This is a genomic window from Azospira sp. MPR-LB4 (genome assembly GCF_058809525.1).
This window is the reverse complement of record NZ_CM179521.1, coordinates 1,459,269-2,339,955: the sequence shown is the minus strand read 5'-3', so window position 1 is coordinate 2,339,955 and position 880,687 is coordinate 1,459,269. Positions and strand designations below refer to the sequence as shown.

At 65.7% G+C, this 880,687-nt stretch carries 866 protein-coding genes, 10 tRNA genes, 3 other RNA genes, 5 pseudogenes and 6 riboswitches (2 of these 890 only partly in view); of the genes and pseudogenes, 545 read left to right on the top strand and 339 right to left on the bottom strand.

Going from position 1 to position 880,687, the window contains the following annotated elements; genetic code table 11:
- The 4 genes from AC3QLZ_RS11050 to AC3QLZ_RS11035 all read right to left on the bottom strand — a co-directional run.
- Nucleotides 1–1,012, bottom strand: the 5' end (the start) of a protein-coding gene (locus AC3QLZ_RS11050) for a DNA topoisomerase III (RefSeq protein WP_014235929.1). 1,574 nt of this gene lie to the left of the window's left edge; 1,012 of the gene's 2,586 nt are visible here — the first part of the coding sequence; it begins with the start codon at nt 1,010–1,012; its stop codon lies off the left edge, out of view.
- Between the two features lie 189 nt (nt 1,013–1,201).
- Nucleotides 1,202–1,690 (bottom strand): Smg family protein, encoded by a 489-nt coding sequence (locus AC3QLZ_RS11045; RefSeq protein ID WP_014235928.1) that lies wholly within the window; start codon nt 1,688–1,690, stop codon nt 1,202–1,204.
- A 10-nt stretch (nt 1,691–1,700) separates the two neighbouring features.
- Nucleotides 1,701–2,819 (bottom strand): DNA-processing protein DprA, encoded by a 1,119-nt coding sequence (gene dprA, locus AC3QLZ_RS11040; protein ID WP_014235927.1) that lies wholly within the window; start codon nt 2,817–2,819, stop codon nt 1,701–1,703.
- 9 nt (nt 2,820–2,828) lie between these two features.
- Nucleotides 2,829–3,821, bottom strand: coding sequence for a LysM peptidoglycan-binding domain-containing protein (locus AC3QLZ_RS11035; RefSeq protein WP_232058792.1), 993 nt, complete (start codon nt 3,819–3,821; stop codon nt 2,829–2,831).
- Between the two features lie 180 nt (nt 3,822–4,001).
- On the opposite strand from AC3QLZ_RS11035, the gene def reads away from it, so the two are divergent.
- Genes def through htpX form a run of 3 tightly spaced genes read left to right on the top strand, consistent with a single transcriptional unit; the run spans nt 4,002 to nt 6,390 of the window.
- Nucleotides 4,002–4,505: a peptide deformylase gene (gene def, locus AC3QLZ_RS11030; RefSeq protein WP_014235925.1), complete on the top strand. Its 504-nt coding sequence runs from the start codon at nt 4,002–4,004 to the stop codon at nt 4,503–4,505.
- Nucleotides 4,506–4,560: 55 nt separating this feature from the next.
- Nucleotides 4,561–5,487 carry a methionyl-tRNA formyltransferase gene (fmt, locus tag AC3QLZ_RS11025; RefSeq protein ID WP_014235924.1) on the top strand — a complete coding sequence of 309 codons (927 nt, stop codon included), beginning with the start codon at nt 4,561–4,563 and terminating at the stop codon, nt 5,485–5,487.
- A gap of 57 nt (nt 5,488–5,544) precedes the next feature.
- Nucleotides 5,545–6,390, top strand: a complete 846-nt coding sequence (htpX, locus tag AC3QLZ_RS11020; RefSeq protein ID WP_014235923.1) for a zinc metalloprotease HtpX — start codon at nt 5,545–5,547, stop codon at nt 6,388–6,390.
- Between the two features lie 90 nt (nt 6,391–6,480).
- Here htpX and AC3QLZ_RS11015 read toward each other — a convergent pair whose 3' ends face one another.
- Nucleotides 6,481–7,404, bottom strand: a complete 924-nt coding sequence (locus AC3QLZ_RS11015; RefSeq protein ID WP_014235922.1) for a S1/P1 nuclease — start codon at nt 7,402–7,404, stop codon at nt 6,481–6,483.
- Nucleotides 7,404–8,306, bottom strand: a complete 903-nt coding sequence (locus AC3QLZ_RS11010) for a cation diffusion facilitator family transporter (protein WP_014235921.1) — start codon at nt 8,304–8,306, stop codon at nt 7,404–7,406. The genes AC3QLZ_RS11015 and AC3QLZ_RS11010 overlap by 1 nt, the downstream gene beginning before the upstream one ends.
- 173 nt (nt 8,307–8,479) lie before the next feature.
- Between AC3QLZ_RS11010 and rsmB the strand changes: the two genes are divergently transcribed.
- The 9 genes from rsmB (at nt 8,480) to AC3QLZ_RS10965 (ending at nt 21,989) form a co-directional block, all read left to right on the top strand.
- Entirely contained in the window at nt 8,480–9,817 is a 1,338-nt protein-coding gene (gene rsmB, locus AC3QLZ_RS11005; RefSeq protein WP_014235920.1) for a 16S rRNA (cytosine(967)-C(5))-methyltransferase RsmB, read from the top strand.
- A complete protein-coding gene (locus tag AC3QLZ_RS11000; RefSeq protein WP_014235919.1) occupies nt 9,777–10,385 on the top strand; it encodes a DUF4390 domain-containing protein in 609 nt (202 codons plus the stop codon). The genes rsmB and AC3QLZ_RS11000 overlap by 41 nt, the downstream gene beginning before the upstream one ends.
- The gene (locus tag AC3QLZ_RS10995) at nt 10,382–12,502 is read left to right on the top strand and encodes a sensor histidine kinase (RefSeq protein WP_014235918.1); all 2,121 of its coding nucleotides are present in this window, start codon (nt 10,382–10,384) and stop codon (nt 12,500–12,502) included. The genes AC3QLZ_RS11000 and AC3QLZ_RS10995 overlap by 4 nt, the downstream gene beginning before the upstream one ends.
- Before the next feature lie 23 nt (nt 12,503–12,525).
- Nucleotides 12,526–13,782, top strand: coding sequence for a sigma-54-dependent transcriptional regulator (locus AC3QLZ_RS10990; RefSeq protein ID WP_014235917.1), 1,257 nt, complete (start codon nt 12,526–12,528; stop codon nt 13,780–13,782).
- Nucleotides 13,783–13,898: 116 nt separating this feature from the next.
- Nucleotides 13,899–15,329, top strand: coding sequence for a Trk system potassium transporter TrkA (gene trkA, locus AC3QLZ_RS10985; protein WP_014235916.1), 1,431 nt, complete (start codon nt 13,899–13,901; stop codon nt 15,327–15,329).
- A 10-nt stretch (nt 15,330–15,339) separates the two neighbouring features.
- Nucleotides 15,340–16,797 carry a TrkH family potassium uptake protein gene (locus tag AC3QLZ_RS10980; RefSeq protein WP_014235915.1) on the top strand — a complete coding sequence of 486 codons (1,458 nt, stop codon included), beginning with the start codon at nt 15,340–15,342 and terminating at the stop codon, nt 16,795–16,797.
- Between the two features lie 99 nt (nt 16,798–16,896).
- The gene (hemE, locus tag AC3QLZ_RS10975) at nt 16,897–17,979 is read left to right on the top strand and encodes a uroporphyrinogen decarboxylase (RefSeq protein ID WP_014235914.1); all 1,083 of its coding nucleotides are present in this window, start codon (nt 16,897–16,899) and stop codon (nt 17,977–17,979) included.
- A 651-nt stretch (nt 17,980–18,630) separates the two neighbouring features.
- Nucleotides 18,631–20,655, top strand: a complete 2,025-nt coding sequence (locus AC3QLZ_RS10970) for a primosomal protein N' (RefSeq protein WP_014235913.1) — start codon at nt 18,631–18,633, stop codon at nt 20,653–20,655.
- Nucleotides 20,656–20,876: 221 nt separating this feature from the next.
- Complete coding sequence (locus AC3QLZ_RS10965) at nt 20,877–21,989, top strand: SPM autocatalytic domain-containing protein (protein ID WP_050804254.1); 1,113 nt, start codon at nt 20,877–20,879, stop codon at nt 21,987–21,989.
- Nucleotides 21,990–21,999: 10 nt separating this feature from the next.
- Here the strand turns inward: AC3QLZ_RS10965 and AC3QLZ_RS10960 are convergent, their stop codons facing one another.
- From AC3QLZ_RS10960 to AC3QLZ_RS10950, 3 genes are all read right to left on the bottom strand, one after another.
- Entirely contained in the window at nt 22,000–24,252 is a 2,253-nt protein-coding gene (locus AC3QLZ_RS10960; RefSeq protein WP_014235911.1) for a bifunctional diguanylate cyclase/phosphodiesterase, read from the bottom strand.
- Nucleotides 24,253–24,369: 117 nt separating this feature from the next.
- The gene (locus tag AC3QLZ_RS10955; RefSeq protein ID WP_014235910.1) at nt 24,370–25,071 is read right to left on the bottom strand and encodes an MOSC domain-containing protein; all 702 of its coding nucleotides are present in this window, start codon (nt 25,069–25,071) and stop codon (nt 24,370–24,372) included.
- An 18-nt stretch (nt 25,072–25,089) separates the two neighbouring features.
- A complete protein-coding gene (locus tag AC3QLZ_RS10950) occupies nt 25,090–25,980 on the bottom strand; it encodes an ROK family protein (RefSeq protein ID WP_014235909.1) in 891 nt (296 codons plus the stop codon).
- Nucleotides 25,981–26,211: 231 nt separating this feature from the next.
- Between AC3QLZ_RS10950 and AC3QLZ_RS10945 the strand changes: the two genes are divergently transcribed.
- On the top strand, nt 26,212–26,727 hold the full coding sequence (locus tag AC3QLZ_RS10945; RefSeq protein ID WP_014235908.1) for a DUF2059 domain-containing protein: 516 nt from the start codon (nt 26,212–26,214) through the stop codon (nt 26,725–26,727).
- Between the two features lie 70 nt (nt 26,728–26,797).
- Here the strand turns inward: AC3QLZ_RS10945 and scpC are convergent, their stop codons facing one another.
- The gene (scpC, locus tag AC3QLZ_RS10940) at nt 26,798–28,357 is read right to left on the bottom strand and encodes a succinyl-CoA:acetate CoA-transferase ScpC (protein ID WP_014235907.1); all 1,560 of its coding nucleotides are present in this window, start codon (nt 28,355–28,357) and stop codon (nt 26,798–26,800) included.
- Between the two features lie 174 nt (nt 28,358–28,531).
- Nucleotides 28,532–29,188 carry a carbonate dehydratase gene (gene can, locus AC3QLZ_RS10935; protein WP_014235906.1) on the bottom strand — a complete coding sequence of 219 codons (657 nt, stop codon included), beginning with the start codon at nt 29,186–29,188 and terminating at the stop codon, nt 28,532–28,534.
- Nucleotides 29,189–29,351: 163 nt separating this feature from the next.
- Between can and AC3QLZ_RS10930 the strand changes: the two genes are divergently transcribed.
- Nucleotides 29,352–29,684, top strand: a complete 333-nt coding sequence (locus tag AC3QLZ_RS10930; RefSeq protein WP_014235905.1) for a DUF1840 domain-containing protein — start codon at nt 29,352–29,354, stop codon at nt 29,682–29,684.
- Between the two features lie 9 nt (nt 29,685–29,693).
- On the opposite strand, the gene AC3QLZ_RS10925 is transcribed toward AC3QLZ_RS10930, so the two are convergent.
- The 3 genes from AC3QLZ_RS10925 to AC3QLZ_RS10915 all read right to left on the bottom strand — a co-directional run bounded on the left by AC3QLZ_RS10925 (nt 29,694) and on the right by AC3QLZ_RS10915 (nt 32,372).
- Entirely contained in the window at nt 29,694–30,071 is a 378-nt protein-coding gene (locus AC3QLZ_RS10925) for a hypothetical protein (RefSeq protein ID WP_014235904.1), read from the bottom strand.
- A gap of 76 nt (nt 30,072–30,147) precedes the next feature.
- Complete coding sequence (locus tag AC3QLZ_RS10920) at nt 30,148–30,513, bottom strand: cupin domain-containing protein (protein ID WP_014235903.1); 366 nt, start codon at nt 30,511–30,513, stop codon at nt 30,148–30,150.
- Nucleotides 30,514–30,533: 20 nt separating this feature from the next.
- Nucleotides 30,534–32,372, bottom strand: a complete 1,839-nt coding sequence (locus AC3QLZ_RS10915) for a M61 family metallopeptidase (protein ID WP_014235902.1) — start codon at nt 32,370–32,372, stop codon at nt 30,534–30,536.
- Here AC3QLZ_RS10915 and AC3QLZ_RS10910 point away from each other — a divergent pair.
- Nucleotides 32,371–33,165, top strand: coding sequence for an N-acetylmuramoyl-L-alanine amidase family protein (locus AC3QLZ_RS10910; protein ID WP_238526327.1), 795 nt, complete (start codon nt 32,371–32,373; stop codon nt 33,163–33,165). The two genes, AC3QLZ_RS10915 and AC3QLZ_RS10910, sit on opposite strands and share 2 nt — an antisense overlap.
- Nucleotides 33,166–33,187: 22 nt before the next feature.
- Here the strand turns inward: AC3QLZ_RS10910 and AC3QLZ_RS10905 are convergent, their stop codons facing one another.
- Nucleotides 33,188–33,676 (bottom strand): hypothetical protein, encoded by a 489-nt coding sequence (locus AC3QLZ_RS10905; RefSeq protein ID WP_014235900.1) that lies wholly within the window; start codon nt 33,674–33,676, stop codon nt 33,188–33,190.
- Nucleotides 33,677–34,173: 497 nt separating this feature from the next.
- On the opposite strand from AC3QLZ_RS10905, the gene AC3QLZ_RS10900 reads away from it, so the two are divergent.
- Both AC3QLZ_RS10900 and AC3QLZ_RS10895 read left to right on the top strand, forming a co-directional pair.
- Nucleotides 34,174–34,237, top strand: an RNA gene (locus AC3QLZ_RS10900) — hammerhead ribozyme type II.
- A 316-nt stretch (nt 34,238–34,553) separates the two neighbouring features.
- Complete coding sequence (locus tag AC3QLZ_RS10895) at nt 34,554–35,063, top strand: hypothetical protein (RefSeq protein ID WP_157870575.1); 510 nt, start codon at nt 34,554–34,556, stop codon at nt 35,061–35,063.
- Between the two features lie 399 nt (nt 35,064–35,462).
- Here AC3QLZ_RS10895 and murB read toward each other — a convergent pair whose 3' ends face one another.
- Nucleotides 35,463–36,497 carry a UDP-N-acetylmuramate dehydrogenase gene (gene murB, locus AC3QLZ_RS10890; protein ID WP_014235898.1) on the bottom strand — a complete coding sequence of 345 codons (1,035 nt, stop codon included), beginning with the start codon at nt 36,495–36,497 and terminating at the stop codon, nt 35,463–35,465.
- Between the two features lie 116 nt (nt 36,498–36,613).
- Here murB and AC3QLZ_RS10885 point away from each other — a divergent pair, with 116 nt between their 5' ends.
- Both AC3QLZ_RS10885 and AC3QLZ_RS10880 read left to right on the top strand, forming a co-directional pair.
- On the top strand, nt 36,614–37,633 hold the full coding sequence (locus AC3QLZ_RS10885) for a diguanylate cyclase domain-containing protein (protein ID WP_043797701.1): 1,020 nt from the start codon (nt 36,614–36,616) through the stop codon (nt 37,631–37,633).
- Nucleotides 37,634–37,889: 256 nt separating this feature from the next.
- On the top strand, nt 37,890–38,627 hold the full coding sequence (locus AC3QLZ_RS10880) for a 2-phosphosulfolactate phosphatase (protein ID WP_014235896.1): 738 nt from the start codon (nt 37,890–37,892) through the stop codon (nt 38,625–38,627).
- On the opposite strand, the gene AC3QLZ_RS10875 is transcribed toward AC3QLZ_RS10880, so the two are convergent.
- Nucleotides 38,588–39,034 carry a PACE efflux transporter gene (locus AC3QLZ_RS10875; protein WP_014235895.1) on the bottom strand — a complete coding sequence of 149 codons (447 nt, stop codon included), beginning with the start codon at nt 39,032–39,034 and terminating at the stop codon, nt 38,588–38,590. The genes AC3QLZ_RS10880 and AC3QLZ_RS10875 overlap by 40 nt on opposite strands.
- Before the next feature lie 10 nt (nt 39,035–39,044).
- On the bottom strand, nt 39,045–39,935 hold the full coding sequence (locus tag AC3QLZ_RS10870; protein WP_014235894.1) for a radical SAM protein: 891 nt from the start codon (nt 39,933–39,935) through the stop codon (nt 39,045–39,047).
- A gap of 117 nt (nt 39,936–40,052) precedes the next feature.
- Here AC3QLZ_RS10870 and AC3QLZ_RS10865 point away from each other — a divergent pair, with 117 nt between their 5' ends.
- From AC3QLZ_RS10865 to AC3QLZ_RS10855, 3 genes are read left to right on the top strand one after another with little or no spacing between them, the layout of a single operon-like run.
- The gene (locus tag AC3QLZ_RS10865) at nt 40,053–40,613 is read left to right on the top strand and encodes a DOMON-like domain-containing protein (RefSeq protein ID WP_014235893.1); all 561 of its coding nucleotides are present in this window, start codon (nt 40,053–40,055) and stop codon (nt 40,611–40,613) included.
- Nucleotides 40,614–40,621: 8 nt separating this feature from the next.
- Nucleotides 40,622–41,830 carry an exo-beta-N-acetylmuramidase NamZ family protein gene (locus tag AC3QLZ_RS10860; RefSeq protein ID WP_014235892.1) on the top strand — a complete coding sequence of 403 codons (1,209 nt, stop codon included), beginning with the start codon at nt 40,622–40,624 and terminating at the stop codon, nt 41,828–41,830.
- A gap of 37 nt (nt 41,831–41,867) precedes the next feature.
- Nucleotides 41,868–42,308 (top strand): GNAT family N-acetyltransferase, encoded by a 441-nt coding sequence (locus tag AC3QLZ_RS10855; protein ID WP_197739013.1) that lies wholly within the window; start codon nt 41,868–41,870, stop codon nt 42,306–42,308.
- Between the two features lie 91 nt (nt 42,309–42,399).
- Here the strand turns inward: AC3QLZ_RS10855 and argC are convergent, their stop codons facing one another.
- The 9 genes from argC to AC3QLZ_RS10810 all read right to left on the bottom strand — a co-directional run bounded on the left by argC (nt 42,400) and on the right by AC3QLZ_RS10810 (nt 57,351).
- Nucleotides 42,400–43,359, bottom strand: coding sequence for an N-acetyl-gamma-glutamyl-phosphate reductase (gene argC, locus AC3QLZ_RS10850; RefSeq protein WP_014235890.1), 960 nt, complete (start codon nt 43,357–43,359; stop codon nt 42,400–42,402).
- Nucleotides 43,360–43,465: 106 nt separating this feature from the next.
- Nucleotides 43,466–44,830 (bottom strand): ferredoxin reductase family protein, encoded by a 1,365-nt coding sequence (locus AC3QLZ_RS10845; RefSeq protein ID WP_014235889.1) that lies wholly within the window; start codon nt 44,828–44,830, stop codon nt 43,466–43,468.
- Nucleotides 44,831–44,991: 161 nt separating this feature from the next.
- Complete coding sequence (gene phbB, locus AC3QLZ_RS10840) at nt 44,992–45,729, bottom strand: acetoacetyl-CoA reductase (RefSeq protein ID WP_014235888.1); 738 nt, start codon at nt 45,727–45,729, stop codon at nt 44,992–44,994.
- 286 nt (nt 45,730–46,015) lie between these two features.
- A complete protein-coding gene (metH, locus tag AC3QLZ_RS10835; RefSeq protein WP_014235887.1) occupies nt 46,016–49,696 on the bottom strand; it encodes a methionine synthase in 3,681 nt (1,226 codons plus the stop codon).
- 87 nt (nt 49,697–49,783) lie between these two features.
- Nucleotides 49,784–49,865: riboswitch (S-adenosyl-L-homocysteine riboswitch) on the bottom strand.
- Between the two features lie 80 nt (nt 49,866–49,945).
- Nucleotides 49,946–50,431, bottom strand: coding sequence for an outer membrane protein assembly factor BamE domain-containing protein (gene bamE, locus AC3QLZ_RS10830; protein WP_014235886.1), 486 nt, complete (start codon nt 50,429–50,431; stop codon nt 49,946–49,948).
- Nucleotides 50,428–51,591, bottom strand: coding sequence for a response regulator (locus tag AC3QLZ_RS10825; RefSeq protein ID WP_014235885.1), 1,164 nt, complete (start codon nt 51,589–51,591; stop codon nt 50,428–50,430). The genes bamE and AC3QLZ_RS10825 overlap by 4 nt, the downstream gene beginning before the upstream one ends.
- An 11-nt stretch (nt 51,592–51,602) precedes the next feature.
- On the bottom strand, nt 51,603–55,523 hold the full coding sequence (locus tag AC3QLZ_RS10820; protein WP_014235884.1) for a response regulator: 3,921 nt from the start codon (nt 55,521–55,523) through the stop codon (nt 51,603–51,605).
- Between the two features lie 54 nt (nt 55,524–55,577).
- A complete protein-coding gene (locus tag AC3QLZ_RS10815) occupies nt 55,578–56,771 on the bottom strand; it encodes a multidrug effflux MFS transporter (RefSeq protein WP_014235883.1) in 1,194 nt (397 codons plus the stop codon).
- Nucleotides 56,772–56,838: 67 nt separating this feature from the next.
- Nucleotides 56,839–57,351 carry a magnesium chelatase subunit ChlI family protein gene (locus AC3QLZ_RS10810; protein WP_492783253.1) on the bottom strand — a complete coding sequence of 171 codons (513 nt, stop codon included), beginning with the start codon at nt 57,349–57,351 and terminating at the stop codon, nt 56,839–56,841.
- A 23-nt stretch (nt 57,352–57,374) separates the two neighbouring features.
- Between AC3QLZ_RS10810 and AC3QLZ_RS10805 the strand changes: the two genes are divergently transcribed.
- The gene (locus AC3QLZ_RS10805; RefSeq protein WP_492783252.1) at nt 57,375–59,102 is read left to right on the top strand and encodes a recombinase family protein; all 1,728 of its coding nucleotides are present in this window, start codon (nt 57,375–57,377) and stop codon (nt 59,100–59,102) included.
- A gap of 15 nt (nt 59,103–59,117) precedes the next feature.
- Here AC3QLZ_RS10805 and AC3QLZ_RS10800 read toward each other — a convergent pair whose 3' ends face one another.
- Complete coding sequence (locus tag AC3QLZ_RS10800; protein ID WP_492783251.1) at nt 59,118–59,849, bottom strand: SHOCT domain-containing protein; 732 nt, start codon at nt 59,847–59,849, stop codon at nt 59,118–59,120.
- Between the two features lie 53 nt (nt 59,850–59,902).
- Complete coding sequence (locus tag AC3QLZ_RS10795) at nt 59,903–61,321, bottom strand: AAA family ATPase (RefSeq protein WP_492783250.1); 1,419 nt, start codon at nt 61,319–61,321, stop codon at nt 59,903–59,905.
- 286 nt (nt 61,322–61,607) lie between these two features.
- On the opposite strand from AC3QLZ_RS10795, the gene AC3QLZ_RS10790 reads away from it, so the two are divergent.
- From AC3QLZ_RS10790 to AC3QLZ_RS10775, 4 genes are read left to right on the top strand one after another with little or no spacing between them, the layout of a single operon-like run.
- Nucleotides 61,608–63,290, top strand: a complete 1,683-nt coding sequence (locus tag AC3QLZ_RS10790) for a TnsB C-terminal domain-containing protein (RefSeq protein WP_011494284.1) — start codon at nt 61,608–61,610, stop codon at nt 63,288–63,290.
- Nucleotides 63,291–63,292: 2 nt separating this feature from the next.
- Nucleotides 63,293–64,201: a TniB family NTP-binding protein gene (locus AC3QLZ_RS10785; RefSeq protein ID WP_013741668.1), complete on the top strand. Its 909-nt coding sequence runs from the start codon at nt 63,293–63,295 to the stop codon at nt 64,199–64,201.
- Nucleotides 64,198–65,415 (top strand): TniQ family protein, encoded by a 1,218-nt coding sequence (locus AC3QLZ_RS10780; RefSeq protein WP_009288528.1) that lies wholly within the window; start codon nt 64,198–64,200, stop codon nt 65,413–65,415. Before AC3QLZ_RS10785 ends, AC3QLZ_RS10780 begins: the two co-directional genes overlap by 4 nt.
- 60 nt (nt 65,416–65,475) lie before the next feature.
- Nucleotides 65,476–66,090 (top strand): recombinase family protein, encoded by a 615-nt coding sequence (locus AC3QLZ_RS10775; RefSeq protein ID WP_010981357.1) that lies wholly within the window; start codon nt 65,476–65,478, stop codon nt 66,088–66,090.
- A gap of 38 nt (nt 66,091–66,128) precedes the next feature.
- On the opposite strand, the gene AC3QLZ_RS10770 is transcribed toward AC3QLZ_RS10775, so the two are convergent.
- The 7 genes from AC3QLZ_RS10770 to merT all read right to left on the bottom strand — a co-directional run bounded on the left by AC3QLZ_RS10770 (nt 66,129) and on the right by merT (nt 69,897).
- Nucleotides 66,129–66,332: a DUF3330 domain-containing protein gene (locus tag AC3QLZ_RS10770; protein WP_005413391.1), complete on the bottom strand. Its 204-nt coding sequence runs from the start codon at nt 66,330–66,332 to the stop codon at nt 66,129–66,131.
- A gap of 132 nt (nt 66,333–66,464) precedes the next feature.
- The gene (merE, locus tag AC3QLZ_RS10765) at nt 66,465–66,701 is read right to left on the bottom strand and encodes a broad-spectrum mercury transporter MerE (protein WP_005413392.1); all 237 of its coding nucleotides are present in this window, start codon (nt 66,699–66,701) and stop codon (nt 66,465–66,467) included.
- The gene (gene merD / locus AC3QLZ_RS10760; RefSeq protein WP_005798827.1) at nt 66,698–67,063 is read right to left on the bottom strand and encodes a mercury resistance co-regulator MerD; all 366 of its coding nucleotides are present in this window, start codon (nt 67,061–67,063) and stop codon (nt 66,698–66,700) included. The genes merE and merD overlap by 4 nt, the downstream gene beginning before the upstream one ends.
- A gap of 17 nt (nt 67,064–67,080) precedes the next feature.
- A complete protein-coding gene (gene merA, locus AC3QLZ_RS10755) occupies nt 67,081–68,766 on the bottom strand; it encodes a mercury(II) reductase (protein WP_005798829.1) in 1,686 nt (561 codons plus the stop codon).
- Between the two features lie 38 nt (nt 68,767–68,804).
- Entirely contained in the window at nt 68,805–69,230 is a 426-nt protein-coding gene (merC, locus tag AC3QLZ_RS10750) for an organomercurial transporter MerC (RefSeq protein WP_000522996.1), read from the bottom strand.
- Between the two features lie 27 nt (nt 69,231–69,257).
- Complete coding sequence (merP, locus tag AC3QLZ_RS10745; RefSeq protein ID WP_004178136.1) at nt 69,258–69,533, bottom strand: mercury resistance system periplasmic binding protein MerP; 276 nt, start codon at nt 69,531–69,533, stop codon at nt 69,258–69,260.
- Nucleotides 69,534–69,546: 13 nt separating this feature from the next.
- Nucleotides 69,547–69,897: a mercuric ion transporter MerT gene (merT, locus tag AC3QLZ_RS10740; RefSeq protein WP_005798838.1), complete on the bottom strand. Its 351-nt coding sequence runs from the start codon at nt 69,895–69,897 to the stop codon at nt 69,547–69,549.
- Nucleotides 69,898–69,968: 71 nt separating this feature from the next.
- On the opposite strand from merT, the gene merR reads away from it, so the two are divergent.
- The 4 genes from merR (at nt 69,969) to AC3QLZ_RS10720 (ending at nt 73,751) form a co-directional block, all read left to right on the top strand.
- Entirely contained in the window at nt 69,969–70,403 is a 435-nt protein-coding gene (merR, locus tag AC3QLZ_RS10735; protein WP_005798840.1) for a mercury resistance transcriptional regulator MerR, read from the top strand.
- A gap of 213 nt (nt 70,404–70,616) precedes the next feature.
- A complete protein-coding gene (locus AC3QLZ_RS10730) occupies nt 70,617–71,177 on the top strand; it encodes a recombinase family protein (protein WP_492783249.1) in 561 nt (186 codons plus the stop codon).
- Between the two features lie 355 nt (nt 71,178–71,532).
- Nucleotides 71,533–72,372 (top strand): hypothetical protein, encoded by an 840-nt coding sequence (locus tag AC3QLZ_RS10725; RefSeq protein WP_492783248.1) that lies wholly within the window; start codon nt 71,533–71,535, stop codon nt 72,370–72,372.
- 281 nt (nt 72,373–72,653) lie between these two features.
- Nucleotides 72,654–73,751, top strand: coding sequence for a hypothetical protein (locus AC3QLZ_RS10720; protein WP_492783247.1), 1,098 nt, complete (start codon nt 72,654–72,656; stop codon nt 73,749–73,751).
- Nucleotides 73,752–74,404: 653 nt separating this feature from the next.
- Here the strand turns inward: AC3QLZ_RS10720 and AC3QLZ_RS10715 are convergent.
- From AC3QLZ_RS10715 to AC3QLZ_RS10705, 3 genes and pseudogenes are all read right to left on the bottom strand, one after another.
- Nucleotides 74,405–74,932, bottom strand: a complete 528-nt coding sequence (locus AC3QLZ_RS10715) for a thermonuclease family protein (protein ID WP_492783246.1) — start codon at nt 74,930–74,932, stop codon at nt 74,405–74,407.
- A 26-nt stretch (nt 74,933–74,958) separates the two neighbouring features.
- Nucleotides 74,959–75,984 (bottom strand): annotated as a pseudogene (locus AC3QLZ_RS10710) (YifB family Mg chelatase-like AAA ATPase); the annotation flags it as partial.
- 84 nt (nt 75,985–76,068) lie between these two features.
- Nucleotides 76,069–76,305 carry an accessory factor UbiK family protein gene (locus tag AC3QLZ_RS10705; RefSeq protein WP_014235876.1) on the bottom strand — a complete coding sequence of 79 codons (237 nt, stop codon included), beginning with the start codon at nt 76,303–76,305 and terminating at the stop codon, nt 76,069–76,071.
- A gap of 317 nt (nt 76,306–76,622) precedes the next feature.
- Between AC3QLZ_RS10705 and AC3QLZ_RS10700 the strand changes: the two genes are divergently transcribed.
- From AC3QLZ_RS10700 to amt, 3 genes are read left to right on the top strand one after another with little or no spacing between them, the layout of a single operon-like run.
- A complete protein-coding gene (locus AC3QLZ_RS10700; RefSeq protein WP_014235875.1) occupies nt 76,623–77,408 on the top strand; it encodes a TorF family putative porin in 786 nt (261 codons plus the stop codon).
- 60 nt (nt 77,409–77,468) lie between these two features.
- Nucleotides 77,469–77,807 (top strand): P-II family nitrogen regulator, encoded by a 339-nt coding sequence (gene glnK, locus AC3QLZ_RS10695; RefSeq protein ID WP_014235874.1) that lies wholly within the window; start codon nt 77,469–77,471, stop codon nt 77,805–77,807.
- Nucleotides 77,808–77,820: 13 nt separating this feature from the next.
- Entirely contained in the window at nt 77,821–79,221 is a 1,401-nt protein-coding gene (amt, locus tag AC3QLZ_RS10690) for an ammonium transporter (protein ID WP_014235873.1), read from the top strand.
- A 231-nt stretch (nt 79,222–79,452) separates the two neighbouring features.
- On the opposite strand, the gene purU is transcribed toward amt, so the two are convergent.
- The 5 genes from purU to AC3QLZ_RS10665 form a co-directional block, all read right to left on the bottom strand.
- Nucleotides 79,453–80,313, bottom strand: a complete 861-nt coding sequence (purU, locus tag AC3QLZ_RS10685) for a formyltetrahydrofolate deformylase (protein ID WP_014235872.1) — start codon at nt 80,311–80,313, stop codon at nt 79,453–79,455.
- A gap of 7 nt (nt 80,314–80,320) precedes the next feature.
- Complete coding sequence (thrH, locus tag AC3QLZ_RS10680) at nt 80,321–80,929, bottom strand: bifunctional phosphoserine phosphatase/homoserine phosphotransferase ThrH (protein WP_014235871.1); 609 nt, start codon at nt 80,927–80,929, stop codon at nt 80,321–80,323.
- Nucleotides 80,930–81,028: 99 nt separating this feature from the next.
- Nucleotides 81,029–83,455 carry an EAL domain-containing protein gene (locus AC3QLZ_RS10675; RefSeq protein WP_014235870.1) on the bottom strand — a complete coding sequence of 809 codons (2,427 nt, stop codon included), beginning with the start codon at nt 83,453–83,455 and terminating at the stop codon, nt 81,029–81,031.
- 7 nt (nt 83,456–83,462) lie between these two features.
- Nucleotides 83,463–84,299, bottom strand: coding sequence for a phosphate/phosphite/phosphonate ABC transporter substrate-binding protein (locus AC3QLZ_RS10670; protein ID WP_014235869.1), 837 nt, complete (start codon nt 84,297–84,299; stop codon nt 83,463–83,465).
- Between the two features lie 63 nt (nt 84,300–84,362).
- Complete coding sequence (locus AC3QLZ_RS10665; protein ID WP_014235868.1) at nt 84,363–86,267, bottom strand: ATP-binding cassette domain-containing protein; 1,905 nt, start codon at nt 86,265–86,267, stop codon at nt 84,363–84,365.
- A 142-nt stretch (nt 86,268–86,409) separates the two neighbouring features.
- Between AC3QLZ_RS10665 and AC3QLZ_RS10660 the strand changes: the two genes are divergently transcribed.
- The gene (locus tag AC3QLZ_RS10660; protein ID WP_014235867.1) at nt 86,410–87,615 is read left to right on the top strand and encodes an HD-GYP domain-containing protein; all 1,206 of its coding nucleotides are present in this window, start codon (nt 86,410–86,412) and stop codon (nt 87,613–87,615) included.
- 43 nt (nt 87,616–87,658) lie between these two features.
- Complete coding sequence (locus AC3QLZ_RS10655; protein ID WP_014235866.1) at nt 87,659–88,354, top strand: hypothetical protein; 696 nt, start codon at nt 87,659–87,661, stop codon at nt 88,352–88,354.
- Between the two features lie 429 nt (nt 88,355–88,783).
- Here AC3QLZ_RS10655 and AC3QLZ_RS10650 read toward each other — a convergent pair whose 3' ends face one another.
- From AC3QLZ_RS10650 to AC3QLZ_RS10635, 4 genes are all read right to left on the bottom strand, one after another.
- Complete coding sequence (locus AC3QLZ_RS10650; RefSeq protein WP_157870573.1) at nt 88,784–89,149, bottom strand: TFIIB-type zinc ribbon-containing protein; 366 nt, start codon at nt 89,147–89,149, stop codon at nt 88,784–88,786.
- 95 nt (nt 89,150–89,244) lie between these two features.
- A complete protein-coding gene (locus AC3QLZ_RS10645; RefSeq protein WP_043798718.1) occupies nt 89,245–89,580 on the bottom strand; it encodes a hypothetical protein in 336 nt (111 codons plus the stop codon).
- Between the two features lie 169 nt (nt 89,581–89,749).
- Complete coding sequence (locus AC3QLZ_RS10640) at nt 89,750–91,366, bottom strand: ABC-F family ATPase (RefSeq protein ID WP_014235863.1); 1,617 nt, start codon at nt 91,364–91,366, stop codon at nt 89,750–89,752.
- Between the two features lie 130 nt (nt 91,367–91,496).
- The gene (locus AC3QLZ_RS10635) at nt 91,497–91,658 is read right to left on the bottom strand and encodes a hypothetical protein (RefSeq protein ID WP_014235862.1); all 162 of its coding nucleotides are present in this window, start codon (nt 91,656–91,658) and stop codon (nt 91,497–91,499) included.
- A 212-nt stretch (nt 91,659–91,870) separates the two neighbouring features.
- On the opposite strand from AC3QLZ_RS10635, the gene AC3QLZ_RS10630 reads away from it, so the two are divergent.
- Together AC3QLZ_RS10630 and AC3QLZ_RS10625 are read left to right on the top strand one after the other, a co-directional pair.
- Complete coding sequence (locus AC3QLZ_RS10630) at nt 91,871–93,082, top strand: Eco57I restriction-modification methylase domain-containing protein (RefSeq protein WP_014235861.1); 1,212 nt, start codon at nt 91,871–91,873, stop codon at nt 93,080–93,082.
- A gap of 1 nt (nt 93,083) precedes the next feature.
- Nucleotides 93,084–93,416: a hypothetical protein gene (locus AC3QLZ_RS10625; protein ID WP_014235860.1), complete on the top strand. Its 333-nt coding sequence runs from the start codon at nt 93,084–93,086 to the stop codon at nt 93,414–93,416.
- A 23-nt stretch (nt 93,417–93,439) separates the two neighbouring features.
- Here the strand turns inward: AC3QLZ_RS10625 and AC3QLZ_RS10620 are convergent, their stop codons facing one another.
- Together AC3QLZ_RS10620 and AC3QLZ_RS10615 are read right to left on the bottom strand one after the other, a co-directional pair.
- Nucleotides 93,440–96,301, bottom strand: a complete 2,862-nt coding sequence (locus AC3QLZ_RS10620) for an EAL domain-containing protein (protein WP_014235859.1) — start codon at nt 96,299–96,301, stop codon at nt 93,440–93,442.
- Entirely contained in the window at nt 96,298–97,296 is a 999-nt protein-coding gene (locus AC3QLZ_RS10615; protein WP_014235858.1) for an ABC transporter substrate-binding protein, read from the bottom strand. Before AC3QLZ_RS10615 ends, AC3QLZ_RS10620 begins: the two co-directional genes overlap by 4 nt.
- Nucleotides 97,297–97,469: 173 nt before the next feature.
- On the opposite strand from AC3QLZ_RS10615, the gene gshA reads away from it, so the two are divergent.
- The 9 genes from gshA (at nt 97,470) to AC3QLZ_RS10570 (ending at nt 107,016) form a co-directional block, all read left to right on the top strand.
- Nucleotides 97,470–98,750 carry a glutamate--cysteine ligase gene (gene gshA, locus AC3QLZ_RS10610; protein ID WP_014235857.1) on the top strand — a complete coding sequence of 427 codons (1,281 nt, stop codon included), beginning with the start codon at nt 97,470–97,472 and terminating at the stop codon, nt 98,748–98,750.
- A gap of 94 nt (nt 98,751–98,844) precedes the next feature.
- Nucleotides 98,845–99,792, top strand: coding sequence for a glutathione synthase (gene gshB / locus AC3QLZ_RS10605; protein WP_014235856.1), 948 nt, complete (start codon nt 98,845–98,847; stop codon nt 99,790–99,792).
- Nucleotides 99,780–100,820 (top strand): FAD:protein FMN transferase, encoded by a 1,041-nt coding sequence (locus AC3QLZ_RS10600; protein WP_014235855.1) that lies wholly within the window; start codon nt 99,780–99,782, stop codon nt 100,818–100,820. The genes gshB and AC3QLZ_RS10600 overlap by 13 nt, the downstream gene beginning before the upstream one ends.
- Nucleotides 100,821–101,019: 199 nt before the next feature.
- On the top strand, nt 101,020–101,412 hold the full coding sequence (locus tag AC3QLZ_RS10595) for a PTS sugar transporter subunit IIA (protein WP_014235854.1): 393 nt from the start codon (nt 101,020–101,022) through the stop codon (nt 101,410–101,412).
- Between the two features lie 29 nt (nt 101,413–101,441).
- Nucleotides 101,442–101,720: an HPr family phosphocarrier protein gene (locus AC3QLZ_RS10590; protein ID WP_014235853.1), complete on the top strand. Its 279-nt coding sequence runs from the start codon at nt 101,442–101,444 to the stop codon at nt 101,718–101,720.
- 88 nt (nt 101,721–101,808) lie between these two features.
- Nucleotides 101,809–103,548, top strand: a complete 1,740-nt coding sequence (gene ptsP / locus AC3QLZ_RS10585) for a phosphoenolpyruvate--protein phosphotransferase (RefSeq protein WP_014235852.1) — start codon at nt 101,809–101,811, stop codon at nt 103,546–103,548.
- 189 nt (nt 103,549–103,737) lie between these two features.
- Complete coding sequence (gene metX / locus AC3QLZ_RS10580; RefSeq protein ID WP_014235851.1) at nt 103,738–104,865, top strand: homoserine O-succinyltransferase MetX; 1,128 nt, start codon at nt 103,738–103,740, stop codon at nt 104,863–104,865.
- Between the two features lie 10 nt (nt 104,866–104,875).
- Nucleotides 104,876–105,472 carry a methionine biosynthesis protein MetW gene (metW, locus tag AC3QLZ_RS10575; RefSeq protein WP_014235850.1) on the top strand — a complete coding sequence of 199 codons (597 nt, stop codon included), beginning with the start codon at nt 104,876–104,878 and terminating at the stop codon, nt 105,470–105,472.
- 2 nt (nt 105,473–105,474) lie between these two features.
- Nucleotides 105,475–107,016, top strand: coding sequence for an AmpG family muropeptide MFS transporter (locus AC3QLZ_RS10570; protein ID WP_014235849.1), 1,542 nt, complete (start codon nt 105,475–105,477; stop codon nt 107,014–107,016).
- A gap of 15 nt (nt 107,017–107,031) precedes the next feature.
- Here AC3QLZ_RS10570 and AC3QLZ_RS10565 read toward each other — a convergent pair whose 3' ends face one another.
- From AC3QLZ_RS10565 to AC3QLZ_RS10555, 3 genes are all read right to left on the bottom strand, one after another.
- Nucleotides 107,032–107,451 carry a secondary thiamine-phosphate synthase enzyme YjbQ gene (locus AC3QLZ_RS10565; RefSeq protein ID WP_014235848.1) on the bottom strand — a complete coding sequence of 140 codons (420 nt, stop codon included), beginning with the start codon at nt 107,449–107,451 and terminating at the stop codon, nt 107,032–107,034.
- Nucleotides 107,452–107,643: 192 nt separating this feature from the next.
- A complete protein-coding gene (locus AC3QLZ_RS10560; protein ID WP_014235846.1) occupies nt 107,644–111,522 on the bottom strand; it encodes a DUF3683 domain-containing protein in 3,879 nt (1,292 codons plus the stop codon).
- A 93-nt stretch (nt 111,523–111,615) separates the two neighbouring features.
- Nucleotides 111,616–112,044 (bottom strand): YqaA family protein, encoded by a 429-nt coding sequence (locus tag AC3QLZ_RS10555; protein ID WP_043798709.1) that lies wholly within the window; start codon nt 112,042–112,044, stop codon nt 111,616–111,618.
- A gap of 316 nt (nt 112,045–112,360) precedes the next feature.
- On the opposite strand from AC3QLZ_RS10555, the gene AC3QLZ_RS10550 reads away from it, so the two are divergent.
- The 26 genes from AC3QLZ_RS10550 (at nt 112,361) to bfr (ending at nt 138,718) form a co-directional block, all read left to right on the top strand.
- The gene (locus AC3QLZ_RS10550) at nt 112,361–112,900 is read left to right on the top strand and encodes a GNAT family N-acetyltransferase (RefSeq protein WP_014235844.1); all 540 of its coding nucleotides are present in this window, start codon (nt 112,361–112,363) and stop codon (nt 112,898–112,900) included.
- Complete coding sequence (locus AC3QLZ_RS10545) at nt 112,897–113,208, top strand: DUF6916 family protein (RefSeq protein WP_014235843.1); 312 nt, start codon at nt 112,897–112,899, stop codon at nt 113,206–113,208. Before AC3QLZ_RS10550 ends, AC3QLZ_RS10545 begins: the two co-directional genes overlap by 4 nt.
- 39 nt (nt 113,209–113,247) lie before the next feature.
- Nucleotides 113,248–113,754 carry a phage tail protein gene (locus AC3QLZ_RS10540; protein WP_202945985.1) on the top strand — a complete coding sequence of 169 codons (507 nt, stop codon included), beginning with the start codon at nt 113,248–113,250 and terminating at the stop codon, nt 113,752–113,754.
- A gap of 12 nt (nt 113,755–113,766) precedes the next feature.
- Nucleotides 113,767–114,288: a phage tail protein gene (locus AC3QLZ_RS10535; RefSeq protein ID WP_014235841.1), complete on the top strand. Its 522-nt coding sequence runs from the start codon at nt 113,767–113,769 to the stop codon at nt 114,286–114,288.
- Nucleotides 114,289–114,306: 18 nt separating this feature from the next.
- Nucleotides 114,307–114,846 carry a phage tail protein gene (locus AC3QLZ_RS10530; RefSeq protein WP_014235840.1) on the top strand — a complete coding sequence of 180 codons (540 nt, stop codon included), beginning with the start codon at nt 114,307–114,309 and terminating at the stop codon, nt 114,844–114,846.
- Nucleotides 114,847–114,999: 153 nt separating this feature from the next.
- Nucleotides 115,000–119,703, top strand: coding sequence for an Ig-like domain-containing protein (locus AC3QLZ_RS10525; RefSeq protein WP_162097129.1), 4,704 nt, complete (start codon nt 115,000–115,002; stop codon nt 119,701–119,703).
- Between the two features lie 142 nt (nt 119,704–119,845).
- Complete coding sequence (gene ilvA / locus AC3QLZ_RS10520; protein ID WP_014235838.1) at nt 119,846–121,357, top strand: threonine ammonia-lyase, biosynthetic; 1,512 nt, start codon at nt 119,846–119,848, stop codon at nt 121,355–121,357.
- Nucleotides 121,358–121,458: 101 nt separating this feature from the next.
- Complete coding sequence (locus AC3QLZ_RS10515; RefSeq protein ID WP_014235837.1) at nt 121,459–122,514, top strand: VanZ family protein; 1,056 nt, start codon at nt 121,459–121,461, stop codon at nt 122,512–122,514.
- A 35-nt stretch (nt 122,515–122,549) separates the two neighbouring features.
- The gene (locus AC3QLZ_RS10510; protein WP_014235836.1) at nt 122,550–122,858 is read left to right on the top strand and encodes a (2Fe-2S) ferredoxin domain-containing protein; all 309 of its coding nucleotides are present in this window, start codon (nt 122,550–122,552) and stop codon (nt 122,856–122,858) included.
- A 2-nt stretch (nt 122,859–122,860) separates the two neighbouring features.
- Nucleotides 122,861–123,499 carry an alpha/beta hydrolase gene (locus tag AC3QLZ_RS10505; protein WP_014235835.1) on the top strand — a complete coding sequence of 213 codons (639 nt, stop codon included), beginning with the start codon at nt 122,861–122,863 and terminating at the stop codon, nt 123,497–123,499.
- Between the two features lie 114 nt (nt 123,500–123,613).
- Nucleotides 123,614–124,522: an ATP-binding cassette domain-containing protein gene (locus tag AC3QLZ_RS10500; RefSeq protein WP_232058791.1), complete on the top strand. Its 909-nt coding sequence runs from the start codon at nt 123,614–123,616 to the stop codon at nt 124,520–124,522.
- 226 nt (nt 124,523–124,748) lie between these two features.
- On the top strand, nt 124,749–127,406 hold the full coding sequence (locus AC3QLZ_RS10495; protein ID WP_014235833.1) for a chemotaxis protein CheW: 2,658 nt from the start codon (nt 124,749–124,751) through the stop codon (nt 127,404–127,406).
- 139 nt (nt 127,407–127,545) lie between these two features.
- A riboswitch (cobalamin riboswitch) is annotated at nt 127,546–127,746 on the top strand.
- Between the two features lie 87 nt (nt 127,747–127,833).
- The gene (gene cbpA / locus AC3QLZ_RS10490) at nt 127,834–128,004 is read left to right on the top strand and encodes a modified peptide precursor CbpA (protein ID WP_014235832.1); all 171 of its coding nucleotides are present in this window, start codon (nt 127,834–127,836) and stop codon (nt 128,002–128,004) included.
- Nucleotides 128,001–129,371 (top strand): peptide-modifying radical SAM enzyme CbpB, encoded by a 1,371-nt coding sequence (gene cbpB, locus AC3QLZ_RS10485; protein ID WP_014235831.1) that lies wholly within the window; start codon nt 128,001–128,003, stop codon nt 129,369–129,371. Before cbpA ends, cbpB begins: the two co-directional genes overlap by 4 nt.
- A 90-nt stretch (nt 129,372–129,461) precedes the next feature.
- Nucleotides 129,462–130,262, top strand: coding sequence for an ABC transporter permease (locus AC3QLZ_RS10480; protein WP_014235830.1), 801 nt, complete (start codon nt 129,462–129,464; stop codon nt 130,260–130,262).
- 60 nt (nt 130,263–130,322) lie between these two features.
- The gene (gene cutA, locus AC3QLZ_RS10475; RefSeq protein WP_014235829.1) at nt 130,323–130,664 is read left to right on the top strand and encodes a divalent-cation tolerance protein CutA; all 342 of its coding nucleotides are present in this window, start codon (nt 130,323–130,325) and stop codon (nt 130,662–130,664) included.
- Between the two features lie 4 nt (nt 130,665–130,668).
- Nucleotides 130,669–132,453 carry a protein-disulfide reductase DsbD gene (locus tag AC3QLZ_RS10470; RefSeq protein WP_014235828.1) on the top strand — a complete coding sequence of 595 codons (1,785 nt, stop codon included), beginning with the start codon at nt 130,669–130,671 and terminating at the stop codon, nt 132,451–132,453.
- Between the two features lie 150 nt (nt 132,454–132,603).
- A complete protein-coding gene (gene ribA / locus AC3QLZ_RS10465) occupies nt 132,604–133,227 on the top strand; it encodes a GTP cyclohydrolase II (RefSeq protein WP_014235827.1) in 624 nt (207 codons plus the stop codon).
- 117 nt (nt 133,228–133,344) lie between these two features.
- Nucleotides 133,345–133,947 carry a riboflavin synthase gene (locus AC3QLZ_RS10460; protein WP_014235826.1) on the top strand — a complete coding sequence of 201 codons (603 nt, stop codon included), beginning with the start codon at nt 133,345–133,347 and terminating at the stop codon, nt 133,945–133,947.
- A gap of 5 nt (nt 133,948–133,952) precedes the next feature.
- Nucleotides 133,953–135,074: a bifunctional 3,4-dihydroxy-2-butanone-4-phosphate synthase/GTP cyclohydrolase II gene (gene ribBA, locus AC3QLZ_RS10455; RefSeq protein ID WP_014235825.1), complete on the top strand. Its 1,122-nt coding sequence runs from the start codon at nt 133,953–133,955 to the stop codon at nt 135,072–135,074.
- Nucleotides 135,075–135,078: 4 nt separating this feature from the next.
- Nucleotides 135,079–135,552 carry a 6,7-dimethyl-8-ribityllumazine synthase gene (gene ribH / locus AC3QLZ_RS10450; RefSeq protein ID WP_014235824.1) on the top strand — a complete coding sequence of 158 codons (474 nt, stop codon included), beginning with the start codon at nt 135,079–135,081 and terminating at the stop codon, nt 135,550–135,552.
- A gap of 60 nt (nt 135,553–135,612) precedes the next feature.
- Nucleotides 135,613–136,095, top strand: a complete 483-nt coding sequence (gene nusB, locus AC3QLZ_RS10445) for a transcription antitermination factor NusB (protein ID WP_014235823.1) — start codon at nt 135,613–135,615, stop codon at nt 136,093–136,095.
- 109 nt (nt 136,096–136,204) lie between these two features.
- Nucleotides 136,205–137,176 carry a thiamine-phosphate kinase gene (gene thiL, locus AC3QLZ_RS10440; protein ID WP_014235822.1) on the top strand — a complete coding sequence of 324 codons (972 nt, stop codon included), beginning with the start codon at nt 136,205–136,207 and terminating at the stop codon, nt 137,174–137,176.
- Nucleotides 137,166–137,672 carry a phosphatidylglycerophosphatase A family protein gene (locus AC3QLZ_RS10435; protein ID WP_043798702.1) on the top strand — a complete coding sequence of 169 codons (507 nt, stop codon included), beginning with the start codon at nt 137,166–137,168 and terminating at the stop codon, nt 137,670–137,672. Before thiL ends, AC3QLZ_RS10435 begins: the two co-directional genes overlap by 11 nt.
- Nucleotides 137,669–138,184 (top strand): CinA family protein, encoded by a 516-nt coding sequence (locus tag AC3QLZ_RS10430; RefSeq protein WP_014235820.1) that lies wholly within the window; start codon nt 137,669–137,671, stop codon nt 138,182–138,184. The genes AC3QLZ_RS10435 and AC3QLZ_RS10430 overlap by 4 nt, the downstream gene beginning before the upstream one ends.
- A gap of 54 nt (nt 138,185–138,238) precedes the next feature.
- Nucleotides 138,239–138,718, top strand: a complete 480-nt coding sequence (gene bfr / locus AC3QLZ_RS10425) for a bacterioferritin (RefSeq protein WP_014235819.1) — start codon at nt 138,239–138,241, stop codon at nt 138,716–138,718.
- A 64-nt stretch (nt 138,719–138,782) separates the two neighbouring features.
- Here bfr and AC3QLZ_RS10420 read toward each other — a convergent pair whose 3' ends face one another.
- Nucleotides 138,783–140,864, bottom strand: coding sequence for a PAS domain S-box protein (locus AC3QLZ_RS10420; protein ID WP_492783245.1), 2,082 nt, complete (start codon nt 140,862–140,864; stop codon nt 138,783–138,785).
- Nucleotides 140,865–141,000: 136 nt separating this feature from the next.
- On the opposite strand from AC3QLZ_RS10420, the gene recA reads away from it, so the two are divergent.
- The 11 genes from recA (at nt 141,001) to AC3QLZ_RS10365 (ending at nt 151,055) form a co-directional block, all read left to right on the top strand.
- Nucleotides 141,001–142,023: a recombinase RecA gene (recA, locus tag AC3QLZ_RS10415; protein WP_014235817.1), complete on the top strand. Its 1,023-nt coding sequence runs from the start codon at nt 141,001–141,003 to the stop codon at nt 142,021–142,023.
- On the top strand, nt 142,020–142,475 hold the full coding sequence (recX, locus tag AC3QLZ_RS10410; RefSeq protein WP_014235816.1) for a recombination regulator RecX: 456 nt from the start codon (nt 142,020–142,022) through the stop codon (nt 142,473–142,475). Before recA ends, recX begins: the two co-directional genes overlap by 4 nt.
- 65 nt (nt 142,476–142,540) lie before the next feature.
- The gene (lptB, locus tag AC3QLZ_RS10405; RefSeq protein WP_014235815.1) at nt 142,541–143,287 is read left to right on the top strand and encodes an LPS export ABC transporter ATP-binding protein; all 747 of its coding nucleotides are present in this window, start codon (nt 142,541–142,543) and stop codon (nt 143,285–143,287) included.
- Between the two features lie 66 nt (nt 143,288–143,353).
- Nucleotides 143,354–144,832: an RNA polymerase factor sigma-54 gene (locus AC3QLZ_RS10400; RefSeq protein ID WP_014235814.1), complete on the top strand. Its 1,479-nt coding sequence runs from the start codon at nt 143,354–143,356 to the stop codon at nt 144,830–144,832.
- A 14-nt stretch (nt 144,833–144,846) separates the two neighbouring features.
- Nucleotides 144,847–145,167 (top strand): ribosome hibernation-promoting factor, HPF/YfiA family, encoded by a 321-nt coding sequence (hpf, locus tag AC3QLZ_RS10395; protein WP_014235813.1) that lies wholly within the window; start codon nt 144,847–144,849, stop codon nt 145,165–145,167.
- Nucleotides 145,168–145,322: 155 nt separating this feature from the next.
- The gene (gene ptsN / locus AC3QLZ_RS10390) at nt 145,323–145,808 is read left to right on the top strand and encodes a PTS IIA-like nitrogen regulatory protein PtsN (RefSeq protein WP_014235812.1); all 486 of its coding nucleotides are present in this window, start codon (nt 145,323–145,325) and stop codon (nt 145,806–145,808) included.
- Complete coding sequence (gene hprK / locus AC3QLZ_RS10385) at nt 145,777–146,712, top strand: HPr(Ser) kinase/phosphatase (protein ID WP_014235811.1); 936 nt, start codon at nt 145,777–145,779, stop codon at nt 146,710–146,712. Before ptsN ends, hprK begins: the two co-directional genes overlap by 32 nt.
- A 45-nt stretch (nt 146,713–146,757) precedes the next feature.
- On the top strand, nt 146,758–147,072 hold the full coding sequence (locus tag AC3QLZ_RS10380) for a PsiF family protein (RefSeq protein ID WP_014235810.1): 315 nt from the start codon (nt 146,758–146,760) through the stop codon (nt 147,070–147,072).
- A gap of 121 nt (nt 147,073–147,193) precedes the next feature.
- Nucleotides 147,194–147,865 (top strand): hypothetical protein, encoded by a 672-nt coding sequence (locus AC3QLZ_RS10375; RefSeq protein WP_014235809.1) that lies wholly within the window; start codon nt 147,194–147,196, stop codon nt 147,863–147,865.
- A 16-nt stretch (nt 147,866–147,881) separates the two neighbouring features.
- Nucleotides 147,882–148,697 carry a hypothetical protein gene (locus AC3QLZ_RS10370; protein ID WP_014235808.1) on the top strand — a complete coding sequence of 272 codons (816 nt, stop codon included), beginning with the start codon at nt 147,882–147,884 and terminating at the stop codon, nt 148,695–148,697.
- Between the two features lie 21 nt (nt 148,698–148,718).
- A complete protein-coding gene (locus tag AC3QLZ_RS10365; RefSeq protein ID WP_014235807.1) occupies nt 148,719–151,055 on the top strand; it encodes a serine/threonine-protein kinase in 2,337 nt (778 codons plus the stop codon).
- A gap of 80 nt (nt 151,056–151,135) precedes the next feature.
- Here the strand turns inward: AC3QLZ_RS10365 and AC3QLZ_RS10360 are convergent, their stop codons facing one another.
- The 3 genes from AC3QLZ_RS10360 to AC3QLZ_RS10350 all read right to left on the bottom strand — a co-directional run bounded on the left by AC3QLZ_RS10360 (nt 151,136) and on the right by AC3QLZ_RS10350 (nt 153,835).
- Entirely contained in the window at nt 151,136–152,038 is a 903-nt protein-coding gene (locus AC3QLZ_RS10360) for an adenylate/guanylate cyclase domain-containing protein (RefSeq protein WP_014235806.1), read from the bottom strand.
- 120 nt (nt 152,039–152,158) lie between these two features.
- Nucleotides 152,159–153,058, bottom strand: coding sequence for a tRNA 2-thiocytidine(32) synthetase TtcA (gene ttcA / locus AC3QLZ_RS10355; RefSeq protein WP_014235805.1), 900 nt, complete (start codon nt 153,056–153,058; stop codon nt 152,159–152,161).
- Between the two features lie 21 nt (nt 153,059–153,079).
- A complete protein-coding gene (locus AC3QLZ_RS10350; protein ID WP_014235804.1) occupies nt 153,080–153,835 on the bottom strand; it encodes a pteridine reductase in 756 nt (251 codons plus the stop codon).
- 90 nt (nt 153,836–153,925) lie between these two features.
- Between AC3QLZ_RS10350 and AC3QLZ_RS10345 the strand changes: the two genes are divergently transcribed.
- Both AC3QLZ_RS10345 and AC3QLZ_RS10340 read left to right on the top strand, forming a co-directional pair.
- Nucleotides 153,926–155,083, top strand: a complete 1,158-nt coding sequence (locus AC3QLZ_RS10345; protein ID WP_014235803.1) for a class I SAM-dependent methyltransferase — start codon at nt 153,926–153,928, stop codon at nt 155,081–155,083.
- A gap of 82 nt (nt 155,084–155,165) precedes the next feature.
- Entirely contained in the window at nt 155,166–156,020 is an 855-nt protein-coding gene (locus AC3QLZ_RS10340; protein WP_014235802.1) for a type IV pili methyl-accepting chemotaxis transducer N-terminal domain-containing protein, read from the top strand.
- Between the two features lie 17 nt (nt 156,021–156,037).
- Here AC3QLZ_RS10340 and AC3QLZ_RS10335 read toward each other — a convergent pair whose 3' ends face one another.
- The gene (locus AC3QLZ_RS10335) at nt 156,038–156,235 is read right to left on the bottom strand and encodes a hypothetical protein (protein ID WP_014235801.1); all 198 of its coding nucleotides are present in this window, start codon (nt 156,233–156,235) and stop codon (nt 156,038–156,040) included.
- Between the two features lie 160 nt (nt 156,236–156,395).
- On the opposite strand from AC3QLZ_RS10335, the gene AC3QLZ_RS10330 reads away from it, so the two are divergent.
- Nucleotides 156,396–156,590 (top strand): YjfB family protein, encoded by a 195-nt coding sequence (locus tag AC3QLZ_RS10330; protein ID WP_014235800.1) that lies wholly within the window; start codon nt 156,396–156,398, stop codon nt 156,588–156,590.
- Nucleotides 156,591–156,662: 72 nt separating this feature from the next.
- Here the strand turns inward: AC3QLZ_RS10330 and AC3QLZ_RS10325 are convergent, their stop codons facing one another.
- Both AC3QLZ_RS10325 and AC3QLZ_RS10320 read right to left on the bottom strand, forming a co-directional pair.
- The gene (locus tag AC3QLZ_RS10325) at nt 156,663–157,475 is read right to left on the bottom strand and encodes an alpha/beta hydrolase (RefSeq protein ID WP_014235799.1); all 813 of its coding nucleotides are present in this window, start codon (nt 157,473–157,475) and stop codon (nt 156,663–156,665) included.
- Complete coding sequence (locus AC3QLZ_RS10320; RefSeq protein ID WP_014235798.1) at nt 157,475–158,092, bottom strand: glutathione S-transferase family protein; 618 nt, start codon at nt 158,090–158,092, stop codon at nt 157,475–157,477. The genes AC3QLZ_RS10325 and AC3QLZ_RS10320 overlap by 1 nt, the downstream gene beginning before the upstream one ends.
- Before the next feature lie 95 nt (nt 158,093–158,187).
- Here AC3QLZ_RS10320 and AC3QLZ_RS10315 point away from each other — a divergent pair, with 95 nt between their 5' ends.
- The gene (locus AC3QLZ_RS10315) at nt 158,188–158,379 is read left to right on the top strand and encodes a DUF2905 domain-containing protein (protein WP_014235797.1); all 192 of its coding nucleotides are present in this window, start codon (nt 158,188–158,190) and stop codon (nt 158,377–158,379) included.
- On the opposite strand, the gene AC3QLZ_RS10310 is transcribed toward AC3QLZ_RS10315, so the two are convergent.
- From AC3QLZ_RS10310 to AC3QLZ_RS10295, 4 genes are all read right to left on the bottom strand, one after another.
- Nucleotides 158,363–159,583 (bottom strand): multifunctional CCA addition/repair protein, encoded by a 1,221-nt coding sequence (locus AC3QLZ_RS10310; protein ID WP_014235796.1) that lies wholly within the window; start codon nt 159,581–159,583, stop codon nt 158,363–158,365. The two genes, AC3QLZ_RS10315 and AC3QLZ_RS10310, sit on opposite strands and share 17 nt — an antisense overlap.
- An 8-nt stretch (nt 159,584–159,591) precedes the next feature.
- Nucleotides 159,592–160,224: a glutathione S-transferase family protein gene (locus tag AC3QLZ_RS10305; protein ID WP_083834008.1), complete on the bottom strand. Its 633-nt coding sequence runs from the start codon at nt 160,222–160,224 to the stop codon at nt 159,592–159,594.
- Nucleotides 160,225–160,257: 33 nt separating this feature from the next.
- Nucleotides 160,258–161,217, bottom strand: a complete 960-nt coding sequence (locus tag AC3QLZ_RS10300; protein ID WP_014235794.1) for a complex I NDUFA9 subunit family protein — start codon at nt 161,215–161,217, stop codon at nt 160,258–160,260.
- A 105-nt stretch (nt 161,218–161,322) separates the two neighbouring features.
- A complete protein-coding gene (locus AC3QLZ_RS10295; RefSeq protein WP_014235793.1) occupies nt 161,323–163,311 on the bottom strand; it encodes a lytic transglycosylase domain-containing protein in 1,989 nt (662 codons plus the stop codon).
- A 161-nt stretch (nt 163,312–163,472) separates the two neighbouring features.
- Here AC3QLZ_RS10295 and AC3QLZ_RS10290 point away from each other — a divergent pair, with 161 nt between their 5' ends.
- A complete protein-coding gene (locus tag AC3QLZ_RS10290) occupies nt 163,473–164,066 on the top strand; it encodes a 5-formyltetrahydrofolate cyclo-ligase (RefSeq protein WP_014235792.1) in 594 nt (197 codons plus the stop codon).
- Between the two features lie 161 nt (nt 164,067–164,227).
- On the opposite strand, the gene AC3QLZ_RS10285 is transcribed toward AC3QLZ_RS10290, so the two are convergent.
- Nucleotides 164,228–165,037, bottom strand: a complete 810-nt coding sequence (locus tag AC3QLZ_RS10285) for a helical backbone metal receptor (protein ID WP_014235791.1) — start codon at nt 165,035–165,037, stop codon at nt 164,228–164,230.
- Nucleotides 165,038–165,066: 29 nt separating this feature from the next.
- Between AC3QLZ_RS10285 and AC3QLZ_RS10280 the strand changes: the two genes are divergently transcribed.
- Nucleotides 165,067–165,798 (top strand): SDR family NAD(P)-dependent oxidoreductase, encoded by a 732-nt coding sequence (locus AC3QLZ_RS10280; protein ID WP_014235790.1) that lies wholly within the window; start codon nt 165,067–165,069, stop codon nt 165,796–165,798.
- Between the two features lie 3 nt (nt 165,799–165,801).
- Here the strand turns inward: AC3QLZ_RS10280 and AC3QLZ_RS10275 are convergent, their stop codons facing one another.
- Nucleotides 165,802–166,476, bottom strand: coding sequence for an SCO family protein (locus AC3QLZ_RS10275; RefSeq protein WP_014235789.1), 675 nt, complete (start codon nt 166,474–166,476; stop codon nt 165,802–165,804).
- A 2-nt stretch (nt 166,477–166,478) separates the two neighbouring features.
- Nucleotides 166,479–166,835 carry a hypothetical protein gene (locus AC3QLZ_RS10270; protein WP_014235788.1) on the bottom strand — a complete coding sequence of 119 codons (357 nt, stop codon included), beginning with the start codon at nt 166,833–166,835 and terminating at the stop codon, nt 166,479–166,481.
- A gap of 129 nt (nt 166,836–166,964) precedes the next feature.
- On the opposite strand from AC3QLZ_RS10270, the gene AC3QLZ_RS10265 reads away from it, so the two are divergent.
- Nucleotides 166,965–167,786 carry a BUD32 family EKC/KEOPS complex subunit gene (locus AC3QLZ_RS10265; protein WP_014235787.1) on the top strand — a complete coding sequence of 274 codons (822 nt, stop codon included), beginning with the start codon at nt 166,965–166,967 and terminating at the stop codon, nt 167,784–167,786.
- Here AC3QLZ_RS10265 and AC3QLZ_RS10260 read toward each other — a convergent pair.
- From AC3QLZ_RS10260 to argS, 4 genes are all read right to left on the bottom strand, one after another.
- On the bottom strand, nt 167,783–168,556 hold the full coding sequence (locus AC3QLZ_RS10260; protein ID WP_014235786.1) for an SDR family oxidoreductase: 774 nt from the start codon (nt 168,554–168,556) through the stop codon (nt 167,783–167,785). The two genes, AC3QLZ_RS10265 and AC3QLZ_RS10260, sit on opposite strands and share 4 nt — an antisense overlap.
- Nucleotides 168,557–168,633: 77 nt before the next feature.
- Complete coding sequence (locus AC3QLZ_RS10255; RefSeq protein ID WP_014235785.1) at nt 168,634–169,293, bottom strand: thiol:disulfide interchange protein DsbA/DsbL; 660 nt, start codon at nt 169,291–169,293, stop codon at nt 168,634–168,636.
- Between the two features lie 11 nt (nt 169,294–169,304).
- Nucleotides 169,305–169,949 (bottom strand): SPOR domain-containing protein, encoded by a 645-nt coding sequence (locus AC3QLZ_RS10250; protein ID WP_238526326.1) that lies wholly within the window; start codon nt 169,947–169,949, stop codon nt 169,305–169,307.
- 46 nt (nt 169,950–169,995) lie between these two features.
- A complete protein-coding gene (gene argS, locus AC3QLZ_RS10245; RefSeq protein ID WP_014235783.1) occupies nt 169,996–171,738 on the bottom strand; it encodes an arginine--tRNA ligase in 1,743 nt (580 codons plus the stop codon).
- 118 nt (nt 171,739–171,856) lie between these two features.
- Between argS and ubiB the strand changes: the two genes are divergently transcribed.
- From ubiB to AC3QLZ_RS10220, 5 genes and pseudogenes are all read left to right on the top strand, one after another.
- A complete protein-coding gene (ubiB, locus tag AC3QLZ_RS10240; RefSeq protein ID WP_014235782.1) occupies nt 171,857–173,407 on the top strand; it encodes a ubiquinone biosynthesis regulatory protein kinase UbiB in 1,551 nt (516 codons plus the stop codon).
- 25 nt (nt 173,408–173,432) lie between these two features.
- On the top strand, nt 173,433–174,311 hold the full coding sequence (locus AC3QLZ_RS10235; protein WP_014235781.1) for an arginase: 879 nt from the start codon (nt 173,433–173,435) through the stop codon (nt 174,309–174,311).
- 235 nt (nt 174,312–174,546) lie between these two features.
- The gene (locus AC3QLZ_RS10230) at nt 174,547–174,879 is read left to right on the top strand and encodes an aldehyde dehydrogenase family protein (RefSeq protein WP_337998947.1); all 333 of its coding nucleotides are present in this window, start codon (nt 174,547–174,549) and stop codon (nt 174,877–174,879) included.
- Nucleotides 174,880–174,953: 74 nt separating this feature from the next.
- Nucleotides 174,954–175,034, top strand: a pseudogene (locus AC3QLZ_RS10225) (hypothetical protein); the annotation flags it as partial.
- A 2-nt stretch (nt 175,035–175,036) separates the two neighbouring features.
- Nucleotides 175,037–175,252, top strand: coding sequence for a hypothetical protein (locus AC3QLZ_RS10220; protein WP_235832476.1), 216 nt, complete (start codon nt 175,037–175,039; stop codon nt 175,250–175,252).
- On the opposite strand, the gene AC3QLZ_RS10215 is transcribed toward AC3QLZ_RS10220, so the two are convergent.
- Nucleotides 175,245–177,965 (bottom strand): DUF2339 domain-containing protein, encoded by a 2,721-nt coding sequence (locus tag AC3QLZ_RS10215; protein WP_014235779.1) that lies wholly within the window; start codon nt 177,963–177,965, stop codon nt 175,245–175,247. The genes AC3QLZ_RS10220 and AC3QLZ_RS10215 overlap by 8 nt on opposite strands.
- 186 nt (nt 177,966–178,151) lie before the next feature.
- On the opposite strand from AC3QLZ_RS10215, the gene AC3QLZ_RS10210 reads away from it, so the two are divergent.
- The 3 genes from AC3QLZ_RS10210 (at nt 178,152) to ppk2 (ending at nt 181,511) form a co-directional block, all read left to right on the top strand.
- Nucleotides 178,152–178,358 (top strand): hypothetical protein, encoded by a 207-nt coding sequence (locus tag AC3QLZ_RS10210; protein WP_014235778.1) that lies wholly within the window; start codon nt 178,152–178,154, stop codon nt 178,356–178,358.
- Between the two features lie 305 nt (nt 178,359–178,663).
- Entirely contained in the window at nt 178,664–180,166 is a 1,503-nt protein-coding gene (locus AC3QLZ_RS10205) for a high affinity choline transporter 1 (RefSeq protein WP_014235777.1), read from the top strand.
- A gap of 145 nt (nt 180,167–180,311) precedes the next feature.
- Nucleotides 180,312–181,511: a polyphosphate kinase 2 gene (gene ppk2 / locus AC3QLZ_RS10200; RefSeq protein WP_014235776.1), complete on the top strand. Its 1,200-nt coding sequence runs from the start codon at nt 180,312–180,314 to the stop codon at nt 181,509–181,511.
- Nucleotides 181,512–181,589: 78 nt separating this feature from the next.
- Here ppk2 and hemL read toward each other — a convergent pair whose 3' ends face one another.
- From hemL to thiD, 3 genes are read right to left on the bottom strand one after another with little or no spacing between them, the layout of a single operon-like run.
- Nucleotides 181,590–182,873: a glutamate-1-semialdehyde 2,1-aminomutase gene (hemL, locus tag AC3QLZ_RS10195; RefSeq protein WP_014235775.1), complete on the bottom strand. Its 1,284-nt coding sequence runs from the start codon at nt 182,871–182,873 to the stop codon at nt 181,590–181,592.
- Nucleotides 182,860–183,507 carry a thiamine phosphate synthase gene (gene thiE, locus AC3QLZ_RS10190; RefSeq protein ID WP_014235774.1) on the bottom strand — a complete coding sequence of 216 codons (648 nt, stop codon included), beginning with the start codon at nt 183,505–183,507 and terminating at the stop codon, nt 182,860–182,862. The genes hemL and thiE overlap by 14 nt, the downstream gene beginning before the upstream one ends.
- Nucleotides 183,500–184,342: a bifunctional hydroxymethylpyrimidine kinase/phosphomethylpyrimidine kinase gene (thiD, locus tag AC3QLZ_RS10185; RefSeq protein ID WP_014235773.1), complete on the bottom strand. Its 843-nt coding sequence runs from the start codon at nt 184,340–184,342 to the stop codon at nt 183,500–183,502. Before thiD ends, thiE begins: the two co-directional genes overlap by 8 nt.
- 139 nt (nt 184,343–184,481) lie before the next feature.
- On the opposite strand from thiD, the gene AC3QLZ_RS10180 reads away from it, so the two are divergent.
- The 6 genes from AC3QLZ_RS10180 to AC3QLZ_RS10155 all read left to right on the top strand — a co-directional run bounded on the left by AC3QLZ_RS10180 (nt 184,482) and on the right by AC3QLZ_RS10155 (nt 194,465).
- On the top strand, nt 184,482–184,634 hold the full coding sequence (locus AC3QLZ_RS10180) for a rubredoxin (protein ID WP_043797679.1): 153 nt from the start codon (nt 184,482–184,484) through the stop codon (nt 184,632–184,634).
- 126 nt (nt 184,635–184,760) lie between these two features.
- Nucleotides 184,761–185,123: a response regulator gene (locus AC3QLZ_RS10175; protein WP_172974747.1), complete on the top strand. Its 363-nt coding sequence runs from the start codon at nt 184,761–184,763 to the stop codon at nt 185,121–185,123.
- 21 nt (nt 185,124–185,144) lie between these two features.
- The gene (locus AC3QLZ_RS10170) at nt 185,145–185,507 is read left to right on the top strand and encodes a response regulator transcription factor (RefSeq protein WP_014235770.1); all 363 of its coding nucleotides are present in this window, start codon (nt 185,145–185,147) and stop codon (nt 185,505–185,507) included.
- A 14-nt stretch (nt 185,508–185,521) separates the two neighbouring features.
- Nucleotides 185,522–186,034 (top strand): chemotaxis protein CheW, encoded by a 513-nt coding sequence (locus AC3QLZ_RS10165; RefSeq protein WP_014235769.1) that lies wholly within the window; start codon nt 185,522–185,524, stop codon nt 186,032–186,034.
- 79 nt (nt 186,035–186,113) lie between these two features.
- On the top strand, nt 186,114–188,312 hold the full coding sequence (locus AC3QLZ_RS10160) for a methyl-accepting chemotaxis protein (RefSeq protein ID WP_014235768.1): 2,199 nt from the start codon (nt 186,114–186,116) through the stop codon (nt 188,310–188,312).
- A gap of 33 nt (nt 188,313–188,345) precedes the next feature.
- Nucleotides 188,346–194,465 carry an Hpt domain-containing protein gene (locus AC3QLZ_RS10155; RefSeq protein ID WP_014235767.1) on the top strand — a complete coding sequence of 2,040 codons (6,120 nt, stop codon included), beginning with the start codon at nt 188,346–188,348 and terminating at the stop codon, nt 194,463–194,465.
- A gap of 57 nt (nt 194,466–194,522) precedes the next feature.
- Here the strand turns inward: AC3QLZ_RS10155 and AC3QLZ_RS10150 are convergent, their stop codons facing one another.
- The 10 genes from AC3QLZ_RS10150 to AC3QLZ_RS10105 form a co-directional block, all read right to left on the bottom strand.
- A complete protein-coding gene (locus tag AC3QLZ_RS10150; protein WP_014235766.1) occupies nt 194,523–195,149 on the bottom strand; it encodes a DUF2238 domain-containing protein in 627 nt (208 codons plus the stop codon).
- A 125-nt stretch (nt 195,150–195,274) separates the two neighbouring features.
- Nucleotides 195,275–195,730 carry a hypothetical protein gene (locus tag AC3QLZ_RS10145; RefSeq protein WP_014235765.1) on the bottom strand — a complete coding sequence of 152 codons (456 nt, stop codon included), beginning with the start codon at nt 195,728–195,730 and terminating at the stop codon, nt 195,275–195,277.
- 238 nt (nt 195,731–195,968) lie between these two features.
- Nucleotides 195,969–197,156, bottom strand: coding sequence for a class I SAM-dependent rRNA methyltransferase (locus AC3QLZ_RS10140; RefSeq protein ID WP_014235764.1), 1,188 nt, complete (start codon nt 197,154–197,156; stop codon nt 195,969–195,971).
- A 108-nt stretch (nt 197,157–197,264) separates the two neighbouring features.
- On the bottom strand, nt 197,265–198,395 hold the full coding sequence (locus tag AC3QLZ_RS10135) for a VIT1/CCC1 transporter family protein (RefSeq protein ID WP_492783244.1): 1,131 nt from the start codon (nt 198,393–198,395) through the stop codon (nt 197,265–197,267).
- Between the two features lie 4 nt (nt 198,396–198,399).
- Nucleotides 198,400–199,305, bottom strand: a complete 906-nt coding sequence (xerC, locus tag AC3QLZ_RS10130) for a tyrosine recombinase XerC (protein WP_014235762.1) — start codon at nt 199,303–199,305, stop codon at nt 198,400–198,402.
- Between the two features lie 14 nt (nt 199,306–199,319).
- Complete coding sequence (locus AC3QLZ_RS10125) at nt 199,320–200,000, bottom strand: DUF484 family protein (RefSeq protein WP_014235761.1); 681 nt, start codon at nt 199,998–200,000, stop codon at nt 199,320–199,322.
- The gene (dapF, locus tag AC3QLZ_RS10120; RefSeq protein WP_014235760.1) at nt 199,997–200,827 is read right to left on the bottom strand and encodes a diaminopimelate epimerase; all 831 of its coding nucleotides are present in this window, start codon (nt 200,825–200,827) and stop codon (nt 199,997–199,999) included. Before dapF ends, AC3QLZ_RS10125 begins: the two co-directional genes overlap by 4 nt.
- 19 nt (nt 200,828–200,846) lie before the next feature.
- Nucleotides 200,847–201,368 carry a GNAT family N-acetyltransferase gene (locus AC3QLZ_RS10115; RefSeq protein ID WP_014235759.1) on the bottom strand — a complete coding sequence of 174 codons (522 nt, stop codon included), beginning with the start codon at nt 201,366–201,368 and terminating at the stop codon, nt 200,847–200,849.
- A gap of 22 nt (nt 201,369–201,390) precedes the next feature.
- The gene (locus tag AC3QLZ_RS10110; RefSeq protein ID WP_014235758.1) at nt 201,391–202,248 is read right to left on the bottom strand and encodes an LpxL/LpxP family acyltransferase; all 858 of its coding nucleotides are present in this window, start codon (nt 202,246–202,248) and stop codon (nt 201,391–201,393) included.
- A complete protein-coding gene (locus tag AC3QLZ_RS10105; RefSeq protein WP_014235757.1) occupies nt 202,245–203,135 on the bottom strand; it encodes a lysophospholipid acyltransferase family protein in 891 nt (296 codons plus the stop codon). The genes AC3QLZ_RS10110 and AC3QLZ_RS10105 overlap by 4 nt, the downstream gene beginning before the upstream one ends.
- A 215-nt stretch (nt 203,136–203,350) precedes the next feature.
- Between AC3QLZ_RS10105 and metK the strand changes: the two genes are divergently transcribed.
- The 7 genes from metK to AC3QLZ_RS10070 all read left to right on the top strand — a co-directional run bounded on the left by metK (nt 203,351) and on the right by AC3QLZ_RS10070 (nt 210,892).
- The gene (gene metK / locus AC3QLZ_RS10100; RefSeq protein WP_014235756.1) at nt 203,351–204,514 is read left to right on the top strand and encodes a methionine adenosyltransferase; all 1,164 of its coding nucleotides are present in this window, start codon (nt 203,351–203,353) and stop codon (nt 204,512–204,514) included.
- 168 nt (nt 204,515–204,682) lie between these two features.
- Nucleotides 204,683–206,359, top strand: a complete 1,677-nt coding sequence (locus AC3QLZ_RS10095) for a fatty acid--CoA ligase (RefSeq protein ID WP_014235755.1) — start codon at nt 204,683–204,685, stop codon at nt 206,357–206,359.
- A gap of 107 nt (nt 206,360–206,466) precedes the next feature.
- On the top strand, nt 206,467–207,696 hold the full coding sequence (locus tag AC3QLZ_RS10090; RefSeq protein ID WP_014235754.1) for a cyclic di-GMP phosphodiesterase: 1,230 nt from the start codon (nt 206,467–206,469) through the stop codon (nt 207,694–207,696).
- Nucleotides 207,697–207,757: 61 nt separating this feature from the next.
- Nucleotides 207,758–207,847: riboswitch (S-adenosyl-L-homocysteine riboswitch) on the top strand.
- Nucleotides 207,848–207,932: 85 nt separating this feature from the next.
- Nucleotides 207,933–209,333, top strand: a complete 1,401-nt coding sequence (ahcY, locus tag AC3QLZ_RS10085; protein ID WP_014235753.1) for an adenosylhomocysteinase — start codon at nt 207,933–207,935, stop codon at nt 209,331–209,333.
- 61 nt (nt 209,334–209,394) lie between these two features.
- A complete protein-coding gene (locus tag AC3QLZ_RS10080; protein ID WP_014235752.1) occupies nt 209,395–209,652 on the top strand; it encodes a S4 domain-containing protein in 258 nt (85 codons plus the stop codon).
- On the top strand, nt 209,649–210,488 hold the full coding sequence (gene metF, locus AC3QLZ_RS10075; RefSeq protein ID WP_014235751.1) for a methylenetetrahydrofolate reductase [NAD(P)H]: 840 nt from the start codon (nt 209,649–209,651) through the stop codon (nt 210,486–210,488). The genes AC3QLZ_RS10080 and metF overlap by 4 nt, the downstream gene beginning before the upstream one ends.
- A 182-nt stretch (nt 210,489–210,670) precedes the next feature.
- The gene (locus AC3QLZ_RS10070) at nt 210,671–210,892 is read left to right on the top strand and encodes an HP1242/YdcH family protein (RefSeq protein WP_014235750.1); all 222 of its coding nucleotides are present in this window, start codon (nt 210,671–210,673) and stop codon (nt 210,890–210,892) included.
- Between the two features lie 107 nt (nt 210,893–210,999).
- Here the strand turns inward: AC3QLZ_RS10070 and AC3QLZ_RS10065 are convergent, their stop codons facing one another.
- From AC3QLZ_RS10065 to AC3QLZ_RS10045, 5 genes are all read right to left on the bottom strand, one after another.
- Nucleotides 211,000–211,728 carry an amino acid ABC transporter ATP-binding protein gene (locus AC3QLZ_RS10065; RefSeq protein ID WP_014235749.1) on the bottom strand — a complete coding sequence of 243 codons (729 nt, stop codon included), beginning with the start codon at nt 211,726–211,728 and terminating at the stop codon, nt 211,000–211,002.
- Complete coding sequence (gene gltK, locus AC3QLZ_RS10060) at nt 211,725–212,399, bottom strand: glutamate/aspartate ABC transporter permease GltK (protein ID WP_014235748.1); 675 nt, start codon at nt 212,397–212,399, stop codon at nt 211,725–211,727. Before gltK ends, AC3QLZ_RS10065 begins: the two co-directional genes overlap by 4 nt.
- A gap of 3 nt (nt 212,400–212,402) precedes the next feature.
- A complete protein-coding gene (locus tag AC3QLZ_RS10055; RefSeq protein ID WP_014235747.1) occupies nt 212,403–213,140 on the bottom strand; it encodes an amino acid ABC transporter permease in 738 nt (245 codons plus the stop codon).
- Between the two features lie 74 nt (nt 213,141–213,214).
- Nucleotides 213,215–214,114, bottom strand: a complete 900-nt coding sequence (locus tag AC3QLZ_RS10050; protein ID WP_014235746.1) for a glutamate/aspartate ABC transporter substrate-binding protein — start codon at nt 214,112–214,114, stop codon at nt 213,215–213,217.
- Nucleotides 214,115–214,213: 99 nt separating this feature from the next.
- The gene (locus AC3QLZ_RS10045) at nt 214,214–215,125 is read right to left on the bottom strand and encodes a DMT family transporter (RefSeq protein WP_014235745.1); all 912 of its coding nucleotides are present in this window, start codon (nt 215,123–215,125) and stop codon (nt 214,214–214,216) included.
- Between the two features lie 105 nt (nt 215,126–215,230).
- Between AC3QLZ_RS10045 and AC3QLZ_RS10040 the strand changes: the two genes are divergently transcribed.
- The 10 genes from AC3QLZ_RS10040 to AC3QLZ_RS09995 all read left to right on the top strand — a co-directional run bounded on the left by AC3QLZ_RS10040 (nt 215,231) and on the right by AC3QLZ_RS09995 (nt 225,099).
- On the top strand, nt 215,231–216,136 hold the full coding sequence (locus AC3QLZ_RS10040; protein ID WP_014235744.1) for a LysR family transcriptional regulator: 906 nt from the start codon (nt 215,231–215,233) through the stop codon (nt 216,134–216,136).
- 54 nt (nt 216,137–216,190) lie between these two features.
- Nucleotides 216,191–218,239, top strand: a complete 2,049-nt coding sequence (locus AC3QLZ_RS10035; RefSeq protein WP_014235743.1) for a thioredoxin domain-containing protein — start codon at nt 216,191–216,193, stop codon at nt 218,237–218,239.
- Between the two features lie 50 nt (nt 218,240–218,289).
- A complete protein-coding gene (locus AC3QLZ_RS10030; protein WP_014235742.1) occupies nt 218,290–218,598 on the top strand; it encodes a c-type cytochrome in 309 nt (102 codons plus the stop codon).
- Nucleotides 218,599–218,787: 189 nt separating this feature from the next.
- The gene (locus AC3QLZ_RS10025; RefSeq protein ID WP_014235741.1) at nt 218,788–220,092 is read left to right on the top strand and encodes a branched-chain amino acid ABC transporter substrate-binding protein; all 1,305 of its coding nucleotides are present in this window, start codon (nt 218,788–218,790) and stop codon (nt 220,090–220,092) included.
- A gap of 72 nt (nt 220,093–220,164) precedes the next feature.
- Nucleotides 220,165–221,088: a branched-chain amino acid ABC transporter permease gene (locus tag AC3QLZ_RS10020; protein WP_014235740.1), complete on the top strand. Its 924-nt coding sequence runs from the start codon at nt 220,165–220,167 to the stop codon at nt 221,086–221,088.
- Nucleotides 221,085–222,161, top strand: coding sequence for an ABC transporter permease subunit (locus AC3QLZ_RS10015; protein WP_014235739.1), 1,077 nt, complete (start codon nt 221,085–221,087; stop codon nt 222,159–222,161). Before AC3QLZ_RS10020 ends, AC3QLZ_RS10015 begins: the two co-directional genes overlap by 4 nt.
- Complete coding sequence (locus tag AC3QLZ_RS10010) at nt 222,161–222,964, top strand: ABC transporter ATP-binding protein (RefSeq protein WP_014235738.1); 804 nt, start codon at nt 222,161–222,163, stop codon at nt 222,962–222,964. The genes AC3QLZ_RS10015 and AC3QLZ_RS10010 overlap by 1 nt, the downstream gene beginning before the upstream one ends.
- Nucleotides 222,957–223,673, top strand: a complete 717-nt coding sequence (locus AC3QLZ_RS10005; protein WP_014235737.1) for an ABC transporter ATP-binding protein — start codon at nt 222,957–222,959, stop codon at nt 223,671–223,673. The genes AC3QLZ_RS10010 and AC3QLZ_RS10005 overlap by 8 nt, the downstream gene beginning before the upstream one ends.
- A gap of 2 nt (nt 223,674–223,675) precedes the next feature.
- Nucleotides 223,676–223,987, top strand: a complete 312-nt coding sequence (locus AC3QLZ_RS10000; protein WP_014235736.1) for a metal-sulfur cluster assembly factor — start codon at nt 223,676–223,678, stop codon at nt 223,985–223,987.
- Between the two features lie 2 nt (nt 223,988–223,989).
- Nucleotides 223,990–225,099, top strand: coding sequence for a DUF8744 domain-containing protein (locus tag AC3QLZ_RS09995; protein ID WP_014235735.1), 1,110 nt, complete (start codon nt 223,990–223,992; stop codon nt 225,097–225,099).
- Nucleotides 225,100–225,111: 12 nt separating this feature from the next.
- Here the strand turns inward: AC3QLZ_RS09995 and AC3QLZ_RS09990 are convergent, their stop codons facing one another.
- Together AC3QLZ_RS09990 and AC3QLZ_RS09985 are read right to left on the bottom strand one after the other, a co-directional pair.
- Complete coding sequence (locus AC3QLZ_RS09990) at nt 225,112–225,597, bottom strand: nitrous oxide reductase accessory protein NosL (RefSeq protein ID WP_014235734.1); 486 nt, start codon at nt 225,595–225,597, stop codon at nt 225,112–225,114.
- A 1-nt stretch (nt 225,598) separates the two neighbouring features.
- The gene (locus AC3QLZ_RS09985; protein WP_014235733.1) at nt 225,599–226,204 is read right to left on the bottom strand and encodes a nitrous oxide reductase accessory protein NosL; all 606 of its coding nucleotides are present in this window, start codon (nt 226,202–226,204) and stop codon (nt 225,599–225,601) included.
- Between the two features lie 185 nt (nt 226,205–226,389).
- Between AC3QLZ_RS09985 and AC3QLZ_RS09980 the strand changes: the two genes are divergently transcribed.
- From AC3QLZ_RS09980 to AC3QLZ_RS09965, 4 genes are all read left to right on the top strand, one after another.
- A complete protein-coding gene (locus AC3QLZ_RS09980) occupies nt 226,390–226,887 on the top strand; it encodes an RNA polymerase sigma factor (RefSeq protein ID WP_014235732.1) in 498 nt (165 codons plus the stop codon).
- On the top strand, nt 226,875–227,813 hold the full coding sequence (locus AC3QLZ_RS09975) for a FecR family protein (RefSeq protein WP_157870569.1): 939 nt from the start codon (nt 226,875–226,877) through the stop codon (nt 227,811–227,813). Before AC3QLZ_RS09980 ends, AC3QLZ_RS09975 begins: the two co-directional genes overlap by 13 nt.
- Before the next feature lie 96 nt (nt 227,814–227,909).
- Nucleotides 227,910–230,273, top strand: a complete 2,364-nt coding sequence (locus AC3QLZ_RS09970; protein ID WP_014235730.1) for a TonB-dependent siderophore receptor — start codon at nt 227,910–227,912, stop codon at nt 230,271–230,273.
- A 52-nt stretch (nt 230,274–230,325) separates the two neighbouring features.
- Entirely contained in the window at nt 230,326–230,892 is a 567-nt protein-coding gene (locus AC3QLZ_RS09965; RefSeq protein WP_014235729.1) for a nitrous oxide reductase accessory protein NosL, read from the top strand.
- Between the two features lie 10 nt (nt 230,893–230,902).
- Here AC3QLZ_RS09965 and AC3QLZ_RS09960 read toward each other — a convergent pair whose 3' ends face one another.
- Genes AC3QLZ_RS09960 through AC3QLZ_RS09940 form a run of 5 tightly spaced genes read right to left on the bottom strand, consistent with a single transcriptional unit; the run spans nt 230,903 to nt 234,582 of the window.
- Nucleotides 230,903–231,907, bottom strand: coding sequence for a hypothetical protein (locus AC3QLZ_RS09960; protein ID WP_014235728.1), 1,005 nt, complete (start codon nt 231,905–231,907; stop codon nt 230,903–230,905).
- 3 nt (nt 231,908–231,910) lie between these two features.
- Nucleotides 231,911–232,585 (bottom strand): ABC transporter ATP-binding protein, encoded by a 675-nt coding sequence (locus AC3QLZ_RS09955; protein WP_014235727.1) that lies wholly within the window; start codon nt 232,583–232,585, stop codon nt 231,911–231,913.
- Nucleotides 232,586–232,599: 14 nt separating this feature from the next.
- Nucleotides 232,600–233,736 (bottom strand): ABC transporter permease, encoded by a 1,137-nt coding sequence (locus AC3QLZ_RS09950; RefSeq protein ID WP_014235726.1) that lies wholly within the window; start codon nt 233,734–233,736, stop codon nt 232,600–232,602.
- Entirely contained in the window at nt 233,699–234,034 is a 336-nt protein-coding gene (locus AC3QLZ_RS09945) for a hypothetical protein (RefSeq protein WP_014235725.1), read from the bottom strand. The genes AC3QLZ_RS09950 and AC3QLZ_RS09945 overlap by 38 nt, the downstream gene beginning before the upstream one ends.
- Nucleotides 234,031–234,582, bottom strand: coding sequence for an SCO family protein (locus tag AC3QLZ_RS09940; protein WP_014235724.1), 552 nt, complete (start codon nt 234,580–234,582; stop codon nt 234,031–234,033). The genes AC3QLZ_RS09945 and AC3QLZ_RS09940 overlap by 4 nt, the downstream gene beginning before the upstream one ends.
- Nucleotides 234,583–234,824: 242 nt before the next feature.
- Between AC3QLZ_RS09940 and AC3QLZ_RS09935 the strand changes: the two genes are divergently transcribed.
- Both AC3QLZ_RS09935 and AC3QLZ_RS09930 read left to right on the top strand, forming a co-directional pair.
- Nucleotides 234,825–235,121 (top strand): hypothetical protein, encoded by a 297-nt coding sequence (locus tag AC3QLZ_RS09935; RefSeq protein ID WP_014235723.1) that lies wholly within the window; start codon nt 234,825–234,827, stop codon nt 235,119–235,121.
- Between the two features lie 315 nt (nt 235,122–235,436).
- The gene (locus tag AC3QLZ_RS09930; protein ID WP_014235722.1) at nt 235,437–237,524 is read left to right on the top strand and encodes an EAL domain-containing protein; all 2,088 of its coding nucleotides are present in this window, start codon (nt 235,437–235,439) and stop codon (nt 237,522–237,524) included.
- Between the two features lie 59 nt (nt 237,525–237,583).
- Here the strand turns inward: AC3QLZ_RS09930 and AC3QLZ_RS09925 are convergent, their stop codons facing one another.
- Nucleotides 237,584–238,756: an EAL and HDOD domain-containing protein gene (locus AC3QLZ_RS09925; RefSeq protein ID WP_014235721.1), complete on the bottom strand. Its 1,173-nt coding sequence runs from the start codon at nt 238,754–238,756 to the stop codon at nt 237,584–237,586.
- Between the two features lie 21 nt (nt 238,757–238,777).
- Nucleotides 238,778–239,791: a CDP-6-deoxy-delta-3,4-glucoseen reductase gene (locus tag AC3QLZ_RS09920; RefSeq protein ID WP_014235720.1), complete on the bottom strand. Its 1,014-nt coding sequence runs from the start codon at nt 239,789–239,791 to the stop codon at nt 238,778–238,780.
- Nucleotides 239,792–239,841: 50 nt separating this feature from the next.
- Here AC3QLZ_RS09920 and AC3QLZ_RS09915 point away from each other — a divergent pair, with 50 nt between their 5' ends.
- The 3 genes from AC3QLZ_RS09915 to AC3QLZ_RS09905 are packed head-to-tail and all read left to right on the top strand — an operon-like array spanning nt 239,842 to nt 242,341.
- Nucleotides 239,842–240,747 (top strand): NAD-dependent epimerase/dehydratase family protein, encoded by a 906-nt coding sequence (locus tag AC3QLZ_RS09915; protein ID WP_014235719.1) that lies wholly within the window; start codon nt 239,842–239,844, stop codon nt 240,745–240,747.
- Entirely contained in the window at nt 240,741–241,157 is a 417-nt protein-coding gene (locus AC3QLZ_RS09910) for a CopD family protein (RefSeq protein WP_014235718.1), read from the top strand. The genes AC3QLZ_RS09915 and AC3QLZ_RS09910 overlap by 7 nt, the downstream gene beginning before the upstream one ends.
- A gap of 11 nt (nt 241,158–241,168) precedes the next feature.
- A complete protein-coding gene (locus tag AC3QLZ_RS09905) occupies nt 241,169–242,341 on the top strand; it encodes a THUMP domain-containing class I SAM-dependent RNA methyltransferase (protein ID WP_014235717.1) in 1,173 nt (390 codons plus the stop codon).
- 84 nt (nt 242,342–242,425) lie between these two features.
- Here the strand turns inward: AC3QLZ_RS09905 and AC3QLZ_RS09900 are convergent, their stop codons facing one another.
- Nucleotides 242,426–243,562, bottom strand: a complete 1,137-nt coding sequence (locus AC3QLZ_RS09900; protein WP_014235716.1) for a PilT/PilU family type 4a pilus ATPase — start codon at nt 243,560–243,562, stop codon at nt 242,426–242,428.
- A 16-nt stretch (nt 243,563–243,578) separates the two neighbouring features.
- Nucleotides 243,579–244,622, bottom strand: coding sequence for a type IV pilus twitching motility protein PilT (locus AC3QLZ_RS09895; RefSeq protein WP_014235715.1), 1,044 nt, complete (start codon nt 244,620–244,622; stop codon nt 243,579–243,581).
- Between the two features lie 158 nt (nt 244,623–244,780).
- On the opposite strand from AC3QLZ_RS09895, the gene AC3QLZ_RS09890 reads away from it, so the two are divergent.
- The 4 genes from AC3QLZ_RS09890 to AC3QLZ_RS09875 are packed head-to-tail and all read left to right on the top strand — an operon-like array spanning nt 244,781 to nt 247,213.
- The gene (locus AC3QLZ_RS09890; RefSeq protein ID WP_014235714.1) at nt 244,781–245,485 is read left to right on the top strand and encodes a YggS family pyridoxal phosphate-dependent enzyme; all 705 of its coding nucleotides are present in this window, start codon (nt 244,781–244,783) and stop codon (nt 245,483–245,485) included.
- A 13-nt stretch (nt 245,486–245,498) separates the two neighbouring features.
- Nucleotides 245,499–246,311: a pyrroline-5-carboxylate reductase gene (gene proC / locus AC3QLZ_RS09885; protein WP_014235713.1), complete on the top strand. Its 813-nt coding sequence runs from the start codon at nt 245,499–245,501 to the stop codon at nt 246,309–246,311.
- A 39-nt stretch (nt 246,312–246,350) separates the two neighbouring features.
- Nucleotides 246,351–246,923 (top strand): YggT family protein, encoded by a 573-nt coding sequence (locus tag AC3QLZ_RS09880; protein WP_014235712.1) that lies wholly within the window; start codon nt 246,351–246,353, stop codon nt 246,921–246,923.
- Nucleotides 246,923–247,213, top strand: coding sequence for a DUF167 domain-containing protein (locus AC3QLZ_RS09875; RefSeq protein WP_014235711.1), 291 nt, complete (start codon nt 246,923–246,925; stop codon nt 247,211–247,213). Before AC3QLZ_RS09880 ends, AC3QLZ_RS09875 begins: the two co-directional genes overlap by 1 nt.
- 42 nt (nt 247,214–247,255) lie before the next feature.
- Here AC3QLZ_RS09875 and AC3QLZ_RS09870 read toward each other — a convergent pair whose 3' ends face one another.
- The gene (locus AC3QLZ_RS09870; protein ID WP_014235710.1) at nt 247,256–247,969 is read right to left on the bottom strand and encodes a LytTR family transcriptional regulator DNA-binding domain-containing protein; all 714 of its coding nucleotides are present in this window, start codon (nt 247,967–247,969) and stop codon (nt 247,256–247,258) included.
- Between the two features lie 136 nt (nt 247,970–248,105).
- On the opposite strand from AC3QLZ_RS09870, the gene cowN reads away from it, so the two are divergent.
- Nucleotides 248,106–248,408 carry a N(2)-fixation sustaining protein CowN gene (gene cowN / locus AC3QLZ_RS09865; RefSeq protein ID WP_014235709.1) on the top strand — a complete coding sequence of 101 codons (303 nt, stop codon included), beginning with the start codon at nt 248,106–248,108 and terminating at the stop codon, nt 248,406–248,408.
- 81 nt (nt 248,409–248,489) lie between these two features.
- On the opposite strand, the gene AC3QLZ_RS09860 is transcribed toward cowN, so the two are convergent.
- From AC3QLZ_RS09860 to AC3QLZ_RS09835, 6 genes are read right to left on the bottom strand one after another with little or no spacing between them, the layout of a single operon-like run.
- On the bottom strand, nt 248,490–249,734 hold the full coding sequence (locus tag AC3QLZ_RS09860; RefSeq protein WP_014235708.1) for a dihydroorotase: 1,245 nt from the start codon (nt 249,732–249,734) through the stop codon (nt 248,490–248,492).
- 5 nt (nt 249,735–249,739) lie between these two features.
- Nucleotides 249,740–250,714 carry an aspartate carbamoyltransferase catalytic subunit gene (locus AC3QLZ_RS09855; protein ID WP_043797669.1) on the bottom strand — a complete coding sequence of 325 codons (975 nt, stop codon included), beginning with the start codon at nt 250,712–250,714 and terminating at the stop codon, nt 249,740–249,742.
- A 1-nt stretch (nt 250,715) separates the two neighbouring features.
- Nucleotides 250,716–251,237 carry a bifunctional pyr operon transcriptional regulator/uracil phosphoribosyltransferase PyrR gene (gene pyrR, locus AC3QLZ_RS09850; protein WP_014235706.1) on the bottom strand — a complete coding sequence of 174 codons (522 nt, stop codon included), beginning with the start codon at nt 251,235–251,237 and terminating at the stop codon, nt 250,716–250,718.
- Nucleotides 251,230–251,706, bottom strand: a complete 477-nt coding sequence (gene ruvX / locus AC3QLZ_RS09845) for a Holliday junction resolvase RuvX (RefSeq protein WP_014235705.1) — start codon at nt 251,704–251,706, stop codon at nt 251,230–251,232. The genes pyrR and ruvX overlap by 8 nt, the downstream gene beginning before the upstream one ends.
- Nucleotides 251,699–252,259 carry a YqgE/AlgH family protein gene (locus tag AC3QLZ_RS09840; RefSeq protein ID WP_014235704.1) on the bottom strand — a complete coding sequence of 187 codons (561 nt, stop codon included), beginning with the start codon at nt 252,257–252,259 and terminating at the stop codon, nt 251,699–251,701. Before AC3QLZ_RS09840 ends, ruvX begins: the two co-directional genes overlap by 8 nt.
- 48 nt (nt 252,260–252,307) lie before the next feature.
- The gene (locus AC3QLZ_RS09835) at nt 252,308–253,948 is read right to left on the bottom strand and encodes a flagellar assembly protein A (RefSeq protein ID WP_014235703.1); all 1,641 of its coding nucleotides are present in this window, start codon (nt 253,946–253,948) and stop codon (nt 252,308–252,310) included.
- A 155-nt stretch (nt 253,949–254,103) separates the two neighbouring features.
- Here AC3QLZ_RS09835 and AC3QLZ_RS09830 point away from each other — a divergent pair, with 155 nt between their 5' ends.
- From AC3QLZ_RS09830 to AC3QLZ_RS09710, 25 genes are all read left to right on the top strand, one after another.
- On the top strand, nt 254,104–255,552 hold the full coding sequence (locus AC3QLZ_RS09830; RefSeq protein ID WP_014235702.1) for a cryptochrome/photolyase family protein: 1,449 nt from the start codon (nt 254,104–254,106) through the stop codon (nt 255,550–255,552).
- Between the two features lie 91 nt (nt 255,553–255,643).
- Complete coding sequence (locus AC3QLZ_RS09825) at nt 255,644–256,084, top strand: Fur family transcriptional regulator (RefSeq protein ID WP_014235701.1); 441 nt, start codon at nt 255,644–255,646, stop codon at nt 256,082–256,084.
- 8 nt (nt 256,085–256,092) lie between these two features.
- Nucleotides 256,093–257,088 carry a CobW family GTP-binding protein gene (locus AC3QLZ_RS09820; protein ID WP_014235700.1) on the top strand — a complete coding sequence of 332 codons (996 nt, stop codon included), beginning with the start codon at nt 256,093–256,095 and terminating at the stop codon, nt 257,086–257,088.
- A gap of 11 nt (nt 257,089–257,099) precedes the next feature.
- Nucleotides 257,100–258,164: a CobW family GTP-binding protein gene (locus AC3QLZ_RS09815; protein WP_014235699.1), complete on the top strand. Its 1,065-nt coding sequence runs from the start codon at nt 257,100–257,102 to the stop codon at nt 258,162–258,164.
- A gap of 6 nt (nt 258,165–258,170) precedes the next feature.
- On the top strand, nt 258,171–258,479 hold the full coding sequence (locus AC3QLZ_RS09810; protein ID WP_014235698.1) for a hypothetical protein: 309 nt from the start codon (nt 258,171–258,173) through the stop codon (nt 258,477–258,479).
- A 98-nt stretch (nt 258,480–258,577) separates the two neighbouring features.
- A complete protein-coding gene (locus tag AC3QLZ_RS09805; RefSeq protein ID WP_014235697.1) occupies nt 258,578–260,032 on the top strand; it encodes a hypothetical protein in 1,455 nt (484 codons plus the stop codon).
- A 164-nt stretch (nt 260,033–260,196) separates the two neighbouring features.
- Complete coding sequence (locus AC3QLZ_RS09800; protein WP_014235696.1) at nt 260,197–261,090, top strand: metal ABC transporter substrate-binding protein; 894 nt, start codon at nt 260,197–260,199, stop codon at nt 261,088–261,090.
- A 7-nt stretch (nt 261,091–261,097) separates the two neighbouring features.
- Nucleotides 261,098–261,691: an ATP-binding cassette domain-containing protein gene (locus tag AC3QLZ_RS09795; RefSeq protein ID WP_014235695.1), complete on the top strand. Its 594-nt coding sequence runs from the start codon at nt 261,098–261,100 to the stop codon at nt 261,689–261,691.
- Nucleotides 261,688–262,506: a metal ABC transporter permease gene (locus tag AC3QLZ_RS09790; RefSeq protein ID WP_014235694.1), complete on the top strand. Its 819-nt coding sequence runs from the start codon at nt 261,688–261,690 to the stop codon at nt 262,504–262,506. Before AC3QLZ_RS09795 ends, AC3QLZ_RS09790 begins: the two co-directional genes overlap by 4 nt.
- A gap of 76 nt (nt 262,507–262,582) precedes the next feature.
- The gene (locus tag AC3QLZ_RS09785) at nt 262,583–263,812 is read left to right on the top strand and encodes an STAS domain-containing protein (protein WP_014235693.1); all 1,230 of its coding nucleotides are present in this window, start codon (nt 262,583–262,585) and stop codon (nt 263,810–263,812) included.
- Between the two features lie 74 nt (nt 263,813–263,886).
- Complete coding sequence (gene hslV, locus AC3QLZ_RS09780; protein WP_014235692.1) at nt 263,887–264,423, top strand: ATP-dependent protease subunit HslV; 537 nt, start codon at nt 263,887–263,889, stop codon at nt 264,421–264,423.
- 7 nt (nt 264,424–264,430) lie between these two features.
- Entirely contained in the window at nt 264,431–265,768 is a 1,338-nt protein-coding gene (hslU, locus tag AC3QLZ_RS09775; RefSeq protein ID WP_014235691.1) for an ATP-dependent protease ATPase subunit HslU, read from the top strand.
- Nucleotides 265,769–265,878: 110 nt separating this feature from the next.
- Nucleotides 265,879–266,754: an AEC family transporter gene (locus AC3QLZ_RS09770; protein WP_014235690.1), complete on the top strand. Its 876-nt coding sequence runs from the start codon at nt 265,879–265,881 to the stop codon at nt 266,752–266,754.
- Nucleotides 266,755–266,965: 211 nt separating this feature from the next.
- Nucleotides 266,966–268,120, top strand: a complete 1,155-nt coding sequence (nifV, locus tag AC3QLZ_RS09765; protein WP_014235689.1) for a homocitrate synthase — start codon at nt 266,966–266,968, stop codon at nt 268,118–268,120.
- Nucleotides 268,121–268,134: 14 nt separating this feature from the next.
- A complete protein-coding gene (gene nifW / locus AC3QLZ_RS09760; protein ID WP_014235688.1) occupies nt 268,135–268,467 on the top strand; it encodes a nitrogenase stabilizing/protective protein NifW in 333 nt (110 codons plus the stop codon).
- Complete coding sequence (locus AC3QLZ_RS09755; RefSeq protein ID WP_014235687.1) at nt 268,460–269,305, top strand: electron transfer flavoprotein subunit beta/FixA family protein; 846 nt, start codon at nt 268,460–268,462, stop codon at nt 269,303–269,305. The genes nifW and AC3QLZ_RS09755 overlap by 8 nt, the downstream gene beginning before the upstream one ends.
- A 21-nt stretch (nt 269,306–269,326) precedes the next feature.
- Nucleotides 269,327–270,409, top strand: coding sequence for an electron transfer flavoprotein subunit alpha/FixB family protein (locus AC3QLZ_RS09750; protein WP_014235686.1), 1,083 nt, complete (start codon nt 269,327–269,329; stop codon nt 270,407–270,409).
- Nucleotides 270,410–270,421: 12 nt separating this feature from the next.
- Nucleotides 270,422–271,720: an FAD-dependent oxidoreductase gene (locus tag AC3QLZ_RS09745; protein WP_014235685.1), complete on the top strand. Its 1,299-nt coding sequence runs from the start codon at nt 270,422–270,424 to the stop codon at nt 271,718–271,720.
- 16 nt (nt 271,721–271,736) lie between these two features.
- Nucleotides 271,737–272,024, top strand: coding sequence for a ferredoxin family protein (locus tag AC3QLZ_RS09740; protein ID WP_014235684.1), 288 nt, complete (start codon nt 271,737–271,739; stop codon nt 272,022–272,024).
- A 241-nt stretch (nt 272,025–272,265) separates the two neighbouring features.
- The gene (locus AC3QLZ_RS09735; RefSeq protein WP_492783243.1) at nt 272,266–272,721 is read left to right on the top strand and encodes a ferritin-like domain-containing protein; all 456 of its coding nucleotides are present in this window, start codon (nt 272,266–272,268) and stop codon (nt 272,719–272,721) included.
- 9 nt (nt 272,722–272,730) lie between these two features.
- Nucleotides 272,731–273,054, top strand: coding sequence for a (2Fe-2S) ferredoxin domain-containing protein (locus AC3QLZ_RS09730; RefSeq protein ID WP_014235682.1), 324 nt, complete (start codon nt 272,731–272,733; stop codon nt 273,052–273,054).
- Nucleotides 273,045–273,539 carry a hypothetical protein gene (locus tag AC3QLZ_RS09725; protein ID WP_014235681.1) on the top strand — a complete coding sequence of 165 codons (495 nt, stop codon included), beginning with the start codon at nt 273,045–273,047 and terminating at the stop codon, nt 273,537–273,539. The genes AC3QLZ_RS09730 and AC3QLZ_RS09725 overlap by 10 nt, the downstream gene beginning before the upstream one ends.
- Nucleotides 273,540–273,558: 19 nt before the next feature.
- Nucleotides 273,559–274,038, top strand: coding sequence for a hypothetical protein (locus AC3QLZ_RS09720; RefSeq protein ID WP_014235680.1), 480 nt, complete (start codon nt 273,559–273,561; stop codon nt 274,036–274,038).
- 81 nt (nt 274,039–274,119) lie between these two features.
- Nucleotides 274,120–276,036: a sensor domain-containing diguanylate cyclase gene (locus AC3QLZ_RS09715; protein WP_014235679.1), complete on the top strand. Its 1,917-nt coding sequence runs from the start codon at nt 274,120–274,122 to the stop codon at nt 276,034–276,036.
- 168 nt (nt 276,037–276,204) lie between these two features.
- Nucleotides 276,205–277,035 carry a TOBE domain-containing protein gene (locus AC3QLZ_RS09710; RefSeq protein WP_014235678.1) on the top strand — a complete coding sequence of 277 codons (831 nt, stop codon included), beginning with the start codon at nt 276,205–276,207 and terminating at the stop codon, nt 277,033–277,035.
- On the opposite strand, the gene modD is transcribed toward AC3QLZ_RS09710, so the two are convergent.
- The 6 genes from modD to AC3QLZ_RS09680 form a co-directional block, all read right to left on the bottom strand.
- On the bottom strand, nt 277,032–277,922 hold the full coding sequence (gene modD / locus AC3QLZ_RS09705; RefSeq protein WP_014235677.1) for a ModD protein: 891 nt from the start codon (nt 277,920–277,922) through the stop codon (nt 277,032–277,034). The two genes, AC3QLZ_RS09710 and modD, sit on opposite strands and share 4 nt — an antisense overlap.
- A gap of 38 nt (nt 277,923–277,960) precedes the next feature.
- Nucleotides 277,961–278,347: a NifB/NifX family molybdenum-iron cluster-binding protein gene (locus AC3QLZ_RS09700; protein WP_014235676.1), complete on the bottom strand. Its 387-nt coding sequence runs from the start codon at nt 278,345–278,347 to the stop codon at nt 277,961–277,963.
- A 213-nt stretch (nt 278,348–278,560) separates the two neighbouring features.
- Nucleotides 278,561–279,658 (bottom strand): molybdenum ABC transporter ATP-binding protein, encoded by a 1,098-nt coding sequence (gene modC / locus AC3QLZ_RS09695; RefSeq protein ID WP_014235675.1) that lies wholly within the window; start codon nt 279,656–279,658, stop codon nt 278,561–278,563.
- Nucleotides 279,648–280,328, bottom strand: a complete 681-nt coding sequence (modB, locus tag AC3QLZ_RS09690; RefSeq protein WP_014235674.1) for a molybdate ABC transporter permease subunit — start codon at nt 280,326–280,328, stop codon at nt 279,648–279,650. Before modB ends, modC begins: the two co-directional genes overlap by 11 nt.
- Nucleotides 280,329–280,453: 125 nt before the next feature.
- Nucleotides 280,454–281,233: a molybdate ABC transporter substrate-binding protein gene (gene modA, locus AC3QLZ_RS09685; RefSeq protein WP_014235673.1), complete on the bottom strand. Its 780-nt coding sequence runs from the start codon at nt 281,231–281,233 to the stop codon at nt 280,454–280,456.
- Between the two features lie 45 nt (nt 281,234–281,278).
- Nucleotides 281,279–282,097, bottom strand: coding sequence for a TOBE domain-containing protein (locus AC3QLZ_RS09680; protein ID WP_014235672.1), 819 nt, complete (start codon nt 282,095–282,097; stop codon nt 281,279–281,281).
- A gap of 213 nt (nt 282,098–282,310) precedes the next feature.
- Here AC3QLZ_RS09680 and AC3QLZ_RS09675 point away from each other — a divergent pair, with 213 nt between their 5' ends.
- The 3 genes from AC3QLZ_RS09675 (at nt 282,311) to AC3QLZ_RS09665 (ending at nt 285,075) form a co-directional block, all read left to right on the top strand.
- Nucleotides 282,311–282,739, top strand: coding sequence for a TOBE domain-containing protein (locus AC3QLZ_RS09675; RefSeq protein WP_014235671.1), 429 nt, complete (start codon nt 282,311–282,313; stop codon nt 282,737–282,739).
- A 365-nt stretch (nt 282,740–283,104) separates the two neighbouring features.
- Nucleotides 283,105–283,446: a zinc ribbon domain-containing protein YjdM gene (locus tag AC3QLZ_RS09670; protein ID WP_014235670.1), complete on the top strand. Its 342-nt coding sequence runs from the start codon at nt 283,105–283,107 to the stop codon at nt 283,444–283,446.
- Between the two features lie 180 nt (nt 283,447–283,626).
- Entirely contained in the window at nt 283,627–285,075 is a 1,449-nt protein-coding gene (locus AC3QLZ_RS09665) for a tetratricopeptide repeat protein (RefSeq protein WP_014235669.1), read from the top strand.
- Here the strand turns inward: AC3QLZ_RS09665 and AC3QLZ_RS09660 are convergent.
- The 8 genes from AC3QLZ_RS09660 to nifE form a co-directional block, all read right to left on the bottom strand.
- A complete protein-coding gene (locus AC3QLZ_RS09660) occupies nt 285,043–285,468 on the bottom strand; it encodes a nitrogen fixation protein NifQ (RefSeq protein WP_014235668.1) in 426 nt (141 codons plus the stop codon). The two genes, AC3QLZ_RS09665 and AC3QLZ_RS09660, sit on opposite strands and share 33 nt — an antisense overlap.
- Nucleotides 285,469–285,494: 26 nt before the next feature.
- A complete protein-coding gene (fdxB, locus tag AC3QLZ_RS09655) occupies nt 285,495–285,794 on the bottom strand; it encodes a ferredoxin III, nif-specific (RefSeq protein ID WP_014235667.1) in 300 nt (99 codons plus the stop codon).
- 21 nt (nt 285,795–285,815) lie between these two features.
- Nucleotides 285,816–286,196, bottom strand: a complete 381-nt coding sequence (locus AC3QLZ_RS09650; RefSeq protein ID WP_014235666.1) for a hypothetical protein — start codon at nt 286,194–286,196, stop codon at nt 285,816–285,818.
- 8 nt (nt 286,197–286,204) lie between these two features.
- Nucleotides 286,205–286,402 (bottom strand): CCE_0567 family metalloprotein, encoded by a 198-nt coding sequence (locus AC3QLZ_RS09645; RefSeq protein ID WP_014235665.1) that lies wholly within the window; start codon nt 286,400–286,402, stop codon nt 286,205–286,207.
- Between the two features lie 153 nt (nt 286,403–286,555).
- Nucleotides 286,556–287,026: a NifX-associated nitrogen fixation protein gene (locus AC3QLZ_RS09640; protein WP_014235664.1), complete on the bottom strand. Its 471-nt coding sequence runs from the start codon at nt 287,024–287,026 to the stop codon at nt 286,556–286,558.
- Complete coding sequence (nifX, locus tag AC3QLZ_RS09635; RefSeq protein ID WP_014235663.1) at nt 287,019–287,447, bottom strand: nitrogen fixation protein NifX; 429 nt, start codon at nt 287,445–287,447, stop codon at nt 287,019–287,021. The genes AC3QLZ_RS09640 and nifX overlap by 8 nt, the downstream gene beginning before the upstream one ends.
- A 22-nt stretch (nt 287,448–287,469) precedes the next feature.
- On the bottom strand, nt 287,470–288,855 hold the full coding sequence (gene nifN, locus AC3QLZ_RS09630; protein WP_014235662.1) for a nitrogenase iron-molybdenum cofactor biosynthesis protein NifN: 1,386 nt from the start codon (nt 288,853–288,855) through the stop codon (nt 287,470–287,472).
- Complete coding sequence (gene nifE, locus AC3QLZ_RS09625) at nt 288,848–290,305, bottom strand: nitrogenase iron-molybdenum cofactor biosynthesis protein NifE (RefSeq protein ID WP_014235661.1); 1,458 nt, start codon at nt 290,303–290,305, stop codon at nt 288,848–288,850. The genes nifN and nifE overlap by 8 nt, the downstream gene beginning before the upstream one ends.
- A 240-nt stretch (nt 290,306–290,545) precedes the next feature.
- Here nifE and queC point away from each other — a divergent pair, with 240 nt between their 5' ends.
- From queC to AC3QLZ_RS09595, 6 genes are all read left to right on the top strand, one after another.
- Complete coding sequence (gene queC, locus AC3QLZ_RS09620) at nt 290,546–291,235, top strand: 7-cyano-7-deazaguanine synthase QueC (RefSeq protein WP_014235660.1); 690 nt, start codon at nt 290,546–290,548, stop codon at nt 291,233–291,235.
- The gene (locus AC3QLZ_RS09615; RefSeq protein WP_014235659.1) at nt 291,235–292,341 is read left to right on the top strand and encodes a YeeE/YedE family protein; all 1,107 of its coding nucleotides are present in this window, start codon (nt 291,235–291,237) and stop codon (nt 292,339–292,341) included. Before queC ends, AC3QLZ_RS09615 begins: the two co-directional genes overlap by 1 nt.
- A 72-nt stretch (nt 292,342–292,413) precedes the next feature.
- Nucleotides 292,414–292,489: transfer RNA gene (locus tag AC3QLZ_RS09610), tRNA-Lys, on the top strand.
- Between the two features lie 60 nt (nt 292,490–292,549).
- Nucleotides 292,550–292,625 (top strand) — tRNA-Lys (locus AC3QLZ_RS09605).
- 81 nt (nt 292,626–292,706) lie between these two features.
- Nucleotides 292,707–292,781: transfer RNA gene (locus AC3QLZ_RS09600), tRNA-Thr, on the top strand.
- Between the two features lie 94 nt (nt 292,782–292,875).
- Nucleotides 292,876–293,265, top strand: a complete 390-nt coding sequence (locus tag AC3QLZ_RS09595; protein ID WP_014235658.1) for a flagellar basal body-associated FliL family protein — start codon at nt 292,876–292,878, stop codon at nt 293,263–293,265.
- 124 nt (nt 293,266–293,389) lie between these two features.
- On the opposite strand, the gene AC3QLZ_RS09590 is transcribed toward AC3QLZ_RS09595, so the two are convergent.
- Together AC3QLZ_RS09590 and AC3QLZ_RS09585 are read right to left on the bottom strand one after the other, a co-directional pair.
- Entirely contained in the window at nt 293,390–295,666 is a 2,277-nt protein-coding gene (locus AC3QLZ_RS09590) for an NADP-dependent malic enzyme (RefSeq protein ID WP_014235657.1), read from the bottom strand.
- 228 nt (nt 295,667–295,894) lie between these two features.
- Nucleotides 295,895–297,388 (bottom strand): cobyric acid synthase, encoded by a 1,494-nt coding sequence (locus AC3QLZ_RS09585; RefSeq protein WP_014235656.1) that lies wholly within the window; start codon nt 297,386–297,388, stop codon nt 295,895–295,897.
- Between the two features lie 117 nt (nt 297,389–297,505).
- On the opposite strand from AC3QLZ_RS09585, the gene cbiB reads away from it, so the two are divergent.
- The 6 genes from cbiB (at nt 297,506) to AC3QLZ_RS09555 (ending at nt 303,285) form a co-directional block, all read left to right on the top strand.
- Complete coding sequence (gene cbiB, locus AC3QLZ_RS09580; RefSeq protein ID WP_014235655.1) at nt 297,506–298,477, top strand: adenosylcobinamide-phosphate synthase CbiB; 972 nt, start codon at nt 297,506–297,508, stop codon at nt 298,475–298,477.
- Complete coding sequence (gene cobD, locus AC3QLZ_RS09575; RefSeq protein ID WP_014235654.1) at nt 298,470–299,474, top strand: threonine-phosphate decarboxylase CobD; 1,005 nt, start codon at nt 298,470–298,472, stop codon at nt 299,472–299,474. Before cbiB ends, cobD begins: the two co-directional genes overlap by 8 nt.
- Nucleotides 299,471–300,355: a cobalamin-binding protein gene (locus tag AC3QLZ_RS09570; RefSeq protein ID WP_014235653.1), complete on the top strand. Its 885-nt coding sequence runs from the start codon at nt 299,471–299,473 to the stop codon at nt 300,353–300,355. The genes cobD and AC3QLZ_RS09570 overlap by 4 nt, the downstream gene beginning before the upstream one ends.
- 9 nt (nt 300,356–300,364) lie before the next feature.
- Nucleotides 300,365–301,108 carry a hypothetical protein gene (locus AC3QLZ_RS09565; RefSeq protein WP_014235652.1) on the top strand — a complete coding sequence of 248 codons (744 nt, stop codon included), beginning with the start codon at nt 300,365–300,367 and terminating at the stop codon, nt 301,106–301,108.
- A 55-nt stretch (nt 301,109–301,163) separates the two neighbouring features.
- A complete protein-coding gene (locus tag AC3QLZ_RS09560) occupies nt 301,164–301,703 on the top strand; it encodes a flavin reductase family protein (protein WP_014235651.1) in 540 nt (179 codons plus the stop codon).
- 121 nt (nt 301,704–301,824) lie between these two features.
- Nucleotides 301,825–303,285, top strand: coding sequence for an ATP-binding protein (locus AC3QLZ_RS09555; RefSeq protein WP_014235650.1), 1,461 nt, complete (start codon nt 301,825–301,827; stop codon nt 303,283–303,285).
- A 10-nt stretch (nt 303,286–303,295) separates the two neighbouring features.
- Here the strand turns inward: AC3QLZ_RS09555 and AC3QLZ_RS09550 are convergent, their stop codons facing one another.
- The 7 genes from AC3QLZ_RS09550 to AC3QLZ_RS09520 form a co-directional block, all read right to left on the bottom strand.
- On the bottom strand, nt 303,296–303,541 hold the full coding sequence (locus AC3QLZ_RS09550) for a hypothetical protein (protein ID WP_014235649.1): 246 nt from the start codon (nt 303,539–303,541) through the stop codon (nt 303,296–303,298).
- A 31-nt stretch (nt 303,542–303,572) separates the two neighbouring features.
- Nucleotides 303,573–303,800, bottom strand: a complete 228-nt coding sequence (locus AC3QLZ_RS09545; protein WP_014235648.1) for a hypothetical protein — start codon at nt 303,798–303,800, stop codon at nt 303,573–303,575.
- Nucleotides 303,801–303,807: 7 nt separating this feature from the next.
- Nucleotides 303,808–305,115 carry a cobyrinic acid a,c-diamide synthase CobB gene (locus AC3QLZ_RS09540; RefSeq protein WP_014235647.1) on the bottom strand — a complete coding sequence of 436 codons (1,308 nt, stop codon included), beginning with the start codon at nt 305,113–305,115 and terminating at the stop codon, nt 303,808–303,810.
- A gap of 116 nt (nt 305,116–305,231) precedes the next feature.
- Complete coding sequence (gene cobO, locus AC3QLZ_RS09535; protein WP_014235646.1) at nt 305,232–305,834, bottom strand: cob(I)yrinic acid a,c-diamide adenosyltransferase; 603 nt, start codon at nt 305,832–305,834, stop codon at nt 305,232–305,234.
- Nucleotides 305,835–305,892: 58 nt separating this feature from the next.
- The gene (locus tag AC3QLZ_RS09530; protein ID WP_014235645.1) at nt 305,893–306,663 is read right to left on the bottom strand and encodes an ABC transporter ATP-binding protein; all 771 of its coding nucleotides are present in this window, start codon (nt 306,661–306,663) and stop codon (nt 305,893–305,895) included.
- Nucleotides 306,660–307,640, bottom strand: a complete 981-nt coding sequence (locus AC3QLZ_RS09525) for a FecCD family ABC transporter permease (RefSeq protein WP_014235644.1) — start codon at nt 307,638–307,640, stop codon at nt 306,660–306,662. The genes AC3QLZ_RS09530 and AC3QLZ_RS09525 overlap by 4 nt, the downstream gene beginning before the upstream one ends.
- 23 nt (nt 307,641–307,663) lie before the next feature.
- On the bottom strand, nt 307,664–309,628 hold the full coding sequence (locus tag AC3QLZ_RS09520; RefSeq protein WP_014235643.1) for a TonB-dependent receptor family protein: 1,965 nt from the start codon (nt 309,626–309,628) through the stop codon (nt 307,664–307,666).
- Nucleotides 309,629–309,760: 132 nt separating this feature from the next.
- A riboswitch (cobalamin riboswitch) is annotated at nt 309,761–309,971 on the bottom strand.
- Nucleotides 309,972–310,113: 142 nt separating this feature from the next.
- On the opposite strand from AC3QLZ_RS09520, the gene AC3QLZ_RS09515 reads away from it, so the two are divergent.
- The 7 genes from AC3QLZ_RS09515 to AC3QLZ_RS09485 all read left to right on the top strand — a co-directional run bounded on the left by AC3QLZ_RS09515 (nt 310,114) and on the right by AC3QLZ_RS09485 (nt 314,433).
- Nucleotides 310,114–310,317, top strand: coding sequence for a coiled-coil domain-containing protein (locus tag AC3QLZ_RS09515; RefSeq protein ID WP_014235642.1), 204 nt, complete (start codon nt 310,114–310,116; stop codon nt 310,315–310,317).
- Complete coding sequence (locus tag AC3QLZ_RS09510; RefSeq protein WP_014235641.1) at nt 310,314–310,643, top strand: cell division protein ZapA; 330 nt, start codon at nt 310,314–310,316, stop codon at nt 310,641–310,643. Before AC3QLZ_RS09515 ends, AC3QLZ_RS09510 begins: the two co-directional genes overlap by 4 nt.
- Before the next feature lie 37 nt (nt 310,644–310,680).
- Nucleotides 310,681–310,860: non-coding RNA, 6S RNA (gene ssrS, locus AC3QLZ_RS09505), on the top strand.
- Between the two features lie 86 nt (nt 310,861–310,946).
- Nucleotides 310,947–311,402: an EVE domain-containing protein gene (locus AC3QLZ_RS09500; protein WP_232058798.1), complete on the top strand. Its 456-nt coding sequence runs from the start codon at nt 310,947–310,949 to the stop codon at nt 311,400–311,402.
- A complete protein-coding gene (locus AC3QLZ_RS09495; protein ID WP_014235639.1) occupies nt 311,392–312,195 on the top strand; it encodes a sulfite exporter TauE/SafE family protein in 804 nt (267 codons plus the stop codon). Before AC3QLZ_RS09500 ends, AC3QLZ_RS09495 begins: the two co-directional genes overlap by 11 nt.
- A gap of 244 nt (nt 312,196–312,439) precedes the next feature.
- The gene (locus tag AC3QLZ_RS09490) at nt 312,440–312,760 is read left to right on the top strand and encodes a DUF485 domain-containing protein (RefSeq protein WP_014235638.1); all 321 of its coding nucleotides are present in this window, start codon (nt 312,440–312,442) and stop codon (nt 312,758–312,760) included.
- On the top strand, nt 312,760–314,433 hold the full coding sequence (locus AC3QLZ_RS09485; RefSeq protein WP_014235637.1) for a cation acetate symporter: 1,674 nt from the start codon (nt 312,760–312,762) through the stop codon (nt 314,431–314,433). The genes AC3QLZ_RS09490 and AC3QLZ_RS09485 overlap by 1 nt, the downstream gene beginning before the upstream one ends.
- Before the next feature lie 94 nt (nt 314,434–314,527).
- On the opposite strand, the gene AC3QLZ_RS09480 is transcribed toward AC3QLZ_RS09485, so the two are convergent.
- On the bottom strand, nt 314,528–315,304 hold the full coding sequence (locus AC3QLZ_RS09480) for an enoyl-CoA hydratase/isomerase family protein (protein ID WP_014235636.1): 777 nt from the start codon (nt 315,302–315,304) through the stop codon (nt 314,528–314,530).
- A 75-nt stretch (nt 315,305–315,379) separates the two neighbouring features.
- Nucleotides 315,380–316,036, bottom strand: coding sequence for a GntR family transcriptional regulator (locus tag AC3QLZ_RS09475; protein ID WP_014235635.1), 657 nt, complete (start codon nt 316,034–316,036; stop codon nt 315,380–315,382).
- A gap of 330 nt (nt 316,037–316,366) precedes the next feature.
- On the opposite strand from AC3QLZ_RS09475, the gene scpA reads away from it, so the two are divergent.
- Genes scpA through accC (AC3QLZ_RS09455) form a run of 4 tightly spaced genes read left to right on the top strand, consistent with a single transcriptional unit; the run spans nt 316,367 to nt 323,162 of the window.
- Complete coding sequence (scpA, locus tag AC3QLZ_RS09470) at nt 316,367–318,532, top strand: methylmalonyl-CoA mutase (RefSeq protein WP_014235634.1); 2,166 nt, start codon at nt 316,367–316,369, stop codon at nt 318,530–318,532.
- 9 nt (nt 318,533–318,541) lie between these two features.
- Nucleotides 318,542–319,570, top strand: coding sequence for a methylmalonyl Co-A mutase-associated GTPase MeaB (gene meaB / locus AC3QLZ_RS09465; protein WP_014235633.1), 1,029 nt, complete (start codon nt 318,542–318,544; stop codon nt 319,568–319,570).
- Between the two features lie 47 nt (nt 319,571–319,617).
- A complete protein-coding gene (locus tag AC3QLZ_RS09460; RefSeq protein ID WP_014235632.1) occupies nt 319,618–321,150 on the top strand; it encodes an acyl-CoA carboxylase subunit beta in 1,533 nt (510 codons plus the stop codon).
- Nucleotides 321,151–321,170: 20 nt separating this feature from the next.
- The gene (accC, locus tag AC3QLZ_RS09455) at nt 321,171–323,162 is read left to right on the top strand and encodes an acetyl-CoA carboxylase biotin carboxylase subunit (protein WP_014235631.1); all 1,992 of its coding nucleotides are present in this window, start codon (nt 321,171–321,173) and stop codon (nt 323,160–323,162) included.
- An 87-nt stretch (nt 323,163–323,249) separates the two neighbouring features.
- On the opposite strand, the gene AC3QLZ_RS09450 is transcribed toward accC (AC3QLZ_RS09455), so the two are convergent.
- Nucleotides 323,250–323,450 carry a hypothetical protein gene (locus AC3QLZ_RS09450; protein WP_014235630.1) on the bottom strand — a complete coding sequence of 67 codons (201 nt, stop codon included), beginning with the start codon at nt 323,448–323,450 and terminating at the stop codon, nt 323,250–323,252.
- A gap of 131 nt (nt 323,451–323,581) precedes the next feature.
- A complete protein-coding gene (locus AC3QLZ_RS09445) occupies nt 323,582–324,685 on the bottom strand; it encodes a FimL-related protein (protein WP_014235629.1) in 1,104 nt (367 codons plus the stop codon).
- A 96-nt stretch (nt 324,686–324,781) separates the two neighbouring features.
- Here AC3QLZ_RS09445 and AC3QLZ_RS09440 point away from each other — a divergent pair, with 96 nt between their 5' ends.
- Nucleotides 324,782–326,656 carry a diguanylate cyclase gene (locus AC3QLZ_RS09440; RefSeq protein WP_014235628.1) on the top strand — a complete coding sequence of 625 codons (1,875 nt, stop codon included), beginning with the start codon at nt 324,782–324,784 and terminating at the stop codon, nt 326,654–326,656.
- A gap of 80 nt (nt 326,657–326,736) precedes the next feature.
- On the opposite strand, the gene AC3QLZ_RS09435 is transcribed toward AC3QLZ_RS09440, so the two are convergent.
- From AC3QLZ_RS09435 to AC3QLZ_RS09410, 6 genes are all read right to left on the bottom strand, one after another.
- The gene (locus AC3QLZ_RS09435; RefSeq protein WP_014235627.1) at nt 326,737–327,213 is read right to left on the bottom strand and encodes a VOC family protein; all 477 of its coding nucleotides are present in this window, start codon (nt 327,211–327,213) and stop codon (nt 326,737–326,739) included.
- 318 nt (nt 327,214–327,531) lie between these two features.
- Entirely contained in the window at nt 327,532–328,008 is a 477-nt protein-coding gene (locus tag AC3QLZ_RS09430) for a nitrate reductase cytochrome c-type subunit (RefSeq protein WP_014235626.1), read from the bottom strand.
- Between the two features lie 10 nt (nt 328,009–328,018).
- Nucleotides 328,019–328,939, bottom strand: coding sequence for a quinol dehydrogenase ferredoxin subunit NapH (gene napH / locus AC3QLZ_RS09425; protein ID WP_014235625.1), 921 nt, complete (start codon nt 328,937–328,939; stop codon nt 328,019–328,021).
- A complete protein-coding gene (gene napG, locus AC3QLZ_RS09420) occupies nt 328,936–329,916 on the bottom strand; it encodes a ferredoxin-type protein NapG (protein WP_014235624.1) in 981 nt (326 codons plus the stop codon). Before napG ends, napH begins: the two co-directional genes overlap by 4 nt.
- Nucleotides 329,917–330,005: 89 nt before the next feature.
- Nucleotides 330,006–332,531 (bottom strand): nitrate reductase catalytic subunit NapA, encoded by a 2,526-nt coding sequence (gene napA, locus AC3QLZ_RS09415; RefSeq protein WP_152090380.1) that lies wholly within the window; start codon nt 332,529–332,531, stop codon nt 330,006–330,008.
- Nucleotide 332,532: 1 nt separating this feature from the next.
- On the bottom strand, nt 332,533–332,781 hold the full coding sequence (locus tag AC3QLZ_RS09410; RefSeq protein WP_014235622.1) for a chaperone NapD: 249 nt from the start codon (nt 332,779–332,781) through the stop codon (nt 332,533–332,535).
- A gap of 301 nt (nt 332,782–333,082) precedes the next feature.
- Between AC3QLZ_RS09410 and AC3QLZ_RS09405 the strand changes: the two genes are divergently transcribed.
- Complete coding sequence (locus AC3QLZ_RS09405) at nt 333,083–335,284, top strand: putative bifunctional diguanylate cyclase/phosphodiesterase (protein ID WP_014235621.1); 2,202 nt, start codon at nt 333,083–333,085, stop codon at nt 335,282–335,284.
- Nucleotides 335,285–335,335: 51 nt separating this feature from the next.
- On the opposite strand, the gene queF is transcribed toward AC3QLZ_RS09405, so the two are convergent.
- Genes queF through AC3QLZ_RS09360 form a run of 9 tightly spaced genes read right to left on the bottom strand, consistent with a single transcriptional unit; the run spans nt 335,336 to nt 344,104 of the window.
- A complete protein-coding gene (queF, locus tag AC3QLZ_RS09400; RefSeq protein WP_014235620.1) occupies nt 335,336–336,169 on the bottom strand; it encodes an NADPH-dependent 7-cyano-7-deazaguanine reductase QueF in 834 nt (277 codons plus the stop codon).
- A 55-nt stretch (nt 336,170–336,224) separates the two neighbouring features.
- Entirely contained in the window at nt 336,225–337,130 is a 906-nt protein-coding gene (locus AC3QLZ_RS09395; RefSeq protein ID WP_014235619.1) for a bestrophin family protein, read from the bottom strand.
- On the bottom strand, nt 337,127–337,987 hold the full coding sequence (locus tag AC3QLZ_RS09390) for a TatD family hydrolase (protein WP_014235618.1): 861 nt from the start codon (nt 337,985–337,987) through the stop codon (nt 337,127–337,129). The genes AC3QLZ_RS09395 and AC3QLZ_RS09390 overlap by 4 nt, the downstream gene beginning before the upstream one ends.
- 46 nt (nt 337,988–338,033) lie before the next feature.
- Nucleotides 338,034–338,825, bottom strand: a complete 792-nt coding sequence (locus tag AC3QLZ_RS09385) for an enoyl-CoA hydratase (protein ID WP_014235617.1) — start codon at nt 338,823–338,825, stop codon at nt 338,034–338,036.
- 34 nt (nt 338,826–338,859) lie between these two features.
- Entirely contained in the window at nt 338,860–340,110 is a 1,251-nt protein-coding gene (locus AC3QLZ_RS09380) for a D-amino acid dehydrogenase (RefSeq protein ID WP_014235616.1), read from the bottom strand.
- A 5-nt stretch (nt 340,111–340,115) separates the two neighbouring features.
- Nucleotides 340,116–342,347: a RelA/SpoT family protein gene (locus AC3QLZ_RS09375; RefSeq protein WP_014235615.1), complete on the bottom strand. Its 2,232-nt coding sequence runs from the start codon at nt 342,345–342,347 to the stop codon at nt 340,116–340,118.
- A 31-nt stretch (nt 342,348–342,378) separates the two neighbouring features.
- Nucleotides 342,379–342,585 carry a DNA-directed RNA polymerase subunit omega gene (rpoZ, locus tag AC3QLZ_RS09370; RefSeq protein WP_014235614.1) on the bottom strand — a complete coding sequence of 69 codons (207 nt, stop codon included), beginning with the start codon at nt 342,583–342,585 and terminating at the stop codon, nt 342,379–342,381.
- Nucleotides 342,586–342,612: 27 nt separating this feature from the next.
- Nucleotides 342,613–343,221 carry a guanylate kinase gene (gmk, locus tag AC3QLZ_RS09365; RefSeq protein WP_014235613.1) on the bottom strand — a complete coding sequence of 203 codons (609 nt, stop codon included), beginning with the start codon at nt 343,219–343,221 and terminating at the stop codon, nt 342,613–342,615.
- A 16-nt stretch (nt 343,222–343,237) separates the two neighbouring features.
- On the bottom strand, nt 343,238–344,104 hold the full coding sequence (locus AC3QLZ_RS09360; RefSeq protein ID WP_014235612.1) for a YicC/YloC family endoribonuclease: 867 nt from the start codon (nt 344,102–344,104) through the stop codon (nt 343,238–343,240).
- Nucleotides 344,105–344,241: 137 nt separating this feature from the next.
- Between AC3QLZ_RS09360 and AC3QLZ_RS09355 the strand changes: the two genes are divergently transcribed.
- The 6 genes from AC3QLZ_RS09355 to hemW all read left to right on the top strand — a co-directional run bounded on the left by AC3QLZ_RS09355 (nt 344,242) and on the right by hemW (nt 349,742).
- On the top strand, nt 344,242–345,207 hold the full coding sequence (locus AC3QLZ_RS09355) for a serine/threonine protein kinase (RefSeq protein ID WP_014235611.1): 966 nt from the start codon (nt 344,242–344,244) through the stop codon (nt 345,205–345,207).
- Nucleotides 345,204–346,115 (top strand): PP2C family protein-serine/threonine phosphatase, encoded by a 912-nt coding sequence (locus AC3QLZ_RS09350; RefSeq protein WP_014235610.1) that lies wholly within the window; start codon nt 345,204–345,206, stop codon nt 346,113–346,115. Before AC3QLZ_RS09355 ends, AC3QLZ_RS09350 begins: the two co-directional genes overlap by 4 nt.
- Before the next feature lie 9 nt (nt 346,116–346,124).
- Entirely contained in the window at nt 346,125–346,841 is a 717-nt protein-coding gene (gene rph / locus AC3QLZ_RS09345) for a ribonuclease PH (RefSeq protein WP_014235609.1), read from the top strand.
- A gap of 13 nt (nt 346,842–346,854) precedes the next feature.
- Nucleotides 346,855–347,763 (top strand): hypothetical protein, encoded by a 909-nt coding sequence (locus AC3QLZ_RS09340; RefSeq protein WP_014235608.1) that lies wholly within the window; start codon nt 346,855–346,857, stop codon nt 347,761–347,763.
- A 5-nt stretch (nt 347,764–347,768) separates the two neighbouring features.
- Complete coding sequence (gene rdgB, locus AC3QLZ_RS09335; RefSeq protein ID WP_014235607.1) at nt 347,769–348,359, top strand: RdgB/HAM1 family non-canonical purine NTP pyrophosphatase; 591 nt, start codon at nt 347,769–347,771, stop codon at nt 348,357–348,359.
- 144 nt (nt 348,360–348,503) lie between these two features.
- Nucleotides 348,504–349,742 (top strand): radical SAM family heme chaperone HemW, encoded by a 1,239-nt coding sequence (hemW, locus tag AC3QLZ_RS09330; protein ID WP_014235606.1) that lies wholly within the window; start codon nt 348,504–348,506, stop codon nt 349,740–349,742.
- Here the strand turns inward: hemW and AC3QLZ_RS09325 are convergent.
- Nucleotides 349,739–351,259: a helicase HerA-like domain-containing protein gene (locus AC3QLZ_RS09325; protein ID WP_014235605.1), complete on the bottom strand. Its 1,521-nt coding sequence runs from the start codon at nt 351,257–351,259 to the stop codon at nt 349,739–349,741. The genes hemW and AC3QLZ_RS09325 overlap by 4 nt on opposite strands.
- Nucleotides 351,260–351,327: 68 nt before the next feature.
- Between AC3QLZ_RS09325 and AC3QLZ_RS09320 the strand changes: the two genes are divergently transcribed.
- Together AC3QLZ_RS09320 and AC3QLZ_RS09315 are read left to right on the top strand one after the other, a co-directional pair.
- Entirely contained in the window at nt 351,328–352,053 is a 726-nt protein-coding gene (locus tag AC3QLZ_RS09320; RefSeq protein WP_014235604.1) for a YebC/PmpR family DNA-binding transcriptional regulator, read from the top strand.
- Between the two features lie 72 nt (nt 352,054–352,125).
- The gene (locus AC3QLZ_RS09315; protein WP_014235603.1) at nt 352,126–352,983 is read left to right on the top strand and encodes a DMT family transporter; all 858 of its coding nucleotides are present in this window, start codon (nt 352,126–352,128) and stop codon (nt 352,981–352,983) included.
- Here the strand turns inward: AC3QLZ_RS09315 and AC3QLZ_RS09310 are convergent.
- On the bottom strand, nt 352,980–353,513 hold the full coding sequence (locus AC3QLZ_RS09310) for a hemerythrin domain-containing protein (protein WP_014235602.1): 534 nt from the start codon (nt 353,511–353,513) through the stop codon (nt 352,980–352,982). The genes AC3QLZ_RS09315 and AC3QLZ_RS09310 overlap by 4 nt on opposite strands.
- A 156-nt stretch (nt 353,514–353,669) precedes the next feature.
- Here AC3QLZ_RS09310 and ruvC point away from each other — a divergent pair, with 156 nt between their 5' ends.
- From ruvC to AC3QLZ_RS09250, 12 genes are all read left to right on the top strand, one after another.
- Nucleotides 353,670–354,275 carry a crossover junction endodeoxyribonuclease RuvC gene (gene ruvC / locus AC3QLZ_RS09305; protein WP_014235601.1) on the top strand — a complete coding sequence of 202 codons (606 nt, stop codon included), beginning with the start codon at nt 353,670–353,672 and terminating at the stop codon, nt 354,273–354,275.
- A complete protein-coding gene (ruvA, locus tag AC3QLZ_RS09300) occupies nt 354,272–354,856 on the top strand; it encodes a Holliday junction branch migration protein RuvA (RefSeq protein WP_014235600.1) in 585 nt (194 codons plus the stop codon). Before ruvC ends, ruvA begins: the two co-directional genes overlap by 4 nt.
- A gap of 74 nt (nt 354,857–354,930) precedes the next feature.
- On the top strand, nt 354,931–356,013 hold the full coding sequence (gene ruvB, locus AC3QLZ_RS09295; RefSeq protein ID WP_014235599.1) for a Holliday junction branch migration DNA helicase RuvB: 1,083 nt from the start codon (nt 354,931–354,933) through the stop codon (nt 356,011–356,013).
- A 58-nt stretch (nt 356,014–356,071) separates the two neighbouring features.
- Nucleotides 356,072–356,497: a tol-pal system-associated acyl-CoA thioesterase gene (gene ybgC, locus AC3QLZ_RS09290; protein WP_014235598.1), complete on the top strand. Its 426-nt coding sequence runs from the start codon at nt 356,072–356,074 to the stop codon at nt 356,495–356,497.
- Nucleotides 356,494–357,171: a protein TolQ gene (gene tolQ / locus AC3QLZ_RS09285; protein ID WP_014235597.1), complete on the top strand. Its 678-nt coding sequence runs from the start codon at nt 356,494–356,496 to the stop codon at nt 357,169–357,171. The genes ybgC and tolQ overlap by 4 nt, the downstream gene beginning before the upstream one ends.
- A 12-nt stretch (nt 357,172–357,183) precedes the next feature.
- Complete coding sequence (locus tag AC3QLZ_RS09280) at nt 357,184–357,582, top strand: ExbD/TolR family protein (RefSeq protein ID WP_014235596.1); 399 nt, start codon at nt 357,184–357,186, stop codon at nt 357,580–357,582.
- A 26-nt stretch (nt 357,583–357,608) separates the two neighbouring features.
- Nucleotides 357,609–358,409, top strand: coding sequence for an energy transducer TonB (locus AC3QLZ_RS09275; protein WP_014235595.1), 801 nt, complete (start codon nt 357,609–357,611; stop codon nt 358,407–358,409).
- Between the two features lie 94 nt (nt 358,410–358,503).
- The gene (gene tolB, locus AC3QLZ_RS09270; protein WP_014235594.1) at nt 358,504–359,787 is read left to right on the top strand and encodes a Tol-Pal system beta propeller repeat protein TolB; all 1,284 of its coding nucleotides are present in this window, start codon (nt 358,504–358,506) and stop codon (nt 359,785–359,787) included.
- A 39-nt stretch (nt 359,788–359,826) separates the two neighbouring features.
- Nucleotides 359,827–360,342, top strand: coding sequence for a peptidoglycan-associated lipoprotein Pal (pal, locus tag AC3QLZ_RS09265; protein WP_014235593.1), 516 nt, complete (start codon nt 359,827–359,829; stop codon nt 360,340–360,342).
- Nucleotides 360,343–360,344: 2 nt separating this feature from the next.
- On the top strand, nt 360,345–361,121 hold the full coding sequence (gene ybgF / locus AC3QLZ_RS09260) for a tol-pal system protein YbgF (RefSeq protein ID WP_014235592.1): 777 nt from the start codon (nt 360,345–360,347) through the stop codon (nt 361,119–361,121).
- Between the two features lie 115 nt (nt 361,122–361,236).
- Entirely contained in the window at nt 361,237–361,884 is a 648-nt protein-coding gene (gene queE / locus AC3QLZ_RS09255; protein WP_014235591.1) for a 7-carboxy-7-deazaguanine synthase QueE, read from the top strand.
- A 45-nt stretch (nt 361,885–361,929) separates the two neighbouring features.
- On the top strand, nt 361,930–362,301 hold the full coding sequence (locus tag AC3QLZ_RS09250; RefSeq protein ID WP_014235590.1) for a PilZ domain-containing protein: 372 nt from the start codon (nt 361,930–361,932) through the stop codon (nt 362,299–362,301).
- Between the two features lie 107 nt (nt 362,302–362,408).
- Here the strand turns inward: AC3QLZ_RS09250 and AC3QLZ_RS09245 are convergent, their stop codons facing one another.
- Together AC3QLZ_RS09245 and cobU are read right to left on the bottom strand one after the other, a co-directional pair.
- Nucleotides 362,409–362,861 carry a universal stress protein gene (locus AC3QLZ_RS09245; RefSeq protein WP_014235589.1) on the bottom strand — a complete coding sequence of 151 codons (453 nt, stop codon included), beginning with the start codon at nt 362,859–362,861 and terminating at the stop codon, nt 362,409–362,411.
- 83 nt (nt 362,862–362,944) lie between these two features.
- Nucleotides 362,945–363,523, bottom strand: coding sequence for a bifunctional adenosylcobinamide kinase/adenosylcobinamide-phosphate guanylyltransferase (cobU, locus tag AC3QLZ_RS09240; protein WP_014235588.1), 579 nt, complete (start codon nt 363,521–363,523; stop codon nt 362,945–362,947).
- Between the two features lie 83 nt (nt 363,524–363,606).
- Here cobU and cobT point away from each other — a divergent pair, with 83 nt between their 5' ends.
- Genes cobT through AC3QLZ_RS09195 form a run of 9 tightly spaced genes read left to right on the top strand, consistent with a single transcriptional unit; the run spans nt 363,607 to nt 373,270 of the window.
- Complete coding sequence (gene cobT / locus AC3QLZ_RS09235) at nt 363,607–364,662, top strand: nicotinate-nucleotide--dimethylbenzimidazole phosphoribosyltransferase (RefSeq protein WP_014235587.1); 1,056 nt, start codon at nt 363,607–363,609, stop codon at nt 364,660–364,662.
- Between the two features lie 10 nt (nt 364,663–364,672).
- The gene (locus tag AC3QLZ_RS09230) at nt 364,673–365,449 is read left to right on the top strand and encodes an adenosylcobinamide-GDP ribazoletransferase (protein WP_014235586.1); all 777 of its coding nucleotides are present in this window, start codon (nt 364,673–364,675) and stop codon (nt 365,447–365,449) included.
- Nucleotides 365,434–366,003: a histidine phosphatase family protein gene (locus AC3QLZ_RS09225; protein WP_014235585.1), complete on the top strand. Its 570-nt coding sequence runs from the start codon at nt 365,434–365,436 to the stop codon at nt 366,001–366,003. The genes AC3QLZ_RS09230 and AC3QLZ_RS09225 overlap by 16 nt, the downstream gene beginning before the upstream one ends.
- 31 nt (nt 366,004–366,034) lie before the next feature.
- Nucleotides 366,035–367,138 (top strand): putative lipopolysaccharide heptosyltransferase III, encoded by a 1,104-nt coding sequence (rfaQ, locus tag AC3QLZ_RS09220; protein ID WP_014235584.1) that lies wholly within the window; start codon nt 366,035–366,037, stop codon nt 367,136–367,138.
- Nucleotides 367,135–368,274 (top strand): glycosyltransferase family 4 protein, encoded by a 1,140-nt coding sequence (locus AC3QLZ_RS09215; protein WP_014235583.1) that lies wholly within the window; start codon nt 367,135–367,137, stop codon nt 368,272–368,274. Before rfaQ ends, AC3QLZ_RS09215 begins: the two co-directional genes overlap by 4 nt.
- Nucleotides 368,275–368,313: 39 nt before the next feature.
- Nucleotides 368,314–370,068: a lipid A export permease/ATP-binding protein MsbA gene (gene msbA / locus AC3QLZ_RS09210; protein WP_014235582.1), complete on the top strand. Its 1,755-nt coding sequence runs from the start codon at nt 368,314–368,316 to the stop codon at nt 370,066–370,068.
- Nucleotides 370,068–371,174, top strand: coding sequence for a glycosyltransferase family 4 protein (locus AC3QLZ_RS09205; protein WP_014235581.1), 1,107 nt, complete (start codon nt 370,068–370,070; stop codon nt 371,172–371,174). The genes msbA and AC3QLZ_RS09205 overlap by 1 nt, the downstream gene beginning before the upstream one ends.
- Nucleotides 371,149–372,327: a glycosyltransferase family 9 protein gene (locus tag AC3QLZ_RS09200; protein ID WP_014235580.1), complete on the top strand. Its 1,179-nt coding sequence runs from the start codon at nt 371,149–371,151 to the stop codon at nt 372,325–372,327. The genes AC3QLZ_RS09205 and AC3QLZ_RS09200 overlap by 26 nt, the downstream gene beginning before the upstream one ends.
- A complete protein-coding gene (locus AC3QLZ_RS09195; protein WP_014235579.1) occupies nt 372,314–373,270 on the top strand; it encodes a glycosyltransferase family protein in 957 nt (318 codons plus the stop codon). Before AC3QLZ_RS09200 ends, AC3QLZ_RS09195 begins: the two co-directional genes overlap by 14 nt.
- 6 nt (nt 373,271–373,276) lie before the next feature.
- On the opposite strand, the gene AC3QLZ_RS09190 is transcribed toward AC3QLZ_RS09195, so the two are convergent.
- A complete protein-coding gene (locus AC3QLZ_RS09190; RefSeq protein ID WP_083833906.1) occupies nt 373,277–374,623 on the bottom strand; it encodes an O-antigen ligase family protein in 1,347 nt (448 codons plus the stop codon).
- Nucleotides 374,624–374,661: 38 nt separating this feature from the next.
- Nucleotides 374,662–375,645, bottom strand: coding sequence for a glycosyltransferase family 9 protein (locus tag AC3QLZ_RS09185; RefSeq protein WP_157870567.1), 984 nt, complete (start codon nt 375,643–375,645; stop codon nt 374,662–374,664).
- Nucleotides 375,646–375,767: 122 nt separating this feature from the next.
- On the opposite strand from AC3QLZ_RS09185, the gene AC3QLZ_RS09180 reads away from it, so the two are divergent.
- Together AC3QLZ_RS09180 and AC3QLZ_RS09175 are read left to right on the top strand one after the other, a co-directional pair.
- Nucleotides 375,768–376,904 (top strand): glycosyltransferase, encoded by a 1,137-nt coding sequence (locus AC3QLZ_RS09180; protein ID WP_014235576.1) that lies wholly within the window; start codon nt 375,768–375,770, stop codon nt 376,902–376,904.
- Nucleotides 376,901–377,866 carry a glycosyltransferase family 9 protein gene (locus AC3QLZ_RS09175; RefSeq protein ID WP_014235575.1) on the top strand — a complete coding sequence of 322 codons (966 nt, stop codon included), beginning with the start codon at nt 376,901–376,903 and terminating at the stop codon, nt 377,864–377,866. The genes AC3QLZ_RS09180 and AC3QLZ_RS09175 overlap by 4 nt, the downstream gene beginning before the upstream one ends.
- Nucleotides 377,867–377,891: 25 nt before the next feature.
- On the opposite strand, the gene polA is transcribed toward AC3QLZ_RS09175, so the two are convergent.
- Nucleotides 377,892–380,624: a DNA polymerase I gene (polA, locus tag AC3QLZ_RS09170; RefSeq protein ID WP_014235574.1), complete on the bottom strand. Its 2,733-nt coding sequence runs from the start codon at nt 380,622–380,624 to the stop codon at nt 377,892–377,894.
- A gap of 26 nt (nt 380,625–380,650) precedes the next feature.
- Between polA and AC3QLZ_RS09165 the strand changes: the two genes are divergently transcribed.
- The 14 genes from AC3QLZ_RS09165 (at nt 380,651) to AC3QLZ_RS09100 (ending at nt 391,814) form a co-directional block, all read left to right on the top strand.
- Nucleotides 380,651–381,379, top strand: coding sequence for an LOG family protein (locus AC3QLZ_RS09165; RefSeq protein ID WP_014235573.1), 729 nt, complete (start codon nt 380,651–380,653; stop codon nt 381,377–381,379).
- A 44-nt stretch (nt 381,380–381,423) separates the two neighbouring features.
- Nucleotides 381,424–381,774 (top strand): DUF2782 domain-containing protein, encoded by a 351-nt coding sequence (locus AC3QLZ_RS09160; protein ID WP_014235572.1) that lies wholly within the window; start codon nt 381,424–381,426, stop codon nt 381,772–381,774.
- Nucleotides 381,775–381,781: 7 nt separating this feature from the next.
- The gene (locus tag AC3QLZ_RS09155) at nt 381,782–382,723 is read left to right on the top strand and encodes a homoserine kinase (protein WP_014235571.1); all 942 of its coding nucleotides are present in this window, start codon (nt 381,782–381,784) and stop codon (nt 382,721–382,723) included.
- Between the two features lie 90 nt (nt 382,724–382,813).
- The gene (locus AC3QLZ_RS09150) at nt 382,814–383,572 is read left to right on the top strand and encodes a BPSS1780 family membrane protein (RefSeq protein WP_014235570.1); all 759 of its coding nucleotides are present in this window, start codon (nt 382,814–382,816) and stop codon (nt 383,570–383,572) included.
- Nucleotides 383,573–383,575: 3 nt separating this feature from the next.
- The gene (locus tag AC3QLZ_RS09145; protein ID WP_014235569.1) at nt 383,576–384,406 is read left to right on the top strand and encodes a BPSS1780 family membrane protein; all 831 of its coding nucleotides are present in this window, start codon (nt 383,576–383,578) and stop codon (nt 384,404–384,406) included.
- Nucleotides 384,390–385,064 carry a nicotinate-nucleotide adenylyltransferase gene (nadD, locus tag AC3QLZ_RS09140; protein ID WP_014235568.1) on the top strand — a complete coding sequence of 225 codons (675 nt, stop codon included), beginning with the start codon at nt 384,390–384,392 and terminating at the stop codon, nt 385,062–385,064. Before AC3QLZ_RS09145 ends, nadD begins: the two co-directional genes overlap by 17 nt.
- A gap of 7 nt (nt 385,065–385,071) precedes the next feature.
- Entirely contained in the window at nt 385,072–385,443 is a 372-nt protein-coding gene (gene rsfS, locus AC3QLZ_RS09135; RefSeq protein ID WP_014235567.1) for a ribosome silencing factor, read from the top strand.
- A gap of 8 nt (nt 385,444–385,451) precedes the next feature.
- Nucleotides 385,452–385,934 (top strand): 23S rRNA (pseudouridine(1915)-N(3))-methyltransferase RlmH, encoded by a 483-nt coding sequence (rlmH, locus tag AC3QLZ_RS09130; RefSeq protein WP_014235566.1) that lies wholly within the window; start codon nt 385,452–385,454, stop codon nt 385,932–385,934.
- Nucleotides 385,935–385,949: 15 nt separating this feature from the next.
- A complete protein-coding gene (locus AC3QLZ_RS09125) occupies nt 385,950–386,570 on the top strand; it encodes a Maf family protein (RefSeq protein WP_014235565.1) in 621 nt (206 codons plus the stop codon).
- A gap of 72 nt (nt 386,571–386,642) precedes the next feature.
- Nucleotides 386,643–387,467 carry an undecaprenyl-diphosphate phosphatase gene (locus AC3QLZ_RS09120; protein WP_014235564.1) on the top strand — a complete coding sequence of 275 codons (825 nt, stop codon included), beginning with the start codon at nt 386,643–386,645 and terminating at the stop codon, nt 387,465–387,467.
- 49 nt (nt 387,468–387,516) lie between these two features.
- The gene (locus AC3QLZ_RS09115) at nt 387,517–388,422 is read left to right on the top strand and encodes an alpha/beta hydrolase family protein (RefSeq protein ID WP_014235563.1); all 906 of its coding nucleotides are present in this window, start codon (nt 387,517–387,519) and stop codon (nt 388,420–388,422) included.
- Between the two features lie 18 nt (nt 388,423–388,440).
- Nucleotides 388,441–389,004, top strand: coding sequence for a YqiA/YcfP family alpha/beta fold hydrolase (locus AC3QLZ_RS09110; protein ID WP_014235562.1), 564 nt, complete (start codon nt 388,441–388,443; stop codon nt 389,002–389,004).
- 7 nt (nt 389,005–389,011) lie between these two features.
- Complete coding sequence (locus tag AC3QLZ_RS09105; protein ID WP_014235561.1) at nt 389,012–390,925, top strand: ribonuclease catalytic domain-containing protein; 1,914 nt, start codon at nt 389,012–389,014, stop codon at nt 390,923–390,925.
- 40 nt (nt 390,926–390,965) lie between these two features.
- Nucleotides 390,966–391,814 (top strand): energy transducer TonB, encoded by an 849-nt coding sequence (locus AC3QLZ_RS09100; protein WP_287875255.1) that lies wholly within the window; start codon nt 390,966–390,968, stop codon nt 391,812–391,814.
- Nucleotides 391,815–391,838: 24 nt separating this feature from the next.
- On the opposite strand, the gene AC3QLZ_RS09095 is transcribed toward AC3QLZ_RS09100, so the two are convergent.
- Nucleotides 391,839–392,297: a bacteriohemerythrin gene (locus AC3QLZ_RS09095; protein ID WP_014235559.1), complete on the bottom strand. Its 459-nt coding sequence runs from the start codon at nt 392,295–392,297 to the stop codon at nt 391,839–391,841.
- A 176-nt stretch (nt 392,298–392,473) separates the two neighbouring features.
- Here AC3QLZ_RS09095 and aroE point away from each other — a divergent pair, with 176 nt between their 5' ends.
- The 3 genes from aroE to mgtE all read left to right on the top strand — a co-directional run bounded on the left by aroE (nt 392,474) and on the right by mgtE (nt 395,590).
- Nucleotides 392,474–393,289 carry a shikimate dehydrogenase gene (gene aroE / locus AC3QLZ_RS09090; protein ID WP_014235558.1) on the top strand — a complete coding sequence of 272 codons (816 nt, stop codon included), beginning with the start codon at nt 392,474–392,476 and terminating at the stop codon, nt 393,287–393,289.
- Nucleotides 393,290–393,295: 6 nt separating this feature from the next.
- Nucleotides 393,296–393,988 (top strand): monofunctional biosynthetic peptidoglycan transglycosylase, encoded by a 693-nt coding sequence (gene mtgA, locus AC3QLZ_RS09085; RefSeq protein WP_014235557.1) that lies wholly within the window; start codon nt 393,296–393,298, stop codon nt 393,986–393,988.
- 159 nt (nt 393,989–394,147) lie between these two features.
- A complete protein-coding gene (mgtE, locus tag AC3QLZ_RS09080) occupies nt 394,148–395,590 on the top strand; it encodes a magnesium transporter (protein ID WP_014235556.1) in 1,443 nt (480 codons plus the stop codon).
- Nucleotides 395,591–395,669: 79 nt separating this feature from the next.
- Here the strand turns inward: mgtE and AC3QLZ_RS09075 are convergent, their stop codons facing one another.
- The 3 genes from AC3QLZ_RS09075 to AC3QLZ_RS09065 form a co-directional block, all read right to left on the bottom strand.
- Nucleotides 395,670–396,527, bottom strand: coding sequence for an HDOD domain-containing protein (locus tag AC3QLZ_RS09075; RefSeq protein WP_014235555.1), 858 nt, complete (start codon nt 396,525–396,527; stop codon nt 395,670–395,672).
- Between the two features lie 76 nt (nt 396,528–396,603).
- Nucleotides 396,604–397,551 (bottom strand): NAD(P)H-dependent flavin oxidoreductase, encoded by a 948-nt coding sequence (locus tag AC3QLZ_RS09070; RefSeq protein ID WP_014235554.1) that lies wholly within the window; start codon nt 397,549–397,551, stop codon nt 396,604–396,606.
- 45 nt (nt 397,552–397,596) lie between these two features.
- Complete coding sequence (locus AC3QLZ_RS09065; protein WP_014235553.1) at nt 397,597–398,088, bottom strand: C40 family peptidase; 492 nt, start codon at nt 398,086–398,088, stop codon at nt 397,597–397,599.
- A gap of 51 nt (nt 398,089–398,139) precedes the next feature.
- Here AC3QLZ_RS09065 and gabD point away from each other — a divergent pair, with 51 nt between their 5' ends.
- A complete protein-coding gene (gabD, locus tag AC3QLZ_RS09060; protein ID WP_014235552.1) occupies nt 398,140–399,591 on the top strand; it encodes an NADP-dependent succinate-semialdehyde dehydrogenase in 1,452 nt (483 codons plus the stop codon).
- Between the two features lie 105 nt (nt 399,592–399,696).
- Here gabD and AC3QLZ_RS09055 read toward each other — a convergent pair whose 3' ends face one another.
- Nucleotides 399,697–400,581 (bottom strand): dienelactone hydrolase family protein, encoded by an 885-nt coding sequence (locus tag AC3QLZ_RS09055; protein ID WP_014235551.1) that lies wholly within the window; start codon nt 400,579–400,581, stop codon nt 399,697–399,699.
- Between the two features lie 227 nt (nt 400,582–400,808).
- Between AC3QLZ_RS09055 and AC3QLZ_RS09050 the strand changes: the two genes are divergently transcribed.
- On the top strand, nt 400,809–401,396 hold the full coding sequence (locus tag AC3QLZ_RS09050) for a tetratricopeptide repeat protein (RefSeq protein WP_014235550.1): 588 nt from the start codon (nt 400,809–400,811) through the stop codon (nt 401,394–401,396).
- Between the two features lie 64 nt (nt 401,397–401,460).
- Here AC3QLZ_RS09050 and rng read toward each other — a convergent pair whose 3' ends face one another.
- Nucleotides 401,461–402,942, bottom strand: a complete 1,482-nt coding sequence (rng, locus tag AC3QLZ_RS09045) for a ribonuclease G (protein WP_014235549.1) — start codon at nt 402,940–402,942, stop codon at nt 401,461–401,463.
- Between the two features lie 51 nt (nt 402,943–402,993).
- Between rng and trhP the strand changes: the two genes are divergently transcribed.
- From trhP to AC3QLZ_RS09030, 3 genes are all read left to right on the top strand, one after another.
- Entirely contained in the window at nt 402,994–404,307 is a 1,314-nt protein-coding gene (gene trhP / locus AC3QLZ_RS09040) for a prephenate-dependent tRNA uridine(34) hydroxylase TrhP (RefSeq protein ID WP_014235548.1), read from the top strand.
- 93 nt (nt 404,308–404,400) lie between these two features.
- Nucleotides 404,401–405,477, top strand: a complete 1,077-nt coding sequence (locus AC3QLZ_RS09035; RefSeq protein ID WP_014235547.1) for a glycosyltransferase family protein — start codon at nt 404,401–404,403, stop codon at nt 405,475–405,477.
- A 57-nt stretch (nt 405,478–405,534) separates the two neighbouring features.
- On the top strand, nt 405,535–406,371 hold the full coding sequence (locus AC3QLZ_RS09030; protein ID WP_014235546.1) for a DMT family transporter: 837 nt from the start codon (nt 405,535–405,537) through the stop codon (nt 406,369–406,371).
- Nucleotides 406,372–406,383: 12 nt separating this feature from the next.
- Here AC3QLZ_RS09030 and AC3QLZ_RS09025 read toward each other — a convergent pair whose 3' ends face one another.
- Nucleotides 406,384–407,496, bottom strand: coding sequence for an ABC transporter substrate-binding protein (locus AC3QLZ_RS09025; protein ID WP_014235545.1), 1,113 nt, complete (start codon nt 407,494–407,496; stop codon nt 406,384–406,386).
- Nucleotides 407,497–407,638: 142 nt separating this feature from the next.
- Between AC3QLZ_RS09025 and AC3QLZ_RS09020 the strand changes: the two genes are divergently transcribed.
- The gene (locus tag AC3QLZ_RS09020) at nt 407,639–408,787 is read left to right on the top strand and encodes a trans-sulfuration enzyme family protein (RefSeq protein ID WP_014235544.1); all 1,149 of its coding nucleotides are present in this window, start codon (nt 407,639–407,641) and stop codon (nt 408,785–408,787) included.
- A gap of 286 nt (nt 408,788–409,073) precedes the next feature.
- Entirely contained in the window at nt 409,074–410,927 is a 1,854-nt protein-coding gene (locus AC3QLZ_RS09015; RefSeq protein ID WP_014235543.1) for a methyl-accepting chemotaxis protein, read from the top strand.
- Between the two features lie 145 nt (nt 410,928–411,072).
- On the opposite strand, the gene AC3QLZ_RS09010 is transcribed toward AC3QLZ_RS09015, so the two are convergent.
- Complete coding sequence (locus tag AC3QLZ_RS09010) at nt 411,073–412,176, bottom strand: NADH:flavin oxidoreductase/NADH oxidase (protein WP_014235542.1); 1,104 nt, start codon at nt 412,174–412,176, stop codon at nt 411,073–411,075.
- A gap of 121 nt (nt 412,177–412,297) precedes the next feature.
- Here AC3QLZ_RS09010 and AC3QLZ_RS09005 point away from each other — a divergent pair, with 121 nt between their 5' ends.
- Entirely contained in the window at nt 412,298–413,212 is a 915-nt protein-coding gene (locus tag AC3QLZ_RS09005; RefSeq protein ID WP_014235541.1) for a LysR family transcriptional regulator, read from the top strand.
- Between the two features lie 6 nt (nt 413,213–413,218).
- Here AC3QLZ_RS09005 and AC3QLZ_RS09000 read toward each other — a convergent pair whose 3' ends face one another.
- Nucleotides 413,219–413,479, bottom strand: a complete 261-nt coding sequence (locus AC3QLZ_RS09000) for a YkgJ family cysteine cluster protein (protein ID WP_197739092.1) — start codon at nt 413,477–413,479, stop codon at nt 413,219–413,221.
- 11 nt (nt 413,480–413,490) lie between these two features.
- The gene (locus AC3QLZ_RS08995; protein ID WP_014235539.1) at nt 413,491–415,911 is read right to left on the bottom strand and encodes a phosphoketolase family protein; all 2,421 of its coding nucleotides are present in this window, start codon (nt 415,909–415,911) and stop codon (nt 413,491–413,493) included.
- Between the two features lie 213 nt (nt 415,912–416,124).
- Between AC3QLZ_RS08995 and AC3QLZ_RS08990 the strand changes: the two genes are divergently transcribed.
- Nucleotides 416,125–417,183, top strand: coding sequence for an AI-2E family transporter (locus AC3QLZ_RS08990; protein ID WP_014235538.1), 1,059 nt, complete (start codon nt 416,125–416,127; stop codon nt 417,181–417,183).
- Nucleotides 417,184–417,233: 50 nt separating this feature from the next.
- On the opposite strand, the gene thiC is transcribed toward AC3QLZ_RS08990, so the two are convergent.
- Entirely contained in the window at nt 417,234–419,150 is a 1,917-nt protein-coding gene (thiC, locus tag AC3QLZ_RS08985; protein ID WP_014235537.1) for a phosphomethylpyrimidine synthase ThiC, read from the bottom strand.
- A gap of 330 nt (nt 419,151–419,480) precedes the next feature.
- Between thiC and AC3QLZ_RS08980 the strand changes: the two genes are divergently transcribed.
- Nucleotides 419,481–420,917, top strand: a complete 1,437-nt coding sequence (locus AC3QLZ_RS08980) for a carbonic anhydrase (protein WP_014235536.1) — start codon at nt 419,481–419,483, stop codon at nt 420,915–420,917.
- Between the two features lie 58 nt (nt 420,918–420,975).
- Here AC3QLZ_RS08980 and AC3QLZ_RS08975 read toward each other — a convergent pair whose 3' ends face one another.
- Nucleotides 420,976–422,385 (bottom strand): aminotransferase-like domain-containing protein, encoded by a 1,410-nt coding sequence (locus AC3QLZ_RS08975; protein ID WP_014235535.1) that lies wholly within the window; start codon nt 422,383–422,385, stop codon nt 420,976–420,978.
- A 141-nt stretch (nt 422,386–422,526) separates the two neighbouring features.
- Here AC3QLZ_RS08975 and AC3QLZ_RS08970 point away from each other — a divergent pair, with 141 nt between their 5' ends.
- Nucleotides 422,527–423,069, top strand: coding sequence for a hypothetical protein (locus AC3QLZ_RS08970; RefSeq protein ID WP_014235534.1), 543 nt, complete (start codon nt 422,527–422,529; stop codon nt 423,067–423,069).
- Here AC3QLZ_RS08970 and AC3QLZ_RS08965 read toward each other — a convergent pair.
- Genes AC3QLZ_RS08965 through AC3QLZ_RS08930 form a run of 8 tightly spaced genes read right to left on the bottom strand, consistent with a single transcriptional unit; the run spans nt 423,062 to nt 431,965 of the window.
- The gene (locus AC3QLZ_RS08965; protein ID WP_014235533.1) at nt 423,062–424,036 is read right to left on the bottom strand and encodes a bile acid:sodium symporter family protein; all 975 of its coding nucleotides are present in this window, start codon (nt 424,034–424,036) and stop codon (nt 423,062–423,064) included. The genes AC3QLZ_RS08970 and AC3QLZ_RS08965 overlap by 8 nt on opposite strands.
- Before the next feature lie 34 nt (nt 424,037–424,070).
- Entirely contained in the window at nt 424,071–425,660 is a 1,590-nt protein-coding gene (locus AC3QLZ_RS08960) for a gamma-glutamyltransferase family protein (protein WP_014235532.1), read from the bottom strand.
- A 17-nt stretch (nt 425,661–425,677) separates the two neighbouring features.
- The gene (locus tag AC3QLZ_RS08955) at nt 425,678–426,415 is read right to left on the bottom strand and encodes a GntR family transcriptional regulator (protein ID WP_014235531.1); all 738 of its coding nucleotides are present in this window, start codon (nt 426,413–426,415) and stop codon (nt 425,678–425,680) included.
- Entirely contained in the window at nt 426,415–427,395 is a 981-nt protein-coding gene (locus tag AC3QLZ_RS08950) for an ABC transporter ATP-binding protein (RefSeq protein ID WP_014235530.1), read from the bottom strand. Before AC3QLZ_RS08950 ends, AC3QLZ_RS08955 begins: the two co-directional genes overlap by 1 nt.
- A complete protein-coding gene (locus AC3QLZ_RS08945) occupies nt 427,392–428,450 on the bottom strand; it encodes an ABC transporter ATP-binding protein (RefSeq protein ID WP_014235529.1) in 1,059 nt (352 codons plus the stop codon). The genes AC3QLZ_RS08950 and AC3QLZ_RS08945 overlap by 4 nt, the downstream gene beginning before the upstream one ends.
- Nucleotides 428,447–429,340 (bottom strand): ABC transporter permease, encoded by an 894-nt coding sequence (locus AC3QLZ_RS08940; RefSeq protein ID WP_014235528.1) that lies wholly within the window; start codon nt 429,338–429,340, stop codon nt 428,447–428,449. Before AC3QLZ_RS08940 ends, AC3QLZ_RS08945 begins: the two co-directional genes overlap by 4 nt.
- A 13-nt stretch (nt 429,341–429,353) precedes the next feature.
- Complete coding sequence (locus AC3QLZ_RS08935) at nt 429,354–430,307, bottom strand: ABC transporter permease (protein ID WP_014235527.1); 954 nt, start codon at nt 430,305–430,307, stop codon at nt 429,354–429,356.
- 47 nt (nt 430,308–430,354) lie between these two features.
- Nucleotides 430,355–431,965, bottom strand: a complete 1,611-nt coding sequence (locus tag AC3QLZ_RS08930; protein ID WP_014235526.1) for an ABC transporter substrate-binding protein — start codon at nt 431,963–431,965, stop codon at nt 430,355–430,357.
- Between the two features lie 369 nt (nt 431,966–432,334).
- On the opposite strand from AC3QLZ_RS08930, the gene AC3QLZ_RS08925 reads away from it, so the two are divergent.
- From AC3QLZ_RS08925 to AC3QLZ_RS08900, 6 genes are all read left to right on the top strand, one after another.
- Nucleotides 432,335–432,970 (top strand): TetR/AcrR family transcriptional regulator, encoded by a 636-nt coding sequence (locus tag AC3QLZ_RS08925; protein WP_014235525.1) that lies wholly within the window; start codon nt 432,335–432,337, stop codon nt 432,968–432,970.
- Between the two features lie 26 nt (nt 432,971–432,996).
- Nucleotides 432,997–434,151 carry an efflux RND transporter periplasmic adaptor subunit gene (locus tag AC3QLZ_RS08920; protein ID WP_014235524.1) on the top strand — a complete coding sequence of 385 codons (1,155 nt, stop codon included), beginning with the start codon at nt 432,997–432,999 and terminating at the stop codon, nt 434,149–434,151.
- A gap of 56 nt (nt 434,152–434,207) precedes the next feature.
- On the top strand, nt 434,208–437,351 hold the full coding sequence (locus AC3QLZ_RS08915) for an efflux RND transporter permease subunit (protein WP_238526355.1): 3,144 nt from the start codon (nt 434,208–434,210) through the stop codon (nt 437,349–437,351).
- Between the two features lie 65 nt (nt 437,352–437,416).
- Nucleotides 437,417–438,082 (top strand): protein-L-isoaspartate O-methyltransferase family protein, encoded by a 666-nt coding sequence (locus tag AC3QLZ_RS08910; protein ID WP_014235522.1) that lies wholly within the window; start codon nt 437,417–437,419, stop codon nt 438,080–438,082.
- Nucleotides 438,083–438,091: 9 nt separating this feature from the next.
- Nucleotides 438,092–438,415, top strand: a complete 324-nt coding sequence (locus AC3QLZ_RS08905; protein WP_014235521.1) for a rhodanese-like domain-containing protein — start codon at nt 438,092–438,094, stop codon at nt 438,413–438,415.
- Between the two features lie 9 nt (nt 438,416–438,424).
- Nucleotides 438,425–439,768, top strand: coding sequence for a TolC family outer membrane protein (locus tag AC3QLZ_RS08900; RefSeq protein ID WP_014235520.1), 1,344 nt, complete (start codon nt 438,425–438,427; stop codon nt 439,766–439,768).
- On the opposite strand, the gene waaA is transcribed toward AC3QLZ_RS08900, so the two are convergent.
- Nucleotides 439,746–441,029: a lipid IV(A) 3-deoxy-D-manno-octulosonic acid transferase gene (gene waaA / locus AC3QLZ_RS08895; protein ID WP_014235519.1), complete on the bottom strand. Its 1,284-nt coding sequence runs from the start codon at nt 441,027–441,029 to the stop codon at nt 439,746–439,748. The two genes, AC3QLZ_RS08900 and waaA, sit on opposite strands and share 23 nt — an antisense overlap.
- A 6-nt stretch (nt 441,030–441,035) precedes the next feature.
- The gene (waaC, locus tag AC3QLZ_RS08890) at nt 441,036–441,974 is read right to left on the bottom strand and encodes a lipopolysaccharide heptosyltransferase I (RefSeq protein ID WP_157870565.1); all 939 of its coding nucleotides are present in this window, start codon (nt 441,972–441,974) and stop codon (nt 441,036–441,038) included.
- A 115-nt stretch (nt 441,975–442,089) separates the two neighbouring features.
- Here waaC and AC3QLZ_RS08885 point away from each other — a divergent pair, with 115 nt between their 5' ends.
- The 5 genes from AC3QLZ_RS08885 to galE all read left to right on the top strand — a co-directional run bounded on the left by AC3QLZ_RS08885 (nt 442,090) and on the right by galE (nt 447,725).
- Entirely contained in the window at nt 442,090–442,869 is a 780-nt protein-coding gene (locus AC3QLZ_RS08885) for a glycosyltransferase family 2 protein (protein ID WP_014235517.1), read from the top strand.
- A 19-nt stretch (nt 442,870–442,888) separates the two neighbouring features.
- On the top strand, nt 442,889–443,893 hold the full coding sequence (locus AC3QLZ_RS08880; RefSeq protein WP_014235516.1) for an NAD-dependent epimerase: 1,005 nt from the start codon (nt 442,889–442,891) through the stop codon (nt 443,891–443,893).
- A gap of 121 nt (nt 443,894–444,014) precedes the next feature.
- Nucleotides 444,015–445,877 carry a polysaccharide biosynthesis protein gene (locus AC3QLZ_RS08875; protein ID WP_014235515.1) on the top strand — a complete coding sequence of 621 codons (1,863 nt, stop codon included), beginning with the start codon at nt 444,015–444,017 and terminating at the stop codon, nt 445,875–445,877.
- 1 nt (nt 445,878) lies between these two features.
- Nucleotides 445,879–446,709 carry a symmetrical bis(5'-nucleosyl)-tetraphosphatase gene (locus AC3QLZ_RS08870; protein ID WP_014235514.1) on the top strand — a complete coding sequence of 277 codons (831 nt, stop codon included), beginning with the start codon at nt 445,879–445,881 and terminating at the stop codon, nt 446,707–446,709.
- A 2-nt stretch (nt 446,710–446,711) separates the two neighbouring features.
- A complete protein-coding gene (gene galE, locus AC3QLZ_RS08865) occupies nt 446,712–447,725 on the top strand; it encodes a UDP-glucose 4-epimerase GalE (RefSeq protein ID WP_014235513.1) in 1,014 nt (337 codons plus the stop codon).
- On the opposite strand, the gene AC3QLZ_RS08860 is transcribed toward galE, so the two are convergent.
- The 13 genes from AC3QLZ_RS08860 to AC3QLZ_RS08800 all read right to left on the bottom strand — a co-directional run bounded on the left by AC3QLZ_RS08860 (nt 447,722) and on the right by AC3QLZ_RS08800 (nt 458,234).
- Entirely contained in the window at nt 447,722–448,549 is an 828-nt protein-coding gene (locus AC3QLZ_RS08860) for a lysophospholipid acyltransferase family protein (RefSeq protein WP_014235512.1), read from the bottom strand. The genes galE and AC3QLZ_RS08860 overlap by 4 nt on opposite strands.
- On the bottom strand, nt 448,546–449,304 hold the full coding sequence (locus AC3QLZ_RS08855) for a GNAT family N-acetyltransferase (protein ID WP_014235511.1): 759 nt from the start codon (nt 449,302–449,304) through the stop codon (nt 448,546–448,548). Before AC3QLZ_RS08855 ends, AC3QLZ_RS08860 begins: the two co-directional genes overlap by 4 nt.
- Nucleotides 449,305–449,428: 124 nt before the next feature.
- Nucleotides 449,429–449,896, bottom strand: a complete 468-nt coding sequence (locus AC3QLZ_RS08850) for an outer membrane lipoprotein (protein WP_014235510.1) — start codon at nt 449,894–449,896, stop codon at nt 449,429–449,431.
- 22 nt (nt 449,897–449,918) lie between these two features.
- A complete protein-coding gene (locus tag AC3QLZ_RS08845; protein WP_014235509.1) occupies nt 449,919–450,854 on the bottom strand; it encodes a carbohydrate kinase family protein in 936 nt (311 codons plus the stop codon).
- Between the two features lie 65 nt (nt 450,855–450,919).
- The gene (locus AC3QLZ_RS08840; RefSeq protein ID WP_130459903.1) at nt 450,920–452,155 is read right to left on the bottom strand and encodes a glycosyltransferase family 4 protein; all 1,236 of its coding nucleotides are present in this window, start codon (nt 452,153–452,155) and stop codon (nt 450,920–450,922) included.
- 82 nt (nt 452,156–452,237) lie between these two features.
- On the bottom strand, nt 452,238–452,624 hold the full coding sequence (locus AC3QLZ_RS08835) for a diacylglycerol kinase (RefSeq protein ID WP_014235507.1): 387 nt from the start codon (nt 452,622–452,624) through the stop codon (nt 452,238–452,240).
- Nucleotides 452,625–452,720: 96 nt separating this feature from the next.
- A complete protein-coding gene (locus AC3QLZ_RS08830; RefSeq protein ID WP_014235506.1) occupies nt 452,721–453,713 on the bottom strand; it encodes a DUF3426 domain-containing protein in 993 nt (330 codons plus the stop codon).
- On the bottom strand, nt 453,710–454,597 hold the full coding sequence (gene prmA, locus AC3QLZ_RS08825; RefSeq protein WP_014235505.1) for a 50S ribosomal protein L11 methyltransferase: 888 nt from the start codon (nt 454,595–454,597) through the stop codon (nt 453,710–453,712). Before prmA ends, AC3QLZ_RS08830 begins: the two co-directional genes overlap by 4 nt.
- Before the next feature lie 6 nt (nt 454,598–454,603).
- Nucleotides 454,604–455,971 (bottom strand): acetyl-CoA carboxylase biotin carboxylase subunit, encoded by a 1,368-nt coding sequence (accC, locus tag AC3QLZ_RS08820; protein ID WP_014235504.1) that lies wholly within the window; start codon nt 455,969–455,971, stop codon nt 454,604–454,606.
- Nucleotides 455,972–455,983: 12 nt separating this feature from the next.
- Complete coding sequence (gene accB / locus AC3QLZ_RS08815; protein ID WP_014235503.1) at nt 455,984–456,433, bottom strand: acetyl-CoA carboxylase biotin carboxyl carrier protein; 450 nt, start codon at nt 456,431–456,433, stop codon at nt 455,984–455,986.
- 88 nt (nt 456,434–456,521) lie between these two features.
- On the bottom strand, nt 456,522–457,022 hold the full coding sequence (aroQ, locus tag AC3QLZ_RS08810; protein ID WP_014235502.1) for a type II 3-dehydroquinate dehydratase: 501 nt from the start codon (nt 457,020–457,022) through the stop codon (nt 456,522–456,524).
- Nucleotides 457,023–457,077: 55 nt separating this feature from the next.
- The gene (locus AC3QLZ_RS08805; RefSeq protein WP_014235501.1) at nt 457,078–457,626 is read right to left on the bottom strand and encodes a TlpA family protein disulfide reductase; all 549 of its coding nucleotides are present in this window, start codon (nt 457,624–457,626) and stop codon (nt 457,078–457,080) included.
- Nucleotides 457,623–458,234, bottom strand: coding sequence for a hypothetical protein (locus AC3QLZ_RS08800; protein WP_014235500.1), 612 nt, complete (start codon nt 458,232–458,234; stop codon nt 457,623–457,625). The genes AC3QLZ_RS08805 and AC3QLZ_RS08800 overlap by 4 nt, the downstream gene beginning before the upstream one ends.
- Before the next feature lie 52 nt (nt 458,235–458,286).
- Between AC3QLZ_RS08800 and mpl the strand changes: the two genes are divergently transcribed.
- Nucleotides 458,287–459,636, top strand: coding sequence for a UDP-N-acetylmuramate:L-alanyl-gamma-D-glutamyl-meso-diaminopimelate ligase (gene mpl / locus AC3QLZ_RS08795; protein WP_014235499.1), 1,350 nt, complete (start codon nt 458,287–458,289; stop codon nt 459,634–459,636).
- A 99-nt stretch (nt 459,637–459,735) separates the two neighbouring features.
- On the opposite strand, the gene AC3QLZ_RS08790 is transcribed toward mpl, so the two are convergent.
- Nucleotides 459,736–460,248, bottom strand: a complete 513-nt coding sequence (locus AC3QLZ_RS08790) for a PhaM family polyhydroxyalkanoate granule multifunctional regulatory protein (protein ID WP_014235498.1) — start codon at nt 460,246–460,248, stop codon at nt 459,736–459,738.
- 123 nt (nt 460,249–460,371) lie between these two features.
- On the opposite strand from AC3QLZ_RS08790, the gene AC3QLZ_RS08785 reads away from it, so the two are divergent.
- Entirely contained in the window at nt 460,372–461,022 is a 651-nt protein-coding gene (locus AC3QLZ_RS08785; RefSeq protein ID WP_014235497.1) for a response regulator, read from the top strand.
- A gap of 1 nt (nt 461,023) precedes the next feature.
- On the opposite strand, the gene AC3QLZ_RS08780 is transcribed toward AC3QLZ_RS08785, so the two are convergent.
- The 4 genes from AC3QLZ_RS08780 to AC3QLZ_RS08765 all read right to left on the bottom strand — a co-directional run bounded on the left by AC3QLZ_RS08780 (nt 461,024) and on the right by AC3QLZ_RS08765 (nt 469,356).
- Nucleotides 461,024–462,928 (bottom strand): ATP-binding protein, encoded by a 1,905-nt coding sequence (locus tag AC3QLZ_RS08780; protein ID WP_492783242.1) that lies wholly within the window; start codon nt 462,926–462,928, stop codon nt 461,024–461,026.
- 40 nt (nt 462,929–462,968) lie between these two features.
- Nucleotides 462,969–463,781 (bottom strand): class I SAM-dependent methyltransferase, encoded by an 813-nt coding sequence (locus tag AC3QLZ_RS08775; protein WP_014235495.1) that lies wholly within the window; start codon nt 463,779–463,781, stop codon nt 462,969–462,971.
- 368 nt (nt 463,782–464,149) lie between these two features.
- Complete coding sequence (locus AC3QLZ_RS08770; protein WP_014235494.1) at nt 464,150–467,701, bottom strand: indolepyruvate ferredoxin oxidoreductase family protein; 3,552 nt, start codon at nt 467,699–467,701, stop codon at nt 464,150–464,152.
- Nucleotides 467,702–467,958: 257 nt separating this feature from the next.
- A complete protein-coding gene (locus AC3QLZ_RS08765; RefSeq protein ID WP_014235493.1) occupies nt 467,959–469,356 on the bottom strand; it encodes an FAD-binding oxidoreductase in 1,398 nt (465 codons plus the stop codon).
- A 172-nt stretch (nt 469,357–469,528) separates the two neighbouring features.
- Here AC3QLZ_RS08765 and AC3QLZ_RS08760 point away from each other — a divergent pair.
- The 46 genes from AC3QLZ_RS08760 to rplQ all read left to right on the top strand — a co-directional run bounded on the left by AC3QLZ_RS08760 (nt 469,529) and on the right by rplQ (nt 502,016).
- Nucleotides 469,529–469,613, top strand: a tRNA-Tyr gene (locus AC3QLZ_RS08760).
- 64 nt (nt 469,614–469,677) lie between these two features.
- Nucleotides 469,678–469,751, top strand: a tRNA-Gly gene (locus tag AC3QLZ_RS08755).
- Nucleotides 469,752–469,777: 26 nt separating this feature from the next.
- Nucleotides 469,778–469,852: transfer RNA gene (locus tag AC3QLZ_RS08750), tRNA-Thr, on the top strand.
- 49 nt (nt 469,853–469,901) lie between these two features.
- Nucleotides 469,902–471,092, top strand: a complete 1,191-nt coding sequence (tuf, locus tag AC3QLZ_RS08745; protein WP_014235481.1) for an elongation factor Tu — start codon at nt 469,902–469,904, stop codon at nt 471,090–471,092.
- Between the two features lie 61 nt (nt 471,093–471,153).
- Nucleotides 471,154–471,229: transfer RNA gene (locus AC3QLZ_RS08740), tRNA-Trp, on the top strand.
- A 20-nt stretch (nt 471,230–471,249) separates the two neighbouring features.
- A complete protein-coding gene (gene secE, locus AC3QLZ_RS08735; protein ID WP_014235492.1) occupies nt 471,250–471,603 on the top strand; it encodes a preprotein translocase subunit SecE in 354 nt (117 codons plus the stop codon).
- Nucleotides 471,600–472,133, top strand: coding sequence for a transcription termination/antitermination protein NusG (gene nusG, locus AC3QLZ_RS08730; protein WP_014235491.1), 534 nt, complete (start codon nt 471,600–471,602; stop codon nt 472,131–472,133). Before secE ends, nusG begins: the two co-directional genes overlap by 4 nt.
- Nucleotides 472,134–472,260: 127 nt before the next feature.
- A complete protein-coding gene (gene rplK / locus AC3QLZ_RS08725) occupies nt 472,261–472,692 on the top strand; it encodes a 50S ribosomal protein L11 (RefSeq protein WP_014235490.1) in 432 nt (143 codons plus the stop codon).
- Nucleotide 472,693: 1 nt separating this feature from the next.
- The gene (gene rplA / locus AC3QLZ_RS08720) at nt 472,694–473,389 is read left to right on the top strand and encodes a 50S ribosomal protein L1 (protein ID WP_014235489.1); all 696 of its coding nucleotides are present in this window, start codon (nt 472,694–472,696) and stop codon (nt 473,387–473,389) included.
- A gap of 255 nt (nt 473,390–473,644) precedes the next feature.
- Nucleotides 473,645–474,148 carry a 50S ribosomal protein L10 gene (gene rplJ / locus AC3QLZ_RS08715; RefSeq protein WP_014235488.1) on the top strand — a complete coding sequence of 168 codons (504 nt, stop codon included), beginning with the start codon at nt 473,645–473,647 and terminating at the stop codon, nt 474,146–474,148.
- A 49-nt stretch (nt 474,149–474,197) separates the two neighbouring features.
- The gene (gene rplL, locus AC3QLZ_RS08710; RefSeq protein ID WP_014235487.1) at nt 474,198–474,572 is read left to right on the top strand and encodes a 50S ribosomal protein L7/L12; all 375 of its coding nucleotides are present in this window, start codon (nt 474,198–474,200) and stop codon (nt 474,570–474,572) included.
- 255 nt (nt 474,573–474,827) lie between these two features.
- Nucleotides 474,828–479,111, top strand: coding sequence for a DNA-directed RNA polymerase subunit beta (rpoB, locus tag AC3QLZ_RS08705; RefSeq protein WP_014235486.1), 4,284 nt, complete (start codon nt 474,828–474,830; stop codon nt 479,109–479,111).
- Between the two features lie 68 nt (nt 479,112–479,179).
- Nucleotides 479,180–483,388, top strand: a complete 4,209-nt coding sequence (gene rpoC, locus AC3QLZ_RS08700; protein WP_014235485.1) for a DNA-directed RNA polymerase subunit beta' — start codon at nt 479,180–479,182, stop codon at nt 483,386–483,388.
- 174 nt (nt 483,389–483,562) lie between these two features.
- Nucleotides 483,563–483,940: a 30S ribosomal protein S12 gene (gene rpsL, locus AC3QLZ_RS08695; RefSeq protein ID WP_014235484.1), complete on the top strand. Its 378-nt coding sequence runs from the start codon at nt 483,563–483,565 to the stop codon at nt 483,938–483,940.
- Nucleotides 483,941–484,038: 98 nt separating this feature from the next.
- Nucleotides 484,039–484,509, top strand: a complete 471-nt coding sequence (gene rpsG / locus AC3QLZ_RS08690; protein ID WP_014235483.1) for a 30S ribosomal protein S7 — start codon at nt 484,039–484,041, stop codon at nt 484,507–484,509.
- Nucleotides 484,510–484,547: 38 nt separating this feature from the next.
- A complete protein-coding gene (gene fusA, locus AC3QLZ_RS08685) occupies nt 484,548–486,641 on the top strand; it encodes an elongation factor G (RefSeq protein WP_014235482.1) in 2,094 nt (697 codons plus the stop codon).
- Between the two features lie 30 nt (nt 486,642–486,671).
- Entirely contained in the window at nt 486,672–487,862 is a 1,191-nt protein-coding gene (tuf, locus tag AC3QLZ_RS08680; protein WP_014235481.1) for an elongation factor Tu, read from the top strand.
- Between the two features lie 53 nt (nt 487,863–487,915).
- A complete protein-coding gene (gene rpsJ, locus AC3QLZ_RS08675) occupies nt 487,916–488,227 on the top strand; it encodes a 30S ribosomal protein S10 (RefSeq protein ID WP_014235480.1) in 312 nt (103 codons plus the stop codon).
- A 109-nt stretch (nt 488,228–488,336) separates the two neighbouring features.
- Nucleotides 488,337–488,975 (top strand): 50S ribosomal protein L3, encoded by a 639-nt coding sequence (gene rplC / locus AC3QLZ_RS08670; protein ID WP_014235479.1) that lies wholly within the window; start codon nt 488,337–488,339, stop codon nt 488,973–488,975.
- A gap of 9 nt (nt 488,976–488,984) precedes the next feature.
- Nucleotides 488,985–489,605 carry a 50S ribosomal protein L4 gene (gene rplD, locus AC3QLZ_RS08665; RefSeq protein ID WP_014235478.1) on the top strand — a complete coding sequence of 207 codons (621 nt, stop codon included), beginning with the start codon at nt 488,985–488,987 and terminating at the stop codon, nt 489,603–489,605.
- Nucleotides 489,602–489,898 (top strand): 50S ribosomal protein L23, encoded by a 297-nt coding sequence (rplW, locus tag AC3QLZ_RS08660; protein WP_014235477.1) that lies wholly within the window; start codon nt 489,602–489,604, stop codon nt 489,896–489,898. Before rplD ends, rplW begins: the two co-directional genes overlap by 4 nt.
- Nucleotides 489,899–489,902: 4 nt before the next feature.
- Nucleotides 489,903–490,730, top strand: a complete 828-nt coding sequence (gene rplB / locus AC3QLZ_RS08655; protein ID WP_014235476.1) for a 50S ribosomal protein L2 — start codon at nt 489,903–489,905, stop codon at nt 490,728–490,730.
- 13 nt (nt 490,731–490,743) lie between these two features.
- Nucleotides 490,744–491,019 (top strand): 30S ribosomal protein S19, encoded by a 276-nt coding sequence (gene rpsS, locus AC3QLZ_RS08650; RefSeq protein WP_014235475.1) that lies wholly within the window; start codon nt 490,744–490,746, stop codon nt 491,017–491,019.
- 10 nt (nt 491,020–491,029) lie between these two features.
- Entirely contained in the window at nt 491,030–491,359 is a 330-nt protein-coding gene (gene rplV / locus AC3QLZ_RS08645; protein ID WP_014235474.1) for a 50S ribosomal protein L22, read from the top strand.
- A gap of 9 nt (nt 491,360–491,368) precedes the next feature.
- Nucleotides 491,369–492,205 (top strand): 30S ribosomal protein S3, encoded by an 837-nt coding sequence (gene rpsC / locus AC3QLZ_RS08640; protein WP_014235473.1) that lies wholly within the window; start codon nt 491,369–491,371, stop codon nt 492,203–492,205.
- Complete coding sequence (gene rplP / locus AC3QLZ_RS08635) at nt 492,192–492,605, top strand: 50S ribosomal protein L16 (RefSeq protein ID WP_014235472.1); 414 nt, start codon at nt 492,192–492,194, stop codon at nt 492,603–492,605. The genes rpsC and rplP overlap by 14 nt, the downstream gene beginning before the upstream one ends.
- 3 nt (nt 492,606–492,608) lie before the next feature.
- Nucleotides 492,609–492,803, top strand: coding sequence for a 50S ribosomal protein L29 (gene rpmC / locus AC3QLZ_RS08630; protein ID WP_014235471.1), 195 nt, complete (start codon nt 492,609–492,611; stop codon nt 492,801–492,803).
- On the top strand, nt 492,800–493,066 hold the full coding sequence (gene rpsQ / locus AC3QLZ_RS08625; protein ID WP_014235470.1) for a 30S ribosomal protein S17: 267 nt from the start codon (nt 492,800–492,802) through the stop codon (nt 493,064–493,066). The genes rpmC and rpsQ overlap by 4 nt, the downstream gene beginning before the upstream one ends.
- A 161-nt stretch (nt 493,067–493,227) precedes the next feature.
- Complete coding sequence (gene rplN / locus AC3QLZ_RS08620) at nt 493,228–493,596, top strand: 50S ribosomal protein L14 (RefSeq protein WP_014235469.1); 369 nt, start codon at nt 493,228–493,230, stop codon at nt 493,594–493,596.
- A 9-nt stretch (nt 493,597–493,605) separates the two neighbouring features.
- Nucleotides 493,606–493,923, top strand: coding sequence for a 50S ribosomal protein L24 (rplX, locus tag AC3QLZ_RS08615; protein WP_014235468.1), 318 nt, complete (start codon nt 493,606–493,608; stop codon nt 493,921–493,923).
- A 9-nt stretch (nt 493,924–493,932) separates the two neighbouring features.
- Entirely contained in the window at nt 493,933–494,472 is a 540-nt protein-coding gene (gene rplE / locus AC3QLZ_RS08610; protein WP_014235467.1) for a 50S ribosomal protein L5, read from the top strand.
- Nucleotides 494,473–494,479: 7 nt separating this feature from the next.
- A complete protein-coding gene (rpsN, locus tag AC3QLZ_RS08605; protein ID WP_014235466.1) occupies nt 494,480–494,785 on the top strand; it encodes a 30S ribosomal protein S14 in 306 nt (101 codons plus the stop codon).
- A 15-nt stretch (nt 494,786–494,800) separates the two neighbouring features.
- Complete coding sequence (gene rpsH, locus AC3QLZ_RS08600; RefSeq protein ID WP_014235465.1) at nt 494,801–495,196, top strand: 30S ribosomal protein S8; 396 nt, start codon at nt 494,801–494,803, stop codon at nt 495,194–495,196.
- A 9-nt stretch (nt 495,197–495,205) separates the two neighbouring features.
- Nucleotides 495,206–495,736 carry a 50S ribosomal protein L6 gene (gene rplF / locus AC3QLZ_RS08595; RefSeq protein WP_014235464.1) on the top strand — a complete coding sequence of 177 codons (531 nt, stop codon included), beginning with the start codon at nt 495,206–495,208 and terminating at the stop codon, nt 495,734–495,736.
- Nucleotides 495,737–495,748: 12 nt separating this feature from the next.
- On the top strand, nt 495,749–496,102 hold the full coding sequence (gene rplR / locus AC3QLZ_RS08590) for a 50S ribosomal protein L18 (RefSeq protein ID WP_043798613.1): 354 nt from the start codon (nt 495,749–495,751) through the stop codon (nt 496,100–496,102).
- Nucleotides 496,103–496,131: 29 nt separating this feature from the next.
- The gene (rpsE, locus tag AC3QLZ_RS08585; protein WP_014235462.1) at nt 496,132–496,656 is read left to right on the top strand and encodes a 30S ribosomal protein S5; all 525 of its coding nucleotides are present in this window, start codon (nt 496,132–496,134) and stop codon (nt 496,654–496,656) included.
- 3 nt (nt 496,657–496,659) lie between these two features.
- Complete coding sequence (gene rpmD, locus AC3QLZ_RS08580; RefSeq protein ID WP_014235461.1) at nt 496,660–496,842, top strand: 50S ribosomal protein L30; 183 nt, start codon at nt 496,660–496,662, stop codon at nt 496,840–496,842.
- 1 nt (nt 496,843) lies between these two features.
- Nucleotides 496,844–497,278, top strand: a complete 435-nt coding sequence (rplO, locus tag AC3QLZ_RS08575; RefSeq protein ID WP_014235460.1) for a 50S ribosomal protein L15 — start codon at nt 496,844–496,846, stop codon at nt 497,276–497,278.
- A gap of 32 nt (nt 497,279–497,310) precedes the next feature.
- The gene (secY, locus tag AC3QLZ_RS08570) at nt 497,311–498,636 is read left to right on the top strand and encodes a preprotein translocase subunit SecY (protein WP_014235459.1); all 1,326 of its coding nucleotides are present in this window, start codon (nt 497,311–497,313) and stop codon (nt 498,634–498,636) included.
- Nucleotides 498,637–498,663: 27 nt separating this feature from the next.
- Nucleotides 498,664–498,882, top strand: coding sequence for a translation initiation factor IF-1 (gene infA / locus AC3QLZ_RS08565; RefSeq protein WP_014235458.1), 219 nt, complete (start codon nt 498,664–498,666; stop codon nt 498,880–498,882).
- A gap of 79 nt (nt 498,883–498,961) precedes the next feature.
- Nucleotides 498,962–499,075, top strand: a complete 114-nt coding sequence (gene rpmJ / locus AC3QLZ_RS08560; protein ID WP_014235457.1) for a 50S ribosomal protein L36 — start codon at nt 498,962–498,964, stop codon at nt 499,073–499,075.
- A 98-nt stretch (nt 499,076–499,173) separates the two neighbouring features.
- Nucleotides 499,174–499,536: a 30S ribosomal protein S13 gene (gene rpsM, locus AC3QLZ_RS08555; protein WP_014235456.1), complete on the top strand. Its 363-nt coding sequence runs from the start codon at nt 499,174–499,176 to the stop codon at nt 499,534–499,536.
- Nucleotides 499,537–499,547: 11 nt separating this feature from the next.
- Nucleotides 499,548–499,937: a 30S ribosomal protein S11 gene (gene rpsK, locus AC3QLZ_RS08550; RefSeq protein ID WP_014235455.1), complete on the top strand. Its 390-nt coding sequence runs from the start codon at nt 499,548–499,550 to the stop codon at nt 499,935–499,937.
- Nucleotides 499,938–499,947: 10 nt separating this feature from the next.
- On the top strand, nt 499,948–500,577 hold the full coding sequence (gene rpsD, locus AC3QLZ_RS08545) for a 30S ribosomal protein S4 (RefSeq protein ID WP_014235454.1): 630 nt from the start codon (nt 499,948–499,950) through the stop codon (nt 500,575–500,577).
- A 37-nt stretch (nt 500,578–500,614) separates the two neighbouring features.
- Nucleotides 500,615–501,589, top strand: a complete 975-nt coding sequence (locus tag AC3QLZ_RS08540; RefSeq protein ID WP_014235453.1) for a DNA-directed RNA polymerase subunit alpha — start codon at nt 500,615–500,617, stop codon at nt 501,587–501,589.
- 28 nt (nt 501,590–501,617) lie between these two features.
- A complete protein-coding gene (gene rplQ / locus AC3QLZ_RS08535) occupies nt 501,618–502,016 on the top strand; it encodes a 50S ribosomal protein L17 (RefSeq protein WP_014235452.1) in 399 nt (132 codons plus the stop codon).
- Nucleotides 502,017–502,110: 94 nt separating this feature from the next.
- Here the strand turns inward: rplQ and AC3QLZ_RS08530 are convergent, their stop codons facing one another.
- The 4 genes from AC3QLZ_RS08530 to AC3QLZ_RS08515 are packed head-to-tail and all read right to left on the bottom strand — an operon-like array spanning nt 502,111 to nt 509,123.
- Nucleotides 502,111–503,649 carry a SpoIIE family protein phosphatase gene (locus AC3QLZ_RS08530; RefSeq protein ID WP_014235451.1) on the bottom strand — a complete coding sequence of 513 codons (1,539 nt, stop codon included), beginning with the start codon at nt 503,647–503,649 and terminating at the stop codon, nt 502,111–502,113.
- On the bottom strand, nt 503,646–504,539 hold the full coding sequence (locus AC3QLZ_RS08525) for an ATP-binding response regulator (protein WP_014235450.1): 894 nt from the start codon (nt 504,537–504,539) through the stop codon (nt 503,646–503,648). The genes AC3QLZ_RS08530 and AC3QLZ_RS08525 overlap by 4 nt, the downstream gene beginning before the upstream one ends.
- Nucleotides 504,536–507,244, bottom strand: coding sequence for a CHASE domain-containing sensor histidine kinase (locus tag AC3QLZ_RS08520; RefSeq protein WP_014235449.1), 2,709 nt, complete (start codon nt 507,242–507,244; stop codon nt 504,536–504,538). The genes AC3QLZ_RS08525 and AC3QLZ_RS08520 overlap by 4 nt, the downstream gene beginning before the upstream one ends.
- 49 nt (nt 507,245–507,293) lie before the next feature.
- On the bottom strand, nt 507,294–509,123 hold the full coding sequence (locus AC3QLZ_RS08515; RefSeq protein WP_014235448.1) for an ABCB family ABC transporter ATP-binding protein/permease: 1,830 nt from the start codon (nt 509,121–509,123) through the stop codon (nt 507,294–507,296).
- 282 nt (nt 509,124–509,405) lie between these two features.
- Between AC3QLZ_RS08515 and AC3QLZ_RS08510 the strand changes: the two genes are divergently transcribed.
- From AC3QLZ_RS08510 to AC3QLZ_RS08480, 7 genes are all read left to right on the top strand, one after another.
- Complete coding sequence (locus tag AC3QLZ_RS08510) at nt 509,406–510,104, top strand: TetR/AcrR family transcriptional regulator (RefSeq protein ID WP_130459229.1); 699 nt, start codon at nt 509,406–509,408, stop codon at nt 510,102–510,104.
- Nucleotides 510,105–510,190: 86 nt separating this feature from the next.
- Nucleotides 510,191–512,527 (top strand): acyl-CoA dehydrogenase, encoded by a 2,337-nt coding sequence (locus tag AC3QLZ_RS08505; protein WP_014235446.1) that lies wholly within the window; start codon nt 510,191–510,193, stop codon nt 512,525–512,527.
- Between the two features lie 102 nt (nt 512,528–512,629).
- Nucleotides 512,630–513,928 (top strand): acetyl-CoA C-acetyltransferase, encoded by a 1,299-nt coding sequence (locus AC3QLZ_RS08500; RefSeq protein WP_014235445.1) that lies wholly within the window; start codon nt 512,630–512,632, stop codon nt 513,926–513,928.
- A gap of 7 nt (nt 513,929–513,935) precedes the next feature.
- Nucleotides 513,936–514,880 (top strand): DegV family protein, encoded by a 945-nt coding sequence (locus tag AC3QLZ_RS08495; RefSeq protein WP_014235444.1) that lies wholly within the window; start codon nt 513,936–513,938, stop codon nt 514,878–514,880.
- Nucleotides 514,881–514,895: 15 nt separating this feature from the next.
- Nucleotides 514,896–516,827: a 3-hydroxyacyl-CoA dehydrogenase NAD-binding domain-containing protein gene (locus AC3QLZ_RS08490; protein WP_043798610.1), complete on the top strand. Its 1,932-nt coding sequence runs from the start codon at nt 514,896–514,898 to the stop codon at nt 516,825–516,827.
- Nucleotides 516,820–517,218, top strand: coding sequence for an acyl-CoA thioesterase (locus AC3QLZ_RS08485; RefSeq protein WP_014235442.1), 399 nt, complete (start codon nt 516,820–516,822; stop codon nt 517,216–517,218). Before AC3QLZ_RS08490 ends, AC3QLZ_RS08485 begins: the two co-directional genes overlap by 8 nt.
- Nucleotides 517,219–517,281: 63 nt before the next feature.
- Complete coding sequence (locus AC3QLZ_RS08480; protein WP_014235441.1) at nt 517,282–518,580, top strand: OmpP1/FadL family transporter; 1,299 nt, start codon at nt 517,282–517,284, stop codon at nt 518,578–518,580.
- A 161-nt stretch (nt 518,581–518,741) separates the two neighbouring features.
- On the opposite strand, the gene AC3QLZ_RS08475 is transcribed toward AC3QLZ_RS08480, so the two are convergent.
- Nucleotides 518,742–519,749 carry an AraC family transcriptional regulator gene (locus AC3QLZ_RS08475; protein WP_014235440.1) on the bottom strand — a complete coding sequence of 336 codons (1,008 nt, stop codon included), beginning with the start codon at nt 519,747–519,749 and terminating at the stop codon, nt 518,742–518,744.
- A 261-nt stretch (nt 519,750–520,010) separates the two neighbouring features.
- On the opposite strand from AC3QLZ_RS08475, the gene AC3QLZ_RS08470 reads away from it, so the two are divergent.
- From AC3QLZ_RS08470 to AC3QLZ_RS08445, 6 genes are all read left to right on the top strand, one after another.
- Nucleotides 520,011–521,654, top strand: coding sequence for a fatty acid--CoA ligase (locus AC3QLZ_RS08470; protein WP_014235439.1), 1,644 nt, complete (start codon nt 520,011–520,013; stop codon nt 521,652–521,654).
- Nucleotides 521,655–521,670: 16 nt separating this feature from the next.
- Entirely contained in the window at nt 521,671–524,058 is a 2,388-nt protein-coding gene (locus AC3QLZ_RS08465; protein ID WP_014235438.1) for a 3-hydroxyacyl-CoA dehydrogenase/enoyl-CoA hydratase family protein, read from the top strand.
- A 17-nt stretch (nt 524,059–524,075) separates the two neighbouring features.
- On the top strand, nt 524,076–525,275 hold the full coding sequence (locus AC3QLZ_RS08460; protein WP_014235437.1) for an acetyl-CoA C-acyltransferase: 1,200 nt from the start codon (nt 524,076–524,078) through the stop codon (nt 525,273–525,275).
- Nucleotides 525,276–525,445: 170 nt separating this feature from the next.
- Nucleotides 525,446–525,949 (top strand): DUF4442 domain-containing protein, encoded by a 504-nt coding sequence (locus AC3QLZ_RS08455; RefSeq protein ID WP_014235436.1) that lies wholly within the window; start codon nt 525,446–525,448, stop codon nt 525,947–525,949.
- A gap of 92 nt (nt 525,950–526,041) precedes the next feature.
- Nucleotides 526,042–526,596 carry a DUF2802 domain-containing protein gene (locus AC3QLZ_RS08450; protein WP_014235435.1) on the top strand — a complete coding sequence of 185 codons (555 nt, stop codon included), beginning with the start codon at nt 526,042–526,044 and terminating at the stop codon, nt 526,594–526,596.
- A 41-nt stretch (nt 526,597–526,637) separates the two neighbouring features.
- On the top strand, nt 526,638–527,483 hold the full coding sequence (locus AC3QLZ_RS08445; RefSeq protein ID WP_014235434.1) for an SPOR domain-containing protein: 846 nt from the start codon (nt 526,638–526,640) through the stop codon (nt 527,481–527,483).
- A gap of 210 nt (nt 527,484–527,693) precedes the next feature.
- Here the strand turns inward: AC3QLZ_RS08445 and AC3QLZ_RS08440 are convergent, their stop codons facing one another.
- Nucleotides 527,694–528,047 (bottom strand): tetratricopeptide repeat protein, encoded by a 354-nt coding sequence (locus tag AC3QLZ_RS08440; protein ID WP_014235433.1) that lies wholly within the window; start codon nt 528,045–528,047, stop codon nt 527,694–527,696.
- 45 nt (nt 528,048–528,092) lie between these two features.
- On the opposite strand from AC3QLZ_RS08440, the gene AC3QLZ_RS08435 reads away from it, so the two are divergent.
- The 6 genes from AC3QLZ_RS08435 (at nt 528,093) to AC3QLZ_RS08410 (ending at nt 535,601) form a co-directional block, all read left to right on the top strand.
- Nucleotides 528,093–528,473 carry a RidA family protein gene (locus AC3QLZ_RS08435; protein WP_014235432.1) on the top strand — a complete coding sequence of 127 codons (381 nt, stop codon included), beginning with the start codon at nt 528,093–528,095 and terminating at the stop codon, nt 528,471–528,473.
- Between the two features lie 14 nt (nt 528,474–528,487).
- Nucleotides 528,488–530,563 carry an ATP-dependent DNA helicase RecG gene (gene recG / locus AC3QLZ_RS08430; RefSeq protein ID WP_014235431.1) on the top strand — a complete coding sequence of 692 codons (2,076 nt, stop codon included), beginning with the start codon at nt 528,488–528,490 and terminating at the stop codon, nt 530,561–530,563.
- 99 nt (nt 530,564–530,662) lie between these two features.
- Nucleotides 530,663–531,163, top strand: coding sequence for an acyl-CoA thioesterase (locus AC3QLZ_RS08425; RefSeq protein WP_014235430.1), 501 nt, complete (start codon nt 530,663–530,665; stop codon nt 531,161–531,163).
- A gap of 29 nt (nt 531,164–531,192) precedes the next feature.
- Nucleotides 531,193–532,545, top strand: coding sequence for a DEAD/DEAH box helicase (locus AC3QLZ_RS08420; protein ID WP_238526321.1), 1,353 nt, complete (start codon nt 531,193–531,195; stop codon nt 532,543–532,545).
- 2 nt (nt 532,546–532,547) lie between these two features.
- A complete protein-coding gene (locus AC3QLZ_RS08415; protein ID WP_014235428.1) occupies nt 532,548–533,873 on the top strand; it encodes an MFS transporter in 1,326 nt (441 codons plus the stop codon).
- A 132-nt stretch (nt 533,874–534,005) separates the two neighbouring features.
- Nucleotides 534,006–535,601 (top strand): methyl-accepting chemotaxis protein, encoded by a 1,596-nt coding sequence (locus AC3QLZ_RS08410; RefSeq protein ID WP_492783630.1) that lies wholly within the window; start codon nt 534,006–534,008, stop codon nt 535,599–535,601.
- A gap of 31 nt (nt 535,602–535,632) precedes the next feature.
- On the opposite strand, the gene AC3QLZ_RS08405 is transcribed toward AC3QLZ_RS08410, so the two are convergent.
- Nucleotides 535,633–536,421: a sulfite exporter TauE/SafE family protein gene (locus AC3QLZ_RS08405; RefSeq protein ID WP_014235426.1), complete on the bottom strand. Its 789-nt coding sequence runs from the start codon at nt 536,419–536,421 to the stop codon at nt 535,633–535,635.
- Nucleotides 536,422–536,557: 136 nt separating this feature from the next.
- On the opposite strand from AC3QLZ_RS08405, the gene AC3QLZ_RS08400 reads away from it, so the two are divergent.
- From AC3QLZ_RS08400 to AC3QLZ_RS08350, 11 genes are all read left to right on the top strand, one after another.
- Entirely contained in the window at nt 536,558–537,451 is an 894-nt protein-coding gene (locus AC3QLZ_RS08400) for a LysR family transcriptional regulator (RefSeq protein ID WP_014235425.1), read from the top strand.
- A 53-nt stretch (nt 537,452–537,504) separates the two neighbouring features.
- Nucleotides 537,505–537,753 (top strand): hypothetical protein, encoded by a 249-nt coding sequence (locus AC3QLZ_RS08395; protein WP_014235424.1) that lies wholly within the window; start codon nt 537,505–537,507, stop codon nt 537,751–537,753.
- Nucleotides 537,754–537,789: 36 nt separating this feature from the next.
- Nucleotides 537,790–538,701: a 4-hydroxybenzoate octaprenyltransferase gene (gene ubiA / locus AC3QLZ_RS08390; protein ID WP_014235423.1), complete on the top strand. Its 912-nt coding sequence runs from the start codon at nt 537,790–537,792 to the stop codon at nt 538,699–538,701.
- Between the two features lie 7 nt (nt 538,702–538,708).
- Entirely contained in the window at nt 538,709–540,184 is a 1,476-nt protein-coding gene (gene ubiD / locus AC3QLZ_RS08385; RefSeq protein ID WP_014235422.1) for a 4-hydroxy-3-polyprenylbenzoate decarboxylase, read from the top strand.
- Between the two features lie 160 nt (nt 540,185–540,344).
- Nucleotides 540,345–541,034, top strand: coding sequence for a sensor histidine kinase (locus AC3QLZ_RS08380; protein WP_014235421.1), 690 nt, complete (start codon nt 540,345–540,347; stop codon nt 541,032–541,034).
- Between the two features lie 31 nt (nt 541,035–541,065).
- Entirely contained in the window at nt 541,066–542,691 is a 1,626-nt protein-coding gene (locus tag AC3QLZ_RS08375; RefSeq protein ID WP_014235420.1) for a tetratricopeptide repeat-containing response regulator, read from the top strand.
- A gap of 4 nt (nt 542,692–542,695) precedes the next feature.
- Entirely contained in the window at nt 542,696–543,181 is a 486-nt protein-coding gene (locus AC3QLZ_RS08370) for a GNAT family N-acetyltransferase (RefSeq protein WP_014235419.1), read from the top strand.
- A gap of 84 nt (nt 543,182–543,265) precedes the next feature.
- Entirely contained in the window at nt 543,266–544,144 is an 879-nt protein-coding gene (locus tag AC3QLZ_RS08365; RefSeq protein WP_014235418.1) for an ion transporter, read from the top strand.
- Nucleotides 544,145–544,208: 64 nt separating this feature from the next.
- On the top strand, nt 544,209–544,928 hold the full coding sequence (gene sfsA / locus AC3QLZ_RS08360; protein WP_492783629.1) for a DNA/RNA nuclease SfsA: 720 nt from the start codon (nt 544,209–544,211) through the stop codon (nt 544,926–544,928).
- Nucleotides 544,929–545,178: 250 nt separating this feature from the next.
- Nucleotides 545,179–545,961, top strand: a complete 783-nt coding sequence (locus AC3QLZ_RS08355) for a hypothetical protein (RefSeq protein ID WP_492783628.1) — start codon at nt 545,179–545,181, stop codon at nt 545,959–545,961.
- Nucleotides 545,958–548,747 (top strand): patatin-like phospholipase family protein, encoded by a 2,790-nt coding sequence (locus tag AC3QLZ_RS08350; RefSeq protein WP_492783627.1) that lies wholly within the window; start codon nt 545,958–545,960, stop codon nt 548,745–548,747. The genes AC3QLZ_RS08355 and AC3QLZ_RS08350 overlap by 4 nt, the downstream gene beginning before the upstream one ends.
- 19 nt (nt 548,748–548,766) lie before the next feature.
- On the opposite strand, the gene dacB is transcribed toward AC3QLZ_RS08350, so the two are convergent.
- The gene (gene dacB, locus AC3QLZ_RS08345; RefSeq protein ID WP_014235414.1) at nt 548,767–550,278 is read right to left on the bottom strand and encodes a D-alanyl-D-alanine carboxypeptidase/D-alanyl-D-alanine endopeptidase; all 1,512 of its coding nucleotides are present in this window, start codon (nt 550,276–550,278) and stop codon (nt 548,767–548,769) included.
- 70 nt (nt 550,279–550,348) lie between these two features.
- Between dacB and AC3QLZ_RS08340 the strand changes: the two genes are divergently transcribed.
- Together AC3QLZ_RS08340 and AC3QLZ_RS08335 are read left to right on the top strand one after the other, a co-directional pair.
- A complete protein-coding gene (locus tag AC3QLZ_RS08340; protein ID WP_014235413.1) occupies nt 550,349–550,927 on the top strand; it encodes a PilZ domain-containing protein in 579 nt (192 codons plus the stop codon).
- A gap of 61 nt (nt 550,928–550,988) precedes the next feature.
- Entirely contained in the window at nt 550,989–552,380 is a 1,392-nt protein-coding gene (locus AC3QLZ_RS08335) for an EAL and HDOD domain-containing protein (protein ID WP_014235412.1), read from the top strand.
- A 33-nt stretch (nt 552,381–552,413) separates the two neighbouring features.
- Here AC3QLZ_RS08335 and AC3QLZ_RS08330 read toward each other — a convergent pair whose 3' ends face one another.
- The 5 genes from AC3QLZ_RS08330 to AC3QLZ_RS08310 form a co-directional block, all read right to left on the bottom strand.
- Entirely contained in the window at nt 552,414–553,481 is a 1,068-nt protein-coding gene (locus AC3QLZ_RS08330) for an SLAC1 anion channel family protein (RefSeq protein ID WP_492783626.1), read from the bottom strand.
- 104 nt (nt 553,482–553,585) lie between these two features.
- Nucleotides 553,586–555,334, bottom strand: coding sequence for a cation acetate symporter (locus AC3QLZ_RS08325; RefSeq protein ID WP_014235410.1), 1,749 nt, complete (start codon nt 555,332–555,334; stop codon nt 553,586–553,588).
- Nucleotides 555,331–555,648, bottom strand: coding sequence for a DUF485 domain-containing protein (locus tag AC3QLZ_RS08320; protein WP_014235409.1), 318 nt, complete (start codon nt 555,646–555,648; stop codon nt 555,331–555,333). The genes AC3QLZ_RS08325 and AC3QLZ_RS08320 overlap by 4 nt, the downstream gene beginning before the upstream one ends.
- 443 nt (nt 555,649–556,091) lie before the next feature.
- Nucleotides 556,092–556,307: a hypothetical protein gene (locus tag AC3QLZ_RS08315; protein ID WP_014235408.1), complete on the bottom strand. Its 216-nt coding sequence runs from the start codon at nt 556,305–556,307 to the stop codon at nt 556,092–556,094.
- A 52-nt stretch (nt 556,308–556,359) separates the two neighbouring features.
- Nucleotides 556,360–556,836 carry an OmpA family protein gene (locus AC3QLZ_RS08310; RefSeq protein ID WP_014235407.1) on the bottom strand — a complete coding sequence of 159 codons (477 nt, stop codon included), beginning with the start codon at nt 556,834–556,836 and terminating at the stop codon, nt 556,360–556,362.
- A gap of 237 nt (nt 556,837–557,073) precedes the next feature.
- On the opposite strand from AC3QLZ_RS08310, the gene AC3QLZ_RS08305 reads away from it, so the two are divergent.
- The 4 genes and pseudogenes from AC3QLZ_RS08305 to AC3QLZ_RS08290 form a co-directional block, all read left to right on the top strand.
- On the top strand, nt 557,074–557,304 hold the full coding sequence (locus AC3QLZ_RS08305; protein ID WP_014235406.1) for a ParD-like family protein: 231 nt from the start codon (nt 557,074–557,076) through the stop codon (nt 557,302–557,304).
- The gene (gene map, locus AC3QLZ_RS08300; RefSeq protein ID WP_014235405.1) at nt 557,301–558,125 is read left to right on the top strand and encodes a type I methionyl aminopeptidase; all 825 of its coding nucleotides are present in this window, start codon (nt 557,301–557,303) and stop codon (nt 558,123–558,125) included. Before AC3QLZ_RS08305 ends, map begins: the two co-directional genes overlap by 4 nt.
- 602 nt (nt 558,126–558,727) lie before the next feature.
- The gene (gene tnpB, locus AC3QLZ_RS08295) at nt 558,728–559,000 is read left to right on the top strand and encodes an IS66 family insertion sequence element accessory protein TnpB (protein WP_492783625.1); all 273 of its coding nucleotides are present in this window, start codon (nt 558,728–558,730) and stop codon (nt 558,998–559,000) included.
- 204 nt (nt 559,001–559,204) lie between these two features.
- A pseudogene (locus AC3QLZ_RS08290) lies at nt 559,205–559,595 on the top strand (transposase); the annotation flags it as partial.
- A 55-nt stretch (nt 559,596–559,650) separates the two neighbouring features.
- Here the strand turns inward: AC3QLZ_RS08290 and AC3QLZ_RS08285 are convergent.
- From AC3QLZ_RS08285 to AC3QLZ_RS08255, 7 genes and pseudogenes are all read right to left on the bottom strand, one after another.
- Nucleotides 559,651–560,148: a hypothetical protein gene (locus AC3QLZ_RS08285; RefSeq protein ID WP_492783641.1), complete on the bottom strand. Its 498-nt coding sequence runs from the start codon at nt 560,146–560,148 to the stop codon at nt 559,651–559,653.
- Between the two features lie 210 nt (nt 560,149–560,358).
- Nucleotides 560,359–560,796, bottom strand: a pseudogene (locus tag AC3QLZ_RS08280) (TniQ family protein); the annotation flags it as partial.
- Complete coding sequence (locus AC3QLZ_RS08275; RefSeq protein WP_492783624.1) at nt 560,793–561,812, bottom strand: TniQ family protein; 1,020 nt, start codon at nt 561,810–561,812, stop codon at nt 560,793–560,795. The gene AC3QLZ_RS08275 and the pseudogene AC3QLZ_RS08280, both read right to left, overlap by 4 nt.
- A complete protein-coding gene (locus AC3QLZ_RS08270; protein WP_492783623.1) occupies nt 561,809–562,789 on the bottom strand; it encodes a TniB family NTP-binding protein in 981 nt (326 codons plus the stop codon). Before AC3QLZ_RS08270 ends, AC3QLZ_RS08275 begins: the two co-directional genes overlap by 4 nt.
- A gap of 1 nt (nt 562,790) precedes the next feature.
- Nucleotides 562,791–564,773, bottom strand: coding sequence for a TnsB C-terminal domain-containing protein (locus AC3QLZ_RS08265; protein ID WP_492783622.1), 1,983 nt, complete (start codon nt 564,771–564,773; stop codon nt 562,791–562,793).
- A 12-nt stretch (nt 564,774–564,785) separates the two neighbouring features.
- Nucleotides 564,786–565,724 (bottom strand): Tn7 transposase TnsA N-terminal domain-containing protein, encoded by a 939-nt coding sequence (locus tag AC3QLZ_RS08260; RefSeq protein WP_492783621.1) that lies wholly within the window; start codon nt 565,722–565,724, stop codon nt 564,786–564,788.
- Nucleotides 565,725–565,964: 240 nt separating this feature from the next.
- Entirely contained in the window at nt 565,965–566,219 is a 255-nt protein-coding gene (locus tag AC3QLZ_RS08255) for a DNA-binding protein (protein ID WP_492783620.1), read from the bottom strand.
- A gap of 59 nt (nt 566,220–566,278) precedes the next feature.
- Between AC3QLZ_RS08255 and AC3QLZ_RS08250 the strand changes: the two genes are divergently transcribed.
- The gene (locus AC3QLZ_RS08250; protein ID WP_492783619.1) at nt 566,279–566,752 is read left to right on the top strand and encodes a helix-turn-helix domain-containing protein; all 474 of its coding nucleotides are present in this window, start codon (nt 566,279–566,281) and stop codon (nt 566,750–566,752) included.
- 652 nt (nt 566,753–567,404) lie between these two features.
- Here the strand turns inward: AC3QLZ_RS08250 and AC3QLZ_RS08245 are convergent.
- Together AC3QLZ_RS08245 and AC3QLZ_RS08240 are read right to left on the bottom strand one after the other, a co-directional pair.
- A complete protein-coding gene (locus tag AC3QLZ_RS08245; RefSeq protein WP_492783618.1) occupies nt 567,405–567,908 on the bottom strand; it encodes a hypothetical protein in 504 nt (167 codons plus the stop codon).
- A 314-nt stretch (nt 567,909–568,222) separates the two neighbouring features.
- Nucleotides 568,223–568,855 carry a PEP-CTERM sorting domain-containing protein gene (locus tag AC3QLZ_RS08240; protein WP_492783617.1) on the bottom strand — a complete coding sequence of 211 codons (633 nt, stop codon included), beginning with the start codon at nt 568,853–568,855 and terminating at the stop codon, nt 568,223–568,225.
- 326 nt (nt 568,856–569,181) lie between these two features.
- On the opposite strand from AC3QLZ_RS08240, the gene AC3QLZ_RS08235 reads away from it, so the two are divergent.
- On the top strand, nt 569,182–569,445 hold the full coding sequence (locus tag AC3QLZ_RS08235; protein WP_492783616.1) for a hypothetical protein: 264 nt from the start codon (nt 569,182–569,184) through the stop codon (nt 569,443–569,445).
- Here AC3QLZ_RS08235 and AC3QLZ_RS08230 read toward each other — a convergent pair.
- Nucleotides 569,391–571,091, bottom strand: a complete 1,701-nt coding sequence (locus AC3QLZ_RS08230; protein WP_492783615.1) for an IS1634 family transposase — start codon at nt 571,089–571,091, stop codon at nt 569,391–569,393. The two genes, AC3QLZ_RS08235 and AC3QLZ_RS08230, sit on opposite strands and share 55 nt — an antisense overlap.
- Here AC3QLZ_RS08230 and AC3QLZ_RS08225 point away from each other — a divergent pair.
- The 4 genes from AC3QLZ_RS08225 to AC3QLZ_RS08210 all read left to right on the top strand — a co-directional run bounded on the left by AC3QLZ_RS08225 (nt 571,086) and on the right by AC3QLZ_RS08210 (nt 574,966).
- Nucleotides 571,086–571,709, top strand: coding sequence for a tyrosine-type recombinase/integrase (locus tag AC3QLZ_RS08225; protein ID WP_492783614.1), 624 nt, complete (start codon nt 571,086–571,088; stop codon nt 571,707–571,709). The genes AC3QLZ_RS08230 and AC3QLZ_RS08225 overlap by 6 nt on opposite strands.
- A gap of 79 nt (nt 571,710–571,788) precedes the next feature.
- Nucleotides 571,789–573,036 (top strand): site-specific integrase, encoded by a 1,248-nt coding sequence (locus AC3QLZ_RS08220; RefSeq protein WP_492783613.1) that lies wholly within the window; start codon nt 571,789–571,791, stop codon nt 573,034–573,036.
- Entirely contained in the window at nt 573,033–573,971 is a 939-nt protein-coding gene (locus tag AC3QLZ_RS08215; RefSeq protein ID WP_492783612.1) for a tyrosine-type recombinase/integrase, read from the top strand. Before AC3QLZ_RS08220 ends, AC3QLZ_RS08215 begins: the two co-directional genes overlap by 4 nt.
- Nucleotides 573,968–574,966, top strand: coding sequence for a site-specific integrase (locus AC3QLZ_RS08210; protein WP_492783611.1), 999 nt, complete (start codon nt 573,968–573,970; stop codon nt 574,964–574,966). The genes AC3QLZ_RS08215 and AC3QLZ_RS08210 overlap by 4 nt, the downstream gene beginning before the upstream one ends.
- 293 nt (nt 574,967–575,259) lie before the next feature.
- Here the strand turns inward: AC3QLZ_RS08210 and AC3QLZ_RS08205 are convergent, their stop codons facing one another.
- From AC3QLZ_RS08205 to AC3QLZ_RS08180, 6 genes are all read right to left on the bottom strand, one after another.
- The gene (locus tag AC3QLZ_RS08205) at nt 575,260–576,144 is read right to left on the bottom strand and encodes a LysR family transcriptional regulator (RefSeq protein WP_004629222.1); all 885 of its coding nucleotides are present in this window, start codon (nt 576,142–576,144) and stop codon (nt 575,260–575,262) included.
- Entirely contained in the window at nt 576,141–577,151 is a 1,011-nt protein-coding gene (locus AC3QLZ_RS08200; RefSeq protein ID WP_024569576.1) for a phosphonate dehydrogenase, read from the bottom strand. Before AC3QLZ_RS08200 ends, AC3QLZ_RS08205 begins: the two co-directional genes overlap by 4 nt.
- Nucleotides 577,152–577,175: 24 nt before the next feature.
- Nucleotides 577,176–577,985: a phosphonate ABC transporter, permease protein PhnE gene (phnE, locus tag AC3QLZ_RS08195; protein ID WP_442919923.1), complete on the bottom strand. Its 810-nt coding sequence runs from the start codon at nt 577,983–577,985 to the stop codon at nt 577,176–577,178.
- Nucleotides 577,986–578,846 (bottom strand): phosphate/phosphite/phosphonate ABC transporter substrate-binding protein, encoded by an 861-nt coding sequence (gene phnD, locus AC3QLZ_RS08190; protein WP_004629229.1) that lies wholly within the window; start codon nt 578,844–578,846, stop codon nt 577,986–577,988.
- Between the two features lie 2 nt (nt 578,847–578,848).
- The gene (gene phnC / locus AC3QLZ_RS08185; protein ID WP_370452114.1) at nt 578,849–579,757 is read right to left on the bottom strand and encodes a phosphonate ABC transporter ATP-binding protein; all 909 of its coding nucleotides are present in this window, start codon (nt 579,755–579,757) and stop codon (nt 578,849–578,851) included.
- 410 nt (nt 579,758–580,167) lie between these two features.
- Complete coding sequence (locus AC3QLZ_RS08180) at nt 580,168–584,541, bottom strand: NACHT domain-containing protein (RefSeq protein ID WP_492783610.1); 4,374 nt, start codon at nt 584,539–584,541, stop codon at nt 580,168–580,170.
- An 822-nt stretch (nt 584,542–585,363) separates the two neighbouring features.
- Here AC3QLZ_RS08180 and AC3QLZ_RS08175 point away from each other — a divergent pair.
- The 13 genes from AC3QLZ_RS08175 to kdpE all read left to right on the top strand — a co-directional run bounded on the left by AC3QLZ_RS08175 (nt 585,364) and on the right by kdpE (nt 598,216).
- Nucleotides 585,364–585,654: a co-chaperone GroES gene (locus tag AC3QLZ_RS08175; protein ID WP_014235404.1), complete on the top strand. Its 291-nt coding sequence runs from the start codon at nt 585,364–585,366 to the stop codon at nt 585,652–585,654.
- Nucleotides 585,655–585,696: 42 nt separating this feature from the next.
- A complete protein-coding gene (gene groL / locus AC3QLZ_RS08170; protein WP_014235403.1) occupies nt 585,697–587,346 on the top strand; it encodes a chaperonin GroEL in 1,650 nt (549 codons plus the stop codon).
- Between the two features lie 249 nt (nt 587,347–587,595).
- The gene (locus AC3QLZ_RS08165) at nt 587,596–588,039 is read left to right on the top strand and encodes a YaiI/YqxD family protein (RefSeq protein WP_014235402.1); all 444 of its coding nucleotides are present in this window, start codon (nt 587,596–587,598) and stop codon (nt 588,037–588,039) included.
- A 505-nt stretch (nt 588,040–588,544) separates the two neighbouring features.
- Nucleotides 588,545–588,637 carry a potassium-transporting ATPase subunit F gene (locus AC3QLZ_RS08160; RefSeq protein WP_014235400.1) on the top strand — a complete coding sequence of 31 codons (93 nt, stop codon included), beginning with the start codon at nt 588,545–588,547 and terminating at the stop codon, nt 588,635–588,637.
- A complete protein-coding gene (gene kdpA / locus AC3QLZ_RS08155) occupies nt 588,634–590,442 on the top strand; it encodes a potassium-transporting ATPase subunit KdpA (RefSeq protein WP_014235399.1) in 1,809 nt (602 codons plus the stop codon). The genes AC3QLZ_RS08160 and kdpA overlap by 4 nt, the downstream gene beginning before the upstream one ends.
- A 10-nt stretch (nt 590,443–590,452) precedes the next feature.
- Entirely contained in the window at nt 590,453–592,531 is a 2,079-nt protein-coding gene (kdpB, locus tag AC3QLZ_RS08150; protein ID WP_014235398.1) for a potassium-transporting ATPase subunit KdpB, read from the top strand.
- A gap of 10 nt (nt 592,532–592,541) precedes the next feature.
- Nucleotides 592,542–593,117 carry a potassium-transporting ATPase subunit KdpC gene (kdpC, locus tag AC3QLZ_RS08145; protein WP_014235397.1) on the top strand — a complete coding sequence of 192 codons (576 nt, stop codon included), beginning with the start codon at nt 592,542–592,544 and terminating at the stop codon, nt 593,115–593,117.
- A gap of 9 nt (nt 593,118–593,126) precedes the next feature.
- A complete protein-coding gene (locus AC3QLZ_RS08140) occupies nt 593,127–593,267 on the top strand; it encodes a hypothetical protein (RefSeq protein WP_014235396.1) in 141 nt (46 codons plus the stop codon).
- Nucleotides 593,264–594,100 (top strand): TorF family putative porin, encoded by an 837-nt coding sequence (locus AC3QLZ_RS08135; RefSeq protein ID WP_014235395.1) that lies wholly within the window; start codon nt 593,264–593,266, stop codon nt 594,098–594,100. Before AC3QLZ_RS08140 ends, AC3QLZ_RS08135 begins: the two co-directional genes overlap by 4 nt.
- A 216-nt stretch (nt 594,101–594,316) precedes the next feature.
- Entirely contained in the window at nt 594,317–594,619 is a 303-nt protein-coding gene (locus tag AC3QLZ_RS08130; protein ID WP_014235394.1) for a hypothetical protein, read from the top strand.
- Between the two features lie 10 nt (nt 594,620–594,629).
- Nucleotides 594,630–594,806: a hypothetical protein gene (locus AC3QLZ_RS08125; RefSeq protein WP_014235393.1), complete on the top strand. Its 177-nt coding sequence runs from the start codon at nt 594,630–594,632 to the stop codon at nt 594,804–594,806.
- A 9-nt stretch (nt 594,807–594,815) separates the two neighbouring features.
- Nucleotides 594,816–597,512 (top strand): two-component system sensor histidine kinase KdpD, encoded by a 2,697-nt coding sequence (gene kdpD, locus AC3QLZ_RS08120; protein ID WP_014235392.1) that lies wholly within the window; start codon nt 594,816–594,818, stop codon nt 597,510–597,512.
- Complete coding sequence (gene kdpE / locus AC3QLZ_RS08115; protein ID WP_014235391.1) at nt 597,509–598,216, top strand: two-component system response regulator KdpE; 708 nt, start codon at nt 597,509–597,511, stop codon at nt 598,214–598,216. Before kdpD ends, kdpE begins: the two co-directional genes overlap by 4 nt.
- A gap of 77 nt (nt 598,217–598,293) precedes the next feature.
- Here kdpE and AC3QLZ_RS08110 read toward each other — a convergent pair whose 3' ends face one another.
- From AC3QLZ_RS08110 to AC3QLZ_RS08095, 4 genes are read right to left on the bottom strand one after another with little or no spacing between them, the layout of a single operon-like run.
- Nucleotides 598,294–598,962, bottom strand: coding sequence for a CerR family C-terminal domain-containing protein (locus tag AC3QLZ_RS08110; protein ID WP_014235390.1), 669 nt, complete (start codon nt 598,960–598,962; stop codon nt 598,294–598,296).
- An 8-nt stretch (nt 598,963–598,970) separates the two neighbouring features.
- The gene (locus tag AC3QLZ_RS08105) at nt 598,971–600,107 is read right to left on the bottom strand and encodes an ABC transporter permease (RefSeq protein ID WP_014235389.1); all 1,137 of its coding nucleotides are present in this window, start codon (nt 600,105–600,107) and stop codon (nt 598,971–598,973) included.
- A 9-nt stretch (nt 600,108–600,116) separates the two neighbouring features.
- Entirely contained in the window at nt 600,117–602,873 is a 2,757-nt protein-coding gene (gene rbbA, locus AC3QLZ_RS08100; RefSeq protein ID WP_014235388.1) for a ribosome-associated ATPase/putative transporter RbbA, read from the bottom strand.
- Nucleotides 602,874–602,921: 48 nt separating this feature from the next.
- Nucleotides 602,922–603,908: an HlyD family secretion protein gene (locus AC3QLZ_RS08095; protein ID WP_014235387.1), complete on the bottom strand. Its 987-nt coding sequence runs from the start codon at nt 603,906–603,908 to the stop codon at nt 602,922–602,924.
- A gap of 438 nt (nt 603,909–604,346) precedes the next feature.
- On the opposite strand from AC3QLZ_RS08095, the gene AC3QLZ_RS08090 reads away from it, so the two are divergent.
- The 9 genes from AC3QLZ_RS08090 to AC3QLZ_RS08050 all read left to right on the top strand — a co-directional run bounded on the left by AC3QLZ_RS08090 (nt 604,347) and on the right by AC3QLZ_RS08050 (nt 614,775).
- The gene (locus AC3QLZ_RS08090; protein ID WP_014235386.1) at nt 604,347–605,030 is read left to right on the top strand and encodes a response regulator transcription factor; all 684 of its coding nucleotides are present in this window, start codon (nt 604,347–604,349) and stop codon (nt 605,028–605,030) included.
- Complete coding sequence (locus tag AC3QLZ_RS08085; protein ID WP_014235385.1) at nt 604,996–606,531, top strand: sensor histidine kinase; 1,536 nt, start codon at nt 604,996–604,998, stop codon at nt 606,529–606,531. Before AC3QLZ_RS08090 ends, AC3QLZ_RS08085 begins: the two co-directional genes overlap by 35 nt.
- Nucleotides 606,532–606,605: 74 nt before the next feature.
- A tRNA-Phe gene (locus tag AC3QLZ_RS08080) sits at nt 606,606–606,681 on the top strand.
- Between the two features lie 118 nt (nt 606,682–606,799).
- The gene (locus AC3QLZ_RS08075) at nt 606,800–607,834 is read left to right on the top strand and encodes a cytochrome-c peroxidase (protein ID WP_014235384.1); all 1,035 of its coding nucleotides are present in this window, start codon (nt 606,800–606,802) and stop codon (nt 607,832–607,834) included.
- Entirely contained in the window at nt 607,831–610,749 is a 2,919-nt protein-coding gene (locus AC3QLZ_RS08070; RefSeq protein ID WP_014235383.1) for an EAL domain-containing protein, read from the top strand. Before AC3QLZ_RS08075 ends, AC3QLZ_RS08070 begins: the two co-directional genes overlap by 4 nt.
- Nucleotides 610,750–610,882: 133 nt before the next feature.
- Nucleotides 610,883–611,896: a sulfate ABC transporter substrate-binding protein gene (locus AC3QLZ_RS08065; protein ID WP_014235382.1), complete on the top strand. Its 1,014-nt coding sequence runs from the start codon at nt 610,883–610,885 to the stop codon at nt 611,894–611,896.
- Nucleotides 611,897–611,970: 74 nt separating this feature from the next.
- Nucleotides 611,971–612,819 (top strand): sulfate ABC transporter permease subunit CysT, encoded by an 849-nt coding sequence (cysT, locus tag AC3QLZ_RS08060; protein ID WP_014235381.1) that lies wholly within the window; start codon nt 611,971–611,973, stop codon nt 612,817–612,819.
- Nucleotides 612,816–613,682 (top strand): sulfate ABC transporter permease subunit CysW, encoded by an 867-nt coding sequence (gene cysW, locus AC3QLZ_RS08055; protein WP_014235380.1) that lies wholly within the window; start codon nt 612,816–612,818, stop codon nt 613,680–613,682. Before cysT ends, cysW begins: the two co-directional genes overlap by 4 nt.
- Nucleotides 613,683–613,692: 10 nt before the next feature.
- Nucleotides 613,693–614,775, top strand: a complete 1,083-nt coding sequence (locus AC3QLZ_RS08050; protein ID WP_014235379.1) for a sulfate/molybdate ABC transporter ATP-binding protein — start codon at nt 613,693–613,695, stop codon at nt 614,773–614,775.
- 194 nt (nt 614,776–614,969) lie between these two features.
- Here the strand turns inward: AC3QLZ_RS08050 and folE2 are convergent, their stop codons facing one another.
- Together folE2 and AC3QLZ_RS08040 are read right to left on the bottom strand one after the other, a co-directional pair.
- Nucleotides 614,970–615,773 (bottom strand): GTP cyclohydrolase FolE2, encoded by an 804-nt coding sequence (gene folE2, locus AC3QLZ_RS08045; protein WP_014235378.1) that lies wholly within the window; start codon nt 615,771–615,773, stop codon nt 614,970–614,972.
- 46 nt (nt 615,774–615,819) lie between these two features.
- Nucleotides 615,820–616,389, bottom strand: a complete 570-nt coding sequence (locus AC3QLZ_RS08040) for a glutathione peroxidase (RefSeq protein ID WP_014235377.1) — start codon at nt 616,387–616,389, stop codon at nt 615,820–615,822.
- A 192-nt stretch (nt 616,390–616,581) separates the two neighbouring features.
- Between AC3QLZ_RS08040 and AC3QLZ_RS08035 the strand changes: the two genes are divergently transcribed.
- Complete coding sequence (locus AC3QLZ_RS08035) at nt 616,582–617,409, top strand: ferritin family protein (RefSeq protein ID WP_014235376.1); 828 nt, start codon at nt 616,582–616,584, stop codon at nt 617,407–617,409.
- Nucleotides 617,410–617,542: 133 nt separating this feature from the next.
- Nucleotides 617,543–618,817, top strand: coding sequence for a tyrosine--tRNA ligase (gene tyrS, locus AC3QLZ_RS08030; protein ID WP_014235375.1), 1,275 nt, complete (start codon nt 617,543–617,545; stop codon nt 618,815–618,817).
- A 181-nt stretch (nt 618,818–618,998) separates the two neighbouring features.
- On the opposite strand, the gene AC3QLZ_RS08025 is transcribed toward tyrS, so the two are convergent.
- Together AC3QLZ_RS08025 and AC3QLZ_RS08020 are read right to left on the bottom strand one after the other, a co-directional pair.
- On the bottom strand, nt 618,999–619,376 hold the full coding sequence (locus tag AC3QLZ_RS08025; protein WP_014235374.1) for an HIRAN domain-containing protein: 378 nt from the start codon (nt 619,374–619,376) through the stop codon (nt 618,999–619,001).
- Entirely contained in the window at nt 619,357–619,761 is a 405-nt protein-coding gene (locus AC3QLZ_RS08020) for a YraN family protein (protein WP_014235373.1), read from the bottom strand. The genes AC3QLZ_RS08025 and AC3QLZ_RS08020 overlap by 20 nt, the downstream gene beginning before the upstream one ends.
- A 20-nt stretch (nt 619,762–619,781) precedes the next feature.
- On the opposite strand from AC3QLZ_RS08020, the gene rsmI reads away from it, so the two are divergent.
- The 22 genes from rsmI (at nt 619,782) to AC3QLZ_RS07910 (ending at nt 641,932) form a co-directional block, all read left to right on the top strand.
- The gene (rsmI, locus tag AC3QLZ_RS08015) at nt 619,782–620,624 is read left to right on the top strand and encodes a 16S rRNA (cytidine(1402)-2'-O)-methyltransferase (protein WP_014235372.1); all 843 of its coding nucleotides are present in this window, start codon (nt 619,782–619,784) and stop codon (nt 620,622–620,624) included.
- Nucleotides 620,625–620,723: 99 nt separating this feature from the next.
- Entirely contained in the window at nt 620,724–621,758 is a 1,035-nt protein-coding gene (pyrC, locus tag AC3QLZ_RS08010) for a dihydroorotase (RefSeq protein WP_014235371.1), read from the top strand.
- A gap of 39 nt (nt 621,759–621,797) precedes the next feature.
- Nucleotides 621,798–622,307, top strand: coding sequence for a hypothetical protein (locus tag AC3QLZ_RS08005; protein WP_014235370.1), 510 nt, complete (start codon nt 621,798–621,800; stop codon nt 622,305–622,307).
- A complete protein-coding gene (locus tag AC3QLZ_RS08000) occupies nt 622,304–623,119 on the top strand; it encodes a DUF3025 domain-containing protein (RefSeq protein ID WP_014235369.1) in 816 nt (271 codons plus the stop codon). The genes AC3QLZ_RS08005 and AC3QLZ_RS08000 overlap by 4 nt, the downstream gene beginning before the upstream one ends.
- A gap of 9 nt (nt 623,120–623,128) precedes the next feature.
- Nucleotides 623,129–623,565: RNase P RNA component class A (rnpB, locus tag AC3QLZ_RS07995), an RNA gene on the top strand.
- Between the two features lie 398 nt (nt 623,566–623,963).
- Nucleotides 623,964–624,413: a division/cell wall cluster transcriptional repressor MraZ gene (gene mraZ / locus AC3QLZ_RS07990; RefSeq protein WP_014235368.1), complete on the top strand. Its 450-nt coding sequence runs from the start codon at nt 623,964–623,966 to the stop codon at nt 624,411–624,413.
- Complete coding sequence (rsmH, locus tag AC3QLZ_RS07985) at nt 624,410–625,369, top strand: 16S rRNA (cytosine(1402)-N(4))-methyltransferase RsmH (protein WP_492783609.1); 960 nt, start codon at nt 624,410–624,412, stop codon at nt 625,367–625,369. Before mraZ ends, rsmH begins: the two co-directional genes overlap by 4 nt.
- Nucleotide 625,370: 1 nt before the next feature.
- A complete protein-coding gene (gene ftsL / locus AC3QLZ_RS07980; protein WP_014235366.1) occupies nt 625,371–625,640 on the top strand; it encodes a cell division protein FtsL in 270 nt (89 codons plus the stop codon).
- A gap of 1 nt (nt 625,641) precedes the next feature.
- Entirely contained in the window at nt 625,642–627,375 is a 1,734-nt protein-coding gene (locus tag AC3QLZ_RS07975) for a peptidoglycan D,D-transpeptidase FtsI family protein (RefSeq protein WP_014235365.1), read from the top strand.
- Nucleotides 627,372–628,877 carry a UDP-N-acetylmuramoyl-L-alanyl-D-glutamate--2,6-diaminopimelate ligase gene (locus tag AC3QLZ_RS07970; RefSeq protein ID WP_014235364.1) on the top strand — a complete coding sequence of 502 codons (1,506 nt, stop codon included), beginning with the start codon at nt 627,372–627,374 and terminating at the stop codon, nt 628,875–628,877. The genes AC3QLZ_RS07975 and AC3QLZ_RS07970 overlap by 4 nt, the downstream gene beginning before the upstream one ends.
- The gene (locus AC3QLZ_RS07965) at nt 628,874–630,283 is read left to right on the top strand and encodes a UDP-N-acetylmuramoyl-tripeptide--D-alanyl-D-alanine ligase (RefSeq protein ID WP_014235363.1); all 1,410 of its coding nucleotides are present in this window, start codon (nt 628,874–628,876) and stop codon (nt 630,281–630,283) included. Before AC3QLZ_RS07970 ends, AC3QLZ_RS07965 begins: the two co-directional genes overlap by 4 nt.
- A complete protein-coding gene (gene mraY, locus AC3QLZ_RS07960) occupies nt 630,283–631,386 on the top strand; it encodes a phospho-N-acetylmuramoyl-pentapeptide-transferase (protein ID WP_014235362.1) in 1,104 nt (367 codons plus the stop codon). The genes AC3QLZ_RS07965 and mraY overlap by 1 nt, the downstream gene beginning before the upstream one ends.
- A 30-nt stretch (nt 631,387–631,416) precedes the next feature.
- Entirely contained in the window at nt 631,417–632,775 is a 1,359-nt protein-coding gene (gene murD, locus AC3QLZ_RS07955) for a UDP-N-acetylmuramoyl-L-alanine--D-glutamate ligase (protein ID WP_014235361.1), read from the top strand.
- Complete coding sequence (gene ftsW / locus AC3QLZ_RS07950) at nt 632,772–633,938, top strand: putative lipid II flippase FtsW (RefSeq protein ID WP_014235360.1); 1,167 nt, start codon at nt 632,772–632,774, stop codon at nt 633,936–633,938. Before murD ends, ftsW begins: the two co-directional genes overlap by 4 nt.
- Nucleotides 633,935–635,002 (top strand): undecaprenyldiphospho-muramoylpentapeptide beta-N-acetylglucosaminyltransferase, encoded by a 1,068-nt coding sequence (gene murG / locus AC3QLZ_RS07945; protein WP_014235359.1) that lies wholly within the window; start codon nt 633,935–633,937, stop codon nt 635,000–635,002. Before ftsW ends, murG begins: the two co-directional genes overlap by 4 nt.
- A complete protein-coding gene (murC, locus tag AC3QLZ_RS07940; protein WP_014235358.1) occupies nt 634,999–636,402 on the top strand; it encodes a UDP-N-acetylmuramate--L-alanine ligase in 1,404 nt (467 codons plus the stop codon). Before murG ends, murC begins: the two co-directional genes overlap by 4 nt.
- Nucleotides 636,403–636,421: 19 nt before the next feature.
- On the top strand, nt 636,422–637,342 hold the full coding sequence (locus AC3QLZ_RS07935; RefSeq protein WP_014235357.1) for a D-alanine--D-alanine ligase: 921 nt from the start codon (nt 636,422–636,424) through the stop codon (nt 637,340–637,342).
- A 15-nt stretch (nt 637,343–637,357) separates the two neighbouring features.
- A complete protein-coding gene (locus tag AC3QLZ_RS07930) occupies nt 637,358–638,092 on the top strand; it encodes a cell division protein FtsQ/DivIB (RefSeq protein ID WP_014235356.1) in 735 nt (244 codons plus the stop codon).
- Between the two features lie 36 nt (nt 638,093–638,128).
- On the top strand, nt 638,129–639,358 hold the full coding sequence (gene ftsA, locus AC3QLZ_RS07925) for a cell division protein FtsA (protein WP_014235355.1): 1,230 nt from the start codon (nt 638,129–638,131) through the stop codon (nt 639,356–639,358).
- Between the two features lie 66 nt (nt 639,359–639,424).
- Nucleotides 639,425–640,576 (top strand): cell division protein FtsZ, encoded by a 1,152-nt coding sequence (gene ftsZ / locus AC3QLZ_RS07920; RefSeq protein WP_014235354.1) that lies wholly within the window; start codon nt 639,425–639,427, stop codon nt 640,574–640,576.
- Between the two features lie 224 nt (nt 640,577–640,800).
- Entirely contained in the window at nt 640,801–641,724 is a 924-nt protein-coding gene (gene lpxC / locus AC3QLZ_RS07915) for a UDP-3-O-acyl-N-acetylglucosamine deacetylase (RefSeq protein ID WP_014235353.1), read from the top strand.
- 19 nt (nt 641,725–641,743) lie between these two features.
- A complete protein-coding gene (locus AC3QLZ_RS07910; RefSeq protein WP_014235352.1) occupies nt 641,744–641,932 on the top strand; it encodes a hypothetical protein in 189 nt (62 codons plus the stop codon).
- On the opposite strand, the gene AC3QLZ_RS07905 is transcribed toward AC3QLZ_RS07910, so the two are convergent.
- A complete protein-coding gene (locus AC3QLZ_RS07905) occupies nt 641,919–642,359 on the bottom strand; it encodes a DciA family protein (RefSeq protein ID WP_014235351.1) in 441 nt (146 codons plus the stop codon). The genes AC3QLZ_RS07910 and AC3QLZ_RS07905 overlap by 14 nt on opposite strands.
- Before the next feature lie 23 nt (nt 642,360–642,382).
- Between AC3QLZ_RS07905 and AC3QLZ_RS07900 the strand changes: the two genes are divergently transcribed.
- From AC3QLZ_RS07900 to argJ, 3 genes are all read left to right on the top strand, one after another.
- Entirely contained in the window at nt 642,383–643,327 is a 945-nt protein-coding gene (locus tag AC3QLZ_RS07900) for a M23 family metallopeptidase (protein WP_014235350.1), read from the top strand.
- A gap of 122 nt (nt 643,328–643,449) precedes the next feature.
- Nucleotides 643,450–646,167, top strand: a complete 2,718-nt coding sequence (secA, locus tag AC3QLZ_RS07895) for a preprotein translocase subunit SecA (protein WP_014235349.1) — start codon at nt 643,450–643,452, stop codon at nt 646,165–646,167.
- A gap of 77 nt (nt 646,168–646,244) precedes the next feature.
- On the top strand, nt 646,245–647,486 hold the full coding sequence (argJ, locus tag AC3QLZ_RS07890; RefSeq protein ID WP_014235348.1) for a bifunctional glutamate N-acetyltransferase/amino-acid acetyltransferase ArgJ: 1,242 nt from the start codon (nt 646,245–646,247) through the stop codon (nt 647,484–647,486).
- 144 nt (nt 647,487–647,630) lie between these two features.
- On the opposite strand, the gene AC3QLZ_RS07885 is transcribed toward argJ, so the two are convergent.
- Nucleotides 647,631–647,774, bottom strand: a complete 144-nt coding sequence (locus tag AC3QLZ_RS07885; protein WP_014235347.1) for a hypothetical protein — start codon at nt 647,772–647,774, stop codon at nt 647,631–647,633.
- Between the two features lie 280 nt (nt 647,775–648,054).
- Here AC3QLZ_RS07885 and AC3QLZ_RS07880 point away from each other — a divergent pair, with 280 nt between their 5' ends.
- Nucleotides 648,055–648,960 carry a LysR substrate-binding domain-containing protein gene (locus AC3QLZ_RS07880; protein WP_014235346.1) on the top strand — a complete coding sequence of 302 codons (906 nt, stop codon included), beginning with the start codon at nt 648,055–648,057 and terminating at the stop codon, nt 648,958–648,960.
- Nucleotides 648,961–648,969: 9 nt separating this feature from the next.
- On the opposite strand, the gene AC3QLZ_RS07875 is transcribed toward AC3QLZ_RS07880, so the two are convergent.
- Both AC3QLZ_RS07875 and apaG read right to left on the bottom strand, forming a co-directional pair.
- On the bottom strand, nt 648,970–649,563 hold the full coding sequence (locus AC3QLZ_RS07875; protein ID WP_014235345.1) for a class I SAM-dependent methyltransferase: 594 nt from the start codon (nt 649,561–649,563) through the stop codon (nt 648,970–648,972).
- A 7-nt stretch (nt 649,564–649,570) separates the two neighbouring features.
- Entirely contained in the window at nt 649,571–649,954 is a 384-nt protein-coding gene (gene apaG, locus AC3QLZ_RS07870) for a Co2+/Mg2+ efflux protein ApaG (RefSeq protein ID WP_014235344.1), read from the bottom strand.
- Between the two features lie 126 nt (nt 649,955–650,080).
- On the opposite strand from apaG, the gene rpe reads away from it, so the two are divergent.
- The 4 genes from rpe (at nt 650,081) to AC3QLZ_RS07850 (ending at nt 654,749) form a co-directional block, all read left to right on the top strand.
- A complete protein-coding gene (gene rpe / locus AC3QLZ_RS07865) occupies nt 650,081–650,770 on the top strand; it encodes a ribulose-phosphate 3-epimerase (protein ID WP_014235343.1) in 690 nt (229 codons plus the stop codon).
- Nucleotides 650,771–650,912: 142 nt separating this feature from the next.
- A complete protein-coding gene (locus AC3QLZ_RS07860; protein WP_014235342.1) occupies nt 650,913–651,575 on the top strand; it encodes a phosphoglycolate phosphatase in 663 nt (220 codons plus the stop codon).
- A 205-nt stretch (nt 651,576–651,780) separates the two neighbouring features.
- Complete coding sequence (gene trpE / locus AC3QLZ_RS07855; RefSeq protein ID WP_014235341.1) at nt 651,781–653,256, top strand: anthranilate synthase component I; 1,476 nt, start codon at nt 651,781–651,783, stop codon at nt 653,254–653,256.
- A gap of 197 nt (nt 653,257–653,453) precedes the next feature.
- The gene (locus AC3QLZ_RS07850) at nt 653,454–654,749 is read left to right on the top strand and encodes a tyrosine-type recombinase/integrase (RefSeq protein ID WP_492783608.1); all 1,296 of its coding nucleotides are present in this window, start codon (nt 653,454–653,456) and stop codon (nt 654,747–654,749) included.
- On the opposite strand, the gene AC3QLZ_RS07845 is transcribed toward AC3QLZ_RS07850, so the two are convergent.
- The 33 genes from AC3QLZ_RS07845 to AC3QLZ_RS07685 form a co-directional block, all read right to left on the bottom strand.
- On the bottom strand, nt 654,688–654,861 hold the full coding sequence (locus AC3QLZ_RS07845; RefSeq protein ID WP_492783607.1) for a hypothetical protein: 174 nt from the start codon (nt 654,859–654,861) through the stop codon (nt 654,688–654,690). The two genes, AC3QLZ_RS07850 and AC3QLZ_RS07845, sit on opposite strands and share 62 nt — an antisense overlap.
- Nucleotides 654,858–655,127 carry a hypothetical protein gene (locus AC3QLZ_RS07840; RefSeq protein ID WP_492783606.1) on the bottom strand — a complete coding sequence of 90 codons (270 nt, stop codon included), beginning with the start codon at nt 655,125–655,127 and terminating at the stop codon, nt 654,858–654,860. Before AC3QLZ_RS07840 ends, AC3QLZ_RS07845 begins: the two co-directional genes overlap by 4 nt.
- Complete coding sequence (locus AC3QLZ_RS07835) at nt 655,124–655,531, bottom strand: hypothetical protein (RefSeq protein WP_492783605.1); 408 nt, start codon at nt 655,529–655,531, stop codon at nt 655,124–655,126. Before AC3QLZ_RS07835 ends, AC3QLZ_RS07840 begins: the two co-directional genes overlap by 4 nt.
- Nucleotides 655,532–655,533: 2 nt before the next feature.
- A complete protein-coding gene (locus tag AC3QLZ_RS07830) occupies nt 655,534–656,034 on the bottom strand; it encodes a TIGR02594 family protein (RefSeq protein WP_492783604.1) in 501 nt (166 codons plus the stop codon).
- On the bottom strand, nt 656,031–656,312 hold the full coding sequence (locus tag AC3QLZ_RS07825; protein WP_492783603.1) for a hypothetical protein: 282 nt from the start codon (nt 656,310–656,312) through the stop codon (nt 656,031–656,033). Before AC3QLZ_RS07825 ends, AC3QLZ_RS07830 begins: the two co-directional genes overlap by 4 nt.
- A complete protein-coding gene (locus AC3QLZ_RS07820; RefSeq protein WP_492783602.1) occupies nt 656,309–656,686 on the bottom strand; it encodes a hypothetical protein in 378 nt (125 codons plus the stop codon). Before AC3QLZ_RS07820 ends, AC3QLZ_RS07825 begins: the two co-directional genes overlap by 4 nt.
- Before the next feature lie 26 nt (nt 656,687–656,712).
- Nucleotides 656,713–657,213 carry a YiiX/YebB-like N1pC/P60 family cysteine hydrolase gene (locus tag AC3QLZ_RS07815; RefSeq protein WP_492783601.1) on the bottom strand — a complete coding sequence of 167 codons (501 nt, stop codon included), beginning with the start codon at nt 657,211–657,213 and terminating at the stop codon, nt 656,713–656,715.
- A 4-nt stretch (nt 657,214–657,217) separates the two neighbouring features.
- Complete coding sequence (locus tag AC3QLZ_RS07810) at nt 657,218–657,721, bottom strand: DUF4376 domain-containing protein (protein ID WP_492783600.1); 504 nt, start codon at nt 657,719–657,721, stop codon at nt 657,218–657,220.
- Nucleotides 657,718–659,253: a hypothetical protein gene (locus AC3QLZ_RS07805; protein ID WP_492783599.1), complete on the bottom strand. Its 1,536-nt coding sequence runs from the start codon at nt 659,251–659,253 to the stop codon at nt 657,718–657,720. Before AC3QLZ_RS07805 ends, AC3QLZ_RS07810 begins: the two co-directional genes overlap by 4 nt.
- Nucleotides 659,254–659,256: 3 nt before the next feature.
- A complete protein-coding gene (locus tag AC3QLZ_RS07800) occupies nt 659,257–659,967 on the bottom strand; it encodes a baseplate wedge 1 family protein (RefSeq protein ID WP_492783598.1) in 711 nt (236 codons plus the stop codon).
- Entirely contained in the window at nt 659,964–661,118 is a 1,155-nt protein-coding gene (locus tag AC3QLZ_RS07795) for a baseplate J/gp47 family protein (protein WP_492783597.1), read from the bottom strand. The genes AC3QLZ_RS07800 and AC3QLZ_RS07795 overlap by 4 nt, the downstream gene beginning before the upstream one ends.
- Nucleotides 661,115–661,471, bottom strand: a complete 357-nt coding sequence (locus tag AC3QLZ_RS07790; protein WP_492783596.1) for a contractile injection system sheath initiator — start codon at nt 661,469–661,471, stop codon at nt 661,115–661,117. Before AC3QLZ_RS07790 ends, AC3QLZ_RS07795 begins: the two co-directional genes overlap by 4 nt.
- Nucleotides 661,472–661,480: 9 nt before the next feature.
- Complete coding sequence (locus tag AC3QLZ_RS07785) at nt 661,481–662,278, bottom strand: Gp138 family membrane-puncturing spike protein (RefSeq protein ID WP_492783595.1); 798 nt, start codon at nt 662,276–662,278, stop codon at nt 661,481–661,483.
- Nucleotides 662,279–662,282: 4 nt separating this feature from the next.
- On the bottom strand, nt 662,283–663,227 hold the full coding sequence (locus tag AC3QLZ_RS07780) for a phage protein (protein WP_492783594.1): 945 nt from the start codon (nt 663,225–663,227) through the stop codon (nt 662,283–662,285).
- Complete coding sequence (locus tag AC3QLZ_RS07775) at nt 663,224–663,544, bottom strand: phage baseplate plug family protein (protein WP_492783593.1); 321 nt, start codon at nt 663,542–663,544, stop codon at nt 663,224–663,226. Before AC3QLZ_RS07775 ends, AC3QLZ_RS07780 begins: the two co-directional genes overlap by 4 nt.
- Nucleotides 663,541–664,128, bottom strand: a complete 588-nt coding sequence (locus tag AC3QLZ_RS07770; protein WP_492783592.1) for a phage baseplate protein — start codon at nt 664,126–664,128, stop codon at nt 663,541–663,543. Before AC3QLZ_RS07770 ends, AC3QLZ_RS07775 begins: the two co-directional genes overlap by 4 nt.
- Complete coding sequence (locus tag AC3QLZ_RS07765; RefSeq protein ID WP_492783591.1) at nt 664,125–665,951, bottom strand: phage tail family protein; 1,827 nt, start codon at nt 665,949–665,951, stop codon at nt 664,125–664,127. The genes AC3QLZ_RS07770 and AC3QLZ_RS07765 overlap by 4 nt, the downstream gene beginning before the upstream one ends.
- A 2-nt stretch (nt 665,952–665,953) precedes the next feature.
- Nucleotides 665,954–666,106 (bottom strand): DUF6889 family protein, encoded by a 153-nt coding sequence (locus tag AC3QLZ_RS07760; protein ID WP_492783637.1) that lies wholly within the window; start codon nt 666,104–666,106, stop codon nt 665,954–665,956.
- 35 nt (nt 666,107–666,141) lie between these two features.
- The gene (locus AC3QLZ_RS07755; RefSeq protein ID WP_492783590.1) at nt 666,142–666,549 is read right to left on the bottom strand and encodes a phage tail assembly chaperone; all 408 of its coding nucleotides are present in this window, start codon (nt 666,547–666,549) and stop codon (nt 666,142–666,144) included.
- A 12-nt stretch (nt 666,550–666,561) separates the two neighbouring features.
- Entirely contained in the window at nt 666,562–667,029 is a 468-nt protein-coding gene (locus AC3QLZ_RS07750) for a phage structural protein (protein ID WP_492783589.1), read from the bottom strand.
- A gap of 29 nt (nt 667,030–667,058) precedes the next feature.
- Nucleotides 667,059–668,525, bottom strand: coding sequence for a DUF3383 domain-containing protein (locus AC3QLZ_RS07745; RefSeq protein ID WP_492783588.1), 1,467 nt, complete (start codon nt 668,523–668,525; stop codon nt 667,059–667,061).
- A complete protein-coding gene (locus AC3QLZ_RS07740) occupies nt 668,522–669,058 on the bottom strand; it encodes a phage neck terminator protein (RefSeq protein ID WP_492783587.1) in 537 nt (178 codons plus the stop codon). Before AC3QLZ_RS07740 ends, AC3QLZ_RS07745 begins: the two co-directional genes overlap by 4 nt.
- Nucleotides 669,055–669,411, bottom strand: coding sequence for a hypothetical protein (locus AC3QLZ_RS07735; protein WP_492783586.1), 357 nt, complete (start codon nt 669,409–669,411; stop codon nt 669,055–669,057). The genes AC3QLZ_RS07740 and AC3QLZ_RS07735 overlap by 4 nt, the downstream gene beginning before the upstream one ends.
- A complete protein-coding gene (locus AC3QLZ_RS07730) occupies nt 669,404–669,892 on the bottom strand; it encodes a hypothetical protein (protein WP_492783585.1) in 489 nt (162 codons plus the stop codon). Before AC3QLZ_RS07730 ends, AC3QLZ_RS07735 begins: the two co-directional genes overlap by 8 nt.
- Nucleotides 669,889–670,254 (bottom strand): DUF4054 domain-containing protein, encoded by a 366-nt coding sequence (locus AC3QLZ_RS07725; RefSeq protein ID WP_492783584.1) that lies wholly within the window; start codon nt 670,252–670,254, stop codon nt 669,889–669,891. Before AC3QLZ_RS07725 ends, AC3QLZ_RS07730 begins: the two co-directional genes overlap by 4 nt.
- 6 nt (nt 670,255–670,260) lie before the next feature.
- Nucleotides 670,261–670,542, bottom strand: a complete 282-nt coding sequence (locus tag AC3QLZ_RS07720) for a hypothetical protein (RefSeq protein WP_492783583.1) — start codon at nt 670,540–670,542, stop codon at nt 670,261–670,263.
- A 69-nt stretch (nt 670,543–670,611) separates the two neighbouring features.
- A complete protein-coding gene (locus AC3QLZ_RS07715; RefSeq protein ID WP_492783582.1) occupies nt 670,612–671,658 on the bottom strand; it encodes a DUF2184 domain-containing protein in 1,047 nt (348 codons plus the stop codon).
- Nucleotides 671,659–671,723: 65 nt separating this feature from the next.
- Entirely contained in the window at nt 671,724–672,224 is a 501-nt protein-coding gene (locus tag AC3QLZ_RS07710) for a structural cement protein Gp24 (RefSeq protein WP_492783581.1), read from the bottom strand.
- Between the two features lie 34 nt (nt 672,225–672,258).
- Nucleotides 672,259–673,446 carry a DUF2213 domain-containing protein gene (locus tag AC3QLZ_RS07705; protein ID WP_492783580.1) on the bottom strand — a complete coding sequence of 396 codons (1,188 nt, stop codon included), beginning with the start codon at nt 673,444–673,446 and terminating at the stop codon, nt 672,259–672,261.
- A complete protein-coding gene (locus tag AC3QLZ_RS07700) occupies nt 673,443–674,318 on the bottom strand; it encodes a phage head morphogenesis protein (RefSeq protein WP_492783579.1) in 876 nt (291 codons plus the stop codon). The genes AC3QLZ_RS07705 and AC3QLZ_RS07700 overlap by 4 nt, the downstream gene beginning before the upstream one ends.
- Nucleotides 674,318–675,775 carry a DUF1073 domain-containing protein gene (locus AC3QLZ_RS07695; protein WP_492783578.1) on the bottom strand — a complete coding sequence of 486 codons (1,458 nt, stop codon included), beginning with the start codon at nt 675,773–675,775 and terminating at the stop codon, nt 674,318–674,320. Before AC3QLZ_RS07695 ends, AC3QLZ_RS07700 begins: the two co-directional genes overlap by 1 nt.
- Before the next feature lie 8 nt (nt 675,776–675,783).
- Nucleotides 675,784–677,283 carry a phage terminase large subunit gene (terL, locus tag AC3QLZ_RS07690; RefSeq protein WP_492783577.1) on the bottom strand — a complete coding sequence of 500 codons (1,500 nt, stop codon included), beginning with the start codon at nt 677,281–677,283 and terminating at the stop codon, nt 675,784–675,786.
- Nucleotides 677,267–677,662, bottom strand: coding sequence for a hypothetical protein (locus tag AC3QLZ_RS07685; protein WP_492783576.1), 396 nt, complete (start codon nt 677,660–677,662; stop codon nt 677,267–677,269). Before AC3QLZ_RS07685 ends, terL begins: the two co-directional genes overlap by 17 nt.
- 47 nt (nt 677,663–677,709) lie before the next feature.
- On the opposite strand from AC3QLZ_RS07685, the gene AC3QLZ_RS07680 reads away from it, so the two are divergent.
- Nucleotides 677,710–677,937: a hypothetical protein gene (locus tag AC3QLZ_RS07680; protein ID WP_492783575.1), complete on the top strand. Its 228-nt coding sequence runs from the start codon at nt 677,710–677,712 to the stop codon at nt 677,935–677,937.
- Here the strand turns inward: AC3QLZ_RS07680 and AC3QLZ_RS07675 are convergent.
- The 10 genes from AC3QLZ_RS07675 to AC3QLZ_RS07630 form a co-directional block, all read right to left on the bottom strand.
- Nucleotides 677,911–679,407 carry a DNA methyltransferase gene (locus tag AC3QLZ_RS07675; protein WP_492783574.1) on the bottom strand — a complete coding sequence of 499 codons (1,497 nt, stop codon included), beginning with the start codon at nt 679,405–679,407 and terminating at the stop codon, nt 677,911–677,913. The genes AC3QLZ_RS07680 and AC3QLZ_RS07675 overlap by 27 nt on opposite strands.
- A gap of 227 nt (nt 679,408–679,634) precedes the next feature.
- Nucleotides 679,635–680,258 carry a hypothetical protein gene (locus AC3QLZ_RS07670; RefSeq protein ID WP_492783573.1) on the bottom strand — a complete coding sequence of 208 codons (624 nt, stop codon included), beginning with the start codon at nt 680,256–680,258 and terminating at the stop codon, nt 679,635–679,637.
- Nucleotides 680,236–680,436, bottom strand: coding sequence for a hypothetical protein (locus AC3QLZ_RS07665; RefSeq protein ID WP_492783572.1), 201 nt, complete (start codon nt 680,434–680,436; stop codon nt 680,236–680,238). The genes AC3QLZ_RS07670 and AC3QLZ_RS07665 overlap by 23 nt, the downstream gene beginning before the upstream one ends.
- On the bottom strand, nt 680,433–680,876 hold the full coding sequence (locus AC3QLZ_RS07660) for a RusA family crossover junction endodeoxyribonuclease (RefSeq protein ID WP_492783571.1): 444 nt from the start codon (nt 680,874–680,876) through the stop codon (nt 680,433–680,435). The genes AC3QLZ_RS07665 and AC3QLZ_RS07660 overlap by 4 nt, the downstream gene beginning before the upstream one ends.
- Nucleotides 680,840–680,977, bottom strand: coding sequence for a DUF7696 family protein (locus AC3QLZ_RS07655; RefSeq protein WP_492783636.1), 138 nt, complete (start codon nt 680,975–680,977; stop codon nt 680,840–680,842). The genes AC3QLZ_RS07660 and AC3QLZ_RS07655 overlap by 37 nt, the downstream gene beginning before the upstream one ends.
- A gap of 80 nt (nt 680,978–681,057) precedes the next feature.
- A complete protein-coding gene (locus AC3QLZ_RS07650) occupies nt 681,058–681,840 on the bottom strand; it encodes an ATP-binding protein (protein WP_492783570.1) in 783 nt (260 codons plus the stop codon).
- Nucleotides 681,837–682,610, bottom strand: a complete 774-nt coding sequence (locus AC3QLZ_RS07645; protein ID WP_492783569.1) for a YdaU family protein — start codon at nt 682,608–682,610, stop codon at nt 681,837–681,839. Before AC3QLZ_RS07645 ends, AC3QLZ_RS07650 begins: the two co-directional genes overlap by 4 nt.
- The gene (locus tag AC3QLZ_RS07640; protein WP_492783568.1) at nt 682,607–682,813 is read right to left on the bottom strand and encodes a hypothetical protein; all 207 of its coding nucleotides are present in this window, start codon (nt 682,811–682,813) and stop codon (nt 682,607–682,609) included. The genes AC3QLZ_RS07645 and AC3QLZ_RS07640 overlap by 4 nt, the downstream gene beginning before the upstream one ends.
- Nucleotides 682,814–682,823: 10 nt before the next feature.
- Entirely contained in the window at nt 682,824–683,279 is a 456-nt protein-coding gene (locus tag AC3QLZ_RS07635) for a YmfL family putative regulatory protein (RefSeq protein WP_492783567.1), read from the bottom strand.
- Nucleotides 683,280–683,309: 30 nt separating this feature from the next.
- Nucleotides 683,310–683,543: a helix-turn-helix transcriptional regulator gene (locus AC3QLZ_RS07630; protein WP_492783566.1), complete on the bottom strand. Its 234-nt coding sequence runs from the start codon at nt 683,541–683,543 to the stop codon at nt 683,310–683,312.
- Between AC3QLZ_RS07630 and AC3QLZ_RS07625 the strand changes: the two genes are divergently transcribed.
- The 21 genes from AC3QLZ_RS07625 to AC3QLZ_RS07525 all read left to right on the top strand — a co-directional run bounded on the left by AC3QLZ_RS07625 (nt 683,542) and on the right by AC3QLZ_RS07525 (nt 700,006).
- Nucleotides 683,542–684,306 (top strand): LexA family protein, encoded by a 765-nt coding sequence (locus tag AC3QLZ_RS07625; protein ID WP_492783565.1) that lies wholly within the window; start codon nt 683,542–683,544, stop codon nt 684,304–684,306. The two genes, AC3QLZ_RS07630 and AC3QLZ_RS07625, sit on opposite strands and share 2 nt — an antisense overlap.
- A complete protein-coding gene (locus AC3QLZ_RS07620) occupies nt 684,303–684,914 on the top strand; it encodes a hypothetical protein (protein ID WP_492783564.1) in 612 nt (203 codons plus the stop codon). The genes AC3QLZ_RS07625 and AC3QLZ_RS07620 overlap by 4 nt, the downstream gene beginning before the upstream one ends.
- A 47-nt stretch (nt 684,915–684,961) precedes the next feature.
- Complete coding sequence (locus tag AC3QLZ_RS07615) at nt 684,962–685,423, top strand: OB-fold protein (RefSeq protein WP_492783563.1); 462 nt, start codon at nt 684,962–684,964, stop codon at nt 685,421–685,423.
- The gene (locus tag AC3QLZ_RS07610; RefSeq protein ID WP_492783562.1) at nt 685,405–685,872 is read left to right on the top strand and encodes a thermonuclease family protein; all 468 of its coding nucleotides are present in this window, start codon (nt 685,405–685,407) and stop codon (nt 685,870–685,872) included. Before AC3QLZ_RS07615 ends, AC3QLZ_RS07610 begins: the two co-directional genes overlap by 19 nt.
- 147 nt (nt 685,873–686,019) lie before the next feature.
- Entirely contained in the window at nt 686,020–686,268 is a 249-nt protein-coding gene (locus AC3QLZ_RS07605) for a hypothetical protein (RefSeq protein ID WP_492783561.1), read from the top strand.
- 103 nt (nt 686,269–686,371) lie between these two features.
- A complete protein-coding gene (locus AC3QLZ_RS07600; RefSeq protein WP_492783560.1) occupies nt 686,372–687,211 on the top strand; it encodes a RecB family exonuclease in 840 nt (279 codons plus the stop codon).
- A 30-nt stretch (nt 687,212–687,241) separates the two neighbouring features.
- Complete coding sequence (locus AC3QLZ_RS07595) at nt 687,242–688,339, top strand: recombinase family protein (protein ID WP_492783559.1); 1,098 nt, start codon at nt 687,242–687,244, stop codon at nt 688,337–688,339.
- A gap of 3 nt (nt 688,340–688,342) precedes the next feature.
- Complete coding sequence (locus tag AC3QLZ_RS07590; protein ID WP_492783558.1) at nt 688,343–688,540, top strand: hypothetical protein; 198 nt, start codon at nt 688,343–688,345, stop codon at nt 688,538–688,540.
- Nucleotides 688,541–688,558: 18 nt separating this feature from the next.
- Nucleotides 688,559–689,260 carry a ribosome modulation factor gene (locus AC3QLZ_RS07585; RefSeq protein WP_492783557.1) on the top strand — a complete coding sequence of 234 codons (702 nt, stop codon included), beginning with the start codon at nt 688,559–688,561 and terminating at the stop codon, nt 689,258–689,260.
- Between the two features lie 2 nt (nt 689,261–689,262).
- Nucleotides 689,263–689,634: a hypothetical protein gene (locus tag AC3QLZ_RS07580; protein ID WP_492783556.1), complete on the top strand. Its 372-nt coding sequence runs from the start codon at nt 689,263–689,265 to the stop codon at nt 689,632–689,634.
- A complete protein-coding gene (locus tag AC3QLZ_RS07575; protein ID WP_492783555.1) occupies nt 689,631–691,448 on the top strand; it encodes an AAA family ATPase in 1,818 nt (605 codons plus the stop codon). The genes AC3QLZ_RS07580 and AC3QLZ_RS07575 overlap by 4 nt, the downstream gene beginning before the upstream one ends.
- The gene (locus AC3QLZ_RS07570) at nt 691,445–692,242 is read left to right on the top strand and encodes a hypothetical protein (RefSeq protein ID WP_492783554.1); all 798 of its coding nucleotides are present in this window, start codon (nt 691,445–691,447) and stop codon (nt 692,240–692,242) included. The genes AC3QLZ_RS07575 and AC3QLZ_RS07570 overlap by 4 nt, the downstream gene beginning before the upstream one ends.
- A 1-nt stretch (nt 692,243) precedes the next feature.
- Nucleotides 692,244–694,055, top strand: coding sequence for a DNA cytosine methyltransferase (locus AC3QLZ_RS07565; RefSeq protein ID WP_492783553.1), 1,812 nt, complete (start codon nt 692,244–692,246; stop codon nt 694,053–694,055).
- Nucleotides 694,048–694,974 carry a phage Gp37/Gp68 family protein gene (locus AC3QLZ_RS07560; protein ID WP_492783552.1) on the top strand — a complete coding sequence of 309 codons (927 nt, stop codon included), beginning with the start codon at nt 694,048–694,050 and terminating at the stop codon, nt 694,972–694,974. Before AC3QLZ_RS07565 ends, AC3QLZ_RS07560 begins: the two co-directional genes overlap by 8 nt.
- Nucleotides 694,971–695,156: a hypothetical protein gene (locus AC3QLZ_RS07555; protein ID WP_492783551.1), complete on the top strand. Its 186-nt coding sequence runs from the start codon at nt 694,971–694,973 to the stop codon at nt 695,154–695,156. The genes AC3QLZ_RS07560 and AC3QLZ_RS07555 overlap by 4 nt, the downstream gene beginning before the upstream one ends.
- A complete protein-coding gene (ssb, locus tag AC3QLZ_RS07550; protein ID WP_492783550.1) occupies nt 695,156–695,581 on the top strand; it encodes a single-stranded DNA-binding protein in 426 nt (141 codons plus the stop codon). The genes AC3QLZ_RS07555 and ssb overlap by 1 nt, the downstream gene beginning before the upstream one ends.
- Before the next feature lie 16 nt (nt 695,582–695,597).
- A complete protein-coding gene (locus AC3QLZ_RS07545) occupies nt 695,598–695,816 on the top strand; it encodes a helix-turn-helix transcriptional regulator (RefSeq protein ID WP_492783549.1) in 219 nt (72 codons plus the stop codon).
- A 490-nt stretch (nt 695,817–696,306) separates the two neighbouring features.
- Nucleotides 696,307–696,879 (top strand): aminodeoxychorismate/anthranilate synthase component II, encoded by a 573-nt coding sequence (locus AC3QLZ_RS07540; protein WP_014235292.1) that lies wholly within the window; start codon nt 696,307–696,309, stop codon nt 696,877–696,879.
- Entirely contained in the window at nt 696,876–697,898 is a 1,023-nt protein-coding gene (gene trpD / locus AC3QLZ_RS07535) for an anthranilate phosphoribosyltransferase (RefSeq protein WP_014235291.1), read from the top strand. The genes AC3QLZ_RS07540 and trpD overlap by 4 nt, the downstream gene beginning before the upstream one ends.
- Nucleotides 697,895–698,698: an indole-3-glycerol phosphate synthase TrpC gene (trpC, locus tag AC3QLZ_RS07530; RefSeq protein WP_014235290.1), complete on the top strand. Its 804-nt coding sequence runs from the start codon at nt 697,895–697,897 to the stop codon at nt 698,696–698,698. The genes trpD and trpC overlap by 4 nt, the downstream gene beginning before the upstream one ends.
- Nucleotides 698,699–698,920: 222 nt before the next feature.
- Nucleotides 698,921–700,006 (top strand): porin, encoded by a 1,086-nt coding sequence (locus tag AC3QLZ_RS07525; RefSeq protein ID WP_014235289.1) that lies wholly within the window; start codon nt 698,921–698,923, stop codon nt 700,004–700,006.
- A gap of 147 nt (nt 700,007–700,153) precedes the next feature.
- Here the strand turns inward: AC3QLZ_RS07525 and proB are convergent, their stop codons facing one another.
- From proB to rplU, 4 genes are all read right to left on the bottom strand, one after another.
- Nucleotides 700,154–701,287, bottom strand: a complete 1,134-nt coding sequence (proB, locus tag AC3QLZ_RS07520) for a glutamate 5-kinase (protein ID WP_014235288.1) — start codon at nt 701,285–701,287, stop codon at nt 700,154–700,156.
- On the bottom strand, nt 701,284–702,375 hold the full coding sequence (gene cgtA / locus AC3QLZ_RS07515) for an Obg family GTPase CgtA (RefSeq protein ID WP_014235287.1): 1,092 nt from the start codon (nt 702,373–702,375) through the stop codon (nt 701,284–701,286). Before cgtA ends, proB begins: the two co-directional genes overlap by 4 nt.
- A 63-nt stretch (nt 702,376–702,438) precedes the next feature.
- On the bottom strand, nt 702,439–702,699 hold the full coding sequence (rpmA, locus tag AC3QLZ_RS07510) for a 50S ribosomal protein L27 (protein WP_014235286.1): 261 nt from the start codon (nt 702,697–702,699) through the stop codon (nt 702,439–702,441).
- Nucleotides 702,700–702,717: 18 nt separating this feature from the next.
- Nucleotides 702,718–703,029 (bottom strand): 50S ribosomal protein L21, encoded by a 312-nt coding sequence (gene rplU / locus AC3QLZ_RS07505; protein WP_014235285.1) that lies wholly within the window; start codon nt 703,027–703,029, stop codon nt 702,718–702,720.
- A 233-nt stretch (nt 703,030–703,262) separates the two neighbouring features.
- Between rplU and ispB the strand changes: the two genes are divergently transcribed.
- The 4 genes from ispB (at nt 703,263) to AC3QLZ_RS07485 (ending at nt 706,084) form a co-directional block, all read left to right on the top strand.
- Nucleotides 703,263–704,231 (top strand): octaprenyl diphosphate synthase, encoded by a 969-nt coding sequence (gene ispB, locus AC3QLZ_RS07500; RefSeq protein ID WP_014235284.1) that lies wholly within the window; start codon nt 703,263–703,265, stop codon nt 704,229–704,231.
- A gap of 28 nt (nt 704,232–704,259) precedes the next feature.
- A tRNA-Pro gene (locus AC3QLZ_RS07495) sits at nt 704,260–704,336 on the top strand.
- Between the two features lie 579 nt (nt 704,337–704,915).
- The gene (locus AC3QLZ_RS07490; protein ID WP_157870562.1) at nt 704,916–705,314 is read left to right on the top strand and encodes a hypothetical protein; all 399 of its coding nucleotides are present in this window, start codon (nt 704,916–704,918) and stop codon (nt 705,312–705,314) included.
- Nucleotides 705,311–706,084, top strand: coding sequence for a hypothetical protein (locus AC3QLZ_RS07485; RefSeq protein WP_014235283.1), 774 nt, complete (start codon nt 705,311–705,313; stop codon nt 706,082–706,084). Before AC3QLZ_RS07490 ends, AC3QLZ_RS07485 begins: the two co-directional genes overlap by 4 nt.
- A gap of 402 nt (nt 706,085–706,486) precedes the next feature.
- Here AC3QLZ_RS07485 and AC3QLZ_RS07480 read toward each other — a convergent pair whose 3' ends face one another.
- The 4 genes from AC3QLZ_RS07480 to AC3QLZ_RS07465 form a co-directional block, all read right to left on the bottom strand.
- Nucleotides 706,487–706,678 carry a DUF1223 domain-containing protein gene (locus AC3QLZ_RS07480; protein ID WP_083833894.1) on the bottom strand — a complete coding sequence of 64 codons (192 nt, stop codon included), beginning with the start codon at nt 706,676–706,678 and terminating at the stop codon, nt 706,487–706,489.
- A gap of 247 nt (nt 706,679–706,925) precedes the next feature.
- Nucleotides 706,926–707,165: a pentapeptide MXKDX repeat protein gene (locus AC3QLZ_RS07475; protein WP_014235282.1), complete on the bottom strand. Its 240-nt coding sequence runs from the start codon at nt 707,163–707,165 to the stop codon at nt 706,926–706,928.
- Nucleotides 707,166–707,229: 64 nt separating this feature from the next.
- Entirely contained in the window at nt 707,230–708,018 is a 789-nt protein-coding gene (locus AC3QLZ_RS07470; RefSeq protein ID WP_014235281.1) for a molybdopterin-dependent oxidoreductase, read from the bottom strand.
- Between the two features lie 10 nt (nt 708,019–708,028).
- Nucleotides 708,029–708,625, bottom strand: a complete 597-nt coding sequence (locus tag AC3QLZ_RS07465; protein ID WP_014235280.1) for a cytochrome b/b6 domain-containing protein — start codon at nt 708,623–708,625, stop codon at nt 708,029–708,031.
- Nucleotides 708,626–708,796: 171 nt separating this feature from the next.
- On the opposite strand from AC3QLZ_RS07465, the gene AC3QLZ_RS07460 reads away from it, so the two are divergent.
- The 4 genes from AC3QLZ_RS07460 (at nt 708,797) to AC3QLZ_RS07445 (ending at nt 712,570) form a co-directional block, all read left to right on the top strand.
- Nucleotides 708,797–709,369, top strand: coding sequence for a sigma-70 family RNA polymerase sigma factor (locus AC3QLZ_RS07460; RefSeq protein WP_014235279.1), 573 nt, complete (start codon nt 708,797–708,799; stop codon nt 709,367–709,369).
- Nucleotides 709,366–710,007 (top strand): DUF1109 domain-containing protein, encoded by a 642-nt coding sequence (locus AC3QLZ_RS07455; protein WP_014235278.1) that lies wholly within the window; start codon nt 709,366–709,368, stop codon nt 710,005–710,007. The genes AC3QLZ_RS07460 and AC3QLZ_RS07455 overlap by 4 nt, the downstream gene beginning before the upstream one ends.
- A 140-nt stretch (nt 710,008–710,147) precedes the next feature.
- Entirely contained in the window at nt 710,148–710,453 is a 306-nt protein-coding gene (locus AC3QLZ_RS07450) for a cupin domain-containing protein (protein WP_083833893.1), read from the top strand.
- 80 nt (nt 710,454–710,533) lie between these two features.
- Nucleotides 710,534–712,570: a PAS domain-containing protein gene (locus tag AC3QLZ_RS07445; RefSeq protein ID WP_014235276.1), complete on the top strand. Its 2,037-nt coding sequence runs from the start codon at nt 710,534–710,536 to the stop codon at nt 712,568–712,570.
- Between the two features lie 109 nt (nt 712,571–712,679).
- Here AC3QLZ_RS07445 and AC3QLZ_RS07440 read toward each other — a convergent pair whose 3' ends face one another.
- Nucleotides 712,680–714,551 carry a sensor histidine kinase gene (locus AC3QLZ_RS07440; RefSeq protein WP_043797587.1) on the bottom strand — a complete coding sequence of 624 codons (1,872 nt, stop codon included), beginning with the start codon at nt 714,549–714,551 and terminating at the stop codon, nt 712,680–712,682.
- A gap of 140 nt (nt 714,552–714,691) precedes the next feature.
- Between AC3QLZ_RS07440 and AC3QLZ_RS07435 the strand changes: the two genes are divergently transcribed.
- The 10 genes and pseudogenes from AC3QLZ_RS07435 to moaA all read left to right on the top strand — a co-directional run bounded on the left by AC3QLZ_RS07435 (nt 714,692) and on the right by moaA (nt 726,446).
- Nucleotides 714,692–716,098 (top strand): sigma-54-dependent transcriptional regulator, encoded by a 1,407-nt coding sequence (locus AC3QLZ_RS07435; protein ID WP_014235274.1) that lies wholly within the window; start codon nt 714,692–714,694, stop codon nt 716,096–716,098.
- Between the two features lie 1,022 nt (nt 716,099–717,120).
- Nucleotides 717,121–719,904 carry a molybdopterin-dependent oxidoreductase gene (locus AC3QLZ_RS07430; RefSeq protein WP_014235273.1) on the top strand — a complete coding sequence of 928 codons (2,784 nt, stop codon included), beginning with the start codon at nt 717,121–717,123 and terminating at the stop codon, nt 719,902–719,904.
- Nucleotides 719,905–719,939: 35 nt separating this feature from the next.
- Nucleotides 719,940–720,941: a 4Fe-4S dicluster domain-containing protein gene (locus AC3QLZ_RS07425; protein ID WP_014235272.1), complete on the top strand. Its 1,002-nt coding sequence runs from the start codon at nt 719,940–719,942 to the stop codon at nt 720,939–720,941.
- Nucleotides 720,942–721,007: 66 nt separating this feature from the next.
- Complete coding sequence (locus AC3QLZ_RS07420) at nt 721,008–721,718, top strand: cytochrome c family protein (protein ID WP_014235271.1); 711 nt, start codon at nt 721,008–721,010, stop codon at nt 721,716–721,718.
- Nucleotides 721,719–721,780: 62 nt separating this feature from the next.
- Complete coding sequence (locus AC3QLZ_RS07415) at nt 721,781–722,455, top strand: molecular chaperone TorD family protein (protein ID WP_014235270.1); 675 nt, start codon at nt 721,781–721,783, stop codon at nt 722,453–722,455.
- 83 nt (nt 722,456–722,538) lie between these two features.
- A complete protein-coding gene (locus tag AC3QLZ_RS07410; RefSeq protein ID WP_014235269.1) occupies nt 722,539–723,387 on the top strand; it encodes a chlorite dismutase family protein in 849 nt (282 codons plus the stop codon).
- 179 nt (nt 723,388–723,566) lie between these two features.
- Complete coding sequence (locus tag AC3QLZ_RS07405; RefSeq protein WP_014235268.1) at nt 723,567–724,142, top strand: NapC/NirT family cytochrome c; 576 nt, start codon at nt 723,567–723,569, stop codon at nt 724,140–724,142.
- Nucleotides 724,143–724,196: 54 nt separating this feature from the next.
- Nucleotides 724,197–725,057 (top strand): ethylbenzene dehydrogenase-related protein, encoded by an 861-nt coding sequence (locus AC3QLZ_RS07400; RefSeq protein ID WP_014235267.1) that lies wholly within the window; start codon nt 724,197–724,199, stop codon nt 725,055–725,057.
- 60 nt (nt 725,058–725,117) lie between these two features.
- A pseudogene (gene tatA / locus AC3QLZ_RS07395) lies at nt 725,118–725,261 on the top strand (twin-arginine translocase TatA/TatE family subunit); the annotation flags it as partial.
- A 213-nt stretch (nt 725,262–725,474) separates the two neighbouring features.
- Nucleotides 725,475–726,446 carry a GTP 3',8-cyclase MoaA gene (moaA, locus tag AC3QLZ_RS07390; RefSeq protein ID WP_014235266.1) on the top strand — a complete coding sequence of 324 codons (972 nt, stop codon included), beginning with the start codon at nt 725,475–725,477 and terminating at the stop codon, nt 726,444–726,446.
- A gap of 564 nt (nt 726,447–727,010) precedes the next feature.
- On the opposite strand, the gene AC3QLZ_RS07385 is transcribed toward moaA, so the two are convergent.
- Nucleotides 727,011–727,865 (bottom strand): hypothetical protein, encoded by an 855-nt coding sequence (locus AC3QLZ_RS07385; protein ID WP_014235265.1) that lies wholly within the window; start codon nt 727,863–727,865, stop codon nt 727,011–727,013.
- Between the two features lie 802 nt (nt 727,866–728,667).
- On the opposite strand from AC3QLZ_RS07385, the gene AC3QLZ_RS07380 reads away from it, so the two are divergent.
- On the top strand, nt 728,668–729,000 hold the full coding sequence (locus AC3QLZ_RS07380; RefSeq protein ID WP_014235264.1) for a hypothetical protein: 333 nt from the start codon (nt 728,668–728,670) through the stop codon (nt 728,998–729,000).
- Nucleotides 729,001–729,471: 471 nt separating this feature from the next.
- On the opposite strand, the gene AC3QLZ_RS07375 is transcribed toward AC3QLZ_RS07380, so the two are convergent.
- On the bottom strand, nt 729,472–730,548 hold the full coding sequence (locus AC3QLZ_RS07375) for an integrase (RefSeq protein ID WP_014235263.1): 1,077 nt from the start codon (nt 730,546–730,548) through the stop codon (nt 729,472–729,474).
- A gap of 290 nt (nt 730,549–730,838) precedes the next feature.
- Here AC3QLZ_RS07375 and AC3QLZ_RS07370 point away from each other — a divergent pair, with 290 nt between their 5' ends.
- From AC3QLZ_RS07370 to AC3QLZ_RS07350, 5 genes are all read left to right on the top strand, one after another.
- Nucleotides 730,839–731,063 (top strand): PP0621 family protein, encoded by a 225-nt coding sequence (locus AC3QLZ_RS07370; RefSeq protein WP_014235262.1) that lies wholly within the window; start codon nt 730,839–730,841, stop codon nt 731,061–731,063.
- 9 nt (nt 731,064–731,072) lie between these two features.
- Entirely contained in the window at nt 731,073–732,686 is a 1,614-nt protein-coding gene (locus tag AC3QLZ_RS07365) for a two-component system sensor histidine kinase NtrB (RefSeq protein WP_014235261.1), read from the top strand.
- Nucleotides 732,667–734,040 carry a sigma-54-dependent transcriptional regulator gene (locus AC3QLZ_RS07360; protein ID WP_014235260.1) on the top strand — a complete coding sequence of 458 codons (1,374 nt, stop codon included), beginning with the start codon at nt 732,667–732,669 and terminating at the stop codon, nt 734,038–734,040. The genes AC3QLZ_RS07365 and AC3QLZ_RS07360 overlap by 20 nt, the downstream gene beginning before the upstream one ends.
- Nucleotides 734,040–734,612, top strand: a complete 573-nt coding sequence (ampD, locus tag AC3QLZ_RS07355) for a 1,6-anhydro-N-acetylmuramyl-L-alanine amidase AmpD (protein ID WP_014235259.1) — start codon at nt 734,040–734,042, stop codon at nt 734,610–734,612. The genes AC3QLZ_RS07360 and ampD overlap by 1 nt, the downstream gene beginning before the upstream one ends.
- Nucleotides 734,613–735,083: 471 nt before the next feature.
- Complete coding sequence (locus AC3QLZ_RS07350) at nt 735,084–735,902, top strand: hypothetical protein (protein WP_492783548.1); 819 nt, start codon at nt 735,084–735,086, stop codon at nt 735,900–735,902.
- A gap of 145 nt (nt 735,903–736,047) precedes the next feature.
- Here the strand turns inward: AC3QLZ_RS07350 and AC3QLZ_RS07345 are convergent, their stop codons facing one another.
- Together AC3QLZ_RS07345 and AC3QLZ_RS07340 are read right to left on the bottom strand one after the other, a co-directional pair.
- Nucleotides 736,048–737,205, bottom strand: coding sequence for a pyridoxal phosphate-dependent aminotransferase (locus tag AC3QLZ_RS07345; RefSeq protein WP_014235257.1), 1,158 nt, complete (start codon nt 737,203–737,205; stop codon nt 736,048–736,050).
- A 101-nt stretch (nt 737,206–737,306) separates the two neighbouring features.
- The gene (locus tag AC3QLZ_RS07340) at nt 737,307–739,166 is read right to left on the bottom strand and encodes a phosphoenolpyruvate carboxykinase (GTP) (protein WP_014235256.1); all 1,860 of its coding nucleotides are present in this window, start codon (nt 739,164–739,166) and stop codon (nt 737,307–737,309) included.
- Nucleotides 739,167–739,611: 445 nt separating this feature from the next.
- Here AC3QLZ_RS07340 and AC3QLZ_RS07335 point away from each other — a divergent pair, with 445 nt between their 5' ends.
- From AC3QLZ_RS07335 to pbpG, 3 genes are all read left to right on the top strand, one after another.
- Nucleotides 739,612–741,888 (top strand): NADP-dependent malic enzyme, encoded by a 2,277-nt coding sequence (locus tag AC3QLZ_RS07335; RefSeq protein ID WP_014235255.1) that lies wholly within the window; start codon nt 739,612–739,614, stop codon nt 741,886–741,888.
- A gap of 177 nt (nt 741,889–742,065) precedes the next feature.
- Nucleotides 742,066–743,247, top strand: coding sequence for a patatin-like phospholipase family protein (locus tag AC3QLZ_RS07330; RefSeq protein WP_014235254.1), 1,182 nt, complete (start codon nt 742,066–742,068; stop codon nt 743,245–743,247).
- A 116-nt stretch (nt 743,248–743,363) separates the two neighbouring features.
- Nucleotides 743,364–744,383: a D-alanyl-D-alanine endopeptidase gene (gene pbpG / locus AC3QLZ_RS07325; protein ID WP_014235253.1), complete on the top strand. Its 1,020-nt coding sequence runs from the start codon at nt 743,364–743,366 to the stop codon at nt 744,381–744,383.
- Between the two features lie 81 nt (nt 744,384–744,464).
- On the opposite strand, the gene AC3QLZ_RS07320 is transcribed toward pbpG, so the two are convergent.
- Nucleotides 744,465–745,298, bottom strand: coding sequence for an IclR family transcriptional regulator (locus AC3QLZ_RS07320; protein ID WP_014235252.1), 834 nt, complete (start codon nt 745,296–745,298; stop codon nt 744,465–744,467).
- 160 nt (nt 745,299–745,458) lie between these two features.
- Here AC3QLZ_RS07320 and AC3QLZ_RS07315 point away from each other — a divergent pair, with 160 nt between their 5' ends.
- From AC3QLZ_RS07315 to AC3QLZ_RS07270, 10 genes are all read left to right on the top strand, one after another.
- Nucleotides 745,459–746,898, top strand: a complete 1,440-nt coding sequence (locus AC3QLZ_RS07315; protein ID WP_014235251.1) for a LutB/LldF family L-lactate oxidation iron-sulfur protein — start codon at nt 745,459–745,461, stop codon at nt 746,896–746,898.
- Between the two features lie 108 nt (nt 746,899–747,006).
- Entirely contained in the window at nt 747,007–747,744 is a 738-nt protein-coding gene (locus tag AC3QLZ_RS07310) for an aldehyde dehydrogenase family protein (protein WP_014235250.1), read from the top strand.
- 4 nt (nt 747,745–747,748) lie between these two features.
- Nucleotides 747,749–748,717, top strand: a complete 969-nt coding sequence (locus AC3QLZ_RS07305; protein ID WP_014235249.1) for a D-2-hydroxyacid dehydrogenase — start codon at nt 747,749–747,751, stop codon at nt 748,715–748,717.
- Nucleotides 748,718–748,726: 9 nt separating this feature from the next.
- A complete protein-coding gene (locus AC3QLZ_RS07300; RefSeq protein WP_014235248.1) occupies nt 748,727–749,383 on the top strand; it encodes a LutC/YkgG family protein in 657 nt (218 codons plus the stop codon).
- Between the two features lie 3 nt (nt 749,384–749,386).
- On the top strand, nt 749,387–749,857 hold the full coding sequence (gene dtd, locus AC3QLZ_RS07295) for a D-aminoacyl-tRNA deacylase (RefSeq protein ID WP_014235247.1): 471 nt from the start codon (nt 749,387–749,389) through the stop codon (nt 749,855–749,857).
- Nucleotides 749,858–749,963: 106 nt separating this feature from the next.
- The gene (gene hemA, locus AC3QLZ_RS07290) at nt 749,964–751,229 is read left to right on the top strand and encodes a glutamyl-tRNA reductase (RefSeq protein ID WP_043798505.1); all 1,266 of its coding nucleotides are present in this window, start codon (nt 749,964–749,966) and stop codon (nt 751,227–751,229) included.
- A gap of 61 nt (nt 751,230–751,290) precedes the next feature.
- Complete coding sequence (prfA, locus tag AC3QLZ_RS07285) at nt 751,291–752,388, top strand: peptide chain release factor 1 (RefSeq protein ID WP_014235245.1); 1,098 nt, start codon at nt 751,291–751,293, stop codon at nt 752,386–752,388.
- Between the two features lies 1 nt (nt 752,389).
- Complete coding sequence (gene prmC, locus AC3QLZ_RS07280; RefSeq protein ID WP_014235244.1) at nt 752,390–753,235, top strand: peptide chain release factor N(5)-glutamine methyltransferase; 846 nt, start codon at nt 752,390–752,392, stop codon at nt 753,233–753,235.
- Between the two features lie 31 nt (nt 753,236–753,266).
- A complete protein-coding gene (grxD, locus tag AC3QLZ_RS07275; protein ID WP_014235243.1) occupies nt 753,267–753,587 on the top strand; it encodes a Grx4 family monothiol glutaredoxin in 321 nt (106 codons plus the stop codon).
- A 153-nt stretch (nt 753,588–753,740) separates the two neighbouring features.
- A complete protein-coding gene (locus tag AC3QLZ_RS07270; RefSeq protein ID WP_014235242.1) occupies nt 753,741–755,384 on the top strand; it encodes a methyl-accepting chemotaxis protein in 1,644 nt (547 codons plus the stop codon).
- 42 nt (nt 755,385–755,426) lie between these two features.
- On the opposite strand, the gene AC3QLZ_RS07265 is transcribed toward AC3QLZ_RS07270, so the two are convergent.
- The gene (locus AC3QLZ_RS07265; protein ID WP_014235241.1) at nt 755,427–755,786 is read right to left on the bottom strand and encodes a carboxymuconolactone decarboxylase family protein; all 360 of its coding nucleotides are present in this window, start codon (nt 755,784–755,786) and stop codon (nt 755,427–755,429) included.
- Between the two features lie 116 nt (nt 755,787–755,902).
- Between AC3QLZ_RS07265 and AC3QLZ_RS07260 the strand changes: the two genes are divergently transcribed.
- The 3 genes from AC3QLZ_RS07260 to AC3QLZ_RS07250 all read left to right on the top strand — a co-directional run bounded on the left by AC3QLZ_RS07260 (nt 755,903) and on the right by AC3QLZ_RS07250 (nt 758,317).
- Nucleotides 755,903–756,397, top strand: coding sequence for a hypothetical protein (locus AC3QLZ_RS07260; protein ID WP_014235240.1), 495 nt, complete (start codon nt 755,903–755,905; stop codon nt 756,395–756,397).
- 203 nt (nt 756,398–756,600) lie between these two features.
- A complete protein-coding gene (locus AC3QLZ_RS07255) occupies nt 756,601–758,040 on the top strand; it encodes an ammonium transporter (protein WP_014235239.1) in 1,440 nt (479 codons plus the stop codon).
- A 13-nt stretch (nt 758,041–758,053) separates the two neighbouring features.
- The gene (locus AC3QLZ_RS07250) at nt 758,054–758,317 is read left to right on the top strand and encodes a hypothetical protein (protein WP_014235238.1); all 264 of its coding nucleotides are present in this window, start codon (nt 758,054–758,056) and stop codon (nt 758,315–758,317) included.
- 21 nt (nt 758,318–758,338) lie between these two features.
- Here AC3QLZ_RS07250 and AC3QLZ_RS07245 read toward each other — a convergent pair whose 3' ends face one another.
- A complete protein-coding gene (locus AC3QLZ_RS07245) occupies nt 758,339–759,649 on the bottom strand; it encodes a protein kinase domain-containing protein (protein WP_202945983.1) in 1,311 nt (436 codons plus the stop codon).
- Between the two features lie 127 nt (nt 759,650–759,776).
- Complete coding sequence (argH, locus tag AC3QLZ_RS07240) at nt 759,777–761,162, bottom strand: argininosuccinate lyase (protein ID WP_014235236.1); 1,386 nt, start codon at nt 761,160–761,162, stop codon at nt 759,777–759,779.
- A 119-nt stretch (nt 761,163–761,281) separates the two neighbouring features.
- On the opposite strand from argH, the gene AC3QLZ_RS07235 reads away from it, so the two are divergent.
- Both AC3QLZ_RS07235 and AC3QLZ_RS07230 read left to right on the top strand, forming a co-directional pair.
- The gene (locus AC3QLZ_RS07235; RefSeq protein ID WP_235832420.1) at nt 761,282–762,301 is read left to right on the top strand and encodes a sensor histidine kinase; all 1,020 of its coding nucleotides are present in this window, start codon (nt 761,282–761,284) and stop codon (nt 762,299–762,301) included.
- A complete protein-coding gene (locus tag AC3QLZ_RS07230) occupies nt 762,298–763,083 on the top strand; it encodes a LytR/AlgR family response regulator transcription factor (RefSeq protein WP_014235234.1) in 786 nt (261 codons plus the stop codon). Before AC3QLZ_RS07235 ends, AC3QLZ_RS07230 begins: the two co-directional genes overlap by 4 nt.
- A 551-nt stretch (nt 763,084–763,634) precedes the next feature.
- Here the strand turns inward: AC3QLZ_RS07230 and AC3QLZ_RS07225 are convergent.
- Nucleotides 763,635–764,711, bottom strand: coding sequence for a M48 family metallopeptidase (locus tag AC3QLZ_RS07225; RefSeq protein WP_014235232.1), 1,077 nt, complete (start codon nt 764,709–764,711; stop codon nt 763,635–763,637).
- 149 nt (nt 764,712–764,860) lie between these two features.
- Between AC3QLZ_RS07225 and AC3QLZ_RS07220 the strand changes: the two genes are divergently transcribed.
- Together AC3QLZ_RS07220 and AC3QLZ_RS07215 are read left to right on the top strand one after the other, a co-directional pair.
- The gene (locus tag AC3QLZ_RS07220) at nt 764,861–765,637 is read left to right on the top strand and encodes a ferritin-like domain-containing protein (protein ID WP_014235231.1); all 777 of its coding nucleotides are present in this window, start codon (nt 764,861–764,863) and stop codon (nt 765,635–765,637) included.
- Between the two features lie 252 nt (nt 765,638–765,889).
- Nucleotides 765,890–767,320, top strand: a complete 1,431-nt coding sequence (locus AC3QLZ_RS07215) for an aldehyde dehydrogenase family protein (protein WP_014235230.1) — start codon at nt 765,890–765,892, stop codon at nt 767,318–767,320.
- A gap of 64 nt (nt 767,321–767,384) precedes the next feature.
- Here the strand turns inward: AC3QLZ_RS07215 and AC3QLZ_RS07210 are convergent, their stop codons facing one another.
- Nucleotides 767,385–767,879: an HPP family protein gene (locus tag AC3QLZ_RS07210; RefSeq protein ID WP_014235229.1), complete on the bottom strand. Its 495-nt coding sequence runs from the start codon at nt 767,877–767,879 to the stop codon at nt 767,385–767,387.
- Nucleotides 767,880–767,986: 107 nt separating this feature from the next.
- Between AC3QLZ_RS07210 and AC3QLZ_RS07205 the strand changes: the two genes are divergently transcribed.
- Nucleotides 767,987–768,577, top strand: coding sequence for a TetR/AcrR family transcriptional regulator (locus AC3QLZ_RS07205; protein WP_014235228.1), 591 nt, complete (start codon nt 767,987–767,989; stop codon nt 768,575–768,577).
- A gap of 359 nt (nt 768,578–768,936) precedes the next feature.
- Nucleotides 768,937–769,386 carry a GreA/GreB family elongation factor gene (locus AC3QLZ_RS07200; protein WP_014235227.1) on the top strand — a complete coding sequence of 150 codons (450 nt, stop codon included), beginning with the start codon at nt 768,937–768,939 and terminating at the stop codon, nt 769,384–769,386.
- 45 nt (nt 769,387–769,431) lie between these two features.
- Here AC3QLZ_RS07200 and AC3QLZ_RS07195 read toward each other — a convergent pair whose 3' ends face one another.
- Nucleotides 769,432–770,898 carry a 3'-5' exonuclease family protein gene (locus AC3QLZ_RS07195; protein WP_014235226.1) on the bottom strand — a complete coding sequence of 489 codons (1,467 nt, stop codon included), beginning with the start codon at nt 770,896–770,898 and terminating at the stop codon, nt 769,432–769,434.
- Between the two features lie 166 nt (nt 770,899–771,064).
- Here AC3QLZ_RS07195 and AC3QLZ_RS07190 point away from each other — a divergent pair, with 166 nt between their 5' ends.
- The 3 genes from AC3QLZ_RS07190 to AC3QLZ_RS07180 are packed head-to-tail and all read left to right on the top strand — an operon-like array spanning nt 771,065 to nt 772,512.
- Nucleotides 771,065–771,658: a phosphoheptose isomerase gene (locus tag AC3QLZ_RS07190; protein WP_014235225.1), complete on the top strand. Its 594-nt coding sequence runs from the start codon at nt 771,065–771,067 to the stop codon at nt 771,656–771,658.
- On the top strand, nt 771,655–772,314 hold the full coding sequence (locus AC3QLZ_RS07185; RefSeq protein WP_014235224.1) for a BON domain-containing protein: 660 nt from the start codon (nt 771,655–771,657) through the stop codon (nt 772,312–772,314). Before AC3QLZ_RS07190 ends, AC3QLZ_RS07185 begins: the two co-directional genes overlap by 4 nt.
- Before the next feature lie 3 nt (nt 772,315–772,317).
- The gene (locus AC3QLZ_RS07180; RefSeq protein ID WP_014235223.1) at nt 772,318–772,512 is read left to right on the top strand and encodes a YqaE/Pmp3 family membrane protein; all 195 of its coding nucleotides are present in this window, start codon (nt 772,318–772,320) and stop codon (nt 772,510–772,512) included.
- A gap of 88 nt (nt 772,513–772,600) precedes the next feature.
- Here the strand turns inward: AC3QLZ_RS07180 and AC3QLZ_RS07175 are convergent, their stop codons facing one another.
- Entirely contained in the window at nt 772,601–773,041 is a 441-nt protein-coding gene (locus AC3QLZ_RS07175) for a DUF411 domain-containing protein (RefSeq protein WP_014235222.1), read from the bottom strand.
- Nucleotides 773,042–773,160: 119 nt separating this feature from the next.
- On the bottom strand, nt 773,161–774,978 hold the full coding sequence (locus AC3QLZ_RS07170) for a methyl-accepting chemotaxis protein (RefSeq protein WP_014235221.1): 1,818 nt from the start codon (nt 774,976–774,978) through the stop codon (nt 773,161–773,163).
- Between the two features lie 267 nt (nt 774,979–775,245).
- Here AC3QLZ_RS07170 and AC3QLZ_RS07165 point away from each other — a divergent pair, with 267 nt between their 5' ends.
- From AC3QLZ_RS07165 to AC3QLZ_RS06895, 55 genes are all read left to right on the top strand, one after another.
- The gene (locus AC3QLZ_RS07165) at nt 775,246–777,111 is read left to right on the top strand and encodes a thiamine pyrophosphate-dependent enzyme (protein WP_014235220.1); all 1,866 of its coding nucleotides are present in this window, start codon (nt 775,246–775,248) and stop codon (nt 777,109–777,111) included.
- 9 nt (nt 777,112–777,120) lie between these two features.
- Nucleotides 777,121–777,738, top strand: coding sequence for an indolepyruvate oxidoreductase subunit beta (locus AC3QLZ_RS07160; protein WP_014235219.1), 618 nt, complete (start codon nt 777,121–777,123; stop codon nt 777,736–777,738).
- 122 nt (nt 777,739–777,860) lie between these two features.
- Nucleotides 777,861–778,715, top strand: a complete 855-nt coding sequence (gene folD / locus AC3QLZ_RS07155; RefSeq protein ID WP_014235218.1) for a bifunctional methylenetetrahydrofolate dehydrogenase/methenyltetrahydrofolate cyclohydrolase FolD — start codon at nt 777,861–777,863, stop codon at nt 778,713–778,715.
- Entirely contained in the window at nt 778,712–779,212 is a 501-nt protein-coding gene (gene purE / locus AC3QLZ_RS07150; RefSeq protein WP_014235217.1) for a 5-(carboxyamino)imidazole ribonucleotide mutase, read from the top strand. Before folD ends, purE begins: the two co-directional genes overlap by 4 nt.
- A 23-nt stretch (nt 779,213–779,235) precedes the next feature.
- Nucleotides 779,236–780,390 carry a 5-(carboxyamino)imidazole ribonucleotide synthase gene (locus AC3QLZ_RS07145; protein WP_014235216.1) on the top strand — a complete coding sequence of 385 codons (1,155 nt, stop codon included), beginning with the start codon at nt 779,236–779,238 and terminating at the stop codon, nt 780,388–780,390.
- Nucleotides 780,391–780,409: 19 nt separating this feature from the next.
- On the top strand, nt 780,410–781,420 hold the full coding sequence (locus AC3QLZ_RS07140; RefSeq protein WP_014235215.1) for an L-threonylcarbamoyladenylate synthase: 1,011 nt from the start codon (nt 780,410–780,412) through the stop codon (nt 781,418–781,420).
- 132 nt (nt 781,421–781,552) lie between these two features.
- Complete coding sequence (locus tag AC3QLZ_RS07135) at nt 781,553–783,187, top strand: methyl-accepting chemotaxis protein (protein ID WP_014235214.1); 1,635 nt, start codon at nt 781,553–781,555, stop codon at nt 783,185–783,187.
- A 55-nt stretch (nt 783,188–783,242) separates the two neighbouring features.
- A tRNA-Ala gene (locus tag AC3QLZ_RS07130) sits at nt 783,243–783,318 on the top strand.
- Between the two features lie 178 nt (nt 783,319–783,496).
- On the top strand, nt 783,497–784,933 hold the full coding sequence (locus AC3QLZ_RS07125; RefSeq protein WP_014235213.1) for a mannose-1-phosphate guanylyltransferase/mannose-6-phosphate isomerase: 1,437 nt from the start codon (nt 783,497–783,499) through the stop codon (nt 784,931–784,933).
- Nucleotides 784,930–785,901, top strand: a complete 972-nt coding sequence (gene fcl, locus AC3QLZ_RS07120; protein WP_014235212.1) for a GDP-L-fucose synthase — start codon at nt 784,930–784,932, stop codon at nt 785,899–785,901. The genes AC3QLZ_RS07125 and fcl overlap by 4 nt, the downstream gene beginning before the upstream one ends.
- A gap of 14 nt (nt 785,902–785,915) precedes the next feature.
- Complete coding sequence (gene gmd / locus AC3QLZ_RS07115; RefSeq protein ID WP_014235211.1) at nt 785,916–787,007, top strand: GDP-mannose 4,6-dehydratase; 1,092 nt, start codon at nt 785,916–785,918, stop codon at nt 787,005–787,007.
- A gap of 303 nt (nt 787,008–787,310) precedes the next feature.
- The gene (locus tag AC3QLZ_RS07110; protein WP_014235210.1) at nt 787,311–789,086 is read left to right on the top strand and encodes an ABC transporter ATP-binding protein; all 1,776 of its coding nucleotides are present in this window, start codon (nt 787,311–787,313) and stop codon (nt 789,084–789,086) included.
- A 10-nt stretch (nt 789,087–789,096) separates the two neighbouring features.
- Complete coding sequence (gene pseB, locus AC3QLZ_RS07105) at nt 789,097–790,095, top strand: UDP-N-acetylglucosamine 4,6-dehydratase (inverting) (RefSeq protein WP_014235209.1); 999 nt, start codon at nt 789,097–789,099, stop codon at nt 790,093–790,095.
- 2 nt (nt 790,096–790,097) lie between these two features.
- Nucleotides 790,098–791,258 carry a UDP-4-amino-4,6-dideoxy-N-acetyl-beta-L-altrosamine transaminase gene (gene pseC, locus AC3QLZ_RS07100; RefSeq protein WP_014235208.1) on the top strand — a complete coding sequence of 387 codons (1,161 nt, stop codon included), beginning with the start codon at nt 790,098–790,100 and terminating at the stop codon, nt 791,256–791,258.
- Nucleotides 791,259–791,310: 52 nt separating this feature from the next.
- Nucleotides 791,311–792,009, top strand: coding sequence for a pseudaminic acid cytidylyltransferase (gene pseF / locus AC3QLZ_RS07095; protein ID WP_014235207.1), 699 nt, complete (start codon nt 791,311–791,313; stop codon nt 792,007–792,009).
- Complete coding sequence (pseG, locus tag AC3QLZ_RS07090) at nt 791,970–793,109, top strand: UDP-2,4-diacetamido-2,4,6-trideoxy-beta-L-altropyranose hydrolase (protein WP_014235206.1); 1,140 nt, start codon at nt 791,970–791,972, stop codon at nt 793,107–793,109. The genes pseF and pseG overlap by 40 nt, the downstream gene beginning before the upstream one ends.
- On the top strand, nt 793,102–793,632 hold the full coding sequence (pseH, locus tag AC3QLZ_RS07085) for a UDP-4-amino-4,6-dideoxy-N-acetyl-beta-L-altrosamine N-acetyltransferase (RefSeq protein ID WP_308806122.1): 531 nt from the start codon (nt 793,102–793,104) through the stop codon (nt 793,630–793,632). Before pseG ends, pseH begins: the two co-directional genes overlap by 8 nt.
- Nucleotides 793,625–794,680, top strand: coding sequence for a pseudaminic acid synthase (gene pseI, locus AC3QLZ_RS07080; protein ID WP_014235205.1), 1,056 nt, complete (start codon nt 793,625–793,627; stop codon nt 794,678–794,680). Before pseH ends, pseI begins: the two co-directional genes overlap by 8 nt.
- Nucleotides 794,681–794,748: 68 nt before the next feature.
- Nucleotides 794,749–795,711: a Gfo/Idh/MocA family protein gene (locus AC3QLZ_RS07075; protein WP_043797570.1), complete on the top strand. Its 963-nt coding sequence runs from the start codon at nt 794,749–794,751 to the stop codon at nt 795,709–795,711.
- Nucleotides 795,708–797,000 carry a DegT/DnrJ/EryC1/StrS family aminotransferase gene (locus tag AC3QLZ_RS07070; RefSeq protein WP_014235203.1) on the top strand — a complete coding sequence of 431 codons (1,293 nt, stop codon included), beginning with the start codon at nt 795,708–795,710 and terminating at the stop codon, nt 796,998–797,000. The genes AC3QLZ_RS07075 and AC3QLZ_RS07070 overlap by 4 nt, the downstream gene beginning before the upstream one ends.
- Nucleotides 796,997–797,539: a GNAT family N-acetyltransferase gene (locus AC3QLZ_RS07065; protein ID WP_014235202.1), complete on the top strand. Its 543-nt coding sequence runs from the start codon at nt 796,997–796,999 to the stop codon at nt 797,537–797,539. Before AC3QLZ_RS07070 ends, AC3QLZ_RS07065 begins: the two co-directional genes overlap by 4 nt.
- A 38-nt stretch (nt 797,540–797,577) precedes the next feature.
- The gene (locus tag AC3QLZ_RS07060; protein ID WP_492783547.1) at nt 797,578–798,441 is read left to right on the top strand and encodes a hypothetical protein; all 864 of its coding nucleotides are present in this window, start codon (nt 797,578–797,580) and stop codon (nt 798,439–798,441) included.
- On the top strand, nt 798,441–800,075 hold the full coding sequence (locus tag AC3QLZ_RS07055) for a hypothetical protein (RefSeq protein WP_157870560.1): 1,635 nt from the start codon (nt 798,441–798,443) through the stop codon (nt 800,073–800,075). Before AC3QLZ_RS07060 ends, AC3QLZ_RS07055 begins: the two co-directional genes overlap by 1 nt.
- Nucleotides 800,072–800,845 (top strand): glucose-1-phosphate cytidylyltransferase, encoded by a 774-nt coding sequence (gene rfbF / locus AC3QLZ_RS07050; protein WP_014235199.1) that lies wholly within the window; start codon nt 800,072–800,074, stop codon nt 800,843–800,845. The genes AC3QLZ_RS07055 and rfbF overlap by 4 nt, the downstream gene beginning before the upstream one ends.
- Nucleotides 800,842–801,906 (top strand): CDP-glucose 4,6-dehydratase, encoded by a 1,065-nt coding sequence (gene rfbG, locus AC3QLZ_RS07045; RefSeq protein WP_014235198.1) that lies wholly within the window; start codon nt 800,842–800,844, stop codon nt 801,904–801,906. Before rfbF ends, rfbG begins: the two co-directional genes overlap by 4 nt.
- On the top strand, nt 801,903–802,466 hold the full coding sequence (locus AC3QLZ_RS07040; RefSeq protein ID WP_014235197.1) for a dTDP-4-dehydrorhamnose 3,5-epimerase family protein: 564 nt from the start codon (nt 801,903–801,905) through the stop codon (nt 802,464–802,466). The genes rfbG and AC3QLZ_RS07040 overlap by 4 nt, the downstream gene beginning before the upstream one ends.
- Nucleotides 802,467–802,501: 35 nt before the next feature.
- A complete protein-coding gene (locus AC3QLZ_RS07035) occupies nt 802,502–803,689 on the top strand; it encodes a class I SAM-dependent methyltransferase (protein ID WP_202945982.1) in 1,188 nt (395 codons plus the stop codon).
- Nucleotides 803,689–804,522, top strand: coding sequence for an NAD-dependent epimerase/dehydratase family protein (locus AC3QLZ_RS07030; RefSeq protein ID WP_014235195.1), 834 nt, complete (start codon nt 803,689–803,691; stop codon nt 804,520–804,522). Before AC3QLZ_RS07035 ends, AC3QLZ_RS07030 begins: the two co-directional genes overlap by 1 nt.
- Nucleotides 804,523–804,643: 121 nt before the next feature.
- Nucleotides 804,644–805,603 (top strand): class I SAM-dependent methyltransferase, encoded by a 960-nt coding sequence (locus AC3QLZ_RS07025; RefSeq protein WP_238526353.1) that lies wholly within the window; start codon nt 804,644–804,646, stop codon nt 805,601–805,603.
- Nucleotides 805,596–806,366 (top strand): cephalosporin hydroxylase family protein, encoded by a 771-nt coding sequence (locus AC3QLZ_RS07020; protein WP_014235193.1) that lies wholly within the window; start codon nt 805,596–805,598, stop codon nt 806,364–806,366. Before AC3QLZ_RS07025 ends, AC3QLZ_RS07020 begins: the two co-directional genes overlap by 8 nt.
- A gap of 1 nt (nt 806,367) precedes the next feature.
- Nucleotides 806,368–807,261: a glycosyltransferase family 2 protein gene (locus tag AC3QLZ_RS07015; protein ID WP_014235192.1), complete on the top strand. Its 894-nt coding sequence runs from the start codon at nt 806,368–806,370 to the stop codon at nt 807,259–807,261.
- 37 nt (nt 807,262–807,298) lie between these two features.
- Nucleotides 807,299–808,264 (top strand): glycosyltransferase family 2 protein, encoded by a 966-nt coding sequence (locus AC3QLZ_RS07010; RefSeq protein ID WP_492783546.1) that lies wholly within the window; start codon nt 807,299–807,301, stop codon nt 808,262–808,264.
- Nucleotides 808,261–810,003 carry a DUF6311 domain-containing protein gene (locus tag AC3QLZ_RS07005; RefSeq protein WP_050804237.1) on the top strand — a complete coding sequence of 581 codons (1,743 nt, stop codon included), beginning with the start codon at nt 808,261–808,263 and terminating at the stop codon, nt 810,001–810,003. Before AC3QLZ_RS07010 ends, AC3QLZ_RS07005 begins: the two co-directional genes overlap by 4 nt.
- A complete protein-coding gene (locus AC3QLZ_RS07000) occupies nt 809,990–810,754 on the top strand; it encodes a class I SAM-dependent methyltransferase (protein WP_193763539.1) in 765 nt (254 codons plus the stop codon). The genes AC3QLZ_RS07005 and AC3QLZ_RS07000 overlap by 14 nt, the downstream gene beginning before the upstream one ends.
- The gene (locus AC3QLZ_RS06995) at nt 810,747–811,103 is read left to right on the top strand and encodes a DMT family transporter (RefSeq protein WP_014235189.1); all 357 of its coding nucleotides are present in this window, start codon (nt 810,747–810,749) and stop codon (nt 811,101–811,103) included. The genes AC3QLZ_RS07000 and AC3QLZ_RS06995 overlap by 8 nt, the downstream gene beginning before the upstream one ends.
- A 3-nt stretch (nt 811,104–811,106) precedes the next feature.
- Nucleotides 811,107–812,249 carry a glycosyltransferase family 4 protein gene (locus AC3QLZ_RS06990; protein ID WP_202945979.1) on the top strand — a complete coding sequence of 381 codons (1,143 nt, stop codon included), beginning with the start codon at nt 811,107–811,109 and terminating at the stop codon, nt 812,247–812,249.
- Nucleotides 812,246–813,220, top strand: a complete 975-nt coding sequence (locus AC3QLZ_RS06985; RefSeq protein ID WP_014235187.1) for a GDP-mannose 4,6-dehydratase — start codon at nt 812,246–812,248, stop codon at nt 813,218–813,220. The genes AC3QLZ_RS06990 and AC3QLZ_RS06985 overlap by 4 nt, the downstream gene beginning before the upstream one ends.
- Before the next feature lie 3 nt (nt 813,221–813,223).
- The gene (locus tag AC3QLZ_RS06980) at nt 813,224–813,958 is read left to right on the top strand and encodes a glycosyltransferase family 2 protein (RefSeq protein ID WP_014235186.1); all 735 of its coding nucleotides are present in this window, start codon (nt 813,224–813,226) and stop codon (nt 813,956–813,958) included.
- The gene (locus tag AC3QLZ_RS06975; RefSeq protein ID WP_130459106.1) at nt 813,951–814,832 is read left to right on the top strand and encodes an alpha-1,2-fucosyltransferase; all 882 of its coding nucleotides are present in this window, start codon (nt 813,951–813,953) and stop codon (nt 814,830–814,832) included. Before AC3QLZ_RS06980 ends, AC3QLZ_RS06975 begins: the two co-directional genes overlap by 8 nt.
- Before the next feature lie 7 nt (nt 814,833–814,839).
- On the top strand, nt 814,840–816,030 hold the full coding sequence (locus tag AC3QLZ_RS06970) for a glycosyltransferase family 4 protein (RefSeq protein ID WP_014235184.1): 1,191 nt from the start codon (nt 814,840–814,842) through the stop codon (nt 816,028–816,030).
- Nucleotides 816,027–816,956 carry a glycosyltransferase family 2 protein gene (locus AC3QLZ_RS06965; protein WP_014235183.1) on the top strand — a complete coding sequence of 310 codons (930 nt, stop codon included), beginning with the start codon at nt 816,027–816,029 and terminating at the stop codon, nt 816,954–816,956. Before AC3QLZ_RS06970 ends, AC3QLZ_RS06965 begins: the two co-directional genes overlap by 4 nt.
- Nucleotides 816,943–818,130, top strand: coding sequence for a glycosyltransferase family 4 protein (locus tag AC3QLZ_RS06960; RefSeq protein WP_014235182.1), 1,188 nt, complete (start codon nt 816,943–816,945; stop codon nt 818,128–818,130). The genes AC3QLZ_RS06965 and AC3QLZ_RS06960 overlap by 14 nt, the downstream gene beginning before the upstream one ends.
- Nucleotides 818,127–818,687 (top strand): sugar transferase, encoded by a 561-nt coding sequence (locus AC3QLZ_RS06955; RefSeq protein ID WP_014235181.1) that lies wholly within the window; start codon nt 818,127–818,129, stop codon nt 818,685–818,687. Before AC3QLZ_RS06960 ends, AC3QLZ_RS06955 begins: the two co-directional genes overlap by 4 nt.
- An 11-nt stretch (nt 818,688–818,698) precedes the next feature.
- On the top strand, nt 818,699–819,403 hold the full coding sequence (locus AC3QLZ_RS06950; protein WP_014235180.1) for a hypothetical protein: 705 nt from the start codon (nt 818,699–818,701) through the stop codon (nt 819,401–819,403).
- A gap of 91 nt (nt 819,404–819,494) precedes the next feature.
- Nucleotides 819,495–820,940: a pyruvate kinase gene (gene pyk, locus AC3QLZ_RS06945; RefSeq protein ID WP_014235179.1), complete on the top strand. Its 1,446-nt coding sequence runs from the start codon at nt 819,495–819,497 to the stop codon at nt 820,938–820,940.
- 67 nt (nt 820,941–821,007) lie between these two features.
- A riboswitch (cobalamin riboswitch) is annotated at nt 821,008–821,203 on the top strand.
- Between the two features lie 45 nt (nt 821,204–821,248).
- The gene (bluB, locus tag AC3QLZ_RS06940) at nt 821,249–822,019 is read left to right on the top strand and encodes a 5,6-dimethylbenzimidazole synthase (protein WP_014235178.1); all 771 of its coding nucleotides are present in this window, start codon (nt 821,249–821,251) and stop codon (nt 822,017–822,019) included.
- Nucleotides 822,020–822,217: 198 nt separating this feature from the next.
- A complete protein-coding gene (fba, locus tag AC3QLZ_RS06935) occupies nt 822,218–823,282 on the top strand; it encodes a class II fructose-bisphosphate aldolase (protein WP_014235177.1) in 1,065 nt (354 codons plus the stop codon).
- 69 nt (nt 823,283–823,351) lie between these two features.
- A complete protein-coding gene (locus AC3QLZ_RS06930) occupies nt 823,352–824,662 on the top strand; it encodes a DUF3422 family protein (protein ID WP_014235176.1) in 1,311 nt (436 codons plus the stop codon).
- Between the two features lie 43 nt (nt 824,663–824,705).
- Entirely contained in the window at nt 824,706–825,644 is a 939-nt protein-coding gene (locus AC3QLZ_RS06925) for a phosphoribosylaminoimidazolesuccinocarboxamide synthase (RefSeq protein WP_014235175.1), read from the top strand.
- Between the two features lie 165 nt (nt 825,645–825,809).
- Nucleotides 825,810–826,580: a DUF2189 domain-containing protein gene (locus tag AC3QLZ_RS06920; protein ID WP_014235174.1), complete on the top strand. Its 771-nt coding sequence runs from the start codon at nt 825,810–825,812 to the stop codon at nt 826,578–826,580.
- A gap of 111 nt (nt 826,581–826,691) precedes the next feature.
- On the top strand, nt 826,692–828,773 hold the full coding sequence (locus AC3QLZ_RS06915) for a M3 family metallopeptidase (protein ID WP_014235173.1): 2,082 nt from the start codon (nt 826,692–826,694) through the stop codon (nt 828,771–828,773).
- Nucleotides 828,774–828,807: 34 nt separating this feature from the next.
- Complete coding sequence (locus AC3QLZ_RS06910; protein ID WP_014235172.1) at nt 828,808–829,317, top strand: glutaredoxin family protein; 510 nt, start codon at nt 828,808–828,810, stop codon at nt 829,315–829,317.
- Nucleotides 829,318–829,323: 6 nt separating this feature from the next.
- Nucleotides 829,324–830,097 (top strand): exodeoxyribonuclease III, encoded by a 774-nt coding sequence (gene xth, locus AC3QLZ_RS06905; RefSeq protein ID WP_014235171.1) that lies wholly within the window; start codon nt 829,324–829,326, stop codon nt 830,095–830,097.
- A gap of 25 nt (nt 830,098–830,122) precedes the next feature.
- The gene (locus AC3QLZ_RS06900; protein ID WP_014235170.1) at nt 830,123–830,791 is read left to right on the top strand and encodes a Crp/Fnr family transcriptional regulator; all 669 of its coding nucleotides are present in this window, start codon (nt 830,123–830,125) and stop codon (nt 830,789–830,791) included.
- Nucleotides 830,792–830,926: 135 nt separating this feature from the next.
- Entirely contained in the window at nt 830,927–831,118 is a 192-nt protein-coding gene (locus AC3QLZ_RS06895; protein WP_014235169.1) for a YgaP family membrane protein, read from the top strand.
- A 134-nt stretch (nt 831,119–831,252) separates the two neighbouring features.
- On the opposite strand, the gene AC3QLZ_RS06890 is transcribed toward AC3QLZ_RS06895, so the two are convergent.
- From AC3QLZ_RS06890 to AC3QLZ_RS06875, 4 genes are all read right to left on the bottom strand, one after another.
- Complete coding sequence (locus tag AC3QLZ_RS06890) at nt 831,253–832,260, bottom strand: hypothetical protein (protein WP_014235168.1); 1,008 nt, start codon at nt 832,258–832,260, stop codon at nt 831,253–831,255.
- Nucleotides 832,261–832,298: 38 nt separating this feature from the next.
- Nucleotides 832,299–833,927, bottom strand: coding sequence for an NAD(P)/FAD-dependent oxidoreductase (locus tag AC3QLZ_RS06885; protein WP_014235167.1), 1,629 nt, complete (start codon nt 833,925–833,927; stop codon nt 832,299–832,301).
- Nucleotides 833,928–834,112: 185 nt separating this feature from the next.
- Nucleotides 834,113–834,889 carry a 16S rRNA (adenine(1518)-N(6)/adenine(1519)-N(6))-dimethyltransferase RsmA gene (rsmA, locus tag AC3QLZ_RS06880; protein ID WP_014235166.1) on the bottom strand — a complete coding sequence of 259 codons (777 nt, stop codon included), beginning with the start codon at nt 834,887–834,889 and terminating at the stop codon, nt 834,113–834,115.
- 102 nt (nt 834,890–834,991) lie between these two features.
- Nucleotides 834,992–835,402 carry an HIT family protein gene (locus AC3QLZ_RS06875; RefSeq protein ID WP_014235165.1) on the bottom strand — a complete coding sequence of 137 codons (411 nt, stop codon included), beginning with the start codon at nt 835,400–835,402 and terminating at the stop codon, nt 834,992–834,994.
- Nucleotides 835,403–835,487: 85 nt separating this feature from the next.
- Here AC3QLZ_RS06875 and AC3QLZ_RS06870 point away from each other — a divergent pair, with 85 nt between their 5' ends.
- A complete protein-coding gene (locus AC3QLZ_RS06870; protein ID WP_014235164.1) occupies nt 835,488–836,699 on the top strand; it encodes a CaiB/BaiF CoA transferase family protein in 1,212 nt (403 codons plus the stop codon).
- 86 nt (nt 836,700–836,785) lie between these two features.
- On the opposite strand, the gene AC3QLZ_RS06865 is transcribed toward AC3QLZ_RS06870, so the two are convergent.
- A complete protein-coding gene (locus AC3QLZ_RS06865; protein WP_014235163.1) occupies nt 836,786–837,358 on the bottom strand; it encodes an energy transducer TonB in 573 nt (190 codons plus the stop codon).
- A 115-nt stretch (nt 837,359–837,473) separates the two neighbouring features.
- On the opposite strand from AC3QLZ_RS06865, the gene AC3QLZ_RS06860 reads away from it, so the two are divergent.
- The gene (locus AC3QLZ_RS06860) at nt 837,474–838,523 is read left to right on the top strand and encodes an ankyrin repeat domain-containing protein (RefSeq protein ID WP_014235162.1); all 1,050 of its coding nucleotides are present in this window, start codon (nt 837,474–837,476) and stop codon (nt 838,521–838,523) included.
- Nucleotides 838,524–838,790: 267 nt separating this feature from the next.
- Here the strand turns inward: AC3QLZ_RS06860 and fliD are convergent, their stop codons facing one another.
- The 5 genes from fliD to AC3QLZ_RS06835 form a co-directional block, all read right to left on the bottom strand.
- On the bottom strand, nt 838,791–840,227 hold the full coding sequence (gene fliD / locus AC3QLZ_RS06855) for a flagellar filament capping protein FliD (protein ID WP_014235161.1): 1,437 nt from the start codon (nt 840,225–840,227) through the stop codon (nt 838,791–838,793).
- A gap of 93 nt (nt 840,228–840,320) precedes the next feature.
- Nucleotides 840,321–841,223 (bottom strand): M48 family metallopeptidase, encoded by a 903-nt coding sequence (locus tag AC3QLZ_RS06850; protein WP_202945978.1) that lies wholly within the window; start codon nt 841,221–841,223, stop codon nt 840,321–840,323.
- Between the two features lie 9 nt (nt 841,224–841,232).
- Entirely contained in the window at nt 841,233–842,063 is an 831-nt protein-coding gene (locus AC3QLZ_RS06845) for an SIR2 family NAD-dependent protein deacylase (RefSeq protein WP_014235159.1), read from the bottom strand.
- Between the two features lie 91 nt (nt 842,064–842,154).
- On the bottom strand, nt 842,155–842,478 hold the full coding sequence (locus AC3QLZ_RS06840; protein WP_014235158.1) for a DMT family transporter: 324 nt from the start codon (nt 842,476–842,478) through the stop codon (nt 842,155–842,157).
- Nucleotides 842,479–842,607: 129 nt separating this feature from the next.
- Nucleotides 842,608–843,300 (bottom strand): Bax inhibitor-1 family protein, encoded by a 693-nt coding sequence (locus AC3QLZ_RS06835; RefSeq protein ID WP_014235157.1) that lies wholly within the window; start codon nt 843,298–843,300, stop codon nt 842,608–842,610.
- Between the two features lie 141 nt (nt 843,301–843,441).
- Between AC3QLZ_RS06835 and AC3QLZ_RS06830 the strand changes: the two genes are divergently transcribed.
- The gene (locus AC3QLZ_RS06830) at nt 843,442–843,789 is read left to right on the top strand and encodes a nucleotide pyrophosphohydrolase (protein WP_014235156.1); all 348 of its coding nucleotides are present in this window, start codon (nt 843,442–843,444) and stop codon (nt 843,787–843,789) included.
- An 83-nt stretch (nt 843,790–843,872) separates the two neighbouring features.
- Here the strand turns inward: AC3QLZ_RS06830 and AC3QLZ_RS06825 are convergent, their stop codons facing one another.
- Nucleotides 843,873–844,628 (bottom strand): LrgB family protein, encoded by a 756-nt coding sequence (locus tag AC3QLZ_RS06825; protein ID WP_014235155.1) that lies wholly within the window; start codon nt 844,626–844,628, stop codon nt 843,873–843,875.
- Nucleotides 844,625–844,987, bottom strand: a complete 363-nt coding sequence (locus AC3QLZ_RS06820) for a CidA/LrgA family protein (protein WP_014235154.1) — start codon at nt 844,985–844,987, stop codon at nt 844,625–844,627. The genes AC3QLZ_RS06825 and AC3QLZ_RS06820 overlap by 4 nt, the downstream gene beginning before the upstream one ends.
- A 214-nt stretch (nt 844,988–845,201) precedes the next feature.
- Here AC3QLZ_RS06820 and AC3QLZ_RS06815 point away from each other — a divergent pair, with 214 nt between their 5' ends.
- Together AC3QLZ_RS06815 and AC3QLZ_RS06810 are read left to right on the top strand one after the other, a co-directional pair.
- Nucleotides 845,202–846,488: a hemolysin family protein gene (locus tag AC3QLZ_RS06815; RefSeq protein ID WP_014235153.1), complete on the top strand. Its 1,287-nt coding sequence runs from the start codon at nt 845,202–845,204 to the stop codon at nt 846,486–846,488.
- Nucleotides 846,489–846,617: 129 nt separating this feature from the next.
- Nucleotides 846,618–847,700 (top strand): hypothetical protein, encoded by a 1,083-nt coding sequence (locus AC3QLZ_RS06810; RefSeq protein WP_014235152.1) that lies wholly within the window; start codon nt 846,618–846,620, stop codon nt 847,698–847,700.
- 250 nt (nt 847,701–847,950) lie between these two features.
- On the opposite strand, the gene AC3QLZ_RS06805 is transcribed toward AC3QLZ_RS06810, so the two are convergent.
- From AC3QLZ_RS06805 to AC3QLZ_RS06795, 3 genes are all read right to left on the bottom strand, one after another.
- Nucleotides 847,951–848,397, bottom strand: a complete 447-nt coding sequence (locus AC3QLZ_RS06805) for a c-type cytochrome (protein WP_014235151.1) — start codon at nt 848,395–848,397, stop codon at nt 847,951–847,953.
- Between the two features lie 153 nt (nt 848,398–848,550).
- Nucleotides 848,551–849,741 carry an acetylornithine transaminase gene (locus AC3QLZ_RS06800; protein ID WP_014235150.1) on the bottom strand — a complete coding sequence of 397 codons (1,191 nt, stop codon included), beginning with the start codon at nt 849,739–849,741 and terminating at the stop codon, nt 848,551–848,553.
- A 245-nt stretch (nt 849,742–849,986) separates the two neighbouring features.
- On the bottom strand, nt 849,987–850,925 hold the full coding sequence (locus AC3QLZ_RS06795) for a hypothetical protein (protein WP_014235149.1): 939 nt from the start codon (nt 850,923–850,925) through the stop codon (nt 849,987–849,989).
- 109 nt (nt 850,926–851,034) lie between these two features.
- On the opposite strand from AC3QLZ_RS06795, the gene AC3QLZ_RS06790 reads away from it, so the two are divergent.
- Together AC3QLZ_RS06790 and AC3QLZ_RS06785 are read left to right on the top strand one after the other, a co-directional pair.
- Nucleotides 851,035–851,268 (top strand): DUF2789 domain-containing protein, encoded by a 234-nt coding sequence (locus tag AC3QLZ_RS06790; protein ID WP_014235148.1) that lies wholly within the window; start codon nt 851,035–851,037, stop codon nt 851,266–851,268.
- Complete coding sequence (locus AC3QLZ_RS06785; RefSeq protein ID WP_014235147.1) at nt 851,261–852,061, top strand: TIGR01458 family HAD-type hydrolase; 801 nt, start codon at nt 851,261–851,263, stop codon at nt 852,059–852,061. The genes AC3QLZ_RS06790 and AC3QLZ_RS06785 overlap by 8 nt, the downstream gene beginning before the upstream one ends.
- 110 nt (nt 852,062–852,171) lie before the next feature.
- On the opposite strand, the gene aceB is transcribed toward AC3QLZ_RS06785, so the two are convergent.
- Genes aceB through AC3QLZ_RS06770 form a run of 3 tightly spaced genes read right to left on the bottom strand, consistent with a single transcriptional unit; the run spans nt 852,172 to nt 855,297 of the window.
- Nucleotides 852,172–853,770 carry a malate synthase A gene (gene aceB / locus AC3QLZ_RS06780; protein WP_014235146.1) on the bottom strand — a complete coding sequence of 533 codons (1,599 nt, stop codon included), beginning with the start codon at nt 853,768–853,770 and terminating at the stop codon, nt 852,172–852,174.
- A 52-nt stretch (nt 853,771–853,822) separates the two neighbouring features.
- Nucleotides 853,823–854,608, bottom strand: coding sequence for a sulfite exporter TauE/SafE family protein (locus tag AC3QLZ_RS06775; RefSeq protein WP_014235145.1), 786 nt, complete (start codon nt 854,606–854,608; stop codon nt 853,823–853,825).
- Nucleotides 854,608–855,297: a haloacid dehalogenase type II gene (locus tag AC3QLZ_RS06770; RefSeq protein ID WP_014235144.1), complete on the bottom strand. Its 690-nt coding sequence runs from the start codon at nt 855,295–855,297 to the stop codon at nt 854,608–854,610. The genes AC3QLZ_RS06775 and AC3QLZ_RS06770 overlap by 1 nt, the downstream gene beginning before the upstream one ends.
- A 139-nt stretch (nt 855,298–855,436) precedes the next feature.
- Between AC3QLZ_RS06770 and AC3QLZ_RS06765 the strand changes: the two genes are divergently transcribed.
- A complete protein-coding gene (locus AC3QLZ_RS06765) occupies nt 855,437–856,345 on the top strand; it encodes a LysR family transcriptional regulator (RefSeq protein ID WP_014235143.1) in 909 nt (302 codons plus the stop codon).
- A 39-nt stretch (nt 856,346–856,384) separates the two neighbouring features.
- On the opposite strand, the gene AC3QLZ_RS06760 is transcribed toward AC3QLZ_RS06765, so the two are convergent.
- Complete coding sequence (locus AC3QLZ_RS06760; protein ID WP_014235142.1) at nt 856,385–856,816, bottom strand: CBS domain-containing protein; 432 nt, start codon at nt 856,814–856,816, stop codon at nt 856,385–856,387.
- 134 nt (nt 856,817–856,950) lie between these two features.
- Nucleotides 856,951–857,565: a trimeric intracellular cation channel family protein gene (locus AC3QLZ_RS06755; RefSeq protein ID WP_014235141.1), complete on the bottom strand. Its 615-nt coding sequence runs from the start codon at nt 857,563–857,565 to the stop codon at nt 856,951–856,953.
- 265 nt (nt 857,566–857,830) lie between these two features.
- A riboswitch (glycine riboswitch) is annotated at nt 857,831–857,935 on the bottom strand.
- Nucleotides 857,936–858,061: 126 nt separating this feature from the next.
- On the opposite strand from AC3QLZ_RS06755, the gene AC3QLZ_RS06750 reads away from it, so the two are divergent.
- Nucleotides 858,062–858,562 carry a thioredoxin domain-containing protein gene (locus tag AC3QLZ_RS06750; RefSeq protein WP_014235140.1) on the top strand — a complete coding sequence of 167 codons (501 nt, stop codon included), beginning with the start codon at nt 858,062–858,064 and terminating at the stop codon, nt 858,560–858,562.
- Nucleotide 858,563: 1 nt separating this feature from the next.
- Here AC3QLZ_RS06750 and AC3QLZ_RS06745 read toward each other — a convergent pair whose 3' ends face one another.
- From AC3QLZ_RS06745 to clpS, 5 genes are all read right to left on the bottom strand, one after another.
- A complete protein-coding gene (locus AC3QLZ_RS06745) occupies nt 858,564–859,451 on the bottom strand; it encodes a DMT family transporter (RefSeq protein WP_014235139.1) in 888 nt (295 codons plus the stop codon).
- A gap of 221 nt (nt 859,452–859,672) precedes the next feature.
- Nucleotides 859,673–860,983 (bottom strand): isocitrate lyase, encoded by a 1,311-nt coding sequence (gene aceA, locus AC3QLZ_RS06740; RefSeq protein ID WP_014235138.1) that lies wholly within the window; start codon nt 860,981–860,983, stop codon nt 859,673–859,675.
- A 417-nt stretch (nt 860,984–861,400) separates the two neighbouring features.
- Nucleotides 861,401–861,892, bottom strand: coding sequence for a ribonuclease E activity regulator RraA (gene rraA / locus AC3QLZ_RS06735; protein ID WP_014235137.1), 492 nt, complete (start codon nt 861,890–861,892; stop codon nt 861,401–861,403).
- A 107-nt stretch (nt 861,893–861,999) separates the two neighbouring features.
- Complete coding sequence (clpA, locus tag AC3QLZ_RS06730; protein ID WP_014235136.1) at nt 862,000–864,255, bottom strand: ATP-dependent Clp protease ATP-binding subunit ClpA; 2,256 nt, start codon at nt 864,253–864,255, stop codon at nt 862,000–862,002.
- Complete coding sequence (gene clpS / locus AC3QLZ_RS06725; protein ID WP_014235135.1) at nt 864,256–864,573, bottom strand: ATP-dependent Clp protease adapter ClpS; 318 nt, start codon at nt 864,571–864,573, stop codon at nt 864,256–864,258.
- 312 nt (nt 864,574–864,885) lie between these two features.
- Here clpS and AC3QLZ_RS06720 point away from each other — a divergent pair, with 312 nt between their 5' ends.
- Entirely contained in the window at nt 864,886–865,089 is a 204-nt protein-coding gene (locus AC3QLZ_RS06720) for a cold-shock protein (protein ID WP_014235134.1), read from the top strand.
- 85 nt (nt 865,090–865,174) lie between these two features.
- On the opposite strand, the gene soxZ is transcribed toward AC3QLZ_RS06720, so the two are convergent.
- The 3 genes from soxZ to moaC are packed head-to-tail and all read right to left on the bottom strand — an operon-like array spanning nt 865,175 to nt 866,499.
- A complete protein-coding gene (gene soxZ / locus AC3QLZ_RS06715) occupies nt 865,175–865,492 on the bottom strand; it encodes a thiosulfate oxidation carrier complex protein SoxZ (protein WP_014235133.1) in 318 nt (105 codons plus the stop codon).
- A gap of 9 nt (nt 865,493–865,501) precedes the next feature.
- On the bottom strand, nt 865,502–865,972 hold the full coding sequence (gene soxY, locus AC3QLZ_RS06710) for a thiosulfate oxidation carrier protein SoxY (protein WP_014235132.1): 471 nt from the start codon (nt 865,970–865,972) through the stop codon (nt 865,502–865,504).
- A 32-nt stretch (nt 865,973–866,004) separates the two neighbouring features.
- Nucleotides 866,005–866,499, bottom strand: coding sequence for a cyclic pyranopterin monophosphate synthase MoaC (gene moaC / locus AC3QLZ_RS06705; RefSeq protein ID WP_014235131.1), 495 nt, complete (start codon nt 866,497–866,499; stop codon nt 866,005–866,007).
- 42 nt (nt 866,500–866,541) lie between these two features.
- On the opposite strand from moaC, the gene AC3QLZ_RS06700 reads away from it, so the two are divergent.
- The 3 genes from AC3QLZ_RS06700 to pabB all read left to right on the top strand — a co-directional run bounded on the left by AC3QLZ_RS06700 (nt 866,542) and on the right by pabB (nt 870,225).
- Nucleotides 866,542–868,029 (top strand): M48 family metalloprotease, encoded by a 1,488-nt coding sequence (locus tag AC3QLZ_RS06700; RefSeq protein ID WP_014235130.1) that lies wholly within the window; start codon nt 866,542–866,544, stop codon nt 868,027–868,029.
- A gap of 80 nt (nt 868,030–868,109) precedes the next feature.
- Nucleotides 868,110–868,337, top strand: a complete 228-nt coding sequence (locus AC3QLZ_RS06695) for a sulfurtransferase TusA family protein (protein ID WP_014235129.1) — start codon at nt 868,110–868,112, stop codon at nt 868,335–868,337.
- 67 nt (nt 868,338–868,404) lie between these two features.
- The gene (pabB, locus tag AC3QLZ_RS06690; RefSeq protein ID WP_014235128.1) at nt 868,405–870,225 is read left to right on the top strand and encodes an aminodeoxychorismate synthase component I; all 1,821 of its coding nucleotides are present in this window, start codon (nt 868,405–868,407) and stop codon (nt 870,223–870,225) included.
- 183 nt (nt 870,226–870,408) lie between these two features.
- Here pabB and AC3QLZ_RS06685 read toward each other — a convergent pair whose 3' ends face one another.
- The 4 genes from AC3QLZ_RS06685 to AC3QLZ_RS06670 all read right to left on the bottom strand — a co-directional run bounded on the left by AC3QLZ_RS06685 (nt 870,409) and on the right by AC3QLZ_RS06670 (nt 875,778).
- Nucleotides 870,409–873,246, bottom strand: a complete 2,838-nt coding sequence (locus AC3QLZ_RS06685; protein WP_014238547.1) for a valine--tRNA ligase — start codon at nt 873,244–873,246, stop codon at nt 870,409–870,411.
- 100 nt (nt 873,247–873,346) lie between these two features.
- Complete coding sequence (locus tag AC3QLZ_RS06680) at nt 873,347–873,838, bottom strand: hypothetical protein (protein WP_043798442.1); 492 nt, start codon at nt 873,836–873,838, stop codon at nt 873,347–873,349.
- Complete coding sequence (locus AC3QLZ_RS06675) at nt 873,835–874,266, bottom strand: DNA polymerase III subunit chi (protein WP_014238545.1); 432 nt, start codon at nt 874,264–874,266, stop codon at nt 873,835–873,837. Before AC3QLZ_RS06675 ends, AC3QLZ_RS06680 begins: the two co-directional genes overlap by 4 nt.
- A gap of 15 nt (nt 874,267–874,281) precedes the next feature.
- Nucleotides 874,282–875,778, bottom strand: a complete 1,497-nt coding sequence (locus AC3QLZ_RS06670) for a leucyl aminopeptidase (RefSeq protein WP_014238544.1) — start codon at nt 875,776–875,778, stop codon at nt 874,282–874,284.
- A 101-nt stretch (nt 875,779–875,879) separates the two neighbouring features.
- Here AC3QLZ_RS06670 and lptF point away from each other — a divergent pair, with 101 nt between their 5' ends.
- Complete coding sequence (lptF, locus tag AC3QLZ_RS06665) at nt 875,880–876,965, top strand: LPS export ABC transporter permease LptF (protein WP_014238543.1); 1,086 nt, start codon at nt 875,880–875,882, stop codon at nt 876,963–876,965.
- Nucleotides 876,962–878,068, top strand: a complete 1,107-nt coding sequence (gene lptG / locus AC3QLZ_RS06660; protein WP_014238542.1) for an LPS export ABC transporter permease LptG — start codon at nt 876,962–876,964, stop codon at nt 878,066–878,068. Before lptF ends, lptG begins: the two co-directional genes overlap by 4 nt.
- 97 nt (nt 878,069–878,165) lie before the next feature.
- Here the strand turns inward: lptG and AC3QLZ_RS06655 are convergent, their stop codons facing one another.
- From AC3QLZ_RS06655 to AC3QLZ_RS06640, 4 genes are read right to left on the bottom strand one after another with little or no spacing between them, the layout of a single operon-like run.
- Nucleotides 878,166–878,645 (bottom strand): RDD family protein, encoded by a 480-nt coding sequence (locus AC3QLZ_RS06655; protein ID WP_014238541.1) that lies wholly within the window; start codon nt 878,643–878,645, stop codon nt 878,166–878,168.
- Entirely contained in the window at nt 878,645–879,370 is a 726-nt protein-coding gene (locus tag AC3QLZ_RS06650; protein ID WP_014238540.1) for a DUF3106 domain-containing protein, read from the bottom strand. Before AC3QLZ_RS06650 ends, AC3QLZ_RS06655 begins: the two co-directional genes overlap by 1 nt.
- Complete coding sequence (locus tag AC3QLZ_RS06645; RefSeq protein WP_014238539.1) at nt 879,367–879,738, bottom strand: DUF3619 family protein; 372 nt, start codon at nt 879,736–879,738, stop codon at nt 879,367–879,369. Before AC3QLZ_RS06645 ends, AC3QLZ_RS06650 begins: the two co-directional genes overlap by 4 nt.
- On the bottom strand, nt 879,735–880,274 hold the full coding sequence (locus tag AC3QLZ_RS06640) for an RNA polymerase sigma factor (RefSeq protein WP_235832439.1): 540 nt from the start codon (nt 880,272–880,274) through the stop codon (nt 879,735–879,737). Before AC3QLZ_RS06640 ends, AC3QLZ_RS06645 begins: the two co-directional genes overlap by 4 nt.
- A 216-nt stretch (nt 880,275–880,490) precedes the next feature.
- On the opposite strand from AC3QLZ_RS06640, the gene ilvB reads away from it, so the two are divergent.
- A protein-coding gene (ilvB, locus tag AC3QLZ_RS06635) for a biosynthetic-type acetolactate synthase large subunit (RefSeq protein WP_014238537.1) crosses the window boundary here: on the top strand, nt 880,491–880,687 show its beginning. 1,504 nt of this gene lie beyond the right edge of the window; only the first 197 of its 1,701 coding nucleotides appear in the window; its start codon is at nt 880,491–880,493; the stop codon falls past the right edge of the window.

Genomic DNA, 880,687 nt, shown 5'->3' with positions numbered 1-880,687 from the left:
CCTCAGGCAGGGCCCGGGAGTCGGTCCGGGGATAGGTCAGGACCTTATGCTTTTCGTACAGGGCCTGGGCCAGGCCCAGGGTGTTCTTGGCGGAGAAGCCGAAGCGGCTGTTGGCTTCCCGCTGCAGGCTGGTGAGGTCGAAGAGCAGGGGCGAGAGCTGGGTGGAGGGCTTGGCCTCCTCGCTTACTTCGCCGGGCTGGCCTTCGCACTTGGCCTGCAGGGCCTTGGCCCGGGCTTCGTCCCACAGGCGGTCGGCCCGGGCGTGTTCGTCCTCGTCCTTGCCCTTGAAGGCTTCGTCGAACCACTTGCCCTTGTATTCGCCGGCAGCGGCGGCGAAGGTGGCCTCCACTTCCCAGTAGGGACGGGCCTTGAATTCGCGGATCTTGCGTTCCCGCTCCACCACCAGGGAGAGGGTCGGGGTCTGCACCCGGCCCACGGTGGTGAGGTGGAAGCCGCCGGTCTTGGAGTTGAAGGCGGTCATGGCCCGGGTGCCGTTGATGCCGACCAGCCAGTCGGATTCGGAACGGCACACGGCGGCATCGCCCAGCCCCTGCATTTCCTCGCCGCGGCGCAGACGGGCGAAGCCGTCGCGGATGGCCTGGGGCGTCATGGACTGCAGCCACAGCCGCTGCACGGCCTTGCCGGACTTGGCATGGCGGGCGATGTAATTGAAGATCAGCTCGCCCTCGCGGCCCGCGTCACAGGCGTTCACCAGGCCGTCCACATCCTTGCGCTTGATCAGCTTGGTCAGCAGCTTCAGGCGGGACTCGGTTTTCTCCACCGGCTTCAGTTCGAAGTGGGGCGGGATCACGGGCAGGTGGGCAAAGGACCACTTGCCGCGCTTGACCTCGTATTCCTCGGGGATCACCAGTTCCAGCAGATGGCCGATAGCAGAGGAGAGAACGAAGTTGTCGCTCTCGAAATAGTCGTCATGCTTGGTGAAACCGCCAAGGGCTTTGGCGATGTCGGCAGCGACGGAAGGTTTTTCGGCAATGATGAGCTGTTTGCCCATGGCAGGGGCCTCTGGCAGTCCCGGTCGGGAGGTGCGGGGGATGATAAGAGGGACTTACGGGCCTTGGCAAGCAAGCAGCCACTAATTTGACGCGCGAAGCCTGCATATTGCGTGCTTCGCCCATCATGCTGCCTGCGCCATCTGGTGCGACCCCTCAGTCGCCCCGGCTGGCAGGCCCGACGGATGGACTTAATGCAGGTGTTCGGGTTCCGCGTCGGAGAGTAGTTCTTCGACGATGAGGGTATCCAGGTTCTGCTCCTGGCTCCACAGGACCATCAACACGATGACCTTGAAGCGGCCCAGGGACAACCGGTCGTCCGGCAGGGCCATGGCCCGCTCGATGACCAGTTCCCGCAGGTCGGCGGAAAGGACCTTGGCCTGTTCCAGGAAATGCAGGAAGCCCAGGGCGTCGGCACCCAGGTGGGCGCTTTCGTTCGGCGTGTAGGCCCGCAGGGAACGGGAATCGGCCTGCAGCTGGCGGGTCGGCAGGGTGGCCTTGAGGCCCTGGAGCCATTCCAGGGCTTCGCTGATTTCTTCTTCGGAGAAGCCGGCCGCGGTGAGTTTGCGGCTGAGGGCCGTGTCGGCCTGGGAATCGGGTGAATCGGGTTGATTGCCGGACTTGCTGAAGTCGGCGAAATCGACGTAGTTTTCGAAGAGATAGACGAGGATGTCGAACATTGGCAACGTATCAGGTGGGGGAAAGCCGCTGGTAGCGGCCTCCAGGAAGACTGGCAACGCGGTCCGCCAGTTCCAGCGTCACGAGGATGGCGCATAGGGCTTCCGTCGTCAAGCCTGTGCGCTGCAGCAATTGGTCCAGATTGGCCGGGTCGTGGCCGAGGGCATCGAGTACGGCAGCCTGGCCAGGATCAAGGATTGGCGCGGTTGTTGGCGTATTGCCGGTGGAAAGTGGCGTCCTTGCTGGCTTGCAGCCCGGGGGGTCGAAGGGACCGATTTCTTCCACGATGTCCCGGGCTTCCTGCACCAGCTTGGCCCCCTGCTGGATCAGCCGGTGGCAGCCCTTGGCCACCGGCGAATGGATGGAGCCGGGAATGGCAAACACTTCCCGGCCCAGTTCGGCCGCCAGGCGGGCGGTGATGAGGGAGCCGCTTTCCAGGGCGGCTTCCACCACCAGGCAGCCCTTGGCCATGCCGGCGATGATGCGGTTGCGGCGGGGAAAATTGTGGGCCACCGCCGGCGTACCCAGGGGGAATTCGGAAACGATGGCGCCTTCGGTCGCCAGTTGCAGCGCCAGTTCCTTGTGCCGCGAGGGATAGATGCGATCGGCCCCGGTGCCGATGATGGCGACGCTGCCGCCCTCCCCTTTCAGCCCGCCCCGATGGGCGGCGCCGTCGATGCCCAGGGCCAGGCCGCTGACGATGGTCAGCCCCTGGGCCGCTAGATCGGCAGCGAGGGCCTCGGCATCCTTGAGGCCCTGGGGCGTGGCATTACGACTGCCGACAATGGCCAGGGCAGGCCGGTTGAGCAGTTCCACCCGGCCCTTCACATAGAGCAGGCTGGGCGGATCGGCGGATTCGAGCAGCAGCTGGGGATAGTCCGGATCGGCCAGGGTCAGGATGCGGTTGCCCGGCTTGCCGGCCCAGTCCAGGGCCCGGTCCACCGCTTCCTGATTGTCCGTGTCGAGCAGCAGATCGGCCTTCTTGCCGACGACCTGCTTGAGGGCACTGCGGGGGGCGGAGAAAACCTGTTCCGGCAGGCCGAAGGCGGCCAGCAGATGGCGCTGGGTCTCCGGCCCGACGCCCGGAACCAGCGTCAGCCGGAGCCAGGCGGTGAGGGCCGGATCAGCCACGGCGGGGGCTCAGGGATTGCGTACCAGATCGGCCAGAGACAGGGGCAAGGCAGCATCCATGACCAGGGCGTAGGAAACCCGCTCGAACGTCCGGAAGACAAAGACCAGGCCATAGCGCTGGGGCGGCACCTTGACCAGTTCCCGCTCGCCCTGTTCGTTGCGCTGTTCATAGACCTTTTCACTGCGCAGCAAGGCCAGGACGTGGCCGACCTCGAGTCCGTCGCGGCTGCCCCTGGACAGGGATACCACCGAGTAGCGCCCACCGGTGCCGACACCGCCGTACACCGCGATGATGCGGGCCTCAACCTTGGCTTCCGGACGACGGGGCGCATAGGTGATCAGTTCGGGGCGGGATGCGGGCATCAGCCGGTCAAACTTGCCGACCTCCTGCTTCACCTCCACCATTTCCATGACGGAGGGCTCTCCCGGTTGGATCAGCCTGGCCGTGCCCAGGTAGAACGCCTCATGGCCCAGCACTTCCTTGGTGTCGGGATCGAGCATGGCCTTGCCGGGACGATAGACCTGCCACAATTCGGAAGGCTCCCGTACCCCGACCACGTAGGCCTGGTCGCCGCCGCCAAGATAGACCCGTCCTTCCTGGGTGGCGATGATGCGGGCTTCCTTGTCCATGGCGCTGGGGTCCACCACCAGGGGCTGGGACAGGAAGGGCTCGATGATGCTTTGCGGAATGGTGGGAATTTCGTTCTTGACCGCTTCGCTGTACTCGCGCGGCTGCAGCTTGAGCGACTTGGCCAGTTTGAGCTGTGGCTTGCCGTCCTCGCCGGTGACCATGACGATGACGTCGCCCGGGTAGATGCGGTGGGGATTCTTGATCTGGTCCTTGTTCAGGCGCCAGATTTCGGGCCAGCGCCAGGGTTCCTGGATGAACTTGCCGGCGATGCCCCACAGGGTGTCGCCCGGCACCACGATATGGCGGTCCGGCGCGTTGTCGGCGAGGCGGGGAGATTCCTGGGCACTGGCGCTGGAGGCGGCGACAGCCAACAGAAGGGTGGCTATAATGCGGGCGGGGTTCAGGCCAGGGCGGCCGAACAGGTGTCGAATCATCGTGGCGTCCTCGCGCTGCCGGAACAAGGGCGGCCCTTTTGTTGTCCACACCCATGTCCCGAATCTAGGGATTTGGTTTAAATTCTGCATGTAATAGATTATTCGGGCAAGCTTTTTATGGCTTTACTCCCTATTTTGCGCTTCCCGGATCCCCGCTTGAAAAAAGTGGCGGTTCCGGTCGAAAAAATTGACGACGGCATTCGTGCCCTGGCCCGGGACATGGCGGAAACCATGTACGAGGCGCCGGGTATCGGTCTGGCTGCCACCCAGGTCGATGTACACAAGCAGGTGATTGTCATCGACGTGTCGGAAACCAAGGACGAACTCCTGGTGCTGATCAATCCGGAAATCACCCACCGCGACGGGCTGCAGGTGGGCGAAGAAGGCTGTCTCTCGGTGCCGGGCATTTACGACAAGGTCGAGCGGGCCGAGCATATCGCCGTGCGTTACCTGGACCTGGACGGCAAGGCCTGTTCCCTGGAAACGGACGGCCTGCTGGCCGTCTGCATCCAGCATGAGATGGACCACCTGCAGGGCAAGGTTTTCGTCGATCACCTGTCCCAGCTCAAACAGGGCCGCATCAAGGCCAAGCTGGCCAAGCAGGCCCGCATCACCGCCTGATTTTCCGGGGGAGCAGCTCTGCTCCCCTGCCCTCCTTCCTTCCGGTTCTCCCCCCATGAAAATCGTCTTTGCCGGCACTCCCGAATTTGCCGCCCGGGCCCTGGCCGCCCTTTACGAGGCAGGCCACGACATTCCCCTGGTCCTGACCCAGCCCGACCGGCCGGCGGGCCGGGGCATGACCCTGCAGGCCTCCCCGGTGAAGCAACTGGCTCTGTCCCGGGGCAGCGAAGTATTCCAGCCCCTGACCCTGAAGGATGAGGCGGCCCAGGAGAAGCTGCGCCTGCTGGCACCGGACGTGATGGTGGTGGCCGCCTATGGCCTGATCCTGCCCCAGGCCGTGCTGGACATTCCGCGCCATGGCTGCCTCAACATCCATGCCTCCCTCCTGCCCCGCTGGCGCGGCGCGGCTCCCATCCACCGGGCCATCCTGGCCGGCGATGCAGAAAGCGGCGTCTGCATCATGCAGATGGAAGCGGGCCTGGATACCGGCCCCGTGCTCCTATCCGCCAGTACGGCCATCACGGCCCAGGATACGTCCCAGACCCTGCACGACAAGCTGGCGGTGCAGGGTGCCCAGCTCATTGTCAGTGCCTTGCAGCGCCTGCCGCTGCCGGCGGTCGCCCAGCCCGAAGCCGGTGTCACCTACGCCGCCAAGCTGGACAAGTCCGAGGCGCCCCTGGACTGGCGCCGTCCGGCAGCCGAGCTGGATCGGCAGATCCGGGCCTTCACTCCATTCCCCGGAACCACCGCGGTGCTGGACGGTGCGCCCCTGAAAGTCTGGGCCGCCCTGCCCCGCAGCGAAAGCGGTGTCCCCGGTACCGTGCTGGCGGCGGACAAGCACGGCATCCTGGTGGCTTGCGGTAGTGGCTCCCTGCTGCTGACCGAATTGCAGAAAGCCGGCGGCAAACGCCTGCCCGTAGCCCAGTTCCTCGCCGGCCACGGCGTGTCCGCAGGGGCGCGGTTCGAACTGCCGGCGGCTTGAATTTGGCGACAGGCGCCCCGAGTTAACCACCCATACAAGATTGTCCGGAGGTTTGAGATGAGTGCGAACTGGTTCAAGACCACCCTGCTGATGGCGGCCATCGTCGCCCTTTTCGGTGTCATCGGCGGCGCCGTGGGCGGTGCCCAGGGCATGGTGATCGCCCTGCTTCTGGGCGGCGCCATGAATGTGTTCGCCTACTGGAATTCGGACAAGATGGTGCTGCGCATGTACAACGCGCAGCAGGTGGACGAGGCTTCCTCCCCCTATCTCTACAATATGGTGAAGGAGCTGGCCGGCCGTGCCGGGTTGCCCATGCCCCGGGTGTACATCATCGACGAGGCTCAGCCCAACGCCTTCGCTACCGGCCGCAATCCCGAGAACGCCGCGGTGGCGGCGACCACCGGCATTCTGCAGATGCTCTCCCAGCGGGAGTTGCGGGGCGTCATGGCCCACGAACTGGCCCACGTGCAGCATCGGGACATCCTCATTTCCACCATTTCCGCCACCATGGCCGGCGCCATTTCGGCCCTTGCCAATATCACCATGTTCTTCGGTGGCCGGGACGAAGAAGGTCGACCGGCAAATCCCCTGGCCAGCATCCTGGTGGCCCTGTTGGCGCCCCTGGCGGCCAGCCTGATCCAGATGGCCATTTCCCGGGCCCGGGAATTCGAGGCCGACCGGGGCGGCGCCCAGATCAGCGGCGACCCCCTGGCCCTGGCCGATGCCCTGGCCAAGATCGATGCCTACGCCCGGGGCATTCCCATGCCGGCGGCGGAGGCCCATCCGGAAACGGCCCAGATGATGATCATGAATCCCCTGTCGGGGGGTGGTCTGGCCGGACTGTTTTCCACCCATCCGGCGACCGAAGAACGCATTGCGCGGCTGCGTCAGCTGGCCCGCTGACAATTTCCCAAAAGAAACAGGGCGGTCCTCACCGCCCTGTTTCACGTGAAACACCCGGCGGCGTTCGCCGGCTTTGTTCCACGTGAAACGTCACTTACCCCATATCCTGTTGAGCAGTCCGGCCAGCCGGCGCCCTGCTTCAACCAGCCGTCTATCTGCGACTGCCTTGGCTTGCCTGCTGTAACGTTCATCCAGTACCGGCACCAGATTGCTGTCGATGCCGGGATAAACCCGGGTGCGTGCCAGTTGCAATGACTCCTGCCGCCAGGCGGCAACCGTTTTCTGTGGTGTGTGCTGAATGTCGGAGTCCATTAACTGGGCGGCATCCAGCAGTTGGTTTCCCCGCAGCCGGGAGGGTCCCGGCAGATCATCCCAATAGGTGTGCAGGCTGGTTTCGGGTCTGCGGTTGTTGGCCGGGTCGATCACCGACTGGTCGTTGCCCCCGGCATCCGGATTGCCTTCCTCGTCGTAGCGGCTGACCACGTGCAGGGGCTGGTGGATGTCGCCCACCAGATGAATCAGCCAGACCAGGGCGTAGGCCCGCTCCGGGTCGCCCAGGCGCCGGTCGGCCAGTTGGGTCGACAACTGCTTGATGCGGGTAGTCAGCTGTCCCCGCTGCGGTGCCCGCTCCTCCGGCCCGCCCCGCCCAGGCGTCAGGGGCAGGTTCTCGTAGTGCCAGTCCCGATGCCGGGCCATCATGTCCGGCGTGTCGGAAAGCGTCTCTGCGTCGTTGTCGTGGTAGCGGCTGTCGTGACGGATGTCGTCGGCCCAGGTGGAGGCTTCGATGAACAGCACCCGGCTTTGCTCCAGGCTGCCGTAGTGCTTCTGTTGCCGTTGCCAGCGGGCGAGGTCCGGGTGTGCCTGCAGCAGGCGGCTCACCTGCTGGCGTGCCGGGACGGACAGCCTGTTCCAGGCAATGCTGGCGCTGATGCGGTGCCCCGCTACGTTCCAGGCCAGGGCAGGAGGCGCGCCGAGGCCGATGCCCAGGATCAGGAGCAGCGCCTTGGCTCGCATCAGCGGTCCAGGTCGATGTCCTGGTGGGACAGGGGGTCTTCCAGAGGCTCCAGATGAGTGGTGACGTGGGCGCCGGGAATGGCCCGGCGGATGTCCTCCTCCACCTGCTCGGCCAGTTCGTGGGCCCGTTGCACCGTCCATTCCCCCGGCACCAGCACGTGCAGGGAAATGAAGGCCCGGGTGCCGGCCTGGCGGGTGCGGATGGCGTGGAAGCCGATGCCCTGCTGCCGGTGGGGCAACAAGGTGCTTTCCAGGCTGCCGAGGAATTCTTCCGGCAAGGCAGCGTCCATGAGGCCGGCGGCCGCATCCCGGATCAGGTGCCAGGCAGTGTAGAGAATGTGGGTGGCAACGATCAGGGCCAGGATCGGGTCCAGCCACAGCCAGCCGGTCAGGGCCACGGCGGCCACGCCGGCAATGACGCCGACGGAGGTCCACACGTCGGTCATGAGGTGGGCGCTGTCCGCCTTGAGGGCGACCGAGCCGTACTGCTTGCCGGCGGCCAGGAGAACCCGGGCCACGCCCAGATTGACCAGGGAAGCCACTACCGAAATGGCCAGGCCCACGCCTACCTGCTCCAGCGCCTGGGGGTTCAGCAGGCGGTTGATGGCGGTGTGGGCGATGGCCAGGGCCGCCACCAGGATGAGCAGGCCCTCGAAGCCGCTGGCGAAATACTCGGCCTTGCTGTGGCCGTAGGCGTGCTTTTCGTCGGGCGGCTGGGCCGCCAGGGTCAGCATCCACAGGGCCATGAGGGCGCCGGCCAGATTGACGAAGGATTCCAGCGCATCGGAAAGCAGGCCGACGGAGCCGGTCCACCACCAGGCCGCCCCCTTGAGCAAGATGGTGGCGATGGCGGCGGCAATGGACAGCCAGGCGTAGCGGGTCAGGGAGGTGTTGGTGTGCATGGCCGGATTATCGCCCAAAAGTGCCCCGGGCCCGAGGGACCCGCGACGGCGGGAAAAGTGGCGAAAACCGCTCCGGTGCTGCCGGAGCGACAGAAAGGCCATGCTAAACTGCTTCGACTACGCCGATGTACTTCCGGCAGCCTTTTTTACCGATTTTTTTGAGCCCGCAATCCTTGTCTTCCCGCAACTCCCCGCCCGCCGCCCGCCGCCCTTCTCCTGTCCGCTCCGCTCCGGAGCCGGCACCCGATTCCCTGGCCCGCGCCCTGCTGCTGGCCAGTGCAGCCGTTGCTGCCGTCCAGGCTGGACGCAGCCTGACCGAAGTGCTGGCGCAGCAGGCCAAGGGCGAACTGGGGCCGACCCGGGCCCAGGCCCAGGATCTGGCCTACGGCGCCCTGCGCCGTTATGGCTGGGGCGAGGCGGTGCTGGCGGCCCTGCTGCAGAAGCCCCTGCCCGAACCCCAGCTGCAGAGCCTGCTGCTGTGCGCTCTGTACCGCCTGGAGAGCCGGCCGGAGCAGAGCCACACGGTGGTGGACCAGGCCGTGGCCGCTGCCGCCACCCTGGCCAAGGGCAATTTCCGGGGGGTGATCAACGGCGTGCTGCGCAGTTATCTGCGGCAGCGGCCCGAGCTGCTGGCCCGGGCCGCCGGCAAGCCGTCGGGGGCCTGGTGGCATCCCGACTGGTGGCTGTCCCGCCTGCGCCGGGCCTATCCCCGGGATTGGGAAGCCATTGCCACGGCCGGCAACGGCCAGCCGCCCATGACCCTGCGGGTCAATCTGGCCCGGGGCTCCCGGGAGGAATACCAGGCTCGCCTGGACGCCGCCGGGATTGCCGCTGTACCCCTGGGCAGCGCCGCCCTGCTGCTGCAGAAGCCGGTGCCGGTGGATGCCCTGCCCGGCTTTTTCGATGGCTTTGTCTCGGTTCAGGACTGGGGCGCCCAGCGCGCCGCCGAGTTGCTGGACGCCCGGGCCGGCCAGCGGGTGCTGGATGCCTGCGCCGCCCCCGGCGGCAAGACGGCCCATATTCTTGAACAGGCCGGGGTGGACCTGCTGGCCCTGGACATGGACGGGCTGCGCTGCCGCCGGGTGGAGGAAAACCTGAGCCGCCTGGGCCTTCGGGCCGTCGTGCGTGCTGCCGATGCCCGCTGCCCCGACGACTGGTGGGACGGCCGCCCCTTCGACCGCATCCTGGCCGATGTGCCCTGTTCCGCCAGCGGCGTGGTGCGCCGCCATCCGGACAGCAAATGGCTGCGGCGGGAGACCGACATCGCCCAGTTCGCCCGGGTGCAGCGGCAGATCCTGGAGGTGCTGTGGCCGACCCTGGCGGTGGGCGGGCGCCTGCTCTATGCCACCTGCTCCGTTTTCCCCGAGGAGAACAGCCAGCAGGTGAGCGCCTTCCTGGCGCGCCACGGGGATGCCCGCCGCATCGGCATCGACGGTGCCGACGAGTTGCAGTTGTTGCCAGGAAGTGAACATGACGGCTTCTATTATGCGCTGCTGGAAAAGACCGCTTAAGCTCCTCGCCATCTGCTGGCTCTGTCTCTGGGCTGCCCTGGGGGCGGCGAGCGAGGTGGAGGTACGCAATCCCCAGCTCACCCCGGGGGACGACGGCTACACCCTTTCCGCCGACTTCGCCTTCGAATTCAATTCCCGCCTGGAAGAGGCGGTGACCCGGGGGGTGGTGCTCAACTTCCTGGTGGAATTCGAGCTGACCCGCGTCCGCTGGTACTGGCTGGACGACAAGGTGGCCAGCCGCAGCCAGACCCTGCGTCTCTCCTACAACGCCCTCACCCGCCAGTACCGCCTTTCCTCCGGTGCCCTGCACCAGAACTTCTCCTCCCTGGAGGAGGCCCTGCGCATCCTCTCCCGCCTGCGCCACTGGACGGTGCTGGACAAGTCCGTGGCCCTCCGGCCCGGGGAAACCTACCAGGCTTCCCTGCGCCTGCGCCTCGATCCCTCCCAGCTGCCCAAGCCCTTCCAGCTGACCGCCCTGGCCAACCGGGAATGGAACCTGGCTTCCGACTGGCTCAACTGGCCCTTCTCCGTGCCCCGGGAAGAGCCGCCGCGGGAGGGCGCCAAGTGAGAGTCCTCCTGGTCATCGTCGCCGCCCTGGGCGGCATCCTGCTCTTCCTGCTGGCCTCGGCCTCGGCCAATACGGCCCTCTTCGCCCGCAACTATCCCTGGCTGCTGGCCCTCAACGGTCTGGTGGCCCTGGCCCTGGCCGGCCTGGTGGCCTGGCAGCTGCGGGCCCTGTGGAAGGAGCACCGGGCCAAGGTCTTCGGCTCCCGCCTGAAGCTACGCCTGCTGGTCTTCTTTGCCCTCATGGGGGTGGTGCCCGGTGTCACCATCTATGCCGTGTCGGTGCAGTTCGTCACCAAGAGCATCGAGAGCTGGTTCGACGTGCGGGTGGAAACCGCCCTGGAGTCGGGCCTCAACCTGGGCCGCAGCGCCCTCGACGCCATGCTTTCCGACCTCACCGAAAAGGGCCGGCAGATGGCCCAGGAGCTGGCCGACCGCCCCGACGGCACCCGCCGCCTGCTGCTCAACCGCCTGCGCGACCAGGCCGGGGTGGAAAGCGCGGCCCTCTTCGCCGCCAACGGCCAGGTCATCGCCAGCGCCAATGGCGACTATTCTTCCCTGCTGCCCTCCCTGCCCTCTTCCGCCCAGCTGAAGCAGGCCCGTCTTTCCCGGGGTATCGGTTCCATCGAGGGTGAAGGCAAGGACATGACCCTCAGGGTGCTGGTGGGCATTCCCGGCTACGGCCTGACCGAGGAGCCGCGCATCCTGCAGCTGACCCAGGGGGTGCCGCCGGCCATCGCCGAGAATGCCGATGCGGTGCAGGACGTCTACCGGGACTATCAGGAGCTGTCCCTGGCCCGCAGCGGCCTCACCCACATCTACGCCCTGACCCTGACCCTGGCCCTGTTGCTGTCCCTGTTTACCGCCATTGCCGTGGCCTATGTGCTGGCCCGGCGCCTTTCGGCGCCCCTTTCGATCCTGGCCGAGGGCACCCAGGCCGTGGCCGCCGGCGACTTCACGCCGCGCCAGGCCATCTACAGCCGGGACGAGCTGGGGGTGCTGACCCAGTCCTTCAACCAGATGACCCGCCAGCTGGACGATGCCCGCAAGGAGACGGAGCGGCACCGCAGCGAACTGGAATCGGCCCGGGCCTATCTGGAGGAAATCCTGGCCAACCTCTCCGCCGGCGTTCTCGCCTTCGATGCCCGCTTCGTCCTGCGGGCCATCAATGCGGGGGCCAGCACCATCCTTGGTGACGACTTCGTCGGCCTTTCCGGCGAGCCGGTGGAAGCCTGGCCCCGGCAGAACCTGCTGGGCCGGGCCATCCGCGACGGCTTTGCCGCCCATCCAGAGGAGGACTGGCAGACCCAGGTCGAGCTGGACCGCCCCGGCCTGGCGCCCCAGGTCCTGCTGCTGCGGGGCTCCAAGCTGCCGGCCGGCAGCGGCGGCGGCTACGTGGTGGTGTTCGACGAGGTGACCCAGCTCATCGCCGCCCAGCGCAGCGCTGCCTGGGGCGAAGTGGCCCGGCGTCTGGCCCACGAGATCAAGAATCCCCTCACTCCCATCCAGCTTTCCGCCGAGCGCCTGCAGATGAAGCTGGAGGACAAGCTGGATGCGGCCGCGGCCGAGACCCTGAACAAGGGCACCCAGACCATCATCAACCAGGTCCAGGCCATGAAGCGCATGGTGGACGACTTCCGCGACTACGCCCGCATGCCCTCGCCGGTGTTGGCGGTGCTCGACCTCAACGCCCTGGTGGGCGAGGTGCTGGGGCTCTACGAGACCTCCCACGCCAGCATCGACGTGCATCTGGCCGGCGACCTGCCGCCGGTGCTGGGGGACGCCACCCAGCTGCGGCAGATCATCCACAACCTGCTGCGCAACGCCGAGGACGCCCTGGCGGAGCAGCCGGCGCCGGCCATCCGCCTCGCCACCGAGCCGGCCGGGCGCTTTGCCCGCCTGGTAGTGGAGGACAACGGCCCCGGTTTCCCGGCAGAAATCCTGGCCCGGGCCTTCGAACCCTACGTCACCACCAAGCCCAAGGGCACCGGCCTGGGCCTGGCCATCGTGCGCAAGATCGTGGACGAGCACGGAGGCCGCATCGACATCACCAACAAGCATGAAAACGGCACCGGAGGCGGCGCCCAGATCAGCATCCGCCTGCCCCTGGCCAACCCATAAGAAAACCGAGGATCTCAAGCAACATGGCTCAAATACTGGTTGTGGACGACGAAATCGGCATCCGGGAACTGCTGTCGGAAATCCTGGAGGACGAGGGACATCACATCTGGCTGGCGGAAAACGCCACGGCCGCCCGCCGCCTGCGGGCCGAGAAGCGCCCGGACCTGGTGCTGCTGGATATCTGGATGCCCGACACCGACGGTATTTCCCTGCTCAAGGAATGGGGCGCCTCGGGCCTGCTGACCATGCCGGTGGTGATGATGTCCGGCCACGGCACCATCGACACCGCGGTGGAGGCCACCCGCCACGGCGCCGTGGAATTCCTGGAAAAGCCCATTGCCCTGCAGAAGCTCCTGGCCACGGTGAAGAAGGCCTTGAAGCACGACGCCCAGACCGTCAAGCCGCCCCTGACCCTGGATGCCCTGGCCAAGCTGCCCCTGCTCAAGGACCTGAAGAAGCGCCTGGAGCAGGCGGCCAAGAGCGCCCCGGTGCTGCTGCTCAAGGGCGGCGCCGGCGCCATCGCCGACATCTGCGCCCGCACCCTGCAGGCGCCCCACGCGCCCTGGCTCGACCTGGCCGCCGAATCCGGGCCCCTGACCCAGGAACGTCTGCAACAGGCCTCCGGCGGCATCCTCTTCGTGCCGGACCTGGCGGTCCTGGGCAAGCTGCAGCAGATGAACCTGGCCTTCGCCCTGGAGCGCCTGGAGAAGTACAAGCTGCAACTGGTGGTAGCCTGCCACAAGCCGCTCCAGTCCTTGCTCGAAACCGGCTGGGATGCGGCTCTGGTAGCCCGTCTCGGCGAGGTCTGGGTGGCCCTGCCCCAGCTTTCCGCCCATGCCGACGAGGTGCCGGAAATCGCCGGCCTGCTGCTTTCCCACCTGATGGAGCGGGGCGAAGCGCCGGCCCGCCATTTCTCCAGCGCCGCCCTCAACGCCTTGCGCATGCACCGTTGGAGCGCCGATGGCTGGGGCGAACTGCAGGGCGCGGTGAAAAACCTGGCCCTCACCGCCCTGGAGGAGGAAATCAGCGCCGAGGACGTGGCCGGCCTGCTCCACACCACCGACGGCGAGGCCGCCAGCACGCCCCTGGAGCCCCTTTTCTCCCAGCCCCTGCGGGAAGCCCGGGACGCCTTCGAGAAACTCTATTTCGAACACGTCCTGCGCCAGGAAGGGGGCAACATGACCCGGGTTTCGGAACGCTCCGGGGTGGAGCGCACCCACCTCTACCGCAAGCTCAAGCAACTGGGCGTCAGCACCGGCAAGCGCGGCGGCGAGGGCTGATCCGCCTGGGCGTGATGCAGTCCACGCCCCGCCCTTCCCCGCCGGCGCTACACTCGACGCAATAGAACAGGTTCCCGCCGGCCGCCCCATGGCCGGCCCAGGACATTGGGGGAAGCATGAAGATCGTCATTCTCGGTGCCGGCCAGGTCGGCGCCAGCGTGGCCGAGGCCCTGGTGCACGAGGCCAACGACATCACCATCGTGGACAACGACCGGGAGCGCCTGGCCGCCCTGCAGGACCGGCTCGACCTGCGCACCGTGTGCGGCAATGCGGCCCTGCCGTCCATCCTCGGCGACGCCGGCCTGGACGATGCGGACCTGCTCATCGCCGTGACCCAGAGCGACCAGACCAACCTGGTGGCCTGCAAGATCGCCAAGAGCCGCTTCAACGTGCCGACCCGCATTGCCCGCCTGCGGGCCGCCGATTTCCTCGAGGACGAGCAGCTTCTCTCCGACGAGAACTTCGCCGTGGATTTCGCCATCTGCCCCGAGGAGAACATCACCGACTACATCGTGCGCCTGGTGGATTTCCCCGAGGCCCTGCAGGTGCTGGAGTTCGCCGAGGGCCGCCTGGTCATGGTGGCGGTGCGGGCCTACGAGGGCGGCGCCCTGGTGGGCAAGCCGGTGCGCAAGCTGCGGGAGCACCTGCCGTCCCAGGTGGATGCCCGCATCGCCGCCCTCTTCCGCCAGGACCAGCCCATCATCCCCGAGGGCGAGACGGTGATCCATGCCGGCGACGAAGTCTTCATCATCGCCGCCAGCGAGCACATCCGCCCGGTGCTGCGGGAGCTGCGGCGCATGATGCGGCCGGTGAAGCGGGTGATGATCGCCGGCGGCGGCAACATCGGCTACCGGGTGGCCACCGCCCTGCAGCAGCGCCTGGAGGTGAAGCTGGTGGAGCACAACCGCAGCCGGGCCGAATGGATCGCGCCACGCCTGGGCGACACCCTGGTGCTGTGCGGCGACGCCACGGACGAGGACCTGCTGGAGCAGGAGAACATCGCCGAGATGGACCTCTTCCTCGCCCTCACCAACGACGACGAAGACAACATCATGGCCGCCTCCCTGGCCAAGCGCCTGGGTTGCCAGCGGGTGCTGGCCCTGATCAACCGGCGCGCCTACGCCGACATGGTGCAGGGCGGCCCCATCGACATCGGCATTTCCCCGGCCCAGGTCTCCATCGGCACCCTGCTGGCCCACGTGCGCCGGGCCGACGTCTCCCAGGTCCATTCCCTGCGCCGGGGCGCCGCCGAGGCCCTGGAACTGGTGGCCCACGGCGACCGCAATTCCTCCCGGGTGGTGGGTCGCAGCCTGGGCGAGATTCCCCTGCCCAAGGGCGTCACCATCGCCGCCATCGTGCGCGACCTGGAGACGCCGGAAATCATCGGCTACCAGGGCCCGGTGGGCATCCAGGCCTACGGCCACGTGGTCATCGCCCACCGCGACACGGTGATCCAGTCCGGCGACCACGTCATCGTCTTCTGCGTGAACAAGAAGCTGGTGCACAAGGTGGAAAAACTGTTCCAGGTCGGCTTCGGCTTTCTCTGACGGGGGCACCATGCGCCGCTTCTATCCCGTCTTCCATATCCTGGGCCTGATCGTCCTCATTTTCGGCCTGACCATGCTGGCGCCCCTGGCGGTATCCGCCTACGCCCAGGATGGCGCCACGGCGGCCTACGACGAGGCCATCGTGGTGACCATGGGCGTGGGCCTGCTGCTGTGGGTTTGTACCCGCCGTTACCGCCAGGACCTGCGGGTGCGGGACGGCTTTCTCCTGGTGGCTCTGACCTGGACCATCCTGCCCCTCTTCGCCAGCCTGCCCCTGCTGCTTTTCCTGCCCGACATCTCATTTACCGACGCCTATTTCGAGGCCGCCTCCGGCCTTTCGGCCACCGGGGCGACGGTGATGTCGGGGCTGGACTCCCTGCCCCTTTCCATCAACTTCTGGCGCACCTTCCTGCACTGGCTGGGGGGCATGGGGGTGATCGTGCTGGCGGTGGCCATTTTGCCCCTGCTGGGCATCGGCGGCCGGGCCCTGTTCAAGGCCGAACTGCCGGGGCCGATGAAGGATTCCAGCCTGACGCCGCGCATTGCCGAAACCGCCAAGGGGCTGTGGGGCGTCTATCTGCTGTTCACCGTGCTCTGCGCCCTGGCCCTGTGGTGGGCCGGCATGGAAGGGTGGGATGCCCTCATGCACGCTTTCAGCATCCTTGGCCTGGGCGGCTTTTCCACCCGGGACGCCAGCCTGGGTTACTACAACAGTCTGACCATCGAACTGGTGGCCATGGGCTTTGCCCTGCTCTCCGGTATCAACTACGCTACCCATTTCCTCGCCCTGCGGGGTTGGAGCCTGAAGCCCTACCAGCGGGATTTCGAACTGCCCTTCTATCTCGGCGTACTGGCCGTCAGCGCCGTCGGTCTGGCCCTCTACCTGATGCCCTACGGTCTCTACGACAGCTTCGGTACGGCCCTGCGCTACACCGCCTTCCACGTCATTTCCCTGGCCACCTCCCTGGGTTTTGCCACCACGGACTACACCATGTGGCCCATGTTCGCCCAGTTGTGGGTGCTGTTCCTTTGCAGCTTCGTCGCCTGCGGCGGCTCCACCGGCGGCGGCATCAAGATGATGCGGGCCGTCATCCTTTACAAGCAGGTGTTCCGGGAACTGGTGCGGGCCATGCATCCGACGGCGGTGCATCCGGTGCGTATCCAGGGCGTCATCGTGCCCGATCCGGTGTTGCACGCGGTGCTGGCCTTCAGCTTCATCTACATGGTGACCATCGTCAGCCTGACCCTGCTGCTCTCGGCCAGCGACCTGCCCATCGTCACCGCTTTCTCCGCTGTGGTGGCCTGTCTCAACAATGCGGGCCCGGGATTGGATGCGGTGGGCCCGGCGGCCAATTACTCGGTGCTGAGCGACTTCCAGACCTGGGTCTGCTCCTTCGCCATGCTCCTCGGCCGCCTGGAAATCTTCACCCTGCTGGTGGTGCTGACACCGGCCTTCTGGCGCAAGTGAGGTCGGCCGATCTGGGGGCGGCTTGATCTATCCCAATGACAGGGGTGGGGGTTCCGAAGGATAATCCGGGTCTTTCTAGCTAACCCGGCGGAGCCCCCTGTGACCCGACCCCGCAACGACACCTTCCTGCGCGCCCTGCTGCAGGAACCCACCGATTACACCCCCCTGTGGCTGATGCGCCAGGCCGGCCGCTATTTGCCCGAATACCGGGAGACCCGGGCCCGCGCCGGTAGCTTCCTCGACCTGTGCAAGAACCCGGCCCTGGCCTGCGAAGTGACCCTGCAGCCCCTGGCCCGCTACGACCTGGATGCGGCCATCCTCTTCTCCGACATCCTCACCGTGCCCGACGCCATGGGCCTGGGCCTCTATTTCGCCGAAGGCGAAGGCCCCAAGTTCGAGCGGCCCCTGCGCGAAGAATGGGCCATCCGCGACCTGCAGGCCCCGGACCCCTACGAGCACCTGCGCTACGTCACCGACGCGGTGAGCGAGATCCGCCGCGCCCTGGACAACTCCGTGCCCCTCATCGGCTTCTCCGGCAGCCCCTACACCCTCTCCTGCTACATGGTGGAAGGCGGCTCCAGCGACGATTACCGGCATGTGAAGACCATGCTCTACAACCGTCCCGACCTGATGCACCGCATCCTCTCGGTGACCGCCGATGCCGTGACCTCCTACCTCAACGCCCAGATCGAAGCCGGCGCCCAGGCCGTGATGATTTTCGACTCCTGGGGCGGCGGCCTTTCCGCTGCGGCCTACGAGGAATTCTCCCTGCAGTACATGCGCCGCATCGTTGCCGGCCTGACCAAGGAGAAGGACGGGGAAAAGATTCCCTGCATCGTCTTCACCAAGGGCGGCGGCCTGTGGATCGAGAAGATCGCTGCCATCGGCTGCGACGCCGTGGGCCTGGACTGGACCATTGACATCGGCGAAGCCCGCCGCCGCACCAACGGCAAGGTGGCGCTGCAGGGCAACCTGGACCCCAATGTGCTGTTCGCCTCCCCCGAAGTGGTGCAGGCCGAAGCCAAGAAGGTGCTGGATTCCTACCACGCCGCCGGCGGCAGCAAGACCGGCCACGTCTTCAACCTGGGCCACGGCATTTCCCAGTTCACCCCGCCGGACCACGTCACGGCGCTGGTGGAAGCGGTGCACGGCCACAGCCGCAAGCTGCGGCAGCAGGGCTGATCCAGCCCTGCCCGGCGCTCCGCCCGGGGCGCCGGTCTGCAATCCCCCTCCCCGCCGCATGGCGGGGGTCGGCCTTCCCCACGAGGCCCCTGCCGTCAGCGGCTCCCCGCCTGCTTTTCCTCCTAGCCCTCGCCATCCTCCAGTTCCCCTGCCCCATTCCGGGGATAACTCGGGGACGGGACCGTTCCCCAAAGTTTTTTCGCTCCTTCCCCTTGACTTATGCACAGAAAGAGGGCGCGGTGACGATTTGTTACAAAAGGCCGGCTATTACTTTGGGCATATTTGTAAGTTGTTGATTTATAAGGGCGATAGGAGTGCCTTATTTTGCAGCAAAGTGACAAAAACCCTTGCGGGGGGCCTGCTTAGCAAAATTATTCCGGCACAATCCACAAAGTTATCCACAGGAATTGTGAGTAAGTGAAAAAGTCCTTTCGGGCAAAGGGCTTGGCTCCTATTCAGGAGAAAGACGGCGAACTTGTGCCCCTAACTTGGGCTGAGAGTTGGGCTGTGCATTGGGCCGAGATCCCGCCCGTGGAAGCGGGGCCCGGCCCGGAAGATCCCCACCGGTCCGCCGGCCTTTCCCAAAGGCCCCCGATCCCTTAAGCTTCCGGCCTTGCCGGTGATGTGTCGCCGGCCCCTTTGCCCATCCCCATGCCTGTCATCCGCGTCGCCCTCGACGTTCCCCTGCACCGCCAGTTCGACTACCTGGCCCCCGACGCCCAGCCCGACGACGTGGGCCGGCGGGTGCGGGCGCCCTTCGGCCGGGGCACGCGCATCGGCGTCATCACCGCCGTGCTCGGCGCCGACGAGGAAGGGGACCTGCCCCTGGACAAGCTGAAGGCGGCGGAAATCCTGCGGGATGACGTGCCGCCCCTGCCGCCGGACTGGTTCCGCCTCACCGAATTCTGCAGCAGCTATTACCAGGCCCCCATCGGCGAGGTGATGCTGGCGGCTTTGCCGGTGGGCCTGCGCCGTACCGATCCGCCCAAGGCCCGGGCGGTGAAGGCCAAGGTCAAGGTGGAGGCGCCCCAGGTGGCGCCCGAGCTGACCCCGGGCCAGGCCGAGGCCGTCGCCGCCGTACTGGCGGCGGGGGTGGGCACGGCGCCCCGTTTCGCCCCCTTCCTGCTCTACGGTATCACCGGCTCGGGCAAGACCGAGGTGTACCTGCGCCTGGTGGAGGCGGCCCTGGCCGGCGGCCATCAGGCCCTGCTGCTGGTGCCGGAAATCAACCTGACGCCCCAGCTGGAGGAGCGGGTGCGGCGCCGCTTCCCCGGCGTCGGCCTGGTCAGCCTGCACAGCGAACTCACCGAGGCCGCCCGCACCCGGCACTGGAAGGCGGCCTTCAAAGGCGAGGCCCGCATCGTCCTCGGCACCCGCCTTTCCATTTTCACGCCCCTGCCCGACCTGGGCCTGATCGTGGTGGACGAGGAGCATGATCCCTCCTTCAAGCAGCAGGACGGTATGCGCTACTCGGCCCGGGACGTGGCCGTGTTCCGCGCCTGGCAGCGGGGCGTGCCCATCGTCCTGGGCTCGGCGACGCCGTCCCTGGAAACCTGGGCCAATGCCACCGGCGAGGGTTTGCCGCGGCGCTACACCCTGCTGACCCTGGCGGACCGGGCCAACGCCGCCGCCTCCCTGCCGCCGGTGCGGCTGCTGGACACCCGCCGGGAGAAGCTCCAGGACGGCCTTTCCGCGGCCCTCCTGGCGGCCCTGCAGGTGCGCCTGGAACGGGGCGAGCAGAGCCTGGTGTTCCTCAACCGGCGCGGTTACGCCCCGGTGCTGGCCTGCCCTTCCTGCGGCTGGATTTCCCGCTGCCGCCGCTGCGCCGCCAACCTGGTGTTGCACCTGGCCGACCGGCGCCTGCGCTGCCACCACTGCGGCTTCGAGAACGGCATTCCCCGGGCCTGCCCCAGCTGCGGCAACCAGGACATCCATCCCTTCGGCCGCGGCACCCAGCGCCTGGAGACGACCCTGCAGGAACGCTTTCCCGAGGCCCGCATCCTGCGGGTGGACCGGGATTCGGCGAAGAGCCGCAAGCAGTGGGAAGCCCTGGCGGAAAAGATCCACGCCGGCGAGGCCGACATCCTGGTGGGTACCCAGATGCTGGCCAAGGGCCACGACTTTCCCCGCCTCACCCTGGTGGGCGTCACCGGCGCCGATGCGGCCCTCTTCGCCGCCGACTGGCGCGCCCCGGAGCGCCTCTTCGCCCAGCTGATGCAGGTGGGCGGTCGCGCCGGCCGCGCCGAACTGCCCGGCGAGGTGCTGATCCAGACCGAACACCCGGAACATCCCCTCTACGGCGCCCTGCAGCAGCACGACTTCGCCGCCTTTGCCGCCAGCCAGCTGGAAGAGCGGCGCAGTGCCGGCTTTCCGCCCTACTCCTACCAGGTCATGCTGCGGGCCGAGGCGCCGGAGATGGGGCCGGCCCTGGAGTACCTGGCCCAGGCCCGGGCCCTGGGGGCCGACCTCAACGGCAACGGCCCGGTGCTGCTGTACGACCCGGTGCCCATGCGCATGGCCCGCCGGGCCAACCTGGAGCGGGCCCAACTGCTCGCCGAATCCACCTCCCGCCCCGCCCTGCAGGCCTTCCTGGCCGAATGGCGGCCCCTGCTCGAAGGCATCAAGGCGCCCTCCCGCCTGCGCTGGCATCTGGAAGTGGACCCCCTGGAATTCTGAAGCCGGGGCGGCGGCCATTGCCGGCCACCCCCAGCCACATCCTGCCGCAAAGACCGTCCATCATTGCCGCCGGCAAGCCCGATGGAATACCTCAATTTCGCGTCAATCCGCTGAAACACAAGGTTTTTTACATTTGGCAAGACTCTTGCAGAGGCTCTGGCCCGAGCCCATTCCGGGCCGGGCTTTTGTGGAGAGAAATCATGAGAATCCAGGATTGCCAGATGGATATCAGCTGTCAGCGCACGGCCAGCGAAACCCGGGAGAGCAGCTATGTCTTTCGGTTCGGGCGTGACGAGGAGTTCAAGAACATGCTGGAAAGCTATACCAAGGACGGCAAGATCGTCGCTCAGGAGGTAGAGCCGAGAGATTCGGCCATCGCCCTGGTGCTGGAAAGCTGGAGCAGCGGCGCCATCGCCAGTGGCGACGAAAGCCGTCGGCGCAGGGTGGACCAGCTGCTGCAGGAGATGATCACCCGGCTGTTTGCCATGCTCACCGCCGGAGGCAAGGACTGCTGCTGCCATAAGGACGAGGACAGCACCGGCCTGCCCGACCTGGGCCAGGGCAAAGGGACGTCAGCCGGTGCACCGGCGGCGGGGGGCGCTCCAACTCAGCCGCAGACACCCCGGGTGTGGGTGATGACCTGGGAGTCGGAGACCAACCTCAAGGTGCGGGAAAGCGAATCCACCACGGTCTGCGCCAGCGGCAGCGTGCGCACCGCCGACGGCCGCTGCATCGACTTCGACCTGGAGGTGGCCATGCAACGCCAGTACGAGGCCGACTACCAACGGAAGGAAAGCGGTACCTGGGAACTGAAAGATCCCCTGGTGCTCAACTTCCCCGGCAAGGCGGCCGAGCTGGCCGACACCCGCTTCGAATTCGACCTGGATGCGGACGGCGACGAGGAGTCGGTGGCCGGCCTCGGCCGGGGCTCCGCCTTCCTGGCCCTGGACCGCAACGGCGACGGCGCCATCAACGACGGCCGGGAGCTGTTCGGCGCCCTTTCCGGCAACGGCTTCGCCGATCTCAAGGCCTACGACACGGACGGCAATAACTGGATCGACGAAGCCGACGCCATCTATTCCCAACTGCGGCTGTGGCAGCCCGGTGCCGACACGGCGGCAGCCGGAAAGGCGGGTCAGGAGGGCCAGAGCACCGGCCTGCAGACCTTGCAGGAAGCGGGGGTGGGCGCCCTCTGGCTGGGCTCGGTGCAGAGCGAATTCAGCCTCAAGGACGGGGACAACCAGCAGCAGGGCCAGGTGCGCCAGACCGGCGTCTGGCTGGCCGAGAACGGCGAGGCCGGTTCCCTGCAGCAGGTGGATCTGGCCACTACCTGAAGGGCTGGCCTCAGGCCTCTCCCGGGGCCAGTTCCGGCGTCCAGCACAGATGCCGGTTCTTGCCCCGGGCCTTGGCCTGGTACATGGCCGCATCGGCCCGGGCCATGAGCAGTTCCACGTTGTCTCCGTCCGCCGGGTAGAAGGCGATGCCGATGCTGGCGCCGACGCGGAAGCTGCGGCCGTCCAGCAGCACCGGCTCGTTGATGGCGGCGATGATGCGTCGCGCCGCCTCTTCCGTTTCTGCAATGCCCTGGCCGTTGTTGAGACTCTCCAGGAGCACGGTGAATTCGTCGCCGCCCTGGCGGGAGACGCTGTCCACCTTGCGCAGCACGCTGGTGATGCGCCGCGCCACCTCCACCAGCAGGCGGTCGCCGGTATTGTGGCCGGCGCTGTCGTTCACCGCCTTGAAACCGTCCAGGTCCATGAACATCAGGGCCAGGCCGGTGCCGTTGCGTTCGGCCCGGGCCAGGGCCTGGCAGAGCCGGTCCTGGAACAGGTTGCGGTTGGGCAGCTGGGTTAGGCCGTCGAAATGGGCCAGGTGCTCCATCTGCTCGGCCAGATGCTTCTGTTCGGTGATGTCGGAAAAGACGTGCACGTAGTGGGTGAGGCGGCCTTCGCCGTCGCGCAGGGTCGAGATATCCAGCAGGCAGGCGAAGAGATGGCCGTCCTTGTGCCGCTGCCACACCTCCCCCTGCCAGAAACCACGACTCTGCAGGGCCTGGTGCATGTGGTGGTAGAACTCGGCGTCGTGCACGCCGGAGGCCAGCAGGCCGGGGGAATGGTCTTCCACCTCCTCCGGCGCGTAGCCGGTCATCAGGCAGAAGGCCGGATTGACGCGGAAGATGCGCTCGCTGGCATCGGTGACCATGACCGCCTCGTGGGTCTGGGCCACGATGGCGTCGGAGAGCCACAGCTGGCGCTGCTCTTCCCGCAGCTGGGTGAGGTCGTGGCCGATCAGGGCGACGTGGCTGATGTGGTCGCTGCCATCGTGTACCGGCACCGCGGTCCAGCGCACGGTGCGCTCGCCGCTGGGGTAGGTGGTGGTCTGTTCGGCCTCCTGCACCTGGCCGCTGCGCACCGTCTGCTCCAGCATCAGCTGGCGGCGCAGGGCATCTTCCGGCGTCAGCACCTGGTCCAGGGGATGGTGCTGCATTTCCTCGGCGCGGCGGCCGGCCAGGGTCAGGGCGGCGGGATTGAAATAGCGATAGTGGAAGTGGCCGCCGGGGTCCCGCTGCAGCATCACCATGGGATCGGGGGAGGCGGAGAAGACCGCGTGGGCCGCCTCCACTTCCTGCCGCGCCTGGCGCAGGCGGGCCAGCAGCCACCACAGGAGCAGCCCGGTGAGCAGCAGCGCGGCGGTGCTGGCGGCGGTGATGCGACGATAACTGCGGGCCCGCTCCTGGTAGGGCGCCAGGACCTGGGCCTCGTCGAAACCCGCCACCACGGATAGGGCCAGGCCCGGCATCTGGCCGTAGCTGTAGAGGCGCATGGTGCCGTCGAAGGAACTGGGGGCGCGGAAGCGCCCGTCGCTGCCCTGGTGCAGGGCCCGCAGCAGGGGGGCGCCGTCGCTCAGGGTCTGGCCGATGGCGGTTTCCTTGTCGGTGACGCGCACCCGCAGCACCCGGTCGTAGCCAATGAGGCCCAGCACGGTGCCGGCCTGCAGCCCCACTTCCTGATAGAAGCGGGCCAGGTACTGGGGGTCCACCGAGGCCACGGCGACGCCGGCGAAGCTGCCGTCCTGGTGGTTGAGGCGGCGCGAGAGCTGGATCGACCACTTGCCCGAGGCCCGGCCCAGCACCGGCTTGCTGATGAAGACCTGGCCGCTGTCCCGGTCCACATGGACCTGGAAGTGCTCCCGGTCCTTCAGGTTGACCTGCTTGAAGGGGACGTTGCTCCACTGCAGTTCGCCGTCGGCCCCGATCACCCCCAGCTGGACGAAGATGGAACTGTGCTCCAGGGCCCGGCGGAATTCGCTGAACTCCCGGGTGCCCGGCCGCTCCTCGAACTCGGCCTTGAGCAGGCGGAGAATCTGGTCCGCCGTGGTCAGGGTGTTGTGGCTGTGTTCCTGGAAGGTGCGGCGCAGATAGTCCAGCTGGCGGTAGCCGTGTTCCAGCTCCCGTTCCTTCTCGTGGGCGAGGATGATATCCACCGCCGCCCACAGCAGGGCGCTGAGGAGCAGGGCCAGCAACAGGGGCAAGGCCTCGACACCACGCCGGATGGGGCGCAGGGAGACCTGGGGTCTGATGGGCGCGTCAGTCTTCATCGGCACGTCCTGTGGCCATGGGAGCCGCTCCTGGCGGTGCATTCCGCCTATATGACTTTAATCCCATCCTAGTATGCCGATGCCGGCGAGGTTTAACGTACGTCAAACAATGGGCATTCAGTCGCGGCGCGGATGCCAGGTGGTGGCGGCCGCGGCAGCCGCCTGGGGATTGGCCCGCAGCCAGTCGGCCCGCTGCCGCAGGCGCCGGCTCCAGTCCGGGGTCAGGCCCGGGGTGGCGGCCAGGCGCTCCAGCAGTTCCAGGGGCGGCCGGTGGATCTGCCAGCCCTGCCACAGTTCGGCCAGGGACACCGGGTCCGGGTTGCGCGCTTCCAGTTGCAGGGCATCGCCCACCCGGGCCGAGCCCGGGGTGAGGACGCGGAAATACCAGCCGGTGAGGCCGTGCTCGGCGATGTGGGCGGCGATGCCGTCGGCGCCGTGGCGGGAGTCGATTTTCCAGCAGGGGGAGCGGGGCTGGGAAACCTGCAGGCGGGCGCTGCCGAAGACGTAGATGTCGCCGACGCAGACCTGGGCCTCGTCGGTGCCGGCCACCGCCAGGTTTTCCCCCAGGCTGCCGGGCACCAGGGTGCTTGCCGCCTCGGGAAAGGCCGCCGCCAGCTTGCCGTAGTGGTCGCTGGGGTAAAGATGGACGGCCTTCTCCGGCCCGCCATGGACGCGCCGGTCGGCCTGGGCGTCGCCTTCCAGGCCAAGGGGGCCGATGGCCAGCGGGCCGTCCACGGCATTCTTGTAGATGGCCGTGGGGCGGCCTTCCGGCAGGGCGGAAACGGGACCGACGGCGAGGCGGGAGACGATCAGGGCCATGCTTTCACTTTCAGGCAATCACCACAGCCAGGCCGCGCCCCGCACTCCGGAGGAGTCGCCGTGCACGGGCGGCAGCAGGCGGGTGGCGATGTGGTCGGAAAAGACGTGGGGTGCCCACAGGCGGGGCACGTTGGCATAGAGCCGTTGCAGGTTGGACAGACCGCCGCCGAGGACGATCACGTCCGGGTCCACGATATTCATCACCGTGGCCAGGGCCCGCGCCAGACGGGCTTCGTAGCGCTGCAGGGCGGCCTCGCAGCGGGCGTCGCCGGTGGCCGCGGCGGTGGCGATGGCGGCCGCCTCCATGGCTTCGCCGCCGTGGCGTTGATGGTCGGCCGCCAGGGCCGGGCCCGAGAGATAGGTTTCGACGCAGCCGTGGCGGCCGCAGTAGCAGGGCGGCAGGGGCAGGTCGTCGGCTCCGGCGCCGGGCAGGGGGATGTGGCCCCACTCGCCGGCGATGCCGTTGGCACCCCGCAGCACCTGGCCGTCGATGACCAGGCCGCCGCCGACCCCGGTGCCGAGGATGACGCCGAAGACGCAGCGGGCACCCCGCCCTGCCCCGTCCATGGCTTCGGACAGGGCGAAGCAGTTGGCGTCGTTGGCCAGGCGCACCGGCCGTTGCAGCAGGGCCTCCAGGTCCCGGCCCAGGGGCTGGCCGATGAGGCAGGTGGAATTGGCGTTGCGGATGTGGCCGGAGAGGATCGATTCGCTGCCGGGCATGCCGACGCCGACGCTGCCCGTCATCTGCAGCGCCGCTTCAGCCTCCCGCACCAGGCCTGCCACCGCCTGCAGGGTGGCGCCGTAGTCGCCCCGGGGCGTCGGTACCCGGCGGCGCAGCAGTTCCCGGCCGTCGTCGCCCAGGGCGATGATCTCGATCTTGCTGCCGCCCAGGTCGATGCCGAGACGCACGGTCACGCCCTCGGCAGCCGCAGAGGCGGGGTGGTTGCTATGGTGCGGATGGTGGCGGGGATGGGCATTGCAGCGTCGGCAAATGGCAGGCGGGCCATTCTGGCACAGGGGCGGGAGCGGGAAAAGTCGGCCGGGACGCGGGGCAGCCCGCATTGGCGTTTGCCAAGTCGGACGGCATAATCCCCGGGCTCGTAGCCTTGTCTTTTACCCCATCCCTTTTTTGGAATCCCCATGCGCTCATCAATCCGCAACCTGCTGCTCCTTGTCCTTCTGCTCGGGGGTTCTGCAGCCCTGGCCGAGCCGGCCAGCGAAGCCTCGGTCCGGCGCCTGCTGGAGGTGACCCAGGCCCGCGCCCTGTTGCAGCAAGTGCAGCAGCAGGCCCAGGGCATGATGCAGGGCCTGGCGCAGCAGAGCCTGCGGGGCAAGTCGCCGACCCCGGCCCAGGAGGCGGCCATCACCCGGATGACGGCGCGCATGGTGGCCCTGATCCAGGAGCAGTTGTCCTGGGAGCGCCAGGAGCCGATGTACATGCGCCTTTATACCCAGACCTTCTCCGAGGACGAAGTGGCCGGCATGCTCGCCTTCTATGAAACGCCGGCGGGCCGCGCCACCATCGAGAAGATGCCCCTGGTGCTGCGTCAGATCTCCCAGGAGTCCCAGCGCTCCATGGCGGAAATGGGCGCCCAGCTGAAGGCAATCCAGAGGGATTTCGTGACCGAGATGCAGGCCGCCAGCAGCAAGCCCTGACGGGCCCCACCCCGAAAAAAAACCGGCCCCGAGGGGCCGGTTTTCGTTTGGGCGGAAAGAACCGCCCGGCTTACTTCTTCCAGGCGTCGGCCTGCACCAGGGAGTCGTCGCGCCAGGCTTCCCGGGCGGCCTTGTTGGCCATCCAGTTGGGCATGAAGGTGAAGGCTTCGTCCAGCAGGTGCGGGGTGTGGCGGCCGGGGGAGTAGCGCAGGGAGCGCTCGTAGTACTCCTGCAGGGCCGGCTTGAAGTTGGGGTGGGCACACTTCTCGATGACCACCTTGGCCCGGGCCTTGGGGGAAAGGCCGCGCAGATCGGCCAGGCCCTGTTCGGTGACGATCACCTGCACGTCGTGCTCGGTGTGGTCCACGTGGGAGACCATGGGCACGATGCAGGAGATGGTGCCGCCTTTGGCGCTGGAGGGGGTCATGAACATGGAGATGAAGGCGTTGCGGGCGAAGTCGCCGGAGCCGCCGATGCCGTTCATGATGGAAGTGCCCATGATGTGGGTGGAGTTCACGTTGCCGTAGATGTCGGCTTCGATCAGCCCGTTCATGGCGATGACGCCGAGGCGGCGGATCACTTCCGGATGGTTGGAGATCTCCTGGGGCCGCAGGATGATCTTGTTCTTGAAGTCCTTTAGGTTGGCGGTGAGATCGGCCAGGGCCTCGGGGGAGAGGGAGAAGGAGGTGGCGGAAGCACAGGTCATCTTGCCGCACTTCAGCAGTTCCAGCATACCGTCCTGCAGCACTTCGGTGTAGGCGGTGAGGTTCTCGAAGGGACCGTCCTTGAGGCCGGCCATCACGGCGTTGGCCACGTTGCCGACGCCGGACTGCAGGGGCAGCAGATTGGTCGGCAGGCGGCCCATCTTCACCTCATGCTGGAGGAAGTCCAGGATGTGGCCGGCGATCAGCTTGGAGTTGGCGTCCGGCGGGGTGAAGGCGGAGTTGCGGTCCGGCTTGTTGGTTTCAACGATGGCGATGATCTTGCTGGGATCGACGTTGAAGTAAGGCTGGCCGATGCGGTCTTCGGTGCGGATGATGGGGATGGGCTTGCGGTGGGGCGGCAGGGCGGTGCCGTAATAGATGTCGTGCATCCCTTCCAGGTCCAGGCTCTGCCAGGAGTTCACTTCCAGGATGATCTTGTCGGCCTGGTCCAGCCAGGTCTTGTTGTTGCCGACGGAGGAGGACGGAATCAGCTTGCCGTCCTCGGTGATGCCGGCCACTTCCACCACGGCCACATCCAGCTTGCCGAGGAAGCCGCCCCAGACGAACTGGGAAACGTGGGACAGGTGGATGTCGATGTATTCCATTTCGCCGGCGTTGATGCGCTTGCGGCAGGTGGGGTCGGACTGGTAGGGCAGACGCATTTCCACGCCGTCCACCATGGCCAGGGCGCCGTCCAGTTCGGGGGCGGTGGAAGCGCCGGTCCAGACGCCGATCTTGAACTTCTTGCCGTTCAGATTGGAGTCCATGATGTGCTTGGCGAGGGCGGCGGGCACGACCTTGGGGTAGCCTGCGCCGGTGAAGCCGCTCATGCCGACGTTCATGCCGGACTGAATGAGGGCGGCGGCCTGTTCGGCCGACATGATCTTGCTGCGCATGGCAGCGTTGAGAATCCGGGTTCCGGACATGGGTGAAACTCCTGCTGTTGATTGTGGGGGTCAGCAACGGCCCGGACTTTCTTGGGTGGCCCGGGTCCAGCGGCTGGCTGGTCTCAAAGGTGATGCACGCCGGCGGGACGCGGATGGGCGTCCGTTAACGTGAAAAAACCGCCCGTGTTGCGGGCGGCCTCTCCGCAAGTCAGATCAGGCCGGCGAGCCGATCTGGGCGATCGCAGCCTCGTAGGCCGCGTGGGTGTCCTGGTGTGAATTCACCGAAATGTTCATGTCGTTGGCCAGGCCGTCGGCCAGGCCGTAGACCCAGCCGTGCACCGTCAGGTCCTGGCCCCGGTCCCAGGCATCGCGGACCACGGTGGCATGGCAGACGTTGAGCACCTGTTCGATGACGTTGAGCTCGCACAGGCGGTCCAGGCGGACAGCCGGGTCGGCGATGGCATTGAGCATGGCCAGATGCTTCTGGCGCACGTCCTGGATGTGGCGCAGCCAGTTGTCCACCAGGCCGACGCGCAGGTTGTCCAGCACCGCCTTGACGCCGCCGCAGCCGTAGTGGCCCACCACCAGGATGTGCTTCACGTGCAGCACATCGACGGCGTACTGCAGCACCGAGAGGCAGTTCAGGTCGCTATGCACCACCACGTTGCCGATGTTGCGATGGACGAACACTTCCCCCGGTTGCAGGCCGGTGATCTGGTTGGCCGGGACCCGGGAATCGGAACAGCCGATCCACAGGTATTCGGGATTCTGTAATGTGGCGAGGCGGTCGAAGAATTCCGGATCTTCGGAACGAATGCGTTCCGACCATATCCGGTTCTGTTCGAAAAGGTGGTCAAGACTGGATGCCATGCATGGCCTTCCATTACATAATTATGAATAACGGCATTTTACCCCATGGCGCCGGGTAGGTCGAAGGTCGGGGGCGAAGGGCCGGGAGAGGGGTAGAATCGAGGCCTGCACCAGGGCGCCAAGCCCAGGCCCGGCGGGCCCTGCCGCCACAGGAGAGCACACCATGATCGTCAAGTTCCAGTCCGTCGCCACTGCCGACATCATCACTTTCGCCGACGTGGCCCGGGTCCTGCTGAAAATCCTCGGCAAGGAGCCCACCGCCCGGGGCGTCATCGTGCCCGAAGACATGACCGAGGCCCTGGCCCGCCTGGCGGCCCTCTGTCACAAGGAAGGGGAAAGCGCCGAGGCGGCGCCGGACAGCGGCGTCGGCGTCGAGGCCCACGAACTGGTGGCCCTCTCCCAGCGGGTGCAGCCCTTCATCCGCATGTTCGACCGGGCCCATCTGGCGGGCAAGCCGGTGACCTGGACGGCGGCCAAGGATTTCTACGAAGACTGAAGGCAGCCTTCAGCAGCTGCGCATGACGAAGACGATGGCCGCGGCGAAGGCCAGGGCCAGGATGCCGGCCACGGCGATGCGCCGCTGATTGTCCGGGGAGCGCTGCTGGCGTTGTGCTTCCACCAGGTTCACCACCTCGCCGATGAGCACCATGCCGCTCAGGGCCAGGCCGGCGGAGAGGTAGAAAAGGGTGACGATGGCGCCGTTTTCCGAGAGACGGCACAGGTAGCTGGGGTAGAACTGGGGCTTGGCCAGGGACAGGTAGCCGATGAACATGACCAGGCCGGCCGGCACCAGCACGGCCAGCAGCAATTTCCAGGCGTGCTTGCTGAAGAGCCAGCGCACGCCCAGGATCAGGTCGCCCCACAGTGCCTTGAGTACGGACAAATTCCGCCCTCCCCGTTTGCCATTGGCTCCATCATAAGAGGGGACGGCCTCAGCCGCCATGGGTATTTACCCCGCCTCAGCCGGCGGGCTGGTCCACCATCACGTAGCGCTTTTTCACCGCCTCGATCACCTTGAACACGCCGCTGAAGCCGGCGGGAATGATGGCCGCATCGCCGGGCCCGTATTCCCGTACCTCGCCGCTGTCGGCAATGAGCTGCAGCCGCCCTTCCAGCACCTGGAAGAACTCGTGGCGATGGGCGTGGAAGGCGATCTTCCAGGCCCCTGGCTCGCAGGCCCACACACCCATAGAAATGCCCTGCTGCTCATACAGCTCCCAGGTGGTGCGCCGGGGCGGCGTGCCGATACAGCGCTCCGGGGCGGGCTGGTCCAGGGTGGGCGCCGGCAGCGGGTCGGCGAAGTGGATGGCGCGGGGGGCAGTCATGGCGGGCTTCTCCATGGGGATCAGGCGCCGATCCAGCCCTGGCGCAGGGCCTGGGCGGCCCGGTCGGCCTTGGCCGTGAGGCTGAGCTTGGCCGTATCGGCGGCCGGGGCGGCCAGGGTCAGGCTGGCCTCGATCAGTTCGTCGCGGCGGAAGGCGTGCAGCTTCACCTGATCCCCCGCCCGGTGGCGCTTGAGGCGCTTCTCCAGGGCGGCGGGGGTGAGCTTGAGGCCGTCCCAGGCGATCAGCACATCGCCGGCCGAGAGGCCCGCCGCTTCCGCCGGACCGCCGTTGTACACGCTGGTCAGCTTCACTTCGCTACCCTCGCCGCCGGTCTTGGCACCGAGGACAGGCAGGCTGGAAGCCGCTTCCCAGGCCAGGGTGACGCCGAAGGGCTTCAGCAGCCGCTCCAGGGGCAGGTCGCCGGTGCCCGTCACCGCCTGCTTCAGCCAGCGGGCGGTGGCTGCACCGCCCACCTCGACCACGGCGGCGAAGACGCTGTTAGGCCCCTCCTCCGCCACGCCGACGCCAGTGCGGCCGTGGCGCTGCCACAGCAGCTGCATCACCTGGTCCAGGTTCGCCTTGCCGCCGCTCTCGGCCCGCAGCTTCAAATCCAGGGCCAGGGCGATGAGGGCGCCCTTGGCGTAATAGCTGACCACGGCGTTGGGGGCGTTTTCGTCCTGCCGGTAATACTTGGTCCAGGCGGTGAAGGAGGATTCGGCCACGCTCTGCAGGTGGCGCCCCGGGCCCTTCTTCACGGCGCTGGCGGTCTTGGCCAGCAGGTTGAGATAGGTGGCGCTGTCGATAGCGCCGCTGCGCACCAGGCAAAGATCGTCGTAATAGGAAGTGAAACCCTCGAAGGCCCACAGCAGGCGGGTGTAGGCCTCCTGGGTGAGGTCGTAGGGGACGAAGGCGGCGGGCTTGATGCGCTTCACGTTCCAGGTGTGGAAATACTCGTGGCTGCACAGGCCGAGGAAGGTGACGTAGGCCTCGGGCAGGGGGCCGCTGGCGGGTGTATTGCTGTTGGGCAGGTCGTCCCGGGAACAGAGCAGGGCCGTGGAGGCGCGATGCTCCAGGCCGCCGTAGCCGTCGCCCACCGCCATCACCAGGAAGACGTAGCGGTCCATGGGGGCCTTGCCGCCAAAGAGATCGATCTGCCATTCGCAGATGGGCTTGAGGTCGGCGGCCAGACGCTTCAGGTCCACGTCCGTGCGGCCGGTGACGGCGATGGCATGGGGCACGCCCCGGGCCTTGAATTCGATGAGGGCGAAAGTGCCCATTTCCACCGGATGGTCGATCAGTTCGTCGTAGTCGGCGGCCCGGTAGCGGCCGAAGCCGTAGAGGGCGGCGGCGCCCCGCATTTCTCCCTTTTCCCCTTTGGCCACGGGTAGGCTGGTGGCCACCCGCCAGGCGGCGTAGGCCTTGCCCTGGGGCTTCACCAGTTCCACCCGGCAGGGCCGGTCTTCCTGGCCCAGGGCGCAGAGAAAGACGCTGGTGCCGTTGAAAAAGCCGTGGCTGGCATCCAGATGGGCGCCCCGCACCGAAAGGTCCCAGGCGTAGACCTCCATGGTCACGCTCAAGGCGGTGCCGGCGGGCACCTTCTCCGCCTGCCAGGTGGCCTTGTCGATCTGGGTCAGGCCCACCGCCTTGCCGCCGGCACTGGCCTCGATGCGCACGATATTCTTGGCGAATTCCCGGATCATGTAGCTGCCGGGAATCCAGGTGGGCAGGGCAAAGCGTTGCCCCGCCGGGTCCGGGTCGGTTACGGTGCACGTCACCTGGAAGAGATGGGCCTCGGGCCGGAGCGGCACCAGGCGGTAATCGACGGACGGCAGTGTGACGGAAGGAGTTTTCTTGGCCATGGCAATCACGCAGAGTCAGAGTGAAGGGCGGCAGCGCCGGCCCTGGAGCATGGCCGCCATTCTAGCCTGCCTGCTGCTGACCGCCCTCGCCCCCCTCCCGGCCCGGGCCGCCGGCACCGTGGCGGTGGACGTGGGCCACGGCCTGTGGGACTCCGGCGCCATCAGCGCCCGGGGCGCCACCGAATTCGACTTCAACCTCAACCTGGCCCGGGTGCTGCGGCCGGTGCTGGAAGCCCGGGGTCTCACGGTGCAGCCGGTGAACTTCGACGGCGAAATCGAAAGCCTGCAGGCCCGGGTGGATGCCGCCGCCGGCAGCGACTTCCTGCTCTCCATCCATCACGACTCGGTCTCGTCCTTCAAGCTCACCGCCTGGAACTGGATGGGCGAAGACCTGGACTTCGCCGACGAGGACCGGGGTTTCGCCCTCTTCATCTCCCACCGCAATCCCCGGCTGGAAGAAAGCCTGGCCTGCGCCTCCGCCATGGGGCGGGCGCTGCGGGCCCGGGGCTTCATCCCCGCCACCCACCACGGCACCACCGCCGCCGGCACGCCCCGGCCCTGGGCGGACGAGGAGAACGGGGTTCGCTTCTATGACACGCTGTTCGTCATCTCCCACGGAGCGATGCCGTCGGTGCTGTTTGAGGCGGGGGTGTTGAAGCATCGGGATGAGGAACTGGCCCTGCGGGACCGGAGCCGCCAGCAGGCCATGGCGCAAGGCCTGGCGGAGGGGCTGGCGGTGTGCCTGGGGGAACCCCTGAAAGCAGAGGGCCAGTTGCCTGGCCCCCGGAACTAAGCGGCGGGAAGGCCCGCCCGCTTTAGCAGGTGCTGCCGTTGTTGCGGCAGTCGGCGGCAGCCTGCTGCTGCAACTGCTGTTGCTGCTTTTCTTGGGCCCGGTCCACGGAGACGGACTTGCCCATTTCCACCGGCAGGGTGGTGGGATAGTCGTAGCCGGTGCCCTTGTTGTGGTCGATGATGGCGCCGATGCCGCCGCCGAAGACGATGTTGCCCCACATGGAGCCGGCGGCGCGGGAAACGGCGGTAAGCAGGCCGTCCACCAGGCCTTCCTTCTTGCACACCACGTTCAGGTTTTCGCCGCTCTTGCGCACGTCCACCTGGCCCGGGGCCTTGGCGGTCCAGGTGCCCTTGTCGTTGCTGAGGGAGCAGTCCGCGTCGGGGACCGGCTTGCCTTCGTAGGAAGCGGTCACGGAAACGCGCTGGTTTTCGGATTGGGTAATGGTGGAACAGCCGGTGGTCAGGCTGACTGCAGCGACAGCGACCAGCAATGCAACTTGCTTGTTTTTCATTTTCTCGCCCTGTGATGATGTGATGACGCGCCGGGATGGCGCATCAAGGCCGGTTGAGCCGGGCGGGATAGTAGGGATTGTTGGATGTCATGTACATATGACGAAGGTGATGTTTGGCGGTGGTAGAGGGGGCGGGCTCTCTGGTGATTCGGGCGTGGAATGAGGTTTGACCGCTGGGTTCCGCGCCGCCGCGCGTGTTCCTTTTCTTGCTTCCCCAAGAAAAGGAACCAAAAGAAGGGGAACCCTCACCCCCGGCCCTGCGGGCTCCCCTGCGCTGCTCAGTCGAGCGGGGCGGCTGCGGAACTCGCCCCCTGCGGGGGCTCAAACAGTCCTCGCCGACGTCCCCCCGCCCGCCTTGCGCTGCTCGGCGGGGGTGGAAGGGGAAGAGGGCAATGCCTTCCACGTAGCTTATGTATTGGAGCGTTCCTCCTAGGGTGAATTAGTGCTGTGAATGACCTGCGTATAATTCAGCCCAGTTGAATAATTGTTCGATTAACAGCCGAAACGTACTCGGTACGTCTCTCAGGGGTGGCCTCTTGAGACTGATGATGGCAGGCCTGGTTTATGTTGTTATTGGCCCGACCAGTTTTGGGTTGGGGTTTGTAATTTCGGAAATCATTGCTTTGTTGTCTGCAGTCAGAAAGGAGGGTTTGCTTATGCTCAAGAAGGTTGTAAGTGAGGTTATGGCATATGCGAAATGCGTCAAAGGTCGTGTTGTCACGTCTTGGGAGGCCCACCTCCCTTCCAGGCATAGCCTGCTGATGAGCTTGTGCAATCCAAGCGAAAAGGAAACCTGAGAAATAGCTAATTGTTCGGTCAAGTATTTACTCCGCTTGCAAGCAGGCTATGTACCTTTCCCTTTTTGAACGCACATAAGATGAGCGAAGAACATTTCGATGTGATCTCTGGAATGTTTGCTGAGAGGGTTAGCAACCCTTTGGCTTGGTTTAAGCATTCGAGGTCATTGCTGGCCGCAGCAAGGTCTACGCGAGAACGTGCCTCAGTATTGATTGATCCTTGGGAAAAAATCGACCTTGAGCACGTTGCCACAATGCTTTACGGGTTTTGTATAGAAAATCTCTTCAAGGCTATATGGACTCTTAGAAAATTCGGCCCCCCGTATCGAGACGAGTGGAGTCCTGTTGCTGCATTCCCTGTAGAGCTAAAGACACATGATCTTGTCAGACTGGCAAAGCTAATTGATGAAGATCTTTTTGAAAAATACGAATTGTCTCTATCGCTACTTTCAGAGGCGGCCACATGGAGTGGAAGATATCCGTGCTCATTGAAAGGCGATGAGGGTTCCATTTTCCGTATGCCGCAAGTCAGTGATGATGCGGAAGCTATCTTTAAGCAGTACAGCAGACCGTTTACTACCATAAGCTGAAGGTACGAAATGGTTGTGCGCTTCCGATATATGGTTACTACGCGGTGTCCTAGGGTGTCATATCAAATGACTTGGTCGGAGAGTTTGTAGGCCAGTGACTTTAAGCGTTGGGGGCATCACCCCGTCCGCCCTGTGCGGCGCCGAGCAACGGAGCTTCTGGCGGGAAAAGGGCGAGCACTGTTTGAGGGCCTTTAGGCCCGAGTTGCGCAGCCCCCGCCGGAAGCGAGTAGCGCAGGGAACCCCGAAGGGGCGCCAAACCGGGCGCGCCTTCTTTTGGTTACATTTTCTTGGCAAGACAAGAAAAGTAACCCGCGCGTCAGGCGCGGAACCCAGCCGTAAAACACCCCATCACGCTTGAAGCGAAGCCCTACCTTCCGAAGCGAAGGCCCCAAACCAACCTCAGAGAAAAATCGGCTCCGGCGTCAGCCCGACGCCAAACTTCTCCCGCACACTGGCCTGCACGGCCCCCATTACCGCCCCCACATCCGCCCCCGTGGCGCCGCCACGATTCACCAGCACCAGCGCCTGCTTCTCATACATCCCCGCCGGCCCCAGATTCCTCCCCTTCCACCCCGCCTGCTCGATCAGCCAGCCGGCGGCCAGCTTCACCCGGCCGTCGTGCTGGGGGTACTGGGGCAGGGTCGGGTACTCGGCCGCCAGCCGGGCGGCGATGGCGGCGTCCACCACCGGGTTGTGGAAGAAGCTGCCGGCGTTGGGCATCTGGGCCGGGTCCGGCAGCTTGCGCTGGCGGATGGCGATGATGGCGTCCGACACCTGCAGCGCCGTGGGGGCGGCGATGCCGGCTGCGGCCAGTTCCTTGGCCACGTCCGCATAGCGGGTCACCGCCTGCCAGCGCTTCTCCAGGCGGAAGGTGACGTGGGTGATGGCGTAGCGGCCGTCTAGGTGCCAGCCCTCCTGCTTGAAGAGGCTGTCCCGGTAGCCGAAGCGCAGCTGGTGGCGGTCGAAGCGCACCGCTGCGCCGGTGGTCAGGTCCACCGCTTCCAGGTGGTGGAAGCGTTCACCCACTTCCAGGCCGTAGGCGCCGATGTTCTGGATCGGCGCGGCGCCGACGGTGCCGGGGATGAGGGAGAGATTCTCCAGGCCTGGGTAGCCGGCTGTCAGGGTCCAGCGCACGAAGTCGTGCCAGTTTTCGCCGGCACCGGCGCGGATGTACCAGGCTTCGTCGTCTTCCGCCGCCAGCTCCCGGCCGGGGATGGCCAGGCGCAGCACCAGGCCGGGGAAGTCGCCGTTGAGCACCAGATTGCTGCCACCGCCAAGAATAAAGCGGGGCTTGCCTTGCAGGGCAGGCACGGCGGAGAGGGCCGCCAGTTGTGCCGTTGCGGTGATGGTGCCGAGGAAGGCGGCGCGTCCCGGCAGGGCCAGGGTGTTGAGGGCTTGCAGGTCGGCGTCGGCTTGCAGGAAGGTGGGCAGCATGGCGTGGCGTCAGGTCGGGCGGAGGGTTGGGTGCCGGGAGAAGGGCGCAAGGCGCCATTCTACGCCTTCGTTTTCAGGCATCATTGGCTCTGACGATCTCCTCAATGACACTGCCCATGGACCCAGAACGACAGCGCCTGATTCGCTCCCTGTTTGATGAATACATCGAGATGTACGCCACCCGGGATGACCGGCTGACCTCCCGCTTCAGCGAAAACTTCAGCGGCTATACCGGTGGCGGTGATTTCCTGGTGAAGGACAAGGCCGAATGGGTTCGGATCACCCGCCAGGACTTTGCCCAGGTTGCCGAACCCCTGCGCATCGAAATGCTGGATCTGTCGCTGCAGGACATCAGTGCCGACGTGGTCCTGGTCACGGCCTTCTTCCATATCCACCTGCCGCTGCCCGACCATATCCTGTCCCGGGAGACGGCCCGGCTGGTGCTGCTGTTCAAGCAGGAAAACGGCGCCTGGATGATCGCCCACAGCGGCATTTCCATTCCCTATCACCTGGTCCGGGACGGGGAGGTGTATCCCCTCCAGGGCCTGCACGAGCGCAACCGGGAGCTCGAAGCCCTGGTGGAGGAGCGCACCCGGGCCCTGGAAGAGGCCAATTCCAAGCTGGAGGCCTTGAGCTATACGGACGGGCTGACGGGCATCGCCAACCGCCGGGCTTTCGACCGGACCCTGGTGCAGGAGTGGAGCCGGGCCCAGCGCAGCGCCGCTCCCCTGGCGCTGATCATGCTCGATGTGGACCTCTTCAAGCATTTCAACGACCACTACGGTCACCTGGAGGGGGACGCCTGCCTGCAGGCCCTGGCCGGGGTGCTCACCCGGGCGGGGCGGCGGGCCAGCGATCTGGTGGCGCGTTATGGCGGGGAGGAGTTTGTCGTGCTGCTGCCGAATACCTCCGCCCCCGAGGCCCAGGAGATCGCCCGCAACATCCAGCAGGCGATCTGGGCCCTGGCCCTGCCCCATGAGGCAACCGCTCCCCGCATCGTCACCGTCAGCCTTGGCATTGCCAGCGTGGTGCCGAGCCGGGAGGCGCATGCCGAAACCCTGGTGCACCAGGCCGACGAGGCCCTCTACGGGGCAAAAAGAGCCGGGCGCAACCGCCTGCAACTGGCGGCCGTCTGAGTGGGGCGCTAGCCGGTGTTCCCCGGTAGAGCAACGGCAGGGGCGGCATCGGCTGACTTCCCTCGCCGCAGCGCTGCTGCCGGCCCAGGCCACTCCGCTCCGCTGGTCGGCTACCGGCGGGCCAGCGGATAGACCTCTTCCGTGTCGTGGCCGCCGTTCCCCGGGGCAGCGATGGGGCGCCGCATCTGAAGCCCGGCGACGTCCGGAAAGGCCCCGGATTCCGCGCCCTGCCCGGCTTTGCTAGCATGGGGGCACCATGCCCCCGCCCCTTGTCGAACGCCGCTACCTGAACCGACTCAGTGCCGCCCCCGAACCCACCGGGGCGGTGGTGGTGATCGACGTGCTGCGCTCCTTTTCCACCGCCGCCTGGGCCATCCATCGGGGCGCCCGGGAGCTGTACCCGGTGGCCGCCCCCGGCGACGGCCTGCTGCTGTTGCAGCATCTGCCCCAGGCCCTGCTGGTGGGGGCGGTGGGCGGCGGCGCTCCCATTCCCGGCTACCACTACGGCAATTCCCCCAGCGCGGTGCAGGGGGCGGAGCTGCAGGGGCGCACCCTGATCCACTGCACGGCCGCCGGGGTGCGGGGCCTCAGCCGCTACCGGACGGCACCCCTGCTCTTCGGCGCGGCCCTGCTCAATGCCCGGGCCACGGCGGCGGTGATCCTGGCCGCGGGCGTGCCCCGGGTGACCCTGGTCATCACCGGCGAATGGACGGACCGGGACGGCGACGAGGACGTGGCCTGCGCCGATTACCTGGAAGCCCTGCTGCAGGGCGGCGATCCTTCCCCGGAGCCCTTCTCCGAGCGGGTGCGGCAGTCGGACTTCGGCCGCCGCTTCGCCGCCGGCGACCAGCCCCACCTGCCCCCCGCCGACCTGGACCTGTGCGCCGAGGCCAACCGCTTCGACTTCGCCCTGCAGGCCCTGCCCTCGCCCCTGGGGCTGCGGCTGGTGGCGGTCTACGCTGGCGGCGGGACGATGGGAAAGAGCCGGTCATAGGCCAGGTTGAAGACGAAGGCGTAGGCGGTATACACCAGGGCCAGGCCCAGGTCCGCCACCAGGGCGGCCCACCAGGAAAGGCCGGTCCACAGCACGATCACCGGCAGGGTGAGCAGCAGCAGGCCGCCCTCGAAGCACAGGGCGTGCAGGATGCGGCCGCGCCAGCCGCGCTGGTCGGCCCGGGTGCCGAAGTGGTGGGCCTGCAGCCAGTCCACCGCGGTGTTGTAGCCGCCGTTCCACAGGGCAGCCATGAGGGACAGCACGGCCAGCAGGCCCAGGGCGCTTTCCATGGACTGGCCCGAGACCCAGGCAAAGCCCGGGGTGATGAGCAGCAGGCCGAGCAGTTCGAAGAGGGCCACCTGGCGGAGCCGGTCCTTGAAGCTGCGCAGGGGCACGCCATGGCTCATGGCGTCTGCCTCACAGGCCCCGGGCCCAGGCGGGCCGCAGGGGGGCGTGGGCCGGGTCGGCCAAGGCGGCGCGCACCTGGGCCAGCAGCTTGTCCTGGTCCGTGGGCAGGTTGCCCTTCAGCACCAGCCAGTTGGAGGCGTGGTCGCTGCGGAAGACGGTGCGCTTCAGTTGCAGCAGGGAGAGGAAGCGCTCCATCTCGCGAAACAGGCCCAACTGGTCGAGAGGTTCCCACTCCGGGTAGTCGGCGCGGAAGCGCTCTTCCCCCATGGGAAAGCTGACCACCAGGGTGGAAAGGAATTCGGGCTCGGTGGCGTTGGCCAGGCGGGCGGAGTTTTCCGCGTGCTGCTGCCAGTGGGCGTGGCCCCCCAGGCCGTTGAGGATCATCACCGAGCGGCTGATGCCGGCCTCCCCCAGTTTCTCCAGGGCCTCCCGGGTGCTGTCGAAGGTCTCGCCTTTTTTCACCTTCTCCAGCACCAGGTCGTCACCGGATTCGGCGCCGACATAGGCCATGGAGAGGCCGGCCTCCTTGAGGGCTTTGATCTCGTCCACGGATTTCTTGCGCAGGTTGCGCGGCAGGCAGTAGCTGGACACCCGCCGCACCGCCGGCAGGTGGCTGCGGATGGCTTCCAGGTAGGCCAGGAGGCGCCGGGTGGGCAGCACTAGGGCGTCGCCGTCGGCCAGGAAGACCCGCCGCACCTGGCTGCCGTACTGGGCGCCGACGCGGCGGATGCTTTCCAGCACCTCGTCCTCCTCCCGGGCGCGGAAGCGCTTCTGGGGGGCGGTGTACATCTCGCAGAAGGTGCACTGGTTCCAGGAGCAGCCGTCGGTGATGGGCAGGATCAGGGATTCGGCCTCGCTGGGCGGGCGGAACACGGGTTCGACGTAGCGGATCGGGAGCATGGGCCAAATTGTAAGGCCCTTCGCCGGCCTCGCGGCATCCGGGGCGGCCCGGGCTGGGCTAAACTTCGCCCCTGCTTGCCCATTTTCCCCATGCCCGGCGCCTTCCCTCTTTTGCCCATGACCTCCTTGCCCGCCAACCGCGCCCTGACGCCCCATCCCGAGCATCCGGCTCCTGCCGTGGCCGGTATTGCGGTGGCCGTGGCCGCCCATGGCAGCGGCGGCCTGCAACTGGACTACCACCTGAGCGGCGATCTGGCCGCCCTGCGCCTGCCCTCCCCCGCCGCACCGGTGGCGCCCGACCGGCTGTGGGCCCACACCTGTTTCGAGGTCTTCCTCCGCCGGGGCGGCGAGGCGTATCGGGAGTACAACTTCTCCCCCTCCGGCCAGTGGGCCGGTTACGCCTTCGCTGCCTACCGCCAGCGCCTGGAAAATGTCACCCTGCCGGCCCCCCATCTGGAGTGGCAGGTGGCTGAGGGCAGCCTGAGCCTCCGCGTTGCCTTGCCCGCCGAAGCCCTGCCTGCCGGCGACGGCGAGCTGCATCTGGCCCTGACCACCGTGGTGGAGCAGGCCGACGGCGCCCTCTCCTATTGGGCCCTGGCCCACCCCGCCGGCAAAGCCGACTTTCACCACCGGGACGGATTCGCGCTTGCCGTTCCCCTCGCCCTGCCCGACCTGTAGGACATCCCATGATCCAGTTTGGCCTCGACCGCCTGCTCGCCGACCCCGCCCTGCGCCGCCCCCTGGCGGGCAGGCGGGTCGCCCTCCTCGCCCATCCGGCTTCCGTCACCCGGGACCTGACCCATTCCCTGGATGCCCTGGCCGCCCTGCCCGACCTCGAGCTTTCCGCCGCCTTCGGCCCCCAGCACGGCCTGCGCGGCGACAAGCAGGACAACATGGTGGAATCCCCGGACTACGTGGACCCCCTGCACGGCATTCCCGTCTTCAGCCTCTACGGCGAAGTGCGCCGGCCCACGGACGGCATGATGGACAGCTTCGACGTGCTGCTGGTGGACCTGCAGGACCTGGGCTGTCGCATCTACACCTTCATCACCACCCTGCGCTACGTGCTGGAAGCGGCGGCCAAGCACGGCAAGAGCGTCTGGGTGCTGGACCGTCCCAACCCCGCCGGCCGCCCGGTGGAAGGCTTCTTGCTGCGCCAGGGCTGGGAGAGCTTCGTCGGCGCCGGCCCCCTGCCCATGCGCCACGGCCTGACCATGGGTGAGCTGGCCCGCTGGTTCGTCGCCAGCCTCAAGCTGGACGTGGATTGCCAGGTCATCACCATGGCCGGCTGGCAGCCCGAAACCGGCCCCGGCTACGGCTGGGCCCTGGGCGAGCGCAGCTGGGTTAACCCCAGCCCCAACGCCCCCAATCTCTCCATGGCCCGGGCCTACGCCGGCACGGTGATGCTGGAAGGCACGACGCTGTCCGAAGGCCGGGGCACTACCCGCCCCCTGGAACTCTTCGGCGCCCCGGACATCGACGCCCGGGCGATCATCGCCGAGATGCGCGCCCTGGCCCCTCAGTGGCTCAAGGGCTGCGTGCTGCGGGAATGCTGGTTCGAGCCCACCTTCCACAAGCACGCCGGCAAGCTGTGCCACGGCGTGCAGATCCACGTGGAAGACCCGGCCCACTACGACCACGCCGCCTTCCAGCCCTGGCGCCTGCAGACCCTGGCCTTCAAGGCCCTGCGCCGCCTGCAGCCCGACTACCCGATCTGGCGCGACTTCCCCTACGAATACGAACGGGACCGCCTGGCCATCGACCTCATCAACGGCAGCCCCCTGCTGCGGGAATGGGTGGACGACCCCGCCGCCACCCCGGCCGATTTCGACGCCCTGGTGCGGCCGGACGAGGTGGCGTGGGCGGCGGAACGGGCCCCCTTCCTGCTCTACTGACATGGTACATATTCGCTCCGTGATTCCCGGAGAAGAATTGGAATTACTTGCTGTCTTTCGTAGGTCAGTACATGACCTGGCGGCCCGGGATTACACGGCGGTCCAGCTTGACGCATGGGCGCCGCTTACGACCGATGCTGACTACGACGCTCAGTGGATAGCACGCATCCAGGCTAATCGGCCTTACGTTGCTGAGATTGAGGGGGCGCCGGTGGGCTTTGCCGACCTGCAGCCCTCGGGATACATAGACCAGTTTTTTGTCGACGGGGACTGTGCCGGCCAAGGGGTTGGTGGGCGGTTGATGCGCCACCTGCTCAATACAGCCCGGACTCAGGGGTTACGGCATCTCCATTCCCACGTCAGCCTGACGGCCCAGCCGTTCTTTCGCCATTTTGGTTTCGTGGTGGAGCAAGTCCAGTACCCGGTGGTTCGGGGTGTGGCCCTGGAGAATGCGGTGATGTCCCGACTAGTAGGGTGACGGAAATTTAGCCCAAGGGCTGGGCAGCATGAAAACAAAAGGCCGAAGTGGTAATTCCGCTTCGGCCTTTTGTGCAATTGGATTGGCGACGTTATACGGCCAGTCCCGTCGCCTCATCCACCCCCAGCATCAGGTTCATGCACTGGATGGCGGCGCCGGAGGCGCCCTTACCCAGGTTGTCGAAGCGGGAGGCCACCAGGATCTGCTCGCCGTGGCCGAAGACGAAAATCTCGGCCCGGTTGGTGTCGTTGCAGGCGGTGGCGGGCAGGAAGCCGTTGTCCAGCACCGGGGCGGCATCCAGGGGCATCACCTTCACGAACACTTCGCCGGCGTAGTACTCGCTGTAGAAGGCCTGCAGGTCGGCCGGGGTGACCTTCTTGCCGAGCATCCGGGGCAGCAGGGGCACCGCCACCACCATGCCCTGGGCGAAGTTGCCGACGATGGGGGTGAACAGGGGCTGATGCGCCAGGCCGGTCTGCATCTGCATTTCCGGCAGGTGCTTGTGGGTGAGGCCGAGGGCGTAGAAGCGCGGGCTCTTCATGGCGTCCGGCAGGCTGGCGGGCTCTTCGTAGCTGGCGATCATTTCCTTGCCGCCGCCGCTGTAGCCGGTGATGGAGTAGGTGCTGACCGGGTAGTCCTTGGGCACGATGCCGCCGGCCACCAGGGGGGCCATGAGCATGATGAAGCCGCTGGCGTGGCAGCCGGGCACGGCCACCTTCTGGGCCTTGGCGACGCGCTCGCGCTGGCCGCCGTTGAGTTCGGGCAGGCCGTACACCCAGTCCGGGTTGGTGCGGTGGGCGGTGGAGGCGTCGAGGAAGCGAGTCCTGGTGTTGCCCGGGGCCAGCAGGGCCACGGATTCCCGGGAGGCGGCATCGGGCAGGCAGAGGAAGACCACGTCGGCGCTGTTGATGTACTCGGCCTTGACCGCCGGGTCCTTGCGCTTGTCCTCGGGGATGGTGAGGATTTCGATTTCCGGGCGGATGGAGAGCCGCTCGTCGATCTTGAGACCGGTGGTGCCGTGGCGGCCGTCGATGAATACCTTGAAAGTCATGGCGAATTCCGTGTGCGTGCGCAGTGTGCTGAGGATCAAACCGCTATTGTAGGCGGGCTGGAAGGCTTTTTGATGACCAATTCCCTTCCGCCCGCCCTTCGGGGCCTCAGCGCATTTGGAACAGTTCCTGGTGGAAGCGTTCCGTCGCCATGCCCTGGGCCTGGAAATCCTGCCGCAGGGCCTGGCCGAAGGCGGGCGGGCCGCAGAACCACAGGCTGGCCTGGCGCCAGTCGGGCACGGCCTGGCGGATGCGTTCCCCATCCAGCAGGCCGTCCCGGGGGCTCACCAGCAGGTGCAGATGCACCCCCGCGGCGGCGGCATCGGCCCGCAGCTTGGCGATGGCAGCCTCCGAGTATTCCGCCGTGGGGTGGAACAGGTGGATGCTCTGCTGCCCGGGCCGGGCGGCCAGCTGCTTCATGCGGGCGATGAAGGGAGTGATGCCGATGCCGGCGCCGATCCAGATCTGCAGGGGCTGCCGGTCGTTGAAGTCGAAGCAGCCGTAGGGACCTTCGACGACCACGCCGGCGCCCACCTTGAGCTTTTCCCGGAGGCGGCTGGTGTGGTCGCCCAGGGCCTTGGTGATGAAGACGATGCGCCGGTTTTCCGGCTCCCAGGCCGAGGCGATGGTGTAGGGATGGGCGCCCTCCCCCTGGTCCGAGGTGGCGAAGGCGAACTGGCCGGCGGTGTGGCCGGCCCAGCCGGGCTCCAGTTGGATCGCCGTTTCCAGCACCTGCAGTTCCGGGTAGTAGGTGAGGCTTTCGATGCGTCCCGCAACCTTGCGCCCGGCGCCGACCCGGCGGGACAGCACCAGCCAGGCCGCCACCGTGCCGCCGAGCAGCAGCAGGGCCAGGGCCCAGCCCACCGGCTGGCTCCAGTATTCGGCCTTGAACAGGATCAGGGCGTGGTACACCAGCAGCAGGTAGAGGGCTGCCAGCCATTTGTGGGTCTGCACGAAGCGGTGGTAGGGGAAGCGCTTGACCAGGGCCAGCACCAGCAGCACCACGGCGGCGTAGAAGGCCCATTCGCCGATGTTCTCCGCCAGGCCCCGCTGGCTGCGCAGCCATTCGGCCAGGGTGTCCGCGCCCATGCCGGGGCCGCCAGGGCCGCCGGGACCACCCGGGCCGGCGCCCTTGCGCGCCGGCTTGACCAGCCAGCCCCAGCCCACCATCCACTTGGTGCCCTGGGCCCACCACCAGTGGATGAGGCCCAGCACCAGGGTGCTGATGCCCAGCCATTTGTGCAGGCGGTACATCTTGTCCAGGCCGTTGAGGCGGGGCTCCAGCCATTTGGGCCGGGCCGCCAGGATCATGGCCAGGCTCATGGCGCCCATGAGCAGGAGGCCGGTGTACTGGACGAAGACGCCGCGAAAGGAAAAGTAGGTGAAGGGGGAAGGCAGCAGGCTGTCGGCCAGCAGCCAGAGGGCGGACAGGCCCAGGAACAGGCCCCACAGGGTGAGCTTGATGTTTTTCATGACGATCTCGAGCGGCTTTGTTTCTTGATATGAAACCACCATGAGCCGGGGGCGTCCATGCCGTATCCGGTAAATTCAGGTAACAACTTATTGCCGGGCGAAAAAAAAACCGGCCTGCCCCCGGAGGGACGGACCGGCCTTGGGCCGCAACGATGCCGGCCTTAGCCCATGTGCAGGCCGCCGTTCACCGAGAAGTCGGCGCCGGTGGCGTAGCCGCCCTCGTCGGAAGCCAGCCAGGCCACCATGGAGGCGATCTCGGACGGTTCGCCCAGGCGCTTCACCGGCACCGTGGCGACGATCTTCTCCAGCACCTCGGGGCGGATGGCGCGGACCATGTCGGTGCCGATGTAGCCGGGGCTGACGGTGTTAACCGTGACGCCCTTGCCCGCCACCTCCTGGGCCAGGGCCATGGTGAAACCGTGGATGCCGGCCTTGGCGGTGGAGTAGTTAACCTGGCCGAACTGGCCCTTCTGGCCGTTCACCGAGGAGATGTTGATGATGCGGCCGAAATTGGCCTCGATCATGTCCTCGATGACCTGCTTGGTGACGTTGAACAGGCTGTCCAGGTTGGTGGACAGCACCGCATCCCAGTCGGCCTTGCTCATCTTGCGGAACTGGCCGTCCTTGGTGATGCCGGCGTTGTTCACCAGCACCGCCACCGGGCCGTGTTCGGCCTTGACCTTGGCGAAGGCCTCCACCGTGGAATCCCAGTCGCCCACATTGCCGGCGCTGGCGTAGAAGGTGTAGCCCAGGGCTTTCTGTTCCTCCAGCCACTGCTTGTAGTCCCGGGTGGGGCCGCAGCCGGCGACGACCTTGAAACCGTCCTTGTGCAGGCGCTGGCAGATGGCGGTGCCGATGCCGCCCATTCCCCCCGTGACGTATGCCAGTTTTTGATTCATTGGAACCTCCTCGTTATTTTTGGTTGGAGTCCGGGAGGCTTGTTAAAGGAATGTGCGCTGCCCCCGGCAATCTGGCCCGGCGGCACCCCATGGGGAGACGCCATGGCGATTTCATTATGGCACCAAGAAAATGCCCGTGGTCTGGCGGTGCAGCAAAAGCAGAACGGCCCGCCGGGAAGGGCGGGCCGCGCTGGGAAGGGGGTGGTCCGGGAGGCAGAAAAGACGGGCTTCCCGGCCATGCCATGCCGGAGAGTGGCGTCCCTCCTGCCCCTGGGGGCAGGTGCCGTTACAGGTTGGGCGCCAGCCAGCGCTTGGCCTGCTCCAGGGTGAAGCCGGCCCGGCTGGCCCAGTCTTCCAGCTGGTCCTGGCCGATCTTCTGGATGGCGAAGTACTGGGCCTGGGGGTGGGCCAGGAAGAAGCCGGAAACGGCGGCAGCCGGCGTCATGGCGTAGCTCTCGGTGAGGCCCATGCCGATGTTGGCTTCCGGCTGCAGCAGCTGGAACAGGCCGCCTTTGGCGGTGTGGTCGGGACAGGCCGGGTAGCCGGGGGCCGGGCGGATACCGCGGTACTCTTCCTTGATCAGCTGCTCGTTGGAGAGCTGCTCGTCGGCGGCATAACCCCAGTCCTCCTTGCGCACCTTCTGGTGCAGCCACTCGGCGCAGGCTTCGGCCAGGCGGTCGGCCAGGGACTTGAGCATGATGGATTTGTAGTCGTCGTGGGCCGCCTCGAATTCCGCCAGCTTCTGCTCGATGCCCAGGCCGGCGGTGACGGCGAAGGCGCCGGCATAGTCGGCGATGCCGCTTTCCTTGGGCGCCACGTAGTCGGAGAGGCACAGGTTGGCCTTGTCCTCGGGCCGCTTGTGCTGCTGGCGGATGCCGTGCCAGGTCAGCACCGGCGCGCTGCGCTGCTCGTCGGCGTAGAAGACGATGTCGTCGCCGACGGCATTGGCCGGCCACAGGCCGAAGACGGCACCGGCCCGGAGCCACTTCTCCTCGATGATCTGCTTGAGCATGGCCTGGGCGTCGGCATAGACGCCCCGGGCGGTCTCGCCCACCACCGCATCGTCGAGGATGGCGGGGAAGCGGCCGGCCAGGTCCCAGGTCTGGAAGAAGGGGCCCCAGTCGATGTACTTGGCCAGGGTGGCCAGGTCGATGTCCTGCAGCACCTGCAGGCCCAGCTTCTGCGGCACCGTCGGCACCAGGGTGGCATCCCAGGGCAGGCGGTTGGCCCGGGCTTCGGCCAGGGTCACCATGGCGCTGCCCTTCTTGCCGGCGTGCTGCTGGCGGATGTTGGCGTAGTCGGCGGCCACCTCGGCGGCGTAGCTCTCCCGCTGGCCTTCCGAGAGCAGGCTGGTGACCACGCCCACGGCCCGGGAGGCATCCGGCACATAGACCACCGGTGCCTGGTAGTTGGGGGCGATCTTGATGGCGGTGTGGGCCCGGCTGGTGGTGGCGCCGCCGATGAGCAGGGGCACGTTGAAGCCCTGGCGCTGCATTTCGGAAGCGACGTGGCTCATTTCCTCCAGGGAAGGCGTGATCAGGCCGGAGAGGCCAATGGCCTGGGCGCCGTGTTCCTTGGCGGCGTGCAGGATTTTCTCGGTGGGCACCATCACCCCCAGGTCCACCACGTCGTAGCCGTTGCAGCCCAGCACCACGCCGACGATGTTCTTGCCGATGTCGTGCACGTCGCCCTTGACCGTGGCGATGACGATCTTGCCCTTGGAGGAGGCGCCGGTGCGGGCCTTCTCTTCCTCGATGTAGGGAATGAGGTGGGCCACGGCCTGCTTCATCACCCGGGCGGACTTCACCACCTGGGGCAGGAACATCTTGCCGGCGCCGAAGAGGTCGCCCACGGTGTTCATGCCGTTCATCAGGGGGCCTTCGATGACGGCCAGGGGCGGCTTGCCGGCGGCAGCCAGGGCGGCCCGCACTTCCTCGGTGTCGGCCACCACGAATTCGGTGATGCCCTTGACCAGGGCGTGTTCCAGGCGCTTTTCCACCGGCAGGGTGCGCCAGGTGAGGTCCGGCCCCGTGTCCTTGGCCTTGCCTTCCTTCACCGTCTGGGCGAACTCCACCAATGCTTCGCCGGCGCCGGGGTGGCGGTTCAGCACCACGTCTTCCACCTTCTGCCGCAGTTCCGGTTCCAGGTCGTCGTACACGCCGAGCATGCCGGCGTTGACGATGCCCATGGTCATGCCGGCCTGGATGGCGTGGTAGAGGAAGACGGTGTGGATGGCTTCCCGCACCGGGTCGTTGCCGCGGAAGGAGAAGGAGACGTTGGAGACGCCGCCGGAAATCTGGGCGTGGGGCAGGTTTTCACGAATCCAGCGGGTGGCGTTGATGAAGTCCACCGCGTAGTTGTCGTGCTCCTCGATACCCGTGGCGATGGCGAAGATGTTGGGGTCGAAGATGATGTCCTGGGCCGGGAAACCGATACCGACCAGCAGGTCGTAGGCCCGCTTGCAGATCTCGGTCTTGCGCGCGTAGGTGTCGGCCTGGCCCTTCTCGTCGAAGGCCATGACGATGACGGCGGCACCGTAGCGGCGGGCCAGCTTGGCCTGCTCCAGGAACTTGGCCTCCCCTTCCTTCATGGAAATGGAGTTCACGATGCCCTTGCCCTGGATGCATTTGAGGCCGGTCTCGATCACCTCCCACTTGGAGGAGTCGAGCATGATGGGCACCCGGGAAATATCCGGCTCCGAGGCGATCAGCTTGAGGAACTTCTCCATGGCGGCCACGGAATCCAGCATGGCCTCGTCCATGTTGATGTCGATGACCTGGGCACCGTTTTCCACCTGCTGTCGGGCCACGGCCAGGGCGTCGTCGTAGCGCCCTTCCAGGATCATGCGGGCGAAGGCCTTGGAGCCGGTGACGTTGGTGCGCTCGCCCACGTTCACATAGAGGCTGTCGGGGCCGACGTTGAAGGGTTCCAGGCCGGAGAGGCGCAGCTGGGGCTCGATCGCCGGAATGGCCCGGGGGGCGATGCCGGCCACCATCTTGGCGATGGCGGCGATGTGGTCCGGCGAGGTGCCGCAGCAGCCGCCGACGATGTTCACGAAGCCGTGCCTGGCCCAGTCGGCGATTTCCTCGGCCAGCTGCTCCGGGGTCTCGTCGTAGCCGCCGAAGGCGTTGGGCAGGCCGGCGTTGGGGTGGGCGGAGACGAAGCAGTCGCACACCCGGGACAGCTCCTCCACGTACTGGCGCAGTTCCTTGGCGCCGAGGGCACAGTTGAGGCCGAAGGAGAGGGGCCTGATGTGGTTCAGCGAGTTCCAGAAGGCCTCGGCGGTCTGGCCCGAGAGGGTGCGGCCGGAGGCGTCGGTGATGGTGCCGGAGATCATCACCGGCCAGCGGCGGCCCACCTTGTCGAAGAAGGTCTCGATGGCGAACAGGGCGGCCTTGGCATTCAGCGTGTCGAACACCGTCTCCACCAGCAGGATGTCGGCGCCGCCGTCGGTGAGGCCGCGGATGGCTTCCAGGTAGTTTTCCACCAGCTCGTCGAAGGTGACGTTGCGGTAGCCGGGATCGTTCACGTCCGGAGAGATGGAGGCGGTGCGGCTGGTGGGGCCGAGCACCCCGGCGACGAAGCGGGGCTTGGCCGGGTTCTTTGCCGTGAATTCGTCGCACACTTCCCGGGCCAGCCTGGCGCCGGCCACGTTCAGTTCGTAGACGATGGCTTCCAGCTTGTAGTCAGCCTGGGACACCTTGGTGGCGTTGAAGGTGTTGGTTTCCAGGATATCGGCGCCGGCCGCCAGGTATTCGGCGTGGATGCCGCGGATGACCTCGGGGCGGGTCAGCAGCAGCAGGTCGTTGTTGCCCTTCAGGTCGTGGGCGTGGTCGGCGAAGCGGGTCCCGCGGTAGTCCTTCTCGGTCAGCCCGTGGCGCTGGATCATGGTGCCCATGGCGCCGTCCAGGATCAGGAGGCGCTGCTGGAGAAGGGCGGAGAGTTCGGAGCTGCGGTCGGGCTGCATGGATTACCTCGGCGTTTCAGTATTCACCGGCCGGGCGCCGCCACTTTGCATGCTGGAAAAGCAAACGGCGCCACAAACCATTTCGGGGGTTTGCGAGCGCCGTTGATCGTTGCCGAGCCTGGCCCGGAGTCCGGAAAAAACCGGTCGGGTCGCAGCGCTCCTCGGCAGGGTCGCAAGTTTACTTTTTGCGGCCCCCGCTGCCAAGCAAAACTTGATAAAAAACAGGGGGCTCCGTGCCGATCGGCGACTTCAGGCCTTCGCTTCCACCCGCCGGGAGGTGCCGCTGACCCGGCCGTCTGCACCGAAGTGCACGTGGAAGTGGGTTTCGTCGCTGGCGGGGATGCCGGCGATGCGCCAGTCCCACACGGTTTCCGGCTTCAGGGGAAAGTGGTTGATGCTGCCCGGCCGGCCCAGGATGCGCCGCACCTGCTCCTGGCTCATGCCCTTTTCGATGCGGGCGAAGTTGGCCTCGGTCAGCACCTGTTCCACCGAGCGCAGGATGCGGTCGGGGCCCAGGGTGATCATGTAGGTGTCCACCCCGGCCGGGCCCCGGGGATATTCCCAGGTCAGGCTGCCGTCCGCGTTGTGCCATTCCATGGCGGGGGTGCCGAAGCGGTCCCGCACTTCCAGGTCGGTGGAGGTGCCGGGCTTCAGGTCCTGCAGGGCCAGGTAGTCGCAGCCCGCCAGGGAGAGGCCCAAAAGCAGGGCCAGGACGGCCAGGGGACGGCCCTTCACGGGGCGGCCTCGGTGAATTGCAGGCGCACCCGCTCCGCCTCCAGCTGGGCGTCGCCTTCGGTGTCGGCGAAGGTGGCGGCGATGCTGCGGAAATCCTCGGCCACCTGGAGGAAGGCGTCCACCATGTCCGGATCGAAGTGCTTGCCGCGCCCTTCGCTGATGATCTGCACCGCCTGCTCATGGGGGAAGGGGGGCTTGTACACCCGGCGGCTGATGAGGGCGTCGTAGACGTCGGCCACCGCCATGAGCCTGGCCGCCACCGGAATCTCGTCGCCCCGCAGGCCCAGGGGGTAGCCGCTGCCGTCCCATTTCTCCTGGTGCGCATAGGCGATGTCCCGGGCGAAGCGGAGGAAGGTGTTGGGCGAGTTGAGCCGCACTTCGGCGTGGAGGATGGCGTCCCGGCCCAGGGTGGTGTGGGTCTTCATGATCTCGAACTCTTCCGGGGTCAGCTTGCCCGGCTTGAGCAGGATGCGGTCGGGAATGCCCACCTTGCCGATGTCGTGCAGGGGTGCGGACTTGTACAGCAGCTCGATGTTGGCGTCGCTGAGGAAGGCGGCGAAGCGGGGATGGCCCTGCAGCTGCCGGGCCAGGATACGCACGTAGTTCTGGGTGCGACGGATGTGGTTGCCGGTTTCGTTGTCCCGGGTTTCCGCCAGGGAGGCCATGGCCATGATGGTCACGTCCTGGATCATGGAGACCTCCTGGGTGCGGCGCTGCACCTCGCTCTCCAGGTAGGCGTTCTGGTCCTTGAGGAAATCCTTGGCGGCTTTCAGAGTGAGGTGGGTGTGCACCCGGGCGAGGAGGATGGGCGGGCTTACCGGCTTGGTGATGTAGTCCACCGCGCCCAGCTCGAAGCCCTGGCGCTCGTCCTCGATCTGGCTGCGGGCGGTGAGGAAGATGAAAGGAATGTCCCGGGTGGCCGGGTCCGCCCGCAGGCGCCGGGCCACTTCCAGGCCATCCATGTCCGGCATCATGATGTCGAGCAGGATCAGGTCCGGCGGCGGCGTGCCGGCGGCCACCCGCAGGGCCCGCTCGCCGTTGTTGGCCACCTTGATGGCGTAGCGGTCCTGCAGCAGCTCGGCCATCAGGGTCAGGTTGTCCGGGGTATCGTCCACCACCAGGATCACGGGCCGGGTCGTGAAGTCCAGATTGAGGCTCATGGCATCTCTCCCTAGAGATGGGCCCGGGCGATGTTGAGGGCCCGGTCGTAATCATAATCGGCAATGGCCTTTTCCAGACCCGTCAGGTCCGCCGGCGGCAGCAGCCCGGCCAGGAGGGCGCGGCTTTCCCGGAACAGCTGGCCGGCGTGGATTTCGCTGGCTTCCAGCTGTTCCGCCAGTTCGGCCAGCAGCTGGCGGGCCCGGTGGCGCTGATCTGCATCCAGGGGGGCAGCCTGGGTCGGCGCCGGGCCGCCCTCTTCCGCCAGGGCGGCGGCGATGGCCCCGGTGACGGCCGCCAGCTCTTCCGCCAGGCGTTGCCGCAGGGACTCCAGTTTCTGCCCCTGGCCGTCGTTGCGGCGCAGGGCCTGGTCCAGGGCCGTGGCCTTCTGCTGCAGCACTTCGGCGCCGATGTTGCCGGCGACGCCCTTGAGGGTGTGGGCCAGGTGTTCGGCCGCCGTGATGTCGCCGTCGGCCAGGGCCTGGCGGATGTGCTCCCCCGTGCCGGTCTGGGTGTCCACGAAGCGCAGCAGCAGACGCCGGTAGAGGGCCTGGTTGCCGGCCATGCGGGCCAGGCCCTGGGTCGTGTTCACGCCGGGGATGGGGGGCAGCGCATCCGTCCCATCCTTGGCGGGGGTTGGCGCCGGCGCCGAGGCGCCCGGCCGTTCCTCGTACCAGCGGGCCAGGGTGGCGGCCAGGGCGGTGGGGTCGATGGGTTTGGCCAGATGGTCGTTCATGCCGATGGCCAGGCAGCGCTCCCGCTCCTCCGGCATGGCGTGGGCGGTCATGGCCAGGATTGGCAGGTGGGCGAAGCGCTGCTGGCAGCGCAGCCGCTCGGTGGCGTCGTAGCCGTCCAGGTGGGGCATCTGCAGGTCCATCAGGACCAGGTCGAAGCTGTCGTCCGGGGAGCGTTCCAGCAGTTCCACCGCCTGCAGGCCGTCGCCGGCCACCGTCACCTGGGCGCCCATGGATTGCAGCAGTTCCACGGCGATCTGCTGGTTGATCTCGTTGTCTTCGGCCAGCAGGATGCGCATGCCGTCGATGCGGGTCTGGGGGGCGGCGATGTGCAGGGGCGTGGCCGGGGCGTTGTCCGCGTCCACCAGGCTGACCAGGACGTCGAACAGGGTGGAGGCGCTCACCGGCTTCACCAGGATGCCGCAGATGCCCAGGTTTTCCGTCTGGCGCCGCAGTTCCTCCTGGTCGTAGGCCGTCACCATCACCACCCGGGGCCATTGGGCCTGGGGCAGGGCCTGCTGCAGCTTGTGCAGGGTGCTGACACCGTCCAGGTCGGGCATCTGCCAGTCGAGGAACAGCACCCGGTAGGGGTCGGCGCCGCCCTGCATCTCGGTCAGCTGAGCCAGGGCCTCGGCGCCGGAGGCCACCAGGTCGGGGCGCAGGTCCAGGTGGCGCAGGGCTTCGCCGAGGATTTCCCGGGCGGCGCCGTTGTCGTCCGCCACCAGCACCCGCAGGCCGGCCAGGGAGGCGGGCAGGGTGCGGGGCCGGGCCAGTTCCTCGGCGCGGCCGAACCAGGCGGTGAAGCAGAAGGTGCTGCCCTCCCCCAGGGTCGAGTCGGCCCAGATGGTGCCGCCCATCATTTCCACCAGGCGGCGGGAGATGGAAAGGCCGAGGCCGGTGCCGCCGTACTTGCGGGTGGTGGAGCCGTCGGCCTGGGTGAAGGCCTGGAACAGGTGCAGCAGCTGCTCCCGGCTCATGCCGATGCCCATGTCCTCGATCCAGAACTGCAGTTTGACCCGGTCGCCGGCCTGGTCCACCGGGCGGGTGGTGAGGGTGATCTGGCCCCGCTCGGTGAATTTGATGGCGTTGGAGACCAGGTTGGTGAGGATCTGGTTCAGGCGCAGGGGGTCCCCCACCAGGCCGGCCGGGGTGCCCGCATTGACGTTGAAAAGCAGCTCCAGGCCCTTTTCGTTGGCCTTCAGCCCGAGCAGGCCGGAGACGTTGTCGAGCACGTCCTCCAGGCTGAAGGGCACGTATTCCAGGGACAGCTTGCCGGCCTCGATCTTGGAGAAGTCCAGGATGTCGTTGATGATGCCCAGCAGGGAGATGGCGGCGTTGTGGATCTTGCCCACGTAGTCCCGCTGTTTCGGCGTCAGCTCGGTCTTCATGGCCAGGTGGGCCATGCCGATGATGGCGTTCATGGGGGTGCGGATTTCGTGGCTCATGTTGGCCAGGAACAGGGACTTGGCCTCCGTCGCCTCCTCGGCCGTGGCCCGGGCCCGGCGCAGCTCCTCCTCCATCAGCTTGCGCTCGGAGATGTCCACCACCACGCCCACCATGCCCCCGGGCGTGCCGTCTTCCCGGCTGAAGCCGTTGGCCCAGTAGAGGGTGTCGTGGCGCAGGCCGTCGGCGAAGGGCAGCTGCAGTTCCCGGTGCATCATGATGCCGTCCCGGATGATGGCCTCGGAGACGGCCTGCAGCTCCTGCTTTTCCTCCTCGGAAAGGAAGGGCAGTTCCCGCACCGTCTTGCCGACGATCTGGCCGCGGCCGACGCCGAAGGTGTCCTCGTAGGCCCGGTTGCAGCCGAGGAAGCGGCCTTCCGCATCCTTGAAGAAGACCGGGTTGGGCATGCTGTCCATGATGGCCTGCAGCAGCACCAGCTGCCGCGACGATTCCTCCCGGGCGTCGGCCAGTTCCCGGGTGCGCTGCTCGACCCGTTCCTCCAGGCGCAGGGTGGCGTCCTGCAGGGTTTCCCGCATGTGCTCCTGGGCCGCGGCGAGACGGTCGATCTCGCGCCAGCCGGTGCGCCGGTACTGGCGCGGCGAGAAATCCAGGGCGCCGATGCGTTCGCTGTCCCCGGCCAGGATGTCCAGGGGCACGGCGACGCGGCGCGCCAGGCGGGCCGCCATCACCACCCCCAGGCCCAGGCCCAGGGCCAGCACTGCCAGCACCGCCAGCAGCAGCACGTCCCGCAGGGCGCCGGGAATGAAATCCCACAGGGGCGCCTGGGCCACCAGCCAGAGTTGCTGGTCCTGCAGCCGGTGGGGCTGGACGCTGGTGATCCATTGTTCCCTGCCCAGGGTGGCGAAGAAGGCGCCGCGGCCGTTCTGCTCCCAGTGCTCCACCGCCAGGCGCAGGGATTCCACCGGGGACTTGGCCGCCGGCTGCAGCAGGGCCTGGCGCACCTGGTCGTCGCTGCTGTAGCCGGGATGGCGTGGCAGCGCCAGCAGCAGGCCGTCGTTGGTGAGGACGGCGGCGTGGCCGTGGTCGCCGACGCTGAGGCTGCCGGTGAAGCGGGAAAGGTCGGCCAGCAGCACGTCGAAGGCGATCACATAGGTCTCGCCGCCGCGGCGCCAGCGGGTGGACAGGGTGATGCCGGGCTGCTGGGCGGTGAAGAAGGTGTAGGGCTGGGTCCAGTGCAGGTCATCGTCCCGCTCCAGGGCCAGGGCGCCGCGATGCCAGGGGCGCTGGCGCGGATCGTAGTCCTTGACGACCCGCTCGTCGGAAAGCAGGGTGCGTTCGTCCTGCCACGCCATCCAGCGCACTTCCTTGCCGTGCCGCTGCACGTCGGTGATGCGGTTGTTCCAGGCGCCGTCGGGGCGTTGCAGCAGGAGGATTTCCCGGCCCTGGTTGTCGGCGAAGATGACCGAGGAAATGACCGGGGAATTGCGCAGCATGGGCATGAAGCGCTGGTTGAAGGCGCGCACGTCGTCCAGGTCCAGCTCGCCGTTTTCGCCCCAGGTACGGGCGATGCGGGCCACGTACTCGACCTGCCCCACCTTCTGGGAGATGCGGCTCTGCATGGCTTCGACGGCACCCCGCATCTCCCGGGCGGCCAGGTCGTGCACCGTGGGCCGGATGATGAGGCCGTAGAGGCCGAAGGAAAAAAGGGCGATGGAAACGAAGACCAGGGCCGCCACCCGGATCAGCAGGCTGCGGCGGATGGTGGATTCGTTCTGTCTGGACGGGGCTGCACCCATGATTGGAACCGACCGTGAAGGAGTTCCAGTATAGCGGCGGCCCCCGGGAAAATGTCAGGTGGCTGGCGTCCGGCGGGGCAGGCCCAGGTGCAGCAGGGTACAGGCCAGGCCCAGGGCCAGCAGCAGGGTCGAGCCCAGGGCCAGGTGGCGGGTGGTGTCCCACAGCAGGGGCGCCAGCAGGGCCGCCGCCACGGTGTTCATGCCGGCCTGCAGGAAGGTCTGGCAGGAGGCGGCCAGGCCCCGTTGCCGGGGGAACAGGTCCAGGGCCATCAGGGTCAGGCAGGGCATGGCCATGGCCATGCCGACGTTGTACACCAGCAGATGGACCACGCTCCAGGGAATGCCCGGCGGCAGGCCGAAGCTGACCGCCAGGTTGATGGCGGCGCCCAGGCCCATCAGGGCGTAGCCGGCCAGGGCCGTGACCCGGGGCGTGATGCGGCCGGCCAGGTGGCCGGAGATCCAGGAACCACCCATGAGGCCGGCCATGGCCGGGCCGAAGAGCCAGTAGAACTCTGTTTCCGAACGGCCCAGATGCTGCATGAGGAACACCGGGGCCGACATGACGTAGATGAAGAAGCCGAGGAAGTTGAAGGAGATGGCCAGGGAGGCGCTGAGGAAGCCCGGGGAGGTGAGCACGGCCCGGTAGGCGCCCATCAGGTAGCCCGGATGCAGGGGCTGGCGGCTCTCCGGGGCCAGGGTCTCGGGCAGCCAGCGCCAGCAGGCGGCCAGCAGCAGGGCCGTGGCCAGGACCAGGAACAGGAAGATGGAGCGCCAGCCGAAGGCCACGTGCAGCCAGCCGCCGATGATGGGGGCGATGGCCGGCGCCAGGGCGAACATGATGGCCACGTGGGCCATCAGGCGCTGGGCCTCGGCCCCCTGGAAGACGTCCCGCACCACGGCGCGGCCCACCACGATGCCGGCGCCGGCGGTCATGCCCTGCAGGGCACGGAAGAGCCACAGCTGCTCGATGCTGGTGGCCAGGGTGCAGCCGACGGAGGCCAGGCCGAACAGCACCAGGGCCCACAGGATCACCCGGCGGCGCCCGAGGGCGTCGGAGAGGGCGCCGTGCCACAGGGTCATGATGGCGAAGGGCAGCAGGTAGGCGGTGAGGGTCTGCTGCACCTGCAGCGGGGTGGCCCCCAGGCTCTGGCCCATTTCCGGGAAGGCCGGCAGGTAGGTGTCGATGGAAAAGGGGCCGAGGGCCGACAGGGTGGCCAGGAGGACGGCGAGGAGGCGGTAGGAAATCAAGGGCGGCTCAATGGAATCAAGGGGGCGGGTCCGGCCGGCGCCGGGGCATGCCCTTCAGGCAAGGCAATCAGCCGGGAGTTTCGTTGCGGCGGTAATGCAGGGCTTCGGCCACCTGGGCGGCGCCGATCTGCGGCGCTGCGGCCAGGTCGGCGATGCTGCGGGCCACCCGCAGGACCCGGTGGTAGGCCCGGGGCGACAGGTCGAGGCGGCGCACCGCCTGTTGCAGCAGGGCGGCCCCGTCGGCGTCCGGCCGGCAATGGTACTCCAGTTCGCTGCCCTCGAGCCGGGCGTTGCAGACGCCCTGGCGCTGCAACTGCCGCTCCCGGGCCAGGACCACCCGCTGCCGCACCTGGGCCGAACTTTCCCCGTCCGGGGCGGCCTGCAGTTCCTCGGCGCCCAGGTCGGGCACTTCCAGCAGCAGGTCGATGCGGTCCAGCAGGGGGCCGGAGAGGCGTCCCCGGTAGCGGGCCACCTGGTCCGGGGTGCAGCGGCAGAGCCGCCGGGGATGGCCCCGATAGCCGCAGGGACAGGGATTCATGGCCGCCACCAGCTGGAAGGTATGGCAGAATGTACTAATCATACGATTTGCATGTTGGTGTTGCCATGTCTTTAGAAAATCCTACAAAAATCAAGCATCAAGCAATTAGCTACACTCGCTTCTCAAGCCTAAAGCAAGGCAAGGGATCATCTATAGAGCGGCAACGTGAGATGTTCAGCGAATGGCTAGCAAAGAATCAAGATAGCTATTATGAAAGCAATCTAAGCGAAAAAGATGAAGGGTTGTCAGCCTACAAGGGGAAGAACAAAGACGGCGGGCTAGGTGCCATCCTAGAGGCAATTCAAAGAGGCTCGGTCAGTAGTGGCGATGCTCTCGTTGTGGAAGCCATAGACAGGCTCTCCAGAGCGCAGGCAATGGACGCCCTGAGGCTTCTAGGGGATATTGTCAATGCGGGTGTTTCAATCGTTACGCTTGAAGATGGTCAGATATACACGAAGGAATCCCTAAGCGGCCATCAACTATTCTTGCTTGCAGCTAAGGTGCAGGGAGCGCATGAATACAGTAAACGTCTAGGTTCCCGTGTCAAAGCGGCGTGGAAAGTGAAGGAGGAACACGCCAGAGCGGGGCAGCAGGTAACGAAACTGCATAACATCCCTGCTTGGGTTGATCGTCAGACTTTAAAGCTGAACGATCTAGCGCCAACTATCAAACAACTGATTGATTTATATCTTCAGGGTGAAGGAGTGCGTGAAGTCTGCTTCTTTTCCAGAGAAAGTTTAGGCTTTGAAGTAGCAGCCAGAACTCTTACGCGGTGGCTGGACAGTGAGGTACTACTAGGACATTGGCGAGGGGTCAAATGCTTTGATGCCTTGTTGTCAGAGAAAGAATTCTTTGAGCTACAGAGGCAGCGCAAGGCTAGAACCAGAACTCCAAAACAGCCGAACTTTCGTCCCCTGTCTGGGCTTGTTGTGTGCGGCAAATGCGGTGGTTCGTTCAATTTTAGAATACAGAAACCAGCAGCAACGATAGCCGCCCCTAAAGGCTCTGAAGCCTACGCAGCCAAGCCAATGATTGTGTATGGTAACTGTCGCAACTATCTACATGAGAAGTCTTGCAGCAACGGCGCAACTGTGCCGGAAGAGGTTGCAATGCTTGTCTATAACGCGACTGTAGATAGATTGTTGTTCGACTTGGCCTATGTGGCAGCAATGGACGTAAAGACCCGAGAGAATTTGTCAGGTCTGGTTGAAAAAAGGACAAGGTTAGAGACTGAATACAAGAATCGTCATAGGCTGTTCGTCGGGGGTGTGAATGATTCTGAAGAAGATTTGGGGAGGCTCCAATTATTGAAAGATCAACTTGACGAGTGCGACAAGGAGATTACTTCAAGCCTAGATAAGCAACAGCAGTTTGAAAGCTACAAGGAACATATACAGGAAATGCGAAAGCAGTTAGGCAAAGGAAAGCGCTTAAACATGGTTGATGCTGTGTTTGGTTGGGGTTTTCCTGAAGCTCAGAACGAGGGCTTGAAGACAGCAGTAGAGGAACAAATAGCTAGAATTGAATCAAGCCCTTTTCTAATGAGGCTAGCCCTTAAAAATGCAGGCTATAGAATCGTTGTTGATCGAACCAAAGACGGGCGCGTTCGGCTAACCTGCAAAGATTCCGATGATCCTAGCGATGAATGGATAATCCTAAAACGCTCCCAGAAACTAGGCTGCTACCTTGTGGAGCATCACACATGGGGGCCAATGGACGTAGAGCAATATCCAGACGGGGAATATGATTTTATTGAGGGTGAGCAGTCAGAAATAGTTGAAGTTAGACGTTAGGAGATACGGAAATATTTATGCGAGCAACTTTTGTTTCGCAGTACCGAATTCTTCTTCGCTAAGAACACCTGCATCTTTCAGTGACTGCAACTTAGCAAGCTCGTCAGATATGCTATTTGTTGCAACTGCTTTAGGGGCTTTGTTTGCATCAGCAGCCACAAACAGGCGGGAGAGAGTGAGGCGTAACGCGGAAGGCTCTTGATCGTTGAAATGAAAAAGAGCTTCTGAATTACTCGTTGCCACTCGGAGAAATGTATTAGTAGTTGTTTTGGTTGTGGCTGCATTAACTAGAGCCGCAGCTAGCATTCCCTTTACTGCGCCTTCAAGCCCAAAGCCCCCGCCAATTAAGCCTGCGTTTGTTGTTTGGGTTCCGGGGCCAGAAATTTCAACTGTAGTAATGTCTTTTAATAAAATATCCGGGCCTTCGTTAGCAATTGCATGTCTTATAACAAAAGCATCATCAATTGTGCATAGATAAACTGTTGTTCCTTCCACTACGCGAATATTGGTTCCACCTACATAGACCGCAAGCAAAGCTTTATGTGAAGACAGTTTATTGAGAGATTCTCTATTTTCTAGGGCTTTTCTTTTCATCCGCTGCTCATATGTTTCATTATTAGTTGCTTGAGGTTCTGGGCGGTCACTTTTAAGCCACAGCGCTAGCTTGGCAAACAAAATTACTAAAAGGGCTAAAGCCCATGCGGAAACGAAAAGCCAGAAAATTACTAGCAGAATATCTTTTAACATCTAAAATCCTTCAGGTTGAGGTATGGCGCTTAGCCTCGTTGTGGTTTCTTAAGTTAAAACGTAGCTATCACGTCGGGAATGTCATCTGCCGTCAGAGTTTGTAGTATTTCTTCGGTCAAATTCGGCACAGATACAATTCGATCTGCTTGATTCGAAATTGCATCATTTATCAAGTTACGAACTAACCTAGCATTCCCAAATGCTTCATTACGATGCCTATAGCTTGCGTTGAAAAGCTCTGAAGCCTTGACTTTTGCGTCTGGAGTAATTTTCATGGCGGCATCAGATGCCATTTTCTCGAAGATTTCAACAAGCTCAGCAGGGGTGTAGTCAGGGAAATTCATAAACCGCGTAAAACGTGACTTTAAGCCAGGATTTGACGCTAAGAAATTGCCCATCTTTTCAGTGTAACCAGCCACAATAACAATAAGGTCTTCTCTGTGGTCTTCCATGATCTTTAGAAGAGTGTCTATCGCTTCTGCTCCGAAGTCATTCCCATCTTTCACCAAAGAATAGGCTTCATCAATAAACAATACGCCCCCGAAAGCTGATTCTGCTAACTCACGTGTTTTGATTGACGTCTGGCCAACATAGCCAGCGACCAATGCACTGCGGTCAACCTCGACAAGATGCCCTTTTTCGAGAACGCCCAAACCTTTGAATATACTTGATAGTAATCGTGCGACGGTGGTTTTGCCCGTGCCCGGGTTTCCGTAAAATACAAGGTGGTTATTGGTGTTGGCAGTTGGCAACCCTTTTTCCTGCCGCACTTTGTTAATCTTAATTGAATTAACAAGCCGCTGGACTTCTTCTTTAACGCTAGATATACCAGTTAATGAGTTCAGTTTGTTGATTAGCGCATCGCAATCAATTGGGCTTACATCTTCTGATAGATGGGTTGGGCATTTGTTGCTTATGTTTAATTCGTATAAGCTATCTTCGTAAGTGTCGTCAAAGTCATCCCATAGTGCTTTCTTATATTTATGAAGAAACTGAGTTTCCTCTTGATTGACGATGCCGTCAGCTTTTACACAAATTAGAGCTAGGCTGAAAAAAATGTGCCGTGCTCGGCTCATAAAATTTGTGTCTTCGTGATCGTCGGAGACTTTTATAAGTCGTAAAGACATTGGTGCAGTACAAATGCTGAGACTGTTGTCACTGGTCCAAGTATCAAGCATTCTATGAAGTAGTAATTTGTAGCCATCTCGACTAAGAATATTTCGCTCACCAGCTATATTTATAATTTTTACGACCTCGACAAATCTATCAATCTCACTTTCTGATATTGACTTGTCTTGAGCAATACATTTGGCAGCAAGCATTTCTAGTTCTAAGGAAAACTGATCTAGCAGATTAACCTCTTCATCCTCAATAATTCCATTGCTTGTGAGAATGTAATGGCCCAAGTGAATCGGGTGCAAAAGCTCTTTAATTTCGGTTATAAATAAGTCTTTGAATTCGCTAACTTGCATTTTGTTTCCTTTGTGACCTCAGATTCTGGTTGCCAATCATTGGCGGACATAAAGCTAACAAGCATAAGCATACGTCAATGTAATGAGTGTCGGTGTATATATATAGCCTGTACCCATGCTAGACAGCGCCGCCCCCTGTCGTTTGTGTCATTTTCAGAAGACGACTGCACCAATCAACGAGACATGAAGCCTGCTGTGCATACGGCTCCTGACAGCCCGATATCAGGACTCCTCTGCACGAAACTCGTCTATGCTCAATACTCGTGTGCACCAAAGCGAGGCGAGCATGGCGACCGATACCGTACCGATTGCCGAGCGCGGCGTAGCCACCCTGTCAGAACAGGCATGGGAGCGTGCTCGCTGCCGCGCGGAGATCATTGGGCCGTTGGCGCAGTCGGAGACGGTCGGGCATGAAGCGGCCGACGCAGCAGCCCAGGCGCTGGGTCTGTCCCGGCGGCAGGTCTACGTCCTGATCCGCCGTGCCCGGCAAGGTTCGGGGCTGGTCACTGATTTGGCTCTTGGACAGTCGAGCGGTGGCAAAGGTAAAGGCCGCTTGCCGGAGTCGGTCGAACGAATCATCCGCGAGCTACTGCAAAAGCGCTTCCTGACCAAGCAGAAGCGCAGCTTGGCGGCGTTCCACCGTGAAGTTGCGCGGGTGTGCAAGCTGCAAAAGCTGCGGATGCCGGCGCGCAACACGGTCGCGTTGCGGATCGCCAGCCTTGATCCACTCAAGACCACTCGACTTCGGGAAGGCCAGGATGCGTCCCGCATCCTGCAAGGTGTTGGCGGTGTTCCTCCGCCAGTCTCCGCACCGCTGGAGCAGGTACAGATCGACCACACAGTCATCGACCTGATCGTGGTGGACGAGCGCGACCGGCAACCGATTGGCCGTCCGTACCTGACCCTCGCCATCGACGTGTTCACCCGCTGCGTGGTTGGCATGGTGGTCACGTTAGAAGCGCCATCTGCCGTCTCGGTCGGCCTGTGCCTCGCACACGCCGGTTGCGACAAGCGCCCTTGGTTGGAAAGGTTGGACGTGGAAATGGACTGGCCGATGAGCGGCAAGCCCGCGCTGCTCTACCTGGACAACGCGGCCGAATTCAAGAGCGAGGCGCTACGCCGTGGCTGCGAGCAGCATGGCATCCGGTTGGACTATCGGCCTCTCGGGCAGCCGCACTATGGCGGCATCGTGGAACGGATCATCGGCACGGCGATGCAAATGATCCACGACGAATTGCCGGGGACGACCTTCTCCAACCCTGACCAGCGCGGGGAATACGCCTCCGAGAAGATGGCCGCCCTGACACTGCGCGAGCTGGAACGCTGGCTCGCATTGGCGGTTGGCACCTATCACGGCTCCGTGCACAACGGCCTGCTCCAACCGCCGGCCGCACGCTGGGCCGAAGCTGTCGCGCGTACCGGCGTTCCAACCGTCATCACTCGCACCACGGCTTTTCTGGTCGATTTCCTGCCCGTCCTCCGCCGCACCCTGACCCGCACTGGCTTCGTCATCGACCACATCCACTACTACGCCGATGCGCTCAAGCCGTGGATAGCTCGGCGCGACCGCCTGCCTGCGTTCCTGATCCGGCGCGACCCACGCGACATCAGCCGCATTTGGGTGCTGGAGCCGGAGGGGCAGCACTATCTGGAAATTCCATACCGTACCTTGTCGCACCCGGCTGTCACCCTCTGGGAACAACGGCAGGCGCTGGCGAAATTGCGGCAGCAAGGGCGCGAACAGGTGGATGAGTCGGCGCTGTTCCGCATGATCGGGCAGATGCGCGAAATCGTGACCACTGCGCAGAAAGCCACGCGCAAGGCGCGGCGCGACGCGGATCGACGCCAGCATCTCAAGTCAACGGAACAACCTGTCAAAACCACGCCACCAGCGGACACGGACATGGCAGACCCGCAGGCGGACAACCAGCCACCTGCCAAACCGTTCGACCAGATTGAGGAGTGGTAGCCGTGGACGAATATCCCATCATCGACCTGTCCCACCTGCTGCCGGCGGCCCAGGGCTTGGCCCGTCTCCCGGCGGACGAGCGCATCCATCGCCTTCGCGCCGACCGCTGGATCGGCTATCCGCGAGCAGTCGAGGCGTTGAACCGGCTGGAAGCCCTGTATACGTGGCCAAACAAACAACGCATGCCCAACCTGCTGTTGGTCGGTCCAACCAACAACGGCAAGTCGATGATCGTCGAGAAGTTCCGCCGCGCCCACCCGGCCAGCTCCGACGCCGACCAGGAGCACATCCCGGTATTGGTCGTGCAGATGCCGTCCGAGCCATCGGTGATCCGCTTCTACGTCGCGCTGCTCGCGGCGATGGGAGCACCATTGCGACCGCGCCCACGGCTGCCGGAAATAGAGCAACTGGCGCTGACACTGCTGCGCAAGCTCGGTGTGCGTTTGCTGGTGATCGACGAGCTGCACAACGTCCTGGCCGGCAACAGCGTCAACCGCCGGGAATTCCTCAACCTGCTGCGCTTCCTCGGCAACGAATTGCGCATCCCGCTGGTCGGTGTGGGCACACGCGACGCCTACCTGGCCATCCGCTCGGATGACCAGTTGGAAAATCGCTTCGAGCCGATGATGCTGCCGGTGTGGGAGGCCAACGACGATTGCTGTTCACTGCTGGCCAGCTTCGCGGCTTCGCTCCCGCTGCGGCGACCTTCGTCGATTGCCACGCTGGACATGGCTCGCTACCTGCTCACGCGCAGCGAGGGCACTATTGGCGAGCTGGCGCACCTATTGATGGCGGCGGCCGTGGCCGCCGTGGAGAGTGGTGAGGAAGCGATCAACCACCGCACGCTCAGCATGGCCGATTACACCGGTCCCAGCGAGCGGCGGCGGCAATTCGAGCGGGAACTGATGTGAAGCCAGCGCCACGCTGGCCACTGCATCCGGCACCCAGGGAAGCCGAAGCCCTGTCTTCGTGGCTCAACCGCGTGGCCCTTTGCTATCACATGGAAGTGTCCGAGCTGCTGGAGCACGATCTTGGTCACGGCCAGGTTGATGACCTGGACACCGCGCCACCACTGGCGCTGCTGGCGATGCTCTCCCAGCGGAGCGGTATCGAGCTGGATCGGCTGCGCTGCATGAGTTTCGCCGGCTGGGTGCCTTGGCTACTGGACAGCCTTGATGATCAGATTCCAGCCGCATTGGAAACCTATGCGTTCCAGCTCTCGGTACTGCTGCCGAGACTCCGCCGTAAGACGCGATCCATCACGAGCTGGCGTGCCTGGCTGCCCACCCAACCGATACACCGCGCCTGTCCGCTCTGCCTGAACGATCCGGAGAACCAAGCCGTACTGCTCGCGTGGAAGCTGCCCCTGATGCTGAGCTGCCCACTGCATGGCTGCTGGCTGGAATCCTATTGGGGCGTGCCAGGGCGGTTTCTCGGCTGGGAGAACGCCGACGCCGAACCGCGCACTGCCAGCGACGCGATTGCGGCGATGGACCAGCGTACCTGGCAGGCACTGACGACCGGCCACGTGGAGTTGCCGCGCCGACGCATCCACGCCGGATTGTGGTTTAGGCTGCTACGCACGCTGCTCGATGAGCTGAACACCCCGCTTTCGACGTGCGGCACCTACGCGGGGTATCTCCGCCAAATCTGGGAATGCTGCGGGCATCCGCTGCGTGCTGGGCAAAGTCTGTGGCGACCGTATGAAACCCTGAACCCGGCAGTACGGTTGCAGATGCTGGAGGCGGCGGCAACGGCAATCAGCTTGATTGAGGTGAGGGATATAAGCCCGCCAGGCGAGCACGCAAAGCTATTCTGGTCCGAGCCCCAAACCGGGTTCACCAGTGGCCTGCCGGCGAAAGCGCCGAAGCCCGAACCCGTCGATCACTGGCAGCGTGCAATCCAGGCCATTGATGAGGCCATCATTGAAGCACGACACAACCCCGAGACGGCACGCTCGCTGTTCGCGTTGGCTTCCTATGGTCGGCGCGACCCCGCTTCCTTGGAACAGTTGCGCGCCACCTTCGCGAAGGAAGGCATCCCCCCGGAATTTCTGTCACATTATGAGCCTAGCCTACCCTTTGCATGCCTTAGACAGAATGACGGGTTAAGTGACAAATTTTGACGTGCAGAGCTTCCCGATGCAAACTGTCACATAATCGAACGTATATGTGACAGGTACAAGATGCTGATTGGCTACATGCGAGTATCGAAGGCGGATGGCTCCCAGGCGACGGACTTGCAGCGCGATGCGCTGGTCGCGGCCGGTGTTGATCCGGCGCATCTCTATGAAGACCAAGCGTCCGGAAAACGCGAGGATCGTCCCGGTCTGGCGAGCTGTCTGAAGGCACTACGGCCAGGCGACACGTTGGTCGTTTGGAAACTGGATCGGCTCGGGCGCGACCTGCGCCATCTGATCAATACCGTCCATGACCTGACCGGACGCGGCATCGGCCTCAAGGTGCTGACCGGGCACGGCGCGGCCATTGACACCACGACCGCCGCCGGCAAGCTGGTCTTCGGTATCTTCGCCGCGCTGGCCGAGTTCGAGCGCGAGTTGATCGCCGAGCGCACCGTGGCGGGCCTGGCCTCAGCACGGGCACGCGGCCGGAAAGGCGGCCGGCCGTTCAAGATGACCGCCGCCAAGCTGCGGCTGGCGATGGCGGCAATGGGGCAGTCAGAGACCAAGGTCGGCGACCTGTGCCAGGAACTTGGCATCACGCGGCAGACCCTGTATCGGCATATTTCACCCAAGGGCGAGCTACGTCCAGATGGCGAGAAGCTACTCAGCCGAATTTGATGCCGACATGAGGCGACGTAGCGAAAGCGTGGTTTGTCTCAATTTGACGGTGGCGAACCGCAAGCGTTCGGTTCGCCGCTCGTTTCGGTCGCAGTGCTGGCCCGCGCCTGGAAACGTTGATAACACTCCAGCCCGCAGAAGTGCTCGACGTACTCCGCGCCTTCCGGTGTGAAGGCGGCATCGAGCGGAATTTCCTTGCAGCACACGCAGCAACTGGTGGCGGTCGGATCATTTGCATTCATGGTGGCACCCCTCCATTGACTGACGAAGACGGCGAATGCCGCCGCCGGCATCGGCTTTGCGAACAGAAAGCCTTGCCCGCGCTCGAACGCTTGGGCCCTCCGCCGTAGTCCATCCATCCGGCCGGGAAGCGCTCATGATCTTTCCCTGAATGCCCGCAACGCCCGCGCCAGTGACAGAAGAAACAGGCCGGTCAAACCGAGCGCCGTGATGACCCAATACTCGACAAGGAATGCACCGGCGGTTGTGCCGGCCAGCACGGCAGCGAGGATGGACAGGTGGCAGGGGCAAGTCAGCACGGCCAGCGTGCCCCACAGGTAGCCGGTGAACGGTTTGTGCGTCTCGGCCGGCATGCGCTCGGGGCTGTTCATGGCAAACTCTCCGCATGCTGTGCCGGCGCGGTCGGCATGGCGGCCAACTGCACTTCCAGATTGGCCAACGCTTCGCGCCGGCGTTCGACGAACTGACGCAGCACAGCAAGCTGCGCGGCAGTTTCATCGCAGTTCGCCGCATCCAGCGCCCGGCACAGCCGCGCCAATGCGCCGAGGCCGATGCCCGCCTCGAAGGCGGCCCGCACGAAGCACAGTCGCTGCAAGGCGGCGTCATCGAACAGGCCGTAGCCACCCGTGGTGCAGGCGACTGGCCGCAGCAATCCACGCAGCAGGTAATCGCGCACGATATGCACACTCACCCCGGCATCAAAGGCCAACCGGGACACCGTGTAGGCGTTCATCGAACACCTCCTTTTCCTCATCCGGCACAACACGAAAGCTGCTTCACGTCCTTGCTGAAGGTCTGCGCCGCGAGCTTCAACCCCTCGACCATCGTCAGGTAGGGGAACAACTGGTCGGCCAGTTCCTGCACCGTCATGCGGTTGCGAATGGCGAGAACAGCCGTCTGGATCAATTCGCCGGCTTCCGGGGCGACGACCTGCACGCCGATGAGCCGTCCGCTACCTTCCTCGATGACCAGCTTGATAAAGCCGCGTGTGTCGAAGTTGGCAAGCGCACGCGGCACGTTGTCGAGCGTGAGCGTGCGACTGTCGGTTTCGATCCCGTCATGATGCGCTTCCGCTTCGCTGTAGCCCACGGTTGCTACTTGCGGATCGGTGAACACCACGGCCGGCATCGCGGTTAGATTGATGGCAGCATCCCCTCCGGTCATGTTGATCGCGGCACGGGTGCCGGCCGCTGCCGCCACATAGACGAATTGTGGCTGGTCCGTGCAGTCGCCGGCCGCGTAAATGTGTGGCGTGCTGGTGCGCATGCCCTTGTCGATGACGATGGCACCCTGCGCATTGACGGTGACTCCCGCCGCGTCGAGTGCCAGGCTGCGCGTGTTCGGTGTCCGTCCGGTAGCGACCAGCAGCTTGTCGGCACGTACTTCACCGTGTCCCGTGGTCAGCACGAATTCGCCGTTCACATGCGCGACCTGGCTGGCTTGCGTGTGTTCCAGTACCTTGATCCCTTCGGCACGGAAGGCCGCTGTGACGGCCTCGCCGATGGACGGGTCGTCGCGGAAGAACAGCGTGTTGCGAGCTAGGATCGTGACCTGGCTGCCCAGCCGGGCGAAGGCTTGCGCCAGTTCCAGCGCGACCACCGACGAGCCGATCACGGCTAGGCGTTCGGGAAGGGTGTCGCTGACCAGGGCCTCGGTCGAAGTCCAGTAGGGTGACTCTTTCAGGCCCGGAATCGGCGGCACGGCCGGGCTGGCACCCGTGGCGACTAAGCAGCGGTCGAAAGCTACCACGCGCTCGCCACCATCGTTTAAACGGACGACCAGGCTCTGCTCATCCTTGAAACGCGCCTCACCATGTACAACGGTGATGGCCGGGTTGCCGTCCAGAATGCCTTCGTACTTGGCATGGCGCAGTTCTTCGACGCGCGCCTGCTGCTGGGCCAGTAGTTTGCTGCGGTCAATCGCAGGCACAGTCGCCGCGATACCGCCGTCGAACGGACTTTCCCGACGTAAATGGGCGATGTGGGCGGCGCGAATCATGATCTTGGACGGCACGCAGCCGACGTTGACGCAGGTGCCGCCGATGGTGCCGCGCTCGATCAGCGAGACGTGCGCGCCTTGCTCGACGGCCTTCAGTGCTGCCGCCATTGCCGCGCCACCGCTACCAATGACGACGACCTGCAACGGGCGTTCGTTGCCACTGGGCTTATCAGCGGCCCCTATCCAGCCGCGCATCTTGTCGAGCAGGCCGGCGCGGTTGTCCGTCGGTGGCGCATCGGCAAGCGTTGCCTCGTAGCCCAGTCCGGCCACGGCGGTAGTCAGCGCATCCGATGACGTGCCCGCCTCAATGGCGAGTTGCGCTGTGCCCTTCGGATAGGACACCAGCGCCGATTGCACGCCGGGCACTTTCTCCAAGGCTTCCTTGACGTGAGCCGCGCACGAGTCGCAGGTCATCCCGGTGATTTTCAGGGTGGTCATGTATTTTCCCTTTTCTGTGGTGGCTACGGCTGTTGCCGTCAGCCACGTTGTTCTGGCAATTCACAGCTGTCCGGCCCGCAGCGGCGATGTGCTGGCGAGATGAAATCCCAGACCGACACCCCAACCATCAAGGCCAGGCCGACATAGAGCAGTCCACCGCTCTGCCAGCCGTAAGCCCGCATTAAAAACACCGCTGCCAGCACCAAGATCGGGCCTATCGTGCCGAGCGCCGTGCGTCGCCACTGTCGATGATTGAGCCAAGCGATAGCATTGGCGAGTAACGCGATGCCGGCGAACATCGGCAGCAGGATGCCAATGAATAGCCCCTCGTACTGGCTCAAGAAGCCCAGTCCGATGGCCGCGCCAAAGCTGGCGATGGCAGGAAAACAGGCGGCGCAGCCCATCGCGGAAACGACGCTGCCGAGCGCGCCGGTTTTGCCAGCGATGCGCGTGATGAGTCCCATGTGTCGCTCCCGAGTTCGGTTAACGGATCAGCGTTTGAGGCTGGACGGATAGCCCGCGTCCTCGGTCGCCTTGGTCAACTTCTGGACGTTGGTCTTGGCATCGTCGAAGGTGACGACGGCCTGGCGCTTGTCGAAACTTACGTCGGTCTTGCTCACGCCCTCAACCTTGGAAAGCGCGTGCTTGACAGTGATCGGGCAAGAGGCGCAGGTCATGCCAGGCACGGACAGCGTGACGGTCTGAGTGGCGGCGAACACGGGGGCAACGAAAGCGGCGAGAGCGAGGGAGGCAAACAGCTTTTTCATGATGAACTCCTGATTAGTAGAAAAATGGCATGACGTAGGGAAAACCAAGCGCGACCAAGACCAACACGGCGACGAACCAGAAAATGAGCTTGTAGGTGGTGCGCACTTGCGGAATCGCGCACACCTCGCCCGGCTTGCAGGCTGCGGTCGGTCGGACGATGCGCCGCCAGGCAAAGAACAGTGCAACCAGCGCCGCGCCGATGAAGATCGGCCGATACGGCTCCAATACCGTCAGGTTGCCGATCCAAGCGCCGCTGAACCCCAAGGTGACCAGAACCAGCGGCCCCAGGCAGCAGGCCGAGGCGAGGATGGCAGCCAGCCCGCCGGCGAAGAGCGCCCCGCGCCCGTTTTGTGGTTCAGACATGCGCGTGTCCTTTCGAATTTAAATTGGATAGCGTAACCTTACTTCCGTAGTCATGTACGGAGTCAAGCAATATGGAAAACAATTTGGAAAATCTGACCATCGGCGTTTTCGCCAAGGCGGCCGGGGTCAACGTAGAGACCATCCGGTTCTATCAGCGCAAGGGCTTGTTGCCGGAGCCGGACAAGCCTTACGGCAGCATCCGCCGCTATGGCGAGGCGGATGTAACGCGGGTGCGGTTCGTGAAATCAGCCCAGCGGCTGGGCTTCAGTCTGGATGAAATAGCCGAACTGCTGCGGCTGGAGGATGGCACCCATTGCGAGGAAGCCAGTAGTCTGGCCGAGCACAAGCTCAAGGACGTGCGCGAAAAAATGACTGACTTGGCGCGTATGGAGTCGGTGCTTTCCGAACTTGTGTGTGCCTGCCACCTGCGGCAGGGGAATGTTTCTTGCCCGCTGATTGCTTCACTGCAAGGGAAGAAAGAACCGCGCAGTACCGACGCGGTGTAGCCAAGGGAACTACGCCTAAGCGTGCTTTATTTTCCGTTTTCTGAGGTGACGTCAACCGTCAGAAAAAACCGTGCGGCCGACTTTTGATAATTCGTGCTATCGCCTTCTGAAAATGACAGTTTGTGTCCATCTAGAGTCTGTTTCTTATTTGTTTGACACAATCCAGTTTGCCTCTTAGAATTCAGTTATACACTTTCTTTGAGGGCGGTCGCCATGAAGCAAAACGGGCAAGCAGTCGGATACATCAGAGTCTCAACCGAAGACCAAAACACGGCACGCCAGCTAGAAGGAGTTGAGCTAACCAAAACTTTCACTGATAAGTTGAGCGGAAAGGACACTAACCGCCCTGCACTGAGAGAGTGCCTAGCTTATCTGCGGGAAGGCGACACCCTCCACATTCACAGTCTTGATCGGCTGGCGCGCAACCTAGATGATTTGCGAGGCATCATCAAAGGTCTAACAGGTCGTGGGGTTGCCGTGAGATCACATAAGGAAGGGCTGCTATTTACTGGCGATGATTCGCCAATGGCTAATTTGCTTCTCTCTATGCTCGGTGCCGTTTGTGAATTTGAGAGGTCACTTATCAGAGAGCGTCAGCGTGAAGGCATCGCCATCGCCAAGCAAAAAGGCGTCTATAAGGGCCGTAAAGCGTCTTTGAACGAAGAACAGGTAGCAGAACTCAAGACGCTAGTTACATCAGGCGAGAAGAAGGCAGCGCTAGCTAAACGCTTCAATATCAGTAGAGCGTCTATCTATAACTACTTGGCAGCATAGACGATAGAGGGGGAGATAGCCCCTCTTTGATATTTTAAAATCATGCTGTTAAGTGGCTTTGGCATGTTATACGCTGTCAAATGGCTTTGCCATAATTCAAACCAATTTTTCAAATAATTGTTAGTGTAAATTCAAATCTAGAAATCAAATAAATATGATGTTTGGCTTGACAAACTGTGATTGTCGTGATATAATATTTATGTAAGCTTGTGTTTTACTTCGATGAATTCCAGCTTATTCCAATGAGAGCCGCCTTGATGTCTGAGGTGGCTTTTTTTCGTTCAAAATCAGAGGGTTGCAAACTTATGTATATAAATCAACGCATAAACTCTAAAAACAATAATAAGGAAACACCATGCAAGAAAATAATCAAGGGGGTAACTTCCTAGACCTTTGGCAACAAGCTGTAAGTGAAGTAGAAGCTGAGACACCGAAGCCGAACCGTAAGAAGAAGCACAAGCGCTTCCAGGTTGGGGATGTTTTAGAAACAAGCAACGGCTATGTCGAAGTGCTTGAGTATATAAACTCAAATAACGTAAAGATTCGCTTCATAGCCACTCAATACGAGACTCTAGCTACAGCCCAAAATATCAGGGATGGTAAGGTAAAAGACAGGTTTCTAGAACAATCTAGTGGCGGCTTTATTGGGAATTCTAGTGTCTATGCAAACGGAAAATACAAGCCTTATTACTCAAACTGGAAATCAATGTTTGCAAGAGTCCGGGAGCGAGAGAATTATAAAGACGTTCCTATTAGCGATGATTTTCAGTGCTTTGAGGTCTTTGAGAGATGGTATTTGGAGAGGAAAACTAAATACCCTGAAACCGCGACTCTTTCTCTCGATAGCGACATTGTCCCGTTCCTGACTGATGCGTCCAAGTCCTATAGTGCTGAGACTTGTTTGCTGCTGCCTCATAGTGTTAATACAAGTTTTACCAAGACAAAAGAATCATTGGATTCATTCAGAACTGAGAAACCTAAAGGAATAATTCGGGTTGGTGAGCAATGGATAGTTTTGACGTTACAGGATAGAAGCCAATTTGAATATCGAGAAGAGGCGATTGCTTATGCCACTGACTTGCTAATCAGTGGTTTTATGTCAAGATTTAACGATGAAGTGCAGCCCTATCTAAACACTATTGACTTGGTGAAAGTTAAAAATTTAGAGCAAAATTTGCGGTTAAAGTACCGTTGAAATGGCTTTAAAAACCGCATGAAATAACGAAACCACTATCTCTAGGTATAACACGGTAAGTCTGTAATTCTAGGTATGTAATACTAGATATTGCACTAGAGATAGTAACTGAATTTATTGTGTATTGAATTAGACAATCAGTAAGGGTAATGCAATGAAAGTAAGTTTGAATAAATATCAACGGTCAGTATTGTTTAACTGTATTGATAGAAATATGTCAGTTGCAGAGGTGTTAAATACAGCCTTTAAGCTATTAGAACAACAACTCCAGAAGGAGAAATATGAACAACAAGGAAAGGAAGTGCCTGCATTGCAAGGCTGAACTAATCAATAAGCGCCAGAGTGCTAAGTTCTGTTCAGATGATTGCAGAACGAAATACAACAATGCCATCAAGAAGAAGAGCAGAGAGGCTACAGCAGCTAAGCGCCAATCTGCTAGATCAAACAAGTTCGATCAATCCACTTTTGCTAACTACCTAATCCAAGAATGCAAACGAGCTGGAACGGTACAGGTTCTAGAAGGAATTGATCTTGATGGATTAAAGCAATTAAGGGATTTGGCTGCTAAGCGAACTCTCTATAACGGTGGTGATTCCAAAGAGTACGCAATATCTCACATATATCCCGTGGGAAATTCACGCTCAGGGAATATTGGCCTGCTCCACCCTGATAACTTAGTTATTGCTCCCGCTGATTTTAATCGCAGAAGGCAGAATAAGTTACCCAGAGAGGGGGCGGGTAAATACATTTCTATCAAGTCATTAAAGCGTAAGTTTAATGTTGATAGGAACTCCCCTAAAGAACAAGTGCTAGCCAAGATCAAGACTGTAATCGGTGCGACTGTTTATAACGCATTCCTCAAAGAATACGCCTCGAAACTTGGTTTGACTTCTCGAAATAAGATCAAAGCAAAGCTTGCAAAGCACAATATTACTTACTCTGAAGCAGCTACCCTAGAAGAGCTACAAGAGGCTCATAGGCAATCGTTTGGTGAGTGCTTAAAGCTAGGTTATTCCAGAGAGTCTACCCCTCTCCAATATGTTGTAATGGAAGAGACAATCAGGCTTGCACCTTGGTCGCCATTTAAGCTGTTCCTTGACTTTTATTCCTCTGATGCCTATTGGTTCCAGCACCACCAATTGATTGTGAAGGAAAACGGTAACGCCGTTCAGTCGTATATTTTTGAGCAAGCCTTAAAACACTTACATGGTGATGAATATAGTTTTGAGTTTGAAGGCAGAGCTTTAATTAGCTACTTCAAACTCAAATGCTCAATCAATCTTCTAGACAAGCATTCACCATTTGTTCTCTGGTTGCATCATGAAGGCTTATACCTGCCAGAAGAAGAGCAGAGGTTCGCGGATATTCAGCCATTCTGAGATTAGTTTGTATCATTAGAAAGTCAATATTTGCGAAACTCATAGCCCTCACTGTGTTTGTTGCTTAATTATCTACGCTTCGTATTTCTGAGTTTGGAATTGACTCACTAGCACCGCACTGAGGGCAAGTCACAATCGTTTTGAATAGCACTGGCTCTAGAGAAGAGCCTTTACATACTCGGTCGGTCCAAAGGTTCTGGCATTGCATGCAATAAACCGATGCCCTGAAAAGCGATTCTGGGGGAGCGCTCCGTTGTTGTAAGCTGTTCTCTTGAGAACGTTCGCGCTTCCATTCGGTGTCTGTAAAAACAAACTTCTTCTGAGAGTCTATTTGCATATAAATATGACCAATGGAAATTGGTTATCGTAGTGTATCCCCTAAGTTTGTCAAGAGAATGGCATGGGTTGCATGGGAAAATCTCGGTAGGTGCTGGTTTGTTAGGTAAACTACAATAAATCAATGTGTTACAAACAATTTTAAAACAAATCCCGAATAAATCCATATCAATTTAGTCGGGAATTGTTATTGTCTGAAATGTTTGCATCCGTAAGATGTGCCGTAGTTGGTATTTGTTATTTACGCGCTAAGCCTCTTTTTGGGCGTTCTAAGACATCTTCAGCTTTTAGTGCATCCTTTCCTTGACTTGCTCAAGTTATCGCACTGAAGGCGCTAGAAATGCGTTTCTGGCCCTTTTGGCTTTCCTGAAGTCCCAAGGGGCTACGGGTTCAGGATCAGACCAAAGACCCCGCTTGTATGTACGGGCTTCCTCTTCAGCGTTGGCATAGGTTTCACGATCTATGGGCGATTGCTCCCTTTGGTAGTCCTTGTAATGCCAAGCCATGCCCCTTTTTACCTGTTCTAGATTTACGTCTGGCATGTTGGGAGTAGCAATCTTGGCTATCAGCCTGCCGTAACGATCCTTCTTGTAGAACTCGACAACAACCTGTTTTCCGAAAACTAGGGAACTCAGGGATTGCTTAGAGCGAGTGCCAAACGGTTGGGACTTTTCAGGTGCATCTATACCCATGAGGCGGATTTTATGAGTAGTCCTAGCCCCATCAAGAAGCGTAACTGTATCGCCGTCACTGACCCTGACGATTCGACCTGGAAGGCTCTCGGCAGCTACTGGTGCCACTATGGCAAACCAAAGGAGCAAAGCTGTAGCGGCTTTGTGCAGCAAGGGATTCATTCTAACTAGACAAGCTTCTGGAAGCGGGCAGGGAAATCGGCCCGGGAGGCGGCCCGGGAAACATGGATGTGGCCGCTTTCCAGGGGTTCGCGCAGGGCCTCCAGGACCCGGCGGTCGAATTCGGGCAGTTCGTCGAGGAACAGCACGCCGTGGTGGGCCAGGGAAATCTCCCCGGGCCGGGGCTGGGCCCCGCCGCCGACCAGGGCGATGGCCGAGGAGGTGTGGTGGGGGCTGCGCATGACGCGGCGGGAGAAGGCCTCGGGGCGGAATTGGCGCCCCAGGGAGAGGATGGCGGCCGATTCCAGGGCTTCCGCCTCGCTCATGGGCGGCAGCAGGCCGGGCAGGCGCGCCGCCAGCATGGACTTGCCGGTGCCGGGCGGGCCGCTGAAAAGGAGCGAATGGCCGCCGGCGGCGGCGATCTCCAGGGCCCGCTTGGCCTGGGCCTGGCCCTTGACGTCGCGCAGGTCCGGGTAGGTGTCCGGCGCCGGGGGCGGCGGTTCCGGCTGTTCCGCCAGCAGCTCCTGGCCGTGCAGGTGGGCGCACACCGCCAGCAGGCTGGCAGCGGGGAGGATGGAGGTGTCTGGATGGGCGCGGCGGACCCAGGCAGCCTCGGCGCCATCGGCCAGGGGCAGGACGAAGGCCCGTGCCGCCCGGGCGGCGGCCAGGGCCATGGGCAGGACGCCGCGCACGGGGCGCAGTTCGCCGGAGAGGGACAGTTCGCCGACGAATTCATACTGGTCCAGCCGGGCGGCGGGAATCTGGCCGGAGGCGGCGAGCAGGCCGAGGGCGATGGCCAGGTCGTAGCGGCCCGATTCCTTGGGCAGATCGGCCGGGGCCAGGTTGACCGTGACCCGTTTCGCCGGGAACTCGAAGCCGCTGGTGATGAGGGCGGCCCGCACCCGGTCCCGGGCCTCCTTCACCTCCGCTTCCGGCAGGCCCACCAGGGTGAAGCCCGGCAGGCCGTTGGCCAGGTGCACCTCCACGGCCACCGGCGGCGCTTCCATGCCTGCCAGGGCGCGGCTATGGACGAGGGCGAGGGGCATGGTGGGGGCCGGAGTCAGGAGCGGGGTGGGTGGTGTCCGGGCAGTGTAGGTGGGATGATGACGTTTGACTAGAGGCGGCGGCGCTCAGCGGCCCTGTTGTTCCAGGGCGGCGATGCGGGCTTCCAGGTCCTTCAGCTTGTCCCGGGTGCGGGCCAGTACCTGGGCCTGGACGTCGAACTCTTCCCGGGTCACCAGGTCCAGTTTGCTGAAGAAGGCGCCGAGCATGGCCTTCACGTTCTTTTCGATGTCGGCGGCCGGGGAGGCGGCCAGGAGGCCGGCCAGGCGGCCGGAAAATTCTTCAAACACTTTGGGGTCGAGCATGGCGAGCACTCCGCAACAGGTTCAGTCGGGCCGGCACGGCGGCGGCAAAGGGGGCGCGGATGTTCCGATCCGCTTGCGGGGGCGAGTTTAGCATGGGCCGATAGCGACATTTGATGGCGTGCGGCGGCTTTCCCATGGGGTGGCACTGCTTTGGTGCAACTCCCCGTCATGGTGCGCCAGCCCGGTGCGCCTCCTGCGGAAGAGGGCTAGGGGTGCTGCCTATTTTGTTGATTTATCTTAAAAATAAAGTTGGCACGGCATGTGCTAACGGTCTGTGCAAGCTTTTATTTTCATCGAACGAAACAGGAGTCCAAATTATGCGCAAGACGCTCATCGCCACCGCCGTTCTGGCTGCCCTGGCCGCCTCTTCCACCGTCATGGCCGAAGAAGCCGCTCCCGCCGAACACACCTTCACCGCCAACGTGACCCTGGCTTCCGAGTACATCTACCGCGGTATCGGCCAGACCAACCGCAAGCCCGCCCTGCAAGGCGGCTTTGACTACTCCCACGCCAGCGGCCTGTATGCCGGCGTCTGGGGTTCCAACGTGTCCTGGCTGAGCGACGGCCGCAGCGATGTCAGCTCCTCCCTGGAGATCGACCTCTACGGCGGCTACAAGAACACCTTCGCCGGCGGCGACTGGAACTACGACGTGGGCGTGCTGCGCTACAACTACCCCGGCACCTACCCGGACGGCTACACCAAGGCCGACACCACCGAACTGTACGGCGCCATCGGCTGGAAGTGGCTGACCCTGAAGTACTCCCACGTGGTCTCCAGCCACATCTTCGGCTTCACCAGCTCCAACGGCGCCGACAACACCCGCGGTTCCGGCTACCTGGAACTGAACGCTGCCTACGACCTGGGCGACGGCTGGGGCGTGCTGGGCCACGTCGGTCACCAGAAGATCAAGAACAACGACGACGCCTCCTACACCGACTACAAGGTCGGCGTGACCAAGGATGTGGGCTTCGGCACCGTCGGCCTGTCCTACTGGACCACCAACGCCAAGGCCTGCGGCGACAGCACCCCGGTGTACTGCAACGCCTTCAACAAGGATCTGGGCGAAGGCCGTGCCCTGCTGTCCTTCACCAAGACTTTCTAACTTCCATCTTCCCTAGGCATCCCGGGGACCCGATCCCCGGGGCCATTTCAGGAGAAAGCTATGAAACTGGTAACCGCCATCATCAAGCCGTTCAAGCTTGACGAAGTGCGTGAAGCCCTTTCCGCCATCGGCGTACAGGGCATCACCGTCACCGAGGTCAAGGGGTTCGGTCGGCAAAAGGGGCACACCGAGCTGTATCGCGGTGCCGAGTACGTTGTGGATTTCCTGCCCAAGGTGAAGATCGAGGCTGCCGTGAAGAACGAGCTGCTCGATCAGGTCATCGAAGCCATCGAGAAGTCTGCCAGCACCGGCAAGATCGGTGACGGCAAGATCTTCGTCTTCGACGTCGAACAAGTCATCCGCATCCGCACCGGTGAGACCGGTGAAGATGCTCTGTAAGAGGGAGAACACAATGAAACGCTTTCTTGCTGTTCTGGCCCTGTTCGGCGTCGTCGGCCTGTCTGCCGCGCCGGCCTTTGCCGATGACAAGCCCGAGGCTCCGGTAGCTGCCGCCACCGAGGCCGCTCCCGCCGCCGCCCCTGCCGCTCCCGCGGCGGAAGCCCCGGCTGCCCCCGCCGCCGAGCCCAAGCTGGATACCGGCGACACCGCCTGGATGCTCACCTCCACCATGCTCGTCATCCTTATGACGATCCCCGGCCTGGCTCTGTTCTACGGCGGCCTGGCCCGCTCCAAGAACATGCTCTCGGTGCTGATGCAGATTTTCGTCATCTTCTCCCTGATCACCGTGCTGTGGTGCATCTACGGCTACAGCCTGGCGTTCTCCGGTGAAGGCAAGTTCTTCGGCGATCTGAGCAAGGCCTTCCTCAAGGGTATCGCTCCCGACACCCTGTCCGGCGTCCTGCCCACCATCCCGGAATACGTCTTCCTAATTTTCCAATCCACCTTCGCCGCCATCACCACGGCCCTGATCGTCGGCTCCTACGCCGAGCGCATCAAGTTCTCCGCTGTGGTGCTGTTCTCCGTGCTGTGGTTCACCTTTAGCTACGTGCCCATGGCCCACATCGTCTGGGGCGGCGGCCTGCTGGGCGCCGACGGCGCCCTGGACTTTGCCGGCGGTACCGTGGTGCACATCAACGCCGGTGTGGCCGGTCTGGTAGGCGCATACGTGCTGGGTAAGCGCATCGGCTTCGGCAAGGAATCCCTGGCGCCCCATTCCCTGACCCTGACCATGGTCGGCGCTTCCCTGCTGTGGGTGGGCTGGTTCGGCTTTAATGCCGGCTCCGCCGGCGCCGCCAACGGCATCGCCGGCCTGGCCTTCGTCAATACCGTAGTCGCCACGGGTGCCGCCACCCTCTCCTGGATCCTCGGCGAGGCGCTGTTCAAGGGCAAGCCCTCCATGCTGGGTGCCGTTTCCGGTGCCGTCGCCGGCCTGGTGGCAGTGACCCCGGCAGCCGGCTTCGTCGGTCCCATGGGCTCCATCATCCTCGGCCTCATCGCCGGCCTGGTCTGCCTGTGGGGCGTCAGCGGCCTGAAGCGCCTGCTGGGTGCGGACGACGCCTTCGACGTGTTCGGTGTCCATGGCGTGGGCGGCATCATCGGTGCCATCCTCACCGGTGTCTTCGCCGACCAGAGCCTGGGCGGCACCGGCGGCCTGACCCCGGACACCTTCAGTATGGGCGCCCAGGTGGTCATCCAGATCAAGAGCGTGCTTTTCACCGTGGTGTGGTCCGGCGTGGTCTCGCTGGTGGCCTACAAGTTGGTGGACATGTTCGTCGGCCTGCGGGTCTCCGAAGAGGAAGAACGGGAAGGCCTGGACGTGGCCTCCCACGGCGAAAGCGCCTACCACCTGTAAGACGCGGAATCTTCCGCCTCCATGCAACGGGCACCTGCGGGTGCCCGTTGTTTTTTTGGTGCCGGGATGTTTTCAAGCATGCCTGGAAAAGCGCATGGATGCAGTGTTTGCGTCATGCCACGGCTCTCGTCCAAGAAGCATGCGCCTTTCCGGCCATCTGCCTGCAGCGGCCCCGGCGGCAAAGAAAAAGGGCGCCGCGGCGCCCTTTTCATGTCCGGGAAGTGCCCCGGTTCAGCGGAACACCACCGTCTTGTTGCCGTGCACCAGCACCCGGTCTTCCAGGTGGTAGCGCAGGCCCCGGGCCAGCACGGTTTTTTCGATGTCCTTGCCGTAGCGCACCATGTCCTCCACCGAGTCGGAGTGATCGATGCGGATCACGTCCTGGTCGATGATGGGGCCCTGGTCCAGGTCGGCGGTGACGTAGTGGCAGGTGGCGCCGATCAGCTTGACGCCCCGTTCATAGGCCTGGTGGTAGGGCTTGGCGCCGACGAAGCTGGGCAGGAAGCTGTGGTGGATGTTGAGGATCTGCCCCGGATAGGCGGCGCACAGCTCGGGCGAGAGAATCTGCATGTAGCGGGCCAGCACCATGGTGTCGCCCTTCACTTCCTCGTACAGGCGCTGGATTTCGGCGTAGGCGGCGGCCTTGTTGTCCGCCGTCACCGGGATGTGGTGGAAGGGGATGCCGTGCCACTCGACGAAACCGCGGAAGGTGTCGTGGTTGGAGATGATGCAGGGAATCTCGATGTCCAGTTCCTTGGACTGCCAGCGGGAGAGCAGGTCGTAGAGGCAGTGCTCCTGCTTGGAAACCAGCACCACCACGCGCTTCTTCACGGCGCTGTCGCTGATCTTCCACTCCATGCCCAGTTCCTCGGCGACGGGGCGGAAGCGCTCCCGCAGCTCGGCCAGGTGGAAGGGCAGGGAGTCGGCCCGCACCTCGATGCGCATGAAGTAGCGGCCCGCCGTGTCGTCGGCGTGGAGGGCGGTTTCGAGAATCCAGCCCTGGTGGGCGGCGAAGAAACCGGAAACCTTGGCGACGATGCCCACCCGGTCGGGGCAGGAGGCGGTCAGGGTGTAGTAGCGCTGGCGATGCATGATGGCCTTAGATGCGTTCGCTGGCCTTGAGGATCTCGCCCTTGAGGGCTTCGTAATCCTTCACCACCGGGAACTGGGGGAACTCGCGGATGACGTTTTCCGGCGGGCAGAAGAGGATGCCGGCATGGGCTTCGCCGAGCATGGTGGTGTCGTTGTAGGAGTCGCCGGAGGCGATCACCTTGAAGTTCAGTTCCTTGAAGCGCTTCACCGCTTCCTGCTTCTGGTTGGGCATGCGCAGGTGGTAGTTCACCAGGAAGCCCTGGGCGTCCGCTTCCAGCTTGTGGCAGAACAGGGTGGGGAAGCCCAGCTGCTGCATCAGGGGCATGGCGAATTCGTAGAAGGTGTCGGAGAGGATCACCACCTGGAAGCGGGGGCGCAGCCACTCGACGAATTCCTTGGCGCCGGGCAGGGGGCCCATTTCGGCGATGACCTTCTGGATGTCCGGCAGGCCCAGGCCGTGCTGCTTGAGGATGCCCAGGCGGTACTGCATCAGCACGTCGTAGTTCGGCTCTTCCCGGGTGGTGCGGCGCAGCTCGGGGATACCCGTGCGTTCGGCGAATTCGATCCAGATTTCGGGAACGAGCACACCTTCGAGGTCAAGACAAACGATCTGCACGGAAAACTCCTTGGCTGAGGACGCAAAAGCCAGGATTTTAGCAGAAGGGGCACCGTTCCGACGCCCCGCCGACCGGCCGTGGATGACGGGCCGGAGCGCTCAGGCAGCGGCCGGCGGGGCCGCCGGGTCCGGCAGTTCGGGGCGGGGCCGGGAGAGGTGGTAGCCCTGGGCCAGGTCCACCCCCAGTTCGCCCAGCAGCAGGTAGGTGGCCCGGTCCTCGACGAACTCGGCCACCGTCTTCTTGCCCAGGCCCCGGGCCACTTCGATGATGGCCCGCACGAATACCTGGTCCTCACGGCTTTGCACCAGGTTGCGGATGAACATGCCGTCGATCTTGATGACGTCGGCGTCCAGGTGCTTGAGGTAGGCGAAGGAGGAAAAGCCGACGCCGAAGTCATCCAGGCAGACCGAGCCGCCCATGCTGCGGATGTGGCTGATGAAGCGCTGGGTGTCGGCCATGTTGGAGAGGGCGGCGGTTTCCGTCAGCTCCACCAGCAGGCGCTGGGGCGCCACCCGGTGGGTTTCCAGCAGGCCGGTGATGTAGTCGGGCAGACCCGGGTCGTCGAAGGAGCGGCCCGAGATGTTGATGGCCAGGCCCGGCAGGTCGGTGCGCCGGGCCAGGGTGCGGATGCCGGCGGCCAGCACCCAGCGGTCGATGTCCAGGATGCGGCCGTTGCGTTCCGCCGCCGGGATGAATTCGCCCGGCATCAGGTACTGGCCCGGGTGTTCCGGGTCCTTCATGCGCAGCAGCACTTCCAGGTGGGAGAGCACCGGGGTGCCGGTGGTGTAGATGCCCTGGAAGTGCAGCTCGAACAGGTCCTGCTCCAGGGCCGCCTGGATGCGCTCGGCCCAGGACAGCTGGGCCAGCATGTAGGCGGACTGCCCCAGTTCCTCGCGGAAGACGCGCCAGCCGTTCTTGCCGGCGTGCTTGGCGGCGTACATGGCGATGTCGGCCCGGGCCACCCACTCCTCGGGCCGCCGGGCGTGCTCCGGCAGCAGGGCGATGCCCAGGCTGGAGGTGAGGCGCACCTTGGTGCCCTCGAACTCGAAGCCCAGGGCGGCGACGGCGCTGATGATGCGCTGGGCCAGGGTCTGGGCCGCCGCCAGGTCGGCGCCCGGGGCCACCACGGCGAATTCGTCCCCGCCGAGGCGGGCGAACATCTCGTTGCCCCGCAGCAGCTGCCCCACCTCGCCGGCGATGCGCAGCAGCACCGCGTCCCCGGCCCGGTGGCCGAAGCTGTCGTTCACCGTCTTGAATTCGTCCAGGTCGAAATACAGCAGGGCCGCCCGCACCGAGGTATCCCGCTCGAGCTGCACCGCCAGCCGCTGCAGCTCGCCCTCGAAGCGGCTGCGGTTGTAGAGGCCGGTGAGGGGGTCCCGCTCGGCCATGAACAGCAGCCGGTCGGCGGTCTGCCGCTCATGGGTGATGTCCTCGAAAATCCACAGCCGGCTCTCCCCTTCCTCGGTCTGTCCGGAGGCGGCCGGCACCGCCACGCTGGTCTGGGTCAGCAGGCGTTCGTCGGACTGGCGCAGCTCCCATTGCAGGCCGTCGTCGAGGAACAGGTGTTCCCGCTGGTAGGGGTCCGGCAGGCGCTGGGGGTCGCTGGCGATGCGCTGCACCAGGTCGCCCAGGGTCATGCCCGCCGGGGTGTCGTCCTCCTCCAGGCGCCACAGCTGGCGGAAGGCCGGGTTGGCATAGACCACCCGCCCCTCGGGGGAGACGAACAGCAGGCCCAGGCGCATGGAGGACAGCAGGGCGTGCAGGCGGGCCTGTTCGGCGGAAAGGGTGGCGGCCAGCTGGCGCTGTTCCCGTTCCGAGGCCAGCAGCTCCCCCACCCGGGCGGCCAGGGCGCCGCCCATCTGGTTGAAGGCCCGGGTCAGGGCGCCGACGTCGTCGTCGGCGCTGTCGGGCAGGGTCTGGAAGGTGGCGCCCCGGGCCAGGCGGCGGCTGGCCTGGGTCAGGCGGTTCAGGTGGCGGGTCAGCCAGAGGCCGATGGAGGCCAGCACCAGGGCCGAGAGCAGGAGCCCGCTGATGGCGATGAGTATGGTCTGGCGCTGCAGTTCGTCCCGGGCCTGGCGCAGGAAGCCGAGGTCGAGGCCGTATTGCAGCTCGCCGAACTGGCGGCCGCCGATGCTCATGGGAATGCGCAGGTCGAAATTCTGCAGCCCGTTCCCGTCCAGCAGGCGGGCCGGATTGTCGGTGGCCGGCAGGGGCCGGCGGCGGTCCCAGTTGGCGGTGGCGATGATCTGGCCGTCGTTGTCGAACATGACCAGGTAGTCGATGCTGTTGATGGCCTGGGTCGCCTGCAGGATGTCGCTGACGGCGGCGTAGTCCCGCTGGGCCATGGCCGGTGCCAGGGCGGCGTCGAGCAGCAGGGTGGTTTCCTTGCGCCGCAGGTCGAACTGCTCCAGCAGGTGGGCCTCGGTCAGGCGCAGGCCGTTCCACAGCACGGCGCCGATGATGACCGCCTCCACCAGGATGGTGGACACGATCAGCTTGCCCCGCAGCGTATGCAGCCAGCCCATGCCCATCCTATTTCTTCAGCAGCCGGCGAGTTTCCGGCAGCACCTTGTCCATCAGCCGGGCATCGGCCGGGGTCGGCTCCCGGTAGCCGCCGTGGGTGCTGATGTCGAAAAAGACCTTGCCCTCCGGCGTCTGCTCGAAGGCGTTGAGGACTTCCTTGATGCGCTGGCGCTCGGCCGGCGGCAGCCGGTTGTGGGCCATCAGGGCCAGGCCCGGGGCGGACGGGCATTCGCCGGCGATGCGGGTGGCTTCCCGCAGGTCGGCCGGGGCCTGGGCCACGGTGGAGTGGGAGACGATGGCGGCCCGGGCCTTGCCGCTGACCACGCTTTGCAGGGCGCTGCTCTGGGTGACGTTTTCCACCACGCGGAAATCCCGTTCCGCCACCAGGCCCTTTTCCGCCAGCCAGTTGAGGCCGAGCATGGGCACCATGGCGCTGCGCTCGTGGATGGCCACGGTCTGGCCCCGCAGCTGCTCCAGGGAGGCCAGGGGCTGCTCCCGGGGCACCATCAGGTAGCAGCGGATGTCGTTGCGGTGGCGCAGCAGGGGGATGTAGCCGTAATCCACTTCCGCCAGCCGGGCGTAGTGGGGGGCGATCAGCAGCAGGTCGTACTCGCCGGCGAAGGCGCGGCTGGTGAAGGTGTCGAAATCGGGGGCGGTCTGCAGGCTCACCGGCCGCCCCAGGCGTTGCTCCAGGTAGGCGGCGAGGGGCGAATAGGTGGTGATGAGGATGCGGGTGCTGAGATAGGGCAGGACCCCGAACAGCAGGGGGCGGGCTTCCTGGGCCTGCAGCAGGGTGGCGGGCAGGAGCAGCAGGAGTAGCGACCAGCGTCGCAGCAGATGTCCCATGCCCCTCCTTCCCCTTGATCGGTTGTTTTGTCCCGGGCGGCGCCCACGGCCGATGTTAGGGCATCACTCGGGAACGGGCAATTGTTCCAGTTCGTCCTGGGCTTCCAGCCAGCGCTCCTCGGCGGCGCCGATGTCCCTGGTCAGCTCGGCCTGGCGCTTGACCAGGGGTTCCAGCAGGGCCGGGTCCGGGTTGGCGTAGAGGCTGGGGTCGGAGAGGCGCTGCTCCAGCAGCTTCAGTTCGCCCTGCCAGGCGGCCAGGCGTTTCTCCAGGGTGTCGATTTCCTTGACCAGAGGCCGGCGCCTGGCCAGCAGGGCCTGGCGGGCGGCCTTGTCGTCCTCCCGCTGCTGGCGCCGTTCCTCCTTGCTGGCCTCCTTGACCGTGTCCGCCTTTTCTTCCTTCTGCTGCTGGGCCAGCCAGGCGGCGTATTCGTCCAGGTCGCCGTCGAAGGGGGCGGCCTTGCCGTCGGCCACCAGCCACAGGCTGTCGGCGGTGGTGCGCAGCAGGTGGCGGTCGTGGGAGACCAGCACCACCCCGCCCTCGTATTCCTGCAGGGCCAGGGTGAGGGCCTCGCGCATCTCCAGGTCCAGGTGGTTGGTGGGCTCGTCCAGCAGCAGCAGGTTGGGCCGGTGCCAGATCAGCAGGGCCAGGGCCAGGCGGGATTTCTCGCCGCCGGAGAAGGGGCCGCAGGGCCGGGTGGCCATGTCGCCGCGGAAGTCGAAGCCGCCCAGGTAGTCGCGCAGCTCCTGCTCCCGGGTGGTGGGGGCCAGGCGCACCATGTGCTGCAGGGGGGATTCCTCGGGGCGCAGTTCGTCCACCTGGTGCTGGGCGAAGTAGCCGATGGCCAGGCCCTTGCCTTCCTTGTACTCGCCGGCCAGGGGTGCCAGGCGGCCGGCCAGGAGCTTGACCAGGGTGGACTTGCCGGCGCCGTTGCGGCCCAGCAGGGCGATGCGCTCGCCGGGGCGCAGAGTCAGTTCCACCTGGTCGAGGATGACCTTGTCGCCATAGCCGGCCCGGGCGTGGGTCAGGGTCAGCAGGGGATCGGGGCTGGCCACGGGGTCGCGGAAGCGGAAGGTGAAGGGCGTATCGACGTGGGCCGCCGCCACCTCCTCCATGCGGGCCAGGGCCTTGACCCGGCTCTGGGCCTGTTTGGCCTTGGTGGCCTTGGCCTTGAAGCGCTCGATGAAGCGCTGCAGGTGGGCCCGCTCCCGTTGCTGCTTCTCGAACATGCCCTGCTGCAGGGCCAGCTGCTCGGCCCGCTGGCGCTCGAAGGCGGAGTAGTGGCCGCTGTAGAGCTTCATCCTGCCCTGCTCGATGTGCAGGATGTGGCTGACCACGGCGTCGAGGAAGTCCCGGTCGTGGGAAATCATCAGCAGGGTGCCCCGGTAGCTCTTCAGCCAGCCTTCCAGCCACAGCACCGCATCCAGGTCCAGGTGGTTGGTGGGTTCGTCCAGCAGCAGCAGGTCGGAGCGGCACATCAGGGCGCGGGCCAGGTTGAGGCGCACGCGCCAGCCGCCGGAAAACTCCTTCACCGGCCGGGTGAAGTCGGCATCGGTGAAACCCAGGCCGTGCAGCAGTTCGGCGGCCCGGGCCTTGGCGCCGTAGCCGCCGATCTCGCCGTAGCGGGCGTGCAGGGCGGCGATGCGCTCGCCGTCGTGGGCCGCTTCGGCCACCTTGAGGTCGGCTTCCACCTGACGCAGCTCCCGGTCCCCGTCCAGGGTGAATTCCAGGGCCGGGTCCGGCAGGGAAGGCGTCTCCTGGGCCACGTGGGCGATGACCCAGCTGGCCGGCAGGTCCAGGTCGCCGCTTTCGGCGTGCAGGGCGCCGCTGAAAAGGGCGAAGAAGGAGGACTTGCCGCAGCCGTTGCCGCCGGTGAGGCCCACCTTGTATCCGGGATGGAGCTGCAGGCTGGCGTCGCTGACCAGGGGCTGGCCGGCGCGGGCGAAGGTGAGGTTGCGGAGACTGATCATGGGGCAAACTGGCGTGAAAGCGGCCTGGCAGCAGGGATTGCCCCAGGACGGAGGAAAGGCCGCATTGTACGCTGCCCGCCGTTGCCGCTTGAAGGCATAATTGGCCTGTGGTGTCCGATCAATCCCTGCCCGACCTGCCTCGATGATCAAGAAAATCGCCATCGCCGAACTGAAGCCAGGCATGTTCATCCACGACCTCAACATGGGCTGGCTGGACCACAACTTCCTGCGCAACAGTTTTGCCGTGCACGACGAGGCCGACCTGCGCAAGGTGCGGGAGACCGGGGTGCACGAGGTCTATATCGACACCGCCAAGGGCCTGGACGTGGCCCATGCCCCCACCAGCGAGGAAACCACCCGGGAACTGCACCAGCGCCTGGAGGCCATCGCCGAGGAGGAGCCGGCGCCGCTGCGCAGCGTGGCCCTGGCCGAGGAGATGCACCGGGCCCGCAAGCTGCACAACGAGGCCCACCGCATCGTCCGCGACATGATGGGCGACATCCGCCTGGGCAAGCAGATCGAGATGGAAAAGGTGGAGCCCATGGTGGAGAACATGGTGGATTCCATCTTCCGCCACCAGGACGCCCTGATTCCCCTTTCCCGCCTGAAGACCCACGACGACTACACCTTCCTCCATTCGGTGTCGGTATGCGCCCTGCTGGTGGCCTTCGCCCGCACCCTCAATCTGCCCAGGGACACCATCAAGGAAATCGCCATCGGCGGTCTGCTGCACGACGTGGGCAAGGCCCAGGTGCCCGAGTCCATCCTCAACAAGCCGGCCAAGCTGACCGACGCCGAGTTCGACAAGATGAAGAACCACGTGGTGCAGAGCAAGATCATCCTGCTGCACACCCCGGGCATCAGCCAGATCGCCCTGGACGTGGCCGCCGAACACCACGAGCGCTTCGACGGCACCGGCTACCCGAACAAGTACAAGGGCGACCAGATCAGCCTCTACGGCCAGATGGGGGCGGTGGTGGACGTGTACGACGCCATCACCTCCAACCGGGTGTACCACAAGGGCATGCCCGCCACCGAGGCCCTGCGCCGCCTGCTGGAATGGAGCCAGTTCCACTTCAACCCGGAGCTGGTGCAGGCCTTCATCCGCAGCATCGGCATCTACCCCACCGGTTCCCTGGTGCGCCTGGAGAGCGGCCGCCTGGGGGTGGTGCTGGAGCAGAACGCGGAAAAGCTGCTGCTGCCCCGGGTCAAGGTTTTCTACCATGCCGAGAAGCGCTACTACCTGCCGCCCGAGGAGGTGGACCTGAGCCTCAGCCAGGACCGCATCCTCGGCCACGAAAACCCGGAGCAGTGGGGCATCGACATGCGTGCCTGGATGCCGGCCTGAAGCCGGTTATACTGCCCTCCCCCGCGTTTCCCCAGCCTTTGCCATGCGCCGTTCCGCCTTTTTCCTCCTCGCCGCCGCCGTTGCCGCCCCCCTCTGGGCCCAGACCCTGGCGCCCATCGACGATGCCGAAAAGACCCGCCTGGAAGCCCAGGTCAAGGCCATGAAGGCCGAGGCCGAGGACATTCGGGCCGGGGCCGAGCAGCAGTTCATCGCCGACGAAAAGGTGTGCTGGCAGAAGGTACTGGTCACCGCCTGCATCGACGAGGCCAAGGCCCGCCGGCTGGTTCCGATCCGGAAGGCCCGCGCCATAGACGTCCAGGCCAACACCCTGCAGCGCGAGGTGAACAACCGGGTGCTGGCCACCCGGGAAGCCCGTCGTGCCGCCGAAGCCCCGACCCGGGCGGCGGAGCAGCAGGCCGAGGCCGAGCGCTACCGGGCCGAGCAGGCCAAGGCCGCCGCCGACCGGCAGAAGCGGCAGCAGGCCAAGGTCCAGGAAGAAGCCGCCGGCCGCGCCCAGAGTGCCGCCGAAGCCAAGGCCCGGGCCGAGCGCCTCAACGCCAAGCAACAGGACCGTCCCCCCCGCAGCACGGCGACCCCGGAAGAGGAAGTGGCCCAGCGCGTCGCCGAGCGGGACAAGCGGGTGGCGGAGAAGAAGGCGGAGCGGGAAGCCAAGGAAAAGCAGCGGGCCGCCGAGCGCGCCGCCTGGGAGGCCCGGCAGAAGCAGTTGCAGGGCAAGTAACTCCGTGGCGGACAGTGGTTGAATTGCCGACCACCTTAGCGGGGTGCGTGGTCAGTACGCTTCAGGGCGAGCAGTTCGCCGCAACCGCCAGAGAGGGCGGCCAGAACGATGGATATGAAATACTGGGACCAGCTGTCCACGCCTAGGCTGCCACACAGGATGACAGCAGCGATGGCCGCAGCCAGCGCCCCGGTAGCGATGCCATTGGCTCGTGCCAGATAGCCGGCGTGAGGGAAAGGGCCAGAAGTCCTAACTCGGTGAGGAGCGCAGGAGGGCCGTCCTGCGGAAGGCCCTCATACAGGCTCAGGTGCAGTGAGCCGATGGCCAGCGTCAGGATAATGAAGGTGATGGTGGCAAAGGCAGCAGCTTTGGCAAAGGGGGCTGTGGCGCGTGTAAATCGCCCCAGGCTTGTAGCTCCCCATGGTTCTCTCATTGGGATAGAAACGCTGCTGCAATGGTTACCAGAGTGAGCGCTGCTTCGACGCTGCGGTCTTCGCCAGCCGGTCGGGACGGCAAGAGAGTCTGCAAGGCGCCCTTGGGTAGATAGATGCCGTGGCAGGTCGGGCAACTGTGGGCCAATGTGCCCTGTGCCGCTACCTGAGCAAATGCGGCGGGGCCGCAACTGGGGCAAGCCAGCCGGACCGTTTTTCCCGTCTGCTGAGGTGTCCATGTGATTGGTGTCGACACCCCCTTGGCTTGAGATATCAGGGCTGCCACCTCGGGGCCGGGAATCCAGTTTCCCTCGCAGTAAAGGCATGACCAGAATCCCGGCGTCTCAAGTTCCACCGAAGACATGGGTTCAATGCAGCTTGGACAATGGGGGACTGGCATGGTGGCCTTAACCGAATCAGAGGTGAAAAAAGGAAAGTGCCGTGGGGAAGACCGGCGCTTCAGCGGATGATAGCCAGCACCAGGGAGAGTCCGAAGAATCCCCAGCCAAGCATGCGGAAAGTGTCGGCGAACCTCTTGTAGTTCGTTTCGTTGTTGCGTTTGTCGTAGTGATCCACCACTACCGAGAGCATGACGAGACAGGAACAAACGATAGCGCCATACATGACCCAGGCGGGGGTGTCGTGAAGGTGGATGCCCTTGCTGCGTTTTCCCGGAACATAAAGGTCGTTGACCCAGACGCCGTAGCTTCCATAGGCCAACAGCGCCAGGGAGAACAGGGTGTTGCTGATCCGTTCTTTTGCCGGGATGTGGTTAGGGGTATAGGAGGTGTTCATGGCGTGCGCGTTCAGGATATATATCCGGGGCAAAATCATACGTCATAACATGTGGTGAGACTACCGGAAGCCGAAATGGCAGAAGGGACGGGCATCCCCGGCATGGTGTGCCGGAGATGCCCGTCCCTTCTTGGGTTTGGGGCGGCCCTTGTGGGCGGCGGTGGTGCCTTTACTCGATGCCCTGGCTGGAGAGGTATTCCTCGTAGGTGCCCTTGTAGTCCACGATGCCGTCTGCCTTGATTTCGATGATGCGGGTGGCCAGGGAGGAGACGAATTCCCGGTCGTGGGAGACGAACACCAGGGTGCCCTTGAAGAGGTCCAGGGCGGTGTTGAGGGATTCGATGGATTCCATGTCCAGGTGGTTGGTGGGCTCGTCCAGCAGCAGCACGTTGGAGTGTAGCAGCATCAGCTTGCCGAACAGCATGCGGCCCTGTTCGCCGCCGGAAATCACCTTCACCGACTTCTTAACCTCGTCGCCGGAGAACAGCAGCCGGCCCAGGGTGCCGCGGATCAGGGTCTCCACGTCGCCGCCCTCGTAGCCGCCCTGGCGCACGAATTCGGTGATCCAGTCGGTCAGGCTCTTGTCCTCGGCGAAGTCGCTGGCGTGGTCCTGGGCGTAGTAGCCGGGCTTGGCCTTCTCGGCCCACTTGATGGTGCCGTAGGAGGGCTGCAGCTGGCCCATCAGCAGCTTGAGGAAGGTGGTCTTACCGACGCCGTTTTCACCGATGACGGCGATCTTGTCGCCGGCTTCGATGTTGCAGGTGAAGTTCTTGAACAGGGGCTTGGCCGGGTCGTAGCCGAAGTTGAGGTTCTCGATCTCCACCGCCAGACGGTGCAGCTTGTCCTTCTCGTCGAAGTCGAAGCGGATCCACGGGTACTGGCGGGAAGAGGGCTTCACGTCTTCCGGCTTGATCTTGTCGATCAGCTTCAGGCGGGAGGTGGCCTGCTTGGCCTTGGACTTGTTGGCGGAGAAGCGGCGCACGAATTCCTGCAGCTCGGCGACCCGTTCCTTGGCCTTGGCATTGGCGTTCTGCTGGCGCTCGCGGGCCTGGCTGGAGGCCTCCATGAAGTCGTCGTAGTTGCCCGGGTAGATGGTGATCTTGCCGTAGTCCAGATCCGCCATGTGGGTGCACACCTGGTTCAGGAAGTGGCGGTCGTGGGAGATGATCACCATGGTGGAGTTGCGCTCGTTGAGCACGTCTTCCAGCCAGCGGATGGTGTTGATGTCCAGGTTGTTGGTGGGCTCGTCCAGCAGCAGGATGTCCGGGTTGGCGAACAGGGCCTGGGCCAGCAGTACCCGCAGCTTCCAGCCCGGGGCGACTTCGCGCATGGGGCCGTTGTGCTTGTCCACCGGGATGCCGACGCCCAGCAGCAGTTCGCCGGCCCGGGATTCGGCGGTGTAGCCGTCGTACTCGGCGAACTTGCCTTCCAGCTCGGCCGCCTTCATGTAGTCCTCTTCCGTCGCTTCCGGATTGGCGTAGATGGCGTCCTTCTCGCTCATGCAGGCCCACATTTCCTCGTGGCCCATCAGCACCACGTCCAGCACCCGCATGTCCTCATAGGCGAACTGGTCCTGCTTCAGGTAGGCCATGCGCTCATGCTTGTCCTTGGAGACATTGCCGCCGGAAGCTTCCAGGGCGCCGCAGAGGATCTTCATGAAGGTGGACTTGCCCGCCCCGTTGGCGCCGATGAGGCCGTAGCGGAAGCCTTCGCCGAACTTGACGTTGACGTTCTCGAACAGGGGTTTGGCCCCGAACTGCATGGTGATATTGGCGGCGACGAGCATGGACGATCCTGGAAAAACGAACTGCGACGAAAAGCGGGAACGGCGATAGCGGCGTAAAGCGCGACGAAAGCGGACGACGGAAAGACAGAGGGCGGCTTGTCGCCGCCCTCGTCAGGTAAGTCGCGGGGACTTACTTGGCGCCGAGGATCGGCTTGTTACGGGCGTGGCCTTCAGCGGCGTAGACGGCCTTGCGCACAGCCTTGGGGCTGTTGCGGAACAGGCGCTTGGCGGCCTTGGACAGGCAGCGGCGTTCCAGGGTGGAACGGCGGGTACGGTTGGCGGTAGCGGCCATGGTTTTCTCCGGTCAAGCAGGCTTGACTCAAATGGTTGGAAAAACAAGGTTAAACCGGCTCAGGCCAGCCTCGAAAAAACGGGTCTGAAATCCAGTCCGACCTAATGATCAAGATCAGGGGCGTGAATTTTAAAGGTTTTTTCCCGTTTTGGGCAGCTTTTACCCGGCGAAGGCAGCGAATGGGGCCCCTGCCATAGGGTAAACTGGCGCCCATGGCCGAATGCGCAGAACCCGTTGCCCCTCCCGTCGCCCTTGCCCACGACATCATCCGTCTGGGCCAGGTCTTCACCCCGCCCGACATCGTCACCCGCATGCTGGCCTTGCGCCGCAATGCGGGACGGGTGCTGGAGCCGGCCTGCGGCGACGGCGCCTTCCTGGCCCGCCTGCCGGGGGCCGTCGGCATCGAGGTGGATGGGCGCCATGCGCCGGCCGGGGCCACGGTCATGGATTTCTTCGCCTACCCGGTGAGCGAGCAGTTCCACACCATCATCGGCAATCCGCCCTACGTCCGCTTCCAGGACATTCCGGCCCCGACCCGGGCCCGCCTCAGCCTGGATCATTTCGACGGCCGCTCCAACCTCTACCTGTTTTTCATCGAAAAGTGCCTGCGCCACCTGGCGCCCGGCGGTGAACTGATCTTCATCACGCCCCGGGATTTCCTCAAGGCCACCTCCGCCGTCGGCATGAACCGGCTGCTCCACGCCGCCGGCAGCATCACCGACTTCATCGACCTGGGCGATGCCCGGGTCTTCCCCGGGGCCACGCCCAACTGCGTCATCTGGCGCTTCGAGAAAGGCGACTTTTCCCGCCGCACCCGCTACGAGGCGGGGGGGCAGGTGGAGGAGCGCCATTTCCAGTGCAGCGGCGGCCACCTGGCCTTCACCCGGGAGCCTTGCCCGGTGCGCCTGCGGGACGTGTTCTACGTCAAGGTGGGCGCCGTTTCCGGGGCCGACGACCTGTACGCCTCGGCCGAGCACGGCAACCAGGATTTCGTCTGCGCCCGCACCGCCCGCACCGGCCAGACCCGCCGCATGATCTACGACGTGCGCCATCCCCTGCTCGAACCCCACCGGGAACGCCTGATCCAGCGCCGCATCCGCCGCTTCGACGAGAGCAACTGGTGGAAATGGGGGCGCAGCTGCCACCTCAGCGACGGCCCGCGCATCTATGTGAACGGCAAGACCCGGGTGGACCGGCCCTTCTTCCTCCACCCCTGCCGCTATTACGACGGCGCCGTGCTGGCCCTCTTCCCCCACGACCCGACGGTGGATGTGCAGGTGTTGTGCGACATGCTCAACGCCGTGGACTGGGAAGCCCAGGGTTTCGTCTGCGACGGCCGCTTCCTCTTCGCCCAGCGGGCCCTGGAGCAGGCCCTGCTGCCCCAGGCCTTCGCCCCCTTCGCGCGGCGGCCCGGGGCCGCCTGAGATGGCATCGCCGGGGCGGGCCCTGGCGCCCTACGTGCGGGTCATGCTGGGCCAGGCCGGGGAGCCGGCGGGCCAGTGCAACGTCGAACGCACGCAATGGCTGGACCAGGGCGTCGAGGTGCGCCGGGAGGTGGCGACCTGGCAGTTCGCCGACGGCACCGTGATCCGCCGCACGGTGGAGGAAGACGATTTCCCCGCCGCCCTGGCCTGCGCCGAATGCTGGATTACCTACGAAGTGCTGGCCAGCACCCCTGAAACCCCCATCCATCCCGCCCGCCAGGTCTTCGAGAACGCCTGCCGGGAATCCTTCTGGCTGGCCTACCACTCCGCCTGAGCCGTTAGGCCGCGGCCAGGGTGTCAGGCCTTGCCGCGCAGGTAGGCCTCGCATTCCGCCGCCGGCATGGGGCGGGCATAGAGGTAGCCCTGGACTTCGTCGCAGCCGGTGGCGCGCAGGGCGGCGGCCTGGGATTCGGTTTCGACCCCTTCGGCGATGGTCTTCAGCTTCAGGCTGGAGGCCATCTGCACCACGGCGCGGACGATGGCGGCGCTGTCGCCGTCGCTGGTGATGTCGCGCACGAAGCTCTGGTCGATCTTCAGCTTGTCCACCGTGAAGCGCTTCAGGTAGGCCAGGCTGGAATAGCCGGTGCCGAAATCGTCGATGGAAAGCAGCACGCCCATGGCGTTCATGGCCTTGAGGGTGGCCAGGGTGGCTTCCGCATCCTGGATCAGGATGGATTCGGTCAGTTCCAGCTCCAGGCTGGCGGCGGGCAGGCTGGCGGCGCTGAGGGCGTCGCCGACGGTGATCAGCAGGTTGTCCCGGTGGAACTGCAGGGCCGACAGGTTCACCGCCATGGTCATGGGCGGCAGACCGGCATCGAGCCAGGTCCGGGCCTGGCGACAGGCTTCCTGGATCACCCAGGCGCCCATGGGCACGATCAGGCCCGTCTCTTCCGCCAGGGGGATGAACTTGCCCGGGGGCACCAGACCTTCCGGCGTGCGCCAGCGCAGCAGGGCCTCCACCCCCACCACCCGGCCGCTGGCCAGGTCCAGCTGGGGCTGGTAGTAGAGCACCAGCTCCTGCCGCTCCAGGGCCTGGTGCAGGCGTTGTTGCAGGGTCAGTCGTTCCAGGGTGCTGACGTTCATGGCCTCGGTGAAGAAGCGGTAGGCGTTGCGGCCGCTCTGCTTGGCATGCACCAGGGCCGTGTCGGCCTTCTTCAGCAGGGTGTCGAAATCGCTGCCGTCGTCCGGGGCCAGGCTGATGCCGATGCTGCCGGTGATGCTCAGGGGGTGGCCGTCCACCTCGAAGGGGGTGGCCAGGGCGGCCAGCACCGTCTCGGCGGCCCGGGAGACCCGGGCCAGGTCCTGGGCCTGGGGCAGAACGATGAGGAACTCGTCACCGCCCTGGCGGCACAGGGTGCTGCTTTCCCGCAGGATGTTCTTCAGGCGCTTGACCACGGTGCGCAGCAGCTGGTCGCCGGCGTGGTGGCCGAGGGAGTCGTTGATGGTCTTGAAGTGGTCCAGGTCCAGCAGCAGCAAGGCCACCGGGTTGATGCCGCCGGCGCCCCGCTCCATGGCCGATTCCACCGCCTGTTCCAGGCGCAGGCGCAGCAGGTTGCGGTTGGGCAGGCCGGTCAGGTGGTCGTGCTGGGCGAGGAACTGCAGGCGCTCCTCCAGGGCCTTGCGGTCCGAGATGTCGGAGAAGACGGCGACGTGGTTCACCACCCGGCCCTGGTCGTCTTTGACCACGTTGATGCGGGTCCACTTCGGGTAGATCTCGCCGCTCTTGCGCCGGTCGTAGATTTCGCCCTGCCAGTAGCCCTGGCTGTTGAGGGCCTCCCACATCTGGCGGTAGAAGGTCTTGTCGTGGTGGCCCGAGGAGAGCAGGCGGGGATTGCGCCCCAGCACCTCTTCGGCGCTGTAGCCGGTGGTTTCGCAGAAGGCCCGGTTCACCGAGCGGATGTTGTTGTCGGCGTCGGTGACGAGGAAGGCTTCGTTGGAGGTGTCGAACACCTTGGCCGCCAGGCGCAGCTCCTCTTCCTGGCGCTTGCGCTCGGTGATGTCCACCATCACCCCCACCAGGCCGGCAACCCGCCCTTCGGCGTCCATGAAGGTGGCCTTGTTGTAGATCACGTCGTGCTTGCTGCCGTCGGCGTAGCAGGCCTGGCTTTCGTAGACCTGCTTGCCCGGGTTGTCGAACAGCTGGCGGTCGGCGGCGGCGTAGATGTCGGCCAGCTCCTTCGGCGCCAGGTCGTAGACGCTCTTGCCCAGCAGCTCGTGGCGTTCCTTGCCGAGGTAGGTGAGGAAGGCTTCGTTGCAACCCACGTAGCGGCCCTGGGCATCCTTGTAGAAAAGGGGGCTGGGAATGGCCTCGATCAGGGTGTGCATGAACTGCACGTGTTCCTGCAGCTGGGCGTCGGCCTGTTGCAGGGCGTCCTGCTTGCGCGCCAGGCTGGCGGCGGTTTCGTCGAACTGGCGCGCCAGGGTGGCGATTTCGTCGTCACCGGCCATGCCGATGCGTTCATTCAGATGGCCCTCGCCCAGGCGCCGGGCGGCGGCGGAGATGCGCTGCAGGCGGCGGGTCACCCACAGGTCCAGCAGCAGGGACAGCAGCAGGGCGCCGAGCACGGCCAGGGCGCCGGTCTTCAGGGATTCCTCCACCGCTTCGCTGCGGGCGGCGGCCAGGGGCGCCGTCATGTCGAATTCGACGTACAGGGTGCCGCGCTTGAGGCCGCGCAGGGAGCCGTGGGTGAGGTCGAGCACCAGGGGGAAGTAGCCGCTGAGCACGGTCCCCGCCTCGTTCAGCTCGATGCGGTGCTGGTCCCGGCCCATGGCCTCGTCCGCCTCCCGGGGCCGGTAGCCGCTGACCCGGGCCGCGTCCTGGCCCTGCCACAGGTAGCGGTTGGCGAAGATGACCTGGTGCTGTTCGTCGGCCAGGATCAGGGTGTTGATGCGGGGGTGCAGGGCGGTGGCCGAGAGGCGGGCCTTGGCCTGGGACAGGTTGTCCAGCACCAGGCGCTCGGAGAGGATGTCCTGCAGCTGGCGCATGAGGACGCCCACGGTTTCCCGGCTTTCCTGCTCGATGCGCTGGCTGGCGTGCTGGTACCAGTGCTGGGCGACGTAGAGGGAGGCCAGGATGGCGGACAACAGCAGCACCACCGGCAGCAGCCGCTTCAGGCGGAAAGGGGCCGGCAGCTGGTGGATGGGGGGTACGGACTTCATGGCGCCAGCACCTCCGCCAGATCCGCCGGCAGCAGGCGCAGGGGGGCGACCCCGTGGCTGAGCAGCTGGCGTTCCTGCATCAGGGTGGCCAGCCGTTGCAGGGGGGCGGCGATGGCCGGGGTGGCGCCGGTGAGCAGGTTGAGGTTTTCCTGGCGGTCGGGCAGGACCAGGCCGTCCAGGGCCTTGAGCAGTTCGGGGCCGCTGCTCTGGGTGCGGCGCCCCAGGGCGGCGGCGACCTCGGCCGGCGCCGCCTTGAACTCGTCGAGGACGCGGAACCAGGCCTGGCTGAGGGTCTTCAGGGTCGCCCGGTGCTGCCGGTAGGCCTCTTCCCGCACCACCAGCAGGTCGAAGATCTCGCCCGGGGTCTGACGGCTGGAGAAGAGCTGGTGCGCGCCCATGGCCTGCAGGCGGGAGAGCACCGGTTCGAAGGTCACCACCGCATCCACGGCGCCGGCGATGTAGGCATTGATGTGGGTGTCCACCGTCAGGGGCACCACCGAGACGTCGGCCGGGGCCAGGCCGCCCTGGGCCAGGGCCCGGGTCAGCATGTAGGCGCCCAGGGCCTGGTTTTCCACGCCGATGCGACGTCCCTTGAGGTCCGCCAGGCGGCGGATGTCGGGGCGGGCCACCAGGGCGTCGCCGCCGTGGGAGATGTCCAGCACCAGGGCGACGCGCACCTCCACCTTGTCCGCCAGCAGGCTGAGGGCCTCGTCGCCGGTGAGGGCGGCGCCGTCCAGGGCACCGTTGCGCAGGGCCCGCAGGACTTCGGAGGAGGAGGTCAGCTCGTACAGGCGGAGCGGTGCATCGCCCCAGTAGCCCCGTTCCCGGGCCAGGTGCAGGGGCTCGTAGCCGGGCCATTCGTTGCTGCCCAGGCGCAGGGGCGCCAGCTGTTGCCGGCGTCCGCAACCGGCGAGCAGCGCCGCACCGGCGGCCAGCAACAGGCGGCGGCGGGTGAGGTGGGGCAAGAGGCTGGCATGGGCGCTGGCGGAGGACATGGGTGGGGCCGGAAAATTACCATTTCATTATCTCATGAAATACCAGGCGTTCCCGGGACGGTGAGGCGGCCGGGGGACTAAGGGAAAGCCGTCGGGGCGGCGGGACGCCCCGTTTTGGTAACATAGGCCGTCTCAACCACAACGGCGTTCCGCCGACCCGGAGACAGCTCCCCATGGTTCCCCATCTCACCACCGCCCTCACCGGCCCCCTGCTGGACCTGGAAAAACGCTTCCTCGACGACAGTACCCGCATCGAACAATGGCTGCGCAGCCAGTGGCAGGAGCACACCCCGCCCTTCTACGGCTCGGTGGACCTGCGCAACAACGGCTTCAAGCTGGCCCCGGTGGATACCAATCTCTTCCCCGGCGGCTTCAACAACCTGAATCCGGCCTTCCTGCCCCTGTGCGTGCATGCCACCATGTCGGCCATCGAGAAAATCTGTCCCGATGCCCGCAACCTGCTGCTCATCCCCGAGAACCACACGCGCAACCAGTTCTACCTGATGAACGTGGCCCAGCTGGCCACCATCCTGCGCCAGACCGGCCTCAACGTGCGCATCGGCACCCTGCTGCCGGAGATCACCGAGCCCACCACCCTGGAACTGCCCAACGGCCACAGCCTGGTGCTGGAGCCCCTGGTGCGGACCCAGTACCGGCTCGGCCTGAAGGACTTCGATCCCTGCGCCATCCTGCTCAACAACGACCTTTCCGCCGGCGCCCCTGCCATCCTGCAGAACCTCAACGAGCAGTTCCTGCTGCCGCCCCTGCACGCCGGCTGGGCGGTGCGCCGCAAGTCCCACCACTTCGCCGCCTACGACCAGGTGGCCACCGACTTCGCCGCCCATTTGGGGCTGGACCCCTGGCGCATCAATCCCTATTTCGCCGTGTGCAACCAGATCAACTTCCATGAGCGCCAGGGCGAGGACTGTCTGGCCGCCCAGGTGGACATGCTGCTGGCCCGCATCCGCGAGAAGTACAAGGAATACGGCGTCACCGAGACGCCCTACGTGGTGGTCAAGGCCGATGCCGGCACCTACGGCATGGGCGTCATGACGGTGAAGGACGCCTCCGAGGTCACCGGCCTCAACCGCAAGCAGCGCAACAAGATGAGCGTGGTCAAGGAAGGCCTGGAAGTGTCCGAGGTGATCATCCAGGAAGGGGTGCATACCTTCGAGAGCATCAACGACGGCGTCGCCGAGCCGGTGGTGTACATGATCGACCGCTATGTGGTCGGCGGCTTCTACCGGGTGCACAGCGGTCGCGCCAAGGACGAAAACCTCAACGCCCCGGGCATGCACTTCGAGCCCCTGGCCTTTGAGACCTGCTGCAACCAGCCCGAGCACGCCCTGGCCCCGGATGCCCCGCCCAACCGCTTCTACGCCTACGGAGTGGTGGCCCGCCTGGCCCTGCTGGCAGCGTCCGTGGAACTGGAAAACACCGCGCCGGCGGCCTGATGTCCTTGTCCGGGGCGACGGCCGGGAACCATCCCGGCGTTTTCGCCTCTGTGACAGGGCTCGCTCCTGCCGCCCACCTCTTTCAGGACTTTCCATGCGCATTGCCTTCATCGTCGATCCCCTGGACCAGCTCAAGGCCTACAAGGACTCATCCGTGGCCATGATGCGGGCCGCAGAGCGCCACGGCCACGAGGCCTGGGCCCTGCAGGTGGACAGCTTGGCCTGGAGCCAGGAGGGCGGCGTGCGGGGCCAGGCCCTGCGCGTGCATACCCGGCCCGACGACCACGACTGGTACCGGGAGACGGGTCGGGAGAGTCTGGCCCTGAAGGATTTCGATGCGGTGGTGATGCGCAAGGACCCGCCCTTCGATGTCGAATACGTTACCGCCACCTGGCTGTTGGAGCGGGCCGAGGCGGAAGGGGCGCGCATTTTCAACAAGCCCCGGGCCCTGCGGGACCATTCGGAGAAATTCGCCACCGCCGAATTCCCCCAGTTCACCGTGCCGGCCCTGGTGACCCGGGACAGCCATGCCCTGCAGGCCTTCATCGACACCCAGCGGGACGTGGTGATGAAGCCCCTGGACGGCATGGGCGGCAGCTCCATCTTCCGCGTCCATCGCAACGAGCCCAACCGCAACGTCATCATCGAGGTGCTGACCCAGCTGGGTCAGCGCACGGTCATGGCCCAGCGCTTCATTCCCGAGATCAGCCATGGCGACAAGCGCATCCTGCTGATCAACGGCAAGCCCGTGCCCTACGCCCTGGCCCGCATTCCCAAGGCCGGCGAGACCCGCGGCAACCTGGCCGTGGGCGGCACCGGCGTGGCCCAGGAGCTGTCGCCCCGGGACCGGCAGATCGCCGAGAGCCTGGGCCCCGTCCTGGCGGCCCGGGGCCTGTTCCTGGTGGGCCTGGACGTGATCGGCGACTGGCTCACGGAAATCAACGTCACCAGCCCCACCTGCATGGTGGAGATCCAACAGCAGACCGGCTTCGATGTGGCCGGCGCCTTCATCACCGCCCTGGAGCACGCATGCGGTTCGTAGCACCCCTGTTCGTCGCCGTCCTGCTTTCCCTTCTTTCCGCCTGCAGCAAGGCCCCCCTGACCCAGCAGGAATCCTACGTCTTCGGCACCCGGGTCGAGGTGCTGGTGGCCGGCACCCCGGAGCCCCAGGCGCGGACGGCGGTGGGTGAAGTGCTGCAGGAATTCGACCGCCTGCACCGGGCCTACCACGCCTGGCAGCCGTCCGAGCTGACCGCCCTCAACGATGCCATCGCCGCCGGCAAGAGCCTCAAGGTCTCGGCCGAACTGCGCCAGCTGCTGCAGGATTCCCAGGCCATCGCCGCCCGGGGCCAGTGGCTGTTCGACCCGGCCATCGGCCGCCTGGTGGAGCTGTGGGGTTTCCACGCCGACGAGTTCAAGCCGGCCCTGCCCGATCCCAACCGGGCCTCCTTCCTCGCCGCCGCCCGCCCTTCCCTGCGGGACCTGAGCTTCAAGGGCGAGCGGGTGGCCTGCAGCAATCCCTCGGTGGCCATCGACCTGGGCGGCTATCTCAAGGGCGTGGCCCTGGACCGGGCCGCCGCCATCCTCAAGGCCCGGGGCATCCACAATGCCCTCATCAACATCGGCGGCAACGTGCTGGCCCTGGGCGAGAAGAACGGCGATCCCTGGCGGGTGGGCATCCAGCATCCGCGCCAGCCGGGCCCCATGGCCAGCCTGGAGCTGAAGGACGGCGAGGCGGTCGGTACCTCCGGCGACTACCAGCGCTATTTCGAGGTGGGCGGCCAGCGCTACAGCCACCTCATCGATCCGCGCCGGGGCTGGCCGGCCCAGGGCACCCAGACGGTGACCGTGCTCATCCCTCCCGGGCCCCAGGCCGGCACCCTTTCCGACGCCCTGTCCAAGCCCCTCTTCATCGCCGGCGCCGCCGACTGGCAGCGCCTGGCCCAGGCCACCGGCGTCAGCCAGGCCCTGCGGGTGGACGGCAGCGGCGCCATCCAGGTGACCAAAGGTCTGGCCGAGCGGCTGAAATGGGCAGACGGAGTGAAGCCGGCAACGGTAATATCTCCCTAGTTTTGCAGGGGAGAGGCCGCTCCGGCCCTGGCGGTCGCCGGGTGGGAAGCTGACCGCCGGCGGTTGCCGGCCGCCGGACCGCACCGGATAATCGTTCCAGCCGGGCATGCCGCCATTGCCGCGCCAGCTCTTCCTCTCCTTGTTGGCCTGCCCGTCTTCGGCGCCAGGCTTTGATTTCCAGGCAGGACCTTAAGCTAGAATGACAGTTGGCATCTTGATCATCGCCCACGGCGACATCGGCCCCGCCCTCATCGGCGCCGCTTCCCACGTCCTCGGCCGCAATCTGGCGGAGGAAAGGGTGGCCAGCCTGCGCGCCGGCCATGACGAGGCGCGGGAGGATTTCCTGGCCCAGGCCAAGGCCCGGGTGGCCGATCTCGACAGCGGCGACGGGGTACTGCTGCTGACCGACCTGTTCGGCGCCACTCCGGCCAACCTGTCCCGGGAGCTGCTGCAGCCGGGCCGGGTCGCCGGCGCCGCCGGGGTCAGCCTGCCCATGCTGCTGCGGGCCGTCAATTACCGTCAGCTGCCCCTGGAGGCACTGAGGGACAAGGCCCTCACCGCCGCCACCGAATGTTCCGCTCCCCTGCCCTGAGCCCGGGTGAGCCCTGAAAGGAGTAATGCATGAGCCAGACCTGCCGTGCCGATGCGGAAATCACCAACAAGCTGGGCCTGCACGCCCGGGCCTCGGCCAAGCTGACCCAGCTCGCCGGCCGCTTCAAGAGCGAGGTGTGGATGGAGCGCAACGGCCGCCGCATCAACGCCAAGAGCATCATGGGGGTGATGATGCTGGCCGCCGGCAAGGGTTCCACGGTCAGCGTCGAGACCAGCGGTCCGGATGCGGAGCAGGCCCTGCAGGAACTCCTGGCCCTGATTGCCGACAAATTCGGCGAAGGGGAGTGATTTCCGCCATGACGCCGGCACGGCGTCGCGGCCCCAAGCCAGTCCGCCCGCGGGCGGCATAAACAGAACAACACCTCGGGAGACCGACATGAGCTTCACCATCCACGGCCTTGGCGTTTCCGGCGGCATTGCCATCGGGGTGGCCCAGCTCATGTCCCACGCCACCCTGGAGGTGGCCCACCTGACCATCGGCCCGCGCATGGCCGACAAGGAAGTGCTGCGCTTCGAGGCCGCCATCCTGGCGGTGCAAGCCGAACTGGAACAGCTCAAGCTGGAAGCCAGCAAGGGCAACGCCCCGGCCGAGCTGCGGGCTTTCGTGGACCTGCACGGCATGATCCTGGCCGACCCGGAACTGTCGGAAGTGCCCAAGCAGATCATCCGGGAACGCCGCTGCAACGCCGAGTGGGCCGTGGTGCAGCAGATGGAGCGCCTGGTGGCCCAGTTCGACGCCATCGACGACGCCTACCTGCGAGAACGCAAGGCCGACGTGGTGCAGGTGGTGGAGCGGGTGGTCAAGGTGCTGATGGGCCATCCCGGCCGCTCCGCCCTGCGGGCGCGCAAGGGCGGCAAGGAGACGACGGACCAGATCATCGTCGCCCACGACCTTTCCCCCGCCGACACCATCGGCTTCAAGGAGCAGCGTTTCGCCTCCTTCATCACCGACGTGGGCGGCGCCACCTCCCACACCGCCATCCTGGCCCGCTCCATGGCTATCCCCTCCATCGTCGGCCTGCACCGGGCCCGGGACCTGATCCGGGACGGGGAACTGCTGATCATCGATGGCACTCGGGGCGTGGTCATCGTCAATCCGGACGAGCGGGTGCTGGAAGAGTACCGGCTGCGCAAGAGCGAACTGGAGCTGGAACGCTCCAAGTTGAAGCGCCTCAAGACCATGAAGGCCACCACCCTGGACGGGGTGGATGTGCTGATGTACGCCAACATCGAACTGCCGGAGGACGTGGAGGCGGCCCGCACCGCCGGTGCCGACGGCATCGGCCTGTTCCGCACCGAATTCCTTTTCCTCAACCGGGGCGATATGCCCACCGAGGACGAGCAGTTCGAGGCCTACCGCAAGGTGGTCAAGGGCATGGAAGGCAAGCCCGTGACCATCCGCACCTTCGACCTGGGGGCCGACAAGGCCCTGGACGCCATGGACCGGGTCAAGACCAACCCGGCCCTGGGCCTGCGCGCCATCCGCCTGCAGCTGGCCGAGCCGAAGATGTTCCGCACCCAGCTGCGGGCCATCCTGCGGGCCTCCAAGTACGGCAAGGTGAAAATCCTCATCCCCATGCTGGCCCACGCCCACGAGATCGACGCCACCCTGGCGGCGGTGCAGGCGGCCAAGCAGAGCCTGCGGGAGCAGAAGATCGGCTTCGACGAGGGCATCGAGGTGGGCGGCATGATCGAGATTCCCGCCGCCGCCCTGGCCATCGGCATGTTCCTGCGGCGCCTGGATTTCCTCTCCATCGGCACCAACGACCTGATCCAGTACGCCCTGGCCATCGACCGTTCCGACGAGACCGTCTCCCAGCTCTACGATCCCCTGCATCCGGCGGTGCTGATGCTGGTGGCCCACACCATCTACAGCGGCGAGAAGGCCGGCCTGCCGGTGTCCGTCTGCGGCGAGCTGGCCGGCGATCCGGCCATGACCCGGCTGTTGCTGGGCATGGGCCTGCGCGTCTTCTCCATGCATCCCTCCCAGATCCTGGAAGTGAAGCAGCATGTGCTGAAGAGCGAAGTGGCCGAGATCGCGCCCCAGGTGCGCAAGATCCTGCGCTACAGCGAGCCGGAGAAAATCCGCGAGCAGATCGACAAGCTCAATGCCTGAGCCCGGGGCGGACCGCGTTTGCGCTCCTCCGCCCCCTTGGTTATCATGTTCCACAGCGCCGATTTGAAATCCGTCAGCTTGCGGGCGCTTAATAAATACGGCTAAAGCGAGGACCGATGCCCAGTCCGAGCCGAGCCAATCTCGATTCTCCGACTGGGCGTCTTGTTTTTTGGTGATTGAAATCCTGCGATGTCAGACAAGCATTCCGTCGGTGTGGTGAGTCCCCAGCGGGCCCATTTCGCCGAACCCATCCAGCTGGCCAGCGGCGCCACCCTGGCCGCCTACGACCTGGTCTATGAGACCTACGGCCGCCTCAACGCCGACCGTTCCAATGCCGTGCTGGTGTGCCATGCCCTCTCCGGCAGCCATCACGTGGCCGGCCACTACGCCGACAACCCGAAGAACGTGGGCTGGTGGGACAACCTGGTGGGTCCGGGCAAGCCCCTGGATACCGACAAGTTCTTCGTCGTCGGGGTGAACAACCTGGGCGGCTGTTACGGTTCCACCGGCCCCGGCTCCATCAACCCGGCCACGGGCAAGCCCTATGGCGCCGACTTCCCGGTGGTGACGGTGGAGGACTGGGTCGAGTCCCAGGCCCGCCTTGCCGACCGCCTCGGCATCAACCAGTGGGCCGCCATCATCGGCGGCAGCCTGGGCGGCATGCAGGCTCTGCAGTGGAGCCTGGAATACCCGGAGCGGGTGCGCCACGCCCTGGTCATCGCCTCCGCCCCCAAGCTCACCGCCCAGAACATCGCCTTCAACGAGGTGGCCCGCCAGGCAATCCTCACCGACCCGGACTTCCACGGCGGCAACTACTACGAGCACGGCGTGGTGCCGGCCCGGGGCCTGCGCCTGGCGCGCATGGTGGGTCATATCACCTATCTTTCCGACGACCAGATGGGGGAGAAATTCGGCCGCCAGCTGCGGGAAGGGGTGCTCAAGTACAACTACGACGTGGATTTCGAGATCGAGTCCTACCTGCGCTACCAGGGCGACAAGTTCGCCGGCTTCTTCGACGCCAACACCTATCTCATCACCACCAAGGCCCTGGACTACTTCGATCCGGCCCGGGATTTCGGCGGCGACCTGAAGGCGGCCCTGGCCCGGGCCTCGGCCAAGTTCCTGCTGGTCTCCTTCACCACCGACTGGCGTTTCGCGCCGGAGCGCAGCCGGGAGATGGTGTATGCCCTGCTGCACAACAACCGGGAAGTCTCCTACGCCGAGATCGACTGCAACGCCGGCCACGACTCCTTCCTCCTGGACGACGCCCAGTACCACGCGGTGATGGGCGCCTACCTGCACAACATCGCCGTCTGAGAGAGCCGCCATGACCAACAATTCTCTCGACCGTTTCGACTTCGACGTCATCGCCAAGTGGATCGCCCCCGGCGAACGGGTGCTGGACCTGGGCTGCGGCGACGGCAGCCTGCTCAAGTTCCTGGCCCAGGCCCGCAACACCCACGGCTACGGGGTGGATATCGATCCGGCCAACGTCCTGGCCTGCGTGCGCAACGGCGTCAATGTGATCCAGAGCAACCTGGAGCAGGGCCTGGCCGGCTTCGAGGACGGTTTCTTCGACCACGCCATCATGTCCCTCTCCCTGCAGACCGTGCACCGCACCGTGCCCCTGCTGGAAGAACTGCTGCGGGTGGGCCGGGAGGCGGTGGTCTCCTTCCCCAACTTTGGCTACTGGCTGCACCGCCAGGCCATCCTCAACGGCCGCATGCCGGTCTCCAAGGACCTGCCCTACCAGTGGTACGACTCCCCCAACGTGCGCTTCTTCACCATCGCCGACTTCCAGGCCCTGTGTGAGGAAAAGGGCATCGCCATGCGGGAGCTGAAGGCTTTCGACGAAGGCAAGGAAGTGACGGAAGACCCCAACTTCCTCGCCAGCCTGGCCATCTGCCGCCTGGGCCGGGACTGAGCGTGGCCGAGGCCGCGGTCCTTTCCGCCGGCGCCCGTCTGGGCCGGGCCTGGCGCCTGGCCGCCATCCTGGTGCTGGGCTTCGCCTCCGGCCTGCCCCTGGCCCTCACCGGGCAGGCCATGCAGGCCTGGCTGACGGTGGACGGCATCGACCTGGCCACCATCGGCTTCTTCGGCCTGGTGGGCATTCCCTACACCTTCAAGTTCCTCTGGGCGCCCCTCATGGACCGCTTCGAGCCGCCCTTCCTGGGCCGGCGCCGGGGCTGGCTGGTGCTCACCCAACTGGCCCTGGGCGGGCTGCTGTGGCTGATGTCCGGCCTGTCGCCGGCGACGGCGCCCCAACTGTTCGCCCTGGCGGCCCTGGCGGTGGCGTTCCTGGCCGCTTCCCAGGACGTGGTGGTGGACGCCTACCGTACCGACCTGCTGCCCGAGGCCGAGCGGGGTCTCGGCGCCTCGGTGCATGTCTTCGCCTACCGCCTGGCCATGATCCTTTCCGGCGGCATCAGCCTCATCTGGGCCGGCCAGTGGCAGTCCTGGCCCCGGGTGTACGCGGTGATGGCGGCCATCATGGTGGGTTGCGCCGCCTTCTCCCTGCTGGCCGTGCCCCGGGTCAGCAGCGCCAACAAGCCCCTGGCCTCGGACCCGAAAAAGGAACTGCTGGGCTTTGCCGCCATGCTGGCCGGCGTCGTCGCCGGCTATGTCGTGGCTCGCCAGGCCCTGGTGGTGCTGGGCCTCAATCCGGACGATGCCAACAAGTGGGTGCAGCTGTTGTTCGTCCTGGCCGAGATTGCCGCCGCCCTGCCCCTGGCCTGGTGGTGTTCCCGCAAGGCCGGCTTCGAGACCCTCAACCAGTCCCTCGCCAGCTACTTCGCCCAGAGCGGTGCCGGAGCCTTCCTCCTGCTGATTGTGCTGTACAAGCTGGGGGACGCCTTCGCCGGCAGCCTGACCACGCCCTTCCTGATCAAGGGCATGGGCTTCCTGCAGGAGGAGGTGGGCATCGCCAACAAGGTCATCGGCATCTGGCTGACCATCCTGGGGGCCTTCATCGGCGGCCTCATCATGACCCGCCTGGCCCTCTACCGCTCCCTGCTGTTTTTCGGCGTGCTGCAGCTGGTTTCCAACTTCGGCTTCTACCTGCTGGCCCTGCTCGGCAAGGGGGCCTGGGGCGCGGTGATGGTGCCGGCCTTCGACTGGGGCATCGTTTCCCTGCACACCCCGGCCAGCCTGGACTGGCTGCTGCTGACGGTGATCGCCGGGGAGAACATCAGCGGCGGCATGGGCACGGTGGCCTTCGTCGCCCTGCTCATGGGCCTCTGCAACCACCGTTTCTCCGCCACCCACTATGCCCTGCTTTCGGCCTTCGCGGCGGTGGGGCGCATCTACGTCAGTCCCCTCTCCGGGGTGCTTTCCGAATCCATCGGCTGGCCCGCCTTCTTCCTCTTCTCGATCCTGGTGGCCGTACCCGGCGTCTTCATGGTGTGGTGGATGCGGCGGCCCCTGCAGGCCCTGGGAGCCCCGGCCAGCGCCGGCGCCGCCGACGACTGAGGGTCGCCGCCGGATTCAGTCGCCGAGCAGATGCAGCACCACCTCCCGGGAATGGCCCCGGTGGCGGTGTTCGTAGAGATAGAGCCCCTGCCAGGTACCCAGCAGCAGGCGGCCGTCGCTGACGGGGATGCCGAGGGAGGTCTGGGTCAGGGCGGCGCGGATGTGGGCCGGCATGTCGTCCGGCCCTTTCAGGTCATGCTCGAAGGCCGGGTCCCCATCTTGTACCAGCTTGGCGAAGAAGCGCTCCAGATCCCGCTGTACGGAGGGATCGGCGTTTTCCTGGATGAGCAGGGAAGCGGAGGTGTGGCGGCAGAAAACGGTGAGCAGGCCCTGGTGGAGGCCGCTGGCGGCGACGAAGTCGCGGGCTTGTCGGGTGAATTCGTGAAGCCCCCGGCCCCGGGTTGCGATGTGGATGCTTGCCAGGGCTTGGGGCACGGCGCGGGCCTGTCTCAGAGACAGAGATAGACGGCGAAAGCCAGTCCCATCAGGGTCAGAGGCAGGGCCGGCGCCAGGACGAGAGCGGTGTTGATTTCCTTGGCGCTCATGATGATGAAACCTCCTGTATGCAACGACTCCATGCTAGCAGGGGGCTTCATCAACATCAGTGAGCGTTTGTGACAGTGGGGCTTACAGCAGCACCCGCTCGATGCCGCCGCTGTTGGCCTTCTGCACGTACTGGGCCATCCAGTTCTCGCCCAGCAGGGTCTTGGCCATTTCCACCACGATGTAGTCGGCCTGGATGTCGGCATCCGGCTCGTAGCGGGACAGGCCCTGGAGGCAGGAAGGGCAGGAGGTGAGGATCTTCACCTGGTCCTGGACGCCAAAGTCCTGGCGCAGCTTGGTGGCGCCCTTCTCGATCTCCTCCTGCTTGCGGAAGCGCACCTGGGTGGAGATGTCGGGACGGGACAGGGCGAAGGAGCCGGACTCGCCGCAGCAGCGGTCGTTGAGGTCCACGCGCTGGCCCATCAGGTCGTTCACCACCTTGATGCCGGAGTAGGTCTTCATCGGCGTATGGCAGGGCTCGTGGTACATGTACTGGGTGCCCTTCACTCCTTCCAGTTTGACGCCCTTTTCCAGCAGGTACTCGTGGATGTCCAGCAGGCGGCAGCCGGGGAAGATTTTCTCGAATTCGTACTTCTGCAGCTGGTCCATGCAGGTGCCGCAGGAGACGATCACCGTCTTGATGTCCAGGTAGTTGAGGGTGGTGGCCACCCGGTGGAACAGCACCCGGTTGTCGGTGATGATCTTCTGGCCCTTGTCCTCCTCGCCGGCGGCATTCTGCGGGTAGCCGCAGCACAGGTAACCCGGGGGCAGCACGGTGACGGCGCCGGTCTCGTAGAGCATGGCCTGGGTGGCCAGGCCCACCTGGGAGAAGAGGCGCTCGGAGCCGCAGCCGGGGAAGTAGAAGACCGCGTCTGAATCCTCGGTGGCCTTCTGCGGGTCCCGGATCACCGGCACCACGTGGTCGTCCTCGATGTCCAGCAGGGCCCGGGAAGTGCGCTTGGGCAGGTTGCCCGGCATGGGCTTGTTGATGAAATGGATCACCTGGGCTTTCACCGAGGGCCGGCCCAGGGTGGCGGGCGGGTGCTGCACGATGCCCTGGGTCAGGCCGAAGGTCTTGGCCAGCTTGACGCCCAGGCGCTGCAGCTTGTAGCCCCAGCCGATCATCATGGTGCGGGCCAGCTTGATGGTGGCCGGGTCCTTCATGGTGAGGAACCACATGGTGGCGGCCTTGCCCGGGTCCAGCTTCTTCTTGCCCTGCTTGCGCAGGAAGTTGCGCATGGCCACCGAGACGTCGCCGAAGTCGATATCCACCGGGCAGGGCTTGACGCAGCGGTGGCAGACCGTGCAGTGGTCGGCCACGTCGTTGAATTCGTCGAAGTGCTGCAGGGAGATGCCGCGGCGGGTCTGCTCCTCGTAGAGAAAGGCCTCGATCAGCAGGGAGGTGCCGAGAATCTTGTTGCGCGGGGAATAGAGCAGGTTGGCCCGGGGCACGTGGGTGGAGCACACCGGCTTGCACTTGCCGCAGCGCAGGCAGTCCTTGATGGAGTCGGCGATCTTGCCGATCTCGGACTGCTCCATGATCAGGGACTCGGCCCCAAGCAGGGAGAAGGAGGGCGTGTAGGCGTTGTGCAGGTCGCCGCCGGGCATCAGCTTGCCCTTGTTGAAGCGGCCTTCCGGGTCCACCTTCTCCTTGTAGGCGCGGAAGGGGCCGATTTCCTCGTCCGTCAGGAATTCCAGCTTGGTGATGCCGATGCCGTGCTCGCCGGAGATGACGCCGTCCAGGGAGCGGGCCAGGTGCATGATGCGTTCCACCGCCCTGTTGGCGGTCTGCAGCATCTCGTAGTGGTCCGAATTCACCGGGATGTTGGTGTGCACGTTGCCGTCGCCGGCATGCATGTGCAGGGCCACGAAGACGCGGCCGCGCAGCACTTCCTTCTGCACGGCGGCCATCTTCTCGGAGAGGGGCCGGTAGGTGGCGCCGTTGAAGATGTTGTCCAGGGGCTCCTTCAGCTCCTTCTTCCAGGAGGCGCGCACGGAGTAGTCCTGCAGGCGGTGGAAGAGGGTCGGGTTGGCCGCCCGGTTGGTCAGCTCGCCGGCCACCACGCCGAATTCGGCGAAGCGCTGCTCGGCCTCGGCCAGGGGCAGGTCCAGGTTGTCCAGCAGCCACTGCCAGCGGGCGCGCACGTCGCTGATGTGCTCCAGGGCTCGCTCGCGGCGGTCCTCGATGAGCACGTCCTTGTCCAGCTTGGTGTCGGCGCTGTTGACCGGCAGATCGCCCTTGAAGAATTCGGTCAGGGCATCGCACAGGTCCAGCTTGTTCTGCAGGGACAGTTCGATATTGATGCGCTCGATGCCGTCGCAGTAGTCGCCCATGCGCGGCAGGGGGATCACCACGTCCTCGTTCACCTTGAAGGCGTTGGTGTGCTTGGAGATGGCGGCGGTGCGGGAGCGGTCCAGCCAGAATTTCTTGCGGGTTTCCGGGGTGATGGCGATGAAGCCTTCGGCCCCGCGCACATTGGTCATCTTGACCACGTCGGAGGCGGCCTGCATCACCGCATTTTCGTCGTGGCCGACGATGTCGCCGATCAGCACCATCTTCGGCCGGCCGTGGCGCTTGGCCTTGGTGGCGTAGCCGACGGCCTTCACATAGCGTTCGTCCAGATGCTCCAGGCCGGCCAGCTGCACGCCGGCCTTGTGGCCTTCGCCACCCGGCTTGAAGTAGTCGGTGATCTCGACAATGGAGGGCACGGCCTCCCGCACCTGGCCGAAGAATTCCAGGCAGACGGTGCGGGTGACCGGGGGCATCTTATGCAGCACCCAGCGGGCGGCGACGATGATGCCGTCGGTGCCTTCCTTCTGTACTCCGGGCACGCCGCCGAGGAACTTGTCGGTGACGTCCTTGCCCAGGCCGGTCTTGCGGCAGGCTGCGCCGGGCAGGGTCAGCACTTCTTCGGAGAGCAGCTTGTAGCTCCTGGCGTCGAAGCGCTTGAGGCGGAATTCCACCTTCTCCTGCTCGTGGATCTTGCCGAAGTTGTGGTTGAGGCGCTCCACCTCCAACCAGTTGCCGTCCGGCGTCACCATCTTCCACCAGGCCAGGTTGTCCAGGGCGGTGCCCCACAGCACGGCCTTCTTGCCGCCGGCGTTCATGGCGATGTTGCCGCCGATGCAGGAGGCGCTGGCAGAGGTGGGGTCCACGGCGAAGACGCGGCCGGCGGCCGAGGCGGCTTCGGAGACCCGGTCGGTAACCACGCCGACGCTGGTGCGGATGGTGGCGTAGGGCTTGTCGTGGCCGGGCAGGATGATCTCTTCCACCGGGCCGATGTCGATCAGCTTCTCGGTGTTGATGACCACGGACAGGGGCGACAGGGGCACGGCGCCGCCGGTGTAGCCGGTGCCGCCCCCCCGGGGAATGATGGTCAGGCCCAGCTCGATGCAGCCGCGCACCAGGGGACCGATTTCCTCTTCCGTATCCGGGTAGAGGACCACGAAGGGGTATTCAACACGCCAGTCGGTGGCGTCCGTCACATGGGAGACCCGGGCCAGGCCGTCGAAGGCCACGTTGTCCTTGCGGGTGTGGCGGGTCAGGGTCTTCAGCACCTTCCGGCGCAGCATGAGGGTGTCGATGAAGCGCTGTTCGAAGCGGTCCACCGCCTTGTGGGCGGCTTCCACCAGCTGGGCCACCTTGCGGCTGCGTTCCGGGTCCTCGCCGGCGGATTCGCTGCGGCGCTTTTCCACTTCCGCCAGGCGGTGGCGCAGGGCCTGCACCAGGGCCTCGCGGCGGCTGGGGGTGGCCAGCAGGTCGTCTTCCAGGTAGGGGTTGCGCTGCACCACCCAGATGTCGCCCAGCACCTCGTACAGCATGCGGGCGGAGCGGCCGGTAACGCGCTCGGCGCGGAGTTCGTCCAGCACCCGCCACATGTCCTCGCCCAGCAGGCGGATGACGATCTCCCGGTCGGAGAAGGAGGTGTAGTTGTAGGGGATTTCGCGCAGACGTGCAGTCATCGGACGGGGGCGGCCAGGGCCGTGTCTTTCAAAAGGTGAATTTTAACGTATTGCGGTGCATCAGGCAGAACCGTGTCCTGCCCGGACCGCCCTTCATGACGCCAGCAGTGCAAGTCCCTGGGCCACGACCCAGTAGCGGGCCAGCTTGCCGGCGGCTATGAACAGGGTGCAGGGCAGCCAGGGTAGCCGCAGCCAGCCGGCCGCCACACAGAGGGCGTCACCGACAAGGGGAGCCCAGGCCAGCAACAGGCTGGGGCTGCCAAAGCGGCGCACCTGGGCCAGGTGCGGCAAGCGGTGCAGGCTTTGCTCCGGCAGCAGGCGTCCGGCTCCATAAGACGTCAATCCGCCCAAAGTGTTCCCCAGGGTGGCCCAGAAAAGTGCGGCGGGCACTTCTGCCGGGTGGGCCAGGAGAAAGGCGGCAAGGGCGGCCTCCGAGCCGCCGGGCAGCAGGGTGGCGGCAAGAAAGCTGGCGATGAAAAGGCCGCCCAGGCCGGCGGCAGGATCGGCAAACCAGTCAGGCATCAGAAGGGGGGGGAAGAATGACCGCGCACCGATGTGGTGCTCAGCGCCCATTATCCCCCAGGGTGGATGGATTCCCGTCGTCCTGAGCGGGATTTATGTCTGCGAAGCGGGGTGGGCTATCACCATATTCCATTTATTTAACGCCCCATAGACAAAAAAAATACCCCCGGTATGCCGCATGGATAAACGGTCTTTACGTTTAATAAGACTTTGGTGATATGCAAAATGCATTGCTATCGTCATTCAGTGTTTGTATAACGCCATTGACGTGAACGTTAACCCGTTGTGTTCCTTACGTGAGTGAACCGGCTTGCCCATGTCCCTTTCCTGTACCGATTCCTCCTGCGGCAGTTCCTGTGAGGAGCGCCCTCTCCGGCTGGCGTTGCGTCCCATCGAGGCGGGGGACCGGGAGTTGCTGTTCCGCATCTATGCCTCCACCCGGGAAGCGGAGCGGCAGCTGCTCGACTGGGCCCCGGTCCAGTGGGAGGCATTCCTGCGGCAGCAGTTCGGTTTTCAGCACGACCAGTACATGGTGGCCTACCAGAACCCCTCCTTTGATCTGGTGCTGCTGGAGGACGAGCCGGTCGGACGCCTGTATGTGGATCGCCGCGACGACGAGATCCGTGTCATCGATATCGCCCTACTGGAGGAATTCCGATGTCGGGGCATCGGTGGCCGGCTGCTGCGGACCCTGATAGCAGAGGCGGAGACAGGTGGCCGCTTCCTCGGGCTGCATGTGGAAAAAAACAATCCCGTCCTGGACTTCTACCGCCGTCTCGGCTTCCAGGAGGTGGTGGACCGGGGGGTCTATCTCTACATGACCAGGCTGCCTCAGCACCAGGGGGGGGCATCGTGAGTACCCCCCTGCTCGGCTTGGCCGACTACCAGGCGCTCCAGGGAGCGACGCTGGCCTTTTCCCCGGCGGATGGCGGCGAGCCCCTGTGGCTGCAGCTGGTGTCCGTGGCAGCGCTCCGCTCGCCGACGATTGAAGGCTTTGTCCTGATGTTCTCGGGAGCGCCGGACCGGGTCCTGCCCCAGGGTACCCATCTGCTGGCCCATCCGTCCCAGGGCAACGTCCCCATTTTTCTCGGTCCCGTGATGGGCGGCGGGGCCGGGGAGGTTCGCTATCAGGCGGTCTTTTCCCGCCTGAGAACATCCGCCTGAGGAGAAACGATCGTGGAAGGCTATCTAGGAGAAATTCGCATGTTTGCCGGGGACTATGCCCCGCAAGGATGGGCCCTATGCAATGGGGCCACACTTCCGATATCCGGGAATGAAGCGTTGTTCTCCCTGTTGGGGACGACCTACGGCGGTAACGGCAGCAACAACTTTGCCTTGCCCGACCTGCGCGGCCGGGCACCCATGAGCACGGGTACCGGCGTGATTGCCGGCACGGGGCAGAGCCTGACGCCCAGAGCCCTGGGCAACTCGGTAGGGAGTGAGATGGTGGCCCTGAACCAGAACAACCTGCCGGCCCATACCCATCCCATGCCCGCCGGCGGCCCCGGGACCACCAACGCCCCGGCCGGCAAGCTGCCGGGAACCGCTGCCAGCAACCTCTACAGCCAGACGACGACTGCCGCCGCCAACATGAACCCGGCGATGGTCAGTCCCGCCGGCGGCGGCGGTCTGCCCCACAACAACATGATGCCCACCACCTGCATCAATTTCATCATCGCCCTCAGCGGCATCTACCCGACTGCGGGATAAGGAGACAACACCATGGATCCATTTCTCGGAGAAATCCGCCCCTTCGCCTTCGGCGTCATACCCCAGGGCTGGCATCTGTGCGACGGCACGGTCATGCAGATTCGGCAGAACAACGCCCTGTTTGCCCTGATCGGTGTTGCCTACGGCGGGGATGGCGTCAATACCTTCAATTTGCCGGACCTGCGTGGTCGCGTGCCCCTTTGCCAGGGCGTTGTGCCCAACGTGGGCACGTTTGTGGCTGGCAATGCGGGTGGCCTGGAAGCTGTAGCGCTGACCACCGCCCAGGTGCCGCCCCATAGCCACAGCGTCAGCTGCAGCACGGCGACTGCCACCACCAACAATCCGGCAGGAGCCCTCCCCGCCCTGGCGGCAGAGAACACCAATATCTATGCAGATGCCCCTGTTCCGGCTGCCTATATGGCTGCCGGCGTCATTGCAACGGCGGGCCAGAGCCTGGCGCACAACAACATGCAGCCGACCCTGGCTGTCAATTTCTGCATTGCCACCCAGGGCCTTTGGCCCACCAGAAGTTGAACATCCAAGGAGAACACCATGGCTGATCCGTACTACGGCGAAATCCGCGCCTTCGCCTTCAACTATCCTCCAGTGGACTGGGCCTTCTGCGATGGAACAGGCGTCAATGCCGTGCAGGCCCAGGTCCTTTTCTCCGTCATCGGCAACCTCTACGGCGGCAACACCACGGTATTCAACCTGCCGAAGCTGCAGGGGCGGACCGTGATGGGCAGCGGTGCGGGACCGGGCCTGACGCCCCGCAGCGTACCCCAGGCCGTCGGCACCTACAGCGAGACACTCACCGTCGCTCAGGTGCCGGACCACACGCACTCGGTCGTGGCGGAGGGCGCCAATGCCAGCGCCCTTGCTCCCGCCGGCGCCTATCTGGCCAAGGGGGTCAAGGGTACGCCACCCCGGGTGACTGCCGTGAATACCTATGCCGGTTCTGCGCCCAATGCGGTGATGGTTTCCGCCCTGGCGCCGGTCGGTAGCAGCGGTCCCCACAGCAACCTGCAACCCTATTTGACGCTGAACTTCTGCATTTGCGTCAACGGTGCCGACTACCCCCTCCGTCCCTGATGTCATCAACTGGCAGAGCCATCCATGTATGGCTCTGCCCTTTCTGTACCCCGTTGCGATTACTGAAGCACTCTGGATATGCGTATGAAACCGAATTGCCTGAATCCCCTGTTTTCTTCCCTTGTTGCGGGACTCAGACTTTTCCGTGGGCTGTTGCTCCTGTTGCTGGCCCTGGCACTGCCTGCCTACGGCACGATCAATGGCGGTACCATCGATTTCGGGGCGGCAAACACCCACTCGACCTACTCCGATGTGAGTTCCGATTACAACGGCCTAAGGTTTACCGGTCAATGGCTGTATTACATCTACGATGACTTGAACACGGTGGCGACCAACCGCAGTGGGGATGCCATCACTTCGACCTCCACCGGCGGCGATGCCATCATCAAGTCGGCCAATGGTACCGATCGCTTCAACATTACCTCCGTCAAGATATTGGCCTATGGCGTGGGAATGACCAGTTTCACCTTTACCGGTTATCGCAACAGTGTCGCTGGGCCGACGGAAACGGTGAATGTCACTCCGGGCAACACCTTCGTGCTCCATAACCTGAGCAACATGACCAATGTGGACGAGGTGAGGGTCACCAACAACTCGGCTACCGAACCGTTCAATTTCGCCTTCGACGACCTGACGGTTGCTGCCTATTCGGCTCCCCTGAGCCTGTCGCCCGCTTCCCTGACCAATCCCACGGTCGGCAGCACCTACAGCCAGACCATCAGCGCCAGCGGCGGCAACGGTACGTACAGTTACGCGGTCACTACCGGCAGTCTGCCGGCCGGCCTCAGCCTTAACGCCAGCACCGGGGCACTCACCGGTACGCCGACGGCGGGCGGTGCATTCAACTTCACCATCACGGCCACCGACACGGCCAGCGCTACCGGCAGCAAGGCCTATTCGGTGACGGTGGCAGCACCCACCATCAGCTTCTCTCCCACCACCCTGACGGCCGGTACCGTCGGCAGCGCCTACAGCCAGAGCATCAGCGGCAGCGGCGGCACGGCCCCTTACGGCAGCTACATCGTCAAGACCGGAGCCCTGCCTGCCGGGCTGTCCCTGAGTTCCGGCGGGGTCGTCTCGGGCACGCCGACGGCGGGCGGCACCTTTACCTTCACTGTGCAGGGGACGGACAGCAGTACCGGCAGCGGTCCCTACTCCGCCACCAGCAGCACCATTTCCCTGACCATCGGCGCTCCCACCCTCTCGTTTACGCCGACCTCCCTGACCGGCGGCACCGTGGGGGTGGCCTACAGCCAGTCGCTCAGCGGCAGCGGCGGTACTGCGCCCTATGGCAGCTTCACCCTGGCCAGCGGCAGCCTGCCGCCCGGCCTGAGCCTGGGCTCGGGCGGCACCGTCAGCGGCACGCCGACGGCAGCCGGCACCTACACCTTCACGGTCAGCGCCCAGGACTCCAGTACCGGCAGCGGGCCCTACAGCGGCACCAGCAGTACCATTTCCCTGACCATCGGTGCGCCTACCCTGTCCCTGTCGCCCGCGGCCGGGGCCCTGACGGCTGCCTCCCGGGGCAGTGCCTACAGCCAGACCTTCAGCACCAGCGGCGGCACCTCGCCCTACACCTACAGCATCACTGCCGGCAGCCTGCCCGCGGGCCTGACCCTGAGCAGCGGGGGCGTGCTCTCGGGCACCCCGACGGTGGAGGGCAACTTTTCCTTCACCGTCACCGCCACGGACAGCAGCGGCGGCACCCAGTACTCCACCAGCCAGGCCTATACCCTGACGGTCAATCCGCCCCTGCCGGTGGCCAATGCGGTGAGCGCCACGGTGGCCTACAACAGCAGCAACAACGCCATCACCCTCAACATCACCGGCGGCGCCGCCACCAGCGTGACGGTGGCCAGTGCCGCCAGCCACGGCACGGCCACGGCCAGCGGCACCAGCATCACCTATACCCCCACCGCCGGCTATTCGGGCAGCGACAGCTTCACCTATACGGCCACCAACGCCAGCGGCACCTCGGCACCGGCGACGGTGAGCATCACCGTCAACCCCCAGGCGCCGGTGGCCAATGCGGTGAGCGCCACGGTGGCCTACAACAGCAGCAACAACGCCATCACCCTCAACATCACCGGCGGCGCCGCCACCAGCGTGGCGGTGGCCAGTGCCGCCAGCCACGGCACGGCCACGGCCAGCGGTACCAGCATCACCTACACCCCCACCCCTGGCTATGTGGGTTCGGACAGCTTCACCTATACGGCCACCAATGCGACCGGCACCTCGGCCGCGGCAACGGTGACCATTACCGTCAATCCCCTGGCGCCGGTGGCCAATGCGGTGAGCGCCACGGTGGCCTACAACAGCAGCAACAACGCCATCACCCTCAACATCACCGGCGGTGTCGCCACCAGCGTGGCGGTGGCCAGCGGGGCCAGCCACGGCACGGCCACGGCCAGCGGCACCAGCATCACCTACTCCCCCACCGCCGGCTATTCGGGCAGCGACAGCTTCACCTATACGGCCACCAATGCGACCGGCACTTCGGCAGCGGCGACGGTGAGCATCACCGTCAATCCCCAGGCGCCGGTGGCCAATGCGGTATCCCTTACCGTTTCCTACAACAGCGCGGCCAATCCGGTGACCCTCAACATCACCGGCGGTGCGGCGACCAGTGTGGCCGTGGCCGGTGCCGCCAGTCACGGCGTAGCCACGGCCAGCGGCACCAGCATCACCTATACGCCGACCAGCGGCTATTCGGGCAGCGACAGCTTCACCTATACGGCCACCAACGCCGGCGGCACCTCGGCGGCGGCGACGGTGAGCATCACCGTCAATCCCCAGGCACCGGTGGCCAATGCGGTATCGGTGACGGTGGCCTTCAACAGCAGCAACAACGCCATTCCCCTCAGCATCAGCGGCGGCGCCGCCACCAGCGTGGCGGTGGCCAGCGGGGCCAGCCATGGCACGGCCACGGCCAGCGGCACCAGCATCACCTATACGCCGACGGTGGGCTATACCGGCAGCGACAGCTTCACTTACACCGCCACCAACGCCACCGGTACTTCGGCGGCTGCCACCGTTACCATCACCGTTTCTGCCGCGGCACCGGTAGCCAATGCGGTGAGCGCCACGGTGGCCTTCAACAGCGGCGCCAATCCCATCGCCCTCAACATTACCGGCGGCGTCGCCACCAGCGTTTCCGTGGCAACGGCGGCAGCCCACGGCACGGCCACGGCCAGCGGCACCAGCATTACCTACACGCCCCATACCGGTTATTCGGGCAGCGACAGCTTCACCTACCGGGCCACCAATGCCACCGGCACTTCGGCACCGGCGACGGTGACCATCACCGTCAATCCTGCCGCTCCCGTGGCCGGGGCGGTGACGGTGACGGTGCCCATCAACAGCAGCAACAATCCCATTCCCCTCAATGTTTCGGGCGGCGCGGCCACCACGGTGACGGTGGTGACGGCCCCCGGCCACGGCACGGCCACGGCCAGCGGCGCCAGCATCACCTATACGCCGACGGCAGGCTATTCGGGCAGCGACAGCTTCACCTATACCGCCACCAACGCCACCGGCACTTCGGCTCCGGCGACGGTGACCATCAGCGTCATGACCCGGCCCGATCCGAGCAAGGACGCCAATGTGGTCGGCATCATCGGGGCCCAGGCGGAAGTGGCCAAGCGCTTCTCCCTGACCCAGATCAGCAATTTCCAGTCCCGCCTGGAAAACCTCCATGTGCGCCTGCGTCCGGAGCGTCCCCGGGGCTTCGACAGTCCCAATGCCCGGCGTCCGTCGGTGATGCCCGCCCTGGCTGTCGTGGGCAATAACAGCGGGTCGTCTGCAGGAAATATCGATCAGAACGGCGGTTTCGGCCTCGCAACAGGAACGGCGGTCACCAACCTCGGTAGTCGTGATGCGGCTACCGGCACCGGTGGTGTTGTGACGGCAGGTCCGGCTCCCGGCCAGGAGAGCGGCTTCAATCCCTTCGCCGCCTTGAGCACCCTGGGCCAGATGGCCAACAGCCACGGCCTGCCGACCCTGAACATTTCCAGCAAGGCCAGCAACTTCCAGGACACCGGCTTCGATGTGTGGAGTGCGGGCAATGTCTCCTTCGGCCGCCTGGACGATGCGGATGCCAAGTTCACCACTTCCGGCATTTCCTTCGGCACCGACAGCCGCTTCGGCGACAACCTGATCCTGGGCCTGGGCGTCGGCTTCGGCCATGAGCGGCAGAAGATCGGCAACGACGGCACCCGCAACGTGGGCGACGATTACTCGGTGATCGTCTATGGCAGCTACCAGCCCGTGCCCGGCACCTTCATCGACGGCCTCATCGGCATGGGACGGCTGGACCTGGAGTCGCGCCGCTACTCCGCTGCCGCCGGCGCCTTCGCCACCAGCCAGCGCACCGGCAAGCAGTGGTTCGCCTCCCTCAGCGCCGCCTACGAGTTCCAGCAGGATGCCCACATCCTGTCGCCCTACGGCCGCATCGACATCGCCTCCACCCGGCTCGATGCCGCGGTGGAAAGCGGCGCCGGCATCTACAACCTGGCCTACTTCTCCCAGAAGGCTCCGGTGACCAAGCTGTCCTTCGGCCTGCGGGGCGAGACCAGCGTCGAGCTGGAGACCACCCTGGCCCGGCCCTATTTCCGGGTCGAGTACCAGCACGACTTCGAGAATCCGGAAGGGGCGCGCATGGCCTATGCGGACGACCTGTCCGGCCCCTCCTACCAGATCGCGGCGACCACCCTGAAGCGGGACACCATGGTTTTCGGCCTGGGCAGCGACTTCGTCTTCAAGAGCGCCTGGACCCTGGGACTGCGCTACCAGTACAGCAACAATTCCGGGGCCATGACCATGCATACCCTGGGGCTGCAGATACACAAATCCTTCTGACCCTGCGGGGCCGGGTGCAGCCTGCCCGGCCCCTGCCTGCCGGCCCCCGTCCCGGCGGGGGCTTTCGCCTTCCCTTCATGGACTTGCCCCCACCCGGGGGGTACACTGCCGTGCTTTACGCCCTCGGCATCCGACCTTCCCCATGCAGCACGACTATCTGACCAAAATCCTCAACGCCCGGGTCTATGAGGCCGCCGTTGAGACTCCCCTGGAACTGGCGCCCAATCTCTCCCACCGGCTCGGCAACCGCTTCTATTTCAAGCGCGAGGACATGCAGCCGGTGTTCTCCTTCAAGCTGCGCGGCGCCTACAACAAGATTGCCCACCTCACCCCGGCCCAGCTGCAGCGCGGCGTCATCTGCGCCTCCGCCGGCAACCACGCCCAGGGCGTGGCCCTTTCCGCCGCCAAGATCGGCTGCCGGGCGGTCATCGTCATGCCCACCACCACGCCCCAGATCAAGGTCCAGGCCGTGGCTTCCCGGGGCGGCGAGGTGGTGCTGGCCGGCGAGTCCTACGACGAGGCCTATGCCCATGCGGTGGAGCTGGAGAAGGCCGAGAAGCTGACTTTCGTGCACCCCTTCGACGACCCCTATGTCATCGCCGGCCAGGGCACCATCGGCATGGAAATCCTGCGCCAGCACGGCAAGCCGATCCACGCCGTGTTCGTGGCCATCGGCGGCGGCGGCCTGGCGGCCGGCGTGGCCGCCTACATCAAGGCGGTGCGGCCGGAGATCAAGGTCATCGGCGTGGAAACCTTCGACGCCGACGCCATGAAGCAGTCCATCGCCGCCGGCAAGCGGGTGCGCCTGGACAACGTGGGCCTCTTCGCCGACGGCACGGCGGTGAAGTTCGTCGGCGAGGAAACCTTCCGGGTCTGCCGCGAATACCTGGACGACATCATTCTGGTGGATACGGACGCCATCTGCGCCGCCATCAAGGACGTCTTCGAGGACACCCGCTCCATCCTGGAGCCTTCCGGGGCCCTGGCCATCGCCGGCGCCAAGGAATACGCCAAGCAGCACAAGCTGAAGGACAAGTCCCTGGTGGCCGTGGCCTCCGGCGCCAATACCAATTTCGACCGCCTGCGCTTCGTCGCCGAGCGGGCCGAGGTGGGCGAGCAGCGGGAAGCGGTGCTGGCCGTGACCCTGCCGGAGAAGCCCGGTGCCTACAAGCGCTTCGTCTCCCTCATCGGCAGCCGCAACATCACCGAATTCAACTACCGCTTCCACGAGGCGCGGGAAGCCCACGTCTTCGTCGGCGTGCAGGTGGCCAACCGGGCCGAATCCACCAAGCTGGTGGAGAGCCTGAAAAAGCACGGCTACGCCACCCTGGACCTGACCGACGACGAAATGGGCAAGCTGCACGTGCGCCACATGGTCGGCGGCCATGCGCCCCAGGTGGAGAACGAGCTGCTGTACCGCTTCGAGTTCCCGGAACGGCCCGGCGCCCTGATGAACTTCCTCAACCGCATGAGTTCCGGCTGGAACATCAGCCTCTTCCACTACCGCAACCACGGCGCCGACTACGGCCGGGTGCTGGTGGGCATGCAGGTGCCGCCGGCGGAGATGGGCGAGTTCCAGACCTTCCTCCAGGAGCTGGGCTACCACCACTGGGACGAGACTGCCAACCCGGCCTACAAGCTCTTCCTCGGCTGAGGTCGCCGGGGCGGCGGCGCCGGAGGGGCGCCCCGTCCCCGCCTGTGCCATACTGAAAACCCGTCGACGCCCTCCGGATTTCCCTCCGCCCGTCCCCCGCCATGTTCTCCCGCCCCGGTACCGTCCTCGCCCGCTACCTGGCCCTGGCCTACGTCCTGCTGGTGATCTACGCCAGCCTGCACCCCTTCGCCGGCTGGCGCGACCTGGGCCTGTCCCCCTTCGCCTTCCTCGAGGCCGGCTGGCCCCGCTACTGGACAGCCTTCGACCTGGTGGTGAACGTGGGGGTGTACCTGCCCCTCGGCTTCCTCCTCGCCCTGGCCCTGCCCATGCCGGTCCTGCCGCGCCTGCTGCCCAGCCTGCTGGCGGTGCTGCTAGGCAGCGGCCTTTCCTTTGGCCTGGAGTCGGTGCAGACCTGGTTGCCCAGCCGGGTCCCCTCCAACCTGGACCTGGCCTGCAATGCCCTGGGGGCCCTGCTCGGCGCCCTGGCCGCCTTCTTTCACGGCGAGCGCCTGTTCCTGCGCCTGACCCACTGGCACGGCCGCCTGGTGGCGGACCTGCCCCATGCCGAACTGGGGGCGGTGCTGCTGGGCCTGTGGCTGGTGACCCAGCTGTCGCCGGAAACCCTGCTCTTCGGCAGCGGCGACCTGCGCAGCCTGCTGGGCCTGCCCCTGGCCGTGCCTTTCGATCCGCCCGTGTTCCAGCTGGTGGAGGCCCTCATCGTCGGCGCCTCGGTGGTGGCCCTGGGCCTCTTCGCCCGCACCCTGCTGGCGCCCCGCTGGCCGGCCTGGGTCGGCCCGCCCCTGCTGATCCTGGCGGCCCTGGGGGTGAAGTCCCTGGCCCTGGCGGTGCTGGTCAGTCCCGGCGACGCCTTCATCTGGTGGAGCGAGGGGGCGCGCCTGGGCCTGTTGTGGGGCGGTATCGTGCTGGCGGTGCTGGCCTGGCTGCCGCCCAACTGGCGCATCGTCCTCGCCGGCCTGGCCCTGATGGCGGCCACGGTGCTGGTGAACCTGGCGCCGGAGAATCCCTATTCCGCCGCCGCCCTGGCCGCCTGGCGCCAGGGGCACTTTTTCAATTTCAACGGTCTTACCCGTCTGACGGCCGCCCTGTGGCCCTTTGTCGCCCTGCCCTACCTGATGCTGCTGGGGCGGCGGCTATAATCCGATCCCGACGTTTTTCCCTACCGGACTGCCCCATGAGCTACTACCAACACCACGCCTTCATCTGCTGCAACCAGCGCCCCGACGGCGAAACCTGCTGCAACGCCCTGGGGGCCAGCGAGCTGATGGCCTACGCCAAGGACAAGGTGGCCGCCGCCAAGCGCAACGGCCCCGGCCAGGTGCGCATCAACAAGGCCGGCTGCCTGGGCCGCTGCGACAACGGCCCGGTGATGGTGATCTACCCGGAAGAGACCTGGTACACCTTCCTCGACAGGTCCGACATCGACGAGATCGTGGAGGAACACCTGCTCCACGGCCGCATCGTCGAGCGCCTGAAGATCTGACCATGCGCGTCGAACCCGAACTGCTGCTGCTCGACGGTCCTGCCGGCAAGATCGAGGTGATCCTGGAGAACCCGGGGGCGCCCAAGGGCATCGCCCTCATCGGCCATCCCCATCCCCTCTTCGGCGGCGCCAACACCAACAAGGTGGCCCAGACCCTGGCCCGCACCCTGGTGCAGCTGGGCTATGCCGCCCTGCGCCCCAACTTCCGCGGTGTCGGCCAGAGCGAAGGCAGCCATGACGAGGGCCAGGGCGAGAGCGATGACATGCTGGCGGTGCTGGACTATGCGAAGGAGCGCTTCGGCCACCTGCCCGTGGTGCTGGCCGGCTTCTCCTTCGGTGCCTACGTCCAGGCCAAGGTGGCCGCCCGCCTGGCCGAAGCCGGCCACCCGGCCCAGCGCCTGGTGCTGGTGGGCACCGCCTCCGGCCACGTCGAAGGCGCGCGCCAGTACAACACCAGCGCCGTGGCACCGGACACCATCGTCATCCACGGCTCCAAGGACGAAACGGTGCCTTTGGAAAACGTGCTGGCCTGGGCCGAGCCCATGGACCTGCCGGTGGTGGTGGTGGCGGGGGCGGACCATTTCTTCCACCGCCGCCTGCACGTCTTGAAAGACATCATCACCCGCGCCTGGAAACACTGACCAACCGATGCCGTGGCAGCCAGCAAGGACGGGCATCTCCGCCTTGCCTGGCCGGAGAACGGCATCCCTCCTGCCTTCCCGGGCAGGGCTCAAACAGAAATGGATAGGGCTCCTGTGCAACCTCTGATCGTCGAATCCCTGGTCAAGCGCTACGGCGATTTCACCGCCGTGGACGGCGTCTCCTTTGCCGTCGAGCCGGGCACCTGCTTCGGCCTGCTCGGGCCCAACGGCGCCGGCAAGACCACCACCCTGCGCTGCTGTCTCGGCCTCACGGCCCCGGAGTCCGGCGCGGTGCGGCTGAACGGCCTGCCCGTGCCGCAGGCGGCCAGGGAAGCCCGTCTGCGGACCGGTGTGGTGCCCCAGTTCGACAACCTGGACCCGGATTTCACGGTGGCCGAGAACCTGCTGGTGTACGGCCGCTACTTCGGCCTCAGCGACGCCACGGTGCTGGCCCGTATTCCCGAGCTGCTGGAATTCGCCGGCCTCGGCGGCAAGGAAAAGTCGCCCCTGAAGAGCCTCTCCGGCGGCATGAAGCGGCGCCTGACCCTGGCCCGGGCGTTGGTCAACGACCCGGACATCGTCTTCCTCGACGAGCCCACCACCGGCCTCGATCCCCAGGCCCGGCACCTCATCTGGGAGCGCCTCAAGGCCCTCACCGCCCGGGGCAAGACCCTTATCCTCACCACCCACTTCATGGACGAGGCGGAGCGCCTCTGCCACCAGCTGGCGGTGCTCGACCACGGCCGCCTGATTACCCAGGGCAGCCCCCGGGAGCTGATCGCCAGCCACATCGAGCCCCAGGTGGTGGAGGTTTACGGCGAAAACGCCCCGGCCTGGGCCGAAGGCCACGGCCATCTGGCGGACCGCTGCGAAATCTCCGGCGAGACGGCCTTCTTCTACTGCCGCGAGCCGGCATCCCTGCTGGAGGCCCTGACCGCCGCCCCGGGCCTGCACTACGTGCACCGGGCGGCCAATCTGGAAGACGTCTTCATCAAGCTCACCGGCCGCGAACTGCGGGACTGAGGGCCGCCTCCGGCCCCGGGAATTCCCGGGGGCTATGCAAAGCCGGGCTTCACGCTACAATCTCCCCACCCATGACCCGGGCATCGACCCGGGCGCCGGCAGCGGCCCAGGGCCAGCCCGCTGCCTGTCGTTCCCCATAAGGCCCGACCACCACCGCACGACCTCCCATATTCCGACTGGCAGGGGCCCTCACGCCCACCGCCGGCGCCATCCTAGGAGGAGTGCCATGCACGACGACAACCAGGGCCTGGTGGAGGCCTTCATCCCCTTCATGCGCAGCGTCGCCCAGTGCGAAAAGCAGCTGGAGAACCTCAATTTCACCTGGGGCATGATCGAGGCCACGGCCAAGATGAACTGCCCGGCCGAGGCCAAGACCATCCTGCCGACCATGGGCGCCACCCGGGAAGGATTCGGCCGCCTGGAGCGGCAGCTGATCGAGAACCTGGTGCAGGAGAACATCCGCAAGGTGGTGCTGGAGATCGGCTCCAAGGCCCAGGTGGCGGTGGACATCCTGATCCGCAACCTCTACGAGCGCACTGCCGACGTGGGTTTCCTGGCCACGGACGAGGACATCCGCGACTTCATCCGCCAGCGCAAGGAGGCGCCGGACCAGGAGACCCTGGAAGGGGAGAAGGCCCGCATCCTGCGCCGCCTGCAGGAGTACCGGGACAAATACACGGTGTACGACGAAATCCTGGTGCTGGACCTCAATGGCCGGGTCATCGCCCACCTGGACGGCGCCAGCCCCGTGCTCTTCTCCCAGGACCCCCTGCTGCAGCAGACCCTGCACACCGACGGCTATGTGGAGACCTTCCGCGCCAGCGACCTGCGCCCCGGTCTGGAGCGGGCCCTCATCTACTCCCAGCGCATCGACGACGGCGACAGCGGCGAGCCCCTGGGGGTGCTGTGCCTGTGCTTCCGCTTTGCCGACGAGACGGAGAGCATCTTCCGCAACCTGCGTCGCCGGGAGGACCGTTCGGTGATGCTGCTGCTGGACGCCCAGGGCACGGTGATCGCCTCCAGCGATGCCGACCACGTGCCCCTGGGCCGCCGCCTGGAGCAGGTGCGGGATGCGGATTACCGCATCGTAGATTGGGGCGGCCGCGAATACCTGGCCAGGACCTGCCCCACCCGGGGCTACCAGGGCTACGTCGGGCCCGGCTGGGTGGGCCATGTCATGGTGCCGGTCAGCTCCGCCTTCCGAGCCGGCCTGGGCCAGGCCGCCGAGAGCCTGCCGGCGGAGGTGCTGGAGGGCGTGCTGGCCCACGCCGACACCTTCTGCCCGGCCCTGGCCGACATCGCCCGGGGAGCCGAGGGCATCAACCTCTCCCTGCGCCGGGTGGTGTGGAACGGCCAGATCATGGCCGCCGACAAGCGGGGCGACCTGCTCAAGCTCAAATCCGTGCTGCAGCAGATTTCCGAGACCGGCGACCGCACCAGCGACCTCTTCGCCCGCTCCATCGCCGACCTCTACCAGACCGCCATCTCCTCCAGCCTGCAGGACGTGCAGTTCATCTCCCGCCTGATGATCGACATCATGGACCGCAACCTCTACGAGCGGGCCAACGACTGCCGCTGGTGGGCCCTCACCTCGGCCCTGCGCCGCAGCATGGCCGCCGGCCGTCCCGGCGAGGCGGAGGCCCAGGCCATGGCCGGCATCCTGGAATACATCAACAGCCTGTACACCGTCTATTCCCGGCTCTTCGTGTACGACCTTTCCGGCACCATCGTCGCCGCTTCCAACCTGCACGGCGACAGCCTCAACCTGGTGGGCAAGAAGGTGGATGCGGGCTGGGTCCAGTCCGTCTTCTACCTGCCCAGCACCCAGCATTACTGCGTCTCCCCCTTCGAGAAGAGCTGGCTCTACGGCGGCCGCCCCACCTACGTCTACAACGCCGCCATCCGCCATCCCGACGATCCGGCCAAGGTGGTGGGGGGCATCGGCATCGTCTTCGACGCAGCGCCCCAGTTCGCCGCCATGCTGGCCGATTCCCTGCCGCCCCAGGCCGGGGCCTTCGCCGTCTTCGCCGAGCGCAGCGGCCGCATCATCGCCTCCTCCGACGAACGCTTTCCGGCGGAAAGCCTGCTGGAGGTAGACAAGAGCCTCTTCGCCGCCGCCAACGGCGAGGGCCGCTCCCGGGTGGTGCAGCTGGCCGGGCGCACCTGGATCGTCGGCAGCACCGCCTCCTTCGGCTACCGGGAATTCAAGAACAGCGGCGATTACAGCAACGACGTGGTGGCCCTGGTGTTCGTCCCCGTGGGCGATGGCAGTGCCGCCGCAGCCCCCCGGGAGCGGCGCCCAGCGGTGCTGGAAGGCAGCTACGGCGACCTGCACGCCCGGGGCGGGCAGAGCGTGGAGCTGGCCACCTTCGTCGTCGGCGACAAGGTGTATGGCCTGCCGGCGGCCGAAGTGCTGGAGGCGGTGGACCCGGCCCGGCTTTCCCCCATGAGCGGCTCCCGCCGCTATCTTTGCGGCGTCATCAGCTTCCAGAGCGGTGGCGGCGACAGCGGCACCCTGGTGCCGGTGGTGGATATGCGCTTCCTCCTCAACTACCCGGCCAAGGAGGTGGACAACCACAGCCAGATCGTCGTGGTGCGGGTGCGGGACGGCCTCATGGGGCTGCTGGTGGACGATCTCTATGCCGTGCCCGAATTCGACGCCGAGCGCCTGGAGCCGATCCCGGAGATGATCCGCCAGGACGCCGGCTACGTGCAGGCCATCATCAAGCCGCGCCAGCCGGACAGGGAAAAAATCCTCCAGGTGCTGGACCCGGAGCGCATCTGCGGCGCTGCCCAGAGAAAGCCGGAGTCCGCCGCGGGCGGCGAGGTCCCGCGCCCGGCGGCGCCCCTGCGGGCCATCGGCGGGCCCGGAGGCGGACGCTGAAGGGGAAGGGCAAGGGGGCAGGGAAAGGAGGCAAGCGCAGGGCTGCCGGGCAAAAATCCGACCTCGGACAGAGGCGCTTTACCTGGATCAAATCCGGCTGCCGTCGGCCTTGACCCTCCCCGGGCCGGCGGCCAGAATCCGCCCCCATTCGGCTTCCGCTTTCGGAACACGGTGCAACTCCGTGGCGGGCCCGCCGCTGTAATCGGGGACGGTCGTTCCACGGCGTGGTGCAGTTTTTCCACGCCACCCACTGCCGCAGCAAATGCGGCGGGAAGGGGGAGCCCAGTAGCAGGACCGGTCGATCCGTAAGCCAGAAGACGGGCGGAAGTCGTGGAGTTCCAGGCAAAGGGCTCCGGCGGCATGTTTCTTTCGAGACAGGCCGCCGGAGCCCTTTTGCTTTTTTTTCATACCTTCGCGGGAGGACCCCATGAAAACCACCACTCAAGTTACCAGCCAAGCCACCACTGCCCAGCAGGCTGCCACCCAGCCCACCCAGGCCGCCGCTCCGGCCCCGGTCATCGCCAGCCGCAAGTCCTGCAACCCGGACGGCATCGGCCTCTCCCACTACGTCCTGATGGACCGGAAGGCGGCCAAGTGAACGGTCCGGCTCCCCACCTGCGCCGGCTGCAGCCCTACGACATCGGCCATGAGCGCTACGTGGCCCTGCTGCACCCGGAAACCGCCTTCTGGTCCCTGGTGGACAAGGACCGGGTGGAGACGGAATTGTGCGGCAGCGAGCTGGCCGAGCGCTTCCAGGCCCAGGCGGCGAAGTTCGCCCAGGAAATCCACGCCCTCCGCTTCGAGCTGAAGCCCTCCGGCGTCTATGTGAACCCGACGGAACGCTGCAACCTGGACTGCACCTACTGCTACATCCCCGACACCCTGCGCCGCCACGGCAGCGATATGCCGGCGGAACGGCTGCTGGGGGCCCTGCAGCGGCTGAAGGAATACTTCGCCACGGTGATGGACGGCGGCGAGGGGGCGCGCAAGCCCCGCCTCATCTTCCACGGCGCCGAACCCCTGATGAACCGGGAGGCCCTGTTCGCCGCCATCGACCTGTTCCAGGACGACTTCGCCTTCGGCGTGCAGACCAACGGCACCCTGCTCACCGATGCCGCCGCCGACTTCCTCATGCAGCGCAACGTCAGCATCGGCCTTTCCCTGGACGGTCCCACCGCCCCCATCACCAACGCCACCCGCCACACCTGGGCCGGCCAGGGGGTGCACCAGCACGTGCTGCGGGCCATGGAGCGGCTCCAGGGCTACGGCTCCTGGAGCGTCATCACCACCTGCACCACGGAAAACCTGGCCCACCTGACGGACATGGTGGAGCTGTTCCACCGCCACCAGGTGCCCACCTGCATGTTGAATGCGGTGCGCTGCACCCTTTCCGGCGCCCGGGGGGTCAAGCCGGCGGACGGGGATTTCGCCCGGGCCTTCATCGCCGCCCTGGAGCGGACCCACGAGCTTTACCGGGAGACCGGGCGCAAGCTGGTGGTGGCCAACTTCGCCAACATCCTGCTGGCCATCCTGGCTCCCACGGCGCGGCGCCTGATGTGCGACATCTCTCCCTGCGGCGGCGGCCGGGCCTTCTTCGCCCTGGCGGCGGACGGCGGCCTCTTTCCCTGCAGCGAGTTCATCGGCCTGCCGGCCTTCGAGGGCGGCAACCTGTTCACCGACGGCGTGGCGGCCGCCCTGGAGTCGCCGGCCTTCAAAGAAGTCACCGGGCGGGACGTGGACAAGTTCGAGCCCTGCGCTTCCTGCCCCATCCGCCACTTCTGCGGCAGTCCCTGCCCGGCGGAGGCCAACGAGATGAACGGCGGCATGGAGAAGACCGGCGCCTTCTGCCAGTTCTACGAGGAGCAGGTGCGCTACGCCCTGCGCCTGATCGCCGACGGCAAGTCCGACGACTTCCTCTGGGACGGCTGGGACCAAGGCACGGAGACGGTTTTCAGCGCCTGCTGAGGCCCGTTCGAGGCCCGTTTGCCCCCGGTCGGCGGCCCCGCCCCGACCGGGGTACTTACCTTCCGGGCGCCAAGGTCGGATAATGGCGCCATGAATGCCGCCACTTCCTCCCCTTCCCTCTACGCGCCGCCCCGCCTTTCCGCCCGCTGGTTTCCCGTGTGGCAACGCAATTTCCTGGTCTGGCGCAAGCTGGCCCTGCCTTCCATCCTGGGCAACCTGGCCGACCCCCTGATCTACATGCTGGGCCTGGGCTACGGCCTGGGCAGCATGCTGCCGGAGGTGGCCGGCACCTCCTACGTGGCCTTCCTGGCCGCCGGCACGGTGTGCGCCAGCACCATGAACGCAGCCACCTTCGAAGCCCTCTATTCGGCCTTCTCCCGCATGCACGTGCAGAAGACCTGGGAGGCCATGCTCAACGCCCCCCTGGAACTGGAGGACGTGATGCTGGGCGAGCTGATCTGGGCCGCCACCAAGAGCCTCCTTTCCGGCTGCGCCATCCTCACGGTGATCTTCGTCCTCGGCCTCTCCCATTCGCCCCTGGCCCTGGGAGTGCTGCCGGTGATCCTGCTCACCGGCCTGGCCTTCGCCGCCCTGGGCCTGATCGTCAATGCCCTGGCACCCTCCTACGATTTCTTCATGTACTACTTCACCCTCTTCATCACCCCCACCATGCTGCTTTCCGGCGTCTTCTTCCCCCGGGAACAGCTGCCGGTCCTGGTCCAGGGGCTGACCGAGGCGCTGCCCCTGACCCACGCCGTGCAACTGGTGCGGCCCCTGCTGCAGGGCCAGGTGCCGGCCAATGCCCTGCTGCACGTGGCGGTGCTGCTGGCCATCACTGCCGTCGCCTTCCTCGTCGCCCTGGTGCTGACCCGGCGCCGCCTGCTGCGCTGAGATGGCGACAGGCGCAGGCAGATCAAAACGCGAAACGCCGCTCTCGGCTAAGATGGCCCCATGACCACCTCCAAAAAAGCCAACCCGGTACTGCTGGTGCAGACCAATTGCCCGGACGGCGAAACCGCCGCCCGCCTCGCCGCCGCCCTGGTGGATGCCCGTCTGGCGGCCTGCGCCAACGTGCTGGCGCCCTGCGCCTCCATCTACCGCTGGCAGGGAAAGGTGGAGATGGCCACCGAGACGCCCCTGCAGCTGAAGACCGCCGCCGATCGCTTCCCCGAACTGCGGGCCCGCCTGCTGGAACTGCATCCCTACGACGTGCCGGAGATCGTTGCCTGGCCCGTGGCCGAAGGGCTGCCCGATTACCTCAACTGGGTCGTGACCGAGACCCGCCCCGAGTGACGCCGTGATTGCTTCCCTGATTTTCCCGTTGTGGCGCTGGCTGCTGCCGTGCCTGATCCTGCTGGGCCTGGCCCTGCCCGTGGCCGCCCAGGAATTCCTCGATCCCCTGGTGGCCTTCAAGCCCGAAGCCCGGGCCCTGGACGACAAGACCGTGGAGGTGCGCTACAGCATCGCCAAGGGCTATTACCTGTACCGGGACAAGTTCAGGTTCGCCGCCGAGGGCGCCACCCTGGGCACCCCCGTGTTCCCCGCCGGCAAGCAGAAGCATGATGACAACTTCGGCGACGTGGAGGTCTATTACAAGAGCGTGGCCATCCGCCTGCCGCTGAGCGCCAACCAGTCCGGCCCCATCACCCTCAAGGTGACGGCTCAGGGCTGCGCCGATGCCGGGGTCTGCTACCCGCCCCAGGAACAAAAGCTCAGCGTCACCCTGCCGGCCCCGGGCAGCGCCCCGGCCGCGGTGCCCGACGCCGCCGGCGACGAGAGCGGCCATATCGCCGGCCTGCTGCAGAACGCCGGCTTCTGGCTGGCCGTCTCCACCTTCTTCGGCTTCGGCCTGCTGCTGGCCCTGACCCCCTGCGTTTTCCCCATGATCCCCATCCTCTCCGGCATCATCGTCGGCCAGGGGCACCACGTTTCCCGCAGCAAGAGCTTCCTCCTCTCCCTGGCCTACGTGCTGGGCATGGCGGTGACCTACGCCGCCCTGGGGGTGGTCGCCGGCCTCACCGGCACCCTGCTCTCCGCCGCCCTGCAGAATCCCTGGGTGCTGGGCGCCTTCGCCGCCGTCTTCGTGGTGCTGTCCTTCTCCATGTTCGGCTTCTACGAGCTGCAGTTGCCCAGCTTCCTGCAGAGCAAGCTGTCGGAAGAGGCCAGCCACCTGCACGGCGGCCACCTGGCGGCGGTGTTCGCCATGGGGGCCCTGTCGGCGGTGATCGTCGGCCCCTGCGTCGCCGCCCCCCTGGCCGGGGCCCTGCTCTACATCGGCCAGAGCGGCGATGCGGTGCTGGGCGGCGCCGCCCTTTTCGCCATGGCCCTGGGCATGGGCGTGCCCCTGCTGCTGGTGGGCCTCTCCGCCACCACCCTGCTGCCCCGGTCCGGACCCTGGATGGAAGCGGTGAAGAAGGCCTTCGGCGTCATCCTCCTCGGCACCGCCCTGTGGCTGGTGTCGCCGGTGCTGCCGGCGGCCCTGGTGATGGCCGGCTGGGCCCTGCTGCTGATCGTGCCGGCCGTCTTCATGCACGCCCTGGACCCCCTGCCGGCCACGGCCAAGGGCTGGCAGCGCTTCTGGAAGGGCATCGGCATCGTCATGCTGCTGGCCGGCGCCGCCCTGGTGGTGGGCCTGGCGGCCGGCTCCCGGGACCCCCTGCAGCCCCTCAAGGGCGTGGTGGCGGCCAATGCGGCGGCGGGCGGCGGGGCCGAGGCTCCCGCCCTGCCCTTCGTCCGGGTAAAATCCGTGGCCGACCTGGAAGCCCGGGTCAAGGCGGCGGGCAAGCCGGTGATGCTGGATTTCTATGCGGACTGGTGCGTCTCCTGCAAGGAAATGGAGCGCTTCACCTTCGCCGACCCCAAGGTCCGGGCCAAGCTGGCCGGCTTCACCCTGCTGCAGGCCGACGTCACCGCCAACAGCGAGGACGACAAGGCCCTGCTGCAGCGCTTCAAGCTGTTCGGTCCGCCCGGCATCATCTTCTTCGATGCCGCCGGCCAGGAAATCGCCGGCCTGCGGGTGGTGGGTTTCCAGGAGGCCACCCCGTTCCTCCAGGTCCTGCAGCGGGTGGCCCCGGGCGCCTGATTGGTGAACCGGGTTGATCTTTTCGCCCGATATTTTTCGCTTTTGGCCCGGCCCCGTCTGGCCTAATATGGCATGACCCCATGGGGAGTTGCCTACCGCCGCGGTGGGCCTGCCCAGAGAACAGCTCAATAAAATTCAACTTATAACAACATGACTTCCACCCCTTCCCTGCCGGCCGTGGCCCTGGTGGCCAGCTGCGAACTGCCCACGCCCTGGGCCGTCTTCCGCCTGCACGGCTTCCAGGAAACCGCTTCCGGCAAGGAGCATCTGGCCCTGACCCTGGGCCAGGTGGGCGACGGCGTGCCGGCCCTGACCCGCCTCCATTCCGAATGCCTCACCGGCGACGGCCTCTTTTCCCTGCGTTGCGACTGCGGTCCCCAACTGGAGGCGGCCCTGGCGGCCATCGCCAAGGAGGGCCGGGGCGTGCTGCTGTACCTGCGCCAGGAAGGCCGGGGCATCGGCCTGCTGGACAAGCTGCGGGCCTACGCCCTGCAGGACCAGGGCCTGGACACGGTGGACGCCAACCGGGCCCTGGGCCTGCCCGACGACGCCCGGGACTACGGCGTCGCCGCCGCCATGCTCAACACCCTGGGGGTGCCGGCGGTGCGCCTGATGACCAACAATCCGGCCAAGGTGTCGGCCCTCACCGCCCGGGGTGTCAATGTGACCGAGCGGGTGCCCCATGTGGCCGGCCGCGGCCCGCGCAACCAGGACTATCTGGAAACCAAGGCGGCCCGCATGGGCCACCTGCTGCCCTGGCTGGAACAGGACTAGGTTCCACTTGCCGGCGGCCGTGGCCGCCGTCCCGCCCCGGGGCGGTCCCCATCCGGAGCCCCCCGGTGCGGCGTGATAAAATCCCCTTCCCCAACCCCAAAATTCCGAGATAAATCCATGTTTTCCGGTATCGTCGCGGCCGTCGGTCGCATCACCCATCTGACCGCCCGTGAGGCCGGCTTCCGGCTGACCGTGGAGCCCGGCGGCCTGGACATGACGGACGTGGCCCTGGGCGATTCCATCGCCCACAACGGCGTCTGCCTCACCGTGGTGGAAAAGACCCCCAGCCACTACTGCGTGGACGTCTCCCCCGAGACCCTCTCCTGTACCGTGGGCCTGGCCGAGCCCGGCCCGGTGAACCTGGAGAAGGCCCTCTGCCTGGCGGACCGCCTCGGCGGCCACCTGGTCTCCGGCCATGTGGACGGGGTCGGCACCGTGACCCGCTTCGACCTCATCGGCGAAGGCAAGGAAGCCAACCGCCTGCTGCAGATCGAAGCGCCGGCCGAGCTGGCCAAGTACATCGCGCGCAAGGGCTCCATGACCGTGGACGGCGTCAGCCTCACCACCAACACGGTCAGCGGCAGCACCTTCAGCATCAACCTCATCGCCCACACCCTGGAAGTCACCACCCTGAACCGCCTGCACGTGGGCGCCAAGGTGAACCTGGAAGTGGACCTCATCGCCCGCTACGTCGAGCGCATGCTCAATCCGGAAGCCTGAACGCCATGAATGCCGCTACTGCCAGTGCCATCTCCCCGATCCAGGACATCATCGCCGACATCCGCGCCGGCAAGATGGTCATCCTGGTGGACGAGGAGGACCGGGAAAACGAAGGCGACGTCATCATCGCCTCCGACTTCATTACCCCCGAAGCCATCAACTTCATGGTCACCCACTGCCGTGGCCTGGTCTGCCTCACCATCACCGAGGAACGCTCCCGCCAGCTGGGCCTGACCCAGATGGCCCGGGACAACAAGACCCCCTACGGCACCGCCTTCACCGTCTCCATCGAGGCCGCCGAGGGCGTCACCACCGGCATTTCGGCCCACGACCGGGCCCGCACCGTGCAGGCCGCCGTGGCCAAGAACGCCGGTCCCGACGACATCGTCCAGCCCGGCCACATCTTCCCCATCACCGCCAAGCCCGGCGGCGTGCTGGTGCGCGCCGGCCACACCGAGGCCGGCTGCGACCTGGGCGCCCTGGCCGGCCTGGAGCCGTCCTCCGTCATCTGCGAGATCCTCAAGGAAGACGGCACCATGGCCCGCCTGCCGGACCTGATCGAATTCGCCAAACTGCACGGCCTCAAGATCGGCACCATCGCCGACCTGATCCACTACCGCAGCGAACACGAAACCCTGGTGGAGCCCCTGCGCGTCAAGACCGTGCAGACCCCCCACGGCGAGTTCCAGCTGCACGCCTTCCACGACCGGGTGGCCGACGAGGTGCACCTGGCCCTGGTCAAGGGCGAGATCAAGGCCGATCAGGAAACCCTGGTGCGGGTCCATGAGCCCGTCTCCGTGCTCGACTTCCTCGACCCTGCCGGCGGCGTGCATACCGTCTCCATCGACCAGGCCCAGCAGGCCCTGGCCAAGCACGGCAGCGGCGTCATCGTGCTGCTGCACCGGCCCCAGAGCGGTAGCGACCTGCGCGCCGCCCTGTGCCCCGAAAAGGCCGCCGCCCCGGCGCCGAAGAAGTGGGACCCGCGCATCTACGGCATCGGCGCCCAGATCCTGCGCCAGCTGGGCGTGCGCAAGATGAAGCTGCTCTCCAGCCCGCGCCGCATGCCTTCCATGACCGGCTTCGGCCTCGAAGTCACCGGTTTCGTCACCGACATTGAAAAGCCCTGAGACCATGGCCCGCTACGACAACATCCCCGAACACGACATCAACCTCAACGGCGCCGGCCTCAAGGTCGGCATCGTCATGGCCCGCTTCACCCTGGACGTCTGCGAAGGCCTGCTCTCCGCCTGCACCGCCGAGCTGCAGCGCCTGGGCGTGGCCGCCGGCGACATCACCATCGCCACCGTGCCCGGCGCCCTGGAGATTCCCCTGGTGCTGCAGACCATGGCCCAGACCGGCAAGTACGACGCCCTGGTGGCCCTGGGGGCGGTGATCCGCGGCGAGACCTACCACTTCGAGGTGGTCTCCAACGATTCCTGCCGCGGCGTCCTGGAAGTGCAGCTGAAGACCGGGGTGCCCATCGCCAACGGCATCCTCACCACCGAAAACGACGACCAGGCCCTGGTCCGCATGCAGGTCAAGGGTGCCGACTGCGCCCAGGCCGCCGTGGAAATGGCCAATCTGCTCAAAGCCGTCGGCAAGTAATTTATCCGCCGGGAGCGCCCCACCGGGGCCGCCCGGCCAACCTGAAGTGAAGGCAACACCATGACCGAAGCCAAGAAACCCGCCGGCAAGCCCGCCGCCGCCAAATCCCCCCGCCGCCGTTCCCGGGAATTCGCCCTGCAGGGCCTGTACCAGTGGCGCATCGGCGGTCAGGACGAGGCCGCGATCGAGGCCCATATGGCCGACGTCTCCGGCTTCGACAAGGCCGACCGGGAATTCTTCGTCGGCCTGGTGCGCGGCGCCCTGGCCCAGCGGGAAGCCCTGGTGGCCGAACTGACGCCCTTCCTCGACCGGGGCTTCGACGAGATGTCCCCCATCGAGGCCTGCATCCTGCTGCTGGGCGCCCTGGAGCTGACCCATCATCCGGAAACGCCCTACAAGGTCATCATCAACGAGTGCATCGAGCTGGCCAAGGGTTACGGCGGCACCGACGGCCACAAGTACGTGAACGGCGTCCTCGACAAGCTGGCCGGCAAGCTGCGGGCGGCCGAGGTCGAAGCCAAGCGCAGGCAGCAGCGCGGCTGATCCGGCATTCCCGGCGGGGCACAGCGGCCACGGAGACTTCTCTGTGATCCCTGTGCCCTTTCTCTTGCCTCCGTTTTCCCCGACTGTCCGCCCCCGAGCAAAACCGCCCATGCCTTCCGAGTTTGAACTGATCGCCCGCCACTTCGCCGGCCCGACACCGGGGGCCGTGCTCGGTCCCGGCGACGACTGCGCTCTGCTGCAGCCCTCCCCCGGCATGGAGCTGGCGGTGACCACCGACATGCTGGTGGCCGGCGTGCACTTCCTGCCCGACACCGATCCCGAAGGCCTGGGCTGGAAGACCCTGGCCGTCAATCTTTCCGACCTCGCCGCCATGGGTGCCAAGCCCCGCTGGGTGCTGCTGGCCGGCAGCCTGCCCGAAGCCGACGAGGCCTGGCTGGCCGCCTTCGCCAAGGGCTTCTTCACCCTGGCCAGGGCCAGCCAGGTGGACGTGGTGGGCGGCGATACCACCCGGGGCCCGCTCAACCTGTGCGTCACCGCCCTCGGCGAAGTGGCACCGGGCCAGGCCCTGCGCCGGGACGGCGCCAAGGCCGGCGACGACCTGTGGGTTTCCGGCCAGCCCGGCCTGGCGGCCCTGGGCCTGGCCCAGCTGCAGGGCAAGATTGAACTGCCCGAGGCCCTGGTGCAGCGCTGCCTCACCGCCCTGCAGCGGCCCCGGCCGCGCATTGCCCTGGGCCTGGCCCTGGTGCAGCGGCAGCTGGCCACGGCGGCCATCGACATTTCCGACGGTCTGCTGGCTGACGTGGGTCATATCGCCGAGCGCTCCGGGGTGGAGCTGCGCCTCAACGTGGGCCAGCTGCCCCTGCTGCCCAGGGGCGTGGACCCGCTGCTGGCCCAGCGCTGCCAGCTGGCCGGCGGCGACGACTACGAACTGGCCTTCACCGCACCGGCGGAAAAACGCATGGCCCTGGCGGCCCTGGCCGCCGACCTGGAGCTGACCCTGTGGCGTATCGGCTACGCGGCCGAAGGTGCCGGGGTGAGCCTGTATGATGGCGACGGGGCGCCATTGCCTCCCGAATTCATGGATCAATTCAAGGGATATGACCACTTCCGTGCGACCTGACCTGCGCTTCCTCTTCTCCCATCCGGCCCACTTCGTCGCCTGCGGCCTGGGCAGCGGCCTCTCCCGCTTCGCCCCGGGCACGGCCGGCACCCTTTTCTCCTGGGCCGTCTATTCCCTGATCCGGCCCAATTTCGACGAAATCGGCTTCCTCGTCTTCCTCCTGGTGTGCTTCGTCGGCGGCGTGCTGGCCTGCCACCGCACCGGCCGGGACCTGGGGGTGGTGGACCACGGTTCCATCGTCTGGGACGAGATCGTGCCCTTCTGGCTGGTGCTGTTCTTCTGCCCGGTGGGCCAGTTCTGGTGGCAGACGGCCCTGTGGCAGACCACGGCCTTCCTGCTGTTCCGCATCTACGACATCTTCAAGCCCTATCCGGCCAACTATTTCGACGAGCAGGTGAAGAACGGCTTCGGCGTCATGATGGACGACGTCTTTGCCGGCCTCTACACCATCCTCTCCCTGGCCGTGCTGCACTTCGTCCTGGGGCGCCTGCTGTGAGCGGTGGACCCGCCCAGGCCGAGCTGGAGGCCCTGGCCGCCGCCGTCGGCGAAGCCCTGCTGCAGCGGGGCGAGCGCCTTGCCACCGCCGAGTCGTGCACCGGCGGCTGGATCGGCCAGTGCTGCACCGCCATCGCCGGCAGCTCCAACTGGTTCGACCGGGGCTTCATCACCTACAGCAACGAGGCCAAGCAGGACATGCTCGGCGTGCCGCGCCAGACCTTGCGTAGCGAAGGGGCTGTGTCGGAAGCCACGGCAGGCGCCATGGTCCAGGGTGCCATTGCCAGAAGCCGCGCCCAGTGGGCGCTGGCGGTCAGCGGTATCGCCGGTCCCACCGGCGGCACCCCGGCCAAGCCGGTGGGCACGGTGTGCTTCGCCTGGGCCGGCCCCGAGGACTGGGTGGCGCTGGAAACCCGCCATTTCGCCGGCGACCGGGAGGCGGTGCGGGCCCAGACCGTGGCCCATGCCCTGGACGTGCTGCGGCAGCGGCTGCAGGCGCCGGTGCTGGCCTAAGCCCCGGGCCTGGATTACCATCGGCCCATTCCCCCTTTTTCCGCGGAGCGCGCCATGAAAGGCAACACTGAAGTCATCAAGCTGTTGAACGAACTCCTGGCCGGCGAACTGATGGCCCGGGACCAGTACTTCATCCACGCCCGCATGTACGAGAACTGGGGCCTGAAGAAGCTCAACGAGCGCATCTGGCACGAGATGCAGGACGAAACCGAGCATGCCGACTGGCTCATCAAGCGCATCCTGTTCCTGGAAGGCACTCCGGGCATGACCCCGGCCAAGTCCATGAAGATCGGCAAGACCGTGCCGGAGATGCTGAAGAGCGACCTGGCCGTAGAAATCTCCGTGGTCAAGGAACTGCGTGCCGCCATGGCCCGCTGCGAGGCCCACAAGGACTACGTGACCCGGGACATGCTGCTGAAGATGCTGGACGACACGGAAGAGGACCACACCCACTGGCTGGAACAGCAGCTGAAGCTGATCGAACTGGTGGGCCTGGAAAACTACCTGCAGTCCCAGATGGGCGACGCCGCCTGAGCCGCTGCCGCCCCGCCAGTCAAAAGGCCGCCCGCGGGCGGCCTTTTGCGTTGACCGGCGCCCTTCAGCTGCGCCGCCGGGGCGGCCACAGGTCCGGCGATTCCTGCAGTTCGGAGAGGTCCTGGCTGATGCTGACGAAGTGGGTGATGCGCCCGTTGGCGTCGCGGATGGGGGCGATGGCCTGCAGGCAGACGTAGATGCTGCCGTCCCGCCGCCTGTTGAGCAGGCGTCCGCGCCAGGTCTTGCCGGCGTTGATGGTGCGCCACAGGTCGGCATAGGTGCCGACCTCGTTGAGCCCGGACTTGAGTAGCCGCGGCGTCTGTTCCAGGATGTCCTCCAGGCCGTAGCCGGTGACTTCCGAGAAGGCCTGGTTGCAGTATTCGAAGCGGCCCTGGGCGTCGGTGATGAAGACCACCGAGGGATTCTGTTCCACCGCCATGGAGAGCTTCTCCAGTTCCGCCTCCACCTGCTTGCGCTCGTGGATGTCGCGGAAGGTGCCGGCCAGGTGCCGGGCCTGGCCGTCGGCGCTGCCCACCACCTGGCCTTCGCCGCGGAACCAGCGCCAGTGGCCGTGCCGGGTGTGGGTGCGGTATTCGCAGCGGAAGCGGAGACTGCGCCCGTCGCGGCAATCCAGCAGGGCCTGCATGGCCCGGGCCCGGTCCTCCGGGTGCAGGCTGGCCTCCCATTCGGCTAGGCCGACGCTGCGCTCGGCCAGACGGTAGCCGTTGCCGTCGGCCACGGCCAGGACGAACTGCAGATTGCCTGTCTCCACCGCCCAGTCCCACACCCCCACCTCTGAGGCGCCCAGGGCCCGGCGCAGGCGCTCCTCGCTGGCGGCGAGGCGGTCCATGGCCCGGTGCAGGGAGGTGACGTCCTGGGTGATGCCGTGGATGCGCACCACCCGCTCCGCCACCACCACCGGATGGCTGCGGACCCGCAGCCAGCGTACCTCGCCGTCGCGGATGATGCGGAATTCCTGGTCGGCGGCTTCCCCCGCGAACTGCCGTTCGAAAGCGGCCAGGGTGGTTTCCCGGTCCGCCGGATGCAGATCGTCGGCCCAGCGCATGGCGTTCGCATACAGCTCGGCGGCGGAATGACCGCTGAGGCGCTGGGTGGCGCCGCTGACGAAGGAGAAACGCCGTTCCTCCGCCTCCAGGGTCCAGATGACGTCGTCGAGGGAGTCCAGCACCTGTTCCAGGCGCTCCTCCGCCCGGTTGCGGTCCTCCTCGGCGCTGCGGCGCTGCCGGTTGGCGGCGGCCAGGGCCAGGGTCACGGCGGTGAGGGAGGCGATCAGCACCTGCAGCTTCACCTGCACCAGCTGGGGCTCGATATTGGCGAAGGGGCCGGTGCCCAGGGCAGCGAAGACGGCGGCCGTCAGGGCCGTGGTGGCCAGGGCCAGGGTCACCAGGCGCAATTCGCAGCTGAAGGCGATCCAGATCAGGGTCAGCAGGAGCAGCAGGCCGGCGTAGGCGAAGGATTCGGGGGCCCGTTCGGAGAAGAACCACAGGCTGCTGAGGGCGGCGGCGACCACCGCCGCCACCGCCAGATGGCGCCAGCGGCCCTGGTCCAGGCCTTCCCGGGGCTGCAGCCAGGCCAGCAGCAGGGGGGCCAGCAGCTGGGTGCCGGCCAGGTCGCCCACCCACCAGCCGCGCCAGGCGGGCAGCAGCTGGGCCGGCTCCAGGCTGCCGCCCAGGCTCAGGGCACCGACGCCCAGGCTGGCGCTGATGGCGCCGCCCAGCACGGGGGCGCTGAAACACAGGTGCAGCACGTCCTGGGGGCGGCCCAGGCGCGGATCGAACTGCAGGGGACCCCGCAGCAGACGGTAGCCGGCCCAGGCGCCGAGGGCGTTGCCGGCGCCCATGAGCAGGCCGGTGAGGGGAGCAAAGCCGCTGATGAGGGCGCTGCCCAGGGTGGCCAGCAGCACTGCCGGCCACAGCCGTCCGCCGCCCAGGACGAGGGCGGCCAGGGCAATGCCGGCGGGGGGCCAGAAGGGCACGAAGAGGCCGTGGCCGGCAGTGCCGATGGCCATGGTCAGCTGGGCCACCGCCAGATAGGCGGCAAACACCAGCAGCAGCCCCGGGAGCAGGGGCAGGCGGGCAGCGGGGAGGGGAGCGGCGGCCGGGGGCGCCAATAATCGCTTTAGCATAATTTGCGCCATTTTCCCTGCTTTGCCGCGGTGTTCCAAGGCCTTTGATGCTGGGGATAACACGTAGTCCGGGTAACTTGGCGTAGGCCGGAGGGTTTGTGCCATAATCAGCCGCTTGATTTTGGGGAATTCAGTCATGGACGACAACAAGGCCAAAGCACTAACCGCCGCACTGGCGCAGATTGAAAAGCAGTTCGGCAAGGGCGCCATCATGAAGATGGGCGAGACCGAAGTGGACAAGGGCGTGGACGTGGTGTCCACCGGCTCCCTGGGCCTGGACGTGGCCCTCGGCGTGGGCGGCCTGCCCCGGGGCCGGGTGGTGGAAATCTACGGTCCGGAATCCTCCGGCAAGACCACCCTGACCCTGCAGGTCGTCGCCGAGATGCAGAAGCTGGGCGGCACCGCCGCCTTCATCGACGCGGAACACGCCCTCGATCCCCAGTACGCCCAGAAGCTGGGCGTGAACATCGGCGAGCTGCTCATCTCCCAGCCGGACAACGGCGAACAGGCCCTGGAAATCGCCGACATGCTGGTGCGTTCCGGCGGTGTGGACGTGATCGTGGTGGACTCCGTGGCCGCCCTCACCCCCAAGGCCGAAATCGAAGGCGAGATGGGCGATTCCATGATGGGCCTGCACGCCCGCCTGATGAGCCAGGCCCTGCGCAAGCTCACCGCCAACATCAAGAAGACCAATACCCTGGTCATCTTCATCAACCAGATCCGCATGAAGATCGGGGTGATGTTCGGTTCCCCGGAAACCACCACCGGCGGCAACGCGCTCAAGTTCTACGCCTCCGTGCGCCTGGATATCCGCCGTATCGGCGGCATCAAGAAGGGTGACGAGGTGATCGGCAACGAAACCCGCGTCAAGGTGGTGAAGAACAAGGTCTCCCCGCCCTTCCGCGAAGCCCTGTTCGACATCCTCTACGGCGAAGGCATCTCCCGCGAGGGCGAGATCATCGAACTGGGGGTGGCCAACAAGCTGATCGAGAAGTCCGGCGCCTGGTATTCCTACAAGGGCGAGAAAATCGGCCAGGGCAAGGACAACTCCCGGGAATTCCTCAAGGCCAACCCGGCCATTGCCCAGGAAATCGAAGGCAAGATCCGGGAAGCCCTGGGCGTGGCCAACCCCGCCCCGGCGGCCGCTGCCGGGGAATGACCCCGAGCCTGCGCCAGCGGGCCCTGGGGCTGCTGGCGCGGCGGGAGTACAGCCGGGCCGAACTGGCCCGCAAGCTGGCGCCCCACGCAGAATCCGAGGCTGAGCTGGAGGCCCTGCTGGACGACCTGGCGGCCCGCCGCCAGCTTTCCGATGCCCGCTATGCCAGTGAAAGGGTCGCCATCCGCGCCCGCCGCTACGGCGATGCCCGGCTGGCCCAGGAACTGCGGCAGAAGGGCGTGGCCGAGGAAACCGTCGCCGCGGCCCTGGCCCAGGGCGGCAGCGAGCTGGAACGGGCGCGCCAGGTGTGGCAGAAGAAATTCGCCGCCCTGCCCGCCGATCTGGCCGAGCGGGCCAAACAGACCCGCTTCCTCCTCAGCCGCGGCTTTGCCGCCGCCACCGTCCGCCAGGTGCTGCAGGGCGGCTGGGACGACGAGTCCGGCAGCGACTGGTAGAACCCCCGGGCGACACCTCTGGCACAATGCCTTTACGCCCCCGCATTCATAGAATCCGATAGCCCATGTCCGAGCAGAACCCCGACCTCATCGCCAAGCTTTCCGCCAACAACCTGAAAAAGCGCTACAAGTCCCGCACCGTGGTGCATGACGTGTCCTTCGAGGTGGGCAGCGGTGAGGTGGTGGGCCTGCTGGGCCCCAACGGTGCCGGCAAGACCACCTGTTTCTACATGATCGTCGGCCTGGTGCCCTCCGACGGCGGCTCCATCCAGCTGCAGAATCAGGAAGTGACCCACTTCCCCATCCACAAGCGGGCCCATCTGGGCATTTCCTACCTGCCCCAGGAGGCTTCCGTCTTCCGCAAGCTCAACGTGGAGGAGAACATCCGCGCCGTGCTGGAACTGCAGAAGCTGCCCAAGCACGAGATCGACCTGCGCCTGGAGGAACTGCTGGAAGAGCTGCACATCGGCCACATCCGCGCTTCCAATGCCGCCGCCCTGTCCGGTGGCGAGCGCCGCCGGGTGGAAATCGCCCGGGCCCTGGCCACCTCTCCCCGTTTCATCCTGCTGGATGAGCCCTTCGCCGGCGTGGACCCCATCGCCGTGCTGGAAATCCAGAAGATCATCCGTTTCCTCAAGGACCGCAGCATCGGCGTGCTCATCACCGACCACAACGTGCGTGAGACCCTGGGCATCTGCGACCGGGCCTACATCATCAATGAGGGCCGGGTGCTGGCGTCTGGCCGCCCGGATGAGATCGTTTATAATGAAGACGTCCGAAAAGTATATCTGGGCGAGAGCTTCCGTCTCTGACGAGCCCAGTCTCCGAGTCTTTCCCTCAACCCGCTCATTGCCGCCGGCCCCTTCGGCCCCGGGTCCATGAAACCAACCCTCCAACTCAAACTCTCGCAGCACCTGGCCCTGACGCCACAGCTGCAGCAGTCCATCCGGCTGCTGCAACTGTCGACGCTCGAGCTGGAGCAAGAGTTGGAGAAGTATCTGCTGGAAAACCCCCTGCTGGAGCGGGAGGACGAGAACTACGAGCCCTCCTACAGCGGGAGCGAAGGCGAATACGCCGGCAGTACGGCCGAGGCCGCTGCCGAAGGCCCGCGGGAAGGCGATAGCGGCGAATCCGGTGAAGGCGCCGACAGTCATGGCCCCGAAGAAGTCCGGGACGACAGCCGGGACAGCCTGGGCGAAGGCGAGGACTGGTTTGCCGAAGGCAGCTACCCTTCCGCCTCCCGCGACGAAGACGAGGATTCCGACTTCCAGGAAGTGCAGGCCGCCAACACCTCCCTGCGCGACCACCTCAACTGGCAGCTGGGCCTGATGCAGCTCTCCGAGCGGGACCGGCAGCTGGTCAGCTTCCTCATCGAGGCGCTGGACGAGGACGGCTACCTGACCCAGCCCCTGGAGGAGCTGCAGGAAGCCCTGCCGGAAGAGCTGGAAATCGACCTGGACGACCTGCAGATCGCCCTGCGCCACCTGCAGCACCTGGACCCGACCGGTGTCGGCGCCCGTACTCCGGGCGAATGCCTGGCCCTGCAGCTGGAAGCCCTGCCGGCCGACGAGGTGCGGGACCAGGCCTTGAAGCTGGTGCGCCATCATCTGGAACTGCTGGCCGGCCGGGACTTCACCAAGCTGAAGAAGCTGCTGGGCTGCGACGACGAGCGCCTGCGCGCCGTCACCAACCTGGTGAAGAGCCTCAACCCCCGGCCCGGCGCCCAGTACGCGCCCCTGGATGCCCGCTACATCACCCCGGACGTGGTGGTGAAGAAGGTGCGCAACCAGTGGACCGCCAGCATCAATCCGGACGCCTACCCGCGCCTACGCATCAACCGGCTCTACGCCGAGATCCTCTCCAAGCAGCGCGGCTCCAGCCTCTCCGGCCAGCTGCAGGAGGCCCGCTGGCTGATCAAGAACGTGCAGCAGCGTTTCGACACCATCCTGCGCGTGTCCCAGGCCATCCTGGACCGCCAGCGCCAGTTCTTCGAACACGGCGAGGTGGCCATGCGTCCCCTGGTGCTGCGGGAAATCGCCGAAACCCTGGGCCTGCACGAATCCACCGTCTCCCGGGTGACCACCCAGAAGTACATGGCCACCCCCCGGGGCATTTTCGAACTCAAGTATTTCTTCGGCAGCCATGTGGCCACGGATACGGGGGGCGCCTGTTCGGCCACCGCCATCCGGGCCCTGATCAAGCAGCTGGTGGCGGCCGAAGACCCCAGAAAACCCCTTTCGGACAGTCAAATATCCGAAATTCTTGGCCAACAAGGCATTGTTGTGGCGCGTCGAACCATTGCAAAATACAGAGAAGCGCTCAACATTTCGCCGGCCAACCTACGCAAGTCCATCTAAAAAAGGAGCGAGCCATGAACCTGCACATCACCGGACATCACCTGGAAGTCACCCCGGCGATCCGCGACTACGTCACTGCCAAGCTGGAGCGGGTTACGCGTCACTTCGACAGCGTCATCGACGTCAACGTCATCCTCACCGTGGAAAAGCTGAAGCAGAAGGCTGAAGTCACCGTGCGCGTGCCCGGCAAGGACATCCACGTGGATGCCGAGGATGCCGACCTGTATGCCGCCGTGGACACCCTGATCGACAAGCTGGACCGCCAGGTGCAGAAGTACAAGCAGAAGGCCCAGGATCACCACCGCGACACCATCAAGAATCACATCGAAGAGTGATCTGATTCCCTCTCCGGGACTGGGACGAAAGGCATAGGCGGCGGGGTCGTTTTCCGTTATGATCCCGCCACTTTTCGCCAGGTATCCTGCCTGAATCCCAGTCTCCAACCGGCCCTGCCGCCGCCATCCCGCTGTTCGGGGAAGGTTCCCGCCCCATGGATCTGATCGCCAAACTCCTCCCTCCCGCCCACATCCTGCTGGACCTCGAAGCCAGCAGCAAGAAGCGGGCATTCGAGCAGGCCGGACTGCTGTTCGAGAACAACCTGGGCATCGCCCGGGCCACGGTTTTCGACAGCCTCTTCGCCCGGGAAAAACTCGGTTCCACCGGCCTGGGCCAGGGGGTTGCCATTCCCCACGGCCGCATCAAGGGGCTCAAGGAAGCCGCCGGCGCCTTCATGCGCCTGTCCGCCCCGGTGCCTTTCGATTCCCCCGACGGCAAGCCCGTCGGCCTGATGTTCGTGCTGCTGGTGCCGGAACAGGCCACCGAGCAGCATCTGCAGATTCTTTCCGAGCTGGCCCAGCGTTTCTCCGACCGGGCCTTCCGCGAGGCCCTGGGCGCCTGCGACAACACCGACGACGCCCACCGCCTGTTCACCGACTGGGGGAACCATGCGGCAAATCTCCATCAGCCAGCTGTTTGAGGACCACCAGGACAAGCTGTCCCTGACCTGGGTCGCGGCCCAGGGTGCCGAACGCTCCATCGAGATCCGGGAGCGGGGCAACTACGGCGCCGACGTGGTCGGCCACCTCAACCTGATCCACCCGGAACGCCTGCAGGTCATCGGCGCCGCCGAGTACCAGTGGCTGAGCCGGGTCAATCCTGAGCGCCTCAAGGCGCAGATGAACGAAATCTTCGCCGCCCAGCCTCCTGCCGTCATCGTCGCCGAGGGCCTGGAAGTGCTGCCGGCCGTGCTGGAGGGCTGCGAGAGCACCGGCACTCCCCTGTTCACCACCGCCAAACCCTGCTCGGCCGTGATCGACCTGCTGCGCATCTACCTCTCCCGCCGCCTGGCGGACACGGTGTCGGTGCATGGCGTCTTCATGGACGTGCTGGGCATGGGCGTCCTCATCACCGGCGATTCCGGCGTCGGCAAGTCTGAACTGGCCCTGGAACTGATTTCCCGGGGCCACGGCCTGGTCGCCGACGACGTGGTGGAACTGGCTCGCATCGCCCCCGCCACCATCGAGGGCCGTTGCCCGGGCATGCTGCGGGACTTCCTCGAAGTGCGGGGCCTGGGCCTGCTAAACATCCGCACCATCTTCGGCGAGACCGCCTCCCGGCGGAAAATGAAGCTCAAGCTGATCGTGCACCTGCAGAAGCCGGTGGCCGGGGTGGATGCGCCGCGCCTGCCCCTGGATGCCCAGACCCAGGAGATCCTCGGCGTGGCCGTGCGCAAGGTGGTCATTCCGGTGGCCGCCGGGCGCAACCTGGCGGTGCTGCTGGAGGCGGCGGTGCGCAACAGCATCCTGCAGCTGCGCGGCATCGACAACATGCAGGAATTCATCACCCGGCAGCAGAAGCTGCTGCTTGACGACGATATTTGACGAACGCATAGTGGTGATCCCTGCCTGACCACTGACGGAGACACCATGAAAAAGATGCTGCTTGCCCTGTGTTCCCTGGCCTGTATCGGCCTGGCTCCCATTGCCGGCGCCGCTGACGCGGCCAAAGCGCCGACGCCCCAGCAGGAGCGCATGAAGAACTGCAACAAGGAGGCCGGCGAGAAAGGCCTCAAGGGCGACGAGCGCAAGGGCTTCATGAAGACCTGCCTCTCCGGCAAGACCGCCGACGCTCCCGCCGCCAATGCGGAGTGCCAGTCCAAGGCCGCGGAGAAGAAACTGGCCGGTGCTGCCAAGGCCTCCTTCATCAAGAAGTGCGAAGCCGACAGCCAGGCTGCCAAGTAAGCCCGGGGCGGACTTCCCGCAAAAATGCCAGCCGATTGAAGGCTGGCATTTTTTTTGACAGAATGGCCTGCCCCATTCCCCCAATACCGCCCCGACGCCGGGCATTTCCCTGGAGCCCGAGATGCAGCCAGCCCTTCTGCGTGCCGCTTCCCGCCTGCTCTGCTGCGGCCTGCTGCTGGCGGCGACCGGCGGTGCCCGGGCCTTCAGTTTTTCCGAGGAGGAGAAGCAGGACGCTGCCGAGGACGAGGGGCGCCGCGGTCGCATCGCCCAGAATCTGGCCGCTCCCTGCAAGGCGGCGTTGCGCAACCAGGGCATCCTGGTGGCCCTGGCCGACCAGACGGCCGATGGCTATCAGTTGCAGGGCAGCAAATACGGCCGCCACGCCGCCGTAATCAACCAGAAGCTGAAGGCTCTTGGCCTGAAGACCTACACCGCCGAGGAGCAGCGGGCCCGCATTGCCCAGGCCGAAATGGAGGCCTACTTCCGCAACGACCCGGACGCGGCATTGGCCGCCTCCAGCAAGCTGGGTGCTGCCTTCGTGCTCAAGGGCGGGGTTTCCACCCGCACCGCCTACAACCCGGTGGTGCGTCTGCCCGAGGTCTATGTCACCATGCATTTCACCCTGGCGGCGGCGGACGGCCGCACCATCTCCACCGCCACGGCCAAGGCCGAATCCTATTCCGGCAGCGACACCGCCGGCATGGTCCTGGAGCTGGTCAATGAGCAGGCCGAAGAGGTGGTGGCCAAGCTCTACAACGATTACTGCCGGGCTGCCGGCAAACCAAAAAAATAAACCTACGGAGTCTTCCATGCGTCAGCAAATCGCCCCCATTGCCCTGGCCCTGGCTTTTGCCGGTTCGGCCTTCGCCCAGCCGGTTTTCGAGAGCCCGTCGCCTACCGCCGGCAGCGACACCTCCAAGCAGGCCAACGAAATGGCCGACAAGGCCATGTACAAGCCGGTGGAGTACGCCAATGCGGCGAAGAAGGGCCCGGCCCTGGTGGTCATCCCGGGGGAGGTGAAGTCCAACAACGCCTCCTTCACCCAGAAGTACGGCCCCAACAACATCGCCGACTACGCCGAACTGGAACTGGGCAAGGCCAACTTCAAGATCCTCGAACGCTCCGACATGGGGCCCCTGCTCAACGAGTTCACCCTGGCCTACACCATGGGCGACCCCAGCGCCGCCCGCAAGCTGCTGCAGAAGGGCAAGTTCAAGACCACCAAGTACGTGGTCAAGTTCGACATCCTCAAGGCCGAGCAGGTGGCCCAGGCCCAGCAGGGCTTCGACGGCCGTGCCGTGGGCAAGCTGCTGGGCGTCTTCGGCGCCTTCTCCGGCTCCATGGGCGGGGCCCAGGCCGGTGCCGTCGGCGAGACGGTGGTCGGTTCGGTGCAGACCCAGGAAAACACCGGGGTGTGGATCATCGGCATGCGCTACAAGATCATCGACGCCAACACCACCGAACAGGTGGCCACCGGCTATACCGAAGAGAAGATGGAGCTGGGAGCCAAGGGCTCGTCGGTGATGGGCGTTTCCTCCGGCGCCTCCGGCGGCCTCACCCTGGACAGCATGGTGCAGCGCCTGGTGCAGAAGAACGTCTGGGAAATCGACAGCAAGTACAAATAACCTGCCGCCGGGAGAGCCGCTATGGCCGAGGCTATGCCGCCCAGACTGGGCAAGTACGAGGTCCGCCGAGAGTTGGGGCGGGGGGCCATGGGGGTGGTCTATGAGGGCTTCGACCCGGGCATTGCCCGGCGGGTGGCCCTCAAGACCGTGCGCCGGGACCAGCTGGAGAAGGACGAGGCCCAGGAGCTGCTGAGCCGTTTCCAGCGCGAGGCCCAGGCCGCCGGGCGGCTCAACCATCCCAACATCGTCGCCATCTACGAGTATGGCGAGGACGGGGGCACCGCCTTCATCGCCATGGAGTATGTGGAAGGGCGGGAGCTGAAGGACTATTTCGACAAGTCCGAACGCTTTTCCCTCAGCGAGATCGCCCGCCTCATGGGCGAGCTGCTCTCCGCCCTGGACCACGCCCACGGCAACGGCATCGTGCACCGGGACATCAAGCCGGCCAACATTTTCATCCTGCACAACGGCCAGGCCAAGGTGGGGGATTTCGGCATCGCCCGCATCGAATCCTCCAACCTGACCCAGGCCGGCTCCGTCCTCGGCACTCCGGCCTACATGTCGCCGGAGCAGTTCATGGGGCAGACGGTGGACGGCCGTTCCGACCTGTTCTCCGCCGGTGTATTGCTCTACCAGTTTCTCACCGGGGAAAAGCCCTTCACCGGCCAGCTCACCACCATCATGCACAAGGTGTTGAAGGAGGACCCCATCGCCCCTTCCGAGCTCAACGTGCAGGTGCCGCGGCGTTTCGATGCGGTGGTGCGCAAGGCCCTGGCGAAGCGGCCGGAGCAGCGTTTCCAGAGCGCCCGGGAATTTGCCGCCGCCCTGCAGCAGGCCATGGCCGGCGGCCCCGAGGAGGAGGCGACCCTGGTGGCCGATGAGGTCACCCTGCTCTCTGCCGAGGCGGAGCGGACCCTGGTCTCCGGGGCGGCAGGGCCCGCCGCAGCCGGCGAAGCCACCCGGGTGGTGCCATCGCCAGCGGCCAGCAAGGACGCGCCTTCCAGCCATGGCATGGCCGGGACGTCCGTCCCGCCTGCCTCCCAGGCCGTTGCCAAATCCCGTCTGCCCTATGCCTTGGCGGCGGGGGCGGCGATCCTGGTGGCGGCCGGTGCCGGCTACCTGTACCTGGGCCGCGGCGGCGACGGATCGGGTTCCCCGGCAGCGTTGCCGACGGCTTCGGTAGCGGCGGCCGACAACGGCACCATCGTCATTTCCGCCGTGGGCGTGGCCGATCCCAGCGATTCCCGCCTGGCCGGCGATCCGGCCCTGCTGCAGGCCGCCCTGCGGGAGGATGCCCGTCGCCAGCTGGTGGAAAAGGCGGTGGCCCTCAACGTGCAGCCGGCCTCCCTCTCCCGCTACTACGATCTGCTGTCTGCCCGCCTGCTTTCCCGCAGCGGCGACTTCATCGAATCGGTGCTGCAGGAAGAGGCGCCACAGCAGGAGGCCGGCGGTCTGGCCACCCTGGGCACCCGGGCCGTGGTGCGGGTGCGGGAAGTGCAGAAATCCCTCAACCAGATGTCTGCCGAGGAGCGGGTGGATTTCATCCGCAACAACGGCGACCCGAAAATCTCCGTCACCATCAACACCCGGGGCGAAGCCGGCGACGCCGTGCGTTCCCCCATCGCCGAGAACATCCTCAAGGAGCGGGTCCAGTCCTTCGGCTTTCGCACCTGGGGCGATGCCGCCAAGGGCCAGCCGGGGGCCGATTTCGCCATCGTCGGCGAGGCCCGCTTCAAGAAGCTTTCCGCCACCCTGCAGGCTTCCGGCCTGACCATCGAGAAGTACGTCATCACCTCGTGGACGGTGAAGTGCATCGACCAGGCCAGCGGCGAGGAAATTTACTTCAACACCACCCTGCCCCAGAACGGCAGCTGGGCCACGGAAGAGGCGGCCCTGAAGGATGTGGGCCGGCTGGTGGGCGAGGAGTTCTCCAAGAGCTTCTTCCTGCAGCACTTCCGTTTCGCCGGCCAGAAGGTCCGCTTCCGCTTCGGCGCCCTGCCCGACAAGGCCCTGCTGCCCAGGTTGCAGCAGGAAATGAACGGCCTGCGGGCAGTGCTGGGCACCCGTCTCGACGGCGAGGTGGTGGAGGCGGAGCTGTCCGGCAGCCTGCCGGCCACGGCGGAGCTGGCCCAGGCCGCCGTCCTTGCGCCCCTCAACCGCAAGCTGGGCCAGCCCTGCTTCAGCGTGGTATCCACCGCCGGCAGCGAGGTGACGGTGGGCCTGGACAGCCGTTGCAGCAGCGCTGCCGGCCTGGCTCGCCTCAACGAGGCGCCGCCGGCCGCCCTCTACGAAGCCACGCCCGGGCGCCGGGCCGAAGTGGTGAAAAACCCGGCCCTGCTGAAGAAGCTGGAAATCTGAAGACGCTCCTGGGGACAGGCCCAAAAAAAAACGGCCGGCAGGCATGACGCCTCCGGCCGTTGGCTTTGGTTGGGGCCCGCTTACAGGTATTCGAACTGGGCCACTTCCATTTCGGTGCTGCCGCTGGCGGCGGTGTGGCCGAAGGCCACCAGGCCCTTGTTGCGCAGGACGATCTCCTCGCGCCGCAGGAACACTTCGGCCTCGCCTTCGAAGGCGACGAAGGTGCCGTTGGTGCTCTGGTCGATCAGCACGTACTTGTCGCGACGGCGTTCGATCTTGGCGTGGCTGCGGGAGGCCTTGCGGTCCTCGATGACCACGTCGTTCTCGCCGCCGCGGCCGAAGGTCAGGGTGGAGGTCTTGTCATCCAGCAGATAGGCCTTGCCGTGGTGCCGCACGCAGAGGCGGGTCACGGTGCGCAGGGGCTGGGTGGGGTCGATGCTGGGAGCCTTCATGGTCAGCTCCTCGGTCTCCTGCCACAGCACCTCGACGATCTGCATTTCCTCGGCCTTGCCCTTCACCGGCAGCCGGTCCACATCCCGGGTCGAGGCCCGCAGCAGCGGCGAGACGGTAGCCAGGCTCTGGGCGTTGGTGATGATCTGGCCGGCCTTGGCCAGACCGGCCATGCGGGCGGCGGTGTTCACCGTGTCGCCGAAGAGGTCGTTGTTCTCCTCGATGGTGGGGCCGAAATGGAAACCCACCCGGATGTTGAGCTTGACCCCGGAAACCGGCGGCAGGTCCAGGACCCGCTGCTGCATGTCCATGGCCGCCTGGAAGGCGGCGTCGGCGGTGGGGAAGGCCACCATCAGTTCGTCGCCGATGGTCTTGATGATGCGCCCCTGGTAACCCTCGACGGCCCGCTCCATGCGCTTGATGCAGCGATCGACGGCGTGCAGGGCTTCCGTGTCCCCCAGCTTCTCGTAGAGCCGGGTGCTGCCGGAAATGTCGGCAAACAGTACCGCCAGTTCTGATTCGGTACTACTCATGCCATTACCCCCCTGAATGACTGCGACAGCATGACTCCAACTACCTGAACTGCACGTATTATCTTCGTCATATTATTGATTTATGTTGATTTTCCCTGAACCGGCATCATAGCAAAGGGCTCAGGCCCCAGCCACTACGGGCAGCGGAAAATCGTCCCCGTCCAGGGGACCCCGGGGCGCCAGCATGGGGGGCAGCTCCGGCGGATCGAACAGGGTGTCGCCCTCGGCCGCCGGGGTCAGGCCGGCCTTGAGACCCTTGAAGTCGAACAGCTTGGTGTCCGCCAGGTGGGAGGGCACCACGTTCTGCAGGGCGCTGAAGACGGCCTCGGTGCGGCCGGGGAATTTCTGGTCCCACTCCTGCATCATCTCCCGGATTTTCTGCCGCTGCAGGTTGTCCTGGGAGCCGCAAAGGTTGCAGGGGATGATGGGGAATTCCATGCCCCGGGAGTAGCGGGCGATGTCGCTCTCGGCGCAGTAGGCCAGCGGACGGATGACCACGTGGGCGCCGTCGTCCGTGACCAGCTTGGGCGGCATGGCCTTCAGCTTGCCGCCGAAAATCAGGTTGAGGAACAGGGTATGCACCATGTCGTCCCGGTGGTGGCCGAGGGCGATCTTGTTGGCGCCCAGTTCCTTGGCGGTGCGGTAGATGATGCCGCGGCGCAGGCGGGAACAGAGGGAGCAGGTGGTCTTGCCCTCGGGAATCTTCTCCTTCACCACCGAGTAGGTGTCGGCCTCGATGATGCGGAAATCGACGCCGGTCTTCTCGAAGTAGGCCGGCAGCACCTCGGCCGGGAAGCCGGGCTGCTTCTGGTCCAGGTTCATGGCGATGAGGCGGAAGTTGATCGGCGCCTTGGCCTGGAGGATGCGCAGCAGGTGCAGCAGGGTATGGGAATCCTTGCCGCCGGAAACGCAGACCAGCACCGTGTCGCCTTCCTCAATCATGTTGTAGTCGGCGATGGCCTTGCCGGTTTCGCGCAGGAGCCATTTTTCAATGCGTTGCAGGGTGTTGGAGCGTTCCACGGGAGATTCCTGGTTACTTGATTACAGATGGGCCGTGCGGCCCCCGTCTACGTTGATCACCTGGCCGGTGATGTAAGGGCTGTCCACCAGCAGGAAGTGCACGGCCCGGGCGATGTCGGCCGGGCTGCCTTCCCGGCCCAGCAGGGTGTCGGCGACGATGGCCTGGCGGGCGGCGCTGTCGAAGTCGCTGCCCTCCGGCCACAGGATGGGGCCAGGCGCCACCGCATTGACCCGCACCACCGGTGCCAGCTCCGCCGCCAGGGCCCGGGTCAGGGTGAGCAGGGCGCCCTTGGCGGCGCAATACAGGGGATAGCCCACCAGGGGGCGCTCGGCATGGACGTCGGTGATGTTCACCACGGCGCCGCCGCTGGCCCGGAGATGGGGCGCCGCCGCCTGGGTGAGGAACAGGGGGGCCTTGAAGTTGCTGCCCACCAGGTCGTCCCAGGCCGCCTCGTCGATGCTGCCCAGGGGCGTGCGGAAAAAGCTGGAAGCGTTATTGACCAGACCGTCCAGGCGGCCGAATGCCGTCACCGACTGCTCCACCAGCCCGGGCAGGGCCGAGGTCTGCAGCAGGTCGGCCTGGATGCAGACGGCGGAACCGTCCCGCTGGGCGTTCAGCTCGGCCGCCAGGCTGCGGGCCTCGGCCGCCGCCGAGCGGTAATGCAGCACCAGACTGGCGCCGGCGGCATGCAGGCGCCGGGCGATGGCCGCACCGACCCGCTTGGCGCCGCCGGTCACCAGAATCGCCTTGCCCTGCAAGTTGCCGTTGCTGTCCATGGACTGCCCTGAACGGATTTGGAAGTTTGCGAATTTTAGCGGATTGGCCCATCATCCCGCCCTCTTTTCGCCCCTTTTTCTTCTTCTTTCATGGCCTTGCCCCTGCCCGACGCCGATGCCCTGGCTCACAGCCAGCGACTGACCGATGCCCTCGCCGCCGAAATCGCCGGCCGGGGCGGCTGGATCGACTTCGCCCGGTTCATGGAACTGGCGCTCTACGCGCCGGGGCTGGGCTATTACACGGCCGGGGCGCGCAAGTTCGGCGCCGACGGGGACTTCGTCACCGCCCCCGAACTGTCGCCCCTCTTCGCCCGCAGCCTGGCACCCCAGGCGGCCCAGATCATGGCGGCCAGCGGCCCCCGCATCATCGAGGCCGGGGCCGGTACCGGCCGCCTGGCGGCCGACCTGCTGCTGGCCCTGGAGGCCCTGGGCAGCCTGCCGGAAAGCTATGCCATCCTGGACCTGTCGCCTGACCTGCGCCAGCGCCAGGCGGCGACCCTGGAGCAGCGGGCGCCCCATCTGCTGGACCGGGTGCAATGGCTGGATCGCCTGCCGCAGCGCTTCTCCGGCCTGGTGCTGGGCAACGAGGTGCTCGACGCCATGCCCGTACATGCGGTGGCCTGGCGCGAGAGCGGCATTTTCGAGCGGGGCGTCGGCATCGGCCCCGCAGGCTTTGCCTGGGTCGAACGCCCCGCCACCGGCGAACTGCTGGCCAGGGCCCAGGCCCTGGCGGCCGAATGCACCATTCCGCCGGCCGGCTACATGAGCGAGATCGGCCTCGCGGCACCGGCCTGGGTGGCCTCCTGGGGGCCGATCCTGGAGCAAGGAGCCCTGCTGCTGCTGGACTACGGCTTTCCCCGGCAGGAGTTCTACCATCCCCAGCGGGGCGGCGGCACCCTGATGTGCCACTACCGCCACCATGCCCACCCGGACCCCTTCCATCTGCCGGGCCTGACCGACATCACCGCTCACGTGGATTTCACGGCAGCGGCCGAAGCCGGCTTCGTCGCAGGCCTGGAAGTGCTGGGCTATACCGCCCAGGGCCAGTTCCTCATGAATGCGGGCCTGCTGGACTGCCTGGCCAGTCTGGCCCCCGGCAGCAGCGAGTACTTCAAGGCCGCGGCCATGGTGCAGAAACTGGTGCAGCCCCATGAAATGGGCGAGCTGTTCAAGGTCATCGCCCTGGGCAAGGGCCTGGCCGAGCCCCTGCTCGGCTTCCAGCGCGGCGACCGCAGCCACACCCTGTAAGCGGCAGCGTTCCGACCCTTCATATTCCTGCAACGCGGAGGGTGTTTACTGACGGCCCCTAGATGTTTTCGGGAATGCCGTCATGCCCCTTGCCTTGCTCCCCGTCGCTGCCAGTCGCGCCCTCTTCCTGGGACTACTGTTTCTCTTTGCCCTGCTGCTTTCCGGTGCCGTCCAGGCTGCCGGGGCCAGCGACCTGGTGGCCGTGGGCCAGCTGCGGCTGCAGTCCCAGCGTGTGGCCAAGCTCTATCTGCAGGCCGGCCTGCAGATCCAGGCGGACAGCGCCCGCAATCAGTTGCAGAAAGCCACCCAGCAACTGGAGACGGCTCTTGCCGAACTGGCCCCCTACAGCCGCCAGAGCCGCATGGCGCCAACCCTGCAGCGCACCCAGGCCCTCTGGGTGGAGCTGCGGCAGGCCCTGAAGTCCCCCTACACCACGCCGGCCCTGCAGCGGGTGCTGGCGGTCAGCGACGACCTGATGCTGGCCAGCGGCAAGCTGAGCCTGCTGATCGAGGAGCAGAGCGAAGGCAATATGGGGCGCCTGCTGGATCTATCCCAGCGGCAGAACATGCTGGCCCAGCGGCTGGCACGACTGTATCTGATGGGCTACGCCGGTGACCGCAGCCAGGGGCGCCAGGTGGACGCGGAACAGGCCCGCCGTGAATTCAATACCGCCCTGGGCGAGCTGGCCGGGGCCCGGGAAAACACCGCCGCCGTGCGCAATGCCCTGGAACTGGCCCGTACCCAATGGCTATTCTTCGACCAGGCCCTGGTCGGCGGCGGCAGCGGTGCCGGTACGGACAGGCAGAGCCAGGCCCGCAACGTGGCTACCACCAGCGAGCGCATCGCCGAAGTGCTGGAGGAGGTCAGCCGTCAGTACGCCCAGGCCTACAACAGCACCCAGGTGGCGGTGGCGCCGGGGGGCGCCCGTCGCAACTGAGTTTGGCCGGGCAGCGCCTATTCCTGGGCGGCGTAGAAGGCGTTGAGATAGAGGGCGGGGTCGATACCCGGTTGCCGCGTCGGCACCGCCACCAGTTGCAGCTGGGGCTCCAGCCGGGGCGGCTCGGTCCAGTTGGCGTTCAGCACGTCTTCGTCGTAATGGGCGGTGAGGTCGTCGCTGCAGCGGCCCGTGCTCATGTCCATGATGGTCAGCATGTTGCTCTCCTTCACCGTGAGGGGGCGCCCGTCGCCCTGTAAGAGGTGTAACGGAGCGCGGTGGGAAAAGGTTGAGCCGTTCCGGGATTTTTTTGCTCCGGTATCAAGAAAGACGGATTTTGGTCGTAAAATGAAACAGTAATTCCACGAGGAGAACGCCATGGACGTCAATGGCATCGCCAGTCTGGCCACCAGTTTTTCGGAAACCCAGACCAGCAACCAGATTCAAACCGCAGTCCTGAAGAAGGCCCTGGATGCCCAGGCTTCCAGTGCGGCCCAGTTGATCCAGGCCCTGCCCCAGTCCACCGTCAATCTGCCCGACCATTTGGGCAAGAACGTGAACACCACGGCCTGAGCTGCCCGGCCCTGCCGTCGCAGATACCGAAACGCCCCGGCTTGCCGGGGCGTTTGTTTTTGGTGCCGCGGTTCAGAAACCCTGGCCTTGGAGCCAGGCCAGGAGCGACCTGGCCACCTTTTCCCAATCCTGTTCCAGCATCAGCCCGTGGCCCATGCCGGGGAAGATTTCCGGGGTGATGCCGTAGGTGTCCCCGGTCATCTTCACCTGGGCCGCCGGCACCAGGGCATCCAGTTCGGCGCCGATGATCTGCAGGGGCGGCAGCCGCATGCGCAGCAGCTGGGGCAGGTTGAACAGGGACATGTCCCAGATGGCCCGCTGGGACTCCTTCTGCATGTGGCCGTAGTAGCGCAGCAGCCGTTCCGGCTCCACGTCCTGGGCGAACAGGGCCTGCTCCAGCACATGGCTGGCCACCTGGCCGCCCCCCAGCAGGTGGTTGAGGTCCCCCAGCAGGTCCGGGCGGGAGAAGACCATCTGCAGGGAAGCCCCCACCAGGCCCTGGGGCGGCACCGAGCACATCAGCACGGCGCCCGGCACCTGGGCCTGCTCCAGGTACTTCTGCACCACGAAGCCGCCCATGGAGTGGCCGATCAGCACCGGCGCCTGTTCCAGTTCCGCCACCGCCCGGCGCACGTCCTCGACGTAATCCTGGATGCTCCACCAGTCGATGCTGTTGTGACCCCAGCTGCCGCCGTGGCCGCGCAGGGAAACGGCATGGGCGTCGTAGCCGGCGGCGGAGAAGAAGGGCAGGAAGTGCTCGTCCCAGCACCAGGCGCCGGCGAAGGCGCCATGGACGAAGAGCAGGGGCGTGGGCCGGGCCTTGGCCTTGCCTTGGGCCGGGCGGGAAATGACTTCGAGGACCTGGTCCTGGGCGCGGGTGTCCATCAGGCGGGCACCTCCATGCCGCGCCGCACGGCGGGCCGCTCACCCACCAGGGCCGCCCAGCGGGCCACCTGGGGATAGTCTGCCAGGTCGATGCCCTGCCATTCGTGGCGGCTGACCCAGGGGTAGATGGCCATGTCGGCGATGGAATAATCGCCGGCGACGTAGGTCTGGCGTTGCAGCTGACCCTCGAGAACGCCGTAGAGGCGGGCCGTTTCCGTGCGGAAGCGCTCGATGGCGTAGGGCACCGGAGCCGGGGCGAAGCGCAGGAAGTGGTGGGTCTGGCCGAAGATGGGGCCGATGCCGCCCATCTGGAACATCAGCCATTGCAGCACGGCATAGCGCTCCGGCCCGGCAGCGGGCAGGAAGCGGCCGCACTTTTCCGCCAGGTAGATGAGGATGGCGCCGGATTCGAACAGGCTCAGGGGCTGGCCGCCGGGGCTGTCCGGGTCCACGATGGCGGGGATCTTGTTGTTGGGGTTGATGGCCAGGAAGTCCGGGGCAAACTGCTGCTCCCGGGTGATGTCCACCGGCTGCACGGCGTAGGGCAGGCCGCACTCTTCGAGCATGATGGAGACCTTGCGGCCGTTGGGGGTGCCCCAGGTGTAGAGGGTGATCATGGCTTTCCTTGGTTCTGTGTCGCGGGGCCGGCTTCCCGTGGTTAAATCGGGGCCGCCGGATGTGGGCGCCAACCTTTCCTGTCTAGGTCTGCACAATGTTGAAATGGCTTCTGACCCTGAGCCTGGGGGTGATACTCCTGGGCCTGTTCCTGCCCCGCCAGCCGGGGTGGCGGCGGGGCCTGCCCGGGGATGTCAATCTGCGCCTGCGCGGCCGGGACTATTTCTTTCCCTTCGGCTCCACCCTGGTCTTTTCCGCCCTGCTGGCCCTGCTCAGCCGTTTTCTCTGAGGGCTGCCGCGACGGCGCCGGCCCGGGCCTGGTGGATGGCGTCGGGGATGCGGGAACGGTCGCCGGCGGCCTTGGCCACGGCCCCCGCATCGACGCTGCGGGCCGCCGCCAGGGCGGTGCGCAGGCGCGCCGGGCTGGCGTAGGGGCGCTCCTCCCAGTCCTTGCGGCCGTTGTAGTCGCAGGCGCAGGCGGCGAGCAGTTGCTCGAAACGCTCGGGGCGGCGGAAGGCGTCGGTCTTTTCCAATAGGGTGACCAGGGTCGCCGGCCGCATTTCCAGGCATTTGTGGATGTCGCCGTGGTAGCGGGCGGTGAGCAGGGCCAGGTCCCGGCATTCCACCGGCACCTTGAGGCGGGCGCACAGCGCCGCGCCCAGCTCCACGCTGCGGTGCTCGTGGCCGATGTGCCGGGGCAGGATGTCGGCCGGCGTGGTGCCCTTGCCCAGGTCGTGCAGCAGGGCGGCGAAGCGCACCGGCAGCGGCTCGCCGCGGCTGGCGGCGACGTCGATGACGCGCATGACGTGGTCGAAGGTGTCGATTTCCGGATGGTAGTCGGCCCGCTGGGGCACCCCGTCGAGCTTCTCCAGTTCGGGCAGGAGGCGGGCCAGGGCGCCGCAGTCCTTGAGCACGGCGAACATGCGCGAGGGCCGGGCCTCCATCAGGCCCTTGGACAGTTCCTGCCACACCCGTTCCGGCACCAGGGCGTCCACCTCACCGTTGGCCACCATTTCCCGCATCAGGGCCAGGGTTTCCGGGGCCACGGAAAAATCGGTGAAGCGGGCGGAGAAGCGGGCCAGGCGCAGGATGCGCACCGGGTCTTCGACAAAGGCCGGGCCCACATGGCGCAGCACCCGGGCGGCAATGTCCCGGACCCCGCCGTAGGGGTCGGTGAGGCTGCCGTCCTCACCTTCGGCGATGGCATTGATGGTCAGGTCCCGCCGCGCCAGGTCCTGTTCCAGGGTCACGTCCGGCGCCGCGTGGAAGGCGAAGCCGGCGTAGCCCCGGCCGGTCTTCCTTTCGGTGCGGGCCAGGGCGTATTCCTCATGGGTCTGGGGATGCAGGAAGACGGGAAAATCCTTGCCCACGGGCTTGAAGCCCTGGGCCAGCATGGTCTGGGGATCGGCGCCCACCACCACGTAGTCCCGGTCCTGCACCGGCAGGCCGAGCAGGCGGTCGCGCACGGCGCCGCCGACGACGTAGATCTGCATGGGCGGGGTCAGGCGCCCACCTCGGCCCGGGCGCCGGCAGCCCATTCCTGCATGGCCGGCAGGGCCAGCAGGGTGTCCCGGTAGGCGGCAGCCAGGGGCGGCAGTTCGACGCCGTAGGTGTGGAAGCGGAAGGCCACCGGAGCGTACATGGCATCGGCCACGGAAAAGTCGCCGAAGAGGAAGGGGCCGGCCGCGGCGAAGCGCTCCCGGCAGGAAGTCCAGAGGGCGGCGATGCGGGCGATGTCGGCCAGGACCTCCGGCGTCTGGCCTTCACCGGGGCGGCTGGCAGCCACCTCCATGCTCATCTGTTGGCGCAGGGCGGCAAAGCCGGAGTGCATCTCGGCGCTGACGCTGCGCGCCTCGGCCCGGGCCTTGGGGTCGGCGGGCCACAGGTCCACATGGTTCAGGGAGGCTTTTTCGGCCAGGTATTCGCAGATGGCGAGGGAATCCCACACCGTCAGGTCGCCGTCGATCAATGCCGGCACCTTGCCGGAGGGCGAGTGGGCCAGGATCTGGGCCTTGGTGTCCGCCTGGCGCAGGCGCACGGGGATTTCCCGGAAGGGCAGCCCGGCCTGCTTCAGCAGCAGCCAGGGCCGCAGGGACCAGGAGGAGAAGTTCTTGTTGCCGATGACCAGTTGCAGCATGGATTCTCCTCCCGGGCGGGGGGCAGGCGTTCAGCGGCCGGCCTGGCCCCGGAACGTGTTGAACTTGGCGTTGGGATCGGCGGCCAGGTAGGTGGGGGCCACGGATTCCAGGGAGGCGGGGCACCAGCGGGCCGGGGTCTTGGCGCCGGGGGTGGCCACATTGTCCACCTGCATGGAACGCAGGTTGTCCGGGGACATCAGGGGCTTGGGCGCCAGCCACAGCAGGCCGGCCTGCAGGTAGGCCCAGCCTTCGGAGAGCTTGAACAGGGGCCGCTCCTTGCCGATCACCTTGCCGGTGTACTGGATCAGTTCGCGCAGGCTGTACACGCCGGGGCCGCACAGTTCATAGGTCTGGCCGAAGGTGTCGCTGTCTTCCAGGCTGTCCACGAAGGCCTGGCCCACGTCGTCGATGCACACCGGCTGGAAGCGGGCGTCGGGGAAGCCGATGGGGAACACCGGGGCCAGCTTGAGCAGCTTGGCGAAGGTGTTGAGGAAGGAATCGCCGGCGCCGAAGATGACGGAGGGACGGAACACGGTCACGTCCAGCGGGCCCTGGGCGGCCAGCACGATGGCTTCGCCGTCGCCCTTGGAGCGCAGGTATTCGGAGGGGCCCTTGGTGTCGGCCTTGAGGGCGCTCATGTGCACCAGGCGCTTGACGCCGGCCTGCTGCATGGCGGCGACGACTTTCCGCGGCAGTTCCACATGGGCCTGGGCGAACTTGCGGCCATAGGGCATTTCGCTGTCGCCGTGGAGGATGCCCACCAGATTGATCACCGCGTCCTGGCCGCGCATCAGGGCGAGCAGGTCTTCTTCCTTGTTGATGTTGGCTTCCACCACATCGACCCCGGGCAGGGGCAGCAGGTGCTTGGCCCGTTCCCGACGGCGGGAGGGCACGGTGATGCGGATGCCTTCGCGGGCAGACAGCAGGTTGGCAATGTGGCTGCCGACAAAGCCGCTACCGCCCAGCAACAGAATGTTTTTGATCGCCATGATTATCTCTGGAGTGTCGCTTTATAGTCTTTGCGCCGCGCCGTTGCCGACGCGATGCTCCCCTCACCTCCCGGCAACGCTGGCGCCGCCGGGAAACCCCGGATTTTACGGCAAATCTTCCGGTTTTGGCTGGTTCTCGCCACCGCTGCCCTTGGGCAGCACCACCCCCAGCCGGCTTTTCAGGGACTGGGGCCGGCCGTTGTTGAAGAGGGATGCGTAGTAGACCGAGTTGCTCATCACCTTTTTCACGTAATCCCGGGTCTCGCTGAAGGGGATGGTCTCGGCGTAGATGGCCCCCTCGATGGGCTTGGCGTCCCGCCACTTCTGGGCCCGGCCGGGGCCCGCGTTGTAGGCGGCGGAGGCCAGCACCGGGTGGTTGTCCAGGCTTTCCATGACCATGCGCATGTAGGAGGTGCCGAGCAGCACGTTGGTGTCCGTATTGGTCACCTGGCCGTGGTCGTAGTCCTTGAGGCCGATCTTCTTCGCCACCCAGCGGGCCGTGGCCGGCATCAGCTGCATCAGGCCGGAGGCGCCGACGGAGGAGCGGGCGTTGGTGACGAAGCGGCTTTCCTGACGCATCAGGCCGTATACCCAGGCATCGTCCAGCTGCTGCTGGCGCGCCACGGGGCGCACCTGCTCGTCGAAGGGGGAGAGATAGCGCAGGCTGTAGTCGTGTTCGTTCTTGGTGCGGTCGGCGGCGGCGATGGCCCGGTCGTAGATGTTGTTGCGGCGGGCGATTTCGGCGGCGGCCAGCAGCTCCCGGTCGTCCATGCCGCGCAGGGCCCAGCTCCATTCCTTGGTGCCTTCGAAGCGCAGGTTGGCGCGGAACAGGGCCAGGGCCCGGCGCAGGGCCAGGTTGTCGCCGACCCGGGCCAGTTCCTCCCGGCTCAGGGGGCGGGCCTGGGGCGGCAGCTTGATGGGGCGGCCCAGCTCGTCGTCCGCCAGGTTGCCGTAGAAATTGGGCTGGCCGGCGATACGCTCGAACAGGGGCTGGGCCAGGTCGTTGCGGCCGGCGGCCTTGTAGGCCCGGCCCAGCCAGTAGGTCCAGCTGGGGTCGGCGGCCTGGGTCGGGCTCATGCCTTCGATGGCGTGGCGCACCAGGTGCCAGTCCTGGGCGCGCAGGGCGGCGCGCACCTTCCAGGCCTGGGCTTCGTCGGAGAGGGGCGTCAGGTCGCTGCCGCGGCGGTACCAGTCCAGGGCTTCCGGATAGTGGCGCTGGGCGCCCTGCCAGCCGATCTGGCCCCAGGCCCAGGCCCGGTCGGCGGGCGGCAGCTGGCTTTCCAGGGCATCCAGGCGCTGGGCGGCCATGGCCGGGTCGTTGCGGGCCACCCGCTGCAGCGCCAGCAGGGCCAGTTCCCGCTGCAGGCGCTGGCTAGTGCCGGAGAGCTTGACCAGGAAGGGCAGGGGCTTGTCCGTCACCTGGTCCCACAGCTTGCGCTCCGGGGTCTGGGCCACGGGCAGGTACTGGGCCGTGTTCCAGGCGGCGCCGAGCTTGTTGATTTCGAACTGGCGGCGGATGCGGGCCCAGACGTCGTCGGAATTGACCTTCTGGGCCGCCACCACGGCGTCCAGCACCGGGTTGCAGGGCTCGGGCACTTCCAGCAGGGTGCGGAACAGGGGCAGGGCGTCGTCCAGGGCCTTCGGGTCCTTGCGTGCCAGGCGGCTCTGCAGGCTGAGGCAGGCCAGGTCCTGGTCGGCCTGGGAAATCTTCGGGTACTCGGCCTCGAACTCGCTCCAGCGCTGCTGCTTGCCGAGCAGGCGCAGCCAGTCGCCGCGCAGCTTCTCGGCGATGTAGGTCTTGTCCTGGCGGGCGAGGAAATCGTTGAGGGCGGCGACGGTGTTGGCGTCGGCCTTCTCCAGCTGGGCGCGGATCTGGAAATACTCCACGTAGGGCGCCAGTTCGTGGTCCCGCAGCTCGGCGGCGAGGCGGTCGAGACGGTTCAGGTCGCCGGCGCGGAAGGCGTCCCGGGCGGCGACGAACTGTTCGTCGCTACCGGCGCGGGCCGGGGCGTTGAGGCCGAGACAGAGGCCGAGCAGGGCGGAGCACAGGGTGAGGCGAAGGGCGAAGCGGGGGCGGGCTGGGGAAGGCGACATCGTGGTGTGATAATCTGGTTCGGCGTCTGCAGGGCAGGCGCTTGAGGCAAGGGGCTGGCGGGAAAAAATGCCGTCACGGCAGAGCCACTGGCAGCCCTTTGAGCATAGCACAGGCCGGGGCCCTGCCCGGCCTCCGCAGCGAGCCAATTTCATCTTTCCCCATGACCGCCATTCCCTTCACCCCGCCGCCCGCCCCCGAGAACCGCAACGTCCTGCGCCAGCGCCTCATTGCCGCCCGCCGCGGCCTTTCTGCCGAGGCCGTGGCCCTGCTTTCCGAGGCCATCTGCGGCCACCTCATGGCCGGTTTCCCCGAACTGGAGGGCAAGGTGGTGGGTTTCTGCTGGCCGGTGCAGAACGAGCCGGACCTGCGTCCCCTGCTGCTGGAGTGGCAGTCCCGGGGCGGCCGCTCGGCCCTGCCGGTGGTGACGGTACCCAATGCGCCCCTGGCCTTCCGCGAGTGGCGGGAGGCGACGCCCCTGGCGCCGGACCGCTACGGCATCCCGACGCCCACCGAGGGTCCCTGGCTGGTGCCCCAGGTGCTGCTGCTGCCGGTGAACGGGGTGGACCGGCTGGGCTACCGCCTGGGCTACGGCGGTGGCTTTTTCGACCGCACCCTGGCCAGCCTGGACCCCCGGCCCCTGGCCATCGGCGTCGGCTACGAACTGGCCAGGGTGGCCGACATCGGCCCGGAACCCCACGACGAGCCCCTGGACGCCCTGGTGACGGAAGCCGGCATCACCCGCTTCCGGCCCTGAGTCGTCGGCGTCGGCCACTGCCGGGAGAGGCAGGCGGGATGGGCGTCTTGAGATGGTGTGCCCAGTGAGCGGCTTGCAATCGGCCTCTCCCGGCAGGGGGGCGGAAGAATGCCGTCTTTCCTGCCTTCCCGGGTAGGCGCAAAGGAGCGCTGCCTGCCGCCCTAGGCCAGGCTTTGGCGCAGAGCCGCCAGGTAGCGCAGGCCGGCGATGGCCCGGCTGCCGTACCAGGAGATCATTTCCCCATCCACCGTCAGCACCGGGGTGCCGCTTGCGGCCGGGTCGGCGGCCAGTTCAAGGGCGTCCTTGTCGCGGAAAGGATAGGGCTCGCTCGGCAGCAGGATGCGCCCGGCCTGGCGGGCCAGGGCCAGGTCCACTTCCGGATAACGTTCGGCGGCGTCGGCGGGCAGGCTGTCCCAGCCGGCGGCGGCCAGCATGCGGGAGATGTAGGTGTCCCGGCTGACACTCATCCAGGGCTTTTTCCAGATCAGGTAGAGCACCGTCTCCCGGGGCAGGCCGGCTACGGCGTCCGCCAGTTCGGCCCGGGCCGCGGCGTAGTCGGCGCAGAGCCGCTCCGCCTCCGCTTCCTTGCCGAAGAGATGGCCCAGCAGGCGGTACAGGGCCGGATTGTCGTCCGGGCCCAGGGGATGGGTGACGACGATGTGGGGCACGAAAGCCTCCAGGGCCGCCACTTCCTCGCGCCGGTTTTCATCCACATTGACGATGACGTGGGTGGGGGCCAGGGCGCGGATTTTCTCCACGGAGAAACCCTTGGTGCCGCCCACCTTGGGCACGGCCTGCAGGGCCTGCCGCGGATGCACGCAGAAGCCGGTGCGCCCCACCAGCTGCGGGCCCAGGCCCAGGTCCCACAGCAGTTCGGTGATGGAGGGCACCAGGGACACCAGGCGCAGTTCGCCCTGATCGGCGGACCAGGCGGGGTGCGGCTTGCCGAGGGCGTCGGGCCATTGCATCATCGGGCATCCATGAACGTGAAGGAGCAGCGATGCTAGCGCAAAAAATTGCCGTGGTGACGGGTGCCGCCCGGGGCCTGGGCCTGGCCGTGGCCGGCCTGCTGGCCGAGCAGGGTTGCCGGGTGGTGCTGGTGGGGCGGCGGGAGGGTCCGCTGCAGGCGGCCTGTGCCGAACTGGCGGGACGCGGCCTGGCGGTGGCAGCCCTGGTGGCCGACGTCACCCGGGGCGAGGACGTGGCCCGGCTGGCCGCCTTCCTGGAGCGGGAATACGGCGGCGTGGACATCCTGGTGAATAACGCCGGGGTCTTTCTCGAACCCCACGATTTTGCCGACCCGGCCAGCGGCAGCCTGCTGCGGGTCGATCCGGCGCTGGTGGCGGCGACCCTGGAGGCCAACACCCTGGCGCCCCTGCGCCTGATGCAGGCCCTGGTGCCCCTGATGCGGCGGCGGGGCTGGGGGCGCATCGTCAATGTCTCCTCCGGCATGGGCCAGCTGTCCACCATGGGCGGCGCCTGGCCCGGCTACCGGGCCTCGAAGACGGCCCTCAACGCCCTCACCCGCATCCTGGCGGCGGAACTGGCCGCGGAAGGGGCGGCGATCAAGGTCAATGCGGTGTGTCCCGGCTGGTGCCGCACCGAGATGGGCGGCAGCGACGCCCAGCGCAGCGCCGAGGAGGGCGCCCGCAGCATCCTGTGGGCCGCTACCCTGCCCGACGACGGGCCCAGCGGCGGCTTCTTCCGGGACGGCCAGCCCCTGGACTGGTAAGGCTCAGCGCCGGGGCGGGGCGCCCGCCGGGGCTTGCTGCTCCCGGGGCGTCGGCTCCGGCGTGGCGTCCAGCTGGGCCTTGATGCGCGCCGTGATCTCGGCGGCGGGCATGGCGTAGGGGAACTTGGCGACAAAGCCACTATCCGGCCCCAGCAGGTACATGCCGGCGGAGTGGTCCATCCAGTACTGGTCCGAGCCCGGCTCCTGGACCTTCTCGTAGCGCGCCTTGAAGTTGTCGGCGACGCCCCGCACCAGGGCCGGCGAACCGGTAAGACCGAGGATGCGCGGGTTGAAGAAGGCGACGTAGTTGCCCAGGACCTTGGGCGTGTCCCGCTGCGGGTCCACGCTGATGAAAATGGGCTGCACCCGCTTGCCCGCCTCTCCCAGCTGTTCCAGGATGGCCGCCATTTCGGCCAGGGTGGTGGGGCAGACGTCGGGGCAGGAGGTGTAGCCGAAGGTGATCAGCTGGAACTGGCCGCCGAAGTCCTGGTTGGTGACCACGTTGCCGTACTGGGTCTGCAGCAGGTAGCGGGGCTGCACGCCGACGGCGATGTCGTCGCCGCTGGCGGCCAGATGGCGGGCCGGGTTGAGGGGCTTGGCCGGGGCCTGGGCGGCGGCCGGCAGGGCAAGTGCGGCGCCCAGGGCCAGCAGGGCGAGCTTGAGACGGGCGTACTTCATGGTCAGCGGGCCACGGCGTCGGCAGAGGCCGGCGGCAATTGCTCAGCCAGGGCTTCGGCCTTGCGGGCCAGTTCCGGGGCGGCGGGGCAGGTGCCCCCCTGGCGCGAGCGCTCCAGGAAAGCATTCTGGGTGGCCCCTTCGAAAGCCTCGCCGTACTGGCGGGTCTTGGGGGCGCGCTGGATCACCAGCCCCTTGATCCGTGCCACCACCTCCTTCTGGCCGCAGGCCAGGGCGGTGCCGTTGAGGCGGCCCAGCTCGGTGAGGGCCTGCAGTACCGATTCGGGCGACAAATCCGCCGCCCGGGCGGGTTGGGCGGCCAACAGCGAGAGGGGCAGCAGGAGCAGGGCAAGACGGCGCATAGGGTCCTCGGAAGCAGGGAGAATGGGCGGATGATAGCCCGGCCCGGGGCCGCCTGATTTGATATAGGCCGGATTTGTTACCGCCCCGGACCCCGCGGCGGCGGCGGGGCCTGTGGGATAATCCGCCCCATGTCTGCTCCCAACCTGCCTGCCGGCGCCCCCGAACTGGTCGCCGCCATCGAGGCGGCCCTGGCCGCCCGTCCCGAGGAACGCATCCTGCGCCTCAGCCACGAGGGCCAGTCCCTGGTGGTGAAGCGCGCCTCCGACCAGACCCGGGCCCCCTGGGTCACCTGGATCGCCGCCCGCATCGCCGGCAGCCTTTCGCCCCAGCCCCTGCCGCGGCAGTCCCTGGCCCTGTCGGACCAGGGCGGCCTGATCCGCATCGAAGCCCGCCGCCTGCGCAGCCTCCACGCCGCCGGGGTGAAAGTGCCCCGGGTGCTGGCGGAAGGGGCCGGCTGGCTGGCCCTGGAGGCGGTGGGCGACACCCTGGAACACGCCCGCACGGACCGTCCGCGGCAAGAATGGGATGACCTGCTGCTGCGGGCCATGGACGACCTGGCGGCCTTCCACCGGGCCGGCCACTGGCACGGCGGCAGCCAGGTGAAGAACCTGATGCTGTGGCAGGGCGAGATTTACCGCATCGATTTCGAGGAAGACATCGGCGAGCACCTGCCCCTGGCCGTGGCCCAGACCCTGGACCTGGTGCTGCTGGTCAATTCCTGCCTGCTCCTCGACGACCGGGGCGAGGCCGCCTGGCAGGCCATGGGCGAGGCCCTGTTGGAGCGCTACTTCGCCGCCCACCCGGCGGCCGACATCCGCCGCTGCCTGCGGCGGGCCATGCTGTGGCTGCGCGCCATCACCTTCCTGGCCCGGCCCTGGCGCCACAAACGGGGCCGCAGCCTGCGCCGGGTATTCCTGCTGCGCCGTTGCCTGGAGCGGGTGCTGACCTAGTCCAGCAGGCCCCGGGGCTTGCGCGGGGCCTGGGTGAACAGGCGGTCGTAGAGCCAGTTGGGCAGGAGCCGCAGGACCTTCGCCACCACCCCCATCTGCCAGGGAATGACCGTGTAGCTGGTGCCCTTCGCCACCGCCCGGGCGAAGCGCCGCGCCGCTTCCGCTGCCGGCAGCAGGAAGGGCATGGGATAGGGGTTGATGGCGGTCATGGGGGTTTCGATATAGCCCGGGGCGATGGTCACCACCTTGATGCCCTTGGGCGCCATTTCCAGGCGCAGGGATTCCAGATAGGCGATGGCGGCGGCCTTGGAGGCCGAATAGGCTTCGGCCCCCGGCAGGCCCCGGATGCCGGCGACGGAGGCGATGCCCACCAGGCGCCTGTCGCCGCCGGCGGCGGCCATGGGGCCGATGAAGGGGACGAAGGTGGCGGCCATGCCGTAGACGTTGGTGTCCATCACCTTGCGGAAGGCCGCCAGGTCTTCCGGGCATTCGCTGAGGGTGCCGACGGAGACGCCGGCGTTGGCGATGACGATGTCCGGGGCGCCGTGGCGGGCCGTGAAGTCGGCCGCGGCGGCGGCCAGGGCAGGGGCGTCGCTCACATCCAGGGCATAGGCGGCGTGGTGACCGGGCAGGTCGGCCAGGAGGTCCGTCAGTGCTTGTTGCCGGCGGGCTGCCAGGCCAAGGGTGGCGCCCTGTTCGGCGTAGTGGCGGGCCAGGGCGGCGCCGATGCCGCTGGAGGCGCCGGTGATGAAGACCTTGAGGGATGCCATGAATGTTCCGCAGGTGGATGTGAAATCGCCCGGAGGGCGGGGCCGTCCGGGCGATGGCGTGGGTCTGCCGGCGGGGCTTACTTCTTCTTGCCGGCCCGCTCGGCGCGGATTTTCTCGATCAGCAGGTCGGCGTTGCGCAGCACGTCCTTGAAGGCTTCGCCCTTGACCACGTAGCGGCCGTCCACCACCACCATGGGCACGCCGTCCACCTTGTAGGCCCGGGCGATCTGCTCGGCCCGGCTCATCTTGCTGTTCACGCCGAAGGAGGCAAAGGCCTCGGCGAACTTCTTGCCGTCGGCGCCCTGCTTGCCCACCCATTCCTCGGCGGTGCGGGGGTCGAACAGATTGACGCGCTGTTCGTGGATGGCCTTGAACACGGCTTCGTCCAGCTTGGCCAGGTCGCCGGTGGTTTCCAGGGCGTAGTACAGCTTGGCCACGTTGGTCCAGGCGGGGCGGCCGAAGGTGATGGGCACCTTCTTGAAGGCCACGTCCGGGCCCAGGCGGGAGGCCCAGGCGTGGATCAGGGGGTTGAAGTCGGCGCAGTGGGGGCAGCCGTAGGAGAAGAACTCGATCACTTCGATCTTGCTGCCGCTGTCGGTGGCGATGGGCGGGTTGATCGCCTGGAACTGGGGCTGCTGCTGGGCAACGGCCGGCTGCAGGGCGGCGGCGGCCAGCAGGGCCAGGGGCGCCAGCCAGCGGCGCAGGCGGGAATACAGGGAAGCGGAGGTCTGGGTCATGGGGGTTTCCTTCAGTCCTTGTTCTTGACGATATTGGCTTCGACGCCGGCCTTGGCCAGCTCGGCGCGCACCTTGTTCACTTCATCGATCTTGGTGTACGGCCCCAGGCGCACCCGGTACCACACCTTGTCGCCCACCATCACTTGCTGCACGGTGGCTTCCACCCCCAACATGGCCAGACTGGCCTTCTGATTGTCCGCGTCGCCCGGCTTCTGGAAGGAGCCGGCCTGGAGGAACACGGGTTCCTTGGCGGCGGCGCCGTCCTTGGCCTCCTTCCCGTCCTTGCCATCCTTGGCCGTCTTGGCGTCGGGCTTGGCTTCCGGGGCGGGAACGGCGTCGGCGTTGCCGGGCAGAATCTTGTAGAAGTCGAAACGGGGCTTTTCCGGCACCGGGTCGCCGGGCTTGCCGGGCAGGGCCGCCGGGGCGGGGGGCTGGGCCGGGGCGGCCTTGTCTGCCGCCTTCTCGCCCGGCTTGGGCAGGGCCTCCGGCGGCATGGGGGCGCCGTTCTGGGTCTTGTTCACAAAGGGCATCGGCGCCTTGTTGATGTACCAGGCGACGCCCAGGGCCGCCACCACCCCCAGGATGAGGCCGATAAAGATGCCGATCAGGGTGCCGCCGCCGGATTTCTTCTTGGCGGGGGCCTTGCGGGGTTTCATGTCACGACTCATGGTTCTCTGCTCAACGTATGGGGGCGGGGTTGGCTTACATGGAGGCCGGGCAGGAAACACCCAGCAGGGCCATGCCGTTACGGATCACCTGGCGCACGGCGGCGGCCAGGGCGACGCGGGAACGGGCCAGGGCGGCGTCGTCCACCAGCATGCGTTCGGCATTGTAATAACTGTGGAAGTCGGCGGCCAGGTCCTTCAGGTAGAAGGCCACCTGGTGCGGCGCCAGGTCTTCGGCGGCATTGGCGACGATTTCGGGGAAGGCGGCCAGACGGGCGGCCACGGCCAGTTCCCGCGGGTGGGTCAGCAGGCCCAGGTCGGCACCGGCCAGTTCGGCCTCGTTGCCGCCGGCATCGCCCCACTGCTTGACTACGGAACAGACCCGGGCGTGGGCGTACTGGATGTAATAGACCGGGTTTTCGTTGGTCTGGCTCTTGGCCAGGTCCAGGTCGAAGTCCAGGTGCTGGTCGGACTTGCGCAGCACGTAGAAGAAGCGGCAGGCGTCGTTGCCCACTTCGCCGCGCAGCTGGCGCAGGGTGACGAACTCGCCGGAGCGGGTGGACATGGCGGCCTTCTCGCCGTTGCGGTAGAGCACGGCGAACTGCACCAGGGCCACGTGCAGCTTGGCTTCGTCCTGATCCAGAGCCTTGAGGGCACCCTTCACCCGGGGGATGTAGCCGTGGTGGTCGGCGCCCCAGATGTTGATGACCTTGTCGAAGCCCCGGTCGAACTTGTTGAGGTGGTAGGCGATGTCGGAGGCGAAGTAGGTGAACAGGCCGTTCTCCCGCTGCACCACCCGGTCCTTCTCGTCGCCGAAGGCGGTGGAACGGAACCACTTGGCGCCGTTCTGCACGTATAGGTGGCCGGCGGCTTCCAGCTTCTCCACGCACCTGGCCACCAGGCCGGTATCGAAGAGGGACTTCTCGGAGAACCAGACGTCGAAGTGCACGCCGAACTCTTCCAGGTCGTCCTTGCCGTCCGCCAGCTGCTCGGACAGGGCGTGCTGGTGGATGTAGCTCCAGTCCGGGCCGAGCAGGTTCTTGGCGTTGGCGATGAGGGCGTCCAGGTGGCCCTCCTTGTCCGCTTCCACGTCGGGAGCGCCGGCCAGGATGTCCGCCGCCGGGCGCAGGTACTTGTTGCCGTGGGCGTCCTTGATCTGGCGGGCCATGTCGCGCACGTAGTCGCCCTGGTAGCCGTTGGGCGGGAAGGGGACGTTGATGTCGTAGAGACCGAGGTAGCGCAGCCAGGTGGAGAGGCCGAGGATGTCCATCTGCCGGCCGGCGTCATTGACGTAGTACTCCCGGGTCACATCCCAGCCGACGAAGGCCAGCAGGCTGGAGAGGGAGGCGCCATAGGCGGCGCCGCGGCCATGGCCGACGTGGAGGGGGCCGGTGGGGTTGGCGGAGACGAATTCCACCTGCACCTTCTGCTTGCCGCCGGCATTGCTGCGGCCGTATTCCCCGGCCTTGGCCAGCACGGCCTGGACCACGGCGGTCTTGGCGGCGGCCTTGAGGGTGAAGTTGATGAAGCCGGCGCCGGCGATGTCCACCTTTTCCACCCAGGCGGAGGGCGGCAGCTCATTGACCAGCTGCTGGGCGATTTCCCGCGGGTTCTTTTTCAGTTCCCGGGCCAGCTGCATCGCCACGTTGGCGGCGAAGTCGCCGTGGGACTCCTGTTTCGGGCGTTCCAGGGCGATGGGCGTGGCGGCGTGATCGGGGGCCACGCTCTTCAGGGCGGTCTGCAGCAGGTCGGCCAGGTGGGCCTTGATATCTTGACTCATAGGGAAATCGGGCGGTGCCAAAAGCTTGAAAGGGCCGATTATACCTGCCCGGCGCCGCGGGCCGGTCTGGATTCTGGTATTCTCGGCGGCTCCCTCCCCCGCCTCTTCCCGACTGACCATGCGCCTGCTGCGCCTCGCCAAGATCGCCACCGTCGCCATCCGTTACGGCCTCGACCAGATGGTGCTGGAACACGAGCCCACCGGCCGTGCCCGGGGCCTCTCCCGGCTTTCCCGCGCCCTCTTCTTCTGGCGCGACCTGGACCGCCGCTCCGAGGCCGAGCGCCTGCGCCTGGCCCTGGAAGCCCTGGGCCCCATCTTCGTCAAGTTCGGCCAGGTGCTGTCCACCCGCCGCGACCTGCTGCCGCCGGACCTGGCGGAGGAACTGGCCAAGCTCCAGGACCAGGTGCCGCCCTTCCCCTCGGAGCAGGCCATTGCCCAGGTGGAAGCGGCCTACGGCAAGCCCCTGGCGGAAATCTTCGCCGAGTTCGACCCGACCCCGGTGGCCTCCGCCTCCGTCGCCCAGGTCCATTTCGCCCGCCTGCACGATGGCCGCGAAGTGGCGGTGAAGGTGCTGCGCCCCGGCATGAAGCCGGTTATCGGCCACGACCTGGCCCTCATGGACACCCTGGCCGGCCTTACCGAAAAGCTGTGGGCCGACGGCAAGCGCCTGAAGCCCCGGGAGGTGGTGGCCGAGTTCGCCAAGCACCTCTACGACGAGCTGGACCTGATGCGGGAAGCGGCCAACTGCTCCCAGCTGCGCCGCAATTTCGAGAATTCCCCCCTGCTGCTGGTACCCGAGGTGCATTGGGACTACTGCACCCCCTCGGTGATGGTCATGGAGCGCATGCACGGCATCCCCATCAGCCAGACCCAGCGCCTGCAGGCCCAGGGCACCGACTTGAAGGCCCTGTCCCGGGCCGGGGTGGAGATCTTCTTCACCCAGGTCTTCCGCGACGGCTTCTTCCACGCCGACATGCACCCGGGCAACATCTTCGTCCATGCCGACGGCCGCTACATCGCCCTGGATTTCGGCATCGTCGCCACGCTGAACGACAACGACAAAAACTACCTGGCCCAGAACTTCCTGGCCTTCTTCCGCCGCGACTACAAGCGGGTGGCCGAGGCCCACATCGAATCCGGCTGGGCCCCCGCCGACACCCGGGTGGACGAGCTGGAAGCGGCCATCCGCGCCGTCTGCGAGCCCATCTTCGACCGCCCCCTGAAGGACATCTCCTTCGGCAAGCTGCTCTTGCGCCTGTTCCAGACCAGCCGCCGCTTCAATGTGGAAATCCAGCCCCAGCTGGTGATGCTGCAGAAGACCCTGCTCAACATCGAGGGCCTGGGACGCCAGCTGGACCCGGACCTGGACCTGTGGAAGACCGCCAAGCCCTTCCTCGAGAAGTGGATGGAAAGCCAGATGGGCTGGCGCGGTTTCGTGCGCAACCTGAAGAACGAGGCGCCCTACTGGGCCCGCAGCCTGCCCCAGATTCCCCGCCTGGCCCAGCAGGCCCTGGCCGCCCAGGCCCGGGCGCCGGAAGCCGGCGTCGCCACCCAGGCGGCCCTGGCCGCCATCCAGGCCACCCAGGCCCGCCACGAGCGCTGGCTGCGCCTGGCCCTGCTGCTGGCCGCCGGCATCTTCGCCCTGGAAATCTTCCGCAGCCTGGGCTGAGTCCGGGCCCGCCGCCTGCGCCGCCATGCACCGCACTCTCCGCCTCATTGGTGCCGCCAGCGGCGTCGGCGCCCAGGACCCGGGCTGCCACGCCGGCCCCACCGCCCTGCACCGGGCCCACGCTTTCGACGACCTGCAGCGCCGCCCCGATCTCAGCTGGGGCGAAACCCTCTTTCCGCGCCAGGCCCTGGGCGGCCGCGTGGCCGAGGTGGCCGACCTCTGCCAGCGCCTGGCCGAGGCAGTGCGCCAGGCCCGGGAGCGGGGCGAGACCCCGGTGGTGCTGGGCGGCGACCATTCCTGCGCCATCGGCACCTGGAGCGGCGTCCGCGCCGCCAGCCCGGCGCCCGTCGGCCTGCTCTGGCTCGACGCCCATCTGGACAGCCATACCCCCGAAAGCACCCATTCCGGCGCCCTCCACGGCATGCCCCTGGCCTGCCTGCTGGGCCAGGGCGACCGGCGTCTGGTGACCGTGGGCGGCCCCGGGCCCAAGCTGCTGCCCGGGCATGTGGCCCTCATCGGGGTGCGCAGCTACGAGCCGGAGGAGCGGGAATTCCTCGACCGCCTCGGGGTGCGCGTGTTCACCATTGACGAGGTGCGGCAGCGGGGCCTGCCGGCGGTCTTCGGCGAAGCCCTGGCCCGGGTGCGACAGGCGCCCGGCGGCTACGGCGTCAGCCTGGACCTGGACGTCTTCGATCCCCGGGAAGCGCCGGGGGTGGGCAGCCCGGAACCGGCGGGCCTGTCCCAGACCGAACTGATGCCGGCCTTGGCCGGCCTGGCCGGGGACCCGGCCCTGCTGGCCCTGGAGGTGATGGAGTTCAACCCGGACCGGGATGCGGGCGGGCGTACGGCAGCCCTGCTGGCCCGGCTCATCGGTGCCGTCTTCCCCCGCCGGCATGGGGCCTGAGAGGCCCGCCGGACGGGCTTCCCGGCCCGGCTGCGGGGCACTGGGGGCGGCCTTTCCCGGCTCTTGATCGGCGGCGATCCAAAATGGTGCGCCAAGGCACTGATTTGCTTGCCCTAAATCCTGCCGGCGCGGGGCGGAAATGCGGCTATACTTGCGCGTTTTTCAATTTTTCCGCCTCGTCATCGTCCCGGGATTTCCGCCACCATGACCACGCTCCTGGCCTTCGTCATCCTCTATCTCCTGGTCTCCATCGGCATCGGCCTGTTCGCTGCCACCCGGGTCCATAGCGCCAAGGATTTCGCCGTCGCCGGCCGCAGCCTGCCCCTGCCGGTGGCCACCGCCTTGGCCTCAGCGAACTCAACCCGGTCGACGCTTCCTGCACTGGCGCCAAGTGCCGGCGTCCCGTCGGGGCTTGGTGATCCGGGACCTGGCCACCGCCCTGCGGGAAAGGAAGGCTGACCTGGCCACCCTGCTGGCCATCGAGGTGGGCAAAATCTGCAGTGAGGCGGAAGTGGAAATCCGGGAAATGATCGACATCGCCGACTACGTCGTCGGTCTCTTCCGTTAGTTCCACGGCCTCAGCCTGCCCTTGGAGCGGCCCCGCCATCACCTGTTGGAGCGCTGGCAACCTCGGGCCCGATAGTGGTGATCACTGCCTTCAACTTTCCCGCTCCGGTGTGGGCCTGGAATGCCTTCATCACTGCCGTCTGCGGCGATACGGTGGTGTGGAAGCCGTCGCCCAAGGCGCCCCTCACCGCCATCGTCATCCAGAAGGTGTGGTGGATGAGGTGTGCCGCAACCACGGCGCCCAGGGCGTATTCACCCTGCTGCTGCCGGACGAAGCGGAAATGAGCCAGGCCCTGGCCATCAACTACGGTAACCAGCTGTCCCCGGCTCAGGGCATCCGCTTCGAACTGCCGGGCAGATGGCCGGCTAGGTAATTCCAGGCAGGGTGTCCGACTCCAGAGGGCCGTCTGCCGCTGCCTTCGGCGGCAGGGGCGCGAAGTAGCCGGCAGCCAGTACCAGCAGGGCGACGCCGATGAGGGTGGCAGTCCAGGTAAGGGTGCCCCTGCCCATGGTGTCGAACAGCAGCAGCTTGGCTCCCACCAGGCCCAGCAGGAGCATGCCGCCGAACCAGCGGTGGCGCAGTTCCCGGCGGGAAGCGTGGATCATAGTGGCAATGGCGGTGGTGCTCCAGAACAGGGTGAGCAGGGCCTGGAAGAGGGTGGCATGCATCAGCGTCGGGAAATTGAAAGGAATCCCGCCCCAGTGATGGGCAATACGTGCAGCCAGGGCCGAGAGCCAGAGAAAGGCCAGCAGGGCCGTGAGAACCCGCAGCAGGGGGGCGACGGCGGCAGCGAGCTGGCGGCCTAGAAGCACGAGGGCGCCCAGGGCGGCGAGTTGCCCCGCGTCGAAAATATTGAGCAGGGGCAGGTAGGGCCAGCCGAGGCCATCAAGGCCACTCAGGCGCAGATTGCCCCAGGGCAGCAGCAGGAGCAGGCCGAACAGGGGCGGCAGCACGCCGTAGGGGATGTAGCCGGCCCCTGCCGCCGTGAATGGCCAGCGCTGTCGCTGCTGTCCCAGGACCGGCAGGGCCAGCCCGGCGGCGAGTACCAAGACCACGGCGACAAAGGACCACAGGGTCGGTGCCGGCATCAGGTGCCGGGCCTGCCAGGCCAATTCCCAGGCCAGGGCGAAGAGCAGCAGCCACCAGGCGCCCAGATGGCGGATGGCGGCCAGGCCTGTCTCGCCCTGGCGCTCGTGGCGGGCCAGGAGTACGTAATGGACAGCCAGGGCCAGGGGCAGCACCAAAGCCATGAAGCCGGCCAGGGGATGGCCGTGGCGGCCGATGCCTGCCAGCGTCGCCACCACCAACCCAACCAGTAGCAGCACGGCGGCGGGCCGCAGTTGGGGCCAGCGCCAGAGGCTGATCAGGCCTTCCTGGAGGAGCACCGTGGCGGTAATGAAGAGTAGGGCGTAGGGAGCATGCAGGCTGTCAGGGGCAAAACGGTAGATTTCGTCCAGGCCTGGGCCCAGCCACCACAGCATGGCCCAGGCCCAGGGCAAGAAAGGCAGTAGCGCCGCCGAGGAGGCCCGGGAGCGCAGCTGGCGGGCGGAAAAGAGGCCGGCCAGGACCAGGATGAAGGCACCGAGCATCGCGTCGTTCGCCACCGGCAGGCGGTGGCCGAGCGCTGCCCAGCCCAGCAGCAGGGACAGGCCGGCCGCCAGTTGCATGAGGAAGCCGCTGACCTGGGCCAACTTGCGTTCCTGCCGCACCCCGAACCACAGCACCGCCGCCCCTTCCGCCGCCCAGAAGGCGGAGGTCACCTGGGCGTCGAAGGCCAGGGGGATGGCGATGGTGAGGAAGACCACGGCGATGCCCAGATGACTGCGCTCCACCAGCAGGTTGGCCGGTTCCCGACGTCGGAAAAGCAGGGCCCACAGGCCAAAATACCAAAGAGCGGCGATGAGGGTGCTCCAGGCCAGGCCGTAGCGCTCGCCCTCCATCAGCCGGGCCTGCAGGAAAGTGCCGGCCAAGGGGGTGCCGAAAAGCAGGATGCCATCGCGCCAGGCAGCCAGGCCGGGCGCCCGCAGCAGGGCAGTGGCCACCGGCATGGCCGAATAGACGGAGAGGAAGAGGACGAGGAAAGCCTGGGTTAGCAGGTAGTGCCGGGGCTGGTAGCCGCCCATGGCCCAGGCCATGCCCACCGCCAGGGTGAAGAAGAAGCCGGCGATATTGAGCACCCGCCAGGCCCGGAACCAGTCCACTGCCAGGATGAAGACATTGAGCAGGGTGAAATAGGCGAACAGGGGCAGGGGGCTGTCGGCCTGACCGCCGGCCAGTATCGGGGCCAGGAAGGCGCCGGAAAGGCCAAGTACGGCCAGGACTGGGGCATCCTGGCGCGCCGCCAGGAAGACGCAGGCGATGCCCAGCAGGGCGAAGAGCGCGAAGGCCGGTCCTTGGCCGATCATGGTGTAGCGCTGCAGCATGAAATAGGCGACCAGATAGAGCAGGGCGAAGCCGCCACCCTGGAGGGCCTGGCCGAAGGTGCGATGTTTTTCCTCCCCGGCTCGGTTCCAGCCGAAGGCGATCATGGCGATGCCGCTGGCGGCTGCGATAAGGAGACGCAGGGGCACTGGCAACAGGCCGTAATCCACTGCCAGGCGCAGGCCCGAGGCGATGCCGAAGAAGAGCAGGACGATGCCGATCTTGGCCAGGGGATTGATGGCCCACAGCCGCCGGGCCCAGTCCGGTGGCTCCAGGGTAAAGGGCTGGCCCGTTACGGGGCGGGCTGCTGGAGGCGGGCTGTCGGCGAGGGGGGCTGGTTGGGGCGGCATTGCCACGGGCGGAGCTTGCACCGCTTGGGGGACGGGGGAGGTCGGGGCAGGTGTTTCCCAACTGCTCTCAGCTACGGCGGTAGAGGCGGTCGCGGTGCCCTTGAGCACCTCCACCTCCCGGCGCAAGGCTTGGACCTGGTTTTCCAGCAGCTGCAGGCGCTGCCGGAAGTCCGGGCCGACTGCCGGCTCCCGCTTGTTTCCCTGGCGTCCCAGCCAGTGGCCGATGAGGCCGCCCGCGAGGGCGCCGGCCAGGCTGCCGAAGCTGCCCAGGGGGCTGCCGATGATCAGGCCGATGACTACTCCCAGTAACCACATGATGCGTCCTTTCCTCGTTCCGGCCGCCGTTTGGAGGCCGCCAAGCTGTCCCGCGAGTATAGGGATATTCCGATGGTATTGTCTCGCTGCCGCTACAGGTGCCTGCCTGCTGGAGCGGATGGATCGGCCGGTCCATGGGGGCGACCTACAATGAAAGGACTTCCTGCAATCCGGGAGGCGGTACGAATGAGCCGAAAATCGTTGTGGAGCCTGGTCGCCACGATCCTTGTGGTGACGGCCTGCGGCGTAATTCCCCTGGCGCTCCCGCCAGCAGCTACCCAGCTAGAATTTTCCCTGGCCAGCGGTACGTACCGGTGTGAACTGGGGGTGTCGCTGCAGTTGGGGCGGCAAGTTCGCGAAGGAGTGAACTACCGCATCCTGCTCGCCGGCTAAACCAGTTTGTCCCTGGTCAGCGAGTGCCAGCCGGGATGAGGCTGGTGGCCTTGTCCCGTGGCTGTGCCTGATCCGCTCCGCTAGCGGCGTCAGCGCCAAGGTAGCGGGTGACCAAGAAGTCCTGGGTTATGGTTCGGCCCAGAGCAGGGCTATGGCTGTTCCCCCGTTCCGATACAGTTATCGCCGGAATGGTGCCAATCGCTTGATTTGGCTGCTTTTCGTCAGTCTTTTAAAGGGGAATCCGGCTATACTCTTGCCCGTTTTTTCCAATCCCCTTTTTCTGACTTCCTGCCCGGGTTTCTGACATGACCACGCTCCTGGCCTTCGTCATCCTCTATCTCCTGGTCTCCATCGGCATCGGCCTGTTCGCTGCCACCCGGGTCCATAGCGCCAAGGATTTCGCCGTCGCCGGCCGCAGCCTGCCCCTGCCGGTGGTCACCGCCACGGTCTTCGCCACCTGGTTCGGTGCCGAGGCCGTGCTCGGGGTCTCCGCCACCTTCGTCAAGGAAGGCCTGGGCGGCGTCGTCGCCGACCCCTTCGGCGCCTCCCTCTGCCTCATCCTGGCCGGCCTCTTCTTCGCCAGCAAGCTGTACCGGATGAACCTGCTGACCATCGGCGACTACTACCGGCTGCGCTACAACCGCACCGTCGAGGTGCTCACCACTCTTTGCGTCGTGGTCTCCTACCTGGGTTGGGTCTCGGCCCAGATCAAGGCCCTGGGTCTGGTCTTCTTCGTCGTCACCGGCGGCGCCGTGTCCCAGGAGGCGGGCATGATCCTGGGTGCCCTCATCGTGCTGACCTACACCACCTTCGGCGGCATGTTCTCCGTGGCCATCCTGGACTTCGTGCAGATCACCGTGATCATGGGCGGCATGCTCTACATCGGCTACGTCATCTCCGGCCTCACCGGCGGCGTCGGCGCCGTGGTCGGCCACGCGGCGGCGGCGGGCAAGCTGGACTTTTTCCCCAAGGGTGGGCTCGAGGTGTGGGTGCCCTTCATCGGCGCCTGGATGACCATGATGCTGGGCTCCATTCCGCAGCAGGACGTGTTCCAGCGCATCACCTCGGCCAGGAACGAGAAGACCGCCATCCGCGGCTCGGTGCTGGGCGGCAGCCTCTACTTCGCCTTCGCCTTCGTGCCCATGTTCCTGGCCTACGCCGCCACCCTGATCGACCCGGCCATGTTCGGCGACCTGCTGGAACAGGATTCCCAGCTGGTGCTGCCCACCCTGATCCTGCAGCACACGCCGGTGTTCGCCCAGGTGGTGTTCTTCGGCGCCCTGCTCTCGGCCATCATGAGCTGCTCCTCGGCGACCCTGCTGGCGCCCTCCGTGGCCTTCTCCGAGAACATCCTGCGCGGCGGCTTCCCGCGCATGCCGGACCGCACCTTCCTCCTGGCCATGCGCACGGTGATCGTCTGCTTCGCCGGCACTGTGCTGCTGTTCGCCCTCAATTCCAACGAGAGCATCTTCCACATGGTGGAGAACGCCTACAAGATCACCCTGGTCACCGCCTTCATTCCCCTTTTCGCCGGCCTCTACTGGAAGAGGGCCAACACCCAGGGCGCCCTGTTCGCCATCTTCTCCGGCTTCTTCACCTGGATCCTCATGGAAGTGCTGGGGTCGGAAGACGCCACCTGGCCGCCCCAGGTGCTGGGCTTCCTTGTCGCCGGCGTGGCCATGGTGGCCGGTTCCCTGCTGCCCCGCGTGGTGGGCCAGCCGACTCCGGTGCCCTTCGGCCACGAGCATCATGCTGCCGGCCTGACCCATCACCTGGGCGACCACCCCCACCATCACGACGGCCGCTGACGGCCGACTGCGGCATGGCACGGTTGCCATGCCTAATGGGTCACACCGGCCGGGCTGAAATAGGCGCACAATGTTCCTTCGCCCGCCGGGCCAAGGAGGTTGGCCCGGCGCCCCGATTCCAGCCCATGACCCGGAGAATAAATACATGGTGACAAAGGTCAGCAAGCCCGCAACCCGCAAGTCCGCCGCCCTCGGCAACACCGCCCCCAAGGCCGCCACCAAGGTGGTGGCCAAGCCCCGCCCCAGCCGCGCCCGCCCGGTGAAGAGCGGCGACGTGGCCCCGGCCCACAGCCCTGCCGGCGTAGAGAGTTTCGAAGTCGGCCAGGCCGTGGCCGCCGCCCAGAATTCCAAGGTCGTCGCCATGCGCGACATCCTCAGTCGTACCCAGGGCACCGACCTCAAGTCCGTGGCCAAGACCCTGGAAGCCATTGTCGCCGGCGCTTCCCCCGACGACGTGAAGATGCTGCGGGACACCCTGTTCAAGGATGAGGTGCCGGCGGACAAGCTGCCGGTGAGCCCGGACGACCAGCTCTCCGACGAGTGGCGCACCGGCGGCTATCCCTACAAGAATCTGATGACCCGCAAGAACTACGAGAAGCAGAAGTACCGCCTGCAGGTGGAACTGCTGAAGCTCCAGGCCTGGGTCAAGGAAACCGGGCAGCGGGTGGTGATCCTCTTCGAAGGCCGGGATGCGGCCGGCAAGGGGGGCGCCATCAAGCGTTTCACCGAGCACCTGAATCCCCGGGGCGCCCGGGTGGTAGCCCTGGAAAAGCCCTCGGAAGTGGAACGGGGCCAGTGGTATTTCCAGCGCTACATCCAGCACCTGCCCACCGCCGGCGAGATCGTCATGTTCGACCGCTCCTGGTACAACCGGGCCGGGGTGGAACGGGTCATGGGCTTCTGCGACCAGGACGAGTACGCCGAGTTCATGCGCCAGTGTCCCGAGTTCGAGCGCAACCTGGCCCGCAGCGGCATCCACCTGATCAAGTTCTGGTTCTCCGTCAGCCGGGCCGAACAGCGCCGCCGTTTCAAGGAGCGGGAAACCCATCCCCTGAAGCAGTGGAAGCTCTCCCCCATCGACCTGGCCTCCCTGGACAAATGGGAGGACTACACCAAGGCCAAGGAGGCCATGTTCTTCTACACCGACACGGCCGATTCCCCGTGGACCGTGGTCAAGTCCGACTGCAAGAAGCGGGCGCGGCTCAACGCCATGCGCTACATCCTGCACAAGCTGCCCTACAAGAATAAGGACGTGGAGCGCATCGGCCCCCTGGACCCCCTGCTGGTGGGCCGGGCCAACGTGGTGTACGAACGGGGCGAACACGAAGGCACGGCGATTCTGTAAGCGCCGGCATCCGCCAAAGAAAAAGCCCGCTCGTTTGAGCGGGCTTTTTTACGTCCGGCAGTCGCTCCGGCGAGAGGCTCAGACGCCCTTGGCGAAAATGGCCTCGGCTGCGGCGATGGTGGCGGCGATGTCGGCTTCCGTGTGGGCGGCGGAGACGAAGCCGGCTTCAAAGGCGGAAGGCGCCAGGTAGTGGCCGGCCTCCAGCATGGCGTGGAAGAAGCGGTTGAAGGCCTCCTTGTCGCATTGCATCACCTCGGCGAAGGAGGTGGGCGGGGTGGCGCTGAAGTACAGGCCGAACATGCCGCCCACGCTCTGGGCGCAGAAGGTGACGCCGTGCTTCTTGGCGGCGGCGGTGAGACCGTCGGTGAGCTGCTTGGTACGGGCGGCCAGGCTATCGTAGAAGCCGGGGGCACGGGTGGCCTTGAGGGTCACCAGGCCGGCGGCCACGGCCACCGGGTTGCCGGAGAGGGTGCCGGCCTGATACACCGGGCCCAGGGGGGCGATCTTTTCCATGATCTCCCGCTTGCCGCCGAAGGCCGCCACCGGCATGCCGCCGCCGATGACCTTGCCCAGGGTGGTGAGGTCCGGGGTGATGCCGAAGAGGCCCTGGGCGCACTGGGGGCCGACGCGGAAGCCGGTCATGACCTCGTCGAAGATGAGCACGGCGCCGTGCTTGCTGCACAGCTCGCGCATGGCCTGCATGAACTCGGGCTTGGGCGCGATCAGGTTCATGTTGCCGGCCACCGGCTCGACGATGACGGCGGCGATTTCGCTGCCCTGCTTGGCAAAGGCTTCGGCCAGTTGTTCGGCATTGTTGTATTCGAGCACCAGGGTGTGCTTGGCCACGTCGGCGGGGACGCCGCCGGAGGAGGGATTGCCGAAGGTCAGCAGGCCGGAACCGGCCTTCACCAGCAGGCTGTCGGAATGGCCGTGGTAGCAGCCCTCGAACTTCACCAGCAGGTCCCGGCCGGTATGGCCCCGGGCCAGGCGGATGGCGCTCATGGTGGCTTCGGTGCCGGAGGAGACCAGGCGCACCATGTCCAGGGAGGGCAGGATGTCGCAGAGCAGGTCGGCGATCTCGATCTCGGCCTCGGTGGGGGCGCCGAAGGACAGGCCCAGGGCGGCGGCCTCCTGCACGGCCTTGACCGTGGGGGCGTGGGCGTGGCCCAGGATCAGGGGGCCCCAGGAACCGACGTAATCCAGGTAGCTCTTGCCTTCCGCATCCCACACCCGGGGGCCTTCGCCGCGGGTGAAGAAGCGGGGGGCGCCGCCGACGGAGCGGAAGGCCCGCACGGGGGAATTCACGCCGCCGGGAATGTGGCGTTGGGCGGCATCGAAGAGTTGCTGGTTACGAGAGCTCATGGGCAGCACTTTCTGCAAAAAGACGTTGATAGGCGGCGGCCCGGGCGGTCACGTCCGGGGCCTCGAACAAATCGGTGATGACGGCGACGAACTGGGCGCCGGCGGCGATGACCGGGGCGGCGTTGTCCAGGGTGATGCCGCCGATGGCGGCGACCTGTACGCCAGGCAGCTCCTGGCGGGCCCGGGTGACCAGGTTGAAAGGCGCCCGGGGTGCCTGGGGCTTGGTCGGGGAAGCGTACATGGCGCCGAAGGCGACGTAATTGGCACCGGCCGCGGCGGCCTGGGCCCGGGCGAAATCGGCGTAGCAGGAGGCGCCGATGAGCTTGTCGGGGCCCAACAGGGCGCGGGCGGCGGCCAGGTCCCCGTCCTCGCCGCCGAGATGGACGCCGTCGGCATCCACTTCCCGGGCCAGGGCTGCATCGTCGTTGATGATGAGGCGTGTGCCGTGGCGGCGGCACAGGGCCAGCAGGGCGGTGGCCTGTTCCCGGCGGCGGGCGTCGTCGCCGCTCTTGTCCCGGTACTGCAGCAGGGGAATGCCGGCAGCCAGGGCTGCCTCGGCCAGCATCAGCAGACGCGGCGTCTCCAGGCCGTCGGGGGTGACGGCGTAAAGGCCGGGGCGGGGGCGCTTAAGCATCGCCCTCTCTGCCCTCTTCCGGCGCCCGGGCCCAGAAGAAGCGGTCCGGGATGTACTGGCCCATGCCGGGGCGGAAGCCGGCGGCCAGGGCCTGCCAGGTGTACTCCTGGGCGTCCCGCACCGCGTCGCCCAGTTCCAGGCCGTTGGCCAGGTTGGCGGCGATGGCGGAGGCCAGGGTGCAGCCGGAGCCGTGGTAGCTGCCGGGCAGCCGCTCCCAGCGGTCGGCCCGCACCATGCCGTGCTCGTTGTAGAGGGTGTTGATGACCTGGCCGGTGTTTTCGTGGGTGCCCGTGAGCAGCACGTATTCACAGCCGTAGCTGACCAGGCGGCGGGCGCACTCCTCCAGTTCCGGCTCCTCCTCGTCCTCCTCGGCCAGGCGGCGGGCCTCCAGGCTGTTGGGGGTGAGGATGGTGGTCTGGGGCAGCAGCAGTTCCTTCATGGCGGCGATGAGGTCCTCCGTCGCCAGCTCGTCGCCCCGGCCGGAGGCCAGCACCGGGTCCAGGATCAGGGGAATGTGGGGATAGTCGGAGACGATCTCGGCGATGGCCGCCACGTTCTCCACGCTGCCGATGAGACCGATCTTGAAGGCGGCCACCGGCATGTCCTCCAGCAGGGAGCGGGCCTGGTCCTCGACCCAGTCCGGCTCCATGGGCAGGACCGCATCCACCCCGGCGGTGTCCTGGACGGTGATGGCGGTGATCACCGAGAGGGGGTGGCAGCCCATGCTGGCCAGGGTCAGGATGTCCGCCTGGACGCCGGCGCCGCCGGTGGGGTCGGAGGCGGCAAAGGTGAGGACAATGGGGGGCGACAGCTGGGGGGAGGGGTTTTGTGGCATTGCAGCACGCTTTCTGCCTTTCGGCGGCGCAGCGCTTTGGGTAAGATCAAGGGCCCCGATTCTAGCCTAAAACCCCCTTCCGAGCTTTGATATGACCCAGCCTGAATCCACCCCACCAGGAGGTCCTTACCGGACCTGGATGTGCCAGATTTGCGGTTTCATCTACGACGAGGCCGCCGGACTGCCGGAAGAGGGCATCGCCCCCGGTACCCGTTGGCAGGATATTCCCATGAACTGGGTCTGTCCCGAGTGCGATGCGCGCAAGGAAGACTTCGAAATGGTGGAAATCTAGGAAAATCCCGGGCGAAGGTTTAGTATTGCTGCATAAAATCCAGAAGCCCCGGCTGGTTCCGGGGTAATCGAGAGATCTTGGGAGGTTGATTTGCCGGATGCCACTGCCCAGCGCGGCGTGAAAGTGATGGTGATTGACGATAGCAATACCATCCGTCGCAGCGCTGAAATCTTCCTGGTGCAGGCAGGATGCCAGGTGGTGCTGGCCGAGGACGGGTTCGATGCCCTGGCCAAGATCGCCGACCACCAACCAGACATAGTCTTCTGCGACATCATGATGCCCCGTCTGGACGGTTACCAGACCTGCGCCCTGATCAAGAAAAACGCCCGTTTCCGCAACACCCCGGTGATCATGCTGTCCTCCAAGGACGGCCTTTTCGACCGGGCCCGGGGGCGTATGGTCGGTTCCGACCAGTACCTCACCAAGCCCTTTACCAAAGACAGTTTGCTGCAGGCTGTGGCCACCTACGGGCCCCAGCAGGTTCAATAAGCGTTAGCCGAGAGAGTCCCTATGCCCGTCAAGAAAATCCTCGTGGTGGACGATTCCCCCACCGAACGTCACTTCATGGTCGAAATCCTCACCAAGAACGGTTACCAGGTGGTTACCGCCGAAAACGGTGAGGACGGCATCGCCAAGGCCAAGGCCGAAAAGCCCGACCTGGTGCTGATGGATGTGGTGATGCCCGGCCTCAACGGCTACCAGGCCACCCGTACCCTGACCCGGGACGACGACACCAAGGACATTCCGGTCATCGTCTGCACCTCCAAGGGCCAGGAAACGGACAAGATCTGGGGGCTGCGCCAGGGTGCCCAGGACTACCTGGTGAAACCGGTCAACGCCGAAGAGCTGCTCGCCAAGATCGCCGCACTCTAGGAGGCTGGGGCGGCATGGCCAGAAAAATCAGCCTGCGGCAGTTCCAGGAACACCTGGCGGCACGCCTGTCCAGCGCCGCCCGCGGGCAGGCCGCGGCCGGCCTGCTCGGGGTCCAGGCGGGGAGCCGCCTGTGGCTGCTCAACCTGTCCGATTCGGGGGAAATCATTCCCTCCCCCCATCTGGCTCCCGTGCCCCTGACCAAGCCCTGGTTCGCCGGTATCGCCAACATCCGCGGCAGCCTCTATTCGGTGGCCGACCTTTCCGCCTTCCTCGGCGGCGATCCCACCCCCTACAACGCCAACGTCCGCCTGCTGCTGGTGGGCACCCGCTACGGCTCCAACGCCGCCCTGCTGGTGAATCGTTCCCTGGGGCTGAAGAACCTGGAAACCCTGACGCCTGCCGAGCCGGATGCTTCCCTCCCTGTCTGGGGCCGCGAGTGCTACACGGATGGCGACGGACGGACCTGGCACAAGCTGAACCTGAAGGAACTCCTGGCCGACCCCGATTTCATGCAGATCGGCGCCTGATCACGGATTTTCCCAACCAACAATAAACGAACCGCTCCGCAACACTAGGTTGCAAAAGCACTGAGAACTGGAGAACACCATGGCGTTCAAACTTAAGCTACCCGCCTTTTCTTTCGGCAAGGGTCAGAAAAAGTCCGCCGCACCTGTGGGCGAGGAAACCCTCGCCGCCCCCACCCGGGTAATGGAAGTTCCGGTGGCCAAACCGGCCAAGGAAAAGAAGCCGAAGGAGCCGGCTGCGGCCCTGACCGACTTCCTCGGCCAGTATCCGGTCGTCAAGCAGTTGCAGATTCTCGGTTCGGTGCTGCTGGTGGTGATGCTGTTCATCGCCGGCCTGGTTTATCACGACAACCGGGAATCCACCTACGGCACCGTCTATGTGGCGGCGGCCGGTGAAATGCGCATGCTCTCCCAGCGCCTGGCCAAGGATGCGGCCCAGGCCCTGCAAGGTACGCCGGTGGCCTTCGAACACCTGAAGACCTCCCGCGAATCCTTTGCCCGCCTGCTGGAACGCCTCTCCCAGGGCGGCGAAATCACCGAAGTGGCGGTACCCCCCTCCCCCGATGGCGTGCAGCCCCAGTTGCAGGCCCTGATGAGCGAGTGGGAAAAGACCGACAAGAACGCCACCCGCCTGCTGGAAATGGAAAAGAACCTGGTGAACCTGGGTAAGGACGTGGCCATCATCGCCAGCAAGAATCCCCAGCTGCTGGAACTGTCCGAACAGGTCGCCGCCCTCAAGCTGCAATCCGGCGGCGGTGCCCGGGAAATCGCCGCGGCCAACCAGATGGTGATGCTGACCCAGCGTATCGCCAAGAACGCCTCCGCCCTGCTGGTGGGCGACGCCATCGACCCGGAAGTGGCCTTCCTCCTGGGCAAGGACACCAACTCCTTCCGCGACCTGCTGAACGGCCTGATCAAGGGTAACGAAACCCTCAAGGCCGCCTCCGACGGCGACACCCGCACCAAGCTGGGCGAGCTGGAAGGCGCCTTCAAGGAATACCAGGACGCCGTGTCCGGCATTCTCGGCAACATGCAGCGCCTGGTGCTGGCCAAGCAGTCCGGTTCCGCCATCTTCAAGGATTCGGACGAACTGCTGGCAGCCACCGACAAGCTGGCCGACGCCTACCAGGCCGAACTGGCCGAGCGGGCCCTGTACATCGTCATCCTGGTGGTGATGGTGCTGGTGGCCCTGGGCGCCCTGGTGCTGATGGCCAAGATCTACCTGGAAGACTCCCGCCGCCGTGCCGAGGAGGCCGAGCGCCTGCGCCTGGAATCCGAGCAACTGAACCGCCAGAACCAGGACGCCATCCTGCGCCTGATGAACGAACTGGGCGACCTGGCCGACGGCGACCTGACCGTCACCGCCACCGTGTCCGAGGACATCACCGGCGCCATCGCCGACTCCATCAACTACACCATTGAAGAACTGCGGGTGCTGGTGGGCCGCATCAACGACGCCGCCAACCGGGTGACCCTGGCCACCGAAATGGCCCGCAAGACCTCCGAGGAACTGTTGGCCGCTGCCGAGCGCCAGTCCAAGGAAATTGAGGAAGCCGGCCGCTCCGTCCTGACCATGGCCAGTTCCATGAACCAGGTGTCCTCCGAGGCCACCCAGTCGGCCCAGGTGGCACGCCAGTCCCTGTCCGCCGCCGAGAAGGGCGCCCAGGCCGTGCAGGATTCCATCAAGGGCATGAACGAAATTCGCGAGCAGATCCAGGAAACGGCAAAGCGGATCAAGCGCCTGGGCGAAAGCTCCCAGGAGATCGGCGAAATCGTGGAACTGATTTCCGACATTACCGAACAGACCAACGTGCTGGCCCTGAACGCCGCCATTCAGGCCGCCTCCGCCGGCGAGGCCGGCCGCGGCTTCACGGTGGTGGCAGAAGAAGTGCAGCGTCTGGCCGAACGTTCCGCCGAAGCCACGAAGCAGATTGCGGCCATTGTGAAGACCATTCAGACCGATACCCAGGATGCGGTTTCCGCCATGGAAGAATCGACCCAGGGCGTGGTGGAAGGGGCCAAGCTGTCCGACGCCGCCGGTCAGGCCCTGGCCGAGATCGGTTCCGTGTCCCAGAACCTGGCCAGCCTGATCGAGAACATCTCCAGCGCCACCCAGCAGCAGGCCCAGTCCGCCGCCGGCGTGGCCGAGACCATGAAGGACATCCTCAACGTGACCGAACAGACCACCGCCGGTACCAAGCAGACGGCCGAGGCCGTGGGCGAACTGGCCGGTCTGGCAACCGAACTGAAGGGATCGGTGGCCGGCTTCAAGGTCGCGTAAGCGTTGTTCCGCTAATCAGAAAACAAGGTCCCCATGAGCGCAGTCACCGAATTCGACGTCGGGCCCCTCACCTGGGTGAAGGGCGAGATCGACGCCGCCCTGGAGCGGGCCGACCAGTCCCTGCAGCAGTACCTGGGCGGGGACCGGAGCGACCTGTCCCAGATCAAGTTCGGCCGCACCCACCTGCACCAGGTCCATGGTGCCCTGGCCATTGTCGGCCTGGACGGGGTGACCCAGTTCACCGAAGCCCTGGAAGCCTTCCTGGCCGACCTGGAGTCGGGCAAGCGCCCGGCCGACGATGCCGCCGTCGATCTGGTGCGGCGTTCCCTGCAGGCCATCCGCCACTACCTGGACGACCTGCTCAACGGTGAGCCCAACCAGCCCCTGCGCCTGTGGGACCTGTACCAGTCCGTGCAGCAGGCCCGGGGTCTGGAGCGGGTCAATCCCACCGACCTCTTCTTCCCCGACCTGGCGGTGCGTCCGCCCCGGCGCCAGGCTGCCGCCCTGCCGCCGGCCGAGCTGAACAAGCGCCTGCGGGCCGAGCGCAGCCGCTTCCAGCGGGGCCTGCTGGCCTGGCTGCGCGGTGACCGCGCCGGCCTGGCCCTGATGCGCGATGCCATCACCGCCATCGAGGCCACCCAAGATCTGCCCGCCGCCCGCTCCTTCTGGTGGGTGGCCCAGGGCTTCATCACCGCCCTGGCCGAAGGCGCCGTCACCGGCGAGAACGACATCAAGCAGCTGTGCGCCCGCATCGACCTGCAGATCCGCCGGCTCATCGAAGGCTCCCGCAATTTCGCCGAGCGCCTGATGCGCGACGCCCTCTATCACGTCGCCGTGGCCGACAGTCAGGATGGCGTGGTGAGCGGCCTCAAGCAGTCCTTCGCCCTGGGCGACCTGCTGCCCGCCGTGGACGGCGACGGGGTGATCCACGCCACGCCGGCCCAGGAACTGGTGCTGCGCCGCCTGCGCGAGCACATCGCCGCCGCCGAGGAGGCCTGGGGCAAGTTCTGCGCCGGCACCGGCTCCGCCCTGCCGACCTTCCGCGAACAGGTGGGCCATCTGGCCCAAGGCGCGGAGCAGCTGGGCCAGCACGACTTCCACCGCCTCTGCAAAGCCCTGCTGGGCACCGCCAACTGGCTGGTGGAAAAGCCCGCCCGCCATAGCGAGGTGATGGGCATGGAACTGGCCACCGGCATTCTGCTGGCGGCCAATGCCCAGGAAAATTTCGAGCACCTGGGCCAGGATTTCGCCCACCAGGTGGACGTCATGGTGGCCCGCCTGCACGCCTGTGTCAGCGGCCAGCCGGCTGAGACCGGGGCCGAGGTGCCGGGGCTGGACGAAATGTCCCGCCGGGCCCAGGAGCGCCTGCTCAACAGCCAGGTGGCCAAGGAAATCCAGACCAACCTGGTGCAGATCGAACAGGTGCTGGACGCCTTCTTCCGCGACGTTTCCCGCCGCGGCGACCTGGCCGGCCTGGACATGCCCCTGAAGCAGGTCACCGGCGCCCTCACCATCCTCGGCCAGGACGCGGCCGTGGCCACCCTGGCCGATTGCAGCGCCCGCATCGCCCGCTTCTCCGCCCCCGACTACGAGCCGGTGGAGGCCGATTTCGAGGCCGTCGCCAGCCAGCTTTCCGCCCTCGGCTTCTTCGTCGAAGCCCTGCCCCGGGAACTGGCCAAGGGCAGCGCCGACTTCTCCGCCTTCTCCCGCGGCCTGGGACCCCAGGGCAACCGGGAGGAGGAAGAGGTCGAAGAGGTGGTGGAAGCCGCCGCCCCGTCGGTGGAACAGGAACTGGAAAAGCAGAAGAAGGAAACCCAGGCCCTGATGGAGGCGCTGAAGGAACAGCCCGCCGACGCCAACCTGCGCCAGGAACTGAAGCAGAACCTGGAGTCCCTGCAGAAGGATGCAGACCTGGTGGCCGACAAGGCCCTGGGACAGCAGGCCAAGGCGGCCCTGTCGGCCCTGGAGGCCGCGCCCCACCTGGATGCCGCCGCTCCTGCCCTGGATGCGGCCCTGGCCGAGATCAAGCCCCAGGTGGCTGCCGCCCCGGCGCCGTCCGCCGAAACCATCAAGCTGACCCAGGCCTCGGAAGAGGAGCTGGACGCGGAGCTGCTCTCCATTTTCCTGGAAGAGGCCCAGGAAGTGCTCGGCACCATCGGCAGCCACATCGGCCTGCTGCGGGAGCAGCCCCACAACGTCGATTTCCTCACCACCATCCGCCGCAGTTTCCACACCCTCAAGGGCAGCGGCCGCATGGTCGGACTCAAGGACCTGGGCGAAACCGCCTGGGCCATCGAGCAGGTGCTCAACCTGTGGCTGCGCCAGGAATACGACGTCAGCCCGGAACTGTTCGCCCTCATCGAAGAGGCCCATGTCCTCTTCTCCGCCTGGGTCCGCTACCTGGAAACCCGGGAAGGCGGCGCCCCCGATCCCGCGGCCCTGGTGACCAAGGCCGACACCATGCGCGGGGCCGAAACCCCGCCGGCACCGGTGGCCGAGGCGGCGCCAGCCTCTGCCCTGCCCGAACTGTCCCTGGAAGAGAGCACCCCCTTCGCCGACCTGGGCCTGGAGGTGGACCTGGATGGGGCCTCGGTGGACCTGACCCCCCCGGCCATGGAAGTGATGCCGGTGATCGCCAGCGACATGCGCGACTTCATGGCGGAGGCCGAGGTGCCTGCCGTGCAGGAAACCGACGCGGCGACAGCGCTCGAGGCGGTGCCGGAGATCGAGGAACTGACCCTGCCGGAACTGGAGGAAGCTCCCGTCGCCGCGACGGCCGACGTGGATCTGGCCCTGGAAGAATTGCCGGCCCTGGAGGAAGTGACGCCCGCCGCCCTGGATTTTGATTTCGACCTGGGGGATGCGGCCCCCGCGCCGGCCGCCCCGGAGGCGGCGTCAGCCATGGCAGAAGCTCGGCCGGAAGCCGGGCTGGAAGCCGCTGCGCCGTCGCTGGACGAAGAACACGAGCTCTCCGGCGATCTGGAAACCCTGGAACTGCCGCCCCTGGACGACCTGGGTGAGCTGGAGATGCCTGCCGCGGTGGAGCCGCTGCCGGAAGTCGCCGCCGCCGACGAACCCATCGCCCTGACGGAACTGCCGGCCGAGCCCGCTGTCGCAGCAGCCCCCGAGTCATCGCCGCTGTCGCTCGAGAGCGAGCCTGCCCTCGACATCGCCTTCGACGGCGAAGTCGAGGCTCCGTCCGAGACTGTGCCGGATATGGCCCAGGAGATCGAGCTGACGCCCCCGGCGCCCGCCGCCCAGGACATCCTGCCCGAGCTGGAGGCCGAAGAAGCGCCACCGCCGCCGCGGCCGACCCTGAAGGTCTCCTCCACCCTCTACCAGATTTTCATGGAAGAGGCCCAGGGCCACCTGGAAGCCCTGCAGCGCCAGTTCGGCCTGCTCGAGACCGACCCGGAAATGCCCACGGCCGAGCCCTTCACCCGGGCCGCCCACACCCTGGGCAGCATCGCTGGCACCATCGGCCTGGACGCCATCAACCGCCTTGGCCGGGCCCTGGAACACGCCCTGCTGCGGCGCGACCAGTCGGCCCATCCGGCCAGCCTGGAAGCCCTGGAAATCATCCGCCTGGCCATCTCCTCCCTGGAGGAAATGGTGGCCAGCGTTGCCGCCCAGCAGCCGCCGGAGCCCGCCTCCCACCTGGCGGATGCCCTGGACACCCTGTTCCCCGCGGCCCTCAACGACAACGGCGACGGCAACGAAGTGCCGGCCGTGGTCAGCGCCGGCGCTCCGGCTGCAGCCCCCGCCGCCCCGCCGGCGCCGGTGCAGCTCAAGGATGACCTGGACGAGCAGCTGCTGCCCATCTTCCTCGAAGAAGCCCAGGAGCTGACCCAGAGCATCACCGAGCAGCTGCGCCTGTGGCACGACGACCCCCACGATGCCGACGTGGCCCGGGCCCTGGCCCGGCTGCTGCACACCCTCAAGGGTTCGGCCCGCATGGCCGGCGCCATGAACCTGGGGGAACTGACCCACACCCTGGAAACCCGGGTCGAGCAGGCCCACAAGGCCGGGGCGGCGGAAGCGGCCCTGATCGAGGAAATCCAGATCGCCTTCGACGCCATCGCCCAGATCGTTGAGCGCCTGGCTTCCGGTGACACCCTGGATACACCCCTGCCGGTGGAACTGCTGGCCCTGCCGGAGACGGCGGAAGCCGATCTCGCACCGGCCATGCCGGAAACCCAGGCAGCGCCTGCTTCCGCCGAGATGCCTGCCGCGGTGGCCCAGCCGGAGCGGCCCGCAGCCGAGGCCCCGGCCACAGTACAGGTTGCAGCGGCCGAGCCGGAAGTCGATGCGGCCGCCGCCTCCCGCGCCACCCTGCGGGTGCGCTCCGACCTGATGGACCGGCTGGTGAACGAGGCCGGCGAGCTGTCCATCGCCCGGGCCCGCATCGAAGGGGAAATGCGCAGCCTCAAGGATTCCCTGCTCGACCTGACGGAAAACGTGATCCGCCTGCGGCGCCAGCTGCGGGAGGTGGAAATCCAGGCCGAGACCCAGATCCAGGCCCGTACCGCCGAGGCCGAAGTGGCCCATGCCGGCTTCGACCCCCTGGAGTTCGACCGCTTCACCCGCTTCCAGGAACTGACCCGGATGATGGCCGAATCGGTGAACGACGTGGCCACGGTGCAGCAGAACCTGCTGAAGAACCTGGACGAAGCCAACGCCGCCATCATCGCCCAGGCCCGCCTCAACCGGGAGCTGCAGCAGTCCCTGATGAGCGTGCGCATGGTGCCCTTCAGCAGCCAGACCGAGCGTCTGCACCGCATCGTGCGGCAGACGGCGAAGGAAGTGGGCAAGCGGGCCAACCTGGAAATCGTCGGCGGCCAGGTGGAACTGGACCGGGGCGTGCTGGACAAGATGGTCGCCCCCCTGGAGCACATGCTGCGCAACTCCGTCGCCCATGGCCTGGAAAGCCGGGAAGGCCGCCTCGCCGCCGGCAAGGAAGAGATCGGCGAGATCGAACTGAAGGTGGCCCAGGAAGGCAACGAAATCATCATCACCATGGCCGACGACGGCGCCGGCCTGGACCTGCAGCGCATCCGCGCCAAGGCCGAGAGCCAGGGGCTGCTGGCTGCCGGCGAGGAGGCGGACGACGCCCGCCTGGCCGACCTGATTTTCGCCCCCGGCTTTTCCACCGCCGGCGAGGTTTCCCAGATCGCCGGCCGCGGCGTCGGCATGGACGTGGTGCGCACCGAAGTGACCAACCTGGGCGGCCGCCTGGAAATGCAGTCGGTGGCCGGCAAGGGCCTCACTTTCCGTATCTACCTGCCCCTGACCCTGGCTGTCACCCAGGCCCTCATCGTGCGCGTCGGCAATCGCCGCTACGCCATTCCCTCGGCCATGATCGCCCAGGTCCAGGAAGTGAAGGAACAGGTCCTGGCCGGCATCCGCGAGACCGGTCAGGTGGAATGGCTGGGCAACCGCTATCCCTACCACTTCCTGCCCCACCTGCTGGGCGAACCCCAGGCCCTGCCCGAAGCCCGGCGCCTGTCCTGGGTGCTGCTGCTGCGCTCCGGCACCCAGCGGGCGGCGATCCAGGTGGACGAGCTGTTCGGCAACCAGGAAATCGTGGTCAAGAACGTCGGCCCCCAGCTGGCCCGGGTGATCGGCATTGCCGGCGCCACCGTGCTCGGCGACGGCCAGGTGCTGCTGATCCTCAACCCGGTGGCCCTGGCGGCCCGCAGCGAAGCCAGCGTGGCGGTGCATACTCCGGCGGCGCCCCTGGAGTCGGTGCCGGTGGAAGAGACGCCGGCCCAGACCCTGCCGACGGTGATGGTGGTGGACGACTCCCTCACCGTGCGCAAGATCACCAGCCGCCTGCTGTCCCGCGAGGGTTACCACGTGCTGACGGCCAAGGACGGCGTGGATGGTCTGGAGCAGCTGATCGACACCATGCCCGACGTGCTGCTGGTGGACATCGAGATGCCGCGCATGGACGGCTTCGACTTCACCCGCAACGTGCGGGCGGACGAGCGCCTGAAGCACCTGCCCATCATCATGATCACCTCCCGCACGGCGGACAAGCACCGCAACTACGCCTTCGAGATCGGGGTGAACCACTACCTGGGCAAGCCCTACCAGGAAGACGAGCTGCTGGCCCTGGTGCAGGAGTACACCAAGCGCAAGCGGGTGCACTGAGGCGGCTCGGTCCCCAAATGAAAAAGCGCGGAGCGATCCGCGCTTTTTTTTCGCCCCTCAGGCTTTCGGACGGGGCAGGGCGGCGATCTGCCGATCCTGCCAGCGGGCCAGTCCCAGCTGGGCCAGGAGAGCCCCGAGCAGGGCGCAGAACATGTCCGACTGGGTGTCCCAGGGATCGCCCTGGGTGCCGAGGAAGTCGTCCGCCCCCTGGCCGAAGGCCAGGGCGGTCCACCATTCCAGCAGTTCATAGGTGGCGCTGATGGCCAGAACGACGCAGGTGACGAGGAAGAACAGCATTTTGCGTCCCCGCACGTAGGCGCCCCGCAGCAGTATTTCCCGGGCGATCAGGGCCGGGGCGAAGCCCTGGAAGAGGTGGCCCAGCTTGTCGTAGGGATTGCGCTGCAGGTGCAGCCATTCGGCCACCTGGAAGCCCACGGGCACCCGGGCATAGGTGTACATGCCACCCACCATGAGGATCACCCCGTGGATGAAGATGCAGACATACAGCAGGGTGGTCAGGGGATAGCGGCGCCAGGTCAGGGCCAGCAGGGGCAGGGCGATCAGCACCGGCAGCACCTCCAGCAGCCAGGTGGCCCGGTCATAGGGGCGGTAGCCGGTGAGACCGAGCAGGGCCAGGGTGGCGGCGGCCAGGAGCAGCAACAGGGCGGTGCGGGATGAGGTCATGGCGGTCAAGATAAGCGCGGGTCCGGGCACTGTAGTGCCTTTCGCCACTCCCTGACTAGCCTGTTCCGGATGGAAAAGGCCGGCCCTCCTGCGGGAGGCGCCGGCCCTGGAACGCCGCCGGAGGATCAGCGGCCCTGGTGCACCTGGCCGGTGACCACGTCCACGAAGACGTAGGGCTGGCTCGGGTTGCCACCGAAAATGAAGTAGGGATTGCCCAGCTTGGGGCCCAGGGGATTGCGCAGGGTCACGGCGCCGTAGGCCTGGGTGAAGCCGGCCTGCTCCTTCAGCTTGTTGGCTTCGGGCAGGTCCATGGGCACCGGCCACTGGATCACCACGTCCTCCAGCCAGGGTTCGGGAATGAGCACGGGGGCGCCGAATTCGCCGTAGCCGGTGGACTTGATGATGACCGTGGTGTTGTTGGAATTCTGGAACACCACCCGCAGCTGGTCGATCTGGGCCGGGTCTGTGGTGGGGCCCTTGGAGGCGATGCCGTCGGCTTCGTACAGCTTGGCGGCGGGGTACTGTTCGGTGACGATGCGGACCGCGATATTGACCCGGCCGTTGAAACTCAGAATAGCCATGATGCACTCCTTCAGTGGCGGCAGAGGATGGATATCGGTCGCGGCAGCCGCCATGCCGCCCGATGCCGTGCGTTGCAGGCGGCGGGCGGTCTTGTTGGAAAGTGCTTTATTACCAATGTATTACGACATCGATGGGCGGCCGCGCCGACTGCCCATGCAGCATAGGCCGGGAATGAAAATATGTCGACGGAATATTGCCGGTGCTATTGCAGCGGCAGCCGTGGCGAGGCGCCGCGGGTCACACCTGGCAGAGCAGGCCCTTGAGGTATTCGCCTTCCGGCACCGCCAGGGCGATGGGATGGTCCGGACCGGCCGCCAGGTGGCGCAGGATGCGGGCATCCACGCCGGCGTCGAGGGCGGCGCCGGCGATGATCTTCTGGAACAGCTCGTTGCCGATGCCGCCGGAGCAGGAGTAGGTGAACAGCAGGCCGCCCGGATTGAGCAGGCGAAAGCCCAGCAGGTTGATGTCCTTGTAGGCCCGGGCTGCCCGGTCGGCGTGGGCGGCGGAAGGGGCGAACTTGGGCGGGTCGAGCACGATCAGGTCGAACTTGCGCTCGGCCTTGCGCAGCTCGCGCAGGGCGGTGAATACGTCGGCTTCCCACCATTCGGCCCGGGCGGCATCCAGCTGGGGATTGAGGGTCACGTTGCGTTTGGCCGTCTCCAGGGCCGGGCCGGAGGAGTCGATGGAGAGCACGGAGGCGGCCCCGCCGGCCAGGGCCTGGAGGGAAAAGCCGCCGGTGTAGCAGAAGCAGTTGAGCACGCTCTTGCCCGCCGCCAGGGCGCCGGTGAGCAGGCGGTTTTCCCGCTGGTCCAGGTAGAAGCCGGTCTTGTGGCCGCCCACCACATCCACCAGCAGGCGCACGCCGTTCTCCATGATGGAGAGATCGCCGGCCGGGGCCTCGCCGTGGAGCCAGCCGGTGACCGGCTCCAGGCCTTCGAGGCGGCGTACGTCCGAATCGGAGCGCTCGTAGATGCGGGCGCAGCCGGTGGCCTGGACCAGGGCATTGACGATGGCCTTGCGCCACTTCTCGCCGCCGGCCGAGGTCAGCTGCAGGGAGAGGGTGTCGCCGTACTGGTCGCAGACGACCCCGGGCAGGCCGTCGGATTCGCCGTGCAGCAGGCGCACGCCTTCCTCGTTCTTCAACTCCGGCAGGTTGCGGCGCCGGGCCACGGCCTCGGCGATGCGGCGCTTGAAGAAGACGTCGTCGATGGTCTCGTTTTCATTGAAGGTCCACACCCGGGCCCGGATCTGGGAATCGGGGCTGTAGGCGGCCCGGGCCAGGAACTTGCCGTCGTCGGCCAGCACCTCCACCGTGTCGCCGGGCCGGGCCTTGCCCTTGAGCCGGCCGACGGAGCCGGCAAAGATCCAGGGATGGCGGCGCAGCAGGGAGCGTTCCTTGCCGGGGAAGAGGATGAGCTGGGACATGGGCAGACCTTGCAAAGCGGCGCCGCGGCGGCGGCAAAGGTGCGCAGTGTACCGGGCGATGCCGTACGGCGCCACGGCCCGCGCCGATAGGGGCGGTCAGGCGGCCAGTCAGGCCTCGACGGCGGAGCCGGCGCCGTAGGTGACGGCCGCGGCGGCCATGCCGATGAGCAGCTGGCGCATGCCGGCCCGGCCCGGATGGCGGCCGGTGAAAATGGAAATGGCGGCGCCGATGAGGAACAGCCCGAGGGCGCTGGCCACGGCGCTGCCCATGACGGCGGCCCTGCCCTGGAGGAACAGCAGGGGCAGGATGGGAATGAGGGCGCCCACCAGGAACACGGCGAAGGAAGCCAGGGCGGCAGTGCCGGCCGAGCCCCCCAGGTCGTCCGGGTTGATGCCCAGTTCTTCCCGGGTCAGGGTGTCGAGGGCCGTCTCCTGGTTCTGGATGACCCGGGCGGCAATGGCGGCGGCCTCCTCGGCGGTGAAGCCCTTGGCCTGGTAGATGAGGGCCAGCTCGGCCTGCTCCTCCGCCGGCACTTCGGCCAGCTCCTCCGCTTCGGCGGCGATCTGGTGGGCGTACATTTCCCGGCTGCTCTGCACCGAGATCCATTCGCCCATGGCCATGGAGCAGGCGCCGGCCAGCATGCCGGCCAGGCCGGTGGCGAGCATGGCCGTATTGGAGAACTGGGCGCCGGCCACCCCCATGACCAGGCTGAGGGTGGAGACGAGGCCGTCGTTGGCACCAAGCACGGCGGCCCGCAGGGCATTGCCGCCGCCGGCGCCGTGGCGCCCTTCCAGGCGGGCATAGGCGCCGCCGTCCCAGCGGCCGCCGTTGCCCATGGAGGTGAGGCGGAAGAGCAGGCGGGCGTGGGCCCGCTCCTGGGCCGGCAGGTCGGTGTGGCGGGATTCCCGCTGGTCGTCGTAGCTGGTCTGGTCCAGGCTTTCCCGGGCCGCCACGGTGGGCAGGACGCTGGCGGCTCCCAGGTGCCGGGCCAGCCAGATGAGGATGCGGGCGCGCCAGGTGGGACCCAGGTTCGGGGCCGGCTGCCCGGCCCGCTCCTGGCGGCGTTGCCAGAACTGGGCATGGGCCGCCTCGGCGGCGGCCAGGCGGCGGTAGATGGCGGCCAGTTCCGGCTTGGTTTCCGCCTCGGCCATGGCCTGGTAGAGGGCGGCGCTGTCCACCTCGCCCTGCTGGTTGCGCCGGTAGCGGCTCAGGTCCTGGCGTGGATCGGGCTTGGCCATGGCCTTACTTGCGCTTGGCCCGGGGATGGGCGGTGTCGTATACCTGGGCCAGGTGCTGGAAATCCAGGTGGGTATAGACCTGGGTCGAGGCGATGCTGGCATGGCCGAGCATCTCCTGCACCGCCCGCAGGTCGCCGGAGGACTGCAGCACGTGGCTGGCAAAGGAGTGGCGCAGCATGTGGGGATGCACGTGGCTGGGCAGGCCGGCCAGCAGGGCCCGGCGGGAGAGGCGCTGCTGGATGATGCCGTGGGCGATGCGCCGGCCCCGGGCGCCGACGAAGAGGGCCTTCTCCTCCGGCCGGGCCAGCTCGGGCCGCCGTGCCATCCAGGCGGCCAGGGCCTGCCGCGCCTTGCTGCCGACGGGCACTACCCGCTCCTTGTCCCGCTTGCCGTGGACCCGGACTTCGCCGCCGCCGATGTCGGTCAGGGCATCCACATCCAGCTCGGCCAGTTCCGCCAGGCGCAGGCCGGAGGAATAGAACAGCTCGAACATGGCCTGGTCCCGTAGCTCCTGGGGATCGTCCGGATCGATGGAGGTTTCCAGCAGGCGGGCCGTCTCGTCCGGCGACAGGGTGCGGGGCAGGGCCTTGGGGCTCTTGGGCGGCCGCACCCCTTCGCAGGGATTGTGGCCGGCGTGGCCGTGGCGGCCGAGCCAGCGGTAGAAGACACGCCAGGCCGACAGGCTGCGGGCCAGGGATCGGCCCGCCAGGCCGCGGCCGTGGAGCAGGCCGACGAAGCGGCGGATGTGGTGGGACTGCAGTTCGCCCAGGCCCGGGCTGCCCGGCAGTTCGGCGGCCAGGGCCAGGAGCTTGCCCAGGTCCCGGCGGTAGTTGCTGACGGTGTGGGGCGACTGGCGACGCTGGGTCGCCAGTTCGTCGAGGAAGGCTCCGGCGAGGCTGTGGCCGTCCATGGAGCCCGCCTTGCCTAGTGGCGCAGGGCCCGGCCGATGGCGGCGGAGACGATCTCGCCCAGCCGTTCCAGGTAGAGGGTGCCCATGTCGGCGTAGAAGCGGTCCATGCTCTCGCTGCCCATGGCGATCATGCCGAAGGTGCCGCCGCCGTTGCGCAGGGCCACCAGGGCCTGGGAACGGATGTGGGCGGAGGTGTCGCCGAACCAGGTGGAAGTCTCGAAGCCGGAGGTGGAGCCGCAGTAGGGCCGGCCTAGGGTTTCGGCGAAGACCTGCAGTTCCTCGGAGACGGCGGCGAACTCGGGCAGCTCGCCCACGCCTTCCGGCTGGTCCCACAGGCGCAGGGCCACGTGGGGGATGGCGAAGTCTTCCTTGAGGTGGAAATCCAGGATGTGGATCACCGCCTGGAAGGTGGTGGCGGCCACCAGGGCCACCGCCAGCCGGTGCATCTTTTCACTGATGGCATCGTTGGCTTCGCCGAAGCCGAGCAGTTCGGCCATCTTGCCTTCCAGGGCCTTGTTCTTGTCGCGCAGGGTGAGCATCTGCCGCTCGGTGATGGAGATGGCCCGGCCCCCGTGGGGGTGGGGAATCACCAGCCGGGAAATGAGGTCGGCGTGCTCTTCGAAGAACTGGGGGTTGTGTTCCAGGTATTCGGCCACGTCGGCGCCGGAGAGGCGCGGGGTTTGGATGTCGCTCACAGTTCGATTTCTCCGCTAAAGACGGTGACGGCCGGGCCGGTCATGTGCACCGGGGTGCCGGGGCCGTTCCAGGCAATGCTCAGTTCGCCGCCCCGGGTGCTGACGCGCACCGGGGAATCCAGCAGGTCGCGGCTGATGCCGGCCACCACGGCGGCGCAGGCGCCGGTGCCGCAGGCCAGGGTCTCGCCGGCGCCCCGCTCGTAGACCCGCAGGCGCACGCTGTGCCGGTCTACCACCTGCAGGAAGCCGGCATTGACCCGCTGGGGAAAGCGCGGGTGGGATTCGATCATGGGGCCCTGGATGGCCACCGGCGCCGTATCCACGTCTTCCACCACCTGCACGGCGTGGGGATTGCCCATGGAGACGGCGGTGATGGCCACCTCCTGGTCGCCCACCTGCAGGGGCTGGATCACCGCGTCGGTGGGGGAAACGAAGGGGATGCGGTCCGGTGCGAAGACGGGCTTGCCCATGTCCACGGTAACGTTGCCGTCGGCCTCCAGGCGGGGGCTGATGATGCCCGACTTGGTTTCCACCTTGATTTCCCGCTTGTCGGTGAGGCCCTGTTCGTGCACGAAGCGGACGAAACAGCGGGCGCCGTTGCCGCACTGCTCCACTTCGCTGCCGTCGGCATTGAAGATGCGGTAACGGAAATCGACGCCGGCCTGGCCGGGCTTTTCCACCAGCAGGATCTGGTCGCAGCCGACGCCGAAGTTGCGGTCGGCGAGGAAGCGCAGCTGGGCCGGGGTGAGGGTGATGTTCTGGCGCACGCCGTCGAGCACGACGAAGTCGTTGCCCAGTCCGTGCATCTTGGTGAATTCGAGTTTCATGGCGTTGGCCTGCGTGCTTTCAAGCGAGGGACCGGGCCATTATAAAGTCATCCATGACAAAGCCGTTGCCGATCTCGACGCAGACCGACTCCCGTACTTCGAAGCCGTTCTTGCGGTAGGCGGCGATGGCCTGGGCGTTGTTCTTGTTCACCGCCAGGATCAGGTGCTTGCCGCCCCGGGACCGGCAGCGTTGGGCCACGTGCTGCAACAGGGCGCTGCCGACGCCCTGGCGCTGGGCCTCGGGATGGACGTAGAGCTTGTCCAGCTTGAATTCGGCCGGGGTGGCGGTGGCCTGGGTGGCGGCGAAGCCGAGGCGGCGGGCGCCGACGAAGGCCTGGTCCCACCAGATGTCGGGGCGGGCCAGCTCTTCCAGCAGGCGGGGTGCGCCGTAGCGCTGGCCCAGCATGTAGTCGATCTGGGCCTGGCTGATGATGTCCCGGTAGGCAAGCTGCCAGACCGTGCGGGCCAGTTGGGCGATGGCGCCCACCTCTTCCCGGGCGACGGGGCGGATCAGGGGGATGGACGGTGCGGAGGAGGGCATGGCGGGTCTTTCGCGGTGCTGCTCAGTAGAAACGGGCTTCGCCTGGGGGCCGGGTCTTGAAGCGCTTGTGTACCCAGTAGTACTGCTCCGGGATGCGCCGTACCTCCGACTCGATGAAGGCATTGACGCGGCGGGTATCGGCTGTGACGTCGCCGCTGGGGTAATGTTCCCAGGCCGGCAGCAGGCGCACCCGGTAGCCGCGGGGTGTCATCTCGGCGATGCAGGGCACCACCCGGGCCTTGCCCAGGGCGGCGAGGCGGGCGACGCCGGTGATGGTGGCGGCGGGGATGCCGAAGAAGGGCACGAAGATGGCGTCCCGGGGGCCGAAGTCCATGTCCGGCAGGTAGTAGAAGGGCCGCCCTTCGGCCAGGGCCTTCACCACTTTGCGCATGCCGTCCTGGCGGGAGAGCAGGTTGGGCGTGTTGAAACGCATGCGGCCGGCGTAGAGGGCGGCGTTGAAGTGGGGGTTCTTCTGCTGGGAATAGACCGAAAGCATGGGACGGTCCCGGGTCAGGGCGCTCCAGCCCGCATCCAGGCCGAGGAAATGGGGCGTCAGGACCAGGGTGGGGGCGCCGTCCCGGGGCAGGTTGTCCCAGCCTTCAACCTGGATCAGGTGTTGCAGCCGGGCCGGGGAGGCGTGCCAGAGCAGGGCCCGGTCCAGGAAGGACTGGCCGAAGGCGACAAAATGGCGCCGGGCCAGCCGCCGGCGATCCCCTTCGCCAAGTTCGGGAAAGCACAGGGCCAGGTTGGTGTGGGTGACCCGCCGCCGTTCGGCGCCGAGCAGGTACAGCAGGTAGCCGAAGGCGGCGCCCAGGGCCCGCAGCAGGGGCAGGGGCAGGAAGTGGCAGAGCCAGAGCAGGGCCAGGGCGAGGCGGGTCACCGGCAGTCCTCCGCTGCTGTCGGCGCCGGTTCGGCGCCCCGGGGGCGCTTGTAGCGGTTGTAGCCCCACAGGTACTGGCTCGGGCACTGGCGGATCAGGGTTTCCAGCTCCCGGTTGATCTGGGCCGCCCGGGCCACCGTGTCGCCCGTCAGGGGCTGGGTCGGCGCCTGCAGGTGCAGGTGGTAGCCGCGGCCGTGGGGCAGGCGCTCGCCGTAGGCGAAGATCACCCGGCCGCCGGCTTCCGAAAGGCGGGCCGCCAGGGTCATGGTGTAGGCGGGGCGGCCGAAGAAGGGCAGCCATTTGCCTTCGCCGGCACTGGGGGCCTGGTCCGGCAACAGGCCCACCGCCTCCTTGCGCTTCAGGGCCCGGATCAGGGCCCGTACGCCGGAAAGGTCGGCCGGGGCCAGCTTCAGGTGCTCGCCCCGGGCCCGGCCGGCGGCGATGATGCGGCCCAGCCACTCCAGCTTGGGCGGGCGGAAGAGCACGGTGATGGGGGCTGCTGGCCGGGCCCGGACCGCCTGGCGGGCATAGTACTGGGCGGTGATCTCGAAGCAGCCCAGATGGGGAGTGAGGAAGATGATGCCTTCGTCCTCCGCCCAGGCCGCCTCCACCAGCTCCCAGCCGCTCACCTGCACCACCCTGGCCGCCACTTCCTCCAGGGGGCGCAGCCAGACCTTGGGCAGTTCCAGGACGCCCTTGCCCGCCTCCCGGGCAATGGCCGGGATCAGGTCCGTGGCGGCGTCGGCCGGGTAGGCCAGGGCCAGATTTTGCTGCAGGTGGGAGCGGTAGGTGGCGGACAGGCGGTACACCAGGCGCCCGAGCAGGGCGCCCAGGGCGTGGAGCCAGGCCAGAGGGAGGCAGGCGAGGAGGCGGAAGAGAAGGCTCAAGGGGTGGGCTCGCGGAACGTATTTTTGATGGCGCTCAAATTGCCGGGAGCGACGGGTTTGACCCGGGGCCGGCGAAAAAATAGAATTATCGGCCGCCGAGTTAATCAGGACAACTTGCAGGGCGGTTCACAAATACTGCTAAAGCGTCGCCTGCTCTCCCCCGGAGCCGGTCGCGCCGGTCAAGTAATACGGGGAATTCTTTAGGAGCAGTACATATGGCTGAATACTTCTTTACCTCGGAATCCGTTTCCGAAGGCCATCCCGACAAGGTCGCCGACCAGATCTCCGATGCCATCCTGGACGCCATCCTGGCCCAGGACAAGCATTCCCGCGTCGCCGCCGAGACCCTTTGCAACACCGGTCTGGTGGTTCTGGCGGGCGAGATTACCACCAATGCCAACGTGGATTACATCCAGGTGGCCCGGGACACCATCAAGCGCATCGGCTACGACAACACCGAATACGGCATCGACTACAAAGGCTGCGCCGTGCTGGTGGCCTACGACAAGCAGAGCCCGGACATTGCCCAGGGTGTGAACAAGGCCTACGACGACAACCTGGGCCAGGGCGCCGGCGACCAGGGCCTGATGTTCGGCTACGCCTGTGACGAAACCCCGTCCCTGATGCCCCTGCCGATTTTCCTCTCCCACCGTCTGGTGGAGCGCCAGGCCCTGCTGCGCAAGGACGGCCGCCTGCCCTGGCTGCGTCCCGATGCCAAGTCCCAGGTCACCATCCGCTACGTGGACGGCAAGCCCGACTCCATCGACACTGTGGTGCTGTCCACCCAGCACGCCCCGGACATGAGCCTGGAAGCCATCCGGGAAGCCACCATCGAGGAAATCATCAAGCCGGTGCTGCCCAAGGAACTGATCAAGGGCGACATCAAGTACCTGGTGAACCCCACCGGCCGCTTCGTCGTCGGCGGTCCCCAGGGCGACTGCGGCCTCACCGGCCGCAAGATCATCGTGGACACCTACGGCGGTGCCGCGCCCCACGGCGGCGGCGCCTTCTCCGGCAAGGATCCCTCCAAGGTGGACCGTTCCGCCGCCTACGCCGGCCGCTACGTGGCCAAGAACATCGTCGCCGCCGGCCTGGCCAGCAAGTGCCTGGTGCAGGTCTCCTACGCCATCGGCGTGGCCGAGCCCACCTCCATCATGGTGGAGACCTTCGGCACCGGCAAGGTGAGCAACGAGACCCTGACCGCCCTGGTGCGCAAGCACTTCGACCTGCGTCCCAAGGGCATCGTGAACATGCTCGACCTGCTGCGTCCCATCTACGAGAAGACCGCCGCCTACGGCCACTTCGGCCGCGACGAGCCGGAATTCACCTGGGAAGCCACCGACCGCGCCGCCCTGTTGAAGAGCGACGCCGGCCTCTAAGCCCGGCCGCAGTCGTCACAGGCCCGTCCCCTGCCGGGGGCGGGCTTTTTTATTGCCCGCAGATCGGGGGGCGGCGCGGGCCGCGCCTTACGGTGCCTGTCACCCTCCTGTAACATCCCCCTTGAGAACACAGCCGTACCGACATAAATAAAAACGAGGGAGAACGCCATGCCGGTCCAACTCATCGAGACCACTCCGTCCGCCTATTCCTACCCGCTGCTGATCAAGCATCTGCTGCACACCCCCCTGGCCCATGCGCCGGACCAGGAAATCGTCTACCGGGACAGCGTCCGCTACACCTACCGCACCCTGCAGCAGCGCATCGGCCGCCTGGCCAACGCCCTGGCGGCCCTGGGGGTGGAGCCCGGCCATACGGTGGCCATGATGGACTGGGACAGCCACCGCTATCTGGAATGCTTCTTCGCCGTGCCCATGATGGGCGCCGTGCTGCAGACGGTGAATGTGCGCCTGACGGCGGAGCAGATGCTGTACACCCTGAACCATGCCCGGGCCGACGTGGTGCTGGTGAACAGCGAGTTCTTTCCTTTGCTGCAGGCCATGGCGGAGCGCCTGGAGAGCGTCAAGACCTTCGTCCTGATCCACGGCGACCATGAGAATCCGGAGAAGATGCAGGCCCCCGTCTCCTTCGCCGGGGAGTACGAAGAGCTGCTGGCCGCTGCCGCCACCGATTACGACTTCCCCGACTTCGACGAGAACGCCAAGGCCACCACCTTCTACACCACCGGCACCACGGGCCTGCCCAAGGGTGTCTATTTCAGCCACCGGCAACTGGTGATGCACACCATGGGCGCGGCCACCGGCCTCGGCACCGCGCCGGTACAGGGCCGCCTGCACCGGGACGATGTGTACATGCCCATCACCCCCATGTTCCACGTGCATGCCTGGGGCCTGCCCTACGTGGCCACCATGCTGGGCCTGAAGCAGGTCTACCCGGGACGTTACCAGCCCGAGGTGCTGTTGCGATTGAAGGCCCGGGAGCGGGTCACCTTCTCCCACTGCGTGCCCACCATCCTGCACATGCTGCTCAACCACGCCCTGGCCAGGGAGACGGACCTGTCCGGCTGGAAGGTCATGATCGGGGGCTCCGCCCTGCCCCAGGCCATGGCGGTGGCGGCCCTGGAAAAGGGGATCGACGTCTTCACCGGCTACGGCATGTCGGAGACCTGTCCCATCCTGTCCGTGGCCCACTTGCCCACGGCCAAGCTGCAGGCCCCCCTGGCCGAGCAGGCCGCCCTGCGCGCCCGTACCGGCCTGCCCCTGCCCCTGGTGGACCTGCGCATCGTCGATCCGGAAATGCGGCCCCAGCCCCACGACGGTCAGGCCGTCGGCGAACTGGTGGTGCGCTCCCCCTGGCTGACCCAGGGCTACCTGAAGGATCCGGCGGCGGCCGAAGAGCTGTGGGGTGGGGGCTACCTGCACACCGCCGACATCGGCAACATCGACGCCAACGGCTCCATCCAGATCACCGACCGCATCAAGGACGTGATCAAGACCGGTGGCGAGTGGACCTCTTCCCTGCAGCTGGAGGACATCATCGGCCAGCATCCGGCGGTGCACGAGGTGGCGGTGATCGGGGTCAAGGACGAGAAGTGGGGCGAGAGGCCTCTGGCCCTGGTGGTACTGAAGCCGGAAATGGAAGGCCAGGTCACCGAGCACGCCATCCGCAACCATGCCGCCCACTTGGCGGAAACCCTGGGAGTCTCCCGCTACGGGGTGCTGATGCAGGTTTCCTTCGTCAAGACCTTGGCCCGTACCAGCATCGGCAAAATCAACAAGCGTTTCATGCGGGAAAACCTGGAGGCCGCCAAGGCTGCCCAGCCCTAGTTCCTCCGTCCCCGGCCCTGGGGTGATTCCCAGGGGCGGGGGGAATTTCCGCAATTCGCCTTCCCCTGGGCATAAAATGGAGGTTTGCCGCCTCCTGCCTGTCCCCCATGCTCAAGAAAATCCATGTCGAACAACTGCGTGTCGGCATGTATCTCAAATCCTTCTGTGGCGCCTGGATCGATCATCCGTTCTGGCGCAACTCCTTCGTCCTGAAGGACCCGGAGGACATCCGCGCCATTCGCGCCAGCTGTATCACCGAAGTCTGGATCGATGCCGGCAAGGGGCTGGACGTGGAAGCCGGCGAGGTGGCCATCAGCGAGACCGAGTCCGAGGCCCTGGTGGCCGAGGAACAGGTGCGGGAGGCCCAGGCCACCCGTTCCCTGGAGCGCACCAGCACCGCGGTGGAGATGCAGCGGGCGGCGAAAATCTGCAACAGCGCCAAGAAGGCCGTGGTGTCCATGTTCCAGGAGGCCCGCATGGGCAAGGCCGTGGATGCGGAGCAGGCCCAGGTGTTGGTGGAGGAGATCGCCGATTCCGTGGCCCGTAATCCCGGCGCCCTGATCAGCCTGGCCCGCCTGAAGACGGCCGACGATTACACCTACATGCACTCGGTCGCCGTCTGCGCCCTGATGGTGGCCCTGGCACGCCAGCTCGGCCTGGACGAGCAGCAGACCCGTCTGGCGGGCCTGTCCGGCCTGCTGCACGACATGGGCAAGGCCTTCATCCCGGCCGAAATCCTCAACAAGCCGGGCAAGCTGACCGACGAAGAATTTGCGGTCATCAAGACCCACCCCGCCGAAGGGCACAAGGTCTTGCTGGAAGGCAAGGGGGTGCCGCCGGAGGCGCTGGACGTCTGCCTGCACCACCACGAAAAGATGAACGGCGGCGGCTACCCCAAGGGCCTCAAGGGTGACGAGATCAGCCTGCTGGCCAAGATGGGGGCGGTCTGCGACGTCTATGACGCCATTACCTCCAACCGCCCCTACAAGGCCGGCTGGGACCCGGCCGAATCGATCAAGAAGATGGCCGAGTGGGCCGACGGGCATTTCGATCCCCGGGTCTTCCAGGCCTTCGTCAAGAGCCTGGGCATCTACCCCATCGGCTCCTTCGTCCGCCTCGAATCGGGGCGGCTGGGGGTGGTGGTGGAGCAGAGCGAGAAGTCCCTGCTGGCGCCCCGGGTCAAGGTCTTCTTTTCCACCAAGTCCAATGCCCATATTGCGCCGGAGTTGCTGGACCTGTCCCGTCCCGGCGTGCACGACAAGATCGCCGGCCGGGAGGACCCGGCCAAGTGGGGCATCCGCAACGTGGACGAAATCTGGAGCACGGCGGCGGCCTGAGCCCGGTGCGGGGGGGCGGCCGGGGAATTTCCCCGACCGGTATTTCCGTCTATAATCCGCCACTTCCGAGGAGCGCTGCGAGGCCGGCAAGGTCCCAGGCTCGGATGTCTGCCCCGCCAGGGGAGACCAGTTTCAACGGCGCTCACCTTTACAACCCTGCCGGGCGCAGGGGGCCAGGTGAGCCCTGCTATCGCACTCCCTCCCCTCCCCGGCCACAGTTCTTAAGGAGCACTGCTGTGGCTGAATTCAAAGATTACGTGATCGCCGACCTGGGCCTGTCCGCCTGGGGCCGCAAGGAAATCAAGATTGCCGAGACCGAAATGCCCGGTCTCATGGCCATCCGCGAGGAGTACGCCAAGAGCCAGCCCCTGAAGGGCGCTCGCATCACCGGCTCCCTGCACATGACCATCCAGACCGCGGTGCTGATCGAGACCCTGGTGGCCCTCGGTGCCGAAGTGCGCTGGGCTTCCTGCAACATCTTCTCCACCCAGGATCACGCCGCTGCCGCCATCGCCGCTGCCGGCATCCCCGTCTTCGCCGTCAAGGGCGAGACCCTGACCGAGTACTGGGACTACACCCACCGCATCTTCGAATGGGCCGACGGTGGCTATTCCAACATGATCCTGGACGACGGCGGCGATGCCACCCTGCTGCTGCACCTGGGCGCCAAGGCCGAGAAGGACATTTCCGTCCTGGCCAAGCCCGGTTCCGAAGAAGAGACCATCCTCTTCGCCGCCATCAAGGCCAAGCTGGCCCAGGACCCCACCTGGTACTCCGTGCGTCTGGAAAAGATCAAGGGCGTTACCGAAGAGACCACCACCGGCGTGCACCGCCTGTACCAGATGCATGCCCGCGGCGACCTCAAGTTCCCCGCCATCAACGTGAACGATTCCGTCACCAAGTCCAAGTTCGACAACCTCTACGGTTGCCGCGAATCCCTGGTGGACGGCATCAAGCGCGCCACCGACGTCATGGTGGCCGGCAAGATCGCCGTGGTCTGCGGCTACGGCGACGTGGGCAAGGGTTCCGCCCAGGCCCTGCGCGCCCTCTCCGCCCAGGTCTGGGTCACCGAGATCGACCCGATCTGCGCCCTGCAGGCCGCCATGGAAGGCTACCGCGTCGTCACCATGGAATACGCTGCCGACAAGGCCGACATCTTCGTCACCACCACCGGCAACTTCCACGTCATCACCCATGACCACATGGTGAAGATGAAGAACAACGCCATCGTCTGCAACATCGGCCACTTCGACAACGAAATCGACGTCGCTTCCCTGGAACAGTACCAGTGGGAAGAGATCAAGCCCCAGGTCGATCACGTCATCTTCCCCGACGGCAAGCGCATCATCCTGCTGGCCAAGGGCCGCCTGGTGAACCTGGGCTGCGCCACCGGCCACCCCAGCTACGTGATGAGCTCCTCCTTCGCCAACCAGACCATCGCCCAGATCGAGCTGTTCACCAAGACTGCCGATTACCCGGTGGGTGTCTACACCCTGCCCAAGCACCTGGACGAGAAGGTGGCCCGCCTGCAGCTGAAGACCCTCAACGTGCAGCTGACCACCCTCACCCAGCAGCAGGCCGACTACATCGGCGTGCCCGTGCAAGGCCCCTACAAGGCCGACCACTACCGCTACTAAGCCGTAGCCGGGCCGTCTCCCTTGCCGGAGGCGGCCTGCAGACGATGGGTCGGGACCCGCCATGTCCATGAACTCGTTCCACAGCCGCAGTTCCCGTCCGCCACCCAAGGTGCGCCAGGAGGCGGTGCCCCACGTCCGCAAGGGCGTGCGCGCCGATGTGCTGCTGGTGGAACAGGGCCTGGCCGCCTCCCGCGCCCTGGCCCGGGACCTGATCAGTCAGGGCTGGGTCCGGGGACCCGTCGGCCTCATCACCAAAGCTTCCCAGGAATTGCCGCCCGGTACCCGGCTGCAGTTGCTGGAGGAAAGGCAGACGCCATGAACGACAAGACGTTCAGTATCGAATTCTTTCCGCCCCAGACGGCGGAAGGCGTGGAGAAGCTGCGCCTGGTGCGGGACAAGCTGGCGGCCCTGAAGCCGGCCTTCTTCTCCGTCACCTACGGCGCGGGCGGTTCCACCCGGGAGCGTACCTTCTCCACCGTGCGCGAAATCGTCGCCGCCGGCCTGGATGCGGCGCCCCACCTGTCCTGCATCGGCTCCTCCCGGGAGTCCATCCGCGGCATCCTGGCCGAGTTCCAGGGCGAGGGCATCCGTCGCGTGGTGGCCCTGCGCGGCGACCTGCCCTCCGGCATGGCCGACCCGGGCGAATTCCGCTACGCCAACGAGCTGGTGGAGTTCATCCGGGCCGAGACCGGCGATCACTTCCATATCGAAGTGGCTGCCTATCCGGAATGGCATCCCCAGGCCCGTAGCGCCGACGACGACCTGCAGGCTTTCGTGCGCAAGGTCAATGCGGGAGCCAATTCCGCCATCACCCAGTACTTCTACAACGCCGACGCCTACTTCCATTTCGTGGATGCGGTGCGGGCCGCCGGGGTGACCATCCCCATCGTCCCGGGGATCATGCCCATTGCCAGCTTTGCCAAGCTGGCCCGCTTCTCCGATGCCTGCGGCGCCGAAATCCCCCGCTGGATGCGCAAGAAGTTCGAAGGCTTCGGCGACGATGCCGATTCCATCAAGGCCTTCGGCCTGGATGTGGTCACCGAGCTGTGCCAGAAGCTGCTGGCCGGCGGCGCCCCGGGGCTGCATTTCTATTCCATGAACCAGTCCGGCCTGACCAGTGAGATCTGGCAGCGTCTGGGGCTCGGCAACCGCTGAGCCGGCCGCTGGCGGCGTACCCCCCGGGGGCGCTGTGCAAAGGTCAGGGGCAACCCCCGCGCCGTGGCGGCCGGGGGTTTTTCTTTGCCGGCGCGGAGACGGCCATGGAGGTTTTGTTCTGGCGGCGAGGCTCGTACAATGGAACTGTCGATTTACATAACAACCCAGTGTGGAGCGTCATCATGTTTCCTGAATACCGCGACCTGATTTCCCAACTCAAGACCAGCGACCGCCACTTCCAGAATCTCTTCCAGAAGCACAACGAGATCGACCAGAAGGTCAAGAACATGGAGTCCCGCATCGAATCCGGCTCCCCGGAGCAAATCGAAGCCCTGAAGAAGGAAAAGCTGGCGCTGAAGGACGAGATTTACGCCGTGCTGAAGAAGGCCAGCGCCACGGTCTGAGCTTCTCTCCGGCCCCGCCGGGGCCATCCGGCAATGAAAACGCCCGCTGCTGCAGCGGGCGTTTTTGTTTGGTGCGGGCGGGCGCGCGGCCTGGCCGTCGCGACAGCCTAGTGCTGCAGGATCTTGGCCAGGAACTGCTGGGCCCGCTCCGAGTGGGGCTTGCCGAAAAAGTCGTCCTTGGCCGCATCCTCGACGATGCGGCCCTGGTCCATGAAGATCACCCGGTGGGCCACCTTGCGGGCAAAACCCATTTCGTGGGTGACGCACATCATGGTCATGCCTTCCTGGGCCAGTTCCACCATCACATCCAGCACCTCGTTGATCATTTCCGGGTCCAGGGCCGAGGTGGGTTCGTCGAAGAGCATGCAGATGGGGTCCATGGCCAGGGCCCGGGCGATGGCCACCCGCTGCTGCTGGCCGCCGGAAAGCTGGCCCGGATGCTTGTGCGCATGGGCCTTGAGGCCCACCCGGTCGAGCAGCTTGAGGCCCTTGTCCGTGGCCTCCTCCCTGCTGCGGCCCAGCACCTTGACCTGGGCGATGGTCAGGTTGTCGGTGATGGTCATGTGGGGAAACAGCTCGAAGTGCTGGAACACCATGCCGACGTGGGAACGCAGCTTGGAGAGGTTGGTCCTGGGATCGCCGACGGAAGTGCCATTCACCACAATGTCGCCCTGCTGGAAGGGTTCCAGTCCATTGACGCACTTGATCAGGGTGGACTTGCCCGAACCCGAGGGGCCGCAGACCACCACCACCTCGCCCTTCTTCACCTCGGTGGTGCAATCGGTCAGCACCTGGAACTGGCCGTACCACTTGGAAACGTTCTTGATCTCGATCATTTGATGAACCTCGCTTGCAGGTGCTTCACCAGGCGGGAGACGGTGAAGCAGATGACAAAGTAGGCGGCGCCGGCGAAGAGCAGCAGTTCCACCAGTCTGCCGTCTCGGTCGCCGACCTTGTAGGCGGTGCCGAAGAAGTCCGAGAGGCCGATCACGTAAACCAGGGAGGTGTCCTGGAAGAGGATGATGGCCTGGGTCAGGAGCAACGGAATCATGTTGCGGAAGGCCTGGGGCAGCACCACCAGGCGCATGGTCTGGCCCGGCGTCAGGCCCAGGGCCAGACCGGCGGCGACCTGCCCCTTGGGCACGCTCTGGATGCCGGCCCGGATGATTTCCGAATAGTAGGCGGCCTCGAACAGGGCGAAGGCCACCAGGGCGGAGACCAGGCGGATATCGCCGATATCCTGGCCGAAGAGGCCCTTCAGGGCCTGGGGCACGATCAGGTAGAACCACAGGATGACCATCACCAGGGGTACTGAGCGGAACAGGTTCACGTAGCCGGCGGCAAGGAAGGACAGCAGTCTGTTGCTGGACAGCCGGGCCACCGCGAGCAGGGTGCCCCAGCCGATGCCGACGACGATGGCGGTGAGGGTCACTTCCAGGGTCACCAGCAGGCCCTTGCCGAGCAGGGGCAGGGCGCCGGGAATGGAGCTCCAGTCAAATTCGTACATGGCTCACTTGCCTCCGATAAAGCCTGGGACCCGGACTTTTTCTTCCAGGCGGCGCATGAGGAACATCACGGTGACGTTGATGCAGACGTAGAGCAGGGTTACGGCGATGAAGGCTTCGTAGGGCTGGGCCGTGTAGTCCACCAGTTGCTGGGCCTGGCGCGACAGTTCGATGAGGCCGATGGTGGTGGCCACGGCCGAGTTCTTGAAGATGTTGAGGAATTCGGAGGTCAGGGGCGGCACGATGATGCGGAAGGCCATGGGCAGCAGCACGTGGCGATACACCTGGGCCAGGGTGAAGCCCATGGCCAGGCCGGCGTTCCTCTGGCCCCGGGGCAGGGATTCGATGCCGGCACGCACCTGCTCGGCGACGCGGGCGGCAGTGAACAGGCCCAGGCAGAGCATGGCGGCGAGAAACTGCTGCAGCAGCGGGTCGGATTGCTTGTAGGCGTTGCCCAGGGCCGGGGGCAGCAGTTCGGGCAGGACGAAATACCAGGAGAACAGCTGCACCAGGAGAGGCACGTTGCGGAAACACTCGACGTACACCGCGGCGAAGCCGGACAGCCAGCGGTTGGGCACGGTGCGCAGGACGCCGACGATGGAGCCCACCACCAGGGCGATGACCCAGGCGGAAAGGGACAGGGCGACGGTCCATTGCAGGCCGGTGAACAGCCAGCCCAGGTAGGTCGTTTCCCCCGAGGGGACAGGGGTGAGGAAGACCGACCAGTTCCAGTTGTAGTTCATGATGGAACCCCGACGGGAAGAGGGAGAAGGAGGCGGAGGGGCATCGCCCTTCCGCCTTGCCGATCAGACCCGGCTTACTCGTAGGCCTTGTCGTTGGGAGCCTTGTAGAGGGCCTTCATGTCGTCGGAAAGCGGCATGTTGAGGTTGAGCCCCTTGGGCGGAATGGGGTTCATGAACCACTTGTTGTAGATCTTCTCCGCCTCGCCGGAGGTCATGGCCTTGGTCAGGGCCGCATCCACCACCTTTTTGAAGCCGGCATCGTCCTTGCGCAGCATGCAGCCGTAGGCTTCCTTGGACTGGGCGGTGCCGACCACGACCCAGTCGCCCGGACGCTTGGCCTTGGCCATTTCGCCGTAGAGCAGGGCGTCGTCCATCATGAAGGCGACGGCGCGGCCGCTTTCCAGGGTGAGGAAGGATTCGCCGTGGTCCTTGGCCGAGATGATGTTCATCTTCATCTGCTTTTCCTCGTTCATCTTGCGGATGAGGCGTTCGGAAGTGGTGCCGGCGGTGGTTACCACGTTCTTGCCGGCGAGGTCGGGGAAGTCCTTCACGCCGGCGTCCTTCTTGGCCATGAGGCGGGTGCCGATGACGAAGATGCTGGTGGAGAAACCGACCTGCTTCTGCCGTTCCAGGTTGTTGGTGGTGGAGCCGCACTCCATGTCCACCGTGCCGTTCTGCAACAGGGTGATGCGGTTGGCCGAGGTGACCGGCATCAGCTTGACGTCCAGCTTGGCCAGCTTCAGTTCGGCCTTGATGGCGTCCACCGCCTTCAACATCATTTCGTGGGAATAGCCGATGACCTGCTGCTTGTCGTCATAGTAGGAAAAGGGGATGGAGGATTCCCGATGGCCCAGGGTGATGGAGCCGGTGTCCTTGATCTTCTTCAGGGTGGGGGATTCCTGGGCCAGCACCGGGGCGGCACAGAGGGCGGAACCAATGACGGCAGCGGCTGCCAGGGTCAGGGTCTTGCGCATGGGCATCTCCTTGCAGGGGTGGGTTGGACCGCAGGGGCACAGCGCCGATTGCAGCACAAGGCGGCCCGTCTGACCAGAGGAGTTTCCCCTAGGCCAGGCCTAGGCGGGCTTGCGCTTGCTGCGGCTGACCAGCAGGACGCCGGCCAGGACCAGGCCGGCGCCGGCCAGCTGGGCGGCGGAGACGGGCTCCTGCAGCAGCCACCAGCTGAAGAAGATGGTGAGGACGGGCCCCAGAGTGCCGATCAGCACCGACCGGGCGGCACCGATGCGGCGGATGGCGGCGGATTGCCAGAGGATGGGCAGCACCGTGGAGAAAAGGGCCATGGCGGCGCCGTAGAGATAGATGGGCAGGGGTTGCACCAGGGCGGAGAGGGGCTGGGTGGCGAAGAAGTGCAGCTGGGTGGCGGTGGTGGATACCAGCATGGCCAGGGCGGCGAAGCGGGCCGAGCCGAGGCGGCGGATGGCCGGTTCGGCCCCGGCGCTGTAGATGGCGTAGGTGAGGGCCGAGCCGAAGACGAAGGCGGCACCGGTGAGCAGGGTGGCGACGTCGCCGCCCAGTTGCAGGTCGTGGGCGAAGGCCAGGCCGATGCCGGCGTAGGACAGCAGCAGGGCGCCCACCTGGCGCTTCTCCAGGGACTGGCCCATGAACAGCACGCCGATGAGCACGGTCAGGGTCGGATAGGTGAACAGGATCAGCCGTTCCAGGCCGGCCGAGATGTACTGCAGGCCGAGGAAGTCGAGCATGCTGGAGGCGTAGTAGCCGAGGACGCCGAGCACCACCAGGGTGCCCCAGTCGCGCCGCGTCAGGGGGATGGCATTGCCGGCGGTGAAGCCGATCCAGAGGAAGGCGGGCAGGGAAAAGACCATGCGCAGGGAGAGCAGGGTGACGGCATCCACCGGGGCGGCAGCATAGGCCAGCTTGACGAAGATGGCCTTGAAGGAGAAGCCGAACGCCGCCAGGACGGCCAGGGCGACGCCGATGCGGTCGGAGTTCCAGTGTTTCCAGGGCATGGATTTCGATTCGGGCAAGACGAAGTGTTTGGATTTTCAGCCCCCGCCAAAGCTGGAACAATTGGTAAACTCCCAAGCAAGCCTTCGTCAAAGCCGAAACCTTCCATGCGCTACGATCTCGTCGACCTGAAACTGTTCCTGGCCGTGGCGGAGGAGCGCAACCTCACCCGGGGCGCCGAGAAGGCCCATCTGGCGCCCTCCTCCGCCAGCCACCGCATCCGTCAGCTGGAGGACGCCCTGGGCACGCCCCTGCTCACCCGCCAGGCCCGGGGCGTGGCCCTGACCCGGGCCGGCGAATCCCTGCTGCGCCACGCCCGGGAAGTGTTTGCCCAGCTGGAGCAGATGCATGCCGACCTGGCGCCCTACGCCCAGGGCATCCGCGGCCACGTCAGCCTGTGGGCCAATACCCACGCCACCCACACCTTCCTGCCCATGGACCTGGCCGGTTTCCTGCGGGACCATCCCCAGGTCAGCGTCACCCTGGAGGAGCACACCAGCCCCCATATCGCCCTGGCCGTGGCCGGCGGCGAAGTGGAAGTGGGGGTGGTGGCGGGCCATGTGGAAAGCTCCGGGGTGGAACTGCTGCCCTACCGCCAGGACCGCCTGGTGCTGGTAGTGCCCGCCGGTCATCCCCTGGAAGCCCGTCGCGACGAGCCTGCCGGGCTGGGTTTCGGTGCCGTGCTGGACTACCCTTTCGTCATGCTCCACGCCGGCAGCGCCATCCACACCTTCACCATGAATGCGGCGGCGGCCCAGGGACGCCACCTCAACGTGCGCATCCAGGTGCGCAGTTTCGGCGCCGTGCTGCGCATGGTGGGAGCCGGCGTCGGCATCGGCCTGGTGCCCCGGTCGGCCCTGGTCTTCGCCGACCGGGAACGGCCGCCCACGGTACTGGAACTGTCCGAGCCCTGGGCCCGGCGCGACCTGCAGATCTGCGTCCGCAACCGGGCGAGCTTGTCCGGCTTCGCCGTCGCCCTGGTGGATGCCCTGGCGAAAAGCGCCGAGGCCTGAACCCCCCGCCCCGGATGCTGTCCCAGACACAACCTCTCTAGCCGACTGCCCGTCATGCCCAACCGCCTCGCCGCAGAAACCTCCCCCTACCTGCTGCAGCACGCCGACAACCCGGTGGACTGGTATCCCTGGGGCGAAGAGGCGCTGGCCCGGGCCCGGGCGGAGAACCGGCCGATCCTGCTCTCCATCGGCTACTCGGCCTGCCACTGGTGCCATGTCATGGCCCATGAGTGCTTCGCCGATGCAACCGTGGCGGCGGAGATGAACCGCCTCTTCATCAACATCAAGGTGGACCGGGAGGAGCGCCCCGACCTGGACCAGGTCTACCAGACCGCCCACCAGATGCTGGTCGGCCGCCCCGGCGGCTGGCCCCTGACCATGTTCCTGACGCCGGACGCCATGCCCTTCTTCGGCGGCACCTATTTCCCGCGGGAACCCCGTCACGGCCTGCCGGCCTTTGTCGAAGTGCTGCACAGCGTGGCCCGGGCCTTTACCGAGAAGCAGTCGGAGATTGCCGAGCAGGGCCGAACCATGCGCGAGGCCTTCGGCAGCACCCTGCCCCGGGCGGTGCGGGGCGAGCCCCTGTTCAATGCGGACCCCCTGGCCCAGGCCGTGGCGGAGCTGGACACCAACTACGACCGGCGCCGTGGCGGCTTTGGCGGCGCCCCCAAATTTCCCCGGCCTGCCGCCCTGGACTTCCTCCTGCGCCGCCATGCCGCCACCGGCGATCCCCACGCCCGGGGCATGGCCCTGACGACCCTGGAACGGATGGCCGAGGGCGGCATCCACGACCACCTGGGCGGCGGCTTCTATCGTTACAGCGTCGATGCCCAGTGGAGCATTCCCCACTTCGAGAAGATGCTCTACGACAACGCCCAGCTGCTTCACCTCTACGCCGAAGCCTGGGCCCTGAGCCGCAAACAGGTGTTCCGCCAGGCAGCCGAGGGCATCGTCGCCTGGCTGCAGCACGAAATGGCGCTGCCCGGCGGGGCCTTCGCCGCCGCCCTGGATGCGGACAGCGAGGGCGAGGAAGGCCGCTTCTACCTATGGACCGCCCGGGAGGTCCATGCCCTGCTGCCGCCCCAGCAATGGGATGTGGCTTCCATCCACTGGGGCCTGGATGGTCCGCCCAATTTCGAGGATGCCGAATGGCACCTGCGCCAGGTGCAGCCCCTGGAGCAGGTGGCCGAACGCCTGCGCCTGACGCCCGGCGAGGCGCGCCAGCAGCTGGAAGGGGCCCGGCACACTCTGCTGGCGGCCCGCAACGAGCGCATCCGCCCAGGGCGGGACGACAAGGTGTTGACCGGCTGCAACGCCCTGGCCATCAAGGGTCTGGCCCGGGCCGCCCGGGCCTTCGGCCGGCCCGAATGGCTGGGCCTGGCCTGCGGGGCGGCCGATTTCCTGCAGCGTGAGCTCTGGCGGGACGGGCGGCTGCTGGCCGCCTGGAAGGATGGCCGGGCCCGGCTGCCGGCCTATCTGGACGACCATGCCTTCCTCCTGGAGGCCATGCTGGAGTTGCTCCAGGCCGGCTGGCGCGATGCCGACTACCGCTGTGCCGTGGCCCTGGCCGACGCCCTGCTGCAGCACTTCGAGGATCGGGAGGAAGGCGGCTTCTTCTTCACCGCCCACGACCATGAGACCCTGATTTACCGCACCAAGCCGGTGGAGGACCATGCGACGCCGTCGGGCAACGGCGTTGCCGCCTTTGCCCTGGGGCGCCTGGCCCTGCTTAGCGGCGAGCCCCGCTATGCCGCCGCCGCCCGCCGCGCCCTGGCCCTGTTCCTGCCCGACCTGCGCCAGCATCCCGGCGCCCACCCGGGCCTGCTCAATGTCCTCGGCGACGAGCTGAGCCCCCCGGCCCTGGCCGTGCTGCAGGGACCGGCCGCGGAGCTGGCCCGCTGGCAGGACGAAATCGGCCGCCTGCCGGCGCCCTGGCTGCTCGCCGTGGCCCCTACGGGCGGGGACGAACGGCCGCCCCCCTTGCGCAAACCGGAGACGGAACGTGTCAACGCCTGGGTCTGTGCCGGCGTTACTTGCTTGCCACCCATCGACGGCCTGGAAGCCCTGCTTGGCATGTTGGCCAAACCGTTGAAAGTGCATTAACATCCCCGCGCTACACAGCATATTCACCATTCTCACTACGGAGCGAGAGCATGAAAGCGATTTACGTGTCCCTGCTGGCCGCCGCTGGCCTCCTGATCAACGGCGCTGCCCAGGCTGACGAAGCCCTGGCCAAGGCCAAGAACTGCATGACCTGTCACCAGATCGCCACCAAGGTGGTGGGCCCCGCCTACAAGGACGTGGCCAAGAAGTACGCCGGCGACAAGGCTGCCGAAGGCAAGCTGGCCGAGAAGATCCAGAAGGGCGGCAGCGGCGCCTGGGGCACCGTGCCCATGCCCCCCAACAACGTGACCCCGGACGAAGCCAAGAAGCTGGCTCACTGGGTCCTGAGCCTGAAGTGAGCCGTTAAGGTCTCGCTGACGAAAAGCCAACCTCCGGGTTGGCTTTTTTATTGTCTGCAATCCGTCCGGAGGCCCGCGCCGACCTTGTATCCTGCATATTGACAAGGGCGGGGGGCGCCCTGAGAATCATTCGCTGTATCTTGTTCCCCAACACCGTCATCCGTTATAAGCCCGAGAGGAGTTTCCGTTATGCGCATGAACAGCATTCCCGGCACCATCCTGGCCCTGGCCGCCGCCATTTCCCTGATCGGTTGCGGCAACAAGGAAGAACCCGCACCCCAGGCCGCCCCGGCTGCAGCTCCTGCCGCCAAGCCCGAGATCACCGTCAAGATCGGCCATGCCTCTCCCCTCACCGGCCCCCAGGCCCACATCGGCAAGGACAACGAATACGGCGCCACCCTGGCCATCGAGGAACTGAACGCCAAGGGCCTGGAGATCGGCGGTGCCAAGGTCAAGTTCGAACTCATTTCCGACGACGACCAGGCCGACCCCAAGCAGGGCACCACCGTGGCCCAGAAGTTCGTCGACGCCAAGGTTAACGGCGTCATCGGCCACCTCAACTCCGGTACCACCATCCCGGCCTCCAAGATTTATTTCGATGCCGGCATTCCCCAGATTTCCGGCTCCGCCACCAACCCCACCTACACCAAGCAGGGCTTTGCCACCGCCTTCCGCGTCATGGCCAACGACGAGCAGCAGGGCAAGGCCCTGGCCCAGTTCGCCGCCAAGACCCTGGCGGCCAAGAGCGTTGCCATCATCGACGACCGTACTGCTTACGGCCAGGGCCTGGCCGACGAGTTCAAGAAGGCCGCCGAAGCTGCCGGCCTCAAGGTGGTGGCCAGCGAGTACACCAATGACAAGGCCACCGACTTCAAGGCCATCCTGACCAAGATCAAGTCGAAGAAGCCGGACCTGATCTTCTACGGCGGCATGGATCCCCAGGGCGGCCCCATGGCCAAGCAGATGAAGGAGCTGGGGCTGAAGGCCAAGTTCCTCACCGGCGACGGCGGCTGCACGCCCAACTTCATCACCCTGGCCGGCGCCGCCGCCGAAGGCCAGTACTGCTCCCTGCCCGGCGTGCCCCTGGACAAGATGCCCGGCGGCACCGTCTTCAAGGACAAGTTCGTCGGCAAGTTCAAGACCGAAATCCAGCTCTACGCGCCCTATGTCTACGACGCCACCATGGTCCTGGTGGATGCCATGAAGCGGGCCAATTCCGTGGAGCCGGCCAAGTACCTGCCGGAGATCGGCAAGACCAGCTTCCAGGGCGTCACCGCCAAGATCGGCTTCGACGAGTTCGGCGACCTGAAGGACGGCGCCATTTCCTTCTACGAGTACAAGGGCGGCAAGATCGAGTACGTGGAAACCCTGGGCGGCACTCCCGAGGCGGCGCCGGCAGCGGCTCCTGCCGAAGCGCCGGCAGCGGCTGCACCGGCCGCCGCGGCTCCCGCTTCCGCTTCCGCTCCTGCCGCTGCGGCTGGCGAGAAGAAGTAAGCCGCTCCTAGCCAACCTCCCCATTGCAAACGGCGCCCTATGGCGCCGTTTGCATGTCCGCACAGGAATTCCATGGACATTTTTCTGCAACAAATCATCAACGGCCTGGTGCTCGGCAGCATCTATGCCCTGGTGGCCCTCGGCTACACCATGGTGTACGGCATCCTGGGCCTCATCAACTTCGCCCATGGCGAAGTGGTTATGATCGGTGCCCTCACTGCCCTTACCGTGGTCAAGCTGCTGGCCGGCTCCGGCCTGCCGGGCCCGGTCATCGCCCTGATCGGCCTCATGGCCGCCGCCCCGGTGTGCATGGCCATCGGCTACGGCATCGAGAAGATCGCCTACCGGCCCCTGCGCAAGGCGCCCCGGCTGGCCCCCCTGATCACCGCCATCGGCGTCTCCATCGTGCTGCAGAACCTGGCCATGATGGTCTGGGGCCGCAGCTACCATTCCTTCCCCGCCGTGCTGCCGGCCGAGGCCCACGAAGTGCTGGGCGCCACCTTCACCGACCTGCAGGTGATCATCGTCCTGGTGGCCGCCGGCATGATGGCCGGCCTGCTGCTGCTCATCAACCGCACCCGCCTGGGCCGCGCCATGCGCGCCACCGCCGAGAATCCGGCCATCGCCCAGCTGATGGGGGTGAATGTGAACCACATCATCTCCCTCACCTTCGTCATCGGCTCGGCCCTGGCCGCCGTGGCCGGGCTCATGGTCAGTGCCAACTACTCCATCGCCCACTACTACATGGGCTTCATTCTCGGCCTCAAAGCCTTCACCGCCGCGGTGCTGGGCGGCATCGGCAACCTGGCAGGGGCCATGATCGGCGGCATCCTCCTGGGTCTCATCGAATCCCTGGGGGCCGGCTACATCGGCGACATCACCGGGGGCTTCCTCGGTTCCCATTACCAGGACGTGTTCGCCTTCTTCGTCCTGATCCTGGTGCTGGTCTTCCGTCCCTCCGGCCTGGTGGGCGAGAAAGTGGCGGAACGGGCATGAGCTGGAACGACCTCAAGCACGACCGCCGCGTCCTCTGGGCCGGCTACGCCGCCATCGGCATCGTCCTGGCGGTGCTGCCCTTCCTCGTCGGTGCTGGCCTGGGCAATGCCTGGCTGCGTATCCTCAACTTCGCCATGCTCTACATCATGCTGGCCCTGGGGTTGAACATCGTGGTGGGCTTCGCCGGCCTCCTGGACCTGGGTTACATCGCCTTCTATGCGGTGGGGGCCTATCTCTACGCCCTCCTGGCCAGCCCCCATTTCGGCCTGCACTGGCCGGTGTGGGCCATCCTGCCCCTGGGGGCCGTGGTGGCGGGCGGTGCCGGGGCTCTGCTGGGGGCGCCGACCCTGCGCCTGCGGGGTGACTACCTGGCCATCGTCACCCTGGGCTTCGGCGAGATCATCCGCATTTTCATGAACAACCTGAATGCGCCGGTGAACATCACCAACGGGCCCCAGGGCATTTCCAGCATCGATCCCTTCCACGTCGGCGGCGTCACCCTGGCCAAGCCCCTCTCGGTGCTGGGTGTCACGGTGCCTTCCCTGCACGCCTACTACTACCTGTTCCTGCTGCTGGCCCTGGTCATCATCTTCGTCACCATCCGCCTGGAGGATTCCCGCATCGGCCGCGCCTGGGTCGCCATCCGGGAAGACGAGATCGCCGCCAAGGCCTGCGGCATCAACGTGCGCAACATCAAGCTGCTGGCCTTCTCCATGGGCGCCACCTTCGGCGGCGTCGCCGGCGGCCTCTTCGCCAGCTTCCAGGGCTTCGTCAGCCCCGAGTCCTTCGGCCTCATGGAATCCATCATGGTGCTGTGCATGGTGGTGCTGGGGGGCATGGGCCACATTCCCGGCGTCATCCTCGGCGGCATCCTCCTGACCATCCTGCCCGAAGCCTTCCGCCATGCCGCCGTGCCCCTGCAGAAGTACGCCTTCGGCAAGGTGGTGGTGGACCCGGAAAGCCTGCGCATGCTGCTCTTCGGCCTGGCCCTGATCGCCGTCATGCTCTACCGCCCCGCCGGCCTGTGGCCCTCGGCCACGCGCAAGCGGGAACTGCAGGGAGGGAGCAAGTGATGAGCGAGCGTCCCATCCTCCTCGAGGCCAGCGACGTGGCCAAGCACTTCGGCGGGGTCAAGGCCCTGCGCGGCGTCTCCCTGACCATCCGGGAAGGGGAAATCTACGGCCTGATCGGCCCCAACGGCGCCGGCAAGACCACCTTCTTCAACTGCCTCACCGGCCTCTATGTGCCCAACGGCGGGCGCATCGTCTTCGCCGGGGCGGAGCTGGACACCTCGGCTCCTCACAAGGTGGCGGCCCGGGGCATCGCCCGCACCTTCCAGAACATCCGGCTCTTCGCCCACATGACGGCCCTGGAGAATGTCATGGTGGGCCGCCACCAGCGCACCCGGGCCGGCGTCTTCGGCGCCATCTTCCGCACCCCGGGCACCCGGGCGGAGGAGGCGGCCATCCAGCGCCGGGCCGAGGAGCTGCTGCACTACGTGGGCATCGCCGACCGGGCCCACGACCTGGCCAAGCATCTCTCCTACGGCGACCAGCGCCGCCTGGAAATCGCCCGGGCCCTGGCCACCGAGCCCAAGCTGCTGGCCCTGGACGAACCCGCTGCCGGCATGAACGCCTCGGAAACCGGCGAACTGCGCACCCTCATCGAAGGCATCCGCAAGGACGGCATCACCGTGCTGCTGATCGAGCACGACGTGAAGCTGGTGATGGGCCTGTGCGACCGGGTGGCCGTGCTCGATTACGGCGAAAAGATTTGTGAGGACGTGCCCGCCGTGGTGCAGAAGGATCCCCGCGTGATTACCGCTTATCTGGGCGCCGAAGCCCAACCCGCCGGCAGCGAGGTGGCCCATGGCTGAACCCCTGCTCATCGTTGAAGGTCTGCGCATCGCCTACGGTGGCATCCAGGCCGTCAAGGGCATCACCTTCCATGTGGACCCGGGCGAAACCGTGGCCCTCATCGGCGCCAACGGCGCCGGCAAGACCTCCACCCTGAAAGCCCTGGCCCGGCAGCTCGATGCCGCCGGCGGCAGCGTGCGTTACCAGGGGCGCGAAATCTCGGCCCTGGCGCCCCATGAGCTGGTGGGCCAGGGCATCGCCCTGGTGCCCGAAGGCCGGGGCGTATTCGCCCGCCTGACGGTGACCGAGAACCTGGAAATGGGCGCCTACTGCCGCCACGACAAGGCCGAGATCGCCGACGACCTGGAACGCATCTTCGCCCTCCTGCCCCGCCTCAAGGAACGCCACGGCCAGCTGGCCGGCACCCTCTCCGGCGGCGAGCAGCAGATGCTGGCCATGGGCCGGGCCCTGATGAGCCGGCCCAGGCTGCTGTTGCTGGACGAACCTTCCATGGGTTTAGCACCGATCATGGTGCAGAAGGTTTTCGAGGTGGTACAAGAGGTGGCCAGCCAGGGCATGACCATCCTGCTGGTGGAGCAGAACGCCCGCCTGGCCCTGCAGGTGAGCCGCCGCGGCTACGTCATGGAGTCCGGCGACATCACCCTCACCGATGCGGCCGGCACCCTGCTCGACAACCCCCGCGTCAAAGCCGCCTACCTAGGAGAATGACCATGTCCCTGCCGACTGAAGAAGCCCTGCGCACCGTCCTGCGCCAGGTGGTGGATCCGGAGGTCGGGGTGAATATCGTGGACCTGGGCCTGGTCTACGGCATCGACATCGGCGACAACGGCGTCGTGGTGCGCCTGACCATGACCAGCCCGGCCTGCCCCATGGGCGACCTGGTCATGGACGAGGCCCGGGCGGCCCTGGAGCCCCTGGTGCCGGAACCCTACGACCTGGACCTGCAACTGGTGTGGGAGCCGCCCTGGTCGCCGGCCCTGATGAGCCCCAAGGCCAAGGACACCCTGGGCTGGGGCGAGTAGCCATGAACGCCCCCCACCGGGGCGGCCTGCGTCCCCTGCAACGCCTGCCCCTGCTGCTGCTGGCCATGGCCGCCCTTCTGGTCGGCGTCGGCGGCGGCCTGTGGCGCCTGGGCTGGGCCTTTCCCCTGCCCGCCTCCCTGGCGGCCCAGGGCGCCGCCTTCCACGGCCCCCTCATGGTCAGCGCCTTCTTCGGCACCGTCATCGCCCTGGAACGGGCGGTGGCCCTGGCCACCGGCTGGGCCTACCTGGGGCCGGCCCTGGCCGGTGCCGCCGGCCTGGCCCTGCTGCTCGGCGCACCGCCGGCGGTGGCCGGCGGCCTGGCCTGCGGCGCGGCCGCCATCCTGCTGCTGGCCTCCCTGCGGGTGTGGCGGCAGCAGCCCGCCCTGCACAACCTGACCCTGGCCCTGGGCGCCGCTTCCTGGCTGCTGGGCAACGGCCTGTGGCTGGCCGGCTTCCCGGTGCCCCGGGTGGTGATCGCCTGGGTTGCCTTCCTGGCCCTGACCATCGCCGGCGAGCGCCTGGAGCTTTCCCGCTTCCTGCCGCCATCGCCCCTGGCGCAGCGCTTCTTCGCCCTGTTCATGGCCCTGGTGCTGCTGGGGGCGCTGCTGACGCCCCTGCTGCCGGACGCAGGCACGGCACTGGCCGGGCTCGGCCTGCTGGCCCTGGCCCTGTGGCTGTTGAAACAGGACATTGCCCGGCGCACGGTGAAGCAGCAGGGTCTGACCCGCTTCATCGCGGTGTGTCTGTTGTCGGGATATTTCTGGCTGGCCCTGGGTGGCGGCCTGCTGCTCAGCGGCGGCGCCCTCAGCGGCAGCGGGCCCCACTACGACGCAGCCCTGCATGCCCTGCTGGTGGGCTTTGTCTTTTCCATGGTGTTCGGCCACGCGCCGATCATCTTCCCCGCCGTGGCCCGGGTGCAGATTCCCTACCACCCGGTGTTCTACGGGCCCCTGCTGGTGCTGCACGGCAGCTTGGCCCTGCGCCTGCTGGGCGACCTGCTGCCCGAATCGGGGCTGCGGCCCTGGGGCGGCGCCGGCAACGGCCTGGCCCTGCTGCTGTTCGTGCTGACCATGGTGGGCAGCGTGATCAGGGGACGGCGCGCCGCCCCCTGAGTCCGGCCGCTTTCAGTCGGCGTCCAGCTGGCGGATCAGGGCCGGGGTCACCTGGCCGAAGTCCACGATGCGCTTGCCCTTGTGGTCCTTGAGGAATTCTTCCGCATCCAGCCGGTCGGCCTGGGGCACCAGTTCGTGGCCCATGGGACCGAGCACGTCGGAGCCGAGGACGAATAGGGCCTTGCGTGCATCAACGCGGCGCAGGTTGTAGAAGTCGGTCACCAGGATGGCCTCGATGTCGCCGGGGCGGTGGCCCGGGGCGTATTTGGGCAGGTCCTGGAGGAACTTGAACATGTCCTTGGCGCCGTCGAAGAAATGCACATGGCCGTCCTTCCACTGCACCACGGCGACCCAGTTGGGATACTTGGAAACCAGCATGCCGCAGACCGGGCAGGTGTCCCGGGGACCGGGCTTGGCGGGCGGCGCGGCGGCTGCCGCTGCGGCCTGGATACCCATCCAGGCGCAGAGCAGCCAGGCCGCCAGGAGGCGGCGTCCCATCTCAGCCCTTGGCCTGGGCGGCCTTGCGCCGGCGCTCTTCCCGGTTCTTGCGGATCATGGTCACGTCGCTGGCCATGTCCAGATAGGCTTCGCGCAGGGCATCGTTGAAGTTGCCCAGGCTGCCGCCGTACTTGGCCTGGAATTCCTTGGCCACGCTGGGGCTGGCGAAGGAATGCTTGCTGCGCTTGGTCATGGCGTGCTTGAGGTCGGCACCGATGAGATAGACCAGATTGTCCACCGGCACCAGGGGCCGGGGTTCGGCGGTGGAGCCGTAGTCGGGGCCCCAGATCTGCTTCGGTTCCCGGTCGATGTTGAGGCCCAGGCTGAGGCTCAGACAGTGGATGGAGCAGACGCCGTCGGCCAGGTCGTCGCTGTACTGCACCAGCATGCGGGCCTTGTGGTGTTCCTTGCGGTCCATGCCGCAGTAGGGACACTTGGGATACTTCTCGAATTCCTTGTCCAGCGGATTGGCATCGGCCCCCGTCTTGGGAATGAACTGCTGGGGCGTGCGGTCCGTGTCGCAGGCGGCAGCCTGGGTGGTGCCGGTGGTGGCGGCGAGCCCGGCGCCGGCGGCCAGGGACAGCTTCAATAGTTGGCGACGATCCATTTCTTATCTCCCTTGCTGAAAAACAGACCCCGAATATAAGCGTTGGCGAAAGTGCCGGAGTGCGGCAAATTGCCGCGCCCTGCCTGGCTCTGCGGGCGGCAGTGCGACCCTATGTCGCATTTGTGCGGGGCGGGGCGTGCTCTAGCATGGCGAGCTTCTCCGTATGCCCTAATGGATAGCCACCCATGCTCGGTGGTGAAGCGCTCGCCCATCTCTACCTGCAGCACGTTGCCGAACTGCGCCATTACCTGGCCCAGCGGGTGGCCTGCCGGGAAGTCGCCCGGGAACTGGCCCAGGAAACCTTCCTGCGCATGATGCTGAGCGACGGCAAGGACGCCATCCGCAATCCCCGGGCCTTCCTTTACCGCATCGCCGCCAACCTGGCGGTGGACCACTACCGGGCCGAGGCCGGTCGCCCCCGGGAAATCCTGCCCCTGGAAGACTGCGCCGAACAGGCCTGCCCCCGCCCCGGTCCGGAGCAGGTGGCCAGCGCCCGGCAGACCCTGGCCCGCCTGGCGGCGGCGGTGGAACAGCTGCCGCCCCGCTGCCGCGAGGTGTTCCTGCGCCACAAGTTCGACGGCTGCCGCCAGGCCGACCTGGCCCGGGAATACGGCATCAGCGTCAATGCCATCGAAAAACACCTGATCCGGGCCCTGGTGCAGCTGCGCCTGTGCCTGCACTGACCATGTCCGCCTGCGGCACGCCCCCTGAAGACCAGCCCCTGCCGGCGGTGCTGGAGCAGGCGGCGGGCTGGCTGCTGCGCCTGCAGCGGCCGGAATGTTCCGCTGCCGAGCAGCGCCGCTTCGAGGCCTGGCTGGCCGCCGACCCCCGCCATTCCCGGGAGTACGCCCGCTTCCAGGAACTGTGGCGCCAGCTCGACGGCCTCAAGCCCCGCAGCCGGCGCCAGTCCCTGGCCGCCGGGCTGGCCGGCCTCGCCTGTTGCGGCGCCCTGCTCGGCCTGCCGGCCATGGACCGCCAGGAGTGCCTGCAGACCGCGGTGGGCGAAATGCGCAGCGAACTGCTGGCGGACGGCAGCCGGCTCGACCTCAACGCCGACACCGTCCTGCGCATCCAGTATTCGCAGCACCAGCGTCGCCTCTTCCTGGAGCGGGGCGAGGCCCGCTTCGTCGTCGCCGCCGATGCCCGGCCCTTCTCGGTCCAGGCCGGCGCCGCCACCCTGCGGGACATCGGCACCACCTTCGCCGTCAGCCGGGAGCGCCAGTCCCTCGCGGTACGGGTGCTGGAAGGCCGGGTGGAAGCCCATCTTGGCGCCGCCCCCGTGGCCATCGGGGGCGGCCAGCAATGGCAGCACGGGCCCCAGGGCAGCAGCGAAGTACAGCCGGTGGCGCCGGGGCAGGTGGCGCCCTGGCTCGACGGCCGCTGGGTTTTCCAGGCCACGCCCCTGGCCCAGGCCCTGGCGCAGGTCAATCGCCAGCACGAGCGTCCGGTGCTGCTGCAGGACCCCTCCCTGGCGGAACTGCGCATCAGCGGCAGCTTCCGCATGGCGGACCGGGAAGGCCTGCTCGACGCCCTGTTGCTGCTCTATCCCCTGGCCCGGGAAGAAGGCCAGGACCGCACCTACCTGCTACGCCGCGGCGGTGCCGAATAAAAAAATTTGCCCACCCGTGTCAGGGTTTTCATTGCGCCAACGTCTCACTCCCCATGCCGGCAAAAAGCCGGAGTCTCAGTGAGTGAAAGGCGAGCAATGAAAAAAATGATGGGGATGGTGGCGCTGGTGACGGCAGCCGTGGCGGGGAACTCATGGGCCCAGGGGGCGCGCACGCTGGACCTGGCGCCCCAGCCCCTGGCCGAGGCCCTGCAGGGCCTGGCCGGGCAGACGGGCATCCAGATCCTGTTCGATGCGGCGGAACTGCAGAGCGCCCGCAGCCGGGGCCTGCAGGGCAGCCTGACGCCGGAAGCGGCGCTGCAGAAGCTGCTGCAGGACACGGACTTCGTCTTCCACAGCACCGCCCCGGGGAGCTACGTGATCCAGCGGCGCAGCCGCTCGGGCAATGTGCTGCCGGAGGTGCTGGTGCACGGCCAGCGCCTGCGGGCCGAAACCGAAGGCAGCGGCACCTATGCGGCCGCCGCCGCCACCGTGGCCGGCAAGGTGGCCCTGACGCCGCGGGAGATTCCCCAGTCGGTGTCCGTCCTCACCCGGCAGCAGATGGACGACCAGGGCATGGTCACCATGGTGGATGCCCTGCAGCAGGTGACCGGGGTCAATGTCATCGCCAATGACACCACCCAGTCCCAGTACCTGTCCCGGGGCTTCAGCCTGGGCGTGATGCAGGATGGGGTGTCTTCCCACTCGGGCCTGACGGCGGTGCACCAGTTCGACCTGGCCCTGTACGACCGGGTCGAGGTGCTGCGCGGTCCGGCCGGCATCCTGCAGGGAACCAGCGAACCCGGCGGGGTGGTGAATCTGGTGAAGAAGCGCCCCCGGGATACCTTCGCCGCCGCCGTCACGGCCTCCACCGGCTCCTGGAACAACAACCGGGTCGAGGGCGACATCACGGCGCCCCTCAACGCGGAGCGCAGCCTGCGGGGCCGGCTGGTGGTCAGCGACGAGGATCGCCAGTACTACTACGACCGGGCCCGCACCAACAAGTGGCTGGCCTTCGGCGCCCTGGAATACGATCTCTCCCCCGCCACCACCCTGTCCCTCTCCTTTGCCGCCCAGGACAGCCGCAGCAAGGCGCCTTCCTCCGGCCTGCCCAAATACAAGGACGGCAATTTCCTCAAGGTGGACCGTTCCACCAACGTGGTGCCGGATTGGGTGGTCTACAGCTACTACACCGAGGAAACCTCGGCCAGCGTCGAGCATCGCTTCGCCAACAAATGGGTGGCCAAGGCGTCCTACAGCCACCGCACCCAGAATTCCTTCTCCAAGGATGCCTGGCCCAGTTCCGGGGTGAACCGGGCCACCGGCACCGTGGATGCCTACAACCGCAGCCAATACACCAGCGACGACCGGCGGGATGGCCTGGATGCCTTCATCAATGGTCCCTTCGACCTCTTCGGCCGGACCCACAACCTGCTGCTGGGGGTCAATGCGGAGGTCTACAACAGCCGCAGCAAGAGCGGCAGTGCGTCCACCGTGGCCAACGTTTCCCTGGCCGATGCCGCGTCGTTGCCGGAGCCTTCCTTTACCTACACCTCCGGCAGCGAAAGCGAGCGGGCCCAGTCCGGCGTCTATTCCCAGCTGCGCCTCAGCCTGGCGGACCCGGTGACCCTGGTGCTGGGCGGCCGGGCCACCAACTTCAAGGCCAAGAGCCGTAACGTTTCCCCGTCCACCCAATCCGCCTGGCGTGACGGTGCCCAGGCCAATAACCAGTTCACGCCCTACGGCGGCCTGATCGTGGATGTGACCCGGCAGATTTCCCTCTACGGCAGCTACGCGGACATCTTCGTGCCCCAGACGCAGCTGAAAGCCGACGGCAACGCCCTGGATCCCCGGGTCGGCAAGCAGTATGAGGTCGGCAGCAAGGGTGAGTTCTTTGACGGCCGCCTCAATGCTTCCCTGGCCTTCTTCAACATCCGGGACAAGAACCGGGCTTACCGGGACCCGGCCTACCCTGCCGCCTCGACGCCCTATTACCTGAACGCCGGGGAAATCGAGAGCAAGGGCTGGGAAGCCGAAGTCAGCGGCAGCCCCATGGCCGGCCTGGAGCTGATGGCGGGCTATACCCGCCTGGAAACCCGCTACCTGTCGGACCGGACCCTGCAAGGCAAGGAGTACTCCATCCAGTCGCCGCGGGACAGCCTCAAGCTGTGGGCCAACTACCGCTTCAACCAGGACAGCCTGCGGGGTCTCAACCTGGGGCTGGGCACCATCGTCAGCAGCGGCGCCGGCAGTTCCCGCGGCAACCGCAATGTGGAGACCCAGGGCGGCTACGCCGTGGTCAATGCCCTGGTGGGCTACCAGATCGACAAGAACTACACGGTCAGCCTGGCCGCCAACAATCTCTTTGACCGGAACTACTACGCCACGGTGGGCACCTTCACCGCCTACAACTTCTACGGCGAGCCGCGCAACCTGATGCTGACCTTCCGCGCCCGCTACTGAGCAACCCCGGGATCGGGCAGCCGTCCCGGTCCTTCTGCCTGGAGGAATGCATATGGATCGCCGTACCCTTTTCAAAGGACTTCTGGCGCTGACGGTGGTGGGGCAGGCCGAGGCGGCCGAGCCCGCTGCCGAGCCCGGCGCCGACCCGGCGCCCCTGGACCACGAGCTGGAAAAGTATCCCCGCTGCGTCGTCTGCAACATGGACCGGCGTCGCTTCCATTACGCCCGTCACCTGACCCATTACGCCGACGATCACGTGGACGGCACCTGCTCCCTGGAATGCACGGCCGAGATGATGCTGCGGGAGCGGCGGCGGGGCTTCAAGGCCATCTACGGGCCCGATTACGGCGCCGACGGCGAGCCCAAGCCCCTGGTGGATGTCGCCGCCGCCACCTATCTGCTGGGCAGTCGCCTGCCGGGCACCATGACCCGGCGCAGCAAGTACGTCTTTGCCGATCCGGTGGCGGCCCAGCGTGTGCGCCAGGAGCAGGGCGGCGAGCTGGCCACCTTCGACGAGGCCCTGGCTGCATCCATGGCGGAGAAAGCGGAGCAGCTGGGCCGCCGCTACCGCAACGACCAGGAGCGGCTGCGTCGCAAGAAGGACGGCGCCGCCGGCTGAGGCGCGCCGTTCAGGGTTCCAGCAGTACCAGCCGGGAGCCGGCCATCATGCCGGCGGCCAGGCACAGCAGCAGGCCGAAGCCCCAGGCCGCCACCGTCGCCAGGCGGCGCGAGGCGGCCGGGGCGATCTGCTCCAGGCCCCGCACCCGGCACACCAGTTGCAGCACGCCGCTGCCCATGCCGGCTGCCGTGGCGGCGAACAGGGGCAGGTAGAGGGCGTAGCCCTGGTAGTCGTACTCGGGCTTGAGGATGCAGAAGGGGCAGTGGTGGTGAGGGTGCTCGTAGAGGTAGAGCGAGAGGAAGGAAACGATGCCGCTGATGCCGCCGACGAAGGCGGCGCCGCTGCTGAGCCCGGCCAGGAGGCCGAGGCGGCCGCTCCAGGCGTGCCAGGCGGTGAGCAGGGCGGCCAGGCCGAGGCTGCCGTAGAACCACAGCATGGCCGGCAGGGGCGCCAGTCCCGCCATTTCCCCGGCGACGCCATGGTTGCTGTCGCCGGAGAAGAGGCTGCCGCAGCAGGAGGTGATGATGTCCGCCTTGAGACCGCGGAAATAGGACCATTGCAGCCAGGCCGAGAGGGCCAGCAGGGGCGTCAGGCCCAGCAGCAGGGCGTACTTGAGGCGCACCAGGGGGTAGTTGCGGGCCCGGGTGTCCACGTGGTTCAGCACCAGCCACAGGGCGGCGAGGAAGAACAGGACCACCTGCAGCAGCAGGGCGGGAAAGCCCCGAGCATCCGCATTGAGGGCGCCGACGGCGCACATGGCACCGACGAACATGGCGGAGAGCCGGTCGGCGGTGAATACGAAGAGCAGCAGGGCCAGCAGCTGGCTGGCGCAGACGAAGGCGGCCAGGGTGGAAAAGAGGTAGGTGCGCCGCTCCAGTTGCAGCTGCAGTTCGCTGCCGCTGCCCAGGTCCCAGCAGCGCAGGATCTGCCAGGCGAAGGGGGCGGCCGCCGCCACCATCACCAGGGACAGGGTGGCCGCCAGGAGCAGGGCGATGACCGAGGGCTGGAAGAGCATGGCTCAATCCCCGCAGAGGCGGCCGTCGCGCAGGCCCACCACCCGGTGTACCGCGCTGGACTTGATCACCAGGGGATCATGGCTGGTCAGCAGCACCGTGCGGCCCTCGCCGCTGAGCTCCTCGAGGATGGCGAGAAACTGCTTGGACAGGGTGGTGTCCAGATTGGCCGTGGGCTCGTCGGCGATGATGACTTCGGGGTCGTTGATCAGGGCCCGGGCGATGGCCACCCGCTGCTGCTCGCCGCCGGACAGCCACTCCACCCGGGCATGGCGGCGGTGGCCCAGCTGCAGGCGCGCCAACAGGGTCTCGGCCCGCTGCAGCAGTTCTGCGTGGGGCTTGCCCTCCGGGTAGGCCGGCAGCATCACGTTGTCCAGGGCCGAGAGGCCACGGATCAGGTTGAACTGCTGAAAGACGAAGCCGAAGGTGCGGCGGCGGATTTCCGTGAGGAAGCGCTCCGGCAGGCCGGAAATGTCTTCCCCGTGCAGGCGCACCCGGCCCCGGGTGGGGCGGGCCAGGCAGCCGACGATGGTCAGCAGGCTGGTCTTGCCCGAGCCGCTGGGGCCCTGGAAAGCGGTGACGCGCCGGGCCTCCAGTTCCAGGTCGATGCCGGAGAGGGCCCAGTATTCGTTGTGCTGGCCCTGGTTGAAGGCCTTGTGGATGTCGGTGAGCTGGATCATGGCAGGTCCCCCGGTCAGCCGCGCATGGCCGCGTCGGGATCGATGATGGCGGCGCGCCAGATGGGCACCAGCACGGCGGCGGTGTAGGGCACCACGGTGAAGAAGAAGAGGGTGAACAGCTGCAGGCCGTCCAGCTGGGGTACCAGGGTGAAGCGGGGATAAAGCACCGCCCAGCCCTTCAGCACCGGCTCGAAGAGGCGGGCGCCGAAGTGGAAGACATGGACATAGGCCCCCACCAGGCCGAGGAGGAAGGCGCTGAAGGAAATCAGCAGGCCTTCCCACAGCTTCATGCGCAGCACGTCCCCGGTCTCCCAGCCGATGGCCTTGAGGATGCCGATCTCCCGCCGCTCGTCGGCGGAAAGGCCGGACGCCTTCTCCCAGGCCAGGATGGCAAAGGCCAGCAGGGCCGCCGCCAGCAGGGCCAGGGCGATGCCCTCGCGCCAGTCCAGCAGGCTGGCGTAGGTGCGGCGCATCTCCTCGCGCAGGATGGGGCGGGCGTCGGGCAGGGCGGCGCTGAGCTTGGCCGCCACGTTGCGCACCTCCTTGGGATTGGCCACCGACAGGGCGATGTCCGTGTAGTGGCCGGCCGGGTAGTCGAAGAAGGCGCGGAAATCGGCCTCGCCGAGCAGCACCAGGTCGGCGCTGATGAGTTCGCTGCTGGCCGGCAGCACCTCGTCCACGGTGAAGGTGAACAGCTTGCCGCCGTAGGAGCGCAGGGACAGGGGCTGGCCCGCCTGCAGGCCCCGCTCCCGGGCCAGGGTGGCGCCCAGGCGCAGATGGCCCGGCGCCGGCGCATCTGCGGCCGGCACCAGCAGGGTGTAGTTGGCCTTGCTCACCGGATCGTAGTAGTAGCCCCACAGGCGCCCCTGCTGGTGCTGCACGCCGCGGATGCGGCCGATCTTCTCCAGGTAGCCCGGCGGGATCAGGTCGTGGCGCCCCGCCACCAGGCGCTGCAGGATCACCTCCGGCGAGTCGGCCAGCACCGCCGCCGCTTCCTGGCGCAGGGCCTGGCCGAAGAGGGAGACCGAGGCCAGCATGAACACCAGCAGGGCATAGACCGCCAGCAGGCCCAGGTTGCGGGCCTTGCGCCGGGCCAGGGCGGCCAGGGTGTAGTCAATCAGGTAGCGTTGTTTCTCGATCCAGGGGCGCATAGTGGGGCAGACGGGCGGGGGGCGGCGGCACGACGGAGCCGGAGGGGAAGTGGTCCAGGGCCAGGGGATGGTCCTGGAACGGCGAATGGAGATCGGCCAGGGACAGGTGCCGGGTGTAGCGGGCCTCGGTGAACAGGGCCAGGTCGCTCAGGCCCAGCTGCTGCACCAGGGCGGCCCGTGCGGCCTGCTCCTGCTGCCGCGGCGGCGCCAGGCGGCGGGCGTCGGCCAGCATGGCCAGGAACAGCAACAGCAGCACGGCCAGGAAGGCGCCGAAGCGGGCCGAGGGGCGCCGCGTCACAACAGGCTCCGGATGGCGGCCACCATCTCCTGGGGCGAGGCGCCGGCGGGCAGGGTGGCGGCCAGGCGGCCGCTGCCGTCGAGCAGGTAGCTGCTGCCGCTGTGGTCCACGAAGTAGCTGCCGTCGGGGCGTGGCGCCTGCTTTTCGAAGCCGGTGCCGAGCGCCTTGGCCAGGGCGATGGTCTGCTCCGGCGTGGCGCTGGCCCCCACCAGCAGGGGGTGGAAGAAGGCCGTATAGCCTTGCAGGGCGGCGGGCGTGTCCCGCTCCGGGTCCACCGTCACCAGGACCAGGCGCACCCGCTCCCGTTCCGCCGGGGTCAGGCCGTTGAGGGCCTGGGCGCCGGTGGCCAGGGCCGTGGGCGAAAGATCGGGACAGTTGGTGTAGCCGAAGAAAAGCAGGCGCACCTGGGCGTCGGCGGCGGGGCCGTCGAGGGGGCCGGCGGCAGTCTGCAGATGAAATTCGACGGGCGCGCCCGTACCCCGGGGTTCGGCGGCGGGCTGGCAGGCGCCCAGCAGGAACAGCAGGGCGAGAAACGGAAGGATGCGCACGGGCTGGGACGAATGGGCGACCGGCGGTCACCGAGCTTGGTCAAGGCGCCATGGTAATGAAGGCGCTCCTGGCGGTGCTGCGACAAATTGACGCAGTACCCGGCGCCGGGCCGCGTTACACGGCGTTACGGGGAGTTACCGTTCACCTGCAAACCGGAAGTTGGTGGTTGGCGTTATTGCCCTCAAGGGAGCGAAATGGTTTCGCGACCGGAAGGACAAGCCAAATTTCAGGAGATAGAGAAATGACCAAGAACCTCATCGCTGTTGCCCTCTTCGCTGCTTTCGGTACCGCTTTCGCCCAGGCTCCCGCCACGCCGGCCACCCCCGCCACTCCTGCGGCGCCTGCTGCCGCACCGGCCAAGGCCGCGGTGGAAGCACCGAAGGCCGAAGTGAAGGCGGAAGCGAAGGCCGAGGCCAAGCCGGCCGTGAAGCACGGCCACAAGAAGGTGGAGAAGAAGGCCGAGCAGGCCGGCGAGAAGGCTGAAAAGGCCGAGGCCGCCAAGCCCGAAGCGAAGCCTGCCGAACCCGCCAAGAAGTAAGCGCTGCGCTGCCCCGGGGCAGCCACGAATGACCCGTTGCACGAGGGCGCCCGATCCTGCGATCCGGCGCCCTTTTCTTTTGTCCGCCCGCCATCGCGATGACGACATCAATGTACAAAGGGTACGACTTTGTAATAATGACGCCTGCGCTTGACCGGGCCACGGCAACCATGGGCCCCGTCTGTCGCCGGCCGCGGCCCCATTCCAACACAACCAGCAGGGGCTGGCGGCATCGCCTGTATGTAGCCTCCCGCACTGCCCGAGGCCGACTACACAAGAACCGAGCAGTACCAATAACGGGCACCCGGGGGCCGAATGACATCGCAGCTGTCGCGCCGCGCGAGAATCTGGATCTATTCGATCAGGGACGCCTTCGTCTCCCTGATTCCCCTGACCCTGTTCGGGGTGCTGGCGGTGCTGGCGCGCAACTTTCCCCTGCCCGCCTTCCAGCAATTCCTGCTGGGCGGCAGCGGCCAGGCCTTCTCCGGCATCCTCGACCTCATCATCGGCGGCACCCACGGCGTCTTCGGCCTCTCCCTGGCGGTCGTGGTGGCCATCCACCTGCGCCAGCGTCTGCCTGTCGGCCAGCCGTTGGACGACGGGCCGTCGATCATGGCGGTGGGCCTGTCGAGCCTGATCAATTTCATGCTCGCCACCCTGGCCATTTTCCAGCACCACGGCGGCCTCGGCTACGACCTGATGCTGGTGGGCATCGGCGTCGGCCTCTTCTCCGCCGAGTTCATGCGCTGGGCCGCCCGCCGCTCCTGGCTGACCCTCATCAGCGCCACCCGGGATGCGGACCTGGCGGTGCACAATGCCCTGCGCCTGAGCGTGCCGACCGCCGTGTCCGGCCTGATCGTGCTGGCCGTGGCCAGCTTCCTGGCCGCCCTGCCGACGCCCCAGGCCCTCTTCGACGGCGTCGCCGCAGGCGCCCGGGAGAGCGCCCACGGCCACTATCTGGCCATCACCTTCGTCACCCTGGTGAACCAGCTGTTCTGGTTCGTCGGCATCCACGGCGGCCACATCCTGGACACCTTCGGCCTCGATCTCTTCGTCGCCGTGCCGAACCTGCCCGGCGGCTACCTGGTGAATCGCTCCCTCTTCGACGCCTTTGTCCTGATGGGCGGGTCGGGCGCCACCCTGGGCCTGCTGGTGGCCATCTACCTGCAGTCGCGCAGCGGCTCCCTGCTCAAGGTGGCCCGGGTGGCGACCCTGCCGGCCATGTTCAACATCAATGAAATGGTGCTGTTCGGCCTGCCCGTGGTGCTGTCGCCCCTCTACCTGCTGCCCTTCGTCCTGACGCCGGTGCTGCTGGCCCTGCTGGCCGTGGCCGCCGTCAGCTCCGGCTGGCTGCAGCTGCTGCCGGTCAGCATTCCGTGGACCACTCCGCCCTTCCTCTCCGGCTGGCTGCTGACCGGTTCCATCAAGGGCGTATTGCTGCAGGCGCTGGGGCTGCTGCTCAGCATCGGCATTTACTGGCCCTTCGTGCGGCGGGCGGAGGCCCGGCGCCTGGCACGGGAAGACCGGCTCTTCCGGCGGGCGGCGGAAGTGGTGCTGGGCAACCGGCCGAGCAAGACATCCACCATCCGGCGCCTGGACGAAGTGGGCAGCATCAGCCGGCGGGTGCTGGGTCTGCTGCGGGAGGATGTGCGCCATGACCGGCTGTTGCTGCACTACCAGCCCAAGCACGACTGCCGTGACCGCCTGCTCGGCTTCGAGGCCCTGGTACGCTGGCCCCAGGCGCCCCACCCCTCCGTCTCCCCGGCCATGGCGGTGATCCTGGCGGAGGAGGGGCGGCTGATCAACGAACTGGGCCTGTGGGTCTTCCGCCATGCCCTGGCCTTCAAGGCGCGCCTCAACCAGAGCGGCTTTGCCGGCTTGAGCCTGGCCATCAACGTGTCGCCCCTGCAGTTGGCCCACGGCGATTTCGCCGAGCGCATCGCCCGCCTCATGGCCGAGACGCCGGTGCAGCCGGCGGAGATTGAAATCGAAATCACCGAATCCCAGGTCATGCCCGACGATCCGGTGATCGACAGCAACATCCAGGCCCTGGGGCGCATGGGCTTCAAGCTGGCCATGGACGACTTCGGTATGGGCCACACTTCCCTGCTGCACCTGCGGCGCTTCGCCATCGACGTCATCAAGATCGACGGTTCCCTGACCCGGGATGTGCTGCACAGCGCCACCAATGGCGACATCATCCGGGCCATCGCGGCCCTGGGCCAGGCGCGGGACATCGCCATCATCGCCGAATTTGTCGAAACGGCGGCGCAGAAGCAGGCCCTGGCCAATCTGGGCTGCCATGTCTTCCAGGGCTATTACTACAGCCCGCCCCTGGCGGAGGCGGATTGCCTGGCCTATTGCCGGCGGCAGCCGGACGAGGCGGAGGTCGGCGCCGCCTGAGTCGGGGAGGGAAATGGGGACGGATGACGCAGGGCTTGCCGGCCTAGGCCGGCAAGCCCTTATTCCATCTTGTCGGCGAAGCTCAGGGCTTCCAGCTGGGCCTTGTTGATCTGGGCGGCGGAGAGGCCCAGCAGGCCGGCCTGCTGGATCAGGCGGGTGCCGTCGCCGTCCTCGCAGGCCAGGGCGATGTCGAGGAAGGGGCCGTAGAGGCCGCCGCGGCCGAGCAGGGCCTCGCTGATGGGTTCGGGCAGGTGCATGGCTTCCAGCACCTGTTCCATGGGCACGCCCAGCATGTGGTCGAGCAGGGAGAAGGCGCCGGTGATGAACAGGTTGTCGTACTCGGACTTGTCCACCACGCCGTGGCCCAGGGCCTCCATGAGGCGGGCCCGGGTCAGGGCGGTGTGCATCAGGGCCGGGGCCATGGGGTCCTTGGAGGCGGTCACCAGCAGCAGGGAGAGCCACTTGTTGAGCTTCTCGTAGCCGAGGATGGTGACGGCGTGCTTGAAGGACTGGATTTCGCAGGAGAGGCCGAAGCCCACCGAGTTGATGTAGCGCAGCAGCTTGTAGGAGAGGGCCACGTCCTGCTTCAGGGCCGCTTCGATCTTGCCCGTGTCCTCGTTGTTGCGCACCAGGTTGAGCACCCGCACGATGTGGGCATGGCTGGGGTTGAGGGTCTTGCCGGCCGGCGCCGTCAGGTTCTTGAAGAACCAGCCGGCGGCGGCGGAGACGCCCGCATCCATGCAGGCCTGGAATTCCTGGGGCGTGTCGGCGTTGAAGGCGACGGGAATGCCCACCTGCTGGGTCTTGGCCACCAGGGCAGCCATCTGGGCCGGGGTATAGGCATCCACGTCAAAACCGATGAAGCGGAAGTGCAGGCCGCTGGCCAGGGCTTCCCCGGCATCCTCGCCGAAATCCAGACAGAGGGAAGGATTGCGGTTCTTCAACTCGCCCAGGAGGGTGCCGTCGCCGGTGGTGAGGGCGAAGGGATGGACCTCCAAAGTGGCGTTGGCGGGGATTTCCCAGTTCAGCAGTTCCGGCGAGAGGGGCGCGCCGCTGCTGACGAAGACCGACTTCTCCCCCTGGGGCCAGACGTCGGCCAGGGCGCCCAGTCCTTCGGCGGCAGCCGGCATGGGATCCACCCCGGCCGGGAAGGAAAGACGCAGCCGGGTGGCGATGATCTTGCTCTGGCGGTTGACCAGGGGCTGGCGGGTGATGAAGACCTCGGCGGGCATGACGCCTCCTGGGGCTGGAAATCAGGATGAGAAAGTGAAGGAATCGGCGAAGAACTCGGCCTCGGGCAGGCCGCAGCGGCCGGTAAAGTCCCGCTTGGCTGCCTCCACCATGACCGGGGCGCCGCAGACGTACACCTGGTGGCCGGAAAGGTCCGGGAAGTCCTGCATCACGGCCTCGTGCACCAGGCCGGTACGGCCGTTCCAGCCGTCCGTGGCGGCCGGCTCGGAAAGCACCGGCACATAGGTGATGTGGCTGTGTTCGGCGGCCCAGCGGGCGGGCAGCTCGTCCATGTAGAGGCCGGCCTTGTTGCGGTTGCCCCAGTAGATGACCATGGGCCGCTTGCTCTGGGTGTACAGGGCGTGCTCGACGATGGCCTTGATGGGGGCGAAGCCGGTGCCGCCGGCCAGCAGGATCATGGGCTTGTCCGAATCCTCGCGCAGGAAGAAGCTGCCGTGGGGACCGTTGAGGCGCAGGATGTCCCGCTCCTTCATGCCGTTGAAGACGTGTTCGGTGAACAGGCCGCCGGGCACCAGGCGGATGTGCAGCTGCAGGAAGGCATCGTCGTGGGGCGCATTGGCCAGGGAGAAGCTGCGCCGCTTGCCGTCCTTGAGCAGGATGTCCACGTACTGGCCGGTGAGGAACTGGAAGCGCTCGGTGGCGGGCAGGCGCAGGTGCAGCACCATGACGTCGGCGGCCACCTTCTCCATCTTTTCGATGCGGGAAGGCAGAGTCTTCACCGGGATGTCGCTGGCGGAACGCACTTCCCGGCATTCCAGGGTCAGGTCGGTCTTGGCCTTGGCGCAGCAGAAGAGGGTCAGGCCGGCGGCCTTGTCGGCCTCGCTGAGGGCGTGGGGCTGGGACTTGCCGTGGTCCACCTCGCCGCACAGCACCTTGCCCTTGCAGGCGCCGCAGGCGCCGTCGCGGCAGCCGTAGGGCATGGTCAGGCCCTGGCGCAGGGCGGCTTCCAGAATAGTCTCGTCGGATTCGGCCGCGAAATGGTGCTGGCCGGGTTCGATGGTGACGGAAAAGCTCATGGTTCCCCTTTTTCGACTTCCAAAGGCACCGAACCGGCTAAAATGCCGCGGTGCAAAGATTATTGATTGTCGGTTGCGGCGATGTGGCCTGGCGCGCCCTGCCCCAACTCCTCCGGCGCTATCGCGTTTTCGCCCTGTTGCGGGACCCGGCCCAGCACCAGCGCTGGCGGCAGGCCGGCGCCGTGCCGCTGGCTGGCGACCTGGACCGGCCGTCCACCCTGGGGCGCCTGGCCGGCGTGTTCGATCAGGTCCTGCACCTGGCTCCTCCGCCCGACCGGGGCCTGCGGGATACCCGCACGCGGCACTTGCTGGCCGCTCTGGGCAAGGCGGCAGGCGGAAATAAGTCACGGAAAAGTCTACCACAGGCCCTCACCTATATCAGTACGACAGGGGTATATGGGGACCGGGCCGGGGCCGCGACCGACGAAACTGCCCCGCCGCGCCCCCGCAGCCCCCGGGGCCAGCGGCGCCTGGACGCCGAACAGGCCCTGCGTCGCTGGGGCCGCGACAACGGGGTGCGGGTCAGCATCCTGCGCGCCCCCGGCATCTACGCCGCCGACCGCCTGCCCCTGGCGCGGCTGCAGGCGGGCACCCCGGCCCTGGTGGAGGCCGACGACGTGTTCACCAACCATATCCACGCCGCCGACCTGGCCGGTCTGGCGGCGGCGGCCCTGGTGCGGGGCCGGGCCAACCGTTGCTACAACGCCAGCGACGATTCCTGCCTGAAGATGGGCGAGTATTTCGACCGGGTGGCGGATGCCTTCGGCCTGCCCCGCCCGCCGCGCCTGAGCCGGGCCGAGGCGGCTGTCGTGCTGTCGCCCCTGCAGCTGTCCTTCATGAGCGAGTCCCGGCGCCTGGCCAACCGGCGCCTGAAGGAAGAACTGCGCTACCACCTGCTTTACCCCCACGTGGATGACGGCATTGCCGCCGCCTTCTCGGAGAAAACCCCATGCTGATCCTCAAGGCCCTGCACATCATTCTCGTCGCCAGCTGGTTCGCCGGCCTCTTCTATCTGCCGCGCATCTTCGTCAATCTGGCCATGGTGCCGGCGGACAGCACGGCGGAGCGGGAGCGCCTGCTGCTCATGGCGCGTAAGCTGTTCCGCTTCATGACCCCCCTGGGCGTGCTGGCCCTGGTCTTCGGCACCTGGCTGTGGCTCGGCTACGGTTTTGCCGGCGGCTGGCTCCACGCCAAGCTGACCCTGGTGCTGGTGCTGATCGGCTACCACGCCTATTGCGGCACCCTGCTCAAGCAGTTCGCCGCCGGTACCAACCGGCGCAGCCACGTCTGGTTCCGCTGGTTCAACGAGCTGCCGGTGCTGATTCTCTTCGTCGTGGTCTTCCTGGTCGTCCTCAAACCCTTCTGAAAGCTGCTTCCATGTTCAAACTTTTCGCAACCTGTCCCCGGGGTCTGGAAGCCCTGCTGGCGGAAGACCTCACCGCCGCCGGCGCCAGCGACATCCGCATCGTCGCCAGCGGCGTCGCCTGCCGCGGCACCTGGGAGACGGTGTACCGCACCAACCTCAACTCCCGCATCGCCACCCGGCTCATGCTGCAGCTCTCCTTCGGCAAGTACCTGAAGGAGGAGGACATCTACAAGCAGGCGAGCAAGATCGACTGGCCCCGCCATTTCGACGTCAGCCGCACCATCCGGGTGTACGTCACCGCCATCAAGTCGCCCCTGAAGAGCCTGGAGTTCATCACCCTGCGCATCAAGGACGCGGTCTGCGACGTCTTCCGCGACCAGTGCGGCGAGCGCCCCAGCGTGGATACCCGGGAGCCGGAAGTGCGCATCCACGCCTTCCTCACCGCCGAGGACTGCACCCTGTACCTGGACACCACCGGCGCCCCCCTCTACCAGCGGGGCTACCGGCAGAAGACGGTGGAGGCGCCGCTGAAGGAGAACCTGGCCGCCGGCATCCTGCGTCTGGCCGGCTGGCAGCCGGGCACCGTGCTGCTGGACCCCATGTGCGGCAGCGGCACCTTCCTCCTGGAGGCGGCCCAGCAGGTCTGCAACATCGCTCCCGGCGCCCGCCGCAGCTTCGCCTTCGAGAACCTCAAGGGCTTCGACGCCCAGCTGTGGCAGCGTCTCAAGAACGCCGCCGTGCAGGGCGAGCGCAAGCCCGCCGGCAAGCCGACCCTGTTCGGCCGCGACGTGTCCCCCAGCGCCTACCGCTCGGCCCTGGCCAACCTGGACCGGGCCGGCCTGCTGCCGGCCGTCGATCTGGCCGTGGGCGACATCCTGGAGACGGCGCCGCCGCCCGAAGCCGGCCTCATGGTCTGCAACCCGCCCTACGGCGAGCGGCTGGAGGAGCTGGACAACCTGCTGGCCTTCTATCCCCAGCTGGGCACCGCCCTCAAGCAGAAGTACGCCGGCTGGACCTGCTACTTCCTCACCGCCGACCCGGCCCTGCCCAAGGGCGTCGGCCTCAAGCCGGGCAAGAAGACGCCCCTCTACAACGGGGCCCTGGAATGCCGCCTGTACCAGTTCAAGATGGTGGCCGGCTTCAACCGGCGCAAGAAGCCGGGCGAGGAAGAGTCCGGGGAGTAAGCATTGCGCTGCGCCGCCACGGTGGGCGCAGGCAATAAAAAACGGCGGAAATTTCCGCCGTTTTTCTTTGGGGCTGCGCCCGTATCAGACGATATCCAGGTGGCCGATGCCGGCCGCCAGGTCCCGGTCCTTCGATTCCTTGCCGTGCAGCTTGATCTGCAGGCGCAGGTCGTTCACCGAGTCGGCGTTGCGCAGGGCGTCCTCGTAGCTGATGCGGCCGGCCTCGTAGAGGTCGAAGAGGGACTGGTCGAAGGTCTGCATGCCCAGCTCCCGGGACTTCTTCATGATCTCCTTGATCTCGGTGACCTCGCCCTTGAAGATCAGGTCGGAGATCAGGGGCGAGTTGAGCATGACCTCGATGGCCGCCGCCCGGCCCTTGCCGTCCTTGAGGGGGATGAGGCGCTGGGAGACGATGCCGCGCAGGTTGAGGGAGAGGTCCATCAGCAGCTGCTGGCGCCGCTCTTCCGGGAAGAAGTTGATGATCCGGTCGAGGGCCTGGTTGGTGGAGTTGGCGTGCAGGGTGCCCATGGCCAGGTGGCCGGTCTCGGCGAAGGCCACGGCATGCTCCATGGTCTCCCGGTCGCGGATTTCGCCGATCAGGATCACGTCCGGCGCCTGGCGCAGGGTGTTCTTCAGGGCCATTTCCCAGGAGTCCGTATCGACGCCCACCTCGCGCTGGGTGACGATGCAGTTCTTGTGCTCGTGCACGTACTCCACCGGGTCCTCGATGGTGATGATGTGGCCGTAGGAGTTTTCGTTGCGGTAGCCGATCATGGCCGCCAGGGAGGTGGACTTGCCGGAGCCGGTGCCGCCGACGAACAGCACCAGGCCCCGTTTGGTCATGGCCACGTCCTTCAGCACCGGCGGCAGGCCCAGGTCCTCGAAACGGGGAATGGTGGTGTTGATGGTACGGCAGATGACGCCGATGCGGCCCTGCTGGACGAAGGCATTGACCCGGAAGCGGCCGATGCCGGCGGGGGAGATGGCGAAGTTGCACTCCTTGGTGGATTCGAATTCCGCCGCCTGCCGGTCGTTCATGATGGAGCGGGCCAGTTCCGCCGTGTGCTGGGGCGTCAGGGCCTGGTTGGAGACCGGGGTCATCTTGCCGTCCACCTTGATGGCGGGGGGGAAGCCGGCGGTGATGAAGAGGTCCGAGCCCTTCTTCTGCACCATGAGGCGCAGCAGGTCCTGGATGAATTTGAGTGCCTGATCTCTTTCCATAATTCTTCCCCGGCGCCTAGCCGCCGAACATGTCCTTGTTGACCGCCTTGGTGCGGGCTTCCGCCGGCGAAATGACGTTGCGCCGCACCAGGTCGGTGAGGTTCTGGTCCAGGGTCTGCATGCCGAACTGCTGGCCGGTCTGGATGGCCGAATACATCTGGGCGATCTTGGCTTCCCGGATCAGGTTGCGAATGGCCGGGGTGCCGATCATGATCTCGTGGGCCGCCACCCGGCCGTTGCCGTCCTTGGTCTTCAGCAGGGTCTGGGAAATGACGGCGCGCAGGGATTCGGAGAGCATGGCCCGGATCATTTCCTTCTCCGCCGCGGGGAAGACGTCGATGATCCGGTCCACCGTCTTGGCGGCGGAAGAAGTGTGCAGGGTGCCAAACACCAGGTGGCCCGTTTCCGCCGCCGTCATGGCCAGGCGGATGGTTTCCAGGTCGCGCATTTCGCCCACCAGGATCACGTCCGGGTCTTCCCGCAGGGCCGAGCGCAGGGCGTTGTTGAAGGACAGGGTGTGGGGACCCACTTCCCGCTGGTTGATGAGGCACTTCTTGGCTTCGTGCACGAATTCGATGGGGTCTTCCACGGTCAGGATGTGGCCGTAATCGTTTTCGTTGATGTGGTTCACCATGGCCGCCAGGGTGGTGGACTTACCGGAGCCGGTAGGGCCGGTGACCAGCACGATGCCCCGGGGGAATTCGGAAATCTCCTTGAAGATCTTCGGCGCGTTGAGGTCCTCCAGGCTCAGCACCTTGGAGGGAATGGTACGGAAGACGGCGCCGGCGCCCCGATGCTGGACGAAGGCATTGACCCGGAAACGGGCCAGGTTGGGCACTTCGAAGGAGAAGTCGCACTCCAGGTTCTCTTCGTAGGTCTTGCGCTGGCCGTCGTTCATGATGTCGTACACCATGGCGTGCACGTCCTTGTGCTCCATGGCCGGCAGGTTGATGCGGCGCACGTCGCCGTGGACCCGGATCATGGGCGGCAGGCCGGCGGAGAGGTGCAGGTCGGAGGCCTTGTTCTTGACGCCGAAGGCGAGCAGTTCGGTGATGTCCATCAACGGTCCTTGGAGGCGGAAAACGGGAGTGAATGGGAGCTAAACGGGGCGCCCGGCGCGCACTGGAGCAGGGCGGCGGCGCCGGCCCGGTGCCGGGCGCTCCGGCCCGGCGGTGCTATACTTTCGCGCCACGATTGCCCATGTTTTAGCGCCCGATTATGACGCCTATTTTCGCCAACCTGCAAGCTGTCAAAGCCCGCATCGACGCCGCTGCCCGCGCCTGCGGCCGGGATCCGTCCGCGGTCTCGCTGCTGGCCGTGGCCAAGACCTGGCCGGCGGAGTGCGTGGTCGAGGCGGCCGCTGCCGGCCAGCGGGCCTTCGGCGAGAACTACGTGCAGGAAGGCTGCGACAAGATCGACCAGCTGCGGGCCGCAGGGCACGGCGACCTGGAATGGCATTTCATCGGCCCCCTGCAGAGCAACAAGACCCGGCCCGTGGCCGAGCGCTTCGATTGGGTGCACAGCATCGACCGGCTGAAGATCGCCCAGCGCCTCTCCGAGCAGCGGCCGGCAGAACTGCCGCCGCTGCAGGTGTGCGTCCAGGTGAATATCTCCGGCGAAGCCAGCAAGAGCGGCTGCGACCTGGACCAGGCGGCCGAGCTGTGCCGGGCCGTGGCGGCACTGCCCAACCTGACCCTGCGCGGCCTGATGGCCATCCCGGCGCCGGCAGAAGACGAAGCGGCCCAGCGCGAGCCCTGCCGCCGCCTGCGCCAGTTCTATGAACAGCTGCGGGCCGAGGGCCTGGCCCTGGATACCCTGTCCATGGGCATGTCCCACGACCTGGAGGCCGCCGTGGCCGAAGGCGCCACCATTGTCCGCGTCGGCACCGCCATTTTCGGTGCCCGCGATTACTCCAAGACCTAAAAGGACTTTCCCCATGAAGATCACTTTCCTCGGCGGCGGCAACATGGCCAATGCCCTCATCGGCGGCCTGGTGAACAAGGGCTTCGCCGCCGGCGACATCGCCGTGGTGGAGCTCAACGCCGACAACCGCAGCAAGCTGGAAGCGGCCTACGGCGTGCGCACCTTTGCCGGCGCCGAGGCGGCGGCCTGGGACTGCGACGTCATCGTCCTGGCAGTGAAGCCCCAGAGCATGAAGGAGGCCATCGCCCCCATCGGCCCCCATCTCAAGGACCAGCTGGTGGTGAGCATCGCCGCCGGCCTCAACCTGGCCTCCCTCTCCCGCTGGCTGGGCGGCCACCGCCGCCTGGTGCGCACCATGCCCAACACCCCGGCCCTGATCGGCGCCGGCGTCACCGGCCTCTACGCCCTGCCGGAAGTGGACGCCGCCGGCCGCGCCGCCGCCCAGCGCGTGCTGGAGGCCGTCGGCAGCGCCGTGTGGTTCGCCGACGAGTCCCAGATGGATGCGGTCACCGCCGTTTCCGGCAGCGGTCCGGCCTACGTCTTCCTCTTCATCGAGGCCCTGCAGCAGGCCGGCAAGGACCTGGGCTTCGACGACGAGCAGGCCCGTCGCCTGGCCATCGAAACCGTGCTCGGCGCCGCCCAGCTGGCGGCCCAGTCGCCGGACCCGGCCAGCGTGCTGCGGGAGCGGGTCACCTCCAAGGGCGGCACCACCGCCGCCGCCCTGGCGGTGATGGAAACGGCCGGGGTCAAGGCCGGCATCATCGCCGGCGTCAAGGCGGCCGAAGCCCGGGGCGTGGAACTGGGCCAGCAGCTCGGCGCCGACTGAGCCCCGCTCCCATAGCCCCTAACCGAACGGATACCCACCATGCTGCTCGACATCCTCAATTTCCTGCTCGACGTGGTCGCCAGTTTCTTCGGCTATCTGCTGCTGCTGCGCTTCGTCATGCAGTGGCGCCGGGTTTCCTTCAAGAACCCCCTGGGCCACTTCGTGCTGCAGACCACCAACTGGGTGGTGCTGCCCCTGCGCCGGGCGATTCCCGGCCTCTTCGGCCTGGACTTCGCCAGCCTGGTGCCGGCCTGGCTGCTTCAGGCCGCGGTCAAGGCGGCCATGCTGGCGGTCAAGGGCGGCGCCGCCCTCGGCGCCGGCGCCCTGGTCACGGCGGCCCTGGCCATGGGCTTCTTCGAACTGCTGCACATGGCGGTGATGGCGGCCATCGTCCTCATGCTGGTGCAGGCGGTGATTTCCTGGGTCAATCCCCATACGCCCCTGGCCGGCCCCATCCACGCCCTCACCGACCCGCTGCTCAAGCCCCTGCGCCGCATCGTGCCGCCCATCGCCAACGTGGACCTGTCGCCCCTGGTGGCCATCGTCCTGGCCCAGGTGCTGCTGATGCTGCTGGCCTACGTCAAGGCCGCCCTCATGCCCCTGCTCTTCTGATGTTCCACCAGCGCGGCGGCGACGGCCGCCTGCTCCTCACCCTGCACATCCAGCCCGGGGCGAAGAAGACGGAGGTCTGCGGCCTCCACGGCGACGCCCTGAAAATCCGCCTGGCGGCGCCGCCGGTGGACGGCAAGGCCAACGCGGCCCTGCTGGCCTTCGTCGCCGACCGCCTCGGCCTGCCCAAGAGCGCCGTCAGCCTGAAGAGCGGCCAGACCTCCCGGCGCAAGGTGGTGGAAGTGGCCGAGCCGCCGGCCGACGCGGTGCAGCGCCTGCTGCCCGACGCCTAACCTTTTCCTTTTCTGATCTGATTCCCTGTTTTTCGCCGGCGGCTACCAGCCGAGGCGGGCCGCTACGGCCGCGGCCCGGCTGCGGCCGATGGGCAGGCGGCTGGCGGGAAAGGTGGCCATCACCACCGAGGGCCGTCCCTCCTGGCGCTCCAGGCGGGCGGCGTGGGCCACGGCGATGAGGTGGCGGCGGTGGATGCGCAGGAACTGTTCCGGGTCCAGGCGCCGCTCCAGCTGGGCCAGGCTCAGGTGGCAGAGGAAGGATTCCCGGGCGGTGTACAGCCGGGCGTAATGGCCTTCGGCCTGCAGGTGCACCACCTCTGCCGGGTCCACCAGGGCGGTGCCGCCCTGCAGCAGCACCGGCAGCTTGGCCAGGCGCCCTTCTTCCGCCGCGGCCTGGGGCAGGGCGGTGAGACCCCGGTAGTCGTAGAGAAGCAGGCAGAAGCCGGCGGCGGCTTCGCCAGCGCCGTCGCTGCTTTCCAGGCGGCTGATGCTGAGCAGCAGGGGCCGGTCGGGGGTGTTGATGGTCATGGTCACCGGCACCGGGGTATCGCCCGCGGCGGCCTCCTGCAGCAGCCAGGCGATCTTGCGCCGGCTCGGCTCCGGGTGCAGGTCCACCACGGCGCGGCCCTCCAGGGCCGGATGGTAGCGTTGCAGCAACTGGCGGGCGGCGGGGTTGAGCTGGCGGATGCGCCCCTCCCGGTCCAGCATGACCACGCCGGGGTCCATCTTCTGCAGCAGGTATTCCAGGCTTTCCATGTCGGCTTTCCGTCGTTCGTGCAGGAATGATGTCGTTCATGCAAGAAGCCTGCCGTTGGTGCAGGGGCCCTTGTCCGCCCCGCGCCGGGCTCCCCAGAATGGGCCGTCAATCATTGCAATCAGGGGAGGATGGGCCATGTCAGAACAAGCAGCCGCCGCGGCGGACCGTTACGTTTCCTTCGAGGGCATCGACTGCTGGCACAACGCCTGTGCGGTGGTGGCCCGGGTGCTGCACCACTACGAGGGGCCGGAGCGCACCAACAAGTACTGGGAATACTTCGTCGCCAAGATTCCGCCGGGCTACTACAGCGGCGAGCCGACGGAGGACCTGCTCTATCTGGTCTGTTCCAATACCTACTACATCGAGGAACTGTTCGAGAAATTCGACGATGCGGAAGGGCTGCAATTGCTGCAGCGGGCCGAACTGGAGTGCTGCTAGAGCGGGAATGGGAGCCGGGCAGAGACCTGCCCGGAGAGGCAGGCGGGACGGCCGTTGTGGCGCCCGCCTGCCGCAGAGTGGCTAGAGCAGCCGGCCGCCGGCCACCACGGCCTGGATGCGGCCGCTCATGGTGCGTCCCGCCAGGGGGCTGTTGCGGCCCACGCTGGTAAAGGCGTCCGGAGTGATGGTCCATTCCGTCTCGGCGTCGAAGACGCAGACGTCGGCCACGGCACCCACGGCCAGGTGGCCCAGGTCGCTGCGGCCGATGACGGCGGCGGCGTCGCTGGTGACCCGGGCCAGGGCCGTGCCCAGGGACAGTCCGTCTTCCCGGGCCCAGGCCAGCACCAGGGGCAGCAGCAGTTCCAGGCCCCGGGCCCCCACTTCCGCCTCGCCGAAGGGCACCTGCTTGCCGTCTGCTTCCATCGGTGTGTGGTCGGAACAGACTGCCTGGATCACGCCTTCGGCCAGGCCGAAGCGCAGGGCGGCCCGGTCCGCCTGGGAACGCAGGGGCGGGTCGAAGCGGGCCTGGGCATTGAAGTAGCCGATGTCCTCTTCTGCCAGGTGCAGGTGGTGGGCGGCCACGTCGCAGCTGACGGCGACGCCCCGGGCCTTGGCCTCGCGCACCATGGCGACGCCGGCGGCGGAGGACAGCCGCATCAGGTGCAGGCGCACGCCGGTGCTCTTGGCCAGTTCGATCAGGGTGGCGATGGCCACCGTCTCGGCGGCCACGGGGATGCCGGCCAGGCCCAGGCGGGCGGCCATTTCGCCGTCGTGGGCGACGCCGTCCTTGGCCAGCTGGTAATCCTGGGGCCGCAGCCAGACGGCGAAGTCGTAGGTGGCGGCGTACTGCATGGCCCGGTACAGGGACTGCAGGTCGGTGACGGGCTGGCTGGCCTGGGTGAAGGCGACGCAGCCGGCGCTGGCGAGGCCGGCCATGCTGGCCAGGGTCTGGCCCTGCAGGCCCTTGGTGAGGGCGCCTAGAGGCAGCACCCGGGCCAGGCCCAGGGCTTCGGCGCGCTGGATCAGGCGTTCCACCAGGCTCGGTTCGTCCAGCACCGGCCGGGTGTCCGGCGGGCAGACCACGGTGGTGATGCCGTTGGCGGCGGCGCAGGCCAGCTCCGCCTCCAGGCTCGGCAGGCGGGCGGAAAGGTCGATCAGGCCGGGGCAGACCACGTAGCCGGCGGCGTCGATTTCCCGCTCCGGGACGAAGCCGGCGGGGGGCTGGCCAACGGCGGCGATGCGGCCGTCGGCGATGAAGAGATTCTGCCGGGCATCGATGCCGTTCTTGGGGTCAATGAGGCGGCCGTTCTTGATGCTGATGTTCATGGTGTTCAGTTCCCCGCGAGGATGCCCATCACCGCCATGCGCACGGCGATGCCGAAAGTGACCTGGTTGAGGATCACCGCCTGGGGCCCGTCGGCCACGGACGAGTCGATTTCCACGCCCCGGTTCATGGGGCCCGGGTGCATGACGATGGCGTCGGGCTTGGCCAGGGCCAGCTTTTCCGGCGTCAGGCCGTAGCGCTTGAAATACTCGCCGGCGGAGGGCAGCAGGGCCCCGTTCATGCGTTCATTCTGCAGGCGCAGCATGATCACCACGTCGCAGTCCTTGAGGCCTTCGTTCATGTCGTGGAAGACCTTCACCCCCAGCTGTTCCAGATAGCCGGGCAGCAGGGTCTTCGGCGCGATGGCGCGGATTTCGCCGCAGCCCAGGGTGCGCAGGGCATGCAGGTCGGAGCGGGCGACCCGGGAATGGAGGATGTCGCCGACGATGGCCACCGTCAGGTTGGAGAAATCCTTCTTGTAGTGGCGGATGGTGTACATGTCCAGCAGCCCCTGGGTGGGGTGGGCATGGCGGCCGTCACCGGCGTTCACCACGTGGATGTCGTCCCGGCCGATGCGCTTCAAGTGCTCGGCGATGAGGAAGGGGGCGCCGGAGGTGGCGTGGCGCACCACGAACATGTCGGCGTGCATGGAGCAGAGGTTGTCGATGGTGTCGAGCAGGGTCTCGCCCTTGGCCGTGGAGGAGCGGGATACATCCAGGTTGATGACGTCCGCCGAGAGGCGCTTGGCGGCGATCTCGAAGGTGGTGCGGGTACGGGTGGAGTTCTCGAAGAAGAGGTTGAAGACGCTCTTGCCGCGCAGCAGGGGCACCTTCTTCACGTCCCGGTCCGAGACCTCGAGGAAGCTCTCGGCGGTGTCCAGGATCTGGGTGATCACCGGCAGGGGCAGGCCCTCGGTGGACAGCAGGTGCTGCAGCTTGCCCTCGGCGTCGAGCTGCGGATTCAGACGGCTCTGGGTGAGCATCTCAGCCACGGTCGTTCCTCCCCATTTTCCAGAACAGGCGGCCGGATTCCTCCCGGCCCAGGATCAATTCTTCACCTTCTTCCAGGTCCACTTCCCAGACGCAGTAGCCGGGCTCGATGGGCAGCTCCCGCTCGCCCCGGTCGGCCAGCACCGCCAGTTCGACCCGGGCCGGGCGGCCGTAGTCGAACAGCTCGTTGATGGCGGCCCGGGTGGTGCGGCCGGTGTACAGCACGTCGTCCACCAGGATCAGGGGCCGGCCTTCCACCTCGAAGGGGATGTGGCTGGGGCGCACCTGGGGATGCAGGCCCTTCTCGGCGAAGTCGTCGCGGTAGAAGGAGACGTCGATCTGGCCCACTTCCTCGCGAATGTCGAGCAGCTGCTTGAGGCGCTCGGCGACCCAGGCGCCGCCGGAGTAGATGCCCACCAGGGCGGTGTCGGGGGTGAGGTGGGGGCGCAGTTGCTCGGCCAGGCTGGCGAGCTGCAGTTCTGCGTCGGGGAGCTGGGTGGGAATGGCTTCAGGCATGGGCGGCAGGTTCGGAGAAAGGGTCGGAAGTGTCGAAATAGGCTTGCAGAATGAGTTGGGCCGCCACCGCGTCCAGGTGCTGCTTGGCGGATTTGGCGTTGTGGCCGGTTTCCCGCAGGCGCTCGTTGGCGTCGAGGGAGGTCAGGCGTTCGTCGGCGAAGGCCACCGGCAGGGCGAAGCGGCCCTTCAGCTGGTTGGCGAAGCGGGTGCAGCGGGCCGTCATGCCGTGGGGATTGCCGTCCAGACTGACCGGCAGGCCGACCACCAGCAAGGCGGGGCGCCATTCTGCGATGAGGGCGGCGATGGCGGCGAAACGCTCCTGGTTGGACTGGGCGTGGATCACCGTCAGGGGATGGGCGTGCTTGACCTGGGGCTCGCCGACGGCGACGCCGATGCGCTTCTCACCGAAGTCGAAGGCCAGGACCGTGCCGGTCGGAGCGGAAGGGGAGCCGACGGCAGCCTCAGGCATGCCCGGCGTCCTCGGCCAGATGGGCGAAGTCGATGCCCAGGGCGAGCATGGCGGCGGCCAGGCGCTCTTCCGGCGGCAGGGAAAAGACGATGGAGGGATCGGCGCGCACGGTGAGCCAGCCGTTCTGGGCCAGTTCGCTTTCCAGCTGGCCGGCGCCCCAGCCGGCGTAGCCCAGGGTCACCAGCACTTCGCTGGGCTGGCCCTGCCGGCCCATGGCCACCAGGATGTCGCGGGAGCTGGTGAGGCCCACCTCGTCGTTGACCGCCAGGGTGGATTGCCACTGGCCCACCGGCCGGTGCAGGACGAAGCCTCGGTCCGTCTGCACCGGGCCGCCGAAATACACCGGCAGGTTGTTCAGGCCGGCGGCGTCGAGGGGAATGTCCACCTTCTCGAAGAGGTCCTGCAGGGGCATGTCCAGGGGCTTGTTGACGACGATGCCGAGGGCCCCCTGGTCGTTGTGCTCGCAGACGTAGACGAGGGCGCGGGAAAAATAGGGATCGTCCATCGCCGGCATGGCGATGAGGAAGTGGTCGGTGAGATTGACGCTGTCCATGGCAGGGCGGATTTTACCCCGGAACGGGTCCCGGCATGGGCGTCCCGCTCAGCTCTTGCCCCGGGCCAGTTGGTCGGCCTCCAGGGCCCCTTCCGCCACCCGCACCTGCAGCCCGTGGGCCTTGTCTCCCACCAGGGTGTAGTGCAGCAGGCCGCAATGGACCTCCATGCCCTCGTACACCGCCTGCTCGGCGATGACCTTGGCGTTCTGGGCCAGGCGTAGCTGTTCCTGCAGCAGGGTTTCCTCCTCCCCCAGGCGGGTCAGGGTGCGCAGCAGGGATTCCCGGGTGATGCGGGCCCGCTTCAGGGTCTCCGGCGGCACCCGTTCCGGCAGCTTGGCCGCCAGCTCCAGCAGCTTGACCACCTGGGCCAGCTGCTCCTCCACCTGCTGCCGGTGCAGCACCAGGCGCTGCTGCTGGGCCCGCAGCTTGGGGTCCAGGCCGATGTCGATGCGCGTGCCGATGTGGGCGCCGGAGCCGATCACCTTGGCCTTCACCAGCAGGGTGGCCTGGGCCCGGCCGCCGATGATGTGGCCCCGCTGCTTGTGGCCGACGACGATCTGGTTGATGGCGATGAGATTGCTCTGCATGGCCACGTCGTCGATGAAGATGCTGTCGCCTGCCTCCACCTTGGCCTGCTGCACGTAGGTGGCGGTGAAGCTGCCGCCGCACTGGATGTAGGAGGGGATTTCGTTGCCCTGGGCGTCCTTGCGGCCGCCGGCGCCGATGGCGCCGCCCTTGATGACGATGTCGCCGCCGGCGACGATGACCGCCGCCTCCACCGTGCCGCCGATCTCGATGTCGCCGCTGGCGCGGATGGTCATGCCGGCCTGGACGTCGCCCTTGACCGTGACGGCGCCGTCGAAGTCGATGTTGCCCGAATTGATGGTGACTTCATTCACCGTGTAGGTGGGCTCGACGATCACCCCTTCCCGGGTGCGCACCGGCTGGCCGGTGATGGCGGCGGCCAGCTTGTTGGGGTCCGCCGGGTCCGGGGCGACGCCGGAGAGGTTGGGGGAGAACATGGTCTCCTTGCCCGCCAGGGCCGGGATCACGGCGCCGGAAACGGTTTCCCCCGGGGTGCCGGGGGTGGCGGGAATGCGCTGCATGACGGCCTGGCCGGCGTGTACCGTGAGGATTTCCCCCAGGTTGCGGTAGTCCATGAGGCCCTTTTCGTTGACCTGGGGCACCCGGCTGCGGCTTTCCGGCACCAGCACCTCGATGCGCCCGTCCTCGCCGTGGACCGGGGCCCGGCCCTCGGCGATGAGCAGGTTGTCGGCCTGGCCCAGGGCCAGGGCCTGGGCGATGGCGGACTCCCGGATGCCGGTGGTGACGCCCTGCTGGGCCAGGGCCCGGCGGATGGCGGCGTCGTCGATGGGGGCGCCGCCCTGGGGCGGGGTGATGCTGAGGAAGGCGGCCATCTTGTCGCCGGCGACGCTGACCTCGGCCTTGGCGTCCACCGCCTCGGCCACCGCCAGGGCCGCCACCGGGCGGGCGCCCTTGATGCTGTCGGCGAGCACGCCGAGGGCGGCCGCATTGCGCCGCAGGGCGCCGTGGCCGAGCTCGGCGATGCGTTCTTCCAGCCAGGGGACGTCTATCGTGGGGGGCGCCACTCCCGCTTCCGGTGTGAAGCTGGCGACCAGGCTACGACTTTCGGGGTCGTAGGTGAAATCGAGTCCTTGCGCTTCCATTGATCCCTTCCTGAGATCAGGCGTGTCTGTCGCACGCCTCTTCGCCGACTGGAGTATTTAGAGCTAACATCTGGCGCACCTTCCGGCCGTCGAACCCGGAAGCCCCTTCCCTGTGGGGGCGGCACTGCCCCGCCGCGCCTGAATCGATTGCCATTATGCTTGAATCCGCCCTTGTCTGGTTCCGCCGTGATCTACGCGATTACGACCACGCCGCCCTCTACCACGCCCTGAAGTCGGCGCGCCGGGTGTGGTGCGCCTTCGTCTTCGACAGCGACATCCTGGAGGCCCTGCCCGGGCGCAGCGACCGGCGGGTCGAGTTCATCCGGGAATCCCTGGCGGAACTCCATGTGGCCCTCCAGGCCAAGGGCGGCGGCCTCATGGTGCGCCACGGCCCGGCGGCCGCGGAAATTGCCGCCCTGGCGCGCCAGCTGGGCGTGGTGGCGGTGTTCGCCAATCGGGACTACGAGCCCCGGGCCAAGGCCCGGGACGCGGCGGTGGCCGCCGACCTGGAGCGGGACGGCATCGCCCTGCACCTGTTCAAGGACCAGGCCGTCTTCGACGGCGACGAGGTCCTGACCAAGGGCGGCACGCCCTACACCGTGTTCACGCCCTACAAGAACTGCTGGCTGGGGAAACTGGAGGATTTTCATGTCCGTCCCTATCCGGTGGATCGCTACAGCGGGCACCTGGCCCCGCCCCCGGACGGCGGCGGGGTGCCTTCACTGGCAGATATCGGCTTTTTGCCGACGGACCTTGAGCGCATCGGCGTCGTTCCCGGCATGAGTGGCGGCGCCGCCCGCTGGCAGGACTTCCGCCAGCGCCTGGAGCGCTACGCCGAGCAGCGGGATTTTCCGGCGGTGAAGGGCGTCTCCTACCTCTCCGTCTATCTGCGCTTCGGCTGCCTCTCCATTCGCCAGCTGGCGGGCGAGGCCTGGCGCAGCGGCGGCCCTGGCGCCGCCACCTGGCTCTCGGAGCTGATCTGGCGCGACTTCTATTTCATGGTGCTGGACCGTTTCCCCCAACTGCCGGACGGCTGCTTCAAGCCCGAGTTCGACCGGGTGCTGTGGGACGAGGCCCCCGCCCTGCTGGCGGCCTGGCGGGAGGGCCGTACCGGCTATCCCCTGGTGGATGCGGCCATGCGCCAGCTGGCCCAGACCGGCTGGATGCACAACCGGCTGCGCATGGTGGTGGCCTCCTTCCTGACCAAGGACCTGGGCCTGGACTGGCGCCTGGGGGAAGGGCATTTTGCCGACCTGCTGCTGGATTTCGACCTCTCCGCCAACAACGGCGGCTGGCAATGGGCCGCCTCCACCGGCTGCGACGCCCAGCCCTGGTTCCGCATCTTCAACCCCGTCACCCAGTCGGAAAAATTCGATCCCCAGGGCCGCTTCATCCGCCGCTACGTGCCGGAGCTGGCCGGGGTGCCGGACAAGCACATCCACGCCCCCTGGCGCATGGCCCCCCTGGAGCAGCAGGCTGCTGGCGTAATCATCGGCCGCGACTACCCGGCGCCGGTGGTGGACCACAATCTGGCCCGCCAACGCACCCTGGCCCGTTTCGAGGCGGTGAAGGGCAAGGCCGGCAAGGAGGCGGCGGCGGAGTAAGTGCAACACAATTGCAGTTGCAATAGTGTTGTGCTCTAATGGCCCTCCCGCCAATTCCCGCCGCGCCCGTGCACCTCGGGCGCCTGACGCCATGACCGATTCCGCCGCCGCTCCCGCCCTCCAGGCGGCCGCCGCCATCCGCGCCGCCGGCGCCCGGGTGACGCCGGCCCGGGTCCAGGTGCTGGCCCTGCTGCGGGGCGCCGCCGGGCCCCTGACCCACCTGGAGGTGGAAAAGGCCCTGGGCCCCCTGGCCGGCGACCGGGTCACCCTCTACCGGGCCCTGGACTGGCTGGTCTCCGCCGGCCTGGCGGCCAAGGCCACCGATGCCTCCCGGGTCTTCCGCTACTCCGCCACCGGCCCCGCCGCCGAACACATCGCCCACGCCCATTTCCGCTGCGAAGCCTGCGGCCGCATCTTCTGCCTGGATGCGCCGCCCCCCGCCGCCCCCGAACTCCCCGCCGGCTTCCGCCTGGCCCGCATGGAAGTGGATCTCCACGGCCAGTGCCCCGCCTGCGCCGCCGCCCAGCCCTGAAAGCCGCCATGCTCACCACCGATCCCCGTATTCCCGTCACCCTGCTCACCGGCTTTCTCGGCAGCGGCAAGACCACCCTGCTCAACCGCATCCTCAAGGAAGCCCACGGCCAGCGCATCGCCGTCATCGAAAACGAATTCGGCGAAGTGGGGGTGGACAACGACCTGCTGCTGGAAAGCGAAGAGCAGATCGTGGAGATGAACAACGGCTGCATCTGCTGCACCGTGCGCGGCGACCTCACCCGCATCCTGGGCGAGCTGGTGGCAAAGCGCGCCAACGGCACCCTGCATTTCGACCGGGTGCTGATCGAGACCACCGGCCTGGCCGACCCGGGCCCGGTGGCCCAGACCTTCCTGGTGGAGCCGGAGGTGGCCCAGGCCTACCGCCTGGACGCCATCCTCACCCTGGTGGATGCCAAGCACGCCATGGCGCAGCTGGACCAGCACGAGATCGCCCAGGAGCAGGTGGGTTTCGCCGACCGCCTGCTGCTGACCAAGACCGACCTGGTGAGCGAGGCCGAGAAGGCCGCCCTGATCGCCCGCCTGGTGGACATCAACGGCCGCGCCGCCATCTACGAGACGCTCCAGGGCCAGGGCGTGGACCTGGCGGCCCTGCTGGACGTGAACAGCTTCTCCCTGGAGTCGGTGCTGGAGCGGGAGCCGGATTTCCTCGCCAGCGGCCACCACCATCACCACAACAACGCCATCAGCAGCTTCGCCTTCACCACCCACGGCGAGTTCGACCCGGCCCGCCTGGACGAATTCTTCGGCGCCCTGGTGCAGGTTTACGGCGAGGACATGCTGCGCTACAAGGGCCTCCTGGCCGTGACCGGCCAGGCCCACCAGATCATCCTGCAGGGGGTGCACATGCTGGTGGCCACCAACGTGGGCCGGCCCTGGGCCGAGAACGAGGCGCGGGAGTCGCGCATCGTCTTCATCGGCCGCAACCTGCCCCGGGACATTTTCGAGAAGGGCCTGCGCCAGTGCATCGGCAAGCCCTGGTGAGCGCTTAAACAATGGACCGCCGCGTTCCCGTCAGCGTCCTCACCGGCTTCCTCGGCGCCGGCAAGACCACCCTGCTCAACCACCTCCTGCGCCAGCCGGAGATGGCCGATACCGCCGTGCTCATCAACGAGTTCGGCGAGACGGGCCTGGACCACCATCTGGTGGAAAAGGTGGACGAGAACCTGGTGCTGCTCGACTCCGGCTGCCTCTGCTGTTCCGTCCGCGGCGACCTGGTGCGGGCCCTGAAGGACCTGGCCATGCGCGCCCAGCGGCGCGAGATCAAGGCCCTCAAGCGGGTACTGATCGAGACCACCGGCCTGGCCGATCCGGCGCCGGTGATGCACACCCTGATGGAAGACTTCTTCATCGCCGAGCGCTACCGTACCGATGGCGTCATCACGGCGGTGGATGCCACCCATGCCGAGGGCCAGCTGTCGCGCCACTTCGAGGCGGTGAAGCAGGTCACCATGGCCGACCGCCTGCTGCTGACCAAGACCGACCTGCTCGCCGATCCCGAGGCCCTGCCGCGCCTGGAGCGCCGCCTGCAGCGCCTCAACCCCGGCGCGCCGCGCCATGTGGTGGTGCAGGGCCGGGCCGACGCCGCCTGGTTCCTCGACAGCGGCACCTTCAACGCCGCCGCCAAGGCGCCGGAAGTAGCCCGCTGGCTGGCGGAGGAAGCGGTCAAGGCGACCCGGGCCAGCCACAGCGGCCACGACCACGATCCCAACCGCCACGACGCCCTGGTGCACGCCTTCACCCTGCGCTTTGCCGAGCCCCTGCACTGGGGCGATTTCCTCGAAGCCCTGGACGTGCTGCTGGCCACCTGCGGCGACCGCATCCTGCGGGTCAAGGGCCTGGTGCACGTGGCCGGGGAGGCGCAGCCCCGGGTGGTGCATTGCGTGCAGCACACCCGCTACCCGACCCTGGTGCTGGATGCCTGGCCGGAAGCCGAACCCTTCAACGACCGCAGCACCCGGCTGGTGTTCATCGTGCGCAACTTCGCCAAGGACAACGTGGAGAAGGCTTTCACCATGTTCTGCGGCGGCGTTCGCGATGCCGACGGGCAGGCCGTCTAAACCGCCATGATGCCGGCGCCGCGCTGCCGCCCCCCCGCCCGCCTCGCCCGCTGGCTGGCCCTGCTGCCCCTGTTGCTGGCGGCGGTGTGGCTGCTGCACCTGGCCAGCCATCTGCAGGGCGAGGAGGGGGCCGGCCCGGCGGCCGAGTCCTGTCTCGTCTGTCTGCACCTGGGCGGCCACGCGACGCCCCTGGCGGCGACAGCTGCTCCCCTGCCCTTGTCCCTGGCCGCTTTCGAGCCGGCCATCGCCAGCGCGTCCCGCTGGCGCCATCTGCCGACCCCCCTGCCCCGCCAGGGCGCCCCGCCTCGATCCTGAGCAACGAGCCATGAAGAGCCGCATCCCCCTTGCCTCTCCGGCCGGGGGCTGGCGGCCGTCGCTGTCCCGTCGTTGTCAGATTTGAATTGAGGTAGACCATGTTCACTCCCCGTTACACCCCCCTGGCCCTGGCCGTTTCGTTTGCCCTGGCCGCCGGCGCCGCCCAGGCCGCTCCCGATGCCGACGTGGCCCGGGAAATGAAGCAGATGCGCGAGCAGCTGCAGCAGATGCAGCGCGCCTACGAGCAGCGCATCGCCGCCCTGGAAGGGCGCCTGGCCCAGGCTGAAACCAAGGCCGTCAAGGCCGAGAAGACGGCGGTGGATGCCAGCGCCACCGCCGGCGAGGCCAAGGCCAGCGCCGAGAGCGCCCAGGCCTCCCGCAGCCGGGAACCGGTGCGGGCCAATGCCTTCAACCCGGAAATCTCCCTCATCCTCACCGGCACCTACAACAACCTGAAGAAGGACCCCAACAGCTACCAGATCACCGGCTTCACCCCGACCCTGGGCGAAGTGGGCCCCGGCAGCCGCAGCTTCAGCCTGGGCGAGACCGAGCTGGTGCTGAGCGCCAACGTGGACCCCAACTGGCGCGGCGTCGCCATCGCCGCCCTGAAGCCCGAAGGCGGCGTGGATATGGAAAACGCCTACATCGAGAGCCTGGGCCTGGGCCGCGGCTTCAACTTCAAGGCCGGCCGCTTCTTCTCCAGCCTCGGCTATCTCAACGAGCAGCACGCCCACGCCTGGGACTTCGTCGATGCGCCCCTGGCCTACAAGGCCTTCCTCGGCAACCAGTTCGGCCAGGACGGGGTGCAGCTGCGCTGGCTGGCACCCACCGAGACCTTCCTCGAGATCGGCGCCGAAGCCGGCCGCGGCCAGTCCTTCCCCAGCACCGACCGCAACAAGAACGGCACCACCACCGGCGTCCTCTTCGCCCACCTGGGCGGCGACGTGGGCCCCAGCAACGCCTGGCGCGCCGGCCTCTCCTACCTGGGCACCTCGCCCAAGGACCGTACCTACCAGGACACGGACAGCCTGGGGGCGGCGGTGGACGACACCTTCAGCGGCAAGAGCCGCCTGTGGATTCTGGACGGGGTGTGGAAGTGGGCGCCCAACGGCAACCCCAGCGTCACCAACTTCACCCTCCAGGGCGAGTACTTCCGCCGCACCGAAAGCGGCACCCTGGCCAGCAACTCGGCCGCCGGCGCCTGCGGCGGCGATTGCAGCGGCAGCTACGAGAGCAAGCAGTCCGGCTGGTACCTGCAAGGGGTGTACCAGTTCATGCCGCGCTGGCGCGCCGGCCTGCGCCACGACCGCCTCGATTACGGCACGGTGGACATCGGCCTGGCGAAGAACGGCATCCTCAGCGGTTCCGACTTCCCGGTCATGGCCAGCCACAACCCGACCCGCAACAGCGTCATGTTCGACTACAGCCCCAGCGAGTTCTCCCGCTTCCGCGTGCAGCTGGCGCGGGACCAGTCCGGGCTGGGGGAAACGGACAACCAGGTGTTCCTGCAATACATCCAGAGTCTGGGCACCCACGGCGCCCACAAATTCTAAAAACCACGCTGGCACCGGCGATGCGTCGTTGCTTGGGGCCTTGTGTGCAAGAGCACACGGCGGCTCCTCGCGCCTAGCCTCGCCGGCACCAGCGTGGTTTTCAAGGTGATCTGAATTTTTTGGCGGAGTGGGTTTTGCCCCTTCGCCGGCTGAAAGGAATTTCCATGCAACGACTGATTGTTTTACTGCTCCTGGCTTTCACCCTGCCGGCCCAGGCGGCGCTCAATGTGCTGGCCACGGTGCCCGAATGGGCGGCCCTGGTGAAGGAGATCGGCGGCGACAAGGTCAATGTGGTGGCCGCCACCAACGGCCTGCAGGACCCCCACCGCATCGAGGCCAAGCCCTCCCTCATCGCCCGGGGCCGCAATGCCCAGCTGCTGGTGGCCACCGGCGCCGAGCTGGAGGTGGGCTGGCTGCCCCTGGTGCAGCGGGAGTCGGGCAATCCGGCGATCCAGAGCGGCCAGCCCGGCTATTTCGAGGCGGCCCGCTACGTCACCCTGCGCGAAGTGCCGGCGGTGCTGGACCGCTCCCACGGTGACGTCCATGCCGGCGGCAATCCCCACATCCAGACCGATCCGCGCCTCTACCTGAAAATCGGCGAGGCCCTGGCCGAGCGCCTGGCCCTGCTGGACCCGGCCCAGGCCCAGGCCTACCAGGCCGGCTACCGCAGCTTCGCCGAACGCTGGAAGGCCGCCATCGCCCGCTGGGAAGCCAAGGCCGCCCCGCTCAAGGGCGTGCCGGTACTGGTGCAGCACGACGCCTTCCCCTACCTCAATGCCTGGCTCGGCCTGAAGCAGGTCGGCGTGCTGGAGCAGAAGCCGGGCATGGAACCGTCTTCCGGCTACCTGGCGGAAGTGCTGGCGCGGCAGCAGCACAACCCGGGGCGCATGGTCCTGCGGCCCGCTTACCAGTATGATGCCCCCTCCCGCTGGATCGCCGACAAGGCCGGCATCCCCTCCGTGATCCTGCCCTTCACCGTGGGCGGCACGGCCGAGGCCAAGGACCTGTTCTCCCTTTTCGACGACACGGTGAACCGCCTCCTGGCCGCCCTGCGCTGAACCCTCCATGCCCACTGCCTCCGCCCATCCCCTGCTCAGCGTTGCCGCCCTCGTCGCCGGCTACGGCCGGCCCGTGGTGGGGCCGGTGGATTTCACCCTGGCCCGGGGCGAGGTGCTGGGGCTGGCGGGGCCCAACGGTTCGGGCAAGAGCACCCTGCTCTCGGTCCTGGCCGGCGCCGGCCGGCGTTTTGCCGGCAGCGTCGAGCTGGCGCCGGGGGTGGAAATCTCCTGGCAGACCCAGCGCCAGCCGGCAGTGGCCGGCATCCCCCTCAACGGCCGGGAGCTGCTGGCCCTTACCGGCGCCAGCGCTGCCGGCCTGCCGCCCTGGCTGGCGGCCCGCCTGGAGGAGCGCCTGGACCGGCTTTCCGGCGGCCAGCTGCAGTTCCTGCACCTGTGGGCCTGCCTGCAGGCGCCGGCGGACGTGATCCTGCTCGACGAACCCACCAACAACCTGGACCCCCAGGGCGTGGCCGCCCTGGGAGCCGCCATCGCCGCCCGGGCGGCGGCCGGCGCCGGCATCGTCCTGGTCAGCCACGACGACGATTTCGTCGCCGCCGCCTGCCAGCGGGTGGTGCGCCTGCCGGGAGGGCCCCGGCCATGAACCTGGATCTGCTGTCCGACCCCCTCTTTCTCTGGCCCTGCCTCACCGGCCTGGTCTTCGCCCTGCTGCTGCCCCTCTGCGGCGCCTACCTGCGCCTGCGCGGCGAGTGGCTGGCGGCCCTCTCCTACGCCCAGATGGCGGCTGCCGGCAGCCTTTCGGCGGCAGCCCTGGCCCTGCCCCTGGTCCTGGGCGGGCCGGCTGCGGCCTTCCTGGCGGCGGCGGTGAAAAACGCCTTCGAGGAGGCGGCCGAAGCCACCCGGGGCGCCGCCTACGCCATGCTGCTGCTGGCCGGCTGGGGCACGGCGGTGCTGCTGGCGGCCAACCTGCCCCTGGCCGAGCGCCTGGGCCATGCCCTCTTCGACGGCCAGCTCTATTTCACCGACCGCAGCCATTTCCTCGCCGCCCTGGGCGCCTTCGCCGTGGCCGTGCCCCTGCTGCGCTGGCTCTCCCGGCCCCTGCTGCTGTCCCATTTCTACCCGGATTTCTACCGGGCCCGGGGCCGCTCCAGCCGCCGCCTGCACCTGGCCTTCGACCTGGTGGTGGCCGGCGTCCTGGCCCTGGCCACCACCAGCGTCGGCGTCATGGCCGCCTTCGCCCTGGTCTTCATCCCGCCCCTGGCCGCCGCCCCCTGGGCCCGCAGCTGGCGTGCCGCCCTGTGGCTGGGCGCCCTCCTGGGCGGCCTGGCTCACCTGCTGGCCTTCGCCCTGGCCCTGGTCCTGGATCAGCCCTTCGGCCCGGTACTGGCCCTGCTGCTGGTTCTCCTGGGGGCCGCCAGCGCCCTGCTGGCGCGCGGCTTTCCCCGGATTGCGGCATGACGGCGTAGTGTGATAAAAGTCATAAGCTAGTCGTTATATACTGCTGCGGCGTTTTGCTGCCCACTGAAAGCAGGCCATGATTTTCTCGCTGTTCAAGAAGAGTCGCGAAGACAACAAGGTTCCCGAAGCCCGCATGGTCAAGGTACCGGCGCCGACCCCGGCCGCCGCGCCCCAGCCCGCCGGGGCTCCTGCCGCGCCCGCCGCCGCGCCCCTCGAAACTCCCTCCAAGGCCGCCCCGGCCGTGGATTCCATGTCCCTGGACTTCACCGGCTTCTCCCTCGGCGACCTGGAGTCCGGCGGCATCGAGCTGGATAACGAAAGCGATCCCCTGGAAGCCGTGGTGGAACAGGCCGCCGTGCTCTACGCCAACGGCCAGGAAGGTGTCGCCAAGGCCACCCTGGAAGACGCGGTGGGCCGCTACCGTTCCGGCCCCACGGCCATCCGCCTGTGGATGATGCTGTTCGATTTCTACCAGCTGCACGGCGACAAGGCCGCCTTCGAAAACCTGGAACTGGACTTCGCCCGCATTTTCGAGCGATCCCCGCCGGCCTGGTGCGATACCAAGAAGGCCGAGGCGGTGGTGGCTGGCGGCACGCCCACCACCCTCTTCAAGGGCGCCATGGAAGGCAGCAATCATGCCGCTTTCGGCATCCTGGCCGATGCCCTGGAGAAGAACCAGAAGCAGCGCCTGGACCTGTCCAAGGTGCAGCAGCTGGACGATGCCGGGGCCGAGCGTTTCCTCAAACTGTTGCAGCAGTCGGCCAAGCGCAAGCAGGTGCTGGAACTGGCCGGCATCGAGGCCCTGGAAGGCCTGCTGGCCGCTGCCGCAGTCACCGGCAAGGCCGAGAATCCCCAGTGCTGGCTGCTGCAGCTGGAACTGCTGCAACGGGCCGGCCGCCAGGAACAGTTCGAGGAGCGGGCGGTGGATTACGCCGTCACCTTCGAAGTGTCGCCCCCCTCCTGGGACCCGGCCCGGGTCCAGGCCACCCCGGTGGCCGCCGCCCAGTGTCCGGACTGTACGGACGGCAGCGAGGGCGACGAGGCCTACCGTCTCAGCGGCGAACTGAAAAACGCCCGCTTCAACGACCTCAAGGATTTCGCCGAAAGCCGGGACCCGGTGGTCCTGGATTTCACCGCCGTGGTGCGCATCGACTTCGTCAGCGCCGGCGCCCTGGTGAATATGCTGACCCCCTGCAAATCCGCCGGCAAGGCGGTCATCATCCGCAACACCAACCGCCTGGTGTTCGAGCTGCTGGCGGTGGTGGGGGTCAATGCGGTGGCCCGCATCGAGCCGGCCCGCAAGTGAATTGGCAGCCTGCCGCCCCGCCGTGGCGCGGGCGGCAGCGCATTTCCCCTTCTTTCCCGAACTGAAGAAACCGCATGGAACAGTATCACGGCACCACCATCCTCTCGGTGCGCCGCGGCGCCTCCGTCGCCATGGGCGGCGACGGCCAGGTGACCCTGGGCAACATCGTCGTCAAGGCCACGGCGCGTAAGGTACGCCGCCTCTACAACGACCGCATCCTGGCCGGCTTTGCCGGCGGCACTGCCGACGCCTTCACCCTCTTCGAGCGCTTCGAGGCCAAGCTGGAAAAGCACCAGGGCAACCTGGTCCGCTCCGCCGTGGAGCTGGCCAAGGACTGGCGCAGCGACCGGGCCCTGCGCCGGCTGGAGGCCATGCTCTCCGTCGCCGACCGGGAGTCCTCCCTCATCATCACCGGCAACGGCGACGTGCTGGAACCGGAGTACGGCATCGTCGCCATCGGTTCCGGCGGCGCCTACGCCCAGTCCGCCGCCCGGGCCCTGATCGAGAACACCGAGCTGGCCCCCGGCGAGGTGGTGCGCAAGTCCCTGGAGATTGCCGGCGACCTGTGCATCTACACCAACCGCAATTTCACCATCGAGACCCTGGAGTAAGGACGCCATGACTCAGATGACTCCCCAGGAAATCGTGCACGAGCTGGACAAGCACATCGTCGGTCAGGCCCAGGCCAAGAAGGCCGTGGCCATCGCTCTGCGCAACCGCTGGCGCCGCTCCCAGGTGGAAGAGGGCCTGCGCCACGAGATCACGCCGAAGAACATCCTCATGATCGGCCCCACCGGCGTCGGCAAGACCGAGATCGCCCGCCGCCTGGCGCGCCTGGCCAATGCCCCCTTCATCAAGATCGAGGCCACCAAGTTCACCGAGGTGGGCTATGTGGGCCGGGACGTGGACACCATCATCCGCGACCTCATGGAGACCGCCATCAAGGGCCAGCGCGAGCAGGCCATGAAGCGGGTGCGGGCCCGGGCCGAAGACGCGGCCGAGGACCGGGTCCTCGACGCCCTGCTGCCTCCCGCCCGGGGTGCCGGCTTCTTCAACGAGAACCAGGGCAGCAGCGAGGATTCCACCACTCGCCAGAAATTCCGCAAGAAGCTGCGGGAGGGCGAACTGGACGACAAGGAAATCGACATCGAGGTGGCGGCCCCCGGCATGCAGGCGGAGATTTTTGCGCCGCCGGGCATGGAGGAGCTGACCAGCCAGATCCAGGGCATGTTCCAGAGCATGGGCACGGCCCGCAAGAAGTCGCGCAAGCTGAAAATTCCCGAAGCCATGAAACTGCTGGTGGAGGAAGAGGCGGCCAAGCTGGTCAATGACGAGGAAGTGAAGCTGGAAGCCCTGAAGAACGTGGAGCAGAACGGCATCGTCTTCCTCGACGAGATCGACAAGATCGCCTCCCGCTCCGATGCCCATGGCGCCGACGTCTCCCGCCAGGGCGTGCAGCGGGACCTCTTGCCCCTGGTGGAAGGCACCACCGTGTCCACCAAGTACGGCATGGTCAAGACGGACCACATCCTCTTCATCGCCAGCGGCGCCTTCCACCTGGCCAAGCCGTCGGACCTGATCCCCGAGCTGCAGGGCCGCCTGCCCATCCGGGTGGAACTGGATTCCCTCTCCGTCTCCGATTTCGAGCAGATCCTGACCCAGACCGACGCCTGCCTGACGCGCCAGTACCAGGCCCTGCTCGGCACCGAGGGCCTGAAGCTGGAATTCACCGCCGACGGCATCAAGCGCTTGGCGGAGATCGCCTACTCGGTCAATGAAAAGACCGAGAACATCGGCGCTCGCCGCCTGTACACGGTCATGGAAAAGCTGCTGGAGGAAGTCTCCTTCACCGCCGGCAAGTCCGGCGCCGAGACCCTCACCGTGGACGGCGCCTACGTGGATGCCCGCCTGGGCGAACTGTCCCGGGACGAGGACCTCTCCCGCTACGTGCTGTAAGAAGCGGGGCGGCGGCAGGCCGCCCCGACGTCCCCAACTAGGGGCAACCCTGATGGCCGCCCCGCCCGGGCCGCCGTTACACTCTCCCGGAACCCCGCCCTGGAGCCGGCATGCTGCTGCGCATCGTCGCCATCGTCTTTCCCCTCTTCGCCATCGTCTTCTTCGGCTGGCTCTACGGCCGCAAGAAGCAGCCGGACATGGCCTTCGCCAACCAGCTCAACATGGAAGTGTTCGTGCCGGCCCTGGTCTTCGCCGCCATGGCCGACAAATCCTTCGACCTGGCCGCCAACTGGGGGCTGGCCGTAGGCGCCGTGGTGGGCGTGGTCGGCTCCGGCCTCGCCGGCTGGGGCCTGGCCCGTCTGCTGGGCAGCGCCCCCAAGACCTTCGTGCCGCCCATGATGTTCAACAACTGCGGCAACCTGGGTTTGCCCCTGGCGGTGCTGGCCTTCGGCGACGGAGCCCTGGCTCCCATGGTGGTGCTGTTCATGGTCTCCAACCTGCTGCACTTCTCCTTCGGCGCCTGGCTGCTCGACCACCACACCCGCCTGGCCAATCTGTGGCGCATTCCCGTGGTGCTGGCCAGTCTGGCCGGCCTGGCGGTGAGCCTGCTGCACATTCCCATCTGGCCGCCCCTGAAGCTGGCCATCAAGATGCTGGGCGACGTCTCCATTCCCCTGCTGCTCTTTTCCCTCGGCGTGCGCCTGGCCGGCTCCAGCCTGTCGGCGGTGCGGGTCGGCCTGTGGGGCGCCCTGGCCCGGCCCCTGGTGGGCCTGCTGCTGGCCTACGCCACCGCCCTGGCCTTGGGCCTGGAAGGGCAGCAGAAAGCCCTGCTGGTGATCTTCGGCGCCCTGCCGCCGGCCGTGCTCAACTACGTCTTCGCCGAACGCTATCGCCAGGAGCCGGACCAGGTGGCCTCCATCGTCCTGCTCGGCAACCTGGCCGCCCTCCTGTTCCTGCCCCTGGCCCTGGCCCTGGTGTTGCCCTAGTCCGTCGAGTCCGGGAGCGGCCTACCGGGCCGGCAGGTTTTCGGGCCAGGGCAGGGGCCTCTTCCCCTGTCCGAAAACCTACAAATGTCGCATTCCTCTCCCCCCGCTGCGGGCCCTGTCTGAAATCAGCAACCGCATGATTTAAATAGCTTGTTTTAAAAAATCCGGCCCTGGCACCCTTATTGCTGATACCCCGGCAAGAGGCCATGCCATGACAACCATCACCATCAACGACACCACCCTGCGCGACGGCGAACAGACCGCCGGGGTGGCGTTCACCGCCGCGGAGAAACTGGCCATTGCCCAGGCCCTGGCGGCGGCCGGGGTGCCGGAGATGGAGGTGGGCATTCCCGCCATGGGCGAGCAGGAGCAGGAAGTGATCCGGGCCATCGCCGGCCTTGGGCTGTCCAGCCGGCTCATGGTGTGGGGCCGCATGTGCGCCGCCGACCTGGAGGTGACGCGGCGCTGCAATGCCCACATCGTCAATCTCTCCATTCCCGTTTCCGACCAGCAGATCCGCCACAAGCTGAACAAGGACCACCGCTGGGTGCTCGATTCCATCCGCCGCTTCGTGCCCGAGGCCCGGGCGGCGGGGCTGGAGGTGTGCGTCGGCGGCGAGGATTCCTCCCGGGCCGACCTGGACTTCCTGCACCGGGTCATGGAGGCGGCCCAGGCCGCCGGCGCCCGCCGTTTCCGCTTTGCCGATACCCTGGGGGTGCTGGACCCCTTCATCACCCACCAGCGCATCGCCGCCCTGCGGGCCCGCAGCGACCTGGAAATCGAAATCCACGCCCATGACGACCTGGGCCTGGCCACCGCCAACACCCTGGCTGCGGTGACCGCCGGCGCCACCCACATCAACACCACGGTGAACGGTCTTGGCGAGCGGGCCGGCAATGCGCCCCTGGAAGAGTCGGTGATCGCCCTCCGGCATCTCTACGACATCGACAGTGGCGTCGATCCCCTGCAGCTGCCGGCCATCTCCGATCTGGTGGCCAAGGCTTCCGGCCGGCCGGTGGCGGTGAACAAGAGCATCGTCGGCGCCAACGTGTTCACCCACGAGGCCGGCATCCACGTGGATGGCCTGGCCAAGAACCCGGCCAACTACCAGGCCTTCGATCCGGCGGAAGTGGGCAAGGGCCACCGCATCGTGCTGGGCAAGCATTCCGGCTCCACCGCCGTGATCCACGCCTACAAGGACTTAGGGATAGACATCGACGAGGGCATGGCCCGCCGCATCCTCTCCCGGGTGCGCAGCTACGCCATGGCCTTCAAGCGCCCGCCGGGCTTTCGCGAACTGATGAGTTACTACCTGGAAGGGATGCAGGGGAGCGGCCGTCCGGCCCCCCGGCTGCATGTCGTCTGAACAAGGAGAAGCCTATGGAAACCCTGATGGACGAACTGCAGCAGCTCTCCACCGCCGAGGAATTCCTCGACTACTTCGGCCTGGAATACGACCCGGCCGTGGTCAGCGTTTCGCGCCTGCACATCCTCAAGCGCTTCAACCAGTACCTGGCCCGGGAAGGCGGACTGGCGGGCCTCAACGAGGGCCTGAGCCGCATCAAGTGCCGGGAGCTGCTGGCCCGGGCCTACACCGATTTCGTTCATTCCTCCGGGATCGAGCAGAAGGTTTTCAAAGTGTTTCAACAGGGCGTGCAGCGGGTATCCGTGGATAGCCTGCGCCGCTCCCTAGGAGAGGCAAGCCATGCATAGTGTCGTCTGTATCAAGCAGGTGCCGGACTCGGCCCAGATCCGGGTGCATCCGGTGACCAACACCATCATGCGCCAGGGGGTGCCGGCCATCATCAACCCCTACGACCTGTTCGCCCTGGAAGAGGCCCTGCGCCTCAAGGACAGGTTCCGCGGCACCGTCACCGTGGTCACCATGGGCCCGCCCATGGCCGAGGCGGCCCTGCGCAAGTGCCTTTCCTACGGCGCCGACGACGCCATCCTGGTGTCCGACCGGGCCTTTGCCGGTTCCGACACCCTGGCCACCTCCTACGCCCTGGCCACGACCATCAAGAAGATCATGGGCAACATGCCGGTGGACCTGATCTTCACCGGCAAGCAGACCATCGACGGCGACACCGCCCAGGTGGGCCCCGGCATCGCCAAGCGCCTCGACTACCAGCTCCTCACCTACGTCTCCAAGATCGTGGACCTGGACCTGGAGAAGAAGGAAATCACCGTGGAGCGCCGGGCCGAGGGCGGCGTGCAGCTCCTGAAGACCGCTACCCCCTGCCTCATCACCATGCTTGAAGGCACCAACGAGATGCGCTTCGGCGACCTGGACGACCTGTTCCGCGCCGCCCGCTATGACCTCAAGGTGTGGAACCGGGAAGCCGCCGGTATCGACGATGCCGAGATGATCGGTCTCAAGGGCAGCCCCACCGTGGTGAGCAAGGTCTTCGCCCCCCGTCCCCGCAGCCAGCGGGCCGAGATGGTGGAGACGGTGGACAACGATCCGAAGAACCTGGCCGTGACCCTCCTGGCCAAGGTGTTCACCCAGCACCCCAAGCTGGAAAAGGAAATCGCCAAGCGGGCGGGTTAACCAGGGAAGAGGACAACAGCCATGAGCGAACAACCGAAAAAGCCGGCGAAGAAAAAGGTCGAACTGGACCCCCGCTTCGTCAATTACAAGCACGTCTGGGTGGTCGTCGAGAGCGAGCGCGGCGAAGTGCATCCGGTCTCCTGGGAACTGCTGGGTGAGGGCCGCAAGCTGGCCGACGCCCTCGGCGTGCAGCTGTGCGGCGTGGTCATGTGCGGCCCCGGCGAACGCGGTGCCGGCATCTGCGGCGAGGCCTTCACCTACGGCGCCGACAAGTGCTACCTGATGCAGGACGAGGTGCTGAAGGACTACCGCAACGAGCCCTACACCAAGGCCCTCACCGATCTGGTGAACACCTACCAGCCGGAAATCCTCATGCTCGGCGCCTCCACCCTGGGCCGGGACCTGGCCGGCTCGGTGGCCACCACCCTGGGCACCGGCCTGGTGGCCGACTGTACCGAACTGGTGATCGAGACCGAGACCCGCAACCTGGCCTCCACCCGTCCCACCTTCGGCGGCTCCCTGCTCTGCACCATCATGACCCAGCGCCACCGGCCCCAGATGGCCACCGTGCGCCCCCGGGTGATGGCCATGCCGGAAGCCGACGGCAGCCGTAGCGGCGAGATCGTCACGGTGCCCTTCTCCATGGTCGAGACCTCCATCGTCACCAAGGTGCTGGAGTTCATCGCCGACGACACCCGGGACAAGCCCAACCTGCCCTTCGCCGACATCATCGTCTCCGGCGGCCGGGGCCTGAAGAAGCCGGAGAACTTCCAGCTGGTGTGGGACCTGGCCAAGGTCCTGGGGGCCGAGGTGGGCGCCTCCCGTCCGGTGGTGCAGGCCGGCTGGGCCGAGCTGGACCGCCAGGTGGGCCAGTCCGGCAAGACGGTGCGACCCAAGCTGTACATCGCCGCCGGCATCTCCGGCGCCATCCAGCACCGGGTGGGCATGGACGGAGCCGACGTCATCATCGCCATCAACACCGATGCCAACGCCCCCATTTTCGACTTCGCCCACTACGGCATCGTCGGCAACGCCATGACCATCCTTCCGGCGCTGACCGAAGCCTTCAAGGCCCACCTGGCGCAAGCCAAAAAAGCCGGCTAACAGGAGAACACCATGGCTGAAAAATTTGACGTGATCGTGGTCGGCGCCGGCATGGCCGGCAACGCCGCCGCCTACACCCTGGCCAAGGGCGGCCTCAAGGTGCTGCAGATCGAGCGGGGCGAAACCCCGGGCTCGAAGAACGTGCAGGGCGCCATCCTCTACTCGGACGCCATCGAGAAGATCATTCCCGACTTCCGCGACGACGCCCCCCTGGAGCGCCACCTCATCGAGCAGCGGGTGTGGATCCTGGACGACAATTCCTATGTCGGCACCAACTACCGCTCCGAGGATTTCAACAAGCCGCCCTACAACCGCTACACCATCATCCGCGCCCACTTCGACCAGTGGTTCAGCAAGAAGGCGCGGGAGGTCGGTGCCCTCACCATCTGCGAGACCACCGTCACCGAGCTGCTGCTGGACGGCAAGAAGGTGGTGGGGGTGATGACCGACCGCAAGGGCGGCGAAATCTACGCCGACGCGGTGATCCTGGCCGACGGGGTGAATTCCCGCCTGGCCACCAAGGCCGGCTTCCATCCCGAGATCAAGCCCAAGGATGTGGCCCTGGCGGTGAAGGAAATCCACTTCCTGCCCCAGGAGACCATCGAGGCCCGCTTCAACATCGGCGAGGAAGAGGGCGTGGTCATCGAAATGGCCGGCACCATCTCCGAAGGCATGATGGGCACCGCCTTCCTCTACACCAACAAGGAATCCATCACCCTCGGCATCGGCTGCATGCTGTCGGACTTCAAGAAGCAGAAGACCACGCCCTACGAGCTGCTGGACAAGATGAAGAAGCATCCTTCCATCGCCCCCCTGATCGAAGGCGGCGAGATGAAGGAATACGCCGCCCACCTGATCCCCGAAGGCGGCTACAACGCCGTGCCCCAGGTCTATGGCGACGGCTGGCTGATCGCCGGGGATGCCGGCATGTTCGTGAACGGCATCCACCGCGAAGGCTCCAACCTGGCCATGACTACCGGCATGCTGGCGGCCCAGACCCTGGTGGAGCTGAAGCAGGCGGGCAAGGCCTTCACCGCCCCCAACCTTTCCAAGTACAAGGCCAAGCTGGACGACAGCTTCGTCATGAAGGACCTGAAGAAGTACCGCCGCATGCCGGACATCTTCCACAAGAACAACCAGTTCTTCACCACCTACCCGACCCTGCTGTCGAAGGCGGCCCAGACCATCATCCGGGTGGACGGGGTGGACAAGAAGACCAAGGAAAAGGAGATCAAGAAGAGCTTCATCGCCTCCCGCTCCGTCTTTGGCCTGATCGGCGACGCCTTCAAGTTCTGGCGCGCCATGGAATAACCCGGAGGACATGACCATGTTGAAAGTCGAAGAGAAACTGTTCCAGGACCGCTACCGGGTCGATTCGGGCCGTCCCCACATCCAGATCAAGAACCCGGAGCTGTGCACCCACAAGTGCGCCGAGCAGCAATGCACGGTGTGCTGTCCCGCCGGCTGCTACACCCAGGAGGGCAACGGCAAGGTGGTGCTGATCTCCGACGGTTGTCTGGAGTGCGGCACCTGCCGCATCATCTGCGACGAACACCGCAACCTGGAATGGGAATGGCCCCGGGGCGGTTTCGGCATCCTCTTCAAGTTTGGTTGAGGGCTGTTAGAACCTTTGCCACAGAGGGCACACCCCCAAGGGGGTAAAGAGAACACAGAGTTTCCTGCGGATTTTTATCCAGGTTTGGATTGAAATGAGCCATGCCGTAGGACCCAGGAGGGGCGGTCGTTGCAGCCGTTCGGTGCCGGAGAATGGCGTCCTTATTGGTCCGCGCGGCAGCCGGTTTTGACTTTACTCTGTGATCTCTGTGCCCTCTGTGGCTAAAAAAGAAAGCGCAAAAATGGAAGACATTCATCTGTTCCTCGCCCACGCCATCACCCTGGAGCGGGATTCCGCCCGGCGCTACGAGGAGCTGGCCGAAGGCATGAAAACCCTGGGCGATCCGGAAGTGGCCGCCTTCTTCGAGCAGATGGCCCACTACTCCCGCCTGCATCTGGCCGAGGCCACGGAGCGGGGCGGCTTCCGCCATCCGCCCAAGCTGGAGGCCCACGAGTACCAGTGGCCCGACGGCACCAGCCCGGAGACTGCCGCCTGGGCCGGGGTGGATGCCTTCATGGACGTGCCCTCCGCCCTGGCCCTGGCCCTTGACGGGGAGCAGCGCAGCTACGCCTTCTACGCCGGCATTGCCGCCACCACCCGTAATCCCCGGGTCAAGCTGATGGCCGAGGAATTCGCCGCCGAAGAAGGCGAGCACGTGGCCGAGCTGGAAAAACGCATCGCCAAATTTCCCGCCTGAGGAGGCGCCATGAAACCCAAGAAGCACGTTTTCGTCTGTACCCAGGGCCGGCCCCCCGGCCATCCCCGGGGCAGCTGCATGCAGAGCGGCGGCCAGGCGGTGATGCAGGCCTTCCTCAACGAGCTGGGCGGCCGCAACGCCTTCGACCGCTTTGCCGTCACCGCCTGCGGCTGTCTCGGCCCCTGCGACGGCGGCCCCCACGTCCTGGTCTACCCGGATGGGGTGCTGTACCAGCACGTGCAGCCCGGCGACGCCGGGGAAATCTTCGACCAGCATCTGGAATTCGACGAGCCCCTGGAACGGCTGCGGGCTCCCGCCGGAGTATGGGACTAGATCTGGAAGACGGCGACCCGGCCGGCGGCGAAAGCATCCCCGGCTACTGCGGCGACCTCCCCGCTGCCACCGCGGCCCTGCTGCACGAAGCCGCCGCCTGCGACGACGAACGGCGGGCCGAGTTCCTCATCCTCCGGGCCCATCACCAGTCTCCCTTCCACTTCGCCGTGTACCTGGCCCTGTACAAGTTCCACTTCTACCGCCAGCACTTCGAGGCGGCGGAACAGTGGATGCGGGCCGGCCTGGCGGCCAGCGCCCAGGCCGCCGGCTTTCCCCTGGATGCGCCGGCCCCGGCCCGCTTCGCCGAGCCCCTGGCGGCGGCGCCCCGCTTCTATCTTTTCTCCCTCAAGGCCCTGGCCTTCACCCTGCTGCGCCAGCAGCGCCCGGAGGAAGCCCGGGCCTACCTGGACCAGCTGCAGCGCCTGGACCCGGAGGATCGCATCGGCGCCGGCCCGGTCCGGGCGGTGGCCGCGGCGACGGCTTAAAGGGCGGCCCGGCGCGTCCATGGTTCCTGCTCCGGCCAGCCAGGCGCCGCCCCGGGCGGCCTGCCCCGAACTGCACCTGCCGCCGCCCCTGCCCGGCATCGTCGCCGCCGTCGGCGAGGATGAGCTGCGCTGGCTTTGCCTGCGCCTGGCGGAAGCCCTCCAGGCCGGGCCCCTGGCGGCGGTATGGCAGCTGGAGGTGGATGAGTTCTCCGATCTCGCCGGCGAACTGGCCGAGCTGGTGGTGCACGGCCTGGCCGGCCGCCAGCGGCAACGGGCGGTGATCGCCTGGGTCCGCCTGTGGGGCCGCCATGGCCCCCTGGCGCTGGACGAAGGGCTGCGCCAGTCCTGGCTGGGGCTGTGGTCCGGGCAGTTGCAGCGGGTGCCCCTGCCGGCCTACCTGGCCCGTCCCCTGGTGCGCTGGATGGAGGCCCTGACGGCCCAGTGGGTGCAGCCCGGTGCCGCCACGGTGCTGGCTTTTCCCCGGGCATCCCCCGGGTAGCGCCCGTGGTTTTCCCCGGGCTGTAATTTGCCCCCGTTTCCCCTAGACTGGCCTCAAAAACCACTCCCGGGAAGACGTCTTATGGCCATCAAGGAAAGCTGGCGCTGGATCGCCCTGGTGCTGCTGCTGGTATGCGGCATCGACCTGCGCCTGTACTTCCTGGCCCAGGACGAACGGCAGGCAACCCTGGCCCGGGCCCACGCCACCCTGCACACCAGCGCCAAGGTGCTGCTGGGCCGCATGGACCAGTTGCTCGATACCTACGACCGCACCCTGTCCGGCATCGGCGAGGCCATTGGTGCCCACGGCGGCCTCTCCCGCCGGCCCGATCTCTACCTGCACCGTCTGCTGCTGCGCCGCCACGCCATCACCCCGGGCCTCAACTGGCTGATGCTGGCCGGGACCGATGGCCGCATCGCCGAACTGTCGGACCGCTTCCCCGCCAGCGACGTGGACGACGTCTCCCAATGGCCGTTCTACCAGCTCCCCCTGCGTCATTGGGAGATGGGCCTGTACATCGGCCCGGCCCAGCGCTCGCCCCACTCCAACGAGCCCTTCGTCCCCGTCAGCCGCCGCGTCGAGAACGACGGCGAACGCCTCCTCGGCGTGGTGGCAGGCGGCATCAACCCGGAGCAGCTGCGCCGCCTGCTGGAAGACGAGGACCTGCCCCCCGGCTTCGCCCTGCACCTGCTGCTGGAAGACGGCCGGGCCCTGGCCTGCCTGCCCCTGGGTCCCGACTGCCTGGAACGCAACTGGCTGGCCGACCCGGGGCTGGCCCGCGCCATCCTGGCGGCACCCCACGGCCCCTTCGACAACGGCCGGGTCATCGGCGACGTGGTGGGGCCCGGCGCCTTTGCCCGCTCCGAGCGCTACCCGGTGCTGGTGGTGGCCACCGCTGACGAGGCCCGGGTGCTGGCGCCGTGGCGGGACAGCCTGCCCAGCTACTGGGTCATCGCCCTGGGCAGCAACATTGGCCTGGCGGCCCTGGCCTATTTTGCCTACCACCAACTGCTGCGCCGCCGCCGCGCCCTGGAGGCCCTGCGGGAAGCCAACCAGGGCCTGGAGGCCCGGGTGGCCCAGCGCACCGCGGAACTGCGCCAGCGCGAGGCCCAGGCCCGCACCTTCATGGACACCGCCATGGACGCGGTGGTCGTCCTCGACCAGGAACGCCGGGTGCTGGAATTCAACCGGGCGGCGGAGCGGCTCTTCGGTTTCCGCGCCGAGGAACTGCTGGGCCGCAGCGTGGAGGAGTTCATGCCGGAGCAGACGGTGCCGATCCACCGCGCCCTGCTGGCGGAAGCGGCCGCCGGCCATGCCGCCGATGGGGCCGGCCACGGCCGCGAGATGCTGGCCCGCGCCGCCGACGGCCGCGAATTCCCGGTGGAAGTGAGCATCGGCAGCACGGAACTGGCGGGGGGGCGGGTTTTCGTCGGCATCCTGCGCGACATCAGCGAACGCAAGGCGGTGGAAGAGGAGCTGCAGCGCCTGGCCACCACCGACGGCCTCACCGGCATTCTCAACCGCCGCGCCTTCACCGCCGAGGCCGAGCGCCTGGTGGCCCTGGCCCGGCGCCACGATCACCCCCTGGCCCTGTTCATCCTCGATGCGGACAAGTTCAAGAACATCAACGACAGCCACGGCCACCCGGTGGGCGACCAGGTGCTCCAGGCCCTGGTCCGTGCCATCGGCGGCGGCCTGCGCCAGAGCGACGTCTTCGGCCGCCTGGGAGGCGAGGAATTCGGCCTGCTGCTGCCGCAGACGCCGCCGGCCGGGGCCCACCAGCTGGGCCAGCGCCTGTTGCAGGCGGTGCGCCAGGTGCGGCTGCCCCTGGCCCAGGGCGAACTGTCCTTCAGCGTCAGCATCGGAGCCTCCCTCCTGGCCGGTCCGGGGGACGACCTGGAGGCCATGATGCACCGGGCCGATGCCGCCCTCTATGCCGCCAAGGCCGGCGGCCGGGACCGGCTGGCCTGGGAAGGCTGGCAGCCCCCCGCTGCCTGAGCGCACTGGCCTGGGGCGCGGGGTCCTCCGGGCGACCCAAGGCGGGGCCCGGCACCCGGCCCCGGGGCGCCCCCATTCCCGCCATTGCCGGGAAATTCCCCTAAGTCCTTGTCCGGCATGGGCTTTGCTAATCGTTATATATTCGAAAAATAACGAAGGAAAGCCGCCATGAACGACCAGCCCGTTAGCGACATTGCCGATCAACTCAGCCCCGACCGGGTCGCGCCCCTGCGCCTGTACCCGGTGGCGGGTATTCCCGGTCCCTTTGCCGTGGCCGCCGGCCACGACCGTCTGGCCTGGCTGGAGCGGGCCGCCGTGGCCGACGCCCTGGCGGTGGGCGCGGAGGCCGCCGGGGAGGCCCGCCGCGCCGCCGAGGAACTGAACAATCTGGCCGGCGAACGCCTGGCCGAATGGGAGGCAGAGGATGGTGGGGAAGGCAGTGGCCGCCTGCGCCTGACGCCCCGGGGCCGGCGCCTGGCCATGGTGCTGGTGGCACTGGCGGAGGAACGGCAACTGCTGCGCCAGCGCTGCGGCGGCCATTTCGATGCGGATCTGCAACTGCTGGAACGGGTGGCGGTGCGCACCAGCGCCCGCAACCAGTTCTGCGGCCGGGTGCAGGCGGTGGAGCAGGGGCCCCTGCTCGACCAGGTGCTGCTGGCCCTGCCCGGTGGTCGCCTGCTGCGGGCCAGCGTCACCCCGGAGAGTACCCGCTGCCTGGGCCTGGCTCCGGGCCAGGAACTGGTGGCCCTGGTCAAGGCCTCGGCCACCCTGGTGCTGGGCAGCGGCGAAGGCAGTGACTACGCCGACTACAACCGCCTCGGCGGCATCGTCCAGCGCATCCAGGAAAGCGGCGAACGGCGGGAGATCGTGGTGGACCTGGGCCACGGCCTCACCGGCGTCGCCAACGCCGGCGCCGACCTGGCCGAACCCTTCGCCCCGGGCCAGCCGGCCTGGATCGCCTTCCGTCCCTCGGCCGTGCTGCTGGGTCTCGTCGGCTAGACCAGCACCAGGCTCACCGCCACGTCCCGGGGCGGGGCGCTGTAGGGCCAGGAGGAGACCAGCAGGCGGGCGCCGCTGGCGGCGTAGGCCGCCGCGTTGCCGGGGTGGATGCCGCCGGCGGCGGCGAGGATGGGGCGGAGCTCGTGGCTGGCCAGCAGGTCGCGGCAGGCGGTGACGGCGGCGGGGCTGAATTTCTCCAGTTGCAGGATTTCGGCGCCGGCCCGGGCCCAGACCAGGGCCTCTTCGGCGCTATGCACCTCCACCGCCAGCTTGTGCTCCGGCAGGGCGCCATGGAGCCGGGCCGCGGTGGCGGCGGGGGGCTCGGCGAGAAAGCGGCGGTGCTCGGCGAAGAGCAGGAGGGACTCGGAGAGGCCCAGGCGGTGCATGACGGCACCGCCACAGCGCATCGCTTTCACCGCCAGGGCTTTGTTGCCCGGCGGCGTCTTGCGCGTGCAGGCCACCGGCAGGGGCGCCGCCGCGGCCACCAGTTCGGTAGCGGCGCTGGCCAGGCCGCTGCTCCATTCCAGCAGCACCTGGGCGCTTTTCCAGGCCCGGTGCAGGGCGGCGGCACTGCCCTGGGCTTCCAGGATGGGGGCGTCGGCGGCCAGGGCCTCGCCGCTGGCCACCAGGGGGCGTGCCGCGCAGCCGGCCAGGGTCAGCAGGCGGACCGCCTCCTCGACGCCGCACAGGGTCATGGGCTGGCGGGCCCGGCAGTCGAGGCGGCCGGCCTGGGGGCCGATGCCCAGGGCGGCGGTGGTGAGGTCGCCGTGGGGTACGTCGTCGGCCAGCAGCCGGGTCAGGTCGGCGTCGCCGAGGACACAGTCGGTGTCGACCGCAGGCGTGGCGGAGGGGGAATGAGGATGGGAAAGAGGAGCGGCGGCAACCATGGCGGGCTTTCGTCGTTGGCGCCGCGCCGGGGGCGCGGCTAGTGGCGGGAGGTGAGCAGGTCCTTCAGCTTGCACAGGATCAGGGTCGGGTCGAAACGTGTGTCGGGCAGCACCTCGCCGGCCAGCACCCGGGCCAGGGCCGCCGCCGGGTCGGTCTCGCCGGTGAGCAGCACCTGGGCGCCGTGCTTGGCCATGTGGCGGATGAAGCCGTCGCCGGCGCTGGCGGCGATGACCACTTCCACCCCGTCCAGGGGATGGGGGCCGTTGTCGTCGAAGTGGTGGATGACCTGTTCCTTGGCCAGCTCGATGCGTTCCCCGGCGGGCAGGGGCGCACCCGGCCGGCAGTCGTAGAGCAGCCACTGGCGGGCCTGGCCGGCATGGCTGGAGACGGTGGCGAAATCCTTGGCGGCGATGGCGATTTTCATGGTGTCGGAAATCCTACAAAGGGAGGCGGATGGCTCTTCAGAGCGAATTCCGTACCGCTTCGCCTTCCTTGCAAGGGCCGGTCTGGGAGGCAGAAGGGACGGCCTTCTCGACGATGCCATGCTGAATAGTGGCGTCCCGCTTGCCGTTGCGGGCAGCGCCTGCAGAAAACCCGAGTCGCGGCCTGGCGGTCGCCTTCGCCAGCCGTGCAGCCCTCAGGCCAGCAGGGCCACGGCCTTGATCTGGGCCCACACGTTTTTCCCCGGCTGCAGTTGCAGCTGGTCCCGGGAGCGGCGGGTGATGCGGGCCAGCAGGGGCGTGCCGCCGGCTTCCAGACGTACCAGGACGTGGGCCGGGGTGTCGGCGTCGGCGATGGCGGCCACCGTGGCCGGCACCCGGTTGAGGATGGAGCTGTCGTCCCGTTCCGAGAGGGAGAGGCTGACGTCCCGGGCCCGCACCTGGAAGCGCAGGCGCTTGCCCGGGTTTTCCGGGCCGTGGGCCACCTGCACCCGGCCGCCGGGGAAATCCAGGGCCAGCAGGTGGTAGGCGGCATCGTGGCCGGCCACGAGGCCTTCCACCACCACGCCGGCGTCGTCGCTCACCGCCGTGGGCAGGTCGAGACGGGCCAGGGTTTCCGCCAGGGGGCCGCTGGCCGCCACCTGGCCGTTGTCCAGCAGCACCAGGTGGTCCGCCAGGCGCGCCACTTCATCGGGGGAATGGGTGACGTAGAGCACCGGGATGTCCAGCTCCTCCCGCAGGCGGGTGAGATAGGGCAGGATCTCGGCCTTGCGCTTGCCGTCCAGGGCGGCCAGGGGCTCGTCCATGAGCAGCAGCCGGGGCGAGGCCAGCAGGGCCCGGGCGATGGCCACCCGCTGCCGCTCGCCGCCGGAGAGCTTGTCCGGGCGGCGGGCCAGGAGGTGGCCGATGCCCAGCAGTTCCACCGCCTGGGCCAGGTCCACCCGCCGTTCGGCGGCGGCCAGGCGCTTGCGGCCGAAGTCCAGGTTGGCCTCGACGCTGAGGTGGGGAAAGAGGCTGGCCTCCTGGAAGACATAGCCCAGGGGGCGACGATGGGTGGGTAGGAAGTGGTCGCCGTCCTGCCACACCTCGCCGTTCACCTCCAGGTAGGCGCCGGGGTGGCGCTCCAGGCCGGCGATGGCTCGCAGCAGGGTGGTCTTGCCCGAGCCGGAGTGGCCGAACAGGGCGGTGACGCCCCGGCCCGGCAGGGTCAGGTCTGCCGCCAGGGAAAATTCCCCGTAGGCGATGTGAAAGCGGGCGCGAATGGCCTGATCGTCGTTGGGCATTTCAGTAGCCATGGCGGCTCCTTGCCTTGCTGCCGTAGAGGGCCAGCAGCACCAGGAAGCTGAAGACCAGCATGCCGCCGGCCAGCCAGTGGGCCTGGGTGTATTCCAGAGCCTCCACGTGGTCGTAGATCTGCACCGAGACCACCCGGGTCTTTTCCGGGATATTGCCGCCGATCATCAGCACCACGCCGAACTCGCCCACGGTGTGGGCGAAGCCCAGGATGGTGGCGGTGACGAAGCCGGGCCGGGCCAGGGGCAGCACTACCGAGAAGAAGGTGTCCCAGGGCGAGGCCCGCAGGGTGGCGGCCGCCTCCAGGGGCCGTTCCCCCAGGGACTCGAAGGCCTGCTGCAGGGGCTGCACCACGAAGGGCATGGAGTAGAGCACGGAGGCCAGCACCAGGCCGGGAAAGGTGAAGGGCAGCAGGCCCAGGCCGAGGGACTGGGTCAGCTGGCCGATGGGGCCGTTGGGGCCCAGGGTCACCAGCAGGTAGAAACCGAGCACCGTCGGCGGCAGCACCAGGGGCAGGGCCACGGCGGCCCCCACCGGGCCCTTTAGCCAGGAGCGGGTGCGGGCCAGCCACCAGGCGATGGGCGTGCCGAAGAGCAGCAGGAGGAGGGTGGTGGTACCGGCCAGCTTGAGGGTCAGCAGGACGGCGTTCCAATCATCGGGACCGAAGGGCATGGGCGGCGTGGGGCAGTCGGGTCAGGTAAGTATGGCCGAAGGGCGGTGCAGGTGGTGATTGTGGCAGCCGGCGCAAAAGGGGGCCGGGGCGGCGCCTGGCGCCCCGCCCGGCCCAAGGGGGTGACTCAGAGGTCGTAGCCGTAGGTCTTGATCACAGCCCTGGCCTTGTCGCCCTTCAGATACTTGACCAGGGCCTCGGCGGCGGGCTTGGCCTTGCCGTTGACGGTGCCCTTTTCCAGGATGGCGGCGTCCTGGCGGATGGGGCTGTACAGCTTGCCCGGCACCAGCCAGACGGAGCCGCCCTTGAGCTGGCCGTGCTCGTCCAGCACCTGGGCATAGGCGACGAAGCCGAGCAGGGCGTTGCCGGTGGCGACGAAGTTGTAGGCCTGGGCGATGTTCTCGGCCTGCACGAACTTGGGCGCCAGGGTGTCGTAGGCGCCCAGGGCCTTCATGGTCTCCACGGCGGCGGCGCCGTAGGGGGCCAGCTTGGGATTGGCCAGGGAGAGATGATCGAAGCCGCCCTTCTTCAGCACTTCGCCCTGGTTGTCCACGATGGCCGGCTTGGCGCTCCACAGCACCAGCTTGCCGATGGCGTAGGTGAAGCGGCTGCCGGGCAGGATGCCGTTTTCCTTTTCCAGTCGGGCCGGGGTCTCGTCGTCGGCGGCGAGGAAGACCTCGAAGGGGGCGCCGTTCCTGATCTGGGAATAGAACTTGCCGGTGGCGCCGAAGGACAGCACCGCCTTGTGGCCCGTGTCCTTCTCGAACTGGGCGGCAATCTTCTGCATGGGGGCGGTGAAGTTGGCGGCCACGGCCACCTGCACCTCGTCCGCCTGGGCGGCGGTGGCGGCGAAGGCGCCCAGGAGGGCGGTGGCGAGGATGGCGGCGGAACGGCGGGGCAGGGTCATGGCGGTTCTCCGAAGGTCGTGAAAGGGGATTGGGAAAAGCGGGAATCAGGCGGTGGCGGCGAGGATCACGCTGGAGGCCTTGAAGAAGGCGCAGGCCTTCTTGCCCGGCACCAGTTCCAGGGACTCGATGCTGCCGTGGGTGACCACGGCGGTGAGGGTCTTGCCGCCGGGCAGGGTCAGGGTGACCTCGGCATTCACCGGGCCGTCGTGGATGTGGCTGATCTCGCCCCACAGCTGGTTGCGGGCGGTGATGCGGCCGGCGCCCTCGGTCAGCAGCATCAGGGAGGAGGCCTTGACCAGGGCGCAGATCTCCTTGCCCAGGGCCAGTTCCAGGTTCTCCGAGGATTCCCTGGTGATGATGGCCACCAGCTCGGTGGATTCATCCAGGGCGATGCGCACCTCGAAATCCACGCCGCCGTCGCGCAGGCCGACGATCTTGCCGACGAACTGGTTGCGGGCACTGGTGCGCACCGAGAGGCGGCGCAGCAGGGACTGGAACTGGCGCACGTCGCCCTCGCTGATTTCTGCCATATGGCCGGCGAGGCGGTCCAGGGCGCCCTGGTATTCCTGCTCCACGGCCCGGTAGAGGGCGATGATCTTGCGTCCGTAGTCTGTCAGCAGGGTGCCGCCGCCGTGGCGGCCGCCGGTGCTGCGCACCACCAGGGCCTCGTCGGCCAGGTTGTTCATGGCATCCACCGCATCCCAGGCCGCCTTGTAGGAGAGGGGCACGGCCTTGGCCGCCTGGGAAATGGAGCCGTGGGTGTCGATGGCCTCCAGCAGGCGGATGCGGGTGTCGCCGAGAAAGGGGCCGAACTCGGTTTCCAGGGCCAGCTTGCCCACCAGCTTCTGTTGATTTTGGGACATCACAGCCTCTTCCTTGTCACGAAATATACAAAACTACATAGCCATTCTGGTGCGCGGGCGATCATTGATGCACCACCGCGGGGATTTGCAGCGCTATGGTTGAATTTATGCAACGGAACGACCTAGACTGCGCTTCATCACGCAAGAACCATGCGCGATATTATGTAGTAAATAGCGCAATTGAAAATAACCCGGATCAAAAAGGAGTTCAGCATGAAGACCAGCGCCCGTAACGTCTTTTCCGGCAAGGTGAGCGCCCTCACGGCCGGCGCCATCAATACCGAGGTCGAAATCACCACCGACGGCGGTGACCGGCTGGTCGCCATCGTCACCCAGGCCAGCGTCAGGGAACTGGGCCTGGCCCTGGGCAAGGAAGCCTTCGCCCTGGTCAAGGCGCCCTGGGTCATCCTCATGGCCGACGACGGCGAGGTGAGGTTCTCCGCCCGCAACCAGCTCAAGGGCACGGTGCAGAAAATTTCCCGGGGCGCCATCAACACCGATGTGGTGCTGGCCCTGGCCGGCGGCACCCAGGTGCACGCCGTGGTCACCAACGAGGCGGTGACCGAACTGGGCCTCAGGGAAGGCAGCCCGGCCACCGCCCTGATCAAGGCCAGTCACGTGGTGCTGGGCGTGCCGGCCTGAGTTTTTCGGCCAGCAGAAAAGGAAAAAGCCGCCCGTGGGCGGCTTTTCTATTTTGCGGCATCGACTCCTGCGGCGAGGAGTGCTGGCCGCTTCCCCTTTGGGGGAAATTTGCTCCGGGTGCGCCGGATCAGGCGCGGCAGGTTGCCGGTTTGGGTTGGGGCTTCTTGCCCTTGGATTCCTTCTTCTTGTCCTTGCTGCCCATATGTTTGCTCCTTGAATGAGGGTGCCGGCGCGATGCCGGCACTGTCTGGATCATAGTACGGATGGCGGATGCCGGGAGGCCGGAATTCCTTCTGCATGCCGGTGATTGGGCGGGGGAGGGCGGCGATCGGTTAAAATCCCGTCCCTGTTAACTGGAGAACCCCATGTCCAACCTGCCCGCCTGCCCCCAATGCACCCTGGAAAACACCTACCCGGACGGCGACAACTACGTCTGCGCCGATTGCGGTTTTGAATGGCCCCAGGCCGGTGCGGCGGCGGAAGAGGAAGCCGACGCCGTGATCAAGGACGCCAACGGCACCGTGCTCAACGACGGCGACGCCGTGGTGCTGATCAAGGACCTAAAGGTCAAGGGTTCCTCCATCGTCCTCAAGCAGGGCTCCAAGGTGAAGAGCATCCGTCTGGTGAGTGGCGGCGACCACGAGGTGGACTGCAAGCTGGACCAGGGCAATTTCATGCTCAAGGCCTGCTTCCTGAAGAAGGTCTGAGTCGTATAGGCACCGGCAGCGCCGGTCCCGCCGCAGCAAGGCCCGCCTCTCCGGCGGGCCTTTGTTTTTGCGGCTTTACATTCTTTTACCGAGGCCGTCAGCTACTTAACGGGGAGCGCCCCTAAATTCGCCGCATCGCCATACTTACGGCGCCCGCCGTCAGGGTCCGCCGCCGCTGCCATGACTTTGCCCCCCATTTCCGCCAGCGCAGCCGCCCGGGCGGAACGCCGCTACCACCAGGGTATCGCCTGCCTGGAAGCGGGGCAGGGGGAGGAGGCGGAGGCCCATCTGCGTCAGGCCCTGGCTTTGGCGCCCCAGCTGACCCGGGCCCGGGCCAACCTGGGCTATGTGCTGGAGGAACGGGGCGCCTGGGCGGAGGCCGAGGCCGCCTACCGCCGCGCCCTGGCGGAAGATCCCGGCCTGGGGCCGGTGTGGCTCAACCTGGGCGGCCTGCTGCTGTCCCGGGGGCGGGCCGAGGAGGCCCTGCCTGTGTGCCTGCAGACCCTCTCCCTGCTGCCCGGGGCGGCGGCGGCCTGGGTCAATCTGGGGGCAGCCTGCATCTGCCTGGAGGATTTCGCCCAGGGCGAGCGCTGCCTGCTGAAGGCCCTCAGCCTGGAGCCGGACCGGCCGTCGGCCCACATCAACCTGGCCTACCTGCTGCTGCGCCAGGGGCGCTACGAGGCGGGCTGGGAGTGCTTCGAGGCCCGGCCCTGGTACCGGGAACTGGCGGCCCATGCCCATTGCCCGCGCTGGCACGGCGAGGCGCCGGCGGGGCGCCACCTGCTGGTGCTGTGCGAGGCCGGCCATGGGGACATGATCCAGTTCTGCCGCTACCTGCCCCTGCTCCGGGCCCGGGGCGCCCGTCTCAGCCTGGTCTGCCAGCCGGCCCTGGTACGCCTCTTCGCCGCCCTGCCGGGGGTGGAGCGGGTCATTCCCCTGGCCGACCTGCCTGCCGCCCGGGGCGACTGGGATGCCTGGGTGCCCCTGATGAGCCTGCCCCGCCATTTCGCCACCCGGGTGGACAGCATTCCCGCCGCCCTGCCCTATCTGCAGGTCGGAGCCCCTGAACGCCAGGCCTGGCGGCTGCGCCTGCCGGCGGCAGGCCTGCGGGTGGGTCTGGCGTGGCGCGGCAATCCCCGCTTCGAGAACGACGGCGAGCGCTCCCTGCCCGGGCTGTGGACCCTGGCGCCCCTGGCGGCGGTGCCCGGCATCGCCCTGGTCAGCCTGCAGAAGGGCGAGGCGGAGGAAGAGGCCCTGTGGACCCCGGCCGGCATGCGCATCGCCGCCTTGGGCTCGGAGCTGACGGACTTCGCCGACACGGCGGCCCTCATCGCCAACCTGGATCTGGTGATTGCGGTGGATACGGCGGTGGCCCATCTGGCGGCGGCCCTGGGCGTGGCCTGCTGGCTGCTGCTGCCCCGCTACAAGACCGATTGGCGCTGGCTCGAAGGGCGCCAGGATTCGCCCTGGTATCCGGGGGTGATGCGCCTGTTCCGCCAGGAGCGGCGGGGCGACTGGGACGAGGTGGTGTCCCGGGTGGCCGGGGAACTGGCGGCCTGGGCTGACGGTGCAACTCCTGACAGCGGGACCCCTGCCCTAGAGGTGGGCGCTCACGGAGAGGGTGCCTAGGGCCGGCCCGTCCTCGTTGCCGAAGCACTCCGCCAGATGGGCGCAGACGCCGCAGGAGGGAGCGCGGCAGGCGCGGATCTCGGCCTGCTCGCACAGTTGCAGGTAGAAGAACTTTTTCCAGCGCATATTGCCCGTGTTGCGCGCGAAGAGCCGGGGAAAGTGTTCCCGCAGCAGGTCCGACAGGGCCTGCCGGTGGGGCAGGCCCAGGTCCTGCCACAGGTGGTTGTCGCCGAGGCAGCCCTTGGCCACGGCGGCGGCCAGGGGCCGGCTCTCCGGTCCGCTGCCATGGTCGAGCAGGAGGGCCAGCAGGTCCTCGTACTCGTCGTCCCGGGCCCGGGGCAGGCGGGTGAGACGGCCCAGGTCCATCAGGGCCAGGTAGTGGGCGGCGTCCATGGCGGCGGCTCGGGGCGGAACGGGATTCAGGCCTTGGCCGGGGCGTGGCTGATGCACTTCTTGGAACAGTTGCGGGCACAGGCCTCGCAGCCGACGCAGTTCTCCGGGTGGGCCACGGTCATGACCTTTTTCTCGTACTCGTCGTCGTCGCCGTCGTCGATGGCGATCAGTTCGCCCTCGTCGTCCATGGCCATGAGGGAAAGCACGTCCCGGCCGCAGGTCTTGAAGCAGCGGCCGCAGCCGATGCACTTTTCGTCGTCGATGCTTTGCACGAAGTTGGGAATCCACTCCACACCGGAGGGCAGGGTGACGCTGAAGACAGACATGATGGCTCCTTGTAGAAAAATTCAGCGGGGCAGGGTGGCGGCCAGGGCGTAGTGGCGCCGCTCCGGGCGGCAGGCGCCGGCGGCGCCGTGCTCCCGGGTGCACACCAGCCAGTTGCCGGCGAGGCGCCAGGCGAACACCGACTGGCCGTAGCAGCGGGCTTCCTGGAAGGCGCCTTCCTCGTCGTCCACGATGGGGGCGGGCACTTCATAGACGTGGTGGTAGAAGCAGTTCTCGCCCCAGCGGTCGAAGCCCATGACCCGCACGCCGCCGGCCTGAAGGTCCGCCTCCCGCTCGAAGCGGATGGGCACCGCGGTGCGCCGCCGGTAGTCCGCCGGCAGGTAGCGTTGCCATTCGCGGCGCCAGGAGGTCTCGTCCCGGGTCAGGTCGGGCAGGCGTTCCACGATTCCTCCTAGCCCAGCTCGGCCAGGCGCTGCCGCGCCGCGGTGAGGGCGGCGTAGGCGTCGTGGGTCTTCTGGGCCGTTTCCATGATGTTTTCCCAGTTCACCGGCAGCTCCTCCGAGAGGTCGTGCAGGTTCATCTTCCAGGTCATGGCCTGGGCCGAGAGCTTCTTGATCTGGGCCTTCAGTTCTTCGGGGTTGTCGCTCATGGGGGATTCCTTAAATCGTGGCCACAGAAGGCACAGAGATCACAGAGGGGAAAACATCGCAGCGGAAACGCCGGGGGGTTTGACGATCCATATTGCCGCCGCTACTGCCCGGAATTCCTCTGTGCTCTCTGTGTCCTCTGTGGCTAAAGCCTTTCAACCGTAATTCGCCACCTCGCCAAAGCGGGCGATCATGGCCACCGCTTCGTTGACGATCTTGTCGCCCTGTTCGGCCAGGGCTTCCAGGGAGTCGAAGCCGAAGCGGTGCACGTCCCGGTGGTACTTGTTGAACACCACCAGGCGGCCGGCGATGAGCACCACGCGGCCGAAGCCCTCGTGGCTCATCTTGATCATGGGGGCGCACATCACCTTGCTCTGGCGCTCGATGGCCAGGCCGATGGCGTTGTAGTACAGCTCCAGGCGCCACAACACTTCCGGGTCCGGGTCGTCGATGATGGGGATGGCCTTGCGGGCCTCCTTGTCCAGCACGTAGGGACCCACCACTTCCACATCGCTCTTGCCGTCCCAGTGGCCGTAGCTGTCCTGGGAACGCAGCTGCTTGACCAGCTCGGAGAGGAAGGGGGAGTCGGCAATGGCAAAAGTTGTGCAGACAGCTGAATCAGACATGGGATTTTTCCTCTTCCAGGGCGTCGTCGAAATTGCGTTCCTGATTCTTCATCAGGGCCTTGCGCAGCCAGGGCGGCGGGGTGCCCTTGAGCACGGCCTGCAGCTTGCCGATGATGGCGGTGATGGGTTCCGGATTGGGCACCTTCACCGGGTGGATCTTCATGTTCACCACCCGGGCTGCCGCCGAGCCGCCAATGGCGGCCACGTACACGATGGCGCAGTCCTGGATGGCTTCCAGCTTGGCTCCCAGCTTGTCCTCGGTGCCGTCCTCCTTCAGGTCTCCCTCGAAGCGGACCACGGTGGCCAGGGTCGAGCTGTCGGCGGTGATGTCGTAGATGGCGATGTTGCGGGCCCAGCCGAAGTGGGCGTCCACCTGTTGCAGGTCCTCGGTGGCGAATGCGACTTTCAGCGGTTTGCTCATGGCGGCACCTTCCTTGGTTGATTCAGTGACAAGCGACAGCCGCCGCACCGTGCGCGCAGCCGGTGCCGCAGCTGGCGGCGGGTTCGGCGGTCGGCCGGAAATCGTCGGGGACGGCTTCGTGCAGGTTTTCAATGAAGACATTGCCCACCTCGAAAATCAGGTTCCGGGTGCCCCGGTAGCCCACGCTCACCTTGTGGGCCGCGCCGAGGCGGTCGAAGGTGGGCAGGCCGGAGCGCCAGAAGGGGATGCCCAGCCGCGCCGCCGCCTGGCGGCCGTGGGCATGGGTGATGAGCAGGTCGGCGCCGACGGCGCCCTGCTCGAAGTCTTCCAGGTCGCCGATCAGAACTTCGTCCGCCGGCACCCGGTTGAGGAGCGGGGATTCGGTGCTGGTGACGGCTACCTGGATTTCCGCCCCCATCTCCGTGAGGAAGGTGGTGAGGGCGTACAGCAGGTCCGGCTCGGCGGCCACCGCCACCTTCTTTTTGCCGAAGTGGAAGTGGCCGTCCAGCATGGCGTCCAGCAGCTGGCTGCGCTGGCGCTTGAAGCGGGGAGGCACCTCGGTGTTGGCGATGCGGGAGAGCAGGGCCAGGAAGTCGTCGCAGGGCTTCAGACCGGTGAGCCGGTCGAAGACGGTGTAGGGCACGCCGGCGATGTCCTTCAGCTTTGCCGCCGCCGCCCGGCCCTGTTCGCCGATGACCAGGGTGTAGGCCGACTCGCCCATGCTGCGCAGTTCGTCGAGCCGGGTGCCGCCCAGGGTGGTGGGCAGGAAGGTCTCGGGAATGTGGCCGTCCATGGAGCCGGAGAGGTCGGGCAGCACCACCGGGGTGAGGCCGAAGGCTTCGACCATCTCCTTCACCTCCTCGATGTCGCCGGGGGTGAGGTGGCAGCCGGGCAGGATGTTCACCTGCCAGGGCCGGCGCACATTCGACGGTTTGGCGATGGTCTCCACCATGCGCAGCACCGCCTTGCCCCAGCCGTCCTGGAAGGCGCCGGCGAAGTCCGGGGTGGAGACGAACACCACCTCCATGTCCGCCAGTTCCGGGTGCTTCTGCCGGATCAGCTGGAGGAAACCGTCCACGTCGTCGCCCTTGGCTTCGGTGATGCCGGTGGAGATGAGGCCCACCAGGGCCGGGGCAGCCCGCTTGTGGATATTCACCAGGGCCTGCTCCACGTTCTCCAGGCCGCCGAGGATGGTGGTGACCTCGTTCATGGCCGTGGTCTGCAGGGGAATGGTCTCGCGGAAGTGCTTGACGAAGAGCACCAGGCCGAAGGCGGTGCAGCCCTGGGAGCCGTGCAGCAGGGGCAGGGCCTGGTCCATGCCGAGGAAGGCCAGGGCGGCGCCGATGGGCTGGCTCATTTTCAGCGGATTGACGGCGCAGGCCTTCCTGCTGTGCTTGACCTCAGCCATGGCACACCTCGCCTGCGCACTCTTCCTGATTACAGGACTGCCATTCTTCGAGGTCCTGTTCCCAGTCGGGCCGCTCCCAGGGGGCCGGCTGGCGTACCTGCTGCCACACCGGGTTGTAGAGGGCCTTGTCGATCTCATCCACCAGATTGACGATACCGTCGTAGCCGGCCAGGGCGTGGTGCCGCTCCTGGTTGATCTCCACCCAGGGGGTCTTGGCCTTCAGCGCCACGAACTGGGAGCGGCCGCCGGAGAGCATCACGTCGGCCTGGGAGTCCCTGAGCATCCGGTACATCTCCCGGGGCGGCAGCTCGTCGAACATGTGGGCGTCGGTGCCCATGATTTCCTTCACCTTCTCCCGGTCGTTGGCGGTGGTCTTGCGCATGGAGGTGCCGACGATTTCCATGCCCACTTCCTGCAGGGCCGCGACCACGGACCAGGACTTCACCCCGCCGGTGAACAGCAGCACCCGCTTGCCCTTCAGGCGCGCCTTGTAGGGCTCCAGTCGGGCCCAGGCCTTGGCCTCCTCCCGGGCGATGAGGGCCTCGGCCCGTTCCGGCAGATCCGCCGGGCCGCCCTGGCGCACCAGCAGGGCGCTGATCTTGCGCAGGGCGTCGGACATGTCGGAGACGCCGTAGAAGCTGCCCTCGAAGAAGGGGATGCCGTAGCGTTCTTCCATCTTGCGCGCCACGTTGATCAGGGCCTGGGAGCACAGCATGATGGCGGCCCGCGCCTTGTGGGCCGTGGCGATGTCGTTGTAACGGCCGTCGCCGGAGATGGTGGCGAGGATGCGGATGCCCAGCTCGTCGAAGAGGGGCTTCACCTGCCACAACTCCCCCACCACGTTGTATTCGCCGATCAGGTTGATGTCGCAGGGGGTGGTGTACTCGGGCTCCCGGGTGCCGATGACGTAGTCCAGCAGGGCCTCGCCGCCCAGCTTGTTGCCCAGGTTTTTGCTGCCGACGAAGCCGGGGGCGTTCACCGGGATCACCGGCTTGCCGAACTTGGCGGCGGCGGCCTTGCACACCGCCTCGATGTCGTCGCCGATCATGGCCGGCAGGCAGGTCTGGTACACGAAGACCGCCGGCGGGTCGTACTTGTCGATGATTTCCTTGATGGCCCGATAGAGCTTCTTCTCGCCGCCGTACACCACGTCCATCTCGTTCATGTCGGTGGTGAAGCCGGTGCGGTAGATATGGGAGCCGGAGGAGAGGGTATGGCGCGAATCCCAGGAATTGCCTTCGCAGGCGATGGGGCCGTGTACCAGATGGGCCACGTCCACGATGGGCTGCAGGGCGATCTTGGCCCCGTCGAAGGCACAGCCGCCGGCAGCGGCGCCCGGAGTGAGCTGCTTCTTGCAGCCCGCCTTGCGTTCCTTCTCGCCCTTGGCCTGGTTGGTGGCGCAACCCGGCTCTTCCAGGACACTGGCCACCTTCTGTTGCAACGCGCTCATGTCGGCTCTCCTACAATTTTTCTTTTGTGAGCCTTAAGTAGCAGGTTTGGTGCCAGTGCCCGGCACTGCCCCAAAGTGCTTGTTTTTGCTGCCTCGTCAGGGCCGTGGCGGCGCCATGGGGCACCGTCCTGTCGGTTTCGCGACAGCCCCGGGGGGCCTCTTGTTGCACTTGGCACCAGACCGGCCGGACCGGGGGCCAGCCTTTATGCCGGCCCCTGCTCGCGGTATATTTGCCCGCCTATGACTGACATTCGCCCTGCCATCGTCCTGCTTTCCGGCGGCCTGGACTCCGCCACCTGCCTGGCCATCGCCAAGAGCGAAGGCTTTGCCCCCTATTGCCTGTCCTTCGACTACGGCCAGCGCCACAAGGCCGAGCTGCAGGCCGCCGCCCGGGTGGCGGCCGCCCTCGGCGCCAAGGAGCACCGCGTGGTGCGCCTGGACATCGGCCAGTTCGGCGGCTCCGCCCTCACCGACAGTTCCATTGCCGTGCCCGTCGAGGGCGTCCAGGCCGGCGGCATCCCCGTCACCTATGTGCCGGCCCGCAACACCGTCATGCTCTCCTTCGCCCTGGCCTGGGCCGAGGTGCTGGGGGCCAAGGACATATTCGTCGGTGTGAATGCCGTGGATTATTCCGGCTACCCGGACTGCCGCCCCGAATTCATCGCCGCCTTCGAACGCATGGCCAATCTGGCCACCAAGGCCGGGGTGGAAGGGGCCGAGCTGCATGTGCATGCGCCCCTGATCGACCTCACCAAGGCCCAGATCATCCAGCGCGGCACCGCCCTCGGTGTCGATTACGGCATCACCGTCTCCTGCTACCAGGCCGACGACGAGGGCCGGGCCTGCGGCGTCTGCGATTCCTGCCGCCTGCGGGCCGAAGGCTTCCGCGCCGCCGGCCTGGCCGATCCCACGCCCTACCGTAGCGCCTGATGGACAGCCTGCCCGATCTGTCGCCCCTGCTGTGGCTGGCCGCCGGCCTCGGCGGCCTCTTCGGCGCCGTCGCTCAGCGCACCTGCTTCTGCACCATGGGCGCGGTGTCCGACATCGTGAACATGGGGGACTGGAACCGCATGGGCATGTGGCTGCTGGCCATGGGCACGGCGGTGCTGGGTACTGCCGGCCTGCAGCTGGCGGGCCTCATCGACGTGGCCAATTCCATCTACACCGCCCCCCGCCTGCTGTGGGCGTCCCACCTGGTGGGCGGCCTGCTGTTCGGCATCGGCATGGTGCTGGCCTCGGGCTGCGGCGCCAAGACCCTGGTGCGCCTGGGGGGCGGCAATCTCAAGTCCCTGGTGGTGTTCCTGGTCATGGGCCTCACCGCCCTGGCCACCCTCAAGGGCCTGCCGGCCCTGCTGCGGGTCGGCCTGCTGGATGTCCTGGCCGTGGATCTGTCCGCCCCGGGCCAGGACCTGCCCCGGCTGCTGCAGCCTCTCCTGGGGCTGCCGCCGGCCACGGCGTCGGCCCTGGTGGCCGGCAGCGTCGGCGGCCTGCTGCTGGCGGCGCCCCTGCTGCGCGCCGACTTCCGCCAGGCCGAGTACATCCTCGGCGGTCTGGCCATCGGCGCCGCCGTGGTGGGCGGCTGGTTCCTCAGCGGCCATCTGGCCTTCGTCGCCGAACATCCCGACACCCTGCAGCCGGCTTTCCTTGGCACCAACAGCGGCCGCATGGAGTCCCTCACCTTCGTCGCCCCGCCGGCCTACGCCCTGGAACTGTTCGCCACCTGGAGCGACGCCAGCCGCAAGCTGACCCTGGGCATCGCCACGGTGCTCGGCGTCGTCGCCGGTTCCGCCCTGGTGGCCCTGTCCCGCCGCAGCTTCCGCTGGGAAGGCTTCCGCGATGCGGAAGACACGGCCAGCCACCTCATCGGTGCTGTCCTCATGGGCTTCGGTGGCGTCACCGCCCTCGGCTGCACCGTGGGCCAGGGCCTCTCCGGCATCTCCACCCTGGCCCTGGGCAGCCTCATCACCACCCTGTCCATCATTGCCGGCGCCTGGCTGGCCCTGCGCCTGCAGTACCGGCGCATGCTCAACGAATAGCCCGCCCGCCCGCATCAATCCCGGGTTTGACAGGCCCCGGGGGGCCCCCTATAATTCGCGCTCCGTTTTTGCGGGTCGGTAGCTCAGTCGGTAGAGCAGCGGACTTTTAATCCGTTGGTCGCGAGTTCGAATCTCGCCCGACCCACCAGCCTCTGGAAAAAAGAGGTGTACAAACGGAAGTAGGGCGGCTATAATGCGCCCCTCATTCGGGTTGTTAGCTCAGTTGGTAGAGCAGCGGACTCTTAATCCGTAGGTCGAGTGTTCGAGCCACTCACAACCCACCAGATTCAGGTAAAACGGCCTCCGCTAGGGGGCCGTTTTATTTTGCAGGGCTGCCGTTTTCTCGCTGGCGGCTCGAATGTGTGGCCCATGTAGCTCAGTGGCAGAGCACTCCCTTGGTAAGGGAGAGGTCGGCAGTTCAATCCTGCCCATGGGCACCATCCTTTCCGGTGGCGCCAAGCCGTCCGCAGCGCGCCCCGTCCGGGGCTATTTTTTTGTCTTGAGCCGGTGCAGGTTTTCTCTCCAGGGGAAGTCATGAAGATGATTGCGCGGAGTTGCTCTGTCCTGTTGTGCCTGTTCGCCTTCCTGGCGGCGCCGGCCTTTGCCAATGAAGGCGGCGGCGGGGCGGCGGCGGAGCCCCTGCGTTTCGTCGTCAATCTGGCCGGCAGCGGCCGCATCCTGCAGGTGGACATGGTGTTCGAGGTGGCCCACGCCGAGGTGGATGGGACTCTCAAGGCCATCCGTCCCAAGGTGCAGCACAAGCTCATCATCCTGCTCTCCTCCGAGCAGCCGGAACAGCTGCTGACCCTGGAGGGCAAGAAGGCCCTGGCGGAAAGCATCCGCGACGTCCTCAACAAACTCCTCGACGAGACGCCCAAGAGCGGCGTCAAGGAAGTGCTGTTCACCAACTTCATCATCCAGTAGGCGAGTCCGCCTTCCTGATCGCCAGGGCCGCTACAGGCGGTGCCGGGCGGCAAGAAAAAAGCCCCGGGGCCTTGCGGCCGGCGGGGCTTTTCTTTTTGGCCGGGGCTGGCCCGGCCGTTGCGACTCAGCGCTGCTTCTTGGCATCCACCACGGCCAGGGCCGTCATGTTCACCAGGCGGCGCACGGTGGCGGTGGCGGTCAGCACGTGCACCGGCTTGGCCACACCCATGAGGATGGGGCCGATGGTGACGCCTTCGCCGCCGGTCATCTTCAGCAGGTTGTAGGAGATGTTGGCGGCGTCCAGGTTGGGCATCACCAGCACGTTGGCCTCGCCCTTGAGGGGGGATTCCGGATCGGACTGCAGGCGGATTTCCTCGGACAGGGCGGAGTCGCCGTGCATTTCGCCGTCGATCTCTAGGTCCGGGGCCTTGGCCCGGGCGATGTCGGCGGCTTCGGACATCTTGCGGGCGGAGGCGGACTGGGAGGAGCCGAAGTTGGAGTGGGAGAGCAGGGCCACCTTGGGGGTGATGCCGAAGCTGCGCACGGTCTCGGCGGCCATCACGGCGATGTCGGCCAGCTGCTGGGCGTCCGGGTTCTCATTGACGTGGGTGTCGCAGAGGAACAGGGCCCGGTTGGGCAGCAGCAGGTGGTTCATGGCGGCCAGGGTGTTGTGGCCGGCGGCCTTGCCGATCACCTCTTCCACCTGGCGCAGGTGGTGGGCGAAGCGGCCGCTCATGCCGCAGATCAGGGCGTCGGCGTAGCCGAGCTTGACCAGCATGGCGCCGATGATGGTGTTGTCGGAGCGCAGGCGCATCTTGGCGATGTCGATGGTGACGCCGCGACGCTTCATCAGCTGGTGGTAGGCGCTCCAGCATTCCTTGTAGCGCTCGTCGTAGTTGGGGTTCACCACTTCGAAGTGCTCGCCGGCCTTGAGCTTGGAGCCGATCTTCTGCAGCCGGGCTTCGATCACTTCCGGGCGGCCCACCAGGATGGGCTTGGCCAGGCGCTCTTCCAGGATCACCTGGATGGCGCGCAGGACGCGCTCGTCCTCGCCTTCGGCGTAGATGACGCGGCTGGCTTCGCCCTGCTTGGCGGCAGAGAAGACGGCGCGCATGCCGACGCCGGTGTGGGTGTTGAATTCCTTCAGCTTGTCCCGGTAGGCGTCCATGTCCACGATGGGACGGGTGGCGACGCCGGATTCCATGGCGGCCCGGGCCACGGCCGGGGCGATGATGGAGATGAGGCGGGGATCGAAGGGCTTGGGAATCAGGTACTCGGGGCCGAAGGTCAGCTGCTGGCCCTGGTAGGCCATGGCCACTTCGTCGCTGACTTCTTCCTGGGCCAGGGCGGCGATGGCCTTGACGCAGGCCAGCTTCATTTCCTCGGTGATGCGCTTGGCGCCCACATCCAGGGCGCCGCGGAAGATGAAGGGGAAGCAGAGGACGTTATTGACCTGGTTGGCGTAGTCGGAGCGGCCGGTGGCGATGATGGCGTCGGGACGGACTTCCTTGGCCAGTTCCGGCATGATTTCCGGGGTTGGGTTGGCCAGGGCGAAGATCAGCGGGTCCTTGGCCATCTGCTTGACCATCTCGGCCTTCAGCACGCCGGCGGCGGAGAGGCCGAGGAAGATGTCGGCACCGACGATGGCGTCGGCCAGGGTGCGGGCGCTGGTTTCCTGGGCGTAGCGGGCCTTGGTGGCTTCCATCTTGGCATCGCGGCCGATGTAGATGACACCCTTGGAGTCGCAGACGGTGACGTTTTCGCGCTTGATGCCCAGCTCGCACCACAGGTTGAGGCAGGAGATGGCGGCGGCGCCGGCGCCGGAGCAGACCACCTTGACGCTGGCGATGTCCTTGCCGATGACCTTCAGGCCATTGAGCATGGCGGCGGCGGAAATGATGGCGGTGCCGTGCTGGTCGTCGTGGAAGACGGGGATGGACATGCGTTCCTTCAGCTTCTCTTCAATGTAGAAGCATTCGGGGGCCTTGATGTCCTCCAGGTTCACGCCACCCAGGGTGGGTTCCAGGGCGGCGATCATGTCGATCAGCTTGTCCGGGTCGTTTTCGGAGATTTCGATGTCGAAAACGTCGATGCCGGCGAATTTCTTGAACAGGCAGCCCTTGCCTTCCATCACCGGCTTGGCGGCGAGGGGGCCGATGTTGCCCAGGCCCAGCACGGCGGTGCCGTTGGTGACCACGCCCACCAGGTTGCCGCGGGAAGTCATTTCATCCACGGCGTTGGGGTTGGCGACGATTTCCTCACAGGCGTAAGCCACGCCGGGGGAGTAGGCCAGGGCCAGGTCCCGCTGGTTGGTCAGACCCTTGGTGGGGCGAACGGCGATCTTGCCGGGGGTCGGCAGGCGGTGATATTCGAGCGCTGCTTCGCGCAGATCCTTTTCCATGACTTAACTCCTGGGGAGCCGCGCGGGCTCCCGGGCTTGCTGTGAAAAATAAAAGAGCGGAAGTATGCGGGTTTTTCCCAATGGACGCAAAGAGCGGTTATCCACAACTGCTTGTTGCGGCACAGCATTTTGGCCTCGGGAAGCGGGCGGAAAAAGCGCGAAAAATCGCTGCCGGGAATGTCGCCGCTGATGGGGTGGCGGCCGCTGCCGGCCGCCGCCCCGTCAGCGCTACCAGGGCTGGCCGGGCAGGGCGGCGCGCCACTTGTCCCAGTCGATGGCGGCGGCGGTGGCGTCGGCCAGGCGGTTGAGGTCCGCCTCGCGCCGGGCCACCGGGTCCACCGTCTGCGCCGGGGCGAAGCCCAGGTCGGCGCCGGCCCAGGCCAGCAGGGCGGCGAGGGCCTCGGGCTGGTCGAAGAGGCCGTGGCAGTAGGTGGCGAGGATCTGCCCGTCCGCCGACAGGGCGCCGTCGGGGCGGCCGTCGGCGAAGATGGCGGCGGGCCGCTCCAGGGCCGGGCCGTGGCTGACGCCCATATGGATTTCGTAGCCGGCCAGGGCCGCGTCCCCGGGCAGGCACAGCCGGCCGCTCACGTTGCGCAGCTGCTTTTCCGCCGCCAGGGAGGTTTCCAGGTCCAGCAGGCCGAGGCCGTCGGCGGAGCCGGGGGCGCCTTCCAGGCCGAGGGGGTCGTGCAGGCGGCGGCCCAGCATCTGCAGGCCGCCGCAGATGCCGATGACCTTGCCGCCGTAGCGCAGGTGGCGGCGCAGGGCAGTGTCCCAGCCATGCTGGCGCAGCCAGGCCAGGTCGGCCTGGACGCTCTTGGAGCCGGGCAGGACGATCAGGTCCACGTCCTGGGGCGGCGCCTCGTTGGGGCCGATGAAGCGGAAATCCACTTCCGGATGCAGGCGCAGGGGGTCCAGGTCGTTGTGGTTGGAGGTGCGCGGATAGACAGGCGCCACGGCCCTGAGACGGCGGCCCTGGCTGGGGCCCGCATCCAGGCTGGTGCGCGCCACGGCATCCTCCGCGTCCAGGTACAGGCCGTGCAGGTAGGGCAGGACCCCCAGAACGGGTTTGCCGGTGCGGGCCTCCAGCCAGTCCAGTCCCGGTTGCAGCAGGCTGATGTCGCCGCGGAAGCGGTTGATGAGAAAGCCCACGGTGCGCTGCTGTTCGCTCTCCGAGAGCAGCGCCAGGGTGCCCACCAGATGGGCGAAGACGCCGCCCCGGTCGATGTCGGCCACCAGCACCACCGGGCAATCCACCGCCTCGGCGAAGCCCATGTTGGCGATGTCCCGGTCCCGCAGGTTGATCTCCGCCGGGCTGCCGGCCCCTTCCACCAGCACCGCCTCGTATTGCTCACAGAGGCGGCCGTAGGATTGCAGCACCGCCGCCATGGCCCGGGGCTTGTACTCGTGGTAGTCCCGGGCGTTGAGGTCGGCCACCGCCTGGCCGTGGATGATGACCTGGGCGCCGGTGTCGGTATTGGGTTTCAGGAGCACCGGATTGAAGTCGGTATGGGGCTCCAGGCCGGCCGCCAGGGCCTGCAGGGCCTGGGCCCGGCCGATCTCGCCGCCGTCCACGGTGACGGCGGAATTCAAGGCCATGTTCTGGGACTTGAAGGGCGCCACGCGTACGCCGCGCCGGTGCAGCAGACGGCACAGGGCCGCCACCACGGTGCTTTTTCCCGCGTCCGAGGTGCAACCCTGGACCATGAGGGTGGGCTTATTCATTTAAAATCCGCTCTTTCGTGCCAGGACGATGCAACAGCGCCGGCACTGTTGCCCGGTCGGCCGGCCGCTCTGTGCGGCGCCTGCCCGGGGGGTCTGATAGAAACCACGGATTATCCCATGCCCAGCTGGCTTGCCCTGCCCTTAGCCGCCCTTCTCGGCGTCGGTCTCGACCGGCTGCTGGGGGAGCCGCGTCGCGGCCATCCCCTGGTGGCCTTCGGCGCCCTGGCCAACCTGCTGGAAAAAGCCCTGCGGCCGCCGCCCGCCGTTGCCTCCCGCTCCGCCCTGCGCATCTTCGGCCTGCTCGCCTGGAGCTTCGCCGTGCTGCCGCCGGTGCTGCTCGCCGCCTGGGCCAGCGCCACGCCCTGGCTGGGCATCCTGGCCGACGCCGGCCTGCTCTACTTCGCCCTCGGCGCCCGCAGCCTGAAGGAACACGCCGACGCCGTGGCCGTGCCCCTGGCCGGCGGCGACCTGGCCACGGCGCGCCAGAAGGTGGGCTACATGGTCAGCCGCGATACCACCGCCCTGGACGAATCCGGGGTGGCCAAGGCCTGCGTCGAATCGGTATTGGAGAACGGCAACGACGCCGTCTTCGGCACCCTCTTCTGGTTCGCCCTGCTTGGCGGTCCCGGCGCTTTGTTGTTCCGCCTGGCCAACACCCTGGATGCCATGTGGGGCTACAAGAACGAGCGCTTCCTGCACTTCGGCTGGGCCGCCGCCCGCCTCGACGACCTGCTCAACTGGCCCGCCGCCCGCCTCACCGCCCTGACCTACGCCTGGCTCGGCAACACCCGCCGGGCCCTGGCCTGCTGGAAAGCCCAGGCCCCCACTTGGGAGAGCCCCAACGCCGGCCCGGTGATGGCCGCCGGCGCCGGTTCCCTCGGCGTCCTCCTGGGCGGTGCCGCCATCTACCACGGCCGGGAGGAACAGCGCCCGCCTTTGGGCGAAGGCCGTCCTGCCGCCGCCTTCGACATCGACCGGGCCAGCCATCTGGTGCAACGCGGCCTGGTCCTGTGGCTGGCAGCCATCGTCGCCCTGCTGCCCCTCATCGCCCTGGTGCAGTTCCTTCTCGGAAAGGTCTTCCATGCTTGAACACGGCGGCCGCCTGCGCCAGGCAGCCCGGCAGTGGGGCATTCCCCTGGCGGACTGGCTCGATCTTTCCACCGGCATCAATCCCTGGGCCTATCCCATTCCCGGCATTCCCATCAATGCCTGGCAGCGCCTGCCGGAAGAGGAGGACGGCCTGGAGGCGGCCGCCCGCAATTACTACGGGGCCAAGCACGTGCTGGCCCTGGCCGGCTCCCAGGCTGCCATCCAGACCCTGCCCAAGCTGCTGCCGCCGGGCCGGGCGGCGGTGCTGGCTCCGTCCTACGCTGAACACGCCGCCGCCTGGGTCAAGGCCGAATGGGCCGTCACCCCCTTCGCCCCGCCCCGGCTGGAAGAGGTGGCCAAGGAGCACAACGTGGTGGTGGTGGTGAACCCCAACAATCCCACCGGCGAGCGCATCACCGCCCGCCGCCTGCGCGCTGCCGCCCGGGCCCTGGCCAAGCGGGGCGGCCTGCTGGTGGTGGACGAGGCCTTTGCCGACGCCGATCCCCGGGATTCCCTGGCCGATCTGGCCGGCACCAAGGCGGCGCCCAACATCATCGTGCTGCGTTCCCTGGGCAAGTTCTTCGGCCTGGCCGGGGCCCGGGTCGGCTTTGCCATCGGCCGGCCCGAACTGCTGGAGGCCCTGGCCGACACCCTGGGCCCCTGGCCGGTGGCCGGCCCGGCCCGCTGGGTGGCCCGCTGCGCCCTGGAAGACCGGGCCTGGCAGGCCGACATGCGCCAGGAACTGCAGGTGGCCGCCGAGCGCCTGGAAACCCTGCTGCAGGACAGCCTGGGGGCCAGCACCGGCACCGGCCTCTTCCGCTGGCTGCCCCATCCCCGGGCCGACTGGGTGTATGACGAGCTGGCCCGCCGCGGCATCCTGGTGCGCCTGTTCCTGGAAGTGGACGGCTCCTCCAGCCTGCGCTTCGGCCTGCCCGGCAGCGACGACGAATGGCGCCGCCTGGAAGGCGCCCTCAACGAACTGAGGAAGGATCTATGAAAGCCGTTCTGCTGCTGTCCCTGGCCCTCTGCGGCGGCGCCGCCCAGGCCGCCGACATCGTGCTCAAGGACGACACGGGGGCGACCCTGCGGTTGCCGGCCCCGGCCCGGCGCATCGTCAGCCTGGCGCCCCATGTCACGGAAAACCTCTTCGCCGCCGGCGCCGGCGGGCAGGTGGTGGGCACCGTGGACTACAGCGACTATCCGGAGGCGGCGAAGAAAATCGCCCGGGTCGGCGGCTACTCCCGCCTGGACCTGGAGGCGGTGGCGGCCCTGCGCCCCGACCTCATCATCGCCTGGGAAAGCGGCAACGCCCCCGGCCACGTGGCCAAGCTGCGCAGCCTGGGCATCCCCGTTTTCATCTCCCAGCCCAACCGTATCGAGGACGTGGCCGAGCTGCTGGAGAAGTTCGGCCAGCTGGCCGGCACCAGTGCCGTCGCCAACGGCGCCGCCGCCCGCTTCCGCGCGCGGCTGGCGGAAATCCGCAAGCAGTATTCCGGGCAGCCCAGGGTTCCCACCTTTTACCAGATCTGGAAACAGCCCCTGATGTCCGTCGGCCGCCAGCAGATCATTTCCGACGTCATCAGCCTGTGCGGCGGCAGCAACGTCTTCGGTCAGGTGGAACAGATGGCGCCCAAGGTGAGCGAGGAAGCGGTGCTGGCCGCCAATCCGGAAGCCATCGTCGCCAGCGGCATGGGCGATTCCCGGCCCGAGTGGCTGGACGACTGGAAGCGCTGGAAGCAGATCACCGCCGTGGCCCGGGACAACCTCTTCTTCGTCCCGCCCGAGCTGATCCAGCGCCACACGCCGCGCATCCTGGAAGGGGCGGCCCGCCTCTGCGAACACCTGGAGACGGCCCGCCACCGCCGTCCGGCCCGGTAGGTCGCCGCCATGCGCATGCTCCTGCTGCTGTGCTCCCTGCTCCTGGCCTGGGGCGCCCGGGCCGAGGTGGAAATGGATTCCGAGACGGACTTCCATTTCCGCGCCTTCGGCATCGAGCCGGCGGACCGGGTGGAGTGGGGCGAAGGCCATCTCACCGCCGGCGTGGACCGGGAGCTGCGGCCCGAGCGGGGCACCCGGCGGCGCACGGTGACGCCCCTGGAAGCCACCTTCGGCCTGGGCGCCGGCTTCAGCGCCGTGGTCGGCCTGGAGGGCAGTTCTCACACCCTCTTCGACGACGGCAGCGGTTCCCGCGCCGCCTCCCGGGAGGTGCTGCTCAAATACGCCCTGCCGGCCTGGAACGGCCTCCACGTGGCGGCCTTTGCCGGCGCCAACCGCCTGCAGGACCAGGAGCACCACAGTCACACCCGGGGCTTCAGCCTCAACCTGGATACGGACCTGGGCACCTTCGGCAGCGGCTATTCCCAGGACCGGCGGCGTCCCGGCGAGCCCCACCAGGGGCGCGAGTGGGGCGTGAACTGGTTCCGCCTGTGGGACGCCGGCCCCCTGCACGGCTGGGGCCTGGCGGCGGAGGCGCGCTTCGTGCGCAGCCCCCTGGGGGAACGCATCGACCACTGGCTGCTGGGCGTCGCCCGGGTGGTGGGCAAGGGCCTGCTGGCGGACGTGGCCATCGGTGGCAGCGGCGGCGACACCGACGCGCGGCGGCTGACGGCGGGCATTTCCTGGTTCTACTGAGCCCGTCGCCGCCGGGCTGGCTATGATGGAAGGGTTTTGCCCGCCGGAGCCCGCCATGAAAAAACAGTCCGTTCTCCTCGCCGAAGCCTACCGCCTGCTGGAACCCGGCCCGGTGCTGCTGCTCACCACCGCCGATCCCCGGGGTGGGCGGCCCAATGTGATGACCCTCTCCTGGCACATGATGATGGAGTTCGAGCCGCCCCTGGTGGGCGTCCTGGTCAGCGGCCGGGACGACAGCTTCGCCTGGCTCGAGGCCAACGGCGAGTGCGTGCTCAACATTCCCACCGCCGACCTGGCGCCCCAGGTGGTGGCCTGCGGCAACAGCCACGGGCGCCGCCGCGACAAGTTCCGCCTCACCGGCCTGACGCCGAGTCCCGCCTCCCGGGTCGGCGCTCCCCTCATCGACGAGTGCTATGCCAGCCTGGAGTGCGTGGTGCACGACCGGGGCTGGGTGGCGCGCTACAACCTGTTCGTGCTCGAAGTGGTGGCCGCCTGGGCCGAACCGCGCAAGCGCCCCCGCACCCTGCACCACCGGGGCTGGGGCGAGTTTGCCGTGGCCGGCTCGGTGCTGCGCCTGCCCTCGGCCATGAAGTGAGATGAAGGTTTGACCCTGCGGCTTTACCCCGCCCGGGAACTAGGGTGTTGCCGGGTGGCAGGGCGGCGGCCGGCGCTGTACCCTATCGGCATGCAATCGTGTCCTAGGATCAGGGAGCGTCATGGAAGCATTTGTCTGGGATGAGCGTTTCGTTACCGGCATCCCCAGCGTGGATGCCCAGCACCGGCATCTGGTGGACATCGTCAACCGGGTCGGCGACCTTTTGCTGGCCGAGGGCGAGGGTACCGACGAGGCCCTGCAGCAGATTTTCAAGCAGCTGGCCGACTACGCCCACCTGCATTTCGCCGACGAAGAGCGGCTGATGACGGAGCTGGGCCTGGACATCCGCCACCAGGACCTCCACGTGCAGCACCACCGCCAGTTCGTCGAGCAGCTGCTGTCCATGTGGCAGGCCCGTTCCTCCCTCAGCCAGCCGGCGGAGACGGTGCACGGCTTTCTCGCCGCCTGGCTGACGGTGCACATCCTGGGCGAGGACCAGGTCATGGCGCGCCAGATGTCCCGGGTCCAGGCCGGCCAGTCCGCCGCCGAGGCCTTCGCCGCCGAGAGCGGCGAAGTGGCCGACAGCACCAGCGCCCTGCTAGACGCCCTGGGCCGCCTCTATCACCTGGTGTCCCAGCAGAACCGGGACCTGGCGGCCATGAACCAGCAGCTGGAGGCCAAAGTGGAGGAGCGCACCCGGGAGCTGTCGGCGGCCAACGTCCGCCTGGCGGCGGAGCAGGCCGAACTGGCGCGGCTGCTGCAGAAGGTGGAAAGCACCCAGCAGCAATTGCTGCAGTCGGAAAAGATGGCGGCCATCGGCCAGCTGGCGGCCGGGGTGGCCCACGAGATCAACAATCCGGTGGGCTTCGTCCATTCCAACCTGGGCAGCCTGAAGCAGGACATCGCCCTGCTGTTCAAGGTCATCGACACCTACGAGCAGCACCTGCCGGACAGCGGCCCGGCCTTCGCCGCCCTGCAGCAGGTGCGGGAGGAGGCGGACCTGGCCTACCTGAAGAGCGACCTGCCGGCCCTGCTGGCCGAGTCCGACGAGGGTCTGGCCCGGGTCACCAAGATCGTCAAGGACCTCAAGGATTTCTCCCACGTGGACGAGGCCGAGCTGCAGGCGGCGGATCTCAACAAGGGCATGGAAAGCACCCTCAACGTGGTGTGGAACGAGCTCAAGTACAAGGCCGAGGTGGTGCGGGAGTACGGCGACATTCCCCTGGTGCAGTGCATGCCGGCCCAGATCAACCAAGTGTTCATGAACCTGCTGGTGAACGCGGCCCACGCCATTCCTGAGCACGGCACCATCACCGTGCGCTCGGGCCGGGAAGAAAACGGGGTGTGGATGGAGGTGCAGGACACCGGCAAGGGCATGACGCCGGAAGTGCAGAAGCGCATTTTCGAGCCCTTCTTCACCACCAAGCCGGTGGGCAAGGGCACGGGCCTGGGCCTTTCCCTCTCCTACGACATCGTGGTCAAGAAGCACGGCGGCCGCATCGAAGTGCGCAGCGCCCCGGGCCAGGGTTCCACCTTCCGCGTCAGCCTGCCCCTGGAGCCGGCCGCCGCAGGGGCCGCCTAGGCCTCAGGGTTCAGCCGCCGCGGTGGTTGGCGGCGTCCTGCTCCTCTTCCTGCACCATGAGGCGACGTAGGACGAAGGGAAAGAAGCCCGAAATGATGAGGGAGACAGCCGTCACCAGGGCGGCGATGCCGGCGCCGCTGTCGGCCAGGATGGGATGCAGGAGGGCGCCGAATCCGGCCAGGCTGGCCACGGCGGGCACCAGGCAGAGCAGGCCGAGAAACTCCATGACGATGAAGCTGAAGGGCAGATTTTTCATGGGGGCAATGATGCCAGACTCGGGCGCCGGGCTAAAGCCGGGCCACCAGGGCGCGGATGCGGGCCACCGTATCTTCCGGTCGGGCCTGGCGGGAGACTTCCAGACCCAGTTCCCGGGCCAGCCGGTTGAGGGCGATGGGGTTGAGGGGAATGCCGCCGGCATCGATGGCGGAGATCAGCCGCCGTGCCCGTTCCTCCGGGCTGGTCGGCGGGGTCGGCCGGCGCCGGCCCAGGAGGTGTCGCAGCAGACGGACCAGCATGACGCTCTCAGGCCCCCAGTAGCCGGGCCACCGCCTCCGGGTTGGCGGGGAAGTAGAAATGCACGTAGGAGGCGGTGAGGCGGCCGACCCGGTAGATGGGCTCCCCCGGCGTGTTGCCGGTGAGCTTGAGCGCCCGTACCAGGGGTTCCAGGGGCGTGCTGCTGGTGGAGTAGTGGAAGCTGTGGCCGGGCAGGCGGCCTTCCGGCAGTTCGGCGGCCATCAGGCCCAGGGCGGCCAGCTTCTTCTGCATGCGGCTTTCGCCGGGCAGCAGACCGAAGCCGGCCGTGCTTTCCCCCGTCACCGAGACCAGGGTTTCGAACAGGCTCATCATGCCGCCGCATTCGGCCAGCAGGGGCTTGCCGGCGGCCGCGTGGGCCTGCAGGGCGGCAGCCATGGCCCGGTTGGCGGCGATGGCGGCGCCGTGCAGTTCCGGATAGCCGCCGGGCAGCCACAGGGCGTCGCAGGGGGGCAGGGTGGCGTCGGCCAGGGGCGAGAAATGGACGAGGCGGGCGCCCAGGTTCTCCAGGCATTCCAGGTTGGCCGGGTAGGCGAAGCAGAAGGCGGCGTCCCGGGCCACCGCCACGGTCTTGCCCGCCAGCAGGGGGGGCAGAGCGGGCGGCGGGGCCGGGGCGAAGTGCACCGGCGGCGGCAACTGGGCCGCGGCGGTGGCGGCGAGGGCGTCGGCCATGGCGTCCAGGCGCTGCTTCAGGTCCTCGATCTCGGCGGCGGGGAGCAGGCCCAGGTGGCGCTCTGGCATGGCGGCGTCGTTGTCTCGGGGCAGGTGGCCGTACCAGGCGATGTCGGCTTCATCCAGGGTGTCGCGGCACAGTTGGGCGTGGTAGGCGCTGCCGACCCGGTTGGCCAGCACCGCGCCGATGGGGGCGCCACCGCCCTGTTCCTCCCGGTAGTGCTTGAGGCCGAAGGCGACGGCGCCGAAGCTGCCGGCCATGGCGGAGGCGTCCAGCACCAGCAGGATGGGCAGGCCCAGCAGGCGGGCCAGGGCGGCGGCGGAGGGTTCGCCGTCGTTGAGGCCCATCACTCCTTCCACCAGGATCAGGTCGTTCTCCGCCGCGGCGCGGGCCAGGCGCCAGCGGGCGTCGGCCTCGCCGCCCATGCGGAAGTCGATGTTGTCGCAGGGCTGGCCGCTGGCCACCTGGTGGATCTGGGGATCGAGGAAGTCCGGGCCGCACTTGAAGACCTTGACCCGGCGCCCCTGGCGCGCGTGGAGCCGGGCCAGGGCAGCGACCACGGTGGTCTTGCCCTGGCCGGAAGCGGGGGCGGCGACGAGGAGGGCGGGGCAGGCGAGGGAAGTCATGGGCGGCGGCTCGGTGGAGATTTTGGGGGGATGGCCTGGGAGGCAGGCGGGACGGGCATCGGCGGCATGCCGTCGCCAGGATGCCCGTGTCTATTGCCGGTCAGGCCGGCGGCCCTTCAGAACTCGATCCCGGGCATGGCGGCGATGCCGGCCTGGAAGGCGTGCTTGACCATGCCCATTTCGCTGACGGTGTCGGCGGCGGCCACCAGGGCCTCCGGCGCGGCGCGGCCGGTGACGATGACGTGCTGGTGTGGCGGGCGGGCGGCGAAGGCGGCCAGCACCGCATCCAGCTCCAGCCAGCCATACTTGAAGGCATAGGTCAGCTCGTCCAGGATCACCAGGTCGATGGCCGGGTCGGCGAGGTAGACACAGGCCTGTTCCCAGGCGGCCCGGGCTGCGCGCAGGTCCTTCTCCCGGTCCTGGGTTTCCCAGGTGAAGCCTTCGCCCATGACGTGCCATTTGACGTTGGGCTGCTGCCGGAAAAAGCCTTCCTCGCCGGTGTCGGAGCGGCTCTTCACCAGCTGGATGACGGCGGCGCTGTGGCCGTGGCCCAGGGCCCGGGCGAGGACGCCGAAGGCGGCGGAACTCTTGCCCTTGCCGTTGCCGGTATGCACCAGCAGGACGCCGCGCTCCTGGCTGGCCTGGGCGATCTTGGCGTCGACCACTTCCTTCTTGCGGGCCATGCGGCTGTTGTGGCGTTGGTTGCGCTCGTCGCTCATGGGGAACTCCGGGAATCGGGGAAAAGGGAAAAGGGGCGGCTGGAGGAAAAGGCTGGCGTTAGCAGGGGATGAACCAGCGGCTGCCTCCGTCCTCCACCTCCCGCAGGGGATGGCCGTAGAGGTGGCTGAGGTGGGCGGCGGTGAGGATCTCGGCCACCGGCCCGCTCTCCCAGGTGCCGTCGCCCTGCAGCAGCAGGGCCCGGTCGCAGTAGCGGGCGGCCAGGCCCGGGTCGTGCAGCACCATCACCACGCCGGCGCCCCGCTCCCGGGCCAGGCCGGCGAACAGTTCCAGGGCGGTGATCTGGTGGGAAAGGTCCAGGTGGGCCAGGGGCTCGTCCAGCAGGTAGAGGTCCGGCGCCTGGGTCAGCAGGGTGGCGATGGCCAGGCGCTGACGCTCGCCGCCGGAGAGGGAAGGCGTCTCCCGCTGTTCCATGCCGGCCAGCCCCACCCGGGCCAGGGCGGCCCGGGCCAGTTCCGCATCGGCGCCTGATTCCCAGTCCCAGCGGCCCAGGTGGGGATGGCGCCCGGCCAGGGCCGTCTCCAGCACGCTGGAAGCGAAGGCGTCGGCCTGGGTCTGGGCCATCCAGCCCCGTTGCCGGGCGGCTGCCCGGGGCCCCAGTTCGCCATAGCTGCGCCCCTGCAGACGCACCTCGCCGCCCTGGGCCGGACGCAGACCGGCCAGGGTGGATAGCAGGGTGGACTTGCCGGCCCCGTTGCGCCCCAGGATGGCCAGCCGTTCCCCCGGCTGCAGCTGCAGCTCCAGGTCGCGGCAGACCTCCCGGTCGCCGATGCGCACGGTGAGGTAGCTGGCTTGCAGCAAGGCAGTCATCGCGGCGCCCGGGTGAGGAGGAAGAGGAACACGGGTACGCCGATGAGGGCGGTCAGCACCCCCACCGGCAGCTGCTGGGGCGCCGCCACGGTGCGGGCCAGGGTGTCGGCCAGGGCCAGCAGGGCGCCGCCGGCCAGGGCCGAGGCGGGCAGCAGCAGGCGCTGGTCGTTGCCCACCGCCAGGCGCACCAGATGGGGCACCACCAGGCCGACGAAGCCGATGGAGCCGGCAGTGGTGACGGCGGTGGCGGTGGCCAGGGAAGCCACCACATAGACCAGCCGGCGCAGGCGCACCACGGCTACGCCGAGGGCCTGGGCCGTGGCTAGGCCCCGGGCCAGCAGGTTGAGTTCCCGGGCAAAGGGCAGGGCCAGCAGCAGGGCCGCCGCCAGGGCCAGCAGGGGCGGCCGGGCGTCGGTGGCCTGGGAGAGGTCGCCCATCAGCCAGTAGAGCATGCCGTGCAGCTTGTGCTCCGGTGCCAGGGACAGCATCAGAGCCACCAGGGCGCCGCAGCCGGCGGCGACGATGACCCCGGTGAGGAGCAGGCGGGTCTGGGTCCACGAGCCGTCGCCGTGGGCCAGGCCGAAGACCAGAAAAGTGGCGGCCAGGGCGCCGCTGAAGGCGAGGCCGTTGATGCCGAAGGCGGATAGCCCGAGCAGGATGGCCACCAGGGCGCCGACCCCGGCGCCGCCGGAGATGCCCAGCACATAGGGATCGGCCAGGGGATTGCGCAGCAGCACCTGCATCAGGCAGCCGGCCACCGCCAGCAGCCCGCCGCAGGCAAAGGCGGCCAGGGCCCGGGGCAGGCGCAGGTTATGCACCACCGCGTAGCCCGGCGCCTCGGCATCACCGAGCAGCCCCTGCAGGACGGCGCCGGGGGGAATGCTGATGCTGCCCACCGCCAGGGCCACGACCAGGCTCACCCCGGCCAGCAGCACCAGCAGGGCAATGACGATCAGGGCACGACGGCGGGAGGGCATGGTTGGTCAGGCAGAACAGTCGGTCAGAAATCGTAACGCCCGGAGACGAACAGGGCGCGCCCGTCGGTCGGGTAATAGTAGTGACCGGCCGTGCTGGAATAGCCGGCAAACGCAGCATGCTTGTGGTCCAGGGCGTTGGCGATCTGGGCCTTCAGGGTCCAGGGCTTGAAGTTCCAGGAAGCCTGCAGGTCCAGGGTGGCGTAGCCGGCCAGGTCGCCGTGGCTGTTGTTGAAATCGCTGCCGTAGGCCCGCTTGCCGACCATGCGGGTGAGGACCCCGTACTGGCCGATGCTGCCGCCGTCCCAGGTGAGCAGGATGCTGCCCTGGTGTGTCGGGGCCAGGGGCACCCGCTTGCCGGCATAGGTGCCGCTGCGGAAGGTGGCATCCAGATAGGTGTAGCTGATCTTGGCGCTGACGCTGGAACTCAGCTTCCAGTCCGCCTCGGTTTCCAGGCCCTGGCGGCGGGTGGGGTCCAGGTTGACGTTGGCACCGGCACTGGCGTCGTAACCGATTTCGTCGCTCAGGGTGGTGCGGAAGAGGGCGGCTCGGGCCGACCAGGAGCCTTGGGCAACGCGGGCGCCGATTTCGTTGGTGCGGCCGTGCTGGGGCTTGAGGTCGCCGGCGAACACCGGACGGAAGGCCAGGTTGTCGTAGCCGAAGAGCTCGTCCAGGTTGGCGAAGCGGAAGGTGGTGCCGGTCTTGCCGAAGAACTGCCAGGCGCCGCTGCCGTAGGTCAGGCCCAGGTCGTAGGCGGAACGGGTGCGGCTGGCACTGCCGTCCATGCCGGGCTGAAACCAGGCCGGATAGGCATCCTGGTAGGCGCTCTGCTTCATGCGCTGCTGGCGGGCGCCCAGGGTCAGGCTGAGGGCGGAGGTGAGGTTGGTCAGGTTCTGCAGGTAGAAGGCGCTGCTTTTCTGGGTGGCGCGCTGGTTGGGGCCGTTCTGGTTGGTGGAGGTGACCTTGGCGTCGTAGTAATCCACCCCCACCGTGGTTTCGCTGCCCAGTGTTCCGAGACCGTGGTTGATGCGCAGGCGCGGGGTGAAGGAGAGGGTGTCGCGGATGCGCTCGCTCTTCCAGTTGGAAGAGACGAGGTCGGTGTTGAGGGTCTGGTGTTCGAAGCTGACTTCCGTCTCCAGGTCCACCTTGTCGGAGAGGGCATAGGCCACACCAGGGCGGACACGATAGCCGTCACGGCGTTGGGTGTCGTAGGGCTTGCGGCTGTTACGCGGATCGTTTTCGTAGGTCGCCTGCAGCAGATTGCCGGGGAGTCCGGAGGATTCCTTGTATACGGCGAAATCTGAGAAGACCTCGCCCCGCTCCAGCTTCAAACCTACGCGGCCGCTGGCAGCCTGCTGGTCCTGCTGGCTGTTCTGGCGGTAGCCGTCGAGGCTGGCACTGCGCACGAACAGATTGCCGTAGAGGTGCTCATTGCCACCGGCGAAGCTGCCGTCCAGGCCTCGGTAGCCGAAGGAGCCAGCGGTGGCGGTAATGGAGGCCCGGGGCTTGCCGGACTTGTCGGTGATGATGTTGATGACGCCGCCGGTGGCTCCGTCGCCGTAGAGTACCGTGCCGGAGCCGCGTACCACCTCGATGCGCTCAATGCCGGTGAGGGGAATGGAGGACCAGATGATGGTTCCCATGTCGGTGGGGCTGATGCGCTGGCCGTCCAGCAGTACCAGGGTGTTGCTGGTGGCGGTGGAGCCGAAGCCGCGCATGTCCACCGTCGCGTCCAGGCCCAGAGGGCCGTAGATCGGCATGGCGTTGATGCCGGCCCGGGTCGCCAGCAGGTCGGTCAGATTGGTGGCTGGCGTCTTCTCGATGTCTTCCCGGGAAATGACGCTGATGTTGGCTGCCGTACGGCAATCGGCCTCGGAGAAACGGGTGGCGGTGACGATGACGGACTGGAGCGAGGCTTCCTCCGCCAGGGCCGCGGTCGCAGGCAGGGCAAAGGCAGCGGTCAGGGCGGTGGATAACAGGGAACGGCGCATGGGAGTGACTCCTGCATGGCAACGATGCGCATCCCGCAGCACCGTCGCCGATGGTAATTGGACGCGGGCAGGGAACCTTCGGATCAGGAGTGCTTTTTGGACAGACCAGTCTTGCCGCTTCCCCGCGACGCTTCCGCGAATTCCGTTCAGGCCGGTATCCGGGCTCGGAAGTCTTGATCCATCGCCTTCCCGGGGGTGACCCAGTGGCATCGTGATGGACCCGCACTTCCTTACCGTTGCGGGGGCAGCACAGGCATTGCGCCGCTGCTGGCGGCGCGCACCTGTTTCCCGTTTAACCGCGGAGGAGGACTCCTCCCGCGGCACCTGACGCGGAGCGTTGTCCCTAGTGGAACAACGGGGGCGGATGGTACTCCATACCTGCCTGTATGGCGAGGCCGGCGCCTGGGCGCTTTGGCATAAAACACATTCAAAATATGGTCTTAGTCCTTGACCTTGCGTGTTTTTGGCCTCTATAGTTCGCGCCTATGACTAAGCAATTAGATGCCCTCGAGGGCAAGGTGGCGCAGGTGGTCAACCTCTGCCACAGCCTGCGGGCCGAGAACCAGGAACTGCGCGCCCGACTGGCCAGCGCGGAAGACGAGCGCCTGCGTCTGGTCGAGCGCATGGAGACGGCCCGTGTCCGCCTCGAGGCGCTGGCCGAGCAGTTGCCGGAGGAGTGCAAGGCATGAGCGGCAATTTCATCGACGTGGCCATCCTCGGCCGCGAATACCGGGTGGCCTGTCCGCCCGGCGAACAGGAAGCGCTGCTGGCTGCTGTCGCCTATGTGGACCGCAAGATGCAGGACATCGCAGCCAAGAGTAAGACTGCCGCCGCCGAGCGCGTGGCGGTCATGGCGGCCCTGAATATCGCCCACGAACTGCTTTCCGCCGGGAAGGCGGAGAGCCCCGCAGAAAATCCTGAAACCCCCGTTGACGGCCCTGACTTTCAGCGTAGAATCGGAGCCATGGAAACACAGTTGGACGCGGCCCTCCAAGGCCAGGAACCCTTGTTCTGAAGCCTTCTTGGCCGCACCAGCAAAAGTTTCCGCCGATTGTCCCCTGCGGTGTTCGTCAAGGCCATATATTCCTTGAACCAATGCTAATTGGCATCGGCCGCGAACCACTCATCCGCTGTTGTGAGCGCCCTTCGTCGGGTGCACCTGATGCGGACGGCAAGCGACCACTCTGAACTCAGGTTCAGGATGCCGGCCTAACGGCACAGGCGGGGGCCTAATACAGCAGCGCGGTGCGAGCAATCCACCGCGCTGTTTCCTTTTGTGGCCCCTCTTTTCCCCTGTTCGCCCATGGCTTACTGGCTGATGAAATCCGAGCCGGACGAAGTGTCCATCGACGACCTGGCCCGTCTCGGCCGGGTGCCCTGGTTCGGCGTGCGCAACTATCAGGCCCGCAATTTCATGCGCGATGCCATGAAGCTGGGCGACGGCGTGCTCTTCTACCATTCCGGCTGTGCCGTGCCGGGCATTGCCGGCCTGGGCCAGGTGGCGTCCGCTGCCTACGCCGATGCCACCCAGTTCGATCCGGCCAGTCCCTATTTCGATGCCAAATCCTCGCCCGGGCAGCCCCGCTGGCTCAACGTGGATGTGGCCTTCGTCGCCCGCGGGCGCTTCGTGGCCCTGACCGAGTTGCGGTGCCATCCGGCCCTGGCGGCCATGGGAGTGCTGCAAAAGGGGAGCCGCCTGTCCATCACCCCGGTGACGGCGGAAGAGTGGCAATTCATTACCCGCAAGTTGATGGAGCTGAACGATGTTTTTTGATTTCTGGTGGCTGGCCTATGTGGGTCTGGGCCTCTTCGCCGGTTTCATGGCCGGCCTCCTGGGCATCGGCGGCGGCGCCGTGATGGTGCCCCTGCTGGCCATGATCTTCGCCGGCCAGCAGTTCCCGCCGGAGCAGATGCTGCACCTGGCCCTCGGCACCTCCATGGCCACCATCATCTTCACCGCCATTTCCAGTCTGCGCACCCACCACCAGCATGGCGCCGTGATGTGGGACACGCTGCGCTCCTTCACCCCGGGGGTGCTGGTGGGGACCGTGCTGGGCACCCAGCTCGCCGCCCGCATTTCCACCCAGGGCCTGGCCCTGTTCTTTGCCTGCTTCATTTCCTGCGTAGCGTTGCAGATGGCGTTGAACTTCAAGCCGAAACCCCACCGGGAACTGCCCGGCCCGGCCGGCCTGGGGCTGGCGGGCGGGGTCATCGGCGCCCTCTCTTCCCTGGTGGCCATCGGCGGCGGCTCCCTGACGGTGCCTTACCTGGCCTGGTGTAACGTGCCGGTGCGCAACGCCATCGGCACTTCGGCGGCCCTCGGCCTGCCCATCGCCTTCTTCGGTACCCTGGGCTACATCTGGAACGGCTGGGGCGAGGCCGGCCTGCCGGCCTGGAGCGTTGGTTACGTCTATCTGCCGGCCCTGCTGTGGGTGATGGCGGGCAGCGTGGTGGCGGCCCCGGTGGGGGCGCGTCTGGCCCATCGCCTGCCGGTGGCGACCCTGAAGCGGATTTTCGCCGGCGTGCTGGTGCTGCTGGCAGCCAAGATGTTGCATGGCGTCATGTAGATGGCGGCTTGCCGACCTTGATGCATATGGAAAGGGCCTGCGGGCCCTTTTTTGTTTTTGCGCCGCGACATACGGGCGGGTATGGAAATTTGCGTAACTGTTATATCATTGCGTAATCCATGTCCGTTCCCGGACGCAATACGGGTTTCCCACATTGGGGAAAACCCGCCGGGAGGGCTGGGTAGAGGGGGAGTCGGTCTTTTTCTGCCGACCTAAACAAATACTCAAACTGAGGAGAACACTCGTGAGCAGCGCTGCCTACGAACGGATTCGCAACAATCCGAAGTTCGACAAGCTGGTTGCCACCCGCAGCCGCTTCGCCTGGACCCTGTCTGCCGTGGTCCTGATCCTGTACTACGGCTTCATGGCCGTGGTCGCCTTCAATCCCACCCTGCTGGCCTCGCCCCTGGGCGAAGGCCGTATCGCCACCATCGGCTGGCCCATCGCCGCCCTGATGATGCTGCTGTTCTGGGTCATGACCGGCCTCTACGTGCATCGCGCCAACGGCAAGTTCGACGAAATCAACGCCGAACTGATCAAGGAAGCCACCAAGGAGGCCCAATAATGCGTAACCTGTCCCGCTTCCTGCCCCTGCTGGGCCTGCTGCTGGCCGCCGGTGCCGCCTATGCCGGTCCCGGTACCGTCGGCGAGGCTGAAAAGCAGCCCCTGAACGTGGCCGCCATCGCCATGTTCGTGGCCTTCGTGCTGTCCACCCTGGGCATCACCTACTGGGCCGCCAACCGCACCAAGTCCACCGCCGACTTCTACACTGCCGGCGGCGGCATCACCGGTTTCCAGAACGGCCTGGCCATTGCCGGCGACTACATGTCCGCCGCCACCCTGCTGGGTCTGACCTCCATGGTGTTCGCCAAGGGCTATGACGGTTTCGTCTACATCGTCGGCTTCTTCGTCGGCTGGCCCATCATCCTGTTCCTGATGGCCGAGCGCCTGCGTAACCTGGGCCGCTTCACCTTTGCCGACATCACCTCCTACCGTCTCGACCAGAGCAAGGTACGGACGGTGGCTGCCATCTCCTCCCTGACCGTGGTGCTGTTCTACCTGATCACCCAGATGGTCGGTGCCGGCCAGCTGATCAAGCTGCTCTTCGGTCTGGACTATGAGGTGGCTGTGGTAGTGGTGGGCGTGCTGATGATGGTCTATGTGACCTTCGGCGGCATGATCGCCACCACCTGGGTGCAGATCATCAAGGCCTGTCTGCTGCTTGGCGGCGGCACCCTGATGATGCTGCTGGCCATGTCCCACTTCGGCTTCGATTTCGAAACCCTGGTCACCAAGGCCACCGAAGTGCACAAGGACGGCACCAAGATCATGGGTCCGGGTTCCCTGCTGGCCGATCCGGTCAATGCCGTGTCCCTGTCCCTGGGCCTGATGTTCGGCACCGCCGGCCTGCCCCACATCCTGATGCGCTTCTTCACCGTGCCGGATGCCAAGCAGGCCCGCAAGTCCGTGTTCGTGGCCACCGGCTTCATCGGCTTCTTCTTCCTGGTGGTGGTGCTGTTGGGTATGTCCGCCATCGTTCTGGTCGGCACCAACCCCGAGTTCTTCGAAGGCGGCAACGTCGGCGGCAAGATGATCGGCGGCGGCAACATGGTGGCCATGCACCTGGCCAAGTTCGTCGGCGGCAATATCTTCCTCGGCTTCCTTTCCGCCGTGGCCTTCGCCACCATCCTAGCCGTGGTTTCCGGCCTGGCTCTGGCCGGCGCTTCCGCCATCTCCCACGACATCTACGCCAATGTGATCTGCAAGGGCAAGCCCAAGGGCGGTTCCGAGCTGAAGGTGTCCAAGATCGCCTCCATCTTCATCGGTCTGGCTGCCATCGGCCTGGGCATCATGTTCGAAAAGCAGAACCTGGCCTTCATGGTCGGCCTGGCTTTCGGCATCGCTGCTTCTGCCAACTTCCCGGTGCTGATCCTCTCCATGTACTGGAAGGGCCTGACCACCAAGGGCGCCATCGCCGGCACCATCTGCGGCCTGACTGCCGCCGTGGTCTTCGTGGTGCTGTCCAAGGCCGTGTGGGTGACCGTGCTGGGCAAGGCCCAGGCCATCTTCCCCTACGACCAGCCGGCCCTGTTCTCCATGCCCCTGGCTTTCCTCATCGCCTTCGTGGTCTCCAAGCTGGATACCAGCGCCCAGGCCAAGCGCGAGATCGAAGCCTTCGACGACCAGTACGTGCGTGCCCAGACCGGTCTGGGTGCCGCCGGCGCCAGCAACCACTAAGCGCCAGCTGCAGCGTCAGCGTCATAAAAAAGCCCCGGGAGTTTCCCGGGGCTTTTTCTTTTTGCCGTTGCCGGCGGCCAGCGCAGTTTGTTGATTAGCAGCCCTTGAAGGCGGGCTTGCGCTTGGCCAGGAAGGCGTCCAGGCCTTCCTTGTAGTCGGCGGTGTCGAGGAAGGCGAAGGAGGCGGCCTTTTCTTCCTGGGTCAGGGGCGCGCCGGAAGCCAGGCGGCGCATCCACTGCTTGTGCCAGCGGGCCACCAGGGGAGCGCCGGCAGCGATGCGGCGGGCGGTGGCGGTGACTTCGTCCTCCAGCTGGGCATCGGCCACCACCCGCGTCAGCAGGCCCTTGGCGTAGGCCTCGGCGGCAGAGAGGATGCGCCCTTCCAGCAGGATCTCGGACATCACGGCGGGACCGGCCAGGGCCAGCAGGCCGGACATCTCGCCCGGATACATGGAGAAACCCAGCCTGTTGATGGGGGCGCCGAACTTGGCTCCTTCGCCGGCGATGCGCAGGTCGCAGTTGCCGGCGATCTCCAGGCCGCCGCCGATGCAGGCACCCCGGATCAGGGCCACGGTGGGGTGGGGGCAGTCGCGCACCGCATCCAGGGCAGCGCCCACCTTGTCGTGGTAGTGCAGGGCCTGTTCCAGGTTGGTGCGCTTGACCAGGAATTCCTCGATGTCGCCGCCGGCGGCGAAGGCTTCGCCGGCACCGGCGAGGACGACGCAGCGCAGGCTGGAGTCGGCCGAGAGTTCGGCCATGGCGGCGGCCAGGTCGCACCACATGGCGTAGTTAACGGCGTTGAGCTTCTCCGGGTTGGAGAGGGTGACGGTGGCGATGTCGCCGTCACGGGAGACGAGAATGCGTCCGGACATGGCGGTTCTTTCAAGGCGGGAGTGGAAAAAAACAGGGGCTGCACAGGCAGCCCCGGGGTGTGCGGCGGGTGCGGTTCAGCGGCTGGTGGCCTTGGCCATGGCTTCGCTGCCGGCGATGAGGTGGCTCTTCATGACCTTCTCGGCCAGCTCCGGGTCCTTGGCGGTGATGGCGGCCAGCAGTTCCCGGTGTTCTTCCATGGACTTCTTCAGGCGGCCGTCCACGGACAGGGACTGGTAGCGGGTCAGCTTGAGGACCTTGCGCAAATCCTGGATCACCTGCAGCAGCCAGCGGTTGCCGGCGATTTCCCAGAGGGTCAGGTGGAAATTCTGGTTGGCCTCGAAGTAGGCCGGAATGTTGCCGGTGGCGGCCGCCTTTTCCAGGATGTCCTGGATCGCCTGCAGGCGGGCCACGTCGGCCGGGGTGGCCTTCTGGGTGGCCTCGAAGGCGCAACGGCCTTCCAGCATGGCGATGATGGGGAAGATTTCCTGGATGTCGCCCCCGGACAGCTCGGTGACGTAGCAGCCGCGGCGCGGCTTGAGGGTCACCAGGCCTTCGGAGGCCAGCACCTTCAGGGCCTCGCGCAGGGGGGTGCGGGAGATGCCGTAGTCTTCGGCCAGGGCCTGTTCGTCGATCCAGGTGCCGGGCGGCAGTTCATGGGAAAAGATGCGCTGACGCAGGCGCTCGGCCACTTCTTCGTAGAGGGCGGGCTGGGCGATACGGATGGCGTTCATGAACGATCGGTGGGACAGAAATTCAGCAGGATATAGAAAATCCGGACGCAGAGTCTGGTGTCTTTGCCCTATGCGTTACGTAATAAGCCAAGCATTACGCAAGCCGCAAGCAGGGCGCAATTATAGCCCAGTTGGCAAGTATTGCATTCATAATTATGGATACAGTATTATCCAGGGTTCGGGATGTCAAGCTGGCCGAGAAGCGGGTTCATGGCTGCCGGCGCTCCCTTAGCAAGCCCTTCCCCGCCGCCTGTTTGGGCGGCGTAGAATCGAAAATCTAGCCGTCGCAGCGCCTCTGGCATGCGGCGGGTGTACCGAGAAAGGTCTGACATGTCTGCCGACGCATCCAAGCCCCAATTGCCCAATTCCGACAACCTGGACGCCTGGGCCAAGGCCGCCGCCAAGTCCGCTCCCGGCGGCGACGTCAATGCGCTCAACTGGATCACGCCGGAAGGCCTGACCGTCAAGCCACTGTACACCAAGAAGGACGTGGAGGACCTGCCCTACGCCGACACCCTGCCCGGCTTCGCCCCATATCTGCGCGGCCCCCAGGCCACCATGTACGCCGTGCGGCCGTGGACCATCCGCCAGTACGCGGGCTTCTCCACCGCTGAAGAATCCAACGCCTTCTACCGCAAGGCTCTGGCAGCCGGCGGCCAGGGCGTTTCCGTGGCCTTCGACCTGGCCACCCACCGCGGCTACGACTCGGACAATCCCCGGGTCCTGGGCGACGTCGGCAAGGCCGGCGTGGCCATCGATTCCGTCGAGGACATGAAGATCCTCTTCGACGGCATCCCCCTCGACAAGATTTCCGTTTCCATGACCATGAACGGCGCCGTGCTGCCCATCCTGGCCGGCTACATCGTCGCCGCCGAAGAGCAGGGCGTCTCCCAGGAACAGTTGTCCGGCACCATCCAGAACGACATCCTGAAGGAGTTCATGGTCCGCAACACCTATATCTATCCGCCCAAGCCGTCGATGAAGATCATCTCCGACATCTTCGGCTACACCGCGCAGCACATGCCCAAGTTCAACTCGATTTCCATCTCGGGTTATCACATCCAGGAAGCCGGGGCCAACCAGGCCATCGAACTGGCCTTCACCCTGGCTGACGGCATGGAGTACGTGCGCACCGGCATCGCCTCCGGCCTCGATGTGGACGCCTTCGCCGGCCGTCTGTCCTTCTTCTGGGCGGTGGGCATGAACTTCTACCTGGAAATCGCCAAGATGCGCGCCGGCCGGATGCTGTGGCACCGCATCATGAGCCAGTTCAATCCCAAGAGCGCCAAGTCCCTCATGCTGCGGACCCACAGCCAGACCTCCGGCTGGTCCCTCACCGAGCAGGACCCGTACAACAACGTGGTGCGCACCACCATCGAGGCCATGGCGGCCGTCTTCGGCGGCACCCAGTCCCTGCACACCAACGCCCTGGACGAGGCCATCGCCCTGCCGACGGAATTCTCCGCCCGCATCGCCCGCAACACCCAGCTCATCATCCAGGAAGAAACCCACATCTGTAACGTGGTGGACCCCTGGGCCGGTTCCTACATGATGGAAAAGCTGACCCAGGACATGGCCGACAAGGCCTGGAGCATCATCCAGGAAATCGAAGCCATGGGCGGCATGACCAAGGCCGTGGAATCCGGCTGGGCCAAGATGCAGGTGGAAACCTGCGCCGCCGACAAGCAGGCGCGCATCGACTCCGGCAAGGACGTCATCGTCGGCGTGAACAAGTACAAGCTGGCCAAGGAAGACCAGATCGACATTCTGGACATCGACAACCACGCCGTGCGCGAAGCCCAGATCGCCCGCCTGAAGAAGATCCGCGCCAGCCGCGACAGCGCCGCCGTGCAGGCCGCCCTGGATGCCCTGACCCAGTGCGCCGAGAGCGGCGAGGGCAACCTGCTGGACCTGAGCGTCAAGGCCATCCGCCTGCGCGCCACCGTGGGCGAAGTGTCCGATGCCCTGGAAAAGGTCTTCGGCCGCTTCCGCGCCAACAACCAGACCATTTCCGGTGTTTATGGAGGCGTCGTGGAAGGACAGGAAAGCTGGGAATCCATCAAGGCCGACATCGCCAAGTTTGCCGAAGAAGAAGGCCGTCGCCCCCGCATCATGATCGCCAAGCTGGGCCAAGACGGCCACGACCGTGGCGCCAAGGTGGTGGCCACCGCCTTCGCCGACCTGGGCTTCGACATCGACATGGGCCCCCTCTTCCAGACCCCGGAAGAAGCCGCCCGCCAGGCCGTGGAAAACGACGTGCACGCCATCGGCGTTTCCTCCCTGGCCGCCGGTCACAAGACCCTGCTGCCGGCCCTGGTGAACTCCCTCAAGGAACAGGGCGCCGACGACATCATCGTCTTCGCCGGCGGCGTCATTCCCGCCCAGGATTACGATACCCTCTACGCCGCAGGCGCCAAGGCTATCTTCGGCCCCGGTACCCGAATCGAAGATTCCGCCAAGCGCGTTCTGGAAGAAATCCGCAAGTCCCGCGGCTAAGCCTTGACGATGCAGATGTCGGAAGCCTCCACGGTGGGGCAGCACTCCCTCGCCGGGGCCGACCAGGCCCTGGTGGACGGGGTCCTGGCGCGTCAGCGCCGGGCCCTGGCCAAGGCCATCACCCTGATCGAGTCCAGCCGGGCCGACCATCAGGTGCGGGCCCAGCAGGTGCTCGCCTCCCTTCTGCCCCACACGGGCAAGGCCATCCGCATCGGCATTTCCGGCGTCCCCGGCGCCGGCAAGTCCACCTTCATCGAAGCCCTGGGCATCCACCTGATCGAACGGGGCCATCGCCTGGCCGTGCTGGCGGTGGATCCTTCCTCCTCCGTCTCCGGCGGCTCCATCCTGGGTGACAAGACCCGCATGGAAACCCTGTGCCAGCGCGAGGAGGCCTTCATCCGGCCGTCCCCCTCCGCCGGCAGCCTGGGCGGCGTCGCCGAAAAGACCCGGGAAGCCATGCTGCTGTGCGAGGCCGCCGGCTTCGACGTGATCATCGTCGAGACCGTCGGCGTCGGCCAGTCCGAGACCACGGTGGCCGGCATGGTGGATATGTTCTGCCTGCTGCAGCTGCCCAATGCCGGCGACGACCTGCAGGCCATCAAGAAAGGCATCGTCGAGATCGCCGACATGGTGGTCATCAACAAGGCCGACATCGACCCCCGGGCCGCCCAGGTGGTGCGGGCCCAGTGGAACAACGCCCTGCACATGCTGCGCCACGCCAGCCCCAACTGGGCGCCGCCGGTGATCACCCTGTCGGCCCTGCACAAGGAAGGCATCGGCGACTTCTGGGCCCAGGTGGAAAAGTACCGCCAGGCCCTGACGCCCACCGGCGAGTTCGAGGCCCGGCGCCAGCGCCAGTCCATCGACTGGATGTGGAGCCTGATCGATTCCGGCCTGCGCCAGTATTTCCGTAACCACCCGGCGGTGCGCCGGGACCTGCCCGGGCTCACCCAAGCGGTGACCCAGGGCCGCACCACGCCGGCCGCGGCGGCTTACAAGCTGTTGGGCGACCTGCGAACCGATTCGCCATCCGAATAACGTTTCAAACCTTTCGACCCTGTTTCGACCCATTGGGAGAAGTCCACATGCACGACATCATTCACGAGCTGGAGAAAAAGCGCGAAGCCGCCCGCCTCGGCGGTGGCCAGAAGCGCATCGACAGCCAGCACAAGAAGGGCAAGCTGACCGCCCGCGAACGCCTCGAGCTGCTGCTCGATCCCGATTCCTTCGAGGAATGGGACATGTTCAAGGAGCACCGCTGCACCGACTTCGGCATGGCCGAGACCAAGAACCCGGGTGACGGCGTCGTCACCGGCTACGGCACCATCAACGGCCGTCTGGTCTTCGTTTTCTCCCAGGACTTCACCGTCTTCGGCGGCTCCCTCTCCGAGACCCACGCCGAGAAAATCTGCAAGGTCATGGACCACGCCATGAAGGTCGGCGCTCCCGTGATCGGCCTGAACGACTCCGGCGGCGCCCGTATTCAGGAAGGCGTTGCCTCCCTGGGCGGCTACGCCGACGTGTTCCAGCGCAACGTCATGGCCTCCGGCGTGATCCCCCAGATCTCCATGATCATGGGCCCCTGTGCCGGCGGCGCCGTGTATTCCCCGGCCATGACCGACTTCATCTTCATGGTGAAGGATTCCTCCTACATGTTCGTCACCGGTCCCGAAGTGGTGAAGACCGTGACCCACGAAGAAGTGACCGCCGAGGAACTGGGCGGCGCCGTGACCCACACCACCAAGTCCGGTGTGGCCGACCTGGCCTTCGAGAACGACGTGGAAGCCCTGAACTACCTGCGTCGCCTGGTGAACTTCCTGCCCGCCAACAACCGGGAAAAGCCCCCGGTGCAGAAGACCAACGATCCTGCCGAGCGTCTGGACTTCTCCCTCGACACCCTGGTGCCGGACAACGCCAACAAGCCCTACGACATGAAGGAACTGATCATCAAGATGGTTGATGATTGCGACTTCTTCGAAATCCAGCCGGACTACGCCAAGAACATCATCACCGGCTTCGCCCGCATGGATGGCCACCCCGTCGGCATCGTCGCCAACCAGCCCCTGGTGCTGGCCGGCTGCCTGGACATCAAGTCCTCCATCAAGGCTGCCCGCTTCGTGCGCTTCTGCGACGCCTTCAACATCCCCGTGGTGACCCTGGTGGATGTGCCCGGCTTCATGCCCGGCACCTCCCAGGAATACGGCGGCATCATCAAGCACGGCGCCAAGCTGCTCTACGCCTACGCCGAATGCACCGTGCCGAAGGTCACCCTGATCACCCGCAAGGCCTACGGTGGCGCCTACGACGTGATGTCCTCCAAGCACCTGCGCGGCGACGTGAACCTGGCCTGGCCCAGCGCCGAAATTGCCGTGATGGGCCCCAAGGGCGCCGTGGAAATCATCTTCCGCGAAGAGAAGAACGACCCCGCCAAGCTGGCCGAGCGCGAAGCCGAATACAAGGCCAAGTTCGCCAACCCCTTCGTGGCCGGTGCCCGTGGCTTCATCGACGACGTCATCATGCCCAACGAGACCCGCAAGCGGATCTGCCGTTCCTTGGCCATGCTGCGTGACAAGAAACTCGACAACCCGTGGCGCAAGCACGGCAACATTCCGCTGTAAGCGACGGGAAGGACTAAAACATGTTTAAGAAAATCCTGATTGCCAACCGCGGCGAAATCGCCTGCCGCGTCATCAAGACCGCCCGCAAGATGGGCATCAAGACTGTCGCCGTTTACTCCGAGGCTGACAAGGACGCCCTGTTCGTGGAGATGGCCGACGAAGCCGTCTGCATCGGCCCGGCCGCTTCCAAGGAATCCTACCTGGTCGCCGACAAGATCATCGCCGCCTGCAAGCAGACCGGCGCCGAGGCGGTGCACCCCGGCTACGGCTTCCTCTCCGAGAACGCCGAGTTCTCCCGCCGTCTGGAAGAGGAAGGCATCAAGTTCATCGGTCCCAAGCACTACTCCATCGCCAAGATGGGCGACAAGATCGAGTCCAAGAAGCTGGCCATCGAAGCCAAGGTCAACACCATCCCCGGCTACAACGATGCCATCGACGGCCCCGACGCCGCCGTGGAAATCGCCAAGAAGATCGGCTACCCAGTGATGATCAAGGCCTCCGCCGGCGGCGGCGGCAAGGGCCTGCGCGTGGCCTACAACGACGCCGAAGCCCACGAAGGCTTCTCCTCCTGCGTCAACGAAGCCCGCAACTCCTTCGGCGACGACCGCGTCTTCATCGAGAAGTACGTGCTGGAACCCCGCCACATCGAAATCCAGGTGCTGGGCGACTCCCACGGCAACTACGTGTACCTGAACGAGCGCGACTGCTCCATCCAGCGCCGGCACCAGAAGGTCATCGAAGAGGCGCCGAGCCCCTTCGTCGACCCGGAAATGCGCAAGGCCATGGGCGAGCAGGCCGTGGCCCTGGCCCGGGCCGTGAATTACGAATCCGCCGGTACGGTGGAGTTCGTGGTCTCCGGCGCCACCAAGGAGTTCTACTTCCTGGAGATGAACACCCGTCTGCAGGTGGAGCACCCCGTCACCGAACTGATCACCGGCCTCGACCTGGTGGAACAGATGATCCGCGTCGCCTACGGCGAGAAGCTGCCCCTGACCCAGGCCGACGTGCAGATCAACGGCTGGGCCATGGAGTGCCGGATCAACGCGGAAGACCCCTTCCGCGGCTTCCTGCCCTCCACCGGCCGCCTGGTGAAGTTCCAGCCGCCGGCCGAAGTGGATGGTCAGGTGCGTGTGGATACCGGCGTCTACGACGGCGGCGAAATCTCCATGTACTACGACTCCATGATCGCCAAGCTGATCGTGCACGGCGCTTCCCGCGAGCAGGCCATCGCCCGCATGCGTGACGCCCTGAACGGCTTCGTCATCCGCGGCATCTCCTCGAACATCCCGTTCCAGGCCGCCCTGATGCAGCACGCCCGCTTCCAGTCCGGCATCTTCGACACCGGCTTCATCGCCAAGGAATACCCGAAGGGCTTCGACGCCTCCATGGTGCCCCACGACGATCCGGCCCTGCTGATCGGCGTCGCCGCCTTCGTGCATCGCCGCTACATCGACCGCGCCGCCCAGGTTTCCGGCCAGCTGCCGGGCCACGAGCGCAAGGTGGGCGACGAGTGGGTGGTGATCCGCAACGGCGAACGTCACCCCGTGGTGGCCAAGCCCATCGAGGGCGGCTATCTGGTGACCTACAACGGCGAGAAGTACGAGCTTCTCTCCGATTGGCGCCAGGGTCAGTCCCTGTTCAACGGTACCTGCAACGGCGAGGAATTCACCCTGCAGGTGGAACGCCACCGCATGACCTACCAGCTGTTCCACTGGGGCACCCGCGCCGACATGATGGTGATGTCCGCCCGCGCCGCCGAACTGCTGGCCCTCATGCCGGAAAAGGCCGCTCCCGACCTCTCCAAGTTCCTGCTGTCCCCCATGCCGGGCCTGCTGCGCGAAGTGTCCGTCGCCGTCGGCCAGGAAGTGAAGGCCGGCGAGAAGCTGGCCGTCATCGAAGCCATGAAGATGGAGAACATCCTCAAGGCCGAACAGGACTGCAAGGTGAAGAAGATCTCCGTCACCGCCGGCTCCAGCCTGTCGGTGGACGAAATCATCATCGAGTTCGAATAAGCGGCTGCTGCCGCCTCATCCCGCCCGCCGTCGCCCTCAGGTGACGGCGGCAGGATTGCCCAAGGGCCGGTTCTACCGGCCCTTTTTTTATGGCCGGACGTCGGCCCGGGCCTGCAGCACGGGATGGGGCGGGGCGGAGGGCGAGGCCAGGGTGCGCAGGGCGCCGTAGGCCAGGAAGGCGCCGAGGAGGGCGCACAGGGTGAAGAACAGCGCCAGCTCGCGGCGCAACAGGCGTTCGATCCTGGGCAGGGTGTCCCTGCCGGGCGGTACTAGCGGCATCTGGTTCATTTTTTTCTCCCTGGACTGGCTGCCCGCCTGCGCCGTCTGGCGGCGGGCCGGCAAGGCCAGTAAATACCCTGTTGCTTACATGGATATTACGGCGAGGGAGGGAGGCCGGTGGCGGCAGACGCGGTGCCGCGTCAGACCTGGGCCAGGATTTCCAGGATGTCCGTGGCTTCGGGCAGGGGTTGGGCCACCAGGAGAAAGTCGGCCATGGTGTCCAGTTCGGCCAGGGCCGCTTCCAGGGCCTCGCGGACTTCCGGGTGGTCGAAACCGTGGCCGGCCTGGGCCCGGACGATGGCCGCCGCCAGACCCTGGGCCAGGGCTTCGGCACTGTCCAGTTCCAGGTGGGCGGCGTGGTCCGCCAGGCAGTGGGCCGATTCGGCCAGGGCTTCTCCATCCGGCTCCAGGCAGGCCAGTTCCTCCCTCATCAGGGCTGCCTGCTCGCCGATTTCGCCGGCAAAGAGGCGCAGCAGGGTGGGCGAGACGGCGGGACGCTGGCTTTCCCGGCATTCGGCCAGGCGCTGGGCGACGTGGGCCACCCGTTCGGCGAAGACCGGCAGGCCCAGGTCCCGGGTGTCGCCGAGCAGTTCCAGGGCGGCGGCGATGGCGGCGCGCAGGTAGGGGTCCTCGGCCGCCTCCGGGGCGTCGAGAAGGTCGCCGACGCCGGCCAGGGATTCGGCCAGGTGCAGGGTCTCCGGCAGGTTGAGGCTCATGGCGGCGGCGCAGAGGTCGATCAGGGCCCGCCGGAAGGGCGCCAGATCGCCGCTGCCGCGCCCGTTCCAGGCGGCCACTGCGGCGTTGCCGGCGGCGCTCCAGGCAGCTACCGCCTCAGCGTCCAGGTCCGGGGCCTCGGGCTTGGCCATCAGGGAAATCAGTTCGGTCACCGGCGGCAGCTGGCCGGCACCCTGGCGGATGCACTGCTGCAGTTCCTCGGCCAGGCCGCCCTCGGGGGCTTCGCTGCCATTCAGGGCGGCCCGCATCTGCAGGTCGATGCGGGCGCAGAGGCGGCGGGATTCCGCATCCACTGCCAGGGTGCCGTCGGAGATGGCGCGCAGGAACACTTCGGCACTGTGCCAGAAGGGGGCGAAGTCGCCGCCGGCGGAGGCTTCCAGGTGGCGCACCGCGGCCCGCATCTCCGGCAGTCCGGCCGGGTCCCCCGGCTGTTGCAACCAGGCCAGCATGCCTCGCTGGTAACGGCTGCGGGCCTGACGCTGGGAGGGGGAGGGCGGGGCAACGCTCATGGCAGGGGCGGAAGGATCGGTGGATGGGGCATTTTACTCCTCTGCCCGGGGACGTCTGTGGTTAGAATGCGGGCATAAATACAAGCGGAGACATCCGTGTTCCACTCCCCCTCGGCTCCCAGAGACCGCCCGGCCTTGCTGTGGCAGGCCCTCCTGTTTTTTCTGCTCCTGCTGCCTGCCGTCGTCCGGGCCCATCCCCTGGTGCTGGATCAGGACGACGGCAGCTTTGCCCTGGTGCCCCACGTGGAAGTGCTGGAAGACCCGGGCGGCAAGCTCGATCTGGCCGCCGTGCGGCAGGCCGCCGCCGCAGGCCGCTTCGCGCCGGCCCATGCCCTGGGCGAATTGAACTTCGGCTATTCCTCCTCCGCCTTCTGGCTGCGCATTCCCCTGGAGTCCCGCCTGCAGCGTTCCAGCCCGTGGCTGCTGGAGATCGCCTTTCCCTCCCTCGACCGGGTGGAGCTGTTCCTGCCCCGGGCCGACGGCCGCGTCGACTACCAGTTAACCGGGGACCGCCTGCCCTTTGCCGAACGCCCCTATCCCAACCGCAATCTGGTGCTGCCCCTGGAGTTGGGACCCGGCGAGTCCCTCGCCCTCTATCTGCGGGTGGAGTCGGAGGGCAGCCTGACTTTGCCCCTGACCCTGTGGACGCCGGATGCCTTTCGCCTGCACAACCAGGACGCCTACGCCGGCTTCTCCCTCTACTACGGCATGCTGCTGGCCCTGGGTCTGTACAACCTGCTGCTCTTCTTCGCCCTGCGGGAGCGCATCTACCTGGTCTATGTGGCCTTCGCCGTGAGCATGGCGGTGGGCCAGCTGTCCCTCAACGGCCTGGGCAACGAATACATCTGGCCGGCCTTCCCCGCCTGGGGCAATGTGGCCCTGCCCTCGGGCTTTGCCGCCACCGGCTTCTTCGGCGCCATTTTTACCCGCCTCTTCCTCAATACCCGGCATAGCAATCCCCGGGCCGACAAGCTGATCCTGGCCCTGGCCGCCGGCTTTGCCGTGGCCGCCCTGGGTCCGGTCCTGCTGCCTTACCGCTGGGCCGCCATCCTCACCTCCCTGCTGGGCGCCGCCTTTTCCGCCGTGGCCGTGGCGGTGGGCGTCCATGCCCAGCTGCGGCGCCACCCGGGGGCCCGCTACTTCCTCCTGGCCTGGTCCCTGCTGCTGGTGGGCGTGGGCATGATGGCCCTGCGCAACCTGGGCTGGCTGCCCACCACCCTGTTCACTTCCTACGGCATGCAGATCGGTTCGGCCCTGGAGATGCTGCTGCTCTCCTTTGCCCTGGCCGACCGCATCCAGGCCGAGCGCCTGGCTCGGGAACTGGCCCAGGGCGAGGCTCTCCACAGCAAGCAGGACCTGGTCAATGCCCTGCGCAGCAATGAGCAACTGCTGGAGGCCCGGGTGGCGGAGCGGACCCGGGACCTGGCCGCCGCCAACGATCGCCTGCTGGCCAACGAGCAGCAGTTGCAGCGCATGGCGCGGCACGATCCCCTGACCGGGCTGGCCAACCGTCTGCTGCTCGACGACCGCATCAGCCACGGTCTGGCGGTGGGGCGGCGCAACGGCACCCGTCTGGCCCTGCTGCTGATCGACCTGGACGGCTTCAAGCCGATCAACGATGAGCATGGCCATGCCGTGGGCGACCAGTTGCTGGTGGTGCTGGCGGACCGCCTGCAACGCTCGGTGCGGGCGGTGGATACGGTGGCGCGCCTGGGCGGCGACGAGTTCGTGCTGGTGCTGGAGGATCTGGCGGCGGTGGAGGACGGGCGCCAGGTGGCGGCCAAGGTGGTGGCGGAAATGAGCCGGCCGGTGGTGCTGGAGGGGCGGGAACTGCTGGTCTCCGCCAGCGCCGGCCTGGCCTTCTATCCGGAGGACGGGGAGGACGCCCAGACCCTGCTCAGGCGGGCCGACGAGGCCATGTACGAAGCCAAGCGGGCCGGCCGCAACACCTTCCGTCAGGTGGGCCAGTAGGACGTTGCGGGCAGCGTGAACGTGAAAAAGGCCGCCCGCGGGCGGCCTTTTTCATTGCGGAAGCCTGGGGGCGGCGCTGCTCAGCCGGCCAGCTTGGCGAAGGCGTCCACCACTTCGGCGGGAGCCTGCACCAGTTCGATCAGCACGCCTTCGCCGCCGATGGGGGATTCCTCATTGCCCTTGGGGTGCAGGAAGCAGATGTCGAAACCGGCTGCACCCTTGCGGATGCCGCCAGGGGCGAAGCGCACGCCGTTGGCCGTCAGCCATTCCACGGCCTTGGGCAGGTCGTCGATCCACAGGCCCACGTGGTTGAGGGGAGTGGTGTGCACCGCCGGCTTCTTTTCCGGGTCCAGGGGCTGCATCAGGTCCACTTCGACCTTGAAGGGGCCCTTGCCCATGGCGCAGATGTCCTCGTCCACGTTTTCCCGCTCGGAGACGAAATTGCCGGTGACTTCCAGGCCCAGCATGTCGACCCACAGGGTCTTCAGCTTGTCCTTGGAAGGGCCGCCGATGGCGATCTGCTGGATGCCGAGAACTTTGAAGGGACGCTGGGACATGGAGAGGCTCCTGAAATCGGTGGAATTAAAAATACATAATTATACAGAGCGGACCGCCGCCCAGGGAGAGGGGCGAGCGGTACTCGGGGCCGGAATCCGGGGTGGAGCCCGGGCGGGCTCCCGGGACCATGCTCCAGGGCGGACACCGGCCCCGGGCGGACGGAGGAGGAGGCCGCCTCACGCCACCTGTCCGGCACGATGGGGCGCGAAAAAAAAAAGCGGAGCCCCGCCGCCGCAGGTGCTCCGCTTCCCTCTGTAACCGGGCGGACCCGGAAGTGATGGCAATCGCCGTTGCTGCCGGCAGGCGCAACGGTCTGCTTATTTCTTCTTGGCCTTGGCGTCCTTGCTGGCGGCGATGTTGCCGACGAAGGTGTTTTCCACCAGGGGCGGGGCATCCACCTGGGGCACGTGGCACTGCACGCAGTTGTGGCGCAGGTGGGTGACTTCGGCGTGCTGCTTGCCTTCCCGGTCGATGAAGTGGCTCTCGCCGATCTTCGGGGCCTTCTTCTCCTTATACTTCTCCGGACCGTGGCAGGTCAGGCACTGGTTCTCTTCCAGGGTGATTTCGTCGAAGTTGTCCACCGCGTGGGGAATCACCGGCGGCTGCTCCTTGTAGGTGCGGGCGATGGGCTGTTGCAGGCCCGGCTTCTTGCCGGCGTAGGCCTTCATCTCGGGGGCCGGGTCGCCGGCGGGAATGTCGGCGCCGCGCATGGTCTTGGGCGCATCGGCGGCCTGGGCCAGGCAGGCGAAGGAGGCGGCCAGGATGGCCAGGGTCAGTTTGTGCAGTCGGTTCATGGTCGGCTCCTCAATGGATGGTCTTGCGATGGTCTGTCTGGCCTTCGGCCTCCCCGGCCGGGGCGCAGCGCTGGGTGTGCTGGTTGAAGCGGCTGCCGAAGACGAAGACGTCCTTGGCGCAAACGTCGATGCAGCGGCCGCAGTTGGTGCAGGCAGAGGCCAGGATGACCGGGCCGGTGCCGTTGGCCTCGCCCTTGAGGGCGGGGCGGATGACCTGGGGTTCGGGGCAGGCGGCGAAGCAGTCCATGCAGTCGTCGCACTCCTGGCGCCGGCGGGCGCTGACCCGCAGCAGGCTGGTGCGGCCGAGCAGGCCGTAGAAGGCGCCCACCGGACACAGGTGGCCGCACCAGCCCCGGCTCATGATCAGCAGGTCCAGCAGGAAAATGGCGAGAACCACGGTCCAGGCGGCGCCCAGGCCGAAGATGAGGCCCCGGTGCAGCATGGATACCGGATTGATCAGCTCCCAGGCCAGGCCGGCGCCGGCCAGGGGCAGCAGCAGGGTCAGCCCCAGGATCCAGTAGCGGCTGCGGCGGCTGATGTGGGCGCTGCCCTTGAGACCGAGGCGCTCCCGCAGCCAGCCGGCCAGGTCGGTGACCAGGTTCATGGGGCAGACCCAGGAGCAATACACCCGGCCGCCCACCAGCAGGTAGAAGGCGAGCACGATGGCGGCGCCGAGCAGAGCCAGGCCCTCGGGGCGATGGCCGGAGAACAGCACCTGCAGTACCAGCAGGGGATCGGCCAGGGGCAGGGTGTCCAGGGTCAGGCTGTAGCTGAGGTTGCCCTTGACCAGCCACAGGCCGGCCAGGGGGCCGAGCAGGAACAGGCCCAGGATGCCGAACTGGGACAGGCGCCGCAGCAGCAGCCAGCGGTTGGCGCCGAGCCGGCCCTTGGCGGCCAGGGCGGCGGGGAAACGGGGAGAGAGGAAGCTCATCGCGCCGCCTCGTCGGAAAGCCGGTTGGGCAGGCCGCCACCGGGGATGTTCTGGGGTATGGCCGGAACGCCCGGTCCATGGGCGTCGGCACCGGGGATGCTCGGTGCCAGGCTATCGACGCCGCTGCCCGGGGTGGCCGGCTTGCCGGGGGCGAGGGACGGGCCTCCCTGGCTGGCAGGGTCGAAGTGGCCTTCCAGACGGGCGCCTTCAGGCATGCGGTCCGGCAGGTCGCCCAGGCCCTTGTCGTCCACCAGGGAATGGCCGGCCTTCTTCTCTTCCTCCCAGCCGACCCGGTAGTGCTGGCCCAGCTCGCCCTTGGCCAGGGGCACGGGCAGGACCTTGATGGCGGCGGTTTCGAGGACGCAGGAGCGCTCGCATTTGCCGCAGCCCGTACAGTGCTCGGAATGCACCGTGGGAATGAACATGCTGTGGCGGCCGGTGCGGGTGTTGGGGCGCAGCTCCAGGGTGATGGCCTTGTCGATCACCGGGCACACCCGGTAGCAGACGTCGCAGCGCAGGCCGAGGAAATTGAGGCAGGTCTCCTGGTCGAGCAGTACCGCCAGGCCCATGCGGGCCTGGTTGATGTCGGTGAGGCCGTGGTCCAGGGCGCCGGTGGGGCAGGCCTTGACGCAGGGGATGTCCTCGCACATCTCGCAGGGCACCTGGCGGGCGACGAAATAGGGCGTGCCGGTGGATACCGGCTGCTCCGGCCGGGCCAGGGACAGGGTGCCATAGGGACAGTCGCGCACGCACAGGCCGCAACGGATGCAGGCACCGAGAAAGTCCTCCTCCGCGCCGGCGCCGGGCGGGCGCAGGGCCGCCGGCGGCAGGGCCCGGGCCTGCTTGGCATGGAAGCCCAGGCCGAGACCCAGCAGACCGACGCCGCAGGCCATGCGGCCGGCGTCGGCGAAGAACTGGCGCCGGGCCGCCGCAGCCTTGTCGGACTTGGCAGGAGGGGAGTTGGAAAGATCGCTCATGGCGTGACCGGCGGCGGGAACCGACTGGGGGCGGACTTAACCGTCCGCCCCGCCGGCCTCCCTGATGCCTTATCCGGTTGTGTAGGTGCTTAGGCCTTGACCACCTTGCAGGCGCACTTCTTGAAGTCCGTCTCTTTCGAGATGGGGCAGGTGGCGTCCAGGGTCAGCTTGTTCACCAGCCGGTGCTCGTCGAAGAAGGGCACGAAGACCAGGCCCAGGGGCGGCTTGTTGCGGCCCCGGGTTTCCACCCGGGTGGAAATCTCGCCGCGGCGGGACTGCACCTTGACCGTGTCGCCGCGCTGCAGGCCGCGCTTCTTGGCGTCTTCCGGATGCATGTAGATCCAGGCGTCGGGCATGGCCTTGTACAGCTCGGGCACGCGCCGGGTCATGGAGCCGGTGTGCCAGTGCTCCAGCACGCGGCCGGTACAGAGCCACAGGTCGTACTCGGCATCCGGCTGCTCGGCGGCAGGCTGGTAGGGCAGGGCGAAGACCACCGCCTTGCCGTCGGGGAAGCCGTAGAAGCGCACCTTCTCGCCGGCCTTGACGTAGGGGTCGTAGCCTTCGCGGAAGCGCCACAGGGTTTCCTTGTTGTCCACCACCGGCCAGCGCAGGCCGCGGGCCTTGTGATAGGTGTCGAAGGCGGCCAGGTCGTGGCCGTGGCCGCGGCCGAAGGCGGCGTATTCCTCGAACAGGCCCTTCTGCAGGTAGAAGCCGAGGACCTTGCCTTCCTCGTTCTCGAAGCCCTTCAGCTGGTCGGAGACGGGGAACTTGTTCACTTCGCCGTTGGCGTAGAGCACGTCATAGAGGGTCTTGCCCTTGTACTCGGGGGCCTTGTCCAGCAGCTCGGCGGGCCACACTTCCTCCATCTTGAAGCGCTTGGAGAATTCCACGTACTGCAGCACGTCGGAGCGGGCCTGGCCCTGGGGCTTGACCTGCTGGCGCCAGAACTGGGTGCGGCGCTCGGCGTTGCCGTAGGCGCCTTCCTTCTCCATCCACATGGCGGAGGGCAGGATCAGGTCGGCAGCCAGGGCGGAGACGGTGGGATAGACGTCGGAGTGCACCACGAAGGCGGCCGGATTGCGCCAGCCCGGGTAGACCTCGCCGTTGATGTTGGGGCCGGCCTGCATGTTGTTGGTGGTGGTGGACCAGAAGAAGGCCACCTTGCCGTCCTTCAGGGCGCGGCTCTGGGCCACGGCGTGCAGACCCACCCAGTCGGGGATGGTGCCGGCGGGCAGCTTCCACAGCTTCTCGGTGATTTCCCGGTGCTTGGGATTGACCACCACCATGTCGGCGGGCAGGCGATGGGCGAAGGTGCCCACTTCCCGGGCCGTGCCGCAGGCGGAAGGCTGGCCGGTGAGGGAGAAGGGGCCGTTGCCCGGTTCGGAGATCTTGCCCACCAGCAGGTGCACGTTGTAGATCATGTTGTTCACCCAGGTGCCCCGGGTGTGCTGGTTGAAGCCCATGGTCCAGTAGGAGACGACCTTCACCTTGGGATCGGCATAGGCCTTGGCCAGGGCTTCCAGGTTCTCCTTCGGCACGCCGGAAATCTCGTGGGTCTTGTCCAGCGTGTATTCGGCGACGAAGGCCTTGAACTCGTCGAAGGAGATGTCGGTGGCCTTGTTGGGGTCGCCCTTGGGCTTGCCGTCCGGGCCCGGGTAGCCGTTGTTGCCGGCGGCCTGTTCCAGGGGGTGGTTGGGACGCAGGCCGTAGCCGATGTCGGTGACGCCCTTCTTGAACTTGACGTGGTTCTTGACGAAGTCCTGGTTCACCGCGCCGTTCTGGATGATGTAGTTGGCGATGTAGTTGAGGATGGCCAGGTCGGACTGGGGCTTGAAGATCAGCTCGTTGTCGGCCAGCTCGCAGGAGCGGTGGGTGAAGGTGGACAGCACGTGGATCTTGACGTGCTTGGCGTTGAGGCGGCGGTCGGTGATGCGGGACCAGAGGATGGGGTGCATCTCCGCCATGTTGGAGCCCCACAGGGCGAACACGTCGGCGTGCTCCGCATCGTCATAGCAGCCCATGGGCTCGTCGATGCCGAAGGTGCGCATGAAGCCGGCCACGGCGGAAGCCATGCAGTGGCGGGCGTTGGGGTCCAGGTTGTTGGAGCGGAACCCGGCCTTCCACAGCTTGGCGGCGGCGTAGCCTTCCCAGATGGTCCACTGGCCGGAGCCGAACATGGCGATGTTGCGCGGGCCGCCGGCCTTGAGGGCGGCCTTGCACTTCTCGGCCATGATGTCGTAGGCCTGGTCCCAGGAAATGGGGGTGAAGTCGCCGTTCTTGTCGTACTGGCCGTTCTTCATGCGCAGCAGGGGCTGGGTCAGGCGGTCCTTGCCGTACATGATCTTGGAGAGGAAGTAACCCTTGATGCAGTTGAGGCCCCGGTTCACCGGCGCTTCCGGATCGCCCTGGGTGGCCACCACGCGGCCGTCCTTGGTGCCCACCAGGACACCGCAGCCGGTGCCGCAGAAGCGGCAGACGCCCTTGTCCCAGCGGATGCCGTCATTCTTCGGCTGCTGCGCCAGGGCTTCGGATACGCCGGGCACCGCCATGCCGGCGGCGTTGGCGGCGGCGGCGACGGCGCTGCTCTTGATAAAGTCGCGACGGGTCAGGTTCATCTCAGGACTCCTTCTCGGGATCAGGTTCGAAGTGGTGATACACCATGGCCAGGGACATGACGCCCGGCAGCTGCTGTATCGCCTCGTAGGTTTGGGTGGTTTCCCGGTCGCCGTCGCTCTCGATGGTGACGATCATGCGGCCCTCTTCGGAGACGGCGTGGACCTCCACGCCCGCCAAGGTCGCCAGACCCGCCTCGACGGCCGCGATCTGCTGCGGCCCGGCGTTGACCAGAATGCTGGAAATATTCACGGATGATTCCCCCAATCGGCAGGCACGGCTCGAAGGGCCGGCTCAAGGTTCGACCACTCTATGCCCCTACGGAAACCCAGGTTTATGATGTGAATCAAAAGCGAAAAAAAGCCCCCGCAGGATGTAGGTGATTTGAAAAGTCACCGGGCTTCGGTTAGCCTGATCGGGCTTTGCCTGGTGCGGTTTTCCGCCGCATCGGGGTTAATGAGAATGACCCACAACAAGGCCCGCCCCATGCCGGCAGGCCGGCGGTTCGAGTAACAGCCCCGATTCCCCAGAAGGCTTGTTTTCCCACCCACCCATGTCCCGGCCCCTGCCCATTCTCTCGACGCCCGCAGCCGCCCCCCCGGAGGCCGCTCCCCTGACCCGCTACAGCCCCATTCCTTGGGGCCTGGTGATCGTCCTTTCCCTGCTTTTCGTCGTGGTCTGGCTGCTGCCGCCCCTGGGCGGCCTCAAACAGAGCGACACCATCTTCCCCCTGACCCTGCACACGGTGATGGAGAGCTTCTCCTTCGTCGTCTCCGTGCTGGTCTTCGCCGTCTCCTGGCATGCCTACAGCCGGGAGCGGGCGGGCAACCTGATGATCCTGGCCTGCGGCTTCCTCGCCGTGGCCCTGCTGGATTTCGGCCATACCCTCTCCTACCGGGGCATGCCCGACTTCGTCACGCCCTCCTCGCCCCAGAAGGCCATCACCTTCTGGCTGGCGGCCCGCTACGTGGCGGCCCTGACCCTGCTCACCATCGCCCTGCGCCCCTGGCAGCCCCTGGCCCGCCCCCGGGACCGCTACCGGCTGATGCTGTGGGCCCTGCTGGTGACCGCCGCGGTGTTCGTCTCGGAGCTTTACCTGCCGGATTTCTGGCCCACCATGTTCGTGCCCGGGGTGGGCCTCACCGGTCTCAAGATCGCCGCCGAATACGGCCTCATCGCCATCCTCGGCGCCACTGCGGTGATCCTCTATCCGAAGACCCAGGGCAAGCCCGCCTTCGACGCCGCCAACCTGTTCACCGCGGTGCTCATCACCATCCTCTCGGAGCTGTGCTTCACCCTGTACTCCAACGTCAATGACGTGTTCCAGCTGCTCGGCCATACCTACAAGGTCATCGCCTATTTCTGGATCTACAAGGCGGTCTTCGTCTCCAGCGTGCGCGACCCCTACCTGCGCCTGAGCCTGGAGATGGCGGAGCGCCAGGCGGCGGAGGCGCGCATCCAGTTCCTCGCCTACCACGATCCCCTGACCGAGCTGCCCAACCGCATCCTGGTGCGGGAGCGCTTCGAGCGGGCGGCGGAGCGGGCCCGGGTCCAGTCCTCCCGGGTGGGGCTGGTCTATATCGACCTGGACAATTTCAAGACGGTGAACGACTCCCTCGGCCATACCCTGGGCGACCTGCTGCTGCAGGGCATCGGCCAGCGCCTGCAGTCCCTGGTGCCGGCCGGCAGCACGGTCAGCCGCCAGGGCGGCGACGAATTCCTCATCCTGCTGGAAGACGTGGAGCGGCCCCGGGAAGTGGAGAGCCTGGTGAACCGCATCGTCGAGCAGATGCAGCAGCCCTTCGCGATCCAGGACCACGACCTGTCCACCTCCGTTTCCATCGGCGTTTCCCTTTTCCCCGACGACGGCGGCGATTTCGACACCCTGCTGAAAAAGGCGGATACGGCCATGTACCGGGCCAAGGGCGCCGGCCGCAACGGCTACCGCTTTTTCGACCGGGAAATGGACAAGGACGTGGGCGAGCGCCTGCGCCTGAGCAACGACCTGCGCCTGGCCCTGGCGCGCAACGAGTTCGTGCTGCACTACCAGCCCCAGATCGATTTGCGCACCCAGGAAGTGATCGGCGCCGAGGCCCTGATCCGCTGGCAGCATCCGGAACTGGGCCTGCTGGCGCCGTGCCGCTTCATCGGCATCGCCGAGGACACGGGCCTGATCGTGCCCATCGGCGAATGGGTGATCCGCATGGCCTGCCATCAGGCCGCCGCCTGGCAGCGGGCCGGCCTGCCGCCCCTGGTGGTGGCGGTCAATCTTTCCGCCGTGCAATTCATGCGCGGCGATCTGGTGGGCACGGTGGCCAGCGCCCTGGCCACCTCCGCCCTGCCTTCCCGCTGTCTGGAACTGGAACTGACCGAATCGATCCTGATCCAGGACGCGGAGAACATCCTGGGCACGGTGCAGCGCCTCAACGCCATCGGCGTGCAGATGTCCATCGACGACTTCGGCACCGGCTATTCCAGCCTTTCCTACCTGAAGCGCTTCGCCGTGGACAAGCTGAAGGTGGACCAGTCCTTCGTGCGCGACCTCTGCAGCGATCCGGACGACGCCGCCATCGTGCGGGCCATCATCCAGCTGGCCCGCAGCCTGGGCCTGAAGACCATCGCCGAAGGGGTGGAAACGGCGGAAATCCTCGCCCTGCTGCAGGAGTTGGGGTGCGACGAAGCCCAGGGCTACTACTTCGCCAAGCCCCTGCCGGCGGACAACTTCAGCGCCTTCCTCAGCCAGCGCCTGTCCTGACGGCCCGGCGCTGCCGCAGCGCCGGCAGCCCCCATTTCCCCCAACTGAAAACTACTGCCGCACTTCCCGGATGTTGTCGGGCGGCAGGAACTCGCCGCTGCTGCGGAAGGGATTGATGTCCAGGCCGCCGCGCCGGGTGTAGCGGGCATACACGGCCAGGGACTGGGGGGCGCAGCGGGCGCTGATGTCGCAGAAGATGCGCTCGACGCACTGCTCATGGAACTCGTTGTGGCCGCGGAAGGAGACGATGTAGCGCAGCAGGGCGGCGCGGTCGATGGCCGGGCCCCGGTAGCGCACCACCACCATGCCCCAGTCGGGCTGGCCGGTGACCAGGCAGTTGGACTTGAGCAGGTGGGAATAGAGGGTTTCCTCGACGCAGCGGCCGGCATCGGCCTGCAGCAGTTCCGGCGCCGGCTGGTAGCGGTCGCACTCGATGTCCAGCTCGTCCAGCAGGATGCCCGAGGGGTAATCCACCCGGGGCCGCGGCTGCCCTGCCAGAGGCTCCAGCTGCACCGTCACCTGGCCGCCGGCGGCGGCGGAAAGATCCCGGGCCAGGGTGGCGGCCACCGTTTCCGCGTCGGCGAAGGGGCTCTGGTTGAAGGAATTCAGGTACAGCTTGAAGGACTTGGATTCGATCAGGTGGGGCGTCTGCGCCGGGATGCGGAAGGTGCCCAGGGTCACCACCGGCTTGCCCCGGGGATTGAGCCAGGAAATCTCGTAGGCGTTCCACAGGTCCTCGCCGACGAAGGGCAGGCGGGCCGGGTCGATGCCGATCTCGTCCCGCTTCAGCTGGCGCGGGATGGGAAAGAGCAGTTCCGGGGCGTAATGGCAGCGGTACTCGCTGGCCTTGCCGAGAGGGGAGAGGGCGCTGGGATCGATGGTCATGGGGCGGATTTTACCCCCAGGCGGAGGCGGGACCAGCATCGGCCGTGAGCGCCGCCTAGAGCAGCACGTAGCCCTGGGGCTGCAGCAGGGGCGGCAGGTCGGTCTCGCCCAGGGCTTCGCCCAGGTCCCCTTCCAGCATGCGCACCATGGCGTCCAGGGGCAGGTCGTTTTCCAGGGTGCCGAAGGGCTCTTCCAGTTCGTCCCCCAGTGCGTCCAGGCCGAAGAAGGTGTAGGCCAGCACCGCCGTCAGCAGGGGCGTGGCCCAGCCGACGGAACGGGCCAGGCCGAAGGGCAGCAGCAGGCAGAAGAGGTGGGCGGTGCGGTGCAGCAGCAGGGTGTAGGCGAAGGGCAGGGGGGTGAAGCGGATGCGCTCGCAGGCGGCCTGGATGCCGGAGAGGGCGTGCAGGCGCTGGGTCAGACCCTGGTAGACGATGTCGCCGAGGCCGTCCCGTTGCCGGGCCTGGACCAGGTCGTGGCCGCACTGGCGCAGCAGGGCATCGGCCGGATTGCGGCTCTGGGCAAGGCGCTCGGCCTCGCCGGGAGGCAGGAAGGGTGCGGCTTCCAGGACTGCGTCCCGGCCCCGCAGACGGGCGGCCAGGGCGTGGGCGAAGGCCAGGCTGCGGCGCACCAGGAGGCGCCGGGGTTCCGCCTCCAGCACCAGGCTATCCCGGGCCAGGGAGCGCAGTTCGACGATGAGGCCGCCCCACTGCTTGCGCGCTTCCCACCAGCGGTCGTAGCAGGCGCTGTTGCGAAAGCCGAGGAAGATGGAAAAGGCCAGGCCGAGCAGGGCGAAGGGGGCGGCGGAATAGTCGGGGAAGAGGTGGCCGAAGTGCTGGGCGCCCCAGGTGATGAGCACGGCGAAGCTGGTGGTGAAGACGATCTGGGGCAGCACGTGGGGCACCACCGAGCCGCGCCAGATGAAAAAGAGACGGAGCAGGCTGGGGCGTTCGCGGACGATCATGTCGAGGCAGTCGGTGGAGTGGTGGTCGGGTTGGCGCTGCCGGCGCTCGCCAGTACGACCAGGCCGGGCAGGGTGGCGCGGGCGTTGGCGCCGGTGGCGGCGATCAGCGCGGCGGTCGGCATGCCCCGCAGCTCGGCCAGGAGAGCGGCGAAGCGGGGCAGGTAGGCGGGCTTGTTGCGCCGGTCCGGGCTCTCCGCGGTGAGAAAGGCCGGGGGAATGTCGGGGGCGTCCGTTTCCAGGACCAGGGCTTCCAGGGGCAGGGTGGCGGCCAGTTCCCGGATGCGGGTGGAGCCGCTGAAGGTCATGGCGCCGCCGAAGCCCAGCTTGAAGCCGAGCTTGATGAATTCGTCGGCCTGCTGCCGGCTGCCGTTGAAGGCATGGGCGATGCCGCCCCGGGGCCGGTAGCGGCGCAGCTGCTTGAGAATGGGGTCCAGGGCCCGGCGCACGTGGAGGATCACCGGCAGGTCGAACTCCACGGCAAGCTTCAGCTGTTCGGCGAAGAAGTGCTGCTGCCGCGCCAGGGCCTCGCCCTGCTGCAGTTCGGGCACGTACAGGTCGAGGCCGATCTCGCCCACCGCCAGCGGCGCCAGGGGGCCATCCCGCTCCTCGGCCAGCCAGCGGCGCAGGGTGGTGAGGTCTTCCTCCCGGGCCGCCGGCGTGTACAGGGGATGGATGCCGTAGGCGGGCGCGCAGCCCGGATAGGCGAGGCAGCAGGCGCGCACCTCGGCGAAAGTGGCGGCAGCCACTGCCGGCACCACCATGGCCTGGACGCCAACCGCGACGCCATCCTTGAAGATGGCATCCCGGTCAGTGGCGAATTCCGCCGCGTCCAGGTGGCAGTGGGTGTCGATCAGCATGGAATCTGGCTGTCCGGGCAGGCCGGGCGGAGAGGCCCGCCCTGCCTCACTTCTGGCCGAAGGCCGGTTTGCGCTTTTCCAGGAAGGCGCCCAGACCTTCGGCGAAGTCGGGATGGACGGAGCAGGCGGCGAAGTTGCCCTGTTCGGCGAACAGCTGCTCCGGCAGGGAATTGCCGCTGGAAGCCTGCAGCAGGGCCTTGGTGCGGGCCAGGGCCTGGCGCGGACCGGCGGCCAGGCGGCGGGCCAGCTTGGCGCTCTCGGCCTCCAGCTCGGCGGCGGGCACCACCCGGTTGATGAGGCCCCACTCCCTGGCCTGGGCGGCATCGAAACGGTCCCCCAGCAGGGCGATCTCGGCGGCCCGCTTGGCCCCCACGGCCCGGGGCAGGAACCAGGTGGCGCCGCCGTCGGGGGAAAGGCCGATGTGGCAGTAGGCCAGGGTGAAATAGGCGTTGTCGGCGGCCACCGCCAGGTCGCAGGCCAGCATCAGGGACAGGCCGAAGCCGGCGGCGGCACCGCTGACCGAGGCCACTACGGGTTTGCCCATGCGGCGCACCTGCAGGGTGGTGGCGTGCACGGCGGCGATGGTCTGTTCGAAGAGGGCCTGGCGTTCCGCCGGCGGCAGGGCCAGCTGGCTGTGGAACCACTTGAGGTCGCCACCGGCCATGAAGTGCTCGCCGCCGCGCAGGACCACGGCGCCGACGGCCTCGTCGTGCTCGGCCCGGGCGGTGGCGGCGCGCAGGTCCTCGATCATGGCCAGGTTGAGGGCGTTGAGGGCCTCGGGGCGGTTCAGGGTCAGGGTCAGGACCCCGTCCTCCAGGTGGGAAAGCACGGTGCTCATGGGTTGTCTCCTTTGGGTGGTGGTTTTTATGGGTTTATTGTTTTGTCGTTCCGAGGAACGGGAAATCCGGTTCCGGCCGGCGGCCGGAAATGAGGTCCGCCAGGGCCGCGGCGGAGCCGCAGGACAGGGTCCAGCCCAGGGTGCCGTGGCCGGTGTTGAGCCACAGGTTGGACAGGCGGGTGCGACCGATGAGGGGCACGTTGGAGGGCGTCACCGGGCGCAGGCCGCACCAGTAGAGCGGGTCGCCGTCGGGGCGCAGCTGGGGGAACAGTTCCAGGGCGCGCCGCAGCAGGGCCTCGCAGCGCACCGGGGTGAGGTCCAGGTTGTGGCCGTTGAACTCCGCCGTGCCGGCCACCCGCAGGCGGTTGCCGAGGCGGGACATGACGATCTTGCGTTCGTCGTCGGTGATGCTGACGCTGGGGGCGACGCTGTCCGGGGAGAGGGCGATGGTGGCGGAATAGCCCTTGCCCGGATAGACGCAGGCCTTGACCCCGGCGGGCTTGAGCAGGGCCGGGGAATAGCTGCCCAGGGCCACCACGTAGGCGTCGGCCAGGAGCAGGTCGCCGCCGGCGACGACGCCGGCCACCCGGCCGCCGGCGCTGGCAATCTTCTCCACCGGGCAGTTGTAGCGGAACTGCACGCCCCGGGCGGCGGCGGCCTCGGCCAGGCGCTGGGTGAAGCGGTGGGCGTCGCCGGATTCGTCGCTGGGGGTGTAGTCGCCACCAGCCAGGCGCCCTTGCACCGCGGCCAGGGCCGGCTCGATGGCGACGCAGCGGGCGGCGTCCACCGGCTCCCGGTCCACCCCGAATTCCCGCATCAGGGCGGCGGCGTGGCAGGCGGCCTCGAACTCGGCGGCCTGGGTGAAGATGTGCAGGATGCCCTGGCAGCGCTGGTCGTAGTCCAGGGGCAGGGCCTGGCGCAGGGCCTGCAGCCGCTGCCGGCTGTAGAGGGCGAGGGCGATGATGTCGCGGATGTTGCGGCGGGTGGCCCCGGGCGGGCAGTTGGCGAGGAAGCGCAGGCTCCAGGCGAAGAGGGCCGGGTCGTAGCGCAGGCGGAAGAGCAGGGGGGCATCTTCCTTGCCCAGCCATTCCAGGGCCTTGAAGGGGGCCCGGGGATTGGCCCAGGGCTCGGCGTGGCAGACGGAAATCTGGCCGCCGTTGGCGAAGCTGGTTTCCAGGGCGGCGCCGGGCTGGCGGTCCACCACCGTGACTTCGTGGCCGGCCTCGGCCAGGAACCAGGCACTGGTGACGCCGACGACGCCGGCGCCGAGGACGAGAACACGCACCCGGCCTATTCCTCCTGGCGTTCCCGGGTGATGCGCACCACTTCGGGAATCAGGCGCACGGCCCGCAGGACCCGGGCCAGGTGGGCCCGGTTGGCCACCTGCACGGTGAAGTTGAGGGTGGTGTAGAAGCCCGGATCGGGGGCCATGGAGACCTTCTCGATGTTGGAGCCGGACTCGGCGATCTCGGTGGCCACCTTGGCCAGCACGCCGCGGGCGTTGCGGGCGGCGACGTGGATGTCCACGTCGAACAGCTTGCCCGGTTCCGGTTCCCACTCCACGTCGATCCAGCGCTGGGGTTCGGCACTGCGGGATTTGCGGATGACGGCGCAGTCATGGGTATGCACCACCAGGCCCTGGCCCTTCTTGATGGAGCCGATGATGGGGTCGCCCGGGATCGGGCGGCAGCAATGGGCCAGCTGGATGGCCATGCCCTCGGTGCCGCGGATCACCACCGAGGTGTGGGGTGCCGGTTCCGCGTTGGGCAGGGCCGCCTCGTGGGCCAGCAGGCGGCGCGCCACCACGGCGGCCAGGCGCCTGCCCAGGCCGATGTCGGTGTACACCTCCTTGACGGACTTGCTGCCCCCTTCCTTGAGCACCGCTTCCCAGCTGGCGTCCGGCAGTTCCGAGGGGGTGATGCCGAGGCCGAACAGTTCCTGGTTGAGCAGGCGCTCGCCCAGGGCGGCGGATTCCTCGTGCTGGCGGGTCTTCAGGAAGTGGCGGATCTTGCTGCGGGCGCGGCCGGTCTTCACATACGAGAGCCAGGCCGGATTGGGATTGGCATGGGCGGCGGTGACGATTTCCACCTGGTCGCCGCTGTTGAGCTCGCTGCGCAGTGGCATCAGCTCGTAGTTGATCTTGGCGGCGACGCAGCGGTTGCCCACGTCCGTGTGCACCGCGTAGGCGAAGTCCACTGGGGTGGCGCCCTTGGGCAGGGAGAAAATTTTGCCCTTGGGCGAGAAGACATAGACCTCGTCGGGGAAGAGGTCGATCTTGACGTGCTCGAAGAACTCAGCCGAGTCGCCGGCGGTGCTCTGCAGCTCCAGCAGGGACTGCAGCCAGCGGTGGGTCTGGTACTGCAGCTCGGCGGCGCTCTTCTCCGTGTCCTTGTACAGCCAGTGGGAGGCCACGCCCTCCTGGGCCATGTGGTGCATTTCCTCGGTGCGCAGCTGCACTTCCACCGGCATGCCGTAGGGGCCGATCAGAGTGGTGTGCAGGGACTGGTAGCCGTTGGCCTTGGGGATGGCGATGTAGTCCTTGAACTTGCCCGGCAGGGGCTTGTACAGGGCGTGCAGGGCGCCCAGGCCCAGGTAGCAGCTGGGCACGTCCTTGACCACCACGCGGAAGCCGTAGATGTCCAGCACCTGGGAGAAGGAGAGGCGCTTTTCCACCATCTTGCGGTAGATGGAATAGAGGCTCTTCTCCCGGCCGAAGACCTGGGCCTCGATGCCCGAGTCCCGCATCTTGCTCTGGACCCCGTCGAGAATCTTCGACAGCACCTCGCGCCGGTTGCCCCGGGCCGCCATGACGGCCTTCAGCAGCACCTGGTAGCGCATCGGGTGGGTGTGCTTGAAGGAGAGGTCCTGCAGCTCCCGGTAGACCGTGTTCAGCCCCAGCCGGTTGGCGATGGGGGCGTAGATTTCCAGGGTCTCCAGGGCGATGCGGCGGCGCTTGTCCGGACGCATGCAGCCCAGGGTCTGCATGTTGTGCAGACGGTCGGTGAGCTTGATGAGGATGACCCGCAGGTCCTTGGCCATGGCCAGGAGCATCTTGCGGAAGTTTTCCGCCTGGGCTTCCTGGTAGGAGGAGAACTCGATCTTGTCGAGCTTGGAGAGGCCGTCCACCAGGTCGGCCACGCCCTTGCCGAAGCGCTCGGTCAGCTCCTCCTTGGAGATGCCCGTGTCCTCCATGGTGTCGTGCAGGAGGGCGGCGATGATGGCGGTGGAATCCAGCCGCCATTCGGCAATGGCCCCGGCCACGGCCAGGGGGTGGGTGATGTAGGGTTCGCCGGAAAGGCGTTTCTGGCCCCGGTGGGCGGCTTCGCCGAAGGCAAAGGCCTCCTTGATCTTGGCGATCTCTTCCGGTTTCAGGTAGTCGAGGCTGTCCAGGAAGACCCGGTAGGCCGGGTCGTCGTTGAACGGGTAGGGGGTCGGCGGCGCCGCCGGGTCAGGTGCCGGCGCGAAGGGCGCGGCGGAAGATGCAGACGGTTTGGCCGGGGCGGGGTCGGTTGCAGTATCCATACCGGTTCACCTTACCCGCCCGGGCCCGGGGTCAGGCCTGACCGCGGTTGAGGATTTCCAGGCCGATCTGGCCGGCAGCCAGTTCGCGCAGGGCGATGACGGTGGGCTTGTCCTTGCTCGGTTCCTGCATGGGGGTGGAACCATTGGCGATCTGGCGGGCCCGGTAGGTGGCGGCCAGGGTCATCTGGAAGCGGTTGGGGATTTGTTTCAGGCAGTCTTCAACGGTAATGCGGGCCATGGTCCATCCAATCAAAAAGCGGAAAATTTAGAGCAGCGAGGCGAACAGCGAAGCGTGGCGTTCCTGCTGCACGGGAAGCTTCAAGCGCGTTGCGCGCACCACGGCCAGCAGGTCGCTGAGGGCCGTCTGCAGGTCGTTGTTAATAATAACATAGTCGAATTCGCCCACATGCCGCATCTCGTCGCGGGCGGCGGCCAGACGGCGGGCGATGACGTCCTCGCTGTCGGTGCCGCGGCCGGCCAGGCGGCGGGCCAGTTCTTCCATGGAGGGCGGCAGGATGAAGACGCCGATGGCGTCGCCGAACACCTTGCGCACCTGCTGGGCGCCCTGCCAGTCGATCTCCAGCAGCACGTCGCGGCCGGAGGTCAGCTGCTGTTCGATCCAGGTGCGGGAGGTGCCGTAGTAGTTGCCGTGCACCTCGGCCCATTCGAGGAATTCGCCCCGGTCCACCCGGGCCAGGAAATCGGCCACGTCGGTGAAGTGGTAGGCCTGGCCGTTCTCCTCCCCGGTGCGGGGCGCCCGGGTGGTGTGGGAGACGGAGAGGCCGATGGCCGGGTCGTTCTGCAGCAGCAGGCGGACCAGGGTGGTCTTGCCGGCGCCGGAGGGGGCGGTGACGATGTAGAGATGGCCGCTCATGCTGGCGTCCCTTTCCTTATTCGATGTTCTGGATCTGTTCGCGCATCTGCTCGATGAGCAGCTTCAGGTCCATGGAGGCCTTGGAGACTTCGCTGAGGACCGACTTGGAGCCCAGGGTGTTGGCTTCCCGGTTCAGTTCCTGCATGAGGAAGTCGAGGCGCTTGCCGGCGTTGCCACCGGCCTTGAGGATGCGCTCCACCTCGGTGAGATGGGCCTGCAGGCGGGACAGTTCCTCGTCCACGTCGATACGGGTGGCGTACAGCACCACTTCCTGGCGCACCCGTTCGTCGTCGGCGCTGCCCAGAGCCTCCACCAGGCGCTGCTTGAGCTTGTCCTGGTAGGCAGCCTGAGCCTGGGGAATGAGGGGGGCAACGGCGGCCACGGTGGCGCGGATCTTGTCCACCCGCTCCTGGATCATGGCGGCCAGCTTGGCGCCTTCCCGGGCCCGGCTGGCGGTGAAGTCATCCAGGGCCTCCTTCAGGGTGGCCTGGACGGCGGCGTGCAGGGCGGCCGTATCCACCTCCGGCTCGCCCAGCATGCCGGGCCAGCGCAGCACTTCGGCCACCGACAGGGCGGCGGCGTTGGGCAGGGTCTGGCGTACCTGGCCTTCCAGGGCCTGCAACTGGGTCAGCAGGTCGGCGTTGATGGCCAGTTGGCGGTTCTGGCTCTGGCTGGCGACCAGGTTGAGGCGCAGTTCCACCTTGCCCCGGGCCAGCTTGGCGGTGATGGCTTCGCGCAGGGCCGGCTCCAGCACCCGCAGGTCGTCCACGATGCGGAAATGGATGTCGAGGAAGCGGGAATTGACGCTGCGCAGTTCCAGGTGCAGGGAGCCGCCTGCCACTTCCCGGGTTTTGGCGGCATAGCCGGTCATACTGTAGATCATGGAATTCCTTGCTGTGTGGGGTGTGCCGGCCCGGACGGCGGGCCTGGGAGGGGCTTCTTGAGGCTTCTTTACAGTCCGTTGGCAAAGCCTGACAATGCGCGCAGTGCGCCTGAGGCGCTATCTTAGCTTCGGACTTCATGGCGTCACAAGCCAATCACCCCCTCCCTGCCGGATTCCAACTGGAAGACTACCGCATCGAAAAGCAGATTTCGGTCGGCGGTTTTTCCATTGTTTACCTGGCCCACGATGCCAGCGGCAAGGCGGTGGCCATCAAGGAATACCTGCCGGCCAGCCTGGCCCTGCGCTCCGAGGGGCAGACCAAGCCGGTCATTTCCCAGGAGCATCTTTCTGCCTTCCGCTACGGCATGAAATGCTTTTTCGAGGAAGGCCGGGCCCTGGCCAAGCTGAACCATCCCAACGTGATCCAGGTGCTGAATTTTTTCCGCGCCAACGACACGGTTTATATGGTCATGGAATACGAGCGGGGCCGCACCCTGCAGGAATTCATCCAGAAGCACCACGGCCACATCCATGAGAAATTCATCCGCGGCGTGTTCACCCGCATGCTCAACGGCCTGCGCGAAGTGCACACCCACAAGCTGCTGCACCTGGACCTGAAACCGTCCAACATCTACCTGCGGGCGGACAACACGCCGGTGCTGATCGACTTCGGCGCCGCCCGCCAGACCCTGCATTCCGACACCCCCATGCTGAAGCCCATGTACACCCCGGGCTTCGCCTCCCCCGAGCACTACTTCAAGCGGGACGAACTGGGGCCCTGGAGCGACATCTATTCGGTGGGCGCCTCCATGTACTCCTGTCTGGCCGGGGCGGCGCCCCAGGCGGCCGATGCGCGCATGGAGAAGGACCAGCTGCAGCCGGCCTCGGTGCGCTGGGAGGGCCAGTATTCGGACCAGCTGCTGGAGACCATCGACTGGTGCCTGTGCCTCAACCACCTGTACCGCCCCCAGAGCGTCTTCGCCCTGCAGAAGGCCCTCACCGAGGCGGTGGACATGCCGGCCCAGGGAGCCAGCAAGGCGGCGGAAAAGGAAGGATGGCTGGGCCATCTGGTGGGCAAGATCAAGGGAATGACTGCTAAATGAAATTCACCATCTACCAGGAAAGCCGCATCGGCAAGCGGCAGAACAACGAGGACCGGATCGCCTACTGCTACTCGCGGGAGGCGGTGCTGATGGTGGTGGCCGACGGCATGGGCGGCCATTACCACGGCGAGGTGGCCTCCCAGATCGCGGTGCAGACCCTGACCTCGGCCTTCCAGCGGGATGCCCAGCCGGAGATCGCCGATCCCTTCCTCTTCCTGCAGAAGGGCATGACCAATGCCCACCACGCCATCCTGGACTATTCCCAGGAGCACCGGCTGAAGGATTCGCCGCGCACCACCTGCGTCGCCTGCCTGATCCAGGACAACATCGCCTACTGGGCCCACGTCGGCGATTCCCGCCTCTACCACATGCGCGACGGCAAGGTGCTGGCGGTGACTCGGGACCATTCCCGGGTGCGCCTGCTGATGGACGAGGGCCTCATCAGCGAGGCCCAGGCCGCCACCCACCCGGACCGCAACAAGGTGTACAGCTGCCTGGGGGGCGAAAACCCGCCGGAAATCGAGTTCTCCCGCAAGACCCCCCTGGAAGTGGGGGATGTCCTGGTGCTGTGCACCGACGGCCTGTGGGGGCCGCTGCCGGCCGATGTCATGGCCGCCTCCCTGAAGGGGGCCAACCTGATGCAGGCCGTGCCCATGCTGCTCAACCAGGCGGAAATCCGCTCCGGCCCCTACGGCGACAATCTTTCCGTGGTGGCGGTGCGCTGGGAGCAGAGCTACAGCGAGGAGGCCTCCAGCACGGTGATGACCCAGACCATGCCCCTGGACGCGGTGACCACCAAGCTCGGCGAATTTGGTCGGGACCCGGCCTACAAGACCGATCTTTCCGACGACGAGATCGAAAAGGCCATCGACGAAATCCGCGCCGCCATCCAGAAATTCTCCAAATAAGGAAGTTCCATGCGTCCCAGCCAACGTGCCGCCGACCAGCTGCGCCAAGTCCGCATCACCCGCCGTTTCACCCGCCATGCCGAAGGTTCGGTGCTGGTGGAAATGGGCGACACCAAGGTGCTGTGCACCGCCAGCATCGAGGAAAACCTGCCGCCCTTCCTGCGCGGCAAGGGCCAGGGCTGGGTCACCGCCGAATACGGCATGCTGCCCCGCTCCACCCACACCCGCAGTTCCCGGGAAGCGGCCAAGGGCAAGCAGACCGGCCGCACCCAGGAAATCCAGCGCCTCATCGGCCGTTCCCTGCGCGCCGTCACCGATCTCAAGGCCCTGGGCGAGCGCCAGATCACCCTGGACTGCGACGTGCTGCAGGCCGACGGCGGCACCCGCTGTGCCTCCATCACCGGCGCCTGGGTGGCCCTGTGGGACGCCTGCCAGTCCCTGGTGGCCGCCGGCAAGCTGAGCGAGAACCCCCTCAAGGAACACGTGGCCGCCATCTCCGTCGGCATCTACAAGGGCACCCCGGTGCTGGACCTGGACTACCCGGAAGATTCCGACTGCGATACCGACATGAACGTCATCATGACCGGCAGCGGCGGACTGGTGGAAGTCCAGGGCACGGCCGAAGGCGAGCCCTTCTCCCGGCAGCAGATGAATGTGCTGCTGGACCTGGCCGAAGCCGGCATCCGCCAGCTCATCCACGCCCAGGAATCCGCCCTGGCGGATTGATTCGGAGCCCGTCATGGCCCAGGAAACCTCCCGCGACCCGATCAAGGCCCTGCTCGACGATCTGGAACAGTCCATCGCCGATTTCGATCAGCGCCTGGGTGGTGTCGAGGAGTCTCCCGCCGTGACCGGTCTGCGTTCTTCCGGGCAGCGCTATCCCGACATCGAGCCCGAAGCCAGGCGTCAGCTGCCGCCTGCCGCCCCTGTTGCCGTTGCCGGCAATGCCGACGCAACCGCTGTGTCCGAAGCGCCGGCGGTGGACCTGCTGGCCGAACTGGCCCAGGCGGCGGCCTGCCGCAGCGTGGATGATGCGGAGACCCAGCGTCGCCAGCTGGAACTGACCGAGCGCCTGCACCAGGACCTGAAGAGCGTCTTCGACTACCTCAACCAGCTCATCCGCCACGCCAACACCCTGAAGCCGGTGCTGCCCCGCAGCTACCGGCTGGATGCGCGCAACAGCTTCGACGGGCTGGCCTGGCATGACGGATTCGTCGATTACCGCAGCACCAGTCGCTTCGATCGCAGCTACTACGAGCAGATTCTTTTCCAGGTGAGCTACCGGGCGCCGGCGCCGCTGGTCGCGGTCTGCGCTGCAGACCAGGCTGCCATCGTGCGCAAGGAGCTGGAACTGGTGAACCTGCGCATCCAGCGAGAAGAGCCGGTGATGCTGCCGGAGGGCGGCCCCGGGGTGCGCTATGTGCTGCCGGATGCCATTCCGCTGCATCTGGCGGTACAGGCGGACTTCGCCAACGATGCCCTGACCTTCCGCTGCCGCAATGCCGGCAACTTCGGCCCAACCGCCTACCGGTTGCAAGGGGGGAGCATCACCCGGCCCCTGCTCGACGGCATCGGCCTGGTGCTGCTGGGCCGCAGCGACACCATGCCCAAGGAACTGCAACGCATTCCCTACCAACGGATCAACTGAGTCCCATGCAAAAGATTGTCCTCGCCTCCAACAATGCCAAGAAGCTCAAGGAACTGTCGGCCCTGCTGACACCCCTGGGCATCCAGCTCATTCCCCAGGGCGAGCTGGGGGTGCCGGAGGCGGAGGAGCCCCACCACACCTTCCTCGAAAACGCCCTGGCCAAGGCCCGCCATGCGGCCCAGCTGACCGGCCTGCCGGCCCTGGCCGACGACTCCGGCCTGTGCGTCAAGGCGTTGGGCGGCGCTCCCGGAGTGCAGTCGGCCCGCTATGCCGGCGAGCCCAAGTCCGATGCCCGCAACAACGAGAAGCTGCTGGCGGCCCTCACGGGCGTGGCCGACCGCCGTGCCCACTTCGTCTCCCTGCTGGTGCTGGTGCGCCACGGCGACGACCCCCAGCCCCTGGTGGCCGAGGGCGAGTGGCACGGCGAGATCATCGACCAGTACCGGGGCGAGGGCGGCTTTGGCTACGACCCCCTGTTCTACGTGCCGGCGGAGAAGGCGACGGCGGCCGAACTCTCCGCCGAGGTGAAGAACCGTCTCTCCCATCGTGGCCAGGCCATGGCCCGGCTGCTGGAACGCCTCAAGCTGGAACTGTGAGCCCGGCCGGCTCCGGGAAACCTTCCGGCGCTGCCGCGGTCCAGGGCAGGGTGTTCCGGTCTTGCCGCTCCGCGGCGGCCTGACTCAAAGCGCCTTCGTCCAGCCATCGCATCATGCCGCCTGCGGGCGGAAAGGTTTTCTTTCGTGTCGTCCCGTTCCCACCCTTCCTCCCGCATCATTCCCATCGCCGTCGCCGGCAGCACCCGCGCTGGCGGCAGTCCCCTGCACTTCACCAGTCCGCCGCCCCTGTCGCTCTACATCCACGTGCCCTGGTGCGTGAAGAAGTGCCCCTATTGCGATTTCAATTCCCATGAGGCCCGTCCGGAAAACGACGAGGCGGCCTATGTGGCGGCCCTTATCGCCGACCTGGAGAGCGCCCTGCCCTCGGTATGGGGGCGCAAGGTCTCTTCCATCTTCATCGGTGGGGGCACCCCCAGCCTGCTCTCCGGCGAGGCCCTGCACGAACTGCTGAACGCGGTGCGCATGCGCCTGCCTCTGCTGCCCGAGGCGGAGGTGACCCTGGAGGCCAACCCGGGCACCGCCGAGGCGGGCAAGTTCGCCGCCTTCCGGGCCGCCGGGGTGAATCGTCTGTCCCTCGGCATCCAGAGCTTCAACGACCGGCACCTTGAGGCCCTGGGGCGCATCCACGACAGCGCCGAGGCCAGGGCTGCCATCGAGCTGGCCAAAACCCACTTCGAGCGCTTCAACCTGGACCTGATGTACGGCCTGCCCCAGCAGTCCCAGGCCGAAGCGATGGCAGACCTGGAGACGGCCCTCTCCTTTGCGCCGCCCCATCTTTCCTGCTACCAGCTGACCCTGGAGCCCAATACCCTCTTTGCCGCCCGGCCGCCCCAGCTGCCCGAGGGCGACACCTGCGCCGACATGCAGGACGCCATCGAGGCCTGCCTGGCCGCCGCCGGCTATGTGCATTACGAAACCTCGGCCTTCGCCCGGCCCGGTTATCAGTGCCGGCACAACCTCAACTACTGGACCTTCGGCGACTACCTGGGCATCGGCGCCGGCGCCCATGGCAAGCTGACCCTGCCGGACCACAGCGGCTTCTCGGTGCAACGCCAGATGCGCTGGAAACAGCCCAAGCAGTACCTGGAGCAGGTGGCCGCCGGCCAGCCGGTACAGGAGCAGCACGGCGTGGGGGCGGACGAGCTGCCCTTCGAATTCCTCATGAACGCCCTGCGCCTCAACCAGGGCTTCGATCCGGCCCTCTTCGAGCAGCGCACCGGCCTGCCCCTGCTGCTGGTGCGGGGCGAGCTGGAAAAGGCGGCCCGGGAAGGGCTGCTGACCCTGGCGCCGGACTGCATCGCCCCGACCGAGCGGGGCCGGCGCTTCCTCAACGCCCTGCTGGAACGCTTCCTGCCGGGTTAACGCCGCCGGCTGCCGCTACCGCCCAGAATCGACCCCAGCACCCCGCGGATGATCTCCCGGCCGATCTGGGAGCCGATGGCGCGGGCGGCGCTCTTGGCGACGGTGGTGAGGACGGAGTCGCTCTGGCGGCCGCGGGGGCTCTGGCCGCCGCCCAGCACATCCCCCAGCACGCCGCCGAAAAGGCCGCCGCCATTGGCTTGTGGGGCAGGGGAGACGGGCGCCGGTTGGGCCTGGGCGGGCGGTGCGGTGCGGCCCTTGAGGATTTCGTAGGCCGATTCCCGATCCACCGCCTGTTCGTAGTGGCCGTAGAGTACGGAATCGCGGACGGCCTGCTGGCGCTCCTCGGCGCTCAAGGGGCCGATGCGGGAGGCGGGGGGGAGAATGAAGGCCCGTTCCACCACATTGGGCCGGCCCTTTTCGTCCAGGCAGGAGACCAGGGCTTCGCCGACGCCCAGTTCGGTGATGGCCGCTTCGGCGTCGAAGGCCGGGTTGGCGCGCAGGGTCTGGGCGGCCGATTTGACGGCCTTCTGGTCCCGCGGGGTGAAGGCGCGCAGGGCGTGCTGCACCCGGTTGCCGAGCTGGCCGAGGACGGTGTCGGGAATGTCCAGGGGGTTCTGGGTGACGAAGTACACGCCGACGCCCTTGGAGCGGATCAGGCGCACCACCTGTTCCACCTTTTCCAGCAGGGCCGGCGGGGCTTCGTTGAAGAGCAGGTGGGCTTCGTCGAAAAAGAACACCAGCTTGGGCTTTTCCAGGTCCCCCACTTCCGGCAGGTGCTCGAACAGTTCGGCCAGCAGCCACAGCAGGAAGGTGGCGTAGAGGCGGGGCGCGCCCATCAGCTTGTCCGCCGCCAGGATGTTCACCACGCCATTGCCATTGTCTGTCTGCATGAGATCGGCGATGTCCAGCATGGGCTCGCCGAAGAAGCTGTCGCCGCCCTGTTCGCCCAGGGTCAGGAGGGCGCGCTGGATGGCGCCGATGGAGGCGGCGGAGACGTTGCCGTACTCGCTGGTGAATTCCTTGGCGTGCTCGCCCACGTGCTGCACCATGGCCCGCAGGTCCTTCAGGTCCAGCAGCATCAGGCCCTGGTCGTCGGCGATCTTGAACACCAGCTGCAGCACCCCGCTCTGGGTGTCGTTGAGGTTGAGCAGGCGGGCCAGCAGCAGGGGGCCCATGTCGGAAATGGTGGCCCGCACCGGGTGGCCCTGCTGGCCGAAGACGTCCCAGAAGACGGTGGGGAAGGATGTCGGAGTCCAGTCGGTGACGCCCAGGTGGTGCAGCCGCTCCTCCAGTTTGGGCGAGGTCTTGCCGGCGGCGGCCAGGCCCGAGAGGTCGCCCTTGGCGTCGGCCAGGAAGACGGGCACGCCGATACTGGAGAAGCGCTCCGCCAGCACCTGCAGGGTGATGGTCTTGCCGGTGCCGGTGGCGCCGGTGATGAGGCCGTGGCGGTTGGCCAGGGCGGGCAGGAGAGCCAGGTCGGTGGCGGCGTGGCGGGCGATGACAAGGGGCTGGGCCATGAGTGGGGTCCGGTGGCTATGCTAGAATTGTCCGATTCTATCAACAGTTTTTCGCTACGAGGTTAGCCATGGCCGGACACTCCAAATGGGCCAATATCCAGCACCGCAAGGGCCGTCAGGACGCCAAGCGGGGCAAGGTCTTCACCAAGCTGATCAAGGAAATCACCGTCGCCGCCAAGATGGGCGGGGGCGATCCGGCCATGAATCCGCGCCTGCGCCTGGCCATGGAAAAGGCCAAGGGCGAATCCATGCCCAAGGACAACATCGACAACGCCATCAAGCGCGGCACCGGCCAGCTGGAAGGCGTCAGCTATGAGGAAATCCGCTACGAAGGCTACGGCATCGGCGGCGCCGCGGTGATGGTGGACTGCCTCACCGACAACCGGGTGCGCACCGTGGCCGATGTGCGCCACGCCTTCAACAAGTACGGCGGCAACATGGGCACCGAAGGCTGCGTTTCCTTCCAGTTCAAGCACTGCGGCCAGATGCTGTTCGCCCCCGGCGCCGACGAGGCCGCCATCATGGATGCGGCCATCGAGGCCGGCGCCGACGACATCATCACCAACGACGACGGCTCCATCGAAGTGCTGACCCCGCCCAACGACCTGCTGAACGTGCAGGAAGCCCTGGAGAAGGCCGGCTTCAAGCCCGAGATGGCGGAAGTGACCATGAAGGCGCTGAACGAATCCGAACTGACCGGGGAAGACGCCCAGCGCATGCAGAAGCTGATCGACGCCCTGGAGTCCCTGGACGACGTGCAGGAGGTTTACACCTCCGCCGTGATGGACGAATAATCGGCCCGGTCTGCTTTTGTTCCCCCGAGAAAGCGGCGCCTGGCGCCGCTTTTTCTTTTGTCGCGAGGCCTCGTGCGCAAGTTTCTGCCCTTTCTCTTCGTGCTGCTGTGGAGCACCGGCTTCATCGGCGCCAAGTACGGCCTGCCCTATGCGGAGCCCCTGACCTTCCTCAGCGCCCGCTATCTCCTGGTGCTCGGACTGATGCTGCCGGTGGCCCTTGTATTTCGCGCCTCCTGGCCTGACACCCGCCAGGAATGGCTGCACATCGGCTTCTCCGGGGTGCTGCTGCATGCGGTCTATCTCGGCGGCGTCTTCATGGCCATCCACCGCGGTCTGCCGGCCGGCATCACCGCCCTGGTGGTGGGCATGCAGCCCCTGCTGACCGCCCTGGGGGCCGGCTGGCTGCTGGGGGAGGCGGTCAGCCGGCGCCAGTGGCTGGGTCTGGTGCTGGGCCTGAGCGGCGTGGGTCTGGTGGTTTCCGGCAAGTTCGGCAGCCAGCCCCTGGCCGAGCTGCTGCCGGCCATCGTCCCGGCCCTGGTGGCCCTGCTCGGCATCACCCTGGGCACCCTGTACCAGAAGCGCTTCTGTCCTGCCTTCGACCTGCGTTCCGGCGCCGTCATCCAGTTCCTGCCGACGGCGGTGCTGACCCTGCTGGTGGCCGGCGCCAGCGAGAGCCAGGAGATCGCCTGGAGCGGCACCTTCGTCTTCGCCCTGCTGTGGCTGGTGCTGGTGCTGTCGGTGGGCGCCATCAGCCTGCTCAACGTGCTCATCCGCAGCGGCAGCGCCGTCAATGTGGCCAGCCTGTTCTACCTGACGCCGCCCACCACCGCCCTCATCGCCTGGGCCGCCTTTGGCGAAACCCTCTCCGGCCCCGCCCTGGCGGGCATGGGGCTGGCCGTGGCCGGCGTGTACCTGGCGCGGCGGGCCTAGGCGGTGTACAGGGGGTAGAGGGTCGCTTCCTCGCGCTGGATGCGCTCCACCAGCACCTTGCCGACGCCGGCCAGTTCATCAACGAAGGCCGGGGCCAGCCCCGGCTCGGCGGCCAGGTTCTGGTACTTGCGCAGGAAGGCAGCCAGGGCCTTGCCGATGCCGTCCATCTCCTGGCGGAACTCGTGGATCAGGGCGAAGCTGGAGGGATCGCCGGCCAGCTGGTGCTCCAGGTAGATGTAGAGGCGCACATTCTCGGTCAGCAGGTGGCCCTGCAGCCGTACCCGGAATTTTTCCAGCAGCGAGGCGGCCTCCGCCAGATTGCCCTGGGCGGCGGCGCTCTGGATGGCGCCGAAGGCCTGCAGCAGCACCAGGTGCTCGTCGGTGAGTTGGTGTACCAGGGCCGGATGGTAGTGAATCTGGGTTCCCGGCGCCGGGCCGCTGCGAGTGGCCGGTACCGGCTCGGGCATGGGCGGGGCCTCGGGGGCGGGGGGCGGCGGTGAATCGCCAAAGATTTTGCGTAACAGTGACATGGTTCTCCCTCCTGCGACGGTGTGGACACAGGGAATTGGTTTTTATGCCTGCCAATTTGGGCGGGAGTCCATGACGAATCCTTAACCCGTGTCAAATTTCGGGCCTGCGCTCCCGTCGGGCGCGACAGGCGGCGTCCGCCCCCTTAGAATGCTGCCATGTCCGCCATCCCCCCCGTCTCCGCCAAGCCGAATGCCGCCGCCGCACCCGTGCCGGTGCGCATCCTCGGCATCGACCCGGGACTGCGTTGCACCGGCTTCGGTCTCATCGACAAGCTGGGCAACAAGCTGGCCTACGTCAGCAGCGGCTGTATCCGCACCGACGACACCCGCACCCTGCCGGAGCGCCTGGAGGTGATCTACCAAGGCATCCGGGAAATCGTCGCCGCCCACGGTCCGGCTCAGGCGGCGGTGGAAAAGGTCTTTGTGAACGTCAATCCCCAGTCCACCCTGCTGTTGGGCCAGGCCCGCGGCGCCGCCATCACCGCCCTGGTGTCCACCGGCCTGCCGGTGGGCGAGTACACCGCCCTGCAGGTGAAGCAGGCGGTGGTGGGCAACGGCAAGGCGGCCAAGGAACAGGTGCAGCACATGGTCAAGCGCCTCCTCGGCCTGCCCGGCGACCCGTCTGCCGACGCCGCCGATGCCCTGGCCTGTGCCATTGCCCACGCCCACGGCGGCCAGGGGCTGGGCCATATCGCCACCGCCGGCCTGCGGGTGCGCGGCGGCCGCCTGATGGAAGCCCCCAATCCAAGGAAGAGAACATGATCGGAAGACTCACCGGCCTCCTGGCCGAAAAGAATCCCCCCCAGGTGGTCCTGGACGTGCAGGGCGTCGGCTACGAGGTGGATGTGCCCATGAGCACCTTCTACAACCTACCGGGCAACGGCGACAAGGTGACCCTGCTGACCCACTTCGTGGTGCGGGAGGACGGCCATTTTCTCTTCGGCTTCCTCACCGAGGCGGAGCGTTTCGCCTTCCGCCAGCTGATCAAGATTTCCGGCGTCGGCCCCCGCATGGCCCTGGCCATTCTTTCCGGCCTTTCCGTCAGCGACCTGGCGGCGGCCATCTCCCGCCAGGAGTCCGGCCGCCTGACCAAGGTGCCGGGCATCGGCAAGAAGACTGCCGAGCGCCTGCTGCTGGAGCTGAAGGACAAGCTGGCCCCGGTGGTGGGCGGCGGGGCCGCTGCGGCCCTGGTGGTGCACGACGACCAGTCGGACATCCTCAATGCGCTGCTGGCCCTGGGTTACAACGAGCGGGAAGCCGCCGCCGCCCTCAAGCAATTGCCCGCCGGCAGCGGCGTTTCCGATGGCATCCGCCAGGCCCTCAAACTGCTGGCCAAGCCCTGAGGGGGCGGCGGGAGTAAAATGGCGGCTTACCGGGCCTCGCCCGCCGCACTTTCCAGGCTCACTCCAGGCTTTCCATGATCGAAACCGATTCCTTTGATTCCTCCTTCGACGCCGATGCCGGCCGTCTCATCGGCGCCGAGAGCAAGTCGGCCCAGGAGGAAGCCATCGAGCGCGCCCTGCGGCCCAAGCGCCTGGCGGATTACGTCGGTCAGGCCAAGATCCGGGAGCAGCTCTCCATCTTCATCCACGCCGCCAAGCGGCGCAGCGAGGCCCTCGACCACGTCCTGCTGTTCGGCCCGCCGGGCCTGGGCAAGACCACCCTGGCCCACATCGTGGCCGCCGAGATGGGCGTGAACCTGCGCCAGACCTCGGGACCGGTGCTGGAGCGGGCCGGCGACCTGGCCGCCATCCTGACCAACCTGGAACCACACGACGTGCTGTTCATCGACGAAATCCACCGTCTCAGTCCGGTGGTGGAGGAAATCCTCTACCCGGCCCTGGAGGATTTCCAGATCGACATCATGATCGGCGAGGGTCCGGCGGCCCGCTCGGTGAAGCTGGACCTGCCGCCCTTCACCCTGGTGGGCGCCACCACCCGGGCCGGCATGCTGACCAACCCCCTGCGGGACCGCTTCGGCATCGTCGCCCGGCTGGAGTTCTACAACGCCCAGGAACTGACCCACATCGTCACCCGCTCGGCCCAGCTGCTCAACGTGGCCATCGAGCCGGAAGGGGCCCTGGAGATCGCCCGCCGCTCCCGCGGCACGCCCCGCATCGCCAACCGCCTGCTGCGCCGGGTGCGGGACTACGCCGAGGTCAAGGCCGACGGCATCATCACCCGGGAGGTGGCCGACGCCGCCCTTTCCATGCTGGACGTGGACCACGGCGGCCTGGACCTGATGGACCGCAAGCTGCTCTCTGCCGTGATCGACAAGTTCGCCGGCGGTCCGGTGGGGGTGGACAACCTGGCCGCCGCCATCGGCGAGGCCCGGGACACCATCGAGGACGTGCTGGAACCCTACCTGATCCAGCAGGGCTACCTGCAGCGCACCCCCCGGGGCCGCATCGCCACCCCGGCCATCTACCGCCACCTGGGGCTGGAGGCGCCCGGCACCCCGGCCGCCACGCCCGACCTGTGGTCCCCCAAGGAGCAATGAGGACGGCTGTTACAGACTGTCATCGTCCCCAGGCCCCGAGCCGCCTAGAATTACGCCCATGAGCCATCCTGCCGACCACGCCTTCACCATTCCGGTCCGCGTCTATTACGAGGACACGGATGCGGGCGGCGTGGTCTACTACGCCAACTACCTGCGCTTTTTCGAGCGCTGCCGCACCGAATGGCTGCGCAGCATCGGCCATCACCAGGTGGACCTGCTGGCGGAGCAGGGCGTCGCCTTCGTCGTCCGTTCCGTAAGTTGCGACTACATGCGGCCGGCCCGGCTCGACGATCTGCTGACCATCGGCCTGGCCGTGGAAAAGCTCGGCCGCGCCCAGATCACCTTCCGCCAGTTCGCCCGTCGCCACGGCAGCGACGACGACCTGGTGAGCGGTACCGTCCAGATCGTTTGCGTCAAGCTGGACGCCATGAAAACCACCCCCATTCCCGAATTCCTGCGCGAGAAACTGGAAGCCCTGCAATGAACGTCACCCAAGACCTTTCCATCCTTTCCCTCATCACCCAGGCCAGCGCCGTCGTCCAGGTCGTCATGGCCCTGCTGGCCGGCGTCTCCTTCATGTCCTGGTACTACATCTTCCGCAAGCTCTATGCGGTAAAGAATGCGCGCAACCAGACCGAGCAGTTCGAGCGGGACTTCTGGAGCGGCGGCGACCTCAACCGCCTCTACCAGAACGCCGTCGAGCAGCGCCACGACACCGGCGCCATGGAGCGGGTGTTCGAGGCCGGCTTCCGGGAATTCACCAAGCTGCGCAACCAGAAGAACCTGGAAGCCAAGGACGTTGTGGACGGCTCCCGCCGCGCCATGCGCGCCACCTACCAGCGGGAGATCGACGACCTGGAATCCCACCTGGCCTTCCTCGCCTCCGTCGGCTCCGTCTCCCCCTACATCGGTCTCTTCGGCACCGTGTGGGGCATCATGCATGCCTTCCGCGGCCTCTCCAACGTGGGCCAGGCGACCCTGGCTTCCGTCGCTCCCGGTATTGCCGAAGCCCTGGTGGCCACGGCCATCGGCCTCTTTGCCGCCATCCCCGCGGTGCTCGCCTACAACCGCTTCGCCCACGACATCGACCGCCTCTCCACCCGCTTCGAGAGCTTCATGGAAGAGTTCTCCAACATCCTGCAGCGGCAGATGCGTTAAGGGGCCGGAGCCATGCGTCCGCGTCGCCTTAAAAACGAAATCAACGTCGTTCCCTACATCGACGTCATGCTGGTGCTGCTGGTCATCTTTATGGTGGCCACGCCCATGATGCAGACCGGCTCGGTGGACCTGCCCTCCACCGGCAAGTCTTCCGCCGTGCCGGAAAATCCCTACCGGGTCATGGTCAAGGCCGACGGCAGCATTGCCGTGCAGGATGCCCGGGGCAAGGAAAAATCCATCGACCGCCGCCAGCTCAACGACCTGCTGGTCACCGAGCTGGAAGCCAACCCGGAACTGCCGGTGCTGGTGGTGGGCGACAAGGCCGCCCGCTACGACGCCGTGCTTGAGGTGCTGGACCAGATCAAGCTGCAGAACATCAAGCGGGTCGGCCTGGAGACCGTGCGCAAGTGAGTTCCCCGATGAAAGCCGGAACGGACATGCCCTTCGAACGGCGGGCGGAGCCGGGCAAGCGCAAGGCCCTGATCCTGGCGATCCTGGTGCACCTGCTGCTGGCCATCTTCCTCTTCTTCGGCATCCGCTGGCAGACCAAGCACGAGGCGGTGGAGGTCGAGCTGTGGAGCGATGTGCCCCAGGGCGCCTACAAGCCGCCCCCACCGCCTCCGGAACCGAAGCCCGTGCCCAAACCGGAGCCGAAGCCCGAACCCAAGCCCGAGGTGAAACCGGACCCGAAGCCGGCGTCCAAGCCCGACATCGTGCTCAAGGAAGAGAAGAAAAAGCCGGAGCCGAAAAAGGAAGAGCCGAAACCCGAACCCAAGAAGGAGGAGAAGAAGCTCGAGACTCCCGACTGGCAGAAGGAACTGGAACGGGACCAGCGGGACCTCAAGCAGCGCCAGCGTGAGCAGGCCCTGAAGGAACAGCTGAGCCGGGAAATGAACATGCAGCAGGCTGCCGGCAAGGAGGCTGCCGCCGCCTCTTCCCGCAGCAAGGGCCTGGCTTCCTACGTGGACAAGATCCGCGCCAAGGTGCGGGGCAACCTGGGCTTCGTCAGCGTCAGCGGCAATCCCACGGCCAAGTTCCTGGTGACCCAGCTGCCCAGCGGCGAGATCATCAGCGCCCGCATGACACGTTCCAGCGGCGTGCCGGCCTACGACAGCGCCGTCGAACGGGCCATCATGAAGTCCTCGCCCCTGCCCCTGCCCGACGACAAGTCGGCTTTCCACCGGGAACTGGAGCTGACCTTTTGTCCCCAGGAAGGGACTTCCGGCTGCTCCCCCTGATTCTTTGTCATTCCCCCTTACGTTACCTTTCGTTACGCGGCAGCGTCGGGGGCTTTGGGTATAATCGGACCTTTTTCCGGCCCAGGTTTCTTCAATGACCGTGATTGCGCGCTATTTTTCCCGGGTTCTGCTCGGCTTGTCCCTGCTTGCCGCCCTGGGGGGCGCCCACGCCCAGCTTGCCATTGAAATCACCGGTGCCGGCGCCCACCGCCTGCCCATCGCCATCGCCGACTTTGCCGGCGAACCGGGCTACTCCCGGGCCCTGACCTCGGTCATCCGCGCCGACCTGGAGCGTTCCGGCCTGTTCCGTCTGGTGGAACCGGGCCCGACCCCCATCAGCGAAAACGACAACGTGGATTTTGGCGCCTGGAAGAACAAGGGCGCCGACGCCTTCGTCGGCGGCAGCCTGGTGGCCGACGCCGGCGGCAAGTTCGAAGCCCGTTTCCGCCTCTACGACGTTTCCAAGCAGGCCTCCCTGGGCGGCGTCGCCTTCGTCACCACCCCCAACATGCTGCGCGCCGCCGGCCACCGCATCGCCGACTACATCTACGAGAAACTGATCGGCGAAAAGGGCTACTTCTCCACCCGCATCGCCTACGTGGTCAAGCAGGCCGGCCGCTACGAGCTGCAGATCGCCGATGCCGACGGCCAGAATGCCCAGCCGGCCCTGGTTTCCAAGGAACCCATCATTTCCCCCGCCTGGTCGCCCGATGGCGGCCGCCTGGCCTACGTCTCCTTCGAGAACAAGAAGCCGGTGGTGTACGTGCATACCCTGGCCACCGGCCGGCGCACCGTAGTGGCCAACTTCAAGGGTTCCAACTCGGCGCCCGCCTGGGCCCCGGACGGCCGCCGCCTGGCGGTGACCCTGTCCAAGGACGGAGGCTCCCAGATCTATCTGGTCAATGCGGACGGCTCCGGTGCCCAGCGCCTGATGAGTTCCTCCTCCATCGACACCGAACCCCAGTTCTCGCCCGATGGCGAAAGCATCTACTTCACCTCCGACCGGGGCGGCGCCCCCCAGATCTACCGGGTTTCCGTCGGCGGCGGTACGGCCCAGCGCGTCACCTTCGACGGCTCCTACAACGTTTCCCCCCGCCTCTCGCCGGACGGCCGCAGCATGGCCTTCATCTCCCGCAACGGCGGCCGCTTCCAGCTGGCCATCATGGACCTGGCGAGCAAGCAGGTGCAGATCCTCACCGATTCCCACAAGGATGAATCCCCCAGTTTCGCTTCCAATGGCCGCATGATCCTGTTCGCCACGGAAATGGGCGGGCGGGGCGTCCTTTCCGCTGTTTCGTCCGATGGTCGGGTCAAGCAGCGCCTTTCCGTCTCCGCCGGCGATGTTCGCGAACCGGCGTGGGGCCCTTACCTGAAGTAACGCGACGCAGCACCCATTTACCCCTAGGAGTACCGAAACATGCGCAAACTGGCTCTTCCCGCTCTCATCGCTTCCCTCTTCGTGCTGGCCGGCTGCGGCAGCCAGCCCGCCGCCCCGGAACAGTCCGGCGCCGGCGTCGAAAACCGTAGCGCCACTGCCACCGGCGTTGGCGGCGGCGATGTGGGCATGAAGCCCTACAACGATCCGAAGAACGTCCTCTACAAGCGCAGCGTGTACTTCGACTACGACAAGTTCGACATCAAGCCCGAGTACAAGGAACTGGTCGCCGCCCACGCCAAGTATCTGGCCGCCAACAAGGGCACCAAGATCCTGATCCAGGGCAACACCGACGAACGCGGCTCCCGCGAGTACAACCTGGCCCTCGGTCAGAAGCGTTCCGACGCCGTGAAGAAGGCCCTGTCCCTGCTGGGCGTGCGTGAAGAGCAGCTGGAATCCGTGAGCCTGGGCGAAGAAAAGCCGAAGGCTGAAGGCAACGACGAGGCTGCTTACGCCGAAAACCGTCGCGCCGACATCCTCTACAGCGGCGAGTTCTAAGCATGATGCGCCGGCTCGTTCCCTCGGCGGCGCTTCTGGCAGCCCTCTGGGTGGCCGGGCCGGCACACGCCGGCCTCTTCGACGACGAAGAGGCCCGGCGCCAGATCAACGATCTCAAGGCCCAGACCACCGAGCGTCTGGACACGGCGTCCCGGGCCCAGATCGAACTGTCCAACCAGATCGAGTCCATGCGCTCCGAAATGGCCAAGCTGCGCGGCCAGGTGGAAGTGCTGACCTACGAACTGGAGGCAGCGCAAAAACGCCAGAAGGATTTCTACATCGACCTGGATACCCGCCTGCGCAAGCTGGAAGGTCCCTCCGCTCCCGGCGCCGCCAATCCGCCGGCCGGGGAAGAGGGCGCTCCCGCCGCCGCCGCGGCAGCTCCGGCGCCCGCCAAGTCGGACCCGGCCCAGGAAGCGAAAGAATACGAAGCGGCCCTCAACCAGTTCAAGGCCGGCAAGTACAAGGAAGCCGCCGGCGCCCTGGAGGCCTTCGTCAAGAACCATCCCGCCAGCACCCTGGCGCCGTCGGCCCAGTACTGGCTGGGCAACAGCCATTTCGCCCAGCGCGACTGCAAGAAGGCCATCGAGGTGCAAAATGCCCTGGTGGCCAAGTGGCCGGAAAGCCCCAAGGCTTCCGACGCCCTGCTCAATGCCGCCACCTGCCAGCAGGAACTGGGCGACGCCAAGGGCGCGCGCAAGACCCTGGAAACCCTGGTGGCCAAGTACCCCAGCAGCCAGGCCGCCGAATCGGCTCGCCAGCGGCTGAAGAAGAAGTAGGCGCCGGCAGGATCGGCGCAGATCGTGCGGGGAACGGCTGACGTTCCCCGTTGTCTTTTGCAGCGCCCCTTTTGCCGAACCGGCCCAATCGATAGCCCTTTTTCCGCCGCCGCCCATGACCGCTCCGACGCTGAAGATCAGCGAAATTTTCTACTCCCTGCAGGGGGAAACCTCCCGTACCGGCCTGCCTACGGTCTTCGTGCGTCTCACCGGCTGCCCCCTGCGCTGCGTCTGGTGCGACACCGCCTATTCCTTCTCCGGCGGCACCCTGATGAGCCTGCCGGCGATCCTGGCCGAAGTGGCGCGTCACCCCACCCAGCGGGTCTGCGTCAGCGGCGGCGAACCCCTGGCCCAGAAGAACTGCCTGCCCCTGCTTACCGCCCTGTGCGATGCGGGCTGCGACGTTTCCCTGGAAACCAGCGGCGCCCTGGATGTCTCCGGCGTCGATCCCCGGGTGTCGAAAATCGTGGACCTGAAGGCGCCGGGCTCCGGCGAGGTGGAGCGCAACCTGTGGTCCAACCTGGAGTACCTGACGCCCCACGACGAGCTGAAGCTGGTGCTGGCCGACCGGGCCGACTACGACTGGGCCGTGGCCCAGTTGCGCCAGCATGGCCTGATCGGCCGCTGTCCCATCCTCATGGCGCCGGTGCAGGGCAGCCTGGAGCCGGGCACCCTGGCCGACTGGATTCTCGCCGACGGCCTGCCGGTGCGCCTGCAGGTGCAGTTGCACAAGCTGCTTTGGGGTAACATGCGAGGGAAATAAGGGCGCCCGGCCAACCCCTGGCGGCGTCCCAGCGAGGAGACTCCCATGAGCCAGGAACGCCGTCATTTCAGCCGCATCCATTTCCTCAGCAACGCCTACCTGACCACTGCCAGCGGCGGCCGCCACATCGGCGAAATCCGCGACCTCTCCCTCAAAGGGTCGTTGGTGGCCATGGCCTCGGGCTGGCAGGGCCGCTCCGGCGAAGGCTGCAAGCTGGAGATTCCCCTCAACCACAGCGATGCGGTGGTGGTCATGGAAGGCCACCTGGCCCACGTGGGCGACAACAACGCGGTAGGCATCCGCTGCGAATCCATCGACCTGGACAGCATCAGCCACCTGCGCCGCCTGGTGGAACTGAACCTGGGCGACCCGGAGCTGCTCAACCGGGAACTGTCGGCCCTGGTCAGCCACGACTGATCCCCGCCCGAGTTCTTCCCTGCCAAGATTTCCCTGCCAAGAAAAAAGGCCGGACGCCCTTTCGGGTATCCGGCCTTTTTGTTTTGCGGCAGCTCTTGGGTGAGCGCTTACTCGCCCCGTACCAGCAGGATGGAGCAGGAGGCGCGGCGCACCACGCGCTCGGCCACGCTGCCGACGAAATAGCGTTCCAGGCCGCGGCGGCCGTGGGTGCCCAGGATCAGCAGGTCGGCCTTCCAGGCTTCGGCGGTGTCCGCCAGGATGTCGGAAACGTGCTTCTTCTCCGAATCCACCACCTTCAGTTCGGGCTCGATGCCGGCGGCCCGGGCGGTGGCGGCGGCCTTCTCAAGGAAAGCCCGGGCGGCGGTGCGCAGTTGGGATTCCACTTCGCCGATGGGGGTGGGGGCCAGGCTCTCCACATTGGAGCGGGCCAGGATGGTTTCGTCGATGGCGTGGGCGATGCAGAGGGCGGCACCGTGGGCCTTGGCCAGGGAGGCCGCCTCGGCCAGGACCCGCTGGGTCATGAAGCTGTCGTCGATGGCGACCAGGATGCGCTTGTACATGGGTGAATCTCCCCGGGACGTTTGATTGTTGGGCGCCAAGATACACCGGCCCCGGGGGGCGGCGAAACGGGGATTTTCCCTAATCAGGCGGCGCTGCCGCCCGGGGCCTTGAGGCTCAGGGGCAGGCCGGCGGCCACCAGAGTGACCTGTTCGCAGGCGGCGCCGACCCGCTGGTTGAGGCGCCCCTGCTCGTCGCCGAAGAGGCGGGAGACCGGGTGCATGGGCACGATGCCCCAGCCCACCTCGTTGGAGACCAGGATGATGTGGCCGGGCAGGGTCGGCAGGAGCTCCACCAGGGCCTGGGTCTGGCCCTGCAGCAGGGGGCAGTGCACCGCCTCGCCGGCTTCGGCCTGGCGCGCCGCCTCGCCGGCAAAGAGCAGGTTGGACAGCCACAGGGTCAGGCAATCCACCAGCAGACAACGCTGGGGCGAGGCCTCCCGGGCCAGCAGGGCGGCCAGTTCCAGGGGCTCCTCGCGCAGGCCCCAGTGGGCGGGACGGCGCTCCCGGTGGTGGGCGATGCGGCGGGCCATTTCCCCGTCCCGGGACTGGGCCGTGGCCACATAAACCACTTCCAGGCCGCTGGCGGCGGCCCGCTGTTCGGCCAGGGCGCTCTTGCCGGAGCGGGCGCCGCCGATGATCAGTTCGCGCAGGGCTTTTTCCATGGGCGAGAGGGTAGCACAGGGGCGGGGCGGCTTCGGGGCGGCGGGTATAATGGCCGGCTTCACTTCCCCTCGCGTGCCGCCCCATGTCCCTGCCCGACTTCCAGATTGCCGCTCCCTCTGTCGACATCCTGCCGGCCCTGCGCCACAAGATCGATACCAAGACCAAGCCCGTGGGCGCCCTGGGCCAGCTGGAAAACCTGGCCCTGCTGATCGGCCTGATCCAGCAGAGCCTGACGCCGGCGGTGCGGCAGCCGGAAGTGATCGTCTTCGCCGGCGACCACGGCGCCGCCAAGGCCGGCGTTTCCGCCTATCCCCAGGACGTGACCTGGCAGATGGTGGAGAACTTCCTCGCCGGCGGCGCCGGCATCAACGTCTTTGCCCGCCTCAACGGCGTCGCCCTGACCGTGGTGGATGCGGGCGTAGCCCACGATTTCGCTCCCCGGGAAGGGCTGCTGTCGGCCAAGATCGGCCCCGGCACCGCCAACTACCTGGAAGGGGCCGCCATGAGCGCCGCCCAGCGGGATGAGGCCATCGCCGCCGGCGCCGCCGCGGTGCGGGCCGCCGCCGCCCGGGGCTGCAACGTCATCGGCTTCGGCGAGATGGGCATCGGCAACACCGCCGCCGCCTCCCTCATGACCCACTGCCTGACCGGCGCCAGCCTGCCCGAATGCGTCGGCCGCGGCACCGGCCTGGACGACGCCGGCCTCTCCCGCAAGCGCAACCTGCTGGCCCAGGCCATGACCCGCTACCGCCAGGCCGGCGGCGGCGACGATGCCCTGGAGGTGCTGGCCCAGTTCGGCGGCTTCGAGATCGCCCAGATGGTGGGGGCCTTCCTGGCCGCCGCCGAAGCCAAAATGCTGATCCTGGTGGACGGCTTCATCGTCACCTCGGCCCTGCTGGTGGCGGCCCGCCTGCAGCCGGAGGTGCTGGGCTACTGCGTCTTCTGCCACAACTCGGCCGAGCCCGGCCATCGCGCCCAGCTCGAGCACTTCGGCGCCACCGCCCTGCTGGATCTGGGCCTGCGCCTGGGCGAAGGCACCGGCGCCGCCTTGGCCCTGCCCCTGGTGCGGGCCGCCGTGGCCTTCCTCAACGAAATGGCCAGCTTCGAGTCGGCCGGCGTCAGCGACAAGGAAGCCTGAGGCCGTGGCCATGGGCTGCCTGCGCCGGGAGCTGGAATACTTCTTCGGCGCCCTGCGTTTTTTCACCCGCCTGCCGGTGCCGGCCTGGGTCGGCCATTCCAGCGAGGGCCTCAACCGGGCGGCCCGCTACTTCCCGGCGGTGGGCCTGCTGGTGGGTGCCATCGCCGCCCTGGCCTTCGCCCTGGCCGCCCTGGTGTGGCCCAAGGCCCTTGCCGTGCTGGCCGCCCTGGCTGCCACCATCTACGTCACCGGCGCCTTCCACGAGGACGGCCTGTCGGACATGGTGGACGGCTTCGGCGGCGGCTGGACCCGGGAGCAGGTGCTGACCATCATGAAGGACTCCCGGGTCGGCAGCTACGGCGTCGTCGCCATCGTCCTGGTGCTCCTGGGCAAGTTCCTGGCCCTTTTCGCCCTGCCTGCCGCGGCCCTGCCGGCGGCCCTGGTGGCCGGCCATGCCGTCTCCCGGGGCTGCGCCACGGTGCTGCTGAAAAGCCTGGATTACGTGCGCGAGGACCAGCTGGCCAAGGCCAAGCCCCTGGCCACCCGCATGGGCGCCGGCGAGCTGGTCCTGGCCCTGTGCTTCGCCCTGGCCGGCGTCGCCCTGCTTGCGCTCTATCTGCCTCCGGCCAACCTGGCCATGGCCCTGCTGCTGGCCGCCGCCTGCACCCTGTGGCTGGGCCGCCTGATGCGGCGGCGCCTGGGGGGCTATACCGGCGACTGTCTGGGTGCCGCCCAGCAGGGCAGCGAACTGGCCTTCTACCTGGGGTTGCTGTGGACCTTTTCCTGATCCGCCATCCCCGGCCCCTGGTGGCCGAGGGCATCTGCTACGGCAGCACCGACCTGGCCCTGGCCGAACCTGCGGCCGTCGCGGCGGCCCGCCTGCGGCCCCTGCTGCCGACGGATGCCCCCCTCCATTCCAGCCCCCTGCGGCGCTGCCTCGAACTGGCCCGGGCCATCGGCCCGGAAGCGGCGACGGACGCCCGTCTCCAGGAGCTGCACTTCGGCCACTGGGAAGGACGGGCCTGGGACGACATCCACCGCCAGGACCCAGGCGTGCTGGACCGCTGGGCGGCGGATACGGCGAACGCCGCGCCCCACGGCGGCGAGACGGCAGCCCAGTTGCAGGCCCGGGCCCTGGCCTGGGTGGCGGAACAGGCCGCGGCCGGGGATGGGGACCGGGCCCTGGTAGTGGTGACCCACAGCGGCGTGCTCAAGGCCCTCTTCGGCCACTGGCTGGGTCTGGCCCCGGCCGACTGGTTCCGCCTGCATTTCGACTATGCCGGCGTCAGCCGGGTGCAGCTGGATGCCCAGGGCGCCCGGGTGCGCTTCCTCAACCGCTAAAAGGGCTGCGAAGCCGGTAAAATCCCGAGCCATGGCCGAAACCTATCTTCCCGATGCCGTTCCCCTCGACCAGGTGCGCCGCGCCCTGGTGATCAAGCTGCGCCACCACGGCGACGTGCTGCTGTCGGCGCCGGTGTTCGCCGCCCTCAAGGCGGCGGCGCCCCAGGCCCGCCTCGACGCCCTGGTGTACCGGGACACGGCGGAGATGCTGAGCCAGCATCCGGCCATCGACACCGTGCACTGCATCGACCGGCAATGGAAGAAGCTCGGCCCCTGGGGCCACCTGCGGGTCGAATGGCAGCTGTTGCAGACCCTGCGCCATCCCGGTTACGACCTGGTGATCCACCTCACCGACCATCCCCGGGGCGCCTGGCTGGCCCGGGCCGTCGGCGCCCGCTGGGCCGTGGGGCCCAAGGTGAGGGGCCGGGGCGGTTTCTGGCAGAACAGCTTCACCCATTTCGTCGGCGCTCCGGGCAATGCCCTGCGCCACACGGTGGAACGCAACCTGGACGCCCTGCGCCGCATCGGCCTCTATCCGGCGCCGGATCAGCGGCGCCTGTTCCTGGTGCCCGGCATGGAAGCGGAGCTCCGGGTGGGCCAGCTGCTGGCGGACCAGGGCCTGGGCGGCAAGCCCTTCGTGCATCTGCATCCCGCCTCCCGCTGGCGCTTCAAGTGCTGGACCGCGGAGGCCATGGCCGCCGTCATCAACGGCCTCCAGGCCGAGGGCTGGCCGGTGGTGATCTCCGCCGCGCCGGACCCGGCCGAGCGGGAGATGGTGGCCGCCATCCAGGCCGGCCTGGCCCGTTCCGCGGTGGACCTCTCCGGCCAGCTGAGCCTGAAGGAACTGGCGGCCCTGGCCGGCCGGGCCCGCCTCTTCATCGGCGTGGACTCGGCCCCCATGCACATCGCCGCCGCCATGGGCACGCCCGTGGTGGCCCTCTTCGGCCCTTCCGGCGACAAGGAGTGGGGCCCCTGGGGCGTGCCCTCCCGGGTCATCGTCAGCCAGGACCATCCCTGCCGCCCCTGCGGCATCGACGGCTGCGGCGGCGGCAAGGTCAGCGACTGCCTGGTCTCCCTGCCGCCGGCCACGGTGCTGGCCGCCGCCCGGGAACTGCTGGCGGAGCCTGCCGTTTGAAAATCGCCATCGTCCGTCAGCGCTACAACCCCTACGGCGGCGCCGAGCGCTTCGTCGAGCGGGCCCTGGGGGCCCTGGTGCAGGAGGGGGCCCAGGTCACCCTCATCACCCGCTCCTGGGATGGCGCCCCTGCTGCCGGCTTCGCCCAGATCACCTGCGATCCGCCCTATTCGCGCCTGTGGGGCGGCCGTGCCGCCCGGGATGCCTCCTTCGCCCGCTGCGCCCAGCAGGCCATGGCCGAGGGCGGCTTCGACATCACCCAGAGCCACGAACGCATTCCCGGCTGCCGCATTTTCCGCGCCGGCGACGGGGTCCATGCCGCCTGGCTGGAGCACCGGGCCCGGGCCCGGGGCGGCCTGACCCGCTGGCTGGACCGGCTCTCCGGCTTCCACCGCTACATCCTGGCCCAGGAGCGGGCCATGCTGACCCACCCGGCCCTGGCCCGGGTGATCTGCAATTCCCGCCTGGTGGCAGAAGAGATGCAGCGCTACTACGGGGTGCCGGAAGAAAAGTTGGTGCTGATCGAAAACGGGGTGGACCTGGAGCATTTCCACCCCCGCCTGGCCGCCGCCCACCGGGTGGAGCTGCGGGGCCGCCTCGGCATTGCGGCGGAGGCGCCCCTGTTTCTCTACGTCGGCGGCGGTTTCGAGCGCAAGGGCGTCCCCCGCCTGCTGCGGGCCTTCGCCGCCATGGCCAGCCAGGAGGCGCACCTGCTGGTCGTCGGCGGGGACCGCAGCCTGAAAGCCATGTCCCGCCTGGCCGACAGCCTTGGCATCGGCGAAAGGGTCGTCTTTACTGGCCCCCAGAAGGATGTGCGGCCCTATTACGGCGCCGCCGACGCCTTCGTCCTGCCCACCCTCTACGACCCCATGCCCAACGCCGCCCTGGAGGCCCTGGCCTGCGGCCTGCCCACCATCACCAGCACCAGCTGCGGCATCGCCGCCCGCATCCGGGAGGGGGAGAACGGCTACGTGGGCGACGCCCTCGACCTGCCCCTGCTCACCCGCCACCTGGAAGCCCTGGCCGCACCGGGCCGGGCCGCCGCCATGCGGGATGCGGCCCGGGCCTCGGTGGCGGACCTCTCCCTCGCCGCCATGGCCGAGCGGCTGGTGGCCCTTTACCGCAGCCTGGCCTAGCCGAGCGGCTATAATCGCGGTTTCCTCCGCCTCACCCCTATGAGCCGTCAAGACCTCAACACCCGCGCCCTCTATTTCCGCCTCCTCGGGTATGTGCGCCCGTACTGGAAGGCGGTGGCGCTGTCCCTGGGGGCCACCGCCATCCTGGCGGCCACCGAGCCCCTCTTCCCGGCCCTGATGAAGCCCCTGCTGGACGATGGCTTCATCAAGTCCGGCAGCTTCGGCAATCCCATCTGGATTCCCCTGGGCATCGTCGGCGTCTTCATCCTGCGCAGCATCTTCAGCTACTTCTCCTCCTACGGCTTCTCCTGGGTCTCCAACCGGGTGGTGACCGACATCCGGGACGAGATGTACCAGCGCCTGGTGCGCCTGCCCATCGCCTATTTCCAGAAGCACGGCTCCAGCGTGCCCCTGACCAAGATCGCCTATGACGTGAACGGCGTCGCCGTGGCCGCCACCAACGTGGTGGTGACCATCCTGCGCGACGGCCTCTCGGTGGTGGGTCTGCTCGGCTGGCTGCTGTGGCTCAACTGGCAGCTGACCCTGGTCTGCTTCGCCCTCATTCCCGCCATCGCCTGGTCCATGCGCACCTTCTCCTGGCGCATGCGCCGCGCCAGCCGCGGCTCCCAGGAGGCCGTGGCGCGCATGGTGGAAGCCCTGCAGGAGACCTCCCACTGCGCCCGGGTGATCAAGGTCTTCGGCGGCGAGGCCCAGGAGGCTGGCCGCTTCGGCCAGATCAACAACGAGGTGCGGCGCCAGGGCATGCGCCAGGCCGTGGCCTCCTCCGCCACCAGCCCCATCACCCACATCTTCGCTTCCATCGCTCTGGCCATCGTCGTCTATGTGGCCCTGACCCAGTCCGCCTCCGGCAGCACCTCCGTCGGCAGCTTCGTCTCCTTCATCACCGCCCTGCTCATGCTGCTGGCGCCCCTGCGCCGCCTGGCCGACGTCAGCGCCCCCCTGCAGCGCGGCCTGGCGTCTGCCGAGAGCGTCTTCCAGCTGCTCGACGAGGCGCCCGAGGCCGATCCGGGCCAGACCCGCCTGGGCCGGGCCGAAGGCCGCATCACCCTGGAGCAGGTCACCTTCCGCTACCCCGGTGCCGAGCGGGATGCCCTGGCCGGCGTCTCCCTGGACATCGCCCCCGGCCAGACCGTGGCCCTGGTGGGCCAGTCCGGCGGCGGCAAGTCCACCCTGGCGGCCCTGGTGCCCCGCTTCTACAACCCGGACAGCGGCTGCCTGCGCCTGGACGGCCACGACCTGCAGGAACTGAGCCTGGAGAGCCTGCGCCGCAACATCGCCTACGTCAGCCAGGACGTGCTGCTGTTCAACGACACGGTGGCGGCCAACATCGCCTACGGTGCCACTGCCGACGCCAGCCGGGAGCAGATCGAGGCGGCGGCGGAAGCGGCCCACGCCCTGGATTTCATCCGGGCCCTGCCGGAAGGCTTCGATACGGTCATCGGCGAAAACGGCAACCGCCTCTCCGGCGGCCAGCGGCAGCGCCTGGCCATCGCCAGGGCCCTGCTCAAGGACGCCCCGGTGCTCATCCTCGACGAGGCCACCTCGGCCCTGGACAACGAATCGGAACGGGCGGTGCAGGCCGCCCTGGAAACCCTCATGCAGAACCGCACCACCCTGGTCATCGCCCACCGCCTGTCCACCATCGAAAGCGCCGACAAGATCGTCGTCCTGGCCCAGGGCGCCATCGTCGAGCAGGGCACCCACGCCGAGCTACTGGCCCGGGAAGGGGCCTACGCCAGTCTTTATCGCCTCCAGTTCGCGGAGGTGGCGTGATGAAGATCGTGCACACCGAAGCCTCCTGCGGCTGGGGCGGCCAGGAGATCCGCATCCTCTCCGAAGCCGCCGGCATGATCGAGCGGGGCCACGAGGTGGTGCTGCTGTGTCCGCCCGAATCCCGCATCTACCAGGAAGCCCCGGGCCGGGGTGTGCCGGTGGTGGCCCTGCCCATCGGCCGCAAGCGCCTGCCCGGCTTTTTCGCCATGCGCCGCTGGCTGGCCGCCAATCCGGTGGACGTCATCAACACCCACAGCTCCACCGACAGCTGGCTGGCCGCCCTGGCCTGCGCCACCCTGGCCAAGGCTCCGCCCCTGGTGCGCACCCGCCACGTCTCGGTGCCCATCCCCAACAACCGCAGCACCCGCTGGCTGTACCTCAAGGCCTCGGCCCACATCGCCGTCACCGGTGAACTGCTGAAGCGGCGGATGATCGCCGACAACGGCATGCCGCCGGACCATCTCACCTCCGTTCCCACCGGCATCGACACCCGCCACTTCAGCCCGGCCATGCCGGCGGAGAAGGCTGCCCTGCGGCCCCAGCTGGGCCTGCCGGAAGACGCCTGCGTTTTCGGCATCGTCGCCACCCTGCGCAGCTGGAAGGGCCACAGCTACCTCATCGATGCCTTCGCCCGCATCGACGATCCCCGGGCCCGCCTGCTCATCGTCGGCGGCGGCCCCCAGCAGCAGGCCCTGGAGCAGCAGATCGCCCGCCTGGGCCTGGGCGACCGGGTCATCATGGCCGGCGAGCAGCGGGACGTGCAGCCCTGGCTGCGGGCCATGGACGTCTTCATCCTGCCTTCCTACGCCAACGAGGGCGTGCCCCAGGCCCTGATGCAGGCCATGTCCTGCGGCCTGGCCTGCATCACCACCGATGTGGGCAGCATCAGTGAGCTGGCCAGCGACGGCGAGACCGCCCTGATGGTGCCGACCAAGGACGTGGCCGCCCTGCAGGCCCGCATGGAGGAACTGGCGGCCGACAGCGGACGCCGCCAGCTGCTGGGCGCGGCGGCGCGGCGGCGCTGTCTGGAAGGCTATGACCGGGAAACCATGCTCGACCGCATGGAGACCATCTTCCGCCATGCCATCGCCCAGCAGCCGCGCTAAGGGCCGCCTGGGCCTGCTGGCCCGGGCCCTGGCCCATTCCCTGGGGCCGCGCCGGGCCCCCGGGGCGCCGGCCACCATCCTGGTGGCCCACCGCCTGCTCCTCGGCGACACCCTGATGCTGGCGCCCCTCTTCGCTGCCCTGCGTCGCCAGCATCCGGCGGCGGACATCGTCACCACCTGCGCCCCGGCCCTGGTGCCCCTTTTCGCCGGGCGGCCCTACGGCGTCCGGGCCCTGGCCTTCGACCCGCGCCAGCCGGAGACCCTGGCCGCCCTTTATGCCGAGGCCCGCCGCCTGGGCGGCTTCGACCTGGCCCTGGTGCCCGGCGACAACCGCCACGCCCTGCTGGCCCGGGCCCTGGGCAGCCGCTGGATCGCGGCCCTGGCGGCGGACCGGCCGGCGTGGAAGAACGCCCTCTGCGACGAACTGCGCCCCTGGCCCGCCGTCCCCACGGCCCTGGCCGACATCTTCGCCAGCCTGGCTGCTCCCGCGGCGCCCGGCCGCTACGCTCCGGCCGACTGGCCGGCGCCGCCGGCCGCTCCCTTCCAACGCCCTGCCGGCCCCTACGCCGTGCTGCACGTGGGCGCCGGTTCGCCCCTGCGCCACTGGGCCCCGGCCCACTGGCAGGCCCTGGCGGAGCACCTGGAAGCTTGCGGTCTGCAGCCGGTGTGGAGCTGCGGCCCCGGCGAGACGGCGGCCCTGGCCGGCATCGACGCCGTCGGCCGCTATCCCGCCTTCCCCGGTACCCTGGATCTGGCCCAGCTGTGGCAGTTGCTGGCCGGCGCCCGCCTGCTGGTCTGCCCGGATACGGGCGTGGCCCACCTGGGCAAGGTGGTGGGCGTGCCCACCGTCTGCCTGTTCGGCCCCGGCTCCCCGGCCCTCTTCGGCGCCGGCTCCTTCTGGAGCGAGGCCCCCTTTGCCGCCGTGGGCGAGGCCCATTTCCCCTGCCGCGACCAGCACACCCTGTTCAAGCGCGTCCTGCCCTGGGTCGAGCGCTGCCAGCGCAGCCCCCGGGAATGCCAACGGGCCCGCTGCATGGAGGCGGTTAGTCTGCCCGCCGTGCAGGCGGCCATCGCCTCCCTGCTGCCGGAGCTGGCCGGCGACCGTCTTTCCTCCGATCCCGATGCCGCGAGCACCGTCCATGTCCCGTCCTAAGGTCTTCCTCGACCTGGCTTCCAAGCCCACCCCCCTCAATGCCGAACTGGAGCAACTGGGGATTCGGGTGCTGCGGGGCGAGGTGGCTGCGGCGGTGCCGCCGGACTGCGAGGTGGTGGCCGGCCTGCTCGGTTTCTACGACTACGTTTCCCGTCCCTGGCGGGCCTGGAAGCTGAAGCGGGTGCTGGGCCCCGGGGTGCCGGTGATCGCCTGGAACCGGGATGCGCCGGGCTACCTCAACAAGCGCCCCTGGCGCCTGGCCCTGGCCAGCCGCCTGGAGGGGCTGGACATCTACGCCACCCACGCCATCACCGACGACTGGCGTTTCGGCAAGGAAGTGGCGCTGCTGCACAACGGCGCCAGCATCGCCGCCTACAACCTGGCCGGCCGCAGCCTGGAGTCCCTGCGGGACGAGGGCAACTACCGCTACGACGTCACCTTCTTCGGCGCCATGAATGCGGACCGCTACAAGGAATACCTGCCGCGGGAGCGCTTCTTCGGCGCCCTGGCCCAGGCCCTGGAGAGCCGTGGCATCAATTACCGCTTCATCGACACCTCGCGCACGCCCATGAGCGTGGCGGAGCAGGTGGAACTGGTGCAGACCTCGCGCATCAACATTAACTACGGTGCCGGCTGCGAGTACGGCGCCCCCATGGGCTATGGCCTGCCGGAGCGCTGTTTCGGCATTCCCGCCTGCGGCGGTTTCCTGCTCTCGGACTATCGCCTGCACGCGGCCGATGCCTTCGCCGCGGACGAGTGGGCGGACTACACCGACCTGGAGCAGGCGTTGCAGCGCATCGACTACTATCTGGGAAATTTTGCCGAAGCCCGGGCCATCGCCGAACGGGCCTATCGGCGGGTCCTGGCGTGCCACAGCTACCGGCACCGGGCCGAGGAACTGCTGGCCCTGCTGGCGGACTGGCGCCGCCGTCACGGCGCCTGAGGCGGGTCAGCGCCGGGCAGTGGCCCGGCTGCGCTGCAGCAGGCTGGCCCCCAGCAACAGGCCGGTGAGCAGCAGGGTCAGCTTGAGGCGCCAGCCGCTCAGATGGCCCTCCGGGAAGCAACGCAGGTAGTAGCTGGCGATCACCAGCATGGCCAGCAGGGCCGCCGCGTCGCCCGTCTGCCGGTAGCGCCGGTAGAGACCGCGGCAACCCAGGGCAACCAGCAGGGTGAGGCCGGCCAGGCCGAGCAGGCCCGTGCCCAGGGTGAAGTCCAGGATGCTCGAATGGCTGCTGATGATGGCAGTCCGCTCGCCCTGGTCGAGGAGGATGACGCGGCCGAAAGCATCGATGCTGTAGCCGATACCCATGGGATGGTTGGCGATGCCCTGCAGGGCCAGGGTGCCGAAGGCGGCCCGCAGGTAGGCCGAGTGGTCTGCCTCCTGGCCCGAGGGCAGGGTGGGCAGGGGGTAGCGCCGGTCGTCGAGCCAGGTACGGTTTTCCTGCACCTTGAGGCCGGCGGCGAAGGAATCCCCCAGCTTCTGCCAGCGTTTGTCCAGGGTCAGGGAGGTGGCGGCCAGCAGGGCGAGGGCAATGCCGACGCCGAGGACGGCCTTGCGCCGGGTGCCGCTGCCCCGCTGCGGATGGGCCAGGACCAGGGCGGCCACCAGCAGCAGGCCGCCGGCGCCGATGTGGATCAGGGTGGTGCGGCCATTGACGCCGACCACACCGAGCAGGGCCAGCACCAGGGCGCCGTGCAGGACACGGTTGGACCAGGGCAGCAGCCCGGGCAGGTCCCATTTGCGCAGCACGGTTTCGGCCAGCAGCAGCAGGGTCAGGGGCGCCACCAGCTGGCTGTGGAAGTCCCGTTCGGCAAACGGCATCAGGCCCAGCCGCGGCGGCTGGCCGGAAAAGACCGGCAGCAGCTGGTAGCCCAGCATCCACAGGACATGGGCCAGCAGGGCCAGCAGGGCCATGCTGATGCCCTGGGCCGCGGCCTGGCGGGGAGCACCGGCCAGCAGCGCGACGCCCATGCCAAGGCCCAGCACCAGGGCGGCTCCCAGCCATTCGCCCAGGATGGCGCCGGCGGAGAAGGCCCGATTTTCGGCAAAGAACAGGGTCTGCAGCAGCAGCAGGGCGATGAAGGCGGTCAGGCCGCCAAGGGCGAAGCGGGGCAGGGCATCCTGCCGCAGCCGGGGCAGCAGCTGCCGCCATTGCCACAGGCACAGGCCGAGACCCAGCAGCAGGACCAGATTGCGCAGGGCGATGGCCTTGTCCATGGGCAGCAGGAACACCGCCAGGAAAATCCAGAGGGAGGCGAAGAGGGGCAGGGTGGGCTGGCGCGGCATCGTCGGCATGGGCGAAGGTTCGTGGCTGGCTGGCGGGAGGGTGGGGCTCAGGGGCGCAGATGTCGTTCCAGGGCGGCCAGCACGGCCTCGTCCTCCAGCTCGGCCACCGAGTGGGGGGCTTCGAGGACGATGGCCCGGTCGCCCAGTGGGCCCCAGCGGTCCGGGTCGGCGGAATTCTGGCGGTCGGCGAAAAGGCCGACCACACCGCCGGGCGCGGCGGAGGCAATGTGCATCAGGCCGCTGTCGGGAAACAGGCTGGCCCGGGACAGGCCGATGAGGCCGATCACCGTCTGCAGGCTGCCGCTGTAGGGGCGGATGTGGGGCTGGGGCGCGGCCAGCAGGGGGGCCACCAGCTCGTCGTCGCCGGGATAGAGGGGGTTGTCCCGCTGGCCCGGCGTCCACACCACCACCGTCGGCGTGCCCCAGCGTTGCAGGGCAGCGTCGGCCCAGCGGCGGACCTGCTCGGCGCTGGGCTGCTTCTGCCGGCGGCGGGCACCCAGGCCGATGATGATGAAGTTGTCCGGTGCGCCCTGCTGCCAGGTGGCGAGCCATTGGCGGGCCGCTTCCAGCTGGGCGGGGGAGAAATTGAGCCGGGGCGGCGGCAGGGGCATGTCGCCGTCCAGGCCCAGGGGGGCGAACAGTTGCAGCATGCGTTCGCTTTCGTGGCGCTTGTCCGAGCTGATGGCCTGCAGTGCGGGATGGTGGCGGAAGCGCTCGCTTTCCACATAGGCCAGCAGCTTGCCCGGCCGGTAGGAGAGGCCGCGGCGGATGGCCCGGGGCGATTCGCCACCGTTGGCGATGACCACGTAGTCGTAGCGTTCGCGCTTGAGGCGCCGGGTCAGGGCCAGGTGGCTGAAGATGGCGCCGAGGCGCAGCCGGCCGTCGTGGCGGACCCGGGGATAGACGATTACTTCGTCCACGTCCGGATTGCCGTCGAGCACCCAGGCGTTGTAGTCGTTGGCCAGGACATGCAGGGTGGCCTGGGGGTGCTTTTGCCGCAACAGTTTGAGGATCGGGGTGGTGAGCAGCATATCCCCGATCTTGTCGCGTTTTATAATCAGAACCTTCATGGTGTCTTTTGCCATATAGCCAACTGTCTTGTCTTCTGCGGCTGCCGGGAAGATGCGGGCCCGCTTAAGGGCAGGAAGTGTCGATGCAACTCATTCAAATCAACCTGCAACAGCACATGGGCGGCGGCGAGCTGTACACCGCCGCCACGGCCCACGCTGCGGCGGAACTGGGCCTTGCGGCCAAACTCGTCTGCCATGCCGACGCGCCTTTCTGGGGTTCCCTGCTCAATCCCAGTATCGAACGGGTGGCGGTGCGCGACGCCGGGGAAATTCCCGCCCTGCTGGGCGACCAGGCGGCCTGGGTGCTGAACCAGGCGCCCTTTCCGGACGAGGTGGCGCGGCAACTGGCACCGCGGCATCTGCTCACCTCCATGGCCCACATGCCCATGTACCAGCGCAGTGCCCGGCCGTTCCTGCCCTACCGCATGGTCTTCCCGGTTTCCGGGTACGTCCGTGCGGGGCTGCAGGCCGCCAATATTCCGGTGTGGCGCGAGGCCCTGTATGGTATCCCAGACCTGCGGCCCCGGTCAGCAGCTTTGCGGCCGGTGGAGCGGGAGTCGGAGTACGACTGGGACCGGCGCAAGTTCCGCGATCGCCTGTTCGGCTTCTTCGAGCCCCTGCAGCTGGCCCTGCGGCCCCGCCAGCCCTATGTGCGCCGTCCCGGGCTGGTGCTGGGGGTGGTCTCCCGGCTGACGCCGATCAAGCAGTTTCCCCAGTTGTTTGCCGCCCTGGCGCCGGTACTGGCCCGGCATCCGGAAGTGCAGCTGGATATTTTCGGCAGCGGCGGCTACGCCTCGGTGCGGGACCTGCGCCGGGCCCTGGCGCCGGTGGCGGCCCAGGTGCGTTTCTGGGGCCAGCAGAGCGACGTGCGCAGCCTCTACGAGAGCATCGACTACCTGGTGGCGGGGCTGCCGGAAAAGGAAGCCCTGGGGCTCAATGTCCTGGAGGCCCAGGCCGCCGGCACCAAGGTCCTGGCCATGGCGGCGCCGCCCTTCAACGAGACCATCGTCGACGGGGTGACCGGCTACCTCTACGCCGACCCCCGGCTGGACCAGGGGCGGGATTTCGAACGGGTCCTGCTGGGCCTGCGGGGCGACGGGCAGGACCGGGTGGATGAGGCCCGGGCACGGGCCCACCTGGACAATTTTTCCTTCGCGGCCTTCACCCGCCGCCTGGGTGGCGTGGCCGAATGGGCCCGCAACGAACTGGAAACGGCATGAAGATACTGGTGATCCGCCGCGACAACATCGGCGACCTGTTGTGCACCACCCCCCTGCTGGCGAGCCTGCGCCAGACCTATCCCCAGGCCTGGATCGGCGTCCTCGCCAATTCCTACAACGCCCCGGCCCTGGCCGGCAATCCGGATGTGGATGCGGTCTTCGCCTATTGCAAGGGCAAGCATCGGGCCGCCGGCGAGTCCCTCCTCGGCGTCTGGTGGCGCACCCTGAAGATGCTGGTGGGCCTGCGCCGTCGGCGCCTGGACCTGATCCTGGTCGCCTCTGCCGGCGGCAGCGGCTTTGCCCGCTGGATCGGGGCCCGGCGCATCATCGCCCAGGAGGAGCGGGGCGGTGGCCACGAGGTGGAGCGAACCCAGCGCCTGCTGCAGTCCCTGGGGCCGGTGCCGGCGCCAGGTCCCATGCGCCTGGTGGCCGATGCCGCCGTGCGGGCACGTCTGCAGGCGGCGCTGCCGGCGGTGCCGGGAGAGGGGCTGCGTCTGGCCCTGCACGTGTCGGCGCGCAAGCCTTCCCAGCGCTGGCCGGAGGACCGCTTCGTCGAACTGGTGCGGCGCCTGCTGGAGCGGGGCGTGGTGCGCCAGGTGTTGCTGTTCTGGGCGCCGGGGGCGGAGGATGATCCCCTGCATCCTGGGGACGATGCCAAGGCCGGCCGCATCATGGCAGCCCTGGCCGGTCTGCCGGTGGCACCGGTGCCGACCCGGCACCTGGAAGAGCTGATCGCCGGCCTCTCCCTGGCCGACGTCATGCTCTGCGCCGACGGCGGCGCCATGCATGTGGCGGCGGCCCAGGGCAAGCCGGTGCTGGCCTTGTTCGGCAAATCGTCGGTGGAGCAGTGGCAGCCCTGGGCGGTGCCCCGCCAGGTGCTGCAGAGCGACAGTCAGGACGTGGCGGACCTGGACGTGGAGACGGTGGAGGCCGCCTTCCTGCGGGTGACCGGGGCTTCCTGAGGGACGGCGCGGGGCCTGCCTGCGCCTAGTGGGCCTCGTCCCAGTTATTGCCGACGCCCACATCCACCACCAGGGGCACGGCCAGTTTGGCCACCTGGCCCATGATGGCCGGCAGCTCGGCCCGGACCCGGGCCAGTTCCCCTTCCGGCACTTCCAGCACCAGTTCGTCGTGCACCTGCAGCACCAGGCTGCTCTGCAGGCCGCTGTCGGCGAGCCAGCGGGCGGTGGCGGTCATGGCCAGTTTGACGATGTCCGCTGCCGTGCCCTGCATGGGCGCATTGATGGCGGCCCGCTCGGCGCCCTGGCGGCGGCCGGCCTGGCTGGCGCGGATGTCCGGCAGCCACAGGCGGCGGCCGAAGACGGTTTCCACATAGCCCTGGCGCTTGGCCAGTTCCCGGGTTTCTTCCATGTAGCGGGCGACGCCGGGGTAGCGGGCGAAATAGCGTTCGATGTAGGTCTGGGCGGCGCTGCGCTCTATTTCCAGGGAGCGGGCCAGGCCGAAGGCGCTCATGCCGTAGATGAGGCCGAAGTTGATGGTCTTGGCGTAACGCCGCTGCTCCGCGGTGACTTCCAGGGGCATGATGCCGAAGATTTCCGCCGCCGTGGCCCGGTGCACGTCCTCGCCCTTGGCGAAGGCGTCGAGCAGGCCATGGTCGCCCGAAAGGTGGGCCATGATGCGCAGCTCGATCTGGGAATAGTCGGCGGAAACGATCTTGCAGCCCGGCGGGGCGATGAAGGCGGCGCGGATGCGGCGGCCTTCGGCGGTGCGCACGGGGATGTTCTGCAGATTGGGGTCGCTTGAGGCCAGGCGGCCGGTGACGGCCACGGCCTGGGAGAAGCTGGTGTGCACCCGGCCGGTATGGGGATTGACCATGCGCGGCAGCTTGTCGGTGTAGGTGCTCTTCAGCTTGGCCAGGCCCCGGTATTCGAGCAGGGCCTTGGGCAGGGGGTAGTCCAGGGCCAGTTCGGAGAGCACCTCCTCGTCGGTGGAGGGGGCGCCGCCCGGGGTCTTCTTCACCACCGGCAGGCCCAGCTGGGTGAACAGGATCTCCGCCAGCTGCTTGGGTGAATTGAGGTTGAAGGGCTGGCCGGCGATCTCCACGGCCTTGGCTTCCAGCTCCACCAGCTTGCGCCCCAGCTCGTTGCTCTGGGCCTGCAGCAGGCCGCTGTCGATGAGCACGCCGTGGCGCTCCATGGCGAACAGCACTTCCCGGGCTGGCATTTCGATGTCGCTGTAGATGCAGTTGAGCTTGGCGTCGGCGGCGATGGCGGGGAACAGGTTTTGATGGACCCGCAGGGTCAGGTCCGAATCCTCCGCCGAATATTCGGCGGCCTGGTCGATGGCCACCTGGTCGAAGCCGATCTGGTTGGCGCCCTTGCCGCACAGGGCGGTGTAGGGAATGGTCTCCAGTCCCAGGTGGCGGCGGGCCAGCTGTTCCAGGTCGTGGCCCTTGTCGCTTTCCAGCACGTAGGACTGCAGCAGGGTGTCGTGCACGATGCCCTTGAGGGCGATGTCGTGGTTGGCGAAGACGTGCTGGTCGTATTTCAGGTTCTGCCCGAGCTTGGCGTGGTTGCTGGCTTCCAGCCAGGGCTTGAGGCGCGCCAGGACTTGCTCCCGGGGCAGCTGGTCGGGGGCACCCGGGTAGTTGTGGGCCACCGGGATGTAGGCGGCCTCCCCCGGCGTCAGGGCGAAGGAAATGCCGACGATGCGGGCCGAGAGCGGGTCCAGGCTGGTGGTTTCCGTATCCAGGGCCACCAGGGGGGCGGCCTGGATCTTGGCCAGCCAGCGCTCGAAGGCCTCCCAGGTGAGGATGGTTTCGTAATGCTGGCGGTGGGCGCCAGCCGGGGCAGCGGGGGCGGTCGTGGCGTCACCGGCGGCTTCGGCATCGCCGGCGGCCGCGCCTTCGCCCTGCAGTTCCCGCAGCCAGGTCTTGAATTCGTAGCGGCTGAAGATTTCTTCCAGGGCGGCTTTGTCCAGGGGGCGGGGCGCCAGGCTGGCCGGCGTTTCCGGCAGCGGCAGGTCGCACACCACGGTCACCAGCTTTTTGCCCAGGGGCAGGAAGTCCAGGGCCTGGCGCAGGTTGTTGCCCACCACGCCGCCGATGGCCTCGGCGTTGGCCATGATGTTGTCCAGGGTGCCGTACTGTTCCAGCCACTTGAGAGCGGTCTTGGGCCCCACCTTGGCGACGCCGGGCACGTTGTCCACCGTGTCGCCGATGAGGGCCAGGTAGTCCACGATGCGGCCCGGCTCGACGCCGAACTTGGCGGTGACGCCGGCCTCGTCCAGCACCTCGTTGCTCATGGTGTTGACCCAGCGCACCCGGGGGCTGACCAGCTGGGTCAGGTCCTTGTCGCCGGTGGAGATGACCACGTCCATGCCGGCGGCTTCGGCCTGGCGGGCCAGGGTGCCGATGACGTCGTCCGCCTCCACGCCGTCCTCCATCAGCAGCGGCCAGCCGGAAGCCTTGATGGCGGCGTGCAGGGGTTCGATCTGGGCCACCAGGTCGGTGGGCATGGGCGGGCGCTGGGCCTTGTATTCCGGGTACCAGTCGTCGCGGAAGGTCTTGCCCTTGGCGTCGAAGACCACGGCCTTGTAGGTGACGCCTTCTGCCTTGTAGTCGCTTTCCAGCCGGCGTAGCATGTTCAACACGCCGTAAATGGCGCCAGTAGGCTCTCCTGCCTTGTTGCGCAGATCCGGCAGGGCGTGGAAGGCGCGGTAAAGGTAGGACGATCCGTCCACCAGCAGCAGCATCGGCATAAGAACAAAATCCAGAAGACAAAAAAATGAGCGAAAGAACCAAACTCCCGCCCCTGGCGGACCCCGACACCATCACCAGCGCCATGTCGGCCCGGGAATCCTGGCGGATTTTCGGCATTATGGCAGAGTTCGTGGAGGCCACCGAACGGCTGGCGGCCATCCGCCCGGCCGTCTCCATCTTCGGCAGCGCCCGCATCAAGCCCGAGTCGCCCTATTACCAGCTGACCGAGGAGATCGCCCGCAAGCTCTCCGATGCCGGTTTCTCGGTCATCTCCGGCGGCGGCCCCGGCATCATGGAAGCGGCCAACAAGGGCGCCTACCACGGCAAGAGCCCCTCCATTGGTCTCAACATCCAGCTGCCCCACGAGCAGATGGCCAATCCCTACCAGGACATCTCCCAGTCCTTCCGCCACTTCTTTGCGCGCAAGTTCATGTTCGTCAAGTTCGCCAGCGCCTACGTGGTCATGCCCGGGGGCTTTGGCACCCTGGACGAGGTGCTGGAGGCCCTGACCCTGATCCAGACCGGCAAGAGCCGCAAGATTCCCCTGATCCTGGTGCACGAGCCCTTCTGGCGCGGCCTTCTGGAATGGTTCAAGGACCGCCTGGTGGGCGAGGGCATGGTATCGCCGGACGACCTGGACCTGATCCAGGTGATCGACGAGCCGGACCAGATCGTCGAGGCCATTTTCAAGCACTACGAGACCCGCGGCTTTGCCCCCCTGCCCGACGAGCGGGAGATGCTGCTCAATTTGTAATAAAATCGGGCATCCGAATCGGGCTATCTTGCAAAGGCCATCCCATGCGTCGTCTTTCCCTCCTTGCCGCTTCCCTCTCCCTGCTGGTCTGCACCGGCGCGGCTTTTGCCCAGGCCGGCCGTACCGACCTGCAGCCCCTGCCGGCGGTGCCGCCGCCGCCGCCCGAGATGGTGCCCTTCGATGCCGCCATGGAACCCCAGGTGACCATCAAGAAGCGGGAGAACGAGACCGTGGAGGAATACCGGGTCAACGGCAAGCTCTACATGCTCAAGGTCACCCCCAGCCACGGCGTTCCCTACTACCTGGTGGACGACCAGGGCGACGGCACCTTCTCCCGCAAGGACCCGGTGGACAGCGGCGTGCGCGTCCCCATGTGGGTGATCGGCACCTTCTGATCCGGCCGTGTCGGTCTTCACTCCCGTCACCCGGGAGCAGCTGAAGGACTGGCTTTCCGGCTGCGACGTCGGCGCCCTGGCGGATTTCGCCGGGATCGCCGCCGGCGTCCAGAACACCAACTATTTCGTCACCACCGGCCGCGGCACCTGGGTCCTCACCCTGTTCGAGACCCTGGGGGCGGCGGAGCTTGATTTCTACCTGGGCCTGATGGCCCACCTGGCCCGCCAGGGCCTGCCCTGTCCGGCACCGGTGGCCGATGGCGCCGGGGCTATCCTGCGCCCCCTGGCCGGCAAGCCGGCGGTGCTGGTGTCCCGCCTGACGGGGCAGGAAGTGGAGGCGCCGGGCCCGGCCCACTGCGCTGCCGTGGGCGATGCCCTGGCCCGGCTGCATCTGGCCGCCGCCACCTACGATGGCGTGCAGGACAACCCCCGGGGCGAGGCGTGGCGCCGTCAGGCCGCCGCCCAGGTGCTGCCCCTGCTCTCCGGCGACGATGGGGCCCTGCTGCAGGATGAACTGGCCTACCAGGCCGGGCCGGCCGAGGCCTTGCCCGAAGGCCTCGTTCATGCTGACCTGTTCCGCGACAATGTGCTGTTCCAGGGGGAACGCCTGTCCGGCCTGCTGGATTTCTATTTCGCCGCCCGGGACCAGCTGCTGTTCGACCTGGCGGTGGCCGCCAACGACTGGTGCCTGGATGGGGCCGGCAACCTGGAACCCGGCCGCACCCGGGCCCTGTTGCAGGCCTACCACCGGCGGCGCCCCCTGCAGGCGGCGGAGGCCCGGGCCTGGCCCCGGCTCCTGCGCCGGGCGGCGCTGCGTTTCTGGCTGTCGCGCCTGCAGGACTTCCATGCGCCCCGGGCCGGCCGCCAGGTGCTGGTGAAGGATCCCCGGCATTTCCGGGACCTCCTGCTGGCCCGTCGCCGCCATCCGGCGGCCCCCTGGCTCGACTGATTTCCGGCCGCCGCCGCGGCGGTGCCAATTGCCAACCCCCCGCCGTGTCGTTAGCATGGCGCCATTCCTGATTTTTCAACGGTTTTTACCATGTCTGCCGACGCCAGCTCCCCGGATTCCACGCCCACCTTTCCCATGGCGCCGCCGCCCTTCGACGGCAGCTGCCGGGTGGTGCCGGCCGGTGCCGCCATCGAATGGCTGCGTTTCGGCTGGGACCTGTTTACCCGCGCCCCCGGCGCCTGGGTGGTGCTGGCCCTGGTCTTCCTGGTGCTGACCCTGGCGGTGGCCATGGTGCCCCTGGCCGGCGCCCTGGCCTCCCACCTGCTGCTGCCCCTGCTGGCCGCCGGCGTGCTGCAGGCGGTGCGGCGCCAGGAGGAGGGCGGCAAGGTGGAACTGAACGACCTCTTCGCCGGCTTCTCCCGGGAAACCACCGGGCTGGTGGTGGTGGGCCTGTGCTACATGCTGGGCTGGTTCGGCATCCTGGCGGTGGGCATGCTCATCGGCGGCGGTTCCCTCGTGGGCGGCGCCGCCACCGGCGGCTTTGGCGTGGCCATCGCCGGCGTCCTGCTGGCGGTGATGATCAGCCTGGCCCTGGCCGTCCCCCTGTTCATGGCCTTCTGGTTCGCCCCGGCCCTGGTCTACTTCAACCACATGCAGCCGGTGCCCGCCCTCAAGGCCAGCTTCAGCGCCTGCCTGAAGAACATCCTGCCCTTCACCGTCCTCGGCCTCATCATGGGTGTGCTCTTCTTCGTCGCCGCCCTGCCCATGGGCCTCGGTTTCCTTGTCCTGCTGCCGGTGTCCTTCGCCGTCCTCTATGCCTCCTACCGGGATATTTTCCCCACCGCTTGATCCATGCAGGCACTGAACCTTCCCGCCGCCCGCGGCTGGCGCTGGCTGGGCGCCGGCTACGCCCTGTTCCGGCGCAATCCGGCCATCCTCAGCCTGCTCCTGCTGACCTACTGGATGCTGCTGGCCCTGGTGGGCAGCCTGCCGTTCATCGGTAGCCTCATCACCTATCTGGCCATGCCGGCCCTGTCCCTGGTGCTGATGAACGCCTGCCGCGTGCTCGACCGGGGCCTGGCCGTCACGCCCCAGTCCCTGAGCACCGGCATCCGCCCCCAGGCCCCGGTGCTGGTGGGTCTGGGCGGGCTCTATCTGTGCGGCACCCTGCTGATCCTGGGCCTGGCCTCCCTGGTGGACGGGGGCGACCTGTTCCGCCTCATGTTCATCGGCGGCGACCACGGCGACCTGCCGGCGGACAATCCTGAATTCCTCCTCGCCACCCAGCTGGCCCTGCTGCTGGTGGTGCCCCTGGTCATGGCCTTCTGGTTCGCCCCCATGCTGGCCGCCTGGCACCGGCAGGGCGCCGGCAAGGCCCTCTTCTTCTCCTTCTTCGCCTGCCTGCGCAACTGGCGGCCGTTCCTCACCTACAGCCTCTCCATCCTGCTGTGGAGCGGCCTGGTGCCGGCCCTGGCCATGGGGCTGCTGGGCATGATCCTGGGCCCCGGCATGGCGGCGGCCATCGTCATGGTGCCCCTGATCCTGATCCTGGCGCCGAGCCTGGTGGCCAGCTTCTACGTCAGCTACCGGGAAGTCTTTGTCGAAGGCGCGCCGGCCTTCGCCACCACGGTGGGCGACGAGGAAGGGCCGGAAGAGGGCGGCGGCGATGGCGACCATGCCTGAGCAGCGCCCCATCGGCGTCTTCGGCGGCACCTTCGACCCCATTCACCACGGCCATCTGCGCCTGGCCCAGGAGGCGCTGGAGAATCTCGACCTGGCCCAGGTGCGCTGGATTCCCGCCGGCCGGCCGCCCCATCGGGCCGAGCCCCGGGCCACGCCCCAGCAGCGGCTGCAGATGGTGCGCCTGGCGGTGCAGGACAATCCGGCCTTCGCCGTGGACGGCGCCGAGGTGGCCAGCGCCGACCCCAGCTATACGGTGCTTACCCTGGAGCGCCTGCGCCGGGAGTGCGGCCCGGCCCAGCCCCTGGTGCTGCTCACCGGCGCCGACGCCTTCGCCGGCCTGCCCACCTGGCACCGCTGGCAGGACATCCTGGCCCTGGCCCACGTGGCGGTGGTGTACCGGCCCGGCTTTTCCATCGATCCGGCGGCCCTGCCGGTGGAGCTGGCCCGGGAATTCCAGGCCCGCCGCTGCAGCCCCCGGGAGCTGCAGGCCGCCCCCGCCGGCGGCATCGCCACCTTCCCCATGACGCCCCTGGCCATCGCCGCCACCCAGATCCGCCAGCTGCTGGCCGCCGGCCGCAGCCCCCGTTATTTGCTGCCTGAAGCGGTGATCGCTTATATTCAGGCGCAGCAACTATATCTTTCAACCCCCAGCAATTAGGCACCTGATGGAACTGCAAAAACTGCAAGCAATCGTCGTGGACGCCCTTGAGGACATCAAGGGCAAGGATATCGAGGTGATCGACACCACCAAGCTCACCTCCCTGTTCGACCGGGTCGTGGTCGCCAGCGGCGACTCCAACCGTCAGGTCAAGTCCCTTGCCCGCAACGTCCAGGAAAAGGTGCGGGAAGCCGGCGGCGAGGTGCTCTCCATTGAAGGCGAGCAGACCGGCGAGTGGGTGCTGGTGGACCTGGGAGACATCGTGGTCCATGTCATGCAGCCGGCCGTGCGCAACTACTACAACCTGGAAGAGCTGTGGGGCGCCAAGGCCCCGGTGCGGCGCCAGGCCGGCAGCCAGGGCGGCTCCTCCGCCGCCTGAAGGCAGCCATGAAACTGTGCATCATCGCCGTGGGCCACCGCATGCCGGATTGGGTGGCCGAGGGCTGCGCCGAGTACATCAAGCGCATGCCCCGGGAAATGGCGGTGAGCGTGGTCGAGATCAAGCCCGAGCCCCGGGGCTCGAAAACCCGGGAGCAGCTGCTGAGTGCGGAGAAGGCCCGCATCCGGGCGGCCCTGCCCGGGGGCTGTCGCATCGTCGCCCTGGACGAGCGGGGCGAGGATCTGAGCACCGTCAAACTGGCGGCCCGCCTTGAAGGCTGGATGGGCGAGGGGCGCGACATCGCCCTGCTCATCGGCGGCGCCGACGGCCTCGACCCGGAACTGAAGGCCGAGGCCCAGCAAAATGGCGGCGCCATGCTGCGCCTGTCCAGCCTCACCCTGCCCCACGCCATGGCCCGGCTGATCCTGTGCGAACAGCTCTACCGTGCCGTCAGCGTCATTCGTAACCATCCTTACCACCGGGAAGGCTGACCTTCCCCCACTGCCATGACCATCCCCCTCGGCCCCCGCATCTACCTTGCCTCCCGCAGCCCCCGGCGGCGGGAACTGCTGTCCCTCATGGGCGTGCAGTTCGAAACCCTGCTCTTTCGCAACCCGCCCCGGGCCGACGGCGCCGTGGACGAGACGCCCCTGGCGGGCGAGGACCCGGTGGCCTACGTCAAACGGGTGGCCCGGGCCAAGGCCGAGCACGGCCTCAAGCTGGTGGTGTGGCGGCGCCAGGCGACCCAGCCGATCCTGGCGGCGGACACCACCGTCGAATGCCGGGGCGAGATTCTCGGCAAGCCGACCGACGAGGCCGACGCCCGGCGCATGCTGGAGCTGCTCTCGGGCCAGCGGCACCGGGTGCTGACCGCCGTCTCCCTGGCCTGGAGCGGCCATATCGAGACCGTGCTGTCGGAGAGCATCGTCCAGTTCCGCGAGCTGGAAGAAGCCGAGATCAGCAAGTACATCGCCAGCGGCGAACCCATGGACAAGGCCGGCGCCTACGGCATCCAGGGCAAGGCCGGGATGTTCGTCGAACGCCTGGAAGGCAGCTACACCGGAGTCATGGGCCTGCCCCTGTGCGAGACCGGCGCCCTGCTGAAGATGGCCGGGTATCCCCTGTAAGGTTGCTTCCGGTCGGGGCCGGCGGAGGGGGCGGGTATAATTCCCCCCTCTTTCCTCCCGCCCCGGCTCCCCATGGATCCCCTGCTGCTGCTCAAGGCCCTCATTCTCGGCATCGTCGAGGGCCTCACCGAATTCCTTCCCATCTCCTCCACCGGCCACCTGATCCTGGCGGGGGACCTGCTCGACTTCAACGATGCCCGGGGCAAGCTGTTCGAGATCGTCATCCAGTCCGGAGCCATCCTGGCCGTCTGCTGGGAATACCGGGCCCGCATCGCCCGGGTGCTGCTGGGCCTGCCCCGGGAGCGGGAAGCCCAGCGCTTCGTCATCAACCTGATCATTGCCTTCATCCCCCTGGCCGTCCTCGGCCTGCTCTTCGGCAAGGCCATCAAGGCCCACCTCTTCAACGCCTACGTGGTGGCCACCACCTTCATCGTCGGCGGTCTCTTCATCCTCTGGGCCGAGCGGCGCAAGCACCGCATCCGGGTGGAGACGGTGGAGGAGCTGGACGTGATCGACGCCTTCAAGCTGGGCATCGCCCAGGCCTTCGCCCTCATTCCCGGTACCTCCCGCTCCGGCGCCACCATCATCGGCGGCCTGCTCTTCGGCCTGTCGCGCAAGGCCGCCACCGAGTTCTCCTTCTTCCTCGCCATCCCCACCCTGGGTATCGCCACCCTCTACCAGCTGTACAAGGAGCGGGAGCTGCTCTCCTTCGACGATGTCGGCATGTGGGTGGTGGGCTTCGTCGCCGCCTTCGTCTCCGCCTTCATCGCCGTGCGCGGCCTGCTGCGCTACATCAGCAGCCACGACTTCACCGCCTTCGCCTGGTACCGCATCGTCTTCGGCGGCATCGTCCTGTGGACTGCCTGGAGCGGCACTGTCAGCTGGTCTGCAGGCTAGGCCGGACAACCTTTTCGGGGCGGCGTTGCCGCCCCGGCGAAGCTGCCCCATGTCAGCCCCCCACAACTACGCCGCCAGCGGCCCCTGCCGGGTGCGGGAGGAACTGGAGGTGTGGCACGACGAGCGCCGCCAACGTCCCATTCCCTGCCGCCACTACCTGCCCCAGGGCATCGCCCGCACGCCCCTTATCCTCTTCTCCCACGGCCTCGGTGGCGACCGGGACAACGGCGAACGCTGGCTGCGCCACTGGGCCTCCCACGGCTACCGGGGCCTGGCCCTGCAGCACGCCGGCAGCGACGCCGCGGTCATGGCCGGCAGTCCCATGGCCCTGCGCCGGGCCCTGACGGCGGCCACCACGCCGGAGCAGTCCCTGGCCCGCCTGGCCGACCTGGGCTTCGTTCTCGACGAAGTCTGGCGCCGCCAAGCCACCGACCCGGCCTGGGCCGGGGTGGACCTGGAGCGTGTCGGCCTGGCCGGCCATTCCTATGGTGCGGTGACGACCCAGGCCATGGCCGGGGAACGGCGCGCTTATGGGCCGCCGGTGGCGGAGCCGCGCCTGCGGGCCTTTCTCGGCCTGTCGCCTTCAGCCCGGGGCGAGGAGGCGCCCCTCAACGCCCGCTTCGCCGGCATCCGGCGTCCCTTCTTCTGCATCACCGGCACCCGGGACGACGGCATCGGCCTGCACGACATCAGCGCCGCCGACCGCACCGTGCCCTTCCGCCACATGCCCGGCGGCGACAAGTTCCTGCTGGTGCTGGACGGCGCCGCCCACATGCCCCTGGCGGGCAATCCGGGCAGCCGCCACGTCCTGCCGCCCCGGGCCGCGACGGCCATCCAGGGCGCCAGCCTGGCCTTCTGGGAGGCCGCCCTGGGCGGGAGCCAGGCGGCCCGCACCTGGCTCTGCCGGGACTTTCCTTCCACTCTTGTTCCCGGCGACACCTGGGAATGCAAGTAAGCCAGTGAGGCCAGCACCATGAGCGGCATTCTCTATCTCCACGGTTTCCGTTCCTCCCCCGCCTCCTTCAAGGCCCGCGCCGTGGCCGAGGCCATGGCGGCCCGGGGCCTGCAGGAGCGCTTCTTCTGCCCGGCCCTGTCCCACGAGCCGCGCCAGGCCATGGTCCAGGCCGAGGCCATCCTGGCCGCCGAGGGTCCCCTGACCCTGGTGGGCAGCTCCCTCGGCGGCTTCTACGCCACCTGGCTGGCAGAACGCCACGGCCTGCGGGCCGTGCTGGTCAATCCGGCGGTGCTGGCCCATCTTTCCCTGGCGGATTACGTCGGCCCCCAGACCAACCTCTACAGCGGCGAGGAATTCCAGTTCACCCGGGAGCACGTGGCCCAGCTGCAGGCCATGGAAGTGGCCGACCTGCGGCCCGAGCGCTACTGGCTGCTGGTGGAGGAGGGGGACGAGGTGCTGGATTACCGCCAGGCCGTGGCCCGCTACCGGGATGCCCGCCAGACGGTGCTGGCCGGCGGCGACCACAGCTTCACGCGATTTGTCGACTTTGTGCCGCAAATCCTTGAATTCGCCGGGTTATAATCCGCCGATGAATGTTCTATTTGAAGAAGACGGCGCCTTCAAGACGGGCACCGTGCTGGCCGACAACGATGCCACCCTGCAGGTGGAAAGCGCGTCGGGCAAGCGAACCAAGGTCAAGGCTGCCGCCATCCTGCTGCGTTTCCAGAGTCCCGCCCCCGGGGCCCTGCTGGAGGCTGCCGAACCCCTGGCCCACGACATCGAACCCGAATTCCTCTGGGAGTGCTGTGCGGATGGCGAATTTTCTTTTCTGGATATTGCCAAGGACTACGTCGGCAAAGACCCCTCTCCGGTCGAGGCGGCATCGGTCCTGCTTGCCCTACACGCAGCGCCTGTCTATTTCCACCGCAAGGGTAAGGGTCGCTTCCGCAAGGCCCCTCCCGACATTCTCCAGGCTGCTCTGGCCGGTCTTGAAAAGAAGCGTCAGCAAGCGCTGGCCATAGAGCGCATGGTGGCGGAGCTGAAGGCCGGTTCCCTGCCGCCCGAGTTCGCTCCCCTGCTCGACCAGCTGCTCTACGCCCCGGACCGCAACAAGCCGGAGACCAAGGCCCTGGAGGCAGCTTGCGAGGAACTGCACACCTCGGCGCCGCACCTGCTGGCCCGTTGCGGTGCCATCAAGTCCCACCGCGACTACCATTTCAACCGCTTCCTGCGGGAGTACTTCCCCAAGGGCACCGGCTTCCCCGCCGTGGACGTGCCCACGGCGCCGGCCGACCTGCCCCTGGCCTCGGTGCAAGCCTTTTCCATCGACGATGCGGCCACCACCGAAATCGACGACGCCTTTTCCCTGGAAGCCCTGCCTGGCATCGGCTGGCGCGTCGGCATCCACATTGCCGCCCCCGGCCTCGGTTTCGGGCCGGGCGAGGCCCTCGACCAGATTGCCCGGGACCGCCTGTCCACCGTGTACATGCCCGGCAACAAGATCACCATGCTGCCCGATGCCGTGGTGGAGGCCTACACCCTGGCCGAAGGCAAGCCGCGGCCGGCCGTCTCCCTGTACCTGACGGTGAACGAGGGCCTGGAGATCGTCGGCCACGAATCCCGCCTGGAGCGGGTCCATGTGGCGGCCAACCTGCGCCACCACGAAATCGAGCCCCTCTTCAACGAGGCAACCCTGGCCGCCGGTCTGGGCGACTTCCGCTTCGCCCAGGAACTGAAGCTGCTGTGGCAGCTGGCCTGCGCCTGCGAAGGGCGCCGCGGCAAGCCGTCCGCCACCCAGGGAATCTTCGACTACAACTTCGACGTCTTCCCCGACGCCAGCGATCCGACTGGCGCCGCCGACCGCATCGAGATCAGCGCCCGCAAGCGGGGCAGTCCCCTGGACAAGCTGGTGGCGGAACTGATGATCGTCGCCAACGCCACCTGGGGCGGCCTCCTGGCCGAGAAGAAGGTGGCCTGCATCTACCGCGCCCAGACCGCCGGCAAGGTGCGCATGACCACTTCGCCCCTGCCCCACGAGGGCCTTGGCGTGCCCCAGTACGCCTGGTCCTCCTCGCCCCTGCGGCGCTATGTGGACCTGGTGAACCAGTGGCAGCTGATCACCCTGCTGCAGGACCGGGCGCCCCACTTCGGCGCCAAGAGCGACGCGCTCTTTGCCGCCATGCGCGACTTCGACCTGACCTACGCCGCCTACGCCGAATTCCAGCGCCACATGGAGCGCTACTGGTGCCTGCGCTGGCTGGAGCAGAAGGGCGTGACGGAAATCGAAGGCACGGTGCGCAAGGAAAACCTGGTCAAGCTCGATCCCCTGCCCCTGATGCAGCGGGTGCCGTCCCTGCCCGAGCTGTCCATGGGCCAGCGGGTCAAGTTGAGCGTGGAGTCCTGGGACACCCTGTCCCTGGAGCTGAACCTGCGCTTCGTCGCCGTCATCGAGAGCGCCGATGCGGTGGCCGATGTGGGTGACGACGAGGAGGCGGGAGCCTGATATGGCGGCGGCCCGGTTGATGCCCGGATTCCTGGCCCGGATGGATGCCTCCAGCCGCAACCTGACCCTGGCCGTCGGCCTCTCCGTGCTGGTGCACGGTCTGCTGCTGTCCCTCCACTTCAAGTTCCCCGATGCCTCCCGGTCCCTGCAGGACAAGGCCCTGGACATCATCCTGGTGAACAGCAAGTCGGCGCGCCGCCCGACCCACGCCCAGGCCCTGGCCCAGGCCAACCTGGACGGCGGCGGCAACGTCGAAGAGAACCGCCGGGCGGCCACGCCCCTGCCGCCCTCGGCGCGGCAGCAGGCCGGCAGCGACCTGGAACAGTCGCGGCAGCGGGTGCGGGACATGGAGGCCCAGCAGCAGCGTCTGCTGGCCGAAGTGAAGAGCAAGACCCGGGCGCCGCGCCAGGATTCCCGGGAGTCCCAGCCCCAGAATGCGCCGACCCTCTCGGGCCGGGACCTGGCCAGCAGCGCCATGGCCATGGCGCGCATGGAGGCCGAGATCAGCAAGAGCGTGGACGAGTACAACCAGCGGCCGCGCAAGAAAAACATCGGCACCCGGGCCGACGAATACCGCTTCGCCCGCTATGTGGAAGACTGGCGCCTGAAGGTGGAGCGGGTGGGTACCCTCAACTATCCCGAGGCCGCCCGGGGCCGGCTCTACGGCACCCTGGTGCTGTCCGTCACCATCAATGCCAACGGTTCCGTGGACAAGGTGGAACTGGAGCGCACCTCCGGCCACAAGGTGCTGGACGAGGCGGCCCTGCGCATCGTGCGCATGGCCGGTCCCTATGCGGCTTTCCCCGAGGATATCCGGCGGGACGTGGATCAGCTGGTGATCACCCGTACCTGGTTCTTCACCAGCGGCGACCGGGTCCAGGCCCAGTAAGGCGGCCCGGCCCGGTGCCGGGCTTTAGGCCCAGAAGCGCTTGAAGAAGCCCGACAGGCCGCTGCCCCGTTGCGGGTCCTGGCGGCAGTGGGCGGCGTAGCGCTGATCTTCCACCTGGATGTGCTGCACCAGCCAGTCCTTGAGGAAGTGCAGCAGGTCCAGGCTGATGGATTTGCCGGCGCTGACACCCTGGCGTTCGACGGCGATGCGCTGCACGAAGGTCTCGTGCAGTTGCCGGTGGGCGGCCAGGTCCGGGTAGGCGGTGGATTCCATGAACTTCTCCTCGGCGGAGAAGTGGGCCACGGTGTAGCGTTCCAGCTCGTCGATCAGTACCAGGATCTGCTCCCGGCTGCCCTTGCCGACGATGGCGGACCACAGCCGGTTGATGGTCTCGAAGAGGGCCTGGTGCTGGGCGTCGATTTCACTCATGCCCACACTGTAGCGGTCGTCCCATGTCACGATAACGGCGTCTTTTGCGCTCATTTGTTGTTAGCTCCCTGAAAAGTGCAACGCCCGGATTATAGGCAATTCCGCCATGCGTAAGCCGTTTCCCGCGGAGATTTTGTTCCCTGCACTACGTAAGGGAGCGTTCAGGTTGCCGTCCGCCAAAAGGGATAAACTGGCGCCCTTTCCTCCACCGCCGCCATTTCGCCGCCGCCATGACTGACCGCTACGCCGTTTTCGGCAACCCCATCGGCCACAGCAAGTCGCCCCTGATCCACTCCCTGTTTGCTGTCGCCTGCGCCCAGGACATGAGCTACGAAGCCCTGCTGGCGCCCCTGGACGGCTTCGCAGCGGCGCTGCGGGCCTTTGCCGACGGCGGTGGGCGGGGGGCCAACGTCACCGTGCCCTTCAAGGAAGAGGCTTTCCGCCTGGCCGACAGCCTGACGCCCCGGGCTGCCCGGGCCGGGGCGGTGAATACCCTGGTGCTGGAGGGCGGGCGCATCCTCGGCGACAACACGGACGGCGCCGGCCTGGTGCAGGACCTGCAGGTCAACCAGTCCCTGCCCCTGGCGGGCAAGGCCATTCTCCTGCTCGGCGCCGGCGGTGCCTCCCGGGGCGCCCTGGCGCCCCTGCTGGCTGCCGGCCCTTGCCGCCTGCACATCGCCAACCGCACTGCCGCCAAGGCCGCCGATCTGGCCCGGGATTTCGCCGACCTGGGCCCCGTCAGCGGCGGTGGCTATGGCGAGCTGGCCGGTCAGGGCTTCGATGTGGTGATCAATGCCACCTCCGCCAGCCTGGCCGGCGAACTGCCGCCCCTGCCTCCTGGCATCTTCAACGGCGGCGCCCTGGCCTACGACATGATGTACGGCCGGGGCGAGACGCCCTTCCTGGCCTTTGCCCGGCTGGAAGGCGCCACCCACCTGGTGGACGGCCTGGGCATGCTGGTGGAGCAGGCGGCGGAAGCCTTCCAGCTGTGGCGCGGCGTGCGGCCCGCCACCGCGCCGGTCCTCGACCGTCTGCGGCAGGGCTGAGGCACCGTGCGCATCCTGCATTGGCTGAAGCTGGCGGCGGCCTGGGGCGTCGGCCTCCTGCTGGCCTACCAGCTGTGGCTGTTCGCCTGGGTACTGTGGTGGGCCAACGTCAATCCCCACATGACCCGCTTCATGGAAATCCGTCAGGAAGAGCTGTGGCTGAAGACGCCGGGGGCCAGCCTGCAGAAGCAGTGGGTGGACTACGAGCGCATCTCGCCCCACCTGAAGCGGGCCATCATCGCCGCCGAAGACGCCAAGTTCGTCGATCATGAAGGCTTCGACTGGGACGGCATCCAGAAGGCGGTGGAAAAGAACCAGCGCCGCGGCAAGGTGGTGGCCGGCGGCTCCACCATCTCCCAGCAACTGGCGAAGAACCTGTTCCTTTCCCCGAGCAAGACGCCCTGGCGCAAGGCCGAGGAGGCCGCCATCACCCTGATGCTGGAAACCGCCTGGTCCAAGCGGCGCATCTTCGAGGTCTATCTCAACGTGGTGGAGTGGGGCAACGGCGTCTTCGGCGCCGAGGCGGCGGCCCGCCATTACTTCAACGTCTCCGCCGCCCAGCTGGGGCCGGAACAGGCGGCGAAGCTGGCCGCCATGCTGCCCAATCCCCGCTTCTACGACCGCAACCGCAGCGCCCCGGGGCTGCTGAAAAAGACCGGCATCATCCTGGGCCGGATGGGGGCGGCGGAACTCCCCTGAGACCGGCTTGCCCATACCCATGGGCGGGCCGTCGGGGCCTTGCTTGGGGATATCCCGTAGCCCGGTGGATTCCCGTGATTTTTGTCAAAGTCCTGACCCGGTGCGGTGCTAGAATGCGCCATCTTTTTGCGGCATCGCACCATTCCCCGGTTTGCCACCATGAGCGAAGAAATCCAGCACGCTGACGCCGATGAGCTGCAGGCGCGCCTCTCCGAGGTGCAGACCCTGCTCGCCCGGCATCACCTGGTGGAGGACCTGGTGCACAAGCAGGAGATGCCCCGCCACGAGCTGGTGGAATCCCTGGTGCACAAGCAGCACCTGAACGAGCTGCGCCACAAGCTGGACAAGATGCACCCGGCCGACGTGGCCTACATCCTGGAGGCCCTGCCCCTGGATGAGCGTCTCATGGTGTGGGACCTGGTCAAGGCGGAGCGGGACGGGGAAATCCTGCTGGAAGTGTCGGATGCTGTCCGGGAAACCCTGATCGCCAACATGGATTCGGACGAGCTGGTGGCCGCCGCCGAATCCCTGGATGCCGACGAACTGGCCGACCTGGCGCCGGACCTGCCCCACGAGGTGATCCAGGACGTCTTCCAGTCCCTCTCCGTGGAAGAGCGGGAGCAGCTGCGCGCCGCCATGTCCTACCCCGAGGACTCGGTCGGCTCCATCATGGATTTCGAAATGGTCACGGTGCGGGAAGACGTGACCCTGGAAGTGGTGCTGCGCTACCTGCGCCGCTTCGACGAACTGCCCGACCACACCGACCAGCTCTTCGTGCTGGACCGGGACGAGCGCCTGAAGGGCGTGCTGCCCCTCAACAAGCTGCTCATCAACGATCCCGAGTCCGAAGTGGCGGACGTCATGATCAGCGACTTCGTCCATCTGGAACCGGACGACGACGCCGAGGAAGCAGCCCAGGCCTTCGAACGCTACGACCTGGTGAGCGCCCCGGTGGTGGACCGGGACGACCGCCTGGTGGGTCGCGTCACCGTCAATGCAGTGGTGGACTTCATCCGGGAAGAATCGGAAAGCGAACTGCTGGCCCAGGCCGGTCTGCGGGAAGAGGAAGACATCTTCGCCTCGGTGTGGAACTCGGTGAAAAACCGCTGGACCTGGCTGGCCATCAACCTGGTGACGGCCTTCATCGCCTCCCGGGTGATCGGCGCCTTCGAAGGCTCCATCGAAAAGCTGGTGGCCCTGGCCGCCCTCATGCCCATCGTCGCCGGCATCGGCGGCAACTCGGGCAACCAGACCATCACCATGATCGTGCGCGCCATCGCCCTCGGCCAGATCCAGCCCGAATCGGCGCGGCGCCTGCTGCACAAGGAACTGGGCGTGGCCCTGATCAACGGCCTGGTGTGGGGTGGGCTGCTCGGCGTGGTCTCCTGGTGGCTGTACCACTCCTTCCAGCTGGGCCTGGTGATGACCGGGGCCATGACCCTCAACCTGCTGCTGGCTGCCACCGTCGGCGTGGTCATTCCCATGACCATGCAGAAGTTCGGCCGGGACCCGGCCCTGGGCTCCTCGGTGCTGATCACCGCCGTCACCGACTCCGGCGGCTTCTTCATCTTCCTCGGCCTGGCCACCCTGTTCCTGCTCTGAAGGGCGCCGCTCCCGACAATAAAAAGCCGCTCCAGGAGCGGCTTTTTTCATGGCGGCGATGCCGCCGCGACGTCCGGGTTCAGGCTGCCTTGCGGGCGGAATCCAGCTTGAACAGCAGGTCGTCCACGATGTCGTTGAGGTCCGTCTCGGTGAGACCGAAGAAACCGGCCACGGCACCCTTGCCCTTTTCCCACTCGCCGTCCTCGTTGAGGCGCAGGAAGGTGCCGACGATGCGCTCGGCCAGCAGGGCCAGGGCGATCAGGGTGCACGATTCGTCGGAGAGGCCGCTGCCGTCGTTGAAGACGGAGAAATCGTGGTGAGAGAGGATGGCGGAACTGACCGTCTCCGGCAGGCCCCAGTTGCGCGCCATGAGATAGCCGATGACGGCATGGTTGGTGCCGTGGATTTCGTCCTCGATGGCGGTGAAGGGCAGGTCGATGCGGCGGTTGGCTTCGCCCAGGGTCTTCTTGTAGTCCGGGTAGCGCCGCATCAGGATGGGGATGCCGCAGTCGTGGAAGAGGCCGAAGGTGTAGGCCGTGTCGCGGCTGGTGCCGGGCAGGATCTCGGCCAGCTTGGCGCAGACGCCGGCGCAGTAGGTGGCGCTGTCCCAGAAGCGGTCCATGGCATGGTTGTTCTGGGAGAGATTCTTGCGCAGCAGCTCGTTCACCACCAGGTTGAGCACGTTGTTGAAGCCCAGGCGGCCCAGGGCTTCGCCGATGGAGCCGACCTTGCTGCCGGTGGAAAAGAGGGGGGAATTGGCGCACTTGATGACGCCGGCGGCCAGGCCCACGTCCTGGCTGATGAGCCGGGCCACCTTGGTCGAACTGGCATCCGGGCGGTGCATCTCCTGGGCCAGGGCAGCGAGCACCGCGGGGCAGGGGGGAATCTCCACCCCGCGGAGCAGTTTGCTGACTTCGGTTTCGTCGATGGTACGCATGGGGAAAGGCTCTCGAATGTCGTTATTTAGGGCCTAACCCTAGCATCAACGGCGGCGCCGAAAAATATGGCTTTGGTTATACCGGCCGCAAGGCTTGGGACGGCTGGCGTTGGCAGGCCTGGCGGTATTCCGCGGCCAGCCGCGCGGCCAGTTCGGCCACCGTCGGCACGTCGTGGATGTTGGCGACGCCGTGACCGGCGCTCCACACGTCGCGCCAGGCCTTGGCCTCGTCGCCGCCGTAGTTGTGGTTGGCCTGGCCGCCGGCCGCCAGGCTCTCCTTGGTGTAGCCGGCCTTCTCCAGGCTTTGCCAGATGAAGTTGGCGTTGGTGCCGGAGACGGCGTCCGTATACACGATGTCCCGCGGGCCGGCGCTGACCAGCATGTCCTTGTAGGCCTGCTGGGCCATGGACTCCTGGGTGGCGATGAGGCGGGTGCCCATGTAGGCGAAGTCGGCCCCGGCGATTTCGGCGGCGCGGATGGAGGCGCCGTCGGAAATGGCCCCGCCCAGGATCAGCACTCCGTCCCAGAACTCACGGATTTCCCGCAGCAGGGCGAAGGGATTCTGGGTCCCGGCATGGCCGCCGGCGCCGGCGGAGACGGCGATGATGCCGTCCACCCCCGCCTCGATGGCCTTCTTGGCGTGGTAGGCGTGGATGACGTCGGAGAACACCAGGCCGCCGTAGCCATGCACCACCTCCACCAGCTTGCTGGGGTTGCCCAGGCTGGTGATGACGAAGGGCACCTTGTGCTTGACCACCAGGGCCACGTCCTCTTCCAGGCGGGTGTTGGAGTGATGCAGGATCAGGTTGATGCCGAAGGGCGCGTCCTTGGGGCCCAGCTCCTTATTCATGCGGGTCAGCCATTCATCCAGCTGGCTGGCGGGACGGGCGTTGAGGGAGGGGAAGCTGGCGGCGATGCCGGCCTTGCAGGCGTTGATGACCAGATCGGGGCCGGATACGAGAAACATGGGCGCAGCAATGGCGGGAACCGCCATCCGGCCCTGGAACAGAGCGGGAACGGGCATGTGAAACTGTCTCCTAAGATTGTGGTTTTTTTACGGCCCGACGGCTTAGTCGAAGTAGGACCGGGCAGCCTCGAAGCGTTCCGCATAGTAGCGGGCTCCCAGACTGTCGATTCGGATTCTGCCATTAGTTGCCGGCGCGTGCACGAAGCGGTCGTCGCCGATGTAGATGCCCACGTGGGAGTAGGAGCGGTTCATGGTGTTGAAGAACACCAGGTCTCCCGGCTTGAGGCCCTGGCGCGGTACGGGGCGGCCGTTGCGGGCGATGTCGGCGGCGCTGCCGGAAACTTTCAGGCCCGCCGCCTGGCCATAGATGTAGCTGACCATGCCGCTGCAGTCCAGACCCGCTTCCGGGTTCTTGCCGCCGAAGCGGTAGCCGGTGTCGATCAGGGAAAAGGCGTACAGCACCACGTCCTGGGCCTTGGCCGAGAGGGGCGCGGTGGCGCGCTCCGCTGGCCTTTCCGGGGGCGATGGCGGTAAGCTGCCGCAGCCGGCGAGGGCGGCGGCCAAGCTCAGGCAATGGATGAGCTTTCTAGTCATAACCCCAAGTATAAACGACGGTTTTTATAAAACTCCAACGACGAGACAAAGATGAAACTTGAGGATTCCAATCTGTTGCGCCAGCAGTGCTATCTCAACGGCCAGTGGGTGGGCGGCGAGAGCGATTTCCCGGTGCACAATCCGGCCAGCGGTGCCGAACTGGCCCGGGTGCCCCGCTTCGGCGCCGCCGAGACCCGTGCCGCCATTGCCGCCGCCGATGCCGCCTGGCCGGCCTGGCGCAGCCGGACGGCGAAGGAGCGGACAGGGGTGCTGCGCCGCTGGTTCGAGCTGATGAACCAGCATGCCGACGACCTGGCCCTGCTCATGACCAGCGAACAGGGCAAGCCTCTGGCCGAAGCCAGGGGCGAGGTGGCCTATGCTGCCTCCTTCGTCGAATGGTTCGCCGAGGAGGCCAAGCGGGCCTACGGCGAGACCATTCCCGCCGTGGCGGCGGACAAGCGCATGCTGGTGATCAAGCAGCCCATCGGCGTCTGCGCCGCCATCACGCCGTGGAATTTCCCCGCCGCCATGATCACGCGCAAGGTGGCGCCGGCCCTGGCGGCCGGTTGCACGGTGGTGGTCAAGCCGGCGGAACAGACGCCCCTGACCGCCCTGGCCCTGGCCGAACTGGCCCACCGGGCAGGTTTTCCTGCCGGCGTCTTCAACGTCATCACCGGCGATCCGGTGGCTATCGGCGGCGAACTGACGTCCAATCCGACGGTGCGCAAGCTTTCCTTCACCGGTTCCACCGAAGTGGGCCGCCTGCTCATGGGCCAGTGCGCGCCGAGCATCAAGAAGCTGTCCCTGGAACTGGGGGGCAACGCCCCCTTCATCGTCTTCGACGACGCCGACCTGGATGCGGCGGTGGAAGGGGCCATGATCTCCAAGTACCGCAACACCGGCCAGACCTGCGTCTGCGCCAACCGGCTGCTGGTGCAGGACGGCATCTACGAGGCCTTCGCCGCCAGGCTGGCGGCAAAGGTGGCCACGCTGAAGGTGGGCGAAGGCACGGAGGCCGGCGTCACCCAGGGGCCCCTGATCGACGCCGACGCCCTGGCCAAGGTGGAGGCCCACATCGCCGACGCCGTGGCCCACGGCGCCCGGGTCTTGGCCGGCGGCCGGCGCCACGAGCGCTACAGGGAGGGCGGCGCCTTCTTCCAGCCCACGGTGCTGGCGGACGTGACGCCCCAGATGCGGGTGGCCCGGGAGGAGACCTTCGGCCCGGTGGCGCCCCTGTTCCGCTTCCAGACGGAAGAGGAGGCCATCGCTCTGGCCAATGCCACCGAGTTCGGCCTGGCTTCCTACTTCTACTCCCGGGACATCGGCCGCATCTTCCGTGTCGGCGAGGCCCTGGAATACGGCATGGTGGGGGTGAACACGGGCCTCATCTCCAACGAGGTGGCGCCCTTCGGCGGCATCAAGCAGTCGGGCCTGGGCCGGGAAGGCTCCAAGTACGGCCTGGAGGAATACCTGGAAGTGAAGTACCTGTGCCTGGGGCTCTAAGCCCCTGCTCTGCAAGCTAGAAGGGACGGACTTCTCCGGCGTGCCATGCCGGAGAAGCCCGTCCCTTCTGCCTTTCGGGGTTGCCCGGTTTGCAGGCCCGGCCGTCTAGACGCCGTGCTGCTGCAGCCAGGCCAGCAGCCGCCGCCAGCCGTCAGCCGCGGGTTCGGGGCGGTAGCTGGGCCGGTAGTCGGCGTGGAAGGCGTGGGGCGCCTCCGGATAGACCACGATCTCGGAGGGATTGCCGGCAGCCTTGAGGGCGGCCCGCATTTTCTCCACCGTCTCCAGGGGAATGCCCTGGTCCTGGCCGCCGTAGAGGCCGAGGACCGGCGTCTTCAGGCTGGAGGCCACGTCCAGCGGGTGTTTCGGCGTCAGGTCGCTGGCGTTGCCCACCAGGCGGCCGTACCAGGCCACCCCGGCCCGCACCGCCGGATTGTGGGCGCTGTACAGCCAGGTGATGCGGCCGCCCCAGCAGAAGCCGGTGATGGCCAGGCGCTCCGGATCGCCGCCGTTCTTCGCCGCCCAGGCGGCGCAGCCGTCCAGGTCGGCCAGCACCTGGGCGTCGGGCACCTTGGCGATGATGGTCTCCATGAGCTTGGGAATGCTGTCCACCGTGGCCGGGTCGCCCTGGCGGGCAAACAGCTGGGGCGCGATGGCCAGGTAGCCCTGCCTGGCCAGGCGGCGGCAGATGTCCTGGATGTATTCGTGGACGCCGAAGATTTCCGACACCACCAGCACCGTGGGCAGGCGCTCGCCCTGCTCCGGCCGGGCGCAGTAGGCGGCAACGCTTTCGCCGCCTACCGGCACCTGGATGGCGGCGGTCCTGAGGCCGCTGCTGTCGGTCTTGATCTGGGTCTGGGCGCACACCGGCTGCACGGCCAGGGCAAATCCAGTGCCAATCGCCGCGCCGATGGCGGTGGCGACAAAGGTGCGGCGGTCCATGTTGTTATTGGGCACCAGGCTGTCGAATTCCGGGGAGGTGCTGACGCTCATGGCGGGCTCCGTTTCGGGTTGGGGAAACGTCAGCATAGGCAGCCGGCGGGGCTGGCGCAAATTGCCCGGCTCAGGTCTTCATCTGGCCGCCGCTCGGGCAACCTCAGCGCCCCGGTGCGACAGTCTGCCGCGCGACCATTTGCCTCATTCCGCCCCAATGCCCCTATCCATAGAATGGTTTTCCCCGGCCGCTGCCGGGCGATTGACCGTTCAAGAAAGGACATTCCATGGGGCTCCGTCACCTTAGCTGCGCCATCCTCCTGGCCCTGGGCTGCACCGCCGTCCATGCCGAACCCGCCGCCGGCGAGCGCTTCGCGCAGGCCGCCCAGGCCCACCGCCAGGGCGACTACCGCCAGGCCCTGCAACTGTGGCAACAGCTGGCCGAGCAGGGGCAGCGGGACGCCCAGTACAACCTGGGCCTGATGTATCGCTACGCCGACGGCGTGCCCCAGGACCTGGCCGCCGCCATGAAGTGGTACAAGCGGGCGGCAGAGCAGGGCGACCTGCAGTCCCAGTACGAAGTGGGGCTGATGTACCAGGAAGGGGTGGGCGTGGCCGCCGACCAGGCCGAGGCCCACCGCTGGTTCACCATGAACCGCCAGCACCACTACCACCACCTGGCCCACAATCCCCAGCTGGAGCAGTGGCGCCGGCAGGCCTCCGCCCTGCTGTGGCAGCGGGACATGCAGGAATCCCTGGCCCGTTCCCGGGACGACGGCCAGCAGGTGCTGGCCCGCCTGCAGGAACGCCTGCGCCAGGGCGATGCACCCCGGGTGCAGACCGCGGCGGTGGCAGGAGACACCCTGGCGCGCTAGACGCCGGAGCGAAAAAAAGAAGGGGCGCCCGCGGGCGCCCCTTTATCGTTGACGCAGGACCGGCCTACATCAGCACGATGTCGTACTGCTCCTGGTTGTAGCTGGCCTCGGCCTGGAGGGAGATGGCCTTGCCGATGAAGTCGGAAAGCATGGCCAGGGACTGGGATTCCTCGTCCAGGTACAGGTCGATCACCGACGGCGCCGCCAGGATGCGGTATTCCCGGGCATTGAACTGGCGGGCTTCCCGCAGCAGCTCCCGCAGGATCTCGTAGCACACGGTGCGGGCGGTCTTCACCTCGCCGCGGCCGCCGCAGGTGGGGCAGGTCTCGCACAGCACGTGGGCCAGGGATTCCCGGGTGCGCTTGCGCGTCATCTCCACCAGACCCAGGGCGGTGAAGCCGTTCACCGTCATCTTGGTGTGGTCCCGGGCCAGGGCCTTGTTGAATTCGGCCAGCACCGCGTCCCGGTGTTCCGGGTTCTCCATGTCGATGAAGTCCACGATGATGATGCCGCCCAGGTTGCGCAGGCGCAGCTGGCGGGCGATGGTCTGGGCCGCTTCCAGGTTGGTCTTGAAGATGGTGTCGTCGAAGTTGCGCACGCCGACGAAGCCGCCGGTGTTCACGTCGATGGTGGTCATGGCCTCGGTCTGATCGATGATCAGGTAGCCGCCGGATTTCAGATCGACGCGCCGGGCCAGGGCCTTCTGGATTTCATCCTCCACCCCGTGCAGGTCAAAGAGGGGCCGCTCGCCTGTGTAGTGGTCGAGCAGTTCCAGCACCTTGGGAGTGTACAGGGCGGCGAATTCCTTCAGTTTCTGGAAGTTCTCCCGGGAGTCGATGACGATGCGCGAGGTCTCCGGATTGACGAAGTCCCGCAGCACCCGCTGGGACAGGGACAGCTCCTGGTACAGCAGGTGGGGCGGGGCCACCCGCAGGGAGTTTTCCTTGATGCCGCGCCAGGTCTTGCGCAGGTATTCGATGTCGTTGGCCAGTTCCTCGTCGGAGGCGTTCTCGGCCATGGTGCGGACGATGAAGCCGCCCTTCTCGTCCTCCGGCACCAGGCGGGTCAGGCGTTCCCGCAGCTGCTCCCGTTCCTGCTCGTCCTCGATGCGCTGGGAGACGCCGATGTGCTTCTCCTGGGGCAGATAGACCAGCATGCGGCCGGCGATGGAAATCTGGGTGGACAGGCGGGCGCCCTTGGTGCCGATGGGGTCCTTGATCACCTGCACCACCAGGCTCTGGCCCTCGGTGAGAATGCGCTCGATGGGGCGCATGCCACCTTCGCCGTCGCCCTTCTCGCCGTTCTTTTCGCTATGCCGCGGCAGCCAGATGTCGGCCACGTGGAGGAAAGCGGTGCGTTCCAGGCCCACGTCGATGAAGGCCGACTGCATGCCCGGCAGGATGCGCACCACCTTGCCCAGGTAGATGTTGCCGACGATGCCGAGGGAAGCGGTGCGCTCGATGTGCAGTTCCTGGGCGACGCCCTGGTGCATCACCGCCACCCGGGTTTCCTGGGGGGTGAAATTGATGAGGATTTCTTCAGGCATGGGAAGGATGGGAAGACAGGTAAAATTCAGGTTTTGGCCCATTCTACCCCAATGCCTTCTACCCCCTCCGCCGGCGCCCCCGCGGCCCCCCAGCCCGCTCGCCGCGGCCCCGAACTGCTGGCCCCCGCCGGCACCCGGGCCATGATGGACAGCGCCTTCGCCTTCGGCGCCGACGCGGTCTACGCCGGCCAGCCCCGCTACAGCCTGCGGGTGCGCAACAACGATTTCGGCAACATGAGCGTGCTGGCCGAGGCCCGCCAGGCCGCCCGGGAACTGGGCAAGCAGTTCTACCTGGTGAGCAACATCTTCCCCCACAACGCCAAGGTGCGGACCTACCTGGCGGACATGGAGCCGGTGATCGACATGGCGCCGGACGCCCTGATCATGGCCGACCCGGGCCTCATCGCCATGGTGCGGGAGAAGTGGCCGCAGATGCCGGTGCACCTTTCCGTCCAGTCCAACACGGTGAACTACGCCGCGGTGAAGTTCTGGAAGAGCGTCGGCATTTCCCGGGTCATCCTCTCCCGGGAGCTGTCTCTGGACGAGGTGGCGGAGATCCGCCAGGAATGTCCGGACATGGAGCTGGAAGTGTTCGTGCACGGCGCCCTGTGCATCGCCTACTCGGGCCGCTGCCTGCTCTCCGGCTACTTCAACCGGCGCGATCCCAACCAGGGCACCTGCACCAATTCCTGCCGCTGGGACTACAAGGTCCATCCCGAGAACGAATCCGCCGACGGCCGGCCCGAATCCAAGGTGTGGCTGCTGGAGGAGAAGGAGCGCCCCGGCGAGCTGATGCCCATTGAGGAGGACGAGCACGGCACCTACATCATGAACTCCCGGGACCTGCGGGCCATCGAGCACGTGCAGCGGCTGGTGGAGATCGGCGTCGATTCCCTGAAGATCGAGGGCCGCACCAAGTCCCCCTACTACGCCGCCCGGGCCTGCCAGGCCTACCGCCGGGCCATCGACGATGCCGTGGCCGGCCGGCCCTTCGACGCCACCCTGCTCTCCGATCTGGAAGGTCTGGCCAACCGGGGCTACACCGACGGCTTCTACCAGCGCCACCACGACGCCGAGTACCAGAACTACCTCAAGGGCCACTCCGAATCCGAGCGCAGCCTCTACGTGGGCGACGCCACCGCCTTCGATGCGGAACGGGGCCTGATGCAGGTGGAGGTGAAGAACCGCTTCGCCGTCGGCGACCGGCTGGAAATCATCCATCCCGCCGGCAACCGGGTGGTGGCCCTGGAGCGCATGGAAAACAAGGCCGGCGAGCCGGTCGCCGTGGCTCCGGGCAACGGCCACATCATGTGGCTGCCCCTGCCGCCCGACTGCCAGGGCGCCTACATCGCCCGCCTGCTCTAGCCCCTGGGGCAGCGGAAGACGCCATGATTTCCCACCCGGCCTCCTCGGTGATCTCTGTGCCCTCTGTGGCTAACGCCTTTTAGGGCCGGCCCCATGCCCCATCTCGTCGTCTACATCTCCGGCCACGGCTTCGGCCACATCGCCCAGACCGGGCCGGTGCTCGATGCCCTGCGGCAGCTGCAACCGGCGTTGCGCCTGACGGTGGTGAGCGGCGCCCCCGAATTCAAGCTGCGCCAGCGCATCGGCGGCGACTTTGCCCTGGTGCCCCGGGCGGCGGATTTCGGCTTCGTCATGAGCGATGCCTTCCGCATCGACCGGGCCGCCAGCGCCGCCGCCTACCGGGACTTCCACGCCGGCTGGGAAGAACGGGTGGCGGCCGAGGCCGATTTTCTCCAGGGCCTTGATGCCGACCTGCTGCTCAGCAACGTGGCCTACCTGCCCCTGGCGGCGGCGGAGCGCCTGGGCCTGCCGGCTTACGCCATGAGCTCCCTCAACTGGGCCGATCTCTTCGCCCACGAGTTCGCCGGAGAAACCTGGGCGCCGCCCCTCCATGGCCAGATGCTGGCGGCCTACCGCAGCGCCCTCTCCTTCTTCCGCCTGGCCCCGGCCATGGCCATGCCGGACCTGCCGCAGGCCCGTCCCGTGGACCCGGTGGCCCGGCTGGGAACCAGGCAGGATGGGCTTCTGCGGCAGGTGCTGGGCGTCGGGCAGGGGACCCGGCTGGTGCTGGCGGCCCTGGGCGGCATCGCCACCCGGCTGCCGGCCCAGACCTGGCCGGCGCAGCCGGACCTGCACTGGCTGGTGCCCGCCGCCTGGGGCGTGGCCCGTCCCGACATGAGCGCCTTCGAGCCCCTGGGCTGGGACTTCGCCGACCTCTTGGCCTCCGTGGATGCGGTGGTGGGCAAGCCCGGCTACGGCACTTTCGCCGAAGCCGCCTGCAACGGCACCCCCATGCTCTACGCCCGCCGCCCCGACTGGCCCGAGCAGGAGGCCCTGATTCCCTGGCTGCAGGCCCACGCCGTCTGCCGCGAGGTGGAAGAGTCCGCCTTGCAGGCCGGCGACCTGGGGGCCGACTTGGCGGCCCTGTGGCAGCAGCCGGTGCCGCCCCGGCCCCAGCCCCGGGGCGCCCTCCTGGTGGCCGCCTGCCTGCATCAGGCCCTGGGCGGTTAGCTTCCTGTAAGGATGGCCGGGCTATGCTGCCGGCTTCTCCGACTTCCGCTTCCGCCCATGTCCCGCAAACAGGTGGTGCTGCTGACCCTGGTGGCCATGCTGGCCTTTGCCGGCAATTCCCTGCTCTGCCGCCTGGCCCTCCAGCAGGGCGGCATGGACCCCGCCTCCTTCACCCTGGTGCGCCTGGGCAGCGGCGCCCTGGTGCTGTGGACCATCATCCGCCTGCGGGGCTTCTCCGGCCTGCCCGGTAGCTGGGGCTCGGCCCTGGCCCTGTTCGCCTATGCGGCGGGCTTTTCCTTTGCCTACGTTTCCCTGGCGGCCGGCACCGGCGCCCTGCTGCTGTTCGGGGCGGTGCAGGTGACCATGATCGGCTACGGCCTGTGGCGGGGGGAACGGCTCTCGCCGCGCCAGCGCCTGGGGCTGCTCCTGGCCCTGGGGGGACTGGTGGGATTGCTGCTGCCGGGGCTGTCGGCGCCGCCCCTGGCCGGGGCCCTGCTGATGCTGGGGGGCGGGGTGGCCTGGGGCGTCTATTCCATCCGCGGCCGGGGCGCGGGGGATGCCACGGCGGTGACGGCGGGCAACTTCCTGCGGGCGGTGCCCCTGGCCCTGGGACTGGGGCTCCTGGCCCTGCCGGGCGTCAATTTCAATGCCGGGGGCGTGCTCTACGCAGTGCTTTCCGGCGGCATCGCCTCCGGTCTCGGTTACGCCCTCTGGTATGCGGCCCTGCGGGGCCTGCAGGCCACCACGGCGGCCACGGTGCAGTTGAGCGTGCCCCTGCTGACCGCCGTCGGCGGCACCCTGTTCCTGGGCGAGGCCGTCAGCCTGCGCCTGGTCCTGGCTTCTGTTGCCATCCTCGGCGGTATCGCCCTGGTGATCCGGGCCCGGGCTGGCTGAGCTGCCCCGGGCTTACTGGAAGACCCGACCGCCCTCGCCGATCATGGCGAAGTCCACCCGGGTGGAGCCGGGGCGGTTGCGCTGGCTGAAGTCGATGGCGTAGCCCCCCAGGTCCACCTTGCGCATGGCCTGCAGGGCCTTGAGCACGGCCGGGCCGTTGCCGCCGCCCTGGCGCAGGGCGCTCACCAGCACCTTGGCGGCGATGAAGCCTTCCATGGAGCGGGCCGACAGTTCCGGGTCGTTGGCGGCGGCCTTGAGGCGGCTGTATTCCCGGTTGAGGGACAGGGTGTTCTGCTGTTCCAGGGGCACCACCACGGAGAAGGCGTAGCCCCGGGCCAGGCCGGGGCCCAGCTTGTCCAGCAGCTGCTGGGTGTCGATGATGGAAAGGCCGTAGAGGGTGGCCAGGCCGCCCTTCTGCCGGTACTGGCGCACGAATTCGATGGCGGCGGCGGTGGTGGCGCCGAGGAAGACCGCCTGGGGATTGGCCTTGAGCACCGCATTGACGGCGGCTTCCACCTTGGTGGTGTTGCGCTCGTAGCCGGCCTGGGCCACCAGGCTGATGCCGTTGCGGGCGGCGGCCACCTCGGCCCCGGCGATCACGTCTGCGCCCAGGGCGTCGTCCTGGAAGACCAGCCCCACCTGCTTCTGGCCGAGTTGGGAGAGATGGGCGAAGAGGCGCTCCACCTCGTCCCGGTAGCCGGCCTTGACCACGAACACGCCGGGGGCGCCGATCACGCTGGAGGCGCCGGACACGGCCCCCACCAGGGGCACGTTGCTGCGGGCCAGGATGCCGTCCTTCACCAGGGCTTCCACGTTGTTGGTGCCCACGGTGCCGAGGAAGGCCACGGGCGGCTCCTCCTCCTTCAGGCTTTCCTTTACCAGGCGCAGGGTCTCCTCCGGCTTCTGGCCGTCGTCCTTGCGCACCAGGCGGATGGGGCTGCCGTTGATGCCGCCCTGGGCGTTGATGTGGTTGATGTAGAGCCGGGCGCCGGCGGCGATGGCCTTGCCGGTGACGGCCTGGGGGCCGCTCAGGGGGGCGATCTGGGCGATCACGATGTCCTTGGCCTGGGCGGCCAGGGGCGCGGTCAGCAGGGCGAACAGGGGCAGCAGGCGGAGGAGGCGCATGGTCGGAACGGCTGGGCGGCAAAGAGGCGGATTCTCGGCAGGGGGCTATGCTCTGTAAATACGGGATTTCCGCCGTCAGGGCGGTGGCCCCGCCAGGGGCTTTGGCGCTAAGCTGTGGGCCCCCGTTGCCGAAGCCGCCGCCATGTCCCAGTCGCCCGCCGTCCCCAGCCTTGCTCCCGAAACCCAGGCCGCCCGCGGCACCGTCCCGGTGGACTCGACCTATCGAGACATCGTGCCGCCCCTGCATCTGGCCACCACCTTCGAGCGGGCCGGCGACGGCAGCTACCCCGGCGGCCGGGTCTATTCCCGGGACGGCAGCCCGGCCTACGACGGGCCCGAAGCCTTGTTGAAGGAGCTGGAAGGCGGCGCCGCCGCGGCTCTCTTCGCTTCCGGCATGGCCGCCGCTTCCGCCGTGTTGCAGGCCCTCAAGCCCGGGGCCCGGGTGGTGGCGCCCCGGGCCATGTACTGGGCCCTGCGCAACTGGATGATCCAGTTTGCCGCCAACTGGCAGCTGACCCTGGAGTTCTTCGCCGACGACGCCGAACTGGCGGCCCTGCTGCAGCGCCCGGCGGATCTGGTGTGGCTGGAAACGCCGGCCAATCCCACCTGGGAAATCACCGACATCGCCGCTGCCGCCAAGGCGGCCCACGCTGCCGGCGCCCGCCTGGTGGTGGATTCCACGGTGCCGACGCCGGTGTTCACCCGGCCCCTGGAACTGGGCGCCGACGTTGTCATGCACTCGGCCACCAAATATCTCAACGGCCATTCCGACGTGGTGGCCGGGGCCCTGGTGACCAGGACCGAGGACGACTTCTGGCAGCGCATCAAGACCGTGCGCGCTCTCGGCGGCGCCGTGCTCGGCCCCTTCGAGGCCTGGCTGCTGGCCCGGGGCATGCGCACCCTGTTCCCCCGGGTGCGCACCGCCGCCGCTTCCGCCGCCGCCATCGCCAGCCATTTCCACGGCCATGCCAAGGTCGGCCTGGTGCTCTATCCCGGCCTGCCTTCCCATCCCGGCCACGCCGTGGCGGCGCGGCAGATGCAGGGCGGCTTCGGCGCCATGCTCTCCCTGCGCATCGCCGGCGGCGAGGCGGCGGCCAAGGCCGTGGCGGCCCGCCTGCAGGTGTTCCAGCGGGCCACCTCCCTCGGTTCGGTGGAAAGTCTGGTGGAGCACCGGGCCAGCGTCGAGGGGCCGGGCACCTTCTGTCCCGACGACCTGCTGCGCCTGTCCGTCGGCATCGAGGCCACGGCGGACCTCATTGCCGACCTGGAGCAGGCCCTGGCCGGGGTCTGAGTCAGCGCCTGTCCGCTGCCCCGCCCGAGGGCGGCGGCGGGACAGAATGTCCGCCCCTGCCCCAAAAGCGTGCCGGCGGGCGGACAAAATGTCCCCGGGAGCGCCATCGGGCGGCGCTCCCCCTCTGTCTGCACCGCCTGTTTCCCGTCGTTTGCGGCGCCTGCCCCTTGTGGAAACTCCGACTGGGGCTGCGGCCCGGTTGTTGCTACGGTTGCGTTCGCGCCGTTGCCGGCCCATCCGGCCGCAGCGGGCGCGCCGTGCCAACCTGCCCCCATAAGGATGCAAGATGAAAGGACTGGGACTCCAAGCCCGTTTCGCCCTCTTCGGTTTCGCCCCCCTGGTCGTCGCCCTCATCGTCGGTTCCCTGGCTCTGTCGGCCAATGAATCCCGGCGCCTGGAGGCCGACGTGCGCCTGCGTTCGGAAGCCACCGCCGCCGGCGTCATCCAGCTGTTGCAGATGAGCGACAGCCTGATGGGGGAACAGACCCGCAGCGCCATGAAGCTGTTCCGGGAAAAGAGCGCCCAGCTGGGGCCGGTGAGCCTGGGCGAGGCTGTCGCCGTGGGCGGCCAGCATCCCCTCAACCTGCGCTTCGGCGGCCGCCCCCAGGCCCTGGAGACTGCCCTGGTGGACAGCGTCAGCGGCATCGCCGGTGGCACCGCCACCCTCTTCGCGCGCCAGGGCCAGGACTTCGTGCGCATCGCCACCAACGTCAAGACGCCGGAGGGCCAGCGGGCTGTGGGCACCCTGCTCAATCCCCAGGGCAAGGCCTACGCCGCCCTGGCCCGTGGCGAGTCCTTCTATGGCCAGGTGGACATCCTCGGCGCGCCCTACCTGACGGGCTACGAGCCCATCGTGGATGCTGGCGGCAAGGTGGTGGGCGCCTGGTACGTGGGCTTCAAGGCCGATCTGGCGGGGCTCAAGGAACTGATCGGCAAGTCCGTCTCCTTCGGCTCCGGCTTCGTCGTCCTGCTGGACGGCCAGGGCAAGCCCTTCCTCCATTCCGACGGCGTCAGCCCCGAATCCATCCGGGCCCGGCTGCAGGAGGTCGCCGGCGCGTCCGGCGCCAGCCACAATTGGGAGGCCATTTTCCGGCCCTTCCCGGCCTGGGGCTTCAAGGTGGCGGTGGTCTACAGCCAGGCGGAAGTGGATGGGGCCGCCCGCCGCGCCGCCCTGCCGGTGCTGCTGGGCGGCCTGGCCATCACCGTGGCCCTGCTGGCCCTGCTTACCTTCGTTTTGCGCCGGGTGGTGCTGGGTCCGATCCGGCAGGCGGTGCGGGCCGCCGACGCCCTGGCCGAGGGCGACCTGACGGTGCATCTGCGGGCCGAGCGGGACGACGAGATCGGCCGTCTGCTGCAATCCATGGAGCGCATGGTGCGGCGCCTGGGGGACATCATCCGCCAGGTGCGGGGCGCCGCCGACAACCTCTCCTCCGCCTCCGAGGAGGTCTCGGCCACGGCCCAGAGCCTGTCCCAGTCCTCCAGCCAGCAGGCGGCCTCGGTGGAGGAGATTTCCGCCACCCTGGAACAGTCCACCGCCTCCGTCGCCAACAACACGGAGAGCGCCCGCAACACCGAGAACATGGCCGGCACCGCCGCCAAGGAAGCGGTGGCCGGCGGCGCCGCCGTGGCCGAGAGCGTGGCGGCCATGCAGCAGATCGCCGGCAAGGTGGGCATCATCGACGACATCGCCTACCAGACCAATCTGCTGGCCCTCAACGCCGCCATCGAGGCGGCCCGGGCTGGGGAACACGGCAAGGGCTTCGCCGTGGTGGCGGCGGAAGTGCGCAAGCTGGCCGAGCGCAGCCAGGTGGCGGCCGGGGAGATCGGCACCGTCGCCGCCCAGACCGTGCACCAGGCGGAGCACGCCGGCGAACTGCTGGGGCGCATCGTCCCGGCCATCGGCCGCACTTCCGATCTGGTGCGGGAAATCGCCGCCGCCTCGGAGGAGCAGTCCCACGGCATCGCCCAGATCAACAGCGCCATGGGCCAGCTGAACCAGGCCACCCAGCAGAATGCTGCCGCCTCCGAAGAACTGGCCGCCACCGCCGAGGAAATGGGCGCCCAGGCCGAGGAACTGCAGCGCCTGATGCACTTCTTCCGGGTGGGTCGGGAGGATGGAGCGGGCAGCGCCAGGGCCTAGGCGGGACGGACTTCTCCGGGTTGCCATGCCGGAGATGCCCGTGCCTGCGTGATCCCAGGCCAGGTGCTTGGTATCGACAAAAAAGGGGACGCCAGGCGTCCCCTTTTTTCATGGCGGCCTTACTGCCGCCCGCCTTGCCGCTGCCTCAGGGCAGGGGCGAGAACACCCCTTCGGCGCCTCGCGGCGCACCGCGCCAGAACTGGGGCGGCGCCTGCACCTGGGCGCCCAGCTCGGCGGCGGCATGCCAGGGCCAGCGCGGGTCGTAGAGCATGGCCCGGGCCACGGCCACCAGGTCCGCATCGCCTTCGGTGACCACGGCCTCGGCCTGCTTGGCTTCGGTGATGAGGCCGACGCCGATGGTGGGCAGGCCGCTGGCTTCCTTCACCTGGCGGGCGAAGGGCAGCTGGTAGCCGGGGCCCACGGGAATCTTCTGTTCCAGGGAAAGGCCGCCGCTGGAGACGTGGATGAAATCGGCGCCCCGGGCCTTCAGTTCCTTGGCCAGCTCCACCGTCTCTTCCGGCGTCCATCCGCCGTCTACCCAGTCCGTGGCGGAGACCCGCATGCCCAGGGCCTTGTGGCGGGGCCACACGGCGCGCACGGCATCGAACACTTCGAGCACGAAGCGCAGCCGGTTGGTCAGGCTGCCGCCGTACTCGTCGCTGCGCCGGTTGGTGAGGGGGGAGAGAAACTCGTGCATCAGGTAGCCGTGGGCGGCGTGCAGTTCCACCGCGTCGAAGCCCAGGCGGTCGGCGCGGCGGGCGGCGTCGGCGAAGGCCTGCACCAGGCGCTTGATGCCGGCCGCGTCCAGGGCCTGGGGCGCCGCATCGCTGGGATCGAAGGGAATGGCCGAGGGGGCCACGTTGAACCACCCGCCTTCGCTCAGGGGCAGTTGCTTGCCGCCCAGCCAGGGGGCGGCACAACCGCCCTTGCGCCCGGCGTGGGCCAGCTGGATGCCGATGGGCATGGCCGAGTACTGGCGGATGCCGGCCATGACCCGGGCCCAGCCGCTTTCCGTGGCGTCGTCCCACAGGCCGGGGCAGCGGTCGGAGATGCGGCCTTCCGGGCTGACGGCGGTGGCTTCGGCGATGAGCAGGCCGGCGCCGCTGTGGGAAAGGTTGCCCAGGTGCATCAGATGCCAGTCGCCGACCACGCCGTTGGCGGCGGAGTACTGGCACATGGGGGCGATGACGATGCGGTTGGGCAGGGTCAGGCCGCCCAGGGCGTAGGGGGTGAACAGTTGGCTGGTCATGGAGAGTCCTCCGGGGAAATGGGGTGTACGCCGAGCAGTATCCGTCAGGACTTGAATCCAATAAATGAAAGTGTTTTGATTTCACAATTCCAAATATCGGAACTGAAAGCAGAGCCCCGTCATGCTCAACCGCCTGGAAATGCTGCGCCTCTTCGTTGCCGCCGCCGAAGCCAAGAGCTTCAAGGAGGCGGCCCTGCGCCTGCACGTCTCGCCCCAGGCGGTGACCCGGGCGGTGCAGGAGCTGGAGGAACACCTGGGGGAGCTGCTGTTCCATCGCAACACCCGGGCCAACCGCATCACCGACTTCGGCACCCGTCTGGCGGCGGAGGCCCGCGGCGCCGTGCAGGGCGTCGATGCCCTGTTCCAGCGCGCCAGCCCCCTGCCGGACAACGAGCTTGCCGGACTGGTGCGCCTCACCGCGCCCAAAGCCCTGGGCCAGCATTTCGTCATGCCCCTGCTGGCCGAACTGGGCCGCGAATTCCCCGGCCTGCGCCTGGACCTGCGCCTCTCGGACCGGCCGGCGGACGTGGTGGACGAGCAGATCGACATCGGCGTGCGGGTGGGCTTTCTGCGGGATAGCCGCTTCGTTGCCCGGGCCGTGGCCAAGGTGCATTTCCACACTGTCGCCAGCCCGGCCCTGCTTGATGCCGTGGGCGAGCCCCGCACCCTGGCGGACCTGCAGCAGCGGCCGGTGACGGTGGTGATGGACCCGGCCACGGGCAAGCCCTGGCCCTGGTTTCTCAAGGATGGGGAGGAGTGGCTGCCCCAGACCTGGGCCTTCGCCACCGACGAGACCCTGGCCGAGTTCGCCGCGGTGCGGGCCGGCCTGGGCTTCGGCCAGGTGGTGAGTCTGCTCACCATTCCCCTGCTGCGCAGCGGCGAGCTGCGGCGGGTGCTGCCGCAGCTGGAGCCGGACCCGTGGAATCTCTACGTCTATCGGCCTCAGCGGGGCCCGGTGGCGGCCCGCATCCGCCTGGTGTTCGACCGGCTGGTGGAATTCTTCGCCGACCGGGAGCGTTTTCCCGAGGAGCCCTGAGGGCCGTCAGGCGCCCGGGTGGGTGGCCTGTTCCAGCCGGGTGAGCCAGGCCAGGGCCTCGCCCTGGCTGGCGCCGCACATTTCCGGCGAGGGTTGCAGGCCGCCGCAGACGGCGGGCCGCTCCGGGCGGCCGAAGATGGCGCAGCGGTTGTCTTCCAGCAGCTGGATGCAGCGCACCCCCGCCGGTTTTCCCTGGGGCATGCCGGGTATGGGGGAGGAGATGGAGGGGGCGATGCAGCAGGCGCCGCAGCCCGGGCGGCATTCCAGGACTGCCTGGCTCACGGCTGGCCGCCCCAGGTCCAGGTGTTGATCTCCTCCGGGTCCACCCCGTGGCGGTGGGCGTGGGCCCGGCATTGCTGCTGCTTCTGCTCCAGGGCCTGCTTGACGTGGGCGCCGGCCACGGCCAGGCGCGGCACCCGGTCGATGACGTCAATGGCCAGGGAGTAGCGGTCGATCTGGTTGTCCATGGCCAGTTCCAGGGGGGTGCAGATGCTGCCCCGCTCCTTGTAGCCGCGCACATGCAGATTGGCGTGGTTGGGGCGGCGGTAGGCGAGGCGGTGGATCAGCCAGGGGTAGCCGTGGAAGTTGAAGACGATGGGCTTGTCGGCGGTGAACAGGCCGGTCCAGTCCCGCTCGCTGATGCCGTGGGGGTGCTCCTCCGGCGGCGTCAGGGTGAACAGGTCCACCACGTTCACGAAGCGCAGCTTGAGGTCGGGGAAGTGGCGGTAGAGCAGCTCCGCCGCCGCCAGGGCTTCCTGGGTGGCGACATCGCCGCAGCTGGCCAGCACCACCTCCGGCTCGGTGCCGGCCTCGTCGTCGCTGCTGGCCCAGTCCCACAGGCCGATGCCCCGGGCGCAGTGCAGGGCGGCGGCTTCCGCCTCCAGGTACTGCAGGTGGGCCTGCTTGTCGGCGACGATGACGTTGATGACGTCCGTTTCCCCCAGGCAGCGGTCGGCCACCGCCAGCAGGCAGTTGGCGTCCGGCGGCAGGTAGATGCGGGTCACCGCCGGGCTCTTGTTCACCACCAGGTCGAGGAAGCCCGGGTCCTGGTGGGTGAAGCCGTTGTGGTCCTGGCGCCACACGGTGGAGGTGATGAGCAGGTTGAGGGCCCCCACCGGTGCCCGCCAGGGCACGTCCCGGCACATCTCCAGCCACTTGGCGTGCTGGTTGAACATGGAGTCGATGACGTGGGCGAAGGCTTCGTAGGTGGAGAGGAGACCGTAGCGGCCGGTCAGCAGATAGCCTTCGAGCCAGCCTTCCAGGGTGTGTTCCGAGAGCATTTCCATGACCCGGCCGTCGGCAGCGAGATGGCCGCCGTCCGCGTCCTCGGGGCAGGATTTCCCCAGCCAGGCCTTGCCGGTGACTTCGAAGACGGCGCCCAGCTTGTTGGAGGCGGTTTCGTCCGGGCCGAAGAGGCGGAAATTGCTGGGGTTCTTTTGCATGATCTGCCCCAGGTGGCGGCCCAGGGGATCGGTGTTGCTGTGGCGGCGGCTGCCCGGGGCGGCGAAGGTGACCGCCTGTTGGCGCCAGTCGGGCCGGTCCAGGGGCAGGCGCAGCAGGCCGCCGTTGGCGTGGGGATTGGCTCCCAGGCGGCGCCGGCCCCGGGGGGCGAAGTCCAGCAGCAGGGGCGCCGGTTCGCCGTCCTCGGTGAACAGTTCCTGCGGCCGGTAGGACTGCAGCCATTCCTGCAGCAGGCGGCGGTTTTCTGCGTTGTTACGCGGATCGGCCAGGGGCACCTGGTGGGCCCGCCAGGTGCCTTCAACCTGATGGCCGTCGGCCTGCCTGGGCCCGGTCCAGCCCTTGGGCGAGACCAGCACGATCATGGGCCAGCGGGGTCGTTGTACCGGCCCCTTGCCGCTGCGGGCCGCCTGCTGAATGGCCCGGATCTCCGCCAGGCATTCGTCCATGGCCGCCGCCATGGCCCGGTGCATGGCCGCCGGCTCATGGCCCTCGACGATTTTCGGCGCCCAGCCGTAGCCGGTAAACAGGGCCAGCAGTTCCTCCCGGGGGATGCGGGCCAGGATGGTGGGGTTGGCGATCTTGTAGCCGTTGAGGTGCAGGATGGGCAGCACCGCCCCGTCCCGGGCCGGGTTGAGGAACTTGTTGGAGTGCCAGGCGGTGGCCAGGGGGCCGGTCTCGGCCTCGCCGTCCCCCACCATCACGGTCACCAGCAGCTCCGGGTTGTCGAAGGCGGCGCCGAAGGCGTGGGAGAGGCTGTAGCCCAGCTCGCCCCCTTCGTGGATGGAGCCCGGCACTTCCGGCGTGCAGTGGCTGCCCAGGCCGCCAGGGAAGGAGAAGTCGCGGCAGAAGCGGGTCAGGCCGGCTAGGCCCCAGCCCCGTTGCGGCTGGCGGTCGCCCAGGCTGCCTTCGAGCCAGGCCGGGCCCAGGATGCCGGGGGCGCCGTGGCCCGGGCCGGCGAGGAAGATGGCGTCCAGGTCGTGGTGGCGGATCAGCCGGGTCAGGTGGGCGTAGGCGAAGGCCAGGCCGGGGCTGGCGCCCCAGTGGCCGAGGGGTCGCTGCTTGATGTGCTCCGGTGCCAGGGGCTGGCGCAGCAGGGGGTTGTCCTGCAGGTAGATCATGGCCCCGGCCAGATAGTTGGCGGCGCGCCAGAAGGCGTCCAGCTGCTGCAGTTCGGCGTCGTCGATGGCGACGGTGGCGCGGGGCGGGGTGGGGGCGGCGGAGGCAGGCATGGCGGACATGAGCAAGGGCAATGGCGCCATGGTAGGCCATTGGCGTCCCGGCTTACAGTCCGGGCCTTGCCGGGCGCGGTCCGCCGGGCGGGGAAGGCGGGTAATCGTCATGCCGATTTGTTAGCATAGCCGTCGGATGCGGTGCGGCCCGGCACTGCGTCTTTTCGTTTCGAGCACCGCTTCGACCACCGTTTCGACCACGCTTTCCTGGAAATCCTGTCCATGCAGCCCTTCCGTTCTGACCGCATCCTCGGTTTTGCCGCCCTGGGTTTCCTCATCGTCGGTTGCTTCCTGGTGCTGCGCCCCTTCCTTTCCGCCGTGCTCTGGGCGGCGATCCTGGCCACCACGGTGTGGCCGGTGTTCCACTGGGTGGACCAGCGTCTGCCGGGCTGGCGCAACACCTCGGCCCTGCTCACCACCCTGGCCACCGCCCTGGTGCTGGTGGCCCCCTTCATCGTGGTGGCGGTGGGCCTGGGTAGCAACGTGGCGGAACTGGCCGCCGCCACCCGCACCCTGCTGGAGGGCGGCCTGCCCGATGCGCCCCAGTGGCTGCAGGACATCCCCTTCGTCGGCGAACGCCTGCATGCCTACTGGCAGGGCTTCGCCCACAACGGCCAGCGCCTGGTGGCGGAACTGGGCCAGCTGGTGGAGCCGGCCAAGGGCCTGGTGCTGAACGGCAGCCGGGCCATCGGCATGGGGGTCTTCCACCTCATGCTGTCGGTGCTGATCGTCTTCTTCCTCTTCCGCGACGGCGAGGCCGTCACCGCCCACCTCACCGCCGTGCTGGAGCGACTGGCCGGGGCCCGGGGGCGGCGCCTGCTGCACCTGGCCCACGGCACCGTGGGCGGCGTGGTGTACGGCATCATCGGCACCGCCCTGGCCCAGGGGGTCCTGGCCGGCATCGGTTTCGCCGTGGCCGGGGTGCCCGGCGCCCTGCTGCTGGGCCTGGCCACCTTCTTCCTTTCCGCCGTGCCCGTGGGGCCGCCCCTGATCTGGGGGCCGGCCGCCTTCTGGCTGTTCCAGCAGGGGGAGCTGGGCTGGGCCATTTTCGTCGCCGCCTGGGGCTTCTTCGTTGTCAGCACCGTGGACAACGTGCTCAAGCCCCTCATCATCAGCCGCGGCGCCAGCCTGCCCTTCATCCTGGTGCTGCTGGGGGTCCTCGGCGGCGTTCTCGCCTTCGGCTTCATCGGCGTCTTCCTCGGTCCCACCCTGCTGGCCGTGGGCTACCGGCTGATGACTGAATGGACCGCCGGTCTGGCGGAAGGCATGCCCCGGGAATGAAAAACGGCGGCCTGAAGGCCGCCGTTTCCGGGTGAGCTGCCGCCGCTGCCTCAGACCTTGCGGTACAGCTCGGCGCCGCTCTTCACGAATTCCACTGCCTTGGTCTCCATGCCCTTCTCCAGGGCCTCGGCTTCGCCGATGCCCTGCTGGGCGGCGAAGTCGCGCACGTCCTGGGTAATCTTCATGGAGCAGAAGTGGGGGCCGCACATGGAGCAGAAGTGGGCCACCTTGGCCGATTCCTTGGGCAGGGTCTCGTCGTGGAAGGACTTGGCCTTGTCCGGGTCCAGGCCCAGGTTGAACTGGTCGTCCCAGCGGAACTCGTAGCGGGCCTTGGACAGGGCGTTGTCCCGGATCTGGGCGCCCGGGTGGCCCTTGGCCAGGTCGGCGGCGTGGGCGGCCAGCTTGTAGGTGATGATGCCTTCCTTGACGTCGTTCTTGTCCGGCAGGCCCAGGTGTTCCTTGGGCGTGACGTAGCAGAGCATGGCCGTGCCGTACCAGCCGATCATGGCGGCGCCGATGCCGCTGGTGATGTGGTCGTAGCCGGGGGCGATGTCGGTGGTCAGGGGGCCCAGGGTGTAGAAGGGGGCTTCCTTGCAGTGCTTCAGCTGCAGGTCCATGTTCTCCTTGATCATGTGCATGGGCACATGGCCGGGACCTTCGATGATGGTCTGCACGTCGTGCTTCCAGGCGATGTCGGTGAGTTCGCCCAGGGTTTCCAGCTCGCCCAGCTGGGCCTCGTCGTTGGCGTCGTAGATGGAGCCGGGACGCAGGCCGTCACCGAGGCTGAAGGCCACGTCGTAGGCCTTCATGATTTCGCAGATGTCCTCGAAATGGGTGTAGAGGAAGCTTTCCTTGTGATGGGCCAGGCACCACTTGGCCATGATGGAGCCGCCGCGGGAGACGATGCCGGTCATGCGGTTGGCGGTCATGGGGATGTAGCGCAGCAGCACGCCGGCGTGGATGGTGAAGTAGTCCACGCCCTGCTCGGCCTGCTCGATCAGGGTGTCGCGGAAGATTTCCCAGGTCAGTTCCTCGGCCTTGCCATTCACCTTCTCCAGGGCCTGGTAGATGGGCACGGTGCCGATGGGCACGGGGCTGTTGCGGATGATCCATTCCCGGGTTTCGTGGATGTTCTTGCCGGTGGACAGGTCCATCACCGTGTCGCCGCCCCAGCGGGTGGACCAGGTCATCTTGTCCACTTCCTCGCTGATGGAAGAACCCAGGGCGGAGTTGCCGATATTGGCGTTGATCTTCACCAGGAAGTTGCGGCCGATGATCATGGGCTCGCTTTCCGGGTGGTTGATGTTGTTGGGGATGATGGCGCGGCCCCGGGCTACTTCGGAACGCACGAATTCCGGGGTGATCTCCTGGGGAATGGCGGCGCCGAAATCCTGGCCCTTGTGCTGGCGGCCCAGCAGCTTGACCATCTTTTCGCCCATGGGGCCGGTGTTGCGCAGGTTTTCCAGGTACTGCTGGCGATTCAGGTTTTCCCGGATGGCCACGTATTCCATTTCCGGGGTGATGATGCCTTTGCGGGCGTAGTGCATCTGGCTGACGTTGGCGCCGGCCTTGGCGCGGCGGGGCTTGCGGTGCAGACCGGGGAAGCGCAGTTCGTCCAGGGCCGGGTCGGCGGCCCGCTGGCGGCCGTACTCGCTGGTCAGGTCGGGCAGCACCTCGGTGTCGCCCCGCTCCTCGATCCACTGCTGGCGCAGGGCCGGCAGGCCGGAACGGATGTCGATTTTGGCGTTGGGGTCGGTGTAGGGGCCGGAACAGTCGTAGACGTAGATGGGCGGGTTCTTCTCGCCACCGAAGCCGGTGGGGGTGTCGGCCTGGGAAATTTCCCGCATGGGCACCCGGATGTCGGGGCGGGAGCCCTCGACGTAGATCTTGCGGGAATTGGGCAGGGGCTGGACCGCCGCTTCGTCCACTTGGGCGGCGGTGGCAATGAATTTGTCGTTGGCGTTCATGGTGTCTCCTTGCTGGGGAGGGGGTGCGGTAGCGCGGCCGGGAGGCCGGCGGGACGGACCCGGTCAGGCAAAGGTGCAAGGAGGGGCGGGGGAGGGCGCAAGAGGCGGCCCGGCGACGCTTTCCCTACGACGGCATTACCCGTACAGGTCATAAGGGTATTTCTCAGCCGGAAGCCAGTATTTCCAAGGCTTTCAGGCACCCCCAAGGTACGGGCGCAAGTTACTGGAAAGCCTGGGAAAATGCAAGAAAAGCCGAGCCGGGCCTAAAGTTTTTCTTTTGCCATCCGTGAGAGTAACGTTAGCCCAAAATAACGAGCAGAGAGACGCGCCATGCCCGCCCTCGAGACAAATCCCATTTCCGCCCCCGCCTCCCTGACCCGGGGAGCGCTGACCACGGCCCTGCTGCTGACGGCCGGCCTGCTGCAGGCCGCCCCGAGCGCGGCGCCGACCAAGGTGGGCGACGACGGCCGCACCTGGCAGGCCATCTCCACCGAGCCCGGCAAGCGCATCGAGGTGGACCGGGCCAGCATCAAGCGGGACGAGTCGGGCAAGGTTTCGGCCTGGGGCCGCATCGTCCTGGAGAAGGACCTGCCCGACGCCCAGAGCGCCAGCAATTACCGCAGCATCGAGGCCCTGGGCCGTTACGACTGCAGCAACCGCACCTACGCCACCCTGAAGCGGGTCTATGTGAAGGCCAGCGGCGAACTGCTGCGGGAAGAGGAAATCAAGGTGGCCACCGACATGCCGGTGCGCGCCAACACCCTGGACGACAAACTGCTGCGGGACATCTGCCGGCCCACCACGGCGGCGGACATGCGCAAGCTGACCCAGGCCACCGTGGCCAAGGCCAATGTGGCGGCCGAGGAGCTGAAGAAGGCCAACGAGGAGATGGTGAAGAAGGCGGTGCAACGGGAATCCACCCAGGCGCCGACCCCGGTGAAGAGCCTGGAGCACATGGAAATCCAGAAGCCCCAGGCAGCACCGGCCTACGTCCCGCGTCCGGCGCCCTACACGGCGGCGGCACCCCGGGCGGCAAAGCCCCGCCCCGCTGCCAAGCCGGAGGGGCTGGAGGGGGCCGAGCAGCACCACGCCATCCACTGGTCCTACGAAGGGGAAGGCGGGCCGGACTTCTGGGGCCGCCTCAAGCCCGATTTCGCCACCTGCGACAAGGGCCGGCGCCAGTCGCCCATCGACATCTGGGACGGCATCCGCGTCGATCTGCCGCCCATCGAGTTTTCCTACCGGCCCACCCGCTTCCGCCTGGTGGACAACGGCCACACTCTGCAGGCCTCCTTCGGCCACGGCAGCCTGACTCATCTGGGCAAGACTTACGACCTGGTCCAGGTGCACTTCCACCGGCCCTCGGAAGAGCGGGTGAACGGCAAGGCCTTCGACATGGTGGCCCACATGGTGCACCGCTCCGACGACAACCAGCTGGCGGTGGTGGCGGTGCTGCTGGAGAAGGGCGCCCAGGAACACCCGGTGATCCAGACCCTGTGGAACTACATTCCCCTGGAGAAGAACCAGGAAGTGCTGCCGCCCGACGCGGCGGTGGACCTCAACCAGCTGCTGCCGGAGAAGCGCGGCTACTACACCTACATGGGTTCCCTCACCACGCCGCCCTGCAGCGAAGGCGTGCTGTGGCTGGTGATGCAGCAGCCGGTGCAGGTTTCGGCCCAGCAGATCGCCATCTTCTCCCGCCTCTACCGCAACAACGCCCGCCCGGTGCAGCCCTCCAACGGCCGCCTGATCAAGGAATCGCGCTAGGCGCCGGTTTCTTCATGGATGTTTGACCGCCGGGCGCCTGAGGGCGCCCGGCGTCGTTTCAGCCCCGGCCCAGGGTCTCGCCGAGGAAGCGCTCCAGGCGCGGGTCCTGGGTGTAGCCCACGTTGAAGCGGATCCAGGGCGAGGCCTGCAGCTGGGGACGGAAGATGTGGCCCGGGGCCAGCATGATGTCCGCCGCCGCGGCCTGGGTGGCCAGCCGCGCCGCGTCCTCCAGACCCGGCGCCCGGGCCCAGACGAACATGCCGCCGGCCGGTTCGGCGTAGGCCTCCATGCCCACCCGTTCCAGCAGGCGCAGGGTCTTGTCCGCCGCTTCCCGCAGGCGGCCGTGGATGCGCTCCAGGTACTTGCGGTAGTGGCCGGCGGTGAGCATTTCGTAGACCAGCTGTTCCGCCACTTCCGAGGTGGAGACGCAACTGACGATCTTGACGTCGGTGAGGGCCGCCATCAGGTCCGGCCGGCCGGCGACGAAGCCCACCCGCAGGTTGGCCGAGAGGGTCTTGGAGAAACTGCCGACGTAGACCACCCGCTGCAACTGGTCCAGGGTGGACAGGCGGGTGGCGCCGCCGGGATGGAAGTCGCCGTAGGTGTCGTCCTCCACCAGCAGGAAGTCGTGCTTCTCCGCCAGCTGCAGGATGCGGAAGGCGTTGGCCGGCGAGAGATTGCAGGCGGTGGGATTCTGCAGCACCGAATGGGTGAAGAAGGCCCGGGGCCGGTGTTCCGCCAGCAGGGATTCCAGGGCCTGGGGATCGGGGCCGTCCTGGCCCCAGGGAACGCCCACCAGCTGCACCCCGTGCAGGCGCAGGTTGGCGAACAGGTTCCAGTAGCCCGGGTCGTCCACGAAGACGCAGTCGCCGGGCTTGAGCAGCAGGCGGATGAGCAGGTCCAGGCCCTGGGTGGCGCCGTGGCTGAGCATGATCTGCCCGGGCTGGGCGGCGATGCCCAGGTCCGCCAGCTTGAGCCGCACCTGTTCCCGCAGGGGGGCGAAGCCCAGGGGTGTGCCGTAGCAGGTCAGCTTGACCTCGTCGCGCCGGGCCAGGGCCCGCAGCTGGCGCCGCACCCCTTCCTGGTCGTGCCATTCCGGCGGCAGCCAGCCGACGCCCACCTTGAGCCGGTTGGGCGAATCCTCCAGGCTCTGGTGCAGCACCCCGGCGTTGTCGAAGGCCCGGGCCACCTGGCCGGCCACCGGCTCCGCCGCGGCCTGGGGCAGGCTGCGGGCCTCGACATAGAAGCCGGAACCGCGGCGGGACTTGAGCAGGCCCTGGGCTACCAGCCGGTCGTAGGCCTCCACCACGGTGAAGCGGCTGACGCCGTGGTTGTCGGCGAAGTGGCGGATGGGCGGCAGGCGCATGCCGGGGCGCAGCAGCCGGTCCTCGATGCGGGCGCGGACGCCGGCGACGATCTGGTCCACCAGGGGCTGGGGGGAATCGGGGTTGAGGGAGAGGTTCAGCATCTGTTCGCTCCTGGGACGGGATTGGCCCGGTGTTTTCACCGGAACAGTGTCGCGGTCGGATGGGCTGATTGTATATTCCGATGGAAAAAAGTGTTCGCTATTGTCAGGTCTCCCATTGTCGCTTGGCCCAAGGAGCCCGCCATGGCCTGTTACGAGCACCTCCATCCCCGTCTGCCCCTTCCCCTGCTGCTGGTGGGCTGTGCCCTGGCCATTGCCGCCGCCGCCCTGCTGCTGGGGGCCGGCATCGGGGCGGGCGGTGCCGGTACGGCGGAGACGATGCCGGGCATGAGCCGGGCGGAGTGGCGGGAGGCCGGCCTGCTCTATCTGGCAGACCAGCGCAACGGCCAGGTGCGGGTGTTCCGCCTGCGGGGCGACCTGCCGGTGCCGGTGGCCACCCTGGCGCCGGGCCCCCGGCGCAGCATCCGCGCCCTGGGCCTGGATGGGGCCGCGGAGCGCCTGTGGGTGCTGGATGTGGCCGGCCTCAGCCTCTACGATGCCCGCAGCCAGGTGCTGCTGGGCCACTGGCCGGCTCCCGCCGGGGTGGCCTTCCAGTCCCTGCTGGAGGGGACGTCGCCCTCCCGTCCCCTGGCCGTGCTGGCGGCGGACGGGGCCGAGTACCGCCTGGGCGCCGCCGACCTGATGGCCGGTGGCCGCCTCGCCTGGCAGGTGCGCCGGGCTAGCTAGGGGCCGCCTCGGCACTGCTCCAGCGCTGGGCCAGCATGCCGCCGGCTAGCAGCTGCAGCGGGTGGTAGATCATGATCGGCAGCAGGATGAGGCCGATGGCCGGATTGGCGCCGAAGATCAGGTGGGCCATGGGCACCCCCGAGGCCAGGGTCTTCTTCGAGCCGCAGAAGACGCTGGCGATGCGGTCCCCCCGGGGCATGCCGAGCAGCCGGGCGCCCCATTGAGTGAGCGCCAGCACGAGGAGGAAGAGCAGGGCGCAGCCGGCCACCGTTTCCACCAGCAGCAGGGGGTTGTAGCGGGACCATACCCCTTCCTTCACCGTGTCGGCGAAGGAGGTGTAGACCAGCAGCAGGATGGTGATGCGGTCCACCTTTTGCAGCAGGCCCTTGTGCCGACTGGCCCAATCCTTCAACAGGGGGCGGCTGAACTGGCCCAGGGCCAGGGGCAGCACCACCCACAGCAGCAGGTCCACGATCACCGGGCCGACGGCGAAATTGCCGCCGCTCTGGTGCAGCACCCAGGCCATCCATAGGGGCGTCAGCAGCACGCCGATGAGGCTGGAGAGGGTGGCGTTGAAAACCGCCGCCGCCACATTGCCCCGGGCGGCGATGGTCAGGGCCACCGAGGAGGAGACGGTGGAAGGCAGGGCGCACAGGTAGAAGAAGCCGATCTGCAGCGGCGCCGCCATCCAGCCGGCGCTGCCCCACAGCAGGGCGACGCCCAGCAGGGGGAAGAGGAGGAAGGTGCTGCACTGGACCAGCAGGTGCACCCGCCAGCGCAGGGCGCCGTCCTTCATCGAGGCCAGGGACAGGGCCAGGCCGTTGAGGTAGAAGACCAGGGCCACCCCCAGCTTGTTGAGCAGCTCCGGCTGCAGGAAGCCGCCCTTGGCGCCGGGCTCGGGCCAGAGGAAGGCCAGCAGCACCGCCCCCAGCATGCCCTTCATGAACCAGTCGAATTTGAATCCCATCGTGTTGTCTCCCTGGGGAAATGTCCGTGACGCCTTACCAGGCCGCCACGCAGCCGTCGCTGCGGGGGTCCTCGCCGCCCTCGATCCAGCCCTCCGGGTGCAGCACCAGGGCGCCGGCGTGGCCCATGCGTTCGTCGAAGTCGCCGGCCATTTCCACCGGATGCCCCATGGCCCGCAGTCGTTCCACCAGAGCCGGGTCGTAGCGGGATTCCAGTTTCAGGCTGGTGCTCTGCTCGGCCCAGGTGCGGCCCAGCAGCCAGCGCGGTGCCGCCACGGCGGAACGCACGTTGTGGCCGCCCCAGACGTAGCGGGAGAAGACGGCGGCCTGGGTCTGGGGCTGGCCCTCGCCGCCCATGGTGCCGTAGACCAGCAGGCGGCCGTCGTCCAACCGGGCCAGGGCCGGATTGAGGGTGTGGAAGGGCTTGCGGCCCGGGGCCAGGGTGCGCAGCCAGCCCGGGCGCAGGTCGAAGGAGCAGCCCCGGTTCTGCCACCAGATGCCGCTCTCGGGCAGCACCACGCCGCTGCCGAATTCGAAGTAGATGCTCTGGATCATGCTCACCGCCCGGCCGGCGCTGTCGATGGCGCCCATCCAGGTGGTGTCGCCATCCGACATGGGGGCCGGCCAGGGGCTGGCCTGCTCCAGGGGAATGGCGGCGGCCAGGCGTTCCACCAATCCGTCTGCCAGCAACTCCCGGGGATCAATCTGCATCGAGCCCGGGTCGCCCACGTGGCGGTCCCGCTGCAGGAAGGCCTGCTTGGTGGCCTCCACCAGGGCGTGGATGCCCTCCGCGTTGTCCGGGTTCCAGCCCTCCCGGCGGATGCGGTCGTAGATGGCGAGGATGAGCAGGGAGGCGACGCCCTGGGTCGGCGGCGCCTGGTTGTACACGGTGCCGACGGAGAGCTTCACCGCCAGCGGGTCCTGCAGGGAGGCCCGGTGGGCGGCCAGGTCGGCGCCGCTGACGGGGCTGCCCACCCGGGCCAGGTCCCGGGCGATGACGCCGGCCAGGTCACCCCGGTAGAAGTCCTCCGCCCCGGCCCGGCCCAGCTGCTCCAGGGTCTCCGCCAGGCGGGGGAAACGGTGCTGCTGGCCGTACACCGGCAGTTGGCCGTCGTTGAGGAAGGCGGCGGCAAAGCCCGGCTGCTGCCGCAGTTCCGCCAGCTTGGCCCGGGTGTTGTCCTGCTGGCTGCGGGTCACGGGGAAGCCGTGGCGGGCATAGTGGATAGCGCTTTCCAGCAGGCGGGAGAGGGGCAGGCGTCCGCCCCAGGCCGCCCGGCTGTGGGCGTGGGCGGCGGCCCAGCCGGAGACGGTGCCGGCCACCGTGTTGGCGGCCAGGGGGCCGCGCCAAGGAATGCTTTCCAGGTTGCCGTAGAGCTCCGGGGTGACCTGGGCGCCGGCGGCGCCGCAGGCGTCGATGGAGCGCACCGGCTGGCCGGGGGCGTGCAGCAGCCAGAAGCCGTCACCGCCGATGCCGGTCATGTGGGGATAGACCACGGCCAGGGTGGCGGCCACGGCGATGGTGGCCTCGATGGCGTTGCCGCCTTCGCGCAGGATGTCGAGCCCGGCCTGGGCGGCCAGGGAATGGGAGGCGACGACGGCGCCGCGGGTTCCGAGTACGGGATTCATGGAATGGCCTTTCGCGATCAGGGCAGGGGGTCGGGCGGGAGGGGGGCGGCCGCAGCGGCCGGGGCGTTGCCCCAGGCCGGCGCCGCCCGGGTGGTGGCGCTGCGGGCGGAGATGAGGTGGGAGCGCATTTCCCGGTAGGTGGTGATGACGTCGTGGGCCAGGATGGCCTCCACGATCACCGAGTGCTCCTCGAAGGATTCGCTCATGCGCTCCAGGTTGCGGAACTGGGTGCGGCGGAAGCTGGAGACCCGGTCCCGCAGGCTGGTGGCCATGTCGATCAGCACCGGGTTGTAGCAGCCGCGGATGATGGTGGCGTGGAGGGCGATGTTGGCCGCCTCGTAGCGCTCGATGTCGCCGGCCTGCATGGCGGCCCGGCCCTCGGCGTGGTGCTGGCGCATGGCGGCCCGGTCCGCCTCGCTCATGCGCAGGGCGGCGTGGCGGGCGCAGGCGGCCTCCAGTTCGGCGATGGCCTCGAACATGTGGTTGAGCTGTTCCACCGACAGGGCGGCCACCACCGAGCCCCGGTTGGGGCGGGTCTCCACCAGGCCCATGATGGCCAGCTGCTTGAGGGCCTCCCGCACCGGGGTGCGGGAGACGGCGAAGCGGGCGGCCAGGGTCACTTCGTCCAGGCGGGTGCCGGGGGCCAGCTGGCCGAGGACGATCTCGTCGGCAATCCTGCGGCAGACGTCCTCCGCCAGGCTGCCCCGGCTGCGCCCGGCCTCCGGCGGGGCGGCGGTGTGGATGGCGCTTTCCATCAGGCGGCCTCCCCCAGCAGGCGCACCGGATGCCAGCAGGCCAGGGTGCGGGCGCCCTGCTGCTCCAGGGGCGGGATGTCGCGGTGGCAGCGCTCGCTGGCGTGGCTGCAGCGGGGGGCGAAGCTGCAGCCCGGGGGCAGGGCGGCCAGGTCCGGCGGCGAGCCGGGGATGGCCTCCAGGGGGCGGCCCCGGTGCTCGTGGCCGACGGTGGCCGCCAGCAGGCCCCGGGTGTAGGGGTGGCAGGGCTGGCGCACCAGCTGGCCCACCGGGCCCTGCTCGACGATGCGGCCGGCGTACATGACGGCGATGCGGTCGGCCACCTCCACCGCGGCGCCGATGTCGTGGGTGACGAAAATCACCGACATGCCGGTTTCCCGCTGCAGCTCCCGCAACAGCAGCAGGATCTGGATCTGCACCGTGGCGTCGAGGGCGGTGGTGGGCTCGTCCGCCAGCAGCAGCTTGGGTTTGCAGGCCAGGGCCAGGGCGATCATGGCGCGCTGGCGCATGCCGCCGGACAGCTCGTGGGGATAGGCGTCGAAGCGGCGGCGGGCCTGGGGAATCTGCACCCGCTCCAGCATGGCCAGGGCCCGGGCGGCGGCGGTGGCCTGGTCCACGCCCTCGTGCACCCGCACCGCCTCGCTGATCTGCTGGCCGATGGTGTACACCGGATCGAAGGCCAGGCCCGGCTCCTGGAACACCATGGAGACGGTGCCGCCCCGGTAGCGGTCCAGCTCCCGGCCGCGCAGGGCCAGCACGTCCTGGCCGTCCACCCGGATGCGGCCGGCGGTGCGGGTGTGGCGCTCCGGGTGCAGGCGCAGCAGGGTGCGCAGGGTGACGCTCTTGCCCGAGCCCGATTCCCCCAGCAGGCCCAGCACTTCGCCCTGGCCCAGTTCCAGGCTCACCTGGTTGAGGGCGCTGGCGCGGCGGGCGCCGTTGAATTGCACGGTCAGATCCTGGATGGAGACGAGGGGGGCGCTCATGGACGTTGCTCCTGGTGGGCTTCCGGGTGGCCGGAAGCGGGATCGTTGAGATGGCAGGCCGCCAGGTGCTCGCTATGGCGGCCCATGTCCCGCAGGGCCGGCGTGGCGCTGGCACAGACGGCGTGGGCGTGGGGGCAGCGGTCACGGAAGCGGCAGCCGCTGGGCGGGTTGATGGGGTTGGGCGGGTCGCCGGCCAGGGGCGAGGCCTGGGTGCGGTGCTCCGGGTCCATGGAGGGCACGGCGGAGAGCAGGGCCCGGGTGTAGGGGTGGGCCGGCTGGCCGTAGATGCGCTCCACCGGGCCGCTCTCGATGACCTGGCCCAGGTACATCACCATCACGTAGTCCGACAGGTAATGCACCACGTGCAGGTCGTGGGAGATGAAGAGATAGGTGAGCTGGCGCTCCGCCTTCAGCTCCTGCAGCAGGTTGAGCACCTGGGCCTGGACCGACTTGTCGAGGGCCGCCACGGCCTCGTCCAGGATCACCAGGCGCGGGTCGAAGGCCAAAGCCCGGGCGATGTTAACCCGCTGCCGCTGGCCGCCGGAAAGCTCATGGGGATAGCGGCCGGCGAAGTGGCTCGGGTCCAGCCCCACCCGGTCGAGTAGTTCCCTGGCCTGGTGGTCGGCCCGGGCGATGCCGTGCACCCTGGGCCCGTAGGCGATGGTTTCGGCGATGGTGAGGCGCGGGTTGAGGGAGGCGAAGGAATCCTGGAACACCATCTGCAGGTTGCGGCGGAACTCCTTGAGGCGCAGGCCGCGGAATTCCTCCACCCCCTCGCCGTCGAAGATCAGCTCGCCCGCATCGGCGGGCATCAGCCGGGCCACCAGGCGGGCGGTGGTGGATTTGCCGCAACCGGATTCGCCGACAATGCCCAGGGTCTTGCCCTTGGGGACGGAGAAATTGACCCCGTCCACGGCGTGGACGAACTTGCGTTCCCGGTCCAGGGGGCTGCTGCGTACGGGAAAGTGCTTCTTCAGGTCGCGCACGATGAGCAGGGGCTGGGCGGGGCCGCCCATGTCGTGGGGGGCGGGCGTGGGGGCGAGGGCGGCGTTCATTTGCGGATGTCCATGGCGGAGCGCACGCTGTCAGCGAGCAGGTTGAAGGCGATGGAAGTGACGAAGATCAGCACGCCGGGCAGGGCGGCGACCCAGGGATTGCTGTAGATGGCCGAGCGCAGGGTGTTGAGCATGAGGCCCCACTCGGGTTCCGGCGGCTTCACCCCGAGACCGAGGAAGGACAGGCCCGAGGCCAGGATCATGCTGACGCTGAGGAGGCCGGTGGCATAGACGAAGACCGGTCCCAGCACATTGCCCAGCACGTGGGTGCGGATGATGGAGAAGGCCCCGGCGCCGCTCATGCGCGCCGCCTCGATGTAGTCCAGCTGGCGCACCTGGGTGGTGACGCTCTCGGCCACCCGCACCACCTGGGGCACGAAGACCAGGGTCAGGGCGATCAGGCTGTTGCTCATACCTGGCCCCAGGGCGCCGGAGATGGCCACCGCCAGCAGCACCGAGGGGAAGGCGTAGAAGATGTCGAGCACGCGCATGATGGCCATGTTCACCCGGCCACCGACGTAGCCCGCCAGGAGGCCGATGGTGGTGCCGATGCCGAAGGCCGCCAGCACCGGCACCACACCCATGAGCAGGGAGAGGCGGCCGCCGTGCATGAGGCGGCTGAACAGGTCGCGGCCCAGCTCGTCGGTGCCGAGAAGGAAGCCGGGGCTGCCGATGGGCAGCAGGCGCTTGATCATGCTGGCCTTGTAGGGATCGGCCGGGGCCAGCCAGGGCGCGAAGACGGCGGCGCCGACGATCAGCAGCAGCACGGCGGCGCTGGCCATGGCCATGGGGTCGCGCCGCAGCTGGCGCCACACCACGGTCCAGTAGCTGCGGCTGGGCTGGGCCGGCGCCGCAGCGGCCGGCAGGGGGAGGGGAAGGGTTGCGGACATGGTCGTTCCTCTTTCAGCTGCGGCCCATGCGCGGGTCGATCAGGGGTTGCAGGATGTCCACCAGCAGGTTGAGCACCACGAAGAACATGCACAGCACCAGGATGGTTCCCTGGAGCAGGGGGATGTCCCGCTGGAAGATGGCGGTGTTGAGGAGGAAGCCGGTGCCGGGCCAGGCGAAGACGGTTTCCACCAGGATGGAACCGCCCATCAGGTAGCCGATCTGCAGGCCGGCCACGGCCAGCACGGTGGGGGCGGTGTTCTTGGCCACGTGGCGGAAGACGGCGCCGCCGGAGAGACCCCGGGCGCGCAGGGCGGTGACGAATTCCTGGCCCAGCATGTCGGCCACCAGGGCCCGCACGGTACGGGTGATGATGCCCATGGGGATCACCGACAGGGTCAGGGCCGGCAACACCAGGTAGCGCAGGTGCTCCAGGTCCCACAGCCATTCGCCGGAGCCGCCGGGGCCGGCTCCCATGGCCGGGAACCAGGGCAGCCAGATGGAAAAGAGGATGGTCAGGACCAGGCCCAGCCAGTAGTGGGGGATGCTGACGCCGACCACGGAGAGGGCGGTGGCCGCCTTGTCGATCCAGGTGCCGTGGCGGTAGCCGGCAAGGGCGCCGAGGATGCAACCGAGGACCACGCCGATGGCGGCGGCCATGCCGGCCAGGAGCAGGGTGTTGCTGACGGCGCTGAGCACTTCGGCGGTGACTTCCCGGCCCGAGGCGATGGACAGGCCCAGGTCGCCCTGCACGGCGCGCATCAGCCACAGGCCGTATTGCACGGGCACCGGCTTGTCCAGGCCGTAGGCGCTCTTCAAGGCCTGGATCACCTCTTCCGGCGCGTCGGCCGGGGCGATGGCGTTGAGGGGGTCGCCCGGGGCCAGATAGACGAGGACGAAGGACACCACCGTCACACTGAGGGCGATGGGGATGGCGTAGATCAGCCGTTTCAGGATGTAGGCAAACATGGCGGGCTTTCCGTCATGGGCCGGGGCTAACCCCGGCCCGGTGGGGATTACATGCGGATGGTGGTGAGGTCCTGGAACCAGTGCTGGGCCTGGATGAACTCCTTGACCTTGGGCGACAGGGCATGGGGATTCACGTCATGCACCACCCACAGCATCTGGGCGTCGTCCACCATGCTCTGGTGCACGAAGGCGAGCAGGCCGTCCTGGGTCTTGCTGTCGAAGGTGGTGCGGATCTTCTCCAGGGCCGCGTCAACCTTGGGGTTGTTGTAGCCGCCCCAGTTCACCCCGTTGGGCGCCACGTAATGGCTGTCGGTGAAGCGGGTGATGGCGTAGAACGGGTCGGCCGTGACGTAGCCCAGGTTGATGGCGGTGATGCCCTTGCCGGCGTTGATGTCGGCCTTGGCCCCGGCGCGCCAGTGGCGGTACAGGTTTTCCAGTTCCACCACCTCGAAGGTCACCTCGATGCCGATCTCCGCCAGGCTCTGCTGCACGAACTCGTTCATGGGCAGGGACAGCATCTGGCCGGTGCCGCCCTGGGCGATGATGACCTTGGCCTTGAGGGGCTTGGAGGGGCCGTAGCCGGCCTGTGCCATGAGGGCGCGGGCGGCGGCCAGGTCGTAGCCGATCTTGAAGTTGGGCTTGCCGAACCAGGGGCTGGTGGCGTCCACCTGGCCCTTGGCCGGGGTGGCCAGGCCGCTCATCAGCTTGACCACCGCATCCCGGTCGATGGCCAGGTTGGCCGCCTTGCGCACCCGGATGTCGGTCCACGGCGAGCCCGGGTAGGTGGAGAAGTGGTAGGGCCAGACGTGGGGCGTGACGTTCTGCACCAGCTTGAAGCCGCCGGCCTTGAGCTGGGGCAGCACGTCCGGCGGCGGCGTCTCGATGATGTCCACCTGGCCGTTGAGCAGGGCGTTGGCCCGGGTCATGGCGTCGGGGATGGGCAGCAGGACGATGCGGTCGGTCTTGGGCAGGCGGCTCTTGTCCCAGTAGGCGGCGTTCTTCACCAGGTCGGCCCGTTCCCGGGGAACCAGCTTGTCCAGCTTGAAGGGGCCGGTGCCGGAGGGCTGGCTGGCCACCTTGTTCCAGTCCTTGCCCAGCTTTTCCCACTGGGCCGGGCTGGAGACCAGGAACCAGGGCAACTGGTAGGGGAACAGGGCATCCACTTCCTTGGTGGTGATCTCCACCTCGTAGGGGCCGACCTTGCGGTAGGAGGCGATGGAGGGAATGCGCGGGCGCACCTGGGCGCTCTGCTTGGCGTCGAACTGGGGCGACTTTTCCGCCAGGACCTTGTCCAGGTTCCAGATCACCGCATCGGCAGTGAATTCGGAGCCGTCATGGAACTTGACGCCCTTGCGCAGGGTGAAGCGCCACTTCTTGTTGTCCTTCGGATCAGCCTTCCACTCGGTGGCCAGGCCGGGCACCAGCTTGCCGGGGCGGTTGCCCACATTGGCTTCCCAGGCGATCAGGGGGTCGTACAAGGTGTGGCCGGTGAACTGGTAGGCGCCGGCGCCCCGGTCCGGCTGGCCGGTGGTGAGGGGAATGTCGGCCATGGAAATGCCGTAGCGGGCCACCGTTTCTGCATGCAGTCCTGCATGCAGGGCGAAGCTCAGGGGGAGGGCTGCCAGCCAGTGGCGAAGCTTGAAATTGCGGGGTTTCATCGACTACTCCTAGGTTGGGGAGACAGTCCATGAATTGCATGCAACGTGCCAATCCGGGCCGGAGCGCCGATGTATTTCCTAGTCGCTTGAATGTGCTCTGCTAGTTGGCAAATTGTATTTTTTGACGCGCCGGCGGCGGCAGTCGAACTTGCATACAAGATGCACCTGGACGGGGCGCATGCCCGGAGAAGATCACTGCTTAGGTGCCAGGCCAGGTTCCGTCATTGGCCGTAGGGCCGGCCTGGGGCGTGGCCCTTTGTCAGCGAAAGGAAGAGGCGGCATCAAGGGAAAAGGGGCGGGCTGGCGGTGGGTTGACCGGGCCTTCCCTTTTCAATACATTACTGACCGGTCAGTCAGTAATGTATTCCCATGTCCCTCTGTGATTCCGCCGATCCACCCCGCCGCCGCCGCAAGGAAGCCCGCCCCCAGGAGCTGACGGCTGCTGCTCTGGAGCTGTTTACCGAACGCGGTTTCGCCGCCACCCGGCTGGAGGACATCGCCGCCCGGGCCGGCGTCTCCAAGGGCACCCTGTACCTGTATTTCGACAGCAAGGAAGCCCTGTTCGAGGCGGTGATCCGGGAAGGCATCATCCCGGCCATGAACGAGGGCCGCACCATGCTGGAGGAGCACCAGGGCTCGGCCAGCGAACTGCTGCGCTGCCTGCTGCTCGGCTGGTGGGAACTGCTGGGGGAAAGTCCCCTGGGCGGCGTGCCCAAGCTGATGGTTTCCGAGGCCGGCAACTTCCCCAAGGTGGCGGCGTTCTACCGGGAGAACGTCATCGATCCGGGCCGTGCCCTGCTGCGGGAGGCCCTGCAGCGCGGCATGGACCAGGGCGAGTTCCGTCCCGTAGATGTGGGCATGGCGGTGGACGTCATCTTCGCCCCCATCCTGATGCTGGCCGTGTGGCGCTATTCCATCGGCCCCTGCTGCGCCGAGGAGGAGCGGGACCCCGTCCGTTTCCTCGACACCCATTTCGATTTGTTGATCAAGGGCCTACGGCCGTGAGCGCCGCCCCTTCCGGAGTCCTCCCCATGAAAACCATTCCTTCCTTCGCGCTGCTGGCCGCCACGGCCATGGTCCTGGCCTCCTGCGGCAAGGAGGCGCCCAAGGCGCCCGAGCCCCGCCCGGCCCTGACCCAGGTGGTAGGCGCCGCCGGCCAGAGCGACATGCTGTGGGTGGGCGAGGTGCGGGCCCGCTACGAGACCGACCAGGGCTTCCGCATCGGCGGCAAGGTGGTGGAGCGCAAGGTGGATATCGGCGCCGTGGTGAAGAAGGGCCAGATTCTGGCCCGCCTGGACCCGGTGGATGCGGGCCTCTCGGCGGCCGCCGCCAATGCCCAGACCAAGGCGGCCGAAGCCGACTTCCTGGTGGCCAAGGCGGAATACGAGCGGCAGAAGAAGCTGCTGGAAAAACAGTTCATCTCCCAGAGTGCTTTCGACAGCCGGGAAGCCCAGTTCAAGGCGGCCCTGGCCCGCCTCGACCAGGCCCGGGCCCAGGCCGCGGTGACCGGCAACCAGGCCGGCTACACCGACCTGGTGGCGGAAAAGGACGGGGTGGTGACCGACGTCAAGGTGGAGCCGGGGCAGGTGGTCAGCGCCGGCCAGCCGGCCATCCGCCTGGCCCTGGCGGGCGACAAGGAAGTGGTGGTGGCGGTGCCGGAAGGCCGCATGAAGGGTATCGAGCCCGGCACCAGCGCCGTCATCCGCCTGTGGGCCAACCAGGACCAGTCCTACGCCGCCCGGGTGCGGGAAGTGGCGCCGGCAGCCGACGCCGCCACCCGCAGCTTCCAGGTCAAGGTCACCGTGCTGGAGCCGGATGCCGGCCTGCGCCTGGGCATGACCGCCGGCGTGCTGATCGGCAGCGCCGAGGCGCCCCTGCTGGTGCCCACCGCAGCCCTGACCCGTCAGGACGGCAAGAATACGGTGTGGGTGGTCAATCCCCAGAGCGGCGAGGTGCAGCCCCGCAGCGTCACCACCGGGCCCTTCCGGGAGGACGGCGTGGTGGTGGAAAAGGGCCTGGCCCGGGGTGAGCGGGTGGTCATCGCCGGTGTGCACAAGCTGCAACCCGGCCAACTGGTGCGGGCCGTGGAGCCGAGCAACGTGCCCTTGCCCATGGTGGGCGGCGGCGGGGCCGGCCCCGTAGCCGCGACCCCGGCGGCGGCCAAGCCGGCGGAGTCCGCCAAGTGAAGCGCTTCAACATTTCCGAGTGGGGCCTGCGGCATCCGGCCCTGGTGCTCTATTTCATGGTGGCCCTGACCCTGGTGGGTCTGCTGGCCTATTCCAAGCTGGGCCAGTCGGAAGATCCGCCCTTCACCTTCAAGGTCATGGTGGTGCGCACCGCCTGGCCCGGCGCCAGCGCCCAGGAGGTGGAGCGCCAGGTCACCGAGAAGATCGAGAAGACCCTGCAGTCCGTGCCCTACGCGGACATCATCCGCAGCTATTCGCGGCCCGGCGAATCCATGATCTTCTTCCAGGCCAAGGACGCGACCCCCGCCGCCGCGGTGCCGGACATCTGGTACCAGGTGCGCAAGAAGGTGGGCGACATGCGCTACACCCTGCCCAAGGGTATCGAGGGCCCCACCTTCAACGACGAGTTCGGCGACGTGTACGGCAATCTCTACGCCGTGGTCGGCGACGGTTTCGGCTATACGGAACTGAAGCGCCAGGCCGAGGCCATCCGGGCCGAACTGCTGCGGGTGAAGGACGTGGCCAAGGTGGATTTCTTCGGCGAGCAGAAGGAGCGGGTCTATATCGAACTCTCCAACGCCAAGCTGGCCACCCTGGGCATCGACGGCGCCGCCGTGGTGGCCGCCCTGCAGAACCAGAATGCGGTGCTGGCAGCCGGCAGCTTCGATACCCCCAGCGAGCACATCCGCATCGACGTCAGCGGCCGTTACGACGACCTGACGGCCCTGCGGGAAACCCGTCTACGGGCCAACGGCCGCGAGGTGCGCCTGGGCGACATCGCCAGCATCGGCCGCGGCTATGAGGATCCGCCCACCCAGAAGATCCGCTACATGGGCAAGGAGGCGGTGCTGATCGGCGTCTCCATGGCCAAGGGCGGCGACATCATCCGCCTCGGCGGCGGTCTCGACGGTGCCGTGGCCTCCATCCAGGACCGCCTGCCGGTGGGCCTGGAACTGCACACCGTCTCCTCCCAGCCCCAGGCGGTGCAGCGTTCGGTCAATGAGTTCGTGCGTTCCCTGATTGAGGCGGTGATCATCGTCCTCGGCGTCAGCCTGCTTTCCCTCGGCCTGCGCACCGGCATCGTGGTGGCCATCACCATTCCGGTGGTGCTGGCCATCACCTTCCTCTTCATGCAGATCTTCGGTGTCGGCCTGCACAAGATTTCCCTCGGCGCCCTGATCCTGGCCCTGGGCCTGCTGGTGGACGACGCCATCATCGCCGTGGAAATGATGGCGACCAAGATGGAACAGGGCTGGGCCCGGGCCAAGGCGGCCTCCTTCGCCTACGAATCCACCGCCATGCCCATGCTCTCCGGCACCCTGGTGACGGCCGCGGGCTTCCTGCCCATCGCCACCGCCGCTTCCGCCACCGGCGAGTACACCCGTTCCATCTTCCAGGTGACGGTGATCGCCCTGCTCATTTCCTGGGTGGCGGCGGTGCTGTTCGTGCCCTATCTTGGCTACAAGCTGCTGCCGGACTTCGCCCACCACCGGGTGGCCCATCAGGAGCCGGGACGCCTCAGCCGCTGGCTGATGCGCCGCCTGCCCTGGCTCGAACGCTGGCTGCACAAGGAGCCCCACACCCACAGCGAGCACGATATCTACGCCACGCCCTTCTATCGCCGCTTCCGCGCCCTGGTGGATGCCTGCGTGCGGCGCCGCTGGCTGGTGATCGGCATCACCGTGGGTGCCTTCGTCGCCTCCATCGTCGGTTTCGGCCTGGTGCAGCAGCAGTTCTTCCCAGATTCCACACGGCCCGAACTGATCGTGGACCTGCGCCTGGCCGAGGGCGCCTCCTGGGATGCCGCCGACGCCGAGGCCAAGCGCCTGGAGTCCTGGCTGGCCGAGCAGCCCGGCATCGACAATGTGGTGGCCTACGTCGGTACCGGCAGCCCCCGCTTCTATCTGCCCCTGGATCAGCAGATGCCGCAGAAGAACTTCGCCCAGTTCGTCATCCTGACCCAGGGGTCGCCGGAACGAGAGACCCTGCGCAGCAAGCTGATCGATCTTTTCGAGCATGACTTCCCCAGCCTGCGGGCGGCCATCAACCGTCTGGAGAACGGCCCGCCGGTGGGCTTCCCGGTGCAGTTCCGCGTCGCCGGCCCCGATCTCAATGTGCTGCGTGGCTACGCCCACGAGGTGGCCCAGGTGATGCGGGCCAATCCCAGTCTGGCCAATGTGCACCTGGACTGGGAGGAGCCAGCCAAGGTGGTCCGCCTCACCGTGGACCAGTCCAAGGCCCGTCTGCTGGGCGTCACCTCCAGCGACATCGCCAACCTGATCAACACCGCCCTCAAGGGCCAGAGCGTCACCGAGTTCCGCGACGGCGCCGAACTGGTGGATGTGCATCTGCGCGGTACCGAAATGGAACGGCGGCGTCTCTCCCTGCTGCCGGACCTGATGCTGCCGACCCGGGCCGGCAAGGCCGTGCCCCTGTCCCAGGTGGCAACCCTGGAGTACGGCTTCGAGGAAGGCATCGTCTGGCGCCGCAACCGGGTGCCCACCATCACCGTGCGCGGCAATATCTACGGCCACATGCAGGGGCCGGTGGTGTCGGCCCAGGTGGAGAAGTCCCTGCAGTCCATCAAAGCCTCCCTGCCCCTGGGCTACACCCTGGAAGTGGGTGGCGCCGTGGAAGAGTCGGCCAAGGGCGGCGCTTCCGTTGCCGCCGGCGTGCCCCTCTTCTTCCTGGTGGTGCTGACGGTGCTGATGCTGCAGCTGCAGAGCTTCTCCAAGGTGGCCATGGTGCTGCTGACCGCGCCCCTGGGCCTGGTCGGGGTGACCGCGTTCCTGCTGCTGTTCAACAAGCCCTTCGGCTTTGTCGCCATGCTCGGCACCATTGCCCTCTCCGGCATGATCATGCGCAACTCGGTGATCCTGGTGGACCAGATCGACCAGGACGAGAAGGCGGGCAAGCCTCGCTGGGAGGCCATCGTCGATTCCACGGTGCGGCGTCTGCGGCCCATCGTGCTGACGGCGGCAGCAGCCATCCTGGCCATGATTCCCCTGACCCGCAGCGCCTTCTTCGGCCCCATGGCCGTGGCCATCATGGGCGGCCTGACCGTGGCGACCCTGCTCACCCTGATTTTCCTGCCGGCCCTGTACGCCGCCTGGCACAAGGTCAAGCCTGCCGCACCGGCGGAGTCCCTGCAAACGGTGGACGAAACCCTGGCCGGCAGTCGCCAGGGGCCTCAGTTATAATCGCCTTTTTCCGCCAACCACATATTAGTAAGTGCTAATATAACGACCGCAGACGGGGACTCGTGATGGAACAAGTGCAAAACATGGAACAAGCCCGCTTCAACATGATCGAGCAGCAGATCCGGCCTTGGAACGTGCTGGACCAGGATGTGCTGGACCTGCTGTCCGAGGTCCGGCGCGAGGAGTTCGTCCCCGCCGCCCATCAGGCCCTGGCCTTTGCCGACCTGGAGATCCCCCTGGGCGAAGGCGCCGTGATGCTGGCCCCCAAGATGGAAGCCAAGCTGCTGCAGGAACTTGCCGTGCAACCCAAGGACAAGGTCCTGGAAATCGGTACCGGCTCCGGCTACATGGCCGCCCTGCTCGCCGCCAAGGCTGACCAGGTGACCAGCGTCGAAATCAGCCCGGCCATCGCCAAGACCGCCAAGGCCAACCTGGCCAAGGCCGGCATCAGCAACGTCTCCGTCGAAGTGGGTGATGGCGTGCATGGCTGGGCCGCCGGCGCTCCCTACGACGTAATCGTCGTTTCCGGTTCCCTGCCGGTGGTGCCCGAAGAACTGCTGCAACAGCTCAAGGTTGGTGGTCGCATGGCCGTATTTGTCGGTGAGGCCCCGGTGATGGAAGCCCAGATCGTCACCCGCACCGGCGAGACCACCTTCGCCAGCCTCAATCTTTTCGAAACCGTGGTGGCGCCCCTGCAGAACGCGCCGGCCAAGGAGCGTTTCCGTTTCTGATTGCCCCTGATGAACCAGCTTTCCGTTTCCTCCCTCGCCGACTGGCTGGCCGATCCGGCCCGCCCCCGCCCCCTGCTGCTGGATGTGCGCCAGCCGGAGGAGCTTGCCATCTGCGCCCTGCCGGACCTGGTGGCCATGCCCATGGCCACGGTGCCGGTGCGGGCCGACGAGTTGCCCCGGGATAAGGAAATCGTGGTGATCTGCCACCATGGCGGACGCAGCATGCAGGTGGCGATGTTCCTCGAGAACCGCGGTTTTAGCGCCATCCACAACCTGTCCGGCGGCATGCACGCCTGGGCCCAGGTGGTGGATCCGTCCATGCCGACCTACTGAAGGCTGTCCATGAAACTGAAAGCTGTTTCCCTGCTGCTGTCCTCCCTGTTCATTGCCGCTGCGGCCCAGGGGGCCGACCTGCTGCAGATCTACAAGGAGGCCCTGGACAACGACGCCCAGTTCACCGCCGCCAAGCACACCCTGGAAGCCGGCCGCGAAAAGCTGCCCCAGGGCCGGGCCGGCCTGCTGCCGACCCTGGGTGTGTCCGTGAACACCATGTGGAACGACGTGGAGTACCAGCGCCGGGTGTCGGGTGCGGCCGTCGCCACGGGCCAGTACAACAGCCACGGCTACAGCGTCAGCCTCAGCCAGCCCCTGTTCCGCTGGCAGAACTGGATGCAGTACGACCAGGCCAAGCTGCAGGTGGCCCAGGCCGAGGCCCAGTTCCTCCAGGCCCGCCAGGACCTGATCCTGCGCGTCGCCCAGGCCTATTTCGACGTGCTCTACGCCCAGGAGAACCTGCGCTCCCTGCAGGCCCAGAAGTCAGCCATTGCCCAGCAGCTGGAACTGGCGAAGAAGAGCTTCGAGGTGGGCACCGCCACCATCACCGACACCCACGAAGCCCAGTCCCGCTACGACCTGTCCACCGCCCAGGAAATTGCCGCCGAAAGCGATCTGGAAATCAAGCGCCGCAACCTGCAGGCCATCATCGGCCGGGAGGCGGGCGAGCTGGCCACCCTGCGTACCGACACCACCCTGGAGCCGCCCAAGCCCGCCAACATGAATGACTGGGTGGCTTCCGCCGAGAAGGACGCCCTGGCGGTGCAGATCCAGGAAGCCCAGCTGGAAATCACGGACAAGGAAGTGAGCAAGCAGCGCGCCGGTCATTTCCCCACCCTGGACCTGGTGGCCACCCGCAGCAATGCGGTGCAGACCAATGGCGTGCAGACCAACCCCCTCTTCCCGGGGGTTGGCTACGAGCAGGATTCCACCGCCATCGGCCTGCAGTTGAACATTCCCCTGTTCCAGGGCGGCGCCGTGCTCTCCAAGCAGCGTGAGGCCGAAGCCAGCCGCGAGGCGACCCGTTCGACCCTGGAGTATTCCCGCCGTCAGGCGGCCCTGGGGGCACGTCAGTACTATCTGGGCGTGGTCAATGGCCTGGCCCAGGTGCGGGCTCTGGAAGCAGCCCTGGTCTCCTCCAAGTCGGCCCTGGATTCGAACAAGCTGGGTTACGAGGTGGGGGTGCGCATCAACATCGACGTGCTGAACGCCGAGCAACAGGTCTATTCGACCCAGCGCGACCTGGCCAAGGCCCGTTTCGATACCCTGGTGAACCAGTTGCGCCTCAAGGGCGTGGTCGGCAGCCTCACCGACGAGGACCTGCAGCGGGTCAACGGCCTGCTGGCGCGATAAGGGAACGGATCAGGTCCATGGTCCTGGCGGTGGCCCCGCCGTGGGCCGCCGCGAAGGCTGACGCCGCATCGGACATGATGCGGCGTTTTTCTTTGTCCCGCAGCAGGGCCTGGGCCGTGCCGGCCAGGGATTGGCCGGCCTCAAGACGCAGGGCGGCACCGGCGGCGACGGCATCCTCCGCCGCCTGGGCGAAGTTGAAGGTGTGGGGGCCGAGCAGCAGGGGGCAGCCGCAGGCCGCCCCTTCGATCAGGTTCTGGCCGCCGAAAGGCAGCAGACTGCCCCCCATCACGGCCAAATCGGCACAACTGAAGTAGGCCGCCATTTCCCCCATGCTGTCCCCCAGCCAGGCCCGGGTTTCCGGTGTCGGCAGGCCTTGGCTGCGCCGCACCAAGCTCATTCCCCTGGACTGGACCAGTGCTTCGACTTCGCCGAAGCGCTGGGGGTGGCGCGGCACCAGCAGGAGCAGTAGGTCGGGAATGTCCATGGCCGCGCAGGCGTCCAGGATCAAGGCCTCCTCGCCCTCCCGGGTGCTGGCTGCCAGCCAGACGGTGCGGCCGGCCAGCTGGCGGCGCCAGTCCTGTCCCTGTTGCCGCAATGCCGGGGCGATCTGCACGTCGAACTTGAGATTGCCGCAGACGCTGACCTGCTTGGCGCCGAGGCCTTGCAAGCGGGCTGCATCGTCCGGGGTCTGGGCAGCGATGCCGTCGAGACCGGCCAGGGCCGGGGCGAACAGGCCGGGCCAGCGGCCGTAGCCACGGGCCGAACGGGCCGAGAGGCGGGCATTGACCAGCAGCATGGGGACGCCATGGTGCCGGGCCTGGTGCAGCAGGTTGGGCCACAGCTCGGTTTCCATGAGCAGGCCCAGGCTGGGGCGGTAGCGCTCCAGGAAGCGGCTGACGGCGCCGGGATAGTCGTAGGGCAGGTAGCGGTAATGGAGGCGCGGGGCGTGGTCCTGGCCCAGGGCGGCGAACACCTGGGTGGCGGTGTCGCGGCCCGTGGGCGTCATGCCGGTGAGCAGGATCGAGTGCTGCGGATACTGGGCCAGTAGTTCGGCCAGCAGGGGCTGGGCGGCCCGGGTCTCGCCGACGGAGACGGCATGGACCCAGATCACCGGCCCCGGGATGGCCGCGCCGCTAAGGCCGAAGCGTTCACCCCAGTGGCGGCGATACTCCGGCTGCTGCCGGCTGCGTCGCAGCAGGCGCAACAGCACCAGGGGCGTGGCCAGGCGCAGCAGCAGGGTGTACAGGAGGCGGGAAACCATGGCGCGTCAGCCGGCCAGGGCCCGCTCGACGGCATCGAGGATGGTGGCGAGACTGGGTGGCGCACCCTTCTGGCCGTAGCTTTCGCAGAAGGCGTCGCCGAAGACGGCCGCTTGCACGCTGTCCGAATCGCAGAAGATGCCGACCGTGGGGCGTCCCAGGGCAGCGGCGAAGTGGGTGAAGCCCGTGTCCAGGCCCACCACCACCCGGGCCCCGGCCAGAAAGCGGCCGGCCGTGCCCAGGTCCATCAGGGGCGGGATGAAGGAACCGGGCAGCCGGGCCCCAAGGCGCTCGCTGCGCTGGCGCTCTTCGGGGCTGCCCCAGGGCAGGGCGGCGACGATGCCGTCCCGGGCCAGGCGCTGGCCCAGGGCGACCCAGTGCTCCTCGGCCCACAGCTTGGGCGGGCGGCTGGCGGCGTGCATCAGCACGGCGTAAGGCTGGCTGGGCAGCCAGTCGGCCACCAGGGGCTCAGCCTGGATGCCATAGCGCGGCGGCGTATCCAGGTCATAGCCAAGGGCGCCGGCAGCCACGGCACGGCAGCGGTCCACCACATGGCGCGACCATTTGATGGGCAGGCGCAGGTCGTAGAAGCGGGCGGCGAAAGGCTCCTTGATGCTGCGGGCGTCGCCGCCGACGATGCGTCCGCCGGGAGCGAGCCGGGCCAGCTTGTCCACCGCGGCGCTCTTCAGCAGACCCTGACTGTCGAGGACGAAATCGTAGGCCTGGGCCTGCAGGGCACGGCGGAATTCCCCCATTTCCTGCCAGGCGTGGCGCTGGCCCAACTGCTTGCGCCAGCGGCGCCAGGCGATGGGAATGACGCGGCGCACGCCGGGGTGCAGGGAGGGAATGGGAACGTAGGCTTCTTCGGCCACCCAGTCGATGCGGGCCTCGGGGAAGCGGGCCAGGATGTCGGTGACGGCCGGGCAGTTGTGGACCAGATCCCCCATGGAGGAGGTCTTTACCATAAGAATTTGGGGCATCGGGGCGGCGGTGGTGGTTTTTGACTTGGGGCCGGGGCCGGGGGGATTTAGAATCCCTGCTGGCCTCCATTATAGCTTGCGCATGTCTTCTGCCCCTCCTCCCGCCGCGACGGCGCCCCTCAGTGCGGTGCTGATCACCCTGAATGCCGCCCATTCGCTCCCGTCCTGTCTGCAGAGCCTGGCGTTCGCCGACGAAATCGTCATGGTTGATTCGGGCAGCAGCGACGGCACCGTGGCCCTGGCCGAGCACTACGGCGCCCGGGTTATCCATCAAGAGTGGCTGGGCTTCGGCCGCCAGAAGCAGTTTGCCGTCAGCCAGGCGCGCCACGACTGGGTCTTTTGCATCGATGCCGACGAACAGGTGACGCCGGCCCTGGCGGCAGCCATTGGCGCCGCCCTGCAGGGGCCCCGGCATCACGCCTACCGGGTGGCCCGCTGCAACCGTTTCATGGGGCGCTACCTGCGCCATGGTGAGGGCTATCCGGACTGGAACCTGCGTCTCTTCCACCGCGGCCATGCCCGCTGGTCCGACGACGCGGTGCACGAGCACGTGCTGACCGGGGAAAGCGTGGGCGATCTGGCGGGGGACCTGCTGCACGACTCGGCCGAAACCCTGGACAGCTACCTGGCCAAACAGAACCGCTACACCACCCTGGCGGCCGAGGCCGCCCATCGCGCCGGCAAGCGGGCCGGCAGCGGCCGTCTGCTGCTGTCGCCCCTGTTCCGCTTCATCAAGTTCTACCTGGTGCGTAGGGGCTTCCTGGACGGCCTGCCGGGCCTGGTGCATACCCTGATCGGCTGCACGAACAGCTTTGCCAAGTATGCGAAAATGATCGACCTGCAGCGGCGCTCCGGGCGCTGAGCTTTCTTCTGGAATTCCCATGAAAATCCTGGTTACCGGCGCCGCCGGCTTCATCGGCATGCACACCGCCCAGCGCCTCCTCGAGCGGGGCGACGAAGTGGTGGGCGTGGACAACCTGAACGACTACTACGAGGTATCCCTCAAGGAAGCACGCCTGGCACGCCTGGCCGCCTATCCGAATTTCCGCTTCGTCCGCCTCGACATCGCCGACAGCCAGGGCATGCAGGAGCTTTTTGCCGCCGAGGGCTTCCAGCGGGTGGTGCACCTGGCCGCCCAGGCCGGTGTGCGCTATTCCCTGGCCAATCCTCACGCCTACGCCCAGTCCAACCTGGTGGGTTTCGTGAACGTCCTGGAGGGGTGTCGGCACGCCCAGGCGGAGCATCTGGTCTATGCCAGCAGTTCCAGCGTCTATGGCGGCAACAGGAAGATGCCCTTCTCCGAGCACGATGCCGTGGATCACCCGGTGAGCCTTTATGCCGCCACCAAGAAGTCCAACGAACTGATGGCCCACACCTACAGCCACCTGTTCGGCCTGCCCACCACCGGGCTGCGCTTCTTCACCGTCTACGGTCCCTGGGGGCGCCCCGACATGGCCCTGTTCCTGTTCACCCGGGCCATTCTCGAGGGGAGACCCATCGACGTTTTCAACCACGGCAAGATGCAGCGGGATTTCACCTATATCGACGATATCGTCGAAGGGGTGGTGCGCGTCCTCGACCAACCGGCCCGGGCCAGCGAGTCCTTCGACGGGCTTGCGCCCGATCCGGCCTGCAGCAATGTGCCCTACCGCTTGTTCAATATCGGCAACGACCAACCGGTGGATCTCCTGGCCTTCATCGAGGCCCTGGAAGGTGCCTTGGGTCAGGTCGCCAACAAGCGCTTCCTGCCGCTGCAGGATGGTGATGTGCCGGCAACCTGGGCCGATACGGCCCTGCTGGGCCAGGCCGTCGGCTTCGCCCCCAAGACCTCGGTGCAAGACGGGGTTGGCCAGTTTGTCCGCTGGTACCGGGATTACTACCGGTAGGTCGGTCCCGGTGTCGGCCCGTTCCCGTCTGGGCCAGGGCCGTAGCCCCTTCCGTCGTCCCGACGCTGTGCAGAGCGTCGCGGTGCAGTAAAATGGCGGCATATCTCAAGACAATGATCCGATGCCTGACTCCCACCAGGGCGATTCCGCCCAGAAGGCCTTTCTGGGCCTGATTTCCCGACGTTTCATCGCTTCCGCCTACGATCTGGTCGCCCTGATCGTCTGTTGGCTGGCCGCGTACTGGCTGCGTTTCAACCTCTCCCTGCCGGATGAGTACCTGCGGGCCGGCCTCTTTTCCCTGGCCATTCTGGTACCCGTCTATGTCCCCCTGTTCTGGCTCAGCGGCCTGTACCGGGGGATCTGGCGCTACGCCAGTCTGATGGACCTGCGCCGGATCATCGTTTCCGTCGGCTTGGGTGGCCTCGTCACGGCGGTGGCGGTGTTCATGACCGGCATGCCGGGGGTGCCCCGTTCAGTTCTGGTGCTGCATCCGATCCTGCTGATTCTGGCGATGGGGGGCGGTCGTTTCCTCTACCGGGCCTGGAAGGACCGCTGCCTCTACGGTCACCTGGCCCTGTCCGGCGAGTCGGTGCTGATTCTCGGCGCCGGCGAGGTCGGCGAACGCCTGATCCGCGAGCTGCAGCGCTCCCCCCAATGGCGGGTGGCCGGCCTGCTGGACAACGATCCGGCCAAGCATGGACGGGAAGTGCATGGAGTGAAGATCCGGGGCGATATCGCCAGCATGGTGCATTGGGCCAAGGAGCTGGAAGTTGGCCATGTCATTGTCGCCATGCCCAGCGTCAGTGCCGCCGTGCGTCGCGGGGCCATGGAGCAGGCCGTGCAGGCCGGGCTCAAGGTGCTGACCGTACCGGCTCTCGACGACCTGCTGTCGGGCCGGGTGTCCCTGTCCCAGATCCGCCAAGTGGAACTGGAGGACATCCTGGGGCGGGAGCCGGTGCAGCTGGACGATGCCGGCCTCAGTCGCCTCATCGCCGAGCGCACGATCCTGGTGACGGGGGCGGGCGGCTCCATCGGTTCCGAACTGGCCCGGCAGATTGCCCGTTTTGCGCCGCGCCAGCTGGTGTTGTTCGAAGTGTCCGAATTCGCCCTGTACCAGATCGAGCAGGAATTCCGTCGTACTTTCCCTGGCCTCGATGTGGTCTGCGTCGTTGGCGACGTCAAGGACGAAGCGCGGCTGCAGCAGGTCTTCGCCGCCTACCGGCCGGCTCTGGTGTTCCATGCCGCCGCCTACAAGCACGTGCCCCTGATGGAGAGCGCCAATGCCTGGGAGGCGGTGCGCAACAACGTCCTCGGCACCTGGCGGGTGGCCATGGCGGCGCGCCAGGCGGGGGTGGAGAAGATGGTCCTGATTTCCACCGACAAGGCCGTCAATCCCACCAACGTCATGGGCACCACCAAGCGCATGGCGGAGCGGGTGGTGCAGTCCCTGGAGCAGGCCGGCGGCGGTACCCAGTTCATCGTGGTGCGCTTCGGCAACGTCCTGGGCAGCAACGGCTCGGTCATTCCCACCTTCCGCGAACAGATCGCCCGGGGCGGCCCCGTCACCGTGACCCATCCGGACATCATCCGCTATTTCATGCTCATCCCGGAGGCAGCCCAGCTGGTGCTGCAGGCCGGTCTGATGGGCAACGGCGGCGAGATTTTCGTGCTGGACATGGGGGAGCCGGTGAAGATCGTCGATCTGGCCCGGGACCTGATCCGGCTGTCCGGTTTCACGGAGGAGGAAATTCCCATCGAGTTCACCGGGCTGCGCCCCGGCGAGAAACTCTATGAGGAACTGCTTGCCGACAATGAAATGACCCTGCCCACCCCCCACGCCAAGCTGCGGGTGGCCAAGGCCGAAAGCGCGCCGGAAGAGGCGTGGATCGGCGACCTGGCCCGCTGGCTGGAAACCCCGCCGGCGGACGTGGCCGGGATCAAGGCCGGGCTTGCCCGTTTCGTGCCGGAATACCGGCCCCAATAACATGGCCACCTACGCCGTCGGCGACATCCAGGGCTGCTTCGCCTCCTTGCAGGCGCTCCTGGACAAGTGCAGCTTTTCCCCCGAATTCGACCGCCTGTGGCTGGTGGGAGACCTGGTGAACCGGGGGCCCCGCTCCCTCGAGACCCTGCGCTTCGTCAAAGGCCTGGGCGACCGGGCCGTCACGGTGCTGGGCAATCACGACCTCTCCCTGCTCATGGCCGCGGAGGGTTTCGGCAAGCGCCATCGCAGCGACACCATCGATGACATCCTTGCCGCCACGGACCGGGACGAACTGCTCCACTGGCTGCGGCACCAGCGCCTGATGCATGTGCAGGGCGACTACGCCATGGTGCATGCAGGGCTCCTGCCGGCGTGGTCCGTGGCCGAGGCCCAGGCCCTGGCGGGCGAGGTGGAGCAGGCCCTGCAGGCGGAGAACTACCGGGAGTTCCTGGCTAACATGTGGGGCAGCGAACCGGGTTCCTGGGATTCCAGCCTGACCGGTTGGCCCCGCTTGCGGGTGATCGTCAATGCCATGACCCGCATGCGCTTCTGCTCCCCGGCCGGGGAAATGGACTTCAAGGCCAAGGGCGAACTGAGCCAGGCGCCGGCCGGCTATCTGCCCTGGTTCGAGGTGCCGGGCCGGCGCAGCGCCGCGACGGTCCTGGTGACCGGCCACTGGTCGGCCCTGGGGCTGCGCCTGGAGCCCAATCTGCTGGCCCTGGACTCCGGCTGCCTGTGGGGCGGCAAGCTGTCCGCCCTGCGTCTGGAGGACCGGGCCCTGTTCCAGGTGGACTGCGCCGCCGACGAGGCCGTGCCCCTTTTCAAGGAATGAGCATGCATATTCTGGTCACCGGCGGCCTGGGCTACATCGGCTCCCATACCTGCGTCGAGTTGCTGCAGGCCGGCCATGGCGTCACCATCCTCGACAACCTCTCCAACAGCCGTGCCGATGTGGCCGAGCGCATTGCCGGCCTGGGCGGTGCTGCGCCGATCTTCATCGAGGGCGACGTGCGGGACCGCCAGTTGCTGTGCCGGATTTTCCGGGAGCAGACTGTCGATGCCGTGATCCACTTTGCCGGCCTCAAGGCGGTGGGGGAGTCGGTGGCCCAGCCTCTGCGCTATTACGAGTGCAATGTGGGCGGCAGCCTGGTGCTGTTCGAGGCAATGGCCGAAGCCGGGGTCAAGACCCTGGTGTTCAGTTCGTCGGCCACGGTCTATGGCGATCCCCATGCGGTGCCGATCCGCGAGGACTTTCCGTTACGGGCCACCAATCCCTACGGACGCAGCAAGCTCATGCTGGAAGAGGTGCTGGCCGACATGGCGGCCGCCGATTCCCAATGGCGGATTGCCCGGCTTCGTTATTTCAACCCGGTGGGGGCTCACGAGAGCGGCTTGCTTGGCGAGGCGCCCAACGGCATTCCCAACAACCTGATGCCCTATGTGGCCCAGGTTGCTGCCGGCCTGCGTGCCCGCCTGTCTGTCTTCGGCAACGACTATCCCACCCCTGACGGTACCGGGGTGCGGGATTTCATCCATGTGGTGGACCTGGCCCAGGGGCATCTGGCAGCCCTGGCAGCCCTGGCGCGTGGGGAAGGGATGCTGACGGTTAATTTGGGAACAGGGCGTGGTTACAGCGTCCTCGATCTGGTGCGGGCATTCGAAGCGGCCAGCGGGAGGACCATTCCCTTCGATTTCGTCCCACGGCGGCCGGGCGACATTGCCGCCTGTTACGCCGACCCCGCCCTGGCGGCATCCCTCCTTGGCTGGACCGCCCGGCGGGACCTGGCCGCCATGTGCCGCGACACGTGGCGCTGGCAGCAGACTGCGGTGACGTTGGGGTTGGTCTAGGCGGCGTCCTGCAGGGGCGCGACTGCCCCTGTCTCGTTGCTGCCCAGCATGAGGCGCGTGGCGATCTGCTGGCGGGCCTGCTGGGCCAGTTCCTTGCGCCCTCCCGCGGCCTCCACGGTGAGGGGCGGGCATGCCTCCACCCGACCTTCCAGCCAGCCGGCCGCCAGGATGGATTGCAGGCATTGCCACAAACTGGTTTCCCCCACGTAGGCGGCAGCGGTGCTGCGCCGGCCGTTGCGGTCATGGTAGGAGAGGGCCAGGGGAACGATGGGGCGTCCGGCCTCGATGGCCGGTTGCAGCAGGGCGCCGTGGAAGTGCAGCAGGCTGCCGCCGTCGGTGGTGGTGCCTTCCGGGAAGAGGGCCACCATGTGGCCCCGGCCCAGGATGGCGCCGATTTCTTCGTTGATGATCCGGGCGTGGCCGCGGCTGCCGCGGCGCAGGAAAATGGTGTCGGTGCGCGCCGAGAGCCAGCCGATGACGGGCCACTGCCGCACTTCGGCCTTGGAGACGAAGGCGGCCGGCTGGGCGGCGTTGATCAGATAGACGTCCAGCCAGGAGACATGATTGGCCACCAGCAGGCTGCCCGGGGGCAGACCCTGCAGCTGGGCCTGCAGGTGCACGCCGAGGATGTTGAGCAGCTTCTCCGACCAGGCCTGCTTCAGGCGCAGGCGCCGTTCCGTGCCGATCAGGGGATACCACAGGGCCACCACCAGGATGCCGTGCACCAGGTGCAGCATCAGGCGGGACAGACGGAACCAGCGGATGGGGCGGGGCAGGGGATGGGCTTCAGCCCCGCTGCGGAGTGGCGATGTATCCAGTTTCAACGTCCCAGAAAGTGTTTGGCGTAGCGGGCGTCCACCTTGGACATGGGCAGCAGCACCGGCAGGTCGGCGGTGTTGAAATCCGGGTCCCAGGCCGGTTCGCCGCAGATCCAGGCGCCGGCTCGCAGGTAGCCCTTGATCAGGGGCGGGGTCTCGGCCTTCACCTCGTTGCGCAGGGCCTCCAGGGGCAGGGGGCAGCGGGGAAAGACGCGGTACTCCAGGGGGCTCAGGTGGTCCTGCAGCTGATTATACAGAGCCGCCGCGGCGTGGCCGCCGTCGGCCATGCTGATGGAGGCGCAGCCCACCAGATACTCGTGGCCGTTTTCCAGCATGTAGCGGGCCAGGCCGGACCACAGCAGGGTGATGGTGGCGCCGGTGCGGTAATCCGGATGGACGCAGGAGCGGCCCACTTCCACCAGGCGCGGGCGCAGGTGCTGCAGGCGGGTCAGGTCGAATTCGTTTTCGGTGTAGTAGCCGCCGATCTTGCGGGCCTTTTCCGGCGACAGGATGCGGTAGGTGCCGATGATCTCGCCGCTGTCCTCGTTGCGGCAGACCAGGTGGTCGCAATAGGGGTCGTAGATGTCCTGATCCACGCCCGGCACCCGGCTGGGCAGCTTGGCGCCCATCTCCTGGCCGAAGACGCGGTAACGCAGTTTCTGGGCTTCGAGGATTTCCCGTTCGCTCTCGGCCAGGCCGACGGAAAGGTTGCGGGCGTAGATGCGGCGGCTTTGTTCCAGCGACGTCTGTTCGTTCTGCATGGTCTGTCCTCCTTGAGTCATGAGGACAGAATCTAGAGAGCGTCTGTTACGCCGAGGTTGCGCCGTAGTGAAGTTTGGATGAAGCGGGGAGCCGTGCCGGCGTGGTGCCGGCACGGGGTCGGACTCAGTGGCTGACGCGGCTGCTGCCGTTGCCGGAGAGGATGCGCACCCGCTCGCCCGGATGGAATTCCTCGTCGGCTTCCTGGACGATGGCCACCAGATTGCCGTTGTCCAGCTTGACGGTGATTTCGACGCCGTCCTTCTTGCTGATCTTCTCTTCCAGGGCGCTGCCGGCCATGCCGCCGGCGACGGCGCCGAGGATGGCGCCGACGGTGCTGCCGCGGCCGCTACCCACGTTGCTGCCGGCCATGCCGCCGATGGCGGCACCGGCGACGGTGCCCACCGGGGTGTTGCCGCCTTCGATGGTGACCTTGCGCACGGATTCGACGACACCTTGGCGCACGGTCATTTCCTGACGGGTGCTGCTGCGGCCGTAGGAGCTGCCGGACTGGCTGTTGGCACAGCCGGCCAGGCTGCCGAGCAGCAGCAGGCCGGCCAGGCCGGCGATGGCGAGGGAGGGGATACGGGTCATGCTTTCTCCTTGCCGGCGGGGCTTACCACAGGCGGCTGCCGAAGGCCTGGTGGTATTGCTCGCCGATTTCTTCACGGGTGAAGGTGTGGTTCTGGGGGCCGGAACGGGCGATCTTGATGGCGCCGACGAGGGCGGCGAGGCGGCCGATCTGGTCCCAGTCCATGCCGTTGGCGATACCGTAGAGCAGACCGGCGCGGTAGGCGTCGCCGCAGCCCGTGGGATCGACCACCTCTTCTGCCTTAACGCAGGGAATATCCAGGCGTTGACCGCCGACGTAGATATGGGAGCCTTCGCCGCCCCGGGTCACCACCAGGGCCTTGACCAGCTTGGCCAGCTCTTCCAGGGACTTGCCGGTGCGGTCGGTGAGCAGCTTGGCCTCGTAGTCGTTGAAGGTGGCGTATTCGGCCTGGGCCAGGAAATCCAGCAGTTCGTGGCCGGAGAACATGGGCATGCCCTGGCCCGGATCGAAGATGAAGGGGATGCCGGCTTCGGCGAACTGCTTGGCGTGGCCGATCATGCCGTCGCGGCCGTCCGGGGCGACGATGCCCAGGCCGATGTCCTTGGCTTCTCCCACGCTGTTGAGGTGGGAGAAGGTCATGGCACCGGGGTGGAAGGCGGTGATCTGGTTGTCGTCCAGGTCGGTGGTGATGAAGGCCTGGGCGGTGTAGCTGTTGGCCACGGGGCGCACGTGCTCCCGGGACAGGCCCAGATCGTCGAGGCGCTTCAGGTAGGGGGCGGCATCTTCGCCGACGGTGGCCATGATGACCGGCTCGCCGCCCAGCAGCTTGAGGCTGTAGGCGATGTTGCCGGCGCAGCCGCCGAATTCGCGGCGCAGTTCGGGCACCAGGAAGGCCACGTTCAGGATATGGATCTGTTCCGGCAGGATGTGGTTCTTGAAGCGGTCCGGAAAGACCATGATGTTGTCGTAGGCGATGGAACCGCAGATGAGTGCGCGCATGGGAATCGTCGGGTAAATGGATTAAGCCCGCGATTATACCCGGGCCGCCGCCCGGCGGCCCGGCCCTAGTCCGGCGCCATGACGATGGCGGTGGCGGCCTGGTAGCGGCGCTCGTGGCTGCGCACGGCCTGGCCGAGGGCGGCGGCGAAGGCGTCGTGGATGTGCTCCCAGTCGTTGCCCACCACGCTCATGCGGGCGTGGTTGCGCAGCACCCGCAGGGTATTGGGTTCGGCCGCCTCCCGGGCGGCGGCGACGAAGGCGGTCGCGTCGCCGGCCGGGGCCAGCAGGCCGTTGCGGCCGGGCACGATCAGTTCCGAGGCCGCCGCGTAGTCGTAGGCCACCACCGGCAGGCCGGAGGCCAGGGCCTCCTGGGTGACGTTGCCGAAGGTCTCGGTGAGGCTGGGGAAGAGGAACAGGTCGCCGGAGGCGTAGTGGCTGGCCAGGTCGCTGCCGCTGCGCATGCCGGCGAAGACGTGCTGGGGATGGCGGGCCTGCAGCCCCGCCCGCACAGGGCCGTCGCCGACGAAGACCAGGCGCGCCTCCGGCTGGCGGGCCTGGATGGCGGCGAAGGCCTCCAGCACCAGATTGAGGTTTTTCTCCGGCGCCATGCGGCCCACGGACAGCACCACCAGGCTGTTGTCGGTGGCGCCCCAGGAGCGGCGCAGTTCGGCGGAGCGGCGCTCCGGGTGGAACAGGGCGGTATCCACGCCCCGGGCCACCACCTGCAGGTTGTCGTAGCCGTTGTCGCCCAGTTCCCGGGCCAGCTGCCCGGTGGGGACGAAGGTGGCGTCGGTTTTGTTGTGGAAGCGGCGCAGGTAGGCGGCGATGGGGCGCTTCAGCCAGCCCATGCCGTAGTGGTGGCTGTAGGCGTGGAAGTTGGTGTGGAAATCGGAAGTGACGGGCAGGCGCAGCTTGCGGGCGGCGGCGATGGCCGAACTGCCCAGGGGGCCTTCGGTCACCACGTGCACCACGTCCGGCCGCTGCAGGGACCACAGGCGGGTGAGGGCGCGCTTGGCGGGCAGGCCCAGCTTGAGGCCGGCATAGCTGGGGATGGGCACACCGGCGGCCAGCACCTCCTCCAGGGCGTGGCCGCTGGCCGGGCGCTCCTGGGCGTGCTGGCGGGGACGCACCAGCTGGATGCGGTGGCCGCGGCGGATCAATCCATCCACCATGCGGCTCAAGGTCATGGCCACGCCATTGACTTCCGGCGGGTAGGTTTCCGTCACCACGGCGATGCGCAGCTGGGGCTGGCTGGGCGCGTAGTCGTGGACGCAGAGCGGGGGCAGGTCGTCTTCGTGCATGGAGCCCATGCTGGCGACCAATGGTGACTTTTGTGTGACCGTTCGATGAAGTTTCGCTGACGTTGCCGGCAGGCGGCCATGCCTAGTCCAGCAGCACGAGGCTCCACACGGCGGCCACGTTGGCCAGGGAAATGAGCACGGCGGCGCTGCCGATGTCCTTGGCCCGCTTGGCGAGGCGGTGGTTTTCCAGGGAGATGCGGTCCACCGTGGCTTCCACCGCCGAGTTGAGCAGTTCTACCACCAGCACCAACAGCACGCTGCCGATCATCAGGGCCTTGCCGATGCCGCTGCCGGGAAGCAGCACCGCCACGGGGATGAGCAGCACGGCCAGCCACACCTCCTGGCGGAAGGCATCCTCATGGCGGTAGGCGGCACGCAGGCCGTCGATGGAGTAGTGCAGGGCGTTCCACAGGCGGGTGAGGCCGGTCTTGCCCTTGAACGGGCTTTCGTTTTGGGAGTCGTGGCTCATGGGGTCGGGGTGCAGGGATGAAAAAAAGCCCTTCCGCCAGGAAGGGCCGAACATTCCGAACGCCACAGAGCCTACCGTGGCCGTGTTACCGGGGGATTACGGGTAGAAGACGTAGAGGCGGTAGCCCGAGGGCACCAGATCCTTGGCCTCGATCCACAGCTTGACGGGGATTTCGCCGTTGGCCTGGAAGCCGGCGGGGGCGGCGGTGCCGGTGAGATAGTCGGCGGGGTGCAGGACGCGGCGGGAAACCACCGCATCCTGGGTGTCGGTGAGGGCCAGTTCCAGGGCCGGCAGGTCCTGCACGTAGGGCGCCCGGTTCTTCAGGGTGGCCATCAGGATGAGCTGGCCCTTGGCGGCGTCGGCCTGCAGGTCGGAGGCTTCGATGCTCACCAGCTCGGCCTTGCGCGGCAGGGGGATGTCCCAGCCGGCGGCGAGCATTAGGGGCTGCAGGGAGGGCAGGGCGATGGCCAGGTCGCTGCGGAAGCGGTGGGCCATCTGGCCGAGGAGGACGGAGAAGAGGATCAGGATGGCCAGCAGGAAAGGCCAGCGGGGCTTGCGCGCCGGTTCGGCCATGAGGGCGCCGCCACCGGCCAGGGGGCGCTCGGCCCACTTGCTGTAGCCGGGAATGGCAGTGGTTTCCCGGGGCAGGATCGGGTCTGCCGGGTCTTGGGCCAGGTCGGCCGGCGCGGCGCTGGCGTCGGCCAGCACCGGCGCGTCGTTCGGCTCCTCGATGGCGGAGGCGTCCAGGATCGGCTCCTGGCGGTCGTCTTCGAGTGTGTCAGGCTGGGAGTCAGGAGTGTCGACGTTCTCCGGCATGGCAGCCTGGAGATCGGCTTCCACTGCGCCTTCTGGCGCAGCGCCCGTTGCAGTTTCAGATGCCGCCTCGCCCGCATCCACCGGGCCGGCCGCCGGCGTGGCCGGGCGCAGGGCGGCGGTTTCCTCGCTGCCTTCGTCCAGCAGGTGCTCCAGAGCGTTGAAAACGTGCTGGCACTGGCCGCAGCGGACCTTGCCGCCCCGGGCCTTGAGCTGTTCCGGCGTGACCCGGAAGGTCGTCTGGCACTCAGGTTGGGGGCAGCGGGTGAGGATCATATGCGGCGGCCTTCCAGGCAGACCCAGCCTTCCCGGCGGTCGGCCACGGCCATGGCGAACCAGGGGCTGTAGATGGCCATCAGTTCCTCTTCCTGTTCCACCAGGATGCCGGACAGGGCCAGCCAGCCGCCGGGGCGGACGTGGGCAGCCAGGGCCGGGGCCAGGGCCTTGAGCGGGTTGGCCAGGATGTTGGCGATGAGGATGTCGAACTGGCCGTCGATGGGCTCGCGGGAATCGGCGAAGTGGGCGCTGACACCGTTACGCTCGGCATTGGCCTTGGCCGCATCCACCGCCTGGGGATCGATGTCCACCCCGGTCACCGGGTTGGCGCCGAGACGGGCGGCGGCGATGGCCAGGATGCCGGAGCCGCAGCCGTAGTCGAGCAGGCTGCAATCGGCGGTGACGTAGCGCTCCAGCCATTCCAGGCAGAGCCGGGTGGTGGGGTGGGAGCCGGTGCCGAAGGCCATGCCCGGGTCCAGGATCAGGTTGATGGCGTCCGGGGCCGGGGTCTCGTGCCAGGAGGGCACGATCCACAGCTTGTCGGAGACGCGGATGGGGTCGAACTGGGACTGGGTCAGCTGCACCCAGTTCTGCTCTTCCACCGTTTCCAGGGTGAAGGGGGGCGTCGGCAGACCCAGCCCGGCGCAGCAGGCGGCAAGCACCGCCCCCGCGTCCGCATCGGCCTCGAACAGGGCGGCGATGCGGGAATGGTCCCAGGCCGCCGCGATGTCCATGCCCGGTTCGCCGAACTGGGGCGTCTCTTCCGGCGTGCCCGCATCCGCATCCTCGATGCCGGCGGAGAGGGCCCCCGCCTCCATCAGGGCGTCGGTGAGGGCCTCGGCGCTGGCAGCGTCGGTGTCGCAGCGGAGCTGGAGCCAGGCCATCGGCGCTTAGCCTTCCACCGACTTCACTTCGTTCTTGGCGGCCAGCTTGTGCTCCAGGTAGTGGATGCTGGTGCCGCCTTCGACGAAGCGGGCGTCCTGCATCAGTTCCTGATGCAGCGGGATGTTGGTCTTGATGCCCTGCACCACGGTCTCGGAAAGGGCGATGCGCATGCGGCGGATGGCCTGTTCCCGGGTGTCGCCGAAGGTGATGATCTTGCCGATCATGGAATCGTAGTGGGGCGGTACCTTGTAGCCGGAGTAGGCATGGGAATCGACGCGCACGCCGGGGCCGCCGGGCGGATGCCACCAGCTGATGGTGCCGGGAGAGGGCACGAAGGTGAAGGGATCTTCGGCGTTCACCCGGCATTCGATGGCGTGGCCGCGGAACTGGATGTCCCGCTGTTTGAAGCGCAGCTTCTCGCCGGCGGCGATGCGGATCTGCTCCTGGACGATGTCGATGCCGGTGATCAGTTCGGTCACCGGATGCTCCACCTGAACCCGGGTGTTCATCTCGATGAAGTAGAACTCGCCGTTCTCGTAGAGGAACTCGAAGGTGCCGGCGCCGCGATAGCCGATGCGGCGGCAGGCTTCGGCGCAGCGTTCGCCGACCCGGGCGATGAGGCGGGCGGGGATGCCGGGAGCCGGCGCTTCCTCGATCACCTTCTGGTGGCGGCGCTGCATGGAGCAGTCCCGCTCGCCCAGGTAGACGGCGTTCTTGAACTCGTCGGCCAGCACCTGGATTTCCACGTGGCGCGGGTTCTCCAGGAACTTCTCCATGTACACCATGGGGTTGCCGAAAGCGGTCTGGGCTTCCTGGCGGGTCATGGCCACGGCGTTGATGAGGGCGGCTTCGGTATGCACCACGCGCATGCCGCGACCGCCGCCGCCGCCGGCAGCCTTGATGATCACCGGGTAGCCGACGGCGCGGCCGATCTTGATGATTTCCTTGGGGTCTTCCGGCAGGGCGCCATCGGAACCGGGCACGCAGGGCACGCCTGCAGCCTTCATGGCGTCCTTGGCGGAAACCTTGTCGCCCATGAGGCGGATGGTCTCGGCCCGGGGGCCGATGAAGACGAAGCCGGAGGATTCGACCCGCTCGGCGAAGTCCGCATTTTCGGAGAGGAAGCCGTAGCCCGGGTGAATGGCCTGGGCGTCGGTGACCTCGGCGGCGGAGATGATGGCCGGGATGTTGAGGTAGCTGAGGGCGGAGGAGGCCGGGCCGATGCAGACGGATTCGTCCGCCAGCTTCACATACTTGGCTTCCCGGTCGGCCTCGGAGTGCACCACCACGGTCTTGATGCCCAGCTCACGGCAGGCCCGCTGGACCCGCAGGGCGATCTCGCCCCGGTTGGCGATGAGGATTTTCTCGAACATGGAGAAAACTCCTTAGCCGATGACGAACAGGGGTTCGCCGAATTCAACCGGTTCGCCGTTGTCCAGCAGGATGGCCTTGATGGTGCCGGAAGCGTCGGCTTCGATCTCGTTGAGCAGCTTCATGGCTTCGATGATGCACAGGGTGTCGCCCTGCTTGACGGTCTGGCCCACCTGGACGAAGGGCTCGGCGCCGGGGGAGGAGGCGCGGTAGAAGGTGCCGACCATGGGCGACTTGACCACGTGGCCTTCCGGCAGGTCGTCGGTGTCGTCCAGGTTCACGCTGCTGGGGGCCGGTGCGGCAGCCGGGGCGGCGGCGGGCACGGCGTAGGTCATGGGCTGGCCCATGGGGGCGGCGACATGCTTGGCAATGCGGACTTTTTCTTCGCCTTCGGTGACCTCCAGCTCGGAGATGCCGGATTCCTGTACCAGGTCGATGAGTTTTTTGAGTTTACGCAGATCCATTGAATTCTCCCTCGAAAATCCGCCCTATTGAGTTGGCGGTGGAAGTAGCTAGATGTGAAAAACCGGAAACCGGGTCTGGCGTGGCAGCTCAGTCGGCGTTGAGTCGGCTCAGCAGGAACTCCAGGGCCAGGGAATATCCCTCGGACCCCAGGCCGCTGATGACCCCGATCGCCAGATCGGAAAAATAGGAGTGGTGCCGGAACGGCTCCCGGGCGAAGACATTGGAGAGATGCACTTCGACGAAGGGAATGCCGACCGCGGCCAGGGCGTCCCGCAGCGCAACGCTGGTATGGGTGTAGGCCGCCGGGTTGATGAGGATGAAGCGTACTCCCTGCTCCCGGGCCGCATGGATGCGTTCGATCAGGGCGCCTTCATGGTTGCTTTGGAAAGCTTCCAGTTCGACGCCGGCAGATTCGGCGCGCACGGCCAGAGCCCGGTTGATGTCGGCCAGGGTGGTGCTCCCGTAAATCTGGGGCTCCCGGGTGCCGAGCAGGTTCAGGTTGGGGCCGTGCAGGACCAGCAGGCGCGGCGGAATGGTTTGTTCTGCCTGGGTCTTGCCCTTGGCGGAAGATGAAGTTTGCTTCTTCATGGCAGCAAGTTTGCCGCAATTCGCGACAGTTTGTCCAGTTTGCCTCTTTCGAAAGTCATAGCAGGGGTTGCAGGATGGCTGCCAGTTCGGCGCCGTTGAGCCCGCCCAGGCGTACGTGGCGTGCCTGGCCCTGGCGGTCCAGCACCAGGGTGAAGGGCAGGCCGCCCCGGCTGTTGCCCAGATTTTTCAGGTTGCCCACGGCTTCCGGGGTGGCGATCAGCAGGGGGTAGGCGGTTGGCTGCTTGGCGGCGAATTCCTGCACGCTGTCGGCAGAATCCAGGGCAATGCCGATAAATTGCACCCCCTTGCTCCCCAGCTCCTGCTGCAGGCGGGAAAACTCGGGCATTTCCTCCCGGCAGGGCGGGCACCAGGTGGCCCAGTAATTGATGACCCGCACCTGCCCGGACCACTGGGCCAGGGCCTGGGGTTTGCCGTCAGCCGTCGGCAGCTGCAGTTGCAGGAGCTGCCGTACGGCCTTCGCCGGCGGTTCGGGGGTAAAGGCCGGGTGCTCGCCCCGGCCGAAATAGAGGCCGGCGGCGAAGGCTGTGGCGGCCAGGCCGATGGCCAGGGCCAGGCGCATTAACAAGGGGCGTGTCGGTTTCATGGATTTGCCGGCAGCAGGGCGCGCACGGCTTCCAGGCGGGCCCGCTCCCGCAGGCGGCCGTCCCGGCTGCGGGAGGCGGTGCGCTCGTCCTGGGGTGGGTAGATCACCAGATTGATGGTGTCCCCTTCCATATCCAGTTGTAGCACCGCATCCACCCGGTCGTGGCGGGGCGTGGTGTGTTCAAAGGGGATTTGCCGGTTGAGGAGGAATATCTCCACCTCCTTGGCGCTGTCCGGGTAGAGCAAAATGTCCACCTCGGCGTAGCGGCCGGCGCTGCCGTCCAGGACGGAACCGGTGAGATAGGGGTGGAATGGCGTCATGATCTCCATCATTTCCGCCGCTTTTCCCCGCAGTTCGTCGATCCGTTCCTTCTGTTCCCGCTCCTGGTAGAGGGCCTGGTAGGCCCGCAGCTCGCTTTCTACCTCGGCATTGGTGGGCAGGGCGTCCGTATCCGGACTGCCCAGCTGCCGGGCTGCCTTGCGCTTGGCCAATGGGTAGTCGGCGATGCCGTCCTCCGCCATGAGGCGGGCGGCGGTGCTGGCGATGAGCTGGCGCAGGTGGGCGTTGCGGGAGGCCTGGGCATCGGCACGGCGAGAGGATGGCTTCATGGCAGACCCCGGCTGTTAGAATCAGGCCTCATTCTAACCGGCGGAATATTGCATGCATATTCACATTCTCGGCATCTGCGGCACCTTCATGGGCGGTATCGCCCTGCTGGCCCGGGCTGCCGGCCATCGCGTCACCGGCTGCGATGCCAATGTCTATCCGCCCATGAGTACCCAGCTGGAGGCTCAGGGCATCGAACTGACCGAGGGCTACGATGCTGGCCAGATCGCCGTCGATCCCGACATTTTTGTCGTCGGTAACGCCATTTCCCGTGGCAATCCGCTGCTCGAGGCCATTCTCGACCAGGGACTGCCCTATGTGTCCGGCCCCCAGTGGCTGGCCGAGCATGTGTTGCAAGGCAAGTGGGTCCTGGGCGTGGCCGGCACCCACGGCAAGACCACCACCAGTTCCATGCTGGCCTGGATTCTCGAGTGCGCCGGCCTCAACCCGGGCTTTCTCATCGGCGGCGTGCCCCAGAATTTCGGCCTGTCGGCCCGCCTCACCGACCTGCCTTTCTTCGTCATCGAGGCGGATGAATACGACACGGCCTTCTGCGACAAGCGCTCCAAGTTCATCCACTACCGGCCGCGGACGGCCGTGCTGAACAACCTTGAGTTCGATCATGCCGACATTTTTGCCGATCTTGCGGCGATCGAGATACAATTTCACCATTTGGTGCGCACCATGCCCCGTTCCGGCCTGGTGGTGGCCAATGCCCGGGAGGAAAGCTTGCAGCGGGTGCTGGCCCGGGGCTGTTGGTCTGGGGTGGAGTGGTTCGGCGGCGACAGCTGGTCCGCCATCGGCGACGACGGTGACGGTTCCCTGGTCCTGCTGCAGGATGGCCGGGAAGTGGCCCGCACCACCTGGGGCCTGACCGGCGAGCATAACCGGCAGAACGCCGTGGCCGCCATCCTGGCTGCCCGTCACGTGGGGGTGCGGCCCGAGGACGGCCTGCAGGCCCTGTCCACCTTCCAGAATGTGAAGCGGCGCATGGAAGTGCGGGGCAAGGTGCGCGACATCACGGTGCTGGACGACTTCGCCCACCATCCGACCGCCATCGCTACCACCGTGGCCGGCCTGCGGCACAAGCTGGGCAAAGGCTCCGGCCGCATCCTGGCGGTGCTGGAGCCCCGCTCCAACACCATGAAATTGGGCGTGATGAAGGACCGGCTGGCCGGCAGCCTGGTGGATGCGGATCTGGTCTTCTGCTATTCCCGGGATCTGGGCTGGGATGCGGCTGCCGCCCTGGCATCCCTGGGCGAGCGGGCCGTGGTGCTGGACGACCTGGACGGGCTGGTGGCCCGCATCGCCGCCGCCGCCAGGCCGGGAGACCAGGTGCTGGTGATGAGCAATGGCGGCTTCGGCGGTATCCACCAGAAGCTGCTGACGGCCCTGGCTGCCTGAGCGTTGCCGTCGCGGCGCCTCGTTGTGCCGCCTATTTCGCTGCCAATAAAAAAGCCCGGGCCAGTCCCGGGTTTTTTTTTATTGGTGCTGTTGCCGAAGTTACTGGGTTTTCTTGCTGCGGCTACCGGCGGTGGGCTTTTTCGGTTTGGCTGCCGTTTTGGCGGCAGCCTTTGCCTTGGGTGGTTCGGCCGGGGCTTCCGGCTGGGCGGCCTGTTGTTGCTGCAGGTGTTCCTGTACCTGGTTCATCATGTTCCAGGGCCACATGGCAGCCTGGGAAAAAGCGCTGGCCGCGGCTTCGGCGGCGGCACCGGCGGCTTCGGCCGTGCCCGAGGTGTCCTGGGCCATTTCCTCCCGCTGCTGGGCGGCCATGGCTCCCATGGTCTTTACGGCGGTGAGGGTGGAGTGCTGCATTTCCATGCCCTGGATGGTCATCTGCAGCATGGACAGGTTCATGCGCAGCCAGCCTTCCACCGCCTTCAGGTCGGTGATCTGCTTTTGCAACTCGTCCGTGTCCAGGGTGGGGGTGACCATGCCGGGGAGGGAGAAGCCCATATTGCCCCACATGTTCTTGACGAAATCCAGGGGATCGTTGCTTCCGTTGTTGAGGCTCATGGTGGGTCTCCTTTGTTGGCGCCGTATCCTGCCATAGTAGCGAATATTTTCTGCGCCGGAATAGCCGGGAGTCCGCCAGAGTGCTAAATTAGCGCCAAAACAACAACGTCATCCCATAACCCTATGCTCAATTTGCTCGTCATCGAAGACCACGCACTCGTCAGGGAGGGTCTGGTTCGCGTACTGCGTCAGCTGGAAGCGGAGGTGACCGTCTTCGAGGCTGGCGATTGCCATTCCGCCCTCGCCGTGCTGGAAAAGGAAGCGGACCTGGATCTGGTGCTGCTGGACATCGCCCTGCCGGGGCTCGATGGCCTGGCCTGCCTGGACCTCTTCCGCAGCCGCTTCCCCGCCGTTCCGGTGGTGGTCGTTTCCGCCTACGACGATGCCCATACGGTGAACCGGGCGCTCAAGCACGGCGCCCTGGGCTTCATTCCCAAGGCCTATTCCACCGAGAAGCTGGTGGCGGCGGTGCGGCAGGTGTTGGGCGGCAGCATCCACAAGCCGGAGCAGACCATGCCGGTGAACCTGGGGGCCGAACTGGCGCCCACGCCGGCGGTGCAGGAAGCGCCCGCTTCCGAATTCGGTCTGACCGAGCGTCAGGCCGAGGTGCTGGGGCTGATGACCAAGGGCAAGTCCAACCGGGACATCGCCAATCTGCTGGGCCTCTCCGAAGGCACGGTGAAAATCCACATCACCGCCATTTTCAAGGCCCTCGGCGTTTCCAGCCGGACCCAGGCCCTGGTGGCCGTCAGCCGCCTGGGCATCAAGGTCTGACCTAGGCGTTTTCCGTCTTTTCCAGTTCGCCGGCCAGGCGCTGCAGCAAGGCACGCAGCTTGGCCGGTCGCGCCGGGTGGGGCAGGCTGAACCAGCCCCCGTCCGCCATGCCCTCCTGTTCTTCCCCGCCGATGATCACGGCCGGGCGCTCCGGCGCCAGGGCCAGCACTTCGCGCAAGGTCGTGCCGTTGCCCGGCGCCAGCCAGAGGAAGGGGCCTTCGCTGCCGGCGGCCATCTCGGCCAGCAGGGCCTGGGCCGCGGCGGCCGATTCCACCCGGCGGCAGCGCAGGCCCCAGTCCCGCAGCCAGGCCTCCAGCTGTTCGGCGCTTTCGGCCATGAAGCCCGGGCCGTAGGCCAGCAGGGCGGCCAGAGGCGGGCGTTGTTCCAGTTCGGCGGCGGGCGTCTCCGCCACGGCCGCGCAGGCTGGCAGCTGGACTGCGAACACCGAGCCCTGGCCCAGGGCGGAGCGCAGATCCAGGGGGGCCTCCATGGCCTTGGCCAGCCGGTCCACGATGGCCAGGCCCAGGCCCAGGCCCTTGCCCTGGCCCCGTTCCGCATTGCCGACCTGGACGAATTCCTCGAACACGGCCCGCTGAAACTCGGGGGCGATGCCGTCGCCGCTGTCCCTCACCTCGACCCGCCAGGCCTGGCCCCGGCGGCGGGCGGCGACCAGAATGCTGCCCCGCTCGGTGTAGCGCAGGGCATTGGTGATGAGGTTGCCCAGCAGCCGTTCCACCAGGGCCGGGTCCGTATGGGCCCAGGCCCGGGTGGGGCGGAAGCGCAGGCGCAGCCCCCGGTTCTCCGCTTCCCGGGCATAGGTCTGCTGCAGCTTGTCGAAGATGGCCTGCAGGGGCGTGGCCAGGGGCTGGGGATTGACCCCGGCCACATCCAGGCGGGAGATATTGAGCAGGGCGTCCAGCAGTTCCGACATGCTGCGGATGGAGGTGCCGATCTGGCCGGCCAGCTTTTCCTGGTCCGGGCCCCGGGCGTGGTTCTTCAGGTCGGAGGCGAACAGGTTGAGGGCGTGCAGGGGTTGCCGCAGGTCGTGGCTGGCGGCAGCCAGGAAGCGGGACTTGGCCAGGCTTGAGCGCTCCGCCTCGGCCCGCTTGCGTTCCAGTTCCTGGGTGGCGTCGGCGATCTTGCCTTCCAGGTTGTCCCGGGCTTCCTGCAGGGCCTGGGCCATGGTGTTGAAGCCTTCCTCCAGGCGCTGCAGGTCGCCGCCGCTGTCGGCGGGCAGCTGCAGGTTGAGCTGGCCGGCGCGGATGCGCTCCACTGCCTTTTCCAGGCGCACGATGGGGCGGCTCACCTGGCGCGTCAGGATCATGGCCAGCAGACTGGTGGCGGCCACGGTCAGCAGCACCAGGGTCAGGGTGAAGGCGATGGTTTCCTGGCGGCGGGTCTCCAGGGACTGGCGGGACATTTCCACCACCACCCAGCCGAGCAGGGGCGGCGGCTCGGGGCGGCCGGCTACCGGGGACTCGGCGAGGAAGGGGTCCTGGATGTCGAAGCGGTGGCGCAGCACCGGCGCGGCGATGCGCAGATGGTCCTCGTCCTCGTGGATGACGTCGCTCTGGGTCGGGCTCGGCAGGGGCGAGAGGGGCGCCGGCAGGGCGCCGCTGGCGGCCAGGGCCTCGCCCTCCTGGTCGTAGACCTCGACGCTGTTCACGTGGGCTTCCTCCAGAGCGGCCAGGGCCACGCTGCCCAGGGTCTGGCGGTCGCCGGAGTAGGTGCTGTACTCGGCGATGGCCGCCAGCTGCCGGGCCAGGCCCAGGCCCCGGTCCCGCAGGTCCCGGTCCAGGTCGGAGAGCAGGGCGAGGACGAAGTAGACGCTGAGGGCGCCGGCCACCGCCACGGCGGGGGCCAGGGCGAGCAGGAGGATGCGGGTCTGGATGCCCCAGTTTTTCAAGATGGCGGCTGCTGTCGGTAGGAAGGTTGATGACGTTAGGCTAGGCCGGATTGTCCCCGGATGCGTCTTCCGCGGCAACTGCGGCGGCCAGCTGGGTGCGCAGACTCTCCGGGGTGTAGCAGTAAAGGCGGGTGCGGCGGCGGTCGCCCACTTCGATGATGCGATCCGCCTCGGCCCAGGGCACGGGGAAGCTGTTGCTCACCAGCAGGCCGTCGGCCGGCAGTTCCGCGGCGGCCTTCTGGCCCAGCCAGTCCATGGGTTCGGGGGAAAGGAAGGTGTACACCAGGTCGTGGCCGGCCAGGTCGGTGCGCCACATGTCGCCGTAGCGCAGGGCGGCGTTTCTCTGGCCGGAGAGGCGCAGGCGGCCTAGCAGCCAGGTGAGGGGGGCGTTCTCCAGGCCATCCACCCGGACTTCGGGCAGGGTCCGGGCCAGGGGCGCCTGCAGGCTGCCAATGCCGGCCCCCAGGTCCAGGATGCGCCGGCTGCCCCGCTCCCGGGCCAGGTCGGCCAGGGCGGCCGCCGTTTCCCGGTTGGAGAGATAGAGCGGCACCTGGCCGGAGACGGCGCCCCGGTACACCAGCAGCATGAGGATGAAGGCCAGCAGGAACCATCCCGGGGCGATGTCGAACTGGGTCACGGCCCAGGCCAGGGGAGCGAAGCAGGCGTGGATCAGGCGCCACCACCAGGCCTGGCGGCTGAGGGTGGCGAAGACCAGGGCGGTGGCGCCGATGGCCAGGGCCACCTGGTCCCAGGGCAGCAGCTCGGCCTTCATGCCGTAATAGGGCCAGGCCAGGGACAGCACCAGGAGAACGGCGGCGAACTGGAGGGCGAGTTGGCGGGAGGAAGCGGGCACGGCGGAGCCTGAAAAAAAAGCGGGTCGGTCATTGTAACCGACCCGCCGTTTCGGCCCGGACGGGCTCGCCGGCCTCGGACCTCGGACCTCAGACCTCGGACCTCAGACCTCAGACCTCAGACCTCAGACCTCAGACCTCAGACCTCAGACCTCAGACCTCAGACCTCAGACCTCAGACCTCAGACCTCAGACCTCAGACCTCAGACCTCAGACCTCAGACCTCAGACCTCAGACCTCAGACCTCAGACCTCAGACCTCAGACCTCAGACCTCAGACCTCAGACCTCAGACCTCAGACCTCAGACCTCAGACCTCAGACCTCAGACCTCAGACCTCAGACCTCAGACCTCAGACCTCAGACCTCAGACCTCAGACCGCCGGGGCCGCTCCGCCCCCTTCCAGTTTCCGCAGCAGCTCCTGGCGCTGCTGTCGGGCTTTCTCGGCGCTGGCGGCCTTGACGTGGCCGTAGCCGCGCACGCTTTCCGGCAGCCGCGCCAGTTCTAGCAGGGCCGGGTGGGCGCTGCCGGCGGCCAGGGCCTCCAGAATGCGCTCCAGGTCTGCCTCGTAGCCGGCCTGCAAGGCCCGTTCCATGCGCCTTTCGGCGGTGTGGCCGAAAACGTCCAGGGCCGTGCCGCGCAGGAACTTGAGGCGGGCCAGCAGCTTCAGGGCGCCGAGCATCCAGGGACCGTACTGCCGCTTGCGGATCTGGCCGCTACGCGGGTCCGGCCTGGCCCACAGGGGCGGGGCTAGGTGCACATGCACCGCGTAGTCCTTGCCCGGTTCGCCGGCGAAGGTTTGGCGCAGACGGGCGAAGAACTCGGGCCGGGTATGCAGGCGCGCCACTTCGTACTCGTCCTTGATGGCCAGAACCTTGAAGTAGTTGCGGGCGGCGGCCAGGGTCACCGGCAGGGCCGGGTCCAGGGGCGCCTCGGCCTGGCGCAGGGCTTCGATGCGCTGGCGGTAGCGGCGGGCCAGGGCGGCGTCCTGGTAGTCCGTCAGTTCCTGTTCCCGCAGGGCCAGCACTTCCTCCAGGGCGGCGTCAGGCCGGGGCGGCGGCGTGTCGGCGGCAGGCGTTGCCAGCTGGCGTACCCGGGCCTCGTCCACGGCGGCGCGGCGGCCCCAGTCGAGGGCCTGGAGATTGGCCGCCACGGCGGTGCCGTTGAGCTCGATGGCCCGGCCCAGGGCCGGCAGGCTTACCGGCACCAGGCCTTTCTGCCAGGCGTAGCCGAGGAGGAACATGTTGGTATACAGGGCGTCGCCCATGAGGGCCGTGGCCAGGGCCTGGGCGTCGAGGAACCAGGCGTGGTCGGCGCCCACGGTGGCGGTCACCGTCTGCTGCATGCGGGCCAGGGGGAACTGCCAGTCCGGGTTGCGGGTGAATTCGGCGGTGGGGGTTTCCGTGCAGTTAACCACGGCCCGGGTGCGCCCTTCCAGCATCTTGGACAGGGCCTCGTTGCCTGCTGTCACCACCACGTCGCCGCCCAGGATGGCGTCCGCCTCGCCGGTGGCGATGCGGGCGGCGTGGATGTCCTCCGGCCGGTCGGCGAAGCGCAGGTGGGTGAACACGGCGCCGTACTTCTGGGCCAGGCCGGTCATGTCCAGCACCGAGACGCCCTTGCCGTCCAGGTGGGCGGCCATGCCGATGAGGGCGCCCAGGGTCACCACGCCGGTGCCGCCGACCCCCGTCACCAGCAGGTTGTAGGGCCGCGCGGTGGGCGGCAGCACGGGCTCGGGCAGGGGCGGCCAGTCCTGTGCGTCCATGGCCAGGGCCTGGCCCTTCTTCAGCTTCGCCCCTTCCAGGGTGACGAAGGAGGGGCAGAAGCCCTTGAGGCAGGAGAAATCCTTGTTGCAGTTGGACTGGTCGATGGCCCGCTTGCGCCCGAAATCGGTTTCCACCGGGATGACCGAGAGGCAGTTGGACTGCACCGAGCAGTCGCCGCAGCCCTCGCACACCGCCTCGTTGATGAAGACCCGGCGGTCCACGTCGGCCAGCTTGCCCCGCTTGCGGCGCCGCCGCTTTTCCGTGGCGCAGGTCTGGTCGTAGATGAGAATGGTGGTGCCGGGAATTTCCCGCAGTTCCCGCTGCACCGCGTCCAGCTCGTCCCGGTGGCGCACCGGCACGTTGGGCGCCAGGTCCGTCACCTCGGCGTATTTCTCCGGCTCGTCGGTGACGATCACCATCCGGCCCACCCCTTCGGCCTCCAGCTGGCGGGTGATGCGGGGCACGGAGAGGATGCCGTCCACCGGCTGGCCGCCGGTCATGGCCACGGCGTCGTTGTAGAGGATCTTGTAGGTGATGTTGGTTTTGGCCGCCACCGACTGGCGGATGGCCAGCAGGCCGGAGTGGAAGTAGGTGCCGTCCCCCAGGTTGGCGAAGATGTGTTTTTCTTCGGTGAAGGGCGCCTGTCCGACCCAGGTGACGCCCTCGCCGCCCATGTGGGTGAAGGTGGAGGTGCTGCGGTCCATCCAGGTCACCATGTAGTGGCAGCCGATGCCGGCCACGGCCCGGGAGCCTTCCGGTACCCGGGTGGAGGTGTTGTGGGGGCAGCCGGAGCAGAAGTGGGGCGTGCGCTGGGTGAGGATCAGGGGCGTCTGCAGGGCCTTCTGCTTGGCCTCGATGAGGTCCAGGCGGGCCTTGATGGCCGGGCTGGTGAAGTGGCGCTCGATGCGGCTGGCGATGGCCCGGGCGATCTGGGCCACGGACAGTTCGCCGGCTGCCGGCAGCAGCCAGTCGCCGTGGGCCAGGTGGCCCTTGCCGTCGGGCAGCAGGGCCCATTCGCCCTTCTCGTCGAACTTGCCCACCACACGGGGCCGCACGTCCTCGCGCCAGTTGTAGAGCTCTTCCTTCAACTGGTATTCCAGCATCTGGCGCTTCTCTTCCACCACCAGGATTTCGTCCAGCCCCTCGGCGAACTGGCGCACCCCTTCCGATTCCAGGGGCCAGACCATGCCCACCTTGTAGAGGCGGATGCCGATCTGGGCGGCCAGCTGCTGGTCGATGCCCAGTTCGTCCAGGGCCTGCATCACGTCCAGATAGGACTTGCCGGCGGTGATGATGCCCAGGCGCGGTGCCGGGGAGTCGATGACGATGCGGTTGAGCCGGTTGGCCCGGGCGTAGGCGAGGGCGGCGTAGAGCTTGAAGTGGGTGAGGCGGGCCTCCTGCACCAGGGGCGGGTCGGGCCAGCGGATGTTGAGGCCGTCGGCCGGCAGTTCGAAATCATCCGGCAGGCGGATGTCCAGGGCCATGGGGTCCACCCACACCGAGGCCGAGGTTTCCACCGTGTCCGCCAGGGCCTTGAAGGCCACCCAGCAGCCCGAATAGCGGCTCATGGCCCAGCCGTGCAGGCCGTATTCCAGGTACTCCTGGACGTTGGCCGGATACAGCACCGGCATCATCACCGCCTTGAAGACGTGCTCGGTCTGGTGGGGTAGGGTGGAGGACTTGGCGGCGTGGTCGTCGCCGGCCACCACCAGCACGCCGCCGTGCCGGGAGCTGCCGGCGGCGTTGGCGTGGCGGAAGACGTCGCCGCTGCGGTCCACCCCCGGGCCCTTGCCGTACCATAGGGCAAACACCCCGTCGTACTTGGCGCCGGGGAAGAGATTGACCTGCTGGCTGCCCCAGACGGCGGTGGCGGCCAGGTCCTCATTGACCCCGGGCTGGAAGGTGATGTGGTTTTCCGCCAGATACTTCTGGGCTTTCCACAGGCCCTGGTCCAGGCCGCCGAGAGGGCTGCCCCGGTAGCCGGAAATGAAGCCGGCAGTATTGAGCCCCTGGGCCTGGTCCCGCAGCCGCTGCAGCATGGGCAGGCGGATCAGGGCCTGGGTGCCGGTGAGAAAGGCACGGCCGGAAAGGGTGGTGTACTTGTCGTCCAGGCTGGCGGACGCCAGCTCCTTGGGGACGTGCAAAGAGAGATCGCTCATGCGATTTGCTCCTCCATTGGTCGCCGGCGTCTCGCCTTCATCCCGTTTGCGGGCGGGCAGGATCGCGTTGGCAGGTTGGTCTGTCCGGTCGCTGCCTTGTGGGCTGTGCCGGTCTTGTGATGCGTCGCGGGTGGGCGACGCAGGCATTGTATGGGACCGCGGAGGGCGCGTAACGTTGCGTTGCAGCAGGCGCGGCGCGCAACGGCAGATGCAATGAAAAAGGGCGCCGCAGCGCCCTTGGTGGGGGAGGTGGGGCCTCAGGCCTGGGGCGGCAGGATCTTGCCCGGGTTCATCAGGTTGAGGGGGTCCAGGGCAGTCTTCAGGGTGCGCATCAGGGCCACGCCGTCTTCCCCGTGCTCCTGCAGCAGGTAGTGCTGCTTGCCCAGGCCGATGCCGTGTTCGCCGGTGCAGGTGCCTTCCATGGCGATGGCCCGCTCCACCACGCGCTGGCTGATCCACTCGCCTTCGGCCATTTCCTTGGGGTTGTCCGTATCCACCAGCACCACCAGATGGAAGTTACCGTCGCCCACGTGGCCGAAGAGGGCGATGGGCAGGGAAACCTGGGCGATGTCCTCATTGGTGGCGTGGATGCATTCGGCCAGACGGGAGATGGGGACGCAGACGTCGGTGGGGAAGCAGCGGGCGCCGGGCTTGAGCTGCAGGCAGGCGAAATAGGCGTCGTGGCGGGCCTGCCACAGGCGGCTGCGGTCCTCCTGACGGGTGGCCCACTGGAAGTCCTGGCCGCCGTTGCCCTGGGCGATTTCCTGGGTCAGTTCGGCCTGCTCCTGGACGCCGCTGTCGCTGCCGTGGAATTCGAAGAACAGGGTCGGTGCTTCCGGCAGGGTGGTCTTGGAATAGCGGTTGATGGCCTGCAGGGTGAGGGCGTCCAGCAGTTCCACCCGGGCCACCGGCACACCCAGCTGGATGGTCTGGATCACCGTGTCCACCGCGGCATCCACCGAGGGAAAGGCGCAAACGGCGGCGGACATGGCTTCCGGAATGGGGTACAGCTTCACCGTCAGCTCGGTGATGATGCCCAGGGTGCCCTCGGAGCCGACGAAAAGGCGGGTCAGGTCGTAGCCGGCGGAGGACTTGCGGGCCCGGCTGCCGGTGCGGACGATTTTGCCCTCGGGGGTGACCACGGTCAGGCTCAGCACGTTTTCCCGCATGGTGCCGTAGCGCACGGCGTTGGTGCCGGAGGCCCGGGTGGCGGCCATGCCGCCCAGGGTGGCGTCGGCGCCCGGGTCGATGGGGAAGAACAGGCCGGTGCCCTTGAGTTCGTCGTTCAGTTGTTTGCGGGTGACGCCGGCCTGGACGGTGACGTCCAGGTCCTCGGCATGGATGGACAGCACCCGGTTCATGCCGGACAGGTCGATGCTGATGCCGCCGTGCACCGCCAGCACATGGCCTTCGACGGAACTGCCGACCCCGTAGGGAATGACGGGTACGCGATATTCGCGGCAGAGGCGGACGACGGCTGCCACTTCCTCGGTGCTTTCGGCGAACACCACGCCGTCGGGCAGCATGGGCTCGTGCTTGGATTCATCGCGGCCATGCTGCAGGCGCACGGATTCGCCCTGGGAGTAACGGGTGCCGAACTGCTGGCGCAGGGCTTCAACGAGGGCGGCGGGCAGGGGCGCGGAGGCTGTGGTCATAGGTAATGTAGGGGCTTGAGCAAAGGCGGCATTCTAGGCCGAGAGGGGCGGGAAGCGAATTCGTACAAATCGGGCTGGACGTATGGGAATCTTTTGCTATAATGCGCCCTCGCTTCGCGATGCAGGGCTTGACACGGGCAACCGGCATAGCCATAATTCGCGGCTTCGTTTTGGAGGAGTTCCCGAGCGGTCAAAGGGATCAGACTGTAAATCTGACGGCTCTGCCTTCGAAGGTTCGAATCCTTCCTCCTCCACCAAGTTTTTGTTGCGGTTAGCGATGTCCGGTTCTGAGGTTTGGGCGTCGTGGGTGAAAAATCGAACGCGGGTGTAGCTCAATGGTAGAGCTGAAGCCTTCCAAGCTTAAGACGAGGGTTCGATTCCCTTCACCCGCTCCACTCCGCACGGTTGGTTGAAAGCGGATGCCCATGTAGCTCAGTGGCAGAGCACTCCCTTGGTAAGGGAGAGGTCGGCAGTTCAATCCTGCCCATGGGCACCACTGATTGCCCCGAAGTTTTTTTTACATTTTCTAAATTCGAGGTACCGCAATGGCCAAGGAAAAGTTTGAACGTACGAAGCCGCACGTTAATGTGGGCACCATCGGTCACGTTGACCACGGTAAGACCACGCTGACTGCTGCTATCACCACCATTCTGTCCAAGAAGTTCGGTGGCGAAGCCAAGGCTTACGACCAGATCGACGCTGCGCCCGAAGAAAAGGCCCGCGGTATCACCATCAACACCGCCCACGTCGAATACGAAACCGCCACCCGTCACTACGCTCACGTGGATTGCCCGGGTCACGCCGACTACGTGAAGAACATGATTACCGGTGCCGCCCAGATGGACGGCGCTATCCTGGTCTGTTCCGCCGCTGACGGCCCCATGCCCCAGACCCGCGAGCACATCCTGCTGGCCCGTCAGGTGGGTGTGCCCTACATCATCGTGTTCCTGAACAAGTGCGACATGGTGGACGACGCCGAACTGCTGGAACTGGTCGAAATGGAAGTGCGCGAGCTGCTCTCCAAGTACGACTTCCCCGGCGACGACATCCCCATCGTCAAGGGCTCCGCCCTGAAGGCGCTGGAAGGTGACCAGTCCGACATCGGCGAACCCGCCATTCTGGCCCTGGCCGATGCTCTGGACAGCTACATCCCCACCCCCGAGCGGGCTGTGGACAAGCCCTTCCTGCTGCCCATCGAAGACGTGTTCTCCATCTCCGGCCGCGGTACCGTGGTGACCGGTCGTGTCGAGCGCGGCATCGTCAAGGTCGGCGAAGAAATCGAAATCGTGGGTATCAAGCCCACCACCAAGACCACCTGCACCGGCGTGGAAATGTTCCGCAAGCTGCTGGACCAAGGTCAGGCTGGTGACAACGTGGGCGTGCTGCTGCGCGGCACCAAGCGTGAAGAAGTCGAGCGCGGCCAAGTGCTGGCCAAGCCCGGTTCCATCACCCCCCACACCCACTTCACTGGCGAAGTGTATGTTCTGTCCAAGGACGAAGGTGGTCGTCACACCCCGTTCTTCAACAACTACCGTCCCCAGTTCTACTTCCGGACCACTGACGTGACCGGCGCCATCTCCCTGCCCGAAGGCGTGGAAATGGTTATGCCTGGTGACAACATTCAGATGACCGTGAAGCTGATCGCTCCGATCGCCATGGAAGAAGGTCTGCGCTTCGCTATCCGCGAAGGCGGCCGTACCGTCGGCGCCGGTGTGGTTGCCAAGATCATCGAGTAATTTTTACTCGGTTTAAGTAAAAGCGTCCCGACCCTCGGGGCGCTTTTGTAGTCTCTGCTGCAGGGGCGTAGCTCAATTGGCAGAGCGTCGGTCTCCAAAACCGAAGGTTGGGGGTTCGAGACCCTCCGCCCCTGCCATCCAATAAGACGCGAGATACATGGCCGACAAGATCAAGTTTGCGCTGGCGCTTCTGTTGCTTGCCGCTGGCGTGGCCGGCTTTTATGTCCTCTCCGAGCAGGCAATGATCCTGCGCGTTCTGGTGGTTCTGGTTGGTCTGGTCGCGGCTGCCGCCGTGGCCTGGAAAACCGAGCCCGGAATGCGCTTTTTCATTTTCGGCCGGGAGGCTGTTGCCGAATCCAAAAAGGTTGTCTGGCCGAGCCGCAAGGAAACGTTGCAGACGACCGGCGTGGTATTCGTCTTCATGGTCGTCATGGCCATCTTTCTCTGGCTGACGGACAAGAGTCTGGAATGGCTCCTCTATGATGTGGTCCTGGGTTGGAAAAAATCATGAGCAAACGCTGGTATGTAGTTCACGCCTATTCCGGTTTTGAGAAGAGCGTGCAGCGTGCCCTGGTGGATCGCATCCAGCGCGCTGGCATGGAAGACATGTTTGGTCGCATCCTCGTTCCCGTCGAAGAAGTCGTGGAAATGAAGGGCGGCCAAAAGAGCATTTCCGAACGCAAGTTCTTCCCAGGCTACGTGCTGGTGGAAATGGAAATGAACGACGACACCTGGCACCTGGTGAAGAACACTTCCAAGGTCACCGGTTTCGTCGGCGGTACCGCCACCAAGCCCACCCCCATTTCCGAGAAGGAAGTGGACAAGATCATGCAGCAGATGCAGGAAGGGGTGGAAAAGCCCCGTCCCAAGACGCTGTTCGAGATCGGCGAGGTGGTGCGGGTCAAGGAAGGTCCGTTCACCGACTTCCACGGCTCCGTCGAGGACGTCAATTACGAGAAGAGCAAGCTGCGTGTCTCCGTGACCATCTTCGGTCGCGCCACGCCGGTGGAGCTGGAGTTCGGCCAGGTCGAGAAGTCCTGAGTCGTTTCGCTTCGCCAAGAATTCAGCAGGACGGGGGCCGGAGCCCGCCAATTCCGAGCAAGAGGAGCGTCAGTAGGCGGCGTCAGCCGCCCAACCCGCGCTAATACTCATCCAGTTAGGAGCCATCATGGCAAAGAAAATCATCGGCTTTATCAAGCTGCAAGTGCCGGCCGGCAAGGCGAATCCGTCGCCCCCCATCGGCCCCGCCCTGGGCCAACGCGGCCTCAACATCATGGAGTTCTGCAAGGCCTTCAACGCCCAGACCCAAGGTGTGGAACCCGGTCTGCCCATCCCCGTGGTGATCACCGCTTTCGCGGACAAGTCCTTCACCTTCGTGATGAAGACTCCCCCGGCCACCATTCTGATCAAGAAGGCCGCCGGCATTCAAAAGGGCTCCGCTAAGCCCCATACCGACAAGGTTGGCAAGATCACCCGCGCCCAGTGTGAGGACATTGCCAAGGCCAAGTCTCCCGATCTGACCGCTGCCGACCTGGAAGCAGCTGTTCGCACCATCGCCGGCTCCGCCCGGTCCATGGGCATCACGGTGGAGGGTCTGTAACATGGCAAAGCTGACCAAGAAGCAAAAGGCCCTGCAGGGCAAGATCGACCGCAACAAGGCTTATGCCGTTGCCCAAGCCCTGACCCTGGCCAAGGAAACCGCCACCGCCAAGTTCGATGAATCCATCGACGTGGCCGTGAATCTGGGTATCGACGCTCGCAAGTCCGACCAGCTGGTTCGTGGCTCCGTGGTGCTGCCCGCCGGTACCGGCAAGAGCGTTCGCGTCGCCGTGTTCGCCCAGGGCGACAAGGCCGAGGCTGCTAAGGCTGCCGGCGCCGACGTGGTCGGTTTCGACGACCTGGCCGAACAGGTCAAGGGCGGCAACCTGAATTTCGACGTGGTCATCGCCACTCCCGACGCCATGCGTGTCGTCGGCGCCCTGGGCCAGATTCTGGGTCCCCGCGGCCTGATGCCGAACCCCAAGGTCGGCACCGTGACCATGGATGTGGCTACCGCCGTGAAGAACGCCAAGGCCGGTCAGGTTCAGTACCGTACCGACAAGGGCGGCATCATCCACGCCACCATCGGCCGTGCTTCCTTCCCGGTTGAAAAGCTGGAAGAGAACCTGAAGGCCCTGATCGATGCCCTGAACAAGGCCAAGCCCGCTTCCTCCAAGGGCCAGTACCTGCGCAAGGTCGCCGTGTCCAGCACCATGGGCCCCGGCGTGCGCGTGGACCAGGCTACCCTGGTCGCCTAAGGCATTTCGCAGCAAAAAGAACTTTGGGCCGTGGCCTCTCCCTCCGGGGTGGGGCCGCGGATCGTCAAAGACCGCAGGTGCCGCCGGGAAGTTCTCTTTCCGGTAGCTTAAGTTCCGCGAGGGGCCTGCGCAGACGGTGTTCCCGAAACAGGATTTTGGCCGGTTTCCGGCATGATTCCCTGATTCAGGTCGCCGTGGGTGCGGCGGATTCGGCTTCCGAGCCGCCGTGTTTAGACTTGAAAGGAGGAAAGACCTATGGGTCTCAATCTTAATGACAAGAAAGCCGTCGTGGCAGAGGTGTCGGCACAGGTAGCCAACGCCCAGACCATCGTCGTGGCTGAGTACCGCGGTATCGAGGTGGGCGATCTCACCGTGCTGCGGAAAAAGGCCCGCGAATCTGGTGTTTACCTGCGTGTGCTGAAGAACACCCTGGTGCGTCGTGCGGTGGCTGACACCGCCTTCGCCGGCCTGGCTGAGCACATGGTTGGTCCGCTGATTTACAGCGTTTCCGCTGACCCTGTTGCCGCTGCCAAGGTCCTCAACGACTTTGCCAAGACCAACGACAAGCTGGTGCTGAAGGCTGGCTCTTACGCCGGTAAGGTGATGGACAAGGCTGGCGTGCAAGCCCTGGCTTCCATCCCGAGCCGCGACGAGCTGCTGGCCAAGCTGCTGGGCGTGATGAAGGCTCCCGTGTCCGGCTTTGCCGTGGCCATGGGCGCTCTCGCCAAGAAGCGCGAAGCCGAAGGCGCTGCTGCCTGATCGGCCTGTCGAACACTTGCATATCCGATTTGAATTAGGAGTTATCTAAATGGCTATTACCAAAGAAGACATCCTGGAAGCCGTCGGTTCCATGACCGTTATGGACCTGAACGACCTGGTCAAGGCTTTCGAAGAGAAGTTTGGCGTTTCCGCTGCCGCTATGGCCGTGGCCGCTCCCGGCGCTGCCGCCGGTGGCGCTGCTGCTGAAGAGCAGACCGAGTTCACCGTGGTCCTGGCTGCTGCCGGCGACAAGAAGGTTGAAGTCATCAAGGTCGTCCGCGCTGCTACCGGCCTGGGCCTGAAGGAAGCCAAGGACGTCGTCGACGGCGCTCCCAAGGCTGTGAAGGAAGGCATCTCCAAGGCTGACGCTGAAGCCCTGAAGAAGCAGCTGGAAGAAGCTGGCGCCAAGGTCGAAGTCAAGTAAATTCGACTCGCTTGCCATGGGCTGGCGGCATTTTTGCCGCCAGCCCATTTGTGCTTTTCTGAAACGCCCAGGCGTTTCAACGGTTCCAACAGCATCACCCAGTACTGCGCAACGTATAAACGCAAGCATCATCTCCCGGCGCCGGCGCCGGACAGGCAGAAAAGATGAAGCTTGCGTTTATCCGTTGCAGCCGCCGGGAACATCGGCGGATCCAACCTCTTTTGAGGAATTTTGCTTTCTGAGCTCGGAGCGACCATGACCTACTCCTACACCGAGAAAAAACGCATCCGCAAGAGTTTTGCCAAGCGTGCAAGCGTGCTCGACGTGCCGTTCTTGCTGGCCACCCAGCTGGAATCCTATACGGCCTTCCTGCAGGCGGAACTGCCCACCGCCAAGCGTCGCAATCAAGGGCTTCAGGCCGCTTTCGGCTCCATCTTCCCCATCGTTTCCCATTCCGGCAATGCCCGGCTGGAGTTCGTCAGCTACCAGCTGGCCGAGCCCGCCTTCGACGTCAAGGAATGTCAGCAACGGGGCCTGACCTTCGCCTCCGCCCTGCGCGCCAAGGTGCGCTTGGTGATCATGGACCGGGAAGCTCCGGATACCGTGAAGGAAGTGAAGGAGCAGGAAGTGTACATGGGCGAGATTCCGCTCATGACCACCACCGGTTCTTTCGTCATCAACGGTACCGAGCGGGTCATCGTCTCCCAGCTGCACCGTTCCCCCGGCGTGTTCTTCGAGCACGACCGCGGCAAGACCCATTCTTCCGGCAAGCTGCTGTTCTCCGCCCGCGTGATTCCCTACCGCGGTTCCTGGCTGGACTTCGAATTCGATCCGAAGGACATCCTCTTCTTCCGCGTTGACCGTCGCCGCAAGATGCCCGTCACTACCCTGCTCAAGGCCATCGGCCTGACCAATGAGCAGATCCTGGCCGGCTTCTTCGAATTCGACGACTTCAAGCTGCTGAAGAACGGCGCCGACTTCACCCTGGTGCCCGAGCGTCTGCGCGGCGAAACCGCCCGCTTCGATTTCTGCGACAAGGCCGGCAAGGTCATCGTGCCGAAGGACAAGCGCATCACCGCCAAGCACATCCGCGATCTGGACGCTGCCGGCATCAAGCACATCGCCGTGCCCGACGACTTCCTGGTCGGCCGCGTCATCGGTCACAACATCATCGACAAGGACAGCGGCGAAGTCATCGCCAATGCCAACGATGAAATCACCGAGTCCCTGCTGGCCAAGCTGCGGGAAGCCGGCGTGGCCGAATTCCAGACCCTGTACACCAACGATCTGGACCGTGGCGCCTTCATCTCCAACACCCTGCGTGCTGACGATACCGCCACCAAGCAGGCCGCCCGCGTCGCCATCTACCGCATGATGCGTCCCGGTGAACCGCCCACCGAAGAAGCCGTGGAGATCCTCTTCAACGGTCTCTTCTACTCCGACGATCGCTACGATCTGTCCGGTGTGGGCCGCATGAAGTTCAACCGTCGCATCGGCCGTCCCGATGTGGTCGAGTACAAGGTCACCATCAAGAACGCTCCGCACAAGACCGAAGCGCTGGCCAAGGCCATCGCCGAGTTCACCGGCGCCAATCAGGGCACCGTCCAGGAAATCCTGAACGAGCTGCAGTATGGTTCCCGTGCCGCTGCCGAAAACCTGACCGAAGAAGCCGCCCACACCCTGGCCGCCCAACTGAAGGCCCTGGGCGCCAACGTTGAAGTGCGCGAGCAGCTGACCCTGTCGCCCCGCGACATCGTCGAATCCATCAAGCTGCTGGTGGAACTGCGCAACGGTCGCGGCGAAATCGACGACATCGATCACCTGGGCAACCGCCGCGTACGTTCCGTCGGCGAACTTGCTGAGAACCAGTTCCGCGCCGGTCTGGTGCGCGTCGAGCGCGCCGTCAAGGAGCGCCTGTCCCAGGCCGAGTCCGACAACCTGATGCCCCACGACCTGATCAACGCCAAGCCGATCAGCGCCGCCATCAAGGAATTCTTCGGCTCCAGCCAGCTGTCCCAGTTCATGGACCAGACCAACCCCCTGTCCGAGATCACCCACAAGCGGCGCGTTTCCGCTCTGGGCCCTGGCGGTCTGACCCGCGAACGCGCCGGCTTCGAAGTGCGCGACGTGCATCCGACCCACTACGGCCGCGTCTGCCCGATCGAAACCCCGGAAGGTCCGAACATCGGCCTGATCAACTCCCTGGCCCTGTTCGCCCGCACCAACTCCTACGGTTTCCTGGAAACCCCCTACCGCAAGGTGGTGGACGGCAAGGTGACCGACCAGATCGAATACCTCTCCGCCATTGAAGAAGGCGCTTACGTGGTGGCCCAGGCCAACGCCGCCCTGGGTGCCGACGGCACCCTGGTGGACGAGCTGGTGACCTGCCGCGAAAAGGGTGAAACCATCCTGGCCGAACCGTCCCGCGTCCAGTACATGGACGTGGCCCCGGGCCAGATCGTTTCCGTCGCTGCCTCCCTGATCCCCTTCCTCGAGCACGACGATGCGAACCGGGCCCTGATGGGCGCCAACATGCAGCGTCAGGCCGTGCCCTGCCTGCGTCCGGAGAAGCCCCTGGTCGGTACCGGCATCGAACGCACCGTGGCCGTGGACTCCGGCACTGCCGTGCAGGCCCTGCGTGGCGGCGTGGTGGATTACGTGGATGCTTCCCGCGTCGTGGTCCGTGTGCATGACGATGAAACCGTGCCGGGCGAAGTCGGCGTGGACATCTACAACCTGACCAAGTACACCCGTTCCAACCAGAACACCAACATCAACCAGCGTCCGCTGGTGAAGATGGGCGACATCATCGCCAAGGGTGACGTGGTGGCCGACGGCGCTTCTACCGACAAGGGCGAACTGGCCCTCGGTCAGAACATGCTGATCGCCTTCATGCCCTGGAACGGCTACAACTTCGAAGACTCGATCCTGATCTCCGAGCGCGTGGTGGCGGAAGACCGCTACACCTCCATCCACATCGAAGAACTGACCGTGGTGGCCCGCGACACCAAGCTCGGACCTGAGGAAATCACCCGCGACATCGCCTCCCTGGGCGAGGTACAGCTGTCCCGTCTGGACGAATCCGGCGTGGTGTACATCGGCGCCGAAGTGGAAGCCGGCGACGTGCTGGTGGGTAAGGTCACCCCCAAGGGAGAGACCCAGCTGACGCCGGAAGAAAAGCTGCTGCGCGCCATCTTCGGCGAGAAGGCCTCCGACGTTAAGGACACCTCCCTGCGCGTGCCGTCCGGTATCGCCGGCACCGTCATCGACGTGCAGGTGTTCACCCGCGAAGGCATCGAGCGCGACAAGCGCGCCCAGTCCATCATCGACGACCATCTGCGTGGCTACAAGCAGGATCTGGCCGATCAGATGCGTATCGTGGAACGGGACACCTTCGCCCGTGTCGGCCGCCTGATCACCGGCAAGCCTGCCAACGGCGGTCCGAAGAAGCTGGCCAAGGGCACTGTCGTGACCCAGGAATACCTGGACGGCATCGATCCCCACAACTGGTTCGACGTGCGCATGGCCGACGAGGAAGTCGCCCAGCAACTGGAACAGCTGAAGGAATCCCTGGAGCAGACCCGCAAGGACTTCGACATTGCCTTCGAAGAGAAGCGCAAGAAGCTGACCCAGGGCGACGAACTGCCCCCGGGCGTGCAGAAGATGGTCAAGGTCTACGTGGCCGTGAAGCGCCGCCTGCAGCCCGGCGACAAGATGGCCGGCCGCCACGGTAACAAGGGTGTGGTTTCCCGCATCGTGCCCGTGGAAGACATGCCCTACATGGCCGACGGCCGTCCCGTGGATATCGTGCTGAACCCCCTGGGTGTGCCGTCCCGGATGAACGTGGGCCAGATTCTGGAAGTGCACCTGGGCTGGGCCGCCAAGGGCCTGGGCTACAAGATCGGCGACATGCTGCAGGCCGGCGCCAAGGCTGCCGAAGTGCGCAAGTTCCTGGAAGAGATCTACAACTCCGAAGGCAAGAAGGAAAACCTGAACGAGCTGAACGACCAGGAAATCATGGAACTGGCCGGCAACCTGACCACCGGCGTGCCTTTCGCCACCCCGGTCTTCGACGGTGCCGACGAAGCCGAAATCAAGGCCATGCTGCGTCTCGCCGGCATGCCCGAATCCGGCCAGATCACCCTGCACGACGGCCGTACCGGCGACGCCTTCGAGCGTCAGGTGACGGTGGGCTACATGCATTACCTGAAGCTGCACCACCTGGTGGACGACAAGATGCACGCCCGTTCCACCGGCCCGTACAGCCTGGTGACCCAGCAGCCCCTGGGCGGTAAGGCCCAGTTCGGCGGCCAGCGCTTCGGTGAAATGGAAGTGTGGGCCCTGGAAGCCTACGGCGCCTCCTACGTGCTGCAGGAAATGCTGACCGTGAAGTCGGACGATGTGAATGGTCGTACCAAGGTTTACGAAAACATCGTCAAGGGCGAGCACAAGATCGATGCCGGCATGCCGGAATCCTTCAACGTGCTGGTGAAGGAAATCCGCTCCCTGGCGATCGACATCGACCTAGAACGGTACTAAACCGCCCCACGCAGCAAATTGGCCCGATACACGGAATTTTTGGATTCACACCCCGGTTGGAGTGAACAATGAAAGCACTGCTCGATCTGTTTAAGCAGGTAACCCAGGAAGAAGAATTCGACGCGATCACCATCAGTCTCGCGTCGCCGGACAAGATCCGGTCCTGGTCCTACGGCGAAGTTAAAAAGCCGGAAACCATCAACTACCGCACCTTCAAGCCGGAGCGTGACGGCCTGTTCTGCGCCAAGATCTTTGGCCCGATCAAGGACTACGAGTGCCTGTGCGGCAAGTACAAGCGCCTCAAGCATCGTGGCGTCATCTGCGAGAAGTGCGGCGTCGAAGTAACCCTGGCCAAGGTGCGCCGCGAGCGTATGGGCCACATCGAGCTGGCCAGCCCGACCGCCCACATCTGGTTCCTCAAGTCCCTGCCCAGCCGTCTCGGCATGGTGCTGGACATGACCCTGCGCGACATCGAGCGGGTCCTCTACTTCGAAGCCTACGTGGTGATCGAGCCCGGCATGACCTCCCTCAACCGGGGCCAGCTGCTGACCGAAGACGACTACCTGGCCAAGGTGGAAGAGTACGGTGACGACTTCATCGCCCTGATGGGTGCCGAGGCCGTGCGCGAACTGCTGCGTACCCTGGACCTGGATCACGAAGTCGAGCGTCTGCGCAGCGAACTGGAAACCACCGGTTCCGAAGCCAAGAACAAGAAGATCGCCAAGCGCCTGAAGATCCTCGAAGGCTTCCAGAAGTCCGGCATCAAGCCCGACTGGATGATCCTGGAAGTGTTGCCCGTGCTGCCCCCGGACCTGCGCCCGCTGGTGCCCCTGGACGGCGGCCGTTTCGCCACTTCCGACCTGAACGACCTCTACCGTCGCGTCATTAACCGGAACAACCGTCTGAAGCGCCTGCTGGAGCTGAAGGCACCGGAAATCATCGTGCGCAACGAAAAGCGCATGCTGCAGGAGTCCGTGGACTCCCTGCTGGACAACGGTCGCCGCGGCAAGGCCATGACCGGCGCCAACAAGCGCCCCCTGAAGTCCCTGGCCGACATGATCAAGGGCAAGGGCGGCCGCTTCCGTCAGAACCTGCTGGGCAAGCGGGTGGACTACTCCGGTCGTTCCGTGATCGTGGTGGGTCCCCAGCTCAAGCTGCACCAGTGCGGCCTGCCCAAGCTGATGGCCCTGGAACTGTTCAAGCCCTTCATCTTCCACAAGCTGGAACTGATGGGCCTGGCAACCACCATCAAGCAGGCCAAGAAGATGGTCGAATCCCAGGAGCCCGTGGTGTGGGACATCCTGGAAGACGTCATCCGCGAACATCCGGTCATGCTGAACCGTGCGCCGACCCTGCACCGTCTGGGTATCCAGGCTTTCGAGCCGACCCTGATCGAAGGCAAGGCCATCCAGCTGCATCCCCTGGTGTGTGCCGCCTTCAACGCCGACTTTGACGGCGACCAGATGGCTGTCCACGTGCCCCTGTCCCTGGAAGCCCAGATGGAAGCCCGCACCCTGATGCTGGCCTCCAACAACGTGCTCTCCCCGGCCAACGGCGAACCGATCATCGTGCCGTCCCAGGATATCGTGCTGGGTCTGTACTACGCCACCCGCGACCGCATCAACGCCAAGGGTGAAGGCATGAACTTCGCTGACGTCAGCGAAGTGCTGCGGGCAGTGAATTCCGGCCTGGCCGACCTGCACGCCAAGGTTTCCGTGCGTCTGAAGGAATACGTGCGCGGCGAAAGCGGCGAGTGGGTGGAGAAGATCACCCGCTACAACACCACCTGCGGCCGTGCCATCCTTTCCGAGATCCTGCCCAAGGGCCTGCCTTTCAGCGTCATCGACAAGGCCCTGAAGAAGAAGGAAATCTCCAAGCTGATCAACACCTCCTTCCGCCGTTGCGGCCTGAAGGAAACGGTGGTGTTCGCCGACAAGCTGATGCAGAACGGCTACGCTCTGGCTACCCGTGCCGGCATCTCCTTCTGCTCCGACGACATGCGTGTGCCGACCGAAAAGCACACCATCATCGCCGAGGCCGAGAAGGAAGTTAAGGAAATCGAAACCCAATACACCAACGGTCTGGTGACCTTCGGTGAGCGCTACAACAAGGTCGTGGATATCTGGGGCCGTACCGGCGATCAGGTGGCCAAGGTCATGATGGAGCAGCTGGGTCATGAAGAGGTGGTGGACCGTCACGGCAAGACCGTGAAGCAGGAGTCCTTCAACTCCATCTACATGATGGCCGACTCCGGCGCCCGGGGTTCCGCGGCCCAGATTCGCCAGCTGGCCGGTATGCGGGGCCTGATGGCCAAGCCGGACGGCTCCATTATCGAAACGCCGATTACCACCAACTTCCGTGAAGGCCTGAACGTGCTTCAGTACTTCATCTCCACCCACGGTGCGCGGAAGGGTCTGGCCGATACGGCACTGAAGACCGCCAACTCCGGCTACCTGACTCGCCGTCTGGTGGATGTGACCCAGGATCTGGTGGTGACCGAGGACGATTGCGGCACCCAGAACGGCGTCACCATGAAGGCCCTGATCGAGGGCGGTGAGGTGATCGAGCCGCTGCGCGACCGTATTCTGGGCCGCGTGGTCGTGGCTGACGTGGTGAATCCGGAAAGCGAAGAAACCGTCATCGAAGCCGGTACCCTGGTGGACGAGGATCTGTGCGATCTGATCGACAAGCTGGGCATCGATGAAGTCAAGGTCCGTACCCCCCTGACCTGCGACACCCGTTACGGTCTGTGCGCCAAGTGCTACGGCCGTGATCTGGGCCGCGGCTCCCTGGTCAATGTGGGTGAGGCTGTCGGCGTCATCGCCGCCCAGTCCATCGGCGAACCGGGTACCCAGCTGACCATGCGGACCTTCCACGTCGGCGGTGCGGCTTCCCGTGCTGCCGTGGCCGACCGGGTCGATACCAAGTCCAACGGTGTGGTGCGCTTCACTGCCACCATGCGCTATGTGACCAACGTCAAGGGTGAGAAGATCGTCTTCACCCGTTCCGGCGAAGTGCTGGTGACCGACGACAATGGCCGCGAGCGCGAACGTCACAAGGTGCCCTACGGCGCCATCCTGACCGCCGATGACGGTCAGGTGGTGAAGGCCGGTGCCGTGCTGGCGACCTGGGATCCCCATACCCGTCCGATGATTACCGAGTACGCCGGTACCATCAAGTTCGAGAACGTGGAAGAAGGTTCCACCGTCGCCAAGCAGATCGACGATGTGACCGGCCTGTCCACCCTGGTGGTGATCGATCCCAAGCGCGGCGGCAAGGCCCAGGCCAAGGGCCTGCGTCCCCAGGTCAAGCTGCTGGACGAGAACGGCCAGGAAGTGAAGATGCATGGCACCGAGCACGCCGTGACCATCACCTTCCAGGTGGGCTCCATCATCACCGTGGCCGACGGCCAGCAGGTGGGTGTCGGCGACGTGCTGGCGAAGATTCCGCAAGAATCCGCCAAGACCCGCGACATTACCGGCGGTCTGCCCCGTGTGGCAGAGCTGTTCGAAGCCCGTACGCCCAAGGATGTGGGCATGCTGGCCGAGTACACCGGTACCGTTTCCTTCGGCAAGGACACCAAGGGCAAGCAGCGTCTGGTCATCACCGATCTGGACGGTGTCGCCCACGAGTATCTGATCCTCAAGGACAAGCACGTCATGGTGCACGACGGTCAGGTGGTGAACAAGGGCGAAGTCATTGTGGACGGCGAGCCCGATCCCCATGAAATCCTCAAGCTCAAGGGTGTCGAAGCCCTGGCCCGCTACATCACCGATGAAGTGCAGGATGTGTACCGTCTGCAGGGCGTGAAGATCAACGACAAGCACATTGAAGTTATCGTGCGCCAGATGCTGCGTCGGGTCACCATCACCGAGCCGGGCGATACCCGCTTCATCAAGAGCGAACAGGTCGAACGCGCCGATGTGCTGGACGAGAACGATCGCGTCGTTGCCGAAGGCAAGCTGCCCGCCAGCTACGATTACATGCTGCTCGGTATCACCAAGGCCTCCTTGTCCACCGACTCCTTCATCTCCGCGGCTTCCTTCCAGGAAACCACCCGCGTGCTGACGGAAGCGGCCATCATGGGCAAGCGCGACGAACTGCGCGGCCTGAAGGAAAACGTCATCGTCGGCCGCCTGATTCCTGCCGGTACCGGTCTTGCCTACCACAATTCCCGTCGTCAGCAGGCTGCTGGCAACGACCAGGGCCTCGACCGGGTCCTGGGCGGGGAGGATGTGGCTGTCGAGGAAGTGCCTGCCGGCAACGACGCCGTCTGATCTTTGGGAAGCAACCGTTGACTCGAGGGTTGCTTCCCAATAAAATCTCGGGTCTTTTCGCGGCAAAGGCTAATCATTGCCTTTGTTTGGATAAAAAAATCGCTGAGGCGAGGCGGGCAGTCAGCCCGCTGTTTCAGTGTTTTGGCGGCAAAGCCGCCTAAATGAGGATTTGTTATGCCGACCATCAACCAACTCGTGCGCAAGCCCCGGGTGGCCGAAATTACCAAGAGCAAGGTTCCTGCTCTGGAAAAGTGCCCCCAGAAGCGTGGCGTGTGCACCCGTGTTTACACCACCACTCCGAAGAAGCCGAACTCCGCACTGCGTAAGGTGTGCAAGGTTCGTCTGACCAATGGCTTCGAAGTCATTTCCTACATCGGTGGTGAAGGCCACAACCTGCAGGAGCACTCCGTGGTCCTGATTCGCGGTGGTCGTGTGAAGGATTTGCCTGGTGTGCGTTACCACACCGTGCGCGGCTCCCTGGATACCCAGGGCGTCAAGGATCGTAAGCAGTCCCGTTCCAAGTACGGGGCCAAGCGTCCGAAGGCGGCCTAATCAGGTCGTTTTAGTAAGTGGCCGCCCCCACATGGGCGGCCATGTGTCATTTCTATTCCGGAAATGTCGCAACTGAATTGTGAACTAGTGAGGTTGTTATGCCCCGTCGTCGTGAAGTACCGAAACGCGACATCCTGCCCGATCCCAAGTTCGGCAGCGTGGATGTCTCCAAGTTTGTGAATGCCGTGATGCAAAGCGGCAAGAAGTCCGTGGCCGAGCGCATCGTCTACGGTGCCTTCGACCAGATTTCTTCCAAGTCCGGCAAGGATCCTCTGGAAGTGTTTGCCTCCGCTATCGCCAACGTGCGTCCCATGGTGGAAGTGAAGTCCCGTCGCGTCGGTGGTGCCAACTACCAGGTGCCCGTGGAAGTTCGTCCTGCCCGTCGTATGGCTCTGGCCATGCGTTGGCTGCGCGAGGCTGCCCGCAAGCGTTCCGAAAAGACCATGGGCCTGCGTCTGGCTGCCGAAATGCTGGAAGCGGCCGAAAACCGCGGCGGCGCCGTGAAGAAGCGTGACGAAGTGCATCGTATGGCCGAAGCCAACAAGGCCTTCGCCCACTACCGTTTCTAACCGTCTCCTGACAAACGTTTACAGCGAAGGTTACTAACGTGGCTCGCAAAACTCCCATCGAGCGCTACCGCAATATCGGTATTAGCGCTCACATTGACGCCGGTAAGACGACTACCACCGAGCGCATCCTGTACTACACCGGTGTGAACCACAAAATCGGTGAAGTGCACGACGGTGCTGCCACCATGGACTGGATGGAGCAGGAGCAGGAGCGTGGTATTACCATTACCTCCGCTGCTACTACTTGCTTCTGGAAGGGGATGGACAACTCCTTCCCCGAGCACCGCTTCAACATCATCGACACCCCGGGGCACGTGGACTTCACCATCGAGGTGGAGCGTTCCATGCGTGTGCTGGATGGTGCCTGCATGGTTTACTGTGCTGTGGGTGGCGTTCAGCCCCAGTCCGAGACCGTGTGGCGTCAGGCCAACAAGTACAAGGTGCCCCGTCTGGCTTTCGTGAACAAGATGGACCGCTCCGGCGCCAACTTCTTCAAGGTTGTCGAGCAGATGAAGGTCCGTCTGAAGGGCAATCCCGTGCCGATCGTGATTCCGATCGGTGCCGAAGATACCTTCACCGGCGTGGTCGATCTGATCAAGATGAAGGCCATCATCTGGGACGAAGCCTCCCAGGGTATGAAGTTCGAGTACAAGGACATTCCCGCTGATCTGGTCGAGACCGCCCAGACCTGGCGCGAACAGATGGTCGAGGCTGCTGCCGAGGCGTCTGAAGAGCTGATGAACAAGTACCTGGAAGAGGGTGATCTGCCTGAGGCCGACATCCTGCTGGGCCTGCGTACTCGCACCATCAACTGCGAAATCCAGCCCATGCTGTGCGGTACCGCCTTCAAGAACAAGGGTGTGCAGCGCATGCTGGATGCTGTTATTCAGCTGCTGCCCTCCCCGGTGGATATTCCCCCTGTTGAAGGCGAAAAGGAAAACGGCGAGAAGGATTGCCGCGTTGCTTCCGACGACTCCAAGTTCTCCGCTCTGGCTTTCAAGCTGATGACCGACCCCTACGTCGGCCAGCTGACCTTCGTGCGCGTGTACTCCGGCGTCCTGACCTCCGGCTCCACCATTTACAACCCGATTAAGGGTCGTAAGGAACGCATCGGCCGCATCCTGCAGATGCACGCCAACAACCGCGAGGAAATCAAGGAAGTTCTGGCCGGCGACATCGCCGCCTGCGTGGGCCTGAAGGAAGTGACCACCGGTGAAACCCTGTGCGATCCGGATGCTCCGATCATTCTCGAGCGCATGGAATTCCCGGATCCCGTGATTCACGTGGCTGTCGAGCCCAAGACCAAGGCTGACCAGGAGAAGATGGGTATCGCCCTGAATCGTCTGGCCGCCGAAGATCCGTCCTTCCGCGTGCGTACCGACGAAGAATCCGGTCAGACCATCATTTCCGGTATGGGCGAACTGCACCTGGAAATTATCGTCGACCGCATGAAGCGCGAATTCAGCGTCGAAGCCAACGTGGGTGCTCCCCAGGTGGCCTACCGCGAATGCATCAAGAAGGCTGTCGAACAGGAAGGCAAGTTCGTCAAGCAGTCCGGCGGTCGCGGTCAGTACGGTCACGTCTGGCTCAAGATCGAGCCGAACGAAGCCGGCAAGGGCTACGAGTTTGTCGACGCCATCAAGGGCGGCACCGTGCCTCGCGAATTCATTCCCGCGGTGGACAAGGGTCTGCAAGACGCCATCTCCAGCGGTGTGCTGGCCGGCTTCCCGGTGGTCGACATCAAGTTCACCCTGTTCGACGGTTCCTACCACGACGTGGACTCCAACGAAAACGCATTCCGCATGGCTGCCTCCATGGCATTCAAGGAAGGTATGCGCAAGGCCCAGCCCACGCTGCTGGAGCCGATGATGGCCGTTGTCGTTGAAACCCCGGAAGACTACATGGGTAACGTCATGGGCGACCTGTCCGGTCGTCGCGGCATCGTCCAGGGTATGGATGATCTGCCCGGCGGCATCAAGGAAGTGAAGGCTGAAGTGCCCCTGGCCGAGATGTTCGGCTACGCCACCCAGCTGCGCTCCCTGACCCAGGGTCGTGCGACCTACTCCATGGAGTTCAAGCACTACTCCGAGGCGCCGAAGAACGTCGCCGAAGCCGTGATTAACAAGAAGTAATCGAATTTTTGCGAATTGAGGAATTGAAAGATGGCCAAGGAAAAGTTTGAACGTACGAAGCCGCACGTTAATGTGGGCACCATCGGTCACGTTGACCACGGTAAGACCACGCTGACTGCTGCTATCACCACCATTCTGTCCAAGAAGTTCGGTGGCGAAGCCAAGGCTTACGACCAGATCGACGCTGCGCCCGAAGAAAAGGCCCGCGGTATCACCATCAACACCGCCCACGTCGAATACGAAACCGCCACCCGTCACTACGCTCACGTGGATTGCCCGGGTCACGCCGACTACGTGAAGAACATGATTACCGGTGCCGCCCAGATGGACGGCGCTATCCTGGTCTGTTCCGCCGCTGACGGCCCCATGCCCCAGACCCGCGAGCACATCCTGCTGGCCCGTCAGGTGGGTGTGCCCTACATCATCGTGTTCCTGAACAAGTGCGACATGGTGGACGACGCCGAACTGCTGGAACTGGTCGAAATGGAAGTGCGCGAGCTGCTCTCCAAGTACGACTTCCCCGGCGACGACATCCCCATCGTCAAGGGCTCCGCCCTGAAGGCGCTGGAAGGTGACCAGTCCGACATCGGCGAACCCGCCATTCTGGCCCTGGCCGATGCTCTGGACAGCTACATCCCCACCCCCGAGCGGGCTGTGGACAAGCCCTTCCTGCTGCCCATCGAAGACGTGTTCTCCATCTCCGGCCGCGGTACCGTGGTGACCGGTCGTGTCGAGCGCGGCATCGTCAAGGTCGGCGAAGAAATCGAAATCGTGGGTATCAAGCCCACCACCAAGACCACCTGCACCGGCGTGGAAATGTTCCGCAAGCTGCTGGACCAAGGTCAGGCTGGTGACAACGTGGGCGTGCTGCTGCGCGGCACCAAGCGTGAAGAAGTCGAGCGCGGCCAAGTGCTGGCCAAGCCCGGTTCCATCACCCCCCACACCCACTTCACTGGCGAAGTGTATGTTCTGTCCAAGGACGAAGGTGGTCGTCACACCCCGTTCTTCAACAACTACCGTCCCCAGTTCTACTTCCGGACCACTGACGTGACCGGCGCCATCTCCCTGCCCGAAGGCGTGGAAATGGTTATGCCTGGTGACAACATTCAGATGACCGTGAAGCTGATCGCTCCGATCGCCATGGAAGAAGGTCTGCGCTTCGCTATCCGCGAAGGCGGCCGTACCGTCGGCGCCGGTGTGGTTGCCAAGATCATCGAGTAATTTTTACATTCGGGGCGGGCTTTCACCCGCCCCATCGCTCTTTGGGAAATATCATGCAAAACCAGAAAATCCGTATCCGTCTGAAGGCCTTCGACTACCGCCTGATCGACCAATCCGCTCAGGAAATCGTTGAAACCGCCAAGCGTACCGGTGCTGTGGTTCGTGGCCCCGTGCCCCTGCCCACCCGCATCCAGCGTTACGACGTGCTGCGTTCCCCGCACGTGAACAAGACTTCCCGCGATCAGTTCGAGATCCGGACCCATCTGCGCCTGATGGACATCATCGATCCGACCGACAAGACTGTTGATGCTCTGATGAAGCTCGACCTGCCGGCTGGTGTTGACGTCGAAATCAAGTTGCAATAAGCGACTGGTTGCGTATATAATCCACCGCTTTTCCGCGGGCGACTCCGTTTGGTGTCGCCCATTTTGACTTACTTGTCGGCCAATCGCAGCCGGCATTTGGAGAATAACCATGAGTCTAGGCCTTGTTGGGCGCAAGGTCGGCATGACGCGCGTGTTCACTGATGACGGTGCTACCGTCCCGGTGACTGTGCTGGACGTGTCGAACAACCGTGTGTCCCAGATCAAAACGCCTGAAACCGACGGCTATGCCGCCGTTCAGGTGACTTTCGGCAAGCGTCGTGCCTCCCGCGTCAACAAGTCTCTGGCTGGTCATCTGGCCAAGGCTGGTGTTGAAGCTGGGCACGTGCTCAAAGAATTCCCCGTGACCGCTGAGCAGCTCGCTGGCCTGAAGGCTGGCGATCAGATCGCTGTCACCATCTTCGCTGTTGGCCAGAAGGTCGATATCACCGGCACCTCCCAGGGTAAGGGTTTTGCCGGCGCTATCAAGCGTCACAACTTCAGCTCCAACCGCGCCAGCCACGGTAACTCCGTGTCTCACAATGCTCCTGGTTCCATCGGTATGGCGCAGGATCCGGGTCGCGTGTTCCCGGGTAAGCGCATGGCCGGTCACCTGGGTGCTGTGAAGAGCACTGTGCAGTGCCTGGAAGTGGTTCGGGTCGACGTCGAGCGCCAGCTGCTGCTGGTGAAAGGCGCTGTTCCCGGCTCCAAGGGCTCCGACGTCATCGTGCGTCCGGCAGTCAAGGCTTAAGGGGGCGTGATGGAACTGAAAGTTATCAACGAAAACGGTCAGGAAGCTGCCAAGCTGCAGGCTTCCGATGCCCTGTTCGGCCGCGAGTACAACGAAGCGCTGGTGCACCAGGTGGTTGTGGCCTATCAGGCCAACGCCCGTAGCGCCAACCGCAAGCAGAAGGATCGCTCCGAAGTTCGGCACACCACCACCAAGCCCTGGCGCCAGAAGGGTACCGGACGCGCACGTTCCGGTAGCAATGGCAGCCCGCTGTGGCGCGGAGGCGGTCGCATTTTCCCGAATTCCCCTGAGGAGAACTTCTCTCAGAAGGTGAACAAGAAAATGTACCGTGCTGGTCTGGCTTCCATCCTTTCCCAGCTGGTCCGTGATGACCGTCTGGCCGTGGTGGAAAACCTCTCTGTCGAGGCTCCCAAGACCAAGCTGTTCGCCCAGAAGATCAAGGGTATGGGCTACGAGTCCGTGCTGGTGATTACCGATTCCCTGGATGAGAACGTCTTCCTGGCTTCCCGCAACCTGCCCAATGTGCTGGTTCTGGATGTTAGCGAAGCCGATCCTGTGTCCCTGGTGCGCTTCCCCAAGGTCCTCGTGACCAAGGGTGCTGTGGCCAAGTTTGAGGAGCTGCTGGGATGAGCCAAGAACGTCTGCTGCAGGTGCTGCTGGCGCCGCAAATCTCCGAAAAGGCGACTTTCATCGCCGATAAGAACGAGCAGGTGGTTTTCAAGGTTGCCTCCGATGCAACCAAGCCGGAAATCAAGGCTGCTGTCGAGCTGCTCTTCAAGGTGCAGGTCGAGTCCGTTCAGGTGGCCAACGTCAAGGGCAAGGAAAAGCGCTTCGGTCGTTTCATCGGCCGCCGCAAGAGCTGGAAGAAGGCTTACGTCAGCCTGAAGCCGGGCCAGGAAATCAATTTCGCGGCCGGGGAGTAAGAACATGGCATTGATCAAAGTTAAACCGACTTCCGCCGGCCGCCGTGCCGTCGTGAAGGTCGTCAACCCCGATCTGTACAAGGGTAAGCCGTTCGCCGGCCTGCTCGAGAAGCAGACCCGCGGTTCCGGTCGTAACAACAACGGTCGCATCACCGTTCGCCACAAGGGCGGCGGTCATAAGCAGCACTACCGTGTTGTCGACTTCAAGCGCAACAAGGACGGCATTCCGGCCAAGGTCGAGCGCCTCGAGTACGATCCCAATCGTTCCGCCAACGTGGCTCTGCTGTGCTACGCCGACGGCGAGCGCCGTTACATCATTGCCCCCAAGGGCATGGTGGTCGGCCAGCAAGTGATCTCCGGCTCCGAAGCTCCGATCAAGTCTGGCAACGCCCTGCCGATTCGCAACATTCCGGTGGGTAGCACTATTCACTGCGTGGAAATGCTGCCCGGCAAGGGTGCTCAGCTGGCTCGCGCCGCTGGTACTTCCGTGCAACTGCTGGCTCGTGAAGGTTCTTACGCTCAGCTGCGTCTGCGCTCCGGTGAAATCCGCCGTGTGCACGTCGAATGCCGGGCCACCATCGGTGAAGTCGGTAACGAAGAGCACTCCCTGCGTTCCATCGGTAAGGCCGGTGCCATGCGCTGGCGCGGTGTTCGTCCGACCGTTCGTGGCGTGGTCATGAACCCGGTCGATCACCCCCACGGTGGTGGTGAAGGCCGTACCGCAGCTGGTATGCATCCGGTTAGTCCTTGGGGTACCAAGACCAAGGGTTATCGTACCCGTCGTAACAAGCGCACGAACTCCATGATCGTGCAGCGTCGTCACAAGCGTTAAGGGGTAGAGATCTATGGGACGTTCTGTAAAAAAGGGCCCGTTCGTCGATGCCCACCTGCTGAAGAAAGTCGACGCCGCTCGTGCTGGCAACGACAAGCGGCCGATCAAGACCTGGTCTCGCCGCTCCACCGTGCTGCCGGATTTCGTCGGTCTGACCATTGCCGTGCATAACGGCAAGCAACATATTCCGGTGTATGTCACCGAAAACATGGTCGGCCACAAGCTCGGCGAATTCTCCCTGACCCGTACTTTCAAGGGTCATACCGCCGGCAAGAAGGCGAAGAAGTAAAGGAGTGCAAATGGAAACTCGTGCTATTTTGCGCGGCGTCCGCCTCTCCGCCCAGAAGGGTCGCCTCGTGGCTGACCTGGTTCGCGGTAAGCCGGTGGGCCAGGCGCTCAACATCCTGGGCTTTGCTCCCCAAAAGGGCGCAAAGATCGTTAAGAAGGTTCTGGAGTCTGCCATCGCCAACGCCGAGCATAATGACGGCGCCGATATCGACGAACTGAAGGTCAAGACCATTCACGTCGAACAGGGTACGTCTCTGAAGCGCTTCACCGCTCGGGCGAAGGGTCGTGGCAATCGCATCATCAAGCAGACCTGCCACATTTTCGTGACCGTCGGGAACTGAGGAAGAGTTATGGGACAGAAGATTAATCCTACCGGGTTCCGCCTCAGCGTGAACCGTAACTGGGCTTCCCGCTGGTACGCGAACAGTCAGAACTTCGCCACCATGCTGAACGAAGACATCCGGGTCCGTGACTACCTCAAGAAGAAGCTGGCACATGCGTCCGTCGGCCGCGTTCTCATCGAGCGCCCCGCCAAGAACGCCCGCGTCACCATCTTCTCCGCCCGTCCGGGCGTGGTTATCGGCAAGAAGGGCGAAGAGATCGACAACCTGCGCGCCGAACTGCAGCGCATCATGGGTGTGCCGGTCCACGTCAGCATCGAAGAAATCCGCAAGCCGGAACTCGATGCCCAGCTGATCGGCGACTCCATCGCCCAGCAGCTGGAAAAGCGGATCATGTTCCGTCGTGCCATGAAGCGTGCCATGCAGAACGCCATGCGTCTGGGTGCCCAGGGCATCAAGATCATGAGCTCCGGCCGTTTGAACGGTGCTGAAATCGCCCGTACCGAATGGTACCGCGAAGGTCGTGTGCCCCTGCACACCCTGCGCGCCGACATCGACTACGCCACCTCCGAAGCCCGCACCACCTACGGCATCATCGGTATCAAGGTCTGGGTGTTCAAGGGTGAAATGTCCGCCAACGGCCAGCCCGCTGTCGTGGCTCCGGAAGCCGGTGCCGACGAGCAGCGCAAGCCCCGTCGCTCCGCCAAGCCTGGCGAAGGTGCCGACAAGCCCAAGACCACTCGTACTGTGAAGGCCAAGGCTGAAGGTGAGGCCAAGGCTGTGGAGGGCGACAAGGCCCCCGCCAAGCGCGTAAGAAAGGCAGGTAACAACGATGCTGCAGCCTAATCGCAGAAAATACCGCAAGGAGCAGAAGGGCCGTAACACCGGTCTGGCTACCCGCGGTGCCAAGGTTAGCTTTGGTGAATTCGGTCTCAAGGCCATCGCCCGCGGGCGTCTGACTTCCCGTCAGATCGAAGCTGCGCGTCGTGCCATGACCCGTCACATCAAGCGGGGCGGCCGTATCTGGATCCGCGTGTTCCCGGACAAGCCCATTTCCAAGAAGCCTGCCGAAGTCCGTATGGGTAACGGTAAGGGTAATCCGGAATACTACGTGGCTGAAATTCAGCCGGGTAAGGTTCTGTACGAGATGGACGGTGTGGATGAGGCTCTGGCTCGCGAGGCGTTCGCCCTTGCTGCTGCCAAGATCCCCTTCGCTGTCACCTTCGTGACCCGTCAGTTGGGGTAATCCATGAAAGCCAATGAGTTGAAAGCGAAGAGCGTCGAAGAGCTGAACACGGAGCTGGTTGAGCTCCTGAAGGCCCAGTTCAGCCTGCGCATGCAGGCTGCGACGCAGCAGCTGGCCAATACCAGCCAGCTGAACAAGGTGCGCAAGGATATTGCGCGTGTTCGTACCTTTATGCGTGAAAAGGCGGTACAGCAATGAGCGAGACCACCAGCATCAAGCGTACCCTGATCGGTCGCGTGGTCAGCGACAAGATGGAAAAGACCGTCACCGTCCTGATCGAACGTCGCGTGAAGCACCCGGTTTACGGCAAGATCGTGACCAAGTCCAAGAAGTATCACGCGCACAACGAAAACAACGAAGCCAAGGCTGGCGACCTGGTGGAGATCGAGGAAACCCGTCCTCTGTCCCGCACCAAGGCCTGGCGCGTTACCAAGCTGCTGGAAAAGGCAACCATCATCTAATGATGGGCAAGCCCGAAAGGGCTTGCGCGTTTTCTCAGGAGCGTGTACTATCCCGCTTCTTCGAGGTGCCCGGTGTCAGCCGGGCTCCTTTGTTTTAGTTCCTCCCCCCTTCGGGGTCCAAGACTGCCTGCGATCCGTTGCGGGAAAAGTTGGAGTTAATAATGATTCAGATGCAGACGATTCTGGACGTCGCCGATAATACCGGTGCGCGTTCGGTGATGTGTATCAAGGTCCTGGGCGGCTCCAAGCGTCGCTATGCGGCCGTTGGTGACATCATCAAGGTGTCTATCAAGGACGCCGCTCCCCGTGGTCGCGTGAAAAAGGGTGACGTGTATAACGCCGTGGTGGTTCGTACCGCCAAGGGTGTGCGTCGTCCCGATGGCTCGCTGATCAAGTTCGACAACAACGCGGCGGTGCTCCTCAATGCCAAGCTGGAGCCCATTGGTACCCGTATCTTCGGGCCGGTTACGCGCGAATTGCGTACCGAGCGCTTCATGAAGATCGTGTCCCTGGCGCCCGAAGTGCTGTAAGGAGCGGTGATGGAAAAGATTCGCAAGGGTGACGAGGTTGTCGTCATCGCCGGCAAAGACAAGGGCAAGCGCGGTACCGTTGCTCGCCGTGTCGATGCCGAGCATGTGGTGGTCGAGGGTGTGAACCGTGCCAAGAAGCACGTCAAGCCCAATCCCATCAAGGGCGTGGTTGGTGGCATCGTCGACAAGGACATGCCCATTCACATCTCTAACGTCGCGCTGTTCAATGCTGCGACCCAGAAGGCTGACCGCGTTGGCTTCAAGATTCTTGAAGACGGCAAGAAAGTGCGCGTGTTCAAGTCCAATGGCGAAACCCTGGACGCTTAAGGAATAGTCATGGCGCGTTTTTTCGACTACTACAAAGCTAGCGTGGTGCCTGAGCTGACCAAGCAGTTCGGCTACAAGTCCGTTATGGAAGTGCCGCGCATCACCAAGATCACCCTGAACATGGGTGTCGGCGAAGCTGTTCAGGACAAGAAGATCCTGGAAAATGCCGTCGGCGACATGCAGAAGATCGCTGGTCAGAAGCCCGTTGTCACCAAGTCCCGCAAGTCCATCGCTGGCTTCAAGATTCGTGACGGCTACCCCATCGGTTGCATGGTCACCCTGCGTGGCCCCCGCATGTTCGAGTTCCTGGATCGCCTGATCACCGTTTCCCTGCCCCGCGTGCGTGACTTCCGCGGCGTGGCTGGCAAGGGCTTCGACGGCCGTGGCAACTACAACATGGGTGTGAAAGAGCAGATCATTTTCCCCGAAATCGAGTACGACAAGATCGATGCTCTGCGCGGGATGAATATCAGCATTACCACCACCGCGAAGAGCGACGAGGAAGCCAAGGCCCTCCTGTCTGCCTTCAAGTTCCCCTTCAAGAATTGAGGCGATAATGGCAAAACTGTCACTCATCAATCGCGAAGAGAAGCGTCGCGCGCTCGTGGAAAAGTACGCTGCCAAGCGTGCTGCCCTGCAGGCCGTTATCGACAATCAGAGCCTTTCTGACGCCGAGCGCTTCGAGGCTCGTCTGAAGCTGCAGGCACTGCCGCGCAATTCCAGCCCCGCCCGTCTGCGCAATCGTTGCCAAGTAACCGGTCGTCCGCGCGGTGTTTTCCGCAAGTTCGGCCTGTGCCGCAACAAGCTCCGTGAAGCCGCCTTCAAGGGCGAGATTCCCGGTATGACCAAGGCCAGCTGGTAAGCAGGAGGAATAAAGATGGCTATGAGCGATCCGATCGCGGACATGCTGACCCGCATCCGCAACGCCCAGCAGGCCGAGAAGGCATCCGTAACGATGCCCTGCTCCAAGCTGAAAGTGGCGATTGCCGACGTCCTTAAGGGCGAAGGTTATATTGATGATTTCGCCGTGCGCGAAATCGAAGGCAAGGCTTCTCTGGAGATTGCCCTGAAGTACTACGCCGGCCGCCCGGTTATTGAGCGCATCGAGCGCGTCTCCCGGCCTGGTCTGCGTGTCTATAAGGGCAGCCAGGATATTCCGCGTGTTATGAATGGCCTGGGCGTGGCAATCGTGTCCACCCCCAAGGGCGTCATGACCGACCGCAAGGCACGCACCCAGAACGTGGGTGGCGAAGTCCTCTGCATCGTTGCGTAAGGGGGAACCATGTCCCGTGTAGGTAAGAATCCTATTTCGCTGCCCAAGGGTGTGGAAGTTGCTCTGGGTGAAGAGATCTCCGTCAAGGGCCCCCTTGGCGTGCTGAAGCTGAAGGCCAACCCGGCTGTGGTCGTGAAGGTCGAGGGCGAGCAACTGGTTTGCTCCCCGGTGGAAGGCGTTGAAGGTGCTGGTGCTCTGTGGGGCACCATGCGTGCCAATCTGAACAATATGGTGACCGGTGTTACCAAGGGTTTTGAGCGCAAGCTGACGCTGGTCGGCGTGGGTTACCGTGCTCAGGCCCAGGGCGACACCCTGAACCTGACCCTCGGCTTTTCCCATCCGGTGGCCCACAAGATGCCTGCTGGCGTCAAGGTGGAGACTCCGAGCCAGACTGAAATCCTCATCAAGGGTGTGGACAAGCAGGCGGTGGGGCAGGTAGCGGCTGAAGTTCGCGCTTATCGTAAGCCTGAACCCTATAAGGGCAAGGGCGTGCGGTATGCCGACGAAGTGGTCGCGCTCAAGGAAACCAAGAAGAAGTAAGGTGGCGAAATGATTGACAAAAAACAGTCGCGCTTGCGTCGTGCCCGTAAAACCCGGGCCAAAATCGCCGAGCTGAAGGCCGTCCGTCTGTGCGTGTTCCGCACCAACAGCCACATCTATGCTCAAGTTATTTCTCCCTGCGGGTCCAAGGTTCTGGCTGCTGCCTCTTCCCTGGAACCTGAAGTGCGCAAGGATCTGCCGAATGGCGGCAATGTGAATGCTGCTGCCGCCATCGGTAAGCTCATCGCCGAGCGCGCCAAGAAGGCGGGCATCGAGCAGGTCGCTTTCGACCGTGCCGGCTTCCAGTACCACGGTCGTGTCAAGGCCCTGGCTGAAGCCGCACGCGAAAACGGTCTGAAGTTCTGATCGGCCTGAAGGAAAGTTCGAGGTTAATTATGGCAAAACCGCAAACCAAGAAGCCCCAGCAGGCAGACGAGCGCGACGACGGTCTGCGCGAAAAGATGATCTCCATCAACCGCGTCACCAAGGTGGTGAAGGGCGGTCGGATTCTGGGCTTCGCCGCCCTGACCGTGGTGGGTGATGGCGACGGCGGCGTTGGCATGGGCAAGGGCAAGTCCCGCGAAGTGCCCGTTGCCGTGCAAAAGGCAATGGACGAAGCCCGTCGCAAGATGGAAAAAGTCAGCCTGAAGAACGGCACCCTGCAGCACGCCGTTGTTGGTAAGCATGGTTCCTCCACCGTTCTGATGATGCCCGCTGCCGACGGTACCGGCATCATCGCCGGCGGTGCCATGCGCGCCGTGTTCGAAGTGATGGGTGTGACCAACGTCGTGGCCAAGGCTCACGGCTCCACCAATCCTTACAACATCGTCCGTGCCACTCTGAACGGCCTGCTGGCGATGAACACTCCGGCGGAAATTGCTGCCAAGCGCGGCAAGTCCGTTGAAGACATCCTGGGGTAAGAAATGGCTGAGAAGACTATCAAGGTTACGCTCGTCAAGAGCCTGATCGGCACCAAGCAGGACCACCGCGCCACCGTGCGCGGCCTGGGCCTGCGCCGGCTGAACTCCTCTTCCGTGCTGCAGGACACGCCTGCTGTGCGCGGCATGATCAACAAGGTTTCGTACCTGCTGAAGTGCGAGGGCTAACATGCAACTGAATACCATCAAGCCCGCAGAAGGCGCCAAGCACGCCAAGAAGCGTGTCGGTCGCGGTATCGGCTCCGGCCTGGGCAAGACCTGTGGCCGTGGTCACAAGGGTCAGAAGTCCCGTTCCGGCGGCTTCCACAAGGTTGGTTTCGAAGGCGGTCAAATGCCTCTGCACCGCCGTCTGCCGAAGCGCGGTTTCGTCTCCCTGACGAATGCCCGCAACGTGGAAGTTCGTCTGTCCGAGATCCAGGGTCTGCCCGTCGACGAGATCGATCTGCTGGTACTGAAGCAGGCCGGTCTGGTGGCTGGCAATGCACTGTCCGCCAAGGTCATCCTGTCCGGTGAGATCAGCCGCAAGGTTGCGCTCAAGGGCGTGGGTGCCACCAAGGGTGCCAAGGCCGCCATCGAGGCTGCCGGCGGCTCCGTGGCTGAGTAATCGTTTCTAACGTAGCGCGAGGAAGTTCGGTTTTGGCGACCAATAACGTAGTCAGCAAAGGCGGCAAGTTCGGCGATCTGAAACGCCGTCTGTGGTTCCTGCTTGGTGCCCTGGTCGTTTATCGCATCGGCGCCCACATCCCGGTTCCCGGGATCGACGCCAATGTGCTGGCCGAACTCTTCCAAAGCCAGCAGGGCGGCATCCTAGGCATGTTCAACATGTTCTCCGGTGGCGCCCTGTCTCGCTTTACCATTTTCGCCCTGGGCATCATGCCCTACATCTCCGCCTCCATCATCATGCAGTTGATGGCGGTGGCCAGCCCTCAGCTCGAGGCGCTGAAGAAGGAAGGTGAAGCCGGGCGGCGCAAGATTACCCAATACACCCGCTATGGCACAGTGGCGCTCGCCCTGTTTCAGGGGTTGGGCATCGCAATTGCCCTCGAGGCACAGCCCGGGCTGGTCCTGGAGCCTGGCTTCCTGTTCCGCCTGACGACCGTGGCTACCCTGCTGACGGGCACCATGTTCCTGATGTGGCTGGGCGAACAGATTACCGAACGTGGCCTGGGCAACGGTATTTCCATCATCATCTTTGCCGGTATCGCTGCGGGTCTGCCCAACGCCATCGGCGGCCTGCTGGAGCTGGTTCGTACCGGTGCCATGCATCCGCTGACCGCAATCGTGATTTCGATTCTGGTGTTCTTCGTCACCGCCTTTGTGGTGTTCGTCGAGCGGGGCCAGCGCAAGATTCTGGTCAACTATGCCAAGCGCCAGGTTGGCAACAAGGTTTATGGCGGTCAGAGCTCCCATCTGCCGCTGAAGCTGAACATGGCTGGTGTCATTCCCCCCATCTTCGCTTCCTCGATCATTCTTTTCCCGGCGACCGTTGCCGGCTGGTTCGGTTCCGGCGAATCCATGCGCTGGCTGAAGGACTTTGCCGCCACCCTGTCGCCTGGCCAGCCGATCTACGTGATGCTCTACGCCGCCGCGATCGTCTTCTTCTGCTTCTTCTATACCGCCCTGGTGTTCAACTCCAAGGAAACCGCGGACAACCTGAAGAAGAGCGGGGCCTTCGTGCCCGGGATTCGTCCTGGCGAGCAGACTGCCCGCTATATTGACAAGATTCTCATGCGCCTGACCCTGGTTGGCGCCGGCTACATCACCCTGGTGTGTCTGCTGCCCGAGTTTCTGATTTTGAAGTGGAACGTGCCGTTCTATTTCGGTGGTACTTCCTTGCTGATTATCGTGGTCGTGACCATGGATTTCATGTCCCAGGTCCAGGCCTATGTCATGTCCCATCAATACGAAAGCCTGCTCAAGAAAGCTAACTTCAAGGGCGGTGGCTTCCCGGCAATGAAGTAGGCCGGCTCCAGACAGACCAGAGCTAGGATGGCGAAGGAAGATCTGATTGAAATGCAGGGGGAGGTGGTAGAAAACCTTCCCAATGCGACGTTCAGAGTGAAGCTGGAAAACGGCCACATGGTCCTCGGCTTCATATCCGGCAAGATGCGGATGCATTACATCCGTATCCTGCCAGGCGACAAGGTGACAGTGCAGTTGACGCCCTATGACTTATCCCGGGCCCGCATCGTTTTCCGCGCCAAATAAGGTTTCAAGAATCTCTACGCTAAGAAGTAATCGGGTTAATGGCTGGCTGCGCCAAGCGCCCTGAATCAAGGAGCTAAAAATGAAAGTGCTGGCATCGGTAAAAAAGATTTGCCGCAACTGCAAGATCATTCGTCGCAATGGCATTGTGCGCGTGATTTGCACTGATCCGCGCCATAAGCAGCGCCAGGGCTAATTGCAACCGGCGAAAGCTGGTGTTGCGTCGATATTCGGGTTGAATCGAAGTACGATTCATCGGTATAATTGTAGGTTTCGCTTTTCCGGGGTGACTTAATGGCCCGTATCGCTGGGGTAAATATTCCCAACCACAAACACGCTGAGATCGCGTTGACCGCGATTTTCGGCGTTGGTCGCACCCGCGCACAGAAGATCTGTGACGCAGCGGGTGTCGTTCGTTCGACCAAGGTGAAGGACCTGTCCGACGCCGAGATGGAACGCCTGCGTGATGAAGTTGGTAAGTTCACTGTCGAGGGTGACCTCCGCCGTGAAGTGACCATGAGCATCAAGCGTCTGATGGACCTTGGCTGCTATCGTGGCCTGCGTCACCGCAAGGGTCTGCCCGTGCGTGGTCAGCGTACCCGCACCAACGCGCGTACCCGCAAGGGCCCGCGCAAGGCTGTCCAAAAGGGCAAATAAGAGGATAGGAAATGGCTAAGACTGCTGCCAAAGTACGTAAAAAGGTCAAGAAGAACGTGGCCGAGGGCATTGCCCATATTCACGCCTCGTTCAACAACACCATCATCACCATCACCGACCGTCAAGGTAATGCCCTGTCTTGGGCAACCTCCGGTGGTGCTGGCTTCAAGGGCTCTCGCAAGTCCACTCCGTTTGCCGCTCAGGTGGCAGCCGAGGCTGCCGGCAAGGCTGCTCAAGAGTGTGGCGTGAAGAATCTGGAAGTGCGCATCAAGGGACCCGGCCCCGGCCGCGAATCCGCCGTGCGCGCCCTGAACGCCCTGGGTATGAAGATCACCGCAATCTCCGACGTGACGCCTGTGCCGCATAACGGCTGCCGTCCGCCGAAGAAGCGTCGCATTTAAGGAGTGACTCGTGGCTCGTAACCTCGATCCGAAATGCCGTCAGTGCCGCCGCGAAGGCGAAAAGCTCTTCCTCAAAGGCGAGAAGTGCTACACCGACAAGTGCTCTGTTGAGCGCCGTGCCTACGCCCCCGGTCAGCATGGTCAGAAGTCTGGCCAGCGCCTGTCCGACTACGGCGTGCATCTGCGTGAAAAGCAGAAGATCCGTCGCATCTACGGCGTGCTGGAAGGCCAATTCCGTAGCGTGTACAAAGAAGCCGACCGTCGTAAGGGCGTGACCGGCGAAAACCTGCTGCAACTGCTGGAGTCCCGTCTGGATTCCGTGGCCTATCGCATGGGCTTCGGCGCTTCCCGCTCCGAATCCCGCCAGATCGTCCGTCACAACGGCGTGCTGGTGAATGGCAAGCGTGTGAACATCCCCTCCTACCAAGTTCGCCCCGGCGACGTGGTGGAGCTGACCGAGCGCTCCCGTGGTTCCCTGCGTGTGAAGGCTGCCCTGGCGGCTGCCGAATCCCGCGGCTTCCCCGAGTGGCTGGATGTGGACGCGAAGAATGGCAAGGGCACCTTCAAGGCTGCTCCGATCCGTTCCGAACTGCCTTCCACCATCAACGAAAGCCTGGTCATCGAACTTTATTCGAAGTAATGCCAGGCAGGCTGACTGAACAGGCAAAGGACAGCACATGCAAAGCACTGGACTTCTGAAACCGCGCATCATCGATGTGCAGAGCCTGTCGCCGGTACAGGCCCGGGTTGTGATGGAGCCGTTTGAACGCGGCTACGGTCACACCCTGGGCAATGCCCTGCGGCGTATTCTGCTTTCCTCGATGCCCGGCTACGCGCCGACCGACGTGAGCATCGACGGCGTCCTGCACGAGTACTCGACCATCGATGGCGTGCAGGAAGATGTCGTTGATATCCTTCTGAATCTGAAGGGTATCGTTTTCAAGCTCCACGGTCGCGACGAAGTCGTGCTGAAGCTCAGTAAGGACGGCGAGGGCATTGTCCGCGCCTCCGATATTGAGACCACCCACGACGTCGAGATCATCAACCCCGATCACGTGATCGCCCACATCTCCTCCGGCGGCAAGCTGTCCATGGAGATCAAGGTGGAAAAGGGCCGCGGCTATGTCCCCGGTACCATGCGCAATCTGGGTGATACCAAGAATATCGGCCAACTGGTGCTGGATGCTTCTTTCAGCCCGGTCCGTCGTGTCAGCTATCTGGTTGAAAGCGCTCGCGTCGAGCAGCGTACCGACCTGGACAAGCTGGTCATGGACATCGAGACCAACGGTGTTATCGAGCCCGAGGAAGCGATCCGCACTGCGGCCCGCATCCTGATGGAGCAACTGTCTGTGTTCGCCGACCTGGAAGGCACTGCCCCCATGGTCGAGGCCCAGAAGCCGGTGCAGGTGGATCCGATCCTGCTGCGCCCGGTGGATGACCTGGAACTGACGGTGCGCTCCGCCAACTGCCTCAAGGCCGAGAACATCTATTACATCGGTGATCTGATTCAGCGGACCGAGAACGAGCTGCTGAAGACCCCGAACCTGGGTCGCAAGTCGCTGAATGAAATCAAGGAAGTGTTGGCCGCCCGCGGCCTGACTCTGGGCATGAAGCTGGAAAACTGGCCGCCCGCGGGTCTGGAAAAAGTCTAACGCGGCCCGAACGAGAGAGGATTAGAAAATGCGTCACCGTAACGGTCTTCGCAAGCTGAACCGGACCAGCGCCCACCGTCTGGCCATGCTGCGCAACATGAGCAATTCCCTGCTCAAGCACGAAGTGATCAAGACCACCCTGCCCAAGGCCAAGGAACTGCGCCGCGTGGTGGAACCGATCATCACCCTGGGCAAGAAGCCCAGCCTGGCTAACCGCCGTCTGGCCTTCGACCGCCTGCGCGACCGCGATATGGTCGTCAAGGTCTTCGACGTCCTGGGTCCCCGGTTTGCCACCCGCAACGGCGGCTACCTGCGCATCCTGAAGTGCGGCTTCCGTCAGGGCGACAACGCCCCGATGGCTCTGGTCGAACTGCTGGATCGCCCGGAAGGCGAAGCTGTGGAAGTTGCCGAGGAAGCTGCAGCCTAAGGCTGAAGTCTCCCAAGAAAAAAGCCAGGCGCTTGCCTGGCTTTTTTTTCGTCCTGCGTTTGCCGCAGGGCCGACACTTTGCCTCCGTGTTGCGTCAGCAATCCAGGAGCAAAACGGAAATGTCGTCCTGGGCAGGGCTGCCGGCCAGGTGTTCGGCCAATGCCTGTTGCAGGGCGGTTAGCCGTTGTTCGGGGGGCACGCCCCGCAGGATTTCGCGCAAGCCGGCGTGGCCAAGTTGGGCACCGTTCTTCCCCTCCGCTTCCTTAAAGCCGTCGGAATAGAGCATCAGCTGATGCCCTGGTGTGCACGGGAAGGTGTCAATGCTTGCCTCAAATTCATCTGTGCCGAGGATGCCGAATGGCAGGTGGCGGGAGGCGAAGGTCCGGACGACTTCCCCGTCGCCGTCCAACAACAACGATTCCGGCATGCCTCCACACCAGGCCTGGCCGGTGCCGGTGGCTGGATCAAGGAGAACCACGTTGGCCGCCACAAAGTGGCCGGTGGGCAGGGATGCCTTCAGGTGCCGGTTCATCTCCCCTACCATGCTTTCCAGGGGCAGGCCCCGATTCGCCATGCCATAGAAGACGGTGAGAAGGGGCAGGGTGCTGATGGCCGCCGTCAGGCCATGGCCCGTCGCATCTGCCAGCAGGGCTACCAGAGAACCATCCGGGGTGCGGGTGGCGGCAACCACGTCGCCGCTAAAGTTCTTGGCGGCGCTGAGCCAGTAGTGCACATGGCTATCCTGCAATCCCGGGCGCAGCATCTGCTTGTCCAGCAGGCGGGCGGCCAACTGGTTTTCCTCTTCTGCTTGATCGTAGTACTGCTGCAGGGCCGCCGCATTCTCCATCAGCTTCATTTCGGCATTCTTGCGTTCGGTCACGTCCCGCAGCAGGCCGATGAAAATGCGCTGGGAACCGTCGCGGATTTCCGTGACCGCCAGCTCGGCGGGGAAGACAGTGCCGTCCTTGCGCAGGGCGGGGCGTTCGCGCCCGTAACCGAAGACATTGGGCGGACCGCCTTCCACGTAGGCCCGCATGTAGTCGTTGTGGCGCGAGTGATAGGGCTCGGGCATCAGCACATTGACGTTCTGGCCCCGCAGTTCCTCCGGGCGCCAGCCGAGAATCCGTTCGGTGGCCTGGTTGCAGGAGAGGATGCGGCCGTGGACGTCGATGGTGACGATGGCATCGAGGACGTTGTCGGAAATGGCCTTCAACTGCCGATAGGACTCCCGCGCCTGGCGTTGCAGGTCCAGGGCCTTGTGCATGGAGCGGATGCGGGCATCGAGCAGGGCAAAATCCAGGGGCTTGGCGAGGAAGTCGTCGCCGCCAGCCTCCAGGCCCGCCACAAGATTCTCGCGCCGGTCCAGGGCCGAGAGGAAAATGATGGGCACCCAGCGATCCAGCTTTTCTGCCCGGATACGCCGTGCCACCTCCATGCCGTCGAGGACAGGCATCATGATGTCGAGCAGCAGCAGGTCGGGCTGGTGGCGGTGGAACAGATCCAGGGCCTGCTGGCCGTCCTCGGCTGCGATCACCTGGTGTCCCTGGCGTCCCAGCAGGGCCAGCAGAATCTGGCGGATGCTGGGGGAGTCGTCGGCCACCAGAATGCGCAGGGGCGGGCTCTTGCGCGTCACGGGAGCGTCTCGCCGATGGTGGCCAGGACCACGTTGCCCTTGCCCTGGTACTGCAGGTCCTGGAAGCTGCCCAGGCGGGCCATGGCAATGCCGCGGCCGTTGGGGTCGAAGGCCCGGGCCGGATCGAAATCCAGGTAGCGGTTCCAGTCGAAGCCCTCGCCCTGGTCGGTGATGCAGATGCGGATGGTGCTCCCGTCCCGTTCGAAAGTGACATCCACCCGCTTGCCTGCATTCTCCGGCAATTGCAGGCGGCGGCTGATTTCCTCCTGCCAGCGGTCACTGCGTTTTAGGGATGATTTCTCCTCATAGGAAATGCCCAGGTTGCCGTGCTCGATGGCATTGACCAGCAACTCGGACAGTCCGAGGACGGCCCCTTCCGGTTCGGGACAGGCCTGGGCCAGGAAGACGGCCAGGCAGCCGACTTCGTCCAGGGTGGACAGGCTGAAACGGGCTGACTCCATCAGGCGCAGGGCATTGGTGTGCTCGCGCAGGCGCTGTTGCAGATCGCGGCGGGTGTTGCCGTCGGTGAGAGCGGCGCGCACGATTGAGATCAGGGAGTCCCGCTCATAGGGCTTGGTCAGGTAGTACAGGGCGCCGGCCAGCAGTCCTTCCCGCACCTGTTCTGGGGCGGAGGCGGCAGTCTGCATGATGACCGGAATGGGCTTCAGTTCCGGGTCGGCCTTGATGCGCTTGAGCAACTCGACGCCATCGATGCCGGGCATCATGCGGTCGAGCAGCACCAGATCCACGTCCGGGTGCTGCCTCAGCATGGCCCAGGCCACCTCGCCGTTCTCCGCCATGCTCAGGCGGTAGCCCTGGCCGTCGAAATACTCGGACAGGATTTCCAGGTTGAGGGGCTCGTCGTCCACTATCAGCAGGTGATGGGTCATGCTCTATCCTCGATGGAGGGGCTGGCTTCCGGGGTCGGCAGGGTCACGGCGAGGCAGGTGCCGGGGCCGTCGTTGCCTCTGGCCACAATGGTACCGCGATGGGCCAGGGCGATTTCGCGACATATTGCCAGCCCGAGGCCGGTGCCGCCGGCGCCGGTCTTGGTTTTGCTGCTCTGGGCGAACTTGTCGAAGACCAGCTCCCGTTCGTCCACCGGAATGCCGACCCCTTCGTCGCGCACCGTCATCTCCACGGCGCTGCGATTGCCCCGGTCGCCGCTGCGGCGGCCCGAAGAGAGCGTGGTGGGGGCAAAGCCCACCTGGATGACGCCGCCCACGGGGGAGAACTTGATGGCGTTGGAGAGCAGGTTGCGGATCAGCTGGCCGAAGCGCAGGGGGTCGCAGTAAACCTCTGCCGGCCCCCGTTCGTCGAGCACCAGATGCAGGCTCTTCTCCTGCAGCAGGGACTCCATTTCGCCGGCGGCCTCCCGGATCAGGGGGCGCAGATTCACCGGCCTCGGCTCGAAAGACATCTTGCCCGCCTCCAGCTTGGACAGGTCGAGCAGGTCGTTCACCAGGGCCAGAAGCCGCTCCCCGCTTTCCCGGATGCGCTGGAAATAGTGGTTGAGCTTTTCCGCCCCCGGAATGCTGCCGGCCCGACTCAGGCCCAGGCCGGCAAAGCTGAGGATGGCGTGCATCGGGGTGCGCAGCTCATGGGACATGTTGGCGAGGAACTCGGACTTGGTGTGGTTGGCATACTCCGCCGCCTCCTTGGCCACCAGCAGGTCGGCGCTGCGCTCGCTGACCAGCTCCTGCAGATGGTCCCGGTGTCGGCGCAACTCGGCCTCCGCCGTCTTCAGGGCGGTAATGTCCACGGCCACGCCGAGGAAGCCGGTGACGTTGTGGGCTTCATCGTAGACGGCCGTCACCACCAGGCTCACCGTCAGGTGGCTGCCGTCCTGGCGCACATAGGTCCACTCGCGCCGCTCCGCTCCGGTGAGGCGGGCCCGGGTGACGAAGACCTCGAAGCCCTGGATCTTCCAGCCGAATTCCCGGCTCAGTTCGGCAGCCCTGGCCTCCACCTCCTCCGGCAGGTGCAGGATGGCGGGGGTGGCCTGGCCGACCATGGCCGCAGCGCTGTAGCCGAGCATCTTCTCCGCCCCCCGGTTGAACACCGTGATCAGACCTTCGGTGTCGGTGGTGATGATGGAGACTTCGGTGGCCGAGTCGAACACCGACTTCATGCGGGCGTTGGCCTGCAGCAGGGCCTGCTGGGTGCGGCGCACCTCGGAGACGTTGCGCACCACCATCAGGTAGCCGCCTTCGCCGATGGCCGTGATGCGGGCCTCGTACTCGCCGATCTCGCCGTCGTGGCGGGGCAGCTGGTACTCCATGATCTGCAGGCGCACGCCGGCATCGATCCGGTCGCAGCACTGCTCCAGCTGCGTTACCAGGGAGGCCGGCAGGATGTCCCGGGGATGGCGGCCGAGGAAGCTGTGGGGCGGCACGAACAGCTCGCCTTCGTTGGGGGCGTGATAGTGGCGGAAGCAGCGGTCCCGGTCCAGCTCGAACATGAGGTCGGGCAGGGCGGCGAAGACGCCGGTGAGGCGGCTGTTGGCCTCTGCCCATTCGTGGCTGAGGCGGCGGGCCAGCTGTTCGGCGAAGCTGCGCCGGCTGCCCAGACGCAGGGTCAGGAGGGCCAGCAGCATGCTGATGGCGGTGCCGGAAAAAAGCAGGATGCGGGAACTGGGCAGCTCGGGGCCCTGCTCCGGCGGGTCCTGGCTTTCCAGGTGCAGCTGCCAGGAACGGCCGCCGAAGTAGAAGCTGCGCTCCTCGGACAGGGGGTTGCTGGGGCCGCTGCCGCTGGCACCGTAGAGGTGCTTGATCTGGCTGCTGCCGCCGCTGTCGTCGCTGATGCGGATATTGAGTTGGGCGCTGCCGCTGAGGCTGAGGCTGTCGACGAATTCATCCACCCGGAACAGGGTGAAGACATAGCCCTGCAGTGCCTGCCGCCGCTGCTCCTGGATGGTCGGCACGCCGTTGGTGCTGTACAGGGGAGCGACCATGAGCAGGCTGGGGGAAGCATGTTCCGGGTCCGCCATCAGGCGGATGGGGCCGGACATGGCCACCACGCCCATGTCCCGGGCGGCCTGCAGCACCTCCCGGCGGGTCGGTTCGGAGGCCACGTCGAAGCCGAAGGCGCTGCGCAGGGGCGCCTCCGGCGCCATGAAGGCCACCGGGTAGTATTCATCCCGGGGCCCGGGGGGGCGCACCGAAAAACCGGTGACGCCTTCCCGCTCCCGCATGCGCTGGGTGAAGGCCGGCAAGTCGGCTGCCGCCACCCGGGGCAGGTAGCCCAGCACCAGCATGCCCGGCACCTTGCGCGACAGTTCCAGCTGTTCGCTGAACTGGTGCCAGGCCTGGTGGGATGGATTGGGGGTGGCGTGGAGGAAGCCGGAGCCGCCGCGCAGCACCTGGGCGTAGTCGTTGAGCCGTTCCTCCATCGCCGCGGAGACCCGGGAGGCTTCCCGGGAGAAGGCGGCGCTGGCCTGCTGCTGTTCCATGTGGCGCAGCTGTTGCCAGCTGAACAGGGTCATGGCCATGGGCACCACCAGCACCACCAGGGCGGTGAGCCGCGGCGGCAGGGGCTGGCGCCGCAGCCGGCGGCGGGCGCGGGAGGGCAGGCTGGGGTGGGCGGATCTGGACATGGTCAGGCGGCCGCCGTCATCGCCGCCGGTGCCGGCACGGTAAGGCGCATCAGGCCGGCTCCAGGCTGGGGGCGTCGTCTGCCAGGGCGGCGCCCAGTTCTTCCTGCTGCTGCAGGGCCCACATCTGTGCGTAGGCGCCGCCGGCGGCCAGCAGCTCGGCGTGGCGGCCCCGTTCGACGATGCGGCCGGCCTCCAGCACCAGGATTTCGTCCGCCTCCATCACGGTGGACAGGCGGTGGGCGATGATGAGGGTGGTGCGGCCCCGGGCCGCCAGCTCCAGCTGGGCCTGGATGGCCTTCTCGGTCTTGGAGTCCAGGGCCGAGGTGGCCTCGTCGAAAATGAGGATGGGCGGGTTCTTCAGCAGGGCCCGGGCGATGGCCACCCGCTGCTTCTCGCCGCCGGAAAGCTTGAGGCCCCGTTCGCCCACCCGGCTTTCCCACTTCTCCGGCAGGGATTCGACGAAGGCTTCCAGCTGGGCGGCCCGGGCGGCGGCAATGGCTTCCTCCCGGGTGGCGCCGGGGCGGCCGTACTGGATGTTGTAGATGAGGGTGTCGTTGAACAGCACCGTGTCCTGGGGGACGATGCCGATGGCGCTGCGCAGGCTGTCCTGGGTCATCTGGCGCAGGTCCAGGCCGTTGATGCGGATGGCGCCGCCGCTGACGTCGTAGAAGCGGTAGAGCAGGCGTGACAGGGTGGACTTGCCGGCGCCGGAGTGGCCCACCACCGCCAGGGTGTGGCCCGAGGGAATGGTGAAGGAGAGGTCGTGCAGGATCGGGCGGGCCGCATCGTAGGCGAAATCCACCGCCTCGAAGCGCACCTCCGCCGGGCCCGGGGGCAGGGCGATGGCGTCCGGGGCGTCGGCCACTTCCCGGTTTTCGCCGAGCAGCTTGAACATGCGCTCGATGTCGGTGAGGGCCTGGCGGATTTCCCGGTACACCACGCCGAGGAAGTTGAGGGGCATGTACAGCTGGATGAGGAAGGCATTGACCAGCACCAGGTCGCCGATGGTCATGGTGCCGGCCACCACGCCGGCGGTGGCGCGCCACATCATCAGGGTGACGCCGGCGGCGATGATGGCCTGCTGCCCCAGATTGAGGAAGGAGAGGGTGACCTGGCTGCGGGTGGCGGCATCCTCCCACTGCTGCATCTGGCTGTCGTAGCGCCTGGCCTCGTAGTCCTCGTTGTTGAAGTACTTCACCGTCTCGTAGTTGAGCAGGCTGTCGATGGCCCGGGAGTTGGCGGCCGAGTCCATTTCATTGACGGCGCGGCGGATGCCGATGCGCCAGTTGCTCACCTGCACGGTGAACACGATGTAGGCCACCAGGGAGGCGGCGGTGATGGCGGCGAAGACCCAGTCGTAGTGGGTCAGCAGGATGCCCAGCACCAGGCCCAGCTCCACCAGGGTGGGCAGGATGGAATAGAGGGTGTAGCTGATCAGGCTGGAGATGGAGCGGGAGCCCCGCTCGATGTCTCGGGAGACGCCGCCGGTCTGGCGGTCCAGGTGGAAACGCAGGGACAGGGAGTGCAGGTGGCGGAACACCTCCAGGGCGATGCGCCGCACCGCCCGCTGGGTGACCCGGGCGAAGAGCATTTCCCGCAGCTCGGTGAACAGGGCGGTGCCGAAGCGCAGGCCGCCGTAGAGCAGGAGCAGCAGCACCGGCAGGGCCAGGGCCGTCTCCTGGGGCGACAGGCTGTCGATCATCTGCTTGAACACCAGGGGCACGGCGACGCTGGCCAGCTTGGCGCTGACCAGGGCGATCAGGGCGGCGGAAACCCGCCACTTGTACTGCCACAGGTAGGGAAACAGGGTGCGGATGGTGGGCCAGGCATGGACTTCGCCGGCAGGGCGGGGCAGGTGGGCAGAGGATGAGCGGCGCATGGCCCAATTCTAGCAGGGGGCCGCCGCCGGGCCCCGGCACTTGTGCGGGATTTCCTGGCAGCGGGACGGGCAGGGGTGTGGTAGCGCAATGGCGCGGGCCCGGGAGGCAGAAGGGGCGGGCCTGCTGGCCTGCCGTGCCTGGAAAGTGCCGTCCCTATTGGCTTTCGGGCCGGTGCCGGTGGCTGTGTAAAGACGTCTTGAAAAAACTTTACCGAATCTATTGCACTTCATTTTTTTTAAACATATGATTCAAACACTCGTTTGAATTTAGCTCGCCCCAACATGACCCAAGCTGCCCAGTCCCTGCCGCCCGCCGATGCCAAGAACAGCGCCGATACCCGGGAGCGCATTCTTGACGCCGCCGAACACCTGTTCACCGAGAACGGGTTCGAAGGGACCTCCATGCGCATGATCACCGGCGCCGCCGGGGTCAATCTGGCCGCGGTGAATTACCACTTCGGCTCCAAGGAACAGCTGATCCAGGAAGTGTTCCGCCGCCGTCTCACCTGGCTCAACCAGGAGCGCCTGCGCATCCTCGACGAGCTGGAGGCCGAAGCCGCCGGCAAGCCCCTCAAGCCGTCCCTGATCGTCGATGCCTTCTTCGGCACCCTGATCCGCATGGCCGAGCACGAGGCCCTGGGCGGGCGCACCTTCCTGCGCCTGATCGGCCGCACCATGACCGAACCCTCCGGTTTCATCCGCGCCTTCTTCGCCGAGGAATACGCCGGAGTGGTGGACCGTTACAAGCAGGCCCTGTTCAAGGCCCTGCCGGATGTGCCCAAGGCGGAAATCGTCTGGCGCTTCCATTTCATGCTCGGCGCCACGTCCTACGCCATCGCCGGTACGGACGCCCTGCGCATCGTCACCGACTGGGGCATCGAGCCCCAGGAGGCGGACGAGGGGTTGGACAAGCTGCTGCCCCGGCTCATGTCCTTCCTCCTCGGCGGCCTGCGTGCCCAGTTGCCCCAGTTCGAAAGCTGAAGTTGCAAACCTTGTAGTAACCACGGAATAACAACTCGAAGAGCCGACACAGATTGGCCGCGAGACCATAAAAGGAGACAGCATCCATGAGCATCATCCCTCTGTTGAGTGTGGCAACACTCTTGACGTTAGCCGTGCTGATCAGTGTCCGTCCTCTGCGTCGGGCCCTGATCAGCCGGCCTCTTTTCTCCATTTACAAGCGCATCCTGCCCCAGATGTCCGACACGGAGCGGGAGGCGCTGGAAGCCGGCAGCGTCTGGTGGGAGGGCGAGCTGTTCCGCGGCAAGCCCGACTGGCAGAAGCTGATGGCCTATCCCCAGCCCAAGCTGACGGCCGAAGAACAGGCCTTCATGGACAACGAGGTCGATCAGGCCTGCGCCATGACCGACGACTGGAAGGTCTCCCACGAGCTGTATGATCTGCCGCCCGACGTGTGGCAGTACATCAAGGACAAGGGCTTCCTCGGCATGATCATCCCGAAGAAGTACGGCGGCCTGGAATTCTCCGCCTACGCCCATTCCCAGGTGGTGACCAAACTGTCCACCCGTTCCTCCGCCCTGGCCGTGTCCGTCATGGTGCCCAACTCCCTCGGCCCGGCCGAGCTGCTGCTGCACTACGGCACCGACGAGCAGAAGAACCACTACCTGCCCCGCCTGGCCAAGGGCATCGACGTGCCCGCCTTCGCCCTCACCAGCCCCTGGGCCGGTTCCGATGCGGCCTCCATCCCCGACTACGGCGTGGTCTGCAAGGGCATGTGGCAGGGCCAGGAAGTGCTGGGCATGAAGGTCACCTGGGACAAGCGCTACATCACCCTGGGCCCGGTGTGCACCGTGCTCGGCCTGGCCTTCCGTCTCTACGATCCCCAGGGCCTGCTGGGCGACAAGAAGGATATCGGCATCACCTGCGCCCTGGTCCCCAACGACCACCCCGGCGTGGAAATCGGCACCCGCCACTTCCCCCTGAACGCCGCCTTCCACAACGGTCCGACCCGGGGCAAGGAAGTCTTCATGCCTCTGGAGTTCATCATCGGCGGCCCCAAGATGGCCGGCCAGGGCTGGCGCATGCTGATGGAGTGCCTGGCTGCCGGCCGCTCCATCTCCCTGCCGTCCTCCAACACCGGCATGGCCAAGCTCACCGCCCGCGCCGTCGGCGCCTACGCCCGGGTCCGCAGCCAGTTCAAGATGGCCGTGGGCAAGTTCGAAGGCGTGGAAGAGGCCCTTACCCGCATCGGCGCCTACACCTACATGATGGACGCCGCCCGGGTCATGACCGCCGGCGCCGTCGATCTGGGCGAGAAGCCTTCCGTGGTCTCCGCCATCGCCAAGTACCACGTCACCGAACGGGCCCGCAAGGTGGTCAATGACGGCATGGACGTGATCGGCGGCAAGGGCATCTGCCTCGGCCCCTCCAACTTCCTCGGCCGCGCCTACCAGCAGATTCCCATCGGCATCACCGTGGAAGGCGCCAACATCCTCACCCGCAGCCTGATCATCTTCGGCCAGGGCGCCATCCGCTGCCATCCCTTCGTGCTGGCCGAAATGCAGGCCGCCCAGAAGAACGACCTGGTCGGCTTCGACAAGGCCCTGTTCGGCCACATGGGCTTCTCCATCGGCAACGGCGTGCGCGCCCTGCTGCTGGGCCTGACCGGTGCCCGCTTCGCCGGCGTCGGTGCCGACGTGGCGCCGGAGACCCGCCGCTACTACCAGCAGTTGACCCGCTTCTCCTCTGCCTTCGCCTTCCTTTCCGACGTCTCCATGCTGGTCCTGGGCGGCGGTCTGAAGCGCAAGGAGAAGATCTCCGCCCGTCTCGGCGACATCCTGGCCCAGATGTACCTGATCTCCGCCACCTTGAAGCGCTACGAGGCGGAAGGCCGGCAGCAGGCCGATGCAGCCCTCATGCACTGGTCGGTGCAGGATTCCCTGGTGCAGGCCCAGGAAGCCTTTGACGGCGTCCTCGCCAACTACCCGAGCCCGCTGGTGGGCTGGTTCCTGAAGAAGGTCATCTTCCCCTTCGGCCGTCCCCATGTGGTGCCCTCCGACGACATCGGCCATCAGGTGGCCAAGGCCCTGATCTCTCCCAGCGCCACCCGGGAGCGCCTCACCGCCGGCTGCTTCGTCGCCAAGACGGAAGCGGATGCCGTGGGCGCCATCGAGCTGGCCCTGGCCGCCACCCTGGAAGCCGAGCCCATCGAGGCCAAGATCCGGGAAGCGGAGAAGAGCGGCAAGTTCGACGGCAACCCCCTCGCCAACGTACGCGACGTGGCCTTGGCCGCCTACGAGGCCGGCGTCCTCTCTGCCGCCGAGTACGCAGTGATCAAGCGGCGCAACGAGCTGCGGGACATCGTCATCCGTGTGGATGACTTTGCCCCCGACTTCGGTGTGGCCACGGCCCTCAACAAGCCGGAAGTGCGCAAGGCGGCCTGAACCGCCCTGCCAGCAGGACCCACGATCCCGGGGCGCCCCTTGTGGGTGACCCCGGGACGATTACAAGCAGAAACGTAAAAGACAAAACCAAAGGAGAGAGACATGGCCCAGCAGCAAGCATTTGAGCCGGTCTACGTGGTGGATGGGGCACGCACCCCGTTCCTCAAGGCGAAGAACGGGCCCGGCCCGTTCTCGGCCGCCGATCTTGCCGTGCAGGCCGGGCGGGCCCTTCTGGCCCGCCAGCCCTTCGCCCCGGAGGATCTGGACGAGGTGGTGCTGGGCTGTGCCAGCCCCAGCCCGGACGAGGTGAATATCGGCCGGGTGGCAGCCCTGCGCCTGGGCTGCGGCAACAAGGTGACGGGCTGGACGGTGATGCGCAACTGCGCCTCCGGCATGCAGGCCCTGGATTCGGCCATGGCCAACATCCAGTCCGGCCGTTCCGAACTGGTCCTGGCCGGCGGCGTGGATGCCCTGTCCCGGGCGCCCCTGCTCTACAACGACGCCATGGTGCTGTGGTTCGCCGGCATGATGCAGATGAAGACCCTGGGCCAGAAGGCCGGGCACTTCCTCAAGCTGCGCCCCAGCGTGCTGCTCAATCCGGTGATCGGCCTGATGAAGGGCCTGACCGACCCGGTGGTGGGCCTCTTGATGGGCCAGACGGCGGAAAACCTGGCCTGGCGCTTCGGCATCAGCCGGGAAGAGATGGATGCCTTTTCCGTGCGCTCCCATCAGCGGGTCATGGCCGGCCGGGCCAAGCAGGCCTTCGGCGAGATCGTGCCCCTGGTGGGCAACGACGGCACCGTCTATGCCGAGGACGATGGCGTGCGGGTCGATGCCAGCATGGACGGGATGAAGAAGCTCAAGCCCTTCTTCGACAAGAAATACGGCCGGGTCACTCCGGCCAACAGTTCCCAGATCACCGACGGCGGCGCCTGGCTGCTGCTGGCTTCCGAAAGTGCCGTCAAGCGCTGGAAGCTCGAGCCCCTGGGCCGCATCGTGGACGCCCAGTGGGCCGGCCTCGATCCTTCCCAGATGGGCCTGGGCCCGGTGCATGCGGTGACCCCCATCCTGCAGCGTCACGGCCTGGGGCTCAACGATGTGGACCTGATGGAAATCAACGAGGCCTTCGCTGCCCAGGTGCTGGGCTGCCTCAAGGCCTGGGAAGACGATGCCTACTGCCGCGAGGAACTGGGCCTGCCCGGCGCCCTGGGCAGCCTGGACCAGGACAAGCTCAACGTGGATGGCGGCGCCGTGGCCCAGGGCCATCCGGTGGGCGCCTCCGGCGCCCGCATCGTGCTGCACCTGTTGCATGCCCTGAAAGCCCGGGGCGGCAAGCGGGGCGTCGCCAGCATCTGCATCGGCGGCGGCCAGGGCGGTGCCATGCTGGTGGAAACCTGCTGAGGCCGCCATGCGCATCGGCATCATTGTCGATTCCTGCTGCGACCTGCCCCGGCAGTTCCTCGACGAGCACGAGATCGTGGTCCTGCCCATCTCCCTGCGCATCGGCGGCGCGGTGATCCAGGACCGGCGCGACCCGGACGAGACTCATCGCTTTTACGCCACCCATGTGGACCGGCGCAGCGAGGATTTTGCCGAGTCCTTCCCCTACAGCCCGGCCCAGATCGAGCAGGTGTTCCTGGACAAGATGGTGATCGACTACGACTACGTCTTCGTCCTCACCATCACCAGCGAGCGCAGCCCCATCTACGACCATGCCATGCAGGCCTCGCGCACCGTCCTCACGAAGTACAAGGACCCGCGCCGGGAAATCGGCAAGCCGGGCCGCTTTGGCCTGTGCGTGCTCTCCAGTCGCAACCTGTTCACCGGCCAGGCCGTGCTGGCGGCGGAAGCGGTGCGCCTGATCCGTCTCGGCGGCACGCCCAGCGAAATCGGCACCCGCCTGCGCCAGCTGGTGGACCACATCCACACCTACCTGGTGCCGGCGGACCTCTTCCACATCTACAAGCGGGCTGCCAAGAAGGGCGACAGCAGCATCAACTGGGGCACCTACAAGCTCGGCCAGATGCTGGACATGAAGCCCATCCTGCACTGCAACCGGGACGTCACCCGCTCCATCGCCAAGGTGCGCGGCTTCGAGGCCGGCGTGCAGCGCCTCTTCGCCAATGCGGCGCGGCAGGTGCGGGCCGGCCTGGAGTCGCCCCATGTCTGCATCAGCTACGGCGGCGATCCGGCCACCGTGCCCGGCCTGCCCGGCTATGCCGACCTGGCGGCGGCGGTGCAGGAGAAGGGCGCCGAGATCCTGATTTCCATGATGAGCAACACCGCCGCGGTCAACGTGGGCACGGGGGCAGTCTCCCTGGCCTTTGCCGCCGGTAGCCATACCTTTCACTGAAGGTAGACCATGAACATGCATACCCAAACCTCCCTGACCCAACAGCACTGGCACCTCACCCGGGAGGCCGACGGCCTTGCCTGGCTGTCCCTGGACAAGGCCGGGGAGAGTGCCAACTCCCTGTCCAAGGCCGTCATGGCCGAGCTCTCCGGCGTGCTGGACGAGCTCGACCGCCAGCCGCCCAAGGCCCTCATCATCCGCTCCGCCAAGAGCGCCGGCTTCATTGCCGGGGCCGACATTTCCGAATTCGACCAGCTGGATTCGCCGGAGGCCGCCAAGGCCATGGTGGCCCGGGGCTGGGAGCTGTTCAACCGCCTCGCCGCCGTACCCTATCCGACCCTGGCCCTGGTGCGGGGCCACTGCCTGGGCGGTGGCCTGGAACTGGCCCTGGCCTGCCGCACCCTTTTGGTGGTGGACGAGCCGGGCACCAAGCTGGGCCTGCCCGAAGTCATGCTCGGCATCTTCCCCGGCTGGGGCGGCATGCTGCGCCTGCCCCGGCGGGTCGGTCCCGCCGTGGCCCTGGACCTGATGCTGGCCGGCAAGACCGTGGATGCGAAAAAGGCCAAGCGCCTGGGCCTGGCCGACGAGTGCGTGCCGCCTCGGGTGATGGAATCCGCTGCCCGCCAGCTGGCCCTCAACCCGCCGTCCCGCAAGCCCCTGCCGTTGCTGCAGCGCCTCTTCCTGGGCCCCCTGCGCGGCGTGGTGGCGGGCCAGGCGCGCAAGCAAGTGGCCAAGCGAGCCCGTCCCGAACACTATCCGGCGCCCTACGCCATCATCGACCTGTGGGCCAAGTACGACGGCAACGCCCTGGCGGCGCCGGAGATCACCGATCGCATCGTCCGTTCCGCCACCGCCCGCAACCTGGTGCGGGTATTCCACCTGCAGGAGCGGCTGAAGGCTTTCGGCAAGGATTCCGCTTTCGTCGCCAAACGGGTGCACGTGGTGGGGGCCGGCGTCATGGGGGGCGACATCGCCGCCTGGTGCGCCGGCCGCGGCCTCACCGTGACCCTGCAGGACCAGAACGTGGAGCGCATCGCTCCGGCCATCAAGCGGGCCCACGCCGGCTTTGCCCGGCGCATCAGGGACAAGCTGCAGCTGCGCGCCGTCATGGACCGGCTCATCCCCGATCCGGAAGGCCATGGTGCCGCCCACGCCGACGTGGTCATCGAGGCCATCTTCGAGAACCTGGAAGCAAAGCACAGCCTGCTCAAGGGCCTGGAGGCCCGGATGAAGCCCGATGCCGTGCTGGCCACCAACACCTCCAGCCTGAAGCTGGAGGACATCCGTACCGTCCTGCAGCGGCCGGAACGTCTGGTGGGCATCCACTTCTTCAACCCGGTGGCGAAGATGCCCCTGGTGGAAGTGGTGACGGCCGCGGGTGGCGATGCGGAAGTGACGCGCCAGGCCTGCGCCTTCGTGCGCGGCATCGACAAGCTGCCCCTGCCGGTGCAGAGCGCCCCTGGTTTCCTGGTCAATGCCGTGCTCGGCCCCTACCTGCTGGAAGCCATGCGCTGCGTGGACGAGGGCATCGCCCCGGAGACGGTGGATGAAGCGGCCCTGGCCTTCGGCATGCCCATGGGCCCCATCGAGCTGGCCGACACCGTCGGCCTGGACATTGCCATGGCGGCCGGCAAGGCCCTGGCCGGCAACGGCACGGAGCCGCCCAAGTGCCTGGTGCAGCGCTTCGAGCGCGGCGATCTGGGGCGCAAGAGCGGCAAGGGTTTCTACGCCTATCCGGCCGGCAAGATCCAGAAGGGGGCAGCGGGCGCAGTGCCGGCCGGTCTGGCCGAACGGCTGGTGCAGCCCCTGCTGCAGCGGACGCAACAATTGGTCGATGCAGGTGTCGTAGCGGATGCCGAGCTGGCGGACGCCGGCGTAATATTCGGCACCGGTTTCGCCCCCTTCACGGGCGGACCGCTCAACTACGCTAGGAGCCGACATGCCTGAAATCCCCGTCCAACTGCCCGAAAAGCAACCCACCCTGCGCCTGATGACCATGCCGTCGGACATGAATCCGAACGGCGACATCTTCGGCGGCTGGGTCATGTCCCAGGTGGACATTGCCGGCGGCGTCGCCGCCATGCGTCGGGCCCGCGGACGGGTGACCACGGTCGCCGTCAATGCCTTCCAGTTCAAGCAGCCCATTTCCATCGGCGATGTCGTCAGCTTCTACACCGACATCGTCAAGGTCGGCCGCACCTCCATCACCCTCAGTGTGGAAGTCTATGCCGAGCGCAATTATTTCAAGCCCATCACCGTCAAGGTGACGGAGGCCACCCTGACCTACGTGGCCATCGACGTCAGCGGCAACAAGCGGGAAGTGCCGCCCGAGGGCTGAGAGCAGGTGTTTTACCCGGGAGGTTCGCCTCCCAAACCACAATCATAAATAGGAGACAAAACGATGTTGAAGACTTCCATGAAGTTGTTGCCGTTGTTGGTCCTGGGGGCAGTTTCCGGTACCGCTTCCGCTGCCGGATTCCAGTTGCTGGAACAGAACGCCACCGGCCTCGGCAATGCCTACGCCGGTTCTGCCGTGACGTCAGAGAACGCCTCCGGCCAGTATTTCAATGCCGCCAACCTGGCGGATCTGGAGGGCCGTCAGTTTTCCGCCGGTGTGAACTACATCGAGCTGGAGTCCACCTTCAATAATTCCGCTTCCACCAATCCTGCCGGCCATCCCAACCTGGGCAAGAATGGCGTCAATGGAGGTGATGCGGCCTTCGTGCCCAACTTCTACCTGGCCCTGCCCCTGAGCAAGGACCTGACCTTCGGCTTCGGCCTGAATGCTCCCTTCGGCATGCGTACGGCCTGGAGCAAGGACTGGGTCGGCCAGTACTACGCCACCATCACCGACGTGAAGGCGATGAACTTCAACGCCAACCTGGCTTACAAGGTGAGCGACCAGTTATCCATCGGCGGCGGTATCAACTACCAGAAATTCGATGCCCAGATCGAGACGGCCCTCAACGGCGCTCCCTTCGCCGGTTCCCGCGACGCCAATTTTGCCGTAGCCGGTGACAGCTGGGCCTGGGGCTACAACCTGGGTGTGATCTTCAAGCCTTCCGCCGCGACCAAGGTCGGCGTCTCCTACCGCTCCGCCGTCAAGCATGAGCTGGAAGGCAAGTACAGTGTTTCCGGCTTCACCGGTCCCGGCGCCGGCGTGGCGCTGGCAACTTACGGTTTCACTGCCGCCACCGGCAATGGCAAGGTGAATATCAAGCTGCCCGACACCTTCATCATCAGTGCCACCCACCAGCTGAACAACAAGTGGGAGTTGCTGGGCGACATCAGCCGCACCAGCTGGTCCGATGTGCCGGAACTGCGCGTCCAGTTCTCCAACGGTTCCGCCGACAAGGTCAGCAAGTACGACTGGCGCGATACCTGGCGTGTGGCCATGGGCGCCAACTATCAGGTAACCGATGCCTGGAAGCTGCGTCTGGGCCTGGCTTTCGACCAGTCTCCGGTGAAGGAAGGCCTGCGTACTCCGCGCCTGCCCGACCAGGATCGGGTGTGGTACACCATCGGTGCCCAGTACAAGCTGAACAAGGGCAGCAATCTTGATGTCGGCTATGCCTACGTCAAGGCCAAGAGCGCCCATGCCAATGAGACCAGTGCTAGCCCCGCCGTCACCGGCCGTCTGGTCGGCGACTATGAGAGCTCCGTGCAGGTGCTGGGCGTCCAGTACTCCATGAACTTCTGAGCTATTTCGTCTCCCCGTGAAAACGCCCCGGCTTGCCGGGGCGTTTTTCTTTTGCGGCATAGCGACGCATGCCTCTTGACGGAAGCATGTCAAAGCCTATAATTCAAACGTTCGTTTGAATTATGTAGGCGAGGCCGATGCAGATCTTCCCCGTTCCCCTGTCAGCGCCGCAGCCGGTAGGCGCCCGGCGTGCTGCCTGTCCATTTGCGGAAGGCGCGGTGGAAGGTGGTCGGGTCGTCAAAGCCCACGGCGGTGCCGATCACGGCGATGGGCATGTCGGTCTGGGTCAGGCGCTGGATGGCCACGTCCCGGCGCAGTTCATCCTTGATGGCCTGGAAGGTGGTGCCTTCCGTCGCCAGGTGGCGGGTCAGGCTGCGCACCGACGTGTGCAGGCTGCGCGCCACCGTTTCGATGGAAAGGGAGTGTTCCAGTTGCTTTTCCAGGGTCTCCCGCACCTTCTGGCTGACCAGGCGCTCGGCAAAGGAAACGAAGAGCCAGCCGCCCGGCGCCTTGCTGAGGAAGGTGCCGAGGGAGTTCTTGTCCTGCCGGATCGGTGTGGCCAGGGCGCTGGCCTCGAAGTACAGGGCCGACTGCCCCTGGTCGAAATGCACCGGCCCCGGATAGAGAAAAACGTACTCCGAGGCATGGCGTGGTCGCGGATAGGCGCAGTCCACCCGGGCCAGGGTCATCTTGTGGCCGGTCAGCCAGGAGGCGACGCCGTGGATCAGCTTGAGCATGATCTCCTGGCCGAAGGTGTTTGCGGGCGCCGCCGGCGTCTGGGGGATGAGGGCGATGCGCACCAGGCCGCCCTGGCGCGAGAGGTCGATGGCGAAGTCGTCCAGCAGCAGATGGAAGAAGCGGGTGAAGCGGAACAGGGCAGTCTGCAGGTTGGCCGATTCGAGCAGGCTCAGGCAGAGGAACTTGAAGGCGCCGGCCCGCACCGGGCGGGAGAACATGCCGGGCAGTTCGTCGTCCAGCTCCCGCGCCAGCAGGCGGTAGAGGGTGGCGAACTGCTCCGTGGTGACGCGGGCGGTATCGGCTGCCAGCAAGGCCGGCGCGATGCCGGCCTGTTCCACCAGGGCCGTACGTCGAGGGGGCTCGATGGCGGTGCCGGCCAGCAGGTGGTGGACGAAGCTGATGGGGACGGTGCTCGATGACGGGGCGGCCATGGCTTGGGATTTCTTGTGCGCTGCGGCATGAGGAATGGCCGATTATGCAAGTAAATAGGCGCAACCGGCAATCCGGCGGAGCGGCGATTGTTCGTAGAATCGTCGCGGAAACAAAGACTCTGTCTTGTTTCAAGGAGTCCGCTGGGCATCGGGTCGTACCTGCCGGAAAGACACTCTTTCGGCGCGATAGGTCTATTGCCAGGGTCGCAGGCGCGGCCGCCGGCGGGCGATAAGCCAGAACAACGCCGGGAGACTTCCGCCATGTCCATGCAACCCATCCAGGTCACACCCTCCGCCTACACCTATCCCCTGCTGATCAAGCAGCTGCTGCATACTCCCCTGGCGACGGCGCCGCAGCAGGAAATCGTTTATGGGGACAAGGTGCGCCACACCTACCGGGACCTGGCCCTGCGCATCAACCGCCAGGGCCATGCCCTGAGCCGCCTGGGGGTCCAGGGCGGCGACACGGTGGCGGTCATGGATTGGGACAGTCACCGCTACCTGGAGTGCTTCTTCGGCGTGCCCATGCTGGGCGCCGTGCTGCAGACGGTGAATGTGCGCCTGTCGCCGGACCAGATTCTGTACACCCTGAACCATGCCCAGGCCAGCGTGCTGCTGGTGAACCGGGAATTCCTGCCGGTGCTGGCGCAAATCCGCGGCGAGCTGGCCACGGTGAAACGCTTCGTCTTGTTGGACGACGAAGGCGGCGACCTGCCGGAAGGCTTTGCCGGCGAGTACGAAGCCCTGTTGATCGACTGCCCGGACCACTACGACTTTCCCGATTTCGACGAAAATAGCCGGGCCACCACCTTCTACACCACCGGCACCACCGGCCTGCCCAAGGGCGTCTATTTCAGCCACCGTCAGCTGGTGCTGCACACCCTGGCCGTCTGCTCTGCCCTGGCCCTGGCGCCGCAACAGGGGGGATTCCACCGGGACGACATCTACATGCCCCTGACCCCCATGTTCCATGTGCACGCCTGGGGCATGCCCTACATCGCCACCCTGGCGGGGGTGAAGCAGGTCTATCCGGGGCGCTATCAGCCCGAGGCCATCCTCAAGCTGATCGAGAAGGAGCAGGTCACCTTCTCCCACTGCGTCCCCACCATCCTGCACATGCTGCTGCTGACGCCCTATGGCAAGCAGGTGGACCTTTCTAGGTGGAAGGTCATCATCGGCGGCTCCGCCCTCACCACGGGTCTGGCCAAGGCGGCCCTGGAGCGGGGCATCGATGTGTTCACCGGCTACGGCATGTCCGAGACCTGTCCCATCCTGACCCTGGCCCAGATGGAAGATCCGGCGCTGCTGGCCGATGCCGATGCCAACGTGGCGGTACGGGTCAAGACCGGCCGGCCCGTGCCCCTGGTGGCCCTGCGCACCGTGGATGCCCAGATGGGCGACTGCCCGCGGGATGGCAAGAGTGCCGGCGAGGTGGTGGTGCGCGCCCCCTGGCTGACCCAGGGCTACCTCTACAACCCGGAGGCCTCCGAGCATCTGTGGGACGGTGGCTGGCTGCACACCCAGGACATCGGCCACATCGACCCCCAGGGCTACCTGCAGGTCACCGACCGCATCAAGGACGTGATCAAGACCGGCGGCGAGTGGGTCTCCTCCCTCGAGCTGGAGGACCTCATCGGCCGCCACCCGGGGGTCAGCGAAGTGGCCGTCATCGGCGTGCCCGACGAGAAGTGGGGTGAACGCCCCCTGGCCCTGGTGGTGCTCAAGCCCGAATTCGCCGACCAGGTGTCGGCCGCAGATATCCAAGCCCATGTGAAGGTCTTTGCCGACCAGGGCCATATTTCCAAGTACGGTGTACCGGAAAACGTCAGATTCCTCGCGAGTCTGGCTCGAACCAGCGTTGGCAAGCTGAACAAGCGCGCCATGCGGGAACAACTAGTGAAGTGAAGGAGACAAGAAGACCATGAGTGAGAACAGCAAACTGATCGTCCGCCGGGCTGCCGTGCTCGGCGCCGGCGTGATGGGGGCCCAGATCGCCGCCCATCTCGCCAACGCCGATGTGCCGGTGGTGCTTTTCGACCTGGCGGCCAAGGAGGGCGACCCCAACGGCATCGTCAAGAAGGCCCTGGACGGCTTGAAGAAGCTGGACCCGGCCCCCCTGGCGAGCAAGGAGCGCCTGGCCCACATTGATGCCGCGAACTACGAGCAGCACCTGGCCCTGCTGGGCGAGTGCGACCTGGTGATCGAGGCCATCGCCGAGAAGATGGAGTGGAAGGAGGACCTCTACCGCAAGATCGCGCCCCACCTGAAGGCCGGCGCCATCGTCGCCTCCAACACCTCGGGCCTGTCCATCAACAAGCTGTCCTCCACCGTGCCGGCGGAGAAGCGGGCCAACTTCTGCGGCATCCACTTCTTCAATCCGCCGCGCTACATGCCCCTGGTGGAAATCATCGCCACCACCGACTCCGATCCGGCCATGCTGGACCGCCTGGAAACCTGGCTGGTCTCCCGCCTCGGCAAGAGCGTGGTGCGGGCCAAGGACACCCCCAACTTCGTCGCCAACCGGGTCGGCGTTTTCTCCATCCTGGCGGTGATGCACCACACCCAGCGCCTGGAGATGGGCTTCGACGAGGTGGATGCCCTGACCGGCCCCAAGATCGGCCGTCCCAAGAGCGCCACCTACCGCACCGCCGACGTGGTGGGCCTGGACACCCTGGCCCACGTGGTCAAGACCATGCAGGACACCCTGCCCGGCGACCCCTGGCACAGCCACTTCCAGGCCCCGGCCTGGCTGGCCGCCCTGATCGAGAAGGGCGCCCTGGGCCAGAAGACCAAGTGCGGCATCTTCCGTAAGCAGGGCAAGGAAATCCAGGTGCTGGACCTGGCCAAGCAGGATTACCGTACCTCCGCCGGCGAGATTGCCCCGGAAGTGGCCGAGATCCTCAAGATCAAGAACCCGGCCGAAAAGTTCGCCGCCCTGCGCGCTTCTTCCCACAAGCAGGCCCAGTTCCTCTGGGCCATCTACCGGGACGTCTTCCACTACTGCGCCTTCCATCTGGAATCCATCGCCGACAACGCCCGGGATGTGGATTTCGCCATGCGCTGGGGCTTTGGCTGGGCCATGGGCCCCTTCGAGACCTGGCAGGCCGCCGGCTGGAAAGCCATTGCCGCCGCCGTGCAGGCCGACATCGATGCCGGCCTGGCCATGAGCACGGCGCCCCTGCCCGCCTGGGTCATGGCCCGGGACGGGGTGCATGAACCCGCCGGCTCCTGGTCCGCCGCCGAACAGGGCCTCAAGCCCCGGTCCGCCCTGCCGGTTTACGGTCGCCAGCTCTATCCCGAGACCGTGCTGGGCGAAGCCCCCGCCGCCAAGGGCGAGACCGTCTGGGAAAACGCCGGGGTGCGCCTGTGGACCCATGCCCAGGACCCGAAGATCGCCATTCTCTCCATCACCTCCAAGATGCACGCCATCGGCGACGAGGTGCTGGACGGCGTGCTCGAAGCAGTCAGCCGGGCCGAGCGGGACTTCGACGGCCTGGTCATCTGGCACGAAGCCCCCTTCGCCGTCGGCGCCAACCTGCAGCAGGTGGGCGAAGCCTGCGCCAAGGGTGAGTTCGACAAGCTGGAGGCCACCGTGGCCAAGTTCCAGCGTGCCTCCATGGCCTTCAAGCACGCCCAGGTGCCCACCGTGGCGGCTGTGCAGGGCATGGCCCTGGGCGGCGGCTGCGAGTTCGTCATGCATGCGGCCCACCGGGTCATGGCCCTGGAAAGCTACGTCGGTCTGGTGGAAGCGGGCGTCGGCCTGATTCCCGCCGGCGGCGGCTGCAAGGAATTCGCCATCCGCGCCGCCCAGTTCGGTGCCCGCCAGGCTGGCGGCGAGCTGTTCCCCTTCCTGCAGAACGTGTTCCAGACCATCGCCATGGCCAAGGTGGCCAAGAGCGCCCTGGAAGTGCAGGAGATGGGCTTCGGTAAGGAAGCTGACGACATCGTCTTCAATGCCCAGGAGCTACTGTTTGTTGCCATTGCCCGTGCCCGGGCCATGGCGGCTGCCGGCTACCGTCCGCCCCTGCGGGCCCGCAACATCCCGGTGGCCGGCCGTCCCGGCATTGCCACCCTGGAGATGATGCTGGTGAACATGAAGGAGGGCGGTTTCATTTCCGCCCACGATTACCGGGTGGCCCGCTCCGCTGCAATCGCCCTGTGCGGCGGCGACGTGGAGCAGGGCAGCCGGGTGGACGACGAATGGCTGCTCACCGTGGAGCGCCGCGAATTCGTCGAACTGCTGAAGACCCCGGAAACCCAGGCCCGCATCAAGCACATGCTTGAGACCGGCAAGCCCCTGCGCAATTAAGGGGAAGGAGACAAACAATGACCAAACAAATCCAAGACGCCTACATCGTCGCCGCCACCCGTCTGCCGGTGGCCAAGCGCAACGGCATGTTCAAGACCACCCGTCCCGACGACATGCTGGCCCACGCCCTCAAGTCCGTCATGGCCCAGGTGCCCCAGCTGGACCCGGCCCTGGTGGAAGACGTGATCGTCGGCTGCGCCATGCCGGAAGCCGAACAGGGCATGAACGTGGCCCGCATCGGCCTGCTCCTGGCCGGCTTGCCGGACACCGTGCCGGGCCTGACCATCAACCGCTTCTGCTCCTCCGGCGTGCAGGCCGTGGCCGATGCCGCCGCCCGTATCCGCCTGGGTGAAGCCGACGTGATGCTGGCCGCCGGCACCGAGACCATGAGCCTGATGTCCCAGATGATGGGCAACAAGGTTTCCCTCAACCCGGCCATCTTCGAGAAGGACGAGAACGTGGCCATCGCCTACGGCATGGGTCTCACCGCCGAGAAGGTGGCCCAGAAGTGGGGCATCAGCCGCGACGACCAGGATGCCTTCGCCGTGGCCTCCCACCAGAAGGCCGTGGCCGCCATCGCCGCCGGCAAGTTCAAGGACGAGATCAGCCCCTACACCGTGCGCGCCCACCTGCCGGACTTGAAGAGCGGCACTGTGCGCATCGTCGAGAAGGTCTGCGACACCGACGAAGGCCCCCGTCCCGATTCCAGCCTGCAGGGCCTGGCCAAGCTGAAGCCCGTGTTCAACGCCCGGGGCAGCGTCACCGCCGGCAACTCCTCCCAGATGTCCGACGGCGCCGGTGCCGTGCTGCTGGTTTCCGAGAAAATCCTCAAGCAGTTCAACCTGCAGCCCCTGGCCCGCTTTGCCGGCTTCTCCGTGGCCGGCGTGCCGCCGGAGATCATGGGCATCGGCCCCATCGCCGCCATTCCCAAGGTCCTGGCCCAGGCCGGCATCAAGCAGGACGACCTGGACTGGATCGAGCTGAATGAGGCCTTCGCCGCCCAGGCCCTGGCGGTGACCCGGGAACTGGGTCTGGACCCGGCCAAGATCAATCCCCAGGGCGGCGCCATCGCCCTCGGCCATCCCCTGGGCGCCACCGGCGCCATCCGCACCGCCACCCTGGTGCACGGCATGCGCCGGGAAAACAAGAAGTGGGGCATGGTCACCATGTGTATCGGCACCGGCATGGGTGCCGCGGGCCTGTTCGAGGCCCTGTAAGGCGCAGCGCGCCCCGGTCGGTGCCGTTCTCCTCCAGGGGCGGTGCCGGCCGGGGCATTTTTGCGTTTACCGACTTGTTGTAAGCTGCATCCCCGACAAAGGCCACGGGGCGGGCGCCGGCCGGCGCCGCACCCGTTACGCCAAGCCACTCCCCAAGGAGATTCCCGACCATGCTGCCCAAATGGTGGAAAAAGCTGCCCCCCGCCTGGCGCCCGGCCATCCTGCGCTGGGGTTTCAACTGGTTTCCCGCCTGGCGCGCCACCGGCGGCCGGGTCATCCACGTTTCCGCCGACCTGAAGCGCATCGTGGTCAAGCTGCCCCTCAACCGGGGCACCCGCAACGCCGTCGGCACCATTTTCGGCGGCGCCCTGTTCGCCACCACCGACGGCCTCCATCCCACCCTGCTGGCCCTGCAGCTGGGCCACGACTACATCATCTGGGACAAGGCCGGCGCCATCCGCTACCGCAAGCCGGGCCGGGCGCCCCTTTTCGCCGAATTCCATATCGACGATGCGGAGACCGAACTGGTGCGCGAGATCGTCGCCCGGGACGGGGAGTGCGAACGCACCTATACGGTGGAACTGAAGGACCGTCACGGGGTGGTGCACACCATCGTCGAGCGCACCGTGTACATCGCCGACAAGGCCTTCTACCGCAACAAGGTGGCGGCCTAGGCGGGGCCTGGAGCGGCCGCGTTAAGAGCCCGCGCCGGGACGAGCCCTCTGGCATAATACGGCCCCATGACTGACAAGGCGCGGCATACCCCATGAATCTCGACACCTGGCTGGCGGCTGCCGGCATGGGCTGGCGTGAAGCCGTGGTGGGCATCATTGCCCTCCTGGGGCTGTACATCCTGTTCGTGCTGCTGCGCCTGAAGCGCCTGGCCCGCCGCCGCCAGGAGGCCGCCGCGCCGGCGCCCAAGGCGCCGAGCCTGGGTGAGGTCGGGGACGATGGCGACGATGAGGCCGGCGACGAGCATCCGGACCCGGTCTACAGCCGCCCCGAAAAGCCCGCCTTCGCCTGGAACGAACCGCCGGCCAAGGACTTTGCCGAAGAGCAGTACTACAAGGCGGTCCAGCTCGAACTGGGCCAGCTGCGGGAGGAAGTGGCGGTGCTGCGCCACGAGTTCGCCACCCTGCGCGAAGAGATGCGCGGCCAGGTCGGTCAGATCAAGGCTTCCCAGAACATGTCGCCCCTCTACAGCGACGCCATGCAGATGGCCATGCTGGGGCACGACGCCGAAACTATTGCCGAGCGTTGCGGCATCGCCCGGGCCGAGGCCGACCTGGTGGTCGCCCTGGCCCGCAACCAGGGCGATTGAGACCGGGCGCCGCACACCGATAACCAGGGAAAGGGACCACCATGGCAGAAAAGAAACCGGCGGCCAAGGCGACCGGCGCCAAGACGGCCGCCAAGCGCAAGGAAGCGCCCGCCGTCGATCCCCAGGACGAGATCAAACAGCGCCTGGGGCGGCGCATGGCCTTCGCCGGCGTCATGATCGCCGTGCTGCTGGCCGCCCTGGCCCTGTTCGACCATCTCTCCAAGGCCCCGGAAGAAGAGGAAGTGGCCGTGGCGCCGGCGCCGGCACCGAAGGAAGTGGCCCAGCCGGTGAAGCCGGTGGAACCCGTGGCGCCGCCCGCCGAAGAAGCCAAGGCCGAGGAAAAGCCGGCCGAACCTGAACTGTCCGCCGCGCCGGTGACCAAGGGCCAGCCGGCCCCCGAGCTGCCGCCGCCGCCCCAGGTGGCCGCCAAACCGGCCCTGCAAACGACGCCCCATGCCGCCCAGCCCATCCGCGGCGCCACCTCCGGCCCGGTGAGCAACGGCCGCCAGCCGGCCCAGGGCCGTCAGGGCACCGTGGCCAGCGTCACGCCCGCGCCTGCCTCTGCGGCGCCGGCCGGCACCACGCCTGCCGCCCAGCCGGCCCCGGCGGCGGCACCGGCCAACGTGCAGCCGATGCCGGTACGGCCCCAGCCCCTGCCGCCCCGCCTGTTCTCCGGCTACGTGGTGCAGGCCGGCGTCTTCAGCAGCACCGAGCGGGCCGAGGAACTGCACGCCAAGCTGCAGCTGAACGGCATTCCCTCCAATATCGAATCCCGGGTGAACGTGGGGCCCTTCAAGTCCAAGGAAGAGGCCGACGCGGCCCGGGCCAAGCTCAAGGCCCTGGGCATCGACTCGGTGCTGGTGCCTCCCGCCGGCAACCGCCGCTAAGGGCGGGCGGCGGTCTCGGCGCCCACCTTGCCGGGCCGGCCGCTGCTGCCTGATACAAGTTGCAGCCGGCGCCCGTCGCGGTGCCGGCATTGCCTCAAGATTGAAAACGACCTGCCGGGAGAGGCAGGCGGGATGCGCCTCCTGGCCATGCCATGGCCGGGAGCGGCGTCCTTGCTGCCTTCCAGGTCGGATGCAGCAGCAGGCTTCGCCTCAGGTCTGATCCGGGCCGGCGTCGGGCGACTGCAGCAGCTTTTCCAGGCGGCGGGCGAAGACCGTCATTTCCTTGGCCGCCTGCACGTCCCCCCGCCCCTCCGCCACCGTAATGCCCTGCCGGTAGGCGGCCAGGGCCTCCGCCGGCCGGCCGCCCTCGGCCAGGGCCTTGCCCAGCAGCTTCCAGGCGGCCGAATACTTGGGGTCCTTGTCCACCGCTTCCCGGAAGCGGGCCGCGGCCTGCTCCCACTGTTCGGCCTTGAGCCACTCGTTGCCCAGGGAATAGCGCAGCAGGGCCCCGTCCCGGGGACCGTCCAGCAGCTTTTCCAGATTGGCGATGATCGCTGTCGTCATTTACCATTTCCTTTTTTCCAAGGCTTCATTCTAAAGGACAGCAAAATGGCCAAAACGATCATCGCCACCGACAAGGCTCCCGCCGCCATCGGCACCTACTCCCAGGCAGTGAAGGCTGGCGACACCGTTTACCTCTCCGGCCAGATCGGCCTGGACCCGGCTTCCATGCAGATGGTGGAAGGCATCGACGCCCAGATCGTGCGCGTCTTCGACAACCTCAAGGCCGTGGCCGAGGCCGCCGGCGGCTCCCTGGCCGACACCGTCAAGCTCAATGTGTACCTCACCGATCTGGGTAATTTCGCCAAGGTGAACGAGGTCATGGCCCGTTACTTCAGCCAGCCCTATCCCGCCCGGGCCGCCGTCGGCGTTGCCTCCCTGCCCCGGGGCGCCCTGGTGGAAGCCGACGCCGTGCTGGTGCTCGGCTAAAGCGCAGAACCGTCTTGGCGGAAAAGAAGGCCGGGCCGGCCAAGGCCGCCAAGGCGCCAGCCAAGGGGGCCAGCGCCCTGCAGCAGAAGCTGGGCAAGCTGGGGCTGCACTCGCGCAACGATCTGCTGCTGCATTTCCCCTTGCGCTACGAGAACGAGACAGCGGTGGTGCCGGTCAATGAGGCGCCCTGGGACGAGCCGGTGCAGGTGGAGGTGCGGGTCACCGACGTCTCCATCCAGTTCCGCCCCCGTCGCCAGCTGGTGGCCCGCTGCGAGGACGACTCGGGGGAACTGTGGCTGCGCTTCCTCAATTTCTACGGCAGCCAGGTCAAGCAGCTGGAAACGGCCCGGGACGAGGGCCGCAAGCTGCGGGTCTTCGGCGAGATCCGGGGCGGCTTCTTCGGCAGCGAGATGGTCCATCCCCGCTACAAGCCGGTGGAGGAGGGGAGTGCCCTGCCCCAGTCCCTGACGCCGGTCTATCCCACCACCGCCGGCCTGGCCCAGTCCGCCCTGCGCAAGCTTATCGGCAAGGCCCTGGCCGAGTCCGACCTGGCCGACACCCTGGACCAGGCGCAGTTGCGGGCCCTGGCCCTGGAACCCTTCGCCGCCAGCGCCCGCCTGCTGCACGCGCCGCCCCCCGGGGTCGATGAATTCGCCCTGCAGAACCACCGCCATCCGGCCTGGCGTCGCATCAAGTTCGACGAACTGCTGGCCCAGCAGTTGTCCCTGCGCCGGGCCTACCTGGCGCGGCGGGAAAAGGGGGCGCCGCGGCTGGATGCCCCCGGCGCCCTGGCGCGGCAGCTGCTGGGCCAGCTTTCCTTCCAGCTCACCGGGGCCCAGCAACGGGTGTGGCAGGAGATCGCCCGGGACCTGGCCGAGGCCCATCCCATGCAGCGCCTGCTGCAGGGGGACGTGGGCAGCGGCAAGACCATCGTCGCCGCCCTGGCGGCCTGCCAGGCCATCGAGTGCGGCTGGCAGGCGGCTTTCATGGCGCCCACGGAAATCCTCGCCGAGCAGCATTACAAGAAGCTCTCGGCCTGGCTGGAGCCCCTCGGCATTACCGTCGCCTGGCTCTCCGGCAGCCTCAAGTCGGCCAAGAAAAAGGCCGCCCAGCAGGAGGCCGCCGCCGGCGCCCAGCTGGTGGTGGGCACCCACGCCCTGATCCAGGCCGACGTCGATTTCCTGCGCCTGGGGCTGGCCATCGTGGACGAGCAGCACCGCTTCGGCGTGGCCCAGCGCCTGGAACTGCGCAAGAAGGGCAAGGCCGGCATCCCGCATCAGCTGATGATGTCCGCCACGCCCATCCCCCGCACCCTGGCCATGAGCTACTACGCCGACCTGGATGTCTCGGTGATCGACGAGCTGCCGCCGGGGCGCACCCCCATCCGCACCAAGCTGGTCTCCGACGCCCGTCGCGACGAGGTGGTGGGGGCGGTGCGCCACGCCGTGGAGAGCGGGCGCCAGGCCTACTGGGTCTGTCCCCTGATCGAGGAAAGCGAGAAGCTGGACCTGCAGGCCGCCATCGACACCCACGCCATCCTGGCCGAGGAGCTGGAAGGACTGTCGGTGGGCCTGGTGCACGGCCGTCTCAAGCCCGACGAGAAGGCCGCCACCATGGCCGCCTTCGCCGCCGGGGAGATCCAGGTGCTGGTGGCTACCACGGTGATCGAGGTGGGGGTGGACGTGCCCAACGCCAGCCTCATGGTGATCGAGCATGCGGAGCGCTTCGGCCTGGCCCAGCTGCACCAGCTGCGGGGCCGGGTGGGCCGGGGCGCCCACGAGTCGGCCTGCGTTCTGCTCTACGCCACACCCCTGTCCCAGACCGGGCGGGCTCGCCTGAAAATCATCTACGAGAACACCGACGGCTTCGAGATCGCTCGTCAGGACCTGCAGCTGCGCGGCCCCGGCGAGTTCGTCGGCGCCCGCCAGAGCGGCGTGCCCCTGCTGCGCTACGCCGACCTGGAAATGGACGCCGACCTGGTGGAACTGGCGCGGGACCTGGCCGAACGCCTGCTGCGGGACGATCCGCCCCGGGCCGAGCGCCATCTGCGGCGCTGGCTGGGCAGCCGGGAAGAGCTGCTCAAGGCCTGAGCCGGCGGCCTGCTGCGGCCCCGGGTACAATAGCGCCGCGGTGCCGCGCCAGCCTTCGTCCCGCTTCCCGCTTTCTCATTCTGCCTCGCGAGTTCTGCCATGAACCTGCCCAACCACCAATTGTCGATGACCGTGCTGATGACGCCGGACATGGCCAACTTCAGCGGCAAGGTACACGGCGGCGCCGTCCTCAAGCTGCTCGATCAGGTGGCCTACGCCTGTGCCAGCCGCTACGCCGGCGCCTATGTGGTGACCCTCTCGGTGGACCAGGTGATGTTCCGCCAGCCCATCCACGTCGGCGAGCTGGTGACCTTCCTGGCCAGCGTGAACCACACCGGCACCTCCTCCATGGAAGTGGGCATCAAGGTGGTGGCGGAGGATATTCGTTCCCAGGTGGTGCGCCACGCCAACAGCTGCTTCTTCACCATGGTGGCGGTGGACGACCAGGGCAAGCCGACCCCGGTGCCGTCCCTGGAACCCCAGACGCCGGACGAGCATCGTCGCTTCGAGGCCGCCTGCACTCGCCGCCAGCTGCGCCAGGAACTGGCCCGCCGCTTCGAGGCCACCCACGGTGCCCATGCCGGCCCCCTGGCCGACTGAGCCGCGCCGCTCCTTATTCTGCAATCCCTATGTCCAGCCAAACACCGCCCATGACCTTCGCCGATCTCGACCTCGTGCCGCCCTTGCTGGAAGCCCTCGATGTGCTCGGCTACCAGACCCCGACCCCGGTCCAGGAGAAAGCCATTCCCGCCGTCCTGGCCGGGGGCGACCTGATGGCTGCGGCCCAGACCGGCACCGGCAAGACCGCCAGCTTCGCCCTGCCCCTGTTGCAGCGGCTGGCCCACGATCCGGAGCCCACCGCCAGCAACAGCACCCGGGCCCTGATCCTGGTGCCGACCCGGGAGCTGGCCCAGCAGGTGTGCGACAGCTTCGTCGCCTACGGCCAGTTCCTGGTGCTGCGCAGCTATGCTGTCTATGGCGGGGTCAGCATCAATCCCCAGATGATGAAGCTGCGCAAGGGCGTGGACATCCTGGTGGCCACCCCGGGCCGCCTGCTGGACCTGCACCGGCAGAACGCGGTGCGTTTCGACCAGGTGCGCACCCTGGTGCTGGACGAGGCCGATCGCATGCTGGACCTGGGCTTCGCCCGGGAGCTGAATGCCCTCTTCGCCCTGCTGCCGAAGCAGCGCCAGACCCTGCTCTTCTCCGCCACCTTCTCCGACGCCATCCGCAGCATGGCCGACCAGCTGCTGAAAAAGCCCCTCTCCATCGAGACGGCCCGGCCCAACGCCACCGCCCGGGGCATCAAGCAGTGGGTGGTGCCGGTGGACAAGAAGCGCAAGAGCGCTCTGTTCTGCCATCTCTACAAGCACAAGAAGTGGGACCAGGTGCTGGTCTTCGTCAAGACGCGCAAGGGCGTCGATGAACTGGTGGAGACCCTCACGGCCAAGGGCATCGCCGCCGAATCCATCCATGGCGATAAGCCCCAGCCGGCCCGCCTGCGCGCCCTGGAAAGCTTCAAGGCCGGCCAGGTGCGGGTGCTGGTGGCCACCGACGTGGCCTCCCGCGGCCTGGACATCGACGACCTGCCCCGGGTGGTCAACTTCGACCTGCCCATCGTCCCCGAAGACTACGTGCACCGCATCGGCCGCACCGCCCGGGCCGGCGCCAGCGGCGAGGCCGTGTCCCTGGTCTGCGCCGACGAGGTGAACCTGCTCGGCGCCATCGAGGTGCTGATCGGCCAGCCCCTTTCCCGCATCGAACAGCACGGCTTCGAGCCGGACCACCGGGTGCCCGAGACCGGCCCCGCCGGCCAGGTGATCAAGAAGCCGAAGAAACCGAAAATGCCCAAGCACCTGGACTACGGCATCGGCAGCGGGCCCAGCCGGGGCAAGGGCCCCGGCAGTGCCAAGGCCCCGGGCGGCCGGCGCGGGGCCGGGCGGCCGGGAGGCAAGGCCGCGCCCAAGGCCCGGGGCCGCTGAGCATGGCCGGCCAGTTCGGCCTGCTGCGGCAACGCCGCTTCCTGCCCTTCTTCGGTACCCAGTTCCTCGGAGCCTTCAACGACAACCTGTTCAAGAACGCCCTGGTGGTGCTGCTGACCTTCCAGGCCGCCAGTTGGACGGCCCTCGATCCGGGCCTCCTGGCCAACCTGGCGGCAGGCATCTTCATCCTGCCCTTTTTCCTCTTCTCCGCCAGCGCCGGCCAGCTGGCCGACAAGTACGACAAGGCGGCCCTGGCCCGCCTGGTGAAGCTGCTGGAAATCGCCATCATGGCGGTGGCCACCCTGGGCTTCGTCCTGCACAGCCTGCCCGTGTTGCTGGGGGCCCTGTTCCTGCTGGGCTGCCATTCCACCCTGTTCGGACCGGTGAAGTACGCCATCCTGCCCCAGCATCTCTATCCGGAGGAGCTGGTGGGCGGCAATGCCCTGGTGGAGGCGGCCACCTTCGTCGCCATCCTGCTCGGTACCCTGGCCGGCGGCATCCTGGCCGGGCTCGGCAACGCTCCCGGCTGGATCAGCCTGGGCGGCCTGGTGGTGGCCGTGGCCGGTTATCTGTGCAGCCGGGCCATTCCGTCGGCGCCGGCGCCGGTACCCGGGCTGCGGCTCAACCCCAATCCTTTCACGGAGACCTGGCGCAACATCGGCTTTGCCCGGCAGGATGGGCGGCTGTTCCTCGCCATCCTGGCCATCTCCTGGTTCTGGCTCTACGGCGCCCTGTTTTTGGCCCAGTTTCCGGCCTTCGCCAAGCAGGTGCTGGGGGGCGGCGAGTCCACCGTGACCCTGCTGCTGGCCACCTTCAGCGTCGGCATCGGCGTCGGCTCCCTGCTTTGTGAACGCCTCTCTGCCCGCCGCCTGGAGCTGGGCCTGGTGCCCCTGGGCGGACTGGGGCTGACCCTGTTCGGCGTAGCTGTTGCCCTGGTCTCCCCGGCGGGGCCGGCCGGTGCGCCCCTGGCCCTGGGCGCCCTGCTGGCCAGTGCCGGCCTGCTGCCGGTGATGTTGGCCCTGTTCGGTATCGGTGTCTTCGGCGGCCTCTTCATCGTGCCCCTCTACGCCCTGCTGCAGGTGCGAGGCGAACCGGCTTGCCGGGCCCGCATCATCGCCGTCAACAACATCCTCAATGCCCTGTTCATGGTGGTCGGCTCCCTCGCCGCCGGTGCCCTGCTGGGTGCCGGCCTCTCTATTCCCCGGTTGTTCCTGCTGGCGGCCCTGCTCAATGGCGTGGTCTGTATCTTCCTTTGCCTGCGGGCGCCTGATTTCCTGCTCGCCTGCCGTAACTGGCTGTGGCGGAAGCCTGGCAAACCCTCTGTCTGAGCATCCCGGGGTGCGCCGTACGGCATTCCCGTCGGGATGAGTGGCACTTGGTTAATCCAGGCGCTTGCCCCTATCATTCCGCTGGCAAGTTCTAATCTTCCAATACTCTAATAATCGAATGGAATATCTGGCATGGGATTGAAAGCGCGTATCGCACGGGCCATGGGGGTGGTGTTTGCCATTTTTTTGCTGTCCACCGGCTTCGGCCTCTACGGTCTGCACCAGACCAAGGAGACCTTCATCCGCCACGTGGAGGTGGACATGGCCCTGGAACGGGCCATCGTCGGCATGTATGCCCAGGGGCTGCAGAGCGGCCAGGCCCTGCGTAATGTGGTGCTGGACCCGGCCAACAAGACCGGCCACGGCAACCTGAAGAAGGCCCTGGAAGAGTTCGACGGCTACTATCAGAACGCCCGCGCCCTGGTGCCGGCGGAGGCGCCGGTGGCCAAGGTGCTGCAGGAAGTGGCGGCCCTGGCGGCGGAGCGGCGCAGCCTCATCGACAAGGTGGTGGAGACGGCGGTGGGCGGTGCCGGCAGCGAGGCGGTGGCCCTCATCAACAGCAGCGAGACGCCCCTCTGGCGCAAGATCCGCGGCCATCTGCTGGACCAGATGAAAGCCATGAAAACCCAGCTGGACGAGAGCAAGGAAGCCGGCATCGCCGAGATCGAGCGTACCGAGCGGCTGGTGATCGGCCTGGCCCTGGCCAGTATCGTCATCGCCATCGTCCTCCTGGCCCGGGTGCTGCAGGTGGTGGGGCGCCAGCTGGGCGGCGATCCTTCCGAGGTGATGCAGGTGGCCGAGCAGGTGGCTGCCGGCAACCTCACCCTGCACATCGCCAATCCCCAGGAGGGCAGCGTGATGGCCGCCATGGCTTCCATGCAGACCCGCCTGGCCGCCATGGTGGCCCAGATCCGGCAGAACGCCGATTCCCTCCTGGCCTCCGCCGAGACCCTGGCGCGCAGCTCCGAGGAAGTGGTGGGGCGCACCTCGGAACAGACCGAGGCGGTGTCCGCCGTGGCCGCGGCCATGGAAGAGATGACCGTGGGCATCTCCCAGGTGCGCGACCATTCCGCCGAGGCCCGCTCCTACGCCCAGGAATCGGGGCGCATGGCGCACCAGGGCAACGAAGTGGTGGGCAATGTGGTGCAAGGCATGGGACGGGTGGCCTCCTCCGTCACCGAGTCGGCCCAGGGCATCGCCACCCTGGAACACGAGTCGGAAAAGATCGCCGCCGTGGTCGGCGTGATCAAGGAAGTGGCGGACCAGACCAACCTGCTGGCCCTCAATGCCGCCATCGAGGCGGCCCGGGCCGGCGAACAGGGGCGCGGTTTCGCCGTGGTGGCCGACGAGGTGCGCAAGCTGGCCGAACGCACCGCCCAGTCCACCGTGGAAATCGGCGTCACCGTCGATGTGGTGCGCAACGGCATCCAGCAGGCGGTGGAGCACATGGAACGGGGCGTGACCCTGGTCCAGGGCGAATCGGGCAAGGTGGCCGAGGCTGGCAGCACCATTTCCGCCCTGCACGGCTATGCCGACAAGGTGGTCGGCGCCGTGCACGAAATCGGCGATGCCCTGCAGGAGCAGAGCGCCGCCAGCACCGAGATCGCCCGCCGCATCGAGCTCATCGCCCAGATCAGTTCCGCCGTCCAGGCCAGTGCCGGCGCCGTGGCCCAGCTGCAGCAGCTGGCCCGCAGCCTGAGCGACTCGGTGCACCACTTCCGTACCTGACGGAGGAGCGTTGGCCCGGGGGCTGCCGTTCCTAGCCCAGGGCGGCCCGGGCCAGCAGGCCCAGGCCGGCGGCCGCCAGGGTGCCGTTGAGCAGGCGCAGGAAGCGCTCCGGCGACAGCCGCAGATCCAGGTGGTGGCCCAGCCAGGTGCCGAGCAGCATGGGCGGCACCGCCAGCAGGGCCAGCAACAGCAGGCTCGGGTCCAGCAGCCCGGCCAGGGCGCACAGGATCACCCGCAGCCCGGTGCTGAGGGCCATCAGCACCGCCTGGGTGGCGCGGAAGACCTCCCGCTCCAGGGGCTGGCGGCTGAGATAGGCGGCGTAGAGAAAGCCGCCGCTGCCGAACAGTCCGCCGAAAATCCCCCCGATCACACCGCAGACCACGCCCCAGCGCAGCAGCAGCGCCGGCGGCCGGGGCTGCCACAAGCCCCACAGACCGTAGGCCAGGATGAAGAGTCCCAGGGCCGCCGCCAGCCAGTGGCCCGGCAGGCGCCCGAGGAGGGCGATGCCCAGGGCCTGGCCCAGGGCCATGGCCGGCGCCAGACGCAGCAGTTGGGCCCGGTCGATGTGGCGGCGCTGGCGCCAGCCCCGGCCGGCGGCCCCGGCGCAGTCGAGCAGGGCCAGCAGGGGAATGATGCGGGGCACCGGCATCACCGCCGCCAGGGGGCCGGAGGCCACCATGGCCGAGCCGAAGCCGACCAGAGTGAAGATGGCATAGGCCGCCACCAGGGCCAGGGCGGCGAAGGCGAGGGCGGCGGGGGCGGGCAGCTGGTCCGTCAGGGCGCCGTGGAGGGCGGCCGGCAGCAGGGTGTCGAAGGGCATGGCATGGAATCCTTGTCTGGCGGGCTCCCGGCGGCGGCTGGCCGCGAAACAGGGCGGGCCCGGATGGCTTGCATGATGGTCGGCGTCTGGCTATAACGCCAATATCAAATGTGTCAGCCATCCATGCCGATTCGTTATGCCTAGCCTGCGCCAGATCCGCTACTTTCTCAGCGTCGCCGACCTGGGGGGCTTCACCCCGGCCGCCGCCGCCCTGCACGTGGCCCAGCCGGCCCTGAGCCGCCAGATCGCCCAGCTGGAGGAGGAACTGGGCTTCGCCCTGCTGCGCCGGGAGCCCCGGGGCGTCAGCCTGACCGAGGCCGGCGCCCTCTTTCGCCAGCGGGTGGGCGGCCTGGAGGAGGAACTGCGCAGCGCTGCCGAGGATGCCCGCCGCCTGCACCGGGGCGAGGGCGGCGTGTTGCGCCTGCTGCACTCCAGCTCCACGCCCCTGGCCGGCCCCCTGCTGGCGGCCCTGCAGGACTTCACCCGGGACCAGCCCCGGGTGCGGGTGGATGTGGACCGGCTCTCCTCCGAGCAGCAGCAGGAGGCGGTGGCCCAGGGCCGGGCCGATCTGGGCCTGGCCCGCCTGCCCCTGCTGCGCCAGGAGGGCGGTATCGAAATCAGGCCCCTGCCTGAAGAGCGGCTATGGGCGGCCCTGCCGGCCGGCCATGCCCTGGCAGGCGCGTCCGTGCTGGCTCTTGGCGACCTGGCCGACGAATGCTTCGTCTTCGCCGTGCACCGGGAACGGGGCGGCCTGGCGCGGCGGGTCCCCGACCTCTGCCTGGCCCGGGGCTTTACGCCCCGCCTGGCGCCGGTGACTTCGCGCAAGACGGCCATGCTCAACCTGGTGGCGGCCGGCTTCGGCATCGCCGTGGTGCCCGCCGCCATGGCCTCCCTGGCCACTCCCGGGGTCCACTTCGTGCCCCTGGCCGATGCCGACGCCCTGGCCCGGGCCGCCCTGCTGCTGCCGCTCCGGCCCTCGGCCCTGGCCGCCGCCTTCGCCGACGCGCTGCAGCGCCGCTGGTCCGCCTAGGGGCAGGCGGGGGGCGGATGTTAGGATGCGGCTTTTGCCGAGGGAGGACTGCCGTGTCCCTGTTGCTGCGATTCGTGGGTTTGGCCATTGGTGGCTTTTTGCTGGTGGGCGGCCTGGCCAGCCTGGTGCTGGGCGTCCTGGCCCTGGGCGAGCATCCCCAGAAGGGCTTCCAGGTAACCATCTTCTCCCTGGTCATCACCGGCATCGGCCTCTGGGTCTTCTGGGAAATCCTCGGCCGCAAGTGGCTGGCCCGCCGGCGCGGCGAGGTGGAGCCGCACGTCGCTCCCGGAGCGATGGACTAAAATCCCGTTCTTGCGGACTGCGATTTCCTGCCGACCATGACCACTTCCCAAGCCCCGCTTTCCCTGCGCCACCGTCTCGACCAATACGAAAAGCTGATGCGGCTGGACAAGCCCATCGGCACCCTGCTGCTGCTGTGGCCGACCCTCTGGGCCCTGTGGCTTTCCGCCGTGGGCCAGCCCCAGTGGTGGGTGGTGTGGATCTTTGCCCTGGGCACCCTGCTGATGCGCTCCGCCGGCTGTGTCATCAACGACTACGCCGACCGGGATTTCGATCCCCACGTGGCCCGCACCAAGAGCCGCCCCCTGGCGGCCCGGACAGTATCGCCGCGGGAGGCCCTGGGCCTTTTCGCCGTCCTGGTGCTGCTCTCCTTCCTGCTGCTGCTGCCCCTGCTGACGCCCCTGGTGTTCGCCCTGGCGGCTGTGGCGGTGTTCCTCGCCGCCAGCTACCCCTTCACCAAACGCTTCTTCGCCATTCCCCAGGCCTACCTGGGCATCGCCTTCGGCTTCGGCATCCCCATGAGCTACGCCGCCCAGCTCGGCGTGGTGCCGGCGGAAGCCTGGTGGCTGCTGCTGGCCAACGTCTTCTGGGCCGTCGCCTACGACACCGAGTACGCCATGGTGGACCGGCCCGACGACCTGAAGATCGGCATCAAGACCTCCGCCATCACCTTCGGCCGCTTCGACGTGGCGGCGGTGATGTTCTGCTACGGCGCCACCTTCGCCCTCATCGCCTGGGTCGGCTACGGCCTGCAGCGGGGCTGGGCCTTCTACGCCGGCCTGCTGGGGGCGGTGGCCCTGGCCATTTACCACTACACCCTGATCCGCACCCGGGAGGGCGGCCCCTGCTTCAAGGCCTTCCTGCACAACAACTGGGTCGGTGCCAGCATTTTCGCCGGCATCGCCGTGGACTTCTGGCTTCACCCCTTCGGCGTGCTGCCCCTGAAATAGGCTTCCCATGAAATACCGCGACCTGCGCGACTTCATCGCGCAACTGGAACAGCAGGGCGAATTGAAGCGGGTCAGCGTGCCCGTGGACACCCGCCTGGAAATGACCGAAATCTGCGACCGGGTGCTGCGGGCCGAGGGGCCGGCCATCCTCTTCGAGAAGCCGGTGGGGCCTAACGGCGAATTCACCATTCCGGTGCTGGCCAACCTCTTCGGCACGCCCCGGCGCGTCGCCATGGGCATGGGCCAGGATTCGGTGTCGGCCCTGCGCGAGGTGGGCACGGTGCTCTCCATGCTGAAGGAGCCGGAACCGCCCAAGGGCTTGAAGGATGCCTGGGAGAAATTCCCCCTCTTCAAGCAGGTGCTCAACATGGCGCCCAAGGTGCTGTCCTCCGCTCCCTGCCAGGAGGAGGTGTGGGAGGGTGATGCGGTGGATCTCTCCCGCCTGCCCATCCAGCACTGCTGGCCCGGCGACGTGGCGCCCCTGATCACCTGGGGCCTGACCATCACCCGGGGCCCCTTCAAGAAGCGGCAGAACCTGGGCATCTACCGCCAGCAGGTGATCGGCCGCAACAAGCTCATCATGCGCTGGCTGGCCCACCGGGGCGGGGCCCTGGATTACCGCGACCACTGCCAGAAAAATCCCGGCCAGCCCTATCCGGTGGCGGTGGCCCTGGGGGCCGATCCGGCCACCATTCTCGGCGCCGTGACGCCGGTGCCGGACAGCCTCTCCGAATACCAGTTCGCCGGCCTTTTGCGGGGCGCCAAGACCGAGCTGATCAAATGCATCGGCAATGACCTGCAAGTGCCGGCCTCCGCCGAGATCGTCCTGGAAGGGGTGATCCATCCCGGTGAGACGGCTCTGGAAGGGCCCTATGGCGACCACACCGGCTACTACAACGAGCAGGCCGAGTTTCCGGTGTTCACCGTCGAGCGCATCACCATGCGCAAGAACCCCATCTACCACAGCACCTACACCGGCAAACCGCCGGACGAGCCCGCGGTGCTGGGCGTGGCGCTGAACGAGGTGTTCGTGCCCCTGCTGCAGAAGCAGTTCACCGAGATCGTCGATTTCTACCTGCCGCCGGAAGGCTGCTCCTACCGTCTGGCCGTGGTCAGCATCAAGAAGCAGTACCCGGGCCACGCCAAGCGGGTGATGTTCGGCATCTGGAGCTTCCTGCGCCAGTTCATGTACACCAAGTTCATCATCGTGGTGGACGACGACGTGAACATCCGGGACTGGAAGGAAGTGATCTGGGCCCTCACCACCCGCATGGATGCCACCCGGGACACCACCCTGGTGGACAACACCCCCATCGACTACCTGGACTTCGCCTCCCCGGTGGCCGGCCTCGGCTCCAAGATGGGGCTGGATGCCACCAACAAGTGGCCCGGCGAGACCAGCCGGGAATGGGGCCGCCCCATCGTCATGGACGAGGCGGTGAAGACCCGGGTGGACGAACTGTGGCAGAGCCTCGGGCTGTAAGCGGCCGCTGAGGGCAGGGCCGCGCCCCGCCTGGGCCCCAGAGCCCGGGGCGGCGGCGCGGTCCGGTCTGGTGCAGGGCGTTCGATATTACTTTGGTATTAGTGCTGCTCTGTGACAAAATTGGCATTTTTCCGCTTCCGGTGACGCCAGGATACTGCCCATGAACCCGCCCGATACTTCCCCCGACCTGTCGGTGTTCCTCGCTTCGTCGGTGCACGACATGAAGAACTCCATCAGCATCCTCATCGGCAGCATGGAGAAGCTGCTGGCCGACAGCGACCCCAGCCGGCCCGAGTTCGGCGAAATGACCCACATGATGTACGAGACCAAGCGGATCAACGGCAATCTGATCCAGCTGCTGGCCCTCTACAAGCTGGGCAACCAGCTCTATCCCTTCTCCCCGGAGGATTGGGTGCTGGAGGACTTCGTCGCCGAGACCGTGTCCCAGCACCTGCCCCTGCTGCGTTTCCGCGGCCTGGAATTCGAGGCCGTGGTGGAGTCGGACCTGGTGTGGCCCTTCGATGCGGACCTGGTGGGCGGCATCATCGGCCACGCCCTCAACAACGCCATCCACTACACCAAGGGCAAGGTGCGCCTGGTGGTGCGGGAGACGGAGGAGGGCCTGGAAATGCGCGTCGAGGACGACGGCCGCGGCTATCCCCAGAAAATGCTGGATGACGGCGTCGCCGCCATGAACGGGGTGGACTTCCAGGGCGGCAGCACCGGCCTGGGCCTCTACTTCTCCGCCATGGCCGCCCGGCTGCACCGCAACAAGGGGCGCCACGGCGCCATCCGCCTGGAAAACGGCGGCGCCTGGGGCGGCGGCTGCTTCGTCCTGACCCTGCCCTGAACGGCCCATCTCCAGGGAAAACAGAACAACAATGAGCAACTTCCAGAACATCGACTTCGGCAGCAAGAGCTTCCTCGTCATCGACGACTTCCAGGGCATGCGCACCGTGCTGCGCGACATCCTGCGCTCCATGGGGGTGAACCCCAAGGTCATCGCCACCGCCGCCAACGGCAACGAGGCCATCAGCCAGCTCAGCCAGACCCGCTTCGACGGCGTCCTCTGCGACTTCAACCTGGGCGCCGGCAAGAACGGCCAGCAGGTGCTGGAGGAGGCCAAGTACCGCAACCTGGTGGGACCCAGCTGCGCCTGGGTCATGATCACCGCCGAGAAGACCGCCGACGTGGTCATGGGCGCCGCCGAATACCAGCCGGACGCCTACCTGCTCAAACCCATCACCGAATCCACCCTGCGCCTGCGCCTGGAAAAGATCTGGGTGAAGAAGGCCGCCTTCGTGGACATCGACCAGGCCGTCATGGCCATGGACTTCCCCCTGGCCATCCGCCTCTGCGACGAGCGCCTGGCGGTGGACAAGGCCAATGCGGGCGAACTGCTGCGCCTGAAGTGCCACCTGCTGCTGGTGTCCGGCGAACACGAGCAGGCCCGCCTGCTCTACAACGCCCTGCTGGCCAAGCGGGATGTGCCCTGGGCCCAGCTCGGCCTGGCCCGGGTGCATGTGGCCGCCGGCGAACTGGACCACGCCCAGGCCCTGCTGGAAACCCTGGTGGCGGAGAACCGCACCTACCTGGAAGCCCACGACTGGCTGGCCAATGTGCACAACGCCCGGGGCGACCTGCAGAAGGCCGAGGAGGTGCTGGAAAACGCCGCCCGCCTCTCGCCCCTGTCGGTGATGCGGCAGAAGAACCTGGGCGAAGTGTCCCTGCAGCTGGGCAAGGTGGAAAACGCCGAAAAGGCCTTCCGCAAGAGCGTGGCCCTGGGCGAGCACTCGGTGCTGAAGACGCCGGACGCCTACCTGGGCCTGGCCCGGGCCTGCAGCGCCCAGAACAACAGCAAGGAAGCCCTGCAGGTGCTGTCCACCCTGACCAAGCAGTTCGATGCCGAGGAGGTCAAGGTCAAGGCCATGGCCACCGAAGGCATGGTCTACCACCGGGCCGGCGACCTGGAATCCGCCCGCAAGGTGGCCCTCAAGCTGGACGAGGTGCTGGCCCAGCCCGGCGCCCCCCGCCTGGAGAGCGCCGCGGTGGTGGAGATGGCCGAGCTGATGATGGTCTCCGGCGAGAAGGAAAAGGCCGCCGCCCTGCTCCAGGGCGAAGTGCGCAACAACCCGGACGACGCCATCCTGCTGCAGCGCATCCAGCAGGTGTTCGACACCGGCGCCATGAGCGAGGAGGGCGTGGCCCTGGTGGAAGCCTCGCGCAAGGAAGCGGTGCAGCTGATGAACCAGGGCGTGCTGCTGGCCCGGGACGGCAAGTTCGACGAGGCCATGGAAGCCATGCGCACCGCCTGCGAACGCCTGCCGGGCAACGTGCGGGTGCTGTTCAACTTCGCCCACATGGGCATCACCTTCATGCAGCGCACCGTGGTCAGCCCCTCCCTGGTGGACGAAATCCGCCAGCACCTGGAAACCGCCCACCGCCTGGCTCCCGCCGATAAGCGCTATCCCCAGCTGCTGGGCAAACTCAAGTCCCTGGCCGGCTGACGCCATGCCGCCCGTGGAGGTCCGCCCCACCGACCTGAGCCAGCCGCAGCAGGCCGCGGCCTGGCTCGACCTGCTCGACCACTACGCCCGGGACCCCATGGGCGGCGGCAACGGGCTGGACCCGGCGGTACGGCAGGCCCTGGTGCCGGCCCTGGCCGGCGTGCCCCATTTCCACAGCGCCCTGGCCTGGCAGGGGGATGAGGCCGTGGGCCTGATCAACTGCTTCGCCGGTTTTTCCACCTTTGCCGCCAAGCCCCTGCTCAACATCCACGACATCGCCGTGCGCGACGCCCGCCGTGGTGCCGGCATCGGCCAGGCCCTGCTGGCCTGGGCCGAGGGGCGGGCCCGGGAACTGGGCTGCTGCAAGCTGACCCTGGAAGTGCTGTCCAACAACCGGCGCGCCCTGGCCGCCTACGAGCGGGCCGGCTTCGCCCCCTACGTGCTCGATCCGACCGCCGGCCAGGCCCTGTTCCTGCAGAAGCTGCTGTAGGCCCGGCCGGTTCCCCGGGCCGGCGGCCGGCGCTAAGATGGCGGGCTGGTTCCCCTGTTTCCCGACTTTCCGAAGCGACCGCCCATGAGCCCTGCCGCCGCCGTCCATTCCGCCGCCGATTCCCTGGGCAAGCCCCTCGCCGGCTGGCGCCTGCGCCTCTACTCGGTGGTCTTCGAGTCGGAGACCCGGGCCGGTCGCCTGTTCGACCAGTGCCTCATCTTCGCCATCCTGGCCAGCGTCGCGGTGGTCATGGCCGACAGCGTGCATAGCCTCAACGCCCGCCACCAGGACCTCTTCGCCACCCTGGAGTGGGGCTTCACCCTGCTGTTCACCGCCGAATACCTGGCCCGCCTGGCCTGTCTGCGCCGGCCCTGGCGCTATGCCCTGAGCTTCTTCGGCCTGGTGGACCTGCTGGCCATCCTGCCCACCTACCTGGCGCTGCTGGTGCCCGAGGCCCACCTGCTCATCGACGTGCGCATCCTGCGCCTGCTGCGCATGTTCCGGGTGCTCAAGCTCACCGCCTACCTGGGCGAGTACCAGATGCTGGGCAGCGCCCTGCTGGCCAGCCGACGCAAGATCCTGGTGTTCCTCTCTGTGGTGCTGATGATCGTGCTGGTCATGGGCACCCTGATGTATGTGGTGGAAGGCCCGGCCAACGGCTTCACAAGCATTCCCACCGCCGTCTATTGGGCCATCACCACCATGACCACCGTCGGCTTCGGCGACATCACGCCCAAGACCGACGTGGGCCGTCTCATCTCCTCGGCCATGATGCTGCTCGGCTGGGGCACCCTGGCGGTGCCCACCGGCATCGTCACCTCCGAGATCACCGCCCAGCGCCTGCAGGTCACGCCCACCAGCCGCACCTGTCCGGACTGCCTGACCGAAGGGCTGGCGCCGGAGGCCGCCTACTGCCAGGCCTGCGGCGCCCGCCTGCCGGAGTACCGGCGCGATCCGGCCTGAGCCTTTTCCCTTTTCTGCCACCCGCCCACGCCGCGGCCCCGGAGCCGCCGCCGGAGCATTCCCCATGCAACTGCCCCTGCTCACCGAAGGCCGCCTGCTGCGGCGCTACCAGCGTTTCCTTGCCGACGTCGAACTGGCCGACGGCAGCGTGGTCACCGCCCACTGCCCCAACACCGGCTCCATGCAGGGCTGCAAGGACCCGGGCAGCCGGGTCTGGCTGTCCCCCAGCGACAACCCCCAGCGCAAGCTGGCCTGGACCTGGGAACTGGTGGAGGCGGACGGCGTCCTGGTGGGCCTGCACACCGGCCGCACCAACGCCCTGGTGCGGGAAGCCATCGAGGCCGGGGCGGTGGCCGAGCTGGCCGGCTATGGGGCGATCCGCGGCGAGGTGCCCTACGGCGGCGACAACGGCCGCGGCGGCAAGCGCAGCCGCATCGACCTGCTGCTGACGGAACAAGGTCGTCCCCCATGCTATGTGGAGGTGAAGAACGTCACCGCCGCCGTCGCCGGCGGCATCGGCTATTTTCCCGATGCCGTCACCGAGCGCGGCACCAAGCACCTCAACGAAATGGCCGACGAGGTGGCCAAGGGCAACCGGGCCGTGCTGTTCTTCTGCGTGCAGCGGGGCGACGTGGATGAAGTGCGGCCGGCGGACCACATCGACCCGGAATACGGCCGCACCCTGCGCCGGGTCCTGGGGCAGGGCGTGGAGGTGCTGGCCTACGGCGCCGACGTCGGCCCCGAGGGCATCCGGCTGTGGCGGCCCCTGCCGGTGGTGTGCTGAACCGGCGTCAGCAGAAATTTCTATGCTGGGCCAGGCCCCGCGTCCCTAAAGGGATGGCGGGGCTTTTTCATCCAATGGGGGCGCGCTTCCTGGGGCGGTGCAGGGAAAGTCTCTCCGGGACTGGCCCGGCGGCCGGCGGCTGACGCCGTGATTCTTTGGGTATGCCAAATGGCTTAATGGAAAAACCCTTACGGTTATCCATAATGGATTTTCCCGACCCGCCGGCCCATTCGCTGCCAAGGAGAACGCCATGCATCCCTCTGCCATCGCCGCCTTCCGCCATTCCCTTTGCCTTGCCCTGCTGGGCCTTTTGCTCGGTGCCGCCGGCGCCGGCGCCGCAGAGGAAAGGAAGGGGCTGGAAAAAGTGCAGGACAGCTTTCTCAAGCTGGTCTGCGGCAAGACCGCCGTCGCCGACAACAGCGCCTGCGCCAGGATGCTGGGCGATGCCGGCCAGGGCGACGACGGCGCCCGGGTGCGGCAGCTGGCGGCCCACTTCGTCGTGCTGACCTTCGCCGAGGCCGGCACCCGGGCCCTGGAGGAGCACGAGGACCGGGGCGTGCTGGCGCCGGCCCTGCTGCAGCGCATCCGCACCGCCGAGGCCGAGCTGCACGAGGCCTGCTCGGTCCTGGCGTGGACCCCGGCGGCGCGCAAGGCCGCCATCTATCCCCTGGAACGGGCCGATGCCCTGATCGCCGTGGCCGACGTGGTCAAGGCCGGCATCAAGCCCACCGCCCGGCGCCTGCGGGGGCTGGCCAGCAATCCGGTGAGCCTGCTGGCCGAGGTGGGCGACGTGCTGGAGGACGGCATGGCCGACGCCATCTACGGTTCCGCCTCCCGCCGCGGCTTCGTCGCCGCCCTGGACATCATCGCTCCCCAGAACAAGGTGGACGGCAAGGAACTGAAAGGGGCCTGGCAGGCCGTGGCCGACCGCCTGGAAGTGTCGTGCAAGAGCCTGGCCCGCCTCGGCGGCGCCCAGGAGGACAGCGCCCCCGTGTGCAAGGTGCTCAAGCCCTGCGCGGAGCTGCAACCATGAGCGCGCCCCTGTTGCCGGAAGATGGCCCGCAGCGAAGCCAAAGCTGGCGCCAGTTCGAGGACGAGGCCCGGCGCCTGCGCCCGGCCGCTCCCCCGTCGGTGACGGCTGCCGGTGTCCGGGCCCAGGCCTGGTTCGGCGAAGCCGCCGCGACTCCGCCCGAGCCTCCGGCGCCCCAGCCGGCCGCCACGGCGGCCTTCTGCGGCCTGGCCCTGTCCGGCGGCGGCATCCGCAGCGCCACCTTCGCCCTGGGCGTGCTGCAGGCCATGGCCGAGGCCCGCCTGCTGCGCCGGGTGGATTACCTGTCCACCGTTTCCGGTGGCGGCTACATCGGCACCTGGCTCTCCGCCCTGATCCACCGTACCGATGCGGACAGCCGCCGGGCCGTGCGGCAGCTGGAACAGCCCGGCCCCGTCGGCATCGCCCCCTCGGTAGCCGCTGCCGGCCAGCCCGGTGGCTGCCGGGACGACGCCAGCCAGACGGCCACCGGCGCCAGCGAGCATCCGGCCATTGCCTTCCTGCGCCGCTACAGCAACTACCTGACGCCCCGCTTCGGCCTCTTCAGCGTGGATACCCTGGCGGCGGTGGCCAACCTGTCGCGCAACCTGCTGCTGACCCAGAGCGTTTTCATCCTCTTCCTCCTCGGCCTGCTGTTCCTGCCGCGGGGCGTCGTCCTTGCCCTGTGGCAGGGCGGCCCGCCTTTGCCCTGGCTGTGGGCGGCGGTGCTGCTGTTGCTGGCCGTCGCCGCCCGGGGTCTGTACCGGGGCATGACCTGGTACCGGCGCCCGGCCGCCGACGGCGACGCTCCGTCCCGTCCCGGGCCGAGCCAGGGGCAGGTGCTGCGTGGCGCCGTGCTGCCGGGCATGCTGGCGGCCCTGCTGGCGGCCGCCCTGTTCAACGACGGGACCTGGCTGCCGGCCCTGGCCGGCGGCGACGGGGCACTGTGGGTGGCCCTGGTCCTGGCCTACCCCCTGCTGTGGCTGCTGGCGGCCGGTCTCGACCTGCCCCTGCCCCGGGGCGGCGGCACCGCCTTCCGCGTCTCCCTGGCGGCCGCCCTGCCGGCCGGGGCCCTGCTTGCCGTCCTGGTCTACGGCTATGTGCGCCTCCTCGCCGCCCTGCCGCCGCCGTCCCGGCCCTGGCTGGCGGTGGGGCTGGGGGCCTTCGTCCTGTGGGAGTTCCTCTGCCTGGCGGTCGCCCTGCACATCGGCCTGATGAAGCGGGCCCTGGCCGAACTGGCCCGGGAGTGGGCCGGCCGGGCCGGCGGCATGTCCATCGGCATCGGCCTGGGCTGGTTCCTGGTGGCCCTGGTCAGTTTCTACGGCAGCGCCTTCCTCGGCTGGCTGGGCCAGACCCTGGCGGCGGCGGGCGGCCTCGCCTGGCTGATCAGCACGGTGGCCGGCGCCCTCGCCGGACGCAGCCCGGCCACCGGCGGCAAGGGGGCCAACCCCTGGCTGGAGCGGCTGCTGCAGGCGGCACCCTACATTTTCATCGGCGGCCTGCTGCTGTTTCTTTCCTGGCTGGGGGAATGGGGCCTGCGCACCCTGGCCGGGGCGGGGGAGCAGCCCTGGTTCCTGGCGCCGTCCCTAACCATGCCCGGGCTGGCGGCGGTGGTGCTGGCGGCCAGCGTCTGCCTGCTGGGCGCCTGGGCCCTGTCGGCGCGGATCGACGTCAATCTCTTTTCCATGCACCAGTTCTACCGCAACCGCCTGACCCGCTGCTATCTGGGCGCCTCCAATCCGCAGCGGCGCAGCGACCGTTTCACCGATTTCGACCCGGCGGACGACCTGCCCCTGCAGGACCTGGCGGCCCAGCGCCCCATACCCCTGCTCAACGGCGCCCTCAACCTCACCGGCAGCGAACCCCTGGAATGGCAGCAGCGCCAGGCGGCCCCCTTCATCTTTTCGCCGGACCGCTGCGGCTTTCTCCTGCCGCCCTCGTCCCAGAGCCCCGAGTGGCGCGAGTTCCTGGCGCCGAGCCGGGACTACATGAGCCGGGAGGGCGCCCATCTGGGCATGGCCATGGCGGTCTCCGGGGCCGCCGCCAACCCCAATATGGGCTACCACACCGAGCCGGCCATGGCCTTCGTCATGGCCCTGCTCAATGTCCGCCTGGGGCGTTGGTGCCCCAATCCGGCAGGACCGTTTACCGCCCTCAGCAGTCCGCCCCTGGGGCTGTGGTACCTGCTGCGGGAGCTGTTCGGCAGCGTCAATGAGGACACCGGCTTCGTCAATGTCTCCGACGGCGGCCATTTCGAGAACCTGGGGCTGTACGAACTGGTGCGCCGCCGCTGCCGCCTGATCGTGGTCAGCGACGGTGGCCAGGACAGGGACTTCCAGTTCGAGGACCTGGGCAACGCCATCCGCAAGTGCCGGGTGGACCTGGGGGCCGAGATCGACATCGACGTGCGCCCCCTGCTGCCCGGGGCGGCGCCGCGGCAGCGGCTGGCGGTGGGGCGCATCCGCTACTGGGACGACGGGCGGCAGGCCCTGGCGGGGATGCCGCCGACCCCGGAGTGCGGCGTGCTGGTGTACCTGAAACCCATGGTGCTGGGGGACGAGCCGGTGGACGTGGGCAACTACGCCGCCACCCATCCTGACTTCCCCCACCAGTCCACCGCCGACCAGTGGTTCGACGAGGCCCAGTTCGAGAGCTATCGCCAGCTGGGGCTGGCCACCGGGCGCCGGGTCTTCGGCCAGGGGCCGTGGCGGCAGGACGAGGCGGCGGACGACGAGGCCTGGGTGCGGGCCGTGGCCGCCGCCCTGGCAATGTCAGCCGCAGCGACGCCCTAGGCGCCGGGGAGCGGCGGGATCAGTTGGAGAGTGGGGTGCCGGGGGCTGCCAGGGGCGTTGGGCTTTGGGTCGCCACCCATTCCAGCAGGGCCTCCACCGGGCCCCAGGCGGCGCCGGCCTTGGGGCCGCCGGCCAGGGCCACCAGGGCCCAGCGGCGGCCGCCGGCGTCGGTGACGTAGCCGGCCCAGGCGCGCACGCCTTCGATGGAGCCGGTCTTGAGGTGGGCGCGGCCGGCGCTGCTGCCGTTGCCGAAGCGGCGCTTCAGGGTGCCGTCCCTGCCCGCCAGCGGCAGGGAGGCGACGAACTCGGGCATGACCGGGCTCTTCCAGGCCGCCAGCAGCAGCTGCAGCAGGCTGCGGGCGGCGATGCGGTCGTCCCGGGAGAGGCCGGAACCGTTTTCCACCGCCAGTTCGGGGAAGCTGAGGCCCTTTTCCGCCAGCACCTGACGCAGCCCCTGGCGGGCGCCGGCCAGGGTGGCGGCTTCGCCGGCCGGGGTGTCGGCCAGGGCGAGGAAGAGGTGACGGGCCATGACGTTGCTGCTGTATTTGTTGGTGTCGCGCACGATCTCGGCCAGGCTGGGGGATTCCCAGCGCAGCAGGGGCACACCGCCCACGGGGGCGGGGCCTTCCCGCACCTGGCCGGCAAACTGGCCGCCCAGTTCGCGCCACAGGGGGCGGAAGAGGCCGGCGAGGTAGGCGTCCCCGGCCAGGGGGGCCAGGTGCAGGGGCTTTTCGCCGCACACCAGGGGGAAGCTGCCGCCGATGTCGAGGCGCTTGCCGGTGGGGTCGAAGCGCACCGTCAGCTTTTCGCGCCAGTCGCCGCATTCGCCGGCGCCGGGGGCGATGCGGGCGTTCACCGCGAGGCCTTCCTGGGGCACTTCCTGGACCAGGCGCACACTGCCTGCGGCCAGGTCCGGCACCAGGGTGAAGCGCAGGGCGGTGTAGTTCACCAGGGCCGCATCCGCATTGACGTTGTAGGCCCGCAGGGGCTCGTTGTCGAAGGCGGCGGGGTCGAAGGGGGGCAGGCGGTAGGCGCGGCGGTCGGCCACCAGGTCGCCGCCGATCTGGCGCACCTCGGCCCGGTCCCGCAGCTGCCGCAGCAGCAGCCAGAAGCGTTCCAGGGTGAGGGCCGGGTCGCCGCTGCCGACCAGGTAGAGATTGCCTTCCAGGCGGCCGTCCCGGGGGGCGTTGTCGCCGCGCAGCTCGGTCTTCCAGGTGTAGGCCGGGCCCAGCTTTTCCAGGGCGGCGTAGGTGGTCACCAGCTTCATCACCGAGGCCGGGTTCATGGGGCGGGCGGCGTTGTGCAGCAGGCGCGGCGCGGCAGCGTCCACCGCCTGCACGGCGACGGCGAACTGGCCGGGAGGCAGGCCGGCGGCGTTGAGGGCACGGGTGACCTCGGGAGGCAGGACAGTGGCCGTGTCCGGCGGCATCTGCCCGGCGGCGTAGGTGTGGAGCGGGTTGCAGAGCAGGGTCAGCCACAGGGCAAGCGCCAGGCGGCCGGTGGCGGAGGGACTACGGTGGAATATGCGCATTATTCGGCGTTCGGGGAGGGGCTTTGGGGCGATAATAGCGCGAATCCCACCGTCCCCCGCCCAGCCCATCATGCAAGAACAGCGTCGCCACGTCCGCATCCGTTTCGCCAAGCCCTTGCCGGCCTATGTGGGGCACCAGGGCCAGAACCTGCGGGCGGAACTGCACAACGTTTCCCTCGGCGGCGCCCTGCTGCGCACCGAGCTGCCCCTGGCCATCGGCGACCGCTTCGGCCTGGAGTTCGCGCTCCAGGGCATGGGCATCGACACCGTGCCCATCGTCATCAGCCGCGGCCTGGGCGATCTGGTGGGTGTGCGCTTCGACCTGGGGCCGGCTTCCGAGATCCAGCTGGAAGGCGCGATCCAGGACTCCCTGCGCAACGGCATCGCCTCCGTGCTGTCCATGCACACCCTGGCCGGACGCAAGGTGATGCGCATCGCCGGTGCCCTCAACCTGTCCCTGCGCAACGACTTCTTCCACGCCCTGGACAAGATGGGGGTGGCTGAGATCGACCTCTCCGAGGTGACGACCGTGGATGCGGACGGCCTGGCCCTCTGCGTCGTCGCCGCCGAGCGCCGCGGCGTCGTCATCGAGCGGCTCTCGCCGGCGGTGGCCAGCCTCTGGCGCGCGGCCCGCCAACCCTCGGCCTGACCCTGCCGCAGCCGGGTTTCCCGGTCTAGAATGACGGCTTCATCCGAGGAGCCGCCCGCCCATGTTTTCCCGCCTGTTCCGCTCCCGCAGCGAAGTGCCGGCCGCCGCCGAGGCCGCCGCGCCTGTTGCCCCTGCCGCCTCTGGCGCGGCCGCGCCCGCCACGCCGCCGGTTGCTCCCTTGCCGGGGGAGGAGCAGCGCCATTCCTTCGTGCGGCGCGAGCCCATCGTCAATCGCCAGCAGCGGGTGGCCGCCTACGAGTTCAATCTGGAGGCCCGCCTCGCTTCCCGCCTGGGCGGGCGCAGCGCCGTCGTCCAGCGCAGCCTGCAGGAGGCCCTGTTCCACGAACTGGCCCTGGCCTCCGGCGAATCCGGGGTGCTCGGGCAGCGCCTGGCCTTCGTCCCGGTCAGCCCCGATGCCCTGGATTCGGCCGCCCTGGCCCGCCTGCCGCGGCAGAACACGGTGCTCATGCTGGCCCTGCCGCCCGACGTGGAGGCCGAGGCCCTGCCGCCGCCGGCGACCCTGGTGCGGCTGCGCCAGGAAGGCTTTCTCCTGGGCATGTACGTGCCGCCGGACAAGGCCGCCCTGGCCGCCCTGCGGCCCCATCTCGACTACGTGGCGGTGGATGTGGCGGCCTTCGACGGCGAGCGCCTGCGCAACCTGGCCTACGCCCTGAAGACGGTGGACGGCCACACGGTGCACCTCATCGCCGACAACGTGCAGACGGCGGACGAATTCAATCTCTGCTTCCAGCGCGGCTTCGACTATTTCCAGGGCCGCGCCGTGTCCCTCAAGGAAGCCTGGGCGCCGGCCAAGGGTGCCGCTTCCCGCATGCGCATCATCCAGCTGCTCAACCTGGTGCGCAACGAGGCGGAGAACAAGGAACTGGCGGAAACCCTGAAGCAGGACCCCCTGCTTTCCTTCCGCATCCTGCGCTACATCAACTCCCCCGGCATCGGCCTGACCACGCCCGTTTCCTCCATCGAGCATGCCCTGGTGGTGCTGGGCCTGGGGCGCTTCTACCGCTGGCTGTCCCTGCTGCTGTTCGCCCCCCAGGGCGGCGGCTTCGGCGAGTGGCTGGTGGTGGAGCACGCCCTGACCCGGGGCCGGCTGATGGAATTGCTGGGGGCCGGCCGCTTCCCGCCGGCCGAACACGACGCCCTTTTCCTGTGCGGCTCCTTTTCCCTGCTGGACCGGCTGCTGCAGCAGCCCCTGGCTGAAGTGGTGGGGCAGTTGACCCTGCCGCCAGCGGTGAAGCAGGCCCTACTGCAGCGGCAGGGGCCCTACGCCCAGTTGCTGGAAGTGGCGGAAGCCTGCGAGAGCCTGGAGTCGGCCCGCATCGAAAGTGCCGCCCAGGCCGCCGGCCTGGAGGCGGAGGCTACCAACCGGGCCATGATCATGGCCATGGCCTGGGCCAACGAGGTGGGGGAACTGGGCGGCAGCGACGCCCTGTAAGGCGGGGCGGGCCCGGGCGGCCCGCCGCCGGCCTCATTCCGGCTGGCAGATTTCGCCGCGGCGGATGGCCACTAGGGTGCGGGCGATGAGCAGGGCCAGGACCAGGCTGAGGATGGAGAGCAGGATCATGCCCAGGGCGCTGAAGAAGGTGCTGTGGGTGCGGCCGGCCATGGCCAGGGTGGCGATGGTCACCGCCGCCAGGGGGAAGGAATAGGCCCAGGAGGAGAGGAAGAAGGGCACCCGCAGGAAGCGCAGCACATTGGAGAACAGCAGCAGGGCCAGGAACAGGGCCGTGTGCAGCAGGATGCGGGCAAAGGCATCCACTTCCCCGGTCAGGTTCATCCAGGCGACGCAGCCCACCGAGGGCGGCGCCAGGAGGATGAACAGGGTGGGGGTGAGGCGCAGGGGCAGGGGCTCGTGGAAGAAGAGCCGGTACATGACGATGGTCAGCAGCACCAGCCAGAACACCAGCCCGATGCTGAAAAAGAACCAGGACAACTCCGGCGGGGCAAAGCGCACGCCGACCACGGGCACGATGATGTTGCCCACCACCGGGATGAACCAGGCCGGGTTGGCGTGCTTGATCTCGTAGTGGGTGTGGTGCAGCCAGCCGCCCATGATGGCCAGGGTGAACGCCAGATGCAGCCCGGCGCCCAGGCCCCAGAGGGGGGCGGCGAGACCGGGGGCATCCTCGGCCCAGGCGATGGACAGGAGCAGCAGGCCGATGGAAATGGTGGGGAAGAAGTTGATGCGCACCGGATGGCGCCATTCGCCGAGGACGGCGACCCGGTGAGTGAGGAACTTGAGGCCGTACACCAGGGCCGTCAGCAGCCACACGGCGGTAGCCAGCCAGCGCAACCATTGCCCCACTTCCGCCGGCGCCCCCAGGACCAGGTGGGCCTTCTGCCAGGCGATGGCAAGACCGGCGGTGCCCATCACCGTGGAGAAGAAGGAAACGGGGAAGAGGGAGAGCCGGGCGGGCGTGGGGGCGGTGTGGGTCATGGCGGTGGGTTCCGTATAACGGGCGGCCGGAATAAACGCGGCGGGGTCGGACTTGGGCTGCTTCTTGTCGGGATGGGCCGGAATGAGGCCGGCGCCCATTATATGTAAATTCAGAGTTTTCTAATATTCAAAATGGGGGGAACCGGACGGGCAAAAAAAAGCCCGGGGCAAGCCCCGGGCTGTGAGGTGGGTCGGTTTGCTTCTTAGTGGGAGGAGGCCGCTGCGGCACCGATGCCGGTTTCGGAGCGGATTTCCTGATCCAGGTAGGCGACGCGTTCCTTGGCGGCCTGTTCGCTGCGATCCATCAGGGAGAACAGCCAGATGCCGATGAAGCCGGCAGCCATGGAGAACAGGGCCGGGGAGGCGTAGGGGAAGATTTCCGTCTTGTTGCCCAGGATGTCGACCCAGATGGACTTGGAGAGGACAGTCAGGACCACAGCGGTGATCAGGCCCAGGAAGCCGCCGTAGAAGGCGCCCTTGGTGGTGCAATCCTTCCACAGCACGGACATGAAGAGCACCGGGAAGTTGGCGGATGCGGCGATGGCGAAGGCCAGGGACACCATGAAGGCGATGTTCTGCTTTTCGAAGGCAATACCCAGCACCACCGCGATGATGCCCAGGGCAACGGTGGTCATCTTGGACACGCGCATTTCCGTGGCGCTATCCACGTTGCCGTGACGGAACACGGAAGCGTAGAGGTCATGGGACACGGCGGAGGCACCGGACAGGGTCAGACCGGCAACCACAGCCAGGATGGTGGCGAAGGCCACGGCAGAGATGAAGCCGAGGAACACGTTGCCGCCCACGGCGTTGGCCAGGTGGATAGCCGCCATGTTGCCGCCGCCCTTCAGCACGCCCTTGGCATCCAGGAACTCGGGGTTGGTACCGACGAGCACGATGGCGCCGAAGCCGATGATGAAGGTCAGGATGTAGAAGTAACCGATCCAGGTGGTGGCCCAGAACACGGACTTGCGGGCTTCCTTGCCATCCGGCACGGTGAAGAAGCGCATCAGGATGTGGGGCAGACCGGCGGTACCGAACATCAGGGCCATACCGAAGGAAATGGCGGAGATGGGATCCTTGATGAAGGAGCCCGGGCCCATGATGGACTGACCCTTGGCGGCAGCAGCGGCAGCGACCGTCTCGGCAGTGGCACTCGGATCGGTTTCCAGCGCCTTGGCCAGCAGGCCCTTGGCAGCCAGGTCGGTCTTGATGCGCACGGCGTCGGCGAACAGGGCTTCAGGGGAGAAGCCATACTTGGCCAGCACCATGAACACCATGAAGGAAGCGCCGGAGAGCAGCAGCACGGCCTTGATGATCTGCACCCAGGTGGTGGCCGTCATGCCGCCGAACAGCACGTAGACCATCATCAGGATGCCGACCAGCACCACGGCCATCCAGTAGTCGAGGCCGAACAGCAGCTTGATCAGCTGGCCGGCACCCACCATCTGGGCGATCAGGTAGAAGGCCACCACCACCAGGGTACCGGAAGCCGCCAGAGCGCGGATCGGCGTGGCCTGGAAGCGGTAGGCTGCCACGTCGGCAAAGGTGAACTTGCCCAGGTTCCGCAGGCGCTCGGCCATGAGGAACATGATGATGGGCCAGCCCACCAGGAAGCCGATGGAGTAGATCAGGCCGTCGTAGCCGTTGGCGAACACGGCGGCAGAAATACCCAGGAAGGAAGCGGCGGACATGTAGTCGCCGGCGATGGCCAGGCCGTTCTGGAAACCGGTGATGCCGCCGCCAGCGGTGTAGAAGTCAGCCGCCGTCTTGGTCTTGGAGGCTGCCCACTTGGTGATCCACAGGGTGGCCAGCACGAAGGCGCCGAACATGATGATGGCCGTCCAGTTGGTGGCCTGCTTTTCGGCCTGGCCTTCCAGCGCCGCGGCGAACACCGGGGAGCTGAGCAGGCCCAGGCCGGCGAGGGCGAGGGTGTTGGTCAGTTTTTTCATTTCTTCATTTCCTCCTGGACGATCTGCTCGGTCAGGGCATCGAACTCGCTGTTGGCGCGGCGGACGTAGAGGCCGGTGATGGCGACGGTGAACAGGATCAGGCCGACACCAACGGGAATGCCGACGGTCATGACGCCGCTTTCGGACAGCTTCTGGGCCAGCAGCGCCTTGTCGAAGGCGATGATGGCGATATAGCCGTAGTAGGCCAGCAGCATGATGACGGTCAGGGTCCAGCCAAAGACGTTGCGCTTGCTTTTCAGCTCGTGGAATTTCGGGTTTGCCCGAATCCGCTTGGTCAGCTCTTGTTGACTCATTTGTCTCCTCCTAAAAAACCTCCGGGCCAATCGAAGGAATGGCCATGGAGCCGAACTATGTCCCCGAAGACTTACAGTTCCCTTACTCCAATGAGAACTTTTTGCGTCAGGACGGAAGAATTTCGAGTCTCGGTAAGTGAATGATTTAATGGAAAAACGATTTGTGCGCTGCGTCAATTTTTCTTGGTAGTTATGCCGTTGCAATGGGCTGTTTCATGTCGACTGGTGCAATCGATTTATCAATGCGTAAACTGCGGAAGCGCTGTTTTGATTCGGTTTTTGGGCTGGGCAGCCCAGGTGGCCGCGTCCGCGATTAACCGCGGACGGGGAGGGTGAGGGGGTGGTGCAAATGCGGAAAGAACGGCGCCGGCATTGGTCCGGCGGGTGTCCGTCAAGGGGGTGACGGACGTTCCGGAGCGGTGCCGCTGTGAAAAATATTTTTTTCAGGCGAGGAAGTTCTGCCGTTCCTTGAACAGCTTGCGGGCGTCGGCGTGGGCCTGCTCCAGGTTGCGCAGGGCCGGATCGTCGTCGTGGGGGCAGAAGTACTCCTTGTCTTGGGCGGCCATGACCAGGGCGATGGCCGCCTCGTCCTCCAGGTCGTACTTCTCGGTAATCAGGGTGGTGACTTCGTCCAGATACTCTTCGTAGGTCATGGGCATGGCGGAATTCCAGGGAGGAGGGCGGGCCGGCGGCATGGCCGCCAAAGGGGGGTCAGGGCTGCAGCACCAGTTCGACACGGCGCCAGGAACTGCGGCAGGCTTCGCTGTCGCAGGCCGGCGCCAGTTCCCTGCCCCGGGCGCGGATGAGTATCTGGGTGCCGCGGACGCCACGGCGTACCAGGGCGGCCTCCACCAGGGAGGCCCATTTCTCCGACAGGGCCAGGCAGTACTCCTTGCTGCCCAGGTGGTCCGTGTGGGCACGCAGCACCAGGCGCCGCAGCCGGTCGGCCCGCAGCTCCTCGGCCATCTGGTCGAGCAGGGGCGCCGCCGCCGGCGGCACCTCGGCATCGCCGGGGGAGAAATAGACGCTGGGGGCCTGGGGCGTGGCCACCACTTCGGCCGGGGGCGGCACGCTGGGCCGGGCCGGGGCCGGCGGTCGCGGCGCGCTGACGACGGTGGGGGCAGTGGGCGCGGCGCAGGCCGCAAGACAGGCGGCGAGGCAAAGCAGGGTCAGGCGAATGGGCTGCATCGGAATCTGGCGGGGCCGCCGCCGGGCCGTCGTCCGCCACCGGCGAGGGGCGCATGGCTGTCCGGGGCCCCGCAGCGGGACTGGGAAGCCTGCCATTATAGGGGCGGCCCAGGCCCGGGGGCGAGTCCGGGAATCGCCGCAAAGCCCGGCCCGGACCTGGGGGGGGCAGGATGGGCCAGAGCACACATATTTTTGCTAGTATACGATTCGTATATAAATCGTATATTTCGAGGTGTCATGGGAATCGTCAAAATTTCAGAGCAGATGCACGAAAATTTGCGTCTCACCAGCGGCGCCTTGAGCCGTTCCATCAACGCGCAAGCGGAACATTGGCTACGTGTGGGGATGCTCGCGGAACTCAACCCGAACCTGGCCTACGCTGATATCTGCCAGTTGCTGATTCAGGCGGAACGGCAGGCTGAAGGCAGTTCTGCCGACAAGGATGCAGCGGTGGCGCAGGCGGCATGAGCGCAGCGCGAGCCGTACCCATCCGGGCGGAGGCCGAAATTGCCATGGCCCGACGCGCCGGAATGTTGGCTGCCGATGTCCTGCGGATGATTGCCGGCCATATCCGGCCGGGAGTTACCACCAATGAGCTGGACCGCTTGTGCCACGAGTACATTGTCCATGTGCAGCAGGCGATTCCTGCCAATGTGGGCTACCACGGCTACCCCAAGACCATTTGCGCTTCGGTAAACCATGTGGTTTGCCACGGCATTCCGTCCGACAAGAAGCTGAAGGACGGGGACATCGTCAACATCGACGTTGCCGTCATCAAGGACGGCTGGTTCGGCGATACGAGCAGGATGTTCCTGGTCGGCAACCCCGGCATCCTGGCCCGGCGCCTGGTGCGCACGACCTATGAAGCCATGCAGGCAGGTATTCGGCAGGTCCGTCCGGGGGCCACCCTTGGCGATATCGGCCACGCCATCCAGAGCGTTGCCCAGCGGGAGAACTTCAGCGTCGTTCGCGAATACGGCGGCCACGGCATCGGCACGGTCTACCACGACGACCTGCATGTGCCCCACTACGGCCAGCCCGGTAAGGGGCTGAAACTGGAGCCGGGCATGATCTTCACCATTGAGCCGATGCTCAATGCGGGCGGCGCCGCCATCCGCCATCTGCCTGACGACTGGACGGTCGTGACCAAAGACCGCTCCCTTTCGGCCCAGTGGGAGCACATGGTGCTGGTGACCGAAACCGGTTTCGAGATTTTGACGCCCTGGCCCGATGGGGAGGGGGACTACCCGCCCATCACGCCGGCAGGCGCCGTCCTGTCCCTGTCCTGATCCAGCCATTGGGCTCTGGCGCCTACCGGAGGGTGTATTGATCGGTTCCGTGGGTTGGGTGGATGTTTGTATTTTGGATCAGTTGCTTAGCTTCCTTCCCCCGGCAATTTTCTGCCTCTCGCCATACCTGGGGACAACAATTGTTATCGTTCGCAGCTCAGTTTGAACATCAACATCCTTTCGATTCAATGAGATGGGTTCTGGTTCGCAATGTGGATCTCCCTGTGTCTCGCAACTTAAGTTGAACCTTTTCAGATTCTTCGCGCGATAAGTTGAACCCTTACTGCGGATATGGCCAACGGGATCAATGCCAACCAGTTGCGACGCTGGATGCGCGGGCGGGGCATCCAGCCGCCCGAGTTGTCCTGCCTGCCTTTACGCCCAGCGGTGTCCAAGGCCATCGGCGGTTTCATCCCGGTGCAACTGACCCAGAGCACCAACGCGCCCATCCGGCTGGAACTGCGCAAAGGTACCGCGGTGGTCGCGGTAGGCTGGCCCGCGTCCTCGGCCGCAGCCTGTGGTGTCTGGCTGCGTGAGCGGCTCGGGTTATCCGGGTCGAAGCCTTGTGGCTGTCGGTGGCGCCGCTCGACAGGCGCGCCGGCATGGACACGCTCCTTGCTCAGGTGGTGCAGGTCTTCGGCGAGGCGCGCCCCCATCATGCCTACCTCTTCGCAAACGGGCGCGGAACGTGGCTGAAGGTGCTGGTCCACGACGGCCAGGGGATCTGGCTCGCTTGCCGGCGACTCCACCAGGGGCGCATCCGCTGGGCCGATGGAACGGGGGCGCTGATGCTCTCCCAGGCCCAGTTCGACGCTCTGGTGCTGGGGCTGCCCTGGCAGCAGCTGCTGGATGACCGTGTGATTCGAATGACCTGACAGATGTACTATCTTCAGAGATGCCAGACAGTAAGTGACTACTTTTCAGACAAATCGAGCTCGAATTGACTATTTTTCAGACATTTCTTCTCACTTACGCGGGGTGATCGAGCAGAAATCAGACATTGATGAGCAGCCTGCCCTCGGCAAGGCATCCATAGTCGCCTTCTCCAAAGCTTCCAGTTCCACTGCTGGGCGGGTATCGACGCGGCGATGGATGAAGTGTTGCAGTGGCAGAGTCGGCCGCTCGAGGCGGTGTACCCGGTGGTGTTCTTCGACGCGCTGTGGGTGAAGATCCGCGAGCGCGCGGTGGCGCGCAGCAAGGCGGTGTTCCTGGCGTTGGGCGCGAGGGCCGACGGCAGCCGGGACATCCTGGGGCTGTGGATCGAGCAGACCGAGGGCGCGAAGTTCTGGCTGAAGGTCTGCAATGACCTCAAGCTGCGCGGCTGCGAGGACATCCTGATCGCCGTCACCGACGGCCTGAAGGGCATGGCCGAGGCGCTGTATCCGCTCACCACGCTGCAGACTTGCATCGTGCATCAGCCTGAGCTACGCCGGCTACAAGGAGCGCAAGGGGCTCGCCGAAGCCCTCAAGCTAAGTTCAGGTGTTGAAAGCTTGCCTCCGCCAGCAAAACTGGTGTCAGCGCCGTCTATTTTGTGTTCTTGGCGAGACGGGCAAGCTTGCGAGACCACTCTGGAGCCTTTTCGAAGTCCCGTGTCTCGAAGATTTCACCGTTCATCATGAATCGCATGTACTCGAGGGACCACCAATGCGTGCCGCCCCAGAGGTCCTGGCGGCCGACTAGGTGCTTACAGACTGCCATGGCATGTTCCCCGAAGACCTTCGAGCCGTCGAATGCCACTGGTAGGCTTGACGTTTTGCCTCCTTGTTCGCGGACAGAGATCTTCAGCAAGTAGCTGTCGAGCGTGCGCTTACTCTGTGGGACCGTCTGTTTGGTTTGACCGAGGCTGCTACTGACCACGCGCGCGAAGAGCATTCGAACATTTTGCTCGGTCTCCATATCGACGAGGCCGGATGCCTCCGAACCAAAGCGATGGGCTTCTTGCTCCCGAAGGTCAGGCCAGACTTCTAGCAGGTTAGATTTCGCGGCGACAAGCTGTAAGAGCTCAGCCTGGCGGGCGAGCACCAGATACCGAAGGTCCTCAGGCAGAACGCTCGATTCGACATCGCAAAGGTCAGCGCCGCACGCGTGACAGCGCCGAAGTTGGCGACTGGATTGGTTTGGTGCGTAAGTGGGAAGCTCGAATGGTTGATGGCAGCTGGGACAGAGCTCCCGGAGCACAGCCCCATGGGTGGGGCACAGGTAGGCACAAGCGATGCGCCATAACGTCCGGATATAAGAAGCTCGGTCGGTACGCAGACAAACTTCGCAGTAGCGAATAATGTGACGTCGACGCAGGGGAATGGTTGTCAGGCAGCAGTAGCGTGGGTCCGAAAGCATCGAGCCCTGAGGCCATGTCAGCACCTCCAGGCTTTTCGTTGTGTGCATGACGGCGTAAGCCATGCGCTCGATGTTGAGTCTGCAAGCCCCCGTATCTATCCAATATGGAAGTGCGTCCACGCCTAGCGTCGTTCGAAGTACTTTTGTGGGAAGCCTCAGGAAAGCCTGGAGTCGCCAGTGCCACGAACTGAACGACTCGCCCGGTAGGGGCTTGGGGGCGCCCGGGAGACGGCGCGTGTCGGGACCATGTGGCTTTTGAGTGCCTACATAAAGCGGACTAAGGTTATTGCGCAGCCTCGAAAGCTGCTCCTTGCGTGACTTTCTCCGCGTCATTGACCGAAGTTGAGCTCAAGCTGTCGGTCGGTGTGCCGCCGCCTGTGTCGGCTGCCGAAGCTGCGCCAGATGTTCCGCAGGTGCTGTTCATAGGCGACCCGGACGAACGTGAGCTCATCGTCCTGCAATTCCCTCTGAAGATATTTGTGGACGGGCCCCAGCAACTGCTCAAGTAGGGGGCCTGCCCGCTCTGCAATGGCTCGATGCTTCCGGACTTCAAGAAGCTCGCCAAAGCGCCTTGGCCAATCCTCAATGGCGTGGAGCGCGTTGCGAATGATGGCGTCAGCATCCGATGGCATCGGCTTCACTCGCCCGTGGCCGACGCTGTATCGACCCAATTCGCACAGGCAGTGGCCGAGAAACCATAGGGTTTTGCAGAGCCCATCAAGGCTAAGGGTGGCAAGGTTCTCATGTTCGAGAAAGCTGATGCACGGGTAAGGCTGTAGGGGGATGCGCTGACCACACTGATGCGCTATCAGCTCAGCAATGACCAAGCTGTGCGACTGTGCCGAAGAGGCATCCGTCATCGCGAGGTCGCAGCCACATGGACAGTAGCGAGCGACGCGACGATTCCACGGAATTGCTCGCCGGCACTTTGGGCAACGGTCGTTAAGAGCGACACCATGGTGCGCACACGCGGTGTAAAAGTTGAGCGTCCACTCCCCGCGCACAAAGTCCGCATCTCGCAGGCAAAGCGGGCAAATCTTCGCCCTGCGGGTCGCGATGAAAGGCTCCTTCGAAACCCACTGGCCACACACTTGCCAAGCAAGGGCGCCATACGCTGTTTTCCGGACGATACCCGAGAGATTGACCATCTCCTCGGGGTAAAGCCGGCAAAAATCCGCGAGGGCCGGCAGGTCACCGAAGCTGATGGTTGCCTGTTTGACCCCAAGGACCTCCGACAATATCGAGTGAAGGCCCGCCAGGTGATTCCGTGTGGCGACTCGTGCCAGATAGCCATAGATGTCCTCGTGGGACTCAGGCACGACACGATAGATGACGCGGTGGGCACTCACGTCGCCGGCCCGAACGGTGTCGCTTCGTTACAGGAGACCTGAAAGAAGGCGTCGGCGAGGTGTTGCCTCTGTACGGACTTGTCGCCTGCAGAAGCCGCCAGGAACACAGCTTCTGCGAAGAGATTCTTGAGGCGGCGAAAGTTGCCCTGCGTTGCAGCATGAATCCGCGACCGGAGGTCGGCATCAATAAGATTCGAGCGCTCCTCCATCGGCAAAGCTTCGTCCAGCGTATCCAGAAGCGCTGCAAACCTGGCATCGTTCTCGAAGGGCTCTAGGCGGAGAACCCCTGCCCATCGCGTGCTGGCTTGAGTATCGCCTTCAATGAGGTTCTCCAACCCGGGCGTGCCAGCGAAGACAAATGCGACGCCACTTTTTTCGTACAGCCGCTTGAGAAAATCGCCGAGTTGCCCACCGGGTCGGTCGGCCGAGCGCTTGACCTTGCCGTTGGTGCTTAGCCAGAGGTGCTGGGATTCGTCAAAGAGAATGACCCGTACGCCGCAATGTGCCATGGCCTCGACAACGATGTTTTCAAGTTCGGCGTTCCTCTGATAGTTGAGCGTGTCAGCGTTGTGTCCGAGTGCCAGCATGATTGTCAGCAAGATGTCGGACTCAGTCGGGCGGCTGGCTAGGGAAATCAGGATGACTTCGCAGCGCAGGGTCGTAGTCATCTCGACGGGAGGATGGCGCTGGGCGAACGCATTTAGCATGAAGGACTTTCCTTGACCTCCCTTTCCCAGTAACCAGAGTCCGCCTGGACTCTTGCTGCGTTTCGCTCGAGCAAGCAGCCCCTCCATGAACCGTGTGCCCAGGCGGTAGTGGTCAACGTTGATGGAAACGCCTCGCACGAACTCGCTTCGGTCGGCGGGTGAGCCCCGCATGGCGGCCTCCCGTCGCGCTCGAGGCGTGACTTCGGGCTGCACAGTCTCGGATTCCAATTGCGCGAACAGGGACAGCGTATTGGAGCCGGCGCTGCTCACCTCAGACTCCCCAGGCGTAGCGAGGGGTGTTGGTGATGGGCGCTTCAAGCATTGGCACGGGAGGAAGTGGCGCCGCCAAGGTCTGCCCCGCGAACGGATTGGTGATGCTTTGCGTCTTGCCCTCCAAAGCAGCGTTCGAGTTGATTCCTGCGATGCGAGCCAGCCGAACTTTCGTGGCGTTTGCCTTGCGGTCCACCTCTTCTGCGATGACCGAAGCCATGGTTACCCGCGTCTGCATAAGAACATCGACCGAGCTCTCCCGTTCGGTCAGCCTAGCTTGCTGTCTCAGGTACTTGTGTTGATAGAAACTGAGGCCGGACGCATAGTCCGGTCGCGTGCAGGGGACTTTCAGATATTCGCCGGTGACAGGATGTTTGACGTGGATGTGCCCCAAGTCTTCGATAGAAACGGCGTAGTCGACCCGCTTACCTTCGCCGATGCTTTTTCTCAGGTCACTGAGTGCATCGTCGGCATAGTTGAGTCCAAGGAGCCTGACCCCCTCATGGGAGAGTACTCCGTCGCGGCGCTCTCCCAAGATGATGTTGAGTTGGTCGACGTTTGTCGGGTAAGGGGGAGGTGCCATCCCAATCCCTTCGTTCCACAACTCCAGTGGGGAGGCATACGTCCGGCTGTTTCGGGCAATGTTGTGGTGGTCGACCGCCCATTTGTGAAGCAGATAGATGAGGGTGGAGAAGCGGATGACTGCTTGTTTGGCAGAGTCGTAACTGCCTCGTTCCTCTATGCACGAGAAGGTCTTCCCGGGCATGGACTCGAAAAACGTCTGCTCCAACGTCAGAAAGAAGCGCTCAATTGAAGCTTTGAGCCAAGGAGTTCTGCGCTCGCAGTGCTCATACTTGCCACCGAGAGACGCGATGGCCGCGCGGTATCGCAGCGACAGGAAATCCGCTCCACGGTCAGAGACGTAGAGGGCACCACGTCCGTGCGCTGGCCAGGGGTTCTCCAAGTCCTTCCAGTGCTGGTATGCCATGTGATGCGAATGGAGCGAGTGTTTGATGGCTCCGAAGATGCTCGCGAGCCCAGTGGCTTGAAACGACACGTAAAAGCCAAGCAGTACTTTGCTGAAACGGTCTTTGATTGCGGTAAGCCAAGGGCGCCCCAGTGGCAAGAAGGCAAGGTCGTCGATGACAAAAAGATTGAGCGGGGTGTGGTCGATTTCGACGGCATCGAGCGGATACTGTGCCGGAAGATGCCCCCGTATCATCTTGTACCGCTTGCGTGCTTCCTCCATCCCCAAGCGAACCTTCATTACCTCGTACTTATCAAGGTCGTCGATGCGACCGTAGTACGTTCGTTCCGACACGAGGCGAAGCAGCGGGAGCCGCATGCCTTCGCGCTTCAGATTCTCATTGCTTAGCGCAGTCTGATAGGACTGGTAAGAGGAGCGCGCACTTGGGCGCGTGTCCACCAGATAGTTCGAGTCAATCGAGTCCTGCAGAAAACGCTCGCTGTCTGCATCAATCCGCTCAGGACGCTTTCTGTGCGCGTTTTTGCTGACGACTGCACAGACCTCGTGGTGGTTGCGTTCATAGAGACGCCACCAGCGACATATTGTGGAGACGCTGGGCGGAGGAAGACCATCATGGCGCGCCAATGCGATGCGCTTCACCTCCATGGCAATGAGACGCTTTTGTCCGACGGTGATGCCGGCCCCGCGGAGCTTGTCGATGAAGTCCAGTCGCCTCAGCGCATCTTCTTGGTAACGCTCAGGCGCGTCCGCTAGGTTCGTTGGTGCTGCCTGCTGAGGCGTCTCTGGGACAAGAAGCTGCTTCGGTGACGAGAACGCTTGAACGATGGTGAGAGCGCCGACTTGGTGGTTTGTCCAGAACTCAGGCTCACGCATGGTCTCTCTGTGGCCTGTTGTGGGCTCCTCGAAGTACAACTCGTCGGCGCATCGCGCAACGTACTCGAGCGTTTCACCTCGCCACTGGATTACAAGACCTTTCTGGAGGAAAAAGCTTGCCATTTGGGCACCTCATCAGTCGGTGCCGCGTGGCGGGACAGGTCGGATACCAGGCGCGAAATCTCTTCGGCGCTGAGGGCTTCGAGGGATGCGTTCCTCCGGTCGGAGATTACGAAGAGGTGCCGTGAATCGAGGGCTTCCAACAAATGACCATGGCTCAAGAGGGCTATCAATCCGTCGCCAAGTCGCCGCATCCGCCATGAGGTGTTTATCTGTCGCTCGACGACCCAAAGCCATCTCCGCCAGAAGATCACCGAACCGAGTCGAACGCAGAATGTCTCCAAGTTGCAGCCCTCCAAACGGTTGATTGGGCAAGCTGACCATCGTGGTGTGGCGGTCGAGGTGTTGGTTCCAGTCGAAGCAGATGTGCTGCCGGGCAATCAAGGTCCACACATCTACGAGCTCCACGGTCGCGCGTGCCTGGAGTTCGGTAACGGTAAGTGGGCGGTCGTTCAGAACCTGTAGAGCCCTTTCCAGGGCCCCGGGTGGCACGGTGCTGCTGACATACCGTTGAAGGAGCTTGACGTTGTCGAAGCGCGGCTGTGCCTCGAGTTGTGCGTCGATGAGGAATGCGAAGCAGACCCCGCGTTGGTGGTATGCCTGCGAAATCGCAAGATACTTGTTGAGATTGCCTGTGTGGTTGAGCAGATTGGCGGCCGACTTCACTTCAATCCGCAGGCCAGGGACAAACGTATCGACGATGAAGTCTGGTGTGTATTGATGCGTTTTGCCCTCGTACTCGTAAGGCTCGGTAATGGGTTGCGATGCAATCTTGTAGACGTCGTGGCACAGCACGAGAGTGTTGAGTGCATTGGCCTCGTTCGGGGATTCGTACTCGGCATCGAGTTCCGTGAGCCCCTTGTAGTAACCTCCGCCGGTGGTCCGGTGGGGAGAGCATTCCACGAGGGTGCGGGCCGCTTTGGGCTTGGCTTTGAGCTTGTTTTTCTTGCGCATGGCGTTCTCCAGGCTAAGCGATACCCCGGACCTATGTCTGCAAACGTAGACGCACGGTGCCCGGGACGTTCGAAAAGGCGAACAAAGGCCTTGACTTCGCTGCTGAGCGTGGAGATACTCAAAGCGCCAACTAAGAAGTATCCCTGCGCAGGCAGGACGAAGCCGGATGAACCGAAAGGGAAGTCCGGTTTTCGTTTTTCTACATAGGCATTTCTCCCATATTCGTCGCCTTGACGGGGCTCACTGCGCCTTGGTGTTGAGTCGTGTCGTGAGTTGGTCCAGCGTCAGAGTTAGACCGTCCTTCAGCCCCAGCGCGACCGCGATGCGGTGACTCTGTCCGCGCAGACACTTTCGTTTTCCTTCGAGCACCTGATAGACGAGGCTCGCCGAGAAGCCGCGTGCCCGAGCCCACTCAGCAACGGGAATGCCACTCTCGTCGAAGGCGTCTCGCGCTCGCTTGGCAGATTCGCTATTTCTTGGTATATTAAAATCCATACATACACCCTTTTCGTGTTCGAAAACGATTGCACGCTTTCGAAATCTAGCACGCACGTATGGATTTGTGTGGATCTTTTTCAGCTCTTCCGGACATGGCGAAACAAGTGCAGATGGTTTCACCGGGGTTTGGCTTCCGCTTGCGAGAAGAGCGTGAGCGGGTTGGTATGAATCAGACGGAGCTCGCCGAGGTCGCAGGCATCAGACGGATGGCGCAGGGGCAGTACGAAAACGAGGTTCGCTCCCCGACGGTCAAGTATCTGTCGGCGATTGCCGGTGTCGGGATTGATGTTCATTACCTGCTTTTCGGTAGCCGGTGTGCGCCTGCGACGGGTGGGCAGCGCGGGCTTGAGAAGAAGGCGTTTGAGCTTGTCGAGGCCTACGTGCACCAACAGCCTGACGGTAAGCTCGGTGCCGAAGGGCGCTACGCCATCTTCGAACTGATACGTGCGCATCTCCGCCAGAGTGTTGAGGAAGGTCGCACCTCGTCGTCCACTCCGGCAGAGCTCATTGCGGGACTAGGTTCAATCTGAAGTCCATTGTCCGAGCGCTCGTACTGTTCGGCGTTCACAGCGCTTTCCGCTTGCCTTTTTGGGTAACACGGCATCTCCCGCTGAACGGACTATGCATGGTCGGCTGGAGCGCGTGCGGTGGGTTCGATGTCTTGGCTATTGCGCTTGAAAGAGCTTCTGCGGCGCGGCTTCCCTTGCGGTTATGTCCCTAGAGGTAATGGCATTGTCATTTAGTCCGTGGCGTAACGTTACTGGCCGAAATGGGACAGAAGTTCTCGTTTATCCGATGAGAAAGCTGACGTTCTGGACCTTCTTGGGCTAAACGGCAGGTAACCTGTTCATTGTTGCCCGAGCTCGGCCGGTTGCTCAAAGTCGGCTAAGGTCGAAGAAGAGTCCGTCGGATCAGCGGCTGGACCTCGGCCTCAGCTGCCGGTGGCTTGATGGCGCAGTCAGGCAGCAATGTGCTGCTCACCTAACGTTCGAGCGTCAGGCGACGGAGAACGGCGGCTTCTTCACCCTGCCAACTGGTGCTACCGACCCGTTGCTGCCGCTGAGCATTTAGGGAAAGCTGTAGTTCAGCGCCGCGCTCGGCGTCGATTGGTTTAAATGAAGCGAAGCACAATATCAATCGGCGCAATCGTGTGCTACCGAACCGAGTGTTGGGCTTTCTTCGTTAGCCTTTCCTGCGCTTGCGATGATGAGCAAACAGCATCGCAGCCAAACCAACAAATACCAGATGGGCCGGCTCAGGTACTGCCGCTGGAGCAGGACCGACAAGGCTACCTACTGCAAACGTCCAAGTATTGCTGTAGCCAAAGTTGATACTCTGGGCCAGGTCATCGTATGTAACTCCGGACCGGTTTGGGAAGAAGACCCAGCCAGTTGTGTAATCGGCGCCGGCACCGTCGTAAATGGAGGTCGCGAACATTGGGCCATACATTCCGGCTACGTTCAGGACTCCCAGCGAACTTCCTACTTTGTTCGCAAGAGCGCGTGCAAGTTCTTCGTCCGCGAACCATGCTTGACTTTCAATCGTCGGACGTAGGTTACTCAGCAGCCCTGAAACCGTCTCGATGTCATATAGATTGCCTTGAGCTTCGTAAATCACTCCTGCCATCGCGCCCGAAGCACTTGTAGCTAGCAGAACAGTGGCGCATGCCTTAGCTACAAAATTCATGTCAATATCCTATTTTGAATCAGCGATCTAACCGAAAAAATATTCCTGAGCTAAGGCTAACTCGTCCACTAAGCTTGTATCGCGCTATCTGGATCAGGTGCCAAGTAGCGGCTCCTGGCCGTACCGGGACCTTCGCTGTCGAACTCACAGGTCAGTTCGTCAGAGCCGCCTGCGACCGTCTCGAGTCGGCCCCAAGCTGTCCTTCGTCTTCATGAAGCGTCAGTCGGCTATCGCCTCATGAGAGTCATTGATAGTGCCAATAGTCCAATGGAAAACGGGGGCCGTAGCCCCCGTCCATACTTAAACAACGGGACTCAGGCGACCTTTCGCTTGCGGCGAATCAAACCTAGCCCGGCAAGGCCGAGACCAAGCAAGAACAGCGATGCAGGCTCGGGAATTTGTCCATCATTTTGCCGACTTAACGTTGACGTCGAATAGGTAACATTGTCAAACCCTTGGAACACGGTGAATTGTCCGTAGGTAATGAAGTTGCCCAAAGACGAACCGTCATCAGTCGCAATTCCAAAGAATGAACCATTGGGGCGAAGGCCATCAGTCAGGCCATTCAGGCTTACTTGGCCCTGAACTGCGTCGTAGGGATTGACGTAATCCAGACCAAATGCCGTGATTTCGAAGTTAAAGTTAAAAGTACCGCTCCCGTACGTCCACACCCAGTCGTTGGTGCCATTGACAAACGGATTGGTTACTCCATAGCCGCAACCGTTGCTGTTCGTACAAGCGTAATCGCTCATGGTCCAGCTATAGTCAGCGTTGCTTAGATCCAAGCCGGAACCTGCAGCACTTGTATCGAGCGTGTCCAGCGTATACGTTCCAACGTAGTTCTGAAAAGCTGCTCTGTCGTTGAAAACAACAACAGCCGCAGACGCGTTAAACGAAAGAATCGCCGCTATAGCGCATCCCAAAGTAGTACGAATGATCTTTTTCATTTTTTCACTATTGTGCGTGAGAGTAGCCTAGATGGGAGCCGGATTAGCAAAAATCTTGCCATTTAATAAAATCAAATAGTTACCATACGATAAGTGTCGAAGTGTAAAGTTTTCCGACATTGCTTGGGCGTCCAATTCGTAGCTCAAACTGCTAAGACGAAGGTCAAACTGCCATTCGGCGACCGCTTGAGGTTACCTGCTGACATTGGTTCCAAATAGTCGTAGTTCCGCTTCTGGCCGATAGTACGCTGTAGGCATCTTCCCCGATAGCCGCCGCACGCCACGGGCACAAGAATCAGACTCCGATCAACAGCAAGGAGTCTGTCATGGAAACCCGAGAACATCCGTATCGGGAAGCCTGGAACAAGGGGAAGCTGGTGGGCCAGAAGGCACCGCTCAAACCCAAGGACATCTGGGCCATCCGTATTCATCTGCAGAACGCGCACGAAGTGCGCGACCTCGCCATGTTCGCCGGAGTTCGACAGTTACGCTCGCAAGTCCTTGTTTTTTATATAGCGTACTTTCAAAAATGCCACTACAACAGCGCCAACTGCTCCGGCGCCGCTGGTTTTTCGATTCCTAATGCATGAAGCACCTCATGCTGTTCCGTGCTGAGCGTCGACACCCCTGTCACCGGCTCTCCGCCGTTCAGACGCACGCGGTGATGCTGAATGCGCTGCAGTTGCTCAAGCGCCCGCTCGGGCGTGTAGCCCACATCAGCCGCCTTAAGGCGGCTACGCATCACCCGATGCAGGATCAGCGCCATGAAGCAGATCGACGCGTGCGCGCGGATCCGCTCGGGCAGACGGTGATACACCGGGCCGATCTCGATCTCGGACTTGAGCACCTTGAAACCGCGCTCGATATCGGCGAGCGATTTGTAGCGCTGAATCACGTTCTGCGCGGAAAGCCCCTCGGCGTTGGTCACCAGCAGCAGCTTGCCGTCCATCATTTCGGCAAGACGCTTCGCCTTGTCGTCGATGTGGTAGCTGAACAGCTCCTCAGCCAGATCCACCTTGATGATGCGCGACAGGTGCGCTTCGCTGACCGCATGGTAGAAGCGCGCCTTGGCGCCGCTGTCCGAGAGCTTGCGACCCCGGTGCTTCACGCCTTCGTCCTGATCGGCAAGCTTGCCCGTCCATTGATCCGCTTGCCGGGTCAGCGCGTCGATACGCTCGTTGCGCTGCTGGGTCTTTTGGGCTGCGGTCATCGGATCGTGTGCGATCACCAGCCTCAGGTCATTCCAGGCCTGCTCCGAGATCACTTCCTGAGTGGCGGTGATGCATTGCTGTTCGTGGAAGGGGGCGAGCAGATCGATGAACTCGTTGTAACGCCGGCCTGGTACCGCGACGATGAACTCGAGCGGCTTGCCACTGGTCAGGCGCACGGCCTTCAGGGCTTCGAGATTGTCCAGGCTGAGCAGCCCCCTGTCGGCTACCAGCACCAGGCGCTGCACCGAAGGGAAGCGCTCAAGCACCTTGCTGAGCGTGGGCAGCAGGGTACGCGTCTCGGCCGTGTTGCCGTCGAACACCTCGTGGTAGATCGGCAGTCCTTCGGCGGTCTGAACCACGCCGAGCATGAACTGGCGGGCAATCAGCCCCTCCTTGGCCATGCCGTACTGGCGCACGTCGCCGACCTGTTCGCTGAGCCCTTCGCTACGGATCGTGGTGAGGTCGTAGAAGACCACCGAAAGATCCTGATCGATCAGCGGGCGCAGCAGCCCAGCGACCACGCCATCGACCTCATCCTGGTGATCCATCAGGGCATCGAGACTGCGCAGCAACTGCTGGTGGGTGACCGCCTTCGGCCCGAAATCGGGCAGCGCAACCGTCTGCACCCAGCGCAGCACGCCGAGCTTGGACTCGGGGTCGCACAGGCGGTTGAGCACCATCAGGCGGATCAACGCTTCCACGTCCGTGGTGCGGCGGGTGCGGCGGAACACCCGGCGCAGCCCGGAGAAGCCCAGCGACTTCCACAGCTCGGTCAGCGCCCACACATTGCCGAGCGCGCGCGCGGATTCGAACGACACCGTTGGCGCCGCCGGCTTGGCGCCCATCGGTTCCCGACCGGTGATCTTGAGCAAGCCATTGATGACCGCATCGAGCGACCCATCGACCTGCTCGGCACGGCCGAGCGTGGCGACGGTGCGCTTCTTTACCTGTCCGGCTTCGTCGCGATAGGACTCGACGAGCTGGACGTAGCGGCGGCCTCCGGAGGTGGTGAGCTTGACATGCATGCCGCCACTTTATCGACCTATAGAGTGCCGTCAAGTCTGGACAATACTGTTACAAACGTGCCACCACAGAGCTTTTTCGATCATGGCTTTGAAACCCGCGCCGGTGCTGGAGGCACTTTCCGAAAAGGGGTGAAAATCGGGGGGAAGTGTCGAACCCCGGTGTTCAACCTCGCGATCGACAGCAAGCTCCGAGGATGTGACCTCGTCAGTCTGCGGGTGCGCGATGTGACGCATGGAAGCCAGGTGCTCTCACGCGCCATGGTCGTGCAGCGGAAAACGCAGCGGCCTGTGCAGTTCGAACTGACAGAGCCGACGCGCACGGCTGTGGCTGCCTGGATCGCGAAGGCCGCCTTGAGGTCGGAAGATTTCCTCTTTCCGAGCCGCCTGCACGACTCTCCGCATGTCTCTACCCGGCAGTACGCTAGGATCGTCGAGCACTGGGTGGTGGCCGCTGGCTTGGATCCTTCCGCCTACGGTACGCACTCGATGCGGAGGACGAAGGCGACATTGATCTACAAGCGCACGAAGAACCTGCGAGCCGTTCAGCTCCTGCTCGGCCACTCCAAACTTGACTATCTCCCGTGCCGGACTATGTCCCGCACGTACTTTACGTCCTGATTTTTTTGCGACCAGGCGACGATTGCGCTGGACATAGTCATCCTCTTTGTTGGGCAATTCCGCCCGCAAGGAGATCATCTTGGAACATTCCTACGAGATAGCCGAAGCGCGGGTCCGCGCGATCGGCGGCACGTCTGCCGAGCACCTCGGCTCGTTCGTCAAATGGCTGGGCGGCCAGCAATACTCTGCTGGCTACGCCTGGATTGTGGCGAGACACGCATTGGCCTTTGGTCGATGGTGCAAGGAACGCGGCATAGACCTTGAAACACTGACTGACGCTGAAATCAAATGCTATCAGCGCAGTCGCGCCCGGCGTCGCTCCCGACGCCCTGAGACGCGCCGACAGGAGCGAAACGCGCTGACACTGCTGCTGCTCTATCTGCGTGAGCTGGGGATCTGCGCTGCCGCTGCTTTATGCCTTACGGATATTGACCGTGTCATCACCGATTTCGCGCATCACCTTCAACGCAATCAAGGGCTGGCGGTGGCCAGCGTTGACACCTACACCAGGTTGGCCCGGCAATTCCTGGACTGGCGCTTTGGACAAGCAGATGTCTGCCTGCAGAATCTTCGCCCGAGCGACTCTATCGCGTTCATTCGACAAGAGTCGAAGCGCATGGCACCGCCGGCGGTGAAGGGTGTTGCCAAGGGGTTGCGGTCTTTCCTACGCTTCTGCGAGTTACGCGGCGAGGTTTCCGCTGGGCTCGCCGCCAGTGTGCCGTCCGTCGCCACATGGACGACCACACCACCTATTCCCAAAGCGATTGCTGCCGAGCACGCACAGCGCGCCATCGACAGCTGCAACCGATTGACCGCGGTCGGACTCCGTGATCGGGCTGTACTGCTGCTTCTGGCACGACTAGGGTTGCGCGCCTGCGAGATCATCAGACTGACTCTGGACGACATCGACTGGGACCAGGCGCAACTGCGCATTCACGGCAAGGGTGGCCGGGAGGGCCTGCTGCCACTTCCCGCCGATGTTGGTACAGCCATTGCCGCCTATCTGCAGCACGGCCGACCAACCTGTGAAGACCGGCACCTGTTCCTTCGATCCATGGCACCGATCCGCGGTCTGCTGGATGGATCGGACGGCGTGGGTTCGATCGTTCGCTACGCACTTGAGCGGGCCAAAGTCGACGCACCGCATCGAGGCTCGCATCAATTCCGCCATGCCTTGGCCGCTCAAATGCTGCGCCACGGTGCATCGCTCACCGAGATCGGTCAGGTACTGCGCCACCGCAGTCCGCAAACCACCAGCATCTACGCCAAAGTCGACCTGGAGGCGCTGCGAACCGTGGCCATGGCCTGGCCCGGGAGCGCACGATGAACACCTTGCGCGAAGCCCTGCAGGAGTACATCGATCTGCGCCGGGGGTTGGGATACAAAATGTACGAAGAAGGGCTGCTGTTACCGCGGTTCGTCAGCTTCATGGAAGAGCATTGCGCCGACCACATCAGCACCCGGTTAGCGCTCGAGTGGGCACAATGTGCGCTGGTACAACCGGCTGAGTGGGCCCGACGGCTTTGCTTCGTGCGCGGCTTCGCCCGCCATCTCAGCGCCACCGACAGCCGCACGGAAATACCTCCGATCGGCCTGTTGCCACACCGAGCCAAGCGCGCCAGACCGTACCCATACACCGAGGATGAGATCAGGCAACTGCTGGATGCGGCGTTGGAGCTTCCTGTCGCCTGGCCGTCGACACCGCTGCGTCCGTGGGTGTTCCACGGCCTGATCGGTCTGCTCAGTGTGACGGGCATGCGCCTGTCCGAAGCGCTGAACCTCAAGCTTGCCGACGTAGACCTCAAGCAGGCGGTCCTGACGATTCGTGGCGCTAAGTTCGGCCAGTGGCGGTTGGTCCCGATTCATCCGTCGACTTGCGCGATCTTGGCCGATTACATCAAGCGACGCACGCGATTCTTTCCCCACCCGGTCTCCGCCTATCTGTTCGTTTCGCGTCGCGGCACTCGCCTCGACGGCGGTCATGTCCATCGAACCTTCTACACGCTGTCACGCAGCACAGGCCTGCGCGCAGTCGGTGCGAGCAAGGGGCCACGGCTACATGACTTCAGGCATCGCTTCGCCGTTCAGACGTTGATACGCTGGTACCAGACAGACAAGGACCCCGGGCGCGAGATGCCGCTGCTGTCGACCTACCTCGGGCACGTCTGCGTATCCGGCACCTACTGGTACCTGAGCGCCAACCCCGAGTTGATGGCCCAAGCGATGGGCCGTCTGGAACAACGTTGGGGAGAACCGTCATGACTGGGCAACCTAACTTTGCTGTTCTTCTGGAACGGTTCTTCACCCAGCGCCTGATACAGCAGCGCCAAGCCAGTGCGCACACGATTGCCTCATACCGCGACACCTTCAAGATGTTGCTGGAATTCGCGCACAAGCATCTACGCAAAACGCCTTCGGCACTCACGCTGGATGACATTGATGCGCCGTTAGTGATGGCCTTTCTTGACAAGATGGAGCGGGCACGTGGCATTTCCGCTCGTACGCGCAACCTGCGGTTGACGGCTGTTCACTCGTTCTTCCGTTTCACGGCCTTCGAGGTACCGACGCACTCGGCGCACATCCAGCGCGTTCTGGCGATTCCGGCCAAGCGGTTCACGCGCACGCTAGTGCCATTCCTCAGCCGACAGGAGGTCGACGCGCTGCTGGCTGCGCCGGATCAGCGCAGCTGGTCGGGTCGCCGTGATCACGCATTGCTGCTACTGGCTGTGCAGACTGGATTGAGGCTGTCGGAACTGACAAGCTTGCAGCATGAGGATCTGCACGTCGGGGTTGGTGCCCACGTTCGGGTGATCGGCAAGGGGCGTAAGGAACGTTGCACCCCACTGAGCAAAAATACGCGGGCTGTGCTGGCTGCGTGGGTACGAGAGCCTCCACTGATCGAGGGCCAGCCGTTATTCCCTAACGCACGCGGCGGCAGTCTGAGTTCTCACGGCGTGCACTACCTCCTCAACAAGCATGTCAAAACAGCCAGTGTGAAGTGCTCGTCACTGAAGAGCAAACGTGTGAGCCCACACGTGCTGCGTCACACGACTGCCATGGACTTGCTGCAAGAGGGCGTTGAGCAATCGACAATCGCGCTATGGCTCGGGCATGCATCGATCGAAACGACGCAGATCTATCTGGATGCCGATTTGGCGATGAAACAAGCTGCTCTCGACAAGACCGCACCACCAGAGGGCAAACCCGGCCGGTACCGGCCCGACGATCCACTACTCGCGTTCCTCAAGGGCTTGTAACGCAGCCAACTATGTCCCGCGAATTACATGTGCATGCCTGGTCACGAGGGTTTGCATGTGCTACGGGACATAGTCCGGCGCGGGAGATAGTCAAGTTTATGTCCCTCAGGACATAGACTTGAGTCGACAGTGCGGTACTTGGGCATCGAGGTCGATGATGCCTTGGAGATCTCTGAGCAGATCGAGATCTGAGCCCGGCGTGGCTGCCCGCCAAGCGCCTTTTGCCGGCGGGCGGCTGCTTACGGCGATGATGCTGCGGGGGTACTATCGGCCAGAAGCAGACATTCGTTTTGCTATTTATATTCTATTGAGCCTAAATCCGGAGAATGGAGAATCAAATCTGCAAGGCTTGCCACCGGACCGCTTAACGAAGTTTCTGAGCGATGTACGAGATAAAGATCTTTGTAAACATCTTCTTCAATCGGAATTGCATGTAACCATCCGCTTGCCTGTTCATGCTTGACCGCGCTTTCCATCACAAGCGAGATTCCTAGCCCTGCGTGGACCGCGTGTTTGACCGCCTCGGTGCTACCTAACTGCATACCCACTGTGAACTCTGCCGAGTCGGCACCGGCATATTGTTGTAGTAGGCGCCCAGTTCCGGTAGCCGCTTCGCCTCCAAGCAAGTTCTGGGATTTTAACCACTTAAGTGGAATGGTCGACTCGGCAGCCCAAGGATGGCCGGGGCGAACAATGACAACCATCCTCTCGCGCCGCCATACTGTTGAGACGAACCCAGGACGTGAGTCCCACCACTCCATTACCGCTACATCCACTTCAAGCGTTTCCAGCAAAGCGGCAATCTCGATATTTTTGCCGATCCTCACATCGATCTTGTTTGCTAATTTATCTTGGAGCGCCTTGATATAGGGTTGTAAAAGATAAATGCCGATATTGGAGCTTGCACCAACGACCAGGCTTTTATTGTGGAGGGCTGCCGTAGCCTTATGGCTAGTACGGAGCAATTGTTCCGCATAGGGGAAAAAAATCTTTCCCTCCAATGTCAGGCTTTGCGGCATTGTTGCGCGGTCAATCAGCCGGGCCTGCAAAGACTGCTCCAGCCGCTTGATATGCTGCGTTACTGTTGGCTGGGACAATCCAGTTTGCTTCGCCGCTTCGCGAAAGCCCCCGCATTTGACGACGGCAATGAACGTCGCCACACGCTCCAGATCTATCACGCCGCCTTTACTCCCGGATACGGCTGATTAATCGCGCCCATCGGTTCTTCACCAGCGAGTGCCTGGATGATGTTCATCGCTGCCTGCCGCTCGATTTCAAGCCGAACTTCCTTGACCGCCGATCCCAAATGCGGCGTAAAAAACGTTTGTGCCGTATTGTCGAGCAGCGCCTTGGGGATAGCCTGCGGGCGATCAGCGCGTATCCATTCTTCCATCTCGAAGACATCGGCTGCATATCCAGCTAGTTTTCCAGACGCCAGTGCTGCTATCACCGCATTCTCATCCACGACCGAGCCGCGACATGCATTGATCAGGTAGCTACCGGTTTTCATCTTGGCCAACGCGGTGGCATCGATCAGATGCAGTGTCTCTGCGGCCATCGGAACCATCGGCACGACATAATCACATTTTTCGAGCAGTTCATCGAGCGTGACGCGCTGTACGTGCCAAGCCTTTTCTTGTTCGGCATTGAGCGGAATCGGATCGCAATACAAGAGATTCATTTCAAAGCCAGCCAAGCGCTGGGCGATTGCACGGCCGACCGCCCCCATACCAATGATGCCAAGCGTTTTTCCTGTCAAACCAGAGCCATATAGTGTCGGCCGCCAGCCTTGGAAGTGTCCGCTACGGATTTGCCTATCGCCTTCCAGCATATGCCTTGTCAAACCGAGAAGAAGGCCGATAGTCAGTTCAGCGGTCGGGATCGTAAGCAAATCCGGCACAATCGTAAGCCATACACCGTGGCGTGTGCAGGCGTTGACATCGAAGTTATCATAGCCTTTAAGCGCGGCGCCGATGACACGCAGCTTTGGACATTCCTCGAGAAACGCGCTGTCGATGCTGTCCGGCATGAAAGCCATGAGTGCATCCGCATCTTTGGCTCGCGCAATTACCTCAGAACGCGGCAAGGTTTCCCGTGTGGTGTTGGGGATAACATCGGCGCTAGCGGACAACAATTCGATGATTTCCGGGTGCACCCAGTGGGTGAGGACGACTTTGGGCTTCATAAAAACCTTTGTAAGCTTTGGGAGTTATTTGAACTTGCGACGCAGGAAGGAGCTGAAGGCGTCGACGAGGGTAACCATGCCTAAAATAACCAGCAAAATAGCCGAGACATCCTGGTATTGCATGATGCGCAGAGAGCCCATCAGCTCGAACCCGATTCCACCGGCGCCGACCATGCCCATCACGGTCGAAGCACGGAAGTTGTATTCCCATCGATAGATCGCGGTATCGGCCATTTGCGGAAGCACTTGGGGAAAGATCCCATGAAAAATCACCTGCAATGGCGTGCAGCCCGCTGCATGCGCGGCTTCTACCGGTGCCGGATCGGCATGTTCGATCGATTCCGAAAAAAATTTGGCGATCATGCCAACCGAATGTAAGCCTAGGGCTAAAACACCCGGCAATGCGCCGAAGCCAACGGCTGCCACGAACAGGATGCCCATGATCAGTTCGGGTATCGATCGCAAAGCGTTTAACATGCCGCGTGTGGCTTGATACACGAGTGGATGAGGGCTAGTATTCCGCGCGGCGAGCACTCCTAAGGGAATGGATAGCAATACCGCGATTGCCGTGCCGGCGATACTCATGGCCAAGGTATCCAGTACCGGTTTGACCCAGGTGCCAGCCTGCGAGAAGTTCGGTGGGAACATCTCGCCGGCAATTTTTACCAGGCTTGGCATGCCATCCTTCAATCGCTCGGCATCAAATAGGCCGACGTAATACCAGCAACCGATCACAATCGCCAGCACAACGGCAAACTGCAGTATCGTGCGGTTCCATACGCGCTGGCGCTCGGCCAGAATCAAACCAAAATCAGCTTGCATGCTGTCGCTCACTTAGAACTTCGACAGATCGAGCTTGAGCAGTGTGCCAAGGCTGCGCACCACGTCATAGTCTTTGTCGCTGATCGGGCCGAAACCATCGGCTTTGAAAGGTTTCAGGACTTCCGGATCTTTGAGATTCAAGAAGGCTGCACGGATCTTTTCCTTCAGTTCCGGCTTCAGATTGCTGCGCATGGTCCACGGGTATTGCGGATATGGCTTCGATTCGGCAAGAACTTTTACTTTGTTGGGATCGACCAGTCCGCGCTGAACCAGGGATTCAAAAATCGGCTTACTCAAGCCGCCAGCCTGCGCGTGACCGTTTTGCACGGCCATGGCCACCGCGTCATGCGCACCGGCAAAGTGTTCGCGATAGTTTTCGCCGGCTTTCAAACCGTTTTCCGCCAATATCGACTTCGGAATCAAATGGCTGGAGGTGGATGCCTTATCACCGTAAGCGACATTCTTGTTGACGATATCACTGATTTTGGCGATGCCGGCGCCAGTATTGGCGATCAATACGGACTGGTAGGTAGTGCTACCCTTTTGCTTCATCGCTGCGAATGGCTCGATGTCGCTCTTTTGCTTAGCCAGCACATACGACAAGGGGCCAAAATATGCCATGTCGATACGGCCGTGACGCATGGCTTCGATCATTGACGAGTAATCAGTGGTAACCACCAGCTCAATTTTCTTTCCCAGCTCTTTTTCCAGATAGATTTCGAGCGGCTTGTTGTTTTTAATTACGGTCGATGCGTTTTCGTCCGGCAGTAGCGCAACTTTGAGCGTTTCTGGATCGGGATTGGATGATGCATGGCCAATGCTGCAGACGGCGGCAAGCAAGACAGACATTAATGCGGATGCGAGTTTTTTCATAATCAATCCTTTACGGTAGCAAGTTGCATGGGAAATGAAGTATCGATAAGCCGTTCCTCTCGAGCGTCTTGTGGAACGCTCAAAGAAGAACGGGGTACTTGTTCATACAGCGTGTCGTAACTGGCTTGATCCAAAGTCTGCGGTGCGGCATCAAAAATGACTCGGCCATGGGACAGGCCAATAATACGGTCGGCATAACGTTGAGCGAGGTCTACCTGATGCAGGCTGACGACCGCCGAAATCCCGTCCTCTTTACAAATGCGGTGCAGCAGACTTAGCACTCGCTCTGCAGTAGCAGGATCGAGGCTGGCTACCGGTTCATCAGCCAACACCAGTTTAGGTTGCTGAGCCAGAGCCCGGGCAATACCGATGCGTTGCTGCTGGCCGCCGCTCAATGCGTCGACACGGCTTAAGGCTTTGTGCAATAAGCCGACTCGGTCCAGACTTTGCAGGCATATGGATTGATCCTTCGCCGGGAGGGGGAATAGACTGCGTAATGCCGTGTGGTAGCCCATTCGGCCCATCGAAACGTTTTGCAAAGCCGTCAGTCGGCCAATCAATTGATGCTGTTGAAACACCATGCCAGTCTGTCGGCGATGCATGCGCAATGCACGCGAGTTCGCCAAATTTCCTAAGCCGGCGACAATGGTGGTGCCGCGCTGCGACGCATGCAGCGAATTAATACAGCGAAGTAGCGTGGATTTTCCAGCGCCGGAAGATCCGAGCAATACGGTGAACTGTCCCTGATGGAGTTTGAGAGTGGTGGGATACAGTGCAATCGCATCACCATAACTGACTGAGACATTCTGTAGTTCGATCATGACACCTCCGGCAGATTTGAATTCGTAATCAAAAATGATGACCTGATTACGAATCTGAATTGCAGCGATGGTAATGTCGTGATATGACACCCTGATGACTCGTTGATGTCATTTTTGTGACATGGTCGCGGGTGCCTGTGAGGGAAATAAGTTGTGCTATCTATGCCAAATATAGACGTCTGCTATGGGTCGGTACTTCCAGTTGGCAGGATGGAGAAGCCGCCGTTCGCCCTCGCCTGACGCTCGAACGGCAGGTGACCAGCACATTGCTGCCTGACTGCGCCATAAAGGCACCGGCAGCTGAGGCCGAGATACAGTCGCTGATCCGACGGGAGCTTCCTAGGCCATAACGGCTCTTGGCCTAAAGGGCTGAATCGGACAGCAATCTGTCGCTTATCTGCCGCCCAACCGTGAGAAGCCACGAAGTAGAGCATTTCGCTGGACAGGTGACGTTGCCATCTGTAGCGAAAAATCACTTGGTGTGCGATGGTCGATCCTGTTCATTCCCGGCTTTTCAGCATTACTCGTTCGAACCAAAGCATCTGCGCCCGTGCGTCCGCCCCCAGGGAGCCAACGGCGTGGTAATCCACCCAGGCACAATCCTCTTTGCTGCTAAAGCTCCCCCAGTCGAGAAAGGCACGGCGTTCGCCCCGCATAAGCCAGATCAGGGAGTAGCCGGATCTGGCGAGCAGGCGTTGAAGGGGTTTGTGGCGGGCGAACAGAACGTCTTTGCCCATAGACCAGCCAGCAAGACCAAACACCACTTCCTCACCGTGCATGACGCAGCCCGTCTCCAAATTCATCGACAGATCCCATTCGCGAAACAGGCGGGGCCAAGGCATTAGCACCGGGTGTTGTTCCGAGTGCCCGGACCGCGCGACCATGGGCATCCACGGCACAGGGAGCCAGGTATCGTGCCTGGCGTGAAGATCCAGCCGGAAGCCTTCGTCGAAGTCCCCCAGCAGGTCAGGCCAGGCGGTCAGGCTGGTCGTCGAGTCCGATAGTCCGTCTATGCGGCCGGTTTCAGCGAGACGTTGCTGAACGCCGGGTTTCTCTAGTTTTTGGCACAGCTTCGGGAAGTTCTTTGTCTCGATCAGCACAGGCCAGACCTGCCACCAGATGTCGGCCCGGTAGCTCTTCCCAATACCCCACTGCCCTGGTGCCTGTTGGTCTTCCCAGCTGTGCTCCGTGGCCAGTTGTATCCATGGGCCTGGTCCCCAGCCAGGTGGAAGTTCGGGGGTGTGGTGGATGAGGTCCGTCGGCAGCAGGTCGTTGGCCGGGGCTTCAGCCCAGCGATGAATGCCCTCTCTGGTCGGGGTGGGCCAGCGCGGTGGGGGCTGCAGGTTCCAGAAACCGTCGCGGGAAATCGGCTGTTGTGCCTTCGGCGCGGCGGTGTACAGCCAACGGGATGGGTCAAGCACTTCGATGTAGCTGATCTGGTGGGGCGTGTCATAAACCTGCGGGGTCTTGTCCCAGTTCGGCAGCATTTCGTAGTTGTCGGCGAGAAAGGCCAGCATGGTGTGCCAGCCTATCCATTGGTATTTCTTGCCGATCCGTTCGGTCCTGCCTTCGTCCGCCATACGGCCGGTGTAGCGGTTGTATTCGCCGGTGTCGAAGGCGTCGAAACGCTCGGAGCTCCATCCCAGCTGGCTGGTGTTCCAGACCACGAAGCGCGCCGAGAGATTGACATCGAACAGTGATGAGTCGCCCGTTCCCCACCAGCTGGATACACGGCCAAGGCTTCGATTCGGCTCTTGGGAGTCTGTCAGCGGCTTAGAAAGGAAGTGTTTGGAACCCGAGGTTGCCCCCATCACGTACCAGTAGAAATCATGACCAAAGCACGAGCCGGCAATGCTTCGAAAACCCGAGGCCTCCTGGGCATTCCTCAGTTCTTCCTCAGTTGGCAGTTCATCCAGCGGCAGCGTGCTCTGGTAAGGGGGCCGCACCACCGTGAGATCCACGTCCGCCAGCCAGCCCCGGACATGTGCCTCCTCGACTACGCGGCGGGCGTAGTGGCGGATGGTGAGGTGGCACCAGCGGGCGTTGCCCTCCGCGAACTGGCTTTCATGGACCAAGCGGGCCGCGTGCGCACAGAACTCTTCAGCCCTGCCGTGCAGCATCACGCCCAGCACAGCAATCAGGACGCCTTCCAGCACGTAGGCGTCGTTCACCGCCAGGAAATCGGGCAAGAAGTCTGGCAATACCTGGGGGCAGGCGGCAAGCACTCGGGTGAGGCCGCGGATGGCGGATTGCCGCTGTGCCCGCTGCGAGCTGGCGGTGGTCCAAGCCAGCAGGTGGGCGGCCGGGAAGGCGACGGACGCGTGCAGGCCGCTCAGGTTCGCCTCGCCTGCCCAGCCCAGCAGGATGCGCAGGTTGGAATGGGGATCATCAATCCACAGGGGAACCAGGTGGATGCTCCAGACCGCATCCCGATCGCCCGGGCTGCTCATTCCGCACAACCAGGGATGGAGGATATGTTCCATGGCGAAGGGGTGTCCGGGGATCAGGGCCAGCCGGATCAGTTCGTCCAGCTCATCGTGTTTGGAGTGGAAGACGGCGAGGGCGTTGAACCAATCCAGCAGGCCTTGAGGATCGCTGCCGAAATCTTCCTGCTGATAGCGCCAGCGCAGGCTGTCCAGATAGGCCTCCTGCAGCGCGTCGTCCTGATCCTGCCAGTCTCCTTCTGGGCTTTCGTATTCCAGCGGCAATAGGGCGGGGATCTCCGCGCCCGTCTCGCGGGGCGCCATCAGGCACAGGGCACGCAACAAGCCGGCCCGGTTGTCATTCAGGGGGTGGTCCATCAAAGCCGGGCTGGCCAGCGGGTGCAGGCTTCCCCCTTGCGCTACGGCGTCGACCAATGCCTGACGGCGTGCCTCCAGATTTGGCTGGCCCCTGAACAGCCCTGTCAACAATCTGTGAACGATGAAGGTGTCGCACAGGCGTTCGTAGCCGAAGGTCACGAAGTCTTGGTCTAAGTCGTTGGTCTGATCCAGCAAGGCGCCGGCGGACAGCAGATAGGCGATGGCCTTACGATTGCCGCAGGTTTCCTCGGCGATCCGGTCCGCCTCATGGCGAAGCAGGCTGAAGGTTCCCGCGTCGATCATTGCGTCGGCCAACCGGTTCAGGGTGCGGCGCATGGGATGGCGGCGGCTGGGGTCATCCAGTTCCAGCTTGCCCACCGTGTCCCGCTCCAGATACGCCAGCCAGCCCTGCCAGACGTCCAGCCACGAGGGCAGCCAATACACCGGGTCCCGCCGTCCCAGCAGGCTTTTCACCAGCAGCTGGACGTAGAGCGGGTTGCTCAGCTCGCCGATGGGCGGTGCAACCGGTACTGCCACGCCGTAATGGGCGCAATACACCGCCAGGGCATCCGCGCCCACATCGGCAAAGCCGGGGTGCAGGTATTCCACCCAGGGGGTGGGCGCACCCTCGGCCAACGGTGGGATCACGAGCGACCGATAGTCGCTACGCACCCCGAGCGCCACCGTGAGATGAGGCCGGGCGAGGATATCCGCCAGCAGGCCGTTCAGCTGTCCTTTCCAGCGCGTCCGGTCCGTGGTCTCGTTCAGTGCGTCGATGACGATGAGCGCCCGTTGCCGGCGCCCGGCGGCTGCGTTGTCCAGTTCGTCGAGGAACACATCCTTGCTACCGGGGTATCCCAGCCGCTGCAGCACGGCACTCCACAGATCGCCCGTGGCCGACAGGGTATGACCGAGCAGGCCGATGGCGATCTCTCCGTTTGCCAGCGCCCGGTTGAGTTCGTGCACTAGCGTGTGGGTCTTACCCTGCCCAGCCGGCCCGGTCAGCAGCAGCACGCGGTAGTGGGTGTAGGGTGCGAAGCTGTCGAGCGATTTGCGAGCCCCGTAGCAAGCATCCATCAGTCGGCCCAGTCCGTCCCGTCGGTATCGTTGCTGGTCAGTTTCCTTGTGCTCGCGGCCGTACCGGGAAGCTTCCGAATACTGATCCCGGGCTGTCTTGTTGAGCTGCTCCAGCAGATCGTGGACTGGCTGGAAATCCGGCGGCGCTTGCCAGACGGGATCGTCTCGCAATTGGCGGGCGACTCCGCCCAACTGCTCCCGGTGCGGTTCAAAAGGCGCTTCGTTAGGCAGGAACTTCCAGATCTCGGCAAGGAACTCGTCAAACGCCATCACTGCCGCCGGGCGTGCCAGCAGCCAGTCGAATACCCGGCTGATCTCGGTTTCCACGTGGGCATCGGCGGTGTAACGGGGGCCTGCATCGTGGGTCAGGGTTCTCGCCTGCTGTTTCAGCCAGTCATCGAGCGGAGCGCGGGCATCCGGGCACCATTGGCTGATCAGCTCGCGCAGGTGGCGTTCGAGCTGGGCGGAGAAGTCCGCGGCATCTCGGAAGGTGTGCACGAAGCCAGCGTGCCGGTCATCGTCCATGAAGGGCGGCGCGGCGAAGAAGGCTTCAAGGCGCGCCAGCTGTTCAGAATCGGGGCAGGGCTCGGCAAGCGGCTGCTGACGATAAACATAGAGGTGTGGCTGCGGGGCGCCTCGGCGGCGGGCGTCCCAGGCGCGGTGAAATTCGTATTCGGTGCCGGAACCAAAGGCTTTGCCATCCGCTTTCCTGTACACGGGATCGTCAGCCGGCAAGGGGGTACCGAAACGGCAGCGGAAGACGCCCACGTAGACCTCGCAGGCCTCCGGCACCGGCAGCCGTTGGTTCACCGAGGTCTGAGGGGACTGGTGGGCTTCCATGGGAATGCCGCCTTGCCAATCCCAGGCGACGACTTCCAGTGTGGCGAAGTGCTTGACAAGGGGATCGTCGTTTAGCCTTCCGACGACCGCGTGGGCCGCCTGCCGCTCTGCAGTGCAGTCGCCCGGCGATGAAAGGAAAATCTCTATTGAACGCATCCTTGTGACAAACACCGGTCGGGTTATTCGATGAGCCTCGCTGCTGCCGGGGCCGGGTGTTCATGCACGGCGTGGGACCGCCTTATGCTGACCTGTGCAGGAGCAGCAGGGTCGGGAGCCCGATCCCTGATCGCCCCCTGAACCGTCAAAGCCTCGCCAGCCTCCTGCTCGTGTCGGCGCACGTCTAATAGTATCCAGCGGTGCACCTTGAATTTTACCCAGGGAGTTTAGCCGATCGTCATGGTGATGGCTGTTGGTGAGTGTAACACTGCTTGACGACCAAAATCTCGTACTACGGCGGGCAGTTTGCAGTTGCGTGGGGCAACCCGCGCAGGGCGTAACCCGAAGCGCGTTTGCGACGTCGAATACGCGGTCGACCTTGGTGGTCACGAGGCGCAACTTGCCTTCGCGGTTGCAAGCCATTCTCAGCCGCGCCGCATGCGTGTCGATCGCCCTTTTATAGCGGCTCTGTTAAGCACAGCTGCCGGTCAAATGACAGGGGGCGACCGCATCGGCCGAGGAAGAGCCCGTCAGATCAGCGGCTGTATCTCAGCCTCAGCAGTCGTTCGACCGGGCATCCTCGCACATGATGTGCGGTGGGGCCTCGCAAGAGGTTCGGAGGTTCAAGTTATCTTGCGAAAGGTCCAAGTTCGGTTGCGAACGAAAATTGTGTCTGGCCGCCCTTGAAATCGAAGGGGGGCGCCCCTATTATTAGCACTCGCTCGGGGTGAGTGCTAACAGGCCAGGCCTTCACCACCCCGCCTGACCGGGCCGACAGGCCCCTGAATCCCTGCAATAACTTCGTTACAAGGAGCTATCCCTATGAAAATCCGTCCCTTGCACGACCGTGTGATCGTCAAGCGCGTCGAAGCTGAGCGCACCACCGCTTCCGGTATCGTCATCCCCGATTCCGCCGGTGAGAAGCCCGATCAGGGTGAAGTCCTGGCCGTTGGCCCCGGCAAGCGTGACGATTCCGGCAAGCAGAACGCCCCCGACGTGAAGGTGGGCGACCGCGTCCTGTTCGGCAAGTACGCCGGCCAGACCGTCAAGGTGGACGGCCAGGAACTGCTGGTCATGCGCGAAGAAGACATCATGGGCGTGGTCGAGGCCTAAGCCTCTCCCCCTTTCCCATTCAACAGATTCTGGAGAATTTCAATGGCAGCTAAAGAAGTCAAATTCGGTGATTCCGCCCGCGCCCGCATGGTCGAAGGCATCAACGTCCTGGCCGACGCGGTCAAGGTGACCCTGGGCCCCAAGGGCCGCAACGTGGTGCTGGAGCGCTCCTTCGGCGCCCCCACCGTGACCAAGGACGGTGTGTCCGTGGCCAAGGAAATCGAACTGAAGGACAAGTTCGCCAACATGGGCGCCCAGATGGTCAAGGAAGTCGCTTCCAAGACCTCCGACCTGGCTGGTGACGGCACCACCACCGCCACCGTGCTGGCCCAGGCCATCGTGCGCGAAGGCATGAAGTACGTGGCCGCCGGCATGAACCCGATGGACCTGAAGCGCGGTATCGACAAGGCTGTCGCCGCCACCATCGAAGAGCTGAAGAAGATTTCCAAGCCCTGTGCCACCACCAAGGAAATCGCCCAGGTCGGTTCCATCTCCGCCAACTCCGACGCTGACATTGGCACCATCATCGCCAATGCCATGGAAAAGGTCGGCAAGGAAGGCGTCATCACCGTTGAAGACGGCAAGTCCCTGAATAACGAACTGGACGTCGTCGAAGGCATGCAGTTCGACCGCGGCTACCTGTCCCCCTACTTCATCAACAACCCGGACAAGCAGATTGCCGTCATGGACAATCCCTTCGTCCTGCTGTTCGACAAGAAGATCTCCAACATCCGCGACCTGCTGCCCGTGCTGGAACAAGTCGCCAAGGCCGGCCGTCCCCTGCTGATCATCGCTGAAGACGTGGAAGGCGAAGCCCTGGCCACCCTGGTGGTGAACAACATCCGCGGCATCCTGAAGACCGTGGCCGTCAAGGCTCCCGGCTTCGGCGACCGTCGCAAGGCCATGCTGGAAGACATCGCCATCCTGACCGGCGGCCAGGTGATCTCCGAAGAAGTGGGCCTGACCCTGGAAAAGGCTACCCTGGATGACCTGGGCCAGGCCAAGCGCATCGAAGTGGGCAAGGAAAACACCACCATCATCGACGGCGCCGGTTCCGAAGACGCCATCAAGGCCCGCGTGGCCCAGGTGCGTGCCCAGATCGAAGCCGCCACCTCCGACTACGACCGCGAAAAGCTGCAGGAACGCGTGGCCAAGCTGGCCGGCGGCGTGGCCGTGATCAAGGTGGGTGCTGCCACCGAAGTCGAAATGAAGGAAAAGAAGGCCCGCGTCGAAGACGCCCTGCACGCCACCCGCGCTGCCGTTGAAGAAGGCATCGTCCCCGGCGGCGGCGTTTCCCTGCTGCGCGCCCGCGCCAACCTGGGCAACCTGAAGGGCGACAACCATGACCAGGACGCCGGCATCAAGATCGTGCTGCGCTCCCTGGAACAGCCCCTGCGCGAAATCGTTGCCAACGCCGGCGACGAGCCTTCCGTGGTGGTGAACAAGGTGGTTGAAGGCAAGGGCAACTTCGGCTTCAACGCCGCCACCGGCGAGTACGGCGACATGGTGGAAATGGGCGTGCTGGACCCCACCAAGGTCGAGCGCACCGCTCTGCAGAACGCCGCTTCCGTCGCCGGCCTGATGCTGACCACCGACTGCATGGTGGCCGAGCTGGCCGAAGACAAGCCCGCCGCCGGCATGCCCGACATGGGTGGCATGGGTGGTATGGGCGGCATGGGCATGGGCATGTAATTCACCCCTGCCAGCATCTGCTGCAAAAAAGCCCGGCTTGAAACCGGGCTTTTTCTTTTGGGATTGCCTGCCGACACCGCCGCAGCTCCGCCGGCGGGGCTCCTTCTGCCGGTGCCAGCGGCACTCCCGTCCGGCGAAGTTCCCCGGTCCCGGTTCCGGGCGGCGGACGGAATCCGGCCCGCCCCGCTGCCAGTTGGGGGCGCTTGCGGTAAGCTGCCGGCCATTCTTCCCATTCGGAACCCGCTGACCATGCAAATCTGGGTCGATGCCGATGCCTGCCCCAAGGCCATCAAGGAAATTCTCTTCCGCGTGGCGACGCGCACCCAAATCCTGGTCACCCTGGTGGCCAACCAGGCCCTCTACGCGCCGCCCTCGCCCTACCTGCGCAGCATCCAGGTGCCCAAGGGCTTCGACGTGGCGGACAACGAAATCGTCGCCCGGGTGGCGGCGGGGGATCTGGTCATTACCGCCGACATTCCCCTGGCAGCGGAAGTCATCGCCAAGGGCGCCCGGGTGCTGACGCCCCGGGGCGAGCCCTACGACAAGGGCTCCATCCAGGCCGCCCTGTCCATGCGCAATTTCATGGATACCCTGCGCTCTTCCGGCGTCGACACCGGCGGCCCTGCCGCCATGAGCCAGTCCGACCGCCACGCCTTCGCCCAGCAACTGGAGCGCCTGCTGCCCCGGGGCTGAGGCGCTCCGGTTCCTTCCGTTAGAACCGCCGCAGCGGCGCCGTTGGCGGCGCCCGTCCCTTTCCTTTCGGCGTAGCCGGTCCCGGAGAGCCCCGTCCGAAGGCAGTGTCGCGGCAGGCCCCGTCGTCCTTCATTTCCTCTTGCCGCCGGGTGTCATGGCGCCCCGCCCGAGCCTGCGCTCCTCCTTCCCGCACGTTGTCTCTGCTCTCATCGCCTCAGCTGGGAGGCAGCAAGGACGGGCATTTCGGCTATGGCTGCCTGAAGATGGCCGTCCCTATTGCCTTTTCAGCCAGGTCTTGAAGCCGGTCCGGCGTCTTTACGCCATCTTAACGAGCCCCTCCCCAGCTTTAGCAAGGTCTTGATTCCTCCCCGCCTACAGTTCGAGCGTGATGTTCCATCTGCATACGGAGGATTTCCATGGACCTGTTCTACATCGGCCTGGCCATCGGCTTCTTTGCCCTGACGGCCGGCCTGGTGGCTTATTTCGACCGCTTGCGGAGGTCGTGATGGCGCCCCTTTACCTGATCGCCCTGGCGGTGGCCGGCGGCCTCTTCGCCTATCTGCTGGCCGTGCTGTTCTACCCGGAGGACTTCTCATGAGCGCCAACCTCCTGCTGCAGTACGGCTTCTTCTTCGCCGTCCTCTTCCTCCTGGCCTGGCCCCTGGGGCTGTACATGGCCCGCATCTACCGGGGCGACCTGCCGGCCTTCGTGGCCTGGCTGCGGCCGCTGGAGAACTTCTGCTACCGCCTGGCCGGCGTGCGTCACGGCGACGACATGGGCTGGCGCCGCTATGCCGGCGCCGTGCTGGCCTTCAGCCTGCTCGGCGTGCTCGCCGTCTACGCCCTGCAGCGCCTGCAACTGTGGCTGCCCTTCAATCCCCAGGCCATGGCCAACACCACGCCGGATCTGGCCTTCAACACCGCTGTCAGCTTCGTCACCAACACCAACTGGCAGGCCTACGGCGGTGAGACCACCATGAGCTACCTGACCCAGATGCTCGGCCTGGCGGTGCAGAACTTCCTTTCCGCCGCCACCGGCATGGCCGTGGTGGTGGCCCTGATGCGGGGCTTCCAGCGCAAGGAGGCCGGCGGTATCGGCAATTTCTGGATCGACCTGGTGCGCTCCACCCTTTACGTGCTGCTGCCCCTGTCCCTGATCCTGGCCCTCGCTCTGGTGGGGCAGGGCGTGGTGCAGAGCGTGGCGCCCTACGCCAGCGTGCCCCTGACCCAGGCGGTGGACTATGAACAGCCCAAGGTCGGCGCCGACGGCCAGCCCGTGCTCGACGCCGCGGGCAAGCCGGTGCTGGAAGCAGCCACCGCCAGGGAGCAGACCCTGGCCCTGGGGCCGGCGGCCAGCCAGATCGCCATCAAGCACCTGGGCACCAACGGCGGCGGCTTCTTCAACGCCAATTCCAGCCATCCCTACGAGAACCCGACCCCGGTTTCCAACCTGCTGCAGATGCTGGCCATCGTCCTCATCCCGGCCGCCCTCTGCTTCACCTTCGGCCGCAGGGTCGGCGACCTGCGCCAGGGCCTGGCCATCCTCGCCGCCATGACCGCCATCCTGGTGGCCCTGCTGGCGGTGGAAGTGTGGGCCGAGCAGGCCGGCAACCCCCTGTTCGAACGGCTCGGTATGGCCACCCAGGGCAGCGAGCTGATGGCCGGCGGCAATATGGAAGGCAAGGAGGCCCGCTTCGGCATCAGCGCCACCTCCCTCTTCGTCACCGTCACCACCGCCGTTTCCTGCGGCGCCGTCAATGCCATGCACGATTCCCTCACGCCCCTGGGCGGCCTGGTGCCGATGTGGCTGATGCAGCTGGGCGAGGTGGTCTTCGGCGGCGTCGGTTCCGGCCTCTACGGCATGCTGGTGTTCGCCATCGTCGGCGTCTTCGTCGCCGGCCTGATGATCGGCCGCACCCCGGAATACCTGGGCAAGAAGATCGAGGCCTACGAGATGAAGATGGCCGCCGTGGCCATCCTCGCCACGCCCCTGGCGGTGCTCCTCGGCACGGCCCTGAGCCTGATGCTGGAGGCGGGCACCGCGGGCGTCTTCAACCCCGGCGCCCACGGCTTCTCGGAAGTGCTGTACGCCTTCTCTTCCGCCGCCAACAACAACGGCAGCGCCTTCGCCGGCCTGGGGGCCAACACGCCCTACTACAACACCGCCCTGGGCCTGGCCATGCTCTTCGGCCGCTTCACCATCATCGCCGCGGTGCTGGCCATCGCCGGTTCCCTCGCCGCGAAGAAGCGCATTCCCCCGTCCGCCGGCACCCTGCCGACCCATACGCCCCTGTTCGTGGTGCTGCTGATCGGCACCGTGATCGTGGTCGGCGCCCTGACCTTCCTGCCGTCCCTGGCCTTGGGGCCGGTGGTGGAACACCTGCAGATGGTCGGCGTCCGCTAAGGAGTCCTCGATGAAAACAACAAGCCAATCCCTCTACGACCGGGCCCTGCTGCAAGAAGCCGCCTGGGAATCGGTCAAGCGCCTCTCCCCCCGCTACCAGGTGAAGAACCCGGTGATGTTCGTGGTCTGGCTGGGCAGCCTGCTCACCACCGGCCTCTGGCTCCAGGCCCTGGCCGGGGAAGGCGAGGCCCCCGCCGGCTTCATCCTGGCCATCACCCTGTGGCTGTGGTTCACCGTGCTCTTCGCCAACTTCGCCGAGGCCGTGGCCGAGGGCCGGGGCAAGGCCCAGGCCGCCGCCCTGAAGGGCCTGAAGAAGACCGTGTGGGCCAAGAAGCTGCGGGAAGCCCACGCCGGCGCCCCCTTCCACACCGTGCCCTCGGAAGACCTGCGCAAGGGCGATGTGGTGCTGGTCCAGGCCGGCGACGTCATTCCCGGCGACGGCGAAGTGGTGGAAGGCGTGGCCTCGGTGGACGAATCGGCCATCACCGGCGAATCGGCCCCGGTGATCCGGGAGTCCGGCGGCGACTTCAGCGCCGTCACCGGCGGCACCCGGGTGCTCTCCGACTGGCTGGTGGTGAAGATCACCGTCAATCCGGGGGAGACCTTCCTCGACCGCATGATCGGCATGGTGGAAGGGGCCAGGCGGCAGAAGACGCCCAACGAGATCGCCCTGACCATCCTGCTGGTGGCCCTGACCCTGACCTTCCTCCTGGCCACGGCGACCCTGCTGCCCTTCTCCATCTACAGCGTCGGCGTCGCCGGCAGCGGCAGCCCGGTCACGGTGACGGTGCTGGTGGCCCTGCTGGTGTGCCTCATTCCCACCACCATCGGCGGCCTGCTCTCGGCCATCGGCGTCGCCGGCATGGGGCGGATGATGGAAAAGAACGTCATCGCCACCTCCGGCAAGGCGGTGGAAGCCGCCGGCGACGTGGACGTGCTGCTGCTGGACAAGACCGGCACCATCACCCTGGGCAACCGCCAGGCCGCCGCCTTCGCTCCCGCCGCCGGCGTCAGCGAGAAGGAACTGGCCGAAGCGGCCCTGCTCGCCTCCCTCGCCGACGAAACGCCGGAAGGCCGCTCCATCGTCACCCTGGCCAAGGAGCGCCTGCACCAGCGGGGCCGGGACATCCACGCCGACGGCGCCAGCTTCGTGCACTTCACCGCCCAGACCCGCATGAGCGGCATCGACTGGCAGGGGCGCTGCATCCGCAAGGGCGCCGCCGATGCGGTCAAGGCCCACATCCAGGCCTTGGGCGGCGAATGGTCTGCTGCCGTGCAGCAGGCGGTGGACGACATCGCCCGCCGCGGCGCCACGCCCCTGGCGGTGGCCGAATCCAGCGCCGGCGCCGCCCGGGTGCTGGGAGTGGTGGAACTGAAGGACATCGTCAAGGGCGGCATCAAGGAGCGCTTTGCCGAACTGCGCCGCATGGGCATCAAGACGGTGATGATCACCGGCGACAACTCCCTCACCGCCGCCGCCATCGCCGCCGAGGCCGGGGTGGACGACTTCCTGGCCGAGGCCACGCCGGAGGCCAAGCTCAAGCTGATCCGCCAGCACCAGCAGGACGGCCGCCTGGTGGCCATGACCGGCGACGGCACCAACGACGCCCCGGCCCTGGCCCAGGCCGACGTGGCGGTGGCCATGAACAGCGGCACCCAGGCGGCCAAGGAGGCCGGCAACATGGTGGACCTGGATTCCAACCCCACCAAGCTGATCGAGATCGTGGAGACGGGCAAGCAGATGCTGATGACCCGGGGCGCCCTCACCACCTTCTCCATCGCCAACGACGTGGCCAAGTACTTCGCCATCATCCCGGCCGCCTTCGCCGCCACCTATCCGGCCCTCGGCGTGCTCAACGTCATGGGCCTGGCGACGCCGGCCTCGGCCATCCTCTCGGCGGTGATCTTCAACGCCCTGGTGATCGTCGCCCTCATTCCCCTGGCCTTGAAGGGCGTGGCCTACCGGCCCCAGGGCGCCGCCGCCATCCTGCGCCGCAACCTGCTGGTCTACGGCCTGGGCGGCCTGGTGGTGCCCTTCGCCGGCATCAAGGCCATCGACCTCATGCTTGTCGGCCTGCATCTGGCCTAAGGAGACTTCCATGCTCAAGGAACTGCAACCCGCCCTGATCCTCCTGGCGCTGCTCAGCGCCCTCACCGGCGCCGCCTACCCGGCCCTGGTCACCGGCCTGGCCCAGGCCACCATGCCCGACCAGGCCAACGGCAGCCTGCTCAAGGAAAACGGCCAGGCCGTGGGCTCCCGCCTCATCGGCCAGCCCTTCTCCGACCTCCGCTACTTCTGGGGCCGCCCCTCCGCCACCGCCCCCATGCCCTACAACGGCGGCAGCTCCGGCGGCGCCAACCTGGGGCCCCTCAACCCGGCCCTGGAGACGGCGGTACAGGAACGCATCGCTGCTCTCAAGGCGGCGGACCCTAGCCAGCAGGCCCCCATTCCGGTGGATCTGGTGACGGCCTCCGCCAGCGGCCTCGATCCCCACATCAGTCCCGCCGCCGCCCGCTGGCAGGCGCCCCGGGTGGCCCGCCTGCGGGGTCTGCCCGAAGCCCGGGTGCTGGCCCTGCTGGAGCACCACACGGAAGGCCGCCAATGGGGCTTCCTGGGCGAGCCCCGGGTCAATGTCCTGGCCCTCAACCGGGCCCTGGACCAGGTGGCGCCCTGAGGTCCCGCCATGACCGGCCCGCTCCTGGACCTCTGCCACCTGCTGCTGGCGCTGCTGGCCATTTTCGCCCCCATCGCCCTGGCCGGCTGGCTGCTGGGACATCGTCCCCCGGCTTCTTCCCCTTCACCCCAAAACAGGAAAAACCCATGAACAACTCCAAGCACCTTGTACTTCTGCCCCTGCTTCTGCTTGCCGCCGGCGCCGCCCGGGCCGAGGCGGAGGTCGCTCCGGACCTCACCGTCAGCAGCAATCTCAACCTGGCCAGCGAATACCGTTTCCGCGGCATTGACCAGACCTGGGGCGGACCCGCCCTCCAGGGCGGCGTGGACCTGGCCCACCGCAACGGCCTCTATGCCGGCCTGTGGGCCTCCAACGTCTCCGGCAATTCCTATCCGGGCGGCAACCTGGAGGTGGACTACTACGCCGGCTACAACGGCAAGCTGGACGACGACTGGGGCTACACCGTCGGCGGCTACGGCTACTGGTATCCCGGCGCCAATGTGAACAAAGGGACCTGTCCCTCCGCCGCCTGGGCGGCCCCCTGTTCCCTGCCGGGGCAGAAGTTCGACAACTTCGAGCTGAACGGCGGCTTCTCCTGGCGCTGGCTCAGTTACAAGCTGTCCGTGTCCCTCACGGACTACTTCGGCGCCAACACCAAGACCGGCTACAGCGGCGACACCAAGGGCAGCCTCTACCACGACCTGAGCGCCAACGTGCCCCTGGCCGAGGACCTGACCCTCAACCTGCACCTGGGCCGCACCGACGTCAAAGCCACCTACGGCGGCATCAGCGCCGACTACACCGACTACCGCCTCGGCCTGACCAGGACCTTCAGCGGCGGCTGGAGCCTCTCCGGCGCCTGGGTCGGCGCCACCAACGACCGCTTCTACCGGCCTCCGGTGGGCGGTCTTTCCGCAGCCAATGGCGAAACCCGGGAGTTGAACAAGGACCGTCTCGTCCTCCAGGTGGGACGTTCCTTCTAACGGGTTCCGACAGCAGCTTCCACCTCCCCCGGGGAAGCTGTTGCTTGTGCCGGCCCAGGCTTCGCCCGGGCCGGTTTTTTTTGTTGCTGCCGGATTGGGGGGCGATTCTTAACGCCATCTTGATACGGCTTCGGCTATTTTTGACCCCATTGCAACAGCCCCTTTTCTAATCTGTGGGCATCGGGTGCCGCGCCACCCTTCGTTCCCAGGTGTCCTATGAATGCCAATGTCTGTATCGGAATCCGCATCGACGGCGACCAGCTGCAACTGGCTGCCCGCCAGCAGGGTCGTGCCCTCGGCCAGGTTTCCTTCTCCCGCGACAGCGTCGGGCGTCGTGCCCTGGCCAGCTACCTGGCGGCCTGGGAGGCGCCGTTGCGGCTGGCGGTGGCGGCCGGTGCCGCCGGCATCGCCCTGGCCGTGGCCCTCGGCGACGGGCCGGGGCGGGAGGTCTATCTGGTGGCCGCCAGCATCGCCGACCAGCCGGCGGCCCTGGCCCGCTACGCCGAGCAGCGCCTGTGAGGGTACGGCCATGCCCATCCATATCTGTCCCGTCTGCGGCACCCGGCACCCGATCAACGCCGTCGAGCATCCCTTCGCCTACGGCCGCCAGCTGACCTGCGGCCCCCAGTGCAAACACCGCCTGCGCCAGCAGGTGCGGCAGCGCATCCTGGCCGAGCTGGCCCTGCGCGCTGCCGCCAAGGAATAAACTCCACCCATGTCCGATCCTCTGCAACGCCCCGATCCCGACGCCCTCCTGGCCCGCCTGGAGGCGGAGGAAATCCAGGCCCGCCGCGGCCGCCTGAAAATCTTCTTCGGCGCCAGCCCCGGCGTCGGCAAGACCTACGCCATGCTGGCCGCCGCCCGCACCCTGCAATCCCAGGGCGTGGACGTGGCGGTGGGGGTGGTGGAAACCCATGGCCGGCGGGAAACCGCCGAGCTGGTCCAGGGCCTGGAGCTGCTGCCTTCCCGGCAGGTTGAGCACCGGGGTCGCCGCCTGCAGGAATTCGACCTGGATGGCGCCCTGCAGCGGGCGCCGGACCTGGTGCTGGTGGACGAGCTGGCCCACAGCAACGCTCCCGGCAGCCGCCACCCCAAGCGCTGGCAGGACGTGGAGGAACTCCTGGCCGCCGGCATCGACGTGTTCACTACGGTCAATGTGCAGCATCTGGAAAGCCTCAACGACGTGGTGGGCCGCATCACCGGCGCCCGGGTGTGGGAGACGGTACCCGACCGCCTTTTCGATGCCGCCGACGAGGTGGTGCTGGTGGACCTGCCGCCGGAGGAACTGCTGACCCGGCTCAAGGCCGGCAAGGTGTACGTGCCCCAGCAGGCCGAGCGGGCCATGGCCAACTTCTTCCGCAAGGGCAATCTGCTGGCCCTGCGGGAACTGGCCCTGCGCCGCACCGCCGACCGGGTGGACGACGACGTGCGGGCCTACCGCCGCGACCAGTCGGTGAGCACCGTCTGGCCGACCCGGGAATCCCTGCTGGTGTGCATCGGTCCGGGCCCCGGCAGCGAGCGCCTGGTGCGCAGCGCCGCCCGCCTGGCGACCCAGCTGGAGGTGCCCTGGCACGCCCTCTATGTGGAGACCCCCCGCTACCAGCGGCTGCCCGAAGGGGAGCGGGGGCGGGTGCTGAAGAGCTTGCGCCTGGCCCAGGAGCTGGGGGCCGAGACGGCCAACCGGCCGGGCCAGGATGCCGCCGCGGCGGCCATCCAGTACGCCCGGGAACACAATCTGGGCAAGGTTCTGCTGGGCCGGGAACTGCCCGGGGACTGGCGCCGCTGGCTGCCCTGGCGCACTTCCCTGGCGCGGCGCCTGGCCCGCCAGGCGCCGGACCTGGACGTGATGCAGGTGGCCAGCGACGGGGTGGACGGGGAAGCGCCGCCGCTCCCGGACGGTCCGGCCCGGCCCGCCGCAGTCAATGTGCGGGGCTACGGCCTGGCGGCGGCGGCCGTGGCCGCCGTGACCCTGGTGGCGACGCCCCTGCACGGCGCCCTGGACCTGGCCAACATCGTCATGCTGTTCCTCCTGGCGGTGCTCTTCGCCGCGGTCAAGCTGGGGCGCAACCCGGCCATCCTGGCCGCCTTCCTCTCCGTCGCCGCCTTCGATTTCTTCTTCGTCTCGCCGCGCCTCTCCTTCGCCGTCAGCGACGTGCAGTACCTGCTGACCTTTTCCGTGATGCTGGCGGTGGCCCTCATCACCGCCCAGCTCACCGCCGGCCTGCGCTTCCAGGTGGACGTGGCCCAGAGCCGGGAGCGGCGCAGTGACGCCCTCTACGAGATGGCCCGGGAGCTGTCGGCGGCCCTCACCGTGGAGCAGATCGACGACATCACCCGGCGCTTCGTGCAGCAGGGCTTCCAGGCCCGGGCGCTGCTGCTGGTGCCCGGCCAGCAGGAGCGCCTGAGCCTGCCGGAAGGGCTGCCGGCCGACCTGCCGGTGGACCTGGGCATCGCCCAGTGGGCGGCGGACCACGGCGAGGCCGCCGGCCACTCCACCGACACCCTGCCTTCGGCACCCATGCGCTACCTGCCCCTGAAGGCGCCGATGCGCACCCGGGGCGTGCTGGCGGTGCTGCCCCGGGAGCAGCCCTGGCTGCCCTCGCCGGAACAGGAGCGCCTGCTGGAGACCTGCGCCACCCTGGTGGCCATCGCCGTGGAACGGGTGCATTACATCGAGGTGGCCCAGGAGGCCCTGGTGCAGATGGAGTCGGAGCGCCTGCGCAACGGCCTCCTGGCGGCCCTCTCCCACGACCTGCGCACTCCCCTCACGGCCCTGGTGGGGCTGGCCGACTCCCTCAGCCTGGGCGGCGCCCTGCCGCCGGCCCAGGCCGAGCTGGCCCAGGCCATCCGGGGCGAGGCCATGCGCACCAGCGCCCTGGTGCATAATCTGCTGGACATGGCCCGGCTGCAGTCGGGCCAGGTGACCCTGAAAAAGGAGTGGCAGCCCCTGGAGGAAGTGGTGGGGGCGGCGCTCCAGGCCCGGGCCTCGGTCCTGGCCCAACACCGGGTGCGGGTGGACCTGCCCGCCGACCTGCCCCTGCTGGAGTTCGACGCCGTGCTGATGGAACGGGTGTTCTGCAATCTCATCGAAAATGCCGCCAAGTACACGCCGCCGGGCAGCCTCATCGAGATCGGCGCCCGCCGGGAGGCGGAGCGGGTGCTGGTGAGCGTCAGCGACAACGGGCCGGGCCTGCCGCCGGGCAAGGAGGCGGGCCTGTTCGAGAAATTCACCCGGGGCCAGGACGAGTCGGCCATTCCCGGCGTCGGCCTCGGCCTGGCCATCGTCCGCGCCATCGTCGATGCCCACAAGGGCAAGGTGTGGGCGGAGAACCGCAGCGACGGCCCCGGCGCCCGCTTCGTGTTCACCCTGCCCCTGGGCCAGCCCCCGGCCCTGCCGACGGAGCTGCTGTGAATCCCGCCGCCGGCCAGGAGCGCCTTGCCCCGGTGGTGGTGATCGTCGAGGACGAGCCCCAGATCCGCCGTTTCGTCCGCGCCGCCCTGGAGTCGGAGGGCTGCACCGTGTGGGAGGCGGACACCGCCGCCCGGGGCCTGATCGAGGCCGGCACCCGCAAGCCCGACCTGCTGGTGCTGGACCTGGGCCTGCCCGATGGCGACGGCGTCGATCTGATCCGGGACCTGCGCAACTGGTCCGGCGTGCCGGTGCTGGTGCTGTCGGCCCGCAGCGACGAGAGCGACAAGGTGGCGGCCCTGGATGCGGGCGGCGACGACTATCTGACCAAGCCCTTCGGCATTCCCGAACTGCTGGCCCGGGTGCGGGCCCTGCTGCGCCGCGCCGGCCGGGGCGGCGACATGCCGCCGGTGTTCGCCTTCGGCCCGGTGGAGGTGGATCTGGCCCGGCGCCAGGTCAGCCGCCACGGCGAAGCGGTGCATCTGACCCCCATCGAATACCGGCTACTGAGCCAGCTGGTGGCCAATGCCGGCCGGGTCCTCACCCACCGCCAGCTGCTGCGGGAGGTGTGGGGCCCCAGCCATGTGGAGCACGCCCACTACCTGCGGGTGTACATGGCTGGCCTGCGGCGCAAGCTGGAGGACGACCCGGCCATGCCGCGGCACATCCTCACCGAATCCGGCGTCGGCTACCGGTTGGCGGTGTAATAGGGGGCGGGCCCGGGAGCCAGTATCGGCGGCCATCTCCGTCATGTCTGCCTGGAGAGTGGCGTCCCTGATGTCTCTCAGGCCAGCCGTCCCAGGCCCGCCACCGTGGCCCGGCAGTGCTGCTCGATGACCGCCAGCATGGCCTGCAGCTGGGCCGGCTCGTAATCGCTTTCCAACCAGCCCAGGCGCCGCTGCAGGGTGGCGCGGGCGGAGCCGAAGGCGACCATGGCGCCGATCAGGGCGTGGGCCAGCAGCAGGTTCTCGGGCGATTCCTCCGGCTGGCCGGTGACCCGGGCCAGGAGCCGGCTGACCAGGGTGTGGCCGGGGCGGGTGAAGCGCTCGTAGAGCACGTCGAAGGCCGGCGTGGGGTGGAACTGCTCCCGGGTGAGGAAGATGAACCAGGCCAGGGGATGGCCGGGGACGAAGGAGGCGGCGGCCAGATCCCGCACCACCTGCACCAGCAGCTCGCCCGGGTCGGTGGCCGGGTTCTGCAGGCGTTGTTCCGCCTCCCGGGTCAGGCTCTGGATGCGGGGCCCCATCTCGGCGGCGATGAATTCGGCGACGGCCCGGTACACCCCTTCCTTGCCGCCGAAGTGGTAGGGAATGGCCGACTGGTTCACCCGGGCGGCGGCGGCCAGCATGCGGGTGGTGACGCCGTCGTAGCCGTGGCGGCCGAAGAGGGCCAGGCCGGCGGCCAGGAGCCGTTCCCGGGTGTCGTCGCTGTGCAGTTCGGGCAGTTCGGCCATGGCGCGTCCTACACCTGGGTCTGGGTCACCGACTTGCGGAAGCGGGCGTGGGCGATGAGGAAGAAGATGGCGCCGATGCCGGTGATGGCGAGGAACTCGGGCCACACCGTGTCGAGGCCGGCGCCCCGGTAGAGGATGGCCTGGGCCAGGCGCACGAAGTAGGTGATGGGGGCGCCGAGCATGATGTCGCTGACCACTTCCGGCATGCTCTCCCGGGGCGTGACGCCGCCGGAGAGAAGCTGCAGGGGCACGATGGTGAGGATGAAGAGCAGGCCGAACTGGGGCATGGAACGGGCGATGGTGCCGAGGAAGATGCCGATGGAGGCGGCCGAGAAGAGGTAGAGGGCGGCGCCGCAGAGGAACAGGGGCACGGAGCCGGCGATGGGCACCTGCATGATGGCCTGGATCACGGCGATGAGGCCGACGCTGGCGGCCAGCAGCACGGCGGCGCCGCTGGCCCAGACCTTGGCCATCATGATCTCGAAGGGGGTCAGGGGCATCACCAGCAGGTGCTCCAGGGTGCCGTGCTCCCGCTCCCGGATGAAGGCGGCCCCCACCAGGATGATGGTCAGCATGTTGATGTTGTTGATCACCTCCATGACGCCGCCGAACCAGAAGCCGGTGAGGTTGGGGTTGAAGCGCACCCGGGTGGTGAGGCGGATCGGCGGGGCGCTGCTGTCCCGCTTGCCGGTGAGGTATTCGTTGAGTTCCCCGGCGACGATGCTCTGGATGTAGCTGGCGCCGATAAAGGACTGGCTCATCACCGTGGCGTCGATGTTCAGCTGCAGGGTCGGGCGCCGGCCTTCCTTCAGATCCCGCTGGAAATTGGCGGGGATGACCAGGGAAAAGGAATAGCGGCCCTGGTCCAGGGCCCGGTCCATCTGGGCCATGGAAATGAGGTCCGGCGTCTTGAAGTAGGGCGGCGTCAGGGCGCCGATGAGGCGGGCGGAAAGGGGCGAACGGTCCTCGTCCACCACCGCCACCGGGGCGTTGCGCAGTTCCTGGGAGACGCCCTTGGCGGCGCTGTAGATGCCGCCGGTGAAGGCCCAGACGATCAGCACCAGCAGTACCTTGTCGGCCCACAGGCTGCGCAGCTCCTTGAGCCCCAGGCGGAAGATGTTGGCCAGCGTGCCGTGGCGGTCCATGGTCGTTTCCTATTTTTCCTGCTTGGGCAGCAGGGCCAGGGAAATGAGGGTCAGCACCGGGATGAAGCAGGCCAGGGCGAGGAACTGCTGTCCCAGGTCGGCAAAGCCCAGGGCCTTGGTGAACACGCCGCGGCTGATGACCAGGAAGTAGGTGGCGGGGAAGAACTGGCCGATCCAGTAGGCGCCGCCCACCAGGGAGGCCACCGGGGTGGTGAGGCCGGAGAACTGCACCGTCGGCAGCATGGTCAGGATGGCGGTGCCGAAGAGGGCGGCGATCTGGGTCTTGGTGAAGGTGGAAATGAGCAGGCCCAGGCCGGTGGTGCACACCACGTAGAGCAGGGCGCCGCAGGCCAGGGCGAGGAAGCTGCCCTTGATCGGCACGCCGAAGACCAGCACCGCCTGCAGGGCCAGGGCGAAGAAGCTGAGCATGGACACCACCACGTAGGGCAGCTGCTTGCCGATGAGGAATTCGAGGCGGCTGACCGGGGTCACGTAGAGGTTGGTGATGGAGCCCAGCTCCTTTTCCCGCACCACGCCCAGGGCCATGAGGATGGCCGGGATGAACACCAGCAGCAAGGGAATCACCGCCGGCACCATGGCGTAGATGCTGCGGAAGTCCTGGTTATAGCGGTAGCGCAGGGCCACGTCGGTCCAGGTCAGGGTGGGGGCGGTGCCGGTGGCCTCGGTCACCAGCTTGACGATGTACTGCTGGTGCAGGCCCTGGACGTAGCCCCGGGTGGTCTCGCCCCGGTAAGGCATGGCCCCGTCCACCCAGGCCCCCACTTCCGGCGAGCGTCCCTGGTGCAGGTCCCGGCCGAAATTGGGGGGGATTTCCAGGGCCACCGTCAGTTCCCCATCGCGCATGCGCCGCTCCAGCTCGGCGCTGTCGGCGATGGGCGGCTGCTGCAGGAAGTAGCGGGAGCCGGCGATGTTGTCGATGTAGTCCCGGGACTCGGGGGACTGGTCCCGGTCCAGCACGGCGAAGCGCAGGCCTTCCACATCCATGGAAATGCCGTAGCCGAGCACGAACATCAGCAGCACCGAGCCGAGCAGGGCGAAGGTGAGGCGGATGGTGTCGCGGCGCAGCTCCAGGGCTTCCCGGTAGGCGTAGCCGAGCAGGCGGCGCAGGCTGAAGGCCTTGTGCCGGTGGGGTGCCCGCGCCGCTGCCGTCGGCGCGGGCTGGGCTTCGGCGGGCGTCGGGTTCTGGGGCTGGGCCGGGGCGGCGCCGCTGGCTTCCTCCAGGTAGGAGATGAAGGCCGCTTCCAGGGAATCGGCGCCCCGGGCGGCCTGCAGGGCGGCCGGGGTGTCGCTGGCCAGCACCTTGCCGGCGTGCATGAGGCTGATGCGGTCGCAGCGCTCGGCCTCGTTCATGAAGTGGGTGGAGATGAAAATGGTCACCCCCTGTTCCCGGGACAGTTCCACCAGCAGGGCCCAGAACTGGTCCCGGGCGATGGGATCGACGCCGGAAGTGGGCTCGTCCAGGATCAGCAGGCGGGGCTCATGCACCACCGCCACCGCCAGGGAGAGTCGCTGGCGGATGCCCAGGGGCAGGTCCGCCGCCGGGGCGTCGGCGTAGGGCGTCAGGTCGAAGCGTTCGGAAAGGGCGGCGATGCGCGGGCCGATCTTCTCCGGCGGCAGGTGGAAGAGGCGGGCGTGCAGGTCCAGGTTCTGGGCCACCGTCAGCTCGCCGTAGAGGGAGAAGGCCTGGGACATGTAGCCCACCTGCTTGCGCGTCTCCAGGTTGTTGGCGTCCACCGTCCTGCCGAACAGGCTGGCCTTGCCCTGGGTCGGCGGCAGCAGGCCGGTGAGCATTTTCATGGTGGTGGTCTTGCCGCAGCCGTTGGAGCCGAGGAAGCCGAAAATCTCGCCCTTGCCGATCTGGAAGCTGACCCGGTCCACCGCCGTGAAGTCGCCGAAACGCTGGGTCAGGCCCTCCGCCTCGATGGCGAAGTCGTGGCCGTCCGGCGGCAGGGGCGGGATCACCAGTTGGCTGTGGGCCTGGCGCCGTTCCTCCGGCAGCAGGCTGATGAAGGCCTGCTCCAGGGTGGCGGCGCCGCTGCGGGCCTTCAGCTCGGCGGCACTGCCGGTGCCGATGATGCGGCCGGCGTCCATGGCCACCAGCCAGTCGAAGCGCTCCGCCTCTTCCATGTAGGCGGTGGCCACCAGCACGCTCATGCCCGGGCGGCGGGCCCTGATGCGGTCGATCAGTTCCCAGAACTGGCGCCGCGAGAGGGGATCAACGCCGGTGGTGGGCTCGTCCAGGATCAGCAGGTCCGGGTCGTGGATGAGGGCGCAGCACAGTCCCAGCTTCTGCTTCATGCCGCCGGAGAGCTTGGCCGCCGGCCGGTCGCGGAAGGGGGAGAGGTTGGTGGCGGCGAGCAGTTCGTCGATGCGCCGCTGCCGCTCGGCCTTGCCCTGGCCGAAGAGGCGGCCGAAGAAATCCACGTTTTCCGCCACCGACAGGGTGGGGTAGAGGTTCTTGCCCAGGCCCTGGGGCATGTAGGCGATGCGCGGCTGCAGGCGGGGCCGCACCCGGGCGCTGCCCATGTCCTCGCCGAACACTTCCACTCGTCCAGTCTGGATCTTGCGGGCCCCGGCCACCAGGGCCAGGAGGGAGGACTTGCCGACGCCGTCCGGGCCGATCAGCCCCACCATGCCGCCGGCGGGCAGGTCCAGGGTGACGTCCGCCAGGGCATCAACCTGGCCATAGCGCAGGCTGATGCCGGCGAGGCGGGCGACGGGAGCGGCGGTGTCCAGTGAGGCCATGGTGGCGGGCCGGGAGTGGGAGTGGTTGGGGCAGGGCCGGAGGCGGGATCAGCGCAGCTGCAGCTTGGCGGGCCAGGCTACGTCGGCGGCGGTGCGCACGTAGCCGACGCCGGGCATGCCGGGCTTGGCCAGGTCGGCGTGCTGGGCCAGCCATTCCGGTTCCACCCGCAGCTTCAGGCGGAACATGAGCTTTTCCCGCTCGTTGCGGGTTTCCACTTCCTTGGGCGTGAACTGGGCCTTCGGCGCGACGAAGCTGACCCGGGCGGGAATGGGTGCCTCCAGGGCGTCGAGGACGATGCGGGCCTCGTCGCCCACGGCCACCTTGCCCGCTTCCGCCGTGGGCAGGTAGATGGTCAGGTACATGTCGTTCATGTCCAGCAGGGTCAGCACCTTGCCGCCGGCGGCCAGCACCTCGCCCGGTTCGGCCAGGCGGTACAGCACCCGGCCTGCCAGGGGTGCCCGCAGGGCGGTGTCGCGCAGGCTGACGCGCAGGGCCTCGGCCTTGGCCTGGGCCGATTCCACCGCCGCCACGGCTTCGGCTACCCGGGTCTGGGCCGCGGCCAGGGCCGCGTCGGCGGTCTGCAGGGTGCTCTGGTCCTGGTCCAGCTTGTTGCCGGTGACGTAGCCCTTTTGCACCAGGGCTTCGGTCCGCTTCAGGGTGGATTGGGCCAGGCGCCGCTGGCTGGCGGCGCTGTTCACTCCGGCCTTGGCTTCCCGGGTGCTTTCCCGGGCCTGGCGGATCTGGGCTTCGGCCGCCTGCAGCTGGGCGGCCAGGTCCTCGGCGTCGAGGCGGGCGAGGACTGCGTTGAGCGGCACGCTGTCCCCTTCCCGGGCGTTGACCTCGGCCAGGCGGCCCGCCACCTTGGTCGCCACATCCACTTCGATGGCTTCCAGGCGTCCGTTGCCGAGGGCGATGCCGGGGGGCAGGACCGGCGGGCGCAGGCGGTAGGCGATGGCGCCGCCGAGCAGCAGCACGGCGACCAGGACCAGGGGCACGGCCCGGCGGGCGATGGAGGTGGGGGCAGGGGAGGGCATGGGGATTCTCCGCGGAGGATGCGGCGCCTGGGGGATGGCCGGCGCTTTGAATGGCTCCATTGTGCCATTTCATTCATTTGAATGAAATGATGCCGTCCGGATGGAACTGGCAGTGCCGTCCATGACGCGGCGCAGCAACCGGAGAGGGGCGAATTTGTTACACTGAAAAGGTTCCCGTAAGGAACGTCCGTGCGGCGGAAAGCGGCGCCAGAGGCGGTTTTTGGCCAGTGGCCGAGCGAGGACGAAGCGGAGGCGGGAACGCAGCACGCACAGAAAAAGCGCGCAAGAAAGATGGCAGGGGACGATTCGGTGCAGGAATCGAACCGCCCCCCGAGTCCCGCCGAAGCGAGACTCCTAAGACCATAAAAGGAGAACAGCGGCGCCAGATTAAGGGCGCGGGCTTACATAAAACTTACGCGGATCAGGCTCTTATCCTCCATGCGCATACTCCTGGCTGAAGACGACAAAATCATCGCGGACGGGCTTTCCCGTTCCCTGCGGCAGGGCGGCTACGCCGTCGACTGCGCCTATACGGGTCTGGAGGCCGACACGGCCCTGATGACCAATTCCTACGACCTGCTCATCCTCGACCTGGGCCTGCCCAAGCTGCCCGGGCTGGAGGTGCTGAAGCGCCTGCGGGCCCGCAATGTGCAGCTGCCGGTGCTGATCCTCACCGCTCTCGACGGCACCGGCGACCGGGTCAAGGGCCTGGACCTGGGGGCCGACGATTACATGGCCAAGCCCTTCGAGCTGGCCGAACTGGAGGCCCGGGTGCGGGCCCTCACCCGGCGCTCCTCCGGCACCGCCCCGGTCATCACCTGCGGTGCCTTGACCTACGACCAGGCCGGCCGGGTGGCCCAGCTGGACGGCCAGAACCTGGACCTCTCGGCCCGGGAACTGGGGCTGCTGGAAATCCTCCTCTCCCGGGTCGGCCGCCTGGTTTCCAAGGATCAGCTGGTGGACCACCTGTGCGGCTGGGGCGAGGAGGTGAGCCACAACGCCATCGAGGTGTACATCCACCGCCTGCGCAAGAAGCTGGAATCCGGCGGGGTGCGCATCGCCACCGTGCGCGGACTCGGTTACTGCCTTGAAAAGCCGCAAGAACCCGGCGCCGGCCGCTAAGGAGGGGGGCGACGCCCAGCGGTCCCTGTTCGGGGAAATCCTGGACTGGATGCTGGCGCCCCTGCTTTTCGTCTGGCCCATCAGCATCGCCATCACCCACTACTTCGCCAACATCGTCGCCGGCTATCCCTACGACCAGGCCCTGCGGGAGAACGTGAACGCCATCGCCCGGCAGATCCGCTACAGCGACAGCAAGCCGGTGATCAACCTTTCCGGCTCGGCCCGGGCCGTGCTGCGGGCCGACGAGGTGGACAGCGTCTATTTCCATGTCGTCACCCGGGAAGGCACGCGCCTGGCCGGCGACAAGGAACTGCCGGTGGCCCCCGAGCTGGTGCGGCCCCGGGACGACACCGGCGAGATCAGCTTCCGCGACGGCGAATTCAACGGCCAGGACCTGCGCATCGCCTACCAGTTCCTCGCCGATCCCAACCGGCCCGACGACCGCTGGCTGGTGGTGGAAGTGGGCGAGACCCTGGAAAAACGCTCCCAGCTGGCCAACAAGATCATCGCCAGCGTCATCCTGCCCCAGTTCGTCATCATTCCCCTGGCGGTGATCCTGGTCTGGTTCGGCCTCTCCCAGGGGCTGAAACCCCTGACCAAGCTGCGCAGCCGCATCGAGGCCCGACGTCCCGGCGATCTTTCGCCCATCAACACGCGCAAGGTGCCGGAAGAACTGCAGCCCCTGATCGAGGCCTTCAACGGCATGCTGGAGCGCATGGAGCGCAACATGGAGGCCCAGACCCGCTTCATCGCCGACGCCGCCCACCAGATGCGCACCCCCCTCACCGGCCTCAAGACCCAGGCCCAGCTGGCCATGCGGGAGAACGACCCGGAGCGCCTGCTGTACGCCCTGCGGCAGATGGCCGGGGCGGTGGACCGGGCCTCCCATCTGGTGAACCAGCTGCTCACCCTGGCCCGGGCCGAGGCCGGCAGCGGCGCCGCCAGCCAGCCCCTGGCGCCCATGAACCTGGACAAGCTGCTGCGGGAGATCGTCGAGGACTGGGTCATGCGGGCCCTGGAGAACTACATCGACATGGGCTACGAGCCTGCCGACGGCGCCACCGAGATCGAGGGCAACTCCTTCCTGCTGCGGGAAATGATCAACAACCTCATCGACAACGCCCTGCGCTACACCCCCGTGGGCGGCCAGGTCACCTGCCGGGTGGTGCGCCGGCGCAGCGAGGGCGGCGAATCGGAAGTGGTGCTGGAGATCGAGGACAGCGGCATCGGCATCACCGAGGAGCAGTCCGAACTGGTCTTCGAGCGCTTCTACCGGGTGGACGATGCGGGCACCGAAGGCTCCGGCCTGGGCCTGCCCATCGTCCGCGAGATCGCCGAGCTGCATCACGCCCAGGCCAGCCTGCGGCCCAATCCCAAGGGCCAGGGCAGCATCGCCCGGGTGGTTTTCCCCGCCTACCAGGAGCCCCGTCCCGAGCTGGCCGAAGATGCGCCCCTGGCCTCCGCCTGGAACCGCTCCCTGCCGCCGCCGGGGTCGGTGTGAGGGCGTTGCGAAATAAATGTCACAAAGTCTTTGACAGGTCGGTAGGTCGTGGCTACAATGCGGCCTTCGTTTTTGGCCAGTTAGCTCAGTTGGTAGAGCAGCGGATTGAAAATCCGCGTGTCCGTGGTTCGATTCCGCGACTGGCCACCAAGATTCGATAAAAAGGGACAGGCGCGAGCCTGTCCCTTTTTTGTTTTATGCTGTCGGTTAAGGGTGGATTCCGGCATCAGACCGGAAGCGCCGAGTTCAACGAGGTTGGAGCACGTCCATGGCGAAGCCGGCAGGTCTTCCCAATTTGCGCCTGTTCGCAGTGATCTGCGTACTGGCCGTTACGGCGGTGGGGGCCTTGCTGTATCCGCGCCTGGCGGCCTCGCCCGATGCCGCGGTCGAACCCATGCCCGCCCTGCTGGCGACCACCCCGATCCGCCCCGGCGAGCCCCTGCTGCCCCTGCCCGACAGCCTGCCGGTGGACCCGGCCAAGGTGGCTCTGGGGCGCCTCCTCTTCAACGATCCCCGCCTCTCCCGCGACGACTCCCTGGCCTGTGCCGGCTGCCATGACCTGCAGCGGGGTGGTGCCGACGGCATGCCGGTGTCCCGCGGGGTGGACGGCAAGAAGGGCGGCATCAATGCCCCCACGGTGCTCAATGCCGCCTTCAATTTCCGCCAGTTCTGGGACGGCCGCGCCGCCACCCTGGAGGAGCAGGTGGAAGGTCCGGTGCACAATCCGCTGGAAATGGCGGCGGATTGGGACCAGGTGCTGGCCAAGCTGCAGGCCGACAAGGAATTGCGCAGCCGCTTCGCCAGTGCCTACCCGGCCGGGCTGACGGCGGCCACGGTACGCCACGCCATTGCCGAGTACGAACGCTCCCTGCTCACCCCCTCCCGCTTCGACCGCTGGCTGCGAGGCGACGACACCGCCCTGTCCGACGAGGAAAAGGCCGGTTACCGCCTGTTCAAGCGCCACGGCTGCTCTTCCTGCCACCAGGGGGTGAATGTGGGCGGCAACCTGTTCCAGCGCTTCGGCGTCATGGACAACTACTTCGCCAACAAGAAGGCCCTGACCGCCGCCGACATGGGACGTTTCAACGTCACCGGCCGGGACGAGGACCGGCATGTGTTCAAGGTGCCGACCCTGCGCAACGTGGCGCTCACCGCCCCCTATTTCCACGATGCCGCCACTTCCTCCCTGGAAGAGGCGGTGGCCCTCATGGGGCGCTACCAGTTGGGCGTGGAACTGCCGGCCCGGGACGTGACCCTGATCGTCACCTTCCTGCAGTCCCTCAACGGGGACGTGCGGCCATGACCCGCCTGCCGTCCTGGAAGGGTGCCGCCCCCTGGCTGCTGGTGCTGATCCTCACCGTCATCCTGGTGGGGCTGTTCCAGCGCAGCACCGGGGCCGACGTCGCCGAGCAGGCCCGGGTCGAGGCCCTGGTGCATGAGATCGTCGCCCTGGACGCCCGCCTCAACCAGGACCTGCTCAAGCTGCGCCACCGCCAGTTGCAGGACTACGACGCGGTGGCGGCGGCGGACGAGCGCATTTCCGCCCTGCTGCAACGCCTGCAGGCAGAACTGCAGCGCCACGGCAGCGAGGCCATGACCCCGGTGCTGGCCCTGTGGCAGGAAAAGCGGGAAGGACTGGAGCGCTTCAAGCAGCAGAATGCCCTGCTGCGCAATTCCCAGGACCACTTCCTCAATCTCTCCAGCCAGCTCCTGCGTGCCAGCGACAGCCCGGACGGCCGCGGCAGCGTGCCCCACAGCGCCCTGCTGGCGACGGTGGGGCGGGAAATCATGGAGTTCCTCATCCGCGGCGAGGCCGACGACATGCCGGCGGTGGCCGCCGACCTCTCCGCCCTGCAGGACCAGGTCGTCGGCTGGCCCCTGGAGGTGCGGCGCCAGGTGCTGCTGATGACGGCCCACGGCCAGCAGGTGCTGCGCCATCGCCTGGACGTGGAGAGCCTGCTCAACGAACTCACCGGCAGCCCCTTCGCCGGCAGCCTGGAGGCCTCCTACCGGGACTACAGCGAAATCTACCGCCAGGACCTGAAGCAGGCAGAAAGCTACCGCCTGCTGCTGGCCCTGTTTGCCCTGTTCCTCATCGCCACCGTGGTCTACATCATGGTGGAGCTGAAGAAGTCGGCCCTGGAGCTGGGCCACAGCCATGCCTTCCTCGACAACATCGCCAATACCCTGGCCGAAGGCATCCTGGCCCTGGACCGGGGCGGCCGCATCACCTTCGCCAACCAGCGGGCCGAAGCCCTGCTGGGGGCGGCGCCGGGCGGCCTGCTCGGCCGCGATGCCGCCACGGTGCTGTGGCCCGGCGCGGCGCCGGCCGAGGTTTCCGGCCTGGCCCGGGCCCTGGCCACCGGCGCCGTGTTCGAGGGCGAGGACGATTTCGTGCGCAGCGACGGCAGTGCCTTCCCGGTGGCCGTGCTGGGGGCGCCCCTGCGGGGCGGCGAGGGCGACGCCGACCAGGCCGGCTACGTGGCCTCCTTCCGCGACATCAGCGAAATCAAGCAGGCCGAGGCCCGCCTGCATCTGGCGGCCAGGGTCTTCGACAGCCTGGGCGAGGCCATGGTGGTGACCGATGCCCGGGGCCGCATCCAGTCGGTCAATCCGGCCTTCTCCGAGGTCACCGGCTATTCCGAGGCGGACGCCCGGGGCCGGGCGCCGGGCCACATCCTGGCCTCGGGCCAGCACGATCCGGCCTTCTATGCCCAGATGTGGCAGAGCCTGCAGGAGCAGGGCAAGTGGCAGGGCGAAGTGATCAACCGGCGCAAGTCCGGCGAGACCTATCCGGAGTGGCTGTCCATTACCGCCATCAAGGACGGGGCCGGCCAGGTCAGCCAGTACGTGGGCCTGTTCACCGATATCACCGACCGCAAGCAGGCCGAGGCCCACATCCACCACCTGGCCTACCACGACCCCCTCACCGGCCTGCCCAACCGCCGCCTTTTCTACGACCGCCTGGAAAACGCCCTGCGCCAGGCCCACCGTTCCCGGCGCAAGCTGGCGGTGCTGCTGCTGGACCTGGACCGCTTCAAGGCGGTGAACGACACCCTGGGCCACGACCAGGGCGACCTGCTGCTCAAGGAAGTGGGGGCCCGCCTCAGCCTCTGCCTGCGGGAGGGTGACACCCTGGCCCGCCTCGGCGGCGACGAGTTCGTCCTGCTGCTGCCCGAAGTGCTGTCGGCGGAGGATGCCAGCATCGTCGCCGGCAAGCTGCTGGCCCAGTTCGACCAGCCGGTACGGCTCGGGGAGCGGGAGATTTTTGCCTCCACCTCCATCGGCATCGCCCTTTACCCGGCCGACGGGGAGGACGGGGAGTCCCTGCTCAAGCATGCCGACGTGGCCATGTACGCGGCCAAGGACGGCGGCCGGGCGGCCTACCGCTTCTTCATCGCCAGCCACAACGAGCGTTCCCTGGAGCGGCTGGAACTGGAGAACGACCTGCGCCGGGCCGTCGAGGGCGAACAGCTGCTGCTCTACTACCAGCCCCAGATCGGTGCCAGCAGCGGCCGCATCGCCGGGGTCGAGGCCCTGGTGCGCTGGCGCCATCCGACCCGGGGCCTGGTGATGCCCGACAGCTTCATCGCCCTGGCGGAAAACGCCGGCCTCATCGACGCCATCGGCCACTGGTGCCTGGTGGCCGCCTGCCGCCAGCTGCGGGCCTGGCAGGAGCAGGGGGTGCCGGTGCCGCGGGTGGCGGTGAATGTCTCGGCCCGCCAGCTGCGGCGCTGGGACTTCGCCCAGGAGGTGCTGCAGGTGGTGACCCAGAGCGGCATCGACCCGGCTGGCCTGGAGCTGGAGCTGACGGAAAGCTCCCTGGCCGATGACCCGGAACAGATCCTGGCCATCTTCAGCACCCTGCGCCAGGCCGGGGTGCGGGTCTCCATCGACGATTTCGGCACCGGCTATTCCTCCCTTTCCTATCTCTCCCGGTATCCGGTGGACGAGGTGAAGATCGACCGCAGCTTCGTCTCCCGCCTCCTGGACGACCGGGAGGCGCGCTCTGTGGTGCGGGCGGTGATCCTCCTGGCCCACGGCCTGGGCATGCGCACCGTCGCCGAAGGGGTGGAGACCGAGGCCCAGTGGCAGGTGCTGAGCGACCTGGATTGCGACGAACTGCAGGGCTACCTGTTCAGCAAGCCGGTGCCGCCGCACCAGATTCCCCTGCTCAAGGGCGACTGGCAGCGCAGCGAGAGCCGCCTGCCGGTGTGACGGGCAAGGGCCGTACGGGCCTTTGCTTTATGCGTTTTCTCAAATAAACAAATAGCCAAAGAAGCTTTGTGGTTCTAAACACCTTGTTTAGAGTTCGCTTCTGAAGAGTCAGCCATCGCTGGAAGGAACCCCCATGAAGAACGCCGTTTCCCCCGTTTCCCGCCTGTTCGCCGCCCTGCTCCTGGCGGGCGGCCTGGTCGCCCCGGCCCTGGCCGATGTCACCCTGCTCAACGCCTCCTACGATGTGGCCCGGGATTTCTACAAGGACTACAACCCCATGTTCACCAAGCACTGGCAGGCCAAGGCCGGTGAAAAGGTGGAGGTGAAGCAGTCTCACGGCGGTTCCTCCAAGCAGGTGCGGGCCGTGGCCGATGGCCTGGAAGCGGACGTGGTGACCATGAACCAGGCCACCGACGTCGATTACCTGGCCGACAAGGGCCTGGTGGCCAAGGACTACGCCAAGAAATTCCCCAACAACGCCTCGCCCTACACCTCCACCATGGTGTTCATTGTGCGCAAGGGCAACCCCAAGGCCCTGAAGGACTGGTCCGACCTGGCCAAGTCCGGCGTCGAAGTGATCGTGCCCCACCCCAAGAACACCGGCAACGGCCGCTACACCTACCTGGCCGCCTGGGGCTACGCCCTCAAGCAGCCCGGCGGCAACGACAAGAGCGCCCTGGAATTCGTAGGCAAGATCCTGAAGAACGCCCCCCTGTTCGCCGCCGGCGGCCGGGATGCCACCACCACCTTCATGCAGCGCCGCCTGGGCGACGTGCTGGTCACCTTCGAGTCCGAGGCCGAGCTGATCGCCAAGGAATTCGGCCGCGGCGAGTTCGAGGTGGTCTATCCCAGCGTTTCCATTCTGGCCGAGTTCCCGGTGGCCGTGGTGGACAAGGTGGTGGACAAGAAGGGCAGCCGCAAGCAGGCCCAGGCCTACCTGGACTACCTGTGGTCCAAGGAAGGCCAGGAGAACGCCGCCCAGAACTACCTGCGGCCCCGGGATGCGGAAGTGCTGAAGAAGTATGCCGCCCAGTTCCCCAACATCAAGACCTTCTCCGTGGATGAAGTGTTCGGCGGCTGGAGCAAGGCGGCCAAGGCCCACTTCGTCGATGGCGGTTCCTTCGACCAGCTCTACGTGCAGAAGTAATCCACCCCCGCCCCCGACCCCCACGGCGCCGGGCCGGCCTGCAAGGCTCCCCGGCGCCGTCGTTTGAGAAACCCATGTCAGCCAAGAAAAACAACGTCCTCCCCGGCTTCGGCCTGGCCCTGGGCTACACCCTGGTGTATCTCTCGGTGCTGGTGCTGATCCCCCTGGGCGGCCTGGTGCTCAAGTCCACCGCCCTGACCTTCGCCCAGTTCTGGGACATCGCCACCACCGAGCGGGCCCTCGCCGCCTATCGCGTCACCTTCGGCGCCTCGGCCCTGGCCGCCGTCATCAACGCCTTCTTCGGCCTCATCGTGGCCTGGGTGCTGGTGCGCTACGACTTCCCCGGCAAGCGCCTGATCGACTCCTTCGTCGATCTGCCCTTCGCCCTGCCCACCGCCGTGGCCGGCATCACCCTGGCCACCCTGTATTCCACCAACGGCTGGATCGGCAAGTACCTGGAGCCCCTGGGCCTGAAGGTGGCGTACACGCCCCTGGGCATCGTCGTGGCCCTCACTTTCATCGGTCTGCCCTTCGTGGTGCGCACCCTGCAGCCGGTGATCGAGGACATCGAGCCGGAAGTGGAGGAGGCCGCCGCCACCCTGGGCGCCTCCCGCTGGCAGACCTTCCGCCGCATCATCTTCCCCGCCATCTTCCCGGCCCTGCTCACCGGTTTCGCCCTGTCCTTCTCCCGGGCCGTGGGGGAATACGGCTCGGTGATCTTCATCGCCGGCAACATGCCCCTCATTTCCGAGATCACGCCCCTGCTCATCATTTCCAAGCTGGAGCAGTACGACTACGTGGGCGCCACCGCCCTGGCGGTGGTGATGCTGGGCATTTCCTTCGTCCTGCTGCTGGCCATCAACGGCCTGCAGTGGTGGGCCGCCAACCGACACAACAACCGTAATACCGGAGGCGAGCAATGAGCGTGCGCCGTGCCAATACCGAACCGGCCTGGGTGCGCTACACCCTGCTGACCCTGGCCTTCGCCTTCCTCGCCCTGTTCCTCGGCGTGCCCCTGGCGGCGGTCTTCGCCGAAGCCCTGCGGGGCGGCTGGGAAGCCTATGTCAACGGCCTCCTGGACCCGGAGGCCCGCAGTGCCGTGACCCTGACTCTGGCGGTGGCGGCCATCGCCGTGCCCCTCAATGTGGCCTTCGGTATTGCCGCCAGCTGGGCCATCGCCAAGTTCGAGTTCCGCGGCAAGAGCCTGCTGATCACCCTGATCGACCTGCCCTTCGCCGTCAGCCCGGTCATCGCCGGCCTCATCTTCGTGCTGATGTTCGGCGCCCAGGGCTATTTCGGTCCCTGGCTCGCCGAGCACGACGTGAAGATCGTCTTCGCCGTGCCCGGCATCATCCTGGCCACCCTCTTCGTCACCTTCCCCTTCGTCGCCCGGGAAATGATTCCCCTGATGCAGGCCCAGGGCAAGGATGAGGAGGAGGCCGCCGTCTCCCTCGGCGCCTCCGGCTTCCAGATGTTCTGGCGGGTGACCCTGCCCAACATCAAGTGGGGCCTGCTGTACGGGGTGATCCTGGCCAACGCCCGGGCCATGGGCGAGTTCGGCGCCGTCTCCGTGGTCTCCGGCCACATCCGCGGCGAGACCAACACCCTGCCCCTGCACGTGGAAATTCTCTACAACGAATACAACGCCATCGGCGCCTTCGCCTCGGCCTCCGTCCTCGCCCTCCTGGCCCTGGTCACCCTGGTGGCCAAGACCCTGGTGGAGTGGCGCATGCGGGCCGAGACCGCGATGCTGACCGCCGAACTGCCCCCCGAGAAAACCAACTGAGCCTGCCGCCATGAGTATCGAAATCCGCAACATCGCCAAGCGTTTCGGCAACTTCGTCGCCCTCGACGACGTCTCCCTTTCCATTCCCACCGGCGAGCTGGTGGCCCTGCTCGGTCCTTCCGGCTGCGGCAAGACCACCCTGCTGCGCATCATCGCCGGCATGGAAACGGCGGACGAGGGCCAGGTCATGTTCGAAGGCAGCGAGGCCACCCACCTCCACGCCCGGGAGCGCCAGGTGGGCTTCGTCTTCCAGCACTACGCCCTGTTCCGCCACATGAACGTGTTCGAGAACGTGGCCTTCGGCCTGCGGGTCAAGCCGCGCAAGGAGCGGCCCTGCGAGTCCGAGATCCGCAAGCGGGTCATGGACCTGCTCTCCCTGGTGCAGCTGGACTGGCTGGCGGACCGCTACCCGACCCAGCTTTCCGGCGGTCAGCGTCAGCGCATCGCCCTGGCCCGGGCCCTGGCGGTGGAACCCAAGGTGCTGCTGCTGGACGAGCCCTTCGGCGCCCTCGACACCAAGGTGCGCAAGGAACTGCGCCGCTGGCTGCGCCGCCTGCACGACGAGATGCACATCTCTTCCGTCTTCGTCACCCACGACCAGGAAGAGGCCCTGGAAGTGGCGGACCGGGTGGTGGTGATGAACAAGGGCCGCATCGAACAGGTGGGTTCCCCGGACGAGGTCTATTCCAACCCGGCCAGTCCCTTCGTCTATCAGTTCCTCGGCAACGTGAACGTCTTCCACAGCCGGGTCCATGGCGCCTGGGCCGAGGTGGCCCGGGACGACGTGCCCGCCGGCCAGGAGGCGGTGGCCTTCATCCGCCCCCACGATATCGACATCGACACCGTGGCCACACCCGAATCCCTGGAGGCCAAGGTCAGCTACGTGCAGACCATCGGCCCCCTGGTGCGGGTGGAGGTGATCCACCAGGGGGAACTGGTGGAAGTGGAACTGACCCGGGAGCGCCAGCAGGTGCTGGGCCTGACGGCCGGCCAGCAGGTGTGGCTGAAGCCGCGCCAGGTCAAGGTCTTCGCCAACGGCGAGGGGGCGGTGGCGCCGGCTCAGGCCCAGGAAAAGCAGCCCTTCCTGTTCTGAGGCGTCGTCTCACAACGGGTGCCCGCTAAAGCAGAAGGGGCGCCATTCTTCGGCAATGCATGCCGGAGAATGGCGCCCCTCTTGCGTTTCAGGGCAGGGCTTGGATGAATCCCGTGCCCTGCCTCAGGTCGCCGGGTCTTGGCGGTCGGGCCTCAGGCGCCGGGTTTCAGGCGCCGGGTTTCAGGCGCCGGGTCTCAGACATTTTCGCCGCACAGTTCGGCGTAGGCCGAGTGGTTGTGGATGGACTCGAAATTCTCCGATGCCACCGACCAGCGGCCGACGCGGGGCTCGGCCATGAGGCGCAGGGCGATGTCCCGCACCAGGTCCTCGACGAACTTGGGATTGTCGTAGGCCCGTTCGGTGACCCACTTCTCGTCCGGGCGCTTCAAGAGGCCGAAGACCTCGCAGGAGGCTTCCTCCTCGGCCAGGCGCACCAGTTCCTCCACCGCCATGGGCTGGCGCAGTTCGGCGCTGATGGTGATGTGGGAGCGCTGGTTGTGGGCGCCGTATTCGGAAATCTTCTTGGAGCAGGGGCAGAGGCTGGTGACCGGGGCGGTCACCGCCAGGGTGGTGCGGATCGGGGCGCCGGGCTGTTGCTCCACCTGCAGGCGCACGTCGTAGTCGAGCAGGCTGGAAACGCCGGAAACCGGGGCTGCCTTGGCGATGAAGTAGGGGAAGGCCAGGTCGATGCTGCCGCTCTCGGCCTGCAGGTGGCCCAGCATTTCCTGCAGCAGGGCCGGCAGGTCCGCCGCCTGCAGGGCGCCCCGGGGGCGTTCGAGAATTTCGACGAAGCGGGACATGTGGGTGCCCTTCACCTCCGGCGCCAGGCCCACAGCCATGGTCAGCTCGGCCACCGTGTGCTGCACGGCGCCGTCGGCGGCGGCCAGGGCCAGGGGATAGCGCAGGCCCTTCACGCCCACCTTCTGGATCGCCAGCTGGCGCTGATCCGGGGTGGCCTGGACATCGGGCAGGTGGAACATCTTGTCCGGTGCATTCATATCGTCTCTCCGTGGGGTTGGGGGCGGCGTGGCGCCTTTTTGTCGTTCAGGGCTGGGCCAGGAAGCGCTGGATGGCCTGGCGCAGCTGGGGGTCGTTGGGCGTGGTGCGGCTGCCGAAGGACAGCACGGTCTTGCCGCTGCGGTCGATCAGGTACTTGTGGAAATTCCATTGCGGCACCTGGCCCGTGGCCTTGGCCAGGGCCTGGTAGAAGGGGTTGGCGTCCTTGCCCACCACCGAGGTCTTGGCCAGCATGGGGAAGCGCACGCCGTAGGTGAGGCGGCAGAAATCGGCGATCTCCTGGTTGGAGCCCGGTTCCTGCTGGCCGAAGTCGTTGGCCGGGAAGCCCAGCACCACCAGGCCCTGGCCCTTCAGTTCGGCGTAGAGGTCTTCCAGGCCGTCGTACTGGTTGGTGAAGCCGCAGTAGGAGGCGGTATTGACCACCAGCAGCACCTTGCCGGCGTACTGGCAGAGGGGCTGGGGCTTTTCGTCCTGCAGGGCGGGGAAGGTGTGCTGCAGCAGGGGCGGGCAATCGGCGGCGCTGGCCGGCATGGCGGTTCCTATCAGGCTGAACAGGACGAGGAGGGCGGGCAGAACTCGGGCGGCAAGTCGGGACATGAATCCTCCGGGCAGGGGCAGGTCGGTCGCTCCAGGCCAGCAGCCCGGCTTACTCAAGACAGCAACTGGCGGCTCCGGGTTCCCGGCCCAGGCCCCCGCACGGAGGCAGACGCTGCAAAAAAGCAGGGAACCGGGAGGCATTGGCGCTGTCTGTAGCTGCGCGCCCCCAACTCCAACAGAGAAAACATAAAAATGCTCTACCCGGAACTCTTCACCAGCCTGGAAAAAGCCCGCTGGAACATGGCCGACGACATTCCCTGGGACCAGTTCGACGCCGGCCTGCTCTCTGACGAGCAGGCCATCACCATCAAGATGAACGCCATCACCGAATGGTCCGCCCTGCCGGCCACGGAGATGTTCCTGCGGGACAACAAGGACGATTCCGACTTTTCCGCCTTCATGTCCATCTGGTTCTACGAAGAGCAGAAGCATTCCCTGGTGCTGCAGGAATACCTGCGCCGCTTCCGTCCCGAGCTGGTGCCGACGGAGGAGGAGCTGCACGCCGTGCGCTTCGAGTTCGACCCGGCCCCGCCCCTGGAAACCCTGATGCTGCATTTCTGCGGCGAAGTGCGTCTGACCCAGTGGTACCGCCGGGCCAGCGAATGGCACACCGAACCGGTGATCAAGGCCATCTACGACCACATCTCCCGGGACGAGGCCCGCCACGGCGGCGCCTACCTCAAGTACATGAAGCGGGCCATCGACAAGTTCGGCGACAGCGCCCGGGCCGCCTTCGCCAAGCTGGGCATGCTGATGGCCGCCAGCGGCCGTTCCGGCAAGCCCCTGCACCCCACCAACCTGCACGTGAACCAGAGCCTCTTCCCCAACGACACGGTGCAAAGCCGCCTGCCGGACCCGGAATGGCTGGAACGCTGGCTCGACACCCAGATCTGTTTCGACAAGACCTGGGAAGCCCGGGTGGTGGGCGGCATCCTGCGCAACCTCTCCAGCCTCTTCGACCAGACTTTCGAGACGGTGCAGGACCTGAGCCGCTACCGCAAAACCCTCAAGGTGGCCTGAGGCCGCTCCGCCGCTTCCCGCTTTTCTCTCTCACCGGCCCGGCGGCGCCAGCCTGGCGCCCCGGCTCTGGTAAAATCTCCCGTCTTTGCGGCCGCCACCGGGCGGCCAGCCGTTCTGCCGTGGAGAAATAGCAATGTACAAGTCCCCCCTCATCCAGGATCTGCACGATCGCGGGCTCATCGCCCAGCTGACCGACGCCCAGGCGCTCGATCAACTGCTGACCCAGGAGTCGGTGACCCTCTATTGCGGCTTCGATCCCACTGCCGACAGCCTGCACCTGGGCCATCTGGTGCCGGTGCTGATCCTGAAGCGCTTCCAGGAAGCCGGCCACAAGCCCATCGCCCTGGTGGGCGGCGCCACCGGCATGATCGGCGACCCCAGCTTCAAGGCCACCGAGCGCAAGCTCAACACCCCCGACGTGATCGCCACCTGGGTGGAGAAGATCCGCGGCCAGGTCATGCCCTTCCTCAAGTTCGACGGCCCCAACGCCGCCCGCATGGCCAACAACTACGAGTGGTTCAGCGGCATGAACTGCCTGGAATTCCTGCGCGACATCGGCAAGCACTTCTCGGTGAACGCCATGATCAAGAAGGAATCGGTGCAGCAGCGCCTGGTGCGGGAAGACCAGGGCATCTCCTACACCGAATTCTCCTACAGCCTGCTGCAGGGCTACGACTTCGCCGAGCTGTACAAGCGTTTCGGCTGCATCCTGCAGGTGGGCGGCTCCGACCAGTGGGGCAACATCGTCGCCGGCACCGACCTGACCCGCCGCCTGCACCAGCAGCAGGTCTACGGCATGACCGTGCCCTTGATCACCAAGGCTGACGGCACCAAGTTCGGCAAGACCGAATCCGGCGCCGTCTGGCTCGACCCGAAGAAGACCTCCCCCTACGCCTTCTACCAGTTCTGGCTCAACACCAGCGACGCGGACGTCTACAAGTTCCTCAAGTTCTTCACCTTCCTGCCCCTGACCCGCATCGCCGAAATCGAGGCGGCGGACAAGGCCGGCGGCGGCAAGCCCGAAGCCCAGCGCATCCTGGCCGAGGAAGCCACCCGCCTGGTGCACGGCGACGAGGCCCTCAAGGCGGCCCAGCGCATTTCCCACAGCCTGTTCTCCGGCGAACTGGCCTCTTTGACGGAAAACGACCTGGAGCAGCTGGCCCAGGACGGCATGCCCGGCGTCGCCATCGACAAGGCCCAGGGCGGCCTCATCGACGCCCTGGTGGCGGCCAACCTGGCCAAGTCCAAGTCCGAAGCCCGCACCTTCATCCAGAGCGGCAGCGTGGCCATCAACGGCCAGAAGGTGGAAGGCATCGAGCACCAGATCGGCGAAGGCGAGCGCCTCTTCGGCCGCTTCACCATCCTGCGCCGGGGCAAGAAACAGTACGGGCTGGTGAGCTGGATCTGACGCTGATTTAAAAGCGTTGGCCACAGAGGGCACAGAGGTCACCGAGAAGGTGATTCTGTGCCCTTGTCGTTTTCAGGGGGCTGCCTGGAGAGGTAGCAGGCATGCGCTTTCTCGGCATGGCATCGCGGGGATGGCCGTCTTTCCTGCCTCCCGGGCCATGCCTACTTTCTTTTCGCCACAGCTACAGGCGCACCCATACCTGCACCTCCACCCGCCGCCAGGGATTCCTGTGGCGGGTCAGCCGGCTGATGCGGGCTTCCAGCACTTCGCCCCGGTCCAGGGCGGCGGCCACGGCGGCGTTTTCCGCCCGGGGCAGGTAGCCCAGCTTGGCCTTGCGCCACTCCACCCGCACCGCCCGGGGATCGTGGGGATTGTCCGGCTCCCGGTGCAGGGTCAGGGGATCGCCCACGGCCATGGCCGGCCACAGGGTGTCGCTGCCGTAATACTGGCTGCCGGCCAGGGGCGAACTCTGCACCAGGATGCGCACCTCGGCGGCCCCCACCGGCGCCGCCAGCAGCAGGCACGAGAGCAGGAAGATCCTAATCGGCGTCGAAGGCATTCTTGAGCCATTCCAAGGGAGCGCTCGCCGCCTCGCCCTGCAACAGCACGCAGTCGAAACGGCAGGCGCTGTCGCCCTGTTCCTGCAGCCAGTGGCGGGCCGCCAGGATCAGGCGCTGCTGCTTCTTCCGGGTAATGCTGGCGGCGGCGCCGCCGAAATCCCCGTTGCGGCGCAGGCGCACCTCGACGAAGACCGTGGTGCGGCCGTCGCGGCAGACCAGGTCGATTTCGCCGCCCCTGACCCGGTAGTTGCGCGCCAGCACCTTCAGTCCCCGGTCCTCCAGCCAGGCGGCGGCCCGCGCCTCGGCCAGGCTGCCGTCGGCCTGCCGCGGGTCCCGGGCGGGGGAGGGGGCTGCTGCCGTGGTATCTTTGGCGCCTGTGTTCACGGTCCGGCTCGCGAGTATTGATGACAATTGAATCTGCATTGTATGTGGTCCCCACCCCCCTGGGGAATCTCCAGGACATGAGCCTGCGCGCCATCGAGGTGCTCAAGGCGGTGCCCTGGGTGGCGGCCGAGGACACCCGCCACAGCCAGCCCCTGCTGCGCCACTTCGGCAGCGGCGCCCGCCTCCTGCCGGCCCACCAGCACAACGAGGAACAGGCCGCCCAGGGGGTCATCGACAAGCTGGCCGCCGGCGAGGCCGTGGCCCTGGTCTCCGATGCCGGCACCCCCGCCGTTTCCGACCCCGGCGCCCGCATTGTCGCCCGGGTGCGGGAGGCGGGCTTCAAGGTGGTGCCCCTGCCCGGCGCCTGCGCCGCGGTGACGGCCCTCTCCGCCTCCGGCCTGATGGCCCCCCATTTCCTCTTCTACGGCTTCCTCCCAGCCAAGGCCGGCCAGCGCCAGAAGGAGCTGGAGGCCCTGGTGGCCCTGCCCTACACCCTGGTCTTCTACGAGGCGCCCCACCGGGTGCTGGAATCGGTGGAGGCCCTGGCCGCCGCCTTCGGCCCGGAACGCACCATCGTCTTCGCCCGGGAACTGACCAAGCTCTTCGAGACCATTCACGCCTGTCCCCTGGGCGAGGCCCTGGAATGGCTGCAGGCCGACGCCAACCGCCAGCGCGGCGAGTTCGTGCTGCTGGTGGAAGCCGCGCCGGAGGATGCGGACGACGGCGCCGGCGAGCGGGTGCTCAGGCTACTGTTGGCAGAAGGCCTGCCGGTGAAGCAGTGCGCCAAGCTGGCGGCCGAAATCACCGGTGCCTCCAAGAACGAGCTGTACCAGAAGGCCCTGGCCCTCAAGGACGCCGGCTGAGGCGACCGCCGCAGCGGCCCAAGTCCCTACAGACAGTGGGGCAGGGCGGCAGCTAAAATTACGTTTATCAGCCGCAAGGCCCTTTGACGAAGAACTTCCATGCAAATCACCATCACCCGTCCCGACGACTGGCACCTGCACCTGCGCGACGGCGAAGCCCTGGCCGCCGTGCTGCCCCATACCGCCCGCCAGTTCGCCCGGGCCATCGTCATGCCCAACCTGAAGCCGCCGGTGACCACGGTGGAACAGGCTGCCGCCTACCGTCAGCGCATCCTGACCGCCCTGCCGGCCGGCATGAGCTTCGAGCCCCTGATGACCCTGTACCTGACGGACAAGACTCCGGCGAGCGAAATCACCGCCGCCGTGGCCTCCGGCTTCGTCAAGGCGGTCAAGCTCTACCCCGCCGGCGCCACCACCAATTCCGACGCCGGCGTCACCAGCCTGGCCAAGTGCTCGGCGGCCCTGGCCGAGATGGAAAAGCGGGGCCTGCCCCTGCTGGTGCACGGTGAAGTCACCGATCCGGCCATCGATCTCTTCGACCGGGAAAAGGCTTTCATCGATACCGTCATGATGCCCCTGCTGAAGGACTTCCCCGGCCTCAAGGTGGTGTTCGAGCACATCACCACCGCCGACGCGGCGGCCTTCGTTGCCGAGAGCGGCGCCAACATCGGCGCCACCATCACCGCCCACCACCTGCTCTACAACCGCAATGCCATCTTCCAGGGCGGCGTGCGCCCCCACTGGTACTGCCTGCCGGTGCTGAAGCGCGAGACCCACCGCCAGGCCCTGGTGCAGGCGGCCATCTCGGGCAATCCCAAGTTCTTCCTCGGGACCGACTCGGCGCCCCATGCCACCGGCGCCAAGGAGGCTGCCTGCGGCTGTGCCGGCTGCTATACCGCCCTGCATGCCATGGAACTGTATGCCGAGGCCTTCGACAATGCGGGTGCCCTGGACAAGCTGGAGGGCTTCGCCAGCTTCCACGGCGCCGACTTCTACGGACTGCCGCGCAACAGCGGCACGGTCACTCTGGAAAAGAAGGCCCAGGCCGTGCCTGCCAGCCTGGCCTACCTGAGCGGCGACAGCCTGACCCCCCTGCGGGCCGGCGAGAGCCTGCCCTGGACCTTCGTCGCCTGACGACCTGACCGCGCCACCGCTTCCCCGAGGATGCCTGCCATGAAGAAGCCCCTGCTGCTCCTGCCCCTGCTGTCCCTGCCCCTGCTGGCCGGCTGCATCAATGACGCCGCCGCCTATCGCATCGATGGCCGCGACCACGCCATCAGCGTCTCCCGGGAGCAGAACTTCTTCTGGGAGAAGACGGTGAAGTTCGCCGTCATCGCCGCCCGCCTGCCGGACTGCCAGCGCATCCACCTGCTCAATCCGGCTCCCCGCAACACCAGGGTCGAGCTGTGGCAGCCCGGTCCCGGCACCTTCGTGCTGAAGCAGGGCGAGGCCTATTTCCTCACCGAAACCCAGACCTGCAAAGGCTTCCAGAAGCTGGCGGCGGCCCCCCAGGAAGGTCTGGGCGACAAGGTGGGCGTGTTCGAGGAGAAGGGCGACCGCTTCGTCTTCACCCCGGAACCCAAGCCCGCCACGCCGCCGGCTGCGGCGGCGGAAGCGGTGCCGGCCCCCGCCACGGAACCCGCCGCAACGGCTCCCGCCGCGCCCGCGCCGACCCAGCAGTGAGCCGGCCGGCTCCCTACGCCAATCCCCTCTTCGCGCCTCTGGCTCCCTGGCTGGCGCGGCTGCAGCCGCCCTGGCCGCCGGTGCCCGATGCCGCCGCCCTGGCCGGCCTGACGGCGCTGGCGGCCGGTCTGGGGTTGCGCTCGGCCACCGGCCATCCCCTGAGTTTTCCGCCGCCCCGGGACGACGGCCTGGGCTACGAGGCGCGCATCGGCGCCAACGGCCAGGTGGAAACCCGGCCCGACAACTGGCACGACTTCTTCAACGCCCTGGTGTGGTGTGCCTTTCCCCTGAGCAAGCAGGCCATCAACGGCCGCCACCTGCAGGCCCTGGCGGCAGCCGGGGACGATGCCCCGGGGAGTGGGCGCGGCGGCGCCCGGGATGCCATGACCCATTTTGACGAGTGCGGCGCCCTGGTGCTGTCCACCGACCCTTCCCTGCTGCAGCTGCTGCAGGAGTTCCGCTGGCAGGAACTGTTCTGGCAGCGCCGGGCGGACCTGGCCGCTTCCCTGCGGGTGGTGGTGTTCGGCCACGCCACCTATGAATCCCTGCTGGCCCCGTTCTGCGGACTGACGGCCAAGGCGGTTCTCTACGAGGTGGATGCGGCAGTCCTGGCGGCGGTGGACCGGGGCGACCTCTCGGCCCTGGATGCGCGCCTGGCGACCGAGCTGGCCGCCGGCCACCACGGCCGGCCCCGGGAGCTGCAGCCCCTGCCGCTGCTGGGCCTGCCCGGGGTGACCCCGGACAACGAAAATCCGGACTATTACGCCGATACCTGGCAATTCCGTCCGGGGCGGCGCGCCAAGCCCGTATAATGGCGGGGTGAAGCTGGCCAGGCAGCCGCTGGGTATTCGTACCGAGAGGAAAGTCCGGGCTCCATAGAGCGGGATGCTGGCTAACGGCCAGGCGCTATAAGCCGCAAGGCGAAGGCGACGGAAAGTGCAACAGAGAGCAGACCGCCGATGGCTCCGGTGCAAACCGGGGATCAGGCAAGGGTGAAACGGTGGCCGGACCTCAGGTCCGGACGGGCTGGTGCAAGCCGGTTCGGGGTAAGAGCCCACCGCGGCTGTGGCGACACAGACGGCACGGTAAACCCCATTCGGAGCAAGGCCAAATAGGGGAGCATCAGGCGTGGCTCGCGCTGCTCCCGGGTAGGCTGCTTGAGCGCCGTGGTAACACGGCGCCTAGAGGAATGGCTGCCAGGCGGCGGAGGTTCGCCTCCAACGCCCAACAGAACCCGGCTTATCGGCCAGCTTCACATCCCTTCCCGTATTTCCCAGACCCCCGCCCGTGGCCGGGGCCGGCAGGCGTTCGCCCGTCGTTCTTTCAGCTTGTCCCCATCCTTCTTTCTTGCGCTCGTCGTCTTGCCTGTCACTCCGATGGCATGGGATGCCCGGAGGGCGGATTGCGGCCTTCAACTCCTAATAAAGTACTTTCAGTTTGATTTGTATCAATATTGATTTTTAAGGAAATTTTTTCTGTAAAATTTTGTCAGAAAGCGCTGTAAGCCCTTGTCGCAAAAGAAAAAAATGCCATTTCCCCATTGACGCTAAGATTTGAGTGCACTAAAGTGGTGAAACGTGGTGTTCGGTGGTGAATTGTGGAGTGAGCGAAATCCTCCCGCCTGCCGAAGGACCTCGGGGGAAACCAGGGGAAGTCATGTTTCAAGGGGCGGATACGCTGAGTCTGGATGCGAAGGGGCGGCTGGCTGTGCCAGCACGTCACCGGCCCGAACTCGCCCTCAATTCCGCCGGCCGCCTGGTGGTCAATTACCACCCCCACGGTTGCCTCAAGGTCTATCCCGAGTCGGTATGGCAGCCCATCGCCGACAAGCTGTCCAAGATCGCCACCATGAATCCCGCCACCGCCGCGGTGCGCCGGGTGATCCTGGGGACCGCTTCCGTCCAGGAAGCCGACTCCACCGGACGTCTTCTTCTCCCTCCCGCCCTGCGTTCCCTGGCCAAGCTGGACAAACAGGTGATGCTGGTGGGCATGGGTGACCACTTTGAAATCTGGAGCGAGGACTCCTGGGCCAAGCAGAACGAGCTGGCCCTGGCGGCGCTCCAGGATCCTGAGGCTCTCGCCAGTTTCGAGGGCATTGTTCTGTGACCACCGAACGTAGTACCCACGTCACCGTGCTCCTGCAGGAAGCGGTGACGGCCCTCCGCGTTGACCCGCGGGGCGTCTATGTGGACGGCACTTTCGGCCGCGGCGGGCACAGCCGGCTGATCCTCGAGTCCCTCGGGCCCGAGGGGCGGCTGGTGGCTTTCGATCGGGATCCCCGGGCCATCGCGGCCGGGGCGTCGATCCAGGACAAGCGTTTTTCGCTGCATCACACCCCTTTCAGCGAGATGGGGGAGGTGTTGCAGCAACAGGGAATCGGGCTGGTGGACGGGGTGCTCCTGGATATCGGAGTGTCTTCGCCCCAGATCGATGAGGGAGAGCGGGGCTTCAGCTTCAGATTCGATGCCCCTCTCGACATGCGCATGGACACCACCCGGGGCGAAACCGCCGCGGAATGGCTGGCCCGCGCCGATGAGACGGAAATTGCGGAGGTTATAAGGGACTATGGGGAAGAACGGTTTGCTAAGCAGATTGCAAAGAAGATTGTGGCTGCTCGGTCCGAGCGGCCTGTTGCAACCACAAGGCAGCTTGCCGCGCTCGTCGCTGAAGCCGTGCGGACCCGCGAGCCCGGTCAGGACCCGGCGACGCGAAGCTTTCAAGCTATACGGATTCATATCAATCAAGAGCTCCAGGAGCTCTCGCTAGCCCTCTCCCAGGCCCTGGCGCTGCTCAAGCCCGGCGGCCGACTGGCGGTGATTTCCTTCCATTCCCTGGAGGATCGCATCGTCAAGAATTTCCTGCGTGACCAAGCCGAGCCTGCCAGTCACCTGCCCAAGGGTCTGCCCCTGCGCGCCGACCAGTTGCCCCAGCCGACCCTGGTGCTGGTGGGCAAGGCGGTGCGGGCCTCCCGGGAGGAAGTGGCGGCCAATCCCCGTTCCCGCAGCGCCATCATGCGCGTGGCGGAACGCACCGCAGTGCCCCTGAGCCGGAAGGTGGCCTGAGATGCTGCGCCTCAACCTGTTCCTGCTGCTGGCGGCCATGATCTGCGCCCTGGGCGTGGTCACCTCCCAGCACAAGGCGCGCAAGCTGTTCCAGGAACTGGAAGGGGAGCAGGAGCGGGCCCGCAGCCTGGATGTGGAATGGGGCCAGCTGCAGCTGGAACTGTCCACCTGGGCCACCCATCCCCGCATCGAGAAAATCGCCCGGGACAAGCTGCACATGCATGCGCCGGAGCCGGCGAAGGTGATCAACGTGCCCGCAGGAGGCCGCTGAGATGGCCCGGGCCCGCAGCCACCGCTACACCGAAAGCCCGGTGCTCCAGCTGGCTTTCCCCGCCTGGCGCTCCCGCCTTGCCGCCCTCGCCTTGCTCGGGGGCTTTGCCGTTCTGGCCGGCCGCTCCTTCTATCTGCAGGTGATCAACAACGATTTCCTCCAGGAAAAGGGCGAATCCCGCTATCGCCGGGAGCTGGAAATCTCCGCCTCCCGCGGCCGCATCACCGACCGCAACGGCGACGTGCTGGCCGTGTCCACCCCCATGCGCTCCATCTGGGCCATCCCGGCGGACGTCAAACTGACCCCGGAGCAGTCCCAGAACCTGGCCAAGATGCTGGAAATGGACGGCCGCGAGCTGAACCGCCGCCTGGCCGAGGACAAGAACTTCGTCTACCTGAAGCGGCAGATCCCGCCGGACACCGGGGAGCGCATCGCCGCCCTGAAGCTGCCGGGCATCCACCAGAACAAGGAATACCGCCGCTACTACCCCTCCGGCGACATGACCGCCCACATCGTCGGCTTCACCGGCGTGGACGACAAGGGCCTGGAGGGCGTCGAGCTGGCCTTCCAGGACCAGCTTCTGGGCCGCCCCGGTTTCCGCAGCGTGATCAAGGACCGCCGCGGCCAGATCGTCGAGGACGTGGGCTCGGTGAAGCCGCCCCAGGACGGCAAGGACATCACCCTGGCCCTGGATTCCAAGATCCAGTACCTGGCCTTCTCCCAGCTGAAGCAGGCGGTGGACGACAACGACGCCAAGGCCGGCGGCGCCGTGGTGGTGGATGCCCGCAGCGGCGAAATCCTGGCCCTGGCCAACTGGCCCACCTACAACCCCAACAACCGGGCCAACCTCTCCGGCGCCCAGTTGCGCAACCGGGCCGTCACCGACACCTACGAACCCGGTTCCACCATGAAGCCCTTCTCGGCGGCCCTGGCCCTGGAGAAGGGCAAGTTCCGTTTCGATTCGGTCATCAACACCGCCCCGGGCAAGCTGACCATCGGCACCGCCACCATTTCCGACTCCCACGCCCACGGTCTGCTGACCCTGGCCCAGGTGATCCAGAAATCCTCCAACGTGGGCATCGCCAAGGTGGCCGGCACCTTCCCGGCCGAGGAAATGTGGACCATGTTCGACAACCTGGGCTTCGGTCAGGCGCCCAAGCTCGGCTTCCCCGGCGAAGTGGGCGGCCGCCTGCGGCCGTGGAAGACCTGGCGCCCCATCGAACAGGCCACCATGAGCTACGGCCATGGCATTTCCGTTTCCCTGATGCAGATGGTGCGGGCCTACACCGTGTTCGCCCGGGACGGGGAGCTGATTCCCCTGACCCTGCTCAAGGGCGACGGCAATCCGGTGAAGGGCGAGCGGGTGTTCTCGCCCCAGACCGTGCGCGAGGTCCGGGCCATGCTGGAAATGGCGGTGCAGCCCGGCGGCACCGCGCCCAAGGCCCAGATCCCCGGCTACCGGGTGGCAGGCAAGACCGGTACCGCCCACAAGCTGGAAGGCGGCGTCTACGCCCGCAAGTACGTGGCTTCCTTCGTCGGCCTGGCCCCGGCCAGCGACCCCCGCCTGATCGTCGCCGTGATGATCGACGAGCCTTCCAGCGGCAAGCACTTCGGCGGCGACGTGGCCGGTCCCACCTTTGCCAACATCATGAGCGGTGCCCTGCGCACCCTGGGCGTGCCCCAGGATGCGGCCCTGCAGGTGGCCGGCTCCAATGCCGGCAAGGAGGCCCTGTGAGCGGCGCCATCGTGGCCCAGGCCCTTCTCGACCAGCTGCGCGCCCAGGGCGCCGCCGTCACCCGGCTGGAGAACGACAGCCGCCGGGTGCAGCCCGGCGACGTCTTCGTCGCCTATCCCGGCCATGCCGCCGACGGCCGCAGCTTCATTCCCGCCGCCCTGGAGAAGGGCGCTGCCGGCGTCTTCTGGGAAGCCCGGGACTTTGCCTGGAATCCCGCCTGGGCCGCCGTGCCCCAGCTGGGCGTGGACAACCTGCAGTCCTTCGCCGGCCATCTGGCCAACCTGGTCTATGGCCGGCCTTCGGAGCAGCTGGCCCTGGTGGGCGTCACCGGCACCAACGGCAAGACCACCTGCAGCCAGTGGATCGCCCAGGCCCTGGGCGGCGCCGGCCGCTCCTGCGCCGTCATCGGCACCCTCGGCAACGGCTTTCCCGACGCCCTGGGCGAAGCCGCCAACACCACGCCCGACGCCCTGGCCCTGCACCGCCTGCTGGCCGAATACAAGGCTGCCGGCGCCGTCGCCTGCGCCATGGAAGTCTCTTCCATCGGCCTCGACCAGGGCCGCTGCCACGGTGCCCGCTTCTCCGTCGCCGTGTTCACCAACCTGACCCGGGACCACCTGGACTACCACGGCACCATGGCCGCCTACGGCGCCGCCAAGGAGCGGCTCTTCGCCTGGCCCGAGCTGAACGAGGCGGTGATCAACCTGGACGATCCCTTCGGCCGGGAGCTGCTGGCCCAGACCACCGCCAGCCTGCGCATCGGCTATACCCTGGAAGGCCGTCAGGCGACCGAGGCCGACTGGCTCCTGTCTGCCGAAAACCTGCGCCATGGCGCCGAAGGCCTGGCCTTCACCCTGATCGCACCCCAGGGCCGGGTGGTGGTGGAAACCGGCCTGGTGGGCCGCTACAACGTGGCCAACCTGCTGGCCGTGGCCGGCGCCCTGCTGGCCCTGGGCCTGCCCCTGGAAACCGTGGGCCAGCGCCTGTGCCGCCTGACCCCGCCCGCCGGCCGCATGCAGCGTTTTGGCGGCAAGGGCCTGCCCCTGGTGGTGGTGGATTACGCCCACTCCCCCGATGCCCTGGAAAACGCCCTGACCGCCCTGCGGGAAGTGACCCAGGCCCGGGGCGGCCGCCTGCATTGCGTCTTCGGCTGCGGCGGCGACCGGGACAAGGGCAAGCGCCCCCTCATGGGCAGCGTCGCCGCCCGCCTGGCCGATGAAGTGCTGCTGACCAGCGACAACCCGCGCAGCGAAGATCCCCTGGCGATCCTGGCCGAGATCCGTGCCGGAGCGCCGGAGGCGGCGCTGGAGGCGGAGCGGGAGGTGGCTGTGGCCCACGCCGTGCTGCGGGCGGATGTGGCCGACGTGGTGCTGGTGGCCGGCAAGGGCCACGAGCCCTATCAGGAAATCATGGGTGCCGCCGGCCTGGTGCGGCGCCCCTATTCGGACATCGAGGCCGTGGCGCGGGCCCTGCAACAGCGCGCCGGGAGCATGGCAGCATGATGGATCTATTCGAAGTGGCCCGGGCCACCAACGGCACCGCCTACGGCAGCAACGTGCTGTTCGGCGGCGTTTCCACCGACAGCCGCAGCGTCGGCCGCGGTGAGCTGTTCGTCGCCCTGCGCGGCGAGCGTTTCGACGGCCACGAATACCTGGCCCAGGCCGGCGAGCGGGGCGCCTGCGCCGCCGTGGTGGCCGTGGATACGGTGGAACAGCTGCAGGGCAAGGTCAGCCTGCCCCTGGTGGCGGTGGCCGACACCCGCCTGGCCCTGGGCGCCCTGGCCGGCTATTGGCGGGCCAAGTTCTCCCTGCCCCTGATCGCCGTCACCGGCTCCAACGGCAAGACCAGCACCAAGGAAATGATCGCCTCCATCCTCCAGGCCCAGGCCGTGCTGGATGGCTACGATCCGGCCATGGTGGTGCTGGCGACCCAGGGCAACTTCAACAACGACATCGGCCTGCCCCTGACCCTGCTCAAGCTGCGCACCACCCACCGTTCCGGCGTCATCGAGATGGGCATGAACCATCCGGGCGAGATCGGCTACCTGACCCGCCTGGCCCAGCCCACCGTGGCCCTGGTGACCAACGCCCAGCGCGCCCACCTGGAAGGCATGGGCGACCTGCAGCAGGTGGCCGAGGAAAAGGCCACCATCTATGCCGGCCTGAAGCCCGGCGGCGTCGCCCTGGTCAGCGCCGACGACGCCTTCGCCGCTTACTGGAAGGGCGTGAACGAGCGTCGCCGTGTCGTCACCTTCGGCCTGGACAAGCCCGCCGACGTGGGCGGCAAGGTGCAGCTGCACGGCCTGGAAACCCGCATCGACCTGACCTCGCCCAAGGGCAATGCCGCCATCCGCCTGCGGGTGCCCGGCCTGCACAACGCCCGCAACGCCGTGGCCGCCGCAGCCGCCGCCCTGGCCGGCGGCATCTCCCTGGCGGCCGTGGTCGGCGGGCTGGAGTCCTTCCGCGGCGTCAAGGGCCGCCTGCAGCAGAGGCAGGCCGCCGCCGGCGCCGTCATCCTGGACGACACCTACAACGCCAATCCGGATTCGGTGCGGGCCGGCATCGACGTGCTGGCCGCCACCGTGGGCCGCAAGATTCTGGTGCTGGGCGACATGGGCGAGATCGGCGCCATGAGCGGCCAGTACCACGACGAAATCGGCGGCTACGCCAAGTCCCAGGGCGTGGACCAGCTCCACTGCCTGGGCGAGGCCGCGGCCCAGGCGGCGCGCAATTTCGGCGCCGGCGGCCACCACTACAAGAACCTCGAGGCCCTGGTGCAGGCGGTGCAGGCCGAACTGACCGGCGACACCACCGTGCTGGTGAAAGGCTCCCGCTTCATGAAGATGGAGCGGGTGGTGGACGCCCTGACGGCGCCGGCCGCCAACCAAAATTCCAAGGAGAACAGCTGATGCTGCTGCTGATCGCCCAATGGCTGGGCCAGGATATCCGGGCCTTCAACGTCTTCAACTACATCACCCTGCGCATGGTGCTGGCCGCCATGACCTCCCTGCTCATCTCCTTTGTCGCCGGTCCCGGCGTCATCCGCTGGCTGGCGGCGAAGAAGATCGGCCAGGCGGTGCGCACCGACGGCCCCCAGACCCATCTGGTGAAGACCGGCACCCCCACCATGGGCGGCGTCCTTATCCTCATCGCCATCGGCATCACCACCCTGCTCTGGGGCGACCTCTCCAACCGCTATGTCTGGGTGGTGCTGGTGGTGACCCTGGGCTTCGGCGCCGTGGGTTGGTACGACGACTGGAAGAAGGTGGTGTACCGGGACCCCAACGGCCTGGCTTCCCGCTGGAAGTTCTTCTGGCAGTCCGTCTTCGGCCTGGCGGCCGCCGTCTATCTGGGGCTTTCCGCCACCGGCCCGGCCCAGACCGAAGTGATCATTCCCTTCTTCAAGGCCTTCTCCTATCCCCTGGGTGTGATCGGCTTCATCACCCTGACCTACTTCGTCATCGTCGGCACCTCCAACGCGGTGAACCTCACCGACGGCCTGGACGGTTTGGCCATCATGCCCACCGTCATGGTGGCGGCGGCCCTGGCGGTGTTCGCCTACGTCGCCGGCCACGCCGGCTACGCCAAGTACCTGTTCCTGCCCTATGTGCCGGGCGCCGGCGAGCTGGCCGTGTTCCTCGGCGCCCTGTGCGGCGCCGGCCTGGGCTTCCTGTGGTTCAACGCCTATCCGGCCGAGGTGTTCATGGGCGACGTGGGCGCCCTGGCCCTGGGCGCGGCCCTGGGCACCGTGGCGGTGATCGTGCGCCAGGAAATCGTGCTGCTGATCATGGGCGGCGTCTTCGTCGTCGAAACCCTGTCGGTGATGCTGCAGGTGAGCTGGTTCAAATACACCAAGAAACGCTACGGCGAGGGGCGACGCATCCTGCTCATGGCGCCCCTGCATCACCACTTCGAACAGAAGGGCTGGAAGGAAACCCAGGTGGTGGTCCGCTTCTGGATCATCACCATCATGCTGGTGCTGTTCGGCCTCTCCACTCTGAAGCTGCGTTGAAACTGCGTTAAGCGAAGGCAATAGAACGAAATGAACGTCCAAGGCAAACAGGCGGTGGTAGTGGGACTCGGCGAGTCCGGCCTGGCCATGGCCAAATGGCTGGCCCGGGAAGGCGCGCGGGTGCGCGTCGCCGACAGCCGTGCCCTGCCGCCCAATGCGGACGCCTTCCGCAGCGCCGTGCCATCTGCGGAGCTTGTCACCGGCCCGTTCCAGGCCGCTACCTTCGCCGGGGCAGATTTCATCGCCATCTCCCCGGGGGTGCCGGTGGAGCAGGTGAGCGCCGTGGCCGGCGCCGTGCCCCTGGTTTCCGAAATCGAACTCTTTGCCTGGGCCCTGGGCCGCTACAGCCCCGCCGCCAAGGTCATCGCCATTACCGGCAGCAACGGCAAGACCACCACCACGGCTCTCACCGGCGCCCTCGGTGCCGCCGCCGGCCTTAACACCCGGGTCGCCGGCAACATCTCCCCCGCCGCCCTGGACGCCCTGATGGATGCCCTCGACGGCAACGACCTGCCGCAGCTGTGGGTGCTGGAACTGTCCAGCTTCCAGCTGGAAACCACCCACAGCCTCAACGCCGACGCCGCCACCGTGCTCAACGTCTCGGAAGACCACCTGGACCGCTACGCCGGCTCCATGGACCGCTACACCGAGGCCAAGGCCCGCATCTTCCAGGGCAAGGGCGCCATGATCCTCAACCGGGACGACGACCGCAGCCTGGGCCTGGGCCGCTGCGGCCGCAATTTCGTCACCTTCGGCCTGGACCAGCCGGGCCGGGCACTGGATTACGGTATTGCTGACGGCTGCTTGATGCGCGGCAACGACAAGCTGCTGGCCCTGGCCGAGATGCAGCTGACCGGCCTGCACAACGCCGCCAATGCCATGGCCGCCCTGGCCCTGCTGGAGGCGGTGGGCGTCGCTCCCGCCGCCGTGCTGCCCGCCCTCAAGGCCTTCAAGGGTCTGCCCCACCGGGTGGAACACGTGGCCCGCATCGGCGCCGTCGATTACTACGACGATTCCAAGGGCACCAACGTGGGCGCCACCCTGGCCGCCATCGAGGGCCTGGGCCGGCCCCTGGCCATCGTCCTCGGCGGCGACGGCAAGGGTCAGGACTTCTCGCCCCTCAAGGCTGCCCTGCAGCAGCACGGCCGTGCCGTGGCCCTGATCGGCAAGGACGGCCCGGCCATCGGCCAGGCCATTGCCGGCTGCGGCCTGCCCACTGAATCCTTCGCCGACATGGCCGCCGCCGTCGCCTGGCTGGCCGCCCAGGCCAAGGCCGGCGACGCAGTGCTGCTGTCCCCGGCCTGCGCCAGCCTGGACATGTACAAGAACTACGCCCACCGCGCCCAGGCCTTCATCGACGCGGTGCAACAGCTGGAGGGCCGGGCATGAGCATGGTCCAGGCCCTCAATCAGCCGCGCCAGGAGCCCACGGAAGTGGACATGCTCCTGCTCTGGTCCGTCCTCGGCCTGCTGGCCCTGGGGCTGGTGATGGTCTATTCCTCCTCCATCGCTACCGCCGAGGGCAGCAAGGCCTTCGGCTACCAGCCGGCCTACTTCCTCATCCGCCACGGCGTCTTTCTCTGCGTCGCCATGGTGGCTGCCGCCGTGGCCTTCCAGGTGCCGGTCAAGGTGTGGCAGGAACTGGCGCCCTGGCTGTTCCTGACCGGTGCCGTGCTGTTGGCCGTGGTGCTGATTCCGGGCATCGGCCGGGACGTGAACGGCGCCCGCCGCTGGCTGCCCCTGGGCTTCGCCAATCTGCAGCCGTCCGAGCTGATGAAGCTGTTCGCCGTGCTCTACGCCGCCGACTACACGGTGCGCAAGATGCCCCACATGCACGACCTGAAGAAGGCCTTCCTGCCCATGGCTGGGGCCATGGTGGTGATCGGCGGCCTGCTGCTGAAGGAGCCGGACTTCGGCGCCTTCGTCGTCATCATCAGCATCGCCATCGGCATCCTCTTCCTCGGCGGCATGCGGGCCCGGCTCTTCGCCGTGCTGTTCGTGGTGCTGCTGGCCGCCTTCGCCATCCTCATCATCGTCTCTCCCTACCGGCGCGACCGTCTCTTCGGCTTCATGGACCCCTGGTCCGACGCCTTCGGTAAGGGCTACCAGCTGTCCCATGCCCTGATTGCCTTTGGCCGCGGCGAGCTGTTCGGTGTCGGCCTCGGCGGCAGCGTGGAAAAACTGTTCTACCTGCCCGAAGCCCACACCGACTTCCTCCTCGCCGTGATCGCCGAGGAACTGGGCTTTGTCGGCGTCCTGGTGGTGGTGGGCCTGTTCGCCCTGCTGGTGCAGCGGGCCTTCGCCATCGGCCGCCAGGCGGTGGCCCTGGAACGTCTCTACCCGGCCCTGGTGGCCATGGGCATCGGCATCTGGATGGGGGTGCAGTCCTTCATCAACATGGGAGTGAACATGGGCCTGCTGCCCACCAAGGGTCTGACCCTGCCCCTGATGAGCTTCGGCGGCTCCGGCGTCCTGGCCAACTGCGTGGCCCTGGCCATCCTGCTGCGGGTGGACTGGGAGAATCGACAATTGATGCGGGGAGGCAAGGTATGAGCCAGAAGACCCTGCTGGTCATGGCCGGCGGCACCGGCGGCCACATCTTCCCCGCCCTGGCGGTGGCCGACTACATGCACGAGGCCGGCTGGAACGTGGTGTGGATGGGCAACCCGGCGGGCATGGAAGCCCGGCTGGTGCCCCAGCGCGGCTTCCCCCTGGTGCCGGTGAAGTTCGGCGCCCTGCGCGGCAAGGGCTTGCTGCGCAAGCTGCTGCTGCCCCTCAATCTGCTGCGGGGCTTCTGGCAGGCCTTCCGCGCCATCCGCGTGGTCAAGCCCGACGTGGTGCTGGGCATGGGCGGCTACATCACCTTCCCCGGCGGCATGATGGCCGCCCTGCTGGGCAAGCCCCTGGTGGTGCATGAACAGAATTCCGTCGCCGGCCTGGCCAATAAGGTCCTGGCCGGCGTCGCCGACCGGGTGGTCACCGGCTTCCCCGACGTGATGAAGAACGGGGAGTGGGTGGGCAACCCGGTGCGTCCGGAAATCGCCGCCCTGGGCGATCCCCTGAAGCGCTACGAAGGCCGGGAAGGCAACCTGCACCTGCTGGTGGTGGGCGGCAGCCTGGGCGCCCAGGCCCTCAACGACACGGTACCCAAGGCCCTGGCCCTGTTCGACGAGGCCGAGCGGCCCCAGGTGGTGCACCAGGCAGGCGAGAAGATGATCGACGCCCTCAAGGCCGGCTACGACGCCGCCGGCGTCGCCGCCCACTGCGTACCTTTCATCGACGACATGGCCGGCGCCTACGAATGGGCCGACCTGGTGATCTGCCGCGCCGGCGCCCTCACCGTGGCCGAGCTGGCTGCCGCCGGCGTGCCGGCCATCCTGGTGCCCTATCCCCATGCGGTGGACGACCACCAGACCGGCAATGCCGAATTCCTGACCCAGGTGGGCGGCGCCATCCTCCTGCCTCAGAACGAACTGACGCCGGAAAGTCTGGCCCTCCTGAAGAATATGCCCCGCAGCCAGCTGGCCCAGATGGGCGAGAAGGCGCGGGAGCTGGCCAAGCCCAATGCCACGGCCATGGTGGCCAAGGCATGCATGGAAGCTGCGAGCAAAGAATGAAACACAAGATCAAACATCTGCATTTCGTCGGCATCGGCGGCTCGGGCATGAGCGGCATCGCCGAGGTCATGCTCAACCTAGGCTACCAGGTGTCCGGCTCCGACCTGGGCGAGAACGCCGCCACGGCCCGCCTCACCGCCCAGGGCGCCAAGGTCATCAAGGGCCACGATGCGGCCAATATCGCCGGTGCCGACGCCGTGGTGGTCTCCACCGCCGTCAAGGCCGACAACCCGGAAGTGGTGGCGGCCCGGGAGGCCCACATCCCGGTGGTGCCCCGGGCCCAGATGCTGGCCGAGCTGATGCGCCTGAAGCAGGGCATCGCCGTCGCCGGCACCCACGGCAAGACCACCACCACCAGCCTGGTGGCCTCCATCCTGGCGGAAGGCGGTCTGGACCCCACCTTCGTCATCGGCGGTCGTCTCAATGCGGCCGGCGCCAATGCCCGCCTGGGCTCCGGCGATTTCCTGGTGGCCGAGGCGGACGAGTCCGACGCCTCCTTCCTGCTGCTGTCGCCGGTCATTTCCATCGTCACCAACATCGACGCCGACCACATGGAAACCTACGGCCACGACTTCGGCCGGCTCAAGGGCGCCTTCGTCGATTTCCTCAATCGCCTGCCCTTCTACGGCGTGGCGGTGCTGTGCGTGGATGACCCCAATGTGCGGGAGATCCTGCCCCAGGTGCCCAAGCAGGTGATCCGCTACGGCCTGGACCCGGCCACCTGCAACGTCTACGCCGAGAACATCGTCGAGGCTGGCGGCCAGATGAAGTTCGACGCGGTGCGGGTCAATGGCAGCACCACCCGCCTGCCCATCACCCTCAACCTGCCGGGCCGCCACTACGTACTCAACGCCCTGGCCGCCATTGCCGTGGCCACCGAGGTGGGCGTGGCTGACGAGGCCATCGTCACCGCCCTGGCCGAATTCAAGGGCGTCGGCCGGCGCTTCCAGCGTTACGGCGAAGTGGCCTGCCCGACCGGCGGCAGCTTCACCCTGGTGGACGACTACGGCCACCACCCGGTGGAAATGGCCGCCACCCTGGCCGCCGCCCGCGGCGCCTTCCCCGGGCGCCGCCTGGTGCTGGCCTTCCAGCCCCACCGCTACAGCCGCACCCGGGACTGCTTCGAAGATTTCGTGAAAGTGCTGTCCACCGTGGACACCCTGCTCCTGGCCGACGTCTATGCGGCCGGCGAGCAACCCATCGTCGCCGCCGACGGCCGGGCCCTGGCCCGGGCCCTGCGGGTGGGCGGCAAGGTGGAGCCGGTGTTCGTGGAGGACATCGCCGCCATGCAGCAGACCATTCTGGATTGCGTCCGGGACGGCGATGTGGTGCTGACCATGGGCGCCGGTTCCATCGGCGGCATCCCGGCCAAATTAGCCGCCCAGCCGGCGGCCAAGTAAGTGAGTGTGTGAGAGAGCAATGAACAAGGATTTCGGCAAAGTGGCGGTTCTCTTCGGCGGCAAGTCTGCCGAGCGGGCCGTTTCCCTCAACAGCGGCTCCCGCGTGCTGGCGGCCCTGCAGCACCAGGGCGTGGACGCCCACGCCTTCGATCCGGCGGAACGTTCCCTGGACGAATTGAAGGGCTTCGACCGGGCCTTCATCGCCCTGCACGGCCGCTTCGGCGAAGACGGCACCATCCAGGGCGCCCTGGAGCTGATGGGCATCCCCTATACCGGCAGCGGCGTCCTGGCCTCCGCCCTGGGCATGGACAAGTGGCGCACCAAGCTGATGTGGCAGGCCGTGGGCCTGCCGGTGCCGGCCTATGCCATGGTGAACGAACACAGTGATTTCGCCGAGGTGGAAGAGGAGCTGGGCCTGCCCCTGTTCGTCAAGCCGGCCTGCGAGGGCTCCTCCATCGGCATTTCCAAGGTCAAGACCGAGGGCGGCCTGCAGGCCGCCTACGCCGCCGCCGCCGAGCACGACAAATTGGTGCTGGTGGAGCAGGGCATTACCGGCGGCGAATACACCGTGGCCATCATCGGCCAGGGCGACGACATGCGGGCCCTGCCCATCATCAAGATCGAGCCGGCCAACGAGTTCTACGACTACGAAGCCAAGTACCTGCGGGACGACACCCGCTACCTGTGCCCCTGCGGCCTTCCCGCCGAGAAGGAGGCCGAGATCCAGGCCGGCGCCCTGAAAGCCTTCCGGGCCATCGGCGGCCGCGGCTGGGGCCGGGTGGACTTCCTCATGGACGAGGCCGGCAACCACTACTACCTGGAGGTGAATACCTCCCCCGGCATGACCGACCACTCCCTGGTGCCCATGGCGGCCCGGGTGGCGGGCATGGATTACGAACAGCTGGTGCTGAGGGTCCTGGCCCTCGCCACCCTGGGCTAAGGACAGCGAGGCGACATGTGGCACAAGCCCCAGCTCATGACGGCCGTAGCCGACCTGCTGCTTGCAGCGGGCGCGGCGGCTTTGCTCGTGGCGCTGGGCCTGGGCGCCGCCCGCCTGCCCCTGTTCCCCCTCAAGGAAGTGGTGTTCGCCCAGGAACTGCGCGAAGTGCAGCGGGGCGAAGTGGAGCGGGCCCTGTCCGGTCTGGTGCGGGGCAATTTCTTCAGCGTCAATCTGGATGCCCTGCGTACCGCCCTGGAAAAGCTGCCCTGGGTGCGCAAGGCGGAGGTGCGCAGGGCCTGGCCTTCCCGCCTGGAAGTGCGGGTCGAGGAGCATCGTCCGGCGGCGCGCTGGGGCGAGGGCAGCGGCCAGCTGGTGAATACCTACGGCGAAGTGTTCGCCGCCAGCCTGCCCCAGTCCCGGGGGGAAGGGCTGCCCCAGCTGAACGGCCCCATCGGCACGGCTCCGGACGTGCTGCGCCGTTTCGACGAGTTTTCCCGGCAGTTGCAGCCCACCGGGCGGCAGCCGCTGCAGCTGGTGCTGTCGCCCCGGCTGGCCTGGCAGCTGAAGCTGGACGACGGCATGGTGCTGGAGCTGGGGCGGGAGCAGCCCAAGGCGCCGGTGGGCCAGCGCCTGTCACGTTTCATCGAGATTTATCACACGGTGCTGGCGGAGCGCACGCCCCGGCCCCAGGTGGTGGATTTGCGGTACCCCAACGGTTTCGCCCTGCGACTGGCGGCCGCGGGGAAATGAGTGCAATGCAAAAAGTAGCGAAGGCAAAGGAACATCATGAGCAGGGATAGCAAGGAACTGGTCGTCGGCCTGGACATCGGCACCTCGAAGATCGTGGCGCTGGTGGCGGAGATCACCCCGGAGGGGCGTCTCAACGTCATCGGCATGGGCAGCCAGGATTCCAAGGGGCTGAAAAAAGGCGTCGTGGTCAACATCGAGGAGACCGTCAGTGCCATTTCCCGGGTGATCCAGGAGGTGGAGCTGATGGCCGACTGCAAGGTGGCCAACGTCTATACGGGCATCGCCGGCAGCCACATCAAGAGTTTCAACTCCAACGGCATGGTGGCCATCAAGGACAAGGAAGTGAACACCATGGACCTGGACCGGGTGATCGAGACCGCCCGCGCCATGCCCATCCCGGCCGACCAGGAGATCCTGCACATCCTGACCCAGGAATTCATCATCGACGACCAGGACGGCATCCGCGAGCCCATCGGCATGAGCGGCTTCCGCCTCGAAGTGAAGGTGCACATCGTCACCGGCGCCGTCTCCGCCGCCCAGAACATCGTCAAGTGCGTGCGCCGCTGCGGCCTGGAGGTGAACGACCTGGTGCTGCAGCCCCTGGCCTCCAGCTTCGCCGTGCTCTCCGAGGACGAGAAGGATCTGGGCGTGTGCCTGGTGGATATCGGCGGCGGCACCACCGACATCGCCGTGTGGACCCAGGGCGCCATCCGCCACACCTCGGTCATCCCCATCGCCGGCGACCAGGTCACCAACGACATCGCCATGGCCCTGCGCACCCCCACCCGGGAGGCGGAGGACATCAAGCGCAAGTACGGCTGCGCCCTGTCCCAGCTGGCCGACCCGGAAGAGGTGCTGGAGGTGGCAGGGGTGGACGACCGCCCCAGCCGCAAGCTCTCCCGTCGCGCCCTGGCCGACGTGATCCAGCCCCGGGTGGAGGAGCTGTTCGAACTGATTCAGGCCGAGCTGCGCCGTTCCGGCTTCGACGAGGTGCTGTCTTCCGGCATCGTCCTCACCGGCGGCGCTTCGGTGATGCCCGGCATGATCGAGCTGGGCGAAGAGATATTCCACATGCCGGTGCGTCTGGGCGTACCCAAGTACGCCGGCGCCCTCGCGGATGTGGTGCAGAGCCCGCGCTTCTCCACTGCCTTCGGCCTGCTGATCGAGGCCCAGACCCAGCGCAAGCGGGGTCTGAAGGTGCAGGAGACGCGCAGTGTCAAGCAGGTGTTTTCCAGCATGAAGTCCTGGTTCGAGAAGAATTTCTAAAAAGTTTCTATGCAAGCTGTTTTGTTCAACGCAAGTTTGAATGTGGTTAATTGAAGGAGGCGATCCATGTTTGAAATTATTGATAAAGAAGAATCGAGCGGAACCGTGATCAAGGTGGTTGGCGTCGGCGGTGCCGGCGGCAATGCCGTGGATCACATGATCCGTGAAGGGGTGAACGGCGTGCAGTTCGTCGCCGCCAACACCGATGCCCAGGCCCTGAGCCGCAACATGGCAGCCGACAAGATGCAGCTCGGTGCCTCCGGCCTCGGTGCCGGCGCCAAGCCGGAAGCCGGCCGCGCCGCTGCCCTTGAAGAGCGGGAGCGCATCGCCGAGCAGCTGAAGGGCGCCAACATGGTCTTCATCACCGCCGGCATGGGCGGCGGCACCGGTACCGGCGCCGCTCCCATCGTGGCGGAAGTGGCCAAGGAAATGGGCATCCTCACCGTGGCCGTGGTGACCAAGCCCTTCGGCTTCGAAGGCAAGCGCCTGAAGGCCGCCGAGGCCGGCATCGCCGAGCTGCAGAAGCACGTCGATTCCCTGGTGGTGATCCTCAACGACAAGCTGATGGAAGTCCTGGGCGACGATGTGTCCATGGAAGAGGCTTTCAAGGCTGCCGACAACGTCCTGCGCAATGCCGTAGGCGGTATCGCGGAAATCATCAATCTCCCCGGTCTGGTGAACGTGGACTTTGAAGACGTGCGCACCGTCATGGGCGAAATGGGCATGGCCATGATGGGCTCCGCCTACGCTTCCGGCGTGGACCGGGCCCGCATCGCTGCCGAACAGGCCGTGGCTTCCCCCCTGCTGGAAGGCATCAACCTGTCCGGTGCCCGCGGTGTGCTGGTGAATATCACCGCCTCCCGCAGCCTGAAGATGAAGGAAGTGAACGAGGTGATGAAGACCATCAAGGAATTCGCCGCCGAGGACGCCCACATCATCTTCGGCGCCGTGTTCGACGAAGCCATGGGCGAGCAGCTGCGCGTCACCGTGGTCGCCACCGGCCTGGGCAAGGCGGAAGCCCGTCGCCAGTCCTTCGAGGTGATCAACACCGCCGTGCGTACCGGTACCGACGACGCTCCCATGGCCATCGACTACGGCCAGCTGGACGCCGTGCCTGCCGTCATCCGCAAGGGCCGCAACGCCACCGTCGAAGCCCTGGCCAACAGCGGCGTCGATCGTTACGACATCCCGGCCTTCCTGCGCAAGCAGGCGGACTAAGGGTCGGGGGCGACCGGCCGGGCGTCTTTGCCTGCCCGTCTGACGGGCAAGCGGACGGCGCTGCCTCCCGCCGGGGTGACCGGCGTCTGGCGGTCGCCCAGACCTGCGGTAACGTGTTGTAACAAAACGCCTCCTTAAGGGGGAGTCCGCCTTCGTGCTAGAATGCGGGCTCCCCCCTTATTCCGTCTTCGCTTTGATTTTGAAGCGGAAAAACGATTGCCGACATGTTGAAACAACGTACCCTCAAATCCCTGATCCGCGCCTCCGGCGTCGGTCTGCACAGTGGCGTCAAGGTCACCATGGCCCTGCGTCCTGCCGCGCCCGATACCGGCATCGTCTTCCGTCGCGTGGATCTGCCCCAGCCCGTGGAAATCCATGCCGACGCCCTGCTGGTGGGTGATACGCGCATGTGTTCCTGCCTGGAGGTGGATGGGGTCAAGGTGGGGACGGTGGAACACCTGATGTCGGCCTTCGCCGGCCTGGGCATCGACAATGCCTACGTGGACCTGGATGCGGCCGAAGTGCCGATCCTCGACGGTTCCGCCGCGCCTTTCGTCTTTCTCATCCAGTCGGCCGGCATCGAAGAGCAGCCGGCAGCCAAGAAATTCATCCGCGTCACGCGCCCCATCGAGGTGCGGGATGGCGACAAGTGGGCCCGCTTCGAGCCTTACGACGGCTACAAGCTGACCTTCTCCATCATTTTCAACCATCCGGCCATCGACAAGTCGGCCCAGTCCGTCAGCGTCGACTTCGCCGAGCAGTCCTACACCCGGGAAGTAGCCCGGGCCCGTACCTTCGGCTTCATGCAGGATGTGGAGATGCTGCGGGAAAACGGCCTGGCCCTGGGGGGCGGCCTGGAGAACGCCATCGTTCTCGACGAATACCGGGTGCTCAACAGCGACGGCCTGCGTTATGGCGACGAGTTCGTCAAACACAAGGTGCTGGATGCGGTGGGCGACCTCTACCTGCTGGGCCATCCCCTGCTGGCAGCCTTCACCGCCCACAAGTCGGGTCATGCCCTGAACAACATGCTGGCCCGCCAGCTGCTGCAGGAGCGCGAGTCCTGGGAGTGGGCCACCTTCGAAGACCAGTCCCAGGCCCCGGCAGGCGTCGCCCGCTGGCTGGAACTGCCGGTCCAGGCGGCCTGAGCCGGCGCGGGAGGCCGCCTTGTTCCTCCTGCGCATCCTGGCCGTCCTCACGGTCATCGCCGTGGCCGCGGGTGTGGTGGCCTATGTGTTCACCCGCCAGGCCAGATACCTGAATTTCTCCTGGCGGGTCTTCCGCTATTCCCTGATGTTGGCCCTGCTGATATTCGCGCTCCTGGTGCTGGAGCGGGTGGCCGTCATTCCGCTTTGATCGCCGCCCGGGCCAGGAATCCTTCCAGGCCGCGTTTCAGGGGGGAGTCATCCGGCAGCTGGGCTGCCAGCTGTTTGAGCTCGTTGCCGGTGCTTGCCGACAGGGGTTTGAGGGTGGAAGAGGGGAGCGCCACGGCGGGGGGGCGTGCTTGCACTTTGATGGTCACGCCGTTACACTCAAAGCCCCTTTTCAAGAATTCGCCGGCCAAACTTTGCGCCATCTGACGCAATTTGGCAGCGACCGCGCCGTTATCGGCGTGGATAACGACATTCCCCAACTTGATATTCGCGACACTGCTCGAGCGCGCCAGCGGGCCCGGAGCAAAGCTGTCGTAGGCGCGCTGGGCGCGCATCAAGAGTCGGGCATGGGCCAGGACCGAGGCCGCTCCGTCCGCTCTGCCAAGATAATTTTCAACTGGTTCGTGCATGGATCACTTCGAGGAGAAGCATCGTGCATATTATTCTGGTGTCTGACCGCCTGGCAACCACCAAGACCGTCAGCCTGACCCCCAAGGTGATCCTTTCCCTTGGGGCTGGCTTCATGGTGCTGGTGTTGCTGGCCGCCATGGCCTTTTCCTGGCTCACCGTACACTTCCGCCTGCCCCTGGTACAGGATCTGGTACTGGCAGCACAGCGCCAGGAAAACCAGAAAACCCAGGAGTTCATGCGGGAAAATCTGAATGTCATGGCTGGCCGCCTGGGCGAGATGCAGGCGCAGCTGCTGCACCTGGATTCCATGGGCGAGCGCCTTTCCGTGCTGGCAGGCATGAAGCCGGCAGACAAGGGGCAGTTGTTGCCGGTGGCCAAGGGCGGCGGTCAGGGCGGTCCCCTGTTGCCCACTTCCCTTCGCGACACCTCCATCAAGTCTTCGGACGAACTGCATCGGGAACTGGACCGCATGGCTGCGCTGGTGGATCAGCGCGTCGATTTCATGCGTGTTCTGGAAAACCAGCTGATGGACCAGCGCATCAAGAAGGTGCTGCTGCCGACCACCTTGCCGATCCAGGGCGCCGGCATCGGTTCCGGGTTCGGGGTGCGCTCCGATCCCATCGCCGGGGTCAATGCCATGCACGAAGGCGTGGATTTCTCCGCCGAAGTCGGTACGCCCGTGGTTTCCGCCGCCGGCGGCGTGGTGGTGGAGGGCAGCATGCATCCCCAGTACGGCAACCTGATCGAGATCGACCACGGCAACGGCTTTTCCACCCGCTACGCCCATCTGTCCAAGATCAACGTGCGGGTCGGCCAACTGGTCAAGCGTGGACAGCTGATTGCCGCCACCGGCAATACCGGGCGTTCCACCGGTCCCCATCTGCATTTTGAGGTGCGCTTCCAGGGGGTGGCCCAGAATCCGGCCCGCTTCCTGCAGCAAGGCTCCCAGGTGGCGTCCCGTCACTAGTTGCATCCCCGGCGGGACGAGTCCTTCGTCCCGTTTCCTTTGATTTTCCCCAAATTGGCGGCCTTCCTTAGCGTGGTAGAATCGCCCCTTTCCCGCTAACGGACGCCTAAGCGTCTCTCACGATGATCCCCGGACTCCTCAAGAAAATCTTCGGCAGCCGCAATGATCGGCTGATCAAGCAATATTCCCAGATCGTCCAGAAAATCAACGGGTTCGAGGCCGCCATCAGCGCCTTGTCCGACGATGCCCTGCGCGGCAAGACCGACGAGTTCCGCCAGCGCTACGCCCAGGGGGAAACCCTGGACGACCTGCTGCCGGAAGCTTTCGCCGTGGTGCGGGAGGCCGGCAAGCGTGTCCTGGGCATGCGGCACTTCGACGTGCAGATGATTGGCGGCATGGTGCTGCACTACGGCAAGATCGCCGAAATGCGCACCGGCGAAGGCAAGACCCTGGTGGCCACCCTGCCGTCCTATCTCAATGCCATTTCCGGCAAGGGCGTGCACGTCATTACCGTAAACGACTACCTGGCCCAGCGCGACGCCGAGTGGATGGGCCGGCTGCACCGTTTTCTGGGGCTGTCCGTCGGGGTCAATCTGTCCCAGATGCCCCACGAGCAGAAGCAGGCTGCCTACGCTGCCGACATCACCTACGGCACCAACAATGAATTCGGCTTCGACTACCTGCGCGACAACATGGTCTATGCGGCCGGTGAGCGGGTGCAGCGGGGTCTCAATTTTGCCATCGTGGACGAGGTGGACTCCATCCTCATCGACGAGGCCCGTACTCCCCTGATCATCTCCGGCCAGGCCGAGGACCACACCGAGCTGTACCAGCGCATGAACCAGGTGGTGCCCCTGCTGACCCGGGCCGCCGACGAAAACTCCGAAGGCGACTACTGGGTGGACGAAAAAGGCCACCAGGTGCACATGTCCGAGCAGGGCCACGAACATGCCGAGGAAATCCTCGCCCGCGTCGGCCTGCTGGAAGAGGGGCGCAGCCTCTACGAAGCCGCCAACATCATCCTGGTGCACCACCTCAATGCCGCCCTGCGGGCCCACAACCTGTTCCACAAGGATCAGCAGTACGTGGTGCAGAACGGCGAGATCATCATCGTGGACGAGTTCACCGGCCGCCTGATGCCCGGCCGCCGCTGGTCCGAAGGTCTGCACCAGTCGGTGGAAGCCAAGGAAGGCGTGCGCATCCAGAACGAAAACCAGACCCTGGCGTCGATCACTTTCCAGAACTACTTCCGCATGTACGGCAAGCTGGCCGGCATGACCGGTACGGCCGATACCGAAGCCTACGAGTTCATGGAAATCTACGGTCTGGAAACCGTGGTGATCCCGACCCACCGCCCGGCCCAGCGCAAGGACCACAACGACCAGGTGTTCCGCACCGCCGCCGAGAAGTTCGCGGCCATGAAGGCGGACATCCTGGACTGCCACCAGCGGGGTCAGCCCGTGCTGGTGGGCACCACCTCCATCGAGAATTCCGAGCTGCTGTCCCGCCTGCTGGACCAGGAAAAGCTACCGCACCAGGTGCTCAACGCCAAGCAGCACGGCAAGGAGGCCGAGATCGTGGCCCAGGCCGGCCGTCCCGGCATGATCACCATCGCCACCAACATGGCCGGTCGCGGTACGGACATCGTCCTCGGCGGCAGCATCGAGAAGCAGATTGATGCCGTTCGCCTCGACGAGTCCCTGGATGATGCCGCCAAGGAAGCCAGGATCGCCGCCCTCAAGGCCGAATGGCAGCCGGTGCACGACCAGGTGCTGGCCGCCGGCGGCCTGCACATCATCGGTTCCGAACGCCACGAGTCCCGCCGCATCGACAACCAGCTGCGGGGCCGGGCCGGTCGTCAGGGCGATCCGGGTTCCTCCCGCTTCTACCTGTCCCTGGACGACCCGCTGCTGCGCATCTTCGCCGGTGACCGCCTCAAGGCCATCATGGAGCGCCTGAAGATGCCCGAGGGCGAGGCCATCGAGCATCCTCTGGTGACCCGCTCCCTGGAATCCGCCCAGCGCAAGGTGGAGGCCCGCAACTTCGACATGCGCAAGCAGTTGCTGGAATACGACGACGTAGCCAACGACCAGCGCAAGGTGATTTACGCCCAGCGCAACGACCTGCTGGAAGTGGACGACATTTCCGAAACCATCCAGGCCATGCGCCAGGGGGTGGTGGCCGATCTGTTCCACCTCTATGTGCCGCCGGACAGCGTCGAGGAGCAATGGGACCTGCCAGGGCTGGAAAAGGCTTTGGAAGCCGAGTTCCTGCTCACCCTGCCGGTGGCCGAATGGGTGCAGGCCGACACCACTCTCTCCGTCGAGGACCTGCTGCACCGGGTGATCGCCGCCGCCGACCAGGCCTATGCCGACAAGGTGGCCCTGGTTTCCGATCCTTCCGTCTTCCGCAAGTTCGAGCGGGACGTCATGCTGCAGAGCCTGGACAGCCACTGGCGCGAGCACCTGGCCGCCCTCGACCATCTGCGTCAGGGCATCCACCTGCGCGGCTACGCCCAGAAGAACCCCAAGCAGGAATACAAGCGGGAGGCCTTTGAACTGTTCGAAGGCCTGCTCAACAGTATCCGCAACGAGGTTTCCAAGCTGCTCCTCACCGTCCAGGTCCGTTCGCCCGAGGACGTGAGCGAAGTGGAACAGCCCGGGGTGGAAAACGTGCAATACCACCATGCCGACTACGACGAGGTGCTGGGTACCGCGGACGGCGAGGGCGAGGAAGCCGGCCAGCAGCCGGCCCAGGCCGGTCCCAAGGTGGGGCGCAACGATCCTTGCCCCTGCGGCAGCGGCAAGAAGTACAAGCACTGCCACGGCAAGCTCAACTGAAATAAAAACTGAACTGACGCAGAGGGAGCGACCTGCTACCCTCTGCGTTTTCTTTTATCCCCTGCGGTGAGAGATTCATGCCCGTCAATTACGCCACGCCTGCCCCCGAAGCCCTGTTCCCCGTTGCCGGTGTCCGCCTCGGCACTGCCGAAGCCGGTATCCGCAAGGCCAATCGGCGCGACCTGACCGTGATCGCCCTGGACCCCGGTTCCACCGTGGCCGGCGTGTTCACCCAGAACCGCTTCTGTGCAGCCCCGGTGCAGGTGTGCCGCAAGCATCTGGCCGGCGAGTCGGAAATCCGGGCCCTGGTCATCAACACCGGCATCGCCAATGCGGGTACCGGCGAGACCGGCCTGCAGGCGGCCATGCAGACCTGCGCCACCCTGGCCGGCCTGCTCGGGCTGGATGAGGATCGCCAGATCCTGCCGTTCTCCACCGGCGTCATTCTCGAGCCCCTGCCCGTCGATCGTCTGCAGGCCGGCCTGCCCGCCGCCATCGCCGACCTCAAGGCCGACAACTGGCATGCGGCCGCCCACGGCATCATGACCACGGACACCGTGGCCAAGGCAGCCTCCCGCAAGGTCGAGATCGGCGGCAAGAGCGTCACCATCACCGGCATCTCCAAGGGCGCCGGCATGATCAAGCCCAACATGGCCACCATGCTGGGCTTCCTCGCCACCGATGCGGGCATTCCCCAGCATCTGCTGGAGCAGGTGGCCAAGGAGGCGGCGGACCAGTCCTTCAACTGCATCACCGTGGATGGCGACACTTCCACCAACGATTCCTTCATCGTCATGGCTACCGGCCAGAGCGGCCTGCGCATCAAGGATGGCGCCGATCCCGCCTGGGCGCCCCTGAAGGCGGCCATCGTCGCCGTTTCCATCGAACTGGCCCAGGCCATCGTGCGCGACGGCGAAGGTGCCACCAAGTTCATCACCGTGGCAGTGGAAGGCGGCAAGGACCTGGAAGAGTGCCGCAAGGTGGGCTATGCCATCGGCCATTCGCCCCTGGTGAAAACCGCCTTCTTCGCCTCCGACCCCAACCTGGGCCGCATCCTGGCAGCCATCGGCTATGCTGGCATCACCGACCTGGATGTGGGCCAGATCCGTGTCTGGCTGGCCAGCGGCAGCGATGCCGTGCTGGTGGCGGAAAAGGGCGGCCGGGCTGCCGCCTACAAGGAAGAGGACGGCTCCCGCATCATGAAGAATGCCGAGATCACCGTGCGGGTGGATCTGGCCCGGGGCACCGCCCAGGGCTGCATCTACTCCTGCGATTTCTCCTACGACTACGTCAAGATCAACGCCGACTACCGCAGCTGAACGCCAGCTGTAGCAGCGTCGAAGAAACCCGCCCTTCACGGCGGGTTTTTTTTTATGGGCCTGCGGGGGCTTCGGCAGTCAGCGACAGGCAACAAAAAACCCGCCGGGGCGGGCCGTTGGGGCGGGGCTGAGGGCTGGCCTGGGTCAGTGCATTTCTTCCAGCAGTCGTTCGCATTGCACGGGCTGGGAGAGGCGCTCCATGAGCTGGGTGATGGTCATGCTGCTTTCCCGCTCGCCGCGCAGGATGCTCTCGATCAATTGTTCCAGTCGTTCCAGGTTGTCTGCCATCGCCGTGGTCTGTCGCCGTTGTCCTTATGTTTCTTTAACGGCCGCCGGGGCGCGGACTTGAGTCGTGCTGTCTGTGGTGGGCCGTCGTGCACCGGATGCCGGGCCTCTTTGCGTTAGGTCAACCAAAGCCCAGACGAGCCCGGTTCGGCATCCTTGGCTGGGTATAATGCGGCGACAAATCAATGGGTTATATAGGGTTTGTCTATTGCCGCCATAGCGGTTGCCTATAGTCCGGAACATACCGGGCAAGACCAACGTGCTGAGTTCTGGGAGGACAGCCATGACATTGACCGAATTGCGTTACATCGTCGCCCTGGCGCAGGAGGGGCGCTTTTCCCGGGCGGCGGAACGCTGCTCCGTGAGCCAGCCGACCTTGAGCGTTGCCATCCAGCGCCTGGAGGAGGACCTGGGCGTGATCCTGTTCGAGCGGGGCAAGGGCCAGGTGACCCTGACCGATGTGGGCGAGCAGGTGGTGGCCCAGGCGGCCCGGGCCCTGGAAGAGGCCGACCGGGTGCGCCAGATCGCCCACCGGGGACGCAACCAGCTGGAGGGCGGACTGAAGCTGGGCGTGATCCATACCATCGGCCCCTACCTCCTGCCCGAACTGATCGTCTCCCTGCGCCAGATCGCCCCGGACATGCCCCTGGCCATCGAGGAAAACATGACCGCCACCCTGGCCGACATGCTGCGCCACGGGGAAGTGGATGCGGCCATCCTGGCCCTGCCCTTCGAGCTGCCCGGCGTGGTGACGCGGCCCCTTTACGACGAGCCGTTCAAGGTGGTGGTGCCCCAGGGCCATCCCTGGCAGGACAAGCAGGAAATCGCCTCGGACGAGGTGGATGCGGAGGAGGTGCTGTTGCTCAAGGCCGGCAACTGCTTCCGCGACCAGGTGATGGACGCCTGTCCCCAGATCAGCGGTTCCGACACGGAAGTGCGGCAGGGCCATTCCATCGAGACCATCCGCTGCATGGTGGCCTCCGGCTTCGGCCTCTCCGTACTGCCGGCCGGTGCCCTCTGCAAGCCTTATTCCACTGACCTCATCAGCGTGGTGCCCTTCAAGGCCCCGGCCCCGTCGCGGCGGGTGGCCCTGGCCTGGCGGGTCGGCTTCACCCGGCCCAAGGCGGTGGAAGCCCTGTGTCAGGCCGTCAGCCTGATCGACAACCCCAGCTACCTGCACGTGCGCTAGGAGCGGCCGTCAGCGGCGGCGGAGGCGGATCAGGCGGAACCAGCCGGCCGCCAGGGCCGGCCTGTCGGACTCCAGTTGCAGGGCCGGCTCGCTTTCATGCACGGTCTCGAAAACCACGTCCAGATGGGTCGCCAGCCGGCTGGCCAGGGGCGACAGCAGCCGGCGCAGGGGCGCCCGCTGCCCGGGTTGCAGGAACTTGTCGAAAATCAGGGCCGTGCCGCCGGGGCGCAGCACCCGGGCGGTTTCCTGCAGGCAGAGGCGGGGTTCCGGCACCACAGCCAGGATCAGGTGCAGCACCACGGCGTCAAAGGCGGCATCGGCAAAGGGCAGGCGGCGGGCGTCGCCGCGGACCGGCGCGAAGTCCAGACCGTCGCTGCGGCGGCAGGCCCGGGCCAGCATGGCCGGGGTCAGGTCCAGCCCGGTGTAGCGGTGCTGGCGGGGCAGGTGGGGGAGATCCAGGCCGGTACCGATGCCCAGCAGCAGCACGTCCGACGGGGGCTGGGGCAGGGCGCCCAGGCTTTGGCGACGGGCTCCCCGGGTTGCCGCCGCCAGGGCCGCATCGTAGAACGGGGCGATCAGGGCGTAGCTGTGTTGCAGGCCCACCGGCGTCTCAGTGCAGTACCCGGGGCACGGCCAGGGCGAACTCGGCAATGTCCGCTTCGAACTGGGTGCCGTCCTCCGCCACCATCTGGTAGCTGCCGCGCATGGTGCCGACGGGTGTGCTGAGGGAGGCGCCGCTGGTGTACTCGAAGCTCTCGCCGGGCTGCAGCAGGGGCTGGTGCCCCACCACGCCGAGGCCCCGCACCTCCTGGACCTCCTCGTTGGCGTCGGTGATGAGCCAGTGGCGGGAGATCAGCTGGGCGGCCACGGTGCCGATGTTGCGGATGGTGATGGTGTAGGCGAACACGTAGCGCTCCGCGTCCGGGTCCGACTGCTCGGCCAGGTACTGGGGCACGGTGGTCACGGCGATTTCGTATTTTTTGCTTTCGGCCATGGTCTCGGGTCTGTGGGGTGGAAAGTCTCATTGCACATCACTGTGTGCACTCTGACAAGCCGGCCTCGGCGTGGGTTCACGATAAAATCACCTTTCTGTCACACCAACCCCCACAAGGCCGCCGCCATGCATCTCATCGCTCCCAGTATCCTTTCCGCCGATTTCGCCAAGCTGGGGGAGGAGGTCCGCTCGGTCATCGCCGCCGGGGCCGACTGGATCCACTTCGACGTCATGGACAACCATTACGTCCCCAACCTGACCATCGGCCCCCTGGTTTGCGAAGCCATCCGCCCCCACACCACGGCGCCCATCGACGTGCATCTGATGGTCAAGCCGGTGGACCGCATCATTCCCGATTTCGCCAAGGCCGGGGCCAACATCATCACCTTCCATCCGGAAGCCTCCGAGCACGTGGACCGCAGCCTGGGCCTGATCCGGGACAGCGGCTGCCAGGCCGGCCTGGTCTTCAACCCGGCCACGCCCCTGCACTACATGGACCACGTCATGGACAAGCTGGACGTGGTGCTGCTGATGAGCGTGAACCCGGGCTTCGGCGGCCAGAAGTTCATTCCCGAGACCCTCAACAAGCTGCGGCAAGCCCGGGCCAGGATCGATGCCTACACCGCCCGTAGCGGCCGCCAGATCCGCCTGGAAATCGACGGCGGCGTGAAGGTGGACAACATCGCCGAGATCGCCCGGGCCGGGGCCGACACCTTCGTCGCCGGCTCCGCCGTCTATGGCGCCGGCCAGGACAGCGATCCCAACCGCTACGACTCGGTCATCGCCGCCCTGCGCCAGCAGCTCGCCAGCGCCTAGGCTGAAAGCCAATAGGGACGCCAATCTCCGGCATGGCATGCCTGGAGTTGCCGTCCCTGTTGCTTCTCCGGTGAGGTGACTTTTAGACAGCCTCGCCCGCCCCATCCGTCTCCTTGCCGCCGCCTTGCCCCGGAAATTCGCCATGCCCCTTCGTTCCGCCACCTTCGACCTGGACGGCACCCTGGTCGACTCCATCCCCGACCTGGCGGCCGCCTGCCACGCCATGCTGGCCGAACTGGGCCAGCCGCCCCGCACGGATGACGACGTCCACCGTTTCGTCGGCAAGGGCATGGCGGTGCTGGTGGAGCGCTGCCTGACCTGGGATGCCGCCCCCGAAGCGTCCCTGCTGGAAGCCGGCATCGCTTCGTTCCGCCGGCACTACGCCGACATCAACGGCCGGGCCAGCACCGTCTATCCCGGTGTGGTGGAAGGTCTGGAGGCGTTTCGCGCCCTCGGCCTGCCCCTGGGGGTGGTGACCAACAAGCCGGCCGCCTTTACCTCGCCGCTGCTGGAGCGCATGGGCCTGGCCGGGTATTTCGAGGTGGTCATCGCCGGCGACACCCTGGCCTTCAAGAAGCCCCGGCCCGAGCCCCTGCTCCATGCCTGCGCTCTGCTGGCTACCGAGCCGGGCCTCAACCTGCACGTGGGCGATTCCCTCAACGACATCGAGTCGGCCCGGGCTGCCGGCTGTCCGGTGATTTGCGTGCCCTACGGCTACAACGAAGGCCGGCCCGTAGACAGCGCCGATTGCGATGCGCTAGTATCGGACCTCGTCGCAGCGGCCCGTTGGGCGGCCGGCGCTTAAATCGATACCGACTCCGAATCGACACTTCACCGTGACCCGCAAGTTCAATGCTTTCCTGATGGGTAACCGCGCCGCCTGGGGCTGGCGTGGCTGGTGGCGCTCGCCGCGCCATTATTGATATTACCCGTCCGGGCCCGGGCGGCGAGTTGAGACCAAACTCCCGGGCAAGCATTGAAATACAACCTGTCGTACTTGCGAGGTCCCCATGACCGAAACTGAATTCAACGCGCTTGCCGCGCAGGGGTACAACCGTATCCCCGTCACCCTCGAGACCTTTGCCGATCTCGATACCCCCCTTTCCATCTACCTGAAGCTGGCCAACGGCCCCTACACCTACCTGCTGGAATCGGTGCAGGGCGGTGAGCGCTTCGGCCGCTACTCCATCATCGGCCTGGCCAGCCCCACCCGCATCGCCGTCTATGGCCACCAGGTCATGGTGCTCACCGGCCAGCGCATCGCCGAGCGGGAAAACGACACCAATCCCCTGGAGTTCATCGAGAGCTACCAGAAACGCTTCCGCGTCGCCCCCTACGCCGGCCTGCCCCGCTTCTGCGGCGGCCTGGTGGGCTGCTTCGGCTACGACACGGTGCGCTATGTGGAAACCCGCCTGACCAAGAGCGCCAAGCACGACGAACTGGGTACGCCGGATATCCTGCTGCTGCTCTCGGAAGAGATCGCCGTGGTGGACAACCTCTCCGGCAAGCTGACCCTGGTGGTCTATGCCGAGCCCGGCTTTCCCGGCGCCTTCCAGAAGGCCCGGGCACGCCTCAAGGAGCTGCTGGCCCAGCTGCGTACCCCGGCGCCCATCCCCGAGGAGAAGCCGGCCACTTCCCAGCCGGCGGTTTCCATCTTCGGTGAGGCGCCCTTCAAGCAGGCGGTGGCCAAGGCCAAGGAGTACATCACCGAAGGCGACATCATGCAGGTGGTGCTGTCCCAGCGCATGACCAAACCCTTCTCCGCCAGCCCCCTGTCCCTGTACCGGGCCCTGCGCACCCTCAATCCTTCGCCCTACATGTATTACTTCGACTTCGAGGATTTCCATGTGGTGGGCGCTTCCCCCGAAATTCTCACCCGTCTGGAAGGCGATACCGTGACGGTGCGGCCCATCGCCGGCACCCGCAAGCGGGGGGCAACGCCGGAGGAGGATGCGGCCCTGGCCGAGGACCTGCTGGCGGACCAGAAGGAGATCGCCGAGCACGTGCAGCTGCTGGACCTGGGTCGCAACGACGTGGGCCGGGTGGCCCAGACCGGTTCGGTGAAGCTGACCGAGCGCATGAGCATCGAGCGCTATTCCCACGTGATGCACATCGTCTCCAATGTGGAAGGCAAGCTCCAGGCCGGCCTCTCGGCCCTGGATGTGCTGAAGGCGGCCTTCCCCGCCGGTACCCTCTCCGGCGCCCCCAAGGTGCGGGCCATGGAAATCATCGATGAACTGGAGCCGGTGAAGCGCGGCATCTATGGCGGTGCCATCGGCTACCTGGGTTTCAACGGCGACATGGACCTGGCCATCGCCATCCGTACCGCGGTGATCAAGGACGGCCAGCTGCACGTCCAGGCCGGCGCCGGCATCGTTGCCGATTCGGACCCGACCTCCGAATGGCAGGAAACCCAGAACAAGGCCCGGGCCGTGCTGCGGGCCGCGGAAATGGCCGAAAACGGCCTCGATACCCGTTTCGAGTGAGGGCGCTGCCATGCTGCTGATGATCGATAACTGCGAACCAAATCCACGGATTTCCGCGCACGTCCATTAAATCGCCTCGAAGCCCTTGCGGCTTCTGCGTTTTCATCCATTCCGGTGTATTCCGGGCCATAGGCAGCCACGGAAAAACCGGATAACCTACCGGATAAGACCCCCTGAAACGGACCCTTATCCGGTAAATGGCATCCCTCACCGACACCAAAGTACGCAACGCCAAGCCCGCCGAGAAGCCCTACAAGCTCCAGGACGGGCAAGGCCTCTACCTCGACGTGCGCCCGAGCGGCGCGAAAATCTGGCGCTACCGCTACTGGATCACTCCGGAGAAGGACGGCATCTACACCATCGGGGAATACCCGGGCGTGTCGCTGTCCGACGCCCGGCGCGAGCGCGAGTGGGCGCGGGAGCACGTCAAGCAGGGGACCAACCCGACCCACGCCAAGGAGGCCGAGCGCCTGCGCCGGATGGGTGAGGCCGCCAACACCTACGAGGCGGTTGCCCGGGAGTGGATCGAGCAGAACCGGGCGCACTGGTCGCCAAACTACCTGCGCCAGGTCGAGACGTTCATGGGCAAGGACGTGTTCCCGAAGATCGGCTCGCTGCCGATCCGCATGGTCACGGCTGCCCACCTGCTGGGGATCATCCGCGAGGTTGAGAAGCGCGGGGCGCAGTCCATCGCCGTGCTGATCCGGCAATGGTCCGGGCAGATTTTCCGGTATGCCGTGGCCACGCTGCGCGCCGACAGCGACCCGGCAGCGGCGCTCTACGGGGCGATCAAGCGAGCGCCGGTGCGGCACAACCCGCCCCTGGCCAAGGACGAGATTCCGCGCTTCCTGAACCTGCTGGGCGACTATGGCGGCTACCGCGGGACCGTGATCGCGCTGCAGCTCATGCTCTACACCTTCGTGCGGACGGTGGAGCTGCGCAAGGCGGAATGGACGGAGTTCGACCTGGAGGCGGCCGAGTGGCGGGTGCCAGCGGGGCGGATGAAGATGAAGAAGAAGATGAAGGTCGGGGAGTCCCACATCGTGCCGCTGTCACGGCAGGCGGTGGCGCTGCTGACCGAGCTGAAGACGCTCTCGGGCGGCCGACAGTACCTGTTCCCGAACCTGCGCACGCCGAAGACGTGCATGACGGCGACGACGATCAACAAGGCCCTGGAGCGCATGGGCTACGCTGGCAAGTTCTCGGGGCATGGCTTCAGATCGACGGCATCGACCCTGCTGCATGAGTTGGGATGGCGCTCTGATGTGATCGAGCGGCAGCTTGCCCACGCGGAGCGGGACAAGGTGAAGGCAGCCTACAACCACGCCGAATATCTCCCCGAGCGGCGGGAAATGATGCAGGCGTGGTCGGACTGGATTGACGAGCTCGCCAAGAAGGCGGCTGAGAAGGAGGAGGGGGCGGCGGCGGAAGCTACCGCGGCGCCGAAGGGGAAACGGGGCGCCCGGTCAGGTAGTCGTACTTCGGCCGGTTGAGGCGCTCCTTGGCCTGCTGTTCGTGTAGGACGGCCGCCTGCTTGATGATCCACTCGAAGCGGTTGCCGTCCTTGGCGGGGTCATAGACGGGGAACTTGGGCGGCTTCGTCATTGGCAGGCCCTTACCGCGGCCTCCAACTCTGCCTCGTAGCCCTGGCGCTGTTTCCGCTCGGCGCGCAGGGCCTTCATCTGTTCCCAGATCCCGGAGCCGACCGGCAGACCATCTACCGCGAAGGCGGGGCGCAACGGCGCCTCGACCTTGCACGGCACCGGGACCGGCACCTTGACCTCTTGCACCTTCGGCGCCAGACCGGCGCACCCGGCCAGCGAAAACGAAAGAATCACGGCCAAAATGCCGGATAACGAAAGTCGCGTCATCGCTTTCCCCTTTCCTGTCGCAGTTCCTCGTCGAAGGCCTCCCGGGCCTCCTTGCACTCGTCGGCGCCGGCGGGCAGCTTGAGGCCCATGATGGCCGCCGCCTGGTCGCGGCTGGTGTTTGCCGCGGCGCGGGCCTGGGACAGCTCCTGCGCGGCGCGCTTCTCGCGGGCCTTGGCATCGGCCAGCAGCTGATTGATGGCTTCGTTCTGGTGCTGGCTGGCCAGCGCGAGGGAGTTGTAGGCCGACTCGAACTCGGCGGCGCGGGCCTCTGCCTTGGCCACCTTGGGTTTGTAGTAGGCGGCCGTGGCCTTGTGGCCACCCCAGGCGCCGGCGGCGGCGATGATGGCAGCCAGCGCCAGCCACGCGAGCCAGCGGTACTGCGCGGGGATCAGTTTCGTCAGCATGGTCAAGCCTCGTTGGTGGAGAGTTGCGCGCCGCCGGCGTCGAGCACGGCCAGCACGGAATGGGGCGGCATCGGCACCCCGGACGGCCACACGTAGGCGACCGCCCGCGTCCGGTCGAAGGGCGCGATGCTCACCCGGTTGCCCTGATTTCCGCCCAGCACCATCAGATGGCCCTTGGCGGTGCGGCCGACGACGAAGCCGACGTGGCCGCCGCCCTGCCGCTCGAAGACGACAATGCAGCCGGGGACCGGGGCGGACAGGCGCAAGCCCCATTCGGCCCACGCCTTGGCGCGCATCCAGTACTTCGGGAGCGGGATGCCGACCGTGTCCATGCATGCCGCCACGAAGACGCCGCACCAGGGCGTCTCGTCGTCGTTCCACCACGCCCGCAGCTTGTGCAGCCAGGACTGGATGACGGGGCTGTGCTTCGGCCCGGGCACTTCGGCCACGCCCAGATGCCGGCGCGCCTCGGTGAGCCAGGCGGGTTCGTTGGTCGTGCTCATGACAGCTTCCTCCGCGTGGGTGGGCAAAGCAGGCGCAGGCGCCGCTCACAGATGAGCAAGGCCGCCACGCCGACGGTGGTGATCGCCGTTGGCCACGAGGGCACCTCGCCGGACAGGATGAAGACGATCTCGGCCGCGGCCCCCAGCGTGAGCAGGTGGAACGAGGCGCGGATCATGAATGGGGTGCAGCGGCTCATGCGGTTGAGCGCCGGCTCGGCGCGCACGACGATGACGCCGGCGGCGAGCAGCACCACGAGCTGGAGAAGCAAGGCGGTCATTTGGATACCTCCTCGGCCTTCTTGGCGGCGATCCGCAGAAGTGCGGGGCCGAGCACCCGGTGGGAAAGCAGGCCGATCAGGACGGCAATCGGCAACTGCACCAGGTCGCGTGTCAGGGCGTGGGGCCACGCATCGAGCGCGGTCACGCCGGCGGCGACGGCGGGCGCCAAGTAGCCGGCCACGACGGAAGCCATGACCGTGATGGCCACGCGCTTCCATGCCGGCGCAGGCTCCTGATAGGAGAGCGCCCAGAGGCCGCCGGCGAGGCCTGCCAGCAGGATGGCGGGATGCAGGCCGGTTGCCACCCCGAAAACGGTCAGCCCGGTTGCCGTGGCGGCTGCCAAGGCTGCGGCACTGGAGGTCGGTTCAGCCATTGTTCTTTTCTCCCTTCGTTGGCTGGCTAAAAAGAAGAAGGCCGCACGAGGCGGCCTTCGATGGGGGCGAGAAGCGCGGGGTCAGGGGGCGGCGGTGCCGGCGCCAGCATCCACAGGTGCTGCGGTGTCACCCGGCGCAGGCATTCCGCACGGAACAGCGGCTCGCCGGCGTGCTGGAAGGCCCAGGCCACCAGCTCGGAGCAGAACCACGCATTCTCCTCCTGCCAGTCGCGGCGCAGGCCGAGACCGAGGATGGCGGTGTAGTCGTAGGGCTTGCCGATCTGGGAGGCCGCCGCGGCGATCACCGCTTGAGGATCCCGGCACGGCAGCTCGACGATGGCGCCGCGCTTGGCGTGATTGATCGACTGCACCACCGGGAAGCGGCGAACACCGGCCGGCGCCGTGGCCTCGATCACCTCGTCGCCGTCGATGATGGCCACGTGTGACCAGTCCGACCAGGTTCCGAGGCGGATGGCCGCGCTCATGGGGTGGCCCGAAGTGCTGAACAACAGGCTGATGGTCCCCATGGCGCTACCCCGCGAAGGTCGCCGGCCAGCCGGCCGAGAAGTCGTAGGCGGCCGGATCAGCGGATGCCTCCATCGCTACGCGGTGCGTCTCGGCAGCGGCGAATGCGGCAGCATCGAGGTCCGTCACGGCCGCGAAAATATCCTCGGCGTGCTTGACGGTGAGGTAGATGAACGAGCCGTCCATCGTCTTCCACTTGATGTCCTGACCCATTGCCTGCAGCCGCGTGGCATCGGTGCCGCCAGCGGCGCGGGCCGCTCGTGCCTTCTCCAGCAGCCCGAGGTGCTGGATGCGTGACTCCGTGTCTGTGTGATACCACTTGGTGCCCACCTTCACGCCGCCGGCCTTGATGGCATCGCGCTTGGACTTGATGGCATTCCAGACCTTTGCCTTGGTCTGATCAGCTGTCTCTGCCGGTTGTGTTTCGGAAAAAACCTCGTCCGGCCCTACATCGTCCTGGTTAGCCACGGCACGAAAGCCTAGGCCATCTTTACGCACTGCGTAGCTCATAGGTTGTCCTCCCATCCGATGCACTTAACGCGGTTGGTTGAATTGGTCGAAGCAAAATAGATATTCCTGCTTTCGAGCAACATGTCGTGAATGAGTGAGTATTGGCCGCCGTAGGTGTCCTGGGCGCCATTAACCGATTGCCACGGTTTCGTCAGAGTGGCAGCGCTGCCGCCGTAACTGTTGTTCGGCGCAAGAATTGACGTTCCGGTGTTGTTGTCTCCGTCCCACTGCATCTTGATGATGCCAGCCGTCGACGGGACGAAGTTGTCAACCGAAGCCGCCACATACGTCGGTGTTGCCGGAGCGCCCTGAACCCCACTGACAATGATTGGGAGCGCCGCCAGGTTCGAGCCACTAGCGACGACATACTGAACGCGCCGCCCGTACTGCTTGAAGCTCAGCGGATACTTGTTTGCCGTGCCATCGGTGCGAATCCAGCCGATGCGAGCCTTGTACGTATAGCCAGCTGGCATCGTTGGGGCAGTTGCCGAAAGAGATAGAAGGCCATCGACAGATTGAGTGGTCGGGTTATAGATGACCCAAACAGAGTACCAAGTGGAGGCAGCGATTGCCCCGGTATCAAGGCCTCCATTGGCGCTGCCTACAGCCCATGCACCGGTTGTCTTGTAGAAAGCTCCTCCACGCACTGTCTTGTAGTTGTTGGAGCCGTCTTCAAGGATCAGCTCGTCATACGAAATGAGCGTGCTCGCATTGATGCCAGTGGCCGATAGCAGAAGATTTTTGAATCCTGCTTGGACAGATGCGTTCGCAGAAACGGATGAGCCAGCAACCACACGTCCCTTCGCATCGACCGTCACTTGGTTGTAGGTGCCGGGGGTGCCTACATTGCCATTGACAGCCGAGAATGCCAGAGACGTGACTCCTACCGTGATATTGCCGTCGGTGGTAAGCATCCAGACAGTATCCGCACCGGCCGTGCCCTCAGCGACCGGAACGAGCGCACCAGAGGTTACCTCCGAGTTCTCGTCGAAGTCGGCAGCACGCGACCACGCGCCAGCAGCAACGACGTAAATGCCATTCTGGCTACCAGCGCCTTGGTCTTTGACCAGCACTCGGTCGCCGGCAATGAGCACAACACCGTCGATGGTCAGCAACCCGGACAGCGCGCCGAGGTTGGCAGTTGTTGCCACTCGGCAGGAATCCTTGTAGTCGTGGTTGTTCAGCTCGGCGGCCAGCTCAGACTTCGAGAACCCCCAGCGCTCCCACCACAGCGGAGAGGTGCTCGGCGTGTTGCCGGCATTGTTGTCCTGGAGGCTGCGGTAGGACTTGCCGTCGTCCCCGACGACACGGTCTCCGATCATGTAGGTCTCGTCGGCGCCGTAGTCGGGCAGCCCGCGGCGGGTCAAGTAGCGCACACCGTTGGCCAGGAAGTTCAGAATCCAGTTCCAGCGCTGGCGAGCCGGTGGCGTGTTGGAGAGCGGCCAACCGGTCTGAAGCTCGGCGTTGGTGGGTTGAACCTTGTCGCCGGCTTCCGCCCAGGGCGGCAGGACAGGCGGTTTAGTCAGTGCCATGTTTTAGAACTCCTCTGCAAGCAGGCCGCCGACACTCGGCTGCCCTTCTTCACCAAACGACAGGGCGCCAGGCTGCCCGTCGAACCCGAAATATCTGGCGGAATCGAATGTTGATCGCCAGTTGATGCGAACCCCCGCGGGGCGCGGGAGGATGTCCAGCACCGTGACCAGCGCCTTTTCCTGAAATGTGAGCTGCCGGCCGATGGCCACGCCAATGGCCATTCCGCCGAGGTCTTCGACGACAGTTCGCGGCGCGTTAAACAGGTAGGCCAGCCCCTGGAGGATGTCCTCATTCGTGCCGTGAGCATGGTTCTTCACGATCTTGGCGCGGATCAGCAGCCGGTATTCCGGGTCCGCCAGCACGCTGGTCGCCGTCTCCGGCTCCAACTCGTCGCGGAATCGGGAACCGATGCCGAGCACGCCCTCTTCGCCGAACACGTCACCGCCGGGCTGCCCCTCGAAGCCGAAGAACCTCACCGCGATAGAATCGGGGATGATCCGGCTGACGCCGACGATCTCCCCGATCACGTCCAGATTGACCCCGGCGGCCATGTCGATGTCGGTCTGCTCGGCGACCTTCTGCAGGACCGCCTCCAGCTCGGCCGAGGATGCGAGCAACGCCCGGACGTAGGCCAGGAACCGCTGGCTCTCCGTGTATTGCGTTGCGATTCGGCTGCGTCCGAGCGCCTGATGGTCAAGGACGGTCGAGCTCATAGGACATTCACCACGATGCGGGTCGAGTCGAAGCGGGCCAGCCCGTCGAACGGCACGGCGATGTTCGCGGTGCCGGCCGGGTCGGCGGCCGTGCCGATGTACAGGCTGTCGATCGAGTGCCCGGGGACGGTATTGACCGGGTCGAACAGGCGGGAGTGGATGACCTCCTCGCCGATGGACTGATTGGCCACGGCCCAGGCGGTCAGCGCGTTGGTGATGCGCTGCGCGCCGTCGGTCGGCCAGCCCGGTCGGGTGTGCAGATTCACCGTCACCCAGACATTCACGTCGGTCGGCCGGCTGAAGTTCAGCGTGTGGGGGTTGTCCATGCTGTCCGTGACCTGGCCGGCGGTCGTGCCGTGCGTGGTCGTTCCGGCGGTCTTCTTCAGCCAGATGGTGTCGAGGATGTCGGCGTCGGCGCCGCCCTCCACGATGCAGTAGATCGAGTGCGGCGGGAGCCCGTTGGCGTCGATGACGTCCTGGTCGTTCTCATAGACCTTGGCCTGTCGAACCTCCGGGATGTTGGTCAGCGCCCCGTACATCGCATCGACGATGGACTGCCCGGCGGTGGAGGTCGAGGCGCGCCGGCGCAGGCGCAGCTGCTCGTCGGTTTCTTCATTGCGCCCCGGCGCCGCATCCAGCAGGTTGGTCACGGTCTGCCAGCCGAAGATCGGGGTATCGATCTTGGTCAGCGTGCCAGCCGGCGCCAGCAAGGCGCCCTTGACCGCAGAGCGGGCCGCGATGTCGATCTCGCCGCTGGCCGGGATGACGGCCTCTTCGGTGGTCTCGAACGTGGCGTTGGTCGCCGTGCTCTTCACGAGGCTGCCGGCCGGGATGACCGTGCCCTGCGATCCGACGCAGCGCAGCGTCACCGTGCTGTAGGTGCCCTCGATGCGGCGGATGCCGTTAAGCTGCACCAGCCGGCTCAGGGCCACGCCGGTGGCCGATTGCGGGTTGAACGAGTGATAGACGTCCTCGGCGAGCTGATCGAGGTTGCTGATCGACTCGGCGTAGATGCCGAGCGCCTGCCCGTCCATCGTGTCCGGGTCGAGGTTGAGGGTCGGCCCGAAGATCGCCCGCATGGCCTCCTGCAGCGCCGTCAGGCGCTCGTCCAGGCGGGTGCGGGTAAAGCCCTGTGAGGTGAGTTGCGTCATTGGGACACCTTGATGTTGGCCACGGTGCCGTAGGTGTTGGCCACGGTCGCCTGGATGGTTAGCCGGCGGGTTTCACGGTCGAAGGTCATGCCGAAGGAGCGCAGCTCGGCGACCCCCTCGGTCTGGAGGATGGTTCGCTTGACCAGCGCTTCCGCCAGCGGCAGGTTCGACGGCTTGATCATGACCTTCTGCAGGTGCGGCACGCCGGCGTCGGTGTCGAGGAACCACTCGTTGAAGAGCAGCAGCAGGCGCGTCTTCACCGCCTGGGCGGTGGCCTCGTCGTCGCGGGCGTAGTTCGCCAGCCCCTGGCCGAAGGTCATGTCGTGGCCGGGGTCGAGTCGTCTTACCAGCATGGGTTCTCCTTAAACCGGTTGGCCGGTGTTGCCGCCTCCGGGCTGCACGCCGGAATGGACGTGCGTCTTGAGCGACTTGCCGCCGCCGATGACATCCGTCTCTGCCGTGATGGTTCCCGGGGTCGATGCGTTGCCGGTGCCGCCGTTGCCGGCCTGGCCGGACATGTTGCCGATGTAGGTCACGTTGCCGTTCAGGACGATCTGCGGAGAGTTGATCGTTGTCCCGGCCGGCGCGTTGATGGTCATGGAGCCGTCGGCGCCCAGGACGTGGCTGCCCTCGGGATTGACGGCCTCGATCGTGCCGCTCGGCTTGACCGTGATGCGGATGTCGCCGGCGCGGCTGCGCAGCTCGGTGTCGGCCGCGTTGAACGCCGGAATCTTCCGCGGCTGGCTGTTAATGCCTACCGTCGCCATCGCGTCGGACAGGTCATGCAGCCGGTACTCGCCAGGGAGCTGGACCCCGCCATTCGCGTGCCAGAAGTCGATGCAGCGCTCGCTAAAATGCAGCATGCACTCGTCGCCGGTCTTGACCGGGAAGGTCAAGAAGAAGTCGCCGCCCCCGGGGAATTGCACCGGGACATCGACACACAGCGGCAGATTCACCGCCCCCTTCTCGGTGAAGATGCGCTTGATGGCCGGCTGCACCGAGGCGGTCTGGGTGTCCGGATCGAAGCTGGCGATGATGCCGGGCAGGCAGGTGTGCAAGTCTTTCAGCCGCCCTTCGATCTGCGCGGCGTGGGCCTCTTCCTGGGTGGCCGTCAGCTGCTGGTCGCGCTGAACCTTGCCGATCTGTTTTCCGTCTGCCATGTGCTTACCTCGTTGCCGGGATCGGCTGGTCGAGGCCGATGCATTCGATCTCGGTGACCCACTCCTGCCCCCGGTTGTTGCCCTTGTGGGTGAGCTTCAGCACCTTGTAGATGCCGTCTGGGTCGAGGCGGACCAGCGCCTCGTTCTCCCGCCCCAGGGGCGCGTTGGTTTCCTGCTTCTCGCGCTTGGTGGCCAGCGCCTGCGCCTGCTGGCGCTTCGCCTTGATGCCGTTGTTGTCGAGCTTGATCGCGCCATTGACCCGCAGCTGCGGGTTCAGGAGACACTTCACGGCGATGCCCTTGTCGTTGATCTCGGGCGCACCGAGCATGCCGGTATCGGCCCGGATGACAATCGCCTGCCCGGGCAGCACGTCATTGGTGCTGACGATGACCAGCTGGCCATCCTGAATCGACCAGTTCGCGCCCGACTCGCGGGCCACGTCGTTGAGCACGTCCCGGGTGTTGCCGCTGATCACCTTGCCGCGCAGGCGCGCCCGGTCATTGACCTGGACGTGCCCCTTGCCGGTGCCGCCCACGCCCTTGAAGGAGCCGACGGCGCGATCAACGAGCTGGGCGGTGGTCGTGCCTGCGGCCAGCGTCTCGTTCATCACGGCCTTGGCGAAGTCCTTGTCGCCGTCGCCGGCCTCGATCTCGGTGATGTAGTCGTTCTTCTCCCGGTAGCGATAGACGTGCTTGATGTTCCCCCGGAACACCAGACGCATGGCGCCCTCGTAGCCGGCGTTCAGCAGCACCTCGTCGAACTCGTTCTTGATCTTCGCCTCGTTGTCCGGGTGCAGGTTGAAGATCCGGATGACGGCGATGTTCGGCGCCGCCTCGATGGTCTTGGCGACCTCGAACTGCACCCGCAGGTTCTCGATCATCAGGCCGCTGCCGGCCTTGCCGATGACCACCTGAACCTTGCGCTTCCACTGGCGGACGGAATCGCTCATGCCGTCACCTCGTCAAGGCTGAACCAATAAACCTTGACCCGCTCCCCTAGGTCGTCGGGGCCGGCGTCCGCGCCCTGGCCGGAGGTATCGACGCACAGGATGCTGCCGATGCCGAAGTTGTAGGGCTCCAGCAGGTCCTGACCGATCACCAGCGGCAACGAGGCGACGACCAGCGCCTGGGTTGCGGCGTCGTACAGATCGAGGGTCCAGACGCCGGAGCGGTCGTTGTACTTGGCCTCGATGGTGTATTTCGCCTCGCCCAGCTGGGTCGTGAAGACCTGCGCGGGGTCGTTGGAGAAGGGCAGCTCAAGGATCACTTCTTGCCTCCGATGGCGTCAGCCAGTTTCTTGCTGAGGGACTGCTTCTTGGGCTTCTCCGTCACCTCCTTGCCCTGCTGCTCGCCCTTGTCCTTCTTCGGGCCGGCCTGCCGCTTGGTTGCCCCGGGCTTGCGCGGCGGGTAGGTCACCACCTGCGTATAGACGATGATCACCTCGCGCAGCTCGGCGGTGAAAAGCAGCGCCCCGGACGAGTCCTTGTCCTGGCTCGTCCGGATCGACGTGCAAACCATGTTCTCGTACAGCTTGAGGCCGGTTTGCAGGTCGAACGGCTCGGCCCGCCTCTGCAGCTCGGTCAGCAGCTCGAAGGCGCGCCGGGAGCGGCCGGCATCCGATGCGAACGGGTCGTCGGTGACGGCCGCCAGCGGGGTGTCGGAGACGCCCGCGGAAATCTTCACTCGCAGCGGCTTCATGAAGGCGTGGTCGCTGACGACGACGCCCGTCTCCACCGGGTTGTCGGTGACCTCCAGGTCGGCCTCGTGTGTCTCTTCGAATACCGCGTCGAACACGAGGCCGCCCATGGAGCGGATGATGGCCACCTGTTGCTGATTCAATGCTTCGCTCATAGCGCCACCGCAGTCTGGCCGTTACGCACGGCCTGCTTGTTCATGCGTTCCAGCTCTTGGCGCACGGCTTCGCCGGCCTTGGCCGGGTCCGGGCTGTTGATCTGGATCGTCGTGCCGGTTATCTGGGTCGTCTGGGTCACGGTCGAACTGTTGGTGGTGTTGCTGCCGGCCGTGCCGATGACCCCGCCGGTCGCGTTCAGCGAGTTGTTGGCCGAGGCCTGCGCAGCCCCGCCGCCCCCACTGATCGCCACCTTCACCTTGCTCGCGTCGTCGGTGAGGCCGAGCAGTTGCCCCACCTTGCCGATGGCGCCGGCCACCATGTCGATGAAGCCGACGACCTTTTCCCGGGCAGCGTCGAACAGGCCGACCACGAAGCTGATGCCTTCCTGGATGCCGGTGAAGACGACCGTGAAGACATTGGCCAGCCACGCGCCGGCCTCGATGACCGTGGCGATGGCGCCGACCAGCGCTTCCGCGATCCAGCCGACCAGCGAGGCCACGATGGGGATCACCGCGGCCATGATGTGCCCCCAGCCGGTGAAGATCATCTTCACGACCGGCCACAGCAGGTCGGCGAGGATGCTGATCAGCCGCCACAGCGCGCCGCCCAGATCGCCCAGCGGCCCCTTGAGGGTGTCCCACTGCGCGAGCCAGAAGTCGATCAGCGAGCCAACGGCCTGCTCGATGGTCTGGATGATGTCGAGCAGCCAGGGGAACTGCTCGATCAGGTCGCCGATGACCGACTCGTTGCCTTCCTTCCAATTGACGTAGTCGTCGATCAGCAGGCCAAGCGCGATGATGATCGCGCCGATGATGGCCGGGATCAGCAGCGCCGTGGCATTGAACGCGGCGAACGCCCCGGTCAGGGCGCGCACGGCGCCGATCAGGTTCTTAACGAAGGCGAAGACCTGCACCGACGCGAACAGCGCGGCAGCCGCGGCGGCGGCATAGGCCACGACCTTGAAGTCGAACAGCCACTTCACGAGTGAGACGAAGCCGTCGGCGAGGCGGACGGTCCAGTCCCACATGGTGCCGATGATCGCCGTCACCACCTTGAGCGCGTTGCCGATGCCCGACTTGATGATGTCCTGATGGGCCACAACCCACGAGCGGAAGCCGTCGAGGACAGCGGTTACCTGCGGCATGAAGCCGACGGCGATGTACTTGCCCAGCGCGCCCAGCATGAAGCGGGTGCGGTCGAGGCTGTCCATCAGCTCGCCGGCCTTCTGGGCGTCCTCTTCGGTGGCAACGCCGAAGGCCTGCGCTTCCTTGCGCAGCGCCTCCAGTTCGCCGCGGCCCTTCGCCAGCAGCGGGATCAGCGAGCGGTCGATGCCGAGCTTCTCGGCCAGGGCGATCTGCTCCTGCCGGGAAAGGCCATCCATCTTGCCGGCGACCTCCTCCAGCACCTGGTCGAAGGACTTGATCGAGCCGTCCGCGTTCTTCGCGGACATGCCCAGCTTCTCGAAGGTCTGGGCGCCGCGGCCGATGCCGAGCGCCGCCTCGCCGACGGTCTTATTGACGCCGGAGACGGATGCCTTCAGCGCCTCCAGGCTCGACCCGTTGAGCTGGGCCGCATAGCCGATCTCCTGCAGGGCCTCGACGGACACCTGCTCAAGCTCGGCGAAATCGCCCAGCTCGTCGATGCCTTCCGCCACCTTGCCGACGAACAGCCCGATGGCGCCGGCCGCCGCCGCGGCGATGCCGCCGATAGCCATGACTGTGCTCTGGGCGCCCTGGAGCTTCTGCTCGAACTCGTCCAGCTTCTCGGTGTTGATCTCGAAGCCGAGCGATACGAAGAAGCTCTCGATGATGTTTGCAGCCATGCCTACTTCCTTTTCCTGAGCGCTTCGAACCGCCGGTTGTATTCGGCCTCTTCGTCCATCGCCTCATGGAAGTCCGCCAGGTCGTTGATGCTGTACGTCCCATCCTTCAGTTCCCGCAGCGTGCAGAGCGGCGGGTCCCTCATGACGGGACGCATCACGTACCAGTTGATGTTGGCGGACTCGATGACTTCTACTTCGTCACCGCGCTTTGGACTGAAGCGAAGAGGCCGGCGGGTAAAAAATCCGAGAAGTTGAAACGCAGCGCCGCGATGAATACCTGCCACAGCTCCTTGTTGCGGCCGGCGAAGGTGGCGTTGATCTCCACCCGCTTTCCGTCGCAGGTGACGTACTTGAAGACCGTCTCCATGGTCGCCAGCAGCTCGTCGGCGTCCATCTTGGAGAGCAGCAGGCCGATGGCCGTGGCGCCGGCCTGCTCGGCGTCCTTCTCGGTCGAGCCGGTCTTCTTGGCGTCCATGAACGCCTTGAACAGCGGCTCGCCGATGACGCGGGCGACCGAGACCTCGACGCGGACGGCCTCGACCGGGGGGATGGTGCCGAACGAGTAGGTGCGCTCGCCGATTTGCTTGGTGTTGTCCATGCTCTCTCCCGATTAACCGAGGATGCCGGCGGCAGCGGTGAGCACGCCCACCAGCGCCGGATCGCCGAGCAGCAGATCGAGGCGCTCAGTGATGATTTCCCATTCCTGGGTGCTCGCCTTGGCGCCGCGTCCCAGCGCCGGCGGGCGCTTGATGTAGCCGACCGTGCCGGTGGCCAGGTCCTGCCGGTAGGTGTCCTGGAACAGGCAATTCACCGGGACAAACGTCTTGGCGCCACCTTCCTGAAGCGCGCAGAGGCTCATCAGGTACTTGTTGGAGCTGGACGTCTGCTGCAGCTTGAACTTGAACGACCCGGACTTGTCGGCCGAAATGCTGACCATCATGTCGCCGGCGGCGCCGATCTTGTGCGAGGCCGAATCGGACAGGCGTTCGATCTGGATGACGTCGTCGCCCTCGTCCCACCCGGTGATCTCGACGCCATTCACCAGCATCACGGTGTTCTGAAACGAATAGACCTTCATGTCTGTTTTCTCCTTGTGTCAGGCGCGGATCAGCGCTCGAAGGTGACGGTGATGTCGGCGAAGTGGATCGCGCCGGCACCCTTGGCGATGACCTGGATCGGCGGCGCCTTGCGGGCCTCCCGGTCGGATTGGTTCTGCTCGGCGACCGGCTGGGCATAGACGTAGAAGCCCTTGGGCAGGAAGTCGCCCGACCTCACCTCGCCGAGGTCCATGCCGTTCCAGACCCCCGGAGCCAGCAGGCCGTTATTGACGCCCTCGCGGCAGGCCTTCTCGACCTGCTGCACCAGCGAGGCGACGCCCTTGTCGGTCTGCGGCACCTTGGTGGTCCGGGTGTAGAGGTAGCCGAAGACGTTGGTCTCGATCGCGTTCTGCAGCCAGTCGAGGCCGTGCCGCTCGTCGAAGAACTTGCCGCTGGCCATCACGCCCTCGGCCAGCATCGCGCTGTCGCCGAAGTAGGTGTAGTAGTTGCAGTTCTTGGCCACGAGGGCCAGGCGCTGCGACTCGGTGATGTTGATCGGCGAGGTGCCGGGCAGCAGCTTGAACTTCAGGGTGATCGTCGAGTTCTGCTCGTTGAAATTCACCGTGAAGCCGCGGGCGAAGACCGAGACGATCTGGTACGGGTCGTTGTTGTCCCAGATATAGACGGTGCGGTCGTACAGGTTGCTCTTCATGTACGAGGCGATGTCATCGACGGCGGCCTGGTCCAGCACGTTGCTGTCGGCGGTCGTGAAGCCGAACATCTTGACGCGGGCTTCGGCCCACGCCGCGGCATCCTTCAGGTTCTGGGTCGTCAGCTCCTTGGTGAAGGTGACGCCGTACCAGGACGGGTCGATGTTCTGGAGGGCGTCCAGCGACTCGGCGATGCTCTCGGCGGCGGCGCCGGCGGTCTTGATGCCCAGGTCCTCGGCGCGGGAGCCGAGCAGCGGCCCGATGTCGGTGCCGGCCGCGGGGGCGGTCGTGTAATCGACCGTCGAGGCGGCGCCGGTGGTGCCGGAGCGGAAGATGAAGCGGGTGCCGTCGAAGGTGCAGGTAGCGTTTGCGGACACCAGCTGCAGGCGGGTCTGGATCGCCGCAGCCACGGCGTTCAGGTTGGCCGCGCCGGACAGGTCGATGCCGGAGACTTCCTCGACCGCGCCGCCGTCGATGTTGATCTTGAAGGCGCCGTTGTTGATGGCCTGCCAGGTGGCGATGGTCTTCTCGTAATTGACCGAGCAGAGCAGTTCGCCCGGGACGGCCGCGTCGAAGCGGCGGCCGATGGCCAGCTCGGTCGGGCGCGGGGCCTGGCTGAAGAAGACCTGCGCGGCCTTGTACTCTTCGTCGGTGGAGTCGAAATCGGCGGCGACCGCGTCCATGTCGGAATAGAAGCGGATGCGGTTGCCCACCGGGAGACGGGCGCTCTTGCCGACGATCAGCAGCAGACCGAACCCCTTGCGCTTCGGGAAAGTCGGGCTCGACAGGATGCTGACCTTGACTACCTTGGAGACGGGGATGGTCATGGTGCTGTTACCTCGCTAGAAGTGGTTGAAGATTCGGCGGTGACGGAGATCGGGAACGTCCCGTAGGTCGGGATGCTCTGGACTTCCTTCGCCACCAGGTGAAACTCAAGGTCGATCTGCGCTCGTTCTTCCCAGGCGCTGTCGATGACGGCGGTCAGGTTGCGCGCAGGGGATGCCCGGACAAGCCCGAGGCCAATGGCCTGCAGCTTGTCGACCGAGCTGGACATCGAAAGAAGTGCGTTCAGCCGGCAGGCCTTGGTGTAGGCGTCATCCCGGAAGAACTGGATCGAGGCCACCAGCCGGCGCTGGCCGATGATGGTCTCGGCGACGTTCAGAGACGGGGCGGCCTCGTTGTCGAGGCGCCGGTCATCCTCGCCTGTCGCGTCGATCAGGGTGATCAGCACGGTGGCGAACGGCTCGGACTGCTTGCCGGTCGGCGCCGTCTGATTCGCCTTCCTGACCGAGTTTTCAGGCAGGGCCAGCGTCTCGCGGATGAACTTGCGGATCAGCTTGTTGATGTCATCGACGGTCATCGCACGAAGCCCTCCGCCCAGACCTGCCAGTAGCCGTGATCGGCCCAATGCTTCGCCGCCATGACCCGGTAGGGGCGGCCATGCCAGACGACGACGTCGCTGCGCTGGTCCTCGGCGTTGTCGATGCGCAGCTCCTGATCGCAGAACACGACGATCATGTTCCCGAGGCGGGCGCCTTCGGGGAGGATGGCCAGCATGTCCTCGCGCTTGGCCGGCTGGACGATCCCGACGAGGTTCAGAACGGTGGGCGCGGTCGGCACCCACTCGCCCTCGTCGAAGGCGCCGCCGGCGCGCTCGACCTGGAAGGGCTGCGCGATGTCGGGGTCGCGCATCAGTTCGGCGACGTTAATCATGGTTCTTGTCTCCCAGCTCCCAGGCGATGCTCTGCACCATCTGGCCGGTGTCGATCAGCGGCCGGGAGCTGCCCTTGCGATTGATCGTGGCCGGCTTGAGGGGCGCGAAATCGCCGCTCCGGATTTCGGTCTGGACGTCGCCCTTGGCCATTTCGCCGAGCTGCCCGAGGGCCTGATCGACGGTCGCCTGCCCGCGCAGCATCTTCACGAGGTTGATCCGGTTCAGCCGGACGTACTTCTGCCGGTTGCGCTGGACGGCCACCCGCAGGAACGGCCGCTCGGGGATGCCCTGCGACGGCGAGCCAAACTCATGGACGGCGGCGATCATCGCCACCGGGGTGCCGTCTTCCTCGCGCTTCCCTTCCGGCACGCCGACATTGACCACGCGGTTGTCGCCGACGAGGCGCTGGCGCAGCCGGTCGAGGGCCTTGGGGTCGATGTCCTTGAGCACCTTCACGGACACGGAGGCATGCCGGCTCATACGGATAGCGCCCCCATGCCGGCCTGACGGCGCAGGTAGAGGTACTTCTGGCCGTACAGCGTCCGGTAGAACGGGTTGTCGGCCTGCTTGGCCAGCAGCCCGGCATCCTTGGTGACCTGCACGTCGCCGACCTTCTTGCTCAGGTTGTCGTTGGTCATGGCCTGAACGCCGCCGCCCTGGGCGGTCTGTGCGTTGGCCAGCGCCAGCTCGTGGGCGACGTGATAGGCGACCCCGTCCGGGTAGAGATCGCCCCAGCGCTCGACGTCGAAGTGCGGCGCCGCCCGGTCGATGAAGAGCTGGACGCGCTCGTCGGTCTCGGCCGCGAACTCCGGGAATTGAGTCTTGAACTCGGACGGGGTCATGGCCGGTTACTCCTTGGCCGGTTGCTTCGGTTCCTGCTTCGCCGGCTCCTTGGCCGGTTGCTTGGCGATGCGCAGCCAGCCTTCGTCGAAGTAGTGCGAGACGACCGGGTTCTTCTTTGCGGCCGTGACGAAGGCGTCGTCGGCCTCGGCGCGGCCATGGACCAGCTTGTTCTTGTCGGCCGGGTCCTGACGGGCGCCCGGGACGGTGACTTGCACGACGCCGTCTTCGCCGGTGGCGTTGATGGTGATGTCGTGCTCGCGGGTGTTTTCGAGGGTGATCTTTGCCATGTTTCCTTGCTCCTGAAGTGGAAACGGGCGACCCCGAAGGGCCGCCCGCTGTGGTTGGTTCCGGCCGGCTTAGATGCCGTCCATGTAGTACGCGGACTTCGGGTAGCGGAACTCCACGCCCGAGTACTTGTACTCGCCCGGCACCTGCACGGACAGGCCGACCAGCTGCGGCGCCAGGAAGCGCAGCGCCAGCGGGACGTGCATCACCAGCCGGGTGTCGGACTTCACGTAGGCCATCATCCGGCGGGTGCTGGCGGCGCCCGCGGTGTCCAGACCGAAGCCGGGCTGGAAGCGGATTTCCTGGCCGCGCTCGACCTTGGCGACGTTGTTCTCCTTGATGTACTGCAGGATGGTCTTGTCGCTGTTGTCGGAGCGGGGGGTGCTGGCGATGTAGGCGTAGGCGCCCGGGGCCATCACGATGTCCGTCACCTGGTCGTTGTAGGCCGTGTTGGTCCAGACGTTCAGGATCAGGGTGTTGATGTCCGAGAGGATCTGCGCCGGCGTCTTCGGCCCGGTCTGCCAGGCACCGACCGGGGCATTGCCCTGCGGCACGTTGGCGTTGTTGAACAGGCCGGTGATGCCGGACGAGGACTCGCCGAACAGACCGACGTCGTTCATGTGGCGGCGGTAGCCGTCGATGGCAGCGGCCAGCTTGCGCTCGCTGATGGGGCGGCGCAGGAAGGCGGTGCGGCGCAGCTCCTCGGTGGTGTAGTCGTAGCCGATGTCGCCGTTCAGAACCGGGAACGACTTGTCGGCGTAGGCCACATCGACCAGGTTGATGTCGCGGCCCTTGCCGGAGGTGCGCTTGCCACGACCCGCGTAGTCGTAAATCTCGTAGCGGATCGAGTCGGCGAACTCGCCGGCCTCGTAGCTGATGGGCAGCAGCTGCTCGTACTGCATCGGCGTGTATTGCCGCTCGAACACCTGCGATTCGGTGTAGGCGAGCTGCGACACGATGAAGGCCAGCGCTTCCTGGGCGTCGCGGGCGGCGATGCCGTCCCCGACGATCAGGCCGGCGAGGCCGGGATGGGAGCGCAGCGCATCGAACGCGGCGTAACGGGCTTCATCGACCGCAACCACGCGGCCGTCGCCCAGCTGGATTTTCTTGATAGGCATGGATTTCCCTTTCTGGAAAAAGTAAGGCCACCCGGAGGTGGCCTCATGCTTGGTGACGGGCGCGGTTAGCTGCTGACGCGCAGGATGCCGATCTGGCCGGCGGTGGTCGTGGTTTCCCACGTGGCCTTGGGCTTGCCGCTGGTGCCGTCCAGGGCGATGCGGCCCGCACCGGCAGCGCCGCCGGTGGTGGAGCCGATCTTGCCGTTCTGGGCGGTCACGCTGATGGCGGTGTCGCCGCGGGTGGCGTTCTCGTAGGCCACCGCATAGACGTAGCCGTCGCGCAGGATGGGCACGCTGTCGCGCTGGCCGTAGGTCACGTTGTTGGACGAGTCGGCCGGGCGGATGGCATGGCGCACCGAAATGCCGATCAGCTTGTCGCCGTCAGCGGTCGGGGCCTTGCAGGTGTCGTCGGCCGCGCCGCGGGCGACGGCGATGCCGTAGTCGATGGCCGTGGCCGCCTCGTTGGTCTTGGACTCGATGGTCACGGGGTTGGTATCGACGATCTGGCCGGCGTAACCGAGGTCACGGAGGCGACCGCCATAGGTGCTCAGGTCGGGTTTGGACATTGCCAATCTCCTTCAGGTTGGTGGATGGACTCGGTTACTGCTGCCAGGCCTGGGACTGGCGGGCCAGGAACTTCTCGCGGCCCGTCAGTTCAGTCTTGGAATCGTTCGCCTTGCCGGCGCCGGTCAGGGCATCGGCGACGGCGGCGTCGTTGGCGCTGACCTCGGCGTCGTTGGCCTCGGTTTTCACCGCGGCGGCCAGGGCGTTGAAGGTGGCGCGCACGACCTCGGGTTCGGCGCTGTCGAGCGCCTTGCCGGCCAGGACCGCATCGGCCACGGCCTTGGCGGTGGCGTCCTTGCCGACCAGCGCGCCGATCACCTCGCGGCGGATGGCGAGGCAGGTCTTGCCGTCGGTGGTCAGCTCGGGGACGAGCCGCTTGGCGTCGCCGATCAGCTTGGCCCACTCGGCGACCATCGCATCCCTGGCTTCCGGGGTGATGACGTCCTTCTTCAGGGCCTCGATGTCGGCGTGCGCCTTGTCGAGCGCAACCTTCAGGCCATCGGCCTCGGCTGCCTTCGTTTTCAGGGGAGTCAGAGCATCGCGTGCTTCGTCGCGTTGCTTGATCAGGGTGTCGATGACGCCCGCCGCGGTGTCTTCCACCTCCAGCGGGATGCCGTCAACGGTGACTTTGCGCTTTGCGTCGGGCATCGTATTTCCTTCCAGTTTTGGTTGAGAATCAGCGATTCGGCAAGCCGAACCACACCTCGCTGCATCCACCAGTGCTACGTGGTTGCCGCGGATGTTTCGTTGGACCCCGTCATAGGCGCGGCCGTCGGCCGTCGTCCCGGGCGTCATGTCGAGTTCGAAGGTGTAGCCGTTCGAGAGCTGCGCCTTGCCGGACTGCAGCGCCTCGATGGCGTCCTTCGCCTTGACCAGCAGCGTCCCCGTCATGAGGTCGCCGGATCGGGCCACGTCGCGCACTTCGCCCTTGGCGAGTTCCGTCCAGTTGTCGGCGGTCACCGCGACGGGCGGGTGCTCGATCGTGATCGGCTTGCTTTCGAAGCTGGCCATGCTGGCCGCGTCGAAAACCTCCTCGGGCGGCCGGTGCAGACGGATGACCTTCATCGGGTCCATGCCGTCGGCGTCGAGGCCGAGTTCGTAGGCCCGGTAGTCCTGTACGCCGGTGCGCGCCAGATTGCCGGGCGCCACCATGTAGCCCTCGGCCGTCATCTGCCGGCTGGTCAGCGACATGAAGTCGCGGGCCTGAATCGTCTTCTTGGTCATAGCCCCAGAAGCTCCTCTTCTTTGTCCAGGTCGAAGTACGGGATTGCCACGCATCGGCAATTCACGTCGTGCCCAGGGTGTCCGGTCCCATCCGGCGGGTCGTTCCAGTTGAACACCTTGCCGTCGTTTTCGGCATGATCTTCGCGGACGCGCTCGTCGCCGGAGGTTTGCCACTGGTACTTGTCGATGCCCAGCGAGGTCTGGCGGGCCTGATTGAAGGCGCCGTTCATCTTGCTGGTCTGGTCCCGGGCGATCAGCTTGGCGCGGCTCTCGGTCACGTCGCCGATGCGCTCGATCTCCTTGGCCAGATCCTCGAAGCGCATGCCGCGCTCCATGTTCTTGCCGACGGCGTCGCCCAGCTTCTCGAAGTACTGCTCCGGGATTGACTTGATCAGGTCGATGTTGTCCTTCGTCGCCGCCCGCAGCGCGTCGAGGATCGGCCCGGACTGCGTCAGGACCGGCGAAATATCGATGCCCACCGAGGACTTGATAGCGGCCTTCAGGCGGTCATCGACCGTGTCGGCGCTGCGCTGCACGGCCAGGGCGGCGAGCCGGTTGGCCGTCTGCTCGATGCCGCCGATCCGCTGCCCCATGCGTTGGAAGGTGCTTTCCAGCGGCCGGCGCGGCACCTTGGCGTCTCGCGTGATGCCGTCGCCGGCTGCGTAGAGCGGCTCCATCCGCTTCAGCTCGGGCAGCAGTTCCTCCCGGGCGATATTGCGGAGCTGGGCCACGACGGCGAGCAGCTGCTGCTTGTACCAGAGCTCCACCTTGTGGGATGGCTTGACCGGCTTGAGCAGCCGGCCGCGCCTCTTCCGCAGGCGGGCGCCGTGGGGCATGGCGCGCACCACATGATGCAGCTCGATGATGGCCATTACTCGCCCCCGGATGTGGCCGGCGCCGTCTTGCCGCCCTGGGCCACGCCGGCGACCTGCTCGTCATCGTCGCCGCCTTCGCCGCCCTCCGGCGGTTTGGCGCCCGGGGCCTTGCCGACCTCGCCGTTCTCGTCCATCGGCTTGGAAAGCTCCTCGACCAGCTCGATGTCGTCGTCGGTCATGTTGCGATAGGTGCCGCGCTCCTTCAGCTCCCGGGCCACCAGCGCCTCGGTGACCACGCCGGCGTTGAGATAGACCTGGTCGCGTTCGGCGCGGGTCTTCTCGACCGTCGCCTGCTCGGTCTCGGAGAGCTGCCAGAGCGGGTTGAAATCGAAGCGGAAATCTTCGGGCATGTGCCCAAGCTCGGAGCGCACCAGCACCTCGTACAGGTACTCCAGCTGCGGGCGCAGCTCGGCCTCCTGCTTCGCCGACACCATGTCGTAGTAGTTGCGGACGTCGTTGTCGCCGGTGGCGTTGAGGCCCGCGGCCGACTGCCCGAACAGGCGCGTCATGGGGATGTCGGCGGCGCCCGACACGTCGATCATGAACTGCTGGATGACCTTGTCGAGGTTGGCGAAGCTGTTCTGCTTCTTCTCGTAGCTCTCGGTGCCGTCGAGCAGCAACATGCGGTTGAAGCTCTTGAGCAGCGCGGCCACCTGGAAGCGCTTGGTCAGCACCGCCTCGCCGTCCTTGCGGGCCAGCACGTCGGCCAGGCCCTCGGACTTCACCACATCGACGTTCGACTCGAACATCATCGTGGCGATGGCCTGCGTCGTGGTGTCGCAGTTCATCAGGCTGTCCATGACGTGCTGCAGGACGGAGTCGTCCCACATGGCGTTCCGCAGCCACGCGAAATAGGGCAGCTTCTCGCCGTTGAAGCGCAGCACCCGGGTGTGATGGACCTGCACCGTAGATTCCGCCAGCACGTAGCTGTCCGGCATGCCGAAGTTCGGGCTTTCCAGATCCCGGTTGAGCGAACCAGCCGGCGAGAGGCGCCAGCGATCCACGACATGCAGATAGCGCAGGTCGCCCTTGCGGACGTTCTTCACGTCCAGCGGCTTGGCCAGGTTCCTGTCGCGGGTGCCGATGATGATCACTGCGCCGCCGTAGAGACGGGACCACTTCAAGGCCTCGTTGGTCTTGCGCTTCAGCGCGAAGCGCTTCTCGGCCTGCTCGATGGTGGTGCCCAGCTCCTCGCCGTCGAAGGTGACGTGCAGCCACTCCCGGGTCATGTCGTCGGCCACGGCATTGACGATCTTCTTCGCCAGCCAGCTGCCCCGGTACATGTTCTCCAGCTCCTGACGGGTCAGGATGCGGGGATCGGCCCAGACGGAATAGGAGCGCTTGTCCCGGTCCGTGCCGAGGCCGGCGACGACGTTTTCCAGGCCGTCGCCGACCGGCTGGCGGGTCATGGCCAGGGCGGCATCGGCCGTCTTGACTTCGCGTTTCTTGGCCATGTGGTCTCTCACAGGTTGTCGTAGATGCTGCGCTTCTTGGCCAGCATGTCGTTGATGGCATCGACCATCGGGTCGATTTGGTCGTCGTGGGCGTGCGTGTCATCGGCCGTGAAGGCCTCGCACTCGGCGACGAAGTCGCTCACCCAGGGCGCGGCCTCGGGGATGAACACCAGCCCCGACTCGATGTAGCTGACAACGTCCATGACGCGGGTCAGCTTGTCGGCGACGCGCTCGATGCCCTTCACCGGGATGCCGCCGTCGGCCTGAATGTCCTGGATCAGGCCGGTGCCGCTCGACTTGTCCTCGATCAGCAGCTGCCGGAGCGGCGCCTCGAAGTCGCCGGCCTCCTTGTGCTTGGTCCAGAAGGCGATGGCGCGGCGCTTCAGTTCGGGCGCCGGCCACTTCCCGCGGATCAGGTCCAGCAGGTAGATGCGGCCGTCCTCGCCGAGGCCCCAACACTCGAACACGCTGTAGTCGTTGCGCTCGGCCGTCTTCTGGGCCGTGTCGGCGATCACCTTGCGGAAGCGCAGCGGCGGCACGACCTTGTAACGCCCGAAGTACTTGCCCTGGATGATGTCGCCACCAAGCGGGGACGGGCGCTGCTGGTACTGTCCGGAGAAGACGTAGCGGTCCTTGGCCTCCAGCTCCAGCAGGTCGGCCAGCGGTTCCTTGTAGGGCCAGTAGCTGAACCGGCCTTGCTCGTCGCGCTCCGATTCCTCGATCAGCTCTCGGTACTTCTCGGGCATGCCCTCGACGTACTCGTCGTCAATCAGGGCCGGGATGTTGATGAACTCCCACTCCCCGGGCACCTTGCCGGCCTTGATGAAGCCGGTCGGGTCCTCCTCGGCCAGCCGCTGCATGATCACGATGATCGGCGTGTCCGGGTTGGCCTTCCGGCTCTTCACCGTCGAGATCAGCTTGCGGTTCGCCTTGGCGCGGGCCGTCTTGCTGTAGGCGTCCTCGACCTTCAGCGGGTCGTCGATGATGATCGCGCCCTGCCAGCCCTCGGCCATGTGGCCGGCACGGAAGCCGGTGATCTGGCCGCCCAGCGACACGGCATAGACGCCGCCGGCCTTCTTGCCTTCGTGGATGACGTTCCAACGCTTCTTCGACTTGGCGTCGTCGGCGATGGCCAGAGGCCACAGCTCCTGAAACTCCTCGGACTGGACGATCTCGCGGGCCGTCTCGCTGTTGAGCAGCGCCAGGTCGTCCGAGTAGCTGATGTGCAGGAAGCGCGCCCGCGGGTTGATTGCGAGGCCTCGGGCGATAAGGTTGATCGCCACCACCTCGGTCTTCGACGACCCCGGCGGGACGTTGATGACGACGTTTTTCAGCTCGCCGTCGATGACGCGCTGCACCGTGTCACTGATCAGGCGATGGTGCCAATTGACGCGGAACTTGATGCCCTGCCGGTGCTTGAAGAAGTAGCGGGCGAAGAACAGGTGATCCTGCTCGCACCGGACCTTGGCGACGGCTCTCTCGACCGATGGGTCAATACTCGTCCTCAAGTTTGGCGACCGCGGATTTGATTTGCTTTTCATCGACCACCGTCGTCTTCTGCTCCACCGGGCCGCCGTCCTTGCCTGTCAGCTCGACCTGTTGCGGCGACTCCTTCCACCTCGCCCGGGTCTTCAGCCAGAAGATCATCGACGTGGTGTCTCCGGAGATCGCCTTCTTGAAGAGCGTCTGGGCCACTTTGACGTTGGCCTTCAGCTCGCCCTGGTCAAGCTCCTTGGCGAAGTGCTTGCGCAGGGTGCGCTCGCTGATGGGCTTGCCGTCCTTGTCCTTGACGAAGAGCGTCATGCTCGTCACCGGGATACCGAAGGCGGCCAGTTGCTCGACCAGGGCGCGGTCTTCGTCGGTTGGCTGAAAAGCTGGGCGGGCCATGGGCAGTTGTCCTTGAACCCACGCCCGGACTCCTTACAGTCCGAGGCATGGAAACGAAACTCTCGATCGTGAAGCGCCACATAGGCGCCGGGGAATGGCAGGCGGCTATTCGCATTGCGGCCAGGTTTCCCCGGCTGGGCGAACACCGGAATGCCATCCTCGACGCCCACGGCGCCTACACCAACCCGCGCTTTTTCGCGCAGATCGGCAAGGACATCGAAGCCATGAAGGCGGCGGGCCGGCAGGCCCTACTCGACCGCTTCGGCCTCGAATAGACCGTCGTCGATCTCGACGGCGCCGCAGGCCTCGGTCGCCTTGCGCGGGTCGCCCTTCACGAACACCAGCACGTTCTGGTGCGTCTTGCCGAGCTTGCGGCTGACGCTGAACTGCTTGCCGGCGCGAATGGCCAGGGAGCCGGTCGCCGTGATCAGCACCGCCTCGTTGTAGTAGCTCGCGCCGGCATCCTCGAAGGCGGCGATGGTGTCGCCCACGAAGTTGCGATAGATGCCGTTGCGGTCCCGCACCTCGCCCACAACGAAACAGGCGAAGCGGTCAGGCTTCAGCATGGCCACCGCCTTGGCGATGATCTCGCGGTAGGCCTCCACGAACTGCGGATAGTCCATGTTCGAGAGGTCGTCCGGGCGATCCGAATAGACCTCCAGGTCGGCGTAGGGCGGGCAGGAAAACACCATGTCAGCCACAACGCCGGCGCAATGCTTGTCGAGCTGCCGGCTGTCGCCGCAGGCCCACGTAGCCGTGCCGGTTTGCGATTCGGTGCAAGTTGGCAAACTGAGCATGTCCGCCCACTGCTTCCTGTTCGCCTCGACCTGCTCCGGCCGCAAGTCGCAGCCGACGTACTGCCGGCCGGTCTTCGCCGCGACGATGCCGCGCACGGAACCGCCGGAGAACGGGTCAAGGACAACTCCGCCGGCGGGAGAGAACCACCGATAGGCCAGCTCGCAAAGCACGGGATCGAAGATGCTGGTGCCGGTCTGCGCCCGGGCGTCCGGGTTGGCGGCGAAGAACTCGTCCCACGACACCTCGCAGCCGACCTTCGCCTCGTAGCGGTTCTTGGCCTCATAGACGGCGGGCGGCTGCGAGGACTGCGAGAAGGTCAGCAGCTCGTCGCGCCCAGCTTCGGAGCGCAACCCCATAGCCAGCCATGCGCGCTTGCGGTCCTGCCACCAGCCGCGACGGGCGTCCAGTACCGTGAAGGGCGCCACCATGAAGCGCTCGGCCAGGGTGGCGCGGGCAGCGTCGCCGGCGGCGGGGTCGTTGGCAGCCTCGCCGAGCAGGTCGCCCAGCTCGACGGCATCGAAGCCGATCAGGTCCATGTCGAACCCGAGGCCCTGCAGCTCACCTAGTTCCAGGCGCAGCAGCTCCTCGTCCCAGCCTGCGGCCTCGGCCAGCTTGTTGTCGGCGATGACGAAAGCGCGGAACTGCGCATCCGTCCAGCCGGAGGCGTCCAGCACCGGCACAGTGCCATCCGGGAACGGCTCGGCACCCTGCGCACGGCCTGGCGGCGGATACAGGCGCTTGCCGGCGGCGTAGAGCTTGCGGACGGCGGCCAGTGTGCCGTGGCCCTTGGCGATGACCCCGTCGCGCACCACGATGGCGCCGACCATGCCGAACTCGTCGATGCTGGCGGCGATCTGGGCGATCTGGCTTTCCGAGTGGGTGCGGCTGTTCCTCGCGTAGGGGATCAGGGCATCCACCGGCCGGGTGTCGATGTTCGGATGGGTCATGGGGTTTTGATAGTCGGAAAAAACCCGGCGGCCGGAAAAGGAAAACCCGCGCCCAGCTTGTGGCCGGAACGCGGGTTTTCAACGCACCACTCAAGGAGGTGGAGGAGACACCGGGCAGCAAAAAGGCCCGGTCGTTTTCACGTTCCGGGCCTCGGGCGTAGTTCGGGGACTACTGAATTACGCGCTATTTTGGTCGTGGTTTGCCCAACATGCAACAGGAATTTTCATCACCCGACCATCCCAATGTCGCGCAACCTGTCCTCGATCGCGTCCATGGCGGCGGATTCGAGGCCCGGGACGCCCGGCTTGTCCTTCTTCGGCTGGGCGCCACCAAGCAGCAGAGCGACCTTCGCCGCGTGGGCGCTGACCGTGTTTCGGGCGATGTCGTGCTTCTCGGCCAGCGCCTCCAGGCTGATGCGGTCGTCCTTGCGGGTGAAGTAGCGCACGACGTACTCACGGCGCAGCATGCCATTCGACGTGCAGCCGGCGAGTGCCGTGGTGCGGACGTAGTCGGCGAGGATGGAGATCGCGTCCGTCCATTCCTTGTTCGGCTTGTGCCCGGCGCAACACGCGGACCGGCAATGGCACGGCACCGAGCGCGGCGCGATCCTGGCGATGATGATCGCCTCGGCCAGCTTCCCCAGCGTCTGAACTTCGGCCCGGATCATGCCGGCCTGCGCAGCGCCGTCGAGACCGACCAGGCCTTTTCCGCTTCCAACGGCCGGCGACGCCAGCCGATTCATCATCGGGCGGTCGTAGCACTGGCCCGAGAAGTTGAACGCGAACACCAAGGCACCATGCGCGCTTTCGAACAGCGGTGCAAACACTTCAGCGGTGGCGCTTTGACCCATACAGTCTCTCCCCTATTTGTCGAACAAACTCACGGTCGATCATCCCCAGGCGCTCATCGTCCAGGGACACGACCAAAATCTGATGCTTCTGCCAGCCGTCGCGCTTGACGGCGTCCTTGTTCATCGGCTCCGCGACGAGGCGGGCCAATGTGCAGCGTGGTTGTTGCGGTGCGCTCATGCCTGGGCCAACTCCTTGACCTGCACTGTGGCCCGGGCGGTCGTGGCGTAGCGCTTCCGGACTATCACGTCGCAGGCCTGCTTGTCGTCCCGCCACACGATGTCGTTGCAGGCGTCGAAGATGCCCTTCACCACGTTGTCGACGTCAGGCTTGGACGTCGGAAAGATCGCCCCTTCGAGTGCCGCCCGCTGCTTCTTCTGCGACCAGCTGGCCGGTGGCGTCACGTAGAGCCAGATCACCACCGAGACCGCCCCCTCGAAGACGGGGCGACCGGCCATGGCCTCCTCGGCCTTCACCTTCACGAGGTTCTCGTAGCTGGCCGTTTTCTCCGGCGTGTAGGTTGTGACGAAGTTGCCGCGGCGGGCGAACTTCGGGCGCCCCTTGGCGACGGGCACGCCTGGAATCACAAAAGCGACGGCTGCCGCTGGCTGATGGTCCATTGTTCTTTTACCTCCTTGATCAGTTGCTGCGCCGCGGCTTCCCCCCGGCGTTTTTTTACATCCGCGTAGTACTCGGCCCGCTTCTCCCGCGACCACCGCATGACTTCCCGGGCCTCGCATTCCTTCCGGTGCTTCTCCCCCCAGGTGCAGTTCGGGCTGTCGCATGGCGCCTTCCCGCACATCAGGCCGCGATCCGGCCGCGCCAGCTGGCCCAATCGAAGACGATGGCCTCGCCACCGTCCTCGCGCAGCCGGTCGAAGACGCGCTCGCCGAGGTACGCCTTGACCTCGTCGATGTTCAGGTTCGACAGGAGCAGGGTCGGGCGGCGCTTCTCGTAGCGCTCGTTGAGCACGTCGAACAGGATCAGGCGCTCGGTATCGCTGCCGAACTGGACGCCGATCTCGTCGAGGATCAGTAGGTCAGGGAACACCAGCGCGGCGATGGCCTGCGTTTCCGACTCGCGGCTTTCCCGGCTCCACGTGTCCTTCACCCGGCGAATGGCGCGCATCACGGTCGTGAAGAGCACCGTGCGGCTGTCGCGGTGCATGATCCGCAGGCCGATGCCGACAGCGAGGTGCGTCTTTCCGGTGCCCGGGCGGCCGATGAACAGCGCGCTGCGGCCGGTGGCCAGCGCCTGGTCGAACCGGTCGGCGTAGTCCTGCGCGAACGCCAGCGCCCGGGCCTGCTGCTCGGTCTCCGCGACGAAGCTCTGCAGGCTGCGGTTCTGGAATCGCTCGGGAATGCCGGCCTCGCCGATCTTACGCATCCAGACCTGCCGGCGATCCTCGCGCTCCTTCGCCTCGCGCTCGGTCTTCTCGCTGGTGGCCGCCTCGGCGCTGCAGGTCGGGCACTTCGACCAGATCGAGCCGATGAAGCACTTCGCCTCGAACTGGCCGTGCGTTGCGCACGTGTCGGTGCGGGTCTTGGGTTCGGCGTGGATGCTGACCTCGGCGATTGAATTCACAGGCGTCCTCCCTGGCCGTACTCACGGCCTTCAAAGTTCTCGGCGGATGGAGCGCGCTTGGCGCCGGCAGACGGGGCCTTTGGCGGCTCGTTCAAGATCGGGACGAGGTAGTGCAGGTGGATTCGCTCGTCGGGCTTTCGCGTCTTGGCGATTTCAGCGACCGCGATGATCTCCTCGTCGGTAAAGCGCTCCAGCAGGTCCGGCCATGCCGGTAGATGCGGGGCGGCGTCGATACCCATGACGCGCAGCTTCTTGCACAGGGCGCCGACCCGGGTAGCGTTGCCGGCGGTCCCTTCACCAGAAGACGGTGAATTACCTACTACCTTTTCTTCGGAGAGAGGGTTTACAGGTGAAGGTGAAGGTGACGGTGTTTCGTTTGGCTTGTCGTCTGGGTTATCCCTATCGAAACCCATGGGTTTATTCTGGGTTTCGGTTTGGGTTTTCTTTGGGCGTCCGCCCTTGGCCCCGTTGGCCTTCTGTTTCTCGACGAACTTCATCGCCCGGGCGTGCTCCTCGTCGATCCGCTTGTGACGCCATTCGCCATTCTCGACGCTGAAGAAACGGGAGATCGCCGGGCGTGTCTTCTTCCATGTTGCGGGCTGCATGCGCGTTACCTGCGCCAAGGCCGCGTCGTCGTCCGGCAGCGGGCCATTAGTCCAGTAGTCCATGATGAGCAGCAGGTAGGCGCCGTGCTGCTCTGTTGATAGCCGGGTGGTGTCCTGCAGGTAGTCGCCGATGTAGAGCGGCATCCATGTGTCTGGCTTGCTCATGGCTGGCGCTCCGCAACGAGGATGACCACGGACACGCTGACGGCGTTGATTTCAAGGTTGGTCAAACGGGACAGCTCACGAAGCGAGTAATCTCGGCCATGTTTGACTTGGTCGAGAATGGTCTGCTGTTGGCGCCCGAGTCGCCCTGTGTCGCGCATCTCGTCGTATGCGGCGCGTGATGATTCGCGGACGTTCGTGAGCATGTCCCCCCCGTTATTTGCCAGCCGTAGGCCGGCAGTAAATCTGGAATGTCAGGGCGAGCAGCTCCTCGACGGTGCGGTGGATGTTCTGCCCGACGTCGGTCAGGTCCTGGCGCTCGCGTCGGTCGATCTCATCGTCCTTCACGTACTCACGGAACTTGGTCGATAGGTCGCCGAGCTTGGAATAGAGCTCGTTGAACTTGGCCAGCAGTTCCTCGCGGTCCTCGCTGCTCTGCTCGGGCAGCCTCATGAAGAGGCCGCCGGAGAGCTGGGCCACGGCTTCGGCGAAATGGGTCGTGGATGAAAACTGCTGCATCTGCAGCGCGGTCTCGACAAGCACCGACTGGCCCTTGCGCTCGTAGATGCGGTTCTCCAGGGCGTCCCGGCTCATGCCGAGGGCGCCGGCCATGGCATCCCAGCCCCCGGGGAAGGCCCGGATCATGGACAGATAGGCTTTCTTGATTTCCACAACTTTTTCCTTTTTCCGGTGGTTTCTCGGCTACTGCCCGTTCGCTACATTGGCCCCGTCGGCGAATCGCTCCGGGTAGATGATCTGGGTCTCGGTGACCTCGTTGTTGAAGAGCTTGACCAGCTTCTCGGCCAGTTCCTTGGACGGGATTTGAAGGCCGCGCTCGATGCGCGACAGGTTCCCGGTGTCGATGCCGACTTCATTTGCAACCTGCTGAAGCGTCAGCTCTCGCTTCAGCCGCGCCTGCTTCAGGGGAGAATTCATGTCACTAGACCTCGGTGGAAATAGAACGGGTGTAATTCTGCGGAATCCGCAGAATAGAAGTCAAGCAGATTCTGCGTTTTCCGCTTTGCGTATCGCGCAGAAGCGCGACGACAATGGCGGCATGAAAGTGGGAGCTGAGATCAGACGGCGCCGTAAGGCGCTCAAATGGACGCTGGAGGAGCTGGCGAACCGGGTGGATAGCGACACGGGCAACCTGTCGCGAGTCGAGACCGGGAAGCAGGGCGCCAGCGAGGAGGTGCTGCGCAAGATCGCGCATGCCCTGGGCTGCACAGTAGCCGACCTGTTCGCGGGCACCGAGGCTGCGGCGAACGTTGCACCGGCGCCGCTCGGAACGCGCCGCATCCCGTTGGTCAGCTATGTTCAGGCCGGGCACATGACCGAGGCCGTCGATCCATACGCGCTCGGCGATGCGGACGAGTGGATGCTGACCGACCTCGATCTATCGGCCAACGCCTTCGCGCTCAAGATCAAGGGCGATTCCATGCTGCCCGAGTTCCGCGAGGGCGACACTGTCATCATCGACCCGGTTGTCCCTCCTTTGCCAGGCGACTACGTCGTGGCCAAGAACGGCGAGAACGAGGCGACCTTCAAGAAGTACCGCCCCCGGGGCGTGAATGAGCTGGGCCACCAGGTGTTCGAGCTGGTGCCGCTGAACGAGGACTACCCGTCAATGCGGTCCGACATCACACCGATCAGGATCATCGGCACGATGGTCGAGCACCGCCGCTACAGGAAAAGATGAAGGGGCTGCCGGCCACATCCGGCGGGACATCCGTCGATCTCGTCCGCGACTCGATCGAGCAGGTCGTGGCCGTGTCGTTTCCGAAGTCCCGCTCGGCCGGCTACGCCGCCGCGGTGAATATCGCCCAGCAGGCCAACAAGTACGGCGAGGCCGTCATGAACGGTACGCTGTTCCACTACGCCGCCTTCGGCCGTTCCCGTGAGCAGGTAGCCCTGGCGCTGGCCGCCACCCGATACCTCGACGGCATCAAGGCGGTCCAGTTCTACGCCGGCGGCAAGCTGATCCTGGAGCGCATGCGGATCGAGTCGGTGCTGACCTGCTACTTGGAGGCCTGCGCCTGCAACGACCACCGGGCGCACTGCAGCAAGGTGGTGACCAACCCCTTCACCGGCGGGTTCGCCGATAATGACGTCGTCAGCCTCGATCTGGACGACCTGCGGGCGCCGGCCGGATACCTGTTTCCGTGCGCATTCCTGCTGCAATGGGGCGGACCGGGACTGCAGCGCGGCCACCCGGCGAGCCCAGAGGACCAGATTCAGGCCATGGCCGTGCGTAAGGGCTGCGACTGGTGCCCGAACTTCAAGCCGGGCGACTTCAAGAAACTGTGATGGGAGGGATGGGATTGCGCTCAATCGCGATTATTGCCGCAGCCGTCATGGCTGCCGCTGCTGCTGTGCCGTCGGTGGCAGCCGACGTCGATCTGCCGGTCGATTCTCGGAAGCTGAAAAAGCGCCTCGGGGAAACCGGCGCCCGGGATCTGGACGCCTACGACGCCAAGGCCATCTTCAAGGACTACCAGGCCAACGAGGTATCGGCCGACGGCAAGTACAAGGGCAAGTGGTTCGTGATGACCGGCAAGGTGTCCGAGATTTCCAAGGATTTCCGGGGGAAACCCTACCTGGTCTTTGCGATGGACAGCTACGGGGTGGCCAGCGTCCGGGCTGACCTGTTCGAAGATCAGATTTGCGGGGTGTCGAAGGAGAAGGGCATCACCAGCTGCTCGGCCATCGACCGCGCCGCGAAGCTGAGGAAGGGCCAGAAGATCGACTTGGAATGCAAGGGCGCGGGCATGGTGATGAAGACCCCGATGCTCCGTGAATGCCTGATTTCCGACTGACAGCGCTGCTGCTCTGTGCGGCAGCTTCGCCGGCCGCGGCGGACCTGTCCTGCAAGGTCGTCGGTGTCTCCGACGGCGACACCATCACCGCCCTGTGCCAGAGCCGCGAGCAGGTGAAGGTTCGCCTCGCCGAGATCGACGCGCCCGAGAAGGCCCAGCCCTTCGGCGCGAAATCGAAGCAGTCCCTGTCCGATCTGTGCTTCGGGAAGGCGGCCCAGATCGCCGAGCAAGACCGCGACCGGTACGGGCGCACCGTCGCCCGGGTCCGTTGCGCCGGTATCGACGCCAACGCCGAGCAAGTGCGGCGGGGCTTCGCCTGGGTCTATGACCGCTACGTGACCGATCCAAACCTCTACCCGCTGCAGGATACCGCCCAGGCCGAGCGCCGCGGCTTGTGGGCCGATAGCGCCCCGACGCCCCCATGGGAATGGCGCAAAGCGCGCCGCTGACCTAACCCGCCCCCGCTTTTCCATTCCAGCCCGCCGCCGTGCGGGCTTTTCCATTTGCGCGAAAATCTGCGCTTGACGCAGTAAATAATTCTGCGTATTCTGCGCTCCATGTTCTGCGGTTTACGCAGATTTTGAGAGGAGCGACCCATGTGCAACGTCCATCCGCTGTTCCGTCAGGCCCTGGCGCCTTACGCGCCGCAGCCGATCCCCCTGCGCCCGTTCGTGGTCACGATCAGGACCGGCGCCAAGCCCGAAGAACTCAACGTCCTGGCCGCGTCCTCCTGCGACGCAATCGTCAAGGCCATGGAGATCTTCTTCGACGACGACGGCGTCGTTCCGCCCGAGGGCCTGACCCTCTGCGCCCGCCCGATTTCCCCCATGCCGAGGGCCGCGTGATGCGCAAGTTCCTCGGCGACTTCCTTTTCTACCTGCGCCGCGGCCACAGCATCCGCAATGCCTGGCGCTTGGCTCAACTCACCCTCTGAAGGAGATCAGCACCATGAATGCCCCCGAGCGCCTCCCGGCCGAACCGCTGGCCACCATCCGCGCCAGCTCGTGGCCGTCGCTTTTCGACTGTGCCCACCGCTGGTACTTCCAGAACATCGTCGGTCTGCGCATGCCGTCCTCCGGCAATGCCGCCCTCGGCACCGCGATCCACGCCGGCACCGCGGCCTTCGACGGCTCCCGCCTGAGCGGCGATCAAATCGACGTCGTCACCGCGGTCGATACCGCCCGTGCCGCGCTGCAAAGCCCCGAGCAGGAGGTCGCTTGGGACGACAGCCTGACACCGGTCGAGGCCGAAACCTTCGCCGTCAAGCTGACCACCCGCTACTGCCAGGAAATCAGCCCGACCCGGCAATACGCCGCCGTGGAGCTGGAATGCCAGGCCCTCGACATCGGCACCGAGTACGGCGTCGTGCGCGTCACCGGCACCACCGACCGCATCCGAATTGCCGACGACGGTCGCAAGGGCATCTCCGACCTCAAGAGCGGCGGCCGGGCCACGGAGAAGACAGCCGACGGCGGCCGGCGCGCTGTCACTAAGGGGCATCACATCCAGCTCGGCATCTACACGCTGATGGCCGAGCAGGCCAGCGGCGAGCGCTTGGACGCCCCGGCCGAAATCATCGGCCTGCAGACCACCAAGGAGGCCCCGGTCGCCACCGGCGAAGTGGCCGACGTGAAGACCCCGCTGCTGGGCACCGAGGACCACCCGGGCCTGATCCAGATCGCGGCCCGGATGCTCAAGGACGGGATTTTCCCGCCCAACCCGAAAAGCATGCTCTGCAGCGCCAAGTACTGCCCCGCCTACGGCACCCGCTGCCACTACCACGACTGATTTCCACCAACCACGGAGACCCGCACCACCATGAACGCACAGACCAACACCGCCGACCTCGCCGCGATGCGCCAGCAGCAAGTGGCCCCGCGTGAGGCAAGCATGCCAGCCGTCGCCCCCGGCTTTGGCTCCCTCCAGTCCTTCGAGCTCATGCAGCGCGCCGCCAAGCTCCTTTCCAGCAGCACGCTGGTGCCGGCGGCCTACCGCGCCTACGACGACAAGAAGGGCGAAAACCCGAACGCCCTAGCCAACTGCGTCGTGTCACTCAACATGGCGCAGCGCATGGGCGCCGACCCGCTGATGGTCATGCAGAACCTGTACATCGTCGAAGGGCGCCCCAGCTGGTCGTCGCAGTGGATTATCGCCGCGATCAACGGCTGCGGCCGGTTCTCCCCGCTGCGCTTCGAGCTGAAGAACCTCGGCGAGAAGGAGGTCGAGTACGAGGTGACCAAGTGGGTGAATCGCGAGCGCCAAACCACCAAGCACAAGGCCACCGTCCAGAACTTGGAGTGCATCGCCTGGGCGATCGAGCGCGAAACCGGCGAGCGCATCACGTCGCCGGCCGTCAATATCGAAATGGCCGTCAAGGAAGGCTGGTACGGCAAGAACGGAAGCAAGTGGCAGACGATGCCCGAGGTCATGCTGCGCTACAGGACCGCCTCGTTCTTCGGGAAGCTCTACGCCCCCGAGCTGCTGATGGGCCTGCAGACCGTCGAGGAAATGCAGGACATCGTGATCGACGCGACTCCGGACGGTCGCGGCGGCTATTCCGTCGATGTGGAAAGCCTCAAGGCCGGCCCTGCTGCTGAAGCGGCGAAGGCGCCGGACAACGTCGACACCAGCACCGGCGAAATCATCGACGCCCCGGCGACGGTGGTCGCCGATCCGGACGACGACGCGCTGAGCACCGTCGAGCAGCAGGGCGGCCAATCCCAGCAGCAGGATGGCCCGAGCTTCGAAGACGCAACCGCCGCCGTGAAGGCCGGCGATTTCGACTTGGCCCGAGACATGGCCCGAAGCCTGCCGGAAGGCCAGCAGAAGGCCGTCGAGCAGGCCATAGCCAACGCCCAGCAGCCCCAGCAGCGCCAGCGCCGCGAACGCGGCCAGGGCGGCCTCGGGATCGAGTAACCCATGAGCCAGCGCGTCCAGGGCCTCTACGAGGAAAAGGAATTCGAGGGTCTGCTCGAAGGCGCGCGCATGAACGCCGCGAACGATTGGGAAGAGTCGTTCGTGGCGGACATGAAGGCCCGCTACGCCGAATACGGGCGCCGCATGTTCATCAGCGACGCCCAGCAGGAACACCTCGAACGCATTGCCAACGACGAATAACCGAAAGGACACCGAACCATGAACGCACCTCAAGACTTCCGCAACATGACCGCCGACACCATCGGCAAAGACCTGCTGCAGGCCCTCGTGATGGAGCTGAAGCTGCTGCCGGAACCCTGGCCGAAGCTCTCGAAGAAGAAGCAGGACGACATCATCGACCGCCTCCGCAACCGCGTGGAGACCAACGTCAAGATGGCCGTGCACATGCTGGCCGCCGAGGGCCGCACCGTGGTGGCCGGCGATCTCGACCAGATCACCATCAAGGACGGCGTCAAGGCCGTGGTGAAGTTCGGCACTGGCGCCGCCAACCTGCACGAGCTGTACGAAGTCGCCGGCAAGTCCGTCCTGGTCGTGGTGGCAAACGCCGCCGACCACACCGGCGGCATGAACGACGTGCAGGGCGAGGACGACCAGCGCGCCATGGACCTCGGCCACGAGTACCACGACAACGACGGTGGCGGTATGGACGACGGCGAAGGAAACGGCGAAGTGATCGATGGCGAAGTCCTCGGCCTGCCCGCCCCCGGCGACACGACCCCGACCGAGGAAGAGCTGCAGAAGACCTTCGAGGAAGGCTACCAGGCCGCGGCCGACGGCAAGCCCGAGAGCGACTGCCCGATCATCCGCAGCGAGCTGGTCATCGAGTGGATTCGCGGCTGGAAGACCTGGAACGAAGAGAACGCCGCCAACGACGACAGCAACGACCAGAAGGCGGCCTGACCATGGAAGCCTACCGCCACAACCGCCTGACCATTGAGCTGCACAACGACGAGGTCGACACCATGCGCGAGCTGGTGCGCCTCGCCCACGAGCGGCTGGTCAATGCGCCCCGTATCCAGATGAAGGGCGTTCCGCTGCAGCGCCAAGCTGGCCTCGTTGGCCCGGAGCTGTTTCGTGCAAAGCAGATGCTGGAAAAGCTCGGCAAGGAGCTGGGCATCGATTGCCCGGCTGACGCGATCCCCGACAACGATGAGGCTGAATGTGTGCACGTCGTTTCCGGTGTGATTTCGGCCGACTCTCCGGAAGAGCTTGCCGCAGCGATTGCCTCCATCGTCCGCGACATCCCCGCCATCGCCCAAGGAGCGAGAGCATGAAAATCACCTCAATCCAAACCAGCAACGTCCTCGGCGCTCGCGCCATCGATGTGCAGCTGCCCAAGCCGGTGACGCTGTTCGCCGGCAAGAACGGCGCCGGCAAGTCCAGCCTGCAGGAAGCCATTCGCATGGCCATGACCGGCGAGTCCGTCCGCGTCGGCCTCAAGAAGGACTACGGCGCCCTCGTCACCGAAGGGCAGGAGTCCGGCTTCGTCGAAGTCGAAACCGCCGACGCCTCGTACTCGGTGGTGCTTCCGTCCGGCAAGGGCCTCCACAGCGAGAACCCGATGCTGCCCTTCGTCCTCGACGCCCAGCGCTTCGCCCGTATGGACGACAAGGAGCGCCGCACCTTCTTGTTCGGCCTGATGGGCGTCAAGTTGGACGGCGCCAGCGTCACCCAGCGCATGCTCGACAAGGGCCTCGACGGGAAGAAGGTCGAGCAGATCGCCCCCTTCCTGCGCGCCGGATTCGACGCGGCCCAGAAGGAAGCGGCAGCCAAGGCCCGCGACGCCAAGGCCAGCTGGAAGACCGCGACCGGCGGCGAGACCTGGGGCAAGGACAAGGCGCCGAAGTGGCAGCCGGCTCCGCTGCCGGCCGACGCCGAGAAGGCGGGAACCCGGCACGAAAACGCCGTGGTCAAGATGAAGGAGGTCGAGCAGGAGCTCGGCGCCGCCCAGCAGGCGCTGGGGGCCGCCAAGGACAAGGTGCAGGCCCGCCAGCAGATGGCCGCCCAGCGCGACGACCTGGCCGAGAAGGCCGGGCGAATCGATCGCATCAAGGCCAAGCTGCAACGCGACGAAGCCGAGGTCGCGGAATGGCAGGCCAAGGTCGATGAAACCCGGGCGAAGGCCGGCGTCGCGCCGGTCAATCCCAAGGCCCCGGGCGAGTTCCTTCTGCGCGGGCTGGCCAGCGTGACGGCCGAGTTCGTCGAGCTGACCTGCAACCATCCCGAGGTCGAGTGGGATTCGTCCCTGCTCAACCGCGCCGCGGCCCACCTGGCCGAGTACCGGAAGCTGCACGGCGAGCCGGTCGTCGGCGACGCGCCGGCGCAGCCCGACGCCGAGGCCGTGGCAAAGCTGCCCGAGTACGAGAAGGCCCTGTCCTTGGTGCAGAGCGCTGTCGCCAACGACAAGCGCGACCTCGCCGCTGCCGAGCAAGCCGCCGCTAAGCTGAAGGAGCTGGACGAGGAAGCGGCCGAGTCCATCGACCTGGAGCCGCTGCAGGCCAAGGTCGCCGAGCTGACCGAGAAGCGGGACGGCTGGCGCGCCGACGCGGACAAGTACCGCGCCGTGGCCGAACAGGCCGCCCGTCGGCAAGCCGTCATCGACCAGGCCGCGGCGCTGCATGCGGACGTTCTGGCTTGGACCGACATCGCCGACGCGCTGGCCCCCGATGGCATCCCGGGCGAAATCCTCGCCGAGGCGCTGGGGCCGATCAACGACCGCCTGCACGTGTCCGCCGGCTTCGCCGAGTGGGAGCAGGTCGTCATCCACTCCGACATGCGGATCACCTACGGGCTGCGCGATTACGCCCTGATCTCCGAGTCCGAGAAGTGGCGTACCGACGCCATGATCGCCGAGGCCGTGTCCTTCCTCGCCGGCGTCAAGCTGCTGGTGCTGGACCGCTTCGACGTGCTGGACCTCAAAGGCCGCGAGGACCTGCTGTACTGGCTCGACGGCATGGCCGAGGACGGCGACATCGAGACCGCCTTGCTGTTCGGCACCCTGAAGGCGCTCCCGGCCCAGCTCCCCGAGCGGATCGGAGCGCACTGGATCGACAACGGCGCCGCCGGGCAAATCAAGGAGGCAGCATGATGGGCGACCAGACAAAGGGCCTTTACGGCAAGTTCATCGTGCGCCGCACCGATGGCCGCGACCAGCCGGGCGAGAAGCACGATGGCTGCGAGTACTTCGTGCTGGACCTCTCTCACGACCCCCACGCATACCGGGCGCTGATGGCCTATGCGGCCTCCTGCTCCGAGGACTATCCGCTGCTGGCGGGCGACCTGCGAGCGAAGGCGATGCTGATGCGCGAGGCAGGTCTTGTCCAGGCGATCAGCCAGGAGTTGCGCGATGCCGTCGAGAAGGCATCGGCAGAGGGGCGTGCATTCGCCGAATATCGAGGCCACGTCGTGTTCATCAACGACGGGAAAAACGAGGAACGCATGGCCGAGCGCGAAGCTGTTGCTTGCCCGGTCTGCGGCGGCAGCGGCCACAAGGATGACGCGGCGGCAACGGCGACAGCATGGTGCGGCGCCCGCCTCGTTGATGCATGCCATGGCGCTGCCTATGCGGCCGGCTGGTGGCACGATCTGCGAACCGGCGAGGACATGCGCGGCAAGCGCAACGTGCCCGAGCTTCTGTGCCTGATCCATAGCGAGATCAGTGAGGCCATGGAAGGCCACCGCAAAGGGCTCATGGACGACAAGCTGCCGCACCGACCCATGCTTGAGGTCGAGTTGGCCGATGCGGCGATCCGCATCTTCGACTTGGCCGGTGGGTTCGGGCTGGACATCGGCGGCGCCATCGCCGAGAAGCTCGCCTACAACGCGAAGCGCGCCGACCACAAGCCGGAGAACAGGCTTGCCGACGGCGGGAAGGCGTACTGACATGAAGCGCGACGCCTTCACTCTCGCCCCCGACGACGTGCGCGAAATCCGCCACTTCCACCTGTTCTGTGGCCTCGGCGGCGGTGCCAAGGGCTTCAACAAGGCATCGCCAAGGGTCGGGAACATGGTCGGCAAGTTCCGCTGCATCGGCGGGATCGACGTCGATGCTCCGGCCATCCGCGACTTCGAGCGCATGACCGGCTCCCGCGGCACGGTGCTGGACCTGTTCGACCGCAGCCAGTTCATGGACTTCCACGGCATGGAGCCGCCGGCGGGCTGGCGCGAGGCATCCACGGCGGACATCCGGGCGGCGGCCGGCGGCGAGTATCCGCACATCGTCTTCCTGTCCGCCCCCTGCAAGGGCTTCTCCGGGCTGCTCTCCGAGAACCGGAGCCGCACGGCCAAGTATCAGGCGCTGAACCGGCTGACGGTGCGCGGGGTGTGGCTGATGCTGGAAGCCTTCGCCGACGAGCCGCCCGAGCTGATCATCTTCGAGAACGTGCCCCGCATCGCCAACCGCGGCCGGCACCTGCTCGACCAGATCGGCGAGCTGCTGCGCGCCTACGGCTACGCGGTGGCAGAGACGACGCACGACTGCGGCGAGATCGGCGGCCTGGCGCAGAGCCGCAAGCGCTTCCTGCTGGTGGCGCGTCACGTCGAGAAGGTCCCGCCCTTCCTGTACGAGCCGGAGAAAAAGAGCCTCGCGGCCGTGGGCACCGTGCTGGAGCGCATGCCGCTACCGGGCGAGCCGGCCGGCGGCCCGATGCATCGCGTCCCGCAGCTCCAGTGGAAGACCTGGGTGCGGCTGGCGTTCGTGGAGGCGGGCAGCGACTGGCGCAGCCTGAACAAGCTGGCGGTCGAGGACGGTGTCCTGCGCGACTACCTGATCGTGCCGGAGTACCACCGCGGCTTCCTGGGCGTGAATAAATGGGACGAGCCGTCGGGCACCGTGGCCGGTCACAGCCGGGCCACCAATGGCAACTTCTCCGTCGCCGATCCGCGCTTCCCCGCCGGCGGCGAGTATGGCCAGCTCGGCGTCCGCGCCTGGAACGAATCGACCGGCACGGTCACCGGGCAGCGCTCGCCGATCCAGGGCGGTTTCTCGGTGGCCGATCCGCGCCACTACGGCCCGGACAAGCACAGCAACGAGTTCCGCATCGTGCCGTGGAGCCGCGAGGCCTGCGCCGTCACCGGCGCCCACGGCTCCGGCCAGTGCGTTGCCGACCCCCGCCGCGCCGGCGAGGGCTTCGGCAAGTACATGGTCACCGGCTGGGATGATGCCGCCGGTACCGTGATTTCCGGCAGCACCACCGGGCAGGGCGCCTATGCCGTCGCGGATCCTCGCCCGAGTCTGGAGCGCGGCAAGGGCGACCACTACCTGACCGGCGGCCACTATGGCGTCGCCCGCTGGGAGGAACCGAGCGGCGCCGTGTCGGCGGCAGCCTGCCACGACAACGGCCGGTGGTCGGTCGCAGACCCGCGCATGCCGGCAGCGGCCGACAAGCTGGTCGCGGTGATCCGCGCCCTCGACGGCACGTGGCACCGGCCTTTCACCACGCTGGAGCTGGCGGCCCTGCAGAGCCTCGTCGATCCGGAGGAGTACCTGGAGCTGGACGGCCTGTCCGACAGCGACTGGCGCGAGCGCATCGGCAACGCCGTGCCGCCGGATGCGGCCGAGGCCATCGCCGGCGTGATGGGCACCACCCTGCTGCTGGCGTGGTCCGGTGAAACCTTCATTCTGTCGGCGGCGCCGATCTGGGTGCGGCCGGTGGCGGTGGCGCTGTCCGTGGCGCAAGGGGTGCATCATGGGTGAGAACACGAAGATCGAGTGGGCGCACCACACCTTCAACCCATGGTACGGCTGCCAGAAAGTCGGCCCGGGCTGTGACCACTGCTATGCAGAAGGCTGGGCGAAGCGCTCCGGCCTCGTGCAGTGGGGGCCTGGCACCGAGCGCCGCCGCAGCTCGCCGGCGAACTGGCGTAAGCCGCTGGCGTGGAACGCCGAGGCCGAGCGCCTTGGTGTCCGCTACCGCGTGTTCTGCGCTTCGCTGGCCGACGTGTTCGACAACGCCGTCCCGACCGCTTGGCGCATGGACCTGTTCTCCCTGATCGCCAAGACGCCGCACCTCGATTGGCTGCTGGTAACGAAGCGCGTCGGCAACGTGCTGCCGATGTGTTCTGGCGACGGCCTGATGTTCGACATGATCTGCGACCGGGTATGGCTTGGCGTCACCGTGTGCAATCAGGAGGAGGCGGACCGCGACATTCCGAAGCTGCTGAAGGTCCCGGCCAAGGTACGTTGGTTGAGCATGGAGCCGCTGCTCGGACATGTTGATATTCATCATCGGCTCGGGGCTTGCGTCTTCACGGAGGCTGACCCTTGGGAGACCGGTCGCGGGATAGATTGGGTCGTTGTCGGCGGCGAGTCAGGACCAAAGGCTCGGCCGATGCACCCGGCTTGGGTGACTTCGCTGCGTAACCAGTGCAAGGCGGCAGGTGTGCCGTTCCTGTTCAAGCAGTGGGGGGAATGGGCGCCAGCAGATGCTATCAGCGACGACGAAGGCAGAAAGCTCGAAGAACGGTGGCTCTCTGTTTTTGGTCGAGCCCTCGACCCAAGTGAAGGCGTCGATATTTTCAAGGGGGACGAGGTCGTGTATCGCGCCGGAAAGAAGTCTGCCGGGCGCCTGCTCGACGGCGTGCAGCATGACGGCTACCCAGAGGTGCAGCCATGACCGACCGCGCCGCCAGCATCCACGCCGCCCGGGTCTATCTGGCCCAATCCCGGCACTTCACCGGCCGCGCCCGCGGCTTCTCTTTCGTACTGCTCGGCTGGGCTGCAAATGCCCGCCGCCGGGCGATGGCAGTTAAACCCGCCCTGCCGGTGCAGGGCGATCTATTCGGAGGTGCGGCGTAATGGCCAGCGTCAATAAGGTGATCCTCATCGGCAATCTGGGGGCCGACCCGGAGACTCGTTACACCCAGGGCGGCGATGCCATCTGCAGCATTCGGCTGGCCACCACGGACAGCTACAAGGACAAGAACAGCGGCGAGAAGCGCGAGGTCACCGAGTGGCACCGCGTCGTCTTCTACCGGAAGCTCGCCGAGATCGAGGCCGATTCCATGCAGATGCTCGGCGGCCGTGGCCAGAGCGCGGGCGACAGCGGCAGCGCGCCGGCGCCGCGTCAGGGCAATTCCGGCGGCGGTGGCCCGGCCCGGCGCCCGCCGGCGTCGAGCGGCAGTTTCGACGACCTCGGCGACGACATTCCCTTTGCGAGCTGCGCGATCGAGCACGACGTGATCGGCCGCCGGCTGGAACGCAGGATCAACAAGTGTGCATGACGAAGGAGGAAGCCAAGTGAGCCCCAACGACAAAATCATCCGTTTGCCCGAAGTGCTGGAGAAGGTCGGGCTGAAGAAGTCCGCCGTCTATAAGCTGATCAAGGAGGGCGACTTCCCGAAGCAGGTGAAGCTCGGCAAGCATGCCTCGGGCTGGATCGAGTCCGACGTGCAGGCCTGGATCATGCGGCGCGCCGGCCGTGAGGCAGCGAACGACGGACAGCCGCAGGCGGCATAATTAGCGTTATTGCTCAACAAACCGCGAAAGCAACGACGATGAATGCTCAATGGCTCTTAATTGGCGGACCGGCAGACGGGAAGGTGGTTTCTATCAAGCATGGACGATCCGTCATATGGGACGGAGGCGACGGTAAGCGCTACGAGTACAAAGAGACGAGCTACCTGTATCGAGGCCGCATGTATCGGCTAGGGTGTTTTGATCCTGGAGATGTTGAGCCGGGAAAAGTGGAAAGGATGATCGAGGAAGCTGGACTACATAGCATCGACGGTGACTAATTCAGTCACTATGGGTAAGGGGCCGCAAGGCCCCTTTTCCTTTTCTTGCCGGCTGTGGTAGGACGGGCGATAATGCGCGATTCGCAGAGAGATTGTTTCAACCCCAGCCGGCCCCGAAAAAGGGGCAGCGTCAGAAAAACCGGATAAGCAGCCGGATAAGATTTTCAGATCACAGTGGCAGGGGCTAATAGATTCAAGGAGATAGCCCTAAAATGCTGCTAATGATCGACAACTACGACAGCTTCACCTACAACATCGTCCAGTACTTCGGCGAGCTGGGCCAGGATGTGCGCGTCTATCGCAACGACGCCATCACCCTGGGCGAGATCACCCGCCTCGATCCGGACTATCTGGTGATTTCCCCGGGGCCCTGTGCGCCCCAGCAGGCGGGGGTTTCCCTGGCGGCCATCCGCGAATTCGCCGGCAAGATTCCCCTGCTGGGCGTGTGCCTGGGCCACCAGTCCATCGGCGAGGCCTTCGGCGGGCGCATCGTGCATGCCAAGAAGCTGATGCACGGCAAGACTTCGCCCGTGCATCACAATGATCAGGGCGTTTTCAAGGGCTTGCCCAATCCGGTGACCTGTACCCGCTACCACTCCCTGGCCATCGAGCGGGAAAGCCTGCCGGACTGCCTGGAGATCACTGCCTGGACCGACGACGGCGAAATCATGGGGGTGCGGCACAAGACCCTGGCGGTGGAAGGGGTCCAGTTCCACCCCGAATCCATCCTCACCGAACACGGCCACGACATGTTGCAGAACTTCCTCAAGGAGCACGCCAAATGAGCCCGCAAGAAGCCTTGACCCGCTGCATCGAGCACCGGGAAATCTTCCACGACGAAATGCTGGAGCTGATGCGCCAGATCATGTCCGGCGAAATGAGTCCGGTGATGATCGCCGCCATCACCACGGCCCTGCGGGTGAAGAAGGAAACCATCGGTGAAATCGCTGCCGCCGCCCAGGTGATGCGCGAGTTCGCCACCAAGGTGCCGGTGCGGGACCCGTCCGCCGTGGTGGACATCGTGGGCACCGGCGGTGACGGCGCCCATACCTTCAATGTCTCCACCTCCTCCATGTTCGTCTGCGCTGCCGCCGGGGCCAAGGTGGCCAAGCACGGCGGTCGTTCCGTTTCCTCCAAGAGCGGCTCGGCGGACGTGCTGGAAGCCCTGGGCGTGAACCTCAACCTGCCGCCGGAGCGCATTGCCGAATGTATCGATACGGTGGGTATCGGCTTCATGTTCGCTCCCAACCATCATGGCGCCATGAAGCATGCGGCCCCGGTGCGACGCGAACTGGGGGTGCGCACCATCTTCAACATCCTCGGGCCCCTGACCAACCCGGCCGGCGCCGAGCGCCAGGTGCTGGGGGTGTTCCATGCCGATCTGGTGGGCATCCTCATCCGGGTGCTGCAGCGCCTGGGTTCCCAGCGGGCCTTCACCGTCTTCGGCGTGGATGGTCTGGATGAGATTTCCAATTCCGGCCGCACCCTGATTGGCGAACTGAAGGATGGACGCATCCATGAGTACGAGATCCATCCGGAGGATTTCAACCTGCCGGTGCACGATCCCCGGGTGATCCGGGTGGGCAATGTGGAAGAGTCCAAGACCATGGTGCTGGCGGCCCTGGAGGGGCGTCACGGTCCGGCCCGGGATATCGTGGCCCTGAACGCCGGAGCCAGCCTGTATGTGGCCGGCCTGGCCGACTCCATGGCCCAGGGGGTGGAAAAGGCGCTGGATGCCATTGCCTGCGGTGCCGCCCGGGCCAAGCTGGACGAATTCGTGCGCTTTACCGAGGTAGCCCCATGAGCGACATCCTCGACAAGATTCTCGCCACCAAGCGGGAAGAGGTGGCTGCCGCCCTGCCTGCCATGCCTCTGGCCGCCGTTCGCACCGCTGCCGAAGCCCGGGTCAAGGCCGACCCGGCCCGGGATTTTGTCGGGGCCATCCGCCGCAAGATTGCCGGCGGGCAATCGGCGGTGATCGCGGAAATCAAGAAGGCCAGTCCTTCCAAGGGCGTCATCCGGGAGAACTTCGATCCGGCCGCCATTGCAGCGGATTATGAAGCCCACGGTGCGGCCTGCCTGTCGGTCCTGACGGACCGGCAGTATTTCCAGGGCGCGCCCGAATACCTGCAGGCGGCCCGCGGCGCGTGCGCTTTGCCGGTGCTGCGCAAGGATTTTCTGGTGGACCCCTATCAGGTCTATGAAGCCCGGGCCATGGGGGCGGATGCCATCCTGTTGATTGTGGCGGCCCTCAGCCTGCCGCAGATGCGGGAGATGGAAGACCTGGCCATGGAGTTGGGCATGGGGGTGCTGGTCGAGTCCCACGACGGCCAGGAGCTGGAGCAGGCCTTGCAGCTGAAGACTCCGCTGATGGGTATCAACAATCGTAACCTGCGTTCCTTCGAGGTCAGTCTGCAGACCACCCTCGGCCTCCTGCCGGAGATCGGTGACGGGCGGATCGTGGTGACGGAGAGCGGCATCCTGGGTGCAGCGGACGTGGCCCTCATGCGAGCCAACCAGGTCGAAGCCTTCCTGGTCGGCGAAGCCTTTATGCGCTGCCCGTCCCCCGGGGAAGCCCTGCAACAACTCTTCGCCAAGGGCTGAAGGGCTGGCCCTTATGGCTTTGGGCGTAGGTGATGGCGTTGGCTTTTAGTGTTGTGTTGTAAAAACACAACAACTTTGAGGCGGGAATGTCGGCATCCTGCCGTTGTCGTTGCTCCCCCTAGGTGGGTTTGCCACAATCCGTCTCAACTTCTCGTAAGAGAGGTATTTAAAAGGGGTAGGCGAAGAACGCTACCTTTCCTAATTGCAAGAGGAGAAAACCTGATGCAAAAGAAATTCATCGCTCTGGCCGTTGCCGCTCTGGCTTCCGGCGCCGCTTTCGCTCAATCCAACGTGCAAGTTTACGGTGTTGCTGACTTCGGTCTGGCCGTGAACGGTTCCGCTCTGAACGGCACCACCACCGGCCAAAACACCCGTTTTGATTCCGGTATCGCTTCCGGCTCCCGTCTGGGCTTCAAGGGCACCGAAGATCTGGGCAACGGCCTGAAGGCTCTGTTCAACTTCGAAATGGGTCTGACCCTGGACGACGGCGCTTCCGCTCAAGGTCGCACCTTCGGTCGTCAGTCCTACGTTGGGCTGACCGGTGGTTTCGGTACCGTGATCGGTGGCCGTATCTACACCCCCCACTACACCCTGATGGCTCAGATCGATCCGTTCGGCGTGGGTACCGCTGGTCGCGCTAACAACCTGTTCGCTTCCTCCTCCCTCGCTGCTGGTCTGTACGATCCGATCCGCGTGAACAACACCGTTGCTTACGTGTCCCCCTCCTTCTCCGGCCTGTCCGTGACCGCTGCTTACGGCACCAACTCCCTGGACAACCAGGAGTCTGCTGCTAACACCTCCAACCAGAACCGTCTGTTCGCCATCGCTCCCACCTACACCAATGGTCCTCTGACCGTCGGTCTGAACTACCACCAGGTGAAGCTGGACGGCAACGCCCTGATCGGCGGCGCTGGCTCTGACGGCAAGCTGAGCAGCTACACCCTGGCTGGTAAGTACGACTTCGGCGTGCTGGCCCTGTCCGGTGCTTACGGCTCCAACAAGGTTGAAGCCAACGGCAACGACGCTGACAAGGTTCGCAACTGGCTGATCGGCGTGTCCGCCCCCATCGGTGCCAAGGTTGTCCTGAAGGCTTCCTACAACAACCTGAAGGACAAGCTGAACGACAACGCCGACGCCAAGCAGTTCGCTATCGGTGCCGACTACCTGCTGAGCAAGCGTACCAAGCTGTACACCGCTTTCTCCAAGATCAGCAACGACGACAACGCTGCTTACACCGTGGCTCACGCCTCCGGTGGTTCCGGCAACAACGAATCCCAGTTCAACCTGGGTATCAACCACTCCTTCTAATCGTCTTTCGACGACCTGAAGCAGTTGTTGTTAAAACGGGCACCTTCGGGTGCCCGTTTTGTTTTTGCTCATTCCAGGCGCCGCCGGGAGTGGACAATAAAAAAGGCGCCTTCCAGGGCGCCTTTTTTATTGTTGAGGTCGTGAACGCTATTTCTCGTGCAGGCAGACCATGTTGTCGCGATGGATGAGTTCCGGCTCTTCCATGTAGCCGAGGATGTCCTCGATATCGCTGGACGAGTGCTTGGCGATGAGGCGAACTTCGCTGCTGCCGTAATTGCAGAGGCCCCTGGCGATCTCCCTGCCGCTTTCGTCCAGGCAGGCTACGGCGGCTCCCCGCTCGAAGTCGCCGTGAACTTCCCGTACTCCTACAGGCAGCAGACTCTTTCCTTGGCGCAGGGCTTGGATGGCTCCCTGGTCGAGCGTCAGCTTTCCTGCCAGCTGCAAATGGTCTGCCAGCCACTGTTTGCGGGCGGTCATCGGCAGGGTGTCGGCGACCAGCAGAGTGCCGACGGATTCTCCGGTAGCAAGGCGGGTGAGAGGGCTTTTTTCCCTGCCACTGGCAATGACAGTGTCGGCGCCGCTGCGGGCGGCCCGCTTGGCGGCGAGGACCTTGGTAATCATGCCGCCGGTGCCGATCTGGGTGCCGGCACCGCCGGCCATTGCCTCCAGGGATGGGTCGCCGGCGCGGGCTGAGGTGATCAAGGTGGCGGAAGGGTCCTTGCGCGGGTCGGCGGTGAAGAGGCCGGGCTGGTCTGTCAGGATGATGAGGCAGTCTGCCTCCACCAGGTTGGCGACCAGGGCGCCCAGGGTGTCGTTGTCGCCGAATTTGATTTCGTCAGTAACGACCGTGTCGTTCTCATTGATGATGGGGACGACACCCAGTTCGAGCAGCGTGGTCAGCGTGGCCCGGGCATTCAGATAGCGTTTGCGGTCGGCCAGATCGTCGTGGGTCAGCAGAATCTGGGCGGTGTGCAGGCCGTGGGCGCTAAAGGCCGATTCATAGACCTGGGCCAGGCCCATCTGGCCGACGGCGGCGGCGGCCTGGAGTTCGTGCACGGCCTTGGGGCGCTTCTGCCAGCCCAGTCGTTGCATGCCGCAGGCAATGGCGCCTGAGGAAACCAGGACCACCTGTTTGCCGTTGTGGCGGAGCTCGGCGATCTGGCGCGCCCATTCGTGAATGGCGGCTAGGTCGAGCCCGGCGCCATTGTTGGTGACAAGGGCCGAGCCGACCTTGACGACTAGGCGCCCGGCATTGGCCGTACGACTGGTGGTTGGGCTCATTCGTCTACGCTTGGTGAGGGGGTGAGGGGGCTTTCCCCGGACTCCTCCGCTGCCTCGTCCTGTTTCCTAATTTCCTCCAGGGCGGCCTGGATGGCGTAGACCACGGGGCGGCAGCCTTCGCCGCTGATGGCGGCAATGGGGAATACGGGCCCGTCGAAACCGGATCTTTCCCGGTAGGCGGACAAGAAGGCGCCCACGTGTTCCTGGCGCTCTTCCTCGGGGAGCAGGTCAAGCTTGTTGAGGATCAGCCAGCGCGGCTTGCTGGCGAGTTCGGGGCTGTATTTTTCCAGTTCGCCGACGATGGCGATGGCGTCGGCAACCGGATCGGCGTCCGGATCCATCGGGGCAATATCGACGATGTGCAGCAGCACACGTGTGCGGGCCAGGTGCTTGAGGAAGCGGATTCCGAGGCCGGCGCCATCGGCTGCGCCTTCGATGAGGCCCGGGACGTCGGCAATGACGAAGCTCTTGTTGTCATCGACCCGCACCACGCCAAGATTGGGGTGCAGGGTGGTGAAGGGATAGTCTGCAACTTTGGGTCGGGCGGCGGATACGGCGCGGATGAAGGTGCTCTTGCCCGCATTGGGTAAGCCCAGCAGGCCTACGTCGGCGAGCACTTTCAATTCGAGCTTGAGTTCTTTTTCCTCTCCCGGCTCACCCTTGGTGCACTGACGGGGGGCGCGGTTGGTGGAGGACTTGAAGTGGATGTTGCCCAGGCCGCCACGGCCGCCTTGGGCCAGCAGGACCTTCTTGCCGTCCTTGTCCAGGTCGGCCAGTACGTCACCGGTGACGGCATCGCTAATGACCGTGCCAACCGGCATGTGCATGATGATGTCGTCGCCGCCTTTGCCGTAGCAATCGGCGCCCCGCCCGCTTTCGCCGTTCTGGGCGAGGAATTTGCGGGTGTAGCGGTAGTCGATGAGGGTGTTGATGTTGCGGTCGGCAATGACATAGATGCTGCCGCCGCGACCACCGTCGCCGCCATCCGGACCGCCCATGGGGATGTATTTTTCCCGGCGGAAGGAGGCAACGCCGTTGCCGCCCTTGCCGGCGATGACCAGGATCTTGGCTTCGTCGATGAATTTCATAGGGTATAAACAGAAAAGCCCTACCGCGAGGATAGGGCTCTCCTTGGTTCCTTAAAGCGCGGGTTAGGCGGCGGGAACGATGCTCACGGTGCGGCGGCGCTTTTCACCCTTGATGGTGAATTGCACGCGACCTTCAACGAGGGCGAACAGGGTGTGGTCCTTGCCGATGCCGACGTTTTCGCCGGGATGGAATTCGGTGCCACGCTGACGAACCAGAATGTTACCGGCTGCCACCAGTTGGCCGCCGTAGCGCTTTACGCCAAGTCGCTTCGATTCCGAGTCGCGGCCGTTGCGGGAACTACCGCCAGCTTTTTTGTGTGCCATGGTGTATTAACTCCTCGATCAGGCAGAGATGCCGTCGATGCGGATCTCGGTGTAGTTCTGACGATGGCCCTGGTGCTTCTGGTAGTGCTTCCGACGGCGCATCTTGAAAATCTTGACCTTGTCGTGGCGGCCGTGGGAAACCACGGTAGCCTGGACAGAGGCGCCCTGAACCAGCGGGGCGCCAATTTTCACAGCCTCGCCTTCGCCTACCATGAGGATCTGGTCGAGAGTGATTTGTGCGCCGATGTCTGCCGGTATCTGTTCTACTTTAAGTTTTTCGCCAGCGACGACGCGATATTGCTTGCCGCCGGTTTTTATGACCGCGTACATAGGGACTCCGATAACAAAGGGTGTAACAAAGAACCGTGCATTATACGGATTTTAGACGTCGCGTCAAAGACTTCCGTTCTTTGGCCGCCGCGTCCGCCGGCCGGGCGGCTTGACCATCCTCGGGCGCGCGCCTACCATGCAGCGGCTTGGCTGGGAGCCTGTGCTGAAGGCCTCCGCCGTTGCTTTTCCGGCTGTTGTGGCCGTCCTTTCCTTTACGCTCTCGAAACGTTCCCGTGGCTCTCGAAAAAATCAATGCTCTGATCGGCCCCGACATGAAGTCGGTGGATGCCGTCATTCGTCAGCGCCTGCATTCCGATGTGGTGCTCGTTCGTCAGGTGGCCGAGTACATCATCAGCAGCGGCGGCAAGCGCCTGCGTCCGGTGCTGGTGCTGCTGGCTGCCGGTGCCATGGGCTACAAGGGTGTCAATCACCATGAATTGGCGGCGGTGGTGGAATTCATCCACACCGCCACCTTGTTGCACGACGATGTGGTGGACGAGTCGGAACTGCGTCGTGGCCGGGAGACGGCCAATAACCTGTTCGGCAATGCCGCCAGTGTGCTGGTCGGCGATTTCCTTTATTCCCGCGCCTTCCAGATGATGGTGTCCGTGGGCAACATGCGCATCATGCAGGTGCTGGCGGATGCCACCAACATCATCGCCGAAGGCGAGGTGCTGCAGTTGATGAACTGCCACGATGCGGACGTGGATGAAGAGCGCTACCTGCAGGTGATCCGCTACAAGACGGCCAAGCTGTTCCAGGCGGCGGCCCGGCTGGGGGCAATCCTGGGGGGGGCGACGCCGGAGGTCGAGGAAGGTTTGGCGGCTTACGGCATGCATCTGGGGACCGCGTTCCAGCTGGTGGACGATGTCCTGGACTATTCCGCCGACGAGGCCGAGACCGGCAAGCATCTGGGTGACGACCTGGCCGAAGGCAAGCCTACCCTGCCTCTCATTTATGTGATGCAGAACGGTTCTCCGGAGCAGGCTGCCTGTGTGCGTCGCGCCATTGAGGAGGGCGGGCGGGATGACTTCCCTGCCGTGCTGGAAGCCATTCGTGCCACCGGTGCTCTGGAGCACACCCTGAAGCAGGCCAAGCTTGAGTCGGAAGTGGCGGTGCGCGCACTGCAAGCGCTTCCGGCTTCTCAATACAAAGATTCGCTGGTAGAATTGTCAGTCTTCGCTGTGACGAGAAGTTTCTGACTTTTCCCGAAAGTTGCAGTGAGCGAGTCGGGGTGTAGCTCAGCCTGGTAGAGTACTGCGTTCGGGACGCAGGAGTCGGAGGTTCGAATCCTCTCACCCCGACCAGGATTTCCTTTTAAAAACCGCCGTCTAGGCGGTTTTTTTATTTCCGGTTGTTTCAAATATTTACAGCCTATGGGTGAATTTTTCATCCTTCTCTGTGCCATATTTGTGCCGCCCTCAATATCGTATAACCGGTTATACGATATTGATTTTAATGGAAAAATTTTGATTTTTTCAGGCGGTGTGGCATTCTTTTGACATGGGCAAGCACACTCACTCTTCGTTTGCATTAGCTCCAGCTTGGCGGTCGGCTTTCTGCTGGCTGGATTTGCTCTGGAGTTCCGTAGACCGGAGTGAGGACCAGAAAGAATCTTTCCTTGCGCTATTGCTGGTGTTTCTTCCTGTAGCGTGGCGCTACGGCAACACGACCCTCTCGGCACGAGTCCATAGGCCCCTCCTGGCATTGCCTATCCGTCCTCTTATGGGACGACTCCCTCATCCGGCTCTGTCCGATCGCCTTCTCCCTATTCCCCGCAATTCCCTCTAGCAGGGAGAGCCTTACGCCGCGCTAGGCAGGCCTTCTATGGCCATCTCTTCTGCTATCCCAGTTCGTTAAGGGCGGCGATTTCAGGGAATATGGCAATGAGTCAGATTCGGCAGGATCTAATCGAAAAGTACGGGGTCACGTTGACCGTCGTTCAGGTGGCTGAAGTCTTAAAATGTTCGACGTCTAAAATCTACAAGGGTGCGGGCCCCGCCCCGGTAAGGGGGAGAAGGAAGGGGGATACCCTTTTATGGACGGTGGATGTCGTCGTCGGGTGGTTGCTTGGTGATACGACACAAGGCATTCAGGTCGTTGAGAAAAGAGAGGATTCCTTCAATACGACATATCCATCTAGGCGTGGTGCTCCCACAAAAAAGGAACGGCTCGAAGCTAGGAAGTTTGGGATATCGGTAAAAGACCTTCGTGCGAAATCTGCAGAATCGTTGCCAAGAAAATCGCAACGACATGTTGGTCAGGGTGAGAAGGAGGGGGCATGAAGGCGAAATCGCTATTGCCGAGAAATTTTTTTCGGCAGCCTGAGGTGCGGAAGATGGTCCCTGACCTAAAACTCCTGGCTGTTGCATTAAGGGTTGGGTGTGAATCCCATGTTGGATGTTGGGTCCCCGGTGGGTTGGGTGAGGACACCGGTCTAACTCCAGAGGCACTCCAAGGTGGTTTGGCCGATCTGGAGCGGCGTAGCCATGTGCTCTCGGATAAGGAAACCGGGGAAATCTTTGTGGCCTCATTCTTTCGGGAAAACGTATTTCCAACGGAAGCTCGGCGACGGCAAGCTCAAAGCGATTTTTCCCAAGTTCGTAGCCAGAAGCTTCGAGGTGCGGTGATATTAGCGATCAAGAATTCACCGGAATGTGCTTTGCGGCCGGATATGTTTGTAGAGGATAGTAAACCCTCAATAAATCAGTGTCCTATAAGCCAAGAAGAAGGAGAAGAGAAAGTTAGAGGAAAAGGAAAGACAGCAGAGCACTCCGTTCGAAACCTTGTGGATAAGTGTAAGCAACTCGGTGTCGAGGTAAACAACCAGGAGGATGAGGAAAATTTGGCGCAGTTAGTTGTCGACCTAGAGGGGCGGCTTGACTTGATTCGCAATGCGATAGGTGTTGTCCGCGCTAGGCCGTCCCGACGACGCCTATATGTATCGTCGGTGGGGGCTGAGGCTCGCTCCCTACTGGCAACCGAGCGTTATCAGGATCGCCTCACGATGGCTTCCCTTGCTGTCACACGTGTTGCGAAGGCAAGTGGTTATTGAGAAGTAGACGGCCCTATGGCTAGTACTAGTGCCTCGCCCTTCGGGTAAGTGCCTTGAGCGTTGATCAAACTACTCGACGGGTGATCACGCCGACTGAGGGTGATTATTGCCCGCAGTTAGCTGGCTAGGTCCAAGTATTGATGTCGTATATGGAGCCGTCGTTGAATTGGCGGCTCCATGCTGAACCGCCTGTCTAGCCAACGCGAACAATTCGGCCAAGCCTGCCGTTCGACTACCTTCCAAATTCGGTCCGCAATGCTGCGGTCACCTGCCGTCCGGTCAGCGGAGGCGATGATCAGCAGCTTTTCGATCCGACGAAGTCACACTACGTGCCCATTGCTAACTCCGGCATGCCGGCGAACACCTAGGGCGTCTTGATGGTGCCGCTCCCGGCCAGACTGTTCAACTGGCGCTGACGCTCGGTAAATTTCGCATTTGGTAAATGCGGTCCTGCCAGCCGATGTAATCCCAGTAATTAACGTACAGCGCTAGTGCAACTAGTTTATCGGTGTCAAATCTTTGCGGCATATCGCGTAGCCAGGGTTCCGCCGGCCGGCAACTGCTGCAGCCTTCCGACGTATAGAGTTCGATCATGGGCACGGTATGCGCCGGACTTTGCCGGCGACAGGTGGCTACTTTAACTGGCAGCAGCACAGCCAAATCGGCGAATATTAGCAAGGTGCAGGGGATGCTTATTGATCGTCGTAAGCGCCAAGCCGGCCGAAAGCGCGACCACGCAATGCCAGCGCTGCAACTCTTGAAATTGACTGAACATGATGAGACTCATGGCGAAGCGTGAATGGGCCGGTCAGATGCGTTTTTTGACCGGCCAGCCGTCGCCTTACTTCTTCATTTCATCCTTGGTCATGCCATCCTTCTTCATCATCGCGTCTTTCTTCATGGCATCCTTTTTCATGCCATCCTTGGCCATACTGTCCTTCTTCATTTCATCTTTGGCCATGTCATCCTTCTTCATCATCACGTCTTTCTTCATGTCATCCTTCTTCATTTCGTCGGCGAAGGATGCGCCGACGGCGACCATAAGGCAGGAGGTGAGCATTACTGCGGCGAGCTTTTTCATGGTTTTTTCCTCAATGAGAGTGTTGCGTGGCGAAAATGCCGGGTGATCAGGGCAGCCGAAACGATCAACTGCCGCCGAACCAGTTGTACCCCTGGTCTTCCCAGTAGCCCCCGGGGTAGGAATTGGTGACGAAAAGCGCCTGGATGTATTTAGGGTTCTTGTAGCCGAGCTTGGTCGGCATGCGCAGCTTCATCGGGAAACCGTAGCGGGCCGGCAGCGTCTGTCCATCGTAGCTCAGGGTCAGCTGCGTCTGCGGGTGCAGCGCCGTCGCCATGTCGATGCTGGTGTAGTAGTCGTCGGCACATTTGAAACCGACGTATTTAGCATCGAGATCTGCGCCGACCAGGCGTAGGAAGGTCGTGAAGGGTACGCCGCTCCACTTGCCGATGGCGCTCCAGCCTTCGACGCAGATGTGGCGGGTGACCTGATCGACTTGCGGCAAGGCATGCAGTTCGTCGAGCGTCCACGCATGCTTGTCGGAGACCAGGCCGCTGACCTCCAGGCGGAAGCTGGCAGCATCGACCTCGCGTACCTCGTCATCGCCGTAATAGGCATTGAACGGGAACGGGCGGGTGATCATCGATTCCGGATAAATCGGCGCCAGTTGGTTCGGATCGAACAACCAGCCTTGAACGCAGTTATTGAAGCGCGACATCGCCAGCAGGGCGGACTCGACGCTCTCATCGTCGGTGATGGCGCACCCGGTCAGCAGCGATAGTCCACCCAGAGTCATCGAGCGTTGCAGGAAGGCGCGGCGGGCCGGCAGTTCGATGTATTTGCCGACGTCCTTGAAGGCATCCTTGAGCACGCGGTCACCGTTGGCAATCATCGGGCGGTTCTTTTTGGGGAACACGCTTGACTCCTTAATGGCCGCGAATCATCGCGATCAGCGTGCGCGGGACCAACGCGACCATGGCCACATGAACGCCGACAAAGGCGACCAGGGCGCTCATACCAATGAAGTGGACGCGGCGGGCGGCTTCATAGCCGCCGAGCAGCTCGCGCAAGATCGGAAACTGCACGGACTTCCACAGCACCAGGCCGGACAAGACAATCACGATGATGTCGGCGATCGCGAACAGGTAGGCCGCCCGCTGCAAGGCGTTGTAATGGCTGAGGTCGGCGTGCGATAGCTTGCCTTTCAGCGCGTCCAGCAGGTCGGCGACAATGGCCCGCAGCGACAGCGGGAAAAACTTGTGCCACAGGCGGCCGCTGAAGATATTGAAAAACAGGTAAATCAGACCGTTGACCGCCAGCAGCCACATCGCCGCGAAATGCCATTGAAGCGCCCCGCCCAGCCAGCCGCCGAGCGTGATTTCCTTGGGAATGAAGAAAGGAAAGAAGGGCGAGGCATCGTAGATCCGCCAGCCGCTCATCACCAAAATGACGACAGCGACAACATAGAGCCAATGCGTCACTCGCAACCATGGCGGATGAATGGCATAAATCTCTTTGCTCATGGCGTTCCTCTTAGTGTTTGCGTCGGTTGGGCGATAAACTACTTGGGGCTCATTGCTGCAGCGTTCTATACGAGGTAATTCGTCGCGAGTTGGCGAACGGTTACGGGTTCGGGCAAAATATTTTTTGATCTGCTGCCAATATTTGTCCGGCAGTTGTAACGAAAGGCGTCCATGCAACGAATAAACAGAGAAGAAAGCTTTCGCGCAAAGGAAGAGCGCCTGAAGGATTTGTTCGTGCGTGGCCTGTCCGGTAACAACGCGGCGTACCAGACGTTTCTCGGCGAGTTGAGTTCGTATCTGCGGGCTTTCCTGCGCAAACGACTGATCCGCCTGCCAGACGAAGTGGAGGATCTTGTGCAGGAAGCCCTGCTCGCGGTGCATAACCAGCGCCATACCTACGACCCCAGCCAGCCGCTGTCGGCCTGGGTGCAGGCGATTGCCCGCTACAAGCTGGTCGACCTGTTCCGACGGCGGGCTATTTACGAACAGCGCAATGATACGCTGGATGACGGCATGGATTTGTTCTCCTCTGCCGATGCTGAGGCCGCCGAAGCACGGCGCGATCTGAACAAACTTCTAGCCGATTTGCCCGATCATTTCCGCCTGCCGATCATGCACACCAAATTGGAAGGTTTGTCAGTCAGAGAAGCGGCTGATGTGAGCGGGATGTCGGAATCTGCCATCAAGGTTGGCGTCCACCGCGGCTTGAAGGCGCTCGCGGCGAAAATACGAGGTGCCCTATGAAAACTGAAGACTTGATCACCATGTTGGCCGCGGGAGCGGGTGCGGTCGAGGCTCCCTCCGCCGCACAGCGCTACGCGCTAGCCATTGGCTGGGGCGCGGCGGGTGCCACCCTACTGATGCTCGCCCTTTTGCAGGTTCGTCACGATCTCGGGCTTGCGCTCTTGCTGCCGATGTTCTGGGTCAAAGTCGGATTTGTCACCTGTCTTGCCGCAGGGAGCCTGTTTGCTGTGCTCCGCTTGTCGCGGCCTGGTGCGAAAACCAACTGGGTGCCGGCCGCGCTCGGCCTTCCTGTCTTGGGTATGTGGGCCATCGCTGCCTTTACGCTGATCGAGGCAGAACCGATGGAGCGCTCGAATCTTTTCTTTGGCGATACGTGGAAATCCTGCCCGTTACTAATCGCCATGCTCTCGGTACCGGTGTTTGCCGCCGTGTTGCGCTCGATGAAGGACCTCGCGCCGACCCGGCCGCGGTTAGCCGGTTTTGCCGCCGGTCTGCTTGCCGGGGCCGTTGCCGCCGTCGTTTATTGCCTGCACTGTCCCGAACTCGGCGCGCCATTTATTGGTTTCTGGTATCTGTTGGGAATGCTCATCCCTGCAGCGGTAGGAGTTTTGTTGGGGAATTCAATGCTGCGCTGGTAGCCTTTTCGAAGCAAGACTTCCGAATTAAATGTGCCATTTACATTCACGGCAATAAACACGCTCCAAAATTCGCTCTTTTTTAGGAATCTACCGTGCCACTAAAACGAATCTTCCAGTCTTCAGACTTTGTGCAGCCCACGATGGATGAAGAACCTAAGCGATCAGTCATTACCGAATCTGCTGATGCTGTTGTAGTTATATGGCACCTGCTTCCGGGGCAACGCATTCGACCTCACATTCATCCTAACGGACAGGATACATGGATTGTCATGTCTGGTAGCGGTGACTATTCACCCTGCGCTGGTGAGATGACCACGCCAATATCGTGTGGACAAGTTGTTGTGGCACACGCGGGACAGGTACACGGTGTCCTCAATAACACAAGTGAGCCGCTTCAAATTCTCTCGGTCGTTTCTCCTGCGAACGCAGGTTACTTTTTAGCCTGAGGTGCGACCAGCACAAACTGCAACTTGTGAACTCCCATTACAAACTCCCGCTCGGCTCTGATTGAACACAGAAATAGAATATGAAAATTAATCGGACCGCTCTGCAAACTGCCGGACTGTATGCCTTGATTGGTATCAGTTGGACTATTTTTTCAGATCAAATCCTTCTCGCATTAACTCCAGATCTGCTTGTTTTCTCGTGGATAGGCACTTGGAAAGGTGTTGCTTTTATCTTTGCCTCTGCGTGCATCATTTATCTGATTTCAAAGCCACGAGTGCGAATTGAAAATCGAGCGTCATGGAATGGAATCAGTGAGCCGGGAGCAGGTTCGCTGGTTCTTGTTTTTGCGGTTTTGGCTGGAGTGATTTTGCTCGCTGGTTTTGTGCTGGTGGCTCAAATGACAGCCAAACAACGAGATCGCGAAATTGAAAGTTTGCAAGCTATCGCCGATCTCAAGGTCAGTCAGATTTCGGCTTGGCTTGCAGAACGTGACGCAGATGCCAGAATGATTTTTAACGACGATTCTCTGGTCAATTTGTATCTTGAGTGGCGACAGTCGGAGTCAACGCTAGCCCGACGCCGCCTTGAGGAGCGACTCCAAACCTATAAGAAATCTAAAGACTATATTGAGGTCGTTTTGCTTAGTATAGATGGTGATCAATTCTCGACTAATCCCAGTTCAAGAAATTTGACCAAGCTCCCTGCTGTGCAAGGAGCAGTGAAAAAAGCCCACACAACGGGCCAGCTTATTAATACGGATCTCTATCGAGACGAAGAAGGAAAACTGGGTCGAGTGCATCTGGATTTCGTGGTGCCGTTACGCTCGGGGAGCATGAAACACGAACTGACAGCTGTGATACGTACCGACCCCAATCGGTTTTTATTTCCATTTATCCAGTCCTGGCCTATACCAAGTGCGACTGCTGAAACGCTGTTATTTCGCCGTGAGGGTAACAACGTTTTGTTTTTGAATGAGTTGCGGCACCGTTCTGATACATCTGTACGCTTGCGTGTTCCGGTGGATGAAAAAAACTTGCTGGCATCTCAAGTTCTTCGTGGAGATGCACTTCCCGATCAAGCAGTTGAGGGTGTGGATTACCGAGACATTGCTGTGTTAGGGGTTTTGAAAGCTATTCCCGGAACCCCATGGTTTCTCGTTGCGAAACTTGATAAAGGCGAACTCTATTCCGGGGCCAAGCGAGATGCCGGCTGGATTGCCTTGGCCGACATCCTTGCTTTGATCGTAGCCGCAGTAGCCACTATTTTTATACGTCAGCGTGACGAACTTCGACACGCAGCAATCCAGCGCCAGGATCAGGTGGAAAAACTTCAAGCACTGCAGTTGTTGGAAGCGATTGCCGAAGGCTCAAATGACGCGATATTTGCAAAGGATTCCAATGGGCGCTATCTCTTACTTAATCGTGAGCTTTGCCGTTTTCTGGGTAAGAGTCGCCAAGAATTATTGGGGCGAGATGATTGCGAAGTATTCCCCGCCGAAGATGCTCAGAGGATCAGAAGCGATGATCAAAAAGCAATGCGAAGCGGCCTCATCGAGTGTGCAGAAGAATCATTGCCGACAACAGGAGGTCGGCGTACTTTTCTTACAACCCGAGGTCCAGTGCGCGACCAGGATGGAAAGGTGATCGGTGTTTTTGGCATAGCGCGCGACGTCACAGAACGAAATTTCCAAGAGCGAGAAATTAGAGCAGGAGAGTCTCGTTTTCGGGCGATCTTCGATGGAGTGAACGATGGAATTGTTCTCCACGACATCGCCAATGGAGTGATTCTGGAGGGCAATGTTAGGGTTGCCGAAATGTTCGGCTATGGTCGCCAAGAAATTAGACAACTCACAATTGCCGATTTAAGTTCAGACACGACTCCATTTACGCGAGACGTGCTTTCCAAATGGCTTGAACGTGCAAATCAAGGTGAGTCACCCATTTTCGAATGGATGGCTAGGCACAAGGACGGACATCTCTTTAACGTTCAGATTAGTATGCGAATGGCTGAGGTATCAGGTAGATCATGCGTGATAGTGCTGATACGCAAACTGCGCGATCGGGACGAAATTAACCAAATTGACCTGCTCCCAGAGATTAGTCCGGCGGTGATATAGGTCTGCCTTGATTAACCGCAGACTCCAAGTCCATTCCGGGACTAAATTGCGGAGCAGATCAAAATATAATTGGGTCATTCAATACCCCATTCCGCACAAGGTGTTGCATTTAGCTAAGTTCGCCACTTTGTGGTGAGTCATCCGTCCCTTCTTGGGTTAGAGGGAGAACGACAACAACGGTCGTTCCGTGGCCTCGTTCCGAATCCAGATAGACCCGCCCTCGGTGTTGAGCGACGATACGCTGCACTATTGCCAGTCCCAACCCGGTTCCTCTGGCATTAGTAGTGAAGAAAGGATCAAATACCTTGTCAGCAATTTGGGGGGAAATACCAGGACCATCATCTTCAAAACGAATTTCTACGGACGGTTGTGATTCATGTAGGAGGCAGCGAGTCCGAATTGTTATCAGCCCCCACTCAGGTACGGCATAAATAGCGTTTCCGAGTACATTTTGAAACAACTGTAATAATTTATTTCGGTCAGCCATGATCGTGGGCAGCTTTTCCTCCCCTTCCATGCGGACTTCCACGGATTTTCCAGTTATTTCCGGCAAAAGTGATACCGACGCCGCCCTGAGCGTATCTCCCAGATCTACCCAGTCAAATTCTGCAGTACCTGGGCGCGCATAAGTCAGCATGTCATTCAGAATTGTCTCCATGTAACGAACCTGACGGAGGGCGATCTCGCAATTCTCTATTTGCATATCTCCTTCCTTTCGATGGTGTTCGTCGAGTATCTGAAGATTCATTTTGACCGATGACAGCGCGTTACGTAGATCATGAGCGATCATCGAGGCCATCTGTCCCATTGCGCTTTGCTCGGAGTTTTTTCCGGCTAGGCGCAATTTTTCGGCCATCCGCGTCATAGCCCGACTGAGAGTTCCGATTTCATCATTGTTGTTCGCCGGGATCACAATATTTTGGTCACCTGAGGCAATGCGGTTAGCCGCCTTGATTAAAACATCAATGGGCCTTAGGAGTCGGCTTGTTGACACAGACAGTGTCAACAGCATCAGGAGTCCAATGCTTGCAACTGCAATAGCAAGTTGCCTTTGAAGGGCAGCAGCTTTGATCTCCAATTCAACTAGGGATATCACCCCTCCTACCACCAATACATTCTCAATTTCATTCCCTTCACCAACATTCAAAGTCGCACGACGAATACCCAACATCGTTGCAATTGCGGGAAACTCCATAATTAATTGAGGTTTAGCCCCAGACAAAACTTGATCCCAGGTCTGAGCCAACTGGAAATCGCGGATTGCGTTGGCAGCCTTTTGAGTATGGCTACCTGACGTCTCCGGACGGGACTGGTAAAGGTATTGACCATCACTATCAGCAATCCAGTAAGCAATGCCATCATGCGCTTTACCTAATGTTCTAAACACTTGATCGATAGCAACAACCACAGCGATTGCACCGATTACATTGCGGTCCTTGCCGCGAACTGGGATGCTGACGAAAAACACCCTTTCTCCACTTGTTTCATCGCTCAGGTTTCTGGTTTGCTCGTTGAAATTTCTGAGGCCCTGCTTTTCTGCCAACAATGACTCAAAATTCCAATTAGCAGTTGGCTGATCCACCATGGTGTGAACTACGTTATCGTTCCGCAAACTGACCAATACGCGATGAGATCCAGTGCCAGAGTCCAATAACATCTTCACCTGTCGATAGGCGTGCCTTTCCCGCATCATGATATCGAGTTGGTCCGCAACTTTTTGAAAGCCATCAACACTAGGCTCGGTGTTCTCCTCCATCATGTATCGCGCCCCTCCATCGGCGAGCATGGATAGATCGCTCTTAACCATGTCGATGGTGCTCTGGAGTATGCTTGCCTCCCGCTCCACGCTATCAAGTACGCGCTTACCCTCTAATCCGTGAAGTGCATCAGTTGCTGCGCTCCAGGTTAGAACAATAGTGATAACCACAGAGAGTCCGGTGACTAGTAGCGTGATCAATAGAAGTTTTTTTGCAATACTCATGGCAAGGAAGGCCGTATCAGAAAATTGAGATTGATCAATCTAGCTCACGGAAAGTTAGTTCTACCCATCCAGCGGTTCGAGCAACGGTGCATCCTGAGAGGCGTTCGCTTAGGGATTCCGAGGATGTTCTTGAGCAAAAAATGGCGGGAGATCGTGAATTGATACACATACTTATTGTTGATGATGACGTGGCGATATGCCAGACACTGAAATCTCATTTTCAAAAAAGCGCATTTCAAGTATCGCTGGTGAATACTGCGGAAGAAGGGATTAATGTCGCACTATCCAGCAATATTGATGCCATCATTTCTGACATTCGCCTGCCTGCAAAAGGAGGCCTTGATCTTTTGCGAGAGGTCAAAGCAGAAAAGCCCGAACTACCGATCATCATGATTACAGCGTTCCACGATATGGAGATGACCGTGGCGGCGATGCAATGCGGGGCTATGGACTATGTTCCAAAGCCCATCGACCTTCCTGAATTAGACGCAGCGGTTAGTCGAGCGCTCTTTGCTTCGAGTCGATCGGAACATGTGACTGGTGACCCGCTGATCATTGGAGCGACAGATGTAACCCCAACACAAATTGTGGGTCAATCATTTGCGATGAAGGAGGTTTTCAAGACTATCGCTCTTGTGGCGCAGAGCAGGGTGACGGCTTTAATTCTCGGCGAGTCCGGGACAGGAAAAGAGTTGGTTGCCAGAGCAATACACAATGCAAGTGCCGAAAAAGATATGCCTTTTATTGCAGTAAACTGCGCAGCATTGGTTGACTCCCTCCTTGAGAGTGAACTGTTCGGCCATGAGCGAGGTGCTTTCACTGGCGCCGTCAATGCACATAAGGGAAAAGTTGAGCAAGTAGGAGAGGGGACTTTGTTCCTGGATGAGGTCGCCGAATTGAGCCCCCTTATTCAAGGCAAGCTACTGCGTATCTTGGAAGCACGGGAATATAGTCCGGTAGGCAGCGCACAAGTTAAAAAAAGCAAAGCCAGATTCATAGCGGCAACAAACGTAGACTTGCAAGCAAGAGTAGCCTCAGGTGAGTTTCGCGAAGATCTTTTTTACCGCCTCAACGTTGCTTCCATCAATCTCCCACCGTTGCGAGAGCGACAAGGAGACATACCAAGATTGATCGATTTCCTTCTTCGGAAGATCAATCGTGATCTACGAAAAAACATACGTAGGGTGTCTGGTGAAGCCATGGCTTGCCTCAACGCCTTCGCATGGCCGGGTAATGTTCGGCAACTTGAAAATGTGCTCATGAAAGCAGCGGTAATGGAACGCGGCGACACTCTCACCATTGACCGCCTTCCGCCGGAAATAAGGTGCTCACGAATGCCCATATCAGCATCGGGGATTGATGCTTCCATCCCAAAAAACCTTCTTTCTCTTAGGGAAATGGAAAAAAATCATATCGTGCACGTACTGGAAAAAACCGGTTGGCATAAAGGTCAAGCCTGTGAAATTCTCGACATTTCTCGACCTAAGCTTGAACGACGTATCAATGAATTTAATCTCAGCCCTCCTGATCGTACAAGTGGCAATTGAGTGAGTTGCATCTTCTGAAGATTTTCTGGTGTGTGAAAATCTTTAGGCTCGTCATGGTTCATGCCGAAAGAATCCGGATTATTGAAACCGATTTCATGACATGCACGTGGAGAGGCAACAGGACATCCGTAGATTTTGAGTTTGAGGTGGTCGGTACCAAGCCCCTTTGCCCGTTGCCACCTCAGGGCGATAGAGACGTCGCAGCCCTCTCGCCTAGCCGTCGTGATTGGATGGTCGGCGTGGGCGCAAGTGCCTGAGCGGTACGACTGCGAAGGCTTCACGAATTTCGCCAAGCCGATGATTTTGGCGGCCGTTACCAGACCCAGTCATAAGGGTGGGCGACCGTGTCAGCGGAAGAACATGTTGAACCCGCAGGAGCAGCAACTGCTCATTGAAGGGGGAGAGTGCCAGGAGCGACTGGTTCTGGATTAGTAACTGGTATATCTCGGTTTGGTCTGGGCGCCTGTGCGTACTGCTATTGGCGGAAGCCAGCCACAGATTCCTCCTCGAAGGTCTGCTGACCGGTAAGATCGTAGAGATTTTTGCTTCCTAGAACTGCGCTCTCCGAGAATCGCGGATCACCATGCTGAAGACCTTCATGGCCTGTAAGCGGTCGAGTCTGATGGCGGCTATTGCAAGCATCTCGATGGAATAGACATCAGTTGGATGCTAGCTATCTAAATGTGCCGCCCTCAAATGACGAAGAGCACTTTTCCAAACTGTACTTAGCCAATAAAGAATTGAACGAAACGTTAAATCTCATTTCGTTCAATTTAACGAAATGAATGCCGTTGGTTTTTGGAACTTGATGCCCACTCAGAGGTTTTGTTGACTTAGGTCAATAAACCACAATTTAAGTGGGGATTTCGACCTGATTTTCAGGCTGCCAACCATTGGCATGCTCATTGCTGTTATCCCTTCTAAGTTGCTTACGACCGAATACCGAGTCTCAGGGGCTCTGAACAACGCGCAAGCGAAGTACGGTTTCGGTGTTCGGTCAAACAGTAGATAAGGAGATGACAATGGTTCAAATGACTCGTAGAGGCTTCCTGCTAGCCTCTGGTGCTACGCTTTTGGGAAGTTCTCTAAGTTTAAGAACCTTAGCTGCGGCTACAGATATTAGTGGAGCTTTCGAATATTCGGGATGGGAAAACTTCCATCGCACCCAATGGTCCTGGGATAAGAAAACGCGCGGCGCTCACCTCGTCAACTGCACTGGCGCCTGTCCGCATTTTGTCTATAGCAAGGACGGCGTGGTCATGCGCGAGGAGCAGTCAAAGGATATAGCTCCCATGCCCAATATTCCCGAGTACAACCCGCGCGGATGCAACAAGGGTGAGTGTGGTCACGACTATATGTATGGACCGCATCGTATCAAATACCCTTTGATCCGCGTCGGCGAACGCGGAGAAGGAAAGTGGCGGCGTGCGACCTGGGAGGAAGCGCTCGACATGATTGCCGATAAGTGCGTCGATACCATCAAGAACCATGCACCGGATTGCATCAGTGTTTATTCGCCGGTGCCCGCAGTCTCGCCTGTGTCGTTCTCGGCAGGGCATAGATTCGCACACTACATCGGCGCTCATGCTCATACCTTTTACGATTGGTATGGCGATCACCCTACCGGCCAGACCCAGACCTGCGGGGTCCAAGGCGATACCTGCGAAACTGCCGACTGGTTCAATTCCAAATACATCATTCTCTGGGGGTCGAATCCTACACAGACGCGAATTCCGGACGCCCACTTCCTTTCTGAGGCGCAGCTAAACGGCGCCAAAATCGTCAGCATTTCACCGGATTACAACTCGTCGACAATTAAGGTCGACAAATGGATTCATCCGCAACCGGGAACTGATGGCGCTCTGGCGATGGCGATGGCGCACGTCATCATCAAGGAAAAACTTTATGACGCGCACAGCCTGAAAGAGCAGACCGATCTTTCCTATCTGGTGCGTAGTGACACCAAACGCTTCCTGCGTGAGGCAGATGTCGTAGCAGGGGGCTCAAAGGATAAGTTCTATTTCTGGAACGCGAAAACTGGCAAGCCGGTTATCCCGAAGGGTTCCTGGGGCGATCAACCGGAAAAGAAAGGTTCACCGGTTGGTTTCTTGGGGCGAAACACCTTTGCCTTTCCCAAAGGCTACATCGATTTAGGTGATCTTGATCCTGCGCTCGAAGGCAAGTTCAATATGCAGTTGCTGGACGGCAAGACTGTTGAAGTCCGGCCTGTTTTCGAGATTCTCAAGTCGCGCCTCATGGCTGACAACACGCCAGAAAAAGCTGCAAAAATCACAGGTGTGACAGCAAAAGCGATCACCGAACTGGCGCGTGAATTTGCCACAGCCAAACCCTCAATGATTATCTGTGGCGGTGGGACGCAACATTGGTATTACAGCGACGTGCTGTTGCGTGCCATGCATCTTCTGACCGCACTGACGGGTACCGAGGGCACGAACGGCGGAGGCATGAATCACTACATCGGCCAGTGGAAACCAGCCTTCGTGGCGGGGCTTGTGGCACTAGCTTTCCCTGAGGGGGTGAACAAGCAACGCTTCTGCCAGACCACCATCTGGACCTACATCCACGCCGAAGTCAACGACGAGATTATTAGCTCCGACATCGACACGGAAAAATACCTGCGCGACTCGATTACTACTGGCCAGATGCCCAATATGCCTGAGCAAGGCCGTGATCCAAAGGTCTTCTTTGTCTATCGAGGCAATTGGCTGAATCAGGCCAAAGGCCAGAAATACGTGCTGGAAAATCTCTGGCCGAAGCTGGAGTTGATTGTCGACATCAACATTCGCATGGATTCAACCGCGCTGTATTCAGACGTCGTGCTTCCGTCGGCCCATTGGTACGAGAAGCTGGACCTAAACGTAACTTCGGAACATTCCTACATCAACATGACCGAACCGGCCATCAAGCCGATGTGGGAATCGAAAACTGATTGGCAGATTTTCCTGGCTTTGGCCAAGCGAGTGGAGATGGCGGCCAAACGCAAGAAATACGAGAAGTTCAATGACGAGAAGTTCAAGTGGGTGCGCGATCTTTCCAATCTTTGGAACCAAATGACTATGGATGGAAAACTGGCCGAGGACGAAGCAGCAGCCCAGTACATCCTGGACAATGCGCCGCAATCTAAGGGCATTACGATACAGATGCTGCGTGAAAAACCACAGCGTTTCAAGTCGAACTGGACGTCACCTCTGAAAGAGGGCGTGCCTTACACGCCGTTTCAGTATTTCGTGGTCGACAAGAAGCCTTGGCCCACCTTGACCGGACGCCAGCAGTTCTACCTAGACCACGACACGTTCTTCGACATGGGCGTCGAGTTGCCAACCTACAAGGCACCGATAGATGCCGACAAGTACCCGTTCCGCTTCAATTCACCGCATAGCCGTCACTCGGTTCACTCGACGTTCAAAGACAATGTCTTGATGCTCCGATTGCAACGTGGCGGCCCCTCAATTGAAATGTCTCCTCTAGATGCAAAGCCGCTCGGTATAAAGGATAACGACTGGGTTGAGGCTTGGAATAATCACGGCAAGGTCATTTGCCGGGTCAAGATTCGCAATGGCGAGCAGCGTGGGCGGGTTTCCATGTGGCATTGCCCTGAACTGTATATGGACCTCCTCACAGGAGGGTCTCAGAGTGTCTGTCCTGTGCGCATTAACCCGACCAACCTCGTCGGCAATTATGGACATCTCTTTTTCCGACCCAACTATTACGGCCCCGCCGGATCTCAGCGGGACGTGCGTGTCAATGTAAAACGCTACATCGGCGCCACGCCCATCAGTTTCTAGTCAGATCCGCTGATCAACAGAACAGGATATTAATCATGGCTAATGTGATGAAAGCGCCCAGGCGCCAACTGACCTACGTAACCGATTTGAACAAATGCATCGGCTGCCAGACCTGCACCGTGGCGTGCAAGAAATTGTGGACGACGGGACCAGGTCAGGACTTCATGTACTGGCGAAATGTCGAAACCGCGCCGGGCTTGGGTTACCCCAGGAACTGGCAGACCAAGGGCGGTGGCTACAAGAACGGTGAGCTGCAAAAAGGAAAAATCCCACCGATGATCGACTACGGTATCCCGTTTGAATTCGACTATGCCGGTCGGTTGTTCGAGGGCAAGCCAGGACGGGTGCGACCCAGCCCTACGCCACGCTCTGCGCCCAATTGGGACGAGGATCAGGGCGCCGGGGAATACCCTAACAACTCGTTTTTCTACCTGCCGCGCATGTGCAACCACTGCACCAAACCGGCGTGCCTGGAGGCCTGCCCGAATGAGGCAATCTATAAACGAGAGCAGGACGGCATCGTCGTAATCCACCAGGACAAATGCAAGGGCGCGCAGGCTTGTGTCCAGTCTTGCCCCTACGCCAAGCCCTATTTCAATCCGCTGACCAATAAGGCCAACAAGTGTATCGGCTGCTTCCCGCGGATTGAACAAGGCGTGGCGCCGGCCTGCGTTGCTCAATGTGTGGGTCGTGCCATGCACGTCGGCTTTGTCGACGATGTCAACAGTTCTGTGTACAAGCTCATCAAGCAATACAAGGTAGCTTTGCCTCTGCATCCTGAGTTTGGCACCGAACCTAACGTCTTCTATGTGCCGCCTGTACTTGGGCCGCGCATTGAGATGGCGAATGGCGAACCGTCTACAGATCCTAAGATTCCATTGGCTCAACTGGAGGGGCTGTTTGGCAAACAGGTGCGTGACGTGTTGGCGATCCTTCAATCCGAGCGCGAGAAAAAAATGAAGGGGCTGGCTTCGGATTTGATGGATGTGCTGATCGGTCGTCGCAGCACCGACATGATGATTTCTCCTTTGACCTAATGTTGCAATGGAGCGGCCGCACGGGCCGCTTTTTCCTACCAGTCGATTCTTTCGAGATTGCCCGCCATGATAAAAACTCTTGCTCTCGCCACCTTGCTTTTTTCGGGTTTTCTTCCCGGAGTGACGGTGGCGCAACAAGCGGAATACCTTGGTTTTCGCGCATGCACTAAATGTCACGACTCCCAGGGTGATACGTGGCGCGCTTCGGCACATGCGAAAGCCTTCGATTCGCTGAAGCCGAACGCAAAATCCGAGGCGAAAACCAAAGCCAAACTTGATCCCAAAAAAGATTACACGCAGGACAAAAACTGCGTCGGCTGCCACGTAACAGGTTACGGCGAACCAGGTGGATTTGTCCTGGGGGCTTCTCCGGAGGATATGAAAACCGTGCTCGGGGTCACTTGCGAATCCTGCCATGGTGCAGGAGGAAAGTTTCGAAATCTACATGGTGAGGCTAGTGACAGATTGAAGAATCGGGGAGAAACCAGCGCGCGGAAGCCACTGGTAGATGCCGGCCAGAACTTCGATATGGAAAAAGCATGTGCGCGTTGCCATCTAAATTACGAAGGCTCATCGAAGTATGAAGCAAAGGCTCCATTTACACCATTCTCCCCGGCCGTCGATAGCAAGTACCAGTTCGATTATCTCAAGTCGGTAACTGCAACTGGGAAAAGCAATCCTGTACATACCCACTTCAAACTGCGTGGCGTATTCAAGGGCGATCCAGTGCCGGCTGTTCGCGCAACGCTTCAGGAAGATGCGCCTGAGCCCGAATAACGCTGAAAGTAACACCAGGGCGTTTTAACAACCTAGATCCTGTTTAGGAAATGAGGAATCAAATGAATAGCCTTGTCGACAAAGCTGTTGTTGCGAGAATCGACCGTTCATTAGAACGTAGCCGTGTATATGGCCTGCTTGCTATTGGATTAGGATTTCCTGATCTCGAAAGCCATGCCGGTTTTTCGGACGGTCGGCTAATTATTGAGATGCAACAGGCGCTAGAGGTCTGTATGCCCGATCTGGCTGATTATTTCAGCGAGCAGATTTCTCCTCGCCTTAAGTTGACGTGCTCTTTCGAGGATTTCGAAGCTTTGTTTCTTACTGCCTTCGAGATAAACACGCCGGTACCCAGCGCAGCCTTGTATGAGGGTGTACATGTTCAGCAGAGTAACCGTCCGGCGTTAATCCTCGAACTAAAAGGCTTTTATCGGAATTTCGGACTAATTATGGATGCCCGAGGAAATGAACTCGAAGACACGCTTACCGCTGAGCTTGAGTTTATGCATTTTCTTACGGCAAAACAGGCACAGGCAGAATTGGAAGGCCTGCCACCAAATGCATACCAACGGGCTCAGCGAGATTTTCTGGAGCGTCACTTGGTGGTTTGGCTACCTCTTGTGCGCGCAGAGGTAAACGCAAAGGTGACAACCCAGTTTTTTGTTGCTTTGACAGATCTGGCTGAAAAATTTGCAGAGGCTGATCTGCAAGAAATTCTGCGGGAAATTGATTCTTAGAGCCGACTCGCGAAGGAGTTTGTGTATGAAAACTCCAACACTTTTTTAGATTTCATTTATTCATTTCACACAAGGAGATATCCATGACAAACATATCAATTCGCAGTTTCAAATTGAGTCTCATTGCCACTACTATCGGAGCGGCCATAGCGATGGCTTCCTCACCTGTTGTAGCTCAGCAGGCAATGCAACCCATGCAACCTATGAAAATTGAGCGAGGAACTATCCTGACCCAGCCGGGGGTCTTCGGCGTTTTCACAATGTTCAAATTACGCCCGGATTGGAACAAGGTGCCAGCAATGGAACGTAAGGGTGCCGCAGAAGAAGTTAAGAAACTAATTGAGAAGCACAAGGATAACGTTCTGGTTGATCTCTACCTGACACGTGGCCTGGAAACCAATTCTGACTTTTTCTTCCGCATCAACGCCTACGACTTGGCAAAAGCCCAGACCTTCATGCGCGAATTCCGCTCGACTACTATCGGCAAGAATGCCGATGTTTTCGAGACCCTTGTCGGTGTTACAAAGCCCTTGAACTACATCAGCAAAGACAAGTCTCCTGGGCTGAATGCGGGGCTTAGTTCGGCTACCTATAGTGGGCCGGCTCCACGATATGTGATCGTAATTCCCGTCAAGAAAAACGCGGAATGGTGGAACATGTCGCCGGAAGAGCGTTTGAAGGAGATGGAAGTTCACACGACACCTACCTTAGCCTATCTCGTGAACGTCAAGCGCAAGTTGTACCACTCAACTGGCTTAGATGACACCGATTTTATTACCTACTTTGAGACTGATGATCTGACCGCATTCAACAATCTGATGCTCTCTCTGGCACAGGTTAAAGAGAATAAATTCCACGTTCGCTGGGGCAGTCCGACTACGCTCGGCACCATTCACTCTCCGGAAGATGTGATCAAGGCGCTAGCCGATTAACCGAATGGCTGTCCCTCTCAAGCTCAAGCGTGCCAGGAACAGCCTTGCCGCGAACCTTGGGCTCTTGCCCAAGGTTCGCTAGCCATACGCTGCAGCATTCGAGCACTTGAGTTACTGAAGCTCACCTTGCTTGTTTCAGATCGCGGAGTAACTGACTCGCAATTAAGTATGCCAATTTAATGAAAAACATTCTCAAATCGCTGCGCCAACCAAGCACTAAATATTCACTATTGGGTTTGCTCTCGGTTGGCTTTATCGCAGGCATTTTTTTTTGGGGGGGCTTTAATACAGTAATGGAAGCCACCAACACGCTTGAATTTTGTATTTCATGTCATGAAATGCGTGACAACGTATATCAGGAATACAAGGAAACCATTCACTTTGCCAATCGAACTGGCGTTCGCGCTGTTTGTTCGGACTGCCATGTACCCAAAGATTGGGGGCACAAAATGATGCGCAAGATCCAAGCGAGTGGCGAAGTCTACGGCAAACTTATGGGAACCATTGATACCAAGGAAAAGTTTGAGGCCAAGCGCCTCGAGTTAGCCGAGCACGAATGGGCGCGAATGAAAGCCAGCGATTCGCGCGAATGCCGCAACTGTCACAGTTTCGAAGGCATGAATACAGAAAAACAAAAACTTCGCGGCGCGAAAATGCACAAAATCGCCCAAGACGAAAAAAAGACCTGTATCGATTGCCACAAAGGTATTGCCCACCGCAAGCCGAAAGGTATGAAAGAGGATGATGACGAGTGATCGTCCTCGCATATCCCTGACACCAATTATCGACAAATCGTCTGGAGTATTTAAATGAAAAAAAGTGCTTTATCAGTAGCTATTTTGGGTACCGTATTTTCCCTTGGGTCTCAAATCGCAAATGCCGCGCCGGACTGGAGCAAAGTTCCGAAAAGAGATATTCAGGTGTTCCATCCTGGTGTAACTCCGATTGAATGGATTGCTAAGAAATCTGATCACAGTGGTCGGACCGGACTGATTAAAGGAGAAAGCTGCGTTGGATGCCACGAAGAAAAAGGCGGACTTAATTTTGATATGAAACGCTTGGCGGGAAAGGATCTGGAGCCGTTCGGTGCTCCAAAAACGATGAATTTCCCTGTCTCTATGCAGGTTGCGTACGACAAGGAGTACGCCTATATCCGCCTGACTTTCAAGGCCCCTGCTGGAGCAGCCAATACCGCCGACAAGGAGAATGAAGTCAAGGTTGCTGTTATGTTTGCCAATGACAAAGTTTCGGCTGCCTCCGGTGACAAAGCGATTCCGGGCGACCAAGTTGGTTGCTGGGCAACCTGTCACGCAGATGCGCGCACTATGCCCGGGGCCGACGACAAAAAGACGAAGTACGTAAAGGATGGTGCCTATGAACTGATGCAGTGGAAGAGTTCTAAGGGGGCGAAGGTTGTTGATGGATCTATTAGCGATAAGCGCAATATGGAAGGCGGCACGACCGGCGCGAAGGCTGAAGGGGTTAAGGCGGGGGATATGTACACCGTCACTTTTACACGCAAGTTTTCGGGTGCCTTAGCTGAGGGCAAAGCCGTGCCGTTTGGCATTGCGGTACATTCCGATCATTCAACCGGTCGCTTCCACCATGTTTCGCTTGGCTACAAACTTGGTTTTGGCGCTGATGGCGATATTAAAGCCATTAAGCAGTAAGTGTTTTACCGCGCCAGCATTCTTTGGGGACGAAATGCAGAGGGCGTTTTAGGACAAATGATGGGGACTCTTAGTCTTTGGCATTGGTTGCTCGTTCTGGCCATCATTCTCCTTATTTTTTGGACCAAAAAGCTGCCCAATATTGGTCGGGATTTAGGTGGCGCAGTTAGGGGTTTCAAGGAGGGCGTATATAAGGTGGACTCCCTCAATCGGGACAAAACCTAAGACGCGCGGTGCTTAAACGGCATTCCATGCGGAGTGACGTATAGCCAACCTATTGCGATTAGGAAGGCCGCCCATTTCAGACCAAAGTCTGTCAGTGTTTCTGTTGATAACACGATGCAACAATGTCTTATTGCATATTTTTAGTCGATGGCGCGCAAGAGTGTGCACCTACTTTGGTGAAGTCATGAGTCGATGTTAATTGATGGTTGTGGTCGTCGGATAGACTATCTCCGATTGTCGGTGACTGATCGTTGCGACTTGCGATGCGCGTATTGCATGCCGCCAGAGTTTGACAATTATGAAATTCCCGATAATTGGTTGACGCTCAGTGAGATTGTGCGGATATGCAAGATATTCATTGATCTTGGGGTTTCCAGGGTGCGTCTTACCGGTGGCGAACCCTTGGTAAGATCCAGAATCGGAAATCTAGTCCGAGATGTCGGGCAACTCCCGGGATTGAATGATCTTTCCCTTAGTACCAATGGCACACGATTGGCGCAATTTGCGTCTAACCTTCTGGCCTCCGGTGTTACGCGCCTGAATGTCAGCCTTGATACGTTGTCGCCAAGTCGATTCCTGACGTTGACTCGGCGCGATGCTTTGCACGATGTCCTCGCAGGACTCGAGGTCGCACGAGAGAGTGGATTTCGCCTGATTAAGATCAACATGGTTTGGTTACCCGAATTCAACGGTGACGAACTGGATGCAATGATCACGTACTGCATGGAACGCAATTTTGTGTTGCGCTTGATCGAGAACATGCCAATGGGAGATAGCGCACGTCAACTTGGTACCTCGTCCCTCCAGCCTCTAATCGGCCAACTTAGAGAGCGCTTCCAGTTGGTCGATCACATCGTTGCTGGTGGAGGCCCTGCTCGTTATCTTGCGACCCGGGATCGCTCATTCTCGGTCGGCTTTATTACGCCGATGTCCCAACACTTTTGCGAGGCATGTAACCGTGTCAGGGTTTCGGTAACTGGCACGTTGCATCTATGTCTTGGTCAGAATGACCGTCTCGACCTATTGCCAATGTTGCGTGGAGGATCGAACGATCAGGAAATCGCCGATCAAATTCGTGCAGTAGTTATGCTAAAGCCATTGAGACATGAATTCGAGACGAATCCCAAGAAGATCATTCGTATCATGGCCTCTACCGGCGGATAATTAGCGCTCTGGCGTCTGTAAATGTGCGGCTTCATGCGTGGGAATGAACATCGGTTTAAGGCTACCGTACTATAGTTTCCAACACGATTATCCGGTGTGGGTACCAAGTCTAAATTGAAGAATTCGATAACCGGCCGCTAGGTTTGATCAAGATTGGATGTTTTTCGCCAATTGGTTGAATGGCGGTAAAGCGAACTACTTCTGCCGCTAAACCAGTAGGTCGTGAATGGCCGTTCTGGCCGAATTACGGACGTTCAGCTGATGCTTTCCAAGCAGCTCAGGGTGCGAACTTATCATGGGATATTTGGGGTTGAGGACTGGGGCAATAGCTCCCAGTTCTCAACCAAGCACCAAGCACCAAGCACCAAGCACCAAGCACCAAGCACCAAGCACCAAGCACCAAGCACCAAGCACCAAGCACCATGCACCATGCACCAATCTCCGGGCCACCGGTTGAATCGCCCCGCCTTCAGTAGTCGATATTTACAGAGTAGAAGGGTAATTCCCTTTTCTGGTTGTTTGATCTTCTGGTCGGGGCGAGCCTAGCGTCTCGCGGCAAAAGCTTTAAAGACTCGGATCGAGTGGGATGTTGCTAAGGAAGTCAGAATTGTGGGAATGCGCTTGCCGAAATTGACCGTTCTCATGGAGGATGAAGCGGACACCTTGGGATATAAAGGAGGGCGTATCGTAGTGGTCTTTGGGAGCCCAATGTCCTCGGTTATTTTTTTCCCACACTGTCAAAGTGCTCCCTGGCGCCATTGCCGCACGGTAGCGGCGTTCTATAGCAGGGGCGTCGGTTACGATCACAAACTCCGCATAGAGCGGTCCCTTTTGGGGATCAAGCCCCTTTCCAACTGCCAGGACGAATTCGTCCAAGCGGCGCTCCCACTTTGCCGTTAGCTCCACCTCGACGGCTGTTCGGCGCCCATCCCAAGCAATCCACACCACATCCGGGCGTTTCTGGCCGGGTTTGTCGCCGTCCGGAGCCACGAAACGTTCCGTCAGGTAGTCGTGGATGTTCCCATTTTCGAGTTCTTGAACAGTGATCTGTTGGGCCAGGAGATTGTGGCGGATCAGCTGTTGGTTCACTCGGTAGGGATCCAATTCAGGATACGGCGCCAGCTTGTCAGCAAATCGCTCAGCCTCCTGGTAGCCAGATTTAGTCAAAGTGAAAATTGCTCTCGGTGTCCCAGATTCTGTTTTTGTGGCAACTAGGAGGCCACGCCTCTCTAGCTTTTTGGCATAGCCGCCAGCTGTCTGGTCTGCCACCTGCCGAATAATTTCAGCGCTCGAATATCCCCAGCGGTAGACCCACGTTAGGACGGCTTGGCGCTTCTGGATGCTCCTCTCGTGGGGAGATTGCCCGCCCATAAAGTCCATAGCGCGGGGTGGTTTTTTTTTGAGCTTTCCTTCGGACATTCCTTTGACCCTTGTATCGTTTTTACAGATACGAACCACCATAGCAGGTCGGATATGGTGATTTCAGCGAAACTCCTCCGTCCCTGCGGGACTCCGCGCCCTGGGTCGTCCCTGCGGGACTCCTTGCCGGGCTTGGGCTCTGGGCCGATGGCCCTTCGCGCCCTAGGTCGGGGCTGCGCCCCTCCTTGCCGGGCTTGACGGGGCCGCCGCGCAAAGCGCGGCTACCCCCCTTCGGGGGCTTCGCTGCGCGGCTGCGCCTCTTGCTCGGTCCCTACGGGACGCATACCCACCCCTTTTTTCGTCGCTTTGCTCTCGAAAAAGGGGACCCCTGGTATGCCCTTCCCTCGCCGTTGGCTCGGCCCGAACGGGGGTAGCCGCGCTTCGCTCGGCGGCCCGGGCTTCGCCCCCATCCGGATGCGGCGGGCCAACTCGGCTGCGCCTCGCAAATGGCCCCCCTTACCCGACGGCTCCCCCACCGGGGCGGCTGCCCCGGCCCCGGGGGAAACTGTGTTTCCCCCCATGTCCCCCCAACTCGGCTGGTTCCCAGCCTCGCAAATGGGGGCACATGGCTCCCCCGTGCCTGTCCGGCGCTCCTGCTGGCGCTGGGCTTGGCCAGGCTGGTGGGCTCGGAAACGCCGTCACATGCTTCTCATGTCTCCGGATGACAGGCGTCCTCGGGTGACGCTGTCGTGACGTGACAACAGATTGATTATATTGAATATTTATTGATTTTTTGGTGTCGTGTTGATAGGCTAAATCCATTGGCTCGGTGAGCCAAATGCCAATCGTCAGGGAGCCCAGAATGGTTACGCGAGTTTTTCAGGTGGTGATCGCGGTTTTAGTTTTCCCGTACTTCTTTGCCAAGAGCCTTTTTAGAGAACAGGAGTGGGATGTTGCTTTGGGGGGCGTGGCAGTGATGGGCATGTTCATTCTTTTGGCTTTATTTCTTCTCCCGTTTTCCGTACCAGCCATCGTCTCCAAGGCGGGAATTGCACTATTTGTCATCTGTGCCCTGATATGCACCGTGGTGTTCGATGATTGGGTCATGCTAAATAGGGAGCAGCGACGTACTAATCAGCTGTTGGAAGAAATAAAGAATCAGAGAGCGACCATTAAGGGAGATGAGAATAAATGAGTCTGTTCTGAGTCTTTTGTCTGCTGCTTTTATCTACTGCGGTACAGGCTGCCGAGGTGACCTATTCTTTGAGTGGAGATTTCTCTCCTTCCTGCCTGACGGGGAAATGGGTTTTTGTGGTCGCCACGGACTCTGTCGTGAAGGATAGGGTGGTGGGAACGTTAGTTAAAGCAGGTGTCAGCCTGGCAGAGCGCCCGGAGGATGGCGTCGTACTGTTGATTGAAGGCGCCCTACCTCTCTCTAAGACCGGGCGGCCAGGGCTGGCAAGCAGGGAGGCAACGTAGAGCGCCCCGCAAATGTGCTAACGATCTCTATGTCGGGCTTGGATTTGCTGGCCGAAAACAGCGATCAAACCCTTAAACGGCGACCAGAACAGATTCCAGCCATTCTGGAATCCTTCCGTGAAGCCGATTTTTATTTCTCTGAAATGACTCATGCCTTGCTCCAGGGTAGGGGCGTTATTGCAGTTCGCTAATCCAATTTAAGGGCTAAGTCTGACGCTTTGGGGTGATAGTAGCGTTTCAGCATTCGGATGTCTTTGTGTCCCGTGACCGCGGACAATTCCAAGATATTGTCCAGTTTCTCAGCAATTCTGCTGGTGGCTTCATGGCGAAGATCATGAAGCCGTAAGTCCAAGAGTCTATCGTCAGGGCGAGTGCCGTTCCTCTCACATTCTGCAACATAGTCAGCACGTGCCCGGTTTCGTGCCCGCTCAAACCCTTTTTTAACCGCATCAGCTGTGATGGGGAACACCAGGCCGCTGGGGTCATGCGGAAGTTGTCGTAGCGTAGCTGCTGCTAAAGATGACAAAGGAACCGTCCTTGCATCCCCGTTCTTTGTTTCCGGGAGATGGGCTGTTCGTTCTTCGAGACTTACGTCCTCCCACCTGAGAGAAAGCAGCTCTCCACGCCTCATTGCAGTATGTATAGCTAGCTGCACAAATGGTTTGATCCATGGGTTGCGGCTACCTTTGCGATATTGCTTGGAACCTTCATGATCGTCAGCATGGTCTTCCAGGGCTTGCATTAGTCGCGTCTCTTCGTCCCAGTTCAATCGACGCTCTCTTGCTTTAGCGGGGCGGGGGCGTTCAATTAGGGCGACGGGATTTTCTGGAAGGTGAATTCCCCAAGCTTTTCTTGCTTTCGTGACGGCAGAGCTAATGATGTCTATCTCTCGTCTTACAGTGGCCGAGGACACCAATTTTTGACGTCGCGCTATGAAGTCAGACAAGGCAGATCCGGACAGCGCACTCATCTTGTAGCTGGAGATACGATCCTTCAATAGCGCATTGATCCGGAACGTCTCGGCGTCTCGGCCTTTATGGGACGGCACAACTTCATCTCGGAAGCGGCAGAGAACCTGGGCCAGGGTATTCTTATCTGCCTCACGGCGATCTTGGAATAACCCCCTGTCCATCTCGCCTTCTATGTCTCTGGCCCACTTTTCCGCTTCCCCCTTCGTGTTGAACGTCCTAGTCTGGTTTGGGTAGCCTTTACGTCGCACTTGGCAGTGCCACTGGAAGTCGCCTTTCTTTCGGATTGTGGCCATGGGGCTTTCCGGGTGTTGTCTGTGCCAATATTGTGCCATTAAGTCTATAAAAATGGCTATAATCCGCAATATTACTTATATTTGGCTAGCGTTCGGGACGCAGGAGTCGGAGGTTCGAATCCTCTCACCCCGACCAATTTTCAGAAAAGCCACTCATCCGAGTGGCTTTTTTGTTTTCCGGGTGTCGGTGGCCCTTGGAGCGCAGCTGTTCTTCGCCGGCCCCGGGCCTCGTGGCCGTGGTGGAGCCTCTGCTATGCTGTCGCTCTGATTGCTTGTGCAGCCGGAATGCCATGTCCAAGTTTCTGTTGTTCATTCTCTTTGTCGGCCTCGCCTGGTGGTGGTTCAGGGGGCGCGGCGTATCGCGTGGATTGGGCGGCGGGGCCCCCGTCAACCCGCCGGTGGAGCGGATGGTGGTGTGTCGTGGCTGTGGCGTCTATCTGCCGGAAAGCGATGCTCTGGTGGTTCGGGGGAATCCCTATTGCTGCGCCGAGCATGTTGTTCGTGACGATGGCTGAGGGCGTGCCTTGTCGTTCCTGAATGTTCCGCCTGTCGAGGTTTCCGAAGCGCACTGGAAGTCGCTGCGCTATTTCAATTTCTACCGCCTGGTTGCCGCCTTCCTCCTCTATGGGGCGGCCTATCTGCATCCGTCCAGCTTCGAGCTGGTGCCGGCCACCGATCAGTCCCTCTATACGTGGACGGCCTTCGTCTATTGCCTGGCCACTGCCTGCTCGGTGTTGTTGCTGGCCTTCTGGCGTCGTCATTTCAATCTGCAGTTGTCGGGCCAGGTGCTCCTGGATGTGGTGGCCCTGACGGTCCTGATGCATGCCAGCGGGGGGCTGCGTGGTGGCCTGGGGGCCATGCTCCTGGTCTCGCTGGCCGGGGCGGGGCTGGTCGGGCAGGGGCGATTGGTGCTTTTCTATGCGGCCCTGGCAACCCTTTCCATGCTGTTCCAGCAGTTGCTGCTGGCCTTGAGCAGCGAATTCGACCCCTCCGCCTTTTTCCAGGTCGGCCTGCTGGGGGCGGGTTTTTTTACCTCGGCGATTTCGGCCCGTCTCCTGGCCCGTCGCGTGGTGGCCAACGAAGAGTTGGCGCGCAAGCGCGGCGAAGCGCTGGCCAACCAGGTCTGTGTCAGTCAGCGGGTGATCGAGGAAATGCAGGATGGCGTCCTGCTGGTCAGCCCTCTGGGCGAGGTGCACCTGCATAATCCCCGGGCCGAGGCGCTCCTGGGATTGACGGCGGGGGAGGCTGGCAACCTGGAGCGCTGTTCGCCGGCCCTGGAAGGGCACTTTCTCCGCTGGCGGAGGCGGGAAGGCAGCAAGGACGAGAGCGGCCTGGTCTTCCACGTCCCGCGCAACGGCAAGCAGCTGTTTGCCCGTTTTCTCGAGACCCCGAGCAGTGCCGGTGACACCCTGATTCTGCTGGAGGACATGGACCGCCTGCGCGAGGAGTCCCGCCAGATGAAGCTGGCGGCTCTGGGGCGGTTGACCGCCAATATCGCCCACGAAATCCGCAATCCCCTGTCCGCCATCAGCCATGCCGGTGAGCTGCTGCGGGAAGATGCGGACCCGAAGGGCGGGGATGCCCGACTGGTGCGCATCATCCTGGACAATACCCAGCGCCTGGAGCGCATCGTGCGCGACGTACTCGAGCTGGGACGGCGGGACCGCTGCCATCCGGAGTCCATCGATCTCAATGCTGCATTGGCGGCCTATCTGGACGAGTTGCAGTCCAAGGCGGAGGCGGCTCCCGGCGTGCTGTGCCTGGAAGGATTGGCCGGAGCCGAACTGGAGTTTGATCGTACCCATCTGCACCAGGTGCTGTGGAATCTGCTCAGCAATGCATTGCGGCACAGCCGGCAACAACCCGGTAGCGTGCAACTACGCGTTGCCTACGGCAATGGCGGCATGGTGGAGCTGCATGTGGAGGATGATGGGCCCGGCATTCCCGAAGCCATCCGGGAGCAGGTGTTCGAACCGTTCTTTACCACCCATGGCAAGGGGACCGGCCTGGGGCTCCACATTGCGCGGGAACTGTGCGAAGCCAACGGGGCGCAGCTGGAGTTGTTGAGCGAGTCCAGGGCCGGTGGAGCCCATTTCAGAATAACGGGAAGGAGAGGGCATGGCTCAGGCCAAAAGTGAACGCCGCGCCAGGGGGGCGCTGGCCCGGGTGCTGGTGGTGGATGACGAAGCGGATATCCGGGAACTGGTGGACCTCACCCTGTCCCGCATGGGGCTGGCGGCGGATTGCGCCGGCACCGTGGCCGAGGCTCGGGAGTTCCTTGCCCGGGAGTCTTACCAGCTGTGCCTGACCGACATGCGTTTGCCCGATGGGGAAGGGCTGGAACTGGTGCGCCTCATCGGCGAGCAGTACAGCGAGACGCCGGTGGCCGTGATCACCGCCTTCGGCAGCACCGAGAACGCGGTGGCGGCCCTCAAGGCCGGGGCCTTCGACTATCTGGCCAAGCCGGTGGCCCTGGATCAGCTGCGTACCCTGATCAAGTCGGCCATCGATCTGCCGGTGGCATCCGCGGCCGAGGGGGCGCCCCGCAGCGAGGCTCTGCAGCTGCTCGGCGATTCCCGGGCCATGAGCACGGTGCGGGAGATCATCGCCAAGCTGGCCCGCAGCCAGGCGCCGGTTTACATCTCCGGCGAATCCGGCTGCGGCAAGGAACTGGCGGCCCGCCTCATCCACGAGCAGAGCAACCGCAGCCAGGCGCCTTTCGTTCCGGTGAACTGCGGGGCCATCCCCGAGAACCTCATGGAAAGCGAGTTCTTCGGTTATCGCAAGGGCGCCTTCACCGGTGCCGAGCAGGATCGGGAAGGATTCTTCCAGGCAGCGGGGGGCGGCACCCTGTTTCTCGACGAGGTGGCCGACCTGCCCCTGTCCATGCAGGTCAAGCTGCTGCGGGCCATCCAGGAAAAGCGGGTGCGCAAGGTGGGCGCCACCGTGGAGGAGGCGGTGGATGTGCGCCTCATCTGTGCCACCCACCAGGACCTGAAGGCCTGCGTCGAGGCCGGCACCTTCCGCCAGGATTTGTACTACCGTCTCAACGTCATCGAGTTGCGCATGCCGCCGCTGCGGGAGCGGGCCGAGGACATTCCCCAGCTGGCTCGTGCCTGTCTCGACCGTCTGGCCCATCAGGCGTCGGCGTTGCCGCTGACGTCCGCGGCCGAAGCGGCGCTGTGTCGCTACACCTTCCCCGGCAACGTCCGCGAACTGGAGAATATTCTGGAGCGGGCCACGGCGCTATGCAGTGGCAGCGAGATCGACGAAGGCGACCTGCAGCTTTCCCTTGCCGATGACGGTCATCCCGATGCCGGTTCCGAAGGGCGCGGCGGCGAGTCTCTCGATACCTATCTGGACCGTCTGGAGCGCCAGGCGATTCAGGAGGCGGTAGTTCAGACCCAGGGCAATCGCACGGCGGCGGCGCGCCTGCTCGGCATCACCTTCCGCTCCCTGCGCTATCGCATGGCCCGTCTGGGGATCGAGTGATGACGGAGCGCTTCGATGCCGAGGGCTGGCTGGCCGGCGCAGTGCGGCGCGAGTCGCCCAATCAGGACGAGCGGCCCGAGGGAGAGCGGCCGAGCCTGGTCGTCATCCACGCCATCAGCCTGCCGCCCGACGACTTCGGCGGCCCCTGGATTTTCGATCTGTTCGACAACACCCTGGACCCGGCGGCCCATCCCTACTTCGCCTCCATTCACCATCTGCGTGTCTCTTCCCACTTCCTGATTCGTCGCGATGGCGAGCTGGTGCAGTTCGTTTCCTGCGACAAGCGTGCATGGCATGCAGGTGTCTCCGAGTGGCTGGGGCGGGAGCGCTGCAACGATTTTTCCATCGGCATCGAGCTCGAAGGATGCGATGCCATGCCCTTCGAGCCGGCCCAGTACGATGCCCTGAAAGCCTTGCTGCAAGCCATTCTCCGGCACTACCCCATCAGTGCGGTGGCCGGGCATTGCCACATCGCCCCTCAGCGCAAGACCGATCCCGGCCCCCATTTCGACTGGCAGCAATTGCGTTGCGAGTTCGCAACCGTGCGCTTTCCAGCCATGCAAAAGAGTTAAAAAACACTTGCATAGGAAATACCCCATTACTAGAATTAGGCCCAAATCACAATGGGCACACTAAATCTAGTGGTCACTTACGCAAGCACGCCAAAACAGCTGCAAAGCAAATCCCGGAACGCCAAGACTGGCGCGGGACTCGGCTTCTTCACCCCTCCGCGACCGTGAATCGCCAAGAGCCGAGAATGACGCCCCGCCCTTTCCATCCCATCGCGTTTGTCCCCGGTTCTTTCCGTTGCCGTCGACCTGCGGCAACGTCCAGCCTCCTCCCCGAATTATTCTGCCGACGCCTGCTGGCGTCGTTGCGTATTGCCGCTCACGCGTCTTCAGTTCGTTCGCGTGTTGCCGCTCCGTATTCAACCGGCGCTTCCTCCGGAAGGTCGATGAATGGTCCGTGCTTTTCCCGGGCGGATCTCGTTTTGTCCGTTGTGTCTTAAAGCCAATTTTCGATCCTGGAGAAGGAGGTTATTTATGGCAACCGCAAAGAAGACGAAGACCGAGGCCGCCAAGGACAAGAAGTCCCCGGCGAAGGCTGCTGCTAAACCCGCTGTGAAGAAGGCTGCTCCGGCCAAGGCTGCTGCCAAGCCCGCCGCGAAGAAGGCTGCTCCGGCCAAGGCTGCTGCCAAGCCCGCCGCGAAGAAGGCTGCTCCCGCTAAGGCTGCTGCCAAGCCCGCCGCGAAGAAGGCTGCTCCCGCTAAGGCCGCTGCCAAGCCCGCTGTGAAGAAGGCTGCTCCCGCTAAGGCTGCTGCCAAGCCCGCCGCGAAGAAGGCTGCTCCGGCCAAGGCTGCTGCCAAGCCCGCCGCGAAGAAGGCTGCTCCGGCCAAGGCTGCTGCCAAGCCCGCCGCGAAGAAGGCTGCTCCCGCCAAGGCTGCTGCCAAGCCCGCCGCGAAGAAGGCTGCTCCCGCTAAGGCTGCCGCCAAGCCCGCTGCGAAGAAGGCTGCTCCCGCCAAGGCTGCTGCCAAGCCCGCTGTGAAGAAGGCTGCTCCGGCCAAGGCTGCTGCCAAGCCCGCTGCGAAGAAGGCTGCTCCCGCTAAGGCTGCCGCCAAGCCCGCTGCGAAGAAGGCTGCTCCCGCTAAGGCTGCCGCCAAGCCCGCTGCAAAGAAGGCTGCTCCGGCCAAACCCGCTGCGGCTCCCGCCAAGGTGGAAGAGAAGAAGCCCGAAGTTGCTGCCGCTCCGGCCGCTGCTCCGGCGCCGGCTCCGACCCCCTCCACCGCCGCCACTCCGGGCCTGAAGTCCGCCCTGAACCCGGCTGCCGCCTGGCCTTTTCCGACCGGCTCCCGCCCGAAATAAGCGGCGGAACAGGCACAACGGACAACAACCCCCGACCTAGGGGGTTGTTGTCCGTTTTCTTTTGGGGAATCCGCCGGGCAAGTCAGCAGGCGGATTGGGAAACATGGTGCTGGAGGCTGCGAGTGGGGCCCGGTGCTGGCGGGTGTCAGGCGAGTAGCTGGCGAATCCGTTCCACGCCTTCGGCCAGGCGTGCTTGTGCGTTGGTGTAGGCGAAGCGGACGTGGCTGCTGGCGCCGTGGTTGCCGAAGTCGATACCGGGAGTGATGGCGACGCCGGCCTCTTCCAATAGGCGGCGGGCAAAGCCGAAGCTGTCGTCGGTCAGGGTGCTGCAGTCGGCGTAGAGATAGAAGGCGCCTTCGGGCTGGGCGGTGATGCGAAAGCCGATGGCTTCCAGGGCCGGTGCCAGATAGTCCCGGCGGGCCTTGAATTCGGCGCGGCGCTGTTCCAGCAGGGCGATGGTCTCCGGCTGGAAGGCGGCCAGGGCGGCGTGCTGGGCCGGTGTGGAAGCCGAGATGAAGAGGTTCTGGGCCAGCTTCTCCACGTCCCGCACGAAGGGTTCGGGAATGACCAGCCAGCCCAGGCGCCAGCCGGTCATCTGGAAATACTTGGAGAAACTCTGGACGACGAAGATGTTGTCGCCGGCCGCCAGGGCCGTGGGGGCGTCGCCGTTGTAGGTGAGGCCGTGGTAGATCTCGTCGATGATCAACTGCCCCTGGCGCTGGCGCACGAAGTCGGCGATGTCGGCCAGTTCGGCGGCGTCGAGCATGGTGCCGGTGGGATTGGCCGGCGAGGCGAAGAGGGCGCCGGCGGTGCGTTCGTTCCAGTGCTGTTCCAGGTCCAGGCGGGTCGGCTGGAAATTGCTGGCGGCGCCGACCGGGATGCTGACCGGAACGCCTTCGAAGGCGCGTACGAAATGGCGGTTGCAGGGATAGCCCGGGTCCGTCAGCAGCCACTCGCTGCCGGGGGCGGCGAGGCAGGCCAGGGCCAGGGTGAGGGCGCCGGAGGCGCCGGCGGTGATGGCGATGCGGCTGGCCGGCACGGCGATGCCGTAGCGCTGCCGATAGAAGCCGGAGATGGCTTCCCGCAACTCGGGCAGGCCCAGGGCCGGGGTGTAGAAGACGCGACCGTCCTGCAGGAATTCCCGGGCGGCGGCGAGGATGGGTTCCGGAGTGGGGAAGTCCGGTTCGCCCACTTCCATATGGATGATGTCCCGCCCCTGGGCTTCCAGCTCCCGGGCCCGGCCCAGCAGTTCCATGACGTGGAAGGGGGCGATGTCGGCGAGGCGGGGGGCGGAGACGGGCATGGCGGCTTTCCGTGGGGCGGTGGGTGTAGAGGGGAGGGGCTGCGGACAAAAAGAAAGGCCGCCCTGGGGCGGCCTCTCAATCTTAGCGCAGGCGCTGGTGCTTAGGCGACGTCCTTGAACAGGCCCAGTTCGAACAGTTCGCGCTTCAGGGTCAGTTCCTTGGGCAGCTTTTCGCCCAGCTTGTCGAACCATTCCTTGTGCAGTTCCAGTTCCTTCTGCCAGGCATCGGCGTCCACGGTGGTGAGGGCGTCGAAGTCGGCCTTGTCGACGTCGGTGCCGGTCCAGTCGATGTCCTCGAAGCGGGGCATCCAGCCCAGCTTGGTTTCCTTGGCGGCGATGGTGCCCTTGCAGCGTTCGACGATCCACTTCAGCACGCGCATGTTGTCGCCGAAGCCGGGCCACATGAACTTGCCTTCTTCGTCCACGCGGAACCAGTTCACGCAGAAGATCTTCGGGGTGGCTTCCACGGTGTGGCCCATCTTCAGCCAGTGGTTGAAGTAGTCACCCATGTGGTAGCCGCAGAAGGGCAGCATGGCGAAGGGGTCGCGACGCACCACGCCCTGGGCGCCGAAGGCGGCAGCGGTGGTTTCGGAGCCCAGGGTGGCAGCCATGTACACACCGAAGTTCCAGTTGAAGGCCTGGTACACCAGGGGCACGGTGGTGGCGCGGCGGCCGCCGAAGATGAAGGCGGAGATGGGCACGCCGGCGGGATCTTCCCAGGCCGGATCGATGGAGGGGCACTGGGCGGCCGGAGCGGTGAAGCGGGAGTTGGCGTGGGCAGCCTTGCGACCGGCCTTGCCGTCTTCCGGGGTCCAGTCCTTGCCCTGCCAGTCGATCAGGTGAGCCGGGGCTTCCTTGGTCAGGCCTTCCCACCACACGTCGCCGTCATCGGTCAGGGCCACGTTGGTGAAGATGATGTTTTCCTTGAGGGTGGCCAGGGCGTTGAAGTTGGTCTTCTCGCTGGTGCCGGGGGCCACGCCGAAGAAGCCGGCTTCCGGGTTGATGGCGTAGAAGCGGGTGACGCCGTCCTTGTCCACGCGGGGCTTGATCCAGGCGATGTCGTCGCCGATGGTGGTGATCTTCCAGCCGTTGAAGGACTTGGGCGGGATCAGCATGGCGAAGTTGGTCTTGCCGCAGGCGGAGGGGAAAGCGGCTGCCACGTAGGTCTTTTCGCCTTCGGGGGATTCCACGCCCAGGATCAGCATGTGCTCGGCCAGCCAGCCCTGGTCGCGGGCCATGGTGGAGGCGATGCGCAGGGCAAAGCACTTCTTGCCGAGCAGGGCGTTGCCACCGTAGCCGGAGCCGTAGGACCAGATTTCACGGGTCTCGGGGTAGTGCACGATGTACTTGACGGTGGGGTTGCAGGGCCACTTGGAATCCTGCTGGCCCGGCTCCAGGGGGGCGCCCACGGAGTGCACGCAAGGCACGAACTCGCCATCGGTGCCCAGCAGTTCGCTGACGGCCTTGCCCATGCGGGTCATGGTGCGCATGTTCACAACCACGTAGGCGGAGTCGGTGATCTCGATGCCGATATGGGCGATGGGGGAGCCCAGGGGACCCATGGAGAAGGGGATGACGTACATGGTGCGGCCCTTCATACAGCCCTTGAACAGGCCGTTGAGGGTCTCGCGCATCTTGGCGGGCTCTTCCCAGTTGTTGGTGGGGCCGGCGTCTTCCTTCTTCTCGGAGCAGATGTAGGTGCGGTCTTCGACACGGGCCACATCGGAAGGATCGGAGAAGGCCAGGTAGGAATTGGGGCGCTTGGCTTCGTTGAGCTTGATCAGGGTGCCGGCGGCGACCATTTCGGCGCACAGGCGGTCGTATTCCTCCTGGGAACCGTCTGCCCAATAAACACGGTCAGGCTGGGTGAGGGCGGCGATTTCCGCCACCCATTTCTTGAGGCCCTCGTGTTTGACGTAATCGGGAGCGTTGATCGGGGCGACGGTGTTGGAAGTACTCATGGTCTCCAGGTCTCCAGGAAGAGGTAAAAAATCCGAAAAATGAAACTAAAGAGAAATCAGGACCGCCAAAACGAAAACGCCCGACCTCGGTGAGGGCGGGCGAGCTTTTCGCGGAGCGCGTTGTCCTGGTTTTCCTGAGTGCGGCTCTTCTTGGGGAGCGACCGTTTGCTCACTGTGGGGCACGCGCACAGACACACGGCGCGGAGGGCGTCGCTGTCGGAGATCGCAGGAGAGGAACTGGCCTGCCTGCGGAGGTTTGCCGTGAAAAGCATGCTCGGCTTGGTTGTGGCGCGGTGAGCCCTTGACTACAGTGAATGAATCGGCGGGATTCAGGAAAGCGCGGGATTATGCCACAGGATCAGTCCAATAGAAACTCGACTATGGGGGATTACCCTGATATATTCTTTCGTATCGTGAAACGACTTTTTGCATAGTGGATAGAACCATGGACAACAAGCAGCTGCGCGAAGCCGCCCTCTACTACCATCGCCATCCCAAGCCGGGGAAGATCTCGGTCCAGCCCACCAAACAGCTGACCAACCAGTACGACCTTTCCATGGCCTACTCCCCCGGGGTGGCCGCCGCCTGCGAAGAGATCGTCGCCAATCCGGCCGAAGTCTCCACCGTCACCGCCCGGGCCAACCTGGTGGGCGTCATCACCAACGGCACCGCCGTGCTGGGCCTGGGCAACATCGGCCCCCTCGCCGCCAAGCCGGTGATGGAAGGCAAGGGCGTGCTGTTCAAGAAATTCGCCAACATCGACGTCTTCGACCTGGAAATCGAGCAGCGCGACCCGGACATGCTGATCGAGACCATCGCCTCCCTGGAGCCCACCTTCGGCGGCATCAACCTGGAAGACATCAAGGCCCCCGAGTGCTTCTATATTGAGAAGAAGCTGCGGGAACGGATGAAGATCCCCGTCTTCCACGACGACCAGCACGGCACCGCCATCGTAGTCGGCGCCGCCATCCTCAACGGCCTCACCTATCTGGGCAAGGACCTGAAGCAGATCAAGCTGGTCACCTCCGGTGCCGGCGCTGCCGCCCTGGCCTGCCTCGACCTGCTGGTGATGCTCGGCGTGCCGGTGGAGAACATCTGGGTCACCGACATCAAGGGCGTGGTCTATGAAGGCCGCGTCGAGGAGATGGACGAGATCAAGGCCCGCTATGCCAAGAAGACCGATGCCCGCACCCTGGGCGAGGTCATCGAGGGCGCCGACGTGTTCCTCGGCCTCTCCGCCGGCGGCGTGCTGAAGCAGGACATGGTGGCCAAGATGGCCAAGAATCCCCTGATCCTGGCCCTGGCCAATCCCACGCCGGAAATCCTGCCCGACCTGGTGAAGGAAGTGCGGGACGACGCCATCATCGCCACCGGCCGTTCCGACTATCCCAACCAGGTGAACAACGTCCTCTGCTTCCCCTTCATCTTCCGCGGCGCCCTGGACGTGGGCGCCACCACCATTACGGAAGAGATGAAGCTGGCGGCGGTGAAGGCCATCGCCGAACTGGCCCGGGCCGAGCAGAGCGAGATCGTCGCTGCCGCCTACGGCGAGAAGGTCTCCGGCTTCGGCCCCGAGTACCTGATTCCCAAGCCCTTCGATCCCCGCCTCATCGTCAAGATCGCCCCGGCCGTGGCCCGGGCCGCCATGGATTCGGGCGTCGCCACCCGGCCCATCACCGACTGGCCCGCCTACCTGCAGAGCCTCAACGAGTTCGTGTACCACTCCGGCCTCATCATGAAGCCGGTGTTCGCCCAGGCCAAGGCGGCGCCCAAGCGCATCATCTACGCCGAAGGCGAGGACGAGCGGGTGCTGCGGGCCGTGCAGGTGGTGGTGGAAGAGCGTATCGCCCGGCCCATCCTCATCGGCCGCCCGGCGGTGATCAATGCCAAGGTGGAAGCCGCCGGCCTGCGCATCCGCGAGAGCCTGGACTTCGACATCCTGGACCCGGACAACAACCCCCGCTACGACGAGTTCTGGCAGGAATACCACCGCCTGATGGAGCGCCGCGGCGTCTCCCTCGACTACGCCAAGCGCGAAGTGCGCCGCCGCCACACCCTGTGCGGCTCCCTGGCGGTGCGCCTGGGCATGGCCGACGGCCTCATCTGCGGCACCTTCGGCCGGCACCAGCTGCACCGCTTCTATGTGAAGCACGTCATCGGCACCAACGACCGCTCCAGCAGCTACTACACCCTCAACCTGCTGATGCTGCCGGGCCGCACCGTGTTCATCGGCGACACCTATGTGAACTACGACCCCAGCGCCGAGCAGCTGGCCGAGATGACCCTGCTGGCAGCGGACGAAATCCGCCGCTTCGGCATCACGCCCAAGGTGGCCCTGCTCTCCCATTCCACCTTCGGCACCGAGGACACTCCCACCTCCCTGAAGATGCGCAAGGTGCTGGAGCTGCTGGCCGAGCAGGCGCCGGAACTGGAGGCCGAAGGCGAAATGCACGGCGATGCCGCCCTGGACGAGCAGATCCGCCTGCAGGGCTTCCCCAACTCCCGCCTCAAGGGCCAGGCCAACCTGCTGGTGATGCCCACCCTGGATGCCGCCAACATCTCCTTCAACCTGTTGAAGACGGCTGCCGGCGACAACCTCACCGTGGGTCCCATCCTCATCGGCACCGCCCGGCCGGTGCATATCCTGACCCCCACCGCCACGGTGCGCCGCATTGTTAACATGACGGCCCTGACGGTGGTGGATGCGGGCACCGAGCGCTGATCCGGGCTTTGGCCCCGGCTGCCGGCCCCAAACGCCCCGACGCTCCGGCGCCGGGGCGTTTTTACGTCTGCCCGCCGGCCCAGGCGGGGCGCCATGCCTGGGCCGGCCATGGCGGCGAGGCCCGTCCCTGCTGCATTGCAACGTGATCCTGCCCGGGGCCCGCCTTACACTGGGATGATGGCTGACTCCCCTTCAAACTCCCCGTCCTCCCTGCCTCCCGGCAGTGCCGGTGCCACCGCCCTCGTCTTGTCCGGCGGCGGCGCCCGGGCCGCCTATCAGGCCGGGGTGCTGCGGGCCATCGCCGAACTGCTGCCCGATGCCCGGCGCAATCCCTTCCCCATCATCTGCGGCACTTCCGCCGGCGCCATCAATGCCGCCGGCCTGGCCTGCGGTGCGGAAAATTTTCGCGGCGCCGTGCAGCGCCTGGTGGGGGTGTGGGAGGCCATGGAGGTCAACCGGGTCTATCGCGGCGACGCCCTCGGCGTCGGCATCGCCGGTGCCCGCTGGCTCTCGGCCCTGGCCTTCGGCTGGCTGCTGCGGCGCAATCCCCGCTCCCTGCTCGACAACGGCCCCCTGCGCGAACTGCTGGCCGGGGAGCTGGACTTTCACGGCATCGACCGGGCGGTGGGCAGCGGCGCCCTGCAGGCCCTGTGCATCACCGCTTCCGGCTACAACTCGGGACAGAGCGTCAGCTTCTACCAGGGCCTGGCCCATATCGACCCCTGGGAGCGGGCCCAGCGGGTCGGCGCCCGGGCCCGCCTGACGGTGGAACACCTGATGGCCTCCTGCGCCATTCCCTTCATCTTCCCAGCGGTAAAGCTTAACCGGGAGTGGTTCGGCGACGGCTCCATGCGCCAGCTGGCGCCCATCGCCCCGGCCATCCACCTGGGGGCCGAGCGCATCCTGGTGGTAGCCGCCGGCCGCCTGGGCCAGGAGCGCCAGGCCCGGGGCGGCGGCGAAGGCTACCCGTCCCTGGCCCAGGTGGCGGGCCACGCCCTGTCCTCCATTTTCCTCGACGGCCTGGCGGTGGATATCGAGCGCCTGACCCGCATCAACCGCACCCTCTCGGTCATCCCGCCGGAAGTGCGGCAGGCCTCGGGGCTGGCCCTGCGGCCGATCCAGACCCTGGTGCTGTCGCCCTCGGAGCGGCTCGACCACCTGGCGGCGCGCCACGCCCGCAGTCTGCCCTGGCCGGTGAAGACCCTGCTTTCCGGCATCGGCGCCCTGCGCCGCAATGGCGGCGCCCTCACCAGCTACCTCCTGTTTCAGGCCGATTACACCCAGGCCCTGATGGATCTGGGCTACCGGGACACCCTGGCCCGGGGCGACGAGGTGCGGGCCTTCCTTGACCTGGGTTGAAACCTGTTGAATTGCTTAAGGAAACTACGCCATCTCATTATTTTTCTTGAAGTATTAAGAACTCTGATTAAACTGACGTAAAATCCCTGTAACCCGACACCTCGCAGGAGAAATAAATGCGGAAGACGTTCATTCCCGCATTGCTGCTGGGTCTGGCAGCTGTTGCCGTGGCCGTTCCGCCGGCCGCCGAAGCCTCCCAGTCCAAGGCACGCAAGACTTCAAAATCCGCCCCCGCCGCCAAGGCCGCCAAGCCGGTCAAGGCCTCGACGAGCAAGCCGGCCACCGCCAGCAAGCCCAAAGTGATTTCCCAGAACGTGCGCAATTCCAATGTGCGCCGTGCTTCCGCCGTTCCCGCCGACTTCGGCGAAGCCCAGCGCCTGGCCGTCCAGTCCAGCGCCGCCCTGGTTCTGGACCAGGGCAACGGCGAAGTGATCTACCAGAAGAACGCCTCCGCCGTGGTGCCCATCGCTTCCATCACCAAGCTAATGACCGCCATGGTGGTGCTGGATTCCCAGCCCAACCTGTCGGCTCCGGTGACCATCGGCGAAGAGGACATCGACACCCTCAAGGGCAGCCGCTCCCGCCTTTCCGTCGGCACCGTGCTGACCCGGGAACACGCCCTGCTGCTGGCCCTCATGTCTTCCGAGAACCGGGCCGCCCACACCCTGGCGCGGCATTATCCCGGCGGCCTGCATGCCTTCGTCGAAGCCATGAACCGCAAGGCCCGCTCCCTGGGCATGATGGACACCCACTTCCAGGATCCCACCGGCCTCACCAGCAACAACGTGTCCACCGCCAACGATCTGGCCAAGATGGTGGCTGCGGCCCATACCTACCCCCTGATCCGGGAGTTCTCCACCACCTCCGGCGCCATGGTGGAAACCAATGGCCGCCTGCTGGAGTACCACAACACCAACGCCCTGGTGAAGAGCACCACCTGGGATATCGGCCTGTCCAAGACCGGCTACATCCAGGAAGCGGGCAAGTGCCTGGTGATGCAGGCCCGGGTGGCCGAGCGCCCGGTGGTCATCGTGCTGCTGGATTCCGCCGGCAAGATGACCCGCATCGGCGACGCCAACCGCATCAAGCGCTGGATGGAAAGCGCCTCCCTCGGTCGCCGCACCAGCCGCGCCTGAGTTTTCGGCACCCAGCAAAAAGGCCGCGCATTGCGCGGCCTTTTTCTTTTGCCGGGCCGGGCGCTGTCGCCCGCCACCCGCCTATTTGCGCGGTTTGCTGTAGCCCAGGGCCTGGGAGATTTCGTCGGCGGTGCGCCGCACCTGGTCCACCCAGTCCGGATTGTGGCGGTCGGTGGGGGCGGAGACGGAGAGGCAGGCCACCAGATGGCCTTCGTCGTCGTGGATGGGAGCGGCGACGCACTTCAGGCCGATTTCCGCTTCCTCGTTGTCGAAGGCGATGCCGTGGCGGCGGATCTTGTCCAGTTCCTTTTCCAGGGCGGCCATGGTGGTCAGGGAGTGGGGCGTCTTGCCTGGCAGGCCGGTGCGCTTGGCGTATTCCTTCACCTCCTGGGCGCCGGCCTCGGCCAGGAACAGCTTGCCGACGGAGGTCAGGTGCAGGGGGGCGCTGCCGCCCACCAGATACACCACCCGCACCAGGGAGCGGCCGCTGGAGGTGCGTTCGATATAGACGATCTCGTCGTCCCGGCGCACGCCCAGGTTGATGGCCTCGCCGATGGTTTCGTGCAGGGTCTGCATGAAGGGCAGGGCCACTTCCCGCAGGTTGATGCGGGACTTGACCAGGTTGCCCAGCTCCAGCAGACGGATGCCGAGGCGGTAGGTGCCCTGGTCGTGACGCTCGACGAAGCGGGCGTGGGTCATGGCCGCCAGGATGCGGTGGGCGGTGGAGGGGTGGAGCTGGGTGGCCTGGGCCAGCTGCTTCAGGCTGGCCGGGTCCGGCTGGGCGGACAGGGCGTCGAGCAGGGACATCATGCGCTCGATCACCTGGATGGAACTGCGGCTTTCCGGCTTCTCGCCGGCCGTCTTGGCGGCAGCCCGGGGGCTGGCCTTGCCTGCACTGCTTGCACTCTCTGCCATGTTCTCTCGGTCGCTTTCTTTATCGCATCCCTGGGTTTGTTCCCGGGAGCACTATAATTCGGCTTTCGCAGCCGTGGCGGGCAATTTTCGCATTATGGAATTGTGCGTCGCAATATATTTTTGACTTTTTTCTTGCCCTTCCCTGCATAAGGCTCTTCTCGTGGAAGTTAAGTCCCTCCAATTTCGCGCCCGGGCGGCTGAGCGCCTGGCCGATCCGGCCCTCCAGTCCAAGCTGGGCGGTGCCAAGCAACTCTTCGTCGGCGGCCGGGCCCGGGTGGTGGCCGAATTCGACAGCGTCGGCCAGGCCGGCGACTTCGAAACCCTGCGCGGCATCGGCGCCGAGATCCGGGATACGGCCCTGACGGACCTGGATGCCTGGCTCGAGGCCTTCGAGGCCAAAGCCACCGCCACCGGCGCCACCGTGCTGTGGGCCCGGGACGGCCGGGAGGCTCAGCAGCTGATCGTGGACATCGCCAAGCGCCACGGGGTGAAGAAGGTCATCAAGTCCAAGTCCATGCTGTCCGAGGAGGCCGGCCTCAACGAGGGCCTGGAGGCCGCCGGGGTGCAGTCGGTGGAAACGGACCTGGGCGAGTACATCCTGCAGCTGGCCAAGGAACCGCCCTCCCACATCCTGGCGCCGGCCATCCACAAGAACAAGGAAGAGGTGGACGAACTGTTCGCCCGCTGCCACGGCCGCCCGGTGACGCCGGAAGGCCAGATCGACATCCCGGCCCTGACCCGGGAAGCCCGGGTGGCCCTGCGGGAACACTTCCTCTCCGCCGACATGGGCATCACCGGCGGTAATTTCCTGGTGGCCGAAACCGGTTCCGTGGCCCTGGTCACCAACGAAGGCAACGGCCGCATGGTGACGACCCTGCCCCGGGTCCATGTGGCGGTGGTGGGCATCGAAAAGGTCATTCCCACCCTGGAAGACCTCTCCGCCCTGCTGCGCCTGCTGACCCGCTCCGCCACCGGCCAGACCATCTCCAATTACGTTTCCCTGCTCACCGGCCCCCGGGCCGAGGGTGCGGTGGAAGGCCCCGAGCACATGTACTTCGTGCTCATGGACAACGGCCGCGCCGGCCTGGTGGGCGGCGATTTCCAGGAGATGCTGCGCTGCATCCGCTGCGGCGCCTGCATGAACCACTGTCCGGTGTACCAGAGCATCGGTGGCCACGCCTACGGCTGGGTCTATCCGGGCCCCATGGGCTCGGTCCTGACGCCCCTCTACACCGGCCTGGAACAGGCGCCGGACCTGCCCCAGGCGGCCACCCTGTGCGGCCAGTGCAGCATCGTCTGCCCGGTGAAGATTCCCCTGCCCGAACTGCTGCGCAAGCTGCGGGAAAAGCAGATGGAAACGGAACTGCGCCCCTGGCAGGAACGCTGGGCCCTGCGCACCTGGGGCTTCTTCGCCGCCCGGCCGCGCCTGTACGCCCTGGCCGCCGGCCTCGGCGCCCGGGCCCTGAAACTGCTGGCCGGCGGCAAGGCCTCCATCCGCACCCTGCCCGGCGTGCCCGAATGGAGCCGGGGACGGGATTTCCCGGCGCCCCAGGGCAAGACCTTCCGCGAGCTGTACGCCGCCCGCCGCCGGCAGGATTGAGCCGAACACCCGGCGCCGGCCAGGATTGAAGCGGATCAAGGTATTGGCCGCCGATCCCGCCTACGCTCCGGGGCCAGACGAATTTTCAAATTATTGAGGACAGCCACCATGATGCTCACCCCCAACGAAGCCCCGGCCCTGCCCCTGTGGATTGGCGGTCGCGCCTACCTGACCATGGCTCCCGTGTTCCGCGACATCCAGAACGCCGCCGGCGAAGTGCTGCGCAAGGTGCCCCTGTGCGGCGCCGACGAGGTGGCGACGGCGGTGGACAACGCCCGCCTGGCCCTGCCCACCTGGTCCGCCGCCGACGTGGAAACCCGCCGCGGCTGCCTCAAGAGCGTGGCCGACAGCCTGGACCGCTACGCCGGCCATTTCGCCAAGCTGCTGGTGGAAGAGACCGGCTGCGACCAGGGCGTGGCCCAGGCCGAAGTGGCCGCCACCATCGCCTGCCTGCGCCAGATGCCGGCGCCCCACGGCCAGCCCCGCCTGGTGGCCGGCCTCAGCGACAACGTGGCGCCCCTGCTGGCCCCCGCCGCCCTGGCCGCCTCGGCCCTGGCCGCCGGCGCCGTGGTGGTGCTCAAGCCCAGCCCCCTGGCCCCGTCCTGTGCCCTGGCCCTGGCCGAGCTGTTCACCCGGGCCGGCGTGCCTGACGGCGCCTGCAACCTGGTCCAGGGCGACGAGGCGGTGCTTAAGGCCCTGGCCGAGCATCCGGGCGTGGATCTGCTGGCCTTTGCCGGCGCCGCCGAACTGGCGGAAAAAATCCAGTCCCTGATCGGTGCCCGCACCCTGGTGGCCCTGGCTCCGGCCGCCGTCACCGGCACCCTGCAGGCCGCCCTGCAGGACTGAGCCCATGCATCGCATCGTCTATCTGGAGCGGGAATCCATCCGCGCCGAGGTGCGGCGCCCCGCCTTCGCCCACGAGTGGACCGAGTACGCCCGCACCACGGCAGCGCAGCTGGAAGAGCGCCTGGCCGGGGCCAGCATCGCCATCGTCAACAAGCTGCCCATCAGCGGCGCCCTGATGGCCCGGCTGCCCCAGCTGAAAATGGTGGCGGTGGCCGCCACCGGCACCAACAACGTGGATCTGGAGGCGGCCCGGCGCCAGGGCATCGTCGTCAGCAACATCCAGGGCTATGCGGTGCATACCGTGCCCGAGCACGTCTTTTCCCTGCTCCTGGCCCTCTCCCGCAACCTCCTGGCCTACCGCCAGAGCGTGGCCGAGGGGCGCTGGCAGCGTGCCGAACAGTTCTGCTTTTTCGACCATCCCATCCGGGACCTGCACGGCGCCACCCTGGGGGTGGTCGGCGGTGGCAGCCTGGGCCAGGGCGTGGTGCGTCTGGCCCAGGCCTTCGGCATGAAGGTGCTGCAGGCCGAACGCAAGGGGGCTGCCGTGGTGCGTCCCGGTTACACCGCGTTCGCGACCGTGCTGGCCGAAGCCGACGCCCTCAGCCTGCACTGCCCGCTGACGGCCGAGACCCGCCACCTGATCGGGGCGGCGGAACTCCAGGCGATGAAGCCCTCGGCCCTGCTCATCAACACCGCCCGCGGCGGCCTGGTGGACGAGGCCGCCCTGGCCCGGGCCCTGCGGGAGGGCTGGATCGCCGGCGCCGGTTTCGACGTGCTCACCGCGGAACCGCCGACGGACGACCATCCCCTGCTGTCCCCGGACCTGCTGGCTGCCCCCAATTTCCTGCTGACGCCCCACGTGGCCTGGGCCAGCGCCCCGGCCATGCAGGCCCTGGCCGACCAGCTGATCGACAACCTTGAAGCCTTCGCCCGGGGAGCCATGACTCCCGGTGCGGCGAACCGCGTCGCCTAAGGAGTTTCCATGTCCGCCCGCAACGACATTCTCAACCGCGTGCGCCTGCGACTTGGCGCCGACGAGGCCGAAGCCCGCAAGCAGCGGGTCGCCGCCGTCCTGGCCGCCCGCCCCGGCCAGCGCCAGGGCCCTCGGCCGACGGAACGCGCCGACCTGCTGGGCGAGTTCCGCCGCCGCGCCGAAGCCCTGGCCAGCACGGTGGACGTGGTCTCCGGCTGGGCCGACGCCCCGGCTGCCCTGGCCCGTTACCTGGCGGCCAAGGATTTGCCGCGCCAGGGCGTGGCCTGGCCCGCCCTGGCCCATCTGGACTGGGCCGCAGCCGGCCTGGAGATCAGGATCGGCGCGGCCCGCGGCGACGACCGCCTGGGCCTCACCACCTGCTACTGCGCCATCGCCGAAACCGGCACCCTGATGCTGCTGGGCGAAGTGGACAACCACGGCGTCACCAGCCTGCTGCCGGAAACCCACGTCGCCCTGGTGCCGGCCTCCAGCCTGGTGTGGGGCATGGAGGAGGGCTGGGCCCGCCTGCGCGCCGAGCGGGGAGCGCCGCCCCGGGCCGTCAATTTCGTTTCCGGTCCGTCCCGCACCGGCGATATCGAGCAGACCCTGGTGCTGGGCGCCCACGGCCCCTACCGGGTGCACCTGATCCTGCTGCAGGACGCCTGACCCATGCGGGTGGTGCTGCAACGGGTGAGCCGGGCCGCGGTGCGGGTGGAGGGGCAGGTGGTGGGCCAGATCGGCCCCGGCCTACTGCTGCTGGTGGGTATCGAGACGGCCGACGCGGTCGAGCCGGAGGCCACCGCCGCCGGCATGGAGTGGCTGGTGGGCAAGCTGTTGCGCCTGCGCATCTTTGCCGACGCCGAGGGCGTCATGAACCGCAGCCTGGAGGAGGTGGGCGGCGAGGTGCTGGCGGTGAGCCAGTTCACTCTGTTCGCCTCGACGCGTAAGGGCAACCGGCCCTCCTGGAGCCGGGCGGCGGCTCCCCAGGCGGCCGAGCCCCTCTTCGCTCGCTTTGTCGCCCTGCTGCAGGAGCGCCTGGGGCGGCCGGTGGCCACGGGCGTCTTCGGCGCCGACATGGCGGTGAGCCTGGACAACGACGGCCCCGTGACCCTGGTGCTGGACAGCCGCCAGCCGGAGTGAGCATGACAGGCGGGAATCGGCTCCGCTCTTGATGTTCATCAGAAAAGCCCCCTCCGGGGCCGGTGTTATAATCCGCTCCAGATTTTCTTCAGCCCCCTCCATGTCCCTGGCCCTTTTCACTCTCGGTATCAACCATCACTCGGCGCCCGTCTCCGTGCGCGAGCAGGTGGCGTTTCACGCCGAAACCCTGAGCGAGGCCCTGGCCGGGCTGGTGCGGGCCAAGCCGGTGAAGGAGGCGGCGATCCTCTCCACCTGCAACCGCACCGAGCTGTACTGCGCCACGGAGACGCCGGAAGCCGCCGCCGACTGGCTGGCCGAATACCATCGCCTGCCCCGCAGCACCATCCAGCCCTACCTGTATACCCTGCCCCAGCCCGAGGCCGTGCGCCATGCCTTCCGCGTCGCCTCCGGCCTGGACTCCATGGTCATCGGCGAACCCCAGATCCTGGGCCAGATGAAGGATGCGGTGCGGGTGGCGGAAGAGGCGGGCACCCTGGGCACCATGCTCAACAAGCTGTTCCAGCGCTCCTTCGCCGTGGCCAAGGAAGTGCGCAGCACCACCGCCATCGGCGCCAACATCGTCTCCATGGCCGCTGCCGGCGTGCATCTGGCCGAGCGCATCTTCGAATCCGTGGCCGACCAGCGCATTCTCTTCATCGGCGCCGGCGAAATGATCGAGCTGTGCGCCACCCACTTCGCGGCCCAGAAGCCCAAGCAGGTGACCATCGCCAACCGCACCGTGGAGCGGGGCCAGGCCCTGGCCGACCGGCTGGCGGCGGACGGCATCCCCACCACCGCCATCCGCCTCGACGCCCTGGCCGAGCATCTGCCCCAGTACGACATCGTCGTCTCCTGCACCGCCAGCCCCCTGCCCATTATCGGCCTGGGCATGATGGAGCGCACCGTCAAGGCCCGCCGCCACAAGCCCGTGTTCATGGTGGACCTGGCCGTGCCCCGGGACATCGAATCCGAGGTGGGGGAACTGGACGACGTCTTCCTGTACACCGTGGACGATCTGGCCCAGGTGGTGGAAGCGGGCCTGGAATCCCGCCAGGCCGCCGTGGTGGAGGCCGAATCCATCATCACCACCCAGGTGGGCCAGTTCCTGCACTGGCTGGACACCCGGGACAGCGTGCCGGTGATCCGCGCCCTGCGCGACTCCGCCGAGCGCATGCGGCGCCACGAGATGGAACATGCCCTGAAGCTCCTGGCCAAGGGCGAGAATCCGGAAAAGGTGCTGGAAGCCCTGTCCCAGCGCCTCACCAACAAGTTCCTGCACGCCCCCACCCAGGTCCTCGGCCAGGCCGGGGAGGAGCGGGGCGAACTGCAGCACCTCATCACCCGTCTCTTCCACCTGCATCACGGCGAGTAGGGCCCGCGGGCGCCCGGCGCCCGTCCCCATGCCGTGGGTGGCTGTCGCCTACTGATTGCCCATGAAACCCAGCATCCGCGAAAAGCTCGACCAACTGACCCGCCGCCTCGAAGAGGTGGATGCCCTGCTCTCCAGCGAGGAAGCGGCCAAGGACATGGACCAGTTCCGCAAGCTGTCCAAGGAGCGGGCCGAGCTGGAGCCGGTGGTGAGCCTCTATGGCGCCTTCCGCCAGGCCGAGGCCGATCTGGCGGCGGCCCAGGAAATGCTGGCCGATCCGGACATGAAGGAACTGGCGGAAGAGGAAGTGGAAGCCGCCAAGGCCCGCCTGCCGGAACTGGAACTGGACCTGCAGAAGCTGCTGCTGCCCCGGGACCCCAACGACGAGCGCAACATCTTCCTGGAAATCCGCGCCGGCACCGGCGGCGACGAATCGGCCCTGTTCGCCGCCGACCTCTTCCGCATGTACAGCCGCTACGCCGAGCGCCAGCGCTGGCAGGTGGAAGTGGTTTCCGCCAACGAGTCGGACCTGGGGGGCTACAAGGAAGTGATCGTGCGTATTGCCGGCAATGCCGCCGGCCTCGGCGCCTATTCCAAGCTCAAGTTCGAGTCCGGCGGCCACCGGGTGCAGCGGGTGCCGGCCACCGAAACCCAGGGCCGCATCCATACCTCCGCCTGCACCGTGGCGGTGATGCCCGAGGTGGACGAGGTGGCCGACGTGGAGCTGAATCCGGCGGACCTGCGCATCGACACCTACCGGGCCTCCGGCGCCGGCGGCCAGCACATCAACAAGACCGACTCCGCCGTGCGCGTCACCCACCTGCCCACCGGCATCGTCGCCGAGTGCCAGGACGGCCGCTCCCAGCACGCCAACAAGGCCTCGGCCCTGAAGGTGCTGGCGGCCCGCATCAAGGACGTGCAGGTGCGCGAGCAGCAGGCCAAGGAGGCCGCCACGCGCAAGAGCCTGGTGGGCTCCGGCGACCGTTCCGAGCGCATCCGCACCTACAACTTCCCCCAGGGGCGCATCACCGACCACCGCATCAACCTGACCCTGTACAAGATCGACCAGATCATGGACGGGGACCTGGAAGAACTGACCGGCGCCCTCCTGGCTGAACACCAGGCCGAACAGCTGGCCGCCCTGGCCGAAGAACAGGGCTGAGATGGCGGCCGCGAGCGGCAGCGCCGGCCTCACCCGGCGCCAGGCGGTGGACCAGGTGCGGCGCCGCATCGCCCCCCTGGATGCGCGGTTGCTGCTGCAGCATTGCCTGGGCATCAGCCACGTGGAATTCCTCACCCGCCCCGACGAGCCCCTGGCCGCCGCCGATTCCGAGGCCTTCATGGCCCTGGTCATGCGCCGGGAGCGGGGCGAACCCCTGGCCTACCTCACCGGCGAGCGGGAGTTTTTCAGCCGCAGCTTCAAGGTGACGCCCGACGTGCTGATCCCCCGGCCCGACACCGAGTTGCTGGTGCTGCAGGCCCTGGAGCGCCTCAAGCCCCTGGCCTGGCCCCGGGTGGTGGACCTGGGCACGGGCAGCGGCGCCATCGCCGTCAGCATTGCCTGCGAGTGGCCCGAGGCCAAGGTGACGGCGGTGGATGTGTCCCCCGCCGCCCTGGCGGTGGCCCGGGAGAATGCCGAGCGTCTCGGTGCCCGGGTCGAGTTCCGCCACAGCGACTGGTTCACCGGCCTGGCGGGGGAACAGTTCGAACTGATCGTCTCCAACCCGCCCTATGTGGCGGCCCAGGACCCGCACCTCTCCCAGAACGGCCTGCCCTTCGAGCCCAACGGGGCCCTCACCGACGGCGGCGACGGACTTTCCTGCCTGCGCGCCATCATCGAGGGGGCGCCCGCCCACCTGGTGCCCGGCGGCTGGCTGCTGCTGGAACACGGCTACGACCAGGCAGAAAAAGTCCGCGAACTTCTCGGCGCCGGCGGGTTCAAAGAGGTCACTTCCTGGAGCGACCTGGCCGGCATCGAGCGGGTCAGCGGCGGCAGGCTGCCAGATTAACCAACCGATTCAACGACTGGAGTTTAGAAGCGTGGATGCACAACAAGTGATCAAGGAACAGGTGACCGGCAATCCGGTGGTGCTGTACATGAAGGGCACCCCCCAGTTCCCCCAGTGCGGCTTTTCCGCCACCGCCGTGCAGATTCTCAAGGCCTGCGGCGTGAACCAGTTCTACAGCGTGAACGTGCTGGAGAACCCGGAAATCCGCCAGGGCATCAAGGATTACGCCAACTGGCCGACCATCCCCCAGCTCTACATCAAGGGCGAATTCGTCGGCGGCTGCGACATCATGCGCGAGATGTTCCAGGCCGGCGAACTGCAGCAGATGCTGGAAGGCGTGGCCCAGGCCTGAGCCTGTTCCGCTCCGTTCCCCGCAACGCCGCGCTTCGCAAGGAGGGCGGCGTTTTCATTGGTGCCGCCTTTAGTGCCCGGAATTGATCTGGGTTATGTTTTTGTATTATTCCAAAGTGCTAAATGGGCCCTTCCAAAAATAGGAGGGGACAACATGGCACGCAAGCTGACGGTGGGAGGGCGGCTGGCCCTGGGCTTCGGGATCTTTTCCCTGATCCTGACGGCCGCGGTCCTGGTGGCGCTGCAGGCCCTGGCCCGGGTGAACGAGCAGGTGGAGAAGATGGCCGCCAAGGACTGGCAGAAGGTGGAGATGGCCAAGGACATTGCCTACGCTGCCAACGATGTGGCCCGCACCGTGTTCTCCCTGTTCCACGACACCTCCCGCCTGGCCGAGCAGAAACAGAAAATCGTCGGCTACCGGGACATGGTGAACCAGCGCCTGGACATCCTGGAAAAGCTGCTCTACCGCCCCAAGGGCAAGCAGTTGGTGGCCGACTTGAAGACCAAGCGCCTGGCCTTTGCCGGCACCTATCCGAAGGTCCTGGAACTGCTGGAAGCCGGGCGGCGGGAAGAGGCCAGCCGCCTCTTCGCCAGCGAGGGCATGCCCCAGCTGGAAGCCTACGTGCAGGCCGTGGATGCCTTCGTTGCCTTCCAGGGCGAGCTGTTCGAGGAATCCGCCGTCACGGCCCGGGAGGTCTACGCCCAGGCCCGCAACCTGATGCTGGTCTTCCTGGCGGCCGCCATCGTCCTGGCCACGGCCCTGGCGTTGTGGATCATCCGCAGCGTCACCCGGCCCCTGGGGGGGGAGCCCGAGGAGGCCAAGGCCCTGGTGCAGCGCCTGGCCGAGGGTGACCTCAGTGCCGACCTGCGCCTGCATCCCCAGGACCGGGGCGACAGCCTGATGGCCGCCCTGGCCACCATGCGCAACAGCCTGCGGGCCATGGTGGGCGAGATTCAGGGCAATGCAGGGGAGGTGTCCGAGGCAGCGCGGGACTTGTCGGTGAATTCGGTGCAGTTGGCCCAGAGCTCGGCGACCCAGAGCGAAGCCACGGCTGCCATGGCGGCGGCGGTGGAACAGGTGACGGTGAGCATCGCCCAGGTCAGCGACAGCGCCAGCCATACCCATGCCATTTCCGACAGTACCGGCCAGCTTTCCGGCGACGGCCACGACGTCATTCTGCGCACCGTAGCGGAGATGCAGGCCGTGGCGGTGGCGGTGGGCGGCGCGGCCCGCTCCATCGAGGCCATGGGCAGCCGCTCCGAGCAGATTTCCAGCGTGGTCCAGGTGATCCGCATGGTGGCCGAGCAGACCAATCTGCTGGCCCTCAATGCGGCCATCGAGGCAGCCCGGGCCGGGGAGGCAGGGCGGGGCTTCGCCGTGGTGGCGGACGAGGTGCGCAAGCTGGCGGAACGGACCGCCCTGGCCACCACGGAAATCAGCGACATGATCGCCGGCGTCCAGGATGCCGCCCGGGAGGCGGTGGACGCCATGGGCGGGGCCACGGCCCGGGTCGAGCAGGGCGTCGCCATGGCCGAGCAGGCCAGCGACTCCATGCAGGCCATCCGCAGCAGTTCCCAGGAAGTGGTGGCGGCGGTCAATACCATCGCCGACGCCCTGCGGGAGCAGAAGCATGCCGGCGGCGATATTTCCGCCAATGTGGAAAAGGTGGCCCAGATGGTGGAGGAAAACAGCGCCGCCACCCACGAAGCGGCCGATACGGCGCGGCGCCTGGAAGCCCTGGCCCAGGCCCTGCACCAGACCTTGCGGCGCTTCCGCCTGGAAGCGCACTCCGCCTAGGCCTGAGTGCCGTCCGAGGCGGCCGGAAGCTCCTCCGGAGGCTCAGGCGGCGGGTTGCAGCTTGGCCGTCAGTTCCTCGTAGGCCCGTACCGCCTCGGCGGCATACATCAGGGTGGGGCCGCCGCCCATGTAGGCACAGATGCCCAGGGTTTCCATCAGCTGTTCCTTGGTCACGCCGAGGCGGATCAGGGCCTTCACGTGGAAGCCGATACAGGCGTCGCAGCGGCTGGCGACGCCGATGGCCAGGGCGATCAGCTCCTTGTGCAGCTCGTCGATGGCCCCGCCCTGGAGGGCGCCCTTGGCCATGGCGTTGAAGCCCTGCATGGTGTCCGGGATTTCCTTGCGCAGGGTGGCGAGAGCCTTGGAAACGTCGCCGGTGATGGTGGTGAAGGACTTGCTCATGGCTGCTCCTGATATATGAGGTTTTTCTGATATTCCAAGTATGGGCAGGGCCGGGCGCCCTGTATGTGACCTGGGTCACCTTGCCCTGCCGGGCCGACTGGTTCATGCTTCGATTCATGCGTCCAATCCTCCTCATCCTTCTGCTGCCCCTGTTCCTGGCTGCCTGCGGCGGCCAGCCCCTGCGCCCCGGCGAAACCTCCCGCGATCAGGTGGTGGCCGCCTGGGGGGCGCCCACCGTGCGCTTCCCCGAGGCCGACGGCGGCGAGCGCCTGCTCTACGCCACCGCCCCCCTGGGTTTCGTCACCCGGGTGCTGGTCTTCGCTCCGGACGGCAAGTTGCGCTCCCTGCACAATGCCCTGGTGGAGGAAGAGTTCGCCAAGGTGCGGGCCGGCGAGGACGGCAAGGAGGAAATCCTGCGCCGCTTCGGACCGCCGACCTGGGTGCAGTTCTTCGAGTGGCGCAATGAGCTGGTGTGGGAATGGCGCTACTGCGACGTGTGGGCCATGCCGGCCCGCTTCAACGTGCTGTTTGATGGTTCCACCGGTATCGTGCGCAGTACCCTGACCGTGCGCGAGGATACCTGGCGCCTGCCCAGCTATTGCAGCCGCTGACGGCAGCCGGGGCGGCTATCCCGGTGCGCCCGCCTGCGGCGCTGCACCAGCCTTGGGCAGCCCCTGTTCCCGGAGTGATTTGGAGGTGGTTGGGTAAGTGTCTGATGCGACGCAATAAATTGTTTTGGCATGGCCGGGTGATTGAATTGGCATAAGGTTTGCAGGAGTGCATCCATTCGAAAAATTAAATGAATGGAGAGCACATGCGACCGCCCGCGTTTTCCCCGCTGTTGACCGTCCTGAGCAAGCTGCCGCCTCTGTTTCTGCTGCGCTGGCTCGTTTCCCTGTCCCTCTTCCTTTCCGTCGGCACGCCGGCCCTGGCCCAGTATTCGGATACCGTGGGCCTGGCGCCCGGGGCCATGATTGCCCAGGCCAGCGAAGTGCCGCCCGCCGAGCCGGCCCCCCCGGCACTGGCCGTGGTGGCTGAGAAGGTGCCCCTGCCGGTCCATGCCGACGGGGCCAACACGGCCTGGATGCTGACCTCCTCGACCCTGGTGCTGCTCATGACCCTGCCCGGGGTGGCCCTGTTCTACGCCGGCATGGTGCGCAAGAAGAACGTGCTGTCCACCATGACCCAGGTCTTTGCCGTGGCCGCCGTGGTCACCCTGACCTGGATGGCCCTCGGCTACACCCTGGCCCTGCGTCCCGGCAGCGCTTTCGTCGGCGGCATGGACCGGCTGCTGCTGCATGGTCTCAGCCTGGACGGCCTGGCCGGCGTCAGCGAGGCGCCCATCCCGGAAACCGTCTATTTCATGTTCCAGCTGACCTTCGCCATCATCACCACGGCCCTGGTGGTGGGGGCTTTTGCCGAGCGCATGCGCTTTTCCGCCCTGCTGCTGTTTGCCGCCCTGTGGTCCCTCGCCGTCTATGCCCCGGTGGCCCACTGGGTGTGGGAGCCGGATGGCTGGCTGGCCCGGATGGGGGTGCTGGATTACGCCGGCGGCACGGTGGTGCACGTCAATGCGGGGGTGGCCGGCCTGGTGGCAGCCATCCTCATCGGCAAGCGCCTGGGCTACGGCAGCGAACCCATGATGCCCCATAGCCTGGCCTTCTCCGTGGTGGGGGCGGCCCTGTTGTGGGTCGGCTGGTTCGGCTTCAACGCCGGTTCGGCCCTGGCGGCCGATTCCCGGGCCGGCATGGCCATGCTGGTGACCCAGGTGGCCTCGGCTGCCGCCGCCATGTCCTGGATGGTGGTGGAGTGGGTGGTGCGGGGCCGGCCCAGCGCCCTGGGCATCATTTCCGGCGCCGTCGGCGGCCTGGTGGCGGTGACTCCGGCTTCCGGTTTCGTCGAGCCCAGCGGCGCTTTCTTCATCGGCATTGCCGGCGGCCTCACCTGCTATGTGGGGGCCACGGCCCTGAAGCGGGTCTTCGGCTACGACGACTCCCTCGACGTGTTCGGTATCCACGCCGTGGGCGGCATCGTCGGCGCCCTGATGACCGGCGTCTTCGCCAGTCCGGCCATCGGCGGCGCTCACGGTTCGGTGCTGAAGCAGCTGCTGGGTGTCAGCGCCACCGCCCTCTTCAGCGCCGTGGCCACGGCCGCCGTGCTGGTGGTGGTGAGCCTGCTGGTGGGCCTGCGGGTGGAGGAGGATGAGGAGCGTGACGGCCTCGACATTTCCCAGCACGGCGAGCATCTGGAATGAGGACGCAACGGCCATGAGCAGCGACAGTGAAATATTCGCCCTGATCGGGCGCATCCACGTACTGATGCGGCGCAGCCTCAACCGCATCACCGATGTGGATTACATGAAGGAAAACAAGGAATACGCCCGGGCCATCGTGGCCCTGGCCGAAGGCTCGGGCCAGGAGGAACTGGCCCAGCTGGCGGGCAAGCTGCGCCAGGCCATGGCGCTGGACCCGGCCGAGCCTGTGGCTGCGGCCCCGGAGCCCAAGGCCAAGTACCTGTTCACCCTGCGTTAGGGCGGGGCGACCGGAAGGCGCCTAGAAGGCGGCGAGGCGGGCGTTGGCCAGGGCCAGGCGGCTGGCCAGCACTTCCAGGAAGGACTGGTAGAAGTGCATGCGGCAGGTTTCCGACGCCTTGTGCAGGGCTTCGCCCTTGACCGTGACGATCTTGGCCTGGGTCAGGGCCACCACGTCGGCGCCCCGGGTCTTGTGGCCGCCGGCGATGACCGCCATCTCGCCGAAGCAGTCGCCGGCGGTAAGCAGGTTGAGGATCTTGCCGCCCTTGGTCACCTTCAGTTCCCCTTCTGCCAGGAAGCAGAAGAAGTCGCCCTTTTCGCCATCGCGCATGATGACGTCTCCCGGCGTCACCTTGTCCCAGCGGGAGAAGCGCAGCACTTCCCAGATCTCCACGTCGGAGAAGCCGGCGAAGAAGGGCAGGGCGCGCAGGGTGTCGAATTTCTCCGTGTCGGCGAACTCGTCCTGCCGGGCCTGCAGCTGCTTGTTGCGCACCGCCTGGGCCAGGTCGTGGGCGAATTCCTCCCAGGTGGCGTAGCGGTCGTCCAGGTCCTTGGCCATGGCCTTCTGCACGATGGCCTCCAGGGCCGGCGGCAGGTCGTGGCGCAACTGGCCGGGTGGCGTCGGTGCCAGATGGATGATCTGGTACACCATGTTGTAGTTGGTGCTGGCCTGGAAGGGCAGCTGGCCGGTGAGCATCTGGTACATCACCACGCCCAGGGAATAGATGTCGGTGCGGTGGTCCAGGGGCTGTTCCTTGACCTGCTGGGGCGACATGTAGGCCGGGGAGCCGATGCCCGAGACCTGGGTGCGGTCGGTGCCGGCGGTGAGGGCGGCGCCGAAGTCGGAAATCTTGATGTCGCCGGAGAAGCCCCGGGCGTCCGATTCGGCCAGGAGGATGTTGGCCGGCTTGATGTCCCGGTGGGTGATGCCGAGGCGGAAGGCGAAATCCAGGGCCCGGGTGCATTTGAAGATGATCTCCACCACCCGCTCCACCGGCAGCAGCTTGGCGGGGTCGCAGAAATCCTCCAGGGTGCCGCCGGGCACGTACTCCATGACGATGTAGGCCAGGTTCTCCTCCACCACCGCATCATAGATCTGCACGATGTGGGGATGGTTGAGCTTGCCGGCGAGGGAGGCCTCGTTGAGGAAGAGGTGGGAGTAGAGCTTGCCCCGTTCCGGGTCCTTGAGGACTTCGGGAAAGGCCAGCTTGACCGCCACGTCGCGGTCGGCGAAGGAATCGTGGGCGAGGAACACGGTGCTGGTGGCACCGCGGCCCAGTTCCCGGATGACGTCGTACTTGCCGATCTTTTCCATGGGACGGTCAGGCTCCATGTTTGTTATTGCAGGCGGCGACAGCTGAAGCGGGATGAGGCAGGTGAGGCGGAATGCGGGCGGGGACTGCTTGCCCCGCTGCTCCGCCGGGGCGGCGGAGCAGCGCTGTGTTGCTATTGTCGCTAGCTTACACCCGGGCCTTGGCCCGGGCGATGGCGGCCTTGACCTGTTCGGGGGCGGTGCCGCCGATGTGGTTGCGGGCGGCCAGGGAGCCTTCGATGGTCAGACAGGTGGCCACGTCGCTCTGCACCAGGGGAGAGAAGGCCTGCAGCTCGGCCAGGGTGAGGTCGGCCAGGTCCTTGCCTTGGGTCTCGGCGGCCTTGACGGCGGCGCCGACGACTTCGTGGGCTTCGCGGAAGGGCAGGCCCTTCTTCACCAGGTAGTCGGCCAGGTCGGTGGCGGTGGCAAAACCTTCGGCCAGGGCGCCGCGCATGCGCTCGGGCCGGGCCTCGATGCCGCCCATCATGTCGGCGAAGATGCGCAGGGTGTCGATGACCGTATCGGCGGCGTCGAACAGGGGTTCCTTGTCTTCCTGGTTGTCCTTGTTGTAGGCCAGGGGCTGGCCCTTCATCAGGGTCAGCATGGAGATGAGGCTGCCGTTCACCCGGCCGGTCTTGCCCCGGGCCAGTTCCGGCACGTCCGGGTTCTTCTTCTGGGGCATGATGGAAGAGCCGGTGCAGAAGCGGTCGGCGATCTTGACGTAGCCGAAACGGGGGTTCATCCACAGCACCAGTTCTTCCGAGAGGCGGGAGAAGTGGGTCATCAGCAGGGAGGCGGCGGCACAGAATTCAATGCCGAAGTCCCGGTCGGAAACGGCATCCAGGGAATTTTCGCAGACGCCGTCGAAGCCCAGCTGGGCGGCGACGAATTCCCGGTCGATGGGGTAGGTGGTGCCGGCCAGGGCGGCGGCGCCCAGGGGCAGGCGGTTCACCCGCTTGCGACAGTCGAGGAAGCGCTCCTTGTCCCGCTGGGTCATCTCGAAGTAGGCCAGCAGATGGTGGCCGAAGGTCACCGGCTGGGCCACCTGCAGGTGGGTGGAACCGGGCATGGGGGTGGCGGCTTCCTTCTCGGCCAGGACCAGCAGGGCGGTCTGGAAAGCCTTGATCAGTTCGACGATGGAGTCGATGGTGTCGCGCAGCCAGAGGCGGATGTCGGTGGCCACCTGGTCGTTGCGGGAGCGGCCGGTGTGCAGGCGCTTGCCGGCGTCGCCCACCAGGGTGGTGAGGCGCTTTTCGATATTGAGGTGCACGTCCTCCAGGTCCAGGGACCATTCGAACTTGCCGGATTCGATCTCCTCCACGATCTGGGCCATGCCCTTCTCGATGTCGGCCAGGTCGGCGGCGGCGATGATGCCCTGCTTGGCCAGCATGCGGGCGTGGGCCAGGGAGCCGTTGATGTCCTGGCGCCACAGGCGCTGGTCGAAATCGACGGAGGCGGTGTAGCGCTTGACCAGGTCGGACATGGGCTCGGAGAAACGGCCGGCCCAGGTGTAGGAGGAGTTCTGTTGGGTCATGATATGTGGGAAACTTGGGACGAATTTGAGGCAAACCGGAGCAAAGTGGCGCAAAGCTGGAATTTCGCCGCCATTTGCCAGGAAAAGCCGCTGAAAACTGCACGGAAAGCGCAAATAAGTTGGCAAGTATAAAGCAAAACCCCGCTGCCCATCCCCTGCCGGACTGCCGCAATCTGGGCGTCATGCTGCGCATCCTGCTGGGGGCCAACCTGCTGGTGGCCGCCGCTGCCCTGCTGCTGGCGCCCCGTCTGGAGGACTGGCCCCAGCGCCTGGTGGAGCTGGCCACCTGGTGCGAGCCCCTGCTGCTGTCCACCCTGGGCCTGCTGGCCCTGGGCCGGGACTGGCTGTGGCGCCTCAAGCCCCGGGCCGGCCAGGCCCTGGTGCTGTTGCTGGTGATGGCCCAGGCCCTGCTGTTCTTCGACTTCTGGCGTTTCATGGGCCTCATCGAGGGCGGCTGGGGCGCTGCCCTGCGGGCGGCCCTGCTGGCGGCGGCGGCGACCCTGCCCCTGCTCCTCTATTTCAGCCTGCGGGCCCGGGCCTTCTCCCCCGCCGTGGCCGAGGCCCGCCTGCAGGCCCTGACCGCCCGCATCCGTCCCCACTTCCTCTTCAACAGCCTCAACGCCGTGCTCTCCCTCATCCGCCAGGACCCGCGGCGGGCCGAGACGGCCCTGGAGGAGCTGGCCGACCTGTTTCGCGCCCTGATGCGGGATGCCCGCAATCTCTCGCCCCTGTCCGACGAAATTGCCCTCTGCCGCCAGTACCTGGGGCTGGAAAAGCTGCGCCTGGGCGAGCGGCTTAAGGTGGAGTGGGACATTGTGGACGTGCCCGACGACGCCCTGGTGCCGCCCCTGATGCTGCAGCCCCTGCTGGAGAACGCCGTCTACCACGGCATCGAGCCCGGGGAGGGCAGCGGCACCATCCATATCGGTTTTTCCCGTCAGGGCGACGCCATGGTGGCGGAACTGACCAATCCCTGTCCCCCGGGCCAGGGTCACCATGCCGGCAACCGCATGGCACTGGCCAACATCCGGGAGCGCCTGGACCTCTACTACGACCTGGAGGCGCGCCTGGAAAGCAGCGAACAGAACGGCACCTACCGGGTGCGCATCACCCTTCCCCTGCGGAGACCGTTGCCATGACCGAGCCCACGCCCGCCCCTCTCAGCATCGTCCTGGTGGACGACGAAGCGCCGGCCCGCCGGCGCATGGGCACCCTGCTGGAGGACCTGGCCCTGGAACTGCCGACCCGGGTGGTGGGGGAGGCCGGCGACGGCGAAGCGGCCCTGGAACTGATCCAGCAGGTGCAGCCCGACGTGGTGCTGGTGGACATCCGCATGCCCAAGATGGACGGCCTGGAGCTGGCCCGCCACCTGGCCGGCCTGCCGCGGCCGCCGGCGGTGATCTTCGCCACCGCCTACGACAGCCATGCCGTCCAGGCCTTCGACCTCAATGCGGTGGATTACCTGCTCAAGCCGGTGCGTCTGGCCCGCCTCCAGGCCGCCCTGGAAAAGGCCCGGCTGGTGGGTCCCCTCACCGCCGAACGTCTGGCCAAGGTGCGCCAGGAGTCCGGCCAGGGCGCCCGCCGCCATTTCTCCTGCCACGAACGGGGCCGCATCCTGCTGGTGCCGGTGCAGGAGGTGCTCTATCTCAAGGCCGATCTCAAATACGTCACCGCCCGCACCCGGGAGCGGGAATACCTGCTGGACGAGGCCCTCACCCATCTGGAACAGGAGTTCGCCGAGCGCTTCATCCGCCTGCACCGCAGCGTGCTGGTGGCCAAGGACGCCCTGGCCGGCTTCGAGCGGGGCCAGGGGGACGGGGAAGAGGGCGGTGAACAGTGGCTGGCCCTGCTCAAGGAAGTGCCGGAAAAACTGCCGGTGAGCCGCCGCCAGTGGGCGACGGTGAAGCAGTACGCCAAGTAGGCGGTGTTTGGCGTGGGCGGCGAATCGCGCCGGTGATTTTGTACCTGACCGGCTGCCATGGTCTTTTGCTGCTGCCGGGGCTGTTCTGCCCCTCCGGCCTGGATTAGCCCCTGGGCCTGGACTTCTTGCGGCCGCTTAAAAACTGAAGGCCACGGCGCCGGCACAGAAGGCCAGTACCGCCAGCAGCAACGCCTGGGTGTAGTTGCGGTGTGCTTTCAGCTTTTTCAGGATCGTGTCGATCTCGTTGCCGTTCATGCCTAACTCCAAGTAATCAGCGGGCACAGAGGGTTTAGCAAGGGGCATGCCTGGGGGACGCATATTTTGGTTTCTCGGCAAACCAAAGGCTGGAGTGGTTCTGTTTCCTTGCCCGCATTCATGTCCATATCCATGTAGTGGTCAGTTGGCAGGTGATTTAAGTGCCAGGTTGTCTTGGAAATCAAAGCCGTCCATGCACCGTTGCTGTGCATGGACGGCTTTGACTACATACGCCTGTTCCGAGATGGTATGCAGCGCTTACCTTTTGTCTCAGGAAGTAGAAAGTGCTGCAGGTATCAGTTGCCGGACGGAAGCGGCGTCTCGGTGAGGGTTTCCCGTTCCGGGTGTAGCGGGTTGCCGTTGGTGCGTTTCGCGGCTATTTCCTTGCTGGTGGCTTCCAGTGCCAGGAATCGACTGGCGGTATCCGGATGGGAGGTGCCGTGGCCAATGGCTTGCGGATGCTCTACTGCCATACGGCGCCAGAAATTCGGGGCGTTATCAACGTCGAAGCCGGCTCGGGCCGCATAATAAAGACCGACATAATCCGCTTCCGACTCAAAGCCTTGGCTAAAGGCCATGGAGCCAAGATCACCGGCGAGCCGGGTGACATCTACCCCTGTGCCAACAGAAATAACTGCCCCGAGTAGGGCGCCCAGTAGACTGTTGTTTCGCTTTTTGTCGAGGTGCCCCATGGTGTTGTGGGCCAACTCGTGTCCCAGTACGAGGCCCAGTTCGTTGTCGTCCTGGGCAAAGCGCATCATGCCGCTGGTCAGGATGATCTGTTTGCCGTCTGCATAGGCATTGACGGCATCGTTATCCACGACCGTAACCGGATAGGCGCAAGCCTTGACCGGCGTCAGCTGAGCTTCGATTTCCTTCTCTCCACGTTGAATCCTGATGGCTGTTGCTTCACCTGCTTCCAGGGACCTCATCGCTGCATCAAGTGCTTCCTGCACCGAGTCGGATTGGCTAAAAGTACGGTTTTCAATAGAGAGAATTCGATCCCCGGGTTGTACGCCAGCTAATTGGGCGGGAGATTGGGGGGCTACATTGGTGACCAGAGGTGCAGGGCCTTTGCCTATGATCTTGGTGGCCGAGCGTGACCATTCATCCTTGTACATGCCGTTGTGGATCAGACGCATGCCTGTACTGGGTTTGACTTGCTTCTCGCAGAGATCTGCTGCTCCCGTGAGGATCCGGAAAGCCACGGCATCTGCCCGTTCCTGACGCTTCAGACGTTCCTTGAAAGCCATGTCCCGTTGCAGCTCTTTTTCAGCCGATGTCTTTTGATCGTCGACGGCTGGGCGACGCGTGACAGGGGCACATGCGGAAACGCACAGGCAGACAAATAAAACCGTGATGAAATGACGCATGACTGATTCCCTTTGGTTTTGTGTGCGGTGAATTATGCCTTTTGGTTTTTTGTTCGGCTAGCTTGTATCGCAGAACTGCAGGGGGAACTGCCAAGTGCGCTTTTCCAATTGATGAGAGAATTCCGGTCTTTCCTTAACCCTTTTTTCCCATGCTCCGCCAGCAAGCCCTCGCCGCCCTGATGCTCGATACCGTGCCCGCCAAGGTGGCGGCGGTGCTGGCCCTCGATCCGGCGGGGCCGGTGGCGCCGGGCCTGCGGCTTGTGCCTTCCGCGCCCCTGCCGGGGCGGCCACCGCGGCCCGCGCTGGTGCCGCCGGCCGAAGTGCCGCGCCGTTCCCTGCACACGGCGGAGGGACGGGCCGCCCTGCTGCACGCCATCGCCCATATCGAGTTCAACGCCATCGACCTGGCCCTGGACATCGTCTGGCGCTTCCCCGATCTGCCCGAGGACTTTTACCGGGACTGGCTGCGCATCGCCCGGGAGGAGGCCCAGCACTTCACCCTGGTGGACGATCACCTGCGCACCCTGGGCTACGCCTACGGCGACTTTGCGGCCCACCGGGGCCTGTGGGACATGGCGGAGAAGACGGCGGACGACGTGCTGGCCCGCCTGGCCCTGGTGCCCCGGGCCATGGAAGCCCGGGGGCTGGATGTGAACCGGGGCATCCGCGACAAGCTGGTGCAGGCTGGGGAGGTCGCCGCCGGCCCGATCCTGGATGTCATCCTGCGGGACGAGATCGGCCATGTGGCGGCGGGCAACCGCTGGTATCGCCACGTCTGCCGCGAGCGGGGCCTGGAGCCCCTGGCGGCGGAGGCTGAACTGGCGGCCCGCTACGGCGCCCCCAAGGTGCGGGGGCCCTTCAACCTGGAGGCGCGGCGGGCGGCCGGCTTCGATGCGGCGGAACTGGCGGCCCTGGTCGCGCGCTGATCTGGCCTTGCTGAAGCCCGGGCCGGCCTGCCGCAGGCGATGGCCTGGGAGCCAGCAACGGCGGCCATCTCCGCCATGCCATGCCCGGGATGGCCGTCCTTCCTGCCTCCTGGCGGCATGCTTCGCTGCTGCCCTTGCCACTTCCTGCACCGGCTCCGCCCTGCCTTAGAATCCGGGAGTGGGTCCGGCGCGCGTCTGCCCCGATCGGCCCCGTCGGGCCCACGCCAGAAAACCAGAAGAGGAGACTTCCCCATGCAGCAGCATTCCCGTTTCTACATCGGCGGCCAGTGGGTCGCCCCCGACGGCAACGCCTTCATCGACGTGGAGAATCCGGCCACCGAGACGGTCATCGCCCGGGTGCCGGAAGGCACGGCCACCGACGCCGACCGGGCAGCCCGGGCCGCGGCGGCCGCCTTTCCCGCCTGGGCCGCCCTCTCCGGGGCGGAGCGGGGCGCCTTCCTGCAGAAGATCGCCGATGGCCTCAAGGCCCGACAGGATGAGCTGGGCCGCCTCATCGCCAGCGAGGTGGGCATGCCGGTGAAACTGGCCACCCGGGTTCAGGCCGGCAATCCCATCTTCACCTTCGCCGCCTGCGCCCGCATCGCCGCCGAGGGTTTCGCCGAGGAGCGCATCGGTCAGTCCCTGGTGCTGAAGGTGCCCACCGGTCCGGTGGCCTGCATCACGCCCTGGAACTTCCCCCTGCACCAGATCGCCGCCAAGGTCGGCGCCGCCCTGGCCGCCGGCTGCACGGTGGTCTTGAAGCCCTCGGAAGTGGCGCCCCTCAACGCCTTTCTCCTGGCCGAGGTGATCGAGGCGGCGGGCCTGCCTGCCGGCGTCTTCAATCTGGTCACCGGCTACGGCCCGGTGGTGGGCGAGGCCCTGGCCGCCCATCCGGCCCTGGCGGCCGTCTCCTTCACCGGCAGTACGGCCGCCGGCAAACGGGTGGCGGCGGTGGCGGCGGCCACGGTGAAGCGGGTGTCCCTGGAGCTGGGCGGCAAGTCCGCCTCCGTGGTGCTGCCGGATGCGGATCTGGCGGCGGCGGTGAAGGGCACGGTGGCCGGCTGCTTCCTCAATTCCGGCCAGGCCTGCTCGGCCCTGACCCGGCTGCTGGTGCCGCAAGAGCGTTACGCCGAGGCTGCTGCCCTGGCGGTGCAGGCCGCGGCGGCCTACACCCTGGGCGATCCCTTGGCGGAGGGCAGCCGTCTCGGTCCCCTGGTTTCCGGCCTGCAGCGGCAGCGGGTGCGGGCCATGATCGAGCAGGCCGTGGCCGACGGCGCCGAGCTGCTGTGCGGCGGCAGCGCCGCGCCGGAAGGCTTGCCCACCGGCTACTACGTGCGGCCCACGGTGTTCGGCCGGGTGCGGCCCGATGCCGCCCTGGCCCGGGAGGAGGTGTTCGGCCCGGTGCTGGCCATCCTCACCTACCGGGACGAGGCGGAGGCCGAGGCCATCGCCAACGGCACCGACTACGGCCTGGCGGCTGCCGTGTGGTCCGCCGAGGAAGCCCGGGCCCTGGCCTTCGCCCGCCGCCTGCGGGCCGGCCAGGTGGACATCAATGGCGCCTTCTTCAACCTGCTGGCGCCCTTCGGCGGCTTCAAGCAGTCCGGCTACGGCCGGGAGCTGGGGCGCCACGGGGTGGAGGACTTCCTGGAAACCCAGTCCATCCAGCTGCCCCAGCGGCAATAGGGCCTCTGTCGCCGCGGGCCGGCCAGGCGCGGGGCAGGTGCCCCGGCCCTGGCCGCCTCCGGCCTCAATACCAGTACTTGGGATAGCTGCCCCGCTGCCGGGCGTTGTTGACCGCCAGGGCGCAGGCGACGATGACCAGGGCGCCCAGCAGTACCGGGCTGAAGAGAAAGCCCAGGGCCGGCTTGGTCGCCAGGACCAGCAGCGGATTGGCGCCAGCGGGGGCGTGCACCGTGCGCGTCCATTGCATCAGGCCCAGGGCCAGCCCCACCGCCAGGGCCGAGGCCAGCCAGCCGTCCCCCAGGGTATGCAGCACCGCCAGGCCGACGGCGGTGGCCAGAAGATGGCCGCCGACGATGTTGCGCGGCTGGGCCAGGGGGCTGTCGGGCAGGCCGAAGGCCAGCACGCAGGTGGCGCCGAAGGGCGCCATGAGCCAGGGAGTGCCGCTCCACAGGCTGAGTCCGGCGATGCTGCCGATGGCCACGGCGGCACCGAGCATGGAAATGGCGATATAGGCCAGGGGTGGCGCGGGCGGCGCCTTGGCGGCGGACAACGGGAGCATGGCATTCCTCGGGGATTGATGTAGACAGGTCTGTATATTGTGCAAGACAGATCTGTCTGTCAATGTGGCACCATTCCGTTTTTCAGCCACCGCTTCCTGGAGTGCCCATGTCCGACACACTGCTGGCCCCGTCCGACGATCCCAACCCGGAAGGGGCCCGGGCCCGCATCCTGGAAACCGCTTCCCGGCTCTTCTACCAGCACGGCCTGCGGGGCGTCGGCATCGACCGCATCATTGCCGAGTCTGGCGTGGCAAAGATGAGCTTCTACCGCCACTTCCCGGCCAAGGACGACCTCATCCGGGCTTACCTGGAAGGGCGTCACCGGCGCTGGCTGGCCGGCTTCCAGGCCCGTCTGGCGGCCCGGCCGCCGGAACTGGCCGCCGTTGTCGACATCCTGCTGGCCTGGGCGGCGGAGCCGGACTACCGGGGCTGCGCCTTCATCAACGCGGTGGCGGAAGTGGGGGAGGGCATCGCCGGTGTCGCCGCCATTGCCCGGGCCCACAAGGATGACCTGCAGCGCCTCCTGGCCGAGTGGCTGGCCCCCCGCCTGGGCGAGCGGGCCCCCATGGCGGCCCGCTGCGCCATGGTGGTGGTGGAAGGGTTGATCGTGCGCAGCCAGATGGGCGAAGGCGAACTGCTGGCCAACGACGGGCGCTGGCTGTTGCAGCGTGTTGAAGCGGAGTTTGGCACCGAATAGTCCGTATATCGACGTAAGTGCTTGGCTGACTACCCCCGGCCAGGGGTTGGGCTAGACTGGCGCCATCATCTTTGTGCCCCATATTGGTGCAGCCATCATGCCGTCAGCTTTTTTTGCCGCCATTTTCTTCCGGGGCGCCCGCCGTGGCGAGGCCCGGATGGCGGCTGCGCGGCAGCCGGCGGTGCAGTCCGGGTGGGGCGGCCGGCGTTTCCCGGCCTGTCTCCCGCCGGCCCGGTAGCGCTGCCGAGACGGCCGCTGCCGGGCGTGTTGCCGGTTTCACCCTGTACCCCATTCCCCGATTTTTACTGTTTGTTGCCGCGCCGACCCTCGAGCCGGACGGCCTGTCGTGAGGAGCTGCCATGCCCCAATCCCAAACCGCCCAGATTTCCCCCGCCCCGGGAGCCCTGATCATTTCCGCCCTGGACCAGGAGCGCCTGGTGGGGCTGATCGAACGCCTCTACCTGCGGGACCAGAGCATCCACGTTTCCGCCGGCACCGTGCTGCGCCGTCTGCGGGCCGCCAACCCGGTGCCGCCGGAAGCCATCCCGCCCAACCTGGTGACCATGAATTCCACCGTGGTGCTGAGCGACGCCGACAGCGGCCGCCGCCGGGAAGTGACCCTGGTCTATCCGGAAGACCACGATCCGGACGAGGGCTGCTGGTCGGTGCTGTGCCCCCTCGGTTCGGCCATTTTCGGCCTGCGCGTCGGCGACCCGGTGCGCCTGGAGATGGAAGGCTGGAGCGAAGGCCGCTGGATCATTGCCGACCTGCCCTTCCAGCCGGAAGCCCGGGGCTGGCTGACCATGTGAGGCCTGCGGCCCAGTCGTAGAAAAGGCGCCCGCGGGCGCCTTTTTTCATGCCGGCTGCACGGGCGGCGTCAGTTCCCGGACCTCCACCGCCCCCTGGGCGATGGCCTTGTTGATCAGGCGGTAGGTCTCCTGGTCGAAGGCGGCGGGGCGGCTGCCCTGCTGCTGCAGGATTTCCCACACCTGCTCTTCCCGCTGGGCGGTACCCAGGTAGGCCCAATGGTCCACCACGTGCAGGTCGGTGGTGGAACTGAAGTCGTCCTTTTCCACCAGGCCGATGGGGCCGGCGTAAGGCCATTCCTTCACCTTGAGCTTGGCCAGGGCCGCCATCAGGCGGGCGCTGTGCTGGCTGAGGCTTTCCTTGCCGCAGCAGGCGCCCTTGCAGTTGTGCATCTGGTGGCCGAAACAGGGCTTGCCCGGGCGCTGCTTCTCCAGGCCCAGGAGGACGTGGCACAGGTGGTGGGCGTCGCCGATCTTCTTCAGGCTGTTGCGGGCTTCCTTGGCCGAGTTGAAGAGGCCGTAGAGGTCCGGGCTGCGGCCGAAGTCCAGTTCGTCGGCCAGCACCAGGCGGGGACGGAAGTCGCCGGGAGCCTCCTGCACCAGCTGCCAGGCGCACAGCTCGCCGCCCTTCTTCTGGTGCCGGTTGAGGCTGGGGCGGTGGGCCTGCAGCAGCTTGGCCTCCAGCAGCATGGCGCCCAGTTCGCCGGCGGTCTCCCGCCATTCCACCCGGTATACCTGGGCGGCCATGGCCGTATCCCGGGCGTCCTTCTGGTCGCCGGAGAAGTGGGAGAAGACCCGCTGCCGCAGGTTGCTGCTCTTGCCGATGTAGAGAGGCTCGCCGTCCGCCTTCTGGCCGTACAGCAGATAGACACCGGGCAGTTCCGGCAGGTCGTCCAGGGCTTCCGGCGGCAGGTGGGGTGGCAGCTTGGGGCGCTGGGTCAGGGTCTCCACGGCGGCCCAGATGGGTTCGGGGGCGTACTTGCCGTGCAGGCGGTCCCAGAACTGGTGGATCAGGCGGGCGTCGGAGAGGGCCCGGTGCCGGTGCTCGTCGTAGAGGCCGTGGCGTTCCACCAGGGCGTCCAGGCTGTGGCGGTGGTGCTGGGGCTCCAGCTTGCGCGACAGTTTGACGGTGCACAGCACGGTGGCGTGGAACTTGAGGCCCAGGCGGCGGAATTCGTTTTTGAGGAAGCCGTAGTCGAAGCGGGCGTTGTGGGCCACGAAAAGGCGTCCCTTGAGGCGCCCCAGCACCTCTTCGGCCAGGTCGGCGAAGGGCGGCGCGTCGGCCACCATCTCGTCGCTGATGTTGGTCAGGCCCTGGATGAAGGGCGGGATGGGAATGCCCGGATTGACCAGGCTGCTCCACTGGGTCACGCCGGCGGCCGAGACCTCGACGATGCCGATTTCGGTGATGCGGTCCCGCACCGGGTTGGCGCCGGTGGTCTCCAGGTCCACGAACACCAAAGGTTCGCGGAAAGGGGCTGGGGCGGGGGGAGAGGCGAGGGGCTGGTCGGCCATGCAGGGCACCGGGGCTGAGCGGGGGGTGAAGTCTAGCCCTCTCGCCCGGGGGCGACAATACGTGCCGCCGCTGCGCCCCCACCCGTTACAAGCCGTTACCCCGGGGCGGCGAAGGCCCCATGTTAGAATGGCCCTCACTTTTCCAACGCAACTGCCTCAAACCACTATGGATTTGATTTCCCGCATCAGCCAGCAATTCCAGGACAGCGCCCAGACCAAGCTGGACGCCGTCGAACTGCTGGCCGCCCCCATCGCCGAAGCGGTGGAAACCATGGTCAATTGCCTGGTGAACGACGGCAAGATCCTGGCCTGCGGCAACGGCGGTTCCGCCGCCGACGCCCAGCACTTCGCGGCCGAGCTGGTGGGGCGTTTCGAGGCCGAGCGCCAGGAACTGGCGGCCATCGCCCTGACCACCGACAGCTCCATCCTTACCGCCATCGCCAATGATTACGCCTACAACGTCATCTTTGCCAAGCAGGTGCGGGCCCTGGGCCGCTCCGGCGACGTGCTGCTGGCCATCTCCACCTCCGGCAATTCGGGCAACGTCATGGAAGCCATCCAGGCTGCCCACGATGCCGACATGCGGGTGGTGGCCCTGACCGGCAAGGGCGGCGGCAAGATCGGCGAAATGCTGCGGGAGGGCGATGTGCACCTGTGCGTGCCGGCCGACCGTACCGCCCGCATTCAGGAAGTCCATCTCCTGTCCATCCACTGCATCTGCGACGGCATCGACTGTCTCTTGCTGGGAGTTGAAGAATGATGAAGTCCCTGAAATCCCGTATCGCCCTGCCCCTGCTGCTGGCGGCCCTGGTGCCGACCCTGCAGGGCTGCTTCCCCGTGGTTGCCGGCGGCGTCACCGCCGGCGTGCTGATGGCCACCGACCGCCGCTCTTCCGGCACCTATGTGGAAGACGAGGGCATCGAGGTGAAGGCTGCCAGCCGTCTCTCCGACCAGCTGAAGGACAAGCTCCACGTCAATGTCACCAGCTACAACCGCAAGGTGCTGCTGACGGGCGAAGCGATCAGCGAGGAGGCCAAGGCCCAGGCCGAGCAGATCGTCGCCGCCGTGCCCAATGTGGCCGGCGTCACCAACGACCTGCAGGTGGCGGGCATCAGTTCCCTGTCCGCCCGCAGCAACGATGCCTACATCACCTCCAAGGTGAAGGCCCGCTTCATCGATGCCCAGCGCTTCTCCGCCAACCACGTCAAGGTGGTGACCGAAGCCAGCGTGGTGTACCTGCTGGGCATGGTCACCGAGCGCGAGGCCAAGGCCGCCATCGAGGTGGCTCGCACCACCGCCGGCGTGCGCAAGGTGGTGAATGTGCTGGAGATCATCAGCGATGCCCAGGCCAAGGATCTGGACCTGCGCCAGCAGCAGGATCCCAAGCAGAGCACCTCACCCCGCGCCGGCGGCTGAGCCATGTCCTACATCCTGGCCCTGTTCCTGCCCTTCTTGGCGGTCATGCTGAAGGGCCGCGTCATGGTGGGTATCGTCCTCCTGGTGTTGCAGGTGACCCTGATCGGCTGGCTGCCGGCCACCATCGTCGCCTTCTTCATCATCCACCAGGAGAACACGAAGCAGGCCATCCGCGACGCCATGGGGCGGCCGGACTAGCTCCTGCCGGAGCATCACCATTGAAAAAGGGGCCATCGGCCCCTTTTTTGTTTGCTGCTGTTTTCTGCTATTTCCCGGCGGGCTCGGCTCAGTGCCGGGCGAAGACCCGGGTCTGGCCGTCGTTGCTCACCAGCAGGGTGTCGTAGGGTTGGGGTCGGGCCGTTTCCATGCCCGGGGCGCCCTGGGGCATGCCCGGCACCGCCAGGCCCACGGCCTTGGGCTTTTCCTTGAGCAGGCGCTGGACGTCGGCGGCGGGCACATGGCCCTCAATGACGTAGTTGCCGATGCGGGCGGTGTGGCAGGAACCCAGGCTGTCCGGCATGCCCAGCTGCTTGCGGGCGGCGGGCACGTCGTCCACGTTGTGGCTGCGCACGGTGAACCCGGCGGCCTGCATGTGTTCCACCCACTGGCCGCAACAGCCGCAGTAGGGGCTCTTGTAAACATCCACCGCGGGCAGGGGCTGGGCGGCGTGGGCCAGTTGGGCGCCCAGGGCCAGCAGGGCGGCGGCGAGGAGGGGAGTCTTGGTCATGGCTTTCCTTCGGCAGGTCGGTGGCACATTGTCGCCGGACTAAGTTCGCCCGGCTTTGTCCTGGATCAGGTTCGGGGAATTGGGCGCCCCGGGCGCGAACCCGGGGCGGCTCCGGCTTCTCACGTGGCAAGCAGGGCGTCGGCCGGCACCCCGACCCGCACGTTGCCCCAATGGCGGCCGCCGACGTAGATGGGCATGGCGATGTCGCACAGCACTTCGCCGGTATCCCGCTGGTAGGTCTGCAGCAGCATGGGTTCCGTGTTGGCGGCGGAGCGCAGTTCCGAGGGGCGCTCGAACTTGCGGCAGACCCGGTTGCCCACCAGGTCGGTCTCGTAATCGCCGGTGAGGGGCTTGGAGTACTTCAGGTTATGGGCCGAGAGGTAGCTGTCGCTGGTCATGCCCACGGCGAAGGCGCAGCCTGGGATGTCCTTGAGACAGCTTTCCAGCAGGCCCTGGCAGGTCTGGGCATAGGTGTCGCCCCAGCTGACCTTGTATTTCTGCGGGTTGGTGTCGGGAATGGGCTGGTAGCTGCGGTCGAAGATGTTGATGCCCCGCTTGGCCATGGCTTCCAGTTCGGCCTGCAGGTCGTCGCGGAAGCGGCGGGTGCGGTCCACCGCCTGGTCGAAGGCGCCGGCGCCGATCTTGAAGCGGGACACCAGCTCCTGCACTGCTTCGGTGGCCTGGGCCAGCTCCAGGGTGCGTTGTTCCGATTCCTCCATGTGCTGGGCGACGCTGCCGGAGAGGCGGTGGATGCCGTCCACGTTCTCATGTACCTGCTCGTTGGTGGCGGACAGTTCCTCCATGGCGGCGGCGATCTGCAGCAGCTTTTCGCTGGTGCCTTCGAAATCCCCCACCATGCGCTGGAACTGCTCGGCGGAGCGGCTCACCACCTCCCGGGTCTGCAGCACGTCGGCGTTGATCTCGTCGTTTTCGCTGCGGGTGTTTTCCACCAGGGTGATGACGCCGTTGATGTTGCCGGCGATTTCGGCGGTGGCCTTGTTCACCCGCTCCGCCAGCTTGCGCACCTCGTCGGCCACCACGGCGAAGCCGCGGCCCGCCTCGCCGGCACGGGCCGCCTCGATGGCGGCGTTCAAGGCCAGCAGGTTGGTCTGGTCGGCCACGTCCCGGATCAGGGCGGCGATCTGCTTGACGCTCTCGGAGCGGTGGGAAAGGTCGTCCACCGTCTGGTTGAAACGGGTCACCTTGTCGCTGACGGCGTTGATCTTGCCGGCGATGTCCTGCATCTCGCCCAGGGATTGCCGGGCGATGTCCAGGTTGCCGTGGGTCGAGTCGGAAATGGCGTGGGTGCTGCCGGAAACGTCCTGGATGGCCCGGGTGCTTTCGCTGCTGGCGGTGAACACGGTCTCCGTCAGGCGTACCTGTTCCCGGGCGCTCTTTACCGTGTCCTCGACCCGGGCCTTCACCAGCACCGCCTCCCGGGCGATGCTGACGGACATCTTGCGCACTTCGCCGATGATCTGCCGCATCTTTTCGGCAAAGCGGTTGTAACCGGCGGAAAGCTCCCGCAATTCGTCCTGGGTGATGAGGGGCAGGTCCCGGGAGAAATCCCCTTCGCCCCGGGCGATCTCGTTGAAGATGCCGGTGATGACCTTCACCGGCCGCACGATGAGATGGCGCAGGTAGAGGATCTGGCCGATGTTCATGACCAGGGCCAACAGGGTCAGCCCGCCCATGATGTAGAGGCCGCTATCCAGGCTGGCGCCGATGCGGGCGAGCAGTTCGGGGCTGGCATTGCCGCTATGCAGCAATTGCTGGATGGTGTTTTGCTGGTAGAAATAGACGCCCAGATAACCCAGGTCTACGCAGAAAAGCAGCAGAAAACTGGACAGTTTCTTCGAAAGTGAATTGAAGAAGGTTTTTTCTATATTTTCGTACAACTGCCAGAACGCACTCTTTTGCTGCGGTGCATTATTCATTCCGGGTCTCCTGTGCCAACTATTTCACGTTTTTCGCGGTGGGACCAATGGTAATACGCAAATCCGGTTGCCGAAACTAGGGGGTTTACCGGGTAATGCGATGCATTTTCAAAGCGACTGCAATGCATGCCTTTTTCATGGCCAGAAGTCATTGTTTTCAGGCATCTATCCCCTCCGTGTCGTTGACTTGTGTCAAGACGCCACCGTATGGAGCCTGTTAACATCCCCCGCTTTATCAACACCTGAAACAAAGCAGGGGGAGACAACATGGCCGCTATTGCGCCCGTGCCGGCCCAGAGCCGGTTGCTCATGTCCGGCAACGAAGCCGTTGCCCGCGCCGTCTGGGAGGCCGGTGTCAAGGTTGCCGCGGCCTATCCGGGCACGCCGGCGACGGAAATGCTGGAAGTCATTTCGACCTATCCGGACCTCTACGCAGAGTGGTCGGTGAATGAAAAAGTTTCCCTGGAAGTGGCGGTGGGCGCGGCCTACGCCGGTTCCCGCTCCTTCTGCTGCATGAAGCACGTGGGCATGAACGTGGCCTCCGACGCCCTCATGACCCTGACCCTGACCGGCGTCGCCGGCGGTCTGGTGATCGCCGTGGCTGACGACGTGGGCCTCTCCTCCTCCCAGAACGAGCAGGATTCCCGCTACTGGGGCCGCTTCGCCCACCTGCCGGTGCTGGAGCCCGCCGACTCCCAGGAAGCCTACGAGATGACCAAGCTCGGCTACGAGCTGTCCGAGCGCTTCCAGGTGCCGGTGATCCTGCGCCTCACCACCCGCATCTGCCACGTCAAGGCCCTGGTCACCGTGGGCGAACGTCAGGAGCATGTGGGTGCCGGTTTCAAGAAGGAGCCGGCCCGCTGGGTGATGACCCCCTCCGGCGCCGCCCGCCGCCTGCCCCTGATGTTCGAGCGGGAAGCCGCTCTCAAGGCCGAGGCCGAGGTTTCTCCCTTGAACGTGATCGAGGCCGGCAGCGACCGCCGCCTCGGCTTCATCACCTCCGGCCCCGCCTACATGCACGTCAAGGAAGCCTTCCCCGAGGCACCGGTGCTCAAGCTCGGCTTCTCCTGCCCGGCACCCATCGACAAGTGCCGCGAACTGGCGGTCCTGTGCGACGAAGTGGTGGTGGTGGAAGAGGTGGAGCCCCTGCTGGAAACCGAGCTGAAGGCCCAGGGCATCGCCCTGCACGGCAAGGACATCCTGCCCCGCATCGGCGAGCTGGCGCCGCCCGTGCTCAAGGCCGCCATCGCCAAGCTGCGCGGCGAACCGGTGCCGGCCGTCACCGCGGTGGCGCCGATGCAGGTGTTCCCGCGGCCGCCCACCATGTGCGTGGCCTGCCCCCACCTGGGCGTCTATTACACCCTGTCTCAGGTGCGCAACATCACCATCGCCGGCGACATCGGCTGCTATACCCTGGGGGCCGGCCACCCCTGGAATGCCCTGGATACGTGCATTTCCATGGGGGCATCCATGGGAGTGGCGCTGGGCCTGGACAAGGGCCGGGGCGAGTCGGACAAGGACAAGCGCATCCTGGCGGTGATCGGTGATTCCACCTTCCTGCACATGGGTATGCAGGGCCTGCTGGACATCGTCTACAACCAGGGCAACGTCACCGTGCTGCTGCTGGACAACCGGGCCGTGGGCATGACCGGCGGCCAGAACAACCCGGGCAACGGCCTGGACATCCACGGCAACGAAGCGCCGCGGGTGGATTTCGTCAAGCTGGTGCAGGCCCTGGGCGTCAAGCCGGAGCGGGTGCACAAGGTGAACCCCTACGAGCTGCCGGTGCTGTTCAAGGCCATCCGCGAGGAGGTCAAGGTGGCCGAGCCTTCCGTCATCATCACCGACCAGCCCTGCGTGCTGACCGAGGCCTACCACAAGCTCAAGCCCTTCACGGTCATGGACGACAAATGCACCGGCTGCGGCAACTGCGTCGAAGTGGGCTGCCCGGCGATCCACGTCACCCGGCGGGAAAAGGCCATCAAGCCCAACGGCCGGGAAGTGGACCTCAATTTCGTGCGCATCGAGACTGCTGCCTGTACCGGCTGCGGCCTCTGCGTCCAGCCCTGCGCCCCCGATGCCATCGTCCATGCGGAGACGGTGGTGCCCATCAACATCCTCAAGAAGCACTGAGAGCGCGCCATGAGCATTGCAACGACCAATATTCTTGTTGTCGGCATCGGCGGCCAGGGGGTCATGACGGCCACGGAAATCCTGGCCGAGGCAGCCATCGCCCTGGGCCACGACGTGAAGAAGACCGAAGTGGCCGGCATGGCCCAGCGCGGCGGCGTGGTCTCGTCCCATCTGCGTTTCGGCCCCAAGGTGCTGTCGCCCCAGATCACCCCGGGCACCGCCCATGTGCTGCTGGGTTTCGAGGCGGCCGAGGCCATGCGCTGGCGCCACATGCTGGTACCCGAGGGTATCGCCCTGATGAACACCGCCCAGCTGACCCCGCCGGTGGTGGACCTGGGGCTCTACGACTACCCCGCGGATCCCGTCGGTTCCATGAAGGATTCCGGCTGCCGCGTGGTGGCCTTCGACGCCATGGCCATCGCCAAGGATCTGGGGGACATCCGTCTCGGCAACACGGTCATGTTGGGGGCGGTGGCCGACCATCTGCCCTTCTCCGCCGACATCCTGCTTAACTGCATCCTGCAGCGCTTCGCCCGTAAGGGCGAGAAGGTGGTGGAGCAGAACCGCAAGGCCTTTGCCGCCGGTCGGGCCGCGGTGGCCGCCACTGCCGAAGCGGCTCTGGCCTGAGCCTCGGGCAGGCCGCGATCCGGGGGAGGGTCCATTCTCCCCGGGGTTCTGATAAAATTGCGGCAATTCAAAGGGAAAGGCATTCGCCTTTCCCCTTTTCTTTTTTGTTGGCAGAGAAATCCATGACGGCACAAATTCTCGACGGCAACGCGCTGGCCCAGGAGCTGCGCGAAAGCTTCCAGTCCCGCGTCGCAGCCCTGACGGCCAAGGGCCACCGCCCCGGCCTGGTGGTCATTCTGGTGGGTGAAGACCCCGCTTCCCAGGTGTACGTGCGCAACAAGGTCAATGCCTGCGAGAAGGTGGGCCTGTATTCCGAGAAGATCACCTACGACAAGGATGTGAATCCCCAGGTGGTGCTGGACAAGATCGCCGAACTGAACGCCGATCCCAAGGTGCACGGCATCCTGGTGCAACTGCCCCTGCCCAAGCATTTCGACGAAGAAGCCGTGCTCGAGGCCATTTCCGCCGAGAAGGACGTGGACGGCTTCCACGCCGAGAACGTGGGTGCCCTGGCCCAGGGCAATCCCCGCTTCATCCCCTGCACTCCCTACGGCGTCATGAAGATGTTCGAAAAGGGCGGCGTGGACCTGGCCGGCAAGGAAGCCGTGGTGGTGGGCCGCTCCAACATCGTCGGCAAGCCCATGGGCCTGCTGCTGACCAATGCGGGCGCCACCGTCACCATCTGCCATTCCAAGACCAAGGATTTGCTGTTCCACACCTCCCGCGCCGATATCGTGGTGGCTGCCGTGGGCCGTCCGCGCATGATCACCGGCGACATGATCAAGCCCGGCGCCGTGGTCATCGACGTGGGCATCAACCGTCTGCCCGACGGTAAGCTGTGCGGCGACGTGGATTTCGATTCCTGCAAGGAAGTGGCTTCCCTCATCACTCCGGTGCCCGGCGGCGTCGGCCCCATGACCATCACCATGCTCCTGGCCAACACCATCGAGGCCGCCGAGCGAAAGGCAGCGCAATGAACCAGCCCAAGCACCCCGTGATCGGCATCGTCATGGGTTCCGATTCCGACTGGCCCGTGATGCAGGCGGCCGCCGTCATGCTCAAGGAATTCGGCGTGCCCTTCGAGGCCCGCGTCGTTTCCGCCCACCGCACGCCGGACCTGCTCTTCGACTATGCCGCCGTTGCTGCCGAACGGGGCCTCAAGGCCATCATCGCCGGTGCCGGCGGTGCCGCCCACCTGCCGGGCATGCTGGCCTCCAAGACCATCGTGCCGGTGCTGGGCGTGCCCGTGCCCTCCAAGCACCTTTCCGGCCAGGACTCCCTCTATTCCATCGTGCAGATGCCCAAGGGCATTCCCGTCGCCACCTTCGCCATCGGCGAAGCCGGTGCCGCCAACGCCGCCCTCTTCGCCGTGGCCCAGCTGGCCACCCATGATGCGGAGCTGGCCGAGAAGCTGGCCAATTTCCGTCAGGCCCAGAGCGAGAAGGTTCTGGCCATGAAGCTGCCGGAAGTGTGAGCGGAGACCGGGAAACCATGGCCATGATCCTGCCTCCCGCCACCCTGGGCATGCTCGGCGGCGGCCAACTCGGCCGCTTCTTCGTTTCTGCCGCCCACGAAATGGGCTACAAGGTCTGGGTCCTGGACCCGGATCCCCACAGTCCCGCCGGCCAGATCGCCGAGCGCCATCTGGCGGCCGCCTACGACGACTATGCCGCCCTGGACGAACTGGCCCAGGGCTGTGCCGCCATCACCACCGAATTCGAGAACGTTCCTGCCGACACCCTGGACTACCTGGCCAAGTTCCTGCCGGTGCGTCCCGCTGCGGCGGCTGTTTCCGTCTGCCAGAACCGCATCGTCGAGAAGACCTTCCTCCAGGATAACGGCCTGCCCCACGGCCCCTTCGCCGCCATCCGCAGCGAGGCCGACCTGGAGGCGGCCAGTGCCGGCCTGTTCCCGGGCATTCTCAAGGTGGCCCGCTTCGGCTACGACGGCAAGGGTCAGGCCGTGGTGAACAGCCGGGAGGAGGCCCTGGCCGCCTTCCGCGGCTTCAAGGGCGAGGCTTGCGTGCTGGAGCAGAAGCTGCCCCTGGATTACGAAGTCTCCGTGGTCCTGGCCCGGGATGAAAACGGCAAGGTGGCCTGCTTCCCCGTGGGCGAGAACCAGCACCGCAAGGGCATCCTGGATGTCTCCATCGTCCCTGCCCGGGCCTCCGCCTGCACCGCCGACAGTGCCCAGGAAATCGCCGAGCGCATCGCCGAGAAGCTGGGCTACATCGGCACTCTGGGGGTGGAGTTCTTCATCTCCCGCGGCCGGCTGGTGGTCAATGAAATGGCGCCCCGGCCCCACAACAGCGGCCACTACACCCTGGATGCCTGCGTCACCGACCAGTTCGAACAGCAGGTGCGGGCTCTCTGCGGCCTGCCCCTGGGTGAAGCCCGGGCCCACAGCGCCGCCGTCATGGTGAATATCCTGGGCGACATCTGGTACGAAGAGAAGGATGGGGTCGAGCATTACCGGGAGCCGGACTGGTCCAAGCTCTATGCGGTACCCAATCTGAAGCTGCATCTCTACGGCAAGCACCACGCCCGCCCGGGCCGCAAGATGGGCCACTTCACCGTCATCGGCGAAGACCCGGTGCAGGTGCAGCAGGCGGCGATGGCGGCCCGCGCCGCCATCGGCATCCGGGACGAGTAAAAGGGGCGCCGGAATCCTGATGCAAGCCGCCGCCATTTCCGCCTGCCCGCCCAGCCCGGCCGATATCGACCGGGCGGTGCAACTGCTCCAGGCCGGCGAGCTGGTGGGCATTCCCACCGAGACGGTGTACGGTCTGGGGGCGGATGCCTCCAATGCGGAGGCGGTGGCCAAGATCTTCGCCGCCAAGGGGCGTCCGGCGGATCATCCCCTCATCGTCCATCTGCCCGGACACGACTGGATCGAACGCTGGGCCGCAGATATTCCCGATGCCGTCTGGGAGCTGGCTGAGTCCTTCTGGCCCGGTCCTCTGACCCTGATTCTGAAAAAGCAGCCCTGGGTGCCCGATGCCGTGACCGGCGGCCAGGACACGGTGGGGCTGCGGGTGCCCGGCCATCCGGTGGCCCTGGCGCTGTTGCGGGCCTTTGCCCAGGCCGGTGGCAGCGGCGGTGTGGCAGCCCCTTCGGCCAACCGTTTCGGCCGTATCAGCCCCACCGCCGCCCAGCATGTGGCCGACGAACTGGGCGAGCGGGTGCCCTTTATCCTGGACGGCGGAGCCTGCCCGGTGGGGATCGAATCCACCATCATCGATTTTTCTTCCGGTGTCCCCCGGCTGCTGCGGCCCGGCCACATCACCCCGGAGCAGATCGAGACCGTCATCGGTGTCCGGCCGGAAAAGCCCCTGGGCGCCGTGCCCCGGGCCTCCGGCACCCTGGAAGCCCATTACGCCCCCCGCACCCGGCTCAAAGTGGTGGCCCGGGAGCGTCTTCTCGATTTTCTCAACGTGGTGCGCCACCGCGGCGGCTTCTGCGGTGTCATCTGCCACAGTCAGCCACCCCATGCGGGCATGCCCCATGTGTGGAAGATGCTGCCGGCCGATCCGGCGGGCTATGCCCACGGCTTCTATGGGGCCCTGCGGGAGTTGGATGGCGCCGGTGCCGACACCATCGTGGTCGAGGCGTTGCCGGAAGGCCCGGCCTGGGCGGCGGTTGCCGACCGTCTGCGGCGGGCCGCCTTCGGTTCGGGCGAGTGATTCCTGGGGGCCGGCACTTGTTGGCCCCTTTTACTTTTTCTGCCACCATGAAAAAAAGGCGCCGGAGCGCCGATGGTGGTTCAACGGTTCGTGTTGCGGCCCCCGCAGAGGGGCTTCTAGTCAGGGGGTCGAATGTTTAATTTCGAACGGATCAAGGTGCGTACGCGCCTGATGATTTTCTTCGCCGGGGTGGTGCTTGGCCTGCTCGCGGTCGGGATATTTTCCCTTTACGTCCTGCGGGACAACCTGATGGAAGACCGCCGCCTCAAGACCCGCAATGTGGTGGAGTCGGTGCTGGGGGTGGTGGACTATTTCCACAAGCAGCAGCAGGCCGGCAAGCTGAGCGAGGAAGAGGCCAAGCGCCAGGCCATGGATTCCCTGCGCAACGTCCGCTACGACGGCAAGGAATACTTCTGGGTTCAGGACCGCAACCTGGTCATGCTCATGCATCCCATCAAGCCGGATATGGAAGGCAAGTCCCAGGCCGCCCTGAAGGACCCTAACGGCAAGCTGTTCTTCCAGGAAATGGAAAACGTGGTCAAGGCCAGCGGCAAGGGCTTTGTGGACTATTTGTGGCCGAAACCGGGTTTCGACCAGCCGGCGCCGAAAATTTCCTACGTGGCCGAATTTCCGGCCTGGGGCTGGGTGGTGGGATCGGGTATCTACGTCGATGACGTCAATGCCGTATTCCGCCAGCAGGCCCTGCTGTTCAGCATCATGGTGGTCATTACCCTGGCTATCCTTTCTGTCATCTCCTGGCTGATCAACAGCAGCATCCTGCGCCAGCTGGGAGGTGAGCCGGCCTACGCGGTGGAAGTGGTCCGCCACATCGCCGAAGGCGATCTGGTACGGCCGGTGGAGTACAGTTCCCCCGACAGTCTTCTGGCTGCCATGCAGACCATGCAACAGAAGCTGGCCAACATTTTCGGCGACATCAACGGCATGGCTTCCCGCCTCTCTTCCGGCGCCGAGCATGTGTCGGTGGCGGCCCGGGAAACCAGCGTCGCGGCCCACAACCAGGCCCAGTCCACCTCGGCCTCGGCCGCCTCCATCGAGCAGATGACGGTGAGCATCAGCGAAGTCTCCGAAATCGCCACCCAGACCGAAGCAAACTCCTCCCAGACCGCCGCCCTGGCGGAGGAGGGGGCCGGTCTGGTGAAGAACGCGGCCCAGGAAATCGAGCTCATTTCCCGCACCGTGGCCACTTCGTCGGAGCAGATCCAGTTGCTGCAGCAGCGCTCCCAGGAGATCGGCGGCATCGCCAATGTGATCAAGGAGATTGCCGATCAGACCAACCTGCTGGCGCTGAACGCCGCCATCGAGGCAGCCCGGGCCGGCGAACAGGGCCGGGGTTTCGCCGTCGTCGCCGATGAGGTGCGCAAGCTGGCAGAGCGGACCGCCAAGGCCACCACGGAAATCGCCCAGATGATCGACTCCATCCAGGAGGAGACCCAGACCGCCGTGCAGGCCATGGCGACGGCCGCGCCCCAGGTGGACAAGGGGCTGGAACTGGCGACCCAGGCCACTGCCATGCTCGACGAAATCCATCGCCAGGCCCTGGATTCCCTCGGCAAGGTGCGGGATGTGGCCCTGGCCACCACCGAGCAGGCCACCACCGCCACCGACATTGCCAAACATGTGGAGCACATTGCCTCCATGGCCGAGGAAACCAACGCCACCATGCAGAACAATGCCGCCGAGGCCGAGCAACTCGAAGGTTTGGCCGACCAGTTGCGCCAGACCGTCAGCTATTTCCGGGTGTCGTGAAGACGTTGTCTTTTTGACAGCTAAGACCTTGTTGCTATAATTCTTTCCTCTTAGTGGGGGGGTAGCTCAGTTGGGAGAGCGTCGCGTTCGCAATGCGAAGGTCGGGAGTTCGATCCTCCTCCTCTCCACCACCATTTCAAGGCAGCCCTTTCGGGGGCAGGCCTGCAATCTTTCCTCTCAAGGGTTGGACGTTCCGGCTGCCGAGTCTGGCAAGGTGGTCCGGAAGCGGCAGAGGAGGGCAAGACCCAGCTCGACGGGGGTACATGTCGGTGCGCGGTGTTTCCTAGACCAAGAGGATGCAGTCATTTCATGAAGAATCCCACCATTACAGCGGTCATCCTTTGTGGTGGATCCGGGACCCGGCTCTGGCCTCTGTCCCGCAAGAGTTTTCCCAAACAGTTTGTGCCCCTCCTGGGTGACAAAAGCCTGCTGCAGCTGACTTTTGAACGTACCAGCGGACTGGGAGAGCGGGTCTTGGCCGTGGCGGCGGAAGATCATCGCTTCATGGTGACGGACGACATGCTGGCAGCCCGTGTGGCGGGCGCCGTCATTCTGGAGCCGGCTGCGCGTAATACAGCTGCTGCCATGGCCTTGGCGGCCTTGCAGGCGATCCAGGATGGCCTCGATCTGCTGCTCTTCTGCCCCGCAGATCATCATGTCCCTGATGTGGAAGGCTTCCTCCGGACCATCCGTCAGGGTGTGCCGGCAGCCCAGGCCGGTGCGCTGGTGACCTTCGGGGTTGTTCCTTCTTTTCCCAGTACCGCTTACGGCTACATCCAGCGCGGCGATTCTCGTGCCGATGGCAGTTTCCATGCCGGGCGTTTCATCGAAAAGCCAGACCTGGCCAGGGCCCAGGAGTTACTGCTGGCCGGGGATAACCTGTGGAATGCCGGTATTTTCCTCTGTCGGGCAGTCATTTTGCTGGAAGCGCTTGAGGCTCATGCTCCGGATATCCTGCTGACGTGCCGTCAGGCCATGGCTGATGCGCAGGTCGAGGTGTCTCCCAGCGGTCATGCCTTTGTTCGGCCTGAAGCCCGGAGTTTTGGCACCTGCCGCTCCCAGAGCATCGACTACGCCGTCATGGAACAGCATGACAATGTGGCGGTGGTCCCTTTCGAGGGGCAGTGGAGCGATGTAGGCAGCTGGAATGCAGTTGCCGATCTTCAGGTTCCGGATGGGGACGGAAATCGGGTGGCAGGCCAGGGTATGGTTCACCACTCCAGCAATACCTTCATTCATGCTCCTCATCGTCCGGTGGTGGCATTGGGGACCGATAATCTGCTGATTATCGATACGCCTGATGCGGTGCTGGTGGCCCACCGGGACAAGGCCGAGCAGGTCAAGGACGTGGTGACCCGCCTTGAGCAGGCCCAATGCACCCAGGCGGTTACCCATCGCAAGGTGGCTCGTCCCTGGGGCTGGTATGACAGCATAGACCGGGGCGAGCGTTTCCAGGTCAAGCGTATCGGTGTCAAGCCGGGCGCCAGCCTCAGCCTGCAAAAGCATCACCACCGGGCCGAACATTGGGTGGTGGTCAAGGGTACGGCGGAAGTCACCTGTGGCGAGAACACCTTCCTCCTCAGCGAAAACCAGTCCACCTATATCCCCATTGGCGAAGTGCATCGCCTTCGGAATCCGGGCGTGGTTGAACTCGAGATTGTGGAGATCCAGTCCGGCAGTTATCTGGGCGAGGATGACATCGTGCGCCTGCACGACACCTACGGTAGAGCCCCCCAGCAACAATGAGTCCCATGCCCAAAATTTATGTAGCAGGCCATCGCGGGATGGTCGGTTCCGCCATCGTCCGGACCTTACTCGGGCAAGGTGTTCGTTCCCAGGACATCATTACCCGCACTCATGCGGAACTGGACCTGACAAACCAGACGGAGGTACGTGCCTTCTTTGCGGCCGAGCGTCCGGAGCAGGTCTATCTGGCAGCCGCCAGGGTCGGCGGTATTCATGCCAACAACACCTACCCGGCCGAGTTTATCTACGACAACCTGATGATCGAGGCCAATGTTGTCGATGCGGCTTTTCGTGCAGGTGTCCGGAAGCTGTTGTTCCTCGGCTCCAGCTGCATCTATCCCAAGCTGGCACCCCAGCCCATCGCGGAAGGGGCGTTGCTGACAGGAACCTTGGAGCCGACCAACGAACCCTATGCGGTGGCCAAGATTGCCGGGATCAAGCTGTGCGAAAGCTACAACCGGCAATATGGTGTGGACTATCGCAGTGTCATGCCAACCAATCTGTATGGTCCCGGCGACAATTACCATCCCGAAAATTCCCATGTGATCCCGGCCCTGATCCGGCGTTTCCATGAGGCGAAAAGCGCCAATGTACCGGTGGTGACGGTATGGGGCAGCGGCACGCCGATGCGGGAATTCCTCTATGTGGACGACATGGCGGCTGCCAGCGTGCATGTGATGAATCTGGACAAGGCCCGCTATGACCAGCATACCCAGCCCATGCTGAGCCATATCAATGTCGGCTGCGGTTATGACATTACAATCCGCGAGTTGGCGGAGACCGTTGCCCGGGTAACCGGTTATTCGGGAAAGATCGAGTTTGATGCCTCCAAGCCGGATGGCACGCCGCGCAAGCTGATGGACAGCTCCCGGCTCAACGCTCTCGGCTGGCAGGCCAAAGTATCCCTGGAAGAGGGGTTGTCTGCTGCCTACAGGGATTTCGTAGAAATTCAATTACCCCGCTCATAGAGGGACTAAACCGTATGTCTAAACCCAAAGTCGCCCTCATCACGGGCGTTACCGGCCAGGATGGCGCCTATCTTGCTGAACTATTGCTGAGCAAGGGCTACATCGTCCACGGACTGAAACGCCGCACTTCCCTGTTCAATACGGACCGCATCGATCACCTTTACCAGGATCGGCACGAAGAGAGCGTTCGCTTTTTCCTGCACCACGGCGACATGACGGACAGCTCCAGCCTGATCCGCATCATTCAGCAAACCCAGCCCGATGAAATCTACAACCTGGCGGCCCAGAGCCATGTCGCCGTCAGCTTCGAGGAGCCGGAATACACCGCCAATTCCGATGCACTTGGGGTGCTGCGGATTCTTGAGGCTATCCGTATTCTAGGGTTGGAAAAGAAGACCCGCTTCTATCAGGCGAGCACGTCTGAACTTTATGGTCTGGTCCAGGAAATTCCTCAGAAGGAAACCACGCCCTTCTATCCCCGCAGTCCTTACGCGGTGGCCAAGCTTTACGGTTACTGGATTGTCGTCAATTATCGTGAAGCCTACGGTATCTATGCCTGTAACGGCATCCTGTTCAACCATGAAAGCCCGATTCGCGGCGAAACCTTTGTGACCCGCAAGATCACCCGGGCCCTCGCCCGTATCAAGCTGGGGCTTCAGGACTGCCTGTTCCTCGGCAACATGGATGCCAAGCGGGACTGGGGCCACGCCAAGGATTATGTGGAAATGCAGTGGCTGATGCTGCAACAGGAAAAGCCCGAAGATTTCGTCATCGCCACCGGTGTGCAGTACAGCGTGCGGGACTTCGTCAATGCGGCCGCCCAGGAACTGGGCATGCAGATCCGCTGGGAGGGCAGCGGGGTGGATGAAAAGGGTTACGACGCCCACGGCAAGTGCATTGTCGCCGTCGATCCTGCCTATTTCCGTCCGACGGAAGTCGAAACCCTGTTGGGTGATCCCAGCAAGGCCAAGGAAAAACTTGGCTGGACCCCCAGGACCAGTTTCGCCGAACTGGTGGCCGAGATGGTGCGCGAAGACCTGAAGAGTGCCGAGCGCGACGAACTGGTCAAGAAGCATGGCTTCAAGGCCATGGACTATCACGAGTGACTTTGCCCGCAAGGAAGATACGCTTTCAGGGCCTGATGCTGCTCTCCTGGGGCCTTGTCTGAGTAAGCTTCGGGCCTTAACTGGAGGCGGTAGTCGCGGTCCGCTCCAGCCGACAAATCACTCTATATCCTGCATGAACAAGGGGTGCCTTGTTCATGCAGCAGACAGCTCAGACTAGGTTCTTTTCATGCTGGTCCGGTGGCTTGTGCGGTCATTTGCAGTCAATTGTGGAAACGAGGATTGAGTTTTTTTAGATTCCTTTCGCTTTCGCATTTTTAGTGCTTTGCCCAATTTTTCTTAGCTATGGCCGTCCCCCATTCCCTCTTTCCCCTGTTGTCCCGCCTGTGGGCCCATATCGGCCAGGGCCAGCGGCGGCAGCTGTTCCTTCTCTTCCTGCTGATGATGGTTGTTGCCCTGGCCGAGATGGTCAGTATCGGCGCGATTTTCCCGTTCCTGGCGGTACTGACAGGGCCCGAAAGGGTCTTCAATCATCCTCTGGGCCAGTATTTCGCCTCCTTGTTCGGATTGGTGGAGCCCCGGCAGTTGCTGTTGCCCATTACGCTCCTGTTCGCTGTGGCGATTGTGCTGGCTGGCTGTATGCGGCTGTTGCTGGTTTGGGTGCAGGCCAACATTTCCTACGCGATCGGTTCAGATTTGGCCCTGGATGTCTACCGGCGGACCCTGTACCAGCCGTACGCCGTTCATACCAGCCGCAACAGCAGCGAAATAATCAACGGCGTCTATAGCAAGGCGAGCGGAATCAGCAGCTACGTGATCCTGCCCCTGGTCACCATCGTCAGTACCGCCACGCTGGTTGCCGCGATACTGGTCACCCTGATCGGAGTGGACCCGTTTACCTCTTTGCTGGCACTGGCAGGATTCGGCGTCATCTACGGTGGCGTGATCAAGCTGACCCATCGCCGGTTGTTCCGTAACAGCCGCCTGGTGGCGGACGAGGCAGGAAGGGTGATCAAGTCGCTGCAGGAGGGGCTTGGGGGGATTCGCGATGTCCTGATCGACAGGACCCAGGATGTGTACTGCGGCGCCTTCAGGAAAGCGGATTTGTCCATGCGCGCGGCCCAGATCAACAGCACCTTCATTGCCCAGAGCCCCCGTTTTGCCATGGAGGCATTGGGGATGCTGCTGATTGCAACCCTGGCGTACAACCTGGCGCAGGGCGATGGAGGGATTGTCTCGGCCATGCCGGTCCTGGGGGCCCTGGCGCTTGGAGCGCAACGTCTGTTGCCTCTGCTCCAGCAGTGTTTCCAGGCCTGGTCGTCCATTCGAAGCAATCAGGCATCCCTGGCGGACACGCTGGATTTGCTTGAGCAGCCCATGCCCGAACATGCGCGGCAAGGTGATGTGCACCCCCTGGTATTCGAGCGGAACATCAGGCTTGATGACGTGTACTTCCGCTATTCCCCCGAATCGGACTGGGTACTCCGGGGAGTGTCGCTCGAAATACCCAAGGGCAGCAGGGTCGGGGTCATGGGGGAAACCGGCTGCGGCAAGAGCACCATGCTGGACATCGTGATGGGACTGTTGTCCCCAACCTCAGGTTCGCTGGCAGTGGATGGGGTGGTCATTGGAGCGGAAAACGGGAATGGCTGGCAAGCCCATATCGCCCATGTGCCCCAGAGCGTTTTCCTGGCAGACAGTTCCATCGCCAGCAATATAGCGTTTGGCGTCCCTGTCGATGAGATAGACATGGAACGTGTCCGGGAGGCGGCTTTGCGGGCCCAACTGCTGGATACCATCCAGTCGTGGCCGGAGCAATTTGATACCCGGGTCGGGGAGCGCGGAGTGCGTTTAAGCGGCGGCCAGCGGCAGCGCATTGGCATTGCCCGCGCCCTGTACAAGCGTGCCGATGTCCTCGTTTTCGATGAGGCCACCAGCGCGCTGGACAATGAGACCGAACGGGCTGTAATGGAATCGATTCAGGCCTTGGGTGCCGATACGACCGTGCTCATCATTGCACATCGCCTGAATACGCTTAATAGTTGCAATATCATCGTCGAGCTCGGCAAGGGGCAGGTAGCCCGCGTAGGCTCCTATCGAGACATCCTCTCCAATTCCTAGAAGAAGCACCATGCTGACAAATACTTCGATCCTGATCACTGGGGGCACCGGTTCGTTTGGTAACACATTCGTGCCGATGACGTTGGCCAAGTTCAACCCCAAGAAGATCGTCATCTTTTCCCGGGATGAAATGAAACAGTGGGAAATGGCCAAGAAATTTGGCGGAGACGAGCGGGTCCGGTTCTTCATCGGCGATGTACGTGACCGGGAGCGTTTGTACCGGGCTCTCGATGGCATCGATTATGTGGTTCACGCAGCGGCGACCAAGATCGTGCCGACAGCCGAGTACAACCCGTTCGAGTGCGTGAAAACCAATATCAATGGCGCCATGAACCTCATCGATGCCTGCATCGACAAGGGGGTGAAACGGGTGGTGGCCTTGTCCACCGACAAGGCCAGCAGTCCGGTTAACCTGTATGGCGCTACCAAGCTGGCCTCCGACAAGCTGTTCGTTGCCGGGAATTCCTATGCCGGTGGCCATGACACCCGTTTCGCCGTCGTTCGCTACGGCAACGTCATGGGCTCCCGCGGCTCGGTCATCCCTTTCTTTATGTCCATCAAGGACAAGGGAGTGTTGCCTATCACCGACGAACGTATGACCCGGTTCATGATCTCCCTGGAGCAAGGGGTGGAACTGGTCTGGCACGCCTTCGGCGATATGGAGGGCGGCGAGATCTACGTCAAGAAGATTCCGTCCATGAAGGTGACCGATTTGGCCCGGGCCATCGCTCCCAATGCCAGTCTCGAATATGTTGGCATCCGTCCGGGGGAAAAGCTCCACGAACAGATGATCAGCGAAGAAGATGCCCTGTATTCCTATGAATACCCCGAGCATTTCAAGATACTCCCGGCAATCCATAACTGGCATTTGAGTCCTGGCCGGATCAAGGATGGCAAGAAGGTGCCGGAAGGCTTCAGCTACACCAGCGACAATAATTCGGAGTGGATGGGAATCGAGGAACTGCAGCGCTGGATTGCCATCAACCAGGAAAAGATCGGGAACATCTGACCATGATTCCCTATGGACGCCAGGAAATCACCGACCGGGACGTCGAGGCGGTGCTTCAGGTTCTCCGCTCCGATTTTCTGACCCAGGGGCCCGTAGTCCCCCGCTTCGAGGAGCGGGTAGCCGCTCATGTCGGAGCTGCCCACGGTGTTGCAGTGAACAGCGCTACCTCGGCCTTGCATATTGCCTGTTTGGCGTTGGGGCTTGGGCCTGGTGATTGGTTGTGGACCAGCCCCATAACTTTTGTCGCTTCTGCCAACTGCGGTTTGTATTGCGGCGCCCAGGTCGATTTTGTCGATATCGATCCCCGCACCTTCAACATGTGCCCCCGGGCACTGGAAGCGAAGCTGGCGGCGGCGGAAAAGACCGGGCGTCTGCCCAAGATATTGGTGCCCGTCCACATGTGCGGGCAGCCTTGCGATATGGCGGCGATTCATGAGCTGGCGAGCCGTTACGGCATCAGGATCATTGAGGATGCCTCTCACGCCATCGGCGGGAAATATCGGGATGAGTACATCGGTAACTGCCGTTTTAGCGATGTGACGGTGTTCAGCTTCCATCCGGTCAAGATCATTACCACGGCCGAAGGCGGGATGGCCCTCACCAACGACTCCTCCCTGGCCGAGCAGATGGCTTTGCTGCGCAGCCATGGGATCACCCGGGACCCGGCACGAATGACCCACGAGCCTGACGGTCCTTGGTATTACCAACAGGTGGCCCTCGGTTTCAATTATCGGATGACCGAACTGCAGGCGGCCCTTGGGGTGAGCCAGCTGGAGCGGTTGGATGCCTATGTGGCTCGTCGCCATGAACTGGCCCGGCGCTATGATGCGCTTCTCGCCCCTCTGCCGGTTTCCATCCCGTGGCAGCATCCGGACGGCTATTCCGGATTCCACCTCTATATCGCATGCTTGCAGGGAGAAGTGTCGCCGGAGCGGCATCGGCAGGTCTTCGAGGCTTTGCGCAGTCGCGGAATCGGTGTCAATGTCCATTACATTCCCGTGCATACCCAGCCGTTCTATCGGGACATGGGGTTTCGGGAGGGGGATTTCCCCCTTGCTGAAGACTACTATCGGCAAGCCATCAGCCTTCCTCTCTACCCGGGAATGAGTCTGGACGACCAGGATGCGGTAGTTCAAGCCTTGAGTGAGGCCCTGGCTAGCTGACCGGGAAGGGGCAAGCTGTCAGTCATTTGCTGAACATGAACCAGGAATATCTATGAGACTCGCCGTCATCCCCGCCCGTGGGGGCAGCAAGCGCATCCCGCGGAAAAACATCAAGACCTTTTGTGGCAAGCCGATGATTGCCTGGTCCATCGAGGCGGCATTGGCGAGCACCTGTTTTGACCGCATCATCGTTTCCACCGACGACGAAGAAATTGCCGCCGTTGCACGGGGTTGGGGAGCGGAAGTGCCTTTCTTTCGGCCAGCCGAGCTTTCGGGGGACCATGCAGGCACTATTCCTGTGATTGCCCACGCTGTTCAGTGGCAGCAGGCCAACGGGAAAGCGGCGGACCAGGTTTGCTGCATCTACGCGACGGCACCGTTCGTGCATGCGCAGGATTTGCAAACAGGTTTTCAGACACTGCTGAATACCGGGGCGGATTACGCTTTCTCTGTTACCAGCTTTGCCTTTCCAATTCAGCGGGCCATTCGCATCACCAAGGAACACAGAGTGGAAATGTTCCATCCTGAGCATTTCCACACCCGCTCCCAGGATCTGGAAGAAGCATTTCATGATGCTGGTCAATTCTATTGGGGGAGGGCCGATGCTTGGCTGGCCGGAAAACCAATTTTTTCCCAGGACGCGGCGCCAGTGATTCTGCCGCGCCATCGCGTCCAAGACATTGACACGCCTGAGGATTGGGAGCGTGCCGAATGGATGTTCAGGGCGCAACAACAAGCTACGGCTGCATGAGCGCAGCGAGGGTCGCTTTTCGCGTCGATGCCTCCCTAATCATCGGGACCGGCCATGTCATGCGCTGCCTGACATTGGCCGGCTCTCTGCGCGCTCTCGGATGCGACGTTTTCTTTATTTCCCGGGAGCATCCGGGTAATTTGACCGAAATTGTGCGCGCCGCAGGTTTCCCTGTCCGGATTCTGCCAGGGTGTCACCAGGAAGAGCCTCCCTTGCCCCATCCCTCTACGTCCCACCTCTCCTGGTTGGGCGCGGACTGGGCTCTTGATGCACAACAAACCCAAGTCGCGTTGGGGGCCGGTTCTGTAGATTGGCTGGTGGTCGACCATTATGGACTGGACGCCCGGTGGGAATCGCAGCTTCAGTCCTCATGCCGTCACTTGATGGTGGTTGATGATCTGGCTGATCGTCCTCATTCTTGCACCGTACTGCTTGACCAGAACCTTGGTCGTTCGCCGCAGGATTATTCTTCCCTGGTGCCTGCATCATGTCGGCTGCTTGTTGGCCCCCAGTTTGCCCTGCTCCGGCCGGATTTCGCCGCTAGGAGGGCTCTTGGTGTCGTGCGTCGATATGGTGGAGAGGCTCCCCGGATACTGATTGCTATGGGGGGGGTGGATCGGGACAACATCACGACTCGCATGCTTAACGCTTTGGCTCATCGTGGTTTGCCCGAGGGCTCTACCATCTCCGTGGTGCTGGGAGTCCATGCTCCATGGCGCCGGATCGTTGAGGAAATGGCCGCAAAAATGCCCTGTGCTACCCGGGTTCTGGTCGGAGTGTCCAATATGGCTGACTTAGTGGCTGGCAGTGATATCGCTATCGGCGCCGCAGGAGGTAGTGCGTGGGAGCGCTGTTGCCTTGGTCTGCCGACCTTGATGATGGTTCTTGCCGACAATCAACGGGATGGCGCCACCGCCTTGGTTACGGCAGGTGCGGCCCTATTGTTGGATAATGACTTTTCCGATGGTGACTTCGCCGGGAAGCTCTCGCAGATTCTATGCCCTGAGCAGCATGCGGCAATGCGGGAAGCGTGCCTGCAGATAACCGATGGTAGCGGCGCCGATAGGATGGCCAGAATAATTGCCGATAACGATGTCTAAATCGAAGTGCACTGTCCGCCCCATGGATGAGGGTGATCTGGAGCGGGTCCTGGTATGGCGGAACTCTCCGGAGGTGCGGACATTTATGCTGACCCAGCATGAAATAACTCTTGCCGAGCATCGCGCATGGTTTGAGAAAGTTCATGCCGATGCATCCCGTGCCCTGCTGATTGCTGAAGACGAGGGCGGTCCTTTTGGTTTCGTCGGCTTTTCCGGTGTCTCAAAGGCAGGGGCAGCCGACTGGGGATTTTATACTGCACCGGAGGCCGTCCGTGGTTCCGGCAGGCAGTTGGGGGCTGCTGCGCTTGAGTACGCCTTTCACTCCCTGGCTTTGCATAAGGTGTGTGGTCAGGCGCTGGGCTTTAATACGGCTTCCATCCGCTTTCACCTATCCCTTGGCTTCCAGCAGGAGGGAGTGTTGCGGCAGCAGTATCAGATTGACGGCAAATACCATGACCTGATCTGCTTTGGTCTCTTGGAGCAGGAGTGGTGTTGCAGAACAGAGAGTGCAGAGGATGAATAGTAAGGAAGTCATTCGTATCGATGGTCGTGCCATCGGTGACACGTTTCCCCCTTATGTGATTGCCGAGCTTTCCGCCAATCACAATGGCCGCCTTGAAACGGCATTGCGTATCCTGGAGGAAGCGCAGAAGGCTGGGGCCGACGCCGTCAAGCTGCAGACCTACAGGCCTGACACCATTACCCTAGACAGCAGCAGCGAGGGCTTCGTCATTCAGGGCGGGTTGTGGGATGGGCGTCGCTTGTATGACCTGTACCAAGAGGCCCATATGCCCTGGGAATGGCATGCGCCCCTGTTCAAGCGTGGCAGGGAGCTGGGCATCACCGTGTTCAGTACTCCTTTCGATCCCACTGCGGTGGATCTGCTGGAAGATTTGAACGCACCTGCCTACAAGATCGCCTCTTTCGAAGCCGTCGACCTGCCCTTGATCCGCTATGTGGCGTCGACCGGCAAGCCGATGATCATTTCCACCGGCATGGCCGATGCGGAAGAAATCGCCGAGGCCATTGCGGCCGCCCGCGAAGGGGGCTGCCAGCAACTGGCAATCCTGCATTGCGTCAGCGGCTATCCCGCGCCGGCGGCGGACTATAACCTGCGGACCATCCCCGACATGATGGAGCGTTTCGGTCTGGTGACGGGGCTTTCGGATCACACACTGGATAACACGACCGCCATTGCCAGCGTGGCGCTGGGGGCCTGCATCATCGAGAAACACTTCACTCTGGACCGCCTTGGTGGCGGTCCAGATGACAGCTTTTCCCTGGAGCCGCCGGAATTGGCGGCGCTGTGCCAGGGCGCGCGTACAGCATGGGAGGCCCTGGGGCGGGTGGATTACGGGCGTAAGTCCAGCGAGCAGGGCAATGCCCAGTTTCGCCGCTCCTTGTACTATGTCAGGGATCTTGATGCTGGCGAGATAATTGGCGCGGATGCTGTTCGCAGCGTTCGCCCCGGCTTCGGGCTGGCACCGAAGCATCTGGATAGTGTCCTGGGACGCCGGGCAGCACGCAAAATAATGCGAAATACACCGGTTACCCCTGATTCTTTCGAGTGACTCCGGTAAACTTGCACCTTTAGGCCGGGGCGGCCCTCCGCCCCGGCGCAATGTGGCAGGGAGAATGTGTGAGTCTGGGCGCCGTTGTCATTGGTCTGGGAAGGATCGGTCTTACTTCGGACTTGCCGTCGAGTTCCGAGGGGTTCATCTTCACCCACGCCCGGGCATTTGCCATACATCCGGCTTTCCGCCTGCTCGGCGGGATGGATCCGGACCGGACGCGTTGCCAGGAAATGACCGAGACCTACGGGTGTCCGGCCTGTACCTCTGTTCCCGAACTGTTGACGGCCTGCCAGCCGGAAGTGGTGGCTATTGCGGCAGCGACTGCGGCCCATGCCTCCCTGGTGCGCCAGGTATTGGAGCATTCCCGTCCCCGGGCCATTCTGTGCGAGAAGCCGCTGTCCCACGACATCGGAGAAGCCTGGGAGATCGTAGCCGCCTGTCAGGCGGCCGGCTGCGAGCTTTTCGTCAATTACATCCGGCGTGCCGACCCGGCGGTGCAGGAGGTGCGGCGGCGTATCGATGCAGGTGAAATATCCACGCCCCTCAAGGGGGTTGTCTGGTATTCCAAAGGCCTGCTGCATAACGGTTCCCACTTTTTTGATCTGATGCAGTATTGGCTGGGCGACCTGGTTTCCGCCCAGGTGGTGGCACCGGGGCGCGACTGGCAGGGTGATCCGGAGCCCGACCTGCTACTGAGCTTTGCCCGGGGGCGCATCCATTTCCTGGCTGCCCGGGAAGAGGATTATTCCCACTACACCGCTGAGCTGGTTTCCCCCTCCGGCCGTTTGCGCTACGACCTGGGGGGCTGGAAACTGGTCTGGCAGCCGGCTGTGCCGAGCCCGACCAATAGCGGCTATACGGTCCTGGACCGGGTGGAGCATGAAATCCCCAGCCATCTGGCGCGCATTCAATGGCTTGTAGCCGACCAGTTGAAGCTGGCCTTGAGCGGAGAACAGCATTGCCTGTGCTCCGGGCAGGAGGCTTTGGGCGCCCTCGAACATCTCACTTCCATCAAAAATTCCCTATGAGCACTCAATCGAACACGGATGCACTGGCCCTATTTGGCGGCCCCAAAGCAATTGATCGGGCCTTTGTCCGCTACAACCCGATCGGCCAGGAAGAGCTGGAAGCGGCCAAAGCAGTGGTGGAAAGCGGGGTTCTTTCCCAGTTCATCGGTGCCTGGGGTGAAGACTTCCTTGGTGGTCCAAAGGTGCGGGAGTTCGAGCGTAAGTGCGAGGCCTATTTCGGCGTCAAGCATGCGATAACGGTCAATTCCTGGACCTCCGGGCTGATCGCCGCCGTTGGGGCGCTGGATATCGAACCGGGGGACGAAGTCATCGTTTCTCCATTCACCATGTGTGCAAGCGCGACAGCCATCCTGCACTGGAATGCCATTCCGGTCTTTGCCGATATCGAGCCCGATACCTTCTGCCTGGACCCCCGCTCCGTTGAAGCCAATATCACTCCCCAGACCAAGGCCATCATGGCGGTGGACATCTTTGGCCAGTCTGCGGACATTGATGCCCTGATGGAGATAGCCAGTCGCCATAATCTGAAGGTTATCACCGACACGGCTCAGGCTCCTGGGGCGCTATACAAGGGAAAGTACGCGGGTACCGTTTCCCATGTGGGGGGCTTCAGCCTCAACTATCACAAGCACATTCATACCGGCGAAGGCGGCATCCTGGTTACGGATGACGACAGGATCGCCGACCGTCTGCGCCTGATCCGCAATCACGCCGAAGCCGTGGTCGGCCCCATGGGCGAAACCAACCTGGCCAACATGATTGGCTACAACTTTCGTCTCGGTGAAATCGAGTGTGCCATCGGCCTGAGTCAGTTGAGCAAGCTGGAAGCGCTGGTCCAGGGGCGTCAGCGGGTCGCCGAATACCTAAACCGAGGGCTGGCAGGCTTGCCCGGGCTCCGGACGCCCAAGGTGCGCGAGGGCTGTACCCATGTCTATTATGTGTACCCCATGGTGCTAGACATTGCCCAGCTTGGAGTTTCCCGGGCCAGAATTGTCGAAGCCCTCACTGCAGAAGGCGTTGCCGGACTCGCTGCCGGCTATGTCAATGTACATATGCTGCCCATGTACCAGAAGAAAATTGCTTATGGCTCGAGGGGCTTCCCCTGGTCATCCGAAATCTGCAAGCGTGAGGTCAGTTATGCCAAGGGTGTCTGTCCGGTGGCTGAAGAGCTGCATGAATCGTCTTTCCTGGGCTTTGCCATGTGCCTACATGACCTGAGTGAAACCGATTTGGATCTCATCGTAGCCGCCTTCCGTAAGGTCTGGGCCAATCTGGAGGCGCTGAAATGATCTACCGCCTTGGTGACGCATACTATGTTCGTCCCCTCCGTGAAGCGGATCTGGACGGCCCCTACCTTTCCTGGTTCGAAGATCAGGAAGTTTGCCGCTACAACTCCCACGGCAAGTATCCGCGGAACCGGGAGTATTTCCGCGCCTTCTATGATTCCTTGAATGGAGCCGACAAGGTGGTGTGGGCCATTTGCCACGATCAGGACGGCCATATCGGCAACATTAGCCTGCAGGGCATTTCCAGTATCAACCAACATGCGGAATTCGCAGTCCTGTTGGGAGATCGTCGTCACTGGCAACGGGGGGTGAGCAGGATGGCGGGCCAATGCCTGATTGAGCACGGCTTCAACAAACTTAATCTGGTCCGGATTTTCTGTGGGACCGCAGCCACCAATCTGGGGATGCAACGTCTGGCCCTGAGCCTCGGTTTCAGGGAGGAGGGGCGACGTAAAGCCCATCTTTACCTTGATGGGCAATGGGTGGATGTGATCGACTTCGGCTTGCTCAGACCCGATGTGGCTGTTCAAGTAAGTATTTGATGCAGTGCGTTGTTTGCCATGATGCTGGCGGCGCCGAAGTGCTTGCCAGTTACATTTCCCGTCAAAATGGGGAGTGGTGCTTCGTCCTAGAGGGCCCTGCCCGAAAGGTTTTTGAGCGACGTCTTGGTGCTGTTTCCGGCATTTCTCTTGATGAAGCCCTAGCCCGAGGGGAGCGGTTTCTTACCGGCTCAAGTTGGCAGTCGGACCTGGAGTGGCGTGCCATTGCGGCAGCTCGTCGGGCCGGAAGGCCGGTTGCGACTTTCCTGGATCATTGGGTCAATTATCGGGAGCGCTTTATCCGTGGACGGGTGGAGTGCCTGCCCGACGAGATCTGGGTGGGCGATGCCTATGCTTTTGAACGAGCCCAGGCTGCTTTCCCCGAGGTCCCGCTCCATTTGGTCGACAATCCATATTTTGAGGATGTCCGGGAGGAGGCTGCGCGTTATCTCCATGCGGCACCTCCTGTCGGTAATGATGACGGCCTGCGGCTCCTGTTTGTCTGCGAACCTATCAGTGAACATGCGGAGAAGGCTTTTGGTGATCCTCGGCATTGGGGGTATACGGAATTCGATGCCCTGAATTTCCTTCTCGCTAATCGTTCCCGTCTGGGCGATAGCACTGCTTCCCTGGTAATTCGCCCCCATCCGGCAGAGGCTCCAGAGAAATATGCACATGTGGTGGCCGCTTGGGGAGGTGTGGCTCGCTTGGGCGGAAGTGCCCCCCTGATTCAGGAGATAATGGCGGCCGATGTGGTGGTGGGGTGTGCCTCCATGGCCATGGTAGTAGGGTTGCTTGCCGGAAAACGCGTGTGTTGCGCCATCCCACCCGGAGGGGCTTCATGCCCCCTGCCTCACCGGGAAATCGAGCATCTGGCAGATATTGTAGGGAAAGCTGGTAAGTGATGAGTTTGCAGCAATGGTATGGGCGGGGAGTCCGATTCTTCCGGAGTCTGGGGCAGAGCGTTTATGGACGGCAATTTATTCGCCATAACCGTAAGGTCTTTTCGCCTCACGCAGGTGCTGGTGGCATCGTCCTGATGGAGCTTAACGATATGGCCTCGTGCCATGTCGCCTATTCCTATTTGGCCAATGTTTTGTCGGAAGACGGTGGTGCCGAGATTTGGGCCTATTACCCGAGGCCCCTCAATGGCTGGCTGCAGCGCCTGCTGTTTCGCCTGCGTGCCTGGCTTGGTAGTGGTTCTTTCGGCATCTATGCGTCCTTTGGGGTTGGGCGCTTTCTCGCTATTTACCCGGATGCCGGGCAGCGTCGGCAGGCTGCGGATCTGGTCCGGGAAGTGCTGCCCCGACTGGTTAGCAAGTCCGATCTGGAGAATCTTCATCTTGACGGTGTCTGGGTCGGTGATCTGATCTATGACACCTACCTGCGGCGTTTCAGCCGACCGACCATCGATCTTCGCAGTCCGGAATTTCTGGCCTTCTTCCGGGAGTCGGTCGAGTTGTTCGTCTATTGGAATGACTTCTTTGCCCAGCACCAGGTGAAGGGGCTCAACGTCAGTCATTGTGTTTACAACCTGGCTATGCCCTTGCGGATCGCCGTACAGCGGAGCGTCCCGAGTTTCCAGGCCAGTTCAACGCACCTGTACCGCTTGCACCGTGACAACTACTTTGCCTACAACGATTTTCACTACTTCCCCGAGCGTTTCGAAAAGCTGCCGGCCGAGGTCAGGGAATGGGGGCTGGAGGAGGCCAGGCGCCGGATTGAGCGCCGCTTTGCCGGGGAGGTGGGGGTGGATATGTCCTATTCCACCAAGTCGGCCTACGGGAATGCCCGCCATGACCGCCTCCTCCGAGAGTCGCCGCGTAAGAAGATTCTGGTGGCCACGCACTGTTTTTTCGACAGCCCCCACAGCTACGGCAAGAATGTCTTCCCCGATTTCTACGAGTGGTTGAATTTTCTTGGGGAAATATCGGAACAGACCGACTACGACTGGTACATCAAGACCCATCCGGACTATCTGCCGGGTACCCGCCAGATCATTGAAGATTTCATCCGGCGTTTTCCCCGTTTTTCGCTGTTGCCTGCCGATGCGTCCCATCTGCAGATCATCGCCGAGGGCATCAATTTTGCCCTTACTGTCTACGGCACGATCGGTTTTGAATACGCCGCACTGGGTATTCCGGTAATTAACAACTCGCCGAACAACCCCCATATTGCATACAATTTCAATATCCATACCCGCACTCTCGAGGAATACCGGCGGGTTTTGCTGAGCCTGGATTCCCTGCAGTTCTCGATCAACAGGGATGAGGTGTTTCAGTACTATTTCATGCGGCATATTTTTAATACCAACGACCTGTTCTTTGATCGCTTTGCCGATGTGGTGGAAAAACTGGGGGGCTATCGGCAACAGTTCCTTCCCGAGGTTTACCGGGAATGGCTGGCTGGCTGGTCCGAGGAAAAGCACTCGGAAATCATATCGGGGCTGCGCACATTCGTGGCTTCGGGTGATTTCCGCATGGATTACAGGCATTTGGGGCGAGAGTTCGTCCTCGAATCAGTGGAGGAAGCGAAGTGATTGCAGTGATTTTGGCGGGTGGCTTGGGAACCCGAATTTCCGAGGAAACCCATCTGCGTCCCAAACCCATGATTGAGATCGGCGGCAAGCCGATTCTCTGGCACATCATGAAGACTTACTCAGCCCATGGGGTAAACGACTTCATCATTTGCTGTGGTTACAAGGGCTACCTGATCAAGGAGTACTTCGCCAATTATTTCCTGCATATGTCTGACGTGACCTTCGATATGCAGAAAAACCAGATGGAAGTCCATCAGCGGAAGGCCGAGCCCTGGCGCGTTACGCTTGTGGATACGGGTGAAGACACGATGACCGGAGGGCGGCTGAAGCGTGTGGCCGAATACCTGAAGAATGAGGAAGCCTTCTGCTTTACATATGGGGATGGCCTTTCCGACGTCAATATCTCGGAAGAGATCGCCTTCCATTCCCGCCATGGCAAGTTGGCGACAGTAACGGCAGTACAACCTCCCGGGCGTTATGGGGCCTTAAGTATGCAGGGGGACGCGGTCACCGGGTTTACCGAAAAGCCTCGGGGTGATGGGGCTCGCATCAACGGCGGTTTCTTTGTCCTCTCCCCCAAGTGCATCGACCTCATCGCCGAGGACTCCACCAGTTGGGAAGGCGCCCCTCTGACCCAGTTGGCTGCGGGAGGTCAGTTGATGGCCTTTGAGCATGATGGTTTTTGGCAGCCCATGGATACGCTGCGCGAAAAGAATCTCCTTGAGGAACTTTGGGCTCAGGGCAAGGCTCCCTGGAAAGTCTGGCGATGAATCGTGGTTTCTGGTCCGGCAAGCGCGTCTTTTTGACCGGACATACCGGTTTCAAAGGTGGATGGCTGGCACTGTGGCTGGCGGATATGGGAGCTGAGGTCCATGGCTATGCATTGAATCCGCCAACCTCGCCGGCATTGTTCAATGTGGCAGGGGTGGGCGATCGCATGGCCAGCAGTGTCATTGCCGATGTGCGGGACGGGGAGCGTCTGGCGCGGGCAGTTGCGGATGTTGCGCCGGAAGTGGTGTTTCACCTTGCAGCGCAACCGTTGGTGCGTCACTCCTACAAGGCACCGGTTGAAACTTACGCCGTCAACGTCATGGGCACGATCAATCTCCTGGAGGCCGTGCGTCATTGCGCCAGCGTCAAGGTATTGGTCAATGTCACTACCGACAAGTGCTATGAAAACCGGGAGTGGGTTTGGGCCTATCGTGAACATGAGGCCATGGGAGGGCACGACCCCTATTCGAGCAGCAAAGCGTGTTCCGAGTTGGTGACGGCATCCTATCGTAATTCCTTCCTGGCCCAGCGGCAGGTTCAGGTTGCCACGGCCCGGGCCGGAAATGTCATCGGAGGCGGCGATTGGGCTGAGGACCGGCTGTTGCCGGATTTCCTCCGCGCTCTTGATGCCGGCCGCGAACTGGTCATCCGTTCTCCTGCGGCCATCCGGCCCTGGCAGCATGTGCTGGAGCCCCTTTCAGGTTATCTGACGCTGGCCGAACAACTGCAGCAGCAAGGCCCGGCGCTTGCCGAGGGGTGGAATTTTGGCCCCAACGAGATTGATGCCCGCCCTGTACGCTGGATTGTGGATTTCCTGTGCCAGCGTACGCCGGGAGCTGCCTGGCGTTGCGATGAGGCCGCCCAGCCCCACGAGGCTGGCAGCTTGAAACTGGATAGTGCCAAGGCCAAGGCCCTCCTTGGCTGGCGCCCCCGCTGGAACCTTGCCAAAGCCCTGGAAATGACCATCGACTGGCACCAGGCGTGGAAAGGCAGCGGGGACATGGCTGCCCATACGCTGGCCCAGATTCGCCAGTATGAAATGTCTGCGTTGTCGTCATGAGCCAGCGTTTCGTCATCAGGGATACCCCGCTTGCAGGCTTGCGAGTGTTGCTCCGCCAGCCACTGGGGGATCAGCGGGGTTATCTGGAGCGCATGTATTGCGCCGACGAGCTGGAGGCCCTCGTGGAGGGCCGGTTCGTCGTGCAGATCAACCATACCTATACCCTTGCCAAAGGTACGGTACGGGGAATGCACTATCAGTTGCCCCCCCATGCTGAAACCAAATTTGTTTCATGCCTGCGGGGCGAGATATTTGATGTGGCGGTGGACCTCCGGGCTGGATCTCCCACCTTCCTGCAATGGCATGCCGAATTACTGAGTGCCGAAAACCACAAGACCCTCGTGATTCCCGAGGGGTTTGCCCATGGTTTCCAAACCTTGAGTGAAGATTGCGAAATGCTTTATTTCCATACGAAGGCTTATGAGCCGACAGCTGAGCGTGGGTTGAGCGCAACTGACCCGCATATGCAAATTCAATGGCCTCTCCCAGTTGGTGGACTGTCACCAAGGGATCTGGCCCATTCCCCGCTGGATGCCACCTTTACGGGGATAATGCTGTGAAATGCCGTCACTGTGGCTCCGAGTTGCAACTGCCCATGGTCGATCTGGGCAGCGCACCTCCCTCCAATGCGTACCTGACGGCAGAGACCCTCCACGCGCCGGAAAAATGGTTTCCCCTCCGGGTCCTGGTTTGCGAACAATGCTGGCTGGCCCAGACCGAGGATTTCGCCCAGGCTGACGAGTTGTTTGACGCTGAGTACGCCTACTTCAGTGGCTTTTCCAGTAGTTGGCTGCAGCACTCTGAAGCCTATGTGGAAAAAGTGGCAGAGCGTTTCCAACTGGACGACCGTAGCCATGTGGTTGAAGTGGCTGCTAACGACGGATACCTGCTCCAGTATGTGAAGGCCCGGGGTGTTCCATGTACGGGCGTTGAGCCTACTGCCAGTACGGCTGCTGCAGCGCGGGCCAAGGGAATTCCCGTCATCGAGGAGTTTTTTGGGGAAGCGCTGGCATGCCGTCTGGTTCAGGATGGTGCTGGCGCCGATCTCACGGCGGCGAACAATGTGCTGGCCCATGTGCCGGATATCAACGATTTTGTTAGCGGCTTCACACATCTGCTTAAGCCCCGGGGAGTTGCGACCTTCGAGTTCCCACATCTGCAGCGCCTAGTGGCGGAAAACCAGTTTGACACCATCTATCATGAGCATTTTTCCTACCTTTCCCTGTCGGCGGTGGAAAGGATATTTGCCCGTAATGGACTCCGCGTTTTTGATGTTGAAGAACTGCCGACCCATGGCGGCAGCCTGCGGGTGTATGCGCAGCGCTCCGATCAGGGCGCTCATCCGATCAGTGCGGCGGTCGCCGCGTTGCTGGAGCAGGAGCGTCAGGCCGGCATGCTTTCCGCTGATTATTACGCCAGCTTCCAGGCTCGGACGAATCGTGTGAAGGATGACTTCCTGGGATTTCTCCTGCAGGCACGCCGTGATGGCCGCCGAGTTGCGGCCTACGGCGCGGCCGCCAAAGGCAATACCCTGATGAACTACGCCGGTATTCGACCGGACCTGATTCCCTTTGTCGTGGATCGTAATCCGGCCAAACAGGGCAAGTTCATGCCCGGTAGCCGCATTCCCATTTTGGGAGAGGAAGTTCTGCAGCAGGAAAAACCCGATTTCATCCTCATCCTTCCTTGGAATTTGCGTGAAGAAATCATGGCCCAGTTGGACTACGCTCGCAGCTGGGGCGCGCGTTTCGTCACCGTGGTGCCAGAATTGCGGATTGCCTGATGAAAATTGCAGTTACCGGAGCTAACGGCTTTATTGGCCGCCACGTCTTGGCCAGGCTGCGTCACCGCGGTCTGGAGACCGTTGCTGTTGTTCGGGACGTGGTGGCTGCATCCGGCTTGACTGCAGGGCAGTTCGTGCAACTGGACATCCACCAGGCGGGGCCAGGGGCCTACGACCTGCTGGGGCGTCCGGACGCCCTGATACACTTGGCCTGGGGCGGGCTGCCCAACTACACTTCCCTGCATCATTTTGATGAAGAGTTGCCCAGCCAGTACCGGTTTCTGCGCAGCCTCGTTGCAGATGGCCTGCCCGCTCTGGTCGTGGCCGGTACCTGTTTTGAATACGGTCTGCAGTCAGGGTGCCTGTCGGAAGAGATGGCGACTTTTCCGGCGAATCCTTACGGTTTTGCCAAGGATGCCTTGCGCCGGCAACTGCTTTTCCTTCAGGAAAAGCATCCGTTCCGGCTGGCATGGGGGCGCCTGTTTTACCTGTATGGTTCCGGTCAGGGCGGCAATTCGCTCCTGCCCCAACTGGAACAAGCGGTGGCCCGAGGGGAGCGCAGCTTCAATATGTCAGGAGGCGAGCAGCTGCGTGATTACCTGCCGGTGGAAACGGTTGCCGAATATCTGATTGCGCTGGCCCTTGCCGAAGCGGATGTGGGGGTGGTCAATATCTGCTCCGGAACCCCGGTGTCGGTCCGCCGGCTGGTGGAAGACTGGCTGAGTTCGCGAGGCTGGAGCATTGACCTCAATCTCGGGTATTACCCTTACCCCGGTTACGAACCGATGGCCTTCTGGGGGAATGCCGAGAAATTGAAGAAAGTTGTGGTTTAAAGTGACCAGATATAAGCACCTCTACTGCATTGAGGCACTTCCGGTATTCCAAAACCGAGTTTTTCCAACGGCCCGGGAAGGGATGAACTGTACCAGAGGTGATATAGACCTTGTGCAAGATATGCATACTGGGTTTGTATTCAACCGTGCGTTCAAGCCCGAGCTTCTGGTCTATGACAGCAACTATCAGAATGAACAAGGATTGAGTTCAGCCTTTCAGGCCCATTTGCAGGATGTCTTGTCGATTCTGGATAAGCATTTTTCTGGGATGTCGATCATTGAAGTTGGGTGCGGGAAAGGGACTTTTCTGGAGATGCTCCAGGCTAGTGGATATAACGTTACTGGCCTTGACCCAACGTATGAGGGTGTAAATCCTGCTGTCATTAAAAAATATTTCTTGCCAGAGACCGGGCTAAAGGCGGACGCAATTGTTCTGCGACATGTTTTAGAACATGTACAGAATCCTTACGAGTTTCTCCTGAATATCAAACGAGCCAACGGTGGCAACGGTAAGGTTTATATAGAGGTTCCTTGTTTTGACTGGATTTGTAAAAAAAGAGCTTGGTTTGATGTTTTCTATGAGCACGTAAACTATTTTCGGCTTCGTGATTTTTATCGGCTTTTTCGTGATGTAACTGCGGCGGGGAATTTTTTTGGAGGCCAGTATTTGTATGTTCTTGCTGACTTGGAATCCCTGCAAGAACCTATGTGTGAGAGAGTCGATGAAGTAAGTTTTCCGCAAGACTTCCTACAGCCATTTAATCGGTGGGTTTCTGAAATTAGGTTTCGTCAGCAAAGTAATAAATCTCCCGTAGTGGTCTGGGGAGGGGCTTCAAAGGGCGTTATTTTTTCTTTATTTATGCAGAATGCCGGAGTTGATATTGATTATGTTGTTGATATAAATCCGGCCAAGCAGGGGATGTTCTTGCCTGCAACGGGTCTGAAGGTCAGCTCCCCAAGCGAGATGTTTTCAAAGGTGCCTACTGGCTCCGATGTTTTTGTGATGAATGGTAATTATCTGCCTGAGATCATTTCCATGACTCGGGGTAAATTTAATTGTATGGCGGTTGATTATGAGTGATTTCAAGACGGAAGTGGCTGCACGTATTGATGCGAATAAGGCTAATAAGGGGTTGAAAGCGGCGGCTTCCAACTTTTTGGATGTGTCAATTCAAGCTCAGTATTCGTACAATTTCTCTTGGTTAGGGCGTCCGATTATTCAATATCCACAAGACATGGTGGCAATGCAAGAATTGATTTGGGCAATCAGGCCTGATTTGATTATTGAAACAGGTATTGCACATGGTGGCTCATTGATATTGAGCGCTTCGATGTTGGCTATGTTGGACGTATGTGATGCTATTGAGAAGGGTGAAGTAATTTCTCCTGCGATTTCAAAAAGGAAGGTATTGGGGCTTGATATTGATATCCGGACCCACAACCGGGCAGCTATTGAGGCGCATCCGATGTCGTCGCGTATTCAGATGATTGAAGGGTCAAGTATCGCTCCTGACGTAGTTTCACAGGTGGCGGATATTTCGTCGTCATATAAGAAGGTTATGGTTTGTTTGGACAGTAACCATACTCACGAGCACGTCTTGGAAGAGCTCAAGGCTTATGCGCCGCTGGTTACCAAAGATAGTTATTGCGTGGTGTTCGACACGATTGTCGAAGATTTGCCGGCAGGTATGTATCCGGACCGCCCGTGGGGCCCCGGCGATAATCCCAAGACCGCCGTATGGGAGTACTTGAAGAGCAACAAGGACTTCGAGATCGACCTGGATATGGAGCATAAGCTCCTGATCACCGTGGCGCCCAACGGATTCCTGAAAAAGATTGCCTGACATGCCGGACGGGGGAAAGGCCGAGCGACAGAACCTGCCGCTTGTTACTATCGGGATGCCTGTATACAACGGAGCGGATGTGCTCGAGCAGGCTATCGAGTCTGTTTTGTCCCAGACGTTTCACGATTTCGAACTCATCATTTCCGATAACGCATCTTCCGATCGAACGGAAGAAATATGTCGGCGATATGCGGCAGAGGATTCACGGGTCTGCTATGTCCGGCAACCACGAAATATAGGTGCAGAACAAAATTTCGTGTTCGTCATGGAGTCGGCTAGGACCCCGTTTTTCATGTGGGCAGCCGCTGACGATATCCGCTGTCCAGAATTTGTGGAGAAGAATTACGAATTTCTTCTGACGCATGGTGATTTCGTGGCGTCCACCATGCCGACCCGGTTTGCAGGGGGAGGCTTCGACTCCCAGAAAATGGGAGACCGTCCCCTGGATAGTGATAGTCCGGCCAAAAGGGTTGCTGATTTCTTTTCTGGCTGGCATGCCAATGGTTTGTTTTATTCCCTATTCCGTATCGATGTTCTGCGTTCTTGCCCTTGGCTCGGAGCCAGTTTTTTAGGGGCAGATTGGGTTGTTGTCCTGTATCTGGCGAGTCGGGGGAAATTGAATCGCTTGAACTGTGGATGGGTTGAACTTGGGCGACATGGTGTAAGCAATAGCGGTGCGATCTACCGTCGTTATCGTCATTCATGGCTTGATCTTTTTTTTCCTTTTCGGGCGATGGCAAAAGCGGCTTGGGCTATATCGTCTGATTTTGCTCCCGGCTTTCGGGTAAGGATTCTCTGCTCCTGCCTGAAGATGAATTGTTGGGCCCTGTCCAACCAACTGAATGGTGCTTTGTATCGCCACTACAGATTGCTGATAGGCCGTTCTTCTGCTTAAGTTCTTGAATATTTGTGCGTTGGGAGAGGAATCTATTTTGGCTACTCCAGTTCTTGCGATCATTGTTCCTTGTTACAACGAGGTCGAGACTTTTAAATACACCGTTGAAACGCTGTCCGCGATTCTGAATGAGCAGGTCGAGAAGGGGCATATATCCGCTGATTCGTACATGTTGTTTGTTGATGATGGCAGTGCTGACGACACATGGAACCTGATCAGCGGAGTTTCCAGCGTTCAGCCCCGAGTGCGGGGACTACGGCTGTCCCGGAATTTTGGCCATCAGTATGCGGTGATGGCAGGAATAGATGCGGCAAGGACATCCTGCGATATCTCCATATCGATAGACGCAGACTTGCAACAGGACCCCAGGGCAATTTCAGATTTTGTCGGTTGTTATAAGAACGGGGCTGAGGTCGTATTTGGAGTGCGACGGGCCAGAGAGACTGACGGTTTCTTCAAGAAATTCACAGCATCCGGGTTCTATTCGTTGATGAAGTGGATGGGCGCAGAGGTTATTCCTGATCATGCGGATTACCGTTTGCTCAGCAAGAGGGCCATGGATACCTTGATGCTGTTTGAAGAGCCCCATTTGTTCTTGCGTGGGTTGTGCCCCATGCTTGGCTTCAAGAGTGACGTTGTCCAATTCGATGTATTTGAACGCCGTTATGGCACGACTAAATACTCGCTGAAGAAGATGCTGAAATTGGCTGTCTACGGGATTACGTCATTAAGTGTGGTTCCCCTGCGTTTGGTTGCCGTGATCGGCTTGCTCTGTTTCCTTGGCAGCATCCTGATGGCCGCCTATGTACTTTGGCATTCTGTGGTGGTTGGCGATACAGTTCCGGGATGGGCGTCGACAACGCTACCCATCTATTTCCTGGCGGGCATTCAACTGCTGTCGCTTGGCGTAATCGGGGAGTATGTGGGGAAAATATTCTCTGCTGTTCAACGCCGGCCGCGATGGATCGTTAGCGACTGTGTCGGTTTGGAGGCCACTGAATGATGGCCATGAATAAGCAGGTAGCCATCACCGCATCTTGCTGGTCTGACACGATTGTCGCCATTGTTATTGGTGCGAGCGCTTTCTGGCTGATCGTCGGTTTTGGAGTCCTTGATACCTCAAATATCCTCTGGCTAACCACGGTTAGTGACACGACTACCCATTATTTGGGTTGGGTTTTCTACCGGAATGATGGTTGGCATTGGCCTCCGGGATTGAATCCGAACTACGGGCTTGAATACTCAAGCTCTGTGATTTTTAGTGACTCAATACCTTTGGTGGCGTTTGTCGTGAAGTTGTTCGCCGGTGTGCTACCACCAGTGTTTCAGTATTCCGGATGGTGGCTCTTTCTCTGTTTTATTTTGCAGGCCTATTTTTCCATTCGCCTGCTTCGCCTTGTTTCGGATGACCCGTGGATTGTCTATTTAGGGGGCATCCTGTTTGTGTTTTCTCCGCCAATGCTGTGGCGACTGGGAGGGCACTTCTCCATGGTTGCCCACTGGCTGGTCCTGATTGCCATCTACATGTATTTCAGTTCGGCAGAGAGGACGTTGGCCCAGAAGTGTAAATGGGCGCTATTGCTGGCTTGCGCTGCGGTAGTGCATACCTATCTCTTCGCGATGATTTTGCCTGTATGGGGCGCTAACGTTTACAAGCGGGCTCAAGCGGCCGACATCCGTTTGAAGGAGTTTTATCCGGAGATACTTGTTGTTATCGGTTCAGCCTTGTGCGCACTATGGTTGGCCGGTTTTTTTCCCTTGCGTAGCAGCTATCTGAGTGGCGGATACGGTGTTCATAGAATCAATCTCCTCAGCCTTTTCAATCCTCATGGCGTAGCTTCCGTCGCTTCTGATCAATGGTCTTACGTTCTACCCGCTGTCCCCCAGGGGGCAGGGGACTATGAAGGGTTCAACTATCTCGGTCTGGGTGGGATACTGATCTTTGTCCTCGCAATAGCTCCTGCCATCAAATACAGACGTCTCGTCTTGACGGATGTATTCAAGCCGCTGGCGATTGCCTGCTTGCTGCTCACAGTTTTTGCCATCACCAATCACCTTGGCTTTGGTGGTGTCAGTTTGGATGTATGGCTGCCAAAATTCGTGATAAAAATTGCGAATGTGATGCGAGCCTCAGGCAGGTTCTTCTGGCCCGTCTTCTACATTATTTTGTTGGCCTGTATTTGGTTGATATCCAAGACTTATCCGCGTGCGGTGGGGATCTCCATCTTGGCGCTGTCCGCTGTACTCCAGGTTGCAGATACTCAAGCAGGATGGCGACAATTCCATGAGAAGTTTTCCCTGAATTCGTCTGTGTGGCCACAGTCGATCTATTCGGATGAGCGGGTACTATCCCTGGTTTCTGCATATCCCAGGTTGCGTGCGCTGCCTGCGGCAAATGCAATCAAGGACTGGGACCATCTCGTCAATTTGGCAACTTCGGTAAAAATTCCAACTGATGTCGCATACTTGGCTCGTGCCAATGATGCGGCTTACGCCAGCAGGGCCAAGGAGGTCGACGAACTGCTCCGGAGCGGTCAGCGGTTGCCGGAGGATAGCGTTTATTTTCTGAATCGGGAGTTCGCCACTCGGGTCATTCCGACCATGGCTGCAGAAGATCGAATGTTTGTGCTATCCAGTGAGGTTCTTATTTATGCGCCGGCTTATTCCGCCAAGGGTTTGAACGTATCCCTGCCGGTGGCATCGTCTCTTCAGGATCTTGGTGTCGTTGATGAAAAAAAATAATGTTGTCATGCTGCGCGTATTTTCCTCTTTCCCCAAAGTGCGACCGCCACTGCCTGCCGAGTATCGTCGGGTCTATGAGCGTGAATACCAGTTGAATAGAGGTGGCGGCAGTTTTCTGACACGCATGGCTGCTGCACTGGAAGCATGGATGCACAAAAGGGTGGCTACCATTTCCGGTGTCGGGACTTGTGTTCTGGAGCTTGGTGCCGGAAATCTTAACCATCTGGCCTACGAAAATGACTTTTCAAATTACGACGTTGTCGAGCCTTTTAAGGCTCTTTATGAGAGTCGTGCCGAAATTGAAAAAATCCGTCACTTCTATGACAGCATCGACGATATCCCCCTGGAGACTCACTATCAAAGGGTGATATCAATTGCCGTCCTTGAGCATCTGGATAGCTTGCCGGCCATCGTTGCTAAATCTGCACTTCTTCTCACAGATGACGGGGTATTCCAGGCAGGAATTCCTACCGAAGGGGGATTCCTTTGGGGCATGGCATGGCGCTTGTCGACCGGGGTGGGATTCTGGTTGCGTAACAAGTTGCCCTATGGTGTTCTGATGCGTCATGAACATGTAAATGACGCAGAAGAAATCGAAGCGGTTGTCCGGTACTTTTTCTCTGAAGTACGTGTTTGCAGATATCCGCTTCCGTTGCGTCACTTGAGCTTCTATTCCTATCTGGAGGCCCGGAGGCCGAATCTGGCTCGCGTGACTGAGTATCTCCGGACCGGTGAGGTTTCCATTGACTAGCAATTTTTGGTTGCTGGCTGCAGTGGTGGCCTCCAATGCGATTGGACAGATTTTGTTCAAGCTGGCGGCCGATAGCGTTCGTTCGGAGACGGATATCGGGTTGATCGTCAATATCCTGATTCGCTCTCCTGCCATGTGGTTGGCACTGTGTTTTTATGGAGCTACCGTGGTGAGCTGGATCTGGGTCCTTCGGATAATTCCCTTGTCCGTTGCCTATTCGGCTGTTGCACTCGTTTTCGTGATCGTTCCGTTTGCCGGGGTTTTCTTGTTCAACGAACCAGTCTCGATTCGTTTTCTTTTTGGCTCTCTTCTAATTGGTTTGGGAGTATGGCTAGCTTGCTTCGGTTAGCCTTTGGGGTTTGTTCAACATGCCGTGTTTCAAATTGTTCCGATGAAGATTGCATTTGACCAGCAGGTTTTCCTGCTGCAGGAATATGGCGGGATTTCCCGCTATTTGTGCAGTCTCGTGCGCGAGTTGGCGACCATGCCGGCGATTACGGCGCAGGTGTTTGCGCCCCTCCATGTCAATCGCAATCTGGCCGGGTTGGGGATTGAACTGTCGCGGGGACGGGCATTGTCCCGGCTGCCGCCGAAGTTGCTGCGGCCGGTCATGTTCGCCAGCAAGGTCATGGCACGGCGCGAGATGGCACGCTTCAAGCCCGATATCGTCCATGAAACCTATTACTGCGAAGACGATTTCCGTCCCAATGGAGCGCGGCGTGTGCTGACGGTTTACGATCTCATTCATGAGCGTTACCCGGACCTCTTCGTCAATAGCGAAGGAACCACCCGGCCCAAGCGCGTAGCCGCCAACCGCGTCGATCATGTGATCTGCATCTCAGAGAGTACGCGCCATGATCTGGTGAGCTATTGCGGTGTTCCCGAGGAGAAGACCTCAGTCGTCTATCTCGGTGTCGATGTGGATTTCGTGCAGGCCGTCACTCCCAGCCGGCAGTACCATCCTCGCCCCTTCCTCCTCTATGTGGGGGCTCGTGGTGGATACAAGAACTTTGAGCGTTTCGTTCGGGCCTTTGCCCTTTCTCCGCGTTTGCGCCAGGAGTTTGACCTGCTCTGCTTTGGCGGCGGCCAGTTGCAGACCGCCGAGCGCCAGATGATCGCTGATGCCGGGCTGGGCCCCGACCAGGTGGTGCAGATGGGAGGCGGCGATGAAATCTTGGCGGCGCTTTATCAGCAGGCTGCGGCGTTTGTCTATCCCTCCCTCTATGAGGGGTTCGGCATTCCTCCCCTGGAGGCAATGGCGGTCGGCTGCCCGGTCATTTGTAGCAACAGCAGTTCCCTGCCGGAAGTGGTCGGCGATGCGGCGGAAAGTTTTGATCCGCTGGACGAGGAGGCCATGCTCGCCGCCATGGAGGCGGTGCTGGCGTCCCCCAGCCGGCGCAGCGCCCTGATTGCCGCAGGGCAGACCCGCTACCAGCAGTTCACCTGGGAGAAGTGTGCCCGGGAAACCGAGGCAATCTACCGGAAGCTACTATGAAAAAAGCCTTGATCTGCGGTGTCTCCGGTCAGGATGGCGCCTATCTGGCCCAACTGCTCCTGGGCAAGGGATATCGGGTCTGGGGGACTTCCCGGGATGCCCAGATGTCGAGTTTCTCCAATCTCGAGCGGCTTGGCATCCGGCAGCAGGTTCAGGTGCTTTCCATGGCCCAGAGCGACTTCCGCAGTGTGTTGAACACCCTTTCCCGTTCCGAGCCGGACGAAATCTATTTTCTGTCCGGTCAAAGTTCGGTGGGCCTGTCCTTCGATCAGCCGGCAGAGAGCATCGAGAGCATCGCTTTCGGTACCCTCAACCTGCTGGAAGCAGTGCGCTTCCTGGGGCGCCCGGTGCGTATCTACCACGCCAGTTCGAGCGAATGCTTCGGTGATGTTCTGCCGGGGGAGAGGGCCAATGAGATGACCCCCTTCCGTCCCCGCAGTCCCTACGGCGTGGCGAAGGCGTCCGCCCACTGGCTGATCGCCAACTATCGGGAGGCCTACGGCCTTTATTGCTGCAACGGCATCCTTTTCAACCACGAATCTCCATTGCGGCCGGCCCGCTTCGTCACGCGCAAGATCGTTGCGGCTGCCTGCCGCATCGCTGCCGGCTCGCATGAAAAGCTTTCCCTCGGTCGCCTCGATATCGCCAGGGACTGGGGGTGGTCGCCGGATTTCGTCGATGCCATGTGGCGCATGCTGCAGCAGGAGCAGCCGGAGGATTATGTCATCGCCACCGGTGAGCCCCACACCCTCGAGTCCTTCGTCGCCAGTGCCTTCGACCAGTTGGGACTGGACTGGCACGACCATGTGGATATCGACCCATCCCTCTTCCGTCCCTCGGAAATCGCCCATAGCGCCGGAGACCCCGCCAAGGCCTTGGACGGCCTGGGGTGGCGGGCCACAGTGGCCTTCCCGGAGCTGATCGGTAACCTGGTACGGGCCGAGCAGGACATCCTTGCGGCAAAACCCTGAGCCATGTCCGAATTCCTGCTGACAATCGTCACGGTGACGAAGAATTGTGCCGGCACCATCGGCCATACCCTGGACTCGGTCCGGGCCGTCAAGCGTGACGGTATCGAGTATGTGGTGGTGGACGGTGTTTCCTGCGATGGGACGCTGGAGGCGGTCCGCCAGCACGGTACCCTGGTGGATCGTTGCCTGAGCGAACCCGATAGTGGCATTTACAACGCCATGAACAAAGGCGTGGCCCTGGCCAGGGGCAAGTACATCCTCTTTATCAACGGCGACGACGAACTGGTAGCCGATGGTTTTCCCGATGTCATGGCTGCACTGGCGGAAGGGCGGCACGGCATTGTCTGCGCCACCACCCTGGTGGGAGATGCCCGCTCACCCAGCGAAGTGCTGGTGGCTGTCCCGCGCCGGCTGCCCTTTTTCAACACCATCCCCCACCCGTCTTCCTTCGTGGCACGGGACCTGTTGCTGCGCTGGCCGTTCCGTGAAGACCTTCGCATCGTCTCCGATTACGATTTCTTCCTGCGGGCCCATCTGGCGGGACAGAAGTTCCATGTGCTGCCCGTCGTCACGGCCATGCATCAGCGCGGTGGCGCTTCCGGCAACGTGGCCCGCTCCCAGGCGGAACTGGATCAGGTGCGACGGCAGCGTCTGGGGTGGCGTTATTTCGCGGTCAATGCAGTCGCCGGCCTGTATCGCTGGGGCAAGGGCCTGGTGGGTGGGCTACGGCATGGCTGAGGCAATGCAGCCGGTGGTGGTCGGCCTCTCCGGTGGCCTGGGCAACCAGATGTTCCAGTATGCGGCCGGCCGGGCCCTGGCCCATCGCCTCGGGCACCCCCTGTCTCTGGACTTGTCCTGGTTCCAGGGGCGTGGCGACCGGCACTTTGCCCTGGCGCCTTTCCACATCGCCGCCAGCCTGGAGCGGGCCTGGCCCCGATTGCCTCCGGCCATGCAGGCCCAGTTGTCCCGCCTGAGCCGTCGCTGGGCGCCCCGGATCATGGGGGCGCCGGTGTTCCGGGAACCCCATTTTCATTACGTGCCGGCCTTTGCTGCCTTGGCTGCCCCGGTTTTCCTGGAGGGCTACTGGCAGAGCGAGCGCTACTTCCGGGAACTGCGGGAGCCGCTGTTGCAGGACTTTTCCCTGCGCCAGCCCTTGCCCGCCTCCTGCCAGCCGATCCTGGCGGCCATCGGCAATAGCGATGCCATCTGTGTGCACGTTCGTCGCGGCGACTACCTGAGCAATCCCGTGGCGGCCAAGGTGCATGGCGTCTGCCCGGTGGATTACTACCAGCAGGGTGTGGCGGAGTTGAGCGCATCCCTGGCCCGTCCCCACTGCTTTGTCTTCTCCGACGATCCCGAGTGGGTGAGAGGCTCCCTGGCCTTCCCCTGTCCGATGACCGTGGTGGATGTGAATGGTCCTGCCGAGGCCCATTTCGACCTGGCCCTGATGGCTGCCTGCCAGCATTTCGTCATTGCCAACAGTTCCCTCAGCTGGTGGGGCGCCTGGCTGGGCCAGGCTGCGGGAAAGCGGGTCATTGCCCCATCCCGCTGGTTCCTGACTTCCGACAAGGATGCCCGGGACCTGCTGCCGCCAAGCTGGGAACGTCGGTGACCGTCCCATGCGCATTCTCCTGACCAGCCCCACCTATCCACCCTTCAACAGCGGCCTGGGTAATGCCACGGCCCAGCAGGCGGCCGCCCTGGCCAGGGCCGGCCATGAGGTGGTGGTGGCAACCGGCGGCGATGTCCGTGGCAGCCGTCGGGACGAATGGGGCGTCCGCATCGAGACCTTTGCCGTCACCGGTGCTTCCTCCTGGCTGCAGCCGATCCGCGGCGATATGGGGAGCTATGTGGATTTCCTGCAGCAGCCCGGTTGGGATGTGGTGCTGCTCAACGCCTGGCAGAACTGGGCGACCGATCTGGCCCTGCGCCACCTCGACCGGATCGCCGGGCGCAAGTTCGTCTATAGCCATTGCATTTCCACCAACGTCTTCTTTGCACACCAGCCCCTGCGCTCTTTGCTCCGCTATCTGGCCTGGCGGCCCTACTGGTGGCGTCTGTCGCGCTTTATGCGGCGGCTGGATGGCGTCCTGTTCCTGGCCGGCGGCGGTACGGATTCCCGCTTCGACGACCTGGGGCTGGCCCGGCGTTGCGGTGTGCCGCTGCGGGTCGTGCCCAACAGCCTCTCTCCCGCGGCGGTGAAAGCCCTGGCGGTGGAACCGACCGCTCTGGAACAGCGGGACCGCCTGCTGGCGGTGGGCTCCTACCAATGGCAGAAGGGCTTTGATTTCGTCCTGCGGGCCTACGCCGCATCCGGGGCCCGCAACCGGATTCCCCTCCATCTCTTCGGTCAGCAGCACTCGGCCTACAGCGAGACGTTGCACAGCCTGGTCCGGGAGTTGGGACTCGACCCCGGCTGCGTGGTCTTTCACGAAGGGGTGTCCGGTGATGCCCTGGTGGCGGAATATGGCCGGGCCCGGCTGCTGCTCTCCGGTTCCCATACCGAATGCCAGCCCCTGGTGCTGCTCGACGCCAGCGCCCTTGGCACGCCCTTCGTCGCCCGCAGCACCGGCTGCATTGCCGGCATGCCTGGCGGCATGGCGGTCACCGACTGGCGCGAAATGGCCGCCCGGATCGACGCCCTGGAGCAGGACGAGGCCCAGTGGCAGGCCCTGAGCCGTGCCGGGCGCCAGGCCGCCCGGGATATCTACCACCCCGAGCCCGTCGCCAGGCAGCTGCTGGCGGTGCTGGCCGGGGAAAACGACATGATGGGGAGCGAGGGGCCGGCCCCCGCTCCGGAAAAGCTATGACAAATCCCCAGGTTCAGCCGCCGCTGGTGACGGTGGCCCTTTCCGTCTTCAATGGCGGTGCCGTGCTGGAAGCCTCCGTACGCTCCGTCGTCAATCAGTCCTTCACCGACTGGGAACTGCTGATCCTCGACGACGGTTCGAAGGATGGCGCCATCGACCGTCTGCCCTTTCTTGCCGACCCCCGCATCATCGTCGTGCGGGACGGCCATAACCGGGGTCTCTCCGGCCGCCTCAACCAGGCGGTCACTCTGGCCCGGGGGCGCTACTTCGCCCGCATGGATCACGACGACCTCTGCCATCCGCAGCGCTTTGCCCGCCAGGTGGCTTTTCTCGAGGCCCATCCCGAAGTGGACCTGCTGGCGGCCGAGTGCATCACCATGGACGAGTCGGAGCGCCTGAACGGCACCCTGCCGGCGGCCACCGACCACGACAGCATCTGCCGTCGTCCCTGGCAGGGCTTCCCCATGCCCCACCCGACCTGGATGGGGCGTATCGAGTGGTTCCGCCGTCATCCTTACCAGGACCCGGGTCCCTATTGCTGCGAAGACAACGAACTGCTGCTGCGGGCCCACCGGCAGAGCCGTTACCACACGCTGCCGGAACGTCTGCTGGCCTATCGGGTGCGCAGCCACACTCCCTGGCTCAAGCTGTGGAAGACCCGGGTGGCCCTGCTGCGGGCCCAGCTCGGGTACTTCTCCCGGCAGGGGCAATGGGGCAGTGCCCTGCTGTGCTGTGTCACGGCGGCAGCCCGCGTCGCAAGGGACTCCTGGCGCGAACTCGGCCATTGCCTGCGGCCCGGGGCCGAGGTCCACTGGGGGGCTGCGGCACCGGAGGGCGAGCGCCGTGAATGGGAGCGTCTGATCCAGGCGCTCAAACAAGGGGGCGGCAAGGCCGCACCTGGAGGGGAGGGCGATGAACCTGCCTGATCCGGCTGGCGATGGCCGGGCGGCCAAGCCCGCCATCATGTTCGTGGCCACCACTCCCTTTGCCGTCAATGCCTTCCTGGCCACTCATCTGGAGACTCTGGCCCGGCATTACCGCATCACCCTGTGCGTCAATCTCCAGGCCTATGAACTGCTGCCGGCCCTGGCCCGACAGGTGGAGGTCCGGCACATTCCCTTCGTGCGCAAGATCGCACCCTGGGACGACTTGCGTACCCTGTTGCAGTTGCTGGCCGTAGTGCGCCAGGTGCGGCCCGCCGTCATCCACAGCATCACGCCCAAGGCCGGGCTGCTGGCCATGCTGGCCGGTTTCCTGGCACGGGTGCCGCATCGCTGGCACACCTTCACCGGACAGGTCTGGGCCACCCGGCAGGGACTGGGGCGCCGTCTGCTTAAGGCCATGGACCGCCTGATCGTTCTGCTGGCTTCCCGGGTCTTCGCCGACAGCGCCTCTCAATGCCGGCTGTTGCGCGATGAGGGAGTGGTCAGTGGCGACGGCATCGGCATGCTCGGCGCCGGCTCCATCGCCGGTGTGGACCTGCAGCGTTTCCATCCGGACGGGGCATTCCGCATCGCCTTGCGCCAGGAGGTCGGTTGCCAGCCGGCTGCCTGCGTCTTTCTCTTCGTCGGCCGTCTGGCCCGGGACAAGGGCGTGTTCGACCTGGTCAGGGCTTTCGCCCAGGCCGCCCGGTCGGCGCCCGGCATGGAACTGTGGGTGGTCGGGCCCAACGAGGAGGGCCTGCTGCCAGCCTTGCAGCAGGCCGCTGCCGATTGCCCGGCCCCCATCCGCTGGCTTGGCGCCACGCCGACGCCCGAGCGCTTCATGGCGGCGGCCGATGTGCTGGTCCTGCCCAGCTACCGGGAAGGCTTCGGCTCCGTCATCATCGAGGGGGCCGCCTGCGGCATTCCGGCGCTGGCCTATCGCATCGACGGCGTCATCGACGCGGTGGCGGATGGGGTCAGCGGCGAACTGGTGGCCGTCGGGCAGGTGGAGGCCCTGGCCGCCGCCATGGTGCGGCTGGCCACCGACGACGAGCGGCGCCAGACCCTGGGCCGGCAGGCCCGGGCACGGGCGGAGGGCGATTTCAGCAGCCGCACGGTGACGGCGGCCTGGCTCGACTACTATCAAACCCAGCTGGATAAAGGAATGCATCCGTGAAGCGCCTGTTCGACCTCCTGCTCGGCCTGCTGGCCCTGGCCGTGCTGTTGCTGCCCCTGCTGCTGGTGTCCCTGCTGGTGCGTTTCACCTCCCCCGGGCCGGTGCTTTACTGGAGCGACCGGGTGGGGCGGCACAACCGCATCTTCAAGATGCCCAAGTTCCGCAGCATGCGGGTGGGCACGCCGGCGGTGGCCACCCATCTGCTGACGGACCCCAAGGCCTACCTGACGCCGGTGGGCTCCTTCCTGCGCAAGTCCAGCCTGGACGAGCTGCCCCAGCTGTGGAGCATCCTCAAGGGCGACATGAGTTTCGTCGGTCCCCGGCCGGCCCTGTACAACCAGGACGACCTGATCGCCCTGCGCACCGAGGCCGGCGTGCATGAGCTGGTGCCCGGCCTTACCGGCTGGGCCCAGGTGAACGGGCGGGACGAGCTGCCCATTCCCCAGAAGGTGGCCCTGGATGCGGAATACCTGCGCCGGCGCTCCCTCGCCTTCGATTGCCGCATCATCTGGCTGACCTTCCTCAAGGTGGTGCAGCGGGACGGCGTTTCCCACTGAGGCGGCGGGCGATGGTCTCCCCGCGCCAGCCGTTCGACGCCAGTCTGCTGCATGAGGCCGGCCTCAACCTGCAGGCCGTCTTTGACGTGGCGGCCCTGCCGGTGGAGGTTGCCGCCGTCCTGGAGCGGGCCGCCCCGGGCCACGGCCGGCGCCAGCTGATCCTGCTGGGCCACGGCGGCCGCCGCCTGTGGCAGGCGGTGCAGGCCGCCGGGCTGGATTCGGACCATCCCATCGACGATTTCACCATTGCCAGCGTGGGCCGCTGGTTTGCCGCCGTCTGTCCCGGCCGGGACTTCCACCTGCTCTATCCCGGCGATGCGCCGGTGGGGCTGCAGCAGCTGGGGCGGCTGGCGGGCTGGCACCATCCCTCGCCCTTCATGGTCGGGGTGCGGCAGCAGTGGGGCTCCTGGTATGCCTACCGGGCGGCCCTGCTGGCGGACAGCGACTTCCCGCCGACGCCGCCCCTGCAGGAAGCCTCGCCCTGTGCCAGCTGCGCGCCCCGGGTCTGCATCGAGGCCTGTCCGGCCGGCGCCCTGGCTGGCGGCCGTTTCGACCTGGCCGCCTGCGTCGCCTGGCGCCGGCAGCCCGCCTCGCCCTGCCGCCATACCTGCCTGGCCCGGCTGGCCTGCCCGGTGGGCCGGGAGCACCGCTACGAGCCGGCCCAGATCCGCCACACCTACGCCCAATCGCTGGCGGCCATCGAGGCCTACTATTGAAGCGCCCCGGCGCCGGGAAATGGCCTGGGGGCCAGCGACGGCGGGGAGGCTGCGCTAGAATGGCCGGACAGACCAACAACAGGAACCCGCCATGGCCCGCCATACCAAGATCGTCGCCACCCTCGGCCCCGCTTCCACCGATCCCGTCACCCTGGAGCGCCTGATCCGCGCCGGCGTGGACGTGGTGCGCATGAACTTCTCCCACGGCACCGCCGAGGACCACATGGCCCGGGCCCGCACCGTGCGCGAGATTTCCGCCAAGGTGGGGCGGCCGGTGGGCATCCTGGGTGACCTGCAGGGGCCGAAGATCCGCGTCGGCAAATTCGAGAACGGCAAGATCCAGCTGGAGAAGGGCGACAAGTTCATCCTCGACGCCAACTGTGCCCTGGGCAACCAGGAGCGGGTCGGCCTGGACTACAAGGACCTGCCCCGGGACGTGGAGCCCGGCGCCGTGCTGCTGCTGGACGACGGCCGCATCGTGCTCGACGTGGAGCGGGTGATCGGTGCCGAAATCCACACCGTGGTGCGCCACGCCGGCGAGCTGTCCAACAACAAGGGCATCAACCGCCAGGGCGGCGGCCTTTCCGCCCCGGCCCTGACTGCCAAGGACATGGACGACATCAAGACGGCGGCCCAGATCGGCGTCGATTACATCGCCGTCTCCTTCCCCAAGAGCGCCGCCGACATGTACATGGCGCGCCAGCTGATGCGGGCCGCCGGCAGCCGCGCCCTGACCATCGCCAAGATCGAGCGCACCGAGGCCGTGGCGGCCCTGGATGAAATCCTTGACGCCTCCGACGGCGTCATGGTGGCCCGGGGCGACCTGGCCGTGGAAGTGGGCGATGCCGCCGTGCCGGCCCTGCAGAAGAAGATGATTCGCCACGCCCGGGAGAAGAACAAGCTGGCCATCACCGCCACCCAGATGATGGAATCCATGATCCAGTCGCCGGTGCCGACCCGGGCCGAAGTGTCCGACGTGGCCAATGCGGTGCTGGACGGCACCGACGCGGTGATGCTTTCCGCCGAGACCGCCAGCGGCCGCTATCCGGTGGAAACCGTGGAATCCATGGCCCGGGTCTGCATCGAGGCCGAGCGTTCCGCCGAGGTGACCCTGGACCGGGAATTCCTCGACCGGGTGTTCACCCGCATCGACCAGTCCGTGGCCATGGCCGCCATCTGGACCGCCCACCACCTCAAGGTGAAGGCCATCGCCGCCCTGTCGCAATCCGGTTCCACCGCCCTGTGGATGAGCCGCCTCAACTGCGGCGTGCCGGTCTATGCCCTGACGCCGGATGCGGAGGCCCAGACCAAGATGTCCCTCTACCGGGAAGTGACGCCCCTGCTCATGAGCCAGCAGCATTCGGACCGGGACGTGCTGCTCTACGAAGCCGAGCAGCTGCTGATGCAGAACGGCGCCGTGGCCAAGGGCGACCTTATCGTGCTGACCATCGGCGAGCCCATCGGCACCCCGGGGGGCACCAACACCCTGAAGATCGTCCGCGTCGGCGAGCACCAGATGCCGCCCCTGCGGGCCTGATAGGGCCCTCGCGGGCCTCGGGCCTGAATCCGCCGGCTCTGTTAAAATTCCCGTCGCCCCGGTCCGCCGGGGCGAATCGTCTCCGGGTGCCCGCAAGGGAGAATCGGGAACGCGGTGCGGCAGGCCTTGGGGCCGCCCATTCCGCGACGTGCCCAACGCTGTGAGGGGGACTGGGCCGGCAGATGCCACTGATCCGCGGATCGGGAAGGCGCCGGCGCAGAGTGATCCCGAGTCAGAAGACCGGCCAGGAGACCCTTTCCGGCACGCACGGCCAGGCGCGCCGCCACCGATCTTCTGAAGGGGACTCCATGAAGACCGACCCCACCGTCAACAAAGTCATCTCCCTCGCCGGCTACCAGAACGAACACGAGTTCTCCGACGCCGCCCGGGACGCCATCTACCACGCCATCTTCTCCCGCCGCGACGTGCGCGGCCAGTTCCTGCCCGACCCGGTGCCCCAGGAGGTGCTGGCCCGGGTCCTCACCGCCGCCCATTTCGCCCCTTCCGTCGGCTACATGCAGCCCTGGAGTTTCCTCCTGGTGCGGGAGGCGGAGACCAAGGCCCGCATCCACGCCGCCTTCCAGCAGGCCAACCAGGAGGCGGCGGAGAAATTCGAGGGCGAGCGCCAGGCCATCTACAAGGAACTGAAGCTGGAGGGCATCCGGGAAGCGCCCATCAACCTGCTCATCACCTGCGACCGGGACCGGGCCGGCCCGGTGGTCATCGGCCGCACCCACATCAAGGCCATGGACCTCTATTCCAGCGTCTGCGCCGTGCAGAACCTGTGGCTGGCGGCCCGCAGCGAAGGCCTGGGGGTGGGCTGGGTCTCCATCTTCCACCAGCAGGCCCTGCGCGACATCCTGGGCCTGCCGCCGCGCATCATCCCGGTGGCCTACCTGTGTCTGGGCTACGTCAGCCACTTCAAGGAAAAGCCGGAGCTGGAAAGCGCCGGCTGGCGCCAGCGCCTGCCCCTGGCCGACCTGGTGTACGACGGCCAGTGGGAAAAGCCGGTGGAGGAGGAGCTGCGCCAGGTCCTCAGCGAGCACCAGGCCAGGGCCCAGGAAAAACGCCGCTTCTAGGCATGCCTGCCTGAAGAGGGCCGTGGTTTGGGCGTCTCCGGCGCCCTGGTCGCGGCCTTTGTCTTTCTTTTGCTGCCCGGTGGTCGCAGTACTCGCCCGGGGGGCAAAGCCACGATAAAATCACGGTCTTTCCCGAGCGCCACGACAGCGGGCGCCGATCACGCCAGAACAAACCGCATTGCCCATTGGAGGAACACCATGCCCATCGTATCCATGCGCCAGCTCCTGGACCACGCCGCCGAGAACGGCTACGGTCTGCCCGCCTTCAACGTGAACAACATGGAACAGGTCTGGGCCATCATGGAGGCCGCCAATGAACTGAACGCCCCGGTGATCATGCAGGCCTCCGCCGGTGCCCGCAAATACGCCGGCGAAGCCTTCCTGCGCCACCAGATCCTCGCCGCCCTGGAAGCCTATCCCCACATTCCCGTGGTGATGCACCAGGACCACGGCCAGTCCCCCGCCGTCTGTATGGCCGCCATCAAGTCCGGCTTCTCCTCCGTGATGATGGACGGCTCCCTGCAGGAAGACGGCAAGAGCGTCGCCTCCTACGACTACAACGTGGCCGTGACCCAGGAAGTGGTGAAGTTCTCCCACGCCATCGGCGTCTCCGTCGAGGCCGAACTGGGCGTGCTCGGTTCCCTGGAAACCATGAAGGCCGACAAGGAAGACGGCCACGGCGCCGAAGGCCACATGACCCGGGAAGACCTGCTCACCGATCCGGACCAGGCCGCCGACTTCGTCGCCCGCACCAACTGCGACGCCCTGGCCATCGCCATCGGCACCAGCCACGGCGCCTACAAGTTCACCAAGAAGCCCACCGGCGACATCCTGGCCATCGACCGCATCAAGGAAATCCACGCCCGCATCCCCAACACCCACCTGGTGATGCACGGCTCCTCCTCCGTGCCCCAGGATCTGCTGGCCGAGATCCGGGAATTCGGCGGCGACATGAAGGAAACCTACGGCGTGCCCGTGGAAGAGATCGTGAACGGCATCAAGCACGGCGTGCGCAAGGTGAACATCGACACCGACATCCGCCTGGCCATGACCGGCGCCGTGCGTCGCTACCTGTTCGAGAACCCCTCCAAGTTCGATCCCCGCGACTTCCTCAAGCCCGCCCGGGAAGCCGCCAAGAAAATCTGCGTCGCCCGCTACCAGGCCTTCGGCTGCGAAGGCCGGGCCGGCCAGATCAAGCCCATCTCCCTGGAGAAGATGGCCGAGCGCTACAAGAAGGGCGAGCTGAACCAGATCGTCAAGTAAGGCGGTCCGCCTTCCCAACCGCTGCCAGGCGCCGGATACTTCTCCGGCGCCCTTTTATTTTTATCCGCCATGACCCTGCCCCTCGCCGAACACCCGCTGCGCCAGCGCCTCAATGACGAGGTCCATGCCCGCCCGCCCATGGCCCTGGAAGGGCCGGAGTGGATCAGCTACCTGGCGGTGCTGCACGAAGGCACCGAGGCAGCGGCCGAAGAAGCCCATCTGCAGCGCCTCTGCGCCGCCCTGGGGGCCAATCTCTGCCCCGTCATCCAGGGCGACCACTGGGTCATGGACGCGGGCCGCCTGCGCCTCAAGTGGGAGCGGCACAACGAATTTTCCGGCTACACCTTCTTCCTCGCCCGGGAACCCGGCGACGCCCCCGACACCACCGCCATCTCCGCCCTGCCGGCGGACTGGCTGGCGGGCCTGCCCGGCTCGGTGATGGTGGCCACCCATGTGGAATTCCGCTCCGCCGCCGACCTGGACCCGGAAGAGCTGCTGGCCGACCTGCACCGCTCCGGCGACTCCTGGGTCGCCACCACGGTGGCTGACGGTGCCGCCTGGGTCGCCTCCGATTTCCAGCTGCACGACGGCTGGAGCCGTTTCCTGGTGCTGGACGAGCGCCTGCGCCACCGCCAGGCCGGGCGCACGGTGCAGCGCCTGCTGGAGATCGAGACCTACCGCATGATGGCCCTGCTGGCCTTCCCGGTGGCCAAGGAGGTGAGCCGCCTGCTGGCCCGGGCCGAGGGCGAGGTGGCCGACCTCATGGACCGCATGGGCGAGGCCCGCGGCCCCGAGGACGAGCGCCTGCTCCTGGCCCGCCTGACCCGGCTGGCGGCGGAGATCGAACGCTCGGTGACCCGCACCGCCTTCCGCTTCGGCGCCGCCGAGGCCTACTACGCCCTGGTGCAGCAGCGGGTGCGGGAACTGCGGGAACACCGCCTCAACGGCTTCCCCCCCATTTCCGAATTCATGGACCGGCGCCTGGCCCCGGCCATCAACACCTGTCTTTCCGTGGCCCGGCGCCAGACCGACCTGTCCACCCGCATCGCGCGCAAGAGCGCCCTGCTGCGCACCCGGGTCGATATCGAACTGGAGCGCCAGAACCAGCAGCTGCTGGGGCAGATGAACCGCCGCGCCAAGCTGCAGCTGCGCCTGCAGGAAACGGTGGAAGGCCTGTCCGTGGTGGCCATCACCTACTACGCCTCCCAGCTGGTCAGCTACCTGGCCAAGGGCCTGTCCAAGACCGTGCTGCCCCACCTGTCGCCGGAAATCGCCTCCGCCGTCTCCATCCCCCTCATCGCCGCCGTCGTCGCCGTCAGCATCCGCCGCATGCGCCGCGCCCTGGCTGCCGAGGAGCTGGAGCAGGGCGAAGGCCACTGATCCTTTATAATCCGTTTTTTCCCCTCTTTTTCGGGACCCTGCCGTGACCGCTCCCCTTTTTGAATCCACCATCACCAGCCTGCCCCTCGTCGCCCGGGGCAAGGTGCGCGACATCTATTCCGTCGATGCCGACCACCTGCTGATCGTCACCACCGACCGGCTCTCCGCCTTCGACGTGATCCTGCCGGACCCCATCCCCGACAAGGGCAAGGTGCTGACCCAGGTGGCCAATTTCTGGTTCGAGAAGCTGGGCCACATCCTGCCCAGCCAGCTCTCCGGCATCGCCCCCGAATCCGTGGTCAAGCCCGAAGAGCGGTCCCAGGTGGAAGGCCGCGCCCTGGTGGTGAAGCGCTTGAAGCCCCTGCCCATCGAGGCCGTGGTGCGCGGCTACCTGATCGGTTCCGGCTGGAAGGACTACCAGGCCACCGGCGCCGTCTGCGGCATCCAGCTGCCCGCCGGCCTGCAGATGGCGGCCAAGCTGCCCGAGCCCATCTTCACCCCGGCCACCAAGGCCGACGTGGGCGACCACGACATCAACATCTCCTACGAGGAATCCAAGGTGCGCTGCGCCGAGCACCTGGCCGCCGACCTGGCGGGCACCGGCAAGACCGGCGCCCAGCTGGCCGAGGAAGCGAAGAACGCCGCCATCGCCCTGTACTCCGAGGCTTCCGCCTATGCCCGCACCCGGGGCATCATCATCGCCGACACCAAGTTCGAGTTCGGCATCGACAAAGCCGGCACCCTGCACCTCATCGACGAGGCCCTGACCCCCGATTCCTCCCGCTTCTGGCCCGCCGACGGCTACGCCGAAGGCATCAGCCCCCCCAGCTTCGACAAGCAGTTCGTCCGCGACCACCTGGAAACCCTGACCTGGTGGGACAAGAAGGCTCCCGGTCCGCAGCTGCCGGCCGAGGTCATCGAAAAGACCGCCGCCAAGTATCGCGAAGCCTACGAGCGCCTTACCGGCCAGACCATGGCCTGATCGGGCCGGACTGCCGCGGGCCGCACCGCTTGTGCCGGTCGGCCTGGGCTTCCCCAAAAGGGGCGGGAGATTCTCCCGCCCCTTTTGTTTTTGCCGGCCGGAAACCCGGACGGGCAGTTGCGGTCCAACCCATGTCCCCGCTCCAACCCTGAGAAGGAGATCATCATGGACATCCTGCACTCCCCCGTTCATCACGACCTGCCCCGGGTGCGCCACGTGGCCTGGTCCCGTCCCTTCCACTGGCTGGCCGGCGGCCTGCGGGACCTCTCCCGGCGGCCCGCCCTGAGCCTCTCCCTGGGTGCCCTGTTCGCCATCGGCGGCCTGTGCATCTTCGCCCTGGCCCAGGGCCGGCCCGAACTGCTGCTGGCGGCCGTCTCCGGCTTCCTCTTGGTAGGGCCTCTGCTGGCCGTGGGCTTCTACGAGATCAGCCGCCGCATCGCCGGCGGCGACCGGCTCGACGCCGCCGCCGTGGCCCATTCCCTGGCCGCCCGCTGGCGCCCCCTGGCCCTCTACGGCCTCTTCCTGGCCGCCATCTACTTCATCTGGGCCCAGCTGACCACGGCCCTGGTGGCCTATCTGCTGGGCAGCGAGTGGATCTGGGGCTTCGAGGAACTGGCCCGGGAAATCTTCCTCTCCGGCCGCCACCCCAACCTGGCCGCCATCTGGACCCTCAGCGGCGCCACCCTGGCCGCGGTGACCTTCCTGCTCTCGGTGGTGACGGCGCCCCTGCTGCTGGACCGGGAGGTGGAGGTGCACCACGCCATGGCCACCAGCATCAACGTGGTGGCGACCAATCTGCCGGCCATGCTGCTGTGGTCCTTCCTCATCGTCAGCCTGACCCTGTTCGGCTTCGTCACCCTGATGGCCGGTCTGGTGCTGATCATGCCCCTGCTGGGCCACGCCACCTGGCATGCCTACGCGGACCTTGTAGAATAGGCGCCAGACCCCATCTGCAAGAACAGACGTCCAGTTTCAGCGCCAGCCCACGGGCGGCCCAGGCCGCCCGTTTTTGTTGCCCCTACCGATAACATCTCCAGAGAACAGCCCATGAGCGCCAATCCCCTTCTTGCCACCGTCGGCCAGCCCCGTGCCGTGCTGCCGCCCTTCGACCGCATCGAGCCGGCCCACGTGCGGCCCGCCATCGAGCAGCTGCTGGCCGACAGCCGGGCCCTGGTGGCGCGCCTCACCGCCGCCGCCGTGCCGGCCACCTGGGACGATTTCGCGGCGCCCCTCAACGACGGCATCGAGCACCTCTCCTGGGCCTGGGGCATCGTCGGCCACCTGCACGGCGTCAATGACGTGCCCGAATGGCGCGAGGCCTACAACGATCTGCTGCCGGAGGTGACCCGCTTCTTCAGCGAACTGGGCCAGAACCTGGCCCTTTTCGAGAAGTACAAGGCCCTGGCCGCCTCTCCCGAATTCGCCGGCCTTTCCCCGGCCCGCAAGAGAATCCTGCACAACGAGATCCGCGACTTCCGCCTTTCCGGCGCCGAGCTGCCGGAAGCGCAGAAGCCCCGCTTCCAGGCCATCCAGGAAGAACTGGCCAGCCTCTCCGCCAAGTTCTCGGAAAACCTGCTGGACGCCACCAACGCCTTCGCCGAATTCGTGACCGACGAGGCCGAACTGGCGGGCCTGCCGGAAGACGTGCAGGCCGCCGCCCGGGCCGCCGCCGAGAGGGACGGAAAGAGCGGGGAGGGCAAGGCCGGCTGGAAATTCACCCTGCACGCCCCCTCCTACATGCCGGTGATGCAGTACGCCGAGAGCCGCCGCCTGCGCCAGGCCATGTACCGGGCCTACGCCACCCGGGCCGCCGAGTTCACCGACGGCAGCAGCAAGGCCGAGTGGGACAACACCCCCCTGATCCGCCGCATCCTGGAACTGCGGGCCGAAGAGGCCAAGATGCTGGGCTTCGACACCTTCGCCCAGGTTTCCCTGGTGCCCAAGATGGCCGACAGTCCGGAACAGGTGCTGGCCTTCCTCAACGACCTGGCGGTGAAGGCCAAGCCTTTCGCCGAGAAGGACCTGGCCGAGCTGAAGGCCTTCGCCAAGGCCGAACTGGGCATGGACGAACTGGAACCCTGGGACATCGGCTGGGCTTCGGAAAAGCTCAAGCAGGCCCGCTACTCCTTCTCCGACGAGGAGGTGAAGCAGTATTTCCCCGAACCCAAGGTGCTGGGCGGCCTGTTCAAGGTCATCGAGTCCCTCTTCAACGTCAAGCTGAAGCCCGACGCGGCCCCCGTGTGGCATCCGGACGTGCGTTTCTTCCGCATCGAGACCGCTGCCGGCGAGCTGGTGGGCCAGTTCTACCTGGACCTCTACGCCCGGGAAACCAAGCGGGGCGGCGCCTGGATGGACGAAGCCATCACCCGCCGCGCCACCGCTGCCGGCATCCAGACCCCGGTGGCCTACCTCAACTGCAACTTCCCCGCTCCGGTGGGGAACAAGCCCGCCACCTTCAGCCACGACGACGTCATCACCCTCTTCCACGAGACCGGCCACGGCCTGCACCACCTGCTGACCCGGGTGGAGGAGCTGGGCGTCTCCGGCATCCACGGCGTCGAGTGGGATGCGGTGGAACTGCCCTCCCAGTTCATGGAGAACTACTGCTGGGAGTGGGAAGTGCTGCAGGGCATGACCGGCCACGTGGATTCCGGCGAGCCGTTGCCCCGGGCCCTCTACGACAAGATGCTGGCGGCCAAGAACTTCCACAGCGGCCTCATGACCGTGCGCCAGCTGGAATTCTCCCTCTTCGACCTGCGCATCCACCACGGCTTCGACCCCAAGGGCGAGCAGACCGTGCTGGACGTGCTGAACGAGGTGCGCCGGGAAGTGGCGGTGCTGATTCCCCCTGCCTGGCACCGCTTCCCCAACAGCTTCGGCCACATCTTCGCCGGCGGCTACGCGGCGGGCTACTTCAGCTACAAGTGGGCCGAGGTGCTGTCGGCCGATGTCTACGCCGCCTTCGAGGAGGCCGGCAATCCCTTCGACGGGGCCACTGGCAAGCGCTTCCTGGACGAGATCCTCTCCGTCGGCGGTTCCCGCCCGGCGATCGACTCCTTCAAGGCCTTCCGCGGCCGGGAACCCAGCGTGGATGCCCTGTTGCGGCACAATGGTATGATCCCCGCGTAATCCGGCCCAACACCGCTGTCGGGAGATTTTTGCCATGAAACTGCTGCTGTCCCTGCTCGTCGGCTGCCTGGCCTGGGGTGCCGCCCAGGCCCAGACCACCTACCGCTGGATCGACCCCCAGACCGGCCAGACGGTCTTTTCCGACAAGCCGCCCCCCGCCGGGGTCAAGCAGGTGAGCAAGAAGCAGCTGGGCGCTGCCGCCGAAGGGGAAGAGGGCAGCCTGCCCTACGCCACCCGCCGCGCCGTGGAGAATTTCCCGGTGGTGCTGTACACCAGCAGCGACTGCGTCGAGACCTGCCGCCTGGGGCGGGACCTGCTCAACGCCCGGGGCGTTCCCTTCCGCGAGAAGATGATCGCCACCCCGGAGGATTACGAAGAACTCAAGCGCGTGGCCGGCAGCGAGCCGGTCGTGCCCATTCTCATGGTCGGCAAGCAGACCACCCGGGGCGTAGACAGCGCCGCCTGGAACAATCTGCTGGACCTGGCCGGCTACCCCAAGACGGCCCCCTACGGTTTCAAGCCCCGGGGCGCCCTGGAGAAATAGTTGTCGATGAAGTTTGCCACCTGGAACGTCAATTCCCTCAAGGTCCGCCTGCCCCATCTGCTGGAGTGGCTGGCCAAGGAGGCCCCCGATGTGGTCTGCCTGCAGGAAACCAAGCTGGAGGACCACAATTTCCCCCAGGCCGAGATCGAGGCCGCCGGCTACCAGGTCGCCTTTTCCGGCCAGAAGACCTACAACGGCGTCGCCCTGCTTTCGCGCCAGCCCCTGGCCGAGGTGCAGCGGGGTAATCCCCATTACGACGATCCCCAGAAGCGCCTCATCGCCGCCACGGTTGATGGTGTGCGGGTGATCTGCGCCTATTTCCCCAACGGCCAGGAAGTGGGTAGCGACAAGTACGCCTACAAGCTGGAATGGCTGGCAGCCCTGGAAAAGTGGCTGGCCGAGGAACTGGCCGCCCATCCCCGACTGGTGCTGGCCGGCGACTTCAATATCGCCCCGGCCGATGCGGACGTGCACGACCCCCAGGCCTGGGCAGGCAAGATCCTCTGCTCCGAGCCGGAGCGGGCCGCCTGGCAGCGCCTGCTGGGCCTGGGCCTGAGCGACAGTTTCCGCCTCTTCGAGCAGCCGCCGGCCACCTTCTCCTGGTGGGATTACCGCATGGGCGGCTTCCGCCGCAACCTGGGCCTGCGCATCGACCACCTGCTGCTCTCCGCCCCCCTGGCGGCGGCCTGCAGCGCCGGGCGCATCGACAAGGAGCCCCGCACCTGGGAACGCCCGTCGGACCACGCCCCGGCCATCGCCGAAATCGGCCCCGTCGCCTGAAGCCCCAACCGGACCGCGCCCGACCATGGAACTGACCTCCGCCGGCCTGCTGGCCCTCTATCCCTCCCTGGCGGCCCTGCCGGCAGACCAGCTGGCCGCCCTGTGCCGGCCCGAGGCCCTGCTGCGGCTGCCCGCCGGTACCCAGCTGTTCGCCGAGCGCCAGCCCTGCCAGGGCTTCCCCCTGCTGCTGGAAGGCAGCATCAAGGTGGTGAAGACCGCCGCCAGCGGCCGGGAAATGCTGCTCTACCGGGTGGAGCCGGGGGAATCCTGCATCATCACCTCCAGCTGTCTCCTGGGCCATGCGCCCTATACCGCCCGGGGCGAGGCGGAAACGCCCATCACCCTGCTGATCCTGCCCAGCCCGGTGTTCGACCGGCTGGTGGCGGAGCAGGCCCGCTTCCGCGATTTCGTCTTCCACCTCTTTTCCGAGCGTCTGGCCGAACTGATGCAGCTGGTGGAGGAGGTGGCCTTCCACCGTCTCGACCAGCGCCTGGCCAAGCTGCTGCTGGCCAAGAACGGCGACACCCTGCACGCCACCCACCAGCAGCTGGCGGAAGAGCTGGGCAGCGTGCGGGAAATCGTCAGCCGGCTGCTGAAGGGCTTTGCTGCCCAGGGGCTGGTGGTCCTGGGGCGGGAACAGATCGGCATCCTGGACCGCAACGGCCTCAAGAGCCTGGCCGACGCCGCCCGCTGAAGGCCGGCGGCCGCCTGGGCCGGCCGTGGCCTGGGCGCCTCCGGGCGCCGCTCGCGGGTGTGTGACCCAGGTTACATACGCTTGCCCGGGACCCCGCTATGCTGGGAGGGTCAAAACTCACTGGAGGCAGCAAGCATGAAAGCAAACGTTGGCGGTATCGACAAAATCCTGCGCATCGTCGTCGGCCTGGCCCTGATCGCCTGGGCCATCCTGGGCGGCCCGGTGTGGGCCTGGATCGGCGTGGTGCCCCTGGCCACCGGCTTCATGGGCTGGTGCCCGGCCTACACCCTGCTGGGCATCAAGACCTGCCCGATGAAGAAGGACTGAGGGAGCTTTTCCCGCGGGAGTGGCCGAGCCGGAAGTTTTCTGCGCCGGTTCTCTCCCGTTTTCCCCGACAGGGCGCCGCTGGCGCCCTGTTTGTTTTTGTGGCGGCAGAAAATGGGGAAGGCGGCAGCAGGCGCCTAGAGCAGGCGCAGGGCCGAGTCGAAATCCAGATGGGGCGGCGCCACCTCGGCCCGGGGGATGGCGGCAGGGAAGGTGAGGCGCAGGGGGCGGCCGGGGCGGGCGATTTCCGTCAGGGCCACGGGGGCGGCATTGGTCGCCTGGGGTGCCGTCATCAGGTTCATGGGGTCGAGCCAGAGCACCGTGGGGCGGATGGGCAGGCTCTCCTCGGCCGCCGCCAGATGGGCCTGCAACTGTTCCAGGGTGGCCTCCAGCCAGCCGCTGCCGCTATGGGCGGCGGCCAGGGCGGCTTCGTTGTCGGCCAGCTGTTGGCGCAGCTGGGCCACGTCCTGGTGGTGGGCGCCTTCTGCTTCCAGGCCGTTGAGGCCGGCCCGGCTCTGGGCCATGAGTGCCAGGCGGTGCCGCAGCAGGCCGTGCTCCGCCTCCAGGGCCCGGCCCCGGGCCTTGCTGGCGGTGATTTCGGCCAGGGCGTCCAGCACCAGGGCTTCCAGCACCATCTCCTGGGTGCGCTGCTGCAGGGCCTGGGGGCTGGCGGAAAAGCCCACCAGGCGGAAGTCCCCGAAGCTGATGCTGTGCCGCTCCACGTCCCGGCGCAGCAGGTCCCCTTCCAGGGCGGTGCCCAGGGTGGTGTGCTGTTGCGGCGTGGCGGCGACGATGCAGTAGATGGTGTCGCCGCAGCCGTCGCCGCCGCTGTCGAGGAATTCCCGCAGGTCCGGGCTGGCGTTCACGGTGGCGGTGATGTCTTCGGGGCGGGCGAAGAGGGCCCGCAGCACCGGGCTGGCGGCCCAGCGGGAGGCTTGCAGGGGAATGCAGTCGGCCTGGCGGGCGGCGATGCTGCGGGCGTAGTCGAGGGCGTGGGCGACGGCCGGGGCGAGGCGCTCCCGGGCGCCGTGCATGGCCTGCAGGCGCGGATCGACGCCGGCCATGACCTGGTGGATGGCCTGTTGCAGGCCGTCGTCCGCCAGGTCGCTGTGGCGGGGGCCGAGCAGCCAGTCGAAAAAGCCCATGGCGTGCGCGTGAGCGGGATGCCGGCGGGCGCGGCCGCTCAGGCGGCGGGCCGGCCCACCATGTCCAGGGCCACGGCTTCGGCCACCTTGATGCCGTCCACCCCGGCGGAGAGGATGCCTCCGGCGTAGCCGGCGCCTTCGCCGGCCGGGTACAGGCCCCGGGTGTTGAGGCTCTGCAGGTCGTCGCCGCGCTTGATGCGGATGGGGGAGGAGGTGCGGGTCTCGACCCCGGTCATGACCGCGTCGGCCATGGCGAAGCCGCGGATCTGCCTGTCGAAGGCCGGCAGGGCTTCGCGCAGGGCCTGCACCACGTAGGAGGGCAGGCACTGGGAGAGATCGGTCCAGTGCACTCCCGGCGTGTAGGAGGGCTCGACCCCGCCCGGGGCGGTGGAGGGGCGCCCGGCGAGGAAGTCGCCGACCCGCTGGGCGGGGGCGGCGTAGGTGCCGCCGCCGGCTTCGAAGGCCTTCGATTCCCAGTGGCGCTGGAAGTCGATGCCGGCCAGGGGATGGCCCGGGTAGTCCGTCTCCGGCGCGATGCCGACGACGATGCCGCTGTTGGCGTTGCGCTCGTTGCGCGAATACTGGCTCATGCCGTTGGTCACCACCCGGCCCGGCTCCGAGGTGGCGGCCACCACGGTACCGCCGGGGCACATGCAGAAGCTGTAGGCGGAACGGCCGTTGCTGCAGTGGTGCACCAGCTTGTAGTCGGCGGCGCCGAGCAGGGGGTGGCCGGCGAAGGGGCCGAAGCGGGCCTTGTCGATGAGGGCCTGGGGATGCTCGATGCGCACTCCGATGGAGAAGGGCTTGGCCTCGATGTAGACGCCCTTGGCGTAGAGCATGTGGAAGGTGTCCCGGGCGCTGTGGCCCACGGCCAGCACCACATGGTCGCTGGGGATGCGCTCGCCGTCGGCCAGCACCACGCCGCGCACCTGGCCGTTGCCGGCGGCGTCCCGCTCGATCTCGATTTCCTCGACCCGGCAGCCGAAACGCACTTCGCCGCCCAGTTCGATGATGTTGGCCCGCATCTTCTCCACCATGCCCACCAGTCGGAAGGTGCCGATGTGGGGCTTGCTGATGTAGAGGATTTCCTCCGGCGCCCCGGCCTTGACGAACTCTTCCAGGACCTTGCGGCCGTGGTGCTGGGGATCCTTGATCTGGCTGTAGAGCTTGCCGTCGGAGAAGGTGCCGGCGCCGCCCTCGCCGAACTGCACGTTGGAATCCGGGTTCAGCTCGCCCTTGCGCCACAGGCCCCAGGTGTCCTTGGTGCGTTCCCGCACCGCCTTGCCCCGCTCCAGGATGATGGGCTTGAAGCCCATCTGGGCCAGCAGCAGGCCGGCAAAGAGGCCGCAGGGGCCGGTGCCGATGACCACGGGCCGCGTCGCCAGCTGGGCCGGGGCCCGGGCGACGAAGCGGTAGGTGGTGTCGGGGGAGGGCATGACGTGCTTGTCGCCGGCCAGGCGCTTGAGCACGGCGGCCTCGTCGCGCACTTCGGCGTCGATGGCGTAGATGAAGACGATGGCGGACTTCTTGCGCGCATCGAAGCTGCGGCGATAGACCGAATAACCCAGCAGGTCCCCGTCGGCGATGCCCAGACGCTGGCAGACGGCGCTGCGCAGGTCCGCTTCGGGGTGGTCCAGGGGGAGCTTGATTTCGGTCAGTCGTAGCATGGGATGAATCCGTAACACCGGGGGTGAGCCAAGGCCGCCATTTTACCCGCTTGGCCGGCGGCCCGCCGCGGCGGCAATGGCGTGGCGCCAGTAGTCGTCAGGGGGATGGGCTGGGAGGCAGAAAGGACGGGCCTGCCGGCGATGCCGTGCCCGGCAACCGCATCCCGCCTGCCTTTCCGGGGTGCCTAGTTTTCGGGCTTGACCAGGCTGTTGGCCAGGGCGATGTAATCGGCCACCGGCACGTCTTCGGCCCGGGCCGTGGGCTTGATGCCGTGGGCTTCGAGCCAGGCTTCGCCGCCCAGTTCCTTGAGGGTGTTGCGCAGCATCTTGCGCCGCTGGGAGAAGGCGGCCTGCACCACCTTTTCCAGCAGGGCCGGGTCCTTGGCCGTGAGTTCTTCCTGGGGCCGGGGAATCAGGCGCACCACGGCCGAATCCACCTTGGGCGCCGGGTCGAAGGATTCGGGCGGCACATCCAGCAGCCAGTCCATGTAGAAGCGGTACTGCAGCATCACCGAGAGGCGGCTGTATTCGCTCTCGCCGGGCAGGGCCACCATGCGCTCCACCACTTCCTTCTGCAGCATGAAGTGCATGTCCCGCACCATGGGGGCGAAGCTGGCCAGGTGGAAGAGCAGGGGGGTGGAGATGTTGTAGGGCAGGTTGCCGACGATCTGCAGGTTGGGGCCCAGCTGGCCGAAGTCGAACTCCAGGGCGTCGCCCTCGTGGATGGTCAGCTTGTCCTTGGGGTACTGCTTTTTCAGGCGGGCGATCAGGTCCCGGTCGATCTCCACCACGTGCAGGTGGTCCACCCGGGCCATCAGGGGCACGGTGAGGGCGCCCAGGCCGGGGCCGATTTCCACCACCTGGCCGTCCCGGGGCGGATTCACGGCGCCCACGATGTCGGCGACGATTTGCGGGTCCTGCAAAAAGTTCTGGCCGAAGCGCTTGCGGGCGATGTGTTTCATGGGGACTCGATGATTAAAGGGTGGGGAGCTGGGGTCGGTGCCGCCGGACTGCCGCGCCGGCGGGCGGGCGACAGGCGAAGGGGGCGTATTTTACCCGCAGCTTCAGTCCGTTACCTTTATTTTTGCCGCCAGGGTCTGCAACTGCTCCAGGCCCGGCTCCTTGCGCGGCCACACCAGGCCGACGCCGTCGCCGGCGTGGCGGGGCAGCACGTGCAGGTGCAGGTGGGGCACGGTCTGCCAGCCCTGGGGCCGGTTGGCCTGAAGGATGGTGATGCCTTCGGGGCCGAAGGCGTCCTGCACCGCCAGGGCGATCTTGCGGGCGGCGCGCATGAGGGCGGCGGCGGTTTCCTCGTCGGCGTCGAGCAGGGTCTCGAAGGGCTTCTTGCTCACCACCAGGACGTGGCCCGGATTGACCTGGCCCGCATCCATGAAGGCGAAGACGTGGCCGTCCTCGTACACCTTGGCGCAGGGCAGTTCGCCGTTGATGATGCGGCTGAAAACGGTCTGGTTCATGGCTTCTCCTCGTGGCTGTGGCGGGCAGTATAGGCCAGGGGGCGGAGCGGGCATAATGGCGCCTTCCCTTACAGGTTCCGCCCCCATGTCCCCAGCCGCCTCCTGTCCTCCCAAGCCCCTGGCCGGCCTCAAGGTCGTCGAGCTGGGCACCCTCATCGCCGGGCCCTTCGCCTCCCGCCTGCTGGCCGAGTTCGGCGCCGAGGTGGTGAAGATCGAGTCGCCGGACGGCGGCGATCCCCTGCGCAAGTGGCGCAAGCTGTACGAAGGCACCTCCCTGTGGTGGTTCGTCCAGTCCCGCAACAAGCAGTCGGTGACGGTGAACCTGAAGCATCCCCAGGGACGGGACATCGTGCGCAAACTGGTGGCGGAGGCGGACATCGTGGTGGAGAATTTCCGCCCCGGGGTCATGGAAAAACTGGGCCTCTCCTGGGAGGAACTCTCCGCCCTCAACCCGGGCCTGGTCATGCTGCGCCTCTCCGGCTTCGGCCAGACCGGGCCCTACAAGGACCAGCCGGGCTTCGGCGCCGTCGGCGAAAGCATGGGCGGCCTGCGCTACATCACCGGCTTTGCCGACCGGCCGCCGGTACGCACCGGCATTTCCATCGGCGATTCCATTGCCGCCCTGTGGGGCGTCTTCGGCACCCTCATGGCCCTGCGCCACAAGGAGGTGCAAGGGGGCAAAGGGCAGGTGGTGGACGTGGCCCTGTACGAGGCCATTTTCGCCATGATGGAATCCCTGGTGCCCGAGTTCGACGTCTTCGGCTTCGTGCGGGAGCGCACCGGCAACATCATGCCCGGCATCACCCCTTCCAACACCCACAAGACCCGGGACGGCAAGTTCGTCACCATCGGTGCCAACGGCGATGCCATCTTCCAGCGCCTGATGCGGGCCCTGGGGCGGGAGGATCTGGCGACCGACCCGGGCCTGGCCGACAACGCCGGCCGGGATGGGCGCCGGGACGAGGTGTACGCCCTGATCGACGCCTGGGTGGCGGGCCTGGACGAGGCCGAGCTGCTGGCCAAGCTGGAAGCGGCGGAGGTGCCCGCCTCCCGGGTCTATTCGGTGGCCGACATGTTCGCCGATCCCCAGTTCCTGGCCCGGGAGATGATCCAGTCCGCCCGCCTGCCGGACGGCAAGGACTTCAAGGTGCCGGGCATCGTGCCCAAGCTTTCCGCCACCCCGGGCGGCACCGAATGGCTGGGGCCGGGGCTGGGGGAACATACCGAGGCGGTGCTGACCCGGCTCGGCTACGACGCCGAGGCCATCGCCGCCCTGCGCGAGGCCGGGGCAATCTGAGAGAATAGGGGCCTCGGCCTGCGGCCATTGCCGCTGCCGCCAGGTACTCCGGCGGCGCTTCCGGCCTGAGCCGGAGGGCGGCCGTTTCAGTCCAGCTTGAAGCGCACCGGCAGGATCGCCTCCCGGGGCGCCCCTTCCGGCAGGGCCTTGAGCTGGCGGGCGGCGCCGACGGCGGCCTGGTCCAGCAGGGGCTGGCCGCTGCTGCGCTCCACCCGGGCCGCCTGCACATTGCCGTTGGCGTCGAGGAACAGCAGCAGCAACACCTCGCCCTGCAGGCCCCGGGCAATGGCCTCGGGCGGATACAGGGGCTGCCGCGCCAGCTGGCTGAAGGCGCTGCGGGCGGCGTTCCCCGCCAGGACCGGGTAACCGTTGAAGCTGGCCGGTGGCTCCTTGAAACGGGCTGGTGCCGGTTTGGCCGGGGCCTTTTTCTCGGGCTTGGGCTTGGCGGTCGCAGGTTTCTCCGGTGGCGGCGGCGCTTCTTCCCGGGGCGGTGCCGGCGGCGGTTCCTGGACGGCAGGCGTCAGCGGCGGCGGCCGCAGGCGCGCCTGCAACGGCACGGCGGCCCGGGCCGGCGCCGCTGGTGGCGGCAGCAGCAGGAGCGCGGCGGCATGGAGCGCGAGAGAACAGAGAAGGGCGGCGTGAAACCGGTGGAACCGCATCGGCAGTCGCAGAAGGATCGCAAGGGGCCCGTTGCGGGCCGTGAGCAAAAGCGTCTTTAGACCACAAGCCGGGGGGGCGATGCAAGCGCCTTCGGCGGCACAACGGAAGCGAATGATGAAATTTTCCCCCACCCTGCCCACCTGCAGCCCCCTGGCGACGCCGGCCCGGCGCCTCCTCGCCGCCCTGGCCCTCGGCCTGTGTCTCGGCACGGGGCCGGCCCTGGCCCAGCAGGCGGCAGGCTTCCAGCCGCCCAGCCCGATCAGTTTCGGCGTCGCCCTGGAAATGGGCAACCTGGACCAGGCCCGGGAGTGGCTGGATGCGGGCCTGCCGCCGGACTACCAGGCGGACCGGGTCGGCACCGGCCTGATGATCGGCGCCTGGGAGGGCAACGTGGCCCTGATGGAGCTGTTCCACGCCCGGGGCGCCGACCTCAACGCGGTGAACGACAAGGGCGAGCAGGCCCTGCTGCTGGCGGCCTGGAAGGGCCACCTGAAGGCGGTGCAGTGGCTGCTGGAGCATGGCGCCCAGGTGAACCGGGAGGGTTACGCCTGGTCCGCCTTGCACTACGCCGTCTTCGCCGGCCACGCCGAGGTGGCCGAATATCTGCTGAAGCGGGGCGCCGACGTCAATGCCCAGGCCCCCAACGGCTCCTCGGTGCTGATGATGGCCGCCTACGAAGGCAAGGACGCCCTGGCCGTGCGTCTCATGGAATGGGGCGCCGACCCCAAGCTGCGCAACGAGAACGGCCAGACCGCCCTGGACTGGGCCATGAAATACGACCACCTGAAGGTGGCCCGGGTCATCACCAATCCGGAAGAATTCATCGACGCCGCCAACCGGCCCAAGGCCGATTGGGGCGTGGCCCGCAAGTCGGAAAAGGTGCCGGCGGAAATCCAGCGTCTGCTGGAAGTGCGGCGGGCCATGGAGGCCAAGGGCTACGACCTGTCCCGCATCGACCAGCGCATCTCCGCCGCCCGGGCCCGCTACGCCCGCCTGCCCCCCGGCGCCCGGGACCTGCCGCCGGCCATCGGCCTGGAAATCTCCGCCAGCCGTGCCAATCCTCAAGTCCAGAAGGCACGCCTGGTGGGCAAACCGGCGGCCCCTGCCGCCGCGAAGAAGCCGGTGGCGGCGCGGGGCAAGGCCACCCCGGCGAAGAAGCGCTGACGCGCCGTTCCGCCATGGCAGCCCGCTAAGGGCCGTCCGACGGACGTCTGCGGGGAGGGCTGTTCCTGGTTCTCGCCTGACGGCGTTTCCGCTGCCGGCGCTTGTCGCCGCGACCAGTTCGGCTGTCGACCACCGATGGCGCCTGGCGCCTGGATGATTCGATAGCGCTCCGTCCGCTTCACCCGTCCGTTGCCATGAAAGACAAAGGCCGCCCGCGGGCGGCCTTTGTCTTTGGGGCATAAGCCCGGAGCCAGCCCGCTCCCGGTCTCAACTGCTGAACAGGGAGGTCACCGTGGCCGGATTGCTCAGGCCGCCGATCAGCCCCAGGCCGCTCAGGTTGTTGCTGCTGCTGCCGAGCAGGCTGCTCAGCAGGGAGTCGGTGCTGCCGAGGGAGGCGGTCAGGCTGCCCAGGCCGCTGTACTGGCTGAGCCAGTTCTGCTGCTGGTTGAACATGGCGTTGAGCAGATTGCTCTGCAGGTTGGCCGTGCTGAGGCCGGCGGTGGTCAGGCTGGGAGCGGCGGACTTGAGCAGGTTGTCCACCGCCAGGGCGCCGTCTTCGCTGACCTGGGCCAGGATGCGATCGGCCACCCCTTCGCCCTTGTCGGTGGAAAAGAGGCTGGCCACCGCGTCCGCATTGCTGCTCAGGGCCGAGCGCAGCTTTTCAGTATCGACGCTGAGGCTGCCGTTGGCGTTGCTGCTGATGCCGATGTCCGCGAGCTTCTGGATGTTGCCCGAGCCCGCGGCGGCTCCCGGCGTCAGGGCCTGGCTCAATGTGTTGCGCAGATAGGGGGCCGTCAGGTTGAAGCCGGCGTATTCCCGGGACAGGCTGTTGAGGCCGCTCTGCACGGCGTTGTAGGCCTTGACGAAGTCGGTCACCGCCGCCGCCTGGTCCGCATTGCCGCCGACCGTGAGATTGGTGGTGCCGGTGGCGTTGAGCTTGAGGGTCAGACCTTCCACCGAGGTGGTGGCCGTGTTGGTGCCGGAGGTGAAGGCGCTGCCGTTCACCGAGCCCTTGGCGTCCTGGGCCTGCTGGGTCAGCAAGAGGCCGTTGCCGCCCGGCGGGCTGCTGAAAAAGTCGGAAAGGGTACTGTCGCCGCTGGCGCTGACGGTGAAGGCATTGCCCGCCCCGCTTTCGCCGGAAAGCTGCAACTGGTAGCCGGTGGGGCCGCTGACCACGCTGGCGGAAACGCCGATGTCGGCCCGGTTGATGGCGGCTGCCAGCCCCTTGACGGTGTTGTCGCCACCATCGATATCCACCGAGGCGCTGCGCCCGTTGGCGAACTGGAAATTGACCGTGGTGTCGGCGCCGCTGCCGATGGCGGTGTATTGGGTGGCCTGGGCGGCGGAGGTGAGCACCTGCTGCTGGGCCAGCTGATCCACCCGCACCGTATAGGCCCCCTGGGCCGTGCCTTCTGCGGCGCTACCCCGGGCCACGGTGGGGGCGGAGGAGGCGACGGAAAGGGAAGAGAAGGCGCCGGGCTTGGTCAGCTTCTCGGCTGCCGTCTGCAGATTGCTGACGGCGCTCAAGGTCTGGCCCAGGCTGGAGACCGTGGTCCAGCTGCTGCCGCCGATGCCGGATACGGAAGAACTCCCCTGGCTGCGGTTGGCAGCTGCGACAGCGCCGAGGGAAGACAGACCGCCCAGACCGTATAGGCCATAGGGGTTGTAGTAGGCGTAGATGGAGGTGAGACCGCTGCTGTCCATGGCGTACTCCCGGTAAAAGGCAGGGGGACGCTTTCTTTATAGCACCGGCATGGGGCAATTTCCGTGAAATACGAGACATTTGCCGCCAAATGCCTACTTTTTCTCCGTGGCTTTGCGGGCGTTCTCGTACAGGGGCATGACCTGGGGCAGGTGGCGGCGGATGTCGCCGATGCGGTCCTTGCCGGCGGGGTGGGTGGAGAACCAGGCCAGGTTGCCGCCGCCCCCGGAGGCCTGGCCCATCTTCTGCCACAGGCTGATGCCGGCCCGCGGGTCATAGCCGGCCCGGGCCGCCAGGTCCAGGCCCACCAGATCGGCCTCGCTCTCGTCGTCCCGGGAAAATTTCAGGCTCAGCATGTTGCCGCCGAACTGGAACAGGTCGGCGTACTGGCCCCGGCCAACGAACTGGCCGAGGAGGCTGGCGCCCAGCTGGGTCAGGCCGCTCTTGGCCGTCTGCTCCCGGGCGTGCTCGCGCAGGGCGTGGGCCATTTCGTGGCCCATGACCACGGCGATCTCGTCGTCCGTCAGCTTCAGGCCTTCCACCAGGCCGGTGAAAAAGGCGATCTTGCCGCCGGGCATGCAGAAGGCGTTGATGTCCCGGGAGCCGATCAGGTTCACTTCCCAGCGCCATTGCCCGGCCCGGGGGTTGAAGCGCTCGGCGAAGGGGATCAGGCGCCGGGCGATGGCCTGCAGGCGCCGCGCCTGGGGATGGTCCGCCGGCGCCAGGGCCCGCTGCCGGGCGGCCTGCTGCTTCAGCTGCTCGTATTCCTGGCCGGCCTGGCGCTCGATCTGCTCCGCCGGCACCAGCCGGCGCAGGGCCGAAGGCTTGCCCACGTCGATGCCTTCCTGGGCGGCCAGGGGCGCGGCGTTCAGGGCAGCGAGGAGGAGCAGGGCGAGGCAACGGTGGCGGCTGGGCATGGCGATGGCAGGGAGCAATGACGGCATGGAGTTGGGGGCGGCGGCGCCGGCTTCAAGCCCGGGGTGGCGATGGAGATGCATCAACGGCGGTCAATCGAGAAAGCCGGCGGCCCGCAGTTCCCGGGCCATGGCCTGGAGACCGACGTGGGCGCCCAGGGGCAGGCTGACGCCGCGGTCGGTGCACACCTCCGCTTCGCCGGGATTGATGCGGATCAGGGGGGCGCCGCGCATTTCGCCGAACCAGCGCACCGTGGGGATGGCGGTGCCGGCCCCCAGCTCGATCACCACCGGGCGTTGCACCGTGGCCAGCCAGTTTTCCAGGCGCTGGCGCTGCACTTCGGTGCGGCCAGACTGCCAGTTCCAGTCGCCGAACATGAGCACGTTGGGCCGGGCCAGGGCGCCGCAGTCGGGGCAGCGGGGGAGGGGCGAGCGCAGGCGGCAGCGGGCCTCGTCCACCTCCGGCGCGAAATCCGCCGCCGGCCAGATGTGGCCCCGGCAGTCGTGGAAGCACTGCAGGTGGTGCAGGCTGCCGTGGCATTCGGCCACCTGCAGTTCGTCGAAGCCGGCCTTCTGGAACTGGCCGTCCACGTTGCTGGTGAAGACGAAGGCGCCCCGCTCCAGGCGCTCGGCCATGGCCCGCAGCAGGGCGAAGCCGGCGTGGGGCGTGGTGCGGCGGTAGAGGTTGAGGCGATGGGCGTAGAAGCCCCAGGCCTGCTCCGGGTCCCGCACGAAGGCGTCGGGGCAGGCGATTTCCTCGAACATCAGGCGCTGCAGCCCCAGGGCCGGATAGGCCCGCCAGAAGCCTTCCGGGCCGCGGAAGTCCGGCAGGCCCGAATCGATGCCCATGCCGGCGCCGGCCGTTATGAGCAGGCCGTCGGCTTCGAGCACGTACTGGGCGGCAGTGGTGATGGGGTCCTGCATGGGCGGACGTACGGGCGTGGCGGAACGTCCAGTGTAATGCCGGCGGCGGCCGCCGCACAGGGGCCGCCGCCGGTCCGGTCCTGCTGCCGTCTCAGCCGGTGGCCAGCTTCATGCCGACCACGCCGGCGATGACCACCGCCATGGCGCCCATCTGGCCGCCGTTGAGCTGGTCGCCGAAGAAGAGGGCGCCGCAGATGGCGACGCCGACGGCACCGAGGCCGGTCCACACCGCGTAGGCGACGCCGGCGGGAATGCCCCGCATGGCCAGGGAGAGCAGGGCCATGTTCACCAGGGTCAGGCCGAGGGAGGCGGCCACGGGCCAGGGGCCGGGATGCTGCTGGATGTATTTGAGGCTCAGGGCCCAGAGGATTTCCGTGACCACCGCCACGGCGAGAATCAGCCAATAGCCGACCATAGCTTGCTCCTGTGCAAGAAGATCGGGCTCAGGGAACGGGACGGGGCGTCTGGAAACCCGGGAGAAGGCGCCGCCGTCCGGGCGCCGCGGCGCCGGGAGGGGCGCGATTATGCCATGGCCGGCGCCGCTTCAGCGATGCAGCAGGTCCAGCAGATGGAGGAACAGGTTGATGATGTCCAGGTACAGACTGATGGCCAGGTCCAGGGCCTTTTCCCAGTCGTTGCGGGGGCTGCGGGTGAGGCGGTTGAAGTCGAACACCAGGTAGCCGACGAAGACGGCGCAGCCGAACAGGGCCAGCAGGCGTCGCCAGCCGTCGGAGATGGAAAACAGCAGGCGGTAGAGGCCCCCCAGGAGCACCAGGGTGAGGCCGGCGAAGAGGGTGCTGCCGAGAAAGGAAAAGTCGATGCCGGCATAGGCGCCCACCAGGAAGGCGGCGAAGGTGAGCATGGCGGTGAGGGCCAGGACCTTGCCCCCCAGGTTCTCGTCCACCGACACCAGGGCCAGGGCCAGCTCGATGCCCGTCAGCAGCGACCACAGGCAGAAGAGGGGCAGGCCGATGGCCAGGTGGTGCTGGCCGACGAAGAGCAGCAGTAGAAAGACCGCCACATCCACCCCCAGCAGCAGCCAGAACCAGGGGGCGACGGCCTGCCAGTCCAGCTCCAGGTCCAGCTCGCCGGATTCCAGCGGACTGCCGCCGACCCAGGCCGCCCGGGCGTAGTAGCGCTGGCGCAGCCAGAGGATGAAGAGGAAGGTGCTGGCCCAGGTCAGGGCCAGCTGGATGGTGAGAATGAGGAAGGTCTTGCCGTAGAGGGTATCGAGCATGGCGGGCGCGCTACGGAGAAAATGCAATTATGCCATTGGCGTTACGCAATGGCTGCCCAGGCATTCGGCCAGGGGGCGGAGGAGGGCCCAGCCCCACGGCTCCGCTATCATGGCGGCTTCCCATTCCTTGCCCCTGCCGCCATGAGCCAACTGGAAGAACTGCGAGCCGTCGTCCGTCAATTCGTCAGCGAGCGGGGCTGGGATCAACACCACAACCCGAAGAACCTGGCCATCGCCATGACCCTGGAGGCCGGCGAGGTGCTGGAGCATTTCCAGTGGCTGTCCGAGGCCGACAGCTTCAAGCTGACCCCGGAACAGCGGCGGGAAGTGGGGCACGAACTGTCGGACGTGCTGATGGGCGTGATCCGGGTCGCCGACCTGCTGGAAATCGACCTGGCCGCGGCCTTCGCCGAAAAGATGGAACTCAACCGCCAGAAATACCCGCCGGAAAAGGTGCAGGGGCGGGCGGTGAAATACACGAAGCTATAGGAGGGGGGCTCCGTCAGCCAGCAGGGACGGGCATGCCCGCCGTGCCATGGCCGGCAGCCGCATCCCTTCTGGCCCTCAGGGCATCAGCCCAGCCAGCTCTTCACCCACGGCAGCACCACGGGCAGCAGCAGGGCGGTGAGGGCGCCGTTGAGGCCCATGGCCAGGGCGGCGAAGGCGCCGCACTGTTCGCTCACCTGGAAGGCCCGGGCGGTACCGATGCCGTGGGAGGCGATGCCGATGGCGAAGCCGCGCACGGCGTGATCCTTGATGTTGAGGGCGTCGAACAGGTAGCGGGCGCCCACGGCGCCGAGGATGCCGGTGGTGATGACCAGCACCGCGGTGAGGGACGGCAGGCCGCCGGTGCGTTCGGCGATGCCCATGGCAATGGGCGTGGTCACCGACTTGGGCGCCAGGGACAGCAGGGTGGCCAGGCTGGCGCCGAAAAGCTTGCCCACCGCCATGGCCGAGAGGGCGGCGGTGAGGCAGCCCGCCACCAGGGCGATGAGGATGGGCCAGAACATGGCCTTGACCCGCTTGATCTGGGCGTAGAGGGGAATGGCCAGGGCCACGGTGGCCGGGCCGAGGAGGAAGTGCACGAACTGGGCGCCGTCGAAATAGGTCTGGTAGGGCGTGCCGGTGATGGCCAGCAGGGCCACCAGGAAAGCCACCGCCAGCAGCACCGGGTTGGCCGCCGGGTGAAATTTTGCCTTGCGGTAGAGGGCGAAGGCGCCCTGGTAGGCCAGCAGGGTGACGGTGAGGCCCAGCAGGGGCGAGGCGGAAAGATAGACCCAGATCTGGGCCAGGGGCGCGCCGAGGGCGGTGGCGAGAGGCGCGCTCATGGCCGGGTCTCCCCTCCGGGGGCGGCGCGGCGGCTCAGGGCCTTGAGCAGCAGGCCGGTGAGGGCCAGGGTGACGGCGGTGCTCAGCAGCAGGGAGAGCAGGATGGGCAGCCACTCGTCCTGCAGGCGGTGCAGATGCAGCATGACCCCGGTGCCGGCGGGCACGAACAACAGGGAGAGGTGGGCGAGCAGGTTCTGGGAGGTGTGCTGCAGGTCGTGGCCGGGCCCCTGGCACAGCACCAGGAAGGCGAACAGCAGCACCATGCCGATGACGGGACCGGGCACGGAGATGCCCAGGCCGTGGGCGATGACTTCGCCGGCCAGCTGGAACAGCAGGAGTTGGGTGAGGGCGGCAAGCATGGCGCCTCCGGGAAATGGGGAAAGGTCGCCAGTGTATTCCTGCCTGGAAATATCTTTAAGGCCTTAAAAGTTCTTGGATACGATACTTTTGTATGGGGAATGGTGCTCCCCCAGGCCCGGGCGCCGTTGCCGGGCCGGGGTAGAATGACGCTGTTGTGCCCGTCTCCGGCGGCCAACCGGCCCCCAGCAAGGATTGCGGGCACCTGGAGGCATCATGGATATCTGGATTCTGGTTTTTCTCGTATTGAGCAGCGGCCTGCTGTCCCTGGCTGAAATGGCCGTGGGCGCCAGCCGCAATTCCCACCTGGCCATGCTGGCCGAAGAAGGCTCCCTGGGGGCCGGCACGGTGCTGCGCTTCCGCCAGCATCCCAGCCGCCTGCTGGCCACCACCCAGCTGGGCATCACCGCCCTGGCCATGCTTTCCGGCGTCTTCGGCGAATCCCTGTGGGTGCCCCGGGCCGAGGAATGGCTGCGGCAGAGCCTGGGCCTGGGCGACAGCCTGGCCTACGGCCTGGCCCTGGGCGGCGTGGTGACGGTGATCACCTTCTTCACCCTGGTCTTCGGCGAAGTGGTGCCCAAGCGCCTGGCCCTGGCCAAGCCCGAGGCCACGGCGGTGGCCCTGGCCGGTACGGTGGTGTGGCTGCTGCGCCTGTCCCGGCCCCTGGTGTGGATCGTCTCCTGGGTTTCCGACCGCATCCTCGACCTCTTTCCCAGCAAGGGCTCGGCCGAGGCATCGGCGGCGGACGAGATCCGCTTCCTCATCGAATCCGGGCGCAAGGAAGGGGTGCTGGACCAGACCGAGAGCGAAATCCTGGGCAACGTCTTCCGCCTCGACAACCGCCGGGTCGGCGCCATCATGACTCCGGCCACCGGCATCGCCTACCTGGACCTGACCCTGCCCCGGGAGGCCAACATGAAGGTGCTGCAGGAGCGGGCCGTGTCCCGCTTCCTGGTGTGCAAGGGCGGCCTGGGTACCCCCCTGGGCTTCGTCGAGGGTCGTGAACTGTTGCAGGCCCTGCTGCGGGACGGCAGCCTGGATTTCGGCAAGCTGTCTCCCAACGCGCCCTTCTACGTGCCCAACAGCCTGTCCCTGATCGGCCTGCTGGAATTCTTCAAGGCCAACCAGACCCAGATTGCCCTGGTGGTGAACGAATTCGGCGGCACCGAGGGCCTGGTGACCCTCTCCGACCTCATGGGTACCGTGGTGGGCGACGTCCTCTCCGGCGCCGTCGAGGCGCCCATGGCCCTGCAGCGCAGCGACGGCAGCTGGCTGCTGGACGGCCTGCTGCCCATCGACGAGCTGAAGGAACTGCTGGGCCTGGCCGAGCTGCCGGAAGAGGAGCTGGGCAATTACCACACCGTCGGCGGCTTCGTGGTGTACCAGCTGGGGCGCATCCCCAAGAAGACCGAATCCTTCGAGTGGGCCGGCTGGCGCTTCGAGGTCATGGACATGGAAAAGAACCGGGTGGACGAAGTCCTGGCCAAACGCCTGGAGCCTTGAAGCCGCACCGGCCAGGCGACACCGGCGGCAGGCGCCGCCGGTGTTTGCAATTGCTTACACCTGCTTACCCATGCTCCATCGGCGGCCCCTTATCCTGACGGCATCTTTCATTTTCCCCGGTGCCGCGCCATGACCTTCCGCCACCACCACCTCCTTCTCCTCTTCCTGCCCTGCTGGCTGGCCGCGGCCGCCGGCGCCTGGGCGGCCGATACGGACAGCCGCCGCGCCGCTGTGGAGCAGACCCTGGACCGCTCGCCCCTGTGCCAAGGCCTGGGCAGTTTCTACTGGGAAATAGGCGACCGCCGCGGCCCCCTGGCTCGGGGCAGCCGCGGCAGCCCGGGGGCACGTCAGATCGGCGCCGACACGGTGATGCCCATCGCCTCCGCCTCCAAGTGGGTGTTCGGCGCCTATGCGGCGCAGCGTTACGACGGCCGCCTGCCGCCCCAGGCGGTGCAGGCCCTGCAGATGCAGGCCGGCGACGACCGCCTGCAGCACCGCTCCTGCGTGCGCAGCAAGACCGTGGCCGAGTGCCTCGCCCAGGGCGACAACGGGGGGCGGGACCCGGCCCACGTGGGCCATTTCAGCTACGGCGGCGGCCACGCCCAGAAACTGGCAGTGGGCCTGGGCCTGGGCGACCTGGACCTGGCCGCCCTCAACCGGGATCTGCACCGGGTGCTGCCGGCGGCGGCCGGCATCGACTATCGCAGTCCCCAGCCCGCCGGCGGCATGGCCGCCTCCGCCAACGGCTACGCCGCCTTCCTGCGGGGGCTCATGGGCGGCAGCCTGCAACTGGGGCATCTGCTCGGCACCCAGGCGGTATGCACCCAGCCGGGCAGCTGCCCCGGGGCGGTGCGCAGCCCGGTGCCCCGGCCCTGGCATTACAGCCTGCACCACTGGGTGGAGGACGGCCCGGGAGACGACGGCGCCTTTTCCAGTGCCGGCGCCTTCGGCTTCTATCCCTGGATCAGCGCCGACCGGCAGCTCTACGGCATCCTGGCCCGGCAGGCCCTGGAACGGGCCGCCGGGGTGAATAGCGCCCGCTGCGGCGCCGCCCTGCGTCGGGCTTGGGTCAGCGGCGAGGTGCAGGACGGCCCGGCCCCCCAGGCAGACGGGACGCCGCTCGCGGCCGGGCCTGCCGTGGAGGCGGCTCCAGGCAATGGTCGCAGCCGCCCTTTGCTGGAGGCCTGGCGCCGGCGCCGCAGTGGCGAATGAGTCTCTGAAGAATGGCTCCCTGCCTGGATGGCCGGGCAGGCCCTGGTGGTAAGGATGGCCGTGTCGCAGGAACAGCGGCAGCGCCGTCAGGCGTGGGGAAAGGACTGGCGTTCGCCCCGGCCGCGGGCAGCGGCGAACGCCGGCGAGCGCGGCGGGTGAGCCCCGGCCAATGGGGGTGGCCGCTGGTCAGTGCGGGCGGCCGAAGCCAGGTGCAGGAGAAAGCGGGCCGGCTCCCACCGGCCCGCGGGCCTTATTTCTTGAAGGTCTTGTGGCAGCTGCGGCAGGCATCGTGCACCGCCTCGTAGGCCGGGCGCACCTTGGCTTCGTCCTTGCTGCGGGCCGCTTCCAGCAGCTTGCCGGTGGCGGCGAGGAAGCCCTGGCGTTCCGTTTCGAACTGGGCCGCCTCGCTCCACACCTTGTCCGTGGCCTTGGTCGGCGGGTAGTTGCTGTCGGCGGTGAAATGGCGCCACGGCCCTTCCTTGGCTGCCTCCAGCTTTTCCGCCGATTGCAGGAAAGTATTGGCGTCGTAGCGCTTGTCCCGCAGCATCATGCCCATGGGCTCGAAGGCCTTGAGGATGGTGTTGAAGGCTGCCCGGCGCTGGGTCACGGGCTTGTCCGGATGGGTGTCGGCCGGCTCGCCGCAGGCGGTGAGCAGCAGGGGCAGGGCCAGGGAGAGAAGCAGGATTTTTTTGCGCATCGGTGTTCCGGGCGTTGGGCTGGGGTTGGGCAGGCGCCGCGGTGCGGCACGGGATGGGACGACTCAGGGCGGCATTATGCCGGGGACGGGCGGGCCTGCCTGTAACAGAGTTGGTCCGGCCGCTTGGGGCGGCCGGACAGGGCTTGGGCCGCCTCAGGCCCGCAGCAGTTCCTCCAGCCAGGCCAGCATCTGGTCGATCTCCTCCCGGCTCACCGTCAGGGACGGCATGAAGCGCAGCAGGTGAGGCCGCGGCGCGTTGAGCAGCAGACCCTCGGGGCCCCGCTCCCGGGCCGCCTCGACGATGGCCGGGCCCCGCTCGTCGGCCAGCAGCAGGGCCCGCAGCAGGCCTTGGCCCCGTTCGCCCCGGAGGCCGAGCCGGTCGGAGAGGCGCTGCAATCCGGCGCCCAGGTACTCGCCCTTGGCCGCCACCTCAGCGAGGAAGCCGGGGGCCGTCAGCACTTCCAGCACGGCGGCGCCGACGGCGGTCATCAGCGGATTGCCGTTGTAGGTGCCGCCCTGGTCGCCGGCCTCGAAGCAGCAGACCGATTCCTTGGCCAGCAGGGCCGAGAGGGGCACGCCGCCGCCGATGCCCTTGCCCAGGGTCATGATGTCCGGCTCGATGCCGGCGTGCTGGTGGGCGAAGAGCTTGCCGGTGCGGCCCATGCCGGTCTGCACCTCGTCCACGATCAGCAGCAGGCCCCGGTCATCGCAGATCTGCCGCAACAGTTGCAGGAATTCCGCACTGGCCGGCACCACCCCGCCTTCGCCCTGGATCGGCTCCAGCATGATGGCCACGGTGCGCTCGTTGATGAGGGCCGCCACCGAATCCAGGTCGTTCAGCTGGGCCTTGGGAAAGCCCGGCACCTGGGGCGCGAACAGGGTGTCCCAGCCCGGCTTGCCGGAGGCCGACATGGTGGCCAGGGTGCGGCCGTGGAAGCCGCCGGCGAAGGTGATGATCTCGTGGGCGCCGCCCTTGTGCTTCTGCCCCCACTTGCGCGCCAGCTTGATGGCGCCCTCGTTGGCCTCGGCCCCGGTGCTGGCGAAGAAGACCCGGTCGAAACAGGAGTGGGCCGCCAGGCCGGCAGCCAGCTTCAGGCTGGGTTCGTTGTAGAAGGCCGGACTGGGGTTGATCAGCTTGCCGGCCTGGCTCGCCAGGGCCTCGACGATGGCCGGATGGCCGTGGCCCAGGCAGTTCACCGCCCAGCCCTGGACGAAGTCCAGATAGCGCTTGCCCTGCTGGTCCACCAGCCAGGAGCCGCGCCCTTCGGCGAAGACCAGCTGGGGGCGCTGGGTGATCCACATCAGGGCGTTGGCGGCAGGGTCGGCGGCGAAGGGTGTTTCCATTGCTTCTTTCTCCTTGCGGGATGGTGAAAAAACAAAAAGGCCACGGGGTTGCCGTGGCCTTTGGGTAGGGAAGTCGGAGGACTTCGGGGATGCTGCCTTACCTGGGGACGAGCGACGGCGACCGGGCAAAATGCCGGCGGCGTCGGGAGGCGGAACAGGTGCGGGTCAGGAGGTCCATGGCGCAACTTTGCCACAGCCGGTGCGGGCCCGGCGTGAATTTTTCGTAACAGTGTGTCATTGCGGCCCTAGGCGGCCAGGATGTGGCCCAGGGTGCGTACGCCGATGCCGACGCAGGCGCCCAGGGCTGCCGGCTTCCACACGGCGGCGACGCGGCGGCCGGCGGAGATGATCACCGCCACCCCGGGCACGTCGAAGGGATGGATCAGCCAGCCGGCGCTGGCGTTGAGCAGTTCGGCGCTGACCTGGCCGCTGCGCCGCATGTCGTCCATCACCCCCATCATGGCGGTGCCGCCGGCCAGGACCTTGGTCAGGCTGGGCAGGATCAGCACCGGGTCGATGGCCGCCAGGGCCAGCAGCGGGGTCAGCCACTGGGTCAGCAGGTCGATGGCGCCGAAGCGCTTCAGGGCGGTGACCGCCACCAGGGACAGCACCAGCATGGGAATGGCGCCCACGGCGATCTTGAAGGCCTCGGCCCCGGCCCGGTTGATGACGTCGAGCACGCCCTTGGCGTCTTCCGCCACCGGGTGGTGCAGGGTTTCGTCCAGCCGCGCCTCCTCCGCCGAGAGGCCGCGGCCGAAGAGGTAGTAGGTGGCCGCCGCGGCCACCAGGCCGCCGAGGAGGGAAAAGACCAGGGTGGTACCGAAGTTGAGGCCCATGGTCATCATGGGAAAGGCAGCATTGGCCTGGGACATGGCGAAGACCATGGCCAGGGTGGCGGCGATGTGGCGGTTGGAGACGCCCCGCTGCTCCATCATGGAAAGGGTGGCCATGGGGGCGGCGAAGCTGACGAAGTTGATCTGCAGGGCGGCGAACACCCCCAGGCCGGTGAGGCCGAAGGGTTTCAGGGCCGGGGCCAGCCAGGCCACCACCTTGTCCACCACGCCCCGGGCCTCCAGCAGGCGCATCAGGGAGAGCATCACCACCATCACCGGCAGCAGCACGAAAAGGGACAGTTCGACGGCGGAGCGGCCGGCCTTGAGGATGATGTCGACGAGGATTTCCATGGGGATTTTTGGTCCCGGCTCGGCCGCGGGTGAACTTCGCCGCCGTCCGGGGTTCTATAGTTGTAGGTGCAGCCGCTAGCTTCTCGTCATTACCAACTGGAGGTCAAGCATGGACTTCCCTACCCCGACCATGAGCAATCTCTTTGCCCAGCTCGGCCTGCCGGCCGACGGGCTCTCCATCAACCGCTTCATCGAGCAGCACGGCCCCCTGCCGGAAAATGTGCTGCTGGCCGACGCGCCCTTCTGGACGCCCTCCCAGGCGGCCTTCCTGCGGGAGGAAATCCTGGAGGACGCGGACTGGGCCGAGGTGGTGGACGAACTCAACGCCCGCTTCCATGGCTGAGCCCGATCCCGTCCCGTCGGCACCGCCCCTGCCGCAAAAGCCCCGGGCCGTGCTGATCGACCTGGCCGGAGTGCTGCACGTGGGCGACCGCCCCGTGCCCGGCGCCGCCGCGGCTCTGCAGCGCCTGCGCGCCAGCGGCCTGCCCCTGCGCTTTCTCACCAATACCACCCGGTCGCCACGCCAGGCCCTGGTGCAGTTGCTGCACTCCATGGGCCTGGCCGTGGCGCCGGAAGAAATTCAGACGGCGGTGCGGGCCACGGCCCAGCTGGTGCGCCAGCGGGGGCTGCATCCCCACTACCTGGTGCATCCGGCCATCGCCGACGAGGTGGGTCCCAGCCACCCCGAGCCGGACGCGGTGGTGCTGGGGGATGCGGGAGAACATTTCACCTTCGATGCCCTCAACCGGGCCTTCCGCCTGCTGCAGGCCGGCTGCCCCCTGATCGCCATGGCCCGCAACCGCTATTTCCAGGAACCGGACGGCCTGACCCTGGACCTGGGGGCCTTCGTCGCCGCCCTGGAATACGGGGCCGGGGTGCGGGCCGAAGTGGTGGGCAAGCCGGCGGCGCCCTTCTTCCTCGGCGCCCTGGCCGAGCTGGGCGTGGTTCCCGGCGAGGCGGTGCTGATCGGCGACGACCTGCGGGACGACATCGGTGGCGCCCAGGCCGTGGGTATGCCTGGAGTGCTGGTGCGCACAGGCAAGTTCCGCCCGGCGGATGAAAGCGCCGGCGACATCCGGGCTGCCCGGGTGGTGGACGATTTTGCCGCGGCGGTGGCGCTGTTGCTGGGACATTAGGCGGGGGCGATTTCGGCACATGACCCATTTAGGTAGCGCACGCCTGCCCCCAGTCTGAAAAAAAGCCCCGGTTTCCCGGGGCTTTTTCTTTGGCGGGTAGCCGACCTGGCTTAGGCCATGGCTTCGTACAGCGGCAGGGTGAGGAACTCCGGATAGTCCGGGGTCAGGCTCATCTTGTCGAAGATCACGGCGGCCTGGTCGTAGGTGGCGGTGTCTTCGCCCTGGGCTGCAACGGTGGCCTTCACCTTGGCCAGTTCCTCGGCGATCATGGGGCGCACCATTTCCACGGTGACCTTGCGGCCGTCGTCCAGGATGCCCTTGGGAGAGACCACCCACTGCCACACCTGGGAGCGGGAGATTTCGGCGGTGGCCGCATCTTCCATCAGGTTGTGGATGGGCACGCAGCCGTTGCCGGCCAGCCAGGAACCCAGGTAGTGGATACCGACGTTGATGTTGTTGCGCAGGCCGGCTTCGGTGATGGGCTGCTCGGGCTGGAAGTTGAGCCAGTCCTTGGGACCGAAGGAGCCTTCCACCTGCTTTTCCCACTGGTTGGGCTTGTCGCCCAGGACCTTGACGAACTCTTCGTGGGCGATGGAAACCAGACCGGGGTGGGCCACCCAGCCGCCGTCGAAGCCGTCCTTGGCATCGCGGGCCTTGTCGTGGCGGATGCCGGCCAGGGCCTTCTCATTGGCCACCGGGTCGTTCTTGATGGGGATCAGGGCGCTCATGCCGCCCATGGCAGGGGCGCCGCGCTTGTGGCAGGCCTGCACCAGGGCCAGGGCGTAGGAGCGCATGAAGGGCACTTCCATGGTGATGACGCCGCGCTGGGCCAGGCAGAAGTCCTTGTTCTTCTTGAACTTCTTGATGCAGGAGAAGATGTAGTCCCAACGGCCGGCGTTCAGACCGGCGGAGTGGTTGCGCAGTTCGTAGAGGATCTCTTCCATCTCGAAGGTGGCGAGGATGGTTTCCACCAGCACGGTGGCCTTGATGGTGCCTTGGGGCAGGCCGATGTGGTCCTGGGCCATGACGAAGATGTCGTTCCACAGGCGGGCTTCCAGATGGGATTCCATCTTCGGCAGGTAGTAGAAGGGGCCGGCGCCGCGGGCGATCTGTTCCTTGGCGTTGTGGAAGAAGACCAGGGCGAAGTCGAAGATGCCGCCGGCGACGCGCTGGCCGTCCACGGTCACGTGCTTTTCATCCAGGTGCCAGCCCCGGGGACGGATCTGCAGGGTGGCGATCTGGTCGTTGAGCTTGTATTCCTTGCCGGCTTCGTTCTTGAAGGAGAGTTGGCGGCGGATGGCCTGGTAGAGGTTGACCTGCCCCTGGATCTGGTTGTCCCAGTTGGGGGAGTTGGAATCCTCGAAGTCGGTCATGTAGGAATCAGCGCCGGAGTTGAAGGCGTTGATGATCATCTTGGCTTCGACCGGGCCGGTGATTTCGGTGCGGCGACGCTCCAGGGCGGCGGGCAAAGGGGCGACCTTCCAGTCACCCTCGCGAATGTGCTTGGTCTCGGGCAGGAAGTCGGGCATCTCGCCGGCATCGATGCGGGCCTGGCGCTCGACGCGGGCCTTCAGCAGTTCCTGGCGGCGGCCTTCGAAGGCGCGGTGCAGCTTGGCGACGAACTCCAGGGCCTCCAGGGTGAGGATGCTTTCGTACTGGGGCTGGATGGGAGCGGTGATTTGCATACCGGCGGGCAGGTTCAGGCTCATGGTCTCTCCTAGTTTGAATCGTTGAAAATGCGTAATCGGGAAAAGGGAAATTTCAGAAATAGGTTTTGACGAAGTAGATGATCGTCAGCACGGTGCCCACGGCCACCACCAGGCGGCGCAGCCACAGGGCCGGCAGGCGCCGGGCTAGGGCGGCGCCGGCGTAGCCGCCGGCCATGGCGGTCACCAGCATCAGCAGCGTGTGGGGCCAGCTGATGGCTCCGGCGATGATGAAGGTGAGGCCCGACACCGTGTAGTTGATTGCCGACAGCCAGTTCTTGATGGCGTTGAGCTCCTGCATGTCCTCCAGGCCCTGGATCGACAGGGCCGCGAGCATGAGGATGCCCTGGCCGGCACCGAAAAAGCCGCCGTAGATCGATACGGCGAGCTGAAAGAGGGTTCCGCCGACGCTCCTGCGCCCGGCATCGGGATCGGCCTGGAGGCCCAGGCGGGTCTTGCTCCAGGCCACCAGCTTCGCGACCTGGCCGGAAAAGGCGAAAAGGGCCGTGGCAGTGAGCAGCAGCCAGGGGATGAGCTTGGCGAAGGCGGCGTTGGAGGTGGCCAGCAGCAGCAGGCCGCCGGCGAGGCCGCCGATCAGGGCCACCACCGTGAGCAGAATGACCCAGGACTTGTGCCGCAGCAGCTCCCGCCGGTAGGCCCAGGCGGAAGACAGGCTGGCGGGCCACAGGGCCACGGTATTGCTGGCGTTGGCGGTGACCGGGGGCACCCCGGCGGCGAGCAGGGCGGGGAAGGAGAAGAAGGTGCCGCCGCCGGCCATGGCGTTCATGCCGCCGGCGAGAAAGGCGCCGCCGCCCACCAGGGCAATGGTGAGGAGTTCCATCACTGGTTCTCCCGCACGAAGGCCACCACGTCGGAGAGACGATGGCCGCTGGCCGTGGGGCTGACGTTGAGCTGCTCCGGCGGCTGGCCGGTACGGTTGATCCAGAAGGTGGTGTAGCCGAACCAGGTGGCGGCGCAGGCATCCCAGCTGTTGGCCGAGACGAAGAGGATTTCCCGGGCCGGCAGGTCGAAGGCGTCGGGTCCCAGCTGGTACACCTCCGGGTCCGTCTTGAATTTCTGCACCATCTCGACGGACAGGATGTGGTCGAAGATGCCGCCCATGCCGCTGCTCTTGACGGCGATGTCGAGCATGGCCCGGGTGCCGTTGGAGAGGATGGCCAGGGGCAGGCCCAGGGTCTTCAGTTCCTTGAGGGCCGGCAGGTTTTCCGGGAAGGCGGAGAGGCAGGCGTACTGGCTCATCAGCCGGCCCCGTTCCGTTTCGCCCATGGCCACGCCGATGGCGGCGCCGGCATAGATGAGGGCGTCCTGGGTGACTTCCCAGAAGGGCTTGTAGCGGCCGCTCATGCTGCGGATGCGGCTGTATTCGATCTGCTTGTCGCGCCACAGGGCGGCGAGCGCCACCCCCTTGCCCGGGAAAAGCTGCTCGGCCAGGGCGCCGACGGAATAAACGTCGAACAGCGTTCCGTAGGCGTCGAAGGCGATGGCTTTGATCGGGCAGGGGGCGGTCATTTTTTCTCTGTCGGACTTGGGGTTTGCGGGTCGATCCGGAGATTATGGATCAGCCTACGCATCGCAGTTTATTGTTGCTCGAGGTAAAAGATAAGCTAGGATTGCAGCGAATGATCTTTTACTTTAAGTATGTAATGCCATGGATGCCTTCAAGCAGATCAATGCCTTCGTGAACGTGGCCGCCAAGGGCAGCCTCTCCGCCGCCGCGGCCCAGGAAGGGGTGACCCCGGCCATCATCGGCCGCCGCCTGGACGCCCTGGAGGCTCGCCTGGGGGTGAAGCTGATGGTGCGCACCACGCGCAAGCTGTCCCTCACCTTCGAGGGCAGCGCTTTCCTGGAGGATTGCCAGCGCATCCTCAATGACCTGGCCAATGCCGAAGCCTCGGTCAGCCTGGGCGGGGTCAAGGCCAGCGGCCACCTCAAGGTCTCGGCCCCGGCCGGTTTCGGGCGCAAGCACGTGGCGCCCCTGGTGGCCGACTTCCTTTCCGGCAATCCGGAAGTGACCGTGAACCTGGACCTGACGGACCGCCTGGTGGATCTGGTGAACGAGGCCATCGACCTCTCGGTGCGCATCGGCGAACTGAGCGATTCCAGCCTGGTGAGCCTGAAGCTGGGGGACATGCGGCGGGTGGTGGTGGCCAGCCCCGCCTACCTGGCGCGGCACGGCACGCCCCGGGCCCTGGAGGATCTGGCCGGGCACAACTGCCTGTCCCTCGGCCAGCAGCGGGGCTGGACCTTCCGCCATCCGGAAAAGGAGGGGGAAAGCCTGGTGCTGAAGGTGGCGGGCACCCTGGAGTGCAACGACGGCGCCGTGCTGCACGAATGGGCCCTGGCCGGCTACGGCCTGGCCTGGCGTTCGGTGTGGGAGGTGGGGGAGGATCTGGCGGCGGGCCGGCTGGTGTCCCTGCTGGACGAATGGGCGGCGCCGCCGGTGGGCATCTATGCCGTCTTTCCCCAGCGCCGCCATCTGCCGTTGCGGGTGCGGCTGTTCATCGACTTCCTCAAGAACACCTACGGCAACCCGGGCTACTGGCAGACGCCGGCCTGAGGCGCCGGCGCCTGCCCGGTAGTCCGGGGCAGGCGGGGCCTACAGGGCGGTGGCGATCTTTTCCAGGGATTCCAGGTCCCGCTCGAAATCGCAGATTTCCGCCCCCAGGGCGTCCCGTACCGAGACCATGCCCAGGGGGCGCCCAGCCTGCACCACCGGCATGTGGCGGTAGCCGCCGATGTGCATCAGGTGCAGGGCGTAGGAGAGGGGCTTTTCCGGCGGCACGGCGCGGGGATTGGCGGTCATCACCTCGGACAGCAGGGTGTGCTCCGGGTCCAGCCCCGGGGCCAGGACCCGGTTGAGGGCGTCCCGCTCGGTGAAGATGCCGGTGAGAAAGCCGTGTTCCACCACCAGCAGGGCGCCGACCCTGGCGGCGGCCATGCGCTGGCAGGCCTCCCGCACGGTAAGGTCGGCGGTCGCGGTGACCGGGGTCTGCTGGCTGATGATGTGGGCAATGCTGCGGTGGGGCATGGTGGGTCTCCTCATCGTTGTTGTGGTGGGTCAAGCCCGGCGATGAGGGATGGACCCGGCGGCCCGGGGCCGGTTTCCGGCCATCAAAAGAATGAATCGGCGGGCCCCGGGGATTTCCCGGGGCCGGGCCGGCATCAGTCCCAGCGCTGGCGGTAGGAGAAGGTGGGCAGCTTCCAGCCGCGCCAGATGGCGCAGAGGCGCAGGGCCAGGCCCAGGCCGAAGCTGATCAGGGTGTTGGCCTCCGTGCCCAGGCCCAGGTCCCGCAGCACCAGGTAGAGGCTGCACACGGCCAGGGAGACGCTGGCGTACAGCTCCTGGCGGAACACCACCGGCACCTGGTTGCACAGCACGTCCCGCAGGATGCCGCCGAAGATGCCGGTGATCATGCCGGCCATGATCACCACCACCGGGGCGTAGCCCATGCCCAGGGCCACTTCGCAGCCGATCAGGGAAAAGGCGATGAGGCCCAGGGCGTCCAGCACCAGGAAGACGGTCTTCAGGTGGTGCATGAAGCGGGCGAAGAGAGTGGTCACCAGGCCGGCGGAAATGACCAGGTAGATGTAGGGTGGATGCTGGGTCCAGCCGATGGGGAAGTGGCCCAGCACCATGTCGCGGATGGTGCCGCCGCCCAGGGCGGTGACGAAGGCGATGAAGGCGACGCCGAAGATGTCCATGTTGCGCCGGCCGGCGGCCAGGGCGCCGGACATGGCCTCGGCGGTGATGGCGATGAGGTAGATGGTGATCAGCACGGAACACCTCCCCGCAGAGGCAGGCAGGATGCGACAAAGCAAAGGGAATAGGCCGGCAGGTGCGCCGGTATTGGGGCGTGGCAGGGCATGACGGAAGCGCCTTTACAGATAAGGTCCGGCGGCAGGCCATGCTGAAGACCCTTGCCGGATGCGCCTCTCCCCCTGTCCTTGTACCTGAGAGTTTCGGCCTGCGCCCCACGGCGCCGGCTTAGCCCCTTCGGTGGGCCGCGCCGCGTTGCGGCCGGCCGCTCTCCAGACGGCAAATACGAAACCCGCAGTTCCTGGTGCCTGAGCGATTATGGGAGCTTGCGCCTTCGGCGGAGGCCCGGCGCCGGTTGCGGCATGGGCCCCTCTCTCCTGCGGGAGGGCGGATTATCCGCGCCCGGGGCCGCCTTGGCAATGCCGGGCGGCAGGGCCTGCTATCCGTGATCCGGCGCCCGGTTCCCCCACCTTTTCCCGTGCCACCCATTCCCCCGGGCGGCGGGATTGGCGCACAATGGCCGCCTTTCCCGCCCACTTCGCGGCCGCTGCGGCGGCCTTTGCCACCATGTCCCAGTCCCCCGTTTCCCTGTTGCGCTTTGCCGACCTGCAATGGCCCGACGCTGTCGCTGTTGCTGCCGCTGCCGCTGCGGCGCCGGCAGCGCCGGTGGTGCTGGTGCTCTGCGCCGCCTGGTGCGGCGTCTGCCGGGGCTTCGAGGCCGCCACGGCGGCCGCCGCGGCGGGCCATGAGGGCGCCTGGGCCTGGATCGACATCGAGGATGCGGCGGACGCCCTGCCCAGCCTGGACGTGGAAACCTTTCCCACCCTGGCGGTGATCCGGGGCGGCGAACTGCGCTTCTTCGGTCCCATCCTGCCGGACGGCGCCATCCTGGGCCGTTCCGTCGCCGCCGCCCTGGCCGGTGACGGCCGGCCGGCCCTGCCGCAAGGCTTTTCTGCCGACGAAGGCGAGGAAATCCTGGCCCTGGCCGGCGTCGTGGCGCGTCGCGCTAGCCGCTGATCTAGGCCGGGCGGGCCAGCCGCGGCCACTTCAGCAGGCCGTTGGCCAGGGCCGTGCCCAACAGCACCAGGGAGCCGCCCAGCAGCAGGTGGCCGCCCAGCCTTTCTCCCAGCAGCAACACCCCCCACAGCACGCCGAATACCGGAATGAGGAAGGTCACCGAGAGGGCGCCCAGGGGCCCCACTTCGTGCACCAGCCGGAAATAGAGCTGGTAGGCCCAGGCCGTGCACAACACCGCCAGGCCCAGCAGGGCGCCCCAGGCGGTGGGAGTGGCCGCCGCCGGCAGGCCCTGGGGCGCGGCCAGGGGCAGCACCAGCAGGGCGGCGCAGATCATGCTGCCCTGGGTGGTGGCCAGGGGCGTGATGCCCTGGCCGTGGTGGCGGCTGTACACGCTGGCGAAGGCGTAGGCGGAAGGGGCCAGGGCGGCGGCCAGCATGGGCAGCCAGGCGTCGGGACTGCCGCTGCTCTGCAGCCCGTCCCAGGCCAGCACGGCCACACCCCCCAGGCCCAGCAGCAGGCCGGCCACGGTTACGGCGCGGATGGGCTGGCGCAGCCACAGGGCGCCGATAATGACGGCGAAGAGGGGCGAGGTGGAATTGAGGATGGAGAGCAGGCCGGCCCCCAGGCTCTGGGCGGCATAGGCAAAGAGCAGGAAGGGCAGGGCCGAGTTGCACAGGCCGATGATCAGGTACTGGCGCCAGTGCCGGCGCCACTGCAGGGCCTCGCCGCTCCACCAGGCGAACAGGGTGAGGCTGGCGGCGGCCAGGATGACCCGCACTTCCACCGTCCACACGGTGCCGAAGGCGGGCACGGTGAGGCGCAGGAAGAGGAAGGAGGCGCCCCAGATGGCGGCGAGCAGGAGCAGTCGGGCGAGGCTGGCGGCGTTCATGGCCTGGGGGCGAAGGCGGAAGGAGCCGCCATTCTTGCCTGCAGGCCCGCTTCTGTCATGGGCCTTTTTGTGACGGCACATAAAAAAAGCCGACACCTTGTGGGTGTCGGCCTGTTCCCCAAGCAAGAGGATAAGGGATGATGCAATTCGGATTCCTGATGGCAGCAGACTGATCTGCTGCCGGGCATCCCGACCCTGGCCGGGATGCCCGCGGGTGTTGCTTAGTGGAACTGTTCTTCTTCGGTGGAACCGGTCAGGGCCTTGACGGAGGAGGAGCCGCCCTGGATCACGGTGGTCACGTCGTCGAAGTAGCCGGTGCCCACTTCCTGCTGGTGGGAAACGAAGGTGTAGCCGTCTTCGCGGGCGGCGAATTCGGGCTCCTGCACCATTTCCACGTAGTGCTTCATGCCTTCGCCGCCGGCGTAGGCCTTGGCGAACTTGAAGGTGTTGTACCAATTGACGTGGATGCCGGCCAGGGTGATGAACTGGTACTTGTAGCCCAAGGCGGACAGTTCTTCCTGGAAGGAAGCGATCTGGCTGTCGTTGAGGTTCTTCTTCCAGTTGAAGGACGGGGAGCAGTTGTAGGACAGCAGCTTGCCGGGGCAGGCAGCATGCACGGCCTGGGCGAATTCACGGGCGAAGCCGATGTCGGGCACGCCGGTTTCGCACCACACCAGATCGGCGTAGGGAGCGTAGGCAACGCCGCGGGAGATGGACTGTTCCAGACCGTTCTTGACGCGGAAGAAGCCTTCCTGGGTACGTTCGCCGGTGAGGAAGGGCTTGTCGTTGGCGTCGTAGTCGGAGGTGATCAGGTTGGCAGCTTCGGCATCGGTACGGGCCAGGATCAGGGTCGGCACGCCCATGACGTCAGCGGCGAAACGGGCGGAGATCAGCTTTTCCACGGCTTCGCGGGTCGGCACCAGCACCTTGCCACCCATGTGGCCACACTTCTTGGCGGCAGCCAGCTGGTCTTCGAAGTGCACACCGGCGGCGCCGGCGGCGATCATGTTCTTCATCAGTTCGAAGGCGTTCAGCACGCCGCCGAAACCGGCTTCAGCGTCGGCCACGATGGGCAGGAAGTAGTCGATGAATTCCTTGTCGCCGGGGTTGATGCCGCGGGACCACTGGATTTCGTCAGCACGCTTGAAGGTGTTGTTGATGCGGCGAACCATGGTGGGGACGGAGTCGTAGGCATACAGGGACTGGTCCGGGTACATGGTTTCAGAGGTGTTGCCGTCGGCAGCAACCTGCCAGCCGGACAGATACACGGCTTCCAGGCCGGCCTTGGCCTGTTGCATGGCTTGACCGGCGGTGATGGCGCCGAAAGCATTCACGTAGCCCTTCTTGGCGCCGCCGTTGACCTTTTCCCAGAGGACCTTGGCACCGCGCTGGGCGAAGGTGTACTCGGGCTGCAGGGAGCCGCGCAGACGAACCACGTCAGCAGCGGAATAACCACGCTTGACGCCCTTCCAACGGGGGTTCTCAGCCCAGTCTTTTTCCAGGGCGGCGATTTGCTGTTCGCGAGTGCTCATGTTCGGTTCCTCTATAAATAGCGTTGGCGGAAGATTCGGAGGCCAGTGTCGGGGTGACGTTTCCTGTGCTCCGATGGGAAAAAGTATAGCGCCGATTTTGCACAGCAACACATGTCTTATATAAGACACAAGACAATATTTTTTCCTGTGTTTTTATGGTGTTGCAAATCGCATTCCGCTATATGAAACGATATTCGCGGCAGTGAAATGAATTGGGTGGGCAGTGCGGGATGACTCTGGCTTTCCTGTTCAATGGAATAGGGGAAAACCCGTGGGCATTGTCTGGTCGTGGGAATGGCCGGCCGCCGTAGGGAAAACGGCGGGTGCCCGCGGGCCGCGCAGGCGGGATGGAAGAGGGCGAGGGGACGAGGGCGGGCGGGGCCGTCCCGGCGGACGGCCCCGGCAGGGCGGTGTCGCTTACAGCAGGGGCGTGGCGGAGACGATGACGCCGTCTTCATCCACGTAGATCCATTCCTCCGGCTTAAAGGTGACGCCGCCGAAGGTGACGTCGATGTTCTGGTCGCCGACGCCCTTCTTGATGCTTTTCTGGGGGTGGGTGTCCAGGGCGCGCACCCCCAGGTCGGTACGGTTGATCTCGGCCGAATCCCGGATGCAGCCATACACGACGATGCCTTCCCAGCCGTTCTTCTGGGCCAGCACGGCCAGCTGGTCGCCCACCAGGGCGCAGCGCAGGGAGCCGCCGCCATCCACCACCAGTACCTTGCCCTGGCCGGGTTGGCCCAGGGCTTCGCGCACCAGGGAGTTGTCCTCGAAAATCTTCAGGGTGTGGATGCGGCCGCAAAAGCGGGCACGGCCGCCGTAGGCCTTGAACATGGGGGTGACGACGCGCAGGGTGTGGCCGATGGCGGCTTCGTTGGCATCGCACAGGTCCGGGGTGGTGAAGCTCATGGGGTCTCCTGATTTTCTGGTGGTGGTTGGCGGTTCCGGATTCTAGGCAAAAAAAAGGCTGCGCCGGAAGAGGCGCAGCCTTTTGGGTCGGGTTGCCGTTCTCAGGCTCAGGCTACTGCTTCCGCCTCCTTGGCGAATTCGAGCTTCACCTTGCCCTCCTTGTCCACATCCACGGTGACCTTGCCGCCGTGGGCCAGGCGGCCGAACAGCAGTTCGTCGGCCAGGGCGGCGCGGATGGTGTCCTGGATCAGGCGGGCCATGGGCCGGGCACCCATGAGCGGGTCGAAGCCCCGCTCCGCCAGCATGTCCTTGAGGGCGTCGGTGAATACGGCTTCCACCTTCTTTTCGTGCAACTGCTCTTCCAGCTGCATGAGGAACTTGTCCACCACCCGCAGGATGATGTCGTGGTCCAGGGGCTTGAAGGAAATGGTGGCGTCCAGCCGGTTGCGGAACTCCGGCGTGAACAGGCGCTTGATCTCCACCATTTCGTCGCCCACTTCCTTGCTGGAAGTGAAGCCCACCGACGGCTTCTGCAACTCGGCGGCGCCGGCGTTGGTGGTCATGATGATGACCACGTTGCGGAAATCAGCCTTGCGCCCGTTGTTGTCGGTCAGGGTGCCGTGGTCCATCACCTGCAGCAGGATGTTGTAGATGTCCGGATGGGCCTTCTCGATTTCGTCCAGCAGCAGCACGCAGTAGGGCTTCTTGGTGACGGCTTCGGTCAGCAGGCCGCCCTGGTCGAAACCCACATAGCCGGGAGGCGCGCCGATGAGGCGGGAAACGGCATGCCGTTCCATGTACTCGGACATGTCGAAGCGGGTCAGGTCCACGCCGAGGAAGTAGGCGAGCTGCTTGGCCACTTCCGTCTTGCCGACGCCGGTGGGGCCGGAGAAGAGGAAGGCGCCGATGGGCTTGCCCGGGGCGCCGAGGCCGGAACGGGCCATCTTGATGGCCTTGGCCAGGGCGTCGATGGCCGCATCCTGGCCGAAAACGGTGGCCTTCAGGTCCCGCTCCAGGTTCTTCAGGGTCGCCTTGTCGTCGTTGGAAACGTGGCTGGAGGGGATGCGGGCGATCTTGGCGACGATCTCCTCGATCTCCGGCTTGCCGATGATCTTCTTCTGCCGCGACTTGGGCAGGATGCGCTGGGCGGCACCGGCCTCGTCGATGACGTCGATGGCCTTGTCCGGCAGGTGGCGGTCGGTGATGAAACGGGCCGCCAGCTCCACCGCCGAGTTGATGGCGGCGCTGGAATACTTGATGCCGTGGTGGGATTCGAAACGGGTCTTCAGTCCCTTGAGGATTTCCACGGTCTCGGCCACGGAGGGCTCATTCACGTCGATCTTCTGGAAACGGCGGGAAAGGGCGTGGTCCTTCTCAAAAATACCCCGGTACTCGGTGTAGGTGGTGGCCCCGATGCACTTCAGCTGGCCGCCGGAGAGGGCCGGCTTGAGCAGGTTGGAGGCATCCAGGGTGCCGCCGGAAGCGGCGCCGGCGCCGATCAGGGTGTGGATCTCGTCGATGAAGAGGATGGCGTCCGGATTGTCCTGCAGGGCCTTGAGCACGCCCTTGAGGCGCTGCTCGAAGTCGCCCCGGTACTTGGTGCCGGCCAGCAGGGCGCCCATGTCCAAGGCGTAGACGTGGGCCTTGGCCAGGATTTCCGGTACTTCCCCTTCCACCACGCGACGGGCCAGGCCCTCGGCGATGGCGGTCTTGCCCACCCCGGCCTCGCCCACCAGCAGCGGGTTGTTCTTGCGCCGGCGGCAGAGGGTTTGGATGACCCGCTCCAGTTCCTTGTCCCGGCCGATGAGGGGGTCGATCTTGCCCTGCAGCGCCTGGGCGTTGAGATTGATGGTGTAGCTCTCCAGGGGGCCGGCTTCGGGGCGGCCGTCGCCGTCCGTCTCCTGTTCCGTTTCCGCCTTGGCCGGCTGGGGCGACTTGCTGATGCCGTGGGAAATGAAGTTCACCACGTCGAGCCGGGTGACCCCCTGCTTCTGCAGGAAGAACACGGCGTGGGAGTCCTTTTCGCCGAAGATGGCCACCAGCACGTTGGCACCGGTCACTTCCTTCTTGCCGGACGACTGCACGTGCAGGATGGCGCGCTGGATCACGCGTTGGAAGCCCAGGGTCGGCTGGGTGTCGATCTCGTCCTCGCCGCTCACCGTGGGGGTGTGCTCGTCGATGAAGGTCTGCAGGTCCCGCCGCAGTTGTTCCACGTTGGCGGAGCAGGCGCGCAGGGCTTCGGCGGCGGAAGGATTGTCCACCAGCGCCAGCAGCAGATGCTCGACGGTGATGAATTCGTGGCGCTTTTGCCGAGCCTCGACGAAGGCCATGTGCAAGCTGACTTCAAGTTCCTGCGCGATCATTCAGTTTTCCTCCATAACGCACACCAGGGGGTGCTGATGCTGGCGTGCAAATGCAACAACCTGATCCACCTTGGTGGCGGCGATGTCCCGGGGGTAAACCCCGCACAATCCCCGCCCCTCGTTATGGACTTTGAGCATGATTCGCGTCGCTTGTTCTCGATCTTTGGCAAAAAACTTTTGCAACACCAGAATGACGAAGTCCATGGGGGTGAAATCGTCGTTCAAAAGCAGCACCTTATACATCGGTGGCGGCTTGACCTTGGAACTCTTCTTTTCCAGGGCCACGCTGCCCTGATTGTTTTCATGCTGTATCGCCATGGACCGATTCTAATCGGCTTTGGGCATTCTGCAACACTCTTGGCCAAGGCCCGTATTTACTGGCCCGGAGCCCCGTCTATCAAGGGCTTTCGCCGGGTCTGGGGCAAATGGGCGGCGGGGGGCGCAAAATAGCTTGACGTATGCAAACAACTTAGCGTACAACGTCGGCTGTGTTTGGCTTCAAGTAATTGCCGGATTCTTTAAACACTCTGGCACGGCGCACGCACGGTCTTGAAAACCAAACATGCCAGTCGGGGAGTCAACGCACAGTAGTTCCCGTTTTAAGATTTATTCAAGAAGGAAGTAGCACATATGGCAACTGGTACCGTCAAATGGTTTAACGACGCCAAGGGTTTTGGTTTCATTACCCCCGATGATGGCAGCGAAGATCTGTTCGCTCATTTCTCCGCCATCAACATGAATGGCTTTAAGACCCTGAAGGAAGGCGAGAAGGTCAGCTTCGACGTCACCCAAGGTCCTAAGGGCAAGCAAGCGTCCAACATCCAGAAGGCTTAAGCCCCACAGGATTTGCACCAAGAAAAAGCCCGCCTGGCATCCAGGCGGGCTTTTTTGTTTTGTAGTGCCGGATGCTGGTCCGGAGTCAGGCGCCGACGACAGCCTCGTCGCTGCGGCTGTCGCCCTTGTTGTCATGCCATTGGGCCTGCAGCCGGTCGCCCGCCTTGACGCCCTGGAGGCGGAAGGTCAGCACCGGGTTTTTCGCCACCGAGGTGTTGAGCTGGGCCTGGACCATGGGCTTGCCGTTCACCGCCAGGCTGAAGGTCTGGATGAAGTGGGGCGGCAGGTTGTTGCCGGTTTTCGGGTCCCGGCGCTGGCCGGTTTCCATGGGGTGCTGCAACAGCACCTTCACTTCGGTGAATTCGCCCTGGTGGGTGGCGCGGATTTTCATGGGTTCTGCCATTTTCTTCTCCTAGCCGCCGCAGCCGCCGATGGTGACGCCGATTTCCCGGGTGGCCACATAGGTCTTGCCGCCGGCCTTGACCACGGCCTTGACCCGGGTGGATTCGGCCAGCTTGAGGGGCACCTTGAGGTAGGGCAGGACGCCCGGCGCCAGCTCGATGCTGGCGGCCAGGGGGAAGGGATTCTTTTCGACGAAGAGGGCGATGCTCTGCACCGCGGGCAGCTTGACCAGCACTTCCACCGGCACATTGCCGCCGTTCTCCGCCACGTCGGCGGCGATGATCTGCACTTCCCTGCTGTCGGGCGCCGGCGAGGTACCGTAGGCCTTGAGGGCTTCGCCCAGGGTGGTGGCGGCAAAGGCCGGCTGGTTCCAGTCGGCGGCGAGCACCCGGCTCGGGCGCAGCAGGCCGGCCCCCAGGAGGGCGACGGCGAGGCCGCCCCGGGCGGCGCTTTGCAGGAGATGACGGCGGATGGCGTCCATGGGGTCTCTTGGATAAGGAATCTGTCGGAGGATCACTCGGCCTGCCACAGGCCCGATTTGCCGCCGGCCTTTTCCAGCAGGCGGATGCCTTCAATGCGCATGCCGCGATCGACGGCCTTGCACATGTCGTAGATGGTGAGCAGGCCGGCGCTGACGGCGGTGAGGGCTTCCATCTCGACCCCGGTGCGGCCGGTGCACTGGGTGGTGGCGGTGCATTCCACCGCATTGGCGGCGGCATCGATGTTGAAGTCCACGGCCACCCGGGTGAGGGCGATGGGGTGGCACAGGGGAATCAGGTCGGCGGTGCGCTTGGCGCCCTGGATGGCGGCGATGCGGGCGATGCCGATGACGTCGCCCTTCTTCGCGTTGCCGTCCCGGATCAGGGCCAGGGTGGCTGGCTCCATCAGGATGCGGCCGGTGGCGATGGCACGGCGCTGGGTTTCGGCCTTGTCGCCCACGTCCACCATGTGGGCCTGGCCGCCGGCGTCGAAATGGGTAAATTGTGTAAAGGTTGTTTCGGCGGCCATGGCGTCAGGGAACGGGCAAGGGAAGCGCGGTATCATAGCACCATGAATTTTGCCCCGCGAACCCAGCCTTCCCGCCCCCGGCGTGTCCGGCGCGGCGCCCTCGCCACCATGCTGGTGGCCGCTCTCCTCGGTGTCATGCCGCCGGTCCTGGCGGACGGTCTGCCGGACCTGGGGGACTCCTCCCAGAGCGACATTCCGCCCCAGCTGGAGAAGAAGGTCGGGGAGAGCATCCTCAACGAAATCCGCCTGCGCGATCCCCAATACCTGGACGATCCGGAAATCGCCGCCTACGTGGACCAGCTGGGCCAGCGTCTGGCGGCGGCCAGTCCCGATCCGGGCTTTGGCTTCACCTTCTTCGTCATGAAGGATCCCACCATCAACGCCTTCGCCACCTTCGGCGGCTACGTGGGGGTGAATACGGGCCTGATCACCTCGGCCCAGAGCGAATCGGAACTGGCGGGGGTGCTGGCCCACGAAATCTCCCACGTTACCCAGCATCACCTGGCCCGGGGCATCGCCAAGGAAAAGCAGAACTCCATCGTCGCCATGGCCGCCATGGCCCTGGCCCTGCTGGCCGCCAGCAAGAACCCGGATGCCGCTTCCGCCGCCATCGTCGGCTCCCAGGCGGCCATGGTGCAGTCCCAGCTCGGTTTCTCCCGGGACTTCGAGCGGGAGGCGGACCGCATCGGCTTCCAGACCCTGGAGAAGGCCGGCTTCGACGTGCGCGGCATGGGGGATTTCTTCCAGCGCCTGCAGCAGGCTTCCCGCCTCTACGAGAACAATGCCCCGTCCTACATGCGCACCCACCCCCTGACGGTGGAGCGGATCGCCGACATGCAGAACCGGGCCCAGAAGACGCCCTACAAGCAGGTGCCGGACAGCCTGGATTTCCACCTGGTGCGCGGCAAGCTGCGGGCCCAGCTGGGCACCCCTCGGGAGGCGGTGGCGGACCTGGAGCACCTGCTCAAGGAACGCAAGTTTGCCAACGAGGCCGGCATCCGCTTCGGCCTGGCCCATGCCCAGCTGCGGGCCAAGAACTATGCCGCGGTGGAGCAGGAAATCCAGAATCTGCGCCGGCTCAAGGTCGCCTCGCCGATGCTGGACAATCTGGCGGCGGAGAGCCGCAGCGCCCAGGGTGACGTGGCCGGCGCCATCGCCATTTACAAGAGCGCCCTGCGCAATGCCCCCTTCGCCAAGTCCCTCATGTATGGCTACAGCGAGGCCCTGCTGGCGGACAAGCGTCCGGCCGAGGCCCTGGCCTATCTGGACGGCCAGTTGCAGCTGTACACCGGCGACTACAAGCTGTGGAGCCTGAAGGCCAAGACCGCCTCGGCCCTGGGCCGGCGGCTGCAGCAGCACCAGGCCCTGGCCGAGGCCTATGCCCTGCAGGGGCAGCTGCTGCCGGCCATCGACCAGCTGCAGATGGCCCAGCGCTCCGGCGACGGCAATTTCTACGAGCAGTCCGTGGTGGATGCCCGCCTGCGGGAGCTGCGCACCCGTCAGGAAGAGGAAGCCCGGCAGAAGCGCTAGGCCGGCCTTCCCGACGGCTTGGCAAGGCCCCGGGGGGCCGCTACCATGGCGGCCTGCCTTTCTCCTGAATCCCGCCTGCCATGACCCCCGATCGCGAACTCGACGTCAAGGGCCTCAACTGCCCCCTGCCCATCCTGCGTACCAAGAAAGCCCTGGCAGAAATGCAGAGCGGCCAGCTGCTGCGCGTCCTGGCGACGGACCCGGGGGCGGTGAAGGACTTCCAGGCCTTCGCCAAGCAGACCGGCAACGAACTGCTGGCCTCCGGCGAAGAGGAGCGGGTGTTCACCTTCCTCTTCAAGCGCAAGTAGGCCCTGCCGTCCGGTGCGGCGGCCTCCTGCCCGTGCCGTTCCTGCCGCTTCCTGTTCCCCTTCCCCGTTGTCCCTGACCCCGCCGTCCCCGGGCCCCGTCGAGGCCGCCGCCTTTGCCTTCCTCGAAGAGGAGGGCGGCGCCCGGCTGTGCACGGACCTGCGGCAGACCCATGCCCTGCACACCTTACAGGACCTGGAGCGGGGCCTGGCCGCCGCCAAGGATGGCGCCGCCCGGGGCTGGTGGGCCGTGCTGGCCCTGGATTACGAACTGGGGCGCCTGCTGCAGCCGGGTAAGGCGGGATGCCCGCATCTCCTGCCCGACAGTCCGGCGCCCCGGGGCCACCTGTGGCTTTTCGCCGCGGCGCAACGGCTTGATACCGATGCCGCCCGGAACTGGCTGGCGGACCAGGTGGCGGCCCTGCCGGCAGAGCAGACCGCCTGCGGTATCGCCGAGTTGGTGCCGGGGCTGGACCAAGCCGCCCATGCCGCCGCGGTGCAGCGCATCCGGGACTACATCGCCGCCGGCGACTGCTACCAGGTCAATTTCACCTTTCCCCTGCATTTCCAGGCCTACGGCCATCCCCTGGCCCTCTACGCCCGCCTGCGGCAACGCCAGCCGACGCCCCTGGGCGGCCTGGTGCTGACGGCGGAGCGACGGATCCTCTCCCTGTCCCCCGAACTGTTCGTCGCGCGCCGCGGCGACACCCTGCGCACCCGGCCCATGAAGGGCACCGCGCCGCGGGGGGCGGACGAGGCCGGCGATGCCGCCAACCGGGCCGCCCTGGCCGCCTCGGCCAAGGATCGGGCGGAAAACCTGATGATCGTGGACCTGCTGCGCAACGACCTGGGGCGCCTGGCCCAGACCGGCTCGGTGCGGGTGGAAGAGCTGTTCGCCATCGAGACCTACCCCAGCGTCTTCCAGATGACCTCCACGGTCAGCGCCCGGGCCCCGGGCGTCGGCCCGGGCGAGACCCTGGCGGCCCTCTTTCCCTGCGGTTCCATCACCGGCGCGCCCAAGCTGCGGGCCATGGAAATCATCGAGGAACTGGAAGTCGGGCCCCGGGGCCTGTACACCGGCAGCCTGGGGCTGCTGGCGCCGGACGGGGATTTCTGCCTCAACGTGGCCATCCGCAGCCTGGAACTGGGCGCCGACGGGCGCGGCGTCATGGGTGTGGGCAGCGGCATCGTCACCGACTCCGAGCCCGCCGCCGAGTACCGGGAATGCCTGCTCAAGGCCCGCTTCCTCACCGACCAGGACCCGGGCCTGGAGCTGATCGAGACCCTGCGCCTGGATGACGGCGTCTTCCCCGACGGCGAACTGCATCGCCAGCGCCTGACCGCCTCGGCCCAGGCCCTGGGCTTCGCCCACGACGACGCCAGCGTGGCCCAGGCCCTGGCGGCCCTGGCTACGGCCCATCCCCGGGGGCGCTTCCGTGTGCGCCTGAGCCTCAACAAGGCCGGCACCCTGCAGCGGCAGGCCGTGCCCCTGGAGTCCGCCCCGGGGCCGTGGCAGGTCCATCTCTCGCCCCACCGTCTCGATTCCCGCCGCTACCTGCTGCGCCACAAGACCACCGCCCGGGCCCTCTACGATGGGGAATTGCAGCGGGTCATGGCCCTGCCCGGCGGCTTCGATGCCCTTTTCCTCAACGAGCGGGACGAAGTCTGCGAGGGTGCCCGCAGCAACGTCTTCGCCCGCCTCGACGGCGTGCTCTACACCCCGCCCCTGGCCTGCGGCCTGCTGCCGGGCGTCCTGCGCCGGCGCCTGCTGGAATCCGGCGAGGCCCGGGAACGGGTGCTGACCCTGGCCGACCTGGCCCGGGCCGAAGCGCTGTACATGGGCAACGCCCTGCGGGGGCTGGTGCCGGTGACGCTGGCGTCCCAGGGCTGAAAGGCCACCTGCCCTGGGGGCAAGCAGGGACGGCATTCGCCAGCGATGTCCTGCCAGAAATGGCGTGCCTATTGCCCCGCAGGCCAAGTGCCTGCAATAACTCTAGGACTTCAGCTTACCCAAGCCCGAAAACAAAAACGCCCCGGCTCAACCGGGGCGTTTTTCTGGGGGGAGCGGGCCGGCTCAGGCCTTGTTCAGCTTTTCCAGCTGGGGCTTGAGTTTCTCCACGGTGGCGCTGAAGTTGGCCAGGCGTTCCTTCTCCTGGGCCACCACGGCTTCCGGGGCCCGGGCGACGAAGCTCTCGTTGGAGAGCTTGGCGTGGGCCTTGGCAATCTCCCCTTCGAGACGGGCGATTTCCTTGCTCAGGCGCTCCTTCTCGGCGGCCACGTCGATCTCCACCTTGAGCATCAGGCGGAAGTTGCCGACCACGGCCACGGGGGCCGGCTCGTCGCTGGCAATGTCGTCCACGATCTGCACTTCGGAGAGCTTGGCCAGGGCCGCCAGGTAGGGGGCGAAGCGGGCCAGGGCTTCCTGGTCGCCGACGGCGAGCAGGGGCACCTTGGTGGCGGGGGACATGTTCATTTCGCCGCGCAGGTTGCGGCAGGCACCCACCAGCTCCTTGAGCAGGGCCACCTGGGTTTCCGAGGCCTCGTCCAGCTTGGCCGGATTGGCTTCCGGGTAGCGGGTGAGCATGATGGACTCGGCGTCCTTGCGGCCGGCGATGGGGGCCACGGCCTGCCACAGTTCCTCGGTGATGAAGGGGATCAGCGGGTGGGCCAGGCGCAGGATGGTCTCCAGCACCCGCACCAGGGTGCGGCGGGTGGCCTTGGCTTCTTCCGGAGTGCCGCCGTTCATCTGCACCTTGGCGATTTCCAGATACCAGTCGCAGAACTCGTCCCAGATGAAGCGGTAGAGGGTCTGGGCCAGCAGGTCGAAGCGGTATTCCTCAAAGTGCTTGGCCATTTCCTGCTCCACCTTCTGCAGGTGGCTGACGATCCAGCGGTCGGCAAAGCTGAACTTCAGCGGCGCATCAGCGCTGCAGGCGCCGCCGGCGGCCTGCTGGTGCTCCAGGGCCAGGTCGTGGCCTTCCACGTTCATCAGCACGAAGCGGGTGGCGTTCCACAGCTTGTTGCAGAAGTTGCGGTAGCCGTCGCAGCGGTTCAGGTCGAACTTGATGTCGCGGCCGGGGGAAGCCAGGCTGGCGAAGGTGAAGCGCAGGGCGTCGGTGCCGAAGGCGGGAATGCCTTCGGGGAATTCCTTCTTGGTCTTCTTGGCGATGCTCTCGGCCTGCTTGGGATTCATCAGGCCGGTGGTGCGCTTCTGCACCAGGGCGTCGATGTCGATGCCGTCGATGAGGTCGATGGGGTCCAGCACGTTGCCCTTGGACTTGGACATCTTCTGGCCTTCGCCGTCCCGGATCAGGCCGTGCACGTAGACGTGCTTGAAGGGGATCTTGCCGGTGATGTGCTTGGTCATCATGACCATGCGCGCCACCCAGAAGAAGATGATGTCGAAGCCCGTGACCAGCACGGAGGAGGGCAGGTAGAGATCCAGAGCCGGGTTGGACTTGGCCGGGTATTCGGGCGTCCAGTCCAGGGTGGAGAAGGGCCACAGGGCGGAGGAGTACCAGGTGTCGAGCACGTCCGCATCCCGGGTCAGCTGGCCGGCGTAACCGGCGGCGTCGGCCTGGGCCCGAGCTTCTTCCTCGTTGTGGGCGACGAAGACTTCGCCGTTAACGCCGTACCAGGCGGGAATCTGGTGGCCCCACCACAGCTGGCGGGAGATGCACCAGTCCTGGATGTTGTTGAGCCATTGGTTGTAGGTGTTCACCCAGTTTTCCGGATAGAACTTGATCTCGCCGGACTGCACCACGTCCAGGGCTTTCTCGGTGATGGACTTGCCGTCCTCGCCGGGCTTGCTCATGGCGACGAACCACTGGTCGGTGAGCATGGGCTCGATGACCACGCCGGTACGGTCGCCGCGGGGCACCTTGAGCTTGTGCTTGTCGGTCTTTTCCAGGATGCCCAGGGCTTCCAGGTCGGCCACCACGGCCTTGCGCGCATCGAACCGGTCCAGGCCCCGGTACTTCTCGGGAGCGTGCTCGTTGATCTTGGCATCCAGGGTCAGGATGCTGATGATCGGCAGGTTGTGGCGCTGGCCCACGGCATAGTCGTTGAAGTCGTGGGCCGGGGTGACTTTCACCACGCCGGTGCCGAATTCCATGTCCACATAGGCGTCGGCGATGACCGGGATTTCCCGGTCGGTCAGGGGTAGCTTCACCATCTTGCCGATGAGGTGCTTGTAGCGCTCATCTTCCGGGTGGACCATGACGGCGGTGTCGCCCAGCATGGTCTCGGGCCGGGTGGTGGCCACGGTCAGGGTGGCGCTGCCGTCCGCCAAGGGGTAGCGGATGTGCCACATGAAACCGTCTTCCTCCTCCTGCACCACTTCCAGGTCGGAGACGGCGGTGTGCAGCTTCGGGTCCCAGTTCACCAGGCGCTTGCCGCGGTAGATGAGGCCTTCCTTGTAGAGGCGGACGAAGGATTCGGTGACGATCTTGTTGAGGCCGGCGTCCATGGTGAAGCGTTCCCGCTTCCAGTCGGGGCTGGTGCCCATGCGGCGCATCTGGCGGGTGATGGTGCCGCCGGAGTATTCCTTCCACTCCCACACCTTCTCCAGGAACTTCTCCCGGCCCAGGTCGTGGCGGGAAATGCCCTGGGCGTCCAGCTGGCGCTCCACCACGATCTGGGTGGCGATGCCGGCGTGGTCGGTGCCCGGCTGCCACAGGGTGTTGTGGCCCTTCATCCGGTAGTAGCGGGTGAGGGCGTCCATGATGGTCTGGTTGAAGCCGTGGCCCATGTGCAGGGTGCCGGTGACGTTGGGCGGCGGCAGCAGGATGCAGAAGGACTGGTCGGCGGGCTTGCTGGTGTCCAGGCCGGCGGCGAAGTAGCCGCGTTCTTCCCAGAGCGGGTACCAGTGGCGTTCGACGGCTGCCGGCTCAAAACTTTTGGCGAGTTCCATAGGAATCAGGGGATTGGGGCGAAAGGAAAGGGCGCAATTATACCGGAAGCGGCGGGCGCTCCCGGTCTGCTTGTCCGGAGATTTGGGCCGGTCGGCCCGTTCAGTTGCCCGGGGCGGGCGGGTCGAAGGGCAGCTGCAGCTGTTGCCGACGGGCGATGAAGTCCTTCAGGGCGGCTTCGGTGGCGGCGATGATGCCGGCCTTGAGGTCGTCCTGCAGGCCGGCCAGGGTGGCTTCCACCAGGCTGGGCAGCTCGGAGGCCAGGCGTTGCTCTATGGAATGGGCCAGTTCGGCCGCCAGGGCGTCGGCCAGGGTTTCCCGCAGGGCCTCCAGGTCGGGGCCGGCGTCCTTCTCGTCGGGGGCGTCGGCGCTGACCGAGGCCAGATCCACCACTTCGGTGAGCACCGGAATGTCGTCATCGCCTTCCGGCACCAGGTCGGAGAGGTCCAGATCCAGGGGGCCGGCCGGCGCCGGGGGCGGCGGTGGAGGCGGGGCGGCGACGAAGCTGCGGCGGCGCGGGGGGAAGGGGATGACGCTGGAGTTGCCCGTCGGCGGGGGCGGGGTGCCGTCGTTGCCGTTCATGAAGTCGCTCATTTGGCGGAAAGGTCGTGGCGGTTGATTTCGTAGCCCCGATCCTTGTAGAACTTGAAGCGGGCCCGGCCGGGCGTCTTGTCTTCCTCTTCGCGGCCGACGATCTCGATGAGGCGCTTGAAGCGGGCGAAGCCGGGCGGCACCTCGTCGTCCAGGTTGATCAGCAGCTCGTCCTGGGGCAGGCGTTCCAGGGCGGCCGGCGTCTCGGCGATGAGCACCGGCGTTTCCGCCGCCAGGGGCGCGTCGGCCCGGCAGTGGGGGAGGAAGCCCAGGGCCGGCTGGGTCCACAGCAGGCGGTCGATCTGCTCCGCCACGGGGGGCTGGGAGGTGTAGATGGCCAGGGGCAGGCGCTGGGAAAAGGCCTTGTGGGCGAGCTTGACGGCGATGGCCAGCTTGTTCGGCACGTCGTAGTAGAAGTCCACCCGGGTCATGGTCGTGGGCCTGCCTTAATCCAGCTTGCCGGCCCGCTTCAGCAGGTAATGGGTGAGCAGGGGCACGGGGCGGCCGGTGGCGCCCTTGTCGGCGCCGGATTTCCAGGCGGTGCCGGCGATGTCCAGGTGGGCCCACTCGAATTTCTTGGTGAAACGGGCGAGGAAGCAGGCGGCAGTGATGGCCCCGGCGTAACGGCCGCCGATGTTGGCCATGTCGGCGAAGTTGCTCTTCAGCAACTCCTGGTAGTCCTCCCACAGGGGCATGTGCCAGGCCCGGTCGAAGGCCTCGTCGCCGCAGTGGGCCAGTTCCCGGGCCAGACTGTCGTTGTTGCTGAAGAGGCCGGTGGCCACGGCGCCCAGGGCGACGACGCAGGCGCCGGTGAGGGTGGCCACGTCGATCACCGTTTCCGGCTCGAAGCGTTCGGCGTAGGTGAGGGCGTCGCACAGCACCAGGCGGCCTTCGGCGTCGGTGTTGAGGACTTCAATGGTCTGGCCGGAGAGGGAAGTGACCACGTCGCCGGGCTTGGTGGCGCTGCCGCCGGGCATGTTCTCCGTGGCCGGCACGATCACCGTCAGGTTCACCGGCAGCTTCATCAGGGCGGCGGCCTTGATGGTGCCGAGGACGCTGGCGGCGCCGCACATGTCGTACTTCATCTCGTCCATTTCGGCGGCCGGCTTCAGGGAAATGCCGCCGGTGTCGAAGGTGATGCCCTTGCCCACCAGCACCAGGGGCTTCTCTTCCTTCTTGCCGCCCTTGTACTGCAGGACGATGAACTTGGGCGGCTGGTGGGAGCCGCGGGCGACGGAGAGCAGGCTGAACATGCCCAGGGCTTCCATCTCGCCCTTTTCCAGGATCTGGCATTCCAGGCCGTGTTCCTGGGCCATGGCGGTCGCCTGCTCGGCCAGGTAGGTGGGGGTGCACAGGTTGCCCGGCAGGTTGCCCAGGTTCTTCGCCAGGGCCATGCCCTCGGCGATGGCCAGGCCCTGGTTGAGGGCTTCTTCGGCCGGCGTCAGTTCGTTGCGCCGTTCGACGGCGAAGGTGAGCTTGCGCAGGGGGCGGCGGACTTCGTCCTTCTTGCTCTTCAGCTGGTCGAAGCGGTAAACCGTTTCCTGGGCGACGATGGCGGCCTGGCGCACACGCCAGCTGACGGTGCGCTTTTTGACCGGAATTTCGGTGAGGAAGACGACGCCGTCGAAGGAGCCGGTTTCATTGAGGGTTTTCACCGCCGTGCGCACGGCCTGGCAGTATTCCTTTTCCCGGAATTCCTTCTCTTTGCCCAGGCCCACCAGCAGGACCCGGTCGCACAGGGTGCCGGGCACGTTGTGCAGGAGCAGGGTGGAGCCCAGCTTGCCTTCCATGTCGCCGCGGCGAATGATGTCGGAAATATAGCTGCGGGCAGCGTTGTCCAGCAGTTCCGCCGGCAGGGTCAGCTTGCGTGGTTCGTGAACTCCGACCACTACACAGGCGCTGCGCTGCTTTTCCGGACTACCGCTTTTTATGCTAAATTCCACCGTCCGCTCCTATCCGTAACTTTGTGATAAATCGGCAAAAAAGTAGCTAAACCGCAAATTCAGCGTCGATTATCACCGTTTCCTTTCGGCAAAGTCAAAGCATGATTTTCCAGCGCGCCGTGCGGCGTGAATTTACCCAGGCGGCCCTGGGCGTGTTTATCGCCCTCTTTGCCATTCTCCTGACCACCCAGCTGATCCGCCTGCTGGGCCAGGCCGCTGCCGGCCAGGTCGCATCCGAGGCCGTGGTGGCCCTGCTCGGCTTCGCCGCCCTCAATTCCCTGCCGGTGCTGCTGTCCCTGACCCTGTTCATGGCCATCCTGCTGACCCTATCCCGCAGCTACCGGGATTCGGAAATGGTGGTGTGGTTCGCTTCGGGCCAGTCCCTCACTGCCTGGGTGCGGCCGGTGCTGACCTTCACCCTGCCGGTGGTGGTGAGCATCGCCCTGCTGTCCCTGCTGATTTCGCCCTGGGCCCTGAAAATGAGCGCCGAGTACCGGCAGAAGCTGACCGGCCAGAACCGGGACGATACGGCCCAGGTTTCCCCGGGGGCCTTCAAGGAAGCCAGTTCCTCCCAGCGCGTGGTGTTCGTCGAGGCGGTGGCGGACGATTCGACCCAGGTGCGCAACATTTTCGTCAGTTCCATGCAGCACCAGAAACTGGGGGTCATGATGGCCGCCACCGGCCGTTCCGAACAGATGGAAAACGGCGACCGTTTCATGGTCATGGAGCATGGCCGTCGTTATGAAGTGACGCCCGGCATTCCCGAGTTCCGGGTACTGGAGTTCGTGCGCTATGCCCTGCGGGTCGACACCAAGGAAAGCCAGGGCATCGAAAAGACGCCGAAAAACACCTCCACCAGGGAATTGCTGAAAAACGGCAGTCCCGGCTACATGGCCGAATTCCTGTGGCGGGTGGGGGTGCCCTTGTCCGCCCTGGTGCTGGCCCTGCTGGCCATTCCCATGAGCTTCGTCAATCCCCGGGCCGGCCGTTCCGCCAACATGATCCTGGCCCTGCTTACCTTCACCATCTACAGCAACCTGCTTTCCGTCAGCCAGGCCTGGGTGGCCCAGGGGCGCCTTTCCTTCTCCACCGGCTGGTGGCTGGTGCACGTGCTGATGGCGGCCCTGTTGCCCCTGCTGTTCTTCCGCCGCATCGCGGTGTTCTCTTTCCTGCGGCTGCGTAAATGAAGCTTCCTCTCGGCAAGACCTATCAGCGCTACCTCTTCCGTGAGGTGTTTTTTGCCACTTTGCTGGTGCTGGCGGCATTTCTCGCCCTCTTCGGCTTTTTCGACCTGATCAACGAGCTGGGGGATATCGGCAAGGGGGCCTACCGCATCCAGCACGCCATCATTTTTGTGACCCTGACCCTGCCCGGCCGCATTTATGAACTGATGCCCATCGCCGTGCTGATCGGCTCCCTCTTCGCCCTGTCCACCCTGGCCCGGCATTCGGAAATCACGGTCTTGCGGGCTTCCGGCCTGTCGACCCGGGAACTGTTGATGACCCTGTTCCGGGTGGCGGCCCTGTTTGCCTTCCTCACCTTCATCATTGGTGAGTTCCTGGCGCCGCCGTCGGAGAAGCTGGGCCAGCGCATCCGCCTGCAGGCCCAGGGCACGGCCCTTTCCGCCGATTTCCGCACCGGTCTGTGGGTCAAGGACGAAAACCGCTTCATCAACGTGCGCACGGTGACGCCGGAAGCCAAGCTGCTGGGAATCCGCATCTACGAGTTCGACGACCAGCAGCGGCTGCAGATGGTCAGCGAGGCCAAGGAAGGCGAATATCTGCCCACCAGCGAATGGCGCCTCAACAGTGTGGAGCAGACCATCCTGGAGCACGACGCCAAGGGGCAGCCGGTGCGGGGTCGGGTGGCCCACCAGGACGAGGTGATGTGGCAGTCAGCCCTGAATCCGGACATTCTCTCGGTGCTGCTGGTGGTCCCGGAGCGCATGTCGGTGTGGAACCTGATGTCCTACATCAAGCACCTCTCCGACAACCGGCAAAAGACCCAGCGTTACGAAATCGCCCTGTGGAAGAAGGTGGTCTATCCCCTGGCGGCCCTGGTGATGGTGGCCCTGGCCCTGCCTTTCGGCTACAGCCACAACCGGGTGGGCGGCGTCAGCCTGAAAATTTTCTCCGGCGTCATGCTGGGGGTGTTCTTCCACATGCTCAACGGCCTTTTCTCCAACCTGGGCATCATCAACAGCTGGCCACCCTTCTCCAGCGCGGTGGCACCGTCCGCCATGTTCCTCCTGGCGGCGATGGGCATGATGTGGTGGGTCGAACGGCGTTAGGCCCAGGCGGCAGGAGGTTCCTGCGTATGGACAAATAGAAACCGGGCTCAGGGCCCGGTTTCTATTTATCCGCTGGCAGCCTGTCTGCTGCCCTGGTTCAGGCGTGGTTGCTATTGACCAGGCGGGTTCCCGCCAGCCGGTCATGCAGGAACTGGCCGTCCCGGTCGAACAGGGCCCACACCAGGCCGGCGCCGAAAAAGCCCAGGCTGGGCCAGGCCAGCAGGTAGCGCAACAGGGCCTGCAGGGGCTGGATGCCGCCGCCGTTGGCGTTCACCAGGCGGATGCGCCAGGTCTTCATGGCCAGGGTCTGGCCGCCATGGAGCCAGAGCCAGCCAAAGTAAAGCAGCAGGACCAGGAAGAAGTGACCCCACAGCAGGGCGGGGTGTGCCATGACCTTGCCCACCAGCCCCAGCAGGATGTGGGGCAGGAGCCAGGCGAGGAAAAGTACGGCCAGGGCCAGCAGGGTGTCGTAAAGCATGCTGGCCAGGCGGCGGAACAGGCTGGCCGGGCTGCGCTGGTCGGGGGCGGCAGGCTTGCCCTGGCCGCTGGCCAGGGTGGAGTCGGGGCGGGAAGTCATCAGGGCTTGCGGCTGGGTGCCGGCGCCCGCTTCGGCATGGGCGGCAGCAGGGAGGGAATCTGTCCGTCGCCCGGAATGCGCAGGATCTGGGGCGGACGGGGCAATTGGGGGATGCCGCCCTTGCCCAGCACCTTCTTGCCGTTAGGCAGGGCGGGGGGCGTCGGTCTGGGATGGGGGGTGGCCGGGGCCGGGCGCAGCGACAGGGGGGCGAGGCTGCGCAGGGGCAGGGTGGTAAAGGCCTTGCCGATGCCCTGGGGCGCCGCCTGGCGCGGCCGGGCGGCGCCTGCTTCCTTGAGCTGCAGGCGCTGCTCTTCCGACAGGTTGGCGTACTCTTCCCACTTCTGCTTCACCGCGTTCTTGCGTTCTGGCGGCAACTGTTTGATGTTTTTGTACTTTTCCCGGACTTCCTTGCGCTGCTCGGGGGTCATGTTGGCCCATTCCCGCATGCGCCGCTGGACCCGCTCCTGTTCCTGCTCGGCCATGCGCGGATAGCGGGCGGCAATGCCGAGCCACTTCTTGCGCCGGTAGTTCTCCATCCGGTTCCAGTCCTCCGCCAGGGGGGCAAGGATCTGCTGCTGGGTCTGGTCCAGCTCCTGCCAAGCCGGCTGGGGCGGGGTGGCGACCACGGCGGTGGTGCCGGGGGTCTGGGCGCCGGCGGGCGCAACCAAGCCTGCCAGCAGGGCCAGCAAGAGCAGGAAGGGGAAGGAGGCCGGCTTACCGGTCATTCGTCAGGGTTCTGGTCCAGCCAGGCGGCAAATCCCTGGTCCGTGTAGGCGTCCAGGGGCAGATCGTCGGCCAGCAGGGCGCTATCCACGTCTTCCAGTTCGTTCATCTGTTCGTCGGCCTGCCACAGCATGCCGGAGGAAAGGCCGACGACCAGGGCCAGGGCGGCCAGCATGTGCTTGGGGCGGAAGCCGTCCAGGTGCAGGTGGAAACCCAGGCCGGCCAGGATGGGGGCGTGGGCGGTCACCCGCTGGTGGGCGAGCGCCTGGCTACGGGCTGCCGCCAGGCGATCCGTGATGCTCGGGCTGAGCGCCATGGTCTCCTGGTTCAGATGCCGCCGTATCTGGTAGGCAAAGTGCTGTTCGTTCATAGGGTTATTCCTTTTGCTTTCAATGCGGCGGCCAGGGTGTGGGTGGCCCGGGAGCAATGGGTCTTGACGCTCCCTTCGGAGCATCCCATGGCTGCCGCCGTCTCTGCGACGTCCATATCTTCCCAATAACGCATGAGGAAGGCCTCCCGTTGACGTCCGGGTAGGCGGGAAATCTCTGCTTCAATGACGGCCAGGACCTGGGACTGTTCCAGGGAGCCCTCCGGGCTGTCACCGGCCTTGCCTTCCACCTCCAGGGTGTCCAGCGGGTCGCTGTCCTCGTCGTCCCCCGGGGTCAGGGAGGAAAGCAGGGTGGTCCACATGGAGCGGACCTTGCTGCGGCGGTAATAGTCCCGGATGGCATTTTGCAGGATGCGCTGGAACAGCATCGGCAATTCTTCTGCCGGCCGGTCGCCGTATTTCTCGGCCAGGCGCATCATGGCATCCTGGACCAGGTCCAGGGCAGCTTCTTCGTCACGCACGGCGAACAGGGCCTGTTTGAAGGCCCGGCGTTCGACGCCGGCGAGAAAATCCGACAGTTCGCGTGGTGTAGCCAGAATGAATCCTAGTCGGGGAGATAATTGCCCGCTGTGCGGGGCTTGTTTTTCCGGCCTGCGCCCGGCCTGGATGCGGGCCTCGGGGTGCGGCTGAATGGCGGGCTTTTACTGGCCTTGGGCGGGTATTTTACCTTGACCAATCCGGGGCGAGCCATTAACGTAGCAGGTTTTTCGAGCGACTTACGTAAGGCCATAAAAATGACGCTTACCGGTGCGGAGATTGTAATCAGGTGCCTTCAGGAAGAAAAGGTCGACTATGTGTTCGGCTATCCTGGCGGTTCGGTGCTGCATATTTACGACGAACTGTTCAAGCAGGACGACATCAAGCATATCCTGGTACGCCATGAACAGGCTGCCGTCCATGCTGCCGATGCCTATTCCCGCTCCTCCGAACG

What these genes read in the sequence shown, in the direction of transcription:
- AC3QLZ_RS07195 (WP_014235226.1), bottom strand. Translation starts at nt 770,898, where the DNA reads ATGGCCGACCAGCCCCTCGCCTCTCCCCCCGCCCCAGCCCCTTTCCGC.
- AC3QLZ_RS07640 (WP_492783568.1), bottom strand. Translation starts at nt 682,813, where the DNA reads ATGCTCACGAACGTCCGCGAATCATCACGCGCCGCATACGACGAGATG.
- apaG (WP_014235344.1), bottom strand. Translation starts at nt 649,954, where the DNA reads ATGGCCGAAAGCAAAAAATACGAAATCGCCGTGACCACCGTGCCCCAG.
- AC3QLZ_RS10480 (WP_014235830.1), top strand. Translation starts at nt 129,462, where the DNA reads ATGAATGCCGCCACTTCCTCCCCTTCCCTCTACGCGCCGCCCCGCCTT.
- AC3QLZ_RS10555 (WP_043798709.1), bottom strand. Translation starts at nt 112,044, where the DNA reads ATGCCTGACTGGTTTGCCGATCCTGCCGCCGGCCTGGGCGGCCTTTTC.
- AC3QLZ_RS10420 (WP_492783245.1), bottom strand. Translation starts at nt 140,864, where the DNA reads ATGCTAAAGCGATTATTGGCGCCCCCGGCCGCCGCTCCCCTCCCCGCT.
- AC3QLZ_RS07410 (WP_014235269.1), top strand. Translation starts at nt 722,539, where the DNA reads ATGACAAACATATCAATTCGCAGTTTCAAATTGAGTCTCATTGCCACT.
- AC3QLZ_RS10350 (WP_014235804.1), bottom strand. Translation starts at nt 153,835, where the DNA reads ATGGACAGCAACGGCAACTTGCAGGGCAAGGCGATTCTGGTGACCGGC.
- AC3QLZ_RS06985 (WP_014235187.1), top strand. Translation starts at nt 812,246, where the DNA reads ATGAAAAAAGCCTTGATCTGCGGTGTCTCCGGTCAGGATGGCGCCTAT.
- AC3QLZ_RS10400 (WP_014235814.1), top strand. Translation starts at nt 143,354, where the DNA reads ATGAAACCAACCCTCCAACTCAAACTCTCGCAGCACCTGGCCCTGACG.
- AC3QLZ_RS08175 (WP_014235404.1), top strand. Translation starts at nt 585,364, where the DNA reads ATGAAAATCCGTCCCTTGCACGACCGTGTGATCGTCAAGCGCGTCGAA.
- AC3QLZ_RS07040 (WP_014235197.1), top strand. Translation starts at nt 801,903, where the DNA reads ATGAGCCAGCGTTTCGTCATCAGGGATACCCCGCTTGCAGGCTTGCGA.
- murC (WP_014235358.1), top strand. Translation starts at nt 634,999, where the DNA reads ATGAAACACAAGATCAAACATCTGCATTTCGTCGGCATCGGCGGCTCG.
- AC3QLZ_RS08500 (WP_014235445.1), top strand. Translation starts at nt 512,630, where the DNA reads ATGGCCCAGCAGCAAGCATTTGAGCCGGTCTACGTGGTGGATGGGGCA.
- AC3QLZ_RS09165 (WP_014235573.1), top strand. Translation starts at nt 380,651, where the DNA reads ATGAGCGAAAGAACCAAACTCCCGCCCCTGGCGGACCCCGACACCATC.
- rpsM (WP_014235456.1), top strand. Translation starts at nt 499,174, where the DNA reads ATGGCCCGTATCGCTGGGGTAAATATTCCCAACCACAAACACGCTGAG.
- AC3QLZ_RS08135 (WP_014235395.1), top strand. Translation starts at nt 593,264, where the DNA reads ATGAACAACTCCAAGCACCTTGTACTTCTGCCCCTGCTTCTGCTTGCC.
- scpA (WP_014235634.1), top strand. Translation starts at nt 316,367, where the DNA reads ATGTCTGCCGACGCATCCAAGCCCCAATTGCCCAATTCCGACAACCTG.
- AC3QLZ_RS09120 (WP_014235564.1), top strand. Translation starts at nt 386,643, where the DNA reads ATGGATCCCCTGCTGCTGCTCAAGGCCCTCATTCTCGGCATCGTCGAG.
- modB (WP_014235674.1), bottom strand. Translation starts at nt 280,328, where the DNA reads ATGCCCTTCGGTCCCGATGATTGGAACGCCGTCCTGCTGACCCTCAAG.
- AC3QLZ_RS07580 (WP_492783556.1), top strand. Translation starts at nt 689,263, where the DNA reads ATGGAAGCCTACCGCCACAACCGCCTGACCATTGAGCTGCACAACGAC.
- AC3QLZ_RS09145 (WP_014235569.1), top strand. Translation starts at nt 383,576, where the DNA reads ATGCAGGCACTGAACCTTCCCGCCGCCCGCGGCTGGCGCTGGCTGGGC.
- AC3QLZ_RS08790 (WP_014235498.1), bottom strand. Translation starts at nt 460,248, where the DNA reads ATGAGCCTCAACAACGGAAGCAACGATCCCCTGGATTTCGTCAAGAAC.
- AC3QLZ_RS09875 (WP_014235711.1), top strand. Translation starts at nt 246,923, where the DNA reads ATGTTCCACCAGCGCGGCGGCGACGGCCGCCTGCTCCTCACCCTGCAC.
- AC3QLZ_RS07250 (WP_014235238.1), top strand. Translation starts at nt 758,054, where the DNA reads ATGAGCAGCGACAGTGAAATATTCGCCCTGATCGGGCGCATCCACGTA.
- AC3QLZ_RS10335 (WP_014235801.1), bottom strand. Translation starts at nt 156,235, where the DNA reads ATGCTGACCATCATGGACATGAGCACGGGCCGCTGCAGCGACGACCTC.
- AC3QLZ_RS10870 (WP_014235894.1), bottom strand. Translation starts at nt 39,935, where the DNA reads ATGCTCCCGATCCGCTACGTCGAACCCGTGTTCCGCCCGCCCAGCGAG.
- AC3QLZ_RS08070 (WP_014235383.1), top strand. Translation starts at nt 607,831, where the DNA reads ATGACCCGCCTGCCGTCCTGGAAGGGTGCCGCCCCCTGGCTGCTGGTG.
- AC3QLZ_RS07595 (WP_492783559.1), top strand. Translation starts at nt 687,242, where the DNA reads ATGAACGCACAGACCAACACCGCCGACCTCGCCGCGATGCGCCAGCAG.
- AC3QLZ_RS07140 (WP_014235215.1), top strand. Translation starts at nt 780,410, where the DNA reads ATGCAAGCCGCCGCCATTTCCGCCTGCCCGCCCAGCCCGGCCGATATC.
- AC3QLZ_RS08200 (WP_024569576.1), bottom strand. Translation starts at nt 577,151, where the DNA reads ATGAAGCCCAAAGTCGTCCTCACCCACTGGGTGCACCCGGAAATCATC.
- AC3QLZ_RS07805 (WP_492783599.1), bottom strand. Translation starts at nt 659,253, where the DNA reads ATGGCACTGACTAAACCGCCTGTCCTGCCGCCCTGGGCGGAAGCCGGC.
- AC3QLZ_RS06655 (WP_014238541.1), bottom strand. Translation starts at nt 878,645, where the DNA reads ATGACTTCCCGCCCCGACTCCACCCTGGCCAGCGGCCAGGGCAAGCCT.
- modC (WP_014235675.1), bottom strand. Translation starts at nt 279,658, where the DNA reads ATGGCTACTGAAATGCCCAACGACGATCAGGCCATTCGCGCCCGCTTT.
- accC (WP_014235504.1), bottom strand. Translation starts at nt 455,971, where the DNA reads ATGTTCGAGAAAATCCTCATCGCCAACCGGGGCGAGATCGCCCTGCGG.
- AC3QLZ_RS07575 (WP_492783555.1), top strand. Translation starts at nt 689,631, where the DNA reads ATGAAAATCACCTCAATCCAAACCAGCAACGTCCTCGGCGCTCGCGCC.
- AC3QLZ_RS07605 (WP_492783561.1), top strand. Translation starts at nt 686,020, where the DNA reads ATGTGCAACGTCCATCCGCTGTTCCGTCAGGCCCTGGCGCCTTACGCG.
- AC3QLZ_RS06910 (WP_014235172.1), top strand. Translation starts at nt 828,808, where the DNA reads ATGAAACTGCTGCTGTCCCTGCTCGTCGGCTGCCTGGCCTGGGGTGCC.
- rpsK (WP_014235455.1), top strand. Translation starts at nt 499,548, where the DNA reads ATGGCTAAGACTGCTGCCAAAGTACGTAAAAAGGTCAAGAAGAACGTG.
- hslU (WP_014235691.1), top strand. Translation starts at nt 264,431, where the DNA reads ATGACTCAGATGACTCCCCAGGAAATCGTGCACGAGCTGGACAAGCAC.
- rsmA (WP_014235166.1), bottom strand. Translation starts at nt 834,889, where the DNA reads ATGAAACACATCGCCCGCAAGCGCTTCGGCCAGAACTTTTTGCAGGAC.
- napH (WP_014235625.1), bottom strand. Translation starts at nt 328,939, where the DNA reads ATGAGCTTCCTCTCTCCCCGTTTCCCCGCCGCCCTGGCCGCCAAGGGC.
- AC3QLZ_RS09450 (WP_014235630.1), bottom strand. Translation starts at nt 323,450, where the DNA reads ATGAACCAGATGCCGCTAGTACCGCCCGGCAGGGACACCCTGCCCAGG.
- rplQ (WP_014235452.1), top strand. Translation starts at nt 501,618, where the DNA reads ATGCGTCACCGTAACGGTCTTCGCAAGCTGAACCGGACCAGCGCCCAC.
- AC3QLZ_RS09910 (WP_014235718.1), top strand. Translation starts at nt 240,741, where the DNA reads ATGCTGATCCTCAAGGCCCTGCACATCATTCTCGTCGCCAGCTGGTTC.
- AC3QLZ_RS10660 (WP_014235867.1), top strand. Translation starts at nt 86,410, where the DNA reads ATGATCAAGAAAATCGCCATCGCCGAACTGAAGCCAGGCATGTTCATC.
- AC3QLZ_RS10165 (WP_014235769.1), top strand. Translation starts at nt 185,522, where the DNA reads ATGGCCAGAAAAATCAGCCTGCGGCAGTTCCAGGAACACCTGGCGGCA.
- AC3QLZ_RS07795 (WP_492783597.1), bottom strand. Translation starts at nt 661,118, where the DNA reads ATGACGCAACTCACCTCACAGGGCTTTACCCGCACCCGCCTGGACGAG.
- AC3QLZ_RS07840 (WP_492783606.1), bottom strand. Translation starts at nt 655,127, where the DNA reads ATGACGCGACTTTCGTTATCCGGCATTTTGGCCGTGATTCTTTCGTTT.
- AC3QLZ_RS07480 (WP_083833894.1), bottom strand. Translation starts at nt 706,678, where the DNA reads ATGATCGAACTCTATACGTCGGAAGGCTGCAGCAGTTGCCGGCCGGCG.
- AC3QLZ_RS08455 (WP_014235436.1), top strand. Translation starts at nt 525,446, where the DNA reads ATGCTGCCCAAATGGTGGAAAAAGCTGCCCCCCGCCTGGCGCCCGGCC.
- purE (WP_014235217.1), top strand. Translation starts at nt 778,712, where the DNA reads ATGAACCAGCCCAAGCACCCCGTGATCGGCATCGTCATGGGTTCCGAT.
- AC3QLZ_RS08495 (WP_014235444.1), top strand. Translation starts at nt 513,936, where the DNA reads ATGCGCATCGGCATCATTGTCGATTCCTGCTGCGACCTGCCCCGGCAG.
- pseH (WP_308806122.1), top strand. Translation starts at nt 793,102, where the DNA reads ATGTCTAAATCGAAGTGCACTGTCCGCCCCATGGATGAGGGTGATCTG.
- AC3QLZ_RS10530 (WP_014235840.1), top strand. Translation starts at nt 114,307, where the DNA reads ATGGCTGATCCGTACTACGGCGAAATCCGCGCCTTCGCCTTCAACTAT.
- AC3QLZ_RS07560 (WP_492783552.1), top strand. Translation starts at nt 694,048, where the DNA reads ATGGGTGAGAACACGAAGATCGAGTGGGCGCACCACACCTTCAACCCA.
- AC3QLZ_RS09590 (WP_014235657.1), bottom strand. Translation starts at nt 295,666, where the DNA reads ATGGAAAAGGATCTGCGCGAAGCAGCGCTCGAATATCACCGCCTGCCG.
- AC3QLZ_RS08850 (WP_014235510.1), bottom strand. Translation starts at nt 449,896, where the DNA reads ATGACCCGTATCCCCTCCCTCGCCATCGCCGGCCTGGCCGGCCTGCTG.
- moaC (WP_014235131.1), bottom strand. Translation starts at nt 866,499, where the DNA reads ATGGCCGCCGAAACAACCTTTACACAATTTACCCATTTCGACGCCGGC.
- accC (WP_014235631.1), top strand. Translation starts at nt 321,171, where the DNA reads ATGTTTAAGAAAATCCTGATTGCCAACCGCGGCGAAATCGCCTGCCGC.
- AC3QLZ_RS07265 (WP_014235241.1), bottom strand. Translation starts at nt 755,786, where the DNA reads ATGAGCAAGTCCTTCACCACCATCACCGGCGACGTTTCCAAGGCTCTC.
- AC3QLZ_RS08325 (WP_014235410.1), bottom strand. Translation starts at nt 555,334, where the DNA reads ATGAAAAAACTGACCAACACCCTCGCCCTCGCCGGCCTGGGCCTGCTC.
- ribA (WP_014235827.1), top strand. Translation starts at nt 132,604, where the DNA reads ATGACTTCCACCCCTTCCCTGCCGGCCGTGGCCCTGGTGGCCAGCTGC.
- AC3QLZ_RS10460 (WP_014235826.1), top strand. Translation starts at nt 133,345, where the DNA reads ATGTTTTCCGGTATCGTCGCGGCCGTCGGTCGCATCACCCATCTGACC.
- AC3QLZ_RS07935 (WP_014235357.1), top strand. Translation starts at nt 636,422, where the DNA reads ATGAACAAGGATTTCGGCAAAGTGGCGGTTCTCTTCGGCGGCAAGTCT.
- moaA (WP_014235266.1), top strand. Translation starts at nt 725,475, where the DNA reads ATGTTAATTGATGGTTGTGGTCGTCGGATAGACTATCTCCGATTGTCG.
- AC3QLZ_RS06750 (WP_014235140.1), top strand. Translation starts at nt 858,062, where the DNA reads ATGGCCGCCTTTCCCGCCCACTTCGCGGCCGCTGCGGCGGCCTTTGCC.
- waaA (WP_014235519.1), bottom strand. Translation starts at nt 441,029, where the DNA reads ATGGTTTCCCGCCTCCTGTACACCCTGCTGCTGCGCCTGGCCACGCCC.
- nifE (WP_014235661.1), bottom strand. Translation starts at nt 290,305, where the DNA reads ATGAGCGCGTTGCAACAGAAGGTGGCCAGTGTCCTGGAAGAGCCGGGT.
- AC3QLZ_RS08130 (WP_014235394.1), top strand. Translation starts at nt 594,317, where the DNA reads ATGAATGCCAATGTCTGTATCGGAATCCGCATCGACGGCGACCAGCTG.
- AC3QLZ_RS08165 (WP_014235402.1), top strand. Translation starts at nt 587,596, where the DNA reads ATGCAAATCTGGGTCGATGCCGATGCCTGCCCCAAGGCCATCAAGGAA.
- rplB (WP_014235476.1), top strand. Translation starts at nt 489,903, where the DNA reads ATGGCATTGATCAAAGTTAAACCGACTTCCGCCGGCCGCCGTGCCGTC.
- AC3QLZ_RS09445 (WP_014235629.1), bottom strand. Translation starts at nt 324,685, where the DNA reads ATGAGCGTTGCCCCGCCCTCCCCCTCCCAGCGTCAGGCCCGCAGCCGT.
- scpC (WP_014235907.1), bottom strand. Translation starts at nt 28,357, where the DNA reads ATGTCCGGAACCCGGATTCTCAACGCTGCCATGCGCAGCAAGATCATG.
- AC3QLZ_RS10970 (WP_014235913.1), top strand. Translation starts at nt 18,631, where the DNA reads ATGCCTGTCATCCGCGTCGCCCTCGACGTTCCCCTGCACCGCCAGTTC.
- AC3QLZ_RS09025 (WP_014235545.1), bottom strand. Translation starts at nt 407,496, where the DNA reads ATGCGCCTCCTCCGCCTGCTGCCCCTGTTCGCCCTGCTGACCGCGCCC.
- murG (WP_014235359.1), top strand. Translation starts at nt 633,935, where the DNA reads ATGAGCCAGAAGACCCTGCTGGTCATGGCCGGCGGCACCGGCGGCCAC.
- AC3QLZ_RS09675 (WP_014235671.1), top strand. Translation starts at nt 282,311, where the DNA reads ATGAAGACCAGCGCCCGTAACGTCTTTTCCGGCAAGGTGAGCGCCCTC.
- AC3QLZ_RS09740 (WP_014235684.1), top strand. Translation starts at nt 271,737, where the DNA reads ATGTTGAAAGTCGAAGAGAAACTGTTCCAGGACCGCTACCGGGTCGAT.
- AC3QLZ_RS07930 (WP_014235356.1), top strand. Translation starts at nt 637,358, where the DNA reads ATGTGGCACAAGCCCCAGCTCATGACGGCCGTAGCCGACCTGCTGCTT.
- AC3QLZ_RS10210 (WP_014235778.1), top strand. Translation starts at nt 178,152, where the DNA reads ATGAGCCGAAAATCGTTGTGGAGCCTGGTCGCCACGATCCTTGTGGTG.
- AC3QLZ_RS07750 (WP_492783589.1), bottom strand. Translation starts at nt 667,029, where the DNA reads ATGAAGGTCTATTCGTTTCAGAACACCGTGATGCTGGTGAATGGCGTC.
- AC3QLZ_RS08475 (WP_014235440.1), bottom strand. Translation starts at nt 519,749, where the DNA reads ATGGCCGCCCCGTCATCGAGCACCGTCCCCATCAGCTTCGTCCACCAC.
- trpE (WP_014235341.1), top strand. Translation starts at nt 651,781, where the DNA reads ATGACCGAAACTGAATTCAACGCGCTTGCCGCGCAGGGGTACAACCGT.
- AC3QLZ_RS07020 (WP_014235193.1), top strand. Translation starts at nt 805,596, where the DNA reads ATGAGTGATTTCAAGACGGAAGTGGCTGCACGTATTGATGCGAATAAG.
- AC3QLZ_RS08970 (WP_014235534.1), top strand. Translation starts at nt 422,527, where the DNA reads ATGGCCTGTTACGAGCACCTCCATCCCCGTCTGCCCCTTCCCCTGCTG.
- prmA (WP_014235505.1), bottom strand. Translation starts at nt 454,597, where the DNA reads ATGGCCTGGCTCCAGCTCCGCTGCGACACCGACGCTGCCAGCGCCGAG.
- AC3QLZ_RS06960 (WP_014235182.1), top strand. Translation starts at nt 816,943, where the DNA reads ATGAACCTGCCTGATCCGGCTGGCGATGGCCGGGCGGCCAAGCCCGCC.
- AC3QLZ_RS08255 (WP_492783620.1), bottom strand. Translation starts at nt 566,219, where the DNA reads ATGGATTTTAATATACCAAGAAATAGCGAATCTGCCAAGCGAGCGCGA.
- AC3QLZ_RS08410 (WP_492783630.1), top strand. Translation starts at nt 534,006, where the DNA reads ATGGGATTGAAAGCGCGTATCGCACGGGCCATGGGGGTGGTGTTTGCC.
- AC3QLZ_RS06920 (WP_014235174.1), top strand. Translation starts at nt 825,810, where the DNA reads ATGGACATCCTGCACTCCCCCGTTCATCACGACCTGCCCCGGGTGCGC.
- AC3QLZ_RS08025 (WP_014235374.1), bottom strand. Translation starts at nt 619,376, where the DNA reads ATGCCTTCGACGCCGATTAGGATCTTCCTGCTCTCGTGCCTGCTGCTG.
- nifW (WP_014235688.1), top strand. Translation starts at nt 268,135, where the DNA reads ATGGAAACCCTGATGGACGAACTGCAGCAGCTCTCCACCGCCGAGGAA.
- cowN (WP_014235709.1), top strand. Translation starts at nt 248,106, where the DNA reads ATGTCAGAACAAGCAGCCGCCGCGGCGGACCGTTACGTTTCCTTCGAG.
- AC3QLZ_RS09175 (WP_014235575.1), top strand. Translation starts at nt 376,901, where the DNA reads ATGAAGATACTGGTGATCCGCCGCGACAACATCGGCGACCTGTTGTGC.
- metH (WP_014235887.1), bottom strand. Translation starts at nt 49,696, where the DNA reads ATGCAGCCCGACCGCAGCTCCGAACTCTCCGCCCTTCTCCAGCAGCGC.
- AC3QLZ_RS07905 (WP_014235351.1), bottom strand. Translation starts at nt 642,359, where the DNA reads ATGCACGAACCAGTTGAAAATTATCTTGGCAGAGCGGACGGAGCGGCC.
- AC3QLZ_RS08480 (WP_014235441.1), top strand. Translation starts at nt 517,282, where the DNA reads ATGTTGAAGACTTCCATGAAGTTGTTGCCGTTGTTGGTCCTGGGGGCA.
- phbB (WP_014235888.1), bottom strand. Translation starts at nt 45,729, where the DNA reads ATGAATCAAAAACTGGCATACGTCACGGGGGGAATGGGCGGCATCGGC.
- argH (WP_014235236.1), bottom strand. Translation starts at nt 761,162, where the DNA reads ATGACCCAACAGAACTCCTCCTACACCTGGGCCGGCCGTTTCTCCGAG.
- AC3QLZ_RS10030 (WP_014235742.1), top strand. Translation starts at nt 218,290, where the DNA reads ATGAAAGCGATTTACGTGTCCCTGCTGGCCGCCGCTGGCCTCCTGATC.
- AC3QLZ_RS07670 (WP_492783573.1), bottom strand. Translation starts at nt 680,258, where the DNA reads ATGGGTCAAAGCGCCACCGCTGAAGTGTTTGCACCGCTGTTCGAAAGC.
- hemL (WP_014235775.1), bottom strand. Translation starts at nt 182,873, where the DNA reads ATGAGCTCTCGTAACCAGCAACTCTTCGATGCCGCCCAACGCCACATT.
- rpsQ (WP_014235470.1), top strand. Translation starts at nt 492,800, where the DNA reads ATGAGCGAGACCACCAGCATCAAGCGTACCCTGATCGGTCGCGTGGTC.
- AC3QLZ_RS10140 (WP_014235764.1), bottom strand. Translation starts at nt 197,156, where the DNA reads ATGTCCCAGCTCATCCTCTTCCCCGGCAAGGAACGCTCCCTGCTGCGC.
- AC3QLZ_RS10045 (WP_014235745.1), bottom strand. Translation starts at nt 215,125, where the DNA reads ATGCCCTGGAAACACTGGAACTCCGACCGCATCGGCGTCGCCCTGGCC.
- AC3QLZ_RS10290 (WP_014235792.1), top strand. Translation starts at nt 163,473, where the DNA reads ATGACCGCCATTCCCTTCACCCCGCCGCCCGCCCCCGAGAACCGCAAC.
- hpf (WP_014235813.1), top strand. Translation starts at nt 144,847, where the DNA reads ATGAACCTGCACATCACCGGACATCACCTGGAAGTCACCCCGGCGATC.
- rplF (WP_014235464.1), top strand. Translation starts at nt 495,206, where the DNA reads ATGTCCCGTGTAGGTAAGAATCCTATTTCGCTGCCCAAGGGTGTGGAA.
- gshA (WP_014235857.1), top strand. Translation starts at nt 97,470, where the DNA reads ATGGTTCCCCATCTCACCACCGCCCTCACCGGCCCCCTGCTGGACCTG.
- AC3QLZ_RS09515 (WP_014235642.1), top strand. Translation starts at nt 310,114, where the DNA reads ATGACTAAGCAATTAGATGCCCTCGAGGGCAAGGTGGCGCAGGTGGTC.
- AC3QLZ_RS10370 (WP_014235808.1), top strand. Translation starts at nt 147,882, where the DNA reads ATGCGTCAGCAAATCGCCCCCATTGCCCTGGCCCTGGCTTTTGCCGGT.
- AC3QLZ_RS08370 (WP_014235419.1), top strand. Translation starts at nt 542,696, where the DNA reads ATGCCGCCCGTGGAGGTCCGCCCCACCGACCTGAGCCAGCCGCAGCAG.
- gmk (WP_014235613.1), bottom strand. Translation starts at nt 343,221, where the DNA reads ATGAGCGGCCATCTCTACATCGTCACCGCCCCCTCCGGCGCCGGCAAG.
- AC3QLZ_RS10150 (WP_014235766.1), bottom strand. Translation starts at nt 195,149, where the DNA reads ATGACCTCATCCCGCACCGCCCTGTTGCTGCTCCTGGCCGCCGCCACC.
- AC3QLZ_RS07260 (WP_014235240.1), top strand. Translation starts at nt 755,903, where the DNA reads ATGCGTCCAATCCTCCTCATCCTTCTGCTGCCCCTGTTCCTGGCTGCC.
- AC3QLZ_RS10550 (WP_014235844.1), top strand. Translation starts at nt 112,361, where the DNA reads ATGTCCCTTTCCTGTACCGATTCCTCCTGCGGCAGTTCCTGTGAGGAG.
- AC3QLZ_RS07330 (WP_014235254.1), top strand. Translation starts at nt 742,066, where the DNA reads ATGGCTGACTCCCCTTCAAACTCCCCGTCCTCCCTGCCTCCCGGCAGT.
- cobD (WP_014235654.1), top strand. Translation starts at nt 298,470, where the DNA reads ATGCTTGAACACGGCGGCCGCCTGCGCCAGGCAGCCCGGCAGTGGGGC.
- ybgC (WP_014235598.1), top strand. Translation starts at nt 356,072, where the DNA reads ATGAGCCATCCTGCCGACCACGCCTTCACCATTCCGGTCCGCGTCTAT.
- AC3QLZ_RS07800 (WP_492783598.1), bottom strand. Translation starts at nt 659,967, where the DNA reads ATGAGCTCGACCGTCCTTGACCATCAGGCGCTCGGACGCAGCCGAATC.
- rpe (WP_014235343.1), top strand. Translation starts at nt 650,081, where the DNA reads ATGCATCTCATCGCTCCCAGTATCCTTTCCGCCGATTTCGCCAAGCTG.
- AC3QLZ_RS08965 (WP_014235533.1), bottom strand. Translation starts at nt 424,036, where the DNA reads ATGGGATTCAAATTCGACTGGTTCATGAAGGGCATGCTGGGGGCGGTG.
- AC3QLZ_RS07185 (WP_014235224.1), top strand. Translation starts at nt 771,655, where the DNA reads ATGATGAAGTCCCTGAAATCCCGTATCGCCCTGCCCCTGCTGCTGGCG.
- AC3QLZ_RS08035 (WP_014235376.1), top strand. Translation starts at nt 616,582, where the DNA reads ATGCTCTACCCGGAACTCTTCACCAGCCTGGAAAAAGCCCGCTGGAAC.
- AC3QLZ_RS07850 (WP_492783608.1), top strand. Translation starts at nt 653,454, where the DNA reads ATGGCATCCCTCACCGACACCAAAGTACGCAACGCCAAGCCCGCCGAG.
- AC3QLZ_RS09480 (WP_014235636.1), bottom strand. Translation starts at nt 315,304, where the DNA reads ATGTCCGGACGCATTCTCGTCTCCCGTGACGGCGACATCGCCACCGTC.
- AC3QLZ_RS11000 (WP_014235919.1), top strand. Translation starts at nt 9,777, where the DNA reads ATGACGGCTTCTATTATGCGCTGCTGGAAAAGACCGCTTAAGCTCCTC.
- mraY (WP_014235362.1), top strand. Translation starts at nt 630,283, where the DNA reads ATGCTGCTGCTGATCGCCCAATGGCTGGGCCAGGATATCCGGGCCTTC.
- AC3QLZ_RS10065 (WP_014235749.1), bottom strand. Translation starts at nt 211,728, where the DNA reads ATGATCGAGATCAAGAACGTTTCCAAGTGGTACGGCCAGTTCCAGGTG.
- AC3QLZ_RS07705 (WP_492783580.1), bottom strand. Translation starts at nt 673,446, where the DNA reads ATGACCAAGAAGACGATTCAGGCCCGCGACTTCATGTCGCTGACCAGC.
- AC3QLZ_RS08320 (WP_014235409.1), bottom strand. Translation starts at nt 555,648, where the DNA reads ATGAGTCAACAAGAGCTGACCAAGCGGATTCGGGCAAACCCGAAATTC.
- AC3QLZ_RS10705 (WP_014235876.1), bottom strand. Translation starts at nt 76,305, where the DNA reads ATGCTCGACCCCAAAGTGTTTGAAGAATTTTCCGGCCGCCTGGCCGGC.
- AC3QLZ_RS07720 (WP_492783583.1), bottom strand. Translation starts at nt 670,542, where the DNA reads ATGGCAAAGATCACCCTCGAAAACACCCGCGAGCACGACATCACCATC.
- AC3QLZ_RS08380 (WP_014235421.1), top strand. Translation starts at nt 540,345, where the DNA reads ATGAACCCGCCCGATACTTCCCCCGACCTGTCGGTGTTCCTCGCTTCG.
- AC3QLZ_RS07350 (WP_492783548.1), top strand. Translation starts at nt 735,084, where the DNA reads ATGGCAACCGCAAAGAAGACGAAGACCGAGGCCGCCAAGGACAAGAAG.
- rraA (WP_014235137.1), bottom strand. Translation starts at nt 861,892, where the DNA reads ATGAGCTTCACCACCCCGGACCTGTGCGATGCCAACGAAGCCGCCATC.
- ssb (WP_492783550.1), top strand. Translation starts at nt 695,156, where the DNA reads ATGGCCAGCGTCAATAAGGTGATCCTCATCGGCAATCTGGGGGCCGAC.
- mraZ (WP_014235368.1), top strand. Translation starts at nt 623,964, where the DNA reads ATGTTTCAAGGGGCGGATACGCTGAGTCTGGATGCGAAGGGGCGGCTG.
- AC3QLZ_RS08490 (WP_043798610.1), top strand. Translation starts at nt 514,896, where the DNA reads ATGCATACCCAAACCTCCCTGACCCAACAGCACTGGCACCTCACCCGG.
- AC3QLZ_RS07785 (WP_492783595.1), bottom strand. Translation starts at nt 662,278, where the DNA reads ATGGCAGACGGAAAACAGATCGGCAAGGTTCAGCGCGACCAGCAGCTG.
- prmC (WP_014235244.1), top strand. Translation starts at nt 752,390, where the DNA reads ATGGCGGCCGCGAGCGGCAGCGCCGGCCTCACCCGGCGCCAGGCGGTG.
- AC3QLZ_RS09560 (WP_014235651.1), top strand. Translation starts at nt 301,164, where the DNA reads ATGAAAAAACAGTCCGTTCTCCTCGCCGAAGCCTACCGCCTGCTGGAA.
- AC3QLZ_RS07165 (WP_014235220.1), top strand. Translation starts at nt 775,246, where the DNA reads ATGGCCGCTATTGCGCCCGTGCCGGCCCAGAGCCGGTTGCTCATGTCC.
- AC3QLZ_RS10960 (WP_014235911.1), bottom strand. Translation starts at nt 24,252, where the DNA reads ATGAAGACTGACGCGCCCATCAGACCCCAGGTCTCCCTGCGCCCCATC.
- AC3QLZ_RS07335 (WP_014235255.1), top strand. Translation starts at nt 739,612, where the DNA reads ATGGACAACAAGCAGCTGCGCGAAGCCGCCCTCTACTACCATCGCCAT.
- AC3QLZ_RS06970 (WP_014235184.1), top strand. Translation starts at nt 814,840, where the DNA reads ATGCGCATTCTCCTGACCAGCCCCACCTATCCACCCTTCAACAGCGGC.
- AC3QLZ_RS07565 (WP_492783553.1), top strand. Translation starts at nt 692,244, where the DNA reads ATGAAGCGCGACGCCTTCACTCTCGCCCCCGACGACGTGCGCGAAATC.
- AC3QLZ_RS10175 (WP_172974747.1), top strand. Translation starts at nt 184,761, where the DNA reads ATGGTGATTGACGATAGCAATACCATCCGTCGCAGCGCTGAAATCTTC.
- AC3QLZ_RS09390 (WP_014235618.1), bottom strand. Translation starts at nt 337,987, where the DNA reads ATGCTGATCGACACCCACTGCCACCTGGACGCGGCGGAATTCGCCACT.
- AC3QLZ_RS07540 (WP_014235292.1), top strand. Translation starts at nt 696,307, where the DNA reads ATGCTGCTAATGATCGACAACTACGACAGCTTCACCTACAACATCGTC.
- fba (WP_014235177.1), top strand. Translation starts at nt 822,218, where the DNA reads ATGCCCATCGTATCCATGCGCCAGCTCCTGGACCACGCCGCCGAGAAC.
- AC3QLZ_RS07655 (WP_492783636.1), bottom strand. Translation starts at nt 680,977, where the DNA reads ATGCGGTGGTCGCGGGAGAAGCGGGCCGAGTACTACGCGGATGTAAAA.
- AC3QLZ_RS09665 (WP_014235669.1), top strand. Translation starts at nt 283,627, where the DNA reads ATGACTTTGCCCCCCATTTCCGCCAGCGCAGCCGCCCGGGCGGAACGC.
- AC3QLZ_RS09700 (WP_014235676.1), bottom strand. Translation starts at nt 278,347, where the DNA reads ATGAAAATCGCCATCGCCGCCAAGGATTTCGCCACCGTCTCCAGCCAT.
- map (WP_014235405.1), top strand. Translation starts at nt 557,301, where the DNA reads ATGAGCGCAGCGCGAGCCGTACCCATCCGGGCGGAGGCCGAAATTGCC.
- AC3QLZ_RS07965 (WP_014235363.1), top strand. Translation starts at nt 628,874, where the DNA reads ATGATGGATCTATTCGAAGTGGCCCGGGCCACCAACGGCACCGCCTAC.
- ubiB (WP_014235782.1), top strand. Translation starts at nt 171,857, where the DNA reads ATGCGCCTGCTGCGCCTCGCCAAGATCGCCACCGTCGCCATCCGTTAC.
- AC3QLZ_RS06850 (WP_202945978.1), bottom strand. Translation starts at nt 841,223, where the DNA reads ATGCATCTCCATCGCCACCCCGGGCTTGAAGCCGGCGCCGCCGCCCCC.
- AC3QLZ_RS09725 (WP_014235681.1), top strand. Translation starts at nt 273,045, where the DNA reads ATGGGACTAGATCTGGAAGACGGCGACCCGGCCGGCGGCGAAAGCATC.
- AC3QLZ_RS10805 (WP_492783252.1), top strand. Translation starts at nt 57,375, where the DNA reads ATGTCTTTAGAAAATCCTACAAAAATCAAGCATCAAGCAATTAGCTAC.
- AC3QLZ_RS09855 (WP_043797669.1), bottom strand. Translation starts at nt 250,714, where the DNA reads ATGCTCACCCAGAGCCGTCTGAATCCGCAGCTCGACGCCGAGGGCAAG.
- aceB (WP_014235146.1), bottom strand. Translation starts at nt 853,770, where the DNA reads ATGAGCCTGAACCTGCCCGCCGGTATGCAAATCACCGCTCCCATCCAG.
- gmd (WP_014235211.1), top strand. Translation starts at nt 785,916, where the DNA reads ATGTCTAAACCCAAAGTCGCCCTCATCACGGGCGTTACCGGCCAGGAT.
- AC3QLZ_RS10730 (WP_492783249.1), top strand. Translation starts at nt 70,617, where the DNA reads ATGAAGCAAAACGGGCAAGCAGTCGGATACATCAGAGTCTCAACCGAA.
- rplX (WP_014235468.1), top strand. Translation starts at nt 493,606, where the DNA reads ATGGAAAAGATTCGCAAGGGTGACGAGGTTGTCGTCATCGCCGGCAAA.
- AC3QLZ_RS10010 (WP_014235738.1), top strand. Translation starts at nt 222,161, where the DNA reads ATGAGCGAGCGTCCCATCCTCCTCGAGGCCAGCGACGTGGCCAAGCAC.
- cysW (WP_014235380.1), top strand. Translation starts at nt 612,816, where the DNA reads ATGAGCGTGCGCCGTGCCAATACCGAACCGGCCTGGGTGCGCTACACC.
- AC3QLZ_RS06805 (WP_014235151.1), bottom strand. Translation starts at nt 848,397, where the DNA reads ATGCGCAAAAAAATCCTGCTTCTCTCCCTGGCCCTGCCCCTGCTGCTC.
- AC3QLZ_RS08215 (WP_492783612.1), top strand. Translation starts at nt 573,033, where the DNA reads ATGAACACCTTGCGCGAAGCCCTGCAGGAGTACATCGATCTGCGCCGG.
- AC3QLZ_RS09245 (WP_014235589.1), bottom strand. Translation starts at nt 362,861, where the DNA reads ATGTACAAGCGCATCCTGGTCGCCATCGACGACAGCTTCATGACCCAG.
- AC3QLZ_RS10560 (WP_014235846.1), bottom strand. Translation starts at nt 111,522, where the DNA reads ATGACTGCACGTCTGCGCGAAATCCCCTACAACTACACCTCCTTCTCC.
- AC3QLZ_RS09310 (WP_014235602.1), bottom strand. Translation starts at nt 353,513, where the DNA reads ATGTCACTGTTACGCAAAATCTTTGGCGATTCACCGCCGCCCCCCGCC.
- rplC (WP_014235479.1), top strand. Translation starts at nt 488,337, where the DNA reads ATGAGTCTAGGCCTTGTTGGGCGCAAGGTCGGCATGACGCGCGTGTTC.
- merC (WP_000522996.1), bottom strand. Translation starts at nt 69,230, where the DNA reads ATGGGACTCATCACGCGCATCGCTGGCAAAACCGGCGCGCTCGGCAGC.
- AC3QLZ_RS07740 (WP_492783587.1), bottom strand. Translation starts at nt 669,058, where the DNA reads ATGACCGTCGATGACATCAACAAGCTGATCCGCAAGTTCATCCGCGAG.
- aroE (WP_014235558.1), top strand. Translation starts at nt 392,474, where the DNA reads ATGACTGACCGCTACGCCGTTTTCGGCAACCCCATCGGCCACAGCAAG.
- AC3QLZ_RS10170 (WP_014235770.1), top strand. Translation starts at nt 185,145, where the DNA reads ATGCCCGTCAAGAAAATCCTCGTGGTGGACGATTCCCCCACCGAACGT.
- AC3QLZ_RS08460 (WP_014235437.1), top strand. Translation starts at nt 524,076, where the DNA reads ATGACCAAACAAATCCAAGACGCCTACATCGTCGCCGCCACCCGTCTG.
- AC3QLZ_RS08765 (WP_014235493.1), bottom strand. Translation starts at nt 469,356, where the DNA reads ATGACCACAGCCTCCGCGCCCCTGCCCGCCGCCCTCGTTGAAGCCCTG.
- AC3QLZ_RS08235 (WP_492783616.1), top strand. Translation starts at nt 569,182, where the DNA reads ATGGAAACCCGAGAACATCCGTATCGGGAAGCCTGGAACAAGGGGAAG.
- AC3QLZ_RS06875 (WP_014235165.1), bottom strand. Translation starts at nt 835,402, where the DNA reads ATGAACCAGACCGTTTTCAGCCGCATCATCAACGGCGAACTGCCCTGC.
- AC3QLZ_RS06885 (WP_014235167.1), bottom strand. Translation starts at nt 833,927, where the DNA reads ATGCTACGACTGACCGAAATCAAGCTCCCCCTGGACCACCCCGAAGCG.
- AC3QLZ_RS10535 (WP_014235841.1), top strand. Translation starts at nt 113,767, where the DNA reads ATGGATCCATTTCTCGGAGAAATCCGCCCCTTCGCCTTCGGCGTCATA.
- AC3QLZ_RS07375 (WP_014235263.1), bottom strand. Translation starts at nt 730,548, where the DNA reads ATGGCCACAATCCGAAAGAAAGGCGACTTCCAGTGGCACTGCCAAGTG.
- trpD (WP_014235291.1), top strand. Translation starts at nt 696,876, where the DNA reads ATGAGCCCGCAAGAAGCCTTGACCCGCTGCATCGAGCACCGGGAAATC.
- rplN (WP_014235469.1), top strand. Translation starts at nt 493,228, where the DNA reads ATGATTCAGATGCAGACGATTCTGGACGTCGCCGATAATACCGGTGCG.
- bluB (WP_014235178.1), top strand. Translation starts at nt 821,249, where the DNA reads ATGAAGACCGACCCCACCGTCAACAAAGTCATCTCCCTCGCCGGCTAC.
- dapF (WP_014235760.1), bottom strand. Translation starts at nt 200,827, where the DNA reads ATGAAACTCGAATTCACCAAGATGCACGGACTGGGCAACGACTTCGTC.
- pyrR (WP_014235706.1), bottom strand. Translation starts at nt 251,237, where the DNA reads ATGCCTGAAGCCATTCCCACCCAGCTCCCCGACGCAGAACTGCAGCTC.
- soxY (WP_014235132.1), bottom strand. Translation starts at nt 865,972, where the DNA reads ATGGACGCCATCCGCCGTCATCTCCTGCAAAGCGCCGCCCGGGGCGGC.
- AC3QLZ_RS10770 (WP_005413391.1), bottom strand. Translation starts at nt 66,332, where the DNA reads ATGAATGCAAATGATCCGACCGCCACCAGTTGCTGCGTGTGCTGCAAG.
- AC3QLZ_RS07710 (WP_492783581.1), bottom strand. Translation starts at nt 672,224, where the DNA reads ATGTCCAAACCCGACCTGAGCACCTATGGCGGTCGCCTCCGTGACCTC.
- rdgB (WP_014235607.1), top strand. Translation starts at nt 347,769, where the DNA reads ATGCAAAAGATTGTCCTCGCCTCCAACAATGCCAAGAAGCTCAAGGAA.
- AC3QLZ_RS10235 (WP_014235781.1), top strand. Translation starts at nt 173,433, where the DNA reads ATGCACCGCACTCTCCGCCTCATTGGTGCCGCCAGCGGCGTCGGCGCC.
- AC3QLZ_RS10145 (WP_014235765.1), bottom strand. Translation starts at nt 195,730, where the DNA reads ATGGCTATTCTGAGTTTCAACGGCCGGGTCAATATCGCGGTCCGCATC.
- AC3QLZ_RS07760 (WP_492783637.1), bottom strand. Translation starts at nt 666,106, where the DNA reads ATGCGTCCCGTCATGAGGGACCCGCCGCTCTGCACGCTGCGGGAACTG.
- AC3QLZ_RS08375 (WP_014235420.1), top strand. Translation starts at nt 541,066, where the DNA reads ATGAGCAACTTCCAGAACATCGACTTCGGCAGCAAGAGCTTCCTCGTC.
- AC3QLZ_RS09800 (WP_014235696.1), top strand. Translation starts at nt 260,197, where the DNA reads ATGCAACGACTGATTGTTTTACTGCTCCTGGCTTTCACCCTGCCGGCC.
- accB (WP_014235503.1), bottom strand. Translation starts at nt 456,433, where the DNA reads ATGGATCTGCGTAAACTCAAAAAACTCATCGACCTGGTACAGGAATCC.
- htpX (WP_014235923.1), top strand. Translation starts at nt 5,545, where the DNA reads ATGAGTGCGAACTGGTTCAAGACCACCCTGCTGATGGCGGCCATCGTC.
- thiE (WP_014235774.1), bottom strand. Translation starts at nt 183,507, where the DNA reads ATGCTTAAGCGCCCCCGCCCCGGCCTTTACGCCGTCACCCCCGACGGC.
- fcl (WP_014235212.1), top strand. Translation starts at nt 784,930, where the DNA reads ATGAGTCCCATGCCCAAAATTTATGTAGCAGGCCATCGCGGGATGGTC.
- AC3QLZ_RS07700 (WP_492783579.1), bottom strand. Translation starts at nt 674,318, where the DNA reads ATGGCCATCATCGAGCTGCATCATGTGGTGCGCGCCATGCCCCACGGC.
- AC3QLZ_RS06810 (WP_014235152.1), top strand. Translation starts at nt 846,618, where the DNA reads ATGACCTTCCGCCACCACCACCTCCTTCTCCTCTTCCTGCCCTGCTGG.
- AC3QLZ_RS09095 (WP_014235559.1), bottom strand. Translation starts at nt 392,297, where the DNA reads ATGAGCGCAAAAGACGCCGTTATCGTGACATGGGACGACCGCTACAGT.
- AC3QLZ_RS08415 (WP_014235428.1), top strand. Translation starts at nt 532,548, where the DNA reads ATGGCCGGCCAGTTCGGCCTGCTGCGGCAACGCCGCTTCCTGCCCTTC.
- ftsZ (WP_014235354.1), top strand. Translation starts at nt 639,425, where the DNA reads ATGTTTGAAATTATTGATAAAGAAGAATCGAGCGGAACCGTGATCAAG.
- AC3QLZ_RS06800 (WP_014235150.1), bottom strand. Translation starts at nt 849,741, where the DNA reads ATGGAAACACCCTTCGCCGCCGACCCTGCCGCCAACGCCCTGATGTGG.
- AC3QLZ_RS08245 (WP_492783618.1), bottom strand. Translation starts at nt 567,908, where the DNA reads ATGAATTTTGTAGCTAAGGCATGCGCCACTGTTCTGCTAGCTACAAGT.
- AC3QLZ_RS09570 (WP_014235653.1), top strand. Translation starts at nt 299,471, where the DNA reads ATGAAAGCCGTTCTGCTGCTGTCCCTGGCCCTCTGCGGCGGCGCCGCC.
- ribH (WP_014235824.1), top strand. Translation starts at nt 135,079, where the DNA reads ATGGCCCGCTACGACAACATCCCCGAACACGACATCAACCTCAACGGC.
- AC3QLZ_RS09905 (WP_014235717.1), top strand. Translation starts at nt 241,169, where the DNA reads ATGTTCAAACTTTTCGCAACCTGTCCCCGGGGTCTGGAAGCCCTGCTG.
- fdxB (WP_014235667.1), bottom strand. Translation starts at nt 285,794, where the DNA reads ATGTCTGTCTTCAGCGTCACCCTGCCCTCCGGTGTGGAGTGGATTCCC.
- AC3QLZ_RS07030 (WP_014235195.1), top strand. Translation starts at nt 803,689, where the DNA reads ATGAAAATTGCAGTTACCGGAGCTAACGGCTTTATTGGCCGCCACGTC.
- amt (WP_014235873.1), top strand. Translation starts at nt 77,821, where the DNA reads ATGAAACGCTTTCTTGCTGTTCTGGCCCTGTTCGGCGTCGTCGGCCTG.
- AC3QLZ_RS07665 (WP_492783572.1), bottom strand. Translation starts at nt 680,436, where the DNA reads ATGAGCGCACCGCAACAACCACGCTGCACATTGGCCCGCCTCGTCGCG.
- mpl (WP_014235499.1), top strand. Translation starts at nt 458,287, where the DNA reads ATGCATATTCACATTCTCGGCATCTGCGGCACCTTCATGGGCGGTATC.
- rplO (WP_014235460.1), top strand. Translation starts at nt 496,844, where the DNA reads ATGCAACTGAATACCATCAAGCCCGCAGAAGGCGCCAAGCACGCCAAG.
- rplP (WP_014235472.1), top strand. Translation starts at nt 492,192, where the DNA reads ATGCTGCAGCCTAATCGCAGAAAATACCGCAAGGAGCAGAAGGGCCGT.
- napA (WP_152090380.1), bottom strand. Translation starts at nt 332,531, where the DNA reads ATGAACCTGACCCGTCGCGACTTTATCAAGAGCAGCGCCGTCGCCGCC.
- AC3QLZ_RS10035 (WP_014235743.1), top strand. Translation starts at nt 216,191, where the DNA reads ATGCCCAACCGCCTCGCCGCAGAAACCTCCCCCTACCTGCTGCAGCAC.
- AC3QLZ_RS07055 (WP_157870560.1), top strand. Translation starts at nt 798,441, where the DNA reads ATGAGTTTGCAGCAATGGTATGGGCGGGGAGTCCGATTCTTCCGGAGT.
- modD (WP_014235677.1), bottom strand. Translation starts at nt 277,922, where the DNA reads ATGGTTGCCGCCGCTCCTCTTTCCCATCCTCATTCCCCCTCCGCCACG.
- AC3QLZ_RS09790 (WP_014235694.1), top strand. Translation starts at nt 261,688, where the DNA reads ATGAACCTGGATCTGCTGTCCGACCCCCTCTTTCTCTGGCCCTGCCTC.
- AC3QLZ_RS09870 (WP_014235710.1), bottom strand. Translation starts at nt 247,969, where the DNA reads ATGGAAAGCCTGGAATACCTGCTGCAGAAGATGGACCCCGGCGTGGTC.
- AC3QLZ_RS08955 (WP_014235531.1), bottom strand. Translation starts at nt 426,415, where the DNA reads ATGGAAAGCGCCATCCACACCGCCGCCCCGCCGGAGGCCGGGCGCAGC.
- AC3QLZ_RS10285 (WP_014235791.1), bottom strand. Translation starts at nt 165,037, where the DNA reads ATGATGCAATGGCCCGACGCCCTCGGCAAGCCGCACCCCGCCTGGTCC.
- AC3QLZ_RS07745 (WP_492783588.1), bottom strand. Translation starts at nt 668,525, where the DNA reads ATGACCATCCCCGTCTCCAAGGTAGTCAAGGTCAGCATCCTGTCGAGC.
- AC3QLZ_RS08450 (WP_014235435.1), top strand. Translation starts at nt 526,042, where the DNA reads ATGAATCTCGACACCTGGCTGGCGGCTGCCGGCATGGGCTGGCGTGAA.
- AC3QLZ_RS11015 (WP_014235922.1), bottom strand. Translation starts at nt 7,404, where the DNA reads ATGCGAGCCAAGGCGCTGCTCCTGATCCTGGGCATCGGCCTCGGCGCG.
- AC3QLZ_RS06820 (WP_014235154.1), bottom strand. Translation starts at nt 844,987, where the DNA reads ATGCTTGCCGCCCTCACCCAACTCCTGCTGTTCCAGCTGGCCGGCGAA.
- AC3QLZ_RS07175 (WP_014235222.1), bottom strand. Translation starts at nt 773,041, where the DNA reads ATGACCAAGACTCCCCTCCTCGCCGCCGCCCTGCTGGCCCTGGGCGCC.
- merT (WP_005798838.1), bottom strand. Translation starts at nt 69,897, where the DNA reads ATGTCTGAACCACAAAACGGGCGCGGGGCGCTCTTCGCCGGCGGGCTG.
- rplK (WP_014235490.1), top strand. Translation starts at nt 472,261, where the DNA reads ATGGCAAAGAAAATCATCGGCTTTATCAAGCTGCAAGTGCCGGCCGGC.
- AC3QLZ_RS10915 (WP_014235902.1), bottom strand. Translation starts at nt 32,372, where the DNA reads ATGGCCAAGAAAACTCCTTCCGTCACACTGCCGTCCGTCGATTACCGC.
- AC3QLZ_RS07880 (WP_014235346.1), top strand. Translation starts at nt 648,055, where the DNA reads ATGACATTGACCGAATTGCGTTACATCGTCGCCCTGGCGCAGGAGGGG.
- AC3QLZ_RS07160 (WP_014235219.1), top strand. Translation starts at nt 777,121, where the DNA reads ATGAGCATTGCAACGACCAATATTCTTGTTGTCGGCATCGGCGGCCAG.
- prfA (WP_014235245.1), top strand. Translation starts at nt 751,291, where the DNA reads ATGAAACCCAGCATCCGCGAAAAGCTCGACCAACTGACCCGCCGCCTC.
- ftsW (WP_014235360.1), top strand. Translation starts at nt 632,772, where the DNA reads ATGAGCATGGTCCAGGCCCTCAATCAGCCGCGCCAGGAGCCCACGGAA.
- AC3QLZ_RS07405 (WP_014235268.1), top strand. Translation starts at nt 723,567, where the DNA reads ATGAAAAACATTCTCAAATCGCTGCGCCAACCAAGCACTAAATATTCA.
- AC3QLZ_RS06795 (WP_014235149.1), bottom strand. Translation starts at nt 850,925, where the DNA reads ATGGAAATCCTCGTCGACATCATCCTCAAGGCCGGCCGCTCCGCCGTC.
- AC3QLZ_RS08465 (WP_014235438.1), top strand. Translation starts at nt 521,671, where the DNA reads ATGAGTGAGAACAGCAAACTGATCGTCCGCCGGGCTGCCGTGCTCGGC.
- AC3QLZ_RS08800 (WP_014235500.1), bottom strand. Translation starts at nt 458,234, where the DNA reads ATGAAGCCATCCTCTCGCCGTGCCGATGCCCAGGCCTCCCGCAACGCC.
- tuf (WP_014235481.1), top strand. Translation starts at nt 469,902, where the DNA reads ATGGCCAAGGAAAAGTTTGAACGTACGAAGCCGCACGTTAATGTGGGC.
- AC3QLZ_RS10070 (WP_014235750.1), top strand. Translation starts at nt 210,671, where the DNA reads ATGTTTCCTGAATACCGCGACCTGATTTCCCAACTCAAGACCAGCGAC.
- AC3QLZ_RS09510 (WP_014235641.1), top strand. Translation starts at nt 310,314, where the DNA reads ATGAGCGGCAATTTCATCGACGTGGCCATCCTCGGCCGCGAATACCGG.
- AC3QLZ_RS09525 (WP_014235644.1), bottom strand. Translation starts at nt 307,640, where the DNA reads ATGCCCTCCCGCCGTCGTGCCCTGATCGTCATTGCCCTGCTGGTGCTG.
- AC3QLZ_RS07215 (WP_014235230.1), top strand. Translation starts at nt 765,890, where the DNA reads ATGCAGCAGCATTCCCGTTTCTACATCGGCGGCCAGTGGGTCGCCCCC.
- AC3QLZ_RS09395 (WP_014235619.1), bottom strand. Translation starts at nt 337,130, where the DNA reads ATGATCGTCCGCGAACGCCCCAGCCTGCTCCGTCTCTTTTTCATCTGG.
- AC3QLZ_RS06825 (WP_014235155.1), bottom strand. Translation starts at nt 844,628, where the DNA reads ATGAGCGCGCCTCTCGCCACCGCCCTCGGCGCGCCCCTGGCCCAGATC.
- AC3QLZ_RS09150 (WP_014235570.1), top strand. Translation starts at nt 382,814, where the DNA reads ATGTCTGCCGACGCCAGCTCCCCGGATTCCACGCCCACCTTTCCCATG.
- AC3QLZ_RS10790 (WP_011494284.1), top strand. Translation starts at nt 61,608, where the DNA reads ATGGCGACCGATACCGTACCGATTGCCGAGCGCGGCGTAGCCACCCTG.
- AC3QLZ_RS09860 (WP_014235708.1), bottom strand. Translation starts at nt 249,734, where the DNA reads ATGAACATCAGCATCAAGAACGGCCGCCTCATTGACCCCAAGAACGGC.
- AC3QLZ_RS10015 (WP_014235739.1), top strand. Translation starts at nt 221,085, where the DNA reads ATGAGCTGGAACGACCTCAAGCACGACCGCCGCGTCCTCTGGGCCGGC.
- AC3QLZ_RS08140 (WP_014235396.1), top strand. Translation starts at nt 593,127, where the DNA reads ATGACCGGCCCGCTCCTGGACCTCTGCCACCTGCTGCTGGCGCTGCTG.
- AC3QLZ_RS09545 (WP_014235648.1), bottom strand. Translation starts at nt 303,800, where the DNA reads ATGCTGGTCCGTCTGCTGCGACACCTCCTGGGCCGGCGCCGGCCGACC.
- AC3QLZ_RS07270 (WP_014235242.1), top strand. Translation starts at nt 753,741, where the DNA reads ATGGCACGCAAGCTGACGGTGGGAGGGCGGCTGGCCCTGGGCTTCGGG.
- AC3QLZ_RS06770 (WP_014235144.1), bottom strand. Translation starts at nt 855,297, where the DNA reads ATGACCGCCCCCTGCCCGATCAAAGCCATCGCCTTCGACGCCTACGGA.
- AC3QLZ_RS09160 (WP_014235572.1), top strand. Translation starts at nt 381,424, where the DNA reads ATGCGTCGTCTTTCCCTCCTTGCCGCTTCCCTCTCCCTGCTGGTCTGC.
- AC3QLZ_RS07755 (WP_492783590.1), bottom strand. Translation starts at nt 666,549, where the DNA reads ATGGACAACACCAAGCAAATCGGCGAGCGCACCTACTCGTTCGGCACC.
- AC3QLZ_RS07440 (WP_043797587.1), bottom strand. Translation starts at nt 714,551, where the DNA reads ATGAGTATTGCAAAAAAACTTCTATTGATCACGCTACTAGTCACCGGA.
- AC3QLZ_RS08945 (WP_014235529.1), bottom strand. Translation starts at nt 428,450, where the DNA reads ATGAACGCCGCCCTCGCCCCCACGCCCGCCCCCCACGACATGGGCGGC.
- AC3QLZ_RS07065 (WP_014235202.1), top strand. Translation starts at nt 796,997, where the DNA reads ATGATCTACCGCCTTGGTGACGCATACTATGTTCGTCCCCTCCGTGAA.
- AC3QLZ_RS10090 (WP_014235754.1), top strand. Translation starts at nt 206,467, where the DNA reads ATGCTCAAGAAAATCCATGTCGAACAACTGCGTGTCGGCATGTATCTC.
- AC3QLZ_RS09435 (WP_014235627.1), bottom strand. Translation starts at nt 327,213, where the DNA reads ATGTCCCAGCGTCCCTTCAAAGTTCTCGGCATCCAGCAGATCGCCATC.
- AC3QLZ_RS09385 (WP_014235617.1), bottom strand. Translation starts at nt 338,825, where the DNA reads ATGAGCACCGTGCTTTCCCACCTGGAGGACGGGGTCCTGACCCTGACC.
- AC3QLZ_RS07725 (WP_492783584.1), bottom strand. Translation starts at nt 670,254, where the DNA reads ATGACCCCGTCCGAGTTCAAGACTCAATTCCCGGAGTTCGCGGCCGAG.
- AC3QLZ_RS07310 (WP_014235250.1), top strand. Translation starts at nt 747,007, where the DNA reads ATGATGCTCACCCCCAACGAAGCCCCGGCCCTGCCCCTGTGGATTGGC.
- ptsP (WP_014235852.1), top strand. Translation starts at nt 101,809, where the DNA reads ATGAGCTTCACCATCCACGGCCTTGGCGTTTCCGGCGGCATTGCCATC.
- AC3QLZ_RS09355 (WP_014235611.1), top strand. Translation starts at nt 344,242, where the DNA reads ATGGCGTCACAAGCCAATCACCCCCTCCCTGCCGGATTCCAACTGGAA.
- AC3QLZ_RS08770 (WP_014235494.1), bottom strand. Translation starts at nt 467,701, where the DNA reads ATGAGCGATCTCTCTTTGCACGTCCCCAAGGAGCTGGCGTCCGCCAGC.
- AC3QLZ_RS10255 (WP_014235785.1), bottom strand. Translation starts at nt 169,293, where the DNA reads ATGACCCAGACCTCCGCTTCCCTGTATTCCCGCCTGCGCCGCTGGCTG.
- AC3QLZ_RS06980 (WP_014235186.1), top strand. Translation starts at nt 813,224, where the DNA reads ATGTCCGAATTCCTGCTGACAATCGTCACGGTGACGAAGAATTGTGCC.
- AC3QLZ_RS10895 (WP_157870575.1), top strand. Translation starts at nt 34,554, where the DNA reads ATGAGCGAAGAACATTTCGATGTGATCTCTGGAATGTTTGCTGAGAGG.
- AC3QLZ_RS10495 (WP_014235833.1), top strand. Translation starts at nt 124,749, where the DNA reads ATGCACGACGACAACCAGGGCCTGGTGGAGGCCTTCATCCCCTTCATG.
- AC3QLZ_RS07790 (WP_492783596.1), bottom strand. Translation starts at nt 661,471, where the DNA reads ATGCTGGTAAGACGACTCGACCCCGGCCACGACATGACCTTCGGCCAG.
- AC3QLZ_RS07825 (WP_492783603.1), bottom strand. Translation starts at nt 656,312, where the DNA reads ATGACCGCCTTGCTTCTCCAGCTCGTGGTGCTGCTCGCCGCCGGCGTC.
- aceA (WP_014235138.1), bottom strand. Translation starts at nt 860,983, where the DNA reads ATGAGCACTCGCGAACAGCAAATCGCCGCCCTGGAAAAAGACTGGGCT.
- rpmD (WP_014235461.1), top strand. Translation starts at nt 496,660, where the DNA reads ATGGCTGAGAAGACTATCAAGGTTACGCTCGTCAAGAGCCTGATCGGC.
- AC3QLZ_RS06865 (WP_014235163.1), bottom strand. Translation starts at nt 837,358, where the DNA reads ATGCGGTTCCACCGGTTTCACGCCGCCCTTCTCTGTTCTCTCGCGCTC.
- AC3QLZ_RS10905 (WP_014235900.1), bottom strand. Translation starts at nt 33,676, where the DNA reads ATGAAAAACAAGCAAGTTGCATTGCTGGTCGCTGTCGCTGCAGTCAGC.
- pseG (WP_014235206.1), top strand. Translation starts at nt 791,970, where the DNA reads ATGGATGTTCAGGGCGCAACAACAAGCTACGGCTGCATGAGCGCAGCG.
- AC3QLZ_RS07485 (WP_014235283.1), top strand. Translation starts at nt 705,311, where the DNA reads ATGAAGGCGAAATCGCTATTGCCGAGAAATTTTTTTCGGCAGCCTGAG.
- rpsC (WP_014235473.1), top strand. Translation starts at nt 491,369, where the DNA reads ATGGGACAGAAGATTAATCCTACCGGGTTCCGCCTCAGCGTGAACCGT.
- AC3QLZ_RS10590 (WP_014235853.1), top strand. Translation starts at nt 101,442, where the DNA reads ATGAGCCAGACCTGCCGTGCCGATGCGGAAATCACCAACAAGCTGGGC.
- AC3QLZ_RS06930 (WP_014235176.1), top strand. Translation starts at nt 823,352, where the DNA reads ATGACCCTGCCCCTCGCCGAACACCCGCTGCGCCAGCGCCTCAATGAC.
- AC3QLZ_RS10160 (WP_014235768.1), top strand. Translation starts at nt 186,114, where the DNA reads ATGGCGTTCAAACTTAAGCTACCCGCCTTTTCTTTCGGCAAGGGTCAG.
- AC3QLZ_RS08855 (WP_014235511.1), bottom strand. Translation starts at nt 449,304, where the DNA reads ATGCAGAACGAACAGACGTCGCTGGAACAAAGCCGCCGCATCTACGCC.
- cysT (WP_014235381.1), top strand. Translation starts at nt 611,971, where the DNA reads ATGTCAGCCAAGAAAAACAACGTCCTCCCCGGCTTCGGCCTGGCCCTG.
- AC3QLZ_RS08315 (WP_014235408.1), bottom strand. Translation starts at nt 556,307, where the DNA reads ATGCCCATGACCTACGAAGAGTATCTGGACGAAGTCACCACCCTGATT.
- AC3QLZ_RS07035 (WP_202945982.1), top strand. Translation starts at nt 802,502, where the DNA reads ATGGTCGATCTGGGCAGCGCACCTCCCTCCAATGCGTACCTGACGGCA.
- AC3QLZ_RS08885 (WP_014235517.1), top strand. Translation starts at nt 442,090, where the DNA reads ATGTCTTCTGCCCCTCCTCCCGCCGCGACGGCGCCCCTCAGTGCGGTG.
- rplD (WP_014235478.1), top strand. Translation starts at nt 488,985, where the DNA reads ATGGAACTGAAAGTTATCAACGAAAACGGTCAGGAAGCTGCCAAGCTG.
- AC3QLZ_RS10860 (WP_014235892.1), top strand. Translation starts at nt 40,622, where the DNA reads ATGATCCAGTTTGGCCTCGACCGCCTGCTCGCCGACCCCGCCCTGCGC.
- AC3QLZ_RS08990 (WP_014235538.1), top strand. Translation starts at nt 416,125, where the DNA reads ATGCAGCCCTTCCGTTCTGACCGCATCCTCGGTTTTGCCGCCCTGGGT.
- proC (WP_014235713.1), top strand. Translation starts at nt 245,499, where the DNA reads ATGAAGATCACTTTCCTCGGCGGCGGCAACATGGCCAATGCCCTCATC.
- argC (WP_014235890.1), bottom strand. Translation starts at nt 43,359, where the DNA reads ATGACTTTCAAGGTATTCATCGACGGCCGCCACGGCACCACCGGTCTC.
- AC3QLZ_RS08835 (WP_014235507.1), bottom strand. Translation starts at nt 452,624, where the DNA reads ATGAGCCACGACTCCCAAAACGAAAGCCCGTTCAAGGGCAAGACCGGC.
- AC3QLZ_RS08930 (WP_014235526.1), bottom strand. Translation starts at nt 431,965, where the DNA reads ATGAAACCCCGCAATTTCAAGCTTCGCCACTGGCTGGCAGCCCTCCCC.
- merA (WP_005798829.1), bottom strand. Translation starts at nt 68,766, where the DNA reads ATGACCACCCTGAAAATCACCGGGATGACCTGCGACTCGTGCGCGGCT.
- AC3QLZ_RS07630 (WP_492783566.1), bottom strand. Translation starts at nt 683,543, where the DNA reads ATGAATTCTCCCCTGAAGCAGGCGCGGCTGAAGCGAGAGCTGACGCTT.
- AC3QLZ_RS10630 (WP_014235861.1), top strand. Translation starts at nt 91,871, where the DNA reads ATGGCCGAATGCGCAGAACCCGTTGCCCCTCCCGTCGCCCTTGCCCAC.
- AC3QLZ_RS07435 (WP_014235274.1), top strand. Translation starts at nt 714,692, where the DNA reads ATGGCGGGAGATCGTGAATTGATACACATACTTATTGTTGATGATGAC.
- rng (WP_014235549.1), bottom strand. Translation starts at nt 402,942, where the DNA reads ATGCCTGAAGAAATCCTCATCAATTTCACCCCCCAGGAAACCCGGGTG.
- AC3QLZ_RS08975 (WP_014235535.1), bottom strand. Translation starts at nt 422,385, where the DNA reads ATGCTGAACCTCTCCCTCAACCCCGATTCCCCCCAGCCCCTGGTGGAC.
- AC3QLZ_RS06860 (WP_014235162.1), top strand. Translation starts at nt 837,474, where the DNA reads ATGAAATTTTCCCCCACCCTGCCCACCTGCAGCCCCCTGGCGACGCCG.
- AC3QLZ_RS06775 (WP_014235145.1), bottom strand. Translation starts at nt 854,608, where the DNA reads ATGGAACTCCTCACCATTGCCCTGGTGGGCGGCGGCGCCTTTCTCGCC.
- AC3QLZ_RS08870 (WP_014235514.1), top strand. Translation starts at nt 445,879, where the DNA reads ATGGCCACCTACGCCGTCGGCGACATCCAGGGCTGCTTCGCCTCCTTG.
- lptF (WP_014238543.1), top strand. Translation starts at nt 875,880, where the DNA reads ATGATTTTCCAGCGCGCCGTGCGGCGTGAATTTACCCAGGCGGCCCTG.
- AC3QLZ_RS08840 (WP_130459903.1), bottom strand. Translation starts at nt 452,155, where the DNA reads ATGCACGAAGACGACCTGCCCCCGCTCTGCGTCCACGACTACGCGCCC.
- AC3QLZ_RS08425 (WP_014235430.1), top strand. Translation starts at nt 530,663, where the DNA reads ATGAACCTGCCCAACCACCAATTGTCGATGACCGTGCTGATGACGCCG.
- AC3QLZ_RS07695 (WP_492783578.1), bottom strand. Translation starts at nt 675,775, where the DNA reads ATGGCCAAGAAACGCGAAGTCAAGACGGCCGATGCCGCCCTGGCCATG.
- AC3QLZ_RS07320 (WP_014235252.1), bottom strand. Translation starts at nt 745,298, where the DNA reads ATGGCAGAGAGTGCAAGCAGTGCAGGCAAGGCCAGCCCCCGGGCTGCC.
- AC3QLZ_RS08935 (WP_014235527.1), bottom strand. Translation starts at nt 430,307, where the DNA reads ATGTTTGCCTACATCCTGAAACGGCTGATCTACGCCATCCCCATCGCC.
- AC3QLZ_RS09880 (WP_014235712.1), top strand. Translation starts at nt 246,351, where the DNA reads ATGCTGCTCGACATCCTCAATTTCCTGCTCGACGTGGTCGCCAGTTTC.
- AC3QLZ_RS10295 (WP_014235793.1), bottom strand. Translation starts at nt 163,311, where the DNA reads ATGTCGCCTTCCCCAGCCCGCCCCCGCTTCGCCCTTCGCCTCACCCTG.
- AC3QLZ_RS09670 (WP_014235670.1), top strand. Translation starts at nt 283,105, where the DNA reads ATGTCCAACCTGCCCGCCTGCCCCCAATGCACCCTGGAAAACACCTAC.
- AC3QLZ_RS07625 (WP_492783565.1), top strand. Translation starts at nt 683,542, where the DNA reads ATGTCACTAGACCTCGGTGGAAATAGAACGGGTGTAATTCTGCGGAAT.
- argJ (WP_014235348.1), top strand. Translation starts at nt 646,245, where the DNA reads ATGCCCGTCAATTACGCCACGCCTGCCCCCGAAGCCCTGTTCCCCGTT.
- lptB (WP_014235815.1), top strand. Translation starts at nt 142,541, where the DNA reads ATGTCCGAGCAGAACCCCGACCTCATCGCCAAGCTTTCCGCCAACAAC.
- AC3QLZ_RS07205 (WP_014235228.1), top strand. Translation starts at nt 767,987, where the DNA reads ATGTCCGACACACTGCTGGCCCCGTCCGACGATCCCAACCCGGAAGGG.
- AC3QLZ_RS09955 (WP_014235727.1), bottom strand. Translation starts at nt 232,585, where the DNA reads ATGATCCAGCTCACCGACATCCACAAGGCCTTCAACCAGGGCCAGCAC.
- AC3QLZ_RS09030 (WP_014235546.1), top strand. Translation starts at nt 405,535, where the DNA reads ATGTCCCGCAAACAGGTGGTGCTGCTGACCCTGGTGGCCATGCTGGCC.
- napG (WP_014235624.1), bottom strand. Translation starts at nt 329,916, where the DNA reads ATGAGCGATCTTTCCAACTCCCCTCCTGCCAAGTCCGACAAGGCTGCG.
- AC3QLZ_RS08925 (WP_014235525.1), top strand. Translation starts at nt 432,335, where the DNA reads ATGTCCCTCTGTGATTCCGCCGATCCACCCCGCCGCCGCCGCAAGGAA.
- AC3QLZ_RS10380 (WP_014235810.1), top strand. Translation starts at nt 146,758, where the DNA reads ATGAAAAAGATGCTGCTTGCCCTGTGTTCCCTGGCCTGTATCGGCCTG.
- AC3QLZ_RS09020 (WP_014235544.1), top strand. Translation starts at nt 407,639, where the DNA reads ATGTCCCAGTCGCCCGCCGTCCCCAGCCTTGCTCCCGAAACCCAGGCC.
- cbpA (WP_014235832.1), top strand. Translation starts at nt 127,834, where the DNA reads ATGAAAACCACCACTCAAGTTACCAGCCAAGCCACCACTGCCCAGCAG.
- AC3QLZ_RS09340 (WP_014235608.1), top strand. Translation starts at nt 346,855, where the DNA reads ATGGCCCAGGAAACCTCCCGCGACCCGATCAAGGCCCTGCTCGACGAT.
- AC3QLZ_RS10885 (WP_043797701.1), top strand. Translation starts at nt 36,614, where the DNA reads ATGGACCCAGAACGACAGCGCCTGATTCGCTCCCTGTTTGATGAATAC.
- thiL (WP_014235822.1), top strand. Translation starts at nt 136,205, where the DNA reads ATGCCTTCCGAGTTTGAACTGATCGCCCGCCACTTCGCCGGCCCGACA.
- AC3QLZ_RS09530 (WP_014235645.1), bottom strand. Translation starts at nt 306,663, where the DNA reads ATGACTGCCTTGCTGCAAGCCAGCTACCTCACCGTGCGCATCGGCGAC.
- AC3QLZ_RS07680 (WP_492783575.1), top strand. Translation starts at nt 677,710, where the DNA reads ATGGAAACGAAACTCTCGATCGTGAAGCGCCACATAGGCGCCGGGGAA.
- rfaQ (WP_014235584.1), top strand. Translation starts at nt 366,035, where the DNA reads ATGGCCGAAACCTATCTTCCCGATGCCGTTCCCCTCGACCAGGTGCGC.
- AC3QLZ_RS07975 (WP_014235365.1), top strand. Translation starts at nt 625,642, where the DNA reads ATGGCCCGGGCCCGCAGCCACCGCTACACCGAAAGCCCGGTGCTCCAG.
- can (WP_014235906.1), bottom strand. Translation starts at nt 29,188, where the DNA reads ATGGCATCCAGTCTTGACCACCTTTTCGAACAGAACCGGATATGGTCG.
- AC3QLZ_RS07610 (WP_492783562.1), top strand. Translation starts at nt 685,405, where the DNA reads ATGCCTGATTTCCGACTGACAGCGCTGCTGCTCTGTGCGGCAGCTTCG.
- AC3QLZ_RS07220 (WP_014235231.1), top strand. Translation starts at nt 764,861, where the DNA reads ATGCTCCGCCAGCAAGCCCTCGCCGCCCTGATGCTCGATACCGTGCCC.
- ruvB (WP_014235599.1), top strand. Translation starts at nt 354,931, where the DNA reads ATGATCGAAACCGATTCCTTTGATTCCTCCTTCGACGCCGATGCCGGC.
- rplJ (WP_014235488.1), top strand. Translation starts at nt 473,645, where the DNA reads ATGGGTCTCAATCTTAATGACAAGAAAGCCGTCGTGGCAGAGGTGTCG.
- AC3QLZ_RS11045 (WP_014235928.1), bottom strand. Translation starts at nt 1,690, where the DNA reads ATGTTCGACATCCTCGTCTATCTCTTCGAAAACTACGTCGATTTCGCC.
- AC3QLZ_RS09825 (WP_014235701.1), top strand. Translation starts at nt 255,644, where the DNA reads ATGACCGATTCCGCCGCCGCTCCCGCCCTCCAGGCGGCCGCCGCCATC.
- AC3QLZ_RS10800 (WP_492783251.1), bottom strand. Translation starts at nt 59,849, where the DNA reads ATGTTAAAAGATATTCTGCTAGTAATTTTCTGGCTTTTCGTTTCCGCA.
- AC3QLZ_RS07820 (WP_492783602.1), bottom strand. Translation starts at nt 656,686, where the DNA reads ATGGCTGAACCGACCTCCAGTGCCGCAGCCTTGGCAGCCGCCACGGCA.
- AC3QLZ_RS10020 (WP_014235740.1), top strand. Translation starts at nt 220,165, where the DNA reads ATGGACATTTTTCTGCAACAAATCATCAACGGCCTGGTGCTCGGCAGC.
- AC3QLZ_RS08005 (WP_014235370.1), top strand. Translation starts at nt 621,798, where the DNA reads ATGAAGAAGCCCCTGCTGCTCCTGCCCCTGCTGTCCCTGCCCCTGCTG.
- AC3QLZ_RS06790 (WP_014235148.1), top strand. Translation starts at nt 851,035, where the DNA reads ATGGACTTCCCTACCCCGACCATGAGCAATCTCTTTGCCCAGCTCGGC.
- AC3QLZ_RS07585 (WP_492783557.1), top strand. Translation starts at nt 688,559, where the DNA reads ATGAACGCACCTCAAGACTTCCGCAACATGACCGCCGACACCATCGGC.
- aroQ (WP_014235502.1), bottom strand. Translation starts at nt 457,022, where the DNA reads ATGAAGAAGCAAACTTCATCTTCCGCCAAGGGCAAGACCCAGGCAGAA.
- AC3QLZ_RS10620 (WP_014235859.1), bottom strand. Translation starts at nt 96,301, where the DNA reads ATGAAGTCCGTACCCCCCATCCACCAGCTGCCGGCCCCTTTCCGCCTG.
- AC3QLZ_RS06695 (WP_014235129.1), top strand. Translation starts at nt 868,110, where the DNA reads ATGACCCCCGATCGCGAACTCGACGTCAAGGGCCTCAACTGCCCCCTG.
- rplA (WP_014235489.1), top strand. Translation starts at nt 472,694, where the DNA reads ATGGCAAAGCTGACCAAGAAGCAAAAGGCCCTGCAGGGCAAGATCGAC.
- AC3QLZ_RS06975 (WP_130459106.1), top strand. Translation starts at nt 813,951, where the DNA reads ATGGCTGAGGCAATGCAGCCGGTGGTGGTCGGCCTCTCCGGTGGCCTG.
- AC3QLZ_RS10540 (WP_202945985.1), top strand. Translation starts at nt 113,248, where the DNA reads ATGTTTGCCGGGGACTATGCCCCGCAAGGATGGGCCCTATGCAATGGG.
- AC3QLZ_RS07380 (WP_014235264.1), top strand. Translation starts at nt 728,668, where the DNA reads ATGGTTACGCGAGTTTTTCAGGTGGTGATCGCGGTTTTAGTTTTCCCG.
- AC3QLZ_RS07370 (WP_014235262.1), top strand. Translation starts at nt 730,839, where the DNA reads ATGTCCAAGTTTCTGTTGTTCATTCTCTTTGTCGGCCTCGCCTGGTGG.
- AC3QLZ_RS09200 (WP_014235580.1), top strand. Translation starts at nt 371,149, where the DNA reads ATGCCATCGCCCAGCAGCCGCGCTAAGGGCCGCCTGGGCCTGCTGGCC.
- AC3QLZ_RS07430 (WP_014235273.1), top strand. Translation starts at nt 717,121, where the DNA reads ATGGTTCAAATGACTCGTAGAGGCTTCCTGCTAGCCTCTGGTGCTACG.
- AC3QLZ_RS10775 (WP_010981357.1), top strand. Translation starts at nt 65,476, where the DNA reads ATGCTGATTGGCTACATGCGAGTATCGAAGGCGGATGGCTCCCAGGCG.
- AC3QLZ_RS07210 (WP_014235229.1), bottom strand. Translation starts at nt 767,879, where the DNA reads ATGCTCCCGTTGTCCGCCGCCAAGGCGCCGCCCGCGCCACCCCTGGCC.
- AC3QLZ_RS10980 (WP_014235915.1), top strand. Translation starts at nt 15,340, where the DNA reads ATGCGCCGCTTCTATCCCGTCTTCCATATCCTGGGCCTGATCGTCCTC.
- AC3QLZ_RS10315 (WP_014235797.1), top strand. Translation starts at nt 158,188, where the DNA reads ATGTTGAAATGGCTTCTGACCCTGAGCCTGGGGGTGATACTCCTGGGC.
- AC3QLZ_RS09830 (WP_014235702.1), top strand. Translation starts at nt 254,104, where the DNA reads ATGCTTGAATCCGCCCTTGTCTGGTTCCGCCGTGATCTACGCGATTAC.
- purU (WP_014235872.1), bottom strand. Translation starts at nt 80,313, where the DNA reads ATGCATCGCCAGCGCTACTACACCCTGACCGCCTCCTGCCCCGACCGG.
- AC3QLZ_RS08040 (WP_014235377.1), bottom strand. Translation starts at nt 616,389, where the DNA reads ATGTCCCGACTTGCCGCCCGAGTTCTGCCCGCCCTCCTCGTCCTGTTC.
- AC3QLZ_RS09805 (WP_014235697.1), top strand. Translation starts at nt 258,578, where the DNA reads ATGTTCACTCCCCGTTACACCCCCCTGGCCCTGGCCGTTTCGTTTGCC.
- AC3QLZ_RS10875 (WP_014235895.1), bottom strand. Translation starts at nt 39,034, where the DNA reads ATGAGCCATGGCGTGCCCCTGCGCAGCTTCAAGGACCGGCTCCGCCAG.
- AC3QLZ_RS07570 (WP_492783554.1), top strand. Translation starts at nt 691,445, where the DNA reads ATGATGGGCGACCAGACAAAGGGCCTTTACGGCAAGTTCATCGTGCGC.
- AC3QLZ_RS10205 (WP_014235777.1), top strand. Translation starts at nt 178,664, where the DNA reads ATGACCACGCTCCTGGCCTTCGTCATCCTCTATCTCCTGGTCTCCATC.
- AC3QLZ_RS07245 (WP_202945983.1), bottom strand. Translation starts at nt 759,649, where the DNA reads ATGGAGCCTGACCGTCCCATGGAAAAGATCGGCAAGTACGACGTCATC.
- AC3QLZ_RS09970 (WP_014235730.1), top strand. Translation starts at nt 227,910, where the DNA reads ATGAAAAAAATGATGGGGATGGTGGCGCTGGTGACGGCAGCCGTGGCG.
- AC3QLZ_RS07180 (WP_014235223.1), top strand. Translation starts at nt 772,318, where the DNA reads ATGTCCTACATCCTGGCCCTGTTCCTGCCCTTCTTGGCGGTCATGCTG.
- AC3QLZ_RS07860 (WP_014235342.1), top strand. Translation starts at nt 650,913, where the DNA reads ATGCCCCTTCGTTCCGCCACCTTCGACCTGGACGGCACCCTGGTCGAC.
- ubiA (WP_014235423.1), top strand. Translation starts at nt 537,790, where the DNA reads ATGACCACTTCCCAAGCCCCGCTTTCCCTGCGCCACCGTCTCGACCAA.
- AC3QLZ_RS06890 (WP_014235168.1), bottom strand. Translation starts at nt 832,260, where the DNA reads ATGGGCTTTTTCGACTGGCTGCTCGGCCCCCGCCACAGCGACCTGGCG.
- gshB (WP_014235856.1), top strand. Translation starts at nt 98,845, where the DNA reads ATGCGCATTGCCTTCATCGTCGATCCCCTGGACCAGCTCAAGGCCTAC.
- AC3QLZ_RS09755 (WP_014235687.1), top strand. Translation starts at nt 268,460, where the DNA reads ATGCATAGTGTCGTCTGTATCAAGCAGGTGCCGGACTCGGCCCAGATC.
- AC3QLZ_RS10600 (WP_014235855.1), top strand. Translation starts at nt 99,780, where the DNA reads ATGCGGTTCGTAGCACCCCTGTTCGTCGCCGTCCTGCTTTCCCTTCTT.
- AC3QLZ_RS08210 (WP_492783611.1), top strand. Translation starts at nt 573,968, where the DNA reads ATGACTGGGCAACCTAACTTTGCTGTTCTTCTGGAACGGTTCTTCACC.
- AC3QLZ_RS08230 (WP_492783615.1), bottom strand. Translation starts at nt 571,091, where the DNA reads ATGCATGTCAAGCTCACCACCTCCGGAGGCCGCCGCTACGTCCAGCTC.
- AC3QLZ_RS07730 (WP_492783585.1), bottom strand. Translation starts at nt 669,892, where the DNA reads ATGAGCCGGCATGCCTCCGTGTCCGTGAAGGTGCTCAAGGACATCGAC.
- AC3QLZ_RS10340 (WP_014235802.1), top strand. Translation starts at nt 155,166, where the DNA reads ATGCCCCTTGCCTTGCTCCCCGTCGCTGCCAGTCGCGCCCTCTTCCTG.
- AC3QLZ_RS10320 (WP_014235798.1), bottom strand. Translation starts at nt 158,092, where the DNA reads ATGATCACCCTCTACACCTGGGGCACCCCCAACGGCCGCAAGGTCTCC.
- AC3QLZ_RS09785 (WP_014235693.1), top strand. Translation starts at nt 262,583, where the DNA reads ATGATTTTCTCGCTGTTCAAGAAGAGTCGCGAAGACAACAAGGTTCCC.
- AC3QLZ_RS10720 (WP_492783247.1), top strand. Translation starts at nt 72,654, where the DNA reads ATGAACAACAAGGAAAGGAAGTGCCTGCATTGCAAGGCTGAACTAATC.
- glnK (WP_014235874.1), top strand. Translation starts at nt 77,469, where the DNA reads ATGAAACTGGTAACCGCCATCATCAAGCCGTTCAAGCTTGACGAAGTG.
- argS (WP_014235783.1), bottom strand. Translation starts at nt 171,738, where the DNA reads ATGAGTCAAGATATCAAGGCCCACCTGGCCGACCTGCTGCAGACCGCC.
- AC3QLZ_RS06830 (WP_014235156.1), top strand. Translation starts at nt 843,442, where the DNA reads ATGAGCCAACTGGAAGAACTGCGAGCCGTCGTCCGTCAATTCGTCAGC.
- AC3QLZ_RS10215 (WP_014235779.1), bottom strand. Translation starts at nt 177,965, where the DNA reads ATGTGGTTACTGGGAGTAGTCATCGGCCTGATCATCGGCAGCCCCCTG.
- AC3QLZ_RS09205 (WP_014235581.1), top strand. Translation starts at nt 370,068, where the DNA reads ATGAAGATCGTGCACACCGAAGCCTCCTGCGGCTGGGGCGGCCAGGAG.
- AC3QLZ_RS09010 (WP_014235542.1), bottom strand. Translation starts at nt 412,176, where the DNA reads ATGACCAGCCAACTGTTCACCCCCTACGCCCTGGGCGGCCTGACCCTG.
- tolB (WP_014235594.1), top strand. Translation starts at nt 358,504, where the DNA reads ATGACCGTGATTGCGCGCTATTTTTCCCGGGTTCTGCTCGGCTTGTCC.
- AC3QLZ_RS08515 (WP_014235448.1), bottom strand. Translation starts at nt 509,123, where the DNA reads ATGCGCCGCTCATCCTCTGCCCACCTGCCCCGCCCTGCCGGCGAAGTC.
- AC3QLZ_RS08435 (WP_014235432.1), top strand. Translation starts at nt 528,093, where the DNA reads ATGGCCAAAACGATCATCGCCACCGACAAGGCTCCCGCCGCCATCGGC.
- AC3QLZ_RS08520 (WP_014235449.1), bottom strand. Translation starts at nt 507,244, where the DNA reads ATGTCCAGATCCGCCCACCCCAGCCTGCCCTCCCGCGCCCGCCGCCGG.
- AC3QLZ_RS10375 (WP_014235809.1), top strand. Translation starts at nt 147,194, where the DNA reads ATGCAGCCAGCCCTTCTGCGTGCCGCTTCCCGCCTGCTCTGCTGCGGC.
- AC3QLZ_RS09835 (WP_014235703.1), bottom strand. Translation starts at nt 253,948, where the DNA reads ATGGAAGCGCAAGGACTCGATTTCACCTACGACCCCGAAAGTCGTAGC.
- AC3QLZ_RS06675 (WP_014238545.1), bottom strand. Translation starts at nt 874,266, where the DNA reads ATGACCCGGGTGGACTTCTACTACGACGTGCCGAACAAGCTGGCCATC.
- AC3QLZ_RS08310 (WP_014235407.1), bottom strand. Translation starts at nt 556,836, where the DNA reads ATGCAGCCCATTCGCCTGACCCTGCTTTGCCTCGCCGCCTGTCTTGCG.
- rph (WP_014235609.1), top strand. Translation starts at nt 346,125, where the DNA reads ATGCGTCCCAGCCAACGTGCCGCCGACCAGCTGCGCCAAGTCCGCATC.
- AC3QLZ_RS09640 (WP_014235664.1), bottom strand. Translation starts at nt 287,026, where the DNA reads ATGTCTGATTCAGCTGTCTGCACAACTTTTGCCATTGCCGACTCCCCC.
- AC3QLZ_RS07305 (WP_014235249.1), top strand. Translation starts at nt 747,749, where the DNA reads ATGCATCGCATCGTCTATCTGGAGCGGGAATCCATCCGCGCCGAGGTG.
- merP (WP_004178136.1), bottom strand. Translation starts at nt 69,533, where the DNA reads ATGAAAAAGCTGTTTGCCTCCCTCGCTCTCGCCGCTTTCGTTGCCCCC.
- AC3QLZ_RS09250 (WP_014235590.1), top strand. Translation starts at nt 361,930, where the DNA reads ATGAGCCAGGAACGCCGTCATTTCAGCCGCATCCATTTCCTCAGCAAC.
- AC3QLZ_RS09820 (WP_014235700.1), top strand. Translation starts at nt 256,093, where the DNA reads ATGCTCACCACCGATCCCCGTATTCCCGTCACCCTGCTCACCGGCTTT.
- rbbA (WP_014235388.1), bottom strand. Translation starts at nt 602,873, where the DNA reads ATGGCCTCACTGGACACCGCCGCTCCCGTCGCCCGCCTCGCCGGCATC.
- gltK (WP_014235748.1), bottom strand. Translation starts at nt 212,399, where the DNA reads ATGTACGAATTTGACTGGAGCTCCATTCCCGGCGCCCTGCCCCTGCTC.
- AC3QLZ_RS06965 (WP_014235183.1), top strand. Translation starts at nt 816,027, where the DNA reads ATGACAAATCCCCAGGTTCAGCCGCCGCTGGTGACGGTGGCCCTTTCC.
- AC3QLZ_RS08225 (WP_492783614.1), top strand. Translation starts at nt 571,086, where the DNA reads ATGCATGCCGCCACTTTATCGACCTATAGAGTGCCGTCAAGTCTGGAC.
- AC3QLZ_RS07415 (WP_014235270.1), top strand. Translation starts at nt 721,781, where the DNA reads ATGAATAGCCTTGTCGACAAAGCTGTTGTTGCGAGAATCGACCGTTCA.
- AC3QLZ_RS10955 (WP_014235910.1), bottom strand. Translation starts at nt 25,071, where the DNA reads ATGGCCCTGATCGTCTCCCGCCTCGCCGTCGGTCCCGTTTCCGCCCTG.
- AC3QLZ_RS10645 (WP_043798718.1), bottom strand. Translation starts at nt 89,580, where the DNA reads ATGAACACCTCCTATACCCCTAACCACATCCCGGCAAAAGAACGGATC.
- AC3QLZ_RS08180 (WP_492783610.1), bottom strand. Translation starts at nt 584,541, where the DNA reads ATGCGTTCAATAGAGATTTTCCTTTCATCGCCGGGCGACTGCACTGCA.
- rpmA (WP_014235286.1), bottom strand. Translation starts at nt 702,699, where the DNA reads ATGGCACACAAAAAAGCTGGCGGTAGTTCCCGCAACGGCCGCGACTCG.
- AC3QLZ_RS08075 (WP_014235384.1), top strand. Translation starts at nt 606,800, where the DNA reads ATGGCGAAGCCGGCAGGTCTTCCCAATTTGCGCCTGTTCGCAGTGATC.
- AC3QLZ_RS08875 (WP_014235515.1), top strand. Translation starts at nt 444,015, where the DNA reads ATGCCTGACTCCCACCAGGGCGATTCCGCCCAGAAGGCCTTTCTGGGC.
- msbA (WP_014235582.1), top strand. Translation starts at nt 368,314, where the DNA reads ATGAGCCGTCAAGACCTCAACACCCGCGCCCTCTATTTCCGCCTCCTC.
- AC3QLZ_RS10675 (WP_014235870.1), bottom strand. Translation starts at nt 83,455, where the DNA reads ATGGGCTGGCTGCATACGCTGCGGGGCAAGCTGATCGTGTCCACCATC.
- AC3QLZ_RS10965 (WP_050804254.1), top strand. Translation starts at nt 20,877, where the DNA reads ATGGATATCAGCTGTCAGCGCACGGCCAGCGAAACCCGGGAGAGCAGC.
- AC3QLZ_RS09770 (WP_014235690.1), top strand. Translation starts at nt 265,879, where the DNA reads ATGCTGCTGCGCATCGTCGCCATCGTCTTTCCCCTCTTCGCCATCGTC.
- AC3QLZ_RS09935 (WP_014235723.1), top strand. Translation starts at nt 234,825, where the DNA reads ATGACCAAGAACCTCATCGCTGTTGCCCTCTTCGCTGCTTTCGGTACC.
- AC3QLZ_RS07005 (WP_050804237.1), top strand. Translation starts at nt 808,261, where the DNA reads ATGATGGCCATGAATAAGCAGGTAGCCATCACCGCATCTTGCTGGTCT.
- AC3QLZ_RS07360 (WP_014235260.1), top strand. Translation starts at nt 732,667, where the DNA reads ATGGCTCAGGCCAAAAGTGAACGCCGCGCCAGGGGGGCGCTGGCCCGG.
- AC3QLZ_RS08110 (WP_014235390.1), bottom strand. Translation starts at nt 598,962, where the DNA reads ATGGCCGAACTGCCCGAACTGCACAGCGACGACACCCGGGAACGGCTC.
- dacB (WP_014235414.1), bottom strand. Translation starts at nt 550,278, where the DNA reads ATGCGCATATTCCACCGTAGTCCCTCCGCCACCGGCCGCCTGGCGCTT.
- AC3QLZ_RS09985 (WP_014235733.1), bottom strand. Translation starts at nt 226,204, where the DNA reads ATGGATCGTCGCCAACTATTGAAGCTGTCCCTGGCCGCCGGCGCCGGG.
- AC3QLZ_RS07660 (WP_492783571.1), bottom strand. Translation starts at nt 680,876, where the DNA reads ATGGACCATCAGCCAGCGGCAGCCGTCGCTTTTGTGATTCCAGGCGTG.
- AC3QLZ_RS10700 (WP_014235875.1), top strand. Translation starts at nt 76,623, where the DNA reads ATGCGCAAGACGCTCATCGCCACCGCCGTTCTGGCTGCCCTGGCCGCC.
- rfbG (WP_014235198.1), top strand. Translation starts at nt 800,842, where the DNA reads ATGAATCGTGGTTTCTGGTCCGGCAAGCGCGTCTTTTTGACCGGACAT.
- kdpD (WP_014235392.1), top strand. Translation starts at nt 594,816, where the DNA reads ATGTCCGATCCTCTGCAACGCCCCGATCCCGACGCCCTCCTGGCCCGC.
- AC3QLZ_RS07225 (WP_014235232.1), bottom strand. Translation starts at nt 764,711, where the DNA reads ATGCGTCATTTCATCACGGTTTTATTTGTCTGCCTGTGCGTTTCCGCA.
- AC3QLZ_RS08105 (WP_014235389.1), bottom strand. Translation starts at nt 600,107, where the DNA reads ATGGACCGCCACGGCACGCTGGCCAACATCTTCCGCCTGGGGCTCAAG.
- hprK (WP_014235811.1), top strand. Translation starts at nt 145,777, where the DNA reads ATGCGGCAAATCTCCATCAGCCAGCTGTTTGAGGACCACCAGGACAAG.
- rplE (WP_014235467.1), top strand. Translation starts at nt 493,933, where the DNA reads ATGGCGCGTTTTTTCGACTACTACAAAGCTAGCGTGGTGCCTGAGCTG.
- AC3QLZ_RS06835 (WP_014235157.1), bottom strand. Translation starts at nt 843,300, where the DNA reads ATGCTCGATACCCTCTACGGCAAGACCTTCCTCATTCTCACCATCCAG.
- cobT (WP_014235587.1), top strand. Translation starts at nt 363,607, where the DNA reads ATGTCCCTGCCCGACTTCCAGATTGCCGCTCCCTCTGTCGACATCCTG.
- AC3QLZ_RS09125 (WP_014235565.1), top strand. Translation starts at nt 385,950, where the DNA reads ATGACCATCCCCCTCGGCCCCCGCATCTACCTTGCCTCCCGCAGCCCC.
- AC3QLZ_RS08420 (WP_238526321.1), top strand. Translation starts at nt 531,193, where the DNA reads ATGTCCAGCCAAACACCGCCCATGACCTTCGCCGATCTCGACCTCGTG.
- dtd (WP_014235247.1), top strand. Translation starts at nt 749,387, where the DNA reads ATGCGGGTGGTGCTGCAACGGGTGAGCCGGGCCGCGGTGCGGGTGGAG.
- AC3QLZ_RS09325 (WP_014235605.1), bottom strand. Translation starts at nt 351,259, where the DNA reads ATGGCCCAGCCCCTTGTCATCGCCCGCCACGCCGCCACCGACCTGGCT.
- polA (WP_014235574.1), bottom strand. Translation starts at nt 380,624, where the DNA reads ATGCCGATGCTGCTGCTGGTGGACGGATCGTCCTACCTTTACCGCGCC.
- AC3QLZ_RS07460 (WP_014235279.1), top strand. Translation starts at nt 708,797, where the DNA reads ATGCAACGAATAAACAGAGAAGAAAGCTTTCGCGCAAAGGAAGAGCGC.
- AC3QLZ_RS10655 (WP_014235866.1), top strand. Translation starts at nt 87,659, where the DNA reads ATGCGCCGTTCCGCCTTTTTCCTCCTCGCCGCCGCCGTTGCCGCCCCC.
- AC3QLZ_RS09280 (WP_014235596.1), top strand. Translation starts at nt 357,184, where the DNA reads ATGCGTCCGCGTCGCCTTAAAAACGAAATCAACGTCGTTCCCTACATC.
- waaC (WP_157870565.1), bottom strand. Translation starts at nt 441,974, where the DNA reads ATGGGGGATCTGGTCCACAACTGCCCGGCCGTCACCGACATCCTGGCC.
- proB (WP_014235288.1), bottom strand. Translation starts at nt 701,287, where the DNA reads ATGAGCCCAACCACCAGTCGTACGGCCAATGCCGGGCGCCTAGTCGTC.
- AC3QLZ_RS09105 (WP_014235561.1), top strand. Translation starts at nt 389,012, where the DNA reads ATGAATGTTCTATTTGAAGAAGACGGCGCCTTCAAGACGGGCACCGTG.
- AC3QLZ_RS08305 (WP_014235406.1), top strand. Translation starts at nt 557,074, where the DNA reads ATGGGAATCGTCAAAATTTCAGAGCAGATGCACGAAAATTTGCGTCTC.
- AC3QLZ_RS07555 (WP_492783551.1), top strand. Translation starts at nt 694,971, where the DNA reads ATGACCGACCGCGCCGCCAGCATCCACGCCGCCCGGGTCTATCTGGCC.
- AC3QLZ_RS06650 (WP_014238540.1), bottom strand. Translation starts at nt 879,370, where the DNA reads ATGACCGGTAAGCCGGCCTCCTTCCCCTTCCTGCTCTTGCTGGCCCTG.
- ampD (WP_014235259.1), top strand. Translation starts at nt 734,040, where the DNA reads ATGACGGAGCGCTTCGATGCCGAGGGCTGGCTGGCCGGCGCAGTGCGG.
- AC3QLZ_RS07190 (WP_014235225.1), top strand. Translation starts at nt 771,065, where the DNA reads ATGGATTTGATTTCCCGCATCAGCCAGCAATTCCAGGACAGCGCCCAG.
- rplU (WP_014235285.1), bottom strand. Translation starts at nt 703,029, where the DNA reads ATGTACGCGGTCATAAAAACCGGCGGCAAGCAATATCGCGTCGTCGCT.
- xerC (WP_014235762.1), bottom strand. Translation starts at nt 199,305, where the DNA reads ATGGACGGCCACAGCCTCGCCGGAGCCTTCCTCGACGAACTGGCGACC.
- AC3QLZ_RS09430 (WP_014235626.1), bottom strand. Translation starts at nt 328,008, where the DNA reads ATGAACCGACTGCACAAACTGACCCTGGCCATCCTGGCCGCCTCCTTC.
- AC3QLZ_RS06785 (WP_014235147.1), top strand. Translation starts at nt 851,261, where the DNA reads ATGGCTGAGCCCGATCCCGTCCCGTCGGCACCGCCCCTGCCGCAAAAG.
- AC3QLZ_RS06760 (WP_014235142.1), bottom strand. Translation starts at nt 856,816, where the DNA reads ATGCCCCACCGCAGCATTGCCCACATCATCAGCCAGCAGACCCCGGTC.
- AC3QLZ_RS10640 (WP_014235863.1), bottom strand. Translation starts at nt 91,366, where the DNA reads ATGCTCGTCGCCGCCAATATCACCATGCAGTTCGGGGCCAAACCCCTG.
- AC3QLZ_RS09840 (WP_014235704.1), bottom strand. Translation starts at nt 252,259, where the DNA reads ATGGACAGCGTCAATCTCACCGACCACTTCCTCATCGCCATGCCGGCG.
- AC3QLZ_RS06815 (WP_014235153.1), top strand. Translation starts at nt 845,202, where the DNA reads ATGGATATCTGGATTCTGGTTTTTCTCGTATTGAGCAGCGGCCTGCTG.
- AC3QLZ_RS06895 (WP_014235169.1), top strand. Translation starts at nt 830,927, where the DNA reads ATGAAAGCAAACGTTGGCGGTATCGACAAAATCCTGCGCATCGTCGTC.
- merE (WP_005413392.1), bottom strand. Translation starts at nt 66,701, where the DNA reads ATGAACAGCCCCGAGCGCATGCCGGCCGAGACGCACAAACCGTTCACC.
- AC3QLZ_RS08525 (WP_014235450.1), bottom strand. Translation starts at nt 504,539, where the DNA reads ATGACCCATCACCTGCTGATAGTGGACGACGAGCCCCTCAACCTGGAA.
- rpsE (WP_014235462.1), top strand. Translation starts at nt 496,132, where the DNA reads ATGGCAAAACCGCAAACCAAGAAGCCCCAGCAGGCAGACGAGCGCGAC.
- metF (WP_014235751.1), top strand. Translation starts at nt 209,649, where the DNA reads ATGAACGACAAGACGTTCAGTATCGAATTCTTTCCGCCCCAGACGGCG.
- AC3QLZ_RS08920 (WP_014235524.1), top strand. Translation starts at nt 432,997, where the DNA reads ATGAAAACCATTCCTTCCTTCGCGCTGCTGGCCGCCACGGCCATGGTC.
- AC3QLZ_RS10635 (WP_014235862.1), bottom strand. Translation starts at nt 91,658, where the DNA reads ATGGCCGCTACCGCCAACCGTACCCGCCGTTCCACCCTGGAACGCCGC.
- AC3QLZ_RS10845 (WP_014235889.1), bottom strand. Translation starts at nt 44,830, where the DNA reads ATGAAAAACATCAAGCTCACCCTGTGGGGCCTGTTCCTGGGCCTGTCC.
- AC3QLZ_RS07815 (WP_492783601.1), bottom strand. Translation starts at nt 657,213, where the DNA reads ATGGGGACCATCAGCCTGTTGTTCAGCACTTCGGGCCACCCCATGAGC.
- AC3QLZ_RS09565 (WP_014235652.1), top strand. Translation starts at nt 300,365, where the DNA reads ATGCGCATGCTCCTGCTGCTGTGCTCCCTGCTCCTGGCCTGGGGCGCC.
- kdpB (WP_014235398.1), top strand. Translation starts at nt 590,453, where the DNA reads ATGAAAACAACAAGCCAATCCCTCTACGACCGGGCCCTGCTGCAAGAA.
- AC3QLZ_RS08090 (WP_014235386.1), top strand. Translation starts at nt 604,347, where the DNA reads ATGCGCATACTCCTGGCTGAAGACGACAAAATCATCGCGGACGGGCTT.
- AC3QLZ_RS06700 (WP_014235130.1), top strand. Translation starts at nt 866,542, where the DNA reads ATGAATTTTGCCCCGCGAACCCAGCCTTCCCGCCCCCGGCGTGTCCGG.
- AC3QLZ_RS09460 (WP_014235632.1), top strand. Translation starts at nt 319,618, where the DNA reads ATGCACGACATCATTCACGAGCTGGAGAAAAAGCGCGAAGCCGCCCGC.
- AC3QLZ_RS06645 (WP_014238539.1), bottom strand. Translation starts at nt 879,738, where the DNA reads ATGAACGAACAGCACTTTGCCTACCAGATACGGCGGCATCTGAACCAG.
- infA (WP_014235458.1), top strand. Translation starts at nt 498,664, where the DNA reads ATGGCGAAGGAAGATCTGATTGAAATGCAGGGGGAGGTGGTAGAAAAC.
- pseI (WP_014235205.1), top strand. Translation starts at nt 793,625, where the DNA reads ATGAATAGTAAGGAAGTCATTCGTATCGATGGTCGTGCCATCGGTGAC.
- rpsH (WP_014235465.1), top strand. Translation starts at nt 494,801, where the DNA reads ATGGCTATGAGCGATCCGATCGCGGACATGCTGACCCGCATCCGCAAC.
- AC3QLZ_RS08160 (WP_014235400.1), top strand. Translation starts at nt 588,545, where the DNA reads ATGGCGCCCCTTTACCTGATCGCCCTGGCGGTGGCCGGCGGCCTCTTC.
- ruvC (WP_014235601.1), top strand. Translation starts at nt 353,670, where the DNA reads ATGTCCGCCATCCCCCCCGTCTCCGCCAAGCCGAATGCCGCCGCCGCA.
- AC3QLZ_RS06950 (WP_014235180.1), top strand. Translation starts at nt 818,699, where the DNA reads ATGGTCTCCCCGCGCCAGCCGTTCGACGCCAGTCTGCTGCATGAGGCC.
- AC3QLZ_RS06745 (WP_014235139.1), bottom strand. Translation starts at nt 859,451, where the DNA reads ATGAACGCCGCCAGCCTCGCCCGACTGCTCCTGCTCGCCGCCATCTGG.
- AC3QLZ_RS07420 (WP_014235271.1), top strand. Translation starts at nt 721,008, where the DNA reads ATGATAAAAACTCTTGCTCTCGCCACCTTGCTTTTTTCGGGTTTTCTT.
- rpoZ (WP_014235614.1), bottom strand. Translation starts at nt 342,585, where the DNA reads ATGGCCCGCATTACCGTTGAAGACTGCCTGAAACAAATCCCCAACCGC.
- AC3QLZ_RS09555 (WP_014235650.1), top strand. Translation starts at nt 301,825, where the DNA reads ATGGAAGCATTTGTCTGGGATGAGCGTTTCGTTACCGGCATCCCCAGC.
- AC3QLZ_RS10880 (WP_014235896.1), top strand. Translation starts at nt 37,890, where the DNA reads ATGCCCCCGCCCCTTGTCGAACGCCGCTACCTGAACCGACTCAGTGCC.
- AC3QLZ_RS07455 (WP_014235278.1), top strand. Translation starts at nt 709,366, where the DNA reads ATGAAAACTGAAGACTTGATCACCATGTTGGCCGCGGGAGCGGGTGCG.
- AC3QLZ_RS08905 (WP_014235521.1), top strand. Translation starts at nt 438,092, where the DNA reads ATGAACCAGCTTTCCGTTTCCTCCCTCGCCGACTGGCTGGCCGATCCG.
- AC3QLZ_RS09950 (WP_014235726.1), bottom strand. Translation starts at nt 233,736, where the DNA reads ATGCGCCCCTGGATCGAGAAACAACGCTACCTGATTGACTACACCCTG.
- AC3QLZ_RS09550 (WP_014235649.1), bottom strand. Translation starts at nt 303,541, where the DNA reads ATGAAAAATCTGCCCTTCAGCTTCATCGTCATGGAGTTTCTCGGCCTG.
- AC3QLZ_RS09320 (WP_014235604.1), top strand. Translation starts at nt 351,328, where the DNA reads ATGGCCGGACACTCCAAATGGGCCAATATCCAGCACCGCAAGGGCCGT.
- thiC (WP_014235537.1), bottom strand. Translation starts at nt 419,150, where the DNA reads ATGAACGCCAACGACAAATTCATTGCCACCGCCGCCCAAGTGGACGAA.
- AC3QLZ_RS10945 (WP_014235908.1), top strand. Translation starts at nt 26,212, where the DNA reads ATGCGCTCATCAATCCGCAACCTGCTGCTCCTTGTCCTTCTGCTCGGG.
- AC3QLZ_RS09980 (WP_014235732.1), top strand. Translation starts at nt 226,390, where the DNA reads ATGCTCGGTGGTGAAGCGCTCGCCCATCTCTACCTGCAGCACGTTGCC.
- AC3QLZ_RS08365 (WP_014235418.1), top strand. Translation starts at nt 543,266, where the DNA reads ATGAGCCCTGCCGCCGCCGTCCATTCCGCCGCCGATTCCCTGGGCAAG.
- AC3QLZ_RS07830 (WP_492783604.1), bottom strand. Translation starts at nt 656,034, where the DNA reads ATGAGCACGACCAACGAACCCGCCTGGCTCACCGAGGCGCGCCGGCAT.
- AC3QLZ_RS09375 (WP_014235615.1), bottom strand. Translation starts at nt 342,347, where the DNA reads ATGGATACTGCAACCGACCCCGCCCCGGCCAAACCGTCTGCATCTTCC.
- AC3QLZ_RS07255 (WP_014235239.1), top strand. Translation starts at nt 756,601, where the DNA reads ATGCGACCGCCCGCGTTTTCCCCGCTGTTGACCGTCCTGAGCAAGCTG.
- AC3QLZ_RS08440 (WP_014235433.1), bottom strand. Translation starts at nt 528,047, where the DNA reads ATGACGACAGCGATCATCGCCAATCTGGAAAAGCTGCTGGACGGTCCC.
- AC3QLZ_RS09990 (WP_014235734.1), bottom strand. Translation starts at nt 225,597, where the DNA reads ATGGGACGCCGCCTCCTGGCGGCCTGGCTGCTCTGCGCCTGGATGGGT.
- AC3QLZ_RS07770 (WP_492783592.1), bottom strand. Translation starts at nt 664,128, where the DNA reads ATGAGCGAAGCATTGAATCAGCAACAGGTGGCCATCATCCGCTCCATG.
- AC3QLZ_RS08125 (WP_014235393.1), top strand. Translation starts at nt 594,630, where the DNA reads ATGCCCATCCATATCTGTCCCGTCTGCGGCACCCGGCACCCGATCAAC.
- AC3QLZ_RS10300 (WP_014235794.1), bottom strand. Translation starts at nt 161,217, where the DNA reads ATGGCGATCAAAAACATTCTGTTGCTGGGCGGTAGCGGCTTTGTCGGC.
- ptsN (WP_014235812.1), top strand. Translation starts at nt 145,323, where the DNA reads ATGGATCTGATCGCCAAACTCCTCCCTCCCGCCCACATCCTGCTGGAC.
- AC3QLZ_RS08510 (WP_130459229.1), top strand. Translation starts at nt 509,406, where the DNA reads ATGACCCAAGCTGCCCAGTCCCTGCCGCCCGCCGATGCCAAGAACAGC.
- AC3QLZ_RS09890 (WP_014235714.1), top strand. Translation starts at nt 244,781, where the DNA reads ATGACGCCTATTTTCGCCAACCTGCAAGCTGTCAAAGCCCGCATCGAC.
- AC3QLZ_RS08065 (WP_014235382.1), top strand. Translation starts at nt 610,883, where the DNA reads ATGAAGAACGCCGTTTCCCCCGTTTCCCGCCTGTTCGCCGCCCTGCTC.
- AC3QLZ_RS09185 (WP_157870567.1), bottom strand. Translation starts at nt 375,645, where the DNA reads ATGCTGCTCACCACCCCGATCCTCAAACTGTTGCGGCAAAAGCACCCC.
- AC3QLZ_RS07465 (WP_014235280.1), bottom strand. Translation starts at nt 708,625, where the DNA reads ATGAGCAAAGAGATTTATGCCATTCATCCGCCATGGTTGCGAGTGACG.
- rsfS (WP_014235567.1), top strand. Translation starts at nt 385,072, where the DNA reads ATGGAACTGCAAAAACTGCAAGCAATCGTCGTGGACGCCCTTGAGGAC.
- rplW (WP_014235477.1), top strand. Translation starts at nt 489,602, where the DNA reads ATGAGCCAAGAACGTCTGCTGCAGGTGCTGCTGGCGCCGCAAATCTCC.
- mgtE (WP_014235556.1), top strand. Translation starts at nt 394,148, where the DNA reads ATGAGCGAAGAAATCCAGCACGCTGACGCCGATGAGCTGCAGGCGCGC.
- nifN (WP_014235662.1), bottom strand. Translation starts at nt 288,855, where the DNA reads ATGGCTGAGGTCAAGCACAGCAGGAAGGCCTGCGCCGTCAATCCGCTG.
- rpoC (WP_014235485.1), top strand. Translation starts at nt 479,180, where the DNA reads ATGAAAGCACTGCTCGATCTGTTTAAGCAGGTAACCCAGGAAGAAGAA.
- groL (WP_014235403.1), top strand. Translation starts at nt 585,697, where the DNA reads ATGGCAGCTAAAGAAGTCAAATTCGGTGATTCCGCCCGCGCCCGCATG.
- AC3QLZ_RS07145 (WP_014235216.1), top strand. Translation starts at nt 779,236, where the DNA reads ATGATCCTGCCTCCCGCCACCCTGGGCATGCTCGGCGGCGGCCAACTC.
- AC3QLZ_RS10510 (WP_014235836.1), top strand. Translation starts at nt 122,550, where the DNA reads ATGAGCTACTACCAACACCACGCCTTCATCTGCTGCAACCAGCGCCCC.
- AC3QLZ_RS08050 (WP_014235379.1), top strand. Translation starts at nt 613,693, where the DNA reads ATGAGTATCGAAATCCGCAACATCGCCAAGCGTTTCGGCAACTTCGTC.
- AC3QLZ_RS09405 (WP_014235621.1), top strand. Translation starts at nt 333,083, where the DNA reads ATGTCCCGGCCCCTGCCCATTCTCTCGACGCCCGCAGCCGCCCCCCCG.
- pbpG (WP_014235253.1), top strand. Translation starts at nt 743,364, where the DNA reads ATGCGGAAGACGTTCATTCCCGCATTGCTGCTGGGTCTGGCAGCTGTT.
- AC3QLZ_RS09350 (WP_014235610.1), top strand. Translation starts at nt 345,204, where the DNA reads ATGAAATTCACCATCTACCAGGAAAGCCGCATCGGCAAGCGGCAGAAC.
- AC3QLZ_RS09100 (WP_287875255.1), top strand. Translation starts at nt 390,966, where the DNA reads ATGGATGCCTCCAGCCGCAACCTGACCCTGGCCGTCGGCCTCTCCGTG.
- AC3QLZ_RS07615 (WP_492783563.1), top strand. Translation starts at nt 684,962, where the DNA reads ATGGCTGCCGCTGCTGCTGTGCCGTCGGTGGCAGCCGACGTCGATCTG.
- ruvX (WP_014235705.1), bottom strand. Translation starts at nt 251,706, where the DNA reads ATGCCTGAGGCTGCCGTCGGCTCCCCTTCCGCTCCGACCGGCACGGTC.
- AC3QLZ_RS09920 (WP_014235720.1), bottom strand. Translation starts at nt 239,791, where the DNA reads ATGAGCTTTTCCGTCACCATCGAACCCGGCCAGCACCATTTCGCGGCC.
- AC3QLZ_RS07590 (WP_492783558.1), top strand. Translation starts at nt 688,343, where the DNA reads ATGAGCCAGCGCGTCCAGGGCCTCTACGAGGAAAAGGAATTCGAGGGT.
- AC3QLZ_RS07600 (WP_492783560.1), top strand. Translation starts at nt 686,372, where the DNA reads ATGAATGCCCCCGAGCGCCTCCCGGCCGAACCGCTGGCCACCATCCGC.
- nusG (WP_014235491.1), top strand. Translation starts at nt 471,600, where the DNA reads ATGAGCAAACGCTGGTATGTAGTTCACGCCTATTCCGGTTTTGAGAAG.
- pyrC (WP_014235371.1), top strand. Translation starts at nt 620,724, where the DNA reads ATGCAAATCACCATCACCCGTCCCGACGACTGGCACCTGCACCTGCGC.
- gabD (WP_014235552.1), top strand. Translation starts at nt 398,140, where the DNA reads ATGAAACTTGAGGATTCCAATCTGTTGCGCCAGCAGTGCTATCTCAAC.
- AC3QLZ_RS07340 (WP_014235256.1), bottom strand. Translation starts at nt 739,166, where the DNA reads ATGAGTACTTCCAACACCGTCGCCCCGATCAACGCTCCCGATTACGTC.
- AC3QLZ_RS08330 (WP_492783626.1), bottom strand. Translation starts at nt 553,481, where the DNA reads ATGGGCGCCGGCCTCATTCCGGCCCATCCCGACAAGAAGCAGCCCAAG.
- AC3QLZ_RS09190 (WP_083833906.1), bottom strand. Translation starts at nt 374,623, where the DNA reads ATGCCGACGATGCCGCGCCAGCCCACCCTGCCCCTCTTCGCCTCCCTC.
- queF (WP_014235620.1), bottom strand. Translation starts at nt 336,169, where the DNA reads ATGACCATCGATCCCAGCGCCCTCTCCCCTCTCGGCAAGGCCAGCGAG.
- AC3QLZ_RS10515 (WP_014235837.1), top strand. Translation starts at nt 121,459, where the DNA reads ATGTTCTCCCGCCCCGGTACCGTCCTCGCCCGCTACCTGGCCCTGGCC.
- AC3QLZ_RS10990 (WP_014235917.1), top strand. Translation starts at nt 12,526, where the DNA reads ATGGCTCAAATACTGGTTGTGGACGACGAAATCGGCATCCGGGAACTG.
- folE2 (WP_014235378.1), bottom strand. Translation starts at nt 615,773, where the DNA reads ATGAATGCACCGGACAAGATGTTCCACCTGCCCGATGTCCAGGCCACC.
- AC3QLZ_RS10345 (WP_014235803.1), top strand. Translation starts at nt 153,926, where the DNA reads ATGGCCTTGCCCCTGCCCGACGCCGATGCCCTGGCTCACAGCCAGCGA.
- AC3QLZ_RS08910 (WP_014235522.1), top strand. Translation starts at nt 437,417, where the DNA reads ATGGAACAAGTGCAAAACATGGAACAAGCCCGCTTCAACATGATCGAG.
- tyrS (WP_014235375.1), top strand. Translation starts at nt 617,543, where the DNA reads ATGTACAAGTCCCCCCTCATCCAGGATCTGCACGATCGCGGGCTCATC.
- AC3QLZ_RS10080 (WP_014235752.1), top strand. Translation starts at nt 209,395, where the DNA reads ATGTCCATGAACTCGTTCCACAGCCGCAGTTCCCGTCCGCCACCCAAG.
- AC3QLZ_RS09680 (WP_014235672.1), bottom strand. Translation starts at nt 282,097, where the DNA reads ATGTCCCAAAATCAACAGAAGCTGGTGGGCAAGCTGGCCCTGGAAACC.
- AC3QLZ_RS09495 (WP_014235639.1), top strand. Translation starts at nt 311,392, where the DNA reads ATGTTTTTTGATTTCTGGTGGCTGGCCTATGTGGGTCTGGGCCTCTTC.
- rplL (WP_014235487.1), top strand. Translation starts at nt 474,198, where the DNA reads ATGGCTATTACCAAAGAAGACATCCTGGAAGCCGTCGGTTCCATGACC.
- AC3QLZ_RS09360 (WP_014235612.1), bottom strand. Translation starts at nt 344,104, where the DNA reads ATGATCTACAGTATGACCGGCTATGCCGCCAAAACCCGGGAAGTGGCA.
- AC3QLZ_RS09895 (WP_014235715.1), bottom strand. Translation starts at nt 244,622, where the DNA reads ATGGACATCACCGAACTGCTCGCCTTCGGCGTCAAGAACAAGGCCTCC.
- AC3QLZ_RS10360 (WP_014235806.1), bottom strand. Translation starts at nt 152,038, where the DNA reads ATGAGTAGTACCGAATCAGAACTGGCGGTACTGTTTGCCGACATTTCC.
- murB (WP_014235898.1), bottom strand. Translation starts at nt 36,497, where the DNA reads ATGCTGCCCACCTTCCTGCAAGCCGACGCCGACCTGCAAGCCCTCAAC.
- AC3QLZ_RS07490 (WP_157870562.1), top strand. Translation starts at nt 704,916, where the DNA reads ATGAGTCAGATTCGGCAGGATCTAATCGAAAAGTACGGGGTCACGTTG.
- AC3QLZ_RS08095 (WP_014235387.1), bottom strand. Translation starts at nt 603,908, where the DNA reads ATGCCCTCCCCTGCCCCCACCTCCATCGCCCGCCGGGCCGTGCCCCTG.
- AC3QLZ_RS09585 (WP_014235656.1), bottom strand. Translation starts at nt 297,388, where the DNA reads ATGAATAAGCCCACCCTCATGGTCCAGGGTTGCACCTCGGACGCGGGA.
- AC3QLZ_RS10910 (WP_238526327.1), top strand. Translation starts at nt 32,371, where the DNA reads ATGGCAATCACGCAGAGTCAGAGTGAAGGGCGGCAGCGCCGGCCCTGG.
- AC3QLZ_RS10670 (WP_014235869.1), bottom strand. Translation starts at nt 84,299, where the DNA reads ATGGGACATCTGCTGCGACGCTGGTCGCTACTCCTGCTGCTCCTGCCC.
- AC3QLZ_RS10625 (WP_014235860.1), top strand. Translation starts at nt 93,084, where the DNA reads ATGGCATCGCCGGGGCGGGCCCTGGCGCCCTACGTGCGGGTCATGCTG.
- AC3QLZ_RS09925 (WP_014235721.1), bottom strand. Translation starts at nt 238,756, where the DNA reads ATGCCCGCCGAGGTCTTCATCACCCGCCAGCCCCTGGTCAACCGCCAG.
- cutA (WP_014235829.1), top strand. Translation starts at nt 130,323, where the DNA reads ATGACCACCTCCAAAAAAGCCAACCCGGTACTGCTGGTGCAGACCAAT.
- AC3QLZ_RS10665 (WP_014235868.1), bottom strand. Translation starts at nt 86,267, where the DNA reads ATGATCAGTCTCCGCAACCTCACCTTCGCCCGCGCCGGCCAGCCCCTG.
- AC3QLZ_RS10650 (WP_157870573.1), bottom strand. Translation starts at nt 89,149, where the DNA reads ATGTCTTCGGTGGAACTTGAGACGCCGGGATTCTGGTCATGCCTTTAC.
- AC3QLZ_RS07345 (WP_014235257.1), bottom strand. Translation starts at nt 737,205, where the DNA reads ATGCCCGTCTCCGCCCCCCGCCTCGCCGACATCGCCCCCTTCCACGTC.
- AC3QLZ_RS09075 (WP_014235555.1), bottom strand. Translation starts at nt 396,527, where the DNA reads ATGCGTACCATCGACGAAACCGAAGTCAGCAAACTGCTCCGCGGGGTG.
- AC3QLZ_RS10820 (WP_014235884.1), bottom strand. Translation starts at nt 55,523, where the DNA reads ATGGGTGCAGCCCCGTCCAGACAGAACGAATCCACCATCCGCCGCAGC.
- AC3QLZ_RS07765 (WP_492783591.1), bottom strand. Translation starts at nt 665,951, where the DNA reads ATGGCTGCAAACATCATCGAGAGCTTCTTCGTATCGCTCGGCTTCGAG.
- AC3QLZ_RS08900 (WP_014235520.1), top strand. Translation starts at nt 438,425, where the DNA reads ATGAAACTGAAAGCTGTTTCCCTGCTGCTGTCCTCCCTGTTCATTGCC.
- AC3QLZ_RS10615 (WP_014235858.1), bottom strand. Translation starts at nt 97,296, where the DNA reads ATGTCCTCCGCCAGCGCCCATGCCAGCCTCTTGCCCCACCTCACCCGC.
- AC3QLZ_RS06845 (WP_014235159.1), bottom strand. Translation starts at nt 842,063, where the DNA reads ATGCAGGACCCCATCACCACTGCCGCCCAGTACGTGCTCGAAGCCGAC.
- AC3QLZ_RS07135 (WP_014235214.1), top strand. Translation starts at nt 781,553, where the DNA reads ATGTTTAATTTCGAACGGATCAAGGTGCGTACGCGCCTGATGATTTTC.
- ftsL (WP_014235366.1), top strand. Translation starts at nt 625,371, where the DNA reads ATGCTGCGCCTCAACCTGTTCCTGCTGCTGGCGGCCATGATCTGCGCC.
- trhP (WP_014235548.1), top strand. Translation starts at nt 402,994, where the DNA reads ATGCCTTCTACCCCCTCCGCCGGCGCCCCCGCGGCCCCCCAGCCCGCT.
- meaB (WP_014235633.1), top strand. Translation starts at nt 318,542, where the DNA reads ATGCAGATGTCGGAAGCCTCCACGGTGGGGCAGCACTCCCTCGCCGGG.
- rpmJ (WP_014235457.1), top strand. Translation starts at nt 498,962, where the DNA reads ATGAAAGTGCTGGCATCGGTAAAAAAGATTTGCCGCAACTGCAAGATC.
- AC3QLZ_RS09730 (WP_014235682.1), top strand. Translation starts at nt 272,731, where the DNA reads ATGAAACCCAAGAAGCACGTTTTCGTCTGTACCCAGGGCCGGCCCCCC.
- AC3QLZ_RS10095 (WP_014235755.1), top strand. Translation starts at nt 204,683, where the DNA reads ATGCCGGTCCAACTCATCGAGACCACTCCGTCCGCCTATTCCTACCCG.
- AC3QLZ_RS10135 (WP_492783244.1), bottom strand. Translation starts at nt 198,395, where the DNA reads ATGGCCAAGCCCGATCCACGCCAGGACCTGAGCCGCTACCGGCGCAAC.
- AC3QLZ_RS09995 (WP_014235735.1), top strand. Translation starts at nt 223,990, where the DNA reads ATGAACGCCCCCCACCGGGGCGGCCTGCGTCCCCTGCAACGCCTGCCC.
- AC3QLZ_RS09115 (WP_014235563.1), top strand. Translation starts at nt 387,517, where the DNA reads ATGTCAGCCCCCCACAACTACGCCGCCAGCGGCCCCTGCCGGGTGCGG.
- AC3QLZ_RS09055 (WP_014235551.1), bottom strand. Translation starts at nt 400,581, where the DNA reads ATGAGCGTCAGCACCTCCCCGGAATTCGACAGCCTGGTGCCCAATAAC.
- AC3QLZ_RS10280 (WP_014235790.1), top strand. Translation starts at nt 165,067, where the DNA reads ATGCTAGCGCAAAAAATTGCCGTGGTGACGGGTGCCGCCCGGGGCCTG.
- AC3QLZ_RS10595 (WP_014235854.1), top strand. Translation starts at nt 101,020, where the DNA reads ATGACAGTTGGCATCTTGATCATCGCCCACGGCGACATCGGCCCCGCC.
- AC3QLZ_RS09745 (WP_014235685.1), top strand. Translation starts at nt 270,422, where the DNA reads ATGGCTGAAAAATTTGACGTGATCGTGGTCGGCGCCGGCATGGCCGGC.
- AC3QLZ_RS07780 (WP_492783594.1), bottom strand. Translation starts at nt 663,227, where the DNA reads ATGAGCGATTCCGTCCGCCAGTGGAAGCGCAAGGTTCAGGTGGTCATC.
- AC3QLZ_RS09660 (WP_014235668.1), bottom strand. Translation starts at nt 285,468, where the DNA reads ATGGACGCCGCCCACTACCTGGCCCTGATGGACCTGGGCCGTCTCACC.
- pseB (WP_014235209.1), top strand. Translation starts at nt 789,097, where the DNA reads ATGCTGACAAATACTTCGATCCTGATCACTGGGGGCACCGGTTCGTTT.
- AC3QLZ_RS09900 (WP_014235716.1), bottom strand. Translation starts at nt 243,562, where the DNA reads ATGGAAAGAGATCAGGCACTCAAATTCATCCAGGACCTGCTGCGCCTC.
- AC3QLZ_RS10865 (WP_014235893.1), top strand. Translation starts at nt 40,053, where the DNA reads ATGACCTCCTTGCCCGCCAACCGCGCCCTGACGCCCCATCCCGAGCAT.
- rpoB (WP_014235486.1), top strand. Translation starts at nt 474,828, where the DNA reads ATGACCTACTCCTACACCGAGAAAAAACGCATCCGCAAGAGTTTTGCC.
- AC3QLZ_RS08335 (WP_014235412.1), top strand. Translation starts at nt 550,989, where the DNA reads ATGTTTTCCCGCCTGTTCCGCTCCCGCAGCGAAGTGCCGGCCGCCGCC.
- AC3QLZ_RS09110 (WP_014235562.1), top strand. Translation starts at nt 388,441, where the DNA reads ATGAGCGGCATTCTCTATCTCCACGGTTTCCGTTCCTCCCCCGCCTCC.
- AC3QLZ_RS10040 (WP_014235744.1), top strand. Translation starts at nt 215,231, where the DNA reads ATGCGCTACGATCTCGTCGACCTGAAACTGTTCCTGGCCGTGGCGGAG.
- AC3QLZ_RS08845 (WP_014235509.1), bottom strand. Translation starts at nt 450,854, where the DNA reads ATGCGCGCACTCATCTGCGGTTCCATCGCCTACGACAACATCATGGTC.
- AC3QLZ_RS09715 (WP_014235679.1), top strand. Translation starts at nt 274,120, where the DNA reads ATGGCCATCAAGGAAAGCTGGCGCTGGATCGCCCTGGTGCTGCTGCTG.
- nifX (WP_014235663.1), bottom strand. Translation starts at nt 287,447, where the DNA reads ATGAGCAAACCGCTGAAAGTCGCATTCGCCACCGAGGACCTGCAACAG.
- AC3QLZ_RS08805 (WP_014235501.1), bottom strand. Translation starts at nt 457,626, where the DNA reads ATGAAACCGACACGCCCCTTGTTAATGCGCCTGGCCCTGGCCATCGGC.
- AC3QLZ_RS09750 (WP_014235686.1), top strand. Translation starts at nt 269,327, where the DNA reads ATGAGCGAACAACCGAAAAAGCCGGCGAAGAAAAAGGTCGAACTGGAC.
- trkA (WP_014235916.1), top strand. Translation starts at nt 13,899, where the DNA reads ATGAAGATCGTCATTCTCGGTGCCGGCCAGGTCGGCGCCAGCGTGGCC.
- nadD (WP_014235568.1), top strand. Translation starts at nt 384,390, where the DNA reads ATGGCGACCATGCCTGAGCAGCGCCCCATCGGCGTCTTCGGCGGCACC.
- AC3QLZ_RS07170 (WP_014235221.1), bottom strand. Translation starts at nt 774,978, where the DNA reads ATGAATAATGCACCGCAGCAAAAGAGTGCGTTCTGGCAGTTGTACGAA.
- AC3QLZ_RS10270 (WP_014235788.1), bottom strand. Translation starts at nt 166,835, where the DNA reads ATGCGCCGTCTTGCCCTGCTCCTGCTGCCCCTCTCGCTGTTGGCCGCC.
- merR (WP_005798840.1), top strand. Translation starts at nt 69,969, where the DNA reads ATGGAAAACAATTTGGAAAATCTGACCATCGGCGTTTTCGCCAAGGCG.
- trpC (WP_014235290.1), top strand. Translation starts at nt 697,895, where the DNA reads ATGAGCGACATCCTCGACAAGATTCTCGCCACCAAGCGGGAAGAGGTG.
- AC3QLZ_RS08880 (WP_014235516.1), top strand. Translation starts at nt 442,889, where the DNA reads ATGAAAATCCTGGTTACCGGCGCCGCCGGCTTCATCGGCATGCACACC.
- cobU (WP_014235588.1), bottom strand. Translation starts at nt 363,523, where the DNA reads ATGGAAAAAGCCCTGCGCGAACTGATCATCGGCGGCGCCCGCTCCGGC.
- AC3QLZ_RS07070 (WP_014235203.1), top strand. Translation starts at nt 795,708, where the DNA reads ATGAGCACTCAATCGAACACGGATGCACTGGCCCTATTTGGCGGCCCC.
- AC3QLZ_RS08470 (WP_014235439.1), top strand. Translation starts at nt 520,011, where the DNA reads ATGTCCATGCAACCCATCCAGGTCACACCCTCCGCCTACACCTATCCC.
- AC3QLZ_RS10115 (WP_014235759.1), bottom strand. Translation starts at nt 201,368, where the DNA reads ATGCCCTCCTCCGCACCGTCCATCCCCCTGATCCGCCCCGTCGCCCGG.
- AC3QLZ_RS06685 (WP_014238547.1), bottom strand. Translation starts at nt 873,246, where the DNA reads ATGGAACTCGCCAAAAGTTTTGAGCCGGCAGCCGTCGAACGCCACTGG.
- AC3QLZ_RS08915 (WP_238526355.1), top strand. Translation starts at nt 434,208, where the DNA reads ATGGTGGCCCTGACCCTGGTGGGTCTGCTGGCCTATTCCAAGCTGGGC.
- AC3QLZ_RS07450 (WP_083833893.1), top strand. Translation starts at nt 710,148, where the DNA reads ATGGATGAAGAACCTAAGCGATCAGTCATTACCGAATCTGCTGATGCT.
- ubiD (WP_014235422.1), top strand. Translation starts at nt 538,709, where the DNA reads ATGAAATACCGCGACCTGCGCGACTTCATCGCGCAACTGGAACAGCAG.
- AC3QLZ_RS09595 (WP_014235658.1), top strand. Translation starts at nt 292,876, where the DNA reads ATGAAGATGATTGCGCGGAGTTGCTCTGTCCTGTTGTGCCTGTTCGCC.
- AC3QLZ_RS08260 (WP_492783621.1), bottom strand. Translation starts at nt 565,724, where the DNA reads ATGCGCAAGAAAAACAAGCTCAAAGCCAAGCCCAAAGCGGCCCGCACC.
- tolQ (WP_014235597.1), top strand. Translation starts at nt 356,494, where the DNA reads ATGAACGTCACCCAAGACCTTTCCATCCTTTCCCTCATCACCCAGGCC.
- AC3QLZ_RS09965 (WP_014235729.1), top strand. Translation starts at nt 230,326, where the DNA reads ATGGATCGCCGTACCCTTTTCAAAGGACTTCTGGCGCTGACGGTGGTG.
- AC3QLZ_RS06915 (WP_014235173.1), top strand. Translation starts at nt 826,692, where the DNA reads ATGAGCGCCAATCCCCTTCTTGCCACCGTCGGCCAGCCCCGTGCCGTG.
- AC3QLZ_RS08950 (WP_014235530.1), bottom strand. Translation starts at nt 427,395, where the DNA reads ATGAGCGCCCCCCTCGTCTCCATCCAGGATCTGACCGTGCAATTCAAC.
- rpsL (WP_014235484.1), top strand. Translation starts at nt 483,563, where the DNA reads ATGCCGACCATCAACCAACTCGTGCGCAAGCCCCGGGTGGCCGAAATT.
- AC3QLZ_RS10825 (WP_014235885.1), bottom strand. Translation starts at nt 51,591, where the DNA reads ATGAGCCTCAATCTGGACTTCACGACCCGGCCCGTGATCCTGGTGGTG.
- murD (WP_014235361.1), top strand. Translation starts at nt 631,417, where the DNA reads ATGAACGTCCAAGGCAAACAGGCGGTGGTAGTGGGACTCGGCGAGTCC.
- AC3QLZ_RS06720 (WP_014235134.1), top strand. Translation starts at nt 864,886, where the DNA reads ATGGCAACTGGTACCGTCAAATGGTTTAACGACGCCAAGGGTTTTGGT.
- modA (WP_014235673.1), bottom strand. Translation starts at nt 281,233, where the DNA reads ATGACCCTGCCCCGCCGTTCCGCCGCCATCCTCGCCACCGCCCTCCTG.
- queC (WP_014235660.1), top strand. Translation starts at nt 290,546, where the DNA reads ATGACTGACATTCGCCCTGCCATCGTCCTGCTTTCCGGCGGCCTGGAC.
- AC3QLZ_RS07475 (WP_014235282.1), bottom strand. Translation starts at nt 707,165, where the DNA reads ATGAAAAAGCTCGCCGCAGTAATGCTCACCTCCTGCCTTATGGTCGCC.
- queE (WP_014235591.1), top strand. Translation starts at nt 361,237, where the DNA reads ATGACCGCTCCGACGCTGAAGATCAGCGAAATTTTCTACTCCCTGCAG.
- AC3QLZ_RS08830 (WP_014235506.1), bottom strand. Translation starts at nt 453,713, where the DNA reads ATGATCCTCACCCGCTGCCCCCAACCTGAGTGCCAGACGACCTTCCGG.
- AC3QLZ_RS10725 (WP_492783248.1), top strand. Translation starts at nt 71,533, where the DNA reads ATGCAAGAAAATAATCAAGGGGGTAACTTCCTAGACCTTTGGCAACAA.
- fmt (WP_014235924.1), top strand. Translation starts at nt 4,561, where the DNA reads ATGAAAATCGTCTTTGCCGGCACTCCCGAATTTGCCGCCCGGGCCCTG.
- secE (WP_014235492.1), top strand. Translation starts at nt 471,250, where the DNA reads ATGGCCGACAAGATCAAGTTTGCGCTGGCGCTTCTGTTGCTTGCCGCT.
- AC3QLZ_RS07110 (WP_014235210.1), top strand. Translation starts at nt 787,311, where the DNA reads ATGGCCGTCCCCCATTCCCTCTTTCCCCTGTTGTCCCGCCTGTGGGCC.
- fliD (WP_014235161.1), bottom strand. Translation starts at nt 840,227, where the DNA reads ATGGACAGCAGCGGTCTCACCTCCATCTACGCCTACTACAACCCCTAT.
- secA (WP_014235349.1), top strand. Translation starts at nt 643,450, where the DNA reads ATGATCCCCGGACTCCTCAAGAAAATCTTCGGCAGCCGCAATGATCGG.
- AC3QLZ_RS07810 (WP_492783600.1), bottom strand. Translation starts at nt 657,721, where the DNA reads ATGAGCTACGCAGTGCGTAAAGATGGCCTAGGCTTTCGTGCCGTGGCT.
- nusB (WP_014235823.1), top strand. Translation starts at nt 135,613, where the DNA reads ATGACCGAAGCCAAGAAACCCGCCGGCAAGCCCGCCGCCGCCAAATCC.
- pseC (WP_014235208.1), top strand. Translation starts at nt 790,098, where the DNA reads ATGATTCCCTATGGACGCCAGGAAATCACCGACCGGGACGTCGAGGCG.
- AC3QLZ_RS07845 (WP_492783607.1), bottom strand. Translation starts at nt 654,861, where the DNA reads ATGACGAAGCCGCCCAAGTTCCCCGTCTATGACCCCGCCAAGGACGGC.
- AC3QLZ_RS09070 (WP_014235554.1), bottom strand. Translation starts at nt 397,551, where the DNA reads ATGCCCGTTCCCGCTCTGTTCCAGGGCCGGATGGCGGTTCCCGCCATT.
- AC3QLZ_RS09720 (WP_014235680.1), top strand. Translation starts at nt 273,559, where the DNA reads ATGGTTCCTGCTCCGGCCAGCCAGGCGCCGCCCCGGGCGGCCTGCCCC.
- AC3QLZ_RS10260 (WP_014235786.1), bottom strand. Translation starts at nt 168,556, where the DNA reads ATGGCATCCCTCAAGGTCTTCATCACCGGCGCCTCCAGCGGCATCGGC.
- tnpB (WP_492783625.1), top strand. Translation starts at nt 558,728, where the DNA reads ATGGACACGCTCCTTGCTCAGGTGGTGCAGGTCTTCGGCGAGGCGCGC.
- AC3QLZ_RS06900 (WP_014235170.1), top strand. Translation starts at nt 830,123, where the DNA reads ATGGAACTGACCTCCGCCGGCCTGCTGGCCCTCTATCCCTCCCTGGCG.
- AC3QLZ_RS08505 (WP_014235446.1), top strand. Translation starts at nt 510,191, where the DNA reads ATGAGCATCATCCCTCTGTTGAGTGTGGCAACACTCTTGACGTTAGCC.
- AC3QLZ_RS10265 (WP_014235787.1), top strand. Translation starts at nt 166,965, where the DNA reads ATGTCTGCTCCCAACCTGCCTGCCGGCGCCCCCGAACTGGTCGCCGCC.
- AC3QLZ_RS10000 (WP_014235736.1), top strand. Translation starts at nt 223,676, where the DNA reads ATGTCCCTGCCGACTGAAGAAGCCCTGCGCACCGTCCTGCGCCAGGTG.
- clpA (WP_014235136.1), bottom strand. Translation starts at nt 864,255, where the DNA reads ATGATCGCGCAGGAACTTGAAGTCAGCTTGCACATGGCCTTCGTCGAG.
- pseF (WP_014235207.1), top strand. Translation starts at nt 791,311, where the DNA reads ATGAGACTCGCCGTCATCCCCGCCCGTGGGGGCAGCAAGCGCATCCCG.
- thiD (WP_014235773.1), bottom strand. Translation starts at nt 184,342, where the DNA reads ATGCCACAAAACCCCTCCCCCCAGCTGTCGCCCCCCATTGTCCTCACC.
- AC3QLZ_RS08265 (WP_492783622.1), bottom strand. Translation starts at nt 564,773, where the DNA reads ATGGCAAGCTTTTTCCTCCAGAAAGGTCTTGTAATCCAGTGGCGAGGT.
- metW (WP_014235850.1), top strand. Translation starts at nt 104,876, where the DNA reads ATGACCAACAATTCTCTCGACCGTTTCGACTTCGACGTCATCGCCAAG.
- AC3QLZ_RS07645 (WP_492783569.1), bottom strand. Translation starts at nt 682,610, where the DNA reads ATGAGCAAGCCAGACACATGGATGCCGCTCTACATCGGCGACTACCTG.
- ftsA (WP_014235355.1), top strand. Translation starts at nt 638,129, where the DNA reads ATGAGCAGGGATAGCAAGGAACTGGTCGTCGGCCTGGACATCGGCACC.
- AC3QLZ_RS08350 (WP_492783627.1), top strand. Translation starts at nt 545,958, where the DNA reads ATGAGCGCGCCCCTGTTGCCGGAAGATGGCCCGCAGCGAAGCCAAAGC.
- AC3QLZ_RS10025 (WP_014235741.1), top strand. Translation starts at nt 218,788, where the DNA reads ATGCGCATGAACAGCATTCCCGGCACCATCCTGGCCCTGGCCGCCGCC.
- phnD (WP_004629229.1), bottom strand. Translation starts at nt 578,846, where the DNA reads ATGAAAAAACTCGCATCCGCATTAATGTCTGTCTTGCTTGCCGCCGTC.
- AC3QLZ_RS10155 (WP_014235767.1), top strand. Translation starts at nt 188,346, where the DNA reads ATGAGCGCAGTCACCGAATTCGACGTCGGGCCCCTCACCTGGGTGAAG.
- AC3QLZ_RS09930 (WP_014235722.1), top strand. Translation starts at nt 235,437, where the DNA reads ATGACATCGCAGCTGTCGCGCCGCGCGAGAATCTGGATCTATTCGATC.
- AC3QLZ_RS09710 (WP_014235678.1), top strand. Translation starts at nt 276,205, where the DNA reads ATGAACGACCAGCCCGTTAGCGACATTGCCGATCAACTCAGCCCCGAC.
- ybgF (WP_014235592.1), top strand. Translation starts at nt 360,345, where the DNA reads ATGATGCGCCGGCTCGTTCCCTCGGCGGCGCTTCTGGCAGCCCTCTGG.
- AC3QLZ_RS11010 (WP_014235921.1), bottom strand. Translation starts at nt 8,306, where the DNA reads ATGCACACCAACACCTCCCTGACCCGCTACGCCTGGCTGTCCATTGCC.
- AC3QLZ_RS09035 (WP_014235547.1), top strand. Translation starts at nt 404,401, where the DNA reads ATGCCCCATCTCGTCGTCTACATCTCCGGCCACGGCTTCGGCCACATC.
- kdpC (WP_014235397.1), top strand. Translation starts at nt 592,542, where the DNA reads ATGCTCAAGGAACTGCAACCCGCCCTGATCCTCCTGGCGCTGCTCAGC.
- rpsJ (WP_014235480.1), top strand. Translation starts at nt 487,916, where the DNA reads ATGCAAAACCAGAAAATCCGTATCCGTCTGAAGGCCTTCGACTACCGC.
- AC3QLZ_RS09230 (WP_014235586.1), top strand. Translation starts at nt 364,673, where the DNA reads ATGGGCTGCCTGCGCCGGGAGCTGGAATACTTCTTCGGCGCCCTGCGT.
- soxZ (WP_014235133.1), bottom strand. Translation starts at nt 865,492, where the DNA reads ATGGCAGAACCCATGAAAATCCGCGCCACCCACCAGGGCGAATTCACC.
- nifV (WP_014235689.1), top strand. Translation starts at nt 266,966, where the DNA reads ATGACAACCATCACCATCAACGACACCACCCTGCGCGACGGCGAACAG.
- metX (WP_014235851.1), top strand. Translation starts at nt 103,738, where the DNA reads ATGTCAGACAAGCATTCCGTCGGTGTGGTGAGTCCCCAGCGGGCCCAT.
- AC3QLZ_RS10920 (WP_014235903.1), bottom strand. Translation starts at nt 30,513, where the DNA reads ATGACTGCCCCCCGCGCCATCCACTTCGCCGACCCGCTGCCGGCGCCC.
- AC3QLZ_RS10275 (WP_014235789.1), bottom strand. Translation starts at nt 166,476, where the DNA reads ATGAAGTACGCCCGTCTCAAGCTCGCCCTGCTGGCCCTGGGCGCCGCA.
- galE (WP_014235513.1), top strand. Translation starts at nt 446,712, where the DNA reads ATGCATATTCTGGTCACCGGCGGCCTGGGCTACATCGGCTCCCATACC.
- rplV (WP_014235474.1), top strand. Translation starts at nt 491,030, where the DNA reads ATGGAAACTCGTGCTATTTTGCGCGGCGTCCGCCTCTCCGCCCAGAAG.
- lptG (WP_014238542.1), top strand. Translation starts at nt 876,962, where the DNA reads ATGAAGCTTCCTCTCGGCAAGACCTATCAGCGCTACCTCTTCCGTGAG.
- AC3QLZ_RS07025 (WP_238526353.1), top strand. Translation starts at nt 804,644, where the DNA reads ATGCATACTGGGTTTGTATTCAACCGTGCGTTCAAGCCCGAGCTTCTG.
- AC3QLZ_RS10055 (WP_014235747.1), bottom strand. Translation starts at nt 213,140, where the DNA reads ATGAACTACAACTGGAACTGGTCGGTCTTCCTCACCCCTGTCCCCTCG.
- AC3QLZ_RS09195 (WP_014235579.1), top strand. Translation starts at nt 372,314, where the DNA reads ATGTCCCGTCCTAAGGTCTTCCTCGACCTGGCTTCCAAGCCCACCCCC.
- AC3QLZ_RS10795 (WP_492783250.1), bottom strand. Translation starts at nt 61,321, where the DNA reads ATGCAAGTTAGCGAATTCAAAGACTTATTTATAACCGAAATTAAAGAG.
- cbiB (WP_014235655.1), top strand. Translation starts at nt 297,506, where the DNA reads ATGCCCAGCTGGCTTGCCCTGCCCTTAGCCGCCCTTCTCGGCGTCGGT.
- AC3QLZ_RS08240 (WP_492783617.1), bottom strand. Translation starts at nt 568,855, where the DNA reads ATGAAAAAGATCATTCGTACTACTTTGGGATGCGCTATAGCGGCGATT.
- AC3QLZ_RS08485 (WP_014235442.1), top strand. Translation starts at nt 516,820, where the DNA reads ATGCCTGAAATCCCCGTCCAACTGCCCGAAAAGCAACCCACCCTGCGC.
- recA (WP_014235817.1), top strand. Translation starts at nt 141,001, where the DNA reads ATGGACGACAACAAGGCCAAAGCACTAACCGCCGCACTGGCGCAGATT.
- AC3QLZ_RS09050 (WP_014235550.1), top strand. Translation starts at nt 400,809, where the DNA reads ATGGGGCTCCGTCACCTTAGCTGCGCCATCCTCCTGGCCCTGGGCTGC.
- AC3QLZ_RS10250 (WP_238526326.1), bottom strand. Translation starts at nt 169,949, where the DNA reads ATGAAACCCCGCAAGGCCCCCGCCAAGAAGAAATCCGGCGGCGGCACC.
- AC3QLZ_RS07015 (WP_014235192.1), top strand. Translation starts at nt 806,368, where the DNA reads ATGCCGGACGGGGGAAAGGCCGAGCGACAGAACCTGCCGCTTGTTACT.
- AC3QLZ_RS10180 (WP_043797679.1), top strand. Translation starts at nt 184,482, where the DNA reads ATGTGCCAGATTTGCGGTTTCATCTACGACGAGGCCGCCGGACTGCCG.
- AC3QLZ_RS09520 (WP_014235643.1), bottom strand. Translation starts at nt 309,628, where the DNA reads ATGCGCCGTTCCCTGTTATCCACCGCCCTGACCGCTGCCTTTGCCCTG.
- AC3QLZ_RS09645 (WP_014235665.1), bottom strand. Translation starts at nt 286,402, where the DNA reads ATGAGCGACAACCCCGAAGAACTGAAGGCCCAGATCAAGAAGCTCTCG.
- rsmI (WP_014235372.1), top strand. Translation starts at nt 619,782, where the DNA reads ATGACAATTGAATCTGCATTGTATGTGGTCCCCACCCCCCTGGGGAAT.
- AC3QLZ_RS09065 (WP_014235553.1), bottom strand. Translation starts at nt 398,088, where the DNA reads ATGACTAGAAAGCTCATCCATTGCCTGAGCTTGGCCGCCGCCCTCGCC.
- AC3QLZ_RS10505 (WP_014235835.1), top strand. Translation starts at nt 122,861, where the DNA reads ATGCGCGTCGAACCCGAACTGCTGCTGCTCGACGGTCCTGCCGGCAAG.
- AC3QLZ_RS07525 (WP_014235289.1), top strand. Translation starts at nt 698,921, where the DNA reads ATGCAAAAGAAATTCATCGCTCTGGCCGTTGCCGCTCTGGCTTCCGGC.
- AC3QLZ_RS10050 (WP_014235746.1), bottom strand. Translation starts at nt 214,114, where the DNA reads ATGCGCAAGACCCTGACCCTGGCAGCCGCTGCCGTCATTGGTTCCGCC.
- bfr (WP_014235819.1), top strand. Translation starts at nt 138,239, where the DNA reads ATGAAAGGCAACACTGAAGTCATCAAGCTGTTGAACGAACTCCTGGCC.
- AC3QLZ_RS09615 (WP_014235659.1), top strand. Translation starts at nt 291,235, where the DNA reads ATGGACAGCCTGCCCGATCTGTCGCCCCTGCTGTGGCTGGCCGCCGGC.
- AC3QLZ_RS07835 (WP_492783605.1), bottom strand. Translation starts at nt 655,531, where the DNA reads ATGCTGACGAAACTGATCCCCGCGCAGTACCGCTGGCTCGCGTGGCTG.
- merD (WP_005798827.1), bottom strand. Translation starts at nt 67,063, where the DNA reads ATGAACGCCTACACGGTGTCCCGGTTGGCCTTTGATGCCGGGGTGAGT.
- AC3QLZ_RS10330 (WP_014235800.1), top strand. Translation starts at nt 156,396, where the DNA reads ATGGACGTCAATGGCATCGCCAGTCTGGCCACCAGTTTTTCGGAAACC.
- kdpA (WP_014235399.1), top strand. Translation starts at nt 588,634, where the DNA reads ATGAGCGCCAACCTCCTGCTGCAGTACGGCTTCTTCTTCGCCGTCCTC.
- metK (WP_014235756.1), top strand. Translation starts at nt 203,351, where the DNA reads ATGGCTGAATACTTCTTTACCTCGGAATCCGTTTCCGAAGGCCATCCC.
- lpxC (WP_014235353.1), top strand. Translation starts at nt 640,801, where the DNA reads ATGTTGAAACAACGTACCCTCAAATCCCTGATCCGCGCCTCCGGCGTC.
- clpS (WP_014235135.1), bottom strand. Translation starts at nt 864,573, where the DNA reads ATGGCGATACAGCATGAAAACAATCAGGGCAGCGTGGCCCTGGAAAAG.
- sfsA (WP_492783629.1), top strand. Translation starts at nt 544,209, where the DNA reads ATGCAACTGCCCCTGCTCACCGAAGGCCGCCTGCTGCGGCGCTACCAG.
- hslV (WP_014235692.1), top strand. Translation starts at nt 263,887, where the DNA reads ATGGAACAGTATCACGGCACCACCATCCTCTCGGTGCGCCGCGGCGCC.
- AC3QLZ_RS06840 (WP_014235158.1), bottom strand. Translation starts at nt 842,478, where the DNA reads ATGGTCGGCTATTGGCTGATTCTCGCCGTGGCGGTGGTCACGGAAATC.
- ilvA (WP_014235838.1), top strand. Translation starts at nt 119,846, where the DNA reads ATGCAGCACGACTATCTGACCAAAATCCTCAACGCCCGGGTCTATGAG.
- AC3QLZ_RS07675 (WP_492783574.1), bottom strand. Translation starts at nt 679,407, where the DNA reads ATGACCCATCCGAACATCGACACCCGGCCGGTGGATGCCCTGATCCCC.
- AC3QLZ_RS09275 (WP_014235595.1), top strand. Translation starts at nt 357,609, where the DNA reads ATGCCCTTCGAACGGCGGGCGGAGCCGGGCAAGCGCAAGGCCCTGATC.
- rpsN (WP_014235466.1), top strand. Translation starts at nt 494,480, where the DNA reads ATGGCAAAACTGTCACTCATCAATCGCGAAGAGAAGCGTCGCGCGCTC.
- AC3QLZ_RS08400 (WP_014235425.1), top strand. Translation starts at nt 536,558, where the DNA reads ATGCCTAGCCTGCGCCAGATCCGCTACTTTCTCAGCGTCGCCGACCTG.
- AC3QLZ_RS07735 (WP_492783586.1), bottom strand. Translation starts at nt 669,411, where the DNA reads ATGATTAACGTCGCCGAACTGATGCGCGACCCCGACATCGCGCAGCCC.
- ribBA (WP_014235825.1), top strand. Translation starts at nt 133,953, where the DNA reads ATGAATGCCGCTACTGCCAGTGCCATCTCCCCGATCCAGGACATCATC.
- AC3QLZ_RS10310 (WP_014235796.1), bottom strand. Translation starts at nt 159,583, where the DNA reads ATGCAGATCTACGTCGTCGGCGGCGCCGTGCGCGACCGCCTGCTCGGC.
- rlmH (WP_014235566.1), top strand. Translation starts at nt 385,452, where the DNA reads ATGAAACTGTGCATCATCGCCGTGGGCCACCGCATGCCGGATTGGGTG.
- AC3QLZ_RS08250 (WP_492783619.1), top strand. Translation starts at nt 566,279, where the DNA reads ATGGATTTGTGTGGATCTTTTTCAGCTCTTCCGGACATGGCGAAACAA.
- pal (WP_014235593.1), top strand. Translation starts at nt 359,827, where the DNA reads ATGCGCAAACTGGCTCTTCCCGCTCTCATCGCTTCCCTCTTCGTGCTG.
- AC3QLZ_RS09810 (WP_014235698.1), top strand. Translation starts at nt 258,171, where the DNA reads ATGATGCCGGCGCCGCGCTGCCGCCCCCCCGCCCGCCTCGCCCGCTGG.
- AC3QLZ_RS06870 (WP_014235164.1), top strand. Translation starts at nt 835,488, where the DNA reads ATGTCCCCAGCCGCCTCCTGTCCTCCCAAGCCCCTGGCCGGCCTCAAG.
- AC3QLZ_RS08405 (WP_014235426.1), bottom strand. Translation starts at nt 536,421, where the DNA reads ATGCCCTTCGACACCCTGCTGCCGGCCGCCCTCCACGGCGCCCTGACG.
- cobO (WP_014235646.1), bottom strand. Translation starts at nt 305,834, where the DNA reads ATGAGCGACGAGCGCAACCAACGCCACAACAGCCGCATGGCCCGCAAG.
- AC3QLZ_RS08980 (WP_014235536.1), top strand. Translation starts at nt 419,481, where the DNA reads ATGCCCGCCCTCGAGACAAATCCCATTTCCGCCCCCGCCTCCCTGACC.
- folD (WP_014235218.1), top strand. Translation starts at nt 777,861, where the DNA reads ATGACGGCACAAATTCTCGACGGCAACGCGCTGGCCCAGGAGCTGCGC.
- def (WP_014235925.1), top strand. Translation starts at nt 4,002, where the DNA reads ATGGCTTTACTCCCTATTTTGCGCTTCCCGGATCCCCGCTTGAAAAAA.
- tuf (WP_014235481.1), top strand. Translation starts at nt 486,672, where the DNA reads ATGGCCAAGGAAAAGTTTGAACGTACGAAGCCGCACGTTAATGTGGGC.
- AC3QLZ_RS07685 (WP_492783576.1), bottom strand. Translation starts at nt 677,662, where the DNA reads ATGGCCCGCCCAGCTTTTCAGCCAACCGACGAAGACCGCGCCCTGGTC.
- AC3QLZ_RS08995 (WP_014235539.1), bottom strand. Translation starts at nt 415,911, where the DNA reads ATGTCCGCCATGCCTGCCTCCGCCGCCCCCACCCCGCCCCGCGCCACC.
- AC3QLZ_RS07400 (WP_014235267.1), top strand. Translation starts at nt 724,197, where the DNA reads ATGAAAAAAAGTGCTTTATCAGTAGCTATTTTGGGTACCGTATTTTCC.
- rpsG (WP_014235483.1), top strand. Translation starts at nt 484,039, where the DNA reads ATGCCCCGTCGTCGTGAAGTACCGAAACGCGACATCCTGCCCGATCCC.
- AC3QLZ_RS07425 (WP_014235272.1), top strand. Translation starts at nt 719,940, where the DNA reads ATGGCTAATGTGATGAAAGCGCCCAGGCGCCAACTGACCTACGTAACC.
- AC3QLZ_RS07300 (WP_014235248.1), top strand. Translation starts at nt 748,727, where the DNA reads ATGTCCGCCCGCAACGACATTCTCAACCGCGTGCGCCTGCGACTTGGC.
- AC3QLZ_RS07000 (WP_193763539.1), top strand. Translation starts at nt 809,990, where the DNA reads ATGAAAAAAAATAATGTTGTCATGCTGCGCGTATTTTCCTCTTTCCCC.
- AC3QLZ_RS09500 (WP_232058798.1), top strand. Translation starts at nt 310,947, where the DNA reads ATGAAATCCGAGCCGGACGAAGTGTCCATCGACGACCTGGCCCGTCTC.
- AC3QLZ_RS07620 (WP_492783564.1), top strand. Translation starts at nt 684,303, where the DNA reads ATGAAGGGGCTGCCGGCCACATCCGGCGGGACATCCGTCGATCTCGTC.
- AC3QLZ_RS07230 (WP_014235234.1), top strand. Translation starts at nt 762,298, where the DNA reads ATGACCGAGCCCACGCCCGCCCCTCTCAGCATCGTCCTGGTGGACGAC.
- ppk2 (WP_014235776.1), top strand. Translation starts at nt 180,312, where the DNA reads ATGGTGACAAAGGTCAGCAAGCCCGCAACCCGCAAGTCCGCCGCCCTC.
- AC3QLZ_RS08355 (WP_492783628.1), top strand. Translation starts at nt 545,179, where the DNA reads ATGCATCCCTCTGCCATCGCCGCCTTCCGCCATTCCCTTTGCCTTGCC.
- ruvA (WP_014235600.1), top strand. Translation starts at nt 354,272, where the DNA reads ATGATCGGAAGACTCACCGGCCTCCTGGCCGAAAAGAATCCCCCCCAG.
- AC3QLZ_RS08340 (WP_014235413.1), top strand. Translation starts at nt 550,349, where the DNA reads ATGCAAGAACAGCGTCGCCACGTCCGCATCCGTTTCGCCAAGCCCTTG.
- AC3QLZ_RS07125 (WP_014235213.1), top strand. Translation starts at nt 783,497, where the DNA reads ATGAAGAATCCCACCATTACAGCGGTCATCCTTTGTGGTGGATCCGGG.
- AC3QLZ_RS08940 (WP_014235528.1), bottom strand. Translation starts at nt 429,340, where the DNA reads ATGTCCGCAACCCTTCCCCTCCCCCTGCCGGCCGCTGCGGCGCCGGCC.
- AC3QLZ_RS07715 (WP_492783582.1), bottom strand. Translation starts at nt 671,658, where the DNA reads ATGCCTATCAAGAAAATCCAGCTGGGCGACGGCCGCGTGGTTGCGGTC.
- AC3QLZ_RS08960 (WP_014235532.1), bottom strand. Translation starts at nt 425,660, where the DNA reads ATGAATCCCGTACTCGGAACCCGCGGCGCCGTCGTCGCCTCCCATTCC.
- rpsS (WP_014235475.1), top strand. Translation starts at nt 490,744, where the DNA reads ATGGGACGTTCTGTAAAAAAGGGCCCGTTCGTCGATGCCCACCTGCTG.
- AC3QLZ_RS09180 (WP_014235576.1), top strand. Translation starts at nt 375,768, where the DNA reads ATGCAACTCATTCAAATCAACCTGCAACAGCACATGGGCGGCGGCGAG.
- AC3QLZ_RS10930 (WP_014235905.1), top strand. Translation starts at nt 29,352, where the DNA reads ATGATCGTCAAGTTCCAGTCCGTCGCCACTGCCGACATCATCACTTTC.
- AC3QLZ_RS09540 (WP_014235647.1), bottom strand. Translation starts at nt 305,115, where the DNA reads ATGACTTCCCTCGCCTGCCCCGCCCTCCTCGTCGCCGCCCCCGCTTCC.
- AC3QLZ_RS10810 (WP_492783253.1), bottom strand. Translation starts at nt 57,351, where the DNA reads ATGATTAGTACATTCTGCCATACCTTCCAGCTGGTGGCGGCCATGAAT.
- xth (WP_014235171.1), top strand. Translation starts at nt 829,324, where the DNA reads ATGAAGTTTGCCACCTGGAACGTCAATTCCCTCAAGGTCCGCCTGCCC.
- AC3QLZ_RS06765 (WP_014235143.1), top strand. Translation starts at nt 855,437, where the DNA reads ATGGATGCCTTCAAGCAGATCAATGCCTTCGTGAACGTGGCCGCCAAG.
- AC3QLZ_RS09735 (WP_492783243.1), top strand. Translation starts at nt 272,266, where the DNA reads ATGGAAGACATTCATCTGTTCCTCGCCCACGCCATCACCCTGGAGCGG.
- AC3QLZ_RS10005 (WP_014235737.1), top strand. Translation starts at nt 222,957, where the DNA reads ATGGCTGAACCCCTGCTCATCGTTGAAGGTCTGCGCATCGCCTACGGT.
- cgtA (WP_014235287.1), bottom strand. Translation starts at nt 702,375, where the DNA reads ATGAAATTCATCGACGAAGCCAAGATCCTGGTCATCGCCGGCAAGGGC.
- AC3QLZ_RS07445 (WP_014235276.1), top strand. Translation starts at nt 710,534, where the DNA reads ATGAAAATTAATCGGACCGCTCTGCAAACTGCCGGACTGTATGCCTTG.
- AC3QLZ_RS08540 (WP_014235453.1), top strand. Translation starts at nt 500,615, where the DNA reads ATGCAAAGCACTGGACTTCTGAAACCGCGCATCATCGATGTGCAGAGC.
- AC3QLZ_RS07200 (WP_014235227.1), top strand. Translation starts at nt 768,937, where the DNA reads ATGCCCCAATCCCAAACCGCCCAGATTTCCCCCGCCCCGGGAGCCCTG.
- AC3QLZ_RS09960 (WP_014235728.1), bottom strand. Translation starts at nt 231,907, where the DNA reads ATGCTCTTCCAGCCCTCGGTCATCGCCCTGCTCCTGGCGGCCACCCTG.
- AC3QLZ_RS10365 (WP_014235807.1), top strand. Translation starts at nt 148,719, where the DNA reads ATGGCCGAGGCTATGCCGCCCAGACTGGGCAAGTACGAGGTCCGCCGA.
- AC3QLZ_RS07885 (WP_014235347.1), bottom strand. Translation starts at nt 647,774, where the DNA reads ATGGCAGACAACCTGGAACGACTGGAACAATTGATCGAGAGCATCCTG.
- AC3QLZ_RS09815 (WP_014235699.1), top strand. Translation starts at nt 257,100, where the DNA reads ATGGACCGCCGCGTTCCCGTCAGCGTCCTCACCGGCTTCCTCGGCGCC.
- AC3QLZ_RS06680 (WP_043798442.1), bottom strand. Translation starts at nt 873,838, where the DNA reads ATGAGCGACTTCATGAACGGCAACGACGGCACCCCGCCCCCGCCGACG.
- AC3QLZ_RS07385 (WP_014235265.1), bottom strand. Translation starts at nt 727,865, where the DNA reads ATGTCCGAAGGAAAGCTCAAAAAAAAACCACCCCGCGCTATGGACTTT.
- pyk (WP_014235179.1), top strand. Translation starts at nt 819,495, where the DNA reads ATGGCCCGCCATACCAAGATCGTCGCCACCCTCGGCCCCGCTTCCACC.
- AC3QLZ_RS09485 (WP_014235637.1), top strand. Translation starts at nt 312,760, where the DNA reads ATGCGTAACCTGTCCCGCTTCCTGCCCCTGCTGGGCCTGCTGCTGGCC.
- recX (WP_014235816.1), top strand. Translation starts at nt 142,020, where the DNA reads ATGACCCCGAGCCTGCGCCAGCGGGCCCTGGGGCTGCTGGCGCGGCGG.
- AC3QLZ_RS08785 (WP_014235497.1), top strand. Translation starts at nt 460,372, where the DNA reads ATGCTCAATTTGCTCGTCATCGAAGACCACGCACTCGTCAGGGAGGGT.
- AC3QLZ_RS09475 (WP_014235635.1), bottom strand. Translation starts at nt 316,036, where the DNA reads ATGAACGCCATCCGTATCGCCCAGCCCGCCCTCTACGAAGAAGTGGCC.
- AC3QLZ_RS09795 (WP_014235695.1), top strand. Translation starts at nt 261,098, where the DNA reads ATGCCCACTGCCTCCGCCCATCCCCTGCTCAGCGTTGCCGCCCTCGTC.
- rpmC (WP_014235471.1), top strand. Translation starts at nt 492,609, where the DNA reads ATGAAAGCCAATGAGTTGAAAGCGAAGAGCGTCGAAGAGCTGAACACG.
- AC3QLZ_RS08445 (WP_014235434.1), top strand. Translation starts at nt 526,638, where the DNA reads ATGGCAGAAAAGAAACCGGCGGCCAAGGCGACCGGCGCCAAGACGGCC.
- AC3QLZ_RS09015 (WP_014235543.1), top strand. Translation starts at nt 409,074, where the DNA reads ATGAAAGGACTGGGACTCCAAGCCCGTTTCGCCCTCTTCGGTTTCGCC.
- AC3QLZ_RS10325 (WP_014235799.1), bottom strand. Translation starts at nt 157,475, where the DNA reads ATGGACACCCGCGCCCAGGACCAGGTCCTCGAAGTCATTTCCCGCCCG.
- AC3QLZ_RS09005 (WP_014235541.1), top strand. Translation starts at nt 412,298, where the DNA reads ATGCTCAACCGCCTGGAAATGCTGCGCCTCTTCGTTGCCGCCGCCGAA.